The sequence below is a fragment of the Moraxella sp. FZLJ2109 genome, from assembly GCF_024296965.1.
Classification (GTDB): Bacteria; Pseudomonadota; Gammaproteobacteria; order Pseudomonadales; family Moraxellaceae; genus Moraxella.
In genome coordinates this window covers 172,413-1,095,158 of the sequence record NZ_CP101112.1, presented here as the reverse complement: position 1 = coordinate 1,095,158, position 922,746 = coordinate 172,413, and the positions used below count along the sequence as shown (strand labels likewise).

General features: G+C 46.3%; 800 protein-coding genes, 15 tRNA genes, 3 rRNA genes, 7 pseudogenes, 2 CRISPR repeat arrays and 1 riboswitch (2 of these 828 running past the window's edge). Of the genes and pseudogenes, 431 read left to right on the top strand and 394 right to left on the bottom strand.

Annotation, left to right across the window (positions count from 1 at the left end; all coding sequences use genetic code 11):
• On the bottom strand, positions 1–78 hold the 5' end (the start) of the coding sequence (gene rplT / locus NKU06_RS04965; RefSeq protein WP_078254653.1) for a 50S ribosomal protein L20. Its footprint begins 279 nt before the window's first position; 78 of the gene's 357 nt are visible here — the first part of the coding sequence; the start codon lies at positions 76–78; its stop codon lies beyond the left edge, outside the window.
• A gap of 30 nt (positions 79–108) precedes the next feature.
• Complete coding sequence (gene rpmI / locus NKU06_RS04960) at positions 109–303, bottom strand: 50S ribosomal protein L35 (protein ID WP_078254654.1); 195 nt, start codon at positions 301–303, stop codon at positions 109–111.
• A gap of 364 nt (positions 304–667) precedes the next feature.
• Here rpmI and NKU06_RS04955 point away from each other — a divergent pair, with 364 nt between their 5' ends.
• Positions 668–1,399 (top strand): UTRA domain-containing protein, encoded by a 732-nt coding sequence (locus NKU06_RS04955; RefSeq protein WP_253224490.1) that lies wholly within the window; start codon positions 668–670, stop codon positions 1,397–1,399.
• A 107-nt stretch (positions 1,400–1,506) separates the two neighbouring features.
• The gene (locus NKU06_RS04950) at positions 1,507–1,767 is read left to right on the top strand and encodes a DUF1289 domain-containing protein (RefSeq protein WP_253224491.1); all 261 of its coding nucleotides are present in this window, start codon (positions 1,507–1,509) and stop codon (positions 1,765–1,767) included.
• 84 nt (positions 1,768–1,851) lie between these two features.
• On the opposite strand, the gene trpB is transcribed toward NKU06_RS04950, so the two are convergent.
• Positions 1,852–3,066 (bottom strand): tryptophan synthase subunit beta, encoded by a 1,215-nt coding sequence (trpB, locus tag NKU06_RS04945; protein WP_254729204.1) that lies wholly within the window; start codon positions 3,064–3,066, stop codon positions 1,852–1,854.
• A 410-nt stretch (positions 3,067–3,476) separates the two neighbouring features.
• On the opposite strand from trpB, the gene NKU06_RS04940 reads away from it, so the two are divergent.
• Positions 3,477–4,535 carry a ParA family protein gene (locus NKU06_RS04940; protein ID WP_254729202.1) on the top strand — a complete coding sequence of 353 codons (1,059 nt, stop codon included), beginning with the start codon at positions 3,477–3,479 and terminating at the stop codon, positions 4,533–4,535.
• Between the two features lie 130 nt (positions 4,536–4,665).
• Here NKU06_RS04940 and NKU06_RS04935 read toward each other — a convergent pair whose 3' ends face one another.
• A complete protein-coding gene (locus tag NKU06_RS04935) occupies positions 4,666–6,669 on the bottom strand; it encodes a ShlB/FhaC/HecB family hemolysin secretion/activation protein (RefSeq protein ID WP_254729200.1) in 2,004 nt (667 codons plus the stop codon).
• A 378-nt stretch (positions 6,670–7,047) separates the two neighbouring features.
• Here NKU06_RS04935 and NKU06_RS04930 point away from each other — a divergent pair, with 378 nt between their 5' ends.
• The 3 genes from NKU06_RS04930 to NKU06_RS04920 all read left to right on the top strand — a co-directional run bounded on the left by NKU06_RS04930 (position 7,048) and on the right by NKU06_RS04920 (position 19,655).
• Positions 7,048–16,851, top strand: a complete 9,804-nt coding sequence (locus NKU06_RS04930; RefSeq protein ID WP_254729198.1) for a hemagglutinin repeat-containing protein — start codon at positions 7,048–7,050, stop codon at positions 16,849–16,851.
• A gap of 3 nt (positions 16,852–16,854) precedes the next feature.
• Positions 16,855–17,352, top strand: a complete 498-nt coding sequence (locus NKU06_RS04925) for a hypothetical protein (protein WP_254729196.1) — start codon at positions 16,855–16,857, stop codon at positions 17,350–17,352.
• A 1,073-nt stretch (positions 17,353–18,425) separates the two neighbouring features.
• Positions 18,426–19,655, top strand: a complete 1,230-nt coding sequence (locus tag NKU06_RS04920) for an ISL3 family transposase (protein ID WP_254729194.1) — start codon at positions 18,426–18,428, stop codon at positions 19,653–19,655.
• A 375-nt stretch (positions 19,656–20,030) separates the two neighbouring features.
• On the opposite strand, the gene NKU06_RS04915 is transcribed toward NKU06_RS04920, so the two are convergent.
• From NKU06_RS04915 to NKU06_RS04895, 5 genes are all read right to left on the bottom strand, one after another.
• Positions 20,031–20,882, bottom strand: coding sequence for an alpha/beta fold hydrolase (locus NKU06_RS04915; protein ID WP_254729193.1), 852 nt, complete (start codon positions 20,880–20,882; stop codon positions 20,031–20,033).
• Between the two features lie 61 nt (positions 20,883–20,943).
• Entirely contained in the window at positions 20,944–22,050 is a 1,107-nt protein-coding gene (locus NKU06_RS04910; RefSeq protein ID WP_254729191.1) for a metallophosphoesterase, read from the bottom strand.
• 1 nt (position 22,051) lies between these two features.
• Complete coding sequence (locus tag NKU06_RS04905; RefSeq protein ID WP_254729189.1) at positions 22,052–23,038, bottom strand: YheT family hydrolase; 987 nt, start codon at positions 23,036–23,038, stop codon at positions 22,052–22,054.
• A 115-nt stretch (positions 23,039–23,153) separates the two neighbouring features.
• The gene (locus tag NKU06_RS04900) at positions 23,154–23,987 is read right to left on the bottom strand and encodes a DnaJ domain-containing protein (protein ID WP_254729188.1); all 834 of its coding nucleotides are present in this window, start codon (positions 23,985–23,987) and stop codon (positions 23,154–23,156) included.
• Positions 23,988–24,043: 56 nt separating this feature from the next.
• Positions 24,044–25,987 (bottom strand): ABC-F family ATP-binding cassette domain-containing protein, encoded by a 1,944-nt coding sequence (locus NKU06_RS04895; RefSeq protein ID WP_254729186.1) that lies wholly within the window; start codon positions 25,985–25,987, stop codon positions 24,044–24,046.
• Between the two features lie 175 nt (positions 25,988–26,162).
• On the opposite strand from NKU06_RS04895, the gene NKU06_RS04890 reads away from it, so the two are divergent.
• The 4 genes from NKU06_RS04890 (at position 26,163) to NKU06_RS04875 (ending at position 29,431) form a co-directional block, all read left to right on the top strand.
• Positions 26,163–26,711 carry a carboxymuconolactone decarboxylase family protein gene (locus tag NKU06_RS04890; RefSeq protein ID WP_254729184.1) on the top strand — a complete coding sequence of 183 codons (549 nt, stop codon included), beginning with the start codon at positions 26,163–26,165 and terminating at the stop codon, positions 26,709–26,711.
• 140 nt (positions 26,712–26,851) lie between these two features.
• Positions 26,852–28,414, top strand: coding sequence for a cardiolipin synthase (cls, locus tag NKU06_RS04885; protein ID WP_254729182.1), 1,563 nt, complete (start codon positions 26,852–26,854; stop codon positions 28,412–28,414).
• Between the two features lie 73 nt (positions 28,415–28,487).
• Positions 28,488–29,012, top strand: a complete 525-nt coding sequence (locus NKU06_RS04880) for a helix-turn-helix domain-containing protein (RefSeq protein ID WP_254729180.1) — start codon at positions 28,488–28,490, stop codon at positions 29,010–29,012.
• Positions 29,009–29,431 carry an IS3 family transposase gene (locus NKU06_RS04875; RefSeq protein WP_254729178.1) on the top strand — a complete coding sequence of 141 codons (423 nt, stop codon included), beginning with the start codon at positions 29,009–29,011 and terminating at the stop codon, positions 29,429–29,431. Before NKU06_RS04880 ends, NKU06_RS04875 begins: the two co-directional genes overlap by 4 nt.
• Positions 29,432–29,436: 5 nt before the next feature.
• On the opposite strand, the gene NKU06_RS04870 is transcribed toward NKU06_RS04875, so the two are convergent.
• A complete protein-coding gene (locus NKU06_RS04870; RefSeq protein ID WP_254729032.1) occupies positions 29,437–30,279 on the bottom strand; it encodes an integrase core domain-containing protein in 843 nt (280 codons plus the stop codon).
• A gap of 57 nt (positions 30,280–30,336) precedes the next feature.
• Here NKU06_RS04870 and NKU06_RS04865 point away from each other — a divergent pair.
• Positions 30,337–30,819, top strand: a pseudogene (locus tag NKU06_RS04865) (IS3 family transposase); the annotation flags it as partial.
• A gap of 93 nt (positions 30,820–30,912) precedes the next feature.
• Here NKU06_RS04865 and ggt read toward each other — a convergent pair.
• Positions 30,913–32,652 (bottom strand): gamma-glutamyltransferase, encoded by a 1,740-nt coding sequence (ggt, locus tag NKU06_RS04860; protein WP_254729176.1) that lies wholly within the window; start codon positions 32,650–32,652, stop codon positions 30,913–30,915.
• A gap of 443 nt (positions 32,653–33,095) precedes the next feature.
• Here ggt and NKU06_RS11700 point away from each other — a divergent pair, with 443 nt between their 5' ends.
• The 7 genes from NKU06_RS11700 (at position 33,096) to NKU06_RS04825 (ending at position 40,380) form a co-directional block, all read left to right on the top strand.
• A complete protein-coding gene (locus tag NKU06_RS11700) occupies positions 33,096–33,245 on the top strand; it encodes a hypothetical protein (protein ID WP_371928035.1) in 150 nt (49 codons plus the stop codon).
• 182 nt (positions 33,246–33,427) lie between these two features.
• Positions 33,428–34,582, top strand: coding sequence for an acyl-CoA dehydrogenase family protein (locus NKU06_RS04855; protein ID WP_254729174.1), 1,155 nt, complete (start codon positions 33,428–33,430; stop codon positions 34,580–34,582).
• A gap of 20 nt (positions 34,583–34,602) precedes the next feature.
• Positions 34,603–35,964, top strand: coding sequence for an FAD-dependent oxidoreductase (locus tag NKU06_RS04845; protein ID WP_305884392.1), 1,362 nt, complete (start codon positions 34,603–34,605; stop codon positions 35,962–35,964).
• A gap of 158 nt (positions 35,965–36,122) precedes the next feature.
• Positions 36,123–37,514: a CmpA/NrtA family ABC transporter substrate-binding protein gene (locus NKU06_RS04840; RefSeq protein ID WP_254729172.1), complete on the top strand. Its 1,392-nt coding sequence runs from the start codon at positions 36,123–36,125 to the stop codon at positions 37,512–37,514.
• A gap of 10 nt (positions 37,515–37,524) precedes the next feature.
• Complete coding sequence (ntrB, locus tag NKU06_RS04835; RefSeq protein WP_254729170.1) at positions 37,525–38,400, top strand: nitrate ABC transporter permease; 876 nt, start codon at positions 37,525–37,527, stop codon at positions 38,398–38,400.
• On the top strand, positions 38,390–39,238 hold the full coding sequence (locus NKU06_RS04830; RefSeq protein WP_253224507.1) for an ABC transporter ATP-binding protein: 849 nt from the start codon (positions 38,390–38,392) through the stop codon (positions 39,236–39,238). Before ntrB ends, NKU06_RS04830 begins: the two co-directional genes overlap by 11 nt.
• A 320-nt stretch (positions 39,239–39,558) precedes the next feature.
• Positions 39,559–40,380 (top strand): pirin family protein, encoded by an 822-nt coding sequence (locus NKU06_RS04825; protein ID WP_254729169.1) that lies wholly within the window; start codon positions 39,559–39,561, stop codon positions 40,378–40,380.
• Between the two features lie 473 nt (positions 40,381–40,853).
• Here the strand turns inward: NKU06_RS04825 and NKU06_RS04820 are convergent, their stop codons facing one another.
• A complete protein-coding gene (locus NKU06_RS04820) occupies positions 40,854–41,705 on the bottom strand; it encodes an AraC family transcriptional regulator (protein WP_254729168.1) in 852 nt (283 codons plus the stop codon).
• Positions 41,706–41,831: 126 nt separating this feature from the next.
• Between NKU06_RS04820 and NKU06_RS04815 the strand changes: the two genes are divergently transcribed.
• Positions 41,832–42,263 (top strand): organic hydroperoxide resistance protein, encoded by a 432-nt coding sequence (locus tag NKU06_RS04815; protein ID WP_254729167.1) that lies wholly within the window; start codon positions 41,832–41,834, stop codon positions 42,261–42,263.
• Between the two features lie 54 nt (positions 42,264–42,317).
• On the opposite strand, the gene NKU06_RS04810 is transcribed toward NKU06_RS04815, so the two are convergent.
• On the bottom strand, positions 42,318–42,683 hold the full coding sequence (locus NKU06_RS04810) for a helix-turn-helix domain-containing protein (protein WP_254729165.1): 366 nt from the start codon (positions 42,681–42,683) through the stop codon (positions 42,318–42,320).
• Positions 42,684–42,823: 140 nt separating this feature from the next.
• Between NKU06_RS04810 and NKU06_RS04805 the strand changes: the two genes are divergently transcribed.
• Together NKU06_RS04805 and NKU06_RS04800 are read left to right on the top strand one after the other, a co-directional pair.
• Positions 42,824–43,483 carry an NAD(P)-dependent oxidoreductase gene (locus NKU06_RS04805; RefSeq protein ID WP_254729164.1) on the top strand — a complete coding sequence of 220 codons (660 nt, stop codon included), beginning with the start codon at positions 42,824–42,826 and terminating at the stop codon, positions 43,481–43,483.
• A 69-nt stretch (positions 43,484–43,552) separates the two neighbouring features.
• A complete protein-coding gene (locus tag NKU06_RS04800; RefSeq protein WP_254729163.1) occupies positions 43,553–44,044 on the top strand; it encodes an ester cyclase in 492 nt (163 codons plus the stop codon).
• A 76-nt stretch (positions 44,045–44,120) separates the two neighbouring features.
• Here NKU06_RS04800 and NKU06_RS04795 read toward each other — a convergent pair whose 3' ends face one another.
• The 5 genes from NKU06_RS04795 to cueR all read right to left on the bottom strand — a co-directional run bounded on the left by NKU06_RS04795 (position 44,121) and on the right by cueR (position 48,018).
• Positions 44,121–45,029, bottom strand: coding sequence for an IS3 family transposase (locus NKU06_RS04795; protein WP_254732049.1), 909 nt, complete (start codon positions 45,027–45,029; stop codon positions 44,121–44,123).
• Positions 45,020–45,544, bottom strand: coding sequence for a helix-turn-helix domain-containing protein (locus tag NKU06_RS04790; RefSeq protein ID WP_254729162.1), 525 nt, complete (start codon positions 45,542–45,544; stop codon positions 45,020–45,022). Before NKU06_RS04790 ends, NKU06_RS04795 begins: the two co-directional genes overlap by 10 nt.
• A gap of 96 nt (positions 45,545–45,640) precedes the next feature.
• Positions 45,641–46,570, bottom strand: coding sequence for a cysteine synthase A (gene cysK / locus NKU06_RS04785; protein WP_254729161.1), 930 nt, complete (start codon positions 46,568–46,570; stop codon positions 45,641–45,643).
• 182 nt (positions 46,571–46,752) lie between these two features.
• On the bottom strand, positions 46,753–47,553 hold the full coding sequence (gene dapB, locus NKU06_RS04780; protein WP_254729160.1) for a 4-hydroxy-tetrahydrodipicolinate reductase: 801 nt from the start codon (positions 47,551–47,553) through the stop codon (positions 46,753–46,755).
• Positions 47,554–47,622: 69 nt separating this feature from the next.
• Positions 47,623–48,018, bottom strand: a complete 396-nt coding sequence (cueR, locus tag NKU06_RS04775; RefSeq protein WP_254729159.1) for a Cu(I)-responsive transcriptional regulator — start codon at positions 48,016–48,018, stop codon at positions 47,623–47,625.
• Positions 48,019–48,102: 84 nt separating this feature from the next.
• Here cueR and NKU06_RS04770 point away from each other — a divergent pair, with 84 nt between their 5' ends.
• Both NKU06_RS04770 and NKU06_RS04765 read left to right on the top strand, forming a co-directional pair.
• Complete coding sequence (locus NKU06_RS04770; RefSeq protein ID WP_253224517.1) at positions 48,103–48,807, top strand: DUF305 domain-containing protein; 705 nt, start codon at positions 48,103–48,105, stop codon at positions 48,805–48,807.
• Positions 48,808–49,107: 300 nt separating this feature from the next.
• Complete coding sequence (locus NKU06_RS04765; protein WP_254729157.1) at positions 49,108–50,115, top strand: GTP-binding protein; 1,008 nt, start codon at positions 49,108–49,110, stop codon at positions 50,113–50,115.
• On the opposite strand, the gene NKU06_RS04760 is transcribed toward NKU06_RS04765, so the two are convergent.
• From NKU06_RS04760 to ubiG, 10 genes are all read right to left on the bottom strand, one after another.
• Complete coding sequence (locus NKU06_RS04760) at positions 50,112–50,735, bottom strand: hypothetical protein (protein ID WP_254729155.1); 624 nt, start codon at positions 50,733–50,735, stop codon at positions 50,112–50,114. The genes NKU06_RS04765 and NKU06_RS04760 overlap by 4 nt on opposite strands.
• Positions 50,736–50,751: 16 nt before the next feature.
• The gene (locus NKU06_RS04755; protein WP_254729153.1) at positions 50,752–51,300 is read right to left on the bottom strand and encodes a hypothetical protein; all 549 of its coding nucleotides are present in this window, start codon (positions 51,298–51,300) and stop codon (positions 50,752–50,754) included.
• A gap of 179 nt (positions 51,301–51,479) precedes the next feature.
• A complete protein-coding gene (locus NKU06_RS04750) occupies positions 51,480–52,283 on the bottom strand; it encodes a hypothetical protein (protein WP_254729151.1) in 804 nt (267 codons plus the stop codon).
• Between the two features lie 79 nt (positions 52,284–52,362).
• Positions 52,363–53,016 carry an IS1595 family transposase gene (locus tag NKU06_RS04745; protein WP_254729149.1) on the bottom strand — a complete coding sequence of 218 codons (654 nt, stop codon included), beginning with the start codon at positions 53,014–53,016 and terminating at the stop codon, positions 52,363–52,365.
• A gap of 116 nt (positions 53,017–53,132) precedes the next feature.
• A complete protein-coding gene (locus tag NKU06_RS04740; RefSeq protein ID WP_254729147.1) occupies positions 53,133–54,224 on the bottom strand; it encodes a hypothetical protein in 1,092 nt (363 codons plus the stop codon).
• Positions 54,225–54,237: 13 nt separating this feature from the next.
• The gene (locus NKU06_RS04735; protein WP_254729145.1) at positions 54,238–54,729 is read right to left on the bottom strand and encodes a hypothetical protein; all 492 of its coding nucleotides are present in this window, start codon (positions 54,727–54,729) and stop codon (positions 54,238–54,240) included.
• Positions 54,730–55,060: 331 nt separating this feature from the next.
• The gene (locus tag NKU06_RS04730; RefSeq protein WP_254729144.1) at positions 55,061–56,371 is read right to left on the bottom strand and encodes a hemolysin family protein; all 1,311 of its coding nucleotides are present in this window, start codon (positions 56,369–56,371) and stop codon (positions 55,061–55,063) included.
• A gap of 212 nt (positions 56,372–56,583) precedes the next feature.
• On the bottom strand, positions 56,584–57,360 hold the full coding sequence (locus NKU06_RS04725) for a YciK family oxidoreductase (RefSeq protein WP_254729143.1): 777 nt from the start codon (positions 57,358–57,360) through the stop codon (positions 56,584–56,586).
• Positions 57,361–57,500: 140 nt separating this feature from the next.
• Positions 57,501–58,187 carry an HAD family hydrolase gene (locus NKU06_RS04720; protein ID WP_371928026.1) on the bottom strand — a complete coding sequence of 229 codons (687 nt, stop codon included), beginning with the start codon at positions 58,185–58,187 and terminating at the stop codon, positions 57,501–57,503.
• A gap of 3 nt (positions 58,188–58,190) precedes the next feature.
• Complete coding sequence (gene ubiG / locus NKU06_RS04715; protein ID WP_254729142.1) at positions 58,191–58,943, bottom strand: bifunctional 2-polyprenyl-6-hydroxyphenol methylase/3-demethylubiquinol 3-O-methyltransferase UbiG; 753 nt, start codon at positions 58,941–58,943, stop codon at positions 58,191–58,193.
• Positions 58,944–59,304: 361 nt separating this feature from the next.
• On the opposite strand from ubiG, the gene NKU06_RS04710 reads away from it, so the two are divergent.
• From NKU06_RS04710 to NKU06_RS04695, 4 genes are all read left to right on the top strand, one after another.
• Entirely contained in the window at positions 59,305–59,925 is a 621-nt protein-coding gene (locus NKU06_RS04710; RefSeq protein ID WP_253224526.1) for a thiol:disulfide interchange protein DsbA/DsbL, read from the top strand.
• 244 nt (positions 59,926–60,169) lie between these two features.
• A complete protein-coding gene (locus NKU06_RS04705; RefSeq protein ID WP_254729141.1) occupies positions 60,170–61,174 on the top strand; it encodes a TAXI family TRAP transporter solute-binding subunit in 1,005 nt (334 codons plus the stop codon).
• A gap of 73 nt (positions 61,175–61,247) precedes the next feature.
• Positions 61,248–61,721: a DUF1850 domain-containing protein gene (locus NKU06_RS04700; protein WP_254732151.1), complete on the top strand. Its 474-nt coding sequence runs from the start codon at positions 61,248–61,250 to the stop codon at positions 61,719–61,721.
• Complete coding sequence (locus NKU06_RS04695; protein WP_254729139.1) at positions 61,718–63,712, top strand: TRAP transporter permease; 1,995 nt, start codon at positions 61,718–61,720, stop codon at positions 63,710–63,712. The genes NKU06_RS04700 and NKU06_RS04695 overlap by 4 nt, the downstream gene beginning before the upstream one ends.
• Positions 63,713–63,782: 70 nt before the next feature.
• Here NKU06_RS04695 and NKU06_RS04690 read toward each other — a convergent pair whose 3' ends face one another.
• Positions 63,783–65,027 carry an aminotransferase class V-fold PLP-dependent enzyme gene (locus NKU06_RS04690; protein WP_254729137.1) on the bottom strand — a complete coding sequence of 415 codons (1,245 nt, stop codon included), beginning with the start codon at positions 65,025–65,027 and terminating at the stop codon, positions 63,783–63,785.
• A gap of 33 nt (positions 65,028–65,060) precedes the next feature.
• Positions 65,061–65,735: a 2OG-Fe dioxygenase family protein gene (locus NKU06_RS04685; protein WP_254729136.1), complete on the bottom strand. Its 675-nt coding sequence runs from the start codon at positions 65,733–65,735 to the stop codon at positions 65,061–65,063.
• 413 nt (positions 65,736–66,148) lie between these two features.
• Between NKU06_RS04685 and NKU06_RS04680 the strand changes: the two genes are divergently transcribed.
• A complete protein-coding gene (locus NKU06_RS04680; protein ID WP_254729135.1) occupies positions 66,149–66,646 on the top strand; it encodes a WG repeat-containing protein in 498 nt (165 codons plus the stop codon).
• A gap of 83 nt (positions 66,647–66,729) precedes the next feature.
• Here the strand turns inward: NKU06_RS04680 and NKU06_RS04675 are convergent, their stop codons facing one another.
• The 11 genes from NKU06_RS04675 to NKU06_RS04625 all read right to left on the bottom strand — a co-directional run bounded on the left by NKU06_RS04675 (position 66,730) and on the right by NKU06_RS04625 (position 78,042).
• The gene (locus NKU06_RS04675; RefSeq protein ID WP_254729134.1) at positions 66,730–67,368 is read right to left on the bottom strand and encodes a 1-acyl-sn-glycerol-3-phosphate acyltransferase; all 639 of its coding nucleotides are present in this window, start codon (positions 67,366–67,368) and stop codon (positions 66,730–66,732) included.
• Position 67,369: 1 nt separating this feature from the next.
• A complete protein-coding gene (parE, locus tag NKU06_RS04670; RefSeq protein WP_305884407.1) occupies positions 67,370–69,256 on the bottom strand; it encodes a DNA topoisomerase IV subunit B in 1,887 nt (628 codons plus the stop codon).
• Between the two features lie 78 nt (positions 69,257–69,334).
• A complete protein-coding gene (locus tag NKU06_RS04665) occupies positions 69,335–70,177 on the bottom strand; it encodes an integrase core domain-containing protein (protein WP_254729032.1) in 843 nt (280 codons plus the stop codon).
• Positions 70,178–70,242: 65 nt separating this feature from the next.
• Positions 70,243–70,866, bottom strand: a complete 624-nt coding sequence (locus tag NKU06_RS04660) for a YqiA/YcfP family alpha/beta fold hydrolase (RefSeq protein WP_254729132.1) — start codon at positions 70,864–70,866, stop codon at positions 70,243–70,245.
• 130 nt (positions 70,867–70,996) lie between these two features.
• Positions 70,997–71,650 (bottom strand): IS1595 family transposase, encoded by a 654-nt coding sequence (locus NKU06_RS04655; protein WP_254729130.1) that lies wholly within the window; start codon positions 71,648–71,650, stop codon positions 70,997–70,999.
• Positions 71,651–72,048: 398 nt separating this feature from the next.
• A 5S ribosomal RNA gene (gene rrf / locus NKU06_RS04650) occupies positions 72,049–72,162 on the bottom strand.
• 129 nt (positions 72,163–72,291) lie between these two features.
• Positions 72,292–75,148, bottom strand: a 23S ribosomal RNA gene (locus NKU06_RS04645).
• Between the two features lie 263 nt (positions 75,149–75,411).
• Positions 75,412–75,487: transfer RNA gene (locus NKU06_RS04640), tRNA-Ala, on the bottom strand.
• A gap of 7 nt (positions 75,488–75,494) precedes the next feature.
• A tRNA-Ile gene (locus NKU06_RS04635) sits at positions 75,495–75,571 on the bottom strand.
• Between the two features lie 61 nt (positions 75,572–75,632).
• A 16S ribosomal RNA gene (locus NKU06_RS04630) occupies positions 75,633–77,161 on the bottom strand.
• Together the 16S, 23S and 5S rRNA genes with 2 tRNA genes alongside form the textbook arrangement of a ribosomal RNA operon.
• Before the next feature lie 455 nt (positions 77,162–77,616).
• Positions 77,617–78,042, bottom strand: coding sequence for a helix-turn-helix domain-containing protein (locus NKU06_RS04625; RefSeq protein ID WP_254729128.1), 426 nt, complete (start codon positions 78,040–78,042; stop codon positions 77,617–77,619).
• A 154-nt stretch (positions 78,043–78,196) separates the two neighbouring features.
• Here NKU06_RS04625 and NKU06_RS04620 point away from each other — a divergent pair, with 154 nt between their 5' ends.
• On the top strand, positions 78,197–78,376 hold the full coding sequence (locus NKU06_RS04620; RefSeq protein ID WP_254729126.1) for a hypothetical protein: 180 nt from the start codon (positions 78,197–78,199) through the stop codon (positions 78,374–78,376).
• 27 nt (positions 78,377–78,403) lie between these two features.
• Entirely contained in the window at positions 78,404–78,841 is a 438-nt protein-coding gene (locus NKU06_RS04615) for a hypothetical protein (RefSeq protein WP_254729124.1), read from the top strand.
• Between the two features lie 63 nt (positions 78,842–78,904).
• On the opposite strand, the gene tyrS is transcribed toward NKU06_RS04615, so the two are convergent.
• Positions 78,905–80,113, bottom strand: a complete 1,209-nt coding sequence (tyrS, locus tag NKU06_RS04610; RefSeq protein ID WP_254729122.1) for a tyrosine--tRNA ligase — start codon at positions 80,111–80,113, stop codon at positions 78,905–78,907.
• 161 nt (positions 80,114–80,274) lie between these two features.
• Here tyrS and NKU06_RS04605 point away from each other — a divergent pair, with 161 nt between their 5' ends.
• From NKU06_RS04605 to prpF, 9 genes are all read left to right on the top strand, one after another.
• Positions 80,275–81,504: an anhydro-N-acetylmuramic acid kinase gene (locus NKU06_RS04605; protein ID WP_254729120.1), complete on the top strand. Its 1,230-nt coding sequence runs from the start codon at positions 80,275–80,277 to the stop codon at positions 81,502–81,504.
• Between the two features lie 344 nt (positions 81,505–81,848).
• Positions 81,849–82,805 (top strand): LysR family transcriptional regulator, encoded by a 957-nt coding sequence (locus NKU06_RS04600; RefSeq protein WP_254729118.1) that lies wholly within the window; start codon positions 81,849–81,851, stop codon positions 82,803–82,805.
• 240 nt (positions 82,806–83,045) lie between these two features.
• Positions 83,046–83,939, top strand: coding sequence for a methylisocitrate lyase (gene prpB / locus NKU06_RS04595; protein ID WP_254729116.1), 894 nt, complete (start codon positions 83,046–83,048; stop codon positions 83,937–83,939).
• A gap of 180 nt (positions 83,940–84,119) precedes the next feature.
• Positions 84,120–84,893, top strand: coding sequence for a sulfite exporter TauE/SafE family protein (locus tag NKU06_RS04590; protein ID WP_254729114.1), 774 nt, complete (start codon positions 84,120–84,122; stop codon positions 84,891–84,893).
• A 151-nt stretch (positions 84,894–85,044) separates the two neighbouring features.
• Entirely contained in the window at positions 85,045–86,196 is a 1,152-nt protein-coding gene (gene prpC / locus NKU06_RS04585; RefSeq protein WP_254729113.1) for a 2-methylcitrate synthase, read from the top strand.
• Between the two features lie 142 nt (positions 86,197–86,338).
• Entirely contained in the window at positions 86,339–86,878 is a 540-nt protein-coding gene (locus NKU06_RS04580) for an alpha-ketoglutarate-dependent dioxygenase AlkB (RefSeq protein WP_254729111.1), read from the top strand.
• Positions 86,879–86,994: 116 nt separating this feature from the next.
• Positions 86,995–89,580 carry a Fe/S-dependent 2-methylisocitrate dehydratase AcnD gene (gene acnD / locus NKU06_RS04575; protein ID WP_254729109.1) on the top strand — a complete coding sequence of 862 codons (2,586 nt, stop codon included), beginning with the start codon at positions 86,995–86,997 and terminating at the stop codon, positions 89,578–89,580.
• Between the two features lie 81 nt (positions 89,581–89,661).
• Complete coding sequence (locus NKU06_RS04570; protein ID WP_254729107.1) at positions 89,662–90,123, top strand: hypothetical protein; 462 nt, start codon at positions 89,662–89,664, stop codon at positions 90,121–90,123.
• 107 nt (positions 90,124–90,230) lie between these two features.
• The gene (gene prpF, locus NKU06_RS04565) at positions 90,231–91,397 is read left to right on the top strand and encodes a 2-methylaconitate cis-trans isomerase PrpF (protein WP_254729105.1); all 1,167 of its coding nucleotides are present in this window, start codon (positions 90,231–90,233) and stop codon (positions 91,395–91,397) included.
• Positions 91,398–91,492: 95 nt separating this feature from the next.
• On the opposite strand, the gene NKU06_RS04560 is transcribed toward prpF, so the two are convergent.
• The 4 genes from NKU06_RS04560 to NKU06_RS04545 all read right to left on the bottom strand — a co-directional run bounded on the left by NKU06_RS04560 (position 91,493) and on the right by NKU06_RS04545 (position 95,652).
• Positions 91,493–92,074, bottom strand: a complete 582-nt coding sequence (locus NKU06_RS04560) for a hypothetical protein (RefSeq protein ID WP_254729103.1) — start codon at positions 92,072–92,074, stop codon at positions 91,493–91,495.
• Positions 92,075–92,162: 88 nt separating this feature from the next.
• On the bottom strand, positions 92,163–93,359 hold the full coding sequence (locus tag NKU06_RS04555; RefSeq protein WP_254729101.1) for an amino acid aminotransferase: 1,197 nt from the start codon (positions 93,357–93,359) through the stop codon (positions 92,163–92,165).
• 172 nt (positions 93,360–93,531) lie between these two features.
• Complete coding sequence (locus tag NKU06_RS04550) at positions 93,532–94,455, bottom strand: LysR family transcriptional regulator (RefSeq protein WP_253224548.1); 924 nt, start codon at positions 94,453–94,455, stop codon at positions 93,532–93,534.
• A 114-nt stretch (positions 94,456–94,569) separates the two neighbouring features.
• Positions 94,570–95,652 (bottom strand): calcium:proton antiporter, encoded by a 1,083-nt coding sequence (locus NKU06_RS04545; protein ID WP_253224549.1) that lies wholly within the window; start codon positions 95,650–95,652, stop codon positions 94,570–94,572.
• Positions 95,653–96,043: 391 nt separating this feature from the next.
• On the opposite strand from NKU06_RS04545, the gene NKU06_RS04540 reads away from it, so the two are divergent.
• The 6 genes from NKU06_RS04540 (at position 96,044) to NKU06_RS04515 (ending at position 104,736) form a co-directional block, all read left to right on the top strand.
• A complete protein-coding gene (locus NKU06_RS04540; protein WP_254729097.1) occupies positions 96,044–97,783 on the top strand; it encodes an AMP-binding protein in 1,740 nt (579 codons plus the stop codon).
• 285 nt (positions 97,784–98,068) lie between these two features.
• Positions 98,069–99,679: a carboxyl transferase domain-containing protein gene (locus NKU06_RS04535; protein WP_254729095.1), complete on the top strand. Its 1,611-nt coding sequence runs from the start codon at positions 98,069–98,071 to the stop codon at positions 99,677–99,679.
• Between the two features lie 19 nt (positions 99,680–99,698).
• Positions 99,699–100,496, top strand: coding sequence for an enoyl-CoA hydratase/isomerase family protein (locus tag NKU06_RS04530; RefSeq protein WP_254729093.1), 798 nt, complete (start codon positions 99,699–99,701; stop codon positions 100,494–100,496).
• Positions 100,497–100,529: 33 nt separating this feature from the next.
• Entirely contained in the window at positions 100,530–102,566 is a 2,037-nt protein-coding gene (locus tag NKU06_RS04525) for an acetyl/propionyl/methylcrotonyl-CoA carboxylase subunit alpha (RefSeq protein ID WP_254729091.1), read from the top strand.
• Positions 102,567–102,575: 9 nt separating this feature from the next.
• Complete coding sequence (locus tag NKU06_RS04520) at positions 102,576–103,496, top strand: hydroxymethylglutaryl-CoA lyase (RefSeq protein ID WP_253224555.1); 921 nt, start codon at positions 102,576–102,578, stop codon at positions 103,494–103,496.
• A 64-nt stretch (positions 103,497–103,560) separates the two neighbouring features.
• Positions 103,561–104,736 (top strand): isovaleryl-CoA dehydrogenase, encoded by a 1,176-nt coding sequence (locus NKU06_RS04515; RefSeq protein WP_254729089.1) that lies wholly within the window; start codon positions 103,561–103,563, stop codon positions 104,734–104,736.
• A 35-nt stretch (positions 104,737–104,771) separates the two neighbouring features.
• On the opposite strand, the gene NKU06_RS04510 is transcribed toward NKU06_RS04515, so the two are convergent.
• Positions 104,772–105,662: a DMT family transporter gene (locus NKU06_RS04510; RefSeq protein ID WP_254729087.1), complete on the bottom strand. Its 891-nt coding sequence runs from the start codon at positions 105,660–105,662 to the stop codon at positions 104,772–104,774.
• A gap of 144 nt (positions 105,663–105,806) precedes the next feature.
• Positions 105,807–107,645 carry an ABC transporter ATP-binding protein gene (locus NKU06_RS04505; protein ID WP_253224558.1) on the bottom strand — a complete coding sequence of 613 codons (1,839 nt, stop codon included), beginning with the start codon at positions 107,643–107,645 and terminating at the stop codon, positions 105,807–105,809.
• A 110-nt stretch (positions 107,646–107,755) separates the two neighbouring features.
• On the opposite strand from NKU06_RS04505, the gene NKU06_RS04500 reads away from it, so the two are divergent.
• Positions 107,756–108,178: a YqaA family protein gene (locus NKU06_RS04500; RefSeq protein ID WP_254729085.1), complete on the top strand. Its 423-nt coding sequence runs from the start codon at positions 107,756–107,758 to the stop codon at positions 108,176–108,178.
• 61 nt (positions 108,179–108,239) lie between these two features.
• On the opposite strand, the gene thiC is transcribed toward NKU06_RS04500, so the two are convergent.
• Positions 108,240–110,231: a phosphomethylpyrimidine synthase ThiC gene (gene thiC, locus NKU06_RS04495; RefSeq protein ID WP_254729083.1), complete on the bottom strand. Its 1,992-nt coding sequence runs from the start codon at positions 110,229–110,231 to the stop codon at positions 108,240–108,242.
• Between the two features lie 84 nt (positions 110,232–110,315).
• Positions 110,316–110,417, bottom strand: a riboswitch (TPP riboswitch).
• Positions 110,418–110,574: 157 nt separating this feature from the next.
• Between thiC and NKU06_RS04490 the strand changes: the two genes are divergently transcribed.
• The 3 genes from NKU06_RS04490 to NKU06_RS04480 all read left to right on the top strand — a co-directional run bounded on the left by NKU06_RS04490 (position 110,575) and on the right by NKU06_RS04480 (position 113,575).
• Complete coding sequence (locus NKU06_RS04490) at positions 110,575–111,927, top strand: D-amino acid dehydrogenase (protein ID WP_371928034.1); 1,353 nt, start codon at positions 110,575–110,577, stop codon at positions 111,925–111,927.
• Positions 111,928–111,961: 34 nt separating this feature from the next.
• Entirely contained in the window at positions 111,962–112,312 is a 351-nt protein-coding gene (locus NKU06_RS04485) for a RidA family protein (RefSeq protein WP_253224562.1), read from the top strand.
• A 243-nt stretch (positions 112,313–112,555) separates the two neighbouring features.
• Positions 112,556–113,575, top strand: coding sequence for an NAD(P)-dependent alcohol dehydrogenase (locus NKU06_RS04480; protein WP_254729079.1), 1,020 nt, complete (start codon positions 112,556–112,558; stop codon positions 113,573–113,575).
• Between the two features lie 69 nt (positions 113,576–113,644).
• On the opposite strand, the pseudogene NKU06_RS04475 reads toward NKU06_RS04480, so the two are convergent.
• From NKU06_RS04475 to dnaA, 11 genes and pseudogenes are all read right to left on the bottom strand, one after another.
• Positions 113,645–114,929, bottom strand: a pseudogene (locus NKU06_RS04475) (valine--pyruvate transaminase).
• A gap of 96 nt (positions 114,930–115,025) precedes the next feature.
• Complete coding sequence (locus tag NKU06_RS04470; RefSeq protein WP_254729077.1) at positions 115,026–116,201, bottom strand: type III PLP-dependent enzyme; 1,176 nt, start codon at positions 116,199–116,201, stop codon at positions 115,026–115,028.
• A 180-nt stretch (positions 116,202–116,381) separates the two neighbouring features.
• Entirely contained in the window at positions 116,382–116,618 is a 237-nt protein-coding gene (locus tag NKU06_RS04465) for a DUF1653 domain-containing protein (RefSeq protein ID WP_254729075.1), read from the bottom strand.
• On the bottom strand, positions 116,611–116,976 hold the full coding sequence (locus NKU06_RS04460; RefSeq protein ID WP_254729073.1) for an FKBP-type peptidyl-prolyl cis-trans isomerase: 366 nt from the start codon (positions 116,974–116,976) through the stop codon (positions 116,611–116,613). Before NKU06_RS04460 ends, NKU06_RS04465 begins: the two co-directional genes overlap by 8 nt.
• 8 nt (positions 116,977–116,984) lie before the next feature.
• Positions 116,985–117,470, bottom strand: a complete 486-nt coding sequence (locus NKU06_RS04455) for a septal ring lytic transglycosylase RlpA family protein (protein ID WP_254729071.1) — start codon at positions 117,468–117,470, stop codon at positions 116,985–116,987.
• 240 nt (positions 117,471–117,710) lie between these two features.
• A complete protein-coding gene (locus tag NKU06_RS04450) occupies positions 117,711–118,889 on the bottom strand; it encodes an esterase-like activity of phytase family protein (RefSeq protein WP_254732149.1) in 1,179 nt (392 codons plus the stop codon).
• 181 nt (positions 118,890–119,070) lie between these two features.
• Complete coding sequence (guaA, locus tag NKU06_RS04445) at positions 119,071–120,630, bottom strand: glutamine-hydrolyzing GMP synthase (RefSeq protein WP_254729069.1); 1,560 nt, start codon at positions 120,628–120,630, stop codon at positions 119,071–119,073.
• A gap of 131 nt (positions 120,631–120,761) precedes the next feature.
• Entirely contained in the window at positions 120,762–123,221 is a 2,460-nt protein-coding gene (gyrB, locus tag NKU06_RS04440; RefSeq protein WP_254732147.1) for a DNA topoisomerase (ATP-hydrolyzing) subunit B, read from the bottom strand.
• 218 nt (positions 123,222–123,439) lie between these two features.
• A complete protein-coding gene (locus tag NKU06_RS04435; protein WP_254729067.1) occupies positions 123,440–124,666 on the bottom strand; it encodes a DNA replication/repair protein RecF in 1,227 nt (408 codons plus the stop codon).
• Positions 124,667–124,690: 24 nt separating this feature from the next.
• Complete coding sequence (gene dnaN, locus NKU06_RS04430; RefSeq protein ID WP_254729065.1) at positions 124,691–125,848, bottom strand: DNA polymerase III subunit beta; 1,158 nt, start codon at positions 125,846–125,848, stop codon at positions 124,691–124,693.
• 30 nt (positions 125,849–125,878) lie between these two features.
• On the bottom strand, positions 125,879–127,261 hold the full coding sequence (gene dnaA, locus NKU06_RS04425; RefSeq protein ID WP_254729063.1) for a chromosomal replication initiator protein DnaA: 1,383 nt from the start codon (positions 127,259–127,261) through the stop codon (positions 125,879–125,881).
• Positions 127,262–128,018: 757 nt separating this feature from the next.
• Here dnaA and rpmH point away from each other — a divergent pair.
• The 19 genes and pseudogenes from rpmH (at position 128,019) to NKU06_RS04330 (ending at position 145,751) form a co-directional block, all read left to right on the top strand.
• Positions 128,019–128,153, top strand: coding sequence for a 50S ribosomal protein L34 (gene rpmH / locus NKU06_RS04420; RefSeq protein ID WP_003662232.1), 135 nt, complete (start codon positions 128,019–128,021; stop codon positions 128,151–128,153).
• 215 nt (positions 128,154–128,368) lie between these two features.
• Complete coding sequence (rnpA, locus tag NKU06_RS04415) at positions 128,369–128,737, top strand: ribonuclease P protein component (protein ID WP_254729061.1); 369 nt, start codon at positions 128,369–128,371, stop codon at positions 128,735–128,737.
• 29 nt (positions 128,738–128,766) lie between these two features.
• Positions 128,767–129,093: a membrane protein insertion efficiency factor YidD gene (yidD, locus tag NKU06_RS04410; RefSeq protein WP_254729059.1), complete on the top strand. Its 327-nt coding sequence runs from the start codon at positions 128,767–128,769 to the stop codon at positions 129,091–129,093.
• Positions 129,094–129,255: 162 nt separating this feature from the next.
• On the top strand, positions 129,256–130,884 hold the full coding sequence (gene yidC / locus NKU06_RS04405; RefSeq protein ID WP_254729057.1) for a membrane protein insertase YidC: 1,629 nt from the start codon (positions 129,256–129,258) through the stop codon (positions 130,882–130,884).
• A 144-nt stretch (positions 130,885–131,028) separates the two neighbouring features.
• Entirely contained in the window at positions 131,029–132,426 is a 1,398-nt protein-coding gene (gene mnmE / locus NKU06_RS04400; RefSeq protein WP_254729055.1) for a tRNA uridine-5-carboxymethylaminomethyl(34) synthesis GTPase MnmE, read from the top strand.
• A 164-nt stretch (positions 132,427–132,590) separates the two neighbouring features.
• Positions 132,591–133,067 carry a transcriptional regulator NrdR gene (nrdR, locus tag NKU06_RS04395; protein WP_253224577.1) on the top strand — a complete coding sequence of 159 codons (477 nt, stop codon included), beginning with the start codon at positions 132,591–132,593 and terminating at the stop codon, positions 133,065–133,067.
• The gene (ribD, locus tag NKU06_RS04390) at positions 133,064–134,104 is read left to right on the top strand and encodes a bifunctional diaminohydroxyphosphoribosylaminopyrimidine deaminase/5-amino-6-(5-phosphoribosylamino)uracil reductase RibD (RefSeq protein WP_254729053.1); all 1,041 of its coding nucleotides are present in this window, start codon (positions 133,064–133,066) and stop codon (positions 134,102–134,104) included. Before nrdR ends, ribD begins: the two co-directional genes overlap by 4 nt.
• Before the next feature lie 306 nt (positions 134,105–134,410).
• Positions 134,411–135,076: a riboflavin synthase gene (locus tag NKU06_RS04385; RefSeq protein ID WP_254729051.1), complete on the top strand. Its 666-nt coding sequence runs from the start codon at positions 134,411–134,413 to the stop codon at positions 135,074–135,076.
• Positions 135,077–135,223: 147 nt separating this feature from the next.
• Positions 135,224–136,237 (top strand): methionyl-tRNA formyltransferase, encoded by a 1,014-nt coding sequence (fmt, locus tag NKU06_RS04380; RefSeq protein WP_254729049.1) that lies wholly within the window; start codon positions 135,224–135,226, stop codon positions 136,235–136,237.
• A complete protein-coding gene (gene rsmB / locus NKU06_RS04375; protein ID WP_254729047.1) occupies positions 136,230–137,591 on the top strand; it encodes a 16S rRNA (cytosine(967)-C(5))-methyltransferase RsmB in 1,362 nt (453 codons plus the stop codon). Before fmt ends, rsmB begins: the two co-directional genes overlap by 8 nt.
• Positions 137,592–137,700: 109 nt before the next feature.
• The gene (gene thrC / locus NKU06_RS04370) at positions 137,701–139,116 is read left to right on the top strand and encodes a threonine synthase (protein WP_254729045.1); all 1,416 of its coding nucleotides are present in this window, start codon (positions 137,701–137,703) and stop codon (positions 139,114–139,116) included.
• Positions 139,117–140,328, top strand: coding sequence for a DNA-processing protein DprA (gene dprA, locus NKU06_RS04365; RefSeq protein WP_254729043.1), 1,212 nt, complete (start codon positions 139,117–139,119; stop codon positions 140,326–140,328). It abuts the gene before it with no gap.
• Complete coding sequence (locus tag NKU06_RS04360) at positions 140,315–140,929, top strand: L-threonylcarbamoyladenylate synthase (RefSeq protein WP_254729041.1); 615 nt, start codon at positions 140,315–140,317, stop codon at positions 140,927–140,929. The genes dprA and NKU06_RS04360 overlap by 14 nt, the downstream gene beginning before the upstream one ends.
• 203 nt (positions 140,930–141,132) lie before the next feature.
• On the top strand, positions 141,133–142,107 hold the full coding sequence (locus NKU06_RS04355; protein WP_254728850.1) for an IS30 family transposase: 975 nt from the start codon (positions 141,133–141,135) through the stop codon (positions 142,105–142,107).
• Between the two features lie 100 nt (positions 142,108–142,207).
• Positions 142,208–142,732: a helix-turn-helix domain-containing protein gene (locus tag NKU06_RS04350; protein ID WP_254729039.1), complete on the top strand. Its 525-nt coding sequence runs from the start codon at positions 142,208–142,210 to the stop codon at positions 142,730–142,732.
• Positions 142,708–143,631, top strand: a complete 924-nt coding sequence (locus NKU06_RS04345) for an IS3 family transposase (protein WP_371928033.1) — start codon at positions 142,708–142,710, stop codon at positions 143,629–143,631. The genes NKU06_RS04350 and NKU06_RS04345 overlap by 25 nt, the downstream gene beginning before the upstream one ends.
• Positions 143,632–143,739: 108 nt before the next feature.
• Positions 143,740–143,913, top strand: a pseudogene (locus NKU06_RS11695) (transposase); the annotation flags it as partial.
• 95 nt (positions 143,914–144,008) lie between these two features.
• Positions 144,009–144,893 (top strand): IS3 family transposase, encoded by an 885-nt coding sequence (locus NKU06_RS04335; protein WP_371928032.1) that lies wholly within the window; start codon positions 144,009–144,011, stop codon positions 144,891–144,893.
• A gap of 15 nt (positions 144,894–144,908) precedes the next feature.
• Positions 144,909–145,751 carry an integrase core domain-containing protein gene (locus NKU06_RS04330; RefSeq protein ID WP_254729032.1) on the top strand — a complete coding sequence of 281 codons (843 nt, stop codon included), beginning with the start codon at positions 144,909–144,911 and terminating at the stop codon, positions 145,749–145,751.
• 134 nt (positions 145,752–145,885) lie between these two features.
• Here NKU06_RS04330 and NKU06_RS04325 read toward each other — a convergent pair whose 3' ends face one another.
• The 5 genes from NKU06_RS04325 to NKU06_RS04305 form a co-directional block, all read right to left on the bottom strand.
• Positions 145,886–148,123 carry a nitric-oxide reductase large subunit gene (locus tag NKU06_RS04325; RefSeq protein WP_254729029.1) on the bottom strand — a complete coding sequence of 746 codons (2,238 nt, stop codon included), beginning with the start codon at positions 148,121–148,123 and terminating at the stop codon, positions 145,886–145,888.
• A gap of 162 nt (positions 148,124–148,285) precedes the next feature.
• On the bottom strand, positions 148,286–148,792 hold the full coding sequence (locus NKU06_RS04320; RefSeq protein ID WP_254729026.1) for an Rrf2 family transcriptional regulator: 507 nt from the start codon (positions 148,790–148,792) through the stop codon (positions 148,286–148,288).
• A gap of 123 nt (positions 148,793–148,915) precedes the next feature.
• Positions 148,916–149,161, bottom strand: coding sequence for a GlsB/YeaQ/YmgE family stress response membrane protein (locus NKU06_RS04315; RefSeq protein ID WP_253222756.1), 246 nt, complete (start codon positions 149,159–149,161; stop codon positions 148,916–148,918).
• A gap of 318 nt (positions 149,162–149,479) precedes the next feature.
• On the bottom strand, positions 149,480–150,583 hold the full coding sequence (gene ribBA, locus NKU06_RS04310; RefSeq protein ID WP_254729023.1) for a bifunctional 3,4-dihydroxy-2-butanone-4-phosphate synthase/GTP cyclohydrolase II: 1,104 nt from the start codon (positions 150,581–150,583) through the stop codon (positions 149,480–149,482).
• A 110-nt stretch (positions 150,584–150,693) separates the two neighbouring features.
• The gene (locus NKU06_RS04305; RefSeq protein ID WP_254729020.1) at positions 150,694–151,935 is read right to left on the bottom strand and encodes a replication-associated recombination protein A; all 1,242 of its coding nucleotides are present in this window, start codon (positions 151,933–151,935) and stop codon (positions 150,694–150,696) included.
• A gap of 116 nt (positions 151,936–152,051) precedes the next feature.
• On the opposite strand from NKU06_RS04305, the gene NKU06_RS04300 reads away from it, so the two are divergent.
• The 4 genes from NKU06_RS04300 (at position 152,052) to NKU06_RS04285 (ending at position 156,736) form a co-directional block, all read left to right on the top strand.
• Positions 152,052–152,525: a type IV secretion protein Rhs gene (locus NKU06_RS04300; protein ID WP_254729017.1), complete on the top strand. Its 474-nt coding sequence runs from the start codon at positions 152,052–152,054 to the stop codon at positions 152,523–152,525.
• 213 nt (positions 152,526–152,738) lie between these two features.
• On the top strand, positions 152,739–153,602 hold the full coding sequence (gene efeO, locus NKU06_RS04295; RefSeq protein WP_254729015.1) for an iron uptake system protein EfeO: 864 nt from the start codon (positions 152,739–152,741) through the stop codon (positions 153,600–153,602).
• A 105-nt stretch (positions 153,603–153,707) separates the two neighbouring features.
• A complete protein-coding gene (efeB, locus tag NKU06_RS04290) occupies positions 153,708–154,943 on the top strand; it encodes an iron uptake transporter deferrochelatase/peroxidase subunit (RefSeq protein ID WP_254729012.1) in 1,236 nt (411 codons plus the stop codon).
• A 2-nt stretch (positions 154,944–154,945) separates the two neighbouring features.
• Positions 154,946–156,736, top strand: a complete 1,791-nt coding sequence (locus NKU06_RS04285) for an FTR1 family protein (protein WP_254729009.1) — start codon at positions 154,946–154,948, stop codon at positions 156,734–156,736.
• Between the two features lie 50 nt (positions 156,737–156,786).
• On the opposite strand, the gene NKU06_RS04280 is transcribed toward NKU06_RS04285, so the two are convergent.
• Together NKU06_RS04280 and NKU06_RS04275 are read right to left on the bottom strand one after the other, a co-directional pair.
• Positions 156,787–157,332: a cytochrome b/b6 domain-containing protein gene (locus NKU06_RS04280; RefSeq protein WP_254729006.1), complete on the bottom strand. Its 546-nt coding sequence runs from the start codon at positions 157,330–157,332 to the stop codon at positions 156,787–156,789.
• 26 nt (positions 157,333–157,358) lie between these two features.
• Positions 157,359–157,631, bottom strand: a complete 273-nt coding sequence (locus NKU06_RS04275) for a PepSY domain-containing protein (protein ID WP_254729003.1) — start codon at positions 157,629–157,631, stop codon at positions 157,359–157,361.
• Between the two features lie 249 nt (positions 157,632–157,880).
• On the opposite strand from NKU06_RS04275, the gene NKU06_RS04270 reads away from it, so the two are divergent.
• On the top strand, positions 157,881–159,764 hold the full coding sequence (locus NKU06_RS04270; RefSeq protein WP_254729001.1) for an autotransporter domain-containing protein: 1,884 nt from the start codon (positions 157,881–157,883) through the stop codon (positions 159,762–159,764).
• An 89-nt stretch (positions 159,765–159,853) separates the two neighbouring features.
• Here the strand turns inward: NKU06_RS04270 and NKU06_RS04265 are convergent, their stop codons facing one another.
• The 9 genes from NKU06_RS04265 to recN form a co-directional block, all read right to left on the bottom strand.
• Complete coding sequence (locus tag NKU06_RS04265) at positions 159,854–161,215, bottom strand: deoxyguanosinetriphosphate triphosphohydrolase (RefSeq protein ID WP_254728998.1); 1,362 nt, start codon at positions 161,213–161,215, stop codon at positions 159,854–159,856.
• 21 nt (positions 161,216–161,236) lie between these two features.
• A complete protein-coding gene (locus tag NKU06_RS04260) occupies positions 161,237–161,842 on the bottom strand; it encodes a class I SAM-dependent methyltransferase (protein WP_254728995.1) in 606 nt (201 codons plus the stop codon).
• A gap of 82 nt (positions 161,843–161,924) precedes the next feature.
• On the bottom strand, positions 161,925–162,746 hold the full coding sequence (locus tag NKU06_RS04255) for a glycosyltransferase family 2 protein (RefSeq protein WP_254728993.1): 822 nt from the start codon (positions 162,744–162,746) through the stop codon (positions 161,925–161,927).
• Positions 162,747–162,817: 71 nt separating this feature from the next.
• On the bottom strand, positions 162,818–163,741 hold the full coding sequence (gene xerD / locus NKU06_RS04250; protein WP_254728990.1) for a site-specific tyrosine recombinase XerD: 924 nt from the start codon (positions 163,739–163,741) through the stop codon (positions 162,818–162,820).
• 50 nt (positions 163,742–163,791) lie between these two features.
• A complete protein-coding gene (tusA, locus tag NKU06_RS04245; protein WP_254728987.1) occupies positions 163,792–164,025 on the bottom strand; it encodes a sulfurtransferase TusA in 234 nt (77 codons plus the stop codon).
• Positions 164,026–164,076: 51 nt separating this feature from the next.
• Positions 164,077–164,535, bottom strand: coding sequence for a hypothetical protein (locus tag NKU06_RS04240; protein ID WP_254728984.1), 459 nt, complete (start codon positions 164,533–164,535; stop codon positions 164,077–164,079).
• Between the two features lie 91 nt (positions 164,536–164,626).
• A complete protein-coding gene (gene ruvX, locus NKU06_RS04235; RefSeq protein ID WP_254728981.1) occupies positions 164,627–165,106 on the bottom strand; it encodes a Holliday junction resolvase RuvX in 480 nt (159 codons plus the stop codon).
• The gene (locus tag NKU06_RS04230; protein ID WP_371928025.1) at positions 165,106–165,669 is read right to left on the bottom strand and encodes a YqgE/AlgH family protein; all 564 of its coding nucleotides are present in this window, start codon (positions 165,667–165,669) and stop codon (positions 165,106–165,108) included. The genes ruvX and NKU06_RS04230 overlap by 1 nt, the downstream gene beginning before the upstream one ends.
• A gap of 2 nt (positions 165,670–165,671) precedes the next feature.
• Positions 165,672–167,465 carry a DNA repair protein RecN gene (gene recN / locus NKU06_RS04225; RefSeq protein WP_254728978.1) on the bottom strand — a complete coding sequence of 598 codons (1,794 nt, stop codon included), beginning with the start codon at positions 167,463–167,465 and terminating at the stop codon, positions 165,672–165,674.
• 178 nt (positions 167,466–167,643) lie between these two features.
• Here recN and rlmB point away from each other — a divergent pair, with 178 nt between their 5' ends.
• Positions 167,644–168,525, top strand: a complete 882-nt coding sequence (gene rlmB, locus NKU06_RS04220) for a 23S rRNA (guanosine(2251)-2'-O)-methyltransferase RlmB (RefSeq protein ID WP_254728975.1) — start codon at positions 167,644–167,646, stop codon at positions 168,523–168,525.
• A gap of 33 nt (positions 168,526–168,558) precedes the next feature.
• Entirely contained in the window at positions 168,559–168,921 is a 363-nt protein-coding gene (gene crcB, locus NKU06_RS04215) for a fluoride efflux transporter CrcB (protein ID WP_254728973.1), read from the top strand.
• 83 nt (positions 168,922–169,004) lie between these two features.
• On the opposite strand, the gene NKU06_RS04210 is transcribed toward crcB, so the two are convergent.
• Positions 169,005–169,709, bottom strand: a complete 705-nt coding sequence (locus NKU06_RS04210; RefSeq protein ID WP_254728970.1) for a pseudouridine synthase — start codon at positions 169,707–169,709, stop codon at positions 169,005–169,007.
• Positions 169,710–169,802: 93 nt separating this feature from the next.
• Here NKU06_RS04210 and NKU06_RS04205 point away from each other — a divergent pair, with 93 nt between their 5' ends.
• A complete protein-coding gene (locus tag NKU06_RS04205; RefSeq protein ID WP_254728967.1) occupies positions 169,803–170,393 on the top strand; it encodes a YigZ family protein in 591 nt (196 codons plus the stop codon).
• 428 nt (positions 170,394–170,821) lie between these two features.
• Here the strand turns inward: NKU06_RS04205 and NKU06_RS04200 are convergent, their stop codons facing one another.
• Positions 170,822–171,526, bottom strand: a complete 705-nt coding sequence (locus NKU06_RS04200) for a VIT family protein (protein WP_253222778.1) — start codon at positions 171,524–171,526, stop codon at positions 170,822–170,824.
• Between the two features lie 287 nt (positions 171,527–171,813).
• Between NKU06_RS04200 and NKU06_RS04195 the strand changes: the two genes are divergently transcribed.
• Both NKU06_RS04195 and NKU06_RS04190 read left to right on the top strand, forming a co-directional pair.
• Complete coding sequence (locus tag NKU06_RS04195; protein ID WP_254728964.1) at positions 171,814–174,435, top strand: TonB-dependent receptor; 2,622 nt, start codon at positions 171,814–171,816, stop codon at positions 174,433–174,435.
• A gap of 160 nt (positions 174,436–174,595) precedes the next feature.
• Positions 174,596–174,922 carry a TraR/DksA family transcriptional regulator gene (locus tag NKU06_RS04190; RefSeq protein ID WP_253222780.1) on the top strand — a complete coding sequence of 109 codons (327 nt, stop codon included), beginning with the start codon at positions 174,596–174,598 and terminating at the stop codon, positions 174,920–174,922.
• Between the two features lie 177 nt (positions 174,923–175,099).
• Here NKU06_RS04190 and NKU06_RS04185 read toward each other — a convergent pair whose 3' ends face one another.
• The gene (locus NKU06_RS04185; protein WP_254728961.1) at positions 175,100–176,614 is read right to left on the bottom strand and encodes a leucyl aminopeptidase; all 1,515 of its coding nucleotides are present in this window, start codon (positions 176,612–176,614) and stop codon (positions 175,100–175,102) included.
• A 268-nt stretch (positions 176,615–176,882) separates the two neighbouring features.
• Here NKU06_RS04185 and lptF point away from each other — a divergent pair, with 268 nt between their 5' ends.
• Complete coding sequence (gene lptF / locus NKU06_RS04180) at positions 176,883–178,085, top strand: LPS export ABC transporter permease LptF (RefSeq protein WP_254728958.1); 1,203 nt, start codon at positions 176,883–176,885, stop codon at positions 178,083–178,085.
• The gene (gene lptG, locus NKU06_RS04175; RefSeq protein WP_253222783.1) at positions 178,082–179,176 is read left to right on the top strand and encodes an LPS export ABC transporter permease LptG; all 1,095 of its coding nucleotides are present in this window, start codon (positions 178,082–178,084) and stop codon (positions 179,174–179,176) included. The genes lptF and lptG overlap by 4 nt, the downstream gene beginning before the upstream one ends.
• 103 nt (positions 179,177–179,279) lie before the next feature.
• Here the strand turns inward: lptG and NKU06_RS04170 are convergent, their stop codons facing one another.
• Together NKU06_RS04170 and NKU06_RS04165 are read right to left on the bottom strand one after the other, a co-directional pair.
• Entirely contained in the window at positions 179,280–180,458 is a 1,179-nt protein-coding gene (locus NKU06_RS04170) for a DUF1615 domain-containing protein (RefSeq protein WP_254728955.1), read from the bottom strand.
• 177 nt (positions 180,459–180,635) lie between these two features.
• Positions 180,636–181,592, bottom strand: a complete 957-nt coding sequence (locus NKU06_RS04165) for an acyl-CoA thioesterase II (RefSeq protein ID WP_254728952.1) — start codon at positions 181,590–181,592, stop codon at positions 180,636–180,638.
• 218 nt (positions 181,593–181,810) lie between these two features.
• Between NKU06_RS04165 and plsB the strand changes: the two genes are divergently transcribed.
• The 17 genes from plsB (at position 181,811) to galE (ending at position 204,814) form a co-directional block, all read left to right on the top strand.
• Positions 181,811–184,369 (top strand): glycerol-3-phosphate 1-O-acyltransferase PlsB, encoded by a 2,559-nt coding sequence (gene plsB / locus NKU06_RS04160; RefSeq protein WP_254728949.1) that lies wholly within the window; start codon positions 181,811–181,813, stop codon positions 184,367–184,369.
• A gap of 205 nt (positions 184,370–184,574) precedes the next feature.
• Entirely contained in the window at positions 184,575–186,638 is a 2,064-nt protein-coding gene (locus NKU06_RS04155) for a S8 family peptidase (RefSeq protein ID WP_254728948.1), read from the top strand.
• A 29-nt stretch (positions 186,639–186,667) separates the two neighbouring features.
• Positions 186,668–187,321, top strand: coding sequence for an IS1595 family transposase (locus tag NKU06_RS04150; protein ID WP_254728721.1), 654 nt, complete (start codon positions 186,668–186,670; stop codon positions 187,319–187,321).
• Positions 187,309–187,959: an autotransporter outer membrane beta-barrel domain-containing protein gene (locus tag NKU06_RS04145; protein ID WP_254728945.1), complete on the top strand. Its 651-nt coding sequence runs from the start codon at positions 187,309–187,311 to the stop codon at positions 187,957–187,959. Before NKU06_RS04150 ends, NKU06_RS04145 begins: the two co-directional genes overlap by 13 nt.
• Positions 187,960–188,128: 169 nt before the next feature.
• The gene (locus NKU06_RS04140) at positions 188,129–188,941 is read left to right on the top strand and encodes a hypothetical protein (RefSeq protein ID WP_254728944.1); all 813 of its coding nucleotides are present in this window, start codon (positions 188,129–188,131) and stop codon (positions 188,939–188,941) included.
• A 22-nt stretch (positions 188,942–188,963) separates the two neighbouring features.
• A complete protein-coding gene (locus NKU06_RS04135) occupies positions 188,964–189,797 on the top strand; it encodes a CatB-related O-acetyltransferase (RefSeq protein WP_254728940.1) in 834 nt (277 codons plus the stop codon).
• Positions 189,798–189,828: 31 nt separating this feature from the next.
• Complete coding sequence (locus tag NKU06_RS04130) at positions 189,829–193,110, top strand: tetratricopeptide repeat protein (protein WP_254732142.1); 3,282 nt, start codon at positions 189,829–189,831, stop codon at positions 193,108–193,110.
• Positions 193,111–193,761 (top strand): tetratricopeptide repeat protein, encoded by a 651-nt coding sequence (locus tag NKU06_RS04125; protein WP_254728937.1) that lies wholly within the window; start codon positions 193,111–193,113, stop codon positions 193,759–193,761.
• Between the two features lie 4 nt (positions 193,762–193,765).
• On the top strand, positions 193,766–195,163 hold the full coding sequence (locus NKU06_RS04120) for a hypothetical protein (protein WP_254728935.1): 1,398 nt from the start codon (positions 193,766–193,768) through the stop codon (positions 195,161–195,163).
• 156 nt (positions 195,164–195,319) lie between these two features.
• Positions 195,320–197,038, top strand: coding sequence for a glycosyltransferase (locus tag NKU06_RS04115; RefSeq protein WP_254728932.1), 1,719 nt, complete (start codon positions 195,320–195,322; stop codon positions 197,036–197,038).
• Complete coding sequence (locus tag NKU06_RS04110) at positions 197,031–197,948, top strand: glycosyltransferase family 2 protein (protein ID WP_254728929.1); 918 nt, start codon at positions 197,031–197,033, stop codon at positions 197,946–197,948. The genes NKU06_RS04115 and NKU06_RS04110 overlap by 8 nt, the downstream gene beginning before the upstream one ends.
• Before the next feature lie 7 nt (positions 197,949–197,955).
• Complete coding sequence (gene glf / locus NKU06_RS04105) at positions 197,956–199,110, top strand: UDP-galactopyranose mutase (protein ID WP_305884390.1); 1,155 nt, start codon at positions 197,956–197,958, stop codon at positions 199,108–199,110.
• Positions 199,111–199,113: 3 nt separating this feature from the next.
• Complete coding sequence (locus NKU06_RS04100; protein WP_254728926.1) at positions 199,114–200,022, top strand: glycosyltransferase; 909 nt, start codon at positions 199,114–199,116, stop codon at positions 200,020–200,022.
• A 3-nt stretch (positions 200,023–200,025) separates the two neighbouring features.
• A complete protein-coding gene (locus tag NKU06_RS04095; protein WP_254728923.1) occupies positions 200,026–200,898 on the top strand; it encodes a UTP--glucose-1-phosphate uridylyltransferase in 873 nt (290 codons plus the stop codon).
• Between the two features lie 9 nt (positions 200,899–200,907).
• Positions 200,908–202,545: a glucose-6-phosphate isomerase gene (gene pgi / locus NKU06_RS04090; protein WP_254728920.1), complete on the top strand. Its 1,638-nt coding sequence runs from the start codon at positions 200,908–200,910 to the stop codon at positions 202,543–202,545.
• Positions 202,545–203,789: a UDP-glucose 6-dehydrogenase gene (locus NKU06_RS04085; RefSeq protein WP_254728917.1), complete on the top strand. Its 1,245-nt coding sequence runs from the start codon at positions 202,545–202,547 to the stop codon at positions 203,787–203,789. Before pgi ends, NKU06_RS04085 begins: the two co-directional genes overlap by 1 nt.
• Positions 203,789–204,814, top strand: a complete 1,026-nt coding sequence (gene galE, locus NKU06_RS04080; RefSeq protein ID WP_254728914.1) for a UDP-glucose 4-epimerase GalE — start codon at positions 203,789–203,791, stop codon at positions 204,812–204,814. Before NKU06_RS04085 ends, galE begins: the two co-directional genes overlap by 1 nt.
• 87 nt (positions 204,815–204,901) lie before the next feature.
• Here galE and NKU06_RS04075 read toward each other — a convergent pair whose 3' ends face one another.
• The 3 genes from NKU06_RS04075 to aroE all read right to left on the bottom strand — a co-directional run bounded on the left by NKU06_RS04075 (position 204,902) and on the right by aroE (position 208,002).
• Entirely contained in the window at positions 204,902–206,722 is a 1,821-nt protein-coding gene (locus NKU06_RS04075) for an acyl-CoA dehydrogenase C-terminal domain-containing protein (protein WP_254728913.1), read from the bottom strand.
• Positions 206,723–206,958: 236 nt separating this feature from the next.
• The gene (locus NKU06_RS04070) at positions 206,959–207,102 is read right to left on the bottom strand and encodes a hypothetical protein (RefSeq protein ID WP_254728912.1); all 144 of its coding nucleotides are present in this window, start codon (positions 207,100–207,102) and stop codon (positions 206,959–206,961) included.
• A gap of 102 nt (positions 207,103–207,204) precedes the next feature.
• On the bottom strand, positions 207,205–208,002 hold the full coding sequence (aroE, locus tag NKU06_RS04065) for a shikimate dehydrogenase (RefSeq protein ID WP_254728908.1): 798 nt from the start codon (positions 208,000–208,002) through the stop codon (positions 207,205–207,207).
• Positions 208,003–208,196: 194 nt separating this feature from the next.
• On the opposite strand from aroE, the gene NKU06_RS04060 reads away from it, so the two are divergent.
• From NKU06_RS04060 to NKU06_RS04020, 9 genes are all read left to right on the top strand, one after another.
• Positions 208,197–208,781: a hypothetical protein gene (locus NKU06_RS04060; RefSeq protein ID WP_254728904.1), complete on the top strand. Its 585-nt coding sequence runs from the start codon at positions 208,197–208,199 to the stop codon at positions 208,779–208,781.
• A complete protein-coding gene (locus tag NKU06_RS04055; RefSeq protein WP_254728900.1) occupies positions 208,778–209,590 on the top strand; it encodes an aminotransferase class IV in 813 nt (270 codons plus the stop codon). The genes NKU06_RS04060 and NKU06_RS04055 overlap by 4 nt, the downstream gene beginning before the upstream one ends.
• A 97-nt stretch (positions 209,591–209,687) precedes the next feature.
• Complete coding sequence (mltG, locus tag NKU06_RS04050) at positions 209,688–210,785, top strand: endolytic transglycosylase MltG (protein ID WP_254728897.1); 1,098 nt, start codon at positions 209,688–209,690, stop codon at positions 210,783–210,785.
• 29 nt (positions 210,786–210,814) lie between these two features.
• Entirely contained in the window at positions 210,815–211,432 is a 618-nt protein-coding gene (gene tmk / locus NKU06_RS04045; RefSeq protein ID WP_253224637.1) for a dTMP kinase, read from the top strand.
• Between the two features lie 149 nt (positions 211,433–211,581).
• On the top strand, positions 211,582–212,973 hold the full coding sequence (locus NKU06_RS04040) for a trypsin-like peptidase domain-containing protein (protein WP_254728894.1): 1,392 nt from the start codon (positions 211,582–211,584) through the stop codon (positions 212,971–212,973).
• Positions 212,974–213,105: 132 nt separating this feature from the next.
• Positions 213,106–214,011 (top strand): 4-hydroxy-tetrahydrodipicolinate synthase, encoded by a 906-nt coding sequence (gene dapA, locus NKU06_RS04035; RefSeq protein WP_254728891.1) that lies wholly within the window; start codon positions 213,106–213,108, stop codon positions 214,009–214,011.
• Positions 214,012–214,038: 27 nt separating this feature from the next.
• On the top strand, positions 214,039–214,311 hold the full coding sequence (locus tag NKU06_RS04030; RefSeq protein WP_253222803.1) for a hypothetical protein: 273 nt from the start codon (positions 214,039–214,041) through the stop codon (positions 214,309–214,311).
• A gap of 77 nt (positions 214,312–214,388) precedes the next feature.
• Positions 214,389–215,102, top strand: a complete 714-nt coding sequence (purC, locus tag NKU06_RS04025) for a phosphoribosylaminoimidazolesuccinocarboxamide synthase (RefSeq protein ID WP_254728888.1) — start codon at positions 214,389–214,391, stop codon at positions 215,100–215,102.
• Positions 215,103–215,206: 104 nt separating this feature from the next.
• On the top strand, positions 215,207–215,527 hold the full coding sequence (locus NKU06_RS04020) for a YqfO family protein (protein WP_253224638.1): 321 nt from the start codon (positions 215,207–215,209) through the stop codon (positions 215,525–215,527).
• A 64-nt stretch (positions 215,528–215,591) separates the two neighbouring features.
• On the opposite strand, the gene parC is transcribed toward NKU06_RS04020, so the two are convergent.
• The 3 genes from parC to NKU06_RS04005 form a co-directional block, all read right to left on the bottom strand.
• Positions 215,592–217,817 carry a DNA topoisomerase IV subunit A gene (gene parC / locus NKU06_RS04015; protein ID WP_254728885.1) on the bottom strand — a complete coding sequence of 742 codons (2,226 nt, stop codon included), beginning with the start codon at positions 217,815–217,817 and terminating at the stop codon, positions 215,592–215,594.
• Positions 217,818–217,961: 144 nt separating this feature from the next.
• Positions 217,962–218,249: a 4a-hydroxytetrahydrobiopterin dehydratase gene (locus NKU06_RS04010; RefSeq protein ID WP_253222806.1), complete on the bottom strand. Its 288-nt coding sequence runs from the start codon at positions 218,247–218,249 to the stop codon at positions 217,962–217,964.
• Positions 218,250–218,343: 94 nt separating this feature from the next.
• Positions 218,344–218,619 (bottom strand): GNAT family N-acetyltransferase, encoded by a 276-nt coding sequence (locus NKU06_RS04005; RefSeq protein WP_253222807.1) that lies wholly within the window; start codon positions 218,617–218,619, stop codon positions 218,344–218,346.
• Positions 218,620–218,856: 237 nt separating this feature from the next.
• Between NKU06_RS04005 and ettA the strand changes: the two genes are divergently transcribed.
• Together ettA and NKU06_RS03995 are read left to right on the top strand one after the other, a co-directional pair.
• Positions 218,857–220,518: an energy-dependent translational throttle protein EttA gene (gene ettA, locus NKU06_RS04000; protein ID WP_254728882.1), complete on the top strand. Its 1,662-nt coding sequence runs from the start codon at positions 218,857–218,859 to the stop codon at positions 220,516–220,518.
• A gap of 196 nt (positions 220,519–220,714) precedes the next feature.
• Positions 220,715–221,023 carry a hypothetical protein gene (locus NKU06_RS03995; protein ID WP_254728880.1) on the top strand — a complete coding sequence of 103 codons (309 nt, stop codon included), beginning with the start codon at positions 220,715–220,717 and terminating at the stop codon, positions 221,021–221,023.
• Between the two features lie 442 nt (positions 221,024–221,465).
• Here NKU06_RS03995 and ompR read toward each other — a convergent pair whose 3' ends face one another.
• Complete coding sequence (gene ompR / locus NKU06_RS03990; protein WP_254728878.1) at positions 221,466–222,200, bottom strand: two-component system response regulator OmpR; 735 nt, start codon at positions 222,198–222,200, stop codon at positions 221,466–221,468.
• Positions 222,201–222,484: 284 nt separating this feature from the next.
• Between ompR and NKU06_RS03985 the strand changes: the two genes are divergently transcribed.
• From NKU06_RS03985 to NKU06_RS03905, 17 genes are all read left to right on the top strand, one after another.
• The gene (locus NKU06_RS03985) at positions 222,485–224,830 is read left to right on the top strand and encodes a helix-hairpin-helix domain-containing protein (RefSeq protein ID WP_254728874.1); all 2,346 of its coding nucleotides are present in this window, start codon (positions 222,485–222,487) and stop codon (positions 224,828–224,830) included.
• A gap of 99 nt (positions 224,831–224,929) precedes the next feature.
• Positions 224,930–229,528: a CRISPR direct-repeat array (repeat unit 28 nt; unit sequence TTTCTAAGCTACCTATGCGGTAGTGAAG).
• Between the two features lie 285 nt (positions 229,529–229,813).
• Positions 229,814–230,758: a type I-F CRISPR-associated endonuclease Cas1f gene (gene cas1f, locus NKU06_RS03980; RefSeq protein WP_254728872.1), complete on the top strand. Its 945-nt coding sequence runs from the start codon at positions 229,814–229,816 to the stop codon at positions 230,756–230,758.
• A gap of 116 nt (positions 230,759–230,874) precedes the next feature.
• The gene (cas3f, locus tag NKU06_RS03975) at positions 230,875–234,228 is read left to right on the top strand and encodes a type I-F CRISPR-associated helicase Cas3f (protein ID WP_254728870.1); all 3,354 of its coding nucleotides are present in this window, start codon (positions 230,875–230,877) and stop codon (positions 234,226–234,228) included.
• A 176-nt stretch (positions 234,229–234,404) separates the two neighbouring features.
• Positions 234,405–235,775 (top strand): type I-F CRISPR-associated protein Csy1, encoded by a 1,371-nt coding sequence (csy1, locus tag NKU06_RS03970; RefSeq protein ID WP_254732138.1) that lies wholly within the window; start codon positions 234,405–234,407, stop codon positions 235,773–235,775.
• Complete coding sequence (gene csy2 / locus NKU06_RS03965) at positions 235,772–236,725, top strand: type I-F CRISPR-associated protein Csy2 (protein WP_254728868.1); 954 nt, start codon at positions 235,772–235,774, stop codon at positions 236,723–236,725. Before csy1 ends, csy2 begins: the two co-directional genes overlap by 4 nt.
• A gap of 24 nt (positions 236,726–236,749) precedes the next feature.
• Positions 236,750–237,754 (top strand): type I-F CRISPR-associated protein Csy3, encoded by a 1,005-nt coding sequence (gene csy3 / locus NKU06_RS03960; RefSeq protein ID WP_254728866.1) that lies wholly within the window; start codon positions 236,750–236,752, stop codon positions 237,752–237,754.
• Complete coding sequence (gene cas6f / locus NKU06_RS03955; RefSeq protein ID WP_254728864.1) at positions 237,754–238,353, top strand: type I-F CRISPR-associated endoribonuclease Cas6/Csy4; 600 nt, start codon at positions 237,754–237,756, stop codon at positions 238,351–238,353. Before csy3 ends, cas6f begins: the two co-directional genes overlap by 1 nt.
• A 90-nt stretch (positions 238,354–238,443) precedes the next feature.
• Entirely contained in the window at positions 238,444–239,247 is an 804-nt protein-coding gene (mazG, locus tag NKU06_RS03950; RefSeq protein ID WP_254728862.1) for a nucleoside triphosphate pyrophosphohydrolase, read from the top strand.
• A gap of 38 nt (positions 239,248–239,285) precedes the next feature.
• A complete protein-coding gene (locus tag NKU06_RS03945) occupies positions 239,286–239,615 on the top strand; it encodes a ComEA family DNA-binding protein (RefSeq protein ID WP_253222820.1) in 330 nt (109 codons plus the stop codon).
• Positions 239,616–239,822: 207 nt separating this feature from the next.
• A complete protein-coding gene (gene pcnB / locus NKU06_RS03940; RefSeq protein WP_254728860.1) occupies positions 239,823–241,682 on the top strand; it encodes a polynucleotide adenylyltransferase PcnB in 1,860 nt (619 codons plus the stop codon).
• Positions 241,675–242,205: a 2-amino-4-hydroxy-6-hydroxymethyldihydropteridine diphosphokinase gene (folK, locus tag NKU06_RS03935; RefSeq protein WP_254728858.1), complete on the top strand. Its 531-nt coding sequence runs from the start codon at positions 241,675–241,677 to the stop codon at positions 242,203–242,205. The genes pcnB and folK overlap by 8 nt, the downstream gene beginning before the upstream one ends.
• A gap of 60 nt (positions 242,206–242,265) precedes the next feature.
• Positions 242,266–243,093 carry a 3-methyl-2-oxobutanoate hydroxymethyltransferase gene (gene panB, locus NKU06_RS03930; RefSeq protein ID WP_254728856.1) on the top strand — a complete coding sequence of 276 codons (828 nt, stop codon included), beginning with the start codon at positions 242,266–242,268 and terminating at the stop codon, positions 243,091–243,093.
• 153 nt (positions 243,094–243,246) lie between these two features.
• Positions 243,247–243,900 carry an IS1595 family transposase gene (locus NKU06_RS03925; RefSeq protein WP_254728854.1) on the top strand — a complete coding sequence of 218 codons (654 nt, stop codon included), beginning with the start codon at positions 243,247–243,249 and terminating at the stop codon, positions 243,898–243,900.
• Positions 243,901–243,960: 60 nt separating this feature from the next.
• Entirely contained in the window at positions 243,961–244,803 is an 843-nt protein-coding gene (panC, locus tag NKU06_RS03920) for a pantoate--beta-alanine ligase (protein ID WP_253222825.1), read from the top strand.
• 35 nt (positions 244,804–244,838) lie between these two features.
• The gene (gene rapZ, locus NKU06_RS03915; RefSeq protein ID WP_253222826.1) at positions 244,839–245,795 is read left to right on the top strand and encodes an RNase adapter RapZ; all 957 of its coding nucleotides are present in this window, start codon (positions 244,839–244,841) and stop codon (positions 245,793–245,795) included.
• A 59-nt stretch (positions 245,796–245,854) separates the two neighbouring features.
• Positions 245,855–246,358, top strand: a complete 504-nt coding sequence (gene yjgA / locus NKU06_RS03910) for a ribosome biogenesis factor YjgA (protein ID WP_253222827.1) — start codon at positions 245,855–245,857, stop codon at positions 246,356–246,358.
• 329 nt (positions 246,359–246,687) lie between these two features.
• Entirely contained in the window at positions 246,688–247,350 is a 663-nt protein-coding gene (locus NKU06_RS03905) for a S6 family peptidase (protein WP_254728852.1), read from the top strand.
• On the opposite strand, the gene NKU06_RS03900 is transcribed toward NKU06_RS03905, so the two are convergent.
• Positions 247,326–248,300: an IS30 family transposase gene (locus NKU06_RS03900; protein ID WP_254728850.1), complete on the bottom strand. Its 975-nt coding sequence runs from the start codon at positions 248,298–248,300 to the stop codon at positions 247,326–247,328. The two genes, NKU06_RS03905 and NKU06_RS03900, sit on opposite strands and share 25 nt — an antisense overlap.
• Before the next feature lie 137 nt (positions 248,301–248,437).
• On the opposite strand from NKU06_RS03900, the gene NKU06_RS03895 reads away from it, so the two are divergent.
• Positions 248,438–252,397, top strand: coding sequence for a S6 family peptidase (locus tag NKU06_RS03895; protein ID WP_254728848.1), 3,960 nt, complete (start codon positions 248,438–248,440; stop codon positions 252,395–252,397).
• Between the two features lie 507 nt (positions 252,398–252,904).
• Here NKU06_RS03895 and NKU06_RS03890 read toward each other — a convergent pair.
• A complete protein-coding gene (locus NKU06_RS03890; RefSeq protein ID WP_253224640.1) occupies positions 252,905–253,471 on the bottom strand; it encodes a cob(I)yrinic acid a,c-diamide adenosyltransferase in 567 nt (188 codons plus the stop codon).
• A 133-nt stretch (positions 253,472–253,604) separates the two neighbouring features.
• Between NKU06_RS03890 and NKU06_RS03885 the strand changes: the two genes are divergently transcribed.
• Both NKU06_RS03885 and NKU06_RS03880 read left to right on the top strand, forming a co-directional pair.
• Complete coding sequence (locus NKU06_RS03885) at positions 253,605–253,895, top strand: oxidative damage protection protein (RefSeq protein WP_253222829.1); 291 nt, start codon at positions 253,605–253,607, stop codon at positions 253,893–253,895.
• Positions 253,896–253,926: 31 nt separating this feature from the next.
• Positions 253,927–254,406 (top strand): thioesterase family protein, encoded by a 480-nt coding sequence (locus NKU06_RS03880; RefSeq protein WP_253222830.1) that lies wholly within the window; start codon positions 253,927–253,929, stop codon positions 254,404–254,406.
• Between the two features lie 70 nt (positions 254,407–254,476).
• On the opposite strand, the gene mpl is transcribed toward NKU06_RS03880, so the two are convergent.
• The 6 genes from mpl to fabF form a co-directional block, all read right to left on the bottom strand.
• Positions 254,477–255,853, bottom strand: a complete 1,377-nt coding sequence (gene mpl / locus NKU06_RS03875; protein ID WP_254728847.1) for a UDP-N-acetylmuramate:L-alanyl-gamma-D-glutamyl-meso-diaminopimelate ligase — start codon at positions 255,851–255,853, stop codon at positions 254,477–254,479.
• Between the two features lie 34 nt (positions 255,854–255,887).
• Positions 255,888–256,397, bottom strand: a complete 510-nt coding sequence (locus tag NKU06_RS03870; RefSeq protein ID WP_254728846.1) for a disulfide bond formation protein B — start codon at positions 256,395–256,397, stop codon at positions 255,888–255,890.
• A gap of 78 nt (positions 256,398–256,475) precedes the next feature.
• Positions 256,476–258,032: a glutamate--cysteine ligase gene (gene gshA, locus NKU06_RS03865; protein ID WP_254728845.1), complete on the bottom strand. Its 1,557-nt coding sequence runs from the start codon at positions 258,030–258,032 to the stop codon at positions 256,476–256,478.
• Between the two features lie 150 nt (positions 258,033–258,182).
• On the bottom strand, positions 258,183–258,515 hold the full coding sequence (erpA, locus tag NKU06_RS03860) for an iron-sulfur cluster insertion protein ErpA (protein WP_253222834.1): 333 nt from the start codon (positions 258,513–258,515) through the stop codon (positions 258,183–258,185).
• Positions 258,516–258,957: 442 nt separating this feature from the next.
• On the bottom strand, positions 258,958–260,295 hold the full coding sequence (locus NKU06_RS03855; protein ID WP_254728844.1) for a deoxyguanosinetriphosphate triphosphohydrolase: 1,338 nt from the start codon (positions 260,293–260,295) through the stop codon (positions 258,958–258,960).
• 234 nt (positions 260,296–260,529) lie between these two features.
• Positions 260,530–262,598: direct repeats of the CRISPR family, unit length 28 nt; unit sequence TTTCTAAGCTACCTATGCGGTAGTGAAG.
• Between the two features lie 477 nt (positions 262,599–263,075).
• Positions 263,076–264,401, bottom strand: a complete 1,326-nt coding sequence (fabF, locus tag NKU06_RS03850; RefSeq protein ID WP_254728843.1) for a beta-ketoacyl-ACP synthase II — start codon at positions 264,399–264,401, stop codon at positions 263,076–263,078.
• Positions 264,402–264,630: 229 nt separating this feature from the next.
• Between fabF and NKU06_RS03845 the strand changes: the two genes are divergently transcribed.
• The 4 genes from NKU06_RS03845 (at position 264,631) to NKU06_RS03830 (ending at position 268,129) form a co-directional block, all read left to right on the top strand.
• Entirely contained in the window at positions 264,631–265,548 is a 918-nt protein-coding gene (locus tag NKU06_RS03845; RefSeq protein ID WP_254728842.1) for a pseudouridine synthase, read from the top strand.
• Positions 265,549–265,664: 116 nt separating this feature from the next.
• Positions 265,665–266,165: a ribonuclease E activity regulator RraA gene (rraA, locus tag NKU06_RS03840; RefSeq protein WP_254728841.1), complete on the top strand. Its 501-nt coding sequence runs from the start codon at positions 265,665–265,667 to the stop codon at positions 266,163–266,165.
• Between the two features lie 211 nt (positions 266,166–266,376).
• A complete protein-coding gene (sstT, locus tag NKU06_RS03835; RefSeq protein WP_254728840.1) occupies positions 266,377–267,588 on the top strand; it encodes a serine/threonine transporter SstT in 1,212 nt (403 codons plus the stop codon).
• 205 nt (positions 267,589–267,793) lie between these two features.
• The gene (locus NKU06_RS03830; RefSeq protein ID WP_254728839.1) at positions 267,794–268,129 is read left to right on the top strand and encodes a NirD/YgiW/YdeI family stress tolerance protein; all 336 of its coding nucleotides are present in this window, start codon (positions 267,794–267,796) and stop codon (positions 268,127–268,129) included.
• 102 nt (positions 268,130–268,231) lie between these two features.
• On the opposite strand, the gene def is transcribed toward NKU06_RS03830, so the two are convergent.
• Positions 268,232–268,756: a peptide deformylase gene (gene def, locus NKU06_RS03825; RefSeq protein WP_253222842.1), complete on the bottom strand. Its 525-nt coding sequence runs from the start codon at positions 268,754–268,756 to the stop codon at positions 268,232–268,234.
• Positions 268,757–269,032: 276 nt separating this feature from the next.
• Here def and hisB point away from each other — a divergent pair, with 276 nt between their 5' ends.
• Both hisB and hisH read left to right on the top strand, forming a co-directional pair.
• On the top strand, positions 269,033–269,626 hold the full coding sequence (gene hisB / locus NKU06_RS03820; protein ID WP_253222843.1) for an imidazoleglycerol-phosphate dehydratase HisB: 594 nt from the start codon (positions 269,033–269,035) through the stop codon (positions 269,624–269,626).
• Positions 269,627–269,636: 10 nt separating this feature from the next.
• A complete protein-coding gene (gene hisH / locus NKU06_RS03815) occupies positions 269,637–270,269 on the top strand; it encodes an imidazole glycerol phosphate synthase subunit HisH (protein ID WP_254728838.1) in 633 nt (210 codons plus the stop codon).
• A 71-nt stretch (positions 270,270–270,340) separates the two neighbouring features.
• Here hisH and glmS read toward each other — a convergent pair whose 3' ends face one another.
• The gene (glmS, locus tag NKU06_RS03810; protein ID WP_254728837.1) at positions 270,341–272,179 is read right to left on the bottom strand and encodes a glutamine--fructose-6-phosphate transaminase (isomerizing); all 1,839 of its coding nucleotides are present in this window, start codon (positions 272,177–272,179) and stop codon (positions 270,341–270,343) included.
• Between the two features lie 324 nt (positions 272,180–272,503).
• On the opposite strand from glmS, the gene NKU06_RS03805 reads away from it, so the two are divergent.
• Entirely contained in the window at positions 272,504–273,433 is a 930-nt protein-coding gene (locus tag NKU06_RS03805; RefSeq protein ID WP_254728836.1) for an Hsp33 family molecular chaperone HslO, read from the top strand.
• Between the two features lie 99 nt (positions 273,434–273,532).
• Here the strand turns inward: NKU06_RS03805 and NKU06_RS03800 are convergent, their stop codons facing one another.
• The 7 genes from NKU06_RS03800 to NKU06_RS03770 all read right to left on the bottom strand — a co-directional run bounded on the left by NKU06_RS03800 (position 273,533) and on the right by NKU06_RS03770 (position 279,673).
• Complete coding sequence (locus NKU06_RS03800; RefSeq protein ID WP_253222847.1) at positions 273,533–274,483, bottom strand: glutathione S-transferase family protein; 951 nt, start codon at positions 274,481–274,483, stop codon at positions 273,533–273,535.
• Positions 274,484–274,733: 250 nt separating this feature from the next.
• Entirely contained in the window at positions 274,734–275,456 is a 723-nt protein-coding gene (locus NKU06_RS03795; protein ID WP_253222848.1) for an ABC transporter permease, read from the bottom strand.
• Positions 275,453–276,172 carry an ABC transporter permease gene (locus NKU06_RS03790; RefSeq protein WP_253222849.1) on the bottom strand — a complete coding sequence of 240 codons (720 nt, stop codon included), beginning with the start codon at positions 276,170–276,172 and terminating at the stop codon, positions 275,453–275,455. The genes NKU06_RS03795 and NKU06_RS03790 overlap by 4 nt, the downstream gene beginning before the upstream one ends.
• 161 nt (positions 276,173–276,333) lie before the next feature.
• On the bottom strand, positions 276,334–277,089 hold the full coding sequence (locus NKU06_RS03785) for a transporter substrate-binding domain-containing protein (RefSeq protein WP_371923543.1): 756 nt from the start codon (positions 277,087–277,089) through the stop codon (positions 276,334–276,336).
• Positions 277,090–277,193: 104 nt separating this feature from the next.
• The gene (locus tag NKU06_RS03780; RefSeq protein WP_254728835.1) at positions 277,194–277,991 is read right to left on the bottom strand and encodes a transporter substrate-binding domain-containing protein; all 798 of its coding nucleotides are present in this window, start codon (positions 277,989–277,991) and stop codon (positions 277,194–277,196) included.
• A 110-nt stretch (positions 277,992–278,101) separates the two neighbouring features.
• Positions 278,102–278,863: a transporter substrate-binding domain-containing protein gene (locus NKU06_RS03775; protein ID WP_253222851.1), complete on the bottom strand. Its 762-nt coding sequence runs from the start codon at positions 278,861–278,863 to the stop codon at positions 278,102–278,104.
• A gap of 36 nt (positions 278,864–278,899) precedes the next feature.
• Positions 278,900–279,673: an ABC transporter ATP-binding protein gene (locus tag NKU06_RS03770; RefSeq protein ID WP_254728834.1), complete on the bottom strand. Its 774-nt coding sequence runs from the start codon at positions 279,671–279,673 to the stop codon at positions 278,900–278,902.
• A gap of 392 nt (positions 279,674–280,065) precedes the next feature.
• Between NKU06_RS03770 and NKU06_RS03765 the strand changes: the two genes are divergently transcribed.
• The 7 genes from NKU06_RS03765 to NKU06_RS03740 all read left to right on the top strand — a co-directional run bounded on the left by NKU06_RS03765 (position 280,066) and on the right by NKU06_RS03740 (position 287,938).
• Positions 280,066–281,343 carry a glutamate-5-semialdehyde dehydrogenase gene (locus NKU06_RS03765; protein WP_254728833.1) on the top strand — a complete coding sequence of 426 codons (1,278 nt, stop codon included), beginning with the start codon at positions 280,066–280,068 and terminating at the stop codon, positions 281,341–281,343.
• 76 nt (positions 281,344–281,419) lie between these two features.
• A complete protein-coding gene (locus tag NKU06_RS11545) occupies positions 281,420–281,545 on the top strand; it encodes a hypothetical protein (protein WP_256521285.1) in 126 nt (41 codons plus the stop codon).
• A 90-nt stretch (positions 281,546–281,635) separates the two neighbouring features.
• On the top strand, positions 281,636–282,304 hold the full coding sequence (locus tag NKU06_RS03760; protein ID WP_254728832.1) for a restriction endonuclease subunit M: 669 nt from the start codon (positions 281,636–281,638) through the stop codon (positions 282,302–282,304).
• 4 nt (positions 282,305–282,308) lie between these two features.
• Positions 282,309–283,970 carry an Eco57I restriction-modification methylase domain-containing protein gene (locus NKU06_RS03755; RefSeq protein ID WP_254728831.1) on the top strand — a complete coding sequence of 554 codons (1,662 nt, stop codon included), beginning with the start codon at positions 282,309–282,311 and terminating at the stop codon, positions 283,968–283,970.
• On the top strand, positions 283,963–285,006 hold the full coding sequence (locus NKU06_RS03750) for an FRG domain-containing protein (protein ID WP_254728830.1): 1,044 nt from the start codon (positions 283,963–283,965) through the stop codon (positions 285,004–285,006). The genes NKU06_RS03755 and NKU06_RS03750 overlap by 8 nt, the downstream gene beginning before the upstream one ends.
• A 1-nt stretch (position 285,007) precedes the next feature.
• On the top strand, positions 285,008–287,494 hold the full coding sequence (locus tag NKU06_RS03745) for a GIY-YIG nuclease family protein (protein WP_254728829.1): 2,487 nt from the start codon (positions 285,008–285,010) through the stop codon (positions 287,492–287,494).
• Positions 287,495–287,554: 60 nt separating this feature from the next.
• Positions 287,555–287,938: a carboxymuconolactone decarboxylase family protein gene (locus NKU06_RS03740; protein WP_254728828.1), complete on the top strand. Its 384-nt coding sequence runs from the start codon at positions 287,555–287,557 to the stop codon at positions 287,936–287,938.
• A gap of 133 nt (positions 287,939–288,071) precedes the next feature.
• On the opposite strand, the gene gltA is transcribed toward NKU06_RS03740, so the two are convergent.
• Positions 288,072–289,349: a citrate synthase gene (gene gltA, locus NKU06_RS03735; RefSeq protein WP_254728827.1), complete on the bottom strand. Its 1,278-nt coding sequence runs from the start codon at positions 289,347–289,349 to the stop codon at positions 288,072–288,074.
• A 780-nt stretch (positions 289,350–290,129) separates the two neighbouring features.
• Here gltA and sdhC point away from each other — a divergent pair.
• The 6 genes from sdhC (at position 290,130) to NKU06_RS03705 (ending at position 295,217) form a co-directional block, all read left to right on the top strand.
• Complete coding sequence (gene sdhC / locus NKU06_RS03730) at positions 290,130–290,519, top strand: succinate dehydrogenase, cytochrome b556 subunit (RefSeq protein WP_253222856.1); 390 nt, start codon at positions 290,130–290,132, stop codon at positions 290,517–290,519.
• A 17-nt stretch (positions 290,520–290,536) separates the two neighbouring features.
• Positions 290,537–290,872: a succinate dehydrogenase, hydrophobic membrane anchor protein gene (gene sdhD, locus NKU06_RS03725; protein ID WP_253224642.1), complete on the top strand. Its 336-nt coding sequence runs from the start codon at positions 290,537–290,539 to the stop codon at positions 290,870–290,872.
• 108 nt (positions 290,873–290,980) lie between these two features.
• A complete protein-coding gene (gene sdhA, locus NKU06_RS03720; protein WP_253222857.1) occupies positions 290,981–292,828 on the top strand; it encodes a succinate dehydrogenase flavoprotein subunit in 1,848 nt (615 codons plus the stop codon).
• Positions 292,829–292,898: 70 nt separating this feature from the next.
• Positions 292,899–293,609, top strand: a complete 711-nt coding sequence (locus tag NKU06_RS03715; RefSeq protein ID WP_253222858.1) for a succinate dehydrogenase iron-sulfur subunit — start codon at positions 292,899–292,901, stop codon at positions 293,607–293,609.
• A 62-nt stretch (positions 293,610–293,671) separates the two neighbouring features.
• Entirely contained in the window at positions 293,672–294,250 is a 579-nt protein-coding gene (locus tag NKU06_RS03710) for a GNAT family N-acetyltransferase (protein WP_253222859.1), read from the top strand.
• A gap of 91 nt (positions 294,251–294,341) precedes the next feature.
• Positions 294,342–295,217 (top strand): AEC family transporter, encoded by an 876-nt coding sequence (locus tag NKU06_RS03705; protein WP_253222860.1) that lies wholly within the window; start codon positions 294,342–294,344, stop codon positions 295,215–295,217.
• Here the strand turns inward: NKU06_RS03705 and NKU06_RS03700 are convergent.
• The 4 genes from NKU06_RS03700 to grpE all read right to left on the bottom strand — a co-directional run bounded on the left by NKU06_RS03700 (position 295,206) and on the right by grpE (position 299,657).
• A complete protein-coding gene (locus NKU06_RS03700; RefSeq protein WP_254728825.1) occupies positions 295,206–296,402 on the bottom strand; it encodes an MFS transporter in 1,197 nt (398 codons plus the stop codon). The genes NKU06_RS03705 and NKU06_RS03700 overlap by 12 nt on opposite strands.
• A gap of 191 nt (positions 296,403–296,593) precedes the next feature.
• Positions 296,594–296,848, bottom strand: a complete 255-nt coding sequence (nqrM, locus tag NKU06_RS03695) for a (Na+)-NQR maturation NqrM (RefSeq protein WP_253222862.1) — start codon at positions 296,846–296,848, stop codon at positions 296,594–296,596.
• Positions 296,849–297,012: 164 nt separating this feature from the next.
• A complete protein-coding gene (gene dnaK, locus NKU06_RS03690; protein ID WP_254728824.1) occupies positions 297,013–298,923 on the bottom strand; it encodes a molecular chaperone DnaK in 1,911 nt (636 codons plus the stop codon).
• Between the two features lie 203 nt (positions 298,924–299,126).
• Entirely contained in the window at positions 299,127–299,657 is a 531-nt protein-coding gene (gene grpE / locus NKU06_RS03685; protein ID WP_078318352.1) for a nucleotide exchange factor GrpE, read from the bottom strand.
• A gap of 199 nt (positions 299,658–299,856) precedes the next feature.
• Here grpE and NKU06_RS03680 point away from each other — a divergent pair, with 199 nt between their 5' ends.
• Positions 299,857–300,156: a BrnT family toxin gene (locus NKU06_RS03680; protein ID WP_254728823.1), complete on the top strand. Its 300-nt coding sequence runs from the start codon at positions 299,857–299,859 to the stop codon at positions 300,154–300,156.
• Complete coding sequence (locus tag NKU06_RS03675) at positions 300,131–300,358, top strand: hypothetical protein (RefSeq protein WP_253222866.1); 228 nt, start codon at positions 300,131–300,133, stop codon at positions 300,356–300,358. Before NKU06_RS03680 ends, NKU06_RS03675 begins: the two co-directional genes overlap by 26 nt.
• Before the next feature lie 13 nt (positions 300,359–300,371).
• On the opposite strand, the gene NKU06_RS03670 is transcribed toward NKU06_RS03675, so the two are convergent.
• Complete coding sequence (locus NKU06_RS03670) at positions 300,372–301,133, bottom strand: uroporphyrinogen-III synthase (RefSeq protein ID WP_254728822.1); 762 nt, start codon at positions 301,131–301,133, stop codon at positions 300,372–300,374.
• Between the two features lie 5 nt (positions 301,134–301,138).
• Positions 301,139–302,104: a hydroxymethylbilane synthase gene (gene hemC, locus NKU06_RS03665; protein ID WP_254728821.1), complete on the bottom strand. Its 966-nt coding sequence runs from the start codon at positions 302,102–302,104 to the stop codon at positions 301,139–301,141.
• A gap of 150 nt (positions 302,105–302,254) precedes the next feature.
• Between hemC and argH the strand changes: the two genes are divergently transcribed.
• A complete protein-coding gene (argH, locus tag NKU06_RS03660; RefSeq protein WP_254728820.1) occupies positions 302,255–303,637 on the top strand; it encodes an argininosuccinate lyase in 1,383 nt (460 codons plus the stop codon).
• A gap of 370 nt (positions 303,638–304,007) precedes the next feature.
• Here argH and NKU06_RS03655 read toward each other — a convergent pair whose 3' ends face one another.
• On the bottom strand, positions 304,008–305,192 hold the full coding sequence (locus NKU06_RS03655; protein ID WP_253222870.1) for a mechanosensitive ion channel: 1,185 nt from the start codon (positions 305,190–305,192) through the stop codon (positions 304,008–304,010).
• Between the two features lie 270 nt (positions 305,193–305,462).
• Between NKU06_RS03655 and NKU06_RS03650 the strand changes: the two genes are divergently transcribed.
• Entirely contained in the window at positions 305,463–306,323 is an 861-nt protein-coding gene (locus NKU06_RS03650) for an FKBP-type peptidyl-prolyl cis-trans isomerase (RefSeq protein WP_253222871.1), read from the top strand.
• A gap of 79 nt (positions 306,324–306,402) precedes the next feature.
• Here NKU06_RS03650 and NKU06_RS03645 read toward each other — a convergent pair whose 3' ends face one another.
• Both NKU06_RS03645 and argA read right to left on the bottom strand, forming a co-directional pair.
• Positions 306,403–306,882, bottom strand: coding sequence for a DsbC family protein (locus NKU06_RS03645; protein WP_253222872.1), 480 nt, complete (start codon positions 306,880–306,882; stop codon positions 306,403–306,405).
• A 107-nt stretch (positions 306,883–306,989) separates the two neighbouring features.
• The gene (gene argA / locus NKU06_RS03640; RefSeq protein WP_254728819.1) at positions 306,990–308,339 is read right to left on the bottom strand and encodes an amino-acid N-acetyltransferase; all 1,350 of its coding nucleotides are present in this window, start codon (positions 308,337–308,339) and stop codon (positions 306,990–306,992) included.
• Positions 308,340–308,618: 279 nt separating this feature from the next.
• Between argA and NKU06_RS03635 the strand changes: the two genes are divergently transcribed.
• The 8 genes from NKU06_RS03635 to NKU06_RS03600 all read left to right on the top strand — a co-directional run bounded on the left by NKU06_RS03635 (position 308,619) and on the right by NKU06_RS03600 (position 318,046).
• Positions 308,619–309,158 carry a hypothetical protein gene (locus NKU06_RS03635; protein ID WP_254728818.1) on the top strand — a complete coding sequence of 180 codons (540 nt, stop codon included), beginning with the start codon at positions 308,619–308,621 and terminating at the stop codon, positions 309,156–309,158.
• A gap of 320 nt (positions 309,159–309,478) precedes the next feature.
• On the top strand, positions 309,479–310,492 hold the full coding sequence (locus tag NKU06_RS03630; protein ID WP_254728817.1) for a siderophore ABC transporter substrate-binding protein: 1,014 nt from the start codon (positions 309,479–309,481) through the stop codon (positions 310,490–310,492).
• 69 nt (positions 310,493–310,561) lie between these two features.
• Complete coding sequence (locus NKU06_RS03625) at positions 310,562–311,551, top strand: ABC transporter permease (protein ID WP_254728816.1); 990 nt, start codon at positions 310,562–310,564, stop codon at positions 311,549–311,551.
• An 84-nt stretch (positions 311,552–311,635) separates the two neighbouring features.
• Positions 311,636–312,631, top strand: a complete 996-nt coding sequence (locus NKU06_RS03620) for an iron chelate uptake ABC transporter family permease subunit (protein ID WP_254728815.1) — start codon at positions 311,636–311,638, stop codon at positions 312,629–312,631.
• A complete protein-coding gene (locus NKU06_RS03615; RefSeq protein WP_254728814.1) occupies positions 312,628–313,386 on the top strand; it encodes an ATP-binding cassette domain-containing protein in 759 nt (252 codons plus the stop codon). The genes NKU06_RS03620 and NKU06_RS03615 overlap by 4 nt, the downstream gene beginning before the upstream one ends.
• Before the next feature lie 186 nt (positions 313,387–313,572).
• A complete protein-coding gene (locus NKU06_RS03610; RefSeq protein ID WP_254728813.1) occupies positions 313,573–315,777 on the top strand; it encodes a TonB-dependent receptor in 2,205 nt (734 codons plus the stop codon).
• Positions 315,778–315,878: 101 nt separating this feature from the next.
• On the top strand, positions 315,879–317,705 hold the full coding sequence (locus NKU06_RS03605; protein WP_254728812.1) for an ABC transporter ATP-binding protein/permease: 1,827 nt from the start codon (positions 315,879–315,881) through the stop codon (positions 317,703–317,705).
• 20 nt (positions 317,706–317,725) lie between these two features.
• A complete protein-coding gene (locus NKU06_RS03600; RefSeq protein WP_254728811.1) occupies positions 317,726–318,046 on the top strand; it encodes a MazG-like protein in 321 nt (106 codons plus the stop codon).
• Positions 318,047–318,069: 23 nt separating this feature from the next.
• On the opposite strand, the gene NKU06_RS03595 is transcribed toward NKU06_RS03600, so the two are convergent.
• From NKU06_RS03595 to NKU06_RS03585, 3 genes are all read right to left on the bottom strand, one after another.
• The gene (locus NKU06_RS03595; protein ID WP_254728810.1) at positions 318,070–319,047 is read right to left on the bottom strand and encodes a tRNA-dihydrouridine synthase; all 978 of its coding nucleotides are present in this window, start codon (positions 319,045–319,047) and stop codon (positions 318,070–318,072) included.
• Positions 319,048–319,108: 61 nt separating this feature from the next.
• A complete protein-coding gene (locus NKU06_RS03590) occupies positions 319,109–320,587 on the bottom strand; it encodes a UvrD-helicase domain-containing protein (RefSeq protein ID WP_254732136.1) in 1,479 nt (492 codons plus the stop codon).
• A 158-nt stretch (positions 320,588–320,745) separates the two neighbouring features.
• Positions 320,746–321,840, bottom strand: coding sequence for a DUF4268 domain-containing protein (locus NKU06_RS03585; RefSeq protein WP_254728809.1), 1,095 nt, complete (start codon positions 321,838–321,840; stop codon positions 320,746–320,748).
• Between the two features lie 174 nt (positions 321,841–322,014).
• On the opposite strand from NKU06_RS03585, the gene NKU06_RS03580 reads away from it, so the two are divergent.
• The 3 genes from NKU06_RS03580 (at position 322,015) to NKU06_RS03570 (ending at position 326,028) form a co-directional block, all read left to right on the top strand.
• A complete protein-coding gene (locus NKU06_RS03580) occupies positions 322,015–323,439 on the top strand; it encodes a phosphomannomutase CpsG (RefSeq protein WP_253222885.1) in 1,425 nt (474 codons plus the stop codon).
• A 160-nt stretch (positions 323,440–323,599) separates the two neighbouring features.
• Positions 323,600–324,760, top strand: coding sequence for a molecular chaperone DnaJ (gene dnaJ / locus NKU06_RS03575; protein WP_254728808.1), 1,161 nt, complete (start codon positions 323,600–323,602; stop codon positions 324,758–324,760).
• Positions 324,761–324,843: 83 nt separating this feature from the next.
• Entirely contained in the window at positions 324,844–326,028 is a 1,185-nt protein-coding gene (locus tag NKU06_RS03570; RefSeq protein WP_253222887.1) for a PLP-dependent transferase, read from the top strand.
• Positions 326,029–326,051: 23 nt separating this feature from the next.
• Here the strand turns inward: NKU06_RS03570 and NKU06_RS03565 are convergent, their stop codons facing one another.
• The 5 genes from NKU06_RS03565 to hisIE form a co-directional block, all read right to left on the bottom strand.
• Positions 326,052–326,387, bottom strand: a complete 336-nt coding sequence (locus NKU06_RS03565; protein WP_253222888.1) for a DUF4298 domain-containing protein — start codon at positions 326,385–326,387, stop codon at positions 326,052–326,054.
• Between the two features lie 2 nt (positions 326,388–326,389).
• Positions 326,390–327,172: a twin-arginine translocase subunit TatC gene (tatC, locus tag NKU06_RS03560; RefSeq protein WP_254728807.1), complete on the bottom strand. Its 783-nt coding sequence runs from the start codon at positions 327,170–327,172 to the stop codon at positions 326,390–326,392.
• A complete protein-coding gene (locus NKU06_RS03555) occupies positions 327,169–327,684 on the bottom strand; it encodes a twin-arginine translocase TatA/TatE family subunit (RefSeq protein ID WP_254728806.1) in 516 nt (171 codons plus the stop codon). Before NKU06_RS03555 ends, tatC begins: the two co-directional genes overlap by 4 nt.
• 40 nt (positions 327,685–327,724) lie before the next feature.
• Positions 327,725–327,943, bottom strand: coding sequence for a Sec-independent protein translocase subunit TatA (gene tatA, locus NKU06_RS03550; protein WP_254728805.1), 219 nt, complete (start codon positions 327,941–327,943; stop codon positions 327,725–327,727).
• Between the two features lie 126 nt (positions 327,944–328,069).
• Positions 328,070–328,909 (bottom strand): bifunctional phosphoribosyl-AMP cyclohydrolase/phosphoribosyl-ATP diphosphatase HisIE, encoded by an 840-nt coding sequence (gene hisIE, locus NKU06_RS03545; RefSeq protein WP_254728804.1) that lies wholly within the window; start codon positions 328,907–328,909, stop codon positions 328,070–328,072.
• Between the two features lie 310 nt (positions 328,910–329,219).
• On the opposite strand from hisIE, the gene NKU06_RS03540 reads away from it, so the two are divergent.
• Entirely contained in the window at positions 329,220–330,533 is a 1,314-nt protein-coding gene (locus tag NKU06_RS03540) for an MFS transporter (RefSeq protein ID WP_253222893.1), read from the top strand.
• Between the two features lie 307 nt (positions 330,534–330,840).
• Positions 330,841–332,514 (top strand): glutamate synthase-related protein, encoded by a 1,674-nt coding sequence (locus NKU06_RS03535; RefSeq protein ID WP_253222894.1) that lies wholly within the window; start codon positions 330,841–330,843, stop codon positions 332,512–332,514.
• An 83-nt stretch (positions 332,515–332,597) separates the two neighbouring features.
• Here the strand turns inward: NKU06_RS03535 and NKU06_RS03530 are convergent, their stop codons facing one another.
• Positions 332,598–334,109 (bottom strand): aldehyde dehydrogenase family protein, encoded by a 1,512-nt coding sequence (locus tag NKU06_RS03530; protein WP_254728803.1) that lies wholly within the window; start codon positions 334,107–334,109, stop codon positions 332,598–332,600.
• 488 nt (positions 334,110–334,597) lie between these two features.
• Here NKU06_RS03530 and NKU06_RS03525 point away from each other — a divergent pair, with 488 nt between their 5' ends.
• From NKU06_RS03525 to NKU06_RS03495, 7 genes are all read left to right on the top strand, one after another.
• Positions 334,598–337,450 carry a 2-oxoglutarate dehydrogenase E1 component gene (locus tag NKU06_RS03525; protein WP_254728802.1) on the top strand — a complete coding sequence of 951 codons (2,853 nt, stop codon included), beginning with the start codon at positions 334,598–334,600 and terminating at the stop codon, positions 337,448–337,450.
• Between the two features lie 89 nt (positions 337,451–337,539).
• Positions 337,540–338,763: a 2-oxoglutarate dehydrogenase complex dihydrolipoyllysine-residue succinyltransferase gene (gene odhB / locus NKU06_RS03520; RefSeq protein ID WP_253222897.1), complete on the top strand. Its 1,224-nt coding sequence runs from the start codon at positions 337,540–337,542 to the stop codon at positions 338,761–338,763.
• 89 nt (positions 338,764–338,852) lie between these two features.
• Positions 338,853–340,301 (top strand): dihydrolipoyl dehydrogenase, encoded by a 1,449-nt coding sequence (gene lpdA, locus NKU06_RS03515; RefSeq protein WP_254728801.1) that lies wholly within the window; start codon positions 338,853–338,855, stop codon positions 340,299–340,301.
• A gap of 121 nt (positions 340,302–340,422) precedes the next feature.
• Positions 340,423–341,406 carry a YafY family protein gene (locus NKU06_RS03510; RefSeq protein ID WP_254728800.1) on the top strand — a complete coding sequence of 328 codons (984 nt, stop codon included), beginning with the start codon at positions 340,423–340,425 and terminating at the stop codon, positions 341,404–341,406.
• 60 nt (positions 341,407–341,466) lie between these two features.
• Positions 341,467–342,825 (top strand): DUF262 domain-containing protein, encoded by a 1,359-nt coding sequence (locus tag NKU06_RS03505; RefSeq protein WP_254728799.1) that lies wholly within the window; start codon positions 341,467–341,469, stop codon positions 342,823–342,825.
• Positions 342,826–342,827: 2 nt separating this feature from the next.
• On the top strand, positions 342,828–344,807 hold the full coding sequence (locus NKU06_RS03500; protein ID WP_254728798.1) for a DUF262 domain-containing protein: 1,980 nt from the start codon (positions 342,828–342,830) through the stop codon (positions 344,805–344,807).
• A gap of 605 nt (positions 344,808–345,412) precedes the next feature.
• Positions 345,413–349,180: a YadA-like family protein gene (locus NKU06_RS03495; protein ID WP_254728797.1), complete on the top strand. Its 3,768-nt coding sequence runs from the start codon at positions 345,413–345,415 to the stop codon at positions 349,178–349,180.
• A gap of 68 nt (positions 349,181–349,248) precedes the next feature.
• Here NKU06_RS03495 and NKU06_RS03490 read toward each other — a convergent pair.
• The 3 genes from NKU06_RS03490 to NKU06_RS03480 all read right to left on the bottom strand — a co-directional run bounded on the left by NKU06_RS03490 (position 349,249) and on the right by NKU06_RS03480 (position 353,132).
• A protein-coding gene (locus NKU06_RS03490) for an IS3 family transposase (RefSeq protein ID WP_254728775.1) occupies positions 349,249–350,702 on the bottom strand; the annotation gives its coding sequence in 2 pieces (ribosomal slippage) (positions 349,249–350,192 and positions 350,192–350,702; 1,455 coding nt in all).
• Positions 350,703–350,777: 75 nt separating this feature from the next.
• Entirely contained in the window at positions 350,778–351,011 is a 234-nt protein-coding gene (locus NKU06_RS03485; RefSeq protein ID WP_253222903.1) for a YheV family putative metal-binding protein, read from the bottom strand.
• Between the two features lie 9 nt (positions 351,012–351,020).
• Positions 351,021–353,132, bottom strand: a complete 2,112-nt coding sequence (locus tag NKU06_RS03480; protein WP_254728796.1) for a M3 family metallopeptidase — start codon at positions 353,130–353,132, stop codon at positions 351,021–351,023.
• Positions 353,133–353,242: 110 nt separating this feature from the next.
• Here NKU06_RS03480 and NKU06_RS03475 point away from each other — a divergent pair, with 110 nt between their 5' ends.
• The 5 genes from NKU06_RS03475 to clpX all read left to right on the top strand — a co-directional run bounded on the left by NKU06_RS03475 (position 353,243) and on the right by clpX (position 358,278).
• The gene (locus NKU06_RS03475) at positions 353,243–353,986 is read left to right on the top strand and encodes an endonuclease/exonuclease/phosphatase family protein (protein WP_254728795.1); all 744 of its coding nucleotides are present in this window, start codon (positions 353,243–353,245) and stop codon (positions 353,984–353,986) included.
• 24 nt (positions 353,987–354,010) lie between these two features.
• Positions 354,011–354,622 (top strand): RdgB/HAM1 family non-canonical purine NTP pyrophosphatase, encoded by a 612-nt coding sequence (gene rdgB, locus NKU06_RS03470; RefSeq protein ID WP_254728794.1) that lies wholly within the window; start codon positions 354,011–354,013, stop codon positions 354,620–354,622.
• Positions 354,623–354,824: 202 nt separating this feature from the next.
• Entirely contained in the window at positions 354,825–356,162 is a 1,338-nt protein-coding gene (tig, locus tag NKU06_RS03465) for a trigger factor (RefSeq protein ID WP_254732134.1), read from the top strand.
• Positions 356,163–356,283: 121 nt separating this feature from the next.
• Positions 356,284–356,937: an ATP-dependent Clp endopeptidase proteolytic subunit ClpP gene (clpP, locus tag NKU06_RS03460; protein WP_256523144.1), complete on the top strand. Its 654-nt coding sequence runs from the start codon at positions 356,284–356,286 to the stop codon at positions 356,935–356,937.
• Positions 356,938–356,949: 12 nt separating this feature from the next.
• On the top strand, positions 356,950–358,278 hold the full coding sequence (gene clpX, locus NKU06_RS03455; RefSeq protein WP_254728793.1) for an ATP-dependent protease ATP-binding subunit ClpX: 1,329 nt from the start codon (positions 356,950–356,952) through the stop codon (positions 358,276–358,278).
• A 53-nt stretch (positions 358,279–358,331) separates the two neighbouring features.
• Here the strand turns inward: clpX and NKU06_RS03450 are convergent, their stop codons facing one another.
• The 5 genes from NKU06_RS03450 to NKU06_RS03430 form a co-directional block, all read right to left on the bottom strand.
• The gene (locus NKU06_RS03450) at positions 358,332–358,880 is read right to left on the bottom strand and encodes an acyl-CoA thioesterase (RefSeq protein WP_254728792.1); all 549 of its coding nucleotides are present in this window, start codon (positions 358,878–358,880) and stop codon (positions 358,332–358,334) included.
• Between the two features lie 179 nt (positions 358,881–359,059).
• Complete coding sequence (locus NKU06_RS03445; RefSeq protein ID WP_254728791.1) at positions 359,060–359,533, bottom strand: hypothetical protein; 474 nt, start codon at positions 359,531–359,533, stop codon at positions 359,060–359,062.
• A 97-nt stretch (positions 359,534–359,630) separates the two neighbouring features.
• Positions 359,631–360,737, bottom strand: coding sequence for a DnaJ domain-containing protein (locus tag NKU06_RS03440; RefSeq protein ID WP_254728790.1), 1,107 nt, complete (start codon positions 360,735–360,737; stop codon positions 359,631–359,633).
• 103 nt (positions 360,738–360,840) lie between these two features.
• Positions 360,841–361,713, bottom strand: a complete 873-nt coding sequence (gene mutM / locus NKU06_RS03435; RefSeq protein ID WP_254728789.1) for a bifunctional DNA-formamidopyrimidine glycosylase/DNA-(apurinic or apyrimidinic site) lyase — start codon at positions 361,711–361,713, stop codon at positions 360,841–360,843.
• A 72-nt stretch (positions 361,714–361,785) separates the two neighbouring features.
• On the bottom strand, positions 361,786–364,152 hold the full coding sequence (locus NKU06_RS03430; RefSeq protein WP_254728788.1) for a bifunctional (p)ppGpp synthetase/guanosine-3',5'-bis(diphosphate) 3'-pyrophosphohydrolase: 2,367 nt from the start codon (positions 364,150–364,152) through the stop codon (positions 361,786–361,788).
• A 508-nt stretch (positions 364,153–364,660) separates the two neighbouring features.
• Between NKU06_RS03430 and NKU06_RS03425 the strand changes: the two genes are divergently transcribed.
• A complete protein-coding gene (locus tag NKU06_RS03425) occupies positions 364,661–366,676 on the top strand; it encodes a DEAD/DEAH box helicase (protein WP_254728787.1) in 2,016 nt (671 codons plus the stop codon).
• Positions 366,677–366,751: 75 nt separating this feature from the next.
• Here the strand turns inward: NKU06_RS03425 and rlmD are convergent, their stop codons facing one another.
• Positions 366,752–368,242 carry a 23S rRNA (uracil(1939)-C(5))-methyltransferase RlmD gene (gene rlmD, locus NKU06_RS03420; RefSeq protein ID WP_254728786.1) on the bottom strand — a complete coding sequence of 497 codons (1,491 nt, stop codon included), beginning with the start codon at positions 368,240–368,242 and terminating at the stop codon, positions 366,752–366,754.
• A 253-nt stretch (positions 368,243–368,495) separates the two neighbouring features.
• Here rlmD and NKU06_RS03415 point away from each other — a divergent pair, with 253 nt between their 5' ends.
• The 4 genes from NKU06_RS03415 (at position 368,496) to NKU06_RS03400 (ending at position 378,923) form a co-directional block, all read left to right on the top strand.
• Positions 368,496–369,224, top strand: coding sequence for a sulfite exporter TauE/SafE family protein (locus NKU06_RS03415; RefSeq protein WP_254728785.1), 729 nt, complete (start codon positions 368,496–368,498; stop codon positions 369,222–369,224).
• Between the two features lie 128 nt (positions 369,225–369,352).
• Positions 369,353–369,637 (top strand): hypothetical protein, encoded by a 285-nt coding sequence (locus NKU06_RS03410; RefSeq protein ID WP_254728784.1) that lies wholly within the window; start codon positions 369,353–369,355, stop codon positions 369,635–369,637.
• Positions 369,634–369,969, top strand: coding sequence for a type II toxin-antitoxin system RelE/ParE family toxin (locus tag NKU06_RS03405; RefSeq protein WP_254728783.1), 336 nt, complete (start codon positions 369,634–369,636; stop codon positions 369,967–369,969). The genes NKU06_RS03410 and NKU06_RS03405 overlap by 4 nt, the downstream gene beginning before the upstream one ends.
• Positions 369,970–370,778: 809 nt before the next feature.
• Positions 370,779–378,923, top strand: coding sequence for a YadA-like family protein (locus NKU06_RS03400; RefSeq protein ID WP_254769565.1), 8,145 nt, complete (start codon positions 370,779–370,781; stop codon positions 378,921–378,923).
• A gap of 419 nt (positions 378,924–379,342) precedes the next feature.
• On the opposite strand, the gene NKU06_RS03395 is transcribed toward NKU06_RS03400, so the two are convergent.
• Positions 379,343–379,768, bottom strand: coding sequence for an MAPEG family protein (locus tag NKU06_RS03395; RefSeq protein ID WP_253222919.1), 426 nt, complete (start codon positions 379,766–379,768; stop codon positions 379,343–379,345).
• The gene (locus NKU06_RS03390) at positions 379,765–380,178 is read right to left on the bottom strand and encodes an OsmC family protein (protein WP_254728781.1); all 414 of its coding nucleotides are present in this window, start codon (positions 380,176–380,178) and stop codon (positions 379,765–379,767) included. Before NKU06_RS03390 ends, NKU06_RS03395 begins: the two co-directional genes overlap by 4 nt.
• Before the next feature lie 520 nt (positions 380,179–380,698).
• On the opposite strand from NKU06_RS03390, the gene NKU06_RS03385 reads away from it, so the two are divergent.
• The gene (locus NKU06_RS03385; protein WP_253222921.1) at positions 380,699–381,193 is read left to right on the top strand and encodes an RNA pyrophosphohydrolase; all 495 of its coding nucleotides are present in this window, start codon (positions 380,699–380,701) and stop codon (positions 381,191–381,193) included.
• Between the two features lie 210 nt (positions 381,194–381,403).
• Here NKU06_RS03385 and NKU06_RS03380 read toward each other — a convergent pair whose 3' ends face one another.
• A complete protein-coding gene (locus NKU06_RS03380) occupies positions 381,404–382,918 on the bottom strand; it encodes a YihY family inner membrane protein (RefSeq protein ID WP_254728780.1) in 1,515 nt (504 codons plus the stop codon).
• 202 nt (positions 382,919–383,120) lie between these two features.
• On the opposite strand from NKU06_RS03380, the gene wrbA reads away from it, so the two are divergent.
• A complete protein-coding gene (gene wrbA, locus NKU06_RS03375; RefSeq protein WP_254728779.1) occupies positions 383,121–383,720 on the top strand; it encodes an NAD(P)H:quinone oxidoreductase in 600 nt (199 codons plus the stop codon).
• The gene (locus NKU06_RS03370; RefSeq protein WP_254728778.1) at positions 383,720–384,136 is read left to right on the top strand and encodes a hypothetical protein; all 417 of its coding nucleotides are present in this window, start codon (positions 383,720–383,722) and stop codon (positions 384,134–384,136) included. The genes wrbA and NKU06_RS03370 overlap by 1 nt, the downstream gene beginning before the upstream one ends.
• A 94-nt stretch (positions 384,137–384,230) precedes the next feature.
• On the opposite strand, the gene NKU06_RS03365 is transcribed toward NKU06_RS03370, so the two are convergent.
• Positions 384,231–384,914, bottom strand: a complete 684-nt coding sequence (locus NKU06_RS03365; RefSeq protein WP_254728777.1) for a DUF3108 domain-containing protein — start codon at positions 384,912–384,914, stop codon at positions 384,231–384,233.
• A 273-nt stretch (positions 384,915–385,187) separates the two neighbouring features.
• On the opposite strand from NKU06_RS03365, the gene NKU06_RS03360 reads away from it, so the two are divergent.
• From NKU06_RS03360 to NKU06_RS03350, 3 genes are all read left to right on the top strand, one after another.
• Positions 385,188–385,478 carry a co-chaperone GroES gene (locus tag NKU06_RS03360; protein WP_254732130.1) on the top strand — a complete coding sequence of 97 codons (291 nt, stop codon included), beginning with the start codon at positions 385,188–385,190 and terminating at the stop codon, positions 385,476–385,478.
• Between the two features lie 89 nt (positions 385,479–385,567).
• Positions 385,568–387,208: a chaperonin GroEL gene (groL, locus tag NKU06_RS03355; RefSeq protein ID WP_254728776.1), complete on the top strand. Its 1,641-nt coding sequence runs from the start codon at positions 385,568–385,570 to the stop codon at positions 387,206–387,208.
• Positions 387,209–387,415: 207 nt separating this feature from the next.
• Positions 387,416–388,869 (top strand): IS3 family transposase gene (locus NKU06_RS03350; RefSeq protein ID WP_254728775.1). Its coding sequence is split into 2 segments (ribosomal slippage): positions 387,416–387,926 and positions 387,926–388,869, totalling 1,455 coding nucleotides; the frame shifts between segments, so codons are not numbered across the junction.
• A gap of 120 nt (positions 388,870–388,989) precedes the next feature.
• Here the strand turns inward: NKU06_RS03350 and NKU06_RS03345 are convergent.
• Positions 388,990–389,211 (bottom strand): YdcH family protein, encoded by a 222-nt coding sequence (locus NKU06_RS03345; RefSeq protein WP_253222928.1) that lies wholly within the window; start codon positions 389,209–389,211, stop codon positions 388,990–388,992.
• Between the two features lie 286 nt (positions 389,212–389,497).
• Between NKU06_RS03345 and ahpF the strand changes: the two genes are divergently transcribed.
• From ahpF to NKU06_RS03330, 3 genes are all read left to right on the top strand, one after another.
• Entirely contained in the window at positions 389,498–391,054 is a 1,557-nt protein-coding gene (gene ahpF / locus NKU06_RS03340; RefSeq protein WP_254728774.1) for an alkyl hydroperoxide reductase subunit F, read from the top strand.
• Between the two features lie 348 nt (positions 391,055–391,402).
• On the top strand, positions 391,403–392,017 hold the full coding sequence (locus NKU06_RS03335; RefSeq protein WP_253222929.1) for a hypothetical protein: 615 nt from the start codon (positions 391,403–391,405) through the stop codon (positions 392,015–392,017).
• 145 nt (positions 392,018–392,162) lie between these two features.
• Positions 392,163–392,630 carry a DMT family transporter gene (locus NKU06_RS03330; RefSeq protein WP_254728772.1) on the top strand — a complete coding sequence of 156 codons (468 nt, stop codon included), beginning with the start codon at positions 392,163–392,165 and terminating at the stop codon, positions 392,628–392,630.
• Between the two features lie 28 nt (positions 392,631–392,658).
• Here NKU06_RS03330 and NKU06_RS03325 read toward each other — a convergent pair whose 3' ends face one another.
• The gene (locus NKU06_RS03325; protein WP_254728770.1) at positions 392,659–393,612 is read right to left on the bottom strand and encodes a DUF5672 family protein; all 954 of its coding nucleotides are present in this window, start codon (positions 393,610–393,612) and stop codon (positions 392,659–392,661) included.
• 132 nt (positions 393,613–393,744) lie between these two features.
• On the bottom strand, positions 393,745–395,406 hold the full coding sequence (locus NKU06_RS03320) for an electron transfer flavoprotein-ubiquinone oxidoreductase (protein WP_254728768.1): 1,662 nt from the start codon (positions 395,404–395,406) through the stop codon (positions 393,745–393,747).
• 308 nt (positions 395,407–395,714) lie between these two features.
• On the opposite strand from NKU06_RS03320, the gene NKU06_RS03315 reads away from it, so the two are divergent.
• The 4 genes from NKU06_RS03315 to NKU06_RS03300 all read left to right on the top strand — a co-directional run bounded on the left by NKU06_RS03315 (position 395,715) and on the right by NKU06_RS03300 (position 399,125).
• Positions 395,715–396,335: a DUF1285 domain-containing protein gene (locus NKU06_RS03315; protein WP_254728766.1), complete on the top strand. Its 621-nt coding sequence runs from the start codon at positions 395,715–395,717 to the stop codon at positions 396,333–396,335.
• Positions 396,336–396,369: 34 nt separating this feature from the next.
• Positions 396,370–397,224, top strand: a complete 855-nt coding sequence (gene murI / locus NKU06_RS03310; RefSeq protein ID WP_254728764.1) for a glutamate racemase — start codon at positions 396,370–396,372, stop codon at positions 397,222–397,224.
• A 111-nt stretch (positions 397,225–397,335) separates the two neighbouring features.
• Positions 397,336–397,986 carry a leucine efflux protein LeuE gene (leuE, locus tag NKU06_RS03305; RefSeq protein ID WP_254728762.1) on the top strand — a complete coding sequence of 217 codons (651 nt, stop codon included), beginning with the start codon at positions 397,336–397,338 and terminating at the stop codon, positions 397,984–397,986.
• A 128-nt stretch (positions 397,987–398,114) separates the two neighbouring features.
• Positions 398,115–399,125, top strand: coding sequence for a hypothetical protein (locus NKU06_RS03300; RefSeq protein ID WP_254728760.1), 1,011 nt, complete (start codon positions 398,115–398,117; stop codon positions 399,123–399,125).
• Positions 399,126–399,177: 52 nt separating this feature from the next.
• Here NKU06_RS03300 and NKU06_RS03295 read toward each other — a convergent pair whose 3' ends face one another.
• Positions 399,178–400,209, bottom strand: coding sequence for a bifunctional nicotinamide-nucleotide adenylyltransferase/Nudix hydroxylase (locus NKU06_RS03295; protein WP_254728758.1), 1,032 nt, complete (start codon positions 400,207–400,209; stop codon positions 399,178–399,180).
• Positions 400,210–400,319: 110 nt separating this feature from the next.
• On the opposite strand from NKU06_RS03295, the gene nfuA reads away from it, so the two are divergent.
• Positions 400,320–400,928 carry a Fe-S biogenesis protein NfuA gene (gene nfuA, locus NKU06_RS03290; RefSeq protein ID WP_254728756.1) on the top strand — a complete coding sequence of 203 codons (609 nt, stop codon included), beginning with the start codon at positions 400,320–400,322 and terminating at the stop codon, positions 400,926–400,928.
• Between the two features lie 161 nt (positions 400,929–401,089).
• Here nfuA and NKU06_RS03285 read toward each other — a convergent pair whose 3' ends face one another.
• Together NKU06_RS03285 and NKU06_RS03280 are read right to left on the bottom strand one after the other, a co-directional pair.
• Positions 401,090–402,100 (bottom strand): adenosine kinase, encoded by a 1,011-nt coding sequence (locus NKU06_RS03285; protein ID WP_254728754.1) that lies wholly within the window; start codon positions 402,098–402,100, stop codon positions 401,090–401,092.
• Positions 402,101–402,202: 102 nt separating this feature from the next.
• Positions 402,203–402,652: a universal stress protein gene (locus NKU06_RS03280; protein WP_254728752.1), complete on the bottom strand. Its 450-nt coding sequence runs from the start codon at positions 402,650–402,652 to the stop codon at positions 402,203–402,205.
• 183 nt (positions 402,653–402,835) lie between these two features.
• Here NKU06_RS03280 and NKU06_RS03275 point away from each other — a divergent pair, with 183 nt between their 5' ends.
• Positions 402,836–405,805, top strand: a complete 2,970-nt coding sequence (locus NKU06_RS03275; RefSeq protein WP_254732128.1) for an insulinase family protein — start codon at positions 402,836–402,838, stop codon at positions 405,803–405,805.
• An 85-nt stretch (positions 405,806–405,890) separates the two neighbouring features.
• On the opposite strand, the gene NKU06_RS03270 is transcribed toward NKU06_RS03275, so the two are convergent.
• Positions 405,891–407,114: an NAD(P)/FAD-dependent oxidoreductase gene (locus NKU06_RS03270; RefSeq protein ID WP_254728750.1), complete on the bottom strand. Its 1,224-nt coding sequence runs from the start codon at positions 407,112–407,114 to the stop codon at positions 405,891–405,893.
• A gap of 185 nt (positions 407,115–407,299) precedes the next feature.
• Between NKU06_RS03270 and pgsA the strand changes: the two genes are divergently transcribed.
• Positions 407,300–407,953 carry a CDP-diacylglycerol--glycerol-3-phosphate 3-phosphatidyltransferase gene (gene pgsA / locus NKU06_RS03265; protein ID WP_254728748.1) on the top strand — a complete coding sequence of 218 codons (654 nt, stop codon included), beginning with the start codon at positions 407,300–407,302 and terminating at the stop codon, positions 407,951–407,953.
• Positions 407,954–408,054: 101 nt separating this feature from the next.
• Here the strand turns inward: pgsA and NKU06_RS03260 are convergent, their stop codons facing one another.
• The 4 genes from NKU06_RS03260 to nadR form a co-directional block, all read right to left on the bottom strand.
• Entirely contained in the window at positions 408,055–409,287 is a 1,233-nt protein-coding gene (locus tag NKU06_RS03260) for a PD-(D/E)XK nuclease family protein (protein WP_254728746.1), read from the bottom strand.
• Positions 409,288–409,375: 88 nt separating this feature from the next.
• Complete coding sequence (locus tag NKU06_RS03255) at positions 409,376–409,810, bottom strand: DUF962 domain-containing protein (RefSeq protein ID WP_254728744.1); 435 nt, start codon at positions 409,808–409,810, stop codon at positions 409,376–409,378.
• A 123-nt stretch (positions 409,811–409,933) separates the two neighbouring features.
• The gene (gene pnuC / locus NKU06_RS03250) at positions 409,934–410,692 is read right to left on the bottom strand and encodes a nicotinamide riboside transporter PnuC (RefSeq protein ID WP_254728742.1); all 759 of its coding nucleotides are present in this window, start codon (positions 410,690–410,692) and stop codon (positions 409,934–409,936) included.
• Positions 410,689–411,744 carry a multifunctional transcriptional regulator/nicotinamide-nucleotide adenylyltransferase/ribosylnicotinamide kinase NadR gene (nadR, locus tag NKU06_RS03245; RefSeq protein WP_254728740.1) on the bottom strand — a complete coding sequence of 352 codons (1,056 nt, stop codon included), beginning with the start codon at positions 411,742–411,744 and terminating at the stop codon, positions 410,689–410,691. The genes pnuC and nadR overlap by 4 nt, the downstream gene beginning before the upstream one ends.
• Positions 411,745–411,965: 221 nt before the next feature.
• Between nadR and NKU06_RS03240 the strand changes: the two genes are divergently transcribed.
• From NKU06_RS03240 to NKU06_RS03215, 6 genes are all read left to right on the top strand, one after another.
• Positions 411,966–412,199 (top strand): PspC domain-containing protein, encoded by a 234-nt coding sequence (locus NKU06_RS03240; RefSeq protein WP_254728738.1) that lies wholly within the window; start codon positions 411,966–411,968, stop codon positions 412,197–412,199.
• A 292-nt stretch (positions 412,200–412,491) separates the two neighbouring features.
• Positions 412,492–413,859 (top strand): site-specific integrase, encoded by a 1,368-nt coding sequence (locus tag NKU06_RS03235; RefSeq protein ID WP_254728736.1) that lies wholly within the window; start codon positions 412,492–412,494, stop codon positions 413,857–413,859.
• A gap of 537 nt (positions 413,860–414,396) precedes the next feature.
• A complete protein-coding gene (locus tag NKU06_RS03230; RefSeq protein ID WP_254728733.1) occupies positions 414,397–414,603 on the top strand; it encodes an AlpA family transcriptional regulator in 207 nt (68 codons plus the stop codon).
• The gene (locus NKU06_RS03225; RefSeq protein ID WP_254728730.1) at positions 414,582–415,262 is read left to right on the top strand and encodes a hypothetical protein; all 681 of its coding nucleotides are present in this window, start codon (positions 414,582–414,584) and stop codon (positions 415,260–415,262) included. The genes NKU06_RS03230 and NKU06_RS03225 overlap by 22 nt, the downstream gene beginning before the upstream one ends.
• Positions 415,262–416,824 carry an AAA family ATPase gene (locus NKU06_RS03220; protein ID WP_254728727.1) on the top strand — a complete coding sequence of 521 codons (1,563 nt, stop codon included), beginning with the start codon at positions 415,262–415,264 and terminating at the stop codon, positions 416,822–416,824. The genes NKU06_RS03225 and NKU06_RS03220 overlap by 1 nt, the downstream gene beginning before the upstream one ends.
• 170 nt (positions 416,825–416,994) lie before the next feature.
• Complete coding sequence (locus NKU06_RS03215; RefSeq protein ID WP_254728724.1) at positions 416,995–417,690, top strand: hypothetical protein; 696 nt, start codon at positions 416,995–416,997, stop codon at positions 417,688–417,690.
• Positions 417,691–417,714: 24 nt separating this feature from the next.
• On the opposite strand, the gene NKU06_RS03210 is transcribed toward NKU06_RS03215, so the two are convergent.
• Entirely contained in the window at positions 417,715–418,368 is a 654-nt protein-coding gene (locus tag NKU06_RS03210; RefSeq protein ID WP_254728721.1) for an IS1595 family transposase, read from the bottom strand.
• A gap of 251 nt (positions 418,369–418,619) precedes the next feature.
• Between NKU06_RS03210 and NKU06_RS03205 the strand changes: the two genes are divergently transcribed.
• The 8 genes from NKU06_RS03205 (at position 418,620) to NKU06_RS03170 (ending at position 427,082) form a co-directional block, all read left to right on the top strand.
• On the top strand, positions 418,620–419,600 hold the full coding sequence (locus tag NKU06_RS03205) for a major capsid protein (RefSeq protein WP_254728717.1): 981 nt from the start codon (positions 418,620–418,622) through the stop codon (positions 419,598–419,600).
• Positions 419,601–419,648: 48 nt separating this feature from the next.
• Complete coding sequence (locus NKU06_RS03200) at positions 419,649–420,053, top strand: hypothetical protein (protein WP_254728715.1); 405 nt, start codon at positions 419,649–419,651, stop codon at positions 420,051–420,053.
• Entirely contained in the window at positions 420,050–421,411 is a 1,362-nt protein-coding gene (locus NKU06_RS03195) for a phage terminase large subunit (protein WP_254728712.1), read from the top strand. The genes NKU06_RS03200 and NKU06_RS03195 overlap by 4 nt, the downstream gene beginning before the upstream one ends.
• Positions 421,412–421,943: 532 nt before the next feature.
• Positions 421,944–422,885 (top strand): glycine--tRNA ligase subunit alpha, encoded by a 942-nt coding sequence (glyQ, locus tag NKU06_RS03190; RefSeq protein ID WP_078254010.1) that lies wholly within the window; start codon positions 421,944–421,946, stop codon positions 422,883–422,885.
• Complete coding sequence (locus tag NKU06_RS03185; RefSeq protein WP_254728709.1) at positions 422,885–423,238, top strand: hypothetical protein; 354 nt, start codon at positions 422,885–422,887, stop codon at positions 423,236–423,238. Before glyQ ends, NKU06_RS03185 begins: the two co-directional genes overlap by 1 nt.
• 45 nt (positions 423,239–423,283) lie before the next feature.
• Complete coding sequence (rhuM, locus tag NKU06_RS03180) at positions 423,284–424,252, top strand: virulence protein RhuM/Fic/DOC family protein (RefSeq protein WP_254728707.1); 969 nt, start codon at positions 423,284–423,286, stop codon at positions 424,250–424,252.
• Between the two features lie 38 nt (positions 424,253–424,290).
• Positions 424,291–426,357, top strand: coding sequence for a glycine--tRNA ligase subunit beta (gene glyS, locus NKU06_RS03175; RefSeq protein ID WP_254728705.1), 2,067 nt, complete (start codon positions 424,291–424,293; stop codon positions 426,355–426,357).
• 371 nt (positions 426,358–426,728) lie between these two features.
• Positions 426,729–427,082, top strand: a complete 354-nt coding sequence (locus tag NKU06_RS03170; protein WP_254728703.1) for a hypothetical protein — start codon at positions 426,729–426,731, stop codon at positions 427,080–427,082.
• A 274-nt stretch (positions 427,083–427,356) separates the two neighbouring features.
• Here NKU06_RS03170 and upp read toward each other — a convergent pair whose 3' ends face one another.
• The 4 genes from upp to NKU06_RS03150 all read right to left on the bottom strand — a co-directional run bounded on the left by upp (position 427,357) and on the right by NKU06_RS03150 (position 431,676).
• The gene (gene upp / locus NKU06_RS03165) at positions 427,357–428,001 is read right to left on the bottom strand and encodes a uracil phosphoribosyltransferase (RefSeq protein WP_371928024.1); all 645 of its coding nucleotides are present in this window, start codon (positions 427,999–428,001) and stop codon (positions 427,357–427,359) included.
• Positions 428,002–428,130: 129 nt separating this feature from the next.
• Entirely contained in the window at positions 428,131–429,024 is an 894-nt protein-coding gene (ispE, locus tag NKU06_RS03160) for a 4-(cytidine 5'-diphospho)-2-C-methyl-D-erythritol kinase (protein WP_254728701.1), read from the bottom strand.
• Positions 429,025–429,034: 10 nt separating this feature from the next.
• Entirely contained in the window at positions 429,035–429,607 is a 573-nt protein-coding gene (gene lolB / locus NKU06_RS03155; RefSeq protein ID WP_254728699.1) for a lipoprotein insertase outer membrane protein LolB, read from the bottom strand.
• Positions 429,608–429,648: 41 nt separating this feature from the next.
• Positions 429,649–431,676 carry a tetratricopeptide repeat protein gene (locus NKU06_RS03150; RefSeq protein WP_254728697.1) on the bottom strand — a complete coding sequence of 676 codons (2,028 nt, stop codon included), beginning with the start codon at positions 431,674–431,676 and terminating at the stop codon, positions 429,649–429,651.
• A 246-nt stretch (positions 431,677–431,922) separates the two neighbouring features.
• Here NKU06_RS03150 and hemA point away from each other — a divergent pair, with 246 nt between their 5' ends.
• The gene (gene hemA, locus NKU06_RS03145) at positions 431,923–433,257 is read left to right on the top strand and encodes a glutamyl-tRNA reductase (RefSeq protein ID WP_254728695.1); all 1,335 of its coding nucleotides are present in this window, start codon (positions 431,923–431,925) and stop codon (positions 433,255–433,257) included.
• Between the two features lie 155 nt (positions 433,258–433,412).
• Entirely contained in the window at positions 433,413–434,909 is a 1,497-nt protein-coding gene (locus NKU06_RS03140; RefSeq protein WP_254728693.1) for an aminoacyl-histidine dipeptidase, read from the top strand.
• 92 nt (positions 434,910–435,001) lie between these two features.
• Here the strand turns inward: NKU06_RS03140 and NKU06_RS03135 are convergent, their stop codons facing one another.
• Together NKU06_RS03135 and NKU06_RS03130 are read right to left on the bottom strand one after the other, a co-directional pair.
• Positions 435,002–436,132 (bottom strand): aminotransferase class V-fold PLP-dependent enzyme, encoded by a 1,131-nt coding sequence (locus tag NKU06_RS03135; protein WP_253222954.1) that lies wholly within the window; start codon positions 436,130–436,132, stop codon positions 435,002–435,004.
• Between the two features lie 227 nt (positions 436,133–436,359).
• Entirely contained in the window at positions 436,360–437,097 is a 738-nt protein-coding gene (locus tag NKU06_RS03130) for a dienelactone hydrolase family protein (RefSeq protein ID WP_254728691.1), read from the bottom strand.
• A 136-nt stretch (positions 437,098–437,233) separates the two neighbouring features.
• On the opposite strand from NKU06_RS03130, the gene NKU06_RS03125 reads away from it, so the two are divergent.
• From NKU06_RS03125 to NKU06_RS03105, 5 genes are all read left to right on the top strand, one after another.
• Entirely contained in the window at positions 437,234–437,698 is a 465-nt protein-coding gene (locus NKU06_RS03125) for a YcgN family cysteine cluster protein (protein WP_254732124.1), read from the top strand.
• 151 nt (positions 437,699–437,849) lie between these two features.
• Positions 437,850–438,722 (top strand): HlyC/CorC family transporter, encoded by an 873-nt coding sequence (locus tag NKU06_RS03120; protein ID WP_253222957.1) that lies wholly within the window; start codon positions 437,850–437,852, stop codon positions 438,720–438,722.
• A gap of 539 nt (positions 438,723–439,261) precedes the next feature.
• Complete coding sequence (gene lnt / locus NKU06_RS03115; protein ID WP_371928023.1) at positions 439,262–440,809, top strand: apolipoprotein N-acyltransferase; 1,548 nt, start codon at positions 439,262–439,264, stop codon at positions 440,807–440,809.
• A 152-nt stretch (positions 440,810–440,961) separates the two neighbouring features.
• Entirely contained in the window at positions 440,962–441,378 is a 417-nt protein-coding gene (locus NKU06_RS03110) for a hypothetical protein (RefSeq protein ID WP_254728689.1), read from the top strand.
• Between the two features lie 102 nt (positions 441,379–441,480).
• The gene (locus NKU06_RS03105; RefSeq protein ID WP_254728687.1) at positions 441,481–443,277 is read left to right on the top strand and encodes an aminopeptidase P family protein; all 1,797 of its coding nucleotides are present in this window, start codon (positions 441,481–441,483) and stop codon (positions 443,275–443,277) included.
• 221 nt (positions 443,278–443,498) lie between these two features.
• Here the strand turns inward: NKU06_RS03105 and NKU06_RS03100 are convergent, their stop codons facing one another.
• Positions 443,499–444,233, bottom strand: a complete 735-nt coding sequence (locus NKU06_RS03100; RefSeq protein ID WP_254728685.1) for a hypothetical protein — start codon at positions 444,231–444,233, stop codon at positions 443,499–443,501.
• Positions 444,234–444,272: 39 nt separating this feature from the next.
• Here NKU06_RS03100 and NKU06_RS03095 point away from each other — a divergent pair.
• The 4 genes and pseudogenes from NKU06_RS03095 (at position 444,273) to NKU06_RS03080 (ending at position 446,139) form a co-directional block, all read left to right on the top strand.
• Positions 444,273–444,606: pseudogene (locus NKU06_RS03095) on the top strand (hypothetical protein).
• Positions 444,607–444,660: 54 nt separating this feature from the next.
• Positions 444,661–445,182 (top strand): hypothetical protein, encoded by a 522-nt coding sequence (locus tag NKU06_RS03090; protein ID WP_254728683.1) that lies wholly within the window; start codon positions 444,661–444,663, stop codon positions 445,180–445,182.
• Positions 445,172–445,864, top strand: a complete 693-nt coding sequence (locus NKU06_RS03085; RefSeq protein WP_254728681.1) for a nucleotidyl transferase AbiEii/AbiGii toxin family protein — start codon at positions 445,172–445,174, stop codon at positions 445,862–445,864. The genes NKU06_RS03090 and NKU06_RS03085 overlap by 11 nt, the downstream gene beginning before the upstream one ends.
• Positions 445,861–446,139, top strand: a complete 279-nt coding sequence (locus NKU06_RS03080) for a hypothetical protein (protein ID WP_253222962.1) — start codon at positions 445,861–445,863, stop codon at positions 446,137–446,139. The genes NKU06_RS03085 and NKU06_RS03080 overlap by 4 nt, the downstream gene beginning before the upstream one ends.
• Positions 446,140–446,202: 63 nt before the next feature.
• On the opposite strand, the gene NKU06_RS03075 is transcribed toward NKU06_RS03080, so the two are convergent.
• The 3 genes from NKU06_RS03075 to NKU06_RS03065 all read right to left on the bottom strand — a co-directional run bounded on the left by NKU06_RS03075 (position 446,203) and on the right by NKU06_RS03065 (position 450,603).
• Complete coding sequence (locus NKU06_RS03075) at positions 446,203–447,597, bottom strand: anthranilate synthase component I family protein (protein ID WP_254728679.1); 1,395 nt, start codon at positions 447,595–447,597, stop codon at positions 446,203–446,205.
• An 18-nt stretch (positions 447,598–447,615) separates the two neighbouring features.
• A complete protein-coding gene (locus NKU06_RS03070) occupies positions 447,616–449,271 on the bottom strand; it encodes a hypothetical protein (RefSeq protein ID WP_254728677.1) in 1,656 nt (551 codons plus the stop codon).
• Positions 449,272–449,370: 99 nt separating this feature from the next.
• The gene (locus tag NKU06_RS03065) at positions 449,371–450,603 is read right to left on the bottom strand and encodes a beta-ketoacyl-ACP synthase II (protein WP_254728675.1); all 1,233 of its coding nucleotides are present in this window, start codon (positions 450,601–450,603) and stop codon (positions 449,371–449,373) included.
• 272 nt (positions 450,604–450,875) lie between these two features.
• Between NKU06_RS03065 and NKU06_RS03060 the strand changes: the two genes are divergently transcribed.
• From NKU06_RS03060 to NKU06_RS02970, 19 genes are all read left to right on the top strand, one after another.
• Complete coding sequence (locus NKU06_RS03060) at positions 450,876–452,201, top strand: hypothetical protein (RefSeq protein ID WP_254728673.1); 1,326 nt, start codon at positions 450,876–450,878, stop codon at positions 452,199–452,201.
• 259 nt (positions 452,202–452,460) lie between these two features.
• Positions 452,461–452,835: a 30S ribosomal protein S12 gene (gene rpsL, locus NKU06_RS03055; RefSeq protein WP_003656377.1), complete on the top strand. Its 375-nt coding sequence runs from the start codon at positions 452,461–452,463 to the stop codon at positions 452,833–452,835.
• 113 nt (positions 452,836–452,948) lie between these two features.
• Positions 452,949–453,422 carry a 30S ribosomal protein S7 gene (gene rpsG, locus NKU06_RS03050; RefSeq protein WP_253222967.1) on the top strand — a complete coding sequence of 158 codons (474 nt, stop codon included), beginning with the start codon at positions 452,949–452,951 and terminating at the stop codon, positions 453,420–453,422.
• Between the two features lie 138 nt (positions 453,423–453,560).
• On the top strand, positions 453,561–455,687 hold the full coding sequence (gene fusA / locus NKU06_RS03045; RefSeq protein WP_254728671.1) for an elongation factor G: 2,127 nt from the start codon (positions 453,561–453,563) through the stop codon (positions 455,685–455,687).
• A gap of 120 nt (positions 455,688–455,807) precedes the next feature.
• On the top strand, positions 455,808–456,998 hold the full coding sequence (gene tuf / locus NKU06_RS03040) for an elongation factor Tu (RefSeq protein ID WP_253222969.1): 1,191 nt from the start codon (positions 455,808–455,810) through the stop codon (positions 456,996–456,998).
• A 155-nt stretch (positions 456,999–457,153) separates the two neighbouring features.
• A tRNA-Trp gene (locus NKU06_RS03035) sits at positions 457,154–457,229 on the top strand.
• A gap of 53 nt (positions 457,230–457,282) precedes the next feature.
• Positions 457,283–457,744 carry a preprotein translocase subunit SecE gene (gene secE / locus NKU06_RS03030; protein WP_254728669.1) on the top strand — a complete coding sequence of 154 codons (462 nt, stop codon included), beginning with the start codon at positions 457,283–457,285 and terminating at the stop codon, positions 457,742–457,744.
• Between the two features lie 19 nt (positions 457,745–457,763).
• Positions 457,764–458,294 (top strand): transcription termination/antitermination protein NusG, encoded by a 531-nt coding sequence (gene nusG, locus NKU06_RS03025; RefSeq protein ID WP_253224308.1) that lies wholly within the window; start codon positions 457,764–457,766, stop codon positions 458,292–458,294.
• 104 nt (positions 458,295–458,398) lie between these two features.
• Positions 458,399–458,830 (top strand): 50S ribosomal protein L11, encoded by a 432-nt coding sequence (gene rplK, locus NKU06_RS03020; protein ID WP_253224307.1) that lies wholly within the window; start codon positions 458,399–458,401, stop codon positions 458,828–458,830.
• A 1-nt stretch (position 458,831) separates the two neighbouring features.
• A complete protein-coding gene (gene rplA / locus NKU06_RS03015; protein WP_253224306.1) occupies positions 458,832–459,533 on the top strand; it encodes a 50S ribosomal protein L1 in 702 nt (233 codons plus the stop codon).
• Positions 459,534–459,862: 329 nt separating this feature from the next.
• Positions 459,863–460,366, top strand: coding sequence for a 50S ribosomal protein L10 (rplJ, locus tag NKU06_RS03010; RefSeq protein WP_253224305.1), 504 nt, complete (start codon positions 459,863–459,865; stop codon positions 460,364–460,366).
• A 58-nt stretch (positions 460,367–460,424) separates the two neighbouring features.
• Positions 460,425–460,799 (top strand): 50S ribosomal protein L7/L12, encoded by a 375-nt coding sequence (gene rplL / locus NKU06_RS03005; RefSeq protein WP_253224304.1) that lies wholly within the window; start codon positions 460,425–460,427, stop codon positions 460,797–460,799.
• 535 nt (positions 460,800–461,334) lie between these two features.
• The gene (gene rpoB, locus NKU06_RS03000; RefSeq protein ID WP_254728667.1) at positions 461,335–465,426 is read left to right on the top strand and encodes a DNA-directed RNA polymerase subunit beta; all 4,092 of its coding nucleotides are present in this window, start codon (positions 461,335–461,337) and stop codon (positions 465,424–465,426) included.
• Between the two features lie 82 nt (positions 465,427–465,508).
• Complete coding sequence (gene rpoC / locus NKU06_RS02995) at positions 465,509–469,744, top strand: DNA-directed RNA polymerase subunit beta' (protein WP_254728665.1); 4,236 nt, start codon at positions 465,509–465,511, stop codon at positions 469,742–469,744.
• A gap of 299 nt (positions 469,745–470,043) precedes the next feature.
• The gene (gene serA, locus NKU06_RS02990; protein ID WP_078318068.1) at positions 470,044–471,270 is read left to right on the top strand and encodes a phosphoglycerate dehydrogenase; all 1,227 of its coding nucleotides are present in this window, start codon (positions 470,044–470,046) and stop codon (positions 471,268–471,270) included.
• 116 nt (positions 471,271–471,386) lie between these two features.
• Positions 471,387–471,806, top strand: coding sequence for a hypothetical protein (locus tag NKU06_RS02985; protein ID WP_254728663.1), 420 nt, complete (start codon positions 471,387–471,389; stop codon positions 471,804–471,806).
• A gap of 327 nt (positions 471,807–472,133) precedes the next feature.
• Positions 472,134–472,346: a cold-shock protein gene (locus tag NKU06_RS02980; protein ID WP_078254876.1), complete on the top strand. Its 213-nt coding sequence runs from the start codon at positions 472,134–472,136 to the stop codon at positions 472,344–472,346.
• A gap of 71 nt (positions 472,347–472,417) precedes the next feature.
• Positions 472,418–474,220 (top strand): DUF2157 domain-containing protein, encoded by a 1,803-nt coding sequence (locus NKU06_RS02975; RefSeq protein WP_254728661.1) that lies wholly within the window; start codon positions 472,418–472,420, stop codon positions 474,218–474,220.
• Positions 474,217–474,735, top strand: coding sequence for a GDYXXLXY domain-containing protein (locus NKU06_RS02970; protein ID WP_254728659.1), 519 nt, complete (start codon positions 474,217–474,219; stop codon positions 474,733–474,735). Before NKU06_RS02975 ends, NKU06_RS02970 begins: the two co-directional genes overlap by 4 nt.
• Positions 474,736–474,771: 36 nt before the next feature.
• Here the strand turns inward: NKU06_RS02970 and NKU06_RS02965 are convergent, their stop codons facing one another.
• From NKU06_RS02965 to NKU06_RS02955, 3 genes are all read right to left on the bottom strand, one after another.
• Entirely contained in the window at positions 474,772–476,169 is a 1,398-nt protein-coding gene (locus NKU06_RS02965; RefSeq protein WP_254728657.1) for an MATE family efflux transporter, read from the bottom strand.
• 114 nt (positions 476,170–476,283) lie between these two features.
• The gene (locus NKU06_RS02960) at positions 476,284–477,375 is read right to left on the bottom strand and encodes a hypothetical protein (protein ID WP_253224297.1); all 1,092 of its coding nucleotides are present in this window, start codon (positions 477,373–477,375) and stop codon (positions 476,284–476,286) included.
• Positions 477,376–477,412: 37 nt separating this feature from the next.
• Positions 477,413–478,411, bottom strand: coding sequence for an acyltransferase (locus tag NKU06_RS02955; RefSeq protein WP_254728655.1), 999 nt, complete (start codon positions 478,409–478,411; stop codon positions 477,413–477,415).
• Positions 478,412–478,914: 503 nt separating this feature from the next.
• Here NKU06_RS02955 and NKU06_RS02950 point away from each other — a divergent pair.
• Both NKU06_RS02950 and NKU06_RS02945 read left to right on the top strand, forming a co-directional pair.
• Positions 478,915–479,589: an OmpA family protein gene (locus NKU06_RS02950; RefSeq protein ID WP_254728653.1), complete on the top strand. Its 675-nt coding sequence runs from the start codon at positions 478,915–478,917 to the stop codon at positions 479,587–479,589.
• Positions 479,590–479,713: 124 nt separating this feature from the next.
• Positions 479,714–480,391 (top strand): M48 family metallopeptidase, encoded by a 678-nt coding sequence (locus NKU06_RS02945; protein WP_254728651.1) that lies wholly within the window; start codon positions 479,714–479,716, stop codon positions 480,389–480,391.
• Between the two features lie 126 nt (positions 480,392–480,517).
• Here NKU06_RS02945 and NKU06_RS02940 read toward each other — a convergent pair whose 3' ends face one another.
• A complete protein-coding gene (locus NKU06_RS02940) occupies positions 480,518–481,669 on the bottom strand; it encodes a glutathionylspermidine synthase family protein (protein ID WP_254728649.1) in 1,152 nt (383 codons plus the stop codon).
• The gene (locus tag NKU06_RS02935; RefSeq protein WP_254728647.1) at positions 481,666–482,220 is read right to left on the bottom strand and encodes a hypothetical protein; all 555 of its coding nucleotides are present in this window, start codon (positions 482,218–482,220) and stop codon (positions 481,666–481,668) included. Before NKU06_RS02935 ends, NKU06_RS02940 begins: the two co-directional genes overlap by 4 nt.
• Positions 482,221–482,473: 253 nt before the next feature.
• On the opposite strand from NKU06_RS02935, the gene NKU06_RS02930 reads away from it, so the two are divergent.
• From NKU06_RS02930 to ccmE, 3 genes are read left to right on the top strand one after another with little or no spacing between them, the layout of a single operon-like run.
• Entirely contained in the window at positions 482,474–483,271 is a 798-nt protein-coding gene (locus tag NKU06_RS02930; protein WP_254728645.1) for a heme ABC transporter permease, read from the top strand.
• Positions 483,272–483,279: 8 nt separating this feature from the next.
• Positions 483,280–483,483, top strand: a complete 204-nt coding sequence (gene ccmD, locus NKU06_RS02925) for a heme exporter protein CcmD (RefSeq protein ID WP_078317928.1) — start codon at positions 483,280–483,282, stop codon at positions 483,481–483,483.
• A gap of 31 nt (positions 483,484–483,514) precedes the next feature.
• The gene (ccmE, locus tag NKU06_RS02920) at positions 483,515–484,036 is read left to right on the top strand and encodes a cytochrome c maturation protein CcmE (protein WP_078317929.1); all 522 of its coding nucleotides are present in this window, start codon (positions 483,515–483,517) and stop codon (positions 484,034–484,036) included.
• A 44-nt stretch (positions 484,037–484,080) separates the two neighbouring features.
• Here the strand turns inward: ccmE and NKU06_RS02915 are convergent, their stop codons facing one another.
• From NKU06_RS02915 to NKU06_RS02890, 6 genes are all read right to left on the bottom strand, one after another.
• The gene (locus NKU06_RS02915) at positions 484,081–484,380 is read right to left on the bottom strand and encodes a hypothetical protein (protein WP_254728643.1); all 300 of its coding nucleotides are present in this window, start codon (positions 484,378–484,380) and stop codon (positions 484,081–484,083) included.
• Positions 484,381–484,805: 425 nt separating this feature from the next.
• Complete coding sequence (locus NKU06_RS02910; RefSeq protein WP_254728640.1) at positions 484,806–485,648, bottom strand: MetQ/NlpA family lipoprotein; 843 nt, start codon at positions 485,646–485,648, stop codon at positions 484,806–484,808.
• A 180-nt stretch (positions 485,649–485,828) separates the two neighbouring features.
• A complete protein-coding gene (locus NKU06_RS02905; protein WP_254728636.1) occupies positions 485,829–486,518 on the bottom strand; it encodes a methionine ABC transporter permease in 690 nt (229 codons plus the stop codon).
• The gene (gene metN / locus NKU06_RS02900; RefSeq protein ID WP_254732120.1) at positions 486,508–487,554 is read right to left on the bottom strand and encodes a methionine ABC transporter ATP-binding protein MetN; all 1,047 of its coding nucleotides are present in this window, start codon (positions 487,552–487,554) and stop codon (positions 486,508–486,510) included. Before metN ends, NKU06_RS02905 begins: the two co-directional genes overlap by 11 nt.
• A 91-nt stretch (positions 487,555–487,645) precedes the next feature.
• Complete coding sequence (locus NKU06_RS02895) at positions 487,646–489,250, bottom strand: ATP-binding protein (protein WP_254728633.1); 1,605 nt, start codon at positions 489,248–489,250, stop codon at positions 487,646–487,648.
• Between the two features lie 138 nt (positions 489,251–489,388).
• The gene (locus NKU06_RS02890) at positions 489,389–490,117 is read right to left on the bottom strand and encodes a response regulator transcription factor (protein ID WP_253224285.1); all 729 of its coding nucleotides are present in this window, start codon (positions 490,115–490,117) and stop codon (positions 489,389–489,391) included.
• Between the two features lie 399 nt (positions 490,118–490,516).
• On the opposite strand from NKU06_RS02890, the gene NKU06_RS02885 reads away from it, so the two are divergent.
• Positions 490,517–491,020: a cytochrome b gene (locus NKU06_RS02885; protein ID WP_254728630.1), complete on the top strand. Its 504-nt coding sequence runs from the start codon at positions 490,517–490,519 to the stop codon at positions 491,018–491,020.
• A 336-nt stretch (positions 491,021–491,356) separates the two neighbouring features.
• On the opposite strand, the gene polA is transcribed toward NKU06_RS02885, so the two are convergent.
• Positions 491,357–494,314: a DNA polymerase I gene (gene polA / locus NKU06_RS02880; RefSeq protein WP_254728628.1), complete on the bottom strand. Its 2,958-nt coding sequence runs from the start codon at positions 494,312–494,314 to the stop codon at positions 491,357–491,359.
• Between the two features lie 33 nt (positions 494,315–494,347).
• On the bottom strand, positions 494,348–494,629 hold the full coding sequence (locus NKU06_RS02875; protein ID WP_254728626.1) for a hypothetical protein: 282 nt from the start codon (positions 494,627–494,629) through the stop codon (positions 494,348–494,350).
• 142 nt (positions 494,630–494,771) lie between these two features.
• Between NKU06_RS02875 and NKU06_RS02870 the strand changes: the two genes are divergently transcribed.
• A complete protein-coding gene (locus NKU06_RS02870) occupies positions 494,772–496,355 on the top strand; it encodes a peptide chain release factor 3 (protein ID WP_103034497.1) in 1,584 nt (527 codons plus the stop codon).
• Between the two features lie 5 nt (positions 496,356–496,360).
• On the top strand, positions 496,361–497,284 hold the full coding sequence (locus tag NKU06_RS02865; protein WP_254728624.1) for a hypothetical protein: 924 nt from the start codon (positions 496,361–496,363) through the stop codon (positions 497,282–497,284).
• A gap of 44 nt (positions 497,285–497,328) precedes the next feature.
• Here NKU06_RS02865 and NKU06_RS02860 read toward each other — a convergent pair whose 3' ends face one another.
• The 3 genes from NKU06_RS02860 to NKU06_RS02850 form a co-directional block, all read right to left on the bottom strand.
• Positions 497,329–498,684: a DNA cytosine methyltransferase gene (locus NKU06_RS02860; RefSeq protein ID WP_254728622.1), complete on the bottom strand. Its 1,356-nt coding sequence runs from the start codon at positions 498,682–498,684 to the stop codon at positions 497,329–497,331.
• Between the two features lies 1 nt (position 498,685).
• Positions 498,686–498,889 (bottom strand): hypothetical protein, encoded by a 204-nt coding sequence (locus NKU06_RS02855; RefSeq protein WP_254728620.1) that lies wholly within the window; start codon positions 498,887–498,889, stop codon positions 498,686–498,688.
• A gap of 114 nt (positions 498,890–499,003) precedes the next feature.
• Positions 499,004–499,144, bottom strand: coding sequence for a hypothetical protein (locus NKU06_RS02850; protein ID WP_254769564.1), 141 nt, complete (start codon positions 499,142–499,144; stop codon positions 499,004–499,006).
• On the opposite strand from NKU06_RS02850, the gene NKU06_RS02845 reads away from it, so the two are divergent.
• The 5 genes from NKU06_RS02845 (at position 499,137) to NKU06_RS02825 (ending at position 502,789) form a co-directional block, all read left to right on the top strand.
• Positions 499,137–499,721, top strand: a complete 585-nt coding sequence (locus NKU06_RS02845; protein WP_254728618.1) for an NADPH-dependent F420 reductase — start codon at positions 499,137–499,139, stop codon at positions 499,719–499,721. The two genes, NKU06_RS02850 and NKU06_RS02845, sit on opposite strands and share 8 nt — an antisense overlap.
• 31 nt (positions 499,722–499,752) lie before the next feature.
• Positions 499,753–500,277 (top strand): SgcJ/EcaC family oxidoreductase, encoded by a 525-nt coding sequence (locus NKU06_RS02840; RefSeq protein WP_254728616.1) that lies wholly within the window; start codon positions 499,753–499,755, stop codon positions 500,275–500,277.
• 85 nt (positions 500,278–500,362) lie between these two features.
• The gene (locus NKU06_RS02835; RefSeq protein WP_254728614.1) at positions 500,363–501,226 is read left to right on the top strand and encodes a DMT family transporter; all 864 of its coding nucleotides are present in this window, start codon (positions 500,363–500,365) and stop codon (positions 501,224–501,226) included.
• Positions 501,227–501,305: 79 nt separating this feature from the next.
• Entirely contained in the window at positions 501,306–502,118 is an 813-nt protein-coding gene (locus NKU06_RS02830) for a putative RNA methyltransferase (protein ID WP_254732118.1), read from the top strand.
• The gene (locus tag NKU06_RS02825; protein WP_254728612.1) at positions 502,118–502,789 is read left to right on the top strand and encodes a hypothetical protein; all 672 of its coding nucleotides are present in this window, start codon (positions 502,118–502,120) and stop codon (positions 502,787–502,789) included. Before NKU06_RS02830 ends, NKU06_RS02825 begins: the two co-directional genes overlap by 1 nt.
• 67 nt (positions 502,790–502,856) lie before the next feature.
• On the opposite strand, the gene NKU06_RS02820 is transcribed toward NKU06_RS02825, so the two are convergent.
• Positions 502,857–503,897, bottom strand: a complete 1,041-nt coding sequence (locus NKU06_RS02820; protein WP_304442091.1) for a 2,3-butanediol dehydrogenase — start codon at positions 503,895–503,897, stop codon at positions 502,857–502,859.
• A gap of 335 nt (positions 503,898–504,232) precedes the next feature.
• On the opposite strand from NKU06_RS02820, the gene NKU06_RS02815 reads away from it, so the two are divergent.
• The 3 genes from NKU06_RS02815 (at position 504,233) to NKU06_RS02805 (ending at position 506,772) form a co-directional block, all read left to right on the top strand.
• Positions 504,233–504,997: a hypothetical protein gene (locus NKU06_RS02815; RefSeq protein ID WP_254728611.1), complete on the top strand. Its 765-nt coding sequence runs from the start codon at positions 504,233–504,235 to the stop codon at positions 504,995–504,997.
• A gap of 17 nt (positions 504,998–505,014) precedes the next feature.
• The gene (locus NKU06_RS02810) at positions 505,015–505,146 is read left to right on the top strand and encodes a DUF3298 domain-containing protein (RefSeq protein ID WP_254728609.1); all 132 of its coding nucleotides are present in this window, start codon (positions 505,015–505,017) and stop codon (positions 505,144–505,146) included.
• Between the two features lie 123 nt (positions 505,147–505,269).
• Positions 505,270–506,772, top strand: coding sequence for an anthranilate synthase component I family protein (locus NKU06_RS02805; RefSeq protein WP_371928031.1), 1,503 nt, complete (start codon positions 505,270–505,272; stop codon positions 506,770–506,772).
• Between the two features lie 47 nt (positions 506,773–506,819).
• Here NKU06_RS02805 and NKU06_RS02800 read toward each other — a convergent pair whose 3' ends face one another.
• From NKU06_RS02800 to cmoA, 3 genes are all read right to left on the bottom strand, one after another.
• Positions 506,820–507,743, bottom strand: a complete 924-nt coding sequence (locus NKU06_RS02800) for a DUF808 domain-containing protein (RefSeq protein ID WP_254728605.1) — start codon at positions 507,741–507,743, stop codon at positions 506,820–506,822.
• Positions 507,744–507,930: 187 nt separating this feature from the next.
• Positions 507,931–508,956 carry a tRNA 5-methoxyuridine(34)/uridine 5-oxyacetic acid(34) synthase CmoB gene (cmoB, locus tag NKU06_RS02795; RefSeq protein WP_254732116.1) on the bottom strand — a complete coding sequence of 342 codons (1,026 nt, stop codon included), beginning with the start codon at positions 508,954–508,956 and terminating at the stop codon, positions 507,931–507,933.
• Positions 508,957–508,970: 14 nt separating this feature from the next.
• Positions 508,971–509,732, bottom strand: a complete 762-nt coding sequence (gene cmoA, locus NKU06_RS02790) for a carboxy-S-adenosyl-L-methionine synthase CmoA (protein ID WP_254728603.1) — start codon at positions 509,730–509,732, stop codon at positions 508,971–508,973.
• A gap of 75 nt (positions 509,733–509,807) precedes the next feature.
• Here cmoA and msrA point away from each other — a divergent pair, with 75 nt between their 5' ends.
• On the top strand, positions 509,808–510,326 hold the full coding sequence (gene msrA / locus NKU06_RS02785) for a peptide-methionine (S)-S-oxide reductase MsrA (RefSeq protein WP_254732114.1): 519 nt from the start codon (positions 509,808–509,810) through the stop codon (positions 510,324–510,326).
• 73 nt (positions 510,327–510,399) lie between these two features.
• Here msrA and NKU06_RS02780 read toward each other — a convergent pair whose 3' ends face one another.
• Together NKU06_RS02780 and NKU06_RS02775 are read right to left on the bottom strand one after the other, a co-directional pair.
• A complete protein-coding gene (locus NKU06_RS02780; protein ID WP_254728601.1) occupies positions 510,400–510,795 on the bottom strand; it encodes a hypothetical protein in 396 nt (131 codons plus the stop codon).
• A 23-nt stretch (positions 510,796–510,818) separates the two neighbouring features.
• A complete protein-coding gene (locus NKU06_RS02775; protein ID WP_254728599.1) occupies positions 510,819–511,526 on the bottom strand; it encodes a nitroreductase in 708 nt (235 codons plus the stop codon).
• A gap of 264 nt (positions 511,527–511,790) precedes the next feature.
• On the opposite strand from NKU06_RS02775, the gene NKU06_RS02770 reads away from it, so the two are divergent.
• Entirely contained in the window at positions 511,791–513,170 is a 1,380-nt protein-coding gene (locus NKU06_RS02770; RefSeq protein WP_254728597.1) for a lytic murein transglycosylase, read from the top strand.
• 78 nt (positions 513,171–513,248) lie between these two features.
• Here NKU06_RS02770 and NKU06_RS02765 read toward each other — a convergent pair whose 3' ends face one another.
• Both NKU06_RS02765 and NKU06_RS02760 read right to left on the bottom strand, forming a co-directional pair.
• Entirely contained in the window at positions 513,249–513,419 is a 171-nt protein-coding gene (locus NKU06_RS02765) for a hypothetical protein (RefSeq protein WP_254728596.1), read from the bottom strand.
• A gap of 27 nt (positions 513,420–513,446) precedes the next feature.
• Positions 513,447–514,160 carry an SPOR domain-containing protein gene (locus NKU06_RS02760; protein ID WP_254728594.1) on the bottom strand — a complete coding sequence of 238 codons (714 nt, stop codon included), beginning with the start codon at positions 514,158–514,160 and terminating at the stop codon, positions 513,447–513,449.
• Positions 514,161–514,390: 230 nt separating this feature from the next.
• Here NKU06_RS02760 and NKU06_RS02755 point away from each other — a divergent pair, with 230 nt between their 5' ends.
• Complete coding sequence (locus NKU06_RS02755) at positions 514,391–514,621, top strand: DUF2788 domain-containing protein (protein ID WP_371923537.1); 231 nt, start codon at positions 514,391–514,393, stop codon at positions 514,619–514,621.
• Between the two features lie 119 nt (positions 514,622–514,740).
• On the opposite strand, the gene NKU06_RS02750 is transcribed toward NKU06_RS02755, so the two are convergent.
• On the bottom strand, positions 514,741–515,085 hold the full coding sequence (locus tag NKU06_RS02750; RefSeq protein WP_253224266.1) for a hypothetical protein: 345 nt from the start codon (positions 515,083–515,085) through the stop codon (positions 514,741–514,743).
• 347 nt (positions 515,086–515,432) lie between these two features.
• Between NKU06_RS02750 and rpsU the strand changes: the two genes are divergently transcribed.
• On the top strand, positions 515,433–515,648 hold the full coding sequence (gene rpsU, locus NKU06_RS02745; RefSeq protein ID WP_078254635.1) for a 30S ribosomal protein S21: 216 nt from the start codon (positions 515,433–515,435) through the stop codon (positions 515,646–515,648).
• 211 nt (positions 515,649–515,859) lie between these two features.
• Positions 515,860–516,384, top strand: coding sequence for a cytochrome c5 family protein (locus NKU06_RS02740; protein ID WP_254728592.1), 525 nt, complete (start codon positions 515,860–515,862; stop codon positions 516,382–516,384).
• Positions 516,385–516,465: 81 nt separating this feature from the next.
• Here NKU06_RS02740 and NKU06_RS02735 read toward each other — a convergent pair whose 3' ends face one another.
• The 3 genes and pseudogenes from NKU06_RS02735 to rplY form a co-directional block, all read right to left on the bottom strand.
• A complete protein-coding gene (locus tag NKU06_RS02735; protein WP_254728590.1) occupies positions 516,466–517,485 on the bottom strand; it encodes a calcium/sodium antiporter in 1,020 nt (339 codons plus the stop codon).
• Positions 517,486–517,504: 19 nt separating this feature from the next.
• Complete coding sequence (gene pth / locus NKU06_RS02730) at positions 517,505–518,086, bottom strand: aminoacyl-tRNA hydrolase (protein ID WP_254728588.1); 582 nt, start codon at positions 518,084–518,086, stop codon at positions 517,505–517,507.
• An 83-nt stretch (positions 518,087–518,169) separates the two neighbouring features.
• Positions 518,170–518,460, bottom strand: a pseudogene (rplY, locus tag NKU06_RS02725) (50S ribosomal protein L25); the annotation flags it as partial.
• A gap of 470 nt (positions 518,461–518,930) precedes the next feature.
• On the opposite strand from rplY, the gene putP reads away from it, so the two are divergent.
• Positions 518,931–520,430 (top strand): sodium/proline symporter PutP, encoded by a 1,500-nt coding sequence (gene putP, locus NKU06_RS02720; protein WP_254728586.1) that lies wholly within the window; start codon positions 518,931–518,933, stop codon positions 520,428–520,430.
• 479 nt (positions 520,431–520,909) lie between these two features.
• Here putP and NKU06_RS02715 read toward each other — a convergent pair whose 3' ends face one another.
• From NKU06_RS02715 to hisF, 12 genes are all read right to left on the bottom strand, one after another.
• Positions 520,910–521,863 (bottom strand): ribose-phosphate pyrophosphokinase, encoded by a 954-nt coding sequence (locus NKU06_RS02715; RefSeq protein WP_254728583.1) that lies wholly within the window; start codon positions 521,861–521,863, stop codon positions 520,910–520,912.
• A gap of 198 nt (positions 521,864–522,061) precedes the next feature.
• Positions 522,062–522,137, bottom strand: a tRNA-Gln gene (locus NKU06_RS02710).
• A gap of 74 nt (positions 522,138–522,211) precedes the next feature.
• Positions 522,212–522,287 (bottom strand) — tRNA-Gln (locus NKU06_RS02705).
• A 117-nt stretch (positions 522,288–522,404) separates the two neighbouring features.
• Positions 522,405–523,430 (bottom strand): PTS transporter subunit IIC, encoded by a 1,026-nt coding sequence (locus NKU06_RS02700; RefSeq protein ID WP_254728581.1) that lies wholly within the window; start codon positions 523,428–523,430, stop codon positions 522,405–522,407.
• 295 nt (positions 523,431–523,725) lie between these two features.
• Complete coding sequence (gene glmU, locus NKU06_RS02695) at positions 523,726–525,081, bottom strand: bifunctional UDP-N-acetylglucosamine diphosphorylase/glucosamine-1-phosphate N-acetyltransferase GlmU (RefSeq protein WP_254728579.1); 1,356 nt, start codon at positions 525,079–525,081, stop codon at positions 523,726–523,728.
• Positions 525,082–525,233: 152 nt separating this feature from the next.
• Positions 525,234–525,821 (bottom strand): nuclear transport factor 2 family protein, encoded by a 588-nt coding sequence (locus NKU06_RS02690; protein ID WP_254728577.1) that lies wholly within the window; start codon positions 525,819–525,821, stop codon positions 525,234–525,236.
• A gap of 353 nt (positions 525,822–526,174) precedes the next feature.
• A complete protein-coding gene (locus NKU06_RS02685) occupies positions 526,175–526,759 on the bottom strand; it encodes a phosphatidylglycerophosphatase A (RefSeq protein WP_254728575.1) in 585 nt (194 codons plus the stop codon).
• Positions 526,760–526,782: 23 nt separating this feature from the next.
• Positions 526,783–527,355 carry a GTP pyrophosphokinase gene (locus NKU06_RS02680; protein ID WP_254728573.1) on the bottom strand — a complete coding sequence of 191 codons (573 nt, stop codon included), beginning with the start codon at positions 527,353–527,355 and terminating at the stop codon, positions 526,783–526,785.
• Between the two features lie 13 nt (positions 527,356–527,368).
• Positions 527,369–528,298, bottom strand: a complete 930-nt coding sequence (thiL, locus tag NKU06_RS02675; RefSeq protein ID WP_254728570.1) for a thiamine-phosphate kinase — start codon at positions 528,296–528,298, stop codon at positions 527,369–527,371.
• Between the two features lie 46 nt (positions 528,299–528,344).
• A complete protein-coding gene (nusB, locus tag NKU06_RS02670; protein WP_253224253.1) occupies positions 528,345–528,872 on the bottom strand; it encodes a transcription antitermination factor NusB in 528 nt (175 codons plus the stop codon).
• Positions 528,873–529,257: 385 nt separating this feature from the next.
• Positions 529,258–529,752, bottom strand: a complete 495-nt coding sequence (gene ribE, locus NKU06_RS02665) for a 6,7-dimethyl-8-ribityllumazine synthase (RefSeq protein WP_254728568.1) — start codon at positions 529,750–529,752, stop codon at positions 529,258–529,260.
• A 142-nt stretch (positions 529,753–529,894) separates the two neighbouring features.
• A complete protein-coding gene (gene hisF / locus NKU06_RS02660; protein WP_253224251.1) occupies positions 529,895–530,671 on the bottom strand; it encodes an imidazole glycerol phosphate synthase subunit HisF in 777 nt (258 codons plus the stop codon).
• A 279-nt stretch (positions 530,672–530,950) separates the two neighbouring features.
• Here hisF and NKU06_RS02655 point away from each other — a divergent pair, with 279 nt between their 5' ends.
• From NKU06_RS02655 to NKU06_RS02640, 4 genes are read left to right on the top strand one after another with little or no spacing between them, the layout of a single operon-like run.
• A complete protein-coding gene (locus NKU06_RS02655; protein WP_254728566.1) occupies positions 530,951–531,949 on the top strand; it encodes a homoserine kinase in 999 nt (332 codons plus the stop codon).
• Positions 531,949–532,836 (top strand): class II glutamine amidotransferase, encoded by an 888-nt coding sequence (locus tag NKU06_RS02650; RefSeq protein ID WP_254728564.1) that lies wholly within the window; start codon positions 531,949–531,951, stop codon positions 532,834–532,836. Before NKU06_RS02655 ends, NKU06_RS02650 begins: the two co-directional genes overlap by 1 nt.
• Positions 532,836–533,687, top strand: coding sequence for a DUF3025 domain-containing protein (locus tag NKU06_RS02645; RefSeq protein ID WP_254728562.1), 852 nt, complete (start codon positions 532,836–532,838; stop codon positions 533,685–533,687). The genes NKU06_RS02650 and NKU06_RS02645 overlap by 1 nt, the downstream gene beginning before the upstream one ends.
• The gene (locus NKU06_RS02640; protein WP_254728560.1) at positions 533,687–534,127 is read left to right on the top strand and encodes a CopD family protein; all 441 of its coding nucleotides are present in this window, start codon (positions 533,687–533,689) and stop codon (positions 534,125–534,127) included. The genes NKU06_RS02645 and NKU06_RS02640 overlap by 1 nt, the downstream gene beginning before the upstream one ends.
• Positions 534,128–534,190: 63 nt before the next feature.
• Here the strand turns inward: NKU06_RS02640 and NKU06_RS02635 are convergent, their stop codons facing one another.
• From NKU06_RS02635 to gltX, 4 genes are all read right to left on the bottom strand, one after another.
• On the bottom strand, positions 534,191–534,871 hold the full coding sequence (locus tag NKU06_RS02635; protein ID WP_254728558.1) for a metal-dependent hydrolase: 681 nt from the start codon (positions 534,869–534,871) through the stop codon (positions 534,191–534,193).
• 88 nt (positions 534,872–534,959) lie between these two features.
• Positions 534,960–535,035: transfer RNA gene (locus tag NKU06_RS02630), tRNA-Glu, on the bottom strand.
• 167 nt (positions 535,036–535,202) lie between these two features.
• Positions 535,203–535,278 (bottom strand) — tRNA-Ala (locus NKU06_RS02625).
• Positions 535,279–535,447: 169 nt separating this feature from the next.
• The gene (gene gltX, locus NKU06_RS02620; RefSeq protein ID WP_254728556.1) at positions 535,448–536,950 is read right to left on the bottom strand and encodes a glutamate--tRNA ligase; all 1,503 of its coding nucleotides are present in this window, start codon (positions 536,948–536,950) and stop codon (positions 535,448–535,450) included.
• A gap of 317 nt (positions 536,951–537,267) precedes the next feature.
• Here gltX and rsmH point away from each other — a divergent pair, with 317 nt between their 5' ends.
• From rsmH to NKU06_RS02585, 7 genes are all read left to right on the top strand, one after another.
• Positions 537,268–538,245 carry a 16S rRNA (cytosine(1402)-N(4))-methyltransferase RsmH gene (gene rsmH, locus NKU06_RS02615; protein ID WP_371928022.1) on the top strand — a complete coding sequence of 326 codons (978 nt, stop codon included), beginning with the start codon at positions 537,268–537,270 and terminating at the stop codon, positions 538,243–538,245.
• 36 nt (positions 538,246–538,281) lie between these two features.
• Positions 538,282–538,686, top strand: a complete 405-nt coding sequence (locus tag NKU06_RS02610; protein ID WP_254769563.1) for a cell division protein FtsL — start codon at positions 538,282–538,284, stop codon at positions 538,684–538,686.
• Positions 538,683–540,716 (top strand): penicillin-binding protein 2, encoded by a 2,034-nt coding sequence (locus NKU06_RS02605; RefSeq protein WP_254728550.1) that lies wholly within the window; start codon positions 538,683–538,685, stop codon positions 540,714–540,716. Before NKU06_RS02610 ends, NKU06_RS02605 begins: the two co-directional genes overlap by 4 nt.
• Before the next feature lie 21 nt (positions 540,717–540,737).
• The gene (locus NKU06_RS02600) at positions 540,738–542,303 is read left to right on the top strand and encodes a UDP-N-acetylmuramoyl-L-alanyl-D-glutamate--2,6-diaminopimelate ligase (protein ID WP_254728548.1); all 1,566 of its coding nucleotides are present in this window, start codon (positions 540,738–540,740) and stop codon (positions 542,301–542,303) included.
• A gap of 49 nt (positions 542,304–542,352) precedes the next feature.
• Entirely contained in the window at positions 542,353–543,843 is a 1,491-nt protein-coding gene (gene murF / locus NKU06_RS02595; RefSeq protein WP_253224240.1) for a UDP-N-acetylmuramoyl-tripeptide--D-alanyl-D-alanine ligase, read from the top strand.
• A gap of 16 nt (positions 543,844–543,859) precedes the next feature.
• Positions 543,860–544,957 (top strand): phospho-N-acetylmuramoyl-pentapeptide-transferase, encoded by a 1,098-nt coding sequence (gene mraY / locus NKU06_RS02590; RefSeq protein WP_253224239.1) that lies wholly within the window; start codon positions 543,860–543,862, stop codon positions 544,955–544,957.
• Positions 544,958–545,146: 189 nt separating this feature from the next.
• Positions 545,147–546,379, top strand: a complete 1,233-nt coding sequence (locus NKU06_RS02585; protein WP_254728546.1) for a multidrug effflux MFS transporter — start codon at positions 545,147–545,149, stop codon at positions 546,377–546,379.
• On the opposite strand, the gene aat is transcribed toward NKU06_RS02585, so the two are convergent.
• Both aat and trxB read right to left on the bottom strand, forming a co-directional pair.
• Entirely contained in the window at positions 546,362–547,126 is a 765-nt protein-coding gene (gene aat, locus NKU06_RS02580) for a leucyl/phenylalanyl-tRNA--protein transferase (RefSeq protein ID WP_254728544.1), read from the bottom strand. The genes NKU06_RS02585 and aat overlap by 18 nt on opposite strands.
• A 119-nt stretch (positions 547,127–547,245) precedes the next feature.
• Positions 547,246–548,193, bottom strand: coding sequence for a thioredoxin-disulfide reductase (gene trxB, locus NKU06_RS02575; protein ID WP_254728542.1), 948 nt, complete (start codon positions 548,191–548,193; stop codon positions 547,246–547,248).
• A 383-nt stretch (positions 548,194–548,576) separates the two neighbouring features.
• On the opposite strand from trxB, the gene NKU06_RS02570 reads away from it, so the two are divergent.
• The 3 genes from NKU06_RS02570 (at position 548,577) to topA (ending at position 554,790) form a co-directional block, all read left to right on the top strand.
• The gene (locus NKU06_RS02570) at positions 548,577–551,363 is read left to right on the top strand and encodes a DNA translocase FtsK 4TM domain-containing protein (RefSeq protein WP_254728540.1); all 2,787 of its coding nucleotides are present in this window, start codon (positions 548,577–548,579) and stop codon (positions 551,361–551,363) included.
• Between the two features lie 8 nt (positions 551,364–551,371).
• Positions 551,372–551,959 carry a hypothetical protein gene (locus NKU06_RS02565; protein ID WP_254728538.1) on the top strand — a complete coding sequence of 196 codons (588 nt, stop codon included), beginning with the start codon at positions 551,372–551,374 and terminating at the stop codon, positions 551,957–551,959.
• Between the two features lie 203 nt (positions 551,960–552,162).
• On the top strand, positions 552,163–554,790 hold the full coding sequence (gene topA, locus NKU06_RS02560; RefSeq protein ID WP_254728536.1) for a type I DNA topoisomerase: 2,628 nt from the start codon (positions 552,163–552,165) through the stop codon (positions 554,788–554,790).
• Positions 554,791–554,930: 140 nt separating this feature from the next.
• On the opposite strand, the gene minE is transcribed toward topA, so the two are convergent.
• The 3 genes from minE to minC form a co-directional block, all read right to left on the bottom strand.
• A complete protein-coding gene (gene minE, locus NKU06_RS02555; RefSeq protein WP_254728534.1) occupies positions 554,931–555,215 on the bottom strand; it encodes a cell division topological specificity factor MinE in 285 nt (94 codons plus the stop codon).
• A gap of 2 nt (positions 555,216–555,217) precedes the next feature.
• Positions 555,218–556,033 carry a septum site-determining protein MinD gene (gene minD / locus NKU06_RS02550; protein ID WP_254728532.1) on the bottom strand — a complete coding sequence of 272 codons (816 nt, stop codon included), beginning with the start codon at positions 556,031–556,033 and terminating at the stop codon, positions 555,218–555,220.
• Between the two features lie 271 nt (positions 556,034–556,304).
• Positions 556,305–557,117 carry a septum site-determining protein MinC gene (gene minC / locus NKU06_RS02545; RefSeq protein ID WP_254728530.1) on the bottom strand — a complete coding sequence of 271 codons (813 nt, stop codon included), beginning with the start codon at positions 557,115–557,117 and terminating at the stop codon, positions 556,305–556,307.
• A 285-nt stretch (positions 557,118–557,402) separates the two neighbouring features.
• On the opposite strand from minC, the gene NKU06_RS02540 reads away from it, so the two are divergent.
• Positions 557,403–557,478, top strand: a tRNA-Phe gene (locus NKU06_RS02540).
• 278 nt (positions 557,479–557,756) lie between these two features.
• On the top strand, positions 557,757–558,572 hold the full coding sequence (locus NKU06_RS02535) for a CoA ester lyase (RefSeq protein WP_254728528.1): 816 nt from the start codon (positions 557,757–557,759) through the stop codon (positions 558,570–558,572).
• Between the two features lie 14 nt (positions 558,573–558,586).
• Here NKU06_RS02535 and epmA read toward each other — a convergent pair whose 3' ends face one another.
• The 7 genes from epmA to NKU06_RS02500 all read right to left on the bottom strand — a co-directional run bounded on the left by epmA (position 558,587) and on the right by NKU06_RS02500 (position 565,471).
• A complete protein-coding gene (gene epmA, locus NKU06_RS02530; RefSeq protein ID WP_254728526.1) occupies positions 558,587–559,552 on the bottom strand; it encodes an EF-P lysine aminoacylase EpmA in 966 nt (321 codons plus the stop codon).
• A gap of 12 nt (positions 559,553–559,564) precedes the next feature.
• Complete coding sequence (locus tag NKU06_RS02525) at positions 559,565–560,635, bottom strand: 4-phosphoerythronate dehydrogenase (protein ID WP_254728524.1); 1,071 nt, start codon at positions 560,633–560,635, stop codon at positions 559,565–559,567.
• Positions 560,629–561,837 (bottom strand): AI-2E family transporter, encoded by a 1,209-nt coding sequence (locus NKU06_RS02520; RefSeq protein ID WP_254728522.1) that lies wholly within the window; start codon positions 561,835–561,837, stop codon positions 560,629–560,631. Before NKU06_RS02520 ends, NKU06_RS02525 begins: the two co-directional genes overlap by 7 nt.
• Positions 561,838–561,994: 157 nt before the next feature.
• Entirely contained in the window at positions 561,995–562,459 is a 465-nt protein-coding gene (locus tag NKU06_RS02515; protein ID WP_254728520.1) for a YaiI/YqxD family protein, read from the bottom strand.
• A gap of 166 nt (positions 562,460–562,625) precedes the next feature.
• Complete coding sequence (locus NKU06_RS02510) at positions 562,626–563,735, bottom strand: 5-(carboxyamino)imidazole ribonucleotide synthase (protein WP_254728518.1); 1,110 nt, start codon at positions 563,733–563,735, stop codon at positions 562,626–562,628.
• Between the two features lie 118 nt (positions 563,736–563,853).
• Positions 563,854–564,390, bottom strand: a complete 537-nt coding sequence (purE, locus tag NKU06_RS02505) for a 5-(carboxyamino)imidazole ribonucleotide mutase (protein ID WP_254728516.1) — start codon at positions 564,388–564,390, stop codon at positions 563,854–563,856.
• 145 nt (positions 564,391–564,535) lie between these two features.
• On the bottom strand, positions 564,536–565,471 hold the full coding sequence (locus NKU06_RS02500) for a metallophosphoesterase (protein ID WP_254728514.1): 936 nt from the start codon (positions 565,469–565,471) through the stop codon (positions 564,536–564,538).
• Between the two features lie 123 nt (positions 565,472–565,594).
• On the opposite strand from NKU06_RS02500, the gene truC reads away from it, so the two are divergent.
• Positions 565,595–566,383: a tRNA pseudouridine(65) synthase TruC gene (gene truC, locus NKU06_RS02495; protein WP_254728512.1), complete on the top strand. Its 789-nt coding sequence runs from the start codon at positions 565,595–565,597 to the stop codon at positions 566,381–566,383.
• Here the strand turns inward: truC and NKU06_RS11690 are convergent.
• Positions 566,351–566,572 (bottom strand): surface-adhesin E family protein, encoded by a 222-nt coding sequence (locus NKU06_RS11690; RefSeq protein WP_371928021.1) that lies wholly within the window; start codon positions 566,570–566,572, stop codon positions 566,351–566,353. The genes truC and NKU06_RS11690 overlap by 33 nt on opposite strands.
• Positions 566,547–566,735: a hypothetical protein gene (locus tag NKU06_RS02490; protein WP_254728510.1), complete on the bottom strand. Its 189-nt coding sequence runs from the start codon at positions 566,733–566,735 to the stop codon at positions 566,547–566,549. The genes NKU06_RS11690 and NKU06_RS02490 overlap by 26 nt, the downstream gene beginning before the upstream one ends.
• Before the next feature lie 268 nt (positions 566,736–567,003).
• Here NKU06_RS02490 and NKU06_RS02485 point away from each other — a divergent pair, with 268 nt between their 5' ends.
• Positions 567,004–567,687 carry a glutathione S-transferase gene (locus NKU06_RS02485; RefSeq protein ID WP_254728508.1) on the top strand — a complete coding sequence of 228 codons (684 nt, stop codon included), beginning with the start codon at positions 567,004–567,006 and terminating at the stop codon, positions 567,685–567,687.
• 63 nt (positions 567,688–567,750) lie between these two features.
• Here NKU06_RS02485 and aqpZ read toward each other — a convergent pair whose 3' ends face one another.
• Entirely contained in the window at positions 567,751–568,467 is a 717-nt protein-coding gene (aqpZ, locus tag NKU06_RS02480; RefSeq protein WP_254728506.1) for an aquaporin Z, read from the bottom strand.
• A gap of 379 nt (positions 568,468–568,846) precedes the next feature.
• Between aqpZ and NKU06_RS02475 the strand changes: the two genes are divergently transcribed.
• From NKU06_RS02475 to NKU06_RS02460, 4 genes are all read left to right on the top strand, one after another.
• Positions 568,847–569,836, top strand: coding sequence for an LLM class flavin-dependent oxidoreductase (locus NKU06_RS02475; protein WP_254728504.1), 990 nt, complete (start codon positions 568,847–568,849; stop codon positions 569,834–569,836).
• 267 nt (positions 569,837–570,103) lie between these two features.
• On the top strand, positions 570,104–571,540 hold the full coding sequence (gene yegQ / locus NKU06_RS02470; protein ID WP_254728502.1) for a tRNA 5-hydroxyuridine modification protein YegQ: 1,437 nt from the start codon (positions 570,104–570,106) through the stop codon (positions 571,538–571,540).
• Positions 571,541–571,593: 53 nt separating this feature from the next.
• Positions 571,594–571,851 carry a YfhL family 4Fe-4S dicluster ferredoxin gene (locus NKU06_RS02465; RefSeq protein WP_253224217.1) on the top strand — a complete coding sequence of 86 codons (258 nt, stop codon included), beginning with the start codon at positions 571,594–571,596 and terminating at the stop codon, positions 571,849–571,851.
• A gap of 383 nt (positions 571,852–572,234) precedes the next feature.
• Positions 572,235–574,322, top strand: coding sequence for a TonB-dependent receptor domain-containing protein (locus tag NKU06_RS02460; RefSeq protein WP_254728500.1), 2,088 nt, complete (start codon positions 572,235–572,237; stop codon positions 574,320–574,322).
• Between the two features lie 84 nt (positions 574,323–574,406).
• Here NKU06_RS02460 and NKU06_RS02455 read toward each other — a convergent pair whose 3' ends face one another.
• The gene (locus tag NKU06_RS02455; protein WP_254728498.1) at positions 574,407–575,348 is read right to left on the bottom strand and encodes a D-2-hydroxyacid dehydrogenase; all 942 of its coding nucleotides are present in this window, start codon (positions 575,346–575,348) and stop codon (positions 574,407–574,409) included.
• Positions 575,349–575,590: 242 nt separating this feature from the next.
• Between NKU06_RS02455 and rapA the strand changes: the two genes are divergently transcribed.
• Entirely contained in the window at positions 575,591–578,455 is a 2,865-nt protein-coding gene (gene rapA, locus NKU06_RS02450; RefSeq protein WP_254728496.1) for an RNA polymerase-associated protein RapA, read from the top strand.
• Positions 578,456–578,537: 82 nt separating this feature from the next.
• A complete protein-coding gene (locus NKU06_RS02445; protein ID WP_254728494.1) occupies positions 578,538–580,043 on the top strand; it encodes a YifB family Mg chelatase-like AAA ATPase in 1,506 nt (501 codons plus the stop codon).
• 65 nt (positions 580,044–580,108) lie between these two features.
• Here the strand turns inward: NKU06_RS02445 and NKU06_RS02440 are convergent, their stop codons facing one another.
• Complete coding sequence (locus NKU06_RS02440; protein WP_254728492.1) at positions 580,109–580,768, bottom strand: phosphoglycolate phosphatase; 660 nt, start codon at positions 580,766–580,768, stop codon at positions 580,109–580,111.
• A gap of 574 nt (positions 580,769–581,342) precedes the next feature.
• On the opposite strand from NKU06_RS02440, the gene NKU06_RS02435 reads away from it, so the two are divergent.
• Entirely contained in the window at positions 581,343–581,888 is a 546-nt protein-coding gene (locus NKU06_RS02435; protein WP_253224211.1) for a porin family protein, read from the top strand.
• A gap of 130 nt (positions 581,889–582,018) precedes the next feature.
• Here NKU06_RS02435 and NKU06_RS02430 read toward each other — a convergent pair whose 3' ends face one another.
• On the bottom strand, positions 582,019–582,357 hold the full coding sequence (locus NKU06_RS02430; RefSeq protein WP_253224210.1) for a P-II family nitrogen regulator: 339 nt from the start codon (positions 582,355–582,357) through the stop codon (positions 582,019–582,021).
• Between the two features lie 155 nt (positions 582,358–582,512).
• Between NKU06_RS02430 and murD the strand changes: the two genes are divergently transcribed.
• From murD to NKU06_RS02415, 3 genes are all read left to right on the top strand, one after another.
• Positions 582,513–583,907, top strand: a complete 1,395-nt coding sequence (gene murD / locus NKU06_RS02425) for a UDP-N-acetylmuramoyl-L-alanine--D-glutamate ligase (RefSeq protein WP_254728490.1) — start codon at positions 582,513–582,515, stop codon at positions 583,905–583,907.
• Positions 583,908–584,127: 220 nt separating this feature from the next.
• Positions 584,128–585,339 (top strand): FtsW/RodA/SpoVE family cell cycle protein, encoded by a 1,212-nt coding sequence (locus NKU06_RS02420; protein ID WP_254728487.1) that lies wholly within the window; start codon positions 584,128–584,130, stop codon positions 585,337–585,339.
• Positions 585,340–585,768: 429 nt separating this feature from the next.
• On the top strand, positions 585,769–586,278 hold the full coding sequence (locus tag NKU06_RS02415; RefSeq protein ID WP_254728485.1) for a hypothetical protein: 510 nt from the start codon (positions 585,769–585,771) through the stop codon (positions 586,276–586,278).
• A 204-nt stretch (positions 586,279–586,482) separates the two neighbouring features.
• On the opposite strand, the gene NKU06_RS02410 is transcribed toward NKU06_RS02415, so the two are convergent.
• A complete protein-coding gene (locus tag NKU06_RS02410) occupies positions 586,483–587,286 on the bottom strand; it encodes a sulfite exporter TauE/SafE family protein (protein ID WP_254728483.1) in 804 nt (267 codons plus the stop codon).
• Positions 587,287–587,363: 77 nt separating this feature from the next.
• Here NKU06_RS02410 and NKU06_RS02405 point away from each other — a divergent pair, with 77 nt between their 5' ends.
• Together NKU06_RS02405 and NKU06_RS02400 are read left to right on the top strand one after the other, a co-directional pair.
• Positions 587,364–588,311, top strand: coding sequence for a biotin--[acetyl-CoA-carboxylase] ligase (locus NKU06_RS02405; protein WP_254728481.1), 948 nt, complete (start codon positions 587,364–587,366; stop codon positions 588,309–588,311).
• 39 nt (positions 588,312–588,350) lie between these two features.
• Positions 588,351–589,067 (top strand): pantothenate kinase, encoded by a 717-nt coding sequence (locus NKU06_RS02400; RefSeq protein WP_254728479.1) that lies wholly within the window; start codon positions 588,351–588,353, stop codon positions 589,065–589,067.
• 8 nt (positions 589,068–589,075) lie between these two features.
• Here the strand turns inward: NKU06_RS02400 and NKU06_RS02395 are convergent, their stop codons facing one another.
• The 10 genes from NKU06_RS02395 to NKU06_RS02350 all read right to left on the bottom strand — a co-directional run bounded on the left by NKU06_RS02395 (position 589,076) and on the right by NKU06_RS02350 (position 598,702).
• Positions 589,076–589,585, bottom strand: coding sequence for an opioid growth factor receptor-related protein (locus NKU06_RS02395; protein WP_253224203.1), 510 nt, complete (start codon positions 589,583–589,585; stop codon positions 589,076–589,078).
• Between the two features lie 141 nt (positions 589,586–589,726).
• Positions 589,727–591,409 carry a malate dehydrogenase (quinone) gene (gene mqo, locus NKU06_RS02390; RefSeq protein ID WP_254728476.1) on the bottom strand — a complete coding sequence of 561 codons (1,683 nt, stop codon included), beginning with the start codon at positions 591,407–591,409 and terminating at the stop codon, positions 589,727–589,729.
• Between the two features lie 367 nt (positions 591,410–591,776).
• On the bottom strand, positions 591,777–592,835 hold the full coding sequence (xerA, locus tag NKU06_RS02385) for a site-specific tyrosine recombinase/integron integrase (protein WP_254728474.1): 1,059 nt from the start codon (positions 592,833–592,835) through the stop codon (positions 591,777–591,779).
• Between the two features lie 6 nt (positions 592,836–592,841).
• Complete coding sequence (gene dapF, locus NKU06_RS02380; protein ID WP_253224200.1) at positions 592,842–593,741, bottom strand: diaminopimelate epimerase; 900 nt, start codon at positions 593,739–593,741, stop codon at positions 592,842–592,844.
• Positions 593,742–594,029: 288 nt separating this feature from the next.
• Positions 594,030–594,950 carry a tRNA glutamyl-Q(34) synthetase GluQRS gene (gene gluQRS / locus NKU06_RS02375; protein WP_254732038.1) on the bottom strand — a complete coding sequence of 307 codons (921 nt, stop codon included), beginning with the start codon at positions 594,948–594,950 and terminating at the stop codon, positions 594,030–594,032.
• A 51-nt stretch (positions 594,951–595,001) separates the two neighbouring features.
• Positions 595,002–595,496, bottom strand: coding sequence for an RNA polymerase-binding protein DksA (gene dksA, locus NKU06_RS02370; protein WP_371923526.1), 495 nt, complete (start codon positions 595,494–595,496; stop codon positions 595,002–595,004).
• 161 nt (positions 595,497–595,657) lie between these two features.
• Positions 595,658–596,503 (bottom strand): metallophosphoesterase, encoded by an 846-nt coding sequence (locus NKU06_RS02365; protein ID WP_254732036.1) that lies wholly within the window; start codon positions 596,501–596,503, stop codon positions 595,658–595,660.
• A gap of 68 nt (positions 596,504–596,571) precedes the next feature.
• Positions 596,572–597,369, bottom strand: coding sequence for a metal ABC transporter permease (locus NKU06_RS02360; protein WP_253224196.1), 798 nt, complete (start codon positions 597,367–597,369; stop codon positions 596,572–596,574).
• A gap of 6 nt (positions 597,370–597,375) precedes the next feature.
• Entirely contained in the window at positions 597,376–598,176 is an 801-nt protein-coding gene (locus NKU06_RS02355) for a metal ABC transporter ATP-binding protein (protein ID WP_254732112.1), read from the bottom strand.
• Entirely contained in the window at positions 598,154–598,702 is a 549-nt protein-coding gene (locus tag NKU06_RS02350; RefSeq protein ID WP_253224195.1) for a Fur family transcriptional regulator, read from the bottom strand. Before NKU06_RS02350 ends, NKU06_RS02355 begins: the two co-directional genes overlap by 23 nt.
• Before the next feature lie 433 nt (positions 598,703–599,135).
• Between NKU06_RS02350 and NKU06_RS02345 the strand changes: the two genes are divergently transcribed.
• From NKU06_RS02345 to NKU06_RS02290, 12 genes are all read left to right on the top strand, one after another.
• Entirely contained in the window at positions 599,136–599,981 is an 846-nt protein-coding gene (locus tag NKU06_RS02345; RefSeq protein WP_254732034.1) for a metal ABC transporter solute-binding protein, Zn/Mn family, read from the top strand.
• 182 nt (positions 599,982–600,163) lie between these two features.
• A complete protein-coding gene (locus tag NKU06_RS02340; RefSeq protein WP_254732032.1) occupies positions 600,164–600,562 on the top strand; it encodes an ATP synthase subunit I in 399 nt (132 codons plus the stop codon).
• A 392-nt stretch (positions 600,563–600,954) separates the two neighbouring features.
• Positions 600,955–601,824, top strand: a complete 870-nt coding sequence (gene atpB, locus NKU06_RS02335) for a F0F1 ATP synthase subunit A (protein WP_253224192.1) — start codon at positions 600,955–600,957, stop codon at positions 601,822–601,824.
• Between the two features lie 51 nt (positions 601,825–601,875).
• Positions 601,876–602,121 (top strand): F0F1 ATP synthase subunit C, encoded by a 246-nt coding sequence (gene atpE / locus NKU06_RS02330; protein ID WP_078253314.1) that lies wholly within the window; start codon positions 601,876–601,878, stop codon positions 602,119–602,121.
• Positions 602,122–602,210: 89 nt separating this feature from the next.
• Positions 602,211–602,678, top strand: a complete 468-nt coding sequence (locus tag NKU06_RS02325; protein WP_253224191.1) for a F0F1 ATP synthase subunit B — start codon at positions 602,211–602,213, stop codon at positions 602,676–602,678.
• A 12-nt stretch (positions 602,679–602,690) separates the two neighbouring features.
• On the top strand, positions 602,691–603,239 hold the full coding sequence (locus NKU06_RS02320) for a F0F1 ATP synthase subunit delta (RefSeq protein ID WP_253224190.1): 549 nt from the start codon (positions 602,691–602,693) through the stop codon (positions 603,237–603,239).
• Positions 603,240–603,270: 31 nt separating this feature from the next.
• A complete protein-coding gene (atpA, locus tag NKU06_RS02315; protein WP_253224189.1) occupies positions 603,271–604,815 on the top strand; it encodes a F0F1 ATP synthase subunit alpha in 1,545 nt (514 codons plus the stop codon).
• A gap of 80 nt (positions 604,816–604,895) precedes the next feature.
• The gene (gene atpG / locus NKU06_RS02310) at positions 604,896–605,768 is read left to right on the top strand and encodes a F0F1 ATP synthase subunit gamma (RefSeq protein ID WP_254732030.1); all 873 of its coding nucleotides are present in this window, start codon (positions 604,896–604,898) and stop codon (positions 605,766–605,768) included.
• Between the two features lie 30 nt (positions 605,769–605,798).
• The gene (gene atpD, locus NKU06_RS02305; protein WP_253224187.1) at positions 605,799–607,223 is read left to right on the top strand and encodes a F0F1 ATP synthase subunit beta; all 1,425 of its coding nucleotides are present in this window, start codon (positions 605,799–605,801) and stop codon (positions 607,221–607,223) included.
• An 84-nt stretch (positions 607,224–607,307) separates the two neighbouring features.
• Positions 607,308–607,727: a F0F1 ATP synthase subunit epsilon gene (locus NKU06_RS02300; protein ID WP_253224186.1), complete on the top strand. Its 420-nt coding sequence runs from the start codon at positions 607,308–607,310 to the stop codon at positions 607,725–607,727.
• Between the two features lie 48 nt (positions 607,728–607,775).
• Positions 607,776–608,498 (top strand): response regulator, encoded by a 723-nt coding sequence (locus NKU06_RS02295; protein WP_253224185.1) that lies wholly within the window; start codon positions 607,776–607,778, stop codon positions 608,496–608,498.
• 66 nt (positions 608,499–608,564) lie between these two features.
• The gene (locus NKU06_RS02290; RefSeq protein ID WP_254732028.1) at positions 608,565–610,253 is read left to right on the top strand and encodes an ATP-binding protein; all 1,689 of its coding nucleotides are present in this window, start codon (positions 608,565–608,567) and stop codon (positions 610,251–610,253) included.
• Between the two features lie 37 nt (positions 610,254–610,290).
• Here NKU06_RS02290 and NKU06_RS02285 read toward each other — a convergent pair whose 3' ends face one another.
• Complete coding sequence (locus NKU06_RS02285) at positions 610,291–611,688, bottom strand: ATP-binding protein (protein ID WP_254732026.1); 1,398 nt, start codon at positions 611,686–611,688, stop codon at positions 610,291–610,293.
• A gap of 237 nt (positions 611,689–611,925) precedes the next feature.
• Here NKU06_RS02285 and rpsP point away from each other — a divergent pair, with 237 nt between their 5' ends.
• The 4 genes from rpsP (at position 611,926) to rplS (ending at position 614,149) form a co-directional block, all read left to right on the top strand.
• Positions 611,926–612,174: a 30S ribosomal protein S16 gene (gene rpsP, locus NKU06_RS02280; RefSeq protein WP_254732024.1), complete on the top strand. Its 249-nt coding sequence runs from the start codon at positions 611,926–611,928 to the stop codon at positions 612,172–612,174.
• Between the two features lie 110 nt (positions 612,175–612,284).
• Positions 612,285–612,818: a ribosome maturation factor RimM gene (gene rimM / locus NKU06_RS02275; protein ID WP_254732110.1), complete on the top strand. Its 534-nt coding sequence runs from the start codon at positions 612,285–612,287 to the stop codon at positions 612,816–612,818.
• 80 nt (positions 612,819–612,898) lie between these two features.
• The gene (gene trmD / locus NKU06_RS02270; protein ID WP_254732022.1) at positions 612,899–613,645 is read left to right on the top strand and encodes a tRNA (guanosine(37)-N1)-methyltransferase TrmD; all 747 of its coding nucleotides are present in this window, start codon (positions 612,899–612,901) and stop codon (positions 613,643–613,645) included.
• A gap of 135 nt (positions 613,646–613,780) precedes the next feature.
• Complete coding sequence (gene rplS, locus NKU06_RS02265) at positions 613,781–614,149, top strand: 50S ribosomal protein L19 (RefSeq protein WP_103033791.1); 369 nt, start codon at positions 613,781–613,783, stop codon at positions 614,147–614,149.
• Positions 614,150–614,289: 140 nt separating this feature from the next.
• Here the strand turns inward: rplS and NKU06_RS02260 are convergent, their stop codons facing one another.
• The 3 genes from NKU06_RS02260 to ribA all read right to left on the bottom strand — a co-directional run bounded on the left by NKU06_RS02260 (position 614,290) and on the right by ribA (position 616,506).
• Positions 614,290–614,772 (bottom strand): cytochrome c, encoded by a 483-nt coding sequence (locus NKU06_RS02260; protein WP_254732020.1) that lies wholly within the window; start codon positions 614,770–614,772, stop codon positions 614,290–614,292.
• A 142-nt stretch (positions 614,773–614,914) separates the two neighbouring features.
• Positions 614,915–615,865 (bottom strand): oxygen-dependent coproporphyrinogen oxidase, encoded by a 951-nt coding sequence (gene hemF, locus NKU06_RS02255; RefSeq protein ID WP_254732018.1) that lies wholly within the window; start codon positions 615,863–615,865, stop codon positions 614,915–614,917.
• Between the two features lie 29 nt (positions 615,866–615,894).
• Positions 615,895–616,506: a GTP cyclohydrolase II gene (ribA, locus tag NKU06_RS02250; protein ID WP_253224179.1), complete on the bottom strand. Its 612-nt coding sequence runs from the start codon at positions 616,504–616,506 to the stop codon at positions 615,895–615,897.
• A gap of 285 nt (positions 616,507–616,791) precedes the next feature.
• On the opposite strand from ribA, the gene dxs reads away from it, so the two are divergent.
• On the top strand, positions 616,792–618,891 hold the full coding sequence (gene dxs, locus NKU06_RS02245; protein WP_254732016.1) for a 1-deoxy-D-xylulose-5-phosphate synthase: 2,100 nt from the start codon (positions 616,792–616,794) through the stop codon (positions 618,889–618,891).
• A 99-nt stretch (positions 618,892–618,990) separates the two neighbouring features.
• On the top strand, positions 618,991–619,821 hold the full coding sequence (locus tag NKU06_RS02240; protein WP_253224177.1) for an inositol monophosphatase family protein: 831 nt from the start codon (positions 618,991–618,993) through the stop codon (positions 619,819–619,821).
• 68 nt (positions 619,822–619,889) lie between these two features.
• On the opposite strand, the gene NKU06_RS02235 is transcribed toward NKU06_RS02240, so the two are convergent.
• From NKU06_RS02235 to NKU06_RS02195, 9 genes are all read right to left on the bottom strand, one after another.
• Positions 619,890–620,711 carry an urease accessory protein UreD gene (locus NKU06_RS02235; protein WP_253224176.1) on the bottom strand — a complete coding sequence of 274 codons (822 nt, stop codon included), beginning with the start codon at positions 620,709–620,711 and terminating at the stop codon, positions 619,890–619,892.
• Positions 620,712–620,783: 72 nt separating this feature from the next.
• Positions 620,784–621,419, bottom strand: a complete 636-nt coding sequence (gene ureG / locus NKU06_RS02230) for an urease accessory protein UreG (RefSeq protein ID WP_253224175.1) — start codon at positions 621,417–621,419, stop codon at positions 620,784–620,786.
• A gap of 31 nt (positions 621,420–621,450) precedes the next feature.
• Positions 621,451–622,035, bottom strand: a complete 585-nt coding sequence (locus NKU06_RS02225; protein WP_254732014.1) for a HupE/UreJ family protein — start codon at positions 622,033–622,035, stop codon at positions 621,451–621,453.
• Positions 622,036–622,060: 25 nt separating this feature from the next.
• The gene (locus tag NKU06_RS02220; protein ID WP_254732012.1) at positions 622,061–622,756 is read right to left on the bottom strand and encodes an urease accessory protein UreF; all 696 of its coding nucleotides are present in this window, start codon (positions 622,754–622,756) and stop codon (positions 622,061–622,063) included.
• 3 nt (positions 622,757–622,759) lie between these two features.
• A complete protein-coding gene (gene ureE, locus NKU06_RS02215; protein WP_254732010.1) occupies positions 622,760–623,326 on the bottom strand; it encodes an urease accessory protein UreE in 567 nt (188 codons plus the stop codon).
• Between the two features lie 11 nt (positions 623,327–623,337).
• Positions 623,338–625,068 (bottom strand): urease subunit alpha, encoded by a 1,731-nt coding sequence (gene ureC / locus NKU06_RS02210; RefSeq protein ID WP_254732008.1) that lies wholly within the window; start codon positions 625,066–625,068, stop codon positions 623,338–623,340.
• Between the two features lie 9 nt (positions 625,069–625,077).
• On the bottom strand, positions 625,078–625,383 hold the full coding sequence (gene ureB / locus NKU06_RS02205) for an urease subunit beta (RefSeq protein WP_253224170.1): 306 nt from the start codon (positions 625,381–625,383) through the stop codon (positions 625,078–625,080).
• Between the two features lie 39 nt (positions 625,384–625,422).
• Positions 625,423–625,725 (bottom strand): urease subunit gamma, encoded by a 303-nt coding sequence (gene ureA, locus NKU06_RS02200; RefSeq protein WP_254732006.1) that lies wholly within the window; start codon positions 625,723–625,725, stop codon positions 625,423–625,425.
• A 30-nt stretch (positions 625,726–625,755) separates the two neighbouring features.
• Entirely contained in the window at positions 625,756–626,646 is an 891-nt protein-coding gene (locus NKU06_RS02195; RefSeq protein WP_254732002.1) for an urea transporter, read from the bottom strand.
• A 589-nt stretch (positions 626,647–627,235) separates the two neighbouring features.
• Here NKU06_RS02195 and NKU06_RS11540 point away from each other — a divergent pair.
• Complete coding sequence (locus tag NKU06_RS11540) at positions 627,236–627,367, top strand: hypothetical protein (RefSeq protein ID WP_256470638.1); 132 nt, start codon at positions 627,236–627,238, stop codon at positions 627,365–627,367.
• A gap of 122 nt (positions 627,368–627,489) precedes the next feature.
• On the opposite strand, the gene NKU06_RS02190 is transcribed toward NKU06_RS11540, so the two are convergent.
• The 6 genes from NKU06_RS02190 to NKU06_RS02165 form a co-directional block, all read right to left on the bottom strand.
• A complete protein-coding gene (locus tag NKU06_RS02190; RefSeq protein ID WP_254732000.1) occupies positions 627,490–628,848 on the bottom strand; it encodes a wax ester/triacylglycerol synthase family O-acyltransferase in 1,359 nt (452 codons plus the stop codon).
• Between the two features lie 82 nt (positions 628,849–628,930).
• A complete protein-coding gene (locus NKU06_RS02185; protein ID WP_253224166.1) occupies positions 628,931–629,719 on the bottom strand; it encodes a thiazole synthase in 789 nt (262 codons plus the stop codon).
• 243 nt (positions 629,720–629,962) lie between these two features.
• Positions 629,963–630,038, bottom strand: a tRNA-His gene (locus tag NKU06_RS02180).
• A 23-nt stretch (positions 630,039–630,061) separates the two neighbouring features.
• Positions 630,062–630,138 (bottom strand) — tRNA-Arg (locus NKU06_RS02175).
• 59 nt (positions 630,139–630,197) lie between these two features.
• Positions 630,198–630,274 (bottom strand) — tRNA-Pro (locus NKU06_RS02170).
• 266 nt (positions 630,275–630,540) lie between these two features.
• Positions 630,541–630,852, bottom strand: coding sequence for a rhodanese-like domain-containing protein (locus NKU06_RS02165; protein WP_254731999.1), 312 nt, complete (start codon positions 630,850–630,852; stop codon positions 630,541–630,543).
• Positions 630,853–630,968: 116 nt separating this feature from the next.
• Here NKU06_RS02165 and NKU06_RS02160 point away from each other — a divergent pair, with 116 nt between their 5' ends.
• Both NKU06_RS02160 and NKU06_RS02155 read left to right on the top strand, forming a co-directional pair.
• Entirely contained in the window at positions 630,969–632,021 is a 1,053-nt protein-coding gene (locus NKU06_RS02160) for a DUF4105 domain-containing protein (RefSeq protein ID WP_254731998.1), read from the top strand.
• Positions 632,022–632,227: 206 nt separating this feature from the next.
• Positions 632,228–632,312, top strand: a tRNA-Leu gene (locus NKU06_RS02155).
• 104 nt (positions 632,313–632,416) lie between these two features.
• On the opposite strand, the gene NKU06_RS02150 is transcribed toward NKU06_RS02155, so the two are convergent.
• Together NKU06_RS02150 and yaaA are read right to left on the bottom strand one after the other, a co-directional pair.
• Entirely contained in the window at positions 632,417–633,451 is a 1,035-nt protein-coding gene (locus tag NKU06_RS02150) for a thermonuclease family protein (RefSeq protein ID WP_254731997.1), read from the bottom strand.
• Positions 633,452–633,498: 47 nt separating this feature from the next.
• Complete coding sequence (gene yaaA, locus NKU06_RS02145) at positions 633,499–634,278, bottom strand: peroxide stress protein YaaA (RefSeq protein WP_254731996.1); 780 nt, start codon at positions 634,276–634,278, stop codon at positions 633,499–633,501.
• A gap of 216 nt (positions 634,279–634,494) precedes the next feature.
• Here yaaA and NKU06_RS02140 point away from each other — a divergent pair, with 216 nt between their 5' ends.
• A complete protein-coding gene (locus NKU06_RS02140; protein ID WP_254731995.1) occupies positions 634,495–635,565 on the top strand; it encodes an enoyl-CoA hydratase/isomerase family protein in 1,071 nt (356 codons plus the stop codon).
• Positions 635,566–635,684: 119 nt separating this feature from the next.
• On the opposite strand, the gene hemJ is transcribed toward NKU06_RS02140, so the two are convergent.
• From hemJ to serB, 4 genes are all read right to left on the bottom strand, one after another.
• The gene (gene hemJ / locus NKU06_RS02135; RefSeq protein ID WP_254731994.1) at positions 635,685–636,110 is read right to left on the bottom strand and encodes a protoporphyrinogen oxidase HemJ; all 426 of its coding nucleotides are present in this window, start codon (positions 636,108–636,110) and stop codon (positions 635,685–635,687) included.
• A gap of 82 nt (positions 636,111–636,192) precedes the next feature.
• Positions 636,193–637,233 carry a biotin synthase BioB gene (gene bioB / locus NKU06_RS02130; RefSeq protein ID WP_253224159.1) on the bottom strand — a complete coding sequence of 347 codons (1,041 nt, stop codon included), beginning with the start codon at positions 637,231–637,233 and terminating at the stop codon, positions 636,193–636,195.
• A gap of 104 nt (positions 637,234–637,337) precedes the next feature.
• A complete protein-coding gene (locus NKU06_RS02125; protein WP_253224158.1) occupies positions 637,338–637,847 on the bottom strand; it encodes a hypothetical protein in 510 nt (169 codons plus the stop codon).
• 36 nt (positions 637,848–637,883) lie between these two features.
• The gene (serB, locus tag NKU06_RS02120; RefSeq protein WP_254731993.1) at positions 637,884–638,993 is read right to left on the bottom strand and encodes a phosphoserine phosphatase SerB; all 1,110 of its coding nucleotides are present in this window, start codon (positions 638,991–638,993) and stop codon (positions 637,884–637,886) included.
• 190 nt (positions 638,994–639,183) lie between these two features.
• Between serB and NKU06_RS02115 the strand changes: the two genes are divergently transcribed.
• The 5 genes from NKU06_RS02115 to NKU06_RS02095 all read left to right on the top strand — a co-directional run bounded on the left by NKU06_RS02115 (position 639,184) and on the right by NKU06_RS02095 (position 642,261).
• Positions 639,184–640,419, top strand: a complete 1,236-nt coding sequence (locus tag NKU06_RS02115) for a hypothetical protein (RefSeq protein ID WP_253224156.1) — start codon at positions 639,184–639,186, stop codon at positions 640,417–640,419.
• Positions 640,420–640,523: 104 nt separating this feature from the next.
• The gene (locus NKU06_RS02110) at positions 640,524–640,751 is read left to right on the top strand and encodes a PA3496 family putative envelope integrity protein (RefSeq protein ID WP_253224155.1); all 228 of its coding nucleotides are present in this window, start codon (positions 640,524–640,526) and stop codon (positions 640,749–640,751) included.
• Positions 640,752–640,829: 78 nt separating this feature from the next.
• On the top strand, positions 640,830–641,351 hold the full coding sequence (locus NKU06_RS02105) for a YecA family protein (protein WP_254731992.1): 522 nt from the start codon (positions 640,830–640,832) through the stop codon (positions 641,349–641,351).
• Between the two features lie 95 nt (positions 641,352–641,446).
• On the top strand, positions 641,447–641,818 hold the full coding sequence (locus NKU06_RS02100) for a YbjQ family protein (protein ID WP_254731991.1): 372 nt from the start codon (positions 641,447–641,449) through the stop codon (positions 641,816–641,818).
• Positions 641,818–642,261, top strand: coding sequence for a YbjQ family protein (locus NKU06_RS02095; protein WP_253224609.1), 444 nt, complete (start codon positions 641,818–641,820; stop codon positions 642,259–642,261). Before NKU06_RS02100 ends, NKU06_RS02095 begins: the two co-directional genes overlap by 1 nt.
• Before the next feature lie 223 nt (positions 642,262–642,484).
• Here NKU06_RS02095 and NKU06_RS02090 read toward each other — a convergent pair whose 3' ends face one another.
• Positions 642,485–643,966: a DASS family sodium-coupled anion symporter gene (locus NKU06_RS02090; protein ID WP_254731990.1), complete on the bottom strand. Its 1,482-nt coding sequence runs from the start codon at positions 643,964–643,966 to the stop codon at positions 642,485–642,487.
• A gap of 322 nt (positions 643,967–644,288) precedes the next feature.
• Between NKU06_RS02090 and NKU06_RS02085 the strand changes: the two genes are divergently transcribed.
• Positions 644,289–647,204: a valine--tRNA ligase gene (locus tag NKU06_RS02085; protein WP_254731988.1), complete on the top strand. Its 2,916-nt coding sequence runs from the start codon at positions 644,289–644,291 to the stop codon at positions 647,202–647,204.
• Positions 647,205–647,328: 124 nt separating this feature from the next.
• Positions 647,329–649,014 (top strand): phosphoethanolamine transferase, encoded by a 1,686-nt coding sequence (locus NKU06_RS02080; RefSeq protein ID WP_254731978.1) that lies wholly within the window; start codon positions 647,329–647,331, stop codon positions 649,012–649,014.
• A 37-nt stretch (positions 649,015–649,051) separates the two neighbouring features.
• Here NKU06_RS02080 and NKU06_RS02075 read toward each other — a convergent pair whose 3' ends face one another.
• Both NKU06_RS02075 and NKU06_RS02070 read right to left on the bottom strand, forming a co-directional pair.
• Complete coding sequence (locus NKU06_RS02075) at positions 649,052–649,954, bottom strand: histone deacetylase (protein ID WP_254731976.1); 903 nt, start codon at positions 649,952–649,954, stop codon at positions 649,052–649,054.
• Positions 649,955–650,039: 85 nt separating this feature from the next.
• Entirely contained in the window at positions 650,040–650,777 is a 738-nt protein-coding gene (locus tag NKU06_RS02070) for a hypothetical protein (protein WP_254731974.1), read from the bottom strand.
• Between the two features lie 198 nt (positions 650,778–650,975).
• Here NKU06_RS02070 and ccmA point away from each other — a divergent pair, with 198 nt between their 5' ends.
• Positions 650,976–651,623, top strand: a complete 648-nt coding sequence (ccmA, locus tag NKU06_RS02065; protein ID WP_254731972.1) for a heme ABC exporter ATP-binding protein CcmA — start codon at positions 650,976–650,978, stop codon at positions 651,621–651,623.
• The gene (locus NKU06_RS02060; protein WP_254731971.1) at positions 651,620–652,294 is read left to right on the top strand and encodes a heme exporter protein CcmB; all 675 of its coding nucleotides are present in this window, start codon (positions 651,620–651,622) and stop codon (positions 652,292–652,294) included. The genes ccmA and NKU06_RS02060 overlap by 4 nt, the downstream gene beginning before the upstream one ends.
• A 28-nt stretch (positions 652,295–652,322) precedes the next feature.
• On the opposite strand, the gene NKU06_RS02055 is transcribed toward NKU06_RS02060, so the two are convergent.
• Together NKU06_RS02055 and NKU06_RS02050 are read right to left on the bottom strand one after the other, a co-directional pair.
• On the bottom strand, positions 652,323–653,192 hold the full coding sequence (locus tag NKU06_RS02055) for a PhzF family phenazine biosynthesis protein (RefSeq protein ID WP_254731970.1): 870 nt from the start codon (positions 653,190–653,192) through the stop codon (positions 652,323–652,325).
• A 43-nt stretch (positions 653,193–653,235) separates the two neighbouring features.
• Positions 653,236–653,841 (bottom strand): rhomboid family intramembrane serine protease, encoded by a 606-nt coding sequence (locus NKU06_RS02050; RefSeq protein WP_253224144.1) that lies wholly within the window; start codon positions 653,839–653,841, stop codon positions 653,236–653,238.
• A 298-nt stretch (positions 653,842–654,139) separates the two neighbouring features.
• On the opposite strand from NKU06_RS02050, the gene NKU06_RS02045 reads away from it, so the two are divergent.
• A complete protein-coding gene (locus NKU06_RS02045; protein ID WP_254731969.1) occupies positions 654,140–656,203 on the top strand; it encodes an OmpA family protein in 2,064 nt (687 codons plus the stop codon).
• 122 nt (positions 656,204–656,325) lie between these two features.
• Positions 656,326–657,048: a pseudouridine synthase gene (locus NKU06_RS02040; RefSeq protein WP_254731967.1), complete on the top strand. Its 723-nt coding sequence runs from the start codon at positions 656,326–656,328 to the stop codon at positions 657,046–657,048.
• Between the two features lie 42 nt (positions 657,049–657,090).
• Here NKU06_RS02040 and NKU06_RS02035 read toward each other — a convergent pair whose 3' ends face one another.
• Complete coding sequence (locus NKU06_RS02035; RefSeq protein WP_254731965.1) at positions 657,091–657,318, bottom strand: hypothetical protein; 228 nt, start codon at positions 657,316–657,318, stop codon at positions 657,091–657,093.
• Between the two features lie 223 nt (positions 657,319–657,541).
• Positions 657,542–659,320, bottom strand: coding sequence for a M61 family metallopeptidase (locus NKU06_RS02030; protein WP_254731963.1), 1,779 nt, complete (start codon positions 659,318–659,320; stop codon positions 657,542–657,544).
• Between the two features lie 225 nt (positions 659,321–659,545).
• Here NKU06_RS02030 and NKU06_RS02025 point away from each other — a divergent pair, with 225 nt between their 5' ends.
• Together NKU06_RS02025 and NKU06_RS02020 are read left to right on the top strand one after the other, a co-directional pair.
• Positions 659,546–660,031 carry a peptidylprolyl isomerase gene (locus NKU06_RS02025; protein ID WP_253224138.1) on the top strand — a complete coding sequence of 162 codons (486 nt, stop codon included), beginning with the start codon at positions 659,546–659,548 and terminating at the stop codon, positions 660,029–660,031.
• A 204-nt stretch (positions 660,032–660,235) separates the two neighbouring features.
• Positions 660,236–661,012 (top strand): 1-acyl-sn-glycerol-3-phosphate acyltransferase, encoded by a 777-nt coding sequence (locus NKU06_RS02020; RefSeq protein ID WP_254731961.1) that lies wholly within the window; start codon positions 660,236–660,238, stop codon positions 661,010–661,012.
• A gap of 80 nt (positions 661,013–661,092) precedes the next feature.
• Here the strand turns inward: NKU06_RS02020 and NKU06_RS02015 are convergent, their stop codons facing one another.
• Complete coding sequence (locus NKU06_RS02015; protein WP_253224136.1) at positions 661,093–661,584, bottom strand: peptidylprolyl isomerase; 492 nt, start codon at positions 661,582–661,584, stop codon at positions 661,093–661,095.
• A gap of 105 nt (positions 661,585–661,689) precedes the next feature.
• Between NKU06_RS02015 and NKU06_RS02010 the strand changes: the two genes are divergently transcribed.
• Positions 661,690–662,352 carry a LysE family translocator gene (locus tag NKU06_RS02010; protein ID WP_254731959.1) on the top strand — a complete coding sequence of 221 codons (663 nt, stop codon included), beginning with the start codon at positions 661,690–661,692 and terminating at the stop codon, positions 662,350–662,352.
• 65 nt (positions 662,353–662,417) lie between these two features.
• Here the strand turns inward: NKU06_RS02010 and lspA are convergent, their stop codons facing one another.
• The 4 genes from lspA to NKU06_RS01990 form a co-directional block, all read right to left on the bottom strand.
• Entirely contained in the window at positions 662,418–662,942 is a 525-nt protein-coding gene (lspA, locus tag NKU06_RS02005) for a signal peptidase II (RefSeq protein WP_254731957.1), read from the bottom strand.
• Positions 662,935–665,718 (bottom strand): isoleucine--tRNA ligase, encoded by a 2,784-nt coding sequence (gene ileS, locus NKU06_RS02000; protein WP_254731955.1) that lies wholly within the window; start codon positions 665,716–665,718, stop codon positions 662,935–662,937. The genes lspA and ileS overlap by 8 nt, the downstream gene beginning before the upstream one ends.
• Before the next feature lie 119 nt (positions 665,719–665,837).
• Entirely contained in the window at positions 665,838–666,437 is a 600-nt protein-coding gene (locus NKU06_RS01995; RefSeq protein ID WP_254731953.1) for a methyltransferase domain-containing protein, read from the bottom strand.
• Positions 666,430–667,227: a thioesterase family protein gene (locus tag NKU06_RS01990; protein ID WP_254731951.1), complete on the bottom strand. Its 798-nt coding sequence runs from the start codon at positions 667,225–667,227 to the stop codon at positions 666,430–666,432. Before NKU06_RS01990 ends, NKU06_RS01995 begins: the two co-directional genes overlap by 8 nt.
• A 297-nt stretch (positions 667,228–667,524) precedes the next feature.
• Between NKU06_RS01990 and NKU06_RS01985 the strand changes: the two genes are divergently transcribed.
• Both NKU06_RS01985 and NKU06_RS01980 read left to right on the top strand, forming a co-directional pair.
• Positions 667,525–668,835 carry a solute carrier family 23 protein gene (locus NKU06_RS01985; protein ID WP_253224608.1) on the top strand — a complete coding sequence of 437 codons (1,311 nt, stop codon included), beginning with the start codon at positions 667,525–667,527 and terminating at the stop codon, positions 668,833–668,835.
• 237 nt (positions 668,836–669,072) lie between these two features.
• Positions 669,073–670,578 carry a sodium:alanine symporter family protein gene (locus NKU06_RS01980; protein ID WP_254731949.1) on the top strand — a complete coding sequence of 502 codons (1,506 nt, stop codon included), beginning with the start codon at positions 669,073–669,075 and terminating at the stop codon, positions 670,576–670,578.
• A 114-nt stretch (positions 670,579–670,692) separates the two neighbouring features.
• Here NKU06_RS01980 and fdxA read toward each other — a convergent pair whose 3' ends face one another.
• From fdxA to ampD, 4 genes are all read right to left on the bottom strand, one after another.
• A complete protein-coding gene (fdxA, locus tag NKU06_RS01975) occupies positions 670,693–671,016 on the bottom strand; it encodes a ferredoxin FdxA (RefSeq protein ID WP_253224130.1) in 324 nt (107 codons plus the stop codon).
• A 237-nt stretch (positions 671,017–671,253) separates the two neighbouring features.
• On the bottom strand, positions 671,254–671,733 hold the full coding sequence (locus NKU06_RS01970; protein WP_254731947.1) for a hypothetical protein: 480 nt from the start codon (positions 671,731–671,733) through the stop codon (positions 671,254–671,256).
• 522 nt (positions 671,734–672,255) lie between these two features.
• Positions 672,256–673,806 carry a murein biosynthesis integral membrane protein MurJ gene (gene murJ, locus NKU06_RS01965; RefSeq protein ID WP_254731945.1) on the bottom strand — a complete coding sequence of 517 codons (1,551 nt, stop codon included), beginning with the start codon at positions 673,804–673,806 and terminating at the stop codon, positions 672,256–672,258.
• Positions 673,807–673,930: 124 nt separating this feature from the next.
• On the bottom strand, positions 673,931–674,536 hold the full coding sequence (gene ampD / locus NKU06_RS01960) for a 1,6-anhydro-N-acetylmuramyl-L-alanine amidase AmpD (protein WP_254731943.1): 606 nt from the start codon (positions 674,534–674,536) through the stop codon (positions 673,931–673,933).
• A 150-nt stretch (positions 674,537–674,686) separates the two neighbouring features.
• Between ampD and NKU06_RS01955 the strand changes: the two genes are divergently transcribed.
• A complete protein-coding gene (locus NKU06_RS01955; RefSeq protein WP_254731941.1) occupies positions 674,687–676,495 on the top strand; it encodes a DUF4105 domain-containing protein in 1,809 nt (602 codons plus the stop codon).
• Positions 676,496–676,510: 15 nt separating this feature from the next.
• Positions 676,511–677,353, top strand: coding sequence for a nucleoside-diphosphate sugar epimerase (locus tag NKU06_RS01950; protein WP_254731939.1), 843 nt, complete (start codon positions 676,511–676,513; stop codon positions 677,351–677,353).
• Between the two features lie 27 nt (positions 677,354–677,380).
• Here NKU06_RS01950 and NKU06_RS01945 read toward each other — a convergent pair whose 3' ends face one another.
• From NKU06_RS01945 to NKU06_RS01935, 3 genes are all read right to left on the bottom strand, one after another.
• Positions 677,381–678,241, bottom strand: coding sequence for a carbon-nitrogen hydrolase family protein (locus NKU06_RS01945; protein ID WP_254731937.1), 861 nt, complete (start codon positions 678,239–678,241; stop codon positions 677,381–677,383).
• Between the two features lie 201 nt (positions 678,242–678,442).
• The gene (gene thiS / locus NKU06_RS01940; protein ID WP_254731935.1) at positions 678,443–678,643 is read right to left on the bottom strand and encodes a sulfur carrier protein ThiS; all 201 of its coding nucleotides are present in this window, start codon (positions 678,641–678,643) and stop codon (positions 678,443–678,445) included.
• 50 nt (positions 678,644–678,693) lie between these two features.
• Positions 678,694–679,068, bottom strand: a complete 375-nt coding sequence (locus NKU06_RS01935) for a DUF423 domain-containing protein (RefSeq protein WP_253224122.1) — start codon at positions 679,066–679,068, stop codon at positions 678,694–678,696.
• 102 nt (positions 679,069–679,170) lie between these two features.
• Between NKU06_RS01935 and NKU06_RS01930 the strand changes: the two genes are divergently transcribed.
• The gene (locus NKU06_RS01930; protein ID WP_254728721.1) at positions 679,171–679,824 is read left to right on the top strand and encodes an IS1595 family transposase; all 654 of its coding nucleotides are present in this window, start codon (positions 679,171–679,173) and stop codon (positions 679,822–679,824) included.
• A 64-nt stretch (positions 679,825–679,888) separates the two neighbouring features.
• Here the strand turns inward: NKU06_RS01930 and rpoH are convergent, their stop codons facing one another.
• The 9 genes and pseudogenes from rpoH to NKU06_RS01890 all read right to left on the bottom strand — a co-directional run bounded on the left by rpoH (position 679,889) and on the right by NKU06_RS01890 (position 688,990).
• Complete coding sequence (gene rpoH, locus NKU06_RS01925) at positions 679,889–680,746, bottom strand: RNA polymerase sigma factor RpoH (RefSeq protein WP_254732108.1); 858 nt, start codon at positions 680,744–680,746, stop codon at positions 679,889–679,891.
• Positions 680,747–681,164: 418 nt separating this feature from the next.
• Complete coding sequence (locus NKU06_RS01920) at positions 681,165–681,497, bottom strand: sulfurtransferase TusA family protein (protein ID WP_254731933.1); 333 nt, start codon at positions 681,495–681,497, stop codon at positions 681,165–681,167.
• A gap of 110 nt (positions 681,498–681,607) precedes the next feature.
• Positions 681,608–682,591: a murein tripeptide/oligopeptide ABC transporter ATP binding protein OppF gene (oppF, locus tag NKU06_RS01915; protein WP_254731931.1), complete on the bottom strand. Its 984-nt coding sequence runs from the start codon at positions 682,589–682,591 to the stop codon at positions 681,608–681,610.
• Between the two features lie 3 nt (positions 682,592–682,594).
• Entirely contained in the window at positions 682,595–683,572 is a 978-nt protein-coding gene (gene oppD, locus NKU06_RS01910) for an oligopeptide ABC transporter ATP-binding protein OppD (protein WP_254731929.1), read from the bottom strand.
• Between the two features lie 63 nt (positions 683,573–683,635).
• On the bottom strand, positions 683,636–684,535 hold the full coding sequence (gene oppC, locus NKU06_RS01905) for an oligopeptide ABC transporter permease OppC (protein WP_254731927.1): 900 nt from the start codon (positions 684,533–684,535) through the stop codon (positions 683,636–683,638).
• 34 nt (positions 684,536–684,569) lie between these two features.
• Complete coding sequence (gene oppB, locus NKU06_RS01900; RefSeq protein WP_254731925.1) at positions 684,570–685,490, bottom strand: oligopeptide ABC transporter permease OppB; 921 nt, start codon at positions 685,488–685,490, stop codon at positions 684,570–684,572.
• Positions 685,491–685,682: 192 nt separating this feature from the next.
• Positions 685,683–687,140: pseudogene (locus NKU06_RS01895) on the bottom strand (ABC transporter substrate-binding protein).
• A gap of 12 nt (positions 687,141–687,152) precedes the next feature.
• Positions 687,153–687,284 carry a hypothetical protein gene (locus tag NKU06_RS11535; RefSeq protein ID WP_256521281.1) on the bottom strand — a complete coding sequence of 44 codons (132 nt, stop codon included), beginning with the start codon at positions 687,282–687,284 and terminating at the stop codon, positions 687,153–687,155.
• A 62-nt stretch (positions 687,285–687,346) separates the two neighbouring features.
• On the bottom strand, positions 687,347–688,990 hold the full coding sequence (locus tag NKU06_RS01890; protein ID WP_254731924.1) for an ABC transporter substrate-binding protein: 1,644 nt from the start codon (positions 688,988–688,990) through the stop codon (positions 687,347–687,349).
• A gap of 265 nt (positions 688,991–689,255) precedes the next feature.
• Here NKU06_RS01890 and NKU06_RS01885 point away from each other — a divergent pair, with 265 nt between their 5' ends.
• The gene (locus NKU06_RS01885; protein ID WP_254731923.1) at positions 689,256–690,794 is read left to right on the top strand and encodes a M48 family metalloprotease; all 1,539 of its coding nucleotides are present in this window, start codon (positions 689,256–689,258) and stop codon (positions 690,792–690,794) included.
• Between the two features lie 243 nt (positions 690,795–691,037).
• On the opposite strand, the gene NKU06_RS01880 is transcribed toward NKU06_RS01885, so the two are convergent.
• The 3 genes from NKU06_RS01880 to yihA form a co-directional block, all read right to left on the bottom strand.
• Positions 691,038–691,484, bottom strand: a complete 447-nt coding sequence (locus tag NKU06_RS01880) for a GatB/YqeY domain-containing protein (RefSeq protein ID WP_253224113.1) — start codon at positions 691,482–691,484, stop codon at positions 691,038–691,040.
• Positions 691,485–691,577: 93 nt separating this feature from the next.
• Complete coding sequence (rsmI, locus tag NKU06_RS01875) at positions 691,578–692,414, bottom strand: 16S rRNA (cytidine(1402)-2'-O)-methyltransferase (protein ID WP_254731922.1); 837 nt, start codon at positions 692,412–692,414, stop codon at positions 691,578–691,580.
• Complete coding sequence (gene yihA, locus NKU06_RS01870; RefSeq protein WP_254731921.1) at positions 692,407–693,132, bottom strand: ribosome biogenesis GTP-binding protein YihA/YsxC; 726 nt, start codon at positions 693,130–693,132, stop codon at positions 692,407–692,409. Before yihA ends, rsmI begins: the two co-directional genes overlap by 8 nt.
• Before the next feature lie 194 nt (positions 693,133–693,326).
• Here yihA and NKU06_RS01865 point away from each other — a divergent pair, with 194 nt between their 5' ends.
• The 4 genes from NKU06_RS01865 (at position 693,327) to NKU06_RS01850 (ending at position 696,259) form a co-directional block, all read left to right on the top strand.
• Positions 693,327–693,629: a cytochrome c5 family protein gene (locus NKU06_RS01865; protein ID WP_254731920.1), complete on the top strand. Its 303-nt coding sequence runs from the start codon at positions 693,327–693,329 to the stop codon at positions 693,627–693,629.
• Positions 693,630–694,015: 386 nt separating this feature from the next.
• Entirely contained in the window at positions 694,016–694,711 is a 696-nt protein-coding gene (locus tag NKU06_RS01860; RefSeq protein WP_253224109.1) for a cytochrome c, read from the top strand.
• 124 nt (positions 694,712–694,835) lie between these two features.
• A complete protein-coding gene (locus NKU06_RS01855) occupies positions 694,836–695,918 on the top strand; it encodes a hypothetical protein (protein ID WP_254731919.1) in 1,083 nt (360 codons plus the stop codon).
• The gene (locus tag NKU06_RS01850; RefSeq protein ID WP_254731918.1) at positions 695,915–696,259 is read left to right on the top strand and encodes an RnfH family protein; all 345 of its coding nucleotides are present in this window, start codon (positions 695,915–695,917) and stop codon (positions 696,257–696,259) included. Before NKU06_RS01855 ends, NKU06_RS01850 begins: the two co-directional genes overlap by 4 nt.
• A gap of 104 nt (positions 696,260–696,363) precedes the next feature.
• On the opposite strand, the gene NKU06_RS01845 is transcribed toward NKU06_RS01850, so the two are convergent.
• On the bottom strand, positions 696,364–696,741 hold the full coding sequence (locus tag NKU06_RS01845) for an outer membrane protein assembly factor BamE (RefSeq protein ID WP_254731917.1): 378 nt from the start codon (positions 696,739–696,741) through the stop codon (positions 696,364–696,366).
• A 261-nt stretch (positions 696,742–697,002) separates the two neighbouring features.
• Between NKU06_RS01845 and fur the strand changes: the two genes are divergently transcribed.
• Complete coding sequence (gene fur, locus NKU06_RS01840; protein ID WP_253224105.1) at positions 697,003–697,437, top strand: ferric iron uptake transcriptional regulator; 435 nt, start codon at positions 697,003–697,005, stop codon at positions 697,435–697,437.
• A 66-nt stretch (positions 697,438–697,503) separates the two neighbouring features.
• On the opposite strand, the gene NKU06_RS01835 is transcribed toward fur, so the two are convergent.
• Entirely contained in the window at positions 697,504–698,544 is a 1,041-nt protein-coding gene (locus tag NKU06_RS01835; RefSeq protein WP_254731916.1) for a type IV pilus twitching motility protein PilT, read from the bottom strand.
• A 138-nt stretch (positions 698,545–698,682) separates the two neighbouring features.
• Here NKU06_RS01835 and NKU06_RS01830 point away from each other — a divergent pair, with 138 nt between their 5' ends.
• Both NKU06_RS01830 and NKU06_RS01825 read left to right on the top strand, forming a co-directional pair.
• The gene (locus NKU06_RS01830; RefSeq protein WP_254731915.1) at positions 698,683–699,378 is read left to right on the top strand and encodes a YggS family pyridoxal phosphate-dependent enzyme; all 696 of its coding nucleotides are present in this window, start codon (positions 698,683–698,685) and stop codon (positions 699,376–699,378) included.
• 284 nt (positions 699,379–699,662) lie between these two features.
• Positions 699,663–700,907, top strand: a complete 1,245-nt coding sequence (locus NKU06_RS01825; RefSeq protein WP_254731914.1) for an NnrS family protein — start codon at positions 699,663–699,665, stop codon at positions 700,905–700,907.
• A 268-nt stretch (positions 700,908–701,175) separates the two neighbouring features.
• On the opposite strand, the gene NKU06_RS01820 is transcribed toward NKU06_RS01825, so the two are convergent.
• From NKU06_RS01820 to queE, 4 genes are all read right to left on the bottom strand, one after another.
• A complete protein-coding gene (locus NKU06_RS01820; RefSeq protein WP_254731912.1) occupies positions 701,176–702,138 on the bottom strand; it encodes a bile acid:sodium symporter family protein in 963 nt (320 codons plus the stop codon).
• A 132-nt stretch (positions 702,139–702,270) separates the two neighbouring features.
• Positions 702,271–702,903: a trimeric intracellular cation channel family protein gene (locus tag NKU06_RS01815; RefSeq protein WP_254731910.1), complete on the bottom strand. Its 633-nt coding sequence runs from the start codon at positions 702,901–702,903 to the stop codon at positions 702,271–702,273.
• A complete protein-coding gene (locus NKU06_RS01810) occupies positions 702,904–703,866 on the bottom strand; it encodes a multidrug resistance efflux transporter family protein (protein ID WP_254731909.1) in 963 nt (320 codons plus the stop codon).
• 20 nt (positions 703,867–703,886) lie between these two features.
• A complete protein-coding gene (gene queE / locus NKU06_RS01805) occupies positions 703,887–704,609 on the bottom strand; it encodes a 7-carboxy-7-deazaguanine synthase QueE (protein ID WP_253224099.1) in 723 nt (240 codons plus the stop codon).
• Between the two features lie 312 nt (positions 704,610–704,921).
• On the opposite strand from queE, the gene NKU06_RS01800 reads away from it, so the two are divergent.
• The 10 genes from NKU06_RS01800 to NKU06_RS01755 all read left to right on the top strand — a co-directional run bounded on the left by NKU06_RS01800 (position 704,922) and on the right by NKU06_RS01755 (position 718,082).
• Positions 704,922–706,283, top strand: a complete 1,362-nt coding sequence (locus NKU06_RS01800) for a diaminobutyrate--2-oxoglutarate transaminase (RefSeq protein ID WP_254731907.1) — start codon at positions 704,922–704,924, stop codon at positions 706,281–706,283.
• A 128-nt stretch (positions 706,284–706,411) separates the two neighbouring features.
• Positions 706,412–707,956 (top strand): type I restriction-modification system subunit M, encoded by a 1,545-nt coding sequence (locus tag NKU06_RS01795; RefSeq protein WP_254731905.1) that lies wholly within the window; start codon positions 706,412–706,414, stop codon positions 707,954–707,956.
• Positions 707,957–707,958: 2 nt separating this feature from the next.
• Entirely contained in the window at positions 707,959–709,137 is a 1,179-nt protein-coding gene (locus NKU06_RS01790; RefSeq protein WP_254731903.1) for a restriction endonuclease subunit S, read from the top strand.
• A 169-nt stretch (positions 709,138–709,306) separates the two neighbouring features.
• Positions 709,307–710,431, top strand: coding sequence for a Fic family protein (locus NKU06_RS01785; RefSeq protein WP_254731901.1), 1,125 nt, complete (start codon positions 709,307–709,309; stop codon positions 710,429–710,431).
• Between the two features lie 31 nt (positions 710,432–710,462).
• Positions 710,463–713,618 carry a type I restriction endonuclease subunit R gene (locus NKU06_RS01780; RefSeq protein WP_254731899.1) on the top strand — a complete coding sequence of 1,052 codons (3,156 nt, stop codon included), beginning with the start codon at positions 710,463–710,465 and terminating at the stop codon, positions 713,616–713,618.
• Positions 713,618–714,355 (top strand): restriction endonuclease subunit S, encoded by a 738-nt coding sequence (locus NKU06_RS01775; protein ID WP_254731897.1) that lies wholly within the window; start codon positions 713,618–713,620, stop codon positions 714,353–714,355. Before NKU06_RS01780 ends, NKU06_RS01775 begins: the two co-directional genes overlap by 1 nt.
• Positions 714,241–714,837: a restriction endonuclease subunit S gene (locus tag NKU06_RS01770; protein ID WP_371928020.1), complete on the top strand. Its 597-nt coding sequence runs from the start codon at positions 714,241–714,243 to the stop codon at positions 714,835–714,837. The genes NKU06_RS01775 and NKU06_RS01770 overlap by 115 nt, the downstream gene beginning before the upstream one ends.
• 74 nt (positions 714,838–714,911) lie before the next feature.
• Positions 714,912–716,456 carry an aspartate aminotransferase family protein gene (locus NKU06_RS01765; RefSeq protein WP_254731893.1) on the top strand — a complete coding sequence of 515 codons (1,545 nt, stop codon included), beginning with the start codon at positions 714,912–714,914 and terminating at the stop codon, positions 716,454–716,456.
• Between the two features lie 202 nt (positions 716,457–716,658).
• Entirely contained in the window at positions 716,659–717,183 is a 525-nt protein-coding gene (locus NKU06_RS01760) for a helix-turn-helix domain-containing protein (protein WP_254729162.1), read from the top strand.
• A complete protein-coding gene (locus tag NKU06_RS01755; RefSeq protein ID WP_371928030.1) occupies positions 717,159–718,082 on the top strand; it encodes an IS3 family transposase in 924 nt (307 codons plus the stop codon). Before NKU06_RS01760 ends, NKU06_RS01755 begins: the two co-directional genes overlap by 25 nt.
• An 81-nt stretch (positions 718,083–718,163) precedes the next feature.
• Here the strand turns inward: NKU06_RS01755 and nqrF are convergent, their stop codons facing one another.
• Genes nqrF through NKU06_RS01725 form a run of 6 tightly spaced genes read right to left on the bottom strand, consistent with a single transcriptional unit; the run spans position 718,164 to position 724,073 of the window.
• Positions 718,164–719,399, bottom strand: a complete 1,236-nt coding sequence (gene nqrF, locus NKU06_RS01750; protein WP_254731891.1) for an NADH:ubiquinone reductase (Na(+)-transporting) subunit F — start codon at positions 719,397–719,399, stop codon at positions 718,164–718,166.
• Between the two features lie 20 nt (positions 719,400–719,419).
• On the bottom strand, positions 719,420–720,028 hold the full coding sequence (gene nqrE, locus NKU06_RS01745; RefSeq protein ID WP_253224092.1) for an NADH:ubiquinone reductase (Na(+)-transporting) subunit E: 609 nt from the start codon (positions 720,026–720,028) through the stop codon (positions 719,420–719,422).
• Entirely contained in the window at positions 720,028–720,690 is a 663-nt protein-coding gene (locus tag NKU06_RS01740; RefSeq protein WP_254731889.1) for an NADH:ubiquinone reductase (Na(+)-transporting) subunit D, read from the bottom strand. The genes nqrE and NKU06_RS01740 overlap by 1 nt, the downstream gene beginning before the upstream one ends.
• Before the next feature lie 2 nt (positions 720,691–720,692).
• A complete protein-coding gene (locus NKU06_RS01735) occupies positions 720,693–721,505 on the bottom strand; it encodes a Na(+)-translocating NADH-quinone reductase subunit C (protein WP_254731887.1) in 813 nt (270 codons plus the stop codon).
• Positions 721,489–722,718, bottom strand: a complete 1,230-nt coding sequence (locus tag NKU06_RS01730; protein WP_254731885.1) for an NADH:ubiquinone reductase (Na(+)-transporting) subunit B — start codon at positions 722,716–722,718, stop codon at positions 721,489–721,491. Before NKU06_RS01730 ends, NKU06_RS01735 begins: the two co-directional genes overlap by 17 nt.
• 2 nt (positions 722,719–722,720) lie before the next feature.
• Positions 722,721–724,073 carry a Na(+)-translocating NADH-quinone reductase subunit A gene (locus tag NKU06_RS01725; protein WP_254731883.1) on the bottom strand — a complete coding sequence of 451 codons (1,353 nt, stop codon included), beginning with the start codon at positions 724,071–724,073 and terminating at the stop codon, positions 722,721–722,723.
• Between the two features lie 552 nt (positions 724,074–724,625).
• Here NKU06_RS01725 and hisA point away from each other — a divergent pair.
• The 6 genes from hisA (at position 724,626) to NKU06_RS01695 (ending at position 728,854) form a co-directional block, all read left to right on the top strand.
• The gene (gene hisA, locus NKU06_RS01720) at positions 724,626–725,351 is read left to right on the top strand and encodes a 1-(5-phosphoribosyl)-5-[(5-phosphoribosylamino)methylideneamino]imidazole-4-carboxamide isomerase (RefSeq protein ID WP_254732104.1); all 726 of its coding nucleotides are present in this window, start codon (positions 724,626–724,628) and stop codon (positions 725,349–725,351) included.
• Between the two features lie 261 nt (positions 725,352–725,612).
• Positions 725,613–726,821 (top strand): S1 family peptidase, encoded by a 1,209-nt coding sequence (locus tag NKU06_RS01715; protein ID WP_254769562.1) that lies wholly within the window; start codon positions 725,613–725,615, stop codon positions 726,819–726,821.
• A gap of 3 nt (positions 726,822–726,824) precedes the next feature.
• A complete protein-coding gene (locus NKU06_RS01710) occupies positions 726,825–727,313 on the top strand; it encodes a hypothetical protein (RefSeq protein ID WP_253224085.1) in 489 nt (162 codons plus the stop codon).
• A gap of 18 nt (positions 727,314–727,331) precedes the next feature.
• Positions 727,332–727,850: a hypothetical protein gene (locus NKU06_RS01705; protein WP_254731879.1), complete on the top strand. Its 519-nt coding sequence runs from the start codon at positions 727,332–727,334 to the stop codon at positions 727,848–727,850.
• A gap of 1 nt (position 727,851) precedes the next feature.
• Positions 727,852–728,319 (top strand): hypothetical protein, encoded by a 468-nt coding sequence (locus NKU06_RS01700; RefSeq protein WP_254731877.1) that lies wholly within the window; start codon positions 727,852–727,854, stop codon positions 728,317–728,319.
• A 22-nt stretch (positions 728,320–728,341) separates the two neighbouring features.
• A complete protein-coding gene (locus tag NKU06_RS01695) occupies positions 728,342–728,854 on the top strand; it encodes a hypothetical protein (RefSeq protein ID WP_254731875.1) in 513 nt (170 codons plus the stop codon).
• 93 nt (positions 728,855–728,947) lie between these two features.
• On the opposite strand, the gene NKU06_RS01690 is transcribed toward NKU06_RS01695, so the two are convergent.
• The 4 genes from NKU06_RS01690 to NKU06_RS01675 form a co-directional block, all read right to left on the bottom strand.
• Entirely contained in the window at positions 728,948–729,754 is an 807-nt protein-coding gene (locus NKU06_RS01690; protein ID WP_254731873.1) for a sulfite exporter TauE/SafE family protein, read from the bottom strand.
• The gene (gene ccoS / locus NKU06_RS01685) at positions 729,754–729,939 is read right to left on the bottom strand and encodes a cbb3-type cytochrome oxidase assembly protein CcoS (protein ID WP_253224079.1); all 186 of its coding nucleotides are present in this window, start codon (positions 729,937–729,939) and stop codon (positions 729,754–729,756) included. Before ccoS ends, NKU06_RS01690 begins: the two co-directional genes overlap by 1 nt.
• A gap of 129 nt (positions 729,940–730,068) precedes the next feature.
• A complete protein-coding gene (locus NKU06_RS01680; protein ID WP_254731871.1) occupies positions 730,069–731,598 on the bottom strand; it encodes a protein adenylyltransferase SelO family protein in 1,530 nt (509 codons plus the stop codon).
• Between the two features lie 106 nt (positions 731,599–731,704).
• The gene (locus NKU06_RS01675; RefSeq protein WP_254731869.1) at positions 731,705–732,889 is read right to left on the bottom strand and encodes a fatty acid desaturase; all 1,185 of its coding nucleotides are present in this window, start codon (positions 732,887–732,889) and stop codon (positions 731,705–731,707) included.
• Positions 732,890–733,287: 398 nt separating this feature from the next.
• Between NKU06_RS01675 and NKU06_RS01670 the strand changes: the two genes are divergently transcribed.
• Positions 733,288–734,007, top strand: coding sequence for a TetR/AcrR family transcriptional regulator (locus NKU06_RS01670; RefSeq protein WP_254732102.1), 720 nt, complete (start codon positions 733,288–733,290; stop codon positions 734,005–734,007).
• A gap of 129 nt (positions 734,008–734,136) precedes the next feature.
• Here NKU06_RS01670 and NKU06_RS01665 read toward each other — a convergent pair whose 3' ends face one another.
• The 6 genes from NKU06_RS01665 to NKU06_RS01640 form a co-directional block, all read right to left on the bottom strand.
• Positions 734,137–735,522, bottom strand: a complete 1,386-nt coding sequence (locus NKU06_RS01665; RefSeq protein WP_254731867.1) for an APC family permease — start codon at positions 735,520–735,522, stop codon at positions 734,137–734,139.
• 323 nt (positions 735,523–735,845) lie between these two features.
• On the bottom strand, positions 735,846–736,661 hold the full coding sequence (locus NKU06_RS01660) for a pteridine reductase (protein ID WP_254731865.1): 816 nt from the start codon (positions 736,659–736,661) through the stop codon (positions 735,846–735,848).
• Between the two features lie 4 nt (positions 736,662–736,665).
• Positions 736,666–737,841, bottom strand: a complete 1,176-nt coding sequence (locus tag NKU06_RS01655) for a tRNA nucleotidyltransferase (RefSeq protein WP_254731863.1) — start codon at positions 737,839–737,841, stop codon at positions 736,666–736,668.
• A 146-nt stretch (positions 737,842–737,987) separates the two neighbouring features.
• Complete coding sequence (locus NKU06_RS01650) at positions 737,988–740,300, bottom strand: NADP-dependent malic enzyme (protein ID WP_254731861.1); 2,313 nt, start codon at positions 740,298–740,300, stop codon at positions 737,988–737,990.
• Between the two features lie 194 nt (positions 740,301–740,494).
• On the bottom strand, positions 740,495–741,493 hold the full coding sequence (gene hemB, locus NKU06_RS01645; RefSeq protein WP_254731859.1) for a porphobilinogen synthase: 999 nt from the start codon (positions 741,491–741,493) through the stop codon (positions 740,495–740,497).
• Between the two features lie 118 nt (positions 741,494–741,611).
• Positions 741,612–742,106, bottom strand: a complete 495-nt coding sequence (locus tag NKU06_RS01640) for an MCR_0457 family protein (protein ID WP_254731857.1) — start codon at positions 742,104–742,106, stop codon at positions 741,612–741,614.
• A 265-nt stretch (positions 742,107–742,371) separates the two neighbouring features.
• On the opposite strand from NKU06_RS01640, the gene ruvB reads away from it, so the two are divergent.
• The 8 genes from ruvB (at position 742,372) to NKU06_RS01600 (ending at position 749,519) form a co-directional block, all read left to right on the top strand.
• Positions 742,372–743,361 (top strand): Holliday junction branch migration DNA helicase RuvB, encoded by a 990-nt coding sequence (gene ruvB, locus NKU06_RS01635; RefSeq protein WP_253224070.1) that lies wholly within the window; start codon positions 742,372–742,374, stop codon positions 743,359–743,361.
• Positions 743,362–743,535: 174 nt separating this feature from the next.
• The gene (locus NKU06_RS01630) at positions 743,536–744,051 is read left to right on the top strand and encodes a DUF3465 domain-containing protein (protein WP_254731855.1); all 516 of its coding nucleotides are present in this window, start codon (positions 743,536–743,538) and stop codon (positions 744,049–744,051) included.
• A 37-nt stretch (positions 744,052–744,088) separates the two neighbouring features.
• A complete protein-coding gene (locus tag NKU06_RS01625) occupies positions 744,089–745,360 on the top strand; it encodes a phospholipase A (RefSeq protein WP_253224068.1) in 1,272 nt (423 codons plus the stop codon).
• A 16-nt stretch (positions 745,361–745,376) separates the two neighbouring features.
• Positions 745,377–746,147 carry a ComF family protein gene (locus tag NKU06_RS01620; RefSeq protein WP_254731853.1) on the top strand — a complete coding sequence of 257 codons (771 nt, stop codon included), beginning with the start codon at positions 745,377–745,379 and terminating at the stop codon, positions 746,145–746,147.
• Positions 746,144–746,686, top strand: coding sequence for a prepilin-type N-terminal cleavage/methylation domain-containing protein (locus NKU06_RS01615; RefSeq protein ID WP_254731851.1), 543 nt, complete (start codon positions 746,144–746,146; stop codon positions 746,684–746,686). The genes NKU06_RS01620 and NKU06_RS01615 overlap by 4 nt, the downstream gene beginning before the upstream one ends.
• The gene (locus NKU06_RS01610; RefSeq protein WP_254731849.1) at positions 746,679–747,656 is read left to right on the top strand and encodes a type II secretion system protein J; all 978 of its coding nucleotides are present in this window, start codon (positions 746,679–746,681) and stop codon (positions 747,654–747,656) included. Before NKU06_RS01615 ends, NKU06_RS01610 begins: the two co-directional genes overlap by 8 nt.
• Positions 747,653–748,411 (top strand): hypothetical protein, encoded by a 759-nt coding sequence (locus NKU06_RS01605; RefSeq protein WP_254731847.1) that lies wholly within the window; start codon positions 747,653–747,655, stop codon positions 748,409–748,411. Before NKU06_RS01610 ends, NKU06_RS01605 begins: the two co-directional genes overlap by 4 nt.
• A 307-nt stretch (positions 748,412–748,718) precedes the next feature.
• Entirely contained in the window at positions 748,719–749,519 is an 801-nt protein-coding gene (locus NKU06_RS01600) for a hypothetical protein (RefSeq protein WP_253224063.1), read from the top strand.
• A 174-nt stretch (positions 749,520–749,693) separates the two neighbouring features.
• On the opposite strand, the gene NKU06_RS01595 is transcribed toward NKU06_RS01600, so the two are convergent.
• The gene (locus NKU06_RS01595; protein ID WP_254728721.1) at positions 749,694–750,347 is read right to left on the bottom strand and encodes an IS1595 family transposase; all 654 of its coding nucleotides are present in this window, start codon (positions 750,345–750,347) and stop codon (positions 749,694–749,696) included.
• Positions 750,348–750,648: 301 nt separating this feature from the next.
• On the opposite strand from NKU06_RS01595, the gene NKU06_RS01590 reads away from it, so the two are divergent.
• Complete coding sequence (locus NKU06_RS01590; protein WP_254729516.1) at positions 750,649–751,641, top strand: IS110 family transposase; 993 nt, start codon at positions 750,649–750,651, stop codon at positions 751,639–751,641.
• A gap of 62 nt (positions 751,642–751,703) precedes the next feature.
• Here NKU06_RS01590 and NKU06_RS01585 read toward each other — a convergent pair whose 3' ends face one another.
• The gene (locus NKU06_RS01585; protein WP_254731845.1) at positions 751,704–752,273 is read right to left on the bottom strand and encodes a 4'-phosphopantetheinyl transferase superfamily protein; all 570 of its coding nucleotides are present in this window, start codon (positions 752,271–752,273) and stop codon (positions 751,704–751,706) included.
• Positions 752,274–752,386: 113 nt separating this feature from the next.
• Entirely contained in the window at positions 752,387–752,911 is a 525-nt protein-coding gene (pal, locus tag NKU06_RS01580) for a peptidoglycan-associated lipoprotein Pal (RefSeq protein WP_253224061.1), read from the bottom strand.
• A gap of 239 nt (positions 752,912–753,150) precedes the next feature.
• Here pal and pepN point away from each other — a divergent pair, with 239 nt between their 5' ends.
• Positions 753,151–755,721 (top strand): aminopeptidase N, encoded by a 2,571-nt coding sequence (gene pepN / locus NKU06_RS01575; protein WP_254731843.1) that lies wholly within the window; start codon positions 753,151–753,153, stop codon positions 755,719–755,721.
• A 410-nt stretch (positions 755,722–756,131) separates the two neighbouring features.
• Positions 756,132–757,190 (top strand): ParA family protein, encoded by a 1,059-nt coding sequence (locus NKU06_RS01570; RefSeq protein ID WP_254729202.1) that lies wholly within the window; start codon positions 756,132–756,134, stop codon positions 757,188–757,190.
• A gap of 130 nt (positions 757,191–757,320) precedes the next feature.
• Here the strand turns inward: NKU06_RS01570 and NKU06_RS01565 are convergent, their stop codons facing one another.
• Positions 757,321–759,324 (bottom strand): ShlB/FhaC/HecB family hemolysin secretion/activation protein, encoded by a 2,004-nt coding sequence (locus NKU06_RS01565; RefSeq protein WP_254729200.1) that lies wholly within the window; start codon positions 759,322–759,324, stop codon positions 757,321–757,323.
• Between the two features lie 378 nt (positions 759,325–759,702).
• Between NKU06_RS01565 and NKU06_RS01560 the strand changes: the two genes are divergently transcribed.
• The 6 genes from NKU06_RS01560 to NKU06_RS01535 all read left to right on the top strand — a co-directional run bounded on the left by NKU06_RS01560 (position 759,703) and on the right by NKU06_RS01535 (position 775,611).
• Entirely contained in the window at positions 759,703–769,506 is a 9,804-nt protein-coding gene (locus NKU06_RS01560) for a hemagglutinin repeat-containing protein (protein WP_254729198.1), read from the top strand.
• Between the two features lie 3 nt (positions 769,507–769,509).
• Positions 769,510–770,007 carry a hypothetical protein gene (locus tag NKU06_RS01555; RefSeq protein WP_254729196.1) on the top strand — a complete coding sequence of 166 codons (498 nt, stop codon included), beginning with the start codon at positions 769,510–769,512 and terminating at the stop codon, positions 770,005–770,007.
• 1,073 nt (positions 770,008–771,080) lie between these two features.
• Positions 771,081–772,310 (top strand): ISL3 family transposase, encoded by a 1,230-nt coding sequence (locus NKU06_RS01550; RefSeq protein WP_254729194.1) that lies wholly within the window; start codon positions 771,081–771,083, stop codon positions 772,308–772,310.
• A 394-nt stretch (positions 772,311–772,704) separates the two neighbouring features.
• Positions 772,705–773,409 carry a DUF805 domain-containing protein gene (locus NKU06_RS01545; protein WP_254731841.1) on the top strand — a complete coding sequence of 235 codons (705 nt, stop codon included), beginning with the start codon at positions 772,705–772,707 and terminating at the stop codon, positions 773,407–773,409.
• 102 nt (positions 773,410–773,511) lie between these two features.
• Positions 773,512–774,864: a 3-deoxy-D-manno-octulosonic acid transferase gene (locus tag NKU06_RS01540; RefSeq protein ID WP_254731839.1), complete on the top strand. Its 1,353-nt coding sequence runs from the start codon at positions 773,512–773,514 to the stop codon at positions 774,862–774,864.
• 15 nt (positions 774,865–774,879) lie between these two features.
• On the top strand, positions 774,880–775,611 hold the full coding sequence (locus NKU06_RS01535; protein WP_254731837.1) for a 16S rRNA (uracil(1498)-N(3))-methyltransferase: 732 nt from the start codon (positions 774,880–774,882) through the stop codon (positions 775,609–775,611).
• 55 nt (positions 775,612–775,666) lie between these two features.
• On the opposite strand, the gene NKU06_RS01530 is transcribed toward NKU06_RS01535, so the two are convergent.
• Both NKU06_RS01530 and NKU06_RS01525 read right to left on the bottom strand, forming a co-directional pair.
• A complete protein-coding gene (locus tag NKU06_RS01530) occupies positions 775,667–776,554 on the bottom strand; it encodes a DMT family transporter (RefSeq protein ID WP_254731835.1) in 888 nt (295 codons plus the stop codon).
• Positions 776,551–777,342 (bottom strand): methyltransferase domain-containing protein, encoded by a 792-nt coding sequence (locus tag NKU06_RS01525; RefSeq protein WP_254731833.1) that lies wholly within the window; start codon positions 777,340–777,342, stop codon positions 776,551–776,553. The genes NKU06_RS01530 and NKU06_RS01525 overlap by 4 nt, the downstream gene beginning before the upstream one ends.
• Before the next feature lie 190 nt (positions 777,343–777,532).
• Here NKU06_RS01525 and NKU06_RS01520 point away from each other — a divergent pair, with 190 nt between their 5' ends.
• From NKU06_RS01520 to NKU06_RS01510, 3 genes are all read left to right on the top strand, one after another.
• Positions 777,533–778,630 (top strand): hypothetical protein, encoded by a 1,098-nt coding sequence (locus NKU06_RS01520; RefSeq protein ID WP_254731831.1) that lies wholly within the window; start codon positions 777,533–777,535, stop codon positions 778,628–778,630.
• A 206-nt stretch (positions 778,631–778,836) separates the two neighbouring features.
• Complete coding sequence (locus tag NKU06_RS01515; protein WP_254731829.1) at positions 778,837–779,895, top strand: ABC transporter substrate-binding protein; 1,059 nt, start codon at positions 778,837–778,839, stop codon at positions 779,893–779,895.
• Positions 779,896–779,995: 100 nt separating this feature from the next.
• A complete protein-coding gene (locus NKU06_RS01510) occupies positions 779,996–781,000 on the top strand; it encodes an ABC transporter substrate-binding protein (RefSeq protein ID WP_254731827.1) in 1,005 nt (334 codons plus the stop codon).
• Between the two features lie 142 nt (positions 781,001–781,142).
• Here NKU06_RS01510 and NKU06_RS01505 read toward each other — a convergent pair whose 3' ends face one another.
• Both NKU06_RS01505 and NKU06_RS01500 read right to left on the bottom strand, forming a co-directional pair.
• Complete coding sequence (locus tag NKU06_RS01505) at positions 781,143–782,597, bottom strand: NAD(P)H-hydrate dehydratase (RefSeq protein WP_254731825.1); 1,455 nt, start codon at positions 782,595–782,597, stop codon at positions 781,143–781,145.
• Positions 782,598–782,635: 38 nt separating this feature from the next.
• Positions 782,636–783,334, bottom strand: a complete 699-nt coding sequence (locus NKU06_RS01500; RefSeq protein WP_254731823.1) for a tRNA-(ms[2]io[6]A)-hydroxylase — start codon at positions 783,332–783,334, stop codon at positions 782,636–782,638.
• A 636-nt stretch (positions 783,335–783,970) separates the two neighbouring features.
• On the opposite strand from NKU06_RS01500, the gene NKU06_RS01495 reads away from it, so the two are divergent.
• From NKU06_RS01495 to NKU06_RS01485, 3 genes are all read left to right on the top strand, one after another.
• Positions 783,971–785,059, top strand: a complete 1,089-nt coding sequence (locus tag NKU06_RS01495; RefSeq protein WP_254731821.1) for a porin — start codon at positions 783,971–783,973, stop codon at positions 785,057–785,059.
• A gap of 426 nt (positions 785,060–785,485) precedes the next feature.
• Positions 785,486–786,544, top strand: coding sequence for a porin (locus NKU06_RS01490; RefSeq protein ID WP_254731819.1), 1,059 nt, complete (start codon positions 785,486–785,488; stop codon positions 786,542–786,544).
• Between the two features lie 586 nt (positions 786,545–787,130).
• Entirely contained in the window at positions 787,131–788,123 is a 993-nt protein-coding gene (locus NKU06_RS01485; protein ID WP_254731817.1) for a porin, read from the top strand.
• A 255-nt stretch (positions 788,124–788,378) separates the two neighbouring features.
• On the opposite strand, the gene argB is transcribed toward NKU06_RS01485, so the two are convergent.
• From argB to NKU06_RS01395, 17 genes and pseudogenes are all read right to left on the bottom strand, one after another.
• Positions 788,379–789,275, bottom strand: coding sequence for an acetylglutamate kinase (argB, locus tag NKU06_RS01480; RefSeq protein ID WP_253224046.1), 897 nt, complete (start codon positions 789,273–789,275; stop codon positions 788,379–788,381).
• A 29-nt stretch (positions 789,276–789,304) separates the two neighbouring features.
• Entirely contained in the window at positions 789,305–789,769 is a 465-nt protein-coding gene (gene dut / locus NKU06_RS01475) for a dUTP diphosphatase (protein ID WP_254731815.1), read from the bottom strand.
• 218 nt (positions 789,770–789,987) lie between these two features.
• Positions 789,988–790,443 (bottom strand): protein-export chaperone SecB, encoded by a 456-nt coding sequence (secB, locus tag NKU06_RS01470; protein ID WP_253224044.1) that lies wholly within the window; start codon positions 790,441–790,443, stop codon positions 789,988–789,990.
• A gap of 32 nt (positions 790,444–790,475) precedes the next feature.
• The gene (gene grxC / locus NKU06_RS01465; protein ID WP_253224043.1) at positions 790,476–790,733 is read right to left on the bottom strand and encodes a glutaredoxin 3; all 258 of its coding nucleotides are present in this window, start codon (positions 790,731–790,733) and stop codon (positions 790,476–790,478) included.
• A gap of 100 nt (positions 790,734–790,833) precedes the next feature.
• The gene (locus NKU06_RS01460; RefSeq protein ID WP_254731813.1) at positions 790,834–791,247 is read right to left on the bottom strand and encodes a rhodanese-like domain-containing protein; all 414 of its coding nucleotides are present in this window, start codon (positions 791,245–791,247) and stop codon (positions 790,834–790,836) included.
• A gap of 281 nt (positions 791,248–791,528) precedes the next feature.
• Positions 791,529–792,596: a ribosome small subunit-dependent GTPase A gene (gene rsgA, locus NKU06_RS01455; RefSeq protein WP_254731811.1), complete on the bottom strand. Its 1,068-nt coding sequence runs from the start codon at positions 792,594–792,596 to the stop codon at positions 791,529–791,531.
• Positions 792,597–792,699: 103 nt separating this feature from the next.
• A pseudogene (locus NKU06_RS11685) lies at positions 792,700–793,355 on the bottom strand (LysE/ArgO family amino acid transporter).
• A 225-nt stretch (positions 793,356–793,580) separates the two neighbouring features.
• Positions 793,581–793,671: transfer RNA gene (locus NKU06_RS01440), tRNA-Ser, on the bottom strand.
• Positions 793,672–793,711: 40 nt separating this feature from the next.
• Positions 793,712–793,802, bottom strand: a tRNA-Ser gene (locus NKU06_RS01435).
• Positions 793,803–793,864: 62 nt separating this feature from the next.
• Positions 793,865–794,587 (bottom strand): YdcF family protein, encoded by a 723-nt coding sequence (locus tag NKU06_RS01430; RefSeq protein WP_254731807.1) that lies wholly within the window; start codon positions 794,585–794,587, stop codon positions 793,865–793,867.
• Positions 794,571–795,632, bottom strand: coding sequence for a UDP-N-acetylmuramate dehydrogenase (gene murB / locus NKU06_RS01425; protein ID WP_254731805.1), 1,062 nt, complete (start codon positions 795,630–795,632; stop codon positions 794,571–794,573). Before murB ends, NKU06_RS01430 begins: the two co-directional genes overlap by 17 nt.
• 108 nt (positions 795,633–795,740) lie before the next feature.
• Entirely contained in the window at positions 795,741–796,220 is a 480-nt protein-coding gene (locus tag NKU06_RS01420; RefSeq protein ID WP_254731803.1) for a low molecular weight protein-tyrosine-phosphatase, read from the bottom strand.
• 37 nt (positions 796,221–796,257) lie between these two features.
• Positions 796,258–797,340, bottom strand: a complete 1,083-nt coding sequence (gene truD / locus NKU06_RS01415) for a tRNA pseudouridine(13) synthase TruD (RefSeq protein ID WP_254731801.1) — start codon at positions 797,338–797,340, stop codon at positions 796,258–796,260.
• Positions 797,341–797,376: 36 nt separating this feature from the next.
• Positions 797,377–797,736, bottom strand: a complete 360-nt coding sequence (locus tag NKU06_RS01410; protein WP_254731799.1) for a hypothetical protein — start codon at positions 797,734–797,736, stop codon at positions 797,377–797,379.
• Entirely contained in the window at positions 797,726–798,379 is a 654-nt protein-coding gene (locus NKU06_RS01405) for an IS1595 family transposase (protein ID WP_254728721.1), read from the bottom strand. Before NKU06_RS01405 ends, NKU06_RS01410 begins: the two co-directional genes overlap by 11 nt.
• A gap of 21 nt (positions 798,380–798,400) precedes the next feature.
• On the bottom strand, positions 798,401–798,664 hold the full coding sequence (locus tag NKU06_RS01400) for a DUF1543 domain-containing protein (protein ID WP_254731797.1): 264 nt from the start codon (positions 798,662–798,664) through the stop codon (positions 798,401–798,403).
• A gap of 16 nt (positions 798,665–798,680) precedes the next feature.
• Complete coding sequence (locus NKU06_RS01395; RefSeq protein WP_254731795.1) at positions 798,681–799,427, bottom strand: tetratricopeptide repeat protein; 747 nt, start codon at positions 799,425–799,427, stop codon at positions 798,681–798,683.
• Between the two features lie 165 nt (positions 799,428–799,592).
• Here NKU06_RS01395 and metH point away from each other — a divergent pair, with 165 nt between their 5' ends.
• Positions 799,593–803,354: a methionine synthase gene (gene metH, locus NKU06_RS01390; RefSeq protein WP_254731793.1), complete on the top strand. Its 3,762-nt coding sequence runs from the start codon at positions 799,593–799,595 to the stop codon at positions 803,352–803,354.
• A 136-nt stretch (positions 803,355–803,490) separates the two neighbouring features.
• On the opposite strand, the gene NKU06_RS01385 is transcribed toward metH, so the two are convergent.
• On the bottom strand, positions 803,491–804,999 hold the full coding sequence (locus NKU06_RS01385) for an alanine/glycine:cation symporter family protein (protein ID WP_371928019.1): 1,509 nt from the start codon (positions 804,997–804,999) through the stop codon (positions 803,491–803,493).
• Positions 805,000–805,450: 451 nt separating this feature from the next.
• On the opposite strand from NKU06_RS01385, the gene NKU06_RS01380 reads away from it, so the two are divergent.
• From NKU06_RS01380 to zupT, 7 genes are all read left to right on the top strand, one after another.
• On the top strand, positions 805,451–806,056 hold the full coding sequence (locus tag NKU06_RS01380; RefSeq protein WP_254731789.1) for a LemA family protein: 606 nt from the start codon (positions 805,451–805,453) through the stop codon (positions 806,054–806,056).
• Positions 806,057–806,158: 102 nt separating this feature from the next.
• Positions 806,159–807,142 (top strand): YgcG family protein, encoded by a 984-nt coding sequence (locus NKU06_RS11655; protein ID WP_305884401.1) that lies wholly within the window; start codon positions 806,159–806,161, stop codon positions 807,140–807,142.
• A complete protein-coding gene (locus NKU06_RS01365; protein WP_254731787.1) occupies positions 807,142–807,654 on the top strand; it encodes a TPM domain-containing protein in 513 nt (170 codons plus the stop codon). The genes NKU06_RS11655 and NKU06_RS01365 overlap by 1 nt, the downstream gene beginning before the upstream one ends.
• 42 nt (positions 807,655–807,696) lie before the next feature.
• Positions 807,697–808,104: a hypothetical protein gene (locus NKU06_RS01360; RefSeq protein WP_254731785.1), complete on the top strand. Its 408-nt coding sequence runs from the start codon at positions 807,697–807,699 to the stop codon at positions 808,102–808,104.
• Between the two features lie 131 nt (positions 808,105–808,235).
• Positions 808,236–808,547, top strand: a complete 312-nt coding sequence (gene rplU / locus NKU06_RS01355; protein WP_253224026.1) for a 50S ribosomal protein L21 — start codon at positions 808,236–808,238, stop codon at positions 808,545–808,547.
• 63 nt (positions 808,548–808,610) lie between these two features.
• Positions 808,611–808,868 (top strand): 50S ribosomal protein L27, encoded by a 258-nt coding sequence (rpmA, locus tag NKU06_RS01350; RefSeq protein ID WP_003659274.1) that lies wholly within the window; start codon positions 808,611–808,613, stop codon positions 808,866–808,868.
• A gap of 71 nt (positions 808,869–808,939) precedes the next feature.
• Complete coding sequence (zupT, locus tag NKU06_RS01345) at positions 808,940–809,758, top strand: zinc transporter ZupT (RefSeq protein ID WP_254731783.1); 819 nt, start codon at positions 808,940–808,942, stop codon at positions 809,756–809,758.
• A gap of 93 nt (positions 809,759–809,851) precedes the next feature.
• Here the strand turns inward: zupT and NKU06_RS01340 are convergent, their stop codons facing one another.
• From NKU06_RS01340 to NKU06_RS01330, 3 genes are all read right to left on the bottom strand, one after another.
• Positions 809,852–810,502 (bottom strand): DUF2057 domain-containing protein, encoded by a 651-nt coding sequence (locus tag NKU06_RS01340; protein WP_254731781.1) that lies wholly within the window; start codon positions 810,500–810,502, stop codon positions 809,852–809,854.
• Between the two features lie 92 nt (positions 810,503–810,594).
• Entirely contained in the window at positions 810,595–811,350 is a 756-nt protein-coding gene (locus NKU06_RS01335; protein WP_253224023.1) for a DnaA ATPase domain-containing protein, read from the bottom strand.
• 151 nt (positions 811,351–811,501) lie between these two features.
• Positions 811,502–812,611, bottom strand: coding sequence for an AI-2E family transporter (locus NKU06_RS01330; protein ID WP_254731779.1), 1,110 nt, complete (start codon positions 812,609–812,611; stop codon positions 811,502–811,504).
• 201 nt (positions 812,612–812,812) lie between these two features.
• Here NKU06_RS01330 and purM point away from each other — a divergent pair, with 201 nt between their 5' ends.
• Both purM and purN read left to right on the top strand, forming a co-directional pair.
• A complete protein-coding gene (gene purM, locus NKU06_RS01325; RefSeq protein ID WP_254731777.1) occupies positions 812,813–813,856 on the top strand; it encodes a phosphoribosylformylglycinamidine cyclo-ligase in 1,044 nt (347 codons plus the stop codon).
• Complete coding sequence (purN, locus tag NKU06_RS01320; RefSeq protein ID WP_254731775.1) at positions 813,856–814,518, top strand: phosphoribosylglycinamide formyltransferase; 663 nt, start codon at positions 813,856–813,858, stop codon at positions 814,516–814,518. The genes purM and purN overlap by 1 nt, the downstream gene beginning before the upstream one ends.
• A 222-nt stretch (positions 814,519–814,740) precedes the next feature.
• On the opposite strand, the gene fdx is transcribed toward purN, so the two are convergent.
• The 8 genes from fdx to NKU06_RS01280 all read right to left on the bottom strand — a co-directional run bounded on the left by fdx (position 814,741) and on the right by NKU06_RS01280 (position 821,658).
• Entirely contained in the window at positions 814,741–815,079 is a 339-nt protein-coding gene (gene fdx, locus NKU06_RS01315) for an ISC system 2Fe-2S type ferredoxin (RefSeq protein ID WP_254731773.1), read from the bottom strand.
• 163 nt (positions 815,080–815,242) lie between these two features.
• Positions 815,243–817,102 carry a Fe-S protein assembly chaperone HscA gene (gene hscA, locus NKU06_RS01310; RefSeq protein WP_254731771.1) on the bottom strand — a complete coding sequence of 620 codons (1,860 nt, stop codon included), beginning with the start codon at positions 817,100–817,102 and terminating at the stop codon, positions 815,243–815,245.
• 199 nt (positions 817,103–817,301) lie between these two features.
• On the bottom strand, positions 817,302–817,829 hold the full coding sequence (gene hscB / locus NKU06_RS01305; RefSeq protein WP_254731769.1) for a Fe-S protein assembly co-chaperone HscB: 528 nt from the start codon (positions 817,827–817,829) through the stop codon (positions 817,302–817,304).
• Positions 817,830–817,846: 17 nt separating this feature from the next.
• A complete protein-coding gene (gene iscA / locus NKU06_RS01300; protein ID WP_253224016.1) occupies positions 817,847–818,167 on the bottom strand; it encodes an iron-sulfur cluster assembly protein IscA in 321 nt (106 codons plus the stop codon).
• 63 nt (positions 818,168–818,230) lie between these two features.
• On the bottom strand, positions 818,231–818,614 hold the full coding sequence (gene iscU / locus NKU06_RS01295) for a Fe-S cluster assembly scaffold IscU (RefSeq protein ID WP_078254322.1): 384 nt from the start codon (positions 818,612–818,614) through the stop codon (positions 818,231–818,233).
• A gap of 418 nt (positions 818,615–819,032) precedes the next feature.
• A complete protein-coding gene (locus NKU06_RS01290) occupies positions 819,033–820,256 on the bottom strand; it encodes an IscS subfamily cysteine desulfurase (RefSeq protein ID WP_254731767.1) in 1,224 nt (407 codons plus the stop codon).
• The gene (locus tag NKU06_RS01285; protein ID WP_253224014.1) at positions 820,253–820,756 is read right to left on the bottom strand and encodes an Rrf2 family transcriptional regulator; all 504 of its coding nucleotides are present in this window, start codon (positions 820,754–820,756) and stop codon (positions 820,253–820,255) included. The genes NKU06_RS01290 and NKU06_RS01285 overlap by 4 nt, the downstream gene beginning before the upstream one ends.
• 221 nt (positions 820,757–820,977) lie before the next feature.
• Positions 820,978–821,658 carry a hypothetical protein gene (locus tag NKU06_RS01280; protein WP_254731765.1) on the bottom strand — a complete coding sequence of 227 codons (681 nt, stop codon included), beginning with the start codon at positions 821,656–821,658 and terminating at the stop codon, positions 820,978–820,980.
• A gap of 415 nt (positions 821,659–822,073) precedes the next feature.
• Here NKU06_RS01280 and NKU06_RS01275 point away from each other — a divergent pair, with 415 nt between their 5' ends.
• Both NKU06_RS01275 and NKU06_RS01270 read left to right on the top strand, forming a co-directional pair.
• Positions 822,074–822,346: an HU family DNA-binding protein gene (locus NKU06_RS01275; protein ID WP_253224012.1), complete on the top strand. Its 273-nt coding sequence runs from the start codon at positions 822,074–822,076 to the stop codon at positions 822,344–822,346.
• A gap of 196 nt (positions 822,347–822,542) precedes the next feature.
• Entirely contained in the window at positions 822,543–824,393 is a 1,851-nt protein-coding gene (locus NKU06_RS01270) for a SurA N-terminal domain-containing protein (RefSeq protein ID WP_254731763.1), read from the top strand.
• 70 nt (positions 824,394–824,463) lie between these two features.
• Here the strand turns inward: NKU06_RS01270 and NKU06_RS01265 are convergent, their stop codons facing one another.
• The 5 genes from NKU06_RS01265 to prmA all read right to left on the bottom strand — a co-directional run bounded on the left by NKU06_RS01265 (position 824,464) and on the right by prmA (position 829,062).
• Positions 824,464–824,808 carry a 4a-hydroxytetrahydrobiopterin dehydratase gene (locus tag NKU06_RS01265; protein ID WP_254731761.1) on the bottom strand — a complete coding sequence of 115 codons (345 nt, stop codon included), beginning with the start codon at positions 824,806–824,808 and terminating at the stop codon, positions 824,464–824,466.
• A gap of 56 nt (positions 824,809–824,864) precedes the next feature.
• Positions 824,865–825,644 carry a phenylalanine 4-monooxygenase gene (phhA, locus tag NKU06_RS01260; protein WP_254731759.1) on the bottom strand — a complete coding sequence of 260 codons (780 nt, stop codon included), beginning with the start codon at positions 825,642–825,644 and terminating at the stop codon, positions 824,865–824,867.
• 209 nt (positions 825,645–825,853) lie between these two features.
• The gene (gene purH / locus NKU06_RS01255) at positions 825,854–827,455 is read right to left on the bottom strand and encodes a bifunctional phosphoribosylaminoimidazolecarboxamide formyltransferase/IMP cyclohydrolase (RefSeq protein WP_254731757.1); all 1,602 of its coding nucleotides are present in this window, start codon (positions 827,453–827,455) and stop codon (positions 825,854–825,856) included.
• 282 nt (positions 827,456–827,737) lie between these two features.
• Positions 827,738–827,989 (bottom strand): helix-turn-helix domain-containing protein, encoded by a 252-nt coding sequence (locus tag NKU06_RS01250; protein WP_253224007.1) that lies wholly within the window; start codon positions 827,987–827,989, stop codon positions 827,738–827,740.
• 149 nt (positions 827,990–828,138) lie between these two features.
• The gene (prmA, locus tag NKU06_RS01245; protein WP_254731755.1) at positions 828,139–829,062 is read right to left on the bottom strand and encodes a 50S ribosomal protein L11 methyltransferase; all 924 of its coding nucleotides are present in this window, start codon (positions 829,060–829,062) and stop codon (positions 828,139–828,141) included.
• 188 nt (positions 829,063–829,250) lie between these two features.
• On the opposite strand from prmA, the gene NKU06_RS01240 reads away from it, so the two are divergent.
• Complete coding sequence (locus tag NKU06_RS01240; protein WP_254731753.1) at positions 829,251–830,093, top strand: arylamine N-acetyltransferase; 843 nt, start codon at positions 829,251–829,253, stop codon at positions 830,091–830,093.
• Positions 830,094–830,180: 87 nt separating this feature from the next.
• Here NKU06_RS01240 and mrcB read toward each other — a convergent pair whose 3' ends face one another.
• Complete coding sequence (gene mrcB, locus NKU06_RS01235; protein ID WP_254731751.1) at positions 830,181–832,598, bottom strand: penicillin-binding protein 1B; 2,418 nt, start codon at positions 832,596–832,598, stop codon at positions 830,181–830,183.
• Between the two features lie 193 nt (positions 832,599–832,791).
• On the opposite strand from mrcB, the gene NKU06_RS01230 reads away from it, so the two are divergent.
• From NKU06_RS01230 to NKU06_RS01215, 4 genes are all read left to right on the top strand, one after another.
• Positions 832,792–835,407 carry a heavy metal translocating P-type ATPase gene (locus tag NKU06_RS01230; RefSeq protein WP_254731749.1) on the top strand — a complete coding sequence of 872 codons (2,616 nt, stop codon included), beginning with the start codon at positions 832,792–832,794 and terminating at the stop codon, positions 835,405–835,407.
• A gap of 159 nt (positions 835,408–835,566) precedes the next feature.
• Positions 835,567–835,752, top strand: coding sequence for a hypothetical protein (locus tag NKU06_RS01225; protein ID WP_254731747.1), 186 nt, complete (start codon positions 835,567–835,569; stop codon positions 835,750–835,752).
• Positions 835,753–835,844: 92 nt separating this feature from the next.
• Positions 835,845–835,921, top strand: a tRNA-Ile gene (locus NKU06_RS01220).
• A 413-nt stretch (positions 835,922–836,334) separates the two neighbouring features.
• On the top strand, positions 836,335–837,336 hold the full coding sequence (locus NKU06_RS01215) for an ABC transporter substrate-binding protein (protein ID WP_371923521.1): 1,002 nt from the start codon (positions 836,335–836,337) through the stop codon (positions 837,334–837,336).
• A gap of 17 nt (positions 837,337–837,353) precedes the next feature.
• Here the strand turns inward: NKU06_RS01215 and NKU06_RS11530 are convergent, their stop codons facing one another.
• On the bottom strand, positions 837,354–837,476 hold the full coding sequence (locus tag NKU06_RS11530) for a hypothetical protein (RefSeq protein WP_256521276.1): 123 nt from the start codon (positions 837,474–837,476) through the stop codon (positions 837,354–837,356).
• An 81-nt stretch (positions 837,477–837,557) separates the two neighbouring features.
• Between NKU06_RS11530 and NKU06_RS01210 the strand changes: the two genes are divergently transcribed.
• The 3 genes from NKU06_RS01210 (at position 837,558) to purU (ending at position 840,243) form a co-directional block, all read left to right on the top strand.
• Positions 837,558–838,451, top strand: a complete 894-nt coding sequence (locus tag NKU06_RS01210) for an ABC transporter permease (RefSeq protein WP_254731745.1) — start codon at positions 837,558–837,560, stop codon at positions 838,449–838,451.
• 10 nt (positions 838,452–838,461) lie between these two features.
• Complete coding sequence (locus tag NKU06_RS01205) at positions 838,462–839,256, top strand: ABC transporter ATP-binding protein (RefSeq protein ID WP_254731743.1); 795 nt, start codon at positions 838,462–838,464, stop codon at positions 839,254–839,256.
• A gap of 111 nt (positions 839,257–839,367) precedes the next feature.
• Positions 839,368–840,243: a formyltetrahydrofolate deformylase gene (gene purU / locus NKU06_RS01200; RefSeq protein ID WP_254731741.1), complete on the top strand. Its 876-nt coding sequence runs from the start codon at positions 839,368–839,370 to the stop codon at positions 840,241–840,243.
• A gap of 52 nt (positions 840,244–840,295) precedes the next feature.
• Here the strand turns inward: purU and NKU06_RS01195 are convergent, their stop codons facing one another.
• A complete protein-coding gene (locus NKU06_RS01195; RefSeq protein WP_253223999.1) occupies positions 840,296–840,742 on the bottom strand; it encodes a hypothetical protein in 447 nt (148 codons plus the stop codon).
• 167 nt (positions 840,743–840,909) lie between these two features.
• Here NKU06_RS01195 and NKU06_RS01190 point away from each other — a divergent pair, with 167 nt between their 5' ends.
• The 5 genes from NKU06_RS01190 to NKU06_RS01170 all read left to right on the top strand — a co-directional run bounded on the left by NKU06_RS01190 (position 840,910) and on the right by NKU06_RS01170 (position 850,184).
• Entirely contained in the window at positions 840,910–842,742 is a 1,833-nt protein-coding gene (locus NKU06_RS01190) for an acyl-CoA dehydrogenase C-terminal domain-containing protein (RefSeq protein WP_254731739.1), read from the top strand.
• Positions 842,743–842,884: 142 nt separating this feature from the next.
• The gene (locus NKU06_RS01185) at positions 842,885–844,660 is read left to right on the top strand and encodes an acyl-CoA dehydrogenase C-terminal domain-containing protein (RefSeq protein WP_254731737.1); all 1,776 of its coding nucleotides are present in this window, start codon (positions 842,885–842,887) and stop codon (positions 844,658–844,660) included.
• A gap of 521 nt (positions 844,661–845,181) precedes the next feature.
• Entirely contained in the window at positions 845,182–847,461 is a 2,280-nt protein-coding gene (locus NKU06_RS01180) for a site-specific recombinase (RefSeq protein ID WP_253223996.1), read from the top strand.
• A 308-nt stretch (positions 847,462–847,769) separates the two neighbouring features.
• Complete coding sequence (locus NKU06_RS01175) at positions 847,770–849,392, top strand: MCR-1 family phosphoethanolamine--lipid A transferase (RefSeq protein WP_254731735.1); 1,623 nt, start codon at positions 847,770–847,772, stop codon at positions 849,390–849,392.
• 69 nt (positions 849,393–849,461) lie between these two features.
• Positions 849,462–850,184 (top strand): PAP2 family protein, encoded by a 723-nt coding sequence (locus NKU06_RS01170; protein WP_254731733.1) that lies wholly within the window; start codon positions 849,462–849,464, stop codon positions 850,182–850,184.
• 82 nt (positions 850,185–850,266) lie between these two features.
• Here NKU06_RS01170 and NKU06_RS01165 read toward each other — a convergent pair whose 3' ends face one another.
• Together NKU06_RS01165 and NKU06_RS01160 are read right to left on the bottom strand one after the other, a co-directional pair.
• Positions 850,267–850,578 (bottom strand): AzlD domain-containing protein, encoded by a 312-nt coding sequence (locus tag NKU06_RS01165; protein WP_254731731.1) that lies wholly within the window; start codon positions 850,576–850,578, stop codon positions 850,267–850,269.
• Positions 850,579–850,625: 47 nt separating this feature from the next.
• Positions 850,626–851,318 carry an AzlC family ABC transporter permease gene (locus tag NKU06_RS01160; protein ID WP_254731729.1) on the bottom strand — a complete coding sequence of 231 codons (693 nt, stop codon included), beginning with the start codon at positions 851,316–851,318 and terminating at the stop codon, positions 850,626–850,628.
• A gap of 233 nt (positions 851,319–851,551) precedes the next feature.
• On the opposite strand from NKU06_RS01160, the gene NKU06_RS01155 reads away from it, so the two are divergent.
• The 3 genes from NKU06_RS01155 (at position 851,552) to NKU06_RS01145 (ending at position 854,175) form a co-directional block, all read left to right on the top strand.
• A complete protein-coding gene (locus NKU06_RS01155) occupies positions 851,552–852,514 on the top strand; it encodes a putative oxygenase MesX (protein WP_254731727.1) in 963 nt (320 codons plus the stop codon).
• Between the two features lie 57 nt (positions 852,515–852,571).
• Entirely contained in the window at positions 852,572–853,600 is a 1,029-nt protein-coding gene (locus tag NKU06_RS01150; protein WP_254731725.1) for a methionine synthase, read from the top strand.
• Between the two features lie 86 nt (positions 853,601–853,686).
• Complete coding sequence (locus tag NKU06_RS01145) at positions 853,687–854,175, top strand: flavin reductase (protein ID WP_254731723.1); 489 nt, start codon at positions 853,687–853,689, stop codon at positions 854,173–854,175.
• A gap of 291 nt (positions 854,176–854,466) precedes the next feature.
• Here the strand turns inward: NKU06_RS01145 and argS are convergent, their stop codons facing one another.
• The 3 genes from argS to NKU06_RS01130 form a co-directional block, all read right to left on the bottom strand.
• Positions 854,467–856,194 carry an arginine--tRNA ligase gene (gene argS / locus NKU06_RS01140; RefSeq protein ID WP_254731721.1) on the bottom strand — a complete coding sequence of 576 codons (1,728 nt, stop codon included), beginning with the start codon at positions 856,192–856,194 and terminating at the stop codon, positions 854,467–854,469.
• A 96-nt stretch (positions 856,195–856,290) separates the two neighbouring features.
• Positions 856,291–856,938, bottom strand: coding sequence for an endonuclease III (gene nth, locus NKU06_RS01135; RefSeq protein ID WP_254732098.1), 648 nt, complete (start codon positions 856,936–856,938; stop codon positions 856,291–856,293).
• 146 nt (positions 856,939–857,084) lie between these two features.
• Positions 857,085–859,466, bottom strand: a complete 2,382-nt coding sequence (locus NKU06_RS01130) for an ATP-binding protein (protein ID WP_254731719.1) — start codon at positions 859,464–859,466, stop codon at positions 857,085–857,087.
• A gap of 233 nt (positions 859,467–859,699) precedes the next feature.
• Here NKU06_RS01130 and rsmG point away from each other — a divergent pair, with 233 nt between their 5' ends.
• From rsmG to NKU06_RS01095, 7 genes are all read left to right on the top strand, one after another.
• Entirely contained in the window at positions 859,700–860,374 is a 675-nt protein-coding gene (rsmG, locus tag NKU06_RS01125; protein ID WP_254731717.1) for a 16S rRNA (guanine(527)-N(7))-methyltransferase RsmG, read from the top strand.
• Between the two features lie 48 nt (positions 860,375–860,422).
• A complete protein-coding gene (locus NKU06_RS01120) occupies positions 860,423–861,199 on the top strand; it encodes a ParA family protein (RefSeq protein ID WP_254731715.1) in 777 nt (258 codons plus the stop codon).
• A gap of 8 nt (positions 861,200–861,207) precedes the next feature.
• Positions 861,208–861,789 (top strand): DUF4573 domain-containing protein, encoded by a 582-nt coding sequence (locus NKU06_RS01115; RefSeq protein WP_254731713.1) that lies wholly within the window; start codon positions 861,208–861,210, stop codon positions 861,787–861,789.
• Between the two features lie 57 nt (positions 861,790–861,846).
• Positions 861,847–862,881 carry a ParB/RepB/Spo0J family partition protein gene (locus tag NKU06_RS01110; RefSeq protein ID WP_254731711.1) on the top strand — a complete coding sequence of 345 codons (1,035 nt, stop codon included), beginning with the start codon at positions 861,847–861,849 and terminating at the stop codon, positions 862,879–862,881.
• A gap of 226 nt (positions 862,882–863,107) precedes the next feature.
• Positions 863,108–864,217 carry a tetraacyldisaccharide 4'-kinase gene (gene lpxK / locus NKU06_RS01105; RefSeq protein ID WP_254731709.1) on the top strand — a complete coding sequence of 370 codons (1,110 nt, stop codon included), beginning with the start codon at positions 863,108–863,110 and terminating at the stop codon, positions 864,215–864,217.
• Positions 864,218–864,352: 135 nt separating this feature from the next.
• Positions 864,353–865,126 (top strand): 3-deoxy-manno-octulosonate cytidylyltransferase, encoded by a 774-nt coding sequence (gene kdsB / locus NKU06_RS01100; RefSeq protein ID WP_254731707.1) that lies wholly within the window; start codon positions 864,353–864,355, stop codon positions 865,124–865,126.
• Between the two features lie 10 nt (positions 865,127–865,136).
• The gene (locus tag NKU06_RS01095) at positions 865,137–866,156 is read left to right on the top strand and encodes a DNA polymerase III subunit delta' (RefSeq protein WP_254731705.1); all 1,020 of its coding nucleotides are present in this window, start codon (positions 865,137–865,139) and stop codon (positions 866,154–866,156) included.
• A gap of 91 nt (positions 866,157–866,247) precedes the next feature.
• Here the strand turns inward: NKU06_RS01095 and NKU06_RS01090 are convergent, their stop codons facing one another.
• From NKU06_RS01090 to NKU06_RS01080, 3 genes are all read right to left on the bottom strand, one after another.
• Positions 866,248–867,456 carry an alpha-hydroxy acid oxidase gene (locus tag NKU06_RS01090; RefSeq protein ID WP_254731703.1) on the bottom strand — a complete coding sequence of 403 codons (1,209 nt, stop codon included), beginning with the start codon at positions 867,454–867,456 and terminating at the stop codon, positions 866,248–866,250.
• Positions 867,457–867,707: 251 nt separating this feature from the next.
• Complete coding sequence (locus NKU06_RS01085) at positions 867,708–869,462, bottom strand: L-lactate permease (RefSeq protein WP_254731701.1); 1,755 nt, start codon at positions 869,460–869,462, stop codon at positions 867,708–867,710.
• A 666-nt stretch (positions 869,463–870,128) separates the two neighbouring features.
• Positions 870,129–870,509, bottom strand: coding sequence for a hypothetical protein (locus tag NKU06_RS01080; RefSeq protein WP_254731699.1), 381 nt, complete (start codon positions 870,507–870,509; stop codon positions 870,129–870,131).
• Positions 870,510–870,632: 123 nt separating this feature from the next.
• Between NKU06_RS01080 and mtgA the strand changes: the two genes are divergently transcribed.
• The 4 genes from mtgA to thiI all read left to right on the top strand — a co-directional run bounded on the left by mtgA (position 870,633) and on the right by thiI (position 875,847).
• The gene (gene mtgA, locus NKU06_RS01075; RefSeq protein WP_254731697.1) at positions 870,633–871,313 is read left to right on the top strand and encodes a monofunctional biosynthetic peptidoglycan transglycosylase; all 681 of its coding nucleotides are present in this window, start codon (positions 870,633–870,635) and stop codon (positions 871,311–871,313) included.
• 232 nt (positions 871,314–871,545) lie between these two features.
• A complete protein-coding gene (ppk1, locus tag NKU06_RS01070; protein WP_371928029.1) occupies positions 871,546–873,729 on the top strand; it encodes a polyphosphate kinase 1 in 2,184 nt (727 codons plus the stop codon).
• Complete coding sequence (locus NKU06_RS01065) at positions 873,726–874,214, top strand: YchJ family protein (protein WP_254731693.1); 489 nt, start codon at positions 873,726–873,728, stop codon at positions 874,212–874,214. The genes ppk1 and NKU06_RS01065 overlap by 4 nt, the downstream gene beginning before the upstream one ends.
• A gap of 181 nt (positions 874,215–874,395) precedes the next feature.
• Positions 874,396–875,847 carry a tRNA uracil 4-sulfurtransferase ThiI gene (gene thiI / locus NKU06_RS01060; protein ID WP_254731691.1) on the top strand — a complete coding sequence of 484 codons (1,452 nt, stop codon included), beginning with the start codon at positions 874,396–874,398 and terminating at the stop codon, positions 875,845–875,847.
• 109 nt (positions 875,848–875,956) lie between these two features.
• Here thiI and NKU06_RS01055 read toward each other — a convergent pair whose 3' ends face one another.
• From NKU06_RS01055 to NKU06_RS01010, 10 genes are all read right to left on the bottom strand, one after another.
• Entirely contained in the window at positions 875,957–876,685 is a 729-nt protein-coding gene (locus NKU06_RS01055) for an amino acid ABC transporter ATP-binding protein (RefSeq protein WP_253224597.1), read from the bottom strand.
• A gap of 108 nt (positions 876,686–876,793) precedes the next feature.
• Positions 876,794–877,459 carry an ABC transporter permease subunit gene (locus NKU06_RS01050; RefSeq protein ID WP_254731689.1) on the bottom strand — a complete coding sequence of 222 codons (666 nt, stop codon included), beginning with the start codon at positions 877,457–877,459 and terminating at the stop codon, positions 876,794–876,796.
• Positions 877,452–878,198 carry an amino acid ABC transporter permease gene (locus NKU06_RS01045; protein ID WP_254731687.1) on the bottom strand — a complete coding sequence of 249 codons (747 nt, stop codon included), beginning with the start codon at positions 878,196–878,198 and terminating at the stop codon, positions 877,452–877,454. Before NKU06_RS01045 ends, NKU06_RS01050 begins: the two co-directional genes overlap by 8 nt.
• Positions 878,199–878,280: 82 nt before the next feature.
• A complete protein-coding gene (locus tag NKU06_RS01040) occupies positions 878,281–879,237 on the bottom strand; it encodes a glutamate/aspartate ABC transporter substrate-binding protein (RefSeq protein WP_254731685.1) in 957 nt (318 codons plus the stop codon).
• Positions 879,238–879,547: 310 nt separating this feature from the next.
• A complete protein-coding gene (locus tag NKU06_RS01035) occupies positions 879,548–880,375 on the bottom strand; it encodes an exodeoxyribonuclease III (protein ID WP_371928028.1) in 828 nt (275 codons plus the stop codon).
• A 281-nt stretch (positions 880,376–880,656) separates the two neighbouring features.
• A complete protein-coding gene (locus NKU06_RS01030; protein ID WP_254731683.1) occupies positions 880,657–881,373 on the bottom strand; it encodes a TetR family transcriptional regulator in 717 nt (238 codons plus the stop codon).
• Positions 881,374–881,565: 192 nt separating this feature from the next.
• Entirely contained in the window at positions 881,566–882,102 is a 537-nt protein-coding gene (locus tag NKU06_RS01025; protein ID WP_254731681.1) for a hypothetical protein, read from the bottom strand.
• A 168-nt stretch (positions 882,103–882,270) separates the two neighbouring features.
• Entirely contained in the window at positions 882,271–883,362 is a 1,092-nt protein-coding gene (gene ychF / locus NKU06_RS01020) for a redox-regulated ATPase YchF (protein WP_254731679.1), read from the bottom strand.
• Positions 883,363–883,506: 144 nt separating this feature from the next.
• The gene (locus NKU06_RS01015; protein WP_253224594.1) at positions 883,507–885,171 is read right to left on the bottom strand and encodes a cation acetate symporter; all 1,665 of its coding nucleotides are present in this window, start codon (positions 885,169–885,171) and stop codon (positions 883,507–883,509) included.
• A 47-nt stretch (positions 885,172–885,218) separates the two neighbouring features.
• Positions 885,219–885,554: a DUF485 domain-containing protein gene (locus NKU06_RS01010; RefSeq protein ID WP_254731677.1), complete on the bottom strand. Its 336-nt coding sequence runs from the start codon at positions 885,552–885,554 to the stop codon at positions 885,219–885,221.
• A 526-nt stretch (positions 885,555–886,080) separates the two neighbouring features.
• Here NKU06_RS01010 and ndk point away from each other — a divergent pair.
• Positions 886,081–886,512: a nucleoside-diphosphate kinase gene (gene ndk, locus NKU06_RS01005; RefSeq protein ID WP_253223967.1), complete on the top strand. Its 432-nt coding sequence runs from the start codon at positions 886,081–886,083 to the stop codon at positions 886,510–886,512.
• Positions 886,513–886,656: 144 nt separating this feature from the next.
• On the opposite strand, the gene NKU06_RS01000 is transcribed toward ndk, so the two are convergent.
• The 18 genes from NKU06_RS01000 to NKU06_RS00915 form a co-directional block, all read right to left on the bottom strand.
• Positions 886,657–887,967 carry an MFS transporter gene (locus tag NKU06_RS01000; RefSeq protein WP_253223966.1) on the bottom strand — a complete coding sequence of 437 codons (1,311 nt, stop codon included), beginning with the start codon at positions 887,965–887,967 and terminating at the stop codon, positions 886,657–886,659.
• 232 nt (positions 887,968–888,199) lie between these two features.
• Entirely contained in the window at positions 888,200–889,261 is a 1,062-nt protein-coding gene (gene dinB, locus NKU06_RS00995; protein ID WP_254731675.1) for a DNA polymerase IV, read from the bottom strand.
• A 57-nt stretch (positions 889,262–889,318) separates the two neighbouring features.
• On the bottom strand, positions 889,319–890,023 hold the full coding sequence (locus NKU06_RS00990) for a TIGR04219 family outer membrane beta-barrel protein (protein WP_253223964.1): 705 nt from the start codon (positions 890,021–890,023) through the stop codon (positions 889,319–889,321).
• 116 nt (positions 890,024–890,139) lie between these two features.
• Positions 890,140–892,203, bottom strand: a complete 2,064-nt coding sequence (metG, locus tag NKU06_RS00985) for a methionine--tRNA ligase (RefSeq protein WP_254731673.1) — start codon at positions 892,201–892,203, stop codon at positions 890,140–890,142.
• A gap of 93 nt (positions 892,204–892,296) precedes the next feature.
• The gene (locus NKU06_RS00980; RefSeq protein WP_254731671.1) at positions 892,297–893,406 is read right to left on the bottom strand and encodes an ABC transporter permease; all 1,110 of its coding nucleotides are present in this window, start codon (positions 893,404–893,406) and stop codon (positions 892,297–892,299) included.
• Positions 893,403–894,596 carry an ABC transporter permease gene (locus NKU06_RS00975; protein WP_254731669.1) on the bottom strand — a complete coding sequence of 398 codons (1,194 nt, stop codon included), beginning with the start codon at positions 894,594–894,596 and terminating at the stop codon, positions 893,403–893,405. Before NKU06_RS00975 ends, NKU06_RS00980 begins: the two co-directional genes overlap by 4 nt.
• A 41-nt stretch (positions 894,597–894,637) precedes the next feature.
• Positions 894,638–895,795 carry an HlyD family secretion protein gene (locus NKU06_RS00970; protein WP_254731668.1) on the bottom strand — a complete coding sequence of 386 codons (1,158 nt, stop codon included), beginning with the start codon at positions 895,793–895,795 and terminating at the stop codon, positions 894,638–894,640.
• Between the two features lie 54 nt (positions 895,796–895,849).
• Positions 895,850–897,295, bottom strand: a complete 1,446-nt coding sequence (locus tag NKU06_RS00965) for a TolC family protein (RefSeq protein ID WP_254731666.1) — start codon at positions 897,293–897,295, stop codon at positions 895,850–895,852.
• Positions 897,296–897,342: 47 nt separating this feature from the next.
• Positions 897,343–897,762, bottom strand: coding sequence for a stringent starvation protein B (locus NKU06_RS00960; RefSeq protein WP_254731664.1), 420 nt, complete (start codon positions 897,760–897,762; stop codon positions 897,343–897,345).
• On the bottom strand, positions 897,759–898,388 hold the full coding sequence (locus NKU06_RS00955) for a glutathione S-transferase N-terminal domain-containing protein (RefSeq protein ID WP_254731662.1): 630 nt from the start codon (positions 898,386–898,388) through the stop codon (positions 897,759–897,761). Before NKU06_RS00955 ends, NKU06_RS00960 begins: the two co-directional genes overlap by 4 nt.
• Positions 898,389–898,522: 134 nt before the next feature.
• Entirely contained in the window at positions 898,523–899,248 is a 726-nt protein-coding gene (locus NKU06_RS00950) for a cytochrome c1 (RefSeq protein WP_254731660.1), read from the bottom strand.
• On the bottom strand, positions 899,248–900,453 hold the full coding sequence (locus tag NKU06_RS00945; RefSeq protein ID WP_253224593.1) for a cytochrome bc complex cytochrome b subunit: 1,206 nt from the start codon (positions 900,451–900,453) through the stop codon (positions 899,248–899,250). The genes NKU06_RS00950 and NKU06_RS00945 overlap by 1 nt, the downstream gene beginning before the upstream one ends.
• Before the next feature lie 23 nt (positions 900,454–900,476).
• Positions 900,477–901,061 carry a ubiquinol-cytochrome c reductase iron-sulfur subunit gene (gene petA / locus NKU06_RS00940; protein ID WP_254731658.1) on the bottom strand — a complete coding sequence of 195 codons (585 nt, stop codon included), beginning with the start codon at positions 901,059–901,061 and terminating at the stop codon, positions 900,477–900,479.
• 538 nt (positions 901,062–901,599) lie between these two features.
• The gene (gene rpsI / locus NKU06_RS00935; RefSeq protein WP_254731656.1) at positions 901,600–901,986 is read right to left on the bottom strand and encodes a 30S ribosomal protein S9; all 387 of its coding nucleotides are present in this window, start codon (positions 901,984–901,986) and stop codon (positions 901,600–901,602) included.
• 9 nt (positions 901,987–901,995) lie between these two features.
• Positions 901,996–902,427, bottom strand: coding sequence for a 50S ribosomal protein L13 (gene rplM / locus NKU06_RS00930; RefSeq protein WP_078254213.1), 432 nt, complete (start codon positions 902,425–902,427; stop codon positions 901,996–901,998).
• A 204-nt stretch (positions 902,428–902,631) separates the two neighbouring features.
• Positions 902,632–902,823, bottom strand: coding sequence for an NF038104 family lipoprotein (locus NKU06_RS00925; protein ID WP_254731654.1), 192 nt, complete (start codon positions 902,821–902,823; stop codon positions 902,632–902,634).
• Positions 902,820–903,449, bottom strand: coding sequence for a 16S rRNA (guanine(966)-N(2))-methyltransferase RsmD (gene rsmD, locus NKU06_RS00920; RefSeq protein ID WP_254731652.1), 630 nt, complete (start codon positions 903,447–903,449; stop codon positions 902,820–902,822). The genes NKU06_RS00925 and rsmD overlap by 4 nt, the downstream gene beginning before the upstream one ends.
• A gap of 32 nt (positions 903,450–903,481) precedes the next feature.
• Positions 903,482–903,934 (bottom strand): hypothetical protein, encoded by a 453-nt coding sequence (locus NKU06_RS00915; protein ID WP_254731650.1) that lies wholly within the window; start codon positions 903,932–903,934, stop codon positions 903,482–903,484.
• A gap of 295 nt (positions 903,935–904,229) precedes the next feature.
• On the opposite strand from NKU06_RS00915, the gene NKU06_RS00910 reads away from it, so the two are divergent.
• The 6 genes from NKU06_RS00910 (at position 904,230) to adk (ending at position 911,170) form a co-directional block, all read left to right on the top strand.
• Positions 904,230–905,552 carry a hypothetical protein gene (locus NKU06_RS00910; protein WP_254731648.1) on the top strand — a complete coding sequence of 441 codons (1,323 nt, stop codon included), beginning with the start codon at positions 904,230–904,232 and terminating at the stop codon, positions 905,550–905,552.
• Between the two features lie 236 nt (positions 905,553–905,788).
• Positions 905,789–907,801: a heme lyase CcmF/NrfE family subunit gene (locus NKU06_RS00905; protein ID WP_254731646.1), complete on the top strand. Its 2,013-nt coding sequence runs from the start codon at positions 905,789–905,791 to the stop codon at positions 907,799–907,801.
• A 2-nt stretch (positions 907,802–907,803) separates the two neighbouring features.
• Positions 907,804–908,379: a DsbE family thiol:disulfide interchange protein gene (locus tag NKU06_RS00900; protein WP_254731644.1), complete on the top strand. Its 576-nt coding sequence runs from the start codon at positions 907,804–907,806 to the stop codon at positions 908,377–908,379.
• A gap of 26 nt (positions 908,380–908,405) precedes the next feature.
• Positions 908,406–908,933: a cytochrome c-type biogenesis protein gene (locus NKU06_RS00895; RefSeq protein WP_254731642.1), complete on the top strand. Its 528-nt coding sequence runs from the start codon at positions 908,406–908,408 to the stop codon at positions 908,931–908,933.
• The gene (gene ccmI / locus NKU06_RS00890) at positions 908,930–910,192 is read left to right on the top strand and encodes a c-type cytochrome biogenesis protein CcmI (protein WP_254731640.1); all 1,263 of its coding nucleotides are present in this window, start codon (positions 908,930–908,932) and stop codon (positions 910,190–910,192) included. The genes NKU06_RS00895 and ccmI overlap by 4 nt, the downstream gene beginning before the upstream one ends.
• A gap of 321 nt (positions 910,193–910,513) precedes the next feature.
• Positions 910,514–911,170: an adenylate kinase gene (gene adk / locus NKU06_RS00885; protein ID WP_254732094.1), complete on the top strand. Its 657-nt coding sequence runs from the start codon at positions 910,514–910,516 to the stop codon at positions 911,168–911,170.
• 93 nt (positions 911,171–911,263) lie between these two features.
• Here adk and NKU06_RS00880 read toward each other — a convergent pair whose 3' ends face one another.
• The 3 genes from NKU06_RS00880 to NKU06_RS00870 all read right to left on the bottom strand — a co-directional run bounded on the left by NKU06_RS00880 (position 911,264) and on the right by NKU06_RS00870 (position 915,969).
• On the bottom strand, positions 911,264–913,450 hold the full coding sequence (locus NKU06_RS00880) for a triacylglycerol lipase (protein ID WP_254731637.1): 2,187 nt from the start codon (positions 913,448–913,450) through the stop codon (positions 911,264–911,266).
• A 186-nt stretch (positions 913,451–913,636) separates the two neighbouring features.
• Complete coding sequence (locus NKU06_RS00875) at positions 913,637–914,464, bottom strand: M48 family metallopeptidase (protein ID WP_254731635.1); 828 nt, start codon at positions 914,462–914,464, stop codon at positions 913,637–913,639.
• 176 nt (positions 914,465–914,640) lie between these two features.
• Complete coding sequence (locus NKU06_RS00870) at positions 914,641–915,969, bottom strand: MFS transporter (RefSeq protein WP_254731633.1); 1,329 nt, start codon at positions 915,967–915,969, stop codon at positions 914,641–914,643.
• 262 nt (positions 915,970–916,231) lie between these two features.
• On the opposite strand from NKU06_RS00870, the gene NKU06_RS00865 reads away from it, so the two are divergent.
• Both NKU06_RS00865 and NKU06_RS00860 read left to right on the top strand, forming a co-directional pair.
• Positions 916,232–919,024 (top strand): autotransporter assembly complex family protein, encoded by a 2,793-nt coding sequence (locus tag NKU06_RS00865; RefSeq protein ID WP_254731631.1) that lies wholly within the window; start codon positions 916,232–916,234, stop codon positions 919,022–919,024.
• A 110-nt stretch (positions 919,025–919,134) separates the two neighbouring features.
• Positions 919,135–922,746, top strand: the 5' portion of a protein-coding gene (locus NKU06_RS00860; protein ID WP_254731629.1) for a translocation/assembly module TamB domain-containing protein. It continues 1,431 nt past the right edge of the window; the window shows 3,612 of its 5,043 coding nt (coding positions 1–3,612); its start codon is at positions 919,135–919,137; its stop codon lies off the right edge, out of view.

Genomic DNA, 922,746 nt, shown 5'->3' with positions numbered 1-922,746 from the left:
GCCATAGTAGCCTTTTGCACGAGCTAGAACTTTTTTGTGACGGCGGTTTGCTTGTACACCACGTTTTACACGAGCCATTTTATTCTCCTAAAATATCCGAAAAGTTGATTAGATGTATGGGCACATACGACGGATTGAAGCCACGTCTGATGCGTGCACCATAGTGCAACCACGCAATTGACGGATACGCTTTGGAGATTTTTTGGTCAAGATGTGACGCTTGAATGCTTGCTTACGCTTGAAGCCGTTTGCAGTTTTCTTGAAACGCTTAGCGGCACCACGTTTGGTCTTAAGTTTCATAATAACCTCTTTAAAATCAAAAGCCTATCGGCTTGATGAATACCTGTTCGCCAGTCGATTGGAATCAATCCAAACGCTGTCTAAAGGTGGGAATGCGTATTATACCACCAAATACTCCTACAAACAAGAATGTTTACTAACTTATTATTCGTTTGTTGATTTTATCAAGATAATGATAATATCAATTACTATTTTGCATAATTTATCGAATTGTTGCTAAATTGACTTTCTTTTTTTATAATTTTTTACTAAAATAGTACAATTTATACAAGGCATTAAGCCACCGATGTTTTAGCAATGGACGGCGCTTGGCTGTGTTTCGCCGATAATGGATACAGTTTCAAGCACATTAATAATCGAGCTCGACATGACCACAAAAACCCCTGCATATCTGCGTATCAAACAAGCCATCATCGCCAATATCCAATCAGGCGACTGGGCGGCAGGTACCGCCATCCCTGCCGAGATTACATTGGCAGAACAATTCGGCGTCTCTCGCATGACGGTTAATCGCGCCTTAAAAGAGCTTGAATCAGAAAGAATGCTTGAGCGTCGTCAAGGCTCTGGCACTTTCGTTGCCCAACAAAAATACAATCACGCACAAATCGAAGTGCGCAATATCGCCAAAGACATCAGCGACCAGTACCAAAATTATCGCATCAGCGTGCTTAATAGCGACACCATCGATGCCGCCACCATGCGCAATCCTGAGCATCAATGGCTTGCTGACGTGTTCTTCGATGGTGCACCAAGCGATCAAGACAAGCTGTATCAGGTCAATATCGTGCACTATGGCGACGATTTGCCGATCCAATACGAAGAACGCTGGGTCAATGCACAAATCGTGCCTGATTTTATCACGCAAGATTTTACCAAAATCAACACCAGCGATTATCTGATCGATCATGTGCCACTAGAATCTGGCAATTATCAAATCCAAGCCAAACAACCAAGCGATGCCATTCGCGACATTCTACAGATGAAAGTCCATGAGCCTGCACTTTTACACACACGCCACACCAAATCTCAAGGACAATCAGTCACTTATGTCAATATGTGGCACGCAGGCGATCGCTTCCAATTCGCAAGCCAAATTTAAGTTGGGTAAAATGGCTTGAAAAGCTTGAAAAATTGCTTGGACAACACTTCAAGGATTTTGCCAAACTTTTGTGGTGATTTTTTTAATGGATTTTGGCAGGCTAAGCCATGTCACAGACGGAACTTTTTGATATTGACAGCCCTTGCATCGGTATCTGCACGATGAATAAAAAGGGCTACTGCATCGGCTGCTTGCGCAATCGCCAAGAACGCCAGCAGTGGCACGGCTTATCCGATGATGATAAGCACAAAGTCCTAATGCTGATCGCTCGGCGCAAACGGCGTATCGGCGAACACCGCGAAAAATCTCGCAGCACTCACGCAGCACAAGAGCAATTGGGCTTATTCGTCGATGAATTGGATGAATAAAATGACAAAATAGCATAAAAAAACAGCACTGGCAGAGATACCGATGCTGTTTTTTATTAAGTCATTAAGTGAATTTCAGCAGATTCACACCTCAATCCGACTTAATACAAAATCCAAATCCTTATCGCCACGGCCGGATAAATTGACCAAGATTTTTTGGTCTTTGCTAAGCTTTTTGGCTTCACGGATAGCGAACGCCACTGCGTGCGAGCTCTCTAGTGCAGGGATGATGCCTTCCATGCGTGATAGCAGCATAAAGGCATCTAGACACTCTTGGTCGGTGGCTGATTGATATTCCACTTGACCGCTGTCCTTAAGATAACTGTGCTGCGGCCCGACACCTGGATAATCCAGACCTGATGCAATCGAATGCACTGGTGCAGGCTCGCCATTCTCATCAAGTAGAACATAGCATTTGAACCCTTGGATTTCGCCTTTGACACCCAGAGTCAAAGTCGCTGCATGACGATGATGACTATCAAGCCCCTCGCCTGCTGGCTCAACACCGACTTTACGCACTGACTCATCATCCAAGAACGCATTGAACAGCCCCAAAGCATTCGAGCCACCGCCCACACACGCCGTCACCACATCAGGCGGTCCGCCTGTCAATTCGCTAAACTGACGGCGCGCCTCATGTCCGACGATCGACTGAAAATACCCCACCATCTCAGGATAGGGTGCAGGCCCCACCACCGAACCGATGGCAAACATACTGTCATCTAGCTGGTTCAAATAGCTTTCAAACGCACTATCCACCGCTTCTTTGAGCGTTCCAGCGCCACGAGAGACAGGCACCAGTGTTGCACCCAGAATCTTCATGCGAGAGACATTCGGATGCTCTTTAGCAATATCCACGACACCCATGTGGATTTCGCACTCAAGCCCAAGCAGTGCCGCTGCTGTCGCCAGTGCCACACCATGCTGACCTGCGCCTGTCTCAGCGATGACTTTTTTCTTGCCAAGTCGTTTGGCAAGTAGCACTTCGCCCAGACAGTGATTAATCTTGTGCGAGCCTGTGTGGTTCAGATCCTCACGCTTAAGATAAATCTGTGCACCGCCCAGATGCTCAGACAGTCGGCGTGCATGATAAATCGGACTTGGACGGCCGACATAGTGCAGCTGCAGCGCTTCGATTTCTTTCAAAAATCCATCATCAGCAATCATCGCACGAAAGCCATCTTCAATCTCTTGCATCGCCGCCGAGAGTGCAGGATGGCCGATTTTACCGCCAAATTCACCAAATAAGCCCTCTTGGTTTGGCACGACAGCCTCATTTAATCCATACAGTTTGGTCATCATATTCCCCTTAATAAAAAGGCTATTTTCAAAATTAGGTAGAAATATTCGCCTAAATAACAAACGGTTAAATCTTATTAAATCAATGCTGGGTTGATTATATATAAGTGTCAAATTTTCTTTTCTGCGGCGGTTGGTTGAATTATTTAATCTCATTTCATATTGTCGCCTATCCAATATGCCTACCATTAAACCATACTTAAAAGCAGGATGTGAGCTTGGTTTGCAATAATGGGATTTGTTTTTGGTTTGCCTTGCAGACATAAAACCAAACGCATTTGCTTATCAGATAAATCAATAATAATTTATTAAGAAGCCGATTCCTAAGCAAGAATAGATTGGATAACTATATAATGGCGCATATTATTGAAATATGTTATAATTAGTGAAGGAATTGGTGGAGATTTATTATGTCTGTTTATGCAATTTGGAATAATAAAGGCGGTGTTGGGAAAAGCTACCTAACTTTCCAAATAGCCTGTGAGTATGCAAAGCAAAATCCCAAGAAAAGGGTTTTGGTTATTGACCTATGTCCACAAGCGAACTCATCATCAATGCTTTTAGGTGGCATTGAAAAAGGTGAAATGGAATTAGAAAAGATACATTCTCAGTCCAATAAAAACACTATCTCAGGCTATATTTCTGAACGATTGATTAGTCCGTATAAGCAGATTAATACTGCCAGTAAATACGCTAACCAGGTGGCCTTAATTAACCAACATATTCCCAAAAACGTCTATTTGGTAGTTGGCGACGAAGAATTGGAAATTCAGGCGTCGGGTATTTCGCATGCTTGCCAAGCGCCGAATGTTATTGATGCTTGGCGTCTGGTACACTTGTGGGTCAGAGACTTGATTTCTGATATTCAAAGAGCATGGGGTGGTGAGAGTGTTGTTTTTATCGATTGCAACCCAAGCTTTACCATTTACACAGAGCTGGCGTTATCTGCAGCAGATCGCCTAATAATTCCATTTTCTGCAGATGGCTCCTCCAAGAGGGCTGTTCGATCGGTTTTATCTCTGGTCTATGGTGTTAATCGATACGCAGGAGATGTAAGTTCATATTTCTACACAGAGGCTCAAAGAAACAAGTTGGCCTTGCCACAAATATACATGTATATCGGTAATCGACTTACCACCATGTCAAGGGCTTCTGCTAGAGCATTTCAAACTGTCGTTGATGAAATTGGTAGTGAAATCTACAATGTTTGGAGTACAAATGCAAACTTATTCTGTATCCATCCAGCAGGAGCGGGCACACCAAACTCTAAAAGCACTTTTAAAAAGATGTTCCAATATGAAGTAAGGGATGCTAACACGGCTTCGGTTGTGTCAGGTTCATTGGGCATTCCTATCGGCCGTCTAACTGATGGAAAAAATTCAGTTCTTGGTCGAGAAGTGACTGTTAACCGCTCACAGTTGGAGGCTCAACTGCCAAACATTGAACAATTGGTTCGTTGTATTGAATAACAAACTCTAGTTCTCAGCCCTATTCTTCGTGCTCTTACATTCAATCACCAAATTGAGACTGCTACTTTAACCGATAATAGTTTCAATTTGGCATTATTGCTATGATTGCAAAATATTTATAAACATTCTACTAAAAACTCATCCCCAAACTTACACCACTCACCCAATCTTTGTTGGAAAAACCTGTGGGCTCACTGATTGCTTTTGAAGTAAAGATGTCGTAGTTAAAACTTAGGTAGGGGTTATTTGTATTTGGTGTGTATTGCCCTTTGATACCTATGGCAGCGCCTGCTAGATGTTGTCCAAGTAGTAGCTCATTTTGGCTTTTGTCGTGGTTGGTGATGTAGCCTGCGTCCAGTCCTAGGTAGATGGCATGGTTTGATTGGCTGTTTCTTATGTTGTTTTGATTGATTGTGGTGCTGTGATTGTTTGCTTTTTGCTGATTTAAAAAGCCTGGATAAAAGCTGATGTCTTGTCTTACTAAGATACCATTATCCGCAGATAATGAACGCTCCCCATCAAAGCCTCTGACGGTGTATCTGCCACCAATGGCCATCTTTAAATCAGGGGTGAGGCTGTCGGTGGCATATTGGGCTTTGAGTGTGGTGCTATGAATGATGGGTATTGGTTTGTTGTTAATGCTTGGGTTGTATTTACTTGTTAGATTGGCGTTTAGTTGATAAATGCCAACACGGGCTGAGCCTTCATCAAACAGCTCTTCTGGTGAAGGTAAGGCATTAAAAGCGGCGGTACCACGCTTATAAGAAATATCAGTGCTTAGGCTATGATTAGCTTGTTTGCCAAAAGTGGTCTCATGGCTGATGCCAAATAAATACCCTGCGGTTTTACGAGTTTGTACATCAATGATTGTACCATCAATATCACTTTCTTGGGATTTGACATAACCACCAGCATACACATAGCTTTTGCTATGAGCATCTCTGTGTACCAGATGAGACAGCTTGGCGTTGTACCCACTGGATTTACCGCCATAGATATAATCTTGGGTACTACCTGCTACGGTTTGATGATAGGTGTAGCGATTGGCAGTTAGTTGTAATAAACTATTTTTCATTGGAAGAACGTAGCCAATGCCATAATTCTTAGAGCCTTTGCTCTTATCAGATGGATGGTCTTTATAATCATTGATTTGATTGCCCAAATCTCGCCCAAAGCTAAGATAGAACAAATCGTTTAAATTTGCCAAATTATCCACACTCAGTGTCGCCACCCCTTGATATTTCCCTGTGGATTTAGAGCCTGAATCATCAAGACTTAGACTGCCACGAATGCGGCGGTGTTGGGTATAGTCAATTAAAATATCGCTAAAGCCAATGCCGTTACCAGCAGGTTTATTGTTGCCAATCGCTTGTAACTCATCAGATGGTGCAATCTTAAAAGTAGCATCAGCACTTGGCACACGCTTAAAATTCTCAAGCGTGGTTTCTAAATCACGGATGTTTAATAGCTTGCCTGGTTGTGTGGTGAGTGCTGTGTCTAAGATAGCAGGCTGAGTGATGGTAGGATAAGACTGGTTGGCTGTGTCTTTGACTGTGTTTTTAACATAGACAGGTGCTTTACTATCCGCTGTATTCACCACCACCTGAGCAATCTTACCAGGGATTAAGGTTAATCTTAGCTCCCCATCCGCCAAATTCTGATTACCTACCATAATACGACTGGTGACATAGCCTTGTTCAATGAGGCGGTTTTGCACACGAGTGGCGATAGCATTGATGTCAGCGACTGTCATACACCTGCCTAATACACTGCTGCTACCCATGATTTCAGGCACAAGTGCAAAGCCAAGCTTGTCTGCAAAGACAATATCATCTTGGGATAACACCGAATAACCAATCTTATGAATATCAAAGCAAATGGCGTTATCTGCTGTTGGTTGTTCTTGAATTTGGGTGGTGGTATCAGTGGAAACTGTATCCACCACCACGCTTGGATTTGGCACCAATTGCTCTAGCAATGCCTGATTACGAGCATCTTGAGCTTGGATTAGGGTTTGGTTGGTGGTGTTGGCACTCAAGAAATCATCCGCCGCTTGTGCGGTATTGATTTGTGATATGATTCCTAAAGCAACCCAAGTGGTTAGGGTTAACGGTTTTAAACAAAAGCGTGTCATGGTCATCCATTGATGGTTTAAAGTTACTAGATTGTAACTATTCATCTCAATGATTGCAAGTGCTATTTGTGTAGTTTTTTATCATGATAAAATTGGATATGGGCTTTTAGGCTGATTGATTGGTTACATGGTACACCAAATTAATCCTAATGATTTTCAATAGGATACAATGTATTCTTTTTTTTACACCATCCCACCTTTCATCGAAAATGCCATATTCTACCACTTAACAATAAGTAATATACTTCTTCTTGTTATCACAAATAATCTGTGCTAATATCCTGATAATCTTTCTGCTTTGTTGCTGTAAATTGGCAATTTGGCGGATGAAATTGAGTTAGATTGGATATAAACTTGGAATAAAAGGTGGGGTTTGCCATGAACCGTTTTTGTTATCGTGTGATCTTTAGTAAAAGTCTTGGAAGACTTGTGGTGGTTTCTGAAAAGACAAGATCGCAAGGCAAATCTGACAACCCAAGCGTGGGTGGTAGCACAACATCATCATCTGGATGGGGTTTGGGCTTTGGCTTAAAAACTCTTTCATTATCGCTTCTTCTTAGCCTAGGCTTGACAGCCCATGCCAACACTCCCACCACCATCATTGCAGATAAATCCGCCAATAAAGCCTTACAGCCGATTGTATTAAATACCGCAAGTGGTGTTGTGTCTGTTAATATTGCAACGCCCAATGCTCGTGGCTTATCCAATAACCATTACAGCCAGTTTGATGTGGGTAGTACAGGCGCTGTATTAAATAACAACCGTAAAGCAGTAGGCACCCAAATCGCAGGCTTTGTGGCAGCTAACCCCTATATGGCTCGTGGGGAAGCTTCTACCATCTTAAACCAAGTTAATTCTAATAACCCAAGTCATTTGAATGGCTTTATTGAAGTAGCAGGTAAAAAGGCGGATGTGATTATCGCAAACCCATCAGGCTTGGTGGTCAATGGGGCTGGGTTTATTAATGCCGGCAATGTCCATCTGGCAGCAGCAAACAGCCAAGTTAATCAAGGGCAAGTAACAGGTTATGAAGTTGGCACAGGTCATATTGCCGCTCATGGCAAATTAAACCTACAAGGCACCGATTATGCCGCACTCATTGCCAAGACCGCCCAAATCAATGATGAGATTTATGCGGGCAAACAACTTGATGTTATTCTAGGTGAAAACAGTGTCCATCTTCAAGATGGCGATTTCACACAATTAACTGCCATCAATAAACAAACCAGTGCATCATCTGCCAATCAAACCACCAATAAGGAGCAACAAGGCGCTACGCCAACCTTGGCATTGGACATCTCAAATCTTGGTGGGATGTATGCAGGTAAAATCCATCTGATTGGCACAGACAAAGGCTTTGGGGTGAATAACCAAGGGGTTATCACAGCAACTGGCAAGGGACAACCACTTGGCACAGGTACACTCACCTTGGACAGTCAAGGCAATCTTGTTAATACCGGTAAAATCCTAGCCAAAGATGCTGTCACCATTGGCACCCATGATAACACTGCTCAAAACGACGGCACGCTATTAAGTGAACAAGCTGATATTGCCATCCATACCGCAAGTCTTAATAACACAGGCATCATTCACAGCACCCAAACTGCCAAGATTGCAGCCAAAGAAGCGATTGAAAACCTTGGCAGTATTTATGGCGGTGTTTTGCAAGTTCATACGGATAAACTTGATAACACCGGTCAGCTTATCCAAACTGGTACAGGCAAGCTTGATATCACCACCGATACACTGATCAACACTGATAAAGCGGTTATCGGTCAAAGCCTGTATGGGCAAACTACCGTACCTGCACCTTCCACCCCAAGTAGCGATCAAAGTGCTGGCAGTATTAGCAGTGAGCTGGCAGATAATACAGCAGGCAGTACAGGTAATGTGGGAACAGACTCACAGCCACCTGCTTTAAGCGACTCTGGTGCAAACACTCAAACCAAACCCGTCCCAAATGCTCACGGTCATATCACTGCCACGAGCAGTATTCACAACACGGGTAGTCAAGCACTCATCACCGCCACAGGTGATATTGGTATCAGTGCCAATCAAACCAGTAACACCAAGCAAGCATCGATTGATGTACAAAGTCTAAACACCAACACCCTTGCCAATACTGACAGTAAAATCGCCTTAGATGATATCAACTGGCAATTAACTCGCTTTGACAACAGCAAAGGTAGTATCACTGCCAGAAATGGCATGGTGATTGACAGTGGTTCTGATATGATTAATACGGGCGGTCAATTATCTGCTACTGGTACTGTGGCGTTATCTGCTGTTGGTGTGCTTGATAATACCCAAGGGGTGATTACAAGTGGTGGTGATACCACCATCAGTGCTGATGGTGTGAATAATCAGGCTGGTACGATCATGAGTACTGGCAATGTATCTGTTGCCAGCAAAGATAAGTTAACTAATGATAAAGGCGTCATCTCTGCACAAGTTAATACCACATTGGGCGTTGGGACAGCATTAAGCAATCATGATGGCAATATCTTTGGCAATCAACACCTAGCCATCCATAGCCAAGATTTGACAAACAGCGGTCAGGTTTATGGGGGTAAAAGCACCACACTGACTGCCTTACGCACCTTGGATAACACCCAAGCAGGACTGATTGCCAGCGGTGGTGATACCACCATCAGTGCCCACACCATCACTCATGCCGGTAGCATCATTGCTGGCATGGACCGTGCAGGCAAATTAGGACAACCTGCCAATCTTAGCATCCAAAGCACAGGCAATCTAGTCAGCACAGGCACACACATTGCCACCCAAGCGATGGTGATGACAGGTAACATGCTTGACTTAAGCGATAGCCATAGTGAAGCGGTGAATATCAACCTAAATAGCCAAACGGATGTCAATACCACCAATGCTACCGCCATTGCTGCTGATACACTACATATCAGCACACCTGGTCAGCTCAATAACACTCAAGGGCAATTGTCCGCCACACAACTAATGATCGATGGCAGTAAACTCATCAACCATCAAGGCAATATCAGCCATAGCGGTACACAGGCACTGACATTAAGCTTCAATCAAGGTCTGGACAACAGTCAAGGCAATATCAGCAGTAACAGCCAGGTATTTGACATCAATACAGGTACAGCCGCTTTAAATAACCAGCAAGGCAGTATTACTCATACAGGCAGTATGCTTACTGTGAGTACGCAGCATCTAGGCAACCATCAAGGCAAGCTACTTAGCACTGGCAATCAAAGTCTTACGGTGGCCACAGATATTAATAACAGCCAAGGCATCATTCAAGCAGATGCTTTAGCAATCAGTGCTCAAAGTATCAATAACCATCAAGGCAAGCTACTTAGCACCGCCAATCAGTCTTTAAGCACTCAAGAGGACATCAATAACCACCAAGGCATCATTCAAGCAAGCGGCTTTACTATTGATGCCAAAGCGTTTAACAACCAACAAGGCAGCGTATTTGCCACTGATGAAACAGCACAAAGCCGTATTACATTAACTGGCAATTTAAGTAACACCAATGGCAATAGCAATGGTAATGGCAAGAGCAATGTTGATGCCAATGCCGATACGCAAACCGCCACCATCGCCACACCCACCATCGCCACACTAGGCGCTTTGTCCATCAGTGCCAACACGTTGGATAATACAGGACAAATCAGCACCAAAGCCTTAACTGTAGATGCTAATACCATCAACAATAGCGGTAGCATCAGCAGTCAAGAAGCAACCAGTATGCATGCTAAGGATGCACTAAACAACCGTGCGACAGGTGGTCTGTATGCAGGTACGGATTTAACGCTACACAGCCAAGGACGCCTCAGCCATCATGGCAAAGCCTTGGCGGGCAATCGTTTTAGTGCCACTGCTGGCACGCTTGATTTGACTGACTCACACAATGAAGCAGACAGCATCAGCTATAACTCTCAAGGGGATATCACTCATCATAATGCCACAAGCTTGGCTGCACAAAACATCCGCATTAACAACACCCAAGGCGTTTTGAGCAATCAAGCAGGTAATCTGACGGCTAAAACCGTAGATATCCATACTGAGTCTTTACAAAATGGTGGGGTTATCACCGCTAAAGAGTTGACGATTAGCCAAACTAAGGATTATACACATACCAGTGATGATACCTTAACTGCTGATACGCTGACATTCACCACTCAAGGTAGCTTTAGCAATCAGCACAGCTTTGGGGCAACAGACAGCCTAACGCTTACAGCAGCCAGCATCCACAACCACCAAGATGCCACCATTACAAGTAGCAACACCACGCTACATAGCCAAACAAACATCACAAACCAAGGCTTAATTAATGGTGATACGACTATCGTTAAAGCCGCAAACACCATCAACAACTTGGCTGGTGGTCGTATCTATGGCACACAGCTTGCGATACAGGCTGAGACGCTGAATAATACGCCAGCAAAAGCTGCCGATCAACAAACCAATCAAGAAAACGACCATCACACCGCCCCTGTGATTGCTGCAAGGCAGCGTCTGGACATTGGTGTTAACACCTTAAACAATAACCCTAACCCTGACAGAGCAGGCAAATTCAACGAAGATTTCGACAATCAAGCTTTAATCACAAGTCTTGGCAGTCTGCACATTGGCGGCAGTCTAGACGACAATCATCATGCCACAGGCAAAGCACAGACAGTGGTCAATAAAGGTGCGACGATTGAATCAGCAGGACAGATGCAGGTTGACACCAAAACCTTGCTAAACACCAATGCTGACTTTAAAAAGCATACAGTTAAGGTGGAAGCAGAATCCGTTTATGGACAAACACTCTATCGCAATCGCGAGCAATCAGGAAGTGCTCCAACCGTCATAAAAAGCACTGATGTTGCTGATTTGGGTAACAAGCCTATGGCGGGTTTATTTGACTGCCCTGAAGGTAGTGAGTGTATTGTCAATTATGACAATAACTCTACAATTTGGTCATACTTTAAGATTGATGCACCCAAAGAGCCTATTCCAAACATCAAAGCCAAGGATTTATTGGATGAGCCTGATCTACCAGAGAATGAAACCGCTGAAAGTTGTGCGTTGGCAGGTACAAACAATCAAGCGTGTACCCAGTACAACAAAGAGTTGGCGAATTACACCAAAGTCATGGGTCCTTTGTTAAAATGGGAAGAGGATAATGCCGCTGCCATTGAAGCGTTAGAGCTGGCTATCAGGGAGTATAACCGCCAATTTAACCAAAATAAAAGCGATGTTGATTTAGCCCTAAACATTTATACCACCGATGAAGCGTATTTAGGACCAACCAGCCGTAAAGGCGCGCCGACTGGCGCTTTATACGTTAAGCAAGCAAACGGAAGCTACCAGCGTGTTGGCGAGGAGATTGACGAAATCACCGTGGACTTTGTTGTCTATGAAGACAAGACACTCACCTCTGACCCTGCTCGTATGGTCGCAGGACAAAATCTTGTCATACATGGCGATACCCTGATTAATGATAAAAGCCAAATGAATGCAGGCGCAGGCTTTGCAGTGATTGGTGATACTGTCATTCAAACACCTGACAATGGCTTGTATGGTGAAAAAACCAAAGTCACTGAAAATGGTCGATATGTCAGTCGTACGGTTGAACCATCAGGTTTGGGAGGTCGCAGACACAAGCGTGTGGATATTGGTAGTGGTGCATTTACACAATCCTTTGCACCACTAGCGACGTATGAGCTCCCCATCTTAAACGCCACCATCAACAAAACCCCATCGGTCATGACAATTGACCAATCAGCTCTAGCCAGTGGTGATGTGGAGACGGTGCTTGCTGCCCTAAAAGCCAATCAAGCTGCCTTATCCCTTGATGCCCAGCAACAGCTATCAAAGCTACTTGCTGACAAAGAACAAGGGCAAGCTGTTGATGAAGCAATCTTATCAGAGTTGACCAAGGCATTGTCCCAAAGCGTTGATGCCAAACAAGCCTCTGTGATCAGTGCCGACTTATCACAGCTGACCATCCCAAGCTCAGCCTTATACATCATCAACGCTGACGACCCCAATCTGCCACTGGTTCAAACCGACCCTGCGTTCACCGATTACAAGCAGTGGCTATCCTCTGATTATATGCTAAAAGCATTACAATCAGACCCAAATCACATCCACAAACGCCTATCTGATGGCTATGGTGAACAACAGCGTATTAAAGATCAGTACTATCTACTGACAGGCAGACACATCAACACCGATTACAGCAGTAACGAAGAAGCCTATAAAACCTTGATGGATAATGGCATCACGGCAGCCAAAGCCTTCGGCTACACGCTTGGCACAGCTTTAACTGCCGAGCAGATGGCAAACTTAACCACTGACATCGTTTGGCTGGTTAAACAGTCCATTACCTATACCACCAAAGACAAAGATGGCAATAGCATCACCAAAACCCAAGATGCTTTAGTGCCTAAGCTGTATCTGCGTTCTGCCAATATTGCGACAGGCACACTCACCCCTGATGGTAGATATAGTGCCATTTCCGCCAAAAACATGGATTTACAGCTGACCGGCAATTTGGATAACAATGGCAATCTTGTTGCCCATAACGCTGTCAATATTGATGCCAACACCATCACCAATACCAATCGTATCCAAGGTGAGTTTGTTGCCATCACTGCTGCCAAAGATATTAATAATTTAGGCGGAACACTTGCTGCCAATGCTGCCATGACGCTAAGTGCTGGCAATAACATCACCAGCCAAAGCCAAACTACTACCCATCACAACAAACAAGGGCAAAGCACTTCATCCAACACCGCCATCACACGCATCGCCACCATCCGTGTGGGCGATGGATTAAAAGACCAAACAGATGACAATGGCAACCCATTGACCACGCTTAGCGTCCAAGCGGGTAACTATGTCCTAAACCAAGGTAGCAATATCCATGGCGGCGGTAATACCCAAATCACCGCCCAAAACGGCATCAACATCACAACCCTCACCACAAGCAATCACATCAATGCTGTTGCTGATGAGAATAACTACTTTAACTACAGCCAAAGCACCGATGTGGGTTCAACCATCACCAGTGCTGGCAATCTAACGATAGCTACAACAGGCAAAGGAGCTGGTATCAACATCCAAGGCTCGCATCTAAATGCCACCAGCACCACAGCACTGATTGCCACAGGCGATATCAGCATCACTGAAGGCCGTGCTACCCAAAGCCTAGATACTGCAAGTAAATTCACCGACAAAGGACTTGTCAGCAAAAAGACCACCCAAACTGCCTATCAGATGGATAGCAATAGCAGTATTCAAAGCATGGTGGATGGTGAGACTGTGCTGATGAAATCAGGTGGGGATATGCAGATTGTGGCAACCAATGTACTTGCCGACAAAGATATTCTGCTGACCTCGGGTGGTAATATGACCATTGCTAGTGCTACTAATACACAAAGTATGCACGAATATTCACAGGTGGATAAAAAAGGCTTATTTGCCACTTCGCCAACTTCTGTCACATTGGGCAAGCAACGTACCCAAAATCAAGCAGATGCCATGCAGACCACCTATACAGGCTCGCTGATTGGTACTACAGGAGGTAATGTTAGCCTAGTAAGTAATGACAGCCTTGTTATTACCAATAGCGATGTCATCGCCCAAAAAGATGGTGCTGATACCAATACAGGCAATATCTATATCCAAGCAACCGATGCCACCATCCAAAGCCAAAACGCCATCAGTGATAATAGCCATCGCTTTGCCCAAAAAACCACAGGGGTGACTGCCAGCGTCTCTAGCAGTCTTGTCAGCGAGGTTCAAAGCCTAGAAACCCTAAAAGAGTCTGTTAATGACACCGACTCTCGCAAAGCTAAATTGGCTGGTACTTTAGCGGCAGCTTCTAAAGTGCGTACGCTCGCCAAAGACCTAAAGGGTGGCAACCTTGGCTCCATCCGAGTTCAAGCCACTATTGGCTCACAAAGCACCAAGAGCCAAACCACAAGCCATCAAGAAACTAATGATGCTGCCAACCTTTTGGCTCAAAATAATTTGATCGTCAACCTCAAAGGCAAAGGTGCGGATTCAGATTTGACCGTCACAGGTAGCAACCTCACAGTAGGTAATAACTTCTACCAATCGGTAGAAGGCGATGTCCTCTACCAAGCCTCAACACAAACTGACACCCAAGACAGTCAAAACAGCAGCAAAGGCTGGGGTGCGGGTGTCTATGCCAGCTCTCAGATAGGTAGCGGTCAATCCAATCAAGGCTTTACCGTCAATGCCAACAAAGCAAAAGGCAGTAGCAGTGAGACTACCACCACCCACACCAATACCCAAGTCACTGTCGGCGGTACAACCGTCAATGACATTGGTGGTGATTTCACCCTAGATGGTGCTAATTTAAATACCAAGCACCTAACTGGTACAGTTGGCGGTGATTTGCTTGTCAAAAGCCGTCAAGACGCCTATCAATACACTCATGATCAAAAACAAGCAGGATTTAGTGCCGATGTTGGCTTTGATGGCAAACCCCAAAGCTTTAGCATCAATGGTGGCAAAACCGATGTAGATGCCGATTATGCGCAAGTCACCCATCAATCAGGCATCAAAGCCAATCAATCTACCCTGTCTGTACAAGGGCAAGGTAAGTTCACCGGTGGCTATCTCATCACCGATGCAGGTAAAAACCAAACCCAGTTTGCCCAAGGTATCCAAACCCAAGATATACAAAATCACCTAAATTATGAAGGTGATGCCATCAGTGTTGGCATTGGTATTGGTGCAGACACCAGCAATCCAAATGGCAAAGCAAAACCTGCCCTACAAGGCATTGGTTATGGTAAAATAGACCCAGTCAATAAAACTTCCACCACCCACACTGCCATCACTGACCAAGCTGGACTTAGCCATATCAACACAGAGAGCTTCAAACAAGAAGAAGTTCAACATGAGCTTAATGAAATCATCACCAATGATTTTAACAAAGAGCAAGTGTTAACAGAGCTTGGGGCTCAGGTGAATATTACGACTGAGTTTGGTAAAGAGGCTCCACAAAGAGTGGCGGAGTTTAGCGGCTATCAAGAAGCTGTCATACTCTCTAAACTTGATGATGCTGAAAATCTTAGTGATGAACAGATTAATCAAATCTTAGATGAAGCGGCCAAATGGGGCGAAGGTGGTATTTACCGTGTGGCTTTACATACAGCTGTGGGTGCAATAGGCACGGGTACTATCGAAGGTGCGGCATCAGCAGGTACAACTGCTTACGCCATTCCAAAGATTGATGAGTATCTAAAAGAACAGGGTTTTGATGAAACAGCACGACACTCTGCTTTGCTTGCCTTATCAGCAGGTATTGGCGCTTCTATTGGTGGTGATACTGCAAGTACTGCCAATAATGCTGGGCAGACGCAGTGGAATTACCTACTTCATAGTCAAATTGCCTCCTGGGAAAGTGAATTGGCTAAATGCACTAATGAAACTTGTAAAAATACAGTTATTCAAAAGTATCTGACCCTTTCAGATAAACAACAAGCAAGTCTTGAAAATGTTTGCATTACCAACTACAATGCCTCACAATGTGAAATGCTACGTCAACAATACTTCTCACTTGATGAAACATTAACACAAATTCACCCCAACAGATTAGGCGGCGCAGGCTACTGGATACACATAGAGCAAGAAAATAAGGAGGCTGAATCCATTTGGTCAAATATTGCTCGAAGTAATCCAAATACTTCAATGGCTAATCAATTTGGTTGGATGGTGCATGATAACGGAAGATTTGGAAGTGGGCGTGCTGGCACGGTTGCTAGTAATGGTGGCAAGAATGTCAATTCTAGCAAACCCATTAACCACAGTCAAAGAGATTCAGACCCTGCTTTTAAAAATGGATATATTTTCAAACATGGAGTGGATATTGATTTTAGGAATACAGGCAAAACCCAAAAAGATGCTTTAGATTTGGCATTTCAAAAAACAGGAGTTAATCGCTCTGAGTTTTCTGTTACAAAATGGGCAAAAGATAAAAATGGTAAAAGCTTTCCAGTAGAATATCGAGTTTTATCAGGAAAAAATAGGGGTGCTGAAGTGAGTATAGATGCAGGGCATACCACACAAGGAACTCCAGGTTCTCCACATATCGGGTGGCAAACTCCGGGAAAAAACAATACAGTTGGTCATATTTTTGTAGATAAAGTTGATGTAAATAGAGGAAGGTAATTTATGAGTAATAAACCTTATTTTGTTGAAGATTTTTTTGAGGTGTTATTAGAGCAAAATATATCTCAATATTCAATGCTATCATCTGAGAATAAAAAAAATCTTTTTGAGTTGATATTAAATAAATTTTTTAAAAGAGCAAATCTTTTGGATGAGCTGTGGAAATATGTGGTTGATGCTCATATAGGTGTGCATCTACCCTATATTTCCAAAAACAGGTCGTTTTTTTTAGAAAGGCTCACCTTTAGTCAACCAGTATATTTTTTATTTGAGCCCTCGGAATATAATGAAATATTGCACTTTTCCAATCCGGATGATTTAATGGATGTTCTATCTAATTGTTATAACTTTAATTTTTATATTATTGCTGATGATTTATCAGGCTGTGTAATTTGGCAAAGGCATGAAGCCTTAATAGGGCTTGGTCAGTATCAAAAACAGATTAAAACAATAGGTAGAGAATGGCTGATTTTTTTGGAAGAAAATCAACAAAACTCATAAAAACGGCTTTACAACAGCGCAATCCACACATAGGTTTATTAAAACAACTTACATTATAATGCATAACAACGCAGCCTTACAAGGCATTGGTTGTGGTGCAATAGACCCAGTACACTAGGATGCACACGGCACACCACCAATCTAAACCATCTCAGTGGCGCACTGCGCACACCCGCCCACTTTAAACTCTCATCACCCTGATGGATACCACATTCTAGTTAATGCAATGGCCGATGACAGACATACTCATACGTGCCAGCATAAAGTACATGTCGCACCCATACACTGGCAAAGCAAAGGTCTGTAGTTTGTGCTAAGACATAAACCCAACCAATCCCCAATCCTGCCACCATCTTTTTTTGATGGTGGTTTTTTATCGCCTGATGTCTGTTTGATGTTCTTATGTTTTTGATATTTTGCTGGTTGCTTTGGGTCATTTCTGAATTTGGTGTTAGCACTGGCTTGCCCTGATACGCTTGGTCTAGCGTACGATTTTTTGATTTGGTGTCGGTGGTTTCCAGATATGATTTGTTAGATAATTATTATAGTTTTCCGAATAACTTTATCTAATATACCTTGAATAAATATGTTTAATAAAGTTTTTTTGGTATAAATTCATTGAATAATAATTCAGCAATATAAGTTTAAATATCTTTACAGTACTGCCTTTAACTTATTGAAACCAGTAGAGATTTACAGTTGAAATCGAAAAAATTGCCAATAACATGTAGAGATTTACAGTTAAATAATCTTAATAGTTTATTTTTTAAAAAATCGTCTTGACTTTGATGATATTGGTGGAATATGATATTTGTTTAAATTCGTATTATTTAATCTTTTTAATACAAAAAGGAGATGTTCATGCATTGGCCATAAGCATATGCAAGGATAAAAAAGCAAAAACGCCACCAATTGCAGTTGGTAGCGCTTTTATAATGAGATTGTCTAGCGGACAGTCTCATTATCCCAAACAGTGTTTGACTTGTCAAGCCCTGTATGGCGCTTTATTATCCTTTGATTTAGTTTTTTTGTAAAAATTTTTTTATTCAAGATTAATTCATGGAAAATTAAGCATGATAGACTTACTAAATCTCAATGGCATAGTTACTGTTGATTGCCAAAACGATGATGAGACGATTGTTATTATTGCTAAGACAACACAGCAATTAACAACATGCACTCAGTGTGGCGGCGACCTATATAAACATGGTCAGCGCAACCACCGCTATGCCGATACACCACTGTACATGAAACCTACCACTTTGCAAATTAGCGTACATCGTTATCGCTGCAAAATATGCAAACAAGTGCTGAGCGACCGCATTGATTGTGTTGATGAGAATCGCCGATGCACAAGCAGGCTCATACAGTACATACAAAGCCGTTGTTTTCAGCTGACTTTTAGCGAATTATCAAGGCAAACTGGGCTGTCCATAAATAGCATCCGTCACATTGCACAAGACCATCTAAACGCTCTAGAACAAGGCTATTTAAGACCCACACCAAGTATTTTGGGTATTGATGAGGTGATGATTGCTGGTGAATATCGCTGTGTACTGACAGATCTTGATCAGCATACCGTATTTGACATCCTACCAACCAGAAAGCAGCCGTATCTTGAGAGTTACTTTAACACCCTAAAAGACAAAGATAACATTCAGATTGTCTGTTCTGATATGTGGAAGCCTTTTGAGAATGTTTGTACAAAATGCTTGCCCAATGCTGCGTTAGTCCTAGATAGATTTCATGTGGTCAAGCTTGCCAATGAAGTCGTGGAGAGGATTAGAAAAGACTACCAAAAAGCATTGGATAAAAAGGGGCGTAAGCAACTGAAAAAGCACCTGAGATGGCTGTTGTGTAAGCGGTTAGACCAGTTACAATCCAAGGATATTAAAATCCTACAAGAGCTTGCCAACGAGCATCCCAAGCTTGTGATTGCTTATTTTTTAAAAGAGAAGTTCTTCAATATTTATGAGGCTGCAGATAAAAATTTGGCAATACTGGCATTTTTAGACTGGATGGATAGTATTGATGAACAAGCAACAGGCATACACCTACCTGGGTTTTGCAAATTGAAGCAGATCATCAAACGGCATTTTGTCCAGATCTTTAACTATTGGGATGGTATAAACAAAGCCAGTAATGGCTACACAGAGTGTGTCAACGGCTTAATTAAGCTTGCCAATCGTTTGGGTAGAGGATATAGCTTTGAGATGATTAGAGCTAGAGCTTTGTATGGACACAAAGACTCAGATAAACCCAAAAAGGGACGTCAGGAGAAAATAACCGATCAAGAAGATTGAGCAAGACTCATCAAGAGCGATACATGCTTAAAACAAACCCAGGGCTTGAACAAAGCACTGGGTTTGTTTTTATCCAAGAAAATAAAATATGTTAAGTAAAACAGCTTGATTAAAAACAACCCATGCGAATATAATCAATGCTCACATCCGATACTTTCCACCAGATTTTGCAAGAATCAGAAATTTTAAGTGATTTATTTTCCACCAAGTTTTGCAAGAATCAGAGATTGTGTTAGGATGGATGGAGTTGGGGTTTCAACCGGGTTTTGAAAATAGCCAATAAAAATAGGCGTACCATCACAATACGCCCATTCATTCTAACTAGATTTTATAAAATGTAAAGATAAAATCACACAGGCGCTGACTATCATGCCATTACTGCACATCATTCATCGCATCAAGCACCAAGTCCCACAGCACCCGATGCGAGGGCCGAAACAGCTTCATGTGTCCGATGTCACTCAGGCCAAATGCTGCAGGCTCCAGCCGATGATAGCTGATCATCGCCTGCGGGTACAAGGCAAATAAATCGCGGACATTGGCCTCGGTAGCGATCTCATCATCACTGGCATAAAACGCCGCCATCGCACAGCTGATCTGATCGTGATAATCATCACGGATGCTTTTGCCGATGGCGGATTTGATGTATTGACCGGATTGACAAAATTCACGCCACTGCCGAGCGACTTGCTTGGGCAGATTCTCCCCCATGCCGATGAACTTGGTCGCACCATAGCCAAGCGTCAGCGATGATATGCGAAAGATCACATCGAACATCACCGGCGCCAACAGCCGAGTACGACCGCTAAGCTGCGGCACATGGCCTGTCGAGCCTGCGATGCTGATGAGCTTGGCCACACGATGATGATTATGCGCCACACCAAGCAGCTGTGCGCCTGCACTATGCCCAATCAATATCAGCCGCTTGGCACCTGTCTTGGCAAGCAGCGCATCGATCGCCGCTGGCAAATCATACACACCCCAATCAGAGATGCTAGCGGTGCTGTCTTTGAGCCTACCGTGTAACGACGCACCAATTCCCCGAAAATCAAAGCTCATCACATCATAGCCTTGCGCGGTCAGATATTCGATGAATTTTTTATAAAACCCTTGGGTAATCCCGGTCGCTGGTGCAATCAGCACAGGATAAGGCTTGACATCGCCTTGATGCTCATAAAACCGCCCTACCAAACCATAGCCATCTACTGCATCAAATGCCATCTGCATCACACACTCCTTATGTTCATTTAGGGCCATCATGCCAAAAAATACCCAGCGACTGCCAGCGTTATTTTTGACCTGATAAGTCGATGATCCACACTTCAGACTGCGACCCAAGACGCAGCGGCACGCCCCACAGTCCATAGCCTGATGAGACCACCGTGTGCATATTGCCCACTTGTTCGTAGCCATAGCCGATACGATTCATCATCGCCACGATGAAATTGGCAGGGAAAATTTGCCCATTATGCGTATGTCCCGAGACTTGCAAATCAATAGGCAATTTGCTGTTATCATCAATCTGACTTGGGCGATGATCAAGTAAAATCACTGGCTGGCTGCTGTCGATTTGTGCGACAAGTTCGCTCGTTGGCAAGCGATCGGCATAATGATCATCCATCCGCCCAACCAATGACAGCGTGGTGGTTTTACCATCTTTGGTGACATTGATGCTCGTGGTTGCATCATCAAGCAGTACCGTGCCTGATGCCGTGATCGCACGCACGATGTCCGCTTCGGCTTGACGGCGATACAAATCGTGATTGCCAAGGCTTGCCACCGCGCCATATTTGGTGGCTTTGACGACATTTTGAAAATGGCTTGCCATGCCTTGTTCATCATACACCACCGTGTCATCATCCATGACATCACCGGGAATCAGTAGCAGATCCACCTGCTCATCGCGCAAGGTCTTGGCAAGATGATCTAAGTGCGAGATGCCAATGAGTTTGCCCAAATGCAAATCACTGACTATCGCAAGCTTGACAGGCGCAGGCATCGGCTTATCAATGCTGATGCTCAAATAGCGTGTGGTCGGCACATAGACATTATAAAGCCCAAGACCAATCAGCCCCACAAAACTTGCCACCGCAAAAGTACGCAGCCCAAGCTCGGCATGGATGCTCATTTTATTCAGCACAAAGCCTGCCAATAAAGTCACCACCATCGCCAAGACCGCAAGCCACAGCACCACCAAATAACTCATACCATGACGAAACGCCCCCATCAACAGGCTAATCAAAAACGCATTACTGATGACAAACAGCCCAATCATCACGCCCTTAGACAGCCACGCACTCGCCCACGGACGCACAAGCCACTGTAGCCCCAAGCCCACCGCATAAGTGCATAGCTGAAACAAGATGGCAATGGCCGCCAAAAATAATATTCTCATCTTAAGCCGCCGCGTGATTTACTGGATTAATGTCAAAAAAGCCAAGCGCAGTGCGCGGCACAAAGCCTAAGTCAAACTTACGCGCGCGATAATCATAATCCAAAAAGCCAATGTGTCCGCCATATTTGGTGTCAAGTACCGTCACCATATCTGAGACATCGCCTGTGGTCGCCATCAAGCCCAAAAACGGATCATCTTGTGCGGTGATTAATAAGGTAGGCTTAGTAATCTTATGCAAATATGGTAAGGCAGATGCCTGGCGGTAGTAGTCATTTTTTGAGCGAAAACCGTGGCGTGGCGCGGTGAAAATATCATCAAAATCCCCCATACGCTTGGCAGCCTTAAGCGCGGTAATCTCATCGGGCGTTAGGCGGTTTTCTAGGGCTTTTTTGACAATCGGATTGAGCAGATATGGCGTATAGACGCGTTTACTGATAAAGCGTTCCATTGCGATTGCTGATGATGACAAATCCACAGGCGCAGAGACGACGACGGCTTTTGTGCAGATGGCATCATCGCCATATTCACCCATATATTTAGCAAGGGCATTACCGCCCAATGACACGCCGACCGCATAGATGTGGGCAAATTCATTGGCAAGATTGGCTAAATTATGATGAATCTCTGCCGTATCACCTGCATTATAAAAAACCTCCCCCGCCACAGGCACGCCGCCGCATGAGCGAAAATGCGCCACGACAAAGTGCAAACCCGCCGCCTGCACATGACGCGCCAGTGTGCGTGCATAATGGCTGCCGCTTGAGCCTTCCATGCCATGAAACAGCACCACCAGTGGCGTGTGATATTTACCATCATCGCCGATGGTTTCGTCGGTCAAAAGATAATCAAACGCCACATCGCTTTGGTTGAGCGAATCTTTGATTAGGGTGCGTGTGTAATTTGGCTCAAATTTGACCAAAAACTTCGGCAAAATCGTCTGTAGGTGCGGATTTTTTAGCCATAATGGTGGGTGAAAGTGTGTCGGCATGGGTATCTCTGGATCAGTGGAAAATTATGCGGTGGGTTGTTGATGGTGGCGATGGGGTGATTTTTCTAGGGCAGAATGATTTGTTTGGCTAAATTTTATACAGTATCACGCACGCCTAGCCTTGTACTTCAAAGACCACCACCAAATCACCTGCACCATCGCTACTTGGCAAGCCCCGACCGCTTAGGCGAACACTGGTCGGATAATGTGCATGGGCAGGCACGCCAAGCTGTAGCGAAAGTGGCGGTGGCAAGAGCACCTGCACCCCTGCATCGATGTCACGACGGCTCAAGGCGACCGTATAATAGACATCCAGCCCACGCACGATAACATTGGGCTCGCTGATGGCAATCTGCACCGTGACTGTGTCAGCGCCACGAGTCAGATGAATGGTATCGCCTGTGGTCAGCCCTTTAGGTAGCGTCGTCTGCCATGTCTGATGGTTTACGGTAAAGGTCACTTCACCGCCATGATAGGCCAGCTGTAGGCTAATCTGACAAATGGGTAGCTCGCTTGTATGATTAAGCTGTCGCCACAGTCGCTTGGCGTGCTTGATGGCTTGCCCTGCGATACGCCCTGCACCGCTTGCGATATTATCTTGTACAGATGTGGGCACTTTGGATTTGACGACTTTGCCAAGCTTATCGGCTTGCTGTTTGGCAAATGCACCCACCGTATCTGCTACCTGCTGTTTTTTGGCAAGTAGCCACTGCCTATTGCGATACTCAAGCCATCGCTCATCATAGCGTTGTCGCATATCAGCATCTTTGAGCGTGGCATAAGCGGTGTTCAACAAGCGCGCCATCTGCGCATCGCCATCCGCCGCGCGGTCAGGGTGATGATGAGCGATTTGTGTGCGATAGGCGTGCTTGATGGTGGCGATATCGGCAGTCATCGCAATGCGAAGTAGTTGATAATAATCAATAAAATCGCCAGAAGATTTGCTCATTGTGTTGCCAGTTTAAAAAGAAGAAATCAAAATCACACCACTATACCGCCATGCCATCATGCCAATTCACTCTCAAGCGTCTCAAGCTCATCCTTCGCCATCAAAAGCGCTTCTTCTGCCGTCTCAATCTCATCTTTAAGCTTACTTTGTTCGTTCAGTTTTTCTAATAATTTAGCCTTATTGGCATCATCATACAGACCGCTGTCAGACAGATCATTTTCGATGACATCAAGTCTGCTACCTAGCATCTCAAGTTCGCTTTCCAGCTTGGCAATCTGCTTACGCAGGGGTGCGGTCTGCTCACGGATTTGGGCATTTTTTTTGCGTCGCTCTTCTTTACTCAGCCCATCATTGGCAGGGGTCTGTGCTTGTGGTGTGACGCACTCGGGTTTAGCGACTTCTTTTTGTTCTTTGTGGGCAAGCTGTCGCTCTTGACGAGCTTTTTTGAGATGTTCTGCATAGTCGCTCATATCACCGACAAACTCAGTGCAGCGACCATCTGCCACAAGCCACAGCTCATCACACACCGATAGGATCAAATCACGATCATGCGACACCAAAATCAATGCGCCCGCAAAGTCTTGCAGTGCAAGCATCAGTGCATTTCGCATCTGCAAATCCAGATGGTTGGTCGGCTCATCGAGCACCAAGACATTGGGTCGTTGCCACACCAATAATGCCAGCATCAACCGTGCTCGCTCACCGCCCGAGAACAGTCGGCTGACCGTATCAATCCGCTCACCCCGAAAATCAAAACTGCCCAAAAACGCCCGCAAATCCGCATCCGATGTCTGCCCTGCAATGCGTCTTAACATCACCATCGGCGTGGCATCATCATCTAGGCTGTCCATCTGATGCTGATTAAAATAGCCCAGCTTCAATGTCTCTGACACCTTATGCACACCGCTAATCAGTGGCAACTCACCGACTAATGCTTTGATCAATGTGGATTTGCCAGCACCATTTGCCCCAAGGATACCCATGCGGACACTTGGAGTGATTTGTAAGTTTACCTTAGAAATCATCGGCACGCCATCATAACCGATGGTCGCATTATCTAGACTGATCAGCGGGGATGCCATGTGTGATGGCTCATAAAACTTAAAACTAAACGCACTGTCCGCCATCACAGGGCTCAGCTCAGTCATACGGTCAAGCTGTTTGATACGGCTTTGGGCTTGCTTGGCTTTGGTCGCTTTGACACGAAAACGGCGAATGTAGTCTTCTAGGTGTGCGCGCACGGCTTGTTGTTTTTCGTAGGCTTGTTGTTCATGGGCAAGTCTTTCGGCGCGCGTACGGACAAATTGGCTATAATTGCCTGTATATAAAGTGATTTTGCCCTGTTCGATGTGCAAAATATGCCCACAAATGGCATCCAAAAATGCCTGGTCATGACTGATCAACAAAACAAGCTCATCGAACTTTTGTAGCCATTCTTCAAGCCACAAAATCACATCCAAATCCAAGTGGTTGGTCGGCTCGTCAAGCAGTAGCACATCAGCGCGGTGCATCAAGGTGCGAGCAAGGTTTAGACGCATCCGCCAGCCTCCTGAGAACATCGCCACCGCCTTGGTATGCTCAGCTTCGCCAAAACCAAGCCCTGATAAAATCATCGCCGCCTTAGCACGGGTGCGATAGCCATCAATCTCTTCAAAACGCTGATAAATCGGCGCAATCTCGTCGGCAGACAGCGTATCTTGGCGGCTGATTTTGTCATTGAGCTGCCACCATTCGGCATCGCCAGACAGTACATAGTCGATGGCAAGCATATCGGTGGCGTGAATCTCTTGTGCCATATGAGCGATCTGCCATGACGACGGCATCGACACTTGCCCAAGGTCGGTGGCATATTCACCCAAGATGGTGGCAAACAAGGTGGATTTGCCCGTGCCATTATTGCCTGTCAGACCGATTTTTTGCCCTTTGTGTAATTGTAAATTGACATCGCTAAATAGCAGTCGCCCTTCTCGGCGCACCGCCACATCTTTAAATTCAATCATGCTGTGTATCTCCTGGTAAATAATGTCTTATTTTAGCACATTTGCCTTATAATGCATATAAAGTGGCGCACAAAACCGCCATCACTGATAAATTTATCCACGCCGCCTTGCAAAAGCCCATTACCGTCCCTATACTAAGCCCATCTTTCACTTAACTTTTTATAAGGAAAACAAGATGGCTCGTCTAACCGTCAACACCCTAGAAACCGCTCCAGAACAAGCCAAAGAGCGCATGGAAATGGTACAAAAAGCCAATGGCTTTATCCCAAATCTGATTGGCGTACTTGCTAATTCACCACAAGCGCTTGAAATGTATCAAGAAGTGGGCAAAATCAACAGCCGCACTAGCCTAACACCTGAAGAAATCGAAGTGGTACAAATCACCGCAGCGGCGCACAACGGCTGTGATTTCTGCGTAGCAGGTCATACCAAAATCGGTACACTTAAATTAAAAATGCCTGAAAATGTGCTAAACGCCCTGCGTGCTCGCACCACCATCGAAGACAACGCCAAATATCAAGCCTTGGCACAGTTCACCATGCAGCTGATTGATAAGCGTGGTAAAGTGTCTGATGAAGAACTAGCAGCGGTCAAAGCAGCAGGTTATAGTGAGCAAAACATCCTAGATGTGGTGCTTGGTGTGGCACTAGCGACCCTGTGCAACTATGCCAACAATGTCGCCCAAAACGACATCAACCCAGAACTACAGGCGTATGCACCATAATAGCCGCCCCGCTTAATCACTCAAGCACCACCTGCAATGCTCAGGTGGTGTTTTTTGTGCATTTGTTCAAATCAGCTTTTATATACCATTGATTACTTAATGATGCTAAAATGGTTTTAATTTAATTTTGAGTGATTGTGATGGCTGATTGGCAGCACTATTTGTTTGAATTTTTGACCATATTGCACATTGTCTTGGTGCTTGTGCTGGTTGCGCATATTTTGGTCAAACAGAAAAATTACGGCGTGGCAATTGCATGGATTGCTACGCTTGCCTTGATGCCATTTTTGGGCGTGGTGCTGTATTTGATTTTTGGACAAGTCTATGTCAGCCAAAAATACAGTAAACGCCATCACATCGCTAGGCAGCTACTGGCTGATCTTGCTCACAATGCAAAGATTACCTTACATTCAGATGATAGCTTGCAGCATCTTAGCAAGAAATGGCGCGCACTTGCTGCAATGGGTGAAACTCAGACAGGCTTTGGCGCACAAGCCAATCATCAAGCAACCTTGCTTGCCAATGCCGACGCGATATTTGATGCACTCATCAGCGACATTCATCGCGCCACACGCACGGTGATGATGGAATTTTATATCGTCCATCCACAAGGCAAAACTCTAGAAGTTCTTGAAGCACTGATCGCTGCCAAACATCGCGGCGTGCGCTGTATCTTATTGGCTGACAGTGTCGGCAGTGCGGCATTTTTTCGCAGTAATATTTATAAAAAACTTCTGGCAGAAGACATCAGCGTGACACCGATGCTGCCTGTAGGCTTATTCAAAACCATCATCGCGCGTGCCGATATTCGCAACCACCGAAAGCTGATTTATATCGATGAAACCATCGCTTATACAGGCAGTTTTAATTTGGTAGATCCGCGGTTTTTCAAGCAAAACAGCGGCATTGGACAATGGATTGATGTGATGATTCGTACTACACACCATGATCATATGGGTGTGGTTAAGGCCATCGGTGCTGTAATCGCATCAGATTTGGGCACGGAGCAAGCAGATGGCTTATCCATGCTCAAAACCACCATCCAAAAATACACCAAAAAACTGCCGACACCCAAAAAGGGCTTGACCAATACCGCGCAGAACATTGAGCAATCGCCCATGTTCGATTATCCCATGGTAGATAATGTCATCATGCAGCTACTGCCATCTGCACCACGACTGTCAGGCACACTGGTCTATGACACCATCATCACTGCACTATATCATGCCAGACGAGAAGTCATCATTACCACACCATATTTCGTACCTGATGAACCATTGATGCTGGCTTTGACCAATGCTGTGCAGCGCGGTGTTTCCGTAACCTTGATCATACCCCAAAAGTCAGATTCTACACTGGTCAAATATGCATCCCAAGCGTATTTTTTGGCTTTATTGCAAGCAGGGGTTCGCATTGCCTTGTATAAAGATGGTTTGCTGCACAGTAAGATTATTTGGATTGATAATGAATATGCACTGTTTGGCACGGTCAATATGGATATGCGCAGTTTTTATATCAATATGGAAGTGATGCTTGCCATCTATCGCAGCAATGATGGCATAACCATGCTCGATGAGCTCAAAGACCTGCAGGCGCATTATTTAGCCGAGTGTCAAATCATCACCCTTGCCGATTGGCAAAATCGCAAATGGTATCTGTCGGTATTAGATGGTGCAGTGCGCTTGGTCAGTCCGCTGTTGTAACAGATAACCAAAAACACCGCCTGATGATTGAACCGCACCCCAAAAGTTAGACCCTAACCTTTGGGGTGTTTTTATGACCAAATACACAATGGACTTTAAACTTGAAGTCATTGATCATTATTTAACAGGACATAGTTACCACAACACAGCCAACTCTTTTGGTATTAAACGCTCTATTGTCCAAAACTGGGTGAGACTCTACCAAACTCATGGTGTTGATGGTATTCGTATCAGAAAGAGCAAAGCTAGTTATTCACCAGAATTCAAACACACTGCAGTATTACAACTACTTGCTGGTAAATCCATACGCACTTTGGCGATTGAATTAAATATCAGCAACCCAAGTGTGCTGTTTCAATGGTTAAAAGCCTATCAAACTCATGGTATCATGGGACTATATCCCAAACCCAAAGGTAGAAAATCTGTGCCTAAAACCAGCAAAGCAAAGCAAACATCCAAACCTGATGAACAAAAGACCCAAGCTGAATTGATTGCTGAATTACAACACTTACGCATGGAGAATGACATCTTAAAAAAGTTAGAAGCCTTGGAGCGTCAGCAAAGAAAAAGCAAATCATCATCAATAAAATCACAGTGATTGATGAGCTAAGGCAGATTTATCCATTAAAACAATTACTGACTTATCTTGGTGTTGCCAAAGCAACCTTTTATTATCACTTAAAGCAATTCAAGCAAAAGGATAAACATCAAGACATCAAAGATGCAATCAAAAAGATATATCACACCCATCAAGGCAGATATGGCTATCGCAGAATCACCCTTGCCTTAAAACAGTTAGGCTTTGTCATCAATCATAAAAAAGTGTGGCGACTGATGAACCAAATGGGACTGAAAGCACGGATTCGCTCTAAACGCAGATTTAGTGCTTATCAGGGTAAGGTGGGTAAAATCGCTGATAATGTACTCAAGCGTGATTTTAAAGCAGATCGACCCAACCAAAAATGGGCGACTGATGTCACTGAGTTTAAAGTGTTGGATAAACAAGGTAATGTGTAAGAAACTCAAGCGTTATTTACACTTTGCTTAAAATAAAACTCTAACCACTCATAAGGAGTAAAAGTTAAAGTCTTGCCAGTAGTCTCATCTTTCTTACTTAAAGATGAGTGCGGTCTAACAGTGTTGTAGAAATTAAGAAATCTGGTTAATTCTTGCTTTCTATGCTCACTGCTGACAAATTCATGTTTATCATGCCAAAGCTCCATTAATGTTCGTATGACCCTTTCAGCTTTGCCGTTGGTTTGTGGCCTACCTACTTTGGTAAATTTTTGATTGATGTTGTTTTGATAGCAGGCTTGAGAAAATTCATGGTCTTTTGTGCCTTTATATTCTGTGCCATTGTCAGAATAAATCACATCAATTTTGTAGGGGCATGGCTCTATCACTTGTTCTACAAGAAACTGTGTTGCACTAAAGGCTGTTTTATCCGGCATGATGTCAGCATACAATTCGCGAGAATAGTCATCTATGGCAACAAATAGATATTCTCTAGGACTGTTGGCATTTTGTCCTTTGAGCAAGGGCAGGCGTTTGGTGTCCACATGCACCATCTCACCAGGATAGGACTTATTGTATCGCTTGGCTTGCTTTTTGAGCTTATCCTGTATGGATTGTTCAACTTTAGCAAGGCGTTTAATACCATATTTGGCTTGTTTAAAGCGATTGTTGGTACTGGCTTGGGGCTTGAGTAGCTTAACACGAGCAAGTTTTAAGACTTTGTAAATGGTAGGTCTTGATACTTTGTACTCCAATGCTAGTGAAGTAACTGACTGCCTGTTCTTGTGATAAGCAGTCCAAATGGCTTCCCGTTGGTAGGGAAGCAATCGTGTATTTTTATGAATGTTCATTTGCAGTATTTTACCTTAATACTGTAAACAACGGTAGTTTATCTTACAGGTAATGTCAAAAAGCTTTACTTGTCTCCCATCATGGATTTGTTTAATGGAGAAATTGTTAGCTATCAGATGCACAGTAGCCCAAATTATGGCTTGGTTGCCAAGATGCTTGATCAGGCACTAAAGCGACTGCAAGCAGATGATAATGCTGGCAACGATAGCAGCAAACCACAATTGATTCTGCATTCAGATCAAGGCTGGCACTACCAAATGCAAAATTATCAACAAACCTTAAAAGACAACAACATCATTCAAAGTATGTCAAGAAAGGGCAATTGCTTGGATAATGCGGTGATAGAAAGCTTCTTTGGCACATTAAAAGAAGAAATCTTCTTTCATGACAAACATCAAAGAAGATTTACCTCCATTGATGAGCTTAAACAAGCGATTGATGAGTACATCCATTACTACAATCATGATAGAATAAAGAGTAAACTAAAAGGACTAAGTCCTGTAAAATACAGGCGCTTAGTCCTTGATCAAACCACTTAATTTAAACCTAGTCCTTAATCTTAACTTTGTCTAAGATTTGGGGGTCGGTTCAGATGTCAAACGGTGTTTCATTCATAGCGATTAACCTATTATTCAATAGCCTGCTGCTAAACCATCACTTCTTGGGTCGGTAGCAGCCGAAATAACACCACTTTGACGGTTGATATAGATTGCGCCAGCATGACCCATAGTATCGGTATAATCATCGAGCATTTCTACAGGCTGACCACGATCCGACAAGGTTTTTGCGACATCATCACCCACTCTGCCTTCTAACTTAAGAGAGTTGGATTCTGCACCCCAAGTGCGTCCATACAGCCATCTTGGTGCAGCCACTGCATCTTGTACACTCATATTATAATCAATCACACGAGTCGCAATAGCAGCCTGGGTTTGTGGCTGCCCTTCACCACCCATCGTACCATAAACCAATACTGGCTTTTGTTGATTATCCAAGATCATCGCAGCATTCAAGGTATGAAAAGTACGCTTCTTAGGCTCTAGATGATTGACATGATTGGGGTCTAATGAGAAAAAGCTGCCACGATTTTGCAAAAGCACACCTGTATTTTTTGCAACAATCCCTGAGCCAAAGTCATGATAAATACTTTGGATTAACGAAACAGCATTACCATCCTTATCTACGACACCTAGCCAAATAGTATCACCTTTTGGCTCAAGCGGTGGGTTTTTGCCAGCTGCTTTTGTCATGTCAATACGGGCTGCCTGAGCTTTGCCATGCTCATCTGAAAGCAAGCGCTCGGTAGGGATGGTTGAAAATTCTGGATCGGTCAAATAAGTATCACGGTCAATAAAAGCTTCTTTGGTCGCTTCCACCAAAAGATGATAATAGTCCGCCGAACCTTCTTTAATTTTTGACAAATCATAATTATTCAAAATATTTAAGATTGCCAAAGATGCCATCCCTTGCGTATTTGGTGGTAGATTATACGCTGTATAATTTCTGTACGGAACAGATAATGGCGTTACCCAATCTGCACGATGATTGGCAAAGTCATTTAGGGTCAATACACCGCCATTTGCCTGCAGGTCTGCAACGATACTCTTGGCAATGCTGCCCGTATAAAATGCTGATGCGCCATCTTTAGCGATTGTTTCTAAAGTTCGTGCCAAATCAGGCTGGCGATGGATTTCGCCCACCTGATAAGGACTTCCATCAGGCTTCAAATATACTCTGCGAAACTCATCAAACCGCTGCAGATTACGAGCTTCTTTATCTTTGGTATCTGTATTGATTTGTTGCCAACGTGCAACCGATGGCGAAACGACATAACCATCTTGGGCATAGCCAATCGCTCTATCAAATAGCTTGTTCCACGCCAGACCTTTATTGCTAAAATGCCCCTGCGCAAAAGTATGAGCAGCATCCCAACCAGAAATAATACCTGGTACAGTATTGGCAGCCAAATATCCCCTGCTAGGAATTTTGTCATAGCCTTTAGATTTATAAAAATCAATACTCACTTTTTCGCCCGAGTGTCCACTGGCATTCAAAGCGTGCACTTGCTTGGTCTTGGCATCATAAATCAGCCAAAAATTATCGCCACCAATAGTATTCATCTGCGGATAAACTACCGCCAAGGTTGAAGCAGCAGCAATTGCAGCATCCACCGCATTGCCACCATTTTGTAAAACTTCAAGACCTGCCTGTGTCGCTAAATGATTTGGCGTGGTGATCGCCGCATTACTGACCATGGGGTTTTTGCAAGCCGATTCGGTGGCGCAGTATTTGCCAGTTGGTGTTTCTGCTTGCACATGGGTCGCCGAAACACCCACAAGGGCAAAACTTAACGCGAATAATGATTTTTTCATACATAAGCTCCATATTTGTATTCAAATTTGGCATTTTTAACTCTTAAATGAGTTGCCATATCAATAATCACATAATACAGTGTAATTCATAAGATACTACTGATATATCATTTAATTATCTTATGAATGAACTCATTATAATTTTATTATTCATTATTTTCAATATTATTATCTTAAAATATTATTAATTAATAATGATAAAAAATATTGAATTCAAATGTTTTTTCTTAACAATCTATTTTTACTATAAAACCAAGTATTTTATGGGGTTATTCTTCTGTTTTTGTCAAATAACAAAAATTATTGATTATTTATATTTTAAAATTATATATGAAATATGTCTATATAAATATAATATACATATCCATACAGCCAAGAATTATTATGCATTTTATAAATAAAATACAGTAAAACCCTGCCCATCACCGAAAAAAACCGCACAAATCTGCGCACGGCTACACATTCCTGATCATACACCTGAAAATGACGCATGGATCGCCGCCAGTGCCATTGAACACAATCTGATTTTGGTCACACGCAATAGTGCTGATTTTGTCAGAACAGGCGTACGGCTGTTTAATCCATTTGAATAATGATGTCATATTTTCGCCCCAATTTCCTATCCTTATTCGAAAATAGAATATACAAATTTCCTCGCGCCTGCCTATAATTGTCCGTTTACCAAATATTTTTACAGTTGTTATTTATAACCACGAAATATCTTTAGTCCATCATTGACATTTATTGATCATTGATCGTATTTTTTGGGGTTGGCATGAACCAGTTTGACACTTATTTTACCGATACCACCATCAATCCTGCTGCCGATGCGGTGCGTGCGTGGCAGTCGCCAAATTTCTTGGATAATATCGCCGCCGCTGCCAAGCAAAGCCTTGATCCGCTTGCTATTGACAAAGGCCATTATCCAACTGCTGAGATGGCTCAGCTTGCCAAATTGGGTGCATTTTCAGCACACCTAAACGCCCAAGGCAACCGCTTTGGCGATGCCATTCTTGCCACTGCTAAGATCGGCGAAACCTGTGGCACGACTGGCTTTTTGTCTTGGTGTCATCAGGTCTGCGCACTGTATCTTGACCAATCGGACAACAGCGCGCTCAAGCCGCTTTTGGCGAGCCATGCCATCGGTGATAGCTTTGGCGGTACAGCATTGTCAAACCCGATGAAAACCTTTGCTAACATCGAATCGATGATCCTACGCGCCACCAAAGTCGATGGCGGCTATGTGGTCTCAGGCACACTGCCGTGGATCAGCCACATCGCACCGAATCAATACTGCGGAGCGATCGCGCGCGTGGATGGCGAGAATAAAGATGTGTTTTTCTTGCTGCAATTTGATGATGCGCGCCGCGGACAATGGGCGCTGAACGCCTGCCCAACTTTCAGCGGTATGGAAGGCTCTAGCACTTGGCAGATCGCGCTCAATGACTACTTTGTGCCGAATGACACTATCATCGCTGATCCTGCCAAGCCGTTCATCGAACGCGTGCGCGGGGCATTTGTGCTGATGCAGCTGGGCATCGGTGCTGGCATCATCCAAGGTGCGATCAATGACATCATCGCCGCCGAACCTGCCCTAGGTCATGTCAATCAATACCTAGAAGACCAAGCAGGCGATTTACAAAACAGCCTTGATAAGCTTGTGGCGCAGACTTTAAGCCTTGCTACCACGCCATTTGACAGCAGCAAAGCCTTTTTCTTAGATGTGCTAGACACGCGCATCCAAGGGGCACAATTATCACTCAAAGCCACGCAAGCTGCCCTACTGCACCAAGGCGCAAAAGGCTATCTGATGACCGCCGCGCCACAGCGTCGCATCCGTGAAGCGCATTTTGTGGCAATCGTCACGCCTGCCATCAAGCACCTACGCAGTCTGTCACAGCAGCTGCTGACCGATGTGTCGCCTGCCTAAACGATGACAAGGGGAGATTCATGAGCGAAATTCTAGCAAGCGTCAATATGGACAAAGACGGCAACCCAACCGATGGACGCGGTGCATGGCGACAGTATCTGTGCCGCGCTTGTGGTTGGATTTATGATGAAAAAACAGGCGATCCTGATGGTGGACTGCCTGCTGGCACACGCTTTGAAGACATTCCTGATGACTGGATGTGTCCACTGTGTGGCGTGACCAAGCGCGACTTTGAGCCTTTTGTGCAGCGCGAAACTTTCGCGGTCGCCGCCAAGCCATGCTCGGACAATGGCGTGATCGTCATCGGTGGTGGCACGGCAGCATGGACGGTGATCGAGACTTTGCGTAAGCTTGATGACTGCTTGCCGATCACACTCATCACAGCCGACAGTGGCGATCGCTATATGAAGCCACAGCTGTCGATCGCCATCAGCCAAAACAAAACCCCTGATGTGCTGATCACCAAAAAAGCAAGCGACCTTGCCAAAACGCTCAACATCCACCTAGTCTCCCACACCTTTGCCACAGGCATCGACAGTGATGCACAAATCGTGCGCACCACGCGGGGTAACTTTGGCTATCGCCACTTGGTCATCGCACAAGGCGCGACACCGTTTCTGCCGCCAAGCCTACCTGCTGATAAGGTCTGGCGCATCAATCACATCGATATGTTTGCCGATTTGCAAGCCAAATTATCCGCCAAGCCCAATCAGCACATCGCCATCGTCGGCGCTGGCATGATCGGGGCTGAGCTTGCCGAAGACATCGCCAAAGCCGGTCATCGCGTCACTTTGCTGTGCCGTGATGCACTGCCTTTGGCAGAAATCCTGCCGCGACAGGCAGGCGAAAAAGTCCGCGATGCACTCACAGGCATCGGCATCGATTATCGCGGTAGCATCACGCTTCAAGGCATTGAGAAAATCGATCACGGCTATACGCTTATGCTCAATGATGGCACCATCAGTGCCGATGAAGTGGTGGCGTGCACAGGTCTTGTGCTGGATGATCGCTTGGCGCGCATGGCGAACATCGAACACACACCGCACGGCATCGTGGTCAATGAGCGCACGCTACAGACTTCTAACCCGCACATCTTCGCTATCGGCGACTGTATTGTGATTGATGGCAAGCCTTGCCGCTTCGTCGCCCCACTGCGCGAACAAGCCGCCGCTATTTGCCATGAGATTTTGTCACTGCCGCACACAGGCTATCAGCACAAACCGCCTTTGGTGCGCCTAAAGACCAAGTCCATCATTGTCTCAGTCACAGGTACGATTGACAAAAATCAAGCATGGCAAGTAGCAGAAGAAACGGACGCCTTATTTATCCTAACCCAAGAGACAAATGGGCAAGTGACGGCGAAAATCGAGCTAAAACGCTAAGCAGCTGACACAAGCCTATGGTTATGCCAATTTGGCACAGTCGCTTTGCCAAAAAGCTGACTACAATAACAGCCATAACCACAATTAAACATTTAAACAAGAAAACCATCGTCTGATCAAGGCTGGTTTTCTTTTATAAATTAAAAAAATCTAAGATTATGCCTAATATTTTTCGCCCTTTTGATGATAAGCCGCTGAGCCTTGGCTGTACTTGCGGCAAGCATGTCAGCCAAGCTGAGTGCGACAGCCATCTGCAGCTTGATGATCGCTTTGCCAATGTCCAAGCAGACAGCCGCATCGAGCATACCAATACCGATTTGATCGAAGCGACACTGATCAAGGCGATTTTGCCACATGAGCCGACGCGCCGCGCGTTTTTAAAATCGGTCGGCAAAGGTACGGCACTTGCCGCCATTGCCAGCATTTTGCCGATTGCAAGCCTGCAAGAAGCCGCCGCCTTAGATGTGCTTAAGCCTGAGAAAAAAAGCGTCGATATCGGTTTTTTGCCGATTCTATGCTCAACGCCGCTGATCATGGCTGATCCTTTGGGCTATTATGAAGAGCAAGGCGTCAAGGCAAATCTACACAAGCGCGCAGGCTGGGCACTGGTGCGTGATCAGATGATGAATCGTGAGCTTGATGCGACGCATTTTCTGGCGCCGATGCCACTTGCCATTAGTTTAGGTCTTGGTTCTGCCAAGCAGGACATGAAAGTCGCCGCCATTCAAAATACCAATGGTCAAGCCTTGGTCATGGCACTTAAGCACGCCAACAATCGCGATCCAAAAAACTGGAAAGGCTTTACTTTTGCCATTCCATTTGAACATTCGATTCACAACTACTTGCTGCGCTATTTCCTTGCAGAGCATGGGCTTAATCCTGATACAGATGTCAAACTGCGCCTGACCACGCCGCCTGATATGATTGCCAATCTCAAAGCAGGCAACATCGATGGTTTCTTTGGTCCTGAGCCGTTCAACCAACGCGCCGTGTGGGATAAGGCAGGCTATATTCACACCCTAAGCCGCGATATTTGGTTGGGGCATCCGTGCTGCTCGTTCGGCACTTCCCAAAGCTTTATCAATGATAATCCGCAAACTTTCCTAGCCATGTACCGCGCCATCATCAAAGCCAATGTCATGGCGAACGAACCAAGCATTCGTAAGGATTTATCAAAACTGCTTGCCCCTGCCAATTATCTGAACCAACCTGAGCTGGTGCTACGCCAGTCAATCATGGGACGCTTTGCCGATGGCGTGGGCAATGTGCAGGATTTCCCTGATCGCATGGGCTTTGATGTCATGCCGTGGCAGTCGGTGGCGGTGTGGATGCTCACGCAGATGAAACGCTGGGGCTATCTGACCGAAAATATCAATTATCAAGACATCGCCAACCAAGTCTTTATGCTTACCGATGCCAAAAAACAAATGCAAGCGATGGGCTACACCGTCAAAGAAGATGAGCCAAAAATCATGGTGATGGGCAAAGAATTTGACGCAGCCAATCCTGATGCTTACTTAAATTCTTTTGCGATTGGGCAAAAAGCCTAAGGAGTCCTTGATGAAATTGACCACCAAAACCAAGGGCTATTTGCTCTCGATTCTCATCGTGCTTGCGACGCTTGGCGTCTGGCAATGGGCGACTTTGCCACAAAAAATCTACGCCCCAACCGATCCTTTAAAGCTAGAATACAGCGTGCTTATGGGTGATATTCCTGAATTTACCGAACCAGGGGCTGTGGTCTCAAGTCAAAAAAGCGAATTTCCCACACCGACCGACTTTGGACAAACAGCGATCAATCACTTATCCGATCCATTTTATGATAAAGGCTTGAACGATAAAGGCATTGGCATTCAGCTTGGCTATTCGATTGGGCGAGTGCTTTTGGGCTTTTTCTTGGCGATGATTGTCGCGATTCCACTGGGTTATGCCATCGGAATGTCGCCGATTTTGGGCAGTGCCGCGCAGCCATTTGTACAGCTACTCAAGCCGATTTCGCCACTGGCGTGGATGCCGATTGCGCTATATACCATCAAAGATTCTAATGCATCGAGCATTTTTGTGATTTTTATTTGTTCCATTTGGCCGATGCTGACGAACACCGCCTTTGGGGTGGCGTCTGTGCGCCGTGAATGGCGTAATGTCGCCAAGACCCTTGAGCTGTCGCCACTACAGACCGCTACCAAGATTGTCATTCCTGCGGCGGCACCGACCATTGTTACAGGTATGCGTATTTCTATGGGGATTGCGTGGCTGGTGATTGTCGCTGCCGAGATGCTCGTGGGTGGTACAGGCATTGGTTATTTTGTGTGGAATCAGTGGAATAATTTATCGCTTGCCAATGTGATTTTTGCTGTGCTACTCATCGGTCTTGTGGGTATGGTGCTGGATATGCTGTTTGGCGTGCTACAAAAGAAGGTGAGCTATGTTGAATAACCCTTTAATCACGGTCGAAAACTTGACCAAACGCTACGGCGATGGCGACAATGTCTTTGAAAATGTCAATTTTAACATCGTCAAAAATGAGTTCATCTGCCTGATCGGACATTCAGGCTGTGGCAAATCCACCATCCTAAATGCCCTAGCAGGTCTTGAAAATGCCACATCGGGCAGCATCACCATGAATGGCAAAGAAGTGGTGAAACCAAGCCTTGAGCGCGGTGTGGTCTTTCAAAGCCATGCCCTACTGCCGTGGCTGACGGTCGGCGAGAACATCAGCTTTGCCCTAAAAGCCAAAACGCCAACGCTATCGGCAAGCGAATTAAACAGCAAAATTGATTTTTATCTTGAGATGGTCGGACTTGGCAGGGTCAAAGACAAAAAACCAAGCGAGCTGTCAGGCGGCATGAAGCAGCGTGTCGGCATCGCACGCGCCTTTGCCACGCAGCCTGAGCTGCTACTGATGGATGAGCCGTTTGGGGCGCTTGATGCCTTGACGCGCGGCGTGATTCAAGATGAGCTGGTGAACATCGTCGATGACACGCACCAGACGGTATTTATGATCACCCATGACATCGATGAAGCGATTTTGCTTGCCGATCGGATTTTTTTGATGAGCAATGGCCCGCGTGCGTTTTTGGCAGAAATTGTCGAGAACACCATTCCAAAGCCGCGCCATCGTGATAACATCCACCACCATCCACATTATTATAAGATTCGCAATCACTTGCTTGATTTTCTGGTGCATCGCAGCAAGGCACTGCAGCAGCAAAGCGAGCGACCTGCCGAACCTGTGGTGGTAAATTTCAATCACACCGCGTGGGATGGGCTATGATGGCTATCTTTGCAAATTTGCAAATTGCAGTTGCCAAAATGTGACTTGTTCAAGTCATCCAAGCGGCGTAAACTGTGCATCACAATAACAACAACACATAATAATAACAATAACAAAACTCTCCTTAATACACTCCAACTGGCGAAGCTCATCCCTTCGCCATTTTTTCGTTTGTGGATTTTGTTTGGTAAAAATTCAAATTGCCAACTTTACATTTTTGCAAAATAATCTTGTTAATTCGAGTATTGTTTGCAATTTTAAATGGTTGTAAACTATCCATCAACAAGAACAAATAGGTATAAGACCCTAAGGATATGATCATGACAACACGACAATTCACCACGATTTACACCGCGCACAAACACATCGATGATGGCGATATTTTGCTTTGGCGCGCCTTACCATTGCAGGCTCGCAGCTCATTAGGCCCTTTCGTCTTCATCGATCACTACAGCCACAAAGGCTTGCGCGGTATCGGCGATCGCCCACACCCCCACGCAGGCATCGAAGTGATCAGCTACATCCTAGAAGGTGGCGTGGAGCATCGTGACAGTTTCGGTTTTCGCGACACCATCAATGCAGGCGACTCGCAGTACATCCGCGCAGGTCGTGGCATCATCCACGCCGAGCAGCCGACCAGTCCGCGTCATGGCTTGCAGCTGTGGACGAGCCTACCGCCTGATCAAAAATTTGCCGAACCAACTTACCAATCGATCCGCGCCGATAAGATCGTCACACTTGATAAAAACGGCGCCGATATCCGCATCATCGCAGGCACGGTCGATGGCATCGCAGGTCCGCTTAAGCCTGTCAGCGATACCGTCTTTGCCTATGTCAAGCTACCAGCAGGCACAAGCGTGGATCTTGCCATCGATGCCGAAGAGCTTGGACTGTATGTCACCAAAGGTCGCCTGCCTTTGCCAAATGGCGACACGCTCGGCAGCGAAGGCTTGGCAATCTTCGGCGCAGGCGATCAGATCAGTGTGAGCGCTGGCGATGATGCGGTGGAGTTTGCCCTATTAGGCGGTGAACGCGCAGAAGGTCCGATTCTGTTCGACGGTCCGTTTGTGATGGACACACCAGAACGCCTACAGCAAGCCTATGATGATTATCACAGTGGCAAGATGGGCAAACTGGTCTGATACCGCACTTGGCAATCGGTCATCGCGGCAGTGCCGATTGCCAAGAATAGCCGCCAACTGCCCGTGAGTTACAATTTGGCAAGTTTGCAAATTTAGAACTTATATTTTCAAAATTGGCGGTTGTTCAAGCCCTTTAATCATAATAAAATACACGCAACGACAACAAATAAGGTCAGTGATCACAGGCAAGTACCTGACCAAAGTAAATAACGATAACAACAATTGATTAAACATCAAAAAGCGGTCATTGGCCAGCTGAATAACGACAATTAAGAATAATAACAAATAACGAAAATTAAGAATAATAACAAATAACGAAAATTAAGAATAGAAACAATAATAAAAACAATAAGATAAAGCGATAAAATAATAATAAAAATAAATAATACTTATAATAATAACAATAAAATCAGTGCCCTTAATACACTCCACCGGTGAAGTTTCGACTTCACCGATTTTTTTATCCTATATGCTCAATGCGCGCTTGGCGACACCCCAAAATAACGCTTATACTCTCGGCTAAACTGACTCGGGCTTTCGTAGCCGACTTGATGTGCTGCTTGGGAGATGGGCAGATTTTCTTGATAAATCAATCGCTTAGCTTCTAGCAGCCGCAGTGATTTTTGGTACTGTAGCGGTGTCAGCGTGGTGATCTGCTTGAAATGATGATGAAAACCCGACACCGACATACCGCACAGCGCCGCCAGCGTCTCGACAGGCACTGTCTGATCAAAATGCGTGCGCAGATATTCGATGGCTTTGGCGATCTTTTGTGTGTGTGAACCTGTGCTGACCATTTGGCGCAGTTTGGCACCCTGTTCACCGCTTAACAGTCGATAATAGATCTCTTGCTGGATGAGCGGTGCTAAAAACGCGATGTCATTTGGAGTTTCGTGCAAGAGTAATAGCCGCTCAAATGCCGAAGTCAAATCCGCATCCAGCTGCCATTGCCCAAAAAATGACAAGTGCTGCGGTGGTGGCGCAAAATCGTGCTGCGACAAGATCCGACCGACCATCACAGGATCGATCTTCATCGACATCACCACAAATGGCTCATCTGCTGTCGCGTGCTCAATCCGCCCAAAAATCGGCACATTGACAGGGCAAAACATGAATTTATCATCATCAAATACATAGCACGCATCACCCAACCAAATCTTGCGCTCGCCTTGGATCACAATACAGATGCTCGGCTCTTGGATGGTATTTTCGTAGTCAAAGGGGCGATCACTGTGATGAATGATCAAACCTGCAATCGGCGAATGATAGGTTTGGTTGTGCGGAATGGCGCGCAGTAGGCGGTGAAATTCTTGGGTAGAAAACATAATTTTTGGAGAATTAGGCAAGAAATTTGCAGAAATTGTATAGCATCTTGATCACCAATGCAATATCATGGACGCATTCCTTGATGGATATCGTCAATTTAAATTAACAAAAATAAAGGTGAAATTATGAAAATTTTTTATCACACTTCAGCAACTGCAACAGGCGGACGAGATGGTCATACCCAAGTAGATGACGGCTCAATCGGCTTTGATTTGGTTGGTTTTCAAAATACCAGCGGTAAAGTCGGCACTAATCCAGAACAGCTTTTTGCGATGGGTTATGCGGCGTGTTTTGACAGTGCAATGAACCATGTGGCACCGACTTTGGGTATTAAGCCAACCAAATCCAGCACCACCGTTGGTGTGGGGATTGGTCAAACAGCGGACGGTGCGTTCGGTTTAGACCTTGACATTACCATCACGGTGGAAGGCTTAAGCGTTGATGATGCCAAAAAATTGATTGAAAAAGCCCATGCCGTCTGCCCATATTCTAACGCTACTCGTGGCAATGTTGATGTGCGTTTGCATGTGAATGTGGTGCAAACATTTGATTTGTAATCCATATTTGATAATCAAAATGCCGTTTGATGGATATCAAACGGCATTTTTATCCTACTTAGGTTTATTTGCCAAAATCTCCCCCAAATTCCCTTCTAGCCAATCCACCAAATCAGCGATTTTTTCACTTGCCTGCCGACCATGTTCCGTCAGCGTATATTCCACATGGGGCGGAACGGTGTTGAATGATTTGCGAATGAGCATACCGTCTTGTTCCAAATTTTGTAGCGTTTGAGCCAACATTCGCTCGCTAATGCCTTCAATTTCACGGCGAAGTTCGCTAAATCGTTTCGTTCCTGTAAATAAAACACGCATGACCAACACGCCCCAGCGGTTAGTCAGATGAGTTAAGATGGCACGAGATGGGCATTTTGCAGATAACACCCAGCCTTTTTGCAGAAATTCTTCAGTTTTTTGCATTTTTAAACCTTTTAATATCAATGAGTTAAAAAATTATTTTCATACTTACTTTTTTGTAAGTACTTCTTTATTTAAATTTAACTGCTTATAATACGCTACATCAAGCAAATATTCAATTTTTTATTAATAGGAGTAATCTTATGAAAAAATTTGCAGTGATTGGTGCGACAGGTTATGTTGGTAGTGCAGTTGTGGCAGAGCTTGCCAGTCGTGGTCATCAAGTGGTCGCTTTTGCTCGCAATGCGGACAAAGTGGCACAAGCGGATAATGTGCAAGCGGTACAAGTTGATGTGTTGTCGCCTGATTTTGCCAAGCAATTACAAGGCTTTGATGCGGTGGTAAGTGCCTTTAAAGTCAGCTATCCTTCAGCAAATTTCCGCCAAGATTATCTGACTGGTGCAAATGCGATTCTAGAAGCTGCTAAAACCGCAAATGTGCCGTATTTGTTGGCAGTCGGTGGTGCAGGTAGCCTATTTGTTGCCCCAGATGTACAATTGGTTGATACGCCCGCTTTCCCACAAGAAATTCATGAGTTAGCAGATACAGTGCGTGTCTTTGCCAATGATTTACTTGACCGCCGTGATGTCAATTGGGCATTTATTTCGCCACCTGCTTTGCTTGGCGTAACAGGCGGTTACAGTGAAGAGCGTACAGGCAGTTATCGTTTGGGCGAAGATGATGTGCTGATGAATGGCGATGTGCCTGCTGGCATTAGCGTGGCGGATTTGGCGATTGCGATTGCCGATGATGTGGAAAATAAAGCACATTTGTTTAAACGATTTACCGTAGCAAGTAAATAATTTTGATGATGAAAATGCCATCTGTTTGGATTAGATGGCATTGCTTAAAAACAACCTATTGGAGTATTTATGAAAACTTTATTGACCTGTGCTGTGTTAGCAAGCAGTCTTGCCCTAACCGCCTGTGCCACATCGCAAGCCAAGCCACGGCAAGCCCATGCGGTACAAACTGCCCAAAGCACGCTTGAACGCAACAAAGCCAATGTGTTGAGTTTCTATGAATTGGCATTTAATCAACACAAAGTACAAGAAGCGGTAGATAAATACATTGGCAAAGAATACTTACAGCACAACCCAACGGTTGCCGATGGCGGTCAGGCATTTATTGACGCATTCGCCCCATTTTTAAAAGGACACCCACAATCTCGTGCCAGTATCAAATGTGTGATTGCCGAAGGGGATTTGGTCATGGTTCATGTACATAGTCAGTTGAATGCACAGGATAAAGGCGAAGCCGTTGTGGATATTTTCCGTTTGGACAAAGATGGCAAAATCGTAGAACATTGGGATGTTATTCAAGCTGTACCTGAAAAAACCGTCAGTGGTCGCAGTATGTTTTAAAGAAAAAAACGCCGTTTGAATGAATGAACCGACCCCCAAATCTTAGACAAAGTTAAGATTAAGGACTAGGTTTAAATTAAGTGGTTTGGTCAAGGACTAAGCGCCTGTATTTTACAGGACTTAGTCCTTTTAGTTTAATCTTTATTCTATCATGATTGTAGTAATGGATGTACTCATCAATCGCTTGTTTAAGCTCATCAATGGAGGTAAATCTTCTTTGATGTTTGTCATGAAAGAAGATTTCTTCTTTTAATGTGCCAAAGAAGCTTTCTATCACCGCATTATCCAAGCAATTGCCCTTTCTTGACATACTTTGAATGATGTTGTTGTCTTTTAAGGTTTGTTGATAATTTTGCATTTGGTAGTGCCAGCCTTGATCTGAATGCAGAATCAATTGTGGTTTGCTGCTATCGTTGCCAGCATTATCATCTGCTTGCAGTCGCTTTAGTGCCTGATCAAGCATCTTGGCAACCAAGCCATAATTTGGGCTACTGTGCATCTGATAGCTAACAATTTCTCCATTAAACAAATCCATGATGGGAGACAAGTAAAGCTTTTTGACATTACCTTGTTTATCCAACACTTTAAACTCAGTGACATCAGTCGCCCATTTTTGGTTGGGTCGATCTGCTTTAAAATCACGCTTGAGTACATTATCAGCGATTTTACCCACCTTACCCTGATAAGCACTAAATCTGCGTTTAGAGCGAATCCGTGCTTTCAGTCCCATTTGGTTCATCAGTCGCCACACTTTTTTATGATTGATGACAAAGCCTAACTGTTTTAAGGCAAGGGTGATTCTGCGATAGCCATATCTGCCTTGATGGGTGTGATATATCTTTTTGATTGCATCTTTGATGTCTTGATGTTTATCCTTTTGCTTGAATTGCTTTAAGTGATAATAAAAGGTTGCTTTGGCAACACCAAGATAAGTCAGTAATTGTTTTAATGGATAAATCTGCCTTAGCTCGTCAATCACTGTGATTTTATTGATGATGATTTGCTTTTTCTTTGCTGACGCTCCAAGGCTTCTAACTTTTTTAAGATGTCATTCTCCATGCGTAAGTGTTGTAATTCAGCAATCAATTCAGCATGGGTCTTTTGTTCATCAAGTTTGGATGTTTGGCTTGCTTTGCTGGTCTTTAGCATAGATTGCCTGCCTTTGGGTTTAGGAGTCAGTCCCATGATACCATGAGTTTGATAAGCTTTTAACCATTGAAACAGCACACTTGGGTTGCTGATATTTAATTCAATCGCCAAAGTGCGTATGGATTTACCAGCAAGTAGTTGTAATACTGCAGTGTGTTTGAATTCTGGTGAATAACTAGCTTTGCTCTTTCTGATACGAATACCATCAACACCATGAGTTTGGTAGAGTCTCACCCAGTTTTGGACAATAGAGCGTTTAATACCAAAAGAGTTGGCTGTGTTGTGGTAACTATGTCCTGTTAAATAATGATCAATGACTTCAAGTTTAAAGTCAATTGTGTATTTGGTCATAAAAACACCCCAAAGGTTGTCTAACTTTTGGGGTGCGGTTCAGAATTTCAAACGGCGTTTTTATTACACTCAACTATCGATTTTGGCTCAACCAAATCACTGCGCCAAATCGGCAAACAACGCCGTCGATAGATAGCGCTCGCCTGATGATGGGATAATCACCACAATCAGCTTGCCTGCGTTTTCATCACGAGCCGCCAGCTCCAGTGCCGCTTTTACTGCCGCACCTGACGAGATACCAACAAGCAGACCTTCTTTGGCTGCCAAATCACGCGCCACGCTGAACGCATCATCGTTCGCCACGGTGATGATCTCATCATAGATGCCGGTGTTCAGCACTGCTGGCACAAAGCCTGCGCCGATGCCTTGGATTGGGTGCGGACCTTTTTGACCACCTGACAGCACAGGTGATGCAGTAGGCTCGACTGCCACCACTTGTACGCTTGGTTTTTTGGCTTTAAGCACTTCGCCCACGCCTGTCACCGTGCCACCTGTACCCACACCTGAGACGAAAATATCCACCGCGCCATCAGTATCTGCCCAAATCTCTTCGGCGGTAGTCTCGCGATGCACCTGCGGATTGGCAGCATTGTCAAATTGACGCGGCATAAAATAACCATCTTGTGCTGCCAGTTCATTCGCCTTGGCAATCGCACCGCCCATGCCTTCAGCCGCTGGGGTGAGCACCAAAGTTGCGCCATAAGCACGCAATAGCGCACGACGCTCAAGGCTCATGCTCTCAGGCATGGTGATGATAAGCTTATAGCCACGCGCCGCGCAAATCAGTGCAAGCCCGATGCCTGTATTACCACTGGTCGCTTCGACGATGGTGGTGTCTTTATTGATCAAGCCATTTTTCTCGGCATCATCAATCATCGCAAGGGCGATACGATCTTTGACAGAGCTTGCTGGGTTAAAATATTCAAGTTTGGCGACCACGCGTGCCTCTAGCCCTGCGGTTAGATTATTCAGCTCAACCAATGGCGTGTTGCCGACCAATTCGGTGATGTTTTTGGCAATTTTCATACAAATTCTCCTTGGCAATGATGCTTAATTGATGCTGTTAGCATAGCAAATTTTTGGGGAATTTGTCCAAAAATTCTTAGTCCAAAATCTGATAAACTTATGCGCTTTTGCGCTTAAAAAACAAAAAAAAACCAAGCTTGATGAACAAACTTGGTTTTTGGATTGATTTTAACAATAGGAAATCAGCCCTTTAGCCCTAGCACATCCTGCATATCATACAGACCCGCTGGCTGCTCGACTACCCACAATGCCGCTCGCACCGCGCCTGTGGCGAAAGTCGCGCGGCTTTGTGCCTTGTGGGTAATCTCAATGATCTCACCATCCATGATGAACTCCACCGTATGCTCGCCGATGATCTCGCCGCCGCGCAGTGCGTGCATACCGATCTCGCCCTTCTCACGCTTGGATGCGCCTTGACGACCATGCACCAAGACATTCGGCAGATGCTGACCGCGTGCATCAGCGACAGATTTTGCCATCATCAATGCCGTACCTGATGGCGCATCGATTTTGTGCTTGTGGTGATGCTCGATAATCTCAACATCTGCATCCAGTCCCAAGACACGCGCGGTGGTGGCAAGCAGGTTTAAGGATAAATTCACACCTGTTGAATAGTTGCCCGCATAGACGATAGCGATGTGTTTGCTGGCATCTTTTAGCTTAGCTTCTTGTTCTTTTGATAAGCCTGTGACGCCCATCACCAGCGGTACTTTGTGCGCCACACACGCTGCTAATACTTCATCTAACGCTTCAGGCAAGCTAAAATCAATCAACGCACCAACACCATCGAGATTCAGCGTCGTCAATGGCACGCCTGTCTTGCCCACACCGATGAACTCACCAGAATCCGCACCAATCAAGCTTGAGATGCTGCGGACGAACGCGCCTTTGAGTGCTGATTTTGGATTGTCCAAGGTTGCCTGAATGAGCATTCGCCCCATCCGACCTGATGCGCCCATAATGCCGATGTTAAGTTGTGTCATAATAGCGTCCTTTTTGTAGAGTTGATGGGTTGATTATACTGCAAAATCACAAGGATTTTTATAAAAAATTCAAATTTTATCATGCGCCAACGAACGCAAAATCGCACAGTCCGAACGCGCATCGCCATGACACGCATCGTGCCATTGTTGTAGCGTGTCTTTCATCTGTTGTAATTGGCAAATCTTTTGGCTAAGCTCATCGATGTGCTGAGAAGTCAGTGCCTTGACCATGCTACTACTGCGATTCGGATCATCTTGTAATGCCAATAACGCACGGATCTGCGCCAATGAAAAATCCACCTGCCGTGCGCGTGCGATGAACTTAAGCCGCTCAATCTGGCTGTGCCCATAGATGCGATAACCTGCACCGCTGCGCGCTGTGGCAGGCAGCAGTCCTACTTTTTCATAATCGCGGATTTGCTTGGCGGACAGACCTGTGATGGCGGCGACTTGGCTGATATTCATGGCTTGACTTTGACAGGGGGTTAAGGTTTATACTAGCATCATCTACTGATAATCACAACCCAAACATCACAAAAGGAGCTTTTCATGACTCGCTTATCCGCCATACTGATGACAAGTGCCGCCCTGCTGCTGACCGCGTGCAATCAGAGCAATGAGCAAAGCACCAAACCTGCCGACAGCCAAGCTGCCACAACCGAACAAAGCAGCACCATGCCGATGGATCACGCACATCACAGCGCCGATGCCGCCATGCCGCCGCACGCAGCTGCCTATATGCAATCGATGAACACCATGCATGACGCGATGGTCGTAGCCGCCAAGTCCGCCAATGCCGATGTCGCCTTTGCCAAAGGCATGATCCCACATCACCAAGGCGCGATCGAAATGGCGAAAATCCAGCTAGAATATGGCAAAGACGATGCCATGCGTAAGCTTGCCCAAGACATCATCGATGCTCAAGGCATGGAGATTGAATTTATGCAAAATTGGCTAAGCACCGCCAAAGACGCCGATCGCACCGATGAGACGAGCGACCACGCCAAAGCCTATCTGTCTGACATGGCACTACATGAGCGCATGATGGCAGGGGTGCACCATGCCGACGCCGATGCTGCTTTTGTGCTGGGGATGATTCCACATCACCAAAGTGCGATCGAAATGGCGAAAATTGAACTACAATACGGCACGGATGACCAAATGCGCAATCTGGCACAAGGCATCATCGACGCCCAAGATCCCGAGATCACACTCATGCAAAACTGGCTAAAATCCAAAAATATCAGCGAGTAAATCCTGCACTCTTTGATGATTGATGGATATAAATAAAAAAATCTAATCGGTATGATGCGATCGCCGATTGGATTTTTGTTCGACTTGATAAAAGAAAACAGCTTGACGAAAACCAAGCAAAACAGTACTATCCTTGCTTTATTGCTTATTTTGCCAAGTTTACACAGTTTATTGATACGGTCGTATAAAAACAAAATAAGACTAGCGGCAAGCCTACGATAGTGCAGGTAGTACAGCAAGACGCGCGGACGCAGTATTATTTTTAAATTTTATAGACCATAAAATCACCCAAGGATGCTCATGAACCTACAGCCCATCATCGCCACACCAACCACCATCATCACAGGCTTTTTGGGTGCAGGCAAAACCACGCTATTAAACACGCTCATCACTCACAAACTGAGCGATGATAAATGGGCACTATTGATCAATGAATTTGGCAAAATCGGCATCGATGGCAGCCTGATTACCCAAGATGATGACATCGCCATCAAAGAAGTCAGTGGCGGCTGTATCTGCTGTACAGGGCAGCTGCCACTACAGATTGCCTTGGTCAGATTGCTTGGTGATCATAAGCCTAGCCGCCTGATCATCGAGCCGACAGGACTTGCCCATCCTGATGAGCTGCTCGGTCAGCTTGGCGCGGCGCATTGGCAAGCAAGCCTGAAACTACAAGCGGTGCTGTGCGTCGTCGCAGGAACGCAGTGGCAACAGGACAAATACCGCACGCACGATGGCTACATCGCCCATGTGCGCCACGCCGATGTCGTGCTATGCAATCGCACCGATGGCATCGATGTGGCAGCGCTGAGCGCATGGATTCGCGCCATCAATCCGCATGCCAAGATCATCTTGGATGGTGCAGATGATGACTTGCAAGCCTTACTGGATCTACCACATCACAGCACGCTCCCTGCTCGCACGGTCGCACTGGGCGCACCAAATCAGCCCGCCAACAACACCCCAGCGGACGCGCCCATCAGCCTGCCCTATCGCTATCATGAGCGCATCGGTGAGCATCATGTCGGCGGTTGGCGACTGCCTGCCGAGTGGCAATTTGACAGCTACGATCTACAAAAATGGCTACTGTCACGCCCTAACTATCTACGTATCAAAGGCATCATCCACACCACCGAAGGCTGGCTGATGCTCAATATCGCCCCTGACGGCATCAGCATCAGCGACACTGACGAGAGAGCCGATAGCCGTCTTGAGATGATCTTTGGGCAGATGGTGGATGATGCTGTATGGCAAACATGGGATGGGGAGTTGATGGGGATGATTAAGTCGCAACAGTCCCCTGCCTAGCCCTTTGCCTCAACGATGCAATAAGCCACGATTGGCTTACGATTCGGCGGACAAGTCGGGCTGTATGCTTGACTAAACTCATGCCAAGCGATTTGATAATTGCCTTGCAACAAGATAGATTCTCGATTTTCACGATGTCCTGTGGGTTTAAAAATTCGACCACTCAGCGGTCGACCACCACGGAAAAATTTATAAATACCGCCTTTTTTCTGACTGGGTTGATAAAAGGTTGGCTCAGTGGTGACACACAAACTGACCGCCCCAGCAAATCCACTCTGCCGAACCTCCTCCATAAAGCGAAGATCCTTGACGCAGCCGTACATCATCTCAGGCGTCTGACCATAAGCAATAAATTTTAGCTCGATGGCGTATTTTTCGCTCATATCTCGACTAAAAATACACAGATCAATTTCTTTTTTGATATATCTTGGTACAGGCGGTGGCGAAGCGACCAATGATTTGATATTGCGTTCAAATTGGACTTTATAATCCTTTGGCAAAATCGTTCTAAGAAAAAATCCCAGTTCATGCTGTAAAGAAAACTCATTATACAGCTCAATCTCTGGATCAATCAGATATTCATCAAAAAACCTTGTAATTAGCTCAGATAAATTTAACATCACACACCAAATAATCTCACGCTGACTTCATTGCAATCCATGCTAACACCGCAAAGACGAGCACCACCCCCACGACGATGACCGCTGTCGATGACTTAGGCTTCACCACTTGTGAAGATACCTTCGATGTTTGTGGCACATCATCGACATATTCATAACGGATTTCATAACCTATGGCAGGCTTGATCGCTTTATCCACCTCACCAGTGATAGCATGGTCTGTCAATACTGCTTGTAGGCGAGCTAGGCTCTTACCTGACCACATTTTATTAAAGGCGACCTTATCACCATTGCCCAAGACTAGCCATTCGCCCTCTTTGGTAAAACAGGCATTGCCATTAACGAACCAATCTTTGCCAGTTGCAATCAGTTCATTGATTTCGCTTTCACTAAAGAACAGATGCTCGATACCTGCATCAGGGCAGATGTCTTTCATTGGGAAGTGACTGCGTAACTCATCAACACTAGCAATTGATGGATGCATGGCGATATAGGCAGACATCATCCCAAGCGCAGTGCGATTTTGGCTTTTGCCAATAACATGAGCCTTGGTGATTTTTTTCATGATTTATCCTTGTTTCAAGCGAATAACTCAAATGAGCGACAAATAAAAAAATGGTCGATTGCATACCATAATAAACAACCGCCCAAATTAGGTTTTGACACACCACCCAAAGCATACACCTTGGATGGCGTGATTAATTGGATTGATGTGACCTGTATCAATCCCAACAGCAAGATGATTTACTTGTTATTATAAACGACATCAAACCCTGCGACAGTCTGTGATTTGTCCACATCACCAACACCGCCAACAATGCCAAACTCCGCCAGTTCTGCTTGTAGGCGAGCTAGGCTCTTACCTGACCACATTTTATTAAAGGCGACCTTATCACCATTGCCCAAGACTAGCCATTCGCCCTCTTTGGTAAAACAGGCATTGCCATTAACGAACCAATCTTTGCCAGTTGCAATCAGTTCATTGATTTCGCTTTCACTAAAGAACAGATGCTCGATACCTGCATCAGGGCAGATGTCTTTCATTGGGAATTGTTTCTTTAAATCCGCCAAAGTCAGCTCAGGATGCATGGCGACATACACTGTCATCATACCTAGAGCAATGCGGTTTTGGAATTTGGCAGTCACACGAGCTTTCACCGCATCATCAGCGATTTGCACCTGCTCGCTACCCGTACCACGACGGATCGCCAATGCCAAATTAATAATCGGCGATTGGTCAGTCAAAAATGGCTGAGTACCAAGCTCATAATCTGCAAATTTAACCAATTTGAACGATGTCGTATCCGAAACATCGACCAACTCAAGCTTTGTATCAAAAAGCAAATCCCCGCTAAACAAAGGATATAGCCAAGTCGGTAAGCAATACACCGTCTCGCCATTGACCGCTTTCTTGGCGACAAAGCCATAATCGATCAGCTGTTCATCACTCAATACATCAAAGAAAGCTTGGCAATCAAAGCCTTCGGGTTCATTGCCATTAAACTCTTTTTCTATATATTCATAAATACCATTGGAAGACCTTAACAATTCCTCAGTCAGAAAATAAGTCGAATCTTCATAAACGCGATTTATGCCAATTTTTTTTAAGGGGCTGTACTAGATTAGCCTAAATCCCACACCATCTTCTCAATACTTTAAGCTGATTAGATGGTGTACCATAGTTAAAACGAAACTCACATTCTTTGATAAAAAGATGAAAGTGTTTCTTGTCAATGCCATTGTACTTTCTTAAAACACGCTTGGCTTGCGACCAGAAATTCTCAATGCCGTTGATGTGATTATGGTCTTTTGCAAATTCTTTGGAATGGTTAATTCTAAAATGCTTAAAATCACTTACATCAAGAGCATTATAGCTTTTGTAGCAGTCTGTATAAACAATACTATCAGGCTTGATTTTGCTTGTGATGATAGGCATTAGCGTGTTAGTCTTGGTGTCTTTAACCACAACCACAAAGACTTTACCGTTGCGTTTTAAAAGACCGAAAACAGCTGTTTTACTACCAGCGCCACGACCACGCTTGCCTTTGTGAATGCCGCCAAAATAGCTTTCATCAAGCTCTATTTCGCCATCAAACAATTCTTTAGCCTCAAGATTAAGATGGTATTCTATCACAAGTCTGATTTTATGATAGAATAAAGCTGCTGAATTTGGGTGTATTTGTAGTAAATCAGCTGCCGAACGAGCAGTAACTTCAAGTACAAAAAATTCAAGCAGTCTTTTTTGTACTTTTTTACTTAGTTTACAATGGGTTATCTTCATAAAACTAGTATAACATGAGAGTTATTCTAGTACAGCCCCTTTTTTAATGTATAATTACGAGCATCATTTAATAGCGTTACCACTTGTTCTTGTGTAATCATTGTCAATCCCCTTATTTACTCTGAAAATAAAAATATGCCATAACCCGTTGTATCATTAAAACTACAGTTATCTCTGTATTTAAAAAGAGAACCACTTCCCGTATCAGACTCATGATAAATCTTCATATCATCATCAATAAATGGAGTAATCCAAAGCGGGATCAAATAGATTGGACGCTGATAAACTGGATGCACTCGCTCTAAAAAACCAAACTCTTTTAGTACTGATGGATCAAGGAAACATAAGTCCCTCTCAGTCAGCATGCCAATCTCAGAATCAAACACAAGCGTTTCATTCAAATGACTCCAGTGTGGTGGCTGCTTACCCCAATCGTTTTCAGCATTGCCATTGTCTTCATCTTCGTCGTCGTAATCTTCATAATCTTCATAATCATCTTCCTCTTCTTCAGGTTCGCCCCAATATTCAAGGTCATCGGCAAACTCTTTCCGAAAATGCAAGCGACTGGCGACACCAAGCACTTTGTCACGATAATAAGTTAGCCCTTTTAGGCTTTCTTGGCGAATCTCTTCGACACTCAGAGAATCATCAAGCGTCACTTCGGTAACGTGCTCTTCAAACAGCTCGTCAGCTGATGGGATATTAAAATACTTAACCAAATCCACCGCATCAGCCGCCTCTACTGATGGCTGCGGTGATAGCTCGATTGCCAATGCCATGCATGGTGTACCAGCAGCCAAAGGTACATCTTGTTCACTCACCGAATAATCAAGCTTCAACGTCTCACCTGATGCTGTATCAACTCGAATCGTCTCGAGTGCAAAATCAGCTTTGATTGTGTTTAATAGCCAAAACGGAACCAAATATAGCTCACGACCCTGATGCTGATGTACACAAAAGCCCAAATTAAGCAGCTCTTCTTGTGTAAACAGATTCAGTACTTTTTTTAGCATTTCGCCTGTATAGCCAACTGGCCCATCACCAGGAACATAATTCCCATTAAGACACGAGCGGATGTGCACCCTGATATCAGTAAGCCACAACCACGTATCATCTTCATTGGTATTCAAAATTTTAGCAATATTACTATTGAGCGAATCTGTATACGCCTCAGTGAAGTGCGTCAATAATTCATTTCTATCCATCATAAATCCTATTTCGTTAGTTGCCAGATGTTACAAAGATGCCCACATTTTGATATCCAATGTGCCCAATACTTGCTTTTGCATACTCATCAAAGGCTTGTTCTTCGCCAAGACCCTCATAATCACAGATACGCACCAACAAGCTTGGATCGCAAAATGGCAATACCCATTCCGGTAGCAGATAGAAGTTTTCTACATCTGTTGTCTGAAAGCCCTGAGCCAACAAATCTTTGACCTCAGCCGCATCAAAGTCAGCTTGCGTCAATGGTCTGCCAGTTGGAGAGTGCTTAATGATATAATCAAAGGCGTGTTGGAATCGTTGTTTTAAAACCAGCTGGCCACCATCACCCCATCGATTATCAGGGTCATATCCGCTGGTTGCATCACCCCATAACTCAGTATTATTAAGCTTACCTTCTTGATGCTGATATTGATATTGGCAATACACAAACATTGCCTGACCATGAAAATACCGCAGTGTATTCACTGCACTTGCCACTTCGCTCATGCTAAAATCCTATTAACAGCTAAATAAAATACCTGCCATTGACACACCCAACATCAGCCAATAGTCTATGCTATACCGTATCAATGACCATCGGCTCATACGCAAGCTTTAGTTAAAAATTTTTAACCAGAGATTGTTTTACTTGTTATGTCAATAACAAGTAAAAATAGTATACTATTTTTAAAAATTGAAAATTTTGGGGCGATTTTTATAATACATTGATTTTATTAATTAAATTTAAAATTGTGCAAAATTTGCTCAAATCCCGCCCACAAAAAAAAGCGAACGCATTTTTTATGCATTCGCTTATGATGGATGTAGCTTGGTTAGGTTAGTCGTTAGCCTCTGGTTTTGGCACAAGTCGGGTCACGAGCAGCTGGTCAATCTTATAATGATCGATGTCCACCACCTCAAATTTATAGCCCTCATGCTCCACCCAGTCCGCTAGGCGTGGAATCTTACGCAAGCGATACATGATAAAGCCCGCCAAGGTCTCATAATGATCCCAATCTGGAAATTCGTCAATATCCAGTGCGTGCTTGACATCATCAATCGGGGTGATGCCATCGATGAACCACGAATTTTCATCACGGCGGATGATCTGCTGATCTTCAGGCTCAGCCGATGCCCAGTCGCCCATCACCGTCATCATGATGTCCGACAGCGTGATCAGGCCAACGACGAGCGCGTATTCATTGATCACCACCGCCATTTTCTCATTGCTTGCGCGGAATTTGTCCAGCAGTTCTGACAGAGTAAGCGTATCAGGAATGATCAGCACATTGCGGATGGTCGATTCATTAAGCTGAAAAAACGATTGCTGATTGAGCAGACGCACCAAAATATCCTTGGTATCGACATAGCCGATGACTTGGTCGATGTACTCATTACACACCAAGAACTTGGAATATGGATAATCAGCGATCTTCTGGCGGATGCTGTCCTCGCTCTCGCCAAGGGTGAAAAACACCACATCATCACGCGCCGTCATCGATGATGGCACGGTACGCTCTTCTAATTCAAAGACATTTTCGATAAAGTGCTGCTCTTGCTCCATCAAGACGCCTGCTTCTGCGCCAGCATCGACGATGGCTGAGATGTCATCGAAAGTGATGTTATCATCGCGCGCGGTATTGACCTTGAAAATCTTAAAGGTCAAATTGGCAATGGCATTGATAAACCACGCCAAAGGCTTGACCGCCTTGATGGTCAGATTGATCGGATTAATCACCGCCAGTGCCACACGCTCAGGATTGATCATCGCGATACGCTTGGGGATCAGATCAGCATAGAGAATGAATAGCAAAGTGATGATGATAAATGATGCAAAAAACGCAATGCTCTCAAGCCATTCGCCCTGATACACCATGCCAATCCAGTCGATGAAATAAGGACGCAACGCACCCTCACCCACCGAACCGCCCAAGATGGCGACGGCGTTTAGACCAATCTGCGAAGTCGCAAAAAAATCGGCAGAATTTTCTTGGAGCTTCAGCACCTTTTCGGCACGCTCATCGCCCGATTCTGCCAGTAGCTTAAGCTTGATTTTACGCGCGCCTGCCAGTGCAATCTCTGAAATCGAGAAAAAGCTGGAAGTTAGGATTAAGGCTGCGATGATCAGCAAATTTTGAAATAAGCTCACGGGAATACCAGTGGGTTGGGTTAGTTTTGATAAATTGGTTTATAAATTTAGGATAGTGTAATTAAATTGCACGATCAAATCAACCGCTTGCCAAAAAACAACCGTCATAACACCACAAAACAGATACAAATAACAGCCGCCCAAATGATACGATGAGCAGCTATTTTGTGATTTTGATAAATTTTACAAAGATTTTGGGGAAATGTGCCACATCATTTCGGTTGGCAATCAATCACTTGCCCTTTGACCCCTGCTGCGGCATCGGTCATCAGATACACATACACCGCCATGATTTCTTCAGGGGTTTTTAGCGTATAAGGATCTTCACCTGGAAACGCGTGTGCACGCATATTGGTGCGTGTCGCCCCAGGATTGATGCAGTTGAAGCGTAGGGCGGTCATATTCTGAGTTTCTTGGGTAAAGATGGTAGTCATGCCCTCTACAGACTGCTTGGAGAGTGCATACGCTCCCCAAAACGGACGCAAATCATGCCCCACTGTACTACTAGTAAATACCACCGAACCACTTGCCGCCGCGCGCAGTAGCGGAAATAGGCTCTGGGTGAGCATAAATACCGCCGTTGAGTTCACACGCATTACCTGCTCAAAGGTAATCGGATCATACATCTCAAGCGGTGTCAAAGCGCCCAAAATCGCCGCATTGTGCAGTACACCATCTAAATGGCCAAATTCTTTTTCGATCAGATTGGCAAGCTCTTGCATCTGGGCAAAGCTGGCCTTTTCTAAATCCAGTGGCAAAATCGCAGGCTCAGCAAGCCCCAAGTTTTCGATCTCATCATACACCGCTTCAAGCTTGGATTGGGCCTTGCCAAGCAGTAGCACGGTCGCACCGCATTTGGCATAGGTCAATGCCGCTACCTTGCCAATGCCATCGCCCGCACCGGTGACTAGGATGATTTTGCCTGCTAGGCTATCGGCTTGGTAATCAAAAGCACGCATTTGCTCGTGCGTGATGGTTTGTGTTGTCATGGTTGTTCCGTTGTTGCCATGTGGCACGCTGTAGGATGCGTTGTACGCACCACTTGCAGATACATGGCTGATTAATCAGTATTTAAACTTTGTACAAAATAAATGACAAATGTAGTTTTGGCAAATTGACAAAAGCTAAATTACACTCGCTCAAGCACCCACTTGGTCAAATCATGTGGCGTATCAAGCACGGCATCCGCGCCCCAAGTATCAAGATTTGCCAAATCATCTGCCGACAGATAGCCGAATTTTGCTACCACGGTCGTCATGCCTGCCGCCTTGCCTGCTGCGATGTCGCGATGATGATCACCAATATAGATACACGCCGCTGGATCGACCTTGATAGTGTCGCAAGCTAGGTACATCGGCTCAGGATCAGGTTTGGTATTTTTGACATCATCAGGGCAGACCAACACCGCACAGCGTGTATCTAGGGTAAGTTTGGCAAGTAATTCTTCTGCCAAATAGCGCGGCTTATTGGTCACGATACCCCACGGCACGCCTTGATTTTCAAGACTGATCAGAAGCTGATCAAGCCCTGCAAACACTTGGCTATCAACACAAATATCCGCCTGATACCGATCCAAAAACACTTGGCGATAGTTCAATAATTCAGGATCATCATCCGCCACATCAGCAAATTTCTCACCGAAAATCAGCTTCACCATCGCACGCGCACCTGCCGATACCTGCTCACGAATGGCAGCATCCGATGGAGCTTCTCGCCCATCTTCACGGCATAAGTCCTTGATAATACGAATAAAATCAGGCGCAGTATCAATCAGCGTACCATCTAGGTCAAATAAGACCGCTTGCAGTTTTTTCATCAGTTACTCGCTTGGCTTGGTAAATGCCATCATATAATTGACATCGACATTGCTATTTGACAGCCAATAATGCTTGGTGATCGGATTATAATGCAGACCTGTCATGTCAAATCGGCGAAAGCCTGCTCGCAGTGCCATCTGGTCAAGCTCTGCTGGCGTGATGAATTTATGATAATCATGCGTGCCTTTATCGACCAGATTGAGTACATACTCAGCACCGACGATGGCGAACAGATAGGATTTTGGATTGCGATTGATGGTACTCATCACGCACACGCCACCAGGCTTGGTCAAATCAAAACACGCCTGCACGATCGCCGATGGATCAGGCACGTGCTCAAGCATCTCCATGCAGGTCACCACATCATATTGTTCAGCCTCATCGCTTGCTAAGACTTCAGCCGGCACACAGCGAAACTGCACCTGCTCGCTCATGCCTGTTTTATCAGCATGGATGGTAGCGGCTTTTAGGTTCTCATCACCCAGATCAATGCCTAGCACGCTTGCACCACGCACCGCCATCGAGTGCGCCAAAATCCCGCCACCGCAGCCAATGTCCACGACTTTTTTGCCCTGTAGCGGCGAGCCTAGATGCTCATTGGTGCGATCTTCGATCCAGTTTAGGCGTAGCGGATTGATGTCATGCAAGGACTTGAATGCCCCCATACGATCCCACCACTCATCGGCAAGCTTAGTGAATTTGCCAATCTCATCAAAGTCAGCATTGTTGGCGGTTGTGGCTTGGTTGTGTTGCATGAGACACCTTAATTGTTTTTCAATTTCAAATAGCACCATCTTAGCATTTTTTGTGGTTTTTGACTACTTTAGTCGCCAAAAATTTGTCGACAGATACCATCCACCGCCCTGTCTTTTGTCACCCAATAAGTCACCAAAATTCTCACATCAGCGTGATATTTTTGCTAAAATTCTAATTATTGACATAGATTCTTGCATGACTTTTAGCAAAATCCACAAAAATTTACACAAACTGCAACGAATCATTAAGAAAACAAACGCCACATTTGCCCAAAAATAGGCTAAACTATACAGCATCTCATGTGACCAAGATGAATTTGTCGCTTGGTACGATTTATTTTATTTGGCAAGGAACTTAATTATGAAATTTGCACTAAAAACAACATTACTTGCGACCGCTGTTGGTCTTGCGACACTTAGCCACGCCAACTTTGTTGAAGGCAAGGATTATCAAGTGTTGTCAAATCCAGAAAATATCGCTGGCGATGTCATCGTCGTGCGTGAGTTTTTTTGGTATGGCTGCCCACACTGCTACAACCTAGAACCACATATGCAAAAATGGGCGAAAACGCGCGCCAAAGATGTGGCATTTTTCCAAACCCCAGCAGCGATGAACTCGCAATGGGAAGTGGCAGCGCGCGGTTTTTATGCTGCTCAGCAATTGGGCGCGCAAGAAAAGACCCATCAGGCTTTGTTTGACACTGTGCATAAAGAAGGCAAGCGCCAAGTGATCGGCACACAAGACAATCTTGCCAACTGGTATGCATCTCAAGGTGTGGATAAGGCGAAATTTAACAGCCTATACAACTCATTCGCCGTCACCACGAAAATCGAGCGCGCCAAAGCAGGTGCGATGCGCTATCAGCTGACTGGCGTGCCAGCGGTCGTCGTCCAAGGTAAATATGTGGTCTCGGGTGAAGATGCCAAAGTACCGCAAGTGGTTGATTTTCTAGTCAATAAAGTGCGTGAAGAGAAGAAGTAATTTAGTCGCAATTTGACCGCCCAAAAGTGTGATACTTTTGGGCGTTTTTTTATGCATATTCATCACAGTTATACCAAAAAATCATGCAAAATATGTCCAAAATCACACTTGTCGGTAAATTTTACTGTACTATCATTACAATATTGTGTATCTTATGGGGAGTTGTCATGACATTTTTACCACTTAAGTGGTTTTTGATGTGACGCTATAACCACTCATTTGCTTGGATAATATGGAGAATGTGATGAGCAAAACTGTGTTAAAAACTGCCCTAGCCCTAGCTTTATCTGCGACCGTTTTGACTGCGTGTAGCGGCGACAAAGGCTCAAATGCCGCTGGTGGTGAGACTGCCGCTGCAGTTGCAGATGATAAGCTACAGACCAAATTTTTGACCCTTGCCACAGGCGGTGCGTCAGGTCCTTATAACATCATCGGCACTTCATTGACCGAAATCTACGCGCAGACCTTTGGCGTGAACTCAAAAACCCAAACCACAGGCGCATCGGTCGAGAACCTAAATCTGCTACAGCAAAAGAAAGTCGAAGCAGCATTCGTGATGAGTGACGCGCTGAGTGAAGCGGTGAGCGGTACAGGCAATTTTAGCGCGCCGATTGACAATGTCGCACAGATCGCATCCTTGTATCCAAACTATGTCCAAATCGCTGCCGCCACCAAATCAGGTGTCAAGAGCATCGAAGATCTGCGCGGTAAACGCGTCGCGGTCGGCGCTCAAGGCTCAGGCGTAGAAGTCGCTGCACGCGCGCTACTAGAAGGCTTTGGCATCACTTATGATGACATCAAAGTGGATTACCTAGGCTATGCTGAAGCATCAGACAGCCTAAAAGCAGGCAAGCTAGACGCAGCTTTCTTGACCAGTGGCTTGCCAAATTCATCACTGATGGAGCTAAAACAAGGCTTTGATTTGACCATGGTCAGCATCCCAACGGATAAATTGACCGAGATCGCCAAAGACAAGCCATTCTTTATCCCGATGGAAATTCCAAAAGACACCTATGGCAATACTGAAGCAGTACCGACGGCTGCCATCATGAATGCCTTGGTTGTCCAAAAAGATTTAAGCGATGATGATGTCTATAAAATCACCAAAGTCTTCTTTGAAAACCTAGACAAGCTAAAAACCGCACACCAAGCAGCCGCTGATATCAACGCCCAAAGCGCGCAAGAAAACTTGGTAGCGCCGCTACATCCAGGGGCGAAACGCTACTATGATGAGATCGCTGGCAAATAATTAGCCTGTGATGATACATCACTCAAAGCGCCCTACCCCAGTTTGTCTGCGGTATGGCGCTGTCTTGTTTTTTGTGTTATTTGTTTTGGTTGTTGTCTTTGTTGTATTTTTGATCAAGACCAAGCACATCACCATCACGGCCGATGGTCTTGATGGCACGCCAATACACTGCTATCTGACCGACCCACAGCTGACGCTCAAGTGGCGGCATTCGGTCGAAAAGCAATATTGGCAAGAATACTACGAACAGCACGGCGATCGATTACACCTAACGCGCACCTATATGCAAGCTTTTGGCGCAGGCACACCCGTAGCAGGCGATGCCATTGACGCGCCTGCAGGCTATGTCGGACTGAGCGTCGATCAATGGTATGATGAGCTCAACTGGGTGGTGTCGCACAATATGCGTGGTGAAATTGAGCTGCCGACGCATACTATCGCTATTTATCAGTATCTCGCCGATTATACCCCTGTGCGCATTCGCATTGAATCGCACGCACCGTTTGGGTGGTGGCAGATGGATAAATGCCAAGGAGAATTTCAATGAGTAAAACTGATGCCAAGCACGCGACAGCGGTCGAAAATACCGTCGATGCTCAGGCCATTTTAGAAAAGTTTGACCGTGAATCTGTCACGCGCAGCCCAAAAAATCGCGTGGTCACTTATCTGATCGCAGCGATCACCATTTTTTATTCCTTATTCCATGTCTATATCACCTTTGAGCCGCTACCTGAACTGGTGCAGCGTTCGGTGCATGTCTCGGTGGGTCTTGCGCTGATTTTCCTATTGTACCCTGCATCTGCCAAGAGCTCACGAAGCTCGGTTGCTTGGTATGATTGGATTTGGGTGGCGGCATCGCTACTGGGAGCAGGATATCTGATTTGGCAATACCAAGAGATCGTCACTGTGCGCGGCGGTATTCCCAATCAGATGGACATCATCATCTCGATGATCACTGTTTTGACCGTACTTGAAGGAGCGCGGCGGATCACAGGCTGGATTTTGACGATTTTTGCTTTGGTGTTTTTGGCGTATCCGTTCATCAGTCATATGGATTTTATGCCTGATCGCTTGCTGACGCGTCCTTATGATCTTGGCGATATTTTTGGACAATTATTCCTAAAAACCGAAGGTCTATATTCCACCGCCATCGGTGCGTCTGTGACCTTTATTTTCTTATTCATCTTGTTTGGTGCGTTTTTGGGTCGCTCGGGCATGGGTCAGCTGTTCAATGATTTGGCACTGGCATTGGCAGGCGATAAGCAAGGTGGCCCTGCTAAGGTAGCGGTGATTTCAAGCGGTTTTATGGGCAGTATCAACGGCTCAGCGGTCGCCAATGTCGTCGGTACGGGTGCATTCACCATTCCTTTGATGAAAAAAATCGGCTACAACAAAGAATTTGCTGGTGCGGTCGAAGCCAGTGCGTCTGTCGGCGGTCAGATTTTGCCACCAATCATGGGCGCATCCGCGTTCATCATGGCAGAGACCACAGGCGTGTCCTATGGTACGATTGCCTTGGCGGCGGTGCTGCCTGCGTTGCTATATTACTTAGGCGTGATCATGCAAGTGCATTTTCGCGCAGGCAAAAACAACCTAAAAGGCATCCCAAAAGCTGATTTGCCACGCGTCAAAGAAGTGCTCAAAGCACGCGGACATATGCTACTGCCGATCGCGGCGTTGATTTATTTTCTTGGCGATGGCATTCCTGTGGGTTATGCTGCGGCTTATACCATCGGCATCACAGTGATCTTAAGCTGGCTACGTCCTGAGACGCGCATGGGCTTTAGCGACATCCTAGATGCGCTACAAGACGGCGCGAAACAATCGCTATCAGTGATGGTAGCGTGTGCGGTCGTGGGCGTGGTGATCGGCGTGGTGAACTTGACAAGCTTTGGCACAGTGATGACTTCATCGATCGTCACCTTAGGTGCAGGTTCATTGTTCCTAACGCTTGTTTTGACCATGCTTGCATCGATGGTACTGGGCATGGGGATTCCATCGATTCCTGCCTATATCATCACCGCGACGATGGCAGCGCCTGCTTTGGCATCCTTTGACATTCCAATCATTGTCGCGCATATGTTTGTGTTTTATTTTGGTATTTTTGCCAATATTACCCCACCTGTGGCACTGGCTGCCTTTGCCGGTGCAGGCATCGCAGGCGGTGATCCGATGAAGACAGGTTGGCAGTCATTGAAGCTTGCTTTGGCAGGATTCATCGTACCGTTCATGTTCGTGTACAATCCTAATATGCTGATGATTGATGTCACCGACATCGCTGTCACTGCCAAGACCTTCGCCCTACCTGCATGGCATGTGATTGCGATGGTATCGATCACATCGATCATTGGCGTGATCGCACTGTCGGCGGCGGTGGAAGGCTATCTGAAAAACTCAATGGCGGCATGGCAGCGCATCATCATGGCGATCGGTGCGTTCTGTCTGATCGTGCCTGAGAGCATTACCGACATCGTCGGATTGGTGCTGGTGATCGCGATGGCTTTGTTAAATTTCAAAGCCAATAAAGCAGCTGCATAATCTGCCCAAGAAACAAAAAGTCGATGGCATCGTACCATCGACTTTTTTGTGCGCCGCTGTATTTAGCTGCTTACATACTCGCCACGCATTCATCAAGTAGCGCAAACAGCCGCGCCACTTCATCAATCGTATTATAATGTAAAAATCCCACACGCAAAAAGCCTGTCTCAACCAAATCAAGCTTACGCACCACATCTAGCGCGTAGAAGTTGCCCGATGGCAGCGCGATATTTTTTGCACCGAACCACGCACTCACCGCCTTAGGATCGATAATTTGCCCATCTTTGATCAGATTAAAAGCAAAAGTCGGCGTGCGATTGGCAGTGTCTTTATGACCATAAAAACGGATATAGTCACGCTTTTGCACGCCATCTAAGAATGCTTGGATTAGGCTTAATTCATGCGCGCCTACCACTTGATACGCTGCCACAAGGCGTGTGCGCAGCGGCTCTGATGCAGGCACACCGCCAAGATTCGCCCAATACTCAAGCAGCGCAATCAGTGATGTCTGCGCTTCAAATGACTGCGTGCCTTGCTCCCACGCATTCGGTAGCGCATTGGTCGCAGGTTCAACTTTATAAAACCGCTCAGCCACCAGCACCCTTTCATTCATATAGCACACGCCAAGCCGTGCAGCACCGATCTTATACGCCGATGCAAAAAGCACATCACAGTCCAAAGCCTGCACATCCACGCACTCATGCACGATGGCGTGTACCGCATCGACACTCACGATCGCACCCACCGCGTGCGCGGCTTTTGTAATGGGCGCAAGCTTGGTCTTTGTACCAAGCACATTGGACGCCAAAGACACCGCCACAAGGCGCGTGCGCTCATCGATCAAGCTTGGCAATGCGGATAAATCAAGCGCGCTGCCGTCAGCAGTCAGTGGGATTTTGCGCACCTGCACGCCGCGATCTTCGGCGGCAAGCTGCCATGATGAGACATGGGAGAAATGATCAATGCTGCTAAGCACGATATTATCCCCCGCCTGCCAGGTCTGCGCAATCGTGCGCGATGCATGAAACATCAGGCTTGTGGCATTGAGCCCAAAAAACACCGACGATGCAGAACAGTTCAGCCACGCGCCCGCAGCTTGGCGCGCCTTGTCGTTCGTCTCTTGGGTCACGCGCCCTGCATGAGCTGCGCCGCCCAGATTGCTATTGAAATGATACAGATAATTTGCCATCTGATCGACGACGACTTTTGGCAGCTGACTGCCACCTGGTCCATCGAGCAGTAGTGGCAATTGTTCGTGTTCATCAGGCTTAGATAAACCCAAAAATCCTTGGCGAATGTGTGCGACATCGTACATATACAAATCCTAAAAATACCGATTTTGACCAAATTATGATACAACAGCAGGCTGGTCGTGCGCTGTCAAGACAAACAAATCCCAAAAGCCTTGCCCTGCTTGTGCTGGCGCGACATCACCAGCACTGTGCCACAGCTGCTTGTCATTTAGCACACAATAATCGCCTGCTTTTGGATCAAGGGTGGCAATCGGCACAGCATCCGTTTTGTCTTGCCACACATACAGCTCACCGCCTGCGACATTGTGGCGGCGCGTGGTGAAGACGCCGATATAATCAAAGCCATCTTGGTGAATGCCTTCAGGAGTCGCCACGGCATTGGCGTCGCGGTCTTTGGCAATGATGCGCATTTGATGGATAGCGATTTTACTGACATCAGGCAGGTTCGCCGTCGCCGCAAAGGCATCTAACATAGCGATAAACTCACCATCCGCGATGGTCGCATCGGTCAGATCATCATAATCACGCGTGACATTGCCCTGAAACTTATTCAAGCTGTCATCTTGGACAAAGGCTTCGTGTGGCTGTTTACTCACCATCTTGGCAAGCTTATCATAATGAAACACCGAATAGCGGCGCAAACGATAGCTGCCGTCCTTGTACGCGCTGGGCGTCAGACTGTCGAACGATGTCACCATCGGCGACTGCTCAGACAGCGCTAAATGGTCGATATGATAAGTAAAAGGCTGAGTGCAGGTCAAAGTCGTCATGATAACTTTCCTTGTCAAAAGGGATTGGTTTGGCAATTCATTCTAAAAATTTTTGTCCAATATAACAAAAAGTAATCAAATAAGCAAGCACACGCCGCACACTTACCGTGTAAGAAAATGCTTACAAGGATTGCCGCCATTTGCCACTATTTTTCATACGGCGAATTTGCGATACTATGCACACAGCAAGGAGATGGCAAAAGGATGCGCCAACAAGGATGACCGCTGTAACTAATGGATGAACCCGCACGGATGGGTGCAAGCCCAAGCAGGAAAAGCAATCAAGCCACATGAACCCAAATTTCATGTGGCTTGATTGCTTTTATAACTTATTGATAATTATAAAGATTTGTGATTGGGCTACGGGTCTGATCGGAAGCCGATACAATTTTTAGTCAAGTCAGAGCATCGTCATGAAAACAACTTTATTGCACAAATTTGCCATCGCTGCAGCAAGTGTGCTATTTATCATCCCCAGTGCATGGGCATACCGCTGCGAAAGACCAAAAATAACAGACCATGATTACGACATTGTAGATTGTCTATTTGAAGACTTGGCAAGAGTTAAGCAAGGCGATCGATGGGGTTTTATCGATAAAGCAAGTGCGATCGTCATTCCCTTGCAAGATTATACCCATGTTTCTATTTTTAGCGAAGACTTGGCAAGCATTCAAAAGGACGGCAAATATGGCTTTATTGACAAAACTGGCAAAGTAATTATTCCGCTGGAATATGACGATGCTTTGGGATTTTGGGAAGGCTTGGCAGCAGTTGAACAAGATGGCAAATGGGGATTTATTGACAAGACAGGTGCAACAGTCATTCCGTTTGAATATGATTATGCTTGGTATTTTAAAGATGGCTTAGCACAAGTTTTAAAAGATGGAGAAGTTTTTTATATCGACAAGTAAGGTCAGCGAGTCAAGTAATCTTTTGCCCAAGGTACAAAACCGCTTATCCTAAAAATAAGCGGTTTTTTATGGTATCTACAGCATCACCCCAAATCCTGCAGCGCCTGCGCCATTTGATCAGGATGATAGCCTTTGATGCCGCGATAATTTTCAAGAATCACCGCCAAATCAGCATCATAATCACCCGTCGGATAAAACACGGGCAAAAATCGCACCGTCTTGGTCGGATAATCCAGTGCAGCAGGCACAATCGGCACACCTGCCCTCATTGCCAAATAATAAAATCCCGTGCGAAAAGCAGCGCTATATTTACGCGTCCCTTCAGGCGCAAGTGCCAACAGCAGCGGTGCACCTGTGGCGAAGCGGTCGATGTTGGCTTGTAATACCGAGCCTTTTTTGTCACGGTCGATAGCAATCACTCCTGCCCATGTCAAAAACTGCGAGAGTATCGGCACGGCGAACAGCTGCTTTTTGCCCATGATTTTGATATCCAAACCCAGTGCCAACATCGTCAAAAGTGCAGGCACACCATCAACATTGGATGTATGCGGCGCGCCGATGATCACCGCTTGGGGGATGTTAGGAATCTTACCAAGTAGCCGCCAGCCAAGCAAACGCAAGGTCTTGCGTGCAAGTGCGGTAGCAAGCGGACGATGACGGCGTGGCAGCCGATCGCCAAGCGCGTCATAATCCAGTTCGGATAATTGCTGCAAATCAGTCATATCACACCGCAATCTCAGCCAAATCGCCTTTGGTCTCAAGCCAGTGTTTGCGATCGGCGGCGCGTTTTTTGGCAAGTAGCATATCCATCACGCCATTAGTCATGCTCAAATCATCCAAATCCAGTCGCACAAGCTTACGCGTATCAGGATTCATCGTCGTCTCTTTGAGCTGACTTGGATTCATCTCACCTAAGCCCTTAAAGCGGGTGATTTGTGGTTTTTTATTACCAAGGCGTGCAAGTATTTGATTTAATTCATCATTATCCAGTGCATAATACACTTCTTTGCCCGCATCGATACGATACAGCGGCGGCACCGCGACATACAGATGTCCAGCTTCGATCACCGCAGGAAAATGCTTGACAAATAAAGCACAAATCAGCGTGGCAATGTGCAAGCCGTCGCTATCAGCATCGGCAAGGATACAGATCTTATCATAACGCAGCTCGGACAAATCATCGCTCGCAGGATCGACACCGATGGCGATGGCGATGTCGTGAATCTCTTGGCTAGACAACACGGTATCAGACGACACTTCCCATGCGTTCAGAATCTTACCACGCAGCGGCAAAATCGCCTGAAACGCATTATCGCGCGCTTGCTTGGCACTGCCGCCTGCCGATTGACCTTCGACCAAGAATAACTCTGAGCCTTCTTTAAGACCACCGCGACAATCCCACAGTTTACCCGGTAGCGCAGGACCTTGAGCGACTTTTTTGCGCGCGACTTTCTGCGCGGTAGCAAGGCGGCGCGATGCCTTAGAAATGGCAAGCTCGGCGATGGCTTTGGCACTGTCTGGGTGCTGATTCAGCCACAGGCTAAACGCATCTTTGGCAAGCGTCTGCACCAGTGGCGCAGCTTCACGGCTCGACAGTCGCTCTTTGGTCTGACCGCTGAACTGCGGCTCGACGAATTTGAGCGACAAGATATAATTGACCCCATCCCACACATCTTCGCCAGACAGCTTGACCGAGCGCGGCAGCAGATTATGAATCTCACAAAACTCGCGCAAGGCTTCAAGCACCCCTGTGCGCAGGCCATTGACATGCGTGCCACCTTGGGCAGTGGGGATCAGATTGACATAGCTTTCTTGGATGGGTGTGCCGCCATCAGCCAGCCACGAGATGGCAAAACCTGCACCGCCGCGCTCTCCTTTGGCAGGCTCTTGATTGAAATAAAACGGCTCATCAGGCAAGCACAGTGCATCACCAAGTTGCTCACTCAGATAGCCGACCACGCCATCGCTAAATTGCCAACTTTCAGACTCACCGCCAATCTCATCGATAAAATCAATCTGCAAGCCAGCCAATAGTACCGCTTTGGCTTTTAGGGTGTGTTTTAGGGCTTTGATGGCAAATTTCGGCGAATCAAAATAGCTGCCATCGACCCAAAACTGCACGCGCGTGCCACGCTTGCGCTTATTACTCGCAGGCGCAATCTGTAGCGGCGAAGTCGGCTCACCATCCGCAAAAGTCATGGTATGCTCAAGTCCGTCACGCCACACCGTCACCAGCACCTTATTGGACAAGGCATTGACCACGCTGATACCGACGCCATGCAGACCGCCTGAGACTTGATAATTATCCGTGCCAAACTTACCGCCTGCGTGCAGACGCGTCAAAATCAGCTCAATGCCCGACTGGTTGAACTCAGGGTGAATGTCCGTCGGCATACCGCGACCATCATCTTCAACCGACAGCGAGCCATCGGCGTGCAAGGTCACAATGATGTGCTTGGCAAAGCCCGCCAACGCTTCATCGACCGAGTTGTCGATAACTTCTTGGGCAAGGTGATTGGGGCGTGTGGTGTCAGTGTACATCCCTGGGCGGCGACGGACAGGCTCAAGCCCCTTTAGGACTTCTAGATTTTGGGAAGTGTAGGTCATAATCGGACAAATCAATACCAATAAAATTACAGCTATTTTACACCAATAGCTGTAATTTGGGAAATCTAAGCTGTAAGAAACTCAAGCGTTATTTACACTTTGCTTAAAATAAAACTCTAACCACTCATAAGGAGTAAAAGTTAAAGTCTTGCCAGTAGTCTCATCTTTCTTACTTAAAGATGAGTGCGGTCTAACAGTGTTGTAGAAATTAAGAAATCTGGTTAATTCTTGCTTTCTATGCTCACTGCTGACAAATTCATGTTTATCATGCCAAAGCTCCATTAATGTTCGTATGACCCTTTCAGCTTTGCCGTTGGTTTGTGGCCTACCTACTTTGGTAAATTTTTGATTGATGTTGTTTTGATAGCAGGCTTGAGAAAATTCATGGTCTTTTGTGCCTTTATATTCTGTGCCATTGTCAGAATAAATCACATCAATTTTGTAGGGGCATGGCTCTATCACTTGTTCTACAAGAAACTGTGTTGCACTAAAGGCTGTTTTATCCGGCATGATGTCAGCATACAATTCGCGAGAATAGTCATCTATGGCAACAAATAGATATTCTCTAGGACTGTTGGCATTTTGTCCTTTGAGCAAGGGCAGGCGTTTGGTGTCCACATGCACCATCTCACCAGGATAGGACTTATTGTATCGCTTGGCTTGCTTTTTGAGCTTATCCTGTATGGATTGTTCAACTTTAGCAAGGCGTTTAATACCATATTTGGCTTGTTTAAAGCGATTGTTGGTACTGGCTTGGGGCTTGAGTAGCTTAACACGAGCAAGTTTTAAGACTTTGTAAATGGTAGGTCTTGATACTTTGTACTCCAATGCTAGTGAAGTAACTGACTGCCTGTTCTTGTGATAAGCAGTCCAAATGGCTTCCCGTTGGTAGGGAAGCAATCGTGTATTTTTATGAATGTTCATTTGCAGTATTTTACCTTAATACTGTAAACAACGGTAGTTTATCTTACATCTAAGCAAGTAAAGGATCAGTGCGAACTGTCGTGCAGCTCAACCGCCCACGCCACCACCGTCTGAACATGATCTTCAAAATCACTGATCCGATGATCACCACCTTCTAGAGCAAGTACTTGCGCGCCTTGTTCTTGATAAAATGCACGGCTGGCATGGGCATCCAGTAGTTCATCGCCCAGTTGCAAAAACACTCGAATCCGCTCACCAAAAACAGCCTGCAGGCGATGATGCTCAAGCCATGCCAAATCTCCATAGACAATCTGCCATCCGCCCGTCGTGGTATAAATTACCGTGTCTGCTTGCAATGCCTGTTCACCATCACCAGTAAAATTATCCTGCAAAAATCTGCGAAAGCTGATGTCAGGTCGAATACTTGGATTAAGCAAAACCGCAGGCACGCCTGTTTTATCGCTCATTAAGGTAGCAAAATACCCACCCAAACTTGAGCCCATCAGTACTGTATCTTTGCCATCTCCAATAAGTTCACTTAACAGCGCCACAACTTCATCTGGCGTACGGTTTAAATCAGGGCGAATGACTTCAATATCAGGATGATGAGCAGCACAATAGCGGCTGACAATCTGAGCCTTGATGGCGTTACTGTCACTGTCGAGTCCGTGTAGGTAGATGAGGCGCATAGGTTTGATTCTCACATGGCTTACTATAAACTTATGATATGATTTTTTGGACAGATATCTTATGAATCATGATAGCAAATATTTTAATAAAAATCAGTATATAATTTTAGGGGCTGTACTAGATAAACCCCTAAACCCCACACCATTTTCTTAACAATCTTAATTGATTGGATGGTGTGCCATAGTTAAATCTAAACTCGCATTCTTTGATAAAGAAATGAAAATGCTTTTTGTCAATACCGTTATATTTTCTTAGAATGCGTTTGGATTGCGACCAAAAGTTTTCAATGCCGTTAATGTGATTATGATTGTTTGCAAATTCTTTGGAATGATTAATTCTAAAGTGTTTAAAATCACTCACATCTAAAGCATTATAACTTCGATAGCTATCTGTATAAACCACGCTATCAGGTTTGATTTTACTGGCAATAATAGGCATTAATGTCTTAGCTTTGGTATCTTTAACACAGGCAGTATAAACCTTACCATTGCGTTTTAAAAGACCAAATACGGCAACTTTGCCAGCAGCAGCACGCCCACGCTTGCCTTTACGAATGCCACCGAAATAGCTTTCATCCAATTCTACTTCACCGTCAAATAATTCACAAGCTTCAAGGTTTAAGCGATATTCAATCACCAAGCGAATTTTATGATAAAACAAAGCAGCTGAATTATGATGTATCTCTAACAAATCAGCAGCTGATCTTGCGGTGACTTCAAGCACAAAAAATTCAAGCAGTTTAACTTGAACTTTTTTACTTAATTTACAACGGGTTATCTTCATAAAACTAGTATAGCATTGTTGCTAATCTAGTACAGCCCCTAATTTTAAATTTCTTAATCAAAAATTGCAAAGATGGGTTTGTTTGTATAAAATTAAAGACAAATCCACTTTATAACCCAAAGGCTATATTATGGAATTAATTCTACCGCCTTGTCTTGGTCATAAAACCCGCATTCTATATCCAAAGAAGTGGTTTAAAAACAGTGACGAAAAAGGTTTAATCGCAAGAACAGCCAGCAACCTTAAGTTGATTGGGTTATATCTAAGAGAGCTTCATCCATACTTCTTTGAAGATTGTGCCGGTACAATATTCCCAGAGCTATCACCACCCCCAACAAACCCTTTCAAGCTCTATAAACCAAAACCCCCACCAATCATGGCGGGGGTTTTAAATAAGGTGCTGACGATGACCTACTCTCACATGGGCGAACCACACTACCATCGGCGCTAAGACGTTTCACTTCTGAGTTCGGGAAGGGATCAGGTGGTTCCATCTTGCTATTGTCGTCAGCGTAAAAGGATTAACAACGCTGTTATGAGTCTGTTATTTGTTTTTTTATCAAGATTGATTCAAGCTTATAGGTAAAATCTTTACACTTACCATCAACACAATCAGTAGTATTAAACCACTTGGGTGTTGTATGGTCAAGCCAAACGAGCAATTAGTATTGGTTAGCTACACATGTCACCATGCTTCCACACCCAACCTATCAACGTCGTAGTCTACAACGGCTCTTTAGGGAAATCTCATCTTGAGGTGGGCTTCCCGCTTAGATGCTTTCAGCGGTTATCCCATCCGAACGTAGCTACCCGGCAATGCCACTGGCGTGACAACCGGAACACCAGAGGTTCGTCCACTCTGGTCCTCTCGTACTAGGAGCAGATCCTCTCAAATTTCCAACGCCCACGGTAGATAGGGACCGAACTGTCTCACGACGTTCTAAACCCAGCTCGCGTACCTCTTTAAATGGCGAACAGCCATACCCTTGGGACCTGCTTCAGCCCCAGGATGAGATGAGCCGACATCGAGGTGCCAAACACCGCCGTCGATATGAACTCTTGGGCGGTATCAGCCTGTTATCCCCAGAGTACCTTTTATCCGTTGAGCGATGGCCCTTCCATACAGAACCACCGGATCACTAAGACCTACTTTCGTACCTGCTCGACTTGTGGGTCTCGCAGTTAAGCGCGCTTTTGCCTTTATACTCTTTGAACGATTTCCGACCGTTCTGAGCGCACCTTCGTACTCCTCCGTTACTCTTTAGGAGGAGACCGCCCCAGTCAAACTACCCACCATACATTGTCCTTGATACTGTTATATCTAAGTTAGAACCCCAACATAACCAGGGTGGTATTTCAAGGATGGCTCCATAGGAACTGGCGTCCCTACTTCAAAGCCTCCCACCTATCCTACACAAGTTAGGTCAAAGTTCAATGTAAAGCTGTAGTAAAGGTTCACGGGGTCTTTCCGTCTAGCCGCGGGTACACAGCATCTTCACTGCGATTTCGATTTCACTGAGTCTCTGCTGGAGACAGCGCTGCCATCATTATGCCATTCGTGCAGGTCGGAACTTACCCGACAAGGAATTTCGCTACCTTAGGACCGTTATAGTTACGGCCGCCGTTTACTGGGGCTTCGATCAATAGCTTCGCTTGCGCTAACCACATCAATTAACCTTCCAGCACCGGGCAGGCATCACACCCTATACGTCCACTTTCGTGTTTGCAGAGTGCTGTGTTTTTAATAAACAGTTGCAGCAGCCTGGTATCTGCGACTGCCAGTAGCTTACACCGCGAGGGTTTCACCACCGGCAGCGTACCTTCTCCCGAAGTTACGGTACCATTTTGCCTAGTTCCTTCAGCAGAGTTCTCTCAAGCGCCTTGGTATTCTCTACCTGACCACCTGTGTCGGTTTCGGGTACGATTTGTTTATGACTATCGCTTAGAAGCTTTTCCTGGAAGCATGGTATTTGCCACTTCGCCAGTAAACTGGCTTGCTATCAGATCTCAGTAATAGCCTAGCGGATTTGCCTACTAAGCCTACCTACATCCTTCCACCTGGACAACCATCGCCAGGCTGGCATAACCTTCTCCGTCCCTCCATCGCATCATAAACAAGTATCGGAATATTAACCGATTTCCCATCGACTACGCCTTTCGGCCTCGCCTTAGGGGTCGACTCACCCAGCCCCGATTAACGTTGGACTGGAACCCTTGGTCTTCCGGCGAACGGGCTTTTCACCCGTTTTGTCGTTACTCACGTCAGCATTCGCTCTTGTGATACCTCCAGCATACCTTACGATACACCTTCACAGGCTTACACAACGCTCCCCTACCACTTAATTGAAACAATTAAATCCGCAGCTTCGGCTCCTAGTTTGAGCCCCGTTACATCTTCCGCGCAGGCCGACTCGACTAGTGAGCTATTACGCTTTCTTTAAAGGGTGGCTGCTTCTAAGCCAACCTCCTAGCTGTCTGTGCCTTCCCACATCGTTTCCCACTTAACTAGGAATTTGGGGCCTTAGCTGGCGGTCTGGGTTGTTTCCCTCTTGACGACGGACGTTAGCACCCGCCGTCTGTCTCCCGGATAGTACTCATGGGTATTCGGAGTTTGCATCGGTTTGGTAAGTCGGGATGACCCCCTAGCCGAAACAGTGCTCTACCCCCCATGGTATTCGTCCGAGGCGCTACCTAAATAGCTTTCGGGGAGAACCAGCTATCACCGAGTTTGATTAGCCTTTCACCCCTATCCACAAGTCATCCCCTACCTTTTCAACGGGAGTGGGTTCGGTCCTCCGGTGTCTGTTACGACACTTTCAACCTGCTCATGGATAGATCACTCGGTTTCGGGTCTATACCCTGCAACTGAAGTCGCCCTATTAAGACTCGGTTTCCCTACGGCTCCCCTATACGGTTAACCTTGCTACAGAATATAAGTCGCTGACCCATTATACAAAAGGTACGCCGTCACGGAACAAGTCCGCTCCGACTGCTTGTATGCACACGGTTTCAGGTTCTATTTCACTCCCCTAACAGGGGTTCTTTTCGCCTTTCCCTCACGGTACTGGTTCACTATCGGTCAGTCAGGAGTATTTAGCCTTGGAGGATGGTCCCCCCATCTTCAGACAGAATTTCTCGTGTTCCGCCCTACTTAATATGTCTCATAAACAGTTTCGCATACAGGACTATCACCTACTATGGTTGGCTTTCCCACGCCATTTTGCTACTGTAAATTCGATCGGCTCCTCCCCGTTCGCTCGCCGCTACTTGGGGAATCTCAATTGATGTCTTTTCCTCGGGGTACTGAGATGTTTCACTTCTCCCGGTTTGCCTCATAAAATAAATTATGATACCTAAGTTATCTTAGGTGGGTTTCCCCATTCAGAAATCGCCGGGTCACAGGATATTGCCACCTCACCGACGCTTATCGCAGGCTATCACGTCTTTCATCGCCTCTGACTGCCAAGGCATCCACCATGTGCACTTCATTACTTGACCATACAACCCCAAGTAGTCTTGGTGTTATAAGGGTAATGTGTAACGATCTTCACCTATGTTTACGCTTGATTCAGTTCTCTTTACTTTAGGTGATTGTATTTTGGGGTACAATCACCATGGTTAATAAATTACGTTGGATAATTTATTAACCCAGACTCATAATCATGTTGTTAAATAGTGTTATAAACTTCGTCAGTTTATAAAGTAAAAGCATAAATAAGAAATCTCTTATTAAATTGCTTATGTATGCTTTGATGTTTAAATGGTGGAGCCAAGGAGAGTCGAACTCCTGACCTCCTGCGTGCAAGGCAGGCGCTCTACCAACTGAGCTATGGCCCCAATTTAATGGTGGGTCTAATAAGACTTGAACTTATGACCCCCGCGTTATCAACACGGTGCTCTAACCAACTGAGCTATAGACCCGTTTTAAACATCTTACCAAAGAACAACTTGTTGTGGATTCTTGCCAATCAGATATCTTCATTAAGGAGGTGATCCAGCCGCAGGTTCCCCTACGGCTACCTTGTTACGACTTCACCCCAGTCATCGACCCCACCGTGGTGATCGCCCTCTTGCGTTAGGCTAACCACTTCTGGTGAGATCAACTCCCATGGTGTGACGGGCGGTGTGTACAAGGCCCGGGAACGTATTCACCGCAGCATTCTGATCTGCGATTACTAGCGATTCCGACTTCATGGAGTCGAGTTGCAGACTCCAATCCGGACTACGATTGGCTTTTTGAGATTAGCATCACATCGCTGTGTAGCAACCCTTTGTACCAACCATTGTAGCACGTGTGTAGCCCTGGTCGTAAGGGCCATGATGACTTGACGTCGTCCCCGCCTTCCTCCAGTTTGTCACTGGCAGTATCCTTAGAGTTCCCACCCGAAGTGCTGGTAACTAAGGAAAAGGGTTGCGCTCGTTGCGGGACTTAACCCAACATCTCACGACACGAGCTGACGACAGCCATGCAGCACCTGTATCAGAGTTCCCGAAGGCACTAAGCTATCTCTAGCGAATTCTCTGTATGTCAAGACCAGGTAAGGTTCTTCGCGTTGCATCGAATTAAACCACATGCTCCACCGCTTGTGCGGGCCCCCGTCAATTCATTTGAGTTTTAACCTTGCGGCCGTACTCCCCAGGCGGTCTACTTATTGCGTTAACTGCGTCACTAAGTCTTCAAGAGACCCAACGACTGGTAGACATCGTTTACGGCGTGGACTACCAGGGTATCTAATCCTGTTTGCTACCCACGCTTTCGCACCTCAGTGTCAGTATGATGCCAGGGAGCTGCCTTCGCCATCGGTATTCCTCCAGATCTCTACGCATTTCACCGCTACACCTGGAATTCTACTCCCCTCTCACCTACTCTAGTCACCCAGTATCAGATGCAGTTCCCAGGTTAAGCCCGGGGCTTTCACATCTGACTTAAGCAACCACCTACGCGCGCTTTACGCCCAGTAATTCCGATTAACGCTTGCACCCTCTGTATTACCGCGGCTGCTGGCACAGAGTTAGCCGGTGCTTATTCTGTAGGTAACGTCAGGGCTAATGGGTATTAGCCATTAGCTTTTCCTCCCTACTTAAAGTGCTTTACAACCAAAAGGCCTTCTTCACACACGCGGCATGGCTGGATCAGGCTTTCGCCCATTGTCCAATATTCCCCACTGCTGCCTCCCGTAGGAGTCTGGGCCGTGTCTCAGTCCCAGTGTGGCTGATCATCCTCTCAGACCAGCTACAGATCGTCGCCTTGGTAGGCCTTTACCCCACCAACTAGCTAATCCGACTTAGGCTCATCTAATAGCGAGAGCTTGCGCCCCCTTTCACCCGTAGGTCGTATGCGGTATTAGCTTGAGTTTCCCCAAGTTATCCCCCACTACTAGGCAGATTCCTAAGCATTACTCACCCGTTCGCCACTAGGTATCAGGAGCAAGCTCCCTAACCTCGTTCGACTTGCATGTGTTAAGCCTGCCGCCAGCGTTCAATCTGAGCCATGATCAAACTCTTCAGTTTAATCTTTAAGTTGCCTAATTGCTTAGGACTTTAATATTGGCTCATTTATTATTACTAGCAATATTTGCTCATCGTGTAAATGAATTAACTTTGAGTATTCTTGCTGAATATAAATGATAATTTTTTTAAGATTATCTTGTATTCGCAAAAATCCACACAAGTTGTTCTTTAGTTTTGATTTTAAATAGTGTTAGTCATACTATCGTCTAGTGGATGACTTGAGCTCTCTATTATAACCGATTGGTTTTTTATGTCAAGCTTTTTGTTTGAATTTTTTTTCAATTCAAGTTTGTTTGTTTTGACTAGGTCACAGTGGTTTGATGTATTTATCATCGCTGTGTCGTCGTCAGTGGGTGCGTATTATACGCTGTTTTGGTGGGGAGTCAAGGGGAATTTGTGAAAAAGTTAGGGGATTTGGGAGATTGTTTGTAAGGGGTTGATTTTGTTGGGGTTTTTTATAATTTATTCTGCTTTAACAGGTTTATCATTTCTTTCAAAGTTTGAATCTCCTGATCTTTTTGATTGATAATCACATCCTTATACTCGATAACCTCTTTTTGATGTCGGATTTGCAACTTCAGTTTTTCAACTTCTTGCTTTAATTCTGGATCGCTATGCAGATAATAATTAGCGGTTGCATTCTCACCGCTATTGTTTGGCAACTGAACTACAATACCACCATCTTGCCCCAATTCTAGCAATTCGATTGTATCCATATTAAAAATCTCGGCTATCTGTTCTAATTTTTCCAACTTTAATTGGGTAATTCCACGCTCAATCTTTGCATAACCGCTTGCAGTCATGTTTAATTTTTCAGCCATTTCTTCTTGAGTAAAATTACTCATTTCTCTCATACTTCGAATATTTTCATGCACTTTCATTACTTGCACCTTTATAAAAAATGGCTTAGCTTTGTCCAAAATGGATTGTAAATTGTCCATTTTGTTAATGGTAGTTCTATTATAGCAAATTTATAATGTGAAATGAAAATATTATGTATATTTTCATTTTGATAATTGATAAAAGGATTCTACTATGTCTAGATATTCAGTTTTGTTACGCTACAAAAAACCCAATGGTAATGGCGGCACCAAATGGATTCAAGGAATCAACGCCAGTTCAAGATCAGAAGCTATTGATATAGCCATTTCTAAGGCGGAATCTTCTGAGCCAAGCTTTACTTGGACAGTTGAAAAAGTCGATCAGCTTTCTTGATTCTGTATTTGCTTTCTAGAGATTGTTATGTTTAATAAACTTCTAGCCAAAGGAAAAAGCCTATCGGAAAAAGTCGCTACAAAACCCGATGAATCCGATTCGTCATCTGTTCTTTCTCATCTCATGGATGACAACTCCATCAAAGACAAAGCGCAAGCATTATTTGATGAACATTGGGATAAAATTGAAGCTTTTTTGATTAAAGGCTTACTTGGTGTCGCTGAAGAAAAGCTTCAAGATGAAGAGTTTATGTCAACAATTTTTGAAAAAGCCTATGAGCTGCTACCAACAATTGTAAGATTGGTAATTTCTCGTAAGACGTTTTTTGGTTTTATAGAACCTAGACGCAACGACTTGATGATAAAAATTGGTGAGCTAAGAGATGAATGGGTAGAAACCGAGAATTTGAAAGCTACACAAGATTCTTTGACTTTGCTTGATGACAACCCATCTAGATCAGACTAATTATCAATCTTGCCTTTTAGTAAAAGCACAATGCTAGAACATTGTGCTTTTTTGTTTGTAATCTTAGGCTACGCTGACTCTCGCATACGCCTTTTTACCTGCTTGGATGACCACCGTCTGCCCTGCTGATAGCGCAAAACTGGCATCGACCACTTCACCATCGACCTTGACCGCGCCACGAGACAGCATATCTTTGGCTTGTGCACTGTTTTTGGCTAGCGCCGCTTGGTTTAGCACTTGGGTGATAAATAGCCTGTCCTGCTCGCCAAGACTGAGTGTCACTTCTGGCAAATCCACTGGTAGCTCGCCATCAGCTAGGCGGTTGCCTGCGGATTTGTGGGCGTTTTCGGCAGCTTCCGCCCCATGGAAACGCTCAATCAGCTCAAGCGCTAGGATGCGTTTGATTTCTTGGGGATTGCGACCATTTGCCATCTCATCAAGTAGTGCATTGACTTCATCCATCGGCTTAAAGCTTAATAGCTCAAAGTAGCGGGGAATGAGCGTATCTGGCATCGATAGCACTTTTTGGAACATCACGCCTGCAGGGTCATCGATACCGATGTAGTTGCCCAGTGATTTACTCATCTTTTGGACACCATCCAAGCCTTCTAGAATCGGCATGGTGATACACACTTGGGCTTCTTGGTTGTAGCGGCCTTGTAGCGTGCGACCCATCAAGATATTAAAGGTCTGGTCAGTACCGCCAAGTTCTACATCCGCCTGTAGCGCCACTGAGTCATAGCCTTGCACCAATGGGTACAAAAATTCATGAATCGCAATCGGTGTCTGCGATGCATAACGCTTACTAAAATCATCACGCTCAAGCATACGAGACACGGTCACTTGGCTTGCTAGGGCAATCATATCGCCTGCTGACATTTTGCCAAACCATTCTGAGTTAAAGACAATCTTGGTCTTATCTTTATCCAAAATCTTGAACACCTGCTCGGCATAGGTCTTGGCATTGGCTTTGACCTGCTCTTCGGACAGTGGCGGGCGGGTGTTGTTCTTGCCCGTTGGGTCGCCGATGCGCGCGGTATAATCCCCAATCAAAAACAGCACTTCATGACCCAAATCCTGAAAATGACGCAGTTTGTTCAGCACCACAGTATGACCAAAATGTAAATCTGGCGCTGTCGGGTCCATGCCAAGCTTGATACGCAGTGGGCGATTTTGTTTTAATTTTGCCAACAAATCTTCTTCAGAATAGATGGCATCGACGCCACGCTTAATCAGGGCTAATTGTTCTTCTGGGCTCAAAAAATCGCTCATAATCTTACCTATTGATTTTGTACAAATAAAAACTGCCTTGATTATATCAAAATTGCACAAAAAGTCATCCATAGGATTGCTTTAACGCAAAAATTCATATCGTTTGGGGTGAAAATTTGCTATGCTAGGTGGCGAATTTTTTTGTGAATTTGGGCGAGATGATGATGCAGACTGATGATTTTTTTGAGCAGATGACGCAGTTGTTTGATGATAGCGGGGCAACTTTATTGGATGAGGCGCCTTATTTTATTGGCATGATGAGTGGCACGAGCCTAGATGGGATGGATGCGGTGCTGTGTGAGTTTTTTGATGATGGTGCGCCTGTAGTCATTGCTAGTCACAGTTTGCCTTTTGATGATGAGTTGCGTGATGCTTTGCTTGCTTTGACTACGCCCAATGGCGTGGCGGATTATATTTTGGATAATCAGCTTGGCTTTGAAAGTGAGCTGGATGTCTATGGCTGGGCAAGTGTGTATTATGCCAATTTTGCCGCACAAGTGGTGCTCGAATTACTTGCCAAAGCCAATATTGATAGCGACAAAGTCAGTGCCATCGGCTGTCATGGGCAGACGGTGCGTCATCGTCCGCAGTGGTCATTTAGCTTACAGCTACTTGACCCTAATGTACTTGCCGAACGCACTGGCATCGCTGTGGTGAGTGATTTTCGCCGTCGTGATATGGCGGTCGGCGGTCAAGGCGCACCGCTCGTGCCTGCGTTTCACCAAGCGATGTTCGGCGCGGTCGCTGACATCAAAGCAGTGCTAAACCTTGGTGGCATTGCTAATATCACCGTGCTTGATCATGATGGTTTCGGCACGCCGATGGGCTTTGATACTGGCGTGGCAAATCTGCTCATGGATGCGTGGATCGCGCGCCATACAGGACGGCTGTATGATAAAGATGGCGCGTGGGCGGCGTCGGGTGCGGTGATTGTGCCGCTGCTTGAACGCCTGCTTACTCATCCATTTTTTGCCAAAGCTGCACCAAAAAGCACAGGGCGTGAAGAATTTCACTTAGACTGGCTCGATGACAATCTGCTTGCGCTGTCGTACGATCATCCAAACTTACGCTACAGCCCTGCCGATGTACAAGCCACACTCGCTGAGCTGACCGCCATCAGCAGCGCGCGTGAGATCGCACACTTTGGTGATACTGGCGTGCTGCTCGTCTGCGGTGGTGGCGCGCGCAATGGCTATCTGATGAGCCGCCTTGCTGCGCATCTACCGATGATGACAGTGATGCCAACAGACAGCCTTGGCGTGGATGTGTCTTTGGTCGAAGGCATGGCGTTTGCGTGGTTGGCGCGCCAAAATATCCTAGCACGCACTGGCAATGTCCCAGCCGTGACAGGCGCGGATAAGGCGGTGGTCTTGGGTCAGGTGTGTTTTTGATCGACAATACCGACACAGATTTCACTCATCAAAGCCCAAGTGACAAGCTTGGGCTTTTTATTGGTCAAATTCTGGGATTTTAATAGTATTTTATAATGTTAATTAAACAATGGTTTTAAAAATTTAGATGATAATGGTACTTGATTTTATTGGGAATTTATTACCAAAAAGGCATTTTGTATAGTCAATTTTGATAAGATTATTTGAAAAATGAATACTGTAAAATTTATCTTTATCATAATGAAAATATATAGCGCGCAAAAGATTGGCAATTGTTGCAAATAGTGGTATTATCATAGATATAAGATGTAATATATTAACAGTATTTTTCCAATGGAGGTTGTATGGAATTTCGGCAATTGGGTTATTTCATGCATTTGGCAGGGACAGGCAGTGTCAGTCAATCTGCAAAAGTTTTGGGTTTATCCCAGCCTTCTTTAAGCCGCCAAATCCAGCAACTTGAAGACACTCTGCAAGTTGAGCTGTTTGAACGCCATCATCGCCCGATGACACTGACAGATGCTGGTGAATTTCTATACCGTCATGTCAAGCAGCCCCTGCATGAGCTTGAGCAGGCGATGGCTTTGACACGCCGATTCGGTGATGGTCGCCAAAACCGCTTGGTCATCGGCTCTGTGGTCTCGGTGCTGTATGGTCTGCTACCTGAAGTCATCTCGCAGCTACGCCAAAATATCGGTGGCACGCATCCTGATTTTGACATCAAAGTCATCGAAATGAGCTTTCAGCAACAAGTTGCCGCCCTAAAATCTGGTGAGATTGATGTGGGCTTCGGTCGCTTTGCCACCCAAGACAATCTGATTCAGCAGACATTTTTACGCCATGAGCCATTTGTGCTGGCTGTACCAAAATGGCATCCGCTTGCCAAACAAGACACTCAAGCAGTGAGCCTATCGGCGTTGGCAAATGACACGCTGATTTTGTACCACAAAACCCCAAATCCGACAGTGAATCTCATCGAAACCGACCCTCTACTACAACTGTTTGAACAAACAAGCACTCAGCCGAAAAATAATATCCGCGTGCGTGATATCCAAGTGGCACTGGCGATGGTGGCTGCCAGCGAAGGCTTTACCATCGTGCCTGACAGCCTAAAAACCGTGCGCACAGAACAGATCTGCTATCTGCCATTGGCGCATGATTTCACATCGCCGATGTACATCAGCACCTTGGCGCACAACCCTATCCCACACATCGACGCCCTGCACCGTGCGATCTTAAGCGTCTATGAACGCCACGGCATCAGCGCACCTGAACCATTGATGGCTAAATTTGCCGATTGATTTGTTATGTTTTTGTAACTAAATATTTCTGAATATTGCAAAAAGTATTTAATGCTTGCATAAACATGATAAATCTTATGTAAAATTCGGCTGATATTATGCATATTATGCATAAATAAGGCTTCTTTGACCGACATTCCCCAAATTTGGGCAATTTTCCCTACAGACAAATGCCAAAAATTGGGGTAATATTGCGTCATATCATAACAATTTTCGTTGATGTCACTTAAGGAAGAAGTCATGAGCCAAGTTTCTGCAGGTCGCCGTTTCCGCGACGCCATCGCTAGCGAAAAAGCCAACAACAAGCCACTGCAAATTGTCGGTACGATTAATGCCTACACTGCCATGATGGCAACCCAAGTCGGCCACAAGGCCATCTATCTATCTGGCGGCGGTGTCGCCAACGCTTCATTCGGTCTGCCTGACCTTGGCATGACCAGCCTAAACGATGTTCTCACCGATGCCACTCGCATCACCAATGCTGTCGATACCCCACTACTGGTGGACATTGACACCGGTTGGGGTGGTGCATTCAATATCGCCCAAACCATCAAACAAATGGAAAAAGCCGGTGTCGCTGCCGTGCATATCGAAGACCAAGTCGCCCAAAAACGCTGCGGTCATCGCCCAAACAAAGAAATCGTCTCAACTGCTGAGATGGTCGATCGCCTAAAAGCAGCACTTGATGCCAAAGTTGATCCTGACTTTGTGGTGATGGCTCGTACCGATGCCCTATCTGTCGAAGGCTTGGATGCTGCCGTTGAGCGTGCTGTGGCTTTCCAAGAAGCGGGTGCCGACATGATCTTTGCCGAAGCTTTGACCGATATCTCAATGTATCGCAAATTCACTGATGTGCTAGATATTCCTGTACTTGCAAACATGACAGAATTTGGGCAAACTGACCTATACACCACTGATGAGCTATATGCGGTGGGTGTGGACATGGTACTGTATCCGCTATCGGCGTTTCGCGCGATGAATAAAGCGGCACTGAATGTCTATCAAGTGCTTAAGGATGAAGGCGTGCAAACATCGATCGTCGATACCATGCAGACGCGCATGGAGCTGTACGATTTTCTAAATTATCACAGCTATGAACAAAAGCTGGATGAGTTATTTGCTGCCAAGAAATAATGACAAGCAGTGATCAATCGGGTGTTAATTAATGGTCAAACCAATTTGAAATAAGACAAGCAATAACTATCATTTCAAAGTTGGCAGACCGCACACCCACACAATGCCACTTGCGCATTGAATATGATGATATAACCATGCTAAGATTTTTAAGAAAATTATCTGTAGGAAATAGTTAGCATGAACGATGTCATCCAAATCCTGATCTTTGCCATCGCAGGCATCCTGCATGGCATGACAGGTATGGGCTTTCCGATGATCGGCACATCGGCTTTAAGCTTTGTGGTGCCATTATCCCAAGCGGTGGCAATGGTCGCTGTGCCAAGCCTATTGATGAGCCTGCTTGTGCTGTGCACCAATAATACACGCGGCATCATCGCTGAGCTTGGGTATTATCTGGATCGATATAAGCTGCTTGCCATCGCAAGTGTCATCGGTGGCATCATCGGCGTGCAGCTGCTATTGATACTGCCAGCAGCGTATCTGTATCTGATGATGGCGGCAGTGACGCTGTATTACGCAGGGCATGGGCTATTGACCGTGATGGGTAAGGCTCGCCCCATCACGGTGCCGACAGGTGTAGTGAGTATGGCGATCTTTGGGCTTATCGCTGGGATCGTCGGTGGCGCGACCAATGCCATGTCGCCGATTTTGCTGATTTATCTGTTCAGCCACAGCGATGATAAGAACACCATCGCCAAAGCCAGTAACTTATGCTATCTGCTTGGCAAAGTGGTACAGATCGTGATGCTCAAGGAGCAATATTTGGCATTTGGCAAACAAGAATTGAGCCTACTTGCCATCTTGACCATCGTATCGATGGCGGCATTGTTCATTGGCACTTATTTTCGCCAAAAGATCAGCCCAAGCGTGTTTAAACTGCTGATTTTTGGGATTTTGCTGGTTTTGGCATTGAAAATTGGACAAACTGGCATTGTAAAATTGATGGCGTAAGTAGCAAGACTGCTTAGCCAATAGAATATTGATGGCATGGTTTTGCCACAAACCCTTCGCTAAAAAAAGTCTTGTCAAGGATTGCAAGCAGCTTTAAGTTTGGCAACTTCGCACACTGGCAAGGCACTGTCATTTAATAAGGAGATCAGACATGACAGACACCACCGTCACCACCCCAAAACCAAAAAAGAGCGTTGCCCTATCTGGCGTCGCTGCTGGCAACACCGCCCTGTGTACTGTCGGCCGTTCGGGTAATGACCTATCTTATCGTGGCTATGACATCTTAGACCTTGCCAAGCACTGCGAATTTGAAGAAGTTGCGCACTTATTGATCCACGGTCATCTGCCGAATAAATTTGAACTGGCTGCTTATAAGGCGAAGCTTAAAGCCTATCGCAATCTGCCGATGCGCGTCCGCCATGTTCTAGAGAACCTACCTGCCCACACGCACCCAATGGATGTGATGCGTACAGGCGTATCAGCACTGGGCTGTACCCTGCCTGAGCGTGAATCTCAGCCAGCATCAGAAGCTCGTGACATCGCTGACCGCTTGATCGCTTGCCTAGGCTCAATCCTACTGTACTGGTTCCAATACACCCAAAACGGCAAAACCATCGACCTAGAGAGCGATGAAGACAGCATCGGTGGTCACTTCTTGCACCTACTGCATGGCAAACGCCCAACCGAAGCACAAATCAAAGCGATGCACATCTCGCTCATCCTATATGCTGAGCATGAGTTCAACGCATCGACCTTTACCGCGCGTGTCATCGCAGGTACAGGCTCGGACATCTACTCTGCCATCTCTGGTGCGATCGGTGCACTAAAAGGCCCGAAACACGGCGGTGCAAACGAAGTCGCTTATGACATCCAAAAACGCTATCGCAGTGCTGACGAAGCCGAAGCAGACATCCGTGAGCGTATCGGCCGCAAAGAGATCGTGATTGGCTTTGGTCATCCTGTCTATACCGTCAGCGACCCACGCAATGTCGTCATCAAAGAAGTGGCTCGTGAGCTGTCACAAGAAAGTGGCGATATGCTACTGTTTGATGTCGCTGAACGCCTAGAGACCCTGATGTGGAACGAGAAAAAAATGTTCCCGAACCTAGACTGGTTCTCAGCCGTGTCATACCAAAAACTAGGCGTACCGACAGCGATGTTCACCCCGCTGTTTGTGATTGCTCGTACCACAGGCTGGTCGGCTCACATCATCGAACAACGCCAAGACGGCAAAATCATCCGCCCATCAGCCAACTACACTGGCCCAGATGATTTGGCATTTGTACCGATGGATGAGCGTTAATCGCTGATTAACCTGACTTCATAGACAAAAGCCACCTAAAGCCCAAGTGTTTTGGGTGGCTTTTTGGATTGTTTTATTTTTATTAGCCAATTTTTTTTGAAATGGGTAAAATGACTAGCCAACACTATCAAGGGAACAGTCAATGAACACTTCAAATCCAGCCGTTTTGTTTATTCCAAATTTAATTGGCGATACACAGCACTTATTTGATGTGATTAACAAAAATACGCCTTGGGATACTCGATTATCAGCACGCAAAACAGCAAGTTTTGGGGTGGCTTATCAGTATTCCAATCTATTTTATCCAAAAACTGCCATGCCTGATTGGTCATTACCCATTCTAGAAAAAATTCAACAATACTGCCATTTTACACCCAATAATTGCTTAATCAATTATTACAAAGATGGTCAAGACCGTATGGGATTTCATTCAGATGATACTAGCCAAATGCAACCCCATACAGGTGTAGCTATTATTAGTTTGGGGGCAGAGCGTGAAATTGTTTATCAAAGAAAAGATAATCGGACGATTGAAACACGCTATCTTTTAACCAATGGTAGTCTTCTATATATGGATGACACAGTACAAGATACATGGCTACACGCTATTTTAAAAGATGATAGCACAACACCCCGTATTAGTTTAACCTTTAGAAAACTTAATAATGATATAGCATTTTAGTTTATATTTACCACCACAATTTATTGAATTTGATGGTAAATACAAAATAAATGCAGATAGTTCTATTGATGTAGTAAATGAGTAATTTTTGAATAACCAACAGGAGTATAGCCAAAATGACTAGCCAATACCGTAAACCTTTAACCGACAACATTGATTTTTATGATGTTCGCCAAGCTGTCGAAGATGTCAAAGCAGGCAGTTATGATGGCTTGCCTTATACTTCTAAGGTCTTGGCAGAACAGCTGGTTCGCCGTGCCGAACCTGAAAAGTTGGCTGATTATCTAGGTCAGCTGATTAACCGTGAGCAGACGCTGGATTTCCCTTGGTACCCTGCTCGTGTCGTGTGCCATGATATTTTAGGGCAAACGGCATTGGTCGATTTAGCAGGTTTGCGTGATGCCATCGCCGAGCAAGGGGGCGACCCTGCTAAAGTCAATCCTGTGGTACCAACTCAGCTCATCGTTGACCACTCATTAGCCGTAGAATATGGCGGTTTTGACCCTGACGCATTTGCTAAAAACCGTGCCGTTGAAGACCGCCGAAATGATGACCGTTTCCATTTTATTGACTGGACAAAAACTGCATTTAAAAATGTCGATGTCATTCCAGCAGGTAACGGCATTATGCACCAAATCAATTTGGAAAAAATGTCGCCTGTGATTCAGAACCGAGATGGTGTTGCTTTCCCTGATACTTGTGTCGGTACAGATAGTCATACGCCACATACCGACGCTTTGGGCGTGATTTCTGTCGGTGTGGGCGGATTAGAAGCAGAAACAGTCATGCTTGGACATCCATCTATGATGCGTTTACCTGACATCATTGGTGTAGAATTGGTCGGGAAGCCGCAAGCAGGCATTACCGCAACGGATATTGTCCTTGCTTTAACTGAATTTTTGCGTAAAGAGCGTGTCGTTGGTGCGTATTTGGAATTTTTTGGTGAAGGTGCGGATAGTATGTCTGTTGGCGACCGTGCGACCATCTCCAATATGACACCTGAATATGGGGCAACCGCTGCCATGTTCTACATTGACCAAAATACCATTGATTATTTGACTTTAACTGGTCGTGAGCCTGAACAAGTTAAATTGGTTGAGCAATATGCAAAAACAACTGGTCTTTGGGCAAGTGATATGGTGAAAGCCGAATATCCAAGAGTATTGCGTTTTGATTTATCAACTGTAACACGCAATATCGCAGGCCCTAGTAACCCACATGCTCGTGTATCAACCAGCGATTTAAAAGCCAAAGGCATTGCAGGTGTTGTTGAACAACGAGAAGATGGTTTAATGCCTGATGGTGCGGTCATTATCGCAGCGATTACGTCTTGTACCAATACATCAAACCCACGCAATACTGTCGCAGCTGGCTTGCTTGCTCGTAAAGCCAATGAGCTTGGTCTGACTCGTAAGCCTTGGGTGAAATCATCGTTTGCCCCTGGGTCAAAAGCAGCGGCATTGTATTTAGAAGAAGCAGGCGTATTGGGTGATTTAGAAAAATTGGGCTTTGGTATCGTGGCGTATGCGTGTACAACGTGTAATGGTATGTCTGGTGCATTAGACCCGAAAATCCAACAAGAAATTATTGACCGTGATTTATATGCAACAGCGGTACTTTCTGGTAACCGCAACTTTGACGGACGTATTCACCCGTATGCAAAACAAGCATTCTTAGCCAGTCCGCCACTTGTAGTTGCTTATGCGATTGCAGGTACAATTCGTTTTGATATTGAAAATGATGCGTTAGGTTTTGATAAAGATGGTAAGGCAATTTATCTAAAAGATATTTGGCCTTCTGATGAAGAAATTGATGCTTTGGTGCAGTCTTCTGTTAAACCTGAACAATTCCGCAAGGTTTATATTCCAATGTTTGATTTAGGTCAAGCGGAACAAGCAGAAAGTCCATTGTACAACTGGCGTGAAATGTCCACTTATATCCGCCGTCCGCCATATTGGGAAGGGGCTTTGGCTGCTCCACGCACACTCACGCATATGCGTCCGCTTGCGATTTTGCCTGATAATATCACAACCGACCATTTATCACCATCTAATGCGATTGTGCGTAATTCGGCAGCAGGAGAATATTTGGAAAAAATGGGCGTACCTGAAGAAGATTTCAACAGTTATGCAACGCACCGTGGCGACCATTTAACCGCTCAACGTGCAACCCTTGCTAACCCTAAATTATTTAATGAAATGGTATTAAATGATGATGGTTCGGTAAAACAAGGCTCGCTTGCTCGTGTTGAACCTGATGGCAAAGTCATGCGTATGTGGGAAGCGATTGAAACCTATATGAACCGTAAACAACCGCTGATTATTGTCGCAGGGGCGGATTATGGTCAAGGTTCAAGCCGAGATTGGGCAGCCAAAGGCGTGCGTTTGGCAGGGGTTGAAGCGATTGTAGCAGAAGGGTTTGAGCGTATTCACCGTACTAACTTAATTGGTATGGGCGTGTTACCACTTCAATTTAAAGATGGGGTCAATCGTAAAACGCTGAAACTTGATGGTACAGAAACTTATAGCGTGATTGGTAATTTAACACCGCGTGGTGATGTGACCCTTGTGGTGGAACGTGCCAATGGTGAGATGGTTGAAGTGCCTGTTACCTGTCGCCTAGATAGCGATGCTGAAGTCAAAACGTATAATGCAGGTGGGGTACTTCAGCAGTTTGCGAAAGAGTTTTTGGCGAATGGGTAAGTTGGAAAATATTTAACTTTCTAACAAAGAAATTATAATTGGTGGGAAAATATATACCCACCAATTATACAGGAGAAAATCATGATTAATTTTCTTAAGTTGGGCGGCATTCTTACCCTATTCAGTGTGCCATTTCTCATAAATACCGCAAATGCTAAATTTAACCACACTGGTGTTCAAGTTGGCAAAACTCTAGAAGGTTGCTACCATAATCCATGTAGTATTGGAAAAGTGAAGCAATTTAAAATTTTGCAAAAAAGCCCTAATCAAGTAATGCTAGAACTAACAATTTTGGGCGGTAGCAGGGAGTTTAATTCTCGCAAAATTACATGGAATAAAAAACCGCATAAAACCTATGTTACCTGCTCAAAGAGCAAGCCATCTATTGGGTTAGAAGGCGAAGTGGATGTTGTTCCATTAAATCCTGAATTTGTACCCGGTATGCTATATAACAGTGCTCAATACTATCTACAAGCCTGTCACAACTATTATGGCAGTGCCGAAGATGGCGCTAAGCGATTTGGTTATAATGTAACTTTTTAATTCATAGAACAGTTGACAAACAAGCTAGGCAAAAAAAATCTCAAACTCTTGTCCTATGAAGCCCCCATGCATAAAAGCAATACCCATAAAAAAATCAAGGAGCAATCATGCAAACATCAGTCAAAGCCACTTATATGCGTGGCGGTACTTCAAAAGGTACATTTTTTAACTTAACTGACTTACCTGAGCGTTGCCAAGTGGCAGGTTCTGCTCGTGATAACTTTTTATTGCGTGTAGTAGGTAGTCCAGACCCTTATGGCAAGCAAATTGACGGCTTGGGTAATGGTTCATCATCAACATCAAAAGTGGTGATTTTATCCAAATCCGATGTTGCAGGTCATGATGTCAATTATCTATTTGGGCAAGTTGCCATTGACAAAGCAATGATTGACTGGTCTGGAAACTGTGGTAATCTCACCGCAGCGGTTGGCAGTTTTGCCATCATGAATGGCTTAGTATCAGCGGATAAAATTCCGACCGATGGCATTTGTGAAGTCAAAATTTGGCAACAAAATATCAGCAAAACCATCATCGCCCATGTACCAATAGCGGGTGGTCAAGTTAAGGAAACGGGCGATTTTGAGCTTGATGGCGTAACCTTCCCTGCAGCCGAGGTCAAGATTGAATTTATTGACCCTGTGGACGAGGGTGGTGATATGTTCCCGACAGGTAATTTAATCGATACTTTAGACGTGCCTAATGTGGGTACATTTGACGTAACCTTGATTAATGCAGGTATTCCAACGGTCTTTTTGCGTGCTAAAGACTTAGGCTTTACAGGTACGGAATTACAAAAAGACATCAACTCAAATAGCGAAATTTTAGCAAAATTGGAAAAAATCCGTGCTTATGGTGCGGTCAAAATGGGCTTAATTGCCAACATCAGTGAGGCTGAAACTCGCCAACATACGCCAAAAATTGCGTGGGTTGCGTCTGCTGCCGATTATGTGGCATCAAGCGGTAAGACCGTCAAGGCAAGTGAAATCAATTTACTCGCTCGTGCTATGAGTATGGGGCAGCTGCATCATGCGATGATGGGAACAGCTTCGGTTGCGATTGGTACAGCAGCCACGATTGTAGGGACACTCGTCAATGAAGCAGCTGGCGGACAGGCGATGAGTGAGGTGCGTTTTGGTCATCCATCAGGGACGCTTTTAGTTGGCGGTCAATCTGAATTGGTTGATAGTAAATGGACAGCGAAAAAAGTGTCGATGAGCCGTTCGGCTCGCCGTCTGATGACAGGTGAAGTGTGGGTGCCTGCCGATTGTTTTTAATCCAAGTATCGATACAGGCGCCAAAACACAAGTATCAGCCCGTCAAATATTGATGGGCTGATGTTTCATGTGAAACCTGCTCAATGACAGATCGCTCACTGAGTATCTTGAGCATTCGTTGTTGGTACTGCCTGCACTTCAAAGCGGATGGGCTTATTAAGTAGTTTTTGTACTTGTTTTTTGATGGCATCATGATCATCAGCGGGCATAATATCAATGACAATCTCGCCTGTGCGCTCATCGACACCGATGCCCTGCATGGTGGGCAGCAGCGCTTTAAGCTGCGCAAAATTATCAGGACTATCATAGCTTGCGATCAGCTCATCAATCGTATGCGCTGCACCCAATTCAAAGCGCACAGGATGGTGTTTTGTAAGCATCTCGGCGCGCTTAGGCAGCGGCTCATTACCCACCACGCGCACCACCAGTTGGTAGCTTGGCTGCCAATCGATATACACGCCTGCCAAGCGACCTTTTAGCAGTGTACGAATTTCATCTCTGACACCGCTCATGCCAGCAGGTTCTACGCGTTGCGTGATATCATCAGTACTTTGTACTACCGATACATCGCTTGATACTTGGGTGCTGTGCGATTGCACGGCATGATTCGCTTGGTCACAGCCTGTGATACACATTGCCATTAGTATAGGCATCATGATTGATGCGTGTAATTTCATCAATTTTCCATCCAATTTGGTATGACAATCCACCAAAAAACCCATTTTCACACTCGAAAATGGGTTTTTGCTTGGGTGTGATGACTGATTATTTCAACACTTCTGCCATCGCATTAGCGACATATTCGACATTGGCATTATTCAAGCCTGCGATACACATACGACCATTTTCGACCATATACACCGCAAACTCATCACGCAGACGCACCACTTGCTCAGCACTCAAGCCTGTGAAGCTAAACATACCTTGCTGCTTGGTAAAGTAGCTGAAGTCGCGCTCAGGCAGCTTGGCTGATAGCACATCTTGTAGCTTTTGACGCATTTCGCGGATACGATCGCGCATTTCATAGACTTCGCCCACCCATTGTGCGAACAGTTTCTCATCGTTCATCACGGTATCGACGACAGCATTACCGTGTGATGGTGGGCTTGAGTAGATGCGGCGCACGGTGAATTTTAGCTGACCGTGGACTTTATCCGACTCTTCTTTGGTTGGGCTGACGACTGACAGACCACCGACGCGCTCGCCGTATAGCGATAGGTTTTTTGAGAATGAGTTGCTGACAAACACAGGCAAGCCCATCTCGACAGCACGGCGGATCGCGTAGGCATCACCGTCCATGTCTTCGCCAAAGCCCTGATAAGCGATGTCCATAAATGGAATCAGTTTTTGGTCTTTGACGATTTGTAGTAGCACATCCCACTGTTCACGGGTCAAATCCACACCAGTTGGGTTGTGGCAGCATGGGTGCAGTAGTACGACATCGTTTTCGTTGAGCGTTTTGAAAAATGCACACAGCTCATCAAACTTCACGCCGATGGTCGCAGGGTCATAGTATGGATATTTACCCACTTCCATGCCCGCACCTTCAAAGATGCTGATGTGGTTGCCCCAAGTTGGATCTGAGACATAGCATTTGGCAGTTGGGAACCATTGATGGATAAAGTCTGCACCGACTTTGAGCGCACCAGAGCCGCCCAGCGTTGCGATGGTGGCGACACGGCCTTCAGCGACGGCTGGATGGTTTTCGCCAAATAGCAAGTTTTGGCACGCTTTGCGATAGCCTGGCAGACCATCCATCGGCAGATAGCCGCGTGGGCGTGGTGGATTGGCGATGGTTGCTTCAGCTGCCTTGACACACTCAAGCACTGGCAATTTGCCATCTTCGGTGTAGTACACACCAACGCCCAAGTTCACCTTAATATCGGTGCGTGGGTCATTGGCAAATTTATCCATCAAACCCAAAATCGGGTCGCCTGCATAGGGGGTGACATGTTCGAACATGGTGTTATCCTTATAAAATTAAAAAGTTAATCAAGTAATGCCTACTCAATAACAGTGGTTAATGCTGATTAGTATAACGCAATTTGGCACACGATGGGCATAAAATTTCGCCCTTTTGCCGATTTGGTTACAATAAAAACCGCCAAAGCAGGATCGCTTCGGCGGCAAGGTGTTAAAACCGCGCAGTTTTTGAATGACTGACCAAAAACTCATGCGCGTTTTGTAATAAAAACTCTTTGAACGCCAATGCCGCAGGTGACAGTGAACGGTTCTTGTGGGTGTATAATAAAAACTTGCGCTCCACCACAGGATCGGCGATCGGACGCATCACGAGCCCATACTGCTCCACCCATTCAGCGGCGTATAATAAGCACAAAGTCATGCCAAGCCCCATGCGCGTCATGCCAAGCGCGGTCGAGAGAAAATTAATCTCAAAATCAGGATTAAAAATCCTGCCTGAAATGTGGTTCGGCAACTCATTGCGAAGACTCTTGATAAATGGACCATTCAAGGTGATCAACCGCTCATTCATCAGATCCGCCCAGCGCACGACATCTTTTTTGGCGAAAGGATGCGTCGCTGGCAGCACCAAATAAAACGGCGAGCTGAACAGCACATCAGCATTCAGATCATCAGAGTGGAATCGCTCAGGCGCAACGCCCAAATCCGCTTCTAAGTTCTCAATATGATTGACCACTTCATCGACCGAGCAGTCGGTGAGCGTGACTTGGATATTGGGGTGGATTTCGCTGAATTTGGCGATGAATCGCGGCATGGTACTGGCTGACAGCTGCTGCGATACCGCAAGGCGTACATGACCTTGGTGCAAGGATTTTAGGTTGCTTACCTTTTCGTTCAGCACGCTCATCTCGTTGAGCACGCGTTTGGCTTGGGGCAACAGACGCATCCCTGCATCCGATAGGTGTAGCTTGCGTGTGGTGCGATCGAACAGCTTGACTTCTAAGTTCTGTTCCAACTCCTTGATCAAGCCGCTCAATGCCGACTGTGTCAGGCACAATGTCTCTGCCGCCTTGGTAAAGCTGTTCTGTTCAGCGACCAGCACGAAGGCGCGCAATTGTCGTAGAGTAGTGCTCACAAATATCCTTAAAAACTAATAAACCCATCAGATAATATTATAAATTAACCCTGATAAGAATACAAGCACCCTTCAAGCCAAAAAAATGGTCGGTATAATTTGCATCAGCACACATCACGGCACGATGATGGTGAACACATACGCCGCCAAGTTCACCAGTAGCACGATACCGTATAGGATATTGGTGCGCCCCTGGTTCAGTGACAGCATGACGATGAATGTCGATAAGCCAAGCAGAACCATCGATTTGCCATCAAGCCCCAAGACCAGCGGGATATCGTATAATAAGCAGACGATCGTCACCGCAGGAATGGTCAGACCGATACTTGCTAAGGCTGAGCCTAGGGCAAGGTTTAGACTGGTCTGAAAGCGGTTACGCGTGGCAGCGTTCAGTGCCGCTAAACCTTCGGGCAGTAGCACGACCGCTGCGATGATCACACCGACCAATGCCGCTGGCGCACCCATCGCTGCCACCATCGCTTCGATGCTTGGTGATAGGCTCTTGGCAAGTAGCACGACGATGCCCAAGCACACGAGCAAAAAGCCAAAGCTTGCTGCCGTGACCTTCGTCGATGGTGGCTCAGCATGGTGATCCAAGTCATCATCCGCCGCCAAAAAATAATCACGATGGCGCACCGTCTGCACCATGATGAACGCACCATACAGCACCAGTGACGCCACCGCCACGAACATCAGCTGCGTCGGTGAATAAGTACCTTCGGTGGTCGTGGTGGTGAAATTTGGCAAAATCAAAGTCATCACAAGAATCGACACTAGGGTAATCAGCGCAGTACTTGCCGACTTTTGACCAAAAAACTGCTCACGGTGCTTAAGACCACCGATCATCAAAGATAAGCCCAAAATCCCGTTCAAAATCAACATGATGGCTGCAAAGACCGTATCGCGCGCAAGGTAAGCAGCATTATCCCCGCCTGCGACCATGAGCGAGATGATCAGCGCCACTTCGATGATGGTGATGGCAAGCGCAAGAATGATTGTACCAAACGGTTCACCGACCTTGTGCGCGACCACTTCGGCATGATAAACCGCCGACAGCACACTGCCGATGAGCATCACACCGCCTAACACCTGCAGCCAGATGCTGTCTTTGATACCAATAAAATATAACACCCACGCCACCAACGGCAATGCCATTGACCACACAGGCAAACCAAAACGCGCGTTTGCCGCCATCATTACTCCTTGGGTAATTGATTGATAATTATACTGGTTTTGATTATAACAGACTTATTTTTACATTGACAGTATCACCGCTGGATTGTTGTGTTTTTTTATCCAAAAACCTACCAACTGGTACTTTGGCGAAATTTTTATTTTATTGATATAAACTCATTAAAATTACTTATCATAAAAGTGATTTTTGGGGCGATTTATCAGATTTTTGATAGTTAAGATAAGTTTTTATGTTAAGTGAAAAATTTTGTATAACCGTATTGACAAAGCATTTTGTAATGTAATAGTATAAAAGATAACACATGTAAACACTGATGTTAGACGCTGTGGCAATGATAAGGGATTTAAGAGTTGCCAACTTATTTTTTGCCGCTTTTTTACAAAAGGAACCTGTATGAGCGACATCATCCATGCCCTACCGCGCATCCAAATGGGTGCAAAATCCGCCAATGCACCGCTGACCATGAGCTATGATAAAGGCCCGAGCGCGCCTTTGATCGAAAGCACCATCGGTGAGTTCTTTGATGCGATGACTGCCAAAAATCCTGAGCAGACCGCCATCGTCTCCGTGCACCAAAACATCCGCATGAGCTACCGCGAGCTACAATCCAAAGCCAATCAGCTTGCCAGTGCGATGATCAATATGGGATTGCAAAAAGGTGATCGCGTCGGTATCTGGTCACACAACAATGTCGAGTGGGTCATCATGCTGCTTGCCGCCGCCAAAGCAGGGCTTGTGCTTGTCAATATCAATCCCGCCTATCGTATTTTTGAGCTTGAATACGCCTTGAACAAGGTGGACTGTCAAGTCTTGGTGCTGATGCGTCATTTCAAATCCAGCGACTATGCGCGCATGATCCAAGAGATGGCGCCTGAATCCTTGCACCAAAATTATAAAAATCTGGAACTGGTACGCTTACCGAACCTAAAACGCGTGGTGTGGATCGACAGCCCAGATTCGACTGAGAATTTCGGCTTTATGCAGCGTTTTAGCGACTGGATCGCTGAAGGGGATGAGCATGATCCACGCATCGCTGAGCGCGCCAAAAAACTAAAAGCCGACAACCCTGTCAATATCCAATTCACCAGTGGCACGACAGGCACACCAAAAGGCGCGACACTCACCCACCGCAACATTCTAAATAACGGCTATTTCATCGGCGAGATGATGAATCTGACCGATGCCGATCGCTTGTGTATTCCTGTGCCGATGTATCACTGCTTTGGCATGGTGCTTGGCGTGCTTGCCATCTTGACTCATGGCGGCACGGTGGTGTATCCGAATGATGGCTTTGATCCGATTACCGTGCTTGAGACGGTCGAAAAAGAAAAATGCACAGGGCTGCATGGCGTGCCGACAATGTTCATCGCTGAGCTTGATCATCCTGATTTTGATAAATACGACCTATCAAGCCTACGCACAGGCATCATGGCAGGCTCAAGCTGCCCAATCGAAGTGATGCGCCGTGTGATTGATAAGATGCACATGAGCGAAGTCACCATCGCTTATGGCATGACTGAGACATCGCCTGTGTCTTGTCAAACCAACAAATTCTCACCGCTAGAAAAACAAGTCTCTACCGTGGGTCTTGTGCAGCCGAACCTAGAAGTCAAAATCGTCGATCCTGATACTGGCGAGATTGTGCCGATTGGTGAGACGGGCGAGCTACTCACCAAAGGCTATTCAGTGATGCTTGGCTACTGGAATGACACCAGCAAGACCGCCGAAGCGATCGTCGATGGCTGGATGCACACAGGCGATCTTGCGACGATGGACGAAGATGGCTATGTCAAAATCGTCGGTCGTAGTAAAGACATGGTCATCCGCGGCGGCGAAAACATCTACCCTGTCGAGATTGAGAACTATCTGTACCGCCATCCAAAAATCCGCGATGTCCAAATCGTCGGCGTCCCTGACGAAAAATACGGCGAAGTCTTAGCGGCGTGGATCATTCCGAAAAAAGGCAAGGACATCACGGTTGATGAGATCAAAGAGTTTTGCCGTGATCACATCGCCCATTACAAGATCCCGACTTACTACCGCTTTGTCGAAGAGTTTCCGATGACGGTCACGGGCAAAATCCAAAAATTCAAAATTGTTGAAGCGATGAAAGAAGAATTGGGTTTAAACTAAGTTACTCTTAAGGATTTATCTAAAACTGATTGATCTAAGAACCTGTGTTCATAACATCTTTGTCATGAAAAATAGGGCAAATCGCTAGATTTTTTAGGAAAAGTCCGCAGATGATATTAAACATATCATCAAGGGCTTTGACGACAAAAATCAAGATTTGGCTATTTTTCATACAAAAGCAAAGGGTTTATTCATAAGATTAAACACATTTTTTGGATGCGTGATGTTGTGAATACAGGTTCTAAGACTTGCCAAATTAGGACAAAAAACATTTTAAGGATGACCATGAGTTTTGTGATTGAAAGTAAATTATCACCCAATGCTGCTGATTTTCAGCAAAACGCCGCTGTGATGCAAGGCTTGGTTGATGATTTGAAAGCAAAATTGGCAAAAATCGCCCAAGGCGGCTCAGAGTCTGCGCGCGCCAAGCATTTAGCACGCGGCAAACTGCTGCCGCGTGAGCGTGTCGAGCAGCTATTGGATGCAGGCTCGCCGTTTCTTGAGATCGCGCCGCTGGCTGCCTATGGCATGTATGATGCCGACATTCCTGCTGCAGGCGTAATCGCTGGCATCGGGCGTATCAATGGCACTGAGTGCATGATCGTGTGTAATGACGCCACAGTCAAGGGCGGTACTTATTATCCAATGACGGTCAAAAAGCATCTGCGCGCCCAAGAAATCGCCAAAGAAAACCGCTTGCCTTGCGTGTATTTGGTCGATTCAGGCGGTGCAAACTTGCCAAACCAAGATGAAGTATTCCCTGATAAAGAGCATTTTGGGCGGATTTTTTTTAACCAAGCCAACATGAGTGCTGACGGCATCGCCCAAATCGCTGTGGTGATGGGCAGCTGTACGGCAGGTGGCGCTTATGTGCCTGCGATGAGTGATGAGTCGATCATCGTCAAAGAGCAAGGCACGATTTTCTTGGGCGGCCCGCCACTGGTCAAAGCTGCCACAGGCGAAGAAGTCAGCAGCGAAGACTTAGGCGGTGGCGATGTACATACGCGTCTGTCAGGCGTGGCGGATCACCTTGCCCAAAACGACCTACACGCACTGGCTTTGGCGCGCCAAGTGGTCGGCAATCTCAACCAAAGCAAGCCCGCTATTCCCAATCAAACCGCGCCGCGTCCACCCAAATACGACGCCAAAGAACTGTACGGCATCATTCCAACCGACACGCGCAAGCCCTTTGACATCCGAGAAATCATCGCGCGTATCGTCGATGGCAGTGAGTTTGATGAATTTAAAGCACGCTTTGGCAATACGCTGGTTTGTGGCTTTGCACGCATCGAAGGGATGCAGGTGGGCATCATTGCCAACAACGGCATCTTGTTCAGTGAATCTGCTCAAAAAGGCACGCACTTTATTGAGCTGTGCTGTAAGCGTAAGATTCCATTGGTGTTTTTGCAAAATATCACAGGCTTTATGGTGGGTCGCAAATACGAAAATGAAGGCATCGCGCGCCACGGTGCGAAGATGGTGATGGCGGTCGCCAATGCCAAAGTACCAAAATTCACCGTCATCGTCGGCGGCTCGTTTGGCGCAGGTAACTACGGTATGTGCGGTCGCGCTTATAGCCCAAGATTTCTGTGGATGTGGCCAAATGCGCGCATCTCAGTGATGGGTGGCGAGCAAGCAGCATCGGTACTGGCGACGGTCAAGCGCGACAACATCGAGCGCATGGGCGAGACTTGGTCAAAAGACGATGAAGAAGCGTTCAAAGATCCGATTCGCAAGCAATACGACGAGCAAGGGCATCCGTACTATGCATCCGCGCGCCTATGGGACGATGGCGTGATTGACCCTGCTGATACGCGCACCGTGCTTGCGCTTGCTTTGAGTGCGACTTATAACGCACCGATTGGCGAGACCAATTTTGGCATCTTTAGAATGTGATTTGACAAAAAGGATTTGTATGACCCACTTGGCCGAAACTTTTCATAGCCTACTGCTTGACATTGACCATCATGTCGCGACCATCACGCTAAACCGCCCTGATAAGCGCAATGCCTTTAATGATGAAGTCATCAGCGAGCTTAGTGCCGCGTTTGAATTTGTCGGACAGGCGCCTGATGTGCGTGCGGTTGTCTTGGCTGCCAATGGCAAGGCGTTTTGTGCTGGTGCGGATCTGAACTGGATGCGCGCCATGGCGGATTATAGCCATGATGAGAACCTTGCTGATGCAGGCAATCTTGCCAAGATGCTATCTGCCATCTATCACTGCCCAAAGCCTGTGGTGGCGATGGTGCAAGGCGATGTCTATGCTGGCGGCATGGGGCTTGTGGCGGCGTGCGACATCGCAGTGAGTGTCGATACGGCGAATTTTTGTCTGAGCGAAGTCAAGCTGGGTCTTGTGCCTGCGACCATCAGTCCTTATGTGATTCGCGCCATGGGTGCGCGCGCAGCACATCGCTATTTTTTGACCGCAGAAGTGTTTGACGCTACCAAAGCCTACGAGATCGGCTTTGTGCATCAAGTGGTCAGTCAAGACAAGCTAACAGACAGCGTGCAAAGTATCGTCAAAGCCTTGTGCAATGCCAGCCCCAATGCCGTCAAAGTGTGCAAGCAGCTCGTGCAAAAAGTCGCTTATGCCGACATCGATGAGGCGCTGATTGCCGATACGGTTGCTGACATCGCCAATATCCGCGCGTCAAGTGAAGGCAAAGAAGGCGTGCAGTCGTTTTTACAAAAGCGCAAACCATCTTGGTTGTAAATTTTGGATGAATTGAAAAATTAAGGGAATGCTATGTTTCACAAAATTCTAATCGCCAACCGTGGTGAAATCGCCTGCCGTGTCGCCGCCACCGCCAAACGGCTTGGTATCAGTACAGTGGCTGTGTACTCGGATGCCGACCGCGACGCCAAGCACGCATCCGTCTGCGATGAAGCGGTACACATCGGCGGCTCTGCACCCAAGGACAGCTATCTAAAATGGGATGTCATCATCGATGTCGCCAAGCGCACAGGTGCACAGGCGATTCACCCTGGTTATGGGTTCTTAAGCGAAAATGATGAATTTGCCAAAGCGTGCCAAGACGCAGGGCTTGTCTTTATCGGGCCGCCAGCGTCCGCCATCACCGCAATGGGTCTAAAAGCCGAATCCAAACGCCTGATGGAATCTGCCAATGTGCCGCTGATTCCAGGTTATCATGGCGAAAACCAAGACCCTGCTTTTTTGCACGCCGAAGCTGACCGTATTGGCTATCCTGTCTTGATTAAGGCAAGCTCAGGCGGCGGCGGTAAAGGGATGCGATTGGTTGAGCAGTCGGCAGATTTTCTGGATGCTTTGGCATCATGTCAGCGTGAAGCAAGTAAAAGCTTTGGCAGTGATAAGGTCTTGATCGAAAAATACGCACTTAAGCCGCGCCACATTGAGATTCAGGTCTTTGGTGATACGCATGGCAATTATGTGTATTTGTTTGAGCGAGATTGTTCGGTGCAGCGCCGCCACCAAAAAGTGCTCGAAGAAGCCCCAGCACCTGATGTCAGTGAAACGATGCGCGAAGCGATGGGACAAGCGGCGATCAATGCGGCGCGTGCGGTCGGCTATGTCGGTGCTGGCACGGTGGAGTTCATCGTCGAGCAGCGCGACGGGCAGATGAATTTTTATTTCATGGAAATGAATACTCGCCTGCAGGTCGAGCACCCTGTCACCGAAGCCATCACAGGCACTGACCTTGTCGAGTGGCAGCTGCGTGTGGCGGCAGGCGAGCCTTTGCCACTGCGCCAAGATGAGCTTAGCATCAACGGACACGCCATCGAAGCGCGTATCTGTGCTGAGAATCCTGATAATAATTTTCTGCCCGCCACAGGTACGCTGATGACTTATGACAAGCCAGAGCACACCGCCTTTAGCATCTCATCGGTGCGTATCGATGATGGTGTGCGTACAGGCGATGTCATCAGTCCTTATTATGATTCGATGATTGCCAAGCTTATCGTGCATGGTAAGGACAGACAGCACGCGTTGGCACTGCTTGATCAGGCGCTTGCCGAGATGCGTATCGTCGGTTTGCCAAATAATGTCGCATTTTTGCGCCATGTGCTTGCTACTGATTCTTTTAAATTTGCCAATCTGGATACCGCACTGATTGAGCGCGAAAAAAATGTGTTGTTCCATCAGCAGCGTCTGCCGCTCAATCTTTTGGTCGCGACCGCTTTGGTACAAAATCTGCACACTGCCACAAGCACTGACCCTTTTGCCACACAGACAGGCTTTCGTGCTTACTCACGCTATCAGCCAAGCTTTGAGCTGTCGTTTGATGATACTGCCTTGCACGCGGTGATGAGTGATGTGACAGATAATAGCTTTACCCTAAGCATCGCCAAAATCATCGAAAAAGACAAAAAACAGCAAAACATTCTAGCTAGCGAGACCATCTATCAAGGGCAAGTTGCTTATTTGGCAAATGCCGATAGCGAATACACGCTGTGGCTTGATGGCACACGCCTGCAGGTACACGGCACACAAGTCGGCGAAGTGGTGCATATCTTCACCCAAGCGGGCAGCGGACAGATCACACTCATCGACCGCTTGGCGCACACAGGCGAAGAGTCGGACGCTGGCGGCAGCCTAAAATCACCGATGCCAGGGCAAGTGGTGGCGTTTCGTGTTGCCGTCGGTGATACGGTCAAAAAAGGTCAGCCGCTTGCGGTGATCGAAGCGATGAAAATCGAGCACACCATCCACGCGCCGAGCGATGGCGTGGTGGCAGAGCTGCTGTTCTCTGCAGGTGATTTGGTCGCTGATGGTGATGAATTGCTCAAATTACAGACAGACTAAGGAGCGGTGATGAATTATCCAGACAAAGTGCTGATCGTCGATGTCGCTGCGCGCGATGGTCTGCAAAACGAAAAACAAACCGTACCAACCGACATCAAAGTCAAGCTTATCAATGACTTACAAGCTGCAGGCGTAAAAAAACTTGAAGCCACAAGCTTTGTATCGCCCAAATGGGTGCCGCAGATGGCGGATAATGATGCGGTGCTTGACGGTCTGTCGGTGCGTGATGATGTCGTCTATTCGGTCTTGACGCCGAACATGAAAGGCTTTGAATCGGCGCTTGCTCATCGTGCGCAATTTACCAATTATGAAGTGGTGATTTTTGGCTCAGCCAGCGAAGCTTTTAGCCAAAAAAACATCAACTGCAGCATCGATGAGAGCATCGAACGCTTCGCGCCTGTTGCCGCTGCTGCCAAGGCGCATGGCATCCGTGTGCGTGGCGTGATTTCTTGCACCGTCGGCTGTCCTTATGAAGGCGAGATCAGCCCTGATAAGGTCGCTTATGTCACCAAAAAACTAATCGACATCGGCGCAGAACACATCGGTATCGCAGACACCATCGGCGTCGGCACACCGCTTAAGGTGCAGCGTGCGATTGGTGCAGCGCTTGAATATATTGACATTGACAATGTCTCTGGGCATTTTCATGACACTTATGGGCAAGCGCTTGCCAATACTTTGGCGGCACTACAAATGGGTGTGCATCAGTTTGACACATCAGTAGCAGGACTTGGTGGCTGCCCATATGCCAAGGGCGCCACAGGCAATGTCGCCACCGAAGATGTGGTGTATATGCTGCATGGCATGGGCATCGAAACTGGCATTGATTTGGATAAGCTCATCGATGCAGGTCAAGCGATCAGCGAATTTTTGGGTCGTGCCAATGGCTCAAAAGTGGCACGAGCGATTTTGAACAAACGACAAGCTTAGCTGGTTTTGGCTAAATTTTTATCCGTTAAATGATTTTCTATAATTTTCAATAAGGAGCGTTATCATGAACCTAGGACTCGATTATCAATTGGGCGACGACATCAATGCCTTGCGCGAAGCGGTGCAAGCTTTTGCGGCAGCTGAGATCGCCCCACGCGCCGCCGAGATTGACCACACCGACCAATTCCCGATGGATCTGTGGCAAAAGATGGGGGATTTGGGCTTGCATGGCATTACAGTGCCTGAAAGCTACGGCGGTGTCGATATGGGCTATGTCGCACACATGGTGGCGATGGAAGAGATCAGCCGTGCGTCAGCGTCGGTGGCATTAAGCTATGGCGCACACTCAAACCTATGCATCAACCAAATCAAGCGCAACGGCAACGAAGCACAAAAACAAAAATACCTACCAAAACTCATCACAGGCGAGTACATCGGTGCACTGGCGATGAGTGAACCGGGCGCAGGCTCAGATGTCACGAGCATGAAGCTGCGCGCCGAAGAAAAAGACGGCGTCTATATCCTAAACGGCACTAAAATGTGGATCACCAACGGCCCTGATGCTGATGTGATGGTGGTCTATGCCAAGACCAATCCTGAGCTTGGCGCCAAGGGCATCACCGCATTTTTGGTCGAAAAAGGCATGAAAGGCTTTTATACCGCCCAAAAGCTTGATAAGTTGGGTATGCGCGGCAGTCACACAGGCGAGATGGTCTTTGAAAATGTCGAAGTCCCTGCCGAGAACATCCTAGGTGGCTTAAATAACGGCGTCAAGGTGCTGATGAGCGGTCTTGACTATGAGCGCGCAGTACTGGCGGCAGGCCCGATTGGTATCATGCAAGCAGTGATGGATAATGTCGTGCCCTACATCCACGACCGCAAGCAGTTCGGTCAGCCGATTGGTGAGTTTCAACTGATCCAAGCCAAAGTCGCTGATATGTACACCACCTTGCAAGCAGGTCGCAGCTTCCTATATACCGTGGGCAAAAACCTAGATATGCTAGGCGCTGAGCATGTCCGCCAAGTGCGTAAAGACTGCGCAAGCGTGATTCTATGGACAGCAGAGAAAGCCACTTGGATGGCGGGCGAAGGCATCCAAATCTTCGGCGGTAATGGCTTTACCAACGAGTTTCCACTAGGTCGCCTATGGCGTGATGCCAAGCTGTACGAAATCGGCGCAGGCACGAGCGAGATTCGCCGTATGCTGATTGGTCGTGAGCTGTTTAACGAAACAGCGTGATGGCTTAAAATAAATCCTTGGGCTGGCTCAAGGATTTATTTTTTGGGTTCAGATATTGGTCTCAGCGTCGTTTTTTGGCATAGCCACACCCCTGCCAAGGCAAGCACAAAGCCAAGCATTTGGATGAATGATAAAGTTTCGCCGAACAACAGCTTAGCTTGGATAGCAGCCAAAGGTGGCGCAAGCAATAAAAACGATGTGGTCTTGACCGCGCCGATGTTTTTGATGAGCTTAATAAACAAAAACACGCCTACGCCTGACAGCACCACCACTGCCCAAAACAGCCCAAAGATCGATTGGCTGTTGATCACCAACAAATCTTCTTGCATCACCAGCATTAGTACAGCAGCGGTGAGCATGGCAGCGAAATTTTGTAGGGCAAGTGATGGGATGATGTCTGATGTACCAATGTACTGCTTTTGTAGCACCATGCCGATGGTGATGCTCAGCACCGATAAGACAGCGATGGCAAACACCGCCAAAGAAAACTCTGCACCCAAGCCAAGTGACGGCGACACCACACAATAAATCCCAAGTATGCCCAAAATCATGCCAAACAGTGCGCTCATCGCAAGTTTTTCTTTAAAAAATATCAGCATGATAATCAAGGTAAAAATCGGCTGCAAGCCACCAAGCAGCGCCATCAAAGATGCACTCACTCCTTGACTGATCGCCCAATAACCACCGCCCAGATACAAACCACTGCTGAGCATACCGACCAAAAAATGCTTGCCCCAGTCACGCGCCTCAGGATACGCACGCTTTAGCACCCAAGCCACAAGCACAAACATCAAGCACGACAGCGCAAATCGCAACCCTAAGAAAATATTGGGTGACACAGCACCGACAATCATCCGACCGATGATAAAGCCCGACGACCAAATGATGATAAAGACACTGGCAAGAATCAGATTGGCTGGCTGCATGGGGTGTGGGTAGTGGGTTGATGGATTATTGGTATATTATTATAAAAAATGAGGGGATGGCAAGGGTTGGTGGTATTGGTGTAAAAATGAAAACCCTTAATCTTACAGAGAAAACTAAGGGTTCGCCCACCAAGCAGAAGTTTTTTATTCTTCTGCCAAAAATCCCCCACTTTGGCGCGCCCACAGTGATGCATAGATGCCATCTTTGGCGATCAGCTCATCATGCGTACCCATCTCGACGATACGCCCTGCCTGCATCACCACCAGTCTATCCATCGACGCAATGGTTGATAGGCGATGCGCGATGGCGATCACTGTCTTGCCTGCCATCATCTGATCTAGGCTTTGGGTGATGGCGAATTCCACTTCAGAATCCAGCGCACTGGTCGCTTCATCCAGCAGCAGAATCGGTGCGTTTTTGAGCATCACGCGTGCGATGGCGATACGCTGACGCTGGCCGCCAGACAGCTTGACGCCGCGTTCGCCGACTTGGGTGTCCAGCCCTGTATTGCCATATTTATCCTTGAGCGTCTGGATAAACTCCCATGCGTGCGCCGCCTTTGCCGCAGCGATAATCTCATCATCAGTCGCATCAGGCTTGCCATAGGCGATGTTCTCACGCACCGTGCGATGAAGCAAGCTTGTGTCTTGGGTAACCATGCCGATATTTTGGCGTAAGGTCTCTTGGGTGATGGTACTAATGTCCTGATCATCGATACGGATCGTACCGCCATCGACATCATAAAATCGCAGCAGTAGATTGACCAGTGTCGATTTGCCTGCGCCTGATCGCCCGACCAGACCGATTTTCTCGCCTGCTTGGATATTTAGGGTGAACTGATCCAGTAGCGGCGGATTTGTCGATTTACCATAATTAAAAGTCACCGCATCGAACGCGATCTTACCCTGTTTCACATGAAACGCCTTAGCATTAGGTGCATCGATGACAGCGTGTGGCGTGGTCAAGGTTTTCATGCCGTCTTGTACCGTGCCCAAATGCTCAAACAGACTCGCCGTCTCCCACAGCACCCAATGCGTCAAGCCCTGCAAGCGGATTGCCAACGCACCAGCGACCGCCACCGCGCCTGCACCAACCTGTCCTTGCATCCACAGATACAGACCGATCGCCACAGAGCCCGTCACCGTGATGAGCGCGATACTCGACACGCAGATCTCAAGCACACTCACCAAGCGCATTTGTTCATTGACTTTGGATAAGAAGCTTGTCATCGCTTCTTTGGCGTACACCGATTCGCGGCGCGCATGGCTAAATAGCTTGACCGTGCTGATATTGGCATAAGCATCGGTGATCCGCCCTGTCATTAGGGCGCGCGCATCGGCTTGTTCTTTTGAACTGCGCTGCAGCTTGGGTAATAAGAACGCAAGCAAGCCAATCACCATCAGCACCCATCCCACAAAAGGCACAGCCAACAGCGGATGTAGATTAACCAGTACCGCACCTGAGCCAACCAAAAAGGTGATGATAAACACGAACACGCCGATCACCGTCATCACCACATCGCGTGCCGACAGCGCCGTCTGCATTACTTTTGCCGACACACGCCCAGAGAACTCTTCTTGATAAAACTGCATCGACTGTCCCAGCATATGCTGATGAAAAATCCACCGCAGTCGCATCGGCGCAACGCCTTGTAGCACCTGATGATGCACGGTTGTCTCAAACACCATCACCACAGGCACACAGACACTGATGGCAAGCATCACCATCAGCTCATCGCGCTTATCCGCCCACAGCTGACCAGGGCTCAGCACACTCATCCAGTCGATGATCTGCCCGACCCACGCATACACGAGCGCCCAATACAGCCCTGATAACGCCGTCAGAAGCGTAAATGCCACAAGCCAACCGCGAAACCCTGTCGTGCACGCATAGATGAACGAGATGAGCGAGCCGTCGGTCTTGGGCAAGCTGACATCAGGAAAAGGATCAAGGCGTTTTTCAAAATAACCAAATAAAGACATAAGCGTTCAATGTTAAAATCAACCGAGTATTATAACAAACTTAAGCCTGTAGATGATGTTATAATTGTTTTATCAAATCTCACAGAAAAACACACCGAACCGAGCGTACCATGTCCTATCTTGGGCTATTTGTGGCGGCATTTTTGGCGGCGACTTTATTGCCTGCACAGTCTGAAATGCTGCTGATTTATCTTCTGGATCAAAACCTTGTGCCGTGGCTGCTGCTACTGTGCGCAAGTCTTGGCAATGTCTTGGGTTCGTGCGCAAATTTTGTGTTGGGCAAGTTTTTACAATCATGGATCACACATCACCGCTTTATTTTCACACCTGATGAGATCGCCAAAGCACGCCTGCGTTATCATCGCTACGGTGCATATTCGCTGCTACTAAGCTGGGTGCCGATCATCGGCGATCCATTGACTTTGATCGCAGGGATCATGAATGAGCGATTTTGGCGGTTTTTATTATTGGTCAGCATCGCCAAAGTGGGTCGATACATGGTTGTTTATGCGATTTATTTGGGCGTGTTTTAAAATAAAAAAAATCAGGGCAAAATTTCACCCTGATTGCGTTGATTTTTCAAATAAGACTTAATCACACTTCATGATACAACTTACTGCCTTGCTTATGGTATTGCTCGGTCATTTGTAAAAATCCTTGTTCGATCTCATCATTTTGGGCGGTGTTTTTCACCCCCTTGGCATAGTCTCTGACATTTTGCGTAATTTTCATCGAACAGAATTTAGGGCCACACATAGAACAAAAATGAGCCGATTTATGAGCCTGCTTTGGCATGGTTTCATCATGCATACCACGCGCCGTATCGGGGTCAAGGCTTAAATTAAATTGGTCTTCCCAACGGAACTCAAACCGAGCTTTAGATAAGGCATTATCACGCACTTGAGCGGCAGGGTGTCCTTTGGCAAGGTCAGCCGCATGAGCCGCAATTTTATAGGTAATAATCCCATCTTTCACATCTTTTTTATTTGGCAAACCTAAATGTTCTTTTGGTGTTACATAACACAGCATCGCCGTGCCATACCAACCAATCATGGCCGCTCCAATCGCAGATGTGATGTGGTCATAACCGGGGGCAATATCAGTGGTTAAAGGCCCAAGCGTATAGAAGGGTGCTTCGCTACATACTTCAAGCTGTAAGTCCATATTTTCTTTAATCATGTGCATTGGCACATGCCCCGGGCCTTCAATCATCACTTGTACATCATGTTGCCATGCACGGTGAGTCAGCTCGCCTAAGGTTTTTAATTCGCTAAATTGGGCTTCATCATTGGCATCTTGAATACAGCCAGGGCGTAAACCATCGCCTAAACTAAACGAAACGTCATAGGCTTTCATAATTTCGCAAATTTCATCAAAATGGGTATAAAGGAAATTTTCTTGATGATGAGCCAAACACCATTGTGCCATAATTGAACCGCCACGGCTGACAATGCCAGTTAAACGATTTGCCGTCATCGGTACATAACGCAGTAATACGCCTGCATGAATGGTAAAATAATCTACGCCTTGCTCGGCTTGTTCAATCAAGGTATCTTTAAAAATTTCCCATGTTAAATCTTCAGCAATTCCACCTACTTTTTCAAGGGCTTGATAAATCGGTACTGTGCCAATCGGTACAGGAGAGTTACGAATAATCCATTCCCTGGTTTCATGAATTTTTTTCCCTGTGGATAAATCCATGATGGTATCGGCACCCCAACGGGTCGCCCACGTCATTTTGGCGACTTCTTCGTCAATGCTAGAACCCAGTGCTGAATTACCAATATTGGCATTGATTTTGACCAAGAAATTACGCCCAATAATCATTGGTTCACATTCTGGGTGATTGATATTGGCAGGAATAATCGCGCGTCCTGCTGCCACCTCAGAGCGGACAAATTCAGGGGTAATTTGGGTTAAATTATTTGCACCAAAATTTTGTCCTGCGTGTTGTCGCATATCCACACCATCACGCTGTTTTTGATTTTCACGAATGGCGATATATTCCATTTCAGGGGTGATAATGCCTTGGCGAGCGTAGTGCATTTGCGTCACATTACGACCTTGTTTGGCTCGTCTCGGCTTGCTGATGTGAGCAAAACGGATATTTTGAGTACGAATATCTTTTAACCGTTCTTGACCAAATGTTGATGATAAATTCGGCAAAATTTCCGTATCATTACGCTCATTAATCCAAGCGGTGCGAATGTGTGGCAAGCCTTGATTTAAATCAATTTTCACCGCTGGGTCAGTATAAACGCCTGAAGTATCATAGACTAAAATGGCTGGATTAGGTTCACCGCCCAAGCCTGTTGGCGTATCCGTCAAACTAATTTCACGAAACGGTACTTGAATGTCTGGGCGTGAACCTTGCACATAGACTTTGCGAGAAGCAGGCAAGATACGGGTTAAATCTTTCGCATCTTGCTCACAGCCGTCGAACTTGGCTTGTTCTACTGCGTCAAATTCGCTCGTAGTAGCATGTGTACGACTTCGCTCATTTTCCTTGTATTCCAAGTCAATTTCTGTGGCTGTCGTGTTGGTGATTTGTTGGGAAGGTTCTAAAGATAGATTTGTTTGGCTCATCATAATATCCTTTAAAATGGCGAATAAACAAATCAAGCCATCAAAAATCTTATGATGAAAAACAAAACCATCGAAATGGCAAAAAGACTTTGAAAACTTGATTCCTACGGCAGTACGAACTGCATCAGGTTCAACGGATTGTGAAAATCACTCTCAGCGATAAGCATCGCACTCCGTCAAGTTGCGTTCAGTATATCAAAGTTTTCACCCAAAAAACAATACACCCAAAGTTTTTGCCCGTGCTACATTTTATTGCTTGTGGCGACAATTTTTTCTTGTTATCATATACATAAAAATTTGTTTTAACAAAGCAGATTTTTCTTTTTTTATAAAATTTTTCTAAATAATAAAAAGATCAAAAATAGCGAAAAATAATCACGGTAAACTTACCTCATGTCATGATTTTGGCTGTTTTTTTGATCATTATAAGAAGGTTGTGGTTATGAAAGTACTCGTCTTAGGCGGTGGTGTGATCGGTGTGACTTCTGCCTATTTTCTTGCCAAACACGGTGTCGATGTCACCGTCATCGACCGTCAAGCGGATGTCGCCGAAGAGACCAGTTTTGGCAATGCAGGACAAATCTCACCGGGTTATTCGACGCCGTGGGCAGCACCGGGCATTCCGACCAAGGCATTTAAATGGTTTTTCCAAAAGCACGCACCGTTTAATTTTCGCCCTGATGGCACGGCATTTCAGCTGCAGTGGATGAGCCAAATGCTTGCCAATTGCAATGACAAATCCTACGCCGTCAATAAAGCACGCATGGTGCGTGTCGCTGAGTACAGCCGCGACTGCCTGCGTAACTTGCGTGCCGATACAGGCATCGAGTACGAACAGCGCACCCAAGGCACGCTGCAGCTGTTTCGCAAGTCTGAACAGCTTGACGCGGTACATCAAGACATTAAAGTACTACAAGAGATGGGCGTGGATTATGAGCTGTACGACAGCGCTGCAGGCTTAGCAAGTGTCGAACCTGCCCTAGCCAATGCCAAGGCGAACTTGCTTGGCGGTCTGCGCCTGCCCAATGATGAGACAGGCGACTGCAATCTGTTCACCAAGCGATTGGCAGCGCTTGCCAAGGATTTGGGCGTGAAATTTTTATTCAATAAAACCATCGATCGCTTGGTCGTCGATGGCGGCAGCATGACAGGCGTCATCGTTGATGGCGAGCTTGTGAGCGCGGACAATTATATCTTGGCACTGGGCAGCTACACCCCTGCGATGGTCAAATCACTGGGGCTAAAACTGCCTGTCTATCCTGTCAAAGGCTACTCACTGACCGTGCCAATCGTTGATGCCAATAACGCGCCCGTCTCAACCGTGATCGATGAAACTTATAAAATCGCCATCACACGCTTTGACAACCGCATCCGTGTCGGCGGCATGGCAGAATTATCTGGCTTTGACTTGGGGCTGAACCCTGCGCGCCGTCAGACGCTTGAGATGGTGTGCGGTGAGCTGTTCAGCGGTGGCGATCTGCCGAGTGCGACCTTTTGGACAGGCTTGCGTCCTATGACACCAGATGGCACACCTGTGATCGGCGCAACCAAAATCAAAGGCTTGTACCTAAACAACGGTCATGGCACGCTGGGCTGGACGATGTCGTGCGGCTCTGGTAAATTGATCAGTGACATCGTCACAGGACAAACGCCAGAGATCAGCCTTGAAGGTTTGTCATTAGAGCGTTATAGTTAATTTTATCTTAATAATACTTAACAAGGAGTAATTTATGAGTATCCAAAAATTCGACAGCAACGAAACCCTAAGCGAAGTCGCTGTGCATAATGGCGTGGTCTATCTGGCAGGTCAAGTGCCTGATGATGACAGCCTGGACATTGCAGGTCAAGCGCGCCAAGTGTTCGCCAATATCGATAAAGCCCTTGCCCAAGCAGGCAGCGATAAAGCACATCTGCTATCAGCGCAAGTCTTCATCAAAAACCTAAGCGACTTTGAAAGCTTCAACGCCGAATGGAAAGCGTGGGTCGCAGGCACAACGCCACCTGTGCGCGCGACCATCCAAGCCAACTTGGTCAATCCAAACTGGCTGGTAGAAGTGATGGTCATCGCCGCGGTGAAATGAGCTTAAGAAGCTAAATACCAAAACCGTCTGGGAGGCGATTCTCAGATGGTTTTTTTGTTGTCAAACTACATCACAATCAACATTTTACCCCACAAAGTGTGCTATGCTACCGCTTATCACTATGGTCGTATAAAAACAAAATAAGACTGGGCAGCGAGTTGCAGATAGTACAGCAAGACAAGCGGGCGCAGTATTATTTTGAATTTTATAGACCATAAAACACAAACCACACAGGGGAAAACTATGACCACCAACACCATCCGCGCCTATGCCGTACACGCACCGCACAGCCCTGCTGAGCGTTATGACTATGACGCAGGCGCCCTAAAAGCCGATGAAGTCGAGATCAAGGTATATTACTGCGGCATCTGCCATTCTGATCTATCGATGATGGATAATGAATGGGGCACAAGCGTCTATCCACTGGTTGCAGGACATGAGATCATCGGTGAGATCATTGCACTCGGCAGTGATACCAAGGGTCTGTCCATCGGGCAGATGGTCGGTGTCGGCTGGACGGCTGAGTCGTGCCAGCACTGCGATCCATGCATCGGCGGCAAGCACCATGTCTGCAAAAGCGCCGTGCCAACTGTCCTGCACAAAGGCGGCTTTGCTGATAAAGTACGCGCGCAGTGGCAATGGGTCATCCCGATGCCTGATGGGATTGATTATGCCAAAGCAGGTCCGCTGTTGTGCGGCGGCATCACGGTATTTCAGCCACTACTACAGCACCACATCCAAGCGCATCACAAGGTCGGCGTGATCGGCGTCGGTGGTCTTGGACACATGGCGCTTGAGTTTTTTAATGCGTGGGGCTGTGAAGTGACTGCCTTTAGCTCAAATCCTAATAAATACGACGAAATCTATGCCTTAGGCGCGCATCACATCTTAGACTCGACCAATCCTGACAGCTTTGCGGACGCAAAAAACAGCCTAGATCTCATCGTCTCAACAGTCAATGTACCACTGGACTGGAAAGCGTATATGAAACTGCTTAAACCTGAAGGCAAGCTGCACATGGTCGGCGCGGTACTCGAGCCGATGTCAATCGGTGCATTTTCGCTGATCGGTGGTGCCAAGTCGGTCACAGGCTCGCCAACAGGCTCGCCGATTCATCTGCGCACGATGATGGACTTTGCTGCACGCAAGCAGATTCATCCTGTGGTCGAAGAATTTCCGATGTCAGAGATTAATGACGCCATCCGTCATCTACAATCAGGCAAGGCACGCTATCGTGTGGTATTAAAGAACGACTTTGATTGATTAATTATACTTAACAAAAAAACCGTTTGTGCTTCATAACACAAACGGTTTTTGGATAAATCTACACCATCACGCACCATCATACAGCTTACGCACCACTTCACCGATGGTGGTGATGCCTTTGGTGATGGTCTCATCATCTTGAGCGATTGATAAGCGGATACATTCGCGCGCGTGCGGATAATTGGCAGTCTCAACACCGACGAAAAAAATGCTCCGATGGGATGATCAGCGTGCCTTGCTGTTTTAAAATCTGATACAGTTCGGTCGTTGAAATGGGCAGATTTTCAAACCACACCCATAGGAAAATCGCGCCTTCAGGCTTATGGATTTTCACAGGATAATTGGCAAAATTTTCTTGTAATAGCTTCACCGCCAAGCGCGCTTGCGTCTGATAAAACGGCTGAATCACCGTGTCCGACAGTGTCTTGATCTCATCATTGGCAAATAGCGGTGTCGCCACCGTCGCCCCAAAACGCACAGGCGACAGATTGACGATGGCATTCATATTACTGATGGTTTTGACCACATTTTTATTGGCAACGATGATGCCCGTGCGCGTACCGGGTAGTCCGACTTTTGATAAGCTAAAGCACAGCACGGTGTCATCATCCCAGCTTAAGGTGGTGTCGGTGTAGATGATGTTCGGAAATGGCATCCCATAGGCGTTATCGACGATCAATGGCACGCTGTATTTTTTGGAGATGGCGGTCAAACGCGCCATCTCATCATCAGTCAGCACATTGCCTGTGGGGTTGGTTGGGCGTGAGCAGCAGATCGCACCGATCTTGCCATTTTTTAGCTCTTCTAAATTTTCTAACACATCAAAATCGACACGATATTTGAAAAACCCTTCTTGTCCTTCGTGCGAAACCAGCTCAATGCTTGGTGGCACAGCGACAAAATGCACACCATCGATATGCACGTCAGCATAGCCAACATATTCAGGCGCAAGCGGCAGCAGGATCGATTTGTCCGTGCCATCGTCGAATTTACCTGCAAATAAGTTGAACAAATAGAAAAAGGCATTTTGTGAGCCATTGGTCAAGACAATATTCTCACTGGTCAGCTGCCAATCATAATGGCGGTTAAAAAACTCCACCAAAGTCGCGATGAATTTAGCATCACCTTGCGGGTTGGAATAATTGCCCACACTGTCCAAAGCCAGTGCATCCGCCACCACAGATTCAAGCGTCTGCTGATAAACTGCATTCAATTCAGGAATGCTAGCAGGGTTGCCACCGCCAAGCATATTGACAGGTTTGTCGCTATTGAGCGCATCACCCAGATCATCCATCAGCTGCAATATGGCGCTGTCTTTGGTGAATTTTTGACCGAATTTTGAGAATTTCATGGCAGAACTCTGACTGTATGGCGGTGGTTGTACTGATTAAAAACAGCAGCATAAAATGGTTTCACATGAAACATCTTGTTATACTGCTTGATACCATCACTCGATGTATTTGACTTTCAGTGGTGGGAAACCGTTAAATTCTACTGAAGAATAAGAATTGGTATAAGCCCCTGTGGTCAGCCAATACAGCTTATCGCCAATCTCAAGATCTTGTGGCAGTTTATAGGCGGCGTGCTCATACATGATGTCAGTGCTGTCACAGGTTGGACCCGCCAAAATCACCGTGCCTTTTTCGGTGGCGGTTTCCATTTTTGGCGTATAAACAGGGTATTTGATCGCTTCGCCCAAAGTCTCGATCAAGCCTTGGAACAAGCCAACATCGGTATAAACCCAGCGCGTCAAATCGGTGCGTGATTTGCGGCTGATCAGCACGACTTCCGACACCAACACACCACTATCACCGACCATCGAGCGGCCCGGCTCTAGGATGATTTCAGGCATTTCATCGTCATCATAGTCTTCTGACAGATAGCGATGAATCTCTTCGGCATAGACTTTGACAGGGTTCACTTCACTGATGTAGTTGGTCGGGAAGCCGCCACCCAAGTTGATCATTTTTAACTGAATATTTTCTTCATATTTCATCCAGTCAAACATATATTTGACCTTGGCAAGCGCATCATCCCACGCCGCGACATCTTTTTGCTGACTGCCGACATGGAACGAGATACCATAAGGCACAAGTCCTAAGTTCTTGGCTTGTACAAGCAGATCCACCGCCATATCAGGGTGGCAGCCAAATTTACGCGACAATGGCCACTCGGCAGTGTCCGCGCCGTGTACAAGAATGCGCACAAAGACTTTTGAACCAGGGGCATTATTAGCAATATTGATTAGATCCGCTTTAGAATCAGTGGCGTACAAGGTGATGCCTTTTTCAAAAGCATATTTGACATGCGCGGCTTTTTTGATGGTATTACCATAAGAAATGCGATCAGGTGAGACGCCACAGTCTAGCACACGATCAAGCTCATAAATCGATGCGCAGTCGAAATTTGAACCCAAATCCGCCAAATATTTCACCACTTCCACCGCAGGACTGGCTTTCATCGCATAATGAATTTTGGCTTTTGGGAATAAGCTGACCATCTCTTCATATTTGGTCTTGATGCGACTGAGATCCACGACAAGCAGCGGCGTGTCTTCACCTTCAGCAGCTTGGGTGAATTTTTGCCATTGCAATCGGTCAAAATATTGGTCAATCTTAATCATCAAACTTACTCCTGCAAATCCTTTGTCAGCCTATGGCTTATCGCAAAATAGGGAAATGAAAAAGCACCTTTAACAGCGAACGACAAGGTTCGTCCATTAAAAATGCTACGCTTACAGTATTATATCAAGCTTTTGGGGGTGTGGCTATGGTTTATTGATAACAAATATTTTGCCAAATACTCACAAGTCCAATGGGGCAAATCTTGGCACAGATTTGTCATCGACCATCACCATCTCGGTGAACATCGCCAATGGCCGCACCCACAGCACGGGCGACTCACCATACAAAGGGCGATACAATACAAGCCATTCTTCGGTCTCGCTGTGGCAGACCACATCGATGACTTCGTATAGATTACCTTTATAATGGCGATAAGTGCCAGTGGCTAGGTGTGGCTTGTGGTGCTGATCAATCATCGCGTGTCCGCACTTCTAAGAGCTCAATCTCAAAATACAGCGTCGAATTCGGCGGAATCTTACCCACCGTACGCTCACCATATGCCAGATGTGCAGGGACGATTAGCTGTCGTTTACCACCAACTTGCATCGGTGCGACAACCACATCATCTATACTAAAACCAAGCACACCCATATCCCATCCTTTGATTACACGGCCTGTGCCGATGACACACTCAAAGGCACGCCCACGACTAATGGATGAATCAAACACTGTGCCATCTTCAAGCTTACCGGTGTATTCGGTGACAATCAGCACACCTTTGACAGCAGTTTTACCGGTGCCAACGATGATGTCAGTGACTGTGATGTGTGTCATATCTGTCATCATTGGGTCGCTGAGACATTGGCCGCCAGGCTAATGGTGGCGGTCTGACTAATGGTGACAGGCTCAATGGCAGCCAGTGCCGCAGCAACCTTTTCTTCATTGAGTTTTTGTTGTGCAAGCGATGCTACATTCGATGCTTGCATTTCATCGCCAGATACCTTGCGGATACTGACCTGTGCACGACCTTGGCTTAGCGGGGCGATTTTGGCAAATGCACCTTTTGACAAATCTAGCGACACGCCATATTTGCTAAAGCCGCCAGTATCATTGACACGGCAGACGACCGATTTGCCATTTTTGACATTGGTCACTTCAAGCAAAGTACCCATCTTGTGGCTGTTACTGGCGCAGGTCATGGCATTTTGGTTAAAACGCTCGCCACTGGCAGTCTTACGACCGTGGAATTTATCACCATAATAAGTGACGGTGGCAGCTTGCGCACTTAGGCTTAATAATACGGTTGCAGCTAGTAGAAGTTTTTTCATAACGGATTTCCTTGGGGTGTTGCCCCTTGGTTGATGGTTTATTTTCTTTTACAGCAAATTTTCGTACCGCGTATCATAGCCAAAACCCTTGATGATTACAAGGATTTACAAATATTTTGACATTTTTATAACAATTGCTATTTAATGTTACTGAATTATTGCTTTTAGGGATGGTAAATGGATAAAAAAGCCACCATTCTTTAATGATTGGCAGCTTGATATTTATTTGCTTTTATAAAATTAATACATAGGCTGATTTAACTTCAACTGAATCACTTCATTATCATCTGCTAGGTTTGCATTACGCCCCGATGAGCTAGGGAAGTTATTATCATTTAGCACGGTGAGCGTAGTAGCATCTTCAATAATGACATCTTCAATGGTGAAAAACGGAAAGGCGAATTGCTTACCTGCGCCTATATCACCTGCACGCACAGGTTCATAAAGACGGTGCGGATTATGAATATCCATCAAATTAACCAATTCAGTGCGCGCAACTGTCTGACCTGACGATCCTAGCGTAATACGAATCAATTTTTTGTAGCCATCTAATTTATTTTCGCTATCATCTCGCTCAATTAAAATCCCCGAACGATTATCAATCATCTGAAAATCGCCAATTGCTGTTGCTTTTTCGTCCAAGTTAAACAAATAATAATTGCCAGTATAAGCTTTTTTATCCAAATCAAATTGGAATATCAACAGCTGTTTGCCTGTGGCATTGGTTAAGGGTTTTTCTAATACGGGGTACAAAAACTTACCATCAGCGGATTTTGCCATACCTTCAAAGCCACCACTACGCTGTACCAATGCAGAAGAGCTTTGAGTATTCAATGGATTTTGCGGCGAGCGCAGATATTCTCCTGTCTGATAAGGACTGGACAAAGCAATTGGTGCATCAATTAACACACCATCTTTATCAAAATGCAATAAAAAAGGACCGAACTCTTCTCCAATCCAATAACCACCATCGGCATCACGCTGAATAGATTCAGGATCAAAATCCGCTCCTGTTAAAAGTCTATCAGGTGAATTTTGATTAACAATCTCAAAAGGAATCAGGCGATTAGGATCTTTAAGCTGAACATAATTAAGCACCTTAACTTCACCTGTACCACCTGCTTGGGTGCGAAAATCCACTGCGACCTGATAAAGTCGCAACAAAAAATCTGCCGAATTATCCTTAGCTCCAAAGCCATTATCCGCAAGCACCGTATAACTACCATCATTGTTTTTCAGCGCACCAGAAAAGCCTTGTACTGGCTGTGCTTTAAATGGCGGTGTAATACCATTCGCCGCCTTAACTGCACTACCTGACATTGGACCATCAGCATAAGTCTCAACACCCAATTTCGCAAAGCCCGTCAATGTTGCTTTTGGAGTGGTTGCCATTGCTGGTATTGCCAAACAGCCCGCCATCAAACCAACTGCCATGTGCTTTTTCATAAAATCTCCTGTGATATTTATGGATTGCATTCTAATGATGCAAATATTTTAACAGGCATTTATGACAAAACCATGTCGTTCATATGGCAATTTTAAGTCATTGACTTAACAATAAAAATTGCCCAGTCAATAAGACTGGGCAATTTTACAAACCTTATTCCCACTCAATCGTCGCAGGCGGTTTACTACTCACATCATAGACCACGCGAGATACATCTTTGATTTCATTCATAATACGCGTTGAGATTTTATCCACCAATTCATATGGCAAATGAGCAAAACGAGCGGTCATAAAATCCACCGTTTCCACTGCTCTGAGGGCAATCACCCACGCATAACGGCGACCATCTCCGACCACGCCGACTGATTTTACAGGTTGGAACACCGCAAAGGCTTGAGCGGTCTTATCATACCAGCCAGACGCACGCAACTCCTGCATAAAAATATCATCGGCAAGGCGCAAAATATCAGCATATTCTTTTTTCACTTCGCCTAAAATACGCACACCTAAACCCGGGCCTGGGAATGGATGACGATAAATCATATGATGTGGAATACCAAGTGCCACGCCAAGTTTACGCACTTCATCTTTAAATAAATCACGCAATGGCTCAACCAATTCAAACGCCAAATCATCAGGTAATCCGCCCACATTATGATGGGATTTAATCACATGAGCTTTACCTTGTTTGCTGGCTGCTGACTCAATCACATCTGGGTAAATCGTTCCTTGTGCTAAGAATTTTACACCATCCAATTTACGAGCTTCTTCGGCAAAAACTTCAATAAATTCACGCCCGATAATTTTGCGTTTGGCTTCAGGGTCGGTAACACCTGCCAAAGCGGTCAAAAAGCGATTTTCCGCATCTGCACGAATTACACGAATACCCATATTTTCGGCAAACATTTGCATGACTTGGTCGCCTTCATTAAGACGAAGTAAGCCATTGTCCACAAATACGCAGGTAAGTTGGTCGCCAATCGCACGGTGCAACAGGGCAGCCACCACCGAGCTATCTACCCCACCTGACAAGCCAAGTAAGACTTTTTGGTCGCCAATTTGTTCTTGAAGTTGTTTAATGCGCAATTCGATGATATTTTCAGAATTCCACGCATTACCACAACCGCAAATGATATGTACAAAGTTTGAAATCAGTTCTGTGCCTTTGGCGGTGTGGGTAACTTCTGGGTGAAATTGTACGCCATAAAATTTGCGATTTTCATCGCTAGCAGACGCATACGGACAGCTTGGCGTGGAAGATGTTACGGTAAATCCGTCAGGTAATTTGACGACTTTATCGCCATGACTCATCCATACTTGTGATTGATTTTTGTCATCGCCCACTTTGCTAAGTAAGCTGTCTTGATGACTGATATTAATCTCGGCATAACCAAATTCATGTACGACACCAGCTTCTACTTTTCCGCCTAATTGCTCAGCCATGGTCTGAAAGCCGTAGCAAATGCCCAGTACAGGCACGCCCAAATTAAAGACGATTTCTGGTGCGCGTGGTGAGCCTACTTCATGCACACTTTCAGGCCCCCCTGATAAGATAATACCTTTGGGATTAAAGGCTTTGATGTCCTCGATTGACATATCATAGGCGTACATTTCAGAGTAAACGCCTGCTTCACGCACTCGGCGGGCGATGAGTTGGCTGTATTGTGAGCCAAAATCTAGGATAAGAATGCGGTCTTGGGTGATGCTGGTCATGGGTTTTCCTACAAGTGATCAATTTTAAAAAATTAAAAATAATAATAAATTTCAATCAGTTATTAAATATACTCTTGCAAATATATCGGCGATCAATACAACATTGCCCAGCAAGACACTGGGCAACAAAATCACGCATCAATATCTGCATTCAGAGCATTTTCTTCAATAAAGATACGGCGTGGCTCGACATCATCACCCATCAGACAGCTGAACAGATGATCGGCTTTGATAGCGTCTTCGATGGTGATTTTGAGCATACGGCGATTTTCAGGATCCATAGTGGTCTCCCATAGCTGCTCTTTGTTCATCTCACCCAAGCCCTTATAACGCTGCACATCAACACCACGGCGCGCTGCCAGCATCAACTGATCCCACAGGTGGTGAAAATCACGAATCGCCAAATCTTTATCGCCGCGTCTTAGATAAGCATCTTCGCCAAGCACAGTATTCCACTCGCCCGACAGACGCAATAGGCGCGCATAATCTGACGACGCCATAAAGCCCAAATCCAGCAGATATTGATGTGGCAAGCGATGCTGATAAATGGTAATGCGCGGCAGCCACTGACCGGTGTCTTGACTGTTTTTGCCATCGACACCTGTCATCTCGACAAGCTCAATCTTTGGCTCAAGCTTTGGTGCAATTGTGCTAAGCTTGGCTTGTAGCGCATCCGCCCAAGCTTGTACCGCAGCTTTATCATGAATGCTTACGGTGTCAAATTTCGGTACAAAAGTCAAAGCATCAAGCAGCTCAGCAGGGTATTTGCTTTGCAAGCGATTTTTCACCACTTGGCTTTGGCTATAGGCATTGAGCAGCTTTTCTAAAGCCAATCCCGTCACCGCAGGCGTATCCGCGCTCAAAAACAGCGAATGATCATCAATGGTCGATGACAGCAAGTACGCATCCAATGCTTCAGCGTCTTTAAGATACACTTCTTGCTTGCCGCGTTTGACCTTATACAATGGCGGCTGCGCGATATAAATGTGCCCACGCTCAATCAGCTCAGGCATTTGACGGAAAAAGAATGTCAAAAGTAAGGTGCGGATGTGCGAACCATCGACATCAGCGTCAGTCATGATGACGATTTTGTGATAGCGTAGCTTATCTGGATTGTACTCATCAGGACCGATACCTGTGCCAAGCGCAGTGATCAGCGTGCCGACTTCAGCGGATGACAGCATCTTGTCAAATCGCGCGCGCTCAACATTCAAAATCTTACCTTTCAAAGGCAAAATCGCCTGCATCTTGCGGTTGCGCCCTTGTTTAGCAGAGCCGCCCGCCGAGTCACCCTCGACAATGAATAATTCTGATAAAGCCGGATCTTTTTCTTGACAATCCGCCAATTTACCCGGCAGACCTGCAATATCCAACGAACTCTTGCGACGCGTCATCTCACGCGCCTTACGCGCCGCATCACGCGCACGCGCCGCATCGATGATTTTGGCGGCGATTGACTTGGCAGCGGTTGGATTTTCCAATAGGTATTCTGACAAGCGTTCGTGCATCGTGGTCTCAACCACAGATTTAACTTCACTTGAGACCAGCTTATCCTTGGTCTGCGAGCTGAATTTTGGATCTGGTACTTTGACAGAAATGATCGCCATCAAGCCTTCGCGCGCATCATCGCCTGTGACTTGCACTTTTTCTTTTTTGGTTAAATTCTCAGATTCCATATAATGGTTCAAGCAGCGCGTCAAGGCTGAGCGAAAACCTGATAAATGCGTGCCGCCGTCTTTTTGTGGAATGTTATTGGTAAAGCACAGCACTTTTTCGTTATAGCTGTCCGACCATTGCAGCGCCACTTCAACACCAATGCCATCTGCGCCATCTGCCGTGAAATGAAAAATGTCGTTTAGGGTTTGCTTGCCGCCATTGATATAGCTGACAAATTCTGACAAGCCGCCCTTATGCTCAAACACTTGGCTGACCCCTGTGCGCTCATCAGTCAGCACGATGCGCACGCCAGAATTTAGAAATGACAATTCGCGCAGACGCTTAGCAAGGATGTCATAATCAAAAGTGGTCACACCCTTAAAAATCTCAAAGCTTGGATAAAAGCGTACCTGCGTGCCTGTCTGCGTCGATGGCTCAAGCTTGGTAAGCGGCGCATCTGCCACGCCATCGGTATAGCTTTGGCTGTGCGCATAACCATCACGCCAGATGTTGAGCACCAGTTTTTTGGATAGGGCATTGACCACCGACACACCCACACCATGCAGACCGCCTGAGACCTTGTAAGAATTATCATCAAACTTACCGCCTGCGTGCAACACCGTCATGATCACTTCAGCTGCCGATACACCTTCTTCAGGGTGGATATCCACAGGAATGCCGCGACCATTATCCATCACCGACACCGACTCATCATCATGAACGATGATATTGATCTCATCACAATGACCTGCCAGCGCTTCATCGATGGCATTATCCACGACTTCAAACACCATATGGTGCAAACCTGTGCCATCATCGGTATCACCAATGTACATCCCTGGGCGGACGCGCACCGCTTCCAAGCCGCGCAGGACTCGGACATTTTTGGCGGTATATTCTTCGCTGCCGCCAGTATTGTGGTTTTCGTTGGTGATCTCAGTCATGATAAATCAATCCTTCCAAGGGCATTTTTTGGGGGTGATTTCTACCCAAATTCTTTTGATAAAATTAGCGTTTATTATAGCATTTTTTTTATCAAAAGTCATCTTTGACGCAGGGTATTTGACACGAGTAATCACAAGAATATGTATCATCACTTTGGTAAGATTTTGGTAAATAAGATAGGTGGTGGCATGAGTGGAAATATGACGGTTTATACAGCGACAAACTCACCCTGTTTCACATGAAACATCTGATAGCTATTCATCGCTACAGCAGGGAGATCAGTGGTGGTATCGAGCAGTGATTGCTGAAGTTGATTTTTAAGTTTTTGTTGAATAACAGTATGAAGATCATCATGTAAGCTTGTGATGATGATCTGACAAGGCAGGGATAATACCGCATCTAATAACACATCGATCGCCTGCGCATCAAGCTCAGCATCGATGTCATCGATCAGTACAGTCGGTGGGTTAATTAGGTGCGTTACCGCGGCGGATTGATCGCTTTGCTGTGTGATCATTTCACAGACCAAAGTCAATTGCGATAACCGCAGTGCAGTGATGAGTAGCTTTTTTTCACCGCGTGATAAGATGTGGGTTGCCGCTTCGGTTTGTGCCGCTTCATCCGCTGCTGACATTGTCATCAGCACCAAGACATCAGCACGATGCACACCTACGCGCGTATAGCCAAGCTCAATGTCCGCCATCGTACGCGCGGATAAAATCGCTTGCAAAGACTGACTGCTGTCAAATCCTGCATGATAGCTTAAGTGTAGCTTATCTTGATAATCTGGCAATAATTTACCCAGCATATTGGCAAAGTGTAACTGCCACTGATCAAACATCTGCCTGCGACAAACATCAATCTGCTCGGCATACAAGGACAATTGCCCATCCCACGCGGTCAGCTCTGCCAATCTTTGGCGAATGCCACGCTGCTTAAGTAGGCTGTTTCGCTGCTTGAGCAGTCGCTGATAATTGAGCCACGCTTGATAAAAATCAGGTTTCACATGAAACGCCAACCAATCGATCAGCTGACGGCGATTACTACTACCTTCATCCAATAGACTCATGCTTGACGGATCGATCAATAGCGTCGGCAGATGAAAACTGAGTGCACTTTGTGATGGCAAGGGCAGCTGATTCATGCGAATCTGCGTATCGCTTTTACCTTGGGTGTCCAGCTGTTTTTTGATGGCGATGCTGGCAGTTTCACCGAAGTTTGTACTTGCCCACACCACACAGTTATCCTTGTGATGACTGATGTAACGACGCGGCTCATGATGGCGAAAACTGCGCCCGCGTGACAGCAAAAACACCGATTCTAATAAAGAAGTCTTGCCACTGCCATTTTCACCGACCACCAAATTACAACGGGCAAGTGAAAGATTCACCTGCCCCAGATTGCGAAAATGATGGATACTCAGACGCTCAATCATGCCCTAAACCCACACAGGCACACATCAGACGCGCATCGGCATGATGACATATTGATGCAGCTCATCACCGATTTGATGGATCAAAGCAGGTGTGCTTGGCTGATTCATCTCAAGTTGAATGCGTCCATCAAGCACGCCTAAGACCGCACGCAGATAGGATTCATTAAATGACAATTCAATCGGCGTGCCTTGATAGGACACGGCCAGCAATTCTTCAGCTTCGCCTTGGTCACGATTATTTACGCCAACTTTACAAACTTCAGCTTGATCGAACTCAAGCAGCACCCCTGGTGCTTCTTTGCTATTTAACACCGAAATGCGGCGCAGTACATCGACCGCTGCTTCTTTGTCAAATTGTGCGATCTTATCATTATTAGTCGGCAAGACGCGGCGATAATCAGGGAATTTACCTTCGATCAAGCGCGCCGATAGACTAACCACCAGCTGACTGTGCGTTTCGGTATCGCTCAGCACCAAGCCCACTTGCAAAAACTCGCCATCAAAGCCCAATTCCACCACTTCAGTATCGTCATTGGTCTTAGCAAGCTCAAGCAATAGACGCTCAAGCTCAAGCACCGCCTTACCTGGAATAATCATCTGACTGGTTTCATAATTTTCTGAAAGCACGCGATGTGCCACCGCCAAGCGATGACCATCGGTTGCCACCGCAGTCAATTTATTATCTTGGATCTCAAACAGCATACCTGTCAGATAATGGCGCACATCTTGGGTCGCCATCGCAAAACGCGTATGATGAATCAGGCTTGTCAAATCACCTTGGGTGATCTTGATGATATTAGATGCGCTTGCTGTGCCGATGCTTGGGAAATCCTGCGCGGGCAGGCTGCTTAGCGTGTATTTGCCTTTGCCACTGGTGATCAAACAGCGCGTCGTCCCTTCTGGCGCATCGATGGTGATCATCTCTTCAGACAGTGATTTACAGATATTAAAAAACATCTCGGCAGGCAGCGTCGTTGAGCCTGCTTGCAAGCACGCACCTTCAGGAATCTCAAAGCGCGTGGTCAGCTCAAGCTCCAAATCCGACGCAGTCAAAGTCAGACTTTGCTGATCCAAAACCAGCTTGATATTACCCAAAATAACAAAGCGATGGCGCTTATCAGCCGCCTTCACCACCAAATTGATCGCCTTGATCAATAGCTCACGATTGATGGATAATTTCATACACACTCACTGTTTTTCTAAGGTTAATTCTTACGCGTATTCTAACATCATCTTTAGCTTATGATAATCCGTTTCGATGCTAGGATCGGTCATTTTCAGCTCTTCAATCTTCTCGCACGCGTGCATCACGGTCGTATGATCACGTCCACCAAACACCTGCCCGATCTCAGGAAAGCTGTCGCGCGTCACTTCACGGATCAGCGCCATCGCCATTTGGCGTGGACGGGCAATATTGCGCGCGCGCTTTTTACCCATCAGATCTTTGGGTGAAATCTCATAAAATTCCGCCACCAAATCACGAATACTCTCAGCATTCAAAGCACGGGCGCGCGATTGCACTTGATCGCGAATGGCATCACGCACCAGTGCCATGGTGACAGGCACGCCTTTTAAATCAGCAGACATACGCACATTTTTAAGCGCGCCTTCAAGACCACGCACATCAGGCGGTAAGTTTTGCGCCATAAAAATTGCGCAATCTCTGGGCAGATCAATCTGTAATAGACTCGCCTTTTTCTCCAAAATCTGTACACGCATCTCCATATCAGGCGGTAAAATAGCCAAGGATAAACCACCTGATAAGCGTGAAATACTACGATCATCAAAATTAGTCATCTGCGACGGCGGACGATTCGACGCCATCACCACCTGCTTACCAGGCTGAGAAAAATGCTCGAACAAAGTCATTAAAATCTCAGTGACTTTTGGTGCTTTTTTGCCATCGTACATGTGCATGTCATCGATGATCAACAAATCTGCGGCGCAAATCTCTTTTTTAAATTTATCAATCTTATCATTGACCACCGCTTTGAGCGTCGTGCTATAAAAATGCTCTTTGGTGAAATAAAAAAACGATTTGCCGTATTTTTGGTAGCGATGCGCCATGGCATGCATCAGGTGCGTCTTGCCAAGCCCTGATGAACCATAAATAAAAATCGGACCATAGTTGTACTTGCTGTCTTTTTTGGACAGCTCATTACACGCATTGTACGCATCTTGATTGGCGCGCCCCTTGACAAAGCCATCAAAGGTAAAGGTCGGATCAATTGACAAGCTTTCAACGACTGCTGTCGATGTCTTGGTGCGCGCGGCAGCTTTTGGTTTTGCCTTAGTACTTGGTGTGGTGCTGACCACCATCTCCACACGCACATCACTGATCGCACCCTGACCATAAGCAGTTACCAATGCCTTGATGCGTGCCAAATAGCTATTGACATGATTGACAAAAATCGCATTTGGCGCAAGTAAAATCAGCACGCCATCATCCAGCTGCGGACGCAGTGGCGTGATCCATTGGCGGTAGTCTTTTTCTTGCAGCTCCATCTGCAAGTCAGCCAAGCACTGTTGCCACACCTGGCTGCCATCAGCATGCTCTGACACGCTTTGACTAAATTCATCGGCAAACAAACTCATGACCCAACCTACCCAGCAATCCAAAAAATGACGCAACCACTGCGCCATTCATCAACAGCACAATACCCTAATTAAAAAATAATTAAATTTACTCAGTATAAAAATGAAAATATGACACCAGAGACTTTGCGCCCCTGATCCAAATATGGGACAAATACTACCACATTTCGCCCAAATTTCAAGCATTATTTTTTGTGGATAACTTTATGGATAAGACTGTGGATAACTAAAATCACCCAGTTTTCCACATTTTACAAACAGATTATTAACATATTTTTCCACAGTATAACTTACTGATTTTAATCATAAAATATTGGTTATCCACAAAAAATCTACCACCTTATTATTATTATATTATTTTTTATTTATATAAAATAAGACAAGTAAAAATCTGTGGATAACTTTTTTGTAATCCGCTTGTCATACGCCATTATAACAGCCCTATCATTTGAGTAAAACAGCGATTTTTGACACCAAAAAAACAATTTCTTTGTAAGCGATTGATCTGATTAATATAAAAAAATCTGGTGAAATTTAATCACAGTCACCAAGACCTACCAAGGACCTAATCTTGATGAGTTCTGTGAAAGACTTGACTTTGTTTATCTATTTTGATATGATTGGAAAGTTTTTTGCTGATTTTATCACAAAAACCATTAACTAGTTAATTGTAAATTGGTCGTTTGGTGGCTTTTTGGCTACTGCCGACACTCAAGTCATTACAGATTTTGTAATGCTAGACATCTTAAGGTGACTTATGAAACGTACATTTCAACCAAGCGTTTTAAAGCGCAAGCGTACTCACGGTTTCCGTGCTCGTATGGCAACCAAAAAAGGCCGCCAAGTTTTGGCTCGCCGTCGTGCCAAAGGCCGTCATCGTTTGACTGTGTAATGTAAATTACAGCCAAATCCAAAAGCACCGCACTGTCGGTGCTTTTTTGTGTCCAGATTTTTTTAATCATTGCTTGGTGCGTTGTAAGATTGCCATCAAAAGTCAAATGACTGCAAAAATTTTAACAACAATTCATTCGTTTAGTGCTACAATCCTTATTATTTCTCTTGTAATTTACCATGACTGATACCAATTTTTCTACATCTGATACTTCAGTGTCTATAACCAAACCTGTGAATTTTGGCTTTGATAAATCCCAGCGTCTTTTGCGCCCAGATGAGTTCAAAACGGTGTTTGATGCACCGATCAAAAAAATTCACACACCACATTTATTGGCATTTATTGGAAAATCCGATAAGTCATCAGCGCGCTTAGGGCTTGCCATCACCAAAAAGAAACTCAAAAAGGCGGTCGATCGCAACCGTATTAAGCGCATCACGCGTGAAGCATTTCGCCATCATTGTCCCGCTCTTATACCGATCGATGTGGTGCTGATCGTCAAAGTCAGCTACGATCGTGAGTTTGACATCACTGATGAAGTTGCTCAATTATTTAATAAAATTAACAAACAATTCTCAAAGTAAAAATCCCTAATTTTTCTTATTGATAAGAAATGTTAAAAAAACTACTGCTTGGGTTTATTTACCTATATCAGCGTTATATCAGCCCAATGATGGCGCCGCGCTGTCGCTATTACCCCACTTGTTCGGCTTATGGTAGGCAAGCACTACTGTGGCATGGGGTGCGCCGTGGTCTGCCGATGCTGATTCGGCGTGTGGCAAGTTGCCATCCTTGGGGTGGGTCAGGCATTGATTTTGTGCCTGTGCCTTTGTATCGCTTGTATTTTGTACCAAGTAACATCAAGCCACACATGGTCTATGATGAGCCAATGTTTTATGCTGATTTGCTCAATCATTATTTGTGTCATCACAGTGCGTGAGTGATTTTTGACAATTTTCCCCAAAAAATCAAACTTTTAGCAATATTTTCTAGGATTTTTAGCATAAGTCTAGTAAAATAAAGGGTTTGTTCACAAGATTTTTGGATTTTGACCTATGAACCTTGGGTTTGTGGCGTCTAGGTAGAGTTAGGATTGATAACTATGCAAAAAATTCTTCGGATTTTGATCATCATTGCGATGCTGATCACCGCCTATTTGCTGGTGCTTGCGTGGCGTGATGATTATGCGGGCAAGCCTGCAACCACGCAGCCTGTGGCGACACAGTCAGTCAGTGATGTGCCATCGGCAACCAGTGGCGATGTGCCAGCGGTGGCGGGTACGCCTGTTGCCACTGCCGCCACAAGTCAACTTGTCAGCGTCTCAACCGACCGCCACGACATCAAGATTGACCTAAATGGTGGTGATATTGTCTATACGGCATTAAAGCAGTATCCAGCCACCAAAGATGGCAGTGATCCGTTTGTATTGCTAGAAAGCGACACAGCGCACACTTATGTGGCTCAGACCATGGTGGTTGGCGATGGTGTGGACAGCACCGCAGGCCGCGCCAAGTACCAAGCGGATGCGACAAGCTATGAGATGACGGGTGATGCCCTAACCGTGCCATTGACTTATGAAAATAATGGCGTGAAGGTCACCAAAATCTACACCTTTACCAAGGGTCAATACCCGATCGGCGTCAAGCAAATCATCAGCAATACTTCAGGCAGGGATTGGCAAGGTGAAGCTTATACGCAGCTAAAACGCGATAACAGCAGCGATCCAGGTGTTGAAAATAAAGGCATGATGAGCATGGCGACTTATCTGGGTGGTGCTTGGGGTACGCCAGATGAGCCGTATAATAAGCTTAAATTTGGCAATTTTAATGATGGCGAGCTGAATGTCTCAAGTGACAAAGGCTGGGTTGGTGTGGTGCAGCATTATTTTGTCTCTGCGTGGACGCCAAAAAATTACACCGCGACTTTCTTTAGCCGCAGCACCGCCACCGAAAACTACATCGGTTATAAGACTGCTGTCGCCGTGGCAAATGGTAAGCAAATTGAGCTTGACAGCACCTTGTACGCAGGTCCAAAAGTGCAAAAAGAACTTGCGCCAGTGGCTGAAGGCTTGAACCAAACGGTGGATTATGGTCTATTATGGCCGATCTCAAAAGTACTGTTTGCCATCCTTGAAAATATCCATAAATTCATCGGCAACTGGGGCTGGTCAATCATCGTGCTGACTTTGATTGTTAAAGTTGCACTGTTTTGGCTGTCAAACAAAAGCTATATGTCGATGGCGAAAATGCGCGCCATCGCACCAAAGCTACAAGCTTTAAAAGACAAGCATGGCGATGATCGTATGGCGATGAGCCAAGAGATGATGCAGCTGTATCGTGACGAGAAAGTCAATCCGATGGCAGGCTGCTTGCCGATTTTGATTCAGATGCCGATTTTCCTAGCCTTGTACTGGGTGTTGGTAGAGTCGGTGGAGCTGCGTCACGCGCCGTGGATGGGCTGGATTACCGACCTATCAGCGATGGATCCGTGGTTTATTTTGCCGATTTTCATGGGTGTGACCATGTTTGTACAGCAGCTGCTAAACCCACAACCGACCGATCCAATGCAGGCGAAAATGATGAAAATCTTGCCTGTGGTCTTTGCGGTATTCATGCTGTGGTTCCCGGCAGGTCTTGTGCTGTACTGGACGGTGAATAACCTATTTAGTATGACGCATCAGCATATCGTCAATAAGCGTGTAGAAAAGCAAATGCAAGCGCGCGAAAGCTGATTAAACTAAGCATCCAATCCCATCAAGTCTGACTTGGTGGGATTTTTCTTGGCTTGATGGTGGGGAAATTTTGCCATTTTTAATACGAAAGTGATACAATAAAAGGTTAAACTAAATTTATCTTAAAATAGCAATATTCATACCATGAACACATCGACCCAACTGCCCACCATTGCCGCCATCGCCACACCCATTGGACAAGGGGGTGTGGGCGTCATTCGCCTGTCGGGTAAGGCAGCTTATGAGATTGGTTGCGCCATCACGCGCCGCGATCATCTAACGCCGCGCATGGCACATTTTGGCGGCTTTTATGGGATAGACGGCATCATTGATGAAGGGGTGGTGATTTATTTTAAAGCACCACATTCATTCACTGGTGAAGATGTGGTGGAGCTGCAGGGACATGGCGGCATGGTGTTACAAAATATGCTGCTGGCGCGCGTGTTTGAGCTTGGTGCGCGCCAAGCGACGGCGGGTGAGTTTTCTTATCGCGCCTTTGAAAATGACAAGATGGATTTGGTGCAAGCTGAAGCCATCAGCGATGCCATCGCTGCCACTTCCACCGCTCAAGCCAGCAGTGCCATTCGCTCACTGACTGGGGAATTTTCCCACAAAATCAATCACTTGGTGGATGAGCTGACGCATTTGCGTCTATATGTCGAAGCGGCGATTGACTTTCCTGATGAAGAAGATGTGGATTTTTTGGGTGATGGTGTGATCGAGTCCAAGATCAATTCGGTGCTTGGTGGCATTGATGCGATTTTGGATACTGCCAAGCAAGGACAGCTGCTTCGCGATGGTGTGCATGTGGTGCTGGCAGGTAAGCCCAATGCAGGCAAATCAAGCCTACTAAACCGCTTATCCGGCACGGAGCGCGCCATCGTCACGGACATCGCAGGGACGACACGCGATACGCTCGAAGAGACTTTGGTATTGGGTGGCTTGACCGTGCATTTGACGGACACTGCAGGGCTTCGTGATACGGTAGATAAGGTTGAGCAAATCGGTATTGCGCGCGCGTTTGATGCTATTAAAAAAGCCGATGTACTGCTGATGGTCTATGATGTTAATACCGAGCATGATCCGCTTGCCTTGGCGCATGAGCTGTTCGCTGCTGAATTGGATACCGAGATGGGTGAGATTATCCGCCAAAAGCTGATCATGGTTGCTAATAAATGCGATTTGCTGGACGCTTTGCCTGAAGCAGGTGTTTCACATGAAACAAATGATACACCAAAAATTGTCCATGTTTCATGTGAAACATCTTATGGTATTGATACACTGGTACAAGTGCTGAGTGATAAAGTGGGCTTTCATCCACCAGAAAATAGTCTGATCGCACGCACGCGTCACATTGATGCCCTAAAGCGCGCTAAAGCATTTACCTTAGAAGCGCTTGAGCAGCTGACAGTGTATCATGCTGGGGAGTTGGTGGCGGACAGCCTAAGATTGTCCCAACAAGCTTTAGGTGAGATCACAGGGCAGATGAGCGCCGATGAATTATTGGGTAAAATTTTCTCAAGCTTTTGTATTGGCAAATAAGGTGAGTATGATAGAAAAATTTGTCGGTTGATAAAAGTAATATCCAATCCAAATTTATCAGCAATTACCACAAATTTTCTAATAGATCAAAATTAATCAAATCACGATAAATTTTGCCATTTGATAAAAATTTTTAAAAAATTAAAAAAATAAATGAGGTTGATATGCACTGCCCATTTTGTAATGATGAAGATACCAAAGTGATCGATTCGCGTCTGGCGGCAGAAGGGGCGCAAGTTCGTCGTCGTCGTCAGTGTGTGTCCTGCGGCGAGCGATTTGTGACTTTTGAGATTTATGAAGTGGTGATGCCGCGTATCGTCAAATCCAGTGGACGCGTTGAGCCTTATGATCAGGCCAAATTACGCCGTTCGATCGCCCTACCGCTACAAAAGCGCCCCATCAGCGCCGATGAGATCGAAGCGACCATCAGCCGTATCGAGCAAGCGGTGCGCAAGACTGGCGAGCGCGAAGTAACCAGCAAGAAGCTTGGTGAGATCGTGATGAGTGAACTTAAGGCGCTGGACGATGTGGCGTATGTTCGCTTTGCCAGCGTGTATCGCGACTTTCAGGACATCAGCGAGTTTCGCGCTGAGCTTGATAAAATCACTCCAGCTAATGCTGCGCAGATGGATGAATCATGATGCAGTCGACTGATGTGTATTATATGACGCTTGCCATCGCCGAAGCGAAAAAAGGCGAGTTCACCACGCGTCCGAATCCTGCAGTCGGCTGTGTGTTGGTCAAAGACGGCAAGGTGATTGGTGCGGGTCATCACCCCAGGGCGGGACTTCGCCATGCTGAGATTTACGCCATGCAGAATGCGACTGCGTGCGGCCATGACATTGCAGGTGCGACCGCCTATGTCACGCTTGAGCCGTGCAGTCATAGGGGGCGCACGCCGCCATGTGCTGATGCACTAATCGCTGCACGCGTCGCCAAAGTGGTGATCGCCTGTCTTGACAGCAATCCAAAGGTCGCGGGCAATGGCGTAGCAAAGCTGACAGCCGCAGGTATCGAAGTTGTTGTCGGAGTTTGTGAAGCACAAGCGCGCGCCTTGAATGCAGGATTTTTAAAGGCGATGGCGACAGGTATGCCTTATGTGCGGCTGAAAGTTGGCGCAAGCCTTGATGGTCGCACGGCGATGGGATCGGGCGAGTCGAAGTGGATCACAAGCGATGCAGCGCGCGAAGATGTGCAGCGACTGCGTGCCAAAAGCGCAGCGATCATCACAGGCAGCGGCACAGTGATGGCTGATGATCCAAGTCTAAATGTGCGCAGTCCATCACTTGGCGTGCCGATAGATACCATTCCACAGCCAAAAATCATCGTCGTCGATCGCGCAGGACAGCTACAGAAGCCCAATGATTATCAAGTCTGTAAGCGAGCTGATACGCTGATTTGGCAAGGGGATTTGACGGAGCTTCTGACGACTTTGGTCAAAGAGCATCAGTGCTATGATGTGCTAGTTGAAGCAGGTGCACGACTATCTGGCGCGTTCATTGCTGCTGATTTGGTCGATGAGCTGATTGTTTATCAAGCGCCTTGTATTTTGGGTGCAGATGCCAGACCGATGTTTGATTTTACGCTTGAAACTTTGGCAGAACAAAAGCGATTTGAGCTTGTGTCTGTTGATAAAATTGGTACGGACATTCGCCAAATTTACCATAAATTAGCTTAATTGACTGTATAGTAGATTTGGCAATAAAACAAGTTATCCACAGCTTGATTTGTATGAAAATTAGACAAATGAAAGGCTTAAAATGTTTCATGTGAAACTGTGGATAACTGCTAAAACCATATGATTTGATGAGTTAATTTTTATCATAAAATATTGATTTTTAATGATTTTATATAAAATTTATCTCGCAGAAGTATTTTATAAATCCCTGTGGATAACTTAGATTTTGCCAAATTGCTTGAAAAAGATACACAATAACCAAATAAAGTTATCCACAACCCAATCAATAACAATAAGAGAAAAACCATGTTTACAGGAATTATTGAAACCACAGGTACAATCAAGGCGATCAATCAAGTTAGTGGTGATGTTGAACTTGTCATCTCTGCGCCTGATTTGGATTTTGGCGATGTACAATTGGGCGATTCTATCGCGTCAAACGGCATCTGTCTGACGGTGGTATTCATTGGTGATAAGAGCTACGCGGTGGATGTTTCCCGTGAAACCTTGAGCAAATCGGCACTGAAAAACTGGCGTGTCGGCGATACCATCAATCTGGAAAAAGCGATGTTGCCAACCACGCGATTTGGCGGTCATATCGTCGCAGGTCATGTCGATGGTGTCGGCGTGGTGCGCCACATCGCCAAAGACGCACGCTCAATTTATATCGAGATCGAGATTCCTGGCGAGCTGATGCGCTATACAGCCGATAAAGGCTCGATCACTGTCGATGGCATCAGCCTTACCAGCAATGCCATCAAGCCTGCACAAAACTTGGTGTGTTTAAATATCATCCCGCACACTGCTGAGCGCACCAACATCGCGCGTCACTGGTCGGTGGGTGCATTGGTGAATATCGAAGTGGATTTGGTCGCGCGCTACCTTGAGCGACTGCTGCTGTCGAATAAAACTGACAGCAAACCAATCAGTAATATCACCGAAGAGACATTAGCGAAAGCTGGATTTATCTGATAATTTTTAAGTAAATTTTTATAATAAACGCATGATTAATTATTGAAATGTTTCTAATATTGTTTTAGTTAAAATTAATAATTAATCAATATTGTAATTTCAATAAATATTTTAAAATATAGAAATTCTTATCAAAAGTAGTGGATTATGAGTCTAATCAACACCCAATCAGGCAAGCTGCGCGTGGTATTTGCAGGGACGCCTGAATTTGCAGCAGTCAGTCTTAAGCATCTGATTTCGCATCAAGATGATCTAAATATCGAGATCGTCGCTGTCTATACACAGCCAGATCGCAAATCAGGGCGTGGGCAAAAAGTCACCCCATCGCCTGTCAAGCAAGTGGCATTGGCACATGATATTGCTGTTGAGCAGCCTGTGAGCTTTAGCTTAAAGCATGAGTTTGGGCAAGTTTCACGTGAAACTTTAGCAGCGTATCACCCCGATGTCATGGTGGTGGCTGCCTATGGTTTGATCTTGCCGCTGGGTGTGCTTAATACGCCAAGCCTAGGTTGTATCAATATTCATGGTTCGCTGCTGCCAAGATGGCGCGGTGCTGCACCGATTCAGCGTGCGATCTTGGCAGGTGATGAGAAGACGGGCATCACCATCATGCAGATGGCACAAGGACTGGACACAGGCGATATGCTGTATAAGATGGAATGCGACATCAGTGATACCGATACCACGCAGAGTTTGCATGATAAACTTGCGGATTTGGGCGCACAGGCTATTGCGACAGTCTTGACTGATTTGCCAAAATATCAGGCAGCAGCAGTGGTGCAAGATGATGCACTTGCCAATTATGCTGAAAAAATCCATACTGCCGATGGACAGATTGATTGGCAAAATTCTGCTTATTATATCCAGCGACAAATCCGCGCATTGAACTGCTTTACCCATCTGAATGGTGAGCGTATCAAGGTAATCTCAGCCATGCCAATTAAAGCGGATCAAGTGACAACAGTCGCCGCTGGTACGGTGATTGGTGTCGGCAAAAATTCTATCTTGGTTTCATGTGGAACAGATGATACAGGTGTACAGCACTTGATTAATATCACAAGCCTACAATGGGCAGGCGGCAAGCCACTGACTGCAGAACAAATTGCCAATTCAGATAAAATTAATGATGGTGATGTATTCGAGATGATTATCAATGAGTGATATTATCAAAAAACTGCACAATAAAAAGCTGTCTAGCCGCGCTAAAATTATCTTAGTTATTGAAGAAATTTTACACGGCAAGTCATTATCAATCCTACTGGATGAATTATTGGTAGGGGTGGATGAGCAGAACCGCAGCTTTGTGCATGAGCTGACACTTGGCACGCTGCGCCATTGGTGGGCATTATCACGCATTCATGAAAGTCTAATCGAAAAAGCACCGACAGATCACGGCGTGGTCTCTGCGCTAAATATTGGACTGTATCAGCTTTTGTACATGAATACCGCACATTATGCCGCGATCAATGATACGGTCGAATCGCTAAAATCTTTGGATAAAGGCTATGGCGCAGGTCTTGTCAATGCGGTATTGCGCAAGGTACAAAAATCTGCTGCCAAATACCAAAAAAAGGTGCAAAAAAACCACAGCCTACCCAATTGGCTTGCCAAGCAGCTTAAGCAAGATTGGGCGGAATACTATGATGAATTGGGTATACAGTTAAGATGCCCTGCGCCGATTTTCCTGCGCGTCAATACACGCAAAATTAGCACCACTGATTATTCACAATTACTAACAAATAATAATATCGCTCATACGCTGATGCCGTTGGGTCTGGCAGATGCTACAACCATTCGTTTGGATGAGCAGATGCGCATCACTGCCCTGCCGCATTTTGCTGATGGTTATGTCAGTGTGCAGGATATGTACGCACAGCTAACAGCGCATTTATTGACAGAGTATCTGCCCAAATCTACCGATGACACACCTGATCACCATCCAAAATGCGTGCTGGATATGTGCTGCGCCCCTGGTGGCAAGACAGCACAGCTGCTTGAAATGTTTCACATGAAACATCTGACCGCCATCGATAATGACGCGCATCGCCTAAAGCGCGTGCATGAAAATTTATCACGATTGGGCTTGGATGACGCGCGCGTGAGTATTGTGACGGCTGATGGTACGACTTGGCAGGCTGATGAGCCATTCGATGTCGTTGTGCTTGATGCGCCTTGCACTGCCACGGGCGTGATTCGTCGCCACCCTGACATTGCACTGCTACGAAGTGCTGATGATGTCATTAATACGGTTGAATTGCAGCGGCAAATCCTTGAAAATACTTGGCGGCAGCTGAAAACTGGTGGCGTGCTTTTGTATGTTACTTGCTCGATTTTAAAGGCGGAAAACGAGCAGCAACTAAGCAGTTTTCTAGCCAATCACAGCGATGCCAAAGCTGTGCCATTTACACTGAATCTGCCAAATCAAATCGCCCAAAATGTCGGCTATCAATGCTTGCCAATCGATGCACAAGGCGGTGATGGCTTTTATTATGCACTGCTAGAAAAAGTGGCGTAAATCGGCAATTTTCGCTATCTTGTGATTGGCAAAATGTGCTAGAATTAATAAATTTTATTAGGCAGACGCCCAGAGCGCGCCGAAGCCGAAACTATAGCTTGGAGAGATTATGCAATATATCAGCACTCGTGGTCAGACCGCACCGATGCAATTTAGCGATGTGCTTTTGATGGGTCTAGCCCCAGATGGCGGCTTGATGTTGCCTGAAGTGTATCCACAGATTGATGCTGCAACTTTGGATAAATGGCGCACACTTGGTTATACCGATCTTGCTTTTGAGATTATGTCGATGTTCGCAACCGATATTCCAAGCGAAGATTTGCGTAAGATTATTAATAATACCTACACAGTTGAAGCGTTCGGCAGCGATGAAATTATCCCTGTGACTAAGCTTACTGACAACATCAGCTTACTTGAATTATCAAACGGCCCGACGCTTGCTTTTAAAGATGTGGCGATGCAGTTTTTGGGCAATGCCTTTGAATATGTACTTAAGCAAAAAGGCGAGCGTCTGACCATCATCGGCGCGACATCGGGCGATACGGGCAGTGCGGCAGAATACGCCTTGCGCGGTAAAGAAAATGTCGAAGTGTTCATGATGTCGCCGCATGGCAAGATGAGTGCGTTTCAGCGTGCGCAGATGTACAGCCTAGACGATGCCAATATCCATAATATCGCCATCGAAGGGATGTTTGATGACTGTCAAGACATCGTCAAAGCTTTGCAAGAGGATGCGGCATTTAAGGCAAAATACAGCCTTGGCACGGTAAACTCAATCAACTGGGGTCGTATTCTTGCGCAGATCGTGTATTATTTTAAAGGCTATTTTGCTGCGACACAAAGCAATAATCAAAAGGTGAGCTTCTGTGTGCCATCGGGCAACTTCGGCAACATCTGCGCAGGTCATATCGCGCGCGAGATGGGCTTGCCAATCGATCGCTTGATCGTCGCGACCAATGAGAACGATGTATTGAATGAGTTTTTCAATACGGGCAAATACATTCCGCGTACATCGGATAAGACTTTTGTGACTTCAAGCCCGTCGATGGATATTTCTAAGGCGTCAAACTTTGAGCGTTTTGTGTTCTTGTTGCTTGATAAAGATGCTGATAAAGTAAATAGTCTGTTTAATGATGTGAAACAAGGCAAGGGCTTTGATTTGTCAGATAAATTATCGCAAGTCCAAGCGCAGTTTGGCTTTGTCGCTGGTAAATCAGTGCATCAAGACCGCCTAAACACCATCAAAGCAATTTATGAACAAACCCATCGCCTGATCGATCCGCACACCGCTGATGGCGTCAAAGTGGCACTGGAAGTGGCAAAAGATGGCGAAGTGATTTTGGTGGCGGAGACGGCGTTGCCTGCGAAGTTTGAAGAAACTATGCATGAAGCGGTTGGCGCAGTTGAGTTGCCACGCCCTGCGCACACGGTAGGTCTGGAAGATAAGCCGCAGTATGTCACCGTGCTTGCTAATGATGCGCAAGCGGTCGCGGCATTGATCGCTGACAAGGTTGCGCCGCGCTAAATGAGCTACCAAGCCTTTGATGACAAGCAGGCGGTATTAGCGCTGTGGTATATTGTCAATACTTCGCTTGCGGCGTTTTATAAGCTTGTCGCGCACTGTGGTGATGCCAAAGCTGTTTTACTCAGTGACCCTGCTGTTTGGCAGGGTCTTGGCATTCATGCGGCACACCAAAAGCGTTGGCAGGATGCGGTCGATGTCACTGCTTTCATTGATAAAGTAGCGTATGATGTCGGCTGTGGCAGTTATGGGCTGCTAATCGTCGGTGATGCAGCTTATCCATCGGCATTGGCTGAGCTGTATGATCCGCCGCCTGTGCTGTTTTATCGTGGTAATGTCGTGCGTTTAAATGATAAACAAATCGCCATCGTCGGCAGTCGTAATCCAACTGAATCGGCGCAAAAAATCACTTTTGATTTGGCACAGTATTTGGCGCAAGCAGGCTTTGTGGTGACTAGTGGTCTTGCGCAAGGAGTGGATCGGCAGGCGCATTTGGGCGCACTGGCGCAGCTGCCAAGCCTGTCAGGGCGTACGGTGGGTGTGATGGGCACGGGCATTGATGTGATTTATCCGCGCAATCATAACGCGCTGTTTGCCCAGATTATCAAAGATGGCGGCTGCTTAATCAGTGAACTTCTGCCATCGACGCCAGCAAGCAAGCATACTTTTCCGCGGCGCAATCGCTTGGTGGCAGGCTTATCAAAAGCTGTCATCGTCACCGAAGCTGCTCTACAAAGCGGCTCGTTGATCACCGCGCGCCTGTGTGCTGAGCAAGGCAAGCAAGTGTTCGCTGTGCCAAGCAGTATCGATAATGCTAATGCTGAAGGTTGCCACCATCTGATTCGCGAAGGGGCGACGCTGATTTATCATCCTGATCAGATTTTAGAAGATGTCAATTTGCAAGATGATGAATTTTTCAGCGCGCTGCCCAAGACCTTTAGCCAAGGCAATACGCTGTATGGCGAGACGCCAAAAGCCGCTGAGACTGAAAATTCTGCCAAATCTGCACCCGCTTCAACTGCGCAAACAGCCACTCAGCCTGTTGCTATTCCTGAAAATCTGCAAGGCTTATATGCACTGATGGATACGCCCAAGGATTTAGACGCTTTGGTGATGGCAAGTGGTCAAGATGTCGGCAGTTTGCTTGCAAATTTAATGGAGCTTGAGATTTTGGGTGTGATTACACAGGTGGGTGGTCGCTATGGTAGATGCTAAGATTTTTTACACAGAGACACTGACTGAAGCGGCAGCATATTTGCACGCAGGTGGTGTGCTTGCCTATCCGAGCGAGAGCGTGTGGGGATTGGGCTGTGATGCCTTTGATGCTGCTGCACTTGAGCGGGTGATTGCACTGAAATCTCGTGATGTTGGCAAGGGCTTGATTGTCTTGACTGACAGCGCCGATCGGCTTGGGTCGCTGCTGAATGTTTCACATGAAACATTCCTTGATATTGACCAATTGCAGCAGTATTCGCTGAATTTTACTCAAGAACACGCGCGTGCTTTGACTTGGCTTGTACCTGTCAAATCAGGCGTTCTGCCCAAAGTCTTGACAGGTGCGCATACATCGCTTGCGGTGCGTATCACCACACATCCGCTGCTTGCCAAGCTGTGCGCCGAGATGGTAAGCGCGCACAATCCTTATGGCTTGTTGGTCTCGACCAGTTGCAATCTATCAGGACAAGCACCTGCCACGACACTTGATACTGCGATGGCAGCATTTGGCGATCGTGTGGCTTATCTGGATGCTGAAGGGCTAGGCTTTGATCAGCCAAGCTGTATCATGGATTTGGTGACAGGTAAGGTGCTGCGTTGAATTTTTTATCGTCTGCCAACTTTGAAATATACTTAAGTCAAAATCACTTGCAGTAATAACCATACAACTTCGCTTATTCCTGATCTTTTTTCAAATTTTTTATGCCTTGAATTTACAATCTAACCGCAACACCAAATAAAAAAGAAGTGTTCATCAATTTAATGTATCATTAAGTTACCACACAAAACAAGACATTAAAGCATATGAACACTTCTTATAGACATCTTAGCATAGATGAACGTGAAAAGATAATGGTTTTACTATCTTTGGGCAAATCCATTGGTATGATTGCCAAACGGTTAGGCAGAGCCAAATCCACCATTTGCCGTGAGATAAAAAGAAATGGCTATGATGGCAATTATTCAGCAACCAAGGCAAATTGCTTATACCAAACAAGAAGACAGGCTTGTCACCCTAAGTTAAAGCTTAATAACCCACTTGTATTTAACTTAGTACAAGACAAGCTGTTTAACCACCAATGGTCACCTGAGCAAATACAACATCGTTTAGCCTATGAAGACAGTCAAATACAGATTAGCTATGCAACCATCTATCGAGGGTTATACAAGGGCTTATTTGATGTGGATGGTAAGCTTGCCACAAGAAAGCTAAGGCACAAAGGCAGAACTCGTCACACCAAAAACCATGAAGAAAAGCGAGGTAAGATACCAATTACTCATCATCTTAAAGACAGACCACAGATTGCCAATGAACGCCTAAGAATTGGTGATTGGGAAGCTGATACAGTATTGGGTAAATCAGGCAAGGCTTGTCTTGTGACATTGGTGGATAGATGTAGTCGCTTTTTGATTTGTGCAACCGCTAAAGCCAAAAAGGCAGAATTAATCAGTCAAGCAATCATCCATGCTTTAGCCAATCACCCTGTGTTTACCATTACGCCAGATAGGGGAAAAGAATTTGCCAAACACAAACAAGTAACAGACAGTCTAAAAGCAAACTTCTACTTTCCACCACCAAGCCAGCCTTGGCAAAGAGGAAGTAATGAGAACACCAATGGGTTGCTTCGGGAATATTTTCCAAAGCAACAAGATATTAACCAGTGGGATGAACAATACATACAAACAAAGGTTGCTAGACTTAATCTACGACCGAGAAAATGTTTAAATTGGCGAACACCTTATGAGGTTTATTATCAAAAGGTGTTGCAGTTGGTTTGACAATTCAAGGCTTTTAAAATGGCTGATTTTTCAGCAAAAAACACCGCCTAGTGAATGAACCGCACCCCAAAAGTTAGACCCTAACCTTTGGGGTGTTTTTATGACCAAATACACAATGGACTTTAAACTTGAAGTCATTGATCATTATTTAACAGGACATAGTTACCACAACACAGCCAACTCTTTTGGTATTAAACGCTCTATTGTCCAAAACTGGGTGAGACTCTACCAAACTCATGGTGTTGATGGTATTCGTATCAGAAAGAGCAAAGCTAGTTATTCACCAGAATTCAAACACACTGCAGTATTACAACTACTTGCTGGTAAATCCATACGCACTTTGGCGATTGAATTAAATATCAGCAACCCAAGTGTGCTGTTTCAATGGTTAAAAGCTTATCAAACTCATGGTATCATGGGACTGACTCCTAAACCCAAAGGCAGGCAATCTATGCTAAAGACCAGCAAAGCAAGCCAAACATCCAAACTTGATGAACAAAAGACCCATGCTGAATTGATTGCTGAATTACAACACTTACGCATGGAGAATGACATCTTAAAAAAGTTAGAAGCCTTGGAGCGTCAGCAAAGAAAAAGCAAATCATCATCAATAAAATCACAGTGATTGACGAGCTAAGGCAGATTTATCCATTAAAACAATTACTGACTTATCTTGGTGTTGCCAAAGCAACCTTTTATTATCACTTAAAGCAATTCAAGCAAAAGGATAAACATCAAGACATCAAAGATGCAATCAAAAAGATATATCACACCCATCAAGGCAGATATGGCTATCGCAGAATCACCCTTGCCTTAAAACAGTTAGGCTTTGTCATCAATCATAAAAAAGTGTGGCGACTGATGAACCAAATGGGACTGAAAGCACGGATTCGCTCTAAACGCAGATTTAGTGCTTATCAGGGTAAGGTGGGTAAAATCGCTGATAATGTACTCAAGCGTGATTTTAAAGCAGATCGACCCAACCAAAAATGGGCGACTGATGTCACTGAGTTTAAAGTGTTGGATAAACAAGGTAATGTCAAAAAGCTTTACTTGTCTCCCATCATGGATTTGTTTAATGGAGAAATTGTTAGCTATCAGATGCACAGTAGCCCAAATTATGGCTTGGTTGCCAAGATGCTTGATCAGGCACTAAAGCGACTGCAAGCAGATGATAATGCTGGCAACGATAGCAGCAAACCACAATTGATTCTGCATTCAGATCAAGGCTGGCACTACCAAATGCAAAATTATCAACAAACCTTAAAAGACAACAACATCATTCAAAGTATGTCAAGAAAGGGCAATTGCTTGGATAATGCGGTGATAGAAAGCTTCTTTGGCACATTAAAAGAAGAAATCTTCTTTCATGACAAACATCAAAGAAGATTTACCTCCATTGATGAGCTTAAACAAGCGATTGATGAGTGCATCCATTACTACAATCATGATAGAATAAAGATTAAACTAAAAGGACTAAGTCCTGTAAAATACAGGCGCTTAGTCCTTGATCAAACCACTTAATTTAAACCTAGTCCTTAATCTTAACTTTGTCTAAGATTTGGGGGTCGGTTCAATATTCCCAGACACCCCATAAGAGGTTATACTACCCCAAACTAGGAGTAATCTCTCATGACAAAACAGCGTAAGCAGTACAGCACTGAGTTTAAACTAGAAATGGTCAAACTCATTGAAGAGCAAAATCAGCGTGTTGTTGATGTTGCTAGGCAATATGATATCGGTAAATCTACTTTAGAAAACTGGCTTAAACGTTATCGTCTTGAACTTCAAGGCAAGCCATTAGCCACAGGTCATGCTCTAACACCAGAACAACGAGAGCTTGAACGACTTCGTAAAGAAAATGCCCAGCTAAGACTTGAGCGAGATATTTTAAAAAAGGCATCCGCTCTATTAGCACAAGACAGCTTACTATCCCGCTAATAGAGCAATTGATGGGGCAATACAGCATCGGTAAAGCAAAGCTGTGTCAGTTATTTGGTATTTGCCGAAGTACTTATTATGCCAAGCAAAAACCAAAACTGCCAACACGCAAAGAGATTGAGTTACGCTTATGGGTAAAACAGGCATTTGATTGCTCCAAAGGGTCAGCAGGATCTAGAAGTATTGCTGCTATGGTCAGTCGTACTCATCAGATTAAACTCACACGCTATAAAGCGCGTCAATTAATGAGAGCACAAGGACTTATCAGTCGCCAAAGCATCAAGCATCGCTATCGCTTAGCTGATCAAGCACATACAGTGCATGACAACTTGCTTAAACGGCAGTTTGCACCAGCTGCACCCAATCAAGTATGGGTATCGGATGTGACGTATATTCACACCAAAGCAGGATTTTGTTATTTGGCAGTGGTGATGGATTTATATGCCAGACACATCATTGGCTTTGCCATGAGTGATCGTCCAAACAGTGAGCTGACCACCAAAGCATTAATCATGGCTTATACCATACGCTTTCAACCAACCGGTGTGTTATTTCATTCAGATCAAGGATCTCATTACACCAGTCGCACCTTTGCTGATACTATTGCTAGATGTAAGATGACACACAGTATGAGCAGAAAAGGCAACTGTTGGGATAATGCACCAACAGAAAGATTCTTTCGAAGTTTTAAATATGAGTGGATGCCAAAACATGGTTATGAGAATATTCATGAAGCAAAAGTAGATGTGGCAAGTTATATTCTTGGCTATTACAGTCAACTCAGACCCCACAGCTTTAATAACTACCTAAGCTGTAAGATAAACTACCGTTGTTTACAGTATTAAGGTAAAATACTGCAAATGAACATTCATAAAAATACACGATTGCTTCCCTACCAACGGGAAGCCATTTGGACTGCTTATCACAAGAACAGGCAGTCAGTTACTTCACTAGCATTGGAGTACAAAGTATCAAGACCTACCATTTACAAAGTCTTAAAACTTGCTCGTGTTAAGCTACTCAAGCCCCAAGCCAGTACCAACAATCGCTTTAAACAAGCCAAATATGGTATTAAACGCCTTGCTAAAGTTGAACAATCCATACAGGATAAGCTCAAAAAGCAAGCCAAGCGATACAATAAGTCCTATCCTGGTGAGATGGTGCATGTGGACACCAAACGCCTGCCCTTGCTCAAAGGACAAAATGCCAACAGTCCTAGAGAATATCTATTTGTTGCCATAGATGACTATTCTCGCGAATTGTATGCTGACATCATGCCGGATAAAACAGCCTTTAGTGCAACACAGTTTCTTGTAGAACAAGTGATAGAGCCATGCCCCTACAAAATTGATGTGATTTATTCTGACAATGGCACAGAATATAAAGGCACAAAAGACCATGAATTTTCTCAAGCCTGCTATCAAAACAACATCAATCAAAAATTTACCAAAGTAGGTAGGCCACAAACCAACGGCAAAGCTGAAAGGGTCATACGAACATTAATGGAGCTTTGGCATGATAAACATGAATTTGTCAGCAGTGAGCATAGAAAGCAAGAATTAACCAGATTTCTTAATTTCTACAACACTGTTAGACCGCACTCATCTTTAAGTAAGAAAGATGAGACTACTGGCAAGACTTTAACTTTTACTCCTTATGAGTGGTTAGAGTTTTATTTTAAGCAAAGTGTAAATAACGCTTGAGTTTCTTACACCTAAGCCCTGTTGAAAAAGAACGACAGTTTTTTAACAAAACCCTCTTAGGGGTTGTTTGAAAATAGTTGACCGGTACAAGAATAAGCGGTGTTTTGTTTTTATGTGCTAAACAAGGGGGGTGGTTAGGATGGTTTTTTGGCAAAGACTAATTTGACAATCTGCCAAGCTACTGCCACCGCACCGATGATGAATACCACATCACCAAAGGTGCGCACCCAACGCAAGGTCTCAAGAAACCCTTGCTGCATAAAGCCTTCGCTACGCGCATACCACAAGCCTTCAGTGATGGCGGCGTGTGCTTGGAAGATACCGATTGGCAACAGACTGGTGGCGATCATCAGTACCAGACCAATGTTCAGTGCCCAAAAACCAAGCTTCATCAGCTTATCATCAAAGCGATGTTCAGGGCGTAGATAGCGCACAATCAACAGCACAAAGCCTAGCGCCAAGAAGCCATACACCCCGAACAAGGCAGCGTGTGCGTGCACTGCGGTGGTGTTCAAGCCTTGTAGATAGAACAGTGAGATCGGCGGGTTGATCATAAAGCCGAACACACCCGCACCAAGCATATTCCAAAACGCCACAGCAGTGAAAAATAAGATTGGCCATTTAAGTTTTTGCATCCAAGGCGCTTGATGCTGCTTAGAATAATGCTCATAGCCTTCATAGCCAAGCACCACCAATGGCACAACTTCTAAGGCTGAGAAAGACGCACCCATCGCCATAATCGGTGTGGTCGTACCTGTAAAGTACAAGTGATGGAAAGTGCCTGGAATGCCGCCGACCAAGAACAGTGCCGCTGATGCGATGGCAGAACCTGTGGCAGTGCGATAGCTGACCAAGCCCAAATTATAAAAGATAAAGGCAAATGATGCAGTGGCAAAGACTTCAAAAAAGCCTTCTACCCACAGATGCACCACCCACCAGCGCCAGTATTCCATGATGGCGATGTTGGTGCGCTCACCGTAGAACAGCCCTGAGCCATAGAACAGACCCACGCACAGTACTGATGCGACGAAGATGGCAAGCAGGTTTTTGTCGCCGTGTTGTTTAAAGCCATTGACCCAGCCACGCATCATCAGTACAAGCCAAATCAGCACACCGACCCATTTTAGGATTTGCCAAAAACGACCCAAATCGACATATTCATAGCCCTGATGACCGAACCAGAAATTCAGATCGGCAGGCAAAATATGCGCGACGGCGAAGTACTGCGACGCAAACGAGCCGACACAGACAATGATGAGTGCCACCCACAGAATATCCACGCCAAGCTTTTGGAACTTAGGATCTTTACCGCCATTAATAATCGGTGTCAAAAATAGACCCGCTGCCAAAAATGCTGTCGCAATCCAAAACAGCGCAAGCTGAATGTGCCATGTGCGCAGCAGCGAATAAGGTAGATAATCAGACAGCTGAATGCCGTAGAAGGCTTGACCTTCGACCGTATAGTGCGCGACGACGCCAGCGACAAAGACTTGGGCGACGAATAATGCCGCGACCAAAAAGCCATATTTGCCCAGTGCTTTTTGTGATGGGGTTAGTGCAAGCTTGGTCAAAGGATCGGCACTTGGCGCGTGAATGACTTCTTCTTCGGGTTTTTTAAACGCCCAAATCCAAATCATAAAGCCCACACCTGCGATCAAAAATACCACCGATGCGATCGACCAAATAATATTCTCGGCGGTCGGTACATTGTCAATCAATGGCTCATGCGGCCAGTTATTGGTAAAAGTCGCATCCGTGCCAGGGCGTTCAGCTGATGCGATCCAACTGGTCCAAAAGAAAAAATCCGCCAAGCGTTCACGCGCAGTGACATCAGGTAAGGTGTTGTTTTTCATCGCGAAACTTTCGCGCGTACCGACAAGCTCAGGCGTATCACCATACAGATCGATGTAATACGGCGCAACCGCTTCGATCGCTTGGATGCGCGCATCAGACAGCACAACCGTCTCAGTGCCATTGGCAGCGCTGCTGCGATATTCTTGCTTCATCTGCTCATTGATGCCTGCTTGTTCAGCGGCACTTAGTTCATCGAATGCCTTATTGTACAGTGCTTTGGCTTGGATATTTTGATAAGCGACAAGCTCGCGATGCAGCCAGTCGGCTGTCCAGTCAGGCGCTTGATACGCGCCGTGACCAAGCACAGAGCCCAGCTGCATACCACCTGTGGTTTGCCATGCCGATTGACCATCCAAAATATCTTTTTCGGTCATGATGACATCGCCCTGACTGCTGACGAACTGCGTAGGAATTGGCGGTGCTTGGCGATAGACTTCGACACCACCCCAGCCCAATAGGGTAAATGCGATGAGCAAGGTGCCGATCAGCCAATACCAATGCTTTTTATAATTACCCATCTCTTGCTCCTTGTGGCTTGATAGGGAAAAATGATCAGAAAAAAGTTGTGGATCAACTTGGAAAAATTAAAAGATATATATAAAATACATCTTTACAAGCGTAATTTTACGAGCATTGGTAGAAAAAATCAAGTAAGCGTGTTTAAAAATCTTAAAAATCGCTCAGTCAAGCAGCACAAGCAGCTCGTCTTTATTTTTGATAAAATCATCCAGTGTATAGCGATCCAACACCGCCATAAAAGCTTCGGTAGCTTCGGCGATGGCGGATTTGAGCGTGCAGGCAGGGGCAATGACACAAAATTCATTGCTCGTGGTGCTAAAATCAACCGTCGGAATGCGCGCAGGGTTATTGCTGCTGTGATCATCGCAATCTTGGTACAGTTCATCAAAGCACTGCACCAGTGCAAAATCATGCTCCGTATAGCGAAACAGCTGACCGATATTGATATCACGCGGATGCATCGCCAGACGGATGCCGCCATTTTTGCCGCGCACGGTGTCGATGTAGCCAAGTTTGCTAAGCTGATGGATGATTTTGGTGAGATGGTTTTTGGAAATGTTGTACGCTTGGGCGATGTCGCTGATATTCACAATCTCGTCGCTGCGTGGTTTGACCGCCAAATAAATCAACGAACGCAAAGCAAAATCACTATATTGGGTCAGTCTCATGAATATCACCAAAACAAATCAATGCACCATGATGACAAACAATGCACCAATAATCAAATGAAAATTTGTCATATCCAACAAAAAAGCACCAATTACGGTGCTTTTTTGTGCAAGGTGCGCGATTTATTTGCGCTTACCGGTCAATAGCTCATAGATGAACAGGATGATGATCGCGCCGATCACTGAGAAGATCAGATAGCTAAAGCCTTGTGTTGCGTCCATCCCAAAAAATCCTGAAATAAATGCACCAACATAAGCGCCCGCGATACCCAAAATGATGGTCAAAATCCAGCCCATGCTGTCTGCACCTGGTTTTAGTGCGCGTGCCAACAAACCGACAACCAAACCTACAATCAATGCCCAAATCATATACTTATCTCCAAAAAATTCAATGAGTTATCTATTTACGCTTAAGCTTATGCTTAAGATTGAGTTTTATTGTAACGAAAGATTATCTTACTGTGGGTAGTCGCTGTGTAAGTAGGGTATGCTTTCGGTAGTAGGGTCTTAATATTCTTACACAACTGTAAGTATGGTCTATGAAATTCAAAAGAATACAGCGACCGCTTGCCTTGCTGTAGGATCAAGCAAAAATTTACACCAGTAGCATCATTATGTAAAGTTAATCAATCACCCATAAAAAAACAGCCATCATCTGACGGCTGTTTTTCTTTATAAATCATGTACTTAGCAAGTTTTATCCACTGTCTCAATGACATTTAGATCAAAGCCTGAGAGCGCATTGAATTTGACCGGGCTTGATAATAGGCGCATATCTTTGACGCCAAGATGTTTTAAGATTTGTGCGCCGACACCGATGGTTTGATATGGGGCGCGGCGGTTTTTGCTGCTGGTTTGGCTTGGGTTTTTCAAGGTATCAAACGCATCTGCCAAACCCAGTTCATCACCATGACCGATCCATACCAGTACGCCATGCTCAGCATCGCTGATTTCGGCTAGGGCGTTGTGAATCGTCCAGTGGCTGCCTGTGGTGTGGATGCCGAACAAATCTTTCATTGGGCTAAAACTGTGCACGCGCACTGTGCTGACGCCGCCTGCTGTTGGCGTGCCTTTAACGAATGCCAAATGCACATCCTCTGAGCCAAACTCACTAAAGCGATAGGCAGTGAATGCGCCGTGCGCGGTCTCGACTTCAAAATGCTCAACTTCGCTCACCGTCTGCTCGGTCGCCATGCGGTATTGGATCAGATCAGCGATCGTGCCGATTTTTAGCCCATGTTCTTTGGCGAAAATCTCCAAATCATCACGGCGCGCCATCTCGCCATCTGGCTTGATAATCTCGACGATCACAGACGCAGGCTCAAGTCCTGCTAGGCGTGCCAAATCACAGCCTGCTTCGGTGTGTCCAGCGCGGTGCAGCACGCCGCCTTTACGCGCCATGATCGGGAAGATGTGTCCTGGTTGGACGATGTCGGCAGGTTTGGCATTGGCAGCGACAGCCGCACGCACGGTAGTGGCACGATCTGATGCTGAGATGCCAGTGGTGACGCCTTCAGCCGCTTCGATGGATAGGGTGAAATTGGTGCTGAATTTCGCGCCGTTTTTGTCGCTCATCAATGGCAGATCCAGCTGTTTGCAGCGCTCTTCGGTCAAGGTTAAGCACACAAGCCCACGCGCATGAGTAATCATAAAATTGATCGCTTCAGGGGTGATGTGGCTTGCCGCCATGATCAAATCGCCTTCGTTTTCGCGGTCTTCATCGTCCATTAAGATGACCATTTTGCCTTGTTTGATGTCTTCGATGATCTCAGAAATGCTGTTCATAGCCATGATTTTTACCTTTTTTATTGTTGTTTATGAAAAATTTTGAAAATCAATCCAAAAATATGTCACTACTATGGGGGCGTTTGGCTCATTATAAAGGGTTTTGGAAAAATTTGTTAGCCATTTTTTAGCCAATTAATAAAGGCATAACTCGTCTGTTCTTTTTGATTATCGCCAAATTCATAAAAGTGCGCATCCAGTAAATTATCAGGCAAATACTGCTGTGGGTAATAGTGATTGGGATAATCATGCGGATAAATATAGCCGACGCCATAGCCGTCTGATTTCATAAGCTTGGTAACGCCATTTCGTAGGTGCAGCGGTACGGGCGATTGGTCGGTTTCGGCAAGTTTCATCGCGGCATTGATGGCGTTGTAGCTAGTGTTTGACTTAGGGCTATTGGCAAGATACACCACCGCTTGCCCCAGAATGATGCGCGCTTCGGGCATGCCGATGGACTGCACTGAGCGCAGGGCAGTGTCGGCGATCAGTAGCGCATTGGGATTGGCAAGTCCGATGTCTTCACTGGCAGCGATTACCAGTCTGCGCGCGATAAAGGCAGGATCTTCGCCTGCTGTGAGCATCCGAGCCATCCAGTACAAGGCAGCATCAGCATCACTGCCACGGATGGATTTGATCATCGCTGATACCAGATCGTAATGATTGTCCCCTGATTTGTCATAGCGCACCAGTGACTGCCCTGCCACGGCGGTGACGCTTTGATTATCGATGATCACAGGCTCAGCCCCAGCTGCCACAAGCTCCAACAGATTCAGCGCGCGCCTTCCATCACCTTGGGATAGGTCGATGAGTGCGGTTAAGTCATTGATGATGATTTGTTTGGTTTTTAGTACGCTGTCTTTATAAATAGCGCGGTCGATGAGCGCGGTGATTTCATCGGCGCTTAGGGGGTTTAATTTATACACTTGGCAGCGCGACAGCAGGGCATTATTGACGCTGAACGATGGATTTTCGGTGGTTGCGCCGATAAAGGTAATCTCGCCTGTTTCTACCGCTTGTAATAGCGCGTCTTGCTGGGCTTTATTAAAGCGATGAATCTCATCGACGAAGACTACAGGCGGCTCGTGGAATAAGCCATCATCTGCCGTCAGCACTTCGCGCAGCTCTTTGACGCCGCTACTGATAGCGGATAAGGGGCGAAACGGTCGGTTCACCGCATGGGCAAGCAGCATGGCGATCGTCGTCTTGCCGATGCCTGCTGAGCCGTGTAGGATGATCGATGGCAAAAAACCTTGGCGGATGATGTTCGATAAAGGCGCGCCTTGTCCTAATAGATGGCTTTGTCCGATGACATCATCAAGGCGTGTCGGTCGCATTCGTTCGGCGAGTGGTTTCATGGTAAATTGCCCAATAGCAAAAGTTGTGCTATTGTAGCATGGATTATTTTTGTGTACCAAACGCAGATATTGCCCAGTCATACTCAGCCACACTCTGTTATCATTTAACCATACCTATGTTCTCCAATCCTTTGACTTATCCTAAGCTTAGCCGTGCCTTGAGTGATGGCGAAAAAGCAATCGCCAAAAGTGTGTTTGGTGATGCCATTGATCTTGAGAGCATTCGGCTAAAAACAGCGTGGTGGGTGCTAAAGGGCTTTGCAGTGTCGCCTAATGGCAATATCTATTTTCACCCTGATGACTGGATGGAAGATGTTTCATGTGAAACATTGGTGCGCCGTGCGTGGCTGATCCATGAGCTGACCCATGTGTGGCAGGTGCAGCAAGGGCGTGCGGTGTTTTGGCGAGCATTATTTAACCGCAAATACCGCTATCAATTCGATGGCAAGGATTTTGGTCGCTATGGCGTCGAGCAGCAAGCGCGCATGGTTGAAGAGTATTATATCCGCCGCGAGATGGGATTGGACTGTAGCGCGTGGCAGGCGTGTGTGCCATTTTTGCCTAATTTTCCTGATAAAGAGCTTGTCTGATTCTCTAAAGATTTTTGGCTTTGATAAGTATTTGGATTGATTTTATAATTAAAATAATAACAAACTGCATTAATACACTTGCCTAATACTCCAAGTGTTAATTTTTATTATTGATAATGATTTTTATTTTGAATATAATAATAACGATGGCGTGACCAGTTTTGTACCATATCTGATCACTGAATAATAACAAAAGAAAAAAGAGAGCATATTATGTCAAAACGCCTAGCACTATTATCTACAGCTGCCGCACTTGTATTGGCTGCTTGCCAACCTGCCAACCAAACCGATGCCGCCGATGCCAAAAAAAGCGAAAGTGAGCTTGCTCCTGCCATCGCTGCAGCGAGCGCTGATCTGAGCCGTGAAACTGACGCGTACAAAGCATGGGTGAGCGATGAGATCGATCAGTTGGTGACAGGCACGCAAGCTTTCGCCGATGCGCTCAAATCAGGCAATCTTGATGAAGCCAAACGCCTATATCCTTTGGTGCGTATGCACTATGAGCGCAGCGAGCCGATTGCAGAGAGCTTCGGCGATCTTGATCCGCGCATCGATAATCGCGAAGCTGATCTGGAAGCAGGAGAGGCATGGACAGGCTTTCATACCATCGAAAAAATTCTTTGGACACAAAACACCACCCAAGGCACTGAAGCCTTGGCGGATCAACTGGTCAATGATGTCAAAGAGCTGCGCGCCAAAATTCCAACGGCTGAAGTCACAGGCGATCTGATGGTGCAAGGTTCTGTTGATCTACTAAACGAAGTATCGACCAGTAAGATCACAGGCGAAGAAGAGATTTTCTCAAAAACGGATCTGTATGATTTTAAGGCTAACATCGAAGGTGCTGAGAAGATTTTTGAAATTTTAAAAGATAAAATCAATGCCAAAGATCCTACCTTGGTGAAGGCCTTACAAGAGCGATTCGCCGCGGTCAATGAACTGCTTGCCAAGCACCAAGTCGGCGATCAACATTATAAATCTTATACCGATCTGACCGAAGAAGACACCAAGGCGCTTGCCGAAGCGGTCAATAAATTGGGCGAACCATTGGCACAAATGGGCATTGTCCTAGAATAAACCACACAAAAGCTGGGCATGATGCTCAGCTTTTGACATTTTGGTACTTATGATAAAAAGTCTTTAAATCATCAAGCAAGAATAACAATAACAACAGGGGGTCTTATGACACAAGCACATACACCATCGCAGCGACGGTTTTTGCAAGGGTTTGGTGCGGCTTCGTTGGCATTGGGTTCGGCATCTTTGGTGGCGTGTCACAGGCAAGATGGCAAGGCGTTAGATGCCACAAGCGATGCATCTGTGCCTGATTTTGCTCGGCTGCGTTATGACTTTTTTGGCGAGCATCAAGCAGGGATCACGACGACTGCGCAGCGGCATATTTATTTTTTGGTCGCGGATCTACATACCGATGACATCGATGCCGTGCGCCAAATGTTCAAAGACTGGACGGCTGCCGCTGCTCGACTGACCCAAGGTGAGAACATCGCTGACTACGGCAAAAATGGCTATGTGCCGCCGACTGATACCGGTGAAGCGGACAGTTTGGGTGCGTATGGCTTGACTTTGACCTTCGGTGTTAGCCGCAGTTTTTTGGATAAATTGGGTTTATCGGATAAAGCACCAGCAGAGTTTCGTGATTTGCCAAATTTTGCGCGTGATCAGATCCGACCTGAGCTATCTGGGGGTGATCTGTGTATCCAAGCCTGCGCCGATGATCCGCAAGTGGCATTCCACGCGGTACGCCAACTGGTACGCCAAGCGCGCTCAACCATCACCATGAAATGGTCGCAAGATGGCTTCACATCGTATGACGACACCGCCCAAACCTCACGCAATCTGTTCGGCTTTAAGGATGGTACCGCCAATGTACTTACGCTCAAAGATGCGGACAAATACATCTGGGCGGACTCTGCACCTTGGCTGACAGGCGGCAGTTATTTGGTGGTACGGGTGATTCAGATGCACCTTGAGACTTGGGATCGCACATCGCTAAAGGGTCAAGAAGAGACCTTCGCGCGGCATCGTGATACAGGCGCGCCACTGGGGCAGGGTGATGAGTTTGCTGCCTTTGATCCTGATGCCAAAGATACCAATGGCAAACCTGTGATGCCTGCGGTGGGGCATACCACGCTTGCCAATAAAACAGGCACGCAGATCCTGCGCCGTTCGTATTCGTACGCCAGTGGCATTGATACCAAGACAGGGCAGTTCAATGCAGGATTGCTGTTCATTTCTTTTCAAAAATCCCCTGAGCAATTCATCACCATCCAAAATGCGCTAGGACGCATGGATAAGATGAATGAGTACACCACGCACATCGGCAGCGGGCTGTTTGCGTGCTTTGGTGGGGTGAAATCGGGCGAATATTTGGGTCAAGCACTGCTTGAGATGGCATAATTATGAAAAAATTTCTACACAGCGCCATCATCAGCGCAGCGATTACAGTTGGCATGACAAATACAGTGACAAGCACTGCGATGGCAAGCACACCAAGCACTGATCATACCAATACTGCCACACAAGTACAAATAAGCACCGCACAGCCGCTGAACTTCAGCCCTTTATTCATCGAATTATCCGATGCGATGAGTGCGCTAAAAAATGGCGATGATAAGAGTGCCATCGCGCATTTACAAGTGATCAAAATCGCCGTGTCCGCCATGCCGATGGATACAGCGCACGCACACAATATCAATACCGCGCTCGATGCCGCGATCAGTACACCAACGGATGCACAGCTATCGGTGGTATCGACAGCACTGTATGCGGCTGAACAAGCCCAAAATCCTGTGGATCATGACAAGCAGCGTCACAAGTTCGCTGAGCAAATCTTGCCTGCCTATGACAAGATGCTGCCTGTACTGCACGCGATGACGCCACAAGATCCTGCCAGTGTCGATGCAGCGCGCCGTGCTTATGCAGCGTTTAACAGTGTGTGGCTTAGCAATGAGCGCATGGTGCGAAAGGCAAGTATGGCGCATTATGGCGGTATCGAGACGGCGATGGCGCTGATGCGTGTCGCCATCGAAAGCACTCCTGCCAACACCGAACTGCTCAGCACCCAAACCGATGCGCTCAAGGTGCAGCTAGACAGTTTTATTTCAGGTCAAGCGGTGCAGACACAGGCGCAGACGATGGGTTTGGCAGATGCCACACAGCTACTTAAGCAGGGCTTGAGCGCATTCCAAAATCACGATCAGAAGGTAGGCTCGGAGAAAATCGCTGAGTTTATCCGTGTCTGGAGCGGTGTCGAAGGGCAAGTCAGCACGCGCAATCCATCACTGTATGGGCGCATCGAATCACAGCTGCCGATCGTGATGGCACATGGCGATGATCCCAAGCAGCAAGCGGTACTGTCAGACTTGATCGCTGAGCTTGATGCCATCAATCCGACCACCGAATACACCGCGATCGATGCAATGCTGATTTTATTGCGCGAAGGATTAGAAGCGCTGCTGATCGTCGTCGCGCTGTTATCCGCCTTGAGCGTCGCTAAGCAAAGCCGTGGCAAGGCGTGGGTCTATGCAGGCGTGGCATCAGGCTTGATCGCAAGCGTGCTTGCTGCCATCGCTCTGCAGTCGCTATTGCCTGCGACATCATCGGGTGCGGGTCGTGAAGTGTTTGAAGGAGTGATCGGTATCATCGCGGTGGTGATGATGATCGGTATCGGTGCGTGGCTGCACAGCAAATCATCAGTGCAGTCGTGGAACGCCTTTATCAAGCGGCACATGGGACAGGCACTGACCACAGGCAGTTTTGTTGGGTTATTTGGCTTGAGTTTCTTATCGGTGTTTCGCGAAGGGGCGGAGACTTTGCTGTTTTATGTGGGGATTTTGCCGAATATCAGCATGACCAATTTTCTGCTTGGTATCATGCTTGCACTTGTGGTGCTTATGGTCGTTGCCTTTGTGATGCTCAAGACTTCTGCCAAATTGCCCATCCCTAAGCTGTTTGCGATTTTGACTTGGGTTATTTACTTTTTGGGCTTTAAAATTTTGGGCGTCAGCATCTTAGCACTACAGCTGACCAATCACTTGCCGCGCCATGTCTTATTTGGTGTGCCTGCGATCGAGTGGGCGGGATTTTATCCGACGCTTGAGAGTATTGGCGCGCAGCTTTTGTATGCGATTTTGATTATTGCGCTGCAGTATTATTTGAAATACAAAACCCATGCCGCCGCCCACGCATGATCGATGATAAAAGCCGTCTTGGACGGCTTTTTGGTATGGATAAGTTGAGATTAAATTGAGAGATCTATTTTATTGCCTGTGATCATTGCCTTGATAAGGTTTTGTTTTTCAACAAAACTCATACCGATGGCGGATAGCACATGGAGCGGGATTAATAGATACAAGCTATTTGCCAAAATCTCATGCAACTCTTGTAGCCACTCTTCACCCCAATAGGCATCAAGGCCCATCAGATATCCTGTGACACCAAGAGCGATAATCACGCCCCACAGTGCAAACATCATCAGCGCGCCAAAAGGGTTATGCCCAAGGTGCGTGCCTTGTTTACCAAAGCCTTTCAAGTGATTCTTGATACGGCGCGGCGTCGGGAAAAAATCGCTAAAGCGTGCATATTTAGTACCAATAAAGCCCCAAATTAGCCGCGACACCACCAAGGCTGCCACCGCATAGCCGACATATTCATGCCATGTGCTGCCTTCTTCGATTAGCTCGGTCAAATTGACAAAAATACCGATGGCGACAAGCCAATGCGTCAGACGCACCCAGATGTCCCAGACTTTGACAGTTTTAGCGGTTGTGGTGGCAGTGGTGTTCATGGGTTTTACTCTCTTAGATGGCCAGATTATTCGATTTCACTTTTGACGATTTTGCCAGTTTTCATATCGAAGTACATTTCTACTTTTTTACCTTTTGGGCTTTTGCCGTACAGCTCATAGCAGTTGCCGCTGACTTTGAAATTTTTTACCGTAAAGCCTTTGTTAATCAGTGCTTGCTCAAGGGCTTTTTGGGGAATATGCTCTTTGGCAGGATAGCTTGGGCAAGTGGCAGATGCCAGTGCGCTGGTGCTGGCAATGAGTGTAGCGCAAGCGATGGCAAGGGTTTTGATGTGTTTCATGATATGCTCCCAAATGGAAAAATAAACTTAAGGGTTAAAATATCCACCATGTTTTGGTGTGAGCATAGTATAGGTGAGAAAGCTGAAGATAAGCTGAAGAAATTGAAAAATTTTAAAAAATTTATTTTCTATATACTAAATGATAACGGTTCTAGGAGTGAGAAATATTTGCATCAAAGCCACTTGTATTTTGGTAAAATTTTGCCTAGAATACATCGAATATGGAAACCCAACGATCAAGGAGAGATGATGAAAACTGCCCCATCCACACTTGCCATTGCTCTAGCCTTAGCGGTCAGTGGCACAGCGCACGCCCAGACTTATAGCCAGACAGTGTTTTTCGGTGATAGCCTGACCGATACAGGGCGACTGAAATCGATCGTAACAGGCGTAAAACCTGCTGTCGGCGAGCAGCTACAAAACTCTTTTACCACCAATCCTGATCCTGTATGGGCGACTCATTTGGCAAATAGCTTAGGCACAAGTGCAGATGCCAATACCACTGCCAATGCAGGTGGCACTAACTATGCCGTCGGCGGCGCGCGCTCATCTGAGACGGTGAGTTGGAACGGTATGTTCGACATCCCAACGACCAATCAACAAATCCTAACCCACCTTGCCCAAAATCAAGGCAAAGCAGATCCAAATGCGCTCTATACCGTGTGGATCGGCTCAAATGACTTAATCGCCGCGGCTAATCCAGCCATCGGTCAGCTTGAAGCTTTAGAAAAAATCACCGCTGCGGTAAAAGCTACCGCCACTGATGTCGCAACACTAAAAGCCACTGGCGCGCAGCATATCTTAGTACCAAATGTGCCTGCTTTGGGTTTGACGCCGCGTGCGATTTATGCCGAAAAAGTTTTGGGCGTAGAAGGGGCGATGGATAAGGCAAATTTGGCAGCAAGCTTGTATAATGAGAATTTGTACAAGGCATTAAATGGTTTGGATGCCAATATCATCCCTGCCAATACCTTTGGGTTATTGCAAGAAGTGACAAGCGATCCGCAGGCGTTCGGCTTTAGTAATACAATGGGCGTGGCGTGTAATATGCCAGCGCGCACAGATAATGAAAACGATCCAGCATCGACATCGCTTGCCTGTACGCCAAATAACTTGGTCGCACCTGATGCCAACCAAACCCATCTGTTCGCCGATGACATTCACCCATCTGGACGCACGCATCAGATCTTGGCAGAATATTATCAATCCCTACTGACTGCGCCTACTGCGATCGGTCAGCTGCCCAATGTCATTTTACAAAGTAGCGCCAATGATGCGCAGTCGCTGAACCGCCGTATGAATCAGCTGCCTGTGAGCAAAAACAGCGTCTGGGCAGATGTCAGCGCAAGTGATGTCGATAGCGGTGATGTGAGCACAGATGGTGTTAATCCAAGCGTCACCATCGGTGCAGGCTTTGGTGGTAAGGCATCGCACACAGGCGCGTATGCGAAGTTTGGCAAACAAAATTATCAGTTGGGCACGCAGATCGATGCCGATGTCAAAAGCTATGGCGTCGGTGTGTATCATCGCCATGATTTTGATAAGCTGAGCGTTAATCTACAAGCAGGCGTGGATAAGCTTAAAGTTGATACCGATCGCGATATCGCTTGGGCAGGCGCACCACGCACGCACCAAGCTCGTGCCGATGGTACGCGACTGCACGCAGGGGTGCAAGCTGGTCTGATGCTCACGCACGGCGCGTTCAGCTATCGCCCTTATCTTGGGCTGACAGCACAAGAAGTGACGCTGCAGGATTTGGTCGAAGATCAAAGCACGCTTGCCACAGCCCTGCGCTTCTCGAACCAATCGCGCAAATCGCTACAGGGTGAGATCGGTGTCAATGGCGCGTATCAAGTCAATGACCGCTACAGCGTGTACGGTGGCGTCGGCTACCTGCATGAGTTCAAGGATGATGATCGCACCGTGCAGGCGCGTCTGCTGTCTTTACCTGCCTATCAGCGCGACTATGGCGTAACTGTCGCGGCAGCTGATACCAGTGGCGTGACCGCGCATTTGGGGCTTGCAGCAAAGCTGAATGACGCGGCGATGCTCAATGCATCAGTTGCGACCAATCAATTAAACAGTGACGAGAAATCACTGACAGGTCTGGTCGGTATCCAAGCGCAGTTTTGATTAACCTGCTTAAATAGCAAAACCTTGCTCAAAATCATGGGCAAGGTTTTTTTAATTTTATTAATCAATTGTTTAGCATTGCGTTTATGTCAAATCATACCAACGCCTGAGATGCCACGGGCAAGCTTGGCGGCGGTATTGTCTGTTAAGCCACAAATAAAGTCCAAAACTGTCATATAGTCTTCGTACAGGCTTTGGCGATTTTCTTTATCAAAGCCTAGTAAATCAAGAGCAAGCGTATGCTTGGTAGATAAGACACTGCCATGATGATGTGCATAGATGGCAGGAATGAATAAATCCAGCAGCGTCGATAGACAGCCAAAGGCAGCGATCTCGGTGGCAAGCTTGCTGTTGTGACGGAAGATTTCATCAGCGGCAAGCTTTTTGGACTTATTAAGCATATCTTTAATATCAGGATCGATGACAGCAAGCAGATCTTTGTGTTCAAATTGCCCTGTCAGTAGCGCATCATGATGTGTCATAAACGCACGCGTCACTGCTTCGACCGCACGACCGATGGCTGTACCACGCATCGCACCCAGACGCTGTTCGGTGTTTTTGATATTAATCAGCTTATCATAGTCGATGATATTTTTTAATACGCCTTGAAAATCATTGACTGAGATCATCCCCATCTCGACCGCATCTTCTAGGTCTAATAGCGCGTAGCAGATGTCATCTGCCGCTTCCATCAGATAGGATAACGGATGTCTTGCCCAGTGGTCGGTGGCGATTTTTGGTAGATCGAGCGTTTCGCTGATGTGGCGAAATAGCGGCAATTCACTTTGATAAATATTGAATTTTTGCCCTTTGCCTTTGGGATTATCACTTGCCCAAGGATATTTGATCAGCGCGCCGATACTGGCAGCGGTCAGGCGCATACCACCTTGGGATTTATACATTTCAAGGTTTAATACCGTACGCAGACTGTGGGCATTGCCTTCATAAGTGCAGATGTCACTGCGCTGCTTGTCTGTTAAATTTTCTAAATAATGTGCGTGCTTAGGATCGCAGAACCATTCGCGTAATGCCTGCTCGCCTGTATGTCCAAACGGTGGATTACCCAAATCATGCGCAAGGCACGCCACCTGCACCACCGCACCGATGCTGTTGGCGCTGAAATCTGGTGGCAGTAGCCCTGCATCATACAAAGCAGCGCCGACTTGGTTGCCGATACTGCGCCCGACGCTTGCCACTTCGACGCTGTGCGTTAGGCGGTTGTGCGTGTGGTCAGACTGTGCAAAAGGATGCACCTGTGTTTTGCGCCCAAGCTTACGAAACGCACGGCTGAACACCACGCGATCATAATCGATGTGAAAATTGCTGCGGATGTTATTGCCTGTGGCGGTGGTTTTGGGCAGGATTGCACCATTGATGACGCTAAATCGCGTCGTCGAGAGCCGCGTTTGCCACAGGTCTTTGGCAGTGGTTGTATCGAAATTTGTCGGCATCACATTCCTTGTTTGGGCTGATTATTCCTTCACCGCCATGGTGATGGTGTAGGTTTTGCCTTGTTTGATTTTATCGCTGTTGCCGAACACTTCAGTGAATGAGCGTTTCATAAAATCGCGAAGACCGTTGATGGTGACGACATAAAAACGTGCGCCCGTCTCCATCGCATTGTATGCATCTAATAGGTACAGATAGTGCTGCTCTTTGCTGGCTTTGGCGGGCAGATTGCTCATCACTAGGCTGAATTTGCGATTTTTATCGACATGATAAAAGCCGTTCGACAGCATGACTTCAGCATTATTCAGACCATTTTTTTGGCAGTTTAATTTGGCATATTCGACCGCGACAAAGTCCTTGTCAATCAGCAGATGCTGACCGTTTGGGCATTCGCGCGCAGCAGTCATGCCAAGCACGCCATAGCCGCAGCCTAAATCGATCGAATTGTCATCAGCTTGAAAATCAATATAATCAAGCAGCATCAGACTGCCATCATCGAGTTTTTCTGGGCTGAAAATCCCCCAAGTGCTGGTGAAATCAAAGGGCTTGCCAAGCACTTCTTGGCGAAAGGTGATGTCATCGCGCCAGTGTTTGGATTTGGTAAGTAGATCAGGATCGATTTGGTGCATGATGGACTCTTAGAAAAATAAGGGTTGGTAACTATTGAGTAAATTTTAGCACACAATGGCGCGTGTCGCCCAAGATTTTCGCTCAATCGGCATAAGTCAAAATCAGCGGACGGCGACCGATGGCGGTTTCGTTTAAGATTGGCTTGAGACTATCTAGGCGCGCCTTGATGTGATCGGTGGTGGCGCGCGCATAGGCGGCAGCGTCAGGCGTGATGCGCGGGTCGTGTTTGCCAAATAAATATGCATCAAGCAGCCGCTCAGCGTGCATGCCATCACGGCAATAATGCAGCACACCGCGATGCTCATCGTCAAACAGCGTGCCGACCGCGCTCATCTCTGCCAAGGCAATGCCAAGCGCACCATCTTCGCCGCCTAAGCTGCGAAACAGCGTATCGGTTGGAAAACCACCACAGCCAAGAAACAGCGCACGGCGAAAAATCATATTCCCGCCCACCGTCATCTGTAAAATATCCCAAGCCTTGCCTAAATCAGGACGATCGGCATAGCGCGCAGGCAAATTGATGGCGCGTAGTTTGAGTCGCAGTAGGCTTAAGTTTGGCATCAAGGCAAAGATGCTTGGCACGACATCGAGCGCGCCATTTTCATACGCATCATCAGCATCGATAAAGGCAATGAGCTCAGCACTACTGCACAGCGCGCCGAAATTTCGTGCAAATGCTACGCCGCTATTGGCAGGCAGATGATGGGCGATGATGTTGTCATGCTGCTTGGCAAGAGCATCAATGCGTGCTGCGGTATCATCGGTCGAGCCATCATTGACCAGAATAATGTGCTGACAGGCAGACTGATTCAGCACACTTGCCACCGTGCGATCTAGGGTATCGGCAGCGTTATAACAAGGAATGATGACATCAAGGCTTGGGGTGTTGATTGGATTGTTCATATAACTCTTTGAGTTTGTTTATGATTTTTGGAAAATAGCAAGAGATTTTTGGATAAAATCAATTTAGCAAACTAACCACGCGGATGGTGCTTGGTGTGCAGATCTTGCAGTCGCTGAGTGGCGACATGGGTATAAATCTGCGTCGTGGACAGATCGCTATGCCCAAGCAAAAGCTGTACACTGCGAAGATCTGCGCCGTGATTGACCAGATGCGTGGCAAAGGCATGGCGCAAAGTGTGCGGCGAAATATCGCTTTTAATCCCTGAGATGCGCGCGTATTTTTTGATGATATGCCAAAAATTATGCCGCGTCATAAAGCCGCCTTGCTCGGTCAAAAACACCGCCTGACAGCGATTGCTATCACCCAGTAAGCTTGCGCGTATTGCCAAATATTCTTCGAGTGCGGTCTGAGCATATTCACCGAGCGGCACAAGGCGCGTCTTATTGCCTTTGCCTGTGATCACGATCCAGCCTGAGTTTAGGTTTAGCATATCCAGTGATAAGCCCACAAGCTCAGAGACACGCAGTCCGCAGGCGTAGAGCACTTCAAGCATCGCCTTGTCACGCGCGCCTAAGATGGTTGTGGTATCGGGGGCGTTTAGCAGGGCATTGACATCATGTTCGCTTAAGGATTTGGGCAGATTTTTGCTAAGCTTTGGTGATTTAAGCTGTTCGGCAGGATTGTCATCGCGCGCGCCTGTGTCGATTTGCCATAAGAAAAATTGCCGCAAGCTTGCCAAACTTCGCGCGATCGAGCGTTCGGATTTGCCTTGCTTGGATAGGTTTTGTAGGTGCAAGCTGACATCGGTGCTGTGCCACTGGGTCAAGGGCGTCGCGGATGTGCGAATGCACTGGCGCAGATCTTGGCTGTAGGCGTTGCGCGTGGCGGTCGATAAGCCACGCGAGAGCATCGATGCGCGAAACTGGCTGAGATAATCGGGGTCATCATCGCAGATGACGGCGATTTCTTGGCGGGCGGTGGTTGCTTTTGCCATGATGAATGCTGATCAAATTTTGAACAAATTTCGGTCAAATATCAGGCAAATCAGCCCAATTTCTTGGCAATCACATAGCGATAACTGCCATCATTGAGCGTCTCTTGGCTAACGAGTGTATGCCCCAGATGACGGCAAAAATTGGGAATATCGCGTGTGGTCGCAGGGTCGGTGGCAAGCACTTCGATATGCTCACCACCTTGGGCTGTGCGCACGGCTTTGTGCAGTAGCATCACAGGCTCGGGGCAAATCAGCCCTTTGGTATCTAAAGTGTGGTCGGTCATAACGGTTCCAAAAATGATAATAACTGATTGATTTTAAAAATATTTTGTGAATTAAGATGCGACTTTTTCTTCCAAAAACGCCAAAAACTTGCGCAGATTCACCCGAAACAAAAACGGCATCCCAAACCACGCAATCATCGCCAAAAACAAGCCCATAAAAAACGCCGTATCCATGCCACTCATCACAAGGCGAATTAGCGTAAAACCAAGCAAACCCACGCCTGTCAATAAAATCATGCTAATAATCGAAAAATCAACGATGCGATAGCGAATCAGCAGCCACGCGTGATATAGGCTCAGCGGCATACTGATACCGATCAGTATGTAGGGCAAATAATGAAACGCATAATAAATCACGCTGCTGTCGCGAAAACTTGCCATGCTCGCGAGCGTGCCGAACGCACAAAATGCAACGATGGCAGCCAAGCCCAAATACACACTGACATTGGCAAGGGTGATGGCGTGGCGGATTTTGGGAATGAGCGTTTGATAAATGGCGGTATTTGACATAATCTTGGCAGGTTTTGGGTCGGTGATTTGATGGATTTTATTTAACAATCAAGGATAATTTTTGGGTTAATTGTGTAATTACTTTAAATAATCACACATCTTTGACGCTGTCTTTGTGGCTATTGACATAAATCGCCAGCTCAGGCGCGTAATAATAACCATCGATGAGCAAACACGCCGAAATGTCATCAATCGGCTCGGTAGGCGAGCTGATCCAGCCATTATCCAGGGCGATTTGTCGTGCTTCTTTTGAGCTTAGGCGTTCATCATAGATGAAGACTTTTATCGCTTGGCGGCGTTCGGCAAGGCGGTGCGCCAATCGGCGTGCGAACTTATGCGCACGCTTTGAGAGCATCGACTCTGTGCCGTCCATGTTCAGCGGCAAGCCCACTAGCACTTCGTTGATTTGCCATTCTTGGATGATGCCAAGCAGATTGTCCCAGTCGGGCTGACCGTTGTCCATCGCCAAAATATCAAAGGGGCGCGCGTCGCGGGTGATGCTGTTGCCCAGTGCCATGCCCATTTTTTTCACCCCAAAATCTAGGGCAAGGATCAAAGTCGGTGTCGTCATTAGGCATACCCCAGTGTATCGACCAGTTTGTTTGGATTGATGCCGATTTTGCCAAGTGCGGCTGCCAAGCGATCTTCGTACGACAAGCCAAATAAAATCGTCAAATCTGCAGGGCAGATGAACCAATCACCTGCGCGTACTTCATCATCAAGCTGCCCCTTGCCCCAGTTACAAAAACCCATGCACAACAGATAATGTTTGATGGCATCTTGGGATAGGTTTTCTAAGATGTCTTTACTGGTGGTCAGGCAGACATTTTCACTGATGACAAAGGATGATTTATAATCAGGCAAACCTGTGTGCAGCACAAAGCCAGCTTCGGGGCGCACAGGGCCACCGGCGAGCGCAGGCGTGTTCATCGCTGCTTGGCTGACTGGCAAATCAAGCTCGGACAATAGACCGCCGACACTACTGGATAAAGGGTCATTGATGATAAATCCCCATGCACCATCGGTGGTATGGCGACAGATGTAGATGACTTTATCGATGAATCGCTCATCGCGCATCTGCGGCGTCGGAACGAGAAAATGATGAACAAGCTTGTCATTGGGCATCGTGTGCATGATCATTCCTTGTCCGCCTTTGGTTTTTTGCTCTTGGCAGGTGTGGCATCATCGGCACGGTCTGCATGATCAGTGGTGAATTTTTCAAGTTTATCAATCGATGTATTCGCCGTCAGCTCATCGGTGTGGCGGATGTCATCAAGCAGGCTCTTGGCGTGCGCGCGCGTGGCTGCGGTGATATTCACGCCACCGCTCATGCGTGCCAGCTCATCGATCTGTGCTTCATCTGTGATGATACTCATATCGCTCACCGTCTGCTCGCCATGCTCTTTATGCACCAGAATGTGGCGATGGGCAGCAGCAGCGACTTGGGCTTGGTGAGTGATGGCAAGGAGTTGTTGGTGCTTGCCAAGTGTGCGTAATAGCTCGCCGACCACTTGGGCAGTACCGCCACTGATACCGACATCCACTTCGTCAAACACCAGCGTCGGACCAGTTTCACTGCCGTCACCTGATGCCATCACCTGCATCACCAGTGCCATGCGCGATAATTCACCGCCTGATGCCACCTTGTGCAAAGGCTGTAGCGGCATACCGACATTGGCACTGAATAATAGGGCAATGTCATATTTGCCATGCTGATTGTACTGATCGCTCGGCTTATCACTAAAGCCAAACTCGCAGCGTGCATTGGGCAGGGCAAGTGGTAGTAGCCGCGCTTCTAGTCGCTCGCAGATGTCAGGGGCGATCGCCATGCGCGCCTGATCAAGCGTATCTGCACACGCCAAATACGCATCATACGCGTCCTTGACCTTGGCATCCATTGTGTCATTATCAGGCAGACCACCCAGCATATTGAGTTCTTCTTGCCATGCGGCTGCATCACCGATCAGCTCGTCTATCGGCGTGTGATATTTGCTGGATAAGCGATGTGCTAATGAAAGTAGATTATTAAGCTCTTCTAATCGTGCTTCATCGGGTAGCTGCTGCTCGGCATAGTCGGCAAGCTTGGCAGCAGCGTCATTGATCTGCTCTTGAGCAAGAGCAAGCAGCTGACTGCATTCGCTGAAAGTCTTACTGGCAGATGCATTATTATCACAGATGCGCATCGCACGCCCAAGCAGGCTTGCCACCGATGGCGTATCGTCATCATTATCCAGTAGCACCGTCGCTTCGGTCGCCACGCGCATTAAGTTTTCAAGGTTTGATAATTCATCGTATTCAGCTTCCGCTTCAGCGAAATTGACCGCCAATAATGGCTCAATGTCGGCAAGCTTGGCGGATAATAATGCCATGCGATCGGCACGCTGTGCAGATTGGGCTTTGGCGTCGTCGGCTTGTTTTTTGATGGTTTGATAAGCGGTAAAGGCGTCTTTGGTGGCTTGTTTTTCTGCTGACAAGCCACCGATACGATCGAGCCAATCGATGACGAATTGGGGTTTTAATAGCTCAAGCCCTGCGTGCTGTGAGTGGATATTGACAAGGATTGCGCCTAGGCTTTTAAGCTCGCTGATACTGGCTGGCACGCCATTGATCCATGATTTTGAGCGGCCTTGTGCGCTGATTTTACGGCGGATCAGCAGTGTGTCTTCGTCAAGCTCGCGATCATGTTCGCGAAACCATGCCGCCACTTGCGCATTACCCGTGATGTCAAATTCGCCAAAAACCGACGCTTCGTCACAGCCATGACGCACCATGCCACTGTCAGCGCGTTCGCCAGCGCACAGTGATAATGCGTCCAAAACCAAGGACTTACCTGCACCTGTCTCACCTGTGATGACATTGAACCGCCCATCAAAGCTGATTTCTTTTTTTTCGATCAAGGCAAGATTTTGTAAAGTAAGAGAAACAAGCATGCTAAATCCCATAAATACGCCAACCTTTTATCATAATCAAAGATACCGATTTTGGCAATGGAAAAAATGTTATTCACGGCAGGTTTTGCGCGTCGATACGCCATTTGGTAGGTGAAATTTCTTTACTTTATCCTGAAGTTTTGCCACAATAAGTCAGTTTTTCATAAAGTACAGTATCATGAGCGACCGCAAGTATTCTAAGTCTTTTTATGACAAATCTGCCAAAAATTCTGGCAAAAAACCCCACAGCAAATCAGGCGAGCCACACAAGGGTAAGGTCTTTAAGGATAAAAAAGACACCAAGCCGAAAAACCCGTATTTTTATGGGATTCATGCGGTGGATATGCTGCTGAAGCGTCGCCCGATCGATGTGTTAAATCTGTTCATCCAAGCGCGCGATGATGGGCAGGTGAGCGATGAGCATACGCGCCTTATGCAGTTGGCGAGCGATTTTGGTATCAGCGTGCAGATGGCACAAAAAGAGCGACTGGCTGAGCTTGCCGACAGTCATCAGCATCAAGGCGTGGTAGCACAAGCGCGCCCCATGCCGATGGCGGATGAGAGCGTGCTGGATACCTTGGTACAAAAAGATAACGCGCTGTTTTTGGTATTAGATCAAATCACCGATGCGCACAATCTGGGCGCGTGCCTGCGCAGTGCCTGTGCGATGGGCGTGGATGCGGTGATCATTCCGCGCCATCAGTCTGCGCCGATCACGCCGACCGTCGCTAAGGTGTCGGTGGGTGCGTCTGAAGTTATTGATGTGGTGGCGGTGACCAATCTTGCGCGCACGCTTGATAAGCTAAAAAAAGCAGGCGTGTTCGTCTTTGGAACAGCGCTCGATGAGACAGCTAAGCCTTTGCATGAGTGTGATTTTGGTGGTAAAGTTGCAATCATCATGGGTTCAGAAGGTGATGGTATGCGCAGACTCACCCAAGAGCTGTGCGATACGCTCGTGTATATCCCGATGGCGAACACGCCTGATCGTCCGCAGAGCTTGAATGTCAGTGTCGCCACTGGTATGGCACTGTATGAAGTGGCTCGGCAGCGGTTGGTGTAGTTTGTATTGTTTAAATATTATTTAAAATAAATCATGTTCATACAATGGTTGATGGTGGCGATCGGTGCGGTTTGTGGTGCGACATTGCGCTGGCTGATCGGTCTGTGGCTGACTGGTGTGACGACTAAGCTTTCGCTTGCGACACTTGTGGTCAATGTCATCGGTTCATTGTTGATGGGTGTGCTGATGGCGGTGAGTGTCCCAGATACGCATAAGCTGCTTTGGGTTACGGGGTTTTTGGGCAGTTTTACGACTTTTTCGGCATTTTCTGCCAATGTGCTTGAGATGCTCATTGCCCAAAAATACAGCCAAGCACTGCTGATCATCATCCTGCATCTAATCGGTGGTGTCACAGCGGCAGCGGTAGGGTTTTATGTGGCGCGCTCATTTGGCTGATTTGCCATGATTTTTCTACATTTTCTAAGAAAAAAGATATGTTCCACATGAAACATATCTTTTTTATTGTCAAATTGTGATCATCAAAACTGCTCAATTTCTTCAGGTCGCAAGAATCGGCATTCGCCCATCTCAAGCCCATCAAGGGTGATGGTGCCGATGCTGGCGCGGTGCAGCTCGATGACTTTATTGCCAAAATACGCCATCATGCGCTTGACTTGATGGTACTTGCCTTCGGTCAAAATCAGCACAGCGTGCGTCTCATCGACGAATGACAGCTCAGCAGGGCGTGTTTTTTCACTTTCGCCTTCTAATAAGATGCCGTTCGCCACTTGCTTGATAGCATGGGCTTGGGCGGCTTCATCCATTGGATCGGCAAGCGTCAGCTCGTAGCGTTTGGGCTGATGGCGTTTTGGACTGGTCACACGGTGCAGCCACGCGCCATCATCGGATAATAGCAGCGCGCCTGTGGTATCGACATCGAGTCTGCCCGCCATGCGCAGGCTTGCCACTTCTGGCACAGCGATCAAATCGGTGACGATCGGATATTCTTTGGCTTTTAGCGTGCATTCAAAGCCGTCTGGCTTATACAACAAAATATAGCGACTGCCTTCAGCGACCGACAGCGGCTCACCTGCCCACAGCACTTCATCATTGGCGATATCGATGTGATGGCTTGAGTCTTTGATGACGATGTCATTGACGGTGATTTCGCCAGCGTGCAAGATTTTTTTGGCATCTTTGCGCGACAGTTCAGTGGCTTTGCTTAAAAATTTATCCAAACGCATGAAAATTTTCCAATCAGTAAACTTATGCCTAGTGTAGCATAAATCGACAAAATATGGGAAAATGACAGCGTCTTTACCATCAATATCAATACCGTGAGCTACCAAACCCCAAGTGCGCCGTGTGATGCGGTCTATGAAATCAAAAAAAGCGAATTTCTTGCCTTTGCCTACCCGATCGATAGTCGTGAGCAGGCGATGGATTATGTCGCCAAGCTGCGTGCGCGTTATCCCGATGCGCGCCATCACTGCTTTGGCTATATCATCGGCGATCCGAATAACACCACGAGCGCAGGCTTTGATGATGACGGCGAGCCAAACGGCACAGCAGGCAGACCAATTTTGAATGTCTTACAGCATAAGGCGATTGGTAATTGTATCATCGTTGTTGTGCGTTATTTTGGGGGGATTAAGCTTGGCGCGGGTGGTTTGACGCGTGCCTATGGGACGGCGGCGCAGATGGCGGTGGATCAGATGGTACTGACTACTTTTATCCCAAAATCAGTGCTTGTGATCGCGACAAGCTTTGCTCATGAAGCACAAGTGCGCTATCTGATCGGTACGGCAGCAGGCGAGATCAGCGCGGTCGATTATGCGGCGGATGTGATGATCACAGCGCAATTGGACACCGCTAAGGTGGATGAGTTTGTGGCAAGCTTGGGTGTATATGGAGCGGTGGTTGAGTAGGTTTATTTTAAGTAGCTAGATTAATTAATATAATAAATTAGTAGGGTGCGGCATCTGCACCAATACACCAAAAGTATTTGATCTTTATGATAAAATCTTCAAAAATCCGTTACTTTTCGACAAGCTGAAGGACGAACGGTTTTTGAAGTTCTTTGATATCAATTGGCATAATTCACAATTTTAAACACAAATCATCATAAACCCCAAAAGCAAAAGCCACAAGTTTTCACCTGTGGCTTTTTTGGTGCATTTCCTGCAGTTTCCTTACGAGTCATCCATGTAACAGCGTTTCATCCATGCCGACACACCCTGTGTCACTTTCCTGTGCTGTTGGGTGTATTATGCCAAAACTGGCTGTGTGCGAAAAGTGGCAAATTTCGCCAATATTTGTAAGAAATTTCGTACACAGCTTTGGACATCGTATGCCATCACGCCACCGCCACACCAAATGCCTTGCCGATCAGCGCTGTCGCCGCCATCGCAAAAACACCCCAAATCAGCACACGCGCCATCGCTGGCACAACGCGCGCACCGCCGAGTTTGGCTGAAGTGTAGCCAAGCAGTGCCAAACCTACTAAAGTCGTCCCTGCCAAAATCACCCCCAAATCCGTGCCGAATTTTGCACCCAACCACAGGCTGATCAGTGGCAGTACTGCCCCGATGATAAAGGATGCTGCCGATGCCATCGCTGCTTCTAAGGGTTTGGCGGATAAGGCATCACTCAGACCGATCTCATCGCGCGCGTGTGCTTCGAGCGCGTCATGCTTGGTGAGTGCGACCGCGACCTGATGCGCAAGATCATCATCCAAACCGCGTGCCTTATAGATATTGGTCAGCTCGACAAGCTCACGCTCAGGATTGTGCTTAAGCTCATAGGCTTCTTTGGCAAGGTCGCTTTTTTCGGTGTCGGCTTGGGATGATACCGAGATGTATTCGCCTGCCCCCATTGACAGTGCACCGCCGATGATCGCCGCCAATGCTGTTAAGGTCAAAACATCCATGCTTGCCTGACCTGCAACCATACCCATCAGCAGACTGGCTGTCGAGATTAGACCGTCATTTGCGCCTAGGACGCCTGCGCGCAGCCAGTTATTGCGCGAGCTAAGATGCGGTTCTGAATGTGCTGAGTACATAGGATTTCACTTATTAACTATTGTGGATGCGCTTATTATACGCCACGCTGATGTTACACGCACCAATATTTTATTTTTAAATTTCACTTAATAATAACTCTATTTTGTGCCTAAATTCTTATCCAAGAGTGATTCTTGTTCAAGAGCGTGTTGCAATTTTATCCAACGATCAGAAAAATTACTTGACGATAGTTATATAATAATATAACATTATGTGATTTTTATCACCAACTTAATACAATTTTGAAATAATTGTTATACTTTATCAAATCATCAAGGAATAAATCATGCAAAAACACTCATGGCAACTCACTCCATTGCTGCTGGCGATGGCAACCGTATTAGCGATGCAAGGTGCACACGCTGATGATGACGCAGCCCAAGCAGTATCCGAGATGGCGCCCAAAACAGCAGATACACCGATAGTAATGCTCGATGCCGAAGAGATCGTGGTGCAGCGTGGCGCGCGTGTTCATAGTGCGTTTGGCGGTGCAAAGCCATCGGATATCGTGGTTACAGCCGATCAGCTGCGCAGTCGTGCGGCGACTTTGGGTGATGCACTGTCAGGCGAGTTGGGCGTGCGTTCAAGTCACTTTGGTGGTGGTGCGTCTGCGCCAATCATTCGTGGGCAAGAGGGTAAGCGATTGAAGATTTTGCAAAATGGCAGTGATGTCATCGACATGGCAAGTCTATCGCCTGATCATGCGGTGATGGTCGATCCGCTGTTGGCAGGGCAAGTTGAGATCGTGCGCGGTCCAAGTACTTTATTGTACAGCTCGGGCAATGTCGCAGGTCAGATTAATGTGGTCGATGATGTGATCTTGGATCATGTGCCAGATGCACCGACAGGCGATGCGACGCTGCGCTTTAATACAGGCAGTGATGAGAAAGTGGCAAGCGTCGGTGTGTCACTGCCGATCGGTTCACAAGTAGCAATCAGCGCCAAGGGTATCACGCGCCGCGCGAACGATTATCAGACGCCTGAATATCAGCGTTATCAATTTGACAATGAAAAAGCACTCAAAGCGCATTTGGCAGCGCCTGAGAATCTGGCAAGCTTAGAATCAGAATATCAGCACTGGCTTGCCAATCATCATCAACAGCCGTATTTTCGTTATCGTCCTGCCAATGAGCGACATTTCATCCGCAGCGAATCGCAGTATCTGGAACAAAAGCAGCGTTATACTGATGCCATCGTGACGCCTAAGCATTTAGATTATCTGCCTGACAGCTGGGCGAATGCTGATGCGCTGTCACTGGGCGTATCGTGGGTGGGCACATCAGGATATGTGGGCGCATCGGTGAGTCATCGCGAAGATGAATACGGCTTACCTGCGCACAATCCGATGTACGAAGGCTGTGGCGCGTATGTCATCTCACCTGCGTCCGAGCGCGCCAAGCCTTATCTGATGAGCTATCCGCAGCTGATGGGCGAAGATGATGTCAATTATCTCAATCCGCGCGCCGACTGCCTACAGGCTGAAGTGTTCGACTCCAGTGGTGGACATACACACAGCACCAAAGAACACACGCACGGCGCACCGCACATCACGCTGACCAATCGCCGATATGATCTTAAAGGTGAGCTGTACGATCCGATCGCAGGCATCGATACGGTAAAACTATCGGTGGGACACAGTGATTATCAGCACCAAGAAAAAGAAGGCGACACCATCAGTAGTGATTTTAAAAATAAAGCCACGACAGCACGGTTGGAAATGATCCAAACACCAACTGAGAAACTCTCAGGCACTTGGGGTGTGCGCTATTTGATATCCAAAAACAGTGCCCTGTCACCGAGTATCGCCAAAGGTCGGCAGACACTGGGTGAGAACCGTACGGATAATATCGCCTTGTTTGGCTTGCAGCAATACGAACTGAGCGATGCGCTAAGCCTGCAGGCATCGGCACGCGCCGAACGCCAGCGCATTAAGATGGATTATGATCTTGATAAGATCACAAGCGTCATGCAGCCAGTGCCGAACCGCTACAACAGCTCATACATCGACGCTGCCAACCAAAAACGCGCCGAGCATTTAGCCCAAGCACTCAATGACACCAAAGCCAATCAAGACACTGCCTATTCTTATGCACTGGGTGCAACTTGGAAATTTGCCCCTAAGCACAGACTAACCGTGACGGCATCGCACCAAGAACGCTTGCCCAACGCCCAAGAACTGTACACGCATGGTGCGCATTTAGCGACCAATTCATTTGAAGTGGGGAATAAGAATTTAACCAAAGAAAAGTCGAATAACCTTGAGATCGCGTTGGATTATCAAGGGGAGAAATTGGATTATCAATTGGCGGCGTATCATTATGATTTTGATAATTATATTTACTTACAGACGCTCAATGCATCACTGGGCAATAGTGCGGTGATCGCGCCTTATTCCTTGAGAATCAACCGCTACAGCCAAGCCAAAGCCAAGTTCTCTGGCTTAGAAGGTAGTATCGGCTATCAGTTCACGCCTGTGTATCATGCGTCACTGTTTGGCGATGTCATCACAGGCAAGCTGACCGATTTGCCTGATGAAGTGGTCGCTTATGATAATTGGACGGATGAAAGAACCTACGCTGCCCAAGTAGATCGCTACACCCCGCGCCTACCGCCAGCACGATTGGGCGCGCGTATCAAGGCAGATGTCGCCGATGGTGTGTCGGGCGAGCTTGAGTATTATCATGTCTTTGACCAAAATAAACTGTCAAAATTCGAGCAGCCGACCCAAGGGCATCATATGCTCAATCTTGGCGTGAATTATCGTAAGGATTGGGGCGCAGGCGAGTATGAACTGTTCTTGCGCGGCAATAACCTGCTCGATGAGCCTGTGTATGCGCACGAGACTTTTTTGCCCTACATTCCGCAGATGGGGCGTAATTTTAGCCTAGGCGCGACTTATCGCTTTTAAGTGTGCGACCAAAAAATCGGAGTGTGATGCTTCGATTTTTTTGTGTAAATTTGGGGTGATGTGATAAGAAATCCGCTTGAGTTTTGATAAGATTTGGTGAATAATAAAGGTGAAAAGATGGGATTTTTTCAACAGGTCAATCAAGCAAAGGAGTCAGACAATGAAAAGCGTTGAACATTATCAAGCGGCGCTCTTGAGCCTAAAACAAGAATACCAAGCGCGCATCGAGAAAATCAAAGATCGCATTGCCCACCCAGAAGATAACAGCAATCAAGACTGGGATGATCAAGCCGTCGCCGCCACGCGTGATGAGATGCGCATGAAGCTTGTGCAGGAAGCCGAAGAAGGTCTCACCCAAGTCAATGCAGCACTACGCCGTATCGAAGAAGGTGGCTATGGGGTGTGTAGCGAGTGCGGCGAAGACATCGAAGAAGGGCGATTGGATGCAGTGCCATTTGCAACTTTGTGCGTGGCTCATGCTAAGTGAGTGATGATAAAAATGCGGCTGATGGGTCGCATTTTTATTGCTCATTTCACTGAGCGATTAGTGGGTTTGTGCTGTGCTCTGTTGGTGGATTTTGGCGTTAAACGGCAATATCATGAAGCACAAAAAACAAAAGCACAGCTTTAATAAACCGTGCTTTTATTGATTAATCGCGCAAATTTAATCTGCTTGGCTGCGTAGATACTGCGCCAACAATGCCACAGGGCGACCTGTTGCGCTATTGGTGCTGCCACTCTTCCATGCTGTGCCTGCGATGTCTAAGTGCGCCCATGCTTGATTTTCTTTGATAAAGCGCTGCAAGAAGCACGCCGCAGTCACTGAACCAGCTTCACGGCCGCCGATGTTTTGGACATCTGCGATTTTTGAGTTCAGCTGTTCGTTGTAGCTGTCGTCCAGTGGCATATGCCACACCAGATCATTGGTAAATTCGCTCGCACTTTCTAGGGCGAACAGCAGATCTTCATCATTGCTGTACAGACCTGAGCGCACGCTGCCCAAGGCGATCACGCACGCGCCTGTTAAGGTTGCGGTATTGATGATGGCTTTTGGCTTGTAGTTTTCTTGGACATAGCACAGCGCATCGCACAGCACCAAGCGACCTTCGGCATCGGTGTTCAGCACTTCGACGCTCATGCCATTCATCGCTGTGACTACATCACCGGGGCGAGTGGCGCGCGCCGATGGCATATTTTCAGCACAAGCCAGTACTGCCACGACATCGATGGCAAGATTTGCTTCTGCGATGGCTTTGATCGTACCTAGAATCGATGCAGCACCGCCCATGTCAAATTTCATCTCTTCCATGCCGGCAGCAGGCTTTAATGAAATACCACCTGTATCAAAGGTCAGACCCTTGCCCACCAGTGCGATCGGGTTCGACAGGCGCGATTTTTTGCCAGCGCGACCAGTTTTGCCATAGTATTCGATGACGGCGAGTTTGCCTTCTTCGTCTGAGCCTTGCGAGACGGCGAGAAAGCAACCCATGCCCATTTTTTGCATTTCTTTTTCGCCAAGGATGCTGACGCTGATCTTTTCGGCGTAGTCTTTGGCGAGCTGTTTTGACTTTTTTGCCAGTTCAGATGGCGTTAGGACATTCGGTGCTTCGTTGGCGACATCGCGCGCGACGCTCACTCCTTTGGCAGTAGCAAGCACGAACGCTAGCGCGGCTTGATAGGCGTCAAGCTCATCACGGTTTGAGATGATGGTGATGTCTTTGATGGCGTCGCTGTCGGCAGCTTTTGCCTTGTGATGATCGAAGCGATAGCTTGCGGCAAGTAGCGCAAGACCAAACTGTGTAAAGTGCTTGTGGCAGATGGTATCACCCCATAGGATCACTGCGCGCGGTACGGTTTTGATCGCGGTATAGGTGGCAGCAGCGACTTTGGCGATATTACCCGCAAGCTTATCAAGCTTACCCACGCCGATCACGGTCAGCACAGGCAGCTCTTTGGCGTGAATGGCGTAATCAGTCACGCTCTCGCCAAGACCACCCTTGAAGCTGCTTTGGCTGATCAGATCTTGGGCGCGTGTAAGATATTCGGCATCACCCAAGCCACCAAGCACAGTGCCGTCATCGGTTACATAGGCGATGATGGTCGGTAAGGGGTTGTTTTTGGTGGCTTTTTTGGCGGTGTATTCTGTCTGAACAGACACGCTGAGTGCGATATTTGGCATGATCATTCCTTAGGTTTATTTTATAAATATCGAGAAAAATACTCGATGGCGATGGGTTTAGTGTAGCATAATTTTTGGGTCTAGCAACTTAAAAATCACAACGAGTTTGTAAAATCTGAATCAGGCTGCCTGACAGACGATCCATTCAGTTGCCAATTGGTTTGGCGATTGATGGATGATGAAAATAAACTTGCCAAATCGCTTAAAACTACCGCGATTTTTTGGTATGATAAGCGGTTTATCTTATTGAATTTTTGGAATCGTATTTGTGATTTTGCGTCGCTATCTGACCAATCAAGTTGCCATCACCACCGCCTTAGTTGTCGGTTTTTTGGTGGTGATGCTGCTTGGCGGTCGTTTAATTCGCTATTTTGGCATGGCGGCAGAAGGCGGCTTGGATGTAGGCGTACTATTTAGTCTAATCGGCTATAATTTGCCATTTTTTCTTGAGTTGATTTTGCCTTTGTCGTTCTTTATCGCTTTGATGCTCGTGTTTGGACGGATGTATTCTGATCATGAGATGGCGGTGATTAATAGCAGTGGTATCAGTCGCGGGCGATTGGCACGGATGCTGTCGATGCTTGTGATCGTGATGATGCTGATCGAAGCAGCGATCACGCTATTTGCCAAGCCATGGGGCATGGAGCGCGCGACCAATATCTGGACTGAGCAGTCGATGACGCAGGTGTTCGACATCATTCAGCCCAAGCAGTTCATCAGTAGCGGCGATTATCATCTGTATGTCAATGAAATCGGCGCGCGCCGTGAGTCGCTGCATGATGTCATCGTCGTGCAGATGCCCAAGGACAAAACAAGCGCACCGATCGCTCACCAAGAGCTACAAGGCGATGACGCGGCTGCCTTACAGAATATTCCAGAGAATTATAAAAGCCAATACGATTCACTGATTTTCGCGCGCTCTGCCACCCAAGTCGCAAGCTCGGACGGCTCAATCCAGCTGGATCTGCACCAAGGTCGCCGCTATGAAGTCGATCCGCTGACACGCCGCTATAGCCAAATCGGCTTTGAACGCTATCGCATCACCATCGCAACAGGCGCGCTGCCTGATACCGAAGCGATGCGCATCGAAGGCATCGCCACGCCATCACTGATCGGCATGATCACAGGCGACATCAGCCGTGAGAATGTCAATGAAGCCTATGCTGAGCTTGGCTATCGGCTGAGTCTGCCGTGGATGATGCTGCTTGCGGTGATGATTGCGACACCACTGTCCTATGTGCGTCCGCGCCAAGGCAGATGGCTAAAGCTTGTGCCTGCTTTGTTCATTTACATTGCTTGTGTGATGGTGATTATTTCGCTCAAAGACACCGTGTCCAAAGGCAAAATCTCGGTCGCAATCTACCCTGTAGCGATCGTGCTGATGTTCGCTTTTGCACTGTATTTGAATTATCATGAACGCCTGATGGCAAGAATGCGCCTAAGTCGCCATACCAGTGAGAAGTTATCATGAAAGCTTGGCTATTACCCCGATATGTGATGCGTTCGGCGCTGCTTTCGATGACGGCGGCGGTGATTGGCTTGTGGCTTTTGCAGATTCTGTTTGCGTATTTGGCAGAGATTGAAGATGTCAGCGACACTTATACGCTGATGGATGCGATGACCTTTATTTATTATCGTGCGCCGTATTTTTTGACGCAGTTTTTGCCGACTGGGACGCTGCTTGGCGCGGTGGTGGGCTTGGGTTTGCTTGCCAATCACAGTGAGCTTGTGGTGATGCGTGCAGCAGGTTTGAGCATTTATCGCATCATCGGCTGGGTGATGATTCCTGCGATGTTGTTTGTGCTGATTTCGCTTGGCGTGGGGCAGTTTGTCGTGCCAAGTGCCAATCATCAAGCGTCTTTGGTGGGCAAAAACCAAACCGATCAGCGGCTGATCACCATCAATGGCTACTGGACGGTCAATCAGCATGACAAGACCGAAGACATCACCTACATCAGCTATGCTGATAGTGATGGCAAGCTCGGTGAAGTCAAGCGTTATCAGCGTATCGATGGCAATCTGACCACAGTGATGCGCGCCCAAAGCGGTGTGTATCAACCACAAGCCGATGCGGGCGGTCGCTATACTTGGCAGCTTAATAACATCAATCATCTGAGCATTCATCCAACAGGCGTCAGCCAAAGTCACAGCGATTATGCGACCTTATCTTTGCCGCTTGCGCCGATGGACATTTATCTACTCACGCGTGATCCTGAAGAGCTGTCGATGACTGATCTGTACGCGCATCGTCAGCTGATGAAAAGCCAAGGCACGCGCTCGCTTCGTCATGAAGTCACCTTTTGGCAAAAGCTGTTCATGCCGTTCTCGGTGCTGTCATTGGTACTGCTTGCATCGTCCTTTGTCTTTGGCTCATTGCGATCCCAAAGCTTAGGTCTGCGCATTGTCTTGGCATTATTAACAGGGCTATTGTTCAGTTATTTGACCGATTTGGTAGGCTTTATCGCGTTGGCGACTGGATTTTCGCCGATGTTGATGGCTTTTTTGCCCATTGTCATCAGTGCATTGGCAGGCGTGTATTTATTGAATAAGCGTTCTGGCTAAGAAGATAAGTTGTTTATTTGAAAATAAAGCAATCTTTTGGTATCAAGATTGCTTTTTTGTGGATGAGTTTTTTAAACCATTTTTTCAAACATTTTTAAAATCATCAAACCAGCTTTAACTGCTTAGCCGTTGCCATACAAGTCTGATAGCGTTTATCGACGCGTGTGGCGAACCAATTGGTATTATAATCTTGCGACAGTTTCGGCCCTGAGATGGTGACTTGTGGCATGATCGCATAGCTTGGGTTTTTGCCCATTTTTTTGGTGAACAGATCGCTGACGGCTTGATAAGTGCGCGTCTTTTCGAAATCTTGGCGTTTTTCTTTACGCAGATCGGCGCGGATTTGTCGCTCGCTTAAGCCTGATTGATTGGCGGTGAGTAGCTTGATCACTGCTTGTTCGGTGGTGGATTTTTGGCTGATGGCATCACCGTCTTTATACAGCAAAAGATCGCCATCGATGGCAAGCTTGATACCGCTCAAAGTCGCCACACGCTGCTGAAAGGCAGCATTGCGGCTAGAGTACATCCCAGAGTTGTAGTCGGCGAAGCGATACAAGGGCTTATCATAACTGGCTTGATACATCATCAAGCGATGAATACCGTAGTACAGACCACCGTATTGGGTGTACAAATCACTGCGCAAATCGCGATCGCTCATGCTCTGGCGGCGATGGTCGCGTGCGTAGTCGATATGCACCTGCATGGAGCCGAGCGTGGTCACGGGGTTGATGCGCTCATCGATGCCTTGACCGGATAGCTTGGTGATATTAGCGATGCCCGATACTTTATAAGTCTTTGTAAAATAATCAAAAATTTCTTGGTATAGTTCATCAAGCTGCTTCTCGGTTTTGACCGCTTGGATTTGTTTGATGAAGTTGTTTTGTTTGGTGGGGCGGGTTTCGAGCATATTGCGAAACACTGGCGCCAGATTTTTACCAAGCTTGTCTTCAAGCTTATCATCAATGGCGGATAAGGCAGCCTTACCAAGGTTGGGCACGCTAGGGTTGGCATGAAAGTTGGATTCTTGATCGATGATGGCGATGGCGGTGCAGACATTTTGGGTGCTTAACGGAATGTTAAGCTCGCCATAGATGCGAGCGATATCTGATGCCCAGCTGTCACGAGCGCTGACACGATGTGGGATGAGTTTGGCGATTTGTTTGTCGCTGAGTGCGCTGCTGTTGCTTGGGACGGCATTTTGGATAAAATCACAACCGCCTAGCAGAGTCATCACTGCAAGTGGTAGGGTTAGTTTTAGTGTGCGAATAAGAGGCTTGGTCATCGGTCATCACCACGGAAAGTCAGCGCCAATCGGCACAAGGTGATATATCTTAAGGGATGCAAAAAAAGCGGTCAAGACATCGGCACAAAATTTAACCAATGCGTAAGATTCTAAAGCTAGCAGTCGGCAGACGCCTTGCGATTGGGCATCTGCCAAGTTGTTTTGGTTATTTTGCCATCAGACATCTGTGACAGGGTGCTTTCGCATCAGACATTCTTGCTGAGTGCTGGCGACGAGATGACCGTTTTGCCAAAACTGACCATGATTGAGCCCTTTGGCATGGCTTGTGGTGTCGCTCCACATATCATAAAGCAAAAATTCTGTGACATCAAAGGGGCGATGAAAGTGCATGCTGTGATCGATACTCGCCATCTGCATACCGGGGGTGGTGAGTGTCAGTCCATGACCAAGTAGTGATGTCCCTGCCAAATAATAATCCGAAATGAATGCCAGTACTGCTTGATGAATGGCGACAGGTTGTTCGCCAAGCTTATACGCACGCACCCAAAACGCATGGCGGGGATAAGTTGGTGCCGGATTGATCGGATCTTGGGGATGGATTGGACGCATCTCAATCGGACGCTCACGCATGAAGCGAAGCTTGAGTGGCTCTGGCACCTTATCAACCAAAGTGTGTTTGAGTTGCTGCTCGGTCTGGAGTGTCTCGGGTGCAGGATAACTTGGCATCCGACCTTGGTACTCAAGACCACCTTCCATCGGCGAAAATGATGCAATCATCGAAAAAATCACTTGCTCTTTGGTCACCTTTTGACCATTTTTATCCAGTCCTTCGACATACTGCACAGCGATGACTTCACGAGCTGACAGGCTGCGGCCATCTCTCAGACGACGCACTTGATAAGTAATGGGCAGACGAATATCACCACCGCGCAAAAAATAGCCATGCAGACTATGGCAAGGCTTATCATACTCCAAGGTATACGCCGCTGATAACAGTGCCTGTGCCAACACCTGACCACCAAAGACACGCGGCCCAACAAAATCAATACTATCGCCCACAAAGGTATCATCGCCATCTTGACGCAGTTTAAGCACTTCTAGCAGTGCATCGATGCCAGTTTCAGGCAGGGTGGTATCGTTGAGATAGTTTTCATAAGCGGTTTTGGCAGCCATGACACATCCTTTATGCGAAATAAAAATCAATACAAATCAAAATTTAGCAAAAAGTATAGCATTTTTTGATCCAAAATCAGCCAAAAAACACAAAAAAATGTTAGAATGAAAAGTCATTTTGGTACAAACAAATCTAGCAGAGTCGTACGGATTGCCATCGATATCCGCAGTAGATTCATCGGATTGAATTATTTATCGCACAGTTTTGGTGACTTTTTATGTTCAAATTGCCCAATTGGTTGTCGTCGAAGATATCGACGGCTGACAAGCCTGCCGCAAGCAAACCGCCCAGCAACCAAACGCCGAGCTCCTATCGACAGCTATCCGCCAAAGGCCTATCCTTGGCGGTCAAACCGACGGTCATCGGCGAAACCCCTGTGCTTGATCCGACGATTCCGACCTTTTATGTGATCCGTACTTATTCTCGATCAAACAGCCTGCTTGTTGGGATGCAGACTGATGAACTTGGCTTACCATCGGCACTGGCCGAAGTGCGTGCCGATGGCATTCATGAGACTTCGGCGATGATTTTTTTGAAAGATCGTCGCTCGGACAGCACACGCCAGACGACGGTGCCACGATTGGAACGCTTGATTCAGGCGTGCTTGGCAAATCCTGAGCTCAAGGTGCAAGTCGTGCCTGTGACCATCTTGTGGGGGCGTGCGCCTGACAAGGAAGAATCACTGTTTCGCCTGATGATGGCGGATGAATGGGAATCACCGTCTAAGGCAAAACAGCTGTTTAATATCGGTGTGATGGGTCGTGATACCTTTGTGCGATTTAGCGAGCCTAAGGATTTGCAGTCACTTATCCATGACGCCAAAGCAGGCGTGGGCGATGATTTGACCACGACCATCGCCATGCGTCTAAAGGGCTATCTAGACAAACAGCGAACAAGCATCATCGGCCCTGACTTATCGGATAAGCGCAATATCGCCGGTACGATTTTGTCATCGCCTGTAGTGACCGCCGCTATCGAAAAGCACGCTACCGAGACCGGCAAATCCATCGCCGCCGTCAAAGCAGAAGCCCAAGGCTATCTTGGCGAAATCACAAGCGACTATTCACATTCGGTGGTGAGATTTTTTGACCATTTCTTAACTTGGCTATGGACGCGCCTGTATGATGGTGTCGAAGTGCGTCACTTTGAGCGTGTGCGTGCGCTTGCGCCTGATTATCAAATCGTCTATGTGCCCTGTCATCGTAGCCATATTGATTATCTATTATTATCTTATGTGATTTATAAGCGTGGCTTGCGTATTCCCCATATCGCTGCTGGTGAGAATCTCAACATCCCTGTGCTTGGTGAGCTGCTGCGTAGTGGCGGTGCGTTCTTTATGCGTCGTAGCTTTAAGGGCAATGCCTTGTACAGCACGGTGTTCAAAGAATATGTACACAGCCTGATGCAGCGCCAAGCACCGATTGAGTACTTTATCGAAGGGGGGCGTTCTCGCTCGGGTCGTCTGCTACCGCCAAAGCTTGGGATGTTGGCGATGACGGTCAATAGCCATCTGCGTGAGCCTGCCAAGCCTGTGGTCTTTATCCCGACTTATATCAGTTATGAGCGTATCATGGAAGGGGCGACTTATGTCGGCGAGCTCAAAGGCAAGCCAAAAGAAAGCGAGAGCTTATTAGGATTGCTAAAAACTGCCCGCAAGATTGAGCGAATTTTTGGTACGGTGCATTTGGCATTTGGTGAGCCGCTGTATCTCAATGATTTTATGGCAAAATTTGATGTCACCATCCAAGACGGTAGTGATGAGAATACCGCCAAGACGCACGCCATGGTACAAAACCTTGGTGTCAAAGTGATGCAAAACATCAACAAAGCCGCTGTGGTCAATCCTGTGTCATTGCTGGCATTGGTGCTGTTGTCCACACCCAATGCTGCACTTGATGAAGCGCAGTGCCTAGAGCAAATCAAGCTGTATCAGCACATCGCCCAAGCACTGCCTTATGATCCTGATACTCATGTTACCGATATGAGCCCAAAAGAGATCTTAGAATACGGCATTAAGCTTAAGCTCATCGAGCGCACACCGCATATCTTAGGTGATATGATCCGTGTGGCGGATAAGCAAGCACCGCTACTGAGTTATTTTAGAAATAATATCTTGCATGTGTTTATCATCGCAAGCTTCCTTGCGGCACTAGTGCAGCGAAATGGCCGTATCTACCGTGAGAAGCTTGAGAGCATCACCGAGCTTTTGTATCCATTTTTACAAAGTGAGCTGTTCCTAAAAACTGCCCTACGCAATATCGCCACCCAAGCCGAACGCGTGCTAAATCTGCTCATTGAGCGTGGCGTCATCGTCGATCTGGGTGATGGCGTGGTCGGTAGCCCCGAGGGCAACTCTGAAGCCTATCAACAGCTGATGGTACTGGCAAGCCCAGCGCAGCAAAGCCTTGAGCGCTATTTTATGGCGCTGACACTGCTGTCTGAGCAAGGCTCAAACCGCCTAAATACCGAGCAGGTGGTCAATCTGTGCTATGTGCTTGGTCAGCGTGTGTCAGTGCTACATGCTGATGATCTGCCAGATATGTTTGATAAGGCATTGTTCACAAGCTTTATCGATACGCTGGTGCGCGTCGGCTATGTCACCATCGATGGCAAGACGGGGCTGCTGACCTTCGATGAACGCATCGATAAGATCGCTGAGCATGCCAAGTTCGTCCTGCATCCTGATATGATGCAGCTACTACGCCACACGGCAAGCCTAAGCCATGATGAGATTGAGCTTGCGATGCAGGAGATTAAGAAGAAGCGGTGGCGGTAGGGTGGCGAAGGAATGTAGGCTTGGTAACTGTACTGGCATATACAAACCTGCTTGATTGAAGGAAATCCTATGGATACATGCTCTAAAGGTATGATAAATATTTTTTTATAAAGCTTGACGTGCTTAATAATAGGAAATAAAGTATAATACAAAATTATTTTATTTCTTTGCGGAAATTTTGGTTGAATATTGCGATAGGTGTTATATGCAAACCATTCCTTTTATGCGACCGACACTCCTAGGCGTTTTGGTTGCTATAATCTCTCAGCAAATGGCCTTTGCTAGTACACTACCGCCATCACAGGCAGGGTATGGCACGCAATGGTGGCTAAATAATCCCTCTGTTTCTCAAAGCCAAACACATTTATCTTTACTTAGAACCAATGAGTCTTTAGGAGTTGATTTAGCTCGAGCTGAAGGCTTAGATGGCACGGGTGTTAAGGTTGCAGTTTTAGACACAGGGATTAATGATCGTAAGAATTTTGGAGGTGTTGTAGATTCGACTTTTGGAACTGGTGTTTCAAGCGATTTACACGGTGATTATGTTGCTACAGTGATTGCTGATAAAAATGAAGGTATTGCCTCTAGAGCAACCCTTATTGATGCAAGATATTATCGTCCAGATGCTCTAAATGATCCCAGTGTTATTGATGCCAGTCTGCTTGAAGCTTCAAAACAGGCTGATATTATCAGTTTTTCCCGAGGGTATATCTATTCTGAGGCAGTTGACACGCCAGAAAACCGCAGAAGAATTGAACCTGTGGTAAAGGCACTGGAGAGTGCTATTATAGAAAATGGTTCACTGATTATTGAGTCTACTGCAAATGATAAATTTCCAAACCCAAAGCTTGACGCCCTAGCAATGGTGGTTAATCCTGAGCTCAAGCAAGGTTGGATATCTGTGACTGCTTATAACTCTCAAAATGACAAGACTTTGGCGAGTTATGCAAATGCTTGTGGCATGGCAGCCGACTTTTGTATGGCTGCACCAGGCACATATTTAGCACCAACGAAAAACGGGACCTGGACATATATTGGTACCTCGTTTGCTGTACCAAGAGTTTCGGGTGCAGCCGCCTTATTAAAGCAAAAATATCCTTGGGCAAGCAATGATGTGCTTAGAACTATCTTGTTGACTACAGCCGATGATTTGGGTGATAGATCAAAATATGGCTGGGGGGCGATTAATGTTGCCAGCGCCATTAAAGGCATGAAACAATTACCTTTTGGTGAATTAGAAACAAATGTCACTGAAGGTGTTTATAGCTTTAGCAATAACATTTCTGGCACAGGTAGTTTAAAAAAGACAGGCGTAGGCACATTAAATCTTGATGGTACGAATACTTTTGCCGGAGGTATAAAAATTGATGAAGGCGTATTAAATATCAACAAACAGTATACAGGTAATGTAATCATTAATAATACTGGCGAGCTAGGTGGTGTTGGTAGTGCGTCTAATGTTTTCGTCCAAAGTGGAAGTATAAATTTACGAAATGGACTAAAGGTGGGGGACCTAACTTTATCAGATAAGGCAGTAACCAAGCTTGCAGCAAATCAAAATGTTTATATATCAGGCGATGCGCAGCTGGCTGGGGTGGTTGATATCGATAATCTTGATGCGATAATCGCTCAGGAGATTCCTAGTAAAGTCGAGACGTTGCTTCACATCGGAGGTGTGCAAACTGGCAATTTCAACAATATTGTGGCACCTTTGATGTACTCATCTAATATAGATTATCAAAAAAATCTTGTTGGCATTACGATTACTAGAAATCCAGCACAAGAAGTGATCAAAGGTTTTGATGTTAGTTCAGATGCACTAAATGTCATAAACAATGGCGCAGCAAAATTAGACTCGATTGTTGGCTTAGATGAAAAACATAATGATTCATTAAATAGAAATTTAAGTGCAATTTATAACTCCTATAATTCGACAGAACTGGGTAAAAGTTTGTATAGTTTGGGAGGGGGGATATATCAAAATTCTCTAAATGCAGCAATTTTAGAAACGGCAAATATTCACAGAGCGGCAAGTAAAGCATTGCGCGATTTGGGTGCTTCTTACCAACTAAAAAACGAAGATGGTTCAGGAATTTTTGTCCAAACTGAATTCTTTGACAGTCAAATGAAGCCAAGCCATGATTTAAAAGCTGACAATAGTGGCCATCAAGTGGTGCTAGGAGCTTTTTTCCCATTAGATTATGCCACTGTCGGATTGGTCATGGGTAAAAATCAACAAAAATGGTCAGAATATTTTAAGGGGCTGTAGTAGATTAGCACTTATGCTATACTACAAACATGAAGATAACTCGTTGTAAATTAAGTAAAAAAGTTCAAATAAAACTGCTTGAATTTTTTGTTGCACAAGTTACTGCTAGAACAGCAAGTGATTTGCTTGGCATTCAGCACAATTCAGCAGCTTTATTTTACCGCAAAATCAGACTTGTGATAGAATATAATCTCAACCTTGAAGCTCACACTTTGTTTGATGGTGAAGTAGAGCTTGATGAAAGCTACTTCGGTGGCATTCGCAAAGGTAAGCGAGGTCGTGGCGCTGGTGGTAAAACAGCTGTATTTGGTCTTTTGAAGCGTAATGGCAAGGTTTATACTGTTGTGGTAAAAGATACCAAGCAAAGCACCTTAATGCCTATCATCTCAAGCAAAATCAAGCCAGATAGCATCGTTTACACAGATAGTTACAGAAGCTATAATGCTCTTGATGTGAGTGAGTTTAAACACTTTCGCATCAATCATTCCAAAGAGTTTGTCAAAGACCACAACCACATCAACGGCATTGAAAATTTCTGGTCTCAAGCTAAACGAGTACTTAGAAAATACAATGGCATTGACAAGAAAAACTTCCATCTTTTTATCAAAGAATGTGAGTTTAGATTTAACTACAGTACACCATCTAATCAGCTTAAAATATTGAGAAAATGGTGTGGGATTTAGACCTTATCTACTACAGCCCCTATTTTAATAATGAATATATGGGGGCTTCTGAGATTGACAGCAATGGATTTGGTCTGCATGCAACAACAGATGTGGGGCCAACTACCGTTGGTGCATATCTTGGTGGCTATAATATCAAAAATACAGTCAATAGACAGATTGATACAGTAAGTGAAATTAGCAATGCCCATGCGATACAAAAAGCACAGCTGCTACAAATGGGTGTATCAGCAGGTATTGAGCATAAATTGAAATATGGATTGGTTGGTCTTGATGTAGGTGGTCAGATTGAACATCTAAAAACAAAATCATTTGAAGAGTCTAACAATCCGTTGGGATTGAGTGAAGACGACAGTAATGATAGCTTTGGCATGGTATATGCAAATGGTAGATTTAAGCTACCAATCGCTTATAATAAGCCCCACTTCATACAAGGCGAGCTTGGAGTGCAACATGATCTTAAACAACGCAACACGATGAATACATCCTGGGATGTTCCTCGCACAAGAGGGTTGATTGGTGCAGATTTTAAATTTGAGATCACAGAGGGTATTTATGCCGCAATCGGTGTGAAACATAATTTTTCCAGTACGCACAAGAGTACCAGCGGGCTTCTTGAGGTCAATATGCAGTTTTAGAAATGACTTTGATGGCGATATTTTGAGCGTTAATTGGAGTATTGACTAATATATGGGACAGCCTATTTTATGAAAAGTAACTATCATTAAATTTGATATCTTAACATGGTTGTATAACCCAGAATGCTGTGAAACCTAAATTAGGTTTAAATTTTATTGGTAAATAAATATGAGTCTAAAAAATCTATTTAAAAATGGCTGGGGTCTTAAATCGGCAGAAAGTGCAAGCAGTAAGCCTTACAAAGATCTCGTTGTAATGGGTTCTTCATCTACAGAGTTGTTTGATTACATTTTTGGTGATAACCCTCAGTATCATCCCTTTTGGGCAAGTGGTTGGAATGCACGTTCTGCAAACCGTGAACCATATATTACTTATACAACAGAGATCTTAAAAGATATTAGTCGTGATGCCATCATTTTTCTAAATTTTGGCAATTCTGACATAGATTTTATTTTGCGTTATAAAATGAACGATCCTAATTTCAATAATAGATTTGATATTTTTGTAGATGAAATTGTAGTGGGATTGATTTACTTTAAAGAATTGCTAGTTTCGATGGGTTTTAAGCACGACAATATTTATGCTGTTTTTGCCAATCCGCCAGTGCAGCTGCCTATTAGCTACTGGATTAATATGGATAAGCATAAGCCTGCCTTGATTCATACAAGGGGATTAATGCATAAATTAATGATTGATAAATGCAAGTCATCCATGAGAGTTATTGATGTGACTCCTCAATTATCCAACCCGCTTGTAGACTACCCGGTTTTGGATGTCAAATTCATGAGAGATGGTGTACAAGACCACCATCAAGACTATGTCAAAACACAGCAAATTGTTTGGGATGCTATTCGTCAGGAGGAAATCGAAGGGCTTATTCCTCCCCGTAATACATTCCATAAAGACTTATACCCCCATACATTTGCCTTTATTGGCAATTTGATGGAGGAAAATAAGGTTAGACAGCGTACATGTCGTTAAAATTTATTATTGGGAAAAGGTTATGGATGTTGTAATTACAGACAAATTTCTTGAAGTGATTTATAGAAAAAAAATTGCCATTACAAGCGCTACTACAGGTAAAAGTGTTTTTTTTCCAGTGGGCAATAAAATTGAGCAGTACGCAGGAATCTATGATTCGAGAAATCTAATCACTGCAGGAGCGTTTAGTTTCTCACATTCTTCTGTTTTAGATCCAAGATTAGTTAAGATCGGTCGATATTGTACAATTGAAAGTGATGTTAAAATTGCTCATACTAACAGCCCCATGCATTTTTTGACCACCAATCCAATTCTGTATGCACCGTCTGAGATTCAGAAAATTGATTACCAGCAGGAAGATAACATTATCTCATATCAAAAAGCAAAGCAGCTTGTAGAAATTGAACACGATGTATTGATTGAGCAGAATAGTGTTCTGATTGCAGGCGTAAAACTGCACACAGGTGCTGTTGTTAAGGCGGGCAGCGTTGTTTGTGAAGATGTGCCCCCTTATGCAATCGTACAGGGCAATCCAGCCAAAATCATTGCCATGCGCTTTGATAACGATACGATTACAAGACTTCTGGATAGCGAATGGTGGCACTACAATATCTATGACTTAGCCTATCTCAATGTTACTAACACTCCCAATTTTTTGGATAGGCTTGATCAAAATAAGCAGCATTTGAGCAAAATTACCACTCAAGTATTAGAATGGGATGAGATGGTTATCAATAGCCTTGAGCCTGCCGATAAGGATGCGCGCAAAGATTATTACAATCGTTTGGCGTGGCATTTTGAACAAAATAATGATTGGTTGATGGGCGAAGATTTAAGACAGCGTGCAGCACTGTAATTGAATGTTTTGTATTTAAGTGAGTTATGTGATGGATATTAACAATATTAAGCAATTGATTGATGTTGGCTATCAGGCTTTTGGACAAAAAAACTATGAACAAGCAATCAAGGCCTGGCAACCTATTATTAATTTTTGTCAAAATAAAAACTTAGATGACTTGTTGAGCGTTTACTTAGACTTAGGTAAATGTTATTACCGCACTCATGAATATAAGAAAGCAAAACAGGTTATTGATCAAGGCTTGGCAAAATTTCCTGCTGATGTTAATTTATTAAAACTTCAGGGTTTTAACGATGAAAAAACGGGTGAATATAAGTCAGCAATTATTGCTTGGCAAAAGGTGTTGCGACAGCACCCAGATCATGTCGAAGCTCAGCAACATATTCGTGATATAACAAAAATCATAGAAAGAAAAAAACTAAAAGAACAAGAACTATCCCGTCAAAATGAGATTTCTGAAGAGCTGCAAGAGTTTCTGAACCAGGTTGATGTTGCTATGCAAACAGAGTCATCAGAAGTTATTGATCATAATCTTCAATTTGCTTTGTCTGAAGTGGCGAATAATTACCAACTATTATTAAGATATGCACAAAATGCTCAGAATGCAGATATTAAATTGCAGAGATTTGCTACGCTGTTGCACTTATATCCACATTCTGATGAGGCATTATTCGGCGCTTTAGAAACAGCGGAGTCCATAGGCGAGTTCGATCGTGCAAAAAAAATGTGGCATACATTTTGTGAGCAAAATGAAGGAATTGATTTTTCATTATATGAAAAATATGCCGAACATACCGAAAAAAGTGCACCAAGAGAATCATTTTTTAGATGGCTGGATATACATCGACAATTTCCACTATATAGTAAAGCTGCAGAAAAGCTGAAAACTTTGGGTGGTGAGCTTGACCTTGTAAGAAATACTGACCTAAAGATTTCAAATCACGCACAAATAATAAGTCTGCAGCATAAAATCAATCAGTTGTTCGTATCAGGCAAGAGTGCATTTTACGCTAATAATTATTTAGATTCTAATCGGATATGGCAACAAGCTGTTGATATGGCTGAAGATAAATCATTAATCCCTGAAGATTTATACTTGGGTCTGGGTAAAAGCTACATCCGTAGCGGAGAACTGGATTTAGCTAAAAAAATAGTCTTGCTAGCCATGGATATATATCCAAATCAATATAATATTCACTTTCTATTACCTTTTATCGCCAAAAAAGAAAAAGATTTGCATACAGCAGAACTATTGTGGACAGAATTAACTCAAAAATTCCCCAAGGAAATGTCGGCAAAAATCGAACTTGCCCAAAATTATCAACAATTGAATGAATTAGCAAAAGCAAAGAAGGCTTATCAGGACGCAATTCATGTCAATAATAATTATTTTGATGCTTATCTTGGCCTGGCTCGCGTCATGATGAAGCAGGGTGACCATCAAGGCAGTCTTGAGGCATGGCTTGAAGTCAAAGATAAGTGGCCAGATAAGATTAATGGTCATCTGGGTGCAGCGATTTGCCATAAAAATTTGTCTGAATATGAAAAAGCTTTTCAGACTATTGAGCAAGCTTTTGGAATTTTCCCAAGTAATGTGCAGTTGCTTGATGAATTGGTAGATGTAATTTATCGTAGTCAAGATTATCAAAAAGGGTATGATAAACTTGAAAAATTGGTATTTGATAACACTGAAGTGTTGGAGTATCAAAAAGCCCGTTTATTGGTTAAGCTTAAAAAATTTGATGAGGCAGAGCAAAAGTTCAAAGCTGTTATTGAACAATATCCAAACTTTGCAAGAGTTTATTTGGGTTTTGCTGACCTTTATACAGGGCAACGTAAAGAAAAAGAAGCAGTTGATATTTTAAAACAGGGTTATAATAGATTTCAAAAAAATGAATTAATTATAGCACGCTTGATAGATGCGTTGGTGGCTTATGGAGAAAAAGAAGAAGCTTATCGTATTTATACCATATTACCACATAATGATACTGCTAAAAATTTATTTAAATATAGAAATCTGATTAATCAGTTTAGCGATAAAAAGGTTAATCTAGAGAAATTGTATCAATTATATCCTGATAATGTTGATATTGCAGTTAAAGTAGCTAACATTAAGTTGGATTCCTATAATAAAGAGGTCCAAAATCAGGGAATTGATATCTTATATAAGATTAAACAAGATAATCCCAATCTTAAATGGATAAAAAATACTATTGTTATGGGGTTATTAAAATGTAATCGTGAAGATGAAGCATTACAAGTTGCTAAAACTATTCCTAAAACTCAAAATGACCCCGATACATTAAAAGTATTGGCATGGCTTGCACAAAAAGAAGGTGAGTTTGATAAATCAAAAGATATTTGGCAGGAAATTATTAACAAAAAACATATCTTGAGTGTGAATGGTAATATTGGTGATTTGACCTATAAAGGTGATAAAGAAATTATTGTCGAAAAAGATGATATTTTAATGTTTAGTACCATGTTTAATGAAATGATACATATTCCATTTTTGTTGGATTATTATCGTAAACTTGGTGTAAATAAATTTTTTATTACGGATAATAATTCAACCGATGAGACAGCAGAATATCTATTAGCACAACCTGATGTTTATTATTTTTGGGCAAGTTCTAGCTATAAAGAAGCAGGCGATGGCATGGCTTGGAGTAACTATCTAATGGATAAATATGCTCAGGGAAATTGGTGTGTGGTCATTGATGCGGATGAATATTTGGTTTATCCAAATATTGAAAATAAAAAGTTACCAGAGTTGACCAAATATCTTGATGAACATGGCTATGAAGCTTTAGCTTCATTTATGTTAGCAATGTATCCTGAAGATGTGGAACATCAATTAGCTATAAAATCTAGTGATAACTTGATTGAGAAATCTCCTTATTTTTGTAATTATTATCATTTTAGGGGTGATGTACATTGTCCTTATATTCATGTATCGGGAGGTTTTTACTATAAGAAAAATGGACAGACAACCTGGTGTACAAAAACACCTTTGATTAAGAGAAAGAAAGGGGTAAAACATATTGCCTCTAACCATTTAATTACTTCTGCAAAAGTGGCTGATATCACTTCTTGTTTGTTGCACTTAAAACTAGTTGGTGATTTTGAGAAAAAAGCGAAAGCAAATATTGAAAGAAAGGAACACTCTGGTGGTGGTGATGCCTATAAAGAATACATTCGGTTATCTGTTGAAACAGGTAAGTTTACCGATGTTGAAGGTACTACCAAATATGACAATAGCCAGCAGTTAGTCGAATTGGGGCTGATTAAAAACCCAAGAGGATTCTAAATGAAAGCTGTGTTAATCGAGTTTCATCAAGCATTTGCTGATCGAGATTATGATAAGGTGGTTAAATGCGGCGAAGGCATTGATATTGCTGATATACATCAAAGTGATGAGCGTCGCCGCGTGATTCACCGCTTGGCAATCGCCTACCAAGAAATAGGTGCTAGTAATAATTCTCTGGACTTGTATCGAAGATTGGTTAGAGATTATCCAGACTTTCAGGCAGGTTGGGAGTTTTTTGCTCAATTTTTTGAAAAGCAAAAAGATTATGAATCCGCCCTGGCTCATTGGGAAGAAGTTGCTGACAAATTCCCAAAATCAACCCTTGCTTATTGGTCAATCGGAAATATCTATAAAAATAATCTAAAAGATTATGATAAAGCCATTGAAATGTATCAAAAGCAAATTGAGAGATTCCCTGAAAGACAGAGTGGCTATCAAGGTGTTGCAGAAAGCTTGCAGGATGCAACAAGATATAATGAAGCTTTGACAGCATGGAATCTTGTTAAGAAAAAATTTCCCAAAGAACCTAAAAGCTATTGGGCGATTGGACATATTTATAAAGACTTACAACAGTTTGAGAAGGCTGAAAGTTATTTTAAGCTACTAATTGAGAATTTTCCGCAGAGAGAGCGGATATTGGAGTTTGGCTAGGCTGATGCAAACCATCGAAAGATGGGGGTCTGCCAAGAGCTGTTGGGAGATCTACTTTGATAAATTTTCTGCCAATGAACAAGCATATTTAAACTATTTGGAAGTTTGTATTAATCTAGAACAAGATAGTATTGGGCTGTGTGAGACGGTCGCAACTAAACTAAATCAAAATTCTAAAAGCATTTTGATCAAATATCTAAAACTTCTAAAAAAATGCGATAAACTACTTAGTCTGGAGAATACTAGTCGTTTGTTGCTTGAGCAATATCCAGAAGAGTATAAATTTTTTGAGTGGCACTTTATTGCACTTTATTGTCAATGTAAGTGGCAATTAGCAAAAGAGGCGTACTTAAAACTGGTGGCAAAATTCAATATTAATATACAAGATATTACTTTTAGCTATTTGGATGTATTATGGCATTTAAAAGAATTCGATGCTCTTGAGAGTCACTATGTTAAAATGATTCAAAAATCTTACCCGCAGATTTTGGAATATTTTCCATCATATGACTTTTTACCCGAAAGAATTGCAGTGGCGGAAACTATAGGCGATTTTGAGCGAGCGGATAAGCTACGCAAGCAATATCAACCACCATTAGAAAGAAAAAATATTAGTAAGCCAATTTTTGATCCTAAGGTAGAGTGTGAATATATTCATCATAGTGATGCTAATAATGTTTTATTAATTTTCTTTTCCGGACTAACATTTAGAATTAAGAAGAATTTTGATAAATATCGTTTAGATAATTTGGATGATATTAAGAATGACAATAAAGATATTAAATCAAGTTTCATTCGATTTGCTCAAAGAAATACTCAGTATAATATGCTGATGATAAATGATATTTATACATCATGGCAACATATGCATCGAGATGAATATTTGGATTATATTAAAGATATTATTGTGAAAAATAAATATCAGACAGTAGTTTGTATTGGTGTATCATCTGGCGGCTATGCAGCAATGCTATATGGACAGTTATTGGAAGCTGATTTAGTATTCGCCTTCTCTCCCCAAACTATACCCTTTTTTAATTATGCTAATTATATCGCACATCTGTATAAAATTCAGTTTTCTTTAGGTTTAGGAATGGAGAGTAGTCTATTGCGATTACAAAATCAAGAGCATTTTAAGGCCAGAACCTATATCGTAGTCAGTAAAGATAATGGTATGGATAATTTGGGATTGAGATTGCTTGATAGGTCTGATAAAAATCTAACGATAGTCCAATGCTATGGAGATGAACATGTGCCGATCCAAGGGTTGGGTGTGAAAAATGTGTATACTGAGATGTGTCGTATTATTGATAAGATTCCGAAAATGAAGAATCACCACTGCGAAATAGATGATGCTTTTGTTGGACTTCCAACATTTTACTCCAATAAATTTGCGATTTGAGGTGCGAATGCTGTTGTTTTGTAAATTCAGGCAATAATTTGTAAGTTGTTGCATGGTTCAAATTTAAATAAGCCTGAATTCTGATATAATAGCGTTCATGCGCCAGTGCTCAAATATTAATAGCATTGAAATTTGCTAAATTACCAAGGATTATTTATGATAAATGAAATTAAAATCAATAGTTTATTGCCTAGCCATTTAATGCATCTTTCAGATAAATTATCACGAAGAATGAAAGATGATGCAATGATGTATGATATCCTGGCGATATCAAATGAGACTACATTGTTGTACTTTTTGGAACCGAATGAAACTTCTGGTGGCGTTGGTTTATTTACTGAAGAAAATTTGCCAGATGGTGTATTTTCAAGTGGGACTTTGGTGGCGACTGCACAGATAGCCCATCATAATCATACGGCTATTTACCCCCGCATTTTTGTCACACTACCATTTGCAGAGAAAGAAGTACGCTCCACTTTTCAAGAGCCACCTCGCAAAACCAAATATCCTGCAATAAGTAAAGCTGTCCTGAAAAAAAGCATTTATGATTTAAATAAAATTGGCGTTGGTAAAATTGTCAATGTGGATAAAATTGGCCATGACCTATTCAATAGATACAATAATGTTTCAATCTTAGACGATGTTCTCGCTGTAGATAAAAAAAGACAGCAGCAGATCGACATTAATATTGAAAATCGTAGTCAAAACCATCAGCATTCACAACTTTATTATAACAATGTCAAAATTGCTCCAATCCAACAGGAAAGCAATAAGCATAAGAGCGCTCTCTTTGCTTTGCACTGGTTCGACCATGGGGGTGCTGAAAAGTTTGCTATTACTTCAATGAAAAAGGCTCGCAGTATGGGCTTTCATGTCTATTGCATTGTAGACAAAAGAGGTAATAAATATTATGAGGATAAAGCAAGAGATATTTGCGAGAATATCTTTAATATTGCTGACAGTCTCCCTAAGGAATATTGGCATAGATTTTATATTAATGCGAACAATCGGTTAAATGTTGGCGTTTTTCATATTCATCACGCTATATCGGCATATCAAGCACTACCAAAGATCAGAGCTTTAACAAATACGCAAAAGATTTTGGATACAACGCATATTGTTGAACACACAGATGGTGGCTATGTTCGGGTCAGTGGCGTATTTTCACAATATTTGGATTATCACCACACCATTAGTCAAGAATCAAGTGAGTACTTAGCGAATGAATTATTAGTACCTTATGATAAAATTAAACTAGGTTATCTATTTAATCAAGAATCTAAGCTTGAATTATCATTTGATAAGGTGTATTCACTGAATAAAGAATGTCATATTTCATTTGTTGGGCGTTTTGTTAATCAGAAAAGACCATACTTATTTATTGAACTCATAAGTAAAATCAAAAACCATCCAAGATTGAAGTCTAGAAATATTGTCTTTAACATGGTTGGAGATGGTCCGTTAGCAGACATCTGCGATCAATTAATTGAGAAAAAAGGCCTGGGAGCGGTCATCAATCGTTTGCCAGCTGACTACGATGTGGATCAATTACTGAAAGAGTCACATTTTTTAATTATTCCATCTGAAAATGAGGGATTAACTTTAGTAGCTTATGAGGCGATTTTAAATAACTGCATTGTTGTGAGTACTGATGTTGGCTCTCAAAAAGAGATAGTTGCACCAGATTCTCTGCTGAGTCGCCATCCTGATTTATTCATTGAGAGCTGTTTGAGTCTGCTGGATAAAGCTTTTGATGAAACTAAATATGCAGAACAGCTTTTAAAGCAGCAATTTGATGCCATCAATACAATTGCTAGCAAATTGAATTGGGAAAATGTCCTAGATGAAATTTATGGGAGTGTCAAAGATGTCTAATCAATTGCCATCATCAGAATACACTGTTTCCGCCATTGTTGTGACTTTTAATAGATTGGATTGGCTTAAAAAAGTTATTGATTCTTTGGTAGCGCAAACTTATTTTGTGAATCAGATTGTTGTCATTGATAATTGCTCAACCGATCAAACCCCAGATTGGTTAAAGCAGTTTGCGGACAACACTCAGTTTCGCATATATCATGCGAAAAAAAATCTAGGAGGTGCTGGAGGTTTTGCAAAAGGCATGGAGATTGCAATGACCAATGGTAACGACTTTCTTTGGATTATGGATGATGATTGTGTACCTGAGCCAGATGCTCTTGAAAAACTAATACACTCGTGGTCATGGTTTAAAAACAATACCCCTTACACACCTGGATTCGCTTGTTCTTTGGTGAAGTTTCAAGATACTGAAGATATCTGTGAGATGAATATTCCAAAACCAATTTGGGATTGGACTAGATTTTATAATAATCAACAAATCCCAGCAATGCTAGTGGAGACCTGTTCGTTTGTTTCCGCATTAGTTCACAGAGATAAAGTGAAGGAGGTTGGTCTGCCTTACGCAGAGTATTTTATTTGGTATGACGATGTCGAGTACACTAGAAGGTTATCGCGTAGCTACCCAGGCATCTTGGTTCTAGATAGTATTGTAAGACATTTTACACCAAACAATAGGGGTGTAAATTTTAGTGATGTTAATGATAAAAATCTATGGAAATTTAAATACGGCGCAAGAAATGAAGCATCATATCGATATCATCACCAAGGTGTGAATTCATGGAGAAAATTTTCCCAAAGAGTAAATCTGCAGCTTCATAAAGGTGGAGTTAGCTTGGCAAATAGGGCTGAGATTAACAAAAGCTTATTGGAGGGGGTTAAGTTTAACCCTAAGGTTAAAAGAGTTTAATTATATTATGAACAAACAAACCCTAATCATCGGTGCAGGCTTCTCGGGTGCGGTCATCGCCCGTGAGCTTGCAGAAAATGGCTATCAGGTCAAAGTGATTGACAAGCGTAGTCACATCGCAGGCAACTGCCATACCGAGCGTGATAATGAAACCAATGTCATGCTGCATCACTATGGTCCACACATTTTTCATACTGACGATCAAGAAGTATGGGAATATGTCACCAAACATGGCGAGATGATGCCTTATACCAACCGTGTCAAATCCACGGTTGGCGGTCAGGTATACTCCTTGCCTGTGAATTTGCATACCATCAACCAATTTTTTGGCAAGGCGTTTCGCCCACAAGAAGCTTATGATTTTATTGTCAATGAGCAAGCTGATAAGGGCATTGATGAGCCGCAGTCATTTGAAGAGCAAGCACTAAAATTTGTTGGTCGAGATTTATACGAAGCTTTCTTTAAGGGCTATACCCAAAAACAATGGGGAATGTCACCAACCAAATTACCAGCCAGTATCCTAAAGCGTTTGCCAGTACGATTTAATTATGATGATAATTATTTCTTTCATAAGTACCAAGGCATGCCAAAAGATGGCTATACTGTGATTGTCGAAAGTATCTTAAATCATCCGAATATCACTGTAGAATTAAATTGTGAATTTGATCACGCTGAGTTAGGTGGATTTGATCATGTATTTTATACAGGACCTTTGGATGGGTTTTATGATTATCGCTTAGGTCGCTTGGGCTATCGCACACTAGACTTTGAGCGTTATGTGGATGAAGGCGATTACCAAGGCTGTGCGGTAATGAATTATGGCGAAGAATCGGTGCCATTTACACGCATTGCTGAGCATAAGCATTTCACGCCTTGGGAAAAGCATGATAAGACAGTGTATTTTAAAGAGTATAGCCGTTTGTGTGGTGAAGAGGATATCCCTTATTACCCAATCCGCTTGGTTGATGAGAAAACCATGCTAGAGCAATATGTGAATCTGGCCAATCAAGAAACCAAAGTAACGTTTGTTGGTCGTCTAGCGACTTATCGATATCTTGATATGGATGTGACCATTCGTGAGGCGCTAGATGTGGCAAGAGCATTCTTGACCGCTAAGGAAAACGGAGATGCTGTTCGTCCGTTTTATGTGAATATGCTGTAATTCATGAAAAAAATTGCTGTTGTTATTACCACTTATAATTCTGCTAAATACATTGGGCGACTGATTGATAAGTTGTTATCGCAGTCATATCTAGCCAGGCGGATCATTATTGTGGATAACAACAGCTCAGATAATACTTGTAGTATTATTAATGGCTATCACAATGATAAAATCCATCTACATCAACTGGGTGCAAACTTAGGCGGTGCAGGTGGATTCGCCACAGGTTTTGAGATTGCTAAAAATAGCGACTGTGATTATATTGTTAGTTTGGATGATGATGCCTATCCAGCAAGTGACACATTTATTGCTGATATGGTTCAAATTACAGAACAGCACGACTATGACGTTATTTCTGCGCTTGTGGTGGATAGTGATAATCATGAACTGGCAGCTTATGAATATCAAGTGAATGGTGTAAAGCATACCAAGATTGGAGATATTCAAAAAGTATCACTTCTAGATAATGATATTAAGTTATTTAATGGTGTATTATTTGATAAAAAAGTGGTTGAAAAAGTTGGCATTCCACGAGCGGAGTTTTTTATTCGTGGTGATGAGCAAGAATATAAAATGCGTATCTTGCATGCTGGGTTTAAGACCGCTATATTTACTCAAGCAACCATTTATCATCCGACATCTGTGAATGAATATTTTTATATTAAAGGAAAGCGATATCATCATCTAGATTCGCCATTTAAATTATTCTATTCTACTCGCAATCAGGCCTATATGTTGAGATTGCGAGATGATATCGATTTTCTTAAGATGTCTAAAATTGTCTATAAACAGTTTTGGCGATATACTTGGTTTTATTTGGTGTATAAAAAAGATGTTAGAAGCTATTGCTTATGGCTGAAAGCATTTATTTATGGATTTGTCGGCTATATGAATAACGATTTTAAAGGTTGAATTATGAAAAAAATCACCCACGCCATTATCCCTGTTGCAGGCTTTGGTACGCGTATGCTACCGCTATCCAAGGCGGTACCAAAAGAGCTGTTGCCACTGGGTAATAAACCTGCTATCCAATATGTCATCGAAGAAGCCATCGCTGCTGGGATCAAAAATATCGTCCTGGTCAATCACGCCCAAAAGATGGCGATTGAGAACTATTTTGATATCAATAGCGAGCTGGATACTCAGCTGCGTAGCAAGGGCAAAGATGCACTTGCTGACAGCCTAAGCTTCTTGCCTGATGATGTCACCATCACTAGCGTCCGCCAAGGCAAGCCATTGGGGTTAGGTCATGCGGTGCTACAAGGTCGTGCGGTAGTGGGCGATAACCCCTTTGCCGTGCTACTGCCTGATGTGGTGCTAAATCCTTATGCGTCTGACTATCAGGCTCATAACCTTGCCTTTATGATGGCTGAATTTGCCAAGACAGGGCGTAGTCAGATTCTAGTCGATCCTGTGGCGTCGGCAGACATTCATAAATACGGTATCGCCCGCTTAGCCGACACCCAAACCATTGAAAAATCAGATAACAATATCTGCTTTGATGTCAAAGGCTTTGTCGAAAAGCCATCAGCTGATGTTGCACCGTCCAACCTTGCGGTGGTGGGTCGCTATGTATTTGATAATGCGATTTTTGAGTATCTTGCCAAGACTGCCCCAAGCGTCGGTGGAGAAATTCAGCTGACTGATGCCATTGATGCGCTGATTAGCACACAAGGCATGGATGTAGTGACAATGGTGGGCAACAGTTTTGATGCTGGCGATATGACAAGCTATATGCAGGCCTTTGTGTATTTTGCTGATAAATTGGGTGTCAAGCCTGCGAATTAAGGATAATTCATGAGCCATACCACCAATACCGCTTGGCAAGCCCTACAAAAGCTTGCTGCCACCACGCCAAATATCGGTGAATTATTTGCCGATGGCACTCGCAGTGAGCGATTTAGTGCGGCTGCCTGTGGGATTTATATGGATTATAGTAAGCAGGCACTGGATAATGAGCGTCTGTCGGCATTGATAGCCCTTGCCAAATCCAAAAATTTATCCCATAAAATCAATGAGTTATTATCAGGTGTCAAGGTCAATGACACTGAAAATCGTGCTGCCTTGCACACAGCTCTACGCTTGCCAAAGGGTGAGCCCTTGTTGGTGGATGGTGTGGATGTCAGCGGGCAGGTGCATGATAGCCTAGATAAGTGCGAAGCGATCGTTAGCCGTATCCGTACAGGTGTGTGGCGTGGCTATTCAGGCAAGGCAATCACCGATGTGGTCAATATCGGGGTTGGTGGCTCAGACCTTGGACCGCTCATGGCGGCGACGGCACTGGAGGAATGGGCAGATACGGACATTCGGGTACATTTTGTTTCCAATATGGACGGCACACAGCTTGATGGCTTGCTCAAGAAACTCAATCCGCAAACGACGCTGTTTATCATCTCATCTAAGTCCTTTGGTACGATTGACACATTATCAAACGCCAAAACTGCCAAGGCGTGGCTACTGTCCACTGGTGCCAAAGAACAAAGCCTGCTGCGTCGGCATTTTATCGGTATCTCGACTCGCACCGATAAGATGAGTGCCTGGGGCATTCATACGGATAATCAGCTCTTGCTGTGGGACTGGGTGGGCGGTCGCTTTAGTATGTGGTCGGCCATCGGGCTTGCCATCGCCATTCGTATTGGTATGACTGGTTTTCGTGCACTGCTGGCGGGTGCTTATGCGATGGATACACACTTTGCCACCGTTGACTTTGAGCATAATCTGCCTGTACTGCTTGGCTTGATTGGTGTGTGGAATTCTACCTTTTTGGGGATCAATGCCCATACGGTGTTGCCTTATGATGGGCGATTGTCATTTTTCCCCAATTATCTGACCCAGCTTGAGATGGAGTCCAACGGCAAATCGGTGGCGCGTGACGGCGTAGCGGTGGATTATGCCACCTGTCCGATTCTGTGGGGTGATATTGGTTCAAACGCTCAGCACGCTTTTTATCAGCTATTACACCAAGGCACGCAAAGAGTGTCGTGCGATTTTATCACGCCGATTCGTCGATATGATAATCAGCAGCACCATCACGATGCCTATTTAGAAGAGCAGCACAAATTATCTTTGGCAAACTGTCTTGCGCAGTCGCAGGTGCTTGCCTTTGGTAATGGGGCGCTTGGCGAAACTACCCAAGATGAATTGAATGAGTTTAAACGCTATCGCGGTAATCAGCCATCTACCACCTTATTATTAGACAGCTTAAGTCCATTTAGTTTGGGTGCACTGATTGCCCTATATGAGCATAAAGTGTATGTGATGAGTGTACTGTGGGGGATTAATCCTTTTGACCAATGGGGCGTGGAAGTGGGCAAAGTGATGGCAAACAGTGTGTTTGATGCCCTAAATGATGGCAAGGCGGACGGCTTTGATAGCTCAACCAATGCACTGCTTGCCAAGATTCTACAGGCTCAAGCCGTAAAAGGGGGCGTATGATGACTGATTCTATCCTACTCATCGGCTGTACCAATGAGTCTATCAATACTGCCATTTGGCTGGCAAGTCTAAATAAATCAGTGCAATTATTGGCGGATGAAAGTGCGGTGTCGCACACATTGGCAAGCTACAAGTTTGACCATCAGATGTCAGCCCTGTGGCAAATGTACACGCAGACAGGGCAAATCGCTGTGGTGGCGTCGCCAGCGACTGCCGCCTATGTGTGGCTGTTTTTGGATGCCCAAGGCGTAGATGAGCATTTGCCGTCGTTATTTGACACGACAGCCCAAGTCATCTTAAGTGGTTCGGTGGCTATTGGTGATGTGGCAACTTTGGCAAATGAGTTTGCCACTAGCCAAGTCTGCTATGTGCCGTTTGTTTTTATGAAAGATGGTACGGGTTTTGGTTCGCTGTCGTCACCCGATATGGTGATGATCGGTGAAAAGACCTTAGGCACGCATACGACCAATGAGCTACTGCTCATACTGTTATCTCGCACGGATAAGCAGTTTGTAGGTGATATTAAGACGGTGGAATTTGCCCGTGCAGGGATTATGGCGATGCTTGCCACACGCCTAAGCTTTGTCAATGAGATGGCGCGCCTAGCGGATGCCAGCGGCGTGGATATGACCACGGTGCAGACAGTGATGGGACTGGATAAGCGTATCGGCAAGGATTATCTGTCGGCAGGGTGGGGTTTTGGCGGTCAGGCACTGCCTACAGAAGTTGAGCTACTTGATCAATTTTTTAAACAAAATCATGTCCAAAGCCGTCTATTGTCCACCGTATCGCAGATTAATGAAGACCAAAAAGAGCTGATTTTCCGTAAATTTTGGCGATATTTTGAAGGCTTTATTGATGGTAAATCCGTGATGATTTGGGGTGCAGGCTATCGTGCCAATACGGGCCGTACGACCAATGGGGCGATTCATCCGCTTCTAAAGCTGTTATGGTCATATGGCATCAAGACGAGCATTTATGCCCCAAATGCAGGCTTTGAGCTCACCGAGCTATATGGTGATGAGCCGCTGTTTGGTCTATGTGATGATGCTTATGATTTGGCAGGGCGTGATGCTTTGTTTGTCCTAAACTGGTCAGAAGCGGTGCTGCCAACTATTGGGCAATTAAATCAGTTTGGCTTACCGATTTTTGATGCTAAAAATATTTTGAATAATCAATTGGTCGCACAGTATGCGGGCGATTATCATGGCATCGGCCGTAATCACACTAAGGGTGAAGTATGATGAAAAAAATTCTCGTAACCGGTGGCGCAGGCTATATCGGCTCGCATACCTTGATTGAATTGATTGCAGCAGGCTTTACACCTGTGGTGTATGATAATCTGTCCAATTCAAGCCCTGTGGCACTTGAACGAGTGGAACAGATTGTAGGGCAAGGCATCCAATTTATCCAAGGTGATATTTTGGATAAAGATTTGCTTGACAAAGCCTTTGCTGAGCATGATTTTTTTGGCGTGATTCATTTTGCTGGACTAAAAGCAGTGGGTGAGTCGGTCGCAAAGCCTGTCAAATATTACCAAAACAATGTCGCAGGTACGCTCAACTTGCTAGAAGTCATGCAAGAATATAGGGTGAAAAACTTTATTTTTTCATCATCGGCAACTGTCTATGGTGACCCTGAAGTATTGCCAATCGTTGAGACCGCCAAACGCTCTTGTACCAATCCGTACGGACAGTCTAAATTGACCGTTGAGTATATCTTGGAAGATTTGGCAAAATCGGATGGTGAGTTTAATGCAGTTGCCCTGCGGTATTTTAACCCAATCGGTTCGCACAAAAGCGGTCTGATTGGCGAAGATCCAAGTGATATTCCCAATAATTTAATGCCGTATATCAGCCAAGTAGCGGTCGGTAAGCTTGAAAAACTGTCTGTTTTTGGCAATGATTATGACACCATTGACGGTACAGGTGTGCGTGATTATATTCATGTGGTGGATTTAGCAAAAGGTCATGTGGCGGCACTGGAATATCTGGTCAAGACCCCAAGCGGTGTCGGCTTTTGCCCTGTCAATCTAGGCACAGGTAATGGTACGTCGGTATTGCAGATTGTGGATGCTTTTGTGGCGAATACAGGGCAAGCTGTGCCTTATGCCATCGTTGATCGCAGACCTGGTGATGTGGCGGCTTGCTATGCCAGCAGTGACAAGGCGCGAGAGCTGTTCGGCTGGACGGCGACACTGGGCATCAATGAGATGTGTGCTGATGCATGGCGTTGGCAAAGTGGCAACCCCAATGGCTACCGTCACTGATATAGCGGATGGCGTCATATGCAAACAAGCCCATGCAACCATCTGCATGGGCTTGTTGTTTGTGGGCTAGTTGTTTAAGTTTGGGTATTATTCCAAAAACGCAAAATGCTCAATATCCATCTGCATCATGATTTCGCTTGGTACAGTCATGCTCTCAGCGTGTGCCGAGCTTCTTGGTAGCAGTTTTTCAAAATAAAACTCCGCCGTTTGAGTTTTGGCAAGATAAAACTCTTTTGGCTGCTCGCCACCATTTTTGAGCTTATCAAAACTCACCGCTGCCATGCGAGCCCAATGATATGCCATCATCACATAGCCTGAATACATCAAAAAGTCATCCGATGCTGCCGAGACGATATCACGGTCTTTGCGAGCGGTCAGTAGCAGGCGTGCGGTCAGCATATTCCACTCAGCACACAGCTTGGTGAGTGTCCAGACAAATTTACGCATATCTTTGTCCAGTGCATATTCCCCGCACCATTTCATGATGCCTGCTGTATAGTCACGGATGACCTTGCCACCGCCATGCAATAGCACCTTACGACCGAGTAGGTCGAGCGCCTGCACGCCTGTGGTGCCTTCGTACAGTGTCGAGATGCGTGCATCACGAGCAATCAGCTCCATGCCTGATTCTTTGATATAGCCATGACCGCCGTAGATTTGCTGACCATGTTTGGCACACTCAATGCCAAGCTCAGTCAAGAAACCCTTGAGAATGGGTGTATAAAAACCAATCTTATCATCCCATTGTTTGATGGCTTCTTCATCACCTTTTGCCACTGCTTCGGCAAGCTTATCCGCATAGCGTGCGGTGTGATAGATCATCGAACGCGCACCTTCGGTAAATGCCTTTTGGGTGAGTAGCATACGGCGTACATCCGCATGGTGGATGATGGCATCGGCAGGCTGATTTGGCTCTTTGGCACCTGATAATGCACGCATCGAGCGGCGTTCTTTGGTGTATGGCAGGGCGTTTTGGAATGACAGCTCCATGTGTGATAGGCCTTGGATGCCTGTGCCGATACGCGCGGTGTTCATATAAGTGAACATGGCTTTTAGGCCTTTGTTTGGCTCGCCGATGAGAAAACCTGTTGCACCATCAAAGTTGATCACACAAGTAGCTGATGAGGTGATGCCCATCTTATGCTCAATCGAGCCACAAGCCACTGCATTGCGCGCGCCGACTTCACCAGTATCTGTAGGCAAAAATTTCGGTACGATAAACAGCGAAATGCCTTTGGTGCCAGCAGGTGCATCGGGTAGGCGAGCTAGCACGATATGCACGATGTTTTCGGTCAAATCATGCTCACCCGCTGAGATAAAGATCTTACTGCCTGTAATGGCATAAGTGCCGTCATCGTTTGGCACGGCGCGAGTTTTCATTTGGTTTAGGTCAGTACCGCACTGTGCTTCGGTCAGGCACATCGTACCCGACCATTCGCCTGAGATGAGCTTAGGTAGATAGGTCGCCTTCTGAGCGTCATCGCCATACTGCAAGATGGTGTTCACCGAGCCTGTGGTCAGACCTGGATACATCGCCCACGGCCAGTTGGCAGTACCCATCATCTCAGATTTGATGAGATTGAGTGACATTGGCAGGTTCATACCGCCAAAGGCTTCAGGATAGCTGATGCCTTGCCAGCCACCTTCGACGAATTGCTGATAGGCTTCTTTAAAGCCTGTTGGTGTGGCGACTTCGCCATCCTTAAAGGTGCATCCTTCGGCATCGGCAGGCTGATACAGTGGCGATAGCACATTTTCGGCAAAGTCGGCAAAACCTGACAAAATCATGTCCACCGTTTCGGCATCGGCAGCCGAGCCGTTTTCAAGCGTCTGATAATGCGCTTGAAAATCGAACATTTCATTCATCAAAAATTTAATATCACGAAGTGGGGCTTTATAAGTTAGCATAAGTCATCCTTGTTGGTTGTATCGCTTGGATACTGCTAAAAATCATCAGTGGCAGATGCCGTTTGAAACACTATACAACAAATTGCATGAATAAAAAGGGTTTTTTGGCTTATGATAACTTATTTTCATAAGAAAATTTAATTTGGCAAATTTTTTGTTATTATTTAATGGCTGCTCATCAACAAAAAAGCGATTATTGCTCATCGAATAATCGCTTTTATTTGCTACCGTATGACCTATAGCTTGCAGGCACCGCCTTCACAGCCTTCATCATTGATGCTATCGACCCCACCTTCGACAGCCACGCCATCAAAGTCGTCCAGTAGATTGTCCAAATCATCAAAATCGACCTCAAAATCGTCTGTCATCTGCTTGCTCATCATCTGCTCCTATTTACAGTTTTAAAATTCAAATTTGCCCAAGGTTTGCCTAAGATGGTGCTGCTTGCCCAAAATTCAAGGTACAATCAGCCATCACTCACATCACTTGGGCAACACCACTGCTGACAAATCCACCACTGCCCCTGTCCACAGCTCAAAGGCAAGCTTGGCTTGATGAATCAGCATGCCGTAGCCATCAGATGTGCGTGCGCCTTGCTTGGCAAAATGCGCCAAAAATGCTGATGGCTTGCCATACATCATGTCATAAGCAAAATCTGCCGTGATATGCCCAAAATCCAGCGACTGACCTGTGGTGGTCGCCGAAGTGGCATTGATGATGACATCAAAATGGGTGGTATTATGTAGTTCATCTAAACCGTGTGCGGATAGATTAGGGTGATCAAAGTCTTGCACCAGTTGCTCAGCTTTGGCAAGCGTGCGATTATAAATCGCCAAGTGTGTACCATGAGATAGCAAGGGTAAAATCGCCCCACGAGTAGCGCCACCTGCACCCAAGATGGCGATTTTTTTATGAGTTAAATCAACATCTTGGCTAATCAGATCTGCCACCAAGCCACGGCCATCGGTATTATCGCCGTATAGTTTGCCATCACGCATCATCAGGGTATTGACCGCACCTGCCATCTTGGCATCATCGCTCATTACACCTGTATTTTGGCATAGCTGATGTGCGATCTCCTTAAAAGGCAAAGTGACATTGGCACCTACGCCACCACCGGCAAAAAACGCCGATACCACCGCTTCAAAGCTGTCCTGATTATCAGGACAAAACTGCCGTTGATAGCAGATATCCAGTCCTACGCTGTCAGCAAAGGCGTGATGGATGGCAGGGCTTTTTGAATGACTAATCGGATTGCCAATGACGATAAAATGCTGCATATTAAGTGTCCAAATCGGTGCGGTGAATCGTGGAAGTTCAGTGGTGGAAGTTTAAGATGATTGCGATTGCCAATTTTATCAAAAATCCCAAGTTTTTGCTTGGGTAGTTTGCCAAAAATCCGCTTGATCATAAAATGCTTTGGGGCAAAATTGTGCTACAATGACGATATTTCATCTGTTTATCAGGATAATCTATGAGCACCGATGCGCCAAAACCGCCCAAATCCAAACTTGGCTTATTGCTGCTGGCTGCCATTTTGGCGGTGGCGGCGGTATTGCTGATTACTTTTCGACCAGTGACCGATGCTGAGACGGTGGTCGCTGATGATGGCAAGCCTGTGGTCTATGAGCCTGTGGTCTATGATACCAGCACTTGGCAGAGCGTGCCGATGCGCGTATCGAGTATTGATGAGTTATCGGGCGAGCTTGGTAGCACTGCCACCGAAGAAGACGCCCTAGATTTTTATGGCAATCAAGCGACACGCTACCGCTACAGTGCCAAGCAGGGCGTGCCTTTTTATAGTATCGACTCGGCAGCTGCCTTTGAAGTGGTGTGGTATTATCCTGCGCCGACCGATGATGACGCCACCAAAAATCAAGCGGTGGAATACGCCAAGCGCGTCTATCGCATGATGGGCAGATTGGGCGGTGAGACCGGTACGGCAGTGGTCGCACAGATGCTGCGCGGTGATGCTATCGCGCCAAAGTCCGTCGGCGCGCTTAAGCTTGTGCAGGGGCGCTGTGAGCATTATCAGTGCCGTGTGGTGTTTGATAAATGACGGTACGGTTTTATCAGTTTGACGGTGCGCTACAGGCGTCTGATGCGCGCATGGATGAGCGTGCGTTTTGCTATGGCGATGGGTTTTTTAGCACCATTGGCGTGCATGATGGGCAGATGCTGTGGGCGGACGGACATCGTGTGCGTGTGATCGCAGGGCTTGGCGCACTTAAGATGGTGCTTGATGTCGATGGTCTGATGGCGCAGCTACATACCTTGGCGGCAGCGATCACAGAAGGTCTCATCAAAATCATCATCACGCGCGCGCCGCAGTCTGTGCGTGGCTATGGTTATCGTGGTGGTGATAGTCGTGCCACTGCGTATATCAAATGCCAAGCGATGCCTGTGTATCAGGCGCATCAGTGGCAGGACGGATTACCGATCGCGATGCCTGTCGATATGATTTGCTTGGACAGCCAAATTGCCCACCGCCCACCGCGCCTAGCAGGGCTTAAGCTGATCGCCTGCCCTGATCAGGTACTGGCACACGCTGAATTATTGGCGCGCCAAGATCAGGGCGCAACCGATGGTTTGGTTGCCAATGTGCATGGGCAGTATATTTGCGCGACGATGGGTAATGTGTTTTATCAAATCGATGGCGCATGGCACACGCCGCCTGTGAACCTATCTGGCGTAGCTGGCGTGATGCGCGCCCAAGTGCTGACAAGTGATCGCTTTGGGCGTATCAGTGAGCGCGTGCTGATGCAGGGTGATTTGAGTGCGATTCAAGCGATGTTCATCACCAATGCCGTGCGCGGTATCATTCCTGTGTGGCGTTTGGATGGGCGGGTGCTGGATCAGTTTGTCTAATGATATCTATTAGCATAGTGTTGTTTCACACAGGATTTGAGTGTTAATTGGGCGAAAATTTGCTACAATTGGCTAAATTTTTTTATGAAGTATTTTTATGGCAAATTCTACGCGCAAAAAACCCGTCAGGCAACCTGTCAAATCTTCACAGAAGACCAAGCCGATCTTGATCGTGCTGATTCTTGCTGTCATCATCGCGCTGATCGTGCTGTATCAGACGCTGTTTGCCGCGGCGGTGGATACCGAGCAGCAGGTCAGCGTCGAAAAAGGCGATACTTATTATAGCTTGCTTGCCAAGCAGGGCTGGACGGATAACGCGCTTGCTTTGCCTGCACTTGCCAAGGCGTATGTGTCATTGAGTGCAGATAAGCCATTGCAAGCAGGTAAGTACACCATCCCAAGTGGTGCAAGTCTTGCTAGCATCATGGACATCTTGCAGCAAGGCGGTCAATCCGAGCAAGTCGTCATCCGCATCGTCGAAGGCAAGACCATCAAGGATCTGTACCAAGCGATCAAAACTACCGATGGCGTGACGCTTGAGCTATTGACGCCACCGGCAGATGGTTATGCGTGGACAGATGTGGCGCGTGATAATGCTGCGGTTGCTGCGGCGCTTGGGATTGATGCGCCCAATCAGCATTTGGAAGGTTGGTTTGCGCCCAATACTTATCATTTCAATGCAGGCGTGAGCGATAAAGCCATTTTACAAAAGCTGTATGATGACCAAAAGCGTATCTTGGATGAAGCATGGCAGACGCGTGATGACAATTTACCATATCAGACGCCGTATGAAGCTTTGATCATGGCAAGTATCATTGAAAAAGAGACAGGCATCGCCGATGAGCGCGGTTTGGTGTCGTCGGTATTTGTCAATCGCTTTGCTAAGGGTATGAAACTGCAGACCGATCCGACCATCATTTATGGGCTGTTTGACCGCTATGATGGTAAGATTTATCGCAGTAATATCAATGAGAAAAACGAGTATAATACTTATCAAATCAATGGCTTACCGATCACGCCGATTGCATTGCCGTCCAAAGAATCCATCCTTGCGACCATGCATCCTGATAAGTCTGATGTGCTGTTTTTCGTTGCGACAGGCAATGGTGGGCATAAATTCAGTAAAACGCTCGATGAGCATAATAAAGCGGTAGAAGAATATCGCGCGGTGATGCGCCAAAAGGAAGGGCAATGACGGATACGCATAAGGCAGATGCCAAGCAATTGACAGGTAAATTCATCAGCTTTGAAGGGACAGAAGGCGTCGGCAAGACCACGGCGATCGATGGCTTGGTCGCGCGCCTACAAGCACGGGGCATACAGGTGCTGCGTACGCGCGAACCTGGGGGCAGTGTGCTTGCCGAAGAGCTGCGTGCGATGTTTTTGGATCCTAATCGCAGCATCGATGCTGATACTGAGATTTTGATGATGTTCGCTGCGCGCGCTGATCATATCCATCAGGTGATTATCCCTGCACTACAAGCGGGCAAATGGGTGATTTGCGATCGCTTTTTTGATAGTACGGTGGCGTATCAGGGCTTTGGTCGCTTTGATGGTGATCAGGCGGCGCTTGATAAGATTGAGCTGTTGATTGAGCATTTTGTGCCGATCAGTCCAGATGTGACGCTGTGGCTGGATTTGGATGTGGCGACAGGCATGATGCGCGCAGGCAAAAGAAGTGCTGCCGATCGTCTAGAAGCCAATGCGCTAAGCTTTTTTGAAAAAGTGCATCAAGGATTAAGTCATCAAGCCGCACGCCACCCACAGCGCATTCATCGCATTGATGCTGATGGGACGATTGATGAAGTGGCGGCGCGCATTGATCGGGTGCTTGGGCTGTAGATTGGCAAGGATTGTTGCTGGTGCGTAGGATTTGGGCAAGGTATTGTCGCCAAAGCATACTTGACGGTAACTTTAGATTTTTGCATACTAGGCGCAATCATGCTTATCATCGCCGAGCTTGGATTTGGCAGGCGAAACAAGGATTGCTTATGAAAAAAACAGCACTGAGCGGATTGCTTGCCCTAAGCCTATGGATGCCTGTCGCCATGAGCGTGCCGATGACGGCACACGCGGTGGTGGGCGTGGACTTCTCCCAATTGGTCGAACAAGCATCGCCATCGGTGGTGCGTGTGAGCATCACCAAAAAAGTCGATACCCAAACCCTAGCCAAAGCGCAGGCGATAGAGATTTTAAAAGATTATTTGGGTCAAGATGTGCCGCTGCCTGACGCGCCGATGCTTGAGCAGGGCTATGGCACGGGCTTTTTTATCAGTTCTGATGGTTATATTTTGACCAATCACCATGTCATCGCTGATGCCGAGAGTATCACCGTCACCCTAAGCGATCGCACGGAGCTGGATGCCAAATTGATCGGCAGTGATGAGAGTTCAGACATCGCGGTACTCAAGGTACAAGGCACAAACTTCCCTGCACTGCCTGTGGCAAAAGGCGATACGCTCAAAGTTGGCGAGCCTGTACTTGCCATCGGTTCGCCGTTTGGCTTTGATTATTCGGCATCGGCAGGGATTGTCTCTGCCAAATCGCGCAGCATTCCAAGCGAAGGCACAGTACCTTTTATCCAAAGTGATGTCGCTTTAAATCCCGGTAATTCAGGCGGGCCATTATTCAACCAAAAAGGCGAAGTCGTCGCGGTCAATTCGATGATTTTTAGCGGTACGGGCGGCTATATGGGGCTGTCGTTCTCGATTCCAATTGAGACGGCGATGGATATCTATCAGCAGATCCGCGATACAGGCAAGGTGACGCGCGTGCGCATGGGCGTGACCATTCAAGATCTGGATCGTAATTTGGTGCAAGTCTATGGGCTTGAGCGTCCTAAAGGCGCGCTTTTGACCAAAGTTGTGCCACAGTCACCAGCTGATCAAGCAGGCTTACAAGCAGGCGATGTGGTCTTATCGTTCAATGATATGCCGATCAACCTGGCGCATGAATGGTTCGATTTGACCAACAAAGCCAAGCCGCACGATACTTTTTATTTGACTTATCTGCGTGATGGTAAGACTTATCAAGCCAAAGGGCAGTTCGGTGATGCGGCAGATGACATCGCCGCTGACCAAAAACGCCAACAAGACGGCGTGCGCTTGGGCGTGCGTCTGCGCAATCTGACCGTGCTTGAACGCCGTGCGCTGACAGAACAAGGCATCCAAGGCGGCGTGATGATCACTTCGGTGGATCTGGTGGGTAATGCGTCGCGCGCTGGCATCCAAACGGGGGATATCTTGGTCGGCCTGAACCGTGTGCCAATTCGTGATGCCGAAAGTTTCGCCGCCCAAGTCGCTGCCTTGCCAAATAAAGGCGTGGTCGCGGTGCAGCTGATTCGCCAAGGCGAGCCGGTGATTCTTGGGATGCGCCTTGAATGAGCAGGATTGAATAATTATTTAAATGCAACAAATTTCGCTGTAACATTGACCATTAAATGTGATAAACTAAATAATCCAACAAGAAGTTGGTGTAAATTTTAGACCGATTGACAGACCGAGCAAGGCTTTTGTATGACAGACGCATATCAAGACATCAAATCCAAACTTCGTGGGGCGATCACTGCCCTGATCACACCGATGACCCCAGACGGTGCGGTGGATTATGATAAGCTTGCCAAGCTGATCGAATGGCAAATCGCCGAAGGCATTCATGCTTTGGTCGCAGTCGGTACGACAGGCGAGTCAGCGACTTTGAGTGTGGCTGAACACAGCGAAGTGATTAACTTTTTTGTTAAACAAGTGGCGGGTCGCGTGCCTGTGATCGCAGGTACGGGCGCGAATTCAACGCATGAAGCGATCGAGCTTACCCGCCATGCCAAAAACGCAGGCGCGGACTGTGCGCTACTGGTCGTGCCTTATTATAATAAGCCGACCCAAGAAGGGATGTATCAGCATTTCAAAGCCATCGCCGAAGCGGTGGATATGCCACAGATGCTGTACAATGTCCCTGGTCGCACGGTCGCTGATATGAGCGAAGAGACGGTCAATCGCTTGGCGGATATCGATAATATCGTCGCGATCAAAGACGCCACAGGCGATCTTGAGCGTGGCAAAAGCCTAATCAAGCGCGTCGGTGATCGTATCGTCGTGCTATCGGGTGATGATCCGACCGCACTTGAGCTTGTTAAACATGGCGCAGCGGGCGATATTTCGGTGACTTCTAATGTCGCACCAAAAGCGATGAGCCAAGTATTTGGCTTGGCATTAGAAGGCAAATTCGACGAAGCGGCGGCGATTCATGACACCATCAAGCATCTGCACCAAGATCTGTTCGTTGAGTCTAGCCCACAGCCGACCAAATATGCCTTGTATAAGATGGGCAAGATTGACAAAGGTATTCGCTTGCCGCTGGTATGGCTGTCGAATGAATATCACAGCGTGATCGATGCAGCATTGGCGAAAGCGAACCTGATTTAACTCACTTTTTGAGCAGTTGGAATGTGTATGAAAACTTTAAAATTGACAGCAGTTATTATGGCGGTGATGACAGCACTTACAGGCTGTGCCGCCACCAAGAGCCTACTGGCAAAGCGCGATAACGGCAGCCTAGATTATCGCACAAGCGAGAAGATTGCACCGCTACAACTGCCAGCAGAACAGCCTGCAGCAGAGTTTGTACCGCTGTATCCGACACCTACCGTTAATGAAAAATCATCAGATTTTATTAATGAAGCAGGCAAGCAGTACGAGCTGCCTAAGCCACCAAGCGTGCGTTAATTCATTAGAAGTGCGATGTCGATGCGTCGCACTTTTGTGTTTAGATTTCCTTAACTTTTAAGCATTTGAGAATTTCCATGGAAAAACAAGCCCTACTTTATACTGGTAAAGCCAAATCTGTCTATGAAACTGCCGATCCTGATTATCTGGTACTGCATTTTCGCAATGACGCCAGTGCGTTCAATGGCGAGAAGATGGCAAGTCTTGACCGCAAAGGCATGGTGAATAACCGCTTTAATGCCTTTATCATGCAAAAGCTTGCCGAAGCAGGCATTGAGACGCATTTTGAAAAGCGGCTATCAGACGATGAAGTCTTGGTAAAACGCCTAAAAATGATCCCAGTAGAAGCAGTGGTGCGTAACTATGCCGCGGGCGGCTTGATGAAGCGCCTAGGCTTGACCGAAGGTTTGCCACTATTGCCGCCGACTTATGAGCTGTTTTATAAAGATGACAGTCTGGGCGATCCGATGCTGTCAGAATCTACCGCGATTGCGCTTGGCTATGCCACTCTTGATGAGCTGCGCCAAATGCAAGAGCTGACCTTGAAAGTCAATGCCGTGCTGTCGAAGCTATTTGATGACGCAGGTCTGATGCTGGTGGACTTTAAGCTTGAATTTGGTCTGTTCCACGGCCGTGTGGTCTTGGGCGATGAGTTCTCACCAGATGGCTGCCGCCTGTGGGACAAAGAGACTAAGAAAAAGCTGGACAAAGACCGCTTCCGTCAAGGTTTGGGCGATGTTGTCGAAGGTTATGAAGAAGTTGCGCGCCGTATTGGTGTGCCGCTTGCCTAATGTTTGGCTTTTGATGACCTAATTTGATGATGGGTTGGTTAAAATTCGGTACTGTATCTGTGTTTTAATCAACCTTATTTTTTGGAAAAATCATGTATTTTCAAATGTATAAAATCGTTACCTACATTCCAGAGACGCATCTGGAAGTGGTAAAAACCGCGATGTTCGCCGCCGGTGCAGGGCATTATGGTAATTATGAATGCTGCAGCTGGCAGACATTGGGCATGGGGCAGTTTCGCCCACTGGATGGCGCAAATCCGACCATCGGCGAAGTCGGTGAAATCACGCGCGTGTCTGAGTGGAAGGTGGAGATGATGGTGCCTGAGAATAAGCTGTGCGAAGTTGTGCAAGCGTACAAAGACGCGCACCCTTATGAAGTGCCTGCCTATGAAGTGTATCAGACGGTGGATGTGGAAGGGGATTGATCATCAATCCAACCAAGTACCAAAAAACGCCCAAATCATCACGATCTGGGCGTTTTTTATTGGATCAATCAGAATTTTGGATCAGTTTTGTCATGCTCGCCACTTTACCAAAGCCCTTTGGCAATGCCGCACCACGACTGGCGCGCTTGGCGGTGTAATTGGCGACATCGCTGGGCTTTAGCGTCAAGGTGCGCTTGCCTGCGGTGATGACTAGGCTGTCATTGCTTGATAAGCTTGTGATCGCGGTGATGGTCTCATCGCCTTTTAGATTGACAAGCTTATTGCCCTTGCCCTTAGCAAGCTGTGGCAGATCATCACTTGGGAAGATGAGCAGATTGCCATTGGAGACGCTCACCGCCACCAAATCATCACCATCATCCATCACAGCGATGGGCAGCAGTGTACCATCGCCCAGATTGATACTTGCCTTGCCTGCTTTTTGGGCGGTGTCCAGATTGGATAATTGATTGATAAAGCCATAGCCTGCGCTACTTGCCATGATGATGTGTTTATCAGTCATGAAGGCAAGCTGTTCAATCTTTGCGCCATTGGCAAGGTTTAATAGGCTTGTGATCGGATCGCCTTGACCGCGCGCCGATGGCAGATGGACGGTATCAAGCCCATAGCTGCGACCTGTGCTGTCGATGAGAATCAAGCGTTCGGTCGATTTACCCAAGGCGTGCGCCAAATAATCATCGCCCGAGCGATAGTTCATCTGCATAGGATCGGTGCTGTGACCCTTGGCAAGGCGAATCCAGCCGGCTTGTGAGATCACCACCGTCACAGGCTCGCTCGTCATCAGCTCCGTGGCTTTTAGACTGGTGGCTTCGTCGCGCTCTACCACAGGGGAGCGGCGTTTATCGCCATGCTCTTTGGCATCGGCGGTCAGCTCATCGATGAGTAGGGCGGTGAGCGCATCAGGGTCGGCAAGCTGATTGGCGATCACCGCGCGCTCAGCTTCTAGGCGGTCGCGCTCGGCATTAAGCTCAATCTCTTCAAGCTTGGCAAGTTGGCGCAGTTTGATGTCTAAGATGGCATCAGCTTGAATGTCTGATAAGCCGTAGCGATTCATCAGCTCAAGCTTAGGATCATCTTCTTCGCGGATGATGCGGATGACTTCATCGATGTTCAAGTAAGCGATGAGTAAGCCTGCCAAAATATGCAGTCGCTTATCGATCTTATCCAAGCGATGCTGCAAGCGGCGAATCACCACACCGCGGCGCACAGACAGCCACTCGGTGAGAATGGTTTTTAGATTTTTGACTTCAGGTTTGCCATTGACACCGATCATGTTCATATTCACACGATAGCTCGTCTCAAGGTCAGTATTGGCAAACAGATGGCTCATGATTTTATCAATCTCAAGCTTGCCTTTTTTGAGCTCGATGACGATGCGGCAAGGGTTGTTGTTGTCCGATTCGTCGCGGATTTCGGTGACCCAAGGCAGTTTTTTATCGGTCATCAGCTTTGCGATCTGCTCAACCACTTTATTGCCCGAGACCTGATAAGGTAAGGCATTGATAATAATATGGTTTTTTTCTTTTGGGTCAAGTTGATAAGTGGCGCGCATCTTGTAGCTGCCTTTGCCTGTCTCGTACATCGCGACCAAGTCTGCCTTGGGCGTGATGATCTCGGCAGAGGTCGGCAGATCAGGGGCAAGCACGGTTTGCACCAGTTGTTTGACGGACAATTCTGGATTTTTTAGTAAGCGAATGCAGGCTTTGACCACTTCGCCCAGATTGTGCGGTGGAATGTCTGTTGCCATACCGACGGCGATGCCGGTTGTGCCATTGAGCAAAATATTTGGCAGGCGCGCAGGCAAGGTGACAGGTTCGGTGAGTGAGCCATCGAAGTTATCCTGCCAATCGACTGTGCCTTGCTCAAGTTCAGCCAGCAAAGTATTGGCATAATTACTCATCTTCGCTTCGGTATAGCGCATCGCCGCAAAAGATTTGGGATCATCAGGAGATCCCCAGTTGCCCTGACCGCTGATCAGTGGATAACGATAGCTGAACGGCTGCGCCATCAGAACCATCGCTTCATAACAGGCGTAATCGCCGTGCGGATGATATTTACCCAAGACATCACCGACGGTACGCGCGCTTTTTTTGGGCTTGGCGGTGTGCTTAAGCCCAAGCTCGCTCATGGCATAGACGATGCGGCGCTGCACGGGCTTGAGCCCATCGGCGATGTGTGGCAAGGCGCGATCCATGATGACATACATGGCGTAGTTTAGGTAGGCGTATTCGGTGAAGTCGCTCACCGAGCGGGTGTCGATGTCTGTGGTCATAATGCGTATAAACTGCTAAAAAATTACTCTATGATAACAAGTTTATACGGACAAAACAATTTGTGATTGTAAAGTTTGCCCCCAAAGATAAGCAACAAAAAAGCAATGACCGCATCAGCCATTGCTTATTTTACTTTTAATGAATTACAACGCCTGCAGCGAGCTTTCCATACGCTTGGCAAGCTGTACATCACGGCTTTGGACAGCGTGTTGGCTTGGGTCGCCGATGCGCACACTCAGCACATTATAATCATGACTCCACACAGGATAATGCTCAAGGCTTTGGGCGAAAAACGCCACGCGTACCATGAAGCTTACCGCCGTAGCAAAGTCTTCAAAAGTATAGGTTTTGATTAGGCTGTTGCCATCTAGCGACCAATTTGGCAAACCGTCAAGCTGTAGGGCGACTTGGTCGGGAGTTAAGCTGCTCATGATATTCCTTGTAAAAAAGTTGCTTGTAAAAATCTTGTCAATTCAAGCAATTTTCAAGCGGTTGGATCGATGATAAAAGTGAATGGGTTATCGCTTATTTTAGCACATTTTGGTAATCTTGGTGCTTATTTATGTAATGCGCGACAAATGAGCAGCTTGGCACGATTTTGATGTCGTGATCACGGGCAAAATCAAGCGCTGTCTTGGCAAGTGCCGAGCCTAAGCCGCGACCGCCAAGTGCATCAGGGACGATGGTGTGGTCAATGTTCCAAGTGCGCTCATCGATGATCTGATAGCTTAGATAGGCGGTGTGTCCATCGATGGTGGTCTCAAAACGCTGAGTGGCGGCATTGTGGGCGATGGTGGTCATGGCGGTGTCCTTGGTTGTGGTTATAAAATTTGTGCTTTTGGCTTATGATAAGGCAGTTTGGTGGGATTGTAAATGGGTTTTGAAGGGTGGTGATGGGATTTTCATGGTTGTGGTTGGTGGGGGTTGAATTTATTTTGCAGATTTAATTTTCAAACCCAAAATACCTTGCCCAAATCGGGTATCAATGCGATAATATCAAGTTAAGCTTTTATTGTCATTCAACCCCACAGGAAAACTATGGCCCAATATATTTACACCATGAACAAGGTGTCAAAAATTGTTCCCCCAAAGCGTGAAATCCTAAAAGACATCAGTCTGTCGTTTTTCCCAGGTGCCAAAATCGGTGTCCTAGGTCTAAATGGTGCGGGCAAATCAACGCTACTACGCATCATGGCAGGCGTGGATACCGAGTTCAGCGGTGAAGCGCGCCCGCAAGCAGGCATCAAGGTCGGCTATCTACCCCAAGAACCACAGCTGGACCCGAACAAAACCGTGCGTGAAAATGTCGAAGATGGTGTGCGTGAAGCGCTGGATGCTCTTGACCGTCTGAACCAAATTTATGCCGAATATGCTGAGCCTGATGCAGACTTTGATAAGCTTGCTGCTGAGCAGGGCAAGATGGAAGACATCATCCAAGCATGGGATGCACACAACCTAAACACTCAGCTTGAAAAAGCGGCGGATGCACTTCGCCTACCACCATGGGATGCCGATGTCTCTAAGCTATCAGGTGGTGAGAAACGCCGTGTCGCCCTGTGCCGTCTGCTATTGTCCAAGCCTGATATGCTGCTACTTGACGAGCCGACTAACCACTTGGATGCAGAATCGGTGGCATGGCTTGAGCGTTTCTTAAAAGACTATTCGGGTACGATTGTGGCGATTACCCACGACCGCTATTTCCTTGACAATGTCGCTGAGTGGATTTTGGAGCTTGACCGTGGCTATGGCTATCCATACCAAGGTAACTACACCGAATGGCTTGAGCAGAAGAACAAACGCCTAGAGCAAGAGCAAAAGCAAGAAGAAGCCTTTGCCAAAGCGTTGAAACAAGAATTGGAATGGGTACGCAAGAACCAAAAAGGTCAGCAAGCCAAATCTAAGTCTCGTCTAGAGCGTTTTGAAGAGATGAACTCTCGTGAATTCCAACAACGCAACGAAACCGCCGAAATCTATATTCCACCAGGCCCACGCCTAGGCAATAAAGTGATTGAAGTCAATAACATCTCAAAATCATTTGGCGATCGCTTGCTGTACGAAAACCTATCATTCACCGTACCACCGATGGCGATCGTCGGTATCATCGGGCCAAATGGTGCAGGTAAAACCACACTGTTCAACATGATCACAGGCAAAGATAAGCCTGATACAGGCACGGTCGAAGTCGGTGAATCGGTGAAAGTGGCTTATGTCGGTCAGGTGCGTGATGAGCTGGACGATAATAAGACAGTGTGGGAAGAAGTCTCGGACGGTCTTGATATGATCACTGTGGGTGAGTACACCACGCCAAGCCGTGCGTATATCGGCCGCTTCAATTTCAAAGGTCAAGACCAGCAAAAACGTGTCGGTCAATTATCAGGTGGTGAGCGTAACCGCCTACAGCTTGCCAAGACACTCAAGCAGGGCGCGAATGTTATCCTACTTGACGAACCGTCAAACGACCTTGATGTCGAGACCTTGCGTGCACTAGAAGATGCGGTGCAAGTCTTCCCAGGCACCGTGATGGTTGTGTCGCATGACCGCTGGTTCCTTGACCGTATCGCTACACACATCCTAGCATTCGAAGAAGAAGGCTCTGTGTGGTACGATGGCAACTACACCGAGTACGAAGCCTACCGCAAAAAGACCCTTGGTGCAGATGCAGGCCCTAAGCGTATGAAATATAAGAAGATTGGTGGTTAAATCCAAAAGCCCGTCGGTTCTTTAGAGTCGATGGGCTTTTTACTGCATATCGGTAGCAGCATTGATTGTATGGGTGGATATGGTTATAATCTAACTGTATTTACTCAATCAAGGCAAGCGTATGTTTGGCTCAATACTTGTGTAGTCTGATGATTTTCAAGTTGGTGATGCTCCTATTTCTTTTGGGCATATCACTTTGTATAACGCTCAAACCAACAAAAGGGTTACATGCAGTTTGAATTTATTGAAGACTGTTCAGGTTATTGATGAAGAAGAAATATTAAGCGCCAGTGCTGATATTAAACGCTTTACCACCAATTTTATCGCTGGCGGTGTGTTGGTGAGTGCTGGCGTCTTGCCTGCTTTGGCAACGCTACTCATTGGTCACAATCTACCTGATAAAACAAAATCAAGATACTTGACTTATGTTGAATTTACTGATGGTAAATCAGCGATTTTACAGACCAATCAGAAAAAGCATGATTTATTGATGAAATATCAGTAATGCTACATTGCCTTATGCAGCCCATTGTGATTGCGATGGGCTTTTTGTGTGGGTAAATAACATATTTTTTAGAGATTAATATCGTCATTGATGCTATTTATTCTATTGCTTGGCATGGCGATTATTGCCTGTATATTAGTACCTGTGATTGCTATCCCATTGGTCATCTTGGGTGTGGTCATTTATGGCTTTACCAAGGGCTTTTTGAGTCATTGCTAGATTCCTTGACTGGTAAATAATATGTCTTTAGCGATTAATATTACCCTTGCTGCCAATAAGGAAGAAGAATTTGAATTTCTAAGTCATCTATGCGACAGTAAATACCAACCTGTCCGAATTCGGACACTTTATAAACTCCACACCCACAAACAACAATTGGGGCAAAAACTGCCCCAATTGCTTATGATTTGCTCATCATTTGATTAATTCACCAACTGACAAATCAGCCTTCTGCCCCATCTGGGACAAACACATAGCCCACGCCCCAGACGGTCTGGATATAGCGCGCTTGTGATGGATTGTCTTCGATCAGGCGGCGCAGGCGCGAGACCTGCACATCGATAGAGCGCTCCATCGCACCCCATTCGCGACCGCGTGCAAGGTTCATCAGCTTATCACGGGTCAAAGGCTCGCGCGGATGCTGCACCAAGGCTTTTAGGACGCTAAATTCGCCTGTGGTCAAAGTCACGACATTGCCATCGCGCTTTAGGGTGCGTGTCGATAGATCAAGCGTCCATGGGCCGAATTCGACCACTTCCACTTGCTGACTTGGTGCACCAGGTAGTTCGCGGTTTTGGCGGCGTAGGACGGCTTTGATGCGTGCTAGCAGCTCTTTTGGATTGAATGGTTTGGGCAAGTAATCATCTGCACCTGCTTCAAGTCCTGCGATGCGGTCAGCGTCCGAGCCTTTGGCGGTCAGCATGATGATTGGAATGCTTAAGTTCTCAGCGCGCAGACGCTTACAGATGGCGATACCGTCTTCATCGGGCAACATCAAATCCAGCACGATCAGCGAAAACATCTCACGCGCAATCAGCTTATCCATCTGCTTGCCATCGTGCGCCACACGCACCACATAGCCATCATCTTCCAAAAAGCGCTGCAACAAAGCACGCAAACGCGCATCATCATCGACGACCAAAATGCGATGGGCGATGGTATCTAGAACTTCTGTCATCTCATTATCCTTAAAAATTTGGGCAAATGAACTTATGCTTTAGTGTACAATATTGCACAAAAAAATGTAACTGGTTTTGTGTTAATTTTTGCTCAATTTGCAATCTGTTTATCATAGCATGATTGTTGGGGTTTGTATTTGGTCTTAACAAGAATTAAACAAGAGGCGCGCTTATTTTTATCCAGATTTTGCCGATTTAAGCTGCGCGATAGCTTTGGCGTTTTTGTCCAAACTTGCTATAATGGGCAAATTTGCCCCAAGCGGCGTTATATAGATGATGAATTATGACCGATTTACTTCCCCAAGAGATTGACCATCAAGCGATTTATGCCAAGCTTGCCCAAGCCCATGCCGTGCGCGCATCGCAGGTAGAAGGTTTTGCCAAGCTTTTTGATGAAGGTAACAGCGTGCCGTTCATTGCGCGTTATCGTAAGGATCAGACAGGTGGCTTGGACGATGATTTATTGCGCCAGCTTGAAAAGTCGCTCATTGCTGAGCGTGAACTTGCCGCGCGCCGTATCAAGATTTTGGAGCTTTTGGCCGCCCAAAATGTGCTCAATGCCGAGCTTAGCGAGCGCGTCAATGCAGCAGGCAGTAAGCTTGAACTTGAAGAGATTTATCAGCCTTATCGTCCGCGCCGCAGATCGAATGCGACCAAGGCAAAGCTTGCAGGGCTTGAGCCGATTGCGCGCGCTGTCTTGGATGGAGCTGATCCTGTTGATGCGCTGGCAGGCTTTGTTGCACCAAGTACCTTGACCGATGAGACGGGCGAGACTTTCGATGCTGATTTTGGTGATTTGGACAAACAAATCGCAGGCGTGCAGGCGATTATCCTAGATGACTGGGCGACGGCGCTGGATCTGTATGATGCGGTGCGCACAGGCTTTAATGCCACAGCAAGCATTCGCTCTGAGCTGATTGATGAAGGTAAGCGCGAAGTAGGCGAGAAGTTCAAGGATTATTTTGAGCATACTGAGCCATTTGCCCGCCTGTCCAATCACCGCTTACTTGCTATGCTGCGCGGTCGCCAGCAAAATGTCTTGGTGCTGCATGTCGATGGCGAAGATGAGCCATTTATCGCGATGATTGTTAAGCATTTTGCTGTGGATAGTGCGAAGGCTAATGGCGAGATTTTGACCGACGCCGCCAAAAAATTATGGACAGCCAAGTGGCGCGCGCAGATTGAGCATCGCTTATTGATCGAACGCCGCGTGCGGGCAGAGACCGATGCGATTGCTGTTTTTGCTGAGAATCTAAAGCATCTGTTGATGGTCGCACCAGCGGGTCGTAAGGTGATTTTGGGTGTCGATCCAGGCATTCGTCATGGCGTCAAAATGGCAGTGATCGACAGCACAGGCGATGTGCTGGCGACGCAGACGGTGTATCCGTTCAAGCCACAAAACCAAGTGGAACAAGCGCGTGCGGTGATCGAAGAATTGATCACGGCGCATGGCGTGCAGCTGGTTGCTATTGGTAATGGTACGGCGAGCCGCGAGACCGAAGAGCTTGTCAAATCAGTCATCGCTGAGCGTAAGCTTAATGCCACAGCGCTTGTGGTGTCTGAAGCGGGCGCGTCGGTGTATTCGGCAAGCGAGATTGCGTCTAGCGAGCTGCCTGATCTGGATGTCTCGGTGCGTGGCGCGGTGTCAATCGCTCGTCGCTTACAAGACCCTTTATCTGAGCTTGTCAAAGTCGAGCCAAAAGCCATCGGCGTGGGGCAGTATCAGCACGATGTCAATCAAGCCGAGCTTGAAGCCAGTCTTGATAAAGTCACCGAAGACTGTGTGAATGCTGTGGGCGTGGATGTCAATACCGCAAGCCCTGCAATCCTTGCGCACATCTCAGGTCTGAACAAAAATGTCGCGCAGCAAATCGTCGATTATCGCCGTGCCAATGGTGCTTTTGTCAATCGTGAACAGCTGAAAAATGTCCCACGACTGGGTGTGAAGACCTTCGAGCAGGCGGCAGGCTTTTTGCGTATCAAAGATGGTGATGAGCCGCTTGATGCCACAGGCGTGCATCCTGAGAGCTATGGGCTTGTGTATGAGATTCTTGCTAAGCACGGCAAATCGCTTGATGAGGTACTGGGCAATGAGACTACCGCCAAAGCGCTCAATGACAGCACGGATAATTTTAGCCAGCTTGCCACCGTGACTGCCGAGCTTGCCAAGCCTGCACACGATCCGCGTGGCGAATTCCGTACTGCCAAATTCCGAGATGATGTCAATGAAATCAAGGACTTAGAAGTCGGTATGGTGCTAGAAGGGGTGGTGACCAATGTCACGGCATTTGGCTGTTTTGTCGATGTCGGCGTGCATCAAGATGGCCTTGTGCATATCTCTGAATTATCCGATGATTTCGTTGAAAATCCTGCCGATGTCGTCAAGCCCCAAGACATCGTCACGGTGCGTGTGATCTCGGTCGATGAAGCGCGTGGTCGTATCGGCTTTAGTATGAAATCTGAAAAATCTGCTAAGGTGGATAAGTCAGATAAAGCCGATAAATCCGAGCGCGCAGCTAAGGCCAAATCCGAGCGCAGACCTGCTCGACAAGATAAGGCGGACAAAGCCAAGCCTGCTGCGATGGGCAGCTTTGGCGCGCTTTTAAAGCAGGCAGGGCTTGGGAAGTAGGCAAGTAGGCAAGTAGGCTTAAGCAAGATAAATATGACAAACCCATTGAAATCAATGGGTTTTTTTGTTGGTGGTTTTGGCAATGCCACCTGCCGTAGTTTTCTAAGCTACCTATGCGGTAGTGAAGCTCACTGTTTGAGTCCACGATTACAGCCAGTATTTCTAAGCTACCTATGCGGTAGTGAAGCCAAGAAGTCGGAAGTCGGAAAATCGACAGACTTTCTAAGCTACCTATGCGGTAGTGAAGAGCCGTTTATAGGCTCGGCGAGCAGTGGCGATTTTCTAAGCTACCTATGCGGTAGTGAAGCAGACCAAATTCAACGAATTAGAGAGCAGATTTTTCTAAGCTACCTATGCGGTAGTGAAGGAAGTTACGCCACGAGAACAGAGCATTGACAGCTTTCTAAGCTACCTATGCGGTAGTGAAGCGCAATCGATCAAGAATACATCGAAGAACGAATTTCTAAGCTACCTATGCGGTAGTGAAGATTTGTCCCAACTAACAACGAGAGTTTTTTATTTTCTAAGCTACCTATGCGGTAGTGAAGGATGATTACACCCTTAAAGGCGGTGATAAGTTTTTCTAAGCTACCTATGCGGTAGTGAAGTTTATTACATTAACGAGCAATTAGCACAATATTTTCTAAGCTACCTATGCGGTAGTGAAGTCGGTATTTACTAAATCAATTCCCCATTCATCTTTCTAAGCTACCTATGCGGTAGTGAAGGTCATTTTTCAGTTCGTGAATACCACTCCAAATTTCTAAGCTACCTATGCGGTAGTGAAGTCAAACGATTGGATAGCATATTGTAAACGAATTTTCTAAGCTACCTATGCGGTAGTGAAGATGGTGATCAAGCTACTAAGTTTTGGGATGGTTTTCTAAGCTACCTATGCGGTAGTGAAGGATTTGTCATGCTCATTGTCAGTTAAAGCAAATTTCTAAGCTACCTATGCGGTAGTGAAGAATCAATACGCTAGGAACGCCACCTTGATAAATTTCTAAGCTACCTATGCGGTAGTGAAGTTTGAAGTGCCTTTATCATTCACTGAAAGACATTTCTAAGCTACCTATGCGGTAGTGAAGAGGTTCAAGTCCTACAATCGGCACCATGATAATTTCTAAGCTACCTATGCGGTAGTGAAGTTCTAGCACTGCCAAAAAGTTATCACCGCTGATTTTCTAAGCTACCTATGCGGTAGTGAAGTTTCAGTTGGATTAGGTAAGGCAATACATCTGTTTCTAAGCTACCTATGCGGTAGTGAAGAACACTGCGAATGGATCGCAGTGTTTTTTTTGGGTTTCTAAGCTACCTATGCGGTAGTGAAGGCTCAAGAAAAGTTGTCATACCCACAGGTGTTTTTCTAAGCTACCTATGCGGTAGTGAAGAATTCCCCTTTGAAATAATTTAGGTGCTTTTGTTTTCTAAGCTACCTATGCGGTAGTGAAGACCAATCCCATCTGCTCAAGCACATCGAGCAATTTCTAAGCTACCTATACGGTAGTGAAGTGGTTGAGACAGTCAGACCATTAGATACAACATTTCTAAGCTACCTATGCGGTAGTGAAGTGGCTAGTAAATACTTACTAGCCATTTTCATATTTCTAAGCTACCTATGCGGTAGTGAAGAGTGCATCCGCTATCATCTGCTGACTGCTCATTTTCTAAGCTACCTATGCGGTAGTGAAGGTTTTTCAGCTTCGATTTGTGCTTTTTGTTCATTTCTAAGCTACCTATGCGGTAGTGAAGAGATAGATTTGAGACCGAGTACATCGAGCAATTTTCTAAGCTACCTATGCGGTAGTGAAGACAAAATTATGCTAACAACAGATGACCTACAATTTCTAAGCTACCTATGCGGTAGTGAAGGCTTGCTTTGATGAGCTGTTTTAGCTCTTTTGTTTCTAAGCTACCTATGCGGTAGTGAAGAGTGCATCCGCTATCATCTGCTGACTGCTCATTTTCTAAGCTACCTATGCGGTAGTGAAGGTGTTGGTTGGTGATTATCCGCACATCAAACATTTCTAAGCTACCTATGCGGTAGTGAAGTGACAACCGCATTTATGCCCACTGACTTGACAATTTCTAAGCTACCTATGCGGTAGTGAAGAAAGATGCTGAGTTTGAATCGGCATTTGCACATTTCTAAGCTACCTATGCGGTAGTGAAGACCATTTGCCCGTCTCTACCTACTGGGATTTGTTTCTAAGCTACCTATGCGGTAGTGAAGATCATAAACAAAGCCCCAAACGGGGCTTTTTTTTCTAAGCTACCTATGCGGTAGTGAAGAGTTTTGCCAAGTCATGAAACTGTGCCTTTTTTTTCTAAGCTACCTATGCGGTAGTGAAGAAATTGTTAATAAGCTATCAAGTTTTGACGGTGTTTCTAAGCTACCTATGCGGTAGTGAAGAAAAACATCAAAATTCGCCTAGTAACTGACCGTTTTCTAAGCTACCTATGCGGTAGTGAAGGACTTCTAAATCATCTCTTAGCGAAGGCAAATTTTCTAAGCTACCTATGCGGTAGTGAAGGCATAAAATTGCTGTAGTGTTGGTTGGTGCGTTTTCTAAGCTACCTATGCGGTAGTGAAGTTGCATCACCCCATAAATGTATTGATATTATCTTTCTAAGCTACCTATGCGGTAGTGAAGGAAAGAGCAGACAATCAGCCAGCTCAACGAGCTTTCTAAGCTACCTATGCGGTCGTGAAGTCTCGCTTAAGATTGGCGACTTCATCGGCAACTTTCTAAGCGACCTATGCGGTCGTGAAGTAACGCCCATGATCAGAACATCGACGATCGACATTTCTAAGCGACCTATGCGGTCGTGAAGAGGTATCGAGCAAAACACGCCTAAAGCGGTGCTTTCTAAGCGACCTATGCGGTCGTGAAGACGCCCAAGCCGATTTGCACATCACCTGTTTATTTCTAAGCGACCTATGCGGTCGTGAAGAAGTAAAGGGGCGTAAGGGACGGCATGGGGTATTTCTAAGCGACCTATGCGGTCGTGAAGAATGCCATTTTCGAATTTGCTGTAATTTGAGCTTTCTAAGCGACCTATGCGGTCGTGAAGAGCCAGAACGCTGGCTGCTGCGTCATGCAATGTTTCTAAGCGACCTATGCGGTCGTGAAGGCTCGGTGTCTGCTGCAATCCGATCCAATGATTTTCTAAGCGACCTATGCGGTCGTGAAGTAACAAATGTCAAGCATGAGCTAGGCGATGACTTTCTAAGCGACCTATGCGGTCGTGAAGCGCCCGCCAAGCACTCAAGGCACAAAATGAAATTTCTAAGCGACCTATGCGGTCGTGAAGGCAGATGATTGATGAGATGGTGCTGGAGTTCGTTTTCTAAGCGACCTATGCGGTCGTGAAGTTTGGGTGACTATGTACGATAGCTTGTATATCTTTCTAAGCGACCTATGCGGTCGTGAAGATCCGCATGAATGCTGTGGCTTGATTATCGATTTTCTAAGCGACCTATGCGGTCGTGAAGCTGTATCAGCAATCAAATCACTGTCACGGTTTTTTCTAAGCGACCTATGCGGTCGTGAAGAATTTCACGCACGCTAAGCCGTCCATGCGGGTTTTCTAAGCGACCTATGCGGTCGTGAAGATCGACAGGCTCGTCACAGTATTGTCCGATTTTTTCTAAGCGACCTATGCGGTCGTGAAGGTTTTGGCGGTTTTCCTGCATCGAGTTTGATTTTTCTAAGCGACCTATGCGGTCGTGAAGCTGTTGCTCACAATCAAGCCACAACACTCATGTTTCTAAGCGACCTATGCGGTCGTGAAGGACATCCAATGGGCAGTTGCCGATCTATTAACTTTTCTAAGCGACCTATGCGGTCGTGAAGGGCGACCCAACAAACCCAACAACTCAAAGGCTTTTCTAAGCGACCTATGCGGTCGTGAAGAATGTCGGCGACTCGGCGACAGAGCGGGGGTGTTTCTAAGCGACCTATGCGGTCGTGAAGTCTATGCTTGGCTATGTGGGCGTGGCTCATGTTTTCTAAGCGACCTATGCGGTCGTGAAGAATAATAAAAATAAATATATATATGCTGCTTGTTTCTAAGCGACCTATGCGGTCGTGAAGGTGTCTCCTTAGTAAGTGGTAGCGTTGTTGATTTTCTAAGCGACCTATGCGGTCGTGAAGTGGCTCGCTGCTTTTCGTACTGCTCATTGAGTTTTCTAAGCGACCTATGCGGTCGTGAAGAGAGCGGGGGTGGGCGGCGACATTGGGGATTTTTTTCTAAGCGACCTATGCGGTCGTGAAGACTTGTAACAAATACTTTTGGCGTATCTGGTCTTTCTAAGCGACCTATGCGGTCGTGAAGTTTTCGTGGTACAAACCCGCTAAATAAAACATTTTCTAAGCGACCTATGCGGTCGTGAAGTTACGGTGGGCTAGTTTGTCATACTGTTTCATTTTCTAAGCGACCTATGCGGTCGTGAAGATAGGACGGAACGGAACGCCCCCCCGATTGTTTCTAAGCGACCTATGCGGTCGTGAAGTCATCTAAAAAATCGGTAGCCGAGGCGTATTCTTTCTAAGCGACCTATGCGGTCGTGAAGATTAATTAATAACATGGCTTGTACTCCTATTTTCTTTCTAAGCGACCTATGCGGTCGTGAAGTTCTAGCGATGATAACTAAATATTTGCCAAGGTTTCTAAGCGACCTATGCGGTCGTGAAGAGTAATTATAACCGAAAAAATTAAGAAATAACAGTCATTTATGATGGATTGACCCTTTTTACCCAATCAAAATTTGACCAGTTATAACTTATTGATTTTATTAAGTTTTTAAATAGTTGAAAAAATAAAGGTTTTTTTACATCCATCATCATCTGACAGTAAATTTAGTATAGCATAAGTGATGTGACAGATGGAAAATGTAAGCTTATCATTTGGTCGCATCATTGCTTGACAGGCTATCATGAGTGTGATTAAATTAAATTCATCATCAAGGAAATTGACGCCATGGATACGCTCAAACCCACGGATCTCAAAGCCATTTTACATTCAAAACGCGCCAATATCTTTTATCTTGAGCATTGCCGTGTGATGCAAAAAGACGGTCGAGTGCTATACTTAACCGAAACTAAATACGAAAATCAATATTATAATATTCCCATTGCCAATACCACTTGCATTTTGCTTGGCACAGGCACTTCCATTACGCAGGCTGCCATGCGAATGCTCGCCAGTGCAGGCGTGTTGGTCGGCTTTTGTGGGGGCGGTGCAACGCCACTTTTTTCAGGGGCGGAAATTGAATGGCTTAATCCACAAAGTGAATATCGCCCAACCGAATATGTACAAGGGTGGCTGTCTTTTTGGTTTGATGAACAAAAACGGCTGACCATCGCCAAAGAATTTCAACAAAAACGCATTGAATTTATTCAAAAAATTTGGTCAAAGGACAAGGAGTTACACGAAGCAGGATTTGCCATTGATGACCATGATGTTTTGCAAGCTTATACTAGTTTTCAACATAAAATTTCTACGGTAAACTGTGTCAATGAGTTGCTATTGGCAGAAGCACAAATGACCAAGCAGTTATATAAATATTCTGCAAATCATTGCGGATTGTCATTTGAACGCAATTTTGAAGCGGGCGATTTGGCGAATAATTTTCTCAATCATGGCAATTATTTAGCCTATGGGCTTGGGGCGACAACGCTGTGGGTGCTCGGCATTCCGCACGGCTTTGCGGTTATGCACGGTAAGACACGGCGTGGGGCGTTGGTGTTTGATGTGGCGGATTTAATCAAAGACGCGATTGTGCTTCCTTGGGCGTTTGTTTGTGCCAAAGATGATTTTAGTGAACAAGAATTTCGTCAAAAAATCTTGCAAAAATTCACACAACATAAAGCACTCGATTTTATGTTTGAGCAAGTGAAATCGGCTTCACAATACTTTTCATAGTCATTTGATTCAAAACAATACTTCGTTACCAACGCCCTGATGTACTACTTGTACACTGCGGTCGTTGTCGCCTAGTCTTGTTTTGAATCAAAAAGCCTATGACCAAGGATATAGAAATGATTGTTACCTTTATTTCTCAATGTGAAAAAAAGGCACTCCCACGCACTCGGCAGGTATTGGACGCATTTGCCAATCGGATTGGCGATAATACTTGGCAGACGGTCATTACCGAAGATGGCTTGGCGATGGTCAAAAAATTGCTATCTCGCACCGCCAGCAAAAGCACGGCGGTCAGTTGTTACCGATTTCATACTCGCAAACACAGCGAATTGGTATGGATTGTCGGCAATCGTCATAAATTTAATGAATGGGGCTATGTGCCTGTGAATCGCACCAAACTCAATATTTTGCACAGCGAATGGCAAAATGATTGGCAATATATCAGTGCCATTCAAATTATGGCGACTTTGTCCGCTTTATTGCACGATTTGGGTAAATCTACACTTGGTTTTCAACACAAACTCACGCACGGCAGTACACAAGGCGACCCTTATCGTCATGAATGGATTTCTTTAAAAATTTTGCTGTGGCTTTGTCGAGATTGCCAAACCGATAATGATTGGTTGCAACGCTTTGGGCAAATTGATGAATGGCTTGCCAAGCAAAACTTATCGGCATTAAATGCCTATTTACAATCTAATCAAGACCACGCCAATTTAGCTCAATTACCCCCATTGGGACAATGGCTGGCTTGGCTTGTGGTCAGTCATCATCGCTTACCCCCTTTGACCGATGTGTTTTTAAAAGAACAAGTTCGCACCCAATTTCAAAAAGATACCTCAATCTTATATCTTGAACGCTCGCTTGCCAAAATCTATGCAGAGTTTACCGCCAAAGATTATTGGGTCAAAAATCCCAATGTCGTCAATTCTGAAAATTTCTTTAAATTTCAACAATGTGTCATTAATAGTAAAACTTGGCAAAACAGCCTAAAACGCTGGGCAAGAAAAGCCCTGCAAGACCCTACATTACAAGCCTTATCCGCCCAAAATCAGCCGATTGATAACGCCATTTTGCTGTATTTATCACGGCTGTGCTTGATGGTAGGCGACCATAATTATTCATCATTAAAAGACAATGACCCTCGCCGTGTCGCCACAAAATCCACACTTTCTTTACTTGCCAATACTGACCGCAAAACACGCACGCCCAAGCAATTTTTAGATGAACATTTGTTGGGTGTGGCATCATTTACCGCCCATTTTGCACGGCATTTGCCAACCATTAGCGAGCAATTGCCGACATTACTCAAACATCGCCCTTTGAGCAAAAACACCGAGATTGAGAGATTTTCTTGGCAAAATCACGCCTTTAAAATCGCCAAAAGTGTGCAAGCTGAAAGTGATACGCATGGCTTTTTTGGGGTGAGTATGGCGTCCACAGGCTGTGGTAAAACCATCGGCAACGCTCGCATTATGTATGGATTATCGGACGAGAAAAAAGGGGCAAGATTGACCATTGCATTAGGTTTGCGAGTTTTGACTTTGCAAACAGGGTTGAGTTTACGCCAAGATTTGCAGTTAAATGACGAGCAATTAGCGATTTTGGTCGGTGGTGGCGGTGTTCGGCAATTATTTGAAATCAATGAACAAAAAAATCAGGCTGAAACAACTTCCGCTTACGGTAGTGAATCGGCAGAGGAATTGGTGGACGGCTTTGTGGACGGTTCGCCTGATTATCATGCGTTGAATGAACTCAATATTGATACTTTACTGGCGGATAATAAAGCAAAAGATTTGCTGTTTTCGCCTGTGGTTACTTGCACCATTGACCATCTTATGCAAGCTTGTGAATGCAAACGGGGCGGTGGTTACATTGCTCCAATGCTTCGTTTATTGAGTAGCGATTTGATTTTGGACGAACCTGATGATTTTGACCACAATGATTTGCCTGCGTTGGCACGACTTGTGCATTTGGCAGGTGTGTTTGGCTCAAAAGTGTTGTTGTCATCGGCAACGCTACCGCCTGATTTGATTGCAGGCTTGTTTGAAAGCTATTTGGCAGGGCGAAAATTGTTCAATCAAAGCCAAAATAAACCCACACCGCAAGTGGTCTGTGCGTGGTTTGATGAACAAAAAAATGGCTCAACAGTCGCACCTTGTGGAGAGATGGAAAATTTCAGACAGCAACATCAAGCCTTTGTCAATAAACGCACCAAATTTTTGCACGCCCAGCCCATTCGCCGTAAAGCCGATGTGTTGCCTGTCAATATTGCCTATCATCAAGATAAACAAGCAAAATTTTATACCGAATTGGGACAAAAAATCATTGATGGAGCAAGCCAATTACATCAATCTTATCATACCGTTGATGAAAAATCAGGCAAATGTGTGAGTGTTGGCTTGGTGCGACTTGCCAATATCAAACAACTAACACGCCTTGCGTTTTATTTGCAAAATGCTCAACTCCCAGCTGATACGCACATTCATGTGGCGTGCTATCACGCAAGACAGCTTTTGATTTTGCGAAATCATGTGGAATATGCTTTGGACAAAATCTTAAAACGCAATGGTGATGAACAAGCGATTTTTGCTCACGATGAAATCCGTCAAGCGATGGCAAAAAGTCATGCCAAACAGCATATTTTTATGGTGCTGGCAACGCCTGTGGCGGAAGTGGGACGAGACCACGATTATGATTGGGCGATTGTTGAGCCAAGCTCTATGCGGTCAATCATTCAACTGGCTGGGCGAGTGTGGCGACACCGTCCGCAAAAGTTAGCAACTTTCCCTAATTTATTGATATGGCAGAAAAATATCCGCCATTTGCAAGGACAAACGCCTGTTTTTACCAAGCCGGGATTTGAAGTGCCTGAATTGAAATTGCCAAGTTATGAATTTAATGCTTTGATAAATCAAGAATTTTTGGATAAAGTGGATGCTTGCCCAAGAATTGACAAACCGAGTCCATTAAAGCCGACTTTGGCAGGCTTGGAACATCGTTTGATGACGCATTTATTTTCATCAAAAACAACCAATTATGTCAATGCCTATTGGCGAGACGCAGGCGTATCCAATCGGATACACACGCATTTACAGCAAGTTTCGCCTTTTCGCCACAGCACACAGCAAGATGAAGAATGGATACTCATTCCCAAGCAAATTCTTGATGAGAGCGAAACTGGCTTTGATGTGTATGCAAGCGAAAACATTCGTGAACATGGCTTGCATCATGCGAGTAAACACAATCACTATATTCAAATACTGAATTTTGAGTATCAGCACCCACAAATTGATACTTGGCTAGTCGGTGATGTGTATGCGGAAATGGTGCAACTGCACACGCATTTGTCCGAGCAAAGCCTGTCGTATATTGCCATACAGTTTAGCAAAGTGCGACTGAATAGCAACAAACAACAATGGTATTTTTGCCCATTTTTGGGCGTGGTGTCGGAGCGGTTTAGCTCCTAGCCGTATTAAGCAACCTATGCGGTTGAGACATTCAAAACACTATTTTCTAAGCCATCTATGCGATGATTAATTATTGTATCACAACTTTAAATTTTATACAAAATACTATGGTTGATTTTTGTTTTTAAATATGGTGTAATAAAATATCAATAGAAAATAAAAAGGAAGTTTTCGTGATGATAACAAACGACCTTGCCAAAACCGCAGTCAGCCGATTTTTGCAACATCAAATTGACAGCAAGTCAGAAAAATTGCAAAAACAGCTTGCAGTAGCAACAGAAAATGGCGATAAAGCCACGATTGCCGATTTAAGCAGTCAAATTCAAGAGATTGAGCAAAAATTTGAAAAAACTGCTTGGCTGGATTTGGCGGTGCATAGCATGGCAAAACAGCTCAAATTTGGCACACACATTTCCAAAGGCATACACCCCGATGCCAAAGGCGACAATGTCAATTTTATCGCCACCGCCCAACGCCCACACACTTTAATTGGTACGCACAGTCTTGCCAATCCTGCACTTGATGCCAATGGGAATGCGGCGGCGTTGCCATTGGCTTCATTTTTTGATTTTGATGTGGCGGACGGTGTTAAAGTGCGTGATTTGATTTTGGCGGATAATGCTGAATTTATTGCGTCTTTGTCTGATAATATAGATACCGCAAGCGAATATCACGCACATTTTAAGCAAATTTTGCAAAATAACATGGAAAATCCAACCACGCATGAACGCAATAAACAGTTGCTTTGGCATACGAGTGGCGACACGGCGGACGGCTTGGACGCACTTCAATATATGACGATTATTCCGCTTTATCCGTCAGCATTAACTTATGAAGTTTATCTAAAAATCAATCAATTAAGATATTCTGATGACAATAAAAAGGCTTTGGAAAATCGCTTTAAACCCAACGCAGAACATACGCCTTATGTGAGTATGCCCAATTTGGCAACTGTGCAATTAGGCGGTTCAAAACCGCAAAATATCAGCCAACTGATGAGCAGACAAGGCGGACGCAATTATTTATTACCATCACTACCGCCCAAAATTCGCCAAAGTCGTGAATTTGCGTTATCTAAATTTAGCGAAAACTTTTTTGATAGCAAAACCTTAAAATATCATGTTCAAGATGATTTTAAGTATGTTATTGAAGTGGTTCAAGATATTAGAAATAATATTGATGTGCGAGACAAGCGCAAAGACGCGATAAACCGCATTTTGCATACTATTTTTGCCATCGCCCATGAATTGCAAGACAGACCAGCAGGTTGGTCAAAAGAATATGCTTTATCTTTACCGCAAAAATTTTGGCTTGACCCTTATCGTAGCGAACTGGACGGCGAAGAAGAATTTGCCCAAGAAAAAGCCAAAAACGAATGGCAAAAAGTGATTTTAGGTGATTTTGCGTCATGGTTTAATCATGAATTGCGTACGACTTTTAAAGAACTTAAATTTGATTTTGCCGATGCCGAGCACATTGAATGGAAACGAGAAATTGACGATATGCAGAAATTTTATGGGCGTGCAGGCAAAGGGGTATTTTTATGAGCAAGCGAGTTGTCGGTTATGCGTTATTGCACAAAGTGGTCATCAATAATGCCAATGCTATTTCTAGCCCCATTACTTTTGGCTTTCCTGCGGGTACGGGGTTTACAGGGGCGATTCACGCTTTATCACGCACCATGATGGCAGATGAGCGATTTGCCAATTTATCTTTGGGCGGTGTGTTGCTCGCATGTTTTGATTGTACGCCCAAAATTTATCGTGAAAGCCCATATCGTGATTACACTTTTAATCAAACACGCAATCCACTCAAAAAAGATGGCAGTACCGCTTCTATTGTAGAAGAAGGTAAATGCAACTTGGTTATGAGTTTTGTCATTGAACTGTTAGCAGATGATTTACTTTCGCAAGAATTAAGCCAATCATTATGCCAATTTTTATCGCAAGCGATTTTCAGACAGCGTGTGGCAGGCGGAAGTGTGATGGGAATAGGCAAACGGGGCGTGCAATATATTAGCTCGGTACACAAAGATGAAATCATTGCTTTGCTCATGCCTGCGTTTGTACTCATGGACGCAAGCGATGAATTTGCTCAATTGATTGACAACGCCAAAAGCAAAAATCCAAGCGTAACATCGCTTGATGTGTTGCTTGATGTGTGTACATTGCATCATATTCCAGAGTTGGACAAAGATGGCAATACCAAATGGCATACCGAATCCATCAAAACAGGACATGGTTGGCTGGTGCCTATGCCGATAGGTTATCAGGCAATTAGCGAAATTTTTCAAGCAGGCAAAATGGCAAATGTACGCAATCTGGAATATCCAAGCCAATATGTAGAAGCGATTTATGGCTTGGGCAAATGGGTCTATCCACATCATTTAAAAGACAACATTGACACTGCTTTTTGGCGACAAGCGTATGACGAAACAGGCTTGTATTTCATTACCCAAGCGAATTTAGACAAACAGCAAAATATCCTTTCTTGGTAATTTTTAAAATAAACGGAGTATCTTATGAGCAAATTAACCACCGCCAGCGTTTTGGCATTTGAACGCAATTTGGACATTTCTGATGGCTTTATGACACAAAAAAATAGCCAAGATGATAGCAGCCCAGTTGTGCCTGTGCGTATTCAAGAAAAATCCATTCGTGGCACGATTAGCAATCGTTTGAAAAATGCCATCACCAATGACCCTGCCAAATTGGACGCTGAAATTGAAAAAGCCAATTTGCAAAAAGTGGATTCTGCGTCTTTGTTGGAAGAAAATGATACGCTCGTTGTGTCGTGGACTTGTAAAGTATTACCCTTTGATGGCAAGCCCAATGTGTGCAATAAGCAAGATTATCAAGCCAAATTATTGGGAGTGGTGCAAGGTTATCTGCAAGAACATGGCGTAAAGACATTGGCACATCGCTATGCAACCAATATCGCCAATGCTCGTTGGTTGTGGCGTAACCGTGTCGGTGCAGAAAAAATCACGGTTAGCGTAACATGCAAATTAGCCGACAAAGAGCAAACTTTAACCTTTAATGCAAAGGATATTTTGGTACGCAATTTTGAAACAAATAATGATGATTTGGCGACTTTGGCAAATTGGATTGAACAAGGTCTGACCAATCAAGCCTTTATTATTTTGAATATTAAAGCAGAAGCGATTGTGGGCTTTGGTCAAGAAGTCTATCCATCACAAGAATTGATTTTGGATACAGGCAAAACCAAAAGCAAAGAATTGTATAAAATCAATGACAAAGCAGGTATGCACTCGCAAAAAATCGGCAATGCCATTCGCACGATTGATGATTGGTATCCGAATGCTGAATTTCCGATTGCGGTTGAGCCGTATGGTGCAGTTACAACAATGGGAACAGCATTTCGCCAGCCCAAACAAAAGCAGGATTTCTACACGCTTTTTGATAATTGGGTATTAAAAGATGAAAAACCAAGCGTTGAAAATCAGCATTATGTGATGGCGGTTTTGATTCGTGGCGGTGTATTTGGAGCGAGTGGGAAGGAATAATGAAATTTTATCAAGAAATGACCTTATTGCCCGATTCGGAAATTAGTCCTTATTTTTTGTGGACAAAGGTTTATACTCAATTACATATTGCGATTGCCGATGTCAAAAATACGCATGGTGTTCATGCGATTGGCGTAAGTTTTCCCAATTATCGCTATAGCAATGATAATGGCAAAATCTCAGGCACTTTGGGGCGTAAATTGCGTGTCTTTGCCCAAAGCGAAGATGAATTGGTCAAGCTGGATTTAAGCAAACAGCTTGAACGCTTGACAGACTATGTACACATCACCAGTATCAAACCAGTTCCTATCGACAAAATTACAGGTTATGCACAGTATTATCGTGTTATTCCTAAAATGTCATTAGAGCAGCGCATCGCGCACCAAGCCAAGCGACACGGCGTGTCATTAGAAGAAGCCACCGCGCATCTGAAAAACTACCAAACGCCGCCCACCAGTGAGCCGTTTATCCGCCTGACTAGCCACAGTACAGGGCATGAGTTTTCGCTGTATATTGGCAAGACTATCACAGATAGCACAGGCGATGGTCATTTTGGTACTTATGGGCTCAGCCGTAGCGCAGGCGTGCCTGAGTTTTGATTGTAAGGTTTAAAAAGCAAATCAGCTTAAAAATACCAAGAAAATGGTGTAAAATTTAGCAGTTATCAAAACCCAAAAAAAGGACAACGCATGACCCCAAGCCGTGATATTGCTGATTTGCTTGATCTGATGGCGCGCCTTCGTAGCGACTGCCCGTGGGATGCCAAGCAGACCAACCAAAGCCTTACGCCTTATGCCATCGAAGAAGCTTATGAGCTTGCCGAAGCGATCGCGCTTGGAGATATGGACGATGTCAAAGGCGAGCTTGGCGATGTGCTGTTGCAGGTCGTATTTCACGCGCATCTATATGCCGAGCAGGACAAGTTTGATTTTGGTGATGTGATTTATACCTTGATGGAGAAATTGATCCGCCGCCATCCCCATGTTTTTGATAAAGAAAATCTAAAAACTGATGAAGATGTCAAACGCCGCTGGGATGAGATCAAAGCCATCGAAAATCAAGGCAAGCCGCTACGCCGAGTTCTTGATATCAAAGCAGGCAGCAGTCTGATGCAAGCGCAAGCGGTACAAAAAGCAGCGGTTAAAGTTGGCTTTGATTGGGACGACATCAGTGGCGCGGTACAAAAGCTGCATGAAGAGATTGGCGAGCTGACCGAGCTGATCTGTGATACAGATGGCAATTATCTGGATAAAAAAGCCATTGATAAACAAAAGGCTAGCGATGAATTGGGCGATTGTTTCTTAAGCCTTGTCAATATCGCGCGCAAGCTTGACATCGACAGCGAGATGGCGGCATTGGGCGCGGTGATGAAGTTCAAGCGACGCTTTGGCTTTATCGAAGATGAGCTGGCGAAGCTTGGCAAGCGACCTGAAGACAGTGATTTATCCGAGATGGATCGGCTGTGGGATTTGGCAAAGACGCAGGGCTTGTAATGACTTTGCTGACTGTTTATCGATTTACTATAGGATTATTGTTAATAATTTCTCATCAATCCATCGCACAATCCATCATCAAAACCACCGAGCAGACCGCTGCCAAATGCTATCCTGATGTGATGAGCGCGTATCAAGTCTTGGTGCAAAACGAGCGTAAGGCAAGCGCAGGCGTGGTGAATATCAATACCGCAAGCGTCGCAGACTTGGTGGCTTTGACTGGCATCGGGCATAACAGCGCGGCTGCCATCGTCGAGTACCGTAACAAGCACGGACGATTTACTTCAGTGGATGAATTAGCCAAAATCAAAGGCATCGGCAAGGCGACGATTGACAAAAATCGCCACAGACTTGCCGTGATGCACTGAGTTTCAATGGCTGATCATTCATCATTTTTTTAGCCAAATTTCACCCATTTTCCATCCAGCTTTGATCATCGTCCAAAAATTGTATAAAAAATTTTGCAAATGCCCGACAAATCACCTTTTTTATTCGCTTTTTTGGTGCAAACGCGTTAAAATAAAGGGTTTGATAAGAGTTATTAATCAGGGTAAATCCCACCACAAGGAGTAGGCATGGGCAGATCGCCTAAAAAGCCAAAACAACATAAAATCACCCGCACCACGCATTCGGCGAAATCCTTGCAGCTGCAAAAAGGCAGTCTGCCGCACAGCATCGTCGAAGTGGTCGGCACACTACAAAAAGCAGGCTTTGAAGCATATATTGTCGGTGGCGGTGTGCGCGATAGCCTGCTTGGGCTTTTGCCCAAAGATTTTGATGCGGTAACGGACGCGCGCCCCCACGAGATCAAGGCAATTTTTGGGGGTCGCTGCCGCATCATCGGTCGTCGTTTTCAGCTTGCTCATGTTTATTCGGGTCGTGAGATGATTGAAGTGGCGACTTTTCGTGCACCGCCGAAGGACGACACGCACACCACCGATGAAGGAATGCTGACGCGTGACAATGTCTGGGGGACGATTGAGCAGGATTTTGCGCGCCGAGATTTTAGTATCAATGCCTTGTATTATCAGCCGCTGAAGGATGAAGTGATCGACTTTTGTGGCGCGCTTGATGATGTGGAAAATAAGGTGCTGCGTCTGCTTGGCGATGCGCGAGTGCGTATCGAAGAAGACCCTGTGCGCCTGCTGCGTGCTTTGCGATTCAAGGCGAAATTGGGCTTTGAATTTGATCGCGATTTGGCGGCGCAGTTTCACGCGGAGAACTGGGCATTGCTTGAGCAGGTGTCTGCGCATCGACTGTATGATGAGACCCAAAAAATGTTCGGCGGTGGCTATTTGACGCCATTGCTGCCGCTGTTGTTCGATTCAGGCGCGATGGCAAGTTTGATGACTTATCCGCCTGAAGCGCCGTCGGCACTGATGATGGCGGTTGCCAAAAATACCGATCGCCGTATCAATGGCGGCAAAAGTGTCAATCCTGCCTTTGTTTATGCGGTGTTGCTGTGGGGTAATTATCTATATCAATTGGCGAAGTTTAAAAAGCGCGGCTTGCCATTTCATGAAGCGCAGCTTAAGGCGGCTGAGAAAACCATCGACACCCAAAGGCTTAAAACCGCGATTCCAAAATTCGCCGAGCAGTTCATCACCGATATTTGGATGCTGCAGCCTAAGCTTGTCAATCCGCGCATTAAGGACATTGCCAACCTTGAGCGACTGCCGAAATTTCGCGCGGCATTTGACTTTTTGGTCTTGCGCGAAAGCTTTGATGATCATCCGCTGACCGAGCCAACCAATGGCATGGCGGCATGGTGGCAAACTTATCAAGATGCTGGCAGTGGACATCGTGCGATGATGATCGAAGAATTTGGCAATGATGTCAATGCGCCAAAACGCCGCCGTAATCGCGGTAAAGCCAGTCAAAATCCTGAGCTTGAGCAGCTGCGAGAGCTGTCACTGCGTGATGAAGTCATCACCACGCGCCCTGAGCCGCTGTTTGTGATTGATGATAAATCAGCCAAAGCCAATAAAGATACGATTCAAAGCACCGAGCGATATGCGCCGCCTGCGCCTGTGTTTGCCACGGTGACTTATAGCGAAGAAGATTTTGCCAAATTGCTTGCCAATGATGAGCCATACATTCCGTCATCGCGCCATCGTAAGCGCAAGCCATCGTCAAGCTTATCCTTGGTCGAAAAAGCTGCTGGCTTAAGCGAAGAGATACTTGAAAATGCCGAGACGCCCAAACGCCGCCGCAAAAGCACCACGACAAAGACAGTGACAAAGGCAACGGTAAAGACAGCAGCGAAAGCTGCCGAGACCATCGCTGATGCTGCCGAACTGACCGCGCAAGGCGATGTCTTGGTCGCACCCAAAAAACGCAGCAAAAAACAAGCGGTAGAAGAAGCAGCTGACAAGCCCAAACGCCGCCGCAGCCGCAAATCCAATGCCAAGTCAAAGGCGGATGATGATGTCTAAAATCACTTGCTTTATCGGCTTGGGTGGTAATATCAGCAATGAGCTGGGCAGCCCTGTGGATCATATTCGCCATGCGGTGCAAGCTTTTGAAAATGCTGAAGATTTTAGCAATGTCGTCGTATCGTCCCTGTACCGATCAGCGGCGTATGGCGTGACTGATCAGCCTGATTTTTATAATGCGGTGCTGATGGCGCAGACGACGCTTGAGCCGCTAGCTTTGCTTGATTTTTGTCAAAGTCTTGAGCAAGGTGCGGGGCGTGTGCGCCTGCATCATTGGGGAGAGCGCAGCCTAGATGTCGATGTGCTGCTGTATGGCGATCAGCGTATTGATACCGAGCGACTGACCGTGCCACATCGTGAGCTGCATCTGCGTAATTTTGTGCTGATTCCACTGCTTGAGATTGCACCCAGTACGCAAATCAATGGCGCGCCGCTTGCTGATCTGCCTGTTGCCAAGGATATGACAGGGATTGAAATATTGACCGATACCACCATAAAGGGAATTCATGACGCTGTGATTTGATGCCTTAGGCGTCGTTTCACCGTGTGGCGACCATCACTCATTTACCCAAGGATACCATCCATGAGCTATCTAGCCGATGCCCCAAAGCCGCCAGTTACTTTATCTACACTAAAAAAACTCAAAGCCAATGGTGAGAAATTCTCTTGCCTAACTTGCTATGATGCCAGCTTTGCCCATGCGATGAACCAAGCGGGAATTGAGACGATTTTGGTCGGTGATAGCCTGGGCATGGTGGTGCAAGGACATGATTCTACCTTGCCTGTCAGTGTCGCGGACATGGCGTATCATACCGCGAATATCAAGCGCGCGAACACTTCAGCGCTGATCTTGTGCGATTTGCCATTTTTAAGCTATTCTACATTAAATGATGCCATCGAGAGCAGCCGTGCAGTAATGCAAGCAGGCGCAAATGTCGTCAAAATTGAAGGCGGTCGCGAGCTTGCTGAGACGGTTAAGGCACTTGCCGCGGCAGGTGTGCCGACTTGTGTACATCTAGGGCTAACACCGCAGCTGGTGAATGTCTTTGGCGGTTATAAGGTGCAGGGCAAAACCGATGCTGCCGCTGCCAAGCTTTTAGAAGATGTTAAGATCTTGGTCGCGGCAGGCGCAGTGATGGTACTGCTTGAGTGTGTGCCTGCTGCCCTTGCCAAGCAAGTTACCGAGATGGTTGCTGTGCCTGTGATCGGTATCGGCGCAGGTGCGGATACAGACGGTCAGGTGCTGGTCATGCATGATATGCTCGGCATTTATACGCGTAAGCCTGCCAAGTTTGTCAAAAATTTCATGACTGACAGCAGTAACCAAACAGGTGGCATCACAGGGGCGTTCGCTGCGTATCATCAAGCGGTGAAAGATAAGCGCTTCCCGAGCGTTGAACACACCTTTTAATTATTTATTTATTATAACTATAGGGTCTATAAAATTCAAAATAATACTGCGTTGGCTCGTCTTGCTGTACCAATGCACTATCGTAGGCTTGCCGCCTAGTCTTATTTTGTTTTTGGGGCTGTACTAGATTAGCAACAATGCTATACTAGTTTTATGAAGATAACCCGTTGTAAATTAAGTAAAAAAGTTCAAGTTAAACTGCTTGAATTTTTTGTGCTTGAAGTCACTGCAAGATCAGCTGCTGATTTGTTAGAGATACATCACAATTCAGCTGCTTTGTTTTATCATAAAATTCGCTTGGTGATTGAATATCGCTTAAACCTTGAAGCTTGTGAATTATTTGACGGTGAAGTAGAATTGGATGAAAGCTATTTCGGTGGCATTCGTAAAGGCAAGCGTGGGCGTGCTGCTGCTGGCAAAGTTGCCGTATTTGGTCTTTTAAAACGCAATGGTAAGGTTTATACTGCCTGTGTTAAAGATACCAAAGCTAAGACATTAATGCCTATTATTGCCAGTAAAATCAAACCTGATAGCGTGGTTTATACAAATAGCTATCGAAGTTATAATGCATTAGATGTGAGTGATTTTAAACACTTTAGAATTAATCATTCCAAAGAATTTGCAAACAATCATAATCACATTAACGGCATTGAAAACTTTTGGTCGCAATCCAAACGCATTCTAAGAAAATATAACGGTATTGACAAAAAGCATTTTCATTTATTTATCAAAGAATGCGAGTTTAGATTTAACTATGGCACACCATCCAATCAATTAAGATTGTTAAGAAAATGGTGTGGGGTTTAGGGGTTTATCTAGTACAGCCCCTTGTTTTTTATACGACCATAAAATAAACAGGATAGGTTCATGCAAATTTTTCACAGCATTGATAAGCTGCGCCAAGCATTATCTCAAGCATCTGGCAAGATCGCACTTGTGCCGACGATGGGCAATCTGCACGCAGGTCATTTAAATTTGGTTAAGATTGCCAAGGCGCACGCCGATGTCGTGGTGGTGAGTATTTTTGTCAATCCGACGCAGTTTGGTGCAGGTGAAGATTTTGACAGTTATCCGCGCACGCTCGATGCTGATGTCACCGCGCTAGAGACGGTGGCGGCTGACTTTGTATTCGCGCCAAGTGTTGATGAGATGTATCCGACTTATCCGCCGAGTGTGCAGGTTTTATCAGGCGAGATCACCAAGCTGTTGTGCGGTAAATCGCGCCCGACGCACTTTGATGGCGTGGGCTTGGTGGTGAGCAAACTGTTTAACATCGTGCGTCCTGACATCGCTGTCTTTGGCAAAAAAGACTATCAGCAGCTTGCCATCATTCGTCAGCTGAACGATGAGCTGAATTTTGGCATCGACATCATCGGTGCTGAGATCGTCCGTGCTGATGATGGGCTTGCCTTATCATCGCGCAATCAGTATCTGACCGCCGATGAGCGCGCGGTCGCCCCTGTGTTATCACAAACCTTGCAAGCGGTGGCAAAAGCGCTACAAACTGCCGACATCATGGATTATGATGCTCTGATCGATGCCGCCAAAGCCAAGCTGCAAGATGCAGGCTTTGTGGTGGATTATTTAGAAATTTATAACCAATCGCTCAAAACCGTCAGCCAAAGCGATGACAAACTGGTGATTTTGGCGGCGGCGTGGCTTGGTAAGGCGCGACTTTTGGATAATCTAGAAGTGGTGCTTGCGCGCTGATAAGCGATCAAAAACATGAATAAAATTGGTAAGTTATGGACAATATCAGCACAAACAGCTTCCAAGATGACTTAAATAATACTGCCATCACAGGTTGCGCAGCTCATGCGCCGACATCGATTGTCATTGTTTCAGGTCGTAGCGGCTCGGGCAAGACATCGGTGCTGAATATTTTAGAAGATTTTGGCTATTATGTGATTGATAATCTGCCATTGTCGCTCGTGGTGGATGCTTTTGCGCGTCTAACTTGCGAAAATGGTGTCATCAAAATCGCACTGGGCGTCGATGCGCGCGTACCACAGGCGGATCTGTCCAGCTTCCCAAGCGTGCATGAGCAGCTGGTGCAAAGCTATGGCGAGCATGTGGTCAAGGTGTTGTACACCACAGCGAGTGAAGCGGTATTGGTTGCGCGCTTTGGGGCGACGCGCCGTGTGCATCCCTTGGTGATGGCAGGTGTGGCGGGCAATCTGCCTAAGGCGATCCATAGCGAGATTGCGCTGCTTGAGCCGATTGCGCAGTTTGCTGATATTAAGATTGACACAAGCCAATTGAACACCCACGAGCTTAAAGAAAAAATCCGCGATCACTTGGGTGTAGATACGGCGGTGACGGTCAATTTATTGTCGTTTGGCTTTAAATATGGCGCACCGATTGATTCGGACTTTGTGTTTGATGTGCGCATTTTGCCCAATCCGCATTGGGATGAGCATTTGCGCGAGCAGACGGGCGAAGATGCAGCGGTTCAGGCATTTTTTGCCAAGTATCCACAAGTTGATGCCATGGCAGATGACATTGCCGATTTTCTTGCCAAGTGGCTGCCTGAGTTTGTGCATAATAATCGCCACAGCGTCACGGTTTCTATCGGCTGCACAGGCGGCAAACACCGCTCAGTCTATGTGCTGCGCGCGGTGGAAGCGCGACTTGCCACGCGTCTGCCTGCGACGATGAAGATTAAGGCGAAGCACCGTGAGAAGCGTTTTTGGTGCTGTTAGGTTGTGATGATTATATTTGATAAATTGATGAAAAATTAAGATAAACTTTTGAGAAACTTATGATTGACTGGTCAAAAATGGATATGCGAGTCTCTCGCACCGAAATCAAAAAATCCCACGAACGCTTGCAGGCGTTGGCGCTGCCATTGGCAAATTTGTCAAAAAAACAACAAAAAACCCTGCCAGTGAGCGAATATTTTTTGGATGAATTATCACAATTATCCAGCATCACTGCCGCTGCCGCAAAAAACCGCCAAATCAAGCGCGTGGGCAAATTGATCGTCGAAGAAGACCGTCACAGCTTGACCGCGGCACTGTTCGCGTGCAAATTCACCCCAGAGCAGATCGCCAAGATCGAGACTTGGTACAGCCGCCTAAACCTATCGGACGAAGCGACGATCAAGCAGTTTGTCAAGCAGTTTAACGCCAGTGAATTTAACAGCGTCTATCAGCTGCTATTGTGGATCGAATACGCCAAGCACCTAAACGATGATGAGCTGCTGGAAGAAAGCCTTGCTGATTTTCACAGTTATGTCAAGGAAGTAGCGATTTTATCGACTTAAACTGTGATGTAGTCACTGCCCCGATGCGATGCATTGGGGTTTTTGTTTTTTTGGGTATATAAATCAAGGATAAAGCCACAGCCAGCAGCACACAACACAAATCACCCAAAAGGATATTATAAAATATTACTAAATAATTATAATAAAAAATTATTAGTATAATCGACAGTTACATTGGTGAAAAAATGACTGTAGAGTATTCTTTTTTATTGGATTTTTTAGAAAAAAGTGCTAAGATGACGATATAAGCATTTATTAGTTTATTAAGAAAATATAATTTCATAACAGGCTAAGCCATTTGGCTTAAGCCGATCCGTGTGGGGTGTTCTATGTCCACCAATACTTTTCGATTATCCATTCTGTCTGCTGCCATCTGTACGGTCTTTGCGCATACCGCGTACGCATCCATCGTCCCAAGCGATATCCCTTACCAAGACTTCCGCGACTTTGCCGAAAATAAGGGCAGATTCACCGTCGGGGCGACGAACATCCCGATTTATAATACCAATAATGTCTATCTTGGCACAGCGATCAAGAATGCGCCGATGCCTGATTTTAGTGCGATGGCGACCGATGGGCGGGCGACACTGGTCAGTGCACAATATGTCGCAGGCGTGGCGCACAACACGCATACCAGTATGAGCTTTGGGCATCATGGAGCAGTGCCGAATTTCAGCTATAAGATCGTCGCGCGCAATAATCTGGCTGAGCCGATGACCAACACCACTGACTATCACGCACCGCGACTGCATAAGCTTGTGACAGAAGTTGCGCCGATGCCGATCCATTATGCAGGCGAGCAGCAGACGGCTTATGAAGATGCCAATCGCTTCAGTGCCTATGCGCGCGCAGGCTCAGGGCGGCAGTACATCGGCACAGGAGCAGAAGATGACCAAAAGACTGCTATGGCATGGGCGTACAAATACTTAACAGGTGGCGGCGTGCCGAATTTTAGCCGCTTGAATTGTCAAACCAACTGCAACACCTTTTGATAATAAACCTCATAAGGTGTTCGCCAATTTAAACATTTTCTCGGTCGTAGATTAAGTCTAGCAACCTTTGTTTGTATGTATTGTTCATCCCACTGGTTAATATCTTGTTGCTTTGGAAAATATTCCCGAAGCAACCCATTGGTGTTCTCATTACTTCCTCTTTGCCAAGGCTGGCTTGGTGGTGGAAAGTAGAAGTTTGCTTTTAGACTGTCTGTTACTTGTTTGTGTTTGGCAAATTCTTTTCCCCTATCTGGCGTAATGGTAAACACAGGGTGATTGGCTAAAGCATGGATGATTGCTTGACTGATTAATTCTGCCTTTTTGGCTTTAGCGGTTGCACAAATCAAAAAGCGACTACATCTATCCACCAATGTCACAAGACAAGCCTTGCCTGATTTACCCAATACTGTATCAGCTTCCCAATCACCAATTCTTAGGCGTTCATTGGCAATCTGTGGTCTGTCTTTAAGATGATGAGTAATTGGTATCTTACCTCGCTTTTCTTCATGGTTTTTGGTGTGACGAGTTCTGCCTTTGTGCCTTAGCTTTCTTGTGGCAAGCTTACCATCCACATCAAATAAGCCCTTGTATAACCCTCGATAGATGGTTGCATAGCTAATCTGTATTTGACTGTCTTCATAGGCTAAACGATGTTGTATTTGCTCAGGTGACCATTGGTGGTTAAACAGCTTGTCTTGTACTAAGTTAAATACAAGTGGGTTATTAAGCTTTAACTTAGGGTGACAAGCCTGTCTTCTTGTTTGGTATAAGCAATTTGCCTTGGTTGCTGAATAATTGCCATCATAGCCATTTCTTTTTATCTCACGGCAAATGGTGGATTTGGCTCTGCCTAACCGTTTGGCAATCATACCAATGGATTTGCCCAAAGATAGTAAAACCATTATCTTTTCACGTTCATCTATGCTAAGATGTCTATAAGAAGTGTTCATATGCTTTAATGTCTTGTTTTGTGTGGTAACTTAATGATACATTAAATTGATGAACACTTCTTTTTTATTTGGTGTTGCGGTTAGATTGTAAATTCAAGCGTAATAAAGGCAATGGCACGATCGTCTTTGAGCGAAATATGAGCACCGATAATGGTGTCTTGCCGACCATCATCGAACCAGGTGACAGTGGCTCACCGCTGTTGGCTTACGATCGTAACACAGGGCGGTGGGGCATTATCGGTGTGACGCGTGCTTATTCGAGCAATGAGTTTTGGTATGTGACGATGAAGCCTGAGTTCCACACCCAAAAGCTCAACGAGTCGCACACAGGTACATTGACCAACAACCAAGCAGGCAGCCAATTGCGATGGACGAAGCAAGGCGATACGAGCAGCCTTGTTGGTAATGGCAAATCGATCAGTGTACCGCTTAAAGCCAATACTGGCAATGAAATCAATGACTTAGATCACGGCAAATCGGTGCGTATCGACGGGCAAGACAGCACGGTGACGCTTGGCGAATCACTCGATCAAGGGGCGGGGGCGCTTGAGATCGGGGCGAATGTTACCCTGAAAGGCAGTAATCCAAATACCACTTGGACAGGGGCAGGCGTGGTGGTCGATGCGGGTAAAGCCGCCACTTGGCAGCTGAAAAATCCTGACAATGATCGCCTATCAAAACTCGGTCAAGGCACGCTATTTGTCAATGGAATTGGTGTCAATCAAGGCGACATCAGCGTCGGCGATGGGCGTGTGGTGCTAGCGATGCAGCCTGATGCTGCGGGCAACAAGCAAGCCTTTGAAAACCTTGAAATCGTCAGCGGTCGCGGCACGGTGGTACTGAATGATAATGGGCAGATCAAGCCTGAAAATATCCGCTTTGGTTATCGTGGCAGTCGCTTGGATTTGAACGGCACGCAGCTTGATACACAGCATTTGTTTGCATTAGACGATGGGGCGAAAATCGTCAATCACGACAGCGGCCGCATCGCCGACATCACTTGGCGTGGACAGGGCAAGGTCGATCATCGTATCTTTGCCACAGGCACACGCCAAACCCAAGCCGACAAGCTTGGCGGTACGCTGACTTGGGGCAGATGGGGTACGGCAGGGGCGGACATTTATGAGTATGTGAATCCTTATGCAAATAATCGCAAAGATTATTTTATGCTCAATGATGGCGGCAATGCAGGCAGCTATTTCCCGACCAACCAAAGCAGTAACAGCAGTTGGACATTCATCGGCACGGACAAGACCGCCGCCATCGAAACGGCATTTACCCAAAAACAAGCCGACCGCTTGGCGTGGGGCAAGTGGGGCGTGGCAGGGGCGGACATTTATGAATACATTAACACGCACGCAGGTAACCGTAAGGATTACTTTATCCTAAAAGACGGCGGTAACGCACGCCGCTATTTCCCAACGCAGCAGACGGATAATGACAGCTGGATTTATCTTGGTAGTGATAAATTTACCGCCATCAAAAACGCCTTACGCTATTATGATGCCAAGAATTTAACTTGGGGTGACTGGGGCAAAGCGGGCGCGGATATTTATGAGTATATCAACACGCACGCAGGTAACCGCAAAGATTATTTTGTGCTAAAAGACGGCGGTAATGCTGGTAAATATTTCCCAACCAATCAAACAAGCAATGCCGACTGGGAATATCTGGGTTCGGATAAGAGCCAAGCAGAAAATACCGTACTGGCACGCTTACAAGCGGTCGGATCGACGACACTTTTTGCAGGGCATTTGGGTGAAGATAATGGCGTCAATGGTGCGATGAATTTCACCTTTAAGCCGACCAATGCTCAAGATCGCTTGGCGCTGACTGGTGGAATGAAATTGGCGGGTGAGTTTAAGGTCAATGATGGCACGGTGCTTTTGACTGGCAAACCTGTGCCTTATGCCTACGACCATCTGGGCAAACAAGAAGTCATCAAGGATAACGAATGGATTAACCGCGATTATCGCGCCAATGTTTTTTCAGTCAATCACGATGGCAAGCTGATTTTTGGGCGAAATGTGGCATTGGCAACGGGCAGTTTTAACGCCGCTCAGCAAGGCTTGCTACAATTTGGCTTTGTGCAAGGTATGACACCAAGCTGCATTCAGTCGGAGCATACGGGTAAAGTCGGCTGTAGCACACCGACACTGTCGCAAGCGGTCTATGGCAGTATACCAACCCTGCAAGCCCAAGGCAATATCCGCGCGCAGCACAATGCCAAGATCCATATCGGTAAAGCGACGCTGACAGGTGCGATCACCGCGGATAACGGTACGCACACCACCATCGAGCAAGACGGCAAATGGCTGATGACGGGCAATAGCAGCATCGGCTCATTGCAGATGAATAGTGGTGAAGTGGATCTTAATGCTGCGAACAACCACGGTCGTTATCAAAGCCTAACTATTAATGGCAATTTGTCAGGACAGGGTAAATTTCATTATCTGACCAATGCTGCAGCGCGCACAGGCGATCATGTCACGGTCAATGGCGCAGCCCAAGGCACATTCAATCTTGTGATGAATAACACGGGCGCTGAGCCTAATGAAGTCAGCCCGATCAGCTTATTGCGCGTCAAAGGAGCAAATCAAGATCCAAGCAAGCTGAACTTATCGCTCAATGGTGGCTATGTCGATCTGGGTGCGTATCGTTATATTCTTGCCAATGATCGCAATGATTATCGCCTGTACAGCCCGCTAAGAGATGTGCAGATTGCGCGTAATTATGAACAGATCCAGACGCTGCTCAATGAAGCGCAGCAGTCCGCGCAGGAATATCAAGCCGAAGTCGATCGATTGACAAGCATGACGATTACGACTTTAGCTGAACAGCAGGGCGTACAAAATTCGCTACTTGCCGCTGAACAAAAAGTCGCTGAACAGCAGGCATACATTGACAGTTTGTATTGGTATCAGTTCTTGACCCGCATTCAGGCGCGCAATCAGCTGACTGAATTGCAGCGACAATTGGCGGGTTATAGCCAATTACAAAGCCAATTGCAGACGACCATCGAAGCACTAAACCGTTCGCTTGAACACGCCCAAGACCAGCTTGGCAATGCTCAAGCACAGACTGAAGCCGTGGATTTGATGGTGGCTGATATTTATAAACAAGCCGATGCGATTTGCCGTCAGACACAGTCGGCAGAGATTTGTGAAGCGGTGGTGCGTAAGGCGTCTGATGAGCTTGTCCTTGACATCGCCCAAAAAGACGGCATCAGTCGTTATAGCAATACGGCACTGTCGGAAGTGTCGGTGCAGGTGGCAGATCTGATGCAGATTGACCGCGCGATGCACACAGAGCTGACCGATGCCAAGCATGAGCCTGTCTCGGTGTGGGTCAAGTATGACAATCAGCAAAGCCGCAGTGGTTCATCGTGGTATCGCGATTATGCTAAGGATAGTGCGCTTGTGCAGTTTGGCGCAGAAGGTACGGTGGCTGATGGCGTGCGTGCAGGCGTGGTGCTGTCTGATGTGCAAAGTGATCTGATCGCGGAGCAGGCGCAGGGCGAAAATCGCCTTAAGACCGCCACAGCTTATGCCAAGCTACAGACACCGGCAGGCTGGGTGGCAAGTGTACAAGCAGGCATCGGACAGGCGGATAATCAGCTTGTCATCGATGAAAAAGCTGCCGATATTGAGCGCACGGTGCGCAGTATGGGTGCGACTTTGGCGAAGTCTTGGCAAGTGGGCGGCGCGCGCATTCAGCCATCTGTCGGTATCAAGCATCATCAGCTGACGGGCAGCGCGTATCAGCTGTCAGGTGCGCAGGTGCAGATTCGTCCGCTTGACATCACAAGCTATCAAGCAGGTGTTAAGCTGTCATATCCACTGCAAATCGGTGCGCTTACGGTCACGCCAAGCGTCACTACCTTATTACAAGATGCCAGCGATAATGCCGTCAAGCATGGCGACATCAGCATCAATGGCAAGGCGATGGCACAAAATTTCGACCGTGTGGTATCGCATGAGCTGGGTGTCGATGCTGCTGCCAAGAATTTTTCTTTGGGTGCAAGCGTCGGTGTCATCGATGGTGACCAGTCAGGTAAAGAGCGCTATGCAGGCGTGAAAGTGGGCTATCGTTGGTAGGAATGACTTATCCGATGGTCTAAATCATTGTTCAAAAACCACCCCAAAGACTGCAAACCTTTGGGGTGATTTTAATCGTAGTAAACTCAAAAATGCTTTTAGGTTGCTTATGTAGTGGTGAAGCATCCAACTTGCTATGTCTCCGTTATCAATATTTTCTAAGCTCTATGCGGCAGTGAAGAAATTCTCATTGATCCGTTGGGCTGTCTTTAATTTCTAAGCTACCTATGCGATAGTGAAGAGCGTGAACTTGAAAAACAATTACAAAAGCATTTTCTAAGCTACCTATGCGGTAGTGAAGCGACTTACAAGGCTATGACGAACGCACGGTGATTGTCTAAGCTACCTATGCGGTAGTGAAGTCCCATTTGTCGCGGTTTTCTAGCTGGCGACTTTCTAAGCTACCTATACGATAGCAAAGAGCAAATATAAACGAAAACCCAAGCAATAACAAATCTATGCCCAAACAGACAAAATCACCCTAACCCATAGCACAGATTCAAAATTTTAACCCTTTCTCCACAGCACTTCGCTGCCGCCATCCAGCCGTGCCACAATGCGCGCAAGGATAAACAGATAATCCGATAAGCGATTCAGATAGCGCATGGTCGCGTGGCTGATATTACCATCGCGGTCATTGAGACGGACGGTCAGCCGCTCAGCATCACGGCACACGCTGCGCGCGATGTGTGCCTGTGCTGTCGCGACCGAGCCTGCCGGTAGGATGAATTCTTTTAAATACGGCAAATGCTCATTATGCGCATCCGCCCAAGTCTCAAGCACTGCCACATCATCATCGCTGATGGCGATATAGCCGATTTCACGGTGGTTGGGCAGGGCGATCTCACCACCGATATTGAATAATTTGTGCTGAATGACGCTGATTTCATCGACCGCTTTGGGTAATTTATCCGCCAAATACGCCTGCAGCAGCCCCATGTGAGCATTCAGCCCATCGACCACACCCATCGTATCAAAGCGTAAATCCGCCTTGGATAAACGGCTGCCATCGCCAAGCCCTGTCGTGCCATCATCGCCTGTGCGTGTGGTGATTTTTGATAATCGGTTGCCCATGATATTTTCCCAAGTCAAATAACTGTTATCATAGCACAAAGCCGTAAACTTCGTGGTCACAAGTTGCGCACATGAGCCGAAAATTTGTTATAATCAAACGCATCATTCATTCACCGAGAAATTTGAGAATCTTATGCAAACTTTCAATCCAGCTGATCATATGGTTTTTTGCCGTAAATATAAAGAAAATCTACCAAAACTGCCAAACCCACCATTCCCAAATGCCAAAGGTCAAGAGATCCAAAATACCGTATCGGCTAAGGCTTGGAATGAGTGGATTGAGCTTCAGACCATGCTGATTAATGAAAATCACTTAAGTATGATTGATCCAGCTGCCAAAGCATTCATCAATGAGCAGCGCGAGAAGTTTTTGGACAATGCCGAATACGAAAAGCCACAAGGCTACACTCCGCCAAAGGCTTGATTATTGCATCGAATAACATTAAGGATAATTTATGCTTGCCATCAATAATATCATTGAGCCGATTCTGACAGGGGATCAGCGTCCAGATGCCCTGAGAGACTTTCCTGTGGTCCATGTGCAGCCTGTGCAATGGGGCGATATGGATAGTTTCAATCATCTTAATAATGTTGCCTATTATCGCTATGCTGAGTCGGCGCGTATCAGCTATATGCGCGCATTGGGTGTGATGCATGAGCGCGAAGATCTGCTGACGATTTTGGCAGGATCGAGTATGCAATATCGTCGCCCTGTCACTTATCCAGATACTTTACTGATCGGCGTGCGTATCAAGCATCTAGGCAATACAAGCCTTGTGCAAGAATACACAGTGTTCAGCTATGAGCAGCAAGCGGCAGTGGCATTCGGTGAAGCGGTAATTGTCCGTACTGATGCCAATATGCAAAAAACGCCGTGGTCGGATGAAGAGCGCGCATTGATTGAAGCCTTTGAAGGCCGTAAGTTTGATAAATGATCTGAACAATTATTTATGCAAACTAAAAAATCCTGCAAGTCAGCAGGATTTCTTATTGACTAAAAACAGCTTAAGCTAGCACATCCACAATCTTGCCATGAATGCCTTCAAAGCCGCCATTGGACATGATGATGATCGCATCGCCAGCTTTGGCGTAGTCTTTGATGTGCTGAATGATACCATCGATACTGTCTAGCACCAGCTGATTTTCGGCATTGCCAATGGCATCGACCAAGCCCCAAGTCAGACCCTTTGGCTCATACCAAATCACTTGATCAGCAAGGGCAGCCGATGGCGCTAAGCTGTCGCGATGACTGCCAAGCTTCATGGTATTTGAGCGCGGTTCGATGATCGCCCAAATGCGGCGGTCCGCTAGGCGTTTTTTTGCGCCATCTAGGGTGGTAGTGATGGCGGTCGGATGATGCGCAAAATCATCAAATACCAAGATATCGCCCACATCGCCGATCAGCTCCATACGGCGTTTGATACCACCAAAGGCAGATAACGCTGCACAAGCCTGCTCAACACTGACACCGATGTGGTGCGCTGCCGCGATCGCCACTAAGCCATTATTGACATTATGCACGCCGCTCATGCCCCAGTGCACTTCGCCCGTCTCATCGCCAAAACGCACGCCAAACTTCGAGCCATCTGTCTGAATCAGCGTCGCTTGCCAATCGGCATCGGCATCAATGGCGGTACGCAGCACAGGTGTCCACACACCTTTATCCAGTGTCTGCTCTAGGCTGTCGGTATTAGCAGGCATGATGATCTGTCCATCGCTTGGGATCATACGGATCATGTGGTGAAACTGCGTCTGAATGGCGTTCAAATCTGCAAAAATATCCGCATGGTCAAATTCTAAGTTATTTAAAATCGCGGTCGTCGGGCGATAATGCACGAATTTTGAGCGCTTATCAAAAAATGCCGAATCATACTCATCCGCTTCGATGACGAAATACTTCTCACCCAAGTGGCTTGAGTGGGCAAAAGCCTGTTGTAAGCGCGTATCTTCTGTGGAGATCAGTGGCACACCACCGATCAAAAAGCCTGTATCGATGCCAGCGTACTGCAAGATCCATGACAGCATAGTGGTCGTGGTGGTCTTGCCATGCGTGCCTGCCACTGCTAGGACGTGGCGATTTTTTAGCACTTCTTCATAAAGAAACTGCGGGCCTGAAGTATAAGGCAGACGCTGTTTAAGCATATATTCCACCGCTTCCATGCCGCGCTTACAGGCATTGCCCACCACCACAAGATCAGGCGCAGGGTCTAGATGCTCAGCCTTATAGCCTTCCCAAATCTCAACACCTGCTTGCTCTAGCTGGGTACTCATCGGTGGGTAGATATTGGTATCTGAGCCAGTGACGGTATGACCAAGATCACGGGCAAGCAGGGCAAGAGAACCCATAAAAGTACCGCAGATGCCAAGAATATGAATGTGCATAATTTACCTTAATGTATGAAAATAGCGAGTTAAATTAACTTTTATCTTTTAAGATTTTATTTAATAAAACCACTTGGATGACCAAGATGATACTAAATAAAATCAATGCTTGTGCTGGGATAGATAAGCCAAATACCGCCCAGTCGATGATGGTGCAGTCACCTTTGGCGAATAACACTTTTGAGAACACATCGCCCATCGGCATGGTCTCAACCATATAATTTAGCCCCGGCCCACATTCCACCAACTCTTGTGATGGAAAATAGTGAATCCAAGTATGACGCGCCGCCACACCAAAGCCCCATAATGCCCCCAAAGTGCCGCACAGCCACAAAATTAGGCGCACGGTCTTGCCTTTAGGATTGAATAATGCTGCCAAAAATGCAAACAAGCCCGAAATCCATAGCCCAATACGCTGAAAAATACACAGCGGGCAAGGGTCTAGGTACAAATAATGCTGCAAATAAGCAATGACAAAAATGCTCACCACAAGGCTTGCCAAAGCCACAAAAGCGTTCAAAATGCGATAGCTGAGTGTTTTCATATACTTTTCCTTTATTGTTGTTATAAAAAGTATTACAAAATTCAAATCCTGCTTGTTAAGCTGTACGACAAACCGCGCTTATCGAAATGCTTGTACATACTCATAAAAATCAAGCGTATCGGACGCTTCTAGGCGTGCTTGTTCGACGACAGAGTCTGCGGCGATTTGGGCGAATTTGGCTTCATCATCGATACTGAGTGCATGACCCAGTAGCTCGGTTTGGTGTTTTTGCGCAAGCAGCTTGCCCAATGCCCAAGTGCCGCCAGCACGCTGTGAGTCGGCGATGATTTGAGCAGATAGGGTAAAATCAGGATTGGTGGCTTTGCCCTGCATCATCGCAAGCGCGGTGCGGTAATCATTGCCACCGTGGTGCGCATCAAAGGCGTCAGCGATCACTTGCATACGCGTCAGATGATCGACGATCCAGTCGTGTAGGCAGGCTTGACCTGCGTCTGTCTCGATGCTGATGCCTTTTTGTCTGCCGTGATTGACCACAGTATCGATGTTGCGATTTAGGCGTTTTTCTTCATCGGGCAGTAGGGCAGGCGAGTCATTGAGCAGGCAGTACAGTGCCAGCACTTCTAAGAAACAGGCGGTCGAGACTTTGATACCGATGTCTGAATACGGATCAAGGTCAATGGCGCGAAATTCCACATAAGCGATGCCGCGCGCTGCCAAGGCTTGTGTTGGCGTTTCGCCTGATTTGGTGGTTTGTTTTGGGCGAATTGGACTGTAGTATTCGTTTTCGATTTGTAGAATGTGGCTGTTAATCTGAATCGGATTGCCATGATCATCATCGACGCCGATGGCTTCAAAGTCCTTAAACGGCGTGCCGATCGCCTTTCTTAACCCTGCGATGTATTCATCCAGATCATTGTAGCGGATGTCTAGGTCTTCTTGCACGCTGTTGGTGTAGCCAAGTTTGCCCATACGCAGGCTTGTGCCATCAGGCTGATGATAGCTGCAGCTGTGCTCAGATAGTGGCACCAAGTGATGCTCACGACCGCTTAAGAAAGTGCCGCAGACCGCAGGACTTGCGCCCAGTAGATACAGTACCAGTGGTGTTAGGCGTTTGAAATTGCGAATCAGTGCAAGGTATTTGGCATTTTTAAATACTGCCAAATCGCCTGTGCCATCGGCTGTGTGCCATGCAGAAAATAAGTCATCGCCGATGGATAGATTATAGTGCAAGCCTGCGATGGTTTGCATCTTGCGACCATAGCGCACACCTAGCCCTGAGCGGTACAAGGTCTTAAGCTTGCCGATGTTCGATGAACCATAGTCAGCCAGTGGAATGTCGCTGTCGGTATCAGAGGTCATGCATGGCATGGACATCGGCCACATTAGCTCATCATTTTCAAGTGAGCGATGCACCAGTACATGCAGGTCGCGCAGCATATCCAAGGCTTGCTTGATGGTGGGCTTGGGTTCGGTAATCAGCTCAAGCAGATTCTCAGAATAATCGGTGGTGATGTACGGATGGGTCAGCTTTGAGCCCAATTTGGCAGGGTGAAAAGTCTTGGCGGTGTAGCCATCAGGCTGCATTCGCAAACCTTCTTTTTCGATGCCGCGCTGCATACCAGCGACCAGATTTGGGGTGAACCATGTCGGAAGAGTGAAAGTGGCTTGAGTCATAAGCGAACTACTTGTAATAAGGCAAGGGCTGAGCGTGATTTTCTTATTATAAACAAGATGCCGCGCGCTTGGCAAAATAATTTGGGCGTTTGGCGCAGCTTTGTGATGGACGAACAAGGTCAAATCGGATCACAAAGCCGCACAGATGGATCAGATAGAAAAAGACGAACCACAGCCGCAAGTGGTGGTGGCGTTCGGGTTATTGACGATAAAGCGCGAGCCTTCGAGTCCTTCGGTGTAGTCGATGGTTGAGCCTGCTAAGTATTGATAGCTTAGGGCATCGACCACCAGTACTTCTGTGCCATTGTCAAATGTGGCGTCATCATCGCCCAATTCTTCAGCAAAATCAAACCCATAGCTAAAGCCCGAGCAGCCGCCACCCGTCACATACACGCGCAGCATTAGTGCATCATTGCCTTCAGCGGCTTTGAGTTTGGCAAGTTTGGCAGCAGCATTGTCAGTTAGGGTAAGACCAGTATTCATAATAACCTGTCAATTATCGTAAATGTGTCAATTTAATAAGACCGATTGTCAATTATACAAGGTTTTGGCGTGGAAAATAAGTGCTTTGTTGTCACAGGGTGTAAAAATGCCGTTTGATGAGTGTTAAACGGTGTTTTCACCATCAAGATTACTTGCTTGCTACGGTAAATCGCTTATGCAAATGAGCCTAATTTTCCATATCATCGGCAATCGCAATCGCCAAATCTGGCACTTGGGCAATTTTTGAAGCATTCACAATCGCCTTTTCTCCAGTCAAATGATCTTGGTGGAAAGTCAGCTGATTATAATCCGCTTTAAAGCTACTGACTATACTATCTATTGTCAAATATCTATAAAGTGAATTATATAGAAATATATCTTAAATTATTCAAATTTAAGAAAAAAGGTGTATCATATACACTTTTTATATGTGAGCTTTGGGCTATATCTGAATTCCAGAAAGTTTTTTGTAAAGCTCAGTGGCATATCCATCGGTCATGCCAGAGATAAAGTCTGTCACCATTAAAATCGCATAATAGCATCCATTGTCTGAGTCTTTGGTAATGGAAGATTCACAAACCTTCAATTGTGATTCAGATATCAGACCGATCAGTCGCTGCGATAAAGGGTCTGAGCATTTGCCTTGATTCTCGGCAAAATCGATCGCAGCAGGAATAAATTTATCAAGTAAAAATCTAAGCGTGGTATGTCCTGCGATCTCAAGCTCTAGAATGCTTTTATGATTAAAAATATTCTGGATACAGAAATCTTTCAAGAATTGATGTAATTTTTCACCAAAAGTTTCTTTGAATAAATCTGCATCGTAGTTACCCTGCATGATTTGATCGTATTTATGCATAAATTGATAACTGGCACACCAAATAAGACTGTCTCTGATTGTTAAGAATAAATAATTGGGTTGACGATTTTCTTCTTTGAGTTTTTTGTAGATAGCGTTGTATGCATTATTTTCTTGCTCAATATAATTATCCAGTTGTCTTTTAAAGAAATCATAAGTGATGATTTCTTTTTTAATCGCATCTTCAATATCCGCTGTTAGATAGGCGATGTCGTCAGCCGCCTCTAGAATAAAAGTGAGCGGATGTCTATTCTTGTGACATCCAGTAGCGGCAGTGATAGAGTCAAAAATATCTTGCTCGCTATAAAAATACCCTACTTTTTTATTAACGATTTTACCGTCTTTGGTTTCACTAGAGTTGCGAGTGTATTTGATGATCGTATTTAATGTCGCGCAAGACAAATCCATCCCGTGATCGCCTGAAAATTGGTGCAGTCGCGTGATGATTCTTAATGCTTGAGCATTGCCTTCGAATTCCAAAAAATCGTTTAGCTGCTGTGGTGTGAGCCTTTCTTGAAGCTCATAGCACTTCTTATTATCCTTAAACCAAGACCTAATCACCGTTTCGCCAAAGTGACCAAATGGTGGATTGCCAATATCATGCAGTAAAGCAGCACATTCTAAAACGGTTTGAATGTCTAGAAAATTCGATAGCCATTGGTTTTTGTCATCATTTGATAATCGTTTCGCTTCTTTTGATGCCTTGGTTGCGATTGTTTTGGCGATGGCTGCCACTTCGAGTGAATGGGTTAATCTGGTTCTGACAAAATCACCGCGATTTAGGGGAAATACTTGTGTTTTGTCCTGCAGTCTTCGAAAGGCAGGACTGGTAATAATTCTCTTATAATCTGACGATAAATCTATTTCGTGATTTGACAACCGTTTGCTGCTTAATAAAACATTCCAGTTTGTTATTGACATAGCAAATTCCCTTAAGTGTAAAGTGATAGAAATTGAAAATAGTCCTTTAACTGTGCTATAGCCCATGATAAGCCAATGTATAGGAGCTGTCCTAGATGACAATCACCTCCTGATTATTGCTTCAAAATGGACACTTGAGATCTAAACCGCCATGATTCATAATAGCATAAATAAATCATATTGAAAATTAATCTTAGAAGAGATAAAGCAAGCAAAAACCATTTGTCAGGCAAATTTCTAAGCTACCTATGCGGTAGTGAAGATAAAGCATCGAGCTGGGCATCAAGCCTTGAAGTTTCTAAGCTACCTATGCGGTAGTGAAGAGGAAACCTTTCATCTAGGAGAAGATCCTCATTTTCTAAGCTACCTATGCGGTAGTGAAGAGTCAGTGCCAACACACGCTTTGGCACCGCTTTTTCTAAGCTACCTATGCGGTAGTGAAGATTACGCTTAACAACAAACTTGCTGATAAACTTTTCTAAGCTACCTATGCGGTAGTGAAGACGCCTCGTGTTTATGCCGCTTGAGACAGATTTTTCTAAGCCACCTATGCGGTAGTGAAGAGGCTGTGCTCGACGCATCTACTTACAAACTTTTTCTAAGCTACCTATGCGGTAGTGAAGCATAGCGTTCATTCGCCTGCATACAGCCGTATTTTCTAAGCTACCTATGCGGTAGTGAAGGTGTTGTCAGTTAGTTGCTCTTCGCTGATGTTTTTCTAAGCTACCTATGCGGTAGTGAAGGTGCAAGCATTGAAGCATTACTCAAAGCATCATTTCTAAGCTACCTATGCGGTAGTGAAGCACTGGCAAGAATACCCACAGCTAACAGGAAATTTCTAAGCTACCTATGCGGTAGTGAAGAAAAAGCCAAAGCGCACGCTGAATACATTACATTTCTAAGCTACCTATGCGGTAGTGAAGTTGGGGCGTAAGGCAACACGCTTTGATGTTAATTTCTAAGCTACCTATGCGGTAGTGAAGAATGGCTGTCAAAGCAAGAATATTACCAAGATTTTCTAAGCTACCTATGCGGTAGTGAAGGTGCGGATCTCTTTGGGGATATCCCAAACATATTTCTAAGCTACCTATGCGGTAGTGAAGTGGTCAGCTTCATCGGCGTACAGATGCGACATTTTCTAAGCTACCTATGCGGTAGTGAAGAAACTTATTCATGAGTGTTGTTTCCTCTATTTTTTCTAAGCTACCTATGCGGTAGTGAAGGATATCATCAAAATTAGCAGGCTCATCCAGATTTTCTAAGCTACCTATGCGGTAGTGAAGATAATCGCCCAAAAACCCAGTCTTTACAGATTTTTCTAAGCTACCTATGCGGTAGTGAAGAAGGCTCAACATTTTTTGTGGATAACAAAAAGTTTCTAAGCTACCTATGCGGTAGTGAAGGTACGCTACTTGTGGCACTCTCAACATCTTCATTTCTAAGCTACCTATGCGGTAGTGAAGGGGATGGTTCGCACTTGTGATCTTGGCGGATTTTTCTAAGCTACCTATGCGGTAGTGAAGAAATATGTTGGCTGAAATCATTGATTGGCATTTTTCTAAGCTACCTATGCGGTAGTGAAGCCTTGATTTCGGCGCCTGTCTTACTGCGTGTGTTTCTAAGCTACCTATGCGGTAGTGAAGACGACTACTATGCCTTTTGGTGCAAAAAGAATTTTCTAAGCTACCTATGCGGTAGTGAAGAAGCGTTATCACCGTCCCAAGTCGCCCAGCATTTTCTAAGCTACCTATGCGGTAGTGAAGTGCTTGATAATCTTGGCACATAACGCCGTCACTTTCTAAGCTACCTATGCGGTAGTGAAGGCTTAGGGGTATTTTTTTATCTGAGTGATTTTTTTCTAAGCTACCTATGCGGTAGTGAAGAAGCACGCCAAGCGACTAAAAGTATGCTGATTTTTCTAAGCTACCTATGCGGTAGTGAAGGTATTCGATCGGCGCCAGCTCGAAGTCGACCATTTCTAAGCTACCTATGCGGTAGTGAAGGGGGCGGTGAAATCGTTTGGCTTGGCACTTTTTTTCTAAGCTACCTATGCGGTAGTGAAGTGGGTAGCGGCACGAAGTGGCTGGCTCAATATTTTCTAAGCTACCTATGCGGTAGTGAAGTTGACTTCGTGTAGCTTGCCATCAAATGACTTTTTCTAAGCTACCTATGCGGTAGTGAAGCTTCACGACTTGGCGACTCGTGATATAACGCTTTTCTAAGCTACCTATGCGGTAGTGAAGAATCAGCGATTGACGGAACAGAACAAGATACTTTTCTAAGCTACCTATGCGGTAGTGAAGAGTAATTATAAACAAAAAAACTAAGAAATAACAGGGGGTTATGATGGTTTTACCCTTTTTACCCAAACAAAAATCCACCTATTATAACTGATTGATTTTATTAAGTTTTTAAATAGTTATAAAAATAAAGGGTAAAACTTTATTTGTTTGTCATCCAATGATCCAAAGTATAGCATAAATTAAGATATTGGCGAATAATATCCGATCATCAAAGTATTTGATAAATTCACTGAAATAAGTTTTAAGTGAGTGAAATTAACTTCTTATAGCATTGATAAACTTGTGGTATTTCTAGATACCGCAAGTTTATTTATTGCCACTTTTCTCCATGGCGTTTCACTACCAGCATCCAGTCCTGCCATGACGCGCGCAAGGATAAAAGGATGGCAATGAGCTCAAAAGCCATCTGTGTATCTCGCCATAAAAACCACCCCAAAGACCGCAAACCTTTGGGGTGGTTTTTATGATAAATATCAATCACTCATCCCATTTACGCAGTAGCAGTGAGCCGTTGGTGCCGCCAAAGCCAAAGCTGTTAGACAGCGCGAAATTCACGCCACTCACCTTGCGCGCAGTATGTGGAATATAGTCAAGCGTGCAGGCGTCATCGACATTGTCTAGGTTAATGGTCGGTGGCAGCAGCTGATTTTGTAGTGCCAAGACGGTAAAAATCGCTTCAATCGCCCCTGCAGCGCCCAACAGATGCCCCGTCATTGATTTGGTTGAGCTGACCAAAATGTCCTTACCAAATAAACGCTCGATCGCTTGACTTTCGGCGACATCGCCCTGTGGCGTGCTTGTACCGTGGGCGTTGATATAGCCGACCTGATCTGCGCTGATACCAGCATCGGCAAGGGCTGCCGCCATCGCGCGCGCCGCACCTTCACCACCTGTCGATGGGCTGGTGATGTGATTGGCGTCATCACTCATGCCAAAGCCGACCAATTCTGCCAAGATGGTCGCACCGCGTGCTTTGGCATGGGCAAGGCTTTCTAGCACCAAAGCGCCTGCACCATCACCCAGCACAAAGCCATCACGGTCTTTGTCAAAAGGGCGGCTTGCGCGCGTCGGCTCATCATTGCGCGTCGAGAGTGCGTGCATCGCGCCAAAGCCTGACAGTCCAAGTGGCGTCGATGCTTTCTCGCTACCACCGACCAAGACCGCATCACAGTCGCCATAGGCAATCAAGCGCGCGCCTAAGCCAATAGCGTGTGTCGAAGTCGTACAAGCCGTCGCAGTGGCAAGGTTTGCGCCTTTTAGTCCATGACGCATCGCGATCAAGCCTGCCGGCATATTGGCAATCGTTCCAGGGATGATAAAAGGTGAGACTTTTTTGGCACCGTGATCGCGCAAGGTGTCGCGGCTATTTTCGATGGTCTGAATGCCGCCAATGCCCGAACCCATCACCACGCCAAAGCGCGTGCCATCGACATTGACAGGCAGACTATCGCCTGTGATGCCATCAATCAAGCCTGCATGATGTAGCGCTTGTGCTGCCGCGACTTGCGCATAATGCACAAAAGTATCAAAGCGGCGCGCTTCTTTGGGGTTTAGAAATTCTTTGGCATCAAAATTCTTCACAAGCCCTGCGATCTGCGCGCGAAATTCATCAATCGCCACCGTCTTATCATCAAAACCATCAAGGCGCGTGATGCCACTGACGCCATTGATTAGATTATCCCAAATCTCATCAAGGCTTGTGCCGACAGGGGTCAATGCACCCATGCCAGTGACGACGACGCGCTCATGATCAGATTTTTCAAAATAGGCTTTTTTGTGCGGTGGTACGGTACTTGTAGTCATGACAGATCCATTCAATTATAAAAATTTGCTTTATCTTAGCATGATTTGTGATGGATTTACAGTTTACAAGTGTAAATTTTTTAAATTATAAAAAATCAATCATACATGAAGATCTGATTGATATGATTGATATGATTGATTAAAACGACTTATTTTATCAAAACTGTCGAGCTTGACTTTTGGGCGGTGCCTACCTACAATGCCATCAAATCCATTGTCCTGCCAAATCATGACCCATACCCCACCAACCCGAAACGGCATTTCGCCAAGCAAGCTATACTTGCCCAAGATGGCTGTACAGCCTGAGAGTATTTTTGCTTATGTCTGTGACAAATTCGCCCACATCAGCGCGGATGAGTGGCGCGCACGCTTTGACGATGGCTTGGTGGTGGCGACAGATGGCGCGGTGCTTGGCGTGGATGCGCCTTATCAGCATGGCATGACGATTTATTATTATCGTGCGCTGCCTAGTGAGACTGTCGTGCCTTTTGTGCATCGGATTGTTTTTGAAAATGATGATTTGCTTGTGGTGGATAAGCCACATTTTCTCACTATCGCACCTGCAGGAAGCTATGTGGTGCAGACGCTGCTGACGCGGCTTAAGTGCCAATTTGACAATGATGCGATCTCGCCCATTCATCGGCTGGATCGTGAGACGGCAGGGCTTATCATGTTTGCCAAGACGCATAAGGCGCGCCAAGCTTACCAAAGCTTATTTGCCACGCGTGATGTTCATAAAGTATATCATGCCATCGCACCTGTTAGCACAAGTTTACAATTTCCCTTAGAACTAAGCCTGTATCTTGAGCGGGGTGAGCCATTTTATACCATGCAAGTCGGCAATCACACGCCCAATACACATACCAAGATCGATGTGCTTGAATATCGTAATGATGGGCGATTTGCCAAATACGAACTGCATCCAAGTACGGGCAAACTGCACCAATTGCGCGTCCATATGAATCATCTTGGCATCGCGATCGTCAATGACAGCTTTTATCCTACTGTATCGCATAAGTCCGATGATGATTTTAGCCATCCTTTACAATTACTGGCAAAAAGACTGTCCTTTATCGATCCATTGACAGGTGAGATGATGGCGTTTGAATCAGGATTTGAGCTGGATTTGGCGGCTGTGCCAAGCTGATGTGCGGCTATTTTTTGACAAAATTATGCTTATAAATTGACAAGGTTTTTGATACATTGTACAGTAAAAACTCTACAAATCTACAAATCTACAAACCTAAAACAAGGAGTGGTGTGATGGTGCAATTTGTCACTTGCGATTTATTGGATGATCAAGGCGATAAAGTCACAGGCGTGGTGTCGCCGTATATCGATGGCAAGAGTTTTCGTAATTTTGGCGGGCGCACAAGCTTTGGCGGGCAGGTGGTGACGGTCAAGTGCTTTGAAGATAATTCGCGCGTCAAAGAGCTGCTTGCCACCGATGGTGCAGGGCGTGTGCTGGTCGTCGATGGCGGCGGCTCGATGCGTTGTGCGCTATTGGGTGATATGATCGCAGAGTCGGCGGTCAAGCACGGTTGGGCAGGCGTAATCATCTATGGCTGCGTGCGCGATGTCGATGCGATGGCGACGATGGAGTTGGGCGTACAGGCATTGGCAAGCATTCCCCAAAAATCCACGCGCAAAGGCATCGGCGAAGTGGGTCTGACGCTTCAGTTTGGCGGTGTGACCATCCGCGATGGCGATTATATTTATGCAGATAATAATGGCATCATTGTCGCGTCTGAGCCGTTAGTGTGAGTAAATTTTCACCAGATTTTTGTCATTCATCGAAAAAGCTTGTCAGTCTGATGGGCTTTTTTTGTGAAAGCGCACACACATCACACCGCAATCACCATCATTTTGCAAGAATTGTGCAACAAATTACAGATTTTATCGCCAAAAAGTGGTATAGTACACCTATTTTACAAGTAACTTTTGTCAGTGACGCTTGGCGTTATTAGGAGTCTGTATGCGTTCGATCGTGGATGCTTATTTGAAAGTGGGCTTGGTGCCGATGATTGTGTTGGCGCTGATTGTCGGTACATTGATCGGGGTGTTTGCCCCTGCAGCAGGATTGAGCCTTGGGATTTTGGGGTCGATTTTTGTTGGTGCGTTAAAGGCAGTTGCCCCTGTATTGGTCTTTGTGCTGGTGCTTGCAGCGGTCTCTGGGCATAAAGTGGGCAGCGATGTGCGCATCAAGCCGATTTTTGTGCTGTATCTGATCGGTACTTTTTCGGCGGCATTGGTGGCAGTGGGTGCAAGCTTCTTGTTCCCAACTGAGCTTGCCCTTGCCAATATGCAAGCAGTCGAACAAGCGGCACCACAAAGCCTGCGTGAAGTTTTGGCCAATCTTTTGATGAACTTGGTGGCAAACCCTGTCAAATCTTTGGCAGAAGCCAACTATATGGGCATCTTGACTTGGGCGGTGCTGATCGGTCTTGCACTGCGTCATGTGGCTGAGACCACACGCCAAGTCGTTGCCGATCTGGGCACAGCGGTCACGAGCGTGGTTAAGTGGATCATTGCACTTGCGCCATTTGGTATTTTGGGTCTTGTGGCGAGCACCGTTGCTGAGACGGGTGTCGAAGCTTTGGTTGGCTATGCACGCCTATTGCTGGTACTGGTCGGCTCGATGCTGTTCATCGCATTGGTGGTGAACCCGATCATCGTCTTTGCCATGACGCGCAAAAACCCATATCCGCTGGTATTCACCTGCTTGCGTGAGTCAGGCGTGACGGCGTTCTTTACCCGTTCATCAGCGGCGAATATCCCTGTGAACATGAACCTTGCGCGCAAATTGGGCTTGAGCGAAGACACCTATTCGATGACCATTCCACTGGGTGCGACCATCAACATGGCAGGCGCGGCGATCACTATTAATGTACTGACCTTGGCAGCGGCGCACACACTTGGCATTGAAGTCAGCTTCGGCTCAGCGCTGCTACTTGCTATCGTCGGCTCGCTATCGGCGTGCGGTGCATCAGGCGTGGCAGGTGGCTCATTGCTACTGATTCCATTGGCGTGTAGTCTATTTAACATCCCAAATGACATCGCCATGCAAGTGGTTGCCATCGGCTTTATCATCGGCGTGGTGCAAGACTCAGCCGAGACTGCGCTGAACTCATCGACCGATGTGCTGTTCACCGCAGCGGCAGATCCGAAGTTCGCTCATAAGGGCTAAATTTCATCAATGCACAAAAACCTGTCATCTTTGGCAGGTTTTTTTCTATGATAAATCAAAAACTTAGCAGAAAATTGATAAAAAATTCTCTGTCAAATGCCCGCCTTAAGCTTAATTTAAGCTTGGTGTGGTGTAATACACACATCGGCAGGGCAAGATAAGCTTTGCCAAAGAAAACCTAAGTTTATCATTTCAGGAGTTTTTTATGAAATCATTCGCCAAGCTATCGACCGCGCTACTTGCCGCTGCTGTATTGGTCTCAGGTGCAGCGCACGCACAGGCCACCCAAGTCATCACCGCTGCCACCGCCAAAAATCTAAGCGATGAGACGCCAGTCACCATCAAAGGCAAAATCATCCGTAAGCTTGCCAAAGAAAGCTATGAGCTACAAGACGCCAGTGGCAAAGTGCGCGTCGATATCGATGATGACGAAACGCGTGGCAGCAACATCATCGGCAAGACCGTAACCATCACAGGTGAACTGGACAAAAAACGCGATGGCAGCGTCGAGATCGAGACCGATTATCTACAGATTCATTGATGGTTAATTATCGCTGATAACCCGCCCATGTGGTGGGTTTTTCTTTTTTTTTCTTTTTGGATGCTCAACAAAAAAGCCATCAATGATGGCTTTAGATGGCAATCACGCTGATTGTTTTTCGCGTGCTTTTAGTACTTTTTTGACTTTATCGCGCGCGCGGCTTTGCTTGAGCGTCGAGAGATAATCGACGAACAATTTACCGTTTAGATGATCCATCTCATGCTGAATGCACACCGCCAACAGCCCATCGGCATCAATGCTGAACGCCTTGCCATCACGATCCAGCGCATCAATATGCACGCGGCTTGGGCGTTCGACATCATCATATACTTCAGGTACAGACAGGCAGCCTTCTTGATATGGCTTAAGTTCATCGGTCAGCGGCGTCACCACAGGATTGATGAACACTTGCGGCGCAGGCTCTTCGCCATCACGTGCCAAATCCATCACGATCAGCTGCACATGGCGATCGACTTGCGTGGCGGCAAGTCCGATGCCGTTGGCGTGATACATGGTTTCAAACATATCATCGATTAAAGTTTTGATCGTGTCATCCACAGCAGCCACAGGCGCGGCGATGGTGCGCAGACGCGGATCAGGATAAGCCAAAATTGGTAATAATGCCATAATTTACCCTTAAAAATTTTTAAACATATATCATCTGTCCAAGCAGATGAATTGATCATAAGATGGGGACGGATGCCAAATTTTTAAATCATGCATGGTGGCTTTTGGCGGCAAATTGCCCAAAAGCGAATAAATTTGCCATTATACCCCAATTAGCAGTTGGCAAGGGGTGTATTTTATGTAAAAATATCAAAATTATCGTCGTAAGATGCAATACAAGATAAATGTCAGCGATTGCCATTGCGACCTAAATTGATTCATTTGCAAGGATTTACCATGACCGCACGCACCGCCACCATCACTCGCAACACCGCCGAGACGCAAATCAGCGTCAGCATCAACCTTGACGGCACAGGTCAAGGCGTCCTAGATACGGGCGTGCCGTTTTTGGATCATATGCTTGATCAGATTAAGCGCCACGGCTTGATCGATCTGGATGTCAAATGTGTCGGCGATACGCACATTGATGACCATCACAGCGTCGAAGATGTCGGCATTGCCATCGGTCAGGCGCTAAAAGCCGCCCTAGGCGACAAAAAAGGTATCCGCCGTTATGGGCATTTTTACGCACCACTGGATGAGAGCCTAAGTCGCGTGGTAGTGGATATTTCGGGTCGTCCGGGACTGCACATGGATATTCCGTTTACGCGCTCGCACATTGGCAAGATGGATGTCGATCTGTTTTCTGAGTTTTTCTATGGCTTGGTCAATCATGCTTTCATCACTTTACACATTGATAACTTAAAAGGCAAAAACAGTCACCATCAGATCGAAAGTGTGTTTAAAGCCTTGGCAAGAGCCTTACGCATGGCAGTCGAATACGATGAGCGCGCGCTGAATCAGCTGCCATCGACCAAAGAAATGCTATAAGGGGATGACGATGACTGCCCCAAAAATTGCACTGCTGGATTATGGCGTGGGAAATCTGTATTCTGTGGCAAATGCCCTGAGTGTCGCTGGTGGTGATGTCGTCATCACAAGCGATCCTGCAGTGATCAAGGCCAGTGATAAAATCATGCTGCCCGGTGTCGGTGCGATGCGTGACGCTATGGCAAATATGCAGGTGCACGGCATTGATGTCGCGGTGAAAGATGCGCTAGCAAATAAGCCTGTGATGGCGATCTGTGTCGGTATGCAGGCGATGTTTGATTATTCTGAAGAAGGGGATGTGCCATGTCTTGGTATCATTAAAGGGGCGGTGCGTCTGTTTGATGAGACTTGGGTCGAGAATGGCCATCCGATCAAAATCCCCCATGTCGGCTGGAATCGTGTCGATGCTGACACTGATCATGAGTTGTGGGATGGCTGCAATCATGAGCATTTTTATTTCACGCACAGCTACTACTGCGACCCTGTGGCAGATGACAATCTGATCATCGCCACCACCGAATATGGCGAGAAATTCTGCTCAAGCATTATCCGTGACAACCTGTTCATCACGCAGTTTCACCCAGAAAAAAGCCATGACGCAGGATTAAAACTATTGTCAAACTTTATCAAATGGCAGCCTTAAGCATCCATTCAGCCAAGAAAAATCCAGCGAACAGATCATTCGCTGGATTTTTGTTTTGTTCAGAGAGCGGCTTATTCCACCGTCACCGACTTAGCTAGGTTACGAGGTTTATCGACATCGGTGCCACGCACCAAGGCAACATGATATGACAACAGCTGCACACCGATGGTGTGGACGATTGGCGATAGTACGCCGACATGACGCGGTGTGCGGATGACATGAATGCCTTCACCTGCCGTGAAGTCACTATCAAGATCAGATAGCACAAACAGCTCACCGCCACGCGCCGACACTTCTTGCATATTGGCCTTGACTTTGTCCAATAGACCATCGTTTGGCGAGATGACGACCACAGGCATATTTTCATCGACTAGGGCAAGCGGACCATGCTTAAGCTCACCAGCTGGATAGGCTTCAGCGTGGATGTAGGTCAGCTCTTTTAATTTCAATGCACCTTCTAGGGCGATCGGGTAGTGGATACCGCGACCTAGGAACAGCGCTGACGGCTTGGCTGAGAATTTTTGTGCCCATGCACCAAGCTGTGGCTCAAGGTTCAAAGCGTGCTGAATACTGCCTGGTAGTAGGCGTAGCTCTTCGGCGTATTGCTCAGCGGTCTCATCGCTGACATGACCGCGGATTTTACCCAAAGTCACCGCAAGACCAAATAGCACTACAAGCTGTGTGGTAAACGCTTTGGTACTTGCCACGCCGATCTCAGCACCGGCACGGGTATAGATTGCAAGCGTTGAGTTGCGAGGTAGGGCTGATTCCATCACATTACAGATGGATAGGCTGTATTTGTGCCCTTGGGTCATGGCAAACTTCAACGCTTCCATGGTATCAAGCGTCTCACCTGATTGGCTGATGGTCACAATCAGCTCGTTTTCATCACCGATGACATCGCGATAGCGATATTCGCTGGCGATCTCAACATCGCAGCGGATTTTGGCAATACTTTCAAGCCAGTATTTACCTGTCAAAGCGGCATAATACGAAGTACCGCAGGCAAGAATCTTGATGCTATTGATTTTGCCAAAAATCTCAGGTGCATCATCACCAAAGTTCTCAGCGATAAAACCGCCTTCTAAGAAAATCTCAGCGGTGTCAGATACGGCGCGCGGCTGCTCGTAGATTTCTTTTTGCATAAAGTGGCTGTATGGGCCAAGCTCAAGTGATGCCAAAGACAGCTCAGAAGTCTTGACAATACGTGTTGATTCCACGCCATCTTTATCCAGTAGCTTATCAATGCCACCTGCTGATAGTAGGGCGATGTCGCCATCTTCTAGGTAAGTCACGCGGCGTGTAAAGGCAATCACTGCCGATACATCAGATGCGATGAATACTTCATCATCACCAAAGGCGACCAATAGCGGGCAGCCCATGCGCGCGACAACCATTTGATTCGGCTTGTCATTGGCGATCACAGCGATGGCATACGCCCCGTGAAAACGCGCGGTCGCAGCTTGTACGGCGGTGTACAGATCATGGTCATTATTGACATATTCGTGGTGCACACTGTGGGCGATGACTTCGGTGTCGGTCTGTGATTCGAACACATAACCCAGCGCTTCTAGGCGGACGCGCTCAGCTTCGAAGTTTTCGATGATGCCGTTATGCACCACCGAGATCAGACCTGCTGAGATGTGTGGATGTGCGTTCGGCTCAGTCACGCCACCGTGCGTTGCCCAGCGCGTATGACCGATGCCGGTATGACCATAAATTTCCTTATTCTTGGCAGCTTCTTCCATCAGTGCCACGCGACCGACACGGCGCACTCGGCGAATGCCTGTCTCGGTCTGCACCGCGATGCCTGATGAGTCATAGCCGCGATATTCCAGACGCTTTAGACCGTCTGTCAAAAAATCAACCACATTATGATGCGCACGAATTGCGCCAACGATACCGCACATAGCTTGTTCCTTAGTATCACAGTAGAAAAAATATCAAAGTAAAAAGTGTAAAAACTTTGCTTGCAGCCACCCCAAATCGTTAGGCGGTGCAACTGTGTGATTATATCACGGTGATTGGGGGTGAGAGTGTAAAATTTTATATCACAGCTTTGATCAATTGTATCCAATTACCCAAACCATCGCCATTGTCCCAAAGTAGCATCTTAAGATTAATTCAAATCCATTCACCAAACTAAACCCTTGGAAAAACCATCTGCCACGCCCTAGAAATTTCACCAAGCATCCCCATTAATGAGCCAATCATCTCTTATTTTGGAAAATTTTATGACTACTGATGTAAACAACTACCGTCAGCGTTTTTTTATTGATAATTCGGTGGTGCGTGGCGATGTCGTGCGTCTGACGGATGCTTATCAAACTGTCATCGCTCAAAAGGTATATCCTGCTGCGATCAAAGCACTGCTTGGCGAGATGTTGGTCTCGGCAAGTCTGCTTATTGGCACGCTAAAAATCGACGGTAAGCTGTCGATTCAGCTACAGACTTCAGACGATAACGCGCGCCTAAATTGGGCGATGGCAGAGTGCGATCACACAGGCGCAGTGCGTGCATTGGCAAGCTTTGATGCTCAAAGTGAAGACGATCAGAAGCTTTGGGCAAGTCTTGTCAGCAGCGATGATGCCTTTGCGCAATTGGGCGCAGGCGTGCTATTTATTAGCATTCATCCTGATAAGGGCGAAGCGTACCAAGGCATCGTGGAGCGAGTGAGTGATAATCTGGGCGAGTGCTTGGCGCATTATCAAAAACAATCAGCACAAATCCCAACCATCATCAAGCTTGCCACCAATGATGTCGCAGCAGGTGGTGTGTTGGTGCAGCTGCTGCCACAAAGCGATGAAGATAAAGAAAACGACCCTGATCTGTGGGATCGCTTGAGCGTCTTGACCAATACGCTAAAAGCCGATGAGATCACCGATTTACCAGCCGATGAGATCTTGTACCGCTTGTATCACGAAGAAGAAGTGGCGTTGCCTGAGAGTACACCGCTACATTTTGCGTGTACTTGTTCTCAGGAAAAATCCGAAGGGGCAATTGTGCAATTGGGTCTGGATGATGCTAAGCAAATGCTTGTCGCGCATGATGGCGCACTTGTGCTTGATTGCGGTTTTTGTGGTAAAGAATACCGCTTTGATGCCAAGGCGATCGATCAGCTGTTTGGCATCGATGATGCGCCTGTGAGCGAGACGGTGCAATAATCAGCTTTATACTTTGCCATTCAAATAGGTTTCATGTGAAACATCGGCAATAAAAACACCGTATGATCAGATGCCATGCGGTGTTTTCTTATCCAAAAATCAGTACAGCACATCAGGACCAATCGGCACAACGCCTGTTGGATTGATGGTGGTGTGGCTTTGGTAATAATGATGCTTGATGTGGTGTATATTGATGGTCTCGGCGAACTCAGGCATCTGCATTAGGCGATCAACATAGCGATGCAAGGCAGGATAGTCGCGGATGTGTTTTTTATTGCATTTAAAATGCCCATAATACACCGCATCGAAGCGGATCAGCGTGGTGAATAGGCGAATGTCCGCTTCGGTCGGCTGATTGCCCACCAGATAGTCTGTAGAGCTTAAGTGTTCATCCAGCCAATCTAGGGTCTCAAATAAAGGGTGAAACGCTTCTTCATAGGCTTCTTGGGTGGTGGCAAAACCGCAGCGATACACGCCGTTATTGACCGTCGGATAAATGCGCTCATTCATCGCATCGATCTCATCACGCAGATGAATGGGGTAGTAATCACCTGCCTTTGCGCCCAGATCATCAAATGCCGTGTTAAACATACGAATGATCTCGCTGGATTCATTACTGACGATGCGATTTTCTTGTAAATCCCACAGTACAGGCACGGTTACACGACCTGTCATGTCAGGGCGCGCTTTGGTATAAAGCTCGTGCAGATATTTGGCGTTCATCACAGGATCTGCGATCACGCCTTCACCTTCTTGGAAAGTCCAACCATGCTCGCGCATCAGCCAATGCACGACCGATACCGATACCAGATCTTCCAATCCTTTAAGCTTACGGACAATCAGCGTGCGGTTCGCCCATGGACAGGCTAGACTGACATACAGATGATAGCGACCTTTTGCGGCAGGGACGGCAGCTTCACCATTGGGACCGGGTTCGCCATTTTTGGTCAGCCAATCACGGAATCCAGATTGTTCGCGCACGAAGCGACCTTTGGTTTTGCCAGTTTCATACCAAGTGTCATGCCAGACACCATTGACTAAAAGTCCCATATCGTTTCCTTATTATTGTTATAAAAATTACCTTACCGCAGGCGCACCAATGAACGCGATGGATAAGTTTGATTGAGTGAATAATAATGTGCTGTGGATGGGGCGGGTGGTTCATTGTTATTATCAAGATCTAGTCTATCACGCCAATCGGCGTATGACAAGTTTGGGTATTTAAACCAAGCAATCATCAGCCAATAAAAAACTTGCCGATCATGACGATGGGCAAGTTTTTATGAGTGTCAATCGAACATCACGCCGAGACTTGGGTTTGGCTTGGTGGTACATAACGCTTATGGCGGTTGATGTGGCGTTCAAATTGACGGAAGATAAATAAGAAAATCCAGCTGATCACTAGGTAGATCACACCTGCCGCGAAGAACATCTCAAGGTTTAGATAAGTCACTGCGATGATGTCGCGCGCCTTGTGCGTCAGTTCAACAACCGTGATCGATGCTGCCAAGGCACTGCCTTTTAGCATAAAAATCACTTCATTGCTATAAGCAGGAATCATGATACCAAAAGCACGCGGCAGGGTGATGCGGCGCAGTTTTTGTACCCATGACATACCGATGGCATCAGCGGCTTCAAGCTCGCCCTTTGGCACAGCTTGGATCGCGCCACGAACGATCTCACCGATGTAGGCAGAAGTGTTCAGCGTAAAGGCGATGATCGCACACCAAAACGGCACACTAAATACAGGCTTCCACAGTGCTGATTCGCGCACCGCATCAAACTGACCCAAGCCATAATAAATCAAGAAAATCTGTACCAATAGCGGCGTGCCACGGAAAAAGAAAATATACGCCGCAGGAATGGCGCGCAGCCAAGCAATCGGTGATAATCGCCATAAGCCAAGCAGTACGCCAAAGACCAAGCCTAAAGCACACGACAGCACCACAAGCTCAATGGTGGTGATCGATGCCTTGAGTAGATCGGGGAAATATTGGATGATCGCTTGCCAGTTCCAGTTCATGATCTACCCCCTAGCTTACGAAGTTTTTTGGCGTAGCGCGCAGCAGGATTGGCACGATCTTCAGACCACATCATAAACAGGGTGATCACCGAAGTCAGCACCAGATAAATCAAGGCGGCTGTCAAGAAAAAGGTAAATGGCTGCTGTGTCGATTGCGCAGCACGCTGTGAAAAATACATCAAATCATGCAAACCAATCAGCGAGACCAGTGCCGTGTCTTTTAATAAGACCAGTGCCAAGTTACCAAGCCCTGGTAGCGCCACCATCCACATCTGTGGCAAGATGATACGAAAAAAGGTCTGTGTCGGACGCATACCGATACTTTGTGCCGACTCCCATTGTCCTTTTGGGATATCTTGGATCGCCATGCGAAATACTTCGGTGGCATAAGCACCGAACATGATCGATAACGCGGCAACACCTGCCCAAAACTGGCTGATGTCCACGCGTCCAGAATAGCCAAGCTGCTTAGCAATCATTGCTAAGATAATGCCACCGCCAAAGAAGATGAAAAATACCATCAACAGCTCAGGGATGCCGCGCACCACAGTGGTGTACAGATTGGCAAGTTTTTCCAAAATCCAAATGCCTGATAATTTGGCCAAAGCACCCAACAAGCCAAACAACAGCCCAAAGACTAGGCTTGTTAAGCCAAGCTTAATGGTCAGCAGTGTGCCCTGTAATAAAATCGGGCCATAACCTTGTAAATCAAACACTGAAATACCTTATTTAAATGGTAAAAAATTAAAAATAGTCAATTATAATTCTTGTAAAAATGACGCACACCGTCTGCAATCCATGAGATGGCGTGCCAAGTTTTTACAAGCATTGACTGCTATCACATCCTTGTTTAGCCAATCACGCTTGATGAGCAAGATTACTCCATGCCAGCAGGCATGCCTTCTTCACCAAAGTGCTTGACGACGATTTGCTTATAAGTGCCGTCGGCTTTGATCGCAGCAAGTGCATCATCGATTTTGGTCAATAGCTCGGTATTGCCTTTATCGACAGCTACCGCGATCTTGTCATCGATATCGATGTCATCGCCTTTGATACTAAAGCCTTGACCTAGGTCGGATTTTAGCCAAGTCAATGCAGGCAGCTTATCAGAGATCATCGCATCAGCGCGACCATTGCCCAGATCGATGAAGGCATTATCCAAGGTGTCATACAGCTGTGGTTTGCTGTTTGGATAAGTGGCGGTCAGCCATTGGCTTGAGATGGTCGAACGCTGAGCGACGATCTTGGCAGCTTCGATGGCGGCGGCTGATGTTGGGTCAAAAGTTGAGTCATTTTTCGCCAAAAATACCAAGGTATTGACATAGTATGGTTTACTAAAATCGACCTGCTCGCTGCGCTCAGGCGTTACCGACATCGCTGAGACGATGGCGTCAAATTTGCCGGTCTTCAGTGCAGGAATGATACCGTCCCAATCTTGCGCACCGATTTCACATTTGACTCGCATCTTATCGCATAGGGCATTGGCGATATCGACATCAAAGCCGCCGACGCTGCCGTCTGGATTGGTGAAGTTAAATGGTGCATAAGCACCTTCGGTTGCGATGCGTAGCACTTCGCCGCCTTCAGCAGCTGCTTTATCGCCGCTGTTGCCGCCGCACGCGGTCAAAGTCATCGCACTGATCACAGCAGCTGCGATACCAAATTTATTGAATTTCATCATCTTCTCCTTGATTGAATGGTAACAAAGATGTTCAACTCATCTTTGTCTTTGTAAATTTATTGTACTTTTACGGTGTCGCCCAGATGCTTGGCGGCGATCTCGGCATATTTACCGTTGGTTTTTAGGCTTGCTAAGGCAGCGTCAAATTCAGCTTTTAGCGCATCTCCTTTGCGCACTGCGATACCGACTTTATCATCGATATCGATGGCATCGCCTTTGATCTCGTAGCCTTGACCTTGTTCAGTGGTCAGCCAGTCACTGACAGGCATGATGTCAGACATCATCGCATCAGCACGACCAGCGGTCAAATCCAGATAGGCATTGTCTTGCTTATCATAAGTTTTGACGATGGCATCTGGATAGTTCTTGGCAAGGTATTCGGCTGATACGGTGGCTTGTTGGGTGGCGATGGTTTTGCCTGCGATGGTGTCAAGCGAAATGTCGTCGCCTTTTTTACCGATCAAGACCAGTTTATTATCAAAATATGGCTCGCTAAAGTCCACGACATTTAGGCGATCTGGGGTGATAGACATACCCGCCATGATGGCGTCTGCTTGATTGGCTTGCAGGCTTGGGATTAAGCTGTCCCAATCTTGGCTGACGATGTCGCATTTGGCTTTCATCTCTTCGCACAGCGCATTGGCAAGGTCAATCTCAAAGCCGACGACATTGCCTTGGACATCCAGATAACTAAACGGCTTGAAGTTCGACTCAGTGACGATACGAATGTGCTTTTGTTCGCCTTCGGTAGCAGCAGGGGCGGCAGCTTGTTCAGGCTCAGCAGGTTTTTCATTGCTGCAAGCAGACAAGGCAGCGGCGGCGAACACAGCGCCGGCGATATAACTTAATTTCATGACAGTATCCTTAACGGTCAGCGCAAATGCGCTCAATGGGTAAAAGGGCAGTCAAAATATGACATGATGACTGCCGTTTTATGAACAACAAAAGTCAAATCTATGACAGATTAAAAATAAGCTTTTTCGATTTCAGCAAGTTTGCCTGATTCTTTTAGCTTAGCCAAAGCAGAGTTCAGCTCGTCTTTTAGTGCATCGCCTTTACGCACAGCGATACCTAGGTTGTCATCATTATCGATCTCATCACCGACCAAGCCGAACGCTTCATTGCCTTCTTGTTTTAGCCAGTCAGATGCTGATGCTTTTTCTGCCATGACTGCAGCGTTACGACCTGCTTTCATGTCAAGATAAGCATTGGTATAGGTGTCGTACAGCTGTACGGTGTTGCCGTCTTTGCCATCATATTTTTCGGTGATGTAGGCAGCACCTGTGGTAGAACGCTGACCGCCCAGCACTAGGTTTTTGATGTTATTTGGGTCAAAGCTGCCGTCTTTTTTGGCAAGCCAAACGATGGTGTTAGAAAAATATGGCTCGCTAAAATCCACCTGTGCTTGACGCTCTGGGGTGATTGACATGCCTGCGATGATGGCATCGTATTTATTGGCAAGCAGACCTGGAATCAGACCGTCCCAATCTTGTGCGACGATTTCGCATTTGGCTTTCATCTCAGCGCAGGCGGCGTTGATCACATCGACATCAAAGCCGACGATTTTGCCACTGGCATCCGTGTCGTTGAATGGAGGGTAAGCCGCTTCTGTTGCGATCACGATGGTGCGAACTGCGGTGCTGTCAGCAGCAGTGTCGGCAGGTTTTTGGTTACAACCGACCAAAGCAATGGTACTGATGGCGGCAAGTGCAGTAAGTTTGTGCATGGTAATGTCCTTAATAAATGATGGGCAAATTAACAATTAACGATGCGATGCCATAAATTCACGCACGCGCTCTGATTTTGGACGATCGAAGACTTCTTCGGGTGTGCCGATCTCTTCGATGCGACCTTGATGTAGAAATACGACCTTGCTAGATACTTCACGAGCAAAGCGCATTTCATGAGTGACGATCAGCATGGTGCGACCTTCGGCAGCAAGTTCACGCATGACTGCCAACACTTCATTGACTAGCTCAGGGTCTAGTGCCGATGTCGGTTCATCGAACAGCAGCACTTGCGGCTTCATGGCAAGTGCGCGAGCGATGGCGACGCGCTGACGCTGACCGCCTGACAGATTATCAGGGTAGGCATCTTTTTTGTCCAACAGACCAACCTTGGTCAATAAACGCTCAGCATCCTTGATCGCGTCTTCTTTGCTTAGACCCAGCACTTGGGTTGGGCCTTCGATGATGTTTTGTAAAATGGTTTTGTGCGGCCATAGGTTGAAGCTTTGGAATACAAAGCCAATCTTTGAACGCAGTTTCTCAAGCTGACGACGGTCGGCGGCGATCAGCTCACCGTTTTTGCTTTTGAGTTTCAGCTCTTCTTGACCGACGATGATTTTGCCTGAAGTTGGGTTTTCAAGTAGGTTAATGCAGCGAAGTAGGGTTGATTTGCCTGAACCTGACGAACCTAAAATGCTGATGACATCACCATCATGGGCGGTCAGGGAAACACCTTTTAGGACATCCAAAGAGCCATAGCTCTTGTGAATGTCCTGTAAGTCCAAAGCAATTGGTCGTAAGCCGGTCATAAATCTTCCTGTCTTGTTTAATCTGTAAATAAAGCTTGTGACGATAACGCATCCTGCTGATCACAAAAAACGAAGTTGTAATAGCATATTTTTACCCAAAACTAAAATAAAGGCAAATATTTTTCACAATTTTTTGCTGTATTTTTCATCAAAGCGGATAAAAAGCATATAAAATCGCTATTTTTATGAATAATCTGCATTTTTCTATGAAAAATTTGATGGATATTTGCTGGTGATGATTGAATTTTATACAAATTTTCTTAGATAAAAATGGCGAGTGTGGGCGCGCTAGTTTGACAAATCGCAGTCGTGTTCGTAGTGCGGATTACTTGCCAAATCGGGGCTGTGATGCTATAGTCTTATCAATTTAAAATTAAAAAACAGGACACGCCATGAGTATCACCGACATCACAAACTATATGAATCAAGTGGGTACAGCTGCTAAAGCCGCTGCCGCTGTGCTTGCTGCCGCCGACACCCAAACCAAAAATCACGCCCTAAGCTGTATCAAGCAGGCGTTGATTGAACAAAAACAAGCCGTGCTTGATGCCAATACCATCGATGTCAAAGCGGGGCAGGATAATGGGCTTGAGGCGTCATTACTTGACCGTTTGGTGCTCAATGAAGCGCGTTTTGATGGTATGATTGCATCGCTTGATGATGTGATTGCCCTGCCTGACCCTGTGGGTGAAATTAGCCAAATGACCTATCGTCCATCAGGCATCCAGCTGGGTAAGATGCGTGTGCCACTCGGCGTCATCGGGATGATTTATGAATCTCGCCCAAATGTCACCATCGAGGCAGCAAGCCTTGCCATCAAATCGGGCAATGCCATCATCTTGCGGGGTGGCTCTGAGGCGTATCACTCCAACCAAGCCATTGCTGCCTGTATCCATGCAGGGCTTAAGATGGCAGGCGTGCCACAGGATGTGGTGCAGGTGTTAGCGACCACAGATCGCTCGGCGGTGGATAGTCTAATCACTATGAAAGAGTCGGTCGATGTGGTGATTCCCCGTGGTGGCAAGGGGCTGATTGAGCGTATCAGTCGTGGGGCAAGCGTGCCAGTGATTAAGCATTTGGACGGTAATTGCCATACTTATATCGATCAAGATGCCAATCACGAGATGGCGATTAAGGTTGCCACCAATGCCAAAACTTCTCGCTATGGCACCTGTAACACCATGGAGACGCTACTGGTGCATGAGGCACTCGCAGAACAGCTGTTGCCTGCCATCACACAGGCAATGATGGATGCAGACAGTGCCATGCAGTTTCGCTTATGCCCAGTCAGTCAAGGCATACTCGGGCAGAGTGATGCTTATCAGGCGGCGACAGAAGATGACTGGTACACAGAGTATCTGGCACCAATCTTGGCGGTCAAAGTGGTGAGCAGCCTAGATGATGCCATCAGCCACATCAATCACTATGGCAGCCATCATACCGATGTCATCATCACCGAGAACTACACCACCGCCAATGCATTCGTACGTCGTGTCGATTCATCGAGCGTGATGGTCAATGCATCCAGCCGATTTGCTGATGGCTTTGAGTATGGCTTGGGTGCTGAGATTGGTATCTCAACGGATAAGATTCACGCTCGTGGCCCTGTGGGTCTGCATGGATTGACTTCCGAAAAATGGGTGGTCTTTGGGCATGGGGAGGTGCGATAGCGCGAAAAAAGATGGTTTCATTTCATGTTGTCTTTGTTATAATGAAATAAATCATCTATCTTAAAAAATGTTTGCAATGTCTAAATACTTTCTGATAATGTTCAGCGTTCAGCGTTCAGCGTTCAGCGTTCAGCGTTCAGCGTTCAGCGTTCAGCGTTCAGCGTTCAGCGTGGCGTCGGCTAATTTCGTCTCAATTTTCTAATCAATCTCCATCTATCTTTAGTCTGCCTAATATTTTGGGCGGACTTTTTGTTGTCCAAAATTTATATCAACTCCAAAAAGGCGGTACACAATGACCGATACCGCCAAAACTCAATCCCAAACCAAATCCAAAAAGCGTGTCGCTGACCATGGCGAGGTCTTTACTCATGAGCGTGAGGTTCGTGCCATGCTTGATTTGGTCAAAATCCAAAGTCAGCAAATTGGCAGTCGTTTTCTTGAGCCTGCGTGTGGCACGGGTAATTTCTTGGCAGAAATCCTAACACGCAAACTGACAACCGTATTGGCAAAATCACAAATCAACAAAAGTCAAAAATCTCCCAAATATTCCCAAAGCCACTATGAGCGAGATGCTATTTGGGCGATTTCAAGCATTTATGGCATTGAACTACTTGCCGATAATGTCAGCGAGTGCCGTAGTCGATTATTGTCGTTATTTGAATCTCATTATCGAACGCATTTTGGGAATATCAATCAAGCGGTGATTGGTGTCGCTCAATTTTTATTATCCAAAAATATTGTCCACGGTGATGCCTTGACGCTCAAAGACCATGATGGTGATGCCATCGTGTTTAGCGAATGGGCATTTGTTAGTGATATTAAGCTCAATCGCCGTGATTTTGTTTATGAAAATCTTGTCGAAAAAATAGACAACCAATCACCTGTTGATAAGGGCTTTATTGCCAAGCCGATTCAGGAATATCCCCCAATTCATTTTTTAAATTTATTTGAACAAGGATAAGTATATGCAGGTAGAAAATATTCAAGTGGATAGCAACATCGTTCCTGATTTGGATAATATCGGCAAGGGTCAATTAAATTTATTTGAACTCGCGTACAACCCTGATGTGCTTGATTGTTTGTCCAGTCTTTCTAATGATGAAGTTTTTACATCACCGAAACTTGCCAATCAAATGCTTGATTTGTTGCCAGCTGATATTTGGCAAAATCCCCAAGCGACATTCTTAGACCCTGTGTGTAAGTCAGGCGTATTTTTGCGTGAGATTGTCAAGCGATTGGATAAAGGACTTGCTAAGCAAATCCCTGACAGGCAAATTCGCATTAACCATATTCTGACCAAGCAAGTCTTTGGTATCGCCATCACACATCTGACGGCATTGCTGTCTCGCCGTAGTGTCTATTGTGCCAAAGAAGCCAATTCACGGCTGTCTATCTGTACAGGCTTTGATGATGATATGGGGAATATCATTTTTGGGCAGGTAGAGCATGATTTTCAAAATGGCAAATGCACACAGTGCGGTGCAAGCGAAGCGGTATTCGGTGAGCGTAAGGGGCTAGAAAACCACGCCTATGCGTTTATCCATACCAATAAATCCAATCAATATAAAGAGTTAGAAAAAATGAAATTTGATGTGATTATTGGTAATCCGCCTTATCAGCTAAGCGATGGTGGTGCAGGAGCAAGTGCCGCCCCGATTTATCATAAATTTGTTGAGCAAGCCAAAAAACTTAATCCTAATTATCTAATCATGATTACGCCAAGCCGATGGTTTGCAGGTGGTAAAGGACTTGATGAATTTCGGGATAATATGCTCAATGATAAACGCATTAAGCAATTACATGATTTCCCAAATTCTAAAGATTGCTTTGATAATGTAGAAATCAAAGGGGGTGTAAGCTATTTTTTATGGCAAGCCAATCATCAAGACGATTGCGAAGTCTTTACTTATGAAAATGGCAAATGTGTTTCGCAAACAAAACGCCCTTTAAAAGAGCAAGGGGTTGATATCTTTATTCGATATAATAAAGCGGTTGCTATTTTGAATAAAGTTAGAAAATTTAATGAAGCAAGTTTTTCGGATTTGGTTAGTTCGTTAAAACCTTTTGGATTGAGGACTTTTGTAAAGGGAAATCCAAAACCTTACACCGAGTGCAATGAAAATGTCATGCTTTATCAAAATGGGGGTGTTGGCTATATAAAAATCTCGGAAATTCCAAAAAATAGAGATTGGGTTTTGAGACACAAAGTTATTATACCAAGAGCATTCGGTACGGGCGATAGCAAAAATGATTTATTGAAGCCGATGTATGCAGGAGTAAATACGGCTTGTACAGAAACATACTTAGTAGTAGGTTTATTTCAAGATGAGAAAACTTGTAACAATGTTATTAGTTACATGGGGACGAAATTTTTTCATTTTTTGGTAACGCTAATTAAGAATACCCAAGATGCACCAAAGAGAGTTTATCAGCTAGTACCAGTCCAAGATTTTTCAAAACCATGGACTGATAGTGAATTATTTCTAAAATATGGATTAAATAATGAAGAGATTAAATATATTCAAGAAATGATTCGCCCAATGGATGATATAAGCGATAAACCTAAGAAAACTCGCAGTAAAAAGACCGCACAATCACAGTTGGACTTGGGAGATGGTGATGAGTAATGCGATTAGAATTGAAAGTGTTGCGGATTTTGTCAATGTTTTATCAGAGTTAGGGGAATGTGATAGAGATAAATCACGATTTTTTCGAGGGCATTCTAATTGTTGTTATCAACTTATTCCTAGTATTTATCGTCAAAAATATTTGATAGATAATGAAAATAAAATTATTCAAGACGCATTTACTTATTGTTCAAATTATTTTTCTGATAATGAAACATTGTTTGAAAAATTAGTCAAATTACAACACTATGATTACAAAACAAGGCTTTTGGATATTACATCTAATGCTTTGGTTGCTTTATATTTTGCAATTGATACTTGTGAAGTTAATGAAGTAAAAATAGATAAATCAGTAGATGGAGAAGTTATTGTTTTTGATATACCAACCAACGAAATAAAATATCCAGACAGTGATACTGTTGCTATTTTATCAGCTGTTTCTTTGCAAGATAATGATTTTGATGTTAAAAAAATATCTGTACTTTCAAAATACAATCTTGAAAGAAAAAAATATCTAAGAATTATTTCTGAAAATGAAATTTTAAATTATTTAAAAAATAAAAAGAAAGAACAAGAATTGGAGTATTTTATTTCATTAATACAAGAAATTAAAAGTTTGCCAAGAGATGACAGATTGGATATGTTAAGACATTTGGTAATAGAAGAATTTAATAGACAAAAACATATTGTTAAGTTATTGCACGATATTCGTAAAGATAAACCATATTTTTTGCCAAATATTCAAAGAGAACATTTTAACCAAGTTTTGTGTGTGAGAGCAAAACATACCAATCCAAGAATTTTAAAACAACACGGTGCTTTCTTAATTTTTGGTATCAATGGTAGAAAAATTTATCCAGCAGAAATTGATAAAAATTGGCAAAGAACCATCAATAATCAAAGAATAATTATTGATAGACATTCCAAACAGGATATTTTGGGCGAATTGGAGTATTTTGGTATTTCAAGACAAACACTATTTCCCGAATTAGACAAGCAAGCTATCCATATCATCAATCGTTACAAGGATATTTAGAATGACCAACCCAACCTTTAACCAAATCCACGCCCCAAAGATTTATGTTTATTCTGATAGCCGTTATCCAAATTGTCTCAAAGTCGGCTACACTGCCCAAGAAACGGTTATGGAGCGAATGAAACAACATTATCCAACCGTGACACCAAGCCAAAGCTGGCAAGTGGAATATGAAACTTTGGCGATTAAAGATGATGGCAGTTCTTTTAAAGATTTTGCCGTGCATAAGATGCTAGAAACAATGGGCATTAACCGCATTGCAGGTGAATGGTTTGAATGTCATTTGGATACCATTAAAAATGCCATTTTAAATATCAAACAAGCCAAAACTTTTGAGAGACAAAGAACGCAAGATTTTAAAATGCGTCCCGAGCAATTGGACGCTGTGAATAAAACCGCTCATTATTTTAATTCTATCAAGCAAGATAAGAACAATCATCGCACACCGCATTTTTTGTGGAATGCCAAAATGCGATTTGGTAAAACCTTTGCCACTTATCAGCTTGCCAAACACATGAATTGGCAACGAGTGCTGATTTTGACCTTTAAACCTGCGGTAAAAAATGCGTGGCAGGAAGATTTGACCACGCACAGTGATTTTAATGGTTGGCAATTTATTAGCCGTGATAGTGAATTAAAATTAGCGGATTATGATAAAAATAAGCCAATGGTTTATTTTGCATCTTTTCAAGATGTTTTGGGTAGAGATAAGTTTGGCAATATCAAAGCCAAAAACCAAGAACTGCACGCAATGAATTGGGATTGTGTGGTATTTGATGAATATCATTTTGGGGCGTGGCGTGATAGTGCCAAATCGCTTTTTGCCAAAGATGAAGAATTGACACAAATGCAAAACGAATATCAAGACATGGAAATCAGCGTAGAAAGTTTTGATGAAAAGGACTTGCCAATTACCACAGAGCATTATTTGTATTTATCAGGTACGCCATTTCGGGCGATTGCGTCTGGAGAATTTATTGAAGAGCAAATTTTTAATTGGACCTATGGCGATGAACAAAAAGCCAAATTAGAATGGGATAATGCAAAAGGGGATAATCCTTATTTGTCATTACCACAAATGATGCTCTTAACCTATCAATTACCAGAAAATATCCGCACGATTGCCATGCAAGGCGAGTTTAATGAGTTTGATTTGGGTGAGTTTTTTAAAGCGGACGGCAATGGTGAAACGGCTAAATTTAAACATCAAACCTATGTACAAAAATGGCTGGATTTAATTCGTGATAATCTTGATGAGATGATAGTTACCAATCTCAAACAAGGCAATGCCAAACCGCCAATGCCATTTAGTGATACGAATTTATTAAACAGTTTATTACATACACTTTGGTTTTTGCCCAGTGTGGCAAGTTGCTATGCGATGGCGAATTTATTAAAAGCGCCCAATAATAAATTTTATCATGATTATGACATCATCGTATCGGCAGGCAATCATGCAGGAATGGGCGATAAAGCCTTAGAGCCTGTCAAAAAAGCAATCGGTAATAATCCGCTTTCAACAAAATCCATTACGCTGTCGTGTGGCAAGCTGATGACAGGCGTGTCTGTGCCTGCGTGGACGGGGATTTTTATGCTAAGAAATTGTGCCAGCCCTGAGACTTATTTTCAGGCAGGATTTCGGGTGCAAACCCCTTGGGTAGTGCGGGGTGATGATGAGCTAAATATCATCAAAAATCAATGCTATATTTTTGATTTTGCTCCCAATCGTGCCTTACGCCAAATCGCTGATTATGCCCATAAATTAAACCCAAAAGAAGGCAATCCAGAGAGTAAAGTCGCTGAATTTATTGCCTTTTTGCCTGTGCTTGCCTATGATGGCAGTGCGATGCAACAAGTGGACGCTAAACTTTTGCTGGATATGGCGATGAGTGGCACAACGGCAACGCTACTGGCACGCCGTTGGCAATCGGCATTGCTGGTTAATGTTGATGATGTTACTTTGAAAAATCTGATGGCAAATCAAGACGCATTGAATGCTTTGATGAAAATTGAAGAGTTTAGAAGTCTCAATGATGATATTGAAGTCGTTATTAACCGCAGTGAAAAAATCAAAGGTTTAAAAGAAAAAGCCAAAGAAAATGATGGCAAATTGTCAAAAGAAGATAAAAAGACTTTGAGCGACGAAGAAAAGGAGCAAAAATCCTTGCGAAAACAAATCCAAGAAAAGCTCATCAAGTTCGCTACACGCATTCCGATTTTTATGTATTTGTCTGACTATCGAGAACATAGCCTAAAAGATGTGATACAAGAGCTTGAACCTGAATTATTTACCAAAGTAACGGGATTGTCGCAGGCGGATTTTGCCCTTTTGGTGTCATTAAATGTCTTTGATGAAAGTGTGATGAATGATGCCGTTTATAAGTTTAAACGGTATGAAGATGCGAGCCTTGAGTATGTAGGGATTGATAAAAAAGATGAGTATATCGGATTGTTTAATACACGCATCAGACGAGATGATGTGCTTTAAAATCTGAGCGGTCTGTGATAGCATCTTAATTTGGATTATTATTTCATAAGGAGCTATCAAATGACCAATCAAACCTACCAAAACGGCATCACCGTACGCAAGCAAGTGATGGGGGATGCGCATGTCGAGCGTTCAATGGGACAGGTAACACCATTTACTGCACCATTACAAGACTGGATCAATGAACACGCTTGGGGTTCAACTTGGCAACGCGATGGTATTGACCGTAAAACACGCTCATTAATTACCATGGCGTTCTTGATCGCCCAAAAAAGTCCAACGGAGCTCAAAGGGCATATTCGTGGGGCAATCAATAATGGTGCAACCGTTGCAGAAATCCAAGAAGTACTGCTACACAGCTTACCCTACTGTGGCGCACCTGCAACCCAAGAAGCCTACCGTGCTGCCGTCGATGTGCTGACCGAGATGGGATTGTTGCCTTAATGCCATCACCACCAAACGATAAGCTTGACACCGCTTTTGCCATGAGCTGAAGCGGTGTTTTTTTGCACCACAAAAAAATTTCCCCAAGCGATCACTTGGGGAAATTTTTATAGTAAATCCGTTATGAATCGGATTATTTACGCTTGTCCACAGGTACGAACTCACGGTGTGTCTCACCAGTGTAGCGTTGGCGTGGACGACCGATTTTGAACGGCTCTGAGTGCATTTCAGTCCAGTGGCTGATCCAGCCCACAGTACGTGCTAGAGCGAAGATTACGGTAAACATTGAGGTTGGGATACCGATTGCTTTTAGGATGATACCTGAGTAGAAGTCAACGTTTGGATATAGTTTACGCTCTACAAAGTATGGGTCGTTCAAAGCGATTTGCTCAAGTTTCATCGCAAGCTCAAGCTTAGGATCGTTGATGCCTAGTGCGCCTAGTACTTCATCACAAGTCTCTTTCATCACTTTGGCACGTGGGTCAAAGTTACGATAGACGCGGTGACCAAAGCCCATCAGCTTCACTTCTTTCTTCTTCACTTTTTCCATGAATTCTTCGACGTGCTCGACTGAGCCGATTTCGTCTAGCATCTGTAGGACAGCTTCGTTCGCGCCGCCGTGTGATGGACCCCATAGTGCCACGATACCTGCTGCGATACACGCATATGGGTTGGCACCAGTTGAGCCAGCCAAACGCACGGTAGAAGTTGATGCGTTTTGTTCGTGGTCAGCGTGTAGGGTGAAGATTTTATCCATGGCTTTGACCAGTACTGGATTCACCTTGTAGTCAGGCTCACCTGGGGTAGCGAACATCATGTATAGGAAGTTTTCAGCATAGCTGAAGTCTTTGCGTGGATACATGAACGGTTCGCCGATTGAGTATTTGTAGCTCATCGCTGCCAAGGTTGGTACTTTTGCAATCAAGTCCACGCAAGTCTCATCACGGTGTGCAGGATCAGAGATGTCTAGGTGGTTATGATAGAAGGCTGATAGCGCACCGACGACACCGACCATGATTGCCATTGGGTGAGCGTCACGGCGGAAACCTTCGAAGAATTTACGCAGTTGATCGTGTACTGCCATGTGGCTAGAGACACGAGCGTAGAATTTCTCTTTTTCTTCGGCATTTGGTAGGTCACCGTACAGTAGTGCATAGCAGACTTCTAGGTAGTCAGCGTTTGACGCCAAATCATCGATCGCATAGCCACGGTGTAGTAGCTCGCCTTTTTCACCATCGATATAAGTGATTTTTGATTCTACTGGTGCGGTCGCCATAAAGCCTGGATCATAAGTCCATAGACCAGCCTTGGCAACGGCACTGACATCCAGTACAGGGCGACCTAGCGTGCTCTCCAGCACAGGCATATCATATTCGACACCATCAACGGTCAGGGTAACTTTCTTTGACATAAAATGAACCTCGTTTCGATTGGGTTGCGTCCGAAACCTTGTATCGTACTGGCAACAGCCACCACTTCCTTGTAGCGCCAAGGTGTTTTGAACTTTTATATTTACAAGTTAAAAAGCCTTGTAAAAACTTCCAGTGGTATAAAAGTACAACACGCCCTCTGCAAGCACTCATACAATCGGACGAAATCATTCACACTCACTCGGCTAAGCCCTTAGCCAATTTTAAGTGTGGCTTCCTTGTTTTGCTTATTAAATTAAACATCTGTGAACAGATGCACTCAGCAGGAGTATTTCGGATAATACAAAAACTTTGGCAAACTTACAAGCATTATTTGCAAAATTTACCCAAATTTTAGTAAACAACCATCTACTGCTTAATCGTGATTTTAGGGCGAAGTTGGTCACTTGGCAAGCGCTTTTACCGCTGTGTTATGTTTTGTAACAATTAAATTGACTGATTTTTGGTGGTTTTTTGGATATTTTTTAAAAAAATCACGGGAATTTTACCCAAAATGTAGGAATTTGTTTGTAATTATCGCCCAAGCGTTTTATAATTTAAATTATTTATCCTCGCATTTTCTTAAATGATAATCACTTGCATTTTTAAGACCTGTGCTTTTTAAGTACAGCTTGAATGATATGTGATGTCGAAAATGTTTATTTTTAGTGGTGCTCGCTGTCTTGCTCAAGTTGGGCGAGTCGTGGGCGATGTTTGGGTTTGTCCTTACATTGCCTTTTAGCCAGCTCTGATTGCCACTTTTCGGCGTAAATTAGATAAGGATGCCCGCTGTGAAAAGCAACCGACCGATTAACCTACCGTTAAGCCAAGTAATCGCGGTGAACTCAAAATCACCGATTGCGATGGCGTCTATTTTGCATCGTATTTCTGGGATTGTACTATTTTTGCTTGTCCCTGTGATGCTGTGCATTCTGCAAACTTCATTGTCATCAGCAGAAGGTTTTGCTGCTGTATTTGAAAATGCCGCCGTGCGTTTTGTTGCCTGGATTTTCGTGGCAGCAACTGCATATCACTTCGTGATGGGTATCAAGCACTTGCTTGCTGACCTTGGCATGAACGAAGAGTTCAACTCGGGCCGTACCGCTGCTGTGATCAGCTTTGTCATTGCTGCTGTACTGATTGTCGCATCGTTTGTATGGGTGATGTTCTAATGAGAAATAATTCTGGTATTAAAAGTGCGACTGGCCTAACAGGTTCAGGTTCTCGCGATTGGATCTTGCAGCGTATCAGTGCTGTGGTTTTGGCGGTTTATAGCGTTGTGATGGTAGGATTTTTCCTATTTAACGATGTGACTTTTGAAGCTTGGCAAGGTTTTATGCTAAGCCTACCAATGAAACTATTTAGCCTAGTTGCGGTGCTGTCTTTGGTATTCCACGCATGGGTGGGTATGTGGACAGTTTTGACGGACTATGTCAAATCATCAGGTCTGCGTTTGGTGATTCAGTCATTGGTGATCATCGCTGTTTTGGTGTATTTGTTCTGGGGTGTGATGATTTTTTGGTAATTGATGGTCTGTGATGATGTTTTATTGTCACGCATTTTAAGTATATTATCAAAATCAGGCGCTAAGCCAACCCATTAACACCAAATAAAACAATATTTAGGAACTAACATGGCAACACAAGATACTGTAATCAATAACATCCCTACGCTAAACTTTGACGCAGTCATCGTTGGCGGTGGTGGTTCTGGTATGCGCGCTTCTCTACAGCTGGTTAATGGCGGTATGAAAGTTGCGGTTATTACCAAAGTTTTCCCAACCCGTTCGCACACCGTCGCTGCCCAAGGTGGTATCGGTGCATCATTGGGTAATATGAGCAATGATAACTGGCATTTCCATTTTTATGACACTGTCAAAGGTTCTGACTGGCTAGGCGACCAAGACGCCATCGAATATATGTGCCGCGAAGCACCAAAAGTGGTGTATGAGCTTGAGCATATGGGTATGCCATTTGACCGTAACGCCGATGGCACAATCTATCAGCGTCCATTCGGTGGCCACAGCTCGAACTATGGCGAAAAAGCAGTGCCACGCGCGTGTGCAGCAGCTGACCGTACAGGCCATGCGCTACTACATACGCTGTACCAAAAGAACCTTGAAAAAGGCACGCAATTTTTCGTTGAATGGATCGCACTTGATCTGATCAAAGACGAAGAAGGCAACATCAATGGCGTCATCGCACTAGAACAAGAAACAGGCAATGTCTCTGTATTCCAAGCACACACTACCGTACTAGCTACAGGTGGTGCAGGTCGTATCTTCAAGGCATCGACCAATGCTTATATCAACACAGGTGACGGTCTAGGTATGGCGGTGCGTGCTGGCATTCCACTACAAGACATGGAATTTTGGCAATTCCACCCAACGGGTGTTGCAGGCGCGGGCGTACTATTGACCGAAGGCTGCCGTGGTGAAGGTGCGATCTTGCGTAACAAGCATGGCGAAGCATTCATGGAACGCTATGCACCGACGCTAAAAGACCTTGCACCGCGTGACTTCGTTTCTCGCTCAATGGACCAAGAAATCAAAGAAGGTCGCGGCTGTGGTCCAAATGGCGACTACATCGTGATGGATATGACTCACCTAGGCCATGACTCAATCATGAAGCGTCTGCCTTCAGTATTCGAAATCAGCCGTAACTTCGGTAATGTGGACATCACCAAAGAGCCAGTACCAGTTGTCCCAACCATTCACTACATGATGGGCGGTATCCCAACCAATATCCACGGTCAAGTCACTGTACCAAACCTAGAAGGCCCAGTGGATGAGCAAGGTCTATACACCGAAGGTAAAGTCGTCAAAGGTCTATATGCAATCGGCGAATGTGCGTGCGTATCTGTACACGGTGCGAACCGCCTAGGTACGAACTCACTGCTTGACCTAGTGGTATTCGGTCGCGCTGCAGGTCAGCACATCATCGATGAATTCCATCAAACTGAGCACAAGTACAAGCCACTAAGCCCACAAGTACTAGACTTTACGCTAGGTCGCTTGAACAAGCTACAAGAATCTACCGATGGCTTTAATGCACAAGAAGTGGGCGACGAAATCCGCCAAATCATGCAAGACCATGCAGGTGTATTCCGTACTCAAGAGCTGATGGACAAAGGCGTGGAGCGTATCTTGGCACTAGAGTCGAAGATCAACCAAATCCACCTAGCGGACAAATCTCAAGTCTTCAATACCGCTCGTATCGAAGCTCTAGAAGTGGCGAATCTATACGAAGTGGCAAAAGCAACCATGATCTCAGCGTCTCTTCGTCATGAGTGCCGTGGTGCACACATGGTTGTTGATTATGAACACCCAGCGGACTACGAGCCAGCACCACTTGGCCGTAATGACCGTGAGTGGATGAAGCATACACTATGGTACTCAGAAGGCAATAAAGTCGTGTACAAGCCAGTACGCAAAAAGCCACTGACTGTAGATTATTGCGAACCACGCGTGCGTACTTTCTAATCAACCCATTGACAAGATAAAGGATGGCTGGTGATATGCCAGCCAGACACAAAATTACTGGAGAAATACAATGAGTCGAGGCACCCGCATCGTAGAGATCTACCGCTACGATCCAGACAAAGACAAAGCCCCATACATGCAGACATACACCGTTGAGCTATTGGACTCAGACCGTATGCTACTGGATGTGCTATTGCGCCTAAAGCGTGAAGACGAGACCCTGACTTTCCGCCGCTCATGCCGTGAAGGTATCTGTGGTTCTGATGGTATGAACATCAATGGCAAAAACGGTCTTGCTTGCTTGATCAACATGAACACTCTGCCAAACAAGATCACCATCCGCCCGCTACCGGGCCTGCCTGTGATCAAAGATTTGGTCGTGGACATGAACCAATTCTACGCACAGTACGAAAAAGTTCATCCATATTTGATCAACAATCAACCAGCGCCACCAAAAGAGCGCCTACAATCACCAGAAGATCGCGAGAAGCTAAATGGTCTGTATGAGTGTATCCTATGTGCGTGCTGCTCAACTTCATGCCCATCATTCTGGTGGAACCCAGACAAGTTCCTAGGTCCATCAGCGCTGCTAAATGGCTATCGTTTCATTATCGACAGCCGTGACAGTGACACCCAAGCGCGCTTGGCTCGTCTGGATGACCCATTCAGCCTATTCCGCTGCCGTGGCATCATGAACTGCGTATCGGTATGTCCAAAAGGTCTAAACCCAACCAAAGCAATCGGTCATATCCGCAGTATGCTACTTGACCAAGCGGGTTGATATCAGTATGATACACAAAACCACATCACTATTGGTGTGGTTTTGTTGTCTTTGGAGTAATTATGCAAACTTTAGTCAAGCCTGTCACGCTCAAACTGCACGGCGTACGCCTAGAGCCATTGTGCTATTCACACGCCGATGGTCTGATAGCAGCTGTAGAAGATGGTAAGTTGTGGGAGATTATTGTCACTAGTGCGCCGACGCCTGAAACAATTGTTCCTTATATCCAGCAGGCTTTGGTCAATCCTGTGCGTTTTGCTTTTGCTGTCATTGATGATGCGACAAATAAAGTGCTTGGCACGACCAGTTATCATGACATTATGGAAGACATTCGCCGTGTTGAAATTGGTTGGACTTGGTATGCCAAATCGGCTCAGCGCACCCATGTGAATACAGCGTGTAAAATTATGCTTTTGACACATGCTTTTGAAACTTTGGGTTGTGATGTTGTGGGCTTGCGTACAGACTGTTTGAATTTTACCAGTCAAAAAGCCATCGAACGCTTGGGCATGAAAAAAGATGGTGTCATACGCCACCATTTATTGCGCCGTGATGGCACGGTGCGTGATACTGTGATGTACAGTATGCTCAAGGATGAATGGCAGGATAATAAGCAGCGTTTATTAGCGCGATTGCGATAGCTGTCGAAATAAAATCAAGGACTGACCACGGGTGATCAGTTTAATATTAAATAGCCTTATTCCCCTTAGCTTATGCATCATCGCAGGCAAGTTGCTGCGCCGTTATGGCTTTGTTGCGGATACAGTTTGGCAAGGGATTGATAAGTTAAACTACTATGTCCTATTTCCATCATTGCTGTTTTTGTCCATTGCGCGGGCGGATGTGGCATTGGGGGAATTTGGGCTTGTGGTGGCGGTGGTCGCTGTGGTGATGGCGATCGCGGTGGCAGGTTTATTGCTTGCCAAAATTATCCTAAAAGTCTCACATCACAACATCGGTGTCTATACCCAAAGCACCATCCGCTTTAATACTTATGTTGGCTTGGCATTGGTTGCATCATTGTTCGGTGATGATGGCATGACGCTGTTTTCATTGATCATTGCCATTTTTATTCCGATCATTAATGTGATCTCGGTGCTGTCTTTGACCGCACATCAAGGGCTATCCATCAGCGGTGTTTTGTTAAATTTATTAAAAAATCCACTGATTATCTCGTGCCTAGCTGCGATGGCATACAATGCTACATCGCTGCCTGTGCCGACGATGGCGGTGGATTTGTTATCCATGTTTGGCGCGGCAAGTTTGCCACTGGGCTTGTTGTGCATTGGTGCGGGGCTGAAGTTTGGGCGGATCAATGATCTAGGCAGTGATGTCATGACCGCGCACGCAGCGGCAGTGTGGCTTAATAGTGCGATCAGATTATTTGCCATGCCTGCGATCGCCTTTGTGCTCTGTACGGTGATGGGGCTGGTTGGGCTGGATCAGCAGGTGGTGACGCTATTTTTTGCTTTACCGACTGCGCCGACGGCGTATGTTCTGACTAAGGTTTTGGGCGGTAATCATCCTTTGATGGCGCAGATTATCAGTATGCAGACGGCGCTTGCGATGCTAAGTCTGCCTGCGGTGCTGGCGGTATTATTGGTGTGATTGATCTACTTTCTCGCTGCTACCTGCCCAGATACCCATCGGAATATTAATCAGCATCAATGCGCTCATGGCAATCAATGCCCAGTACCAATCACCAAAATGCTCAAATAATTTACCCATCATCAGTGGTCCGCACATCGCGATGAAATAGCCAACCGCCTGCACCATACCTGATAAATCGCGCGCATGCTCAGTACTGGTGGTGCGTAGCGAAAATAGCATCAGGCATAGGGTGAAAATCACCGCGCAGCCAAAGCCCATCACCGCTGACCAAACCACCATCCAGTCAGGCGCGTATAATAAACCTACCACCCCAAGAAAATTGCATACGCTACCGATCAGACCGACGATCGCCGTAGAAAGACCGCGCTTGATCAGATAAGTCATCAGCAGAATCGCCACAGGAGCCATCAGCTGAAACAGCAGGGCAAATTGTGTCGATGCTGACAATTCATACCCAAAGCTCATCGCAATCGATGGCAAAAAACTCGCCACCGTATAAAATAAAAACGACTGCAAGCCCATCAGCACCGCGATCTGCCAAGCTGCTAGCGTGCGCCATGCGTTAAATGTCGCAGGGTGCTGCGCGGCTGTGTATGCTTGCGCGTGATGATTGACCCGATAAATGCCAAACCAAATCAGCGCTGCCAACGCACCAAATGCCGCCCACACACTCATCGATAGCTGCCAACCTGCCACATCTGCCATCGGTACAACCACCCACGCAGCAAAGCCTGCAAGTACCGACATACTTAAGCTAAAAACTCCAGTGGCAAAGGTGATGTGATTGGGTGCGCAGTGCTTGATAAATGGTGCGGTCAAGGCATTGAGTATACCGATGGCGAAGGATAAAATCAGCGTACCTAAGAACAAAAACCCAACGCCGAACCAAACGCGCACCGCCACACCGAGCGTGAGTAGTGCAGTCATCGCGATCATCATTTGATTAAGCCCAAAACGGCGCGCAAGCATCGGTGAGAACAGTGCGCCCAGTGCAAATAACGGCATTGGTAGCGCACCAAGATAGCCGATCTGTGTGGCGGACAATCCCAAATCCTGCCCAAGCAGCGGCACGACCGAGCCAAGCATCACCAAAGGCGAGCGCATATTCACCGCGGCAAAAACCAAGCCTATGATCAGTAATAATAAAATCGTCTTATTCGCTGCGTGCGTCTGTGTGTTCATCGGTATGATTGGATTGTTATAATGTTGTGGTATTGTAGGGCTTATCGGCGGCAAACTCAAGGGTAGAACGCGGTATTAATGGTTATGGCGGGTGGGGTTTGTAAAGATGGTATCGGCAATAACCCGTCATTTTCCCAAAACAAAAAACAGCCATTTTTAAAATGACTGTTTTATCATAATAAACCCAAAGCTTAAGCAGGTTTTGACAGGCTTTGTGCTTTATTTTGGATGTCTTTATCAAGCTTAGCTTGGCTTTCGCATTTATTTGGGTCATTGCCACAAAATTGGCAATATTCGTCGCCCATCATTTTTGCCACGCCACCGCATGAGCCTTTGAGTGGTTGTTTTTTTACCATATAACCAACACCCATGAATAGGAAAAATAGGACAAATACGCCGAAAGTGACCGCAAATACAGGGATGAATTGATAAAGTAAATCGCTCATACAGTCCGCCTTATGCATACTGATACAAAATGTCAATTGGCGTATTATACCATCGTTTGCCGCTGCTGTTTGCTGATTTTTTGCAAATAAATGCTTGTTTTTGTATAAGTTTTATAAAAAAATGACCCATCATCTGATGAGTCATTTTTGGGTTTTTTGACAAATTACTTGTCTTTGACTTCGGTGTATTCAGCATCCACCACGCCATCATCAGCAGGCTTAGCGTCTTGCTGTGGCTGTGCGTCTGCGCCTTGTGCACCAGCATCGGCGTAGATTTTTTGACCGATTGGCAAGAAGGCATTATCAAGCGCTTCAAGCTTGGCTTTGATGTCATCGACATCATCTTCTTTGGTGGCAGCTTCTAGTGCGCTGATGGCTGCTTCAACAGCGGCTTTTTCGTCATCAGTCACTTTGTCCGCAGCGTCTTTCATCGCTTTTTGGACACCGTGGATACGACCGTCTGCTTCGTTACGAGCATTGGCAAGGGCAGCAAATTTCTCATCTTCAGCAGCATTCGCTTCAGCGGCACGGATCATCTCTTCGATCTCGGCATCAGACAGACCTGAGTCGGCTTTGATCTGGATTGACTGTGATTTGCCAGTGCCTTTGTCTTTGGCGCTGATGTTCATGATGCCGTCAGCGTTGATGTCAAAGGTGACTTCGATTTGTGGTACACCGCGTGGTGCAGGTGGAATGTCAGTCAAATCAAAGTTGCCAAGCAGTTTGTTTTGGTTGGCGATTTTACGCTCACCTTGATACACTTGGATTGATACCGCAGGTTGGTTGTCGGCTGCTGTTGAGAACACTTGTGATTTTTTGGTTGGAATCATGGTGTTCTTCTCGATGATGGCAGTCATCACGCCGCCCATGGTTTCGATACCTAGGGTAAGTGGGGTCACATCCAGCAGCAATACATCTTTTTTGTCGCCAGACAGTACCGCACCTTGCACCGCTGCACCCATAGCGACCGCTTCATCAGGGTTCACATCTTTGCGTGGCTCTTTGCCAAAGAATTCTTGTACTTTTTGTTGTACCAGTGGCATACGAGTTTGACCACCGACTAGAATGACATCATCGATGTCGCTGGTAGATAGGCCAGCATCTTCTAGTGCAGTTTTGCAAGGCAAAATCGTGCGAGCAACCATCTCTTCGGTTAGGCTCTCAAGCTTAGCACGGCTGATGGTGATCACAAGGTGCTTAGGACCTGTCGCATCAGCGGTGATGTATGGCAAGTTCACTTCGGTTGATTGGCTGCTTGATAGCTCAATTTTGGCTTTTTCGGCAGCTTCTTTTAGGCGTTGCATCGCTAGTGGGTCGCCTTTTAGGTTGACATCTTGTTCTTTTTTGAACTCTTCAACCAAATAATCAATCAATGCCAAGTCAAAGTCTTCACCACCAAGGTGAGTGTCACCGTTGGTTGCTAGTACTTCAAATTGTTGCTCGCCATCGACATCAGCAATCTCGATGATTGACACGTCAAATGTACCACCACCTAGGTCATAGACAGCGATGGTCTTATCGCCGCCTTTTTTGTCCATGCCATAAGCAAGGGCAGCAGCGGTTGGTTCGTTGATGATACGCTTCACATCCAGACCTGCGATTTTACCCGCATCTTTGGTTGCTTGACGCTGTGCATCGTTGAAGTACGCAGGTACGGTTACGACAGCTTCAGTCACAGGCTCGCCTAGATAGTCTTCAGCAGTCTTTTTCATTTTACGCAGTACTTCAGCACTGATTTGTGGTGGCGCTTGTTTTTTGCCATCAACATCGACCCATGCATCACCATTGTCAGCTTTGACGATTTTGAATGGGACAAGTGAGATGTCTTTTTGGACTTCTTTGTCTTCAAAACGACGGCCAATCAGACGCTTGATGGCAAATAGGGTGTTTTTTGGGTTGGTGACGGCTTGGCGCTTGGCTGCTTGGCCGACCAAGATTTCGCCATCTTTGAACGCAACGATTGATGGCGTAGTACGCGCACCTTCTGCGTTTTCGATGACTTTGACTTTGTCACCTTCTAGGACAGCCACACATGAGTTGGTGGTACCTAGGTCAATACCGATTACTTTAGACATAGTTTACTCCAATTTTAGATATTTTAATGTGAAAATTTTTACTAATTAGGCAAGGTTGAAAATTTTATTTTAACAATCTTGCCAAGCTTAACTGCTATATTTGTGTGATTTTGTACTTTTCAAGGGAGAAAATTGAAAATTTTTCAAAAATTTTTGACTTTTAAGCCATTGAAATCATTCAATAAATCCCACAAGTCAATGCATTAGCCGCCAACAAGCACCATCGCAGGGCGTAGAGTGCGTTCGTTGAGCGTATAGCCTTTTTGGAGCACTTGACCGATGGTGTCTTTTTCGGCATCAGGGAAGATGCCGACAGCTTCATGAATATCAGGGTTGAAAGCATCACCAACTTGACCGACTGCGACCACGCCATTTTTTTCAAGGACGGTCAGCAGTGATTTATGGGTCAGTTTTAGCCCCTCAAGGGTGCTGTCATCAGCGCCTGCTTTTTCGCTGGCATCGATGGCGCGCTCAAGGTTATCGACGACATCGAGTAGTTCTTTGGCGAATTTTTGTAGGGCGTATTTTTTTGCCTTGTCCGTTTCTTGTTCCATACGACGCTGGGCGTTGTAGGATTCAGCATTGGCACGCGCGGCGACTTCTTTGGCGTCTTTGACTTGTGCTTCAAGCTCGCTGATGGTGGCTTTGAGTGTCGCAACTTCGTCAAGCTCGGTCGCTTGCTCGGTGGTTTCTACGCTATCATCCAAGATGTCGTTGTTGGTTTGCTCGGTCATAATTACCCCAAAATTAAACATAAAATCAAATCCCTGCCTTGATAATGGTAAAGATAGGATTTTTCAAGGGGATGGGGCGATAAAAGATGAAATTTTTGGCAAAATTATGATGATGTCGGGTAGTTAATCAAGATGAGAAATGCTTTGTGTGTCTTTTGATTGGTGCTATACTAGCAATACATATGCAAGGTGTCAAAAGATGAGTAAACAATCAGATTTGCAGTTTGATCCCAATAAAAATCGCACAAACCAAGAAAAGCACAATGACATCGATTTTTATGAAGCTGATACCGTGCTTGATGATCCCTATGCGTTGACCATTGATGATGACGGTGAGCATGATGGCGAGATGCGTTATTTTACCATTGGCATGAGCGCAAAGAATCGAGTGCTGATTGTGAATTGGACAATAAGAGATGATGATGTGCGTATCATATCATCAAGATTGGCTGAACCACGACAAAGGAAGCAATATGAAAGTAGATGCAAAACTAGATAAAAAAATGGCTGAACTGGATTTTGCAAATGCCAAGCCTGTTCATGAAGTGCCTGCATTGGCACGCAGACAAGCCAAACAATCTTCAGCCCAAAGACAGCTTTTGGCAAATGATGTGCAGCAGTGGCTATCGCATCAAGATGATGCCACCATTGACCATATCAATGCGGTGATTCGCCATTTTATGGCGGTGAAAATGGCGTAATTGCTCAAATTTGTTAGTCGTTGGGGTGGGTGCCAATAGCACGCCCAATCGCCTGCACGGATAAATCGTCAATCATGCTGATGATGGCGGTTGGCTCATGCGTACGGATGATATGGGCGAGTCGCTCCCCCAGTGCCAAATAGTGATACCTTGTCTCTGCGTGCGGTAGGCTCGTCCATGCCTGATACGCCATCTCACTACTGATGATGACATGGGCATGGCTAGGCAGGGTGGGCAAGGTGGCGGTAAAGTTATCCAACAAATCTGGCGGTGTCGCCCGCTCATACCACTCGATGGCATCGATGTGTACGCCCTTTGCCGTCAGTGTGTCATGCAGCAGTCGTCGCCCACCAATCCCACGCCAAATCAGCACTCGGTCATGTGTGGTCAGACTTGCGATTTGGGGTGTGGCAAGCATTCCTTCGTTGTTGGCGGTCTGTGGCAGGATAACATCAAAGCCATATGCTTGCATCACTTGGGCAGTGGCTGTACCAACGGCGATGATGGGGGTGTTTGGCTGATGGACTGGCAAGTCTATCTGATGCGTATGCAGATAATCCAAGGCTCGCCGTGCTGATTCGATACTGGTGATGACCAAGGCATCATACGCCCCTTGACAAAACTGCATCATCATCGTCCGCTCATATTCACTAATCGATAGTGAGCGAATCTCAAGCAGTGGCAAGTCCACCACCGTCACGCCCGTCATCTGGCGGATGGCATCGCCCCGATGGGTGGGGCGGGTGTTGATGAGTATTGGCAAAGGGGCTGGCATGGTGATTAGGCGTTATCAGCGGATTGATACACTTCTTTTAAAATCACATCTGCACCTTGGGCGAGTAGCTCACGGGCGATTTGTTCGCCGAGTGCTTCCACCGCTGTGATATTGGCAGTGACATCATCGCCTAGGGTGATGGTATTTTCGGCTTTTAATAATACCTTACCATCGACAGAGCCGACACGCCCACGCAGTCGTAGTGCACTACCATCAATGGTTGCAAAGCCTGCGATTGGCACTTGACAGCCGCCTTCAAGCGTACGGTTCATCGCGCGTTCTGCCATCACGCACAGGGCGGTGGTGGTGTCATTGAGCGGTGCTAAGAGCGATAAAATCTCAGTATCATCAGCTCGGCATTCGATGGCAAGCGCCCCTTGACCCACCGCAGGCAACGACAGTGACTCATCCAGCTCGTGACGGATGCGAGCATCGAGCCCTAGTCGCTGAAGTCCGCTTGTAGCTAGGATAATGGCATCATACTCACCAGCATCCAGCTTGGCTAGGCGAGTGCCGACATTGCCACGCAGGCTTTTGATGGTCAAATCAGGACGAGCTTGGCGAAGCTGACATTCACGGCGTAGGCTAGATGTGCCGAGCACCGCACCCTTTGGCAGCTCATCAAGGTGTGCAAACTGATTTGAGACAAAAGCATCACTCGGTGCATGGCGTTTGCAATACGCCCCAAGCGTTAAGCCTTCGGGCAGGACCATCGGCACATCTTTGAGCGAGTGCACGGCAATATCGGCACGCCCATCGTACAAAGCCTGCTCAAGCTCTTTGACAAATAAACCTTTGCCACCAATCTTGGCAAGTGGCGTGTCTAAGATTTTATCACCACGAGTCACCATCTCAAGCAGGGTGACACTCATCTGTGGATACAGACGCTCAAGAGCATCTTTGATAAAATTGGCTTGCCATAGTGCCAATGGACTTTGGCGAGTGGCGATGGTGAGTGTGCGAGTGGTCATGGGCTTATCCAAAATTCCAAAAAATAATCAATAACGCTATTATAAAACCTTTGGGATATAAAAGCCATGCCACACACGGATAATTGATGAATGCGATGGTGAAGATGTGTTATACTTTGGCTAATATTTAAGTCAATCCAAGGATTTATCATGAGTGAACAAACTTCAAGTATGTGGGGCGGTCGTTTTAGTGAAGCGACCGACAGTTTTGTCGCCGAATTTACCGCATCGGTGAATTTTGACAAACGCATGGCAAAACAAGATATCCAAGGCTCTATCGCTCACGCCACCATGCTTGGTCGCTGTGGCATCATCACCATGGACGAAAGCCAAATCATCGTCGATGGACTCAAACAAGTTCAAGCTGAGATTGATAACGGCAGCTTTGTGTGGTCGGTAGCGCTTGAAGATGTGCATATGAATGTTGAGAGCCGTCTGACTGCCATCGTCGGCGATGTCGGCAAAAAACTGCACACGGGCCGCAGCCGTAACGACCAAGTCGCGACCGACATTCGTCTGTGGCTACGCGATGAGACCGATAATATCTTGGCACTACTCAAGCGCTTGCAGTCAGGACTGCTGGATTTGGCGGAGAAACACACGACCACCATCATGCCCGGTTTCACCCACTTGCAGACTGCACAGCCTGTCAGCTTTGGTCATCATGTGATGGCGTGGTTTGAGATGCTGACCCGTGATAGTGAACGCTTTGCCGACACTCGCCGTCGTATCAATCAAATGCCACTTGGCAGCGCAGCACTGGCAGGCACGACTTATCCGATTGACCGTACGATTACCGCTGAACTCTTGGGCTTTGAAGGCATTTGCCAAAATTCGCTAGACGCTGTCTCTGACCGTGATTTTGCCATTGAATTTACTGCCAATGCGTCTATTTTGATGATGCATTTATCTCGCATGAGCGAAGAGATTATCCTATGGATGAGTGCGCAGTTTGGCTTTGTGGCGGTGCCTGATCGCTTCTGCACAGGCTCATCCATCATGCCACAAAAGAAAAACCCTGATGTGCCTGAGCTTGTGCGTGGCAAGGCAGCTCGTGTGTTTGGTCAGCTCACCACTTTACTTTCACTTATGAAAAATCAGCCATTGGCGTACAACAAAGACAACCAAGAAGACAAAGAGCCACTGTTTGACTGTGTGGATACCTTGACAGGCTCACTGCTTGCTTTTGCTGATATGCTGCCAAATCTGGTGCCAAATAGCGACAATATGCGTGCAGCCACCATGAAAGGCTATGCCACAGCGACCGATTTGGCGGATTATCTGGTCAAAAAAGGCTTGCCGTTCCGTGATGCGCATGAAGTGGTCGGCAAAGCGGTGGCACTGGGTGTGGCAAAAGGCGTGGATTTAAGTGAGCTGAGCCTTGCTGAGCTACAAAGCTTTAGCGACTTAATTCAGGATGATGTCTTTGAGTGCTTGACGCTAGAAGGCTCGCTAAACGCCCGTGATCATATCGGTGGCACAGCGCCCAATCAAGTCAAACAAGCCATTGCTCGCGGTCGTACGCGTATTTGATATTGGTGTAATCTGATTAGCCGCCATACGAAAGTGTGGCGGTTTTTTATTACTATTAATATGTGGAAAGATTGGGGGTATTAACGGAAATTTGACTATAAATTTCCACTTATTGTACTTAAATTTGGCGGTTTCTTTTAATTTTATACCAAAACTGAGTGATTTTCCTGCTTTTAAGTGGAAAATATCCGACCGTTTTCCACTTATGTCACCAATTCTTCCGTTAATGCTGCTTTTTGACCACCAATCTTTCCGTTTTTAAGATGATAGCTATGTTTGCGATGACTGTGGGCTAATTGATAATCGTCACCCATGCAAAAACCCCTTAAGCATCACACTTAAGGGGTTTTGGCTTATAGCTTAAAAAGGCTTATTCATCATTCTTTTCAAGCTTATCTTGTAGGCGACGTAGATAGCGTGCTGCCGCTTCTTGACCGCCCAAGCCGAACGATAGCGCGAATGCCACCGCGACTGCGCCCAGCGTCAGACCGAAGGCTAGGTTTACGATGCTGTCAGCGATACCCATGGCTTTTAGACCCATCGCCAGTACTAGACCCATGATTAGGACTCGTACGATATTGGCTAGGAATTTTGAGCCTTGCTCAGAGCGTTCAACCGCACCTGCGATCAGGTTCGCCAACCAAAAACCGATGGTCAAAATCACCGCGCCCAAGATGATCTGCGCACCAAAGGCGATGAACATGGTGATGATATCGCTGATCGGCACAAAGCCAAGCAGATCAGCCGCTGCCACGACAGCGAATAGCATGGCGAAAAATAGGATACCGCAAGCGATGACATCAGACAGTTTTTTGCTGCCTAGCACGCTTTGTAGGCCGACTTTCTCAGGCAAAGTATCCAGCTGTGTATCTGCGATCAAGCCCTTGATGATGTTGGCAACCAAGCGCACCACCAAATAAGTGATGACCAAAATCGCCAATGCCGTGAAGACATTCGGCAACGCTTCCATGATCTTATTAAGCATATTGGTCGCAGGACGAGAGATTGACTCGACTTTTAGTGCGTCCAATGCCGCGATCGAAAATGGAATGATGGTCAATAAAAAGACGATCGAGCCTGCGATGCTTGGCAAGTTGTTTTGGTCACTGACGCCTGCTTTATTGAACAAAGCTTGTAGATTCAAGCGAGAAACGACAGTTGTTACCATGCTGCGGACGATCTTGGCGACAATAAAGCCGATGAACATTACGAATGCAGCCAATAGCGCGTTTGGCATAAAGGCAAAAGTCTTATCAATCATGTTGGTCAATGGGGTGAACAAACCGTTCAAGCCTAAGCGGCCAACGGTCATGGTCAAAACGATCAAAAGAATGAACCAATAGACCAAATCAGCAATCACACCGCTGATTGGCTGAATGCCAGCGCCTTGGCTTAGACGCGTGTCAAGGCTGGTTTTTGACAGTACGGTCGCAAGCGCACGACGCACCAGACTTGCGATGATCCATCCGATGATAAGAATAATCAAAGCACCGACGATCGAGCCGAGCGGGCCTTGTAGGGTTTGGTTAAAAATGGCGATTTTTGAGAAATCCATACCATTTACTCCGTGTCTAAAAAATGGATTGAGCTGCTGAATGGTTGGCGTGTGCAACTTGTCTTCAGCAACAAACACGCAAATTGTAACATCAAAGCGTGCTGTATGTGCAACATCGTTAATATTTGATGACAATCTTAACAATAATTATACATCAAGGCTCGAAAAGTCGGGCTTTTTGATGGCGAAATGTGCAAAATTTTGGTATGATTGGCACTTGTTTTACCGACTGGGTAACTCACTTTTTAAATATCATTTTTGAGTATGCATATGAAAAAACAACTTTTGGTTTCTGCAGTGGCTGCGGCTTTGGTCTTGACAGGCTGTAATAAAAATTCTGAAGCTGCAGCGGGCAGCGCCGAAAAATCTACCGTCATCACCGATAAAAGCACTGAAATGCAAAAGGTGAGCTATGTTTTTGGTCATGACGCAGGTCAAGCCCTAAAGCAAGTTGAAGACAAGTTGGATTTGGATGTTTATTACAAAGCCTTTAAAGAAGGTTATGAAGGCAAAGAAAGCGCTTTAACCCCTGAGCAAGTGGCAGAATTGGGTCAAGCCTATGAAAAGCGTAAAGCTGAAGAAATGAAACAAAAAATCGCCAAAAATAAAACCGATGGCGAAAAATTCCTAGCGGACAATGCCAAAAAAGAAGGCGTGAAAACCACCGCATCTGGTCTGCAGTATAAAGTCATCACCGAAGGCAGCGGCACATCACCAAAAGCCACCGACACTGTGGTCGTGAACTATGAAGGTAAGCTGATCGACGGTACAGTATTTGACAGCTCATATGAGCGCGGTATGCCAGCGCAGTTTCAGCTGAACCAAGTGATTAAAGGCTGGACAGAAGGCTTGCAGCTGATGAAACCGGGTGCAAAGTATGAGCTATATGTCCCTGCTGAGCTTGCCTATGGCGAACAAGGCAACCAAAACATTGAGCCGAATAGCGTCTTGATCTTTACCGTTGAGCTATTAAACGAAGCGCAAATCAAAGAAGCGCAAGCGAAAATGGAAAAAATGATGCAAGAACAGGCTCGTGCGATGGAAGAAGCACAAAAAGCCGCTGCGGCACAATCAGCCGATGCCAAGCCTGCTGATGCGCAATCTGCTGAAAAGCCAGCCGAGAGCAAATAACCTAATCCACTCCAAAGGATGCAAAACCCCAAAGATAGCTTTGGGGTTTTGTTTTTGGGTTTGATTGTGTGTTACAAGCTTATCGGCGATTGATCCACGCGATCAACTCACCAAGTGGCGGTGAGCCGTACAGCACTTCACCGCTTGGCTTGATCAGCATCGGTGTGCCGCGCAGGTTGAAGCTTTGGGCGACGATCATGTTGGTGTTCAAGGGTAGTTTGCACGCTGAGCGTGGTGGCGGTGCGATGCCGTACAGCATCCAGTTGTCATAAGCCTGATTGCGGCGCGCGCTGCACCAGATGTTTTGGCTGTAGGCAGCGCTGTCAAAATAATTCACCAGATATTTATTGACCGTGATGTTATCAATTTTGGTCAATTTTCGTTCAAGGTCACGGCAGGCGGTGCATCGCGGATCGGTGATGACTGAGAATTTGATCGCGCCTGAGCCGCTTTTGTAGATCAGGGCGTTTTTTGGGTTTAGTGCGCGGTAATTGACCGTCTCAGCCAGCGCATGACTGCCGATTAGCGCAAGGCTTAAGCCAAGCAGTAGTTTGTACATTTATTTATCCAATTATCCAATGGAATTTATGCCAAATTGATGACCACTCATCATCAATGAATTTTTATAAAAAAACCGCCCATGATCACTCATTGGCGGCTGTGTTTTTATAGCTGTTTTTTGAGCACTTTTGAGTTGCGATCATGATTATAGGTCGCTTGACGCTCGCTCGGTAGATCGCTGACCGCCACTTCGCTAAATCCCTGCTCAACGAACCAGTGCGCGGTGTGCGTGGTCAGTGCGAACAGCTGATGGCGACCATGACTGCGCGCTTGCAGTTCTAAGAATGCCAACAAGTCCGCACCGCGGCTGCCGTTACGGTAGTTTGGATGGATGGCAAGGCTTGCTACTTCGGCTGATGTCTGATCCAGTGGATACAAGGCAGCACAGCCCAAGATCGTACCGTCGCGCTCGATGACATTATAGTACTCGATCTCTTGCTCAAGTCGCTCTTGGGTGCGACGGATCAAGATGCCTTGCTCTTCAAGTGGCTTCAATAACTCAAGCAGACCGATGACATCATTGATCGTGGCGCGGCGAATCTCCTCATAGGCATCGTGGCTGACCAGCGTGCCTGAGCCATCGCGAGTGAATAGCTCTTCGATCAGCGCACCATCTTTGACATAAGAGATGATGTGCGTACGATGCACACCTTCACGGCACGCCGCCGCCGCACAGCGTAAGAAATGCGCGATTTCGACATGCTTACCTTCATCGGTGTCATGATCACGCAGCAGGCGATCGACTTCATTAGGAATCATCTCACGCAGCAGGCGACCATCGCGGCTGATGATGCCATCTTCTGCACCTAGGAAAATCAGCTTATCGGCTTTAAGTGCCACGGCTGTCTGTAGTGCGATGTCTTCGGCAAGTAAGTTGAAAATCTCACCCGTTACCGAGAAACCCGTCGGGCCAAGAATCACCACATGATCATTATCCAGATTGTGGCGGATGGCATCGACATCGATCGAGCGCACTTCACCAGTCATCTGATAATCGACGCCATCGCGTACGCCAAATGGGCGCGCAGTGACGAAATTGCCCGAAATGGCATCGATGCGTGAGCCGTACATCGGCGAGTTGGCAAGCCCCATCGACAGCTGCGCTTCGATCTGTAGACGGATAGAGCCGACCGCTTCAAGGATTGCTGGCATCGCTTCGCGTGGTGTGACGCGCACATCGTTGTGTAGGCTTGATGACAGACCGCGGCTAATGAGATTTTGTTCGACTTGTGGGCGCGCACCATGCACCAGCACAAGCTTAATGCCAAGGCTGTGCAATAGGGCGAAATCATGTATCAAGGTATGAAAACTGTCATGCGCCACCGCTTCACCACCGAACATGATGACAAAGGTTTTGCCACGGTGTGTGTTGATATAAGGGGCAGAGTTGCGGAACCAATGCACATGATTGAACTGTGTCTCGGTCGCGGTCGTCTGAGTTGAAATGGTGGTCATAAATGCTCCAAACAAGGCAAATTTTTTGGCAAAATTTTTCTTAAGATTTTTAGGCAGGATAATCTTGATACGATAGCAAAGTTTTAGGATTCTGCCAAGTGATTTTGCAACAATTTCACCAACAATTTCCTATGATGGCACAAAATCCGCTGCCAAAATCCGCCATCAGCACGCACTCATTTACTATAACTAAACAGATAAAGGGTTCATCAAACGCGCCAAGCTGTGCTATGATAGGCGAAATTTTGTAAAACTTGGTTGAACTTATAGGATGAATTTATGAAAGCATTGAAACTTTTGGCTGTGACAGCCGCCATCAGCGCTTTGGCTGCGTGTAGCACTGTACCGAGCCTATCGGGCAAAACTGGCGCAGCAAGCGAGCCTGCAGTTGCCTTACCTGCAGGTAAAGCGGTCGTTACCACCAGCGAAAATGTCGATGTCAAAGTTGTCGCCTACATCGTGCGCAATGACAACGGCACTGAACGCCTTGATCCGATCACTGATAAGACCAGTGTCAAATCAGGTGATGTCATTGAATATCATGGTCTATTGACCAACACAGGCACTGAGCGCGTGCGCAACATGACAGCGACCTTGCTACTGCCAAGCGGTGCAACTTTCACAGGTCAAACTGATCCTGCCTTGGGTGCGCTTGCAAGCCTTGATGGCAAGCAATTCTTGCGTATGCCGATCCGTCAATCGGTCAATGGTCAAGCACAAAATGTCCCATTTGACAAATACCGCGCGCTACAGTGGACGGTGCAAGAAGTGGGCATCGGAGCGACCGCTGTGGTGAAATACCGCGCGACCATTCGCTAATGATTCGCTAAATATTTGCTGATTGTCGCTGATTTGCCATTTGTTTGGTTTATCAGCCCAAATCACCCAAAGCCGTCCAAACATGGGCGGCTTTTGTTTGGCTGTTGCTTTGTCTGACATTATCTAAACTTGCCTAAAGCTTGATAAAATAACCCAATCATTGCGCAACGGTTATCGAATTGTATAAAAAATCATTCACAAATAAAAAACATTCTTATTTAGTTTGAAACCTAACGCAGGGTGATTTATAATAGCGCGGCAATAAATACTTTATCTTATAAAAATAGTGCATTCAGTCGATGGGTGCGCAAGGGGTTCTTATGAAAACAATGAAAAAATTTCTGCCAGCAAGCTTGATCGCCCTGATGACTTTAGGCGTTGTTGCTTGTAGCCAAAACAGCAATGATCAAAACGCGCAAGCTGCACAAGATGCACAAACTAGCGCGCAAACAGACACCGCCCAAAGCACCGATGCTGCGCCAACAGGCGATATCACCATCAAAACTGCCGCAGGCGATGTGACCATTGCGGGCAATCCACATCCACTGGCGGTGTATGATATGACAGCGATGCAAAACTTGGCAGTACTGGGCGTCGCAGTCGAGGGTATGCCAGCCGATCTTCGTCTGACCAACCTAAAAGCCGCCAACACCCCAGACTCAGTCGAGATCGGCACTGTACTTGAGCCAAATCTAGAAGGCTTGAACGCTCTACAACCAAAAGCCATCATCGTCGGCTCTCGCATGGCCGAAAAATCCGAAGAGCTTGGCAAAATCGGCACTGTGCTGAATCTCACTATCGACACCAAAAATGCCTATGAAGCGACCAAACAGCAGCTGACTGATTTTGGTAAGCTATTTGGCAAAGAAGCTGAAGCGACCACCGCCATCAGCGACATCGATGCAGCGATCGCAGCCGCCAAGCAAGCAGCGGCAGGCAAGGGTAATGGCCTAGCCATCATGGTCAATGGCAATAAACTGTCTGCCTATGGCGACAAATCTCGCTACGGCTTTTTGCACACTGCCTTTGGTATCCCGATGGCAGATGCCAATATCGAAGATGCACGCCACGGTCAGCCGATCAGCTTTGAATACCTACAAAAAGTCGATCCAGATTGGCTATTTGTCCTAGATCGCGGTGCTGCTATCGGTGAAGAGGGTGAGTCTGCCGAAGTGGTGCTGGATAATCCACTGATGCACGGCACCAAAGCTTGGAAAAACAAACAAATCGTCTATCTAAGCCCAGACAGCTATTTGGCATTTGGTGGTTATTATCAATGGCTCAATGATGCCCAAATCGTCACCGACGCTTTCAACGCCAAAACAGCACAATAATCCCAATGATGGCAGGTGTGATACTTGCCATCTTTTATTTCGTCAATTTGTGTGTGTCCTAAGAGTGTTATGAATACCGCTGCATCAATCAATCCTTGGCAAAAAGCCATCGGCATCAATGCAATCAGCCTAGTGCTGATGGCGGTGCTGATTTTGGTGAGTCTATCGGTGGGTGTGGCAGAGTTTAGTTGGCAAAGTCTGATATCAGGTCAAGTCAGCCAAGATGCCCAAATCCTAATCCAAAGCCGCATCCCCCGTACGCTTGCCATCATCTTGACTGGTGCAGGTATGGCGATCAGTGGCATGATGATGCAGGTGGTGCTCAAAAACCGCTTTGTCGAGCCATCGATGGTGGGCGCTACCCAAAGTGCGGCACTGGGTATGCTCATCACGGCTCTCATGCTCCCATCAGCACCCATCATCGCCAAAATCAGCATCGCCACCGTCTGTGCGATGGTGGGCATGATGATATTTATGAAACTGATTAAGCGGCTACCAGCGACGGATTATCTGATGATTCCGCTGGTGGGGATTGTCTTTAGTGGCATCATCGATGCGATGAGTACATTTATTGCTTATCAAACTGAGATGGTGCAGATGCTTGGTGTGTGGCGATTTGGCGATTTTTCCAGTATTTTGGCGGGTCGCTATGAGCTGTTATGGCTGGTTGGCGGTGTGTCGCTGATGGCTTATATTTTGGCTGATAAGCTGACCATCATTGGGCTGGGTGATCATATCGCCACAAACTTGGGTGTCAACCGTGACGCGGTACTTCGGCTGTCGGTTGTGATGGTCGCCTTGGTCAGCTCGGTGGTGGTGGCGACGGTTGGTATGATTCCTTTTGTGGGGCTTGTGGTGCCAAACATCATCAGCCGTTTGATGGGCGATCGGCTCAGACTCACTCTGCCTGCGGTGGCACTGCTTGGCGCATCCGCGGTGCTATTGTGCGACATCATCGGGCGATTGATGATTTATCCGTTTGAGATCCCGGTCACGGTGGTCTTTGGGGTGCTGGGTGCGGCGGTATTTTTATATTTATTATTAAAAAATCCCAAATAACTCTCTATCACCTTCCATAACACTCACTAAGATTTTGCCAATTTTTTTAGGCTTTTTAACGATTAACAATTAACCTGATTCATCATGCCTGCTCTTCAAATTTTTGCCCGTCCCGTTTCTCTGATCAGAAAGAGACCGCTGACCGTGATGGCGATATTGCTTGTCATCGCCATCTTGCTGTTTATGAGTGTCAATGTCACAGGCAACTGGTCATTTATCCTAAGCTTGCGTGGCAAAAAACTGTTGGCGCTGATGACTGTTGGTTTTGCCATCGGCACATCGACGCTACTGTTTCAGACCTTGACGCACAATCCGATTTTGACGCCAGCACTGCTTGGCTTTGATAGCTTGTATGTGCTGATCAAGAGTCTGATGGTGTTCTTTTTGGGTGCGGTGGGGATGGCATCGATACCGACTTTGGGTAAGTTTGGCTTTGAAGTCATCATCATGCTTGGCTTGTCACTGGTGATGTTTCGCACGCTGTTTGGGCGGCACAGTCAGGATTTGACACGGCTGATTTTGGTGGGCGTGGTCTTTGGGCTGTTGTTTCGCAGTCTGTCATTTTTGGTGGCACGAATGATTGACCCAGAAGAATTTGTGACCATCCAATCGGTGAGTTATGCAGGGTTTAACACCATCAATACCCAAGTGCTCAGTGTTGGCATGGTACTGTGTGCCATCTGTGCACTGCTGATGTATCGGATGCGTCATAAGCTTGATATTCTGCTGCTTGGGCGACTGCCTGCGATCAATCTGGGCATCAATTATACGCGCCTGACGCTGGGCGTGCTTGCGATGATTGCACTGCTTGTTGCGGTATCGACGGCGATGGTGGGGCCAGTGACTTTTTTTGGGCTGCTGGTCTGTGCCTTGACCAATGCCATCAGCCCATCGATGCACCATGGCAAGCGATTGCTACTGGTTAGCCTAATCGCCATGCTGTGCTTGGTAGCAGGGCAGATGATTTTTGAGCATCTGCTCAAGATGGCAGGCGTGCTTGAGGTGGTGATTGAGCTGGTGGGCGGTTTGGCATTTTTGTGGATTATTTTTCATCAATATCAAAAGCAGGCAACACGATGATACAAGTTCAAGGCGTCGGCTATCGACTCAATAACGGCACGCAGATTTTGGATGATGTCAATTTGTCACTGCGCACAGGGCAAGTGGTGGCGCTGATTGGCCCAAATGGTGCAGGCAAATCCACCTTGTTCAATCTGATGGCACGCATCACGCCACTACAGTCGGGCAAGGTGAGCTTTGGTGGCTGTGATGTGGCGACGACGGACAGTCGCAAGCTTGCCTGTACGCTTGCCATGCTCACCCAAGAAAATCATGTCCAAGGCAGGCTTCGGGTGCGAGAGCTGTTGATGTTTGGGCGTTATCCGCATCATCAAGGCGTGCCAACAGCGGCGGACGATGAACGAGTTGAGCAGGTGATGGCGGAGTTTGAGCTGACGGCGCTCTCAGAGCGGTTTTTGTCCGATTTGTCCGGTGGTCAGCGTCAGCGAGTGCTGATCGCTATGGTGGTATGCCAAGATACACCGTATCTGCTGCTCGATGAGCCATTGAACAATCTGGATATGTATCATGCAGGGCGACTGATGCGAAAACTGCGAGTGCTTGCCAAAGCGGGCAAAACCATCGTCATCGTCCTGCATGACATCAACCAAGCGGCACAGTTTGCCGATACGGTGGTGATGATGAAATCAGGACAAGTCATCGCCACAGGCAAGCCTGCCGATGTGCTGACTTATGAGACTATTAAGACCTTGTATCATGTCGATGCCACGGTGCTCATGCACAATGGCAAACCTGTGGTGGTCGATGCGGTGTAGGGTTGGCTTTATAACAAATGGTTTGCTTTTATTAACCACCCATAATTTATTCTGACAAAAACACTAGACAATTTTACGAATAATAATTATAATGATAACCAATCTCATTAACAGCCATAATCGGAAAAGAAGTCCGTTCATCATTGAGCGGGCTTTTTTTGTTGGATTTATCTTAGGAAAAAGTCTATGAAATCTGCATTTCGTCCTACCTTGATGCCTTCTGCTTTGTCATTGGCGGTACTGACCGCACTGTTTGCACCATCTGCCATGGCAGAGACGACAGATCAGACGCCAAGTGTCGTCCTAGAAGGCGAGACCATCACCATCAAGCGTGACCAAAGTAAGCTTAAAGAATCTGCCCAAAAAGTGCTGATCATTGATCGCCAAGCCATCGAAGACCAGCTGCTACTGAGCGATGACACCTCTGAAGCACTGTCGAAGCTGATCCCTGGCTATGCACCAGCGAGTGAGAAGCTTGGCACGGTGGGTGAGAGCTTCCGTGGTCGTGATGTGCTGTTTATGATTGATGGCGTGCCGCAGTCCAATCCACTGCGTGATGGCAGTCGTGAAAGCCGTACCATTGATTTAGCGATGGTGGAGCGTATCGAAGTGGTCTATGGGGCATCTGCCGAACAAGGTCTGGGTGCGACAGGCGGTATTATTAATTTTATCACCAAAACCAACCGCAAAGATGGCATTGCTCAGCAGGTCGCCATCACCGCCAGCAGCGATAATCACTTTAATTCTGATGGCTTGGGCGGTAGCGTGCGTTATCAAGCAAGCTTTGGCGGTGAGAAGAGTGATGCTTTATTTGCTGTCAAATATGCCAAAGAAGGTATGTATTACCAAGCTGATAACCGCATGACGGGCATCTATGGCAACCAAGGCGATGTCCAAGGTTCGCAAAGCTACGATGTATTTGCCAAAGCAGGGTATCAGATTGATGCGGATAAACGAGTCGGTGCATCGGTGAATTATTATCACCTAGATTCTGATGCGACACTCGATTATGAAAATGTGGCAGGCAATCGTGCTACTGGCTTGACCGATACCGCCACCAAATACACAGGTACGGCATATCGTGGCAAGACGCCTTATAATGACGCTTTGACGGTAAATGCCACCTATAGCGATGACGACTTCTTTGGCACTCGTCTGTCAGCACAGGCGTTTTATAACGACTTTACCGCGCGTTATGGGGCGAATAATGCCAATAACTACCAAGACATCAGTATCGCACCAAATGGCACACTTCTTGACCAATCACAAAACGAATCGACCAAAATCGGTGCAAAACTGACGCTCAACAAAGACGACCTATGGCAAGACCGCGTCTCTGTGACAGCAGGCGTGGATGTGCTACAAGATGAAACCGAACAAAAACTGATTCTAACCAATCGCAGCTGGGCACCTTTGATGCAGTATCGCAGCGTCGCACCATTTGCACAGGCACGCGTGCGTCTGGCCGACCGTCTCAATCTCAGTGCTGGCGTGCGTTATGAGCATGGCGAGCTTAAGGTAGATGATTTTGAGACCGTTGCAGGCTATACTCGCGCAGCTAGCTTCGGTAGCCGTCGTTGGACGCAGACACCAGTTGAGGGCGGTACGGTGAAGTTCGATGAAGTCTTGCCAAGTGTCGGCTTGGTCTATGATGTCAATGACAGTACGCAAGTGTTTGCCAACTATGCCAAAGGTCTGGGTATGCCAGATGTCGGCGGTACATTGCGTGCCATCACCGCTCTAGATCAAAGCGTGTCAAGCATCAATCTTGAGCCGATTGTCACTGATAATACCGAAGTGGGCGTACGCTATACTGGCGATAAGCTGTCAGCGGATTTGAGCGTATTCCAATCCAAATCAGATCTTGGCTCGACGCTTGAATATGATGCGGCAGTCGAAGGCTATCGTGCGGCACGCCAAGCCACCGACATCAAGGGCGCTGAAGTTGCACTGCGTTATCAAGCGACCGACAATGCCCAATTCACCGCAAGCTATGCCCACACCCAAGGCGAATACGATGCCAAGGGTGATGGTGTGATGGTGGATATGCCAGCACGCAACATCAGCCCTGACAAGCTATCTGTCGGCGTGAACTATCGCTTTGGAGACAGTGGCAAGCGATTTGGTATGACGGCAACCCATTATTTTTCAAGAGATTATCCTGCCATTCTCTCAGGGAAGAAGATTTACGAGTCTAGTGCCGATGCTTATACCTTGGTGGATATGACCTATAAGCAGCCGCTAGGCAAAGGCGTGGTCGGATTGGGCATCAATAATCTGCTGAACGAAGAGTACGATGTCTTCTTGACCGATGCCGTGTTGCCGACTTCTGATCGTTATACTGGTGGTCGTGGCCGCAACTACAATGTGAGCTATACCATTGATTTTTAATTAGAAAATTTATAAACCGTTTGTGGGTAACTGCAAACGGTTTTTGTCTTTTTTGTCTATGTACAACTGTGTTGTTGTGATTAACTAATAAGCGGTAATTTATGGATTGGCAAAGTGAACTGACTGGCTCAGCCATGTGGTTTGTGCAGACACTGACTTGGGTGACGGCAGCGTTTGCGGTGGCGTTTTTTGTCTTGACACGCTACACGGATACAGGGCGTAAGTTTTGGCATATTACTAAGCAATGCTTAACAAATACCAGTATCATCAAGACAGTGCTGATGGTCGTGGTGCTCATCGCCTTTGTGCTGATCGAAGTGCGTATCAGTGTGCTGAATACCTTTTTTTATAATGGGCTTTATACATCGCTACAAGAGATGAAGCCTGATGCGTTTTGGTTTTTTGCATTGATTAACGCCAGTCTGGTCGGCATCAAGGTCATCCAAGAGATCATTGATGTGCTGATTGGGCAAGTGTTTGAGATTCGTTGGCTCGAAAAATTAAACGCTGTGTTATTAAACCGTTGGCTGGATAATCAAAACTACTACCGCCTAAGTCGCCCAGATAATGCCAAGCCTGATAACATCGATCAGCGTATCGAGCAAGATGCGACTGCCTTTATCACCGATACGCTTGAGATGGTGCGTGGGGTGCTAAACGCCATCTTATCATCGATTGAGTTCACCATTATCTTATGGGGCTTGTCGGGAGTGCTGGTGCTGGCTGGCATTGAGATTCCAAAGGGTGTGGTGTTTTTGGTGTATGGGTTTATCATCACTGCTACCGTCATTTCGGTGTGGATTGGGCGACCGCTGATTCGTCTGAATTTTGAAAAAGAGCACCGTCATGGTGACTATCGTTATGCGCTGGTGCGAGTGCGTGATCATGCCGAGAGCATCGCTTTTTATCAAGGTGAACGCCAAGAGAAGCGAAGTCTGACGGCGTATTTTCGTGCCATCATCGATAACCGCTGGGCAATCATCAAACGCTCGCTTGGCTTAGGCGGCTTTAATACAGGGGTGACGCAGTTTGCGATGCTGCTGCCGATTATGCTACAAGCGCCAAGATTTTTTGCCGGGCAAATCAAGCTTGGTGATGTGCATCAGACGGTGCAGTCGTTCAACCGCTTGATGCGTGCTTTGTCATTTTTCCGCTTATTTTATGAAGATTTCACCCTATATCAAGCACGGGTCAATCGTCTGTATGGGTTTTTTCATTCTTTAGATAATATCGATAAAAAAGCTGATAAAGCGGATGGCGATACCCACCAAACAAAGAATGACACGCTTGTCCAATCAGCAGATGTCCGCCTAGCATTACAGCAGTTTGGGCTGATAAGTGGTGACGGACAGCTACTATTTTGTCCTGTGGATATGACGCTACGCCGTGGCGACCGCCTATTGATCCAAGGCGAGTCGGGTGTGGGCAAGACAAGCCTTTTGCGAGCGATGGCGGGGATTTATCCCTTGCCGACGGTGGGGGCGATGCATCTGGATGTGCAGCAAAAACTGCATTTCACACCCCAAAAAAGCTACATTCCCCAAGGTAGCCTGCGTGATGTCGTCACTTATCCTGCGATGGTGGTAGATGATGAGAGCATCGCCAAGTGGCTGAGTGTCGTGGGACTCAAACAGCTTGCCAAACGCTTAGATGACATCGAAGACTGGCAGGCGTATCTATCCCCAGGGCAAGCACAGCGAATTGGCTTTGTGCGGATTTTGTTGGCGCGTCCTGATGTGATATTTCTTGATGAAGCAACATCGGCGCTTGATGAAGCCAATGAGAAGCTGATGTACACGCTACTTGCGACGCACTTGCCTGATAGTGTGGTCGTGAGTATCGGTCATCGCAGCAGCTTGCATGAGTTTCATCATAAGACCATACAAGTAACAAGAGCGGTAAACAGCAATGCTCATGATGGGCTATAATGGATGCTTTGGAGAATTTTATGGCTGATTTTAAACACATTATCAAACGCTCGATGGCAATCCGTGCCAAATATCATGCGCTAGAAGACAAGCACCATGGTTCATGCTGGACTGTCGAAGAAGATGCTTTGGCATTTTTGACCGATGCAGGCTTGGTGGGTCGCTTGACGATGGCACATGAGGGGCGTTGGACGAAGTCAGGTGGCGATGTGTATAGCGAGCTTGCCTATAAACTTGCCGAAAATATCTGGTGGCAAATCGTACTTGCCGAGCGTATGGGTATTGATATTCATGGTGAGATGGAAGCATTTTTGACAATTTTAGAGCGTCGATTATCGTAACTCACAGCCAAAGCCGACCTTTATCACTGGGTTGGCTTTTTTATACTCGCCAAAATCGTTTGCTCAATCTCACTCTTATCCTTGATTTTTTTGATGATATGCCACAGCGTATCCGCCTCAACATAGCCTTTGGTGAGCATACCCAGCCATTGCTTATAGCGACCAATCAGCCCATTTTGGTTCTCTGTCTCATCCGCCAAAAACTGCAACTGATATTGGCATAAGCTTGCCCAGTCTATACCGTCCAAGCCTGCAATGGTCGCAATCAAATCAGGACGAGTGACCGCACCACGACCAAGCATCAGATGGGGTGTATTGGCTTTTGCCATGCAGCGTTTGGCATCATCTGCCGTCCAAATCTCGCCATTGGCAATCACTGGCATCCCAAGCGTGGCAAAAGGGGCGACCTTGTCCCAATAGGCAGGGGGTTTGTAGCCGTCCACCTTGGTGCGAGCATGGATGGTCAGCCAGCTGGCATTTGCCGAGCGTACCGCATCGCCGATGTCGGTCATCAGACTCGTGTCCGTATAGCCTAGGCGGATTTTGGCAGAGACAGGGATGTCACTTGGTACAGCCTGTCGCACAGCACTGATGATGTGGTATAGCACTTCAGGCTCTTGTAGTAGTACCGAGCCACCTTTGTGGTTATTGACTGTCTTGGCAGGACAGCCAAAGTTTAGGTCAATCGCCGCCGCCCCAAGCTCCACCGCCGTCACAGCACTTTGTGCCATCGTCTCAGGGTTGTTGCCCAGCAGCTGAATATGCACAGGCGTACCGCTGGCAGTCCGACCGCCATGGTGCAATTCTGGGACAAATTTATAAAACACGTGCGCAGGCAAAGGATAATGCGTGACACGGATAAACTCACTCACCGCCCAGTCATAAGGCGCACCTAGTGTACAAGCAATATTGGTCAAAATCCGTCGCATCAATGGGTCGGTGAGACCTTCCATTGGCGCAAGCAGGCGGACAGGATGGGGGAAAAAGTGGTCAAAATTCATAAACTAAAATGGCTGTTATTAAAATTCTTGGAATGGGGTTGATACAATCATTGATGGCAAATTAGCCATAAATCACTTTTTTGTGCACCAAGCCATGCAGTAGATCAGTGATGTGATGAATGTCCAAATTGGTTTTGCCACGAGTGCAGGCGACATAGAGTAGGCGTAGCTCTTCGGGGGTGATTTTGACGGACAATGTATTGGTATCATACAAAAAATCATCGCTGATTTGCACGCGATTCCACTCAAGCCCCTTGGATTTGTGAGCGGTGGAGACGACATAGTCAGCATGGCTTTGGGTGCTTAGGCTATTGATAGCTTTGGTGATGGTGGCAGTGCCATGCTCTTCGATGAGTTTGACCCAAGTTTTTAGGTCGCTACCTTCACCAGTTTCGCTGAACTCTTGGACTTCGCCCCAGTGATTAAAATACGCAAGTTCAGGGATGCCATAGGCGGATTTGCCATTTTTTAGGCTGTCTGCCCCTTGGCAAAACCGCAAAATCCGCTGACTGTCGGCTTGTAGAGCCACTTTATGTCCAAGCTTGAGCCCATCAAGCAGATGGCTCATGGCGGTGGCATTGGTACGACAAAGAATGGCATCTTTGGCACCATGCACAAGGCTTTTGCCGACGGTGGATGGCTGATTGGGATTGCCTTTGAGTGGAATGTCTTCTTGTAAGGCGGTCAAAAACACATTGGCAACATCAGCAATCGACTGTCCAAAGCGAAACGACTGTGTCAATAGCGTCTGCGGATAAGGCAGGCGTTTCATGGCGTTTAACGCACCCCGCCACTCATAAATCTGCTGATGCGCATCGCCGACATAGATGGTCTGCTTGTCTTGGCGAATGAGTGCGCCCATCATCAAAGGATCGGCATCTTGAGCTTCGTCAAATAAGATAAAATCAGCTGGAATGACAGGATTAGACAGTGTCCAAAGCTTTAGATAGACATCATGGCTGATGCCCGATTGATGGCGTGGATCAATCGACTGTAGCCATCGCCGCTCAAAGGCAGGATAGAGCATCTCTTGTAGGCGACTGGCGTCTGCTTCATCCATCCATGATGGTGCACTGATGTGGCGTGGTGCAGGGTAGGCAGATGAGGTCTTACAAAATGTAGTAATCGACTCGCTGATAATGTTGGCAAGCTTGGCAGGTGTGAGTGTGACAGGTTTTTTGATGCCATCGACCACTCGCTCAGTGCTGATGCCTTGTAAATCAAGCTCAGATGCCAGTCGTGAGGGTGTCAAGCGTGGCAAGCTGATCTTGGCGGTGATGTCGCGATTGACATGACGAAAGGCGAGCGAATGAAAAGTTTGACAGCGGACATTGGGCGGAAATTTGCCCTGCGCTTCGGTGGCGATCGCCTTATTAAATGCCAAATATAGCCCACGACCCCGTAAATTTTCGCTAATCAGCCGCAGTGTAGTCGTCTTGCCCGCTCCTGCATAAGCGACAATCTTAAACGACTGCCCTGTCATTGCCATGTCCAAAGACGCCAACTGTTCGTCAGTCGGCGTAGGCGTGGTTGTGGTCATGCCATGAATGGCGGGGCTATGATAACCACTTGATTTAGCGCTGTGTTGGCTCATAGGCGGCGTAGGCAGTCAAAAATAAGCCATTATAGCATAAAAAGCGTTGTCATTTGTCAAAATCAAACGGCAGTGCCAAGCAAGAAGTGCGGATCCAAGCTGTGTTAATTGATGTTGGCTAGATATTTTTTAAACACATCATAAAACTGCTGTATATTACCAACAAAAAAGTCAATGGCGGTCTCCCAAGTTTGCTGATCAAAGGTGCCGACATCGCTCAGCTCAGCTTTGATACGGCAAGCTTTTTTATCGTCTAATGGCTCCCAAATCAGCTCACAGCCAAGTTCTTGTTCGATAGCGTCTTTGAAGTTTTGTAACCCATTGAATATTCTTGTATTTTCCATCGGATCGCTTTTGGCGATATACAGCTCAATTCTGCCTGTGTTTCTAGTCATTACAAAATTCACACTCAGCCCTGTGATGCCGATGCTTGTACCAATGTTATTAAATCTTGATGGAATGGCATTGGCAAATAGTGCGATGCCTGCTTGTTTGCATCGATTAATCACCGCCTGCCAAAAATCTAATAATAATCTATCTCGCTCTTTGAGCGTATCTTGCTCTTCACGATTTTTTTCCGCCATTTTAATCATGAATTCTTCGGTTTCTTTGGTAGGAATGATTTGTTCCATATCCAAGAATAGTTGCTCGCCAACTTTATAGGGCGTTGCTTTAAAGCATTGGATTGGCATTTCGTGCTTGGTCATCAGCCATAGCACGGTAGAGGTGACTTCTTTGCGATAATGATTGGCAACAAAGATAATGCGTTGATTTTGATTAAATCGCACTTCGTCCAAATCACTTGCTTGCAGAAATTTTAAAATTTCATGCTCGGCATTTTGTCCGCCATAGCGATCCAAATAGCTTTGATAAATATCCATGATTTGGGATTTGGTCAAAGTGGCACAATACGATGCATATTTTAAAGCTTGCCAAGTGACATTGCGTCCACTGTCATCGAGTTTATTTTCAATAATGACAAGATCGCCTTGCTTATCCAGTGCCAATAAATCCAAACGCTCTCTGGTGTCATCAAAGCCATCAAATTCTTTTTGAATAATCAGCAATTCTTCACCGAGTGCTGCAGGATTTTTTGCAATCCATTCTTGCAGATGGCTGCGTTCACTAAAGCCAAGATCGGAGAAGTTCGTCGGTTGAATCTTTTCAATGGTATTTTCATCTTGATTGATGCGAAACATAATGATCTCTTATAACTGTTGAAAGACATTGAATCATCATGTTATTTTAGCTTGAGTGTGACTGATGTTTCAAGGTGTTTCATTTGGGCTAACTTTTTACACTTTAGCCATACGAACCAACCAATTTTTATGCTACACTATGCTTGAAATCCAAGATTTTATTAAGGAATAGTAATGAATAAATTTGAAAAAATCAGTATCAGCTGCTTTAAAGCTTATGATGTGCGTGGCGAGCTTGGCGTCAATCTGGACGAGTCCATCGCTTATCGCATCGGCCGTGCTTTTGCACAGATTTTGGCAAATAACACCACACACAACCAGTCTGCCATCGTCATCGGTGCAGACATTCGCCCATCAAGCTTTGCCCTAAAAGCCGCTGCGATCGATGGTATCACTGACGCTGGCGTGGATGTCATTGACCTTGGCATGACAGGCACTGAAGAAGTGTATTTTGCCACTAGTCATTATCACGCCATCGGCGGCATTGAAGTCACCGCAAGCCATAACCCAATTAATTATAATGGCTTAAAAATGGTGCGCGAAAATTCTCGTCCAATCAGCGCTGATACAGGACTGGGCGAAGTGCGCGCTTTGGCAGAAAGTGGTGAGTTTATTGATGCACCAAAAGGGCGAGTGATTGAAAAATCAGACAAAACTGCCTACATCGATAAGCTGATGAGCTTTGTGGATACCGCCAAATTCACCGCCAAAAAAATCATCGTCAACAGCGGCAACGGCTCAGCAGGCCCTGTGGTCGATGCCATCGAAGCACGCTTTGCAGCCGCTGGCGCGCCGATTGAGCTCATCAAAGTGCATCATACGCCTGATGGCAGTTTCCCAAATGGCATCCCAAACCCAATGATCATCGCCAACCAAGCATCAACGCGTGATGCAGTACTGGCGCATGGGGCGGATTTTGGTGTGGCGTTCGATGGCGATTTTGACCGCTGCTTTTTGTTCGATGCCAATGGCAGATTCATCGATGGCAGCTATGTCGTCGGGATGCTTGCCGCCGCTTTTTTACAAAAACATCAAGGCGAAACCATCGTCTATGATCCGCGCGTGATTTATAACACCGAAAATGTCATCAGCGACCTAGGCGGCGTGCCTGCGCTGAGCAAATCAGGACATTCATTCATCAAGCAAGTGATGCGTGAAACGGGTGCCATCTATGGTGGCGAGATGTCAGCACATCATTATTTCAAAGAATTTTTCTACTGCGACAGCGGTATGGTGCCATGGCTGCTATTAATTGAGCTGTTATCAGTGACAGGCAAATCTTTGGCTGAGCTTGTCGATGATTATATCAGCGCATTCCCAAGCTCAGGCGAGCTCAATTTCAAGCTTGGACAGTCTGATGCAGCAACCATCAGCCAAGCTTTAGAAGATAAATATGGCTCGCTCAATCCTGCCAAAAACACGCTTGATGGCTTAAGCCTTGACTTTGGCGATTGGCGATTTAATCTGCGTTCGAGTAACACCGAGCCTTTGATTCGCCTAAATATCGAGACTCGTGGTGATGCGGATTTGCTCAAGAGTAAAACTGCTGAAATCTTGGCATTGTTGGCGGATCATGGAGCAATCGCTGCTGATCACTAATAAGTTAAGCTTTCTTGGCCAAATCCCGATGGTATTCATCGGGATTTTTTTCGTGAAATACGCTCTAGAATTTGTAGGTATTTAATGATTTAGGCTTGATAAATTGTGGTAATAACACCATATTTAGGGATATTTTTGTGTTTTTTATTGAGTTTTGGATATGAGTAAAGATTTTTATAGCATCTTGAGCGTGGATCGCTCCGCCGACGAAAAAGAAATCAAAAAAGCCTTTCGTAAAATTGCGATGAAATACCATCCAGACCGCAACCCAGACAATCCTGAGGCCGAAGAAAAGCTCAAAGAAGCCACCCGAGCTTATGAGACGCTCAGCGATGCCGAAAAGCGTGCTGCCTATGACCGCATGGGGCATGATGCCTATGAGCAAGGCATGGGTGCAGGTGGCTTTGGCGGCGGTGGTTTCGGCGGCTTTGGCGGTGGCGATTTTAACGATATTTTTGGTGATTTATTCGGTCAAGCCTTTGGCGGTGGCGGCGGTTTCGGTGGCTTTGGTGGTGGTTCAAGTCGTCGTGCTAGCCGTGGTGCGGATTTGTTGTACAACATCAGCTTGACACTCGAAGAAGCGGTCAAAGGCTGCAAAAAACAAATCACCTTTTCAACATCTGTCACCTGTGGTACATGTCATGGTAAGGGGGCTAAGTCTGACAGCGACATCGTCACCTGTGGCCATTGCCACGGCCAAGGTCAGGTACGTATGCAGCAGGGCTTTTTCGTCATGCAGCAGACCTGTCCGCAGTGTCATGGCACAGGCAAACAAATCAAAAACCCTTGCCCCGACTGTCATGGCGAAGGCAAAAAAAGCGAACAGCAAACGCTGGAAGTCTCGATCCCTGCCGGTGTCGATGATGGCGACCGCGTGCGTCTAGCAGGTAAGGGTGAAGCAGGCGATAAAGGTATGCCAAATGGCGATCTTTATGTCGAAGTGCGTGTACAGCCACATGATGTATTCACTCGTCGTGGCGCGGATTTGCACATGGATGTCCCTGTATCTATGGCAACAGCGGCATTGGGTGATGAAGTCGAAGTGCCAACCCTAGATGGCAAAATCAAAGTCAAAATCGCTGAAGGCACACAATCAGGCAAGCTACTGCGAGTGCGTGGTAAAGGCGTTACCACCGTGCGTGGACATATGCAAGGTGATTTGATTTGCCGTATCGTGGTGCAGACCCCTGTTAATCTGACTTCTGAACAAAAAGAGCTGATGCGACAGCTACAAGCTAGCTTAGGTGAGAAAAATAGCGGCGAGCAGAAAAAAGGCTTTTTTGACAAATTCAAAGACGATGTCAAAGACCTGTTCGACTAAGCATAGGATCTCAAAGCATTTGACAAAGCCATCATATCCTCAGTATGATGGCTTTTTATTTGCCCATTAATAAAGCAGTATCTATGAAAACACAAACGGCACTGATTCATGATCCTCGTCATACACCACAAATGATCGACAGCTTGCAGCCGCCTGTCTATCGAGCATCGACGATTGTCTTTAAAGATATGGCTGCTTTGCAAAATCGACATTGGACAGATCGCTATGATTATAGCTATGGCACGCATGGCACACCAACGACTTATACGCTTGCCGATCAGATTGCACGGCTAGAAGGGGGTGAGTACTGCCTGCTTGCACCGAGTGGGCTTTCAGCGATCAATTTGGTGAATACTGCCTTATTGACCTCAGGTGATGAGGTGTGGCTTGCAGACAATATGTATGGGCCAAACCTTGAGCACCTAAGCTTCTTGCAAGCACACTATGGCATTGTGGTGAAGATTTATGATCCTACCGACATTGACAGCTTTATGCCAAGTGAGCAGTGTCGCCTCCTGTGGATTGAGGCAGCAGGCTCGGTCACGATGGAGTTTCCTGATGTTATTGGATTGATTCATAAGGCCAAAGCACACGGCATCACGGTAGCACTGGATAATACATGGGGTGCAGGACTGGCATTTAGTCCGTTTGCTATCGGTGATGAGAAACTGGCAGTAGATATTTCGGTGCATGCTTTGACCAAATATCCAAGTGGCGGCGGTGATGTGTTGATGGGTAGTGTGGTCACCAAGGAAAAGGGGCTGTATCACAAACTGCTACGCATGCACGCACTACAGGGTGTCTGCGTCTCAGGTGATGACTGTGCGACCGTGTATCGAAGCTTACCAAGCATGGCATTGCGTTATCAAAAGCAGTCACAAGCGTGTATCGAGCTATTGCAATTCTTGCAAAATCAACCGCAAATCGCACAAGTGCTTCATCCTGCTCATCCGTCAGCAGCAGGGCATGATCACTGGCAACAGGTGTGCCAAACAGGGTTATCAGCAGGGCTTGTCAGTATCATCCTTGATGATCGATACAGTTGGGCGAATGTTTGTCGTTTCGTTGATGCGTTAAAATTATTTAAAATCGGCTTTAGCTGGGGCGGAGCGACTAGCCTTGTGATGCCCTATGATCTCAATAAGATGCGTCAGTGTGAGCGTTCGCACCTTGCCAAGGGTTATTTGGTGCGGTTTTGTATCGGGCTTGAGGCAGTGGCAGACCTGCAGGCAGATATTGAGCAGGCATTAGCGACCTTGGAACAATAGGGGAAAGGCGGACTAAGAGTGGCTTAGTCATCGGCAGAGCGTGTATGATCCAGTGTCTGCACGCATAGACGCAGTAGTCGCCAAAGTAGCTCTTGCTTGGCGATTATCTCATCATACAGTGTATCTTCACTCAGTACACTATATTCGCCATCGGTGGTAGTATCAAGCAAACCTTCTGCATCAAGGGTAAGTAGCTCATGATAGTCATCACTCATGTAGGCATGCTCAAGAGATGCTATGGTTTGTAGAGCATCTGTCAGCTGCTGCTCAAATGTCTGTAGGACAGCTTTTTGGTCAAGCCATTGGCGGTAGAGTGCTTGTAGCTGGTCTAGGCGAGCTTGGGCGTCTGTCGGTGTCATTATTAAGACGCCTGCTGAAGGTGTGGCGTATCATCATCAGACGGCGTATCTTTGACCAACAGTCTTGCCATGAATAAACCCAATTCGAACAGTAAGCACATCGGAATGGCGAGCATCAGCATACTTGCGCCATCAGGCGGAGTGACGATGGCAGCGACAGCGAAGCAGCCGACGATGATATAGCGGCGTTTGTCCGCCAGACTTTTGACGCTGACCAAACGCATCAGCACCAAAATCATCGTCGCCACAGGAATCTCGAACATCACGCCGAACACCAAGAACAGCTTGAGCACGAAGTCAAGATAACTATCAATATCCGTCATCGGCAGTACATTATCAGGCGCGAACATCACGAAGAATTTCAGCGCAGGCACCAGCACAATAAAGTATGCAAATGCCACGCCCAAATAAAACAGCACAATGGCGCTGAGCATCAGTGGCAAGGCAGCGCGTTTTTCGTGTTTATAAAGCCCAGGGGAGATAAAGCCCCAGATCTGCGCGATGATAAATGGCACGCTGGCAAACAGCGCGATAAAAAAGGTTAGGCGAATCGGCGCAAGAAAACCCGATGCGACATCGGTGGCGATCAGACTGGCTTCGGCAGGCAGTAGCGCGACCAGTGGATTGGAAATGAAATCATACAGCTGACGGCTAAATCCCACCAGTGCCAAAAAAATCCCCAATACTGCCAAAAAAATGCGAATAAAACGCGTGCGCAATTCCACAAAATGCGCCATCAAAGGCATGTCATCGCCGCGCGGCGTGGGTGTCGTCGTATTGCTCATGAGTTCACCCGATTTAGTAGTGGGTCGGCGGTGTAATTGGGCATCATCGGTGCGGCAGGCAGCCTGCGCGCGCGATCATAGTCGCCCAAGACGAACCAACGATTTGCCATTGGTTGTGTGGTGGATTGTAGCGTTTGTGCGGTGGCAGGATTGGTGTCGCTGATGGCGTCGTTTAGCTGCTCTGGTATGGTCTGCCAAGCATCCATCGCTTGAGATGTGGCGGTGTGAAATTGGCTTTCGGTACGACCCAAAGACTGTTGCAGGGCATTCATCTGCGCCTTCATCTGCGCTTCAGATTCGCGGATTTTGGCAAGTTCTTTTTTGAGTTCTTCTTGGGCTTCGAGCAGCTGTAATTCGCTAGCGATCTCGGACTGTAGGCGCGTGCTGGCACGGCGCAAAGTACCATACCAACGCCCCAAAGTGCGTGCAGCGACGATCAGCTTTTCAGGACCAAGCACGATGAGTGCAATGATCCCAAACAGCGTCATCTCAAATAAACCAATGTTAAACATGGCTTGATATCACAAGATAATCAGAATGAACAAAGCAAACTTAGGCTTTGTCGTCGGTTTTTTCGACTTTGACTTCTTCGGCGACGATGGTTTTTTCGTTTTGGCTGATGGCTTTGGTGTCGTCTTCTTTGACCGCGTCTTTAAAGCCCTTGACCGCTGAGCCCAAATCCTTGCCCGCGTTTTTTAGTTTACTGGTGCCAAAAATCACCACAACCACAACCAACAAAATCAACCAGTGTGTTAAAGAAAATGAACCCATGATTATTATCCTTTTTATGTTCTAAGAGTTATGCCGCCCATCATAGCACAATTTTATCGCGCTGTGAATGGATAATGTTAAGATATTCTGTGCTTTTTCTTGAATGACACATCGACTTTGCGGCAGTTATGCGCTTTGGTTGCGGCTGTTTTTCTCATCGATGCCAGAGACGCCGAAGCGACGCGCAAGCTCAGTGATCACCGCTTGCGAATCAAGCCCCAATGCCGACAGTGCCACCATCTGATGAAACCAAGTATCCGCCACTTCATAGACAAAATCTGTGCGCATCGCATCGATATTCTCGCCTGTGGCTTGTGCCAATTGCAATTCTTTGGCAGCTAAGATGCTTTCTACCGATTCTTCGCCGACTTTTTCTAGGATTTTATTTAAGCCTTTATGATAAAGACTTGCCACATAAGAGCTGTCTTTGTCGGCGGTTTTGCGATCGTTCAAGATGGCATCAAGCGCGCCCAAGACATCGTGGCTGTTTGGTGCGGCTTGTGCAGCAGTTTGGGCGGCTTGAGTGGCGACTTGGGTAGAACTTTGGTCAGCGTGTGCGTGTTTGTCATCTGCTTGGCCATAGATCTCATTAGGGTCTTTGATAACATCACTGATGATTTGCCAATTACCATCGGCGTCAAGCTTTTGATAAAAGCAGGATTTGCGCCCTGTGTGGCAGGCGATACCGCCCAATTGCGTGACCGATAAAATCACTGTGTCGCCATCGCAGTCGGTGTAGATATCGTGGACGATCTGGGTGTGACCTGATGTCTCGCCTTTGTGCCACAGCTTGCCGCGTGAACGCGAAAAATACACTGCCGTGCCTGTCTTGCGCGTCAGCTCCAGCGATTCGCGGTTTTGCCAAGCCATCATCAGCACCTGTCCTGTGGCGCGGTCTTGGGCGATAGTCGGCACTAGGCCGTCAGCGTTAAATTTGATCACATCCAGCCAATTTGCTGTACTCATAGAAAATCCTTATGCATCTTGGTAAATTTTTCATAGTTTAGCACACCCACCGAGTGAAAATCAGCACAAGTTCACTTGGATATATCAAGATTTTGGTGATATTTGCAAATTATTATCATGAATATCGTATTGACTGCCGATAGCGATTCAGACACAATAATGCACCAGATGCATTTGGCACAAGCTTACCATCTCACCGCTGATGCCAAGCGTGTCACTGTGCTATTTTTATATTGAATAAAACAACACATCCCAAGCAAGTTTTTTGCACCGCAGGGCTGCTTGTACATAACAACAATAGGGATTTTTTATGACTACCATTCGATTGAACGAGCTGATCGACAGCCAACCACTGGGCCGCTACCAAAAAATCATCATCTCACTGTGCATGGCGCTGATGATCTTGGATGGATATGACATCCAAGCGATGGCGTATGCCGCGCCTTTGATCATGGAGAGCTGGCAAGTGGATAAGGCATTGCTTGGCGTGGTGTTCAGTGCGGCATTGGGTGGTCTGTTCGTTGGCTCACTGCTATTAAGTAGCTTATCGGATCGCTATGGTCGCCGTCCGATTTTATTGGTTTCGACTTTTGCTTTTGCGGTGCTGATGCTATTGACACCCCTTGCCAAGAACCTTGAGCAGCTTGCGATGATTCGCTTTGTGACGGGGATATTTTTGGGCGGCATCATGCCTAATGCCATGGCGTACAGCTCGGATATCGTACCCAAGCGTCAGCAGGTGTTCATCATGACGATGATCTCGGCAGGCTTTACGCTTGGGGCGATTTTGGGCGGCTTTGTGGCGACTGCGCTCAAGCCCTTTGGTTGGGAAGCGATCTTTTATTTCGGTGGTATTATGCCATTGATTTTATTCGTGTTTATGTATTTTTGGATTCCTGAGTCCCAAAAATTCTTGGTCGCACGCTCGCGCCACCCCAAAAAAGTACTAGAATCGCTGCGCAAGTTTTATCCATCGCTTGGCTTAAATGATGATGTCAAAATCGAGCTAGAAGACAAAACCACGCATAAGACATCGCCACTGGATCTGTTCAAACAAGGTCGTGCATTTTTCACCAGTACCATGTGGATCATCACGGTGCTAAATATGATCAGCTTGTATTTCTTGTCAAGTTGGCTGCCTGCCTTGGGCAAAGAATCAGGCTTGTCAATCAATCAAGCCTTGATGCTAGGTACAGTGCTGCAGCTGGGCGCGCTGATCGGCAGTCTGTCACAGGGCGCGATCATTCATAAATTTGGCTTTTATAAAGTCTTAATGCCAGTGTTCGTACTTGCGATCGTTACGGTCGGTTACATCGGCTACAGCGTGCATAGCGTGGCACTGCTGTTCGTTGTGGTGTTCTTGGCGGGCTTTGCGGTCATTGGTGGTCAGCCGACGCTCAATGCGTTATCAGCAAGCCACTATCCTGTGCTGCTTCGTAGTACAGGTGTGGGCTGGAGCATTGGCATTGGTCGCTTGGGTTCGGTGATTGGTCCTGTGTTGGGCGGTAGTCTGGCAGCGAGTATGAACATCGGGCCGCTGTTTTTGATCGCGGCGATTCCATCGGTATTGGTGCTAGTGATGCTGTTCGTCCAAGCGCGTGGCAACACAGGTTCAGCTGTATAAATTTATTGGTTTAAATTGGATAAACCACACATAAAATCCTGCAATCATCTTGGTTGCAGGATTTTTATTTGGGATCATTGATGACTTAAGCTTAAAAATTGTGGGCTAAGAGTGGCTTTTTTATCATATAAATCGATAGGTTTATCAATATTATCAAATTATGATGATAAATGCACTGTGGTATAATCGCCACAATCTGTCTATGCATTCATCTGTGCATCAAACACTCATTAATCCAAGAACTTATTGACCTAAGAAAAAGGCGTGCGGCTGTGCCAAAAGCGTCATCGTGTGGGAATGTCCTTTTATGACTTATCCAAAACCAAATAATCATTCAGCGAACTTCTTTTTTTTGATTTTGCCGCGCTATGTGCTGTTTTGGGTCTGCGTTGCGTTGATTCCTGTGGCGTTATTTTTGCAAATCTGGTGGTTGCTTGTGATCGCCATCGCCTTGACTTGCCTTGGGATTTATAATATCAATCAAAAACGCCACGCGATCTTGCGCAATTATCCGATCAGCGGACACATTCGCTTTTTATTTGAGAATTTCCGCCCAGAGGTGCGCCAATATTTCATCGAAGGCGATCGCGATGAAGTGCCGTTTTCGCGTCTGCAGCGCTCAATCGTTTATCAGCGTGCTAAGGATTTGGACAGCACCACCGCCTTTGGTAGCTTGAATGATTTGACCAAACCAGGTACGGATTGGTTCTTGCACTCAGGTCGCAGCCACACGATCGAAAATCACGATTTTCGCGTGCGCGTGGGCAATGAGCGCTGTTTGCAGCCTTATGAGTTGTCAGTGCTGAACATCTCGGCGATGAGTTTTGGCTCATTGTCCGCCAATGCCATCGAAGCATTGAATAAAGGCGCCAAAGAAGGCGGCTTTGCTCATGATACTGGCGAAGGGAGTATCAGTCCTTATCATCGTAAGCATGGTGGTGATTTGATTTGGGAGCTTGGCACGGGATATTTTGGCTGCCGTGATGATAATGGTCGATTCAATCCTGAGACTTTCCGTCAGCAGGCGGCATCTGAGCAGGTCAAGATGATCGAGATCAAGCTGTCACAAGGAGCGAAACCGGGTAAAGGCGGCGTACTACCTGCTGCCAAAATCACCCAAGAGATCGCTGAGACGCGCCACATTCCGATGGGTGTGGACTGCATTTCGCCAGCGACGCATCCAGAGTTTAGCACGCCGCGCGAGTTGGTACAGTTTTGGCAAAAATTGCGCGAATTATCGGGCGGTAAACCTGTGGGCTTTAAGCTGTGTATCGGTATGCCGTGGGAGTTTATGGCGATCGTCAAGGCGATGATTGAAGAAGATAATTATCCTGATTTCATTGTCGTCGATGGTGCAGAAGGCGGTACGGGTGCTGCGCCTGTGGAGTTCATGGATTCGGTGGGGATGCCGCTGGTCGATGCGCTGATTTTTGTCCAAAATACTTTGGTCGGTGCGGGCATTCGCGATAAGATCAAAATCGGCGTCAGTGGCAAAATCATCAGTGCCTTTGACATTGCCAAGATGATGAGCTTGGGGGCGGATTGGTGCAACTCGGCGCGTGGCTTTATGTTTGCGGTGGGCTGTATCCAGTCACGCTCATGCCATACCAACAAATGCCCAACTGGTGTCGCCACCCAAGACCCTGCTCGCCAAAAAGCATTGGATGTGCCTGATAAGTCGCGCCGCGTGAAAAACTTCCACGGCAATACACTAAAAGCACTGTCAGGTCTGGTCGGTGCAGCAGGGCTGAATCACCCAAGTGAACTGAAGCCACATCACATCGTCCGTCGCCAGCCAGACGGCTGGATTAAGCTGTTGTCCGAGCATTATCAGTTCATCGACTCAGGTTCGCTATTGACAGGTGATTGTGGTCGTCGTGTGCTGGATGATATGTGGAAGCTTGCTGATCCGAACAGCTTTCAGGCGATGAGCATCGCTGATGAGATCGTTGATGCTGAGAATGAGCGTCGCCGTCATTGATTGATTTTGAAATAAATCACCATCAAAAAAGCCATTGGATACTCCCAATGGCTTTTTGTTTTCTTGCTCTTCACTCCCTACTCTTAGAAAAACCCCAACGCCTTTGGTGAATAGCTGACCAATAGGTTTTTGGTTTGTTGATAATGATCAAGCATCATCTTGTGTGTCTCACGGCCAATGCCTGATTTTTTGTAGCCACCAAAAGCGGCATGAGCAGGGTAAATATGGTAGCAGTTGGTCCATACACGACCTGCTTGGATAGCACGGCCAGCACGATAAGCGATCGTGCCGTCACGGCTCCAAACGCCTGCGCCCAGACCGTACATGGTGTCGTTAGCGATGGCGATGGCTTCATCAAAGTCTTTGAAAGTGGTTACCGACAGCACAGGGCCAAAGATTTCTTCTTGGAAAATCTCCATGCTGTTCTCACCCTTAAAGATGGTCGGCTCGATATAAAATCCACCATCTACCTCGCTGCGAGCTTCGCCGCCAGTCAAGACTTCTGCCCCTTCAGCTTTACCTTTGGCGATACAGCCTAAGATTTTGTCTTGCTGCTCTTGGGATGCTTGAGCGCCGATCATGGTGTCGGTATCAAGCGGATGACCAGTTTTGATGTTCTTGACACGCTCAACGGCTTTTTTCAAGAAAGCTTCGGCGATACTTTCGTGTACCAGTGCACGAGATGGGCAGGTGCAGACTTCGCCTTGGTTTAGGGCGAACATTGCAAAGCCTTCCAAAGCCTTATCCAAGAATTCATCTTCACGATCCATGACATCAGCAAAGAAGATGTTTGGCGATTTGCCACCCAGCTCAAGCGTCACAGGGATGATATTTTCGGTGGCGTATTGCATGATTTTTTGACCGACTTCGGTTGAGCCTGTGAAGGCGACTTTGCCGATGCGTGGATTGGTCGCAAGCGGTGTGCCGACTTCAGGGCCAAAGCCGTTGACCACATTGAGCACGCCTTTTGGTAGCAAATCTTCAATCAGCTCAATGAGCACCATGATACTAACAGGCGTTTGCTCAGCAGGCTTAAGTACGATGCAGTTACCCGCCGCTAGCGCAGGGGCGATTTTCCATGCTGCCATCAAAATTGGGAAGTTCCAAGGGATAATCTGACCCACCACACCAATCGGCTCGTGGAAATGATACGCGACAGTGTCGTCATCGATTTGGCTGATGCTGCCTTCTTGGCTACGGATACAGCCAGCAAAATAGCGGAAATGGTCAATCGCCAGTGGAATATCAGCTGCCAAAGTCTCACGGATTGGCTTACCATTCTCCCAAGTCTCAGCGACGGCAAGCGTCTCAAGATTGGCTTCTAGGCGGTCGGCGATTTTTAATAATAAGGCTGAGCGTTCGGTCGGTGAAGTTTTGCCCCAAGCGTCCTTGGCAGCGTGTGCCGCATCAAGTGCCAGCTCAATATCTTTGGCATTGGATTTGGCGACTTTGGCAAAGGACTTGCCATCGACCGGTGAGATGTCGTCAAAATATTCCCCATCCACAGGGGCAACCCATTGCCCACCGATGAAATTGTCATATTTTTCCTTGAAATTGACTTTACTGCCTTCGGTATTTGGATTGGCATAGCGCATGATAAGTTCCTTTTTTTGTTGATTGTTTGATCATCAACTGACCAAGGACACAGTGACATCCTTGTATCACTTGATGACTTTATAATGCATGAAAATTGGTACAAATGTCCACATAATTTGTAGATAATTTGTATCCATTTATTGCAATATTCTAACTTGTGCGTGCTCGTTTGGTAGTTACTTGATTTGATACAACTTTTTGTAAAAACCACCAGAGTTGTTTAATAAAATTACAAAAACGCGAGCGATCACGAAATCAGATAAAATCAAGTAAGTAATAAGTAAGTAAAGTGTAAGCTTTGGGATTAAAAGATGAAAAATCGATGATTTTTGTGCCGAAAAAAGCGTTTGCAACTTGTTATCTTGCAAAAAAAGGCGTACACTATAGCGTGGTATGTCTTTTATCAAGACGCACAGTTTGTCGCCACCGTTTAACAAGCTTGTTAGGCATGGCGATATAATGTTTACTAACTCATGGCGTAATAACAATGACAAACAGTAAAGAGACGGTGGCGTTTTTAAACACCGAATTGGCGGCAGACAGTGCAGCCTATGTCGAAGCACTGTATGAACAATACCTAGAAGATAAAAATAGTGTCAGCGAAGACTGGCAGACTTATTTTGCGGATTATCGTCAAGACAATGACGCACCACACAATGCCATTAAAGAGCAGTTCTTGCTTTTGGCGCGCAACCAAACCAACGCACCGCGTGCAGCAGCTGGCGCATCAAGCGAAGCCAATCCAAAACAAATGGCGGTGCAGCAGCTGATCTCATCTTATCGTCGCCGTGGTCATCGCATGGCGAACCTAGATCCACTAGGGCTACAAGATCGCCCACGCCTAGAAGAGCTGACTTTGGCTTATCATGGTCTATCTGAAGCAGATCTAGACACCGTATTCCCAACCAACGACCTTGCCATCGGCAAAGATACCGCAACCTTGCGCGAGATCATCGAAATCCTAGAGCGCGTCTATTGCGGCAGCATCGGTTATGAATATATGCATGTATTCACCGCCACCGAAAAACGCTGGTTCGAGAATTATATCGAATCAAATCACGGTCATATCCGCTTTGATAAAGCCAAAAAATTAGAAATCTTCGAGCGTCTGAACGCAGCTGAAGGCTTGGAAAAATACCTTGCGCGTAAATACACAGGTGTGAAGCGTTTCGGTCTAGAAGGCGGTGAAAGCTTCATCCCTGCAGTGCACGAGATGGTGCAGCGCGTCGGTGGCTATGGCTCAAAAGAAGCCGTCATCGGTATGGCGCACCGCGGTCGTCTGAACTTGCTTGTCAATATCTTGGGCAAAAACCCAAGCGATCTGTTCGATGAATTTGATGGTAAAGTACAGCCTGTCAATGGCTCAGGCGATGTGAAATACCACAACGGTTTTTCATCGAATGTGATGACACCAGGTGGCGAGATGCACCTTGCTTTGGCGTTCAACCCATCGCATCTAGAGATCGTCTCACCTGTACTACAAGGCTCAGTGCGTGCGCGTCAAGCTCGCCGCTCAGAAGAGTACGGCTATGACATCGACAACAGCACTGTATTGCCGATCGTTGTGCATGGTGATGCTGCCTTTGCAGGTCAAGGTGTGAACCAAGAAACTTTCCAAATGTCACAAACACGCGCCTACAAGACAGGCGGTACTGTGCATATCGTGATCAATAACCAAGTTGGTTTCACCACTTCTCGTCCAGAAGACGCGCGCTCTACTGAATATTGTACTGATGTCGCAAAAATGGTACACGCACCGATCCTTCATGTCAATGGTGATGATCCAGAAGCGGTAGTATTTGCATCGCAGCTGATGGTGGACTATCGCCGTGAATTTGGCAAAGACATCGTACTTGACATCGTCTGCTACCGCCGTAACGGTCATAACGAATCAGATGAGCCATCAGCCACTCAGCCGCTGATGTACGCTGTCATCAAAAAACTACCAACCACGCGCACCAAATATGCCGAGCAGCTGATCAAAGAAGGCGTATTGACCGCCGAAGAAAGCAGCAAGTTCGAAGATGATTATCGTGTAGCACTAGACAATGGTCAAAATGTCGCCAACGGTTGGGTCAGCGAGCCAAATACCGAACTGTTCGTGGATTGGAAACCTTACCTAGGTCATAAGCTTGTCGATGACTGGGAAACTGGTGTCGATATTGAAAAACTAAAAGCCTATGGCGAAGCGATGGCGAAGATTCCAGAAGGCTTCACCTTGCAGCGTCAAGTGGCAAAAGTCATCGAGCAACGCCTAGCCATGCAAACTGGTCAAGAGCCACTGAACTGGGGTGCGGCTGAGACTTTGGCTTATGCAAGTCTTGCCGATGAAGGTTCATTGGTGCGTATCACTGGTGAAGATGTCGGTCGTGGTACTTTCTCACACCGTCACAGCGAGCTGTACAATGTCAATGACGGCAGTATGTACATTCCGCTACAGCACATCTCTCCAAATCAAGCCCGTTTTGCAACTTATAACTCACTGCTATCGGAAGAAGCGGTATTAGCGTTCGAATACGGCTATGCGACCACTGTGCCAAATGCACTGATTGTATGGGAGGCGCAGTTCGGTGACTTCGCGAACGGTGCGCAAGTGGTCATCGACCAGTTCATCTCATCAGGTGAGACCAAGTGGCAGCGCGTCTGTGGTTTGACCATGCTATTGCCACATGGCTTTGAAGGTCAAGGTCCTGAGCATTCATCAGCGCGTCTTGAGCGTTTCTTGCAGCTATGTGCCGAAGACAATATGCAAGTCATCACACCGACGACTCCTGCGCAGATTTTCCATGCATTGCGTCGCCAGGTATTGCGCCCGATCCGTAAGCCATTGGTGGTAATGTCACCAAAAAGCCTACTTCGTCATCCATTAGCGACTTCTGAGCTGTCAGAATTGGCAACAGGTAAGTTTGAAACCGTATTGCCAGAGATCGATACCATCGACAACAGCAAAGTGACTCGCCTAGTGCTATGTGGTGGTAAAGTTTACTACGATCTACTGGATCAACGCCGCAAACTGGGTCAAGAGCATGTGGCGATCGTTCGTATCGAGCAGCTATATCCACTGCCAGAAGCGCGCATTCTAGAAGAGATCGCTAAGTATCCAAATCTAGAAGAGATCATCTGGTCACAAGAAGAGCCATTGAACCAAGGTGCTTGGTACTATCTAGCACCGGAACTATATCGCATCGTCGTGCCTGCGCCTACTAAGGCGAAAATCATCGCACCGTCAGCACGCCCAGCGGCGGCTGCCCCTGCGACAGGCTCACCGAAGATGCACGCAGAACAACAAAAAGCCCTGATTGCACAAGCATTGGGTGTGACTGTTGATGCACTACAATAATCGCTTGCAGCCAAATCGATGACTGTCGGTTTGGCTGTCTTTACTTTTTACAATAAAATCAAAATTTTATAAACTTGAAGGAGTTTATTATGGCTGAAATCAAAGCCCCAGTATTCCCAGAATCAGTTCAAGACGGTACGATTGTTGAGTGGCATGTTGCCGAAGGCGAAGCGGTCAGCCGTGATCAGCTGTTGGCTGAAGTTGAGACCGATAAAGTTGTTCTAGAAATCGTTGCACCAGATGACGGCGTTGTGACCAGCATCGTGAAGAAAGTTGATGACACTGTACTGTCAGCTGAAGTGGTTGCGACTTTTGAAGCGGGTGCAGCTGCACCAGCAGGCGAAACCAAAGTTGCTAGCAAAGATGAAGCTGATGGCAACACCACAGTAGATCCTGCATCTGTTGCAGCTCCAGTACAGCCAAAAGCTGACACTGGCGCTGAAGGTGATTTTAAAGATCAAAGCCCGGCTGTGCGTAAAGCTGCTAAAGAAACTGGCGTTAATCCTGCTGATGTCCAAGGCTCAGGCCGTGGCGGTCGCGTGACCAAATCAGACATGGTAAACCCAACCTTGAAATCAGACAACGGTCAAGTGATCGCAACAGCTGTTGGTCAGCGTATCGAAAAACGCGAACCAATGACGCGTCTTCGTAAGCGTATCGCTGAGCGTCTATTGTCAGCCACTCAAGAAACTGCAATGCTGACCACTTTCAACGAAGTAAACATGAAGCCATTGATGGATCTGCGTGCTAAGTACAAAGATCGCTTCGAAAAACGCCACGGCGTAAAACTTGGCTTTATGTCACTATTTGTGAAAGCTGCAACCGAAGCACTAAAACGCTTCCCAGCAGTGAACGCATCAATCGATGGCAACGACATCATCTATCATGGCTACTATGATGTGGGCGTGGCAGTATCTTCTGACCGCGGTCTGGTTGTACCTGTCCTACGCGACACCGATGTGATGAGCATGGCTGATGTCGAAGCAGGCATCCGCGACTACGCGATCAAAGCACGCGAAGGCAAGCTATCTATCGAAGAGATGACTGGCGGTACTTTCACCATCACCAATGGCGGTGTATTTGGTTCACTACTATCAACCCCAATCATCAACCCACCACAAACTGCTATCCTAGGTATGCACGCAATCAATGAGCGTCCAATGGCAGTCAATGGTGAAGTGGTTATCCTACCAATGATGTATCTTGCGCTATCTTATGACCATCGCCTCATCGATGGTAAAGAAGCGGTACAGTTCCTAGTGACCATCAAGGAGCTGATCGAAGATCCACAAATGCTACTACTAGACCTATAATGTCTGTGGTGTAATTCATACAAAGGATTGTCAGCCGATGGCTTGGCAATTCTTTGTCCATTTTATAAATCGATAATAAAGAGTGTGTTATGAAACAATCATATGATCTAGTCGTCATCGGCGGTGGCCCAGGTGGCTATGAAGCGGCAATCCGTGGTGCACAGCTTGGCTTTAGCGTCGCGTGTATCGAAAAGCGTGTACACAAAGGCGAACCAGCACTTGGTGGTACTTGCTTGAATGTCGGCTGTATCCCATCAAAAGCATTGCTTGACAGCTCACATCGCTATGAAGCAACCAAGCATGAGCTGGCTGAACACGGCATCACCACAGGCGAGGTGAATATCGATATCGCTAAGATGCTTGAGCGTAAAGATGCCATCGTCAAAGGCCTAACTGCTGGTGTGGCAGGCCTACTAAAAGGCAATGGCGTGGACTGGCTACAAGGCTGGGGTACGCTGGTTGATGGTAAATCAGCTGAAAAACAAGTGAAATTCACTTCACTAGAAGGCGAAGAGTCTGCCATCACTGCTAAGTATGTCATCCTAGCGGCAGGTTCTGTGCCAATCGAAATCCCAGTTGCTAAGACTGACGGCGAGTACATCGTTGATTCAACTGGCGCACTAGAGTTCGCTGAAGTGCCAAAACGCCTAGGCGTAATCGGTGCAGGCGTAATCGGTCTTGAGCTTGGTTCTGTATGGCGTCGCCTAGGTGCTGAAGTCGTCGTTTATGAAGCGATGCCTGAGTTCTTGGCAGTGGCTGATAAAGAAATCTCAAAAGAAGCAGCTAAGCTACTGAAAAAACAAGGTCTAGACATCCGTGTCGATACCAAAGTGACCAATGCAGAAGTGGTCAATGGCGAAGTGGTTGTAACCACTGATGTTAAAGGCGAAGTAAAAACCGAAACCTTTGATAAACTAATCGTCTGCGTCGGCCGTCGTGCTTATAGCGAAAAACTACTTGCCGAAGGCTGTGGCATCGAGCTGACTGAGCGTGGCTTGGTAGCAGTAGATGATCAGTGCAAAACCAACCTAGACGGCGTCTATGCCATCGGTGACCTAGTGCGTGGCCCAATGCTTGCGCACAAAGCGATGGAAGAAGGAATGATGGCAGTTGAGCGTATCCACGGCGAAAAAGCGCAAGTGAACTACGACACCATCATCAGCGTCATCTACACACATCCAGAAATCGCATGGGTGGGTCTGACCGAAGAAGCTGCCATCGCCAAAGGTCATGAAGTCAAAACTGGTACATTTAGCCTGGCAGCTAACGGCCGTGCACTAGCACAAGGCGAAGGCATGGGCTTGGTCAAAGTCGTGGCAGATGCCAAAACTGACCGCCTACTAGGTATGCACATGGTCGGCGTGGGTGCAGGTGACATCGTCCACCAAGGCATGATTGCGATGGAATTTGTATCTAGCATTGAAGATCTACAGTTGATGACTTTTGCTCACCCAACTGTCTCTGAAGCGGTGCATGAAGCGGCACTATCTGCTGATGGCCGTGCAATCCACGCTATCCAACGCAAAAAACGCAAGTAATCAATAAACTGATTGATTTAACTTACGTTTGATACGCCCCAAAAGTTTTGCGCTTTTGGGGTGTTTTTTGTGGCAAAATAACACAAAAACTAGCACCCATCGATGACAGGAGTATCGATAGATGGCGACAAAAGCACGCAAATCCAATAAGCAAGGGGCGGTTTACCTGCTTGAAATGCTTAAGAAAATTCCCAAACAGCCCAAAAGCATCAGCAGTAGCGAGCTACATCATGCACTGACGGCACAGGGCTACACACTTAGCCTGCGTACGCTGCAGCGGGATCTACAGTCATTGTGCGATGCATTTGGGATTATTTGTGATGATCGTCAGACGCCTTATCGTTATCAGTGGTCGGCGCAGTCTTCTGGCGTGAGCATTTCGCAGATGAATGACCAAGAAGCTCTGTTGTTGCAGTTGGCATATCAGCATCTGAAGCATTTTTTGCCAAATTCTGCCAAGACATCATTGGAGTCGCTCTTTATGCAAGCAGGCTATGAGCTGTATCATCGGGATGCGACCGATGATCATGCCAAAGCATGGATGAAAAAAGTTGCCATTGCACCGATGGCTCAGCCATTATTGCCCCCTGTGATTTTGCCTGAAGTGCTCGATGCCATCAGCACAGCCCTGTATGACAATCGATATTTGACCATCAAATATGCCAATCAAACTCAGCGTCGCCACAATCTTAGCAGTGAATACAGCATAAAGCCTTTGGCGCTCGTGCAACAAGGGAGCAACCTGTATCTGGTCGCACAGTTTGATGGCTTTGATGATATTCGTCATTTGGCACTGCATCGCTGTCAGGCGGCAGCTGTGTCGTCGCTGACATTTGAGTATCCGAGTGGGTTTGATTTATCGGATTATATCAATCAGCAGGCGGGTTTTGGTTTTGGGCGAAAGCGGATTTGCCTTGAGTTTTGTATTGATGCAATTGAAGGATTTCATCTGACCGAGACGCCATTATCAGCCGATCAAGTGATACAGGCGCATGATGGCTATTATCATGTCCGTGCAACCGTGATGGATAGCGATATGCTAGATCGCTGGCTCAATGGCTTTGGCGAGAGTGTGTGGCAGGTGAAAAAGACGGTGGTGGTGTGATGTGCGACACAGATTGTCGCCAAATCGTGTTATCATGATAAAAAATAGCAGGAGAGTATTATGAGTACGACAGGTTCAGATCCAAAATTGGATGTCTATAAGATTGATAAAGTGTACGAACAAGGTCTATCCATCCCTAATTATCAGCGGCCGTATAAATGGAGCATGGAGAATGTGCGGCAGCTACTTGACGACCTAAATCATCATTGTATCAATCAACTAAACAGCACCTATCGTCTGGGTACTTTAGTGATTCACAAAGATAAAGATAAATGTGATATCGTTGATGGTCAGCAGCGCTTGGTGACTTTGGCGTTGATTTTGCATCATTTGGATAATAATGATGAAAGTGTTGAGAAATTTTTGGGTAACAAATTCGCCCACCCAATCAGCCAATATAATATCAACCATAATTATCAACTGATTAAGCAGTACCTAGGCGCATTGGATGACAACAGTAAAACAAGCTTGCGGGAATTTATCCAAAAGCAGTGTGAGTTTGTTTGGATTGAGCTGACCAATCAAAGTGAAGCGTTTCAGTTTTTTGATTCACAAAATGCTCGTGGCAAAAGTCTTGCACCGTATGATTTGCTCAAAGCGTATCATCTGCGTGCCATCCCATCTGATCATCCAAATAAGCTTGACTATGTCATGCGTTGGGAGCGAGCTGTTGATGGCAAGCCAAGCCTGGATCAAGTCATTAGCGAAACATTGTTTAGCTTGCGTCAGTGGTCAAAATCTCGTCGGGCAGATGAGTTTACGGCCAAGCAGCTGTCTGTATTTAAAGGCGTAACGCTTGATGCGCCTTATCCCTATCTCAATGCTGTGCGTGCCAATTTGGCATTATACCAAGAGCACCAAGCAAATCCATGGCGTATGGTACAGCCATCGCCATCGCCGTTTCAGACCACGCAGCCATTGATTGATGGTGAGTTGTTTTTTATGTATATCGATCATTATGTGCAGATGTATCATCGGTTGTTTGATAAAGATCAAGGCGTGTTAAATGGCTATTTTTTACCCTATGGTGCTCGTGATGCTAGCTCAGATAAAGTCAGCTACTTGGATGCGATGAACTATAAGGGTGCGCATCGTGCAGGCGATGGCTATTTACGCATCTTATTTTATGCGATGGTCTTGATGTATTATGATAAATTTGCAACGCATGGCTTGGATGTGGCGTTATCTCGGATTTTTTATTGGGTGTTTCGAGTGCGTCTGGAGCAAGACCGCATTGATTGGGGTACGATTGAAAAAATCGTCGCTGAGCGTGATGACTTGTTCGATGTGTTGTTGTACGCCATCCATCCTAAGCAAATTGCCAATTTTGTCGTGACACCTTTATCCAAGTCTAATGGTAAGTCCAACAAATTGGCAGAATATCTATCAGTACCAGAGCCATCATCACAAGGGGAGTAGTAATGAGCGAAGCAGTCAAATTATTAACAATCAAGGATCTATTAAGCCAAGATCAATATCTAATCCCTGTCTATCAGCGCAACTATGCATGGGGTAGCGATGAGATTGGGCAGTTGGTTTGGGATTTGTATAAAGCTTTTGAGCAGGATAAGAATAAGGCTTATTATCTTGGCACTTTGGTGGTGTATCAGCGAGCTGATGGCAAGTATGAAGTCATTGATGGTCAGCAGCGCTTGACGACTTTGCATATTTTGAATCAGTGCTTGTCCAAGTTTGATGGCAGTTGTACATTGCGTGAAGTTCAGTGGGGTGAGAAATCGATGACCAACCTTGACTTTGAATCTCGTCCAGAGTCCAAGGCGCAAATCGATGATCCAAAGATAGCGATAAAAACCGATAGCAGTATCGCTTGTGGCTTTGATGAAATGTGGCAGGCATTGATGAATCTTAAAAATTTGAATGGCATAAAATCCGAAGGTGATAAGCTATTGATTGATTCATTTAAAAAATTTATCAATGAACAAGTAAAAATCTGCCGCACCATCGTGCCTGAAGATACAGATTTGAACCATTATTTTGAAATCATGAACACACGCGGCGAACAGCTTGAAAAGCATGAAATCATCAAGGCGCAGTTGATGGGTAAATTAGACCAAAAAGACCAAAAAGACCAAAAAGACCAAAAAGCATTTGCGATGATTTGGGATGCCTGTTCGGATATGAGTCGCTTTGCGGTATCGGGCTTGCCGACCAATATGCGAGAGAAATACTTCAAACAAAACTTTATTGATAAACAATGCAGCTTAGAATTTGATGAATTTAAAGATTTATTAACACAGGCAAATAAAAATCAGCAGAATCAATCGAATGCTGCAATGTCAATACTAGATTTGATTGATCCAGAGCAAAACCCATCCATCGAAAAACCCAAAGATGATAATCATGCCGATGATGGCAAATACCAATCGGTGATTGATTTTCCAAACTTTTTATTGCATGTGCTAAAAGTGCGAGAAACGGTAACGGACGAAAAAGAAAAAATCAGCTTGGATGATGAGTCTTTGCTGACAGCGTTTGAATCTTTGAAGGATGCAGAAGCAGTGAAGCGATTTGCGATGGATTTGTTAAAATGCCGTTTGTTGTTTGATTATTATGTCATCAAACAGGATAATCGCAAGGCAAGTGACGGGACGGAGGTTAAATGGGCGATTTTACAGCCTGAGCTGAGTAAGAATAAGAGTATCTATGCCAAAAATACTTTTCAAACCAACAAGGAGGAGTCTGAATTTAACGAGCATCTGGTGATGGTGCAGGCGATGTTTCATGTGTCGCATCCGAGCCGTATTTATAAAACTTGGCTACAGGATGTTTTGGCGTATTTGTGGAAGAATCATGATCAGACTAAAGATGAAGATTTTGATAAGAAGTTTCTTAATAAACTGCATTGTTTAGCACATGGCTATTACCAAAAACAAAAACAGCAGGGCAAACTAAGCTACCCTAATGTGTCTTATTTTATGCTCAATTATGTTGATTATCGTTTGTGGTATCAGTGGAAAGAAGAGCGTACAGAGTTTTTTGGTCAGTATGTAGAGAGTCAAAACAAAGATGCCGAAAAATTAAAAGCAGCTTTTGCTAAGTTTGTCTTTATGCATCGCTCATCGATTGAACATTGTTATCCACGCCATCCAGAAGATAAATCCAATCGAAAAACAGGTGATGATTTAATAGTACTGAATCAATTGGGCAATCTGTGTTTGGTAAGTCATAGCGAAAACTCACGATTATCCAATCTGATGCCTGATGCAAAATGCGGAAAAGTCATCGCACGGCTCAATAGTGGGCGTAGCACCCAAAGCCTAAGTCAGCTAATCATGCTAATGCATGAAACATGGGATATAAATGCGATTGAAAGTTATACAGACAAATTAGAAAAACTTGATCAAAAAATCAAATTGAACCCATTGCTCAATAATAAATAACCGCCATTGTGCGGTTATTTATTATGCACTCTCCTGTATGCGACACAAAATGTCGCACTATGTTGTTATACTGCCCTCAGTGCCTAGTAAAAAAGTGATTGTCTCACCAATAGCAAGTCTGCGCTTAATATGATCAGCATGTGCGATCTTGATGAAAAAACTTCATCTGTTGCAGCTGATTGGGTTTGTGATGTGAGCCAAAGGTAGCGATACGCTATTAAGCGTGGTTGTTATTTATAAGATTTACCTATAAATTACAGCGCATTTCAGGCATGAGATATTAATAAACTGATGCTCTGATTATACAGATATTCCGACATATTTATCAGAAAAAACATAGAATTAACCAAAGTATGATGGCTAAAACTTTAGACAAGGGCTGATTTATAAGTTATTTTTCTGATAATAGTGAAAATATCTGAAATAGTGACAGGTGGTGCCGATGGGTGTTTTTTTTATTCCAAAATTGCATAAAAATTATAATGATTTTTTAAGAAATTGGCTTTTACTTTAGACCAAATTATGGTTTAATTTAGTAAATTTAGAAACAATTAGCAGTAATTGGCAACAATTTTTATACATATCAGCTTCAATAGGATTTTGTGATGAATAAAGTATTTAAAGTGGTGTTCAATCGAACGACTCAACAATGGACAGTGACATCTGAGCTGGCTCGTGGTGCGGTCAAATCATCAAGCAGTGAAGTCAAAAAACCATCTTTAATAAAGGCGGTGAGTACGGCTACACTGGCGATGGTGGTGGCGTCTGCATCGGTGACTGCGGTGGCTTTTGATGATCTTGAGCTTGATTTTGAAATGACGGATGAGCAGTATCATAAAAATGTCGCCGCTCAGACAACGCCTACTGCGCCAAACACGACGCCTTCGCACACCGTTGAGATCGATGGTACTGTGCTGCCGCCAGCAACCAGTCCGACGCCTGTGCATGAAGTTGTGATCGATGGTGAGGTCTTGGCACCTGCACCAAAAACCGAACCGATGCCAAGCACACCTGTGACACCACCGACTTCTGGGCATAATGTGACGATCGATGCTGATCCAAATGAAGTGACAAATCCGACGCCAAACACGATGCTTGCGACGGTGGCTTATGTCGATGCACAAAATCAAGCGCAGGATGCAGCGATCGCAACCAAGGCTGATCAAGTTACGCTGGATGCGCTGAATGAAAAAGTCAGTCAAATGGATAAGGGCAAAGCAACCAAGCAATCGGTAGGTGCTGCGACAAAAAGTATCAGTGAAATTAAGACCCAATTAACCACCTTGTCTGAACAAGTGGATGCCAAAGCAGATGCCACAACTGTCACCACATTGGCAGAAAAAGTAGATACCAAAGCAAGCAAAGATGAAGTATCAGCAGCACTAACTCAAGCGGCTTCACATGCAGAAGGTTATGCGGATCGTAAAGATGCTGTTATCAAAACACTTGCAGATGCCGCTCAAACTACTGCTAATAAAGCACAACAAACTGCTGATGCAAACACTCAAGCAATTGCAACCAAAGCAGATGCTACCACTGTCACCACATTGGCAGAAAAAGTAGACACCAAAGCAAGCAAAGATGAAGTATCAGCAGCACTAACTCAAGCGGCTTCACATGCAGAAGGTTATGCGGATCGTAAAGATGCTGTTATCAAAACACTTGCAGATGCCGCTCAAACTACTGCTAATAAAGCACAACAAACTGCTGATGCAAACACTCAAGCAATTGCAACCAAAGCAGATGCTACCACTGTCACCACATTGGCAGAAAAAGTAGACACCAAAGCAAGCAAAGATGAAGTATCAGCAGCACTAACTCAAGCGGCTTCACATGCAGAAGGTTATGCGGATCGTAAAGATGCTGTTATCAAAACACTTGCAGATGCCGCTCAAACTACTGCTAATAAAGCACAACAAACTGCTGATGCAAACACTCAAGCAATTGCCACTAAAGCAGATGTTACCACCGTCACTGCTTTGTCTGACAAGGTAAACACTAAGGCAGACACTGAAACTGTTAATGCTTTATCTACAAAAGTAGACACCAAAGCAAGCAAAGATGAAGTATCAGCAGCACTGACTCAAGTGGCTTCACATGCAGAAGGTTATGCGGATCGTCAAGATGCCGTTATCAAAGCACTGGCAGATGCCGCTCAAACTACTGCTAATAAAGCACAACAAACTGCTGATGCAAACACTCGAGCAATTGCCACTAAAGCAGATGTTACCACCGTCACTGCTTTGTCTGACAAGGTAAACACCAAAGCAGACACTGAAACTGTTAATGCTTTATCTACAAAAGTAGACACCAAAGCTGACATCAGCTATGTCGATGCTCAAAACCAAGCGCAAGATGCTGTCATTGCCACCAAAGCAGATGCCACAACTGTCACTGCTTTATCTACAAAAGTAGATACCAAAGCCGATCAATCAGCTTTGAATGAACTTAGCCAAACTGTTGCTACCAAAGCAGATGCTACAACTGTCACTGCTTTGACAGAAACTGTGAACACTAAAGCTGACATCAGCTATGTCGATGCTCAAAACCAAGCGCAAGATGCTGTCATTGCTACCAAAGCAGATGCTATAACTGTTAATGCTTTATCTACAAAAGTAGACAGCAAAGCAAGCAAAGATGAAGTATCAGCGGCACTAACTCAAGTGGCTTCACACGCAGAAGGTTATGCGGATCGTGTTGTTCGTGATATGAAAGTGGATATTGACAAGGCTCAATCGGCTGCTGAAACTGCAGCAACAGCCGCCAAAGCTTCACAAGATGCGGCAGCTACTTCTGCGAACACTGCCAACACTTCAGCTGCCAATGCTGCTCAATCAGCGACAACTGCTGCAGAACAAGCCAAAACTGCAACTGCAGCCCAGGCTGCAGCTACCCAGTCTGCAAGCGATGCTCAAAACTCAGCCACTGCCGCACAGCAAGCACAAACTGCTGCCACTGTATCTGCGACAAAAGCAGCTGATTCAGCCCAAACTGCCCAAGTCGCTCAAGTTAAAGCAGTCGAACAAGCGGCCGCTGCTGAAAAATCAGCAACCGCTGCAACCGGCGCGCAAATCGCCGCCGCAACTTCAGCTGATAAAGCCCAGATCGCTCAATCGGCTGCTGAAACTGCAGCAACAGCCGCCAAAGCTTCACAAGATGCGGCAGCTACTTCTGCGAACACTGCCAACACTTCAGCTGCCAATGCTGCTCAATCAGCGACAACTGCTGCAGAACAAGCCAAAACTGCAACTGCAGCCCAGGCTGCAGCTACCCAGTCTGCAAGCGATGCTCAAAACTCAGCCACTGCCGCACAGCAAGCACAAACTGCTGCCACTGTATCTGCGACAAAAGCAGCTGATTCAGCCCAAACTGCCCAAGTCGCTCAAGTTAAAGCAGTCGAACAAGCGGTCGCTGCTGAAAAATCAGCAACCGCTGCAACCGGCGCGCAAATCGCCGCCGCAACTTCAGCTGATAAAGCCCAGATCGCTCAATCGGCTGCTGAAACTGCAGCAACAGCCGCCAAAGCTTCACAAGATGCGGCAGCTACTTCTGCGAACACTGCCAACACTTCAGCTGCCAATGCTGCTCAATCAGCGACAACTGCTGCAGAACAAGCCAAAACTGCAACTGCAGCCCAGGCTGCAGCTACCCAGTCTGCAAGCGATGCTCAAAACTCAGCCACTGCCGCACAGCAAGCACAAACTGCTGCCACTGAGCAAGCTGCCGCTGCCAAAGCGTCACAACAAGACGCATCTGCATCGGCCGCCATTGCCACCGAACAGGCAAGCATCGCCCAAACTGCCGCAACCGTTGCCACCGACTCAGCGCAGCAAGCCAAAATCTTGGTGGCAGACGCCCAACAACTGACCAGCGAAGTACGCACCACCGCAGCCAATGCAGAGCAGCTGGCCAATCAGGCGAATACCACCGCAGCCAGCGCTTTGGCCATCGCTGAAAATAAAGCCGATGCCGGTGTGGTGGCAGCTCTGGGTCAGCAGGTGGCTGCACACGGCACAGCGATCGAGACACTAAATACCCAAACGCTGCAACACACTCAAGCCATCAGCCGCTTGGATACCCAAGTCGGTGCGCTTGACAACAAAGTCACCGCACTGTCTGGCAGAATGGATGTGCTAGAAAAAGACTTTGAAAGCGGCATGGCGGCGAACGCAGCATTGAGCGGTCTGTTCCAACCTTATGGCATCGGCAGATTTAACGCAACTGCAGCGATCGGCGGCTATCAGTCACAGCAGGCCGTCGCCGTCGGCGCAGGCTACCGCTTTAATCAAAACTTTGCTACCAAAATGGGTGTTGCCACCAGCACCAATGGTGGCGGTACAGCCTATAATGTCGGCGTTAATTTTGAATGGTAATTCGCCATCATCAAAAAAACCGAGCCATCATGAACCGACCCCCAATTCTTAGACACTAAGATTAACGGTTAAGGTTTCATCAAGGACTGAGTTCTGTATTGTACAGGACTCAGTCCTTTTAATTTGCTCTTTATTCTATCATGGTTGTAGTAGTGAATGTACTCATCAATCACTTTTCTAAGCTCATCTGGTGAAGTGAATTTAGTTTTCTCATAAAATATCTCTTCTTTTAATGTCCCAAAGAAACTCTCTATCACTGCATTATCCAAGCAGTTACCTTTTCTTGACATACTTTGGATAATGTCATTGTCTTTTAAGGTTTGTTGGTAATTGCTCATTTGATAATGCCAGCCTTGGTCAGAATGCAAGATGGGTTTGTCATCACCAGTTAGCGTTGTTATGGCTTTGTGTAGCATGTCTTGCACTAACTCATAAGTCGGTCTGTCTTTGATACTGTAGCTAATGATCTCACCATTATACAAATCAATGATGGGTGATAAATACAGCTTTTGCTCTTTGATACCGCCATCATAAGTTTTGCTTTGTATTTTAAACTCAGTGACATCTGTTGCCCATTTATGATTGGGCTTGTCTGCTTTAAAATCACGGTTTAAGACATTGGTAGCGATTTTGCCTACTCGTCCACGGTAAGTGCTGTGTTTGCTTCGCTTACGACGAATTACTGCTTTAAGCCCAAGCTCGTGCATTAGCCGTTGCACTTTTTTATGATTGATAACAAAGCCTAACTGCTTTAGTGCTAGGGTAATACGCCGATAGCCATATCTGCCTTTGTGAGCGTGGTAGATGTTTTGGATTTTATCTTTGATAACAGTGTCTTGCTCAGGTCTGCTTAATTGTTTTAGATGATAGTAAAAAGTACTTCTTGGTAAGTGTGACACGTTAAGCAAATCATCAATCAGATAGGTTTGCCTTAATTCTTGCACAATCATCACTTTTTCTTGGGTGATGATGCGTTGTGTTTTTGACGAATTAAGGCATCGAGCTTTTTTAGATAAGCATTCTCAGCTTCTAGATATTGAATGCGTCTGAGTAACTCGGCGTGTTCATTGGTTAGTGTTTTATCTGTCCTGTCCACCTTGGCTGTTTTAGCTACTTTGCTTGTTTTCGTTGCTTTGGCTACTTTATCTGATTTATTGGTTGATTTGCTCATAGGTCTTCTGCCTTTAGGTTTGGGAGTAAGTCCCATGATACCATGAGTTTGATAAGCTTTTAACCATTGAAAGAGCACACTTGGGCTACTGATGTTTAATTCAGTGGCAACTGTTGGCATAGATTTGCCAGAGAGTAATTGTAATACTGCTGTGTGTTTAAATGCTGGTGAATAACTGGCTTTGCTTGTTCTTGGGCGAATGCCATCAATCCCATGAGTTTGGTAGAGTCTCACCCAGTTTTGGATGATAGAGCTTTCTATGCCAAAAAATTTGGCTGTCTGATTGTAACTATGTCCTGTTAAATAATGTTGAATGACGGACAGTTTAAAGTCCATTGTGTATTTGGTCATAAAAACACCCCAAAGGCTGTCTAACTTTTGGGGTGCGGTTCACATCAGCTCGGTTTTTTTATTTATAAATACTTATTATTTAAACTTCACCACACCCACGCCATCGGCTTTGGCATTTTGTTCTTGGATGATGGTGGTCTCATCAGGGGTGGGGCGGCGTTCGCTATGACCACAGTCGATGCACTCGATGTATTCATCAAACTGTGGGGTGAATACCTGAATCTGCACGACGACATCGACTTTTTTGCACGATGGGCAAGCGACGCCAGCCAAGAACTGGCGTTTTGGGCGATTGGATTGATAACGCATCACGACACCCTATGCCAAGCCACGATGACGAAGCAGTGCTTCATTGGTGGCCTTGCGACCGCGGAATGCCACATAGTTATCCTTGGCATCTCGTGAGCTGCCACGCGCCAAAATCTCAGCACGGAAGGTGCGACCAGTAGCAGAATTGAACACGCCATCTTCTTCAAATTTACCAAACGCATCCGCCGATAGCACTTCAGCCCAGATATACGAATAATAGCCACAGGCATAACCACCTGCAAAAATATGACTAAAGCCATTGCCAAATCGCTGATAGGTAGGCGGCATCACCACGGCAATCTCTTGGCGGACGGCATCGGCGACAGATAGGATGTCTGCATAACTGACATGACCAAAGTTTGCCATCGACTGAGTATGCAGACGCAAATCATACAGCCCAAACTCCATTTGGCGTAGGGTCTGTAGCCCTGTTTGGAAATTTTTGGTGCGAATCAGTGCGTCTTTTTTATCGTTTGGTAGTGGCTCGTCTGTGTCGATATGACGACTGATTTTTTGCAAGCCTTCATCGGTGATGGCAAAATTTTCCATAAACTGACTCGGTAGCTCGACCGCATCCCATTCCACGCCGCTGATACCTGCCACATCGGCGACATCCACTTCGGTCAATAGATGGTGCAGGGCATGGCCAAATTCATGGAATAAGGTATTGGCTTCGTCAAAAGATAGCAAGCTTGGCTTGTCATTCACCGGTGGGGCAAAATTCCCCACAATAAAGCCCACAGGCAAGGTGATGCTATCGCCTTGCTCGTTGCGTTTTTGGAAATCATCAAGCCATGCGCCGCCTTGCTTGCCACTACGGGCAAATAGGTCAAGATACAGACCGCCCAATAGCTCACCGCTATTTTCATCGCTTAATTGACAAAATAACACATCATCATGCCAAGCGGTATATGCCTGCTTATCCGCAACACTAATCACAACGCCAAATAAAGTGCGGCAAATATCAAACAGGCCATCTAGCACCACAGGCAAAGGGAAATAAGGACGCAGCTCATCAGAGGTTAGGCTGAATTTGGCTTGGCGGATTTTTTCGCTGACATAGGCGACATCCCAAGGCTTGAGCTCATCAATGCTCAAGGTTTTGGCAAAGTCTTGCAATTCGGCATATTCTGCCAATGCTTTTGGCTTGGCTTTGTTTGATAAATCTAATAAGAAAGCTTCGATTTCTTGGCTATTTTCGGCCATTTTGGTAGCCAGAGAATATTCGCTATAATCAGCCATGCCCAGCAGTTTGGCTTTTTGGGTACGCAGATTGATGATATCGGTCATCAGCGGCGAGTTGTCAAACTCTGTCGTATCAGGGCTTTGGTCAGATGCACGGGTGTTATAAGCATGATAAATCTCTTCACGCAACGCTCGGCTATCAGCAAAGCTAATCACCGCCAAATACATTGGAATATCAAGTGTCGCTACATAATCAGTTGGTATATGAGCATTGGGATGGGCAGTGCGATAGGCATCGCCTGCAGCCTTGAGCAGTGCCAAGCCATTCTCACTCATCCCTGATAACTCATCAGTAGTCAGTGGGCGAGCATAGTGGCGAGTGGCGTCCATCAGATTATCCGAAAACTTGGCGGATAGCAGGCTAAGCTTGCTTTGAATGTCGGCAAATTGTGCTTTTTTGGCATCATCGAGTGCCACGCCTGACAGCACAAAGCTTTGTAGGGCTTTTTTGATGGCTTGGCGTTGGGCATCGCTTTGGTGCTCATTTGGCAAGTGCTCAAAGCCGTCATGCACCGTCTGATATAGCTGATATAGTGCTTTTGACTGACCTACACGAGTGCCAAAGGCAGATAGCTTCGGCAGGACTTCGTGATGTGCATGGCGAATCTCATCGGTGCTTGCCACGCTGTTTAGGTGCGACAATACACCAAAATGACGCTCAATCACACGGCTGAGCGCATTAAACTCTGCAATCTGCTCAAAGGCATCTGCCACACTCACATCACCATTCATGGCTTCGATGGTATCAAGCTTATCGCTGGCAGTTTGCAAGGCTTGTTCGGTTAAGGTCTGTAGAGTGTTTGGGGTCGCTTTATCAAAATCCACCAATGCCAAGCGAGCATCTAAGGGGCTTGTGGTCAAATCAATTGTATTCATCGTTAATTCCATCTCAAAAATCAAAAAGTTACCGTCTATTATGCGTCCAAATGCGTATTTTGCAAGCCAAAATCATGCTACAATAACCTTTTATTGCGATAAATTCACTCATGACACCCATCACGATTACCAGTTTTAATATCCACAAAGGTATGTCGCCGACCAATCGTGCCGTGCGACTTTTTGGCATGAAAGATGCGTTGGCACGCCTAAACCCCGACATCATCTGCCTACAAGAAGTCCAAGGGCAAAATCTAAAGCGCGCCATCGCCTTTAATGAGTTTCCGTCACAGCCGCAGCATGAGTGGTTTGGCGAGTTTTTGGGCTACTCAGACAGTTATGGCAAAAATGCCGAATACGAGCATGGTCATCATGGCAATGCCGTGCTGTCACGTCATCCGCTTGACCCCAAGCATAATCTGAACATCACTGTCAATCGCCTAGAAAAACGCGGTATTTTGCACTGCGAAGTGACACCTGATGGCTGGCAGATGCCAGTGATTGTACTGTGTTGTCATTTAAATTTACTACATAAAGACAGGCTAAAACAGTATCAAGCCATCCGTGAGTATATCGCCACATTGGACACACAAGTGCCATTGATTTTGGCAGGGGATTTTAATGATTGGTCAAAAAAGTCTTGTCAAGCATTGTCAGGGCTTGGGCTGGTTGAAGTGTTTGATACCTGTCATGGTGCATATCCTGCGACTTATCCTGCCAAGATGCCGATGCTCAGCCTTGATCGCATCTATGTGCGTGGACTACAGGTGCATAATGCGATGGTGCATGGCGGTGTGCCGTGGTCAAATTTATCCGATCATCTGCCAATCAGTGCGGTGGCATCACTAGTTTAATTGAGCAACATTGAAGGAAATCTTATGAAGCAATGGGTCTTAGCCAGCAATAACAAAGGCAAGCTTGCCGAATTTCAAGTACTGTTTGATCAGGCAAATCTAGGTGTCGAGATCATCAGTCAAGGCAGCTTAGGCATTGATGATGCCATCGAAGATGGGCAAAGCTTTGTCGAAAACGCCATCATCAAAGCCCGTCATGCCTCCCGTGCCAGTGGCCTACCTGCCATCGCTGATGACAGTGGCCTGTGTGTACCTATCCTTGGCAATGCACCAGGGATATATTCGGCACGCTACGCAGGTACGCATGGCGATGACGCTGCCAATAACGAGAAGCTTTTGGCGGATCTTTTACCTTATCGGGGTGATGCACCGATTGCAGGGTTTTTTGTCTGTGTGCTTGCGATGGTGCGTCATGCCGATGATCCGTTGCCACTGATTGCGATTGGCAAATGGCAGGGCGAGATTTTGGATGCACCGCGTGGCGAGCAGGGCTTTGGCTATGATCCGCTGTTTTTGATCCCAAATCTTGGCAAATCATCAGCTGAGCTGAATAAAGTAGATAAAAATGCCATCAGCCACCGTGGCCAAGCCCTACAGCAGCTGCATCATCAGCTCAAAAGTATGAATACGCTTTGATTTGGTTACGCAAGTTGAGCGATTGTACGGTTTTTCAAGCAAATTGAGTTGTAATTTTAGCTTGATATGGGTATACTGTATTGCTTTTAGTCTATTTATATGCTTATTGTTAATTATATCTAAATATGGAAATTAGTTAGCAAGCATATCCGAATTTTATGCCCTAGGGCAAACTGTTTTATTTTTAATGATATTAAGGTGAATTATGAGCGATCTACAAGTATCTGTGAATGTCATCTCTGACAAAGAAACACAGCTAACCGTTAAAGTGCCAGTGGGCAACATCCAAAGCAAAGTCGAAAGCCGTATCCGCAGCGTCGCTAAGACTGCCAAGATTGACGGTTTCCGCAAAGGTAAAGTACCAGTGTCGCACATCCGTGCTCAGTATGGTGCAGGCATCCAACAAGAAGTGATCAACGATGTGATTCGTGACACTGTATTTGAAGCTTTGGCTGCCGAAAAAGTACGCGTGGTTGGCGTGCCAAACATCGATGATGTCAAGCTAGAAAATGATTTCTTGGTATATCAAGCGACTGTTGAGACCTTCCCAGAAGTGGAAGTTAAAGGTCTTGGCGAGATCGAAGTTGAGCGTCAAGTTGCAAGCGTCTCTGACGAAGATGTTGATGTGATGATCGAAAGCCTACAAAAACAACGCCAAACTTTTGAAACCAAAGATGGTGCAATCGAAGATGGCGACCAAGCAACATTTGATTTCTCAGGCTCAATCGATGGCGAAAAATTCGAAGGTGGCAGTGCTGAGAACTACAACCTAGTCATCGGCTCAGGTCGTATGATTCCAGGCTTTGAAGATGGCATGAAAGGTATGAAAGCTGGTGAAGAAAAAACCATCACCGTCACTTTCCCTGCTGACTATCAAGCAGAACACCTAGCGGGCAAAGAAGCTCAGTTTGTGATCACTGTCAAAGAAGTCAAAGCAGCAACCTTGCCTGAACTAAACGACGAGTTCTTCGCACTATTCGGTGTGACCGAAGGCGGTCTTGACAAGCTAAAAGCCGATGTTCGCAAGAACATGGAGCGTGAAGTTAAGCACGCAGCACGCAACCAAGTCAAGCAAGCGGCATTTGATGCACTGCTAGAAAAGAACGAATTTGATGTGCCAAAAGCGATGCTAGATCAAGAGATCGACCGTCAGCGTCAAATGATGCTAAACCGTTTTGCACAGCAGTTCGGTGCAAACCCAGCGACTTTTGATGCAAATATGCTACCAAATGAGCTATTTGAAGACCAAGCACTTCGTTCAGTGCGTCTAGGCGTATTGGTTAGCCAAATCATCGAAGCACAAAAGCTAGAAGTGGATCAAGAGCGTGTTTCTGCGTTCATCGCTGAGGCTGCTGAAAACTACGAAGACCCACAAGAAGTCATCGACTACTACACCAACGACAAGCAACAACGCGCTCAAGTTGAGTCTGTGGTGCTAGAAGATCAAGTTGTGGATTATCTACTGGGTCAAGCCAAAGTGACTGACAAAGAAGTCAAGTACCAAGAGCTATTGGCGGCAGCACAACAACAAGCCATCTAATTGCCCAGTACTTAGACGGCTAAAAGTTGAATTTAGCAAATTGACAAATGCCCCAAAGCGTATGCATTGGGGTTTTTGTTCTCAAGTACGGCAATCAACCCAATTCACTGTTGGAAAAATTATGAATATCAAGCAAAATCCTTTTTATGATCAGTTGGCGGATGCCTATCATGCACCACAAAATACGCTCGTGCCGATGGTCATCGAGCAGTCAGGCCGTGGCGAGCGTTCATTTGACATTTTCTCTCGTCTATTGCGTGAGCGTGTGATTTTTTTGACTGGTCAAGTCGAAGACAATATGGCGAACTTAATCATCGCTCAGCTGCTATTCCTAGAAGCGGACAATCCTGAAAAAGACATTCATCTATACATCAACTCTCCAGGGGGTGTGGTGACGGCAGGCATGGCGATTTATGATACGATGAACTTCATCAAGCCAGACGTCTCAACCATCTGCCTAGGTCAAGCTGCATCCATGGGTTCGTTCCTATTGTCAGCTGGCGAAAAGGGCAAGCGCTATGCACTGGCGAACTCTCGTGTGATGATCCATCAGCCGCTGGGCGGATTCCGTGGTCAGGCATCAGACATTGAGATTCATGCTCGTGAGATCATTGAGCTAAAAGCCAAGCTGAACCGTTTATTGGCGGAGCATACAGGTCAATCAGTTGAGACGCTTGAGCGTGATACCGATCGTGATAACTTTATGAGTGCTGAACAGGCTAAGGAATACGGCTTGGTTGATGTCGTGCTACAAAAACGCCCAAAAGGTCTGTAAGAAGAGATCGCTATGACAAAGACACAAGTACCTAGCTGCTCGTTTTGTGGCAAGAAAAAAACCGAAGTCGAAAAGCTGATCGCAGGCACTGATGCCAACATTTGTAATGAATGCGTGGAGATGTGTGGCGATTTGCTCAGCGACATTATCAAAAAAGACGGCGATAAAAAATCTGCCAAAAAACCAGTCAAATCTGCCAAAAAAGCCGATGATGATAAGACGGATAAAGCAGAAGATAAAGCGGCGCTAGAAGCATGGCTCAATCGCCCATTGCCTAAACCAAAAGAGCTGCGCGCGCATCTGGATGATTATGTCATCGGTCAAGATGCCGCCAAAAAAGCCCTGTCGGTGGCGGTATATAACCACTACAAACGCCTAAAAGTCGCCCATGCTGACAGCGAGCGTGAAGCAGGCGTGGAGCTTGCCAAGAGTAATATTCTGCTGATCGGGCCGACAGGTTCGGGCAAGACTTTGCTTGCCCAGACTTTGGCAAAAATGCTGGATGTGCCGTTTGCGATGGCGGATGCGACGACCCTGACTGAAGCAGGCTATGTCGGTGAAGATGTCGAAAATATCGTCCAAAAACTGCTACAAGCAGCGGACTATGATGTCGAAAAAACCCAAAAAGGCATCATCTATATCGATGAGATTGATAAGATTTCCAAAAAAAGCGATAATCCATCCATCACCCGTGATGTCTCAGGCGAAGGCGTACAGCAAGCACTACTGAAGCTCATCGAAGGCACGGTGGCAAATATCCCACCGCAAGGTGGTCGTAAGCATCCACGCCAAGAGATGATTCAGGTGGATACCAGCAACATTTTGATGATTGTTGGTGGGGCATTTGCAGGACTGGATAAAGTCATTCGTCAGCGTACCGAGAAGACAGGCATTGGCTTTAATGCCGATGTCAAGGCGGCGGATGAATCAAGCATCACTGAGCTGTTCCGTGAAGTGGAAGTTGAGGACTTGATTAAGTTTGGTCTGATTCCTGAGCTGATCGGTCGTCTGCCTGTGATTGCAAGTCTTGAAGAGCTGGACGAGGCGGCGTTGGTGCAGATTTTGACCGAACCAAAAAATGCACTGGTCAAGCAGTATCAGTACCTGTTTGACATGGAAGGGGTGAAATTAAGCTTTGAGCCTGATGCACTGACCGCCATTGCTAAGCGTGCCATGACTCGCAAAACTGGTGCTCGAGGTCTAAGATCGATCATCGAAAACGCCTTGATGGACACCATGTACGAGCTACCAAGCATGACCGATGTCAGCGAAGTCATCGTCACCAAAGATGTCATCGAGCAAGGTGCTCAGCCGACAACCAAGAAAAATAAGAAAAAATAAGCCTTGTGCTATCAACAAAGCCCATCGATGGTCATATCGGTGGGCTTTGTTGGTTATTCGCCAGTCGGAAAGGGGCGTAGCTTGTCGGCATCGATCCATGCCTGCACCCATGTATCAGGTGGTATGCTAAGCCCACCCATCCCAAGCGCATCCAAGACTTGCTTGGTATCAATGACTTTGCCTGTCATCAGATTGGTGACGCCAGTACGCAGCAGTGCATGAGAGGTCGGCACGCCTTTGGCATACATGGTCTGTTCGATATAAAACCAGCGTTCATCGATGGCACAGATGCGTGTTTTGATGGTGATTTTATCAAATAAGCGGATGCGTTTGCGGTATTGAATGGTGCTGCCTGCCACCACCAGCCCCCAGCGGTTGGTGAGGAGTTTTTTGCCCAATCCTGTACGGATGGCAAAATCATTGCGCCCCAAATCAAACAGCGTCAAAATCCGCCCATTATTCATCTCAAGAAAATTATCAATGTCATTGACATTGCACACAAAGCTGACTTCGCCAGTGTCAGTCACGCCAAGCGTCTCGCCTTTTAGTGTGTGATAGATGCTTTTGCCGATGCCTGTGCCAAGGCGGATAAATGGGTACATGGATGATTCCTAATGTATGTAATGAGATTTGCCCATGATAGCAGATTTTACCCAATTTCCGTAGGGGAATGATGACTGGTGGGTCGTCCATCATCAGAATGTGAAGGCAGCATTGGATTTGTGTATTACACAAGCTGAATACATGACATCCAAGCTGGCACAACACGTATGAATGGCAGCTACAAGGCGGATTGGTTGCTTGCCTTAACGTCATCCATCCAGCAGATCCATTGATAGACATCATAATCAGGCTTACCTGTCACGACCGCAGTCCAGTCGGTGGCGGTGGCTGGATTGACAGTTTTGGTTGCGCCATTGAGCCGCTTGCCTTTGGCATCATGCCAGCTGATTTCATCAAGTAGATAGCGGTCATTGGCACAATCTGCCAGCCAATGCGTGCGATCGATGGCATAACGTAGCCCAAAGTTGGTCTTTTGGAAATGTTCATGTCGTCGCTCAATCCATGCGCTGGTGTAGAATCCATCACGCATGGGGTGGCGAGCGATACTATCATAATTGATTTTGATGTATTCAGCTGTCTTGGGCTGACCCAAAAAGGTCTGGTGCCAAGTGCTATTTTCCAAATCTATGTTGGCATGGGAAATGGTGGACAAGATTAGCATCCCGCAGCCAAGCCAAAATCTCAATTTCATAAATATCCATGAACAGCATGTGGTTGGCATTAGATTATAATCAAAACCACTCGTACACGCAATAAAAAAGCCCATCAGATTTGATGGGCTCTTAGCTTCAATAATACTCCGAAAGCTCCATTGCACGAGCATCAAGCTCAGGTACTTCACACAGATAGCGGGCGACGGTTTGGTCGTTTTTGCTATTGTAATAATCTTTGGCATATTGCTTACAACGGGCTTCGCGTTCGGCATTGATGGCACGCTGCTCGGCACGCAGAGCTTCTCTTGTGTCATCAGATAGATTGTTCCAGACATCATTGATGTTCGCCACAGATGCTTCGTATAGCGCACGTGCTTCTGATGGGCTGAGATAGTCCACAGGGTCATCGCTGACATTGCTTTGGGCAGGCGTTGCTTGACTGCGGATGGTTTCGGCATAGACACGCAGCTCTTCGGTACGAGCATCCATACGAGGCACTTCGCACTGATATCGAGCAGCTTCTTGGTCGATGGCGGCGGTGTATTGGCTGGCGGCTTGGGCTTTGCAGTCGGCTTCACGCTTAGCATTGATGGCTCGTTGCTCGGCGCGTAGGGCGTTTTGGGTAGATTTGGGTAGGCTATTCCACACGCTATTGATGCGATTGACTGCTGCCAGATATTGGGCGTGTGCTTGGTTGCGCGCCGTTTGCTGCTCTTTGGTCACGGTCACTACAGGAGCAGGTGGATCGATGGTGACAGGTGTCGTTGGCTCAAGTGGCTGCACTTCTTGTAGTGTTACGGGCGTAGTTTGAGCCGGCTGATTGATTGGTGTGACAGAGTCATCGTCATCAAATGTACCGACCGATGACAAGAACATATATGCCAGTACAATAATGGTCAATAGCACAAAAAACAGTCCAATCAGCCAAGCAACAATCTTGGAATTACTCGTCTTGGCAGGCGTGCGATAACTGGGTTCAGAGGGCATTTGATACACCTGCGCTGGTGGTGTGTAAGGCGGTGTGGCAGGTTGAGACTGATTAACTCTGAGCCAAGCATCATAATCAGCTCGCTTGGCAGGGTTGCTTAGTACATCATAAGCTTGATTGACCATACCAAGCATATGCGCCTGTGTGGGGTCGTGTCGATATTTATTGACTTGGGCGTGATAAGCGGCTTGAATGATGGTGATGTCGGCGCTTTGGGCGACACCTAGGATGTCATAATAAGTCTGTGTGCTCATGATGTATTGGCAAGTATTTCAAAGAATTTATTACAGATATATTACAAAAATATCCGTATTTTGTAAATAAGTATCTTGCCAATCATCAAAAATTTAGACCAAATCACAAAGGCTGGCAGCCGGGGCAATACACACTGGCTCGTCCGCTGATTTTGGTGTTTTCAAGTAGGCTACCACAGTGATAACAGTGTTCACCATCACGCCCATAGACCAGTAGCGTCTGTTGAAAATAGCCAGTTTTGCCGTCGCCGACGGTGAAATCCTTAAGGCTTGAGCCGCCTTGAATGATGGCTTTGGTAAGGATGTCTTTGATGTTGGCGACGAGCTTTTCAAGCTTATCATCATCGATGCGGCACGCTGGTGTCAAAGGGTGAATGTGCGACAAAAACAGGCTTTCGGCAGCATAGATATTGCCCACGCCAACGACCACCGACTGATCCATGATCAGCGTTTTGATGGGTTTGGCGACAGGCTTTTTGTTGGCAGGGAAAATTAACGCTCGTAGATAATCGACATCAAAGGCATCATCGAGCGGCTCAGGGCCTAGGTGTGCCAAGAACCGCTCGGTGGTGTCTGGTGTATCGATGTAGTCGTCATTGTGCGTCCACAATATCATCCCAAAGCGTCTGGGATCATGATAATGCAGTGTCGTCACCATGCCATCATCATTGATAAAGTCGATGAGCAGATGATCGTGTTTGCGTGGCTCGATGTCGTGATGCTGCTGTAGGCTACCTGACATACCAAGGTGCACCAGTACGGTTTTGTGGCGATTATCCGCTTGATGATAAAAATCCAGCAATAGATATTTGGCACGGCGATGCACTGCCACTAGACGAAAGCCAATGAGCGAATCTAAGTCCTTGGGGATGGCATAACGCAAAGTCGGATAGCGAATGCTGACTTTGGTGACAGCTTGGTGCAAGAGTGGCTCAAGGCTTGCCTTGGTGGTTTCGACTTCGGGTAATTCTGGCATGGTATCTGGCTGTATGGGCTAAAAAAGCCAATGCCGCTTGCTATCACAGCATTGGTCAATATTACTAAAGCGTTAGGCGGTCGCTCGACGCGCGTGTAATACGCCTGGCTGTTGTTCGATTTTGTTGAGCAGGCGTGATAAGTGCGATATGCCTGCTACTTCCACATAAAACTTCATATGACTCATCGCACCGTCATTACTCACCGTTTCGGCTCGGCTGATATTGACCTTTTCGCGGTCAATGACGTGCACAAGATCTCTGAGCAGGCCTGATGTATTTTGTGCTTCGACATGAATCACCACAGGCTGATAGCGACCGAAGCTATCTTGCCAATGTGCATGAATGCCACGATCAGGTTCTTTTTCGATCAGTCTTAGGTACTCAGGACAGCCTTGATTGTGAATACTGACGCCATTTGATAAAGTCACAAAACCTGCAATCGGCTCGCCATGCACAGGATTGCAGCACTTGGCAAGGTGCATCTCGACATTATCAAAGCCATCCAAGTCAATCTTAAACTTATTGGTGCGAGCAGGTGTCTTGATGTCGATGCTTGGCACATCTGGTGCAGGTTCTGCGATGTGCAGTTTTTGGGCGACCAAGTTGCTGATTTGGGTGACACTGATATCACCGATAACCAGCGCGACATACAGATCATCTTCGGATTTGACGTTGAGCGTCTGAAAATAGTCGCTTAAGTTCACCTGATTGGCGGCGATGGATAAACGATCAAATTCTTTGAGCAGTAGTCCCTTGCCTGTCTCGATATTCTTATCGCGATCTTGTTTGTTGAACCACTGACGCAGTTTGGACTTGGCACGGCTCGTGTGAATATAGCCTAAGGATGGCATCAGCCAATCACGATTCGGCTCACGGCTAGATTTGGTGATAATCTCAATCTGATCGCCTGTCTTTGGCTGATGGGTCAGCGGTACATAGCGACCATTGACACGAGCACCTTGGGCACGGTTGCCGACTTCGGTATGTACATAATAAGCAAAGTCTAGCACTGTTGAGCCTTTTGGTAGCTCGGTGATATCACCATCACGGCTAAAGACATAAATCCGCTCGGCATTATCCACATCCAGATCGATCTCATCTTCGCCATCAGGGATGTCTTGACCCAGTAGCTGACGCAATGAGCTGATTTTTTGGGTGAGATAATCGTCTTTTTTGGCTTTTAGGCCTTCTTTATAATTGACGTGCGATGCCTTACCAAGCTCTGCCTCAAAGTGCATATCAAAGGTACGAATCTGCACCTCAAGCGTGCGATTCTCAGCGATTACCGCTGTGTGCAGTGACTTATAGCCGTTGGGCTTGGGGTTGGTGATATAGTCATCAAACTGCTCAGGAATGTGCCGCCACAGACCATGCACGATACCCAGCGTATAGTAGCATTCGGCATTGGTATTGACCATCACTCTGAGGGCTCGGATGTCATATAGCTGATCAAAAGACAGGTTCTTTGATTTCATCTTACGCCAGATGGAGTAGATGTGCTTGACACGCCCAGAGACTTCGCCTTGGATGCCGGCTCGTTCAAGCTCGGCACTGAGTTTGGCTTTGACTGACTCGATATAGGCTTCTCGTTCGCTACGCTTCTCGGCAAGTAGCGATGCGATTTTTTTGTATTCTTCGGGGGCAAGATAGCGAAATGCCAAATCTTCCAGCTCCCACTTCAGCTGGGCAATCGATAGGCGATGTGCCAGTGGGGCATAGATGGTCATCACCTCACGAGCCACCCGTTTTTGGCGATCAGGCGGTGAGAATGACAGCTCACGCATCGCAAAGGTACGCTCAGCAAGCTTGATCAGTACCGCACGCACATCATTGGTGGTGCTGATGAGCATACTGTAGATATTGGATAATTGGTCTCTTTGATTGCTCTCAAAATAATCTTCAAGTCGCTTATTGCTCTCGATGCTCTCAGACAGCTTACCCATCGCAAGCGTATCCATCACCAAGTGCGCGATGTCTTCTCCGAAGTTTTTCTTAATAGTATCAATGCTCACAAGCTCACGGCGAGCGGTGCGATACAGCATGGCAGCAGCTAGGGCGTTTTCGTCTTGGAATAGATACGCCAAAATATCTGCCATGCCGATGCCTGTGATGTAGGCACCTGAGCGGGTGACATGGGGTTTGTTGACTTGGATTTGGACAAATTGGCAGGCTTTACGCAAAATGGGCAAATCATCCTTGCCGATACGAGCAGCCACTTTGGCAATCCACGCTTCGATGTCGATGTCTGAGACATTCAAATCGCTTGGATTGATGGTGCTGTTGGTATGGTCAAGGGCGCTGACCAGCTTGTGATTGGCAAGCTGTGCCTTAAAATCAGGATGCAGCTGTTTGGCGACCAAACTTGCTGCCAGTGTCGCACTATCCATGCTGCTACTGTTGCCGCCCAATAAGGGTAGGCTGTCACGAATCTGTACCACGGTTGTATCCTTGTCCAAACCAGTTTTATTTTATATAGTATATCCCATGTATTATGGCACCTAAAAGGGTAATTTTAAAGATGAAATCGATAAATTTTATGCCAAAAAGTCATGACGCATAATTTTTATAAAATAATCCAAGTAATTTTATCCAAGCTGTGCTATAATCTCATTTTTCGTGAATAATTCACACACGCTTTTGATGACATCGCACCGATTTTGATGGGTAAGTTTGACTTGACCCATGTGATGATATGATTTCTTGCTAAGTTTGTGGCTTGCCACCTGCTTTGTCTATTTTATCTTTATTAGTCCTAACTGTCGCGATGATTTTGGCTTGTTCTTTATTGTGCTTTTGCACCACGACAAGCAGTTGAGCGACAATACGCCACCCAAATCCAAAATGCAATTTTGTAGCAAGCCTTAAGCATCTGCTTAAAGTTGGCTTGTCGGTTTTTTGACCAAAAAAATTGGCTCATCGTGGGGGCATGACTGATACAAGGTTCTTATGACTGATCAATTACACACCACAGACACCGCCCACGCAGACGAGCAAGCAGGCGAGTTCGTACTACAATTTTCTGACTTAGGTCTGCACAAAGGCATCATCAAAGCCCTGACCAAAAGTGGCTACACCACCCCAACACCCATCCAAGCTCAAGCCATTCCGCATGCCTTGAATGGCCGTGATTTGCTGTTATCAGCTCAGACAGGCTCTGGCAAGACAGCGGCGTTTGTACTACCCGTACTGGATAAGATGAGCCGCTTACCAAAGCTTGAAAAGCATATCCATGCACTGATTTTGACCCCGACTCGTGAGCTTGCCTTGCAGGTGCATGACAGCGTGCGTCGCTATGGCGATGGGATGCGTGGGATGTTTAGTGTGCCTTTGGTAGGCGGTGCGCCTTATGGTGGGCAGCTGCGCGCACTACGCAAGGGCGTGCAGGTCATCGTCGCCACCCCAGGCCGTCTGATTGACCATATGCGTGAAGGTCGCATCGATTTATCAGGTCTGGATATGCTGATTCTCGATGAAGCGGATCGTATGCTGGATATGGGCTTTGCTGATGATATCAAAGAAATCCTAGAAAATACCCCAAGCACTCGCCAAACGGTGATGTCATCTGCCACTTGGGATGGTGCGGTGGGCAAGATTGCTGAGAGCTTTACCACCAATCCTGAGCGAGTCTCGATTAAGGTTGAGTCAGCGCACATCGATGAGAGTGTGTATTTTTGTGATGATTTTAATCACAAAAACAAAATCCTGCTTGAAGTGCTGAACAACCCTGAAATCAAACAGGCAGTCATCTTTACCGCCACCAAGCTATCCACCGAAAAGCTTGCCGACACCCTAAACGAAGTCGGCTACAAGGCACGCTATCTGCATGGCGATTTGCCACAAGGCAAGCGTAACCGCATCGTCGGTGATATGAAATCAGGCAAATGCGATCTACTCATCGCCACCGATGTCGCTGCTCGTGGTATCGACATCTCAGCCATCAGCCATGTGGTGAACTATGATTTGCCTCGCCAAGTCGAAGACTATGTCCATCGTATCGGTCGTTGTGGTCGTGCAGGTCGTACAGGTGTGGCGGTGAACTTGTGTAGCCTAGATGATAATAAACAACTTGCCAATATCAACCGCTATCTTAAGCGTGATATGACCACAGCCACCATCGAAGGGCTAGAGCCACGCCGTAATTTTGGCATCATCGATGAACCACGCCGTAAGGGTGGCCGCAACCGTCGCCGTGATGATCGTGATGGTCAAGGTCGTGGCGATCGTGGTGGATATGGTCGCAAGCCACGTTTTGAAGGTCGTTCGGATCGCTTTGAGCGTTCGGATCGCCTCGAAGCTCGTGGCGAGCGTTTCGAGCGTCAAGACCGCTTTGATGGCCGTGATCGTTCAGAGCGTTTTGACCGTGGGTTTGATCAGCCAAGATTTGACAGCCGTGAGCGTGCCGATAGCCGTGAGCGTTTCGGTGGTAGTGAGCGTCGTTCATTTGACCGCACGGAGCGTCAAGACCGTTTCAACCGTAGCGACCGCCCAGAGCGTTTTGACCGCCAAGACCGCTCAGAGCGTCAGTTTGATCAGCCGAAGTCTGAGCGTTTTAATCGTGAAGAGCGTTTTGAGCATCGTGAGCGTGGCGATCGTGGTGAGCGTAGCTTTGATAAGCCATACAAAAATCGTGACAGCTACTATCGTGCCGATGGCGATCGCTTTGAGCGTTCAGAGCGTAATGAGCGTGGTTTTGAGCATCGTGGCGAGCGTCGTTTTGATAAGGGCTTTGATAAAGGCTTTGATGCGCCGAAATTTGACCGCAATGACCGTTTTGAGCGTGGTGCACGAGCTGATCGCCGTGAGAAGTTTGGCAAAGACAAGCCAAGCTTTGATAAAGGGGCAAAAGCAGGCGCTAAGTCATTCAAAGATCGCCCACACGGCAGCCATCGCCCAAAAGCAGTCGAAGAAGTCTTTTTTGCCAAACGCCAAGCCAAAAAAACTCGCAAATTTGGTGATGCTTGATTTGCTCTAAATAATAAACAAAACCCCAAGAAATTGATTTTCTTGGGGTTTTGTTTCGGGTAAATTAAATTACCATCACGCCACTTTCTCAAACCGAGCGATACTCTCCACATGACCAGTATGGCTAAACATATCCATCACCCCAGCATGGGTCAAGCGATAGCCAGCGTCGATGAGTGCTTTGGTATCACGGGCAAGCGTGGCAGGATTGCATGAGACATAGACGATGCGTTTGGCGTTGAATTTTGGCAGATATGCCATCACTTCCCATGCACCAGAGCGGGGCGGGTCGATGAGTAGGGCATCAAACTGATGTTCGCCAGTCGCCCATGGCTTATCTGAGAAATCCTGCGTCAAATCTTGGGCATAAAATTCGGTATGATGGATGCCATTGGCGATCGCATTCATCTTGGCGCGTTCGGTCATCTGCTCTGAGCCTTCGACACCGACGACAAAGCCTGTCTCGCCTACCTTGCGGGCTAGTGCTAAGCTAAAATTCCCAAGTCCGCAGAACAAATCCAGCACCCGTTCACCGGCTTGTAGGTCCAGTAGCTCACACGCCAAATCCATCATCTTGCGGTTCACCGACAGATTTACCTGCGTGAAATCCAGTGGTGAGAATTCATAAGTCAGCTCAAAATTTGGCAAATGATAAAACAGTCCGCCAGTTGGTGGCACAGTCAATGAACTGTCTCGAGCACCATCGGTATCAATGCGATGCACAGTGTCTGAGCCTTTGGGTTGTAAGAATAGCTGCCAATGACGCTCAGCAAAGAAAGCTTTTAGTTTGGCAATGTCATCATCACTCAGCGGTACCATATGGCGGACGATGATGGCGACAGACTTGGCACTGTCAGGGACATGAGAGAGCGTCTCACCCATCGCCACTTCAAGCTGTGGGATATGATCACGAGCATCGAGCGTGGTGATCAGTGCTTTTAGGTTTTCGATCTCAAAGCCGATGCGTGGGTCTAAGATGTGGCATTCGTTCAGTTCGGATAGAAAGTTGCTGCCACGTTCACGAAAGCCGACCAAAGCCGATTCTTTTTTGGCAACGAAGCGTACGCCCATGCGAGCCTTGGTACGATAACCTAGGCGATCACCAACCAGTGGGGGTAGCCAGTTATCTGGCTGTACACCTGCTTGATGGGCGAGTAGTTCTGAGAGTACCGATTGCTTAAAGGCGATTTGACCATCAGCATCCCAATGCTGAAGACTGCAACCACCGCAGACGGTGAAATGCGGACATGGCGGCGTCTGGCGTTGTGGATGGGGGTTTGAGATGATGGCTTTGGCATCACCTTCTTCAAAGGTCTTTTTACTGCTGGTGACTTTGACCGAGACGGTTTCGTTTGGCAGAGCGAAGCTTACGAAGATTTTTTTGCCAGCTTTGTCGGGATTATGCGATTCGTTATCGGTTTCATAGACCGCTACGCCACGCCCATCATGGGCAAGATTGGTGATAGTAAAGTCAATCGGTGGGGCATCTGCCAAGCGTTTGCGTGCTCGAGCGGTGGGCTTGCCTTTTTTGCTTGGGCTTGCGATTAAGGAATGTTGTGCGGTCATGTGCTGCCTGTCTGATCAATAAAATAGATAGATGGGTAAACTGCTCATTATAACACAGTTTAACAGTGGCTTTTTGATGAATTTATCGTCTGCCAACTTTGAAATAATGCTTAAATCAAGCTTATGCATGTCCACTTGTACAGATTTTCTTGTTTTTCCGATCTTTTTCAAATTTGCTTAACCATGCCATCACCTGCGTGCATTTTTGGGTATAATATAGCGATTGATAAAATGATAATGATGATAAAAATCCATGATAAATGATCTGCTTTTGGCGTTGGTCAATTTTTTGACATCCTTGCTGACAGGCATCACAGGGCTTGGCGGTGGCTCGATTTTGGTGGGGCTGTTGCCGCTGTTTTTGCCTGCGGCGGCGATCGTGCCAGTGCACGCGGCAGGGCAGCTTGCCAGTAATGCCAGTCGGGCGTGGTTTGGGCGTGATAGTCTGGATTGGCGGTATGTTACGCCTTATGTGGTGGGGTCGCTGTGTGGCATTGCGGTGTTTTGGCTGTTGGTGCGGTTCATTGATCTAGAATGGGTGCCGTTATTTATCGCGGTGTATATTTTGCTCATCGTGTGGGTTAAGCCGATTAAGCGATGGCTTGAAAATCGCCAAAATTTCTTCGTCATCGGCTTTATCCAGATGGGTATCGGGATGTTCGTCGGTAGTCCCGGCCCGCTGCATGTGCCGCCTTTGATCCAAAAATACGACGACATGAACACCGCCATCAGTACTGCTTCGGTGATGATGACCTTTTTTCATGTGCTAAAGATCATCGCCTATATGGTGTTGGGTTTTCATTTTTTGGACTATTGGCAAGTGATCGTGATGATGAGTATCTCGGCGGTGATTGGTTCGTGGCTGGGTACGATCCTACGGCATAAGATGCCGATGCCGTGGCTGACAGCGGCGATGCCGTGGATTTTGACCGCGGTGGCATTGCAGGTGCTGGTGCGCTTTGTGTGGAGTGAGTTGGATTGATGAGTATAATTGGTAAATGCTCAAAATCCTTACGGTTAATGCAAAACCACCCAAAAAATTTGAATATCACTACACAATCAGATACAATAAGAACAAATAAGAAGATTTTCCAACATTAGGAAACTGCTATGTATGCCAGTATCAGCGCGAAAATCCATCCTGACCTCAAAGCCAGACTGGATGTGATCCTACAGCAAGAAAAAACCACCATAAATCACTTCATCAATGAACTGCTCGAAAAAGCAGTCATCGCCAAAGAGTGCGAAATGCAGGCGGATCGACAAGCTGATGCGGTTCTGTCTCAGCGTCTTGAGCGTTATTATGCAGGGGATGAGTCAGTCATGGATTGGCATATTGCCAAAAAAGATATCAGAGATTTTGTAAAGAAATTACAAAATCAGCGTGATGTATGACTTATCAAATCACCGTTTTAGAATCAGCTTGGAATGATTTAAAGGCGTTGCTCGAGTTTTATAACGCCAGATCACATGATCCAGTTTTACTCGAGAGTTTGACCGAGTATATGATTGATTATATTGAGACTTTGGCAAGCTTTCCAGAGCGTCATGTTGTGGTGTTTTATCAAGGTGATGCACCCGTGTATAAGATGGCACTTTCAAGATTTTCTTTGCTGATTTATTATTCGATAGATTTTACGCATCGTACAGTCGTGGTTGCGCAGATTCGCCATGCCAAGGAAAATCCGCAAACCATACGATCGTTACTGGCTATCGACCAAAAGTAGTGCTTAGGGTGCGTACAAACTCTCAAGCAACCAAGGATCGATGGTATAATCTATCATGCCACCATTAAGATAGCTAGTCTTGGTGAGATACAAGGGTGCGTCTCACGCGCCATTACAATAACCAATATAAAATTATAAAAAACTCATGAAAAATCAACCATCTTCACCCAAAAAGGTGCGTCCCACGCACCCTACGATATTTAATTTTCAAATATATTTGAGCACACCCAACGCACCATTAAACAACCAATGCGTCAATCCCAAAAAAAAACACCAATCCCAATCTTCAATTTTCCCAATCATACTACAGCAATAATTCTGTAACATGATTTCACCGATACAACCGTGCACTGTATTATTAAAAATACATTAATATATCTAATAAATAAAATTAGCTTTACCCCCCCCCCATCGATAAAAATAGCACAGGGGCGGTTTTTGAAATATTTTATATAATTCATTGATTTCATGGCATTTTTCTCAGATAATGCGCCGCGATCACAGAATTTGTATAGAATAATTCTCAACTACACCACGCACAAAAAATCGAATCCCCACCCATCTGCATGATGATCATTATCATAGATTTGTATAGAAAACCGCCAAAATTTGTATATTTTATATGCAATTCATTAACAAAACACCCATAAAACACTGCTATGGATATACACGACATAGTGGTAATATAGCGTCGAAAGTTGTCAGTAGGGTTACTGTTATCTTGCTGAAAACACACACACTTCACTCCAGCTGATTTGACGATCTGATGGGGTGGAGGTTTACTTTGTTTTAAGTAATGTAGAGAAATTATGAATAAAGCTTTTAAAGTTATCTGGAACCACGCTACCCAAAGCTGGACAGCCGTTTCGGAGATCGCTCGCTCAAAGGGCAAAACAAAATCAGTCAAGACTGCTAAGACGGCACTGGCTACTGCGGTAGCTGTTGCTGCTGTAAGCACAATCAGTACGCAGGCACTGGGTGCAGTCGCCATCGGTACTATGAGTGGTACAACACCTGCGCAAGGTACAGCAGTAGCCTCAGGATGGCATGCAATCGCAATTGGCGAAGCGTCAACAGCTACCGCCTCTCGCTCTACTGCTATTGGTCATAATGCTAAGTCAACAGGTGCACATGCTATTGCAATTGGTACAAATGCGAATGTTACAAATCAAAACGCTATCGCAATTGGACAAGATGCAAAAGTTGAAACTCAGATGAAAGGCATTGCTATCGGTGCAGGGGCTCAGCTTATTCGCATGGAAGATAGTCAAGCCAGGGCTTCAGTAGTACTTGGTGCGGATGCATTGGCACGAAATGTATCACGCATTGATCAAAACCGTGGTATTACGGCTCTTGGTACCAATTCGCTAACTGGTTTCTTAACCCCTAAGGATGCAGCATACGGTACCGCAGTAAGCCTAACCGATGCAGATTACGCGACCGTTTCTGGTGATTTGACTGCGTCTCGTCTAATGTATCGAGCAGGTATTGTCGATGAAAATGGTGTCGAGAGAACACTTATCAATGAAGAAGGTATAAATGTCAATCTAAGATCAAATGAAGCGACAGCAATTGGCTATGATTCTCGTGCCATTGGCGATCAGTCTATTGCTATTGGTGCTCAAGTTGTAGCTGGCCATTCATCGGTTGCGATTGGTAACAATGATATGGGTGCTGTTACTACACCAGATGCCCTAGAAACATATGAGAAAATTGTTGGTACCTCACTTGCAGCCAACACAGAAACTATTAATGGTGTTAGTTGGTATGAAACTACTTACGCTAAAGAGGGTTCTGTTGCTATCGGTGCCAAATCGCATTCAAACGAGCTTTTTGGTACAGCGATTGGTACTTCTGCATTTGTTGAAGCGGGTGCTGAGCTAGGTACTGCGATTGGTACAGGTGCTCGTGTGGGTAATCAAACTACACCATCCGGTGCGGGCATGTCCTCAACTTCACTTGTTTCTACCAAAGGTGGTGTGGCAATCGCAGCAGGTGCGGTAGCAGAAGGCGACTACACCACAGCAGTAGGTACAGGTGCCAATGCTCTAGCAGTGAATGCAACTGCACTAGGCTATAAAGCACTTGCAAATGCAACCAATGCAACTGCGGTTGGTGCGGCAGCTATTGCAACGGCTGATAATGCACTTGCCTATGGTGCGAACGCATCTGCATTTGCCCAAGATTCTGTATCAATCGGTACAAACTCAAAAGTAGCTGATACAGGTATCTCATCAATCGCCTTTGGTTCTGATACCAGTGTAACAGGCGAGCGTTCTGTCGCACTAGGTAATGCTATTGACTCTCTAAGCACGGATGGTTCTGTAGTTTTGGGCGATCGTTCTACAGAAGTGGTTACCAAGCAGACCGAAGCTGATGGCAAAGTTAAAAATGTTACAGCAGGCACAGATGGTATGACCGTCACCCCTGTGGAAACTGTTAAATCAGTTACCATCGGCTCAGGTGCAGCGACATTGACTTATGATGGCTTTGCAGGTCAAGTGTCAGATGCAGGTCAATATGTCTCAGTTGGTCGTAAAGATGCAGAGCGTCAAATCAAGAATGTCGCACCAGGTGCAATCACCAATGTATCTACCGATGCCATCAACGGCTCACAGCTATATGCAGCCCTAGATGTATTGGGTGGTCAAGTTGGTCAAATCTATTTCCACACCAATAACGGCACTAACGCTAAAACTGGTGATGCTGTAGAAAACATCGGTAATATCACCGAAGCAGCAGGTGCACAAGGCCTATACTCTACCACCGCAGGTGTGAAATCTACAGCAACTTCACAATATGGTATCGCATACGGTTATAACTCAACTGCAGTCGGCGGTAGTGATATCGATGTAACCAAAGGCGGTGCAATCTCTCTAGGTAGTAACACTATCGCCTATGATGGCGGTATCGCAATGGGTATCAACAGCCAAATCCAAGGACAGCCTAAATTTGGTGCATCTGGTGCGATTGCCATTGGTCGTGATACTATCGTTGATGTAATGGCAGGTAATGCTCCAGGCGTAATCGCTATCGGTAATGCAACCTATGCAAAAGGTATAGCTGCATACAATAATGGTGTTCAAGTTACCGTAAAAGCAAAAAATGGCGAGACTTTGCCACTAGGTGCAGCAACTGCAGTGGGTGACCATGCTTATGCAAACGCAGGCTCTGTAGCATTTGGTCAGGTGGCGACTGCAGATGGACAAAATGCAACTGTACTAGGTACCAAAGCGTTAGGTAGCGGTCACTATACGGTAGCGGCAGGCTTTGAAGCAAATGCAACGGCAGAAAGTGCTCTTGCACTTGGTCGCAGTGCGAATGCTAATAATCTGCGTGATACAGCAATCGGTGCATTGGCATTGGCAAATGGTGGCGACTCATTAGCAATGGGTTCTAGCTCAAAAGCTACTGGTGCGTATGCAATCGCAAATGGTTATTTTGCTGGTGCATCTGGCAAAAACTCAATCGCAATCGGTGCTCAAACTGGTGCGAGCGCTGATCGTGCAACAGCGGTCGGTTATTATTCAAAAGCTAAAGCATTAGATGCGGCTGTATTTGGTTCTGTTGCTAATGCATCAGCTGTAAATGCAACAGCTATCGGTCGTATGACCAATGCGATGAAGACTGACAGCATTGCAGTTGGTACTTTTACGCACACGCCTACAGTTGAAGCAGTTGCTATCGGTACTAATTCTGCAACAGGTGTAACTCGTGCCGAATGGGATAACCTAGTAGCACTAAACGCAGCTCGTCTAGAACAAGACGCAATTTGGGATAAAGCAGTCGCTGATGCAGATGCTCAGGGCTTGACAGGTGATGACCGCAAAACTTTCCTTGACCAATATCGTCCTGCGCGTGGCGCAGCACATAGCGCAGAAAATGCTGCACGAGATGCTCTAGCTGCCGCTACGACAACAGAAGGCGAAATTGTTATTGGTTCACACAGCCTTGCTAAAGGCAATGATTCAATCATCGTAGGTAATGATGCAACCGTTGTTGGTACTCAATCAACTTCTGTTGGTTATGGTCATGTGATTGAAGCAAACTACTCAGGTACATTCGGTGACCCGAACTACATCCGTGCAGGTGCTGACCGCTCTTATGCGTTTGGTAACAACAACACCATTACGACGGCAGATACCTTTGTACTAGGCAGCAATGTTAGCCGTAATGCAGACGGTACGGATAATCCACTAGGCACAGTGAAAAACTCAGTCTATTTAGGTAATGGTACTGAAGTCACTGCAGGCGGTGCAGTCGGTACAGCGGTACTAGACACTGACCAAGTAGCAGGCGCTACTACGACTGCAGGTGATACAGGTACTGTAGCTGATGCTAAAGTTGGCGGTCTTACTTACGGTGGCTTTGCTGGTGACACAGCTAATGGTGCAGTATCAGTAGGTGCAGCAGGTGATGAGCGTCGTGTCCAAAATGTCGCAGCGGGTGAAATCTCTGCAACTTCTACTGACGCAATCAACGGTTCACAGCTATACTATGTCGCTGAGCAAGCAGCTAAGCCATTCACTGTAACTGCAAACAAAAACATTGACACTGCTGTCATGGATCCAAATGATCCAACTGCTGAGCTATTCGCTGCTGAAGATGGTAAGCAAGTACAGCTTGGTGATACTTTCAGCATTGAAGGTGCAAAAGATGCAGTAATTTCAGAACGCAACACTGATGCAGCGACTGCAGGTGATTATAGTGCCAAGAACATCCAAACTATCGTGGATGACAAAGGTGTTCAAATCCAAATGTCAACCAACCCAGTGTTCAACAGCACAGTGATTGGCGGTACATTAAACCAAGATGGCAAGCCAGCTGGTGCACCAATCACGATTGGTACTACAGACGGCAAAAATGTCATCAGCAACTTGACGACTACTATCCAGCCACCAGTAGCAGGCGAAACGGTTACACCAAAACCAACAGGCGATGTGCTAACTAATGCTGCGACTCTAGGTGATGTCCTAAACGCTGGCTGGACATTGCAAGAGCGTGGTGTAAACAAAGACGTAGTAACCCCATACGATAAAGTGAACTTTATTGACGGTGCAGGTACTACTGTTACTGTAACACCAAGTACTGATGGTACTTCAAGTGATATTAAAGTTGATGTTAACCTATCTGATTCTGCAATCATTGGCAACATCACATCTACTGATGGTGTAGCAGCGCCTACGACCACAGAAGATGGCAACAAACTTGCTAATGTAAGCACTGTTGTAGGTGCAATCAACAATTCAGGTTGGAAAACTAACTCAACCACAGCAACTGGTACAGCAGCTGAAACTTTGGTTAACCCAGGTGAGACTGTAAACTTCGAAGCTGGCAAAAACATGGAAGTCACTCAAAATGTGACCAAAGTTGACGGCAAAGATGTTATTTCTTACACCTATGCAACAGCTGATGACGTAACCTTCAACAGCACGACTATCGGTGGCACCAAGCAAGGTGATACCCTAGTGAACCCAATCACTATCGGTACAACTGTTAATCCAGACGACGGTACTGTGGTTAATACCATCAGCAACTTGACTACCACACTACCTGTTGACACAACCAAAGGTACATTTGATCCTACTACAGCAACTACTACGAACGCTGCAACTCTGGGCGATGTCCTAAATGCTGGCTGGAACCTAAAAGCTGCTGACCAAACAGCAACTGATGGCGCTCTAGACTTTGTTAAGCCATACGATACTGTTGAGTTCAAAAATGGTAATGGCACGACAGTCGCATCAAGCACTGATGGCAATGTAAGCAGTATCCAATACGATGTTAAAGTAGATAATAGCACTGTTAAGATCAACAGCACGACTGGTGCGATCGAAGCAGTACAACCTGTTACCCAAGTAAACGGCGACAATGTCACTGGCCCTGTAAATCTAGTTGATGGCAACACCACAACTGTGACCAACACACCAGACGGCATCAAAGTTGAAGTGAACACTGGTAACACCACTGTAGGCACTGATGGTAAAGCAGCACCAGCAACTGATGCAGATGCAGACAAAGTTGCAACTGTTGGCGACATCATCAACACCATCAACAATGTAGGCTGGTTCACCAACTCTACAACTGCAACTGGTGGCGCAGCCAACACGAAGATCTCTGCAGGTCAAGCAGTAAACTTCGAAGCTGGCAAGAATATGGAAGTTACTCAAACCATCGAAAATGGTAATGTAACTTACACCTATGCAACAGCTGATGATGTAACCTTCAACAGCACGACTATCGGTGGCACCAAGCAAGGTGATACCCTAGTGAACCCAATCACTATCGGTACAACTGTTAATCCAAATGGTACTGTGGTTAATGCTATCAACAACCTAACCACCACTCTACCAGAGCCAAGCACAGTTGATGGCGGTAAATCAGGCGTTGCTCCAACTAACCCTGTAACCACTAACGCTGCTACTCTAGGCGATGTACTAAACGCTGGTTGGAACTTGAAGACAGCTGACCAAGGTGACCTAGACTTCGTTAAGCCATACGATACTGTTAACTTCGTAAACGGTGTAGGTACTTCAGTTGAATCAAGCACTGATGGCAATGTAAGCAACATCCAGTACAACGTAAACGTTGACAACAGCACTACTAAGATTACTTATGTAGATGCAACTGGTGGCGCACTAACTGCAGAAACTCAACCAGACGGTTCAGTCATCTATAAAGATGCTGCAGGTAAAGAATACACTGGTCCTGTAACCAGCCAAATCACTGCTGTACAGCCAACGACTCAAGTAAATGGCGGCAATGTCACTGGTCCTGTAAATCTAGTTAACGGTAATACTACTACTGTAACTAACACACCAGCAGGCATCAAAGTTGAAGTCAATACTGGTAATACTACCGTAGGTACTGATGGTAAAGCAGCACCTGTGACTACCGAAGATGCAAACAAAGTTGCAACTGTTGGCGATATCATCAACACGATCAATGGTGTAGGTTGGTTCACCAACTCTACAACTGCAACTGGTGGCGCAGCCAACACGAAGATCTCTGCAGGTAAAGCAGTAAACTTCGAAGCTGGCAAGAATATGGAAGTTACTCAAGAAGTTGATGCAGATGGTAACGTAACTTATACCTATGCAACAGCTGATGATGTAACCTTCAACAGCACCAAAGTTGGTGGTACATACACTGACGCACAAGGCAATGTTGTTAACAATGCACCTATTACCATCGGTACTACACCAGAAGGTAAGAATGTTATCAGCAACCTAAACAGCACCTTGCCAACAACGGTAAGCACTGGCGATAAAGCAAATTCTACAACCAAAGTAGATGCTCCAGTGATTGCTGCAGGTGATATGACTAACGCTGCAACTCTAGGCGACGTACTAAACGCTGGCTGGAACTTGAAGACAGCTGACCAAGGTGATCTAGACTTCGTTAAGCCATACGATACCGTTAACTTCGTAAACGGTACAGGTACTACAGTTGAATCAAGCACTGATGGCAATGTAAGCAACATTCAGTACAATGTCAATGTTGATGGCACTACTACTGAAATTACTTATGCAACCAAGGTAAATGGTAAAGATGTACCTGTATATCAACATGTAGATGGTAACTACTACACTGGTGAGAACGGTACAGGCACCAAAGTTGAGACACCTGTAACCAGCCGTGTTTCTGCGATCTTGCCAACGACTCAAGTAAACGGCGACAATGTCACTGGTCCTGTAAATCTAGTTGATGGCGACACCACAACTGTGACTAACACACCAGACGGCATCAAAGTTGAAGTGAACACTGGTAACACTACCGTAGGCAATGATGGTAAAGCAGCACCAGCAACTGATGAAGATGCAGACAAAGTTGCAACTGTTGGTGATATTGTTAATACCATTAACAACACTGGTTGGAACCTAAAAGAAAACGGTACGCAAAAAGACCTAGTCACTGCATCTAATGTAGTTAACTTCGTCGATGGTGCTGGTACAACGGCTAATATCACCACCAATCAAGATGGTACTATTAGCAATGTAACTTACAATGTGAAGTATGATGGCAAAACCATCAAGCTAAACAATGCTGGTGAGCTAACTGCAGTGGCATCTAAGCCAACCGTAACTTCAGGTGGTGATGGTGATATCAACTTTGCTAACACATCAACCACCAATGTGACTGTTGATCCAGCCACTGGTGACATCAAAGTTGATGTAGTAACGACACCGCTAACCAATGCTGCAAATGGTACAGTTAATACACCTGCTAAGCCAAATGCAATCGCAACTGCTGGTGATGTAGCAAAAGCGATCAATGGTTCAGGCTTTACTGCCGCAGTAGCAAATACTGGTACAGGCGAGTCAAAAGATCTTGGTGGCGACAAACTGGTGAACCCAGGTGATACAGTGACCATGACTGCAGGTGATAATATCTCTATCACCAAAGAAGGTCTAAACTACACTGTAGCGACCAAGAAAGATGTAGCCTTTGATTCTGTCACTGTCAATAAAGACTTGACTGTAGCACCAGGTGCAAACATTGATATGGGCGGCAATGTCGTTGGCAATGTGGGTACCGGTGTGGCAGATACCGATGCAGTGAATGTTGCTCAGTTGAAAGCGACACAAACTACTGTTGGTTCAGCAGATGGCACTGTGAAAGTGAACGAAACTGTATCAGCGAACGGTCAGCGTCATTTCGACCTATCGGTAGATCCAACCATCATCCAGCCAGTTGTTGACCGTGTCAATGATCTAGAAGATGATATGCGTGCAGGTCTAGCAGGTTCGGCTGCTATGGTGAACATCCCACAAGTAACCCGTCCAGGTGCAAACCTAGTCGGTGTGGGTCTGGGTCATCATAAAGGCGAAAGTGCGATCGCGGTTGGTTTCTCTAGCGCGAGCGACAACGAACGCTTGATCTTCAAGATGACTGGTTCTGCCAATACCCAAGGTGACTTCACCATCGGTACTGGTATGGGCTGGCAGTGGTAATCCACCACTAGGACGATAGTCCAAACAAAAAAACCGCCTTGTTCACTTGAACAGGGCGGTTTTTTTGTTGATAAATAGCATCATCAAGTTCAAGGCCTCAGGCTCGGTGAACACCCAAGGTGATTTCTTGGGCGTTATCGGTGCTGGCTAGGCACTGTGGTAATGCGTTTATCCATACTCTGAAATCAACAAAACCCCGAATCGATGATTTGAGGTTTTGTTTGTGTGGCATCGGAGGTAACAGAGAATGCTTGTGCGTTAACAAGTTAAGGAGAGAGTGTCATCTTCTCATAAAATCTCATCATAAAATCATGTGCTTGTGTAAAAAACAGCATGAAAAGCATGACCTTAGCCCGACCTGAAGCCGCAAAAAACAGGGCGTATCACACACCCTGTTACACCTTGCCTAATCTCACAGATTACACCCCGAACAAAAACGCAAAGGCGAATAATCCCAAGCAGCAAATCATCGACATCAACCAAGTGATCGAGCGCACAAAAGCCAAATTCGCCGCATAGCTTGCAATAAAGCATAGGCGAAACAGCACAAAGCCTGTGGCAAGCAGATTGACAATCCCCATCGGCACAAAGGTGTACAGACACACAAGCACCGCCGCCAAAAAGATCGGCAAGGTCTCATAACCATTGGCTTGTGCATGATTAAAGCGCGCGGCGATGCCAGTGGCATTTGCCAAAAACTGGCGCGGATTTTGATTATTTTTATCAAATCGAAAACCGCCTGAGACCTTGGCAAGCACCGAGCATAGCCACGGCAACAAGGACGCGATGACCATCAACACGATGGTAAGCTTACTGGTAGTGTGGGCGAATAATGCATAAATCATGCGGCGATAATTTCGTAATCGTGGGTGATGTTCACGCCGCCTGCTGACAGCATACGCGATGCTGAGCAGTATTTTTCGGCAGACAGTTCGATGGCTTTTGCCACTTGCGATTCTTTGACATCCTTGCCTGTCACCACAAAGTGCAGGTGAATGTCAGTAAAGACCGCAGGTACGGTATCGGCGCGGATGGCGCGCATCTCGCAGCGCACATCATGGATGTCTTGGCGTGATTTTTTTAGGATGCTGACCACATCATAGCTTGCACAGCCACCTAAGCCTAATAAAATCAGCTCCATTGGGCTTGCGCCTTTTTCTTTTGCGCCATCGACTTGTACGGTATGACCTGATGGTGATACGCCTTCAAAATGCACGCCATCTTGCCAAGTTAAGCTTGCGTTCAGTTCAGCCATATTATTATCCTTATTTAATTCATTTATAAAAATTTATCAAAGTTTTACGATTAATAATCAATCTGACGATTATCCGCTCAAAATTCATCTTGCATCATGTGTATTGTACCGATTTTACATTACTTTGGCAAAAGCCGCCATAAAAACTGTATGCTTAATCGGGACAAAATGCTATTTTTCCAGTTGTTTTGACCAAAATCGCAAATAATTTTAAAAAACTTGGAGCGTATTGAATTTTATATTTGCCATTAAAAGCGAGATAAATCGATTGATTTTCTAGGAAAATTCCGCAGGTGATATAATAATATCATCAAGGGATTTGACGAAGAAAATTAAGATTTAGCTGATTTTAATAGTAAAAATGGTAAATATTGCTAAATTATTTCTAAAATGTAAATAATGTTATGAATATTCAATACGCCCTACCTTTTTGGGCGTTTTTTTGGTTTAATAGTCACTAAGTAAAGTCATCGGCAAAAACTGGTGATATTTCAATAATTTATGAATTAAGAGTTTAGTTATGATTGATGCAGACGGTTTTCGTCCCAATGTCGGCATCATCTTAGTCAATACACAAGGGCAAGTGCTGTGGGCAAAGCGCATCGGACATGACAGTTGGCAATTTCCCCAAGGGGGGATTGGACGGGGTGAGACACCGCTAGAAGCGATGTACCGCGAGCTGTATGAAGAAGTGGGTCTGTTGCCTGAGCATGTCGAAGTGCTTGCGGTGACGCGCGACTGGCTGCGGTATCGCTTGCCAAAACGCTATGTGCGTACAGGGCAAGAGCCTTTGTGTATTGGGCAGAAACAAAAATGGTTTTTGCTGCGCTTGGATGAAGCTTATACCGATTATATTCGTTTTGATGTCGGTGTGCCTGAGTTTGATGATTGGCAATGGGTGAGTTATTGGTATCCTTTGACAGGCGTCGTGCCGTTCAAGCGTAGTGTTTATCAGCGCGCTTTGGCGGAGTTGATTTCAGCAGTACCATTGGATAATAATTTAAGATTATCTTAAATAAAAATCACCGTTCAGTTGAGCGGTGATTTTTTTTGTGGGTGGGAAAAAAGGCTTAAATCATTATGAGCGGTTTTGGTACATGATAATTATTTAATTAAAAAAAGTTAATAAATTAACAAACACTGTGGTGCGTCCCACGCACCATTAAGATTTGGGATTTTAACGGTGCATATCACACACCTACATACTGGCGCTCAAATTTACGCATCACCCTTTATCATCATTGCTGATCACGCGTTTGATGTCGGTGATGTGTTTTTTGTTACGACCGAAAAAATGCCGCGCGCTTTTGATTAGGCGAAACACTTTGGCAAATTTGCTTTCGGTGATGCTTGCTTTGCCATCTGGAATGATGACGACATTGCCATTTTCATCGATGGTACGGCGCGCGTCATCATCAAAGCCTGCCGCATCGGTGCTTTCGCTGGCAGCTTCATCGCTGATTTTGACGATACGGTGCTTTTCGCGTAGGGGCGTGCCGTCGAATAGCTCAGATAAGCTGATGTCAAGCTCGTCATTGGCGACTTTTTCGATGCGCGTCAGCTGCTTGTACAGCTCGACGAACCACGGATCATAATCGGCAGCTTTAAGCTCATCAAGTTCGCGGCGAATCGGCAGCGGATAGGGCAGATTTTTATAAAATTGCCATAGATTCACCGTTTTTAGATCGGTTTTGAGCGTATAGCGATTATCGCGCGTCGGGGTGATGAGATTATTATCAAGCAAAAGATTAAGATAAGTATGCCACTTCGGCAACTCTTTACGCCCCAAGGTTTTGCGCAGTTCATCTTCACTCACCGTTTGCCCTTGCTGATATTTTTTATAAGTCAAATTCAGCATGTCCAATAGGCTTAATAGCGGATGGCGCACAGGTACTTCTTGGGTGTCAAAAATCGTCAAAGTATAGCTGATCTGCACACCAAGCAAGATCAAATTCCACGACAAATAAATCCACAGTAGGAAAATCGGCAAGGCAGCGAACGCACCATAAATCGCTTCGTAACTGGTGAAATTGGTCATCACTGTACCGAAGATTTGCTTGAGTAGCTCAAACAATACCGCGATGATCGTGCCTGCGATGGCGGCGTTTTTGATGGGTACTTGCGCTTTTGGGATAAACCAATACATCCCGATAAAACCCACGACCATCAAGCCGAAAGACAATAGATACGCCCACACGCCCCAGTCGATGCCATAGCCTGCGATTTTTTGATTGAGAAAATTTAGACTGGCAATCGCGCTTGACGCACCAAAAATCACACCGAGTACAATCGGACCCATGGTGATCATCACCCAGTAGCGAATCAGGCTAGATACGCCGCCTGAGCGATCATCGACGCGCCAAATTTTATTGAACGCGTGCTCAATGGTGATCAAAGTCAAAATCGCCGTCACAAACAGACCAATGACACCGACGATACCAAGATTACTGGACTTTTCGGCGAAATTTTGGATATAACCGCTGATCTGCGCACCTGATGATGGCATGACATTATTATAAATCGCCGCCTGCATCTGATCGCGCACGCCTTCTAGGGCAGGCACGCTTGAGAAAATTACCAGTACCACCGTCAAGACAGGCACGATGGCAAGTAAGGTTGTGTAGGTTAGGCTTGCGGCTTTTTGTTGGCATTCATCTTCGGTAAAATGCCGAACCAGCAATCGCAAATACATGAACCACGCATGATGCGCAAAGGGTAATTTATTCAAAAAATTGGTCATAGCTCTGTATAATCTGTATAAAATGTCTTTATAAAATTGATGGAATTTATACTAGTGTAACAAATCGAACCCCAAATGCTAACCTTTAATTTGTGAAAATATGTGACCATTGGTGCGTGATAAACGCTTGCATGGCGTTTTGGGCGGTTTTATTGGTATAATAGGCGCAAATTTGATACATTGACATAAAACGGATATTCCCATGACTTCACCGTATATTTTGGTGCTGTACGACACCAACAAAGGCTCAACCAAGCAGCTGGCTTATCTGATCGCCCAAGGCATCACCGATACAGGCATGGCGGTGAAAATTCGCCGTGTGCCAAAGGTCTCAGCAGTCACCGAACAAGTGGCGGACAGCATTCCTGATGATGGCGATCTGTACTGCACTGCTGATGAGCTGACAGGGTGCGCAGGGCTTGCGCTTGGCAGTCCGACGCATTTTGGTAATATGTCGGCAAGCATGAAATATTTTTGGGACAATACCGTCACCGCGTGGCTGGCGGGCAATCTACAAGGCAAGCCTGCGTGCGTGTTCACCAGTACAGGCAGTCAGCACGGCGGTCAAGAAAGCACACTTATCACTATGATGATGCCGCTATTGCATCACGGTATGCTTTTGATGGGCTTACCGTACGCGCACCCTGAACTGTCCGCGACCACGCGCGGTGGCACGCCCTATGGCGCAAGCTTCGTCGCCGGCAGCCGCCATGAACACAGCCTGACCCAAGACGAAAAAACCCTAGCAATCGCCCAAGGCACACGCCTAGCCATACTGGTCAAACAGCTGCAAGGTGCGTGATGAGAGTTAAAAAAGACAAAGTCCAAAAACCTGTCGCCCCCGTGCAGCGCGCCTTGCGTATAACATGGATGGCGTGGCTAATAACAGCTGCCATCATCTATCCTGTAGCTGTTATGGTAGCGACAGGTGCAAGCCTATGGGCAGGAATTGGCGTGCAGATATTGGGCTTGATCCCTGCGCTATTATGTGCTGTGAGCATCCATCGTGGCAATTCACCTTATGCGCTGATGTGGGTGAGTATGGTGGCACTGTTGTATCTGGGCGTGGCAGGCGTGATGAGCTTGTTTAAGATCTATGAAGGTGCGCCGATGGCAGTGTGGGCTGTGCAGGTGCTTGAGATGATTTTGTTGCTGATGATTAATTGTCAATTATTCGTCCTACTCAAGCGATTGCCTGCCATGCATAAATCGTTGTGATAAATCAAAACGCATAAAACAAAAAGCCTTGATGACCCAAATTCATCAAGGCTTTGTTTATGGCTATCGGTTTATAGCCGACTAAGATTACTGATTAGTTAATCTTAGTCAGTTCCATCGAATAGACCTTGCCATCATCGGTTTGGCTGACTTTGACAGGCAAATAATCTAGGCTTGGTGCTAGCCAAAAACTGGTGGTGCGATCCTTGTCATCATGTACGCGGTCGATGCGCAGCACTTCATAAGTACCTGCAGGGACGGTGATTTTGCTTGTGCCTGCTTTTTTGAACTTGGTATTTTCGATATTGGTGCGCTTGACCAGTGGGTATGAGCCACTGAATTTACCTGCCATCAGCTCTTGGCGGATTTTCACTTCTAGGCTTAGATCATCATAAGCTTGGCGCGGCATACTGATGTTGGTGGTTTTGCCTTTATAGGTGCTGGCGACCGATTTTTTTGCACCATTGAACGCGACGCTATGCGTATTACCGATGCCCAAAAATTTGGTCGATGAGCTTGATTTGCTTGGTACGACGCTACTTGCACTCATCGTAAAATCCGAGCTTTGGTTGATGCTTGCACCCAGTGCCGAGCCTTTGACGCTGTAGCGATAGCCATTGCCTTGCTTGGCAAGCGTGCGCGTGGCAGTGCCTGTGATGCCTTCGGCTTGGACTTTATAGGTTGCCGAAAAGTTCGGAACGACAGCTGCTTGCGCGCTAACGGTCGTGACAGCCAGTGATGCAGCAGTGATTAGGGGTAGGGTATAAGTCATTTTCATAATTTTTCTCGTAATTAGCCAAAAGGGATGATCTTATAATGGACAAATTTTGTTACAAATTCAAGGAGAATTTTTTGGCGTTTTGTCGTTTTTGTGTCAAGTTATCGCCCAAATCAAGAAACATTGTAAATTGGTTAATTGGCAGCGCATGGCAGATTTTGGAGAAATTTTTGGCAAATTTTTACAAAACTTGCTTGAAAATTTGCCATCATAGCACCACCTAAATACTCAATATTCTTTCCACTTTTATCCTTAAAACATTGCAATGGAGTTATTATGAAAATTCGTCCGCTACATGACCGTATCGTCGTTCGTCGCACCGAAGAAGAGCAAAAAACCGCAGGTGGCATCTTGCTGCCGGGTTCAGCTCAAGAAAAGCCACAACAAGGCGAAGTGATCGCTGTGGGCAATGGTCAAATCACCGACGCAGGTGTGCGCGCTTTGGATGTGAAAGTTGGCGATACTGTACTATTTAGCCAGTATGCAGGTCAGACGGTCAAAGTCGATGGCGAAGAGCTATTGATCATGAAAGAAAGCGATGTATTGGGCGTGCTTGAAGCCTAATTGCTTGATTTGTAAGGTATTTTGTGCAAAATTCATTATCATATTTTAATAAATTTATCATTAAAAATTAAATTAACGGAGAAATTCTCATGGCAAAAGATGTAAGCTTTGGCGTATCAGCCCGTGAAAAAATGATCAATGGTGTCAATGTGTTAGCAAATGCTGTCAAAGTCACACTAGGTCCAAAAGGCCGTAATGTGGTGATTGACAAGTCATTCGGCGCACCGACCATCACCAAAGATGGCGTGAGCGTGGCAAAAGAGATCGAGCTTGAAGACAAGTTTGAAAACATGGGCGCGCAGCTAGTGCGTGAAGTCGCATCTAAGACCAATGATGTGGCAGGCGACGGCACAACCACCGCAACCGTATTGGCGCAAGCAATCCTAACTGAAGGCATGAAAACTGTCGCAGCAGGCATGAACCCAATGGATCTAAAGCGCGGCATTGATAAAGCGGTACGCGCAGCCGTTACCGAGATCAAAAACCTATCAACCCCAGCCAATGACCACAAAGCCATCGCGCAAGTCGGCTCAATCTCAGCAAACTCTGACACCACCATCGGTGAGCTGATCAGCAAAGCCATGGAAACTGTCGGCAAAGAAGGCGTGATCACTGTCGAAGAAGGCTCAGGCTTTGAAGATGCGCTGGAAGTGGTTGAAGGTATGCAGTTTGATCGTGGCTACATCAGCCCATATTTTGCCAATAAGCAAGACAGCCTAACTTGCGAATTTGACAATCCATTTATCCTACTTGTGGATAAGAAAATCAACAACATCCGCGAGATCGTGCCACTACTAGAAAAGGTAATGCAAACCAGCCGTCCGCTACTCATCATCGCTGAAGATGTTGAAAATGAAGCATTGGCAACACTGGTCGTGAACACCTTGCGTGGTGGTCTGAAGACTTGTGCGGTCAAAGCACCTGGCTTTGGTGATCGTCGTAAAGCGATGCTACAAGACATCGCAATCTTGACTGGTGGTGTGGTCGTTTCAGAAGAAGTGGGTCTAAGCCTAGAAACTGCTGAAATCGCTCACCTAGGTACTGCCAAAAAAATCACCGTTGGCAAAGAAAATACTGTCATCGTGGATGGCGCAGGCAATAAAGCTGACATCGATGCTCGTGTCGAGTCAATCAAGCGTCAGGCTGAAGAAGCAACTTCTGATTATGACCGCGAAAAACTACAAGAGCGCGTCGCTAAGCTATCAGGTGGTGTGGCTGTGATCAAAGTCGGTGCAGCCACCGAAACCGAAATGAAAGAGAAAAAAGACCGTGTCGATGATGCGCTACACGCTACTCGTGCCGCTGTCGAAGAAGGTGTCGTGCCAGGTGGTGGCGTTGCGCTAGTGCGTGCATTGGCAGCCTTGAGCGAGCTAAAAGGCGACAACGATGACCAAAACGCAGGTATCAATATCCTACGCCGTGCGATGGAAGCACCACTTCGCCAAATCGTCACCAATGCAGGCGAAGAAGCGTCAGTCATCATCAACCAAGTCAAAAATGGCTCAGGCAACTATGGCTATAACGCTGCCACAGGCGAATATGGCGATATGCTAGAGATGGGTATCCTTGATCCAGCTAAAGTGACTCGCTCAGCACTAGAGCACGCTGCATCTGTCGCAGGTCTGATGCTGACCACCGAAGTGATGATCACCGATCTACCAGCCAAAGATAATAGCTTGGCAGGTATGGGTGCTGCTGGAGGTATGGGTGGCATGGGCGGTATGATGTAATTTTACTTGTCTATTATGGGCTATTGCGTCATCAATCTCACTCAATGTACTTATTGTACATTTTTGTTCGATTGATTTAGCGCTAGTCGCATACTAGATGGCGTAAAATTCGCCGATAAAAATTCACGCATTGCGTTGATTTTTCAAAATCCCTGACTTTGTAAGTGAACCGCACCCCAAAAGTTAGACAGCCTTTGGGGTGTTTTTATGACCAAATACACAATGGACTTTAAACTGTCCGTCATTCAACATTATTTAACAGGACATAGTTACAATCAGACAGCCAAATTTTTTGGCATAGAAAGCTCTATCATCCAAAACTGGGTGAGACTCTACCAAACTCATGGGATTGATGGCATTCGCCCAAGAACAAGCAAAGCCAGTTATTCACCAGCATTTAAACACACAGCAGTATTACAATTACTCTCTGGCAAATCTATGCCAACAGTTGCCACTGAATTAAACATCAGTAGCCCAAGTGTGCTCTTTCAATGGTTAAAAGCTTATCAAACTCATGGTATCATGGGACTTACTCCCAAACCTAAAGGCAGAAGACCTATGAGCAAATCAACCAATAAATCAGATAAAGTAGCCAAAGCAACGAAAACAAGCAAAGTAGCTAAAACAGCCAAGGTGGACAGGACAGATAAAACACTAACCAATGAACACGCCGAGTTACTCAGACGCATTCAATATCTAGAAGCTGAGAATGCTTATCTAAAAAAGCTCGATGCCTTAATTCGTCAAAAACACAACGCATCATCACCCAAGAAAAAGTGATGATTGTGCAAGAATTAAGGCAAACCTATCTGATTGATGATTTGCTTAACGTGTCACACTTACCAAGAAGTACTTTTTACTATCATCTAAAACAATTAAGCAGACCTGAGCAAGACACTGTTATCAAAGATAAAATCCAAAACATCTACCACGCTCACAAAGGCAGATATGGCTATCGGCGTATTACCCTAGCACTAAAGCAGTTAGGCTTTGTTATCAATCATAAAAAAGTGCAACGGCTAATGCACGAGCTTGGGCTTAAAGCAGTAATTCGTCGTAAGCGAAGCAAACACAGCACTTACCGTGGACGAGTAGGCAAAATCGCTACCAATGTCTTAAACCGTGATTTTAAAGCAGACAAGCCCAATCATAAATGGGCAACAGATGTCACTGAGTTTAAAATACAAAGCAAAACTTATGATGGCGGTATCAAAGAGCAAAAGCTGTATTTATCACCCATCATTGATTTGTATAATGGTGAGATCATTAGCTACAGTATCAAAGACAGACCGACTTATGAGTTAGTGCAAGACATGCTACACAAAGCCATAACAACGCTAACTGGTGATGACAAACCCATCTTGCATTCTGACCAAGGCTGGCATTATCAAATGAGCAATTACCAACAAACCTTAAAAGACAATGACATTATCCAAAGTATGTCAAGAAAAGGTAACTGCTTGGATAATGCAGTGATAGAGAGTTTCTTTGGGACATTAAAAGAAGAGATATTTTATGAGAAAACTAAATTCACTTCACCAGATGAGCTTAGAAAAGTGATTGATGAGTACATTCACTACTACAACCATGATAGAATAAAGAGCAAATTAAAAGGACTGAGTCCTGTACAATACAGAACTCAGTCCTTGATGAAACCTTAACCGTTAATCTTAGTGTCTAAGAATTGGGGGTCGGTTCAAAGTTGGGGATTTTTTTGTGTTAATTTTGGATAAAAAAATAAGCCCATCATCGACGGGCTTATTTTTTTACTTAATATCAAATTAAGCTTTGGTTTCTAGATAAGCTTTTAGCTCGTCTTTTAGATGCAGCTTTTGACGCTTCATTTCTTCAATTTCATTAGCACGGCTAACAGACGCAACTGGATCTTTTTCAAGATTTTCGATTTCGGTGTCAAGATCATTGTGCTCATTGAACAGTTTTAGAAAATGCGCATCGCCTTCTGCTTTAAGCTGAGTCATAAGCTCGCGATATTCTGGTAGCATGGTACTCTCCTGATGATTAAAAAAATTGACCAATTGTCTAGAACTTATCTTATCAAGAATGCGCCATATTATCAAGCACATTCACCAAATAGTCTGCCAAATTTCACAACTGCCAGTCCGTGCAGCAGTTTTTATTTGTATAAATCTGTATGCCATCGATTCGATGTTTAATCCGAATGATGGTAATGTTTGAAATTCCTAAATACTCAGCGCTGAGATTTTCGGTTATAATGAGCGCATCAAATGATTAATTTTTACACATCCTACAGTCACAAAGGGGATTATGATGTTAGACCAAAATCTATTAAACGCTGTCAAAACTTATAGCGAAAACATGACTCGCCCAATCCAAATGATCATCGGTGCAGGTGAGCACGAAAAGCGTGCTGAATTGGTGGATTTTTTGACTAAAATCGCAGGCACTAGCGACAAGATTGGCTTTGATGCGACCGTAGTTGATACCGATCTTAGCCCAATGAGCTTTAAGATCACCACCGAAAACAAAGACACAGGTATCGTCTTTAGCGGTATCCCAGGCGGTCACGAATTTACTTCATTGATTCTGGCGATCCTACAAGCGGGTGGTCATACCTTGAAACTGGACGAAGGCATCCAAAGCCTAGTTAAGCGTATTCAAGCACCGCTAAAATTCCAAACTTTTGTATCGCTATCATGCCACAACTGCCCTGATGTCGTGCAGGCGTTGAACCAATTTGCCATCCTAAATGACGGCATCGAAAACGAAATGATCGACGGCGGTGTATTCCCTGAATTGGTCGCCGAAAAAGGCATCCAAGGCGTACCAGCGGTATTCTTGAACGGTAAGCCGTTTGCCAATGGTAAAGTGGATACTGCCAAGCTCATCGAAAAACTACAAGAGCAATACCCTGATTTGCTATCAGCATCGGATGAGCCACAGCTTGAGACCCAAGATGTGACCGTCATCGGTGGTGGCCCTGCAGGTAGTGCGGCGGCGATTTATACCGCTCGTAAGGGTCTGCGTGTGGCACTGGTGGCTGACCGTATCGGTGGTCAGGTCAAAGACACCCAAGATATCGAGAACCTGATTTCAATTCCGCTAACCAATGGTAATCAGCTTGCTGCCAATCTAGCGACACACATCAAAGAGTACAACATCACTATCAAAGAGCACGTGAGTGTCAGCAGCATCGAAGAAGTCAAAGGCGGCTATCAAGTTACGCTAAACACAGGTGCAAGCTGGACAACTCGCACCATCATCCTAGCGACAGGTGCCAAATGGCGTAAGCTTGGTGTCAAAGGTGAAGATGAGAACATCGGCAATGGCGTGGCGTACTGCCCACACTGCGACGGCCCATTCTTCAAGGGCAAAGATGTCGCTGTCGTCGGCGGTGGTAACTCAGGCGTCGAAGCAGCTCTGGACTTGGCAGGTATCGTCAAGCATGTGACTGTACTTGAGTTTGGTGACACCTTGCGTGCTGACCAAGTACTGGTGGATAAGGCGATGGCAAAAGACAACATCACCATCATCAAATCAGCTGCCACCCAAGAAATCACCACTGACGGTAGCAAAGTTAATGCACTGATTTATCAAGACCGCACCACAGGCGAGAACCAAACGCTACCACTATCAGCGGTATTCGTCCAAATCGGTCTGGTGCCAAACTCTGAAGTCGCTAAAGGCTTGGTAAAAACCACCCCACAAGGTGAGATCGAAATCGACGCCAAATGCCGTACCGACAAGCCAGGCATCTTTGCTTGTGGCGATGTGACCACAGTACCATATAAGCAAATCAACATTGCAATGGGCGAAGGCTCAAAAGCGGGTCTATCAGCCTTTGAATATCTGATGATGAACAGCTGATTGATTGCTAAATATGACAAAATCACGCCTATGATGGGCGTGATTTTTGTTTGTGTTGGCGGGTTGTACGTGTATCGGTACAGTGGTATAGTTTGATGGTGTGTTGTGCGCACCTCTGTTCTGTTGGGTTTATCAGGCTTAACCCAACTTTCAGAGTGTAGTAGGGTTATAGCACTGGGTTTACCGCGGTAGCGATACTGCAAAACAAATGCTAGCTAATTTATGCTGCTTGTAAATCGCCAATGAGATTAATTAGTAATGCGCAACTATCTTTGTAAATAACTTGCCTTAACCGGCAGGCTTTGCTACAATGAACTTAGGTTAGGTAGAACTTATAGGAACAACATCATGCGCTTAACAACTTTTGGAATAACGGCAGTTTTGGCTTTATCTTCTTCATTGGCTTTAGCTAATTACAATCCGGTTTATGACCCAAATGATGAAGCCATGCCTTCTGTTGAAGATGATTTTATGGAACAACCATATAAAAAGGTTGGTAAGTATAAGGTTAGCCATTGTTTTGCAGCACAAGGTGGTTATGTGGACACTGGTGCCTATGTTCCTGATGATGAATTTGACAATTTTTGTAATTTAGAGGTTGTTGGCAAAGCTTTTGAAAAAGCTTCTAAACAAAAGGCGAATTTCAATAAAAACTATGTTCTTTATCAATATGAAGATAAATTACCAAATGAATCCACAATGTTCACTTGGTTTGCTTTGAATAAAAAAACCAATGAAGTGGTTGTTCTAGGTGCTGATGCTAGCCCTAGAGATTATACCATACCTGGTTCAGACAAGTTGAGACCAAAAACAAGCTTTAATGCAAAAAGCAATCAGTTTTGTATCACTCCACAAAAAAATCTAGGATTATATAACACTGGCGATGATTTTGAATATGAAGGAAAAACTTGTTTCTATCTGAAAAAGGGCAAATATGGTCCCTTTTGGTCAGAACTAAAATAGTTCGCACTTTTGGAATAAAACCTGCTTTGATGCAGGTTGTATTAAAAATCACGCCTATGATGGGCGTGATTTTTTTTGTTTGTGTTGGTGGGTGGGTTGTGCTAGAGTGGCAATCTTGATGCTTATCAAAATCAACAAGGTGATTATGCAGTATTTTTATTGGCTGATGGCATTTGCCATCGGTGTGGGTGTGGCGACGCAGGCAGCGATTAATGCACGCTTGGCGTTTGGGTTAGGCGGTCAGCCATTGGCAGCAGCGTTCTTTTCGTTTGCCATTGGCACACTGTGCTTGGCGGTGGTGATGCTATTTTCGAGTAATTTTGGTGCGATCGGTGGTGCGATCGGTGCTCAGCCGTGGTGGCGATGGATTGGCGGGGCGATTGGGGCGGTATTTGTTTTTAGTACGGCGTTTTTGGCACCTAAGATTGGACTGGTTAATATGGCGTTTTTGATTATCCTAGGTCAGCTGATTGCAGGCATGGTGATTGATGGCTTTGGGCTGATTCAGATGCCAGTACGGACATTGGCATGGCATAAATATCTGGGATTGGCCGTGATGATGGCAGGGCTTGTGCTGTTTATGTTTGGTGATAAGCTCAAGACAACCATCTAATCATCGGCATATTGCTCACTACAAGCCATCAAGCATTATTACCTTGATTGCTTTTCTTATCTTGACCGCTAGTATCATCCTTCAAAAATGCCTTTGGCACATCGATGGATAAGTCTGTGCCAAGCAGCCAATTGCACAGGGCATTGGTCGCTGGGTTGTTCTGACTCATACGCAATTTTTTGGCCATATAAAGCTTCTTGGCACTGGTCAGCACCAAATGCCCAAAGGCATGACAGCCAAGCACTTGTTTGCGTGGAATATCCAAAGCTTGATGTACAGTCGTCGATTCACAAGCAAAATAACAAGCAATCTTTACTGGTGCAAAGCGAATACCTTGGGCCAATAATTGATTGCGAATCATCACGCACAGATACATATCTTCATTGTGCGATATGGATTCAAAGTCAAGTGACAAGGGCTGCGCACTAAAAAACTTAGGAATGTTCACTTGCCATTTGATGCCCAATTTTCTAGGCATACCCAGTAGTTTTTTGCTACGCAATGAAAAACCGCCATTTTGTACATCGATAAAATTGTCTGGCATATCGTTCAAATATTTTTTGCACTCATCACCTTGATGATTTTTGACTATGCCATTTTCTAGAACTTCATACATGCCATACACAGGCGCCCCGATATAGTCATAATCAAAAAACTCATCTCGCCAGTTGTTGCCATCTACTACAAAACCATCGTTTTGAACGATCAATGCAAAGTCTGTCTCCACCAGCTGATCTAGTGCGTACAAAATAAACAGATTGTATTCAAGATAGCTAAACGGCTTGCACGCCAAATGCATGATATACTCAGGTAAATTCTCAGGCTGGGTAGGTGAGACTAGGATGCAGCTTAGGCTGTCTTTGGGTAGTTTCTTCTGGAGCTCGGTATAGCTGCGTTCGATGGCATAGGCAGAGCCTTGTGCGTAGTCTTGATGACCTGTGATGCTAATGATGGTAATGCTTGGCGTAGACTTTGAACTCATGATATATCGCTTGGCAAAAAATAGTAAAACCAGTTTAGTATAACAAATCCTATCAATATATCTATGAATAAATTGTTAAAAAAAGCACGCCAATGATGACCATCAGCGTGCTTTTGATTATGTTTGATAAGCTTACATATTTGGATAGTTTGGACCACCGCCACCTTCAGGTGTCACCCAAGTGATGTTCTGTGATGGATCTTTGATATCACAAGTTTTGCAGTGGACGCAGTTTTGGCTATTGATGACAAACTGTGGCTCTTCACCGTCTTTTTGGACGACTTCATAGACGCCAGCAGGGCAATAACGCTGTGCAGGCTCAGCATAGAGCGGTAGGTTCACCGTCGTTGGCACGCTGGCATCAGTCAAGCGTAGATGGCATGGCTGATCTTCGGCGTGGTTGGTATTTGAGATAAACACGCTAGATAGCTTATCAAAAGTCAGCTTGCCATCTGGCTTTGGATAATCAGGCTTGTAGGCATGATCTGCTTTATCAAGTGTGCTAAAGTCAGGCGTATTATCATGGATAGTCAAAGGCATCTTGCCGCCAAGCAAGTTTTGTTCGACAAAAGTGAACGCGCCACCCATCCAAGTGCCCATACGATGCAGTGATGGTGCGAAGTTGCGAGCTTGATGGGCATCTTCAAACAGCCATGAATTTTCAAAGGCGGTTTGGTATTCAGTGACTTCATCACCACTACGGCCAGCCTTGATGGCATTAAAGATGCTCTCAGCGGCAAGCATCCCTGATTTCATCGCTGTATGCGTACCTTTGATTTTGGCAGCATTTAGAAAACCTGCATCATCACCGACCAACACGCCACCAGCAAAGGTAAGCTTTGGTAGGCTATTGAGACCGCCTTTGGTCAAGGCTCGAGCACCATAAGATAGACGCTTGCCACCTTCTAGGATTGGACGGATTAGTGGGTGTAGTTTTAGGCGTTGTAGTTCATCAAACGGCGAAACATGCGGATTATGATAAGATAAATCCACAACCAAGCCAAAACTCACTTGATTATTCTCAGCAAAATACAAGAACCAACCACCAGTTGATCCAGTCTCAGACAGCGGCCAACCTGAACCATGCATGATGACGCCTTCTTCGTGCTTGTCGGCATCGATTTCCCACAGCTCTTTTAGGCCGATACCATAGTGCTGCGGATCTTTGTCTTGATCCAGATGGAAGCGACTGATTAGGCGTTTGCCCAAGTGACCACGGCAGCCTTCGGCAAAGATGGTATATTTGGCAAGTAGTTCATAACCTGGCTCAAAGCTACCTTTGGGTTCGCCTTTGGCATTGACACCCATATCGCCAGTTTGTACGCCACGCACCGAGCCATCTTCGTGATATAGGATTTCGCTGGCTGCAAAACCTGGAAACATCATCACTTCAAGCGCTTCTGCCTGCTCAGCCAGCCAACGCACGACATTACCCAGCGAGACGATGTAGTTACCTTCGTTATGCATACTGGTTGGCACGATTGAGCTTGGTAATTTGACGCCTTTGGTGGCGCTTGAGAGCATATAGACGCGGTCTTCTTTGGCAGCGACTGTCAGTGGTGCACCACGCTCTTTCCAGTCTGGGAATAGCTCATCCAAGGCTCGTGGCTCAATCACAGCACCCGAAAGTGTATGCGCCCCAAATTCTGAGCCTTTTTCGATAACGCAGACAGTGAGCTCATCCATGCCGTTTGCAATAGCAAGTTGGCGTAAGCGAATGGCGGCAGACAGACCTGCTGGGCCGCCACCGACGATGACGACATCAAACTCCATAGATTCTCGTTCGATTTGCATACATTTTCCTTATCAAAGTAAATTTCAAAACATGGCGGATAAGCCATCATCCTAATGACTTACTGGCTAATGGTGGTTCTATTTTAACAAGCTTATCTAATTAGGCAAGTTAATATTGTGCAATGTATAGGATATATTACCAAATTTTATCAAAAAATGATATTAATCTTACCATAAGTTTTTATAAATCCATCAAAGACTTGTGGCAAATGACTTGCAATCTTGACCAAAACATCGCATCATAGATCCATCACTCTAAAGTCAAAAACCTAATAAGCTCCCCACTCTCCATCAACAAGGATGCGCTGATGACTACAGAAAACTCTATCAATTACAATAGCTTAAATGAACAACTATTGCCATTTTTGACCAAGTCATCCGACGGCACGGCACCAAAGCGTAAGATACCGCCACTACAGCGATGGCAGCCGATGGGCGAATCGGACATTGACATTCATATCCGTGATAATGGCGAATGGTGGCACGAAGGTGTAAAAATAACTCGTCAGTCATTGGTGGATTTATTTGCCAGTGTGCTTTGGGCGGAAGTCATCGATGGCCAAAAAGTGCATTATCTAAAGACGCCGACGGACAAATATCGCATCCGTGTCGATGACGCACCGCTGTTTATCAATCGGGTGGATGTGGTGCGTGAAGATGGGGTGGATTGGCTGGAGTTTGGCACGACCAATGGTGATCTGATTCGCCTAGATGATGAGCATTTGCCGTATTTTTCGCACTATGGCGACGAAGAGCGGCTGTATATTGACACTCGTTTTGGGCTAACTGCCAAGGTGATGAATAATGTGATGTTTCATCTGATTAGCCTTGGCAAGCTTGATGAGCGAATTGAAAATAATCACAACAAAACCGTGCTAAAGCTCGCCAGTGGTGGTAAAATCTATGAGATTTGCCAGTCTTATAAATAAAGTGGTACTGGTGCGTTTTTTGTGAGTAATGGCGATGATTCATCCACAATCTGACCAACAGCACGCTGCTGATGCACCGATTGGAATTTTTGATTCGGGCGTCGGTGGCTTGTCGGTATTTCGGCATTTGGCACGGCTGATGCCCAATGAGCGATATGTCTATTATGCCGACACCCAAAATGTCCCTTATGGCAATAAATCAGGCGATGAGATTTTATTTTTGACCTTGCAGGCGGTGGATTGGCTGTGTAAGCAAGGCTGCAAGCTGATCGTCATTGCCTGCAACAGTGCATCAGCACACAGTCTGACTGCATTGAGAGCCAGATGTAGCGTACCAATCGTGGGGCTGGTACCAGCACTCAAGCCTGCCTGTGAGATTAGCCGCAGTAAGCAGGTGGCGGTGCTTGCTACCCAAGCGACCTTGCAGGGGCGACTGCTTGCGCAAGTCATTGATGAGATTGCCATACCAAAAGGGGTGATGGTGCATAAGCACTTTGAGCCGATGCTCGTGCCATGGGTGGAGTCAGGGATGCCGATTGATCATCATGTGGCGGATTTGCTCATTAAGCAAACTGATGAATGGCATCAGGCAGGCATTGATGTGATCGTGCTTGGCTGTACGCATTATCCATTTTTTAAGGAATTTTTGCAGGCGTGGATTGATGAGCGACAGCTGTCGATGATGCTACTGGATTCGGGGGCGGCGATTGCTGAGCGGGTGCGTTCTTTGCTTGAGTTTTTTGGGCTTGTGACGACGAGCAAGCAGACAGATGAGCCGTTGGCGTTTTATGCATCGAGCCTAGCAGGTCATGTGGCGACGACCGCCAAGCGTCTATCGGGTGTGCCGATGGTGTTTGTCGATAGTGAATTTGCGGTGATTGATGTGTAAATTGATTTGAGCAACCTGTGGGTGTATGCAATATGCCCCTACAAATCTGTGTAAAATCAAATCAAATCGTTGTATAAAATTTCATAACTTATCCGTTTTAATAAGAGTGCGATGTTCGGCATTACTGAGATTACGACTTATTTTTTGGCAGTGGTGCTGGTGATTGCTTTACCTGGCCCAAATAGCCTGTACTGCTTGTCGGTGGCGGCATCGCATGGGCGAGCGGCAGGGTGGCGCGCGTTATCAGGCATCATCGTTGGTGATACGATTTTGATCATCGCAACAGTACTGGGCGCAGGCACGGTGCTGAAAGTTTATCCTGCCATCTTTGATGCCATCAAGCTTGTGGGTGGTGCATATCTTGCTTATATCGGCGTGCGATTGCTTATCGGCGCTTATCACACCTTTAAAAATAGAAAACAAATCACAGCAAGCGGCGCCACGATCAAAGCACCTGTGCGCCAAAATTATTTTTATCGCGCCTTGATGCTAAGCTTGACCAATCCAAAGGCGATTTTGTTTTTCTTGTCATTTTTTGTGCAGTTTGTCGATCCGACATATGCTCAGCCGTATTTGAGTTTTTTGATTTTAGCTTTGATTTTACAAGCGGTGAGTTTCAGCTATTTGACATTGTTGGTTTATACAGGCAAGGCATTGGCAGATAAATTCGTGCGCCGTCCGCTGCTCGGTGCGATGGCGATGTGTGCGGCGGGCGCGTTGTTTGTTGGCTTTGCGGTGAATATGTGGATGCAGTCGATGTAGGCTGATATTGCGGGCGTGATTTGCGCATAAAAAAGCTTTGTTTTTTGGATAAAATCCATTATGCTAATGGGGAATTTGCGGATTTTTTTTTTTGAGTGTGGCTTTGCGGTGTAAGTTGGGGTGTAAGGATGAAAATGATCATGAATAAGCGCGGTGTGCTTGCATGCATGGCGATGATGGCTGCACCGTGGGCGAGTGCGGAAGTGGTACAGACGCCGACGCTGGCGGCAGATGAGCACGAGACAGAGGTGGAAGCATGGGTCGATGAGCGACACACACAAGCGCGTAATTGGCTGAGTCGAGCGGCGCATGGCATGGATGGTTGGTTTGGCACGCCCAATCCTGACGATCCTGCGCGTGCCAGTCTGCGAGTGATGATGGATACCACTTGGAATAGATACGATGGCACGACGATCAAGCCGCGCATTCGTGGGCGACTGAAGCTGCCTGCGCTTGAAGAGCGTTTTAGCGTGATGATCGGTGATGAAGATCTGGACTATGATCGCCCTGGTGATGGTGGCTACACCGATGAGCGACTCAACACCGCCAATGATAATAACCGTGTTTATGACCGTGAACGCGCGCGTGATAGTAATGCGTCATTGGCATTGCGTTGGTCGAAATTTCGCGAAACCACAGGGCTTGATGTCGATGTCGGTGTGCGCACTAATGATCTGTTTGTGCGTGTCAAAGGCGAGAAAAAATGGCAGCTGACCGATGATTTGAAAAGTCGCTTTGAGCAAGTTTATCGCTATGGTGTCTCAAGCGAGCACATGGCATTGACGACGCTTGAATTTGCCAAGACCCAGACCGATACGCAGATGTTGGTCAATCGCTCGCGCATTCTTTATACCAATGAAGACAACGATGAGACCATTGAGTGGAATAACAGTCTGCACCGTCGCCACGATTGGCAAGGCAAGCATGGCGCGCACGAACTCAACTACGGTGTCTATGTCGGTGGCAATATCTCAGGCGATGCGCCAAAGCTCAACAGCTACGGACCGTACATCAGCTATCGTCAGCCAGTGTGGCGCGATTGGCTGTTCTTACAAGGCGATGCTGGTTATTATAATAACAAGCATGAAGATCACAGCCATCATGTGACGCTGTTTGGGCGTGTTGAGATGGTGTTTTGAAGATAAAATTGATAAACAATGGCTTATGTTATCGCACATAAGCCATTGTTTTTTAAATCTTTAACAACTGACAAATCACCCCATAATGATCTTCAAACATCAAACTTGCATCAAGCTTATTAAGCGGTAGCCAAAAAGCACGGCGAGCATCGTCATTGCCTTGGACTTTCGGCAAGGTAGCTTGGCTTGGCAGCTCAAAATAATACGCCATTGTCACCGTACGCGCGCGTAATGAGCGCTTGGGTGCGTCGAACAGTTGGGCGGATTTTTGACTGTTTAGCAAAGTGGCTTTGTCAATATCAATGCCTGTCTCTTCGATCAGCTCACGCACGCAAGCGGTCAGAAAATCTTCCTGCTGATCAACAAATCCCCCTGGTAGCGCGTACAGCCCGCGCCCATACTCGCCGCCGCGTTCGATCAGCAGAATATGCCCTGACTGCACCACCACCGCATCTGCTGTGATGAGGCTTGGCGGATAAGGTGCGGCTGCCCATGCGCTTTGATATGCTTGGATGTGGTCAAATTCACGCTTTAGCTCAGCGTAGGTGTCGGTTGCGATGAATGCATCCAAAAACGCGCGACTTGTGGCGGTCAGCACATCGCTGGCTACCATGCGTGCTTTGATGTCATCGCCAAAATAAGCAGCGCGCAGGGGTGTAGCTGATAAGCCCTTATAATTATCCACCATAAAGCTGCCATACTGCGGAAATAAGCTTAAGTAATACGAGCTTTCATCCTTGTCATGACCGATGATGGCGATCTTGGCGGCGGTATCATTGACAGCAGACTCAATGGCGTTTTGTACGCCGATCAGCCATTTATTATCATTATAAGTGGCGTCATTGATGCCAATGCAGTGCAGGCGCGCGGCATCTTGTGGGGCGAAGCTGCCCAAAATCATCGCCGTGCGTTCGCTGACAGTGAAGGGGTTTTTGGGCGTGCGCGGGGCATTTGCCGAGCCGATCAAGATGATGATTTTTTTGGCATAATGCAGCGCAGTCTCGACCACATGCTGATGCCCTTGGTGAAATGGCTGAAATCGCCCAATAAACACCAAATAATCAAATTCAAACACATTATTCATTGTTTTTCCAAAAATAACAAAAATTTCTTGATAAGATCAACCTTGATAATGCCAACTATGTTACCATATAGAACATCATCCGTTTGTATAATTTTAAAAAAGAGATTCCCATGAGCGAACTGACCAGTAATATCAAAATCACCGAATCAGCCCAAGACTACCTAGCCGAACTACTTGCCAAGCAAGAAGTGGAAGGTATCGGCGTGCGTATCTTTGTTGAGCATGCAGGCACACCACGCGCGGAGTGCTGTATGTCGTATTGTCAGCCTGATGAAGTGGATGAAGAAGATTTGCACATCACTTATGATAAATTCACCGCACATATCGACGCGCCAAGCATTCCGTATCTTGTGGATGCGGTGATTGATTATAATAAAGACCGTTTTGGTGGTCAGCTGACTTTCCGTGCACCAAATTCAAAAGTGCCACAAGTTGGCGAAAATGCCAGCATCGAAGAACGCATCAACTATGTACTACAGTCAGAAATCAACCCAAATCTTGCCAGTCATGGTGGCTCAGTTGAGCTGCTTGAAGTCATCGAAGATGAAGCGGGTCTGACAGCGGTGCTGAAATTCGGCGGTGGCTGCCAAGGCTGCTCAGCGGTGGATGTCACCTTGCGTCAAGGTGTGGAAGTGCAGCTTAAGCAATCTATCCCTGAGCTGACCCAAGTGGTGGATAGCACCGACCACAGCGTCGCGGATAATGCGTATTATAAGTGATTGATTTATCTTAAATTTATCATCATTGTACAATGCCCATCAATCGTAATTGGACGGTTGGTGGGTATTTGTATTTAGGATAAATTACTCAGATAATACGAAAAAAATCAACCGCCCATCTTTCAAAGCGGTTGATTTTTTGGCTTTAATTATGGCGTGCGTTATAGCGTCTTAGCCTTAATTGCTTGATAGTCTGCCACACTTAGGCGAGGGCCAAACTGCGTCACGATACGGCTTGCCACCGCGGCAGCAAGTTTGCCACACACAGGCAGCTCAAGACCTTGTGACAAACCATACAAGAACGCCCCAGCATAGTTGTCGCCCGCGCCATTGGTATCAATGACTGCCGCCACAGGCACGCTGTCCACTTGATGCTCGATGATGCCGTCATCACCACGGCAAGCGATGATGGTTGGCTTATCTGAGTTGGTGATGACCACAAGCTCGCTGTATTTTAGTAGTGCATTGACAGGGTCGGCTTCACCATCTGCTTCAGCAAATAGACTGGCTTCTTCAAAGTTACAAAACACCGCATCGACACCGCGATTGAGCATATGAATCAAGCCATCTTTGGCAAACTTCACCACCGCAGGATCGGCAAAGCTCACCGCGATTTTTGCGCCTGCTTTGCGCGCACTGTCATGCAGGGTGGCGATGCCGTCAGTGATTGATGGTGACATGGCAAGATAGCCTTCCAGATACAGCCATTTTGCGCCATTTAGGGTGTCGAATTTGATATTGTCCGCACAAATCTCGCTGCTTGTGCCTAGGTGCGTCTGCATGGTGCGCTCGCCATCTGGCGTGACCAGTACCGCGCATGAGCCTGTTACGCCGTCATTTTGTACAGCGAAATTGACATCGGTTGCTACGCCCAGCTGCTCAAGGTCGCCCAAATAAAAATCACCCATATCATCACCACCGACGCGGCACTGATAAAAAGCTGTACCGCCCAAAGCAGCAAATGCCACCATACTATTGGCAGCACTACCGCCGCCTGCTTGCTTGGCAGGGCGTATGCCTTGCGCATCAAGGGCAGTAAACAGCGCGTTTTGGGTGTTGGTATCGGCAAGGGTCATATTGCCACGCACAAGACCTGTGTTGGCAAGATTTTCTTCAGACAGTTTAAATTCAGTATCAACTAGGGCATTACCAATGCCAACGACATCATACATAATGTTCTCTCTTGGTTAAAGGTATGAATAAATAACAAAAAGGGCGTAGTGACACGCCCTAAAATTCTAATAAAATCAGAACTTTATAAAATAAAAATCAGCTTATTCAGCGGCAAGCTGAACCACCAAAAGATCGCTATCAACATCAGGCAAGATGCTGTCAGCAGTCGCGCCAGCAATCCATGCAGACAGGCCTGTGCGCTTATGGCGACCGATCACCACCAAGTCCACCGCGTGCTGATGGCAATAATCCACAATGCCTTTGCGTCCTGAGATGGCGGTTTTGATATTGACATGATGCGCTTCTAAGTGATTGCGGCTTAGCACTTCAGCAAGGCGTACGCGCGCTTTTTGGCAGCGCGCATCATCAATCTCTTCTTGTAGTGCCGATGCAGGAATCAGCTCATAGCCAAAGCCAAGCATGGTCTCTTCGACGATGTGCAGCACCGACAGCTGAGCCTGTGGCTCAGTGTCCAAAATCCATTTGGCTTTTTGGGCGACCAAGTCGGTGTCGTCTTTTAAATCAGTAACCAGTAGTACATGTTGATACATAAATACGCTCCTTTTTTACTGGGTGGTTTACCAATTTGCTATGGTTAGTATAGCAAAATTTGCAGAATATTTTTATGATTTTATGACAAATTCCCCAAAAAAATTTGCACACTGTCTGTACATCACCTGTAGTTGTTTTTATGGTAAAATAGCCATTTTATGAATAAAATTTGGAAAAACATGATAGACGCATTACACCCAAGCTTTGAGCTGCTTGACACTCGCCGCATCGAAGCACTGGATATTACCGTGTTGACCGCTCGCCATCGCACAACAGGGGCGATGCATTATCATTTGGCGTGTCAAAATAGCGAAAACGCCTTGATGATTGGCTTTGCCACCGTGCCGATGACTTCTCGTGGCGAAGCGCATATCCTAGAGCACGTGGTACTGTGCGGCTCAGAAAAGTATCCAGTACGCGATCCATTTTTTAGTATGATTAAACGATCGCTGAATACTTTTATGAATGCGATGACCGCAAGCGACTGGACGGTGTATCCTTTTGCCAGTCAGAACAAAAAGGACTTTTTTAACCTATTATCCGTCTATACCGACGCGGTATTTTTCCCCAACATTCATCCGCTGGATTTTGCCCAAGAAGGTATCCGCATCGAGCTCGATGATGATGGCAAGCCACAATACCATGGCATCGTGTTCAATGAGATGAAAGGGGCGATGAGCGGTGAGATTGATCAGCTGTATTATGCACTGACGCCACACCTATTTCCGACGACGACTTATCATTATAATTCTGGCGGTGACCCTGCCGAGATTCCAAAGCTTAGCCATGCTGATTTGGTGGCATTTCACCAAGCGCATTATCATCCGAGCAACGCCATCATCATGAGCTTTGGTGATATTGCGGTGAGCGACATTCAAGAAAAACTTCATGATGATGCCCTAAGCCGTTTTGATGACATTACCCGTCCGGCCCGGGGTAAAAAATTCTCATCATCACTAGAGCAGCCACTGACTACTCCTGTGGCGGTGTCGGATACTTATAGCAGTGATAGCGATGGCAAGCAGATGACACATCATGTGTTGGCATGGCTTTTGCCAACCATCACTGATCCAAAGACTCGCTTATCATTACGCCTAGTCGAAGGGGTACTGGCTGAGCATAGCGGTTCGCCGCTCAGAGCGTATCTTGAGAGTCATCCGCATGGCACGGCACCAAGTCCGCTACTGGGTCTGGATGACAGCCATTATCAGATGGTATTCTATGCAGGACTGCGTGGTTCGGATATTGAATACGCCGATGCAGTTGAGCAGGGGATTTTGGATTTATTAACTGACATTGCCAATCATCCGATTGATGATGAAGTGATTGAGACGATTTTGCATCAGATTGAGATTGATCAGCGTCATATCGGTGGCGATAGTATGCCCTATGGTTTGACCTTGATGCTTGAGGGCTTTAGCACGGCGATTCATGGCGGTGATCCGATCGATGTGTGGCAGATTGATGAGCATTTGGCGTGGCTCAAGGACAAGGCATTTGAGCCAAATTGGGTGCAGTCGCTGATTCGCACGCATTTGATTGACAATCCGCATCGAGTACGCTTGACCATGAGTCCTGATACGGATAAGGTGGCTCGCTTGATTCGTGATGAGCAGGCAAAATTAGCAGAGCTGGATGCGCAGTTGGGTGATGATGACAGAGTCAATATCCGTAAGCAAAGTGCCGATCTACAGGCTCGCCAAGCCACCCCTGATGATGTCAATCTACTGCCAAAAGTTGATTTGAGTGATGTGCCGAGCGATGTGGCATTCACACACGCGACGCATACGACACTTGCAACCGCCATGGGGGATGTGCCTGTACATCTGTACCATGCTGGCACGAATGGCTTGTACTATTATCAGCTGATCACACCACTGACTTGTGATGTGGCGGATCAAGTACTCAATAATCCGCTACTGCCACTGTATTTGGCACTGCTGTCTGAAGTCGGTACTCATCAGCACGATGCCCGCAGTTTCCAAGCGGTACAAGCATCGCACTCATCAGGGGTGACGGCTCGTATCAGTCAGCGTACCAGTGTTGATGATAAGGATCAGATGGGCAGTTATTTTGTGCTTGCCACTCGTGCGCTCAATCGCAAAACCGAAGCCATTGCTTTGGTATCTGAAGTGCTAAACGACACCATCTTTAGCGAAACCGATCGCATCCGTGAGCTACTGCAACAAAAACAAAGCGGCTGGCAATCTCGTCTATCAGGTGCAGGTCATGCCTATGCCATGCAGACAGCGGTGCGTCAGATGAGTCGTCAGGCAGCCATCGAATATGCCTATTCGGGTCTGCCAGCATTGGCGACGCTCAAGGCATTTTTGGTGCAGGCAGCCGAAGATGATTCGCAGTGGCAACAACTCAGCGCGCGACTGACGGCACTGCATCAGACGGTGATGGCACTGCCAAAGCAAGTATTGCTCGTGTGCGAAGAGGGTGTGAGTGAGACTTTGTTGCCAATCATCGCCGATCAGCTATCGGCACAGCCAGGCACGCAAGCAGCGCCATCAGTAAGTTCGCCAATGATGTTCGATGAGCTGACCGAATTGCTTGATGATCATGGCGATGAGGATATCGCATGGCTGATCTCAACCAATGTCCATCACAACGCCGCCGCCTATCCTGCGACCACATCAGGTCATGCTGATACGCCTGCTTTGATGGTGCTTGCACCGTTTTTGCGAAATGGCTATCTGCACAGTGCCATCCGTGAAAAAGGCGGTGCTTATGGCGGTGGTGCCAGTTTTGATAGCAATGCCGCTGCGTTTCGTTTCTATAGCTATCGCGATCCACACTGCCAAGAGACTTTTGCCCATTTTGACAAGAGCATCGACTGGCTGCTCACTACCGAGCACGATGACGAGCAGCTGACCGAAGCCATTTTGGGCATCATCGCAGGGATGGACAAACCGGGTTCGCCTGCTGGTGAAGCGGTCAAATCTTGCTTTAGCGAGCTACATGAGCGTGATCAAGCATGGCAACAGGCGATGCGAGCCAAGATTCTTGCGGTCACTATCGATGATCTAAAACGAGTGGCAATGACCTATCTGAAGGATAAACCACATACCAAAGCCACACTGGCACCGATTGAACAAGCAGATACCATGAGTCAGCTTGGTTTTGTGATCAAAAAATTGGCATAATAATAAAAAGCGGGCTTTGGCTCGCTTTTTTGTGGGCTTGTCATTGTTTGGGTGTGATGATTTACAATGTAAACCAAGCACCACATCACCACTTCATCCCGATACTTTCGGCGCAGGCATAGCCGCTTGCCCATGCCCAAGCAAAATTATAGCCACCAAGCCAGCCAGTCACATCGAGCACTTCACCGATGAAATAGAGATTTGGCTTTAGGCGAGACTCCATCGTCTTGCCTGAGACATCACGAGTATCGACACCGCCACGAGTGACTTCGGCGACTCGGTAGCCTTCGGTGCCGCTGGGCTTGAGCGTCCATGCATTTAGCAGTGTGGCGATATGACGCAGGGTGTCATCTTTGAGATTGGCAAGTTCGGTCTCTTTATGAGCTTGCCACAGATGGTTTTCGAGTGCGGTGAGTAGTTTTTTGGGTAGTACGCCTGCCAAGGCGGTGCGAATCAGCTGTTTTGGATGCGATTTTTTGGCGGTTAGTAGTAGTGCTGCGATGTCGGTCTGTGGTGCCAGATTGATGGTAATGCTCTCGCCCAGATGCCAGTAGTTTGACAGCTGGAGCATGGCAGGGCCAGATAGGCCACGATGCGTAAATAGCAGTGGCAGAGTGAAGCTAATCTTATCATTGGATGCAGTGACATCTAAGCTAAGACCTGCTTGTGACTTGATGAGATCCCCTGTCGCATCAGTAAAGGTAAATGGCACTAAGGCAGCTTCGGTCGGGACGATGCTATGCCCAAACTGGCTTGCCACTTGATAGCCAAAGCCACTCGCCCCAAGCGTTGGGATAGATAGACCGCCTGTGGCAACCACCAGATGCTGACAGCGATAGGTGGTGGCGGTGCCATCCTTTTTGTGGGTGGTCTGTAGTGCAAAGCCATCATCATCGGTCGCACGGATGCTGTCGATGACGGTATGTAGATGGATACCGACACCAAAATCTTGGCACTGCTTTAGTAGCATATCTAAAATATCTTTGGCACTGTCATCACAAAATAGCTGTCCATGCTCCCGCTCGTGATAGGCGATGCCGTGGCGATTGACCAAATTAATAAAATCATCACTGCCGTACTTGGATAGGGCGGATTTGACAAAATGCGGATTTTGGCTGATAAAATGCCGCGGCTCTACTTGGCGATTGATAAAATTACACCGTCCACCGCCTGACATCAGGATTTTTTTGCCGGCTTTATTGGCATGATCAAGCACCAGCACCGATTTGCCAAAGCTTGCCAAATTGAACGCACAAAACAGCCCCGATGCGCCTGCACCGATGATGATGGTATCGACTGTATGGTTCATAGTATTTCCTTGGCTGTGAAAATGGGTAAAATGGCGTGTTTGATGGCGAATCATTGAGTCGCCAAAGCCGTTATGGTAACATTTTTACCACCCAAAAGCATTAACCATCATCGCCAAAATCCACAAAACTTATGGTAAATCCTGTCAAAATTAGGTATCATAAAGCAAATTTCTTGAGTGTGATTATGAGTACAGACACACCGCAGACCAAGCCTGCATCGGTTTTTAATCTGCCAAATAACCTAACCATAGCACGCATTGTGATGATTCCTTTGTTTGTGGCGATTGCTTATTGGCCACCAGCACTGGGTATTGGCGTGCCTGCGATTTCGGATAATGCCATCGCACGGCTTGGGATGAGCGAGTTTAGTGATAGTATGCTTCGCCATTTTGTGCTGACTTTGGTGTTTATCTTGGCGGCATTGACCGATTGGCTGGATGGCTATTTGGCTCGCAAGATGAATATCACGTCGGCATTTGGGCGTTTTCTTGACCCTGTGGCGGACAAGTTGATGGTCGCTGCGGCATTGATTGTGCTGGTGCAGTGGCATCCAAACATCGTCATGGCGACATCGGCGATTGTCATCATTTCTCGTGAGATTGCGGTGTCGGCACTGCGTGAGTGGATGGCTGAGCTTGGTGCACGCACCAGTGTGGCGGTGTCGTATGTCGGCAAGCTAAAGACTACTTTTCAGATGGTCGCTATCACGGTGCTACTGCTCAACTGGCAATCGCTTGAAATGATCGGCTATGCACTGATGGTGATTGCGGTGATTTTGACCTTGTGGTCGATGATGATTTATCTCAAGGCTGCTTGGCCGTATCTCAAACAGCCATGACTTGGACGATAAATTAAGATGATAAAAAGTCGGGAATAGCGCCCGACTTTTTGTTTGGGTGATAAATGAAAGGAAAATATCCTAGATAATTCACATTGAAATCAAGGTTCAATCTTGATTTTGTTTTTTACAATATTTTCATACAATTCATTAATTTCTTTCATAATTAAATCTGCCAAACTGCCATCGTTGATTTTCGCCCAAATCTCGGAATTATTTTGCCAAGAAACATAACCTTCAAACCAATACCAACCAAGCCAATTTGGTTGCTCTGATTTCATTTTTTTATTGGGCAGAGACTTAATAATTTTATCTGAAATTCCAATAAAAATCGGATTGTCTACTTTAATATTTTCATCGAGCGGCTTGTATCCAATATAAAAATCCTTAAAATTATATTTATCAAAACCAAAAAAAACACATAAATTACAACCCTTAAATTCTATTCCGCTAATTCCCTTGCTGTCGTCAAGCGAAATGGGTTTATTTTGATATAGTTGATAATTGGAATTTTGATTGATTTTTTCGTTTAATTGTTTGTTTAATTTTTCAATCAAATTTCTTTGTAATATTGGAACTTGATTGGCAATTTTAATCGCTGAAACAATGCTTTCATTACTTTCCAACATTGCGTTCATAATTGCATTTTGTTCACTCATATCACTTAGTCCCATAAATCGTTTTTGAATAAATTTGATAAATTGGTTAATAAATTCTAAAACACTGGCATTTTGACAATCCGCCTTACAGGCATTCAGCCAATCAACCAAATCATTATAGCCAATATGGCTAAATTCATTGTTAATTTGCCATTGTTCCAAATCTTCTGGTCTTACGCTATCATCACTTGGTGAATTTTGGGATAAATAAACCAAATGTTTGCAAGAATGTTTTCTGTTTTTTAATTCTTGATAATAATCGCTTAATTGGTCTTTTTGGTCTTTGGCATAAGGTTTATTTTCAATACAAATACCATATTTTTTGTTATCGGTTAAATAAATATCCATTTTCCGATAAGATTGATTGGCAGATGTAATTTCTTCTGTTTTAACACGGATATTGGCGAAATTATCCAAAAATTCATTCCATTCTTGGCATTGTAAATTTGGTAAACATATTTTTATAAAATTTTTTAAAAACAAATCGCCTTGCTGATGCGAACCTTTTGGGTTCAATAAATCCGCTAAAATATAACTTAGATTGGTTTCATTCGTAGAGATATAATTAAATATACTAAACTCTGGAGCAAGCTGTTTGTCATATAGCCTTTTTGAAATATCAATCAGCTGTATTTTGTTGCTGACAGCGTTTAGTAAGTTGTTAATTGCTTGCACAATACTCTCCAATAAATGCAGTTGAAAGCTGAGTATTGATTCAAACTTTCAACTGCTATTTTGAATTAAACTCGAAATATATTTGTAATCACCCACCCAATCGCCGACCCATATCATGCACCACCCATGCAGGGCCGATGAGCAAAAATTGCAAATCTTCAAAGAACGACGGTTTAGCACCTTCGATTTTATGCCCGACAAATTGCCCAATCCATGCCACCACAAACAGTCCAACCCAAAACCACACCGACACTGGCAGGTAATAAACCACTGCAATGCACAACGCCATAAAAATCAGCATCTGCATAAATAACACCAACGACAAACGCAGATAAAAGAACAGTACCCCCACAGCAATCACGCCCAGCAGCCCGATATGCACATGATACAACAGTGCGACAATGCATAGGAAAATCACTGGCACGCATAGCCAATGGATGGATTTGTTGGTGGGATTTTGGTGGCTGACGGCATAGTCATCCAGCCATGTTTGTAGCGATTTTTGACTGACGAATAACGACATGGCATCTCCTTTTTGTGGCTTGTTATCCCTTGTATATCTTTGGAATACTGTAACTAATTTTTGGATAATTTTCAAAGGATTTTTATAAAAATAAAGACCGCCAACAGCAGTCTTTAAGTCATTTTAATGGATGCCTTTGGCGAGCTGTTCACTGCGATACCAGCCGTACAGCCCCACCACGGCATTGACTTGATAAATCACCGTTTGGATGGCAAAAATCGTGTTGCCCGTCATCAGATTGACAATCAGCCACACGGCATTGACTAGAATCCATAGCCACCAGTTGAATGAATACCGCAAAATCATCGTCGCCTGTGCGGTGATGGATAGCACAAACGCCACGACATTAATCCAAAAAAAGTCAATCATCCCCAAAAACCGACTGCCATCATCGCTGATGACACCATAGCCCTGCGCCTGTAGCCAGCGGTTAATCGCAGGAAATAGCAAAAGCCCTGCGATGATAAAGATGACGGTCAATAGCCAGACATATTTGTTGGCGGATTTTGGCACCATATCGCCATCAGCATCGGTGTTGCTTGCCCAGTATTTGACCCCATAAGCATGGCTAAAGAAATTAAACAGTGGTGCGAGCATCAAGCCTACTGCCCCTGATGTCGCCTGTACCACCACTTCGCCTGCGGTGGCAAGCATCCCAAGCCCATTGCCTGCGATATTTTTGCGAAAGCTTAGACCTACCACGCACAATAGACCGATGATAGATACCGCAAAATAAAACCAGTCGAGTGCTGTCTGCTCGGTCGTCGTCCAAAACCCAAAAAACAGCGCAAGCAAGCCACAGCTGAACCAAATCAGCACCCAATACACGCTCCAGTCGTGCTTGCCAAAGCCAGTGATATTATCCAGTAGTGCGATTTTCATAGGGTGGCATCCTTTGGGTGTCGTGTAGAATAAGTTGGCATCTTGCCAAGTATGTGCGTATCAATCCACAAGACGGCTTGTTGATAGCGTGCGTGATAATCAGCATCATCAATCACATGATGGCGGATGTCATGTCGAGCCAAGATATCAAGGAGTGTCTGGGCAAAGTGGCTACGAGCTTTGGTATCGCCAAGACGGCGCATCCTATCAGCGACCCAAGCGACATTATTATCCAAATAGATGGTGAAATCTAGGTGAAAATTATCGGCAAGACTTGCCACCACAGGGTGCGTGCGTTTTTCATATACTTCACAAAATGCCTGCGTCGTCGCAAAATCCGTATCGACAAGCGTAATCGGTGCAGTGGCATTGGCGGTGGCATCCGTGATGGCTTTGGCGTGATTGATGGCAATCGGCAGATAATCGCTGTACTGCAAGCCAAGCTCCGTACCGCCTAAGTGCGAATGTGTATAAAGCCGTCCCATCTCAAGTGCGACTGTTGCACCATAGTGATTGGCAAGCTTATGAATGAGTGTGGTTTTGCCCGAGCTTTCGCCACCGACGATGCACACCGTCTGCGTATAAAAATAGCGACACGCAGGCGCAAGACGGTCAAAATTCATCAAAGGATTGGTCTGTATCATCAAGCCATCATCTAAGGTGGCGGCGATGATGGCAGTCGGATAGGTGGATTGGCTCAAAGGGTGCTTGCTTGCGATGATGACATCATCGAGCTGTAAGGCTTGGCAAATCGCATCAATGCTGTGATTGGCATGGCGACTGCTACGATAATCAAAGTCCACACTGGATAAGCCAAGACTTGCCACCGTATGCACTCGCACAAAGGCGAAATGCTGACACGCCACCTGCACCCATCGGGCGACATCACTAAGATTTGGCGTACGACCGCTTGGCGTGGCGATGCCTGCGGATGCGGTGATGACGATATGCAAGGTGTTGGCAAGCTTGCTGGCGTCGTTGATGTCGGCAAGATGACCCAAATGCAATGGGGCAAAATCACCGATGAGTAGGGCATTGCTCGCCTTTGTCATCTTGTCATCCTATGTAAAGCTATGTTGTGTTTTGTATAAGGGGGGTGTTTTGCGCTTGAAATTGTTGATAAGAGCTACCATCTAAGTAGCAAGTCAGCTGGCAATGCACGGTTTATACAAATATTACAAATTAACATTATACCTAAGTTGCATATTGCTGGCAAGTCATCGTTAATAACGACTAACAATTCATTATGGCAATCATCATACGGAGTGATTATATGGCAAAACTCATCAAACTTCACCGCTCACAGAACCATCGCATGATTGCAGGGGTGATGGGTGGTATCGCTGAATATCTGGGATGGTCGCCAACGATGGTGCGCCTAGCTTTTGTGATTATCTCATGCGCTAGCGTCGCCGTGCCGGGGATTTTGATTTATTTGGTGCTGTGGCTGATGATGCCAAACGCCACACCGGCATCGTATGCAGATTATGGCGTCTATCGTTCGTAATGGATGTTAAATTTGTTCTGTGATACCTCATAAAGATGTCCCACAAAATCCGCCAAAATCTTGAAAAAGAATGGAAAAAATGCCCGTTGTTTAGTACAATGGGCATTATTTTTCATTGGAAAAAACACGGTTCAATGTGTACTAATATGAACAATGTAAGTTACTGATAAATATAATAAATTCCTTAAATTGGTTCACAATAGTACAAATTCGATTGAAAAAACTTGATATAAACAAGTAAAAACATACGGTATAATTTACGGTATATTCTTTTGGAACAGGAATTTATACCGTGGCAAAAATTTCTACTTTCAAGCTAAACAGCTTGAAGCCATCACCTGACTGTAAGCCAAACAGACCTGATAAACACTTCATTGAAGACGGGCTATTTGTCTATGTCCGAGTGCGTCAAGATGGTACAGCAGGCGCAGTGTCGTTTGTGCGTGAATACAAGCACCCAACCAAGGGAACAAAGCAGACTTACACTATCGGCAGATATGGAGTTGTAGAGCTTAAACAAGCCAAAAACATTAACACTGAATTATCCAAGCTGATTGCTGATGGTATCGACCCAAACGAAGCTAAGAAGCAACAGAAAGCAGAAGCCAAGCTATCTTTTGACTTTGATTCATTTGCACAAGCCTATCTACTTCAGCACGCCAAGAACACTAGAACAAACACAAGTGAAGCGGTAAACAGAACCTACAGACTGCATGTCAAGCCTGCTATTGGTCATCTTGATATACGAAGCATAACCATTGAACCCATACGCAAAATGTATGACAGACTAGCCAACATGGGGAAAGTCCCGACTGCTGACGCTGCGTTACAGGTAACTGGAGCTATCTTTGAGCACGCCAAAGAGCTCAACCCTAGAATATCTATTACCAATCCTATCAGCCGTACATTCTCAAAGGCTAAGCACAAGAAAAAACCTAGTGCAAGAATACCCATTACAGAGCTTCACAGCTTCCTAAACGCCTTTCATGATACCAAGATGAAGCCACTGCCTAGGCTCGCCATGAAGCTGATGTTATATGTATTCCTACGCACTAACGAGCTTTTAGGGCTTCGCTGGGCTGAAATTGACTTCGTGTCTAAGGAAATACGCCTACCAAGTGAGCGCATGAAAGAGCACCAGCCGCATATTGTCCCTTTGTCTGAACAAGCCATACAGATACTTTTGCAGATTAAGCAAATGGGGCTAAACGATACTTTTGTTTTCGCTAGTCGCACCACTGAAACAGGCTATCTATGCGCAAAAACAATCAATAAACAGATTTACAAGATGGGCTACAAAGGCAAGATGACAGGTCATGGCTTCCGTGGCTTGGCAAGTACTTCACTGTATCAAATGCTATACAACCCTAGAGCGATTGAGCTTCAGTTATCGCATGTGGTGGGCGGTCAAGTCGAACGAGCTTACAATGACAACGCTCATTTGGAGCTACTGCCACAGCGTCGATTGATGCTTCAGCAGTGGGCTGATGTTATCGACCAAATCGAACAAGGTGACTACAGCACCTACAAAGAACGCATTAACCATGTGTTAGATATGCACGCCTTGACAGAGTTTCTCAAGCGCACTTCGGACAATCCTGAAGAAGTGAATCAAGAATTGCAGATTATTTCACAAGAAAGACAGCAATTATCCCTATAATCCCTTTATTTATCTATGGTTTCACAGGTTTCAGTACTATGAAACCATCTACAACCCTTTATTTATCTTTGCTTTCACTGGTTTCATTCAAAAAAAATTAATAAGAGTGAAACCAAGTGTAAAAGCTTCCTGCACCTGAAAAAAAGTCCATCAAATCGCACAAAGTCCTTGAAGTGTAAGGGTTTAGACGAATAGCAAATGATATTTTTGTTTTTTAAGTTATAGTTTAAACTATACGATAATTTGGCAAAATATGTTTTTTCAATAACTGGATTTACCTTTTAGGTAACTGAAGTTAGAAAATTAAAGTTGCTAACATATAAAGCGGCATTTGTAAAGACTTTGAATTTCCTGCATACATTGAAAACAGTGGCTTTTATGCATGATTGCATGATATGTAACAATTTTCCAAATGTTGGAATTTGGGTTATAAAAAAACCTTTTTTGTGTGATTGATTAATTCAATTTTTTCTACTACAATAAGTTCGCTTTGAAACAAAAGCATATTTATAAATAACTTTATAATTCGGAGAGTCTATGACTATACCAAATAAGAATATCGAAAACTTGCCACAAGAAGGGTTAATCCGTGTCAAAGATTTAATCGATTATCTGCCATTTGGTAAAACTTACATGTACTACTTGATCAGCCGTGGAGATTTTCCAAAGCCAATCAAATTTAGTAAAAAGATGGTGCTATTTCGCCATGAAGACATTCACTCATGGTTCAAGCAGCAGGGGTAACAACAATGAAACTTGATATTATTAAAAAAGAGTATATAGAGAAAGTAATTGACAATTGCCTAAAACAGGATTATGATGAATGCACTACTAAATTAACAGCGGACATTCCAGCCGTAAACTGGGATTTTTTACGCCTGCATTTTTTGCAAGGTGCTATGTCATCACAAGATACAGACAAGGTATCTATCAGTTATGGCGAGTCGATAGGACAAAATAAAAGACCTTCGGGGAATATGTCCAGCCGTCTGTTAACGGTAGTTGAGGCTTGCCGACCTTTATCAAGGTTGGCTCTACTAACTAAATTAACAGGAGCGTTCACCATGAATGCAGTCACTTCAAAAGAAACTTTCTTTATCAATATTCCGTCGCTAGGCTTGGTTTTTAATTTTGAAACCAAAGCCGATGCCTTGGCATTTGCTGAAAAAGCACAAAAGCAATATCCTGAACACAAAGTCGAACGCTGGGTAAATCGCCAATTTACAGACAGCTGGGACGAAGTGTATATCGTGGATAGTGTCAAAGGGAATATTCATAAAGTATTCACCGACAAGCAAAAGGCCGTCGCTTATTATGAGCGGTTAGCCATGGAATTTGCTGACACGATAATTTATACAAGCGAATGGAGTGAAGAGGCGATCTCAGCTTTGGAGGTTTGCTGATGCACAAAATTTCAATGTATGACCCTAACCATGAAGACAGCCGAGAATTTAGCTTAAATGAAGTTTCTGAGCTGATTGGCGCTGATTTAAGAATCCATGATGACTATGTTATCAATGACAACCAAATGCACCTAAAAGGCGCTATGGCAATGCCACAGCTGAATGAAAATTTGGAGCTTGTGGGTATTCATTTTGTTAAAGAAGGCAAAAAATTTATTTTTGGTCAAAATGGCCACTTTACGGGTCGTGTTAAAAATCAAAATTTGATCACTAATGACACTTGTAAATATCTTGAGCTTTGGGAAAAAGCGAGCGATTACGGTGTTATTTTTAGTGAAGACTTGCCGTTTCTTGCTGATTCGGTGAGAAGTACCAATAAATACTTCAGAATCGCCACAGAGAAGCCCATAGCAGGCGATTACAAGCGATTTTGTATTACCCTACCTGACGAGATAACAAACGCTTCTATCAAGCGTATATTGTCAAGCAAAGGACTTCGCAAAGCTAGGCTATCAGATGTTCAAGCCGAACAAATCAAATGGTTGTGGCGTGACTGGTTGCCACTTGGCAAGCTTACCATGTTTGCAGGTGATGGCGGTGCTGGTAAAACCAATATTCTGTTAAATCTTGCAGCAACCATCACTATGGGCGGCAGATTCCCCGATGGGTCGCAGTGTGAAGCTGGTGATGTGCTTATTTATAGTACTGAAGACGATCCAGCAGACACTATCAAGCCTAGACTGGTTGCCAATGGTGCAGATACTTCACGAGTGTACTTTATCCAAGGTGTTGATGATCGTGGCTTTGATATTGATCAGGGTGATTTGGAGTACTTGGCTGATGATCTAAAGCAAGGTAATTACAAGCTTGTGATTATCGATCCCATTGTATCGCTGATTGGTGGGGATATGAACAAAGCTAATACGGTTCGCCAATATCTTGAACCATTGGTGAATGTTGCAGCTGATCATAACTGTGCTATCGTCGCAATTACGCATCTTGCCAAAGGCTCAAAAGGTGCAAAATTGGTGGATAGAACACTTGGCTCGGGTGCTTTTACTCAAGTGGCACGCATGGCATGGTCTGCAATCGCCAATTATGAGCGTGATCAAGACAATATATTTCTGCGTTCAAAAACTAATATCGCAGTTTCTGACGGTGCTTATCCTTATCGCATTGAGCCTTGCAAGATTAATAGCGATGGCTTGGAGATTGATACAACAAAGATTGTTTGGGGTGAGTATATCGAAGGTGACCCGATGCAGCTTGCACGAGAAACAGAGATTGAGCCATTGGACGAAGAATCAGCTCAAACCAAAACACAGCAGGTTCGGGACTGTGTGCGAATCTATCTTCAGGTACATGGCAAGTCATGGGCTGAAGATGTGAAGGCGCATCTCAAAGATGAATTGGGGAATGTTCCTGCTGGTACACTGCACAAGGCAACCAAAGATTTGGTTGTTAAATCAGGTGGTGCAGGTGGTGAGCGTTCTTACTGGGATTTGAAGCCACAAGCCAAGATTGAGAAAAGCCCAAATTTTAGTAATTCTTTACAGGTATAACAAATGAAAGCTGATACCTTTCACTATATACTACAGGGTGAAACCTGTGAAAGCTCAATAAATACAATGGTTTCACTAGGTTTCAGCACTATGAAACCATGAAACCTTAGGTAAATAAAGGCTTTGCGGTGTATTTGGTATCAGCTTTCACAGCTTTCAAGGTGAAAATAATGAACACTGAACAAAACAAAGAAAATTCAAATATTGTAGAAAATATTAACCAAAATGAACCAATGATTGATGATGCAAAATCTGATGATCTTCAAAGAGTGCTTGCAAAAAACAATGAGCTACTGGGCAAATTGAAAAAAGCCAAAGAAGATAACGCTGCATCAATCGCACAAATCGAGCAGATGCAGACAGACCATCAAAACGAGCTGGAGAGCGTCAAAGGCGGTTATGAACAAGAAATTGAACGCCTAAAACAGGTTGAAGCTGACTTTGAGTCTTACAAAGTGGCAGAGTACAAAAAAGCGGTTTTGGAAAAATGGCTTGATGTATTTCCTGAATACGAAGACTTTGTTCAATTCCAGCTTGATCAGCTTGGCTATAAAATCATCTATGCAGATAATCAGGAATTATTGATGAAAGAAAATAGGGAGATTGAAGGTAAGAGAACCGAAGTCACTGTTACCAAACAAGTGACGGGATATTGCTTTATTGACCCTGAAGGTATGCTAGTTACTCAAGCTGAAATCGATGCCTTAAGAGCTCGATTTGGTTCATACTGCAAGGCTCATTATGGCAAGGGTAGTGGTGCACTTGGGTCATCCACTAGAAGTTATGGCGGTCAAGTGGTGTTTAATCATATCTCGGGTGTGAATACTGATAAAAGGATTGAAGAATTGCATTTTGGCTTGAAATGATTTAGGGGCTGTAGTAGATAAGGTCTAAATCCCACACCATTTTCTCAATATTTTAAGCTGATTAGATGGTGTACTGTAGTTAAATCTAAACTCACATTCTTTGATAAAAAGATGGAAGTTTTTCTTGTCAATGCCATTGTATTTTCTAAGTACTCGTTTAGCTTGAGACCAGAAATTTTCAATGCCGTTGATGTGGTTGTGGTCTTTGACAAACTCTTTGGAATGATTGATGCGAAAGTGTTTAAACTCACTCACATCAAGAGCATTATAGCTTCTGTAACTATCTGTGTAAACGATGCTATCTGGCTTGATTTTGCTTGAGATGATAGGCATTAAGGTGCTTTGCTTGGTATCTTTTACCACAACAGTATAAACCTTGCCATTACGCTTCAAAAGACCAAATACAGCTGTTTTACCACCAGCGCCACGACCTCGCTTACCTTTGCGAATGCCACCGAAGTAGCTTTCATCAAGCTCTACTTCACCATCAAACAAAGTGTGAGCTTCAAGGTTGAGATTATATTCTATCACAAGTCTGATTTTGCGGTAAAATAAAGCTGCTGAATTGTGCTGAATGCCAAGCAAATCACTTGCTGTTCTAGCAGTAACTTGTGCAACAAAAAATTCAAGCAGTTTTATTTGAACTTTTTTACTTAATTTACAACGAGTTATCTTCATGTTTGTAGTATAGCATAAGTGCTAATCTACTACAGCCCCATGATTTATTATATCAATCGTAATATCAAGTTACCCCGTTCCAAAAGAATAAATCGATTTGCAAAAATTGATTTATTTGATAAAATAAAGGCGTTCATTATGTGGACGCCTTTATTTTTTGAGCTTATGGCTCAAGTCCTTTGGTTTATGACCGTCCTTATTTTGTTATGCAAAATATTCATCAATAACTTTTTTGCTATTGGAGAATATACATGGCAACTACTCAATTAAAAGACATTATCGAACCTCAAGTATTCACTAGCTATGTACTGGAGAATACAGCAACCAAAACCAACCTACTATCAAGCGGCCTGCTGGTCAAAAACGACCAAATTAACAAGATGTTGGCTAGTGGCTCAACCACTTTCAATGTTCCTTTTTGGAAAGACATTGTCAATGGTGAAGATGCTGATATTATCAGCGATGACCCTGAACAACACAGCACGCCAAAGAAGCTATCAGCATTCAAGCAAATGACCCGTAAAGCGTATTTGCATAACTCATGGTCAAGCATGGGGCTATCTGCTGAAATCGCTGGTAATGACCCATTAAAAGCGATTCAGGAGCGTGTTACAGCTTACTGGGATAATCAGCTACAAAAACGCTTAATTGGTGCTATGCGTGGCATCATGGCAAGCAATAAGGCTGATAATGCTGATATGATCGTGGACATTACCAGCCAAACCAAAAAAGGCTTTAGTGCGGCTGCGGTGATTGATGCAGCGGCAACCTTGGGCGATTCTTATGGCGATGTTGTAGCGATTGCTATGCATTCTAAAATCTACTTTGATGCGCTTAAGAATGATTTGGTCGCAACCATGGCAGACAGCCAAGGCAAGCCATTTCAGACATTCAGGGGCTTGTTGGTTATCGTCGATGACAGCTTGACGCCTGACAGCGAAGGCAATTACACAACTGTTTTGCTGGGTGCTGGAGCGTGTGCATACGGTATCGCAAGCCCTGCGCATTCTCAATCAACGGCGGTTGAAGTGATTGAATCAGCTGGTTATGGTGGTGGTATGAGCGTTCTGCACAGTCGTGTAAATATGGCAGTGCAGCCGCTTGGCTTTACATGGGTTGAAGGTGAGTTACTGGGTGAAAGCCCAACCATTGAAGAGCTCGCCAAGGCTGAACACTGGAAACGCATTACAGAGCGAAAAAACATTCCTTTGGCGTTCCTAGTAACTAAGTAAACAACAGTAAGGGACTCTCGCAGTCCCTTATTTCTTGGAGATAATTCAATGGCAAAACCTACAGCAGCAAAGAAGCAACCAACAGACAAGCATTTAAAGCTGATTGAGCAGATGGCAAGTCAAGGGCATTCAATCCCTAATATTTGCAAGGCTTGCAATATATCCAAAGACTTGTTTTATGTATGGCGTGAAAAATTCCCTGAAGTCAATCAAGCCTTGGAGCTGGGACGGGAAAAAGAGCGTCACGACCTGCATAATGTGCTATATCAGCAAGCCATGGAAAAGGGCAACATTACAGCGGCGATTTTCTTGTTAAAATCAAGACATGGTTACAAAGAAGGTGATCAGTCCGAACAAGCAAACAGAGTGGCAATTACTTTCAATTTGCCTGCACCTGCTGAAGATTTGGGGCAATACATGAAGATTGTGAGCCCTAAGGAGATTGAGCAATGATTCAGCTGAATAAGTTTCAGGAGCGTGTTATGGCGATTCCTGACGGTGTGGACATTGCTTTGCTTGGTGGTCGTGGTGGTGGTAAGTCGTATTGTATTGCCTTGCTAATCCTACGACATATTGAGCAGTACAAGGAAAAGGCACGGTGTCTGTTTATCCGAAAAACTTACAAGGGATTGGCTGATTTTGAATTGATTTGTCGTGAAGTGTTTGGCATGGTTTATGGAGCTTCTGCTCGATACAATCAAACTGAACATGTGTGGCGATTCCCAAACGGTGGGTATCTTGAGCTTGGACAGCTTGAGAGTTATGCAGATTATTCCAAATATCAAGGACGCTCATTTAATTTTCTAGTTATTGATGAAGCTGGACAATTTGCAGAGCCTAGATTGCTGGATTTGATGCGCTCAAACTTGCGTGGTGATACTACAACGCCTATTCGCATGATTATCAGCGCAAACCCTGCTGGTGTTGGTCATCACTGGATAGCCAAACGCTTTGTATTTAATGGACATGAGCCATGGCTACCATTTCTTGAGCCAAAGAGTAAAAGGACTTGGATTCATGCACCTAGTACATTTGCAGATAACCACTTTATTGACCGTGAACAATACGCAGAGCAGCTAACGGCTTCTTGTCCTGATGACCCTGAATTATTGAAAGCTTGGACTGATGGCAACTGGGCGGTAAACCGTGGCGCATACTTTGCCAATGTGCTTGACGAAAAACGCAACATGGTTGAAGAGTGGAAAGAAATCCCCGAAGGGTGGGATTGGTGGCTTGCTCATGACTTCGGCTCATCTGCACCAAGTGCAACGCTGGTAATGTGTGAGAGCTTTGGCGATACGGTGAACGGTCGGTATTATCCTAAAGGCTCAATTGTGGTTGTTGATGAGCTGGTTACGCACAAACACAATAACCTAAATCAGGGCTTGGGCTGGACTGTACCCACTTTAGCAGAAGAGATTAAAAAGATGTGCAACTACTGGGGAATTGAGCCTATGGGGGTTGCTGATGATGCCATCTTTGCTAAAGGTGGACATGCTTCAGGCTCAATTGCTGATGAATTTGCAAATGAAGGCGTTTATTTTGATAGAGCAAAGAAAGCAGATAGAATAACAGGCTGGAACATTCTGCGTCGCTTACTGGCTGATGCTGGTAAGCCTGACAGAGCTGGCTTGTATATTTCAAACCAATGTCGCTATCTATGGGAAACATTACCAACGCTAGGCAGAGATGATAAACGACCTGAAGACATGGCAAGTGATGGCGCAGACCATGGAGCTGATGCCTTGCGATATGGCTCAATCAGAAGGGATGTAACGCCATATCAGACAACATTAAGAATGGTATATTAATCATTGCTAGGGTTGCATGTTAAGTGTGACCCTTTTTATTTGATAATCCTTGCTTTGTGCTGGATAGATGTTTAAAATGATGGGGAAAATGTATTGTTTTTCGTCTGTTTGGAATAACAAAAAAGGTTTTTATTCTATTTTAGAATAACGAATTATTGGCGAAAAATCATGCAATGAATAAAAAGATACGGTATATTTTACGGTATATTTTTAAATCTAAATATTTTATCTAGTTAAATCATTAACTTACAGATAATTTACCATTGTTTAGTACAATGGGCATTATTTTTTTTATCTTAATTTTAGGGCGTGTTGAACTTTGGTATTTGCAATGAAAAATGAGAAAAATCGCACGTTTTTCAAGGAAAATCATGCAGTTAATATTAAAATATTAACAAACGATTTGACGAAGAAAAACAAGATTTAGCTATTTTTCATGCAAAAATTGATGAAAAGTATTAAATTTTTATCATATTTTGTGACAATGTTATCAATGTTCAACACGCCCTACATGAAAATCGGGCGATAACTCATGACTTTTCAACAAATTATTCTCACTCTTCAAAACTACTGGGCGTCTCGTGGCTGCGTCGTGCTTCAGCCTTATGACATGGAAATGGGCGCAGGCACATTTCATACGGCGACATTTTTGCGTGCTTTGACTCCCGAAAAATGGAACGCCGCCTATGTCCAGCCATCACGCCGTCCGACCGATGGACGCTATGGCGACAACCCGAACCGTCTGCAACATTATTATCAATTCCAAGTGGTGCTAAAGCCCAACCCTGCCAATATCCAAGAGCTGTATTTGGGTTCGCTAGAAGCGTTAGGCATTGATACTTTGACCCATGATATCCGCTTTGTCGAAGATAACTGGGAGAGCCCAACGCTTGGTGCGTGGGGGCTTGGCTGGGAAGTGTGGCTAAACGGTATGGAAGTCACGCAGTTTACTTATTTTCAGCAAGTCGGCGGTATCGAGTGTTTCCCTGTGACCGGCGAAATCACCTACGGTCTTGAGCGTCTTGCCATGTATATTCAAGGCGTCGATAGCGTCTATGATTTGGTCTGGACGGACGGCGAATTTGGCAAAGTGACTTATGGCGATGTATTTCACCAAAATGAAGTGGAGCAGTCCACCTACAACTTTGAATACGCCAATGTCGATAAGCTGTTTGAATTGTTTGACTTTTATGAAGCTGAAGCAGATAGACTTGTCGCGGTGAATTTGCCACTGCCTGCTTATGAGATGGTGCTAAAAGCAAGTCATACCTTTAACCTGCTTGACGCTCGTGGGGCGATTAGTGTGACCGAACGCCAACGCTTTATTTTGCGTGTGCGTACGCTTGCTCGTAAAGTGGCGGTGAGCTATACCGAAGCCCGTGCCAAGCTTGGTTTCCCATTGGCGGACGAAGCGCATAAGGCAGAAGCGCTGGAGAAGTGGTTGCCGAAAGACGAACAAGCGGAGAATAAATAATGAAAGCAACGAAACTGATTTGGGTTCTAGGTCTATCAGCATTCCTAACCGCCTGTGGTTTTATCGGCGGTAATGATAATAGCGATGACAAGGGCGATACCACCGAACAAACCAGTCACCAAGACAATCAAAGCGACAACGATCGTGATAGCGACCGCGCCAACGACGCTGATAATGACCGTGATAATGATGGTGATAATCAAGGCAATCAAGGTGATGACGACCGAGATAACGACCGCCAAAATGACAACGACAACGATCGTGACAATGATGATGACAATGACAGCGATCGTGATAATGAGCGCAATCAGGACAACGACCGTGACGATGACGGCGATAAAAAAGATGATTAAGTCTTGATTTGAACGGTGAGTTATCAAAGTTTAAATGGAGTGATAATGACCAACCCCATAGAAATCTACCAAACCACTACAGGTGATACTAAGGTAGAAGTGCGTTTTGATAATGATACCGTTTGGCTGTCACAAGCTCAAATGGTGCAACTTTTTGGGCGTGATGTTTCCGTTATTTCACGACATATCAAGAATGCATTGGCAGAAGGCGAGATTACCGAAAAAAGCAATTTGCAAAAAATGCAAATTGCAAATTCGGATAGACCTGTGGTGTTTTATGATTTAGAAACCATCATTTCTGTTGGCTATCGCATCAAGTCACAACAAGGCGTGGCTTTTCGCCGTTGGGCAACCGCTCGTTTAAAGGATTATTTGCTCAAAGGCTATGCGATTAATCAAGACCGCCTTGCCCAAAATGCCCACGAACTTGAACAGGCATTGCTGTTAATCCAAAAAACTGCCAAATCACCTGAATTAACCCTTGATGGCGGTCGTGGTTTGGTGGATATTGTCAGCCGTTATACGCAGACATTTTTGTGGCTACAGCAGTATGATGAAGGTCTGTTGTCCGACCCCAAAGGTGAGCTTGGTGGTACTTTGCCAAGCTTGGATGAAGCACGGCAGGCATTGGCAGGACTCAAAGCGGATTTGGTGGTAAAGGGCGAAGCAACCGAACTGTTTGCCAAAGAGCGGGGCGATGGACTGTCTGCGATTTTGGGTAATTTGGAGCAAACGGTGTTTGGCGAGCCTGCTTATCCGAGCATTGAAGAAAAGGCGGCGCATTTATTGTATTTTGTGATCAAAAACCATCCTTTTGCTGATGGTAATAAACGCAGCGGGGCATTTTTATTTGTGGATTTTTTGCATAGAAATGGACGATTATTCATTGCAGAAAATACACCGATTATCAATGACACGGGTCTGACAGCGCTCGCACTATTGATTGCAGAATCCAACCCTGACAACAAAGAAACGCTGATTAAATTGGTTGTACATATGCTACAGCCACGATGATTTTTAAATAAATTAAGCGATTGAAATTAAGGTAAATTATGACCACAATCCTATTTGAACTTGGCACCGAAGAGTTGCCACCAAAAAACCTAAAGACCTTGCGTGATGCCTTGACGGACAATGTCAAAGCCGCCTTGGATAGCCAAAACATCACTTATCAGGCGATTAAGCCTTTTGCAGCACCACGCCGTCTGGCACTACAGATTGTCGGTATCAGCGACAAACAGCCTGACCGCACCGAACAAAAACGCGGCCCTGCCGTCAAAGCAGCTTTTGATGCTGATGGCAATCTGACCAAAGCAGGTCTTGGCTTTGCAAGCGGACTTGGCATCACCAAAGATGACATTATCACCATCAGTACGGATAAGGGCGACTATATCGGCTATGAATTGACCGTACAAGGCAAGCCTGTCACCGAGCTTCTACCAGCGATTTTCCAAAAAGCCCTAGATGATTTGCCGATTGCCAAGCGTATGCGTTCGGGGGCGAGCAAAGAAGAATTCGTCCGCCCTGTGCGGTGGGTGGTGTTGATGGCGGATAATGCGGTGATTGACGCTACCATCCAAGGTCATAAGGCAGGCAATCTGACTCGTGGACATCGTTTCCATGCGCCAGATTTTGTTGAAATTAGTCATGCTGATGACTATGAATCTGTGCTACATAATGCCAAAGTCATCGCTGATTTTGATAAGCGTCAAGCATCGATCAAAGAGCAAGTTGCCAAGCTGTCTGATGAAGTCGGTGCCGTTGCCATCGTGCCTGATGAGTTGCTTGATGAAGTCACCGCTTTGGTGGATTTGCCAGTAGCACTACGAGCCAGCTTTGAAGAGCGATTCTTGGCTGTGCCACAAGAAGCCTTGATCAGCACCATGCAAGCGGATCAAAAGTATTTTTGCTTGACCGATAAAGATGGTAAGCTGTTGCCGTATTTTGTATTTATTAGTAATATTGAAAGTAAAGATCCAAGCCAAGTGATTTTTGGTAACGAAAAAGTTGTGCGTCCACGCCTATCGGATGCAGAATTTTTCTTCTTGCAAGACCAAAAGCAGCCGCTATTTGCTTTGACCGAAAATCTAAAAAATCGCATTTTCCAAGATAAGCTTGGCACGATTTGGGAAAAATCAGAGCGTATCGCTACACTGTCCGCCTTTATCGCTACTCAAATTGGGGCGAATGTTGAAGAAGCCACCCGAGCTGCTCTGTTATCTAAATGTGACCTTGCCAGTACGCTGGTGGGCGAGTTTCCTGAGCTACAAGGCGTGGCAGGTACTTATTATGCCCGTCTAAATGGCGAAGCCAAAGGCGTGGCGGATGCCATCGAAGAGCAATATTTACCAAAGTTTGCTGGTGACAAACTGCCTGCGACCGACATCGGCACCGCCCTTGCTTTGGCGGATCGTATTGATACGCTGGTGGGGATTTTTGGCATCGGCGAGATTCCGACAGGTTCAAAAGATCCATTCAGCTTGCGTCGTGCATCGATTGGTGTACTGCGGATTTTGATTGAAAAACGCCTAAATCTTGGCCTAAGTGAGTTGATTCAGCACGCTTTGAGTGGCTATGGCGACAAGCTTAGCGATGCTGCCAAGACTTCTGATGAAGTGATGGAATTTATCAATGCTCGTTATCGTGCGATGTACAGCGAACAGGGCGTAGCGGTCGATACCATCCAAGCGGTGCAGGCGATGGATATTGATGTACCGATGGATTTTGATGATCGTATCCGTGCGGTGCAGGTGTTCAGAAGCTTGCCGCAGGCGGGTATTTTGGCAGAGAATAACAAGCGCGTTGCCAATATCCTTGCCAAGGCAGATGTCGCGGTGAGCGATGCGGTTGATGAGTTGGTGCTGGTTGAATCTGCCGAAAAAGCCTTGTTTGATGCGGTGAAATCTGCCCAAAATGCTGTCGCACCGCTGCAAGCTGCCGCTGATTATCAGGCGATTTTGACCACTTTGGTAAGTTTATCTGAACCATTAAAAGCCTTCTTCGATGATGTGATGGTCAATAGCGATGATGCCAAGCTGAAAAATAACCGTCTGGCACTACTACAACAAGTGCGAAATCTGTTTATGTTGGTGGCGGATATTAGCTTGCTACAGGGTTAATCATTCAAATACCAAAAACACCATCAGTGAACCGCACCCCAAAAGTTAGACAACCTTTGGGGTGTTTTTTCTTTGGTATGCCAAAGGATTGTTTAATGTGGATGGATAAGCATTGAATAGGTTCTGCAATCAATAGAAATGCTGTAGAAGTCGTCATCACCACTGGATTTGCACAGTGATGATCGATAGATAACGATCGAATAATTGTATGATATTTTTAAATAATTATTATGATAACAAAGGGTGGGTTTAAAAAATAATACCTGCAAGAATCATTCCTAATTTGGTGTGGGTTTTTTTGATTTCTAAGTGGCTGTGCGGTTGTGAACTCATGCACAACATATAGACGACAAGGCAAAAATGATGCTATTATGTACATTGACGATAGTAAATTAAATTCTTACAGTCGTGAAGAATTGGAGAAAGTAAAAATGGCAATTAATATTACAAAAGTATTGCATGATGTGGAAATGGTTAGAAAACAACTTGAAATGGATAAACAGCGATACGAAAATGAGCGAATGGAACGACAAGCCCAATTGGATGCTGAAGCTGAAGAACTCAAGGTAAGAGTTGCCAAAATGCAAGCTGAAATTGATGAGGCTATCAAAGCAACAAAACATCGTCCATCAACATCTGTCATTGTAGCATCTATTGCTTGTTTTGGTAGTATTGTGATCGCATTGATTGCAGCGGTTACATTTTGGCTAACAAATCCAGTTTAACCATAAATAAAACGCTGTCTATATCAATGTTAACTTGCAAATGTTAAAATCGTTGGAGTCATGTTTTTTTATTTTCTAAGTGACCCATGCAGTCGTGAACGATGCGATAACTCGTACGCATCTATAGTCATTCGATGGTAAAGTGAATATCGCATATCGGCATTGCTCATCAAGTCAAAACGGTCGCCTAGATATCGGCAGTCTCAATGATGTGCCGAATAAAAAAGCGTAGGTTGTTTTATCATCAACCTACGCTTGATATCTTAAAAGCGTTTTACAACTGCTTCGTCCCAAAAATCTTATCACCTGCATCACCAAGCCCTGGGATAATATAGCCATCTTCATTCAGGTGGCTGTCTAGGGCAGCGGTGTAGATTTTCACATCAGGATGTGCAGCATTGACCGCGCGCACGCCTTCAGGGGCGGCGACCAGCACAAGTGCTTTGATGTTGGTGCAGCCGTGCTTTTTGAGCATATCGATGGTTGCGACCATGCTGCCGCCTGTGGCAAGCATCGGATCTAGGATCAGCGCAGGGCGTTTTTCGATGTCATTGACAAATTTCTCAAAAAACGGCACAGGCTCAAGCGTCTCTTCATCGCGCTGCAAGCCCACCACAGAAATCTTAGCGGTCGGCAGCAAATCAAGCACACCATCAAGCATGCCCAAGCCTGCGCGCAAAATCGGCACGACGGTCACGGTCTTGCCCTTGATCTGCTCGCCTGTGATCTCACCGCACCAGCCTTGCATGGTGAAGCTTTCGATCTCAAAATCACGGCTGGCTTCATACGCCATCAGGCGACCCAGCTCATTGGTCAGGGTGCGAAATTTATAAGTACTGCTGTCTTTTTCGCGCATCAAAGACAGCTTGTGGCGCACCAAAGGGTGGTCAATCACATGAATGTTCAAGTCGGTGGTCATAAAAATACCTTAATTTATCGTTATCAATCTGAAAACTAGGCACAGATTTACGCCGCCATGATACCAATTTTTGGCGAAAATTTCATCTACTTCTTGGTAAAAATCACAGCAAAAAGACCAAACTGCGCTTTATTCACCGTACAAGCTGACTGCGACGACACTCGGACAAGGTGATGATAGTTGCCAAGCGGTCAAAGTTGCATCATCGATCTCATCACCAATTGGCAAAAATACCGTGCTGCCCGTGCCGCTCATGCGTGCGGTCGTGCCTGTTTGCGTCCTAAGTGTGCGCAGATAACTCATCGCAGCGGCAACTTCTGCCGAATCGCTCAGAGCAATTGGCTCAAAAACATTTGTAAAATCAGCAGTTTGTACCATGCCATATTCAGCATAACGCTCATCGATACGATCTAGCAGTGGGCAGTTTTTTTGTAGCTTAGGGTGGCTAAAATAGTGCGCGGTGGCAAGGTGTGCATGGGGCAAAAGCAGCAAATAGCGCGCTGCCGGCAGATGTAAGGGGGTAAGTTTATCGCCAATTCCCATCGCCAAGGCATCGCATTGTTTCATTTGGCTAAAAATAAAAAACGGCACATCTGCACCAAGACTTGCGCCGATATTCACCAGTGTATCACAGTCTAAATCCAATGCCCATAGTGTATTGACCGCAAGTAAAGTGGCTGCGCAGTTACTTGAGCCGCCGCCCAATCCTGCACCGGTGGGGATTTTTTTGTCCAGATGGATGGCAATCGGTTTGGCTTGATTAGGGCATTGTGCCGCCAATGTTTGTACGGCTTTGACGATCAAATTATCATCAATATCATCGGTCAGTGTATCTGCGCCTGTCAGTGTCACCAGTGGCGTATCGTCCGTGATGATATCGGGATTGATAAGCTCAAAACTCAACTCATCGCCAAAATCAATGGCGCGAAATACGCTTTGTAAATCATGGTAACCATCATCACGCTTGGCGGTGATATGTAAGAATAAGTTAAGTTTGGCTGGAGAAAATACAGTCATCTGCATGGCGCACCCGCTACTGATGATTGATGGTCATGACCACGCGATGACCGTCGGTGTGGGTGATGTGCAGGCGGTTTGGCTGATTTTTGCTGTTGTATTTAAAATTGGCAGTCCACGCGCCATTGATTGCAGTGGCTAGGCGACCTTGAGCATCACGGGTATGTGCGCTGTCGCTTGGAGCGGGGCGTGTGACGATCCAGTAAGGCAGCTGCGAGATCGGCGCTTGCCAGCCTGTAGCACTGTATAATAATTCATCAGGATTGGCTGCGCTGATAGTGCCTGTGCGTTCGCTGTTGAGCGTTGCGACTTTGCCATCGTAGCTGATGTCGGTAGTACCGATGCCGAGTGCACCTGTTAAGTTAATATTAAAATGCTCGCCTTCTTGCGCCCATGCATAAAAGGCACTGCCGCCTTGTGCGCCTGTATCGGTCTGTGTGGTGATACCGATTTTACCTGAGATATGAAAACGAATGGGCGCGTCTGCTACAGATGCTATGCTTGTATTGGGTTTGACAGCCTGCGTGGTGGCACAAGCCGATAGTAGTAAGCTGCTGACAGCCAACGCGGCTAAGGCGAATTTTTTCATAAAAATCCTTGAGTAAATAATGGCTAATTAATAAGATAAGATTAATAAATTTGACTGTCTGTGCTGTTTGCTTGACCGACGCCAAAACGCGCCTGCAGATCAGCAAGTAGGCTTGTGACCATTTGGGTATCACCCAAACCTTGATAAGCGCGCAGCAGTGCAATGCCCACATCGAGCGTCGGCATGACATCGTACGGTGCTTGCAGATAGTCGATGACGGTGTCGTATTGCTGATTGGCAAGGGCGGCATTGGCAAGCGCCAACAAGGCATCAAGCTGACGCTGGCTGTCGTATTCAGGATCATCGAAGCTGATGTTACTGATGCGTTCGGCGATTTCTAGCGCGTCTTTGTCGTGCGAGTCTTGGCTTAGGCGGAACTTGGCATCGGCAAGCTGATAGTCGGGATTAAACTCATCAATCTCAAGCAGCTTGGCGATGGCTTGGCGTTTGTCTTCAGGCTCAAGTTCATCTTCTAAGAGCTTAAAGCTGGCATAAAGTAGGCGATCGTCATTGGGATAATCGCGGTTAGCGATGGTGAGTAAGTCCTTGGCGTGCGCCTTATCGCCTTGGCTTAGATAAATCTCAGCTTGCAGGATGTAGCTGTCTGGCGCATAGCTTTCGAGCTCATCACGCAGTCGCGTCAGTGTCGCGATGGCAGCATCGATGTTGTTTTCTGCCAAATAAAATCCCACCACTTTGGTGCGCGCATCCAGCACATTTTCATAATGCGTCACTTGCTCATAGTGGCGGCGTGCGTTTTGGACATCGCCCAGTCGCTCATAGCCGATGCCCATATAATAATGCGCTTGACTGGCAAGGGTTGGATGTTCAAGCAATGGCTCAAGCACGCTGATGGCATCGGCATAGCGCGCGCTATCAAGCCCAACCAAGCCTGATAATAGGCGAATGTCAGGATCGTTGGTGTTTTTATTGGCTTGGGCAAGCAGTGTCCATGCGCGCGACAGCTCCCCTTTTTCGATCAGATAGCGGATCTCGTACAAGTACAGATCTTTTTCTTTGGGCAGCTGTTTGCGCATTTTATGCAGATAAGTCCACAGCTCATCCATGCGATTGCTTGCGCGTAAGATGTCCAGTTTGAGCGTGATAAAGGCAAGGTTTTTTGGTTCAAGACTCAAGGCTTGATTGACATGAAGACGCGCGGCGTCGTATTCATTTAGCCCCATCAAGATACCCGCGCGCAGCACTGAGATCGACGCGTTATTTTGTCCAAGGTCTTGTAAGGCGTACAACAGCGCGCGCTTGTCATCGGGATTGGTTGGGATAATGCCGTTTAGGATTTGCCCCAGATCTGCTCGTGGATCATAGTGCAAAATCATCGAAATCATGCTGGCTGCCTGATTGTATTCACCGGCTTTGAGCGCCAAATGCGTGACATAGAACCATGCAGGAATGTGCTCAGGGTTGGCGTCTTGCCAAGCGGTGGCAAAGGCAAGTGAATCGGCAGGCTGCTCAAATTCGATGGACAAGCTTAACGCGCGCTCAAAGACGCTCGTGGCATTATTCTTAAAAGACTCTGCTTTATAAATGGTCAAAGCACGCTCAACATCACCGCGATCGGCAGCAAATTCAGCGTCCAATAATGCATATAAATCAGGCGTATCAAGCATCGGTAGTGTATCGCCTGCCACGAGTGTATCGCTCAATAAAATAGAAGGCACATCAGGGTGCGCGGTATCGCTAAAAGCGTGTTTGGGCGCAGCTTGTGGCGCATCTGTATTAAGCGTATCAAACGCATCATCGCCTGTATCGGGCACGGCAAGCACCGCTTCTTCATCGTGCGTGGCGGTGTCGGCGTGTGTGTCGGTGGTTGCAGCTGTATCAGGCGTGCTATCAGCTTTTGGTGTCGCGACAGGGTTATAAAAAGGTAAAAGAACTTTTAATAAAGGATCAAAGACATTGGCATGCACAGCAGGGACAAAGGCAACCGCGCCAACGGCAATCAGCGTAACTGCCAGTGGTTTTTTGGCAAAGTGCGACGCCTTGCCTGATGCGTGGGCAGTCAGTGCATGGGTGAGATCACGGTTGTGTGTGCGCCAAAATTTTTTCATCACTGGGCAACTTATCAAATCAATCAACCTATTATAAAAGGATTTTTGATAAGTGCAAATAAAACTTGATCAAACCCTGCCAAATGCCATCATTTTTTAACAAATGTACACCAATGATACAATATTGCGTCAAACTGCGTAAAAACTCGGTAATTTCGCCGTGAAAATTTGTACCCCAAGTTATAAAGCTGTTATAATACCCTGTTTATTTCGCTTATTTTGCACCATCTGTTTTCGGGTTTTGTTATGAAGCTTGCCGTTATCGGAGTCAATCACAAGACTGCCCCTGTTGAATTGCGGGAGCGGCTGTCGTTCGGCTCGGATATGGGGCAGGCGATCAGCGAGCTGTCCGCGCAGGTCAATGGCTGTACCATCGTCTCGACTTGTAATCGCAGTGAGCTGTATTTTGGCATTGATGATCACAGCTTGACTGATGAAGGGGGCGATGATGCCCAATCATCAAAAACCCTGCAGGCGATCGGGCAGTGGCTTGCGGATTTTAAAAACATCGACTTTGAGCAGATCGTGCCTTATCTGTACATCTATGAAGATGACCGCGCGCTCAATCACTGGCTGCGCGTGGCAGCAGGGCTTGATTCGATGATCTTGGGCGAACCGCAGATTTTGGGGCAGATTCGTCAAGCGGTGGCGGTGTCGCGCGAGCATGGTGGTGTGAGCAGTGAATTTGGCTGGCTGACCCAGCAGGTATTTGCTGCTGCGCGCACGGTGCGCCGTGATACTAAGGTTGGTGCGCAGGCGGTGACTTTGGGCTTTGCGACAGCCAAGCTTGCCACGCAGATTTTTGATAATCCCAGCGATTGTACTTTTTTACTTGTCGCAGCAGGTGAGATGAACCGCCTTGTGGCGCATAATGTCGCCGCTTTGGGCGTCAAAAAAATCATCATCGCCAATCGCAGCCATGAGCGTGCGCAAGCCTTGGCAGATGAACTGGCTGAGATGGCAAAGGCTGCCAATCGCGCGCTTGAGCTTGAGATCGTTGGGCTTGATAAACTTAGCGATGTCTTGCCAAAAGCCGATATCGTCAGCAGCTGCAGCGGCAGTATGCAGGCGCTGATCAGCTTTGATATGGTAAAAAATGCCCTAAAAATCCGCCGTCATCAGCCGATGCTGTTGGTGGATTTGGCAGTGCCGCGCGACATTGAGCCTGCGGTGGGTAAGCTTGATGATGTGTATCTGTATTCGGTCGATGATCTGCAGACGGTGATTGCGGGCAATATCGCTGAGCGCAAGCAGGCGGCGGTGGAAGCAGAATTGCTCGTTGGGCAATTGGTCGCAAAAATCACTGAGCAAATGCAAGTGCAGACCGCACGCATGCAGATCAAGGAGTATCGCGCGGTGGCGGATGCGCACCGTGAGCGACTGCTTGCCAAGGCGATGGCGCGGATTGAAGATGGTGAAGATGCTAAGATGGTGCTTGAGACTTTTGCCCACGAGCTTAGCCAAGCGTTAATGCACAGCCCATCGCGGCTGATTCGCCACAGTGCACAGCACAGCGACGCACAGACGCTTGAGATGGTCGTGCAGACGCTGATTCACAGCTATCGAGATAAACAGGTATAGGGCTTATACCTGTTTTTTTTGTTGGTGCGGTTTTGTGATATTGTCAATTCTATCGAACAATCCTTCATGGATGTTTGCCAAACAACTTGGGCACACATACCCAATCTGCTACAATACAGCTCATTACTCCATAGATATGACAATCAGGATGCCTCATGACCTTTCACCCATCTGCTTATGAAGAAAATTTAGCCGTCGTTAAGGATTTTAACCCATCGCTTTTGTGGCGATGGTTTGCGCGCATCAGTGCCACGCCACACCCAAGCTATCACGAAGAAGCGCTTGCTAATGACATCATCGCTTGGGCAACATCAAAAAACCTTGCCGCCTACCGCGATAGCGTCGGCAATGTCATCATCAAAAAACCCGCCAGTAAAGGCTATGAAAATCGCCCAACCATCGCCTTGCAAGCGCATCTGGACATGGTGCCACAAGCCAATGCCGATACCGCACATGACTTTGCCACCGATCCCATTCGCCTGCGTATCAATCCTGATGATGATGCGTGGCTGATGGCGACAGGCACGACACTTGGTGCGGATAATGGCATTGGCATGGCAAGCTGCCTTGCGGTGCTGGAAGATGACTGCCTAAGCCATCCGCCGCTTGAAGTGCTTTTGACCATGACCGAAGAGACTGGCATGGTGGGTGTATTTGGGCTGCAGCCGCATACTTTAGATGCGACGATGATGATTAATACCGACACTGAAGAGATTGGTGAAGTATATATTGGCTGCGCTGGCGGTATTGATGCAGATATTAGCCTGCCGCTGACTTGGCAAGCTGCGACAGATACTGCGGTACAAATCAGTATCAAAGGACTGCGCGGCGGGCATTCAGGCATTGATATTCATAAGAATCGCGGTAATGCCATTAAGATATTGGGGCGTGTTTTGGCGGTGCTGCAGGTGCAATTTGCCGATAAATTCAGCCTAAGCACTATTACAGGCGGCACGCTGCGTAATGCCATTCCCCGCGAAGCCAGTGTCATCATCAGCTGCGCGCCAGATACTGCCGATGTCATCATTGCCAAAGCAGAACAAACATTTGCCACCATCGCGACCGAGATGGCAAAAGCTGAGCCAAATTTCACCGCTGAAGCCGCTTTGTGTGCGCCGACCGCTCAGATACTCAGCACAGACAGCAGCCGCACCGCTATTCATCTGATCAATGCCTTGCCAAGTGGTGTGGTGCGCCATAGCGATGTCGTGGCAGATACGGTTGAGACTTCTTTGTCCTTTGGCAAGCTTGCCATCAAAGATGATCAGCTTGAATGCACCTTATTGATCCGCTCTTTGATCGAATCGGGCAAAATGGCGGTTTGTGATACCTTGCAAAGCATCGCGACATTGGCAGATGCGACCATCACGCTTGATGGCAGCTATGTCGGTTGGACACCTGATACCGATTCTGCCATCACCGCGACCACCATGAAATTATATACCCAAATCCTAGGTCATGCACCCGACATCAAGGTCATTCACGCAGGACTAGAATGCGGACTGATCAAGACCAGCCATCCACAGCTTGACATCGTCTCCATCGGCCCTACCATCAAAAATGCCCACTCGCCTGATGAAATGGTGCATATCGACTCGGTGGCAACTTATTGGACGCTATTGACACAGATTTTGGCAAGTGTTGGCGATTGAGTGATTGATATAAATTGATCAAAATTTCTAAAAAAAACAAAAACCGCTCATGGTAACTTCATCAACCATGAGCGGTTTTATATTTTTTAAAATCAGCCAAACACTTGATCAGCAGCTTTGGCAAATCGTGCGACCGTGCCATCGACATCGACAAGTTTATCTAGACCAAATAAGCCAATACGGAATGATTTATAATCGCTTGGTTCATCGACTTGTAGCGGTGTACCGGCGGCAATCTGCACGCCAGCTGCTGCAAATGCCGCGCCCTTATGCACATCATCGCTTGGTGCATGGCAGACCACCACGCCGAATGCTTGCGCTGATGGCGCAGCGACGCTTTGGATGCCTTTGTCATTGAGCACTGCTAGGATGGCTTGACCCAGTTTGATTTGATTGGACTTTAAGACATCGTAGCCGACATCACGCGCTTCAAATAAGGTATCTCTAAGCTGCTTAAGTCCATCGGTTGGCATGGTGGCATGATAAGCATGACCGCCATTTTCATAAGCGATCATGATATTAAGCCAAGCTTTTAAATCCAGTGCAAAGCTTGATGGCGTGCTTGCTAGTACCGCTTGCTTGGCAGCTTCAGATAACATCACAAGTCCTGCGCAAGGTGTGCTTGATAAGCCTTTTTGTGGTGCAGACAGCAGCACATCAATGCCAAGCGCCTGCATATCCAGCCAAATGCAGCCCGATGCGATGCAGTCAATGGCAAGCAGGCCGCCCACTTCATGTACCGCGTCACCCAAAGCGCGGATATAGTCATCTGACAGCATCATGCCTGATGCGGTCTCGACATGCGGTGCAAAGACGATTTGTGGCTTGTGCTTGCGAATATAATCCGTCACCGCAGCGATGTCAGCTGGGCGAAATTGCACCGCACCATCGACCATCTCTTGATCAGCCTTAAAGACTTCCACTGATTTGGCGACGCGTGTGGCATCCAAAATCTGCGTCCAACGATAGCTGAACCAGCCATTACGCACCACCACGCAGTCCTTGCCATCTGCCAAAGCGCGCGCCACCGCTTCCATGCCTGAAGTACCAGAACCAGGGACGATTGCCACCGCATCTGCGCGGTACAATGCCTTTAATTCACTGGATAAATCAGTCATCACTGCTCGAAACTGCGCCGACATATGATTGAGCGCGCGGTCGGTATAGACCACCGAATATTCAAGCAAACCATCAGGATCGATATCGTGTCGTAATGCAGGCATGGCGTTCTCCTTGTGTGCCAAAATGTGTCATGCCAACACTGTAGCAAGTCATCGACAAAAAATCAAGCAATCAATAGGTCATATAATGGTTATTTAGATGGGAAATGATAACAGTGGGTAAAGATGGCAGGTGAACAGTGGCTCATTTTTTTAACACTACTCAATCCACCAAATAAAAAAACAGCCGCAAATTTCATGCGGCTGTTTGCTATTATAGATGATAAATCTTACAAACTCTCTTTCATAAACTTCACCATCTTATCCCAGCTTGCCTTGGCAGCATCGGCATGATAGCCTAAGTCCACGCTATTTTCACGAGCGCGCTCGTCAGCGTGCGGATTGCTAAAGCCATGCTTTGCGCCAGCATAGACATCAATTTCATAGCTGACATTAGCAGCGTCAAGCTCAGCGCGCAGCCCATCGATAGCAGCATCAGGGATCATACTGTCAGCACCGCCGTGGGCGACGAGTACTTTGGCAGTGAATTTGTCCGCGGTGGCAGGCGTGATCGGCGTTGGGTTGCCATGGAAAGTGGCGACAGCTTTTAGTGGCGTGCCTAAGCGCGCCATATCAAGGGCGATTTTACCGCCAAAGCAAAAGCCCGCGATACCGATGCGGCTGCCATCGACCTGTGGTAAGGCGGCGACATCAGCAAAAATCTTAGCGCAGCGGTTCATCAGCTCATCAGAATTGGTCAGCATCTGCGTCATCCATTCGTTGGCTTGATGCGCATCGGTGGTCATTTTGCCATCGCCATAGATGTCCATCACCACCGCCACAAAGCCTTCATTTGCCAAGCGTTCGGCGACTGTCTTTGGATGTTCGACCACGCCCCACCACTCAGGTGCGACGAGTACGGCAGGCGATGTGCTGTTGGTTGGCGTATCTATCGGCATGGCGACATAACTGTGCAGGGCAGTGCCATCTGGTGCGGTGGTAGTAAGTGTCGTAGTGCTGATTGTCATGATGCTTATCCTTAATATAGACCAAAAATTCACGGATGTGATAGGGATAACTTAACAAGGGATTTTAGGCAAGTCAAGCGGTTTTTTGGATGGATTTAGGGTACAATAGACACTTTGTTGGCAACCAATGATTATGATGACAGACAATCAACTTCGCCCACGATTTTGGGAGACTTATTTGCTTAATGAGCTGACCGACGATGAGTGGGAAGCGTTGTGCGATGGCTGCGGCGTGTGCTGTTTGGTGAAATTTTTGGACGATGATGATGTGCGCTTTACCGAATACACCGATGTCGCCTGTCAGCTGCTTGACTGCACGACGGGGCATTGCTCAGATTATGCACACCGCCAAGACACCGTGCCTGACTGTATTCGCTTAACCGCAGCTGATTTGCCCAATATGCTGTGGCTGCCCAGACATTGTGCGTACAAGCGGCTGTATTTGGGGCAGAAGCTGCCACCGTGGCATAAGCTATTACACGACGGCATTCATCATAAAGCAGGCTTTGCCAAGGTCTCAGCTGCACGCCGCTGCGTCAGTGAAATTGGCTTATCGGACGAGACAATCGAGACGCGCATCGTAAAATGGGTGAAGATTTGAAAAATCACCAAAAGCCACTTGAATAATTGGTCGCGATACGCTAAATTGTACAAAAACGATGCGTCTAACTGCGGTCGCTCAGGAAGAGTTGCCAAAAATATGATGTATTATTAAGATTTATAACACAATACGAGGTTAAATTATACCGCTGATGTCTGATGACAATTCGAGTAGTTGGTCAATGCGTGGGCTTAAGCGTTGGTTATCCACCGCGCCTGAGACACGAGATGATTTGTTAAAATTGGTACAGGATTCTCGCCAATTTTTAGAGCCGGATACGGTCGATATGCTAGAAGGGGTGTTGGATTTACCCGCCACCCAAGTCCGTGAAATCATGACGCCACGCCCGCAGGTACACGCTGTGGCGAGTGACGATGATTTATCCGACATCCTATCGGTGGTGCTTGAGACCGAGCATTCTCGCTATCCTGTGTTTGATAGCCTTGATGACAATGCGGTGCTGGGGATTTTGCTTGTCAAAGACTTAATCCCACTACTTAAGGCCAAAGCTGAAGGTGTAGATTTACCCCTAAAGCTTGCCGACATCGTGCGCAAACCTTTGTATATCAGTGAAACGGCGCGTTCTGATACGCTGCTGCGCTCATTACAAAAAGCTCAAGTGCATATGGCGATCGTCGTCGATGAATTTGGTTCGGTGTCAGGCGTGGTGACGATGGAAGATTTGCTCGAAGAGATCGTCGGTGACATCGTCGATGAGCATGATGACATCGATGAAGACAGCGATATCAATAATATCGTGCCACATCCTGATAAAGCAGGCGTGTGGCTTGTGCAGGCGGCGACTTTGATCAGTGACTGTAATGAAGTCTTGGGCAGTCAATTTGATGATGCGGATGTCGATACCATGGGCGGTCTTGTGATGCAGGCTTTGGGCTTTGTCAGTCATCTGGAAGGTGCGGTGGTGCAGATTGATGATTGGCAAATCACCGTCGTCGATGTCGAAGGGCGATTCATTCATCTGCTGGAACTTGAGCTTGTGCCACAAGCAAGCAGCGAAGAATAGCCAAATAAATCTAAAAAGCCAAAGCGTGTGCGTTTTGGCTTTTTTGTTGATGGTTATTTGTATAAGACCCCTCCCAACCTCCCCCTTGAAAAAGGGGAGGGGCCGCTCTTTTTTGCTTTGGTTTGAAATATAAATCCCTTCTTCTTTATCGCCGCAAGAAAGTAGCATCTATTCTTAATTCAGTTTTGCAAGGTGTAGCTCCCTCCCCTTAATTAAGGGGAGGGCTGGGGGTGGAGTTTGGTAAAAAAGAGATATTTTTATTGATAATTTATATCAGTTAAGATAATGAATTGGGTGTGGCATCCGCACTATTTTACCGAAGATGATTGATTTTGATGACAAAACTTGCAAAGGTTTTTTTGTAAAATTGATACATTGGGTATTTTCATGGTGCGTATAACGCACCCTATGGCTATTTTTAAATCCAACCCATAAACCAAATTCACCCAATATTCCCCAAATCCAGCACGGCTGTCGCCAAATCACCCAAAATCTGCTAAACTACCGCCTTTATCATTTGAACCAAAAATCCTTGCCTTATGAGCCAAACCATCAGTCACGCACCACTTCGGGGGCGTAAGCCTGCCACCGCCAAAACTTTTCCACTAAGCCTTGCCATGCTTATTGCCTTGATCGCAGGGCTTGGATTTAGTCTATCGCTTGCACCTTATTATCTGTATCCGATCGCCATCATCTCGCCGATGGTGCTGTACGCGCTTTTGATCGGTACGGACAATGCCAAGCGTGCGTTTTGGATTGGTGAAGCTTATGGCTTTGGCACATGGGCGGTGGGGGCGTTTTGGCTATATACATCGATTCATGAATATGGCGCAGTGCCATCGTGGGCGGCGTATATCCTGATTGGCTTGATGGCGTTGATCATGGGCTTATTTCATGCGGTGATGTCGTGGGCGTTTGTACGCTTTACGGCGCGGCAGCCGTTGGCATTTGCCGGGTTTTGGGTGGTGCAAGAGTGGGCGAAAACTTGGCTTTTGACTGGTTTTCCATGGCTGTTTGTTGGTTATGCGTTCACCGAAGTGACTTGGCTGAACGGACTTGCACCGATTACAGGCGTGTTTGGCTTATCGTTTTTAGCGGTGCTGTTTGGCGCAGCGACCATTGAGCTGTTTCGGCATAAGGGCAGCTATATGCTGATCAGCGGTGTTTTGACCACCATCGCTGCCATGACTAGCCTTGCCAATATCACATGGACGACGCCAACAGGTAAGAGTACGAGCGTGTCTTTGGTGCAGGGCAATATTCCACAAGATCTGAAGTGGCTTGCTGAATATCAGCTGGAGACTTTGCAGATTTATGCTGAGCTGTCCCAAAGCGAATGGGGGCGTGATGCGGTGATTTGGCCAGAATCATCCATTCCTATGACCCAAGATGCCGCGTGGGAATTTATCGCACAGCTTGCCAATACCGCGTATCAGACGGGCAGCAGCTGGGCAACAGGTGTGCCGTATCGTGAGCAGTCGGGTGATACAGAGCAGTTTTTTAATAGTGTGATGTCCTTTGATGGGGTGAATGCGCAGGTGTACAAAAAACAAGCACTGGTGCCATTTGGTGAATATGTCCCATTTGGCGGGGTGTTAAATATCTTACCGGGGCTTGATGGCATGGGGCAAGGCTTTGTGCGTGGTGAGCCGAACCAAGCACCGCTTAAGCTTAATGATCAAGCAGCAGGCATGGCGATCTGCTATGAAGTGGCGTATCCTGACATCGTCCGCCGTAATGCTGCTGGCAGCGATTTTCTTTTGACCGTGTCCAATGATGCGTGGTTTGGCACATCAGCAGGTCCGATGCAGCATTTGCAAATGGTGCAGATGCGCAGCCTTGAGACAGGGCGTTATTTTGTGCGTGCGACCAATAATGGCGTCACTGCGATCATCAATGAGCATGGACAAGTGGTGTCAAGTCTGCCACAGTTTGAGCGTGCGGTATTGCGCGGTGATGTGCCAAGTGTGACAGGCAGCACGCCTTATATGGCGTTGGGTGCGTATCCGATTTTATTCTTATCGGCGTTATTAATTATCCTAAGTGCGATTGCTAAGCATTATAGCAAGCCTGCACACCGCCGCTGATTGTATTCTTAATCAATGGGCGAAATTGTGAAAATAATTCCATAATTGTAAAAAGGAAATGTACAAAAAGCCACAATTTGGTATATAATAGAGAAAATTTATTTCTGAAACGCTCAGATTGACCCAATTAAATAGATTTAGGCAGGTGACTTATGGCACATGATGCTTCACAAAACAACCCAGTAAAAGAATCGGTAACGGCACTTGTTGGTATTGTGCTATTGCTTGTGATGATTGGCGGTATCGCGATCTCTGCATGGCTGCGTCCTGCAGGCGAGCATCAGCCAGCTGAGACACCTGCTGCCGAAGCAACAGCAGAACAAGCCGCTCCAACAGCTGAAGCAACCGCAGAACAAGCTACACCTGCAGATGCTACCGCTGAGCAAGCGCCTGCAGCTGACGCTACCGCAACCGCTGAAACACAAACAACCGATGCTGCACCAGCTGAGCAAGCAGCCACCGATGCAGCTGCAACTGAAACAGCACCTGTTGCTGATGCACAAGCTGACGCTCCAGCTACTGAAGCAACCGCAGAACAAGCTGCACCAGCCGAAGAAGCCAAAAAATAATTTTTTTGGATAATAAAAAGCTCTTAACATGATTAAGGGCTTTTTTGTTATGGGGTTATCCTGTGCTAAAATATGATGAATTTGACTAAATAGGAAAAATAAATGAATGATTCGGTGCAAATTCGTCGTGAGCGTCTGGCTGCTGCGCGTGCTTTGATGGCGGCGCATGGCGTGGATGCCTTGATTATCCCATCGGCTGATCCGCATATGTCAGAATATCTACCTGTGTATTGGCAGGGTCGTGCGTGGCTGTCAGGCTTTACAGGCTCGGTGGGTACACTGGTGATTACCGCTGATTTTGCTGGTGTGTGGACGGATAACCGCTACTGGGTGCAAGCACCGATGCAGCTTGAAGGTACGGGTATCGAACTACAAAAAATGCAAATCGGTCGCCCGACTTTCTCGACATTTTTGGCTGAGCACCTGCCAAGCGGTGCCAAAGTCGCCATCGATGGTAATGTCTTATCGGTCAATGAATCAGACACGCTAAAAGCTGCTTTTGGTGATAAGGGCATTGAGCTTGTGACGACCCTTGATTTACTTGCCAAGATTTGGTCGGATCGCCCAAGCTTGCCAACAGATGCCATCTATGAGCATCCTGCCGAGTTTGTCGATACGACAGCAGCGGACAAGCTTGCCATAGTCCGTAGTGCCATGAGCGAAAAAGGTGCTAACGCGCATCTGATCAGTAGCCTAGATGACATCGCATGGCTGGTCAATCTGCGTGGCAGTGATGTGGTATTTAACCCAGTCTTTTTGTCGCATCTACTGATTACGGATACGGCTGCGACATTGTTTGTCGATCAAAACAAGCTTGATGACACCATCAAAGCAAATCTTGCCGCTGCGGGCATCAATACGGCGGATTATGGCGACATCATCGATGCGGTGGCGGATGTGCGTGGTACGCTACTGATTGATCCTGCTCGTGTCTCGGTCGGCACACTCTCAAAACTGCCTGCTGATACCGCCATCGTGCGTGCGATGAATCCAAGCACCTTGCTAAAAGCCATCAAATCAGATGCAGATATTGAGCATATCCGTGAAGCGATGCGTCAAGATGGTGCGGCTTTGTGCGAGTTTTTCTCAGAGTTTGAAGCAAAGCTTGCCAAGGGTGAGAAATTGACCGAACTGGATGTCGATCGTATGCTCAACGAAGCTCGCAGCCGTCAGCCGCATCATATTTCGCCAAGCTTTGGCACGATTGCAGGTTACAAGGGTAATGGGGCGATTGTCCATTATTCAGCCACCGAAGATAATTTTGCTACCATCGAAGGTGATGGCCTGCTACTGATTGACTCAGGGGCACAGTATTATAACGGTACCACCGACATCACGCGTATGGCAAGCTGTGGCACCGTCAGCGATGATGAAAAGCGTGATGTGACTTATGTGCTCAAAGCACACATTGGACTTGCCAAAGCGTATTTCCCAGAAGGACTGCCATCAGGTCAGATTGATGTGTTGGCTCGTATCCATCTATGGCAACAAGGCTTGGATTATGGTCATGGCACAGGTCATGGTGTGGGCTACTTTATGAATGTCCACGAAGGCCCGCAAGTCATCTCAGTACACGCACCAGCCACCGCCGAGCGTGTGCTGAAGCGTGGCATGATCACGACCAATGAGCCAGGACTGTATCGTGAAGGCAAATGGGGTATCCGCCTAGAAAACTGCGTCGTACACGTGCCAGCACATGAGACTGAGTTTGGGACTTTCTTGAAGTTTGATGATTTGACCTTGTGCCCGTTTGATACGCGTCTGATTTTGCCAGAGCTATTGACCACCGAAGAAAAAGCATGGCTGAACAGCTACCATCAGCGTGTCCATGATGAGCTGATCGACCGTGTTTCAGGTGATGCTAAGGCGTGGTTGATTGAACGCACCAAAGCGGTGTGATTTGACAGATTCAAGCTGATTGAATGGCAAAAGCTCCATCGGGTGATGGGGCTTTTTTGTAATACAATCTCAAATACGAGTAGTAGATACCATCTCCTATCCTATGTCACAATAGTATTTTATTGAGTATAGCGACAAGATGTGTCGTACAAAAAAGAAAGCGATGGAATTTGCAAATTACTTTACGAATTTCACCGCTTTAAATTTTGATTTGAATAAGATTACTTAATTAGTTCTCTTAAATATTCTCCAATAGCCTGAATAGAAGTATGAGATTTTAAACCAGTTCGTGCGTTAGGAAATGGTAATACCGCAACAACTGTTCCATTCTCATTTCTTTTCCAACGCACAGTTAATTCCCCAACGTCTTCACATTGAAATCTTTTATACCCATCAGAAAAAGCAATATTAAAATCATCTTCGTAATTGATGCCAAAACAAAGAATTAATTTTGGACTGTGTTTTTGCATAAGCTGATTAATTGCAGGTAAACGATAGCGACGACACCAACGTATATACTCCCCTTTATCCGCAAAAGTAAGTAGTTCGTCTAATTTAGGATCCCAGTTATTTGGATCGGTATTGGTAAACCAAAGTGGATAAAGATTCATTTTAAAGTAGCCTGTTTTAGCTCCTTTAATCCATACTTTTTGGTCTTCTGCAAATTCAGCATAATCTTCAACCTTTCCACCATTTATGGCACATAGCAATTTGCAAAGTACTTTATCATAGGGAGCAGTTATATTTTTCTCTTTTTCATCATTTTCTTCAAATCCATTAATTGTTTTCCATTCGTTACTTTCAAAATATTTTTGTACTGATATTGCGGTTGAGTTTTCCCCTCCCCATTCAATTCCACAACACCAAATTGATGGTCTGTCTAGATTCCCTATATCTCCACCATTATACCCCGAATAGCCAAGTAAAAATTCTTGAATTTCTGTTTTCATTAACATAATAAATACTCCCAAAATTAATTAAAGCACAAAAAAAGACTGCTTAAATTTTTTGTACTTGAAGTTACTACTCGTTCGGCAGCTGATTTGCTACAAATACACCCAAATTCAGCAGCTTTATTCTATCATAAAATCAGACTTGTGATAGAATACCATCTTAATCTTAACTTAAGGCTAAAGAATTGTTTGATGGCGAAATAGAGCTTGATGAAAGTTATTTTGGCAGCATTTGCAAAGCCAAGCGTGTTTTAAGAAAGTACAATGGCATTGACAAGAAACACTTTCATCTTTTTATCAAAGAATGTGAGTTTCGTTTTAACTTGGTACACCATCTAATCAGCTTAAAGCATTGAGAAGATGGTGTGGGATTTAGGCTAATCTAGTATAGCCCCTAATTTAAAAAAACAAATAAAAATCAGCAGGGTTTATGCTTTACGAAGAATTATCCAAATTCCACTATTCGCCATCGCTGTACATCAGTGGCTTTCGAGCGTTAAATACGCAAGACTATGAGCACAACACAGGTGATTGGCATAATGTTGAAACTTGGTTTCATCCAAAATCACGGATTAAACGCTACAATATAGTTGGCATCGGTCAAGAGTTAGATACCGTGCCGTATTTGGGCAGTATTGGCGTTTTTGAGAGCAGTGGAGTATTTGCAAAAATGGGCATTCCCAAATTTGCTGATACGGTGTACTGTGCAACTCATGCCAGAGCGATTGCTGATTTGGTGATTGCTGAAGCGTTTTTTGCCACGCCGTATCATGGCACCAAGTTATTTAGAAAAATACAACTTACTGATTTTGATGATTTTATGAGTACGCCAGCGGATAAACAGCGAGTATATGATTTATTACAAATCGCCATACCAAAGCTACCAAAGGCACAATCAGACCATGTGTCTGCATGGCTAAGGCTCGCCAAGGACAAAAATTATGATGTATAATCAGCAAACGCACACAGAATTAATGCTTGCAGTATTGGCAAAAATCCAAGATAAGCCATTGATTCTAAAGGGCGGAACGGCATTGATGTTGTGCTATGGTCTTGACCGTTTTTCAGAAGATTTGGATTTTGACATTCAGGGTGATTTTGTTGGCAAGGGCACGATTAACCTTGTTCATACGCTAAAATCTGTCACGGGACAAAATTTTGAAGTGCTTGATGTGATTATCAAAAAAGACACGCCAACTGTCACCAGATATTTGCTAAGATACCATGACAGGCGTGAAAATCAGCATACAGCTTTGAAAATTGAAACATCTTACCGAACGCCAAACCATGATTATGCCATCGTCAATGGTCTCAAAACAGCAAAAATCCAAGATATTGCAGCGTTTAAAATCAACTGCGTGCTTGATGCACAACATGACAGCCGAACCAAAGCTAGAGATTTATATGCGACCAATTTTATCATCAGAGAATTTGCTGATGACATCTCGGTGGATATTCTCAAGCGATTGGCGGATTTGGATATTGACCAATTAAGTTCACGCTATGCTTCAGCATTTTGTGAAGATGAGTTTCTTAATGATAAGACGGATGTCGATTCTGTGGTTCTTGAATTACAACAAAATGCACAAAGGGCATTTGACCACAAAACTAAAGCGTCTGGAGCGGATATATGAAAACAGGTGAAAAGACTTATTTTGATTTGGATGTTGTCCAATTGGCTGGTAGTATTCTAGGTGTATTATTGGATGATATTGAGCATCTGCCCTGTGCTGATGAGTTTAATCAATGGATTTATGGTTCGACGCTTGGCGTGGGTGCTAATGGCGAACGGGTAGTGTATTTGCACGATTGGGAGTTTTTCGCTCGCCGCTATTTAAATGGTCAGCCTGCCAAAAGTTATCTTGAGATTCAAGGCGAAGTCATGAAACAACTATTCTCATCCAAATAATCAAAATAGCCAAAGCCAACATCCAACATTGTGATTGATTAGCAACCCGCTTGTTGGTAAAGCTCACCCATCCGCCAAAGTCTTTAAAATCATCCCAACTTTATCCATACATTCTTGATATTCATCATCGACTTGTGAACGGATGGTGATACCGCCACCTGCCCAGACGCTGATGCTATCGGCATTGGCTTGGATGGTGCGAATCAACACATTAAACTGCCCCGTACCATCAAAATTCAAATAACCCATACTGCCACAGTACGCACCACGCGGCGCACTTTCTAGTTCAAAAATCATCTCACAAGCGCGTTTTTTGGGAGCGCCAGTGATTGAGCCTGCCGGCAATGAGCCAAACAGCACGGCGATGGGGTGGCTATCATCTTTGAGCGTAGCGGTGATGGTGCTGACCATGTGATGTACATTGCTAAAGCTTTCGATGGCGAATTTCACAGGCGTTTTGACGCTGCCGATTTCGGCATATTTACCCAAATCATTGCGCAAAAGATCCACAATCATCAGATTTTCGCTGATGTCTTTTTGGCTGGTAGCAAGCGCTTGTTTGTACTGTTCATCAAGTACAGGATCGCTTGCACGGGGGCGCGTACCTTTGATGGGTTTGGTGATGATATGGATAGAGTTATTTTGTTTATAAAAAGTAAAAAATAGCTCAGGCGATACCGATAATAATTCAAAATCCCCCACTTGTAAAAATCCTGCAAATGGCGCTTGGCTTGCACTCATAAGATTGGGCAAGTGTGCGGATAATTTACCTGATTTGGCGGCAAGCCATGCTTGGGTGAGATTGATCTGATAGCCATCACCTGCCAGCAGATAGGTTTGTGCTTTTTCAAAGGCGGCTTGATAGTCATCTTTTGACCAGATAGGGGCAAGAGATAGCGGTTCAGCTTTTGGCAAGGCTTGATTTTGCAAGGTGTTTAACTCATTGATTAGGGTATTAAGAGTAATATCATCATCTTGACAAATCAGCACAAAGCCGCACTTGCCATCTTGGGCGACAGGCTTAAGATAAATATCATAATGCCCAAAAAAACTGGCAGGCTGATCGGATTTTAACTCAATTTCATCATTCAATGCATGAGCTGCGATGTCATACCCGACAAAGCCCATCAAGCCATGCTGATAGCCGCAAGCCTGATCAGATGAGTTGTGATTGGCTTGTTTTTCGCTGTATTTGCTTAATTTATCTAATAAATCATGATAGCTACTTGGCAAGTGCTGCTGAGTATAAGCCAAATCTGCTTGCCGCTGCATCATCGTCAGCGTCCATGATTTGCCCTGTGTATCATCTGCTGATAATCGCCAACTGACTTTGGGCAAAATACCAATCACAGGCTGATGATCATCATTTAAGAAACACGCTTGCCAATCAGGATGATGATCGGTAATCAGTGTGGTCAGTGCAGCAGCCGTCAGCGTGCTTGAGATGGTGATATTCATGCGAAATCTTATTTTCAATTACCAAAAATCCACACTGCGGACAATTACAGGATGGTCACTGCTGATGGTGACAGCGGTGATGGTGCGGTTTTGGACAGCTTTTGGCAAATCAACCTGTACCGTGCCAAGCCGATACATACCGCTGTCATGCTCGCTTACGCGCTCGATTAAGGCAGGATCGGTAGGATCAAGTGTAAGGCTCACCGCATTGCCATCGTCAAGCGCAAGGGTGATATCCACCGTCGTGCCTTTGTCGCCATGACTGCCTGTTGGTGCGATTTGTAAGGCAAGGGCGGTTGCGCCTTGGATGTTGGTGGTGGCTTTGGCAGCGTTACTTAGATATGCCACAGGGGTGATGGCTTGCACCACGCCCATCTCAGGCTCAGGGCAAGCAGGCATGATGGCGGAGGCTGGATTCATCGGATCGCTGTAGGCGCAATATTTAACACCGTCTGAATCGCCGAAATCTTTGGCATCAATAAAGCCTTTGCTCTGTGCACTTAAAGCAAGCCAACGCGCAGGATAGCCTGCAACGGTTTTGGGCAAGGCTTGATGTGGCTTGGTTGGTAGGGTGCTGTCTTTGCCTTGGATAGTTGCGCCAAACCAATCATCAACTGCCGTAAGCAGCATCTTCTCGTGTGCCTTGTCATCATGACAAGTGATGATATCGCAGCCACGGCGATCGTCCATCTCGGCTTGCACTGCCGTGCGATTGATCGACATATGCCCAAAGCCAGATAATTCCACCGTACTGGCAGCGGTCTGTCTTGGCGTGGTGGTGTAGTGCGACAGCCACAGATTTGCCGACGCGCCGACATCGGTATCTAGGCTGCCGACGATGGCAAGATAAGGAATGTCTTGTGGTGCAGGCGAAATATCAGCCAACTCAAAAGTCTCATATGATGGCGCATAAGCAAAGATACTCTTAATATTATCTTTACCAAATACCTGCTCAGCCGCTGTCGTCATTTGCCCTGAGCGCGAATGCAAGAATAAGCCCACGGTGGTAAAATCCACCGCAGCCACAGGCGTGCCAAAGTGCTTATCATCTGCCGCCGCAGCTTTTAGCTCATCGCGAAAACGGCTGACGATGTCTTGCCATAGCTTAGGCTGATCATAAGGTTCGGTGACGCCAAGCCCGATAAAAGCAGGGCTAAGGTCAGGAATGATCACCGTATAACCTTGCGCGGCAAGATGTTCGCCAAGGTACTGCATCCCATGATCGAAGCGCAATTCTGCCACGCCATCATGACAAGGAAAGCGCGCATCCATATCAGCGCAGTTCGGTGCGCGCAGATGACTTAGGACGATTAGCGGCGTCGGCGTGGTAGCCTTGTTTGGCGTGATGATCAGACCGCGAATGGGCGCAGCATATTTGCCGATGGTGGCATTGCCAAAATCGACCGCGATGGTTGTCGCCTTACCATCTTGGCTTGTGCTGATGGCGGTTGGGGCAAGTGCGCGATCGGCAGCAGCTTTTGGACCTGTGGCGAATTCTTCGCTCATCTCGCCGCCCGTCTCAGTATTGGCGGTATTTTGGCTTGTGGTGTTGGTGCTTTCGGCTGCAGGTGCTGTAGCTGTCTTGTCAGCTTGTTTATCTTGACAAGCGGCAAGGGCAAGGCATAGCGTGCTTAGGGTGAATAATTTTACAAAAGGGCGCGTGGTCAGTGTCATAAGTCGATTTTGATAAAAATAAACGGATATTGTAAAGCAATGCGTGAAAAAACGAAACCCCACCGAAAGTGGGTGGGGTTGTTTGGCAGGGTTTAAAATTTAACTACCAAACTTCTGCAGTACCAAGGCTGCATTTGTACCACCAAAGCCAAAGCTATTGCTCATTGCACTATTAACTGTGGTGTGGCGCGTCTCGGTGACGATGTCAAAGTTTTTCGTGCCTTCATCCAGATTGGTGACATTAATAGTCGGAGCGATAAAGCCGTGATTGATCATCAATAGACAGTAGATCAGCTCTTGGACACCGACCGCACCTAGGCTGTGACCTGTCATGGATTTGGTTGAGCTGATGGCAGGGGTTTTCTCGACACCACCAAAGGCAGTCGCGATGGCATTCAGCTCAGTGATGTCGCCTAGTGGCGTGCTTGTGCCGTGACTATTGACATAATCAACCTGATCCAGACCTGCTTGCGCTAGGGCGATTTGCATACAGCGCACCGCACCTTCACCGCTTGGTGCGACCATTTCAGCACCATCAGAAGTTGCGCCATAGCCAGTGATTTCTGCTAGGATGGTTGCGCCGCGTGCTTGGGCAGATTCTAGACTTTCGACGATGACCATGCCGCCACCGCCAGCGATCACGAAGCCATCGCGATCAGCATCATAAGGGCGGCTTGCGGTGGTTGGGGTGTCGTTGTACTGCGTACTCATCGCGCCCATCGCATCAAACATACACGACTGTGTCCAATGCTCACCTTCGCCGCCACCTGCGATGACCATATCAGCTTTACCAAGTTGGATCAGCTCCATCGCATGACCGACGCAGTGGCTTGAAGTTGCACAAGCACTTGATAGCGAATAAGACACGCCTTTGATTTTCAGACCCGTTGCCAGTGTCGCTGAGACTGAGCTTGCCATCACTTTTGGTACAGCCATCGCGCCGACACCGCGCAGACCTTTATCGCGCATGGCATCGACAGCGGTAACGACATCGGCAGTCGATGCGCCGCCTGATGCAGCGACCACCGCCACGCGTGGATTGTCCGCGACATCTTCAGGGGTCAGCCCTGCATCTTTGATGGCTTGTAGTGCGGCGACATAGGCATATAAGCTGGCATCGCTCATAAAACGCTTCAGCTTACGATCAATACCTGTGGTATCAAGACTATCAGTATCAATGCTGCCAGAGACTTGTGATTTAAAGCCGTGATCAGCATAGCTTTGGTTGAAGGTCAGTCCTGATTGACCTGCGATCAGGGCGTTTTTTACCGTATCCAAATCATTGCCTAGGCATGAGACAATGCCTGCGCCTGTGATGACAACTCGTTTCATAAGAAAATCCTGTTTTTAAGTTTACAGTTGTAATGCGGCTATTGTAACAAATTATTTGACCAAAAGCGGCAATTTTTTCATAAAAATATCGCAAATTTGCCAAAAATCACCGCATATATCTGGAATTTTTGCAACTTTTAGCACAGCAGTAGGGTTTGTGTAGCATTACTCACAATGGCAAACCGATTATGCCTAGCGATGGCGCGGTTTTTGTGTTAGGCTAGTGGTCATGATGTATGAATTTGAAATATGAATGAAAAATGGAGTGTAACATGGCAAGGGCCAATAAAAAATCAAAAAAAGTGAAACAAAAAATCAGCGAGCATAACACCAAGCTTGCCCAAGAAGTAGCAACTTTTGATGATCCTGAGATCGTCGCTGTCGTTGAGAGCAATAACGATGCGGTTGATGAAGTGCTGGTCATTCGTGATAGCGATGATCAAGCTGATTCAAAACCCGATATAAAATCCGATATAAAGGAAACCCACACTGAGCAGGCGGATAAGCCAAATATCATTGATGATGTTAAAGAAACTAAAGAAACCATTCAAGAAGTTGTCACAGAGACAGTGAATGATTTGACTGATAAAGTACAAGACGCTTTTAAAACTGATGATATTAAAAGTAATGATACAGATGAGCAGACAGCAGATGAAATGCACGCAAGTGCGAAATCTTTTGCCAAACCATTAAGCAGAGTCAAGCGCGGTGGTATCGGTGCGAAACTTGGGCAGATGGGCGCGTATTTGTCCGATTTGACCGCTGATCAAGCCAAGTCGTATGCTGCGGTGGATTTGCAGCAGACAGAATTTAAAAAAGATATGTTCCACGAGCAAAGCAGCCATCTGGCAATGCAGTTATTGGGTCCGAAAGCGGCAACTGTGCAGGGTCTAATGGGGAAGTTTATTGCACCAAATAAAGTCGATGGTGTGATGGAAATTGCTTATCAAAAAATCGCAACTTGGGCGCAGGCGTGGGCAATGAAGGATTTGCAAAAACGCGATGAGTTCGCGCAGCTTGCCACGCTTGATGATGCATCGCGCGCCACGCTGCTTGCTGATGTCGTACATCAAAACCGCGCGCTTGCGACTTTGGGCGGCATTGCAGGTTTGGCAGGGCTAAAGGGCGTGGTGATTGATACCGTGTGGCTGCTGTTTGTCAGTCTGCGTACAGTGTATCAAGTGGCGGCGGTGTCAAATCAGCCATTGATCGGTAAAGACGGCATCAAAAAAGCCTACGGTATGCTCTCAGGGGCAAATTTACAAAAACTTCAAGAAAAACAAATCATTATGACTGCTCTGACCATCGGTCAAGGAATGCTTGCCAAGGCGCAAGAAACAGGGCTGCAAAGCGAGATTCAGGCATTAGGCGGCCGCTATCAAGCATCAAAAGCTTATACCGATCAATTTGTCAAGCTGCAAGATTATGTGGATTTGGATAAATTTAATCCATCGTGGCTTAACAAACTGCTGCCACTGATCGCGGTCGGTGTCGGCGCGCATTATAATCATCAGCTGATCGATGAAGTGATTGGCACGGCTTTGGCGACTTTTAACGCACCAAAAGCGCTTGAGCCAAAGGCGGCCAAAGAAGCCTAATGGCCATGCGATAGCCGTATGATGTCATCGAATTGACATATTCAGCTGCTATGATGAGTATGCCAAATTCATGGCTGATGACGATTGATAAAAACTTCAAGTTTTGACTATTTTTCGTCAAGGCTTGAAGTTTTTTTGATTTGGATTTATAATATAGTGTCCCAAAAAGGGTACATTGCGTTATTAGCTTGATTTTGCTGAGATTTCGGCAGGGTTAGCTAATGGCGAATTTTTAACAACAACGGGAGAGAATTGCCCTATGGCAACTACAAACCAGCTAATCCGCAAGGGTCGCACAACCATCAAGGAAAAATCAAAAGTTCCTGCGTTGCAAGCGTGCCCACAGCGTCGTGGCGTGTGTACTCGTGTTTACACCACCACACCAAAAAAACCAAACTCAGCAATGCGTAAAGTGTGCCGTGTGCGTTTGACTTCAGGCTATGAAGTATCAAGCTACATCGGTGGTGAAGGCCACAACCTTCAAGAGCACAGCGTTGTTCTAATCCGTGGCGGTCGTGTTAAAGACTTGCCAGGTGTGCGTTATCACACCGTGCGTGGTGCACTTGACTGTGCAGGCGTGAAAGATCGTAAGCAAGGCCGTTCTAAGTACGGTGCTAAGCGTCCTAAGGCATAAGCCTAAGACATCATTTGCATATGACGGGTTTGGTGTGTGAAACCCAAGTGTGCAGTAAGGCTGGTTAAACCTAGCTTTATACCAGATAATCCTGAAGAACAAGGAAATTTATTATGCCAAGACGTCGTGTCGTCGCTGCCCGTGAAATCCTACCAGATCCAAAATTCGGCAGCCAAACAATCGCTAAATTCATCAACCATGTAATGGTCGATGGCAAAAAATCAGTTGCAGAAAAGATCGTTTACGGTGCACTAGAAGCAGTTGCTGCTAAAAAAGACATCGCAGATCCAGTTGCGTTCTTTGAAGAAGTGCTAGAAAATGTTCGCCCAACCGTCGAAGTTAAAGCTCGCCGTGTTGGTGGTGCTACCTACCAAGTACCTATGGAAGTACGCCCATCCCGTCGTACTGCCCTAGCAATGCGTTGGTTGGCAGACGCTGCAGCCAAGCGTTCTGAAAAATCAATGGCTCTACGCCTAGCTGGTGAGCTAAATGATGCTTCAGAAGGTAAAGGTGCAGCCATCAAGAAACGCGATGATGTTCACCGTATGGCGGACGCGAACAAAGCGTTCTCACACTATCGCTTCTAATTGGTTTTGGCTGAGTTATCAGCTGACCAAGCGATTGTTTTTGGGTAATTTCCCAAACAAAACTCAAAAATCTGCCAGACCGAGCACTGTTTGGCTGGCGGATTTACCAAATTAAACAGAATTTTTCTAGGAAAAATTATGGCTCGTACAACCCCAATTAGCCGCTACCGCAACATCGGTATCTCGGCACACATTGACGCCGGTAAGACTACTACTTCTGAGCGTATTTTGTTCTACACAGGTGTATCACACAAGATCGGTGAAGTACACGATGGTGCTGCTACCATGGACTGGATGGAACAAGAGCAAGAGCGTGGTATTACCATTACTTCTGCTGCAACCACCGCATTCTGGTCAGGCATGGGCAACCAGTTCAAAGAACACCGCATTAACGTTATTGACACCCCAGGCCACGTTGACTTCACGATCGAAGTTGAGCGTTCTATGCGTGTACTTGACGGTGCGTGCATGGTTTACTGTGCGGTAGGTGGTGTACAGCCACAGTCTGAAACTGTATGGCGTCAGGCTAACAAATATAAAGTACCTCGTCTAGCGTTCGTTAACAAAATGGACCGTACTGGTGCCAACTTCTTCCGCGTCGTTGAGCAAATGAAAACTCGCCTAGGCGGTAACCCAGTGCCTATCGTTGTACCAGTAGGTGCAGAAGATACTTTCTCTGGTGTTATCGATTTGATCGAGATGAAATCAATCATCTGGGATGAGCCATCACAAGGTATGAAGTTTGAGTACGGCGATATTCCAGCAGACCTACAAGACACTGCTGACGAATGGCGTACCAACATGGTTGAAGCGGCTGCCGAAGCATCAGAAGAGTTGATGGACAAATACCTGGAAAATGGCGATCTAACCAAAGAAGAGATCGTTCAAGGTCTGCGTATCCGCACCCTGGCTTGCGAAATCCAACCAATGCTTTGTGGTTCTGCGTTCAAGAACAAAGGCGTACAGCGTATGCTTGACGCTGTGATCGAGTTCCTACCAGCACCAAACGATGTTGAAGCGATCAAAGGTATCCTAGATGACAAAGACGAGACTGAAGCATCTCGTGAAGCATCTGATGAAGCACCATTTGCTGCACTTGCGTTCAAAATCATGAACGACAAATATGTTGGTAACCTAACATTCGTTCGTGTGTACTCAGGCGTAGTTAAGCAAGGCGACAGCGTTTATAACCCTGTTAAGATGAAGCGTGAGCGTATCGGTCGTATCGTACAGATGCACGCAAACGAGCAAAAAGAAGTGGAAGAAATCCGCGCAGGTGACATCGCTGCCCTAGTTGGTATGAAAGATGTAACCACTGGTGATACGCTGTGTGACAACGACAACATCATCACCCTAGAGCGTATGGAATTCCCTGAGCCAGTAATCTCTCTAGCTGTTGAGCCAAAAACCAAGGCCGACCAAGAGAAGATGTCTGTTGCTCTAGGCCGTCTAGCAAAAGAAGACCCATCGTTCCGTGTTCGCACTGACGAAGAATCAGGCCAAACCATCATCTCAGGTATGGGTGAGCTACATCTTGACATCATCGTTGACCGTATGAAGCGTGAATTCGGTGTTGAAGCGAACATCGGTGCACCACAGGTTGCATATCGTGAAACAATCCGTCAAACCATCGAAGTTGAAGGCAAATTCGTTCGCCAAACTGGTGGTCGTGGTAAGTTTGGTCATGTATGGCTACGCCTAGAACCGCTTGATCCTACTGGCGATGTAGAATACGAATTCGCTGAAGAGATCGTTGGTGGTGTGGTTCCAAAAGAATACCATGCAGCGGTTGATAAAGGTATTCAAGAGCGTATGAAGAGCGGTGTTATCGCAGGCTACCCAGTAGTTGGCGTAAAAGCGACGCTATACGATGGTTCATACCACGATGTTGACTCTGACGAACTATCGTTCAAAATGGCAGGTTCAATGGCGTTCAAAAAAGGCTTCCTACAAGCAAGCCCTGCGCTACTAGAGCCTATCATGAAAGTTGAAGTAGAAACTCCAGAAGACTACATGGGCGACATCATGGGCGACTTGAACCGTCGTCGTGGTATGGTTCAAGGTATGGATGATCTACCTGGCGGTACTAAGTCTATCCGTGCAGAAGTACCACTAGCTGAGATGTTCGGCTATGCAACTCAAATGCGTTCTATGTCTCAAGGTCGTGCAACTTACTCAATGGAGTTTGTAAAATATCAAGAAACTCCGAAGAATGTTGCTGACGAGATCATCAAGAAGTTCACTGCGAAGGATGATGACGAGTAATTTATCGTCACATTCTGACAAACCTGTCAATGCTGTCTATTTGGGCAGCATTGCAGATTAATTTATTAACCTTTGTGCATCGGGATACACCCAAAATGCACATTTATCGAGGAAACCATCATGGCAAAGGCCAAGTTTGAACGTAACAAGCCACACGTAAACGTTGGTACCATCGGTCACGTTGACCATGGTAAAACCACTCTAACTGCTGCTATCGCTACTGTTGCTGCTAAGCACCACGGCGGTGAAGCAAAAGACTACGCTGCAATTGACTCAGCTCCAGAAGAAAAAGCACGTGGTATTACCATTAACACTTCTCACATCGAGTACGACACTGCAAACCGTCACTACGCACACGTTGACTGCCCAGGCCACGCTGACTATGTTAAAAACATGATCACTGGTGCTGCACAGATGGACGGCGCGATCCTAGTTGTATCTGCAACTGACGGCCCAATGCCACAAACTCGTGAGCACATCCTACTATCTCGTCAGGTTGGTGTACCATACATCATGGTATTCATGAACAAGTGCGACATGGTTGATGACGAAGAACTACTAGAGCTAGTTGAAATGGAAGTTCGTGAACTTCTATCTGACTACGACTTCCCAGGTGATGACACCCCAATCATCAAAGGCTCTGCACTAGAAGCACTAAACGGCGCTGACAGCAAGTACGGTGAGCCAGCAGTTCTAGAACTACTAGACACTCTAGACACTTACATCCCAGAGCCAGAGCGTGCTGTTGATAAAGCATTCTTGATGCCAATCGAAGATGTATTCTCAATCTCAGGTCGTGGTACTGTTGTAACTGGTCGTGTTGAATCAGGCGTCATCAAAGTTGGTGAAGAGATCGAAATCGTTGGTATCAAACCAACTCAAAAAACTACCTGTACTGGTGTTGAAATGTTCCGTAAGCTGCTAGACGAAGGTCGTGCAGGTGAGAACTGTGGTATCCTACTTCGTGGTACTAAGCGTGAAGAAGTTCAACGCGGTCAAGTACTTGCTAAGCCAGGTTCAATCACCCCACACACCAAGTTCGACGCAGAAGTATACGTACTATCAAAAGAAGAAGGTGGTCGTCACACGCCATTCCTAAATGGCTATCGCCCACAGTTCTACTTCCGTACTACTGACGTAACTGGTGCAATCACTCTACAAGAAGGCACTGAAATGGTTATGCCAGGCGATAACGTTGAGATGAGCGTTGAGCTAATCCACCCAATCGCTATGGACAAAGGTCTTCGCTTCGCGATCCGTGAAGGCGGCCGTACCGTAGGTGCTGGTGTTGTTGCTACTGTTAAAGACTAATCGTTAAACAGTCACAAACCAACCATAAAACAAAAAGGCAAACCTGAAAAGGGTTTGTCTTTTTGTTTGTAAGTATGAAAAAAGGTGCAATTTTTAAATAAAAAGACTTGCAAAAATAAAAAACCTTGCTATAATAGCAACCCATAACTAACCCTAGGCGATTGGCTCAATTGGTAGAGCATCGGACTCCAAATTCGAGGGTTGGGGGTTCGAGTCCCTCATCGCCTGCCATCTTCTTTTACACATTCTAGTATAAAATTGGTCACTCCAAGGCAAGTCACTGCATGAGCAAGAATAAAGACACATTGGATACCCAATCTTCGAATACTATCTCGTCAAAAAAACCCATCACCATTTCTAAAGAAAGCGTTGTAGAAGTTGCAAAAACTCGTACAGGCTTAGATTCTGTGCTTTGGGTATTGGCGATTTTGGCATTGATTGCATCAACCTTGGTTGGTGAGTATTTGCCACGATATTGGGCACAAGCGAATGACATTTGGACGCAGATCGGTATTACCGTTTCGCTTGTCGTCTTTGCATTCGCTTGCTTGGCATTAACGCATCAAGGTCGTGCATTTAAGACCTTGCTAAAAGATGCAGGCATTGAACTGCGCCGTGTGACTTGGCCGAGTAAAGACGAAACCATCAAATACACTTGGCAAGTGATCTTAGTCATGATCATTGTCGGTTTGATGGTGTGGTTACTCGATATGTTCTTTAGTTATGTTGTTGGTTTTATCATTTAATCAGACAGTGGAATAACTCATGCGTTGGTATATCATTCAAGCATTCTCAGGCTATGAAAATCAAGTTCAGCGTTCGTTGATTGAGCGTATTAAGCGCAGCGATTTTGCTGATAAATTTGGCGATGTTTTGGTACCGACCGAAGAAGTCATCGAAATGCGCGATGGCAAAAAACGCACCGTGCAACAAAAGCTGTTCCCGGGCTATGTCTTGATTAATATGGAAATGAACGAAGATACTTGGCATGTGGTGAAAAACTGCCCAAATATCTCAGGTTTCATCGGTGGAACTCCAGAACATCCAGCACCGATTACCAAGGCTGAAGCGGATCGTATCCTAAATCGTATCAATAAAACAGGTGATGCGCCGCGTCCGAAGACCTTGTTCGAGCCAGGTGAAGAAGTATTGGTCATTGACGGTCCATTTACAGATTTCAAAGGTTTGGTGAAAAAAGTCGATTACGACAAATCAAAACTTCATCTGACTGTTAGCGTATTTAATCGCCCAACTGATGTAGAACTTGAGTTCACAAAGGTTGAAAAGATTAACTGATTGCCGTATAATATGCGGTTTTGGGCTCTAGGCGATTTGTCTAGGGCTTGTTATTAACTTGGGGAGCTATTTTAGCGTTATCACCCATCATTGGAGAGAATCTCATGGCAAAGAAGATTGATGGCTACATCAAGCTACAAGTGCCTGCTGGTAAAGCAAACCCTTCACCACCGATTGGTCCTGCATTGGGTCAAAAAGGCGTGAACATCATGGCATTCTGTAAAGAGTTCAACGCCGCATCTGCAAACATTGAACCAGGTCTGCCAATCCCAGTGGTTATCACTGTATTCAACGACAAATCATTCACTTTCGTGATGAAGTCGCCACCAGCGGCAGTTCTACTGCGTAAAGCAGCAGGTATTGCTAAAGGTTCTAGCACACCACACAGCGCAAAAGTTGGTACTGTAACTCGTGCACAACTTGAAGAAATCGTAAAAACCAAACAAGCAGACCTAACCGCTGCTGACCTTGATGCGGCTGTTCGTACCATCGCTGGTACTGCACGCTCAATGGGTATCACTGTGGAGGGTGTGTAACATGGCAAAGCTAACTAAGCGTCAACAGCTAATCAAAGATCGTGTAGATAGCAATAAGCTATACACCATCGAAGAAGCGGTAGCAATCCTAAACGATCTACCAGCAGCGAAATTCAAAGAGTCTATCGACATCGCTATCAACCTAGGTGTTGATCCGCGTAAATCAGACCAAGTGGTTCGTGGTGCAACCAACCTACCTGCAGGTACTGGTAAAACTAAGCGCGTTGCTGTATTTGCACAAGGCGCAGCTGCTGATGCAGCAAAAGAAGCTGGTGCGGATGTGGTCGGTTTTGAAGACTTAGCAGAAAGCATCAAAGCTGGCAATATGGACTTCGATGTCGTTATCGCATCTCCAGACGCAATGCGTGTTGTTGGTCAGCTAGGTACTATCCTAGGCCCACGTGGTCTTATGCCAAACCCAAAAGTTGGCACAGTAACTGCTGATGTTGCAACTGCTGTTAAGAATACCAAAGCTGGTCAGGCTCAATACCGTGTTGATAAAGCGGGTATCATCCACGCATCAATCGGTCAAGTTGGCTTCACTGCAGAACAAATCGAGCAAAACGCAACTGCGCTACTAAACGACCTTAAGCGTGCTAAGCCTGCGACTTCTAAAGGTATCTACATCAAGAAGATCACACTATCTAGCACTATGGGTCCTGGTATTGCAATCGATCCAGTTCCACATCGCGCGAACAAGTAATTTATCCTTAAAATTAAGTTAGATACAAGTTTTAACTTGATTTTGAAATAAATTGCCTTATAATAGTGCGAATTTCATCATCGGGCGACCCGAAAAGCATAAGCTTTGCTCGATGATGAATTAAGAATTTTAAATTTAGCTCAGCACACCGGGTTGTGCTGTCTAAGACCGTAGGTGCTCTTTTGAGTCTAATTGGGAAACCTGCCTACGCAGACGGTGAGACTTATGTCCCCGTAATGGTGCAAAGGTTTGGCGCATTGCCAGATGCTTTGTGAAATTAGCTTATTGTTTGTGCAGTTTTTGCCAAGCAATAAATTTGGAGACAACCCATGGCACTAAATCTTCAAGACAAACAAGCAATTGTTGCTGAAGTAAATGAAGCTGCCAAAGGTGCGCTCTCTGCTGTAGTTGCCGATTCACGCGGTGTTACAGTAGCAAAGATGACCGAACTTCGTAAAGCTGCTCGTGAAGCAGGTGTTGATATGCGTATCGTGCGTAACACTTTGTTGCGTCGCGCTCTAGCTGACACTTCTTTCGAGTGCATGAACGATGTATTCGTTGGTCCTACTCTAATCGCATTCTCTAACGAGCACCCAGGTGCAGCAGCACGCTTGTTCAAAGAATTTGCTAAGGCCAATGACAAGTTCGAAATCAAAGGCGCAGCTTTTGAAGGTGAATTTATCGACGCAAAATCTATCGATCGCCTAGCAACCCTACCTACTTACGACGAAGCTATCGCTCGCCTAATGGGTACTATGAAAGAAGCAGCAGCAGGCAAACTTGCTCGCACTCTAGCTGCTCTACGCGACAAGATGGAAGCAGAAGCGGCTTAATTTACCGTTTTTTTATTAAACTTATTTACTCTCATACCTTTATTTAGGAATAATTGCTATGTCACTAACTAACGAACAAATCCTAGACGCAATCGCGGCAAAATCAGTAATGGAAATCGTTGAGCTTATCTCTGCGATGGAAGAAAAATTCGGCGTATCTGCAGCAGCTCTAGCAGCAGCTCCAGCAGCTGGCGGCGACGCTGGCGGCGCAGCTGAAGAAAAAGACGACTTCAATGTTGTTCTAACCAATGGCGGCGACAAGAAAGTAGCTGTAATTAAAGTTGTTCGCGAAGTAACTGGCCTAGGCTTGAAAGAAGCTAAAGACCTAGTTGAAGGCGCTCCACAAACTGTTAAAGAAGGTGCTTCTAAAGCTGAAGCTGAAGAGCTTAAGAAGAAACTTGAAGAAGCAGGCGCTACTGTTGAACTTAAATAATTTAGACAATCTGCCTTTGGCTGCCTAAGCCAAACAGATCAAAATTATTTAACCAAAAAAGCCAATAATGTATTGCATTGTTGGCTTTTTTTTATTATAATTCAGTATTTGACCTTTTGTGCAACTTTCAACAGCTAGCGAGAGATTTGCACATCGCAAAAGGACAAACGCACCCATGCAAGCTGAACGACTGACTCACCCTTAATTGATGATTTGGGCTAAATACTTATCGGTATTTGGCGCTTTGTTGTGTCTACGCGTTGTCAAGATTTATGCAATATGCCATTGGCGTTGTTTTTCATTGCCAATGACTGCCAAATCTGCCACGATGCCTTGTATTTTTTGCGTTTTTCCTTTCTAAAAAAGTTCAAAATGGGTGCATAATTTAGGTAAATTGCAACGATTTACCAAAAAATTTAAAAAAGTTTGTCCAATTTTTTGGGCAATTGAAAAGTTTGCCTGACTTGTTTGGGCATATGTTTTAGGCTGTGCTTGTCCATTGGCAGCACAATAGTAACGAACCTAAGGAATCTTAATGGCATATTCTTATACCGAAAAGAAACGCATTCGTAAAAGTTTTTCAAGGCTCCCTGATGTCATGGATGTGCCGTATCTGCTCGCCATCCAAGTGGATTCTTATGAGCAATTTTTGCAAGAGCACAAAAAGCCTAAGGCGCGTGCCAATGTCGGCTTGCAAGCGGCATTTTCTTCGATTTTCCCAATCGAAAGCCATTCTGGTAATGCGCAGCTGCAGTTTGTTGAGTATTATTTAGGCGAGCCTGAGTTCGATGAGCGTGAGTGCATCATGCGTGGCTCGACTTTCGCAGCACCATTGCGCGTGAAAATTCGCCTTGTCATCAAAGACAAAGAAAATAAAACCGCCATCAAAGATGTCCGCGAACAAAGCGTCTATATGGGCGAAATCCCATTGATGACTGACAACGGCACTTTCATCATCAACGGTACTGAGCGTGTCATCGTATCGCAGCTGCATCGTTCACCGGGTGTGTTCTTCGATCACGACAAGGGTAAATCACATTCAAGCGGCAAAGTGCTGTACAATGCACGCATCATTCCTTACCGTGGTTCATGGTTAGATTTCGAATTTGATGTAAAAGACCTAGTATATGCGCGTATCGACCGCCGTCGCAAGCTACTTGCGACCATCATTCTGCGCGCGATCGGCATGGATACACAGCAAATCCTTGATGCATTCTTTGAAAAAGTAGAAGTGTTCAAAGGTTCAGAATCATTTGAAATTGAACTGATTGCTGATCGTCTAAAAGGTGAGATGGCACAGTTTGACATCGTATCACCAGATGGTAAAGTGATCGTCGAACAAGGTCAGCGTATCAACGCGCGCCGCATCAAGCAAATCGTTGAGTCTGGCATGACCAAGCTTGCTGTACCTGATGAGTACCTGTATGAGCGTATCATTGCTGAAGACATCGTGGTTAATGATGAAGTCATCGTTCGTGCCAACAGCCTAATCGATCATGACACGCTGGTGAAATTGGCTGAGAAAAATGTTCAGTCGTTCAAAATCTTATTTACCAATGACATCGATCATGGTTCATTCATCGCCGATACTTTGCGCGCGGACACTGTCTTGACACGCGAAGAAGCATTGATCGAAATCTACAAAGTGATGCGTCCAGGCGAGCCACCAACGCTTGAAACAGCTGAAAAGCTATTTGAATCAATGTTCTTTAGCCAAGAGCGCTATGATCTATCAAATGTCGGTCGTATGAAGTTTAACCGCCGTTTGGGCCGTGATTTCATTGATACTGACGACATCGAAGTACAGCGCGAGCAGGGCGTATTGTCAAATGCTGACATCGTCGATGTGCTAAAAGAGCTGATTGAGATCCGCAATGGTCGCGGTGAAGTGGATGATATCGATCACTTGGGTAACCGTCGTATCCGCTCAGTGGGTGAGATGACCGAGAACCAATTCCGTATCGGTCTTGCGCGTGTGGAGCGTGCGGTCAAAGAGCGTCTGACCACTGCTGATTCAGACAATCTATCACCACAAGATTTGATCAACTCAAAACCAGTGGCAGCAGCGATCAAAGAATTCTTTGGCTCAAGCCAATTGTCACAGTTCATGGACCAAAACAACCCATTGTCTGAGATCACGCACAAGCGTCGTGTTTCAGCGCTTGGCCCAGGTGGTCTGACTCGTGAGCGTGCAGGCTTTGAAGTGCGTGACGTACACACCACTCACTATGGCCGTGTGTGTCCGATTGAGACTCCTGAAGGTCCAAACATTGGTCTGATCAACTCATTGGCAGTATTTGCTAAGACCAATAACTTTGGTTTCCTTGAGACGCCTTATCGTCGTGTCATCGACGGTCGCGTAACCGATGAGATCGATTATGTCTCAGCGATCGAAGAAGTGGGCATGGTGATTGCACAGGCTGACTCGCCGATGAACGAAAATGGCGAGCTGACCGAAGAGATGGTCATGGTGCGTTATCATGGCGAATCGGTGCGTATGAGCGCGGATAAAGTGACTCATATGGATGTATCACCGCGTCAGGTAGTCTCAGTTGCTGCAAGCTTGATTCCATTCCTTGAGCATGACGATGCGAACCGTGCATTGATGGGTTCGAACATGCAACGTCAGGCTGTACCAACTTTGCGTTCAGATAAACCATTGGTTGGTACTGGTATGGAACGCCATGTTGCTCGTGACTCAGGCGTGTGTGTGGTTGCTAAACGCGGTGGTGTGATTGAAGAAGTTGATGCCAGCCGTATCATCGTGCGTGTCAATGAAAGTGAGATGACTGCAGGTGAAGCGGGTATTGATATCTATAACTTGATCAAATACACTCGTTCTAACCAAAACACCTGTATCAACCAACGTGTCATCGTCAATGAAGGTGATGAAATCGCTCGTGGCGACATCCTTGCTGATGGCCCATCGACTGATCTTGGTGAACTGGCTTTGGGTCAGAATATGCGTGTGGCGTTCATGCCATGGAACGGTTATAACTTTGAAGACTCCATCTTGCTATCTGAGCGTGTGGTACAAGAAGATCGTTTCACCACCATTCACATTCAAGAGCTGACTTGTGTGGCTCGTGATACCAAGCTTGGCCCTGAAGAAATCACTGGCGATATTCCAAACGTTGGTGAAGCAGCACTTGCTAACCTTGATGAAGCTGGTATCGTGTATATCGGTGCTGAAGTGGATGCAGGCGATATCTTGGTGGGTAAAGTCACACCAAAAGGCGAAAGCCAATTGACACCAGAAGAAAAGCTACTTCGTGCAATCTTCGGTGAAAAAGCGGCAGATGTCAAAGATACATCACTGCGCGTACCATCATCAACCAAGGGTACCGTCATCGATGTACAAGTCTTCACCCGTGATGGTCTAGAAAAAGACAGCCGTGCTAAGTCTATCGAAAAAGCGATGCTGGATAATTACCGCAAAGACTTAAAAGAAGAGTTGGTGATTTTTGAAGCGGCGGCAAAAGGCCGTATCCTAAGCCTGCTTGACGGCAAAAAGGTCTCAGGCGGTGCAGGCTTTAAGGCAGGTACTGTATTGGCACTTGCTGATATCGAGAACCTACCGCTAGAAACTTTGCTTGACATTCAGCCTGCTGAAGAAGAAGTATCAGAGCGTCTAGGTCAAATCGCTGAATTCCTAAGCGATAAGCAAAAAGACATCGACAACAAGTTTGCTGAGAAAAAACGCAAATTGACCCAAGGTGATGATTTGGCACATGGTGTCCAAAAAATCGTTAAGGTCTATTTGGCGGTGAAACGTCGCATTCAGCCTGGTGATAAGATGGCTGGTCGTCATGGTAACAAGGGTGTTGTCTCGCGCATCATGCCTGTAGAAGATATGCCTTATGACGAAAACGGCAAGCCGGTTGATATCGTACTAAACCCACTGGGTGTACCATCGCGTATGAACATCGGTCAGGTACTTGAGACGCATCTAGGTATGGCGGCAAAAGGCTTGGGCGATAAGATTGATGGTATGCTACGCGCCCAAGCAAGCATCGCTGAGTTGCGTGATTTCTTGGATAAGATCTATAACAAAGTTGGCGGTGAGCAAGTTGATCTAGACAGCTTATCTGATGAAGATTTGCTGGCATTGGCTCAAAACTTGCGTGCAGGTGTACCAATGGGTACTGCGGTCTTTGATGGTGCTAAAGAAACCCAAATCAAAGAGCTACTAAGCCTAGCAGGTCTATCGACCACAGGTCAGCAAACGCTTTATGACGGCCGTACTGGTAAGAAATTTGACCGTCCTGTGACTGTCGGCTATATGTATATGCTGAAGCTGAACCACTTGGTTGATGACAAGATGCACGCGCGTTCGACTGGTTCTTACTCGCTAGTCACTCAGCAGCCACTTGGCGGTAAAGCACAGTTCGGTGGTCAGCGTTTCGGTGAGATGGAGGTCTGGGCACTAGAAGCATACGGCGCAACTTATACGCTACAAGAGATGCTGACAGTCAAGTCGGACGATGTCGAAGGCCGTACCCGCATGTATAAGAACATCGTTGATGGTGAGCAATACATGAATCCAGGTATGCCTGAGTCATTCAATGTCTTGACCAAAGAGATTCGCTCGCTAGGTATTAACATTGACTTAAAAGAAAAGAAATAAGTCAGCCAAGACCAAAATTTGCCTAGCCATCGAGCGTGGTGGCTAGGCGTCAGAATTACGACGAATACAACGGAGAAACCTTTTGAAAGATTTATTAGATATCATGAAAGGCCCTGCTGACAGTGGTGCAAGAGAATTTGACAGCATTCAAATCTCGCTTGCGTCGCCTGAAGCTATCAAATCTTGGTCACACGGTGAAGTGAAAAAGCCAGAAACCATCAACTATCGCACCTTTAAGCCTGAGCGTGATGGCTTGTTCTGTGCCAAAATTTTTGGCCCAGTCAAGGACTTTGAGTGCTTGTGTGGTAAATATAAACGCCGCAAATTCCAAGGTATCATCTGCGAAAAATGTGGCGTTGAAGTAACCGCTGCCAAAGTTCGCCGTGAACGCATGGGTCATATCGAATTGGCAAGCCCAGTTGCACACATTTGGTTCCTAAAATCCCTACCAAGCCGTATCGGTCTATTGCTTGACATCACCTTGCGTGATATTGAGCGTGTGCTATATTTCGAAAGCTACATCGTCACCGATCCTGGCATGACTAGCCTTGAAAAATATCAACTGCTTGACGATGAAGAATACTTCACTGCGCTTGAGCAATATGGTGATGAATTCGTTGCGAAGATGGGTGCTGAAGCAGTACAAGACCTACTGCGTGACATCGATGTCGATGGTGAGATTGATGAGCTGCGCCAAGCTATTCCACAAACTGGCTCAGAAACCAAGCTGAAAAAAATGGCAAAACGCCTACAGCTGCTAGAGTCATTCCGTGAGTCAGGCAATAAGCCTGAGTGGATGGTAATGACAGTATTGCCAGTATTGCCACCAGATTTGCGTCCGCTTGTACCGCTTGAAGGTGGTCGTTTTGCCACGTCGGATTTGAATGATCTGTATCGCCGTGTGATCAACCGTAACAACCGCTTGAAGCGTCTGCTTGAACTGAACGCACCAGATATCATCGTGCGTAACGAAAAGCGTATGCTACAAGAAGCGGTCGATGCACTGCTGGATAACGGTCGCCGTGGTCGTGCAATTACTGGTTCTAACAAGCGTCCGCTGAAATCTTTGGCAGATATGATCAAAGGTAAGCAAGGTCGTTTCCGCCAAAACCTATTGGGTAAACGTGTTGACTACTCTGGTCGTTCGGTCATCGTTGTGGGTCCGACTCTACGCCTACATCAATGTGGTCTGCCAAAGAAAATGGCACTTGAGCTATTCAAGCCATTTACTTATGCCAAATTGCTACAAAACAACATTGCAAGCACCATCAAAGCTGCCAAAAAGATGGTAGAGCGTGAAGAGCCTGCGGTGTGGGATATGCTTGCCATGGTCATCCGTGAGCATCCAGTACTACTAAACCGTGCACCAACGCTACACCGTTTAGGTCTGCAAGCATTTGAACCAGTACTGATTGAAGGTAAAGCGATTCAGCTACACCCACTGGTCTGTGCGGCATTTAACGCCGACTTCGACGGTGACCAAATGGCGGTACACGTACCATTGACGCTAGAAGCACAGCTAGAAGCCCGTGCGCTGATGATGTCAACCAACAACATTCTATCACCAGCAAACGGTGAGCCGATTATCGTTCCATCTCAGGATGTCGTTTTGGGCTTGTACTATATCAGCCGTGCCTGCGTTAATGCTAAAGGTGAAGGCATGGTGTTTAGCACCGTGAACGAAGCGTTGCGTGCGATTGGTTCTGACGATTTGTCAGTTAATGCCAAAATCAAAGTGCGTGTGGCTGAGACCATTTTGGATGAAAAAACTGGCGAAAAAACCAGCCATACAGAGATCAAAGAAACCGTCGCAGGTCGCTTGCTGATTTGGAACATCATGCCTGAAGGTATGGCGTTCAGCGAGTGCAACACCGAGATGACCAAGAAAAACATCTCAAAACTGCTAAACTCTTGCTATCGTAAGCTTGGCGTAAAAGAGTCGGTGATGTTCGCTGACCAATTGATGTACCTAGGTTTCGCCCAAGCGACCCTATCTGGTATCTCAATCGGTATGGAAGACATGGTTATCCCACCGACCAAAAAAGAAATCGTCGATGCCGCTGATGCAGAAGTGCGCGACATTGAGAACCAATTTGAACAAGGTTTTGTAACCGCGGGCGAGCGCTATAACAAAGTCGTTGATATTTGGGCGCGTACATCGGATAAAATCGCGAATGCGATGATGGAAAACCTATCAACCGATGAAGTCATCAATGCTGATGGCGAAACCGAACGCCAAAAATCATTCAACTCAATCTACATGATGGCGGACTCAGGTGCTCGTGGTAGCGCAACTCAGATTCGTCAGCTTGCAGGTATGCGTGGTTTGATGGCAAAACCAGACGGCTCGATCATCGAGACGCCGATTAAGGCGAACTTCCGCGAAGGTCTGACCGTTTTGCAGTACTTTATCTCAACGCACGGTGCGCGTAAAGGTCTTGCCGATACCGCATTGAAAACAGCGAACTCTGGTTACTTGACGCGTCGTCTGGTCGATGTGGCACAAGATTTGGTCATCACCACAGATGATTGTGGTACAGAAGCAGGTCAGCGCATGACACCAGTGATCGACGGTGGTGAAATCGTTGAACGCCTAGGTGATCGCGTACTTGGTCGTGTGGCGGCCAAAGATGTCATCAATGCTGATGGTGAAGTCGTGGTAGCTGCAGGTACACTGATTGATGAGCGTTTGGTTGAAAAGCTTGATGCCAATGCCATTGATGAGGTTTATGTCCGCTCAGTCATCACCTGTGAAGCATCTCAAGGCGTGTGTGCTAAGTGTTATGGCCGTGACCTAGCTCGTGGCCATCTGGTGAATATCGGTGAATCTGTGGGCGTCATGGCAGCACAGTCAATCGGTGAACCGGGTACACAGCTTACCATGCGTACTTTCCACGTGGGTGGTGCGGCATCTGCAGCATCGGTGGATAACAGTGTGTCAGTCGGTAATACGGGTACTGTCCGTTTCCACAACATGAAAACTGTAGAACACGCTGATGGCCACCTAGTCATCGTCTCTCGTTCTGCTGAGATTGGCGTTGCTGATAGCCAAGGTCGTGAGCGTGAACGCTATAAAGTGCCTTATGGCTCAAGCGTCCTAGTACGCGATGGCGACGCGGTAGAAGCAGGTCAAGTGATCGCAAAATGGGATCCACATACCCATCCAATCATCACCGAATTTGCAGGTACAGCGCGCTTTAGCGACATCACCGATGGCATGACTGCAACGGTGAAAGTCGATGAGATGACTGGTGTCAGCTCGTTTGAAATCCTGGCAAGCAAAGACCGTCCAAGCATCGCTAAAGACTTGCGTCCTGCGATCATCTTGGATACGGATGATGGCAAAGAAGTGGTATATTTCCTGCCGAACGAAACCATCATCCGTGTTGCCGAAGGTGAGCATGTGACTGCAGGCTCGGTTCTAGGTCGTGTACCGCAAGCCACTTCAGGCACCAAAGATATTACCGGTGGTCTGCCACGCGTTGCCGACCTATTCGAAGCTCGTCGTCCAAAAGATCATGCGATCATGGCTGAGATGAGTGGCGTGGTGAGCTTTGGTAAAGAAACCAAAGGCAAAAACCGCTTTATCATCACCAATGAAGATGGCGATGTGCATGAAGAGCTGATTCCAAAATGGCGTCAAATCAATGTCTTTGAAGGCGAAACAGTGGAGCGTGGCGAAATCATCTCTGACGGTCCGCAAAACCCACACGATATCTTGCGTCTAAAAGGCGAAACTGCATTGGCAAACTACATTGTCAATGAAGTCCAAGAAGTTTATCGCTTACAAGGTGTTAAGATCAACGATAAGCACATCGAAGTCATCGTGCGTCAGATGCTGCGTAAAGTTGAGATCATCGACGGTGGTGATTCAAGCTACTTCAAAGGCGACCAAGCTGAATACTCGAAGATTCGTGCGTTGAACGCTGAATTGACTGCCAACAACAAGTTCCCAGTGCAGTATGAGCGTCAGCTACTTGGTATCACCAAAGCAAGTCTTGCAACCGAAAGCTTCATCTCAGCAGCATCGTTCCAAGAGACAACCCGTGTCTTGACAGCAGCTGCGGTGATGGGTAAAGTCGATGACCTAAGCGGTCTAAAAGAGAACGTCGTGGTGGGTCGCTTGATCCCAGCAGGTACTGGTTTGGCTTATCACCAAAACCGCCAACGCAAAGCTGAAAAAGCCATCAAAGAAGCGTTACCTGTTGAAGAGCTATTGGGCGATTTGACTGCAGCAAGCACTGAGCCTGTAGCAGATCTAAGTGTCGAAGATAGCTTTGCTAAAGCATTCGCCGACGAATTGGGTAGCCAAGAGTAATGCCGATGTAATAACAAAAGCCTGTCATGCGTGCGTGATGGGCTTTTGTGTTTTTGTCATGATGACAAATTTGGCTTGGCATAACACGGGCTATCAATCAGGTGTTGCCGCTAAGGTTTTGCCTTTGATTTTATTCAGTCAAGCCGCCATCATTGATTAAGAATCAGCCAATCAAAAGCTGACATTGGTTGTTTTTTATATTCCCAAGTTTTATATGTAAATTACTTTGCAAAACTTGCAAAAAAATATCATTCAGTGTATAACAGTACAGTGAATTTCACCTGCCAAAGGATTAGACCATGACCTTATCACTTCATAAAGATAAAATCCGCTTTTTGCTTTTAGAGGGCGTGCATGACAACGCCCTAAAAGTCCTAAATGACGCCGGTTATACCAACATTGAATACATCAAATCAGCCTTGGACGAAGCTGAGCTGATTGAGAAAATCAAAGATGCACACTTTATTGGTATCCGTTCACGCACTCAGCTGACTCGCAAAGTGCTAGAAAGTGCCGAAAAATTGATCGCCATCGGTTGCTTCTGCATTGGTACAAACCAAGTCGATCTAGAAGCAGCGCTAGAGTTGGGTATTCCTGTATTTAATGCACCGTATTCAAACACGCGTTCTGTGGCAGAGCTTGTGCTTGCTGAGACCATCATGCTGATGCGTGGCGTTCCTGAAAAAAATGCCGTCGTCCATCGTGGTGGCTGGAATAAATCAGCCAAAGACAGCTATGAAGTGCGTGGCAAAGTGATGGGTATTGTTGGTTATGGTTCTATCGGCTCGCAGCTGTCAGTACTTGCCGAAAGCCTGGGTATGAAAGTCATCTATCATGATGCTGTGACAAAGTTACCGCTGGGCAATGCGGTACAAGTCGGTAGCCTAGAGGAGCTACTTGCCAAAGCGGATGTCGTGACCTTGCATGTGCCTGATTTGCCAAGCACTCGCAATATGATGACTGCCAAAGAATTTGCACAGATGAAAGATGGTGCATTCTTTATTAATGCCGCTCGTGGTGGCTGCGTGGATATCGATGCCTTGGCTGCAGCACTTGAAAGCAAAAAAATCTTGGGTGCTGCCATCGATGTATTCCCAAAAGAGCCAAAATCAGCAGACGAAGTGTTCGAGTCACCACTGCGTGCCTTTGATAATGTCATCTTGACCCCGCACGTGGGTGGCTCAACCCAAGAAGCGCAGGCGAACATCGGTCTTGAAGTCGGTGAGAAATTCGTTCGTTATTCTGATCAAGGCGATACGACAAGTGCGGTCAATTTCCCAAATGTCTCTATCCCATTCACCGAAGGTACGCACCGCCTATTGCACATCCATCGCAACGTCCCTGGCGTACTATCACAAATCAACGCATCGTTTGCTGATGCAGGCATCAACATCGCCGCTCAGTCATTGATGACCAAAGGCGATGTCGGCTATCTGGTCATGGATGTTGATGACAATGATTCGGACAAGGCGATGGCTCGTCTGCGTGCCGTACCTGAGACCATCCGTGTGCGTGTATTGTTCTGATTGCGTCGCCCTGTGATTGCATAAAAAGCCAAATTGCATCGTCGATTTGGCTTTTTTGTTGGTGGCGAAACAGCCAAGCTTTGGCTATAATAGCGATTTTGTAATTTGAGATGACCATGATTGACCAACCGCTACTCATCACCATCTATCTGTGGGCAAGCCTAGCTGTGGCACTGATGATTATTATCGAAAATGGGCTGCTGCGTCGGTACGGTGGTCGCCTACCGAATACGCCGCTGTTGATGGTGATTAGCATCACAACGAGCATTTGGGGCTTTATTGTGCCTGCTGTGCTGTACTTTTTACCAATAGAAGGCATGATGCGTGCGGTGCCTGTGGCGTATATCGTCTATGTGTTTGCCACTTTGGTGTATAGTTTTCGCTTGGTGCGTGGCAAGGATTTGCCCGATGATCCCAATGACATCATCATGCCGAGTGCTTATATGAATTTTTGTCAGTCATTTGGCATCGTGTATTTGTTATTGTGCATGGTGGTATTGGCGTGGCATCATGGCGTGGTTCAGTTACCACTGTGATGATGTCATTCACTGAGTGAATATTTTTATAAATAATTTAAGACTTTTTGAGAAAAATTTGTTATAATAATTCTCATGGTATTTATGTACCAGAGTTTGATTTAGTTTAGACATAGATTTTTCTTGGTCTAGACCGAAATGACTTTGATAACTGCAGACAGACGCAGTGGTATCAAGCATTCTTTAGAAAGACCAGTAAGTTTCTTATTTGGATGAGTGAAGAAGTTGGGGCGATTCGCCTGTGATCCCAAACGTTTTGTAAGTTTTGCATGAATAGCATAAGTTGCGTGTTTTACGCTTTTCATCATCCCAATTAGGACAATTATTATGTCAAACAAAGTACTAGGCACTGTAAAGTGGTTCAATGAATCTAAAGGTTTTGGTTTTATCGCTCAAGATAATGGCGGTCAAGACGTATTCGCACATTACAGCGCGATCAAAGGTTCTGGCTTCAAGACCCTTGCAGAAGGTCAAAAAGTATCATTCATTCTAGGCGAAGGCAAAAAAGGCCCACAAGCTGAAGAAATCGAAGCAATCTAATCGCTTGGCATTGCCAAGTTGCAAATACCGCCTATAATGATTATGGGCGGTATTTTTATTGGAATACACACATGGCACGCATCAAGACAACACTGGCAAAAACGCCACCACTTACCATCGCACACGCACTGATTTCGCCGCAGATGACGGCACATTTTGGGCTGTTTGGCTTGGCACTGATGGCAGCGTCTATGCTGTATCTAGTAGGGGCAAATTGGCTACTGCTACCGGATGTGGTCAAGATTGCCATACCGATGGTCGTGCTTGTGCTGTGTGCCGTGGTCAGTATGCGTACGACAGGCGTGTGGATGAGTACGCTACATACGGTGTGTGCTGTGATGGCAGGCTTGTTGCTTGCGGTGATTGGGCAGGTGTATCAGACGGGTGCTGATAGTCTGTGGCTGTTCGTGCTGTGGTCGGTGCTGATCGTGCCGTGGCTGTATCGGGCGAATGATGCATCGTTTATCCTATTGACAGCGGTGTCGCAAGTAGCACTATGGCTGACAGTCGATCAGATGGCGTGGGATGAGCGCTGGTATCCTGCTTGGGCGATGGTATTATTGCTTGGCGTGTGGCGAGTGTTTGGGCGATGTCTTTTGCCGTGGCTTGTGGCACTTGGATTATCAGTGATTGCGGTTTATACGGCAAGTATTGACTGGGATGAGCTGTCTGCGGCGCAGTTGTTTTGTGCATTGATGGTGATGATCTCGCCGTGGTTATTTGCGCTATGGGCAAGGGTTCGCCTGTCGGCATCTGAGCAGACAGCAAGTATTGCTATTGGTGCGGTCGGCGGAGCATTGGCGGCGTTTTGTGCTGTGGTAATGGGTCTTGAGATACACTCTTTGCCTGTCATTACTATCTTGGCTCATGTATGGTTTGGGGTGCTTGCCTTTGGCATTTATCAGCACTTTGGGTCTAAGCTTGCCCAAGTCCAAACGGCACTGCTGGCTGTCGGTGGCTGGCTAAGTAGCTTATTTGCCTTGATTTGGCTGGTGGCAGATGTGCTGATGGATGTGTCATCGGCTTGGGTGACTATCTTGTATGCACTTGTGGTGCTCGTAGGTGGCTTTGGGGTGCTCGTCAAATGGCGAGACTATGCCTATCTGCGACACTTGGGCTATGCACTGGTGATGATTGGCGTGGGTGTGATGGCGTATGCGCTGTTGGATAAGCTTGAACAAGACAGCTTATGGGTACTAATCATGGTGCAGGCGTGCGTGGCGATGCTACTGTGGCGATGCCGTGTGCATTGGCTGTATTTGCTTATGCATACGATGGTGCTGTATCTATTGATGGTGGTGCAAAGCTTTGGGGCGTTTGATGCGACGACGAATTATGAGCATTTACGCCCAGCAGGGGTGGTGCTGTATGCACTTGGTCTATTGCCTGTATTTTTGCTGACCCAATCAGCATGGCTGACACGGATGCAGTTGTCGTGGCGATGGGTGGCCTGTTTGGTGCTATCGGTGGTAGCAGGATTTGGGGTGTATTTTGGCGTTGCTATGCCTAAGCTTGATCATCAAGTGCTGGCAGCGTTGCCGTTATTGGTGATATTTGGTGTACTGCTTGCTCGCTTGCCGATGAGAGCGATGTTGTGGCTATTAGCGCTTGGCGTGGTGGCAGGTTTTGGCTATGTGCATCTACTTGCGGTGCTGATGGTGCTTGCTGTGGCGGCCTTGCGTCGAGATTATCTGGTGTATGCACTGTCTTTGGTGGTGGGTATTGGGCTGTTGTGGCTGTTTTATTATCAGCTATCAGTGCCGTTTTTGGTGAAGTTTGCCACGATTTTTGTCAGTGGTGTGTTGGTGCTGGTGATGAGTGTTATGATCGACCGCCAAGTATCTCATCAGACTGTTAAGGGGGTGGGTGTATGAAGTTGCAACCAGTTATCATCGCCATACTGACGGTGGCTGTGGGTGGTGTGCTGATTTATCAGTATGAACAGCGGTTATCCCAAGGTCAGACGATGTATGCTAAGCTTGCACCTGTCGATCCCAGATCGCTTCTGCAGGGCGATTATATGCAGCTTGGCTATGAGCTGTCTGGTGTAGATGCTGATAAGGTAGCGACCGAGAATGATCGGTGGCGTCAAGCATGGGTGCAGATTGATGGTGATGGGCGTATCGTGAGTGCGGATTGGCAGGCATCCACCGTGCATCGTACGCCCTTAAAACTCAAATACAACGGCTGGCAATGGCATCCTGCAGCCGATAGCTTTTTGTTTGCCGAAGGTCTGGGCGATTGCTATGCAGGGGCGGTATTTGCCAAATTATCCGTCACCCAAGATGGTCAAGCGATGCTTGTGGATGTCGTGGATGAGAATCTGCAAGCGTTGGACTGTGCTGATCGAGCATCATGGTGGCAAGGCGGTCTGATTGATAAGCCTTGACAGCTACTCGCCACGCTGAACCGATGGTCAATACGCTTAGCTGATCACTCTGATACGACTTTGCAGAGCGACTTTTTTGCTGTGTACTTCTAGATACCAAAGCAAAAACACCGCAGCCACGCCAAGCGAAATCACCAAAGCTGTCCAAAAGCCATAAATCCCCATGTCAACATGAAACGCCATCACATAGCCTGGAATCAATCCACAGCCCCAAAAGGCGATGATATGAATCACCATGGGTACAGTCGTCACTTTATAACCACGCAAAGCATAGCTTGCCACGCATTGCACCGCATCCACCAGCTGAAATGCTGCAGCAAATAAAATCAGCGAACTGGCAATCTCAATCACCGCCATATCATCGGTGTACATCTGCGACAGCGGATAACGAAATACCACGAGAAATAACGCCGTGCCAATCGATGCCACAATCGCTGAAACAATCGCCACGCCTGAGATATAGCGTGCTCGCACAAACCGCTCTTGCCCTAGGCTAAAACCGACACGCACCGTCGCTGCACTACCAAGACTTTGGGGAATCATAAAAATCAAGCTGGTCAAACTCATCACCACCTGCTGAGCGGCAACAAAATCTTCGCTATTACCCTTGAGTCCTGAGACCAAAAACATAATGCAGGTGAACAAGCTGACTTCGATAAAAAACGATAAACCAATCGGCACACCAAGTCGCGTCATCTCAATCAGTGCTTTGGGATTGGGTAGGCTAAAGCGCGCCATCAAACCAAATTGGTCAAAGTGCTTATCCTTGATAATCAATACCCACAGAGCGATGGCATTCACCCAAAATACAATCGCCGTCGCAAGTCCACAGCCAGCACCGCCCAAAGCAGGTATGCCAAATTTGCCATAGACAAAAATCCAGTTCAAAGGAATATTAATCAAAAAACACAGCCAGCTGACCCACATGATGAGCTTGGGGCGATTCAGACTTGATGCATAAGCGTGCAAAGCGCGATGAATCATTGCAGCAGGCATGGCAAGACCAATGAACCACAGATAATTTTCGGCGATGGCAAGCGTCTGCTCACTGACATCCAGCCATAGCTTAAATGGTGTAATCGCAAGCCACATCAGCACCATGCCGATGATGCCCATGATAAGACCATACCATAACCCTTGGCGACCCATCTCGCCCACTTCATGACCGCCTTTGGCACCAAACAGCTGAGCAATCATCGGATTGAGCGATGTCATGACACCCATCAAGGTCACATAGACGGTGACAAAGACACTGCTACCCAGTGCCACCGCTGCCAAATCGGATTTGCCCGCACCGCCTGCCATCACCGTATCGACAAAGCTTGTGCCGACTTGAGCAACCTGTGCCAGCAGCATAGGAATGCCAAGTGTAATCAGCTCGGACAGCTCTTTTTTGTAGGTGGTGAATTGATAGCGGTTTAGGTCAAGTAGCATGGCGTGATTATCGTGGAAAAAAGTGATATTGTAGCAGATTTACTGGTGCTAGGGATAAAGCTTTGACAAAAAAGCAGAATGACTGACATTCTGCTTTGGGCTTGATATTAAGGGTTACAACGGCAGCTGCTGAGTGTGTTTCCACTGCTGTTCTTTGACCTGCTGTTCAAAGGCGGTCAGTACATCTTCGACGATGTCAGTGACTAGCATCTGCACTTCTGGACGTGAAGTATCAATCTGCGCTACACCATGCGCCACCGACTGCATCAGCCCGTCAAGCGTCTCATCATTGAATAGGTGGGCATTGATGGCGGTGGTGACATTTTCGCCGATGTGCTTGCCGACATTGGTGATTTGTGATTCAATCATACCGCCAGCAATCGGGATAAGCTTTAGATATTTACGCAATTCTGGTGTGTCGATGAGTGCTTTTTCGACAGCGCGACCGATATCGGCAGACAGCTTAGCACCTTGTTCGGCAAGTAGCGCTGCTTGCAGGCGTGGGGTTAATTCGGTGCGTAGCATGGTCAAGAGTGCCGTTTCGATTTCATGGCGGTTTTGGCTGACGGTGCGGTGCAGTAGCTCGCCATGATTTTGACTATGGCTAAGCTGTGCTCGAAAATTATCAATCGCGGTTAAAATCACACGATCTGACAGCTCTTCTAGCAGCACATGATAATAAAACTTGGCGGATTTTAGCCACTGTGCAGGGATAACCTGAATGCCCAGACGGTGCAGTCGCTGAATGATGACGACCGCACGCAGCAGTCGAAACGCACGCAAGGCAGGAAAACAGCCCAGCACTTCATACCAATGCACAAATGGAAAAAAGAACCAGCGATAATAAGTGCGTTTTTTGATGGCAATCAACCAACGAATGCTCAAATCCGCCACCCAAAAGATGGTGAAAAAGCCTGCCACCGTCGCCACCGACAGATGGTGCGTATTTTGATAAGCACTCAGTGCATCAGGCGCGCCCAGATAGCTTGCGATGCTACCTGCAAATTCACTCATCAAAATATTATCCACCGCAATCAGGGTCAAATCAATGACAAGTAAAATCAGCATCAAGATGTCATAGGCAAGCTTGGCAGTGCTGACTTCTCGTGTCTCGTCTTTTTCTGTGCCATAGATGGGGATCACATCATCAGGTAGTTCGTGTTGCTGTGGTAGTTTAAAATCATCTAAATCAGGGGTTTGTCGCATAATCATCGCTTAAAAGGTGCAAGGCACGCAGTAAAAATCAGTGTTCGCCAGTCGCTTGGTTGTCCTGAGTATTGACACCAAAGTCAGCCAACATCTCATCAATCTTGGCATCTTTGGCTTGCCATATCGCATCAAGTGCCGTAAATAGCTCGGCTTTGATGGCATCATTGCTGTGATACTCGCCACGCTTGAGTGCATCAAATAACGCATCATCAAGCTTGATATGCTCAATATTGACACCCAATCGAGTCAGCTTGCCCGACCACAAATCGCTATATTCAGGCGTGCCATCAGGATAGACGATGGTCATATCCAAGATGCCATCAATCTCTTCGCCAAGGCTTGAAATCGCAAGCGCAAAACCACCAGCTTTGGGCTTGAGCAGGTGTCGATATGGTGACGCTTGCTTTTGGTGTTTGACAGGGGTGAAGCGTGTGCCTTCAAGATAGTTGAGTAGTACAAAAGGCTTGCCAGTCAATAGCTGACAGGCGCGGCGGGCTTCTTCGATATCACGGCCGGCAAGTGCAGGATTTTTGGCGAGCGCTTCTTTTGAATGGCGTTTCATCATCGGAAAGTCAAGAAAATAAAAGGTCTGACCGACGATGGGAATATAAATCAGCTCATGCTTGGCAAAAAATCGGGTAATCGGCAAGCGATTTTCGCTGATGTACTGAATGATACTGGTATCGACCCACGATTGATGATTGCAGATCAGCAGATATTTGCCATTGGGATTTAGATCGTTAGGCATCTCGATACGCCAGTCTTTTTCGGGCAGAACCTTGTCGATCAACAGATTATTGGTATGCAGCCAATGATTGGTAATGTCAAGCACCGCCTTGTCCGCAAGCTTGGATTTGGTCAGCATCTTGGTGACGCCTGCGCTGATCACTGGCACGCCAAGCGCAAGGCTATTGACCGCAATCGTGCCTGTGCTTGCGACCAAAGATATTTTTTGGGCAAGTTTGGGATTGTTGTCATGCAATTTTTGAAAAAACGGCAAAGTTCTGCGCGTAGGGCGATCAGCATGGCTCATGGTGGTTTCCTAGGTTGCCAAAAATGTTACAGAATATGTCAAATATCCGACAAGTGTTCACAATAATCGTTATTTTATCAAAAAACCGCGTCTTGCAGTGAAATTTTACACGACTGATACAGGATGGTTGTGCAAAATGACAAAATAATGCATAAATCTGGCTTATGTTTGACAAATTTTGAAACAATATTGCTCATCAAATGTTGCTGAGCAGCTGTGAGCAAATGCGCCGATGGGGTGAATTTGCCTAAAAATTATACAAAATTCGCTGATTTTTCGGTCAATTTGTACAAATTTTAATCAATTTGCAAGACAAACAAGCAAACTGCCCTGAATAAAATAATAGAAACTACACTAACAAGATACAGACTTGCTACAATTAGGTAAGTATTTTGGTTCATAATAGCTCTCAAGCAAAACCACTTTTTGGGTAATGGACTTTTTTAAGATTTATGGAAAATTGCTCAAAAACTCACTCAATGCTCTCATTTAAGGAGATAACGATGAAAAATATGAAAGTTCTAGGCGTATCAGTATTGGCAGCAAGCGTTGCATTGGCAGGCTGTGCATCAACTTCAGGTACCACAGGTACAACCACCACTGGCGCGGGCATCAATAAAGCAGTCATCGGTGCTGTGGCTGGCGCTCTAGGTGGCGCAGCAATCTCAAAAGCGACTGGCGGTGAAAAAACTGGCCGTGATGCAGCAATCGGTGCAGTCGTTGGCGGTGCAGTGGGTGCTTATATGCAAAAGCAAGCTAAGCAAATCGAAACTCAAATGGCTGGCACTGGCGTTGAAGTTCAACAAGACCCAACCACAGGTAACATCAACCTAGTTATGCCAGGCAACATCACTTTTGCTTATGACGATGCGACGCTAAACCCATCGTTCACAGGTAGCCTAAACCAATTGGCACAAACCATGAAAGAGTACAACCAAACCACCATCGTCGTGGCAGGTCACACGGATTCAAACGGTTCTGATGCTTATAACTACAACCTATCACAGCAACGCGCAGCGTCTGTGGCAAACTACCTAATCCGTCAAGGTGTTGATGCAAGCCGTATCCGTACTGTGGGTTATGGTGAAGCACAACCTGTTGCATCAAACACTACCGATGCAGGCCGTGCCCAAAACCGTCGTGTTGAGCTAACCATCAACGCACCACAAAGCCTGTAATCAACGATTGATTACAAGACGAGTCATCAGCTGATGGCTCGTTTTTTGTTGGTCTAAATTTGCCCAAGCATGGTACAATTACTGGGTTTTTTCACTGATACCAGAACGAACCACGACAATTTTGATGAATCAAACAGACACATTGGCAAGCTTGCATGATGACTTTGCTCAAGCAGGTATCCGACTATGCATCACCAAAAAACGCATCAAAAACATCAACTTTCGAGTAAAGCTGGGTGAATTTTTGGTCAGCTGTCCTATGCATATCAGCGATACTCGATTGCTTGGCGTGATTCGTGCTCGCTTTGATTGGGCGGTGACAGCACATCATAAACTGACCCAAGCCAGTATAAATCAGCTGACTGCAATGCAGTATCTCTGGGGTGAGCCATTTGATGCAGCCAAGTGGCTAGAGAGTCATCAGCATAAGATTCACGCACGCACATTCAAGCGACTAACGATGCTTGCACCTGATGACTGCAAAGCTTGGATTGACCGCTATGAATTGGCAAATTATGTCGATGAGATTTTGGCAGTATGGCAAGCCAAAGTGGGTAAGTCAGCAAGCCACATCAGTATCAAGCCGATGAGTAGCCGTTGGGGGAGTTGTAATGTCCGTACGGCAAAAATCGCACTCTCCACACATTTGGTCAGCTATCCCAAAGCTTGCACTGACTATGTCTTGGTGCATGAATTGTGCCATCTGATTCATGCCAATCACAGCCGTGAGTTTTGGGCAAGTGTACAAGCTGTCATGCCTGATTATCAAACATGGCATCGACTGCTCAAAGGGCGAGTATGATGGATTTGGATTGCTATGTACTTCAGCGTATCCAACTTTTTGCCAACAAAAAACCGTTCGTGCTTTTATTAGCGTTGCGAACGGTTTTTCTTTGAAAAGCTTATAAAAATAAGCGTATGTACTACATCACATAAAGGCGTGCGGTACAAAAAGACTGGTGTCCTTGGTAATCAGTGTGCTGTCTTCACGCACGCCAATCCCTGCAGGGCTATGACCAATCACCCAGCTACCGATGACCGTATAGACGGCTTGTCCTTGATGATTGGTGAACTGCGGTAGTGGGCTAAGTGCTTGATAAACATAGCCTTCTTGACCATAGATGCCATCGGTTGCGATATTCATGCCGTCTTGGTGTAGGCTGATGTTTGCCCCTTCACGAGAGAAAAACGGCTTTTTGACCATATTGCCTGCGATGGCAGATGGATTTAGGCTTGCGGGTAGCAGATTTGGATGATTTGGGAATAGCTCCCACAGCACAGCAAGCAAAGCTTTGTTGCTCATGAGTAGCTTATAAGCAGGCTCGATAAACTGCGTGCCACTGTGCTCGATATGACCGCCAAAGGCTTCGGAGAGTAGCCACTCCCACGGATACAGCTTGAACAGATGGCTGATGGCCTGGTCTTGTAGGTCGGTAAATCGCCCATCATGCGCCCGATGACCAATCGCACCGATGTCGATATAGTCAGTATTAAGCCCTGCTTGGATGGCGACATCTTGCAGATAGCGGGTGGTGGTGTAGTCTTCGACACTGGCAGAGACTGCGGTGAAATACAGCTTATCCTGTCCAATCGCAGGCTTCATCGCCCCAAATTCCACCAATAGCCGTTCATGAATACTGTTAAACTGGTCAGCACCACTCAGCTCACCGCCTTGTGCCTGTAGCCAATACCACTGGGCGACACTGGCTTCAAACAGGGAAGTGGGTGTGTCGGCATTGTACTCGTATAGTTTGGGCGTGTTTGTCCCATCAAAGCACAAATCAAAACGACCGTATAGGCTAGGCTCACGATTTTTAAAGCTGTGCTCAATCAGGCGTGCAGCAGTATCTGATAGCCCAAGCCGTGCATAGTCGCCTGTTTTGACGACATGGGCGACGGCTTGTAGATACATCTGGTGCAGTGCTTCGGTGGCAGTTTCGATGATATCGATTTGGCGTTCATCGAACACATAGCACGCATCTTCTTGCCAGTAATTACCATCGATACTGTGATAATCAAAGCCAATGCGAGCCATCTCACCTTGCCAATCAGGGCGTGGCGTGACCTTGATGCGCCTCACGATGCAGCGCTCGTGCTACCGCCAGTTGCCCCAAAGCCTTGGCGAGTCGTGCCAGTCTTATTATCTGCTGTCGCCTGTGCTAGCGATTGGCGGTTTTGGTTGGCAGCTTGTTGCTGGGTGTTTTGGACAGGCTGCTGAGTGGTGGTTGGCGTTTGGGCGGTTTGTGAAGCAGCGGCTGTCTGTGCTTTGCCTGCACTGGCAGCTTTACTTGCTAAGTAACCAGCGGCAGCACCAGCAGCGGCAGCACCCAGCATAGTACCAACACCACTGCCATTTTCAGCGGTGGCTTCACCTGTGCCTTGCTCAGCGGCAGCTTGCTCGGCCTGTGCTTGTGCTTCAAGCTCAGCAGCTTGGGCTTGTAGGGCGGCAGCTTGTTCTTGCAGGGCTTGTGCTTCAGCACTGGTGTACTGCTGTGTCTGCTCTTGTGGTGCAGGTGCGGTCGTTTGCGGTGCTTCGGCAGGCGAGCAGGCAGTCAGTCCTAGACCTGTTGCACCAAGTAGCACAAGTGAGATTTGGCGAGATGCTTTTGAAGGTTTTGTCAATTGAGTCATCAACGTATCCAGTTTGGTGAATGAATTTACAACGATTATCCTATCATTATGCAGTCAAATCACCGATTTTACAAGGGATGGCAGGCGGATTGTTGATGAAAATTGTCCAGATAGCTTGCCAAATTTTGTATAGAGTGGGGCGAATTGTGCTATAATAATTGGGATTTGCCACTGATTTTGGCAAAGTGATTCGCGTGATTTTCTTTCAAAACTTTTTTGCAACTTATAGCAAGCCTTTGAGCTAGGTAGAAAAATGCCAAAAAATAGCCAAGCCACCAATAGCACGAGCCAAGCCAGTTTTTTTGGACGACTTTGGCAAGGATTTTTGACCACAGTCGGCACCGAGCGATTTTTTCAGATTTTCTCACCTTGGGTAAAATATCTTGCCGCCATTGCAGCGATTTTGCTTGGTGTTGGCACGGTGTGGGGCTTGGGTTTTGCACCGCCTGATTATTTGCAGGGCAACAGCTATCGCATCATCTTTATCCATGTGCCAGCGGCAAGCCTTGCGATGAGTATTTATTTTGTGATGAGTGTGCTTGGGGTGATTTTTTTGGTATGGAAAATCAAAACTGCCAACATCGTCGCCCAAGCCATTGCACCGATTGGCTTTATCTTTTGTGTGCTGAGTCTTTTGACAGGGTCAATTTGGGCAAAGCCGACTTGGGGGACTTATTGGGTGTGGGATGCACGCCTGACATCGATGCTGATTTTGGCGTTCTTGTACGCAGGGGTGATGGCTCTGTTTGCAGCCTTTGAGCACAGTGGCAACCGTGGTAAGGCAGCGGCGATTTTGTCCATCGTCGGTGCGGTGAATCTGCCCATCATCAAATATTCGGTGGAATGGTGGAATACACTGCACCAAGGGGCAACTTTTACGGTGACCAACGCACCCAAGATGAGTGCGTCGATGTGGGTGCCATTACTGATTATGATGCTTGGGATGTATTTTTTGGTGGCGGCATTGGCGATTTATCGCACCAATTCTTTGATTTTAAGCCGTGAAGCCAATAAGGCATGGGTAACTCGATTGGTTAATTCGGATAAATAGGGCGAGCGATGACACCGTATTTTAAGACTTTTGGTGATTTTTTGGCGATGGGTGGGCATGGCTTTTATGTATGGCTGTGCTATGCGATGACTTTTTTGGCAGTCATTGGCTTGATTATTTATGCCAAAAATGAACGCAAACAGACGCTAGATAAGCTTGGCAGACAGCAAGCGCAATCTCGCCTAACCAATAAACAACGCAAACAATCTTAATTGATGAATTATTAACGATAAGGGTGACATCATGAATGCAGTCAGACAAAAAAAGCTGATGTGGGTCATTGCCGTGCTACTCGGTGCGGTGGTGGCGGTGAGTTTGATTTTGTATGCCATCCGCAATCAGACCGATTATTATTTTGATCCGACAGCCATCGCGGCAGGTCAAGCACCTGAAGCCAAGCGTATCCGTGCTGGCGGCATGGTCGTGGCAGGTAGTGTCAAGCGTGATCCAGCTGATCAGCTCAATGTGCAGTTTGAGATTACTGACTTTAAATCGACCGTACCTGTCAGCTATCGTGGCGTATTGCCTGACCTATTTGCCGAAAACTCTGGCGTCGTGGCAACGGGTGAACTACAAAACGGCACCTTTGTCGCCAGCGAAGTGCTTGCCAAGCACGACGAAAACTATATGCCACCTGAAGTCGCCAAGTCACTCAAGACCGAGCACGCCGCTCGTGGCACGGATGTCAATAATGGACAGTTTGTCCCTGCGACATCGATGAGTGAGATCGATGAGCGTAATGCCAAAGAAGCTGAGCAAAAGTAAATGACTCAAAACTGATAAAAGCGTATCGATGGATGCGCTTTTTTTTAATTTTGAATAATAAACCTGATGGCATTAATAACAAACAACAGCGTCATAAACCCCAGACTACCAAGATAAATCCATTTGCTTTGCCTAAAAATCTGTTTGGGCAATTCATCATTTTGTAGATTGGCAACCAATAAATACACAAGATTTAATCCCATAAAAATCATCACATTCAGCTGAAACATCCATAATATTGTGCTAAATAACCCCTGTTTGGGTAACTGTAGTATCAGTGATACAGGGATAAAGACAATATGTAAAAATAATAAAATTCTCTTTGCCAAAGCCAATGTTGCCATCATAGCCCCACATATCCGCACAATTAAGATAAAAAAATCTCAGCAAACCCAGCAGATAAATGGCGATATGGATACCAAAGCTGAAGCCGTATATTCGTTTTGATTGTGATAAAAGTAATTTGGGCAAGCGTTGGTGATGCGTCCAAAGTACAAATAAATATAATAAATTCAATAAGATGTATATTATATTAATTAGGATAAAGTTAATGGTTGGTCTGGCATAAAACCCATTTTCAAGAATGTATAAGCAGTCTTGGTAATGAGAATTTAAGCCAATACCAAACTGACCGACCAACAAAAGCGGTATGAATGGAATATGTAGTAGCACCAAAACTTTTTTGGCGAAAGAAACTTGGCTCATATCTATAATTGAAATAACAAAATCCCCATCACCAAGCGATGATGGGGATTTGAGTGCGGTGAGATTACCAACCTTTGACCACAGCGCCTTTGAATTCTTCTTTGGCTTTGGCTTCGACTTCGTCAGTTTGATAAGCTTTGACGAAGTTTTGGATGGCTGCAGAGTCTTTATTGTCGGCACGAGCGACGATGATGTTCACATATGGTGAGTCTTTGTCTTCAACAAATACGCCGTTTTCTTCAGCGGTTAGGCCTGCTTGACCTGCATAGTTGTTATTCACGACAGCCAGATCAACATCATCGATTGCACGAGCGGCAACTGAAGTATCCACTTCTTTGATGACTAGATTTTTTGGATTTTCAACGATGTCTAGTGAAGTTGATAGAAGGTTGGTGCTGTCTTTTAGCTTGATTAGACCTTGTTTTTCAAGTAGGATCAAAGCACGAGCTAGGTTTGATGGATCGTTTGGTACAGCGATGGTAGCGCCATCTTTTAGCTCTTCAACTGATTTGATGGTTTTTGAGTAGCCTGCCAATGGATATACAAAGGTATTGCCCACGATGACAAGGTTGTCTAGGCCTTTTTCTTTGCTGTCAGTGTCAAGATATGGCTTGTGCTGCATGGCGTTGGCATCCAAATCACCTTTTGATACGGCAGTATTTGGTAGTGCATAGTCATTGAACTCAACCAGCTCAACAGTTAGGTTGTATTTTTCTTGAGCGATTTTTTTTGCTACTTCAGCAACAGCTTGCTCAGGGCCTGCCATTACACCAACTTTGATGGTCTCAGCAGCAGGTGCATCGCCAGCAGGCGCAGCAGCTTGTTCTGCTTTTTTGTCTTGACCACAGCCAGCTAGGGCGATACCTGATGCGATGGCACAGATACCAAAAAATTTACCAAGATTCATAATTCATCCTTAGAATAGGTACAAAAACTAATAAAAAACTGTCTTACAACTGTTATATTAAATCACAAAACCCTTGCTAGGACAAGCGTTTGGGCATGTTAATCTGGGCAAAAGCTTGTGAAAAAGCGAATAATGCCAAAAGTCTGATGCAGTATTCGCTAATCTTTCAAGCCGTCGCAATCAGCGGTGATCAACTCTAGCCGCCAAGACATCACCAGCTTTTTGGCAAATCATCACAATCGCCACGATGATGATGGTGGAGATCCATTTGACATAGATCATGTTGCGGTGCTCGCCATAGCTGATGGCAAGATTGCCCAGACCGCCACCACCGACAACACCTGCCATCGCTGAATAGCCGATGAGTGACACCAAGGTGAGCGTCACGGCATTGATGAGAATCGGCAAGCTTTCGGGAAAATAATATTTACTCACCACTTGCCAATGTGTCGCTCCCATCGATTTGGCGGCTTCGGTCAGACCAGTAGGCACTTCAAGCAGGGCATTGGCGGTCAAGCGAGCAAAAAACGGAATCGCCGCCACGCTCAAAGGTACAATCGCTGCTGTCGTACCAAGCGTCGTCCCCACCAAAAAACGCGTCACTGGCATCAAAATGATCAGTAGGATAATAAACGGCACAGAGCGACCGATATTGATGATGACATCAAGCACGCTAAAGGCGGTGCGATGCTCAAGAATGCGACCTTTGTCGGTCAAAAATGCCAAAAATCCCATCGGCAAGCCAATCAGCACAGCAATCAGAGTGGCAGCCAGCCCCATGTAGATGGTTTCCCAAGTGGATTGAGCAACCATTGCCCACATTTTTGGGTGCATTTCGCTCATAAAATCGGTGATTAATTTATCCCACATAGCCGAGTACCTCCACATTGACATGATGATCGGTTAAGTATGCCATTGCACGGTTTTGGCTGTCTGCATCACCGATGACTTCAGCGATGGTAAAACCAAACTTCACACCGCCTGCATAATCCATCTGAGATGTCAGAATGCTAAACTCCACGCCAAATTGCTTAGTGGCTTGTGAAAATAATGGCATATCCACCGAATTGCCCGTAAACTCAAACTTCACCAGCGGATGCAAGCCTGCTGATGGTTCTGAGTGTAGTTTTGATAAATAATCATCAGGCAGACCGATGTGGAAAGTTGAGCGGATAAATTCTTTGGCAAGTTCAGTCTGTGGGTTGGCAAAGATTTCACTGACCGTGCCTTGCTCAATCAGCACGCCTTGGTCAATGACGGCGACTTTATCGCAGATGCGTTTGACCACATCCATCTCGTGCGTGATGAGTAGGATGGTGATGCCAAGCTGTTGGTTGATTTGTTTTAATAGCTTAAGAATCGACTGCGTAGTGGCAGGATCTAGTGCAGATGTGGCTTCGTCGCATAGCAGCACCTTTGGGTCAGATGCTAGGGCACGAGCGATGGCGACACGCTGTTTTTGACCACCAGATAGGTTGGCAGGGTAGGCGTCTTTTTTGTCAGATAGCCCAACCAGCTCAAGCAATCCATTGACTTTGGTGGTGATGACAGATTTTGGCGTGCCTGATAATTCTAGGGGCAAAGCGATATTATCAAATGCCGTGCGAGAATGCAGCAGGTTAAAATGCTGAAAAATCATGCCAATGTTGCGTCGCTCGATGATCAAATCTTGCTCGGATAATGCAGTAAGCTCAATGCCGTCGATGATGACACGGCCAGTGGTTGGTCGCTCAAGCAGATTGACACAGCGGATGAGTGTGGATTTGCCAGCACCTGATGAGCCGATGATGCCGTAGATTTCACCTTGCTTGATGGTTAAATCAGTGGGCTGTACAGCAGTAAAGGTGCTGGTTTTGCCGTCTTTTTCGATGGTGAACTGCTTCTTGACGCCATGCAGCTCAATCATCGCTTTGGATGGGGCGTGAGTATTCATGATAAATCGGTCAAATCGTCAAATTAACTGATTATTATATCATGAAAATATGCAGTGCTAATACTTATGTTTTGGCTTTGTCCTTATCCTTGTCATCAGTATTCATCACAGCTTTTGGCTTTAGTGGTAGCACGACCAAAAAGCGAGTATGACCCTGCCAAGTGTCGGTGCTTATTTTGCCTTGGTGTGCTTCGACGATTTGGGAGACGAGCGACAAGCCAAGTCCTGAGCCTTTTTTCTCTTGTTTTAGGCGGACAAAGGGGCTAAAAATATCTTCTCGCTTATCTTCAGGAATGCCCAAGCCTTGATCAATAAAGGCAAGGACAGCAAAATTTGGCTGCGGTTTGGCTTTTTCTTTTTCTTTTTCTTTGGTGCGAGTCAGACGCTTGAGAAAATCGCTGGTCTTTTTGGGGCTTTTGGCATCCAGCATCTCTGTCGGCTGAGTCATCTCTGCATCAGTCTCATCGATGCAGCAGACGCCATCAAGCAGACTTTGGGGAATGGTGGTGGCATCTTTGGCATCAGCCACGCCATAGAGATACACTTCAATCGGTGGCACACCATGAATCATGGCGTTGTTGAGTAGATTTCGCACCAGATGGGTCAATAGCTTAGGCTGAGCAAGCAGGCTGACCGGCTCAGCGATCAAGGTGGCTTCAGGGTAGTGCTGACATTCTTGGCGAGTCAGTTCGTACAAATCAACCTGCTCGGCAGCCTGTAGGGCATGACCTGCATCAAGGCGTGAGACCAACAAAATGCTCTCAACCAAGTCATTGAGCCCAGTCAAATCCCGATTCACCGCAGCCGCTCGCTTGTCAAACTTCGCCTTGGTGTCATCATCTAGGCGAGCTGCAAGCATATCCATCATCTCAATCTGTAGACGAATACGAGTAATCGGCGTGCGAAACTCATGCGATGCGTGTGCAAGCAGTAGGCTGTTGGCATTGATGAGTTGTTCGATTTTTTGTGCCGATTGGTTAAAGCCATGTGCCAGCACTGCAATCTCATCGTTGCCATGCTCGCTGACTCGTACACTAAAATCCCCTTCGCCAAGACGGCTCATCTGACGGCTCATTTGGTTAATCCGCCAAGTGATGCTGTGCGAAATCCACCACAGCACCGCCGACATAATCGCAAGCAGCAAAATTGTGCCTGAGAATAAGTTGAACCACGCCATCAGCGGTCGCTCTGGTGTCGGCGTGCGGTTTTCGTACCACAGCGAATAGCCAAGCGTGCTTTCGATGATGGTGTGTGGCGGCGCAGGCGAGAAAATCTCACTAATCCACGGCGGTTCAGGCAGCAGCACGGTCGGCAGTTCGGTGTTTTCGGTTTGTAATACTAGGCGGCCTTGTGGGTCGTACAGACCGATTTTGGCGTTTAAGCTTTCATCAAAAATATCAAAGCTTTTTTTGATTACCACCAGTGAAAAGCGTGCTTGCAATAGATTATTTTGTGCACTGAGATTTTCTGCTTCAGCCAAAAAAGGCTCAATCTGCGTCATGATTTGGCTTGCGACCGCACGATTGCGCGCTGAGTCAGAATTATTGTGCGCAAACTGTGATAACAACGCAAAAGCAATGGCAAAGCCCACCAATGCCAAAAAGACGCTGATAAATAATCGTGCCGAGATCGAACGAAAGCCAAATTTTCCGTGATGAGCCGAGTGCATAAAATTTCCGTAAACGACGATGAATCTTGATGGTGGATTTTAATAAGTTTAATAATCGGTCAATAAAAGCCAATCAGTCACTAAAACAGCAAAAACCATCAAACAAGCCGCTTGATGGTTTTGGATAATTTTGAACACTTACACTTGATCGGTGGCGAATTGATAACCGACACCGCGCACGGTGATGATGCGCTTAGGCTGGCGTGGATTATCTTCGATCAAAGCACGCAGGCGAGAGATATGCACATCGATGGCACGATCGATATTCTCTGAGCTGTCATCATTTGGCATCGCTTGCCAGAGCTGTTCACGGTTGAGTACTTTGCCTGCATGTGTGGCGAAGTAGTGCAATAGCTGGAATTGATGCGTCGTTAGGCGGACAGGTTTTTCGTCGATGGTGACTTCGTGGCTATCAGGATAGACAGTCAAGCGACCGAAAGTTAAGCTGCCTGAATTGGTGTCAGCTTGGTTCGGCGTCTCATGACGGCGCAGGACCGCACGAATACGCGCTAATAGTTCACGCGGCTCAAATGGCTTAGAAATATAGTCATCTGCACCCATCTCAAGACCAAGCACACGGTCAGTGGTGTCGCCTTTAGCGGTCAGCATGACGATAGGCACTTTATTGATCATGGCGTTTTTCGATGAGCGTACCTTTTGGCAGACTTGCATACCGTCCATATCGGGCAGCATCAGATCAAGGACAATCAGGCTGATGTCGCGCTCTTTGGCTTCTAGGATGTCAAGACCACCTTGACCTGTCGGTGCATGATGCACTTCATAATAGTTCATTGACAGATAGTCGCTGATCAGCTCGGCTAGGTCTGGATCGTCTTCAATCAGTAGGATTTGTTTATTATTCACCATGATAAATTTTCCTTATAAAACTAATGTTAATATTATCAAATGATTTGTAGCATATCTTGCCAAGATTTACACAGCTTGGCAAGCATAAATTTGTAGTTATTTTTAAAAAGTTTGACTCAATACTCACAATAATGCCGCGGTGGCAAACTGTCAGTAACAATCACTTGATGATGTTTTTGGGCTAAAATTACAAGAGTAAATGATGACATTTTCATCAAATTTGACCAGCTTTCGGCGCAAATGGCACAAAACTGATAATTTGGTATCATGTCTGTCTGTAGCCAAGATACAAAATATCACATAATTGGTATATTTCATCAAGGATGCTTTGTTATAATGCGATTTATTGATAATTTTGCAAATATACTTGAAATGATTGAAGAGATTGGAGCTTGAAGTATGACGACTGTGGTCGAAAAATATAGCCTTGGTGCGCGCATTTTTCACTGGATTGGTGCGTTATTAATCGTGGCGGCATGGGTGTTGATTGAGCAGGGTGAATCGTTCATCGGCCTGCATAAGGCGGTGGGATTTAGCTTTTTGATTTGGACGATTTTGCGTATTGTGAATCGTGTGATCACCAAAGCGCCGCCACCTGTGCCGATGTCGAAGCTACAGACGATGGTGGCAAGCCTTGTGCATTTGGCGCTGTATGTGGTGATGATTGCCATGCCTGTGACGGGTTTGCTTGGTACTTTGGCAGAAGGGCAGGCGCTGAGCGTGTTTGGCTTGTTTGAGATTGCAGGTTTTGCGACGGTGAATTATGATTTGGCAGATCAGATGATGGCGCTGCACAAAGATGTGGTGTGGACAGCATTGCTTGCGCTGATCGTGGCACATATCGCTGGTGCGCTGTATCATCAGTTTGTGGTCAAGGATAATCTGATCGCACGGATGCGTTAATCGCAGCTAAGTCGTGTGGATGCGTCAATGTTTGTACGAAATTTCCTACAACCATTGACGCATTTTGCGTATTTGTATTATGCAAAAAATCATGCATAATACACACATAGCAACGGAGAACCCTGATGGAGCAGGGCAAGGATGACATGCTATTCAAGGAAGGTTGGTAAGGATACGGATTTTACGGTGGTAAAATCAGGGAAAACAACGGGCGGTGTCTGATGGCATCGCCCGTTGTTTTTTGTCTGTTTTTGTCTGAAATAACAGCTGGTCACAAGCCAAAAAACCGCTCATGCACCACATGAACGGTTTTGGGATGGATTTAGAATTGGCGCATCAATGTGCCTGATCCCAGTTATCACCAATACCGACTTCGACGACAAGCGGCACGGCAAAGTCCACCTGCCAGCCACGCACTGCTGCAAAGTCGTCCAGCACCGATTGCATGGCATCTTTGATGATGGCAGCAATGTCATCGGCTTTGTCTTGATCCACTTCAAATACCAGTTCATCATGCACTTGCAGTAGCAATTTGGCATGATCTTTTGGCAATACTTGATCGACGGCGATCATCGCAAGCTTGATGATTTCAGCGGCTGAGCCTTGTAGCGGTGCGTTGATGGCGGCACGCTCGGCAGCTTCTTTGATCATACGATTGCTGCTGTTGATGTCAGGCGAATATAGCTTACGACCCAGTAGCGTCTGTACATAGCCGTGTAGTTTGGCATGGGCTTTGGTGTTCTCCATATAGTCATGGATGGCAGGGTAGCGAGCAAAGTAGCGTTTGATATAATCCTGTGCCACCGCACGATCCACACCAAGCTGCTTGGCAAGCCCAAAGGCACTCATGCCGTACAATAGCCCAAAGTTCACCGCCTTAGCCGCTCGGCGTTCGTTCGATGTCACTTCATCAAGTGGCTTATTCATGATTTCACTGGCGGTGGCGGTGTGAATGTCTAACCCACGGTGAAAGGCATCAATCAGGCGTTCATCACCGCTAAAATGTGCCATCAAACGCAGCTCAATCTGTGAGTAGTCCGCCGCTAGGATGACACGACCTTTTGGCGCGATAAAGGCTTCACGGATCAGACGCCCTGTGTCGGTGCGAATCGGGATATTTTGTAAGTTTGGATCTGATGATGATAAGCGACCTGTGGTGGTCAATGCCTGATGGTAACTGGTGTGCACTCGGCTATCTTTATCGGCAGCACGAGCCAGTGCATCCGTGTAGGTGCTTTTGAGCTTGGATAGACTACGATGCTCAAGCACGACATCGACCAGCGGATGATCGATTTTGGCAAGGATGGCTTCGGATGTTGAGTATTGACCGGTTTTGGTTTTTTTGCCACCTGGTATGCCAAGCTTATCAAACAAAATCTCGCCAAGCTGTTTTGGGCTTGCTAGGTTAAACTGCTCACCGGCAAGCACTTCGGCACGCTGTTCAAGCCCCAAAATCTCAGTATCAAAGCGGTGCGACAGCGTACCAAGAAAATCGGTCGCAATCAAAATCCCATCATGCTCCATCTGTGCTAGAATCTGAGCCGTTGGGATTTCAAGCTCGTGCAATAGGCGATGTGCTGTGGCATCTTTGGATAGATATTGTGAAAATATGCTAAATAGCCTAAAGGTAATATCAGCATCTTCACAGGCATAGTGGGCAGCGATGTCGATGTCGATTTTATCAAAGGTGAGCTGCTTTGCACCTTTGCCTGCGATGTCTTCAAATGTGGTGGTCGTCACGCCCAGATAGTGACTTGCCAAGGCGTCCATATTATGACGCGTCGCGGTGTTGTTGATCACATAGCTGGCAAGCATGGTCTCAAATGCCCAATTATTCGGCGTGCTGTGAATATCTCCAATCAAATCAATGCCATAATTGGCAAAGATATGCGCATCATATTTGATATGCTGACCGATTTTGCCGATATTTGGGTTTTCTAAAATTGGCTTGAATTTTGCCAATACAGCATCGCGTGGCAGCTGATCATCGAGTAATACGCCCAAATCATCGACATGACCGACAGGGATATAATAAGCATCAAAGTTTTGGTAGGCGATGCTGATACCGACCAATTCGGCGTGTTGCCAGTTGATACTCGTGGTCTCAGTATCGATGGCAAAATACGGCACGCTATGAAGTTTGGCTAATAACTCATCAAGCTGATCCATTGTACTGATGGTCTGATAAGTCACAGGCTGTGATGGCAAGGTTGGTACGCTCATTGCATCGACGCTCTCATCAGCAAGTGCGTCAATTTCCTGAAAAGCTTGTGTAAACTGTGCTTCAAGTTCGGCATCCATCTTGGCAGCCACCGCATCGATGCTCTCATCATCGGCATGAAAGGCGGTTTCAAGCTTGGCAAGTTTGTCACTGATGGCGCTAATCTCTGTGCGAAACTCAAGCTCGCCAAATAAGCGATGCAGCTCATGCAGGCGAGACGGATCATCATCACCTTGAAGTTTGATATCATCAAATTCAAACGGCAAACGCAGATTGGTGACGATGGTTGCCAGTGTGCGATTGAGCGGAATCTCATCACGATGCTCGGCAAGATTTTTGCCCACCACGCCTTTGATGCTGTCCAGATTTGCCAAGATGCCATCGATGTCTTGGTATTCGGTGAGTAGTTTGGCGGCGGTCTTGGCACCGACTTTTGGGATACCTGCGATACCATCGGAAGTGTCCCCCATGAGCGTCAGGTAGTCGGCGATTTGGGTGGCAGTGACGCCAAATTTGTCGATGACTTGGGCAGGGTCAGTCAGCTTACCCGTGAAGCTGTCTTCGAGCGTCACGCAGTCATTGACCAGCTGTGCCATATCTTTATCACCAGTTGAGATGATCACTGGGTGTCCTGCTTGACACGCCTGATGGGCGAGTGTGCCAATGATATCATCCGCTTCAAAACCATCAAGTTTGATCAGGGGAATGCCAAGTAGCTCAATCATGCGATGAATGTAGGGAATCTGCACTCGCAAATCATCATCCATTGGTGGGCGGTGCGCCTTATAGCTGTCGGATAACTCATGGCGAAAGGTTGGCGCTTTGGTATCAAATGCCACTGCCATATATGCAGGCTTATAGCGACGCATGAGCTTATTTAGGGCGTTCAATACGCCACGGATGGCATTGGTCGGTAGGCCGTCTTTATTGGACAAAGGCGGTAGGCCAAAAAAACAGCGAAACAGATAATATGAGCCATCGACCAGCACCACAGGCGCGCGCGTGCTATCGATGTGGCTGGTGTCAAATTTGGCAAGGTTTGGGATGTTGGTATAGGCGGTCAAATCGGTCATGGGTGTGTTCTTATAATCAAGTGGGCTGTCAAATCAGCGGATATTATCACGAATCCACTCAGGATAGCGGACGGCAAGTTTGGCACAGACGGCTTTGGCGATAATTTGAATGATAAAGGCAAAGACAATCATCACGCCGATATAGATGGCGACTTCTAGCGTGCTTTTGTTATCCAGCCCAGCGTGTTGGCTGGCTGAGAATACCAATACGAAGCCAAGCACCATCATGGCATATTTGAGCCATAACTTACGCTGATAGACATTAAAAGCAATTAATAGTAAGCCAAGCAGTGCATAAATCACGGTAAGAGCCATAAAATTCCCATCGTCTAAATCGAATGTATGCCATCATTATAACAGTCAATACTGTCATTTCATACTCAAAAATTGCTTGATGTGTGCTATAATTTGGCATCATTTTTATCCAATTTTTGCCAAATTTAACCGAAATACAATTATGACCACACACCTATCCCAAATCCAGCGCCGCCGTACCTTTGCCATCATCTCCCACCCTGACGCAGGTAAAACCACCATGACTGAAAAGCTCCTGCTATGGGGGCAAGTCATTCAGACCGCAGGTGAAGTCAAATCCCGCAAAACCGACAAACACGCCACCTCTGACTGGATGAGCATGGAGCAAGAGCGTGGGATTTCTATCACCACCTCTGTCATGCAGTTCCCTTATGGCGATAACATGGTGAACTTGCTTGACACCCCCGGCCACGCCGACTTTAGTGAAGACACTTACCGTACGCTGACCGCGGTGGACAGTGCCTTGATGGTGATTGACGGCGCTAAGGGCGTAGAAGAGCGGACGATTAAGCTCATGGATGTCTGCCGTATGCGTGATACGCCAATCATCTCATTTGTTAATAAGCTAGACCGTGAAATCCGTGACCCTTTGGCACTGCTTGATGAAATTGAAAGCGTCCTAAAAATCAAATGCGTGCCGTTTACCTTTCCGATTGGTATGGGGCAGGATTTTGTTGGCGTGTATCATCTGGGCGAAAACAAAACTTACTTTTATAAAAAAGGCTTTGGCACACAAATCACCGACATCGAAGTGCGTGATGGCTATGAGCATGACGACATCAAAGAGCGACTGGGCGAGCTTGTGTGGAATAAGTTTGTGGAAGACTTGGAGCTTGCACAGATGGCACATGAAGACTGGGACGAAAGCGAGTTTTTGGCAGGTCGTCAGACGCCTGTACTGTTTGGTACGGCGTTGGGTAACTTTGGGGTGAATATGATTTTGGATGTGCTCACCCAATACGCCCCACCACCAAAAGACCATGAGACGCTTGAGCGTACGGTCAAAGCAGATGAGCCAGAATTTACCGGCTTTGTCTTTAAAATCCAAGCTAATATGGACCCCAAGCACCGAGACCGTGTTGCCTTTATGCGGATTTGCTCTGGGCGATATGAGCGTGGCATGAAGATGAATCATGTGCGTATCGGCAAAGAAGTGCGTGTGTCGGACGCTTTGATGTTCCTAGCGGGCGACCGTGAGACGCTGGACGAAGCTTATGCAGGTGATATCATTGGTCTGCACAACCATGGCACGATTCAGATTGGCGATAGCTTTACCAGTGGCGAGAATCTAAACTTTACGGGCATTCCGCACTTTGCTCCAGAGCTGTTTCGCCGTGTGGTGCTAAAAGACCCACTCAAATCCAAACAGCTTCAAAAAGGCTTGCAGCAGCTGTCCGAAGAAGGGGCGACGCAGGTATTTATGCCGCAAATCAATAATGATTTGATTCTAGGTGCGGTGGGTGTCTTGCAGTTTGAAGTGGTGGCACATCGCCTAGCCGAAGAATACAAAGTACAATGCACCTTTGAACCTGTGTCCATCGCGACCGTACGCTGGGTGCATTGTGATGACAAAGTGGCATTTGAAAAATTCAAGAAAAAAGCCCACGACCAACTGTCCGTAGATGGCGGTGGCTATCTGACTTATCTTGCCCCAAGCCGTGTCAATCTACAACTGATGCAAGAGCGTTATCCTGAAGTGGAGTTTCGTGCGACAAGGGAGCATTGATAAATATGACTGCTTTAAATAAAAACATCTCTTTGCCTAACGGTTATATTCGCATTAAACATTCAAAAGCATCGGAAGAGTATATTGCTGTTGAATTTAAATATGAAAATTTGATTTGGAAAGGTTGGATACCTGTGGAATATCGTAGAACAGGTATTTCTATTCAAGAAAATAATGATGACTTTTCAGAAATAAATAGTTATTTAAATTTGGTTTATGGGAATATGAACCCCAATAATTATCAGCTATGGCTAAAAGAACAAAATGAATTTTGGAGTAATAGTAAAGCAAAAGTAACTAAACCATTTTTTGATAGTTTAAAAACAGGTGGTTGGCAATGTGTGAAATGTACACTTCCAGCCAATCCTAATTGGGCACGAAGAATTCAAGATTTGAAAGAAATGGGTTATACATTAGCAACTGATATTAATCATTTTTGTGAAAACTGTAAGGAAAATACGACCCATTTGTTACTTGTACCTATTAAACGTGGCAATTTAATGGGAAATGGATATGAGACTTGGAGCAAAGAATTACGCAAGCGAATATTGCATATTTTGAAAAATATTGACGTATATGAAAATCGCCCTAATAGCCATGTATTACCAGACCATAAATTCTCTGAAATTCGTTGGGATGATAATACCAAATCTGAAAATCCTGATGACATGAGTGATGAAGAAATTAAACAGAAATTTCAATTGTTAAGTAATCAACGCAACCAACAGAAGCGTGAAGTATGTAGAACGTGTTTTCAAACGGGTAAACGCGGTGTAATCTTTGGCATCCCATTTTATTATCAGGGTACAGAAGATTGGGATGAAAATATTCCAAAAAAAGGAAAAGAAGCAGAAAAAGGTTGTATTGGTTGTGCTTGGTATGACATTGAAACTTGGCGTAAAAAATTGATTGAAAAGCTATCTAATTGATTTAAATAACTGCGAAAATATTTTATATTTCCGCAGTTATTTTTTTATAAGTTTAGCTGGTAATTTGCACTATATTTTCCACGTTTTTGAACTAGTGATTTTTTTTCAATTTCGGCAAGTGTTTCTTGTGATGAAATATTTAATAAAACTTGTTCTAATCTTGTATTTATTTTAATATTTCTTTCCGTTTTTCTGCGAATAATACCATAGCAACCAGTTGGGGAAATAAAAATATCATCTGGAACTTCTGATGAAACAATATTATACATATGCCCAAATGTAACATTTTCAGGTATTTCTGTGCAATTTATGGCAATGGAATTTGATAAATAAATAATACCTTTACTAAAATCATAGTATTTTGAACCTAATAAATCTTTTTCTATTCCCTGCAAAAAATTATCATATTCTTCCAAATATAAATTTTCAGGTTGCTTGATACGATAACCAATCCATTTTACCACTGGAATAGCCCAAGAATTACCAATTGCTTGGTATCGATTTGTTTTTCTTGCGCCATCAATGAGCGTATAGTTATCAGGAAATCCCATTAATCGTTCACATTCTAGTGGAGACAATCTGCGTAATTTATCATTTTGTGCGATAAATAGTGAACCATTATAAGCAGCAGCATTGCCATTCCATTTTGTACCATACGCTGAATACAAACAATCTGTAAATTCTCTAAATATTTCAAATTTAACATTATCTTTATAAAATACTAATTCTCTTTTAGGAAAAGTTATATTTTGAATATTGTGATTTTTAGGGTCATGTAATTCAAATAAAATATTTTCAGGGGAAATGTCTTTTCCGCCAGCGACGACATATAAACGTCTTCGCTGTTGCGGTAAACCAAAATATTTAGCATCTAATACACGCCATGCAACATTGCGTGTTTTTCCTTGTAATAAACCAGCAGAAGCCCATTTTTTATTTTCAATAACGGTATCTAGTCCTGCCAAAGAAGAAATAAAACAACCAAAAGCGTTAGTTTTGTCTGTTAAAACACCTTCTACATTTTCCCAAAATACAATCGTACGATTTTGCCCATTAGCTAAACGAATTTTATCATTTTCTTCAATAATATCAATAAATTTCAAAGTTAGATTACCGCGCTCATCGTCTAAACCATTTTTCCAACCTGCTAATGAAAATGCTTGACATGGTGTACCACCACAAATCAAATCAGGTGCAAAAATTTCATTATTTTTTAATAAGTTAGGAATATTATTCATATCACCCAAGTTGGGAATATTAGGGTATTTTTGTTTCAAAACACCTGATGGGAACTTTAAAATTTCAGAAAACCATTTAAATTCAAAACCTAAATCTTGCCAAGCTAATGAAGCTGCTTCAATTCCTGAACAAACGCTCCCCACAGTTTTAATTTGTTGCATTTTATTGCTCTGTCTCTGAATTATTGGAATGATATGTTTCTACTAATCTTTGTTTGGCAATTGTCGTTATAAAACTTTTTTCTGCCAACCAAGCAATTACAATATTTCTTACGATATCAGCATCGGAATCGCCTAGCTCGCCCTTAAATTTTTCTAGCAGCTCTGCTTGTTTGTCAGAAAAAGAAACTTGAATTTTTTTTACCATATAAAAACCAATTGGAATTAATTTGAATTCTTATTATAATCCTAATAGATTATAAAAACAACTACTTGAACAAAAAGACAAAGAAATTGAGCTGTTAAGACGATTGCTTGACGCTTAAAAGCACTGCATCTCATCGATCACCAACCCGCCCAAATGACCGCCAAGTTCTACCCATTGCCAACTGCCTAAGTATTGGCGTATGATGATGTCATAACGATAAAAGTCATAACAACAAAAAAGGATCATTATGAACATCTCAATCATCGGCCAAGGCAACATGGCCAACGCCATCAAATCCCATCTACAAGACGCCGGCCATACGGTCACGCTCATCGGTCGTGATGTCCCTGATACACTGGATTCATTGGTGATTTTGGCGATTCCGTATGCATCACATCAGCAGTTTGTGGCGGATAATCAGGCCAAGCTTAGCGATAAAATCATCATTGATATCTCAAATCCTGTTAATTTTCAGACGCTAGACACCTTGGTTGTGCCACAAGGCGAGTCAGCAGCAAGCTTGCTACAGCAGGCATTGCCATCATCACGCATCCTAAAGGCATTTAACACCACATCGGCATTTATGCTAAATGCCAAGAAAGTCGCCGATCGTGATGCGCCGACGGTACTGATCGCAGGCGATGACGCCGACGCCAAACACACACTCATCACCGCCTTACAAGGCTCAAACCTAAATGCTGTGGATGTCGGTAGCCTTCAGCAAGCCAAGCAGTTAGAAGCACTTGGGATGCTGCAGATGTATCTGGTCAAAAACGGCATCACTGCCAAGACGGGCGGATTCTCGCTCTTGGGCTTGACTTCGGATAAATAATCAATCACACCACAATAAACAGGAAAATGACATGAAATACACTCTAAAATCATTGGCGCTCCCCATGGCGGCAGCGATGCTAAGTGCTTGTGCTGCCACACCAAGCGTCACGCAGCCTGTCATCGTCAGCACAAATACACCATCAGTGACTCAGCAGGCGAGTGAAGCTGCCGTACGAGCCGTCATGCAGCGTTATCAGCAGGCGATGCGCACTGCTGATGTGGATGGGATTGCAAGCGTGCTGCATCCTGATGTGGTGACTACTTTTCAAGATCGCTTAACTGCCAAAGGCAAAGCACAGGTGCTACAAAATTATCAAGGTACCTTTGCGGCGATGGATTTTGGCACCATTGATTATGTGATTGATGACATCGTCGTCGATGACCAGCTGGCGATGGTGGCGACCATCCATCCTGTCGGCTCATATGTCACCAATAAAAAAGACGGCAGCCGACATCTGGATCATAACCGTGAACTGTTTATCCTAAAACACTCTCAAGGCGATTGGCTGATTTATCGTTATATGTACAACCAAACGCCAGAGCAGGCACGATGATTGTACTTGCTTTGGTCAGCTAAGCGGTTATAATACAGTGGGGCGTGATGCGTCCCATTTTTATTATAAAAAAAGGTGGTCATCGGTGAAATCATACATAGACACAGGCTCATTTCTCGGCTCGCTATGGATGGTGGTCGCTGCGGTATGTTTTTGTACGATGGGTATTTTGGTCAAGGCGGCAGGCGGTCGATTTGCCATGCACGAGTACGAACTGGTGTTTTGGCGAGTGATTTTTGCTACGATTGTGCTTGGTGTGCAGGCGTGTATCGCCAAACAAAGCTTTGCCACCGATTATCCCAAAGCACATTTTTGGCGATCGTTGGCAGGTACGCTTGGTCTTGTGATGTTCTTTTTTGGCTTGGTGCATCTGCCTTTGGCGACAGCGATTACTTTTAATTATACTTCCAGTCTATTTTTGGCACTGTTTTCGGTGCTGATTTTGAAGCAATATCCATCGGGACTGACTTGGTTTGCTTTGATGCTTGGCTTGGCGGGTATTGGCTTGATTTTGCAGCCGAGTATCTTGGGACATGGATGGCTGCCGACTTTGGTGGGCTTGGGCAGTGGTGCGGTGGCAGGCTATGCCTATCTACAGGTGCGAGAGCTGTCGCTACTTGGTGAGCCGTCGTGGCGGATTGTGTTTTATTTTTCGGCATTGGCAAGCGTGGTGACTTTTATCATCAGTACCATCAAGGGCTGGACGATGATCAGCGTGGAGATGGTGCCGTATTTATTGGGCATTGGGCTGTCGGCGATGTTTGGGCAGTTGGCAATGACTCATGCTTATAAGGTCGGCCGTAAATTCATGGTGTCTGCTTTGGCATATCTGACCGTTGTGCTATCCACCTTGTACGGGGTCATCGCCTTTGATGAGATGCTACCGATGATGGCGATGGTGGGGATTGGGCTTGTGATTGCTAGTGGCATTTTGGCAGGCAAAAAATAAACACCAACACCGCAAATCCCAAAAAATCAGTCAGCTATGCTACAATAGCCAATCCATTGACAATGACTCAAAATACATCATGCTCACCTGCCCAATCTGCCAACAGTCTTTGACACTCACCCAAAAAAGCTACCGCTGCCCATCCAATCATAGTTTTGATATCGCCAAAGAAGGCTATGTCAATCTGCATGTCGTCCAGCACAAAAAGAGCAAAAATCCTGGTGATACGCCCGAGTCGGTGGCAGCACGGCGAGCGTTTTTGTCAGCAGGATATTATCAGCCGCTCAAGATGGGCGTACAGCATATCATCAGTCGCTTATCGGCACGCACGGTGCTTGATATCGGCTGCGGTGAAGGCTATTATACCGAAGCGCTTGGGCAAGTAGCACAAACTGTCATTGGCGTGGATATCGCCAAATCTGCTGTGCAAGCCGCCGCCAAAGCCCATAAAAGCAGCACTAACATCACTTGGGTGGTCGGCACAGGCGCGGTACTGCCTGTGGCAGATGGCAGTATCGATGTCTGCACGAGTCTATTTAGCCCACTACCAAAAGATGAGATGCTAAGGGTGCTGCAGCCAACGGGTCATCTGATCGTAGCAACCCCTGCACCCAACCATCTGTATGCCATGCGTGAAGCATTATTTGGTCAAGTGATACCGCATGAGCCAGAGAAGTTCATCGCAAGTCTGGCGCCTGAATTTGAGCTTGTGGATGAGCATCTGATGATGAGTGAGTTTAATTTAGATAATGCCATGCTTAAGCATCTGATTGCCATGACACCTTATGCCTACAAGGCAAAAGCTGACAAACGAGCCGAGCTTGAACGCTTTGATACGCTTGATGTGCGTGGCGAATTTTGTGTGTATGTGTTTAAAAAGGCGGTGAGATGATGGGGCAGATGACGCGATTTTTTGGCAAGATCAGTATTGTTGCAGGTGCTATGGCAGTGATTTTGGCAAGTGCAGGCTGTGCCAATCTGCCAAACACCACACCAAGCCAAGCACCAGTCACAACCCAAACCACAACCACAACCGCCCAAAGTTATGCGCAGTATGACTTTGCCATCTTATTACCGATGGCGCAGGCATATCTATACTCACAAGCAGGACAGGCGTATGATGTCGCCTTGCGCGATGAGTTTATCCGCTTTGTTAATCATCATCACTTGGTCGGACATGATGGCGCAAGATTGCAGCTGAATGCAGATGGTACAGGCAGTTTTTTGGATGAATACAAATACTGGCTGAATCTTGCGGTGAATATGGCGTACCATCAAGGCGGTGACTTGCACGCGTATGAATTTCTTGCGCAGAAAAAAGATAAAAATCCGTATTATATCGATGATTTTCAAGGATTTATCAATAAGCAAGTAACAATGACAAGCTGCACCGCACCTGATCGCTGCACGGATGCGCCCGTGATCAGTAAACTTAGCCAAAACAGCAACAGCACTTGGCTGATCCGTGATGGCGCGCGCTATGATCATGCCTTGATGGCGATGATAATCGCTGCCAAACTGCGTGCTGATGGCAAGCGGGTGAATTTTGGGCTGTTTTGGTGAGTGAGAAAAATCCCAAAGTGTTGATACTTTGGGATTTTTTTGGTAAATTTAAGCAAGATTGGTTGGTTTATTTTGGCTCAACCAAAATCTTAACTTGGCTTTTTTCTTTGACCAGTGCCTCAAAGCCTTCTTCAACGATATTTTCAAGCTTGATGCGTTTGGTTACAAGCTTATCTTTGCTAAAGTAGCCTTGTTCCATCAGTTTTAGCACCGCAGGGAAGACATCACGATAGGCGATGATGCCTTTGACGGTTTTTTCTTTGATGACGATTTCGTTCGGGTGGATAGACGCTTCACCTTCCCAGATACTGACAATCACGCATTCGCCGTCATTTTTGATGGCTTCAATAGACTGCTTAAGCACAGGGGCGACGCCTGTGACTTCAAATGACACATCCGCACCACCACCTGTTAGGCGTTTGATTTCGGCGACAGCGTCCACTTTGGCAGGGTCAATGACGATGGCACCAAGCTCAGTGGCTTTGGCTTGGCGTTCGGTGGATAATTCTACGGCATAAATGTCGGTTGCACCCGCTGCACGCAAGGCTTCAATGACCAATAGACCAATCGGGCCACAGCCAAACACGGCAGCAGTATCGCCAGCTTTTAGCTTACTTTGACGCACCGCATATAGGGCGACGGCCGCAGGCTCGGTCAAGGCACCTTGTTCATAGTCAATGCTGTCAGGTAGCTTGTGCACAAGCTCGGCATCCACCACACAAAATTCAGCAAAGCCACCATCAGCCATCAAACCGACAAAGCCTAGGTTTTCGTCTAGGTTGTATTTGCCTGTTAGACCGTTTTTGGCAAGGATTGGCTCAACGGTGACGCGGTCGCCCACTTGTACACCCGTCACATCGCTACCGACTTCCACGATTTCGCCAGCAAATTCGTGACCCATGGTGATGGGGGCTTTTTGACCTGAGTAAGGGTGGTTGTCTTTGGTTGGGATAAAAATTGGACCACCTAGGTATTCGTGCAAATCAGAACCACAAATGCCTGTGTATTTGACGGCGATTTTGACTTGATGGGCTTTTGGGCTAGGGATAGGAGCGGTTTCAACACGGATATCACGCTGACCGTACCAGCGAGCGACTTTCATACTCATAATTCGTTTCCTTAGGAAAAAAACAAGTAGACAAAAATATATGGATAAAACAAGTGGACAAAAATGGCACCAAAAAATATTGGCACAATTGACTTTGGGGCAATTTTTGCGTTATCAAGGGTAATTTTCAATTTTTAATATGATTTGTGGTTTTTTGATTTGTGATTTTTAAGGGTGGGCTGATGGTGCTTAGCCAAAAATCCATCGCAATCATTGATTGATAAAATAAAAAAAACACTTATAAACTTAAAATCTGCTATACTATTATAAATTTTTAGGATTGTTTTAGGGGTTTATCTAGTACAGCCCCAAAATTTTTATTGGAGAAAATAATGGTGAAAAAATTACTTTCTAGTATGGTTTTAATGACAGCATTGAGTTTAGGTCTTACAGGCTGTGCAACAACGATACTCTTCCAAGAAACAAATGGAGCTATACGGTCTACTGAAAAAGCTGAAAAATTTGCAGAAGATAATGTGGCAGGTTTTGTGATACAACCTGATGGAAAGCTAATGATGGTGGGCGAAAATTATGTGTATGTTTTTAATGACAATACAGACAGTCAACAGTTAAAGAAAATCTTAGAGACTCCTGAATTTTTGAAACTCAAAGAAATGTCTTGGTCTATTTATGACGATATCTATCAAAATAGTACAGCTCATAGCCTGAAATATAATCCAACTAATAATAGTTTTAGTTTAAATGCAAGATTTAAATTTAAACTGCATAGTAAACAAGAAGCAGAATTATTAAACAAACTCGGTTTTTATTCAGGGCGTTCTTATGGTCGTTTCTTTGAAGATGGTTTAAGCGATGATGAGTTTAAAAATTTGCAAGATGTAAGTGGTTATAAGTTAAATTTGGATGGTACATTATACGCACATAATGAATCATCACAAAAATTACTCAAACAAGTTAAGCCATTGAGTAAAAAATATAATTTCACCATTCTAACCTACAAAGAAGAAAGTAGTGTGCATACAGGTCTAATGGCGAAAAGAATTGCATTATTGCCTTTTGCAATAGCGGCAGATGTTGTACTCTTGCCAGTGAACCTTATTTGGGCTTTGGATGGTTTTGAAAATCCATTTAAACCATAATTTTACAGGAAAATTTTATGTTAGATGAGACAGGCGTGGAATTTTTGTATCAGCCCTATGAGATTACACCTTATGTCTTTGGGATGCCGTCACTGCACCTAAGCTATGCCGAACTTAAAGACATTCTAAAATCTCAATACCTAAAATAATCAAAATCAGCACACCATGTTCATAATGACTTGGTGTGTTTTTTTATAAAAATTTCGATAAAATTGTGCTATGATAATGACAATTTTTTATGAATTGCATGGATTATAACAATGTCAAATCCAATGACCAAAGACGAATTTTTACAATTCAAACACCGTGGCTACAGCCATGTACCACTCATCAAAAAACGCCTGATGGACGATGCGACACCAGTATCGGTATTTGCCAATATTCGCAAACTAAACCCAAAAGCTTATTTGTTTGAGTCGGTGGTCGGCGGTGAGCGTTTTGCTCGTTATTCGATGATTGGGCTTGGCAAGGGTGTGTATTTTGAATACCAAGATGGCGTGATGAAAGTTGGCAGTGAGCTGGTTGGCGTGGTGTCGAGCACCCAGACGGACAAGCCATTTGATGAAATCCGCAAATTCATGGCGCAGTTTACCATGCCGACGGTGGAAGATGTGCCTGCTTTGCCGGTGTTTAGCGGTGGTTTGGTGGGGTATTTTGGTTATGATTTGATTCGCACCATTGAGCCATCGGTGGGGCAGTCGGATGCGCCCAATCCGCTGAATCTGCCTGACTTGTGGCTGATGTTATCGACCGAAGTGGTGGTGTTTGATAATCTTGAGCATACTTTATCTATCGTCGTCTATGCCAATAGCGAGCTTGAAAATGGCTATGAAGATGGACTGGCGCGCCTAGCTGCGATCGAACAAGCGCTGGGACAGCGACCTGATTTGACCACGACCACACAGCCTAAGCCAAACTTTGTGTCTGTCACAGGTCAAGATAAGTTCTGCAAGGATGTCAATAAAATCAAAGACTACATCCTAGCAGGTGATGTCATGCAAGTCGTGCCTGCGCAGCGTATGACGGCGGATTTTGATGGTGATGCCTTGAGTGTGTATCGAGCGCTGCGTTATCTGAACCCATCGCCGTATTTGTTTATGCTGCACGGTGAAACCTTTGGGGTAGGCAAATCGCCATTTGATATCATTGGGGCATCGCCTGAGATTTTATCTCGTATCGAAGATGGTACGGTCACGGTGCGACCACTGGCAGGCACTCGCCGTCGTGGGCGTGATGTGGCAGAGGATTTGGCACTTGAGGCAGAACTGCTGTCCGACCAAAAAGAAATCGCCGAGCATCTGATGCTGATTGACCTTGGGCGTAATGACATCGGACGAGTATGTGAAATCGGCTCGGTCAAGGTGACGGATAAGATGTTTATCGAACGCTACTCGCAGGTGATGCATATCGCCAGCAATGTTGAAGGGCGGGTGCGTGACGATGTCGATGCGCTCGATGTGTTTTGTGCGACTTTTCCGGCAGGTACACTGTCGGGTGCGCCCAAAATCCGAGCCATGCAGATCATTGATGAAGTTGAGCCTGTCCGCCGTACGGTGTTTGGTGGGGCGATTGGCTATTTGGGCTGGCATGGCAATATGGATACGGCGATTGCCATTCGCACCGCAGTGATGAAAGATGGCAAGGTGCATGTCCAAGCAGGGGCAGGCGTGGTAGCAGATTCTGACCCGATGGCAGAATGGGATGAGACCAACAAAAAAGCCCTTGCCATCATCAAAGCGGTCGAGATGGCGTGTGATGGGCTTGAGATTGGGTAACAAAAAAATGGCTTATTGTGTAATAAGCCATTTTTTTGTTGATAAAATCAATGCTTCTTACCAAATAGCTTCTTTGCCATAATCACCACAGCAAGGATAATCAGACCTGCAATCAGGCCGACAGTGCCATTATAGGCAGTCTCAGCCAGTCCACCGACAATGCCTGATAACGCAGCCAAATCCTGTGCCTGATGATGTAGCATATCGATGCCATGCACCAAGATACCACCACCGACCAAGAACATCGCAAGCGTACCGGCAAATGATAAAAACTTCATCAGCTTCGGTGCAAAAGCAAGCAGTGCACGACCCATCGCCTGTGATGATGAGCTAGGCTTGTTCAGTAGGTGCACACCCATATCATCAAGTTTGACAATCAGACCCACCAAGCCATACACACCAACAGTCATCAAGATAGCAATCGCTGTCAGTGCTGCCGCTTTGGTTGCTAGTGTCGCTGCGGTCATCACGCCCAGTGAGATGACCACGATCTCAGCAGATAAGATAAAGTCCGTACGAATCGCACCACGGATTTTGTCTTTTTCTAGAGCGACCAAATCCACCTGCTCATCAGCATTGGCGACTAGGCGGTCATGATGTGCGGCATCATCGTCAAGCTCATGCGGCAACAGGTTTGGGGCAAATTTATGCACGACTTTTTCGGCACCTTCATAGCACAAGAACGCACCGCCGAGCATCAATAGGGGTGTAATCAGCCAAGCTGCCACTGCACTGATGAGTAGGGCAGCTGGTACTAGGATGACTTTATTAATGAACGAGCCTTTGGCAACTGCCCACACTACCGACAGCTCACGATCGGCACGCACGCCAGTCACCTGCTGAGCGTTCAGTGCCAAATCATCACCCAGTACGCCTGCAGTCTTTTTTGCTGCCATTTTTGTCATTACTGAGACATCATCAAGAATCGTTGCGATGTCATCGAGTAGCATCAGTAGGCTACCACCTGCCATATTTTCACCTTAATTTAGAGTATTATTTTAACTGGTTTGTCATGCGTTGTTTTTTACATTTGTTTGGTATGGCAAATACAAAATAAGCCAAGCGCATGACGATTGGCTTATTATAATCAAGCTTTGGCAAATGATGTGTAGTAAATTGTATAAAATTGGCACAAATACCAGTTTATATCATCGCAGGTCAAGGCTTTTTGGCGACCATCACTGCACGTACAGGGCGTGGATAGCCTTCGATGGTTTTGCTGTCATCATCAGGATCTAAAAAGTCTGATAGTGAATGATAAGTCATCCAGTCAGTCGCACGCTGCTCATCGCTTGTGGTGGTGCTGATATCGACGCAGTGGACATCGACAAAGCCTGCTTTTTCTAGCCAAAGTGTCAGTGCCGCCACCGATGGCAAAAAATACACATTATTCATCATTGCATAGCGATCTTTTGGTACGAGTACGGTATTTTCATCACCTTCTACGACCAGAGTTTCAAGCACCAGCTCACCACCTTTTAGCAGTTGATTTTTTAATTGTAATAAACAATCAAACGGCGAAGCACGGTGATACAGCACGCCCATACAAAAGACGGTATGAAACAATCCGCCATTTGGCAATTCTTCTAAACCTACAGGAATAAAGTGAATCGGTGATTGGTTATAGCGGTTCGTCATCTCACCCAAAAAATGCCGTATCGCCATAAACTGATGATAAAACAAGCAAGATGGGTCAATCACCACCACGCTACTGGCGCCCGCGCCAATCATACGAAAGCCGTGATAACCCGAGCCGCCGCCGACATCGAGTACGCGTTTACCACTAAGATCGCTGATGTGTGGCAAGACACGATCCCATTTGTGATCGCTACGCCATTCGGTATCGATATGGATTTGATGAGTCCCATCACCGATGATAAAGCCGCCTTTTCGCCATGGCATCAGGTTTCTCAGCAGTGCTTCGGCTTTGCGATAGTCACTGTGAGTCAGGCTGACATGAGCAGTGACACAGCTGGCATCAAGATCAATATGCGTTGGTGATACTTCAGGCAGTTTGTTAATTACTGATTCATAATACGGTACGTGTGCATATCGCTCTTTATTTTTGATACTGCCAAGCCAATCAGGTAGGCGTTTGAGCCATTCATACGCCACAGGATGATGCTGAGCTAGGTCAAACAAGGTGTCAAATAAGGCTTTTTCGGTACGGGCAATGGTGTTCATCATACTAAAAATCGCTATTTAAACGCCACAATCGACGCAAAATTCAAAAACATAAACCAAGTCAAACGACGCTCAAATCCTGCTTGCTGCAGCCTATGATGATGCAGCTCAAGCGTGTCGGTGATGAGTACATTCTCAAGTGCATTTCTTTTGCCACTGATTTCCATCTCGCTGTAGCCATTGGCTCGCTTAAAATCATAATAGCGTTCGACTCGCCATGCATCATCTTGTTCATCGCTTAGGTGTGTTTTTTCGGTGAGAATCAAAATACCGCCATCAGCCAGTGCATCGTGGCATTTTTGTAGTAGGGCTAGGCGGGCATCAGGATTGAGAAATTGCAAGGTCAGATTGATAACAATCAAATCGCACGGCTCAAAGTCCATCTGCGTGATGTCGGCAAGCTCAAAGCGAATGTCATGATCAGGATAATGCTCACCGACGACGCTTTTGGCACGATCAATCATCGGCTTTGAGATGTCGATGGCGTGGATTTCAAGCTCATCAGGGCGAAATTTATCCGCCAAAGCAAAACTCACCGCCCCAAGCGATGTACCAAGATCATAGACACGACTGACTTTTTTGCCATCATGCGTATTTTGGCGAAATAGGCAATGACGGCGAGCCAAAATCGGCAGCATGGCAAGCATCTGCCCATAGCCTGGGACGCTGCGGCGAATCATATCAGGAAAACACGCCACCACTTCTTCATCGAAGCTAAAGCGGGCTGATTTGTCCAGTGGCGTGGTAAATAAGGTGTCGTGCTTGGTATTTGGCATAGGCTTATGATAGACTGGTAAAAATGACTTATTATAGCATTGATTTATCAATTTGAAATTAAGGATGTGGTGATGATTCGATCAATCTTGTTGGGCGGTGGCTGTTTTTGGTGTACTGAGTCGGTGTTTGGTGCACTAAAAGGCGTGCAAGGTGTCGTCAGTGGCTATGCAGGTGGCAGTGCCGATACCGCCAATTATCAAGCGGTCTGTACAGGTACGACAGGTCATGTTGAAGTCGTGCAGGTGGTGTATGATGATCAAGTGATTGATTTATCGCAGATTTTGGCAGTGTTTTTTGCCACCCATGACCCGACAACGCCGAACCGCCAAGGTAATGACATCGGCACACAATATGCATCGGTGATATTTTATGATAACCAAGCTGATCAAGTTATCGCTGAGCAACTCATAAATGAACTTATCAAAGACGGTATTCCGGTCGTGACTCGCCTTGAGATGGCACCGCAGTTTTATCCAGCAGAAAGCTATCACCAAAATTATTTTGCCAATAACCCTACTCAGCCGTATTGTAACTTTGCCATTCCACCAAAATTGGCAAAACTGCGTGAAAAATTCACCGATTTATTAAAGTGATATTCCGTTTATAAATACTAACAAAACATACTGGATTGTGCGATAATCAATCCAGTATGTTTGCTTTGCCAGTTTACTCTGGCAGTTTAACTTCCATATCAGGTACGATAGCGGACGGCTTGAATATAACTCGGTAAAAATAACTATCAGCCTGATTGGGCTCAATTTGTTCGACAAATGCTGTCACATTGTCAGATAGCACTAATGTATGTCTTTTAAATGCTTTTTCACCTGTCTTGCAAATGACATTAAAAGCAGTTTTGCTATCATTCAAATCAAATGAGCATCTGCCTTCAATCTCAAGGATGTAGTTATCCGTGATGCCATTATAAAACACAATACGGCGATTAACTTCAAAATTATCCGCTGATTTTCGTGTATTGTAACTAGCAATGTTGGCATCGCTACAGCTGATTATCGCAGTCATCATCATGGCGAGGGCAGAAATTTTGAATAATGTATGTTTCATATTAATTGGTACCTTTGCTCCTATTAATCCAAAAACACCGCAAATTCATCGACAGGCACTCGTGGCGTGATAAAGGTATTGACGATGTCTGATTCATCAGCATAGCCAAGTGCGACGGTACAAACCAGCTCTTCATCATCGCCTGCACCGATCGTCTCAAGCACCACAGGGTGGAAGTGGTTGAATGCAGCTTGCGGGCAAGTGTCAAGCCCACGAGCCTTGGCGGCGATCATCACATTTTGGATCATCATGGCGATGTCCATTTTTGAGCCGATGCCCATCACTTTATTGACGGTGAAAAACAGACCAACAGGCGCATCAAATAGCTTGAAGTTGCGATCGTGCTGTGCTGCCATTTTTTCTTTATCGCCTTTTTGGATGCCCAAAAGTCCGTACAGTCCCCAACCATTTTCACGGCGACGATCGATGAATGGCGAGATCCATTCGGTCGGATAGTAGGGGAAAGTTTCTTGGAATTTGTCCGCAAGACTTGGATCGGTGGCGATGGCTTGTTTGGCAGCAAAGATATTGTCAATCAGCTGGGCTCGCTTGTCGCCTGTCACCACATAGACTTTCCACGGCTGTGTATTCGTGCCTGATGGTGCGCGGCTTGCCACGGTGAGAATATCTTTGATGGTCTGTGTATCGACAGGCGTATCCAAAAATGCCCGTACTGAGTGGCGAGCGGTGATCACGCTATCTACGATAGCAGTTTGGTCTTGGGTAGTCATGGGCAAGTCCTTGTTTGTTGTGTGGTGGTTTTTTTGCTAAGGTTTTTTAAGATTATGCCAAAGCACTGTTACCTTGTCAAACTGTCGTAATTCTAGCATTGGCACAGCGGTGTATCTTGTTTGGCGTTTGCTCGGCTTAAGTTACGCATTTGTTGCATGATGGTTGATATTGTCGGATTTTAGCAAGTTTATTTTGAAATCATGGGCAAAATTGGGTAAGCTTAGGCTATTTGCAATTTTCATTATGGTTCTAAGGATTTTTTTATGAAAAAAACACTTTCAGTCCTATCATTGGCAGTGAGCGGTTTGGCACTGAGCCAAGCGGCGATGGCAAATGATTTGCCAAACCTAAGTAACAGCGAATTTCAACAATGCCTTGATGGCCTAAAAAACAGCAGTGCGTTTCGTGGTGTCTCAAGCCAAACCTTTGAAACCTATCGCCCAAGTCAGCCTGACCCGACGGTAATTCGCTCGCTCAATTATCAACCTGAATTTAAAAAAGATGTTTGGGATTATCTGGCATCGCTCGTGGACAGTGAGCGTGTCGAAGATGGTATCCGTGCCAAGCATGAGCAGGCGGAAGTCCTGCGCCGCATTGAGAGCCGTTATGGTGTCAAGGCAGAGCACGTGCTTGGCGTATGGGGTGTGGAGAGTAATTTTGGTCAGACTTTGGGCAAGAAAAATCTGTTCGACAGCCTTGCGACTTTGTCTTGCTTTGACCGTCGTCAGAGCTATTTTCGTGGTGAATTTGCCAATGCCCTAAAAATCGTCCAAAATGGCGACATCCGCCCACAAGACATGACAGGCTCATGGGCAGGTGCGTTCGGTCAGACGCAGTTCATGCCGAGCACTTTCTTAGAGTTGGCGGTGGATTTTGATGGCGATGGCCGCAAAGATTTGGTTAATTCAAAAGCCGATGCGCTAGCGAGTACCGCCAATTTCCTAGCCAAGCGTGGTTATCGCAGTGGCGAGCCTTGGGGTTATGAAGTGAAGCTGAATGGCTATGATGGCTCAAGTGGTCGCCGTGACAAAAAATCCATCAGCCATTGGCAAAATATGGGTCTAACCCTGCCTGATGGTCGCCCATTGCCAAATACTATGGCATCGGCAGGCTTGCTACTACCAGCAGGCAAAAACGGCCCTGCGTTCTTGGTGGGTAAGAACTTTGATGCGTTTTATGCCTATAATGCGTCAGAGAGCTACGCACTTGCCATCGCGCACCTGTCAGATCTGGTCACGAGCGAAAACACCAATACCAATTTTGCTACACCTTGGCCAACAGATGATCCGGGTATCGGTCGCCGTGAGTCCAAAGAGATTCAGCAAGCGCTACTTGATGCCGGCTACGACATCGGTGCGGTCGATGGCATCATCGGGGATAATACCCGCCGTGCGATCATGGATTATCAGCGTAAAGTTGGCGTGACACCAGATGGCCGAGCGGGTCAGAAGTTCCATCGTTTGATTACAACACAAAGCGGTGCGGTACAGCCTGTGTCAGCACCACAAGTAGCACCGCAAGCACCCAGTAGCATCCAAGCTGCACCAGTGGTTCAGCCACGCCAAGCGGTATCTAGCACAGGCACTGTCTATCGCCGAGTAGTCAATGCCGATGGCTCAACATCGCTTGTACCGGTTAAATAATCATCATCCATACAAAAAGCTCAAAGTATCGCACTTTGAGCTTTTTTGTTTGGATGATGATAAATAAAGGCTTGATAATTACTCTTCTTCTTTATCATCATCCCACTTGGCGTAGGTCTTGGATGGGTCGATGCCTTGGCTTTTTAGGTAGGCGACTTGCTCTTCAAGCGTGCGTTTCTTTTCGGCTTGGTGCATGGTGTCGCTTAGGTCATCTAGCTTGTCGATTTGGGTTTTGATGGTGTCTGTCATGGTATCTCCTTGATGTTGTTGTAAAAATTAGCGTTTTTGTTCGACGATCAGCGAGTCAATGCCATTGTTGCTTAGGCGTATACTGGCTTGGCTAGCTTCTTCGCGGCTTTTCATTGGAGTTGAGACCACTTGATAAAAATGCGTGCCATTGCTGCTGTCTGTGCGCTTGACCACCACCGCATCGACGCCCGCCATCAAGACTTCCGCGCGCTTGACATCGGCTTCATCAGCGGTAGTGTAGCTGCGGATTTGTAGGATGTAGGTCGTGCCACTGACGGCTTCATCGCCTTTGGTATCGGTCGTGTCATCACTGTCATAAGTGCTATCTTCTTCGGTGACGGCAATGGTGTCATCACTTGATGCATCATCGCTGGCAGCTTGTGCGGATTTGGCGACAGGCTTAGCCGCGACGACGGCATCAGGGCTTAGGGTGTCGGTTGGGGCAGTTGGCGTGTCTTGGGTACTGACACCTTGTGGAATGCTGCGAAAATCCTGCTCGGGCAAGACTTCATAAAACTCATACTCAATCGGCGCGGTTGGATCTTGGATCGGCTCAACTTGCTCTTCGGCTTGCGGTGCTTGCTGCGCGCGGAAGCTGTCAAACAGCGGCGAAAAATAAGCAAACACGCCAAGCGCAATCACGATGGCAAGACAAACCACTGTCATGGTCAGACTCAGCAGTCCGCAGCCGCTTTTGTCATCTTTATAGACGGCTGAAGGTTTGACAGGGCGACTCGCCATCACAACTCCTTAATGAGTGAATTTAGTGAGTGAAAAAAGTGAAAAATTAAATTGGTTGAAATTCAACTACCTATAACTATTATAACAAATTATTAGCATAAATGTATTGCTTGCTTTTAAATCTTATGTTGCATTTTGTGTTAGAAATTTTAATGAAGCTGCCAACACACCGCCGCAACCGACACAATTTGTGCTATAATAAAGCGCTTTAAAGATTGGGGATGATTGCCATGTTAGCCACTGTATTGATGGTCTCGGCTGAGACGATTACCGATTTGGGGTTGTATATCCTATTGCCTATTTTTATTGGCTTTTTATTTTTTATCATGTGGGATATTTCTAAGAAGTCAAATGCAGGCAAGCAAGGCACATTTTGGATTTTTGTGGCGTTAGGGATGGGCTTTTTTGGCTTTCTTGCCAAATTGGTGATCGAATTTGTGCTTGAGCATTGGGTGCTGTGATATTTGGTGCAGTCAGTGCAAAATCTTGCGCGCTACAATTATTTGCTGATTAATAAACCATAAAACCGCTCAACTTTTAAATAAGTGAGCGGTTTTATGCTATATAACTTTAAGAAAAATTATTTTTTCTCTTCAGTTGCCGCAGCATCAGCTGGGGCTGCAGCTGCATCCGTAGCAGGTGCGGCAGCAGCGTCGGTCGCTTGAGCGTCGGCAGCTGGTGCAGCGGCGGTATCAGTTGCGGCAGCGTCGGCAGCAGGTGCAGGCGCTGAGCCATCAGCAGGGAAGCCGAATTTTGGCTGACCTTCATCGTCAAATTTCATCGGCTCAGCTTTTGGTGCTTTTTCTAAAGCTGCAGCTTGCGCTTCTTCGACTTTATCCACCGCATAAGTGTGTTCTTCTTTTTTGCCACAGGCGCTCAACACAGCAGCGGCAGCTAGGGTTACAACCAGAACTTGGGCTTTCATAGTCTCTCCAAATGTTTGTACAAAATCCTGCAGACAAGCAGTAAAACTTCTGTGACTATTATGCCATATTTTTGCCATAAATAAATGCTTGATGGATTATTTGTGTTAAATTTTCTTGAAAAATCACGGCGATGGCGGATTTTTTCGCCAAATTTAATAAAATTGTTGAACGATGGGTGGGATTTTGCTATAATCTGCGACTAATTTTGTGCAATCGCACACATCATAAGCAGTGGTTGCTGATGATGCATTCCAGTTTGAGCTGATGTCCATCGTCCAAGACCGATGGGCTATATAATACAAATACAGCCAAGCTGATGCCACCGTCTTGAAAGTAGGAGAGTATCATGCCTTCAGTTAAGGTAAAAGAGAACGAACCAGTAGATATCGCGATCCGTCGCTTTAAGCGTGCTTGCGAAAAAGCAGGCGTCCTAGCTGATGTTCGTAAAAAAGAATTTTTCGAAAAGCCAACCCAAGAGCGTAAGCGTAAAAAAGCTGCTGCGGTTAAGCGTTACAAGAAAAAAGTATATCGTGAGCAAGTTCGCACTACTCGCAAGTACTAATTTGTAGCTTGGCTACCAAAAAAAGACTCCGTTTGGGGTCTTTTTTATTGTGCGGATTTTGGTATGGGCAGATAAACGGGTGGATAAATTGGCTGAGAAATCATCCTAAAGCAGCAGGGATTTATCTTAAAGTTGGCTTAATATTGCTTGATTGTTGCTAAAAAGGGCGTATAATGGCTAATTATATCCGCATAAATTTTAAGGATTTATCATGAAAACTGTACACGCCGCACTTATCGCTATGATCGCTGCAGGCTTAAGCCTAACCGCCTGCGGTGAAGAGAAAAAAGCCGAACCTGCCAAGGCAGAACCTGCAAAAACTGCACCTGCCGAGCCTGCACAAGCCGAACCTGTCAAGGCTGAGACCCAAACAGATGTCCAAGCCGACGCAGCAAAGCCAGAGCAAGCAGCTGAGCAAACTGCCAATACCACAGAACAAAAAACTACCGACGCCACTGATGCCGCTGCTAAGACTGAAATGGTTAAGCCGGCATCACTTGCTGTGGGGCAAAAACGCTATGAAACAACTTGTAAGATGTGCCACGACGCAGGTCTGTTAGACGCACCGAAGCTGAGCGATAAAGCAGGCTGGGCGAAGCGTGCCGAGCAAGGCGTTGAGACTTTGTACAAGCATTCTGCCCAAGGCTATAACAAAATGCCTGCGCAAGTCATCGGTGATGTGACCGAAGCGGAAGTCTATGCTGCGGTAGATTATATGCTATCACAGGCTAAATAATCAAAACTTGTAAGATAAATATAAAACCCCTTGTGCTAGATTGGCGCAAGGGGTTTTGTAAAATAAGAAGTTTGGCTAGATTTACGCCAAACCCAGTGCTGATACTGCAAGCCAGCCGCTATAAGCCACAAAGCACAGCAGTAAAAATGCCCCTGAGATGCGACCGATTTGTCCATCTTTTCGTAAGGCAAAAGCACACATCACAAACAGCACTAGCGTGATGATACACATCACCACCGTGTCACGGCTTAGCACTTCAGGATTGACTGTCATCGGTGCGATGAGTGCCGCCAGACCAACGACGCCTGTGGTGTTAAATAGGTTTGAGCCCAGTACATTACCGAGTGCCAATTCATATTCACCGCGGCGCGCTGCGATGATCGATGAGACAAGCTCAGGCAGACTTGTGCCGACGGCGACGATGGTCAGACCGATGATCAAATCGGATAAGCCCCACAGCTTGGCAAGTTCTACCGCACCCCAGACGATCAGGCGTGAGCTGAGCACCAAGACGATAAGTCCTGCGATCAGCTTAAATAAAGACTTGGCGGTGCTGACTTGGGTAGAATCGGGCAGCTCTTGTGCGTCCAGTTCAAGCTCATACGCGTGCTCATCACTGGCAAGGATCGCGCTTTCGCTGGCAGCTTTGGCATGGCGTTTGGCATAGAGAATCTGCACGATGATATTGGCCGCTAAGACCGCGATTAAGATTGCGCCATCGAGTCGATCGATGTGCCCATCCATCAGTAGAATCACCGAGATGACAGTTGAGCTGATCAGCCATACGAAGTCGGTTTTCAGCACTTGTTTTTGGATGATGATCGGTGCGATCAAGGCGGTGATGCCAAGTACCAGCATGATATTGACGATGTTTGAGCCGTAGGCGTTACCCAGTGCAAGCCCTGGACTGCCTGCAATCGCCGATAGGGCTGAGACGACAAGCTCTGGCGCGGATGTGCCGACACCGATGATCAGTGCGCCGATGAGCATTTTTGGCATATGATATTTGGTCGCCAGTGCCACCGCACCATCGATGAACACATCGGCGCTGTAGATCAAGATGACCAAACCTGCTGCGATTGCCAATAAAGATAGTAGCATAAATGATCCCAAGCTTGCTTTAGGCAGGCAACTTAAATCCATTGATCTGATTACGCGCGCGCTCCAGATCGCCTTTGATGATGTCTTGTAGCGCACTTACCGCGCATTCAATGGCACGGTCAATGCCGATGCGGTCATCAGGCGATGGTTTGCCAAGTACAAAATTACTCACCTGTGATGAATGTGCAGGGCGTCCGATACCGATACGCAAACGGTGAAAATCCTGCCCCAGATGCGGCACAATGTCTTTTAGACCATTGTGTCCGCCATGACCGCCGCCTGTTTTTAAGCGGATTTGTCCAGCGGCGATGTCCAGCTCATCATGTGCAACAAGCAGCTCATCGGCATTGACATTATAAAACTTTGCCAATGGCGCGACTGCTTGTCCTGAGCGATTCATAAAAGTCTCAGGCAAGAGCAGTCGCACATCTTGCCCATAGATCGTACCGCGACCGACTTGACCGTGAAATTTTTTATCAAAGTTCAGGCTAATGCCAAATTTTTGGGCAAGGGTCTCAACGAACCAAAAGCCAGCATTGTGGCGCGTGTCGGCATATTGCGCACCTGGATTGCCCAGACCTACAATTAACTTAATCGTCATAATAATATAGTCTTGAAATGATCAACAAACAAAAAACCAGTAAGCACGCCTACTGGTTTTGTCATCCGTCGCACGAATTAAGCGCGTTGGAAGTCCACATGTAGTGGGAAGCCTTTCGCTGGATGGCGTTGTAGGGCTTTGATGACAACATTGTGTGCAGCACCATCAACAGTGATGGTAGTTACGCTTGAGAAAAACGCTTCGCTTTCTAGCGCTTTTACCAATTCGTTATTTTTTACGCAGATTGCCACAGGCTCAGCGTCACCGCCGTAGATGATGGCTGGGATTAGGTTTTCTTTACGCAGGCGGCGGCTCGCACCTTTGCCCTGCTGGTCTGCTGCACGCGCAACACCGTTTAGAGTAAATTGGCTCATGATAGATCCTTAATTTTAAATAACTTTTGACGAACTTGCGACCAGTCCGTCCACATTCGCCGCGATGAAAAATTCATCCATCGGCATTTGTCATGTGACAAATTAGCCAACTATTATACACAATCTTTGGTAAAATCTCAAAATAAAATTGTTCATCTTGATGAAAAATTGTGCCAAATTTCCATCCAAAAAGCGAATTTAACAGCGAAAATGGCGAAAAAGTTGCAGAATTGTTGCTAATTTTCGCATGAATTGAGATTGGTTACAAATAAAAATTTGATCAAAATCAATAATATATATATAAGTTTGCTACAGTTATCTTGCACAAAAATAATAAAAATTGGTTTTATGATATAATACTGTTGCTTATGTGTGAATTTGTTGATGAGTAAAAAATTCATCATGACCACTTTTGTATAAAATTATGTTATTGTTGTGGTGAAAACCACAGGTGATAAGGAGTGTGCCATATGCAAACTGTGGCTACGGGCGTTTGGATTTCGCTCGCTATTTATTTTATTGCGATGCTTGCCATCGGTGTTTATGCGTATTTTAAACAAAAAAACGATGTCGAAGGCTATATGCTGGGCGGTCGTGATCTTGGCCCTGCAGTGGCGGCATTGTCAGCGGGTGCATCGGATATGTCAGGCTGGCTACTGCTTGGTCTGCCGGGTTATATGTATGCATCAGGCGTGGTGAGTATTTGGATTGCGCTAGGCTTGACCATTGGTGCATTTGCCAACTATCTATTGGTCGCGCCGCGTCTGCGTGTCTATACGGAAGTGGCGGATAATGCCATCACTTTGCCCGACTATTTTGCTAACCGTTTCCAAGACAAATCGCATCTATTGCGCATCGTCTCGGCGGTGGTTGTCATCGTGTTCTTCACTGTCTATACTGCAGCAAGTCTTGTGGCAGGCGGTAAGCTGTTCGAAAGCTCGCTGGGTCTATCATATAGCCTAGGTCTATGGGTGACAGCTGGTGTGGTTGTGGCTTATACGCTGTTTGGTGGTTTCTTGGCGGTGTCATTGACCGACTTTGTCCAAGGTGTCATCATGTTGATCGCCATGCTACTGGTGCCGATTGTGGCGTTTACCGAAATCGGCAGCGTCTCAGAAGGTTTGGCTATTGCCCAGCAGGCTAATGCTGAAGTGTTTAACTGGATGAACGGCGTCACCGCGATGGGTGTGATCTCACTCATGGCGTGGGGCTTTGGTTATTTCGGTCAGCCGCACATCATTGTGCGCTTTATGGCGATTCGTTCGGTCAAAGATGTGCCAGTGGCAACTGCCATCGGTATGGGCTGGATGATTCTAAGCCTAATCGGTGCATTGATGGTTGGTCTAGCCGGTATCGCTTATATTGCTAAGACTGGTCAAAAACTGGATGACCCTGAGACCATCTTCCTAGTATTCTCGCAGGTTCTATTCCATCCGCTGATTTCAGGTTTCCTATTGGCAGCGATTTTGGCAGCGATCATGAGTACCATCTCATCACAGCTACTGGTGGTATCAAGCTCATTGACACGCGATGTGTACAAGCTATTCCTTGATAAAGAAGCATCAGAAGCGCGCCAAGTTTTGGTGGGTCGTATCTCTGTTGTGGTGGTTGCACTGGTGGCGATCTTCTTGGCAGGCGACAGCAACAGCTCGGTACTAAAACTGGTATCGCACGCTTGGGCAGGCTTTGGCGCGGCATTTGGTCCGCTGGTTATCCTAAGCCTAATGTGGAAACGCATGAACCGCAATGGTGCATTGGCAGGTATGATTGTCGGTGCTTTGACGGTGATTGTGTGGGTGTATGGCGGCTTTGAGATTGGCGGTCAGCCAGCCAATGATGCGATTTACTCAATCCTACCAGGCTTTGCGCTAAGCTTCATCACCACCATCGTGGTAAGCCTAGCAACTGCTGCACCAGAAGCGAAAATCGTCGCACAATTTGAAGAAATGGAAAAAGGTCTAAAAGGCTGATAAGTTTCTGTCAAATCATAAAAGCACCGCCAAGTGAGTCATTTGGCGGTGCTTTTTTTTGTACGAAATTTCCTACAACCATTGACGCATTTTGCGTATTTTCTTTATACCAAAATTATCGCATAATACACACATAGCAAAGGAGAACCCTGATGGAGCAGGGCAAGGATGAAGTGCTATTCAAGGAAGGTTGGTAAGGATACGGATTTTACGGTTGGTAAAATCATGGAAAAACAACGGACAATGTCAGTGATGGCATTGTCCGTTGTTTTTTTGTGATTACACCAAGTGGAATGAAAAATTGCTACATTTTCCATTCGTAGTGAGCTTGTCGAACCACAGCGGAAAAATCATTCATCCTTCGACGGGCTCAGGACGAACGGTTTTTGTATTATTTCATAAGTTTGTTTGGTGTATAAATAGATGATGATAAAAAACCCATCAAGCACGCAGCTGATGGGTTTTATTTTGATCAATGTTTATACATCGTATTCAAACATAGCGCTGATCGATTCTTCGTTGTTGATACGGCGAAGTGCTTCAGCGATCATCGATGCGATGCTGACTTGGCGGATGTTGCCACAGGCTTTGGCAGCTTCTGATAGTGGGATGGTGTCGGTGACAACCAGCTCATCTAGGGCAGAGTTTTTGATAGTTTCAATTGCCTTGCCTGACAGTACAGGGTGGGTGATGTAGCCTACCACACGGCGTGCGCCATTGTCTTTTAGAGCTTGCGCAGCTTTGCACAGTGTACCTGCGGTATCGACGATGTCATCGACGATCACACAGTCACGACCAGAGACATCACCGATGATGTGCATGACTTGTGATTCGTTGGCACGAGCACGGCGTTTGTCAATGATTGCTAGGTCGGCATCGCCCAGTAGTTTTGCCATAGCGCGAGCGCGTACCACACCGCCGACATCAGGCGAGACAACCATTAGGTTATCGTAGTTTTGTTGCTTTAGGTCTTTTAATAGCACTGGCGTACCGTATAGGTTGTCCACAGGCACATCAAAGAAGCCTTGGATTTGGTCAGAGTGCAGATCCACCATCATTACGCGGTCGATACCTGCGATCGATAGCATATCCGCGACGACTTTTGCTGAGATTGGCACACGCGCCGAACGCGGACGACGGTCTTGGCGTGCATAGCCAAAATAAGGAATTACTGCAGTGATACGGCCTGCGCTTGAGCGGCGTAGTGCATCTGCAAGCAAGATGACTTCCATCAGGTTGTCATTGGTAGGTGCACAGGTTGGCTGTAGGATGAAAACATCTTTACCGCGCACATTTTCTTTGATTTCGACAGCGATTTCACCATCAGAAAAGCGAGTGATGTCCGCACGACCCAAAGGAATGTGCAGATTGTCAGCGACGGTTTGGGCAAGTTCTGGGTTGGCACTACCAGAGAAGACAGCCATATATGACATGGTAAAAATCCTATAAAAGCAAATCAAAAAAGGGCGTTGGGCGTATAAAGCCATTTAAGGGCATATTTTAGCACTTTTGGGGGCAGATTTGCAGGGGGGGCGGCAAGTTTTTTGTAAACCTTGATTGGCTTGGCTTGCGTGGGGAAAATTTGGCAATAAAAAATCAAGCCGACCATTACTGATCGGCTTGATTGGATTTGGCAGAGGTAGCTGGACTCGAACCAACGAATGTCAGGATCAAAACCTGATGCCTTACCAACTTGGCGATACCCCTAGATGCAAATTTTTTAAAAGATTTGCAAACTTTGTTTCAAAGTAAACAAAGGAGGAAATTTACTTTGAAGAAATTGGCAGAGGTAGCTGGACTCGAACCAACGAATGTCAGGATCAAAACCTGATGCCTTACCAACTTGGCGATACCCCTGTATAGGCGACAAATTATACAGTAAAATTTTTAGATTGCAAGCATTTTTCTAAGAAAATTCTGCAAATTTTTATAAGATATTGATTTATAAAAATATTTTGTCATTTTCCCTATGAATCAGCCTTTATCCAAGGCAAGATCACCATCTTTAATCCAGCCCTTAACACGCATAAATCTTGTAAAAATCCAAGTCAAAATCGCAGGCAGAACAAGGTGAAACGCGACAATCAAGCCCCATACTGATAAGCTTGTCCCCATCGCATCCAGCGTGCCTATTTGTCCGACCAGACCGCTTGTCCCCATGCCCGCGCCTGATGGGATATTGGTCATGCCAAATATGGCGGTGGCAAATGGCGCAAGAATCGCACCTGTCAGCGTCGGCGGCAGCCAAAGTTTGGGATTTTTTAGGATGTTGGGCATCTGAATCATACTGGTGCCAAGTCCGCAAGCAAGCGCGCCGCCCGTGCCGTTATCGCGATAGCTCATCACCGCAAAGCCGATCATCTGTGCAGCACAGCCGACTGTCGCTGCCCCTGCCGCAAGTCCGCCCAAGCCTAAACTAATGGCAATTGCCGCACTTGAGATGGGTAGGGTTAAAATCACCCCCATCGCCACCGCGACGACGATGCTCATGACGATCGGTGATAGCTCCACTGCCCACATGATGATCTCGCCCAAGGTTGTCATCATCTGCGCGATCGCAGGGCTGATAAAGCCTGCCACCGCCATGCCGACCACCAGCGTAGTCATCGGCGTGATGATGATGTCAAGCGGCGTGGTGCGATGGACGAATTTGCCGCATTCAGCACCGATCAATGCCGCGATGAACGCACCCACTGGCCCACCCAACGCCGCCCCTGCAAAGCCTGTGATAATACTGGTAAATAGTATCAATGGCGGTGATTTGAGCGCGTATGCGACCCCTGCACCGATCGCTGCGCCCATCATACTTTGGGCTTGTGTGCCGATGTCGATCAGCCAAGGCAAATCTGTCCATGTGCCGATATTTTTGATGATTAAACCCAAGATTAGTGATGAAAACAGCCCCAATGCCATGAAATTGAGCGCATCGATGCCGTATCGTTGCCATGAGATGACGATATTTTGGCGTTGTAGGTGGGCTTTTAGCGAGAAGTTGGACATGGCTCATCCTTGGAAGTGTACAAAATTCGAGCAATTATAAGAGTTTTCCAAATAATTAGCAAATTTAAATTTTGATTATACAAATTTGTGGTAATAAAGTGGGTGAATTGGGTGTATTTGTTTTAATTTACTGATGATTTTGGCTGATGGAATTTATTGGTAGATCAAAGCAAAATTATCTTTTAAAATCATCAGATTGTCAGTATTTTCAGCTTTTTATTCACATTTAAAACAACCATAAAAAAGCACAAACCACCAACGATTTGTACTTTTATGCTTAATTATTTTCCATGAATTATTTCTTCACAGGGCGCGTCCAAGCATCGATGGTGATTTGCTTGCTGCGTGCTAGGGTTAGCTTGCCATCAGGGCTGTCTTTGGTGATGACTGAGCCAGCACCGATGGTTGCGCCTGCGCCGACTTTAACAGGGGCGACTAGGCTTGAGTTACTGCCGACGAAGGCATTATCACCGATGATGGTATTGAATTTATTCACGCCGTCGTAGTTGCAGGTGATGACGCCTGCGCCGATATTGACATCTGCGCCAAGTGTGGCATCGCCGACATAGCTTAGGTGGTTGATTTTACTGCCAAGACCGACAGTGGTTTTTTTGGTTTCGACGAAGTTGCCGATTTTTACCTTGTCAGCAAGTACGGTCTTTGGACGCAGATGTGCGAATGGGCCGATGGTGACGCCTGCGCCGATGGTGCTGTCATCGATCACGCAGTTTGGCTTGATGTGGGTGTTATCGCCGATAGTGGTATTGCTGATGACGGTGCCGGCATCGATTTGTACGCCATTGCCAAGCGTGACATCGCCGATAAAGACAGTGTTGATGTCGATAAAGACATCTTGTCCGCAGGTTAAGCTGCCGCGAATGTCCACGCGGTTTGGGTCGGCGAACTGCACCCCTGCAAGCTGTAGGGCGTGAATTTGGTGGGCTTGATAAGTGCGCTCAAGATTGGCAAGCTGAATGCGATCGTTCACACCTTCGATCTCAAATTCGTATTCAGGCGCAATGGTGGCGATGGCGATGCCGTCAGCGACCGCCATTTTGACGATGTCGGTCAGGTAATACTCGCCTTGGGCGTTGTCATTGCTCAGTGCTGGCAAGTATTTGTGTAGTAGGGCATTGTCCACACAGTAGATGCCGCTGTTGATCTCAGTGATTTGCTTTTGTGCTTCGGTGGCGTCTTTTTGTTCGACGATGGCGACGACTTTACCATTATCACGCACGATGCGACCTAAGCCAAATGGGTTGGCGACATCTAGGGTTAGCATAGAGATGCCGTCAGTATTGGCGGCGACAAGCTTTGCCAAGGTATCGGCTTGGGTTAGTGGCACATCACCGTATAGAATCAAGCTTTTGCCATCGGTCGGTAAGTGTGGCAGTGCCATTTTTACCGCGTGACCCGTGCCAAGCTGCTCGGCTTGCTCAGCGAAAGTCACTGGATAATCCACCAAATCCGCCTTGACCATCTCACCACCAAAGCCATAAATCAGCACCGTGCCGTCTGATTCGACCGCTTGGCAAGTATCCAAGACATGCTTGACCAAAGCTTTACCCGCCAAGGTCTGTAGCACCTTTGGGCGAGTTGATTTCATGCGAGTGCCTTTGCCAGCGGCTAAGATGATGGTGTGTAGCGTCATGGGATTTTCCTTAAAAATTGTTAATCCATCAATTTTAGCAAAAATTCATGAGATTTTGGCAAAATTTTAGATGGCTTTGGTTGTGGTTTTGTATAAAAAATAAAAAACAGGTCGCGTAAACGACCTGCTTGTGGAGCGTAGGAGTGGATGGGTTAGGCGACGCCTTGTAATGGATTGACATTGAAAGTATATAGGAAAATTTTCCACTCGCCATTTTGTTTGGTCATCACGAACACTTCGCGGTTTAGATCGATGACGCTGCGTTGGTCTTTTAGGCTTGTGACCACTGAGCCGAAGTGATGGTGGGTGCGTACCACGGCGGTGTCGCCATTGACCCAAATGCTATCGACAGCGAAGTCGGTGACAAATTTTTCGTTTTTGAATAAGTTGTCATACTGCTGTTTGCGCTCTTGGGTGGTGTCTGCGGTCAGCACTTCGTTCCATTGCGAGTAGCTTTCTGGTGCTGCGAATAAGGTTAGGATGGTTGCGGTGTCACCACTATTTAGTGCATCTTGATAACGGATGATTTGGTTGTACACAGCTTGTTGCTCTTGGGCGATTTTTGGATTGTTGTCAAAACGAAAATCACCGCCAGTTTGGTCTGCTGCTTTGGCTTTTGGGTTGCTGCCTTGTGAGGCAAGGGCTTTTTGGAGTAGATTGCCATTATCAACAGCAAAAGCAGGTGATACAGCTGAGAATGCAACAACGGCTGATAGTAGAGCTGGCATGAATTTTTTCATGAGTATATTCCTTATTTTGGTTATTTTTTGATGATTAAATCATTATTGTGATTATTTATTTTATTTTTATAATAACAAGCAGTGGTTTTTGTTATTGCTTGCTTGTTGGTGCATAGAATACGCCTTTTTGTTGCGCATACAACCATAAAATCGGTGATTTTGTTATATCAATGTACAATAAAACTTACAAGCTGGCAAAAATCTTACAACATGGCGTGAAAAATTACCTATCATTTGCAAAGAGCTTACTGAAGTTTTGCTAATGGATTGGTGAATTTAAAGGGCTAAAAAAACCGCTTTTGGTAAAGCGGTTGGTGGTTAAATCAGGTGGTGTATATGGTTTGATTGTACATTTAGCTTGGCAGAATACCAAACGAAAACAGCCCAATCACCGTAATCATCCCTGCGATGATTCCTGCTAGGACATCGTCCATCATAATGCCAAAGCCACCCGTCAAATGCTCATCCGCCCAGCTGATTGGCGCGGGCTTCAGCACATCAAATACGCGAAATAGCACAAATGCTGTGCCAAAAATCAGCCAAAATTCTGCCGTCATCAGCGTTGCTGTGCTAAGACCGTCCATCTCGTGTAGCACAAATAAACTTGGCAGAAGCGCAAGCCACATCCCGACCCATTCATCCCAGACAATGTGCGGATCGTCATCAATGCCCATCAGCGCCGAAGTCTTGCCACAGATAAAGCTGCCAAAAATAAGCCCCAATGCTGTGGTGGTGACAAACGCCCAAAACCCCGCCAAGACCATTGGAATGGCGATGATCAGTCCGCCCACCGTCCCCCAAGTCCCTGCGGCGCGGCGCGGCAAGCCTGAACCCAGTCCGATGCCCAGCCAATAAATCAGTCGCTCAAAGGCGGTGGCGGTCGGTGGGCAAGGTGGGCAAGTGTTGGCTTTATAGATGTTAGGTTTGGATTGGCTCATGGTTTTATGGTATTGATTGAAGGCTATTTGACGAAATCTCGTTTATAAGCGATGTGATTTTGGATATTGGTCATGGCATCGCGTTCATCCCAGATTTGCAGCTCCCACGGGTAGTAGAAATTACTGGCATTTTTAAAGTACACATGAATACCGATATAGCCATCGACATCGCGCAGATACCAATTTTTTAAGCCATATTTTTCTTTAAAACTATCCAGTTTTTCTAAAATAATCCCAATGTCTTCTGAAGGTAGGACAATTCTTGCACCAAAAATATCATTTAATATATTGTTCACGGGATATTGATTATCTCGGACAAGATAGCGTACAATTTTTGCTTCGATGCTCTCAGAAGTCTTAACTCGATAATAAAAAGTGATGTCTTTGGTATCGGCAAACAGTAGATAATCATTGATGGCTTCGTGTAGATTTAGGCGATATGATAAGATGTGTTCAACCGGCACATTTTTTAGCGTGCGACTTGGGTTGAGTTTTTCTACTTTGCCCGTTTCAAAATAATCTTGGGAGTATTTGGCGTGGATTAGATTGATTTCGCGAATTAGGCGTTCGGTTTTTTCTAGATTTTGACTATCCATTGTACATAATTCCTTAAAAATGCTCCCAGCCTTTCACCTTAAAATCCACCGCCTTGCCATGCTCAAACAGCATCAGACCATCATCAGCACTGATCTGTCCAATCGGATAAATGGGTAAGTGAGCAAAATCAGCCTGAAATTGCGCAAGCTTTGCTGCCGGTAGGGTGAAGCACAGCTGATAATCATCGCCGCCATTTAAAATATGCTGATATTTCTCGGCAAAAGGCAGGGCAGCGACCGTATCAGTACAAGGAATCTGTTCAAGATTTAGCCTTGCGCCCACACCGCTTGCTGTCAGAATATGCCCCAGATCCTGCCCCAGGCCATCAGAGATGTCGATCATGCTATTGGCAAATCCCTTGAGCGCTTGCCCAAGAGCAACTTGTGGCGTCGGATAATCCAGTGCAGCGCGCAAAGGACTTGCCTTGCCTTGCAAAACCTGTGATAACGCCAAGCTTGCCGAGCCAATCTGTCCACTGACACAGATAATATCGCCAAGCTTTGCACCGCTGCGTGTGATGGCAGCGCCTTGTGGTACAAAGCCTGTCGCGGTGATGCTAATGGTGGTGGTCGGCGAATAAGTAGTATCACCGCCGATTAATTTTACACCAAATTCATCGCAGATCTGATACAGTCCATCGGCAAAGCCCGCTACCCATGCGGCATCGTATTTTGGCAGGCTAAGTGCCAGCGTGATGCTGTGTGGTGTCGCGCCCATCGCTGCAAGGTCGGATAGATTTACCGCCACCGCCTTATAGCCCACCGCGTGTGCAGGCGTATCGGTAGGGTAGTGGCGATTTTCCACTATGGTATCGGTGCAGATCACCAACTGATGCCCCATCGGTACATCCAGCACTGCGCAGTCATCACCGACACTGATGGCGATGTCATCTGCTGCCGTATGACGGCTAAAATGCTTGGCGATGAGCGAAAATTCGGACATGGTTGATTTCTTGGCTTGGTATCAGCTTGGTAAAAGATGTTTGGGTTTACGCGTCTTTTTGGGCTTTATGGGCACGCACTTCGGTCTCACGCACGATTTTGGCGTATTGATCTAGCACGGCATTGATCAGCTTGTGTGCATCGGTTGCACCAAAGTGAGTGTTCAGCTGCATGGCTTCATCCAGCACGACTTTGTAAGGGATGTGTAGGCTGTATTTGAGTTCATAAGCGCCGATCAGCAGAATGGCTTTTTCGACGGTATCAAGTGCATCAAAATTACGGTCAAGATGACGAGAGATATCCACAATCAACTCACCTGCTTGCTCAGGAATCTTACGCATCAGCTCATGATAATAGCCAAGATGTACCGTATGCATGGCATTATCCGCACGCGTACGCGCAACGATGGTGTGCGGCTCATTGCCACCGACTAAGGCTTTATCCGTCTTGGCAAGGCGATAATCGGTCAATAGCCACTCGTACAAGCCTTGCAGGGCAAAGCGGCGCGCCTTACGCACGGCAGTATGGGTGGTTTTGTAGCCAGTTTCGGCCAAGGTGATGTCGATGTCAGTCATGATATTCTCGCTTGCAAAAGACAAAATGGGCAACAGTTTTATCGGCAGATGCTGATATGATAAAACAAATCGCGCCAAAGCAAAAGGTGATTGATTGTTAAATAGTGTGGATAGATCCAAAAATGTGCCGCTTAAGCACATTCAAGTGGTTATATATAGTGATTTAACTTCAAAAACCACCAAAACCGTTCGCTCTAAAGTAGTGAGCCTGTCGAACTATCGAAGGGTGGAGTGGTTTTCTGTTCTGGTTCGATTTGGCTTACCACGAACGCAAAAGCTCATATGGCGTATTTTGAATTTAATGAACTATACAAACCAAAAACTTAAAAAGTCAAAAGTGGGCGTGCGCTTGCATCACCCACAATCTTGCGATATAAACGGTATATTAAATCGCTTTTAATACAGAAACCATCTCAAGTGCGGTCAAGGCAGCTTCATAGCCTTTGTTGCCAGCTTTGGTGCCGGCGCGCTCGATGGTCTGTTCGATGTTTTCGGTGGTCAAGATGCCATTGATGACAGGCTTGCCTGAAGATAGCGCCACTTGGCTTAGGCCTTTGGCTGACTCATTGGCGACGATGTCAAAGTGTGGCGTTGCACCGCGGATGATTGCGCCCAATACCACCACAGCATCATATTTATCCGACTCAGCAAGACGCTTGGCGGTCAATGGTAGCTCAAACGCACCTGGTACGCGCACCACATCGATATTCTCGCCTTGTACTCCATGACGCACTAGGGCATCGATCGCGCCTTCTACCAAGCTTTCGACCAAAAAGCCATTAAAACGACCCACGGCGATGGCGATACGCACCGCTGAATTGTCATGCAAAGCACCTTCGATGTGCGTGATGGCGGTTTTTTGAGCAGTAAAAGTTGTCATAATAATTATCCTAAAATTTATAAATGGTTGCGGTTATTTTAACACAGTTTGATGGCGTTTATAAGCAAGTTTTTGCAAATAAAAGTTGCAAAATTGGGCTAAATAGCATTTTTAAAATGCCCCATCTGATCGATGGCTGAATTTACCAAATCAAGCGCACAGGGATATTTTGCGCTGCCATAAATTCTTTGGCTTCTCGGATGGTATAATCGCCAAAGTGAAAAATACTCGCCGCAAGCACCGCGTCCGCACCGCCTTGGATGACGCCATCAGCAAGGTGCTGTAGATTGCCCACGCCGCCTGATGCGATCACAGGGATATTGACGCTGTCGGCGATGGTGCGTGTTAGTTCAAGGTCGTAGCCTTGGCGTGTGCCGTCGCCATCCATGCTGGTGACGAGCAATTCGCCTGCACCGCGCGCGGTCATTTGTTTTGCCCATTCGATGGCGTCGATGCCTGTGGCTTTGCGTCCGCCGTGGGTGAAAATCTCAAAACCCGTACTGCCATCTGCGCGCAGCACGCGCTTGGCATCGATGGAGACGACGATGCATTGATTGCCAAAACGCGCGGCGGCATCACTGACCAAATCAGGATTGGTGATGGCGGCTGAATTGATGCCGACCTTGTCTGCGCCTGCGTTTAATAGATTTCTGATGTCTTCGATTTTACGCACGCCACCGCCGACGGTTAGTGGAATAAAGATGGATTTGGCGATCAGCTCAACGGTGTGATAAGTGGTGTCGCGCCCATCTGATGTGGCGGTGATGTCCAAAAAGGTGATCTCGTCTGCGCCTTGATCGTTGTAGCGTTTGGAGACTTCCACAGGGTCGCCTGCGTCTTTGATGTCCACGAAATTCACGCCCTTGACGACGCGACCATTTTCAACATCTAGGCAGGGAATTAGGCGTTTGGCTAACATGGGAATGTCCTTTGTTTTGGCAAGTTAAATTGTACTTGGCATAAAAATTGGCTGAATTTGCCGTATTTTCAAACATCAATTGCCGTATTATTTATTATAAAATAAAAAACTTTTTTAAATATCAACTTAATAAATAAAATTTATAAGCAACCATCCAAAAATACTTTGGCAATTTTAACAAAGTTTTATTAAAATATCAGCAGTTTTAGTGATTTTGATACGCCAAGGCTTGTTACGCATCAAAACCTTATCTTTTTTTGCCAACCGAAGTGGTGCTTTATGTCTGTTTATACCCATTTGTCTGATGATGAATTTTATGCCTTTTGTGGCTTGTATGGCGTGCCTTTTAAAAAGGCAATTCCGATCGTCCAAGGGATCAAAAATTCCAATTGGTTCGTGCAGACCGATGGCGATGAAGGTGATGCGTTTAGCTATGTGTTCACCTTGTACGAAGAACGCGTGCCTGATGACATCATCAAGATGGCGACCGTGATGCACACGCTTAAAGATGATTTGCCGATCGCTGCACCTTTGATTAAAAAAACCGCCAAAGGTATACACATCGGTGAAGATTGCGTGATGCGCTATGAGAATAAGGCGATTTTGGTTGTGCCAAAATTGGCAGGTGTGCACCCGACAGCGACCACAGTGTCGATGTGTCATGAGATGGGCAAGGCTTTAGCGGTGCTTCATAATACCTTGACAACGCTACAGCCTGCTGAAGAATATGGCGTGCCTTTGTACGACTGGGCAAGAGTCAAGGCGCGCGAAACAGCTTTCATGCCGATTGATGAAGCGCGTCTTATGAATGATATTTGGGATGCGCACGCCAATCTGCCAAGTGATTTGCCAAAGGGTTTGTGCCATTTGGATATGTTCACGGACAATACCTTGTGGGATTTTAGCGGTGATGTGCCGCGCCTGACGGGTCTTTTGGACTTTACCGAAGTGTCGGTGGAGTATTATGTGATGGATGTGGCGATCACCATCAATGATTTTTGTACCACTTGGGGCAATGCCAGTGATGGCGAGAGCGTGAATTTTGACACCGAGAAGATGGCGGCGTTTATCGAAGGCTATGAGTCGGTGCGCGTTTTGACTGCCGATGAAAAAGCGGCACTGCCTGTGATGCTGGCGTATAGTGCAACGATTTTTTGGCTGCTGCGTCTTAATGTCATCCATTATAACCGCGAGCAAGGTCGTACAGGTGATGACATTATGGTGAAAAATCCTGACCTAATGAAACGCTTGGCGAGTTTTCATTGGGGCCGTGTCTGATGTGCCAACTTTTAGGAATGAACTGCAACACCCCAACTGACATCGGCTTTAGCTTTGCTGGGTTTCGTAAGCGCGGTGGCTTGACTGACCATCATGAAGATGGCTTTGGCATTGCATTTTTTGAGAAAAACCCGCACGAAGATGGCGTGGGTTTGCGTCAGTTTCACGATGACAAGCCAAGCCATTCATCACCGATTGCTGATTTGGTGAATAATTATCCCATCCGTGCGATGAATGCCATCGCTCATATCCGAAAGGCCACCCAAGGCAGCAACAGCCTTGCCAATACCCATCCTTTCGTCCGTGAAGTGTGGGGTGAGCAATGGGCGTTCGCACACAATGGGCAGATGACCGACAGCTTCGTTAAGCGCACCGAGCGACTGATGGCAAATGGCAACGCCGAGCATTACACGCCTGTGGGGACGACCGACAGCGAATTGGCGTTTTGCTACTTATTGAACCGCCTAAAAGCCACTTTCAAAAGCCGCCCATCTGATGAAGCTTTGTTTGCTTTTTTGACCGCGCAGTGCCGCTATTTATCTGCCAATGGACTGTTTAACTGCTTGATTTCTAATGGCGATTGGCATTTGGCATATGCAGGCAGCTTGCTATTTTATCTGACGCGCAAAGCACCGTTTGGCGAAGCGAAGCTATCGGATGGCGAGATGACGATCAATTTTCAAGATGTCACCACCGAGAATGATAAAGTCACCATCTTGACCACCATTCCTTTGACCGATAACGAGACTTGGTCGCAGCTTGCGGTGGACGAGTGCTTGATTTTTAAAGATGGCGATGTGGTATTTCGCGATACACCGAGCAAAAAAACTTATATGAGCATCGAAGATGGCATCGCACTTGCGCGTTCGGTCGGGGCGAGTATTTGATGCGATTTGTGCAGGATTTTGCTGCGATTGATTTGTCTGCAGCGTGGCTTGCGCCATTTTTGCCGATGCATTTATCTTTTGCTGATACAGGTAAAACGCCTTTGGCAACTTGGCTGAATGACTATTTTATCAAGCAAAAGTTGGGCCTATACAGCACGCTTGGCAAGTCCCTATCTTTTACTGATCAAAGTGATCTGCCGCACGGTGTGGCGTATGAGTGCTACATCGGTGAGACAGGTAAGATCCCTACGCGTGATAATCTGCACGATTGGTTTGGTGCGAATATCTGGGTGGTATTTCCCAAGTGCAAAGCCATGCTCAATCACCATCACCTAAAGCACCTAGACGATGGTGATACGGACAATGGGCGCAATCGCGTGCGTGATGCCATCACGGTATTTGATGAAAATGGCATCATCGTCGCAGTCAGTGATGAGAAGGTGGGGCAAGCGATTGGCGCAGCGTTGGGGCGGTTTGATTGGCAAAATTCATTGGTCGCACCAAGAGCATTTTGGCATAATCCAAGTGAGCTATCTGACCAAACGCACGCCCAAGCCTTTATCTTTGGTCACGCCCTGCTTGAGCAGCTGATCACACCGCGCAAAAATCTGTGCGCTCATGCGCTGATTGTGACGGTGCGAGCGGAGTTTTTTGAGCATTCATTAAGTGCGCAGTTGGCGTATTTGGATGAGCTTGTCGCGGATAAATTGGATATTTGGCTGAGCCATCCTGCGACCACGCCAAGAGATCTGCAGCCCTTGCCTGTGCTTGGCGTGCCATATTTTTGGCAAGGGCAAGATGATGTATTTTATCAAGATAAATCAGTATTTCGAGAAGGGCGTCGGCGATGATGAAAGTGGCGTTATTTTTGCACTTGATTGCTGCAAGTGTTTGGGTTGGTGGGCATCTGTATCTGCTTGTGCGCCTGATGCCAAATTTTGTTAAGCGAAACGATGTGGCAGGCTTTTTGGCATTTGAAAAAAGCTATGAACCGCTTGGCTTAGCGGCGTTGGGCGTGCAAGTGGTGACAGGGATTTATATGCTAAATAGCATTGTACCGATGATGCTGTGGCTGACGCCGATGGGTTATTTGACCGCGCTGATTCATGCCAAATTGACTTGGCTTGTACTGACGATTATGACCGCTTTGCATGCGCGCTTTCGTGTGGTGGCAAAGCTTGAATCAGGTGCGCATAATGACAAAACGCTTGGACTGATGGCGATTCATGTCGGCTTGATTTGCCTGTGGTCGCTAGGCTTTGTAGCGACAGGAATGGCATTTCGGTATTAATGGGGTGAATTTATTAAAAATAATTGATTGATAAAATTATAAATTTACTCTTTATAAATCCTATTAAAATAACTTCGCCACGCGCACAAGCCCGCGCCAAAAATCCTGATATGGCGGCGCAATGTAAAATAGTACCGCCAATACCGCATATAGACAAGCGTATTGGATCAGCTTGTCTGTCTCAAAGAATTTCAATGCCGTGCCAAAGGATTTTTTCAGTTTCAAGCCAAAAGCATTGACGCTATAAATCTCATCTAAGAGTAAATGAACCATCGCACCGATAAATAACATCGCACCAAATACCCAACTGACAAATGCCGTCAGCTTCAATCCGTAAAACACGCCTGACACCAAAGCCAGTGCAAATACTGCCATGTACGGCACAGAATGCACCATACCGCGGTGCGTAGTCAGGCGGCTAAACAGCTCAAATAAGCCAAATCTTAGGACCAAAAACGCTGTCGCCCATAAAATCAGCGCATCAAGCACCAACTGATCTGCCGAATAGCGATTGGCATATAAAATGGTGATCAATGTCGAGACAATCAGCGATACCGCGAAAAATCCTTGGCTGGCAGGCTTAGAATGCTCAAGGTCAATGTCAGGCAGTAGGCTGCCAAGCGTACCGACGATGGCGCACAGCACCGCAGTGGTGATACCATACAGCTCGGCATAATGGCCACCGCCTGCAATGGCAATGCTTGCCGCTGCGCCCACGCTTAAGTGTGTCTGAAAATTTGCCATAACACCAACCCATCCAACCAAATCACGCACAAACAAAAAAGCCAGTCTGCTATAAGACTGGCGATTTGCTCTCTATCGAGAAGAATATTGGCATCCCATAGGGGATTCGAACCCCTGTTACCGCCGTGAAAGGGCGGTGTCCTAGGCCTCTAGACGAATGGGACGCAAGGTTCGTTATTTTTATTTTTAATCAAAACTTCGTTAGCTCGCCTTGCTGTACTACTTGTACTATCTTCGGCTCGCTGCCTAGTTTTGATTTAAAACTAAAAAATAACTTAATATTTATAGAATGTAAGAAAATGCCTAGGTGATTACATTCTTTGACTAGCTTTGGTGGAGCTAAGCGGAGTCGAACCGCTGACCCCTTGCATGCCATGCAAGTGCTCTACCAACTGAGCTATAGCCCCGTGCTAATGAGTGCGTATTATACAGCAATTTTACCCATCGTCAAGCACTTTTTGCAAAAATTTTATAAAATTGTCATAAAGTTTCTAAGTGATTGATTTTACTACATAAATAAAACAAAACGGCGCATGATACCATACACCGTTTGCATTGGCTTAAGTACGAAAAGATTTATTTAGCAGCTAGGAAGTTTGGCAGTGATTTGTTCTTTTCTTCGAGTTTTTTCAGCTTTTTCTTGCCAAGTCCGCCAAGCACTTCGGTGGCGTGGCGCAGGCGAGCAAGCGTCATATCCGCGCCGATGACATACATTGAGTTCATCACTGGGGTGCTCGATGTGCTGCCAGCGATCGCCACAAAAAACGGCTGCATAAAGTCTTTGAGTTTGATCTCAAAGCTTGCTGCCAAGCCTTTTAGCACCGTATAAATGTTGTCTTCGGTCCATGCAGGTAGGCTCTCTAGCTGCCATGTGGCAAGGTATAAGATCTCAAGCAATTGGTCATTATCAAGGCTCTTATGTGCAAAGTCTTCGGCGCTGACTTCAGGCAGATTTTGGAAATAAAAACCTGCCCAGTTCACCGCATCAGAAAGCAGATTGATGCGTGGCTGAATGGCTTTGGCGATGGCGGTCAGTTTCTCATCATCGCTTGCCCAAGCTAGGATGGTATTTTTTAGATTTTCTACATCCATGGCACGCAGGTATTCGCCGTTTAGCCAGTAGAGTTTTTCGATATCAAAGACAGGGCCGCCCAGTGATACACGCTGGATATCAAAGCTTGCAATCAGTTCATCTAGGGTGAATTTTTCTTGATCATTCGGTAGGCTGTAGCCCATGCGACCTAGGTAGTTCAGCAGCGCTTCAGGCAAGACGCCTGCATCACGGTAGTAGGTGATCGAAGTTGGGTTTTTGCGCTTAGACAGCTTGGATTTATCAGGGTTTCTCAGCAGTGGCATATGGCACAATACAGGCATTTCCCAGCCAAAATACTGGTATAGTAGTTGATGTTTTGGTGCTGATGGTAGCCATTCTTCACCACGCAATACATGGGTGATTTGCATCAAATGGTCATCGACGACATTGGCAAGATGGTAGGTCGGCAGCCCATCGGTCTTTAGCAAAACTTGCATATCGACCTGCTCCCAAGGGATAGTGACTTCGCCACGCAGCATATCATGAATGGTGCAGACACCTTCGCTTGGCACACGCATGCGGATGACATAAGGCTTGCCTTGGGCGACTAGAGCGTCTGATTCTTCACGGCTAAGGTTGGCATAGCGGCCGTCGTATTTGACCGGTAAGCCTTGTGCCATCTGTGCTTCACGCATGGCGTCTAGCTCTTCGGGTGTGCAAAAACAGCGAAACGCATGACCATCATCCAATAGCTGCTGGGCATATTTTTTATAAATTTCACTACGCTCAGACTGACGATACGGTGCGTGTGGACCGCCGACATCAGGGCCTTCTGCCCAACTTAAGCCCATCCATTTTAGCGCGTTTAGAATCATCTGCTCTGACTGTGCTGTTGAGCGCACTTGGTCGGTGTCTTCGATGCGTAGGATGAATTCGCCGCCCATCGACTTGGCAAAAGCTAGGTTAAACAGGGCGATATAAGCAGTGCCAACATGGGGAAAACCTGTCGGGCTTGGGGCGATGCGAGTACGAACTGGACGAGACATAATAATCCTAAAAACGATAAAAAATCAGATAATCATTAGCTAAAAAATTGTGCATTATAATAGCAAATTTTGGCGCATTTTGGTAGCGATGACAAGATTTGCTTGGCAAAAGCCGAAAATTGTTTAAAATCAGCAACAAAAGCATACAAAAAACCGCCACAATTTCCCCAAAAATTCATCAATTACTGCTAAAATAGTAAGGTTATGGTTCCATGATTACATTTGGATATTTATTTTTAATATATAATAAATATTTGTTGTAATTATATGAACAAAAAACTGCTTTTTAAATTGCCATTTTTTTATTGGGAAAATCCATGTCAAGCCAAGATTCTGCCGAATTTAGCCACACAACTGTCCTATTAGATGAGACGGTGGCGATGGTGCTTGGCGCAAAAAAACTTGCCGATGTGCCAAAATCATCGGTATCAGGCGTGTATGTTGATGCGACTTTTGGGCGTGGCGGTCACAGCCGATTGCTATTAGAATATCTGGCGGATGATGCTGTGCTTGTGGTCTTTGACAAAGACCCGCAGGCGATCGCGGTGGCTGATGAGCTTGCGGCGGTGGATCGCCGCGTGAAAGTCGTGCATGACAGCTTTGCCAGTTTGACTGATAGCCTTACCCGTCTTGGCATTGATCAGGTCGATGGCTTGATGGCGGATCTTGGCGTGTCCAGTCCGCAGCTTGATGATGGCGCGCGTGGCTTTAGCTTTATGCGCGATGGCACGGTGGATATGCGTATGGATACGAGCCGTGGTGAGCCTGTGTCGGCATGGCTTGCTCGCGTGTCAGCCGATGAACTTGCTGATGTGTTGTACGAATATGGCGAAGAGCGGCATTCGCGGCGTATTGCGCGTGCGATCAAGGCGATGGAAAATTATGATTCGACCCTTGCGCTTGCTGAGGCGATTAAGCAAGCCCATCCCAATTGGCAAAAGAGTAAGCACCCTGCGACCCAAAGCTTTCAGGCGATGCGTATTTTTATTAATAACGAGCTTGGCGATGTCGATGAGTTTCTTTGTCAAAGCATCGATGCGCTCAAAGCAGGCGGACAGCTTGCGGTGATTAGCTTTCATTCGCTTGAAGATCGCCGCATTAAGCAGTTTTTGCAAAAGCACAGCCGCGGACAGTATGAAGAAGATGCGCACCTGCCCATGCCGCCCATACGCCCAAAATATTTTGGCAAGCCAAAACGCGTCGCCCCAAGTGATCAGGAAGTCAAAGCCAATCCACGCGCGCGTAGTGCATGGCTGCGTGGCGCGATGCGTACGGATGTCGCCTTTGAAAAATAAATGATGTATTTGAGTATTGTTGTGATTGATAACGCCATGAGCCCTGTAGAACAGCCCCAAAAAAAATCCAAATCGCCATCGATCTATGGCGATCATCAGTTGGTGCGCACCAATATTACTAAGGTGCTGCGCTGGATTTTGGCGATTTTGGTGGTGCTTGTGATGTGGACAGGTATCTCTGTGGTGGAGCAGACACAATATCGCCACAAGGTTTATAAGGAAATTCGCACATCGGAGCTGCAGCTACAGGCACTGCGCACTGAAGAACAGCGACTGATGATCGAGCAACAAACTTTCAGCGCCACCCCACAAGTGGCAAGCCGCGCGGTCAATGAGCTGGGTATGTATTTTCCAACAGGGTCATCGCGCCGCGTTTTGACACCGCAAGTCAATCCAATGGATGCCAATGATGCTGCCGACACTGCTAAGGATGCGCAATGAGTAAAGTCAATAAACCCCGCCAATCTACAGCCAGTGTCACGCCGCCATTGCGAAAAGTGCGCACCGTCACTGCCAAAGATGATGAGCGATTACTCAGACGCGCGCTCCGATTTTTCGGCATTGGTCCAAAAAAACGCAAAACCGTCTCTTTGACCGTTGGCAAGAATGATATTCATCGTTATTACATCGTTTGGGGATTAATGGCGTTCGGTTTGACAGGTTTGGTGAGTGGCGCGGTGTATCGCCAAGTGATCGATGCTGATCGCTTGAACGAAAAAGCGGCATTGTACACCACCACCAAGCGTCCGCTCGTCTCATCGCGTGGTTTGATTTTTGATCGTAATAACACGCCACTGGCTGCCAATGCGCCGCTGATTACGGTGTTTTTGGACGCACAGGCTTATGCCGAGCAGTATTATTCACTCAATAAACGCCTACAAACCGCCAGCAACCAAAAAGACAAGGACAAGCTAAGTCGTGAGCTTGATAAGATGGATTTGGTCAAGATCGCCACCGCGACAGGCTATCCGCTCGAAAAGCTACAAGCAGCGGTGAAGATCAATAATAAGCTTGACTATTTGGCTGATGACATTGATATACAAATCAAGGCAGCATTACCGACAGGCAATGGTGTACGCCGCGTGGTGATCCTAAATAAGGTATCGCCTGAAGTAGCCGCACCAGTGCTTGCGCTTGATATGGATAATGTCATCGGATCAGAAAAGCACGATCAACGCTACTACCTACAAGCAGAGCCGAACGCACAGATCATCGGCTTCATCGGTCGCTCCCAAGAAGACGACACGCTGATCGGACGAGCAGGCTTAGAAGCGCAGTTCAATCAATATCTGACGGGTAAAGCTGGTGAGCTGCTCGTCGTCAAAGACCGCCGCAATATGCCGATCAATGCCATCGAAGAAGTGACACCGCAGGTTAAGAGTAAAGATCTGCATCTAACCATCGATGCGCGCCTACAGTATGTGCTGTATAAAGAGCTTGAGCAAGTCGGACGCCTACAGTCGGCGCGTTCAAGCTCAGGCATGGTTGTTGATGTACAAACAGGCGAAGTGCTCGCGATGGGTTCTTGGCCGTCGTTCAACTCAAACAATCTGTCCGAGCGCGATGGTGCAAATGAGCGAAATCGTGCGGTGATGGATGTCTTTGAACCTGGTTCGGTGGTCAAGCCATTTACCGTCGCAGCCGCGCTAGAGTCGGGCAAATACAGCACCAGCTCAGTGATTGACACCAATCCAGGCAGCGTGTTGGTCGGTGGCTATACCATTCGAGATGGCGGTAATTATGGCGCCATCACCTTGGATAAACTCATCCAAAAATCCAGTAATGTCGCCTCAACCAAAATCGCCCTAAGTCTGCCGAATGATGCCATTGTCAATATGCAGCGCAAATTTGGCCTGGGTCAAAAAACCAGTCTCAATTTCCCATCAGAGGCTGCAGGCACAATCCGCACACCGCAGAGTAAAGAAGTCTCACGACGCGCAACCCTAAGCTATGGCTATGGTCAAGAAGTTACCCTAGCGCAGTTGGTGCAAGCTTATGCCACGCTTGCCAATAACGGCATCAAGCAGCCCTTAAGCCTTGTGCGCGATATCGATAAGGGTAAGCCTGAGCGCGTCATCTCAGCACGCCACGCCCAAGAGATTACCAAGATGATGGAGTTAGTCACTGCCCAAGGCGGTACGGGTGCGCGCGCCGCCATCAACGGCTATCGCGTGGCAGGCAAGACAGGTACATCACGCCGTGCCAATCCAAAAGGCGGCTATTATACCGATCAGCATCGTGCGGTATTTATCGGTATGGCACCGGCGTCCAACCCACGCTTTGTCGTGGCGATTTTGGTGGAAGATCCACGTAAGCAGTCATACGCAGGGCAGGTGTCTGCACCAGTATTTCATAATGTCATGAAAGAGGCGTTGCGTCTTTATAATGTCCCTTATGACAAACCGCTGTATGCAGAAACACCTAAGGCTGACACGGCTGCAGCTGATACACCAACCAAAAAACAACCCTAAGAATATCAGAAAGGAAATCTTATGCGCGCAGTGAATTTTAGCGAAGTTATTGAACGAGCAGCTGATATATCCCACACGGTGGCATCAGTAATTGGCTTGTTGCAGTTGCAGTCATGGTTTGCACCAATCTTGACGCATCAGATGGCCAACTTTTGTTTGGATAGTCGCAAAATCAGCGAGCAAGATGGCTTTGTTTTGCTTAAAAGCACAAGCCAAGATGCACAAGCGACTATTGATAGTGCCAATCGCTACATCCAAGCCGTCAAAGATACCGCAAGCTTTATCATCACTGAGTTTGATGCAGATGTACTTGTGCTTGATGGCGTATCCATTCCTGTAGTGAGTCTGCCAACCATTCGCACCATCTTGGGTGATTTGATCGCTGCTCGTTTTCAGCTTGATGAGTCTGTGCCGCTACCGACTGTGATCGCAGTAACAGGCACCAATGGCAAAACGACCGTCAGTCAGCTGATTGCTCAGCTGTGCCAATTATCAGGCATTGATGCAGCGGTGATGGGGACGGCGGGCAATGGTCGCCTTGATCAATTGGTACAAGCGGCAAATACCACAGGCGATGTGCTATTGGTGCAAGAATTTATTTACCAAATGGCGCTTGATGGCGTGAAAGTCATCGCTCTTGAAGCCAGCTCGCATGGACTGGATCAATATCGCTTGCAGGGTGTGCCTGTGGCGGCGGCGATTTATACCAATTTATCGCATGATCATTTGGATTATCATAAGGATATGGATGATTATCGCGATGCCAAAGCCAAGCTGTTTGACAAGACGATTTTCCCAACTTTACAAGTCGGCGTGGTCAATGGCGATGCCGAATGCGCGCTGTTTGATTACCAAAGCGATCGCGGTTATCCAGTTTATCGCTACAGCCAAAAAGACAGCACAGCAGATTTTTTTGCCCAAGATGTCCGCCCAAGTCTTGATGGGGTGGTGATCGATGTGCAGACCTCACAAGGGCTGATGACGGTACATAGCCCATTGCTTGGCTTATTTAATGTCGATAATCTGATGGCAAGCATGGCGGCATTTGCAGCACTATTTCCTAAGCAGGCGGTCAATTTGCCAAATCTGATTACAAGGCTTATCGGTGCGCGTGGGCGAATGCAGCGCGCCGAGTCACAGACAGGCTCATTCATCGTCGATTATGCGCACACGCCTGATGCTTTGGTGCAGGTCTTATCAAGCCTTCGCAAGCACTGTGAAGGCAAGCTTGTGGCGGTGTTCGGCTGTGGCGGCGATCGCGATCGCACCAAGCGTCCGCTGATGACACGCGCAGGGCTTGATTATGCCGATCAAGTGATTTTGACCGCAGACAATCCACGCTCAGAAGAGCCTGCCGCCATCCTAAATGATATGCAGCAAGGCTTAAGCTGTGAAGACCATTACAAAATTCTCATCGAAGCCGACCGCAAAAAAGCGATAGAATTGGCGGTAAAATCTGCAGGCGATCAGGACATCATCGTCATCGCAGGTAAGGGTCATGAGACTTATCAAGAGATCAAAGGCGTGCGTTATGATTTCGATGACTTGGCGATTTTGACCGAGCTGTTGCAACGCTATCACAAATGAATTTAAGCGATTTATAATTTAGTTATTTTAAAAATTTTAAGGCAATATTATGACGATTTCCACCGCCGATAACGGTGCTTATGTCTGGCAAGCAGAGACGCTCAAGCAAGCCACGCAAGGCACATGGCATAAGCTTAATGATGCAGTAATTCAAGCAACACGCATCATCACTGACACGCGTAAAGTGGCAGCAGGTGATGTGTTTTTGGCGATCAAGGGTGATCGCTTCGATGCGCATGAGTTTGTCAATACTGCTAAAGAAAATGGCGCGGTGGCACTGATCGTTGAGCATGAAGTGAACTGTGATTTGCCGCAGCTTGTGGTCAAAAATACCAAGCTTGCCTTGGGTGATTTGGGTAAATATCGCCGTGATCAGCATCCTGATCTGACCGTTGTGGCGTTGACGGGCTCAAGTGGTAAGACCACAACCAAAGAGATGATTGGCGCGATTTTAAGCCAAATTGCACCGACCTTGATGACGCGCGGCAATCTTAATAATGATCTTGGTGTGCCGATGATGCTGCTTGAGCTGAACGATGCACAGCGTTTTGCGGTGATGGAGCTTGGTGCGAATCACTTGGGTGAGATCGCTTATACCGCAGGTCTTGTGCGTCCTGATGTTGCGCTGGTGTTGAACATTGGAACAGCGCATTTGGGTGAGTTCGGTGGGCGTACCAATATCGCGCGTGCCAAGAGCGAGATTTATTCTGCGCTTAGCGACAATGGCGTGGCGATTTTACCATTTGCGGATGAGTTTTATCAAAGCTTGGCGGATGAAGCGGCGAAGTTTACCGAATTATCATTAAGCTTCGGTGAAAAATCTGTACCGCTTAATCAAGCGGGTTTAAGTGATGAAGATCAGGCGATGCTATCGGCTGAAGGCATCGAATCTGTGTTGATGATGGGCGATTTGTTCGCAGATGACATCGAGACTTTCGCCACGCATTGTACATTTACACTAAATACCAATATTGATATTGATGAAGTTGAAAGCTTGCCTGTGCGCCTACCATTCATCGGTGAGCATAATGTCGCTAATGCACTGGCGGCATCGGCAGCGACTTTTGCATTAGGCGTGGATTTGCCGACGATTGTTAAGGGATTAGAGTCTGCGGTAGCACCAAAAGGACGATTGACGCGTATTGAATTTGGCGCGCATACCTTGATTGATGATACTTATAACGCTAACCCAACTTCGATGGTCGCGGCTGCAAAAGTGCTAGAAGTAGAAGAGAATACCAAGATTTTGGTGCTTGGTGATATTTTTGAGCTGGGCGATGCTGCTGACGATGAACATGCCAAATTAGGCAGTGAGCTTGCAGGCTTAGTCATCGATCATGTGCTGACTTTGGGTGATCACATGGCACACACAAGCAGTGCGATCAATCAAGTAAAGCCGATTGCTACGCATTTCACCGACAAGCCAAGCTTACTTGCACATTTACAAGATTTATTAAAAAATACCAATGCGACCGTGCTATTTAAAGGCTCGCGTGGCATGGCAATGGAAACTTTGATTAACGATTTGACCACCATCTAAAATTTAAGGAAAACTTATGCTTTATTGGCTATTACAACAAACAGACATCGCCATTGGGTCATTGACCTTGCGCGCCCTGCTTGCGGTAATTACAGCATTGATTATCGTGATTTTGGGTGGTAAGCCTGTGATCAATTATTTACGCACGCTAAAATATGGTCAAGCGGTGCGTGATGATGGACCAAAAACTCACCTTGCCAAGCAAGGCACGCCGACGATGGGTGGCGTGCTGATTTTGGTGGCGATTGGTCTTGCGACTTTGGCGTGGGCGGATCTGTCTAATCCTTATGTGTGGATTTTGATGGTGGTGATGGTCATTTTTGGCGCTGTCGGCTGGGCGGATGACTGGCTAAAAATCAAGCACAAAAACCCACAAGGCTTGATCGCACGCAAGAAGTATTTTTGGCTGTCGGTCGGATCGCTGTTTGCAGGTGTGTCACTGTATCTGCTTGCCAGAGAGCAAGATGCCGCGACAATGATCGCCATGCAAGATATGCTGATTCCGCTGTTTAAAGATGTAGTGATTCCATTTTCGGCACTGCCTTTGGGTATTGGGTTTATCATTGCGACTTATTTTGTGCTGGCAGGCTCGTCAAATGCTGTGAACCTTACTGATGGCTTGGATGGCTTGGTGATTTTGCCTGTGGTGATGGTGGCAGCTGGTCTTGGCGTGTTTGCTTATATCTCAGGTTCGGCGAACTATGCTGATTATATGCATGTGCCGCACATTGCTTATAATGCTGAAGTGACCATCGTCTGTGCGTCGATCATTGGTGCAGGTCTTGGGTTTTTGTGGTATAACGCTGCGCCTGCAGATGTCTTTATGGGCGATGTTGGTGCGCTGTCATTGGGCGGTATGCTTGGTACGATCGCGGTGATGACGCGCCAAGAGCTTGCCTTTGCCATCATGGGCGGTATCTTTGTTGCTGAAGCATTGTCGGTGATTTTGCAAGTTGGCTCGTATCGCCTGCGTAAAAAACGCATTTTCCTGATGGCGCCGCTGCATCATCATTTTGAAGAAATGGGGCTTAAAGAAACCAAAGTCGTCGCGCGATTCTACATCGTCTGTATCATTTTGGTGGTTTTAGGTTTGATGACTTTAAAATTAAGATAATTTAATATTAAAGATAAATTTATTAACCGCTTGCCGATTGGGTGAGCGGTTTTTTGATTATGTGTCAGTATGGTAGCGCAAGCCATCCAAAGCCCTTGGTTTGGCATGATGGGGTGATTTGTGATACACTTAGCCTTTGATTTAGCCATACGATATTTTTATAAATTAATAATAATTAGAAGATTTAATATGAGTAAAGCAACACAACGACAAGCGACCGACGCTCCATTTCCCGTATTGTGGGTGATGATGCTTGGCGTGATGGTCGCCATTGGACCATTGGCGATCGATATGTACTTGCCTGCTTTGCCGCGCATGGCGGATGACTTTGGGGTGAGTGTCGGTAATATTTCTAAGTCTGTTCCTGCTTATTTCATTGGGTTGGTGCTTGGGCAGTTGTTCTATGGTCCGTTCAGTGATCGGGTGGGGCGTGTCAAGCCGATGTATCTTGGCATGACGATTTTTGTTGCGGCATCCATCGTCTGCGCCACGACCGATCATGAATATGTGCTGTTTGCTGCGCGTACGGTGCAGGCTTTGGGCGCGTGCGTGACAGGGGTGGTGACGCGTGCGGCAATTCGTGATACGCTCAATCCTGTGCAGTCGGCGCGTGCGTTTAGTCTGATGGTGCTGGTGATGGGCGTTGCGCCGATTCTTGCGCCTAGTTTGGGTGCGGCGATTTTACAAGTAACCGACTGGCACGCGGTGTTTTGGTTCTTGGCAGGTTATGGCGTTTTATTGATTGTTTTGACTAAGTTTTTTTTAAAGGAAACTTTACAGCCTGAAAACCGCAATACACAGCCGATCACCGCGACACTGTCGCAATATGTAGATCTGTGCAAAGACAAAACCTTTATCATTCCAGCTTTGGCGGCAGGGTTGTTACAAGGTGCATTTTTCATTTACCTGTCGGCATCCAGCGAATTATTCATGGTGAATTTCGGTCTGACCGAGCAGCAGTTCGCCATCGCCTTTGGTGCCAATGCCTTTGGATTTATCGCTTTGACGCAGGTCAATCAATTCTTGACCAAGCGATTTCGTCTGGTGCAGCTACTAAGATTCGGCGCGGCAATTCAGCTGATCGCGGCAAGCTGCTTATTGGTATTGGGGCTGATGTTTGGCGGTGAAGCCAATCTTGTTTTGGTGTTTTTGAGCATTTTTTGTTGCATCGCAGGGCTTGGCTTTACGCAGCCGAACGCAGGCGCGATCGCACTGGCTTATCAAAAGCACCGCGCCGGTATGGCAAGTGCATTACAAGGCTCGCTACAATTTTCGGTGGGGATTTTTGGCGGTTTGTTAATTGGCTTGTTTGATCTAAATGTCGTGCCGCGATTGGGTATTGTGATTTTTGCCTTGGTCGTCATTGGTGCGCTGTTGGTGTATCGACTTGATCCTAAGCTTGATCTATCGACGATGGATTAAGTCACCAACTGGCAAGAAAAATTTCTCATCACCCAAGCCTTGTACACGAGCTTGGGTGAGTGCTTTTAGGCGATCTAAAAACTCTGCTCTTGGCAATAATTGCGCACCTAAGCTCATCAGATGCGGATTTTCCAATTGGCAATCGACAAGTGTAATGCCCGCCTGCTGACACAGATGCATCAAACCCCAAAAGGCGATCTTTGATGCATCGGTGCGTCTGTGAAACATACTTTCGCCACAAAATATCGCGCCGATATTCACGCCATATAAGCCGCCGATCAGCTCGCTATCAAGCGGTGCACCTTCCCAAATCTCAACGCTTACCGCTACACCAAGCGTGTGTAAATCTGCGTAGGCTGACTTCATCGTATCGCCGATCCAAGTCTCATCGGTATAACTGCGCGGCTGACTGCAGGCATCGATGACAGCATCAAAGACAAGGTTGGTGGTGAGTGTCCAAGGTTGTTTTTTGGCAGTGCGGACTAGGGATTTGCTTGGCGTGAATTGATCAGGCATGAGTACACAGCGCACATCAGGCGACCACCAGCAGATCGGATCATCATGATTGAACCACGGAAACACGCCTGAGCGATAAGCATGAAGCAAGGTAGGTACGGACAGATCACCGCCCGTGCCAAGAAAGCCATCCACCGACTGCGCCATCGCCCCTGTAAAATCAAATGGGCAAGTATCGGCAAGCGCGTGCAAGCGTAATAAGTGATCGGCAGCAGAATGAATGTCGGTCATGATGGATTAATGGTAAAGGCCAAATGAGAAGTGTGCTATAAAAAGGTGATTGTAGCAGATTTATAAGATGGATAAAACAAAAAAGCCTTGCTCATTGAACAAGGCTTTTGGCTGATGGCTTATACCAAAGCGTCTAAATACTTCTCAGCATCCAACGCTGCCATGCAGCCCGTGCCTGCTGAAGTGATGGCTTGGCGATAGATATGATCGGCGACATCACCAGCGGCAAAGACGCCTTCGACACTCGTTGCGGTCGCATTGCCATTTAGACCGCTATTGACGACAATATAGCCATCTTTCATGGTTAGCTGACCTTCGAACAAGCCTGTGTTTGGCTTATGTCCGATGGCGACGAACATACCCATGGTGTCAATTTGTTTGGTGCTGCCATCGATGGTCGATTCGATCACCACGCCAGTTACGCCCATTTCATCGCCGATGACTTCTTTGACTTGATGATTCCATTCGATTTTGACATTGCCGTTTTTGACTTTTTCAAACAGTTGATCTTGTAGGATTTTTTCTGAGCGCAGGCTATCACGACGATGGATTAGGGTCACTTCACTTGCGATGTTAGACAGATACAAGGCTTCTTCAACGGCAGTATTACCGCCGCCAATGACCACAACTTTTTGATTTTTATAAAAAAAGCCATCACAGGTAGCGCAAGCAGAGACGCCTTGACCCATGAATTTTTGTTCAGATTCCAATCCCAGATACTGCGCGGTCGCACCCGTTGCGATGATCAGTGCATCACAGGTATAAGTGCCGTTATCACCAGTTAGGGTAAATGGGCGGTTCTGTAAATCGACTTGATTGATGTGATCATAGACAAGCTCAGTGCCGAATCGCTCCGCGTGCGCTTTCATGCGATCCATCAGACCATTGCCTGTCAAACCATGCGCATCACCTGGCCAGTTATCGACTTCGGTGGTGGTGGTCAGCTGACCGCCGACCTGCAGACCTGTAATGATGACAGGTTTTAGATTGGCGCGTGCAGCATAGACAGCGGCTGAATAGCCAGCAGGCCCTGAGCCTAGGATGATTAAGCGGTGATGGTTTGACATGGTGATTCCTATGGTAAAAATTGTTGTGAAAAATACCTTTGAAGTATATAAGATATGATGGGCAAATTACAAGCCATCTTGACAAATAACCGCGATTGACAAGATTAATCACCATGTTATTGATGATACATCGGTGACAAAATTCACCGCATCAGTGTATATATTGATAAGTAAATATTGATAAAAATTTAAAAAAATACGATTTTTATCATAAAAATACCCATAAATAACAAAACTCATTGGTAAAAGTCGATAAATTGGCTATAATGAACAGTTCTCTTGATGGATTTGTTCTTATCGGGCATGGATTGGTATGAACAGTCATCAAAATCGCTTTATCCTTGCGCACCCATCACGCGCCATTTACACCCTTGATTGCAGTCATGAAAACTTTTGAACAAAAGATACAGCAAAATCCCACCGTTCGCTATTGGCGCAAAAAGCTCCCAAGTCTAAGACAACTGGTGCTTGGCACAATCGGCGTGGCGGCGTTTGGCTATCTGTTCGTAAGCCTGCTGTCGTACAATCCTGCCGATCCTGCGTGGTCGCATGTCAGCTCTGAGACGAGCGTGACCAATGTCGGTGGGGCGATGGGTGCATGGATTTCGGACATTTTGCGTACCTTTTTTGGGTGGGCGGCGTGGCTGTGCGTGCTGTTTTTGGCGTATGAATTGTTGCGCTTGATCGGTTTTCGCACCAAGGTGATGTGGCCGATTCGCTTGCTTGCCTATGGGTCGCTGATGAGTTCGGTGGCGGCACTCGTGGCATTGGGTGTCAGTCTGCACAATGAAACGCTTGCACCTGTCATCGGTGGCGTATTCGGATTTGAGATGCAATCGGCACTGCGCGCAGTGATTGGACAAGCAGGAACAGCGGCGTTTTTTCTGCTATTTACCATGATCGTGGCAGGGCTGACCTTTGAGATTCGTTGGCGATCGGTGTTTGCATGGTTTTGGCAATGGTTATTGCCATCGCGCCAAAAATCTGCGGATAAACAAGACGATACCGATGTGCTGCTTTTGGATGAGTGTGATGAAGAAGAACAAGATGCCGAAGCGGTGGTGTATCAGCCGCATGATCATCGCGGCGCGTTTGAGAGTTTTGTTAAGCATTCAGGTGTCCAAGATGATCTAAAAGCCATCTTGGCAAATGAAGCACAAGGCGAGACCAAGCCTGCAAATGAATCGCGCTTTAGCCAAATCGCCCGCCAAGCGATCTCTAAATCGTTCTTGGGCGGTCGCAGTCAAGCTGATACCGCAAAGACAGCCACTGCCAAGCCTGCGATTGCTGATGATACGCTATCGACAAGCCAAAATCAGACAGTCGCCAAATCAATCACCAAATCAGCTACCAAACCTGCATCAGCACAGACGAATACGCATGATGATGCAGATGATGTCATTACGGCGAAAGTTGATCCATCAGCGTCTGCCAATCCTGCATTTGATATGGCTTACTCTGATAAGGCAGATGCTGACTTTGCTGATGAGTCGTGGGCGGATGATGATTGGCAAGATGATGTGGCTGATCAGCACGCCACAAAGCCTATCGCGCGCGCTCATACGCAAGCGCACAGTGCTGATGATATCGATGATTTTGCTATTGATGATGTGGATGAAGATGATGAATTGTCAGCGGCAGAACCAGCCAAGCCAAAATCACGCGCCATGGACACGCTCAGCTATCGCTTGAGCCTGACACCAATTCCTGAGCTTGATTTGCTTGATCTACCTGAATATGACAATAAACCTGTGGTGAGTGAAGCAGAGCTTGCCCAAGCATCAGAACTGCTTGAGATCAAGCTACAAGAATTTAACATCAAAGCCAATGTCATCTCTGCGATGGTCGGTCCTGTGGTGACGCGCTTTGAAGTGGATCTGGCACCAGGTGTCAAGGCAAGCCGTGTCAGCCGTGTGGCGCAGGACCTTGCACGCTCGATGTCTAAGGCATCGCTACGCGTCGTTGAAGTCATCCCTGGTAAGCCATACATCGGTATCGAAGTGCCGAATAAAGAACGCGAGATGGTGCGCTTGATTGAACTGCTTGATACACCAGATTTTCGCGATCCTGATAAGCAAATCGCCATCGCTGTCGGTAAAGACATCGGCGGTAAACCTGTGATCGCTGACCTTGCCAAAGCACCGCATATGCTCGTGGCTGGTACGACAGGTTCAGGTAAGTCGGTTTTGGTAAACTCATTCCTACTCTCGATGCTGCTCAAATACACACCAGATGAGCTAAAATTGGTGTTAATTGACCCGAAACAGCTTGAGCTTGCCAACTATGGCGATATTCCACATCTATTGACCCCTGTGATTACCGATATGAAAGATGCGGTGGCGGCACTGACTTGGTGTGTCAATGAAATGGAGCGTCGCTATCAGCTGATGAGTAAACTGCGCGTGCGTAAGATCAGTGAATTTAACAAAAAAGTAGAAAATGCCGAGCGTGCAGGCGAGCCGATTTATGATCCGCTGTGGCAGATCAATGACAGCGTCAGCCAGTCTAAGCCACCAAAATTAAAGCCATTGCCGACTATCGTCATCGTCGCTGATGAATTTGCGGATATGATTATGCAGCTTGGCAAGACTGCCGAAGAGCCAATCGTCCGCCTTGCCCAAAAAGCGCGTGCAGCAGGCATTCATTTATTACTTGCCACTCAGCGTCCGACTGTGAATGTCGTCACAGGTCTGATCAAGGCGAATGTGCCAGCGCGCGTTGCCTTGCGTGTCAATTCAAAAGTCGATAGCCGTACCATCATCGAAGAAGGTGGCGCAGAAGATATGCTCGGTCATGGCGATATGATGTTCATTGGACCGGGTAAAAATAACCCTGAGCGTATGCACGGCGCTTATGTTGATGATGATGAAGTGAACCGCGTCTGTGATGCGTGGCGTGAGCGTGGCGCACCTGACTATATCGATTTGTCTGACAGCTATACTTTTGAAGGTGAAGGCAGTGGCGAGATGGGCAGTGGTGGCGTCGGCGCGGATGAGCTGTACGAAGCGGCGGCGGCGTTTGTCGTGGAGACACGCAAACCATCGATCTCAGCAGTGCAGCGTAAATTCAGTGTCGGCTATAACCGTGCTGCGCGTCTGCTTGACCAAATGGAAGAGCGTGGCTTGGTCTCGGCGATGGACCACAGCGGTAAGCGTCAGCTATTGCTATAGGATGGTATATGGAATTATCTAGCAGTACCATCGCCATCTTGGTGGTGCTTGGTGTGGCGGGTTTATTGATTGGTAATTTTATGGCGGCGCGCCCCCATGCCCAAGAATCGCGCGTGGCGGATTTTCGCTTGATGGCACGCCAAAAATGCATTATGCCAAAGCTTGTTGCGTGTCCGGCTTGGCTGATCGATGCTTATGGTGTGCTTATGCCTACACACGATACCAGTCACAAAGCACCGACGCCATTGATCGCACAGTATAGCTTCGTTGATGATGCATGGCTGCTACCGATGGCATATTATCAAGCCAGTGATGGCGTATGGCAGCTTACAGATCAAGGGCAGATCAATACACCAAAGGCAGCGCGCCAAGCCCAAGTGCTGCACGGCACGCCGATTGAACTGTCTGATGAGATCGCGCGCCGTGTTTTGGGATTGTCCATTAAAGCTAACAGCATTGCTTTATATTGGCTCGATGACAAATACCAACACAGCCTAAAAGCACATAAGCTTGACAAGGTGCGCGCTGATGCGGATTTGATGGCGCTACAAGCAGCGTTTATCAGTTGGGCGGAGCAAGTGCAAAATGCCAAATAGCCCAAACGGCGATGATTTTTGATGAGATATTAACAATTTTTCATGAAAAGATTGACATTTGGATAAAAATTTCGCTAAAGTAATTGACAAATGCGATTATACGCCCTATATAATGCACTCTGCTAGACAATTGCGATAGATTTTTCTGCACGGATGGCAGTATTTTTTTAATTTTTTGATATTTTAATTTTAAGGCAAACGACATGGCAAGCACCAAAAAAACCACGACCAAAGCTGCGGCAAGCGCGACCACAGCCAGCGCCAAGGGCAAATCCTTGGTGATTGTGGAGTCGCCAGCCAAAGCCAAGACAATTAATAAATATCTAGGCAATGATTATATCGTGCGCTCAAGCGTCGGTCATGTGCGCGATTTGCCAGTCGGTGGCACGACGACCAAAGCTGCCAAAGGTGAAGATACAGGACTAAGCCGCGAAGAAAAAGCCCAAAAAGCCTTAGTGCGCCGCATGGGTGTCGATCCTGAACACGGCTGGAAGGCGGTGTATGAAGTTTTGCCGAACAAAACCAAAGTCATCCGCGAATTAAAAGCCCTTGCCAAAGACGCCGATAAAATCTATCTGGCGACGGACTTGGATAGAGAAGGGGAAGCGATCGCGTGGCATTTGCAAGAAGTCATCGGCGGTGATGAGAGCAAATACAGCCGCGTGGTGTTCAACGAAATCACCAAATCAGCCATCCAAAATGCTTTTGAGCATCCTGACAAATTAAACATCGATCGTGTCAATGCTCAGCAAGCGCGCCGTTTCCTTGACCGCGTGGTCGGCTTTATGGTTTCGCCGCTTTTGTGGGCGAAAATTGCCCGTGGACTGTCAGCAGGGCGTGTGCAGTCGGTGGCGACGCGCTTGGTGGTTGAGCGCGAACGCGAAATCCGTGCTTTTGTGCCTGTGGAATATTGGGAAATTCACACCAATAATACCGCAGCGGGCGAGACTTTGCGCCTAGAAGCGACCAAGCAAAACGGCAAAACGCTCAAGATGGGCAATCAAGCCGATGCTGACGCGGTGGTGCAGATTTTACAAAATTCGCCGTTTGTCGTCTCAAGCATTGATGAGAAACCGACACAATCGCGTGCATCAGCACCGTTTATCACATCAACACTACAGCAAGCAGCAAGTACGCGCTTGGGCTTTAGCGTCAAAAAGACCATGATTTTGGCGCAGCGACTGTATGAAGCAGGTCACATTACCTATATGCGTACCGACTCGACATTCTTGAGTCAAGATGCGCTCAATTCGGTGCGCGGTTATATTAGCCAAAATTTTGGTGATGCTTATCTGCCTGAAAAGCCGAATTTTTATGGCAATAAACAAAATGCCCAAGAAGCGCACGAAGCGATCCGCCCATCATCTGTAGCGGTCAAATCATCACAGCTGACCAGTATGGAGCGTGATGCTCAGCGTCTGTATGAGTTGATTTGGCGACAGTTTGTGGCGTGTCAAATGACGCCTGCACGCTATCAGTCGGTGAATCTGCTGGTTACAGCAGGTAATGTCGAGCTCAAAGCCAAGGGTCGTACTTTGGTCTTTGATGGTTATACGCGCGTGCAGCCACCTGCCAAGAGTGATGATGTGTTATTGCCTGCGGTGAAAGTGGGTGAGACCTTGCCATTGATCAGCATTGAGCCATCGCAGCATTTTACTAAGCCGCCTGCGCGCTATAGTGAAGCCAGTCTTGTCAAAGAGCTTGAAAGCCGCGGTATCGGTCGCCCATCGACTTATGCGTCGATCATCTCCACCATCCAAGAACGCGGCTATGTCAAGCTAGAAAACAAACGCCTATATGCAGAGAAAATGGGCGACATCGTCACCGAGCGCTTGGTCGAGAGCTTCCCTGATTTGATGGATTATGCCTTTACCGCAGGGCTTGAAGATAAGCTAGATGAAGTGGCGGTGGGCAGTGCGAATTGGAAAGCGGTTTTGGATAAGTTTTATGATGGCTTTAAAGCCAAGCTTGAGACTGCCAAATCAGCAGGCGGTATGCGTCCAAATGACCCAACCAATGTACCAGAAATCCACTGCGATCTGTGCAGCCGCCCCATGCAGGTGCGTACAGGCAGCACGGGTGTGTTCCTTGGCTGTACAGGCTATAATCTACCGCCAAAAGAGCGCTGCAAAGGCACAAAAAACCTAATGCCAGTCTCGGCATTTGAATTTGATGCCGATGATGAAACGGCTGAAGTCAATGCTCTTATGGAGAAAAAACGCTGTCCAAAATGCAATACCGCGATGGATGGCTACATCGTCGATGGTGGTCTTAAGCTGCATATCTGTGGTAATAACCCTGACTGCGATGGGCATTTGCTTGAGACAGGCGTATTTGAAGTGGGTGGCGCGACCAATGATGCACCGACCATTGATTGCGATAAATGTGATGGGCAGATGGAGCTGAAAACCGGTCGTTTTGGTGCGTATTTTGCGTGTCGTAAGTGCGATAATACGCGTAAAGTGCTCAAAAATGGTCAGGCGGCACCGCCGCGCATGACGGCGATTGATATGCCTGAGCTGCGTTCACAGAAGTTTGATGATCATTATGTACTGCGTGAAGGGGCGGCAGGTCTGTTCTTGGCAGCATCGAAGTTCCCAAAAGTGCGCGAGACGCGTCCGCCGAAATTGGCTGAACTGCGTGCCATCAAAGATAAGCTTGAGCCAAAATTCCATTATCTGTTTGATGCGCCTGATGTCGATGATAATGGCAATCCAACCATCCTGCGCTGGAGTCGCAAAAATACTGAGCAGTATGTCGGCTCAGAAAAAGATGGCAAAGCCACGCGATTTGCCCTAGTTTGGCGTAATGGCGCTTGGGTGCAAGAGTGAGTGTTGTTTAAGTGAGAACCGCTTTATCGCAATGATAGGGCGGTTTTTTATTGGCTAAAATTTATCAAATTTCCCTAAAGCCATCATTTGTCAAAAACAAAACCCTGCCAAATGGACAGGGTTTGCCGCTGATCAACCGATCAAGTCGATTTGCGATCAGGCAGGCTGATGTTCATTTCTAGAACATCGACGCTGTCTTCGTGGCGGTGATTGATGTTCAGATCATCGATATTGACGCCATTGACATATTTGCCGACGACTGCCAAGATTTCGCGCTTCATCTGCTCGATACGCTCGGCGGTTAGGCGAGTGTTTAGGCGGTCATGGCTTGCGACGATGACTTTTAAGCGGTCTTTGGCGATGTCAGCACTGCTTTGGCTGCTTGTGCCGCCACCAAATAGCGAGCTCCAAAATCCCTTTTTCATCATTAACCCCCAAACAGTCGTTCAAAGAAACCTTTTTTCTTCACTTCTAGGTGGCGAAGTGGCACTTCTTCACCCAAGAAGCGCGCGACGATGTCTTCGTAGCATTGACCTGCTGGCGAGTCACTGAAGTTGATCACTGGCGTACCTTGGTTTGATGCATCAAGGACGGCATTACTCTCTGGGATAACGCCGATCAATGGCACGCGTAGGATTTCGTCAGCGATGGTGTGGATGTCCATCATTTCGCCATCAACCACGCGCTTTGGATTGTAGCGGGTGATGACTAGGTGCTCGCGCACGCTGCCACCTTCTTCGACTTTCTTGGTGCGGCTTTGTAGGATGCCGATGATGCGGTCAGAGTCGCGTACTGATGAGACTTCTGGGTTGGTGACGATCAGCGCTTCGTCAGCATGATACATGGCAAGCTGTGCGCCGCGCTCGATACCTGCAGGGCTGTCGCAGATGATGTAGTCAAATTCTAAATCTTCGCTCAGCTCTTTCATCACTTTGGCGACGCCTTCATCGGTCAGTGCGTCTTTGTCGCGCGTCTGTGATGCTGGTAGGATGAATAGGTTTTCGTATTGCTTGTCTTTGACCAAAGCTTGGGTCAGCTTGGCATTGCCGCTGATGACATCGACAAAGTCATAAACGATGCGGTTTTCGCAGCCCATGATCAAGTCAAGATTACGCAGACCCACATCGAAGTCGATGATGACAGTTTTAAAGCCACGCTTGGCAAGACCTGCGCCAAATGATGCGCTGGTAGTGGTTTTGCCGACGCCACCTTTACCTGAAGTTACTACGACGATTTTTGCCACAAGGCACTCCTTAAATTACATAATTCAGCTTAAGACAGCATGGGGTAAATCTATCTGAAATCATACTGTCATAATTTTGCTTTAGCATAGCATATTTGGCGGCTTTCATCAATTGGCAGGCGGTGATAATTGTGCAGATTTGCATAAAATTTATGAAAATTTTAAACCATCAATCCGACAACTTTCACCGCACTGTATAAAATGCAATCACGCCAATTGTCAGGCAAGAATTTATGAAGAAAATTAATATAATTTTAATAAAAATTTATCATCAAAGCTGGGTCAATAGCGTAAATACCAAGCCTTGGTTTTCATCATAAGTCACTTGCACTGCCTGATCAATCATCTCAGGTGGAATGGCATCGCGTAGGCAATAAGTGCCAGCGACCGAGACCAATGATGGGTTGAATTTTTGGCAGAAAATACGCGCGTTTTGATCGCCTGTTGCGCCTGCGACCAAGCGACCCAAGCCGCGACCATAGATGTGCAGGCTATTATCGGTGATGGCTTCAGCGCCGTCATTGACACCGCCGATGACGGTCAAATCGCCGCCAAGGTGCTGCAGACTCTGACCTGAACGCAGCATTTGTGTGTGGATCGCACTTTTGATCTGCAGGCTGTGATCTTGGGCGGTGGTTAGGGTAGTGCCTTGCTGGGTGCTTGCTGCCGCTGCAGAAATCGGCGCATCGCTTGGCGCGGTATCGGCGCTCTTATTGGCTGATGTGTCTTCTGTGCGCGCCATAGGTTTTTCGGCAGTCGGGCGGATGCTGTCGGTATTTGGCAGGCGTTCGATGCGCTTGCCATCGGCTGGGAAAATCGCCAAACGCAGTTCGCGCGCCTGATCATCAAGCTCGCCGCTGACCACACCAATCGGCTGCACATTCAGTAGCCACAGCATATCCACCAAGGCATCGAGCTCAAGATCAACTTCACTGTCAATAACGATTGGCAAGCCATCGGCGATCGGATTGTCTTCTAGCACTTTGGCAAGCTCGGTGCGAATTTGCCCAAGGTCATTGTGGGTGATTTTCAGACGGCTAAAGGTCAGCATTTTGCCAAAAAGGGTGATGGCGGGTTGGCTCATAAATTCATTTCCATATTGCGCAAGATTATTTCTATTACAAAGAGAATTTAGAAAAACAATCATTGCTATCAGGTTGATTTAATGGCATTGATTGTAGCATTTTTTTAACCATGAAAAAACCTTGGGGCGTGCCAAACTGTGATATTTGTCATGAAAAATGGTGAAAGTCTGCCAAATTTTTTGCGAAAATGCAAATCACAGTATAAATATTCGCCGCATCCCAATTTAAAGGCAAAAATTTTGCTTGACAAGGGCGATGAAATAGGGTTTAATATGCACCACTTTGGCGTGATAGCTCAGTTGGTAGAGCAACGGATTGAAAATCCGTGTGTCGGCAGTTCGATCCTGCCTCTCGCCACCATATTAAAAAGACCTTTTGTGATTGCAAAAGGTCTTTTTTATTGCGCGTTTGGTTGTTGCGCGTTTGGTGGCGCGGTGGTATATTTTAAGTGGTTAAAATTATCTGTGGGCGTGTGGCAATGTTTCTTTGCAAAATCTTTTTTAAAATCAAATGCTTGTAAATTTTCTACTTAATAATATGCGAATCTGGGTGATTTTAAGCTTATTAATGATAATGTCGTGCAATTAATTTAAAGGTATAATTTATTTAAATAACTTAACAATACAAGAATGAAACTGATGACAAATTCTACTAAGACCTTATACTTATTTGTACCTGCCACGCGTCTTGATCGAGTAGCAAAAGCAGCGGCAACGGGTGCAAATGTCGTGATCATTGATCTTGAAGATACGGTGACTGATGCACAAAAAACGGATGTGCGCGCCGATCTGATTGTCTTTGATCAATCAAGCGAGCATCGCTATTGGCTGCGTGTCAATGCCAGTTACAGTCCTGATCATGCTTATGATCTAGATTGTGTGACAAATCTTAACCATGTCGATGGCATCATCCTACCAAAATGCCAAAATGCTGAGCAGGTCGAGCATTTGTATCAAGCGTGTAATCTGCCTGTGATTGCTGTGATCGAAAATCCTGTCGGTGTGGCAAATATCGCCAAGATTGCAGCGGCAAAAGGCTTGTATGCGATGAGTTTTGGTTGTTTAGATTTATTACACTCTCATGGCGTGCGTATGGGGTCAAAGGCGGCAGGTGTGCTGTTTGATAAAATTCGTACCGATCTGCTCATACATTCACTTGCCAATAGTGTGCATCCGCCGATTGAGACAGTGTTTGTAGATTTTAATGATGAACAAGGCTTGATGGCGTGCGTGCGTCATTGGGCAGATTTTGGCTTTGGTGGACAGATGGCGATTCATCCTAAGCAGATTGCCATCATGCAAAAAGCACTGTCCATTAGTGAAGATGAGCTAAACTTTGCCAATAAAATCCTAGCCGAATATCAGCGCACAGGCGATAGCGTTTTTGCCATTGATGGCAAGATGGTGGATTTGCCATTGATATTGTGGGCAAAGCAGATTTTGGGGACCAATTAATAAAATCATCGCTATTACGCGCGCTCAGTCATGATGGCGATGCTTTGGCTGATATCACCCAAGCCTTGTGCGACCATAAACAGTCGATCCACACCCAAAGCAATGCCGCTACAGGCGGGTAGATCGTCACACGCAGCGATCAGATGATGATCCATCGGCATGATCGGCAGACCCAATGTCGCACGCTGCTCATTATCCGCGTTAAAGCGCGCGGCAAGCTCTGCACCATTGGCAAGCTCATCGTAGGCATTGGCGATCTCGATGCCATTGATATACAGCTCAAAGCGACAAGCAACCTGACGCCCGTCATCATCAGTGCGCATCTTGGCAAGCGATGCTGTGGCAGGTGGGTAGTCATAAATCAGCGTAGGCGTATCTTTACCCAGATTTGGCTCAACACAATGGCTGAATAATAAATCCAACCAACCTTGATGATCATCGCCCATATCCAGCGCAATGCCATGGCTGATGGCAGTGTTTTTTAAGGTTGTGATACTTGCGGATAAAGGATGAATGCCAAGCGCATCGATGAATGCTTGGCTGTAGGTTAGGTGGTGAAACTGGATTTCTTGATTCAGTAGTATGCTGATTAGATCTTGCAGTTCATTGCTTAGCATTTCTAAATCAAAATCAGGGCGATACCATTCAAGCATAGTAAATTCAATGTTGTGCTTATGCCCTTTTTCATTATCCCGAAACACTTGGCACAGCTGATACATCGGTACTTGATAAGTGGCAAGCAGCCGCTTCATGGCGAACTCAGGTGAGGTATGCAGATAGCCGGTTTTTGGGCGACCTTGTTGATGAAAATTCACCAATACCGATTCGATAAATACATCGGTATTACCACGATTGGACAAAATCGGCGTAGTGACTTCCATGACATCACGCTGATAAAAAAACTCTCGAATCTTGCGTAAAAATGCTGCCTTTTTTTGGGCATTGATCAGGGATAAAGTGGGTTGGTAGTCAGTCATCATGGGTCTTAAGCCTTAAAGCCACTCACGGCGTAGCTGATAGGTTTTACGCAGATGGTCAAAGTCCGCACCCTGCACGCCTGTATCAGTGCAGACAGCTCGCAGGCTCGTGTCATCTTTGGCGATGTCATAAAACTGTGCTAGCACCGCTTTGTCGTCATCATTGCCAATCAGCTGATTGATTAACTCATCAAACTGATACGGATTGGGCGGTAGTAGTGGTGCGAGTGTCTGACGCACAGGCAAGCCAAAGCACTGACAAAATGCTTGATAAATCATATCCGTGCCACGCAGTTTGCCTTCGAGCGTATAGCCTGCGATGTGTGGCGTGGCAAGCTGTAGTGCATTCAGTAGTGGTGCGCTGATGGCAGGTTCATGGGGAAAGACGTCCAAGATGACCTTACGCTGTGTGCGTTTGATGTCATCTAGTAGGGCGGTTTCATCGATAATCTCACCCCGAGCGGTATTGATCAGTAGTGCTGATGGCGACATCTGTGACAGCGTTTCTTGATTGATCATGCCAAAGGTCGGGTGACTACCCGTATGCGTCAGTGGTGTGTGAATACTGATGACATCACAGCCAAGCACGGTATCGAGCGTGGCATGATTGATGGTAGATGGTGCGATCAAAGGGTCATAGCCGACAACCTGCCAGCCGAGCCTTTTGGCATATTCTGCCAAAGTACTGCCGATATTACCAAGTCCGATGATGCCTAGTCGAATCGGCTTGGTGCGATAGCTAGGATAAGTGTGCAAGATGGCGGTGATGACATATTGGGCGACCGAGTGCTTACTGCAGCCAGCAGCATTGGCAAAGCGGATGCCATACTGCGCCAAAAAATCAGCATCCACATGATCCGTGCCAATAGTAGCCGAGCCCACGAATTTGAGCGGTAGGGCAGATAATTCACCCAGCTTATCCGCTGTCATCTGACTGACCGAGCGGATAAATAGCGCATCAGGCTGATATGTCAGCAGGGCATCGCGGTTGATGTCACGCCCCTTTAGCTTGATGATATTGATGTCATGATGGTGTAGATAGTCATCAATATTGGCGATATTTTCATCAGCGAGTACGGTTAGCATTCGGTGTCCTTTTTGGTGGTATCGGTATTGGCTGTGTCGTCGGCATTGATGGCGTCGTGATTGATGATGGGTGTGGGCGTGGTGTCAGCCAGTAGTGCCTTGCCATCAGCCACCGCAAAGCCGGTACTACGACTGGCAAAAATCTCATTCTTATGCTGACTGATCCACTCTCGCCATACTGCTAGCATGATGGCAAGCAGGACAGGGCCGATGAATAAGCCGACAAAGCCAAATGCTGTCAAGCCACCAAGTACCCCAATAAAAATCAAAATAAACGGAATCTTGGTCGCACCGCTAATCACCATCGGGCGAATCAAATTATCCACCCAGCTAATCACCAAAATCCCCCACAGCCCCAAGCCAATACCTTCGGTGGTATGCCCTTGGGAAAGTAGCCATAACGCCACACCACCCCAAGCAAATGGCGTACCAAACGGAATCATCGCCACCATAAAGGTAATAATGGTAAGCAAAATCGGATTGGGCGCACCGGCAACAGCATAACCAATCCCAGCCAGTAGCGCCTGTGCCAATGCCGTCAAGCCAATGCCATACACCACCGCACGAGTCGTGGCAGTCACCGAATTGATATAATGATCAATGCGATCGCCGATGATATTACGCAGAGCTTGGCGAATCTGCCGTACGAGACTCATGCCATCACGATAAAAGAAAAACAGCGTCATCAGTGCCATGCCAAGCTTGGTAAGGTTCTTTAGCACCGCATCAAACGCCATTTTGCCATAATACAGATGCGACTGCGCCCAGTTACGCACGGCTGCCATCGATGCTTCAGGGTCTTTGTTAATTTCCCATAAAAGATTTTTGATTTGCTGACCGATGACAGGTAAGTTCTTGATATTTTCGGGCAAATCGACATAGCCAGCTTGCAGGCGACGCACCGCCATGCCATAAAAGCTGATGACTTCTTGTTGCAAGAAAAACACGCCCACCAACAGCGGCACACCAATCAACAGCGAAATCCCCACCGTCATAATCAGTGCGCTAAAGGTTGGGCTAAACTGCACCTTTTGATAAAAAAATCGATACAAGGGATAAGTCACATACGCCAAAATCGCCGCCCAAATCGCCGGCGAAATAAAAAACTGCACCACTTGAAAGCACAGAATAATGAGCAGAGTGAGTAAGATAAAAGTGAGTAGGCGCTGAATGACGCTTTCTTTAGTCCATTGTTCAATCATGATGGCGGTATCTTGAAATTTTAAAAATTATTTTGCTTATTATGCACCAATTTTGCCAAAATAGCTTGTCTGATTTGCACCAATTTTGCATTTTTTTTCTTGCTGTCTTTTGGCAGTTTAGCAATATTATTATTGTTGAAGTGATTGATAATAAAAATTAACTGTTTTTGGCAGGTTTGACCAAGCGATTAAGCCCATCGGCAAAGGCTTTTTTGTCCTTGTCTGAATACGGTTTTTGCCCACCCATTTGGCTTGGGTCAAGCACGCCTGTGCCACGCATCATGTCCATAAAATCACGGCTGTTAAGCTTAAGCTTAATCGTCTCAAGGCTAAACACTTCACCCCGTGCTGTCATTGCCCATGCGCCTTTGTCCAGCACTTCGCTAGCTAGCGGAATGTCGCTTGTGATGACGCCGTCGCCAGACTCTACCGCTTGGGCAATGTAGGTGTCCGCCACATCAAAGCCATCGGCGACCACCACCGATGATAAGTGTGGTGATGGCGGCAGGCGAGTGGGGCGATTGGCGACAAAGATGGTAGGTACGCCTGTGCGATTGGCGGTCTTGATGATGAGTTCTTTGGCGATGGCAGGGATGGCATCGGCGTCGATATAGAGTTTCATAGGGTTGTCAAAGTTGCTTAAGATGATAAATGGTGATTGTCAATATTTTTGCAATTATATTTATCAAATTATAAATAAATACTGATTAAATCTATCGATGAATTTGGGATAAACCGATGGACTTATGTTTACAAAAAAATCCGCCCATCAGAGCGGATTGAGTGGATTAGCAGTTTACCAATAGGCTTTCGGCTTTTGCTACAGCATCGGCTTGGCGTTCATCGCCTGTCATCACCGTGATATGGGCGATTTTGCGGCCATCTCGTTCGGATTTGTGATAATGATGATAATGCACGCCATCGATGGCAAGCACATCGGCGCTGTTTGGATATTTGCCGATGACATTGAGCATCACTGATGGATGGCTGATGGCAGTATCGCCAAGCGGTAAGCCTGCGACGGCACGGATATGGTTCTCAAACTGGCTACAATGCGCACCTTCGATGCTCCAGTGTCCTGAATTATGCACGCGTGGAGCGATTTCATTGGCAAGTACACCATCATCTGTGACGAATAGCTCCAGTGCCATCACACCGACATAGTCCAGATGCTCGAGCAGTTTTTGGATATTTGACTGTGCTTGGGCGGTCAGATGCTCAGTATTGGCAGCAGGGGCGGTGGTCTTGGCAAGAATGCCGTTTGTGTGGACATTTTCGACCAGTGGATAATAGCGGATTTCGCCTGTCTTGCTACGCACAGCGATGATGGAGACTTCACGGCTAAAGTTGATAAAGCCTTCGGCAATCAGCGGTGCTGATTTGGTCGCATCGCCGAGCGTCGCCCAAGCGTCGCTGATGGCGTCAACGGATTTTAGGACGAATTGACCTTTGCCATCATAGCCACCACGACTGGTCTTGAGCACCAGTGGCAAGCCTAGGGTATCGGCAGCGGTCTTGATGTCGTCAAGCGTATGCACCGCCATAAATGGCACGGTGGCGATGTCAAGCTGATTGAACAATGTTTTTTCGTTTAGGCGGTCTTGGGCGACTTCGAGTGCATGAGCAGGGGGGAATAATCCACCTTTGTCGGTCAGCTCGCCTAGCTTGCGGGCGGTATCGACAGGGGTATTTTCAAACTCTAGGGTAAATACATCGCTGGCACTGATAAAGGCGTCCAGTTCGTGCGTCTTAAATACTTGACCGTACAAGGCAGCAGGCGGGTTGTCCGCATCTTCGAGAAATACACAGCGATAACCAAGTGGCAAAGCAGCTTCGGCAAGCATCATGCCCAGTTGTCCACCGCCTAGAATGCCGATGGTGTGAAGTGAGTTTGTCATAGTTGCTCTCAAATTAAAATATCCGAAATTTTATCAAAAACTTCGGATATTATCGCATATTTTTGGGTGAAAATCTTGGACAAAACGCAAATTTTGCCATCGTATCCAATCGGTCAAATCAGCTGATGATACCTGGAATCGGATTGGCAAGTACGCTGTCAGTCTGCTTGGCTCTAAAGGCATCCAGCTGTGCTGCTAGATGCTCATCGTGCAAGGCTAGGATTTGGATAGCGAGTAGACCTGCGTTGAACGCTCCTGCCGTACCGATAGCAAGCGTACCGACAGCGACGCCTTTTGGCATCTGTACGATAGATAGTAGGCTATCCCAACCGGAAAGCGTGCTGGATTTGACAGGGACGCCAAGCACAGGCAGGGCGGTTTGGCTTGCGCACATTCCTGGCAGGTGGGCAGCACCGCCTGCGCCTGCGATGATGACTTGTAAGCCTTTGCCTTTGGCGGCTTTGGCATAATCAAATAGCTTATCAGGGGTGCGGTGTGCAGAGACGACTTCGCACTCAAACGCCACGCCAAAATCTGCCAAAATCTGCGCCGCTTCGCACATCGTCGCCCAGTCAGACTGTGAGCCCATGATGATGCCGACTTTTGGTGTGCCTGCTGGTGAAGTGATTGGGGCAGGTTGGGTGCTTGATGACATAGGATTTCCTTATAGTGATTAAAAGAATAAATTAGCACATTTGGGCAAAAATGGCAATTGGTCAAAGATATGTTGATACCGTTTGGTCAATTAATCCCTTAAATTACCCAAAACCACTTGTTTAAAACTGCTTATCCAAAACGACTTAGCCCAAATACTGCACAAAGCCATCATCGGACAGGGCAGGATTCTCAGTATCAAACTGATAAGCGGTCAAAAAACCCGTGCTACCTGCCGAATAATCCGTACACACCACCTGCGATGATAGGCAGCTAGGCGCGCCATCGAGCCAATAATGCCCGACAAAAATCGGCTTATCAGTCAAAATCTCAAAATCCATCGGCAATGGCTTATAATCATGATCGCTTGGCAGATTCATCACCGCACGACTGCCGAGCATTGCCACTTGGCTAAGTGGTAAGTTTTGCCAATCATCGAGCCACCATTTGATACGAGTACGGGTGCGAGTGATATTATGTCCATCGATGAGCACGATGCCATCGGGCAAGGGGGATTCGATGCCTTTTAGGATACGCTCAAGGGCGATAAATTCGGTGCTGTCTTTGATCGCGGTGGCAATGATGCCTTGATGGGTGATGCGCTGATCGGGGGTGAGATAGGGGGCGAGCGCTGTCATGGCTTTGGCGTCCCAGCAGGCGTGCACGACACAAAACTTATCAAACTCAAGCCACAGCGGCAGCTCATATAATCGACTAATCCAGTGCCAATACTCATCACTGCCAAGCGGTAATTCGTCCAAAAATGCCTGATGCTGATGCGTGTTCGACGCTGTGCGTGCTCGGCAGTAGTCGCCATCAGGGTGGGGCGTGGCATAGCCGATGGCGTTGTATTCATGATTGCCCATCACGGCGAGCGCTTGACCATGATCAATCATATCAAAGACAATCCGCAGGGTATCGACTTGACGAGCACCACGATCAATCAAATCCCCGATAAAAATCGCCTGATGATTCGGCGGTGCGCGATAGCAGTCGCCATCATGCCGATAGCCCAGCTGTGTCAATAGCCCAATCAGCTTATCTGCTTGCCCGTGTATGTCGCCGATGATGTCATAAATCATAAAATTACCCCCATTTTGAACTAATATACCAAAATGCAGATGCTTTTGCCACGAAAACCGTTTATCATGACAGCAAAATCCGTGATTCACGACAGTGATTGAAGTAATAGGGCAAAAAAGACAGTGGCCACACTCCCCATTCTCTACCAAGACGAGCATATCGTCATCATCAATAAACCTGCTGGGATGCTCGTGCATCGCTCGTGGCTCGATAAGCATGAGACGGTGTTTGTGATGCAGACCTTGCGTGATCAGATTGGGCAGCTTGTGTATCCTGTGCATCGCCTAGATCGTCCGACGTCAGGCGTGCTGCTGTTTGCCCTAACTAGCGAGATGGCTCGGCGGTTGTCTGAGCAGTTTGAGCGACATGAAGTGACAAAGAAATATCTGGCGGTGGTACGTGGAGCGATGACGACAGGCGGACGCATTGATTATCCGCTCAAGGTGCGACTGGATAAAATCGCAGATAAATTCGCCGATACTGACAAGCCGCCCGAGCCTGCCATCACTGATTATCAGGTGCTCGCCACGACCGAGCAGCCCTTTGTGTCGTGTACTCGCTTTGCCACTTCTCGGTATTCGCTGGTGGAGCTTACGCCCATCACGGGGCGTAAGCATCAGCTGAGACGGCATATGAAACACATCTTTCATCCCATCGTCGGCGACACCACCTATGGCGACAAGGTACAAAACCGTGCCATCATCGCCCATGTCGGCACAAGACGGCTACTCCTGCACGCTCATCAGCTCAGCTTTTGTCATCCGATGACAGGACAGATGATGAGCATCACCGCACCTGTGGATGATGAGTTTGGGCGGCTGATGGATGCGTTTGGGTGGGGTGATAACATACCCATCCGATGGCAGATGGGTGATGGATCAGTTGGCATAGGCACAGACGGTGTTGAGTAGAGTTTCGCTAGGGGTGCCTGGAATGGCTCTCTTCCAATTGGCAGATGAATACCGGCTAAAGGATGACATATTGCCACTGTCAACCACCCTGCCTTGTTTGTCATAGGTGGCACCGTATTCTATGTCTGATTTGCGAGCACGGCAGTCAAAATATTCAAAGTATTTAGTTGTCCAAAATTTTTTTGCCACCTACATCTTGTGCTTGTTTGAGTTCTATCTGCATCCATGCGGTCATCACAGGTGTGCCATTGACTAGTGTGTCTGCTTGGATGCTGTCTAAGTCAATGTATTCTTTGCCATCAGTGCCTTCGCTAACCTGCAGCCAATTCACCGCCATTGCTTGCTGTGTCATGACTGTGGCAAGTATAGCTATCAATAATTTTTTTCATCATAAGCCCCCAAATCTGATTAATCCAAATTAACACTACCAAAAATTATCCTAAAAATAGGGGGTGGTGTCAAGGTGGGGGATGGGGTGAATGTGTAAAAATATTTGATGGCTGAACCAATCGTTGATGCCTGCTAAGTACCGATGACGATTGAGTAAATCTCATCACAAACCTGTACGACAAATAAAATATCATGTATGATGGCTTAGTGCTATTAACTTGGAAATATATATGATTACTTTATATCACCTAGAAAAATCGCGTTCGTTTCGTATCGTGTGGCTATTAGAAGAGCTGAAATTGGCTTATGGCTTGGATTATCAGCTGATCAGCCATCAGCGAGATAAGCGGACTTATCTGGCGCCCAGATCTTTTAGGGATATTCATCCGATGGGCAAGGCACCAATTTTGGTGGATGACAGCTTGCCTGATGGCGAGCAGGTGTTGGCGGAGTCGGCGCTGATTATTGAGTATTTGTTAAAAACTTATGATAGCGAGCAGCGATTTTATCCGACATGTGACAAGGCGTGGCGTGATTATACATTTTGGCTGCATTTTGCCGAAGGTTCGCTGATGCCGCCTTTGGTGATGGGGCTGATTTTGACCAAGGCAAGCCAAAAAGCACCGCTATTGGTCAGACCGATTGCCCGAAAAATCAAATCAGGCATTGATCAGATGATCTTAAGTAATAATATCAATTCGGCTTTGGGGCTAGTAGAAGAGACGCTGAGCCGCTCGCCATGGTTTGCAGGGGATGCGTTTACAGGTGCAGATGTGCAGATGTATTTTGCCATCGCAGCTGCCAGACAGCGTGTGGGCTTGGCAGGTATGAGTGCGACCACAGCATGGCTTGAGCGATGTGAATCACGGACAGGCTTTGGGCAGGCGGTACAGCGTGCGGGCGTGCTGTTCTAAGCTTTGATTTGACATAAAAAAGGTGATGGGCATATAGCGCATCACCTTGATTGAGACTGTGGATTATTTTTCAGAACCAAGCCAGCGATACAGGCCACCACCGATGGCACCGCCTAGAATTGGCGCTACCCAAAACAGCCAAAGTTGGCTGAGTGGCGTACCACCGACGAATGCAGCAACTGCAGTTGAGCGAGCAGGGTTTACCGAAGTGTTGGTGATAGGGATGCTAATCAAGTGAATCAGTGTCAAGCCAAGACCGATGGCAATCGGTGCAAAGCCTGCGACATTGTTCTTGTGCGTTGCACCCATGATGATGATCAAGAAAATCGCAGTCAGCACCACTTCAGCGATGAATGCTGATGCCATGCTATAGCCACCTGGTGAGAACTCACCAAAACCATTGGTGGCAAATGCACCTGCTGATGTTGCATCAATAGCAAAACTGCCATTGCCTGATGCAATCAGATAAATAATCAGTGCACCAACCAAACCACCCAAAACTTGAGCAACGATATAAGGCACAAGTTCTGCCTTTGAGAAACGGCCGCCCATCATTAGGCCCACGCTCACCGCAGGGTTGAAATGACCGCCTGAGATATGACCAAAAGCATACGCACCGGTCAAAACAGTCAAGCCAAACGCCAACGACACGCCCAAAAAGCCAATACCCAATGGGTTGCCATCACCACCAAAATTGGCAGCAAATACCGCGCTACCACAGCCGCCCAGCACCAACCATAAAGTGCCAAGAAATTCAGCGGTTAATTTTTTTGCTAACATAAATAAGCCTTATTCGTAAAGCACGAATCTAATTAAGGGTTAAAATTTCCAACCCTTTACTTGTCAATCATAAAATCATCAAAACATCACGACCATCAACCATTGCATCACGCAGCACCGAGTGTCATGGAATGTCGCAAATTATACGCCTGCACATGGCTGGCAAAAGTAATTTTTGGCAGTGATTTGCAATCGCTGGGTGATGTTTGTTGTGATTTTGCAAGTAGTTCGCACAATTTTTGAGCATCTACCTTCTTGTATTAAGCAGATAACAATTTATTTTTAAAATCATGCATGAAAAATGGCGCAGCCGCCCTTATTAATCTGCTTAAGCACAAAGTTTTAGTGATATTTTTAAATTGAGAAAAAGAGAAAAACCATGACCCGTCTATCCATTCTAAACCTTGCTCCTGTCCGCGAAGGTCAAACCAATCTTGATGCCATCAATAGCATGGTCAAGCTTGCTAAATTCGCTGATCAATCAGGCTTTCATCGCTACTGGATTGCCGAGCATCACAACACCAAAAGTCTGGTCAGCTCCGCCACGCAGGTGCTGATCGGGCATACGCTTGCGCAGACTGATCGCATTCGTGTCGGCAGCGGTGGGGTGATGCTGCCCAATCACAGCCCGTTGATGGTCGCTGAACAATACGGTACGCTTGCGACGCTGTACCCTGATCGTGTGGATTTGGGGCTTGGGCGAGCACCAGGTACTGATCCCAAGACCGCAGTGGCACTCAGACGCCATGCGCATGATATTTCGCATCAATTTCCACAGGATATCGCTGATTTGCAGCGGTATTTTGGCGATGATGATGTCCAAACCGATGTCAAAGCCATTCCCGCCATCGGTACAAAAATTCCGCTCTATATTCTCGGCTCAAGCACCGAAAGCGCGTATCTGGCGGCAGAATTGGGCTTGCCTTATGCCTTTGCCAGTCATTTTGCGCCGCGTCTGATGCCTGAAGCGCTGCATATTTATCGCAGTCATTTTGTGCCATCGGCGGTACTGGATAAGCCGTATGTCATTGTCGGCTGTAATGCTGTCGTCGCTGATACTGACTGTGAAGCACAGCGCCTTGCCACCACGCAGCAGCAGTCATTCCTAAATGTCGTGCGTGGGCGCGGTCAGCCGATGCAGCCGCCTGTCGATGACATGAATGCGCTGTGGCTGCCGCACGAAAAAGCCGCCGTACTGCACATGACGGCGTGTTCGTTCATTGGTGGTGCGGATACGGTGCGTAGCGAATTGCAGGCATTCCAAGATAAATTTGCCGCTGATGAGCTGATGGTGATGAGTAATATTTTTGATGAAAATCTGCAACAAGAAAGCTATCGTAAGCTACTAGATATTGTAAATCCATTATAAAATGATTATTTGTAATTATTAAAAATCAATCCAATTAATAACCAAAGGGCGTACATGATACGCCCTTAAAATTTTCCTAAGATTAAAAATCAACCAATAATTTGCAACACCTTCTTACAGCCATCATCAAATGATTTGACACCCAATCAATGATGCAAATCAGATTTTCGTACAATTCCAACCGCTGCACTCGGAATTTTTGGTGATTTGCCAAAAAATTTGCTATAATAAAAGCAATTTTTTGCAAATTTTACACAGAGCAGATTCATGACAAGCCAAACCACCAAAAAAGCCGAACTACTTTGCCCAGCAGGGACATTCAAAAATATGCAATACGCCTTCGCCTATGGTGCGGATGCTGTCTATGCAGGGCAGGCACGCTATAGCTTGCGTGTGCGTAATAATGACTTTGATGAAGATAACCTACGCCGTGGCATCGAGTATGCGCACAGCTTGGGTAAGCAGTTTTATGTGGTGGTCAATATCCAAGCGCATAATGCTAAGCTTAAGACATTTATCGAAGACATCCGCCCTGTGATTGAGATGAAGCCAGATGCGCTCATCATGTCGGATGCTGGTATGATTATGATGGTGCGTGAAGCCTTCCCTGAACAGGCGATTCATCTGTCGGTACAAGCCAATGCGGTGAACTGGGCGACGGTGAAATTTTGGAAACAAATGGGTGTCAGCCGTGTCATCGTCAGCCGTGAGCTATCGATGAAAGAGATTGAGCAGATCATTGCTGAAGTGCCTGATATGGAAATCGAAGTATTCGTCCATGGTGCATTGTGCATGGCGTATTCGGGTCGCTGTCTGTTATCTGGCTATATCAATAAACGAGATGCCAACCAAGGCACCTGCACCAATGCTTGCCGCTGGTCGTACAATACCTACAAAGCCACCGAAAACGAAACTGGCGACATCGTGCCAGTCACCCAAAGCACGGACACCGCTCAAGTCTTTGTGCCAAATCAAGCTGCCAATAGTAATGCCATCGGCACTGTGAATCTAAACGGTGATATGGTGATGGGTGATGACTATGTCGAACAGCCGAGCGATGAAGTGGTGCTGATCGAAGAGCAAGGTCGCCCAGGCGAGCTGATGGCGATGTATGAAGATGAGCATGGTACTTATATTATGAACTCCAAGGATTTGCGTGCGGTGGAGCTTGTACCTGATTTGGTCAATATGGGCGTGCATTCACTCAAGATCGAAGGGCGCACCAAGTCGCACTACTATGTGGCACGCACCGCTCAAGTCTATCGCCGTGCCATTGATGATGCGGTGGCGGGCAAGCCATTTGACACAAGTCTCATCACTGCACTGGATGGACTTGCCAACCGTGGCTATACCGAAGGTTTCTTACGCCGTCATGTACACAGCGACTACCAAAACTACGAGTACGGCTCATCCAAGACCGACCATCAGCAGTTCGTCGCCGAAGTCTCTGCCATCAGTGATGAGCGTCTCACGCTAGAAGTCAAAAACAAGCTGATGGTTGGTGATACCATCGAAATCATGACACCAAAAGGCAATATCACCTACACACTCACCGAGATGTGGGACAAAAAAGGCGAGTCAATCGATGGTGCGCTTGGTTCTGGTTGGATTTGCCAAATCGCCAATCCATTTAAGGATATGGATCATGAAGTGCTAAAATTCGCCTTGGTGATGAAAAGTGTGAGTGAGGCGATTTATACGTGAGTGATGAATTAAGCGATCGGTATGTAACTCGAATAAATAAAAGACGCTAAACCATGGCACTAAAAATCACCACCGACTGTATCAACTGCGACATCTGCGAGCCAGAATGCCCCAATGATGCCATCAGCTACGACCAAAAAGGTCAAAAAACCTATGTCATCAACCCTGATCTATGCACCGAGTGTATAGGCTTTTATGATGAGCCGACCTGCGATAAGGTCTGTCCGATTGACTGCATCATCAAAGATCCTGAGCGTGTCGAGAGCGATGATGAGCTGCTCGCCAAATACAAAAAAATCTGGAATAAATAATTTGTTTATCCCACCCAAATCCACCCATCACGCGGTGGATTTTTTTATCATCTATGGTCTATAAAATTCAAAATCATGCTGCGCCCACTCGTCTTGCTGTACTACCTGTACTATCGTGGGCTTGCCGCCTAACCTTATTTTGCTTTTATACGACCATAAAACCGTAATCAAAAACTAACTACAAATACAAATAATTCCCATTTATTTTATCAAATAATAGCAATTATCATTTACAAAAGAAAATTATTCTGATAAAATTCCCTGCCGTAGCGTTACCAAGATCATACAAATCATGCTTTGTGTAACAATCCGCTTTTTGGGTTTTGCGGACGATTTGTATGGCGATAACCACAGTGTGCTACCAGACATTGATAAGGAATACTATGAAAACTTTTGCAAAACTACCCCTAAGTCTTGCTGTCGTCGCGGTGATGTCAGCCCATGCTTATGCCGAAACAGCACAAACTGCTGAGCCAAGTGTCGTGCTTGAAGGCGAGACTATCGTCATCGACCGCCAAGGCACAAAAGTACAAACCAATGTAGTCAATCTGCGCGAAAAGGACGAAAGTACTGCCACGGATCTGCGCGGTCTATTAAAAAGCGAACCTGCGATCGATTTCGGCAATGGTAACGGCGCATCGCAGTACATCAGTATCCGCGGCATGGGTCAAAACTCGATTGATGTTAAGGTGGACAATGCTTACAGCGACAGCCAAATCTTATACCATCAAGGTCGCTTCACCCTTGATCCTAGCCTAGTCAAGATCGTCAGCGTCCAAAAAGGCGCAGGCAGTGCATCAGCAGGTATCGGTGCGACCAATGGCGCGATCATCGCCAAGACAGTCGATGCCAAAGATCTGCTACAGGGCAGTGATAAGGACTGGGGTGTGAAAATCAATGGCGGCTACTCAAGCAATGACGAGCATTCGTATGGCGCGACGGCGTTCGGTCAAGTGGGCGCATTCGACTTCTTGGTCAGTGGTAATCGCGTCGAACAAAACGACTACACCGCAGGTCGCGGCTACAAAAACTACCTAGGCGGTGATACCGTACCATCAAGCGCTTTGGACAAAGAAAGCTATCTGGCTAAGGCAGGCGTAACCTTGGGCGATCATCGCTTCGTGCTGAGCCATTTTAATGATACCAATAAAGGCGTGCGCAATGTGCGTGAAGAATTTGACATCTTCACCCCAGAAGAAAACAGCCGCCTAACCATCGATCGCCAAAAGCCACAATATCGTGAATTGTCGCTAGAAAATACCAACTTAGAATACACAGGCAATAACATCGGCTTTATCGATCAAGTCACCGCCAATGCCTATGTGATGAAAAACAAGCGCGAATCAGTGGATGATACAGGCAGCTATGGCGCGGTGACAGGCTATAACGAAACCGAAGTGAAAACCACAGGCGCGAATATCAACTTCGACAGCTATGTGTTTGGCGATACTTTGGTCAAATATGGCGTGAACTATCGCAAGCAAGAGATCGAGCCGAACCGTCATGGTGCAAATTTCGTCAAAAACACCGAAAAAACTGACACAGGCGTCTATGTCGAAGCGATCCATGACATCAAAGATGTCACGCTGACTGTCGGCGGTCGTTTTGATCATTTTGATTATACTGCGCTCAATGGTAAAGAAGTGTCGGATGGTCGATTCAGCCCAAGTGTCGGTGTGATTTGGCAAGCGACCCCAGAGCTGAGCCTAAGCGCTAACCATAACTACGCCACACGCAGCCCGCGCTTGGTTGATGCGCTATTGGCAGGTGGTAGTAATGTCACCATCGCTGATGATGTCAAGGCAGAGCGCGCCAAAAACACCGAGATCGGCTTCAACTACAACCGCGATAACTGGTTTGTTAATGGTAGCTACTACTGGCAGGATATCGATGGCTTGCTTGCCAATGGTCAAGCGATGCGCCACGATGTCTTTGGCAATCCTGTGTATGGTGATGCTGGCATCGATAATGTCGGTCATGCCAAGAACCACGGCTGGGAGCTTGGTGCAGGCTATAAGACCAAGAATATTACCGCGCGTCTGGGCGTCGCTGAGAGCAATCCAGAATTCTTCACTGACAGCGATAAAGTTACTATAGGTCGTAATGGCGTCGCGACACCGATTTCATTTAGCAATAAAGAATTCGGTGCGCGTGTCGGTCGTACTTGGACAGCAGGTCTTGCCTATCGCTTCGATGAGCCAAATGTCGAAGTCGGCGCGGATTATCGCGTGGTCGAAGATGCCAAAGGCACACATTGGATGAGCGATCCTGTGGCGGACAATCACCAAACTGAGCGCGACGGCTATCAAGTGATGGATGTCTATGCCAACTGGAAGCCGTATAATAACGACAAGATGAATGTCAATTTCGCCATCAACAACCTAACCAATGTCGATTATCGTCCGCACACCGCCATGAGCCTGCCTGCGGTCGGTCGTGAGTTCCGTGTTGGGGTGAATTACACTTTCTGATTGTGTGATCTATAAACTTTTCTCCACCAAAAATGCCCAAGCGATCCACTTGGGCATTTTTCTATGGGTTAAATTTTAAAAAGCTTAGTGAGATTGGATAAAACAGCTCACCTGCTCACACAAAATCCCCCACAGCCGAGATTGTGCCGCAAGACTGCCCCATGCATTGTGCGGTGTAAATAGCACGCGCGGATGGTCTTTGATGCTAAGCAGTGCATCATCATCAGCAAATGGCTCATTTTCAAAGACATCGGACGCATAGCCTAGAATCCGCCCATTTTGTACGGCTGTAACAATGCTTGCACCATCGACCACGCCGCCGCGCGCGACATTGATGATTAAGGGTTTTTTTATCATTTTTGCGATTGTCTGATCATTAATCAGATGCGCGGTGGCATCGGTTAATGGGCAGTGCAGACTGATGATATCGCTATTTGCCAAGACTTCATCAAACGCGGTGTAATCAGTATTTCTTGGTGCTTTGTCTTGATGTTCGGCATACAGCACCGTCATGCCAAAAACCTTGGCGATCTCACCGACACGACGCCCGATATTGCCTGCGCCAATGATGCCAAGCGTACGACCGTTAAGATCAAAAATTGGCTCATTCAGCAGACAAAATCTGCCATCTGCCTGCCAAGTGCCATCGGTCGCCACACGATGATAATAGCTGCCTGCGCGCATCACTGCCAGCATCAGCATGAAGGTATGCTCAGGTACGCTTGCCACCGAATAGCCTGCGACATTGTACAGCGTCACGCCATATTCTTCGCACGCTGCTTGATCGACATTATTCATGCCCGTGGCGGTCAGCTGAATCAGTCGCAGATCAGGCAGCTTGCTGATCACATCGCGCGTAAGCAATACTTTATTGGTGATGATGATTTGGGCGTCTTGACAGCGCTTGATGATCTGATCGGTGTCATTGTTTGTCGCGTCATAGACCACATAGTCTGTGATGCCATCTGGAGCAGGCAGGCTCAGCTCTTTTGAAAAAGTACCTGCATCTAAAAATACGGCTTTCATAATTGTCCTAAATTTTTCTCAATGATGAACGATAAAAGGATGCTAGTGATTGTAGCATGAATTTTGATAAAGTTTTTCACCTTGATGAATAACTGCACCAAAATATGTATAAAATTTCGCCTAAGCCCAAAGAAATTTAATGCGAAAATGCACAAACTCAAGTAAAATATAAGGTTTGATTGGGAAATTGCTCCCACCATATAGCTACAAAAATCACAAAAAGTATCATCATCGAGTTTTTTATGAGTGAAAATTTTGCCATCGGTCAGCGTTATTTATCAGACAGCGAAAGCAATCTTGGGCTAGGCGTCGTCATCAATGTCGATGAACGCTGCGTTCACATTCTTTTCCCCCAAAGTGAAGAAACGCGCGTCTATGCCAAAGCATCGGCACTGCTGTCGCGCGTCGTCTTTTCTGTCGGTGATGAGATCAGCGACCAAGATGGCAACTGCTTTACCGTGGCAAGCTGTGAAGATGTCGGCGGTGTGATGCGCTATCATCTCACTTGTGGCAAAAGCCTGATGGAGACGCGCTTGGCGGCGAATATCTCACTTGCCAAGCCGCTTGAGCGACTACTGGCAGGGCGTATCGAAGGCATGGATTGGTATGAGCTGCGCCAAGATGCCTTGCGCATCAATGCCATGCTTAGCCGTCATCCGCTGCGTGGTCTGATCGGTGCACGCGTGGACATCATCAAGCATCAGCTGTATATCGCGCATGAAGTGGGCAAACGCCTTGCGCCGCGTGTACTTTTGGCTGATGAAGTCGGACTGGGTAAGACCATCGAAGCAGGTCTGATCATGCATCAGCAGATCTTGACCGGTAAAGTCTCGCGCGTGCTGGTGCTGGTGCCAGACAGCTTGCAGTACCAATGGATGATCGAGCTCAAACGCCGCTTTAACCTGGATTTTGCTTTATTTGACCTGGTGCGCACCGCATCGATCAAAGAGCACAATCCTGATCAGAATGTCTTTTTGACCGAGCAATTCATCATCGCAGGCATTGATTTATTGCTTGACCATCATGATCTGTACGAGCAGGCTTATGCAGCAGGCTTTGATCTATTGGTCGTCGATGAAGCGCATCACTTGCAGTGGGATGCTGATCAAGGTGGTAATGATAAATATGAGCTGGTGGCGGATTTTGCTGCGGCGACCGCAGGCGTGCTGCTCTTGACCGCAACGCCTGAGCAGCTTGGGGTGGAGAGTCATTTTGCGCGCTTAAGATTGCTTGATCCGCATCGCTTTGATGATTTGGACGATTTTATCGCGGCACAAGATGCCTTTGCTGATGTAGCGATGGTGGCGACCTTGTTAATCGATGGTCAAGAATTATCCGAAAAACAAATCCGTGCCGTGGCAGGCTTATTAGGCTTTGATGAACCTGAGCTTGCTGATATCAATGCCAATGAGCGACTGCGTACCCATGTGATTAATGAGCTACTTGACCGTCATGGTACAGGCCGTGTGCTGTTTCGCAATACCCGTGATAGCGTCCAAGGCTTCCACGGTCGTATGAGTATTCCTTATCCATTGCCACTGCCTGATGTATGGAAGGGTACACATTATACCGATGGTAAGCTGCGTGAACAGCTGTGGGGCGAAGAGAGTTATCCCGATGGCGCATGGCTTGAGACCGATCCGCGTGTGTCATGGCTGATCAATCTATTGCGCGATGATTTGAAATATAAAAAAGTACTGCTGATCGCGCGCAGTGGTGCGACGATTGAGAGCTTAGAAGCGGTGCTGCGCTTGCACGCAGGCATTAAGACGGCGATTTTTACCGAGCAGATGAGCCTGCTTGAGCGCGACCAAGCAGCGGCATATTTTGCCGATGATGCAGGGGCACAGATTTTGCTGTGTTCTGAGATTGGTTCAGAAGGTCGTAATTTTCAGTTTGTCCAAGATTTGGTGTTGTTTGATTTGCCTGCCAATCCTGATACGCTTGAGCAGCGCATCGGTCGCCTTGATCGCATCGGACAAGTCGCCCAAATCCGCTTGCATGTGCCATTTGTCATGGGGACTGCCCAAGAGCGACTGTACAACTGGTACGATGGCGCGTTAAACATTTTCAATCACATTAGCCCAACGGCACAATCGGTGCAAGAAGCTTATATCGCTGAGCTTAAGCCTTTATTAGAAGGGGCGGAAACCGAAGACAATCGCACGGCGATGATTGAGCTGATCGCTGATGCGTCGGTATATCGCGGACAGCTAGAAGATGAGCTGCAGCAAGGTCGTGATCGCTTGCTTGAGTATAATTCTTGCCGTCCGAATGTCGCAAGTCGCATCGAGACGGCAATGCATGAGCTTGATAACAATAAGCTATTGCCTGTGTTTCTTGATCGCTATCTGACGGCGGTCGGCATGGATTATAGCATTCAGCGTGATGGCTCGTGGATTATCCATCCGATTGATGCATCAGAAGTGGATATCGAAGGCATCGAAAGCTTACCACTGGACGAAGATGGCATGACTTTAACCTTTGATCGCACCCAAGCCCTTGCTCGCGAAGATATGGAATACATGACTTATGAGCATCCACTGGTGCAGGCGGTGCTTGAGATGATTTTATCAGGGACATTTGGCAATACTCAAGTAGCACTGCTAAAATCTGCCGCCTTACCAAAAGGTATGCTGCTTGTCGAGAGTCAATTTCGCATCGAAGTCATCGCTGCCAAGTCGCTAAATCTCGCCGCTTATCTGCCACAGCAGAGCCTGCGCGTATTCTTAAGTGAGCGCGGTGATGACCTAAGCAAAGTCGCCACCAGTGAAAAAATCATGCCGTTGGTTGATCGCTTGGATAAAGCGCGCGCTCGCCAAGTCACCAAAGCACGCGCGGCGGTGATCGATGCTCGCGCCCAAGATGCCAAGCGTATCGCCGCTGAGCAGCTGACCGCCATCAGTACAGCGGCAGCGTCGGCATTTGGCGAGTACATGGATAAAGAAATCGGTCGCCTAACGCGCCTACAAGCCATCAATCCTAATGTGCGCGATGATGAAATCACCGCACTGGTTAAGCGCAAAGAACAAGGGCTTGACGCCTTGGGCAGCTTATCATTAGTGCCTGACAGCATTCGCGTCTTGGTGACGGTACAGCCTGATTAGCATATCTGTATGGCAGATGAAGGTAAATTAACCGTAAATGATATGAAAAAGCCTGACTCTGCCATGATTTATAAGGATTTTCATGTCATTTGCTAAAGTTCATACGCGTTCGGTCATTGGGCTAAATGCCCCGCAGGTGCTGGTCGAAGTGCATTTATCCCAAGGATTGCCTGCCTTGACCATCGTAGGCTTGCCCGAAGCGTCGGTGCGCGAGAGTAAAGATCGTGTGCGTTCGGCATTGATCAATTCTGGCTTTGAATTTCCCAATCGCCGCTTGACGATCAATCTTGCGCCAGCTGATTTGCCCAAAGATGGCGCGCGCCTTGATTTGCCGATTGCCATGGGGATACTTGCGGCAAGTGGTCAGATTGATGATAAGGTGCTTGATGGCTTTGAATTCATCGGCGAGCTTGCGCTCAATGGTGAGCTGCGTGACATCACAGGGGCATTGTCCGTGGCACGCGCGATTAAGTCTGATGCGGTCAAGCGCACCCTGATCGCACCCACAGCCAATGCACATGAAGCGGTGAAAGTCGGTGGCGTGACTGTACTTGCCGCAACGACACTCGATGCGGTGTGTCGCCATCTGGATGTGGTCAGTGGGATCAATAAAAATCCTGCCGATCTGCTGCCCATCGTCGATATTCCCACCCAAGATGATGAAGTCAGCTATGCGCTTGATCTGGCTGATGTCAAAGGTCAGCACCATGCACGCCGTGCGCTCGAGATCGCCGCGGCAGGTGGTCATTCCTTATTATTCAAAGGCTCACCAGGTTCTGGCAAGACCTTGATGGCATCACGCCTGCCGAGTATTCTACCGCCTTTGACCGATGAAGAAGCGCTTGAAGTGGCGAGCATCTACTCCATCGCAGGCGTGGCGCACCGCTTTGGCGAGCGACCATTTAGACAGGTTCATCACACCATTTCATCGGCAGCATTGGTTGGCGGCGGCTCAAAACCCAAACCAGGGGAGATTTCGCTTGGACATAAAGGCGCGGTGTTTTTGGATGAATTGCCAGAATTTGATCGAAAAACTTTAGAAACCTTGCGCCAACCCATCGAAGCTAAGGAAATCATCATCTCGCGTGCCAATTCGCAAGTGTCATTCCCTGCTGATTTTCAGCTGATCGCAGCGATGAATCCATGCCCGTGTGGCTATCACGGCGATCCATCAAACCGCTGTGTCTGCCGTCCTGAGCAGGTGAAAAAATACCAAGAAAGACTCTCAGGTCCTTTGCTTGACCGCATTGATCTGCACATCACTGTGCCAGCTTTGCCAATCGATGATCTACAAAATGCACCGACAGGTGAGCCATCCAGTGCCGTTCGCACACGCGTGATCGCCGCGCGAAATATCGCCATCCGCCGACAGGGTAAGGCGAATTATGAGCTGACCCCCAGAGAGCTTGACCAAGTGGCGACGCTTGGCGATGCCGAACAGCAAATGCTAAAAATCGCCACCGCGCGCCTAAATCTATCGGCACGCAGCTATCATCGCATCTTGCGCGTGGCGCGCACCATTGCGGATTTGGCAGGCAGCGAGCAGATCGGCACAGCGCACATTGCTGAAGCGTTGAGTTATCGCTAAGGCTTGGCTGATATTGCTAAGCCTGGACTAAGGTTTAAGGATTAAAGTTTAAGCTTAGCATTGGCTTAGGCGGACTTGAGCACATATGCCACAAGCTCATTAAAGTCATCAAAAGCGTAATCAGGCTTGGTCAGATCAATCGGTTCGCCATAGTTATAGCCATAGCGCAGCGCAAGTGTGGTCATACCACAAGCTTGCCCAGCCAAGATATCATTCTTCGAATCACCGATCATCGCTGCATCATCGATGGCGATATCTAGCGTCTGACAAATGTGCAAAAGCGGTGCAGGATCAGGCTTCTTCGTCGGCAGACTATCACCGCCAAGTACGATGTCAAACAAGTCCGTCCAAGCCATCTGCTTAAGAATCGCAGGTAAAAATCGCTCAGGTTTATTGGTGCATAAAGCAAGTGTCAAACCACGGGCTTTTAAGGCTTTTAGTCCATCGCTGACGCCTGTGTATTCACTGGTATCGCTTGCGATTTTGGCATATTCTTCTAAGAAAATCTCATGTGCTGCACTGATGGCAGTAGCATCATCTTGTCCGTGATGATTCAGCGCGCGTGTTACAAGATTGTGCGAGCCATTGCCCACCCAGCTTTTGACCGTGTTATTATCGACGCACGACAGCTGCAGGCGTGTCAGCATGGCATTGACCGCCGCCGCCAGCTCATTGGCGCTGTCGATCAGCGTACCATCGAGATCAAAAATCAGTAATTTTTTCATAGCTTATCCTTATAAAATCATCGAGGTTGCGTCAATTTGGCGAAAATTTGCCCAAAAATCATCAAAATTGGCAGATTTTTCCCAAATTTGTGCTTTGGTTGATTGTAACACAGCCTAAGAATTTTGGAAAACTTCACCAAACTGCGCAACATTGCTCAAAATTTAATCAATTTTCACTCAATTTTCCCCATCAATTATCAAAAATTATCAGTCATCAGTGATTGACAAAGAAAAAGTATGAATAAATTTGGCAATTTTGATGATGAAAATCTGTGCTTATTTGGGTGATTTGGGCAAAATTGATTAAAAATTAGACAGAATTTGCTAAAATCATGCCAAGTGCGCGGTGAGATTTGCGCAATCTTTGGCAAAATTAGAGAGATTTGACACATTTTGTTGCAGTTTGGGATGTAGTGTTGCTTGGCGTGAGCGAATTTTTGCAAAACTTTACATAGAATATCCAAAACACGCACAGTCAGTATGAAATATTTTGTTACTATAAACCCATCGTTTGAGATGACGCGATAATCACTAATCGCCATCTTGTTTAATCACTCAATAAGGAGACAAAACGATGAAAACTCTATCTAAAGCACTACTTGCTCTTTCAGCTTCTTCAGTTCTTGCCATGAGCGCGAACGCAGCCATCAGCTACGGCGCTTCAGAAGCAGCACAACCTTATGTGGGTGTTAAAGTCGGCACAATCGACGCTGACCAAATCGACGGCAATGTAACTGCATACGGCGTGTACGGCGGCTATAACTTCGACCAAAACTTCGGTGTCGAAGCAGAATATCTAGGCACTGACACCAAAGATTTCACCGCGAACAACCGTGCACTAGAAGGTGATGTGAAGACTTATGGTCTATACGGTACTTACCGTTACAACTTCAACAATACCCCAATCTATGCTAAAGCAAAACTGGGTGTAGCAAAAACTGAAGTTGATGTTGAATACCGTGGCAACGACGCACAGTACCTAAATTCTGACAAAACTGGCGTTGCTGGTGGTGTGGCACTGGGCTACAAGCCAACTTCAAATGTCGGTCTAGAGATCGGTTATAACTACCTATCAAAAGATGCGAACATGGCTGCTATCGGTGCACACATCGCATTCTAATCAGCTTTGTTTAAAATCTTAAATTAAAAAAGCACAAAATGATCGTCCAAGTCACATTGAGCGATCATTTTTTTATTTGTATAAACACACCAATAAAAAAGCAAGCACTTAGGCTTGCTTATTAATGAAGTTATAGGGCGGTTTCGTCCATTTCGCCTGTGCGAATGCGGATGACGCGCTCAAGTGGCGTAACGAAAATCTTGCCATCGCCGATTTTGCCAGAATTGGCGGTTTTCATGATGGCTTCGATGATCGGATCGACCATCTCATCACTGCAGGCGACTTCGATTTTGATCTTTGGCAAAAAGTCCACCACATATTCTGCGCCACGATACATCTCGGTATGACCTTGTTGGCGACCAAAGCCCTTGACTTCGGTGATGGTGATGCCGTTCACCCCGATTTCTGACAATGCTTCGCGCACATCGTCGAGTTTGAAGGGTTTGATGACAGCAGAAATCAGTTTCATGATTATTCCTTGGGCTTATGAGCTTAGTAGTAGATTTATTATATAAAAAAATTGCCAGAATGCCAACTGTCACAAGGCTGATAAAAATCACCCGAGCGGTGAAAATTTTGTTAAAATAAACCAAGCTTTTTATTTGACAATTATAAGGAATTCTCATGACTACCAAACGCTATGCTGTCATCGGTCTGGGTGGCTCAGGATTATCGGCGGTGAATTTTTTGGTCGAGCAAGGGTATACGGTCGCCGTCACCGATGGCAATGCCAATCCAGGCTTGGCAGATCAGCTGCCTGATGGTGTGGTGCATCATTTTGGGCAGATTGACGGCGCGCTATTGGGCAGTGTCGATGAGATCGTCATCAGCCCAGGGATTGATCCGCGTATTGAGCCAGTCGCTGCTGCCAAGGCGCGCGGCATTCCTGTCATCAGCGATGTGCAGCTGTTCATCGATGCATTGCAGGCGCGTGATGCCGCTGCTGGCACGCATACACCGATCGTCGCCATCACAGGATCTAATGCCAAAAGCACCGTAACGACTTTGGTCGGTGAGATGGCAAAAGCCGCAGGACTGGTGACAGGCGTGGGCGGTAATATCGGCACGCCTGCTTTAGAATTATTAAAAATTAACAATCTACAAATCGCGGTACTTGAACTGTCAAGTTTTCAGCTGGAGCATATCAGCCACTTAAATGCAGCTGCCGCGACGATCTTAAACATCTCGGCGGATCACTTGGATCGTCATGATGGCATGGATGATTATTTGGCGCAGAAGCTGCGTATTTTTGATAGTGCGGCAGCAGTAGTGATCTGCCAAGATGATGCCAAGCTTGCCGATACTTGTAAAAATACCTTACAAAATCTCTCACCAAATGCTGCCATCATCAGCACAGATAGCTCATTGAATAAGTCGGCGGCAGAGTTTTATCTGTATGATGATGGGCAAGGCTTGGCGTTGTACCATGAGCAGACACGCCTAATGGTGGCAGATGCATTGAAGATTAAAGGTAAGCACAATTTATTAAATGCCTTGTCTGCTTTGGCGCTCGGCAGTGCGGCAGGCTTGCCGATGGCGGCGATGCTGTCGGTGTTGGCTGAGTTTAAAGGTTTGCCACATCGCTGCGAATATGTCGATGAAGTCGATGGCAAGGCATATTTTAACGACTCAAAAGGCACAAACATCGGCTCAACCATCGCAGCAATCGCAGGGCTTGGCACGGTCTATGGCGAAGGGTCGCTTGCGCTGATTTTGGGTGGCATGGGCAAGGGTCAGGATTTTAGCGAATTGAGCGCCGATGTCGCGCGCTGGGTTGATACTGTGTATCTGATCGGCGTCGATGCGCCAGTGATCAAGGCAGGTCTGATCGCGGGCGATGATGGTGTGCAGTCTAAGCTTGTAGAAGTCGGCACGCTAGATAAGGCAGTGGCGGCAGCCAGCCAAAGTAATGCCAAGGCGGTGCTGCTATCGCCTGCGTGCGCAAGTTTTGATCAGTTCAAAAGCTATGGCGATCGCGGCGAGCAGTTTGTCAAGATGGTGCAGGCATTGCGCGCTTAAGCTGTAACCTTACCAAGGCATCAATCAGCCTTTGGGTGCATATTGCCCGAAGGCTGATTTTATATATGGTCTGCCAATTTTAAAATCATGCTGTATCGTCTTATTTTAAGTTGTTTGATGATAAAAATATGCGTACAAACCGCGAAATTACAACATTTCTTGGCAAAAACTCGGTATAATATTAGGTTATTTATTTCTTAGTTTTTTCAAGCGAAGTGCCATGCCTGAGACCGTTTCGCCTGCAAAAGCAGGTTTTGATTTTATTAATCGTTTGATCCAGCGCCTACAACATCTGCCCTATGTGCCATCGATCCGCACGCTCTTGCTGACAAGCTTGGGTTTGTTGGCTTGCTTAAGTTTGCTGATGATTGCGTCCGCATCCATTCCGTTTGCACAGCAGCACGGTATGAGCGACTTGGCGTTTTTTTATCGTCAGTTGGGCTATATGATTCTAGGTCTGGCAGCTGGTTATGCGGTTTATAAAGTTAAACTAAAAATTCTAGCCAGTTTTGAGCTGATGGTCATCGGCTGGATCGTCACAGGGGTACTGCTGCTTGCTACCTTGATATTTGGCGTGGATATCAATGGCGCGAAACGCTGGATCGACTTGGGTTTTGGTAATTTTCAGCCTGCTGAGCTGTGTAAGATGGTGATGATCATGACCACGGCAGAATATGTCGTGCGGCGTTCGGCGGATGTGCGCGAAAGTGTGTTTTATTCGTTTCGCTTGATGATTCCGTGTATTCCGCTGTGTGGTTTGTTGATTTTGCAGCCTGACTTCGGGAGCTTTGCGGTGATTATCGCCACGATGTTGGTTTTGTTGTTCATCGCAGGTTCGCCGCTGTATCAGTATGTTTCTGTTGCGGTCGTTGCGGCAGGCATGCTTGCTTTGTTTGTGATAACCAGTGACTATCGTATGCGCCGTATATCGAGCATTATGGATGATCCGTTCAATGATTTTCTTGGTGATGGCTATCAGCAGGCGAACAGTCTGTTGGCGCTTGGGCGTGGCGGCATCACGGGCACAGGCTATGGCGACAGTATCCAAAAGCTGTCCTATCTGCCTGAAGCGCACACTGACTTTTTGTTCGCGATCACAGGTGAAGAGCTGGGCTTGATTGGCTCGCTGGTGGTGATTCTCCTAGAAGCTGTGGTGATTTTCTCAATGATGGCGATCAGCTATATGGCATTCAAGCGTCGTCAGATGATTCTTTCCTACACGGTGTTTGGCTTTGCGGTGATGTTCTTTGGGCAGACGATGATCAATATCTTGATGAATCTTGGTATCGGTCCGACCAAGGGCTTGACTTTGCCGTTTTTCAGCTATGGCGGTTCGTCGATTCTGATCTCAAGTATGATCATCGGCTATGTGCTCAATGTCTATGAAAACAGCCCAATCATTGCCGCCAATAAAGAAAGTCCGCGATATTAAGCCGTTATTCATCATTGAGAAAATTTTCATAATAATCCATAAAAAACACCCCACCATAAAAATCTTGACATTTTAGTACCGTAGGGTGCGCTGAGCGCACCGGTAAAATACCCAATGTGTAAATTTACCAAAAAATTTGCAAAATTCACCATAAAAATCAAATATTTGTGGTGTGTTGGAGCGGTGTCGTACCCTGCGGTTCTGATTTGACAAACCCAAACATGAAAAAGAAAGAAGCCTGTAGCCCGTAGGTTAAGTTAAGGCACGAAACCCAACAAATTCAAAGAGCAATGCTAAACATAAATTAAGTTTTGCCAAAAACCAACCCAATTATTAAACATCATTATTAAATAAAAAAGTTATTTTCATAGAAAAATGTTGGGTTTTGCAAGCTCAACCCACGGGCTTGAAATATTTGGGAGAGAAATAATGTTCGTAATTAATAATAAAATGGCTAAGTTATTAAATAATATCAATAATATTAACATTATTGATATTAATCAAAACCTATATGAATTATTAAACTTGGAATTTGAAAAAAAAGCTGGCGGTATATTTTTTCATGGAGCATACACAAGTCAATATGATGATAAAATAATTTCTCAAGAGTATATAAGAAGAGTGCATACCGATATATCAGGAATGGAGATATCTTTGAACATGATACATATTGATGACTATGTGAATTCAGAGGTATTTTTACAATCTATAGCTTTTTTAAAAAGATTTATTGAAAAATGGACTCTATTAGAAAACTCTGAATTTTTGGCAATCGTATCCTTTCAGGATGATGATGTAGGAACTTTTTCAAAATTTAGCTTTCATAAAATAAGACCTGGGGAAATGGTTTATGATATTAATAATATTGATAAATTCCTTGAGGCGGTAATGATATATATATCTGATATTTCTGCTTTTAACCCCAGCCAACACCTTTGATAAGTACAGTAGCCCGTAGGTTAAGTTAAGGCACGAAATCCAACAAATTCAAAGAGCAATGCTAAACATAAATTAAGTTTTGCCAAAAACCAACTCAACCTACAGCCCGTAGGGTGGATTTGCAGATGGAGTTATGATTGATATGAAAAAGGGCGCGTTACCAGCACCCTTAAGTATGTTAAATAAATTGATAATGATTTAAAACTACAACCAACCACTCACCATCAACTGCACGCCGACGACCATCAGCAACACGCCAAAAGCGCGCTTGAGCGTCTGTGCAGGCAGGGCATGAGCAAGGCGCGCGCCGACTTTTGCCATGACAAAGCTGACAATGCTGATGCTGACAAATGCACCGATATGCACAAAGCCAATCAAGCCATCGACATCCATCTGCGAGACATCAGCATGACCGAACCACATAAAACCAAGCGCGCCAGCGATGGCGATCGGCAGACCGCACGCCGCAGAAGTGCCGACGGCTTGTTTCATCGGTACGCCATTTTGGCTTAGGTATGGCACGGTCAGACTGCCACCGCCGATACCAAAAACCGCCGATAACAGACCGATCACAACCCCTGCCAAAGACTGCTTATAATCAGCAGGCGGCGGAACATCAAGGCGTTCTTGGTTGGGGAAAAACAGCATTTTTACCGCCATCAAAATCGCACCACCGCCCAAGATAGCCTGTAGCATCGCGCCATCGATCAGCGTCGCCACCCAAGCACCAACAAGACTGCCCAGCACCAAGCCTTTTGCCATATTTTTAAAAATTTCCCAACACACACCGCCGCGCTTATGATGTGCTGACATCGAGCTGATGGAAGTCAGAATGATGGTCGCCAATGCCGTGCCGACCGCGACATGGGGAACGATCTCACTTGGCAAGCCATAATATGCCAAAATCCAAATCAGCGCAGGCACAATCACCATCCCGCCGCCGACGCCGAACAATCCTGCGCACAGTCCTGCGATCGTCCCTGCGATGATAAACCATAGATAAATCATTGTTTTGTCCAATTTTTGCTGAAAGATGTGTTATTATAACGCAATTTTTTACAAATTTGTGACGGCATTTTTTTTGAATGAATATTCGCGCAGTTGATACGATGGATGATTTGCACAAGGAACAGAGCGATTGGCAAAAGCAGTGGCAGCAGCAGTGGCAAGCAATTTGGCAAAAGATCCGCGCCAATCACCACCACGACGCGCTGACCGACAGCACCAACACACAGCTAATGACCGCGCTGACGCAAGGCAGGCTCGACCCAAGCCGCCCACATCTATGGACGGCTGATGCACAGAGTGCGGGGCGTGGGCAGCACGGTAGATCGTGGGTGAGTGGCGTGGGCAATGTGTTTTTGTCCTTGTATGTGCCGATGTCTGCGGCGGCTGATGGCTTTGGGCTGCACCGCTTAAGTGGTTTATTATCCTTAAGTGTGGGGCTGACTTTATCGCAGTTACCCATCATTAATGCCATCAATGATGCGCGCGTGCGCTCAGGGCTTGGCAAAGTGGGTGTCAAATGGGCGAATGATGTCGGCTATTATGACGATACGCGCCATCTGTTTCAGAAGCTTGCTGGGATTTTGATTGAGCCTGTGTATGTGCGGCGTGGTGACAAGACAGGATTGGTCGGTGTCATTACGGGTATAGGGCTCAATGTCAAAAGCAGTCCTTTGATCAAAGATGGTCTGTATCAAGCGACCTGCCTACAAGATCTGTGCGACGCTGCCGCCATCGCCGATGTACCGACGGCGCACGCGCTGTATCAGCCGATGTGTCAGGCGGTTTGCCAAGCGATCCAGTGGCAAAATCAGCTCAATGATGAGCACGCGCGATTGGATTTTGTTGATGTGTTCAATCAGGCGCACATCTTGACAGGTAAAGAAATCAAGGTCTATGCACGCGATGAGATGCAGGTAGTGGCCCAAGCAGGGCGGTGCGTGGGGATTGATGATCAAGGGGCGTTATTGCTAGAAAATGCAGGCAGTATTGAGCGTGTATTCGCCGGTATGATTCAATCTGCTTAACTGATAAATTTAAATTAAAATGATAAAAAGGAATAATCAATGACGGTGCTTTGGCTGGATTTGGGCAATACCCGATTGAAATATTGGCTGATCGATGATGGGCAAGTCATCGCATCGGACGCCAAAGAGCATCTAAAAGCGCCCAATGAGCTGCTGATGGGTTTGTTCGGTACTTTTATTCGCTTTCATCCGCAGTTTGTCGGTATCTCAAGCGTCTTGGGCGAGAAAATCAATGGCAAAATCGCCGAGACGCTTGATGATCTTGGCGTGCCTTATGAATTTGCCAAAGTCAATGACCGCCATCCTAAGCTGTACAGCCATTATGACCCCAAGCAGCTTGGCGTGGATCGCTGGCTGCAGATGCTCGGTGCGGTCGATGGTGCGCGTCGTCAGTGTGTCGTCGGTTGTGGCACGGCATTGACGATGGATGTAATCGATCAAGGTGTGCATTTGGGCGGCTATATCCTACCCAATGCTTATATGCAGCGTCATGCGCTGTATGCAGGAACGCAGCAGATTGGCGTCAAGCAAGGGCGATTTGATGATCTTGCCTTGGGTGTGACGACCGATGACGCGGTGCATCATGGGATTTTATTTGGCATTGTCGGTGCGATCAAGCAGCTGCAGGCGCAGTATGATGCGTTTGAGCTGATTCTGACAGGCGGTGGGGCGATGACTTTGATGCCGTTTTTGGATCATGCTACCGTGGATGAAAATCTGCTTTTGACAGGTCTGCAGCGGTATTTTGGGCGGTGAGTTGATCATCATTCCTGATATTCATCCAATAAATGTCGCCAAATCTCTAAAGTATTTGGCTTAAGATATCCTTTTTCTACGATCAGTTCAAGTGCCAAAGTTTGTAGGTTTTTTGCCAATTCAAACTGACCGCACCAAGCCAGCGAGCGGATGATGCGGCTGATTTTCTTTTCTTGATGACCGACTTCTTGTAGCCAATACTGCTGTGATTTGAGCGTGTCTGTGGCAAATACTTGAGTGCCTTGTCGTTCGATGCCAAAATGCTGAATGATTTTATCAAAGGATGTTAAGAATTTTTGTTGGATTTCGAGATTGGTGCGAAAGAAAATCAAATCATCGCCAAGCAGCAGCGGCACAGTTCTGTTCCATTTAGAAGAGTGATCAATCGGAAATAACCACTCAATATACAGATACTGCATTTTGATAAAGTTTGGCGGTAGCTGCCACAGATCCTCTAAACCAAAATCAAAATATGGCGTCTTTGTAAGCCCTAGATAAAATTCATTGATCGGATGCATGGTTGCCTGCCTGTTTGGTTTGGTTGTTCATCAAGTATAACATGGTAGTGCGACAGATTGTGTCGTGGTTTGCCAGCAACCAAACCCAAACAAAAAAACCAAGCATTATCTGATGCTTGGTTTTTTTATTGTGCTTAGCGATTATTTCGCAGCAGGAATGATGACTTCTTGTGAAGTTTCATTCAGGGCTTTTACCGCAGCTGCATCAGTCGGTGCTGGCAGTACTTGCACGCCTTTTGGGGTATAGGCCAGACCCAGTGTTTTGCTGGTCTCGGCACGCACTTTATCCAGTAGCGCAGGGTCTTTTGACAGATCCTTGCCATAAGATGGGATGATTTCTTGCAGTTTGCCTTGCCATTTGCCCGCCACTTGCTCAGGGAAGGCTTTTTCAAGTAGGTTTAGCAGGATGTGTGGTGAAGTTGATGCACCCGGTGATGCACCCAGTAGTGCGGTCACAGAACCATCTTGTGAAGCAAAAATCTCGGTACCGAACTGCAATTTGGCAGGCTCACCTGGTAGCTGCTTGATGATTTGCACGCGCTGACCGCCTTGGAAGGCTTTCCAGTCTTCAAGCTTAGCTTCTGGATAGTATTTTTGTAACTCTTTTAGACGCTCGGCATCACTTAGCATCACTTGACTGACCAGATATTTGACCAAATCGGTATTCTCAAGACCGATTTTCGCCATTGGTAGCGCGTTGTCTTTGGTGGCCGAATTAATCAAATCAAGCTGCGAGCCATTTTTCAAGAACTTATTAGAATAAGTCGCAAATGGGCCAAATAGCACATATTGTTTGCCATCGATATAGCGCGTATCAATGTGCGGTACTGACATCGGTGGTGCGCCAAGTTCAGCTTTGCCATAGACTTTGGCATTATGCGCCTTGACGATTTCAGGCTTATCAGTCATCAAGAATAGACCGCCGACAGGGAAGCCTGCATAATATTTACTCTCAGGCAGATCGGTGTACTGCAACAGCTTAATCGCTGCACCACCTGCACCGACGAATACAAAGCGCGTCTTGGTGTGCGTGGTTTCGCCTGTTTGTAGGTTTTTCACACTCACAGTCCAAGTCTTGTCATCATTACGGCTGATGCCCGTCACTTCGCTATTGACTGACAGCTTGAAGTTTGGGTGCTTGTTCAGACCATCCACAAGCTGCGTGGTGATCGCGCCATAATTGACATCGGTACCGATATCCATGCGTGTGGCGGCAACTTTTTGCGCAGCATCACGACCTTGCATGACAAGCGGCGCCCAATTGGCGATCTCAGCCTTATCTTCGGTATAGACCATGTCGCTAAACAGTGGCGATTGGATCATCGCTTGATGGCGACGTTTTAGAAAATCAACCTGATCACCCCACACAAAGCCGATGTGTGGCACAGGATTGATGAAGCTTGATGGTGTACCTAGGCGACCTTGTTTGACTTGATAAGACCAAAACTGCTTTGAGACTTCAAACTGACTGGCGATTTTCTCCGCGCGCTCAATGTCAATGCTGCCATCTTCAGCTTCGGCGGTGTAGTTCATCTCCATAAAGCCTGAGTGACCTGTGCCAGCATTGTGAAAGCCGTTCGAGCTTTCTTGTCCGACCTGATCAAGTCGCTCATACATGCGAATCTGCCAATCGGGCTCAAGCTCGCTCAAATAAGTACCCAGTGTCGCGCTCATGATGCCGCCACCGATCAGCACTGCATCGACGACAGGCTCGTTGCTGTCAGTCTGTACAGGCTTGGTCGCGACATTGCGGAATAAGAAAATCAGTGCTGCAATCAGGGCCAAAACAATCAGCACCGCGATAAGACGCAAAATTTTTTTCATAAAAACAACTATAGCTTAAGTTTATTATCAAATTATTATAAAGTTATAGTCTGCTAACTTTGAAATAATACTCTGTCAAACTCGCTCGTAGTGCCATCTTGTGAGACTTTGCTTGTTTTCCTGGCCTTATTCCAAATTTGTTTGACTATAAATTATTCAAAATATAGAAAAATATATTCAATAATTATAAATAATCAGATAATGTCAAAAAAATATGCACCCGCTCAAGGCAAAGTGCATCCGATAATAAGATTTATTATAAAGAATTTAGCCCAAAAAATCAGCAAATCTCACAATATTTAACAATTTATTAAGTGGATTGTATAAAATTTAGGCAAATCTTGTCAAAATACCATCAAAGCCAGTGTCATTGCGGTTTTTTCACGGTTTTCACCATGCTTGCGCGCGGATGGCTGTTGTCATAAATGCGGCTTAAAGTGCCAAAATCCACTTGGGTATAAATCTGCGTGGTAGCGATGTTGCTGTGTCCGAGCATTTCTTGTACCGCGCGCAGATCGCCACTGGCTGAGAGCATATGCGATGCAAAGCAGTGGCGCAGTAGATGGGGGTGTAGATTTAGATCAATGCCTGCGCTAGCGGCACAGGCTTTGAGTCTGAGCTGCACTGCACGCACTGACAATCGTATGCCGTGGCGTTCGCTGATAAATAGCGCGCTAGAGTTCTGCTCTTGCCACAGATCGCGGTGCGGCAGATAGTCGCGAATGGCACGAATGGCAAGGCTGCCAACAGGGGCTTGGCGCATTTTTTTGCCCTTACCCAGTACGCGCACCACGCCATGATCCAGATCAATATCATCGACATCAAGACTGACCAACTCCGAGACGCGCAGTCCAGAGCTGTACATCAGTTCAAACATCGCCTTGTCGCGCACCCACAGCCGTGCTTTGGCGGCATCATCAGGCATCGGCTGCTCAAGTAAGCGGCGCATCAGCTCTTCATCGGCGACACGGGGGAGCTTTCGCGGGGCGGGCTTGAGCCGAAAGCCTGTGGTGGGATTGTGCGTGGTGAGATTTTGAGTAATCAGATATTGATAAAAGCTGCGAATGGCAGATAGGGCAAGCTTGGCGCTGACGGTACTGATGGCGTCCCCTTCTAGGCGCGTACCAAAAAACTGCGTCAGCATCTGCCGCGTACAGGTCAGTGGATCGATGGGCTTGTGTGATTGGGTCAAAAACTGCAAAAACTGCACCAATGCCAACTGATAAGTGGCGATGGTGCGATCAGAATAATTATGATAAGCCAAACTGTCCAAATAGGCATTCAGATGCACCCATATCGGCAGATGGGCAAGGTCATCATGTGGCGCGATGGCGTGCGTGCTGGATTTATCAGTCGCTTTGCCATCGCTATCAGCAGTGCCATCTGCGGTAGGCAGGGCGCGCGTCAATGCAGCGGACAGTCGCATGATGGATTAGAGAGTCTCGCTGTTGTCAGCACCCAGCTTGATACCTGCCGATGCCGCCAGACCATCTGGGCTAAAGACCCCTTCATAGACGAAGGCTGTCGGACCGGTCATCATCAGCGAGTAGCCATCTTGCCAACGAATCGCAAGGCTGCCACCATACAGCTGTGCGCGAATGTCCACGCCTTCATCCAACCAACCTTCGCGGATACCTGTCGCGACCGCTGCGCACGCACCCGTACCGCAGGCTTGGGTTTCGCCGACACCGCGCTCATAGACGCGCAGACGGATGTGGCGTTGGTTCACCACTTGCACAAAGCCGACATTGACTTTCTCGGGGAAGGCTTCATGCGATTCGATCAATTTACCCAAACGCTCGACATCAGCACTCAGTACATCATCGACCTTGATCACCGCGTGTGGATTGCCCATATTTGCCACATACAGCTGCACAGGCTCGCCATCGACATCTAGGCGATAGGCGTTGCCGATTTTGGTGATGGCTTTTGGGGCGAATGGGATTTGATCAGGTTCAAATTTTGGCTTACCCATATCCACTTGCACCCAGCCATAGCGGTCAGTGGTCAGTACGATGATGCCGCTTGCAGTCTCGACGCGCAGACGCTGTTTGAATGATAATTTGCGCGCTTGCACAAAGGATGCAAAGCAGCGCGCGCCATTGCCACATTGTGAGACTTCTGAGCCATCAGCATTAAAAATTCGGTATTTAAAATCCACATCAGGACGCGATGGCGGCTCGACGATCAATAACTGGTCAAAACCCACGCCGATGCGACGATCAGCAAGCAGTCGCACAAGCTCTGGCGTGAGTGTCATGCGTTGTGTTACTAGGTCAATGACCATAAAATCATTGCCCAATCCGTGCATTTTGGTAAATTCGATTAACATTGTCCTATCCTTAATTTTTTAGTTATTACCTTGGTATCTTATCATGAAACTTTGGTGCTTTGCTACAGTTATAAGGATTAAAATGCGTGAAGAAAGGGCGTGGGTGATTGAAATTTTTAAAGACATAGTCTATAAATTTAAAATGATACTGCGCCCGCTCGCCTTGCTGTACTCTATGTACTATCTGCGGCTTGCTGCCTAGTCTCATTTTGCTTTTAAACGACTATAAAAATCGCTTAGGCTGATTGGCTGAATATCAGCTGAGCTAGGGCAATCCATAAAGGTAGTTTATGCGATGATCGCAAGCTGCTCTTTATTCATCAAGGGCGTATTGTCCCAATGTTCAATGGAGTGAGTAAGAATCTCATCGGGCGTGGCGCTTGCCATTTCAGGGGTGGTTTTTTGACCAAGTAAATCCAGCGCGCGCACCAAGAGCAGTGCAGGGCGGCGCGTATCAATCGGCGTGGCAAGATTTTGCTTTGATAGCTTTTGCCCTTGATTATTGAATAATAGTGGCAGATGATAAAAATAACTTGGCACAGGCAGGCGACACGCCTTGATGATGGCAAGCTGCGCGACCGTCATCGGCATGATGTCAAGTCCGCGCATGATGTGGCTGATGTTTTGTAATCCATCATCAATGGCGCAGGCTAGGATGTAGTTGATCATTTGATTTTGGCGTTTGACGACGACATCGCCTAGACTTTTGGCAGAATTATCCCATATCACCCCTTGTAAGCCATCGACAAAGGCGGTCGCGACATCGGGCAGTTGTAGGCGAATTTTACTATCGCGATTTTGCCAAGAGAGATTTTTGTGCAGGCATAGGCGCGGATAGACGATGGGTGCATTGAGTGCGTGTGCGACAGGGTGGCTTTGGCGATGGTCATCGAGCTGCTTTCGTGTGCAGTGGCAGGCATAGCACAAGGGAGCAAGCGCACCGTGCAGATAGTCATCATAGATTGCCACACGCTTGGACTGATAAATGACTTCATCATCCCAATGCAGCCCCAAATTCTGCAAATCACGCAAAATGCTGTCGGTATATTCAGGCTTGCAGCGTTCAAAATCGACATCTTCGATACGCACAAGCCACTTGCCGCCCAAAGATTTGATATGACAAAAGCTCGCCACGGCAGTCGTCAGCGAGCCTAAGTGCAGATGATGGGTCGGTGAAGGGGCAAAACGCCCAACAGGTACGATGCTCATCAGATGTGGTGAATTTTGAATAAAAGTGAATTTTTATTCAATCAAAACAAATCATTGACCGTGATTTTGTTTTTCTTTGATTTCTGATAAAGTCTTGCAGTCAATGCACTGCGTCGCGGTTGGGCGCGCTTCTAGGCGGCGCAGACCGATCTCAGTGCCGCAAGTTTCGCAGTAGCCATAGTCGCCTGTTTCGATTTCCAGCAGTGATTTTTCGATTTTGCGGATCAGCTTGCGCTCACGATCACGCGCACGCAGCGTTAGGGCAAATTCTTCTTCTTGGGTTGCGCGGTCATTGATGTCCGGCATGGTGCTGGTTTCTTCATGAATGTGTTGCTTGGTACGCTCAGCTTCGGTCACCAACTCTTCACGCCAATTGGTCAAAATTGTGCGAAAATGTGCCAATTGCGCATCAGACATATAGTCTTCATCTTTGGCAGGTTGGTATGGTGCAAAAGTAGTTGCGTTGGTCATCCCGTTGTAGTCCTTATGGGTAAAAACAGGCGAAAATCTCGCCAATGATTGCCGCAGGTGGCAAAAAACCGCCATCACTTTAGCAAAAAATAATTAAAATATCCAATCTAATTTCTGAAAATTTACCAATTATCAGAAAATTTTTGACAATTAATGGTGTTTGATTAATAAAATTCAAGAGTAAACAGCGGCTTGCCACAAGCTTTGGGCATAACTTTGGGCTACCACACTGCGCACTACTCTGCGAATGGTGGCGTATTTTGCATAAAAATAATGTAACTTGATAGGGTGTGATTGTTGCTAATGTGTATCATGCGACAGCCAGCAGGCGCGTCATCAAGACGAAATTCATCACAAAATGGTGCAAATTGGCGGTCGGTCGATAGGCAGGTGAGCAGCTGAACAGGGTGATCAGCTAGGGGGTGTATGGTGTGGACTTGATGGACATGACCGCACAGCACGGTGTGGGCATGGGGGTGTTTTTTAATAATTTGCCAAAAATCATCTTGATTATCAAGCACATAAGCATCAATCCAAGCCGAGCGCACTGGCAGCGGGTGATGGTGCATGGCGATGATGGTAGGAGCGGGGTTTTGGGTAAGCTGTTGATCTAGCCAGTCAAGGGTAGGCTTTGGCAGTGCGCCATGAGTTTCGCCATTGACCGCGCTGTTTATTAATAATAATTGCCATGCTGTATCGGCAAAATTTAGCATCACAGCATGGCGATCAAGCAGGCGCGCATCAGGATTAATGGGAATGTGCAGTCGCTGTGGGTAAGGCAGACTTGTACCAATCTCATGAGTGACATCGTGATTGCCCGCGATGGCAAGATAGGGAATGTCTGTGCGGTCAAGCGTATCAAACAGCCAATCATAAGCATCGCGATTGCCATCATTGACCAAATCACCCGTCAATAAGAGCAAATCAGGCACGGGATGATGGTAAGTGGCAAGCTTTAAAACAGTCAAAAATTGCTGATAGCTAGGCGCGTGTCCGATTTTGCCTGTCAAATGCAAATCGGAAATCTGGCAAATGTTCAGCGTATCAGTTCGGCTGCTTAAAGCGGTGATGGGATAGGTCATGGGTTTGTCAGTCAAGCTCAGTGAATTTTCTTGATAAACTTTTTAGTGATTTTTTTTAAATAGTAAGCTTATTTGCCAAGTAATTTTTTCACGCCAAAAGTGCTAAAAAATCCCACGGCAAGCATTAGCACAATCGCAAGCCCTGTTTGGATATCCAGCCAGACGCTGCCCCAGATGCCTGCAGTGACGGCAATTTGTGCAAAGATCATCGCCAGTATCACCATCATCTTCGGCGATGGCGCGAATAGTCGCGCGATCAAGGCAGGCAGTACAAGTAGACCACTGATCAGCAGGCTGCCAACCGCTTGTAAAGCCACAGCACAAAAGCCTGCCAAGAGCGCCATAAAAAAGATGTGCTGCCGAGTGGGATTGATGCCTTGGATTTGCGCCAGTGCTTCAGAAGTGGCGAGCTTGACTTGTGCTTGCCAAATCACTGCCATGATGATAAGTCCAATGACGATCAAAATCGCAAGACGCGGCAAGTCCGCCCAATCGACATCTAATAGATTGCCGAATAAAAATCCCAAGACATTGGCTTGCTGCTGCGTCAGCTGTGTAAGCGTCAATAAACCTAAGCAAAGCAAAGTCGATGCCAGTACTGCAAGGGTGGCATCATTAGGCAGACGCGAATCTTTCAGCACGGTCATCACCAGCACCACGACCGCACTGACGATACCGATGCCCAGATCATAAGGCAGGGATAGCCACGCTGCCAATGCCACGCCAAGTAGCGCACCATGCGCCAGTGTATCAGAAAAAAACGCCACGCGCCGCCACAGCACCAAGCAGCCCAATGGTGCAGACAGTAGCGCAAGCAATGAGCCTGCAATCCAAGCGGGGGCGAGTATCGAAAGCCAATCAGTCATAACAGATCACTTCACAGAATCAGAATGGTGCGTGTGCGCAGCGTGGTCATGGCTATGATTGTGGCTGTGGTCATGATGATCCAAATGATGCTCACAATGGCTATGCTCATGGATATACGGCGCTTGATAACCGAACAGCTGCGTAAACTCAGGCGACAGCGCGATTTGGCTTGGCACGCCCTGACAGCAGATGTGTTTATTCAGGCAGATGACACGGCGCGAGCCTTTCATCACCCAGTGTAGATCATGCGATACCACAAGCATCGCACAGCGCAGAAACTCAGGCAACTCATCTAAGAACCGATACAGCCACGCTTCACTTTCAGGATCCAGGCCTTGCATCGGTTCGTCTAGAATAAGCAAATCAGGCTTATCCAATAAAGCACGCGCAAGCAGTACACGCTGCGTCTCACCGCCTGACAGATGATGCATTTGTTTATTCAGCAGTGGCGTGATGGATAGCTGATCGTACAGATAGGCTTTTTGGTCGGCGTTTAGGCGTTTGCCATCCGCTTGGGCAAGTAGGTCAATGGCACGCAGTGGCAGAATGCTAGGCACGCTAAATCGCTGTGGCACATAGCTGATTTGCTTGGTGTTTTTGATCAATGTGCCATGCGTGGGCTTTAACAGACCCAAGATAAGCTTCACCAAAGTCGATTTGCCCGCACCATTTGGGCCGATCAGGCTGATCATCTCACCTGATTCAATGGCAAGCGAAATATGGCTGACGAGCATCACCCCGTCAGCCGCTTGGTAGCTGATATTTTGTAGATCAAGGATGGGCTTAATGCTTGCCTTGGCAGTCACGGCAGACACCTTTTAGTTCGATGACACTGCGCTCAATGGCGAATTTGGCATCATCGGTGGCAAAATTCATCATCGCATTGACTGGCAGGTTGCTGCATTCTTCGACTTTTTCGCACACGCGGCAAATCAAGAAAGCTGCAGCGTGATTTGAGCGCGGATGGCAGCAAGGCACATAGGCGTTCATTGAGCTTAGCTGATGAATCAAGCCTTCATTCAGTAGAAACTCAAGCGAACGATAGACGGTCGGTGGGGCGATATTTTTGTGCTTTTCGTGTGCTAAGTGCGTTTTTTTTTGTCTGCTTAATTGCAGCGCACTGATCAAATCATAAGCGCCCATCGGCTTATCTGCCGCCAAAATCAGTGCATATACTTCTTCGCGCAAAGGGGTGAAACGCACACCACGCTCTAGGCAATAATCTTTGGCATCCTGCATACGCTTAACAGGATCGTTGTGATGTCCGTGATAGACATCGTGTTGGTGGAAATGGCACGCATCGTGTGCGTCGTGTGAAGTGGTGGCTTGCATACTTAAACCCCGAATGATGGTGGAAACCATCGGTAAAACATAAAAAACGCCCAAGAACCGAAGTTCCAAGGCGTCCAAACACAGTGCGTTATATTATATGCTAATTGATGCGCCTTGACTATACAACTTTAGACAAATTGCCAAATAAATTTGTTGGTCAATTGTAAATAATCTGTTCAATAAATAATCAATTATTCAAAAATAAAATATAGAAATAGTATAACATAGATTTGGTAGTTGTGCTATACTTGACTTGATTTTATGAAGCAAAATGACCATTAAAAGCGGCATTCTTTTGTCAATAATAACCAAGGTACAAAATCCGCAACAGTTAATGCGACTTTGTGTGAATTTTTCAAGATGCGAATTTTTCAAATCATAAGCGAATAACAGTCAAAAATGACAATCAAAAAGTGAGTTTGTTATGAAATCAATGATAAAAACCACCCTAAAACAAGGCGCGCTGATCGCTGCTGCCACGATGAGCATCGGTGCATGGGCAGGGGTCGTGAGCGTGAGTAATTATCCGCTTGCGCTATTGTCAAATGCTATCACCCAAGGTGATCACGATGCTGAAGTCTTATTAGGTGCAGGCGATGTCGGTCATCACGGTGCATTATCACCAAGCAAGGTGAAGCTTGTCGAAGACAGTCAGTTCGTCGTATGGTTCGGCGGTGATCTGGAGCAGAATCTTGTCAAATCACTGGACAATGCGCCCAATGCCATTAGTTTATTGAAATTCAATGCTTTTACGCGCCATCCACTCAGAAACATCGATGGCACAGCGCGCACAAATACCCAAGATCCGCACATTTGGCTCGATCCGACCAATGCCAAAGCCATCGTCAAGGCGCTTGCGGTGATTCATGGTCATGCCAATCCTGCGTCCAAAGCCAAATATCAAGCCAATGCTGATGATTTTATCAAAAAAATGGACGCTGCCGTCGCTGAAGTCGGTCAGACGCAAGTTCAGCCATATTGGGCGTATCACGATGCATTTCAATACATCGAAACTGCTGCCAAATTAAAATTCGCCGGCGCATTGACACCTGATCATCATATCAGCCCAAAAGCAAGCCAAATCAAGCACTTATCTGATACTCGCCCGAAGCCTGCCATGTGTCTTGCGTCACAAGGTCCAGTCTCTGATGGCATTAAAAATAAGCTTGGCAATGTCACTGTCAGTATTCAGCAAGAAGACATGAGCGGCGGTAGTGATGACTTTGTAGAGATTTGGAAACAAGTCGTCAGCGATCTGCAGGCGTGTGCAGGCGCATAAGCGTACATTTGTTAGGCTTGACAAGAATAACACTTGCCTAAGTCGGACAAGGCTTTTATAATCATAAGGCTTGGTAGTTTGCCAAGCCTTTTTTACGCCATTTGCATTTATATAAATGGCAATGCAGCGAAGTTTATTGAAAGCACAATCATTATAAGCATTTGATTTTTGGGCAAAAATTCATGACCAGACCAGCCAAGCGAAACAGCCAAGCAGATATTTATCGCAATCAAAAACGCCAAAGTATCGTGCTTTTGGGTATTATTATCGTCGCGGCAGCATATAGTATGTTGATAGACGATGTATCGCTTGCCATTGCCAAATCGGTGGCGGCAGGTGGGGTGCTGGCGTATCTTGCTCAGTGTGTGTTTACTTTTATTGCTTATCGCGAAACGGGCGCACGACAATCGCGGCAGATCATGCTGAATATGTATCTGGGACAGATGCTCAAATGGGCGGTGACGCTGATTGGCTTTGCGCTGATTTTCACCAAAGCGATCGATGTCAATGTGCTGATGGTGATTTTGGGCTATTTGCTCATGCAATTGGTACACACGCTGTCACTGATGCGATTGAAATAAATAAACAATCCGCTGCATAAATATCATGTAAAAACAGCAAAATAGGCGCAAAAACGGGCATTATTGCCTGAATATTACCCAAAGCATCATAAAATTGAAAAATTTCGGTAATAAAAATCACATTAGCCCTTTACATATCGCCTACACTAAAGTAATATACTCGGTTAGTTACAAAAGCAATTTATTGTTTCACAGTTCACCGCAGTTTGGGTGACGCATTGATTTTCAGCTCGCACGCAGTCAGAGACTTGACACCACAGCGCGAGATGGAATCACCAGATCGACCTTGATTTGGTGGCAATGGATTGAGCGTGTTGAATCGTAACTTCGTTTTTGATTTGGCGTATTTTCTCCAATCTTTCTTTTGTTTGAGTTAAAATAAGTAGCTTATTATGGCAGCCGAACAGACATCTTCACAATATATTGCTCACCATTTGACCAACTGGACATATGGCAACCACCCAGAGCATGGCTGGAAAGTGGCAGCAGATGCCACTGAAGCGTCGCAAATGGGTTTTAGTGCCATTCATCTGGATTCTATGCTTTGGTCAGTTGGCTTGGGTATTTTCTTTTGTGCGCTTTTTTGGGCGGTGGGTCGCAAGGCGACTGCTGGCGTTCCAACCAAGCTGCAAGCGTTTGTTGAGCTGATTGTAGATTTCGTGGACAACAGTGTTCGTGAATCGTACAATGGCCCATCAAAGCTGATCGCGCCATTGGCATTGACGATTTTTGTGTGGATTTTCTTGATGAACTTGATGGACCTAGTGCCAATCGACTTCATCCCAACTCTTGCACAAAAAGTCGGCGCTGCTATGGGTCATGATCCGCATCATGTTTACTTTAAGATTGTACCAACCACCGACCCGAACATCACTTTGGGTATGGCGATTGGTGTCCTATTGTTGATCATCGGATTTGGTATCAAATATAAGGGCATTGGCGGCTTTATCGCAGAATTTACTTTGCACCCATTCAGTGCAAAAAACCCAATTTTGCAAGCTGTACTAATCCCTGTAAACCTAGTACTAGAAATCGTTACTCTATTGGCAAAACCAATCTCATTGGGTCTGCGTCTATTCGGTAACATGTACGCAGGTGAGTTGATCTTTATCTTGATCGCACTGATGCCATTCTGGATTCAGTGGGCATTGAGTGTGCCTTGGGCAATCTTCCATATCTTGGTAATTACTCTTCAGGCGTTCGTATTTATGATGTTGACGATTGTTTATCTGTCGTTGATCTCAGCACAATCCGAACATTAATTTGAACCTTTTTCATTAACCCTTTTTATTTTAGGTCATTAAGGAGACATCATGGATCCAGTAATCGCACAATACACGCTACTAGCAGTCGCTCTACTAATCGGTCTAGGCGCACTAGCAACTGGTATCGGTTTCGCTATCCTAGGCGGTAAATTCCTAGAAAGTACTGCTCGTCAGCCAGAACTTGGTTCACAACTTCAAACCAAAATGTTTATCGTAGCTGGTCTACTTGACGCCGTACCAATGATCGGTGTTGGTATCGCAATGCTACTATTGTTCGCCAACCCATTCGCATAAGCTGAAACCGTCAGTTTAACGACCACCTTTGATGGCGCAGCTTTCAAAGGTGGGTATCACCTGACTTTCACTAACAACGAGGTGATTGGATGATCAATTCTACCATTATCGGTCAGATGATTGCGTTTGCGATTTTTGTGCTATTTTGCATGAAGTTCGTATGGCCACCACTGATCGGCGCGATTAATGAGCGCCAAAGAAAAATTGAGGAAGGCTTAAACGCCGCCGAAAAAGCAAAAGCAGATCTTGCTTCTGCTGAAAAGCAAGTTGAACAAGAATTTGCTGCCGCAAAAACCGAAGCCGCTTCTATCATCGAACGCGCGAATAAAACCGCTAACCAAATGATCGAAGAAGCCAAAGAGCAAGCCCGCCAAGAAGGCGAGCGAATCATTGCACAGGCTCATGCGACTGTAGAGCAAGAAGTTGCTCAAACTCGTGAACAGCTACGCAAACAAGTGGCTCAATTGGCAGTGTTAGGTGCAGAAAAGATTTTGCAAGACAAAGTCAATGAACAAGAACACGCCAGCATGCTTGACCAGTTGGCGGCTAAGCTGTAATTAGAGGATAACATGGCTGAACTATCTACCTTAGCAAGACCATATGCCAAAGCAGCATTTGACTATGCTAAAGAGCAAAATGTAATCAACAATTGGGAGACCTTTTTGTCGGTTGCTAGCAGTATTGTAAGTAATGAAGAATTCGCTTCTTTGCTGAACAATCCAGCCATTTCTGCAGATCAAAAGGCAGATGTATTGCTTGATGCCTACAACAAAATCTCTGCAGAAGAAGCTTCTTTAGCATTGGCTAATTTTACCAAACAGCTAGCAGGACATGATCGTTTGGCGCTATTGCCAGAGATTCATGCGCATTACAGCAAGCTTAAGTCGCAAGAGCTAAAACAGGTTGACGCTTATGTTACTTCAGCCTATCCACTAACCGAAGCCCAGCGTAAAAATTTGCAGGAACGCTTAGCAGTTTCTACAGGGTCTATTGTCATTTTACATGAAGAAGTGAATCCTGAACTGCTTGGTGGCGCTACCATTAAAGTGGGCGATAAGTTTACCGATGGCTCAGTGCGTGGCAAGTTAAAACAATTAAAGACTCAGCTGACCGCATAAGTCAGCTGTCTAAATTTAAGGAAACAAGGCAATGCAACAATTGAATCCAGCCGAAATCAGCAATCTGATTAAGCAGCGTATTCAAGACCTTGACGTAAGCGCAACTGCAAAAACGGAAGGCGTAATCGTCAAAGTCTCTGATGGTATTGTGCAAATCCATGGCCTAGAAGAGGCTATGTATGGCGAGATGATTGAGTTCGAAGGTGGCGTATATGGTATGGCGCTGAACCTAGAACAAGATTCAGTCGGTGCGGTTGTACTGGGTGAATATCTAAGCCTTCAAGAAGGTCAAAAAGCATATTGCACAGGTCGTATCTTGGAAGTCCCAGTAGGTCCTGAGCTATTAGGTCGTGTTGTTGACGCATTGGGTAACCCAATCGACGGCAAAGGTCCAATCAATGCAAAATTGACTGACAAAGTTGAAAAAATCGCACCAGGCGTTATCGCTCGTCAATCAGTTGATGAGCCTGTGATGACTGGTTATAAAGCAGTTGATACCATGATTCCTATCGGTCGTGGTCAGCGTGAGTTGATCATTGGTGACCGCCAAACTGGTAAAACTGCATTGGCAATCGACGCCATCATCGCTCAGAAAAATTCTGGCATCAAGTGTGTGTATGTGGCTGTTGGTCAAAAGCGTTCGACCATCGCTAATGTCGTGCGTAAGCTAGAAGAAACTGGCGCACTTGAGTACACCACAGTTGTTGTTGCGTCTGCATCAGAGCCAGCAGCACTACAATACATCGCGCCATACTCTGGCTGTACGATGGGTGAATACTTCCGTGACCGCGGTGAAGATGCATTGATTGTTTATGATGATCTGTCTAAGCAAGCAGTTGCTTATCGTCAAATTTCATTGCTACTACGCCGTCCACCAGGACGCGAAGCTTACCCAGGTGACGTATTCTATCTACACTCACGCCTACTAGAGCGTGCATCTCGCGTTAATGCAGATTATGTAGAAGCATTCACCAATGGCGAAGTAAAAGGCAAAACTGGTTCTTTGACTGCATTGCCAATCATCGAAACCCAAGCAGGTGACGTATCAGCATTCGTACCTACCAACGTGATTTCTATTACCGATGGTCAGATTTTCCTTGAGTCAAACCTATTTAACTCAGGTATCCGTCCTGCGGTGAACGCTGGTATCTCGGTATCGCGTGTTGGTGGTGCTGCACAAACCAAGATCATCAAAAAGCTATCAGGTGGTATCCGTACCGCACTAGCACAGTATCGCGAGTTGGCAGCATTTGCTCAGTTTGCATCTGACCTTGATGATGCGACCAAGCAGCAGCTTGAGCATGGTGTGCGTGTTACTGAGCTGATGAAGCAAAAGCAATATGCGCCGATGTCTATCGCTGATCAAGCAGCAGTTATCTATGCATCAAACGAAGGCTACCTAGCTGATGTGCCAGTTGAAAAAATTGGTGCATTCGAAGAAGCATTCCTTCGCTTCTTGCGCACAGAACACGCTGCATTGATGACTGAAATCGATGAAACTGCAAACTACAACGATGACATCGAAGGTCGTCTAAAAGCTGCAGTGGAAAGCTTCAAGGCATCTACCAGCTTCTAAACAAACAAGCAATATGGTGTGTTAGGCGTTGTTTAACGCACCATAAACCCATTTAAAATAAGTCCAGTATTGGAATAATTATGGCAAGCTTAAAAGAAATTCGTGCTAAAGTAACCAGTATCAAAAGCACGCAAAAAATCACCCGCGCTATGCAAATGGTGGCTGCCAGTAAAATGCGTCGTGCACAAGAGCGAATGGAAGCAGGTCGCCCTTATGCAGATGGTGTGCGTCGAGTGATTTCACACCTTGTGCAAGCACAATCGGACTACAAGCACCCATACATGGTAAGCCGTCCAGTCAATCGCGTTGGCTTTGTGGTGGTGACTTCAGACCGTGGCTTGGCAGGTGGTTTGAATATCAACTTGTTTAAAAACTTGTTGAAAAAAGTCAAAAGCTACCAAGAGCAGTCAGTTGAGATTGAGTTTGCGGTCATCGGTGCAAAAGGCGTTGGTTTTTTCAAGAACTTTGGCGGTAAAGTTACTTCTGCAGTGACAGATTATGGTGATAATCCATCGCTAGAACAAATCAATACACCAGTTCAAGCCATGCTTGATGATTATCAAAATGGCAAATTGGATCGCATTTATTTGGTGTACAACCAATTCATCAATGCGATGGCTCAAAAGCCAACCGTAGAACAGATTGTTCCGTTGGCAGAAGGTGAGTTTGAAGGCAATGAACTTCAAGCACACAGCTGGGATTATATCTATGAGCCCGATACCAAGACCTTGATTGATGGCTTGTTGCTACGCTACATCGAATCGGTGGTTTACCAATCAGTACGCGAAAATATTGCATCAGAGCAATCAGCTCGTATGGTGGCAATGAAAGCAGCAACAGATAATGCTGGTAACTTAATCAAAGAATTACAGTTGGTTTATAACAAGCTGCGTCAAGCGGCGATTACCCGAGAGATCTCGGAAATCGTTGGTGGTGCTGCCGCTGTTTCTTAATTGACTAATAATAGATAATAGGAGAACGCAATGAGCGGTCGTATTGTACAGATTATTGGCGCGGTTATTGACGTTGAATTTGACCGTGGTCAAGTACCACAAATCTATGACGCACTTAGCGTCGATGGTACTGAAACTACGCTAGAAGTACAACAACAGCTGGGTGATGGCGTGGTGCGTACCATTGCTATGGGCTCAACTGAAGGTCTAAAGCGTGGTCTTACCGTTTCTAACTCAGGCGCACCAATTTCTGTGCCAGTAGGTCAAGCGACACTTGGCCGTATCATGGATGTATTGGGTCGCCCAATCGATGAAGCTGGTCCAGTAAACGCAGCTGAGAAATGGTCTATCCACCGTGAAGCACCAAGCTACGATGAGCAATCAAACTCAACTGAACTACTAGAAACCGGTATTAAAGTTATTGACTTGCTATGTCCATTCGCTAAAGGTGGTAAAGTTGGTCTGTTCGGTGGTGCAGGTGTTGGTAAAACCGTTAACATGATGGAATTGATCAACAACATCGCCCTGAAACACTCTGGTCTTTCTGTATTCGCTGGTGTTGGTGAGCGTACTCGTGAAGGTAACGACTTCTACCACGAAATGCAAGAAGCTGGCGTTGTGAATACCGAAGACTTCACCAAGTCTAAAGTAGCGATGGTCTATGGTCAGATGAATGAGCCACCAGGAAACCGTCTGCGTGTTGCTTTGACTGGTCTAACCATGGCAGAATACTTCCGTGACGAAAAAGACGAAGCAACTGGTAAAGGCCGTGACGTTCTATTGTTCGTTGACAACATCTATCGTTATACCCTAGCCGGTACTGAAGTATCAGCACTACTAGGTCGTATGCCATCTGCGGTAGGTTATCAGCCAACCCTAGCAGAAGAGATGGGTGCGCTACAAGAGCGTATTACTTCGACTCAATCAGGCTCTATTACTTCTGTACAAGCGGTTTATGTACCTGCGGACGACTTGACTGACCCAAGCCCTGCGACTACTTTCGCTCACTTGGATGCAACAGTCGTACTAAGCCGTGACATCGCGTCACAAGGTATCTATCCTGCGGTTGATCCACTAGACTCAACTTCTCGTCAGCTTGATCCACAAGTGATCGGTGAAGAGCACTACAATGTTGCTCGTGGCGTGCAAGAAGTTCTACAACGCTACAAAGAGCTAAAAGACATCATTGCCATCTTGGGTATGGATGAGTTGTCAGAAGAAGACAAACTGACTGTTTACCGCGCTCGTAAGATCCAGCGTTTCTTGTCTCAGCCATTCCATGTGGCGGAAGTCTTTACTGGTGCACCAGGTAAATATGTCGCGCTTCGTGACACCATCGCTGGCTTTAAAGCGATCATCGAAGGTGAATATGACCATATGCCAGAGCAAGCTTTCTACATGGTTGGCGGTATCGATGAAGCCGTTGCTAAAGCTGAGAAGCTAAAAGCTGCTTAATGCGCTTGTATTGACTGGATAAATGGTTTATATTTATCCAGTCAGTCAATGCTAATCCGTCCTAAGATTATTGGGAGATTTTTCATGGCAACTTTTAAATGTCGAGTGGTTAGCGCTCGCGAAGAGTTGTATTCAGGCGAGATCACGATGTTGATCGCCAATGGTCACAGTGGTGAAATTGGTGTATTGGCAGGTCACACGCCGCTGATTACCTTGCTTAAGCCAGGTGCGATGCGCATGAAGTTGGCTGATGGCACTTCAGAAGAAGTCATTTATGTCTCTGGTGGTGTGCTAGAAGTACAGCCAAATGTCGTAACTGTACTGGCTGACAGTGCTGAGCGTGCACATGATTTGGATGAAGCGAAGATTGCTGAAGCGCGTCGTGCTGCTGAGCAAATGCTTGCCAACCAAAGTGATACGCTACAAACCAATGCTGCATTACACGCATTGGCTGAATCATTAGCACAGCTACAAACCATTCAAAAATACAAAAACCGTGCCTAATCAGGTGCGGTTGTGGTGATTTTGCGATCTGCCCAAGGATAAGATGATATGACATCGACTACGCCAGAAAAAGAAGGTATGCCAAGAATTCTCATCGTTGAAGATGATGAGCGTTTGGCGATGCTGACACAGGATTACCTGCGTCGTAATGATCTTGATGTTGCTTTGGAAACCGATGGTACACGAGCGATTCGTCGTATTATCACTGAGCAGCCAGATTTGGTTGTGCTTGATGTGATGTTACCAGGCAGTGATGGTCTGACTGTGTGTCGTGAAGTGCGTGCACATTATCAGCAGCCGATTTTGATGTTGACAGCGCGTACTGACGACATGGATCAGGTGCTGGGTCTTGAGATGGGTGCAGACGACTATGTCGCAAAGCCTGTACAACCACGCGTACTATTGGCGCGCATTCGTGCATTGTTGCGCCGTTCTGATTCTGCACCGTCTGATGATTCGCCACAGCGCCTAGAATTTGGCGATTTGGTAATTGACAATGGCGGTCGTTCGGTAACTTTGAACGATGAATTGGTTGATTTTACCAGTGCTGAGTATGACTTGCTTTGGCTATTGGCATCAAACGCTGGTCGTATACTATCGCGCGAAGACATCTTTGAGCGTCTGCGCGGCATTGAGTATGATGGTCAAGACCGTTCGATTGATGTGCGCATTTCTCGCATTCGTCCAAAAATTGGCGATGATCCAGAGAATCCGAAGCGCATCAAAACCGTTCGCAGTAAAGGTTATCTATTCGTCAAAGAAGGCAACTGATTTGCCCTTGTTTGCATTCCCAAAAGCTGGCTTATTGCTGGCTTTTGTTTTATGAAATCATGATTTATGGCTCGACTCACTCTCACTGAACGCAGTATTTTTTATCGAATTTACATGGGCTTGTTGTTGGTCTGTGTATCTGTGGCTTTTTTTGCGTATTTGCTTGTCGATACGCTCAATCAAGAGCGCGTGCAAAACTACCGCGAAACTGTGGCGACAGGGGTGTTTTATCTGATCGGTCAAGGGGTGGTCAATCAAAAATCCGAAGCGGCGCGCGTGTATTGGCTGGATGATGCCAGTCAGTTGTTTGGTAGCAAATTCACCATTGTGCCGATGATGGATGTCGAGCTAAAAGCGCGCGAGATTAAGCGATTAGAAGAAGAAAAAACCGTCGTCCGCTATGATCACGCGGTCAATGAATATACCATTTATCATCGTATCGCAGGTGAAAGCAATCTTTTGACGGTGAAAATCTCGCAAGTTGGTGAGCGACAAGTGCGTGCCTTGGCGATTTTTTTGCTTGATGATTTGTCTTATTATCCTGAATTTGAACAAAAGCAAGCGCGCCTTGATTTTCTGAGCAAGAAGTTTTCTCACCCACTACATCTGCGTAATTTAGACGAATTGAATCTTGACCAAGATCAAATTGTACGCCTAAGACGCGATGAGCCTGTGATTATTTTTGGTGATGGCAACAATGCGCAAACTTCTTTCATTGAAGTGGTGGCATCGTCCGATGTCGAAGGGCGTGTGATTGTCATCGGTCCGATTGCGCTGTTTAACTGGTTTCCGTTTAATCTACTGGTCAGTGTGGTGCTGATTTGTATGCTGCTTATCGGGCTTGGTGTGTATGGTCTGATTTTCCCATTGGAGCGCCGTCTAAGACTACTTCAGTCGGGCGTCGATCGTGTTGCTGAAGGCAATCTTGACACCAAAGTTCAAGTGGTTGGCAGTGATGACATTGCGCGCCTGACATCGACTTTTAACTCAATGACCGCACATATCAAGCGCTTGATCGAATCGCAGCGAGAGCTGACGCGTGCGGTATCGCATGAACTACGAACCCCCGTTGCGCGCATTCGCTTTGCTGTCGATATGCTTGCTGATACCGATGATGCCGATTCGCGCCAACTGCAAAAAAATTATATCGATGATGACATTGAGTCGCTTGATGAGTTGATTGATGAGATTTTGACTTATGCCAAGCTAGAAGAAGGCTCGCCGAAGCTTGATTGGCAAATAGTGAATCTAAAAGAACTGCTTGAGCAGATTGAGCGTGAGACCAATGCTTTGGGTAAGCCGATTAAGATTGTTTGTGACTTTCCACCACCAAAGATAGTTGCGATGGCGGATCGCCGTTATCTGCACCGCGTGGTACAGAACCTTGTCGGTAATGCACTGCGTTATGCCGAATCGACTGTGCGCGTGTCGGCAGGTACGCACCAAGGCTCGGCATTCATCTGTGTCGAAGATGATGGACATGGCATCGCCGAAGCTGATCGTGAAAAAGTGTTTGTGCCATTTGCGCGACTTGATGACAGTCGCACGCGTGCGTCAGGTGGTTATGGTTTGGGCTTATCGATCGTCAGCCGCATTGCGTTTTGGTTCAATGCCACCTTATCGGTCGATGAAAGCCCAAGCTTGCATGGCGCGCGCTTTATGATGACTTGGCCGATCAAGCAAGTGGGCGTGAGCGTCGCTGCCGATGAGATTACCCAAGAGCGCGTTGAGAAAACCATTTATAAATCAAGCTGATGATTTGCTTTATTTGGTGTAAATTATCACTTAAATATCATGTGCTAGGGCTGTCTTTATGATCATTTGCCACAGCGGTCATTAGCGGAATATTGATCAGCACTTGTAAGCCGCCATCAGGGTGATTCTGCGCGATCACTTCACCTTGGTGCAGATGAGCGATACGACTGACGATGGCAAGTCCTAGACCGCTGCCTTGAGTGGTGCGTGCCGACTCACCACGCTCAAAAGGCTGCATGATACGCTCAAGCTGATCTTCTGCCACGCCTTCACCTTCGTCCTTGACGCTGATCGTCAAAACAGGATAACGCGTCAATAGCTCATCACTATCTTCATCGATGGCAGGGGTGATTTTCGCCATCAGATGAATCGGCTCACTGCCATAGCGAATGGCATTATTGACTAAATTGACAATCAAACGCTTGATCGACAAAGGGCGCACAGGCACAGACTGATCGATACTGCTGTCATAAATAAAACGCGTGCCATCGAACTGGATCATGATTTCCTTAAAAATCGTATCCAAATTGGTCAATTTCACAGGTTCGTCCGATCCATCTTTCATGAACGAAATGAACTGATCCAAGATCGCATCCATATCTTCGATGTCATAGACCAAGCCTTCGCGGAAAAATTCATCAGGTAACATCTCGGCGGTCAGGCGCATCCGCGTCAAAGGCGTGCGCAAATCGTGACTGATGCCAGCAAGCATGATGGTGCGCTCTTTTTGTGCTTGGCTGAGTGTGGTAAATAGGCGGTTGAACGCGGTGTTTACTTTGCGGATTTCGCTCGGGCCGGTTTGGGTAGGTAGAGTGGTGGCGTGTCCTTGTAAGATGTAGTCAGATGCTGCGCGCTCAAGCTTTCGCAGTGGGCGGTTTAAGCCGCGGATCAAGATCCAAATGGTCAAAATGGTCAAAAGCGGAATGCCAAACACAAAACCTGCCAGCACACCTGTGCTGTACTGCGAATAATGCATCATCGGCTCGCGAATCCAGATGTTGGGATTGGCGCTGTCTTGGATCCATAATTTCGGCTCAGGTTTGAACTTAAAATACACCTTAGCAGGGCGACCCAAACTGCGTTCTAGCTCTTCGGCGAACACTTCGGTGATATAAGTGACCAGCACCTTGTCGGTGACATCAGGAAATTCACGCGGATCAGTGACGATCTCGACATGGGTATTATCGGTCAGCCAATGTACGAAATCTGGGCTGTTGCGCCATTCTTGCTTGGCAGATGTCAAAAGCTTAATTTCGCTGGCAAGATAAGTGGCGTGGTTTTGGATCTCAGGGCGGTATAAGCTGCGCCAAATCAGCCACAAGGACAGCGTCACACTGACAAATACGATAAAAATAACCATCGCCACCGTCTGCATGGTGTTAGAATGTAGGCGATAGCGAATTTTGCCCAATAAAGTGCGTGCGTGTAAGCTCATAATCAGCGCCAATAAAAAACCAATGAGTTCATTGTATCACAGCTTTTGTAGCGAAATTGTAGATTATTTTGGCAAAAAGCAAATTTTTACTTTTAAGAAGCCAAATTTCTTGCTATAATAGTCGCTTTAGTGGTTCAGGTTCGTAACGGCTCATCCTCAACTTCATCGGATCTGTATCATGCTCTAATTCTTGCACAAATTAATTTTTAGTTTTTCATACTTTAAAAGAGAGTTATCATGGTAGTTATTCGTCTAGCTCGTGGCGGTTCTAAAAAGCGTCCATTCTATCAAGTCGTTGTTGCTGACAAGCGCGCAGCTCGTGACGGTCGTTTCATCGAGAAAATCGGTTTCTTCAACCCACTAGCGCGTGGTCAAGAAGTTGAAACTCGCATTGACCTAGAAGCATACAATGCATGGATCGCAAAAGGCGCACAGCCAACTGACCGCATTGCTTCATTGGTAAAAGCATTGAACAAAGCTGCTTAATATTCAGCTTGATGAATACGGTTTGCACTTAGATGTGAGTGTAAACCGTTTCTGCTATCAGATTAATTAAAAAATTCTCAAAATCCGTGAATACCAATACTCGTACTCGTCTGACTCATACGCCTGATCCTGCCGATTTGGTCAAGATTGCCACACTGAAAAAACCCTATGGCATCAAAGGCTGGCTGTGGGTGTTTAGCGAAACTGACGAACGCTCAGGTATTTTTGCGATGTCGCCTTGGTGGATGAAGACAGCGACAGGGTTTAAACCTTTGACAGTCAAAGACTGGCGCGCGCAAGGTCAGGGATTGGTGGCGTGTTTTGAAGAGATTGCTGATCGTAATGTCGCCGAGACCATGAATGGTACGACCATTTGGGTGTCCAAAGACAGCTTTCCTGAGCTTGGCGAAGATGAGTATTATTGGTCGGATTTGATTGGCTTAGCGGTCATCAATGAAGATGGCGAAAAGCTGGGCGTGATCATACAGATGTTTGAAACTGGCGCGCATGAGATCATCTCAGTCAAGCCGACAGCGGACAGCATTGATAAAGAAGAACGACTGATCCCGTGGCATAAAGATGTCGTGCTATCGGTGGATTTGGAAAAGCAAACTATGTTGGTAGCATGGGGCGCTGATTACTAAGCCAATTAATCAGTGTGTCATTTTATCAATTTTGGCATATGGTTTAGTGATTAAAAGATTGTAAAATCAAGGATTTAGTTTTGTTTTTTGCGGTTATCAGTATTTTGCCCGAAATGTTTACCGCCATCACTGAATATGGCGTGGTAGGGCGAGCGATTAAGCGCGAACAGGCGATGATTCATCTGATTAATCCGCGAGATTTTACCACTGATAATTATCGCCGTATCGATGAGCGCCCCTTTGGTGGCGGACCTGGTATGGTCATGATGGCTGAACCACTTGAAAAAGCCATCGCGCACGCCAAAGATTTGGCAATGCAAGCAGGCTGTGGTCTTGATAAATGCCCTGTGGTGTATCTATCTCCACAAGGCGAGACGCTTGGCGAAACTGCAGTAACGCAGATGGTGACATTTGATGGCATGATTTTGCTCTGTGGTCGCTATGAAGGCATTGATGAGCGACTACTTGAGACTTATGTTGATATGGAAATTTCCATCGGTGATTATGTCTTAACTGGTGGCGAGCTGCCTGCGATGGTGCTAATGGACAGCGTGATTCGCAGATTGCCTGCCGTGATGGGCGATGATTTATCTGCCGAGCAAGACTCTTTTGTCGATGGCTTATTGGATTGCCCGCATTATACCAAGCCCTTGGAATTTCAAGGCAAGGTGGTGCCTGATGTGCTTTTGTCAGGTCATCATGCCAATATCGCCAAATGGCGGTTTATTCAGCAGATCAAACGCACGCAAGCGCGACGACCTGATTTGTGGGAAAAATTTACCCCAAACAAACAGCAACTCAAGTGGCTTAAAGACTTGAACGACTAAGAAACTTGTCTGTATGGTTCGGACAGCGCGTCATGTGGCGCATTATGTAACGATGGTATGCGGTCTTTTAGCCATTGCCCAGCAAACTGGGTAACAAAGACTTTTAGCCTATGCCATGATAATTGGAGAATTTCCATGAGCAACAAACATCCGCTAGTACAAGTTGTTGAAAATGCACAACTTAAAGACCATCCATCATTCGGCCCAGGTGACACTGTTGTCGTACAAGTAAAAGTACGCGAAGGTGACCGTGAGCGTCTGCAGGCGTTCGAAGGCGTAGTTATCGCTAAGCGCAACCGTGGTCTAAACTCTGCTTTCACCGTGCGTAAAATCTCAAGCGGTGTTGGTGTTGAGCGTGCATTCCAACTACACTCACCACTGATCGCAAGCATCGAAGTGAAACGCCGTGGTGATGTACGCCGTGCGAAGCTTTACTACCTACGCGATCGTTCAGGTAAGTCTGCTCGTATTAAAGAAAAATTGGGCGCGCGCAAAGAAGCTTAATCCTTCTGCGATTCCAATGGATCAACAAAACCCCAAGTTTACGCTTGGGGTTTTGTTATTTTTAATTACCAATTAATAAAAATCCCCACACGGATGGTGTAGGGATTGCAAGATATTCAAGTTTGAACTTAGTTATCGGCTTAGTCGTTGCGGAAGCCTTTGTGGCATGAACCGCACGAGCTTGCCATCTCGCCGTATAGCTTTTCAACATCGGCAGCGCTGCTGGCTGTGGCGGCTGCGGCAGATAGTGCGCTGGCAGCAGCGGTGAATTTCTCGGTTTCAGCTTTAAAGCCTGCCGCGTCTGTCCAGATGGCGTCTGCAGCTTCACCACCTTTGGCAGCTTCACCTTCAAAATAAGTCCACATTTGCTCAGTGCTGTTTACGATTTTATCAGTGTTCTCTTTAAAGGTCGCTGCATCGAAAGTCGATGGATTTTCGATCATGCCTTTTAGGGTTTGGTTGGCGCGGCGCCAATCTGTCATCAGATCTTCACGCGCTTTTACCACTGATTGGTCGGCTGGTGCAGCAGCAGTGCTTGCGCCTGCAGTTTCGTTTTTGCCACAGGCAGTCAGGGCAAGGGTCGCAGCAGCCAGTGCGGCTAATAGAGTTTTGGTTTGCATCATGCATCCTCTTTGGCTGTTTAAAATGATATTGTGATTTATCAATCATCACAGTGATAAGTGATTCTCATTCTACCGAATTTTTGTCATAATTGCAGAGTTTTTAACCAAAAATAACAAAAATCATGACCAAAGCAGATCAATATCACAAAGCCAACCAATCTTTCGGCTTTAAATAAAAATCCGTCAGCTCGTATTCAGGCGTGCCCGCGCTTGGCTCGAAGCGATATTCCCACGCAGCCAAGGGCGGCATCGATACCAAAATCGACTCAGTGCGACCATTAGACTGCAAGCCAAACAGCGTACCACGGTCATAGACCAAGTTATACTCCACATAACGCCCACGGCGATACAGCTGAAACTCACGCTCACGATCGCCATAAGCGCGGTGCTTATTGTTCTCAAAAATTGGCACAATGCCATCAATGTAGCCTTGTCCTACCGCACGCATGAACGCAAAGCAAGTATCAAAATCCCAGCCCGTACTTGCGGTATTGACATCGTCATAGAACAGACCACCCACGCCGCGGCACTCACCACGGTGCTTGAGATAAAAATACTCATCGCACCAAGCTTTGTATTTGTCATACACGCCATCACCAAAAGGCTGGCACAAATCATGCGCCACCTTGTGCCAATGCTTGATATCATCAAGATTTGGGTAAAATGGCGTCAAGTCAAACCCGCCGCCGAACCACCAAATCGGCGCGCCGCCATCTTCAGGGGTTGCGACGAATAAGCGTACATTAGCGTGACTGGTCGGCACATAAGGATTGGTCGGATGAATGACCAACGACACGCCCAATGCCTGCGCCTGTGCGCCTGCCAGCTGTGGATGGCGCGTGGTCGCGGATGCGGGCATTTGCTTGATGTGAATGTGGCTGAACATCACGCCTGCTTTTTCGATGACTTTACCGCCTTTGAACACGCAGGAGCGACCGCCACCGCCTTCGGGACGCTGCCAAATATCTTCGATGAATTTGGTATCGCTTGTACCATCCACGCCGCCTGTTTGCTCTTGGTTTTCTAACGCTTTGATGATGTTATCTTGTAGAGTTAATAAAAATTCTCTTACCTGTTGGATTTGAGCGTGCATGGCGATTTCCTTTGGGTTTGTGCTTTGGTTTAAGACTGTGAATTTTGTAAATCTTGCGGCGTGATGTGGTGCTGCATTCTTGCGCCTTTGATGGCTAGATAATTTTGGTTGTGTGCATTGACACCGACGATCAGCGGAATGCGTTCGACAACATCAAAGCCTTGCTCTACCAAGTCATTGACTTTATTAGGATTATTGGTAAGCAGTGCCAGTTTATCAACACCGACAGAGTGTAGCATCACTTCACACATCTCGTAGGTGCGCGCATCGGCAGGCAGACCCAAAAGCAGATTGGCGTCAAGTGTGTCATGTCCTTGATCTTGTAGGGCGTAGGCGCGGATTTTATTGGTCAGACCAATGCCGCGACCTTCTTGGCGCAGGTATAAGATTGCACCGACGCCATGTTCTTGAATCGCTTGCATCGCGGCGTTCAGCTGTGGTCCGCAGTCACATTTGAGCGAGCCAAAAGCATCACCAGTCAGGCACTCAGAATGGATGCGCACCAAAGGCAGCTCATCGCCTGCGCTCGGCAGTCCTGTGCTTAGCATGATGTGTTCTTGTCCGTCTTCGTTTTCAAATACATGAATGTCAAAATCGCCATGCACGGTCGGCAGTTTGGCTTTGGTAATGAATTGATACAAAATTTGTCCCTAGTTCAGCAAAACTTGGCTGAAAGCAATAAAATCTAATATATATTATTAAAATTATGATATATACAGGGTGTAATCAAAAGTTTTTGATGAAAAATCGCAGAATATATGGGGTTTTTCTAGCAAAAATAAAGGCTATCTAGTAAAATAGCGCTTTGCAACATCAAAAAGTTTTGTGCGCAGATCATGTCAGTGCTTATTATGCCATAAGTTGCGCCACAAGTCTTGATGTTGGTAAAAAGTCTATTTAAGCCAAGCGTCGGAAATCAGCCCATTATGTCAGATGTAGCCAACTTAGCCAAACAATCGTATCAAGCCAAAGTTTTTACCGAGCTTTTGGCGACGCGTCCTGATACGCCGATTTTGGATCGAGTGGCATCGCCTGCAGATCTGAAGGGCTTATCAAGCGATGAGCTGATTGCGCTTGCTGATGAGCTGCGTGCGTATCTGCTGTACTCGACAGGGGTGAGTGGCGGGCATTTTGGTGCTAATTTGGGCGTGGTTGAGCTGACCATTGCACTACATACAGTATTAAACACGCCTTATGATAAATTGGTGTGGGATGTCGGTCATCAAGCCTATGCGCACAAGGTGCTGACAGGTCGCCGTGATCGCCTGCCAAGCATTCGCTCAAAAGATGGCTTGACCGCATTTCCTGAGCGCAGTGAAAGCGAGTACGATACTTTTGGCGTGGGGCATTCATCGACTTCGATTTCGGCGGCATTGGGCATGAGCCTTGCTGCGCGCTTACTTGGCGAGAACCGCAAAGTAGCGGCGGTGATTGGCGATGGCGCGATGACAGGCGGCATGGCATTTGAAGCGATGAACGACGCGGTGCAACAAAATGCCGATTTGTTGGTCGTCCTAAATGACAATGATATGTCCATCTCAGCGGCGATCGGTGGTTTTTCGCGTCATTTGGCGAAGCTGTGGCAGCGTGGACTTGCCATGGATATTGATAAGCATGGCAATATTTTGATGGTCAAGCGTGACATTTCGTCAGATGATCGTCGCATTCGCCATTATCTGCAGATGGCAAATGGCGCGTTTGAAGATGTCTCAAGCCGCTTGCCAAGTAAAATCAGTGAGAAAATCACAGGTTTATTAAGCGGTATCTCATCATCGCCGCTGCCTGATAAGATTGCTGAGAAAATCGGTGATAAGTTATTTGCGGATAATTTATTTAAGGCGATTGGTTTTACTTATCTTGGTCCATTTGATGGGCATGATTTGCCAAAATTAGTCAGTGTGCTTGAGCGCGCCAGTAAATTAAAAGGTGCGGTACTGGTGCATGTGCATACGGTCAAGGGCAAGGGCTTTTTGCCTGCTGAAGCTGATCCGATCGGCTATCATGCCATTGGTAAATTACCAAAAGCAGCAAGCGGTGATGCCGCCAAACCTACTACGGCACCTGCCAAGAAGTATTCACAGATCTTTGGCGACTGGCTGATGCAGACTGCGCAAGACGATGCCAATTTGGTTGCGATCACCCCTGCGATGGCAGAAGGTTCGGGCATGGTGGAGTATGCGCACAAGTTCCCTGAGCGGTTTTTTGATGTGGCGATCGCTGAGCAGCACGCGGTGACTTTGGCGGCAGGCATGGCGACGAGCGGCAAGCTTAAGCCTGTGGTGGCGATTTATTCGACCTTTTTGCAGCGTGGCTACGATCAGCTGATTCATGATGTCGCACTGCAAAATCTTGATGTCACTTTCGCCATCGATCGCGCGGGTCTGGTCGGTGAAGATGGTGCAACGCACGCAGGGGTGTTTGATTTGGCGTATCTGCGCTGTGTGCCAAATGTCATCATCGCTGCGCCAAGTGATGAGCATGAATGCCATCATCTGCTGAATGCGTGCTATAGATACCAAGGCACGGCAGCGGTGCGCTATCCGCGTGGTGCAGGTATTGGGCGCGCGATTGATACATCGGTTGATGCGTTTGTGATTGGTAAGGCTAATCATGTGTGGTCTTCGGATAATTTTGCGACTGCACAAGGCGATAAGCTTGCGGTGCTTGCATTTGGTACGCGTCTGGCTGATGCTTTGGCTGCTGCCAAGAAATTATCTGATGATACAGGCATGGCGATGAGTGTCATTGATATGCGCTGGGTCAAGCCACTGGATACAGAACTGCTTGATGCTCTGATCGCGCAAGGGGTGAGTCATATCGCCACAGTTGAAGAGCATCAAATCGCAGGCGGTGCAGGCAGTGCGGTCAATGAATATCTGCTTGCGCACAATGCTGATGTGAAGATTCAAAATCTAGGCATTGCTGATCGATTCATCGAGCACGCTAGCCACGAGCAGCAATTGGCAGCGTGCGGTCTGGATAAAGATGGTGTTTATCAGTCTTTGTCAAATTGGCTCAATGCTTGATGAATTGCTGTTATTAATTTTTCAAAAAATCCGTCATCATGATGAATGATGATTAGACTATTTAATTTTACTTCGTTTACTTGTTTAAAAAGGTGAGTTATGGAACCGATGGTAGTTATGGCGGCAAACGCTGCCAAAAAAGTAGGTCATGAAATTTTACGCGCGCATCAAAACCGCCACCGTCTTGATTTGGCGGTCGAGTCTAAAGGTCTTGATGGCTTAGTCACCCAAATCGATCGTTATGCCGAAGAGCTGACCATCGCCACGCTCAAAGAAAGCTATCCGAATCATTCTTATTTGGGTGAAGAGTTTGGCCTACAAGAAGGCAAGGGCAATGATGCTGATTGGTGCTGGGTGATTGATCCGCTTGATGGCACTCAAAATTTCGTCCATGGCGTGCCGCATTTTTGTGTCTCGATCGCGGTACAAAAAAACGGCGTCACCGAGCATGGCGTGGTCTATGATCCTGTGCGTGATGAGCTGTTTTCGGCAAGTCGCGGTCGTGGTGCGTTGATGAATCAGCGCCGCCTACAAGTCAGCGAACGCAAAACCATCGAAGGCGGTCTGTTCACCACAGGTCATCCATATGAGCGCATGATCGATGGCGAGCGCGTCAGCTTTGCGCGTCAGCATTTTGCCAGCCTACAAGCCATCTGTGAAAATGGCGGTCAAGTGCGTCGTTTCGGCTCGGCGGCACTGGATCTGTGCTATGTGGCGGCAGGTCGCTTTGATGGTTATTTTGAAATGTCATTAAAGCCGTGGGATGTGGCAGCAGGCGAGTTGATCGTCACTGAAGCGCGCGGCGTGGTCGTCGATCATAAAGGCGCGAACGAAGCGATGAAGACAGGCTCTGTGTTTGCATGCAATATGAAACTACTAAAACCACTAATGCAGCTGGTCGTACCGCGTTGGGAAAATGCGATTGGTTGATTGATGCATAAAAAAATACCAAGTTTTGCCCTGTGTAAGACTTGGTATTTTTTATGAAAATTGGTATGTCAATTAGCCTGCAGGCTTTGCCCAATGCGTGCAAATAGCTGCTCAATACTTTGGGCGTTGTGACCTAAGGCACGCACCACGAAGCCATGCGCTTGTATCAACGATGCGCCAATCAACAGCTGTGGATCATCTTGCTCGGCAGTATCTATCATGCCTTGGATGGTGCTTAGGCGTGCGGCGATGTCTGCAGGATCTTGATCGATGTGCATGAATAGCAGCATGCCTTGATGACTATAGTCTTCCATCTGCCCGATGGCGGTTAAGTCCATTAATTTGGGATGCCACTGAATACAGTCGCTGAGCAGTACGGTACTGTGATCAGGATGTTGTTCGTGAATGGTTAAGTGCGAGCTAAATTGCGAAAATTCAAACCGCTCACCATTGGCAGCACGACCAATGGCAATCACTTCAGCAAAAATCAGCTGACTGCCTGAGCGCATCGTGATGTCAGTGCGCTGTTCTAGTGCGCTGTCCTTGTGCAGCACCAATGGATGTGGCACATAGTGCAGGCGGCTATCTGTGTCCAGATGAATGTTCAGTGACTGTGTCGCACGCTTACCAATATCCATGGATTGCACACGGGTGAATGCTTGTGTTGTCAAGATCAGGCGCGTATTGGCTGCCAAAGCGATCTCGACAGACAGATCATCGCCTGCCAATAACCCTGGTGAAGACGACATCTGCATGGCTGTCAATGCCGTATCCCATGCGCTGTTATTCGGTAGGCTCATCAGCTTGAACGGTGGCTGTACGAAGTACTGATCCAGTACTGTTTTGCCATGATTATTCAGCTTGGTTGAGATGTGTAATTTACTTTTCATTGTCAATCCATTAAGCCCATGTCTTATGGTCTATCAAAGACATGGGCTGTGGCTGTCATAGAGTGATGGTCATTAGCGTACCAAAGCAGCAGGCTCGTCCACTGCTTTTAATAGAGCGTATTTTTCAATCCAACCGATGACGCCATCTAGGTTTTCTTGGGTCATTAAGTTGGTAAAAATAAACGGCTGACCCTGACGCATACGACTGGCATCGCGCTGCATGACTTCAAGGCTTGCGCCGACATGGGGTGCTAAGTCGGTTTTATTGATGACCAATAAGTCTGAGCGCGTGATACCTGGTCCGCCTTTGCGCGGGATTTTTTCACCTTGTGCCACATCGATGACGAATAAAGTCACATCTGCCAAATCAGGGCTGAATGTCGCTGATAAGTTATCGCCGCCAGACTCGATGAAAACGATCTCAACATCAGGAAAGCGCGCCACCATCTCATCGACAGCTTCTAGGTTCATGGATGCGTCTTCGCGGATGGCGGTGTGTGGGCAGCCGCCTGTTTCTACACCCATGATGCGCTCGGCAGGCAGGCGGCTATTTTTGGTCAAAAACTCTGCATCTTCTTTGGTATAGATGTCATTGGTGATCACGGCAACGCTGTAATCATTTGCCATTTTGCGTGTCAGTCGCTCAATCAGCGCGGTCTTGCCTGCGCCTACAGGGCCTGCGACACCGATTTTGATATAATTTCGCATGGTATTCTCGTTATTATCAAGTTAAGTTTATTTAAATAAAGAAAAAGCTAAGACCAGCCAAGCCGATAGCAGTGCCTGCGGTGCGAGTCAGTAGGGTGTTTTTGCTCAGCGCCATACCAAACGCAAGACCGACCAAATGCAGTGCAATGGTGCTTAGTACAAAACCTGCGGCAAATACACCTGCTGCGCCGCCGCTCATTTCAGCACCGTGCGCGACACCGTGGAAAAATGCAAATGCAGCTGCGATCACTGATGCCAAAGCAACAGGTATTTGTTTTACCCATGCTGCTGCCAAGCCAATGACCAAAACTGATGCAGCGATGGCTTGTTCGGTCATGGCGATACTGCCTGATTGTAAACCAAAGAAAAAGCCGACAACCATCAACGCCACAAAGCTTGCTGGCACTGCCCAGACGGCGTTTTTAAAGCGTGCGCTCAATAGCGCTGCCCACAGTCCGACAGCAACCATCGCCAGTAGATGATCTAGACCACCAATCGGGTGCAGTAGCCCTGACATAAAGGCATGACCGCCATCCATGTGACCAGGGTGTGCCATTGCCAAGCTTGGTAATAGCGCGGTCAATGCCATTAAAGTGCGTGATTGTACTGGTTTCATAAGAAGTCTCCTTGTGTAAAAATGATTAGCTCATGTATAAGCGTGTATAAAGTTGTTCGTGGCGCATGGCGCGAATGTCGCTTGCAACCGTGGCTGCTCCAAGCCAAGACAGATCAGGATTTAGGCTGCTTTGCACCGCTTGTTCAATGGGTGTGCGCAGTGCGTACAAGATATCTTGACCATCCATCTGACTTAAAGGAATGAGTTTTACACCATTGGTCACAGCGCCGACCGCGGCATTATAATAAAATGCGTACAAAGTACTGCTCTTATCCAGTCCCATCGCTGCTGCCACGATGGCAAATACAATGGGGAAAAATCCTTTGGCGTGCTTTTGGGTCAGTGCATCTGCATATGCCAATAAAGTCGGATGCGTCTCATAACGCCTAAAGATTTTTAATAAACGAATGCCGAGCTTGGCACCGCCGTCACGGATTTGTCGTGGCATTTTGGTGGCGGCAAGTTTTTGATCAAGTTGGATTAAGGCTTGCACATCATCTGCCATCATGGCGTCATAAGCCAAGGATAAGTACGCGCCATCGTTGTACGCCCAGTTCTGCTGTAGTTGTACTTGGACATAGCTGTGTAGGCTGTCTTTGTTGTGCACCACGCGTTCTTGGACGAAAGTCTCAAGCCCATTGGAGTGGTTAAAACCACCGATTGGTAGAGTAGGATCAACCAAATGCAGCAATGCACCTAACTGAGTGAGCGCCTGTGTCATGGGTCAGTCCTTATGCGCATGATCATGGTGATGGTTATGACCGTGACTGTGCGCATGATCACCATGATCGTGATGATGGTGATGGTCATGACCATGTCCATGTCCTTGTGCAGAGTTGGCGCGCAAGGCATGACTTAGGCGGCGCATCTGCTCACTTGGGTGAAAGCCAGCGGCATCTAGCCAAGCAAACATTGGCTTGTCAAAAGGCAATAACACTTCATCACCTTCCAAAAACAGCGGTGCGTGCTTATTACCAATCTCATAGCAGGCGCGCGCCATCTCAGGTAGGGTTTTGGGTGATAAGACGATGGCCTGACAAGGTTCAATAGCAACAACCAAAGCTGTTTGCTCATCAAGCATGACCACATCATCATGCGCCAAGCGCACACCTTCTTTGAGCAGGCGAAATGCCACTTCGCGACCTGCTTGACTGGTCTTACGCAGAATGTTGCGATCACTTTCAAACCATTGCAAATGTACATAATCAATGGTCTGATCGGTGATTTTACCGCTTTGTTGTAATTGGGATAACTTACCCAAAATCTCTTGTATGATAATCAAATCGCTCATTATCATTCCTTTTAGAATAAGAAGTAACGCTGTGCCAATGGTAATTTATCAGCAGGATCACAGCCGATCAGCTCACCATCGACGCGCACCTGATAGCGCTCAGGATCGACGGTGATCTCGGGTGTTTGATCGTTGTGCACCAAGTCTTTTTTGCTGACATCACGGCAGTTTTTGACCGCGATGGTAGGTTTTTGTAAGCTGTATTGACGCGCGATATCGGCATCGTGTGCAGCTTGCGAGACAAAATACACTGCATTGTGGTAATTGGATTTATCCAGTGCGCCGAACATCGGACGATAGACGACAGGCTGCGGCGTTGGAATGGATGCGTTCGGATCGCCCATCTTGGCATAGCTGATGATGCCACTTTTGATGATGACTTCAGGTTTTACCCCAAAGAACATCGGCTTAAACAGTACGATATCCGCAAGTTTGCCAACTTCCAGCGAGCCGACCGCATGGCTGATGCCGTGCGCGATGGCAGGGTTGATGGTGTATTTGGCGATGTAGCGTTTGATGCGATAGTTGTCATTATCATCGCCTGTGACGGGATCAGGCAGGCTGCCGCGCTGAGCTTTCATTTTATCAGCGGTTTGCCAAGTGCGGATGATCACTTCGCCGACGCGCCCCATGGCTTGTGAGTCTGAGCTCATGATGCTAAACACGCCCATGTCGTGCAAAATATCTTCGGCAGCGATGGTTTCAGGGCGAATGCGACTATCAGCAAAGGCAACATCTTCAGGCACGCGCTTATCCAGATGATGACAAACCATCAGCATATCCAGATGCTCATCGATGGTATTGACCGTATAAGGGCGTGTTGGGTTGGTGGATGCTGGCAGAACATTGGTGTACATCGCAGCTTTGATGATATCAGGGGCGTGACCACCGCCTGCGCCTTCGGTATGGAAAGTATGGATAGTGCGTCCGTCGATGGCTTTGATGGTATCTTCCAAAAAGCCACTTTCGTTCAAGGTATCTGTATGAATTGCCACCTGAATGTCCATATCATCAGCGACCTTAAGCGCAGCATCAATCACAGCAGGTGTTGCGCCCCAGTCTTCATGGATTTTCAGACCCAATGCGCCTGCTTTGATCTGTTCGACCAGTGGCTCGGTGGTGGCGCAGTTGCCTTTACCAAAAAGTCCGATGTTCACAGGTAGTGATTCGCAAGCTTGCAACATACGCTCAATGTGAAACGCACCAGGTGTACAAGTGGTGGCGTGCGTGCCATCGGCAGGACCCGTGCCACCGCCAATCATGGTCGTGATGCCGCTTTCGATAGCGTGTTCGGCTTGTTGGGGTGTGATCCAGTGAATGTGTGTATCGATACCGCCTGCTGTCGCGATCAGATGCGCGCCGTTGTGTACTTCTGTGCTTGCGCCGATGATCATATTGGGCGTGACATTATCCATGATGTCAGGGTTGCCTGCTTGTCCGATGCCTGCGATCTTGCCATCACGAATGCCGATGTCTGCCTTGACAATACCTAACTTGGCATCAATGATCATCACATTGGTAATAACAAAATCCAAGACATTTGGATTGGCGCGGGTGGCTGTGCCTGACTGACCCATGCCGTCACGAACGCTTTTACCGCCGCCAAATTTATTCTCATCGCCATAAGTCAGATAATCTTTTTCGATGGTCGCCCAAAGATCGGTATCGCCAAGACGCACTTTATCACCAACGGTTGGCCCAAAAGTCGCCACATATTGACTGCGTGGAATGGTTAAGCTCATGATACTCTCCTATAACTTGCCATCGATTTGATTGTGAAATCCATACACAGTGCGCGCGCCGACATAGGCGACCAATTGCACAGTTTTGGTTTCACCAGGTTCAAAGCGCACAGCATTGCCAGATGGGACATTCAGGCGCATACCCCGAGCAAGCGCACGATCGAATTGTAGTGCGGCATTGGTCTCATAAAAGTGATAATGCGAGCCGACCTGAATAGGGCGATCGCCAGTATTGACGACTTGTAAAGAGATGGTTTTACGATCTTGATTGGCAGTGATGTCACCTGTTGCCAATTGATATTCACCTGGTATCATAAAATATCCTTAAAAATCATTGATTGAATTTATTACACATCAGCGAATCGGATGATGAACAGTGACCAGCTTTGTGCCATCAGCAAAGGTGGCTTCGATCTGCACTTCATCGATCATCTCAGCCACGCCTTCCATCACATCATTGACACCAAGCAATGTCGCGCCATACGCCATGACTTCAGCGACGCTCATGCCGTCGCGCGCAGATTCTTGTAGGTGGCTTGCGATATATGCCATCGCTTCAGGATAATTGAGTTTCAAACCGCGTGCCTTTCGCTTGGCGGCAAGCTCTCCTGCCAAAAACAGCATCAGCTTTTCTTGTTCTCGGGAAGTTAAATGCATACAAAGTTCCTTATTTTGAACAGTAGTGAGTTATGAAAATTTAGTCGCAGCCTGTGGGCGGTAGTTGATGAGTTTGGCTTTGAGTGGTAATAATAGCCATGTCGCAACCACAAAGCCGATTGTATAAGGGGCAAGACCTGTCAAGGTGATACCATACTGGATGGATACCGCCAACAAGACACCAAGCACAATCAAGCACAAATCGTTCAATTTCGATCCAGCGAACACGCACGCCACCAAAATCGGCGCAAAGCCGTAAATACCATTTGCCAAAGTATTGGCATCGACACCGAATAGATAATGCGCCATCAAAGTGCCGATAATCGCCGCCATCATGCCGTACACCGCAGCGATGGGCGTATGAATGGCGACAGCTAGGCATAGCAGTACACCGGTGATGGCACTGGCGCCGAAATTGACTTCCGCCCACGCATAAAAGGGAAACTGTAAGCTTGCAAAGATACTGGTATGGTCAGGCAGCGGCGGTGTGGTTTGGCTAAGACCGAACAAGCCTAGCTGCGCCACGCCCCAACAAAATAGCCAACTGGTGGCGATGAATGGAAAGGTAAAAGCAGGTTTTTGTTTTAATAAAAAGATGTGCATGATGATGGTCGATACGATGCTGGCAGTTAGACCCAGTAGCCAAATCACAGGGTTGCTTGCATCCACCAAGCCAAAGGTAAATAGCACCGCCATAAAGCTTAAACTGCCATTAAATCCATATAAGCCTTGCGCGATCGCTTGGTCATCGGCTTTGAGCAGGTGCGCACAAATCGTGCCAATCAACGATCCAAGCAAGCAGGCGACCGCCAATGTCCAGTGGCTAAAAAACATACCGATCGCGATGATCAAGCCAGATAGCGCGCTTTGCTGCAAAAAAATTTGCCCAATGCCAGTGAGTGTGGTTTTGAATAACCCCATGTGCATCATCCCTATTTTGCTCAGTTATAGAATGGTGATGGTCAATAATTATGCAAAAAATAAATAATATAAACCAAGATAAATCTGCAAACTTTATATTCTTTATTTTAAAAATCCAATATCACCACTCAAAATCGTAATAGGAATTAAACATATCAGGGATATTCTTGTAAAATGGAGATATTTTGTAAATCATTCTATATTTATATGAAAATATAATATACTAATCATAAATTTATATATATATGTATATAATGCTGATTATGGATACTAAATATCAAAAGCGTGCAAAAGTATATTGAGAGCAGAATAAGACAGATGGGTGAGTGGCGGCTTGAATTTGGAATGGGAAATTAAATTGGCAAATCACGCAACATGATGGCGAACTGATACTTATTATCATTTAAACTCATTATTTCGCCAATTATGACAAAGTGTGTCAAAAATGAAACAAGTGTTTACACTTTACAGGGTCAAAATCGCAATTAGTCGTTGTGTACATTCGTAAACTTAGGTTATACTAAGTCCAACGAAAAAGATACCAGTCGCAAGCAATCGCCACCGACTTAAAGCAAATGGGGAAATAGCCATGAATACAAATATTACTGAAATGAATGTACTATCAAAAGGTAAAGAGCAGCCAATCACCAGCGAAATGATCGTTGCGGTACTTAAGAAGCTAGCGCAAGGCAATGCCAAGCCACTTGCCATGACTGCATAAGGGCAAACTTACGATTACTTGTATCGTTTCATAAATTTGGGTTTAAAAAAAAGTCGCTGATTGGCGGCTTTTTTATTGGGTGGGATTTTATATATGATTTGGCGCGTGATAAATCTGTCAAGTTAAGCTTGATCGGTGGCTAATTTTTCATAAACTTGTAGCGCATCTTCGATCAAATCAAGCAGTATCTCGATATTTGGCAGGGCGGTCTGACAGGCAGTGATGCCAAAATCAATGCGATTTTGATAATTACAAAAACTGATGTTCAACGCTTGCCCGTCAAACAGTACCGACGCAGGGTAAATGCCCGTCAGCTTTGCGCCATTTAGAAATAGTGGCATATCATCACCAGGAACATTGGAGATGATTAGATTAAAGGCTTGCTTGGTGGGGTATGCGCGCGTAGCAAGGTTTAGCCCAGCCCAGCCATAGCTAAGCGCGGTGTAGTTGATGACCGCCGACCAACTAAGCCGCTCAAAGCGTTCTTTACCAAGTTTCATGCTGTGGTGAATGTCGTGCAGGCGCATGATGGCATCGTCATGCTCTGTGCCAAGCAGGGTCGGCGTGAATGAAATGCGATTGCCCACCGAGCTGTCATTATCACGCAAGGAGACAGGCACGAACGCCACCAATGATTGTTCAGGCAGGGCATTTTGACCAAGCAGATAAGTGCGCAGGGCATGACCACAGACCGCCATCAGTGCATCATTGGTGCTGACATTGAACCGCTTGGCAATGGTGACAAACCGCGCTTTATCAAATGCTCGAATGCCCAGATGGCGCGCCGTGCCGATACGCTGATTGAGTATCGATTTGGGTGCATCGAAGCTGCTGATCAGATGGCGGTTTTGCTGTTTTTTTTGGCTAAAATTCACCAAAAGCTCACGGCAAGCAGGTGCAAGACTTTTGATCTGCTCGCTGATGTGCTTTGCCCACGGTTGATCGGGCGGTGGTGGGGCGGTGGATTTTTTGAGCTTCATTGCCCAGACAGGCAGCATATTTTTCTCATACGCAGTCTGTGCTAAAGATCGCTGAAACAGGCGCATCGCTGCGACACCATCGGCCAGCGCGTGATGAATTTTTAGAAATAAGGCGAAGCGCTTGGGTGCGCCATCAGACTCAGGCGCAAGATGATCAATAATGTGAATCGACCACAGCGGACGACTGCGCTCCAGTGGTCTTTCGTGAATGCGCGAAATCAGCGTCATCAGCTCATCATTACTGCCAGTTGTAAGCTTATGATATTGGCAATGATGATGTAGCTGAAAATCTTCGGACACTTGCCAAAAAATCTGCCGATACAGTACTTGATTGAATGGAAAATTCGGCAAAATCTCCGTATTGATCTCACTCATCAGGCGGCTGACGAAATGCTCATCACCAACTGGAACCTCAAAGGTGCACAAACCGCTGACATGCATCGGCTGCTTGCTGTTTTCGAATAACAAAAATAAGAGATCAACAACGCTTAACGCACGCACAATTTACCGCCAATTCACGCCCCAAAAAGCGCATAATAGCAAAATTTTTGGGGTTTGATAAGTGGCTGATGGGTGAATTTACTTATTTGGTGAAAAAATATCCTGTCTGCGGGCTGCTTGCCTGTGCCATATAGCGCGCTGGCATACGACCTGCCAGATAAGCTTCACGACCTGCGATCACCGCGTGCTTCATCGCCGATGCCATCAGCACAGGATTTTGGGCGTGGGCGATGGCGGTATTCATCAGCACACCATCGCAGCCAAGCTCCATGGCGATCGCCGCATCAGATGCTGTACCGACGCCTGCATCGACTAGGACAGGCACTTGGGTTTGTTCGATGATTAGACTTAGGGTGTGGCGGTTTAGCAGTCCAAGTCCTGAGCCGATCAGACTGCCTAATGGCATGATCGCCACGCAGCCCATACTCTCAAGCTCTTTGGCGACGATCGGATCGTCCGAAGTATATACCATCACTTCAAAGCCATCATCAATCAGCGTGCGTGCCGCTTTGACGGTCTCGATGACATTGGGATATAGGTTTTTGTCATCGCCCAGTACTTCAAGCTTGACCAGATTATGCCCATCCAGCAATTCACGCGCCAGCATACAGGTGCGCACCGCGCTGTCGGCATCGAAGCAGCCTGCGGTATTTGGCAAAATGGTGTATTTATTCGGTGAGATGACATCAAGCAGATTGGGTTCGTTTTTATTTTGTCCGATGTTGGTGCGGCGGATGGCGACGGTGACGATTTCAGCACCACTGGTTTCGATGGCGCTTGCTGTTTCGGTCAAATCTTTGTATTTGCCCGTGCCGACCAGCAGGCGAGAATTAAAGGTGCGAGAGCCGATGGTTAAAGTATCTGTTGTCATATTTTTACCTTTATTAGTCGTTTAAAAGCATCGCACAGCGATGCAGACTTCCTATGGCAAGTGACGCGCTATCGTGCAGTTGTTCTGCTCTTAAACGATCATTGTTGTTATTGATGTTATAATCTTAAAGCGTGTACAGTATAGCGATAATCAGCACAAGGGTAAAGTGGTTTATAACTTGTATGGGGTGAAAAAATGACAAACGATAAAAAACCCACCGAAATCATCGATGGGCCTAGAAGATGGGGCGACTGATGGGACTCGAACCCACGACAACCGAGATCACAACCCGGGGCTCTACCAACTGAGCTACAGCCGCCATAATAAATTTTTGCAGGCATATGGCGCGCCTGGCAGGATTCGAACCTGCGACCACCTGCTTAGAAGGCAGATGCTCTATCCAACTGAGCTACAGGCGCTCGAGTGGCTTATATGTTGGGGTATTTACCAACAAAAAAAGCCTTTAAGGCTTTAAAAATGGTCGGAGTGGAGGGATTCGAACCCCCGACCCTCTGGTCCCAAACCAGATGCGCTACCAAGCTGCGCTACACTCCGATTTTTTTCATCAACTTCAAGCTTTTCGTTAGTAGCTCGTCGTTGTGGTGCGTATAATACAAGCAAGACCCAAAAGTGTCAAGCGCTTATTTTTAAAAATATGCATAAAGTTTATAAGTTATTGATTTTTAATGATTTTAATTTGTGAAATTTTTGTGATGATTTTTGGTGAAGTTGTAAAACGCCCATCATCATGATCTGATGATGGGCGAATTTGACAGAATTAAGCATGAATTTTAAGCCAATTTTGCCAAAATGGATCAGTGTTAGCCATTTTCTTGGACGATCGTCATACCGCACGCTGCTGCACCGCGTGTACCACCTGTCAGATGGATGATGTTTCGGCTTGGGTCAAGCTCATCAAGCAGCGCGACCGCCTTGGCAGCCTTCGTACCGCCACCGCACAGCACATAGATGTCGCCTGTGGTCGCATCGAGTTTTTCTTTGGTTAAGGTGGCAAGCGGCTGTGATTGTGCGTATTCGATATGACCTTCTTGGTATTTGTCCGCATCGCGTACATCCCAGATGGTTTTGTCTTGGCTTGGCTGAAATTCACTGATCGGTAACTCGGTAATCATACATTTTCCTTATAAAGCTGGTGGATGATTTATCAAGAATATTGATAAAAGGCGTTATAATAAAGTGTAACATATATGATATGATGGAGGAATTATCATATTATGTCAATGAAGTTATGAATCAGCAAAATGTAAACGAGCGCAGCTCTGTAATGACGACGGTTGCTCGCTCGACAGTGGCAGGTGTGCTTGGGCTATGGACGGTATGGGGGTCTCTTGCGCTGATGGTGCATAAACCTTTGGGCGCGGCGACTTATCCTGTGATGGCGGTGATGGCGGCGGCGTTCGGCGTGGGATTGACACGCAAATGGCGGCGTGCGCATTGGGTGCTGACGCTTGGCTTGCTTGCGGTGACGGCGTGGCTGGTTTTGATGCAGCCGAGCAATCAGCGTGCGTGGCAGGATGATGTCGCCAAGCAGCTTGATTATGAGCAGCAGGGTGACATCGTAACTGTACATAATGTGCGTGATTTTCAGTGGGTGAGTGAGTTTAATTACACGCCATCGTGGGAAGTGCGCCGTTATGATTTGTCCAAGCTTGAGACGCTCGATCTTGTCATTTCGATTTGGGATAATGACGATATCGCGCATACGCTATTGTCCTTTGGCTTTAGCGATGGGCAGCGCGTGGCGTTTTCGGTGGAGATTCGTAAGGAAATTGGCGAAAGTTTCAGTTCGGTTGGTGGATTTTTCCGTCAATATGAGATGACGGTGATCGCCGCTGACGAAAAAGACATCATCTATACGCGCAGCAATGCCCGCGGTGAGCGCGTGTATCTGTACCCACTCATTTATGATCGTGCTGATATGCGGCAGCTATTTTTGAGTTATTTAAAGCTGGCTGAGCGTTTGCGTAAGCAGCCTGATTGGTACAATACTTTGACCGCCAATTGCACGACGGAGATTTTTGAGTTAGTTAAAGAGATTGATCCTGTGCCTGTGGATTATCGCATTTTACTGTCAGGACGATTGCCTGAATATCTGTACGAGCTGGGTGCGATTGATAATCGTGTGTCGTTTGACACTTGGCATAAGGCAGCATTTATCAATGATCGTGTGGCGGCTGACAGAGCGCAGATGGATATGGCAGCAGCGATGTCATCGGCGCAGTTTTCTCAGCAAATTCGCCAAGGTTTAGATATTGATACGCTGTTAAATACATCCAAGTAAGTGACAGGGCGACAATATCTGCATGATTGCCAAAATTATTATGCAAAATATCAATAACAAAACTTATGTAAAATCAATAAGTTATAAACTATTTGCAATAATTTTGACAAAATGATGAAAAAAGTGCTTGCACAAATTTCAAAACTCTATATAATACGCACCATCAAGACGACGCAGCGATGCGATACGGATTGATACTACAACTTGGGGTCGTGGCGGAATTGGTAGACGCACTGGATTTAGGTTCCAGCGCCGCGAGGTGTGAGAGTTCGAGTCTCTCCGACCCCACCAAATTCTAAAGAAGACTGGCGAAAGCTGGTCTTTTTTATTGTCTGGATTTTCTCTGATATATAAATAAAGCACAACGGATTTTTCCTTGTGCTTTTTATTTTGCGCTATTGGCGTTTGGCTTTGCGAAATTCTTCTGGGTAGATTGGATTGGGCTGCGACCATAATCCTAAGTCTTGGCTTTTGGCTTGGCTTTCAAGCAGTAGATAATCATTGTCCGTCATATACGCGCGATATGCCCACGCATAGCCATCGGCGACCATTTGTTTATTGATATTGCGTCCATTGACGAAGACTTCGGCGACGGCGCGCCCATAGCGGTCGTATTCGGTGATGGCGAGCACCACTGATTTACCATGGATCTGATCGCTGAGTGCCTGCTTGGCGACTTGTCCATAAGCCTGTCCACGCTCTGGTGCGTCGATTTGTGCGAAGCGGATTTTGATTTGCTGTTTATTGACATCCAGACAAGTGGCAGTGTCGCCATCACTGACGCCGACGATACGACAGCTGATGGCATGATCAGCAGGGCGTGCGGCAGCCTGATCACTGTCATTATCTACACCATCAGATTTGGTGTTTGGCTTGGTTAGGGCGCGCCATTCATCAAGCTTGGCGTTGATTCTATCAGTGCTTTGGCTGATCGGCGAGCTGATGGCAGTGCCAAGCTCATCGATTGAGCTACTGATACCGCCCAAGGCGCTGCTTGTGGCATCGGCACTTTGTTTGACTTGTTTGTTTAGGCTGTCGGTGGCGGATTTGGCTTGCTCGCTTGCGATGTTGCTTGCTTGACTGACGATCTGCGCGCCTGTGTCAAGTGTCGCATCGGGACTATGCTCTTTACCGCCCAGTACTACTGCTGCGATCAGCCCGATCGCACCCAGTATTAAGCTTGCTGCCATGTTTTGCCATGTGCGCCATGATAATTTGTGCAGTATCGGTGGTACTACAAGGATGGCAGCAATTAGCCAAATCGCCCCTGCGATCGGCTGAATCACCATCATGGCAAGCGCACAAGCACCGAGCACAAGTGCAATCAACCAAAAAATCAGCTGCTGCCACTGTGGCAACTTGGCTGTGTATTGTGATAGCGTGCGTTTGCTTGGCGGTGTGGTTTTGCGCGGTTTGCGTGGTTTTGCCATGATGTCAGATCTGTGATTTGCCTAAAAATTAACCAATGTTTGCCTGTTTATTGCTCGGCACGGCGAAACACCCAAGTATCATCATCGCTGACATCAGCAGCAAAATAATAGCCATCGACATCGAATGCCTTGAGTGCATCAGGCTCGGTAATGCCATGTGTGGCGGCATAATTCACCATCAAACCGCGTGCTTTTTTGGCATAGAAACTGATCACTTTAAATTTACCATTTTTCTCATCTTCAAAGCGCGGCGTGATAATGCGTGCGTTGATTTTCTTAGGATTGACCGCGCCAAAATATTCACTCGATGCTAGATTGACCAAGACTTGCGAGCCTGATTCATCGATACGCGCATTGATGACATCGGTGATGCGATCACCCCAGAATTGATATAGGTTGTCCGCTTGTGGCGTCTTAAATTTCGTACCCATCTCAAGGCGATATGGCAGCATCAAGTCCAGTGGGCGAAGCAACCCATACAGCCCAGACAAAATCCCAAGATGGGTATTGAGATAACCAATCTCATCTGCGTCAAGTGTATAAGCATCAAGCCCTGTATAGACATCACCATCGAACAGATATACCGCAGGCTTGGCACTGTCATCAAAAGGATATACCCAACGCTGATTGCGCATGACATTAAGCTCAGCGATCTTGGCAGAAACGCCCATCAGCTCTTGTAGATCAATGGCATCGCAGTCTTTGAGCGTGTGCATCAGCGTCATCGCATCATCGATGAGCTCAGGTGTGGTCAAATGCGCACTGACATCGAGCGGCACAGGGGTTTTTTCGTCCAAGTTTTTGGCAGGTGAAATTAAAAAATACATAAAATTATCCTAAAAATTTATCCCAAAAGCATAACAACATTATACCAAACATAATCAGATTGCCAATTTAAAAATCATGGACGATTATTTTTGCACCATCAATCATGAGTTGGGTTTTGGGCGAAAGTTTTGTATAATTTGTGATCAGGTATGCCAAATAGGCATATTTGGTGCGATGACTGATTCATCTGACAATGATTTTTTTAAGGAAAAAAGATGAGTATTATCAAGGACTTTATCGAATTAAACGACGGTTATAAAATCGGTGTCATTACTTTAAATAATCCTGATTCGCTCAATGCGCAAACTCTTGAGATGGTGCGCGAAACCAGCGCGCTATTAAGCTTATGGCAAGATGATGTACACATTGTCGCAGTGCTGTTTCGCGGTATGGGCGAAAAGGCGTTCTGCGCTGGCGGCGATATTCGTGGGCTATATCATCATTATAATGATCAAGAATTTCCCAATCCCTTGGCGTTGCAGTTTTTCGTCACCGAATACGGTCTGTGCAAGCAGATCAAGGCTTATCCGAAGCCATGTATCGTCTGGGCGAGCGGCATCGTCATGGGTGGCGGCATGGGGATTGCCACGCCGTGCAGTCATCGCATCGTCACACAGACGACGATGATGGCGATGCCTGAAGTGGCGATCGGGCTGTTTCCCGATGCGGGCGGTTCGTACTTTTTAAAGCATATGCCTGATCGCTTGGGGTTGTTTTTGGGATTGACAGGGGCGCGCTTTAATGGTGCGGATGCTTTGGCGCTGGGCGTGGCAGATTATGCGATGGATGGTGCTGATTTTGATATACTGATCACTGCCTTATCATCACTTGCTTGGACGGATAATAGATCAGATAATGAAACTTTATTAAATAATTGCTTGGATAAATTAAGCAATCCGACGCTACTGGGTGATGGCTGGCTGCTGCCAAATCGTGCGCAGGCAAGTGCGTTGGTTGCGGTAGATAGCTTACAGGATTTTGATAGATTGGCAAGATCGGGGCAGTACGATGATAATGAGTATATCGCCAAGGCTTTGGCAAGTTATCGCCAATGCTGCCCGACATCGGCAGGCTTAGCGTGGCAGATTCATCATAAAGTAGATGGTTATAGCTTTAATCAAGTGATGGATATGGAGCTGATCGTTGCGCTGTATTGCTGTCATTTTGGTGAATTTGCCGAAGGGGTGCGCGCGCTACTGATTGATAAAGATAAAAATCCGAAGTGGCATTATACGATAGATACGCTGCCGCAGTCGCATTTGGATGTGCATTTTGTGCCTTGGTAAAAGGTGAAGTTTCAGAGTGCTTATTGTAGAGCATTTATTTGGAGTATTAGGCAGGTAAATAAGCCCAAGTGTGTTAGCGATCACTTGGGCTTATTTAATGGGAATATTATTAATAAGAATTAAAACGGCTTAACCACCGCCAAAATCACCACGGAGATTAAGATAATCACAGGAATTTCGTTAAACCATCGCCAATAGACATGGCTTTTGTATTGTGGTTCATTGGCAAGACGCAAGCGAAATCTGCCACAGGCAAGATGATAGATGGTGAGTAAGATGACTAAGGCAAGCTTGATATGCAGCCAGCCTTGGGGCAGGTACACGCTAGGGGCAAGGGCGATCATGCCCAGGCCAAAACCCCAAGTAGCGATCATCGATGGGGTCATGATGCCGCGATACAGCTTGCGCTCCATGATGGCAAAGCGTTCTTGACTGGTCTGATCATCGCTCATCGCATGATAGACGAATAGGCGCGGCAAATAAAAAATCCCTGCAAACCAGCACACCATGCTGATGATGTGAAACGCGCGGATGTATTCTAGCATTGATTTTCCCCGACAAAGCTTGATGTTTCAACAAAAAAGATGCGCTAGTATAGCACATCTTTGATGATAGATGGGTGGCTCGTTAGGCGCTTAAAGGACAGCCTTCAGGCAGTTCTTGATTGATCGCTGTACCGCTCATCGCATCGATGATTTGCGGCTTTGGCATCGGGCGTGTCGGCGTCAAGCCAAGCTCTGCCATTAGGCGATCATCATGTGATGTTGATTGGTTGCCTGTGGTCAGTAGCTTATCGCCATAGAAAAATGAGTTCGCGCCCGCCATGAATGCCAATGCCTGCTCGCCATCGCTTAGACTTTCGCGTCCAGCAGATAAGCGCACATAGCTTGTCGGGCAAGCAATACGCGTAACAGCGATGGTGCGAATCCATTCGATCACGGATAATTTACCTTCTGCCAAGACCTTATCGCCAAGCGGCGTGCCTTTGATGGGGACGAGCAAGTTTACAGGAATCGACTGCGGCGGGATCGGCATTTGGGTCAGTTCATAGATCCAGTCAATGCGGTCTTGGCGACTTTCGCCCATGCCGACGATAGAGCCTGAGCAGACATTGATACCGGCATTGCGCACATACTCGATGGTCTCAAGGCGGTCATCGTAGCTGCGCGTGGTGGCGACGCTGTCGTAATAGTTGCGCGATGTGTCCAGATTGTGATTATAATAATCAAGTCCAGCATCGGCAAGGGTTTGCGCTTGTTCTGGCTTTAGCATACCTAAGGTCATGCAAGTCTCAAGCCCCATCGCCTTAACCTCGCTGATCAGCTCGACCAAATACGGCATATCTTTATCGCTTGGGTGTTTCCAAGCTGCCCCCATGCAAAAGCGCGATGAGCCTTGTGCTTTGGCGCGGCGTGCGGCGGCCAGTACTTTTTCGATTTCAAGGCGTTTTTCAGGCGTTAAGCCTGTCTTGTCGCGATGATGACCCGACTGCGAGCAGTAGCCACAGTCTTCAGGGCAGTTGCCTGTTTTGATAGAAAGTAGCGTACTGATTTGCACTTCATTGGCATTAAAATGTTGGCGATGCACGGTCTGCGCCTGCATCAGCAAGTCCATCAGTGGCAAATCGAATAAACGCGCGATTTCATCCTTGGAAATTTGTGTCATCATTGGGTCATCTCGTCAAGAATTTAAGTGTACAATTGTAATGAATTTTATCAAAAATAGCAAATCCCTTTGCTATTTATTCTACCAATGTCATGCCAAAGTTTGGCTTATTTGCCCAGTTTTTGTTTTAGAGATACTAATAAATCTTTGGCGGTATTGGCATAAGGTTTTGCCATCTCAAGATAAGGCTTGGCTTGCTCGACATAGCCTTTATATTCATCAGGAATGGTGGCAGCTTGTTTGCCAATACCTGCAAACCACAGCACCAGTTTATAATCGCCCGTGATTTTGACATCGCCATCTTGGATTGCTGTCATGAAGGCTGCGACATCGCCTTTGGTGAGTAGCTTGACGCCAGTCATCGAGTCTTTAAAATCAATGGTCAGATCAGCATCTTGTGCTGTGCCTGCAGTCTGCCCAAAATGCCCATGATCAAAGCGAAAATACCGCTCAACACTCGGTGAGATGAACTGAATGCACACGGTGCGATCTTTGATCAAATTGTTAAACGCATCATTGGATTTGCTCTTGGCAAGGTTCTGTAGGCGCAGACCAAGCGCAGCGAGCAATGCGTCCAATGGATCGGTTTTGACATTGATTACAGGGACGGTAAACATAAGTTTTCCTTAATAAAGTAAATATATATAAATGGCTTAAGCTTTATCCAGTCGATGACCTAGGGCATACAGCACACCTTCAAGCCCTGTGACATTCACCGCTGCCGATGCGCGTGCTTGCACGATTGGCTTAGCATGATAAGCGATGCCTAGATCGCTGACCGCCATCATTGGCAAATCGTTCGCACCATCGCCGATGCAGACCACTTCTTGCATGGATAGACCTAAGCGTGCGGCGACTTTTTGGGCGATGGCAGCTTTTTGTGTGCCGTCCAAAATCGGATCGGCAACCGTGCCTGTCAGCACCTTACCATCATTGATGAGTGGATTGGCATAAAATTCATCCATGCCAAGCGTACGCGCGACATAGTCGGCAAATGGCTCAAAGCCACCTGAGATCAGCACCGTATGATAGCCCAATGCCTTTAGGCTCTTGATCGCGGTGGCTGCACCAGGTTGAAAATGAATGTGATTGGCGATGATCTCATCGACCACGCTCACTGGTGTATCAGCAAGCAGTGCCACGCGGCGCGCAAAGCTTGTGGCAAAATCAATCTCACCGCGCATCGCTTCTTCGGTGATCTCTGAGACTTTATCTTCGATGCCGCAGAATTTGGCAAGTTCAACGATCACTTCTTCTTGGATCAAGGTAGAATCCATGTCAAAGCACGCCAAACGATGGCGCGTCAGCATTTTTTCGGCGGATAAAATATGCACATCGGCTTGGATATGTAAAGCCAAATGTGCGCTGATTTGCTCATCGATGATGTGCGCAGCGGCAGTTTTTTTCTCGCTGCTCATCTCGGTCTGTACTTTTGGTGCAAGCAAATAGCGATAAATCCCCACATTGCTTACAGTCTCGCCGCCATCGATCTTGTGCGCGCGTGCTTTGGCGGCATCGTCATCACAGACGGTAATCAGCTGCCAATTGGCTTGGGTGGCTGTCCATGACTGCATCAGCGTATCGACTTGTGCACCATCTTGGGTGACGACGACGATGGCAAATAATGGCAATATCCCAAGCTGTGCGCAGTGTTCTAGGTTATCAAGATCGCAGCCGTGCAGGGCATCGGGCAGAATGTGCGCCACTTGGCTTAGGGCAGCTTGCCATGCTTGGCTATTATTCGGTAGGGCGTAGATGCTCATAAGTCACTCAAAACTTGTCAGGATAAAAATGAACATATTAGCACCAAACTAGCGATGATAAAAGGGCAATATGTGCAAATTTGGCAAATCAATTAAAAACAGTTGCGTAAATGGTGCAAACATGGGAAAATTAGTTTATTTTGCTTACAAAAGACCGTTTTGTCCTTGTTATTTTGGTTTTAGACTCATCATGCCATATTCTGCCCCCAAGCAAACCACTTTTTTTGTCATTTTGCTGATTAGCTTATTATTGCACATCATCTTTTTTGTCATTAGCTCAAACCGCCTACAAACCGAGAATCATCGCATGATCGCGGATCGCTTGGTCGCTGAGATGAGCGCGGATTTGGTGATGCCAAGTGCTGCCAATGACCGCGTGAGCATGAGCTATATCGCAAGCCAATATGCCAAAGAGCCTGAAGTGGCGTATGTTGGTGTGTATAACGCTGCGGATAATATCGTGGTGTCGGTCGGTGAAGGCGAAAGCGGCTATCGCACCAAGAACGAGACGATCATCTCAGGTGATAAGGTGCTGGGTTCGGCGGTGATCGAGACTAAGGCGGTGCGCACGGCGAGTATCTTGTCAGGTCAGTGGTTGTTTTTGCTGGCGATGCTTGTGCTGCATGGTTTGATTTGGGTGGCGTACAGCTATTTTGCGCGCCCAAGCAAAGAGCTTAAAGCACAAATCGCAAGCCAAACGCGTGCTAAGCTGATCAGCCAAGGCGTTATTTCAGGCACTTTGCCAGTCGCTGAAGTGGCTGAACCTGTGCAAGTACAGACGGCTGTGGCTGATGATATCCAAGATGATGACGATAAAGAGCAGGAGATGCCAGTAGCCGCACCAAAAGTTGCTGATAGCTATGTCACCCAAGTGCGTTTCGATGATCCTAATGGCTTGCTATTGGCATTAAGTTTCGATCATAAGCAGATGTACTTTGCGCTGTGTGATCAGATGCTTGCCAAGGCGGCACAAAAGCTGCTTGATGCGCCATTATTGGCAGGCGTGTCAATCCATAGCATCAAAAGTTTTGATGAAAATGGCGCAAGCGTCACGCTTGTGGCTGAGCATGAGCACGCCAAAGTGGCAACCGCGTCATTGATGCTTGCCAAGCTTGCCTTGATGGTCAATCAAATCGTCTATGAACGCCATCGCAAACAAGGACAATTTGCCCTAAACATCAGCACCATGGCAAGTGACAGCGCCCAAGCCAATACCGTGCACAGCATCTCAGCGCGCCGCGGTTTGCCACTGGTACTATTATTTGACAGTGCTGCTAAGCAGGAAATCGCCACTGTGGGCGTGCTTGATACACTGGATAAACCATTGTCAGCATCAGAGCGCGACTGCCAAGTGGTCAGCTCGCTGAACCAAAGTGCGGTGACGCGACTGCGTGTGGCGCGTGATGCGGTGTTTTTAGAAGAGTAAGTAATCTTATTACTTGACAAAATTTCAAAATTCATTTATAAGGCTATTCAAACCCTTTGGATAACAAGGGTAGGAATGATTGTAATGAATACTAAGGAGTCATTATGAGCAATATTGATGATGATTTTGATGATGATAACTTTGAAGAAGATGCCGATGCCAAGCTTGCTGATGAAGGCAAGGCCAAACCGCTCGAAAAACGCCTAAAAATCGACGCTTTATTAGAAGAGCAGCGACTGAACAAGCTTAAGCGCGCGCTAGAAGATGAAGATGATTTTGCCGAATTTGACGATTTGGATGATGATTTTGATGATTTGGACGATGATTTTTGATCGCCAATTACCAAAACACTGCCGCTTATACTGACAGCGTGTCGGTATAAGCCTTATTTTTTACAAAGAGTATGAAAAATGAATAAACAAGAACTGTTCGCCTACTTAGAATCGCCTGCCAATGAAATGGGTCTTGACCCAATTGCGGCGCATGGTTTTTTGACCGCAACTGTGGTGGGTAAGCCATTACCAAACTGGCTGTCGGCGTTTTTTGAAGGGGCGGATGCGGCTGTGCCAAGCGAAGTGAAAACCGCGCTGCAAGCATGGCGTCAAGAGCTGATCGACACGCTCAAAGCCGAGCAGCCGATTGAGCTGCCATTCGATGCCAGCGAAGAAGCGGAAGATTTCAGTGAAGATGGCGACTTGGCAGCATGGGCGATCGGCTTTGTCGATGCGATGTATTCTGATGAGAATGTCGATTGGTTTGATGATGAAAACACCGAACAAGATGTTGCTGATTTGACCTTGCCGATGGTGGTGTTGTCAGGCATCGATGAAGAGCTTGATGAGATTCGTAGCGATGAGATGCTGGCAGATATGGCAAATGCCCTAGAAGACAACATCACTGAGCTGTTCTTATTATTCCATACCGATGATTGATCACCGATTGTTTGGTGATTATTAAAAAAGCAGGGCGATTTTCCTGCTTTTTTCATCTTATTTTTATTTTTATCCAAAGTTTACCAAGGAAAATCATGCAATTATCCAATCTTGAAACCTTGCCAAACCACATCATCACCGAGCGACTCGATGTTGTCTATGGCAGCACCGTTCGCAGTAAGCATGTGGGTAAGGATTTATTAGCAGGTCTAAAAAACATCGTCGGTGGTGAGCTGACGGCTTATACTGAGCTGCTTGAAGAAGCGCGCCAAGAAGCCATGGCACGCATGATTGCCAAAGCTCAAGCACTTGGCGCAGATGCCATTGTCGGTGTGCGATTTTCCACATCGAACATCACCGCAGGCGCGTCCGAGATTTTCGTCTATGGCACAGCGGTGAAAGTGCAGAAAAAATTCAATCCATTTGGAAATTCTTCAGATCATCTTGATAATAATGGCAATGCGTGATGGATATTGAAGCGGTATTATTTCGGTATGCTGACTGGATTTTTGCCATTGTGCTGTTTGTGGTCGGTTGGTATTTTGGTACGCGCGCTGAGAAAAAGCACTTGGCAAGCTTACAAAAAGACGAAAGCGATTTGGCGCATATCACCGTGTCAAGCGAGCGATTTTTTGAGCCTGTTGGGGTGCGTGATTCGGTATTTGTCACAGGCAGCGTGGTCATTGCCCAAGACCGCTTTAAGCTTGTGATGGCGGCAATCATGAGCTTATTTGGTAAAAATTTGACCGTCTATGAAAGTCTGCTTGACCGTGCGCGCCGTGAAGCCGTGGTGCGCGCCAAACACCAAGCCAACCATGCAGGCTGTCATGCCATCTATGGCATCCGCTTTGAGATGTGTGATATTGATGGCGGTGTGGAAGTGCTGGCTTATGGCGTGGCGGTGAAGTGATTGATTAGTGTTTCTTGGTTGAAATTGTCTGTCAATAAACCCCATCCCAACACTCCCCTTAACAAGGGGAGGGGGCTTCCTCTTTTCAACATCATCTGAAAAGGAGTGGCTCCTCCCCCTCCCCCTCCTTTTTTCAAGGGGGGCTGGGAGGGGGTCTACTAAAACCCAGTAAAAAACCACGATTCATCATGAACCGTGGTTTTTGTTTTTGGAAAAGGGGAAATTACCAATAACCCAGCACTTTCCACCACAGACCGCCGATGACCAAGAAGATGATCAGATTGACCACACTCATCACAAAGCCTGCTTTCCACCATTCACCAAGCCCCACAAAGCCTGAGCCGAAGACGACTGGTGATGTGCCTGTGGCATAATGTGTCAAGGTCATCATGATGTTGGACGCGGCTGCCATCGCAAGTGCAAAGAACATTGGCGGTGCGCCTAGAGCGATGCCTGCCACCAAAAACGCGCCGAACATCGCTGTGATGTGCGCTGTGGTACTGGCGAACATATAGTGCGCGTACATATAAGCCACCAGTAGCAACAAGCCTGCTGTCATACCGCTTAAGCCTAAGCCACTGATGCCTGTTTCTAGACTTTGGCTAAACCAAGTGATTAAACCAAGTTTATTTAAGAAAGTCGCCATCATGATCAAGGCTGAGAACCACACGATGGTATCCCACGCACTTTTTTCTGAGGTGATGTCATCCCAAGTCAAAACACCTGTCAATAATAGCAAGCTTAAGCCCAAAAATGCCGTGGCGGTCGCATCAATATCAAAGCCAAATAGTAGCTTTGGAATGCCTGCCCAACACGCAAGCAAAATCCCAAAGATGACAAACATGATTTTCTCATCGCGGCTCATCGGGCCCATTTCGGTAAGCTTATCTTTGGCAAATTGTACAGCGTTCGGCGTATTTTTGATGGTCGGTGGATACATAAAATACAGCACGATCGGCATAACGATAAAGGCGATCAAACCCGGTACCAGCATCGCAATCGCCCACTGGCTCCAGCTTAGGCGAAACTCACTGCCCAGACTTTCAGCGATGATATTGACCACCATCGGGTTTGGTGCGGTGGCGGTGATGAACATCGCTGAGCTGATTGGGTTGCTGTGATAATTAACCAGCGCAAGGTATTTGCCCATCACGCCTTCGGTGTTTTTCTCAGGCGTTGAGTCGTAGCTTTGGGCGATTGAGCGCATGATTGGATGCATGATCGCGCCGCCGCGTGCGGTATTACTTGGCGTTACAGGTGCCAAGATCAGCTCTGATAAAGCAAGGCTGTAGCCGATGCCAATGGTTTTTTTGCCCCAGACGGCGATGAATAGATAGCCGATACGCGCGCCTAAGCCTGTTTTTAATAGACCGCGCGAGATCATGATTGACACACCGATCAGCCAAATCAATGGGTTGGCAAAGCTTGACAGTGCATCTTTCATGGCGGCGTCGGCTTTACCGTCAGCGACAGTGATGCCCGTGATGGCAACGAGCATGATGGCGATGATCGACAGTGCGCCGATGGGCATGGCTTTGCCGATGATGGCAGCGATGACACCGACGAACAGCGCAAGCAGTCCCCAAGCTTGTGCCGATACGCCATCAGGAGTAGGGATAAAAAAGATGATGGCAGCCAGTGCAATGGCGATCGCCATCGGAATGGGCTTAAAGCCTAATTTAGAATTATTCACAGAATTATTCATAAGTCACCTGATGTGAATTTATGGCAAGTTGTTATTATAAAAATAAAAAAGAAGCCGTGATGACAACTTCCTTCAAATTGCGCTTTTGTTATCAAATTTTACAAGCATTATACAACAAAAAATCACCCACAAAAAGTAAGGGATTGCTATTATTTTTGCAAAATCATTTTCTATAAAAATGCTAGACAAATTTTTGGCGATGGACGATGAAGTATTTTCAATAAAAATCCCCACAAATCCAAGAAAACTTGCTAAAATAATCAGTATTTTTTATTGTATTTTGAACCAAAAAACTTTGCACTTATAAAGGTTTACCATTCTCATGACTAACAGTATCCAAACCGCACTAGATCGCTTATCTTCCGCCTATAATCCTGCCGAGATCGAAGCAGGGATGTATCAAGGTTGGGAGAATGCAGGTTATTTTAAGCCTGATTATAGCAAGTCAAAAGCCTTCTCTATCGCCTTGCCACCACCGAATGTCACAGGCTCACTGCATATGGGGCATGGCTTTAATAATGCCATCATGGATACGCTGACTCGCTATCATCGTATGATGGGCTATAACACGCTATGGCAAGCAGGCACTGACCATGCAGGTATTGCGACGCAGATGGTTGTTGAGCGTCAGCTTGGCCTACAGGGCATCAAACGCCACGATCTGGGCCGTGAAAAATTCCTAGACAAAGTGTGGGAGTGGAAAAGCGAATCGGGTGGTAACATCACTCGCCAAATCCGTCGCCTAGGCTCATCGGTGGACTGGAGCCGTGAGCGATTTACGATGGATGAAGGTCTGTCAAAAGCTGTGCAAGATGTATTCGTCAAGCTGTATGATGACGGGCTGATTTATCGTGGTAAGCGTCTGGTGAACTGGGATATCAAACTTGAGACAGCGTTGTCTGATCTTGAAGTTGAAAACCATGACGAACAAGGCTCATTGTGGAACTTTAAATATTTCTTTGAAAATCAAGATCTTACCACCAAAGATGGCCAAAATTATCTTGTTGTAGCGACCACACGCCCTGAGACTTTGCTTGGTGATACAGCGGTGGCGGTACATCCTGAAGATGAACGCTATGCACACTTAATCGGACAAAATATCATCCTGCCGATCACTGGCCGTATCGTACCGATCGTAGCGGATACTTATGTCGAAAAAGACTTTGGCACAGGCTGTGTCAAGATCACCCCTGCACATGATTTTAATGACTATGAAGTCGGCAAACGCCACAATCTACCACTGATTAATATCTTTGACAAAAACGCCAACATCCTAGCAGATATGCAGGTGTATGAGAGCCTAACTCAGCGTGAGCCAACGCTTGAGACGACACCATCTGATTATGCAGGTCTGGCTCGTTTTGATGCTCGCAAAAAACTGGTGGCAGATGCCGAAGCTCAAGGCTGGCTTGAAAAAATCGAACCGCACGCACTCAAAGCACCGCGAGGTGATCGCAGTGGCGAGATTGTTGAGCCGTATTTGACCGACCAATGGTATGTCGCCATCGATGCGCTAGCCAAGCCTGCCATCGAAGCGGTCGAAGATGGTCGCATTGAGTTTGTGCCTGCCCAGTACAAGAATATGTACATGGCGTGGATGCGTGATATCCAAGACTGGTGCATCAGCCGTCAGCTGTGGTGGGGTCATCGCATCCCTGCGTGGTATGACGATAAGGGTGGTATTTATGTGGCACATGATGAAGCTGAAGTACGCAGTAAATATAATCTGTCTGCCGATGTCGCCTTGCGTCAAGATGAAGATGTGCTAGATACTTGGTTTAGCTCAGGTCTGTGGACATTTAGCACGCTGGATTGGGGTAATGATGCCGATGACGGCAAGGCACTGGCGACTTTCCATCCGACCAGTGTACTGGTGACTGGCTTTGATATCATCTTCTTCTGGGTGGCTCGTATGATTATGCTAACCATGCATTTTGTCAAAAATGCTGATGGCACGCCACAAGTGCCGTTCAAGACCGTCTATGTGCATGGTCTTGTGCGTGATGGTCAAGGTCAAAAGATGAGTAAGTCAAAGGGCAATGTGCTCGACCCGATTGATCTGATCGATGGTATTGATCTAGAAAGCCTAGTGGCTAAGCGTACCACGGGGCTGATGAATCCAAAAGATGCTGCCAAAATCGAAAAAGCAACCCGCAAAGAATTCGCTGATGGTATCGAAGCATTTGGTACTGATGCACTGCGTTTTACTTTTACAAGCCTTGCCAGCACTGGCCGTGATATTAACTTTGACATCAAGCGTATCGAGGGCAACCGCAACTTCTGTAATAAGATCTGGAACGCCACTCGCTTTGTACTGATGAACTGCGTGGACAAAGTGGGCAATGAGCTACCAATTGATAAAGCTGCCAACAAACAGCTGTGGGAGCTGCCTGAAAAATGGATCATGAGCCGCCTAAATTCAACCATCACAAGCATCCATGAGGCGATGGCGACTTATCGTTTTGACTTGATGAGCCAAGCGATTTATGAGTTTATTTGGAATGAGTATTGTGACTGGTATGTCGAGCTTGCCAAATCAGCACTCAATGACGACAGTGTTAGTGATGATCGAAAAGCACAGATTCGCTATGTGCTGATTCATGTGCTTGAGGTTGCGATGCGCTTTACCCATCCGATCATGCCGTACTTGACTGAGAGTTTATGGCAGACGGTTGCACCGCTGATTGATCGTAAGACGACTGACAGTATCGTTATCGCCGATTTCCCTGCAATCAATGCCGATGACATCAGTCGTGAGACCGAGCAGGATATGGCATGGCTACAGGCGCTCATCGGTGCAGTGCGTAACATCCGTGGTGAGATGAAGCTGGGTAATGCTGTGCGTCTGCCGGTGCTACTACAAGGCGTGAATGACGCTGAGCAAGCATCGCTAAGCCGTATCGCAAATCAGTTCAAGGCATTGGCAAAAGTTGAGACGCTGACTATCGTCGCTGACAGTGATGAAGTGCCGCTATCATCATCGAGCATGGTGGGGCAGGTCAAGGTGCTGGTACCGATGAAAGGACTCATTGACCCGACAGCAGAGCTAAACCGCCTAGCCAAAGTCTCTGAGAAGCTACAAGCTCAAGCCGATGGCATCGCTCGCAAGCTATCAAACGAAGGCTTTGTGGCAAAAGCCCCAGAAGCGGTGGTCGCCGCCGAGAAGGCCAAGCTTGATGAGCTAAACACTCAGCTTGCTGAGATCGCTAAGCAGGTTGTGCAGCTCGAGAGTTTATAAGCTATTGTTTTATAAATGATTATTGCTCTTTTGGCATAATTTCCTTGATAAAGACCCATGACCGCCATCTGCCACTGATGGCGGTTGTAATCAATGGATTTGATAAAGATAGTTAAGGCAATCAATGAAACTCACCCCTACATCAAGCTATCGCCGCGCCCGATTTTTCAGTGGTAAGAACAGCATTAATTTGTTGCTGTTACTGCTGCCCGCCATAGTGCTTGGTGGCTTGCTTGGGTATTATCAATCAGCAAGCATAGGCGTGCGTTTGTTTGTTTTATCACTTATAGGCATTTATCCGACGCTTGTATTTATCCAAGTATATCGTGCGCACGGCATTTATCATCACAAAACCTTATTATACGGTACTCTGAGTGTTGTATGGTGGCTGATATTTGCGGTACATAGTACGGTATTGTCCGCAAGCTGGGCGGTTTTTGACAGTAGTATCGATGCGTTTTTTATCGTTCAGGCGGTGGCGAACACCACACGGCTTGAAGCGATGGAATTTGTGCAGTTTCATTGGCACAAGATTGCATTTTTAATCGTATTGCTGTGTGTTTGCTTGTATGGCTATTTTTGGATGCTGCTGCGATATTTTGATGTTGATAGCTATGTGTCTGCCAAACCAACTTGGACACATAAGACCTTGTTTGTGTTGTTTGTCATCTTGTGTGTTGCAGCTTATACCACTAAGCCCAATCGCAAAAATGCACCCATATTTTTTTGGTACAATTATTATGCCAAGATTGTGGATTTTCAAGATGAGCTTAAGCTACATCAGCGTTGGCACAAGCGATGGCAGCAGCAAGCAATCAGTGATATCATCGCAACTGATGATCGCCACACGCAGACGCACATCATTGCCATCACTGAGAGTTTGACCAGTGAGAATTTCGGCATTTGTGGCTATCCGCGCGATACCACGCCACATATCAGCGCGCTACAAAATGAGCTGATGGTCTATTGTAAGGCGTATTCACCGTACGCGACGACGATCAATGCCATCAAGGCATTATTGACCGATATGCCGGCAGGCGCGCCGAAGTTCGTGCCGACACAGAGCCTACTTACCCACGCCAAGCAAGCAGGTTATCAGACCTATTGGATCAGCAATCAAGATGACAGTTATTTGTCATCGCTGTTTGGTTCATTGGCAGATGTGGCGATTTATCACAATCGCTTAAGTGGTCGCAGTAGTTTTTCAAAAGATGAAGGATTGTTACCACATCTACACAATGCCTTGGCTGATACGCATACCAAAAAGCTTATCATCCTACATCTGATTGGCGCACATCCCAATTATTCGGCGCGTTATCCCGATCGCTTTGAGCGGTTTCCTGATGATAATAAAGGGGCAGATCAGATTGATGCGCATTTTGATCGGCAGAATTTTGGCAGTCTGACCAGACAGGCGCGTGATGAATATGACAACAGTATTTTGTACCAAGACTGGATGTTTGCCGAGATTTTAAAACAGCTAAAAAATGACACAGCGGATAATCAAAGCCTGACCTTTGTGTCCGATCATGGTAATGAAGTCGGTCATGTCAAGGATTATGCAGGGCATAGTGATCATAGTGAAGCAGGTTACAAGGTGCCGTTGATCGTCTGGCAAAACTCGCCGAATGCGCGCACAGGCATTGAGCAAGGCAGATTGGTGGATACCGCTGAGCTCAATAACCATATGCTGATGCGCATGGGTATTTTGACCAAGTCAGGTCAGCCCTTGCCGTGGTCGGATCATGCTTATCAATTTGCTCCGAAAGCAAAATTTCCATATTGGCAAAATAATAAAAAAACTGAATAAAAAACAATAAGTTGTCAGAAGATTATCAGTTAAATATTTAGCCGATGAGTGATCGTGCCACCCCAAACACGCCCATATGCGCCTGCACGATGACATCAATATCAGGCGCATAGCCGCCGCCCATCACCACCGCAACAGGAATGCCAAGCTGATGTGCCATCGTCAGTACGATCTCATCGCTCTGATAGCAGCCGTCCAGCGTCAGCGATAATTTACCCAGTTTATCCACTGCCAGCACATCGACACCCGCTTGATAAAAGATCATATCAGGGGTAAACTCTGCGATGATTTTTGGTAGGGTATTGCTTAAAATTTCTAAATATTCATCATCACCAGTATCATCAGCTAGGGCAATATCCAGATCGGATTTTGGCTTATGATAAGGATAATTTTTCTCACCATGCATACTAAAGACAAAGACCGCAGGATTATCCGCCATGATCGCCGCATTGCCATTGCCTTGATGAACATCAAGATCCACGATCAAAATCCGCTTCGCTTGATTGCGTTTCAGCAATAAATTGCTCGCCACACAGATGTCATTCATCACACAAAAGCCTTCACCGCGATCGGCAAAGGCATGATGCGTACCGCCCGATGTCGATAAGCTGATGCCGTACTGCTTGGCGTACAAGGCGCATTCATAAGTAGCGTGGCAAATATAGCGCTCACGCAGCACTAGCTCGGGCGACATTGGCAAACCAATAGCGCGTGCTTCTTTTGCGCTCAAGGCTTGTGTCTCAAGCTTATGCCAGTACTCTGCCGTGTGCGTGGTCAAAATCTCATCGGCAGATAGTAGCTGCGGTGCAAATATATCATCTGCCCTAATGATACCATCAGCAAGCAGTCGCTCGGGCAGTAGGCGATATTTCGCCATCGGAAAGCGATGACCATCAGGCACGGCGTGACAAAAAATGGGCGAATGGGCGATTTTTAGCATGGTATTTTTTGATAAGTTAAATAATTTTATAATCAATTGTTATTATTAATTTGACACAATAAATTTGTAAAAATAAAAACTAAATTTATTGATACTGATCAGTTGGTTCAAAAAATTCTACCGTACGCACAGCATTGGCATCGGTCGAATGCTCAGCAGAATCAATAAAATGCTCAGGATGAAAATGTAGATAATCTAATAAAATAAGACTGGGTTCAGGGTCGCTCAGCACATCATCATAAGCTTTTTGGGCAAGTTCGGTTAAGCTTGCTAAGCCTTGTAGATGACAGCCTAATGCCTTATCGGTCATCGGTGTAAATTCAGCATCAAAGCTGATCTTGGCGCGCACTTCGCCATCGGTAGGGTCAAGCTCTAGGCTGCCAAAAGGAATGCCAAGATTCGCCATTGCGATTGCCATCGTCATCGGCGCAAAGTGACTTTGGGGCACAACTTCAGGCAAAATCCCAAAAATCGACACCAGCTGCGTGCGTTCATTGATACGAAACACGCAAGTCCACTCAGCATCTTTATCACTAAATGGCACGATCAGATGATGAATCTGTGGTACGACAGTATAGCCATCTGCGGTGTTGGCATGGCGGTGTTCGTATTTCCAGTTGTGCGCATCCAAAAATACCATCAGTTCATCGGTGATGGGGTGGCTGCCTGTGTGGCTGTCCGTGCTATTGAGTGTGTCTGCTTGATGGGCGGTGTCATCGGCAGCGTCGTTCACTGGAATTGACTGTGATTGTGGCTGCGGTTTTGGTTCGGTTGTGGCTAATTTATCACTAATAAACTGTGCAATTTTTTTAAATAATTTCATGAAATGTATCGATACGGTATGATTCAGCCATTAGCATAACAAATTTTTGCCCAAATCGGTAGTGCTAACTGATGGCGGCAGGGTTTTTTAATCCGTATGAAACAAAACTTCAGCAATCAATACGGTTTTTTGGTATGATAGGCAGATTGATTTATTTTGCCAAGACTTTCATGACAACGGGATATTTATTAGGTATTCATGACAAACGCCACCGAATTTGACGCTCAAACCGCTGATGCGCTTAGTCGTTCACCGATTTTGCACCTTGATCATGTCGATGTGCAGCGCGGTGATTTTTTGCTGTGCCAAGCGGTGAATAAAACGCTGTATGCAGGCGATGTTTGTCATTTGATCGGTGAAAATGGCTTGGGCAAAACCACGCTGTTATCCCAAATCGCAGGGCTACTGCCCATCACGACGGGCAAGGCGCGCATGAGTGGCGCGTGCGTCTATGTTTCGCATCAGTTGGGCATCAGTGCGGCTTTGACCGTTGAGCAGAATTTACGCTTTTTATTGTCGCTGTATGGTGTGGATGCGGACGCGGCGATGATTGAGCAGGCGTTATCTTGCGTGGGTTTGGATGGTCTTGAAGATGTCAGCTGTACGCAGTTGTCAGCAGGGCAGATGCGCCGTGTGGGGCTTGCGCGATTGTTCGTGCTGGATGTGGTGCACGCACCATTTTGGCTGCTTGATGAGCCTTTGACCGCGCTCGATGTGGCGATGGTCGCGCACTTAGAAAGCCGCATTGCGGCATTTGCCAAATCAGGTGGCGCGGTGCTGATGACCAGTCACCAAGCGACCTATGCGGCGACTTGCACGCTTGATTTGGCGGAGTTTGCATTATGATGACTCAGGCTTTTATGACCATGCTTGCGCGCGAATGGCAGATCAAAAGACAGGGTGCGGTGCAGTGGCTGTTTCCATTGGTGCTGTTTTTGCTTATCATTACGCTGTTTCCGCTTGCCATCGGTAGCGAGCCGAATCTGTTATTACGCCTTGCGCCATCAGCGGTGTGGATTGCGGCGCTGATTGCGCTTGTGATCGGGGTGGATGATTTATTTCGCGGTGAATTTGATAATGGCACGCTTGCGCAAATGGTGGTAGCAGGTGCGCCGCTGTCTGTGTGGGTGCTGGCGCGGTTGATGGTGCATTGGCTGTTCAGTGCAGGGGTGGTAGCGGTGCTGTCGCTGTTGGTAATTGTGCTGTTTGGCATGAATGCTGCTGATGCGGCGATACTTGCGCTTTCTATTATCATCGGCTCGCCGTTATTGCTTGCGCTGTCTGCCATTGCCAGTAGCTTGACATTGACACTGAAAAATGGCGCGGTGCTTGTGCCGCTGATTGCGCTACCCATGCAGCTGCCAGTGCTGATTTTCGCTACTGGCGCGGTGGATTTGCACGCTACAGGATTAAATGGCTTGCCGACATTGGCGCTGCTTGCAGCAGGTAGTATCATCGCAGTACTGGTGACGCCGTGGGTGGTCGCGCAGGTGCTAAAAATGGCGTGGTCGGATTGAATTTGATTGAGTTTTATCCAATCAAAAATCACCCATCCAGCCAAAACTCCCCAGTGCCCACCATCACCACGCGTCCGCCGACTTGGATATTCTGCGCCGCATCGATATTTAAATACAAGCGGTTGGCGCGCCCCAAATGATCGCCTTGATGGATGGTTTTCCGTGTCGGTGTCAGTCCTTGATGAATCAGATACACCCCAAGATTGGCGCACGCAGAGCCTGTGCCAGTGTCTTCGATGATGATGCCATCTTGTTCAAACAGCATTCTTGAGTAAATGATTTCTTCACAATATTCATCTTGATGCCACAGATAAATTGACGGCTCAGCACTTGTATCAGGGTAGTGCTTGGCGAATAATTCTTGTAATTTTATCAAATCGATCTTGGCGTGCAATAAGTCATCTAAGCTGTCTAATTGTAGCAAAAACTGCGTTGTACCACTATTGACAAAATAACCCAGATAATTGATTTTATTTGAATTAATTTGGCAAACATCAGCCAGATAAGCTTGACTAACTTGACAGGGCGTAACTTCAAAGCCGCTGATGGTTAAGAAAATTTGTACATCATCTCGGTGGATGTGTACGGCTTTGGCTTGAGTATTGATGATAAATTGATCGGGCAGATTATTAAGCTGTGATAATACAAAACTTGCACCCAGTGTCGGATGACCTGCAAAGGGCATTTCATAATTGGGTGTAAAAATCCGCAAATTTGCCACCACATGATCATCATTACTTGGCTGAATAAACACCGTTTCGCTTAAGTTGAACTGCTTGGCAATCGCTTGCATTTGGGTATCATTTAGCATGGCAGCATTGGTAAATACCGCCAAAGGATTGCCGCCAAAATGCGTCTCGGCAAAAACATTGACCAGATAATAGGGTAGTTTTGTCATCAAAATCTCGTAAGTTCACCCATCAAGTTTATCCATCAATCCATCAAAACGACGGATTAAGCAGTGCATTGATAAAATGCATGATAAGCTTTGGCTCGATTGCGATCGTCGCTACTACACCAAAGACCGCGCCGAATAGATGCGCTGAGTGGTTGGTTGTGCTACCGCCGCGGCGATCGGCATAGATGCTATACGCCACATAAGCGGCGGCAAAGATGATCGCAGGAATGGGAATGATAGCAAATAAATACAAAGTCTCCCACGGTGCAAACAAGATAAACGCAAACAGCACCGCGGAGACTGCGCCTGATGCACCAAGACTTGAATAGCGCGCGTTGTCCTTTTGGGCAAGATAAGTCGGAATGATCGCGGCGATGATCGACAGCACATAAAAGCCGACAAAGCCAAGACTACCAAAGCGACTGATATAAAACTGCTCAATCACCCGCCCAAAAAAGTACAGCGTAAACATATTAAACAGCAAATGCATCCCATCAGCATGGATAAATCCGTGCGTTAATAGGCGGTCGATTTGACCTTTTTTGATCGCGGGCGGCCAAAAAATCAACCGCTCAAACAGCGGACGCGATTGCCAAGCGGCGATACTAATGATAACAGTAATGATGATAATGGCGGTGGTATGATTCATGGCATTAAACTTAATAATAAAAAATTACCGTAGTATAGCACGACACGCACAAAAACCAACCGTCTTGGCAGAAATGGCGGCTGAATCGGTGAGTATTGGTAAGTTTTACATGAGTTTTGTAACAGTTTTTCCAAAAAAGATGAAAAATCAATGGATTGTGTTTGTTAATTGTTGCAAACCCTTTTATCTTGTTCAAAAATCAGTCACAATATATCGCAGATGTTTCACGGCAAAAGGGCAATGATGCTTAACTTGCCGATTTTTTGTGGTTAAACTTTTTTATTTCAGTGGAGCTATTATGAACCTGATCGCCAAATTAAGCGAATTTGTGACCCCTTATGTACTTGCCATGACCAAGGATGTGGTGGGTAGTAACGATGCCAAAGCAGGCATTTTGTCAGTATTTTATCCGCTGTTCGCAGCGCGCCTAGCAGACGCTGGCACTGTTACTGCGGCACAAGCGGTATCTGATGAGACAGTGGACTATGGTCAAGCGCTACTGGGTGCGGTCATGGGCAATGACACGCAGTCAATGATTGCAAAATTCGCACAAGAATTTGGCGTATCAAGTGAAACTGTATCAGCGATCACAGGCGCAGCATCGGCGCACAGCTTTGCAAAAATCGAAGAACTTGCAGGCGGTGCGCCAGTGGCACAGTTCGTCAAATCATCACTACAAGGCTTTAATGGTGTATTGCCAGCATGGGCAAGTGCATTTTTGCCAGCGGGTCTATTGGCAGGCGGTGCGACTTTGGCAAATGGCATCATCAAAAACACCGCTGTTACCACTGACGCTGTAGCTCCAGTTGCCCAAGCTACCGAAGACAAATCATCAATCGCGCCAGTGGCTGCTGCTACCGCTGCTGTCGGTGCAGGTGCTGCTGCCGTCGCTGCTACCGCTGTCAAAGCTGCTGACATCAATAGCGACAAAGCTGAGCCAAAAGCTGCTGCTGCGCCAACTGCGACCCATGTCGATACTTCTACAGTCGTGACCGAAGAGAAAAAAGGCGGCTTCTTAAAAAGCTTGCTGCCGATCATCGGTCTATTAATCTTTGCGGGTCTAGCATGGCTACTACTGCGCAGCTGCCAAGATTCACCAGCGCCAGTCGCTGCACCAGTGGCACAAGAAGCAGGCGCAAGCAGCGCAGCAACTGCGGTCAATCCAGCCGTACTTGGCGTCACTATGGACAGCACCGGTCAAGCCATCGCATCATGTACTGCACAAGCTGGCTCTGAAGGCTTGGTGGGCAACATCCGCGCTGCCATCGCAGGTCTATTCACTGCCGATAAATGTGAGCTGAACACCGCGACCGACCGCGCTGACAGCATGGCGGCTGAGCCACATCTACCTGCGCTACTTGGCTTAATCAAAGGCGTGCCAAATGCTACTTTGGGCATCGCGGATAAAGCAGTGCGCTTTGGCGGTGCGGATGATGCAACAGTGGCTAAGCTTGTCGAGCAAGCCAAAGGCATCGTTCCTGCTGACTTTGATGTACAAGCAGGTACCATCGAATCACTACTAAATCCACAAGCTGATGCCGCTCAAGGCGACGCGGCTGCTGCCAATGCCAATGCTGCACCAGCCAAAGTCACCATCGCAACTGACGCTACGGGCAATGCCATCGATTCATGCGCAGCGACCGCTGGTGAAGAAGGTGTGATCACTGGTATCAAATCAGCACTGAGCGCTGCCTTTGGTGCAGATGCTTGCCAAGCCAATGTCGATACTGCGCACGCAGCGACCCTATCGGCTGCCGAGCAGCTGCCTGCCATCCTGGGCGTGATGAAAGGCGTGCCAAATGCCAGCGTGAGCATCGAAGACAAGACCATCCGCTTTAATGCAGCTGATGAAGTGACTGTGGCGAAGCTTGTTGAAGCGGCTAAAGCTGCTGTACCTGCTGATTTCGTCGTCGAAGCTGAGCCTAAGCTTGATGCTGCTGCGGCCGCTGCTGCAGGCAACACTTCAGCCAAAGCTGCACTAGAAGCGCTAACCGCAGATTCTACCGCTGAAGACTTGGTCAAGGCGTTGAATATGCAGATCATCAACTTCGCATCAGGCTCAAGCGAAATCCCAGCTGAAAACAAAGCCATCCTTGATTTGGCTGTGGCAAAAATGGCTGAACTGAAAGACGCAGGCCTGCAAATCACAGGTCACACCGACAGCCAAGGCAATGCTGACATGAACAAAAAACTGTCAGAATCTCGTGCTAACGCGGTGCGTGATTACCTAGTATCAAAAGGTGTGGATACCGCTCGTCTAGCAACTGCTGGCGTCGGCCCTGATCAACCAGTAGCCACCAATGCCACCGAGCAAGGTCGCTTCCAAAACCGCCGTATCGAATTTTCAGTATTGGCAAAATAATCGATTCAGCATTGTATAAAACAAAACCAAGCGGTATCATATCGCTTGGTTTTTTATTATAAGGGCGTATCGCATACGCACAGAGATGATTTTGGTCAAATAAGTACCAAAAAGAGCAAATAATGACAGCGACGGTAATTTTATTTAACAAGCCTTATGGCGTACATAGCCAATTTCGCAAAGAGCATGACGGCATGGCGACTTTGGCAGATTTTTTCACGGACAAATCGCTGCGTGTGGCAGGGCGATTGGATAAGGATTCTGAAGGCTTGCTTGTCTTGACCGATCATGGCGTGCTCAATCATGCCATCACCACGCCGCCCACCGCCATCAATGCCAAATACAATGCTAAGCACGCCAAGACTTATCTGGTGCAAGTTGAGAACATTCCCAGTGCTGAGCAGATTCACGCGCTGCAATCAGGCGTGATGCTAAAAGATGGTAAAACGCTGCCCGCGACCGTCAAGCATCTAGCTGATGATGAGCTGCCCATCACACTGTGGGCGCGTACGCCACCGATTCGCAGCCGGGCAAGCATTCCAACCGCTTGGCTTGCCATCAGTATCATCGAAGGCAAGAACCGCCAAGTGCGACGCATGGTCGCTCATGTGGGCTTGCCGTGCTTGCGATTGATTCGTCATCAAGTCGGCACATGGACGCTTGGTGATTTGGCAGTCGGGGAGTATCGCACGCTTAGCTTGTCCGCCGATGAGCTTGCCAAAATGGGCATCAGTGACAACACACCAAAGCCTGCAACCACAAAGCCTGTCGGTCATACCGCCAAAGCATTTAAAAACAACCGAAAATCTGCCAAACGCCCAAGACCACCGAAGTTTGGTGGATAAAAAAAGACGCCATATTTTAAATTGGCGTCTTTTGTCAGAAAATTATTTTACTTGCTTTTTCGCTTGTTCAGCGATTTTGTTTGTTGGTTTTTTCTCTTGTGAAAGCTTTTTCTTTACTGGCTTTTTGTTTTGTTTTTTCATTTTTTGCTCAGCTTTCTTGGTTTTCTTTTTGGCTTGTTTTTCAGACTGATGGTCAGTTTTCTTAGCTTGTTTTTGAACGGTTTGTGCAGTTTCTGGTTTGGTAGGTTGTGCGTTTTGTGGTGCAGCCATTGCGGTCAAAGTAAATGCTGATAAGGTAAATGCGGTGATAAGTTGTTTGATTGACATGATATTTCCTATAAAATAAGCATCAAGACCGATAGTGGACTTGATGCGTATATTAAACCAAAAACTTGTAAATTCAATTTGTGAGTTTGCAAGTGTTTGGGAGTGGTTATAAGTGCATTTTGTAAATTTTGTTGCACAATTGGCTTGGAAATCATCATGTGCTTAATCAAAACTCCAACCACGCACCACCATCACCGCTTAGGCTCATTTGCTTATGCGTGGTCGCAGGCGTGTCATCATCAGCTGTTAGGACATCAAAAGTCATCAGCTCATCGCGACGAAATGCGTGTACTTGCACCGCTTGCCCTGTGGTATTTTGTAGGGCGATTTGGCGGTTTAACAGCGCGCTGCTTGCTTTTAGCCCATCGATGGCGATGATGACATCATTAAAGCTTAAGCCTGCTTTGCTTGCTTGGCTGTTGCGATGTAAGTGCTTGATTTTTAAGCCACTTGCTTTTTCGTCTAGCGTCATACCCCAAGGCTTGGTCTGTGTGCTTGCTTTGATATCGATACCAAATTTCGCCAAAGTCTCACCGACCGGTAGCGGCGCTGTGCCGATGACATAGTCTTGATAAAATGCCTGCCACTGATCTTTGCCCATCATCTCACTAATGACTTCATCAAGGCTGTCGGTCGTCATGCCATAAGGCTTGCCGTGCGCGCGCTCATAGAATGCCTTGACCACATCGAACAGGCGGTATTTACCATCAGAATTTTCAAGTAAAGTTGCATCCAATAGCCACGCCACCAGTGCGCCTTTGTTATAATAGCTCACCCCTTGATTGGCGGTATTCTCATCGGCGCGATACAGTTTGATCCAAGTATCGAAGCTTGATTCTGCGACGCTTTGATGGGCTTTGCCATCGGTCTGTAGATAGCGATTGATTTGTGCTGCTAATAATTTTAGATAGCTGTCTTTATCAATCACGCCTGCGCGTAGCAGCATCAAATCATCAAAATACGATGTAAATCCTTCAAATACCCACAGCAGTGGTGTATAAGCTTCATCAATCAAAGGGTTGTCAATCATCACATCAGGCTTAACAGTCTTCACCCACCACGCGTGGAAATATTCATGGCTGCACAGACCCAGATAGCGCTGATAATCGCTCGATGGCACGGCAGGCTCAGCAGCACTCGGCAGATCACTGCGCGGACTGACCAGTGCGGTGGAGTTGATATGCTCAAGCCCACCATAATCATTGCCCGTGACCATCGTCATAAAGGTATAATCAGCAAACGGCGCGCTGCCAAGCCAATCGATGTAAGCTTGGCAGATTTTTTGTAAATCGTGGCTAAGCCTTGTCAAATCTGCCTGATGGCGACCTGCGATGAACGCGCGGTGGGGGATGCTTTGCCCTGCATGATCGCGCACATCAAAGCCAAATTTATCTTGCGTACCGATCTCAAACGGATAATCCAAATACTCAAAGCTTGGCATCGCGGCAAATTGATAAGTCAGCCCGTCATCACCATGCTTGATATCGTGTGGCAGACCGCAGGCGATGCTGCAGTTTTTATGAATATTAGTAAAATTCTTAGATAAAAATAACTCAATAGTAGCAGGGGTGAATTGATTATTTTTAATTAACAATAATAAAGAGCTAAAATTCCCAAAAATCCGCTGCTGATCGACAAATGCCGTACGCACTGATAAATCATGACAATAGATTTCATACTGTACCGTGATAGCATCGCCTGCTTTGGCATGGTCGAGCCTAAAGGTGTGCTTATCAGATTTATTGGCGCGATAAACACGGTCATCACCTGCGATCGTATAACTAACCTGAGTGATATTTTTGGCAAATTCACGAATCAAATAACTGCCTGCAATCCAAGTCACCATGGATAAACTTGGCGCATCTTCTGCGCTGTTAAACTGCATGGTCACATCGCACAAATGATCATAAAAACGGCCAAAATCCAAACGATACTGTATGCTCATCATCTTCCCCTCCGGTCAAAATAAACGGTAAACAAACAGCAGTATCATAACAAACTGCACTTGATTTTCAAACCTTGCGCCACAATTTTACAGCTTGTAACGACTTTTTTGTAACCAAACGGCAAAATTGCCAAACTTCTGTTATAATAGACACCAATTTTTGCCATTTAATGCATCGGGTATTTGACCTGTGGCAGGCGTGGCACAATTTTGTAAGGAATCCCTATGACAACTATCGCAAATGATACCGTTGTAAAGTTTAACTACACATTGACCAACGATAAAGGCGAGACCCTTGACCAATCTCAAGGCGAGCCATTGGCTTATCTACACGGTCATCACAACATCATCCCAGGTCTTGAAAAAGAAATGACTGGCAAAAAAGCAGGCGACAAATTCAAAGTCACTGTTAAGCCAGAAGAAGCCTATGGTGAGTACATCGCAGAAGCGGTACAAGAAGTGCCACGCGCCAATTTCCAAGGCGTGGACAATATCGAAGTGGGTATGCAGTTCCAATCACAAACTGACGATGGTCATGTGATGCTGGTGACTGTTAAAGATGTCAATGATGAAGTGGTTGTGGTTGATGGCAACCATCCGCTGGCAGGCGTTGAGCTGACCTTTGATGTTGAGATCGTGGAAGTGCGTGCAGCGACAGCTGATGAGATCGCACACGGTCATGCGCATGGTGTAGGTGGTCATCATCACTGATTTGTCCGATGATTTTATCTGATCATTTAGTCTGATCATCATGACAAATCCAATCTCGCTCAAGTGAATGCTTGGGCGATTTTTATTGCAACAATCCAAAACCGCAGCAGTTACAAAAAGTGAATAACCGTTCACCAAAAACACTTGCTTTTTTTGGCATTTGGGTTTAGGCTTGTACACTGTAAATTCATCAGTGGAATGATTATGGTAAGTTTTATCCGCACCCAATACAACCGCAGTAAAAAAATCATCGGCATGACCAGCACCTTGGTCGGTGGCTTTCGTGCTGCCCAAAAAGTCGGTGCATTTGGTGGTGATGTGTCTCGTGCCAAGCTGTCGCCTTATGTTCAGGAATTTTGCCGTCGTATGGCAGGCTCATTTGGGGTGAATGTCGTGCAGGTTGAGCCAGTACCGCAGACGCATGGACTGTGGGTGAGTAATCATGTGTCGTGGCTTGATATTCCTGTGGTGGGGTCGGTCGCGCCTGTGTTTTTCTTATCAAAAGCTGAGATCGGTGAGTGGCCGATTTTTGGGCGACTTGCCAAAGCAGGCGGCACGCTGTTCATCAAGCGCGGCTCGGGTGATGCAGGCTCAGTGTCTGATCAGATCACCGCGTTTTTGCAAGGGGGTTCGTCGGTGGTGTTTTTCCCTGAAGCAACCACCACAGATGGCAAACAAATCAAAAAAATCTATGGCAAACTGCTCAAATCTGCCATCGATACAGGTCTGCCTATTTGCCCAATGGTGGTTGCGTATGTCGATAAAGATGGCAAGCTGTCTGATGATGCGGCATATTATGGCGAGCGTTCGATGGCTGATAGCCTAAAAAAAGTCGCCGATTCAAAAGGCATCACTGCCCATGTACTACCACTGTCACCAATCGATCCTGCAGGTAAAGACATCCGCACACTTACTGATGAGCTGCAAAAATCAATGGAAGCAGGGCTTGCCGAATTACATAGCCGAGTGCTGACGGCTTAGGCTTAGTTTGCTTAGTTTGATGGTGATATAACTAAACCCAGTTCAGTGAACTGGGTTTTTGTTTGTGAGTGGTGTGCAAATCATCTTAATTGAACACCGACTTCGCCTTTTGGTGTAACCTTAAAAATCTGTACCTTAAACAGCACTTCCTGACCTGCCAATGGGTGATTAAAATCCACTTTTACGGTATCGTCATTGACTTCGCTGATGACGCCCACGAGTGAATTTTGACCTTTATCGGCAAACTCCATCATCATACCGACGACAGGATTTGGCTCGGATAGAGCAAACTGTGCACGGGCAAAGCTCTGTACATTTTCGCTATTCCATTGCCCAAAGGCTTCATCGGCAGGCAAGTGGGCAGTGCGAGTATCGCCAGCTTTTAGGTTAATCAGTACCTTTTCAAAACCGGCAAGCAAGCTTTCGTCACCGATGGTTAGGCTGACAGGCTCAGGGCGGTCAAAGGTGGAGTCGATGACAGTACCATTTGGTAGGCTGACTTCAAAATGCAGACTGACTGTACTGCCATGTGCGATACGCACTTCTTCATTGGGTAAAATTGGTGTATTCATAGTCAAACACTGTCTCAAAAATTGCCTTAGTTTAGCATAATATCCATTGACATTCACCACCAAAACTTGCAAAATGTGAATCAGTTTCCAAAAAAAGGACTGACCATGTTTGGCGAGCTGCTTTTGCACTTTGGTATCAAAGAATTTGCCACCTTTGTGACGGCGACGATTATTTTTGCGATGACACCAGGGATTGACACGGTGTTTGTGCTCAATCGTGCCATTGGCTATGATAAGCATATCGGCTCGATGGCGGCACTTGGTGTGGCAAGCGGCGTGCTGGTGCATACGGTGCTTGCGGCCGTGGGGCTGGCAGCGATTGTCGCCAAATCAGCGATGCTGTTTAGCATGATTAAATATTTGGGCGCGGCATATTTGGTGTATCTGGGTGTGATGGCGATTTATCATGCTATCAAAAATCCAACTAGGCTTGCCATCCATAGCTCTAGCAACACCATCCCCATCAGTGCATGGCAAGCCTATCGTTCAGGCTTACTGACTAATGTGCTCAATCCCAAAGTGGCACTGTTTTTCTTGGCGTTTTTTCCGCAGTTTATTGTGGCGACACAAGTGGATAATGCTGTTGCCTACCTGCTACTTGGTGTGGTTTATGCCATAATCTCGGCGGTATGGCTTGTGGCTTTGGCGATGTTGGCAGGCACAGTATTATCCAAGCTACTCACCAGTCAAAAAGCTAAGCGTTATATGGATATTGGCTCGGGTGCGGTGTTTGTGTTGATGGGTGCAAAAGTTGCGGTGTCCGATTGAGTATGAATGCAGGGATTTGATGAATAAAAAGGCTTAATCCATCTGATTAAGCCTTTTTGATTGTCTTACAGGTCTTGCCCAAGTGTGCGTTTCTTTTCTAAGAACAGCATATCATAAACCACGAGCATCATTCCCACGCAGATACCGATATCGGCGATATTAAAAATCGGATAATTCCACACATCGGCATAATGCACATGAATAAAATCAATCACATAACCGTGAATGATGCGGTTGATGACATTGCCCATCGCACCACCCAGCACCATCGCAAGCCCTAGGCTTAGCACACCAGCACCCTTCGGCACTTTACGCAGATAGGCGATGATAAAGCCTGATACAGCAAGACCTAAGATTGCAAAGAACCACTTTTGCCAACCTGCTTGATCTGCCAAAAAGCTAAAGGCAGCACCACGATTGTACGCCAAAGTCCAGTTGAGCACAGGCTCAATGACGCTCACCGTATCACCTTCTTCAAAGGCAAATTTAAAATAGTATTTGCTGATCTGATCTAGCACAAGCACGACGATGGCAATAAGATAGTATCCCATTGCCTTGCTGCCATTTGGGGTTTGGTTGACATTAGGCATAGTGGCGTACCTCGCCATTGTCTAAGTTCTCGATGCAGCGGGTGCATAGCTCAGGATGGCTGCTGTCTTGACCGACATCGGTGCGGATATGCCAGCAGCGGACACATTTGCTACCATCAGCAGGGGTGATGACAGCAGACAGCGCATCACCTGTATTGACAGTGGCATCACTGGTGATGAAGACAAAGCGAAGCTCATCGCCTAATTTTGCCAAAATCTCGGCAGTCTGGGCAGGTGCAGTGATGGCGACTTTGGCAGTCAGGTTGCTGCTGATAATCTTGTCGGTGCGTGCATCTTCGATGGCTTTATTGATGATGTCTTTGGCATCGACGATGGCTTGCCATTCATCGCTTGAGATGTCAGTCATCGCAGGCGTTGGCAGCTCATACCATTCAGCGGTGAAGATATAGCCGTCCGTACCTTTGAGCACTTGCCATGCTTCTTGGGCGGTGAATGATAAAATCGGTGCAATCCAGCGCAGTAGTGCATGAGCAATGTGATACAAGGCAGTCTGTGCCGAACGGCGTGGATGACCGTCTGCACGAGTGGTGTAGGTGCGGTCTTTGATGATATCCAAATAAAATCCGCCCAAATCCTGAGAACAAAAGCCCATCACTGCTTGGCAGACTTGGTGGAAGTCCATATTGGTGTATGAGTTGATGATTTCGTCTTGGACAGCCTTGGCGCGAGTTAGGATGAATTTATCTAGACTGACAAGCTTGTCAGCATCGATTAAATCGCTTGCTGGATCAAAGTCATCGGTATTGGCAAGTAAGAATCGGATGGTGTTACGGATACGGCGATACATATCGGTCGTACGGTCAAAGCCTTCTTTACTCACCGCCATCTCATAGCGATAGTCTGATGAGCCGACCCACAGACGCAGAATGTCCACACCTAGCTTATTGGCGATGTCAGATGGCTCAAAGCCTTTGGTATTGCCTTTGGATTTGGACAGTTTATGACCTTTGGCGTCGACGGTGAAACCGTGCGTCAACACTTGCTTGTATGGCGGGCGACCATAGATGGATTCACTGACCAATAGCGATGACTGGAACCAACCACGGTGCTGATCAGAGCCTTCTAGGTATAGATCGGCAGGGTTTGATAATTCATCACGGCTAGCCAATACGGCAAAGTTGGTTGAGCCTGAGTCAAACCACACATCAAGTGTGTCGGTGCATTTGTTGTATTCTTGAGCATCAGCACCGATAAACGCTTCGGCACTAGCATCAAACCATGCTTCCACGCCACCTTGTTCGATGAGTTTGGCAACTTCTTCCATCAGCTCAAAAGTGCGTGGATGTAGCTCGCCTGAGTCCTTGTGGATAAAGAACGGAATCGGCACACCCCAAGTACGCTGACGGCTGATGCACCAGTCAGGGCGACCATTCATCATCGACTCGATGCGGTTTTGACCCCATGCTGGCGTCCAGATGACTTCAGGAATGTCTTTTAAAGCTTGTTCACGCAAGCCTTTGGCTTCCATGCTGATAAACCACTGTGGCGTTGCTCGGAAAATAATCGGTGTCTTATGTCGCCAGCAGTGCGGATAGCTGTGGCGGATTTTGTTGTGTGCCAGTAGATGACCTGTTTGGCTGAGTGTATCGATGATTTTTGGTTGAGCTTTATAGATGTGCTCTCCGACGAATACTTTGGCTTCAGGTAGATAGACACCGTTGCCTGCGACTGGGTTTTCGGTCGGTAGGTTGTACGCACGGCCGACATTATAGTCATCGACACCGTGTGCTGGAGCGGTATGTACAAGACCTGTACCGCTATCAGCTGTGACATGATCGCCTAGGATGATTGGCACTTGACGCTCAGCAATCAATGGGTGCTGGGCTTTTAGGGTATCAAGCTTGCTGCCTTTGACGGTCGTGACGATGGCAAAATCGTCCAAAGCGATAGCTTTGGCAAAGTCTTCGACCAGATCTTTGGCGACGATAAAATGACGATCACCCGATGAGATGATGGCATAGTCAAGCTCGCTGTGTGCACTAATGGCTTGGTTGGCAGGCAGCGTCCATGGCGTCGTTGTCCAAATCACTGCTTGCAGGCTGCCTGTGATGTTGGCAGTCTGTGCCAGAGTTTCACGATTGACAATATCAAAGCCGACATAGATGGCATCGGAAGTTTTGTCTTCGTATTCGACTTCAGCTTCAGCCAAAGCAGAGCCACAGTCTAGACACCAGTTGACAGGCTTCATGCCACGAACGATGTGACCGTTTTCATAGATTTTGGCAAGTGCTCGTACGGTATCGGCTTCGGTTTGAAAATTCATCGTCAGATATGGATTTTCCCAGTCGCCAAGCACACCTAGGCGTTTGAAATCCGCCATTTGTAGGGCAATTTGGCTTTTGGCGTAGTCACGGCAAGCGCCACGAAATTCGGTCGATGAGATGATGCGGCCGTCTTTTTCTTGACCGACTTTACCCAGTAGGCCTTCGACTTTTTGTTCGATTGGCAGACCGTGACAGTCCCAGCCTGGCACATATGGTGCATCATAGCCGTCTAGAGTTTTGTATTTGACGATGATGTCTTTTAGGACTTTATTGACCACATGGCCTAGGTGGATTTGACCGTTGGCATACGGCGGGCCATCGTGTAGGGTGTATTTTTTGCGACCTTGACGAGCCTTACGAATCTGTCCATAGACATCGTCTTTTTGCCATTGTTCAAGCCATTGCGGTTCACGCTTGGCAAGGTCACCACGCATGGCAAAGGCGGTATCGGCAAGATTTAGGGTGTTTTTATAATCGATTGGCTCGCTCATGAGTATCTCGCTGCTGGAAAATTTTAATAAACTCCTTATTATAAGCCAAAATGATGTAAGTTACAAAGGATAATCGGCAACTTATGGCAATGAATGTGGTGGTCTGGGGTAGATGATGACTATTTTTTGGTTAAGTGAATAAACAGTTCTTTGCCTTGGCGGGCGGGGATGGAATTATAACAAGGTACCATTGTATTAATATAAAAATATTCTGAAAACAGTATCAAGTATTCATCAATACTTCCAGAAAAAGGCGGCGATGTCTCAAATTGCCAATCAAACAACACGCCGACCAATTTGCCCTCTGTCGCCAATAAGCGATGCATTTGTTTGGCATAATCCTGTCGCCGCTTGGGATGAATGGCACAAAAGAAAGTCTGCTCCAAAATCAAATCAAAGGTTAGTCTATCAAGATCAAAGAAATCTTGGCATAACAAATGATCACGGGGAAAATCTGGATAAGCTTTGGCAAATCGCTCAAGCGGTGCTGTGGCAAAATCCAATAAAAACACACGATCAAAACCCTGCTGGTGCAGATAAGCACCTTCATGAGCATTGCCAGCACCAGCGATCAAGATGCGTTGATGGCGATCATCAAGCTGATCAATATAGGTCTTAAGCGGTGTGGTGATACCACCAGCATCCCAATTGGTCTGACCTTGGTCATAGCGATTTTGCCAAAAGCTGGCGTGACTGACTTGTGCGACAGTGTCATCCATGCAGCTGTCTCACCGTCAAAATTTGCTCACTGCGACCAAATGGCCCAAGCTCATCATGCAAGATACTACTGGTGAGACCGATACCATCATCACCGATTTGTTGTACGCTCTGTAAGCCTAGGCGTTTGCCGACGGGTGGGCGATATAGATGAATTTGCAGGTCTAGATTGGGAAATAGCCACTCAATCGTCTGCTGCTCGATGCGTGGTACGACACCATTGGCGGCATCGACCATGCCCATTAACCGTACAAAGTCCGTCGTCGACACGCCTTCGACCATCTCAAGGTCATTGCTCAGCCATACCACACCGCTACCGGCACGGCGATCATCAGTGCAGGCTTCTACACTTCGGATAAATCCACCTGCCCACTGCACATCCATCGGCCATCTATTGTCTGAGATGGCGACTGGTGTATCTTCGAGTCCTGCGACGGCACTTGTGTCACTCATCTGCAGTCGCCATGCTCGAGCGGTGATGCTTACTTTGCCTTTGGCGGTCATGACTGATTCGATCAGCTCAATGGTGCGACCTGCTCGGATGGTGCGAGTGGTGATCTCAAATTCACCGGCATGAATCAGTCCAAAAATATCTAGGCTTATGCGAGCGATACGCATATCGGTGCGTGGGGAGAAATGTTGTAATTCGTGGCTGATGATGCCCGTGGCAGGCGCCATGTGCTGTTCGTGCTCATTCCAAGCGCCTTGGGCGTGGTTGGTGCTTATGTAGCGAGCGATGATACTGCCATCGGTTTGTTCTTGGCGGTCTAAGAGTTGATAATAACTTGGCATGACAAATCCTTTTTTGATAAGTTTACTGGCTTTCCTTATTTGCATTTTAAAAATGGATTTTTTAAAATTGGCACTAAGCATTGTAACAAAATAACAAGTACATGGCTAGCGACTTAGTGTGACCCATCATTCCAATTTTTTGGTTATGACAGTTATAAATCCTACACATTCATCACCCAAATGTAGTACAATAGTGAAATTTTATAAAAATATCTCACTTTATTAAGCAAATGATGATGCAAGGTGATTGGAAAACTCCATTCGCCGTTTTTTGGTGCATCAAATACCGTTGGAGTTATTATGAGCTGGTTCCCAAAATGGCAGCCTTATCAAGGCGATATCAATACGCAACCTGTTGCCACCAATGAATATTTACCGGTAGGTCAAAGTATCATGCTGGGTCTGCAGCATGTGCTGGCGATGTTTGGTGCGACGGTGTTGGCACCGCTTTTGATGGGCTTTGATGCCAATCTAGCCATCATGATGTCGGGTGTCTGTACGATTTTATTTTTCTTGATGACAGGCGGGCGTGTGCCGAGCTATTTGGGCTCAAGCTTTGCATTTATTGGCGTTGTGGCGGCAGCGACAGCACACGCCACAGGCTCAGGGGCGAATCCAAATCTATCTGTGGCACTTGGCGGTATCATTGCCTGTGGTATATTGTATGCTGTGATTGGTCTGATTGTGATGGCGACAGGTACGCGCTGGATTGAGAAGCTGATGCCGCCTGTGGTGACAGGTGCGGTGGTGATGATCATTGGTCTAAACCTAGCACCAGTGACTGTCAAAGGCGTACAAGGCAAGCCATTTGAGCTGTGGATGGCACTGATTACTGTGCTATGCATGGGGATGATTGCGGTATTTGCTCGTGGCTTTATGCAGCGATTACTACTACTGCTTGGTCTTGTGATGGCGTATGTGATTTATGCGATTGCAACCAATGTGATGGGTTTGGGCGAGCCGATTAATTTTGGCTTGATTCGTGATGCTGCTTGGTTTGGTTTGCCGAATTTTAGCTCGCCAACCTTTGATACCAACGCCATGCTGATCATTGCGCCAGTGGCATTTATCCTAGTGGCGGAGAACTTGGGTCATATCAAGGCGGTCGGTGCAATGACTGGAGAAAACCTAACCCCGCAGCTTGGCAAAGCCTTCGTTGCTGATGGTGTGGCGACTGCCTTATCAGCAGGTGTGGGTGGCACAGGCATGACCACATATGGCGAGAATATCGGTGTGATGGCGGTGACTCGCGTGTACTCAACCATCATCTTTGTGGTGGCAGGTGTGTTTGCGATGGTACTGGGCTTTTCACCGAAATTTGGTGCGATGATTCAGACCATTCCAAGTCCAGTCCTGACAGGTGCATCGATCGTGGTGTTTGGTCTGATTACCATTGCTGGGGCGAAGATTTGGATTGATAATAAGGTGAATTTTGCCAGCAACAAAAACCTGATGGTTGCTGCCATCACCATCATCCTTGGCACTGGTGATTTTGGCTTGATGATTGGTGAGTTTAACTTAGGCGGTATTGGCACAGCGACTTTTGCAGCGATTATTCTGCATTGGTTCTTAAGCCTACGAGAAGAAAAGGTAGGTCAAGCACATTAATCGCTCATAAATAACGCTGATGGTGATGGCTTTGTAATTTTAATGAATTTTAAGATATTTCTCTAAAATTGCGTGATTGTTACCAAAAAATCAGTTATAATACGCATTACTTTTTATATTGTATAGTCAACTATAAAAAACTGTTGAATTAAGGAAGATGATGGCAAGTTGCTATCATCTTTTTTTGTGCTTTTTTATCTTGGATGGCGATGGGTTGCCATCAAGATGGAGTGTTTTATGTACGAAAATCCACTTTCTTGTACGGCAAAGCCAAGCTTTGTCGAGATTTTACATTGTACGGTCAATGCCTTTAATGCGCCTTTGTGGGATGTGTTGATTTGGATGTTGGTCGGCATTGGCTTTTTCTTTACTGTTTTCTCGGGATTTGCACAGTTTCGCCTATTTGGTCAAAGCATCAAAACGATGCTTGGCAGCCGCAAAAATGACAATGATGCTGACGGTATCTCAGGCTTTCAAGCCTTTGTCACAGGTCTTGCAAGCCGTGTCGGTGTCGGTAATGTCGCAGGTGTTGCGATTGCTATCGGTATCGGTGGTGCTGGTGCGGTATTTTGGATGTGGCTGATTGCCTTGATTGGTATGTGCTCGGCATTGGCCGAGAGCAGTCTGGCTCAGCTATTCAAGGTGCGTGATGAGCACACCAATCGCTTCCGTGGCGGCCCTGCCTACTATATCGAACAAGGTCTTGGCCAAAAATGGCTGGGCGTGGTGTTTGCATTTGCGTTGATTGTGTGCTTTGGTTTTGTGTATCAGTCGATTCAGTCAAACTCAATCGCGCTTGCCATCCAATCGGCAGCAGGCTGTGTGGGTGAGAATGATGCTTGCCAAGCTGATTGGCAAATTTATAAGCACGTCGTGGGTGCGGTGCTTGTGGTGATTACTGCGCCGATTATCTTTGGTGGTATCACTCGTGTGGCAAAGATTGCTGAGACTTTTGTCCCTGTGATGGCGCTGTTTTATCTGCTGGTTGCGCTGTATATCGTTGGTGTGAATATTGATAAAATCCCAAGCGTGATTTCATTGATTTTTACCAAAGCATTCACCTTTGAAGCGGCAGGCAGTGGTCTGTTTGGCTCGATGGTGTCGGTGGCGATGATGCAGGGTATCAAGCGTGGTCTATACTCAAACGAAGCCGGTCAAGGCTCTGCGCCAAACGCTGCCGCCGCTGCCAATGTCAAGCATCCAGTGGAGCAGGGCATCATTCAGATGTTGGGCGTGTTTGTGGATACGCTGATTGTCTGCTCGTGCACGGCGTTTGTGATTTTGCTTGCGGTGATGCCAGAAAATGCCGCTGATTTGTCAGGTGTACAGCTGACTCAAGCAGCGCTTGAGAGTCATGTCGGTGCTTGGGGTCAGTATTTCTTGGCAATTGTACTATTTATGTTTGCCTACTCGACCATCATCGGCAACTATGCCTATGCTGAGTCAAATATGCAGTTTTTGAAAAATAACGCATTCTTATTGACCTTATTCCGCATGGCGGTGCTTGGCTTTGTGTATTTTGGTGCCGTGACCAAAGTGGCTGTGGTATGGGATATGGGCGATTTGACGATGGGTGTGATGGCGTTTATCAACCTAATCGCCATCGTGCTACTATCACGCCATGTGTTTACACTGGTCAAAGACTATAACGCTCAGCTCAAAGCGGGCGTGGATAAACCAGTGTTTGACATCAATAAATATCCAAAACTTGCCCAAAAGGTGCGTTCAGATATTTGGAAGTGATGTGATCTATCAGCAAAAGCCACTTCAGTTTGAGCGGCTTTTGTTTTTCTAAAAATTGCCAATAAAAAAGCTCTGATATTATCAGAGCTTTTTAATAACGGGTCAATCCACCGATTAACGCTCAAGATATTGAATCTTGCCGCTGACGCCGTCCCATTTTTCATAATCAGGCAGGGCGTCTTTTTTCTCAGTGATGTTTGGCCAGATGCCAGACAGCTCTTCGTTGATAGCAAGAAATTCTTCTTGACCCGCAGGGATTTCATCTTCTGAGAAAATCGCATTGGCAGGGCATTCAGGCTCGCACAGTGCGCAGTCGATGCACTCATCTGGGTTGATGACTAGGAAGTTTGGGCCTTCATAGAAACAATCCACAGGGCAAACTTCAACACAGTCAGTGTATTTACAGCGGATGCAGTTATCAGTTACTACAAATGTCATGTGATTACCTTTGGCTTTTGGCTGGGGCGTTCGCGATAGCCGAGTGGCTAGCTGCCCGTGGAAAAGAGTGGGCAGCGCCCGAAAAAATTGTTTTGATATTGTAACGCGTTTGGCGGATTTTCTCAAATAAAACCCGTGATTTTATTATGCCAAAATCGAAAAAATATAGCCAAAAACAGCAAAAACCGTTTAGCAAATGCAAATGATTCTTGCTAAACGGTTTTTGGCGGTGATGACTTATGAATTTTGCAAACTGTCGCGCTGTGCTTGTTTGGCGATCTTGTAGCATTCTTCGATTTGATCAAAAGCGATTTTCTTAAAAATCATATAACCCAAAGTCGCTGCGACGATCTGACCGCCGAACGGTACATATTTGCTGACTTGTTTACCAACAAACTTGCCGCCAAAGCCTTGAACGGTCTTATTTACCACACCGCGCGCTGCAACCAAGCCGCCGACTGCGATGATTTTTTCTTTTAGGTTTTGTTGGCTTTGGGCTTGTGCGTGCTCGACATCGGTCAAGCCAAAGCGCGTGGTAATCTCAGGCAGTAGTTTAGACAGCATTGCCACATCGATGGCGACATCCAAAAAAGGCAGCGGAATCACCGCCACGCCTGCTGAGATCTTGGCGCGAGATTTGGCAAGATTTTGGCATTCTAGGCGAATGTTCTCAAGGTTCATGTTGGCATCGATATGAGTGGCGACTGGTTTGGTCATGTCTTTTCCTGTAAATTAAAATGAATGTAAATTCTATTTTAGGGCATTGCCGACAAATCACAAGCTGCCTTTGTATGCTTTATGTTATCAGTGAATATTTGTATAGCCTGCCAACTTTAAAATAATACAGCGTCAAACTCGCTTGCAATACCACTTGTACAACTTCGCTCGTTTTCCTTGCCTTATTTTAAATTTGTTTGACTATAATTCAAAGATTGTTGGGTAGTGGTAAGGTTTTATGTATAAAAGGTGTATGCAATGCGCTCGTATGCATCTGTTTATTTTTTATACCATTGAAAATCTGCCGTAGGGTGCGGCTTTCACACCATTTTGGCAAAGACGACTGATTTTGATAATAAATTTGGCAAAAATTCCTTGATGATTTGACACATTAGCTATCTGAAAGGTGCGCTCAGCACACCCTACATTCATTGTATTTTTTAAATACTATTTTCAATAATACAATGAATTGTAGTGATGCATTGCATGTGCTTTTTTGGATTTGTTTAATTTTACCAAAAATCAACCATGCTTTAGCTGACGCGGGCGAAAACCTGTCGCAAGCAGTACCACACCATACACCGCTGCACCTGCTGCACAAATACCGAGCAGAATGGCGATTTTTAACCATTGACCACCATCGATCGGATAATAAGGCAAAATCACATACAAGGCTGCGACCATCGCCGCGCTTGCAATGCCAAACTGCGTGAACAGCTTTTTCCAGTGCGTACCAAAGCGATAAATGCCGCGCTTATGCAAAATAAAGTACAAAAGACCTGCATTGACAAAGCTTGCCGCTGTCGTCGCCAATGCCAATCCGCCATGCAGCGGCAAATCAAATAAATAAAACAATCCGATGAACAGCACGCTAAAAATCATATTGGCAAAAACTGAGGCAATGCCGACTTTTACAGGGGTTTTGGTGTCTTGACCTGCAAAAAATGCAGGCGCAAAAATCTTAATCAGCATAAAGCTTAAAATGCCACCTGCCAATGCCTTGAGCGCGATACCACTCATCAAGGCGTCTTGGTGGCTGAACTCACCGCGGACAAACAGCGCATCCATCAGCACATCCGACAGCACAAACATCGCAAGTGCAGCAGGCAGACCAATCAAGATGATCAAACGCGCTGCCCAGTCCAGTGTCTTTTTAAAGCTGTCATCATCCGCCTTAGCGCGGCTGGATGATAAGCTTGGCAAAATCACCGTACCGATCGCTACGCCGATCAGTCCCAGTGGCAGCTCGCTTAGGCGTTCGGCAGCGTACATCCATGATACCGAACCTGCGATCATTAGTGATGCAAAGACGGTAGATAGTAGCAAATTAATCTGAGTAACAGACACGCCAAAAATCGCAGGCAACATCAGCTTAAGAATGCGCACGACGCCTTCGTCTTTAAAATCAATACTTGGCGCGACCAGTAGTTTTTGTTTCCACAGCTGCGGTAGTTGGATGAGTAATTGTAATAAGCCCGATACCGCCACCGCATAGCCGAGCGCCATGATCGGTGTATCCATCATCGGCGCAATGATCAGCGCGCCGACGATCATGCAGACATTGAGCAAGACAGGCGCAAAGGCAGGCGCAGCAAATTTACCATAGCTGTTGAGCACACTGCCATAAAACGCAGTCATCGAGATCAGTAGCAGATAAGGAAAGGTCAAACGAAGTAGCTCAGCTGCGGTAGCGAACTTCTCACCATCACCGTGAAACCCAGGGGCAAATAGGGTGATGACTTGTGGCGCAAGCAAAATCACCACCACCGTCAGCACAAGCAAAATCGATGTCAGCGCGCCCGATGCGCGACTGATTAGTAGCTGCACTTCATGAAAGGTGCGCTTTTCTTTATATTCGGTCAAAACAGGAACGAAGGCTTGGCTGAACGCACCTTCGGCAAACAGGCGGCGCAAAAAATTGGGAATCTTAAAGGCGACCAAAAACGCATCCATCAGACCGCCTGCGCCAAACACGCTCATCAGCACCATGTCGCGCACCAATCCCAAAATGCGTGAAAGCATGGTCGATGCACTGACAATCATGGTCGAGCGAAAAAGCCGAGATTTTGCCATAAGTTTACTTCATTGCCAAAAATGCTGTATTTTACTGTGTTTTTGAGAAATTTGTCATAAAAATCGAGCAAAACCGCGCTTTATTGTAAGCAGATTTATCAAAATCACGCCCAAGCGTGCAGATTTACTGATTTTCGCTTGAATCTGCCAATAAATTCGCCACCATCGCGCGCAGTTTTTGCCAGTCAAAATGTACACCAGGATCGGTTTTGCGAATTGGAGCGATGTCACTATGTCCCATCAAATGCCGACGCGTGGCAGGATATGCATCATAAATGGCGGCAATAATCTGCGCCAACACTTGATATTGCACGCCTTCATAGCGTGTGTCATCACTGCCTTCAAGCTCAATGCCGATGGTAAAATCATTACAATTATCACGCCCAAGATAGTGCGATTTGCCCGCGTGCCAAGCTCTGTCATTGAAATTGACAAACTGCGTCACCGTGCCGTCGCGCTCGATGAACAAATGCGCTGAGACTTGCATTGTGTGAATGGTCTGAAAATAAGGGTGGTCATCGGCATTGAGCTGGTTTTGGAAAAATGCCTTGACATGATGCACGCCATCGGCATTAACTTGCCCAAAAGTAGATGGCGGCAGGCTGATGTTATGAATGACAATGCCTGCAACAATGCCTGTACTGTCTGTCGGACGCGCATTAAAATTCGGCGATGGCAGCCATGTCGCCCCATGCAATAAGCCATCTTCGATAAAAAATTGTGAACTCATATCTGTAGCCACTTCATTATAAAATTCATCACGCATTTATCTTTATTTTAGCACAATTTTAAGATGATTTAGTTTGGTAAATGTATAAATCACTGTGTTACAATGCACTTACCGATAATAACTGTTTGATGATAACTGTAGGTAGTGCACATGGCGAAATTTTCTTTTGTGGTAAAGCAAGCAGCGATGGCGACCATCTGTGTGGCGATCTGTCATGGCGCGATGGCAAATTCTACCGCGCACAGCATTACTGATGGCACGCAGCTTAAATTGACGCAGCTAAAACCTGCCTTTGATTTAAGTGATGCGCAGATAAATGAAATCGCCGATTCGGTGGCATGGCGTCGCTTGTTATTATTCCCTGATCGCTTGGATAAAGCAGGCAGCCGTATTGATCATCCGAATTTTTTCTTGGCAAAAAATGGACATAACGATGCGCGCGCTGAGCTTATCGCGACGATCAATGCGCTGGCTGAGATGGATAATGACGCGATCTGCCGCTTTCCTGCGCGGATGCATTTTTTGGCAACTAGGCTTAAAAAACTGGGTATCGATGTGCCATTGGATTTACAAAAATGCCAAGAATTTCAAGCCTTTGCAGACAGTCTGGATGCCAAGCGTCTGTCACTGATTTTCGCCGAAGAACATCCCAATGCGCTGGCATCTGCCTTTGCTCATGTGCTACTGCGCGCAGATGATGGGCGTGATGACGATGCGCGCGCGATGGTGATCAATTATACAGTTGTGCCAGATGCTGATGATGGTACGCTGACGGCGACAGTCAAGTCGATCGCAGGGCGTTATGCAGGTGTGATGGAGATTTTGCCATTTGCCAAGAAACAAGCCGACTATCTACAAAAAGACGAACGCGATCTGTGGCAATATGCGCTGAATCTGTCCGAAGATGAAGTAGCGCAAATCGTGCGGCATATTTGGGAAGTCAAGGATATGGCGCGTCCGTATTTTTTCACCCATGATAATTGCGCGACCGAAATCGTCCGCTTGATCGATGTGGTGCGCCCACAGATGGCACTGCAAAAGCGCGTTGGCAACATCGTCATTCCTGCACGCATCGCGGCGATTTTAGACGAGCAAGGTGTGGTCTCATCGACCAAATTTATCCCATCAGTATCAACCATTCGTCAAGCTTATCTTAATAATGGTGATGAGTTTGATATCAGTACAATCACTCCAAGCCGCAATAATCCAGCGGATGCAACGCCAGTGCATCGCATCGGCATTGGTGTAGGATTGGATGATAAATGGGCAAAAAAGGCAACCTATGGCATCTCGTTCAATGGTGCGTATCAAGACCTGTTGGATAATCCTGTGGGTGTGCGACCGCTTTTAGATTTGCAGTTGTTATCTGTCGATACCATCGTCAATGATGAGAAGGTACAGCTTAAAGACTTGACCATTTTCTCAACGCGCAGCCTAAACCCTGCCAACACTGCCAAAAATAATGCCACTGATCCAAAAGGTGTGGGCAAGGCTTGGGGGCAGCGACTGCGATTTACCCAAGTCACGGACGCATCCGATACCAGCAATCAAGACCATCTGGTGCTGGATGTCGGAATGCAAAAAGGCAAATCATGGAACATGGGGCAGGCGCGTGCTGGGAGCGGTGAGATCGCTGATACCACTTGCTATGCGCTCATCGATGGTGGTGTACAAGTGGGTAGGGTTAATCAAGGCTATCGCATCGGTGCAGGGCCTGTGGCAGGCTGTGTGCATTATGCCACCGATCATCTGCGTGGCATGATCGAGGTCGCAGCGCCGTATTATTATCATCATGACAGTGCTAATGGCGTGCGATCAGGCTATTTTCAGCCATCGCTGAGCGTCGGTGTACAGGCGGATATCGGACGCACTCATGCGGTGCGTGCTGTGACCAAAACCGAGCGCAATCATCACGACACCAACACACAAGCGATGGTATCATTATTAACATATTTTTAACTATTGGAATGGAAAATGAGCGCAGAATATCTGATCATCGGGCAGGGTGGTGTTGGCAAGCCTCTAGCAGAGCAGTTGGCGGCGGGCTTTGCGGTCAGTGCAGTTGCGACGACACCCAAGGCTTATGCTGCGCCTGTGCGATTTATCCAAAAACGCGCACAAGATCTAAAGATCAGTGATGTGATGGGTGTGACGCACATTGCAATCATTGTCACGCCAACAAAGGTAGGCAAGCAAGCGACAGCCCAAGAGTATCAAGACAGCTATTGGTCAGTCTGTGATAGCATTGCTAAGCTGTACCAAGCGCATCCAGTGCAGATGGCGGCACTTCACCAAGTGCTGTTCGTATCATCGACGGCAGTGTATGGCGAAAATGCAGGCGAGTGGATCAATGAGATGACGCAGGCAAATCCTGCCAGTGCGACTGCTGTGGTGCTGCGCCAAGCTGAACAGGTGCTGATCGACACATTTGGCGATAAGGCCGTCATCGTACGCGCCAGTGGTATTTATCATATCAATAGCACGCGTCTGATCACCCAAGCCAAAACCGCACACGAAACAAGCGTACCAAGCCATCATTATACCAATCGCATCATGGATCAGGATTTGGTGGCGGCGCTTGCGCAGATTTTACAATCAGACAGGCCTAAGCCCGTGTATCTGGCGACAGACTTTTTGCCTGTGACCAGTTTTGAAGTGCTGTCATTTATCGCAGATCAGATGGGCTATCCACCGCCCAAGTGTCTAGATGGTGCGCCAACAGGCAAGCGTATCATTAGCAATCTGCCAAGGTCGTGGCTGTCTTTTGCCGATTATCGCCAAGGCTATCAAGCGGTGATGGATCAGCTACAAGAATAAATACACATCACGCATTCTCCATGAAAATCACGCGCCCAATCGATGGCAATCAAAAATCGGCATCGTTTGGCGGATTTTGGCTTGCTTGGCGGGGTCAAAGTCTGCATACACCACAAGATAACCGTGCTCATCGACATCGGTGCTGCCCGTATCGGCGATAACTTGTCCGTGTGCATTGATGATCAGTGAATGTCCCCAAGTCTCGCGCGTGCTCGTGCCGATGTGGTGCGTGCCGCCTTGTGCTGAGCCGATCACCATGCATTGGCTGTCAAGGGCGCGCGCTTGTAGCAGCATTTGCCAGTGTGCCTGCCCTGTCAAAAAGGTGAACGCCGCAGGCACGGTGATGATGTCCGCGCCCATTTGTCGCAGTCGTTGGGCGAGTGCAGGAAAGCGCACATCAAAGCAAATCATCATACCGATGCCGACCGCCACGCCATCGATCATACAGTCCGCGACCACAAGCCGATCGCCTGCTTCAAAGGTTTTACCTTCATCATAGCTACCTGTGGCATCATCGACGGTTGCGCGAAACAGATGGATTTTATCGTAGCGCGCCTTCACAGAGCCTGTATCATCGATTAATAGGCTGACCTGCCGTACCTTGTCATGCGCAACCATTTGACCATTAGGACGCGTCGGACAAGGCAAAGTGCCTGCCAAGATATGCACGCTGCATTCTTTGGCAAGTGCTTGATAAAACTCACAAATTTTATCAAATCGCGCTGCCAAATCTTTTTGGCGACCCATCACGCAGGCATTTTCAGGCAGGACGATCAAGCGCGCGCCATGTGCTGCGGCGTCACGCACGGCAGATGCGATGATGGCAAGGTTGGCATCGATGTCGGTTTGGCTGTTTAGCTGAATGCTGGCGATTTTTAGGGTGTTCATGGCGTGTTAATTTGCGATAAGAATTTAAAATAGGTAGTGGCGAAAATTTGGGCGGTGAAACTGTGGCGAAAGCAACAAAAAACTTGCGTTGGGCAATCAAAACTGCTTGCAAAGTCATATAAACTGTGCGATAGTAAAGCCGATACCCGATGATGATTGCTTTTTACTAACAGGCTTGCGATTGTCATTGGGTATTTTTTATCAGCCGCCGCCGACCGCTTGCACCACTTCGATGCTCATGCCATCTGCTAGGGTGGTTGTGCCTAGGCGAGATTTTGGGACGAGCTGACCGTCGATCTCAACGGCAAAGCGTCCTTGGGTTAGGCTATACTCTTCTAATAAAGCAAGTACAGTGTCGGCGCTGCTGTTTTGTGCTTGTCCATTTAAAGTGATGTTTTTCATCGCAGTCATCCCATTTATTTTTTAAAAATTTTTAATGATTAAACTGATTATCAAATCGTATTTTTGTAAGGCTTAGCCGTGCTAAATGCCAAAATCAGCCAGCCGATGATAAATAGCATACCGCCAATTGGTGTGATCGCTCCAAGCCATTTGGGTGCGCCAAGTGCCATCGCGTACAGACTGCCGCTAAAGATGATGATGCCAAGCTGTAGGCAGATGGCGGATTTGGTCGCGCGATGATTGCAGACAGTGTGCAACACGCCAATGGCAAGTAGTCCTAAGGCATGGACAAATAAATATAATGTCGCTGTTTGCCAAATCTCGATGGCATAGGGCGTGGCGATCTTCTTAAGACCATGTGCACCAAACGCCCCAAGACCGACGCCGATGGCAAGGTTAATCGCTGCTATTTTTAGCCAGTTCATCAAAGATTTCAGTCCCAAGTAGATGGTGGTTTAAATCCAATTTGGATTGATAAAATTTTAAAAGGGGCTGTAGTAGATTAGCACTTATGCTATACTACAAACATGAAGATAACTCGTTGTAAATTAAGTAAAAAAGTTCAAATAAAACTGCTTGAATTTTTTGTTGCACAAGTTACTGCTAGAACAGCAAGTGATTTGCTTGGCATTCAGCACAATTCAGCAGCTTTATTTTACCGCAAAATCAGACTTGTGATAGAATATAATCTCAACCTTGAAGCTCACACTTTGTTTGATGGTGAAGTAGAGCTTGATGAAAGCTACTTCGGTGGCATTCGCAAAGGTAAGCGAGGTCGTGGCGCTGGTGGTAAAACAGCTGTATTTGGTCTTTTGAAGCGTAATGGCAAGGTTTATACTGTTGTGGTAAAAGATACCAAGCAAAGCACCTTAATGCCTATCATCTCAAGCAAAATCAAGCCAGATAGCATCGTTTACACAGATAGTTACAGAAGCTATAATGCTCTTGATGTGAGTGAGTTTAAACACTTTCGCATCAATCATTCCAAAGAGTTTGTCAAAGACCACAACCACATCAACGGCATTGAAAATTTCTGGTCTCAAGCTAAACGAGTACTTAGAAAATACAATGGCATTGACAAGAAAAACTTCCATCTTTTTATCAAAGAATGTGAGTTTAGATTTAACTACAGTACACCATCTAATCAGCTTAAAATATTGAGAAAATGGTGTGGGATTTAGACCTTATCTACTACAGCCCCTTTTAAAAAATTGCCTTAGGCTTATAAGGAGAAAAACCAACTTTTTAGTCATTATCAATAATCATACGATCTAAGGTAATGGCTTCTTTGATTTTATCCATGGCGTTTTTCTCAATTTGGCGTACGCGCTCGGCTGAGATATTGTACACCGCGGCAAGCTCATGCAGGGTGGATTTTTGGTCAGCAAGCCATCTTTGGGTGATGATGTCTCGTGAGCGATCATCTAGGCTATCCATCGCATCTTTTAGGGCGTTGGTGGTGTTTTCTTCCCAGTCGGCTTCTTCGACCATATCAGCAGGGTCGGCAGCATCTTCTAAGAATAACTGCGGTGCATAACGCCCGTCTTCATCATCCGAATCTTGTGCTTCAAAAGAAGCATCGTAGCTGGTTAGCCGTGATTCCATCTCAAGCACTTGTTTGACAGTGACATTCAGATCATTGGCGATGGCTTCAGCTTCTTCGAGTGTCAGCTGATTGCTGGATTTTTTAAGACTTCTTAAATTAAAAAACAGCTTGCGATGCGCTTTTGTCGTGGCGACTTTGACGATACGCCAGTTTTTGATGACAAATTCATGAATCTCTGCTTTGATCCAATGCACCGCAAAACTGACCAGTCGCACGCCTTTATTGGGGTCAAATCGCTTGACGGCTTTCATCAGACCAAGGTTGCCTTCTTGGATGAGATCGGCTTGAGATAGTCCATAGCCTGAGTAGCTGCGTGCGATATGAATCACAAAGCGTAGATGGCTCATCACCAGTAGGCGTGCGGCTTCGACATCACCATCATTATAGTAACGCTGGGCAAGCTCTTGTTCTTGTTCGGGGGTGAGAATCGGAATCTGATGTACAGTATTGATATAGGCACCGAGATTAACACCAGGCGCAGCAAGGTGAGTCGGCATTGCAGGCACGAGTTCTTTGGTTGGGATGTTGTGCTTGTCGGTGTCGCCGTGGTCGATGATTTGTGGGCGTTTTTTGATGACTTGGGTGTCTGATGCATCCAGCTCATCAATATCGTCAATCAATGTCTCATCAAAATCATCCAGCTCACTGATGAGATCATCATCAAGCACATCTTCATAATCGGCATAATCATCATCGTAGCCGTCGTCATAATGCTCATAGTTATGACCATCATAATCATCGTGATAGTCATCGTGTCGGTTTTTTGGTGCCATGTTTTTTTTCACAAAATATCGTTATTCATTGCTTTGTATTGTACGGCAAATTGGCGGTCGTGGCTAGTGCTAGATGCGACTGTTTTATAAATTTTACAATCAGCAAAGCTTGTAGTAATTTTTAGGTGTTCAATATAGTCTATTAATTTTTTATGATAATAAAATGATAAATGATCGATGAGCCCTGCTCACTTTGCCATGCATGGACGGTATGGCCATTTTTTTGGCAAAACGCCACCAAGTCGTGCTGAGAATTTTTGTCCGTAGCAATCAGATACAGTGCCTTGCCATCGGCGACTGAGCGTAGGCTAAGCTTGGCTTTGAGTAGTGGCATTGGGCAGGGTAGATGGCGTGCATCAAAAAAATGACTCACCATCGCCATATCAAGACCATGCGTGGCAACAGCTTGTGTAAGTGCTTGCTCAAGTAGCGACTGTTCGGCGGTATCGACGCTGTCAAATAGGGTGTGCGACATGAATAAAATTACCAAATTACCAACAAAATTGCTCAAGATATGGGGTTGATGACAGTTTTTACAAGTAAAAAATCCGCCCATTTCTGAGCGGATTTGGATGATTGGGATGATTACACCTGTGCGTGTAAGCACGCCACTTGATGATCCTCATTACCAGCAAGGCTTGGCTTGGTCTGAGCACAAGCGTCGGTGGCTTTTGGGCAGCGAGTGCGGAACACACAGCCTGATGGTGGATTGATTGGACTTGGTAGATCGCCTTCAAGTAGCTGTACTGATTTGCTCCGTTCAAGATCTGGATCAGGCAAAGGTACAGCTGACATCAGTGCTTGGGTGTATGGATGAGTTGGTTTGTCATAGACAGCGACATCAGTGCCGACTTCGACAGCGTTGCCCAGATACATCACTAGCACACGATCTGAGATATGCTTGACGACAGATAGGTCATGAGCGATGAAAATCAGTGCCAAACCCATCTCTTCTTGGACTTCTTGAAGTAGGTTGATCACCTGTGCTTGAATCGAGACATCCAGTGCTGACACTGGTTCATCACAGATGATTAGCTTTGGGCGTAGGATCAAAGCTCGAGCGATGCCGATACGCTGACACTGACCGCCTGAGAACTCATGCGGATAGCGGTTGATGACATTGGGCAATAGACCGACTTTTTTCATGATCTCACGCACGCGCTTGCCGATTTCTTCATTACCAAGCTCAGGGTGATAAGTGCGTAGCGGCTCTGCGATGATATCACCGACGGTCATACGGGGGTTCAATGATGCCAACGGATCTTGGAAAATCATCTGAATTTCTTGGCGTTTTTTCTTCCAGTCTTTTTTAGATAAGCCTACAAGCTCTTCACCATCAAATAGGATGCTGCCTGATTTGGCTTTGACCAAGCCGATAATGGTGCGAGCCAATGTCGATTTGCCACAGCCTGACTCACCAACGACACCCAAGGTTTCACCGGCTTTTAGATCAAATGACACGCCATTGACGGCTTTGAGAGTTGCTGGTTTTTGCCAAAAGAACGCACCTTTTTGATGGATATCAAAATGCGTTTGTACATCGCGAACTTGTAATAGTGGGGTACTCATGCATTATTCTCCTACAGGTAGATTTGGGTGCTTCCAGTGGCAGGCGCGCTGACGCTCATTCGGCAAGAATTGTAGCTCAGGCGGTGTGCTGTGGCAGATATCCATGGCGTATTGGCAACGCTCAACGAATGGGCAGCCGACTGGTAGGTTCAGTAGGTTTGGTGGGTTACCAGGAATGGTGGTAAGACGTGCGTTGTCATTGTCTAGGCGTGGCACAGCACCAAGCAGACCGATGGTGTATGGGTGCGTCGGATTATAAAAAATCTCTTCGGTCTTACCATATGCCATCGTACGACCAGCATACATCACTAGGATACGATCACAAGTGCCTGCCACGACGCCCAAGTCATGAGTAATCATGATAATGGTGGTGTCAAAGTCGCGCTTTAGGTCGTTTAGTAGTGCCATGATTTGTGCTTGTACGGTGACATCGAGTGCGGTGGTCGGTTCATCAGCAATCAGTAGCTTTGGACGGCATAGTAGCGCCATCGCAATCATCACACGCTGACGCATACCGCCCGAGAACTCATGCGGATACATACCGATACGCTTACGAGCTTCGGGGATTTTGACCGCATCAAGCATACGGATGGATTCTTCCCAAGCTTCGGCCTTGCTCATGCCCTTATGCAGTACCAAGACTTCAGACAGCTGATCGCCCACTTTCATAAATGGGTTTAGGCTGGTCATCGGATCTTGGAAAATGATGGCGATCTCATTAGCACGAATTTTGTTCAGTTCATGCTCTGGCATTCCGACCAGTTCTTGGTCACGGAATTTGATTGAGCCTTCGGTGCGACCATTTTTGGCAAGCAATCCTAGAATCGAAAAGGCGGTTTGGGATTTACCTGAGCCTGATTCACCGACGATGCCAAGCGTTTCACCTTGATTGAGTTTGAAATTGAGTCCATTGACGGCAGTGACCAAGCCGTCTTCGGTGGCAAATTTGACTTTTAGGTCTGATACTTCTAATAAAGCCATGTTGTTCTCCTAAGGTATGACAATCGCCATACCTTGTTAATATCCTTAAATCTGTGTCATCTGTTAGCGGTCTTTTGGATCAAGTGCATCGCGCAGACCGTCACCAATGAAGTTAAAGCAGAACAGGGTGATGGTCAAGAAAACAGATGGTACAAGCAGTTGCCATGGTGAGACTTGCATGGTCTGTGAACCTTCTTGTAGTAGTGCACCCCAGCTGGTCATCGGCTCTTGGACACCCAGACCTAGAAAGCTTAGGAATGATTCGAACATAATCATATTTGGGACAAGTAGCGATGCATAGACCACAACCACACCCAAGACATTCGGTACGATATGGCGAGTCACGATTTTCCAGCCCGAAACACCGCCGACATGAGCCGCTTCGATGAACTCTTTGTTTTTTAGGCTCAAGGTTTGACCACGCACGATACGAGCAATATCAAGCCAAGATACCAGACCGATGGCAACAAAGATAAAGATGATGTTACGACCAAATAAAGTCACAAGCAAAATCACGAAGAACATGAACGGGAATGCGTTCAAGACTTCAACAAAACGCATCATCAGCATATCCACTTTACCACCGACATAGCCTGAGATTGCGCCATAGATAGTACCAAATAGTACCGCGACGAATGCCCCAGCGATACCGACCATGAGTGAGATGCGACCACCGACAGCAGTACGCACCAACAGGTCACGGCCAAGGTTATCCGTACCAAAATAGTGCTTGGTCTCCATCGATGGTGCTGATGCCATATTTGCCCAGTCAGTATCGGCATAGCCAAATGGCGCAACCATCGGCACAAAAACCACAAAAGCGGTAATCAGTAGCAGAATAAATCCACTGACCAAAGCGGCTTTGTTATGAGAAAAGCGACGCCAAGCATCTTGCCATAGACTGCGTCCTTTGATTTCTTTGACTTGAGTAGGTGCTTGCGTGGCACTTGCAGTGTTAGACATAAACAATCCTTTAAAAAATATCGTAATCGAACGCTTAGTATTTGATTTTTGGGTCGATGACAGCGTATAGAATATCAACGATGGCGTTGAATACGATGGTCAAGACACCAACCAAAATGGTTAAGCTAAGCACCAAACTATAGTCACGGTTCAATGCACCATTAACAAATAGCTGACCAATCCCTGGCAGACCAAAGATGGTTTCGATGATGATGGAGCCTGTGATGATGCCGACAAATGCAGGGCCAAGATATGAGATGACAGGTAGTGATGCAGGGCGTAGGGCGTGCTTGATGACGATGTGTCTCAGTGGCAGACCTTTGGCGCGAGCCGTACGGATAAACTGAGAATTCATCGTCTCAATCATCGAGCCACGAGTGATACGAGCGATACTTGCGATATAGCTTAGGGACAAAGCAGTGACAGGTAGTACTAGGTTCATAAACGCACCGTCGTTCCAACCACCTGCTGGGAACCATTTGAGCGTTACTGCAAAAATCAGCACCATCAGCGGCGCTTTGACAAAGCTTGGGATTGCCACACCGGCCATTGCCAGCGTCATCAGACTGTAGTCAAATACGCTGTTTTGCTTGAGTGCTGCGATGACACCCATAGTAACACCGATAATGACTGCAATCACAAATGCATAGATACCAAGCTCAATCGAGACTGGCAGAGCATCAGACAGCAGTCCATTAATGGTATGGTCTTTGTATTTAAAAGATGGGCCAAAATCACCGTGTAGAAGTTGTTTTAGGTAATTTAGGTATTGTAGCCAAAGTGGGTCATTGAGATTGTATTTGGCTTCGATATTGGCAAGGACGGCAGGTGGCAAGTTACGCTCACCAGTAAAAGGACTGCCTGGTGCTAAGCGCATCATAAAAAAAGAAATGGTAATCAAAAATAGCAGCGTTGGAATGGCTTCTAGCGTGCGTCGAATGATGAGTTTGAACATAAAAATCCTTTGTTTGCCACGCTGGTTTTGGTGGATCAACCAAGCAATCCTAAGGCTTATCTAAGGCTTGGACTTAAGAATAATGAGCGTTATTATAGCAAAAGTTCCATGCATGATTGGCAAAATTTCGCCGTGCTTTTTGCATAAAAAAGCCCGCCGATACAGGCAGGCTTTGGGTGGTGCGGCTGATGATTATGGATTGATCGTCCAATATTTGGCGCGCCACAGATCTAGCGGATCGCTGTTGGAATAATTACCGACGCGTGATTTGACCAAGCGCACATTGGCATAATAAAACACATCGATGTGTGCATGGTCCTTATCCAAGATCGCTTCGGCTTGTTCGTACAGCTTATTGCGATCAGCGTCACTGAGACCTGCGCGCAAGGTCTGGTTCATCAGCGCGTCATATTCAGCCGAATGATAGCGCGCCCAGTTGTTGGTGTTGTTTGATTTTAATAAGTTTAGGAAAGTCGATGCTTCATTATAATCACCGCACCAACGCGCGCGTGCCATTTGATAATTGCCATTACTGCGGCTGTCAAGATAGCTTTTCCATTCTTGGTTTGTTAAGTTTACATCAATAAAGCCAATCGCTTGTTTCCATAGGCTTGTAGCGGCTAGGGCGATTTTCTTGTGGCTTTCGTTGGTGTCGTAGAGTAGGTCGAACTTCAGTGGATTTTGTTCATTATAGCCTGCTTCATTAAGCAGCTCTTTGGCTTTGGCGATACGCTGATCCATGCTCCACGCTTGCCATTCTGGGGTGAAATTGACACTGCCTTTGATGGCAGCTGGGGTGAATTGATAAGCGGCGATTTGCCCTTGACCCATCACCTTATCTGCGATCTGCTCACGATCTAGTGTCAAAGCCAGTGCTGTCCGCACACGCAGATCATCGAACGGTGGCTTTTGGTTATTTAAGTCAAAATAATAAGTGCACAGCGCAGGCGCGGTTTTTAGCTCATTGCCATAGTCGGCTTTGAGCTTATCAAACTGCTCAGATGGCAGCTCGCTTGCAGTGATGTCGATCTCGCCTGCTTGATAGCGCAGCACATCGGCGGTAGCTTGGTGGATTGGCAGCAGCGTTAGGCTCTCAATTTGTACCGCATTGGCATCATAGTAGCTTGGGTTTTTGGTCAGTACGATTTTTTCGTTCACCACTCATTGACTTGGCTTGTACGCGCCATTGACGACGATATTGGCAGGATCTGTCCATTTTTCGCCGAATTTTTCGACACTGGCGCGATGCACGGGCAGCACCGACCAGTGCGTCATCATATCAACAAAATACGGCACGGGTTCAGATAAAGTGATCTCTAGCATCTTGGCATCGATGGCTTTGATACCAAGTGTGTCAGGGCTTGCATTGCCATTAATGATCGCTTGGGCGTTCAGCACCTTGGCATCATCTAGGTAGCTTCTTGCATAATCCGACCCTGTGGCAGGATCGACCAGTCGGCGAAAGCTATAGACGAAATCATCGGCAGTCACCGCATCGCCATTGGACCAGTTGGCATCGCGCAGCTTAAAAGTCCAGACCTTATTATCAGGTGATGACCATTCGGCTGCGATGGCAGGAATGAGCTTGCCGTCATTGTTGGTACTGACTAGACCTTCGGCGAACTGGCGGATGATGTTGCCTTCTTGCACGCCTTTGGCAAGCTATGGATCGAGTGTCTCAGGCTCACTGGCATTATTGATGGTGATGCCTGTTGGATTGGTTTGGGCTGTGCTATTTTTTTTGGGCGTATTGTCCGATGAACACGCGCTCAGCGCTAGGGCTAAGCTTGTCATCAATAGCATCGGTTTGGTTATGGGTGATCCTTTTTTGATAATTATTTAATAAATTTATACAATCAATCTGCGCGAATACTTAGGTTTTTGACTTGCCAATTCCCCAAGGGATCATGGATGGGAAAGCCTTGTACATAAGATTTCACCAAGCGCGGCGCGGTATAATGATACACAAAAATCGTCGCTGTATCGTGATCCAGTTGTGCTTCGGCTTGACGGTACAATTCAGCGCGCGCCTTAGTGTCTATGGTATTGCCAAGTGTGCTGTTCATGATGTTATCAAAGGCAGCACTGCTGTATTTGCCATAGTTGTTGCTGTTATCAGATTTAAAGGTGTTCAAAAATGACGATGCTTCATTATAATCAGCGCACCAACCGCCACGCGCCATTTGATAATTCTGCTTACGGCGAGTTTCTAGGTAGGTTTTCCATTCTTGATTATTAAGATTAACTTCTACAAATCCCAGATTTTCTTTCCATAGTGCCGCTGCTGCCACCGCCAGAGTTTTGTGCTGTTCATTGGTATTATAAAGCAGCTCAAACTTCAGCGGATGCCCCTTACTATAGCCTGCCTGAGCAAGCAGTCGCTTGGCTTCGGCGATGCGTTCATCCTTGCTCATCGCTTTCCATGTAGGCTCAAACGGCGTGATGCCGCCGATGGTCGTCGGTGAGAATTGATACGCAGGCGTTTGCCCTTGTTTTAGAATGCTGTCAGTGATGATCTCACGATCTAATGTCAAGGCCAGTGCCTTTCGCACATCGGTATTATCAAACGGTGGCTTGGTATGATTGAACTCATAATAATAAGTGCATAGCTTGGGCGGTTCGACGACTTCAGCGCCCAGATCTTGTTTGAGCTTGGCATATTGCTCAGGTGGTAAGCCTTCATTGCTGATGTCAATCTCGCCTGCGCGATAACGCTGTACATCGGTGGATGCTTGGGGAATTGCCAAAAAAGTCACCTTATCGATGGCGACATTTTGGGTATCAAAATAAATCGGATTACGCTCAAGCACGATGCGCTCATTGACCTGCCAAGCGCTCAGACGATACGCGCCATTACCCACGAAATGCTCAGGCGTCGTCCATTTATCGCCGAATGTCTCGATGGTTTTTTGGTGCACGGGCAGGGTGGCGGTGTGGATCAGCATATCGACGAAATACGGCACGGGCTCAGATAAGCTGATCTGTAGCGTTCGATTATCGATGGCGGTGATGCCAAGGCTCTCAGGGCTTGCCGTGCCGTCCATGATGGCTTGGGCGTTGATGACTTTGGCATCGACAAGGTAGCTGGCATAAGGTGATGCGGTTGCAGGGTCGGTCAAGCGGCGAAAACTATAGACGAAATCGTGTGCCGTCACTGCATCGCCATTGGACCATTTGGCATCATCGTTTAGGGTGAAAGTCCATACCTTGTTATCCGTCGTTGTCCAACTCGTCGCCATGCCGCCGATGGTGTTGCCTTGATCATCGGTACTGACCAGACCAACGAGCAACTGACGCAAAATATTCGACTCAGGCACGCCTGATACCTTGTGCGGATCAAGCGATTCAGGCTCAGCGCCGTTGTTGATGATGAGTGCTTTTGGGTCGGTGGGCTTGCTGTGCACGGCGGCAGGCGCGTCGGTTTGGCTTGTGCCACAGGCGCTCAGCGTACACAGACCCAACACACCCAACAGGCGCAGTGATAGCGATGATGGTTTCATAACTCAGTCCTTTTTTGGTGGCAAATTCGGTGAAATTTGACACAATGTTCTTACACAATCTTGGCGCTTATCTTGGCAAAATGTTACAACCTTGTCAATGCCAATAACAAAAAGATGTGCCAAAGACACATCGGCGCACCAATTTTCTAGTACAATTTCGGGATATGTTCATGATTGATTGATGATGGGTTTGATGGTAAATTGACAATATTTAAACCTTACCCAAAACACCCTAAACCGAACTTAAGCAAAGCCGCCCAAGTATATGAAAATCACCAAACTTCCAACTACTCACACGAAAACTTCTAGCCGCTTAACTGCCAGCCGCTTAACCGCGCGATCGCTGACGATCGCTCTGGGCTTGTCACTGATGACGACGGCGAGTGTGGCAGCGACAGCACCGACGGCATTTAGCTTGCCGAGCATGACCGCAGGTGCAAATTTTTATGACACTTATCGCAATGAGCAGATCGCTGCGTGGTCGCTGCGGCAGATTTATGATGATTTGCCACTTGTCGAAGATCCGTGGGCGAATCAAGTATTGGTGCAGCTATCGGCAGAGCTGAATGCTAAAGTGCGCACGCAGCAGCTGTATGCCACACCGCTGATCGTCGATAACAGCATGAATGCCTTTGCTGTACCAGGTGGTCTGATCGGGATGAATACGGGGACGATTTTGGCGGCGCAAGGGCTTGATGAAGTGGCAAGTGTGCTGGCGCACGAGATTGCACACATCAGTCAGCGGCATTATGAATCGCGGATGGAGAATAACAAAAAGCTGATGGCGCTACAGCTTGGTGGTTTGATCGCGGCGATCGCGGCATCGGCGGCAGGTGGTGATGCGGCGCTACTTGCGATGGCGGGTGGCCAGACGGCGACAGCAGAGTCGGCAGCGACGCACAGCCGTGAGAATGAGAAAGAAGCAGATCGCGTGGGTATGCAGATTTTGGTGCAGTCGGGCTATGATGCTCATGCCATGCCGAGATTTTTCAGCCGTTTGCAGCGACAACTGAATATCAATCAAGCCAAAAATGCCTTTATGCCAAGCTTCATGCAGTCGCATCCATTCACCGCCGAGCGCATGAGTGAAGCGTCTGCACGCGCGGCAAGCTATGCCAAGCCTGTGATGACTGCCAAGCATGAACAAGCCAAGCTGTTCGATCGCTGGTCGTGGCGCATCAAATATTTGACCAAGCAGGCGACTTATGCAGAGCTTGTCGCCAATGCGCCACAAAGTGAAGGTGCGCGCTTAGCACTGGCATCATGGCTGGCTGATGCACAGCGTCACCGTGAAGCGACGCAGGTGCTGGAAGTAGGGCGATTTGACGCTGCTGATGTACTGGTATGTATCACCAAATCGCATTTGGTATTTGCCCAAAAGCAGTATGATCAAGCCATTGAGATGATTAAGCCGTGCCAAGCGATTTATCCAGAACGCCGTGATTTGCGCTTGATTTTGGCAAAGTATCATATCCATGCAGGTGATGGGCAAGCGGCAAATGCACTTCTCTCACCATTAACTTTCGATGGCTCACATGACTTATCCGCGTGGCAGCTGTCTGCCCAAGCTTATGAGCTGATGGCGCGCACTGCCACTAGTGATCATGCTACCACTATCGCTACCATCAATGCACTGCGTGCGCGTAGCCAAGTGGAGCTGTGGCGCGGGCAATATCAAGGGGCGCTGCAGTCATTGGCGCAGGCTGATGAGTTGGCGGCAGGTAGTGATCGCACTAAGCTCATGCGCGCGATGCTTGCCAAGGATAAAGATGCGGTGATCAGCGCAAGGGATTTTCGACCTTAAGCGGCGATGATGTTTGATAAACTGCTTGATTTCAGGTCTGATAAAGGGTGTATACAATACCCCTATAATTCGGCTCATTGTACAAATAATGTATTAGAGATACAGTCGCCATAGGGTGCGTTATACGCACCAATGTACCAAAGCTGCCTGATTTTTATAATAAAATTTTCAAAATTATGTGTAAATAACCATGCTTAAAGTTGTGGCTTGACTATCTGACAAGCCACAACTTACCCAAATTATTTACGCCGACAGCGCCTTTTTCACCAAGCCTGAGATCACTGCAGGATCAGCTTGACCGACGGTTTTTTCTTTGACGGCATTCATCACTTTGCCCATGTCTTTCATGCCAGCTGCGCCAGTTTCTGCGATGGTAGCAGCGATGATAGTGTTAAGCTCATCTTCACCTAATTGTGCCGGTAGAAACTGCTCAATGACATTGATCTCAAACTGCTCTTTTTCGGCAAGATCTTCACGACCATTGGCTTGATAGATGGTTAGAGATTCTTGGCGTTGTTTGATTTGTTTTTGTAGCTGTTCAAGTACGGCTTTATCATCAAGCTCTACTTGAGAATCGATTTCGATTTTTTTGATGGCTGCTTGCACATTGCGCAGCACCTTGACCGTATCCATTTCACGGGCTTTCATTGCAGTTTTAACGGCATCGGTCATGGTTTGTTTTAAGCTCATGGCATACTCCTATTTGATTGTTTGATTTTTTATTTAAACTACTTAATCTTTTGTGGTATATATCTGCATCTTTGCCAAGATTGGTGGTATTATTCATGCTTTTTGTAATTCAAGCAGGCGATCATAGACCGCTGATTTTTTTAGCCCCAAGACATCAGCGACGATGGCAGCTGCTTTTTTTGGTGGCAAATCTTGAGCAATTCTTGATAACCACGCATCATAATCCTCTGGGGTTTGTGCATCATTATCTTTACCTGCGACAACAAGCACGATCTCGCCTTTTTGCTGATTGCCATCATTTTTGACAAAGTCAAGTAGCTCGCCCAGTGGCAGTTTTTTAATCGTCTCAAAAGTCTTGGTCAGCTCACGGCATAGCGCCGCTTCACGATCGGTACCAAATACCGCCACCATGTCCGTTAAGCTCTCATTGATGCGATGCGGCGCTTCATAAAAAATCAAAGTCTCAGCGCGATTCGCCCATTCATCAAGCGTCTTAATCCGTCCATGTGTCCTGGCAGGTAAAAAGCCAATAAAGCTAAACTTATCCGATGGCAAGCCTGCCGCCGATAACGCTGCAATCATCGCGCACGCCCCGACAATCGGCACGACGGTCAAGTCCGCTTCGTGCGCCGCCTTGACCAAGCGAAATCCAGGGTCAGAGACAAGTGGCGTGCCTGCATCGCTGATCAAAGCGACCGATTCACCGCGTTGTAGTCGCTCGATGATTTTGGTGGTTTGGCTGTCGGCATTATGCTCATGATAGGCGATGGTCGGTGTAGTGATGTTAAAATAATTTAATAATTTACCTGAAGTGCGTGTATCTTCACAAGCGATCACGGTGACGGATTTGAGCGTCGCGATGGCGCGCTCAGTGATGTCAGACAGATTGCCGATCGGGGTAGCGACGATGTACAAAGTGCCATTATTCATGGGATTCACCTTGCTGATCGTTGGTGGTATCAGTGGTATTTATAGCGTTAAGTTTATCGCTTTCTTCAGATTTGCTTTGTGCATCTTTGGCGATATTATTTAATTCATCTAAATGTAGCCATTCGCCAAGTACCGCTCCAAGTTCATCTAGACCTTCTTTTTTAAGCGCAGAAAACAGCTGAATGCTAAATGGCAAACCCAATGCTTGTAGTTGTTTTTTGGTGGCAAGTAGGGCGGTTTTTTGCGCGCCGCGTTTAAGCTTATCTGCCTTAGTCAGTAGCACATGCACAGGCAGACCGCCATCTTTTGCCCAGTGCAGCATCTGCTCGTCAAAATACTTAAGCGGATGGCGAATGTCGGTCATCAGTACCAAGCCCACCAAGGATTTGCGCGACACCAGATATTCTTCCAGCTCTTTTTGCCATTTGATTTTCATGCTCTCAGGCACGGCAGCATAGCCATACCCTGGTAAATCGACGATGCGCGCGTCTTCATGCCCGACGGTGAAAAAGTTGATCATCTGCGTGCGCCCTGGGGTTTTGGATGAGCGGGCGAGCTGTTTTTGTTGGGTGATGGTGTTGATCGCTGATGATTTGCCTGCGTTTGAACGCCCAGCGAATGCCACTTCAAACCCTGAATCTGCAGGACAAAGCTTAAAAGTCGGTGCCGACATCAAAAAACTGGTTTGGCGAATTTGCTTGAGATACGCTGCGCTCATAAGGATTTCACAAAATAAAAAATTCACTTAAGTTTATCATGATTTGCCCCAATCTGAAAATGTAAAAGTACCAAACTGTTCAACATTTGTACAAATCGCTTAACTTTACTCAATAATACTTGTAATTATTCGAAAAAAGCCCATAATAAAGACATTGGCTGTGCTAACAGCCGTCATTACTTGTGAGAAAGTTTATGAAATTACGACAGATGATCGGTGCAATTGCACTTGTTGGTTTGAGTGTACTTGGCATGGTATCACACGCGGATACTGCGGACACTTACCAAAAAAGCTGCGCGGCGTGCCATGATTCAGGCAATCTAAACGCCCCAAAAACAGGTGATACCGCCACTTGGCAAAAGCTAAAATCTCAAAAAGGCATGGATGGACTTGTCAAATCCACGCGCCAAGGTATGCCACAGATGCCTGCGATGGGGCTGTGCAAGGCTTGTAGCGATGAAGATTTTAAGCAATTGATCGAGTATATGAGCAAATAATTTTCAAGCTTGCTGAGTGGCTTATTTGGCGATAACACTTGGCATAATATCGCTTGTCAAGACTGCCAATATTGCTAAAATCAGCAGGGATTGCTGTGATGTATCAGTGCGGCTTGATGATAAGCCGTGATGATAAATGATTGATTTATTTATAAAAATTGATAAAATTACTGCTTGGATGGTGTGTTTGGCGAAAATTTTTTAAAAAAATGTTACCAAAACCACAATTTTTGTAGGAAAATTTAGCCAAATCTTGCTATAATAGCCCAAGTTTTAGGAATAATGCCTTGTTAGCGGTCTAGCATATAGACGGTGTACTGAATATTGGATAGGATTTCAGTCGCGCTACACGAACCAAGATTTAGCCAAGTTAGTAGGAAATTGTTATGAAACCTGCACAAAAAGCAACACTAGCCAAATTTGCCCTAGCTCTGGGTGTTGGTCTGACTGGTTTGTCAGCCAATGCTGTTTCTTATCCTGTGCCTGCTTATGATATCGAAGCGGGTAAAGCGATCGTGGATGTCAACTGTGCCGCGTGTCATGGCGCAAATGGCGTGAGCGTTGCACCAGCGCAGCCAAACCTAGCCGGTCAAAATATCAAATATCTGTACAAGCAATTGGTAGATTTCAAAAATAAAGCACGCCGTAATGGTGTGATGGAAGCTCAGCTGGTGGGTCTAACTCAGCAAGATCTTGCCAATGTCGCAGGCTACTATGCCAACCAAGCACCATGGACACCAAGCTATGGTAATAAAGCCACTGTCGCTGCAGCGACCAAGCTATACCTAGGTGGCGATAAGACGCGTGGCGTGATTCCTTGTGCAGGCTGTCATGATCCAAAAGGTGCAGGCAATGCTTATGCAGCATTCCCACGCCTAGGCGGTCAGCACGCGACTTACCTAGCGACTCAGCTAAAACTATTCCGTGCTGCAGGTCGTGAAGATGATGTGGCGACCGATATGGAAGTGCGTACCAATGACGCTGCCAAAAAAGGCGAAAAAGGCATGATGCAGATGGTTGCATCGCGTCTGTCAGATCGCGACATCAAGATCCTATCAGAATACCTAGCAGCGGTACACTGATTCGTGATTTTCCCAAAAAAGCCCTTTACTGGGCTTTTTTTGTTGCTGATACGCGCAGACAGCATTTACTGCATTTTATGATAAATATGCTAAAATAGTACGACATTTTCGATAGGATATTCCTATGTTACATCGTTATACGGTATTTTTTGTGGCGAGCAGTTTGCCACTGTTATTTGCCAGTCAAGTAGCACCGAATATGGCGCGTGAGCTGGATTTTTGGTTGCTGTGGTTTGTGGCGATGGTGCTGGTTGGTCTGCCTGTGCTGTTCGCTGAATTTGCACTGTCGGCGCGTTCGGCAGCGACACCCTGGCAGGGAATGCAGAAGCTTACGCGTGAAGCGGATGCAAGCCTTGTGTGGCGTATCTTTGCTGTACTGTCGGTATTGGTGGCGATTTTGATCGCATCAAGCATCAGTGCGCGCATTGCGGTAGGTGCGGTATCGCAGTTTCCTGATGTGTTTCGTACGGTGAATGTGCCGACGCTTGGTCTTGCGGCAGGTGTGTCGGTGATTGCGCTGATTTTAAGTTTATTAAAAGCGCGCCTATTGCCTGTGGGGATGCTATTGATCTTAGCAGGTTCAGTGGCGGCACTGTTTGACAGCTCCGTGAGCGTGCCTGTGCTGACCGCGCCAAGCTTGGGCGAATGGGCACAGGCAGTGGTGCTTGCGCTACTGTGCGTGGGTGTTGGCAGTGGTTTGTACTGGTTTGGTGGTGTCAGCATCGCACCAAGTTTGATGCAGGTTAAGAAATCATTAACAGGCTATATTTTACCGATTTGGCTGACGCAGCTGATTTTTGGTGCGTTTGCTTTGCTAGCAGGTAATGCATTGGTAGGACAGTTATCCTTTGTGATGACCAGTCTTGGCATGCTTTTGATCGCTGCCTTTTTACTGTATTATGCTGGTATGCAGCTGATGGCGCGCTTTGGTATGATTATCGGTGCGGCGGTGACATTGGTTTTGTGCATGGTGCTGAGTATTGTGCCTGTGCAGGCGCTGTTGATGGCACTGATCGTGCTGAGTTTGGTTGCGGTATTGTCATTGGCGATTTTCTCAGGATTTGTGATGAAAATCAGTCACTTGCGTAAGACCTTGAACTTCGGCTCAGAGCTTCGCTATAACCTATGGCGCGTATTGGTGCGCATCATTGTGCCGATCGCGATTATTGTGGCATTTGTTGGCTTGGTGATGCAGTGGCTGATATGATAGACATTGCGATCGCTTATGTCGATGAGCAGGGGCAGCAGCATTATCAAGAGCTGAGCGTCCCTGCAGGCACAACCATCATCAACGCCCTGCGCTCAAGTGGCGTGCTGAATTTGCCGAATTTGGCGAAGTTTACCACTTGGTGCGATGAACATCTGTCATGCGACACCAATCACAAGGCGTGGTATGTCGGTATCTATAGCCAAAAAGTGCGTTTAGATACTGTACTCAATGCTGGCGATCGCATTGAGATTTATCGACCTTTAACCATCGATCCGATGGCTAAGCGTAAATCCAAATCAAAAGTGAAATTAAAAAAGCTCGGCTATCGACCGTTGTGATTTTTATAATTTTGCAAAATCTACACATAAAAACGCCCAAAACTCATTGCTTTGGGCGTTTGGTTTATGATGATTGATGATTGTTCAAAATCATCACAAGTCAATCAATGACGCGTTTCAGGTAGGCTGCCTGTGCCTTCGATGCGCGCGACGCGACCTTGATTGTCAAAATAAATGCTCATGTACTGCGTGGCATTTTTGACATTTTTTTGTTTTTTGCGCTTGCCGTCCGTGCCTGCGGTGTAGTCATAGATATAGTCCCAGCGGTTCGGTGCTAGGGTGTCGCGCATGGCAGGCGAGCCAAGCAAGTACAGCACTTGGTTTTGGTTCATGCCGACTTGTACGCGTGATGCCTGCTCTTGGCTTAATGGCGTGCCTTGCGGTAAATCGATGGTATAAACGCGAAAAATATTACAGCCTGTCAGCGTCAATGCCGACACCAGGCCAATGCTGGCGATTTTTAAGATGGTTGCTTGTTTCATCATCACTCCCAAGGGTGAGTAGTTCAAAGTCAATAAAATACAATTGCGACCATATTAAACACAACTTGGCGATTATGCAAGTAAAATCGTGAAAACAGCGCGCGCCAGTTACATTTTGAAAAAACTGCTCAATGATTTGGTAAAACTTATCGTGATGTTTTGTGAAGTTGCTTGGATTTATAGGTGCATTGGCGTGATTTTTGTGGTAAATTATCGCTTATCTATCATTATTGAATTTTGTAGAATTTTTAAGGGCAAACCATGGCATTCACCAACAAAGATTTGCGCAAAGCAGGTTTAAAAGTTACTTTACCACGCATTAAAATTCTTGAGCTTTTAGAAAATGCAGAACATCATCACATGAGTGCTGAAGATGTTTATCGCGCTTTGGCTGAGCAGGGTGAGGATGTGGGTTTGGCGACGGTGTATCGCGTGCTGACGCAGTTTGAGCAGGCGGGTATCGTTGAGCGTCATAATTTTGAGAATAACTTATCGGTGTTTGAGATTGTCCAAGATGAGCACCATGACCATTTGGTGTGTGATGTCTGTGGCAAGATTGTTGAGTTTCATAACGAAATCATCGAACAAGAGCAGTTTAAAGTCGCTGAAGAACATGGCTTTAAGCTGTCGGGGCATTCATTGGTGCTGTATGGCGTGTGCGACAGTAGTGAGTGCCAAAAGACAGCCGAAAGCTGATTGATGATTAAAAAAGGTTTGATGAATCTCAAACCTTTTTTGTTGATGTCTTTATCGATGTGTGAATCAAAACACCATCTCTTTTGCGGCTAAATTCGCCGTCTCTTTACTGATTTTGCCTTGTTTGACCAGTGATAATAGCGACTGATCAAGGCTTGTCATACCGTGTGCTTGCCCTGTTTGGATCACTGATGGCAGCTGCGCAAGCTTATTTTCGCGGATTAAATTCGCTACCGCAGGCGTATGCTGCAAAATCTCTAATGCTGCCACGCGTCCACCACCTGTCTTTGGCAGCAGCCGCTGTGCGATGATCGCGGTAAGCGAGTCGGCAAGCATGGTGCGAATCATATTTTTCTCATGCGAATCAAACACATCGATGATGCGATCAATGCTCTTGGCGGCATTGATAGTGTGTAGCGTCGCCAGTACCAAATGCCCAGTCTCAGCAGCGGTGAGTGCAAGGCGAATGCTCTCAAGGTCGCGAAGTTCACCGACCAAAATCACATCAGGATCTTCACGCAGTGCTGAGCGCAGCGCATGGCTAAAGCTGTGCGTATCCTTGCCGACTTGTCGCTGACTGATGAGAGATTTATCACTCGGGTGTAGATATTCAATCGGGTCTTCGATGGTGAGAATGTGTGCAGCTTGTGTGCGATTGATGGCATTGACCATGGCGGCAAGCGTGGTGGATTTGCCCGAGCCTGTGCTGCCTGTGACCAGTACAAGCCCTGATTTGGCGTAGCTGATATGCTCAAGAATCTGACAAATTTCATCATCAAATAGGCTATGTAGACTTGGTACAGTACTTGCAATGGTGCGAAATACCGCCGCTGCACCATGCGTCTGAAAAAAGGCATTGACACGAAAGCGCGCCACGCCCGTCACTTCGATGACAAAATCACATTCAAGCTCATTTTGCCAAGTCTGGTACTGCGCATCACTCATCACCGAGCGCAACAGATCGCTCACCATCTGATGATCGGGCGTAGGCAGGGCAACAGGCGTAAGCACGCCATCGATACGCATAAAGACATTGCCGGTGGATAAGTGCAAATCAGACGCGCCTTGGGCATGGGCGAAAGTGAGTAAGTTGGTTAGGTTAAGCATAAAATCTGCCAAAAATCTTTAAAAATGCTTATTAAAGCAAATTTGCCAAGTCATCGCAAGCGCAGGCTGATTTGTGCTACAATAATTGGCATAAATTTGAACCAGATTTTTGACCATCTCGCCCAATCAAGGTATCCTATGCACCAAAATATCGATAATAATCAACTGCTTGCCAATTTTCACGCTGTCAAATCTGCTCTACAAGCTGCCAATGATGCAGCACATCGCAGCCATCCGTGTGGCTTGCTTGCGGTGTCCAAGACCAAGCCTGCGGCGATGATTCGCGCTTTGGTGCAGGCAGGGCAGGTGGATTTTGGGGAAAATTATCTGCAAGAAGCGATGGCGAAGATGGATGAGCTGAATGATTTGCCGATCGTCTGGCATTATATCGGCAGCATTCAGCGCAATAAGACGCGTGATATTGCCAAGCATTTTGACTGGGTGCATACCGTCTCGCGCGAAGTGATCGCCACGCGTCTGAACGAGCAGCGCGCAGGTTTGCCACCATTAAATGTCCTAATCCAAGTCAATATCGACGACGAAGACAGCAAATCGGGCTGCACGCCCGATGAAGTGCCTGCCCTGATTGCTTGTATTCAAGCGTGCGAAAATCTGAGCTTGCGTGGCTTGATGGTCATTCCAAGTAAAGATGGTAGTGATGCATTTGTACGCACAAAAGCATTGTTCGATGAGATGGCAGAGCGGTTTGAACTTGCCGCATGGGATAGTATCAGTATGGGCATGAGTGGTGATATGGCAGATGCGGTGGCGCATGGCTCAACGATGGTGCGCGTGGGAACGGCGATTTTTGGTGAGCGAGATTATAGTCAGTGATTGGCACCATTAAAATATCGCTGATTTTTGCACCGTTGCCACTTTAGAAGTATTGCTTAATCGATTGCCATGATTTACAGTAAAATTTACCGTTTATCCATGATAACTTGATTAATATTTGACTGATAAATTATTAATTTGTCTTAAAATTATCCATAGATGTATGTGATACATCCCAAAATCTCATTAAAAATCATAAAGTTATAAAAAATACTCTATTTTTGGGATAAGTGGATGATTGTCAAGCAAATTTATTATAACAACCAAATCCTAAGGTGATTGCCATGTTGATTAATATCGCCAAACCACAAAAATCCCCGCATCCGCTGCTGAATCTTGGCTTTCGTGTGTTTTTCCTAAGCTCGGCGGTGTTTGCCATCATTACCATGCTGCTGTGGCATTATGCGCTGATTGTCTCGCCGAGCGTGATGCTTAAAGATTTTGGCATATCGCTGTTTTATTGGCATGGGCATGAGATGGTGTTTGGCTATGCGCTGGCGGTGATTGCTGGGTTTTTGCTGACGGCGGTGAAGGCATGGACCAGCGTGCCGATGCCTGTGGGCTGGAAGCTGTTTGGCATTTATCTGCCGTGGCTTGTGGCGCGCGTGTTGTTCGCAGCCGCATTATTCATTGCTGATGATGTTGTCAAAGGTGTGCTGTTGATCGCGCTGATGGCAGATGTGATTTTTTGGGCATTGGTGACGGCGGTGGTGACGCGTGCGGTGTGGCTTGTGCGCCAAAAACGCCAAGCGGGTATCGTTGCCAAGCTTGTGCTGCTGCTCTTATGTCAGTTGGGATTTTTGCTTGCCAGTAGTGTTGGGTATACGGGCGGTCAGTGGCTGTCGCTGTATGTTGCGCTGTTTTTGGTGATTGGTGTGGTGCTGACGATTGGTCGGCGTGTGCTACCATTTTTTATCGAAAAAGGCGTCACCGTCGGTAAAGACCGTAAGCCCACAGGCGAGCAGGTGAGTCTGCCGAATGCCGCGTGGCGTGATCGTATGAGCCTTGTGAGCTTTGTGGTGTTTGTCATCGGGTTTTTGGCAGATGTGCCGTGGCTGCTATCACTTGGGGCGGCGGTGTGTGCATTTATCAATGCATGGCGATTGATTGGCTGGCACCATCACGGCATTTGGATTAAGCCGCTGTTATGGTCGCTGTATCTGTCGTTTTGGGGCATGGTGGCGGCGTTTGTCATGCTGAGCGTGACGCCGATACTGGATTTGCCGATTAATGCAGGCGTGCATTTGCTTGCTTTGACGGGTATTGGCATGATGACGGTGGCGATGATGGCGCGTGTTAGCCTTGGGCATACAGGTCGCAATATCCATGAGCCGCCGCGCTTGGTTGGCGTGATGTTTGCGCTGATGATTGGCTGTGTGTTGGTGCGCTCGGCGCTGCCGCTGTTTGTTGATGATTATATGGCGTTAATTGCTTATGCGCAGGGCTTGTGGATGATTTGTTTTGTGCTATTTGTCATTGGCTTTGGGCGGATGCTGATGCAGCCGAGAGTTGATGGGGTGATGGGGTAGTGATTTACTTCTAGGGGTTTTAATAAGACTGAGATAGTGATTTGGATATTGGGGCGGTCGGAGGTGTATTGGAATAAGGTGGTTGAAATCTATAGCTTATCATCGGAGATTTGATACCTTGTTAGATTATAATTATGTCATAAATATCAGATGGACTGAATCGAGTGCATTTCATAAGTTTAGACTAAATAGCATATGCCATTGTCCTGTTTGATTATTGAAAATTATCTAATGGGACAATGGCATAATAAATTTAAAGCCGCAGGAATTAATCAGAGCTGGATTTGGTTCTTTTATCCCACCAAGCAAAAGCATTGCCAAGTACAGTACCTGAAATGGAATGCCAAACACAAGCAACCGCAGTGGCAACGGCAGATTCAGCATTGGCAGGGAAAAATTTTGCACTCAGACCTGTAGCAAGACCAGCATTTTGTACACCCACTTCGATGGCAAGCGTACGCTTTTTGGCGGTATTCATTCCCATAAATGCACCAGAAAAATAACCCAGTAAATAGCCACCGATATTATGCAGTGCGATGGCAGCGACCATGACTAAGGCTGATTCAAAAAATCGATGACCATGTACGGCTGCCACACCACCTACGATAGCGGCAAAAGCAAGCACAGCCACACCTGGCATAATATTTCTGACATCAGCGAACCATGATTTGTTTTGTAGAGTGATATTGGCAAATGAGCCGATTAGCACAGGGAATAAGGTGACAATCAGCATAAATTTGAACATACCCCAACCGTCCATAGCGACAGTTTCGCCGACCAAGTATAACATCCATAACGGTGCCATGACGGGTGCCAAAATGGTTGAAGCGGTTGTCATGCCGACAGAAAATGCAACATCACCTTTGGCAAGATAACTCATGATGTTTGAGGATACGCCACCAGGACAACAGCCGACCAGTACCAAACCCAATGTTAAACCATCCGATAGATTTAGCATTTTACTGATACCGATAGCAAGTAGTGGCATGATGGTATACTGCGCGATGGTGCCGACCAAAATATCGAAAGGGCGCTTGGCTAAGATTTGATAATCTTGCTTGCCCAATGTCATTCCCATGCCAAGCATGATTGTCCCTAGAACAAGCATTTGGGCATTGCCTTTTACCCATGAAAAAGTGACAGGCTCGATCATAGCAATGATTGCAGCGGCGATGATCACCAGTGCAGTAAAACGAGTCAGTTGCTGACTGACATTAACCAAAAATGGCATGATGTATAATCCTTCATCGCTGTTTAATTTATCCGTTGTATTATCAGTGAATTTTATGACTGATTCAAATGAATAGATGTTATAACCATGCAAGCTTTTTTATTGATGTATCAACTGACCGCTAGTGATATTTCACCGTCTCAACTGTATCGATGGCAAATGCCAATCAAACTTCACCGCCAGCATCCGTATGCCAAAGATGCTAATCAGTGCCACCGTCTCACGCACCCAGTCGGCGACACCGAAGTGCAGTAGTGCCAGATACAGCACTGAGCCTACGATACTGGCTGAGATGTAGATTTCTTTTTGGAGCACTAGGGGGATTTCATTGCAGATCATATCACGCATGATACCGCCTGCGATACTCGTCATCACCGCCATCAGTATGGCAATGATTGGATGTGCATCAAGCGATAACGCCACCGTCAGACCAATCACGCTAAACGCTGCCAAACCGATAGCATCAAATAATTTTAACATCCCATCAATCTTCTGATGACGATAAAAAAACATCTGCCCCAAAATCGATGTCAGTGTAATCACGATGACATAGCTGAGATCCATCATCCAAAACAGCGGATGGCGACCTAGCATCACATCTCTAAGTGTGCCACCACCGATGGCATTGACCATCGACACCAAGATACAGCCAAACAAATCAAATCGCTTGTACAGAGCAAGCGTCGTACCAGCAATCGCACAGGCGATGATGCCGACCATATCCAATAGATAGATCATTTGTTCAGGGCTAAACGGTAAATTCATCTAACTTTGCATCCGACAAAATAACACAATTCCAACGCTCACCATCACAATGCCAATCCAGCTCATCACCGATGGTATCGGCGTACCAAGTAGTAGCACACCGCCAATCAGCGAAAAAATCACTTCGGTGGCTTGAGTGGCATCGACCCCAGCGATTTGACCGCCATTGACTGCTTTTGAGCGAGCGTACAAAAATAGCGATGTGGCAATAACGCCAGCAAATAAGGCGACCAATAGGGCGTTAAACGCTTGTGATACACCCAGCATCGGCGGCTGTACGATGAGCCCAAGCACCAACCAAAACGGTAGCGAGCCTGCCGACAGTAGCCATACCTTGTGCAGTGGACTTGCCATTAGCTCGCTGGTCAAATGCGGTACTTTGGATAACAAAGGATGCGTTGATGGTGGACGAGTGGCATACCAAACCAGTTGATTGCCAATCGGGAAACAAAATCCAGCCACCAAACAAGGCAATGCACCAAGCAGTAGCAAAGTCATCAGCGAACCTGTCGTACCGCCATGTAAGCCTTCACCGATATTGGTCAGCACCACCCCGGCAAAGATCAGCACGCTGGTGGCGATCACTTTTTTATTGATCGTCTCGCCAAAGAGTGCAAGCACGATCAGGCTTGCCACTGTCGTAAACTGAAAAGTCGCTGCGATCACCCATCCAGGTGCATGATCCGCACCAAAGCATAGCGGTGCATAAAATAGCCCAAAGCCGATACCACCTGCGATGCACCAAAATTTATAATGCTCGCCAAATAAACGGCACAAACCGACAAGCGTACCGACACCGCTTTTGATGCTAATCATCGCTGATAACAATAGCCACATGAACACATAGCGTAATGATGCCGACCAAAACCAATGACCGCCTTGGCTCGCCATTAGCTCATTGAGTACAAAGGTTGAGCTAAAAAATGCCCCTGCGACCACACCGATTAGGATAAGTTTTAGCATCATGACATCCTTGTGATTGATTATTTACCTTTGGCATCTGCCCAGATAATTTTGTGTAACTGAAGCCCAAAACGCACCGGCAAGCCATCAGCCAGTATCCATTCGGCCAGTTGTGTTGCTATATTTGGCACTTCGCCCTTGTGAGCGGTGTGGACATCAAACATTGGCGAGAACCACACCGTACCGACTTTTTTGTCAAGCTCATAAGCGTGTAGCTGTGCCACCGCCCAATCATAGTCCGCACGATCGGCGATGACGATTTTGAGTTGGTCGTGATGAGTGAGATAATCCAAATTCTTCCACAGATTTTTATCCATCTCACCGGATGAAGGTGTCTTTAGATCCATCACTTTTGAGACGGCAGTAGGGACATCTTTGACGGATAATGCCCCTGCGGTCTCAAGCGAGATTTCATAACCCAAGCTTAATAATCTATCCATCAAAGCGATGGCATTGGGCTGTGCCAGAGGCTCACCACCAGTCACGCAGACACGCTTGCACGGATATTGGCTGATATGATCAATAATCTCATCTAAGCTAAAACGCTCACCACCGGTGAACGAATAAGTGGTATCGCAATAAGTACAGCGGAGCGGACAGCCTGTCAGTCGGATAAAAATCGTCGGCAATCCTGAAGCCAATGCTTCACCTTGTAGCGAATAAAAAATCTCGGTGAGTTTTAGCCCTGCTTGTGGGTCGGTGGTGGGGATTTTGGTGTTGCGAAGTGGGTCGGTGATGGTCATTGTACTGGTGTGTCAATTAAATTGGCTATTGTAACGAAATTGCCATAAAATTTCTATAAAATCATCTATATCAATCGCTAAAAAGCGTAAGTAAATATGGCAAGGGTGTGATGATTGTTAAAATCCGCTTTGTTACAAAAAAGTTTGGCAATTTGGCAAAAAAAGCTTTTATTTTTTAAAAAAAGGCGTATCATGCGCTTGTTTGTTTTTGCGATAGAAAACAAGCATACACTCAAGTCATAGACTTGGTCATTTTCACCCATAAGTCATAGGAAAAGATAACCACGACTTAAACTTTGTTAAGGCTGTTTTATGAATGCAACACCTGTAAAACCAATCACTGATGCGACCAATGAATACTACCTAACTCGCCAAAATGAGATGGAGTCTAATGTTCGCAGTTACCCACGCAAGCTGCCGTTGGCAATTGCCAAAGCACAAGGTTGCTGGATCACCGATGTCGAGGGTAATGAGTACCTTGACTGCTTAGCTGGCGCAGGCACACTTGCTCTTGGGCATAATCATCCTGCCACGATTAACGCCATCAAAGATGTATTGGAAAGCGGGTTGCCATTGCACACCCTTGACATCACAACGCCGATCAAAGATGCGTTTACCGAAAAGTTGTTGTCATTTTTCCCACAAGACTTCGTTCTGCAATTTTGTGGCCCAACAGGTGCGGACGGCACAGAGGCTGCGATTAAGCTTGCCAAGACTTATACAGGTCGTGACAATGTCATCGCCTTTAGCGGTGGCTATCATGGCATGACGCATGGCTCACTTGCCATGACTGGCAACCTATCTGCCAAAGAAAAAGTCGGCAATCTGATGGCAGGCGTGCAGTTCATGCCATATCCGCACGAATACCGTTGCCCACTGGGTTTAGGCGGTGAAGCAGGTGTCGATGCCTTGACTTATTATTTTGAGAACTTTATCGAAGATGTCGAAAGCGGCGTGGTCAAGCCTGCTGCGGTCATCCTAGAGGCCATCCAAGGTGAGGGCGGTGTCGTCCCAGCACCTGCCAAATGGCTACAAAAAATCCGTGAAGTCACTGCCCGTCATGACATCGTACTTATCCTAGATGAAGTACAAGCAGGTTTTGCTCGCTCTGGCAAGATGTTCGCCTTTGAACACGCAGGTATTATCCCTGATGTGGTCGTGATGAGTAAGGCAGTCGGTGGTGGCTTGCCGCTGTGCGTACTTGCAATCAATAAGAAATTTGACGCATGGGCACCAGCAGGTCATACAGGTACATTCCGTGGCAATCAGCTGGCAATGGCAGCAGGTTATAATGTCCTAGAAGAAATCACCAAAAATAACCTAGCTGAGAACTCTCGCATCCAAGGCGAGTTTTTACGCGCTGAACTTAAAAAAGTCGCAGAACAGTATCCATGTATCGGTCATGTGCGTGGCCGTGGTCTGATGACAGGTATTGAGATCGTCGATGAGCGTAAAGCTGCTGACCACATGGGTTCATATCCTGCAGATGCCGAGCTTGCCGCAGCGATCCAAAAAGCCTGCTTTGATAATAAGCTGCTACTTGAGCGTGGTGGTCGTGGTGGTACGGTGGTACGCCTACTTTGCCCAATCACCATCACCGCTGATGAGTGCAAGGAAGTTATCGCACGCTTCACAAAAGCTGTCGATGAAGCAGTGAAAGCTGTGCGTGGCTGATGCATCACAGTGAGCCATAGGGCTTGATGAATAAGGCTTAGTATCTGATACTAAGCCTTATTTTTATGTCAATTTTTATGCTACAATGAGAGTTATTTAATCTGATGACGAAAGCTAAGGAAACTATGATGACCAGTATGCAACAACGCGCCGAACTTCACCGCCGTATTTGGCAGATCGCCAACGATGTTCGTGGCTCTGTGGATGGTTGGGATTTTAAGCAATATGTCTTAGGGGCATTGTTTTATCGCTTTATCAGTGAGAATTTTGCCGATTATATCGAGGCTGGGGATGATAGCGTCAATTATGCCCAGTTTGATGATGCCAATCCGATTTTGGATGCCATCAAAGACGATACGATCAAGGCCAAAGGGTTTTTTATTTATCCAAGCCAATTATTCGTCAATGTCGCCAAAAACGCACATACCAATCCAGATCTAAACACCGATTTGGCGAATATTTTTAGTGCCATCGAGTCATCAGCCAGTGGCTATGATTCTGAAAATGACATCAAAGGCCTGTTTGCTGACTTTGACACCACCAGTAACCGCTTGGGCAATACCGTGGCGGATAAAAATGACCGCCTTGCCAAAGTGTTAAAAGGTGTGGCTCAGCTTGATTTTGGTGATTTTAATGACAATCAAATTGATCTGTTTGGCGATGCTTATGAGTTTTTGATCTCTAATTATGCGGCCAATGCAGGTAAATCAGGTGGTGAGTTCTTTACACCGCAGCATGTCTCTAAGCTCATCGCAAAATTAGCACTGCATGGACAAAGCACGGTCAATAAAATCTATGACCCTGCTTGTGGTTCAGGTTCGCTACTGCTACAAGCCAAAAAACAGTTTGATGAACATGTGATCGAAGAAGGATTCTTTGGGCAAGAAATCAACCATACGACTTATAACCTAGCTCGTATGAATATGTTTTTGCATAATATTAATTATGATAAATTTCATATTGAGCTGGGTGATACGCTCATTAGCCCACAGCTACAAAATGACAAGCCCTTTGATGCTATCGTTTCCAATCCGCCATACTCGGTGAAATGGATTGGCAGTGATAACCCAGTGCTGATCAATGATGAGCGTTTTGCACCAGCTGGAGTATTGGCGCCCAAATCCAAGGCGGATTTTGCGTTTATTCTGCATGCACTCAATTATCTGTCTGCCAGAGGGCGTGCGGCGATTGTTTCTTTCCCGGGGATTTTTTATCGGGGTGGAGCGGAGCAAAAAATCCGTCAATATTTGGTAGATAATAACTATGTAGAAACAGTCATTGCTCTAGCACCGAATTTATTTTTTGGGACGAGTATTGCGGTGAATATTTTGGTGCTATCTAAGCACAAAACCGATAACCGCACGCAGTTTATTGATGCCAGCGAATTATTCAAAAAAGAAACCAATAACAATATCCTGACTGATGAACACATCGATGCCATCATGAGCTTATTCGCTGATAAGGTCGATGTCGCTCATCAAGCGATGATGGTAGATTATGACGCCATCAAAGCCAATGATTATAATCTGGCGGTCTCAAGCTATGTCGAAGCCAAAGACACGCGTGAGGTGATTGATATTAATGTACTCAATAGTGAAATAAAAATCACCGTTGCTAAAATTGATGATTTACGCCGTCAAATTGATGAGATTATTGAAGAGATTGAGGCATAATTATGCATCCATTTTTACAACAGTTATTGGCAGGGCAGGCGGTGGAATGGAAGCCGTTGGGGGAGATTGCTATTGTTTACGGTGGTTTGACTGGGAAGAAAAAAGCTGATTTTGAAGCAGGTAATGCCAAGTACATAACTTATAAAAATATTTTTGGAAATATTGAAGTTAAAGAAAGTATTTTGGAAACAGTTCAAATTCATGATGATGAACGACAGCATGAAGTGAAATACGGTGATATTTTATTTACTGGCTCATCAGAAATTGCCGAAGAAGCTGGTATGTCTTCAGCGGTAACAACTCATTTTTCTGAGAAAGTTTATTTAAATAGTTTTTCTTTTGGTGTTCGTTTTCATGATGATATTGAAATCATGCCAGAGTTTGCCAAATTTCTTTTCCGCTCTAATTTTATGAGAATGCAAATTGCAAAAACTGCAAGTGGTGTTACTCGCTTTAATATTTCAAAAGAAAAATTTAAAAGAATTAAAATTCCAATCCCACCGCTATCCGTCCAAACCAAAATTGTGCAAATTTTGGATACAATGACCGCCATCACCGCTGAGCTCACCGCTGAGCTTAGCATGAGAAACAAGCAATATCAATACTATCGTGATAAATTATTATCCGAAAATGAATTGGCAAAAGTTGGGTTTGAGTGGAAGTCGTTGGGTGAAGTAATCAACCTAAAGCGTGGCAAAAGATTGGTTCGTAGTGAGTTAGAAGAAACAGGAGAATGCGCTGTTTATCAAAATAGTTTACAGCCTTTAGGATATTATCATCAAGCAAATTGCCCATCAAATTCAACATTTATAATAACAGCAGGTGCTGCAGGTGAAATTGGTTATAGTTACACTGATTTTTGGGCGGCTGATGATTGTTATTATTTGGAATGTCCTAAAGATAAATTAAATGATAGGTTTGTTTATCATGCTTTAATGAATCAAAAACAAAAAATTGTAGGACAAGTTAGAAAGGCAAGTGTGCCACGATTGGGGAGAAATTCTATTGAAAATATTTCAATCCCAATCCCACCCCTAGCCGAACAAGCCCGCATTGTCGCCATTTTGGATAAATTTGATACGCTGACCCAGTCCATCAGTGATGGCTTACCGCGTGAGATTGAGCTACGCCAACAGCAGTATGAATATTATCGGGAGATGCTGCTTGGGTTTGAGGCATAACCCAAAAATTGACAAAAATGGTTGATAAGTCAGTTTGCTAACCAAAAATGGCGGATAACGCTATTTGTAAACCAAAAATCATCAAAAATGGTTGATAAGCTTGTTTGTGAACCATGAATGTGCGACAATGTGCTTTATCAACCAAAAATCATCAAAAATGGTTTACAAGATGAAAAAATTGCTCAATTTTGAACACGCTGTGTATTATCATGATGGCAAATTTCCGCCACAGTCTATTGATTTGCAAAAAATCTTACCTGCACTACTTGCTGCCACCGATGCGATTTCACGCTATGACCAAATGCTCAAAAATCTGCATAATAATGAAATTCTGCTGGCACCACTACGCAACCAAGAGGCGGTGATTTCATCACGCATGGAGGGTACGATTAGTACCATGGATGAGATTTTGCAGTATGAAGCGGATTTTGCTGATGGTGAGTATTCTCCCCAAGTGCGTTCGGACATCATTGAAACACTCTTGTATCAGCGGACATTAAAAAATGCACAGCAAGCGATGATGGCGGGCTATCCACTGAGTACATCGCTACTAAAAACCATGCATGAACAGCTATTATCCCATGGGCGTGGTGCCAATAAAGCCCCAGGCGAATTTAAAAAAGAGCAAAATTATCTAGCAGATACGATTTCTCGCCATATACTATTTGTGCCTATCTCACCTGAGCAGCTGCCTGATGGCTTGGAGCGTCTGTTTGAATACATCAATCACGACAGTAACCCGATTTTGTTAAAAACGGCGGTCAGTCATTTGGAATTTGAGGCACTACACCCATTCCAAGATGGTAACGGACGCATTGGGCGTATGCTCATCACGCTGATGTTGTGGTCGGCTGGGGTGATTTCGGCACCGCATTTTTATATCAGTGGTTATTTTGAAGAGCATAAAAATCGTTATGTGGATTTGATGCGTGAAGTATCGCAGACGGGCGATTGGAATGAGTGGGTGATATTTTTCTTAGAGGCGATCGCTCATCAATCTGCCAAAAATTTACACATTGCCGAAAGTATCGTTGAGCTATATGAAGAGATGAAAGCGGTGTTTAGTGATATTATCTCAAGTAAACACGCCATTTCTGTACTTGATTATGTCTTTACCAATCCCGTATTTCGTAATAGCAGTTTATCACAAAGGCTAAATATCGCCCCAACCACAGCCAATAGATACACCAAAGCACTGCATGAAGAAGGTATTTTGATGATCAGTGAAGAGGCAAGCGGTAGAATATCGACACGCTACAGCTTTGAGCGATTAATGAATTTAGTGCGAGTGTGATTATTATTGTACAAATATTTAAGGAACAACCATGACAACCCAAACCACCCCCATCACCGAAACTAATCACTTCATCGTACTGGATAAATATGACAAAATCGAGCAAGTCAGTAGCTATCAGACCGAAAGCGAGATGGAAAGGGAGTTCATCGCAGACCTTGTGGCTCAAGGCTATGAGTACCGTACCGATCTGACTACGCATGATAAACTGCTTGCCAATGTGCGTGCGCAGCTAGAGCGGCTGAATCATACGCAGTTTGGTGATGGTGAGTGGCATCGCTTTGTGGCAGAATTCTTGGATAAGCCCAGTGAGAACATTATCGAAAAAACGCGTAAGCTGCACGATGACAGTGCTTATGATTTTGTGTTTGATAATGGGCGTATCCAAAACATTCATCTACTCGACAAAGTCAATCTGGGCAATAACAAGCTACAAGTCATCAATCAATTTGAGCAGACAGGCACGAGTAAGAACCGCTATGATGTGACTATTTTGGTCAATGGCTTGCCCATCGTACAAATCGAGCTTAAAAAACGCGGCGTCGCCATCCGTGAAGCGTTTAACCAAATTCATCGCTATTCTAAAGAAAGCTTTAATAAAGAAAATTCACTGTTCAAATATCTACAGATCTTTGTCATCAGTAATGGCACCAACACCCGCTATTTTGCCAATACCACCAAGCGAGAGAAGAACAGCTATGACTTCACCATGAACTGGGCAAGGGCGGATAATGTTCCGATTAAGGATTTAAAGGATTTTACAGCGACCTTTTTTGATAAGAACACTTTGATCAATATCTTGATCAAATACTGCGTCTTTGATAGTAATAATACCTTGCTGATTCTGCGTCCTTATCAGATCGCAGCGGCGGAGCGGATTTTGTGGAAGATCGGCAGCTCGCATAATACCAAAAACTATAATGACCCAACCAGTGGCGGCTATATCTGGCATACGACAGGCTCGGGCAAGACCTTGACGAGCTTTAAGGCAGCGCGCCTTGCGACTGCATTGCCGTTTATTAAAAAAGTGTTTTTTGTGGTGGATAGAAAGGATTTGGACTATCAAACCATGAAAGAATATCAGCGTTTTAGCCCTGATAGTGTCAATGGCTCAGACAGCACTAAGGGGCTTAAGGCAAATATCGAACTAGATGATAATAAAATCATTGTCACCACGATCCAAAAGCTTAATAATCTGATGAAATCTGAACAAAATTTGGCGGTTTATGATGAGCCTGTGGTGTTTATTTTTGATGAATGTCATCGTTCGCAGTTTGGCGAAGCCCAAAAGAACCTAACAAGACGATTCAAGAAGTTTTGTCAATTTGGTTTTACAGGGACGCCAATTTTCCCAAAAAATGCCATCGGCGCTGAGACCACAGCCAGCGTCTTTGGCGAGCAGCTGCATTCGTATGTCATCACCGATGCCATTCGTGATGAAAAGGTGCTGAAGTTCAAGGTGGATTATCACAATGTCCTACCGAAGTTTAAAACCGATGAAAATGAGCAGGATCTCACCAAGCTATCCGCTGCCGAGAACCGTAAGGCGCTGATGCACCCTGAGCGGATTCGTGAAGTCAGTCAATATATTTTAGATAGATTCAATCAAAAAACCCACCGAAACAACGCCACAGGCAAGGGCTTTAATGCGATGTTTGCGGTGAGTAGCGTCGATGCTGCCAAGCTATACTATGAGACGCTTTATGACCTGCAAAAAGACCATGCCAAACCCCTAAAAATCGCCACCATCTTTTCATACGCTGCCAACGAAGAGCAGGATGCCATCGGTGAGATCGAAGATGAGGGCTTTGAAGTCTCGGCGATGAATGCCACCGCCAAAGAGTTCTTGACAAAGGTGATCAATGATTATAATGCACAGTTTAGAACCAATTTTAGCGTGGATAGTAAAGAATTTCAGAACTACTACCGAGATCTGGCAAAGCGTGTCAAAGACCAAGAGATTGATCTGCTCATCGTCGTCGGTATGTTTTTGACAGGCTTTGATGCGCCAGCATTGAACACGCTATTTGTGGACAAAAATTTACGCTATCATGGACTCATCCAAGCCTATAGCCGCACCAACCGCATCTATAACGCCACCAAGACCTTTGGCAACATCGTCACTTTCCGTAATCTAGAGCAGCCGACCATCGATGCCATCACCTTGTTTGGCAATAAAAGCACTCGCCAAGTGGTGCTAGAGCAGCCACTGGACAGCTATCTGGATGGCTATACCGATGTGCTGTCAGGGCGTGCGCATCGTGGCTTTGTGGACATCGTCAATGAGCTGAACGAACGCTTTGGTGAGCCTGATAATATCATCACCGAAAAGGATAAAAAAGACTTCGCCAAGCTGTTCGGCGAATATCTACGCACCGAAAACGCCCTACAAAACTTCGATGAATATCAGGCGATGATAGAGCTAAAACGCCTACCACCGATCACCGATGCAACCGATGAGGCGACAGCAGCACAGATCAGCCAAAGCATCCAAGACATCCAAAATAAATATCAGCTTGATGATGAGACGCTAGATAAGCTACAAGCCATTCCCATGCCGAGCGAGCGGATGATTCAGGATTATCGTTCGACTTATAACGATATCCGTGACTGGAGTCGTCAGCAAAAAGAGGGTGAGGAGCAAGCCAAATCCACCATCAGCTGGGATGATGTGGTGTTTGAGGTGGATCTATTAAAATCCCAAGAGATTAATTTGGATTATATCCTAGAGCTGATTTTTGAGCATAACAAAAAAACCAAGGACAAGACCATCATCATCGATGAGATCCGTCGCCTAATCCGCTCAAGCCTGGATCATCGTGCCAAAGAAAGCCTGATCGTGGACTTCATCAACCAAACCGATCTGGATAATCTGCCCGACAAAGCAGGCGTGATCGAGGCTTTTTATCAATACGCCCAAACCGAGCAGAAAAAACAGGCCGATGAGCTGATCAGTGATGAAAATCTCAACACCGAGGCTGCCTTGCGGTATATCGCCACATCTCTAAAGCGTGAATACGCCAGTGAAAACGGCACAGAGCTGAATGATATTTTGCCAAAAATGAGTCCGCTCAATCCGCAATATCTCACCAAAAAACAAAGCGTCTTCCAAAAAATCGCCCAGTTTGTAGAGAAGTTTAAAGGCATTGGCAATTTGACAGGATTAATTAATAAGGAAAATGACTGATGACACAACATCCATTTTTGCAAAACTTACTCAATGGGCAGGCGGTGGAGTGGAAACCGTTGGGGGAAGTTGCTGTTATAGGTACAGGAAGCTCAAATCGCCAAGATGAAAGTGAAAATGGAGATTATCCATTTTATGTTCGCTCAAAAAATGTTTTACGCTCTGATAGTTATCAGTTTGATGAGACTGCCATCATTATTCCAGGTGAAGGAGGTATTGGTGATATTTTTCACTATGTAGAGGGTAAATATGCCTTACATCAAAGGGCGTACAGAATTTGCATTCATGATGAGAATGTCAATACTAAATTCTTATATCATGTTATGAGTAAGAGTTTTAAAAAGTATATATTGTCCAAAAGCGTGGGTGCAACGGCTACATCAATCAGAAAACCAATGCTGGAAAAATTTCTAATCCCAATCCCATCCCTATCCGTCCAAACCAAAATTGTACAAATTTTGGATACAATGACCGCCATCACCGCTGAACTGACGGCTGAACTTGATATGAGAAATAAGCAATATCAATATTATCGCGATAAACTCTTGACATTTGATGTTGAAGCCGTACAATCCTTGGCGACAGCGAGCGACAGCGAGCGACAGCGAGCGACAGCAGGACAGTGGTGTGGAAGACTTTGGGTGAAGTTAGCGAAGTTACTAAATTGGCTGGATTTGAGTTTACAAACTATGTTCAATATAGCGAACAAGGAACAATTATTGCCTTGCGTGGATTGAATGTTAAGGGGAGGCTTGATTTAAATGATGTGAAATATATAGATAATAGTGATTTTTCAAAGTTGAATCGCAGTAAGCTTTTTATAGATGATGTTTTATTTACTTATGTCGGTACTGTGGGTAATGTTGCTTTAATTCCTGAAAATGACAAGTACTATTTAGCACCAAATGTCGCAAGAATTAGATTTTTAGATAGGAATCAAGTACACCCTAGGTTTGTGCTGTATTATTTTCAAACCACTTTTTTTCAGTCAAAGCAAATTGGAAAATATTTAAGTTCATCATCTATGAAAAATCTAACGATGGAAAATATTAGAAAATTTAAAATCCCAATCCCGCCCCTAGCCGAACAAGCCCGCATTGTTGCCATTTTGGATAAATTTGAGACATTAACCCAATCCATCACCGACGGCTTGCCCTATGAAATTGAATTGCGTCAAAAGCAGTATGTGTATTATCGAGAGGCTTTGCTGTCGTTTTGATGCGGTGATATGGCTAAGTAACGCCAAAATTATGCTACAATAGCCACATTTCATCAACTAGGAAAACCTAACCTATGCCAACTTTTGACCAACACAAACAAGCCCTACTGTGCAACGATGCCCAATCGATCGCCGATTATGAATCAGCGATGGCACAAGCCACCCAAGCCGTCGCCCAGTGGCTAAAAAATGAAAAAATGTACACCGGCGGCAGTATCAAACAACTTCGCTCAGAGATCGCTTTTGAGCCGACCAAAGAGGGCCTCGGCGTGCATGCATCGCTTGAGCGACTTGTTGAGCTGTTTTTGAATAAAAGCCTAAAGGTGCATCATCCACATTCATTGGCACATCTGCATTGCCCAACGATGGTAACCAGCCAAATCGCTGAAGTGCTGATCAATGCCACCAACCAATCGATGGACTCATGGGATCAAAGCCCAGCAGGTTCACTCATGGAAGTGCAGCTGATTGACTGGCTACGCCAAAAAGTCGGCTATGGTAGCGGTACGGCTGGTGTCTTTACTTCAGGTGGTACGCAGTCAAACTTGATGGGTGTACTGCTGGCTCGTGATTGGTGCATCGCCAAAAATTACCAAAGTAGCGACGGACAAGCATGGTCTGTACAGCGTGATGGCATCCCTGCCGATGCCATGCAAAAGGTGAAAGTCATTTGCTCAGAAAATGCCCATTTTAGCGTCCAAAAAAACATGGCAATGATGGGTATGGGATTCCAATCAGTGGTGACGGTACCAGTCAATGACAATGCCCAAATTGATATCGCAGCACTTGAAAAAACCATGCAAGCACTGCAAGATGATGGCAAAATCGTCGCCTGCGTGGTGGCAACCGCAGGCACGACCGATGCAGGTGCGATTGACGATCTAAAGGCGGTGCGTGCATTGACCGATAAATTTGGCGCGTGGATGCATATTGATGCGGCATGGGGCGGGGCGTTGTTGTTGTCCAATGAGTATCGGGATATGCTGGATGGCATTGAGTTATCCGATTCGGTGACGCTGGATTTTCATAAGCACTTTTTCCAAAGCATCTCATGCGGTGCGTTCCTACTAAAAGATGAGCAAAATTATCGCTTTATGCACTATGAAGCAGAATATCTGAACTCTGCTTATGATGAAGAGCATGGCGTACCAAACCTTGTATCCAAGTCATTACAAACCACACGCCGATTCGATGCGTTGAAGCTGTGGATGACCATTGAAGCATTGGGCGAAGAGTTGTACGGCTCGATGATTGACCATGGGGTGAAGCTGACTCAACAAGTGGCAGAGTATATCAAGGCGACTGATGGGCTTGAATTGTTGGTGGAGCCACAATTTGCATCGGTGCTGTTCCGTGTTGTGCCTACAGGTTATCCTGCCGAGTTTATTGACAGCTTGAACCAAAATGTCGCTGATGAGCTATTTGCTCGTGGTGAAGCCAATATCGGCGTGACTCGTGTGATTGATGCGCATCAAGATGTGCAGTCGCTCAAGATGACGACACTAAGCCCAGTTGCGACACTAGAGAATGTCCAAGCACTGCTCGCTCAAGTACTTGCCGAAGCCGAGCGCATCAAAGATGATATCGCAAATGGCAACTACACGCCACCGATTGACTGATTTGCTTATCATCAAGTCCGCACAAACCGCCTTTTGTATTAAAGGCGGTTTTATTTTGGCTGATGATTTTTTTTGTAAATACCAAGTTTACCCAATCGCAAATAGACTTAGCCGATTATCAAAATCAAGCTTTATCCATAAAAAAATCCCCGCCAAATGAACCGCACCCCAAAAGTTAGACCCTAACCTTTGGGGTGTTTTTATGACCAAATACACAATTGACTTTAAACTTGAAGTCATTGATCATTATTTAACAGGACATAGTTACCACAACACAGCCAACTCTTTTGGTATTAAACGCTCTATTGTCCAAAACTGGGTGAGACTCTACCAAACTCATGGTGTTGATGGTATTCGTATCAGAAAGAGCAAAGCTAGTTATTCACCAGAATTCAAACACACTGCAGTATTACAACTACTTGCTGGTAAATCCATACGCACTTTGGCGATTGAATTAAATATCAGCAACCCAAGTGTGCTGTTTCAATGGTTAAAAGCTTATCAAACTCATGGTATCATGGGACTGACTCCTAAACCCAAAGGCAGGCAATCTATGCTAAAGACCAGCAAAGCAAGCCAAACATCCAAACTTGATGAACAAAAGACCCATGCTGAATTGATTGCTGAATTACAACACTTACGCATGGAGAATGACATCTTAAAAAAGTTAGAAGCCTTGGAGCGTCAGCAAAGAAAAAGCAAATCATCATCAATAAAATCACAGTGATTGACGAGCTAAGGCAGATTTATCCATTAAAACAATTACTGACTTATCTTGGTGTTGCCAAAGCAACCTTTTATTATCACTTAAAGCAATTCAAGCAAAAGGATAAACATCAAGACATCAAAGATGCAATCAAAAAGATATATCACACCCATCAAGGCAGATATGGCTATCGCAGAATCACCCTTGCCTTAAAACAGTTAGGCTTTGTCATCAATCATAAAAAAGTGTGGCGACTGATGAACCAAATGGGACTGAAAGCACGGATTCGCTCTAAACGCAGATTTAGTGCTTATCAGGGTAAGGTGGGTAAAATCGCTGATAATGTACTCAAGCGTGATTTTAAAGCAGATCGACCCAACCAAAAATGGGCGACTGATGTCACTGAGTTTAAAGTGTTGGATAAACAAGGTAATGTCAAAAAGCTTTACTTGTCTCCCATCATGGATTTGTTTAATGGAGAAATTGTTAGCTATCAGATGCACAGTAGCCCAAATTATGGCTTGGTTGCCAAGATGCTTGATCAGGCACTAAAGCGACTGCAAGCAGATGATAATGCTGGCAACGATAGCAGCAAACCACAATTGATTCTGCATTCAGATCAAGGCTGGCACTACCAAATGCAAAATTATCAACAAACCTTAAAAGACAACAACATCATTCAAAGTATGTCAAGAAAGGGCAATTGCTTGGATAATGCGGTGATAGAAAGCTTCTTTGGCACATTAAAAGAAGAAATCTTCTTTCATGACAAACATCAAAGAAGATTTACCTCCATTGATGAGCTTAAACAAGCGATTGATGAGTACATCCATTACTACAATCATGATAGAATAAAGAGTAAACTAAAAGGACTAAGTCCTGTAAAATACAGGCGCTTAGTCCTTGATCAAACCACTTAATTTAAACCTAGTCCTTAATCTTAACTTTGTCTAAGATTTGGGGGTCGGTTCAAAACGGCAGGGATTTTGTGTTTTTGGTGATTAACCACCGAAGTCATCCAGTAGGATGTTTTCATCTTCGACGCCCAGTGATTTGAGCATTGAGATGACAGCGGCGTTCATCACCGGAGGTCCACACATATAGAACTCACAATCTTCAGGTGCTGGATGGTCTTTTAGATAGTTTTCATACAGCACATTGTGAATAAAGCCAGTGTAGCCTTCCCAGTTGTCTTCTGGTTGTGGGTCAGATAGAGCGACATGCCATTCGAAGTTGTCGAATTCAGCTGCCAATCCGTCATAATCTTCAACATAGAACATTTCACGCTTAGAACGCGCACCATACCAGAAGCTGATTTTGCGGTCTGATTTTAGGCGTTTTAGCTGGTCAAAGATGTGTGAACGCATCGGTGCCATACCTGCACCACCGCCGATAAATACCATCTCGGCTTTGGTGTCTTTGGCGAAGAACTCACCATAAGGGCCTGAAACGGTGATTTTATCACCTGGTTTTAGGCTAAAGACATACGATGACATCTTACCCGGTGGGATACCTTCTGGGCCGCGTGGTGGTGGACTTGCGATACGAATGTTGAACTTGATGATGCCTTTTTCTTCAGGGTAGTTCGCCATTGAATAGGCACGAATCACAGGCTCATCCACCTTAGAAGTATAACGCCATAGATTGAAATTATCCCAATCTTCATGATATTCAGGGGCGATATCGAAGTCCTTATAGTGTACAGTGTGCGGTGGTGCTTCTAGCTGTACATAGCCACCAGCACGGAATGGCACAACTTCACCTTCAGGAATCTTAAGGGTAAGCTCTTTGATGAATGTTGCGACATTGTCATTCGAGATGACTTCACATTCCCATTTTTTGACATCAAAGAACTCAGGATCGATCTCGATTTTCATGTCCTGCTTGACAGCGACCTGACACGCCAGACGCATACCATCACGGATTTCGCCTTGGGTGAAATGACCTTCTTCGGTCGGCAAGATATCGCCGCCACCGTCCACGACTTTACAACGGCACTGACCACAAGTGCCGCCACCACCGCAAGCAGACGATAGGAAAATACCTTCGTTTGCTAGGGTTTGTAGTAGTTTGCCACCAGCTTCAGTGGTGACACTGTTGTCAGGGTTGTCATTGATATTAATGGTAACTTTGCCAGTGCTTACCAATCGTGAGCGTGCCACCAAAATAACAGCAACTAAGCTCATGATGATGACGGTAAACATGGCAACGCCGCCAAATGCGGTACCAAATTCCATGATACTTTTCTCCTAATTGCTTATAGTGACATACCGCCGAATGACATAAAGCCAAGCGACATCAAGCCAACAGTGATAAAAGTAATGCCAAGACCACGAAGTGGGCCTGGGACATCTGAATATTTCAGCTTATCACGGATAGCCGCCAAACAAGCGATCGCCATCGCCCAACCAAAGCCTGAGCCGATGCCATACACGACTGATTCGCCGAAGTTGTAATCACGCTCAACCATGAACAGTACGCCACCCATGATCGCACAGTTTACGGTGATCAGTGGTAGGAATACGCCCAGTGCGTTGTACAGGCTTGGTACATATTTATCAAGGAACATTTCCATGATCTGTACCACCGCAGCGATCAGTGCGATGTAGCTTAGGAAGCCAAGGAAGCTTAGGTCGGTATTTGGATAACCTGCCCATGCTAATGCGCCATCTTTTAGTAGGTATTGGTATAGAAGGTTGTTCAGTGGTACGGTGATGCCCATAACCACAACCACCGCAATACCAAGGCTGATGGCGGTAGAGACTTTCTTAGAAATCGCAATGAAAGTACACATGCCCAAGAAGAAGGCAAGTGCCATGTTTTCAATGAAAACAGATGTAATAAATAGGCTAATATAGTGTCCCATTAGTGACCTCCCATGCCTTTAGATTGTGGCTTCATCACATATTCTGCTGGCTCTTGCTGATCTTTTTTCCAGATGCGGATGATCGCGATAAAAGCGGCAATCACGAAGAATGATGATGGTGGCAATAGCAATAGACCATTTGGTACATACCAGCCGCCATCAGTTGCTTTTTCAAGTAGAGTGATGCCAAACCAGCTGCCGTTACCGATGATTTCACGGATACTGGCAACGAACAGCAATACTGCAGAATAGCCTAGACCGTTACCAATACCATCTAGGAAGCTTGGGATTGGTGGGTTGCTCATTGCGAATGCTTCGGCACGACCCATAACGATACAGTTAGTGATGATCAGACCGACGAAGACCGATAGTGAGCGACTGATTTCGTAAGCAAACGCTTGCAGGATCTGATCGACCACGATAACAAGCGATGCGATGACAACCATCTGTACAATAATACGGATTGATGATGGGATTTTGTTACGGATAATCGAGATAAAAAAGCTTGAAAATGCCGTAACCAAGGTCAAAGCGATACACATGACCAAAGCGTTTGGTACGCTGGTTGTTACCGCAAGTGCCGAACAGATACCCAAGATTTGCAGGGCAATCGGGTTGTTGTTAAAAATCGGCGTCGTTAAGATGCTTTTGGTATCAGCCATGATTATGCTCCTTGACCAGAATCAGCGTTGCCTGCTTGTTTGAGATGATCCAAGAACGGCTTGTAGCCATTTTCACCCATCCAAAACTGCAGCAAATTATTCACACCACGAATGGTCAAAGTCGCACCACTGATACCGTCCACTTGACCTTCTTTGGCTGTACCGGCTTTGGTGACAGCCATCTTCATCGAACCATCTTCATTATAAAGCTGCTTGTCTACCCATAAGGCACGCCATGGCTCATCAGTGATGCGAGAGCCTAGGCCCGGGGTTTCTTTGTGTTGATAGAAGTTTACACCTTTGATGGTGTTTAGGTCTTTATCTAGGGTTAATAGACCGTAGATTTGACCCCATAGGCCCGCACCATGAATCGGCAGAACGATTTCTTCAACATTGCCATCAGCACCTTTGGCCAGATAGACTTTGCTGAATTTTGGCTTACCGCCGATACCTGCGATGTCATTTTCTAGTGAAGTAGATAGCTCTGGCGTGCGTGCAGCTTTGGCGACATCATAGCTATTAACATCACCTAGGCCAGCAGCGGCGATCTCTTCATCAGTGGCGTATGCACCAGTTTCTAGATTGACATAGCGTACATCAAAGCTAGCAAAACGCTCAGCAATCACCGAAGTTGAGTCGGTTTGTGGGTTGAATTTGCCAGCGGCGATTAGGATGTTTTTGTTCAGATCTTGGCGCGCGTTGTCTTGTTGCTTAGATTTCAGACCGACAGCAACTGCCGACACGAGCACCGAGCACACCAAACACAGGACTAACGCTGTGATGATGGTGCTTGCGTTACTATTTTTGGCTGACATTGCTTAATCTCCGTGCAGTTTGGCGTTTGATGTTGGCTTGAGTGACGAAGTAGTCAAACAGTGGCGCGAACAAGTTAGCAAACAAGATGGCAAGCATGATGCCTTCTGGGAATGCTGGGTTCACCACGCGGATGACGACCGTCATAAAGCCGATTAATAGACCATAGCACCAGCGACCAGTGTTGGTATGAGCAGCTGATACAGGGTCAGTTGCCATGAATACCGCACCGAACATAAAGCCACCGATGACCAAATGCCAATGAGCAGGTAGGCTCATCATTGGGTTTTCGCCGCCGATTAGGTTAAAGATGAACGCTGTGATGACAAGACCTGCCACCGAACCTGCAATCACGCGCCATGATGCAATACGCGTCCACAATAGACCGATCATACCGATCAAGATAGCAAGGGTAGAAACTTCACCGATTGAGCCTTGCATATTACCAAGGAATGCATCCATCCAAGTGATGGTGTTGCCATAGGCATCGACAAACTGCTCAGGGGTAACGCCCATTGCCGCAAGACCAAGTGGGGTTGCACCACTAAAGCCATCGACCGCAGTCCAAATCGCATCACCTGACATATAAGCAGGATAAGCAAAGTACAAGAAAGCACGGCCAGCTAGGGCAGGGTTTAGGAAGTTTTTACCAGTACCGCCAAACACTTCTTTGGCAACGACCACACCAAAGGTGATACCGATGGCAACTTGCCATAGCGGAATATCTGGTGGTAGTGATAGGGCAAATAGCACAGAAGTGACGAAGAAGCCTTCATTGACTTCATGGCCGCGCACCACAGCGAAGATGATTTCCCATAGGATACCGACGGCAAAGGTCACTGCATAGATTGGCAAAAATTGCATCGCGCCATAGACAAAACTTGCCCAAACGCTGTTTGGATCATAGCCTGCCATATCGGTGATGATGGTGCGCCAGCCTTCTGGGGTGATGCCCATAGATTGGATGGCGGTTAGGGCTTGGAAGCCGACATTGTACATACCCCAGAACATCACAGGGAAAGTACATAGCCAAACAGTAATCATGATACGCTTCAGGTCAATACCGTCACGCACATGAGATGCGCTGTAAGTCTGAGACGATGGCTGACGGAAAAAGGTGTCAAACATCTCAAACACAGCATAGTATTTCTCGTACTTGCCGCCTTTTGCAAAAGATGGCTCCATACGGTCAAAGATATTGTGAATGAACTTCATGGTTAGCCTTCCTGCTCAATACGGGTCAAGTTATCGCGCAAAATATCACCAAATTCATATTTACCTGGTGATACAAAGGTGCACAATGCCAAATCTTCTTCATCAAGCTCCAAAGCACCCAAATCCACTGCACTGATGATGTCTTCGACAATCAGCGCGCGCAGTAGCTGAGTTGGTAGGTAGTCTTGTGGCATGACAGTTTCGTACAAGCCGACTGGTACCATCGCACGCGGTGAGCCGTTGGTGCTGGTGGTGAAAGCGTATTTTTTGCCTTTGAAAAATTGCGAGATATAGATTGGCAATTTTGAAAAGCGATTCGCGCCTAGTGTAAAAAAGTGCATGGTTGGGCGTTCGCGACCTTCAGCTAGGGCTGAGACTTGGTTGTGGAAACGACCAAGGAATGCCAACGCACCAACTGCCTTACGACCTGACAGCACCGAGCCTGAGATCACACGGCTGTCTTCGTGGTTAAGCTCACCTGCGGTCAGTTCAGTCAAATCCGCACCGCGCGTGGTACGCACTAGGCGTGGATTGGTAACCACAGGGCCTGCCAAGCTGATTAGGCGTTCGGTGTGGATGCGACCTGTGGTAAATAGCTTACCGATGGCGATCACATCTTGATAATTGATCGTCCAAACTGTCGTGCCACGACCCAATGGGCGTAAGAAATGAATGTGCGTACCAGCATTCCCTGCTGGATGCACACCAGTGAAGCCTTGATAGATGGTTTCGTTGCCTTCTGCGGTTTTGCTCACTTTTTCTGGAGCGACATCACCGTGGCAGACGAAAGTCTTCGGGCTCAAAGTCGATAGCACTGCCAAGCCGTCATTGAACGCGGCGATCTCTTCGAACAAGACCAGTACAGGATCGACCGCCAATGGGTTGGTATCAGTGGCAGTGACAAAGATGGCATCTGGCACACTGTCGATCTCTGGGGTGCGGCTAAATGGGCGCGTGCGAAACGCTGTCCATTCACCAGAAGCCACCAGCTGCTCAACCACAGTTGCGCGATCCAATGAGCTCAAATCTTCAGGGCGATAGCCGTTAAAGGTGATTTCGTCGGTGGTGTGAGTATCACATGCGATGACAAGACTTTCAAAGACACGGCGTTCGCCACGATTGATGGCGACGACAGTACCACTGACAGGCGCGGTATATTTTACGCCTGCGCGCTTTTTGTCTTCGAACAGCACCTGACCTTTGACAACGACATCGCCTTCTTTCACCTGCATGGTTGGGCGCATACCGACATAATCGTAGCCGACAAGTGCAACCTTTGATGGCGTGTGTTCGCTAATTTGCTTGGATGGCTCGCCAGTAATCGGCAAATCCAAGCCTTTTTTGATGGTAATCATAAGCGGATACTTAAATTAAGACCAAAACACACCAGCACGGCAACACCAACAAAGGGCGTTGCAAAAATGGCTGGCTACCAAAAAATTTCCCAAAAACATCCAAAGCCATGCCAATGATGGCAATCGCTGATTTTGTCTAAAGGAAAAAAGCAAAAGTGTGAATTTGTGCGTCATTTCTTCGGCAATTTGTCATGCATCACATGAAAACCATTGCGTAAAAAATGTTGCGCAATGGTTGCTACAAAATGACAATTCACACGCTTAACCTACCAATTATACGCTAAAATGGTGAAAAATTATAGGGTTATCTGATAATAAGTTGCAAAATTTTGCGAAATTCTTCCCCGAATTTTTGCCAAAATCTCCAAAATTTATCACCAAATCACAGCGATTTACCCAAGTTTGAATGATTAATTTACCCCTTTGATAAGCTTGATGATGGTTAGTAAGGCGACAAAGCCCATCCAGATGCTTGATACTTGGTTGAATTTGGCTACAAGATTGGTTACAATGCCAAGGTTTTGTTGTCAAATTTAAGGATTGACCATGTCTATGCTGATTATTCCTGCCATCGATCTAAAAGATGGAAAATGTGTGCGACTTAAGCAAGGCCGTATGGAAGATGATACCGTATTTAGCGATGACCCTGTCGCGATGGCGAGTCAATGGGTAGCACAAGGTGCGCGCCGTCTGCATTTGGTGGATCTAAACGGTGCATTTGATGGCGTGCCTGCGCATAAAGATGTGGTCACTCAGATCGCCAAAGCGCATCCGACGCTGCCGATTCAGCTGGGCGGCGGTGTGCGTAGTCTTAGCACGATTGAGCATTATCTAGACGCAGGGCTGACCTATATCATCATCGGCACAAAGGCGGTCGAAGAGCCTGAATTTGTGGAGCTTGCCTGCCGTGAGTTTGCAGGGCATATCATCGTCGGTATCGACGCCAAAGATGGCATGGTGGCGACGCATGGCTGGGCGAATGTCACCGATGTCAAGGCGACCGAGCTTGCCAAACGCTTCGCTGATGCTGGCGTGTCAAGCATCGTCTATACCGACATCGCCAAAGATGGCATGATGCAGGGTGTGAATATCGAGCAGACTGTAGAGCTGGCTCGTTTTAGTGGCTTACCTGTGATTGCATCAGGTGGCGTGACCAATTTAGATGACATTAATGCACTAAAGCCTTATAGTCAATATCTACTCGGTGCGATTACAGGCCGTGCGATCTATGAAGGGACGCTGGATTTGGCAGCGGCACAGAAGTTGTTGGATGCGTGATTCTTAATCACATTCACCAAATCCCAAATACCCCAATGCGATACTTAATAAAGTAGCGGTTGGGGTGTTTTCATAACTAGAAATTAAAGTAAGTAGCAATAATAATTAACAAAAGATTTAATAATGATTACTTGAAGTATACATAGATATGTTATAAGCTAAAAATATCAACTGGAACATTTCCTAAACCTAAACAAGGAGTAGTTATGAAAAAACGCATCATCTTTTCTATGATATCTGCTTTGCTGTGTGGTTCGGCATTTGCTAATTCAAATATTGAACTTCATCCGCTTGCGGTTGAAAGTTATGTCAAAGAGTTCAATGTTTCAACCGAAGAAGCACAAAAAACGCCTGCGTATCATGTCGCAGACTGACGAAATTGTTACCAAAATCAATCGTGAATTTGGCGATAGTATCGCAAGTATTTTTTATAAAAACGAACAAGATTTTAAAATGGTGATTAGAACCATTAAAAAAGGTAATACACAAAATCAAATTACCAAATTAGCAGCAGAAATTTCAAAAGAGTATGGATTGCCGATCGAAGTAATCGCCAATCACCCAAGAAACTTTAAATCTGTTCAGAATATTATTACCAACCAATACAGTAGAATCTCTCGCCAATATCCAAGTTTACAGATGATTGGTTATAATCCTGAGCATGATGCCATTTCATTGGCGTTTTATGAACCTGATGCAACCCAAAGACAAAATATCAGCACGCAATTTGCCAAGCTATCAGGTATGGATACCATTATTGAATTTTTGGATCAGCCAATGACACAGACTTCATTAACCGATGAAGTGGTTGGCGGTGGTGCATTGGCTTATTCAGCTACCAATACATCAGGCTGTACGGCAGGCTTTATTGGCACGATGAATGGGCGTAATGGCTTTATTACTGCGACGCATTGTATCACAAGTCCACCGCCTACGCATTATGTCAATCGCTTTGGCACCAAATACGCACTAGGTACGCCGATCACTGATAAGTCCATCTATCATGAAGTGTCTTTTGTTCCTGTAAATAATGGAAAAATGTTGGGCGAAGTATATCAATATTTATCAGCTCGGGGTGTTAATCAAACTTATCGCGACAATATGAAAATCACAGGCTTAGGGGTAGTAAATACAGGCAATGCCTATACCGCCGGTGATGTTGGGAGATTGCAGTTGTGCCATATCGGTCAAACAACTGGGTTTAGCTGTGGTACGGTGGCAGCTGTTAATGTTGGTGGTGGGGGTTGCAATGCGACCATATCAGGAAACGATCATAGAGCTTGTGCATCAACATTCATAAATGTGGCAGGTTCTTCACTGCAGGTTCAAAAAGGAGATAGTGGCGGACCTTTCTTTGATGCTAGTGGTAAAGCTTATGGTTTAGCTAGTGCTGGCGTTGGTAATTCAACAACTGTCACGCCGATTCGTTATATTGCTCAAGCAGGTTTTCAGCTTAAGCTAGGGAGCTAAGTTATGAAAAAATTTTTACCTCTCATATTAATACTATTTACCATCGGTTGTGCGTCCACACAGCAGATTGCTCAAGTAAGTCAATCAACTGAAATGATGAAATTAACAGCAGAACCTATTAAAACACAGCTCTTATATTATTGGGTGCACCCACAAAATCCTGTGCAAATGCTCAGAGTGGTGGCAGGTAAGTTTTATTGGGAAAACGGCTGTATTTACTTATTGCAAGATGGCAAGAAATTCACTGCCCAATTTCCAGAACTGCCCAAAGATAGCGTTGTGTGGAATGAGCAGCGCCGCACTTTGACACTAAAAAACGCCAATAATTTATCTGAAAGTGTGGAATTTCAGATGGGTGATGTTATTTATACCAATGGTTATTATTCTGCTTATACGGCAGAAAAAATTGCCAATACGGATGAGCGGGATAGAAAGTGCTTATCACCAGATGGTATGGCAAACATCGGCACACTTAGTATTGAAAAACTTTAAAATCTAAGCTTATCAAGGATGATTATGAAAAAACTCCTAACACTCACTCTAGCACTATTTACCATTGGCTGTGCAACCACGCAGCCGATCACTCAAGTATCGCAACAAACCAGTCAACCTGTCGCACCGACAGCCAAACCAGTCAAAACACATATCATGTATTATTGGGTGGATCCTAAGTCTCAAGCTCAGGATTTGATGGATATTCGTGGTCAATTTTATTGGCAAAAAGGTTGTTTGTATTTGGTCAATCAATACGGTAAATATGCAGCAATGTTTCCAGAGTATCCTAAAGAAGCTGTTCAATGGGATGAAGTTAATAAAATATTGATATTAACCAATAAAGACAAAGAACCTAAGCAATTTGTCTTTAAAATGGGCGATGGTATTGTATCCAACGGTCAATATTATGCTTATAAAAATATCTCATGGCATACCAAAACAGCTGATGATATCAAATGCATCCTTCATCAAGATGGTGTCGTGCATATTGGCACAATTGATATTGAAAAATATGATATGTCGGATAAACAGTGATATGAAAAAATCATTGCTATTTGCGCTAACTTTATCAATGGTTGGCTGTACAACAACAAAACAACCAACTATCCCAACCATTACACAAGCACCTGCCATAACCAACATCCTATATTATGATGTTGATCCTGTGCATATGGGGCAGGCTACGGCGGTAGTTGTTGGTAGATTTGCATGGGAAGATGGGTGTATTTATTTGGTAACTGATGATTATAAAAGAACAGCCATGTTTCCAAAATTACCTGAAAATAGCGTTTCATGGAACGAAACTGAGAAGGTTTTGGTATTGAGAAATGCTGATGATTTAACCAAAGAGTTTGAATTTAAGATGGGTGATGGCATCAATACCAATGGACACAGAATTGCCTACAGCACCGCTTTGGCAAATTCTTTCAATGAGATAGATAGGAAGTGTTTATCAAAAGATGGAGTAGCTTTTGTGGGTACTTTTAGCATAGATAAATATTAATAAGTTATCATCAAGGATTGATATGAAAAAACTTATCCCACCCATCCTAGCTCTAGCCATCACTGGCTGTGTTTCAACTGCACAGCCAGTAAAACAGCCTACGGTAGAGCAGCCTGCAGTAGAACCCATTAAAACACACATCATGTATTACTGGGTGGATCCGATCACTCAAGGGCAACATATCCCTACGATATCTGGGGAGTTTTATTGGAAGGACGGTTGTCTGTATTTATTGAATCAGCATGGTAAGCTTGCTGCTAGATTTCCTGAATTTCCAAAAGATGATATACAGTGGAATGAGCAGGACAAAACCCTGACCATAGCTAATAAAGACAGACCACCAAAACAGTTTACCTTTAAGATGGGTGATGTTATCTATACAAATGGTGGGAGCTTTCGTTATGAAGATATTCTTGTGGATCGATTTATGGAAGATAAAAGCCCTGAAGATATTAAATGTCTTACATCAGCAGTTGGTGTAGCAGATCTTGGCACAATCAGTATTGTAAAATATGATATGTCGGATAAACGATAATATGAAAATACTAAATTTACCATCATAATGACCTAAAATTACACCCCAGATCCATACAGATTTGGGGTGTATTATTTTAAAATCATTTACCAATTAATGATGGCTATGTTCGCTATGATTACTATGATCGCTGTGCGAATTATGGTCCATTGTATCGTGGTTGGCATGTGTTGTGCTGTGTGTGCCATGATCGCTATGACCGCCATGACCGCCGTGCATCGCTTGCATGATCGGCGAGCCAAAGGCAATCGCAAGCCCTGAGATCAGCAGAATTGCGCCGCTGAATTTGCGTAGATGAAAATTGGCAATCTTTGAGCGCAACCAATGGATCAGCGAGCCTGTAGCAAGCAGCATTGGCAAAGTCCCTAGCCAAAAAAACACCATAAAACCTGCCGCGCTAAGCCCAATCTGCTGATCGGCAGACAGGCTCAATGCCACACCAAGCGCACCATAGACCAAGCCGCAAGGCAAAAAGCCCCATAATAAACCTGCCGCTACCGCCTTAGGTAGATTATCCATTGGCAGTACTTTGGCGCGGATGGGTGCTAGGGTATTCCACAGTCCCAAGCCTGCTTTTTCTAAGCGATTAAGTACTGGCACGCCAAGTATGAGCAGTGCAGCGAAAACAAGCGCGCCACCGAGCAGATACTTAGGGATGTTGCCATTTGTCATCAGTGGCGATAGGATTTCTTGCCCCAGTAGTGATGCGATAACGCCTAAAATCAGATAGCTGCCCAAGCGTCCCAGATGATAGCCTGCCATCAGTAGGGCTTTTTTGGCAGGGGATTGGCTCTGCATCGATAAGCTAAACGCCGCGACGATACCGCCACACATCCCAAGACAGTGCGGCGAGCCAAGCAAGCCCATGCTCAGGGCTGCAAAAACCAGTACAATACTCATCACTTCTCTCGGCTGTCATTGGTGGCATTGATCTTGCGGCGCGCTTGGCGATCGTCAAGGATGATCTGCTCAGGGGCATTGTCCAAATCTTCAAATTGGTTGGATTTCACCGCATAATAAATCGCCCAAATCGCCACCACGAACAGCATCAGGCTCAAAGGGATTAACAGATAAATGCTTAGCATGACACACTCATCCCAAAAAGCCTTATTGTACCAAAAATCCCTTATTAATTAAAGGCACAGCCAAGTATTGCACAAAAAATCATCAGTTGTAATGTCTTAATTTTAAGACTTAAATTTCACCATCTAAAGTCACGACATACAGCTGACCGCCACTTGCTCATCAGATAGTGCCATGCGTGTATCATTGGCAGTCGAGATGGGGTTTGATTGATAAGGATTTTTTAATAATTCAAACAGCCTTTTGACTTCGCTAAAGTCATCCATCAGTGCCAAATCAATCGCCTTTTGTGCCATGTGGTTACGCAGAATATAGACAGGATTGGCGTGCTGTAATTGTGCGATGGTATCAGCTTTACTCTGCACATTTTTTACTAAGCATGATAAATATCTCTGCTGCCATTCGTGCCATTGATGGTGATGCGCGTGTGGTAGTAGGCTTAAGGTGAATTGGCTGAGCAATTTGTATTCATGTGCATGATTTTTATCAGTATTTTCAAGGTTTTGATCGCCATTTACTACCGCGATCAAGGCGCGAAAACCGTTGGTATAATCCAGTTTATGCTGTTGTAATATCTCCAAAAATTCAAAAGCAAGATGCAGCCTATCGTCGGTATCATCAAGTGGCTTGTCGTCTGGTATAACAAACCCAAGCTTGCCAAGCAGTCCGCGATAGTAGCTGTCGGTTAGGGTGTTTTCATAATCATTCAAGGCGTTATCAATCTCGGATTGACTGACCAATTGTCCAAATTTTCTAAATACTGTTGCCAAATTCCAATGCCCGATCATCGGCTGATTTTGGTAAGTGTATCTGCCTGTGTGATCAGAGTGATTGTTAATCCATGCAGGGTGAAAACCTTCCATAAAGCCATAAGGTCCAAAGTCCAGCGTCGTGCCTGTGATGTTGAGATTATCTGTATTCATCACCCCATGGCTAAAGCCGACAAGCTGCCAGCATACGATCATCTGCGCGGTATTGCGAGCGATGGCAGAGAGTAGGGCTGCGACATCGGTTGTGTCATTATCGCAGAGTGTGGGATAGTAGCTTTGGGCGATTTTATGAACAAAATCTGTAAAATAATCAGGTGCATACATCGCCACCCATTCAAAATGTCCAAGTCGCACATGGCAGTCGCTGACGCGCAATAATGCCGCGCTGCGCTCAAAATACTCACGGCGAATCTGCGTATCCGACACCACAAAGCCGATGGCATCGGATGACGGCACGCCAAGATGATTGAGCGCATGACCGCCAAGCAGCTCACGCACGGTGCTTGCAATCATCGCGCGCCCATCACCGTGGCGAGAATAGGGCGTGCGACCTGCGCCTTTTAGGTGTAGATCGGTCAGTTTGCCATCATCATCCTGCAGCTGTGCGATCAGCAGACCGCGCCCATCGCCAAGCTGACCTGCCCACTGTCCGAACTGATGCCCAGCATATGCCATAGCAATCGGCTGTAATCCATGTGGTGTAAGTTTTGCTAAAGGTTCAAGCCGTCCGCTGATGACATCCGTCCATTCACTATCATTGAGCGCACCCAAGCCAAGCTTTTTAATCAAAGCGTGATTGAGCAGCCCAAGCTTGGGGTTGTCAAGCGGCTGTGGTGCGATGTGGCGATACAGGCGATCGTCGTGTTTGAGATAGTCGGTGGTAAATTTCATAGCAAATCCAGTGTGGCTTTTGGCTTATTATAACAACGATACCGCCCAAAAAGAAAACCCTTTATCAACAGCGATAAAGGGTGGAGAAAGATGTACGCAAATGCTTTTATGCTTTGGCAGTTTTGCCTTTTAGCTGCATAATGGCTTGCTCAATGCGCGCGCTGTGGGCTAGGATTTTGGCTTCCACTTCAGCAAATTGCGCTTTTAATTTCTCATCAGCTTCGTGCAGGCGATTGGCGAATTCTGCTTTTTTCAACTCAATGGCTTGGGCTTTGAGTGCGTGCCATTCTTCGACGGTTTTGGTGAATTCATCATATTCAGCTGTGATGCGATCTTTGAATGCGCTTAGGCGATCATCCAAGGTCAGCTCACCGCCTTTAGCGATGCGTTCTTGGGCGCGCTTGAACTGCATGGTGACTTCGGCGTGCTTGATGGTCAGATTGTCCACGCGTTTTAGATCTGATGCCAGACCGATTTTTGACAAAATGGCGATGAACCATTTGGTCGGATCATATTGCCACCATTTGACACCATTGCGATAGTCGTATTGGAAATAGTGATGGTAATTGTGATAACCTTCGCCCCAAGTCACGATCGCAAGCAGACCATTGTCGCGCGCGGTATTGGTATCGGTATAAGGACGCGTGCCGAACATATGGCACAGTGAATTAATAAAGAAAGTGAAATGATGGGTCAGCACCAGACGCAACAAGCCTGCGATCAAGAAAGTGCCAAGCATATCACCTGTAATTAAGCCTGCGATGCCGACGACGATCAGGTTTGTCGCAACCACCCAAAAACCATAGTATTTATGCTGCAAGGTCAGTACTTTGTCTTTTTTTAGATCGGGGATGTTTTTATAATCGTATTGACCGCTTGGATATTTGCGTAGCATCCAATCCATGTGACTAAACCAAAAACCACGGCGCGCTGAGTACGGATCTTCATATTCATCATCGACATGGCGGTGGTGGGTGCGATGACCTGAGCACCAGTCGAAAGCTGAGCTTTGGATCGCTAAAGTTGCACCCAAGAGCAAGAAATATTTGACAATCGGATGTGCATCATAAGCCTTGTGCGCCCACAGACGATGGTAGCCTGCGGTGATTGACAGTCCTGTCCATGCCATAAAGAAAGCAAATGCCGTCCAAACAGCAGGATTGACGCCATGCGTCCACAGATACCACGGCACCAGCACGATGGCAAGAATAGGGGTTGATAAAAGCACAATAGCAGGCACCCAGTTGATGGGTGGATTTTTAAAGGCTTCAGGATTGCGTTCGATACTCATAAACGATGGATATCCTATAAAATAAGCGGACAAGCCGATGTGAAGCTGCGAAATTGCATTCCAAATGGTTTGTAAAAATAGCGGCACTTATGCCGAAATATTTGAAAATCGATACCGAAGCAAACCTAATAATGGCAAAGCTTGGCATAAGATTTTGGGCATAAATTTCGCACTGATTTATGCTATCACAATTTTGGCAAAATGTGAACAAATATTCACAAATTTTTATGGTGAAATTGTAACTTTGTTACAAATTATCCACGCTCTAAAATTGGCAGAATTGGGGTGTCATTACTAAATATTATATTCAGTATTTGCCGCTTGCTTATGCAAAAAGTACTGCAGGATATTGGCTAGGTTTGCTATAATTAGGCGAATTTTGAATGGAAAAAACGATCATGAGCAATCGTAAGCAGCAATATGAAGAACGGGAAATTCGCATTTTGCAGACCGCAGAGCAGTTGCTCTTGGACTCGGGCGAAGGGGATTTGACACTGGACAGTCTTGCCATGCAGCTTGACCTTGCCAAGGGGACGCTGTATAAGCACTTTGCCAGTAAAGATGAGCTTTTGATGCGGATCTTGATTGATTTTGAAAAACGCAAATTTATGATGAATGATGTCGATGATGGCGCAGGGGCAGGCGTGGCGCGTTTGGTGCTGCAGCTACTGAATTTGCCACATCGTGCGGTCTTGTTCAACCAAATTGAAGAGCGGCTGTCATCGACGGCATCAGGGCTGAACAAGCTATTTGGCGAACTGTATCAAGTGCGCAAAGAGCGTATGGCACGAGTTGCTAAGATTGCTGAGACTTATCTGACCGAACAAAACAGCGGCATGACCACGCGTGATTATCTTGCGACCATCTATGCGGTGGGGCAAGGCGGCGCAAGTCTGCTAAATTCCACCTTTTATCAGCGTTATCTGGGTCGCCGTGATACGCTGAAGCAGGCATTGGTGCGGCAGATTTTAGACTTACCAAGACTGTATCCAAAAGATACTACAAGCGATGAGCAAGATGAACAAAATGCCAAATTCAGCACACAACTAAAGCAGCAGATCGTTGATTTGGAAGATTTTGCAGATTTGATCGGTGCGCGTGTTGAGATGAGTGTTTAAGCAGGTTGATCATTGATAAAACCAAGCGGTTGTATGATTGCTTGGTTTTTTTATATGCAAATGCTTATCCAATAAAATATCCCCACCGATGTCGATGGGGATATGTCGTGTGTATTAATGATTGATCAATTACACATCTTCTTCACGGTACTGTGGCACTGGTGCTTTAAAGCCGCGAGTTTTCACACCCAACCACACAAAGCCCAACGCTGCCCAGAATAGACCAACACTGAAGGTGGTGCTATCGACTTCTAGCCACATTAGGAAGATGGCGATGAAGCCTAGTGCAGGGACGATGACATAGCTGAAAATTTCTTTGAAATTATTCACGCGCTTGTCACGGATTGCATAGCGGAAGATAACTGATAGGTTTACAAAGCTAAACGCAGTCAAAGCACCGAAGCTGATTAGGTTGACAACTGTTTCTAGGCTGATGAAACCAGCGGTCAAAGCGATCGCACCTGCAATCAGAACATTGTTCACAGGGGTGAAGAAACGCGGGCTGATTTGACCGAAGATTTTTTTGCTGATGACGCCGTCACGACCCATGACATACATCAGACGCGATACACCCGCGTGTGCTGAGATACCAGATGCCATGACCGTCACGATCGCAAAGCCCAATACCGCTGCTTGGAATGCAGAACCACCGACCAATAGCAAGATCTCAGCTTGAGTCTCATCCACCGCTTCAAAGTAGATTGAAGGATCGCTTGGTAGGAAGGTTTGCATAAAATACGCACTGATGATAAAGATGATACCAGCGATCAAAGTCGTCCAGATCATGGCTTTTGGCAGAGTATTTTTTACATCTTTGGTTTCTTCAGCTAGGCTTGAGATTGAGTCAAAACCTGTGAATGAGAAACATAGGATGGTCGCACCTGTGATCAGTGCGCCAACAGAAGTCATTTCATCCCAAAATGGTTTTAGACTCCATAGCTCATAAGCATTTTCTGCCAATGTGCCATCAGCGTGCACGCCGATACTTAGCTTGCTGTAGATCAGATAGGTAAATACAGCGATGACCAAGACCTGTACAAGGACGATCCAGCTGTTGAAATACGCCACCACTTTTGAGCCAAAAATATTCACGCCCGTCATCAATGCTGTCAAGCCAATGACCCACACCCAGTGGTTTACTGATGGGAACAGGGCTTCTAGGTACAGCACCGCAAGGATGATGTTTACCATTGGTGATAGCAGATAGTCAAGCCAAGATGACCAACCCACCATGAAACCCATCGATGGATTGATGGCTTTTTGGGTATAGGTATAAGCAGAACCTGATGATGGATAGGCACGGATCATATGACCGTAGCTGATCGAAGTCAAAAGGATTGCAATCAAGGCAAACAGATACGACATTGGCACATGACCGCCACTGTCACGAGAGACCATACCAAAGGTATCAAATAGGGTCATCGGCTGGATATAGGCAAGACCAATGATAATGACATGCCATAGTCCAAGATTTCGCTTCAATTTAGCGATGTTCGGGGTAGGTGAAGTATTCAACGATGGTATTCCTTTTAAGTGTGCAAAATGCAGCCAACACAAAAGAGAACTACAGCTTCATCGTATCAAACGCAATCGTTTGAATTTGGTTCGATTAGGCTATCTGCTCCAAGAATTAAAAAAAGTTTAGGGGTTGAAAAAATGGGTATTAAAATTGCTGATTTGTAACAACATTCAATACCCATGTAAGTTCGTGTGAATTTTAGCCCAAAAAAAGTGATTTGTCAGCAAGTTTTTTTGGCGATTTGCGAATTTTTCATCCATTTTGGCAAATTATTTTGTAAAAATTGATGAAAAATTACCCAATGTGGTGTTTTGGTCAATTATCCACCCTTTAAGGTCAGTCCACGACCGCCATCGACCGCCAAGATTTGCCCTGTGACATAGCGACTGTTTGCCAAAAACACCACCGCATCGGCGATGTCTTCGGGCGTGCCGATACATTTGAGCGGTACAGAGTCGGTGAGAATGGCTTGGGTTTGGCTGTTAAGTTCTGGATTTTGGTCATGATCAGGGAAAATATTCACCCCCGGTGCGACGCCATTGATGCGAATATCAGGCGCAAATTCCAATGCAAGGCTTTGCACCATCATGCGATGCGCTGCCTTTGCCATGTTATAAATCGGATAGCCGACAAAGGGCTTGGCATCGGCATGAATGTCAAGCAGGCTTATGATCGTGCCGTGATTTTTCTTAAGTTCATCTTGAAAAACTGTGCTTAAAAACAGCGGCGCTTTGGCATTGGTCAAGAACAAATCATCCCAATCTTGATACAGTGTATCAATCTTGCCACCCAAATCACTGGCATAAAAGCTCGATGCATTATGCACAAGCACATCAATGCGCCCAAACAGATCAAGGCAAGCATCTTTAAACGCCATAAGCGTAGCTTTATCATTAGCCATTGTTAAGCTTGACTGGATGATTTTTGCAGAATTGGGGCGGATGCTATTGAGTGTATCGGCAAGTGTGATAGCGTCTGCTTGGCTGAGATGATAATGGATAATCACCGTATAGCCATTGGTGTGTAAGGCAGTGGTGATGGCAGCACCAATGCGTTTTGCACCGCCTGTGATTAGGGCAACTTTTGGGGCTTTGTCGGTATTTGTGCATGCCATCGTGTTGGTTGGTTTTGTCATGATATTAAAAAATACTTAAAGAATTTGCCATTTGAAAATTACCCAATAACCCGAGCAATGCCTGTTTTCTTAGGCGTGATAATTCATCGCCAATGGCTTTGCCTGTCAAGTTTGGATCGATATTTGCCATGCTAATGGTTTGATAACGCGTGATGACATCATTCAGCCACGCCTTTGGATAAGCCATTGATTTATTTTGATAAATTTCACAAGCATTATACAGCGACATCAGCAGGGTATCATCTTTATGAGCTTTGGTATGTTCGATGACGGTGAATAACTGTTCAGCGGTGATATTCGGTAAGTTTAGTAAAACTTGATGATAATTTACAAATGCATGAATAAACTGGCTGATGGCTTTTGGGGCATTAAGTCGTGTCAGGCAGTCATTGAGCTCATTGGTATCATCAAGGATAGAAAGTAGCATGGCAAAGCGAGTGGCAAGTGAGCCATCTGAGCGACAAGCGTTTTGCAGTCTTGTCATCATGGCTTGATAAACTTCATCATCTGCCAATCGCTTAGCAAGTATCGGTAGGATATGCACCAAAATCCCAAGCTGATGTAAGCAATCGATAAAATAAAAACCGTGCGGCTCGCCCATCGCTCGTGATGTCTCTTGCCAAATGCGTTCACGGCTTAAGTGTGATAGTTCTCCTTGATTGGCGATGTGCTGCATGAGCGCCTGAGTGTCATCATGAATGACAAAACCCAGTGGGGCAAAGCGGGCATAAAACCGCGCCACGCGTAGCACGCGCAAAGGATCTTCGCTAAAGGCAGGGCTGACATGGCGCAAGATTTTGGCATGTAAATCCGCCACGCCACCATAAAAATCCGCCACTTCGCCAGTTTTTGGCGTATCGTCAAATAAGCCATTGACTTCTATGGCGAGTGCATTGATGGTAAGATCGCGACGAATTAGATCGTCTTCAAGCGTGACATCAGGGCTTGCGTGTACACTAAAGGCGGTGTGACCTGTGCCTGATTTGCGTTCAAGGCGCGCTAGGGCGTATTCTGCGTGCGTGTGTGGGTGTAAAAATACGGGAAAATCGACACCGACTTGGCTAAAGCCTTGATCAATAAGCATCTTAGCATCTGCGCCCACGACCATAAAGTCCTTATCTTTAATGGGTAAGCCCAAAAGACTATCGCGCACCGCACCACCGACCAAATATACTTGCATTATAGTAATTATCCAAGGAATAAAGATTATTGTCCAAAATAGCTTGGATTTACTATAACAAGATTTGGCAAAATTGCAAATGTTTCAGATATATTTGGCATAAAAAATGCCAACCTTTCGGCTGGCATTTGATGCAGGCATGTGGGTTATTGCGCTGCTTTTTGTGCATCGGTGACGGCAACGGCAGTCATATTGACAATGCGGCGCGCTGTCGATGATGGCACTAGGATATGTACAGGCTTATCTGCACCAAGCAGGACAGGGCCGATGGCTGCTGAACCTGTGGCTGCCTTGATTAGGTTAAAGGCAATGTTGGCAGAGTCTAGTGTCGGCATGATCAGCAGGTTCGCTGAGCCGTTTAGCGTGCTGAATGGGTGATTTTCTTCGCGTAGGCGAGCATCCAGCGCGGTATCGCCATGCATTTCACCATCAAATTCAAAGTCCACATTCATCTTGGTCAATAGCTCATAGACACGGCGCATTTTCACTGCCGATTCTTTGCTAGAAGTGCCAAAGTCAGAGTGCGACAGCAGGGCGACGCGTGGCTCTACACCAAAGCGACGCACGCTTTCGGCGGCAAGTACGGTCATCTCAGCCAGCTGTTCAGCGGTTGGATCTTCGTGGATGTACGGATCGGCGATGAATAGCGTGCGGTTTTGCATGATGACACCGCTCATGGCGTAGTAGTCGCTCACACCTTCACGCTTACCGATGACGCGGCGGATGTAATTCAGATGCAGATCATAATAACCGAAAGTACCACATAGCATACCATCAGCATCGCCCATTTCAACCATCATTGCGCTCAGTAGCGAGCTCTTACGGCGCATATCACGGCGCGCCAACTCTTCTGAGATGCCTAGGCGTTGGTTGTTTTTTAGGTAATGTTGGCAATATTCTTCGTGTTTTGGATTGTTGTTCAAATCCACGACTTCGATATTCTCGCCAAGTGTCAGACGCAGACCCAGCGTATCGATCTGTGCTTGGATGACATCGGGGCGACCGACCAAGATTGGCTTAGCCATGTTTTCATCGACGACGACCTGTACAGCGCGCAGGACATTTGGATCTTCACCTTCAGCATAGACGATGCGTTTTGGATCGCGTTTGGCTTGGGTGAAGACAGGTTTCATCGCCAAGGCTGAGTTATAGACAAACTCAGACAGCTTTTGACGATAAGCATCAAAGTCTTCGATTGGCAATGTCGCAACACCCGAATCCATCGCAGCTTTTGCTACTGCTGGCGCAATCTCAAGGATCAAATTTGGCTCAAGTGGACCAGGGATTAGGTAATCACGACCAAAGCTTGCGCCTGCGTTTTTGCTCTTTTCGGTCTCTGAGACTGACACTTCAGTGTGTGCCATTGCTGCGATGGCATGGACACACGCGATTTTCATCTCTTCATTGACGATGGTTGCACCCACATCCAATGCACCGCGGAAGATGTATGGAAAGCACAGCGCGTTATTCACTTGGTTTGGATAGTCAGAGCGACCTGTTGCCATGATGACATCTGAGCGAGCGGCATGAGCAAGCTCTGGCATGATCTCAGGGGTTGGGTTGGCTAGGGCAAAGATAATCGGATCTTTTGCCATGCGCTTGACCATGTCTTGGGTCAGCACACCAGGGCCTGACAGACCCAAGAAGAAGTCTGCATCACCGATGACTTCATCAAGGGTGGTTGCGTCGGTATCTTGGGCGAAGCGTTGTTTTGATTCGTCCAGATTTTCACGGCGAGTGGTGACGACACCGCGAGAGTCTAGCACATAGATGTTTGAGCGAGTAACGCCAAGCGCGATGATCAGCTCAAGGCAGCTGATGGCTGCTGCGCCTGCGCCTGAACAGACGACTTTGATGTCGGCGATGTTTTTATTGACGATTTTCAGGGCGTTCAATAGGGCGGCGGCGGCGATGATTGCAGTGCCGTGCTGATCGTCGTGGAACACAGGAATGTTCATGCGCTCGCGCAGTTCACGCTCGATCTTGAAGCATTCTGGCGCTTTGATATCTTCTAGGTTGATACCGCCAAAAGTCGGCTCAAGGCTTGCTACCGCTTCGATGAATTTATCAGGATCGTTTTGGTTGATTTCGATGTCAAATACATCGATGCCGGCGAATTTTTTGAACAATACGCCTTTACCTTCCATCACAGGCTTAGATGCCAGAGCACCGATATTACCCAAGCCAAGTACCGCAGTACCGTTGGTGATGACGCCGACCAGGTTGTTGCGCGCGGTGTATTTGGCAGCAAGTTTTGGGTCTTTTTCGATTTCAAGACATGGTACTGCCACACCTGGTGAATACGCTAGGGCAAGGTCGCGTTGGTTGGCGATTTGCTTGGTTGGGGTGACAGAGATTTTACCTGGGCGTGGATGCTCATGGTAATGTAGGGCAGCTTGCTCGAACTGCTGTTTTTGCAGCTGCGCGTCGGTGATCGCGGTATCGTTTTCGATGGTCATAATAAAATCCGTCTTTTGTTGTGTTTGCTTGGCAAACTTTGGTTGAGATAATTTGGTTGAAATAAATTGTATAATGATTTTGCTATTTTAACATGATTTTGGCGTGCTTAAACGCTATTTTGCATAAAAAAATGTAGGTACGATGCCAAATATCGGTTTGGCTTATTTGGCATATCAAATAGCTTATCAAATCATCATTCTGCCAGCATTCGTGCGGCATCAAGCGCAAAATAAGTTAAGATGCCATCACATCCTGCACGACGAAAACTGATTAGACTTTCTAAGATCACCGCATCGGTCAGCCAGCCGTTTTGGATCGCTGCCATGTGCATGGCATACTCGCCCGAGACTTGATAAGCAAAAGTCGGCACACCAAATGTGTCTTTGACTTCGCGCGCGACATCTAGGTATGGCTGACCAGGCTTGACCATCACCATATCGGCGCCTTCGGCGATGTCAAGTGCAACTTCGTGCAAGGCTTCGGCGCGGTTGGCAGGGTCCATTTGGTATTGTTTTTTATGACCTTTTAGATTGCCCGATGAGCCGACGGCATCGCGAAATGGGCCATAATATGCTGATGCGTATTTGGCAGAATATGCCATGATTGAAGTATTGACAAAGCCTTCGGATTCTAGTGCATCCCGCATGGCACGAATACGTCCATCCATCATATCGCTTGGGCTGATGACATCGGCGCCAGCGCGTGCATGGGCAAGAGTTTGCTTGACCAGAGCATCGGTGGTGATGTCGTTTAGCACATAGCCTGTCTCATCGATGATGCCATCTTGACCGTGCGTGGTATAAGGATCAAGTGCGACATCAGTCATGACGATCATCTCAGGTGCAGCGTCTTTGATGGCTTTGACGGCGCGTACCGCTAGGGTGTCTGGATGATAAGCGTCTTGACCATCAGCACTCTTAAGACTAGGATCAACCACAGGGAAAATGTCAATCATGCGCACGCCAGCGGCATACAGTTCACGCACATAGCCGATCAATAAATCAATCGAATAGCGATAGACATTGGGCATACTTGCGATGGCTTGCTGCTGGTTCGTGCCTTCGATGACAAAGACAGGGGCGATCAGATGGCACGGTGCAAGATGTGTCTCGCGCACCATTTCGCGAATACCATCTGAGACGCGCATACGGCGCAGGCGTGTGTGTGGAAAACTGCGATTGAAAGTGTACATAATACCCCCTTTGATCAAATAAGGGTCATTATACCAAAAAACCACAGTCAATGGGGCGAAAAATCAGATATGATCAATCACTCAAAATCAGGCAATTTATTTAGAAAAATTAAACAGATTAAACAGACATTTCAGCAAATTCACGGCACAAGGCGCGGTTTTCGCTGGCAGGGTAGCTTGCCGTCCACGAGCGGACATTGTGCAATACCGCACGATAATCGCGGCGACCTGATAATAAGCGCAAGCTTTGTTGGGGATTGGTCGCGCGTGGCATGAACTCGCGCAATTGGCGATTATAGGCTTTATCAAAGCGCAGACGCTGACGCTCGTTCAGCACAGGTGGGCAAATCTCAGACAGCACTTGCACTAGCGCGATTTCGTATTGGCTGACGGTCAGATAGATGTCTTGATTGGTTGGGGTGATGGCGGTCACGCGTTGATAGCGTGCTTGTGAACCTGTCGTGGCATCGGCTGCGTGTGATAATGATAATCCGATCAGCAATAGACAAATGAGCACCGACACGCGAAAACGCGTCTGTGATACGCCCAATGGCAAGGCTTGCATATGGGCAAAAGGTGCATCAGTCAATCCTAAAGCTCGAAATTTCATCATAAATCATCACTGCGAAATTGGCACCTGCTTATGATACTGTTTTTGCCCAAAAAAATCCCACAATGTATGTATGTGTATTGTAGATTTTCCCTTGTTTTTGTAACACTGTGGAAAAACTAACTACTTTTGTAAACATATCGTCCGCTTAGCAAATCTTGGGCAAAATTTGTCAATCTTAGGCAAATCTTGTGCAAACAAATCGGCAGACACACCAAGAATATGCTAAAATACCAAGCAATTTTGTCGTAATTTTCATGATGAGCCTATGTCTGATAATCGCCTGATAGATCCCATTCCCAAAAAAGAAGACGCCACTGATCGCGCCATTCGCCCTGTGTCTTTGGCGGATTATATCGGTCAGCCTAAGGTGCGCGAGCAGATGGAAGTGTTCATTCCTGCAGCAAAGGCGCGCGGTGAAGCGCTGGATCACACCTTGATTTTTGGGCCACCAGGGCTTGGTAAGACGACACTTGCTAACATCATCGCGCGCGAGATGGGTGGCAATCTGCGCTCCACTTCAGGGCCTGTGCTTGAGCGGGCGGGCGATTTGGCGGCGATGCTGACCAATCTTGAAGCAGGCGATGTGCTATTTATTGATGAGATTCACAGACTTAGCCCTGCGATCGAAGAGATTCTTTACCCTGCGATGGAAGATTTTCAGCTTGATATTATGATCGGTGAAGGGCCGGCAGCGCGCTCGATCAAGCTTGATCTACCACCATTTACCCTAGTGGCAGCGACGACGCGTGCAGGGCTTTTGACTTCACCGCTGCGGGATCGCTTTGGCATTGTGCAGCGGCTTGAGTTTTATCATGTCAATGATCTGACCACCATCGTCAAGCGTTCGGCGCGGCTGATGGGCGTGGCGATGGAGCATGATGGTGCGGTAGAAGTGGCGCGTCGCAGTCGTGGTACGCCGCGTATCGCCAATCGTCTGCTTCGTCGTGTGCGTGATTATGCCGAAGTCAAAGGTGATGGCATCGTTACCCAAAGCCTAGCAGCATCAGCACTGGATATGCTTGCAGTGGACAAGCAAGGGCTTGATCAGTTGGATCGTCGCTATTTGTCCGCATTACAAGAGCGATTCCACGGCGGGCCTGCAGGCGTGGAAGCCTTGGCAGCGGCGATGGCAGAAGATAAAGGCACGCTTGAAGATGTAATTGAGCCATACTTATTACAACAAGGCTATATTCAGCGCACGATCAGGGGGCGTATCATCTCAGATAAGGTGCTGCATGATGGGGTGCTTGATTAGCATGAGCGGCATAAAAAGCCGAATTTTGTGCCATCGTGTAACAAAACTGTAAAAATCACAAAACATTCTTGCTATTCATCGTAAATTTGCTACAATTTGCCTTTGAATTTTACAAAAATTTGCTATAATTGATCGCTTTGTCAATTTTTCCATGTGGTTGTGATGGTGAAAACAATGAAACAACTGATCACAGGCTTGTTGCTGTCATCGATGGCGATGCTGAGCGCTTGTCAGCCCAATCAGCCCCAAGTCGCTGCGCAGGCAGATGCTCAGCAAGTGCAAACCGCCAAATCTAAAGATGCTGGCAAGCAGGATAAATCATCAAAATCTGCCCAATCACAACCGACGCGCTGCAACAATCAGCTGATCTTACAAAGCTATGACCAGATGCGCTCAGATGTGCAAGTGCTTGGCTGTGGTAAAGTCAAGGCAGTGCTTGCCGATGATAATAAAGGCAGCCGCCACCAAAAATTCATCGTAACTTTAGACGGCAGTCGCCACACAGTACTGATCGCGCATAATATTGATCTTGCGCCGCGCGTTGCTGGGATTAAAAAAGGCGATGAAGTGGCATTTTTTGGCGAATATGAATACACCGAACAAGGCGGTGTGGTGCACTGGACACATCACGATCCTGCCAGTCGCCATCAGCACGGTTATATTAAGCATAACTCAAATATCTATCAATAAACACTGGTGATGACCGCAGTCATTCCAAGGATAACCCATGCAAACAAACTTCAAAACTCCTGTGATTTTTGGGCTTGGTACATTGGCAAGCTTATCACTGCTAAGCCCTGCGCAGGCAGCACAAGACAATGCTGAGCCTACACTACAAGTCAGCCAAACAGTCACGCCGATCGCTCAAACTATTCCGAATGTTGGTGATGGCGTGGTGGTCGATTCGGTAACGACAGCGGACTCACTGGGCGCAGATTTGTTCTTAGAATGTGCAGCGATCATCAGCGATGCCAGTCGATTGGCGTGTTTTGATTCTTTGGCGCAGGGCAATGTCCCAAGCTTGGTCGGTCAAAAACGCCAAGTAAAACTGGCAGACACCGTCAAAAGCGCGCTTAAAGGCGATCTGAAACTGGTCTATGCCACCGAAGAAGAGCTTGCCGACATGCCACCAAGCGGTCAGCCTGTGGACATCGATATGCTGCGCGCGCAAGCAGAACGCTACACACCACTTAGTGTTGCTTATGACCTTGATAAGAATAACACAGGTCTATGGACAGCGCGTCCACACAACGCGATGTATGTGCTGCCACTGTATTTTAATGCAAGTCCGAACCGCCATCCAGAGACGCCAAGCCGCGCTCGTGTGGACTTTAGCCAAAACGAAATGCAGATCCCTGAGATGAAATTCCAGCTGTCGGTGAAAACCAAAGCTGCCGAGAATCTTTTGGGCACGGATGCGGATTTGTGGTTTGGTTATACGCAGCAGTCGCATTGGCAGGTGTATAATTCGGATTATTCACGCCCATTTCGCGCGCATGACTATCAGCCAGAGGTTTTCGTCACTCAGCCTGTGACAGCGGATTTGCCATTTGGTGGTCGCTTGCGTATGCTTGGTGCAGGTCTTGTGCATCATTCTAATGGTGAAGAAGGTGATATGTCGCGCTCATGGAACCGTGCTTATATGATGGCAGGGGCAGAGTGGGGCAAATTGACCGTCATTCCGCGTCTATGGTCGCGTATCAATAACGAAAAAGCCGCCGATGATGATAACCCAGATATCACCGATTATTATGGCTATGGCGATATCAAGTTCTTATATCAGCTAGAAAATGGCGGTAACTTGTCAGGCACAGGTCGTTATAATCCATCGACCAACAAAGGCGCGCTTCAGCTAGACTACATTCATCCGATCGGTCGCGGTATCAGTGGTTATGTGCAGCTATTCCACGGCTATGGTCAGTCGATCATTGATTATAATGAATCGACATCAGGCATCGGTGTCGGTGTGATGCTGAATAACTGGACAAGCTTACAATAAGCCATCAGGGGTGATGATGCCATATTTTGTCAAAAAGACGCATCCATCCGCTCGCACGGCTCATCCGCATCAATCCGCTGGGGCGATTTTGCCCAAGCGGATTTATTTTGCGCCGTATCAGCTGGCGGTGATGATGGCGGCTTGGCGGCGTGCATGTGTATTGTGTCATCAGTCGCTGAGTGTGCGTGGGCTAATTTGCCAAGCGTGTCAAGCATCCATACCGACACAGCTGCCGCCTGTGAGTGTGGCCTTGAATGAAGCGGGTGGCGCATTGCGCATCTTTGCACTCAGTTATTATCAACATCCGATGAATGCACTGATTACTCAGTTTAAAGACCATGAGAGAATCGATGCACTGGTGGCATTGGTTGCTTTGATACGCACTTTACCCAAACCGCTGCACTGCACAGCGGATAATACCGTGATCGTGCCTGTGCCGACGACGATGAGCCGAATGCGCGAACGCGGCTTTAACCCTGTGCTGATTTTGGCAAAGTATCTGGCGGTGCATTGGGGTATTCCGCTGTGGCAAGGAGTGTTTAGACAAGATGGCAAGCAGCATCAGCGCGGACTGGATCGGCAAGCGCGCTTACAGAACCCGAGCGCGGGTTTTTATTTGGCTGCACCTGTACCGACGCGGCAGGTGATTATCTTTGATGATGTGGTGACGACGGGCGCAACGCTTGCAGCGATGGCAGAACTGATCAAAGGCGTACAGCCACAAGTGCGACTACTTGGCATTTGCCTTGCGCATGGCACGGCAGAGTTTGGGTTGCATACACGATGAAGTATTTGGGCGGACAAGAAGAGCAAGGCTTTGGTCTATTAGAAGTACTGGTCGCACTCGTGATTTTGGCGATGGTGATGATGGGATTTTTGGGCGTGCTTGCGCGCAGTAGTGTAAACACGGCCAGTGCTGATAAGCTTGGCTATGCACTACAGCTGATCCATAATGATCACAGGCTGCTGCGTGGATTTGATCGGCAAATGCGTACAAGCTATCGGCGTACACTTGCGCAGTTGGCAGCGCGCGCCCAAGGTGATCAGGCGATAGACAGCTATTATAAAGCCAGTCATGCGATCCACATCGATTGCCGATCAGGTTGCAGTCCATCACGCTATGGTGAAGCACAAGCAATTCAGACAGCGCAGCTTGCAAGCGTACAAGGGATCATCATCAGTAGTGCAGCGTGTCAGTCGGCAGAGTGCTGGGTGGTGTACTGGGGTGCATCAGGCGTTGTGCCGATTGATCAATGCACCATGTTACAAAGCGTGAGCCGATATCAGTCGAGCGGCTGTGTACTGGTGCGGGGTTGGGATGAGTAGTCAGATGCGTGCGCAGGGCGGATTTAGTCTGATTGAGCTGAGTATCGCTTTGGCTATCGGAGCGATGGTGGTGCTGATGACGGTCATGCTGTATGGCAGTGGCATCAAGGCGATGAACGCCGCCGAAAACACCGCAGCGATGATCGATGCCCAAAGTGCGGTGATGAATGATATTGTAGTATCTATGCAGCGTGCAGGATTGGGACTGAATGATTTATCTGGCACTCAGGCGCTGATCTTATCTCCTGCGCAGGTTTTGCCTGCATCCATCGCCGATGACATGGTGACGCGTACGATGCCAGTACCCACTCAAGCGGTATATCAAGCTGATCAGCTGACAATTCGTTATATCGCGCCGATGGATCTGTGGGATTGTGAAGGGGAGATGGCACTTGGGCCAAGACGCGTGCGCCTAAGCGATGGCAAGATGGCGGATGTCGATGGGCAAGTGGTGATTGAGCGATATTTTATCGGCTTAGATGGCGATGGCAAGATGGCGCTGCGCTGTGATGCCACACATTATATCACCGATGAGATCGCGCGTGATGGCACACGGGATCGCCGCGGGCTTGGTGCTGCGTTTACCAATGCCATCATCGATCGCGAAGTATCATCACGCGATGGCGCATCCAGATCTTATCAGATTAAGGGCTTTCATGAAAATGGCGCGGTGTTATTAAGCGATGTCGAAGGCTTGTGGGTGCGGCTTTTGGTGCAAGATCGCGACATGCTTCGGCTGATGCCGATCGATGCTTATCATGCCCTAACACAGCCGCTGCCGATCATCGGTGCTAAGCTTGCGGTATTGGCGCGCGCACCTTTTGCTGATGAACAGCCAGCAAGTGATACCATCAATATCATGGGGCAAGAGCTGACCTTCGATGATGGCGTGATGCGCAGGGTATTTGTCAGTGATGTGCGATTTGACAATGTTGCAGATCTAAGCATAGGGCAGGTAGGCGCGCCATGATAAAGGTTCAATCACAGCAGGGTTTTGTGCTGCTTGTCGTACTGGTTGCGTTGTTATTCATCAGTATGATGACGGCGCTACTGCTCAATCAAGCTGCCAGTGATACACAGGCAAGTGGCGCAGCATTTTATGATCAGCAATTATCCGCCCAAGCCGACTCCTTGCTCACCCCGCTTTGGCAGGCGAGCGACGATGGATGGCTGCATACTTGGGCGGCTCAGATCATCGCACAGCCTGATGTGATTCATGTCACAAGGCGATGTACACCCACCGGCACTCCGAGCTATGGTCAGTCCACAGGCGTGCAGGATATGATCGCTGTACCGACTTGCAGGGCGTCGCGCGATCTGTCGCCATCGGTGCGCGAGCTGTACGCCTATGCCAGACCCATCGCTGCGCCGCATTATGCCATCGCCAATGAGTCATCAGTGCCAGATGAAGCGGTAGAACCTGCAGAGACCACGCGATATTTCTTAATCACTGCCTTTGCTGTGGCGCACCGTGCTGATGTCGCTGCGCGCACTTGCAATACAGCATCGATGCATCAACAGCAAGCCATGCGCTGTTATCAGCAGGCAGGGATCTTTGTGCGCGCTGTCGCTGCCGAATGGCTGATGACAATCAAAGAGTTAAATTATCCTGCTTCAGATCTCAATCATCAAAATGCCGCGCCTAACAACCAAGCAGACGATAATGCGCCCACTGTTACGATTAAAAAATTGCGTTTTTATCAAGTGAATCTGCCACGAGAATAGCAAAATTTCTCAAGAATTTTTGTAATATTATAAACAAAAGTTATCAAAGAAAATCAGTGATTAATACTTGGATATTAAAAATGATAAATTGCAGCGTGTAAACTTATGTAATTACCTTTCTGCATACTAAGATTTGGGCAACAAATACTACAAAACACGGTCATAACTTACAGAGCTACATATAAAAAGTGCATTTTTCGGGGTGACAAGCGCCATCGGTATCAACTAGAATGTAACCAATGATGACAAACAAGCAAATAGATCATCATTTCAAGACAAGACTACTTCACATTTTTGGAGAAAAATTATGAAAGCTATCAAACTAACTGCCATCGCAGCTGCTGCTGTACTATCAACTTCAGCCATGGCAAATGTCGTTACTGACACTGCAAGCAATGTAGCAACTGGTACTGTAAATGCAGTAAAAAATACTGGCGCAGCAATCTTTGACGGTGGCCGCACTCTAGTAAAAACTGCGGTAAAACCAGCTGCAGTGAGTGTTGAAGCAGGTACTTTGGGTTATGGCGCGAACATCGCATGGGCAGCGAACGAAAACACTTCTATCGTTGCTGGTTGGACTGGCGGCGACATTACTGACCTAGTTGGCGATGACTTCACTGCACGCGGTGTTGATTACACAGTTGATACCGACATGAGCAACCCATATGTAGGTGTACAAGTTCGCCCAATGTCAAACTGGCTAACTGTAAACGGTGGTATCATCATCCCTGACAACGACATCGATGTAAAAGCATCTGGTAAAGGTTCGTTCAAAGTTGGTGGCGAAGTTTATAACTATAACTCAGCAGAGAATGGTGAGCTAAAAGGTAAACTTGAGCATCGCAACCAAATCGCGCCTTACTTGACTGTTGGCTTCCGTCCAACCATCAACAACAACTGGGGCGTATTCGGTGAAGTTGGTGCTGCATACATGGGTGACACTCGTGCAGACATCACTGCAACCAACCCAGACAGTGTTGTAACCAGCGACAATGGTACAACCAAAACTATGTCTCAGCTAGCTAACCAAGCATCTGCTGACATCGAAGACAAAAACTGGGGTCGTTGGGCGCCAATCGCTAAAGTTGGTGTAACTTACCGCTTCTAAGCCTTGTCTTGACAAGCAAAAACAGCATCCGATTGGGTGCTGTTTTTTGTTGTGTATAAAATAATGGAGTTGGGCGTGTAGGGTGCATTGTATGCACCAGTAAGAGAGCCAAAATTCCAACCTCTCAAGATTTTTTATAAATAATTTATTTTAAGGGGCTGTAGTAGATAAGGTCTAAATCCCACACCATTTTCTCAATATTTTAAGCTGATTAGATGGTGTACTGTAGTTAAATCTAAACTCACATTCTTTGATAAAAAGATGGAAGTTTTTCTTGTCAATGCCATTGTATTTTCTAAGTACTCGTTTAGCTTGAGACCAGAAATTTTCAATGCCGTTGATGTGGTTGTGGTCTTTGACAAACTCTTTGGAATGATTGATGCGAAAGTGTTTAAACTCACTCACATCAAGAGCATTATAGCTTCTGTAACTATCTGTGTAAACGATGCTATCTGGCTTGATTTTGCTTGAGATGATAGGCATTAAGGTGCTTTGCTTGGTATCTTTTACCACAACAGTATAAACCTTGCCATTACGCTTCAAAAGACCAAATACAGCTGTTTTACCACCAGCGCCACGACCTCGCTTACCTTTGCGAATGCCACCGAAGTAGCTTTCATCAAGCTCTACTTCACCATCAAACAAAGTGTGAGCTTCAAGGTTGAGATTATATTCTATCACAAGTCTGATTTTGCGGTAAAATAAAGCTGCTGAATTGTGCTGAATGCCAAGCAAATCACTTGCTGTTCTAGCAGTAACTTGTGCAACAAAAAATTCAAGCAGTTTTATTTGAACTTTTTTACTTAATTTACAACGAGTTATCTTCATGTTTGTAGTATAGCATAAGTGCTAATCTACTACAGCCCCTATTTTAAATCAATTATTTATAGTGGATTGGTGCGTACAACGCACCCTTGTATCTTACCACCTAAGACTAGCTATCTTGGTGGTAGCATGGTAGATTATACCATCAACCTAAGTTACTTGTGAGTTTTTACGCACCCTAAGTACTTTGATGCTGTTTTGTAGATTAAACCCAAGTAACTTCCTTTTCATCGTAAATCTGAATGGTATCCAAGCACTTGATTGTCATACAATCAATGATGCTGAATGAACAAGGATAGATGCAATGACTTATTACATCGGTGTTGATGTCAGTAAACATAAACTGGATGTGGCTTGGCTCAAAGACTTATCAAGCATGAAAGTCAAAACCAAAATCTTTGACAACACACTTGAAGACTTTATACGGCTTAGCGACTGGCTAGCAGACAATTTGGGTTCTGATGTCAGTTTTAACGACATTCACATCGTCCTAGAAGCCACAGGAGTGTATCATGAAAACCTAGCCTATTACTTATATGACTTAGGCTTTCAGGTGAGTATTATTAATCCTGCTTTTGTCAAACACTATGCTGACAGCTTGGGTGTTAGACAAAAGACCGATAAAAAAGACAGTATCATCCTTGCCAAATACGGTGCAACCACACAGCCCGACATCTGGATTGCCCCAAGTCATGAAGCTCGTCATTTAAAATCTCTGCTGTCTCGTCTTGATGCGTTACATGAAGACTTACAACGAGAAGAAAATCGTAAAGAAAAAGCAGAGGCAACTGACACACCAAAGGCAGTCAAAGACTCCATTGATGCGGTCATTGCCCATCTGAAACAAGCCATCAAAGCATTAAATGACGATATAGATAATCACATCAAACGCCACCCCAAACTCAAAGCCGATCAAGCGTTACTACAAAGCATCAAAGGCGTAGGACAAGTCATCTCAAGACAAATGCTTGCTTTGTTTAATACCAAACAATTTAATAATGCTAAGCAAGTATCCGCCTTTTTAGGACTGATTCCCAAGCAGCAAGAATCAGGCTTATTTAGGGGCAGGTCAAGGCTGGCTAAAACCGGCAATTCAAGCATTCGTGCCAAATTGTATATGGCAGCAGTGGTGGCTACTCAATACAATCCTGATATTAAAGACCAGTACGAACGCTTACAACAAAATGGCAAATGCAAGATGCAGGCTTTATGTGCTGCCATGCGTAAGCTTGTACAAATCTGTTTTGGTGTCATTAAACACCAAAAACCCTACCAACCACAAATTCAGGCAATTTAGGGTTTGACTTTGGGGTTGGGAGATGGTATCTACGGCTGTATTATTTTAAAGTTGGCAGATTGTCAATCATCATCCATCACCGCTACAAGATTCAACCGATGATTGACATAAGCGGTTAGATGATTGGCAAGGGAAAATGCGCCATCTTGAGTGGCTAATAAGGGCATGATATATAAGCTAAAATCCGCAGCCATGCCCTGCGTGAGCGTGCCTTGATGATATTTGATCATTGCTTCTTTTAATGACCACAACAGATTACGCGCGCGTGCTTGCGTGCCTTCATCAAGTGCTGATAAGTGTGTTAGCTCATTAGCATGATAAAAACGCGCGGCAACTTTTGGGCTAATGCTGCGATTTTCTATATCAATACCGCAAAGCGTCTGACCGATAATCAGTGCGACGCAATCGGTTGAATGGCTAAAACTAACAAACTGCGTAGGCTTATCATGAAAAATCCGATAAGGAAATTGGGCGTCATCAAGCGCGCCATCGATGCTAAATTCATCCATCGTGCGTACAAGCAAAGCGCGCACCGCTGCTGACTGCTGTGATTTATCTGCTGTCGTCATCAGTGCATGAGCGATGATGTGGTTGGGTAGATGAATAAAATGGGGTGATTGGATAAGTGACATGATGGCAAACCAAGCACAAGCGTTGTATCGGCGTATCGCAAATGATCGCGTTATAGATAAGAAAAAAGCCCAAAAATGATTTGAGCTTTTTATTCCGGTAAATTTACTAAATCTTAGTAAGCCAACTCGGCGCGGCGGTTTTGTGACCATGCTTCTTCATTTGAACCGACGGCAACAGGGCGCTCTTCACCGAAGCTTACGATCTCGACATTGGTGTCTTTCACGCCTTTGGCAAGCAGATAGCTACGCACAGCAGCGGCACGGCGTTCGCCCAATGACATATTATATTCACGGCTACCGCGCTCATCGGTATGACCTGCGACCAGTACACGCGCTGTGTCATTTGCGTTCAAAAAGGCAACTTGCTGATCTAAGATGGCAGCAGCTTCAGGCTTGATCACATCAGAGTCAAAATCAAAATGCACAAGGCTTGGCAAGCTTGCTGCGGCTTGTCTGATGGCATCAGAGTTTGCGACTAGAGCTTGATTTGGATTATAAATCGCGCCAGTATAGCCTGCAGGAACAGATGCGGTATTTGGTGCAACCACAACTTCAGGGGTGGTGCGACTGGCACAGCCTGTGGTGAATGCCAAAGCGATGATGGTAGCAAGACTTGTTAATTTGATAAGATGTGACATAAGACCACCTTTTTAATTATAGTAATAATGCAAAATCGTTGCATGGATGTGACTATAATGACAAATTTATAACAATTTTACAAGAACTTTTTGCATTGATTTTACAGATTGTTTCGTTTTGTGTTACAAACTTGCAAATACGGAGTGCCAAAGCGGGCTGTGCTTTTATTCATCGTGAAAGTTTGTTACTATGATGCGTTATTTTTACAAAATCATTTTTACAAATTCGAGAACAAACAATGAGCAACCAACCAACCAAAATTTATCTCAAAGACTACACACCACCTGCTTATGAAGTGTCGAAAGTGGATTTGGACATCAAGCTTTTTGATGATCATGCACAAGTTGCAACAAAGCTTGTTATGACGCGCCGCCATGCAGGGGAGCTTGTGCTATTTGGCAGAAGTTTGCAGCTGCAAAGCATTCAAGTTAATGGCTTACAGTTATCAAAAGATGACTACACACTAGATGAAGAAAGTCTTACCATTCATCATGCCGCCGATGATGTGGAAATCGAGACGGTGGTAAATATCGTGCCACAGACCAACACCACGCTTGAAGGCTTGTATCAGTCGGGGCAGGGCGATGAGCTGATGTTTGTTACACAGTGTGAGCCTGAAGGTTTTCGTAAGATTACCTTTTTTCCAGATCGCCCTGATGTCTTGACCGAATACACCACGCGCCTTGAAGCACCGAAGCGTTTTAAGACTTTGCTTGCCAATGGCAACTTGATCGAACAAGGCGACGCTGGTGATGATCGCCACTACACCATTTGGCACGACCCAACTAAAAAACCAAGCTATCTGTTCGCCGCGGTGATTGCTAATTTGGAAGTGTTAAGCGATCGTTACACCACCATCGAAGGGCGCGATGTGCTGCTTGAGATTTATGCCGATGCGCATGACATTGATAAGTGCCATGTCGCCATGCAAGCCTTGAAAGATTCGATGAAGTGGGATGAAGATAATTACGGACGCGCTTATGACCTTGACCGCTATATGATTGTTGCCACAGGGCAATTTAACATGGGTGCAATGGAGAATAAGGGCTTAAATATTTTTAATACCAGTTGTGTATTGTCAAGCCCTGAGACCACCACTGATGAAAAAAGCTTCAATGTCAAAGCGGTGATAGCGCATGAATACTTCCACAACTGGACGGGTAACCGTGTCACTTGCCGCGACTGGTTTCAGCTGTGCCTAAAAGAAGGCTTTACCGTGTTTCGCGATCAAAGCTTCTCGGGTGATTTTCGCTCAAAAGCAGTGCAGCGCATCGATGATGTGGCGATGCTGCGTTCGGCGCAATTTGCCGAAGATGCAGGCACGCTTGCACACCCTGTGCGTCCAGAGAGCTTTGTGGAGATTAATAATTTCTACACCATGACCATCTACGAAAAAGGCGCAGAAATCGTCCGCATGATTGCCAATTTGATGGGTAAAGAAAAATTCCGCCAAGGTACGGATGAATATTTCCGCCGTTATGATGGCATGGCGGTGACGGTGGAAGATTTTCTATCGGCGCTGTCGGTAGCAGATGCGCGCGTGGCGGACTTTTTGCCATGGTATCGCCAGCCTGGTACGCCTGTAGTCTCAGGTCATGCGCGCGTTGATGGTGATAAAGTGGTGGTGCATTTAAGCCAAGCGACACGCCATGTGCCAAATTATGACGCACCAATCGCACTGCCGATTCCTGTGGATACCGCGATTTTTGACAGTCAAACCGGTGAGATGCTGGCAAGTCAGATGCTGCTATTGACCACAGACAGTGCAGAATTTGTGTTTGATGATATTGGATTGCAGGCAGGTTCGCACCCTGTGGTGTCGGTGCTGCGTAATTTCTCTGCGCCTGTGAAAGTGGATTTTGAATACACGGATGAAGATTTGGCGCGCCTTGTGGCATTTGAGACCGAAGGCTTTAACCAATGGCAAGCGGTGCAGACTTTGGTCAATCGTTGGCTGTTTGGCGAAAGTACTGACGCAAGCATTCTGATCAACGCGCTTGACAATGCGGTGTCTCGCCTGCATGATACCGATCCGATGCTGGCGGCGCGCTTGTTTGACATTCCAAGCCAAAAAGAGCTTGCCATGGCTTATGATGTTAATTATGACCCAGTCGCAGTCAAGGCACGCCGTGATGAACTACAAAGCCTGATTGCTAACGCCTTGGCAGACAAGGCAGCGGCGTGGTATCAAGCCTTACCAAGCGAGCCGTATGTCGATAGCCCTGATGCGCGTGGTCGCCGTCTATTGAAAAATGTCTTGTTAGACCTATTGCTGACCGCAGGCGTGACAACTGCCGAGAGCCAGGCTTATGCCCAGTACGAGTCGGCATCATGCATGAGTGAGCGTATGGGTGCGCTTAATGCAGTGGTGAATCATAACTTAGCGCGCCGTGATGAGCTGTTGGCGGATTTTTATGCGCGATTTAGCGATGAAGATTTGGTGATTGATACTTGGTTCACTGCGCAGGCGATGTCAAGCCATACCAGTGTCGATGCGATCGCGGCATTGATGGCGCGTGATGATTTTGATTGGAACACGCCAAACCGTGTGCGTGCGGTGCTGAATGCCTTGGCAACCAAACCTGTGCAGCTGTGGAGCGAAGCAGGCGTGGATCTGTATCTGTCGGCGGTACTGCGCTTGGATGGCTCAAACCCACTGATGGCAGCGCGTCTATTGACGGCGCTTGCGCGTTGGTACACCTTGGGCGATGATGCCAAAGCGATGGTAAAAGCCAAACTTAGCACATTACAAACTCAGGCTAAGTCCAAAAATGTGCTTGAGTTTTTGGGTAATATGCTGACTGTGTAAGGCGGTTTGAATAAAAAAGAGGCTATTTTCAAAATTAGGTAGAAATATTCGCCTAAATAACAAACGGTTAAATCTTATTAAATCAATGCTGGGTTGATTATATATAAGTGTCAAATTTTCTTTTCTGCGGCGGTTGGTTGAATTATTTAATCTCATTTCATATTGTCGCCTATCCAATATGCCTACCATTAAACCATACTTAAAAGCAGGATGTGAGCTTGGTTTGCAATAATGGGATTTGTTTTTGGTTTGCCTTGCAGACATAAAACCAAACGCATTTGCTTATCAGATAAATCAATAATAATTTATTAAGAAGCCGATTCCTAAGCAAGAATAGATTGGATAACTATATAATGGCGCATATTATTGAAATATGTTATAATTAGTGAAGGAATTGGTGGAGATTTATTATGTCTGTTTATGCAATTTGGAATAATAAAGGCGGTGTTGGGAAAAGCTACCTAACTTTCCAAATAGCCTGTGAGTATGCAAAGCAAAATCCCAAGAAAAGGGTTTTGGTTATTGACCTATGTCCACAAGCGAACTCATCATCAATGCTTTTAGGTGGCATTGAAAAAGGTGAAATGGAATTAGAAAAGATACATTCTCAGTCCAATAAAAACACTATCTCAGGCTATATTTCTGAACGATTGATTAGTCCGTATAAGCAGATTAATACTGCCAGTAAATACGCTAACCAGGTGGCCTTAATTAACCAACATATTCCCAAAAACGTCTATTTGGTAGTTGGCGACGAAGAATTGGAAATTCAGGCGTCGGGTATTTCGCATGCTTGCCAAGCGCCGAATGTTATTGATGCTTGGCGTCTGGTACACTTGTGGGTCAGAGACTTGATTTCTGATATTCAAAGAGCATGGGGTGGTGAGAGTGTTGTTTTTATCGATTGCAACCCAAGCTTTACCATTTACACAGAGCTGGCGTTATCTGCAGCAGATCGCCTAATAATTCCATTTTCTGCAGATGGCTCCTCCAAGAGGGCTGTTCGATCGGTTTTATCTCTGGTCTATGGTGTTAATCGATACGCAGGAGATGTAAGTTCATATTTCTACACAGAGGCTCAAAGAAACAAGTTGGCCTTGCCACAAATATACATGTATATCGGTAATCGACTTACCACCATGTCAAGGGCTTCTGCTAGAGCATTTCAAACTGTCGTTGATGAAATTGGTAGTGAAATCTACAATGTTTGGAGTACAAATGCAAACTTATTCTGTATCCATCCAGCAGGAGCGGGCACACCAAACTCTAAAAGCACTTTTAAAAAGATGTTCCAATATGAAGTAAGGGATGCTAACACGGCTTCGGTTGTGTCAGGTTCATTGGGCATTCCTATCGGCCGTCTAACTGATGGAAAAAATTCAGTTCTTGGTCGAGAAGTGACTGTTAACCGCTCACAGTTGGAGGCTCAACTGCCAAACATTGAACAATTGGTTCGTTGTATTGAATAACAAACTCTAGTTCTCAGCCCTATTCTTCGTGCTCTTACATTCAATCACCAAATTGAGACTGCTACTTTAACCGATAATAGTTTCAATTTGGCATTATTGCTATGATTGCAAAATATTTATAAACATTCTACTAAAAACTCATCCCCAAACTTACACCACTCACCCAATCTTTGTTGGAAAAACCTGTGGGCTCACTGATTGCTTTTGAAGTAAAGATGTCGTAGTTAAAACTTAGGTAGGGGTTATTTGTATTTGGTGTGTATTGCCCTTTGATACCTATGGCAGCGCCTGCTAGATGTTGTCCAAGTAGTAGCTCATTTTGGCTTTTGTCGTGGTTGGTGATGTAGCCTGCGTCCAGTCCTAGGTAGATGGCATGGTTTGATTGGCTGTTTCTTATGTTGTTTTGATTGATTGTGGTGCTGTGATTGTTTGCTTTTTGCTGATTTAAAAAGCCTGGATAAAAGCTGATGTCTTGTCTTACTAAGATACCATTATCCGCAGATAATGAACGCTCCCCATCAAAGCCTCTGACGGTGTATCTGCCACCAATGGCCATCTTTAAATCAGGGGTGAGGCTGTCGGTGGCATATTGGGCTTTGAGTGTGGTGCTATGAATGATGGGTATTGGTTTGTTGTTAATGCTTGGGTTGTATTTACTTGTTAGATTGGCGTTTAGTTGATAAATGCCAACACGGGCTGAGCCTTCATCAAACAGCTCTTCTGGTGAAGGTAAGGCATTAAAAGCGGCGGTACCACGCTTATAAGAAATATCAGTGCTTAGGCTATGATTAGCTTGTTTGCCAAAAGTGGTCTCATGGCTGATGCCAAATAAATACCCTGCGGTTTTACGAGTTTGTACATCAATGATTGTACCATCAATATCACTTTCTTGGGATTTGACATAACCACCAGCATACACATAGCTTTTGCTATGAGCATCTCTGTGTACCAGATGAGACAGCTTGGCGTTGTACCCACTGGATTTACCGCCATAGATATAATCTTGGGTACTACCTGCTACGGTTTGATGATAGGTGTAGCGATTGGCAGTTAGTTGTAATAAACTATTTTTCATTGGAAGAACGTAGCCAATGCCATAATTCTTAGAGCCTTTGCTCTTATCAGATGGATGGTCTTTATAATCATTGATTTGATTGCCCAAATCTCGCCCAAAGCTAAGATAGAACAAATCGTTTAAATTTGCCAAATTATCCACACTCAGTGTCGCCACCCCTTGATATTTCCCTGTGGATTTAGAGCCTGAATCATCAAGACTTAGACTGCCACGAATGCGGCGGTGTTGGGTATAGTCAATTAAAATATCGCTAAAGCCAATGCCGTTACCAGCAGGTTTATTGTTGCCAATCGCTTGTAACTCATCAGATGGTGCAATCTTAAAAGTAGCATCAGCACTTGGCACACGCTTAAAATTCTCAAGCGTGGTTTCTAAATCACGGATGTTTAATAGCTTGCCTGGTTGTGTGGTGAGTGCTGTGTCTAAGATAGCAGGCTGAGTGATGGTAGGATAAGACTGGTTGGCTGTGTCTTTGACTGTGTTTTTAACATAGACAGGTGCTTTACTATCCGCTGTATTCACCACCACCTGAGCAATCTTACCAGGGATTAAGGTTAATCTTAGCTCCCCATCCGCCAAATTCTGATTACCTACCATAATACGACTGGTGACATAGCCTTGTTCAATGAGGCGGTTTTGCACACGAGTGGCGATAGCATTGATGTCAGCGACTGTCATACACCTGCCTAATACACTGCTGCTACCCATGATTTCAGGCACAAGTGCAAAGCCAAGCTTGTCTGCAAAGACAATATCATCTTGGGATAACACCGAATAACCAATCTTATGAATATCAAAGCAAATGGCGTTATCTGCTGTTGGTTGTTCTTGAATTTGGGTGGTGGTATCAGTGGAAACTGTATCCACCACCACGCTTGGATTTGGCACCAATTGCTCTAGCAATGCCTGATTACGAGCATCTTGAGCTTGGATTAGGGTTTGGTTGGTGGTGTTGGCACTCAAGAAATCATCCGCCGCTTGTGCGGTATTGATTTGTGATATGATTCCTAAAGCAACCCAAGTGGTTAGGGTTAACGGTTTTAAACAAAAGCGTGTCATGGTCATCCATTGATGGTTTAAAGTTACTAGATTGTAACTATTCATCTCAATGATTGCAAGTGCTATTTGTGTAGTTTTTTATCATGATAAAATTGGATATGGGCTTTTAGGCTGATTGATTGGTTACATGGTACACCAAATTAATCCTAATGATTTTCAATAGGATACAATGTATTCTTTTTTTTACACCATCCCACCTTTCATCGAAAATGCCATATTCTACCACTTAACAATAAGTAATATACTTCTTCTTGTTATCACAAATAATCTGTGCTAATATCCTGATAATCTTTCTGCTTTGTTGCTGTAAATTGGCAATTTGGCGGATGAAATTGAGTTAGATTGGATATAAACTTGGAATAAAAGGTGGGGTTTGCCATGAACCGTTTTTGTTATCGTGTGATCTTTAGTAAAAGTCTTGGAAGACTTGTGGTGGTTTCTGAAAAGACAAGATCGCAAGGCAAATCTGACAACCCAAGCGTGGGTGGTAGCACAACATCATCATCTGGATGGGGTTTGGGCTTTGGCTTAAAAACTCTTTCATTATCGCTTCTTCTTAGCCTAGGCTTGACAGCCCATGCCAACACTCCCACCACCATCATTGCAGATAAATCCGCCAATAAAGCCTTACAGCCGATTGTATTAAATACCGCAAGTGGTGTTGTGTCTGTTAATATTGCAACGCCCAATGCTCGTGGCTTATCCAATAACCATTACAGCCAGTTTGATGTGGGTAGTACAGGCGCTGTATTAAATAACAACCGTAAAGCAGTAGGCACCCAAATCGCAGGCTTTGTGGCAGCTAACCCCTATATGGCTCGTGGGGAAGCTTCTACCATCTTAAACCAAGTTAATTCTAATAACCCAAGTCATTTGAATGGCTTTATTGAAGTAGCAGGTAAAAAGGCGGATGTGATTATCGCAAACCCATCAGGCTTGGTGGTCAATGGGGCTGGGTTTATTAATGCCGGCAATGTCCATCTGGCAGCAGCAAACAGCCAAGTTAATCAAGGGCAAGTAACAGGTTATGAAGTTGGCACAGGTCATATTGCCGCTCATGGCAAATTAAACCTACAAGGCACCGATTATGCCGCACTCATTGCCAAGACCGCCCAAATCAATGATGAGATTTATGCGGGCAAACAACTTGATGTTATTCTAGGTGAAAACAGTGTCCATCTTCAAGATGGCGATTTCACACAATTAACTGCCATCAATAAACAAACCAGTGCATCATCTGCCAATCAAACCACCAATAAGGAGCAACAAGGCGCTACGCCAACCTTGGCATTGGACATCTCAAATCTTGGTGGGATGTATGCAGGTAAAATCCATCTGATTGGCACAGACAAAGGCTTTGGGGTGAATAACCAAGGGGTTATCACAGCAACTGGCAAGGGACAACCACTTGGCACAGGTACACTCACCTTGGACAGTCAAGGCAATCTTGTTAATACCGGTAAAATCCTAGCCAAAGATGCTGTCACCATTGGCACCCATGATAACACTGCTCAAAACGACGGCACGCTATTAAGTGAACAAGCTGATATTGCCATCCATACCGCAAGTCTTAATAACACAGGCATCATTCACAGCACCCAAACTGCCAAGATTGCAGCCAAAGAAGCGATTGAAAACCTTGGCAGTATTTATGGCGGTGTTTTGCAAGTTCATACGGATAAACTTGATAACACCGGTCAGCTTATCCAAACTGGTACAGGCAAGCTTGATATCACCACCGATACACTGATCAACACTGATAAAGCGGTTATCGGTCAAAGCCTGTATGGGCAAACTACCGTACCTGCACCTTCCACCCCAAGTAGCGATCAAAGTGCTGGCAGTATTAGCAGTGAGCTGGCAGATAATACAGCAGGCAGTACAGGTAATGTGGGAACAGACTCACAGCCACCTGCTTTAAGCGACTCTGGTGCAAACACTCAAACCAAACCCGTCCCAAATGCTCACGGTCATATCACTGCCACGAGCAGTATTCACAACACGGGTAGTCAAGCACTCATCACCGCCACAGGTGATATTGGTATCAGTGCCAATCAAACCAGTAACACCAAGCAAGCATCGATTGATGTACAAAGTCTAAACACCAACACCCTTGCCAATACTGACAGTAAAATCGCCTTAGATGATATCAACTGGCAATTAACTCGCTTTGACAACAGCAAAGGTAGTATCACTGCCAGAAATGGCATGGTGATTGACAGTGGTTCTGATATGATTAATACGGGCGGTCAATTATCTGCTACTGGTACTGTGGCGTTATCTGCTGTTGGTGTGCTTGATAATACCCAAGGGGTGATTACAAGTGGTGGTGATACCACCATCAGTGCTGATGGTGTGAATAATCAGGCTGGTACGATCATGAGTACTGGCAATGTATCTGTTGCCAGCAAAGATAAGTTAACTAATGATAAAGGCGTCATCTCTGCACAAGTTAATACCACATTGGGCGTTGGGACAGCATTAAGCAATCATGATGGCAATATCTTTGGCAATCAACACCTAGCCATCCATAGCCAAGATTTGACAAACAGCGGTCAGGTTTATGGGGGTAAAAGCACCACACTGACTGCCTTACGCACCTTGGATAACACCCAAGCAGGACTGATTGCCAGCGGTGGTGATACCACCATCAGTGCCCACACCATCACTCATGCCGGTAGCATCATTGCTGGCATGGACCGTGCAGGCAAATTAGGACAACCTGCCAATCTTAGCATCCAAAGCACAGGCAATCTAGTCAGCACAGGCACACACATTGCCACCCAAGCGATGGTGATGACAGGTAACATGCTTGACTTAAGCGATAGCCATAGTGAAGCGGTGAATATCAACCTAAATAGCCAAACGGATGTCAATACCACCAATGCTACCGCCATTGCTGCTGATACACTACATATCAGCACACCTGGTCAGCTCAATAACACTCAAGGGCAATTGTCCGCCACACAACTAATGATCGATGGCAGTAAACTCATCAACCATCAAGGCAATATCAGCCATAGCGGTACACAGGCACTGACATTAAGCTTCAATCAAGGTCTGGACAACAGTCAAGGCAATATCAGCAGTAACAGCCAGGTATTTGACATCAATACAGGTACAGCCGCTTTAAATAACCAGCAAGGCAGTATTACTCATACAGGCAGTATGCTTACTGTGAGTACGCAGCATCTAGGCAACCATCAAGGCAAGCTACTTAGCACTGGCAATCAAAGTCTTACGGTGGCCACAGATATTAATAACAGCCAAGGCATCATTCAAGCAGATGCTTTAGCAATCAGTGCTCAAAGTATCAATAACCATCAAGGCAAGCTACTTAGCACCGCCAATCAGTCTTTAAGCACTCAAGAGGACATCAATAACCACCAAGGCATCATTCAAGCAAGCGGCTTTACTATTGATGCCAAAGCGTTTAACAACCAACAAGGCAGCGTATTTGCCACTGATGAAACAGCACAAAGCCGTATTACATTAACTGGCAATTTAAGTAACACCAATGGCAATAGCAATGGTAATGGCAAGAGCAATGTTGATGCCAATGCCGATACGCAAACCGCCACCATCGCCACACCCACCATCGCCACACTAGGCGCTTTGTCCATCAGTGCCAACACGTTGGATAATACAGGACAAATCAGCACCAAAGCCTTAACTGTAGATGCTAATACCATCAACAATAGCGGTAGCATCAGCAGTCAAGAAGCAACCAGTATGCATGCTAAGGATGCACTAAACAACCGTGCGACAGGTGGTCTGTATGCAGGTACGGATTTAACGCTACACAGCCAAGGACGCCTCAGCCATCATGGCAAAGCCTTGGCGGGCAATCGTTTTAGTGCCACTGCTGGCACGCTTGATTTGACTGACTCACACAATGAAGCAGACAGCATCAGCTATAACTCTCAAGGGGATATCACTCATCATAATGCCACAAGCTTGGCTGCACAAAACATCCGCATTAACAACACCCAAGGCGTTTTGAGCAATCAAGCAGGTAATCTGACGGCTAAAACCGTAGATATCCATACTGAGTCTTTACAAAATGGTGGGGTTATCACCGCTAAAGAGTTGACGATTAGCCAAACTAAGGATTATACACATACCAGTGATGATACCTTAACTGCTGATACGCTGACATTCACCACTCAAGGTAGCTTTAGCAATCAGCACAGCTTTGGGGCAACAGACAGCCTAACGCTTACAGCAGCCAGCATCCACAACCACCAAGATGCCACCATTACAAGTAGCAACACCACGCTACATAGCCAAACAAACATCACAAACCAAGGCTTAATTAATGGTGATACGACTATCGTTAAAGCCGCAAACACCATCAACAACTTGGCTGGTGGTCGTATCTATGGCACACAGCTTGCGATACAGGCTGAGACGCTGAATAATACGCCAGCAAAAGCTGCCGATCAACAAACCAATCAAGAAAACGACCATCACACCGCCCCTGTGATTGCTGCAAGGCAGCGTCTGGACATTGGTGTTAACACCTTAAACAATAACCCTAACCCTGACAGAGCAGGCAAATTCAACGAAGATTTCGACAATCAAGCTTTAATCACAAGTCTTGGCAGTCTGCACATTGGCGGCAGTCTAGACGACAATCATCATGCCACAGGCAAAGCACAGACAGTGGTCAATAAAGGTGCGACGATTGAATCAGCAGGACAGATGCAGGTTGACACCAAAACCTTGCTAAACACCAATGCTGACTTTAAAAAGCATACAGTTAAGGTGGAAGCAGAATCCGTTTATGGACAAACACTCTATCGCAATCGCGAGCAATCAGGAAGTGCTCCAACCGTCATAAAAAGCACTGATGTTGCTGATTTGGGTAACAAGCCTATGGCGGGTTTATTTGACTGCCCTGAAGGTAGTGAGTGTATTGTCAATTATGACAATAACTCTACAATTTGGTCATACTTTAAGATTGATGCACCCAAAGAGCCTATTCCAAACATCAAAGCCAAGGATTTATTGGATGAGCCTGATCTACCAGAGAATGAAACCGCTGAAAGTTGTGCGTTGGCAGGTACAAACAATCAAGCGTGTACCCAGTACAACAAAGAGTTGGCGAATTACACCAAAGTCATGGGTCCTTTGTTAAAATGGGAAGAGGATAATGCCGCTGCCATTGAAGCGTTAGAGCTGGCTATCAGGGAGTATAACCGCCAATTTAACCAAAATAAAAGCGATGTTGATTTAGCCCTAAACATTTATACCACCGATGAAGCGTATTTAGGACCAACCAGCCGTAAAGGCGCGCCGACTGGCGCTTTATACGTTAAGCAAGCAAACGGAAGCTACCAGCGTGTTGGCGAGGAGATTGACGAAATCACCGTGGACTTTGTTGTCTATGAAGACAAGACACTCACCTCTGACCCTGCTCGTATGGTCGCAGGACAAAATCTTGTCATACATGGCGATACCCTGATTAATGATAAAAGCCAAATGAATGCAGGCGCAGGCTTTGCAGTGATTGGTGATACTGTCATTCAAACACCTGACAATGGCTTGTATGGTGAAAAAACCAAAGTCACTGAAAATGGTCGATATGTCAGTCGTACGGTTGAACCATCAGGTTTGGGAGGTCGCAGACACAAGCGTGTGGATATTGGTAGTGGTGCATTTACACAATCCTTTGCACCACTAGCGACGTATGAGCTCCCCATCTTAAACGCCACCATCAACAAAACCCCATCGGTCATGACAATTGACCAATCAGCTCTAGCCAGTGGTGATGTGGAGACGGTGCTTGCTGCCCTAAAAGCCAATCAAGCTGCCTTATCCCTTGATGCCCAGCAACAGCTATCAAAGCTACTTGCTGACAAAGAACAAGGGCAAGCTGTTGATGAAGCAATCTTATCAGAGTTGACCAAGGCATTGTCCCAAAGCGTTGATGCCAAACAAGCCTCTGTGATCAGTGCCGACTTATCACAGCTGACCATCCCAAGCTCAGCCTTATACATCATCAACGCTGACGACCCCAATCTGCCACTGGTTCAAACCGACCCTGCGTTCACCGATTACAAGCAGTGGCTATCCTCTGATTATATGCTAAAAGCATTACAATCAGACCCAAATCACATCCACAAACGCCTATCTGATGGCTATGGTGAACAACAGCGTATTAAAGATCAGTACTATCTACTGACAGGCAGACACATCAACACCGATTACAGCAGTAACGAAGAAGCCTATAAAACCTTGATGGATAATGGCATCACGGCAGCCAAAGCCTTCGGCTACACGCTTGGCACAGCTTTAACTGCCGAGCAGATGGCAAACTTAACCACTGACATCGTTTGGCTGGTTAAACAGTCCATTACCTATACCACCAAAGACAAAGATGGCAATAGCATCACCAAAACCCAAGATGCTTTAGTGCCTAAGCTGTATCTGCGTTCTGCCAATATTGCGACAGGCACACTCACCCCTGATGGTAGATATAGTGCCATTTCCGCCAAAAACATGGATTTACAGCTGACCGGCAATTTGGATAACAATGGCAATCTTGTTGCCCATAACGCTGTCAATATTGATGCCAACACCATCACCAATACCAATCGTATCCAAGGTGAGTTTGTTGCCATCACTGCTGCCAAAGATATTAATAATTTAGGCGGAACACTTGCTGCCAATGCTGCCATGACGCTAAGTGCTGGCAATAACATCACCAGCCAAAGCCAAACTACTACCCATCACAACAAACAAGGGCAAAGCACTTCATCCAACACCGCCATCACACGCATCGCCACCATCCGTGTGGGCGATGGATTAAAAGACCAAACAGATGACAATGGCAACCCATTGACCACGCTTAGCGTCCAAGCGGGTAACTATGTCCTAAACCAAGGTAGCAATATCCATGGCGGCGGTAATACCCAAATCACCGCCCAAAACGGCATCAACATCACAACCCTCACCACAAGCAATCACATCAATGCTGTTGCTGATGAGAATAACTACTTTAACTACAGCCAAAGCACCGATGTGGGTTCAACCATCACCAGTGCTGGCAATCTAACGATAGCTACAACAGGCAAAGGAGCTGGTATCAACATCCAAGGCTCGCATCTAAATGCCACCAGCACCACAGCACTGATTGCCACAGGCGATATCAGCATCACTGAAGGCCGTGCTACCCAAAGCCTAGATACTGCAAGTAAATTCACCGACAAAGGACTTGTCAGCAAAAAGACCACCCAAACTGCCTATCAGATGGATAGCAATAGCAGTATTCAAAGCATGGTGGATGGTGAGACTGTGCTGATGAAATCAGGTGGGGATATGCAGATTGTGGCAACCAATGTACTTGCCGACAAAGATATTCTGCTGACCTCGGGTGGTAATATGACCATTGCTAGTGCTACTAATACACAAAGTATGCACGAATATTCACAGGTGGATAAAAAAGGCTTATTTGCCACTTCGCCAACTTCTGTCACATTGGGCAAGCAACGTACCCAAAATCAAGCAGATGCCATGCAGACCACCTATACAGGCTCGCTGATTGGTACTACAGGAGGTAATGTTAGCCTAGTAAGTAATGACAGCCTTGTTATTACCAATAGCGATGTCATCGCCCAAAAAGATGGTGCTGATACCAATACAGGCAATATCTATATCCAAGCAACCGATGCCACCATCCAAAGCCAAAACGCCATCAGTGATAATAGCCATCGCTTTGCCCAAAAAACCACAGGGGTGACTGCCAGCGTCTCTAGCAGTCTTGTCAGCGAGGTTCAAAGCCTAGAAACCCTAAAAGAGTCTGTTAATGACACCGACTCTCGCAAAGCTAAATTGGCTGGTACTTTAGCGGCAGCTTCTAAAGTGCGTACGCTCGCCAAAGACCTAAAGGGTGGCAACCTTGGCTCCATCCGAGTTCAAGCCACTATTGGCTCACAAAGCACCAAGAGCCAAACCACAAGCCATCAAGAAACTAATGATGCTGCCAACCTTTTGGCTCAAAATAATTTGATCGTCAACCTCAAAGGCAAAGGTGCGGATTCAGATTTGACCGTCACAGGTAGCAACCTCACAGTAGGTAATAACTTCTACCAATCGGTAGAAGGCGATGTCCTCTACCAAGCCTCAACACAAACTGACACCCAAGACAGTCAAAACAGCAGCAAAGGCTGGGGTGCGGGTGTCTATGCCAGCTCTCAGATAGGTAGCGGTCAATCCAATCAAGGCTTTACCGTCAATGCCAACAAAGCAAAAGGCAGTAGCAGTGAGACTACCACCACCCACACCAATACCCAAGTCACTGTCGGCGGTACAACCGTCAATGACATTGGTGGTGATTTCACCCTAGATGGTGCTAATTTAAATACCAAGCACCTAACTGGTACAGTTGGCGGTGATTTGCTTGTCAAAAGCCGTCAAGACGCCTATCAATACACTCATGATCAAAAACAAGCAGGATTTAGTGCCGATGTTGGCTTTGATGGCAAACCCCAAAGCTTTAGCATCAATGGTGGCAAAACCGATGTAGATGCCGATTATGCGCAAGTCACCCATCAATCAGGCATCAAAGCCAATCAATCTACCCTGTCTGTACAAGGGCAAGGTAAGTTCACCGGTGGCTATCTCATCACCGATGCAGGTAAAAACCAAACCCAGTTTGCCCAAGGTATCCAAACCCAAGATATACAAAATCACCTAAATTATGAAGGTGATGCCATCAGTGTTGGCATTGGTATTGGTGCAGACACCAGCAATCCAAATGGCAAAGCAAAACCTGCCCTACAAGGCATTGGTTATGGTAAAATAGACCCAGTCAATAAAACTTCCACCACCCACACTGCCATCACTGACCAAGCTGGACTTAGCCATATCAACACAGAGAGCTTCAAACAAGAAGAAGTTCAACATGAGCTTAATGAAATCATCACCAATGATTTTAACAAAGAGCAAGTGTTAACAGAGCTTGGGGCTCAGGTGAATATTACGACTGAGTTTGGTAAAGAGGCTCCACAAAGAGTGGCGGAGTTTAGCGGCTATCAAGAAGCTGTCATACTCTCTAAACTTGATGATGCTGAAAATCTTAGTGATGAACAGATTAATCAAATCTTAGATGAAGCGGCCAAATGGGGCGAAGGTGGTATTTACCGTGTGGCTTTACATACAGCTGTGGGTGCAATAGGCACGGGTACTATCGAAGGTGCGGCATCAGCAGGTACAACTGCTTACGCCATTCCAAAGATTGATGAGTATCTAAAAGAACAGGGTTTTGATGAAACAGCACGACACTCTGCTTTGCTTGCCTTATCAGCAGGTATTGGCGCTTCTATTGGTGGTGATACTGCAAGTACTGCCAATAATGCTGGGCAGACGCAGTGGAATTACCTACTTCATAGTCAAATTGCCTCCTGGGAAAGTGAATTGGCTAAATGCACTAATGAAACTTGTAAAAATACAGTTATTCAAAAGTATCTGACCCTTTCAGATAAACAACAAGCAAGTCTTGAAAATGTTTGCATTACCAACTACAATGCCTCACAATGTGAAATGCTACGTCAACAATACTTCTCACTTGATGAAACATTAACACAAATTCACCCCAACAGATTAGGCGGCGCAGGCTACTGGATACACATAGAGCAAGAAAATAAGGAGGCTGAATCCATTTGGTCAAATATTGCTCGAAGTAATCCAAATACTTCAATGGCTAATCAATTTGGTTGGATGGTGCATGATAACGGAAGATTTGGAAGTGGGCGTGCTGGCACGGTTGCTAGTAATGGTGGCAAGAATGTCAATTCTAGCAAACCCATTAACCACAGTCAAAGAGATTCAGACCCTGCTTTTAAAAATGGATATATTTTCAAACATGGAGTGGATATTGATTTTAGGAATACAGGCAAAACCCAAAAAGATGCTTTAGATTTGGCATTTCAAAAAACAGGAGTTAATCGCTCTGAGTTTTCTGTTACAAAATGGGCAAAAGATAAAAATGGTAAAAGCTTTCCAGTAGAATATCGAGTTTTATCAGGAAAAAATAGGGGTGCTGAAGTGAGTATAGATGCAGGGCATACCACACAAGGAACTCCAGGTTCTCCACATATCGGGTGGCAAACTCCGGGAAAAAACAATACAGTTGGTCATATTTTTGTAGATAAAGTTGATGTAAATAGAGGAAGGTAATTTATGAGTAATAAACCTTATTTTGTTGAAGATTTTTTTGAGGTGTTATTAGAGCAAAATATATCTCAATATTCAATGCTATCATCTGAGAATAAAAAAAATCTTTTTGAGTTGATATTAAATAAATTTTTTAAAAGAGCAAATCTTTTGGATGAGCTGTGGAAATATGTGGTTGATGCTCATATAGGTGTGCATCTACCCTATATTTCCAAAAACAGGTCGTTTTTTTTAGAAAGGCTCACCTTTAGTCAACCAGTATATTTTTTATTTGAGCCCTCGGAATATAATGAAATATTGCACTTTTCCAATCCGGATGATTTAATGGATGTTCTATCTAATTGTTATAACTTTAATTTTTATATTATTGCTGATGATTTATCAGGCTGTGTAATTTGGCAAAGGCATGAAGCCTTAATAGGGCTTGGTCAGTATCAAAAACAGATTAAAACAATAGGTAGAGAATGGCTGATTTTTTTGGAAGAAAATCAACAAAACTCATAAAAACGGCTTTACAACAGCGCAATCCACACATAGGTTTATTAAAACAACTTACATTATAATGCATAACAACGCAGCCTTACAAGGCATTGGTTGTGGTGCAATAGACCCAGTACACTAGGATGCACACGGCACACCACCAATCTAAACCATCTCAGTGGCGCACTGCGCACACCCGCCCACTTTAAACTCTCATCACCCTGATGGATACCACATTCTAGTTAATGCAATGGCCGATGACAGACATACTCATACGTGCCAGCATAAAGTACATGTCGCACCCATACACTGGCAAAGCAAAGGTCTGTAGTTTGTGCTAAGACATAAACCCAACCAATCCCCAATCCTGCCACCATCTTTTTTTGATGGTGGTTTTTTATCGCCTGATGTCTGTTTGATGTTCTTATGTTTTTGATATTTTGCTGGTTGCTTTGGGTCATTTCTGAATTTGGTGTTAGCACTGGCTTGCCCTGATACGCTTGGTCTAGCGTACGATTTTTTGATTTGGTGTCGGTGGTTTCCAGATATGATTTGTTAGATAATTATTATAGTTTTCCGAATAACTTTATCTAATATACCTTGAATAAATATGTTTAATAAAGTTTTTTTGGTATAAATTCATTGAATAATAATTCAGCAATATAAGTTTAAATATCTTTACAGTACTGCCTTTAACTTATTGAAACCAGTAGAGATTTACAGTTGAAATCGAAAAAATTGCCAATAACATGTAGAGATTTACAGTTAAATAATCTTAATAGTTTATTTTTTAAAAAATCGTCTTGACTTTGATGATATTGGTGGAATATGATATTTGTTTAAATTCGTATTATTTAATCTTTTTAATACAAAAAGGAGATGTTCATGCATTGGCCATAAGCATATGCAAGGATAAAAAAGCAAAAACGCCACCAATTGCAGTTGGTAGCGCTTTTATAATGAGATTGTCTAGCGGACAGTCTCATTATCCCAAACAGTGTTTGACTTGTCAAGCCCTGTATGGCGCTTTATTATCCTTTGATTTAGTTTTTTTGTAAAAATTTTTTTATTCAAGATTAATTCATGGAAAATTAAGCATGATAGACTTACTAAATCTCAATGGCATAGTTACTGTTGATTGCCAAAACGATGATGAGACGATTGTTATTATTGCTAAGACAACACAGCAATTAACAACATGCACTCAGTGTGGCGGCGACCTATATAAACATGGTCAGCGCAACCACCGCTATGCCGATACACCACTGTACATGAAACCTACCACTTTGCAAATTAGCGTACATCGTTATCGCTGCAAAATATGCAAACAAGTGCTGAGCGACCGCATTGATTGTGTTGATGAGAATCGCCGATGCACAAGCAGGCTCATACAGTACATACAAAGCCGTTGTTTTCAGCTGACTTTTAGCGAATTATCAAGGCAAACTGGGCTGTCCATAAATAGCATCCGTCACATTGCACAAGACCATCTAAACGCTCTAGAACAAGGCTATTTAAGACCCACACCAAGTATTTTGGGTATTGATGAGGTGATGATTGCTGGTGAATATCGCTGTGTACTGACAGATCTTGATCAGCATACCGTATTTGACATCCTACCAACCAGAAAGCAGCCGTATCTTGAGAGTTACTTTAACACCCTAAAAGACAAAGATAACATTCAGATTGTCTGTTCTGATATGTGGAAGCCTTTTGAGAATGTTTGTACAAAATGCTTGCCCAATGCTGCGTTAGTCCTAGATAGATTTCATGTGGTCAAGCTTGCCAATGAAGTCGTGGAGAGGATTAGAAAAGACTACCAAAAAGCATTGGATAAAAAGGGGCGTAAGCAACTGAAAAAGCACCTGAGATGGCTGTTGTGTAAGCGGTTAGACCAGTTACAATCCAAGGATATTAAAATCCTACAAGAGCTTGCCAACGAGCATCCCAAGCTTGTGATTGCTTATTTTTTAAAAGAGAAGTTCTTCAATATTTATGAGGCTGCAGATAAAAATTTGGCAATACTGGCATTTTTAGACTGGATGGATAGTATTGATGAACAAGCAACAGGCATACACCTACCTGGGTTTTGCAAATTGAAGCAGATCATCAAACGGCATTTTGTCCAGATCTTTAACTATTGGGATGGTATAAACAAAGCCAGTAATGGCTACACAGAGTGTGTCAACGGCTTAATTAAGCTTGCCAATCGTTTGGGTAGAGGATATAGCTTTGAGATGATTAGAGCTAGAGCTTTGTATGGACACAAAGACTCAGATAAACCCAAAAAGGGACGTCAGGAGAAAATAACCGATCAAGAAGATTGAGCAAGACTCATCAAGAGCGATACATGCTTAAAACAAACCCAGGGCTTGAACAAAGCACTGGGTTTGTTTTTATCCAAGAAAATAAAATATGTTAAGTAAAACAGCTTGATTAAAAACAACCCATGCGAATATAATCAATGCTCACATCCGATACTTTCCACCAGATTTTGCAAGAATCAGAAATTTTAAGTGATTTATTTTCCACCAAGTTTTGCAAGAATCAGAGATTGTGTTAGGATGGATGGAGTTGGGGTTTCAACCGGGTTTTGAAAATAGCCAAAAAAGATAGGTATGATGCCTGTCTTTTTTATTACTTTTTATTAAGTGATATTGTTAAAATTTAGAGTAACTGTTATAATAAAAATTAAGGTTTAATTAAGTAATGAGGCAGTGTATGAAAGGTAGAATTCTAGATTTTTCGGTCGCGCAAGATGGTGGCTTGATCTTGAGCGAAGACGGCGTGCGTTATATGTTTGCCGCCAATCAATGGCGCGGTCAAAGCCTGCCAAAAGTTGGGCAAGATGTGGACTTTGATGTTGATGATGCGCAGCGCGCGATTGAGATTTATCCAGATGTTTTTGCCGCACCGCAAGCCAGTAACACTGCACAGACTTTGGATGATATCGGCAATAAAGTCGGTCAATCATTCAATAAATTCACCGCTGATATTAATAACAGCTTAATGAAAGTGAAGCAAAATGATGCGCCATCGACATTCATTGATTTTGCGGTTTTGGCAGTGACCAAGAACTATGCCAATTTTGAAGGTCGCGCTCGCCGTAAAGAATACTGGGGTTCGATGTTGGTGTATTTTATCTTAAGTATCATTGTCTCAATGGTGGTAAATCTAACTTTCCTGATCTCAGAATATTTGACTTATTTTTTGATGGTGGTGGCGTCATTGATTTATTTGGCGCTGATTATTCCTATGTTATCAATTACTGTGCGTCGTTTGCATGATATTGATAAATCGGGCTGGTTTTATTTGGTGTCACTGATTCCGCTGATTGGTGGGATTTGGCTACTGATTCTTTTGTGCACCGAAGGCACACGCGGCGAGAATCGCTTTGGTGCTGACCCAAAAGCCGCCGAGCGCTGATAAGTATTTTGCCAAAAAGACAGGTTTAACGCCTGTCTTTTTTATCGCCATAAAAAGGCAAAAATGGTAAAATAGGGCAAATTTTTACACAATCCATCATCCATGACAGCCACTCGTCCGCCTTTATATTACCGCCTTGCCACGCGCCTGCTTGCGCCGATTTATCGGCAACTGGTGATCAAAAAATCCAAATACCGCCCGACGCTCAAGCGTGAACTTGCCGAACGATTTGGTGAGCAGTATTCGGCTGTGCCAACGGGCGATCGTGGCGTGATTTGGTGTCATGCGGTGTCATTGGGTGAGCTGAACACGGCGTATCCACTGCTGTGTAAGCTGCTTGAAGCAGGCTTTGGGCTGTGGATTAGCAGTACCACGCAGACAGGCTTTGAGCGAGCGGCGAAATTATTCGCTGATCAGATCGTGGCAGGGCAAGTGGCGCATAGCTTTGTGCCAGTGGATACAACCGCGGTGGTCACAAGATTCTTGGATCATGTGCGTCCGTGTGCGGTGCTGTTCATCGAGACTGAGCTGTGGGCAAATACCTTATATGCTTGTAAAAGTCGTGGCATTCCAAGCCTGATGATCAATGCGCGCCTGAGTGATAAATCCTATCAAGGCTATGCCAAAATCCGCGCGGTTAGTCAAAGCATGATGGCAAATTTGGATAAAATCATCGCCCAAGATGCGGTATATGCCAAGCGATTTGGTGAGCTTGGCGCAAGCGATGATCAGCTTATAGTGATGGCATCGCTCAAATGGGCAAGTACAGCACAATTAACTGATGTCCAAGAACAGCTTGCCACTGACATCACTGCACAAATCTATCACGCAGGCAGGCGTGCGGTGTGGGTGATGGCAAGCACGCACGATGGCGAAGAGTCGCTTGCGCTGGATGCACATCGACTTGTCATTGATAAATTACAACAATTATCCAAAGACAAAGCCAATCCGCTATTAATTCTTGTGCCGCGCCATCCTGAACGATTTGATGCGGTTGCTGATTTGTGCAAGCAATCGGGGTTAATCACCGCTAGGCGCTCAGCACAACAAGCGATTAGCGCAGATACGCAAGTCTATTTGGCAGACAGTATGGGTGAGCTGCTTGTGTGGTACAAGATAGCCGATTATGCGGTGGTGGGCGGTTCATTTGTGCCTGTCGGTGGGCACAATCCGATCGAAGCCATTAGCCTTGGCACGCCTGTGATTATGGGTAGTTTTGATGATAATTGTAAAGAATTGGTAAAAGATCTAAAAAAAGTCGGCGCACTGGCACAGATTTCAGCCGATGGCGATAATCTTGCCGAATCGCTTTCTGAAGGCATCACACAAGCTTATGTCTATCACTGGTCGGGCGAGCAAGGGGTGAAATTGGTCGCACAAAAGCAGCAAACCGTCACTGAGCAATTTCAGATGATTTTATCGGTGATTGATCGCGCTCATGACAAGAAAATGTGATAAGGAAAGTGTGGCATGAATGTGATTTTATTTCCATCATCTGCTTGGGTGAGTTCTGAGAAATCATCTGGCAATCAAGTAGTTATCACAGATTCTTCGGTGATTCGACATATTCAAATTGTGCTGGGCGCAGGCGTCGGTGATACACTGAAAGTCGGTGAAATCGGCGGTCAGCTTGGTGTGGCAAAGATTGTAGATATGTGTGATGATGGGGTGGTCTTGGCAGAAGTGCGCCTAGATACACCGCCATCGCCGAAGCTTGATTTGACGCTGATTTTGGCTTTACCGCGTCCAAAGGTGCTGCGCCGCTTGATAATGGATATGACAGCAATGGGAGTGAATCATATCATTTTGCTAAACAGTGCACGCACGGATAAATCATACTGGGGTTCGCCACTGCTTGCACGCATGGATGAATATTTGCTCGAAGGCTTGCAGCAGGGTGTGGATACTGTAATGCCAAAAGTGACGATTGCCAAGCGGTTCAAGCCCTTTGTGCAGGATGAGCTGCCAAGTATCATCGGTGAGAATACCGCCATCGTCGCCCATCCGTATGCGGATGCCAGCTTTGGGCAGGCGTGCCAAGATGGACTGCCCAAGGTGCTGATCGTAGGTGCTGAAGGGGGATTTGTGCCTTATGAGATTGAGCTTTTGGCAAGTGTTGGTGCGCGCGCAGCCAGTCTCGGCAGTCGTATCCTGCGTACCGAAAGCGCGGTCAATGCCTTGCTTGGGCGGTGGCTTGATTGAATAAAAATGGGTTTGGTAAAATCGGATACCAAACCCATTTTGTCTGACGATGGTTTTATTTTCGCCCAAGTGCATTTGCCAGTGTCGCGCCAATAATCAGCACTACGCCAATCAGCTGCATCATCGACAGCGGCTGATGTAATAAAAACACCGCCAAAATAATCGCCGTCAAAGGCTCAACGATGGTAAAGACCGATGCGGTGGTCGCAGGCAGCTTTTGTAGTGCATTCATATATAATAAAAATGGCGCAATCGTCCCAACCAAACTTAAGCCCAATACCAGCCCCCATGTCTGCACAGGCAGTGTCAGTACGGTTTGATAAGTGGTAAAGGTCTGTGGCAAAAACAGCAAAGCTAGGCTGCTGAACGCCACCGAGCTAAAAAACACCATCTGTGCTGAGTGATTAAAGCCCATCGCTTTTTTGCCCAAGATACCATACAAAGAATAGCACAAGCCTGATAATAAGCCGACCGCGACACCGGTATTGATGGTGAATTTATCACCTGCCATCAGGCATGCGACGCCGATCACCGCGATGATGGCAAGCAGGGCGGATTTGGCAGTGATGCGCTCACCGAGAATGACGCGCGCAAGTACAAGGCTGAACACAGGTGCGGTATAAAGTAGTGCCACCGCCATACTCACGCCTACTTGACCAACAGCATAAAAATAGCACAAAGTCATGCCAAGCACACCGATCAGTGACTGGATAATTAGACCAAGCCACTGCTTAGCGGGCATGGCAGCAAAGGTGGTGAACAGCTTGGGCAATAGCACCAAGACTATCATGCCTGCAGTCACGATTCTTAAAGTGGTGATCTGAAAGCTTGTTAAGCCAAGATCACCCAATTGTGTAGAAAAAATACCCAATGTTCCCCAGCAGATACCTGCTAAGATGACCTGTAGTGAGCCGATAAGTAGGGTGGATTGTTCCGTCTTCATTTCACCGCCACCATATGCAGATAACGACCCATCAGGCGAAACGGCATCATCCGTGAGTAGCGCAGTTCCATCGCCACGACATCATCAGGATTGTTCAGCCCGCCGCGCTTAAGCGGTGCATAATCAGAAAATACGCGAATACCTGAGCGGATATTGATGGTATAACCATGCTCAGACAACCAAGTTTCTACTGTCTCAGGCGCAACAGGGTGATTGGGCGTCAGACTCTTATCATCGGCAGGTCGCGGGGTGTCAAGCTGATAAAAATTCCCCATCACAAGATTGCGATAGATAAGGCTTGCAGGGTTATAAAAACACAGCGACAGCGCGCCATCGGTCGCCAAATATTGATCAAAAAATGCCATAATTTCGCTTGGCTCACCCAGCCATTCAAGCAAGGCATGACAAAGGATTAAGTCAAATTTCTCATCACCAAGATACTGTGGCAGTGCCTGATACGGACAAGTGATCAATCGCACTTTATCACCTACGCCAAGCGCATCGGCAGACTGTTTTGCCATAGCAAGCATATTGGCTGAAATGTCATTGATGGTGACATGGTGATCAGTAGCTAAGCTTAGACTGATTTGGGCAAGTCCTGCACCGACATCTAGGATTTTTAGGGGGCGATGGTGCTTTTGTTGTAAGTCTGCGATGGTTTGGCTGATGTCATTTTCAAGCACCGCTAAGCGAATGCGACCTTTTAGTCCGCCATAGACTTTTTTGGCAAAATGTTCAGCAATGGGGTCAAAATTACGATCGGTAGCGGCAGTGGTGGCGTTTGTCATGTTAAAGTTTGTAAAAATTAAACGGATAAGTGTATCAAACGGTGGTCAAGGCACTGCGAATGCGGATAACTGTGCTATAATGCCTTATTTTCACCAAATATCGACATTATAGCACAATTGCGATTGAGAATTGATGCTTATCATAGATGGTTTGGTGGTGATTGATTTGACAAAGAGATAAGAGCAACTTATGAAGCATACCCCTTTAAAACTGATGAGCCTTTCTGCGGTGGCGCTGTTGGCATTGGCAGGATGTAGTAAGGAAAACTCTGAGCCTGAGATGCCTGTGGCTGAGCCTGTGGTGACGCAGATCACGGCAGTTTGTGATGATTTCAGTCTTAAAAATCGTTTAACAGATGCGGTACAAGCCAATCTGCTTGACGCATCGCTTTCTCGTTTGTCAGGTCTATCAGAGCTGCAGATGCAGGACATGGAAGCTAAGATTCGTAATCAGCTTGCGACGGTGAGTTTCGATGCTCAAAGCGTTGCCAACACTGACACAGGCTGTATCGCAGATATCTATATCACGCCATCAGCGCAGTCATTGGCAGCGACGCAGAACCTGCTGGCTGATTCTGGCATTGACCTTGTGAATGAACTGCGCTCAGCAGGCGGTGATCTGGTCGCAGGTCGTATCGTTGCCAAGGGTGTGACTTATAATATCGTAGATAATAAAGCGGTGCTTGATAATCCAGAGCATCCGCTGTTTGTTGCGGTGGCGGATTTGATGGTGACAGCGGCAGGCTCGAGCGCTAATACTGTCGGTCTTGCTGATGTAGCGACCGCTGCTGCCACAGGCGCTGCCATCACCGCGCCGACAGTAGCTGTGCGTCCACAAGTGATTGACCGTACAACTTCAAGCCCTGTCACGACCGACACCACAGCCAGCGCACCTGTTCGCAGCAGCACCAGTGCGACGACAAGCACAAGCGCACCAAAAACAGAGCGCACCGAAGTGAAAAAATCACAGCCTGCACCGCGCCCACAAGCCAAAGCAGAGAACAAAACCGCTGCCAAACCAGTGACAAAAACTGAAAACAAATCAACAGCCAAACCGGCTGCTAAGCCTGCACCAGCACCTGCCAAGACAGACACCAGAGCGACAACCAAGCCAAGCGATGATGGTGTGACGCGTACCATCACTAAGGCTGAGCCAAAAGCTGGGCCTAAACCACAACCAAAAGCAGAGCCGAAGTCTGATCCGAAGCCTGAACCAAAACCACAGCCGAAGGCGGACGCTAAGCCAAGCAGTGAGATCACTGTCGTTGAAACTAATGACACTTATTAATATATCTTATTAATATGGCTTATTGATGGCAATGCGTGATGATTGCTTAAGTCTGCATTGATAGAACCAATCCCCGAAGTGATTCAGCTTTGGGGATTTTTATTGGTTGCTGTTGTGTTGCTTTTTTAAAATTTATGTTACAATCAGAATGCTTTACAGCTTTTTAAAATCCATACAATCAACTTTTTTAGAATTTGGAGAAACTCATGAATCTAGCTCGTAATAAATTTGCTCAAGTGATGCCAGCGATGGTTGGCATGGCAGTTTTGGTTGCTTGTGGTCAGCCTGCTAACAAATCTGCCGAACCTACCGCCAAAGAGACCACCCAACAAACCGCTGACAAACCTGCTAAAACTGTGGCAATTACTGCCATCGTTGAGCATCCATCACTGGATGATATCCGCTTAGGCGTGATCGATGGCTTGGCAAGCTTGGGCTATAAAGATGGTCAAAATTTGACCGTGAATTTCCAATCTGCCCAAGGCAACATGGCGACCGCAGGACAAATCGCCAAACAATTTGCCGCAGATAATCCTGATGCTATCGTCGGCATCACCACACCGACCGCCCAAAGCCTTGCCGCTGCCACGACCAGCATTCCACTGATTTATACCGCCGTCTCCGACCCTGTCGCTGCCAAATTGATCGATGAAAATAACAAAGGCACGCAAGAGAATATCACGGGTCTATCAAGTCAGCTTCCGCTTGAGCCACAGATTGAATTATTCCAAAAAGTCAAACCAGATGCCAAGCGTATCGGCTTTGTATATAGCCCAGGTGAAGCCAACTCTGTTGTGGTCAAAGAAAATCTTGCCAAGCTGTTGCCAAATTATGGCATGACCTTGGTTGAAGTCCCAGCTAACCGCTCAAGCGATGTCGGCGATGCCACGCGTTCATTGGCAGGCAAAGTGGATTTGCTATACACATCATTGGATAATGGCGTCGCATCTGCAATGGAAGCGATGGTACAAGCTGCCAACGAAATCAAAGTGCCTGTGATCACATCGGATGAGTTTTCGGTGCGTCGTGGTGCGACCGCTGCTTTGGGCGTGAGTGATTATGACTTTGGCTTGACCACCGCCAAATTGGTCGCACAGGTCTTAGATGGTAAAAAACCAAGCGAAATCACTCCAGAAGTGATGAATACTTTGACGCTGTTTATCAGTCCAAAACACGCTACCGAGCAAGGCGTGACTGTGGATTTGACCACCTTAGGCGACAGCATCAATGTCGATACCACGCCACCACGCCAGCTACAGAAATAAGCTTGGGCTTAGGCTAATTTGGTATTAAAATACTATTTGTCTATACTTATAAAATTTGCTAAAATTTCGCAAATTTTTCAGCTGTATTTGTGAGTTTATTATGAAAACCAATTTTCTAAAAAAAGTCCTATGGGCAAGCGTTGCGACGCTAGCACTGAGTGCGTGTGGCGGTGAAAAAGCCCCGGAGCAAGCCGCTGCATCGGGTGCTACCGACACCAAAACCCTTGCCATCACCGCCATCGTAGAGCATCCAGCACTGGACGCGGCGCGCCTAGGTGCGATCGAAGCACTGGCAGCAGAAGGCTATAAAGAGGGCGAGAATCTGACGGTGAATTTCCAATCAGCGCAGGGCAATATGGGTACGGCAGGGCAGATTGCTAAGCAGTTTGTTTCGGATAATCCAGATGCGGTACTGGCGATCGCGACGCCGTCAGCGCAGGCTTTGGCGGCAGCGACCACTGAGCTACCGATCGTCTTTTCGGCGGTGACTGATCCTGTAGAAGCCAAGCTTGTGGCAAGCCTAGAAAAATCAGGCAATAATGTCACAGGCGCGTCGGATGTGCTGCCATTTGAGCCGCAGATTGAGCTGATTCGCGAGCTTGTACCAAGCGTGAAAAATGTCGGCTTTGTGTATAATCCAGGTGAAGTGAACTCAACCGTCGTGCTAAAAGCCTTAAAAGAAAAATTAGCACCACTTGGCATTAATGTCGTCGAAGCCACCGCGTCAAAATCAACCGACATCACCCAAGCGGCAAACAGCTTGGTCGGTAAAGTCGATGTCTTCTACACTTCTACGGATAACTTGGTGGTCAATGCTTATGAAAGCATCTATCAAGTCGCCAAAGATAACAAAATCCCATTGATCGCATCAAACACCGAAGCGGTCGAGCGTGGTGCGGTTGCGGCATTGGGCGTGAACTACACCGATTTGGGTAAGGAATCAGGCAAAATCATCGCGCGCATCTTTAAGGGTGAAAAGCCTGCGGATATTCCTGTATTTATCCCACAAAAGCTGGATTTGGTCGTGAATAAAAAACACGCAGCTGAACAAGGCATTGAGCTACCTGCAGCAGTGCTTGAGCGTGCTACTACAGTGCAAGAATAAGCTTTTTGTTCATGATAAAAAATCCCAAGTGTGCGCTTGGGATTTTTTATTGGGTGAAGACTGATTGAAAATTCATAAAATTTCGGGTGTGATTTTGGTTTACAATGAATGAATTTAAACGGTGATATGAATAAATTCACGCTCAAACTGCACATCCCTTCAATATCCTTGCTGCTGTTTTACCTATTTCATTGACATCGACTGCGATATGATTACCGCTTAGCAAATCACCACAATGCGCGTGCAAAGCAACAATCTGTGAGATTGGCGTATCAGGCACTTGCGCCAAAATACCCGCCATCATGCCTGCCAGTACATCGCCCATGCCAGCTGTTGCCATTGCTGCATTGCCAAGTGTGCAAATGCGGATTGTGCCTGTATGATCGATGGTGAGTGAGTTCGCGCCTTTTAATAGCCATTGACCGCCAAATTTATCACGCAGAGCGCGAATGGCAGCGATGCGATCAGCTTCAACTTCATCAGCATGAATGTCAAGTAGGCGCGCAGCTTCGGCATGATGCGGTGTGCCGATGATGTGATCGGGCAGGCGATACGCTTGAAATTGCGCCAAGTGCCACAAGCCATCAGCGTCTAACACCGTCGGAATGCCATATTCCACCAATGCAAGCAGCCAAGTATCAAAACAGCGAGCCGACCAGTCATCACGCCCAAACCCCATGCCGATGCACGCTGCCGACATTTGCGATAGTCGATAGGTTTCGGACAGTTCGATGTCGCCAAGCATAAGATTCGGCAGGCGTGCGATGATGGCAGGGTGATTGGCTTCGTGCGTCATTACCGTGACGCGACCTGCACCCACACGGATGGCAGCTTCAGCGCTCATGATGGCAGCGCCACCCATAGTCGATGAGCCGCCGATGACCATCACCGAGCCAAAATCCCCCTTATGCTGATGGCTGCCGCGTCCTGCGCGCGTGGGCAGTGTCGGCAGGGTGTTATCAATCGTGGCGGTGCTGATCAGTTCACTATCTGTCGGAATGAGTGGTAGGTAGATGATTTCACCAACATGGCTTTTGGCGTGCCCCATCAGCAGCCCAGCTTTATAAGCCATCAAGCACAGCGTCAAATCAGCACTCATGCAAATCGGCAGTGGCATCCCTGTGTCAGGGTGTAGCCCTGTAGGAATGTCGATGGCGATTTTTTGTCCAGTTTCGGTATTATACGCACGGACGATATCGATCATCGCATCAGTGAGCGGACGATCTAGGCCATTACCAAAGACAGCATCAATATGCACATCGGCAGCGCAGGGCGTATCGGTGATATGAATGCCGTGATCGACAGCCGCTTGATACGCGCGCTTAGCATCTGTGCTTGATGGCGGCGCGGTCTGGTACACTTGCACGCGATATACATCCGCCAGATATGCCGCCAATAGATAGCCATCACCGCCATTATTGCCGCTGCCGCACCAGATGCACAGCGTGGCAGCAGGTGATAGGCGGGTTTTTAGGACATTTGCCATGACAAGGGCGGCTTGCTGCATCAGCCCAAAGCTTGAGTTGCCAGCGGCGAACCAACGGCTCTCCCATGCCTTGACAGCGTGGGCGGTATAGACAGGGATGGGGTGATGCATGGCGATAAGTCCTGTGAATCTGTTTTATGTACTCTGTTTTATACTGACAAACTCTCAAGCAGCGCATCACTCGGCACGCCGCTATGAAAGCGCAGCATATCATCAGGTGTCTCGATAAGCTCTTTTTCTACTTGTTTAAAAAACGCCACACGCTCATCGATGCTCTCATCAGTAATCGACTGCGCAAGATTCAGATAGTCTTCATAATGTCGCGATTCGGATTTTAGCAGATATTTATAATAACGCGCCAATTTCTCATCATCGATCACATCTGCCAGAGCCGAGAACCGCTCACACGAACGCGCTTCGATGAACGCGCCGATGATCAGTACATCGACCATTGCAGCAGGTTCATGCGTGCGCTTGTGCTTAAGTAGCCCCTTGGCATAGCGACCTGCAGGCAGATAATGCCATGCGATGCCGCGCTCTTTCATCAGTGATAGTACTTGTTCATAGTGTAGCATTTCTTCACGCACCAGCTGCGCGAGTCGCTCTTGAAGCTGACGATGAAATTCATAGCGAAAGATCAGATTCATCGCTGTACCAGCGGCTTTTTTCTCGCAGTTGGCGTGGTCTTGGAGTAGTAGCGGCAGCTGTAGTTTGGCGACTTTTAGCCAAGTGTCTGATGTGCGACAGCCCAAGAATTCATAAATATGGCTAATATCAGTCTTCGCTCGAGCACGCGTGGTGATGTTCTCAAGTTTATCATCATCGTGAATATCGGTCGGGTGAGTCATTATGATTCCAAAGAGTCAGTTATTTCAAAGTATCGGTCAAATATCGTTTTAATTATAGCACATCACGCGTGCTTGTCGCAGGCTTTGTTGGGTTGTTTATTTTAGGCAATGAGTCATTGTCATGTATTTACAATTAGCAATATTATAGAAACATAAATGCCGAAAATTTATCTAAATTTAATTCATAAAATTTAAAATTTGTCAAACTTTTTGTATTGTAAAATTGCATTCATCACAGAATTTAAGCGAAGATCAGTGCCAAAAATCAGCAAAAATGGACGATTTTTACACAAATCTTACTCCAGTTACAAAAAATATTTGTCAATATAATATCAATAACTTATTGAAAAACAACATAAAATTTTATTCCCTTAAATTTTTTAAGGATTTTTCGCAAAAAAATGTTGCAATTTTCCCAAAACTTGCTATCTTATAAATCACAAAGTGCATACTAAATATTCAAAAATAAATATTAGCGTAGCATTTTGTGATAATTATTAAAATAATATGTCTGTATGTAAAAATAAAAATAGACAGAATAATAACAAAAAGCGATGCCATCTTCTCGTTTCTTTGACTGGCTGTATAATAACCATAAAAACTAAGTTGGCATCATGTGCACTCATGGAGACGCTCATGAAAAAACTGTTGCTCACCACCGCCATCCTTGCGCTATCTACCGCAGCCGCTCATGCCACACCGACTGTCTATGGTCGCATCTCATTATCGCTAGATACTATCCATGCCGATGAGAGGGTACATCCTGATGCGCCAGATGAATACCATGTCAAAAGCACGCGCACCAAGTTGAATTCAACCACAGGTCGTATCGGTGTCAAAGGTACAGAAGACATCAGCGATGATTTGAGTGTGTTTTATCAGCTAGAGTATGGCGTGACCCCTGATTCAGGCAGTAGTACACAGTTTAACTCGCGTGATACTTTCTTAGGTGTCAAGCACAAAAAATACGGCGCATTGACCTTTGGTCGCATGACCACACCTGACATCATGCTTGAGCCATATGCCAATGTGGTATCGATGGCGGTCGATGGCGGTGATAATATCTTGGCAGCGGTCGATCGTGCGCGTCTAAACAATGTCGTGCAATATACATCACCGACTGTCAATGGTGTCACAGGCTATCTATACTATACTTTGGATGAGAATAATGTCCAAGACTGGCCACTTCGTAACAACTTATATTCAGCCACGGTAAAATATGAGCCAACAGGCAAGCCATACCGCGTGGGTGCATCGTATACAGAAGCGCCAAATCAGTTCAAGGCACTGCGTCTAGCTGCCAACTATAAAGTAACGCCAAAAACTTCAGTTGGCGCGATCTACCAAAATACCGATTTTGACTATCTGTGGGGCAAGGATGATGCGGTACAATCACGACGCATCACTAAGGTGTCGAATGCCAGCGACGAGCATTCATACACTGTCAGCGTATTACATCAGACTGACACCCCTTGGCATCTGTTCACCCAGTATGACTATGTCGATCATGCCGGTAGCTGCGAAGATGCGATGAAAGAGCGTTTGGTCGTCGGTGGCAAATACTACTTTAATAAAAGCACCATTGGTCATGTCTATGCATCGTACAAAAAAGACGAAACCGTGGCAAGCCAAACCCTATGGAACCAAGATTTCGTCAGTGTCGCTGCCAACAGCAGCCATGACAAACGCTATGGCGTCGGCGTTGGTTTACAATACTTCTTCTAAACTGATCGATTGGCTATAAAAAACCGCACTGGTTTCACCCAAAGTTTCCGCAAGCTTTGGGTGTTTTTTTGGCTAAAAGTCAGCCGATCATTGGTAAAAGTTGATGAATAAAAAGTAAGAGAAGCAATAGGAGAATAATTTTATTTTCAAAATCAATGCAGTAAAAATAATTTATCGATGAATATGCAAATTATGAGAAATTTTGATGAATTTTTTTTGGTTTTAAGTATTGCAAAATATTACAAACTTGCTATGCTATGTGCAAGGTTTTAAAAATATATTGTCTGTTTTCTATCTTGCGTGTAACTATGCGTAAAGATCGGTCGATGGATGATGTGTTTTGCCGACATGGATGGGTGTCATACCGATCCAATGGAAAAAGTGCGACTCACCATCTTGAGTCCGATCACACACAAGGAGAACAATGTGAAAAAATTAGTTTTGGCAACTGCCATCGCCGCCGCATCGATCACTGCAGCGCACGCCGCACCGACTGTTTATGGTAAAGTGTTTTTGACACTAGATACTGTCGATGCTGATCTTGACAGACTGAGTGCTGATCGCAAAACTGTCGAACGCACAGACTCTAGCACGCGTACCAAGCTGAACTCAACCACAGGCCGTATCGGTGTCAAAGGCTCGGAGCCATTGACCGCGAACACTGATGTTGTCTATCAGCTAGAATACGGCGTGCGCGTCGATGACAATGCAAGCACCACAGGTCATATCGTACCGCGTGATACTTTCATTGGTCTTGCGAACAAGCAATACGGTACAGTATTGGCAGGTCGCCAAACTTCGGTAAACAACGGCATTAACTTCGCTGATGTCTCAGCAGGCGCGGTTGATGGTGGTGATAATCTATTGTCAGCGTTGGATAAGCCACGCGTGAACAATGCCTTTACTTATTTCTCGCCAAGCTACAACGGTCTATCATTCCAAGGTATGTACGCACTGGATGAGAATGATGACAATGACAAGGTGTTTGACGGCTACTATGAAGCAGCGATCGCTTATAAGCCTGCAGAAGCGCCATTCCGTGCAGGTATTGGTTGGATGCAAGCATCTGACCGCATCAAAGCGCTGCGAGTTTCAGGTGATTATAAATTCACACCAAAAACCACATTGGGCGTACTATACCAAAACACCAAATTGGGCGAAGGCTTTGGTGGTGATGAGAAAGAAAACGCATATACCGCAAGCCTAAGATACCAAACCGAAACACCGTGGCTTGTCTATGGTCAGGTGGACTATGTGGACAATGCAGGTGGCTTTAAAGATGGTGAGCGTCAGCGCTATATCGTCGGTGGTAAATATGCCTTCAATAAAGCAGCCACAGGTCATGTCTATGCATCATATCGCGATGAAGATCGCGTCGCAGGTCAGACTGCCTTTGTTGGTGCAGGCAAGCAAAACCTTGGCGCAGCTGGCAACGCGAAATATGAAGCATTTGGCGTTGGCGCAGGTATCGATTTCAAATTCTAATCGGTACATCGACACACAAGCACCCCAAAGTCATTTTGGGGTGCTTTTTAATGAAATTAAATCACTGTGTTTATGATAAACAAAGTAACTGTATGTCATAAAACAGTAACATAAAAGCAGAAAATATGACATTTCAATGAACACTTGTCAGCCAAATGTCAAGTTTTTGCGCTCAATAAGTTGTAACAAAAATTGTAAAATTACTCAAATTTGCCAGCATTTCGCCCAAAAAATACCCAAAAATTTGTCTAATCATACCTAAGTTATGGAAAATTTACAAAAAATTTTATGATTTTTTATCCAAATAAATCATGATAAATCAACAAGTTATAAAATAATTTGTAAAAATCATCGTATCAAATGCACAAAAGGTATTGCAAAATATTTCAAACTTGGTATTCTATAGACACAATATGAAGCTTGACTATCACGGATACTTCCATAATGTTGCTGAGTGTAACAGGATGCGATGGATGGTCAAATATAACAACCCAGATGTGAAGTGATGTCCTAGACATTATCAGCATCGAATTTACAAGTAGTCTTGTAGTGGACATCGATGTCCAAAACCTAAGTGGAGAAACCCATGAAAAAACTAGTTCTAGCATCAGCTGTTGCTGCATTGTCTATCACTGCTGCTCAAGCAGCACCAACCGTTTACGGTAAAGTCGTAATGACTGCTGATGTTGTTGATACTGATGCAAACGACAGCAACCGTACTACATTGAACACTCACGGTTCTCGTATTGGTGTTAAAGGTGCAGAAGCACTAACTGCTAATACTGACCTAGTTTACCAACTAGAATATCGCGTTCGCCCAGACAGCGACAAAGAGAACAAAGAAGGTCGTAACTTCGAACCACGCGATACTTTCATCGGTGTTTCTAACAAGCAATACGGTACGCTTCTAGCTGGTCGTCTATCTGCAATCGACGATCAAATCGACTACGCTGATGTGACTGTTGGTGGTGTTGTAGGTGGTGATGACCTGCTAGTAGCAATCAATGAGCCACGCGCGAACAACGCATTTGCTTATATCTCACCAAGCTACAATGGCCTACAATTCCTAGGTATGTATGCGCTAGATGAACTAGAAGACACCCAATCAGACTTGAACAACCCAAAAACTGATGCATATGGTGTTGGTCTAAAATATGAGCCAGAAGCATACCCAGTACGCGCAGGTATCACTTACATCAGCACTGCAAACATCGCTGCTATCGATGACAAAATGTCATGGTTGCGTGTTTCTGGTGACTACAAAGTAACCCCAGCATTGACTGTTGGTGCGCTATATCAAAATACTGATCTAGCAACTGATGACAACGAAAACGGTTACACGCTAAGCGCTAAATACAAGACCCAAACTCCATGGTCTGTATATGGTCAGCTAGACTACATCGACAACGCTGGTGGTAATGCAGATGCTGAGAAGCAACGCGCTCTAGTTGGTGGTGAATACGCATTCAACAAAGCAGCAACTGGTCACATCTATACTGGCTACCTAAAAGAAGAAGTTAAAGGTCAAGAAGATCAAAACTCATTCGGCGTAGGTGCTGGTATCGAATACAACTTCTAATCTAACGAAGTTATCTCGATCAAAAAAAAGCTCATCTGAAAAGATGGGCTTTTTTATTGGGATTGGTATCAGTGTAGGTTGCGTTCTACGCACCATTAAAATACCCAATGCATCAATTCCCAAACAATCTTTGCAAAATTTATTATAAAATCAAACATCTTCGGTGAAAAGGTGTGGATACTGCACTCTACATCCCATACTGTCCATAAAAACAAAAGCCCACCAACTGGCAGGCTTTTATCATTTATCCCAAGCTTATTTATCGCGTAAAATCTGCGTACCCACACCTTCTTCGGTGAAGATCTCAAGCAAGCACGCGTGCGGTACACGACCATCGACGATGGTGGCACTGCGCAGACCTGCCTTGACAGCATCGAGTGCGCCTGCGATTTTTGGAATCATACCGCCAGAGATCGTACCATCTGCGATCAGATTATCGACATCTTCAGCAGACAGATGGGTCAGTACTTCGCCTTCTTTATTCAGCACGCCTTTGATGTTGGTCAGCAGTAGTAGGCGTTCAGCACCGAGAAACTCCGCGACACGGCTTGCCACAAGGTCGGCATTGATATTGTAGCTATGACCATTGGCATCGACACCCAGTGGCGCGATCACAGGGATGAAGTCGGTAGCGATCAGCATATCAATAACTTCTTTATTGACGGATTCGACTTCACCGACGAAGCCTAAGTCCACCGCTTGTGGACGACCTTCATCATCGATCTTTTGCATATAGAGTTTTTTGGCACGGATTAGGTTGGCATCTTTGCCTGTCATGCCGATGGCTTTACCACCGTGCTTGTTGATCAGGCTGACGATGGATTTGTTCACCTGACCGCCCAGCACCATCTCGACCACATCCATCGTGGCTTTGTCAGTGACTCGCATCCCATCGATCCGTTCAGACTCACGACCGAGCTCTGATAACAGGCTATCCACCTGTGGGCCGCCACCATGCACGACGACAGGATGGATGCCGACGGTTTTTAGTAGGACGATATCGCGCGCGAACGAGCTTTCGAGTACAGGATCGGTCATGGCATTGCCGCCGTATTTGATGACGATCAGCTTGTCCTTATATTTTTGGATATACGGCAGGGCGGTGGTGATGACTTCGGCGGTGAGTTTGGCTTCATCGAGAGTAAGTGACATGGTATTTCCTTGTTTACAAGCAGTGAAAATTATAGGCGACCTGATGAGCCGAAACCGCCAGCACCGCGTGCGCTGACATCGGTAAACTCATCGACGATCTCAAAGCTGGGGCGCGCCACAGGTACGACGACATACTGCGCCATACGCTCGGCAGGCTCAAGCACAAAATCGGTGCTGCTGCGATTCCAGACGCTGACCATCAGCTCACCTTGATAATCGGCATCGATCAGACCCACAAGATTGCCCAAGACGATGCCATGCTTATGACCTAGTCCTGAGCGCGGCAAGATCAGACCAGCGAAGTTTGGATCGGCGATATAGACCGACAGACCTGTGCCGATAAGCTTAGTTTCGCCTGCTTTGATGGTGATCGGAGCATCGATACAGGCGCGCAGATCGATGCCTGCCGAGCCGTCGGTGGCGCGAGTTGGTAGGGGGAATGCAGGATCTTGACCGATTTTTGGATTTAGGATTTTGACTTGGACGCTGTTCATGGGTTGCCTTTTTTTATGGTGAAAATCAGTTAAAGTTATCAAAAATAAGCCACAATTGCAATGGGTTTACACAATAAATTATGGTCTATAAAATTCAGACGATAAAAAAGCCCGAAAATTAATCCGAGCTTTATAAGGTCTATAAATTTGAAATAAAACTTAAGCCAAACTCACTCGTTTTCCTTGCCTTATTTCAAATTGGTTTGACCATAAATGGCTTATGCCTTACCTTCAGCATCTTCACCTTGGGCTTCTAGCTGGCTTTGTAAGAAAGCTTGTTCGAAGTTCACTGGTGCAAGCAGTAGCTGTGGGAAGCTGCCGCGGCTGACCACATCGCTGATCACTTCACGCGCGTATGGGAACAGGATATTTGGGCAGTAGGCTTGTAGCAGGTGTGGCATATCGTCTTCTGGGATATTTTTTAGAAGGAAGATGCCTGCTTGCTGTACTTCAGCGATGAATGCCACGCTGTCTTCTAGCTTGGCGGTGACGCTGACAGTTAGCACAACTTCTTTATAGTCTTCATCAAGATCGGTGACGCTTGCAGCGATGTTGATGTCGGTTTCTGGTTTCCATTGCTTGGTGAAGACATCGACGCTTGGCACTTCAAATGAAATGTCTTTGGTATAAATGCGCTCAAGACCTAGTTGCGGTTGGTTCAATTCGTCTGACATGGATTGCTCCTTAATTTGAAAAATTTGAAAAATTAGCCCAGCATTTCGTCCAGTTTGCCTTCTTGGTTCAGCTTGTTTAGCTGATCAAAACCGCCAACGAAAGTCTCACCGATGAAAATCTGTGGCACGGTGCGATAGCCATTGGTCTTAGCTGATAGGGCTTGACGCTCTTCGGTGGTCAAATCGTACATACTGATTTCGTCAAATGCCACGCCTTTATTGGTCAAAAGCTGCTTGGCATTGGTGCAGTATGGGCATACTGGGGTGGTGTAGATGGTGACTTGTGTCATAATTTACTCGTAGTTGTCTTAAAAATCCAATCGTGATACCGCTTTGATGGGGGTGATTTGACATCATTTCAAGGGCGGCTTAAGGGTAATGCAAAGTGGATTATTTTTTCTTCGCACCGACCAATGGCAATCCAGCAGCTTGATAGCCTTGGATGCCGCCTTCTAGTCGCATGAAGTTCGGGCGTGCGATCAGCTGCACCGCTGCACCTGCTTGGATGCCGATGTCGCAGACGATGATGACAGGCACTTGGATGGCTTGCAGCTCGGTTAGGCGGTTTTTAAGCTCGGTGAATGGGATGTTTTCACTGCCTGTGATATGTCCTGTGGCGAATTTGTTGGCAGGGCGGATGTCGATGATGCGCGCGTTTTGGTTATTGACCAACAGACCAACTTCGCTTGGTGGTACTTTGCGGCCGCTGCGTTTACCTTCGATGGCAAAAAAGGCGATGGCAAGTACAATTAATAGACCGAATAAAAATGGGTGATTGCCCACAAATTCAAACCAGCGTTCCAAGGATTTTCTCCATCAAAATAAAATTCAAACACTTATTATATCGTGAAATGGGGGCGATTGCACTTGTTTTGTGGCTTGTGGTGATATTATTGTTTTTGCGGTTTTAATAGCCGAAAGTGTTTTGATACAGCAGGACGGGTATTAGCTCGAGATATCTCTAGACTATAAAAAGTGGCTTTGCCTTGTTCGATGCGTGTCAATCTTTCATCTAGTAGCTAATCCAAATCAGTTTGTTGGATGTGATGATTGTTGTGCTTTTTAATGATTGAATTTGGCAAAATCTATTTCCCCGACGGCTTGACCGCTGACTGCCCGTTTTTGGCTTCATCGATCAGTAGCGTCAAGCTTTCAATGCGTCGCGGTAGTACTTCTCCTGCGTCCGCTGCCGCCCAAAATGCACAGCCTTTGGCGTTTTTTTGGTGATTGCAATCGCGAAATTGACAACTGCCAACCAGCTCATTGAGTTCATCAAACCCTGCCAAAATATCATCCGCAGACAGATGCCAGATGCCATATTCGCGAATCCCAGGGGTGTCGATGATACCGCCAGCAGCAAGGTTTTGTGGGTCATAGGCAAGTAGGCGGCTTGTGGTGGTGGTATGCTGACCTAATTGCGAGTTTACCGAGATGATGTTAGTGGCTTGCTGCGCGTCGGGCAGTAGTGCGTTAATCAGGCTGGATTTGCCCACGCCTGACTGACCTGCGAAGATGGATAATTTGCCATCAATGTGCTGTTTAAGAGCATCCAATCCTGTCTGTGTGGTGCTGGATGTGGTGATGACACTAAAGCCGTATTTCTCGCCAAGTGCTTGATATTCTTCGATAATTTGCATGGCATCGGCATGATCTGCCAAGAGATCCGCTTTATTCATCACCAGTAGCGGTGCGATGTCATTGAGCCGTGCGATCAAAAGATAGCGGTCAATCAGATTCACCGCAGGCTTGGGTAAGGGAGCAAAGACGATCGCCAAGACATCGACATTGGCCGCCACAGGTTTGACCTTATGATAGCGATCGGGGCGAGTGATGAGTGTTTTGCGGTCTAATAACTGCTCGATACGCCCAAGATTGGCGGTGGTGTCTAGGCTGAATTTCACCGTATCGCCCGTGGCAAGCATCGGCAGATTGGTGCGTGTATGACATCGCCAGATCGCCCCAAGCGTGATGGCGTCGCTTGGATGATCAGGCAAAATCTGCGGCAGCGCGGTAATCTGCACATCGAGCTGTTTGCCAAAATGCGAGATAATCACCCCAGTGGCAAGCGTGCCATCATCGACTTGGGTGAGTTGGTTTTGCTCGATTTGGCGAGCTTGGCGTTTGGTGATTTTGCGACCGCGAATCAGCGACATAAGGGATTAATTTTCCAAAAAAATAAAAGCACTGTAGCACAAAAGACTGAAGTCAGCAAGCGCGACAAGCTCAATCAATCGAACAAGTGCGTTTGACGCAGTATTATTTCAAAGTTGGCAGATTGTACAATTCATAGGCATAGATGGCAAGGCTAAGCGCAATGCCCCACATGATGAGTGCGATGATGGCATCAAGCACGCGCCAAGTGCTTGGATTTTTGAATAATGGCGTCAATAATCGCGCGCCATAACCCAAGCCAAAAAACCACACCGCCGAGACGATGAGCGCACCTGCCAAAAAAGCGATTTTTTGTTCGAAATTCAGCGTTCCTGCCACACCACCGATGATGACTACCGTGTCCAGATACACATGCGGATTGAGCAGGGTTAGGGCAAGTGTCGTGCCAATGGTAGCAACTAAACTTGCCTTGGGTGTGGTATCATCCAGTGAAGGCTACTACCGCCGCTGATCGCCGAGCGCATGGCGCGAAATCCATATACCGCCAAAAACAGCGCGCCAACCACCGCAAGCGCAATCGTCGCGATCGGGCTTTGGCTGATCAGTGAGCCAAAGCCAAGCACGCCAAAACTCATCAGCACAAAATCGCACAAAAAACAGGTCAAAGCCACCCAAAAGATGTGGTTTTTTAATAAGCCTTGCTTAAGCACAAAGGCATTTTGCGCACCGATGGCGATGATTAGACCACCTGAGACCACCAAGCCTTTGATAAATGTAGGAAAAAGCGCTGCATCTAGCATGATTTTAATCAATCCGTGTTTGTATCAATCAGCCCAAGTCATCCATCCATGCGATATTTATGAAGAAACTTGATGCGAACGGGTGCATCGCATACGCCCATGATATACTAAGTTTTGTGAATTTATAAAAACAGGATGTAGCTTGTGATAATTGACTGTAAATTTCAACCAAACATTTTTAGCATAACAAAATCGCCCCAATCAAGCGAAAGAGGCGATCAATAATGGCGGAAGCTGAGAGATTCGAACTCTCGGTGGGCTATAAACCCACGCCGGTTTTCAAGACCGGTGCATTCAACCGCTCTGCCAAGCTTCCTAAAGCGGTCTATTGTCAATTGACAATGATAAAAAAATAATGGCGGAAGCTGAGAGATTCGAACTCTCGGTGGGCTATAAACCCACGCCGGTTTTCAAGACCGGTGCATTCAACCGCTCTGCCAAGCTTCCAATGCGTCGTATTATAGCCGAATTTTTCTTAAATGCAAGCATTTTTTTATAAAATTATCACATTAAAAGAATAACTTGGGCTTGCGTCTGGGGGTGCTGATCTCTTCAATGCTGATGGCGTCAGCAGTGCGGCAGTTTTCTTGGGGGGCGAAAATATCGCGTGCCAATGCCACCATCTCATAGACGGTGCGGCGCGTGTGGATGAGATTATCCTTGGGGTGTAGCCAGCTTGGGGCGATGGCAAGCGGTGCAGGATTGGCGATGGTGGCGATACCTGCTTTGGCAAACTGGCGGCGTGCGCGTGCCATGTGATAGCGATCCGTGACCAAATAGGCAGTTTTTGGCAGTTCGTGATAATTAAGCAGCTTGGCGGTGAAGTTGGCATTTTCGCAAGTATTCATACTCGCGTTGTCGCTTAAGATCACCACATTGGCATCTTGCTCGACCAGATAATCACGCAGCCACGGCGATTCTGCGCCACTTGTGATGATGGGCATCGACTCTGTGCTGTATTGCTTGAGTGCTTGATCGGCGCGGCTTTGGCTGTAGTGATTGAGCGTGATTTTGCCTGCGCTATTGCGCGTAAGCCCACCACCAAGTACGATGATGGCGGTGGGCTTGTCATCGACTTGAGGTAGGGTGATGGCAGAATATAGGTTTAATAGTCCTGTGCCAACGGTGGCAAAAATCGGCGTCACTGTCGAAAGTGCGCCAATCGCGGTGCATAGACCTGCCACGCCTAGCCATTTGACGGCTTTTGGCAAGGGTTTATGCGTAGCTGCCATCGGCATTCACCCACACAGGCTCACGCACCAAACGAATGCCAAAACTGTCTTCAACGCTTTGAATGATAAAATCTTGTGCAGCTTTGATGTCATCTTGGGTGGCGGTCAAAGGCGCATGATTGGTCAGTACCAAAGCTTGCTTGGCGTGGGTTAAAATCGGTGCGATGCCTTTGCCTTTTAGACCTGATTCATCGATCAGCCAGCCTGCAGGGACTTTGGTCTCATCATCGCTAACAGGATAAAATGGCATGTCAGGATAGTCTTTTTGGATTTCATTAAACAGACTTGAGCGGATCACAGGATTTTGGAAAAATGAACCGCAGTTTGGCAGCTGACTAGGATCAGGTAGCTTGGCACTGCGAATGGCGATCACGGCATGATAGACATCCATCGGGCTGATGCTGTCACGATGATTTGCTTCGGCAAGCATCTGTGCCTGTGCGTGCAAATCGCCATAGCCTGTGCGAGTGCGTGTCGCATCATTGTGCAGGCGTAGGGTGATAGCGGTAATCAAATAGCGGTTTGGCTTATCCTTAAAGATACTATGGCGATAGCCAAAATGACATTCATCACGGCTTAGAGTGTGAAATTCACCTGTCGCCCATTCATAGACTTGGACGCTGTGAAGCGCATCTTCGAGCTGCACCCCATAAGCACCGATATTTTGGACTGGTGCAGCACCTGCCAATCCGGGAATCAAGGCGAGATTTTCGAGTCCATACCAGCCTTGCTGTGTGCAGTCACTGACCAGCTGATGCCAGTTTTCGCCTGCCATCACTTCAAGCAAGATATACTCATCGGACTCATCAATGATACGCTTACCCATCATGCGTGGCAAAATGACAGTGGCGTCAAGTGTGCTTGGTAGTAGCACATTACTGCCACCAGATAGCACAAACCAACGATCGCCAAGCTCAAGCTTGGGCAATGCATCAGCATCATGGATGATGATGGCGGTATCTGCCACACAGCGTAGTGCCATGGTGTTTAGATGGGATAGATCGTAGTGATGAAAAACTTGATGGCTGATAGGAGTATCTGACATGATCGCAACTTAAACATATGAATCGCTCGGGTGTATCCGCGAGCATTTTAGCCATTATAATGGCTTGCTATCTGCCTGTAAATAGTCGCCCTTAAATAATAACAAATCTCATATACGGTGTTGCCATGCGATCAAGTGCTGATCAGCCACCGATTCCAAATGCTCATACATCGCCACAAAATCAGATTCATCCCCATAATAAGGATCGGCAACGGCTTTGCCAGTTGGATCAAATAGCTGCAAGCGTGCCACCGTACGACCATCTGCAAGCTGTTCGGCTTGGGTGCGTAGTTTGCTTAAATTTGCCAAATTACTCTCATCCATCGCAAAGATGAGTTCAAACTCATAAAAGTCCGCCACGCTGATCTGTCTGGCTCTTAAGCTTGATAAATCATAGCCTAGAGACCGACCAACTTTGATACTGCGAGTGTCAGGCGGATTGCCTGTGTGGTAATTGGCGGTGCCTGCTGAATCTAGGCGTATGGGTAGGCGGGCATTGGTAATTTTGGTCGTCATCACCGCTTCAGCAGCAGGTGATCGGCAGATATTGCCAAGACAAACAAATAAAATACTGCTAGGATAAGTCATAAATCTTCTCAATCATCAATGTGAAATCTTGTGCTTGTCATGCATCTGATGTGTCTTGTGATGATGATCCCATCACCAATTCATCCACCAAAGCCGATAGCACGACTGTAGCAAATGCCCCCTTTGGCAGTTCAAAATTCAGCACCAATGATGCATCATCTGCCCAGCGCCAAGTCAATGCCCGCACCAATAGGCGTAAGGGGCGATAGCTTATTTTGGCATCAATCTTCAGTAGCCCTTGGCAAAATACCGTAAATTCATCCCGACCAAGCACGCCATCATACAGTGCGGCCGCATCAGCGGTATGCTTGGGCGTACCTGTGCCAAACAGTGGAGCGGTGGGGTGGATATCACCAGCCCCCAGGCGAGTGCGGATGTCATCATCGATATCAGCCACAAAAATCGAGCCTGTGCCATCTAGATTGAACACATCACCATCGATCGCCGTCTGCCAATTGCCATCTGCCACACGAGCATCCAGCATGGCATTGAACAGTACACTGCGAGCGGTCGAGATCAGTAGGCTATCACGATGAGCGGTTTTTTTATTTGGGCGGTAGGGCTTGGGCGTGGCTAGGATTTTTTCAAAAAACCCTTGAGCCTTTTGGATATTGCCCTGATCATTGCCAAACCGCTGTTCGCCAAAATAGTTTGGCACGCCACTGGTTTTGATTTGATTGAGTCTATCATCGATGGCGGCTTTATCGCCTGTGACAGCACGTAGGGTGATGGTGAAGTGATTGGATTTGTGCGTACCACGACCTAGCTTGCGACTGTGCCACACTTGCTCGCTGATGTGGACGGACTCGCCATCGTGCAGATGCGGCTTGATAAAGTCGGTAAATGGCACACTCGGCACCACCTTGGTCGGCAGGCGAATACTGAACCACTGATGGGTGATGGCGTGGCGGTCTTTTAGCCCTGAATAGCCGACATCTGCTGTAGGCACGCCTGCCCAGTCAGCCAGTAGTCGTACGACATAGGCGGTGTTTAGATTGATTTTGGTGATGTATAACCACAGATGTTCGCCATCGTGGGTGTGCTCGATGGCAAGCTGTTCGGTGACGATAAAGTCGGCAGGCGTGGCTTTATAAATAGCGTGGCGGATAGGACGGGTCATGGTGTCGCTCAGTAAAATATCTTCGCCACCATTGTATCACACAAACATCTTCTTCGGCAGATAGCCAATCACCATCTCATCAGGGGTAGCCGTACTATCTGCGGTGATATGCAGACGGTAGCGGTCTTTGAACGCTTGGGGTAGCACATCACTGACATTGTGAATCTCATCAATATCCACGCCATATTTATCATCGATATGCGATGTCGCTCGAGTACCTGCGATGTCAAACGCTTGATAAAATTCGCTTTGTTTGGCGATGGCGGTCGCTTGATGGATATCATCAGCCATAATCAATAATTTGTGATGATATTCTTCAAAATGATTGGGCTTGTAGCCACCAAGATTGACAAAATATAAATGTTGGGGCTGTAGTAGATAAGGTCTAAATCCCACACCATTTTCTCAATATTTTAAGCTGATTAGATGGTGTACTGTAGTTAAATCTAAACTCACATTCTTTGATAAAAAGATGGAAGTTTTTCTTGTCAATGCCATTGTATTTTCTAAGTACTCGTTTAGCTTGAGACCAGAAATTTTCAATGCCGTTGATGTGGTTGTGGTCTTTGACAAACTCTTTGGAATGATTGATGCGAAAGTGTTTAAACTCACTCACATCAAGAGCATTATAGCTTCTGTAACTATCTGTGTAAACGATGCTATCTGGCTTGATTTTGCTTGAGATGATAGGCATTAAGGTGCTTTGCTTGGTATCTTTTACCACAACAGTATAAACCTTGCCATTACGCTTCAAAAGACCAAATACAGCTGTTTTACCACCAGCGCCACGACCTCGCTTACCTTTGCGAATGCCACCGAAGTAGCTTTCATCAAGCTCTACTTCACCATCAAACAAAGTGTGAGCTTCAAGGTTGAGATTATATTCTATCACAAGTCTGATTTTGCGGTAAAATAAAGCTGCTGAATTGTGCTGAATGCCAAGCAAATCACTTGCTGTTCTAGCAGTAACTTGTGCAACAAAAAATTCAAGCAGTTTTATTTGAACTTTTTTACTTAATTTACAACGAGTTATCTTCATGTTTGTAGTATAGCATAAGTGCTAATCTACTACAGCCCCTAAATGTTTGTCGTTGGGTGGGTCATTGGGATGATCGTCTTTATTGATAATCTCAATGCGATAGCCATCAACCGCAGTAATTTTGCGATAGGCGTCCAGATGCCAAATATCTTTGATTTCTTGCCAAGCTGATTCAAAATGCGGTATCAACTCACGCACATCATCGGCGATGCCAAAGAAAATATCATGCTGTTCAATCAGCCGACCCTTTGGTGTAGCACCGATTTTTAGCATATACAGATACATGATTTGCCTTTATGTTTTAATAACCTTGTTGGTTTAGCTCACGATATGCATCACAGCCGTTTTGATTGCCATTGTCGCAGGCTTTTCCAAACCATTCTTTGGCAAGTGAGTAGCTTTGGCGGACGCCTTGACCATTATTATACATACTACCGATATTGTATTGAGCTATGGCATTGTTTTGGGCGGCGGCTTTGGCATACCAATTAAAGGCTTGTTTATAATCTTGACGCACGCCATGACCTTGGTGATACATCACGCCAAGATTACTTTGAGCATCAGCAAACCCTTGATTGGCAGCTTTGGTGTACCATTCAACCGCTTGATGATAATCTTGACGCACGCCTTCACCATTCTCATACATCACACCAAGGTTATACTGAGCAGCGGCAAACCCTTGATTAGCGGCTTTGGTGTACCACTCTACCGCTTTTTGGTAATTTTGCTGTACGCCCTGACCTTCGTAATACATCACACCAAGATTATGTTGAGCCTTGGCATGATTTTGGGCGGCGGCTTTGGTGTACCACTCTACCGCTTTTTGGTAATCTTGACGCACGCCTTGACCTTCGTAATACATCACGCCAAGATTAAATTGAGCAGCGGCATCTCCCTGATTGGCGGCTTGACTAAAATAACTAAACGCCTGACGATAACCATCATCAGTGCCAAGACTGACATAATACATGCCTTGGTCAAAGGCAGTATTCGCCATCACCGACATCGACAGCATAAGTCCCATCGCCAAACTTGCTAGCTTTTTCATCCTTTACACTCCATCAAAAGACTGATTAATAATTTATCTAGTATAACAATTTCCCCATCATTTGCCAACGAAGCCAATTTGACAAAAATTACAAAAACTTAGCCATCATCACAGCATAAAACTGCTATAATAAGCCCATTTTATTTGCCAAATTTTGGATAACTTATGAGCGTATCAGCCAATAACAACACTACTCACAAACCGCACAATCCTGATAATTTTATTCGCACGCCACAGGGCGAATTTGCCCATCGTGATACCCAAAGCACCAATAAAGCACGCTTGACAGAGCTTTTGAAACAGCGGATTTTATTTCTTGATGGGGCGATGGGGACAGAGATTCAGAACTATAAACTCACCGAAAGCGACTATCGTGGCACTCGTTTTGCTGATATACCTAACGATGTCAAGGGTAATAATGACCTGCTCGTACTGACACAGCCTGACATCATCAGTGCGATTCATAGAAGTTATCTGGAAGCTGGCTCAGACATCATCGAGACCAACAGCTTTAATGGTACGCAGATCTCGATGGCGGATTATCACATGGAGCATCTGACCTATGAGATCAACCGTGAAGCCGCTCGCCTAGCCCGCCTAGCTTGTGATGAATACAACGCCAAAACGCCTGATAAGCCACGCTTTGTGGCAGGTGTCATCGGTCCAACTTCTCGCACTTGTTCCATCTCACCCGATGTCAATGACCCTGCGTTTCGTAATGTGACCTTTGATGAGCTCGTGGACAACTACACCGAAAGTACGCTGGCACTGATTGACGGTGGGGCGGACATTATTTTGATTGAGACGGTGTTTGACACCCTAAACGCCAAGGCGGCGATTTTTGCGGTGACGGGCGTGTTTGAGATGATTGGTTTTGAGCTGCCGATTATGATCAGTGGTACGATTACCGACGCATCGGGGCGGACACTGTCAGGGCAAACGGCAGAAGCGTTTTATAACTCAGTGCGTCATGCTAAGCCTATCTCAATCGGTTTTAACTGTGCTTTGGGGGCGGATGCACTCAAGCCACACATCCAAAGCTTATCTGATGTCTGTGAGACCTTTGTGTCAGCACACCCCAATGCAGGCTTGCCGAACGAATTTGGCGAATATGACGAAACGGCCACCGAGACCGCCACGATGGTGCAGGGCTTTGCCAAGGCAGGGATTGTCAATATCGTCGGTGGCTGCTGTGGCACGACACCTGAACATATCCGCACCATCGTAGAGATGGTATCACCGCACGCACCACGAGCCATTCCTGAGTACAAGCCTGCTTGCCGTTTGTCAGGATTAGAAGCCTTTAACATCACTCGTGATAGCTTATTTGTCAATGTCGGTGAGCGTACCAATGTCACAGGCTCCAAAAAATTCTTGCGACTGATCAAAAACGAAGAATACGCAGAAGCTCTTGATGTCGCCCGAGACCAGGTAGAAGGCGGTGCACAGGTCGTGGACATCAACATGGATGAAGCGATGCTTGATAGTAAGCAGGCGATGATTCATTTTGTCAATCTGATTGCGTCCGAGCCTGACATCAGCCGAGTGCCACTGATGATTGACTCATCAAAATGGGACATCATCGAAGCAGGTCTCAAATGCACGCAAGGCAAAGCGATTGTCAATTCTATCTCATTAAAAGAAGGCTATGATGAATTTGTCGCCAAAGCTCGCCTATGTATGCGATACGGGGCAGCGGTGATTGTCATGGCGTTTGATGAAGTCGGGCAAGCGGACACCGAAGCACGCAAGATTGAGATTTGTAAACGCAGTTATGATATTTTGGTCGATGAAGTGGGCTTCCCATCCGAAGACATCATCTTTGACCCGAACATCTTTGCGGTCGCCACAGGTATCGAAGAGCATAATAACTACGGCGTGGACTTTATCAAAGCGACCAAATGGATTACCGACAACCTGCCCAATGCGATGGTGTCGGGCGGTGTGTCCAATGTGTCGTTTAGTTTCCGTGGTAATCCGATTCGTGAAGCGATTCATGCGGTGTTCTTGTACCACGCCATCAATAACGGCATGACGATGGGCATTGTCAATCCTGCGATGCTTGAGTTGTATGATGAGATTGAGCCATCTGCCCGTGATGCTATCGAAGATGTGATTTTAAACCGTAATAACGACAACAACGAAGCGACAGAGAAGCTGCTTGAAGTTGCCGAAAATTACCATTCAGGCGACAAAGCCAAATCAGGCGGTGCTGACCTAGCATGGCGTGAAGACACGGTAGAAAAACGCATTGAATACGCCTTGGTCAAAGGCATTACCACCTATATTGATGAGGACACCGAAGAAGCTCGCCAAAAATACCCACGACCGCTCGATGTCATCGAAGGGCCTTTGATGGACGGCATGAATGTGGTGGGGGATTTGTTCGGCGCAGGTAAGATGTTCTTGCCACAGGTGGTCAAATCCGCCCGTGTGATGAAACAAGCCGTCGCATGGCTAAATCCCTACATTGAAGCCGAAAAGGTCGCAGGCGAGTCCAAGGGTAAAATCCTGATGGCGACCGTCAAAGGCGATGTGCATGACATCGGCAAAAATATCGTCGGTGTAGTCTTGGGCTGTAACGGCTATGAGATCATTGATCTAGGGGTGATGGTGCCGTGCGAGAAGATTTTGCAAGTGGCTCGTGATGAAAATGTGGACATCATCGGATTGTCAGGGCTGATTACCCCAAGCCTTGATGAGATGGTCTATGTCGCCAAACAAATGCAAGAGCAAGGCTTTAAGCTGCCACTCTTAATCGGTGGGGCGACCACGAGTAAAGCGCATACGGCGGTCAAGATTGAACCCAATTACCAGAATGACATCGTCGTCTATGTGGCAGATGCCAGCCGTGCTGTCGGTGTGGCGACGACCTTATTATCCAAGGATAAGCGTGGCGAGTTCATTGATGAGATTCGCGCAGAGTACAGCGAAGTGCGTGAACGCCTAGCCAATCGTAAGCCAAAAGGGGCAAAGCTCAGCTATGAGCAGTCGATTGCCGAAGGCTTTCAGTATGATTGGGATAGCTATACACCGCCAGTGCCAAATACGCTTGGGCAGCTGGTGCTTGATGATTATCCACTTGAAAACTTGTTGCCGTATATTGACTGGACGCCGTTTTTTATCTCGTGGGGCTTGGTGGGCAAATACCCAAAAATCTTTGATGATGAAGTTGTCGGTGCTGAAGCCCGTGATTTGTACGCTAATGCACAGGCAATGATTGATAAGCTCATCAAAGAAAAACTGGTCACCGCCAAAGCGGTATTTCGCCTAGCCAAGGCACAACGCAGTGCACCTGACACCGTCGTAGTCTATGATGAGGCAGGTCAAGTGGTTCAGCACTTTGAGCATTTACGCCAACAAAGTGATAAAGTCACCGGCAAACCAAATTATAGTCTGGCTGACTTTATCTCGCCAAATGGCAATGATTATTTGGGCGGCTTTACCGTGTCTATCTTTGGTGCCGAAGAGCTTGCCAATGAGTATAAGGCAAAAGGCGATGACTATAATGCCATCATGGTGCAGGCAGTGTGCGACCGCTTTGCCGAAAGCTTTGCCGAGCATCTGCATGAGCTGATTCGCAAAGACTACTGGGGCTATCAAGCGGACGAAAACCTAAGCAACGAAGAGCTGATTAAAGAGCAATATGTTGGCATTCGTCCTGCGCCAGGTTATCCTGCTTGCCCTGAGCATACCGAAAAAGGCAAGTTGTTTGACTGGCTAGACACCACCAATGCCATCGGTACTTATCTCACCGAAAGCTACGCCATGTGGCCACCATCTAGCGTATCGGGTTTTTATTATAGCCACCCTGACAGCACCTATTTTAATGTCGGTAAAATCAGCAGCGACCAATTAGAAGACTATGCACGCCGTAAGGGTTGGGATATCAAGACTGCTGAGAAGTGGCTAAATCCAAATCTGTGATGATGTGATTTAAACTCATAAAAATCCGCTTGCTGGGCTTAAGCTTTGCAAGCGGATTTTTTCTAATTGACCAAAACCCCAAAAAATTAAGCCCCATCATCCGACAGGGCTTAATTTTATCAATCGTCAAAACTGATTATTTACCATTTTTGATACGATCTTCCCAGAAAGTTGCATTTTTGATGCCAAGTTTCACAGGGTCAAAAGTATAATTGGTAACGCCAGCTTTTTTCTGTGCTTCATAGTCTTTTAGGGCAATGATGGTTGGTTTTGCCATAAAGAAGATGATCAAGATACCGACGATGTTCAGCCAAGCAGTTAGACCTACGCCGACATCACCCATATTCCAGATGTAGCCTGCACTGTTTACCGCGCCATAAGCAACAGCAAGCATTAGCACGACTTTGATCAAGAAAATTGGCAGAGTTGAGTTGGCTTTACGAGTCAGATAAGCGATGTTCACTTCTGCGATGTAGTAGTATGCCATGATCGTGGTGAATGAGAAGAAGAATACCGCGATCGCTACGAAAGCATTACCAAAATGACCAAAGATGCTAGATACTGCCATTTGGGTGAAGGCAGGGCCACTGATGGTGGTTGCTGCATCGATATTTTGTACTAGGAATTGACCATCAGGCAGTGTGCCTTGGATGTTGTACATGCCAGTCATTAGGATCATGAATGCAGTTGCTGAGCAGACGAATAGTGTATCGACATAGACAGAGAATGCTTGTACGATACCTTGTTGTGCTGGATGTTGCACTTCAGCTGCCGCCGCGTGATGCGGACCAGTACCTTGACCGGCTTCGTTCGAATAGACACCGCGCTTCACACCCCAACCGATCGCTGCGCCCAGACCTGCTTGTGCAGTGAAGGCATCGCCGACTATCATGCTGATGACGCTTGGTAGTTTTTCGATGTTAAATAGGATGATTAGCACCGCCATCAAGATATAGCCAAGTGCCATGAAAGGTACGACAAACTCAGCGACGCGTGCGATACGCTTGATACCACCAAAGATGATCAGACCCAGTAGCAATACCACCACCAAAGTTACGATCAAAGTGTTCATGCCAAGATCGCCAAAAGTGGTCGCAACCATTGTGCCTTCGCCTGTGATGCCTGTGATAGCTTTCACAACGCCGTTAGCCTGTACACCCGGTAGGAATAGGCCGCACGAGATCACGAACGAGATTGCAACCAAGATGCCATAAGACTTACCAAAACCGCCGCCAAAGAAGCGATCGAAGTAGAACGCAGGACCGCCGCGATATTGACCATTGTCATTGACTTTATAAATCTGACCTAGGGTAGATTCCACATAAGCAGTCGATGCACCCAAAAATGCCACGACCCACATCCAAAATACCGCACCTGGACCACCGAAACCGATCGCTGCTGCGACACCTGCGATGTTACCCATACCAACACGGCCAGACAGTGCAACTACAAGTGCTTGAAATGAGCTGATGCCTTCTGGTGATTCATTGCGTGCAAAAAGCAGGCTGATCATTTCTTTAAAATGACGAACCTGCATAAAACGAGTGAGTAGGGAGAAAAATAGACCAGCTGCCAAGCACAGATAGATCAGCGCAGGGCTCCAAATGATGCCGTTGAGCGTATTAATCATGCTTTCCATAAGCATATCCTTTATAGTGTCTTGCACCTTGATCGGTGCGCATCTCAATCCGACCATCGAAAGATCATCTGACAGCTCATTTAAGCCTTGCAAAATGCGCTTTGGATGGTCAATCCATTTGCCCTAAGTGTGTTTGCTCGGTAACAAAAAATAACCGATTACAAGCCATCTGCAACAAACACGGCTTAGATTGTTGCAATTTGCCACAAAATCGGAATAAAAGCTAGTAAAAAATGCAATAATTCGTAAAAAATTGTGAAAAAATAGCCATTTTTCACCAAATTTTGCCAAAAATCCCGCTTTTTGCCCCACTTGTCAATCATCCAAAGGGCGGATGGTGATTTGATGGGTGTGCGATTGATTTTTTGTCTAGTTTTGTAACTAATCATTGAAAAAGCGCGATAATCATGCGCATAATAATAGTAGCAGTTTTTTTATTTTATCGTGAGAGTGAGTTATGAAAAAGTCGTTATTGGCAAGTGTGGTATTAGCAAGCACCTTAAGTCTATCTGGTTGTGGTTATAATAATCTGCAAGCCCAAGATGAACAAATCAACGCATCATGGTCAGAAGTAGTGAACCAATATCAGCGCCGTGCTGATCTTGTGCCAAACCTCGTGGCGACTGTGGAGCGTTATGCCACGCATGAGCAAGAAGTCTTCACCCAAGTGGCGAACGCGCGTGCCAAAGTCGGTAGTGTACAGCTGACTCCAGAAGCGCTGAACGACCCACAAGCGATGGCAAATTATCAAGCGGCGCAAGGCGAGATGACTTCAGCTCTATCGCGTCTGATGATGGTGTCTGAAAATTATCCACAGCTGAAAGCCGATGCTGCTTTCCAAGACCTACAAGCACAGCTAGAAGGTACAGAAAACCGCATCACGGTTGCGCGTAATCGCTATATCGAAGATGTGAAAACTTATAACACCACCGTGCGGCAATTCCCAACCAATTTGACCGCCAAAGTCTTTGGTATGGATACAAAGGTGAACTTTAGCGTTGAAAATGAACAAGCGATTTCGACAGCGCCAAAAGTAGAATTTGGCAATAAAGAGCAAAAATAAGCAAGTTTTTACTTGTTAATTACTTATATATAAAGTCAAAACCTAAGGTTAATTCCGATGGTTTTTGATAAGTTTCACGCATTTTAACTACACGGAATTCCAGTGCAATTATTAAAACGCGCAGCCCAAATCGCACTTGCTACGACACTTGCTATAGGCGCGCCAATGACAAGCTTGGCAGGCAGTGCCCAAGCGGTCGCAGTGGCGCAGGCGGATACGGCAGATGCATCGTGGACGGGTGCGGTCAATGAGCAGTCTGTCAAATCTGCCGATCAGCTGCTGCTTGATGCGCCTGTGATCGATGAAGTGGGTGTCTTGAGCGCTGCGCAAAAGCAGAGCTTATCTGACCGCTTACGCCAAATCCATGATTCAGGCAAAGCGCAAATGGCGGTGGTCATTGTGCCGACTACAGGCAATGTGCTGATTTTTGATTATGCCATGCAGACAGCGGATCGTTGGGGGCTAGGTAATAAAGACACCGACAATGGTCTATTGATCGTCGTCGCCATCGATGATCGCAAGATGCAAATTGTCACAGGTTATGGGCTAGAAGGGGTCATTCCTGATGTCATTGCCAAGCGGATTATTCGTGAGCAGATGACGCCGGCATTTCGTGAATCGCGCTATGCGGACGGTCTCATGCAAGCCATTGATGCCATCGATGCGCGCCTACAAGCCGATCCGCAGACACTCTCACAGATGAATGCTGCACCAGAAGAAGATGCAGGTGGTTTTGATTTATTGACTTTATTTATCATAGGAATCATTGCTGGTAAGATTTTCACCGCCATGCTGGGCCGTATCTTGGGTGCAGGCGTCACATCGGTGGGCTTTGTGGCATTATCAAGCCTTGCAGGGATTGGGTTATTATTCGCCATTCCTGCGGCGTTTGTGCTGTTCTTATTTTTGCTCATCTCAGGATCGTCGGTATCGCGCGCACTGGGCACGAGCGCAGGTAATTATCGCGGTGGCGGTCGTTCTGGCGGCGGCTTTGGTGGTGGATTCGGCGGTGGCGGCTTTGGCGGCGGTGGTTATAGTGGTGGCGGCGGTGGATTTGGCGGCGGTGGTGCAGGGGGTTCATGGTGATGACAACTTCAACAACCAGTTTGGCGCGGCTGTTCCGTCAGCTGATGTATGTGTCGATGATTCAAAGTCGTTGGCTGAATAAGGCGGTCAAAGCACGCTGGAGTGATGACATTGCCCAAGCTGAGATCGGACACGCAGGTGAGATCTGTGTCATCGTCGAAAATCATCTGCCGATCAGCAGCGCGTATCATCAAGATTGTGCCGAGCGTGCGATTGATTTGTTCGCGCTTCATCGCGTTTGGGACACAGAGTATAATACCGGTGTGCTGATTTATCTGAATCTGTGCGAGCATCAGCTACAGATCGTCGCTGATCGCGGTATCGATCAAGCGGTGGGCGAGCAGGCTTGGCAGGCACTGTGCGATCAAGCATTGACGCAGTGCCGAGCAGGGGATATGCCATCGGCGATCAGTCGGCTGATTCATCAGGTGGGCGGGCTGCTTGCCACACATCAGCCGAGCGATGATGTGATGGGTAATGAGCTGCTCAATCGCGTGACTTTTATCAGATAGCTTTTATAAGATGATTTTGAATAACTGATAAATGGGGCGAATGTGAATTATAGTGCACTCACTTGGCTGATTGCTTTGGGTTTATTGCTGCTTGTGCTGTTTTTGGCAGCATGGTTAAAGCCTGTGTTATTTAGAAAAGGGTTGCCTAGAAAAGAGCCGTCCAAAAAATCCGCACCAAAGCACGCTTTAAGACTTATTGATGATACCGATCCAACTTTACAAAAGTTATTAAATATCCTGCGCCCAAGCTTGACAGATCATACGCTGCAGCACAAAGCCAATCGTGTCTTAATCAGCAAAAACGACAAACAGCTTGCCATCGTTACCATTGATGATACTGCCGTGTGGTCGCGCCGTAAGCTGGATGATGTGCTGATTTTTAGCGTACCAAGTGATTTTAGCGTACGACAAATCGAAACCATCATCGATGAGATCCGTGCGATACAATAAAACACAAAAAACGCTTGCTTTTAAGGCATTGATTTAGTAAAATGTCGCCTTATTTTACATCCTTGTCGTGTTCGTTATCAAGTGCTATCAAGGGATAGCCACGGCACACAGGTTTATCTGGAGAACTCAAGATGTACGCAGTAATCAAAAGTGGCGGTAAACAACACCGTGTTAGCGTTGGCGAAACTTTGAAAGTTGAGCTGCTAAAAGCTGAAAAAGGCGCAACGCTAAAAATCGAAGATGTGCTAATGGTTGTCAATGGCGCAGACATCAAAATCGGTGAGCCGCTAGTTGCTGGTGCGAGTGTAGAAGCTGAAGTGGTTGATCATGGTCGTGGCAAGAAAGTGCGTATTGTTAAGCACCGTCGCCGTAAGCACTACCACAAAGAGCAAGGTCACCGTCAATGGTTCACTGAGCTTAAAATCAAAGCCATCAACGCTTAATTCACCACATTAGTAATTGATACCATGGATTCACTCACTGGTATCCCAATAGGAGATATTCTCATGGCACATAAAAAAGCCGCAGGTTCTACTCGTAACGGTCGTGATTCTAACCCAAAAATGCTTGGCGTAAAAGTATTTGGCGGTCAAGATGTCGTTGCTGGTAACATCATCGTTCGTCAGCGCGGTACTGAATTCCACGCAGGTGAAGGTGTTGGCATGGGTCGTGACCACACACTATTCGCTTTGACTGAAGGTGTGGTAAAGTTCGAGACCAAAGGTCAATTTAACCGTCGCTATGTTTCTGTACTTGCTAAATAATCTCGTATAGATCCAAAGCCAAAGACTCATCGTGTCTGATCATGATGGGTCTTTTTGTTGTATGTTTTGTGATGAGTGCAGCTGTGGGTATTGATATGCTTGATAATGTTCTGATTGCGCTTGTGATTACTTTGGTTGCTGGCATGGCGACGGTGCTTGGTAGTGCTTTGGTATTTTTCCAAAAAACCCCAAGCCCAAGATTGCTTGCCTTTGGTCTTGCCTTTGCGGCAGGGGCGATGGTCTTTGTTTCTTTGACGGAGATTTTTGGCAAGTCAGTCGATAGCTTTGGGCAGTTATATGGTCATGGCACACTGTGGGCGACGGCAGCATTTTTGCTCGGGCTTGTGATGGTGCTGATGCTCGATCGCTTGATTCCCAATCCGCACGAGACATTGGATGTCAATGATCCGCAGTTCCAAGATGGTCAAAAAACCATGCTCAAGCGCATCGGTCTGATGTCAGCGCTTGCCATTACTGCACATAATCTGCCTGAAGGGTTGGCGACATTTTTTGCGACGATGGACAGTCCAACAGTGGGTGCGCCATTGGCATTTGCTATTGCGGTGCATAATATTCCTGAAGGGATCTCTATCGCAGCACCGATTTATTTTGCCACGCAGAATAAGCGGCTGACTGTGATGGCGTGTCTGGTCTCAGGGCTTGCTGAGCCATTTGGCGCATTGATGGGTTATTTTGTGCTGAAGCCATTTTTATCCGCTGATGTATTTGGTTGGGTGTTTGGTATCATTGCAGGGACGATGGTATTTTTGGCGATGGATGAGCTGTTACCTGCTGCCAAGCGATATTCTGACGGACATGAGACGGTGTATGGCTTGGTCGGTGGTATGGCGATGATTGCCATCAGTTTGGCATTATTTAGCATGACCTAATTGGCATGAACCAGATTTATCAAATTTGACATAGCTGAAAATTTAATAAAACAAAAAGGGCTTGAATGATACAAGCCCTTTTTTAATGATGGATTATTTTTCAATCCATTGGCGGATCTTTTCGCGCTCTTCGTCGCTGGAGTTCAGCCACAGTTGCATAAAGCCATCCAAGTTATTCTGCGCGCGTGGTGCAGATACAGCAGGCGCGACAGGGGCGGTGGCTTGTTGCTGATTGATGGCAGTGATGGTGCGCTGATTGGCGCTCAGTGCCGAGTCGCCACGGCTGAAGATGCCACCGATTGAGTTGGTTAGGTTGGCAAAGACACCATTGCGATCTTCGCTGCTGTCTTCTTGGGCGATGATTTTACCGTTTTGGGCGATGGCAAGGCTTGGCGCTTTGACATAGTCCTTAGCGGCGTTATAAGTATTTGGCTGATTTGGCATGATCAGCTGATAGGTTTGGTTATCAGCCAATTCAGCAGCAACGGTGATGTTACCTGATTTTAGATAATCGTGGTTGTCGCTATTTAGGTTGAACAAGCGATCATAACGCGCGGTGATCACATGCTGACCTGGTTCAAGCGTAAAGCTTTGCTTCAGCGGCTGCAACAGGCCGTGACGCACTTCTTTGCCATTGATGGCGGTAACTTTGATGTTGTCATCGACATTCAGCGTGACTTGTGCCAAAGCACTACCACTCATAATAGCAGCGGCGGCGATGGCGAGCAATTTTACTGTTTTCATAATCAAATCCTAATGAATAATGTGTTGATAAAATATCATGTTTTTGTGCTTTTGGCTATAGTTTATTGCAATATTGCAAAAATCGCTGAAGCTTATTCTCCTTCACTGACTTCAAGCATGAAAGTTTCGCGAAGGATGATATTTTTGGCTTCGGTGATGGTTTTTTTGGGAATTTGCACACGCGACAGTCGAGTCAGTAGCGGTGTGATGTGGCTAAGCACAATATTGATATCACCTGCGTTTCTCGGTCCTTCGTGTAATAAATAGTCCAAAATCTCTTCAGGCAGTCGCCAATTTTTCTTCTTTAAAATCGTATCGATCAAAATCTTGCGATCATTGATGTCATCATGATCAGGCATATTGAGCATCGGCGCAAGCGATAGCCGTGTGTGCAGATCATGAAGACTGAGCTCAAGTTCGCGCGCGGTATCATCGGCAAAATACAGCAGCTGTTTTTTGTGCTCATGAATGCGATTGATTAGGTGAAATAAGCCTTCTTGCCATTCATAATTTTGGCGCACCAGCTGCAAGTCATCGATAATGATCAAATCGAACATCTCAAGTCCTGCCAATGCAGTGGCGTGCGGATCTTCATCAATGAGCTCATCTAAGTGCAGGCTGATCGCCATCTTTTGCGTTTGCTTGACATAATGATCGTAAATCGCACTGGCAAGGCGCGTCTTGCCAAAACCCTTACCGCCGACGATGAACAGCTCGCGCAGTGAGCCATCGACAAGCCTTGCTACCGCATCGATGATGGGGCGATATCCTGCTGAGCTAAAGTCCGCCAAGCTGATCTCTTGGCGGATATCAATGTTCAAGGAATCTTGCGAAAATAAATCGGTCATAAAACAGTCAGCTTGTGCGAAAAATGTCCAAAATTATCGTTGTTATTGTAGGGGGTTTAGTCAAGTTTTACAAGGCTACATTTGTTAGGCTATATATAGCACATTTTGGCGCTGCGCTGCAAGATAAATTGACAAATATTCATCGCGCTTCTCATTCATCACGCCCAAACAGCTGATACTGCCTGCGCCCTTTGTACCAATCACTGTCCAGATAGGCTTGATAAGCATGATAAAAAAGCACATTGAGCACCGCAGAGACGGGTAGGGCGATGAGCATCCCCACAAAGCCAAAAACCGCTGCACCGGCAAGTACTGAGAAAATCACCCATAGTGGCGACAGACCAATTTTATTGCCAAGCAGTAGCGGCTGTAGTACATAGCCTTCTAAGGCTTGTCCAACCATAAAAGCACCGACAATCAAACCAAGCTGCAACCAATCAAAGCCAAATTGAAACACGCCAGCAATCAGAGCAGCGATGATGCCAACGCCAAAGCCAAGGTAGGGTACAAAGCTTGCAATGCCTGCTGAGATGCCGATGATCAGACCAAGCTTGAGTCCAATCAGCTCGAGTTGCACGGCATAAATCGTGCCAAGGAGTACCATGACAAGTAGCTGACCCTTGGCAAAACTCATCAGTGCTTCGTGACAGTCCTTGGTGATTTCGACAACTTTTTTGGTATATGGTTTTGGGATGGCGGATTGCCAAGTGGCAAGACGCTGATCCCAGCCCAATAAAAAATAAAATGCCAAAATTGGAATCATCACCAAAAGCCCAAAGCTATTGGCAAAAGTCATACCAGAGCTGAGCGCCTGACGAATAAAGCCTTGAGCATCGGCAAATTGATAGTTTTTTTGAAAAAATTCCAAAGCGGCATTGGATAGCACATTGACATCCAGTGGCAACAAATCGGCATTGGTATGCATTGAGATCCATGGACGCACAACATCATTGTACCAAAGCACTGCTGCCGGTAGAGACTGCCATAGTAGCTCAAGCTGCGCCCAAAGCAGTGGTACAAGCCATACAAAAAATGCCACCGCAATCACACCGCCACTCACATACACTAGGCTGATCGCCAAAATGCGTGGCATAAAACGACCGACGATACTGACCAAGGGATTTAGAAAGTATGCCAGAATAAATGACGCCACAAACGGTGCGATGACTGACTTCATTAAAAACAGCGTATACAAAAACAATCCAACCGCTGATAAAATCAATAAACGGCGAAAAAATGGGTCAATGCCAGTGCGATACATTTATAAAAATTCCATCGATAAATACGATGATTATTTTAAGCGATTTTGTGTGCTTTAGATACTCATTAGCCAAAATTTTTTGATAAAAACTTAAAAAAACTCAATAATTTTGCCAACGGCATAAAACTTAACCAAAAAAATTTGCTATAATAAACAGTAATATTTTTCCGCCAGTTGGCATTGCATTTTACAAGGGTAGTTATGACACAGCAAACTTCACTCAGTTATAAAGACGCAGGCGTGGATATTGACGCAGGCGAAGCGTTGGTTTCTCGTATCAAATCAGTGGCAAAGGCCACTTCTCGTCCTGAAGTGATGGGTGGCTTGGGTGGTTTTGGTGCATTGTGCCGTATTCCAACAGGCTATAAATCACCGCTTTTGGTCTCAGGCACAGACGGTGTCGGTACTAAGCTAAAGTTGGCTCTACAGCTGAATCGCCATGAGACCATCGGTCAAGACTTGGTGGCGATGTGTGTTAATGACCTACTGGTTTGTGGTGCCGAGCCGCTGTTTTTCTTAGATTATTATGCGACAGGCAAACTGGATGTTGATACAGCAGCGACGGTGATCGCTGGTATTGGTGATGGCTGTCAGCTTGCCAACTGTGCCTTGATCGGTGGTGAGACTGCCGAGATGCCAGGGATGTACCAAGATGAAGATTATGACTTGGCAGGTTTTTGTGTTGGTGTGGTCGAAGAGTCTGAAGTCATCACAGGCGACAATGTTCAACAAGGCGATGTGCTGATTGCACTAGCATCAAGTGGTGCACACTCAAACGGCTATTCACTAATCCGTAAAGTCATCGAAGTGACAGGTACAGATGTGGCGAGCGAAAAATTGGGCGAGCGTTCATTGGCGGATGCACTGATGGCGCCAACACGCATCTATGTCAAATCGGTCAATGCGCTTCAAAAATCACTGGGCAATGCCAATATCCATGCGATGGCACACATCACAGGTGGCGGCTTGACTGAGAACTTGCCGCGCGTATTGCCTGAGAACTTGGCTGCACAAATTGACACATCAAGCTGGGCACTGCCAGAAGTGTTCCAGTGGCTACAAAAAGGCGGTAACATTGAGACGCTTGAGATGTATCGCACCTTCAACTGTGGTGTGGGCTTTATTATAGCTATCCCTGCGGACAAGGCTGAGCAAGCGATGAGCGAGCTGTCTGCCAGCGGTGAGACTGTCTGGAAAATCGGTGAAATCGTCGAACGCACCGATAAAGCTGTGGTGTATATCTGATGAGCCATCGTCGTCTAAAAGTCGCTGTGCTGGTCTCGGGCAGCGGCTCAAACTTGCAAGTGATGATTGATGCCATGCAGGCAGGTACCTTGCCCATCGACATCATCGGTGTGATTAGCAATCGTGAAGATGCGTATGCTATCACCCGAGCTAGCACTGCCAACATCCCTGTGGCAGTGCTGTCTCATGCACCGAGTGGCAAGCGCATGAGTATCGCCACCTTTGAAAAGCATGCTTTGGCTCAGATCGAAGCTTGGTCACCTGATTTGGTGGTGTTGGCAGGCTTTATGCGCGTGCTATCAGCTGAGTTCATTCATGCTGTGCCATGTGCGATGATTAATCTACATCCATCACTTTTGCCTGCTTATAAGGGGCTAGATACTCATGCACGAGTGATTCGCTCAGGCGATCAGCATCATGGCTGTAGCGTGCATTTGGTGACGCCTGAACTGGATGCAGGACAGGTATTGACCCAAGCTTGGCTGTCTGTCGATGAGCATGATACCGCTGAGAGCCTTGGTAAGCGAGTGCAAAAGCTTGAGCATCGACTGGTGCCGTTTACATTGGAATTAATCGCCAAAGGCGCGCTTGATCTGACAGCCATCAAAGCAGGGCAGACAACTAGATTTGTCGATTTGCCATGGAAATTGTGGTTGGATTAAGTGTTTTATATGGTGATTTAACTTCAAAAATTACCAAAACCGTTCATCTTAAGCTGATCGAAGGGTAATGGTTTTCGCGTCATGGTTCGACAGGCTCACTACGAACGAAAAACTGAATCGCGGTATATTTTGGCGTTCAGTAACTATACTCACTACACACAAGTTTTTAGCAAAAACAAAAAAGCCATCATTTTATCTGATGGCTTTTTTAATGCTTAAAAATCAATGATTTTCTTTGGCGTGATTCAGCGTGTATTTTGGAATTTCAATCACCAAATCTTCATCGGCGACGATACACTGACAAGCAAGACGCGAATCAGGCTCAAGACCCCATGCACGATCAAGTAAATCGCCTTCGATGTCGTCCATCTCTTCTAGGCTATCAAAGCCTTTGCGTACGATCACATGGCAAGTGGTGCAGGCTTTTGACATATCGCAAGCGTGCTCAATCTTGATGCCGCGATCCAGCAGTGCTTCACACAGGTTTTCACCTGCATTGATTTCTACGGTTGCGCCTTCTGGGCAGATTTCGTGGTGTGGAAGTAGGGTTACGGTGGTCATAAGTTTCTCTTTTAACGATATAGTCTGCCGACTTTGAAATAATACTGCGTCAAACTCTCGCGTAGTACGACTTGTACAACTTCGCTTGTTTTTCTTATCTTATTTCAAATTTGCTTGACTATAATTTTTGAATAAATCTACAAATTTTTATTTAAAACTGCCATTACCAATCACTGGTGCGTGTGCCTGCCAATGCATCTTTGACATTTTTATCCATAATCACGCTGGCAAAATGATCGCTGGCAGGTTTTAGCATAGCGACAGCATCATCAAGCGAAGCTTTATCATTGCCATCAATCGCATGACGCACACCATCCATCAGTGCTTGTAGGGTGTTTTTTTTGTCATCGCTTAATAGATCGCCAAATTCTGCCAATGCAGAAGTCAGTGCAATCAGCTCTCGATCAGCTTCGACTTTGGCTTCAATCAGCATACGCGCCTTTTTGTCTTCGTTGGCGTGCGTAAAGCCTGCCATTAGTAGTTGCTCTTGCTGTGCTTCTGACAGTCCATAGCTTGGGCTGACTTCGATATGGCTTTTGACACCGGTGGTGGTTTCTTGGGCGGATACGGTTAGCTGACCATTGGCGTCGATGCTAAAGGTGACTTCGATACGCGCCAAACCTGCTTTCATCGGTGGAATGCCGTACAGCTCAAAGCGTGCCAAACTGCGACAATCTGCCACGGTATCTCGTTCACCTTGTACAATATGCACCACCATGCCTGTCTGACCATCTTGGTGCGTAGTGAAGGTTTGGCGGCGAGCCACAGGGATTGGTGTATTGCGTGGAATGATGACTTCAACAAGACCACCCATGGTCTCAAGACCTAATGATAGCGGTGTGACATCTAAAAGGAGCAAGCCATCGTCTTTTTTATTCACCAGCTGGTCGGCCGCGATACTTGCCCCTAATGCCACGACTTCATCAGGATTGATGCTGCATAGTGGCGTGCGGTCAAAAAAGCTCGCCACTGCTGATTGAATGACGGGCATACGCGTTGAACCACCGACCAAGATCACATCATTTAGTACAGCTTTATCAAGCTTGGCATCAAGCAGCACTTGCTCGCAGGCTTGTAGCGTGCGGCGAATCACAGGCTTGATGATTTGGGCAAGTGTGGCATTATTTAAAGTAGTGTTAAGTAGGGTGCCTGCGATGTTTGTGTCGATATTGATACTATCTTGAGCGGTTAGGGCTTGCTTATAGCCTTTGGCAAGCTTGGCAAGGTGTGATTTTTCGGCATTATCAATCTCGGCTGGGTTTAGCTTGGCTTGTTTGATCAGCCAATTGGCAAGCAAGCGGTCAATATCATCACCACCCAAAGCTGAATTACCGCCTGTGGCAAGCACTTCAAACACGCCATCACTTAGGCGCAGTACTGAGACATCGAATGTGCCACCACCCAGATCATAGACAAGATAAATGCCGTGATTGGTCGTCTTATCTAGTCCGTACGCGATCGCCGCGGCGGTCGGTTCGTTCAGCAGACGAAGCACTGTCAAGCCTGCAGCGGTGGCGGCGTCTTTGGTGGCATTACGCTGCGCTTCATCGAAATACGCAGGCACGGTAATCACTGCTCCTTGAATGCTGTCAGCAGGCAGGGCAGCGGCAGCATGGCGATACAGGCGCGATAGGATGTGTGCTGAAGTCTCAACGGGTGATTTCTCGCCTTGTGCAGTGACGAATGCAGGCATGGTGGCATCATCACCACTTAGAGTATAAGGGTGCGAAAACTTAATATCACTGCGCGCACGCCCCATGAATCGCTTGGCAGAGATGATGGTGTTGGCAGTGTCATCGCTGTGCGCCAAGGCTTCTTTACCAACCAAGGGCTTCTCCGACTGTGCGCCATAGTATACCACCGATGGCAGCAGCGGCGTGTCATTAAACGGCAAAACAGCGGATTTGCCCGAACGCACCACGCCCACCAAAGAATGCGTCGTGCCAAGGTCAATGCCTAAGCCGAAACGGTGCTGATGGGGATTTTTGCTTTGGTTCGGTTCGCTGATTTGTAGTAATGACATAATAAATTCTTATTTGATAAAATAAATTGGTTGGATATGAACTTGTGGCTATTATACTAAATTTGACGGCAAATTTGGACAGTTTGTTACAAAGTTATTTTCATAAAAACACGCCAAAACGGATCGTATTTTGGCGTAAATTTATTGTAAAATCACGATAAAATCACCAATGGCTTGATAAATTGATCATAATCAATCATCAGACATACAAATCATCGTCATCGCTGTTGTGCTGTAGGATCTCTGATAATTTGGCGGTGATGTCATCGTGCAGCTTGCCGACGAACTGTAGTTTTTGGGCGGTGTCGCGTGCCGCCGCCCAGTCTTTAGCTTGATAAGCGGTGTCAAATTCGTCAGCCAGTGCATGGCTTTTTTGTTGTACTTGCGCTGCCATCTGATCAAGCGTCGGGCGGCCATCGGTTTCTTCAAGCTCGATGCGAATTTCCATCATCTCACCCAAAAAATCCCAATCACTGATCGATTTGTCCAAATCGACATCTTCACCATTTAGGCTCAGTAAATAAGCAGCTCGGCTGTCATCACGGCTTAGAATATTATAAGCATGATTAATCAATGATGCATTTTGGCTGACGGCTTGTGCTTCGCCTGTCGCACGATCGGGATGATGCTGCTTTTGCAATTCAAGTAAGCTATTTTTTAGCTGCGCTTGATCAATACGAAAGCTGACAGGTACGCCAAACAGGGCGAAAAAATGATTATCACTCATCAATTATGCTCTCGCTCTTAGACAGTGAAAGATTCACCGCAACCACATTCTCCTTTTTGATTAGGGTTGGTGAATTTAAAGCCGGAGTTTAGCCCTTCGGTGACATAATCCATCTCAAGACCATTTAGATATACCAAGCTTTTTGGATCGACGAAAATGTTCACGCCGTCACTGGTGAATTTCTCATCTTCACCGTTTGGCTCATCGACGAACTCAAGCACATAAGCCAATCCCGAGCAGCCTGCGGTGCGGACACCGACACGGATGCCTTCGCCGCTGCCACGGTTTTCTAAGAAATCTTTGACATGCTGTGCAGCACGAGTGGTTAGGGTAATCATGACAATTCCTTAAAAATTTTCTTAAGATTGGCTTGTGTAATAATCAATTCGGTAAATTGATCATTAAGCTTGTGCTTTGGCTTGATAATCTTCAATCGCCGCTTTGATCGCATCTTCGGCAAGTACTGAGCAGTGTACCTTGACTGGTGGTAGTGCCAGCTCCTCTGCGATGTCTTTATTTTTGATGGCAGCGGCTTGATCTAGGGTTTTGCCTTTTAGCCATTCGGTAACGAGCGAGCTTGATGCGATTGCAGAGCCGCAGCCATAAGTCTTGAACTTCGCATCTTCGATGATGCCATCGTCGCTGACTTGGATTTGTAGGCGCATGACATCGCCACACGCAGGCGCACCAACCATGCCAGTGCCGACATTTTTGGCGTTTTTGTCTAGGTTGCCCACATTGCGTGGATTTTCGTAATGGTCGATGACTTTATCTGAATATGCCATGGTAAATTCTCTTTTGGTTGTGGCAAATCGGGCGGTTGGCTGGATTTGCTGTTATTTGTTTGTTGGCGAAATCTCACCAGTCCAATAGTAAAATCTGGTATTGTATTGGTGCGTATAACGCACTTTGCTGTTCATTAATTTGGTATTTGGCGGGTGCGTAAAACGCACCCTACGGTTTTTATTTTTACAAATTAAGCGTTGTATAAACCAGTTGCAAAATTAACCTTTATAGGTGGCTAATGCTAGGCGGATGACGATGGTGTACTTATGTACATCGAGCGAAATCCAACGAAGCAAAAGCATTACCTAAATCAATTGTCGCAGTGGTCATCGCCTAGTGCTAGGCAGGCGAACGAAGGTGTACATTGAAGTACATCGAGTGAGCCTAACGACGCACTAGGCATAACCACAAAGATAATCAGTGTTCTTGCCATTCAACGGTTGATAGATCAATTCCTTCCTTGAACATATCCCACAGCGGTGACAACTCACGCAGCTTCTCTACTGCTTCATGAATCTGTGCCAATACGCGATCAATGTCTTCTTCGGTGGTGTAGCGACCGATACTAAAGCGAATCGATGAATGCGCCAACTCATCAGGGCGACCGATGGCACGCAGCACATACGATGGCTCAAGGGTGGCTGAAGTACACGCCGAACCTGACGATACTGCCAAATCTTTTAGGCTCATCATCAAGCTTTCGCCTTCTACGAAATTGAAGCTGACATTGATGATGTTTGGGATGCCATGCTCTAGGCTGCCGTTCAGATACACTTCTTCGATGTCTTGCAAACCGTTCCACAGCTTATCGCGTAGGGCTTTGATGTGGGCATGATCTTCATCAAAACGCTTGACAGACAGGGCGAATGCTTCACCCATACCGACGATCTGATGCGTCGCCAAAGTACCCGAACGCATACCGCGCTCATGACCGCCGCCGTGCTGCTCAGCTTTGATGCGTACGCGTGGCTTACGGCTGACATACAGCGCGCCGATGCCTTTTGGACCATAGATTTTATGACCACTAAAGCTCATGAGATCTACTTTTAGCTCACCAAGATTGATCTTGATTTTGCCAACGGCTTGGGCAGCATCGACATGGAATAGCACGCCTTTTGCACGGGTGATTTCACCGATGGCAGCGATGTCAGTGATTGTGCCAAGCTCATTGTTCACTGCCATTAGGCTGACCAAAATGGTATCATCACGCAGCGCCGCTTCAACTTGTGCAGGCGTGATCAAACCTGTGCCTTGCTCAGGCTCAAGATAGGTGATCTCAAAGCCTTCTTCTTCCAGCTGACGGCAGGTATCCAAAATCGCTTTGTGCTCGATTTTTGATGTGATGATGTGCTTACCCTTGCTGTGATAAAAGTGCGCCACGCCTTTTAGGGCAAGGTTATCAGACTCGGTTGCGCCACTGGTGAAGACGATTTCGCGTGGGTCAGCGCCGACAGTTTGCGCGATTTGATCACGCGCGGTCTCTACCGCTTCTTCTGCTTGCCAGCCAAAGCCGTGTGAGCGCGATGCTGGGTTGCCGAAGATGCCATCGAAAGTCATGTATTGCACCATCTTGTCGGCGACTTCTTTGGCGACAGGGGTGGTGGCTGCGTAGTCTAAATAAATCAATGAATTTTGGCTCATGCTGGATTTCCAATCAGATTAATGGTTGTGATTTGTGAATTATTTTTCGTGCCACACAGACGGCTTTCTTGGCGGTCGGCGATGGCTTGGGTGTTTTTGGTTTCTAATAATTGGGCAAGCGTGACATTGCGAAGATACGACTCAATATGAGCAGATAGGCTGTGCCACAAATCATGCGTCAGACACATCGAGCCATCATGGCAGTCGCCTTTGCCGCCGCATTGTGTGGCATTGATGCTTTCATCGACGGCGGTGATGATGCTCATGATGTCAATTTCGTTCAGTGGCTTGGCAAGATGATAGCCGCCTGATGCACCACGCGTGCTATTGACCAAGCCTTTTTTGCGCAGCTTGGAAAACAGTTGTTCAAGGTATGATATGGAGATGGATTGGCGTTTTGCAATGTCCGACAGCGACACCGCACCTTGATGGCGGTTCTCTTGGACTGCCAAGTCGAGTAAGGCGGTGACGGCATACCGTCCACGAGTGGTTAAACGCATGATAAAGTTCCGATAAAATGCCTAAAGTCACATAACAGGCTGTTGAAATGTTTATAAGAAAAGCTTAGCCAGTTATGGATACAGTTGAATTTTATGTCGCTATTATAATAATTCCGAGTAAATAGGTCAAGATTAAAGCCAATAAAAATCCATCAATTTACTCAATCGATGGATTTGATAAATTATAATCAACTTATTGTGATTAAATAATAAACAAAGTATTAAATAAAAAAGTGCAGCACAATCGCGATGATGGCAATGATCGCACTGATGATCAAGCCAGTGAGCGTAGCTTTTTGCTTATTATTCGCTTCAGCAAGCTGTGTTTTTAGACGGGCGATGTCGCGTGCCTGCTCATCGATTTGTGCGGTTTGTTCAGCGATTTTGGCTTTATAGTCCGCGAGTTTCTCTGCTTTTTGTTCAGGGGTTGGTTTGTCTTGTGGATTGCCTTTGAGCTTATTGATCAGATTTTGGATTGCACCACCGACACCGACACGCACCAAGAACGCTTTGACATCTTGGACATCTTGGGCTTCACCGCGAATTTGTAGCGCATCGACGCTTGACTCGCTGTGGTTCATCAGCACATTAGCGATTTGAAAGCTATAAGCATTGATGATGACATCGGGTGCTTGCTTATTGGCAGGCAGGACATCATCAAGCAGCACACCGCGAAAGCCGAAAGTAGCATAAATCTTGGTGTGCGGCAAATAGGTGCGAATACAGACTACTTTACCAGCTTCTGCCAGTGGATAAGCCAATTGGCGTAATTTTGGGTCAAAGCGCAAAATCAGCGTGATGGCTGACTCAATAAAAACCAAAAGCACATTTAAAATGCCGCGTGAAATGACGCCGCCTGACTCATTTTGGGGTGCTTGCTTGGGTGCGTGTGCTGTACTCATACTTATCCTATCAATCTTGTCAAATCGCTCATGGTAGTGTGTGCTCGATGGTTGGTTTGTTGTCTTAAAATTGACCGTCAAGCCATCACTAGCGATAAAATATCCCATCATACTGTAAAATTGCACAAAATTCAGCGGTTTTTTACATTTTTTTCGTTAAAATTGATAATTTTGCTTGCTTATTATCGCCAAGCTTGTTATAAATTGCAGTAATTGTCTAGTCGATTGCAACAAATCTGTGATATTTTTGCACAAAAATATCTTGATGCGAGTAAAAAGTACACATTTTTTGCAAAAATCTTGCAAAAAACTGCGTTTGACACTTGTAAAAGTGTGGCTATCGCCTTACAATGCACACATTACGGCTTTGATGCCAACTTTATGATGATTTTTGTAATACCACGAGGATACCCCCATGAATAAGACACAACTTGTAGATAGCATCGCTCAAAGCGCTGGCCTAACCAAAGAACAAGCTGCTAAAGCATTGAATGCATTCACTGACAGCGTAACTGGCGCACTACAACGCGGCGACGATGTGGTATTGGTTGGTTTTGGTACTTTCAGCGTCAAAAAGCGTGCTGCTCGCACTGGCCGTAACCCAAAAACTGGCGAAACGCTAGAAATCGCTGCAAGCAAAGCACCAAGCTTCAAAGCAGGTAAAACGCTAAAAGACGCAGTAAACTAATTTTACCGCACGCTTTTATGGACCGCTCAAGTCATTGATTTGGGCGGTTTTTACCGTTGATATACAATAAAATAGCCGACAAAGGCGATTTGATACAAAAAGAGCTTTGAGAAAATGCTCAAAGTAGCGTATCATAGTAAGGTTTTTAATCTTAATTTGATCTTAATGTGATAAAGTTGCAATAACTATGGAAAATATGCGTAAATTCCTACAAAGTTGGCCGGGCAAGCTGATTTTGGTGGGTACTTTGATTCCGATGGCATTTTTGGGCGTGCAGGGCACTTTTGGCGGTGCTGAGATTCAGCCCAATCAGCTGATCAAAGTTGGCGATCAGGTGGTAGATCTGAGCACTTATCAGGCGGAAGTCAATGCACTGCGCGCTGAGTTGATGCAGCAGATCGATGCGAGCATGATTAATGAAGATGCGCTTGCTAAGCAGGTGCTGGATAATATGGTCAATCGCGCTTTGCTTGAAAATCAATCGATCGCACTGGGCATGACGGTGTCGGATGAGACGATCACGCGCCTATTGCAGCAAGACGCTAGTTTCCAAGATGCCAATGGTCAGTTTTCTAACGATCTATTTGCGCAGTTTTTGCAGCAGCGTGGCATGACCAAAGACACACTATTTCAGACATTTCGCCTGCAGCTGAGCCTGCGTCAGCTGAACGCAAGCATTCTAGGCACAGCGATCTATCCGAACAGCCAAGTATCGCACTTGCTTGATCTGCAGCGCGAGACGCGTGAAGTGTGGGTGCAGCGTCTGAACTGGCAGGATTATGTTGATCAAGTGCAGATCACCAATGCGCAGATCGACGCGTATTTTAATGAAAATAAAGACACGCTAGTCAGCCCTGAAACGGTGGATTTGACTTATCTTGAGCTTGATCCACAGACTCTAAAAATTGATACGCCGACCGAAGATGAGATCCGCGCGCAGTACGCAAGCTATCTGAAAGAGAAAGGCATCAGCGATGGGCGTGAGCTTGCACAGATCTTGCTGACTGGCGGTGATGCGGACAAGACAGCTGCCGAGATCAAGGCTAAGCTAGATGCTGGCGAGTCGTTTGAAGCACTTGCCAAGCAATATTCACAAGATCCAAGCGGTGAGACTGGCGGTAATATCGGTAGCTTCAACCCATCGGTGTTCGGTCAGGACGCAGCTGCAGTAGAGCAGGCGTTGAATGGCTTGGGCGCAGGTCAGGTGTCTGCTCCAGTCAAGACATCGTTCGGTACGCAGATTTTCAAGATCACGGCAGTGAATAGCAATGCGCCAAGCCTAGAGAGTTTGCGTGATGAGCTGATCAATCGTGCGGCGACTTATAAGCGCGAAGCAGCATTTGCTGACCTATCAGCGCGTATCAATGCACTGGCGACAGATGGTGTCGGTATCGCTGACATCGCCAAAGAAGTGGGCGTGGAAGCCAAGAGCATCAAGGCATATCCACGCATCAATAACCAAACTGCGCTGTCTCAGCCTGTGGTGATCGCAGCGGCGTTCGATGAGTTCACCATTGCTGATCAAGGCGTGAGCGCTAATATCACAGTTGGCGAGAAGAACATCTGGGTACAGCCGACCAATCATCAAGCATCGCGTGCATTGAGCCTTGCTGAAGCCACACCGCAGATCAAGACAGTGCTTGCTAAGCAAAAAGCCACTGAGCTTGCCTATGCAGATGCCCAAAAACAAGCCGCGGATGCCAAAGCAGGCGGTGCATCACGCCTGATGACTGCGGCGAATAATCGTGGCAAGGTGACGCGTCTGACACCGACACTTAGCGCCCAAGAGTTAGCAAGCCTGTTCTTGCACAAGTCGGCAGATGGTAATGATGTTTGGGCGGTACAGACTGCAGACGGTGCAAGTATCATCGTCGGCGGTCCTGTCGAAGAGATCTCAGAATCGCAGCTGAGCCCTGCCGATCGTGCGCGTACGGCACTACTACTGCGTGAGAACATCGGTGATGATCAGCTCAAGGACTATCTGCGCTATCTTAAAGACACCAATGAAGTAATCATCAATGAAGACGCACTAAAAGCTCAGCAGTGATGATTAAAAAAACAACCCCAAGTCTGTATGATTTGGGGTTTGTTTTTTTTAAGGATTAAAAGAAAAGTACTTAGCCATCCACTGCATCATCTGTCCGTGCAGCTAGGATAAAATCATTCTTATGCAAGCCACCTGCTTCATGCGACCACCAGCTGACGGTGACTTTACCCCATTCGACCAGTAGCGCAGGGTGATGACCTGCTGTTTCGCCGATGTCGCCGACGCGATTGGCGAACGCCAGTGCTTGTTTGAAGTTTTTGAATTTAAACACTTTGGTCAAGCGTTTGACATCATCGATGGCCACCATCTGCCAAGTGGGGATTTGCTCAAGTAGGCCCGGCAGTTGATCATCACATACCAATGGCGCATCTAGGCGGCAGACTTCACAGGCTTGGTCTTTTAGTGGAGTAGTCATGGGTTTATCCTTTCTAAATTTAAATTTATTAAACTTTACAATTAATATTAAACCAATTAATCAATCAAACTTGGGTGCATCTCATACAGTCCATCGCTTTGGGCTTGGCTGATGGCAGTCAGTAGCGTGGCTTCGTCGAGATCAAACAGCACATCTGGCGACTCAATCACATAATAAATCGGCTGTATCTTATCGATCCGATAGGGTGTACGCAAAATATCATTGAGATTAAATGGTCGATATTCAGGCTTGTCCGATAGTGCGTATTCGGTCTCGGCTGGTGAGCTTAGGATACCGCCACCATAGATACGCAGTCCTTCTGTGGTATCAATCAATCCAAACTCCATCGTGAACCAATACAGGCGTGCCAAGAATACCCGTGTCGCCTTATCTGATTTTAGCCCAAGCTTGCCATAGGTGTGGGTGAATTTGGCAAAGGCAGGATGGGTCAATAGCGGACAGTGACCGACAATTTCATGAAAAATATCAGGCTCTTGGATGTAGTCAAAATCTTCACGAGTGCGGATAAAGGTCGCTACGGGGAATTTTTGGTCAGCAAGTAGCCCAAAGAATTTGGAAAATGAAATCAGTGCAGGCACTGCAGCCGTAGCAAAGCCTGTCGTCTGCTGTAATACTTGGTCAATATCGGCAAGCTGTGGAATCTGTGTGGTTGGTAGCGCAAGCTTATCCAGACCATCAAGATAATCTTGGCAAGCCTTGCCAATGATACTCGACTGCTGACGGACAAATAAGTCATGCCAAATGGCATGCTCATCATCGCTATATCTGATAAATCCTGACGCATCTGGCGTGTGAGCTTGGTAAGTGGTACTCATATCAAATCCCTGATTGTGATGATTCTGCCACAATGGTAGAAAAATCAAGTAGTTTCGTCAAATGAAAAATCGTTCACTTTACAGTTTCATTATTAACTTTTTGTTATTATAATTATTATTTATATAAAATTTGGTTTAATTTATCGGCTTATCCGATGTAAAAAAATAAGCACAACCCTAAGGCTGTGCTTATCATAAAGATCATCCAATCAATGACGGAAATGACGCATACCAGTAAATACCATTGCAATGCCATGCTCATTGGCAGCAGCGATGACTTCATCATCACGCATTGAGCCACCTGGCTGGATGATGCATTTGATGCCAGCGGCAGCGGCATTGTCGATACCATCACGGAATGGGAAGAAGGCATCTGATGCCATCACCGCGCCTTCGACCACCAGACCTGCGTGCTCAGCTTTGATTGCAGCGATACGCGCTGAATTCACACGGCTCATCTGACCTGCGCCCACACCGATGGTTTGGCGGTTTTTGGCATAGACGATGGCGTTTGATTTGACGTATTTGGCGACTTTCCAAGCAAAGATCAAATCATCAAGCTCAGCTTCTGTTGGTGCTTTGTCGGTGACGACTTTTAGGTCGTCTTTGGTGATCATGCCTAGGTCTTGATCTTGGACAAGTAGGCCACCATTGACACGCTTGAAGTCAAACTGGCTGGCACGCTCATCGATGGCAGGCAGTTCACCGCAGACTAGGACACGGACATTTTTCTTGGCGCCTGTGACTTCCAGCACGCCATCGGCAATGCTTGGTGCAATGATGACTTCGACGAACTGACGCTCAACGATGGCTTTGGCGGTCTCGATATCCAGCTCACGGTTGAAGGCGATGATGCCGCCGAATGCTGATTCAGGATCGGTAGCGTAGGCAAGATTGTACGCATCCAAGATACCATCTAGTGAGACTGCCACACCGCATGGGTTGGCGTGCTTGACGATGACACACGCAGGCTTGGCGAATGATTTGACACACTCAAGCGCAGCATCGGTATCGGCGATGTTGTTGTATGACAGTTCTTTGCCTTGTAGCTGTTTGGCGGTCGAGACTGAAGCTTCTTTTGCGCTGCTTTCTACATAGAATGCCGCTGATTGGTGCGGGTTTTCGCCATAGCGTAGGTCTTGGGCTTTGATGAATTGGCTGTTAAAAGTGCGTGGGAATAGGGTATTTGCTGTCGCATCATCGCTTGGCTGTGCGTTATCGTCGGTTGGTAGGCGCGCCCCCAGCCAGCTTGCGATCATGCCGTCATAGGCAGCCGTGTGTTCAAAGGCTTTGACTGCCAGATCAAAACGCGTCGCAAAGCTTAGATTGCCGCCTGCTTTTAGTTCATTTAGCACGCGATCATAGTCAGCTGGGTTGGTGATGATGCCGACATGGGCGTGGTTTTTGGCAGCAGAGCGCACCATTGCAGGGCCGCCGATGTCGATATTTTCGATGGCGTCGCTCATGGTGACATCTGCTTTGGCGACGGTCGCGGCAAATGGATATAGATTCACCGCGACGATGTCAATACGGTCGATGCCATGCTCTGCCATGATTGCATCATCTGTGCCGCGACGACCTAGGATGCCGCCGTGGATTTTTGGGTGTAGCGTCTTGACTCGGCCATCCATCATCTCGCTAAAGCCAGTGTGCGCTGAGACTTCGATGGCATCGATGCCGCTGTCTTTGAGTAGCTTAAAAGTACCACCAGTGGACAAAATGCCAAAACCAGACTCAACCAAGCCCTTGGCAAATTCAACAATCCCTGCTTTATCAGAGACCGACAACAAGGCAAAACGCTTTGAACTCATAAATCACCTTTAAATGGTTATTAAGTAAATCATGCAAATTACGCCAAAGGCTCATTTACAATTTAAAAACAAAATGATACCAGTTATTACAGCGTTTATAAAGGGAAATTGGTGAAAATTTTGTAATTTTTGATGATGTGGTTTATCAGGTTTGAAATAATACTTAAGTTAAACTCGCTTCGTAATTTTGCTTATTTTCCTTATTGCAATCGCATTTCAAATTTATTTGAGCATAAAAAACCCAAAGCGGATGATGCTTTGGGTAATAACAATGCTATACAATCATAGCAAGCCATGTGCTTTAAGCTTAGTGCGCAGCGTGCCACGGTTTAGACCTAATAGCTGCGCGGTTTTTGATTGGTTGCCGCGTGCGTATTTGAGCGTGGTCGCGAGTAAAGGGCGCTCCAATTCTGCCAAAAAAATATTATAAAGATTGTCAGTGTCTTCGCCTTCAAGCCCTTCAAAATAACGCTGCACAGCGCGCTCAACATGAAGGTGTAGCGGGGTGGTGTCCGTCGGGTGCTTACTACTCATCGCTCATCGCTCATTGTTCTTGGGTGAAACCAAATCGTGCCATCAATATCAAATAGTGAATTTACCATTTTATATTAACAAACCATCTGAGTGCTGCCTATGATTTTTGTGTTATGGCGTGTAGTAGCTTTGTAAAGACACAACCTTTCTCAGCGCTTGCGACCGCTTAGGCGATTCCAGTGATGATCTTCGGCATTGTCATAAGCAAATGGCGCATCCAGTTCAAAATATGGCGCATAGGCATCAATGACATCTTGGGTTTGGTTCTCGATCAGACCTGCCAGCACGATGTTGCCGCCAGTTTTTAGTAGCTCGCTAAAAGTCGGGGCAAAGTGAATCAACGGCTTGGCAAGAATGTTGGCGGTGATGGTGTCGCACAGCTCAGGATGGTCTTGGCGATACGCGATAAACTCATCAGGTAAGAAAGCGATTAGCTTATCTTCAACGCCATTTAATGCGGCATTTTGGCGAGTGGCAAGCACAGCCTGTGGGTCGATATCGACGGCAAGCACTTGGCGAGCGCCTAGTAGCAATGCTGCCACACCTAGAATACCCGAGCCGCAGCCATAATCAATCACAAGCTTATCGGTCAAATCCTGTTCAGACAGCCAATCTAAGCACAGGCGCGTGGTCGCATGATAACCTGTACCAAAGGCAAGGCCAGGGTCTAGGGTTAGGTTGGTTGCATCTGGCTCAGGTGCTTCTAGCCATTCAGGGACAATCCATAGATTGCCTGCGCATTTGATTGGCTTATAATAAGTCATCCACTCACGCGTCCAGTCCTTATCATCCAAGCGCGTGAGCCAAAAACGCGTGGCATCCACTTCGGTAGCGACTTCACTGGCTAGGCTCTCAAAGTCCGTGCCTGCAAAGCTGTCATCGCTATTGGTGTCAAAAATCGCAGTGATGATGACATCTTGCCACAGTGGTTCTTCACCCGGTAATGGCTCAAGCAGTGGCTCATCGCCTGCATCTTCAAGCAAAATTGAGACCGCGCCCAATTCATAAAATAACGCTTCGGCAAGCTCGACGGCAGATTGGGGGCATTGTAGGTGAAGTTGTTGCCAAGACATAGCAGATCCTAAAAAATAAATGAGTATATGTATTATAACAAAGATCGCAAGCTTAATAAATGATGCAGATTTATGAATATCAATGACCACAGCGGCAGCAGTGGGTGCTTGAGTGATGGGTAGATGACTGGTTATAATTGATGTGAATATTATCCCATCAGACAAATGAAACAAAACAAGGAGTAACTATGCTAACTAAATCACAGCTGGATCATTATCTAACGACACTGGACATCACGCCATCAGATATTCAAAAAAATGGTGCAAACTTAACAACGCTGTCACGCCTGCAGCTGATGCATCTGTGCCGTTATCCCTTTCAAAGCCTATCGACGGTACTGCATGAGACAGTGGACATCGACCCTGCCGCCATCTATCAAAAACTGGTGATCGAGCGCCGTGGCGGCTATTGCTATGAACAAAATGAACTGCTGCGTCAAGCACTCGTGGCACTAGGCTTCGATGCAGTGACGCTGACAGGCTATATCGTGCATGAAAACAATCCAGCCACCCCAAAAGCACGCACACATACTTTATTAAAGGTGGTGGTGGATGGGGTGGCTTATCTGGTGGATGCGGGCTTTGGTGGGCAGGTGCCGACCGCGCCTTTGAAGCTGGAATTTGACAGCATACAGACGACGCCACACGGCGAGTATCGGCTCACAGCTTTTAAGGATCGATGGGTGCTGTCGGTACAGATAAAGGGACAATGGCAGATGCTGTATGCTTTTGATTTGACGCCAGCTGATCAGCCGCTGCTTGAGATGGGTAATTGGTTCGTCTCAACGCATCCATCATCGCCATTTCGCACACGGCTGATGGTATCACGCATCGAGCCACAGGGCGTGCGACACAGCCTGCTCAATACTCGCTATCGTCGCCACCAGATCGGACAGCCAAGCCAAAGCTATGACATCGGCTCGGTCGATGAGCTGTTTGAGTTATTAACACAGACATTTGGCATCAATACCGCACACATCGATGACCAAAAGATGGTACTGGCGCAGTTTTTAGAGCATCATGCAGGCTGATGGCTTAAATTAATCATTAAGCTTTGGCGAAATTAAGCGAATTTTAAGCGCTAATTTTCTAAAGCCAATCACCATGATGAGTAACAATCAATACCCATCTTGGCTATTTGGCATCGTTTGTTCGATATAGTCATCTGTTGGCGGAATCTCAGGCTCAGGTGTGTATAATGGTTCGCCTTCGATATAGTAACCGCCCATATCCACGAGATTATCGCCAAGTGACTGCATTTGCGCTTGTATTTGCGCCTGATAGATAATGTCGGCGGCGCACGCACTCATCTGACTTGGGCGATAGGTATCGATAATCGGCAGCCACATCGCGCCTGCACAGTATTGATTCGACATCACGCCTGTTGTGCCATCCATCCACTGCCAGCTGACACCCGCAGGCTGTGAGAGTGCGACAGGGCTTAGACTTAGGCGTTTCATATACGCTGTCCAAATCGGCAGCGCGCCCGTACCGCCTGTCAGACCGATCGGTTTATTATCATCACGACCGACCCAGACGACGCTGACATAATTACCGCTGTAGCCAGCGAACCACGCATCGCGCGCATCGTTGGTTGTACCTGTTTTACCTGCCAAGCCCAGATTGCCATTGATGCTATTGGCGGCTTTGGCAGTGCCTGAGCGCACGACTTCTTGTAGTCCGCGGTTCAGCAGATATACCGCTTGTGGTGGTGCGCGGAACTGGTGTTGTACTTGGCTGCGCTGTAGCACGCGGCTTTTATCATCGATCACACTGCGTACTGTGTGGATCGGCGTGTAAGCGCCGCCATTGGCAAAGATTTGATACATCCCAAGCATCTGCATGGGGGATAGATCGATTGCGCCAAGCATCACCGATGGATAGGGCGGAATCTCAGTGGTGATCGACAAGTTCGCCATCTGCGCCTTAAAGGCATTCATGCCAAATTCGATGCCGACATTCACCGCTGCTTGGTTGTACGAGTTGGCAAGCGCACTCAATAATGGCGTGCTGCCGTGCGAGACGCCGCCATAATTTTTCGGTGTCCAAGTGCTGCCACCGACTTGGTAGGTGACTTGGCTGTCATTGACAGGGGTAGTTAGATTATAACGCCCAGACTGTAGGGCAGTCAGATAAATCACAGGCTTAAGCAGTGAACCGACTTGGCGTTTGGCATCGATGGCGCGGTTAAACCCTGTAAATTCTGCACCCGACCCGACCAAAGCCACAAGCTCACCTGTGCGCGGATTGGCACTGACCAATGCGCCTTGCAGGTTTTTGGTGGCGTTGCCTTTTTTACGCAGGGCGGACAGCTGTTCTGCCATGGCATTGTCGGCGGCTTGTTGGGCGATTGGATCGAGTGTTGAGATGATGCGCAGTCCGCGATTTTGTAGATCTTCTTGACGATAATAGGCTTTTAGCTCTCTTTGCACCGCGTCGAGAAAATCAGGAAATCTTGGCTTGGCAATCGCTGGGGTTTTCACCACGCCGAGTGGTTTTTTGATATTTTTCTCATAAGTGGCTTGATCGATTTTGCCTGTATTTAGCATATTTTTGAGCACGACATTACGCCGTTCAAGCGCGCGATCAGGATTTTTGCGCGGATTGTAATAGCTAGGGCCTTTGGCGATACCGACCAACAGCGCGTATTGATCTAGGCTTAATTCGCTCAATGGTTTATCAAAATAAAACTGTGACGCAATCCCAAAGCCATTGACCGAATGATTGCCATTTTGCCCAAGGTTAATTTCGTTTAAATAAGCCAATAAAATCTCTTGCTTGTCATAGCGCGCTTCTAAGAGCATCGCCATGATCGCTTCATTGACTTTGCGCTTCAAGGTGCGCTCAGAGTTTAGGTAGAAATTCTTAACAAGCTGCTGGGTAATCGTCGAGCCGCCTTGCATGGGCTGACCGGTGACATTGGCGACGATGGCACGACTGATGCCACGCACCGAGATACCATAATGCTGATAGAATCCGCGATCTTCGGTGGCGATCAGCGCATCGATCAAAGGCTGTGGCATTTGGTCAGATTTGAGCAGTTGGCGATCTTCATTGCTGTCAGGATAGATGCTGCCAAGCTTGACAGGCTCAAGGCGTACCATGCCTGTGGGGCTTGGCACGGTGCTTTTTAGGCTGGTGATTTGATCGTCTTTGATGGTGACGACGATCAGCTGTTTGGTGTCGGTGTCTTGATCGCCATAATCAAAGCCGCGTGTGTGAATGGTATAGACGCTGCCTGATTTTTGGTAGCTGCCTGTTTTGTTGGTTGCGCCTTGGCTGTAGCGCAAAAGTTTTAGCCATGCGTCAAGCTCGCTGGGCTTGAGCGTTGCGCCTTGATACAGCTGCAGTGGGCGTGAGTAGAGCGTGGCAGGAATGTCCCAGCGACGACTTTCAAATTTTGAGACGACGGTGCTGTTGAGATACACTGCATACAGCATAACCGCAGCGATACCTGCCAAAATCAGCAAGACTAATATCGTCCCAATAAAGCCTGAGTCATGACGGCGCGTCATCGCACGATGAGATTTGGACACAGATTCACCACCCCAACAAATAAAAATCATACTATCGCCGAAATTTGCTGATTTTTCAAGCAAAAAACCGCAGAAGTTTTGGTGTGCATTTGCTTAATTGTAGGATTTTTGTGTGGGAATGTGACCGTGCGCCATCATCTTTAGGTGTGTCTTATGCTATAATACCCCTGATTTTCTTGACCAAAACCACGCCATGACCGACCGTTCTGCCCAGTCTTTTGATACTGCCGACACCATCGAACAAAGCCTTGTGCTGCCGCCAGAAGGCAGCTGCTTTCACTGCGGGGAAGTGCTGCCCAAAGAGCCGTTTTTCACCCTGGTGTTTGATAAGCCGCGTGCGATGTGCTGCCTAGGTTGTCAGCTTGCAAGCCAAAGCATCGTCGAAGCAGGTCTGTCGCAGTATTACCTAGATCGCCGCGAGATCAGCCCAACGGCAAGCCTGCCTGATGCCATCAATTTCACCGCTTATGACCATGATGACATCAAGGGGCAGTTCGTCTATGCCGAAAGTGGCGGCAGCACGGCAGAGTTATCGGTGGCAAATCTGAAATGCTCTGCCTGTACATGGCTGATCGAGACGCGGCTGCGTGCAATGGATGGGGTAAAAGACTGTCAAGTGAACCTAACTCAGCAGCGGATGCGTGTCAATTGGGACGATAGCGTGCTGCCGATCAGTGAGATTTTAAAGGCGGTGCATTCAGTCGGCTATGATGCCAAGCCCTACCGCCAAGACACGCACGAAGCGATGCTCAAGCGACAAAACAAAAAAATGCTCATCCGTCTTGGTATCGCGGCCTTAGGGGCGATGCAGGCGATGATGTTCTCGATCGGGATGTACTTTGGTGAGTACAGCGGTATGCTGATTGAGCATCGGGATTTTCTGCGTTATGTGTCGCTGTTTGTCAGTATTCCTGTGTTTTTTTATGCAGCTGTGCCGTTTTTTGTGTCGGCGTTTTATGCCATTCGTGCGCGCCAAATTAACATGGATGTGCCTGTTTCTATCGCGCTGATTTTGACCTTTGCTGCCAGTCTGTACGCCACGCTGATTGGCGGTGGTGAGACTTATTTTGATTCGGTGGCGATGTTTATTTTCTTCTTGTTGGCGGGGCGTTATATCGAACAAAACGCACGGCTAAAAGCATCTAATATGGCGGCAGATTTGGTCGTCATCGAGCCAACTTTGGTACAAAAACTGCCCGATGATCCAAGTCTGATCACTGCTTTTCATGCAGGTAAACTTGATCAAGCATTTATTAAAAATTGGCAAAATGCCCACGATGATGAAGTTAAGCTAATTAATTTATCTTCTCAATCGAAAAATATCAGCGATGATAAAATCCTAGCCCAAAGCGTAAAAGTCGGTGATATCATTGCTATTGATGCTGGTAGCCAAATCGTTGCTGATGGAATTTTGTTGTCCAATACCGCGACCGTATCACAAAGCTTATTAACAGGCGAAAGCGATTTGATCGTCAAAAATATCGGCGATCAAATGGTTGGCGGTTCGCAAAATGACTCTCAGCCATTTGTGATGCTTGTGACAGCGGATGTGGATAATAGCCAAATTGCGCTGATTGACCGCTTGATGAATCGCGCGATGAGCGAAAAGCCAAAAATCGCCCAAGATGCCGATCGCATGGCACGATGGTTTGTCGCGCGTGTGTTGGTGCTTGCGCTCTTGGTCTTTGCGGTGTGGTGGTTCATTGACAAAAACGAAGCGCTATGGGCAACGGTGGCGGTACTGGTGGCGACTTGTCCGTGTGCCTTGTCGCTTGCTACACCGATTGCCTTGACGGTCGCAACCAATCGCTTAGCAAGCTTTGGCTTTCTCTCCACGCGCGGTCATACGGTGCAGACGCTCTCAAGTGTTAGCCATGTGGCGTTTGATAAGACAGGCACGCTGACCACAGGGCAGGCAAATTTATTATCCGTCATCACTGATTTGTCAAAGCAAGTGGTGCTGGCAAGAGCGGCTGCGCTTGAGATTGGCAGTCGTCATCCTGTTGCTAAAGCACTGCTGACGGCGGCGCACGGGCTGCATCTGCCTGCGGTGAGTGATGTAGTGCATCATACGGCAGGCGGCATCGAAGCTGTGATTGATGGTGTGTGGCATCGTGTTGGGCATATCAGCTTTGTGACCGATGGGCAGATGACTGATGGCACGGCGGATGCGCTTGGGCAATTTGCCGAAAATCTGGGTGAATATCAGGCGAATATGTCGGTGCTATTATCCCAATATATCGATGGCAACTGGCAGGTTATCGCGCGGTTTTATTTTAATGATGCGCTTAGAGCTGATGCTAAGGCGATGATTAAAAATCTTCAAAATCTTGGCATCACGCCGCTGATGCTCACGGGCGATCCTAATGCCAATGCGCTCAAAGTGGCGGCGGATCTTGGCATTGATGATGCGTATTATGGGCTGACCCCAGAAGATAAAGTCAATCATATCAAGCGCTTACAAGAACAAGGCAAAACCGTGCTGATGGTCGGTGATGGCATCAATGATGCGCCTGTTTTGGCAGCGGCGAATGTCTCAACTTCCATCGCAGGCGCAGCAGACCTTGCGCAAGTCTCAAGCGATAGCGTGCTGCTTGGCGGGCGGCTACAGTCCATCGTGCGCGCGATCGAAATCTCAAGCAAATCCCAGCGCATCATCCGCCAAAATCTGCGCTGGGCATTGATTTATAATACTGCGGTGCTGCTGCCTGCGGCGTTTGGCTATGTACCGCCGTGGCTTGCGGCGATTGGTATGAGCTTATCAAGCCTTGCGGTGGTGCTTAATGCGCTTAGGATTAAGCGGGCGTAATTTGCCAAATGGTTTATAAATTGTAGCGGATGCTATCAATGTTTAAACGCCTTGATATTGCGCCATAAAAGCGTGCTATACTAAATCTTGGAAAATTTTAAGAGTAACCAACAAAGTGGGCTTATGGGATATGCACTGAAAAATGATGATTTTTCACCCATGCAAAGTAGCCATGCGATGGCAAGAAAGGCTGAGCAAAATTACCGCGAAATGATCAATGCCAAATTAATCGATACACTTGAGCGTATGAAAAAGGATGATTATCAAGCCGTACCCATGCCAAAAGATTTTCATCAATCGGTCTTAAATCGCGTGCTTGCTAATTTGGATAAGGATAATGTATAGCATCAAGTTAGATTCGCACAATAGCAGTGATCACTAAATGGTTTTTGGGCTTTACTAAACTTGGCACTTTGGGTATAATACGCGCTTAATTTGGGCCTATAGCTCAGTCGGTTAGAGCAGAGGACTCATAATCCTTTGGTCGCAGGTTCGAGCCCTGCTGGGCCTACCAAATTTTCTTGATAAAAATCAAAGGCTTGTAGTAACTGCTGCAAGTCTTTTATTTTGGCTTACGAAAGGCAAAAAATAATAATAACCACCAATACTGTAGGGTATATCCCCCGCACACCAATTTATCATAAGATACTGATTTTAATAATATAATTTTATAAAAATCTTGGCAAATTAACACATCGGCGATCTTATTGATAAGAAAACCGCACTTGATGATTTGCTTGCCAAAACCATCAGATTTACACCTAATTTAACACACCCATCCCAAGCCATCAAAAATTGCTAAAAAGTCCATAAAACTGCTTGTTCGCCAAAATTGATTGTGATAAACTGCCAACATAAGCGCATCTCCCCAATAATTAGGGCTTGTGCGTTGATTTTACGACCGTTTTTATGTTAAGGAGTTTTGGGATGACAATGAAGTTTTTGAAAACAACCCTTTGGGCAAGCCTTGCAGCGATGGCATTGACCGCGTGTGGTGGCGATAAGCCTGCTGATAGTGCAGCTGCTGCCAGCACCGAGAGCAAGACCATTGCTATCACAGCCATCGTTGAGCATCCAGCATTGGACGCGGCACGCACGGGCGCACTTGAGCAGCTTGCGGCTGACGGCTTTAAAGAAGGCGAAAACCTAAAGGTAACTTTCCAATCAGCCCAAGGCAACATGGCGACAGCAGGTCAGATCGCCAAGCAGTTCGTCGCGGATAAACCTGATCTTATCTACGCCATCGCCACGCCATCAGCACAAGCAGTGGCAGCAGCGACGACGGATATTCCAGTGGTATTCTCAGCTGTGACCGATCCTGTGGAAGCTAAGCTTGTTGCTAGTATGGAAAAATCAGGTAACAACATCACAGGTGCATCAGATTTGCTACCATACGAGCCACAAATTGATCTGATTCGCGAACTGATCCCGAATGTCAAAAATGTCGGCTATGTCTATAGCCCAGGTGAAGTCAATTCAACCATCGTGCTAAAAAATCTAAAAGAAAAATTAGCACCGCTTGGCATCAATGTCATCGAATCACCAGCACCAAAATCAAGCGACATCACCCAAGCGGCAAATGCTTTGGTGGGTAAAGTTGATGTGATTTATACTTCGACGGATAATAATGTCGTCAATGCGTACGAAGCTTTGTACCAAGTGGCAAAACAAGCGAAGATTCCATTGATTTCAGGTGATACCAGTACTGTTGAGCGTGGTTCTGTGGCGGCATTGGGTGTGAACTATACCGATCTTGGCAAAGAAGCAGGCAAGATCATCGGTAAAGTGCTAAAAGGTGAAAAGCCAGACGCTATCCCTGTGTATGTTTCACAAAATCTTGACCTATATGTCAGCAAAAAGCACGCTGAAGAGCAAGGCGTAACCTTGCCACAGGCTGTGCTAGATCGTGCTGCCAAAGTGGTTGAGTAAGCTTATAAAACTTAAGATCAATGCAGCTTGGTGTGTCGGTTTGGCATACCAAGCATAAACTCAAACCCAAGGCAGTTGATGGCTTGGGTTTGTTTTATAGTCTGCCAAATTGATAAGTTCTGATCAGCGGATTTTTGCATTGGTTGTATTCTTTTTTTGTTTCTATCATGACATGGATTTTGTTATAATAGGCATTTTGTATCTAATGGCGAGTATTGCCCATGACTTTGATTGCGTTATTCGGGGCGTTGGAAAGCGGCTTGATTTATGCCCTGATGGCACTTGGCGTGCTGATTTCGTTTCGTATTTTGGATTTTCCTGATTTGACCGCTGACGGCAGTTTCCCTTTGGGTGGTGCTGTGGCAGGTGTGGCGATCGTCGCAGGTATCAACCCTTGGGTCGCGTGTATTTTTGGTATGATGGCAGGTATGGCGGCAGGGATGATGACCGCGTGGCTGCATGTCAAATTGGGCATTTTACACCTACTTGCAGGTATCTTGATGATGACCGCGCTATATTCAGTGAACCTTCGCATCATGGATGCGCCAAACTTACCGCTGCTTGGTCAGCCGACGGTATTTACGCCGTTTATTGATGGTGGTAATGGCTTTTGGGTGCGTGTGGCGGTGGTCGCAGGCGTGGTGGTTTTGGTTAAGCTTGCCCTGGACTGGTTCTTTAGTACTGAGACAGGTCTTGCGATGCGCGCCACAGGCTCAAACCTACGCATGGCACAGGCTCAAGGCATCAATACCCCATGGGTGATTATTCTTGGTATGGCGATTTCAAACGGTCTGATTGCACTATCAGGTGCGCTATTTGTCCAGACCCAAGGCTTTGCTGATGTCTCGATGGGTATCGGTACGATTGTCATTGGTTTGGCTGCGGTGATTATCGGTGAAGCGGTCATTTCTGCCAAGCGGATTTTTTGGATGACTTTGGCGGTGATTATCGGTGCGATTTTGTATCGTTTATTCATCCAAATCGCGCTGTCTAGTGAGCTGCTGCGCGGCATGGGCTTTAAATCACAAGACCTAAATCTTGTCACCGCTTTGCTTGTGGTCATCGTCTTGATGCTGCCGAAGTTCAAAGCCAAATTGATCTCAAAAAAGGCATAAGGGGAGTGTGATGTTACAAGCAACTGATTTACGCCTGACTTTCAACCCAGGTACGCCGATCGAAAACCCTGCCTTGCGCGGTCTGTCGCTGTCTATCGCTGATGGTGAATTTGTCACTGTCATCGGTACGAATGGCGCGGGCAAATCGACTTTTTTGAACGCCATTAGTGGTGCGGTGCGTGTCGATAGCGGCACGATCAAGATTAACGGTCAGGATGTCACACGCCAAGACACCCATAAGCGTGCTAAGCAAGTGGCGCGCGTATTCCAAGATCCGATGGCAGGCACTTGTGAAGCTTTGACCATCGAAGAGAACATGGCATTGGCATTCAAGCGTGGCGGTGCGCGCGGTTTGAGCGGTGCTTTAAATAGTAAAAACCGTGAGCTATTTCGCGAAAAGCTTGCCATCTTAAAATTGGGACTAGAAAATCGCTTAACCGACCGCATGGGTCTGTTATCAGGTGGTCAGCGTCAGGCGGTGAGTTTGTTGATGGCAAGTTTACAACCATCAAAAATCCTATTGCTTGATGAACATACCGCCGCACTTGACCCAAAAACTGCCGCGTTCGTGCTTGAGCTGACTGATAAAATCGTCGGTGAAGGTAAGCTTACCACGATGATGGTTACGCACTCGATGCAGCAGGCTTTGACTCATGGCACGCGCACAGTGATGCTGCACCAAGGTCAAGTGGTGCTTGATGTCTCGGGCGATGATCGCCGCGGCATGACGGTGCAGGATTTGCTGAATATGTTTGAAAAAACGCGTGGTGAGAAAGTTGAAGATGACAGCTTGATTTTGGGCTAATCTATCTTGGGTTAATCTGAAGCATAGTAACAAATCTTTGCTGTAAAAAAGGACAATTAAGCTTATACTTAGTTGTCTTTTTTATGAGTATCAATCAAGAAGAGTAAAATTATGAGTAATTGTGAAGGTTGTGAAAGCGAAGTTGCGCGCCTATTGGTAACTTGTGAAGATCAGTCGGGTATCGTGCAGGCGGTATCGGGCTTTTTGTACCACCAAGGGGCGAATATCATTTCGCTGGATCAACATACTACTGAAGCTTATGGTGGCAAGTATTTTATGCGCGTTGAGTTTCATTTGGATGGCTTGGCACTGAAAAAAGATGCGATGATGGTGACTTTTGCTGCCAATGTCGCCGAAAAATATCAGATGACATGGCAGCTAAATTGCCAAAAAGATCTGAAAAAAGTCGGTATTTTGGTCTCTAAAGAAGACCATGCCATGCTTGAGCTGCTATGGCGATACAGTCGTGGCGCGCTACCGTGTCAGATCACCCAAGTGGTGTCCAATCATGAAGATCTGCGCGCGTCGGTGGAGTCATTTGGTATCGAGTTCATCCACATTCCTGTGCATAAGGACAATAAAGAAGATGCTTATGCTAAGATCCATGAAGTGATGAAGGATAATGATCTGCTGGTGCTTGCGCGCTATATGCAGATTTTAAGCCCGAGCTTTGTCGATCAGTGGCAGGGGCGGATTATTAATATTCATCACTCGTTCTTGCCTGCATTCGTCGGTGCAAATCCTTATAAGCAAGCATTCGAAAAAGGCGTGAAGCTTATCGGTGCGACCGCGCATTATGTGACAAGTGAGCTTGATCAAGGTCCGATCATCGAGCAGGGTGTCGAGCGCGTGAGCCATGCCTATAGCGTGACTGATCTGCGTGAATTGGGTCGTGATATTGAGCGCGATGTCTTGGCACGCGCGGTGAAATGGCATTTAGAAGACCGCATCATCATCGATGGCGGTAAAACGGTGGTGTTTGATTGAGCCGAACTGCTTTAAGCAAAAGACTGGGTGTTTTCCAGTCTTTTTTTGTTGATTAATCGGCAAAATAGGTTTGGATTAAACAGTCTTTTAGGCGAGTGCGACTATCATCGTCTGATAATAACCGTGCTAATTCATCATCCAAAATAGCACCATAAACCAGTGTTTTGAGCTGATTTAGGCTGCCGATGGTTGATTTATTTTTCATTATTTCATCAAAATTTGGATGGGTATCCAATGTCCAAAAACCTTCGTTGCTTAGATGATAAAAAGGTGTTGCCAACCGTTTTTGGTGTGCTGATTTGACATAATTATCCCACTGCCAGCTAAAGGCGTGTTCAAGTGCTGATGAAATCTCAATATAAGCACCGCTGACTAATTCTTTTTCAAATAAATCAATGACGGCGAGCAATAAAATTGGCTTATGGGGTGCTACACCAAGCTTGGATGGCGAGCACCGCAAATTGGCGAAATTAAACAGATAGTCAGATAAAGTTTTCATAAAATGTTCAAAATACGGTAGATTGAATGATTTATCTTATCAAATACTTAAAATAAATACAAATCAAACCCAAAACATGACCCATCAGTCGCTTTGGGTGGCTTGCATGATTTGGATGTATCGCTTATTTTATGGCTATCAATTTTTAAGATAATTAAGGATAAGCTATGCAATACACAGCCCCACTTCGCGACATTCAATTCGTCATGCACGAGCTACTAGACAGCCAAAGCCACTACGCGCGCCTACCTGCCTACGCTGAACTGGATACCGAGACGGTTAATAGTTACTTAGAAGCGGCGGCGGATTTTGCCCAAAGCGTGCTATCGCCATTGAATCGTACGGGTGACATCGAAGGCTGCCGCTTCGAAGATGGTAATGTCTATACGCCGACAGGCTTTAAACAAGCGTATGAAAGCTATTGTGAATTGGGCTTTCCTGCCTTGACCGCCGAGCCTGAATACGGCGGCATGGGCTTGCCAACCACTTTATCAAGTGCGGTCAGCGAAATGATGGGTACGGCAAACTGGTCATTCTCTATGTATCCAGGGCTGTCACACGGGGCGATCGCCACCATCGAACACCACGGTACTGATGAACAAAAAGCCACTTATCTAGAAAAGCTGAACACAGGCCTGTGGTCGGGTACGATGTGTCTGACCGAAGCGCACGCAGGCTCAGATCTTGGCATCATCAAGACACGCGCCATGCCGAATGATGACGGCAGCTATGCCATCACAGGACAAAAAATCTTCATCTCAGCAGGCGAGCATGATTTGACCGAAAACATCATCCACATCGTGCTAGCACGCCTACCTGACGCACCAGCTGGCACTAAGGGTATTTCGCTATTTATCGTGCCGAAATTCTTGGTCAATGCCGATGGTTCAATCGGTGCGCGCAATGGCGTGACTTGTGGCTCGATCGAGCATAAGATGGGTATCAAAGCATCAGCAACTTGTGTGATGAATTTCGACGGTGCGACAGGTTATCTGATCGGCCCTGAAAACCGCGGTCTAAACTGTATGTTTACCTTTATGAATGTCGCGCGTATTGGCACGGCGATTCAGGGCTTGACGGCGGCGCAGTTTGCTTTCCAAGGGGCAATCACTTATGCCAAAGACCGTACCGCGATGCGCGCCATTTCGGGTGTGAAAGACAAAGACAAAGCCGCTGACCGTATCATCCACCATCCTGCGGTGCGCAATATGATTTTGACCACCAAAGCCTTTGCCGAAGGTGGGCGCGCGCTGGTGTATTATCTGTCACAATATGCCGACATCGTGCATAAGGGTACAGGCGTCGATGGTGTGGATGTGAAATTTGCCGATGATATGCTGTCGTTATTGACACCGATTGCTAAAGCGTTCTTGACCGAGACAGGCTTTGAATCAGCGAACCACGGTGTGCAAGTCTATGGCGGCCACGGCTTTATCAGCGAATGGGGCATGGAGCAAAATGTCCGCGATACGCGCATCGCTTGCTTGTACGAAGGCACGACAGAGATTCAGTCGCTGGATTTGTTGGGTCGTAAAGTGATGGGTTCGCAAGGGCGTATGCTTGCCAATTTCACCAAGATCATTCATAAATTCTGTAAAGAGCATGAAGAAAATGACGCACTTGGTCAATTCATCCGCCCACTTGCCAAACTGAATAAACAGTGGGGTGACATCACCGCACGCATCGGCTTACAAGGCACACAAAACCCAGACGCCATCGGTGCTGCCGCAGTCGATTATCTGTATTTCTCAGGCTATGTGACCCTTGCTTATCTGTGGGCGCGCATGGCGGTCGTCGCGCAAGTGAAGCTTGATGAGTATGATGCAGATCTTGACAGTGATAAATCATTGCACGGTGATTATGGATTTTATGATGCCAAGATCAAGACCGCGCAGTTTTATTTCACCAAGCTCTTACCACGCACCGCCGTCCATGTCGCACGCATCAACAGCGGCGAAGAGACCTTGATGGCGATGGATATTGAGCAATTTGTGTATTAAAATTACTATGATTGCGCCATTTGAAGCAATAGATCGTTTCTTGGATTTATATCATCTGCGGCTTGATCTCTAGCTTTGTTTTAAACGGTGCAATCATGCTGTTATTTTGAATTACTTAAAAACCGACTATAAGGAAATTATCATGTCATTGACCTATACCGCTCCCTTGGATGAAATGCGTTTTACACTAAAAGAAGTGTTTGATGCGCCGAAATTTTGGCAAAATAACGAAAAGCTCAGCCATGTCGATGAAGAAACGGTTGATATGATTCTAGATGAGATGGCGAAATTTGCCAGTGAAGTGCTGCTGCCGATCAATCAATCGGGCGATGAAGAAGGGGCAAAATACCTAGGCGATGGCAAAGTGGCAACGCCAGCAGGTTTCAGACAAGCATTCGCGCAGTATGCCGAAGCGGGCTGGATCGGACTTGGCGGTGATCCGAATTTCGGCGGTCAAGGCATGCCAAAGATGGTCACGATGCTGACCGAAGAGATGCTTTTTGCCACCAACCAATCTTTTGCCTTGTATCCAAATCTCACCGTCGGTGCCAGTATCTGCTTACTGGCTGCTGCTAGCGATGAACAAAAAACCAAATACCTTGAGAAAATGTACGCAGGGCAATGGGCAGGGACGATGTGCTTGACCGAAGCGCACGCAGGCACGGATCTTGGCATCATCAAGACGCGCGCTGTACCGAATGATGACGGTAGCTATGCCATCACGGGTACGAAGATTTTTATCACCGGTGGCGAGCATGATTTGGCAGAAAATATCATTCACTTGGTGCTTGCTAAGACGCCTGACGCGCCAGCTGGCTCAAAGGGTATTTCGCTGTTTATCGTGCCAAAATTCATGGTCAATGATGATGGTAGCCTAGGCGAGCGCAATGCCGTGCAAGCAGGCAGCATCGAGCATAAGATGGGCATCAAAGCATCAGCCACTTGCGTGATGAATTTTGACGGTGCAAAAGGCTATCTGGTCGGTGCGGAGAATACAGGCCTTGCTGCGATGTTTGTGATGATGAACTATGAGCGCGTGACCATGGGCTTACAAGGGCTTGGCGCAAGTGTACTGGCTTACCAAAATGCCGCGCGCTATGCCCAAGATCGCCTGCAAGGTCGTGCGGACAGTGGCGTGGTCAATGCTGATAAAGTAGCCGATCCGATCATTCACTTTGCCGATGTGCGCCGTATGCTGCTGAATGCCAAGACCAACAGCGTCGCGGCGCGTACCTTTGCGATGTATGTGGCACAAAATCTTGACACCGCTAAATACAGCGATGATACCGCCGCAGCAAAAGCAGCCAATGCCAAAGTCGCGCTACTGACGCCGATTGTCAAAGCATTCGTCACTGACAAATCATTCGCCGCAGCGATCGACTGTCAGCAGGTATTCGGCGGACACGGCTATATCAAAGAATGGGGCATGGAGCAGATCGTCCGCGATACGCGTATCTCACAGATCTATGAAGGCACGAACGGCATTCAATCGCTGGATTTGTTGGGTCGTAAGGTCGTTAAAGATGGCGGTGTGGCGATGTCGGCATTCTTAGATGAGATTGATGCTGCGGCTGGTGCAAGTGCTTCATCGCACGCCATCGTGGCAAATGTCAAATCATCGGTGCAAGCCGTGCGCGAACTGACCGCCAAGCTGATCGCTGCCAGCAAAGACGATGCCAATGCCATCAACGCAAGCGCGGTCGATTATCTGCACGCGGTTGGCTATCTGTGCTATGGCTATATGTATCTATTGATCATCAACGCGTGCGAAGGTAAGGCAGGCGAGTTTTATGAAAATAAACGCAAACTTGCCGACTATTTCGTCGCGCGCAGTCTGCCAAGCTTAGATGCGCACGCTAAGATGGCAGCGGCAGGATCAAGCAGTATCATGGCGTTTGATGCTGGGTTTTTTGCGTAAATTATCGCTGTGAAAAATAAGCTTGGTGAGTGATCACCAAGCTTATTTTTTTGGGTGGATTGTCTTGGAATATTGTTCATTGATATTGTATAAACCCATCTCATCAACACTCATTTTGATTAAAAACCTAATGCGTAGTGTGCAGCATCCGCACCAATTTATTATAACGATTTGATTTTTATAATGAATTTTTGCAAAAAATCTTTTGGAGATTTGACGCATTAGGTATTTTGAGGGTGCGTGCGGCACGCCCTATAGGTATTTTAAATTTTTTATCAATTCAAACTTAAATAACCCACAAGTATATGTAATTCCCAAGCATTTTTACTTTAAAATCCCTGCATAACATTTATCATAAAAATGCAAAAAGCAAAAGATTTCGATACAAAATTCTGTGGTAAATCCTGCTCTGAAATTTGGCAAAATTGCCCAAGTGTGTTAGAGTGTCCTACCAAAGATTGAGAAAAATTGTACAAATTTTGTACAGAGCGGTACGATACCGCCAACAAGTGGAGTACTTTGTGACGCTATCGCATAATCACGATTTAGAACATATTTTACAATACATCGTCAAACTACAAGAACTACCCGAGCCTGCATCACTAAAGCGCTTGGTTGATGCACTGCGTGTCGATGCCGATGATGTCGATGCTGCCAATGCCAAGTTTGATGAGTTGATCGAATTATTACAAGCCAACCCTGAATACGGTCAGGGCTTGGCGGCTTTCATGCTGCGCTTGATTACGCAATATCGCCAAATTCCACTATATACCGATGCGGGCATCGCGTCTGATGAGACTTTTTTTGGCAGTGTCAATAAGCTTGTCGGACATCGTTTTTTGCCATTATTGCCCAACGAAGAGCTGGTGGTGGAGCTTGCCAATGATCTGTTTGATCATAAAAATGACTACCGCTGGATTGCTAATATCGATGCTGAAAAATGGGATCGACTGGTGGATCTGGTGCAGGTGGGTAAGCATGATCTAAACTTGGTCGCGCAGATCAAGAACAACATTCTAAACGCTATCGTCATCTTATCTTATCGCATCAGTGGCATGGGTCTGCATCCTGAGCTGATGGAATTTTATCCAGAACTGCTCAATCACTCAGCAGCGTTCGTGGCGCAGAACCAAGAAGCGACACTGTTCGTCAATCAGTATCGCCAGTCGCACCATCTCGATGAGATGACCGATGTCATGCCTGAAGTGGACATCGATCCTGCGCCATTATTGGTGATGGTTGAGCAGTGCCAAGACATCGTCACCCGCGTGCGTAAACGCGTGTACAAGACAGGCATCTCGATTCGCATGACCAATTTGCTTGTGCGTCTTGAGCAGAGCTTGCACCGTATGCAGGTACTGGTGAGTCTTGTGACGGATAAAGACAAAAACCGTGATAAGGCGGTGATTGAGCTGATGACCCAAGTGGTGCGCACGGCGAACACGCGCTATCGCTTTAGCTCATTGATCGAAAGTAACACCAAGCTTCTGTCGCGTAAAGTGACTGAGAACGCCAGTCGCGTCGGTGAGAACTACATCAGTACCGACCGCGCAGGCTTTATGAAAATGTCAAAAAAAGCCGCCATCGGTGGTCTGTTCATCGGCTTTATGGCGACATTGAAGGTGCTTGGCTCGTACTTGGTGCTTGCGCCGATCGGCAAGGCATTCATGAACAGCATGATCTATGGCTTGGGCTTTGTGTTTATTCATATCGCCAAAGGCACGGTCGCAACCAAGCAGCCTGCGATGACAGCAGCTGCGATCGCGTCCACTATCTCAGAAGGCTCGGGCAAAAAATCCCAACAACTGACGAAGCTTGCTGAGCTGATCGTCGATATTTTGCGTACGCAGTTCGTGGCAATCATGGGTAATATCTCGGTGGCGATGCCGGTGGCGTTCGTGATCGCGTGGACTTGGCAGTATCTGCATGGTGCGCCGATGATCGATGGCAAGATGGCAGCTCATCTATTGCATGACCTTGATCCGATTCGCTCACTGTCCTTGCCGCACGCAGCCATTGCAGGTGTGTTCTTGTTTGTTTCAGGCTTGATTTCAGGTTATTATGATAACTTGGCGGCGTACAATAAAATCGGCGAGCGCATTAAACGCCATCCGTGGCTACAGTCAGTGATGTCAAGCTCTTGGCAGAACAAGCTTGGCGATTTCGTCGAAGCAAACCTAGGTGCGATCATGGGGAACTTTATTTTTGGTTGTTTCCTTGGTAGTACCGCGACCGTCGGCTATATGCTTGGCTTGCCGCTGGATATTCGCCACATTGCCTTTGCATCGGCGAACTTCATTCACGGCATTTATCATCTTGCGCCGCAGGATCTGACTTGGCAAGTGATTACGCTGTCGTTCATCGGTGTGCTGCTGATTGGTATGGTGAACTTGATGGTGAGCTTCTCGCTTGCCTTGATGGTGGCACTGCGTTCAAAAGGCGTGCGCTTTTTTGAATGGAAAAAGCTTAACAGCATGGTATTTAGCCATTTTGTAAAGCATCCGCTTGACTTTTTTTGGCCGCGCAAAGAAACGGTCAAATACGCCAAAATCAACAGCGATGGTGAGATCATTTTCGATGAAGTCAAAGACAAAGAAACGCAGTTTTTCTCTGATGCCATCGTGCGTCGTCTGCACTTTAAGCCAAAAGACGCCCAAGAGATCAAAAATGACATCATCGAAGCAACCTTTGAACCTGTGTGTGGCGAAAATGGCGTACCGCTGATCGATGGTCAGAGCAGCGATGATTGCACGCCAAATTCATTACCAAAACCTGATGTCAAACCAAAGCTGCCTAAATAATGCACAAGACATTGGATAATTAATAGCCAATATCATCACAATGACGAAAACTTTTGCTTTTCGTCATTTTTTTATGTCAGCTTGTCAATCTATCGGAATAGTGCGAATAATTATCAATTTTATATACAAATTATAAATACTCTCAAGTGTATATCCAGTATGGGATTGTGCAATGACTACTAATAAAATTTCTGAAATATTTCTGTATCGCATAATTTTTTATATCAGATAAATTGTACTGGATTTCTTAAAAAATTGCAGTATAATTGCCGCAATTATCCCACCGTTTATTTTTTGAGTAGTTTCTCATGGTGCAGCATACTTCTGTGTGGTACCGACGCTCGGTCAGTCCGTTTGTTCTTGTGGCAAGTGTTTCCGTTTTCTTGACCGCGACCGCCAATCTTACCTTTTTTGATAAAATCAGCCAAACCTATCCCATCGCGGACAATCTCGGCTTTGTGCTGACGATCGCTGTCGTGCTCTTTGGCGCGATGCTACTGATCACCACGCTGTTATCATCGTATCGCTATGTGCTAAAGCCTGTGTTGATTTTGCTATTAATCATGGGCGCGGTGACCAGTTATTTTACTGACACTTATGGCACGGTCTATGACACGACCATGCTCCAAAATGCCCTACAGACCGACCAAGCCGAGACCAAGGATCTATTAAACGCAGCGTTTATCATGCGTATCATTGGCTTGGGCGTGTTACCAAGTTTGCTTGTGGCTTTTGTCAAGGTGGATTATCCGACTTGGGGCAAGGGTTTGATGCGCCGATTGGGCTTGATCGTGGCAAGTCTTGCGCTGATTTTACTGCCTGTGGTGGCGTTCAGCAGTCATTATGCCAGTTTCTTTCGCGTGCATAAGCCGCTGCGTAGCTATGTCAATCCGATCATGCCAATCTACTCGGTGGGTAAGCTTGCCAGTATTGAGTATAAAAAAGCCAGTGCGCCAAAAGATACCATTTATCACGCCAAAGACGCGGTACAAGCAACCAAGCCTGATATGCGTAAGCCACGCCTAGTGGTGTTCGTCGTCGGTGAGACGGCACGCGCCGATCATGTCAGCTTCAATGGCTATGAGCGCGATACTTTCCCGCAGCTTGCCAAGATCGATGGCGTGACCAATTTTAGCCAAGTGACATCGTGTGGCACATCGACGGCATACTCTGTGCCGTGTATGTTCAGCTATTTAGGCGCGGATGAGTACGATGTCGATACCGCCAAGTACCAAGAAAATGTGCTTGATACGCTGGATCGCTTGGGCGTGAGCATCTTGTGGCGTGATAATAATTCAGACTCAAAAGGCGTGATGGATAAGCTGCCAAAAGCGCAATTTGCCGATTATAAATCCGCAACCAACAACACCATCTGTAACACCAATCCTTATAACGAATGCCGCGATGTCGGTATGCTCGTTGGCTTAGATGACTTTGTCGCTGCCAATACTGGCAAAGATATGCTGATCATGCTGCACCAAATGGGCAATCACGGACCTGCGTATTTTAAGCGATATGATGAAAAGTTTGCCAAATTCACGCCAGTGTGTGAAGGTAATGAGCTTGCCAAGTGCGAACATCAGTCCTTGATCAATGCTTATGACAATGCCTTGCTTGCCACCGATGATTTCATCGCTCAAAGTATCCAGTGGTTACAGATGCACAGCAATGCCTATGATGTCTCGATGCTGTATGTCAGCGACCACGGTGAGAGTCTGGGTGAAAATGGTGTCTATCTGCATGGTATGCCAAATGCCTTTGCACCAAAAGAACAACGAGCGGTACCGGCATTCTTTTGGTCAAATAATTCATCGTTCACGCCAACTGCCAGTGACACCGCACTGACACATGATGCGATTACGCCGACATTATTAAAGCTGTTCGATGTTACCGCGGATAAAGTCAAAGACCGCAACGCATTCATCCGCTGATTTCTCCCTTTATTTTTCCAAACCCACCGCACAATCATTCGTATTAAGGGCGGTGGGGTGGGGTTTGTTATGCCGTATTTATCAAATAAACGCCTGCTTGTCGAGATGAGCATCGCTCTTGTCATGGCGATCGTTGCTGCGCTGACCCTTGAACATAGTCAGATTGATCTGATGGTCGCTGATTGGTTCTATCTGGGTATGGGGCATTGGATGGTTGCCAAGCAAGCTTTTTTGCCCGATTTACTGCTGTATTCTGGACTAAAAAAGCTACTGATGGCGATGCTGATTTACTTGCTGGTTGCGACCATTTACCGCGCTTATCATGAGAAAAAGGGCAATGCCATCACTGCCAAGTGGCTTGTCCCAGTGGCAAAATTTCGCGTGCGTGAGCTTGTGTATCTGGTGCTGACTATGATTCTAGTGCCGACGGTTGTCGCATCATTGAAGGCTTATACGCATGTGGCCTGCCCTGTGCATTTGACGATTTTTGATGGTACGCTGCCATATTTGCCGATGCTTGATAGTATGCGTAACACCATTCCTGCCAAGTGCTTTCCTGCGGCGCACGCCAGTAGCGGATTTGCACTGTTTGCCTTTGCTTTTGTGCCAAGTTTGCGTCATCGTCGCAGTGCGATCACCATCGCGATGATGGCATTGGGCTGGGCGATGGGCTGCTACAAGATGATGATTGGCGATCATTTTTTGAGCCATACGGTGGTGTCGATGATGCTTGCGTGGGCGATGTCGGCAGGGCTTGCGTGGGTGTTTTTTAAGAAGGGTGAACAAGTTTAATCGTTTAGAAAATTTTACAATAAAAAAGGGTGTGTTTTAAGCACCCCGTTTTTATCGATCTAATGGATTGATTTTCAAATCCTTATAAAATCACCTTATCCACCATCACGCCGATCAAAAACCCCGCCATGCCGATGATTACGCTCATGCCGGTATTGATGCCACGAGCGGTGGCAAGCACAGTAGCAATGATACCGCAAATAGTGGCAATCAGCGGACTATGCTCAGTCGGCGACTCAAAAAACGGTAGCATCAGCACCATCGTCATCGCCACGATAATCGCACCACCTAATGGTGCAAGTGGTGAATTTTCAGCAGTAAAAAAGCGAATGATCGGTGAGTTGTCCGATAATAAAAATGGCAAAGCGCGAGACAAAGCAGTCAAAATCGCCATTGCTGCAACCGAAATCACTAAAGTGGAAAAGTTAGCATTACTAAACATTATCGAATAAACCTGCTAATTATCAACTGCACCAACACCCCTGCAAATCCCGCTACCAACAGCGCAATCTCGCCATGTCCAAACTGTGTACAAATCACCGCCACGATTGCAGATACAATCAGCGCAATGCGAAAGCGTGGCTCACTGATAAAAGCGTGCGTCGATAATGAAACAAACAGTGCAACAAATGCAAAATTCATCGTCGCGCTCATCGTCGGATAATTAGCAAGCAGCTTGCCACCAAAAATCCCGACAATAGTCCCACCCCACCACGATGTCCACGACACCAAGGCAAGCCCGACAAGCCACGGTTTTTGGTTGTCGATGTCTTTAAGTTTCGCCATCGATGTAGCAAAAACTTCATCGGTAATCAGCGGCGCGACCCACACCATACCATCGCTGTTTTTTAAGTGGCGCTTCATCAAGGGTGCATACAGCAGATGGCGCGAGTCGAGCAGTGCGCACAAGCCCACGACGGCAAGCGCACTAGCACCGCTTACGATCGATGCAAATAACAAAAACTGACTTGCACCTGCGTAGATAAACAGGCTCATCGCCACGATTACCCAAGTGGGAAATCCTGCCGCAGTCGTCGCCATGCCAAAAGCAATCGCCACAGGAATATAGCCTAAGGCGATGGGCAGGGCGGATTGACAGCCTTGGAGAAAGGCGGCGCGGTTGGATTGGGTCATAAATTAGGCTAAATAATCAGAGATGGTTATGTAAAAACGCTTATTATAACTTAAATTCACTGTTTCTCAAGTAATTTTACCGCGCCAAATGTATTGAAAATAGTAGTGTGGCATTATAAATTGAAAAATATTCATCTTTTTTCAAAAATATATCAATTGTATTCATGTTAAAAATGCGGTTTAATATGTCCTGTTCGAAATTCATCCAAATTCACAATGAAAATAGGTGCAATATGACCACATTAAGCTACCAAGTCAAAACGCTAAAATTTGACGAAAATTATATCCCTGCCCAAAGTACGCGCTTGACCACCAACTTTGCCAACCTTGCGCGTGGTGATAATCGTAAAGAAAATCTACAAAATGTCATACGCATGATCGATAAGCGATTCAATGATTTGGCAAATTGGGATAATCCGACCGCCAACCGTTATAGCGTTGAGCTTGAGATTGTCTCAGCAGATATTGATGTCGTCGGTGATGGTGAGTTTTTTCCAGCGATTGAGATGCTACACACCAGCGTCATTGACCATAAAACTGGTCAAACAATCGACGGCATCATCGGCAACAGCTTTTCATCTTATGTGCGCGATTATGATTTTAGCGTGCTACTGCGTGAGTATAATCAAGACAAACCGACTTTTAGCGTGCCAGATGATTATGGCGTACTGCATGGCGAGCTTTTTAAACAAATCTTAACATCAGATGCTTATACAGAGAAATTTAAAAAAGCCCCAGTGATTTGCCTAAGTGTCTCAACCACTAAGACTTATCATCGCACCACCAATGTACATCCGATTTTGGGCGTGGAATATCAGCAAGAAGCTGATTCATTGACCGACGAATATTTTGCTAAGATGGGCTTAAAGGTTCGTTATTTTATGCCACCAAAATCTGTCGCGCCATTTGCATTTTATCATGCAGGTGATCTATTAAATGATTACAGCAATCTTGAATTGATCAGCACCATCGCAACGATGGAAGCATTCCAAAAAATCTATCGCCCTGAGATTTATAATGCCAATTCGGTGGCGGGTGAAGTCTATACACCAAGCTTGACTTACGAAGATTATTCTTTAACAAAAGTAGAATATGACCGCGTTGAGCGTACCGAACTTGCCATTAAGCAAGGTGAATATACCCAAGAGCATTTCATCAAGCCTTATGCAGATATTTTGGCAAAATTCGTTCAGTGATTGTGGTATATCAAATTAAGTATTTGAAATTAAACAAATTTATAAAGGCAATATATCATGAGCAAACTATTATTACCAACATCAACCGCAGGCAGCTTACCAAAACCTGTATGGCTTGCCGAACCAGAAAAACTGTGGTCACCTTGGAAATTATCAGGTAATGAATTAAGAGAAGCTAAACAAGATGCGCTTTTGGTGTCACTACAAGAGCAGATCAGTGCGGGCATTGACATCGTTAGTGATGGCGAGCAGACACGCCAGCATTTTGTGACGACTTTTATCGAGCATTTGGATGGCGTGGATTTTAATCAGCGCGAAACAGTGCGCATCCGCAACCGCTATGATGCTAGCGTGCCGACGGTCGTCGGTGCGGTGTCTCGTCCAAAGTCGGTATTCGTCGATGATGCCAAATTTTTGCGCAAGCATACTGACAAGCCGATCAAATGGGCATTGCCAGGGCCGATGACCATGATTGATACTTTGTATGATGCGCATTATAAAAGCCGTGAGAAATTGGCATGGGAATTTGCAAAAATTCTTAACGAAGAAGCCAAAGAACTGGAAGCAGCAGGCGTGGATATTATCCAGTTTGATGAGCCAGCTTTTAATGTATTTTTTGATGAATTAAATGATTGGGGCGTAGCAGCACTTGAGCGTGCCATCGAAGGGCTGAAGTGCGAAACCGCCGTACACATCTGCTATGGCTATGGCATTCAAGCCAACAACGACTGGAAAAAAACGCTGGGCAGTGAGTGGCGTCAATACGAAGAAAGCTTCCCAAAACTTCAAGCATCAAGCATTGACATCATCTCGCTAGAGTGTCAAAATTCTCATGTGTCGATGGATTTGATCGAGCTGATCCGTGGCAAAAAGGTGATGGTCGGTGCGATCGATGTGGCGACCAACACCATCGAGAAAGCTGATGAAGTGGCGGCGACATTGCGTAAGGCACTACAGTTCGTCGATGCGGACAAGCTGTATCCATGCACCAACTGCGGTATGGCACCACTATCTCGCTCTGTGGCTCGCGGCAAACTTGAAGCACTTGCGGCAGGGGCGGCTCTGGTGCGTGCTGAACTGTCTTAAGCGATTTGCATGATAATTGAATCTGATAGCAAAAGTTGGGAGCAATCCTGACTTTTGCTCAAATTTTTATAAATATAAGTGAAGCAATGATTACAAATACAGAATTTAGAAATGCGATGTCCAAGCTTGTCAGTGCGGTGCATATCGTCACCACTGATGGTGAATCAGGTCGGCATGGCTTTACGGCATCTGCGGTGTGTAGTGTGACTGACACGCCACCGACGCTGCTTGTATGTATGAATGGTAATGCACGCTCTTATGAGCATTTTGTCAAGAATCAAGTGCTGTGCGTCAATACATTGGCGGCAGATCAGGCTGAGTTATCCAATGCATTTGCATCTGCCATGAGTGCTGATGAGCGATTTGCACAGGCTGAGTGGACGACACTTGCCACAGGTGCACCAGTGCTGACATCATCACTGGTGAGCTTTGATTGCAAGATTGATCAGATTGAGACGGTGGGGACGCATAGTATTTTTATCTGTAAAATCATTGCCATTAAGCAAGGTGATGGCGCAGCAAAGGGCTTGGCTTATTGTGATCGCGCGTATCATTCGGTGGTGGCGCAAGGGTAGGGGATTGTTTTTCCGATAAGGACAAATCGTTATCTTAGAATGATAAAAGGGCGTTATTGATACGCCCTTAATTTTATTTAAATTTATAGAAATTATTTGAATAAATAAAAATTTAGGATGTGCTATATGCTTCAATTGAACGCAGATGTTTGAATTTTATGATAATTTTGGCAAAATTTCTTTTAGAATTTGACGCATCAGAATCTTAATGGTGCGAACAGCTGATTTAAATAATATCTTAATCATTTAAAAAAGTGGGGTGCATATAACACACCCCGCAACACCATTAAATCACATCTTTTCAACAGTCTTAATGCCAAGCAAATCAAGACCTTGCTTAAGCGTCTTGGCGGTGAGATTGGCAAGCAGTAGGCGACTGGTTTTGGTTGGCTCATCAGCTGTTAGGATTGGACAGGCTTCATAAAAGCCTGAGAATGCACCTGCCAGCTCAAACAGATATTGGCAGAGTAGATGTGGCAGTCCGTCTTTGGCGACGGTGAGTAGTACTTCTTCAAACTGCAATAATTTCACCGCCAAAGCACGCTCTTTATCATCAGTGATGCTGATTTGACCTGCTAAGGTATCGCCATCCACACCCGCTTTGGCAAAAATCGAGCGAATACGAGTATAAGCGTACTGCATATACGGAGCGGTGTTACCCTCGAACGACAGCATATTATCCCAATCAAACACATAGTCGGTATTGCGATTTTTTGACAAATCGGCATATTTGACCGCACCGATGGCGACAGCATCGATGACCGCTTGCTTTTCGGTATCATTAAGTTCGGTGTTTTTGTCATTGATCAAGACAGTGGCACGCTCGATGGCTTCATCCAGTAGATCGTTTAATTTGACCGTACCACCGGTACGAGTCTTGAACGGCTTACCGTCTTTACCAAGCATCATCCCAAAGGTAAAATGCTCAAGGCTGAATGACTCAGGTACAAAGCCTGCCTTGCGAGTGATGAGCCATGCCTGTGCCATGTGCTGTGCTTGACGCGCATCGGTAAAGACCAACGCACGATCACCTTGTAGGGTCTCATAGCGGTATTTGGCAGCGGCGATGTCGGTGGTGGTATATAGATAGCCGCCGTCTTTTTTCTGGATGATGACACCCATTGGCTCACCGTCTTTGTTTTTGAATTCATCCAAAAATACCACGACAGCACCATCATCTTCGACCGCAAGGCCTTTGTCTTTGAGTGCTTGCACCACGACAGGTAGCATCAGATTGTACAGGCTTTCACCCATGACATCATTAGGTGTCAAAGTGACATTCATACGCTCATAAGTGGCTTGGCACTGCGTCATGGTGATATCAACAAGCTTACGCCACATACTTAGGCAGTACTCATCACCGCTTTGGAGTTTGACGACATAGTTACGAGATTTCTCAGCAAAGGCTTCATCATTATCATAATTTAGCTTAGCTTGACGATAGAACTCTTCGATATCGGACAAATCCATATCGGTGGCGTTTTCGTTTTGCATCTTTTCAAGATAAGCAATCAACATACCAAACTGCGTACCCCAGTCACCGACATGATTGGCACGAATCACGGTATTGCCTAGAAACTCAAGCGTACGCACGACACTATCACCGATGATGGTCGAGCGTAGATGACCGACATGCATTTCTTTGGCGACATTCGGTGATGAGTAGTCCACGACCACGCGCTGATGTTGGTTGGCTTTCACACCCAACTTGGCATCGCTATTGGCGGCAGTAGTACTATTTTCTATCCACTTATTATTTAAGAAAATATTGATAAAACCTGCACCAGCGATTTCTACTTTTGTGGCGATATCGCTGATATCTAGCACATCGATGACGCTTTGGGCGAACTCACGAGGATTTTTGCCCAGTTTTTTGGCGGCACCCATGATGCCATTGGCTTGATAATCGCCAAACTGTGGCTTGCCAGACTGACGCACGAGTGCTTGGACATCGCTGTCTGCACCTGCACTGATCATGGCTTGTGTGATTTTGTCATTTAAAAGCTGTTGAATATTCATAATTGACCGTTAATTGTATAAAAATTCGCCGAATAAAAACGGCTTATCATAGCAAATTTTTGCCAAAAAATCTTGGGTTTTTGGGCAAAAAGGGCATTAGTTTAACTCTGCCCATTTTTGTTTATCTTTAAACATACATTCATCAAACACCACGCACGCACCGCACTTAGGGCTGCGCGCCATACAAGTGTAGCGGCCGTGCAGGATCAGATAATGGTGCGCATCGACCAGATACTGCGTCGGAATGCGTTTCATCAGTGCTTTTTCGACCGCTAGGACAGTTTTGCCAGTGGCAAGCCCCGTGCGATTACCAACGCGAAAAATGTGTGTATCTACCGCCATCACAGGCTGACCGAATGCGGTATTTAACACGACATTGGCAGTCTTGCGACCCACGCCCGCCAAGGCTTCTAGGGCATCTCGCGTGCGTGGCACTTCGCCATTGTGCTTATCAATGAGATCTTGGCAGGTTTTCATCACATTGGCGGCTTTAGAATTGTAAAGCCCAATTGAATTGATATAAGATTTTAGCCCATCTAAACCAAGATCAAGGATGGCTTGCGGTGTATTGGCAACCTTAAACAGCTTATCGGTGGCGATGTTCACGCTTTTATCTGTGGCTTGGGCTGAGAGCATCACCGCGATCAATAGCTCAAAGTCGCTCGAATAATTCAGCTCAGTGACAGGTTCTTTGATATGCTCGGCAAGCTTTTGAAAAAATGATACACGCTTTGGTTCGCTCATTGGGCGTGATGGCGGCGTATCGGCGGTTTTTGCTGTGGCAAGCTTACTGGTTTTGCCGGCTCTGACAGCGCTTAGGGCTTTTGATTTTGTCATAATTTACTAAATAATCAATGGTTATTATTCATCATATTATTGATAAAGATAGATTATTTTTTCTTCATATCTTTATCGGATTTATCATCGTCATCATCTTCCCATGATGCCAAGCGTTTGGCGATTTTACCAAACAGCGTGGTTTTCTTATATTCACCATTTTTGTTCTTATCATTGACCGCCATGCCGGTGAGCAGGGTGAGTGCTTGGCGGATGTCGTCGATGGCATAGATGGCGAATTGATCGGCAGCGCAGGCAGCGACGATGTCATCTCTGAGCATCAGCTGATCGATATTGGTGCGAGGCAAGATGACACCTTGTGTGCCATCAAGTCCTTTATCACGACAAGCATCAAAAAACCCTGCGATTTTGGCATTGACACCGCCGACGGCTTGGGCTTCACCCAGCTGATTCATCGAGCCTGTGATGGCAAGATTTTGATGAATGGGCACATCACCCAGTGCAGATAATAAGGCGCACGCTTCTGCCAATGTGGCACTATCGCCATCGATGTGTGCATAGCTTTGTTCAAAGGCTAGGGATGCACTGAAGTTTAATTCATGAAATTCGCTAAATAATGAACGCAAAAAGCTTGACATAATCAGCATCCCTTTGGCGTGCAGACTACCACCAAGTTCGACATCTCGCTCGATATCTAGGATTTCGCCATGACCGAAATTCGGCTGAATCAATGCCGTCAAGCGCGCAGGCAGACCAAACTCGCTGTCAGCATAGCTAATGACCGTTAGGGCGTTGATTTGCCCTGTGGCGCGCCCTGTGGTGCTGATGATTTGCTGACCGTTTTCGATCTCTTGCCAATACAGCTCTTGTAGGTAGCTTGTGCGCTCAAACATATCAGCAAGTGCAGATTTGACATGGTTTGCACCAACCATTTTATCGCCGTTCATCATCGCGATACGCGCCGATTCGACCATCAGTGCAGATAAGCGATTGGCGTGTAGATCAAGCTTATTTTTGTCATCGGCAAGCTTAGATAACTCATCGATAATCGCTGCCATCGCAGTATTATCAAAGTGCGGCAGTTCATAGCCTTTGACCATGTCCACCATCTTACACACCAGTCCTGTTTCGCTCTCGGTGGTGCGCGCGATGGTATCGTGAAAATCAGCACGAATTTTAAACACTGAATTAAATTCAGGTTCAAATTCTAATAATTCATAATAAAGATCAGCTTCACCAAGCAAGATGACTTTGACATCCAAATCGACGCTGTCAGGCTCAAGTGACAGACTGCCTGTCAAGGTGAGCATCTGCTCAAGGCTTGAGATTTTGATTTGCTTGGACTGTAGTGCGCGCTTGAGCCCTTGCCATGCATAAGGATGCTCAAGTAGGCTTTGCGCTTCAAGTAGCAAAAATCCGCCATTTGCCTTGTGCAGCGCACCTGCGCGAATCATACTGACATCGGTCAGTACCGTGCCAAGCTCTGTGGTGTATTCGATATGACCAAGTAAGTTCAAATGCGTCGGCAAATCTTCAAAAATAATCGGCGCGCCTGAATTTGGCTTATGACTAACCAGCACATTGACCGCATAGCGGCTCGGCACATCTGACAGCACCGCAGGGACAAAATCTTCATCATCTTCATTGATGATGCGTGCGATATTTTTGACCATGTCATCGCGCATGGCGTGCAAGTGGCGGATGGCTTTTGGAAAATCTTTAAACGCTGTCAAGACAGGGCGAAACATCGGCTCAAGCACTTTTTCTGCTGTGCTTTGGTGCAGCTTATCAAGTGCGTCATGCGTCGCATCTTCCAGATCTTCTAGCTCAAGCTGTGCATTGGCAAGGTGCTTTTGTAGCTTGGCAAGTGCATCGGTGTCAATGGGTTTATCTTCATCGATGGCGACAAACTGCGTACGACCATCAGCAGATGATTTTAAGATTAAGTTAAAATTCACCGCCTTGGCATTGATCGCGGCAAAGCGTTCATTCTGGGCAATGGTGATGTTATTTTTGATGGCGTCAATGTGGCTTTGGTGTGTATCGCCAAGCAGCTTTGCGGCAAGTTTTTTCTTCGCCATCTGCCATAGTTTGTGCGTCTTTGATTGAAAGCTTGCCGCCAATCCTGCCGGAAAATCAATGGCAATTGGACGGCGTGAATCAGCAAAATTATGCACATAAACCCAGTCATTGGGCGTCGGCATGGCTTTGGCGCGCTCGGATAATAGACGCGTGATCAGCGTGCGTTTGCCCAAGCCATTTTCACCGACGGCGAACACATGATAGCCATTAGCGCGAATATCAAGCGCGGTGTTGATCGCTTTGATGGCGCGTTTTTGTCCAAAGTCAATGGCAGGCTTTGGTAGTTTTACTCGGCTATTTTTGGGTAGGCTCTCGGGATTGGTGTAGCGTTTGAGCGCGCTGATTTCTAGCTTATGAGAGTTTAGTAAATTTTGATAATCTTCGGGTTTCATAAATTGTTGTGGTGTTCTTAAATTCTGGTGATGGTCAGGTGAGGTTTATAAAACTAAATAAATAATTTTATAAAAATACAAAATCTAAGTAAAAATTTCACAAAATATCGCCAAAGCACCAACATTTTGTCAAAAACTTGCACACTGCCATCAAAAAGGCTATTTTAGCAGATTAAAGCATGATAAAATAGGGTAGTTTTTACTTTCATTTTTCTTTACTGTTTTGGATGACGATGACTGTCAAATTTTCAAAAATTTCGCACAAAGCTGACACCTTCGCTGCCGCTATCAAGGACGCTGCCGCAAGCCTTGGTATCGCGCTTAATGATGACAAGACTTTGCAGATTTTGCGCTATTTGGACGGACTGTTGCTGTGGGGCAAGGCGTATAATTTGACTGCGATCACTGATCCTGATGATGCGCTGATTAAGCATATTTTTGACTGTATGGCGATTATTCCTGATTTGCCGTTTGCTGAGCGTGCAGGCGTCAAGCTGCTTGACATCGGCACAGGCGCAGGCTTGCCATCGGTGATTATCGCCATCATTCGTGATGATTGGCAAGTGGATGCGCTGGATAGTAACTCTAAGAAAATCCGCTTTATTCGTCAGATCGCCAGTGAAATCGGACTTAAAAATATCACGCCGATCGCAAGCCGTATCGAGCATCACCACGCGGATAAGTCACAAGCTTATGATGTGATCACATCGCGAGCTTTTGCAAGTCTTAGTGACTTTGTAAACCTTGCTGAGCCTTGTCTTACCGATAATGGTATGCTGTATGCGATGAAAGGCAAAGTGCCAAGCGATGATGAAAAGCAAAGCTTGGATGTATGGCAAATTAGCGTAAAAACCATTCAAGTGCCAAAGCTTAATGATGATCGCTGCGTGGTGTATTTGAACCGCTAATTTTGTAAAATTTGTTATTTAATTTATAAGTATTATTTTAGGTTTATTATGGATATTATCGCAATTGCCAACCAAAAAGGCGGCGTTGGCAAAACCACGACCACGGTTAATTTGGCGTCTGCTCTGGCACTGATTGCCAAGAAAAAAGTGCTGATGATTGATTTGGATTCGCAAGGCAATGCCACCACCAGTGTTGGCTTGGACAAAAATGCCTTGGAATACACCATGGCGGATGTGCTACTAGATGGCGTGGCGTTGGCAGATGCGATCATCACGACCGAAACAGGGCTTGATGTCATTGGTGCAAACCGTGATTTGGCGGGCATCGATGTGTCATTGGCAGGGGTGAGTGATGCGCCGTTTTTGTTAAAGCAAGCCTTAGAACAAGCACAAAAAAACGGCAAGCTTGATTATGATTTTATCATCATGGACTGCGCGCCAAGCCTAAGTATGATTACGGTCAATGCCTTTGCGGCAACCGACGGTGTAATCATTCCAATGCAGTGTGAGTATTATGCGCTAGAAGGTGTGGCGGATCTCATCGCAACCATCGAGAAGTTAAAATCTATCAATGACAAGCTGCACATTCGCGGCGTGGTGCGCACTTTGTTTGATAACCGCAATACCTTGGCGCAAGATGTCTCGGCTGAGCTTATCAAGCACTTTGGCGATTTGGTATATCAAACCAGCATTCCGCGCAATATTCGCCTTGCTGAAGCGCCAAGTTTTGGGCAGTCGATTTTTGGCTATGAAAAATCATCCAAAGGCGCGATCGCTTATCATATGCTGATGAATGAAGTGCTGACACAGACGGCAGCTCGATAGGATAGAGCATGTCAAAAAAACGCGGATTGGGGTCAAATCGGGGCTTGGATAGCCTGCTTGCCAATATTCAAGCGGGGCGACAGCTCAATGAAGTGGTGAAAGATGTGCACCACGCCACGCCAGCGCTTGCCAAAAAATCAAGCGAAAAAGGGCTTGACACACTCATTCCAAAAGCGCAAACTGCCCCAGTTGAACCAGTTGAACCAGTTGAACCAGTTGAACCAGTTGAACCAGTTGAACCAGTTGAACCAGTTGAACCAGTTGAACCAGTTGAACCAGTTGAACCAGTTGAACCAGTTGAACCAGTTGAACCAGTTGAACCAGTTGAACCAGTTGAACCAGTTGAACCAGTTGAACCAGTTGAACCAGTTGAACCAGTTGAACCAGTTGAACCAGTTGAACCAGTTGAACCAGTTGAACCAGTTGAACCAGTTGAACCAGTTGAACCAGTTGAACCAGTTGAACCAGTTGAACCAGTTGAACCAGTTGAACCAGTTGAACCAGTTGAACCGCCGATGATTTCACTGTCGGCGTATGAGCAGCGCGAGATTAAGCGGTTTTGGCAATTTGGCTTAATGGATGCCGAATAGGGCGATCGGCTAGTTTAATAGATTTTGTAAAGATTTTAAAAAGTAGGCTTAGATATCATGACAAAAAAGCGTGGATTGGGCAGTAGCCGTGGATTGGACGCACTTCTTGGTAGTATCAATGCGGAGAAAAAAATCATCGCAGGCACACACACGCCAAGCCATGAGCCTGCACCTGTCAGCACGCCATCTGAGCCTGTCAAGTCAGCCCAAAAGGCAAGCAAGGATAAAGCCAAAAAGACAACCAAATCCGCCATCGATAATCAAGCGGATAAAGTCGTCGCCCAAGATGGCGAAAAAGTCGCTTTGGTACAAATCGCCACCAACCGCCTGCAATCAGGCAAATATCAACCACGCCGCGATATGAACGAAGATGCACTGAATGAATTGGCATCATCCATCAAGCAGCATGGCGTGATGCAGCCGATCGTTATCCGTCCGCTATTGAGTGATGAAGATAAGACAAGCGACACGGTTACGCATGAGATCATCGCAGGTGAGCGTCGTTGGCGCGCAGCGAAATTGGCAGGACTTGAGAGCATTCCCGCCATTGAGCGTGTCTTGTCTGATGAGATTGCTATTGCGCTGGCGTTGATTGAGAATATTCAGCGTGAAGATCTCAATGTTCTTGAGCAAGCGGCGGCATTGCAGCGATTCCACACCGAATTTGGCATGAGTCATGCGATGATTGCATCGGTGGTGGGTAAGGCACGCACGACGGTATCGAACCTGCTGCGCCTAAATCATCTGCATGATGAAGTCAAACAATACATTCTAGATGGTGCGATGGATATGGGTCATGCCCGTGCATTGTTATCACTATCAGATGCGCAGCAGCCCATCATTGCCAAAAAAATCGTCGATGGTAGCATGACCGTGCGTGATGCTGAGCGATTGGTCAAATCGATTCTAGATCCAGAGCCAAAAGTCGCCACACAGCCAGATCATGAAATCCTTGCCCTAAGTCAACAAATCTCTGATGCGCTGGGAGCAACTGTCAAACTCAAGCAAGGCAAAGACGGCAAGGGCAGTGTGGAAATTTTCTTTTATAGCCATGATGAACTCAATGAGCTGATTGCTAAATTAAGTCAGTGACTTGGTTTATAAAAAGTAGTTTATAAAAAGTAGGGTGCGTTATATGCACCAAGGCGATAAAAGTATTTGATTTTAAAGAAATAATTTTCACGAACTTTTTGGTAAAATCGATGCATCTTGTACTTTAACAGTGCGCTCGGTGTATCCTACGGTAAACTCTATAAAAGACAATTGCAAAACCCGTTAAATCATCAAATTAACCACCCAACCCAAAAAGCGATTTATCATGAAAAAAGCCGAACTGACACTGACAACAGCATGGCAAAATAAATCGCCATATCTAAGTCTATTAAGTCCTTTATCTGCCCTGTATGGCGCGGTGAGTTCTGCGCGTAAGTCCTTGTATCATAAGAAAATTTTCGATGTGTATCGCGCACCAGTGCCAGTTTTGGTGATTGGTAATATCACTGTCGGTGGCAGTGGCAAAACACCGCTGATCATCACCATGCTTGAATATCTGCTTGCTAAAGGCGTGCAAGTGGGCGTCATCAGCCGCGGCTATGGTGGCGATAGTAGCCAAATGCCGCGCATGGTAATGCCTGATAGTACGCCTGATCAGGTTGGTGATGAGCCTTGCCTAATTGTCCAAAGTATTTTTGCCAAGACGGGTGATGTCGTTCCTATGGTGGTGGGTGCAAATCGTAAAGCTGCCATCGAATTATTGCTAAGTACCCACCTGAATGTCAGCCTAATCATCAGCGATGATGGCTTACAGCATTATGCACTGCATCGCGATGTCGAGTGGATCGTCGTCGATGCTGCGCGTGGCTTTGGTAATGGCAAGCTGTTGCCACAAGGCTTTTTGCGCGAGCCGATCAGTCGCCTTGATGGTGCGACCATTGTCTATCATGATGCGCGCTTAGCAAGTTTTACAGGTGAATTTTCAACCGCGCATTATAGCCTAGATGAGAAATTTACCAGTCCAGCTTGCTACAGTGCAGATGATTTGACCATGTATCTGCACCCATCTGAGCTTGTGCCATTATTGCCTAATTCTACAAAAAAATCACCGCAAGCAAGCGATCGTATTTATGCCATCAGTGGTATCGGCTATCCTAAGCGGTTTTTTGATACGCTTGGTGAATTGGGCTTTGATGTCGTACCGGTGGCGTTTGGCGATCATCATCAGTTTGTTTTGGCTGATGTGGTTGATTTTGCTGATTTGCCGATTATTATTACAGCAAAAGACGCGGTGAAATTACGTATCCTTGCCAAAGAACAAATGCATCCGATTTTTGAGAATATCTGGGTGCTGCCTGTATCGGCACAATTATCGCAAGCGGCATATCAGCAGATGGATGCATTGATTGAGCGATTTGAATTAATCAACCAATAATAATTTAGCTAAAATCGTGCGGTATTCACATCAATGTACCAAAAGCATTTATCCGAAATTGGGTAAATTTAATATATTCTATCTCTTAATGGTGTGCGTAATGCACCCTGTGGTTATCTTTATAAGGATTATCCCATGCCAAAAATTCATCTAGTTATCCCTGCTCGTTATAAATCCACGCGCCTACCTGCCAAGCCGCTACTGCCGATTCATGGCAAGCCGATGATTCTATGGACGGCGGCGAAAGCAATGCAGGCAAGCTTTGCTGATACTGTCTGCGTGGCAACCGATGATGAGCGCATTTATGCCACTTGCCAAGATGCAGGTGTGAATGTGGTGATGACCGATGGTGCGCACCCATCTGGCACGGATCGCTTGGCGCAGGTGGCGACGGATTTGAGCTTTGGTGATGATGATATTGTTATCAATATGCAGGGTGATGAGCCGCTTGTGCCGCCTGTGCTGCTTGAGCAGGTGATGCAGCTGTTGATTGATAATCCTGATTGTGCGATGGCGACCTTGTGTGAGCCAATCACTGATAGCGATGAATTTGCGCGCCCATCGGTGGTGAAAGTGGTGATGGATAATGCGCATCGTGCGCTGTATTTTAGCCGTGCGCCGATTCCGCATGATCGTGATGGTGTGATGACAGGCAGCACCAAGCCTGTCAATGCTTATCGTCATCTGGGTCTGTATGCGTATCGTGTGCGTGTACTTAAGGCATTCACAGGCTGGGAGCAGGGCGTGCTTGAGAAGCTAGAAAGCCTTGAGCAGCTGCGCGTATTAGAAAATGGCGAGCGCATTGCCATCGATGTCGCCAAAGTCGCTTTGCCTGCTGGTGTGGATACGCCAGAAGATCTTGAGCGATTGAACGCCATGCCGATCGAAGCATTGATGGCATTTGACTGATGGGACTGTAATGAGTACGGATTTGTACTTTGCGCCGCTGCTAACTTGGCAGCATAAGGCATGGCAGCAGCTGATAGGGCAGTTTGTGAGTCATCATCTGCCACATGGATTGCTGGCGGCAGGCATGGCAGGTATCGGCAAGCGCGCATTTGTATGGCGATTGACCGCCTATCTATTGTGCCAAAACCGCAATGAGCAGGGTGCGTGTGGTGCATGTGACAGCTGTCACTGGCTGATGGCGGGTACGCATCCTGATCTGATGGTCTTGCCTGCTGCCAGTAAGCTTGGTACGGATGGTGGCGATGATACGATCAAAATCGATGACATTCGCGAACTGCAGGTATATAGCCAGTCAAAAGGTCATGGCGCAAAGGTCATTGTACTTGATCATGCTGACACACTGACGATCGCAGCTGCTAATGCGCTACTCAAGACGCTTGAAGAGCCGCGCTATGGTGTGTTTTTGATATTAATCAGTGATTATCCATCGCGACTGCTGCCAACGATCAAAAGCCGCGTGCAGCTGTTGCCATTGACGCAGATTGACACAGCGGCAGCGAATGCTTATCTAGACGAGCAGGGCGTTGCCAATGCGCAAATGCTACTTGATATTGCCGAAGGTGCGCCCTTGATGGCGCAGATGCTGGCTGATGAAGCGTGGTTCGCTGAGCGGATGAATTGGCTGAAGACCTTGATCGCACTACAAAGTGGTATGCGCACCCCATCGCAGGCGAGTAGTTTTTGGCAGGAGAAATTGCCCTTGGCGCAGTTTATCCACTTGTCGCGGATGATGGTGCTTGAGCTGTGGCGATACGCTTCAGGCTTGCCATGTTTACATACCGATTTGGATTTGCACGCATTATTCCAAGGCGGTGCGATAAATACGGCTGTATTAGACCGTTTATCACAGACTTTGGATGATGTACAATCCGCCATCAGCCAAAATATCCAAGAAAAAATTGCCTACGATCGGCTGATGGTGGCGATGGTTGGGGTGAGTTCTTATTTTGTATCTGCTGAAGATTTGTAAATAGATGGTTTTAAAGCTTATTAATCATATAAAAAATCAAGCCCAAACAAAACACTTGGGCTTGATTTTTTTTATATGCCGTCAATGACAATTACCAACGAATCGGCGTGATGTGCGGATTGCCTGATTTTAGGTGTTCATATGTGCCTTTGACAAAGATGTCTTCGGTGACATTATGAATGTTGGTATGACCACAGAATGCCATAGTGATGTCGCACTCTTTGTAGATGATTTCAAGTGCACGGCGGACACCGTCTTCACCATACGCACCTAGACCATACAGGAATGAGCGACCAATCATTGTGCCTTTTGCACCTAGGGCGATGGCTTTTAGGACATCTTGACCTGAGCGAATACCAGAATCTAGCCATACTTCACAGTTTGAGTTCTCAGCGTGTGCTGCTTGTACACAGTCAGACAGTGCAGCGATCGATGATGGTGCGCCATCCAGCTGACGGCCACCGTGGTTTGAGATGACCATTGCATCAGCACCTGAGCGAGCTGCTAGGATAGCATCTTCAGGCTCCATGATGCCTTTGATAATCAGCGGGCCGCCCCACAGTTCTTTGATGCGAGCGACATCATCCCAGTTGAGACTTGGGTCGAACTGCTCAGCTGTCCATGATGATAGGCTTGATAGGTCAGTAACACCCTTAGCATGACCTGCGATATTGCGGAAGGTATGACGCTTGGTGCCAAGCATATTAAAGCACCATTCAGGCTTGGTCATTAGATTTAGGATATTTTTTAGAGTTGGCTTAGGTGGCGCTGATAGACCGTTTTTGATGTCTTTATGACGCTGACCCAAAACTTGCAAATCTGCGGTCAAAATAAGTGCCGAGCAATTGGCAGCTTTGGCGCGCTTGATCAAGTTTTCCATAAATTCTTTGTCGCGCATGACATACAGCTGGAACCAAAACGGCTTAGAAGTATTCTCCGCGACATCTTCGATTGAGCAGATAGACATCGTCGATAGCGAGAATGGAATGCCAAACTTCTCAGCAGCACGCGCCGCATGGATTTCACCATCTGCCCACATCATGCCTGTAAAGCCAGTCGGTGCGATGGCCACAGGCATAGACACATCCTGGCCGATCATCTTCGTGGCTAGGCTGCGACCTTCCATGTCCACCAGTACGCGCTGACGCAGCTTGATGCGGTCAAAGTCGGTTTCGTTGTTGCGATAGGTGGTCTGCGTCCATGAGCCTGAGTCCACATAGTCATAGAACATACGCGGTACTTTGCGCTCAGCAATACGGCGCAGGTCTTCGATTTCGGTGATTTTGCTTAAATCTGCCATAATAATTCTCTAACTTAAATCAGATGGGCGGGATGATTTTATTGTGATAAGTAACTGGTTCAATTGATTATCAGAATAAAACGCATTCGCAAGCTGCGTATTTTACCTGCTTTTTGTGATTATCGCCAATGATTTATAAATCATTTCGTATAAGAATTGAAAACATGGATCAATCATAAAGGTAAAAAGATGAAAATTTAAAAGTGCAAAAGTGGGCTTGAAAATCCAAACCCACTTGTTTGCAACAAGGCTTATGATTTCTCGCCAGTTTTGCTCATGACGATCAAGAACAGAATTGGCCAAGCCACCGCACCAATCCACCACATTGGGCTAAAGATCAGCGCCATACCGATCAGACCTGCTTGTACGACATAATAAGTCATAGAAATCAAAGTTTTACGGATGACATAACCTTCACGGTTCACTAGACCGACGACCGCACAGGCAGCGACGACATTGTGTACTGAGATCATGTTGCCTGCAGCGCCGCCGACCGCTTGTAGAGCGACGACTTTACCTGCAGCGACTACATCCAGACCGATTTGGGTTGCTGTACCCCATTGGAAGTGGGCGAACATCATGTTCGATACAGTGTTTGAGCCTGCGATGAATGCGCCCAATGCACCGATCCACGGTGATACAAGTGGCCACATACCTTCAAAAGCACCAGCGGCTGCCGTTGCCAATACTTTTGGCATTGCAAGCATCTGTACTGCTGCATCAGGCGCTGAACCTGAATTGATGAATACTTGCACCATCGGTACAGAGAACAGTAGTGCAGGCGCTGCAGCAAGCATGGTCTTAGCTGATGCTGACCAGCTGCGTTTTACCATATCGCCTTTCATGCCGAACAAGAAGATACAGATGATCGACACCAATAGCAGTACACTACCTGGAGAGTAAAGTAGCTGAGTCTTGTTGGTGATGGTCGTACCTAGGATATTGCTATAAGCAATGGTGACTGCATCTGAGTTCAAGAATGCTTTTAGTGGCTTGACAGTACGAGTCACGATCAAGATCGCGATGATGATCAAGTAAGGCGCAAATGCACGCAGTACACTGAAATTCGGTGTATTTTTGTCATCAGTATTAGTTACAGCAAGCTCACTGACCCACTCTTTATCCCATGATTCACGAGGACCGAAGTCAAACGTTTCTTTTGGTGTCAGGAAGCCACGCTTAGCAGCAGGAATTACCAATGCCATACCAACGATTGAACCAACGATTGACGGTAGCTCAGGGCCGATGAATTTAGCGGTCAATGCATAAGGCACAGTGAAGGCAAGACCTGCAAAGATAGCAAATGGTGCTGCTTTTAGACCTTCGGTGAATGAACGCTTTTGGCCAAAAAAGCGAGTCAAGAAACCGCATAGAATTAGCGGAATCAAGAAACCAACCAAGCCATGAATCAGACCGACATTGCCCGAAATATCAAAGATATACGCTGGCAGATCCTTATTGATACCTGCCAATGCACTCATCACATCTTCTTTGTTCTCAAGACCTGAATTGACACCGATCAGAAGTGGCGTACCGACCGCGCCATAAGATACCGGCGTCGATTGGATAATCAATACCGCCATCACACACGCCATCGCAGGGAAGCCTAGTGCCAGCAGTAGTGGCGCTGCGACCGCTGATGGCGTACCCCAGCCGGTAGAACCTTCGATCAGACAGCCGAACAGCCAAGCGACGATGATCATCTGTACGCGGCGGTCAGGTGAGATGTCCATAAAGCCGCGGCGAATAGCAGTGATCGCACCGCTTTCTTTTAGTGTGTTTAGGATCAAAATCGCAGAGAATACGATGAATAGGACATTGACCGCGGTCAAGACACCGTGAATGGTTGCAGCAGCGACTTGATTACCGCTGGTATGCCACACAAAATACGACAATGCCGCCGTCGCAAGATACGCCAAGCTCATGGCATATTTTGCAGGCAGACGCATGACGACCAGTAGCACGAATACGATAATGATTGGCAACATCGCCAAAAATGTATACATACTCACTCCTTGTACTCGTCACAAGACGAAAAATAATTCAAGATTTATCAGTGGCTTTTCTGCCAAGCAAATAGCGACAGGGCGCATTGATAAAGTCGATAAAAATTGCAAAATAAAAAATCATCACGGCATCGACATTCACAGGCAATCTGTACAACAAATCGACTGTGAAAACCCAATCAACCGTGATGATAGTACACTGATATAAAAATCGTCGGCAATTTTACCGATTTACCCACCAAAAAGGAATAGTTTTCAATGCTGCCAAATTTGTATAGCTGATATTTTTTATATAAATAATCGGTATTTTTTTTATGCAAAATCACCATCCAAGCCATATAAATCAAGACTTAGGCATTTTTCTATGAAATAAAAACTTGTATAATCAAATTTGTTTCTTTTTGTAAACGAGCCAGTATTTTTGCAACATTATGTAAATTTAGCATACTTTAGCGCAGCAATTGGCGATAATTATTGATAATTTATAACAGTTGTTTTGATATCAAATTTCATTTTATTCCAAATAGTTTGTTATAATATTTCCAAAAGTTATGGCGAGATTTGACAAATATTTGGTGAAATTTTGATCAGTTTAGCCAATAAAAAAGCACCGATGTGAAGTTTATCGATGCTTTTTAATTAATTAAAATTATCAGTAAGATTAGATTATTTAATCAAAATACGCTGCACATCCATCACAGAAAATGGGTAGCATAATAGCTGATTTGGCGTGATCAAAATCGGCAGGTATTTGCCAAGGCTGTCAAGCAAGGTAATATCTTGGGTGTTCATAATCTCAAGGCGGATCAAGGCTGGCGATGGCGTGACGGTTTTTAGCACAAAGCCAAGCCAAGTTTGTGCATCTTGGCACAGATGACAGCCATCCGTGCCGATCAGATACCAAGTGTCATCGCGGATATCATCGACTTGTAGGCAGGTCAGTAGCTCTTGGCGAAAGTGTGTAAAATCATCGGCGGATAATCCTGCGACTGCATGGCGGTTATTTTTTAGATTTGATAAATGAATTTTATTATTTAATGAAATCATCGTTATTCTTCTGTAGTTATTCTTCCACAAAAGTGGAAAAAGTTGTGATTTTTGTGGTTAAAAAATCGCTATTATCAGCACAAATCATGTACAATAATCCGATCAATTTAGGGGTATTGTAGCGTGTTTCGATCAATTTTTAAATGGCTTTTGGCGCCGCTGCTTGGCTTATTCTTGGGATTTCATATCATGGTAGCAGGGTTGCTTGCAGTCGGTAGTGTCGCGCCAGTGACCAATTCGGCATTTATGATGTGGCATCGCATCGGTGGCGGTAGCGTGACACAGTCGTGGGTGGATTATGACAATATCGCCAAAAGCGTCAAGCAGGCAGCGATCGTCAGCGAAGATGCGAAATTTGCCACGCACAATGGCTTTGATTTTGAGAGCATTCAAGCGGCGATGAAATCCAATCAAAGTGACGGTGAGATCTCAGCGGGTGGCTCGACCATCAGTCAGCAGCTTGCCAAAAATCTGTTTTTGACATCGCACCGCTCATACATCCGTAAGGGCGAAGAAGCGATCATCACGGTGATGATGGAAGCGCTGTGGAGCAAGCAGCGGATTTTGGAAGTGTATCTGAATGTCGCGGAATTTGGCGAAGGTATCTACGGCATCGAAGCAGCGGCGTGGCATTATTTTAAAAAACCTGCCAGTAAACTCAATCGCGATCAAGCGGCGCTACTGATCAGTCTTTTACCCAACCCAAAATATTATGGCAAACGACTGGGCGCAAAACGCCTAAAGAATAAACAGCGTATCATCATGCGGCGGATGAATGGTGCGATTTTACCCAATGCATCTTAAGAGTATTTGTCATCAAACTGTCATAAGGTGATGATATTATTAGCAAATTTATATCAGTGATGATCATTGAACTGCCTGTATAAATCCAGTAAACTATCTAAAGGGATGCATTTTTTTGATGCAGATTATCAATAGCTGATTTATGAAACATCGCACAATTTTACGATTATCGCCACTAGCGATGGCGATCGCTCAAGCCAAAATTTTCATTCAGGACATTAGGGATAAAGCTATGCACACCACTTCACACGCCGAGCCGATGGATGCGCTGATGGACGCAACCGACACGACCACACAGACCGCGTCTGTATCTGATTTGACCACGCTTTCTGCGGTGGTTGATCAAGATGGACAATTCACCCCTGAATGCTATTTCAATCGCGATTTATCGGCGCTGCGCTTTCAGCTGCGTGTACTGGCACAAGCGGTCAATCCGCATCATCCACTGCTTGAGCGGATGTTCTTTTTGACGATTTTTTCATCGAATTTGGATGAGTTTTTTGAGATTCGCGTCGCAGGATTATTACAAAAATTCAAGCAAGGCGATAAAGTCAGCAGCCTAGATGGCCGTAAGCCAAGCGAGCTGCTCGAAGAGATCAGCGACATTGCGCACGCAGCGGTCGATGAGCAGTATCGTATTTTGAACGAAGATATTTTGCCTGAGCTTGCCAAATATGAGATTCGTTATCTTAAGCGCGATGAGCTTGATGATGAACAGCGTGCGTGGGTGCGTGAGTATTTCTTAAGCCAAGTAATGCCTGTTCTGACGCCGATCAGTATCGATCCTGCGCATCCATTTCCACGCCTTGTCAATAAATCCTTGTGCTTTATCGTCAGCCTAGAAGGTAAAGATGCCTTTGGTCGCGATATTAACCGCGCCATCGTTCCTGCGCCGCGTTCATTGCCGCGCGTGATCCGTCTGCCTGATGAGCTGACTGATGGTAAAGAGCATCATGTCATGCTCTCGGCAGTGATTCATGAAAATGTCGGAGAGCTGTTCCTTGGTATGAAAGTCACAGGATGCTATCAGTTCCGCTTGACGCGAAATGCTGATCTTGCACTGGCAGATGATGTTGATGATATTGCTAAGGCATTAGAAGGTGAGCTTGATAATCGCCGCTTCGGTCATGAAGTGCGCCTAGAAGTCACCACCAACTGCCCACAAGAGATCAGCGACTTTTTGTTAGAAGAGTTCGAGCTGTCAGATTCGCAGTTGTATCGTGTCAATGGGCCGGTGAATTTGACGCGACTTTTGACGGATTTTAGTCGTCCAGAATTAAAATTCGCGCCATTTACCCCAGCGATTCCAAAGGCGTTTCGTGAGATTGATATGAATGAAACAGGCTCGATGTTCACCGCCATTGCCAAGCAAGATGTATTGGTGCATCATCCGTTTCATGCCTTTAGTCCTGTGGTGAATCTGCTGTGGCAAGCGGCAAAAGATCCGAATGTACTTGCCATCAAGCAGACCATCTATCGCTCTGGAGTGAACTCTGAGATTGTTCAAGCACTGGCAGCAGCGGCGCGTAATGGTAAAGAAGTCACCGCGGTGATTGAGCTGCGTGCGCGATTTGATGAAGCCAGTAACATCGCGGTTGCCAATATGCTACAAGAAGCAGGCGCGGTCGTCGTCTATGGTATCGTCGGCTACAAGACACACGCTAAGATGATGCTGATCGTCCGCCGCGAAAATGGCAAAATTCGCCGCTATGCACACCTTGGCACGGGCAACTACCACGCAGGCAATGCCAAAGCTTATACCGACTATGGACTATTCACCGCCAATTCTGAAGTCTGTGAAGATGTTGCAGGCGTGTTTCAGCAGCTGACAGGCATGGGCAGACCATTGCCATCTAAGCAGATTTTGCACGCGCCATTTACCTTGCATGAGACTTTGATGAAGCTTATCGATGATGAGATCGCTCATGCCAAGGTGGGCAAAAAAGGCCGCGTGATCATGAAATTCAACGCCTTGACCGAACGCCGCATTATTAATAAGCTGTATGAAGCCAGTCAAGCAGGTGTGGAGATTGACTTGATCGTCCGCTCGATCTGCTGCTTGCGTCCGCAGGTGGCGGGCTTATCTGAGAATATCCGCGTGCGCTCGGTGGTGGGGCGGTTCTTGGAGCATACGCGCGTGTATTATTTTGGCAATGATGTCGAAAATGGCGGCAAAGAACGCTTGTACTGCTCAAGTGCCGATTTGATGGATCGCAATCTGTTGCACCGCGTGGAAGTAGCATTCCCAATTCTTGATAAGAAATTATTTAAGCTGATCTATCAAGATGGTTTGATCAATTATCTGCAAGATACCGTGCAGGCGTGGCAGCTGACCGGCACGGGCGAGTGGCATTCACTGGCGGTAATGAATGGGCATGATGCGCAGATGACCTTGCTTGAGAAGATCACAGGATGAATGGTGTGACTGGTGCTTGCCCATGTGGCTCAGGGCGTGCGTTTGCTGATTGCTGTCAGGTGTATCATCTTGGCAAAGTGGCTGAGAGCGCCGAAGTGCTCATGCGTTCACGCTACAGTGCTTTTGTGGTGGGGAATATTGATTATATCATCGCTACCACATTGCCCGCTCAAGCTCCGCTGCTTGATCGCAATGCCTTACAAGCTTGGGCAGATGAGATGACTTGGACGGATTTGACCATCAAAAGCCATCAGTCAAAGATTGGCAGACGCCACGCGCAAGTGCATTTTATTGCCAAATTTATCCATGATGGGCAGGCAGGCGAGCATGATGAATTATCCGCCTTTGTCCGTGTGGCAGATGATGCGGGCGTGGCGCGTTGGTATTTTCTTGATCCGACCGTGCCGTGCGATCTGACCAATAAGCAGCCGTGTCTGTGCGGCAGTGGCGAGAAGTTCAAGGCTTGCTGCGGGAAGTTTTTATAACTGGATAAGCTTATGACTTGGGCATTTTGCCAAAGTATGGTTTATAAATTTAAAATAATACAGCGTTGTGCTGCTTGTACTATCTTTGATCTTTTGTTTTTATACAACCATGCTGAAACATCACAAATTCTAGAGAAAATATTGTAAAATACGCACAACTTTTCACTTGTGCGTATTTTTTATGAAATTCATCATCAAACTATTTCCCGAAATCATCATGAAAAGCGAAACCGTCCGCAAGCGGTTCGTGAAAGTCCTTACCAGTAATATTAAAGAAATTCTACACAGAATTGATGAGACTGTGGTCGTGGTGCGTCATTGGGATTTCATCGAAGTGCGCAGCAATGATGAGTCCAAACGCCATGCGTTAAAAGACGCGTTGGCGCGGATTTCTGGCATTCATCATTATCTGGAAGTTGATGAGACGCCTTATACGGATTTGCACGATATTTTTCTACAGACCTTAGCGGAATATCAAGATAAGCTGATTGATAAGACTTTTTGTGTGCGTGTCAAACGCCGCGGCACGCAGGATTTTGACTCGATGCAGGTGATGCAATATGTCGGCGGTGGGCTAAATCAGCACATAGAATCAGCCAAAGTCAAGCTCAAAGACCCCGATGTCGTCGTGCGTATCGAGATTGAAAATGACAAAATGATGCTGGTAAAAGCGCGACATGAAGGCTTGGGTGGCTATCCGATGAGCACCCAAGAAGATGTGCTATCCTTGATTTCTGGGGGCTTTGACTCGAGTGTCTCAAGTTTTGCTTTCATGCGTCGCGGTAGCCGTGTGCATTATTGTTTTTTTAATCTTGGTGGTCAGGCGCATGAGATCGGCGTCAAGCAAATGGCGTATCATCTGTGGTCACGCTATTCATCATCGCACAAGGTGAAATTTGTCACGGTGGATTTTGAGACGGTGGTGGCTGAGATTTTGCGCAGTATTGATGATGGGCAAATGGGTGTGGTCCTAAAGCGCATGATGGTGCGTGCCGCAAGCCAAATCGCTGAGCGTATGGGTATTGAAGCCATCGTCACAGGCGAAGCATTGGGACAGGTGGCAAGCCAAACTTTGACCAATCTTCATATGATTGATAAGGCAGCGACACGCTTGGTATTGCGCCCGTTGATTACTCATGATAAAGAGCAGATTGTTAAGATTACCGAACAAATAGGCACTTTCGAGATCGCCAAATCCATGCCTGAATTCTGTGGTGTGATTTCAAAATCGCCAACGGTCAAGGCAGTGGAATCAAAAATCATCGCCACCGAAAGTGAGTTTGATTTTGGCGTGTTAGATACCGCTATTGAGACTGCCAAGGTGGTGGACATCAGAAGCCTTGCGGTGAGTGATGAGATTAAGCTGCCTGATGTGGTCGAGATGGCAGTAGCAGGTGAAGTGGTGATTGATATCCGCAGCAGTGATGAGATTGATGAGTTGCCGCTTGTGCTTGATGAAGCTTGCCAAGTGCTTGAGCTACCGTTTTATAAACTTCGCAGCCAGTTTGGTGCATTAGATCAGAGTAAAACTTATCTGTTGTACTGCCAGCAAGGGGTGATGAGCCGCCTACAGGCAGGGCAGCTGATGGCAGATGGTTTTGATAATGTCAAAGTGCTGAAGATTAAAAAGTAGGGCAGCGATTAAAGCTTGTGAAAATAGCATATCAAGCAAATCTATAAACAAAAAATCAGCACCCAACCCAAATTTGGATGCTGATTTTTTTTGTAAGATTTTAAACAAATCAATGATTTAAAATCTTACTCAAGAACGACTGCGCGCGGTCTGATTTGGCGTTTTGGAAAAACTCATCTTTGCTGCAGTTTTCTACGATATGCCCTTGATCCATAAAGATGATGCGGCTTGCCACTTGACGCGCAAAGCCCATCTCGTGCGTCACGCACATCATCGTCATGCCTTCGCGTGCCAAATCCACCATGACTTCTAGTACTTCTTGGATCATCTCAGGGTCAAGTGCAGAAGTCGGCTCGTCGAACAGCATGGCGATCGGATCCATCGACAGGGCGCGCGCGATGGCGACACGCTGCTGCTGACCACCTGACATCTCAGCAGGGAATTTTTTGGCGTGTGCAGCCAAGCCTACGCGGTCAAGGTAGCCCATGCCTTTTTTGGTGGCTTCATCTTTGCCGCGACCCAGTACTTTCATCTGTGCGATGGTCAGATTGTCAATGATCGATAGATGCGGAAACAGCTCAAAATGCTGAAACACCATGCCGACACGACTGCGAAGCCTAGGCAGGTCGGTGTTCTTGTCGCCGACGCTGATGCCATCGACGAGAATTTGACCGCCTTGGAATGGCTCAAGTCCGTTGATGGTCTTAATCAGCGTTGATTTGCCCGAGCCTGATGGACCGCAGACGACAGTCACATCGCCTTTATGCACATGGGCGGTGCAGTCGGTTAGAACCTGAAAATCGCCATAGCGCTTAGTGACATTGCTAAGCTTAATCATGATCTCATCAGAATTATGCCCATTGTCCGTGACCAAGCCGCCAAATTCGTTGATATAAGTGCTTGCGTCAATTTGTGTTTGGATTGCCATAAGTAGCTCTCAATCTATTTAAACTCGTAAATTCTTTTGTAGTCGTGCCACGCCTTTGGATGCGATTAGACTGATGATGAAGTACACCGCACCTGCACCAAGGATGTAATATTCTAAATAGCCCATCAGCTCGCCGCGTACATATGCCGCACGGAACAGATCGACCAGACCGACGGCAAATACCAGCGTCGTATCTTGGAATAAAATGATCGATTGTTGCAGTACCAGTGGCAGCATCTTGCGAAATGCTTGTGGCAAAATCACCAAGCGCATGGTCTGAGAATAAGTCATACCAAGGGCTTTGGCGGCGTTGATTTGACCTTTGCCAATCGACTGAATGCCTGCGCGGACGATCTCGGCAAAGTACGCCGCTTCAAACATGATAAAGGCAATCGTACAGCTGACGAATTTTGCGTCAATGGTCAGATAATTGCCGGTCACCATGCTGTACATCATCGGTACGGCAAAATAAAACCACAAAAGCACCAATAGCAGCGGCACAGAGCGGAAGTAATTGACATAAATCTTGGCAGGAATGGCAAGCCATGATTTGCCCGATAAGCGCATCAAAGCAAGAATCGTGCCGAGTGTCAAGCCGCCAATCACCGCCAAAATCAGTACCTTAAAGGTGATGGCGATGCCCGACAGCAAAATTGGCATGGCGGTTTGTAATTCATTAAGCATGGCTACCCCCATCGATTTGACCTTTGATTCTTAGTTTTTTCTCAAGGGCGATCATGCCGTAGATGAGCGTTAGGTTGAATGCCAAATAAATCACAGTGGCAAAGGTGTAAACTTCAAAGCTGTTTTGGGTGTATTCGCTGATGGTTTTGGTTTGGCTGATCAGCTCGGTCACGCCCACAAGTGATGCGATCGATGCGTTTTTAAAACAGTTGGTCAGCTCTGAGCTTAGCGGTGGTAAAATCACGCGAAACGCCTGTGGCAAAATCACATAGCGATAAGACTGCGCGGTGCTAAAGCCAAGGGCGGCAGCGGCATTGGCTTGACCTTTTGGCAAAGACTGAATGCCTGTACGCACCTGCTCGATGATACGAGCAGCGGTGAATAGCCCCAGACCGATGGCAGCAGAGATGGCGGCTGATGTGTTTGGTTCAAGCCCATACCAAAAGGTGCGAAACCCTTCGGTCAGCAGATTTGGCATGACATAGAACCAAAAGAATAACTGCACCAAAAGCGGCACATTGCGGAAAAAATCGACATATACTTTGGCAATGGTCTGCGCTGTTTTGCTCGGTAGTGTACGCATGATGCCAAGCACTGTACCAATCACCATGGCGATGATCCACGCACTCGTGCCGATGATCAATAGCCATTTAAAACCCGTGACCAGCCAATGCCAATACAGCTCATTGCCAATCCCAGTCGATTGCCAAAGTACATTCCAATTCCATTGATAATTCACAAAAATTACCCCTTAAAAAGATAACACAAACCCAAAATCAGCACCGCAAATGGGTGCTGATTTGGTGTAGATTGGGTAGGGATTATTGCGCAGGTGCTGGCTGATCGTGTGGTGCAGCAAGCAGTGCTTTTAGGTTGTCCGACATCGGGAACTGCATATTGACATTCTTCGGTGGGATCGGTTGAGTGAACCACTTGTCATAGATGCTGTTGATCTCGCCTGAGCTGTACACTGCTTTTAGGGTGTCATCAACCAAACCCTTGAATTCAGCATCGCCTTTACGAACCATACAGCCATAGATTTCAAATGATTGTGGCTCACCAACGATGTGCCATTTTGCAGGATCTTTGGCTTTGGCTTTTTCGCCCGCTAGTAGGACATCGTCCATCATAAAGGCTTTGGCGCGACCATTTTCAAGCATCAAGAACGCTTCGCCGTGGTCTTTGGCTGAGATGATGTTGATATTCAGCTTTTTCTCATCGTTGAATTGACGGATATAACGCTCAGAAGTCGTACCTGCGGTGGTGACCAGGGTTTGATCTTTAAGATCTTCAAAGCTGCTGATACCAGAATCAGTTGCGGTCAATAGACGCGTACCGATTTCAAAGAAACCTACTGAGAAATCCACTTGTTGTGCGCGCTCGGCGTTGTTGGTGGTTGAGCCGCACTCAAGATCAACAGTACCATTTTGCACCAATGGAATGCGCGTTTGTGAAGTCACTAGGTTGTAGCGGACTTTCAGATCAGGCATTTGTAGCTTTTCTTTGACCGCTTCCACGACTTTTAGCTGTAGGTCGTGCGCATAGCCGACAGGTTGGTTTGGATTATCCGCGATATAAGAAAATGGGATAGATGAGTCGCGATGCGCTAGTACAATCGTACCTGATTGCTTGATTTTTTCCAAAGTGCTTTGGGTGGCAGCGGCAGCTGGGGCGGCATCCGCACCTTGAGCGGCTTGTTCGGCAGGTTTTGAACAGGCACTCAGACCAACAGCGGCAACCATCGCTAGACCCGTAGAAAGAGATTTTAATTGAAACATGGATAATATCCTTATAACTGACGGTGGGATATGCAAACACGCAATATGATCAGCGTACACATTGCGGCATACCAAGGGTAAAAAATTTCCTTAAGCATTACAATAATGTAATTTTTGAGTGAATGCAATAGCTAAGACAAGTAATATAGACAACTTTTTTGTAACATTTTTGAAACAATTTACTGATTGGCACAAAAAAATCCACCGCATTCGATGGATTTTATAAAATGTAAATTTATTAAAACTAACTTAAATTTGTTAAGATAATGATAAAAAATTCGCTATTTTATCAGTAAATTGTATAATAAATTTACAATTGATAATCAATAATCACTGGAGCATGATCGCTGAACCATTGATCTTTATACACCCAAGCGCCGATGGTGCGCTCTTTCCAATCAGGTGAGCAGGCTTGATAATCAATCCGCCAGCCAACATTCTTAGCACGCGCTTGACCGCGATTTGACCACCATGAATAGATGTCGGCATCATGGCGCACCACGCGAAAAGTATCGACATAGCCAAGCTCATCATAGATGTGATCAAGCCATGCGCGCTCATGCGGCAGACAGCCTGAAGCTTTTTGGTTGCCTGACCAGTTTTTGATGTCGATGCGCTTATGCACAATGTTATAATCGCCGCAGACGATGATGGATTTGTGCGCGTCACGCCATGCTTTTAGAATGTGGCGATACTCTTCTAAGAAGTGATCTTTGCGCGCTTGGGCATCGTCGCCTGATGAGCCTGATGGCAGATACAGCGATGCGATGTGAACGGGCGTGTCAATCCCATGCGCGGATAAATCAAAAGTGGCGGTGATGAATCTGCCTTGGCTGTCGGCAAGCTCAAAGCCCAAGCCATCTGTAACGCTCACGAAAGGCAGGCGGCTATAAATCGCCGTACCTGCATAGCCTGCGCGCTCGGCAGGAAATAGGTGGGTGTGCCAGCCATCGGGTTTGAATTTATCTGTCCACTGCTCATGGGTGATACGCGATTCTTGGATGCAGACAACATCAGCATCGGATTGGTCAAGCCACTCAAAAAAGCCTTTTTTCTCGGCAGAACGCAAGCCATTGACATTGATCGACACCACGCGCAGTACTTTGGCAGGGTTATCATAGATGGCTTTGGATGGCACGACATCGTTAGGCTTGACATCAAAGCTTGGCTTTTCGCCTGATGCTTTGGGCGCGCCTATGGTGGCGGATTTTGCCACGCGTTTGGGCTTGATGGCGGTGGGTTTTTCTGTTTTTTTGGTCGTTGCAGATTTTGTTGTTTTGGGGCTTTGTGCAGCAGTCTCGGCGGTTTTGGAATTTAAAATAGATTTGGGTTTATTTAAAATGGATTTTACAATCATAATAACAAATTTTAATAATATTTAATAAAAAAGGGCGAACACTTGCCCTAAAGCTTGGAAGGTCAGTTTTGGATTTGTTCATCCAGTAAGGTTTCTTCGCTGGATTTCCAGTTGTACGCGCCGTACAGCACCATTTGCATTTGGCGAGTGCAGCGGTGAAGCATGGTTTGTTTCTTAGATTCTAGCTCTTCTTTACTTGGACGGTCTTCTTCGTCCAAAAATTCAGGCATATAAGTCAAATCCAGCCAATCGATAATCCAAGAAAAAGACAAATTTACGCCAGTTTCGGCAAGCAAATAACGATCTTCGGCACAAATATGCTCAAAGGCAGGCTGCATGCCAAGGTCTTCGCTCATGATCTTGGCAAAAGTGGCAATCTGCTCACTGATAGCACGGCGCACCGCTTCAGAGCCGCCAAAGCGTTCGGATGCGATGAACTGCCAATAGCGTGGCTGAGCATTGACCGCCTTAAAAAACAGCTGCACACTTTTGGCAATCTGACGATCAAAGCTGCGCTTACGCCCAAGCTGCATATGCTCGCGCAACATGGCAAGCGCACCGCCAAGCTCATCTTCGACCAAGGCTTTACCAAGGCTTTCCATGTCATCAAAATGTCGATAAAATGCCGTCGGCACGACACCCACTTCACGCGTGACTTGGCGCAAGCTGATCGAGCTGTAGCCCTGACCGCTCATGCACAGATCTAGCACGGCATTAAAAAAAGCTTGGCGGGTTTGGCGTTTTTTTTGTTCACGACTGGTGGATTTTTCGACGCTCATGGATTATCCCTAAGATTTGAGTGAATGACTGTATATTATCTTTAAAATCATCTGCGCTTGCAAGTGTTTGGCGATAATTCAGCGAAAATATCCGAAAAATTTTCCCAAAAAATTGTATGAAGCTGTGTTTTAAGACAAAAATCCACTCATTGTGCAATGAATGGATTTAAGGTTTGTTGAATCAAGATTAACTTAGCTTTTTCTGCTGCAGTCAAGCAAAACGGCGTTGTCTGCGCCAGTGACTTTGATTTTATCACCTGCAACTGTCATCGCCATGCTGCCGCCTGTGATGCCATCATCGGTGGTGTAGCGGTTGGCATTGGCTGGGTCTTGGTTCAGGTCGTATTCGATGTCATCGGTCGTTAGGTGCGCTTCCATCTCGCCTTCGTGGTCATGGATTGCAAGATAGACGGTCTTATCGCCGCATTGATAAGCATCGCCCGCGTGCGCATGGTCGTGTCCTGCGTGATCGCCATGATCATGTCCTTCGTGGTCGTGACCTTCATGATTTTCGCTTTCATGATCATGACCGTCGTGTGCATCATGCTCGCCGTGTTCATCGGCTTTGTCTTCTGCTTTAGCGGCATCTTCTGTGGCGGTATCAGCTTGGGCGGTGGCGGCAGGCTGTGCGTCGTTTTGTGCGGTTTTGGCGTCGTCGCTTGGCTTTGAGCACGCTGCTAGTGTAAAGGCTGCAAATAGGCTCGCCAAAATGATTTTTTGATTTTTCATGAATAACTCCAACTTTGAAAAGGTGATAGTATAACCGAAATGATAAATGATAATCAATCTTAGCAATAAAAAACCATCATATTTATAACAATTGATTTTGTAAGATGGTATAAACATCAAAAAATCCACCAAGCCAATGACTTGATGGATTGATGAAACGCTCAATGATCACACATTGAATCTAAAGTGCATCACATCACCGTCTTGGACGATGTAGGTTTTGCCTTCTAAGCGAGATTTGCCCGCTGCGGCTGCGCCTTTTTCGCCGCCATGCTCGATGAAGTCATCATAGCTGATTACTTCAGCACGGATAAAGCCGCGCTCAAAGTCGGTATGGATCACGCCAGCAGCTTCTGGAGCGGTTGCGCCGACTTTCACCGTCCATGCGCGTACTTCTTTGACACCTGCAGTGAAGTAGGTTTGTAGGTTTAATAGCTCATAGCCTGCGCGGATGACGCGGTCCAGACCTGCTTCTTCCATGCCTAGGCTTTCTAGGAATTCTGCTTTGTCCGCTTCGTCCAGTAGGGCAATTTCAGCTTCGATTTGGTTGCACAGTGGGACGACGATGGCGTCTTCTGCTGCGGCAAATTCACGCACTTGGTCTAGGTATGGGTTATTTTCAAAGCCACCTTCTGAGACATTAGCGATGTACATCACAGGTTTTAGGGTGATTAGACCATAGCTTTTGATCAGTTTGCGCTCATCATCATCGACACCGGCTAGGCGCGCAGGCTTGCCATCGGCTAGGAATGGCTCGATTTTTTGGAATACAGCCAGTGCTGCTTGTGCATCTTTATCGCCGCCTTTGGCTTTTTTGTTTAGGTTGGTGATGGCGCGCGTGACGGCATCAAGATCAGCTAGGGCAAGCTCGGTATTGATGGTCTCGATGTCTGATAGCGGATTAACACGACCATCGACATGGATGACATTATCATCATCAAAGCAGCGCACCACATGGGCAATGGCGTCGGTCTCGCGGATATTGGCTAGGAACTGGTTGCCCATACCTTCGCCTTTTGACGCGCCCGCAACTAAGCCTGCGATATCCACAAACTCCATACTGGTTGGGATGGTACGCTCAGGATTGACGATTTTTGCTAAGGCTTTTAGGCGTGGATCTGGCACAGGGACGATGCCTGTGTTCGGATCTTTGGTACAAAATGGGAAGTTTTCCGCTGCAATGCCTGCTTTGGTCAATGCATTAAAAAGGGTGGATTTGCCGACATTTGGTAAGCCGACGATACCGCAGTTAAAGCCCATGATAGTCTCTTTTGTGTTGAAAATTTAACAAGGATAATCTGATTATTATAGCAAATGTTTATTGGCTTTCCTACTATTAAGCAAACAAATCCAAAAACAAAAGCCCCCGAATCATCGAGAGCTTTTGAAAACAGATGCTTAAGATCAGTGATCTGATGCACCTGAGATGCCGATACCAGTCATCGAGCGGACGAACTGCTGATCGAAGGCTTTCTTATCTTGCTCAGCGCGTGCTGATTTGTCAGTGACTGAGAACAGCCATGCGCAGATGAATGAGATTGCCATTGAGAAGATCGCAGGGTTGCTCATATTGATTACGGGTTCAGTGCCAAGACCTAGCGTATCCACCCAAACTGCTTTGGTCAGACCGATTAGGATCACCGCACTTACCAAGCCTGCAAAGCCACCGATCACCGCACCGCGTGTGGTCAAGCCTTTCCAGAACATAGACAGTACAAGCACTGGGAAGTTTGCTGATGCTGCAACCGCGAAAGCCAGACCTACCATGAACGCGACATTTTGTTTCTCGAACAAGATGCCTAGGATCATTGCAAGAACTGCCAAGCCTAAAGTTGCGATTTTTGACATCTTAAGCTCAGATTCTGGCGTGGTTTTGCCTTTGCGATAGACATTGGCGTATAGGTCGTGTGAGATCGCTGACGCACCCGATAGGGTCAAACCTGCCACAACCGCCAAGATGGTCGCGAAAGCAACAGCTGAGATGAAGCCTAGGAATAGGTCACCACCGACAGCGTGACTTAGATGGATCGCTGCCATGTTGCTACCGCCTAGTAGTTCAAGGTTGCCAGTGATAACCATCTTGGCTGCATCAAGATACGCTGGGTTTTGAGCGACAAGCAGGATCGCACCAAAGCCGATGATGAAAGTCAGTAGGTAGAAATAGCCGATGAAGCCAGTTGCCACGACGACAGATTTACGCGCTTCTTTAGCGTCAGATACAGTGAAGAAACGCATCAAGATGTGTGGCAGACCTGCTGTACCGAACATCAATGCCAAACCCAGTGAGATTGCATCCAGTGGGGTTTTAACAAGACTGGTTGGGCCCATGATTTTCGATGCTTCTTCTACGCTGATGTTGTGGACATTTGAGAACACTTCGATAGACTGCGCGAACATACCAGAGAAGCTAAAGCCCACATGGTTCATGACCATGAACGCCATGAAAGTTGCACCTGATAGCAGCATCACTGCTTTGATGATCTGTACCCAAGTGGTCGCAAGCATACCGCCGAACATCACATATGCCATCATCAATAGACCAACGATCACAACGGCAATGTTATAGTTCAGACCAAATAGCAGTTTGATCAGCTGACCTGCGCCGACCATCTGTGCGATCAAGTAGAAAGCAACAACCACAAGCGAGCTATAGGCTGCCATCTTACGCACAGGATTTTCATCTAGGCGGAATGACACCACATCCGATAGGTTGTATTTGCCAAGGTTGCGCAGGCGTTCAGCGACTAGGAACAGAACGATTGGCCAGCCAACCATAAAGCCTAATGAATACAACAGACCATCATAGCCTGAAGCGAATACCATCGCCGAAATGCCCAAAAAAGATGCCGCTGACATGAAGTCACCGGCAATCGCAAGACCATTTTGGAAACCTGAGATGCCGCCACCTGCGGTGTAGAAATCTTTGGCAGAAGTGGTTTGCTTGGCTGCCCATTTGGTGATGAAAAGGGTGAAGCCAACGAAGATGGCGAACATGATGATCGCTGTCCAGTTGGTCGCTTGTTGTTCGGCTTCGCCTTCTAGTGCAGCGGCAAAGACTGGGCTTGACATTAGGCTGCCAAGCAAGGCATATCCCGCCAGTTTAAATTGGGTGAGTTTCATTTTGACACTCCTTTGTCAAAGGCGATGGCTTCCACTTCTTCGATGGCTTCTTTGTTCAATTTATCAAATGAATTGTTCGCGATCGATGAATACACGCCGCACAATACAAATGAGATGACAATCACGCCAATGCCCAAAGGAATGCCCCAAGTGATCACACCGCCTGAGATCGAAGTGCGCAAAAACTCTGGATTGTAAGCAACCAGTAGGGTGAAACCGATGTAGATGAATAGCATTAAGACAGTCAAACTCCAGCTTAAGTTACGCTTTTTGGCGACCAGAGTTTTGAATTTGGGATTTTCAAGAATGCTCTTGACTTGAGCTTCGTTCATAACCTTTCTCCATGAAATAATTCGGCACTATGCCTACAGGTTATAATGAAAAAGAGATAATCATTTATCCCTATTATCAAACACTGAACTGTATTTGGAATAAAATATTTCAAAAATACCGCAAATAAATCAATGGCTTATCATGGAAATGGTGAAGTTATGATTCTTAACCAAACTCTCAAGTCATTGCAGATTTATTGTAAAGCAAACAGAACAAATGTTTCAATAACATTGCCATACTACCACAACAAAGTGAACAATGCTACACTTATTTTGTATAGACATTACAAAAATTTCCACTATTTTTAAAATAAATGGTAGTCATTAATTATAAGCAGCTTCGCAACGGTGATTTGATCAACACCAATACTGGTGCGACATCAAGAGAATAAGTTGTAATACAATTACATGACTTGGTAAAAATTATTTTTATATAAAGCACGCACAGGACTGTAAATTGTCCAAAAAAATTGCTATAATCTTTGTGATAATTTTCCCCTTAACCATTTAGCAAAAGGATGATCCCATGGCTATCGAACGTACTTTATCTATCATCAAGCCAGACGCAGTTGGCAAAAACCACATCGGCGAAATCGTTGCTCGCTTTGAAAAAGCTGGTCTTAAGCCAGTTGCGATGAAATACAAGCACCTAACTCAAGCAGAAGCAGAAGGTTTCTACGCTGAACACAAAGAGCGCGGCTTCTTCGCTGACCTAGTAGCTTTCATGACTTCAGGCCCAGTTGTGGTATCTGTACTAGAAGGTGAAAACGCAGTGCTTGCACACCGCGACATCCTAGGCGCAACCAACCCACAAGAAGCAGCTGCTGGCACTATCCGTGCAGATTTCGCAGTAAGCATCGACGAGAACGCGGCACATGGTTCTGACTCTGTAGCTTCAGCTGAGCGTGAAATCGCTTACTTCTTCGGTGCAGACGAGATCTTCCCACGCACTCGTTAATTTGTTATTTGTTGATCAAATTATAAATTACTAAAAATCCCTTGAGTAGTGATACTTAAGGGATTTTTTATTGCAAGAATAAGGGGTGAGAAAAACAGCTTGAATATCGCATCAAGCTGCTTTTGTTTTAATTAACGGTAAAATTTACGCGCGTTTTAGCACAGCCATCGCTACCGTTGCAATCAGGGCAGGGATGGCGATTGACCAGAAGTTCCATGCGTGCGGCAGATTCAATGACAACAAGAAACCTGTGATGATCGGACCTACGATCGCGCCGATGCGACTGACCGCCGATGCGCTACCGATACCTGTGGTACGGATATGTAGTGGATAAAACTGCGCAAGATAGCTGTACAGCAGAATCGATGTGCCGATGGTGGTTGCGCCTGCGACTGCGACTAGGCTATATAGGATAAATGGCGGTGAGTTGAACGCCAATGCCGAGATCGACAGTGCGGCTAGGGCGCACATGGTGACGATGACAGGCTTTAGGTGGAATTTATCTGCCAAGAAGCCGCCTGCGATCGCGCCGATCATCGCACCGATATTCAGCGCGAATAAGAATAGGATACTTGCGCCCAATGAGTAACCAGCTGATAGCATCAGCTTAGGTAGCCAACTTGACAGCGTATAAGTCATCAATAGGCACATAAAAAACGCCACCCAGAACATCAGCGTACCAAAGGCGCGACCTTCGGTGAACAGCTGCTTGAACGATGAGCTGCCTTGGCTTGCAGGCGGTGCGCTTGATTCTGCTAGGATTAGCAAAGCATCATCATTAACGGTCAGTGATGGCTCGACTTTTTTGATGATGTGGCGTGCAAGCCCTTGTTTGTTGTCCTTAACCAAATAGGTGAGTGACTCAGGCAAGAATTTCCAAATCAGCGGAAAGCCTGCCAATGGAATGCCTGCTAAGTAGAACATGATCTCCCAACCATAGTCTTTGACCAAGAATGAGCCAAGCAAAGCTGAGATGATACCGCCGACCGCATAGCCGCTGAACATGATCGAGACCATCGTGGCGCGTGATTTTTTCGGGGCGTATTCAGATGTCAGCGCGACTAGGTTTGGCATGACGCCGCCGATGCCTAAGCCTGCCAAGAAGCGCAAGATGGCAAATTCGGTCGGTGATGGCGCAAACGCACCTAAGAAAGTAAAGCCGCTAAAAAATGCCGTGCAGACCATGATGATTTTTTTGCGGCCGAATTTATCCGCAAGGCCACCAAAAATCATCGCACCAAACATCATGCCAACCAAGGCAGAACTTGCCAGCATCCCTGCTTGAACCGAAGTCAATGACCACTGTTCCATCAGTAGTGGTAGGGCGACACCATAGATGACCAAATCATAGCCATCAAAGATGATGACCAATAAGCACCAAAACAGAACTTGCCAATGAAAAGGCTGAAACCTTGCGTTGTCAATCACTTCATTGACATTGATGGTTTGAGACATACACTAAACTCCTTGTGTGGGTTTGTAGGCGGTTTGGTCATCAAACAGTGGAATGCACGAGTGCATTTCTTGGCTTGACAACCGTACAATAAACTGCTGACAAACGAATGCCTGCCAGCTAAAAAACCAGCAGAGCACAGCAAACATCCCTGTTGCTCCTGAAATAATATAACTTGGTATTGTACAGAGTTTAAAAATTTTGTAAATACAAAAAACGAAAATTTTTGACAAATTATTCAAATAAGCTTAATTGCTGGGCGTCATTCTGATCGCCGAAATTTGAAAAGGTCACGCCAACCAAGCGAATGGCAAGTGTGCGATCGACATCGCTGAATAATGCTGCGAGCCATTCATAGGCTTGCTCAGCGCTGCTGTAGGCTTGTTTTTGGCTGTGACTACGGGTGATTTGGGTGAAATTGGCGAATTTTAGCTTCAGTGTTACGGTGTGTGCGGTGAGTTTTCGCTCGGTTAAGATGGTAAAGGCATCATAGGTTTGCTTATGAATCGTGGATAAAATCACGGCGTCGTCTTGGGTATTTTCACCAAAGGTAATCTCAGTGCCGATGGATTTACGGATGCGTTCGGCATTGACGATACGCTCATCGATACCATGCGCGATGTCGTGATAATAGCGACCGCGCTTGTTGCCAAACATCTCAACAAGCTTTTCAAGTGGCATCATGCGAAGACTTCGCCCTGTATGAATGTCAATCTCGTGCAGGCGTGCACTACTAGTACGACCGATACCATGAAACCGCTCAATCGGTAGGCTGTCAATCAGTGCTTGGGCATGTTCAGGTGGAATGACGGTGATACCGTTGGGCTTGTTGATGTCTGATGCGATTTTGGCAAGCATTTTATTGTGCGAGACGCCAGCGGACGCGGTCAGACCTGTGGTGCGATGGATGTCTGCTCGCAAGCGTTCAGCAAGGGCGGTGGCTGAGCCAAAATCCTGCCAAACTGCACTGACATCCAAATAAGCTTCATCGAGTGAGACAGGCTCGACCAGTGGGGTGATGGCGTGCATCAAGGCTTGTACTTGGCGGCTGACAGTGCGATACACATCAAAACGCGGACGCACAAAGATGGCATGACGGCACAGCTGTCGCGCTTGGCTGCAGCGCATCGCCGAATGAATGCCAAATCGGCGTGCTTCATAACTGGCGGCAGCGACGACACCACGCCCATCAGGATCGCCGCCGACGATGACGGGCTTACCGCGCAGTGCTGGATTATCGCGCTGTTCGACACTAGCAAAGAATGCATCCATGTCGATGTGAATGATTTTTCGCATAAAACGCGCCATTAGCAAAAAGCGTATCATAATCGATACGCTTGATGAGAAATGGGATTAAAAATGTGCTTCTAAGCCGACATAAGGACCTTTGAACTCCGCCTTGTATGGAGTTTGCTCACCAAAGATGCTGCCTAAATACTTAACTTTGGTTTCGTCATAATCAACTGACAAGATACGATAGCCACCTTTTAGACCTAGGTCAAATACTGGAGTTTTGATAAAGTCATATTTCACTTCAGCTTGCGCATCAGTGGCTTTGACATTACTGCCCACGCCCACGCCCAGTTCGGCTTTGGCAGACAGGCCAGTGAATGGCAATTTTGCGCCCACAGATGCATATGCCATCGGCATGGTTTTATCCAAATCCATCGTGCTGCCGCCTGCGTATTTAACATCACCTGAGATGCGCTTTGCACCCAAGCCGACATCTAGGCTCACCACATTGTCCAGCAGTTCATAATAAGCGATGGCGTCAGTACTGGTAAAATCAATCTCATTACTACTGGTCAAAGTCGGCTCAGTGCTGTTCAATGACGCATAGCGCACGCGGACATTTGGCACAAGTGGCACGCCATGCTCAAAGCTTGCCGATGCCATAAAGTTGCCTTTGTCATCGAAATTGCGATCTTTGCCATCATCGGTGATGTCAGCAGAAGTGTGCCAATAGTTACCATCGACATATAGGCCGTACAAGGTATCAGCATGGGCGGTGGTCGCAGCAGTGGCTAGGATTAGGCTTGATAATAGTAGTTTTTTCATAATTTATATCTTTAAAAGTTATTAAAAAAATCATTTTGAAAAGCTGATCTGTAAACCATCTGTAAGCTGAAAAAGTGCCAAAAATCACCATTAGCTTGCAAACAGCTTCACAGACATTATGCCAAAGTTGCACCCACTGGCATGGTGTCAGGTAGGGTAATGACGGTCAGATTACCGTCTTTTTCTGCGGACAAGATCATGCCTTCAGAGATGCCAAATTTCATCTTACGCGGTGCAAGGTTGGTCACACAGACGACTTTTTTGCCTGTCAGCTCTTCAGGTTTATAAAACTTAGCAATACCGCTAAAGACATTGCGCGTCTTGTCTTCGCCGACATCTAGAGTGAATTGCAAAAGCTTATCCGCACCTTCGACAGAGTTGCACTCGATAACATGAGCAACTTTCATGGTCACTTTGGCAAAGTCATCAATACCGATGCACTCGCCATCGGTGGCGTCTTTTTTGGTTTTATCGGCTTTTTTATCGGTCTTTTGAGCTGATTTATCGGCGGCTTTGGTATCCAGTGACTCTTTAGAATTACTCACCATCGCATCAATTTTGTCTTTCTCAACGCGGCTCATCAGTGGGCTAAAGGCATTGATGCTATGACCAACAAGATTGGTGTGACGCGTATCAAAAGCAAGGCTATCGACATTCAAGAAAGTGCGTGCATTTTCTGACAAAACAGGCAAAATCGGCGCAAGATAAATCACAAGTTTGTGGAAAATATTCAGCGCAACGCTGCATACTGCCTGTACTTCATCGCTCTTGCCTTCTTTGTTCAATGCCCACGGCTTGTGTAGATCGATGTATTCGTTCGCCTTATCCGCGCACGCCATGATCAGTCGCGTAGCACGGCCAAATTCACGCGCTTCATAAGCTTTGGCAATCTCATCACCAGCGTCAATGATTTCTTGCACCAAGGCAGGTTCGGCAAGGCTGTCAGCAAGTTTACCGCCATTGTTCTTGTGGATAAAGCCTGCACAGCGACTGGCGATATTCACTACTTTACCGACCAAGTCCGAATTGACTTTTTGCATAAAGTCATCAAGATCAAGGTTAAGATCTTCGACACTTGCTGATAATTTACTTGCAAAATAATAGCGCAAATATTCAGGATTCAGATGCTCAAGATAAGTTTCTGCTTTGATAAAAGTACCGCGCGATTTACTCATCTTCTCGCCATTAACGGTCAAAAAGCCGTGCGCATTGATCGCGGTTGGTGTGCGCAGTCCTGCACCTTCTAGCATCGCCGGCCAAAACAGCGCGTGGAAATAGACGATGTCTTTGCCGATGAAATGATACAGTTCGGTTGTGCTGTCCTTTTTCCAGTATTCATCAAAATCAAGCCCTGTGCGATCGCACAGATTTTTAAAGCTTGCCATATAGCCCACAGGTGCATCTAGCCACACATAAAAATATTTATCAGGCTCACCAGCTGGGGTGTTTGGAATTTTAAAGCCAAAATATGGCGCATCACGGCTGATGTCCCATGGTGCAAGACCTGCGTCAAACCATTCAGACAGCTTGTTATAAATCGCTGATTGCAAGCGATTGTCGCCTTTTGTCCATGATTTTAGAAAATCTTCAAACTTTGGCAAATCAAAGAAATAGTGCTTGGATGATTTGACCACTGGCGTTGAATTGCTGAGAGTTGAATACGGGTTCTTCAGCTCAGTGGCGTTATAGGTGCTTGAGCAGACTTCGCAGTTATCGCCGTATTGGTCTTTGGCGCCGCATTCAGGGCATTCGCCTTTGACGAAGCGGTCGGCTAGGAATAGGCCTTTTTCGGTGTCGAATAATTGCTCAACATCTTTGGTAAAGATATAGCCGCCTTGCTCAAGCTTGGTATAAATCTCTTGGGAAAACTGCTCGTTCTCTGGGCTGTGCGTCGAGTAATAATTATCAAAACCGATATGAAAGCCTGCAAAGTCCTTTTCGTGCGATGCTTTGACAGTGGCGATTTGTTCTTCGGGGGTGATGCCGTTGGCTTCAGCCTTTAGCATGATGGCAGTGCCGTGCGCATCATCGGCGCAGACATAGGTGACGGTATGACCCATGGCTTTCATGGCTCGCACCCAAATGTCGGTTTGGATGTATTCGACCAAATGCCCTAAGTGAATCGGGCCATTGGCATAAGGCAAGGCACTGGTAACAAGAATTTTGCGATTGGCGCTCATGAATTTACCCCAAAAATTATTCGAATGAAAATCTGTCTATCATACCGTAAATCGGTAGAAAAATCATCTAAAATTCGTTGGTATGGTTGCTTGTTAATCATTTGGTTTAAGACACAGTCGCCATAGGGCAAGCAGGCTCATGATGAGCATGACAGCAAATAAATAAAACAGCTTGGGTGCGATGAGCTGGGTAGGGACACCCATTTGATTGAGCTGTACAAACATCTGAATGCCCTGTGTGCTCGGCAGAAGCTCGGCAAAACTGACAAGCCACTTTGGCATAGCAACAAAAGGATAAGCAAGCCCTGATAACAAAAACAGTGGCACAGATGAAAAAATCAACAGTTGCCCAACTCGCTCAGAGCGATCAAAAAATGATGACAATGCTGATGCGATGGCAATGACAGCACCAACAAAAATCGGTGTCGCAAGCACCATGCCCCAAAAATTGCCACCACGGGGATAGTCCTGCTGCCAAAACACAAAGCCATACAGATACCAGCTGGATAAAGTGCCAATCATTCCTGCTACGAGATATACAGAGATGAGTTGGCTGATGCGTAGTCTCCGATGTGTTTGTTGAAAACCGCAAATAAGCATACCGACACCAAGTAGTAGCGTCTGATGAACAATCAAAGGGGCTATGGCAGGAAAAACATAACTGCCATACCCGCTTGTGGTATTAAATAGCGGCTGTTTGTGTACAAGTGTCGGCAGCTGTAGATGGCTGATTTGAGTAAATTTAGCCATCTCGTCAAAAAGTACCTGTTCAAGCGAGCTGATCAGACCTGTGCTTACTGTCTGTGTTCTAAGTAAATAAGCCCCACTCAGATACAGTCCGATGCCGCCGGTTTCACCATGATGGATACTTTGGCTGAGTGTCTTTGGTAGGTATAAAATCCCTTCAGCGTGCATATTTCGTACTTGTTTTAGCGCTTGGGGTAGGCTGTTTGTGATGTCAATGACTTCAATATTTGGGCTGTGTGATGTGGTGCGGATGATGGTGTGGCTCAGTGCGCTTTGTTCTTCATCGACGATGATTAGGGGGAGCGCCTGTGCATGCTGAGCATGATAAGCGGTGGGATAAAAAATGCCATAAAAGCCGATTGAGAGTACCATCGTCAATAAAATAGAGCGGTTTTTTAGTATTGCAAGAAAAGTTGCGATGCAGTCTTGAAATAGCGTCAAAAATGCTTGCTTCATGATGATGTGCCTGTATCGGTGACTAGATTGTTGGCAATTTTGCGCACCAGCATCAAGCAGATGCCGCCAAAGAGAATGACAAATAGCAGTAAGATGAGTAAATTTGGCAACATAGACTGCCAAGGACTACCAATGATCCAACTTTGGGTTTGAAGCTTGGCAAAGCTAGTAAATGGAATGATATTTGACCAAAACTGCGTAAATATCGGCGCATTATTGAGCGGTAATGACACACCGGCAAAGCTCATCGATGAGCCGCCATAGACCGCGAGCAGCCCAAAGCTTTTGTTCGCATCACGAACAACTAGAGCAACCATAGCACCAAACAGTGCATAAGCACCATAAAATAGCACCTGCGCCATCATCAACCACAGTGCGCTACCTGCGATGGCATATTGGCGCACCCAAATCATCCAAGTAAGCCAAATTGCCGCCCACAGGATGATCACTAGCGTGTAAAGACTTATTTTACCAAGTAAAGCGGCAATGGGTGAATCCTTGAGCCAATCGCTAGCTGTGCCATCGGCAAATTCAATGCCTATGGCATACGCCACCAAACAGCTTAAGAGTAGATGCAATACTGCTGCCACCACAAACGGCGATAAAAATAGCTCATAACTTAGCGTGGGGTTGAATAAAATTGTCACCTTGACAGTGGGTAATGCCAAATGCAACGACGGTAGGGTGTTTACCAAATACGACTCACTTAAAAACGACTCTACACCTGATAGTGCTGCGGATGACATCGCTGATGCGCTACCACTGCCCATGCTGTATAAGGCTTGATTGTACACCAAAAGCAGTCCAGGATCGTCGGCATTGACCAAACGAGTCTCAGCATTTTTTGGGATATATAGATAGCCGCCGATGTCAAGTGTGTTGATGGCACGCTCGGCATCTTGTGGATTTTGGCTGACTGCGACGACATCCAGCGATTGCTGATGGCTGATATGGCGGATGATATGGTGGCTTAGCTCACTTTGATCACGATCGATGACCATGATGGGTAGATGTTCGGCTTTGGTATGGATGAACATACTTCCAAACAGCACAATCACCAATAGTGGTATGCCAAATAGCACAAACAAATCCCAACGGCTATCAGAGACTTTGCGCACTTCACGAAAAAAGCTGTCACAAAATCCTGTCAAAAATCGAGAAAATGCGGATGGCTTGGGTGAGTATCTCATAAAAAAGCTAAATGGCGACCATGATGTTGATGTACTTGATTCTAATGATTTAGTCGAATATCAAAAATGACACTCATGCCTGTGATTAGTCCATCGATTGGCGTGGTTGGTGTGAGTGTCACTTCAAAACTTCTGATGTCATAACCGCCGGTTTGCTTGTTGCTTTTGATGGTAGCAAACTCTCCTTCAGCGCCGATATGACTGATGCGAAAATCGACTTTTTTATCCAGCGCAGGGATATATCCCGTCAGAGTGTCGGCACTACGGATGCTTGGTAAGTAGTCTTCACGCACGCTTAGCAGCACATGTTCGCTTGGGTGAATCATGCTAATCACAGGGACGGCGATGGCGACAAGCTCGCTTGGTTTGGCATAGATTTTATTGATCGTACCATCAATTGGGGCGATGAGCGTTGTCTCTGCATCGAGCGCTTGTGCTTCGGCGACGGCGGCCTTGGCGATTTGCACCTGCGCATCGGCACTGGATTTGACTTCATCGCTACGACCATGTTTTGCCTTGAGATACTGCTGGTGTGCAGCTTCACTCATCTCAGCCGATGATGTCTTGGCTGCCATCATCTCATCACGACGCTGACGACTGATGACGCCTTGTTGATACAGGTATTCTCCCCGATTGGCAGTTTCGTGAGCGAGCTTGGCTTGGGCTTGCAGGCTTTGCCAATTGGCATATAGACTATCGGTATTTTCTTGGCGAGTGCCACGCATGGTTGCTTGCTGTGCTGCGAGTGCAGATTGTAAGGCGGCATCAGCCTGTTGTTTTTTGGCTTCGATTTCTGGACTAATGAGCTTGGCTAGTATTTCGCCTTTTTTTACCATTTGTCCTTCTTTGACATAGATGGCATCGATGCGACTTGGTAGTTTGGTGCTTAGGTTGACGGTTTCACCATCAACTTCCCCCTGCAAGGTGATGATGTCATCGCCCACGAGTTTGTTTTTGGTTTTGGCGATAAACCCATTAGATTCATTGGCTGGGCGTGGTGCAGTGCTAGTATCTTCATAGCTTTTTAGCAGTCCATAAGCAATGAGTAGTAGTAGCGATGCGATCAAGACTGCCACTAATAAAATCACGATGGGTTTTTTGTTTCGTTTTTTATAAGTGGCATCAGCTGCTTGCGTTTCGCTACGCTCGGTGATTTGGGTTTCGTCTGTCTGCTTTGAAGGTTTGAGTGTTTTGGTCATGGCGATAGTGTATGATAATTATATAGTGTATGATAATTATATAGTGTATGATAATTATAAGGTGATGACATCGGCCCGATGTAGATAGTGGCTAAACTGATCAAGCTCGCCTGTGTGATGAAGTAAATTTGCTAATGCCATCACATAGCGATAAGCATTCGTCGCCATCTCGCTTTCAACTTGTTGTAATCGAGTCTCGGCATCGACGACATCAGCGACAGTACCAAATCCTTCTTTAAAAGCAAGTCTTTGGATGCGCAGATTTTCGATGGCTGCGGATTTATTTTGTGCAAGTAGCGACTGTGTGCGCTGCGCATGTTGCAGCTCTAGATAGGATAGGTGCATGGCACTTGTTAAGTCGGTCGTTGCTTGTGTGGCGCTTAAGGCAGCGGCTTGTGCTTGCAGGTTAGCTGCTTGAATTTTGGCATCACGATCAAGCCCAGAGTATAGCGTGTAATTGGCAGCAATACCGACGAACCAGTCACCGTCATCAGGTGTGTATTCACCTAAGGCGAACACTTTGGGTTTTTTGGCGGATTTTGCCAAACCGACACGCTCATTGGCAAGCTCGATATCTTTGGCAAGTTTTTGACTGGTGGGCGCATTGGTGTTGAGCTTATTTACCAAGCTATCCCAATTTGGCTGCAAGGTGTGATTGATAAATAATGGCGTCGTAAGTGTGCTGATGTGCTGACTGTTTAATAAGCTTTGTAATTGAAACAGGCTTTGTTCATAAGTTAGAGTGCTATTTTGGTACAGCTGCTGAGCGTGATTGCGTGCCACTTCAAATTGCATCCGTTGACCACGACTGATAAAACCCACTCGCTCAAGTTGATGTGCATTATTGACATGAAGTTGCATCGCATCATATTGTGCTTTTGCGCTGTGCTGTAATGCTTGTTGTAATTTTGCACCAAAATATAAGCGAATCAGATTGAGTCGCTCAAGCGAAATCTGCTCAAGTTCAGACAATGATTGACGCTGCACACCAAGTTTGGCGATTTGTTGACTGCTACGAATCGCACCACCTGTATAGATTGGCATGGTGACAGCGATACTTGGTGTGAATGAGCTGTCTTTTGCATCAAGATGTACTTCGTTTGGTAGGCGAGAGATGGCACGATTTAGTAGTGTATGTGTTGTCGTATTGACAATTTCTGCATTGATGGCGTCCGGACCCAGATTGCCAAGATTGGCACTTTGTTGATCAAGCTGCTGACCAACATCTTGAGCCAGCTGATTTTTGAGTGCTTGCGTTGAGATATCAGCGGTCTGATGATAGCTAAGCGCTCGCATATTAAGCGATACCGTCGGCCTGCCCAAACCCTGCACGGCTTTGGCTTCTTGTTCGCTAGCTTGGCTAAGCAATGCCGATGCCTGTACACGATTTGACTGTGTGAGCAGGTCGGATTCAGCCTGCTCAAAGCTATAACTGTACGCTGTTGTCGATAGGCTTGCAATGCCAATTAGGACACCAATAAATTGTGCACAAAGTTGCATAACTCTCACCACTTGAATAAAATTTCAATACAGACAATAAGAATAATCTAATCCAAGATGCGTAAGGTTGCACCTTTGCTTGATGGCTCGTTGTCGGTAGCGTCATCAGATGCACTATCTGCTTGCTCGGCTTGATAGCCGTCATATTCTGCTGGGTCAAAAAATGCCCCGTGTTCAGGGTCTTCTTTGGCATAAATACCCATCAAAGCAGGCATTGGAATCCACAGCTCTTGTGAGACGCCACCAAAGCGCGCCGAGAAGCTGATGGCATCGTTATCAATCAGTAGATTGTGCGTGGCTTGATAGCTCATGGCAAGCACTAAGCGGCCATCTTGCGCGTATTGTAGCGGTGCGACGACATCAGGGTGCGTGGCATCAATCATGATATAGGCAGTGAACTCGTTGTCTTCTAGCCATTCGTGGAAGGCACGGATAAGATAAGGGCGTTTTGGGCTTGGGGTAGTCATGGGAAATCCTTGTATTGTAAACTATTTTTAAAACTTGGTCGTTCAAAAAGGCGAGTTTGATAATCTAATAAAGGGCGGCATAGGTGATTTGGTAGCATAATCCCCATTTGTGGTAATCGCCACAGCAGCGGTGCAAGAATCACATCGCACCAGCCGAACTCATCAGACATAAAAAACGCCGTCCGCCCAAAAATCGGCGATAGGGTAATCAGCGAATCTGACAGGCGTTTTTTGGCAAGTTGTGCATCATCTTGGCTGTAGCTGTCAGGGTGGGTAAGCAGGGTGTAGGCGTCTTTAAGCCAATCTTGCTGTAGCCGCCAAGCCAGTAGCCGAATCTGTGCGCGCTCTTTTGGGGTGGCAGGCAGTAGGCGTGGAAACTGATGGCGCTCTTCTAGATATTCAAAGATGACATTGATCTCATACAGCGCGACATCGCGATTGGCAAGCACGGGCAGGGTGTGATAAGGGTTAAGCTCAATCAGTTCTTCGGGCCGCTCATCATCGATCAGCTCAAGCGTGTAGTTAAGATGCTTTTCTTCTAGCAATAGACGCACCAAATGGCTATTGAGCCCTTGGTCGGCATAGAGCACGAACTGTGTTGGTGGTAATTGCGAAAGATTGGTCATTGGCTATCGATGTTAAAATTTTGTCTTAGTTTATCAAAATTTAGGGGGAATGTGTGAAATTTTCAAGTCGGATAATCATTTATCAATAAAAAAAGACCGATTGCAATCAATCGGTCTTGGGGTGTCAAAGTGTCTTATTTGACATCTTTCCAGAATTCTTTGTTCAGTAGATATACTGGAATCAAAAGAATTAATAGGAATAGAATGACGAATGCACCGTAGATTTTGCGATCGTGGCGGACAGGCTCAGCCATCCATGCCATGAAGTTCACAAGATCACCAACGCGTGCTTCGTATTCTTCTTTACCAAGCTGCTCTTGTAGGTTATGCAGAACATGTGGCATTGCAGCGTTTGCTAGTACCAAGTTGTTCGCACCCCAAGGACGGCTTGGGTCTTCATAGAAGCTTAGTAGGTAAGTATATACCCAGTCATCACCACGCAGACGCGTTTCTAGTGATAGATCTGGTGGCGGTGCACCGAACCAGCTGGCTTGTAGTTCAGGATCAATGCCTGCAGTGATGTGATCACCGATGGCATTAGATGTCACCATCAAATACTTCTCAACCAACTCAGGTGGAATCTCAAGGTCTTGAGCCAGACGCGAGTGGCGGACATACTGTGCGGTATGGCAACCAACACAGTAGTTCATGAACATTGCCGCACCGCGTTGTAGCGAGCCTTTGTTGGTCAGGTCAATCGGTGCTGTGCTGCACTGAAGTGTCGTCACTGTGCCGTCAGCTTCAGTATAAGTACCACAGCCTGCACCACCTGCAGCCATTGCGCTTGGGCTTGCCATTACGGCAGCGGTCGCAAGAGCGGCACCTGCACCAAATTTGGCTAGAGTTTTAAAAGCTTTCATTAGTGACCTCCGGTAACACGCTCAGGTGGTTGTTTGCATTTTTCAATTGATGTGTAGAACGGCATCAATAGGAAGTACAAGAAGTAAAGTACAGTACAGATACGACCAACGATCGTCGCTGTTGGGCTAGCAGCTGTACCACCTAGGTAGCCTAGGATAATGAAGCTGATTACGAAAATCACCAAAGCGATTTTTGATAGAATGCCCTTGTAGCGGATAGAGCGTACAGGTGAACGATCTAGCCATGGTAGTACGAACAATACAGCAATCGCAGCACCCATCGCGATAACACCACCTAGCTTGTGCGGTACAGCACGAAGGATTGCGTAGAATGGCATATAGTACCAAACTGGTGCAATGTGTGGTGGAGTTTTTAGACCGTTAGCAACTTCGAAGTTTGGTTTTTCTAGGAAGTAGCCGCCACCTTCTGGTACGAAGAATACCACAGCGAAGAAACAGATGAAGAATACCACGATACCAACCATGTCATGCACGGTGTAGTATGGGTGGAAAGGTACGCCATCTAGTGGTACGCCGTTTTTGTCTTTTAGTTTCTTGATGTCGATACCGTCTGGGTTGTTCGAGCCGACATGGTGCAGTGCCACCAAGTGCATGAATACTAAACCAACCAAAACCAGTGGAATCGCGATCACATGCAGAGCGAAGAAACGGTTCAAAGTGATGCCAGAGATCAGGTAGTCACCACGCACCCACTCAGCCAGACCATCACCGATGAATGGAATCGCAGCAGGTAGGTTCAAAATAACCTGTGCGCCCCAGTATGACATATTACCCCAAGGTAGCAGGTAACCGAAGAAGCCTTCTGCCATCAAGCACAGATAGATGCCCATACCGATCAGCCATACAAGCTCGCGTGGTTTCTTATAAGAACCATATAGTAAACCACGGAACATATGCAGATAGACGACAATGAAGAATGCTGATGCGCCAGTTGAGTGCATATAACGGATCAGCCAGCCGCCTTTCACGTCACGCATGATGTATTCTAGCGATGCAAATGCACCTTCAGCACTTGGGTTGAACATCATGGTCAGCCAAATACCAGTCACCAATTGGTTCACTAGTACGACCATTGACAATACGCCGAAGAAGTACCAAAAGTTAAAGTTTTTTGGCGCATAGTACTTCGACATATGATATTCATAAGTCTCAGTCGCAGGGTAGCGTGCATCTACCCAGCTCATAAATTTCTTAGCAACGCTCATGATTATGCCTCCCCGACGGTCAAGATGGTGCCATCAACGCTATAGATAGGCACTGGTAGGTTGGCAGGAGCAGGAACGCCACTATAAACACGACCCGCCAAATCGTACAATGAACCGTGGCAAGGGCAGAAGAAACCACCGTACCAGTCTGCGCCGCCTAGGTCGGCAGCGCCGACTTCAGGACGGAATGTTGGTGCGCAGCCCAAATGCGTACAAACGCCTTCTACCACCAATAGATTCGGGGTAATTGAACGCGTGTCGTTTTTGCAGTTGTCTGGTTGAACAGATTGCTCTGAATTTGGATCGCTCAGTTTTGGGGCTACCTTAGCAAGGTTGGCAACCATTTCATCAGTACGCTTGACGACGAAAATTGGCTTACCGCGATACTTAACAGTGATCATTTGTCCATTTTCGATGCCTGAGATGTCTTGAACGACAGCAGCACCAGCAGCTTCAGCTTTGGCGCTTGGGTACCAAGAACGAACAAAAGGGGTGGCGATCGCGCCAACACCAGCTGCACCGACGGCAGCAGTGGTCGCGATCAGGACTCTACGGCGCTTAACATTCACGCCTTCGGCATGGCTCATTAAATCTTCCTCCAGAATAAAGAATGGGAATATCCCATACTGGGTGTGTGGTTATGATAAAACACTTTTATCAGAATTTCCACAATTGCTGTGCCTATTTTTACAAATATGACTATTTTAAGCTATTTTTGTAATAAAATAAATTCTTCTATTGCTAAGATATGCAAAAAAGTCGCAAAAATTTTCAGGATTTTACAAAAAATTGTGATAATTTTAGTTATTTATGAATAATAGTATAATTATATTAAAATTATCGGATTTTTTGGCAAATTTTTCTCTCTCATCTGTTACGATATTTTCGTGAATATTACTTATTTATACGCAGGATTGATTGCTAAATTTTGGAATGATTATTTAAAAATTGTCAATAATAAGGTTGTAATTTGCTAATATTATTAAACTATTTTATCCATATCAAATTAATAAACGATTTTCAACTATTATAAATTTATTTTATTATAAATAATTAAATAAAAGTGTAAGATAATAAAAAACTCCCGATAAAAATCGAGAGTTTTTGTAAAGCGAAATCGAGAAATTAACGCTTTGAGAATTGTGGGCGACGACGCGCTTTGCGCAGACCCAATTTTTTACGCTCAACTTCACGAGCGTCACGGGTAACGAAGCCAGCTGCTTTTAGTGCAGGCTTGTAGCTTTCGTCTTGTTCGATCAAAGCGCGAGTGATACCGTGACGGATAGCACCTGCTTGACCATTGATACCGCCACCAACAACAGTGATGTATAGATCAACGCTGTTTGCTAGGTCTAGTAGCTCTAGTGGCTGACGAACAACCATGCGAGAAGTTTCGCGGCCGAAGTATTCGTCTAGAGTTTTACCGTTTACAACGATGTTACCTGTGCCTTTAGACAAGAAGACACGAGCGGTAGAAGTCTTGCGGCGACCAGTGCCGTAATTGCGTTCCATAATGTCTCCTTAGATGTCTAGTACTTTAGGTTGCTGAGCTGCGTGTGGGTGTTCAGTACCCGCATACAGTTTTAGCTTTTTGATCATCGCATAGCCCAAAGGACCTTTTGGAAGCATGCCTTTAACAGCTTTGTGCAACACATCTTCAGGCTTGTGAGCAAGAAGTTTAGTGAAGTTAGTCTCTTTGATGCCGCCTGGATAACCAGTGTGACGGTAGTATTTTTTGTCCTGAGCTTTCTTGCCAGTTACAGCAATTTTGTCAGCATTGATAACAACGATGTAATCGCCAGTATCAACATGTGGAGTGTACGATGGCTTGTGTTTGCCACGCAGACGAGAAGCAATCTCAGAAGCTAGACGACCTAGAGTTTTGCCTTCAGCGTCCACGACATACCAGTCATGTACAACTTCAGCGGGTTTGGCACTGATAGTAGTAGTCATAAAAAACCTATTTAGTTGAGTTTGAGAGTAATACAAATAAAAAATCTCAAGCCAAAGCTTGATTTTATTTGTCTTTGAGTTGGGGAAACGAAGGGCTCTCAAGAAACAGCGGTTATTTTACCAAATTTTTCAGGCAAAAAGCAAGTGCCATTTAAGTGAATAACACAATTTTTGTTGCGTTTTTGTGCATTTCCCCCAAAATTTTCAGTCGTCTTTGTCATCATCTTTATCATCGCCGTCACCAGGGATGATGGCTTTGCCAACGGCGACTGTGCCTTTGACCACGCCTTTGGTGGTTTTGTAGGCGATTTTGGCAGGGACGGTAACAACTTTATGCACGCACGCGCTTAATAAAAATGCGCTGCAAATTAGGGTAATAAAAGCAAATGGTTTCATGATATTTCTTCGCTTAAGTCTTCGTGTAAGGTTAATAAATATGCATATGCTTGACCGATTTTGGTGGATTTTTCAACCGATAATTTTGCCAGTGTCTCGGCGGTTAATACCGTCTCAATTTCACGATCTGATTCAAAATAAATTAAGCTATTTTTATGTAATAATTGATGGGTGAATAATAAATCGATGATGGCTTGCCATAAGTTTTTTGCATAGGGCGGGTCGATGAAAATCACATCAAATGCTTGGCTCAGCGTCGGTAAAATTGCCAAGCAATCGCCTGATTTGATTGTGGTTTGTGCATCGATTTTTAAAAGCTCAGCATTGTCTGCTAATAGCTTTGCTTGTGCGCTGTTGTACTCGATTAGCACCGCTGAGCTTGCACCGCGTGATATGCTTTCAAAGCCAAGCACGCCACTGCCAGCACAGACATCAAGCACGCTTGCGTCATTCAAATCACCCATCAGCCAATTAAACAAAGTCTCACGCAGGCGATCAGGCGTGGGACGCAAACCATCAGCATCAATAAAGCTGATCAGTCGGCGTTTGTGCAAGCCGCCAATGATGCGCACTTGGTTGGTCGTGCGAGCAGCTTGGTTGGGTTTGGATTTTTGTTTTTTTTGCATGAATTGGTTTAATAATTTAAAAGAAAATCAATTTATGAACATATCTCACGAATAATCGCTGCATTCATCGCATCGTCAAATGATAAATCGGGCGCATTGCAATCGACCGTAATGCCAAGCGGATAGGTAGCAGTTCGGCGTTCAAAAAAGTATAAAGTCGCTGACTTATTGCCATCTGCACCTGTGCTGATACTAGCTTTATCCAAGACGACAAACTGAAAAACTTGTGGCTTGGCATATGACCACGGGCGAAACCAGCTGGTTTTTGGAACTTTGGCGACGACGACACTCTCGGCAGGTAGTTTGGCGATGGTATTATCCGCCCAAGTGTATTCATGATAAATCTGAAAGCCAAGCACGCCAACGCCTGCTGCGACAGGGACGAGCCATTTTGGGGCTTTTTTACAAAACATCCGAATCGGCAGTACCAGACCCGCCATCAAAAAAGCGGCAAAAATCGTCGCAATCAATTCCCAAAACATCATGACAAACCATCCTTAATATTGTCAATTACAGCAAATCATCGCTTAAAATTACCAAAAATCCAACAAATCGCGCGCAGTCTCTTCAACTTGTCAATCTACACGACTTGCTCATTATAGACAAGCTTTGGTTAAATTGCTAGAAATGTTTTTGAAAACTTAGCAGATGTATCATTTCGTTTACAAAAACTCTCAAAATCGCGAAAACACGGCATTTTGCATAAATTTGACATACGAAATTTACAAAACTATGCTAAAATTACCGCCATTTATCTGACACGAAAAATGACATTCACTCATGCTTGCAAGCTTTTGGCAGACGCTCACCGAACATCCTGAATTTATCGCCATGCTCACAATTCCGCCCGTAACGGCTTTTGTGACTTGGGCGCATGTGTGGATGGCACTTGAGATGTTGTTTTATCCGATTCGCTTTTGGGGCATTCGTGTGGCAGGTATGCCATTTGGATTAAAGGGCTTGGGTTGGCAAGGCATTGTCCCTGCTAAGGCGGGCAAGATCTCAGGCGTGATCGTTGATCAAACCTTGTCCAAATTAGGCTCGCTCGATGAATTTTTTCAGGCGATGGAACCTGAAGAGATGGCGGATTTTATCACCGATACGGTGGATAAAAATCTGGAGAGTCTGATTGATGAGATTATGCTTGAGCGATCGTATGCACTGTGGACGCATATGCCTTATGCCATTCGCCGCCGTATCTATGCGCACGCACACGCCAAGCTGCCTGAGATCATGAAATCATTGGTGCTAGATCTGACTTATAATGTCGAAGAACTGGTCGATATGCGCTCGATGATCGTTACTAAAATGGAAAATGATCGCAAGCTGATGGTTGATATGTTCTTGCGTGTGGGTAAAAAAGAAATTAATTTCATCTGGAAAATCAGCGCGCTGATCGGCTTTGGTTTTGGCATTGTGCAGATGGTGCTGTTTTATTTCATTCCAGAGCATTGGACAGTACCGTTTTTTGCGATGATTTGGGGTGCGCTGACCAACTGGATCGCCATTTGGATGGTGTTTAACCCTGTTGAACCGCGCACCGTGCCTTTTATTCGCCTGTTTCGTTATGAGCATCATGGTGATGATAAAAAAATCATCTGGATGCTGCCACATTGGCATAAATACAGCTGGCAGGGCGGTTTTATGAAGCGTCAAGATGAAGTCTCAAGCGTGTTTGCTGAGATTGTCGTCAATGAACTGGTGACGCTTGAGAACATCATGCAAGAGATGATGTATGGCGCGCGTGCTGAGAAAACTCGTGAACTGATGAAATCGCATCTGTATGAAATGCTTGAATCGCCTGTGGTGGCAACGACACTAAAAATGGGCATGGATGAGCGCAGTATTGATGATTTTAAAGATCGGATTTTGGATAAATCCATCGATGCAACCATGGTACCGATTCGTGATCCTAAGCTTAATACTTCGCGCGCGAGCAAGATTTTTGGCTTGTTTGAAGGGCGGATTCGTGCCCTAACCCCAAAAGAATTTCAAAATCTATTAAGACCAGCTTTTCAAGAAGATGAGATTACCTTGATTGTATTGGGTGGTATTACAGGCTTTTTGGCAGGCTGGTTGCATTTGATTGCGGTATTTTATTGAGTTAAATTTGTTAAATTTTAATTAAATTGTACGACTTATATTGATAAATTTTATTCAAAATTTGTCTGTTAAAATATAAGTTAAAAATAGCAAGTTAAGATAAAAAATCACATTTTTTCAATGACTTGTACTTATAAATCTACTGATATTTTTTATCAAAATCTACAAAAAACTGACAGCATTTGCGCATCTACGCATTGCACGCATAAATTGACGCATAACATGAGTGATAGACCATGCTAATTACAGAACTTGGATATTTTTCGCTTTTGCTCGCCTTTGTGCTGGCGATTTTGCAGGCAGTGCTGCCTGCCATTGGCGTGATACGACATCAAGTACAATGGCAGCGATTGGCGCCAAGCCTTGCTACAGCGCAGTTTTTGGCGATGGCGGTGTCGTTTTTGGCATTGATTGCAGGCTTTTTGTACAATGATTTTAGCCTTGTCTATGTCGCTAAGCATTCAAACAGTCTGTTGCCTTGGTATTATAAGCTATCTGCAACTTGGGGCGGTCATGAAGGCTCGCTGCTGTTGTGGATGACGATTTTGGCGACTTGGTGTATGTTGGTTGCGGTATTTAGCCGTGGCTTGCCGCTTGATATGCGTGCGCGCGTGCTGTCTATCCTAGGCGCGGTGCAGGTGATGATGCTTGCGATGATGATTTTTACTTCATCGCCTTATGTGCGCGTACTGCCGAATTTGCCTGTCGATGGTGCGGATCTAAATCCATTGCTCCAAGATCCCGGTTTAATTTTCCATCCGCCGATGCTGTACATGGGCTATGTTGGCTTGGCGGTGCCGTTTGCTTTTTGTATGGCGGCGCTGTGGGCGGGGCGACTGGATGCGGTGTGGACGCGCTGGAGTCGTCCTTGGACGCTGACGGCGTGGGCGTTTTTGACTTTGGGTATCGCACTGGGTTCTTGGTGGGCGTATTATGAGCTTGGCTGGGGCGGCTGGTGGTTCTGGGATCCGGTTGAGAATGCGTCATTGATGCCGTGGCTGGCTTCGACTGCGCTGATTCACTCGCTTGCCGTGACCGAAAAACGCGGCGTGTTCAAGGCGTGGACGATGATGCTTGCGATTTTCTCATTTGCGCTAAGCCTGCTCGGCACTTTCCTTGTGCGCTCAGGCGTGATCACATCGGTGCATTCATTCGCTGCCGACCCGACGCGTGGTCTTGCGGTGCTTGCGATTTTGGCAATTGTCATTGGCTTTGGTTTGTTGATGTTCGCGCTGCGTGGTTGGAAGCTGACCGTTGAGAGTAGTTATAAGCTAAAATCTCGTGAAACCGTGCTTGTCATCAATAACCTAATTCTACTGGTGGCAACCTTGGTGGTGCTACTTGGTACGCTGTATCCGATCATCGCAGACTTTTTTAAATTGGGTCAAGTCTCTGTCGGTCCGCCGTACTTTAATGCGCTGTTTGTGCCGCTGACTTGGCTGTTGCTTGGCTTTATGGGTGTGGGCGCAGTGATGCGTTATAAATATGACAGCCGTCCACTGCTTGCCACGATTGCCGCTTGTGCGGTCAGTGGTTTGGTACTAGGCTCGGTGGTCGCGTATATGATGTCGCAGCTTGCTGAAGTGCCAAGTTTTGATTATAGCGTGTATATCTCAGGGGTGCTGAGCCTGTGGGTGCTTGCGTTTATGGTCTTTGATATTAAGGATAAATTAAAGCACAATAAAGGCAGTCTGGCACAAGGCTTGGCAAAACTTACGCCAAGCTACTGGGGTATGCAGATCGCGCACTTAGGTGTGCTGGTCTGTGTACTGGGTGTGGCTGGCACAAGCAGCATGAGTATCGAAAAAGATGTGGCGATGACGGTCGGCGACAGCGTCCATGTGCAGGGCTATGATTTTCATCTGCAAGCATTCGAACAAGTCAAAGGCGCGAACTACGACGCTACGCGTGCGACCATCGATGTTAGCGCCAATGGCAAGACCTTGACAACTTTATACCCTGAAAAGCGCGACTATGTGGTCAGCATGATGCCGATGACTGAAGTGGGCATTCGTGCAAGTCTGCTTAATGAGATGTATGTGGCACTTGGCGAGCCGATCGCAGACGCACAAGGTAAAATCAATAACAATACTTGGGCGGTTCGTGTGTATGTCAAGCCGATGGTACGCTGGATTTGGCTAGGTGCGATCATCATGGCAGTCGGTGCGTTCATCGCGCTTATTGACCGTCGTTATCGCTTGGGCAAGTCGGCGCGCACTACTTTGTCATCATCAAATACGGAGATCTAATCATGGCACAAAAAAAACGCTCATTGACCTTTATCATTCCTTTGGTGATTTTCGTTGGCGTGGTCATCATGCTGTTTGCCCGCCTTGGCAAATCGACCGATGTTAATACCAGTCAATTGACAGGTAAGCCTTTGCCTGCGTTCAATTTGCCGCTGCTGTCTGATACCACACGCGTGATGACCAATGCTGATTTGCCTAAGCAGCCATTTTTATTGAATGTTTGGGGTTCGTGGTGTATTACTTGCAAAGTGGAGCATCCGTTTTTATTGAAGCTGCACGCGCAGGGTGTGCCGATGGTTGGTGTGAATTATAAGGACGAGCTGCCTGAAGCGTTGGCATATTTGAATGAATTTAAAGATCCATTCCTATATTCAATCCAAGATCTACCGGGAAATTATGGATTGGATCTGGGCTTGATGGGTGCGCCTGAGAGCTATGTCGTCGGCGGTGATGGCGTGGTGTATAAGCACATCGTCGGTGAAGTTGGCGAGCATAATTGGGATAGCATCACCAGCTGCCTAGGTGTGGTCGCTGATGCATCGATGAGTCAAGCGGATAAATTGAGCGCTTGCCAATAATCGCACAAGCTTATTAGGATAACTTTATGCAGACATTTGACAGATCGATTTATAAATCGGTAGCGGCATTGCTATTGGGCTTGAGCATTGGCATGACAGCAGCTGCCAGTATTGATATTTATGAATTTGACTCACCGCAGCAAGAAGCGCAATATCGCGGCTTGATTGAAGAGTTTCGCTGCCCAAAATGCCAAAACCAAAACCTGGCAGGTTCGGATGCGCCGATCGCCCAAGACCTAAAGCAGCGCACTTATGAGATGGTCAAAGATGGTCGGACGGATGCTGAGATTCGTAATTATATGTTCGAACGCTATGGTGATTTTATCAGCTATAAGCCACCTGTGCGTCCATCGACATGGATTTTGTGGTTTTTCCCACCAGTGCTGCTTGTGCTGTTGATCTTAGGCTGGATTTATAAAGCCAAAAAAGGTCGCAGCCAAGTGGCAGACGGTGATGTCAGTGCCTTGAGCGCAAGCGAAGAAGCGAAGCTTGCCAAGATCCTAAAGCAGCATCAAGCTGATGATTCACAAACCCAACCAAAAGGTGATGTATGACACCGTCTTTAGTTTTATTTTTTAGTCTGTGTGCTGTCTTGACGGTCTTGATGTCGCTTGTGGTGATTTATCCGTGGCTGCGTGGCAAAAAAGCCGAAGATAATCAGCTGATGGCGGTGAATGTCGCGGTATTTCATGAGCGTATCGATGAGCTGGATGCGGACAAAGTAGCAGGGCGTATCGATGAAGTGCAATACCAAGCACAGCTGAATGACCTAAAACGCCAACTGCTCGATGCGCAGACGGTGGCAGAGACCTATGCACCTGTGGGGCTTAAGGGTCGTGCTATCGTCATGCTGTGGATTCCGATTTTGGTGGTGATCGCTTATCTGACCACGGCAGATCGTACGCCTGTATTTACGCTATGGCAAGCCCAAGACACGGTCGGGCAAGTCGCTGATGATCTACTGACGGGTAAAATCGACGCGCCACCTGAATGGGCGACGACAGATTCATCGGCGCTGATCTCAGCGATGCAGACCAATGTCCATCATCATGCTTATGATGCCAATCGCTGGATGCGACTGTCTGAGCTGTTTATGATGCTTGATGCCAAGCCACAGGCGCTAGAAGCCTTATCGCGCGCCAATCGTCTAGAACCTGATAATGAAGAGATTGCGCTGACCTACGCACAGACCAATTTCTTCGTCAATGAAGGCGCGATGGATGATAAAGCGCGCGCGGCAGTACAGAGTATCTTGGCGAAAAATCCCAAGCATGAAGGCGCGATCATGATGATGGCGATGGGCGAATCTAAGGCGGGCAACTACAGTGAAGCCAAAGCATGGATTGCGCGCTTGCGTTCTAGTCTTGTGGCGCGTTCAGGTGCGGATCGCTCTGACGCTTTGGCAAGCCTAGATAAGCTGGTGGAAAATATCAATCAGCAAGAAGCTCTAGCAGCGCAAGGCGTGACTGTCACTGTCAAGCTTGAGCCATCATTAGCGACGCAAATGCAGCCTGATGATGTGTTGTTCGTCTCGATCGCAGCGCAAGCTGGTGGCGCACCATACGCGGTCAAGCGTCTATCACCTGATGCATTAGGCGCAGGTCAAGTGGTGGTCAGCCTAAGTGATTTGGATGCGATGATGCCGTCGCGCACTTTATCGGTAGGTCGTGCATCAGGCGAGGCCTTGGTGGTACAAGCGCGCATCAGCCACAGTGGCAATGCTGTAGCGGCATCGGGCGATTTGGCAGCCAATCCTGTGGTACTGGATAAACAAACTGCGGTAAGCTTAACCATCTCGCAAGTTGTGCCTTAAGTCGATCTGGTTATGCATCAACAAAGCCTGTATTGATTTACAGGCTTTTTATTTTAACTATATAGTCTGCCAATTTTAAAATAATACTGCGTCAAGCTCGCTTGTATTACTACTTGTACAACTTTACTCGTTTTTCTTGTCTTATTTTAAATTTGTTTGACTATAAGACTGCCAAAAAAACTGCTCAGTTCACAAAAATTGCTAAGTTTATCTGATTTTGTCATAAAATTACTTGAACAATTGGGCGGTGTGCTTTATAGTAGCAGGGGCAACAGGGTAACATCCCATTTTATCTAATCATACCGTTGGAGAATTATTATGATGCGCATCATTTTGTTGGGTCCACCAGGGGCAGGTAAAGGCACACAAGCACAATTAATTTCAAAAGAATTCGGCATTCCGCAGATCTCTACAGGCGATATGCTGCGTGCTGCGATCAAGGAAGGCACTGAGCTTGGTAAACTTGCCAAGAGTGTGATGGATGCTGGTCAATTGGTCTCAGATGAGCTGATCATCAACCTAGTCAAAGAGCGCATCAGTCAGCCTGATTGTGCTAATGGCTGTATTTTTGATGGCTTTCCGCGTACCATTCCACAGGCTGAAGCTTTGGCAGCAGCAGGCGTGGACATTGATTTTGTGATCGAGATCAGTGTACCTGATGATGAGATTGTTAGCCGCATGTCAGGTCGTCGCGCGCATTTGGCATCAGGTCGTACTTATCATGTGGTATATAATCCGCCGAAAGTTGAAGGCATTGATGATGTCACAGGTGAGCCACTGGTACAGCGCGATGATGATAAAGAAGAAGTCGTTCGTGATCGTCTGTCGGTATATCACGCACAGACAGCTGCGCTGATCGGTCATTATCAAGCGGTAGCACAGTCTGGTGATAATGCGCCTGCTTATCATGACTTTGACGGCACTAAGGCGATCGATACCGTGCGTGATGAGATTTTTGCGGTATTAAAAAGCAAATAATTCTTTATCAAATTAATAAAAATCCCTAAGCTTGTTAATGACTTAGGGATTTTTTTGGTTTTGATAAACTGATAAAAATCAGCTTTTTATATATCATTCATGCGATTTGATGTGCTGATACAGGATCTTACGCAGCTGTAGCACGGTTTTTGGGCTTTCGTGGATATTGTGACTGCCTGTGATGATGGTTTCGCTCGCAGCACCGTCCAAATGTGAGCTGCTATAAGGCACGATACCATCAGAGATTTTGTCACTGACCGCCGTACCTGACGACATCAAATCACCATCCATCACGCCTTTATGATCGCCGACGATGGTATGATATCTGACGGCAGTATTGATCTTGACATCACCTGTCAATGCGACGAATGTTGAGCGATCCGACAGCTGACTTGCACCATTTTGTAGGTATAATGAACCGACCAAGCCATCTTTATTCGCGCTGTTACTGACCTTATCGAGTGCATCGATGGTTTTTTGGGTCAGACCAATTGGCAAGCTGATGATCCGCCGTGCCGTGCGCGTAAACCAACGATCGGCATAGTCCGTACCGCGAAACGGCGCAGAGATGAACACCGCTTCATCGACTTGTGGCAGGCGCGATAGTTTTAGGCGTGATGCCAAGGCGTGCTGCTGATCGTCATTGAGCTTACTGATCAGACGGTATTCTTTGGTCTTATCGAGTGTCTGTAATTTATCCACCAAATCATCATCAGAGACGAGCAGACGCGAGATGACACCACCCATGCTATGACCGATGAGCAGGGCGTTGTGACTTGCGGTATCTTGAGCGTGCGGATCGACTGAGTTGAAGGCGGCTTGAATGAGATTTTCGATCTGATAACGATTTTCTAAAATCGGCAAATTGGTCGAATATGCCACTTGCCAGACTTGATAATTTGCACCCAGCACAGGATCGGACAGCAGGGTGTTGGTCAGATTCACCCAAGTGGCAGGGCTGGATGCCAAGCCATGCAGCATGATGATGACTTTTTTGTTCGGATTGTACGGCTCAAGCATATACAGATCAGGCAGCGTGGCGTTTTCGTGGCGCGCCAGCATATTTAAAATACTGAGCGGCTTAAGCTGATTTTCGGACAGCCACAGCGCATAGCCTGCTGAGAAATTGGCGGATAGTGGCTGAGTTGTGCCAAGCACATCGATACTCTGATGGCGTAGTGGGTCGAACAGATGTGCGTGAAACTTGCGACTGTGCAGCACTTCATCGATACTTTTGCCTTCAGGCAGGATCACCGCAGTGATCAGCATATGTCCAAGCTGATGAATGCGCGATTGATACTTGGGGTCTTCTGGTGATGGTAGAGTGTCGGTGCGATTGGCTTCAAGCTTATTGGCGATGCTAGCGATGTAGCGATCTTGCATTGAGCCGACGAAATTCACCCCCAAGCCTGCACGCCGTGATGTGATATCAAGCTTGGATAAGCGCGGATCATAAGCAGGAATCAGCTCAGAAAAGGTCTGCTGACGACCTTCATTGACCTTGGCGATGTAATACGGATTATTATCCATCGACACGATCAAATCAGTCTGCTGATCGGCTTGGGTGCTGGTGAGTTTTGCGACGATCACTTGATCAAACTTCGGCTCGATGATCGGCTTGTCAAGATTATACACCGTCTCGATCGCACCGCCGAACGCGCCTTGTTTGAAGCGATAGACTTGCGCGATGATGTCATTGACTGCAAGCTGATACAGATCTTGGGCGCGGACATCGGACTCGCTAGCAAAACTATTGCCGCGCGCTGTACCAGTAAGCTCAGGATAAAACAGATAAGCATAACTGTAGCGCAGCGTCTGGTACAAGGCTTCACGGTACTCACTGGCGCAGTTTATTTTGGCTTGTTTATAGGCTTTGATCTCATCGGGGGATTTTGGTGCATTGGCATAATATGGGTCAATCGGCGGACGGTCAAGCTCAGTGCGGCAGGCATCTTGTAGTGCCAAAGCCTGTGCGCGGGCATAGTGAAGCTCAGCAACAACGGAGAGATTTTCGCGGCGATTGTGCTCAAAGGTGCTGTCATGAATGCCTTTAATACAAGCATCAAAATCGCTCATGCAGCTGTCTTGGTTGAAACCTGCATTAATCAAAGCGCTGCGCGACAGTGCGCTGACCGAATAACTGGTGATGATACTGCTGCGCGCTTGTTCGACGAATTGCGAGACATTTTGTTTGGGTGATGCCAAATGACTACACGCACTCATACTGCCGCACAGTGCCAAGAATATCGCACTTGCTAATGTCTTTTTTGCCATACTCATCCTGTTTGCTTTTTTCATATCATCATCCATTTTTGCCTTGAGTATAAATTGATCATGTGTCAATGACTTGCCAATGACAAGTGCCAATTTCTCATTATAAACCAAAAGCCCAAAAACCAACAATCCGTACAGGCAGCTGCACGGATTGTTTGGGAAAAACGGTGTCAGTTTACCGCTGATTTCGCATTATTTCGCTGTTTGTGGCGCTTTGATGTTCAGATTGGCATCTGGAATGTTCCAAATGTAGTAGCCGCCATTTTCAACGATGCGCACTTGCTCTGCGATTTGTGCATTGTCAGGGTGGGCTGCTGCCAGCTTTTGTAGGCGTTTTAGTGCGCCAGAACGGTTATCGCCCAGTAGTTCAGCTTGTGCGATGCTTTGTTCTGCTTCAGTGTAGCCTGCCGCGACCGCTTTGTCTAGGTATTTGCGACCTTCTTTAAACGCGCCTGATTCTGACAGCATCATACCAAATAGGAAGTTACCTTCGGTGTGGTTCGGATCGACTTGTAGCAGCTTTTGCATATGATTGCCTGCGCGTACGGTGTAGTCGTTGCCTAGGTTTAGGTTACGCGCCATGCCGTTGATTTTTGCGGCGCGTAGTAGCGTTTCTGCTGATGCATCAGGCGCGCTGGCATATGGTTCGATCCAGTCAGATAGGTGCTTGATGTTTTGTTTCACCAAATATTCGCTGGTGCGCGTTGGGAAATTGGTTGGGTAGTGGCGAGCATTTGGCGCGATATCGTCAAGCAGCTCATCGACCAAAGTGACATCCAAAATGGTGCTGCCTGATGTGTTGGCAGGGATGACGACAGTTGGGATGGTCTTAACTTCGCTGACGCTGATGCTTGGCACTGGCAAGCCTTTGACAGATTTTTCAAGCAAATTGATGGTGTCTTGTGGCTTGATGGCTTGGGTGATTTCACCGCGTAGTGCAGGGCTTTGGTAGGTGCCAGTCGCTGCAACTGCTGAAGTGGTCAAGGCTGCAAGCGCAAGAGATAGTGTCAATTTTTTCATAAAATAAAGTCCATCGGTTTAGAAAAATAGGATAAAAGAGAAAAAATAAATTGGCTCAAATCATAGCAGATTTTTTGAGCCAATGGGGTAAAAAATTTATACAACACGCTTTAAGTTTGTATCCCTATTGTAACCATGCGGCGATGTTGCGTTGATTTTTTACCGATTTTATGCTTTTAGCCAAGCATCGGCGTATCATCGGCACTGATCGGCAGACTGTTTTTGTATTGTTGTAATTTCAAGTATAAAATCACACCAAAGATCAAATTTACAATACCAGTGATCAAAAATAGCTGACCCAAGCTTAAGCCCAAAATCGTCAAAATCACAATCGCAAATACCGCCGAGACAACCATATAAATGGCATTAAAGATGTTGTTCGCGCCAACGACACGCGAGCGATGCTCAATTGGTGCATAGGCTTGCATACTGGTGTACAGTGGCACGATGTACAGACCACCGCTTAGACCCAGTAAGAATAATTCAGCAAAGACAGGCATTACGCCATCGATCTTAAACAGCATATCCAGCGTCATCGGTGCATCGGCGCTGATGCTCAGATTGCCCAGTGAGAAATACAATGCCGCCGCAAAGATGGACAAACCTGCGATACCGACAGGTAATAGCCTGAAGCTGACTTGGTTTTTGGTCAAAGTCTTGCACAGTAGCGAGCCGATCGCCGTACCGACTGAAAATAAAGTTAGTAAGAAAATCACCACCGATTCATCACCGTGCAAGATGCTCTTGGTCACTTCAGGTGTCTGCGTCAAAAAAGTCGCGCCATAGAACCAAAACCAGCTGTTACCCATGATGATGAAAAACAACAGCGGTAAGCTGTATAAGTATTTGATGATGTCAAAGCTGGTGCGAAAAATATTCCAATCAATCTTTAGATCGGCGGCATGGATGGTGGTCACGGGGATTTGTCGCGCAGCGATATAACCTAAGATGGCGATGAAAATCGTCAAAACGCTGAGCCAATATTCTGAAAAGTACAACTGCGTTAGCACGCCTGCGGTCATCATGCCTGTCAAGATGGCAAGGCTTGTACTGGTTTGGAATAAGCCATTGGCGCCGACTAGGTCATTTTTTGGCATGGCTTCGGGCAGATAGGCATATTTGATCGGCCCAAAGAAAGTGGACTGCGCACCCATAAAGAACAAGCAGACGAACAGCAGCCAATAAATCTCATAAATAAAACCAATCGCCGCCATGCTCATGATGATAATTTCAAGCAGCTTAATGTAGCGCGTCAGCCAAGATTTTTCGTATTTGTCCGAGATCTGACCTGCTAATGCCGAAAACAAAAAAAACGGCAGGATAAAGAGCAAAGCGGCAAGGTTATTGAGTAAGCTGACTTCCATGCCAAGCTTGGCAGCCGCGCTGTAGGTGAGCATCAAAATCAAGGCTTGTTTAAAGACATTGTCATTAAACGCCCCAAAAAATTGGGTAAAAAACATCGAGTTGAATGCACGACGACGGAACAAAGAGAGCTGACTTGCCATAAAATTACTTTGCTGGAACTAAAATTGGTTTTCGGGGTATAATTGGGGTGAAAATATGCTACAGTGATTTGGTGATTTACACCTTGTATTTAAGCAAGTTATTTTTGGCGAATATCAACCAACCCCTTTTGAGTTTTGTTATAATACAGGAATTTACAGCGAAAATGTCACTAGATTTGCAAAATTACTAAGGATTGTGGACAATTGTCATGCAAATCTTACATTGACATTTTTTAACTTTTGTGTTTTTTGTGAGTGTATCATGCCGCCAAAGCCTGTCAATACGACTTTTGCGTTTCCGATCAAATCGCCACCATCACCGCGTGCGCTGCTGTGGCTTACCTGTTTGTCTGCGATCAGTCAAGCGCAAGCAGCAGGCGTAGATGCCAGTCATCGCACAGAGCAGGTGGCAGGTGCAGCGGCAAGCATTGCTATCGGCACAAATGCCAGTGCCGCACAGACACTGGATATATCGCTACTGACCCCTGAGCAGATCGAGCAGCGGCTGCGTGATGTGCGCCGCGAGTCGCCAGAGCGGATCTTGCGTCCGACGAATTTCGATGATACTACCGCACTTGGCACGCCTGTGTCGCGTATCGATGATGGTACGCCGCCGATCGGACTGGATGCGCTGATCGCCAATACTGCGCCGACGCCGAACAGCTTGACGACATTGGGCATCGATCAGGCGAATGCTGATGCCACCAATCCTGATGATTACATTCCTGAATATATCGATACAGGGCGTACGACAGGTGATGAAATGGTCATTGTCGAAGATGAAGTAGTCAAGCCCAATCTGTTTCGCCGCACTTATGATCGACTGTTCAATGATGGCGTGAGTAAAGTGCCACGCCTGAAGGTCAATGTCATCTTGAGCGATAACCAAGGCAATGAAGATAAGCTGTCACGCCGAGATGTCAAGTACGAACCATACCAAAATATCAAAGCTGCGCTAGAAGACATCACCGCTGAGTCGGTGCGTGATTTTCAAGGATCGCAAGCACGCCTGCGTCAGACGGCACAAGCTGCAGCGCGCGCGGTCGGTTATTATGATGTCAAGCTGCACATCACCAAGGTGCAAGCAGGCGAGATCAATGTCATCATCGATGATCTGGGCGAGCCTGTGCGTGTCGAGAATCGCGCCATCGAAGTGCGCGGCGATGGCACAGCCAATCAAAATTATCAAGCGGTGGTCAATTCTAATGCCTTACAAGCAGGTGATGTATTCCATCACGGCGAGTATGAAGCAAGTAAGCTTGCCATCGAGACGGTGAGCGGAGAGGAAGGCTATCTGGATGGGCGTTGGCTGAATAATTCGGTGGATGTGGTCTTGCCGGATAATGTCGCTGATGTCAGCTTGGTGTATGATACAGGTCAGCAATATCAGTTTGACCAAGTGGTCTTTTTCACCATCGATCCTGATACAGGCGAACTGACCACTGATCCTGATAAATTGCCTGTCAAATCCAAACTTCTAGAAAAGCTACTGACTTTCGAGATGGGCGATGCCTATAATCGCCAAGCGGTGCGCCAACTGTCCAATGATCTGCTTGCCACAGGGTATTTTAATGCGGTTAATACCGAACCTGTGTATCCTGAGAAGCTTGCCAAGCAAGATGAAGTGAATTTTGAAAATACACCCAAAGACACCCCAGAGCCAACAGCACCTGTGACGGAGACGGTGGATCTTGGTGATGGTATCAGTGTTGAGATCGCACCGCTTGAGTTCAGTGCATCCCAAGCGATCCGCGATAAGCTTGATCAAGTCGCCCAAAAAGCCAATATGCTGTATAACCTGCCTGATGATCGCGTGCTGCCTACCGATACTGCCGAGAAGGATAAGTCGATCCTTGCGCGTATCAGTGATGCAGTCTCAGGCATCGCCAAAGCCATCTTACCTGATGAGACCAAAGATGACACCGCGCTTGATCTGTTAAACGAAGATGGTAAGCGACCTGAACTTGCCAATCGCAAAACCCCGCAGCAAGTATATCAAGACAAAAAAGTACCGCTGTATGTCTTCGTCGCCAGTGATAAGCCGCGTGATGCACAGATTGGTCTGGGTTGGGGGTCAGATACAGGTGCGCGTGCGATTACCAAGTTTGAGCACAATCTGATCAACCGCGACGGCTATCAAGCAGGGACAGAAGTGCGCTTATCCCAAAAAGATAAAGGCGTGAAACTCTACGGCTCTAAGCCACTGAGCCATCCGCTGAACGATCGCTTGGTGGCGTCATTGAACTATGGCGAAGAAACATTGGATCAAATCGGCAAATACGATCTGAAATCGCGTACGCTAGAGCAGGGCGTGGCGCGTAATATCATCACCAAAAACGGCTGGAATCGTACATATTCACTGCGCTACCGCATGGATGAGCTTGAAAGTCGCGCACCACAAGATACTTGGCAGGATCTACCTGTGGATTATGTCGCAGGGGGTGTCAGCCAAGAAGCGCTGCTGGCAGGCGTTGCAATCAATAAAACCGTCGCCGATGATCTGGTCAATCCGATGCGCGGCTATCGGCAGTATTATTCGCTCGAAGCAGGCGCAGATGGCGTGGTCAGTGAGACAGATCTTGCGATCGCGCGTGCTGGTATCAGTGGTATTTATAGTTTTGGGGATAATGCCTATGGCAAAGATCGTGCGCATCAGCTGATCGCAGGGATTGACACAGGTTATATCTGGGCAAGGGATTTTGATAAAGTGCCGTATAAGCTCAGATTCTTCGCAGGTGGTGATCAGAGCATTCGTGGTTATAATTATAACAGCTTATCACCATTATCAGATACAGGCTATCTGGTCGGTGGTCAGGCATTGGCGGTGGGTCGCTTTGAGTATAATTATGAAGTGATGAAAGATCTGCGCCTTGCGGTGTTTAGTGATGTCGGTAATGCGTATAATAAGGACTTTAGTAACGATACCAAGATCGGTGCAGGCGTGGGCGTGCGCTGGGCATCACCTGTGGGTCAGCTGCGTATCGATGTTGCCACAGGGGTCAATGAAGACGACACGCCGATTAAGCTGCACTTTTTTATCGGTTCACCTTTTTAGGTGAATCGGTTACAATGCATGGTTTGAATGCATGATTTAGACATAATTTAAATACACTTTGTGCGTGATGCGTGCAGGTTTGGTAAATTTATTCAATTTCAAGGATTTTTATGGCGATGACTTACGGTTTGGCGACACACACTCAGTCCGATGGCGGTACTGATGCGGTAAGTCACGCCGCCAATTCACCGAACAGTGCGCAAGGCAGCTCACCGAATGCGCGTCCGCCCAAGCGTCCACAGCCATCGTGGATGATTTGGCTGCTGCGTCTGATTGTAGCGGCTTTGGTGGCGGTGATGATCTTGTTGCTTGCGTTATTTTATATGGCAGGCACGGATCAGGGCACGAAGTTTTTGGTCGAAAAAATCGCGTTAGAGACAGGCACGACGCTGACTTATGGTGAAGGTAATCTGCGTGATGGCTTGTGGGTGAGTGATGTCAAGATCGCCCAAGGTGAAGACATTACCGTCAGCATTAACCGCGCTTATATCGAGATGGGCTGGCGTGCGGTATTGGCGCGCCAAGTGCATTTGGTCAATGCAGATATTGATACCGTTGAAGTCATTAACAAAAAACCACCGACAGGCGAGCCTTTTGATTATGCGACCATCAGCCTGCCCGTGGATATCCGCCTAGAAAATTCTAGCGTCCGCCAAGTGCGCTATCTGCAAGCCACTGCCGAACCAGTGGTGCTTAGCGATATTCATATTCAAAGTGGCACTTGGGCAGGTGAGAAGATCACTTTAGAAGACAGCAAGCTTCGCTATGGCGATGTGCTTGATGTCAGTCGTGCTACAGGTGAGATCGAATTATCAGGACAATATCCGCTGAATCTGAACGCTGATGTGCATATTCACGCGCTGGATTCTGTGTATTTTGATACTTTATCTGTCAAGGCGACAGGCACGCTCAAGCGCACGGTCGGCACGCTGAGCAGTAAGTACAATCAATCAGCAGTGACAGGCAGCTTCATCGCGCAGGGCTTAGATGAGAACTCGCCATTTTCTGCGCGCCTAGATTTTGATAAAGTGTTGCTGCCCTATGCTGAAGAGCAGCACATCACCTTGTCTAATGGCACGATCATTGCTGATGGCGTGGTGTCAAATATCGAACTGCGCATCAATACCGATCTTAGTGCTAAAGACATACCATCTGGTCGGTATCGTGGACGCGGTATCGTGCGTGATGGCGGTATGGATATTCCTTATCTGCATGCCAATACACCAAATGGTGCACTCACCGCCACGGGTAAGATGGAATGGTCGGATGAATATGAGCTTGATGCGACCATCGCAGGCAATGGCTTTGATGTGCGCGCGGCGATGCCTACTGAATACCGCGATTATCAAGCTTATCTGCCTAAGTCACTCGATGGCACGCTCGGCGTCAAATATCGCCTGCTTGATACGATGAATAATGAGACGCGCTTTGAATTTGACCTTGCCCAAAAAGATGGCGAGATCGTGCGTGCCACCTTGCGCCAAAATCAATCATCGCCTGATATGCCGTGGCTGATCGATGCCAATTGGCTGAATTTCAAACGCAGCGATGTTCCGCAGATCGGTGTAATCGATAGTCGCATCGGACAGGCAAGCTTGCGCCTAGAAGAAGGGCGTACTTTCATCACAGCTGATGCAAATATCAATGCGCTCAATGCCGCGCCTGCTGGTCATTATGTCTTGGCAGCGAATATCGATAAAGGTGAGCGCGTTTATCTGACAGGCTTTGATTATCAAGGAGTGATCGGTAAGCTGCGCGGCACAGGTCAGCTTGACTTTGCCACCACGACCAAGCCGATGACTTGGCAGATTGACGCCATCGCAGAGCCGATCAAGCCCAATGCTTATTTTGATACACCTGAACAGACGCCATTTGACACAGTGACAGGGCGAGTGGTCGCACGCGGTATCATGCGTGATGATGGCAAGAACAGCCTACATGACATCACCATCACCGACAGTGATCTGACGGCGGTGATGACGACAGGTGAGACGGTGCAGCTAAGCGGTGCGGGTACATCGCAACTGGTGCTTAATGGTAGTGAGATCACCGCGCTGCGAGCGGATTTTGATGGACAATTGACCCAAGCTTATCTGCCACAGCTTGGCAAGGCAGACATCGGTGTGAGCGTGGCAGGTGATCTGAATAAGCTAAGCTTTAGCCGTGCGACCCTTGTCAATGATCAAGGCAAAGTATCGATCGCAGGTGATGTCGGCTTACGCGATGGTATCAGTTGGGATATCAAAGGTCGCCTAGATGAAGTCAATACCAAAGCCTTGGTTACAGATCAAAGCTTGGCAGCGATCATCAGCGGTGATGTGGCAAGTCGCGGTGTGTATCGCAATGAGACCTTAGCAGATGTGGCGCTGAGCTTTGATGGTCAAGTGATCAATGATAAACTGCCAGCAGGTACGCTTGCTTTTGATGCGACAGGTAAGAATAACCGCTTTGAAATCAAACGCTTACATCACGATGGCGATGCAGGGCGTATCGATGCGACAGGTTGGCTTGATCTGAATAATGGCGCGGCATGGGCACTGGATGCAGACATGGCGGCGCTCGATCTTGGGGCGTTCGTCCAAGGTATCGACAGTGATATGACAGGCAAGGTGCGCTTGTCGGGCGATTGGGGCAGCGTGCGTCAGATTGTGCAGATTGAGAACTTAGCGATTACAGGCGCGTTCAATGGCAGACCACTATCTGCCACAGGCTCGCTGTATGCTGAGCTTGCCTTGCCAAAAGACATCCAAGGCTACATCGATCGCATTAAACAAACCAGTCGCCGACCACGCACGCGCGAAGAGTTGATCAGCTTGCGCAATCGTATTGATAATAATGCGCGCCAAACCCAAAATATCATCCGCAAGCTTGACGCCAATAATCTAAAAGTACAAATCGGCGAAAACTATGTGGCGATGAATGGCGATGAGTCGCAGCTGACCACCAGTGTCAATATCGTTGATTTGTCCCAAATCATCAACCAAGCAGCAGGGCGTATCCAAGGCGGCGTGATTTTGATCAATGATGACAATGCCTTGCCGACCTTATACATCGATGTCAGTGCCGCCCAAGTGCGCGCGCCAAGCCTTGTGATCCAAAATGCACAAGCGATCGGCAAAATCAACAACCTTGGCAATAGCCCAAGTCAGCTACTCATGCAGGGTAATGACATTATTGTCATGGGTAAGGTGATCAAATCTGCGCGCCTTGATTTCTCGGGTACAGAGAGTGATCATCTGCTGTCTGTCGAGACCCAGAGCGGCGATATCGAAGCGGCAAGCCAAGTGCATGGCTCGTTTGATCGCGAGACTATGACTTATACAGGGGTGCTGGATGATAGTCATGTCACCAGTCGTTTTGGCACGATGGCACAGCGACAGCCTGCTGAGTTTCGCTATGGGCTCAATGATGGCGCGCTGAAAGTAGCGGCGCATTGTTGGCAGTCGGCGCATATTGCTGATGATGGCGTGGGCGTACTGTGCTTACAAGACACGCTGAGCTACACACCGACATCAGGCAATGTCAATGTCGTGATCCAAAATCTTGACACTCAAGTATTCTCAGCTGCCTTGCCAAGTGACATCGAATGGCAATCGATGCTGAATGGTCATGCCAAGGTATCATGGCGACAAGGCGCTGAGCCTGTGGTTGATGCCGTGCTGTACTCAGATGATGGGCGATTAGGGCTAACCCAAGAAGACACAGGCTATGTCGAGATGCCG

Coding starts and splice junctions, on each gene's coding strand:
- NKU06_RS04955 (WP_253224490.1), top strand. CDS start 668: ATGACCACAAAAACCCCTGCATATCTGCGTATCAAACAAGCCATCATC.
- NKU06_RS04950 (WP_253224491.1), top strand. CDS start 1,507: ATGTCACAGACGGAACTTTTTGATATTGACAGCCCTTGCATCGGTATC.
- trpB (WP_254729204.1), bottom strand. CDS start 3,066: ATGACCAAACTGTATGGATTAAATGAGGCTGTCGTGCCAAACCAAGAG.
- NKU06_RS04940 (WP_254729202.1), top strand. CDS start 3,477: ATGTCTGTTTATGCAATTTGGAATAATAAAGGCGGTGTTGGGAAAAGC.
- NKU06_RS04935 (WP_254729200.1), bottom strand. CDS start 6,669: ATGACACGCTTTTGTTTAAAACCGTTAACCCTAACCACTTGGGTTGCT.
- NKU06_RS04930 (WP_254729198.1), top strand. CDS start 7,048: ATGAACCGTTTTTGTTATCGTGTGATCTTTAGTAAAAGTCTTGGAAGA.
- NKU06_RS04925 (WP_254729196.1), top strand. CDS start 16,855: ATGAGTAATAAACCTTATTTTGTTGAAGATTTTTTTGAGGTGTTATTA.
- NKU06_RS04920 (WP_254729194.1), top strand. CDS start 18,426: ATGATAGACTTACTAAATCTCAATGGCATAGTTACTGTTGATTGCCAA.
- NKU06_RS04915 (WP_254729193.1), bottom strand. CDS start 20,882: ATGCAGATGGCATTTGATGCAGTAGATGGCTATGGTTTGGTAGGGCGG.
- NKU06_RS04910 (WP_254729191.1), bottom strand. CDS start 22,050: ATGAGAATATTATTTTTGGCGGCCATTGCCATCTTGTTTCAGCTATGC.
- NKU06_RS04905 (WP_254729189.1), bottom strand. CDS start 23,038: ATGCCGACACACTTTCACCCACCATTATGGCTAAAAAATCCGCACCTA.
- NKU06_RS04900 (WP_254729188.1), bottom strand. CDS start 23,987: ATGAGCAAATCTTCTGGCGATTTTATTGATTATTATCAACTACTTCGC.
- NKU06_RS04895 (WP_254729186.1), bottom strand. CDS start 25,987: ATGATTGAATTTAAAGATGTGGCGGTGCGCCGAGAAGGGCGACTGCTA.
- NKU06_RS04890 (WP_254729184.1), top strand. CDS start 26,163: ATGGCTCGTCTAACCGTCAACACCCTAGAAACCGCTCCAGAACAAGCC.
- cls (WP_254729182.1), top strand. CDS start 26,852: ATGGCTGATTGGCAGCACTATTTGTTTGAATTTTTGACCATATTGCAC.
- NKU06_RS04880 (WP_254729180.1), top strand. CDS start 28,488: ATGACCAAATACACAATGGACTTTAAACTTGAAGTCATTGATCATTAT.
- NKU06_RS04870 (WP_254729032.1), bottom strand. CDS start 30,279: ATGAACATTCATAAAAATACACGATTGCTTCCCTACCAACGGGAAGCC.
- ggt (WP_254729176.1), bottom strand. CDS start 32,652: ATGAAAAAATCATTATTCGCGTTAAGTTTTGCCCTTGTGGGTGTTTCG.
- NKU06_RS04855 (WP_254729174.1), top strand. CDS start 33,428: ATGAACCAGTTTGACACTTATTTTACCGATACCACCATCAATCCTGCT.
- NKU06_RS04845 (WP_305884392.1), top strand. CDS start 34,603: ATGAGCGAAATTCTAGCAAGCGTCAATATGGACAAAGACGGCAACCCA.
- NKU06_RS04840 (WP_254729172.1), top strand. CDS start 36,123: ATGCCTAATATTTTTCGCCCTTTTGATGATAAGCCGCTGAGCCTTGGC.
- ntrB (WP_254729170.1), top strand. CDS start 37,525: ATGAAATTGACCACCAAAACCAAGGGCTATTTGCTCTCGATTCTCATC.
- NKU06_RS04830 (WP_253224507.1), top strand. CDS start 38,390: ATGTTGAATAACCCTTTAATCACGGTCGAAAACTTGACCAAACGCTAC.
- NKU06_RS04825 (WP_254729169.1), top strand. CDS start 39,559: ATGACAACACGACAATTCACCACGATTTACACCGCGCACAAACACATC.
- NKU06_RS04820 (WP_254729168.1), bottom strand. CDS start 41,705: ATGTTTTCTACCCAAGAATTTCACCGCCTACTGCGCGCCATTCCGCAC.
- NKU06_RS04815 (WP_254729167.1), top strand. CDS start 41,832: ATGAAAATTTTTTATCACACTTCAGCAACTGCAACAGGCGGACGAGAT.
- NKU06_RS04810 (WP_254729165.1), bottom strand. CDS start 42,683: ATGCAAAAAACTGAAGAATTTCTGCAAAAAGGCTGGGTGTTATCTGCA.
- NKU06_RS04805 (WP_254729164.1), top strand. CDS start 42,824: ATGAAAAAATTTGCAGTGATTGGTGCGACAGGTTATGTTGGTAGTGCA.
- NKU06_RS04800 (WP_254729163.1), top strand. CDS start 43,553: ATGAAAACTTTATTGACCTGTGCTGTGTTAGCAAGCAGTCTTGCCCTA.
- NKU06_RS04790 (WP_254729162.1), bottom strand. CDS start 45,544: ATGACCAAATACACAATTGACTTTAAACTTGAAGTCATTGATCATTAT.
- cysK (WP_254729161.1), bottom strand. CDS start 46,570: ATGAAAATTGCCAAAAACATCACCGAATTGGTCGGCAACACGCCATTG.
- dapB (WP_254729160.1), bottom strand. CDS start 47,553: ATGACACAACTTAACATCGGCATTATGGGCGCATCAGGTCGGATGGGG.
- cueR (WP_254729159.1), bottom strand. CDS start 48,018: ATGAATATCAGCCAAGTCGCCGCCATCACAGGTCTGTCCGCCAAGCAA.
- NKU06_RS04770 (WP_253224517.1), top strand. CDS start 48,103: ATGACTCGCTTATCCGCCATACTGATGACAAGTGCCGCCCTGCTGCTG.
- NKU06_RS04765 (WP_254729157.1), top strand. CDS start 49,108: ATGAACCTACAGCCCATCATCGCCACACCAACCACCATCATCACAGGC.
- NKU06_RS04760 (WP_254729155.1), bottom strand. CDS start 50,735: ATGTTAAATTTATCTGAGCTAATTACAAGGTTTTTTGATGAATATCTG.
- NKU06_RS04755 (WP_254729153.1), bottom strand. CDS start 51,300: ATGAAAAAAATCACCAAGGCTCATGTTATTGGCAAAAGCCAAAATCGC.
- NKU06_RS04745 (WP_254729149.1), bottom strand. CDS start 53,016: ATGAAGATAACCCATTGTAAACTAAGTAAAAAAGTACAAAAAAGACTG.
- NKU06_RS04740 (WP_254729147.1), bottom strand. CDS start 54,224: ATGATGGATAGAAATGAATTATTGACGCACTTCACTGAGGCGTATACA.
- NKU06_RS04735 (WP_254729145.1), bottom strand. CDS start 54,729: ATGAGCGAAGTGGCAAGTGCAGTGAATACACTGCGGTATTTTCATGGT.
- NKU06_RS04725 (WP_254729143.1), bottom strand. CDS start 57,360: ATGACAACACAAACCATCACGCACGAGCAAATGCGTGCTTTTGATTAC.
- NKU06_RS04720 (WP_371928026.1), bottom strand. CDS start 58,187: ATGAAAAAACTGCAAGCGGTCTTATTTGACCTAGATGGTACGCTGATT.
- ubiG (WP_254729142.1), bottom strand. CDS start 58,943: ATGCAACACAACCAAGCCACAACCGCCAACAATGCTGACTTTGATGAG.
- NKU06_RS04710 (WP_253224526.1), top strand. CDS start 59,305: ATGAAATTTGCACTAAAAACAACATTACTTGCGACCGCTGTTGGTCTT.
- NKU06_RS04705 (WP_254729141.1), top strand. CDS start 60,170: ATGAGCAAAACTGTGTTAAAAACTGCCCTAGCCCTAGCTTTATCTGCG.
- NKU06_RS04695 (WP_254729139.1), top strand. CDS start 61,718: ATGAGTAAAACTGATGCCAAGCACGCGACAGCGGTCGAAAATACCGTC.
- NKU06_RS04690 (WP_254729137.1), bottom strand. CDS start 65,027: ATGTACGATGTCGCACACATTCGCCAAGGATTTTTGGGTTTATCTAAG.
- NKU06_RS04685 (WP_254729136.1), bottom strand. CDS start 65,735: ATGACGACTTTGACCTGCACTCAGCCTTTTACTTATCATATCGACCAT.
- NKU06_RS04680 (WP_254729135.1), top strand. CDS start 66,149: ATGAAAACAACTTTATTGCACAAATTTGCCATCGCTGCAGCAAGTGTG.
- NKU06_RS04675 (WP_254729134.1), bottom strand. CDS start 67,368: ATGACTGATTTGCAGCAATTATCCGAACTGGATTATGACGCGCTTGGC.
- NKU06_RS04665 (WP_254729032.1), bottom strand. CDS start 70,177: ATGAACATTCATAAAAATACACGATTGCTTCCCTACCAACGGGAAGCC.
- NKU06_RS04660 (WP_254729132.1), bottom strand. CDS start 70,866: ATGCGCCTCATCTACCTACACGGACTCGACAGTGACAGTAACGCCATC.
- NKU06_RS04655 (WP_254729130.1), bottom strand. CDS start 71,650: ATGAAGATAACCCGTTGTAAATTAAGTAAAAAAGTTCAAGTTAAACTG.
- NKU06_RS04625 (WP_254729128.1), bottom strand. CDS start 78,042: ATGAAAGTGCATGAAAATATTCGAAGTATGAGAGAAATGAGTAATTTT.
- NKU06_RS04620 (WP_254729126.1), top strand. CDS start 78,197: ATGTCTAGATATTCAGTTTTGTTACGCTACAAAAAACCCAATGGTAAT.
- NKU06_RS04615 (WP_254729124.1), top strand. CDS start 78,404: ATGTTTAATAAACTTCTAGCCAAAGGAAAAAGCCTATCGGAAAAAGTC.
- tyrS (WP_254729122.1), bottom strand. CDS start 80,113: ATGAGCGATTTTTTGAGCCCAGAAGAACAATTAGCCCTGATTAAGCGT.
- NKU06_RS04605 (WP_254729120.1), top strand. CDS start 80,275: ATGATGCAGACTGATGATTTTTTTGAGCAGATGACGCAGTTGTTTGAT.
- NKU06_RS04600 (WP_254729118.1), top strand. CDS start 81,849: ATGGAATTTCGGCAATTGGGTTATTTCATGCATTTGGCAGGGACAGGC.
- prpB (WP_254729116.1), top strand. CDS start 83,046: ATGAGCCAAGTTTCTGCAGGTCGCCGTTTCCGCGACGCCATCGCTAGC.
- NKU06_RS04590 (WP_254729114.1), top strand. CDS start 84,120: ATGAACGATGTCATCCAAATCCTGATCTTTGCCATCGCAGGCATCCTG.
- prpC (WP_254729113.1), top strand. CDS start 85,045: ATGACAGACACCACCGTCACCACCCCAAAACCAAAAAAGAGCGTTGCC.
- NKU06_RS04580 (WP_254729111.1), top strand. CDS start 86,339: ATGAACACTTCAAATCCAGCCGTTTTGTTTATTCCAAATTTAATTGGC.
- acnD (WP_254729109.1), top strand. CDS start 86,995: ATGACTAGCCAATACCGTAAACCTTTAACCGACAACATTGATTTTTAT.
- NKU06_RS04570 (WP_254729107.1), top strand. CDS start 89,662: ATGATTAATTTTCTTAAGTTGGGCGGCATTCTTACCCTATTCAGTGTG.
- prpF (WP_254729105.1), top strand. CDS start 90,231: ATGCAAACATCAGTCAAAGCCACTTATATGCGTGGCGGTACTTCAAAA.
- NKU06_RS04560 (WP_254729103.1), bottom strand. CDS start 92,074: ATGAAATTACACGCATCAATCATGATGCCTATACTAATGGCAATGTGT.
- NKU06_RS04555 (WP_254729101.1), bottom strand. CDS start 93,359: ATGTTCGAACATGTCACCCCCTATGCAGGCGACCCGATTTTGGGTTTG.
- NKU06_RS04545 (WP_253224549.1), bottom strand. CDS start 95,652: ATGATGGCGGCAAACGCGCGTTTTGGTTTGCCTGTGTGGTCAATGGCA.
- NKU06_RS04540 (WP_254729097.1), top strand. CDS start 96,044: ATGAGCGACATCATCCATGCCCTACCGCGCATCCAAATGGGTGCAAAA.
- NKU06_RS04535 (WP_254729095.1), top strand. CDS start 98,069: ATGAGTTTTGTGATTGAAAGTAAATTATCACCCAATGCTGCTGATTTT.
- NKU06_RS04530 (WP_254729093.1), top strand. CDS start 99,699: ATGACCCACTTGGCCGAAACTTTTCATAGCCTACTGCTTGACATTGAC.
- NKU06_RS04525 (WP_254729091.1), top strand. CDS start 100,530: ATGTTTCACAAAATTCTAATCGCCAACCGTGGTGAAATCGCCTGCCGT.
- NKU06_RS04520 (WP_253224555.1), top strand. CDS start 102,576: ATGAATTATCCAGACAAAGTGCTGATCGTCGATGTCGCTGCGCGCGAT.
- NKU06_RS04515 (WP_254729089.1), top strand. CDS start 103,561: ATGAACCTAGGACTCGATTATCAATTGGGCGACGACATCAATGCCTTG.
- NKU06_RS04510 (WP_254729087.1), bottom strand. CDS start 105,662: ATGCAGCCAGCCAATCTGATTCTTGCCAGTGTCTTTATCATCATTTGG.
- NKU06_RS04505 (WP_253224558.1), bottom strand. CDS start 107,645: ATGTCTTTATTTGGTTATTTTGAAAAACGCCTTGATCCTTTTCCTGAT.
- NKU06_RS04500 (WP_254729085.1), top strand. CDS start 107,756: ATGTCCTATCTTGGGCTATTTGTGGCGGCATTTTTGGCGGCGACTTTA.
- thiC (WP_254729083.1), bottom strand. CDS start 110,231: ATGAGCCAAACAAATCTATCTTTAGAACCTTCCCAACAAATCACCAAC.
- NKU06_RS04485 (WP_253224562.1), top strand. CDS start 111,962: ATGAGTATCCAAAAATTCGACAGCAACGAAACCCTAAGCGAAGTCGCT.
- NKU06_RS04480 (WP_254729079.1), top strand. CDS start 112,556: ATGACCACCAACACCATCCGCGCCTATGCCGTACACGCACCGCACAGC.
- NKU06_RS04470 (WP_254729077.1), bottom strand. CDS start 116,201: ATGATTAAGATTGACCAATATTTTGACCGATTGCAATGGCAAAAATTC.
- NKU06_RS04465 (WP_254729075.1), bottom strand. CDS start 116,618: ATGATTGATCAGCACCACAAGCCACACCTAGCCACTGGCACTTATCGC.
- NKU06_RS04460 (WP_254729073.1), bottom strand. CDS start 116,976: ATGACACACATCACAGTCACTGACATCATCGTTGGCACCGGTAAAACT.
- NKU06_RS04455 (WP_254729071.1), bottom strand. CDS start 117,470: ATGAAAAAACTTCTACTAGCTGCAACCGTATTATTAAGCCTAAGTGCG.
- NKU06_RS04450 (WP_254732149.1), bottom strand. CDS start 118,889: ATGGCGGGCTGTTTGGCAATACCAGCAATGGCAACCACTCCAAAAGCA.
- guaA (WP_254729069.1), bottom strand. CDS start 120,630: ATGACCAGCATCACCCAAGACCGCATTCTTATCCTAGATTTTGGCTCA.
- NKU06_RS04435 (WP_254729067.1), bottom strand. CDS start 124,666: ATGATTGAGCGTCTGAGTATCCATCATTTTCGCAATCTGGGGCAGGTG.
- dnaN (WP_254729065.1), bottom strand. CDS start 125,848: ATGAAATTATCCATCAATCGTGAGCTATTGATCAAGGCGATCAATTTG.
- dnaA (WP_254729063.1), bottom strand. CDS start 127,261: ATGAGTTTGTTTGCCGATGAATTTAGTCAAAGCGTGTCAGAGCATGCT.
- rpmH (WP_003662232.1), top strand. CDS start 128,019: ATGAAACGTACATTTCAACCAAGCGTTTTAAAGCGCAAGCGTACTCAC.
- yidD (WP_254729059.1), top strand. CDS start 128,767: ATGTTAAAAAAACTACTGCTTGGGTTTATTTACCTATATCAGCGTTAT.
- yidC (WP_254729057.1), top strand. CDS start 129,256: ATGCAAAAAATTCTTCGGATTTTGATCATCATTGCGATGCTGATCACC.
- mnmE (WP_254729055.1), top strand. CDS start 131,029: ATGAACACATCGACCCAACTGCCCACCATTGCCGCCATCGCCACACCC.
- nrdR (WP_253224577.1), top strand. CDS start 132,591: ATGCACTGCCCATTTTGTAATGATGAAGATACCAAAGTGATCGATTCG.
- ribD (WP_254729053.1), top strand. CDS start 133,064: ATGATGCAGTCGACTGATGTGTATTATATGACGCTTGCCATCGCCGAA.
- NKU06_RS04385 (WP_254729051.1), top strand. CDS start 134,411: ATGTTTACAGGAATTATTGAAACCACAGGTACAATCAAGGCGATCAAT.
- fmt (WP_254729049.1), top strand. CDS start 135,224: ATGAGTCTAATCAACACCCAATCAGGCAAGCTGCGCGTGGTATTTGCA.
- rsmB (WP_254729047.1), top strand. CDS start 136,230: ATGAGTGATATTATCAAAAAACTGCACAATAAAAAGCTGTCTAGCCGC.
- thrC (WP_254729045.1), top strand. CDS start 137,701: ATGCAATATATCAGCACTCGTGGTCAGACCGCACCGATGCAATTTAGC.
- dprA (WP_254729043.1), top strand. CDS start 139,117: ATGAGCTACCAAGCCTTTGATGACAAGCAGGCGGTATTAGCGCTGTGG.
- NKU06_RS04360 (WP_254729041.1), top strand. CDS start 140,315: ATGGTAGATGCTAAGATTTTTTACACAGAGACACTGACTGAAGCGGCA.
- NKU06_RS04355 (WP_254728850.1), top strand. CDS start 141,133: ATGAACACTTCTTATAGACATCTTAGCATAGATGAACGTGAAAAGATA.
- NKU06_RS04350 (WP_254729039.1), top strand. CDS start 142,208: ATGACCAAATACACAATGGACTTTAAACTTGAAGTCATTGATCATTAT.
- NKU06_RS04330 (WP_254729032.1), top strand. CDS start 144,909: ATGAACATTCATAAAAATACACGATTGCTTCCCTACCAACGGGAAGCC.
- NKU06_RS04325 (WP_254729029.1), bottom strand. CDS start 148,123: ATGGGTAATTATAAAAAGCATTGGTATTGGCTGATCGGCACCTTGCTC.
- NKU06_RS04320 (WP_254729026.1), bottom strand. CDS start 148,792: ATGAGACTGACCCAATATAGTGATTTTGCTTTGCGTTCGTTGATTTAT.
- NKU06_RS04315 (WP_253222756.1), bottom strand. CDS start 149,161: ATGATTTGGGCATTGATTGTAGGTTTGGTTGTCGGTTTGTTGGCACGC.
- ribBA (WP_254729023.1), bottom strand. CDS start 150,583: ATGGCTATGAACAGCATTTCTGAGATCATCGAAGACATCAAACAAGGC.
- NKU06_RS04305 (WP_254729020.1), bottom strand. CDS start 151,935: ATGAAACCACTCGCCGAACGAATGCGACCGACACGCCTTGATGATGTC.
- NKU06_RS04300 (WP_254729017.1), top strand. CDS start 152,052: ATGTTCTCCAATCCTTTGACTTATCCTAAGCTTAGCCGTGCCTTGAGT.
- efeO (WP_254729015.1), top strand. CDS start 152,739: ATGTCAAAACGCCTAGCACTATTATCTACAGCTGCCGCACTTGTATTG.
- efeB (WP_254729012.1), top strand. CDS start 153,708: ATGACACAAGCACATACACCATCGCAGCGACGGTTTTTGCAAGGGTTT.
- NKU06_RS04285 (WP_254729009.1), top strand. CDS start 154,946: ATGAAAAAATTTCTACACAGCGCCATCATCAGCGCAGCGATTACAGTT.
- NKU06_RS04280 (WP_254729006.1), bottom strand. CDS start 157,332: ATGAACACCACTGCCACCACAACCGCTAAAACTGTCAAAGTCTGGGAC.
- NKU06_RS04275 (WP_254729003.1), bottom strand. CDS start 157,631: ATGAAACACATCAAAACCCTTGCCATCGCTTGCGCTACACTCATTGCC.
- NKU06_RS04270 (WP_254729001.1), top strand. CDS start 157,881: ATGAAAACTGCCCCATCCACACTTGCCATTGCTCTAGCCTTAGCGGTC.
- NKU06_RS04265 (WP_254728998.1), bottom strand. CDS start 161,215: ATGCCGACAAATTTCGATACAACCACTGCCAAAGACCTGTGGCAAACG.
- NKU06_RS04260 (WP_254728995.1), bottom strand. CDS start 161,842: ATGCACCAAATCGATCCTGATCTACTTACCAAATCCAAACACTGGCGC.
- NKU06_RS04255 (WP_254728993.1), bottom strand. CDS start 162,746: ATGAACAATCCAATCAACACCCCAAGCCTTGATGTCATCATTCCTTGT.
- xerD (WP_254728990.1), bottom strand. CDS start 163,741: ATGGCAAAAGCAACCACCGCCCGCCAAGAAATCGCCGTCATCTGCGAT.
- tusA (WP_254728987.1), bottom strand. CDS start 164,025: ATGACCGACCACACTTTAGATACCAAAGGGCTGATTTGCCCCGAGCCT.
- NKU06_RS04240 (WP_254728984.1), bottom strand. CDS start 164,535: ATGTCAAATACCGCCATTTATCAAACGCTCATTCCCAAAATCCGCCAC.
- ruvX (WP_254728981.1), bottom strand. CDS start 165,106: ATGACGACACCGACTTTGATCCTTGCCCTAGATTTTGGGGTGAAAAAA.
- NKU06_RS04230 (WP_371928025.1), bottom strand. CDS start 165,669: ATGCACACGATGCCCAATGACAAGCTTGTTCATCATTTTCTCGTTCCG.
- recN (WP_254728978.1), bottom strand. CDS start 167,465: ATGCTTGTTTCTCTTACTTTACAAAATCTTGCCTTGATCGAAAAAAAA.
- rlmB (WP_254728975.1), top strand. CDS start 167,644: ATGAGCGACCGCAAGTATTCTAAGTCTTTTTATGACAAATCTGCCAAA.
- crcB (WP_254728973.1), top strand. CDS start 168,559: ATGTTCATACAATGGTTGATGGTGGCGATCGGTGCGGTTTGTGGTGCG.
- NKU06_RS04210 (WP_254728970.1), bottom strand. CDS start 169,709: ATGCGTTTGGATAAATTTTTAAGCAAAGCCACTGAACTGTCGCGCAAA.
- NKU06_RS04200 (WP_253222778.1), bottom strand. CDS start 171,526: ATGTACTCAGCACATTCAGAACCGCATCTTAGCTCGCGCAATAACTGG.
- NKU06_RS04195 (WP_254728964.1), top strand. CDS start 171,814: ATGCAAAAACACTCATGGCAACTCACTCCATTGCTGCTGGCGATGGCA.
- NKU06_RS04190 (WP_253222780.1), top strand. CDS start 174,596: ATGAAAAGCGTTGAACATTATCAAGCGGCGCTCTTGAGCCTAAAACAA.
- NKU06_RS04185 (WP_254728961.1), bottom strand. CDS start 176,614: ATGCCAAATATCGCACTCAGCGTGTCTGTTCAGACAGAATACACCGCC.
- lptG (WP_253222783.1), top strand. CDS start 178,082: ATGAAAGCTTGGCTATTACCCCGATATGTGATGCGTTCGGCGCTGCTT.
- NKU06_RS04170 (WP_254728955.1), bottom strand. CDS start 180,458: ATGACCAAGCCTCTTATTCGCACACTAAAACTAACCCTACCACTTGCA.
- NKU06_RS04165 (WP_254728952.1), bottom strand. CDS start 181,592: ATGGCTGCCAAAACCGCTTATGAAAACTATCTCAACGATACCACCCTG.
- plsB (WP_254728949.1), top strand. CDS start 181,811: ATGTTCAAATTGCCCAATTGGTTGTCGTCGAAGATATCGACGGCTGAC.
- NKU06_RS04155 (WP_254728948.1), top strand. CDS start 184,575: ATGCAAACCATTCCTTTTATGCGACCGACACTCCTAGGCGTTTTGGTT.
- NKU06_RS04150 (WP_254728721.1), top strand. CDS start 186,668: ATGAAGATAACTCGTTGTAAATTAAGTAAAAAAGTTCAAATAAAACTG.
- NKU06_RS04140 (WP_254728944.1), top strand. CDS start 188,129: ATGAGTCTAAAAAATCTATTTAAAAATGGCTGGGGTCTTAAATCGGCA.
- NKU06_RS04135 (WP_254728940.1), top strand. CDS start 188,964: ATGGATGTTGTAATTACAGACAAATTTCTTGAAGTGATTTATAGAAAA.
- NKU06_RS04130 (WP_254732142.1), top strand. CDS start 189,829: ATGGATATTAACAATATTAAGCAATTGATTGATGTTGGCTATCAGGCT.
- NKU06_RS04125 (WP_254728937.1), top strand. CDS start 193,111: ATGAAAGCTGTGTTAATCGAGTTTCATCAAGCATTTGCTGATCGAGAT.
- NKU06_RS04120 (WP_254728935.1), top strand. CDS start 193,766: ATGCAAACCATCGAAAGATGGGGGTCTGCCAAGAGCTGTTGGGAGATC.
- NKU06_RS04115 (WP_254728932.1), top strand. CDS start 195,320: ATGATAAATGAAATTAAAATCAATAGTTTATTGCCTAGCCATTTAATG.
- NKU06_RS04110 (WP_254728929.1), top strand. CDS start 197,031: ATGTCTAATCAATTGCCATCATCAGAATACACTGTTTCCGCCATTGTT.
- glf (WP_305884390.1), top strand. CDS start 197,956: ATGAACAAACAAACCCTAATCATCGGTGCAGGCTTCTCGGGTGCGGTC.
- NKU06_RS04100 (WP_254728926.1), top strand. CDS start 199,114: ATGAAAAAAATTGCTGTTGTTATTACCACTTATAATTCTGCTAAATAC.
- NKU06_RS04095 (WP_254728923.1), top strand. CDS start 200,026: ATGAAAAAAATCACCCACGCCATTATCCCTGTTGCAGGCTTTGGTACG.
- pgi (WP_254728920.1), top strand. CDS start 200,908: ATGAGCCATACCACCAATACCGCTTGGCAAGCCCTACAAAAGCTTGCT.
- NKU06_RS04085 (WP_254728917.1), top strand. CDS start 202,545: ATGACTGATTCTATCCTACTCATCGGCTGTACCAATGAGTCTATCAAT.
- galE (WP_254728914.1), top strand. CDS start 203,789: ATGAAAAAAATTCTCGTAACCGGTGGCGCAGGCTATATCGGCTCGCAT.
- NKU06_RS04075 (WP_254728913.1), bottom strand. CDS start 206,722: ATGCTAACTTATAAAGCCCCACTTCGTGATATTAAATTTTTGATGAAT.
- NKU06_RS04070 (WP_254728912.1), bottom strand. CDS start 207,102: ATGAGCAAGCAGATGACAGACGATTTTGAGGTCGATTTTGATGATTTG.
- aroE (WP_254728908.1), bottom strand. CDS start 208,002: ATGCAGCATTTTATCGTCATTGGCAATCCGATTAGTCATTCAAAAAGC.
- NKU06_RS04060 (WP_254728904.1), top strand. CDS start 208,197: ATGAGCACCGATGCGCCAAAACCGCCCAAATCCAAACTTGGCTTATTG.
- NKU06_RS04055 (WP_254728900.1), top strand. CDS start 208,778: ATGACGGTACGGTTTTATCAGTTTGACGGTGCGCTACAGGCGTCTGAT.
- mltG (WP_254728897.1), top strand. CDS start 209,688: ATGGCAAATTCTACGCGCAAAAAACCCGTCAGGCAACCTGTCAAATCT.
- NKU06_RS04040 (WP_254728894.1), top strand. CDS start 211,582: ATGAAAAAAACAGCACTGAGCGGATTGCTTGCCCTAAGCCTATGGATG.
- dapA (WP_254728891.1), top strand. CDS start 213,106: ATGACAGACGCATATCAAGACATCAAATCCAAACTTCGTGGGGCGATC.
- NKU06_RS04030 (WP_253222803.1), top strand. CDS start 214,039: ATGAAAACTTTAAAATTGACAGCAGTTATTATGGCGGTGATGACAGCA.
- purC (WP_254728888.1), top strand. CDS start 214,389: ATGGAAAAACAAGCCCTACTTTATACTGGTAAAGCCAAATCTGTCTAT.
- NKU06_RS04020 (WP_253224638.1), top strand. CDS start 215,207: ATGTATAAAATCGTTACCTACATTCCAGAGACGCATCTGGAAGTGGTA.
- parC (WP_254728885.1), bottom strand. CDS start 217,817: ATGACCACAGACATCGACACCCGCTCGGTGAGCGACTTCACCGAATAC.
- NKU06_RS04010 (WP_253222806.1), bottom strand. CDS start 218,249: ATGAGCAGCTTAACTCCCGACCAAGTCGCCCTACAGCTTGACGGTTTG.
- NKU06_RS04005 (WP_253222807.1), bottom strand. CDS start 218,619: ATGACCACCATCGCCCACAATGCCGCCACTCAGCGTTTTGAGACCACC.
- ettA (WP_254728882.1), top strand. CDS start 218,857: ATGGCCCAATATATTTACACCATGAACAAGGTGTCAAAAATTGTTCCC.
- ompR (WP_254728878.1), bottom strand. CDS start 222,200: ATGACAGAAGTTCTAGATACCATCGCCCATCGCATTTTGGTCGTCGAT.
- NKU06_RS03985 (WP_254728874.1), top strand. CDS start 222,485: ATGACCGATTTACTTCCCCAAGAGATTGACCATCAAGCGATTTATGCC.
- cas1f (WP_254728872.1), top strand. CDS start 229,814: ATGGATACGCTCAAACCCACGGATCTCAAAGCCATTTTACATTCAAAA.
- cas3f (WP_254728870.1), top strand. CDS start 230,875: ATGATTGTTACCTTTATTTCTCAATGTGAAAAAAAGGCACTCCCACGC.
- csy1 (WP_254732138.1), top strand. CDS start 234,405: ATGATAACAAACGACCTTGCCAAAACCGCAGTCAGCCGATTTTTGCAA.
- csy2 (WP_254728868.1), top strand. CDS start 235,772: ATGAGCAAGCGAGTTGTCGGTTATGCGTTATTGCACAAAGTGGTCATC.
- csy3 (WP_254728866.1), top strand. CDS start 236,750: ATGAGCAAATTAACCACCGCCAGCGTTTTGGCATTTGAACGCAATTTG.
- cas6f (WP_254728864.1), top strand. CDS start 237,754: ATGAAATTTTATCAAGAAATGACCTTATTGCCCGATTCGGAAATTAGT.
- mazG (WP_254728862.1), top strand. CDS start 238,444: ATGACCCCAAGCCGTGATATTGCTGATTTGCTTGATCTGATGGCGCGC.
- pcnB (WP_254728860.1), top strand. CDS start 239,823: ATGGGCAGATCGCCTAAAAAGCCAAAACAACATAAAATCACCCGCACC.
- folK (WP_254728858.1), top strand. CDS start 241,675: ATGTCTAAAATCACTTGCTTTATCGGCTTGGGTGGTAATATCAGCAAT.
- panB (WP_254728856.1), top strand. CDS start 242,266: ATGAGCTATCTAGCCGATGCCCCAAAGCCGCCAGTTACTTTATCTACA.
- NKU06_RS03925 (WP_254728854.1), top strand. CDS start 243,247: ATGAAGATAACCCGTTGTAAATTAAGTAAAAAAGTTCAAGTTAAACTG.
- panC (WP_253222825.1), top strand. CDS start 243,961: ATGCAAATTTTTCACAGCATTGATAAGCTGCGCCAAGCATTATCTCAA.
- rapZ (WP_253222826.1), top strand. CDS start 244,839: ATGGACAATATCAGCACAAACAGCTTCCAAGATGACTTAAATAATACT.
- yjgA (WP_253222827.1), top strand. CDS start 245,855: ATGATTGACTGGTCAAAAATGGATATGCGAGTCTCTCGCACCGAAATC.
- NKU06_RS03905 (WP_254728852.1), top strand. CDS start 246,688: ATGTCCACCAATACTTTTCGATTATCCATTCTGTCTGCTGCCATCTGT.
- NKU06_RS03900 (WP_254728850.1), bottom strand. CDS start 248,300: ATGAACACTTCTTATAGACATCTTAGCATAGATGAACGTGAAAAGATA.
- NKU06_RS03895 (WP_254728848.1), top strand. CDS start 248,438: ATGAGCACCGATAATGGTGTCTTGCCGACCATCATCGAACCAGGTGAC.
- NKU06_RS03890 (WP_253224640.1), bottom strand. CDS start 253,471: ATGGGCAACCGATTATCAAAAATCACCACACGCACAGGCGATGATGGC.
- NKU06_RS03885 (WP_253222829.1), top strand. CDS start 253,605: ATGCAAACTTTCAATCCAGCTGATCATATGGTTTTTTGCCGTAAATAT.
- NKU06_RS03880 (WP_253222830.1), top strand. CDS start 253,927: ATGCTTGCCATCAATAATATCATTGAGCCGATTCTGACAGGGGATCAG.
- mpl (WP_254728847.1), bottom strand. CDS start 255,853: ATGCACATTCATATTCTTGGCATCTGCGGTACTTTTATGGGTTCTCTT.
- NKU06_RS03870 (WP_254728846.1), bottom strand. CDS start 256,397: ATGAAAACACTCAGCTATCGCATTTTGAACGCTTTTGTGGCTTTGGCA.
- gshA (WP_254728845.1), bottom strand. CDS start 258,032: ATGACTCAAGCCACTTTCACTCTTCCGACATGGTTCACCCCAAATCTG.
- erpA (WP_253222834.1), bottom strand. CDS start 258,515: ATGAATACTGGTCTTACCCTAACTGACAATGCTGCTGCCAAACTTGCC.
- NKU06_RS03855 (WP_254728844.1), bottom strand. CDS start 260,295: ATGTCAATAACAAACTGGAATGTTTTATTAAGCAGCAAACGGTTGTCA.
- fabF (WP_254728843.1), bottom strand. CDS start 264,401: ATGACTACAAGTACCGTACCACCGCACAAAAAAGCCTATTTTGAAAAA.
- NKU06_RS03845 (WP_254728842.1), top strand. CDS start 264,631: ATGACCCATACCCCACCAACCCGAAACGGCATTTCGCCAAGCAAGCTA.
- rraA (WP_254728841.1), top strand. CDS start 265,665: ATGGTGCAATTTGTCACTTGCGATTTATTGGATGATCAAGGCGATAAA.
- sstT (WP_254728840.1), top strand. CDS start 266,377: ATGCGTTCGATCGTGGATGCTTATTTGAAAGTGGGCTTGGTGCCGATG.
- NKU06_RS03830 (WP_254728839.1), top strand. CDS start 267,794: ATGAAATCATTCGCCAAGCTATCGACCGCGCTACTTGCCGCTGCTGTA.
- def (WP_253222842.1), bottom strand. CDS start 268,756: ATGGCATTATTACCAATTTTGGCTTATCCTGATCCGCGTCTGCGCACC.
- hisB (WP_253222843.1), top strand. CDS start 269,033: ATGACCGCACGCACCGCCACCATCACTCGCAACACCGCCGAGACGCAA.
- hisH (WP_254728838.1), top strand. CDS start 269,637: ATGACTGCCCCAAAAATTGCACTGCTGGATTATGGCGTGGGAAATCTG.
- glmS (WP_254728837.1), bottom strand. CDS start 272,179: ATGTGCGGTATCGTTGGCGCAATTCGTGCGCATCATAATGTGGTTGAT.
- NKU06_RS03805 (WP_254728836.1), top strand. CDS start 272,504: ATGACTACTGATGTAAACAACTACCGTCAGCGTTTTTTTATTGATAAT.
- NKU06_RS03800 (WP_253222847.1), bottom strand. CDS start 274,483: ATGGGACTTTTAGTCAATGGTGTCTGGCATGACACTTGGTATGAAACT.
- NKU06_RS03795 (WP_253222848.1), bottom strand. CDS start 275,456: ATGAACTGGAACTGGCAAGCGATCATCCAATATTTCCCCGATCTACTC.
- NKU06_RS03785 (WP_371923543.1), bottom strand. CDS start 277,089: ATGACTTTGACCGCGTGCGGCGGCAACAGCGGCGATAAAGCAGCTGCT.
- NKU06_RS03780 (WP_254728835.1), bottom strand. CDS start 277,991: ATGAAATTAAGTTATATCGCCGGCGCTGTGTTCGCCGCCGCTGCCTTG.
- NKU06_RS03775 (WP_253222851.1), bottom strand. CDS start 278,863: ATGCACAAACTTACTGCACTTGCCGCCATCAGTACCATTGCTTTGGTC.
- NKU06_RS03770 (WP_254728834.1), bottom strand. CDS start 279,673: ATGACCGGCTTACGACCAATTGCTTTGGACTTACAGGACATTCACAAG.
- NKU06_RS03765 (WP_254728833.1), top strand. CDS start 280,066: ATGAGTATCACCGACATCACAAACTATATGAATCAAGTGGGTACAGCT.
- NKU06_RS11545 (WP_256521285.1), top strand. CDS start 281,420: ATGTCTAAATACTTTCTGATAATGTTCAGCGTTCAGCGTTCAGCGTTC.
- NKU06_RS03760 (WP_254728832.1), top strand. CDS start 281,636: ATGACCGATACCGCCAAAACTCAATCCCAAACCAAATCCAAAAAGCGT.
- NKU06_RS03755 (WP_254728831.1), top strand. CDS start 282,309: ATGCAGGTAGAAAATATTCAAGTGGATAGCAACATCGTTCCTGATTTG.
- NKU06_RS03750 (WP_254728830.1), top strand. CDS start 283,963: ATGAGTAATGCGATTAGAATTGAAAGTGTTGCGGATTTTGTCAATGTT.
- NKU06_RS03745 (WP_254728829.1), top strand. CDS start 285,008: ATGACCAACCCAACCTTTAACCAAATCCACGCCCCAAAGATTTATGTT.
- NKU06_RS03740 (WP_254728828.1), top strand. CDS start 287,555: ATGACCAATCAAACCTACCAAAACGGCATCACCGTACGCAAGCAAGTG.
- gltA (WP_254728827.1), bottom strand. CDS start 289,349: ATGTCAAAGAAAGTTACCCTGACCGTTGATGGTGTCGAATATGATATG.
- sdhC (WP_253222856.1), top strand. CDS start 290,130: ATGCCCGCTGTGAAAAGCAACCGACCGATTAACCTACCGTTAAGCCAA.
- sdhA (WP_253222857.1), top strand. CDS start 290,981: ATGGCAACACAAGATACTGTAATCAATAACATCCCTACGCTAAACTTT.
- NKU06_RS03715 (WP_253222858.1), top strand. CDS start 292,899: ATGAGTCGAGGCACCCGCATCGTAGAGATCTACCGCTACGATCCAGAC.
- NKU06_RS03710 (WP_253222859.1), top strand. CDS start 293,672: ATGCAAACTTTAGTCAAGCCTGTCACGCTCAAACTGCACGGCGTACGC.
- NKU06_RS03700 (WP_254728825.1), bottom strand. CDS start 296,402: ATGAACACACAGACGCACGCAGCGAATAAGACGATTTTATTATTACTG.
- nqrM (WP_253222862.1), bottom strand. CDS start 296,848: ATGAGCGATTTACTTTATCAATTCATCCCTGTATTTGCGGTCACTTTC.
- dnaK (WP_254728824.1), bottom strand. CDS start 298,923: ATGTCTAAAGTAATCGGTATTGACCTAGGTACCACCAACTCATGTGTG.
- grpE (WP_078318352.1), bottom strand. CDS start 299,657: ATGACCGAGCAAACCAACAACGACATCTTGGATGATAGCGTAGAAACC.
- NKU06_RS03680 (WP_254728823.1), top strand. CDS start 299,857: ATGAGTAAACAATCAGATTTGCAGTTTGATCCCAATAAAAATCGCACA.
- NKU06_RS03675 (WP_253222866.1), top strand. CDS start 300,131: ATGAAAGTAGATGCAAAACTAGATAAAAAAATGGCTGAACTGGATTTT.
- NKU06_RS03670 (WP_254728822.1), bottom strand. CDS start 301,133: ATGCCAGCCCCTTTGCCAATACTCATCAACACCCGCCCCACCCATCGG.
- hemC (WP_254728821.1), bottom strand. CDS start 302,104: ATGACCACTCGCACACTCACCATCGCCACTCGCCAAAGTCCATTGGCA.
- argH (WP_254728820.1), top strand. CDS start 302,255: ATGAGTGAACAAACTTCAAGTATGTGGGGCGGTCGTTTTAGTGAAGCG.
- NKU06_RS03655 (WP_253222870.1), bottom strand. CDS start 305,192: ATGGATTTCTCAAAAATCGCCATTTTTAACCAAACCCTACAAGGCCCG.
- NKU06_RS03650 (WP_253222871.1), top strand. CDS start 305,463: ATGAAAAAACAACTTTTGGTTTCTGCAGTGGCTGCGGCTTTGGTCTTG.
- NKU06_RS03645 (WP_253222872.1), bottom strand. CDS start 306,882: ATGTACAAACTACTGCTTGGCTTAAGCCTTGCGCTAATCGGCAGTCAT.
- argA (WP_254728819.1), bottom strand. CDS start 308,339: ATGACCACCATTTCAACTCAGACGACCGCGACCGAGACACAGTTCAAT.
- NKU06_RS03635 (WP_254728818.1), top strand. CDS start 308,619: ATGAAAGCATTGAAACTTTTGGCTGTGACAGCCGCCATCAGCGCTTTG.
- NKU06_RS03630 (WP_254728817.1), top strand. CDS start 309,479: ATGAAAACAATGAAAAAATTTCTGCCAGCAAGCTTGATCGCCCTGATG.
- NKU06_RS03625 (WP_254728816.1), top strand. CDS start 310,562: ATGAATACCGCTGCATCAATCAATCCTTGGCAAAAAGCCATCGGCATC.
- NKU06_RS03620 (WP_254728815.1), top strand. CDS start 311,636: ATGCCTGCTCTTCAAATTTTTGCCCGTCCCGTTTCTCTGATCAGAAAG.
- NKU06_RS03615 (WP_254728814.1), top strand. CDS start 312,628: ATGATACAAGTTCAAGGCGTCGGCTATCGACTCAATAACGGCACGCAG.
- NKU06_RS03610 (WP_254728813.1), top strand. CDS start 313,573: ATGAAATCTGCATTTCGTCCTACCTTGATGCCTTCTGCTTTGTCATTG.
- NKU06_RS03605 (WP_254728812.1), top strand. CDS start 315,879: ATGGATTGGCAAAGTGAACTGACTGGCTCAGCCATGTGGTTTGTGCAG.
- NKU06_RS03600 (WP_254728811.1), top strand. CDS start 317,726: ATGGCTGATTTTAAACACATTATCAAACGCTCGATGGCAATCCGTGCC.
- NKU06_RS03595 (WP_254728810.1), bottom strand. CDS start 319,047: ATGAATTTTGACCACTTTTTCCCCCATCCTGTCCGCCTGCTTGCGCCA.
- NKU06_RS03590 (WP_254732136.1), bottom strand. CDS start 320,587: ATGACCACAACCACGCCTACGCCGACTGACGAACAGTTGGCGTCTTTG.
- NKU06_RS03585 (WP_254728809.1), bottom strand. CDS start 321,840: ATGTTTCGCATCAATCAAGATGAAAATACCATTGAAAAGATTCAACCG.
- NKU06_RS03580 (WP_253222885.1), top strand. CDS start 322,015: ATGAATAAATTTGAAAAAATCAGTATCAGCTGCTTTAAAGCTTATGAT.
- dnaJ (WP_254728808.1), top strand. CDS start 323,600: ATGAGTAAAGATTTTTATAGCATCTTGAGCGTGGATCGCTCCGCCGAC.
- NKU06_RS03570 (WP_253222887.1), top strand. CDS start 324,844: ATGAAAACACAAACGGCACTGATTCATGATCCTCGTCATACACCACAA.
- NKU06_RS03565 (WP_253222888.1), bottom strand. CDS start 326,387: ATGACACCGACAGACGCCCAAGCTCGCCTAGACCAGCTACAAGCACTC.
- tatC (WP_254728807.1), bottom strand. CDS start 327,172: ATGAGCAATACGACGACACCCACGCCGCGCGGCGATGACATGCCTTTG.
- NKU06_RS03555 (WP_254728806.1), bottom strand. CDS start 327,684: ATGTTTAACATTGGTTTATTTGAGATGACGCTGTTTGGGATCATTGCA.
- tatA (WP_254728805.1), bottom strand. CDS start 327,943: ATGGGTTCATTTTCTTTAACACACTGGTTGATTTTGTTGGTTGTGGTT.
- hisIE (WP_254728804.1), bottom strand. CDS start 328,909: ATGAGTACAGCAAATTGGCTGGATGTGATCAAATTTAACGCTGACGGC.
- NKU06_RS03540 (WP_253222893.1), top strand. CDS start 329,220: ATGACTACCATTCGATTGAACGAGCTGATCGACAGCCAACCACTGGGC.
- NKU06_RS03535 (WP_253222894.1), top strand. CDS start 330,841: ATGACTTATCCAAAACCAAATAATCATTCAGCGAACTTCTTTTTTTTG.
- NKU06_RS03530 (WP_254728803.1), bottom strand. CDS start 334,109: ATGCGCTATGCCAATCCAAATACCGAAGGCAGTAAAGTCAATTTCAAG.
- NKU06_RS03525 (WP_254728802.1), top strand. CDS start 334,598: ATGACAAACAGTAAAGAGACGGTGGCGTTTTTAAACACCGAATTGGCG.
- odhB (WP_253222897.1), top strand. CDS start 337,540: ATGGCTGAAATCAAAGCCCCAGTATTCCCAGAATCAGTTCAAGACGGT.
- lpdA (WP_254728801.1), top strand. CDS start 338,853: ATGAAACAATCATATGATCTAGTCGTCATCGGCGGTGGCCCAGGTGGC.
- NKU06_RS03510 (WP_254728800.1), top strand. CDS start 340,423: ATGGCGACAAAAGCACGCAAATCCAATAAGCAAGGGGCGGTTTACCTG.
- NKU06_RS03505 (WP_254728799.1), top strand. CDS start 341,467: ATGAGTACGACAGGTTCAGATCCAAAATTGGATGTCTATAAGATTGAT.
- NKU06_RS03500 (WP_254728798.1), top strand. CDS start 342,828: ATGAGCGAAGCAGTCAAATTATTAACAATCAAGGATCTATTAAGCCAA.
- NKU06_RS03495 (WP_254728797.1), top strand. CDS start 345,413: ATGAATAAAGTATTTAAAGTGGTGTTCAATCGAACGACTCAACAATGG.
- NKU06_RS03485 (WP_253222903.1), bottom strand. CDS start 351,011: ATGCGTTATCAATCCAATCGCCCAAAACGCCAGTTCTTGGCTGGCGTC.
- NKU06_RS03480 (WP_254728796.1), bottom strand. CDS start 353,132: ATGAATACAATTGATTTGACCACAAGCCCCTTAGATGCTCGCTTGGCA.
- NKU06_RS03475 (WP_254728795.1), top strand. CDS start 353,243: ATGACACCCATCACGATTACCAGTTTTAATATCCACAAAGGTATGTCG.
- rdgB (WP_254728794.1), top strand. CDS start 354,011: ATGAAGCAATGGGTCTTAGCCAGCAATAACAAAGGCAAGCTTGCCGAA.
- clpP (WP_256523144.1), top strand. CDS start 356,284: ATGAATATCAAGCAAAATCCTTTTTATGATCAGTTGGCGGATGCCTAT.
- clpX (WP_254728793.1), top strand. CDS start 356,950: ATGACAAAGACACAAGTACCTAGCTGCTCGTTTTGTGGCAAGAAAAAA.
- NKU06_RS03450 (WP_254728792.1), bottom strand. CDS start 358,880: ATGTACCCATTTATCCGCCTTGGCACAGGCATCGGCAAAAGCATCTAT.
- NKU06_RS03445 (WP_254728791.1), bottom strand. CDS start 359,533: ATGAAATTGAGATTTTGGCTTGGCTGCGGGATGCTAATCTTGTCCACC.
- NKU06_RS03440 (WP_254728790.1), bottom strand. CDS start 360,737: ATGAGCACACAGACTTATTATGACATCCTAGGTGTCGCCCAAAGCGCC.
- mutM (WP_254728789.1), bottom strand. CDS start 361,713: ATGCCAGAATTACCCGAAGTCGAAACCACCAAGGCAAGCCTTGAGCCA.
- NKU06_RS03425 (WP_254728787.1), top strand. CDS start 364,661: ATGACTGATCAATTACACACCACAGACACCGCCCACGCAGACGAGCAA.
- rlmD (WP_254728786.1), bottom strand. CDS start 368,242: ATGACCGCACAACATTCCTTAATCGCAAGCCCAAGCAAAAAAGGCAAG.
- NKU06_RS03415 (WP_254728785.1), top strand. CDS start 368,496: ATGATAAATGATCTGCTTTTGGCGTTGGTCAATTTTTTGACATCCTTG.
- NKU06_RS03410 (WP_254728784.1), top strand. CDS start 369,353: ATGTATGCCAGTATCAGCGCGAAAATCCATCCTGACCTCAAAGCCAGA.
- NKU06_RS03405 (WP_254728783.1), top strand. CDS start 369,634: ATGACTTATCAAATCACCGTTTTAGAATCAGCTTGGAATGATTTAAAG.
- NKU06_RS03400 (WP_254769565.1), top strand. CDS start 370,779: ATGAATAAAGCTTTTAAAGTTATCTGGAACCACGCTACCCAAAGCTGG.
- NKU06_RS03395 (WP_253222919.1), bottom strand. CDS start 379,768: ATGATTTATGCATTATTCGCCCACACTACCAGTAAGCTTACCATCGTG.
- NKU06_RS03390 (WP_254728781.1), bottom strand. CDS start 380,178: ATGGCTGAACTGAACGCAAGCTTAACTTGGCAAGATGGCGTGCATTTT.
- NKU06_RS03385 (WP_253222921.1), top strand. CDS start 380,699: ATGATTGATGCAGACGGTTTTCGTCCCAATGTCGGCATCATCTTAGTC.
- NKU06_RS03380 (WP_254728780.1), bottom strand. CDS start 382,918: ATGACCAATTTTTTGAATAAATTACCCTTTGCGCATCATGCGTGGTTC.
- wrbA (WP_254728779.1), top strand. CDS start 383,121: ATGACTTCACCGTATATTTTGGTGCTGTACGACACCAACAAAGGCTCA.
- NKU06_RS03370 (WP_254728778.1), top strand. CDS start 383,720: ATGAGAGTTAAAAAAGACAAAGTCCAAAAACCTGTCGCCCCCGTGCAG.
- NKU06_RS03365 (WP_254728777.1), bottom strand. CDS start 384,914: ATGAAAATGACTTATACCCTACCCCTAATCACTGCTGCATCACTGGCT.
- groL (WP_254728776.1), top strand. CDS start 385,568: ATGGCAAAAGATGTAAGCTTTGGCGTATCAGCCCGTGAAAAAATGATC.
- NKU06_RS03345 (WP_253222928.1), bottom strand. CDS start 389,211: ATGCTACCAGAATATCGCGAGCTTATGACTCAGCTTAAAGCAGAAGGC.
- ahpF (WP_254728774.1), top strand. CDS start 389,498: ATGTTAGACCAAAATCTATTAAACGCTGTCAAAACTTATAGCGAAAAC.
- NKU06_RS03335 (WP_253222929.1), top strand. CDS start 391,403: ATGCGCTTAACAACTTTTGGAATAACGGCAGTTTTGGCTTTATCTTCT.
- NKU06_RS03330 (WP_254728772.1), top strand. CDS start 392,163: ATGCAGTATTTTTATTGGCTGATGGCATTTGCCATCGGTGTGGGTGTG.
- NKU06_RS03325 (WP_254728770.1), bottom strand. CDS start 393,612: ATGAGTTCAAAGTCTACGCCAAGCATTACCATCATTAGCATCACAGGT.
- NKU06_RS03320 (WP_254728768.1), bottom strand. CDS start 395,406: ATGCAAATCGAACGAGAATCTATGGAGTTTGATGTCGTCATCGTCGGT.
- NKU06_RS03315 (WP_254728766.1), top strand. CDS start 395,715: ATGACTACAGAAAACTCTATCAATTACAATAGCTTAAATGAACAACTA.
- murI (WP_254728764.1), top strand. CDS start 396,370: ATGATTCATCCACAATCTGACCAACAGCACGCTGCTGATGCACCGATT.
- leuE (WP_254728762.1), top strand. CDS start 397,336: ATGTTCGGCATTACTGAGATTACGACTTATTTTTTGGCAGTGGTGCTG.
- NKU06_RS03300 (WP_254728760.1), top strand. CDS start 398,115: ATGAAAATGATCATGAATAAGCGCGGTGTGCTTGCATGCATGGCGATG.
- NKU06_RS03295 (WP_254728758.1), bottom strand. CDS start 400,209: ATGAATAATGTGTTTGAATTTGATTATTTGGTGTTTATTGGGCGATTT.
- nfuA (WP_254728756.1), top strand. CDS start 400,320: ATGAGCGAACTGACCAGTAATATCAAAATCACCGAATCAGCCCAAGAC.
- NKU06_RS03285 (WP_254728754.1), bottom strand. CDS start 402,100: ATGTATGATGTCGTTGGCATTGGTAATGCCCTAGTTGATACTGAATTT.
- NKU06_RS03280 (WP_254728752.1), bottom strand. CDS start 402,652: ATGTATCAACATGTACTACTGGTTACTGATTTAAAAGACGACACCGAC.
- NKU06_RS03270 (WP_254728750.1), bottom strand. CDS start 407,114: ATGAACCATACAGTCGATACCATCATCATCGGTGCAGGCGCATCGGGG.
- pgsA (WP_254728748.1), top strand. CDS start 407,300: ATGAGTACAGACACACCGCAGACCAAGCCTGCATCGGTTTTTAATCTG.
- NKU06_RS03255 (WP_254728744.1), bottom strand. CDS start 409,810: ATGTCGTTATTCGTCAGTCAAAAATCGCTACAAACATGGCTGGATGAC.
- pnuC (WP_254728742.1), bottom strand. CDS start 410,692: ATGAAAATCGCACTACTGGATAATATCACTGGCTTTGGCAAGCACGAC.
- nadR (WP_254728740.1), bottom strand. CDS start 411,744: ATGACAAAGGCGAGCAATGCCCTACTCATCGGTGATTTTGCCCCATTG.
- NKU06_RS03240 (WP_254728738.1), top strand. CDS start 411,966: ATGGCAAAACTCATCAAACTTCACCGCTCACAGAACCATCGCATGATT.
- NKU06_RS03230 (WP_254728733.1), top strand. CDS start 414,397: ATGACTATACCAAATAAGAATATCGAAAACTTGCCACAAGAAGGGTTA.
- NKU06_RS03225 (WP_254728730.1), top strand. CDS start 414,582: ATGGTTCAAGCAGCAGGGGTAACAACAATGAAACTTGATATTATTAAA.
- NKU06_RS03220 (WP_254728727.1), top strand. CDS start 415,262: ATGCACAAAATTTCAATGTATGACCCTAACCATGAAGACAGCCGAGAA.
- NKU06_RS03215 (WP_254728724.1), top strand. CDS start 416,995: ATGAACACTGAACAAAACAAAGAAAATTCAAATATTGTAGAAAATATT.
- NKU06_RS03210 (WP_254728721.1), bottom strand. CDS start 418,368: ATGAAGATAACTCGTTGTAAATTAAGTAAAAAAGTTCAAATAAAACTG.
- NKU06_RS03205 (WP_254728717.1), top strand. CDS start 418,620: ATGGCAACTACTCAATTAAAAGACATTATCGAACCTCAAGTATTCACT.
- NKU06_RS03200 (WP_254728715.1), top strand. CDS start 419,649: ATGGCAAAACCTACAGCAGCAAAGAAGCAACCAACAGACAAGCATTTA.
- NKU06_RS03195 (WP_254728712.1), top strand. CDS start 420,050: ATGATTCAGCTGAATAAGTTTCAGGAGCGTGTTATGGCGATTCCTGAC.
- glyQ (WP_078254010.1), top strand. CDS start 421,944: ATGACTTTTCAACAAATTATTCTCACTCTTCAAAACTACTGGGCGTCT.
- NKU06_RS03185 (WP_254728709.1), top strand. CDS start 422,885: ATGAAAGCAACGAAACTGATTTGGGTTCTAGGTCTATCAGCATTCCTA.
- rhuM (WP_254728707.1), top strand. CDS start 423,284: ATGACCAACCCCATAGAAATCTACCAAACCACTACAGGTGATACTAAG.
- glyS (WP_254728705.1), top strand. CDS start 424,291: ATGACCACAATCCTATTTGAACTTGGCACCGAAGAGTTGCCACCAAAA.
- NKU06_RS03170 (WP_254728703.1), top strand. CDS start 426,729: ATGTACATTGACGATAGTAAATTAAATTCTTACAGTCGTGAAGAATTG.
- upp (WP_371928024.1), bottom strand. CDS start 428,001: ATGACCACCGACTTGAACATTCATGTGATTGACCACCCTTTGGTGCGC.
- ispE (WP_254728701.1), bottom strand. CDS start 429,024: ATGCAGATGACTGTATTTTCTCCAGCCAAACTTAACTTATTCTTACAT.
- lolB (WP_254728699.1), bottom strand. CDS start 429,607: ATGAAAAAATTCGCCTTAGCCGCGTTGGCTGTCAGCAGCTTACTACTA.
- NKU06_RS03150 (WP_254728697.1), bottom strand. CDS start 431,676: ATGAAAAAATTTTGGCGCACACACAACCGTGATCTCACCCATGCACTG.
- hemA (WP_254728695.1), top strand. CDS start 431,923: ATGAAGCTTGCCGTTATCGGAGTCAATCACAAGACTGCCCCTGTTGAA.
- NKU06_RS03140 (WP_254728693.1), top strand. CDS start 433,413: ATGACCTTTCACCCATCTGCTTATGAAGAAAATTTAGCCGTCGTTAAG.
- NKU06_RS03135 (WP_253222954.1), bottom strand. CDS start 436,132: ATGCCTGCATTACGACACGATATCGATCCTGATGGTTTGCTTGAATAT.
- NKU06_RS03130 (WP_254728691.1), bottom strand. CDS start 437,097: ATGACAATCAGCACTACGACACTTACTACCACCGCACCAGATGGCACT.
- NKU06_RS03125 (WP_254732124.1), top strand. CDS start 437,234: ATGACAGACAATCAACTTCGCCCACGATTTTGGGAGACTTATTTGCTT.
- NKU06_RS03120 (WP_253222957.1), top strand. CDS start 437,850: ATGTCTGATGACAATTCGAGTAGTTGGTCAATGCGTGGGCTTAAGCGT.
- lnt (WP_371928023.1), top strand. CDS start 439,262: ATGAGCCAAACCATCAGTCACGCACCACTTCGGGGGCGTAAGCCTGCC.
- NKU06_RS03110 (WP_254728689.1), top strand. CDS start 440,962: ATGGCACATGATGCTTCACAAAACAACCCAGTAAAAGAATCGGTAACG.
- NKU06_RS03105 (WP_254728687.1), top strand. CDS start 441,481: ATGAATGATTCGGTGCAAATTCGTCGTGAGCGTCTGGCTGCTGCGCGT.
- NKU06_RS03100 (WP_254728685.1), bottom strand. CDS start 444,233: ATGTTAATGAAAACAGAAATTCAAGAATTTTTACTTGGCTATTCGGGG.
- NKU06_RS03090 (WP_254728683.1), top strand. CDS start 444,661: ATGCTTTACGAAGAATTATCCAAATTCCACTATTCGCCATCGCTGTAC.
- NKU06_RS03085 (WP_254728681.1), top strand. CDS start 445,172: ATGATGTATAATCAGCAAACGCACACAGAATTAATGCTTGCAGTATTG.
- NKU06_RS03080 (WP_253222962.1), top strand. CDS start 445,861: ATGAAAACAGGTGAAAAGACTTATTTTGATTTGGATGTTGTCCAATTG.
- NKU06_RS03075 (WP_254728679.1), bottom strand. CDS start 447,597: ATGAATATCACCATCTCAAGCACGCTGACGGCTGCTGCACTGACCACA.
- NKU06_RS03070 (WP_254728677.1), bottom strand. CDS start 449,271: ATGACACTGACCACGCGCCCTTTTGTAAAATTATTCACCCTAAGCACG.
- NKU06_RS03065 (WP_254728675.1), bottom strand. CDS start 450,603: ATGAAACGAGTTGTCATCACAGGCGCAGGCATTGTCTCATGCCTAGGC.
- NKU06_RS03060 (WP_254728673.1), top strand. CDS start 450,876: ATGGCAAGGGCCAATAAAAAATCAAAAAAAGTGAAACAAAAAATCAGC.
- rpsL (WP_003656377.1), top strand. CDS start 452,461: ATGGCAACTACAAACCAGCTAATCCGCAAGGGTCGCACAACCATCAAG.
- rpsG (WP_253222967.1), top strand. CDS start 452,949: ATGCCAAGACGTCGTGTCGTCGCTGCCCGTGAAATCCTACCAGATCCA.
- fusA (WP_254728671.1), top strand. CDS start 453,561: ATGGCTCGTACAACCCCAATTAGCCGCTACCGCAACATCGGTATCTCG.
- tuf (WP_253222969.1), top strand. CDS start 455,808: ATGGCAAAGGCCAAGTTTGAACGTAACAAGCCACACGTAAACGTTGGT.
- secE (WP_254728669.1), top strand. CDS start 457,283: ATGAGCAAGAATAAAGACACATTGGATACCCAATCTTCGAATACTATC.
- nusG (WP_253224308.1), top strand. CDS start 457,764: ATGCGTTGGTATATCATTCAAGCATTCTCAGGCTATGAAAATCAAGTT.
- rplK (WP_253224307.1), top strand. CDS start 458,399: ATGGCAAAGAAGATTGATGGCTACATCAAGCTACAAGTGCCTGCTGGT.
- rplA (WP_253224306.1), top strand. CDS start 458,832: ATGGCAAAGCTAACTAAGCGTCAACAGCTAATCAAAGATCGTGTAGAT.
- rplJ (WP_253224305.1), top strand. CDS start 459,863: ATGGCACTAAATCTTCAAGACAAACAAGCAATTGTTGCTGAAGTAAAT.
- rplL (WP_253224304.1), top strand. CDS start 460,425: ATGTCACTAACTAACGAACAAATCCTAGACGCAATCGCGGCAAAATCA.
- rpoB (WP_254728667.1), top strand. CDS start 461,335: ATGGCATATTCTTATACCGAAAAGAAACGCATTCGTAAAAGTTTTTCA.
- serA (WP_078318068.1), top strand. CDS start 470,044: ATGACCTTATCACTTCATAAAGATAAAATCCGCTTTTTGCTTTTAGAG.
- NKU06_RS02985 (WP_254728663.1), top strand. CDS start 471,387: ATGATTGACCAACCGCTACTCATCACCATCTATCTGTGGGCAAGCCTA.
- NKU06_RS02980 (WP_078254876.1), top strand. CDS start 472,134: ATGTCAAACAAAGTACTAGGCACTGTAAAGTGGTTCAATGAATCTAAA.
- NKU06_RS02975 (WP_254728661.1), top strand. CDS start 472,418: ATGGCACGCATCAAGACAACACTGGCAAAAACGCCACCACTTACCATC.
- NKU06_RS02970 (WP_254728659.1), top strand. CDS start 474,217: ATGAAGTTGCAACCAGTTATCATCGCCATACTGACGGTGGCTGTGGGT.
- NKU06_RS02965 (WP_254728657.1), bottom strand. CDS start 476,169: ATGCTACTTGACCTAAACCGCTATCAATTCACCACCTACAAAAAAGAG.
- NKU06_RS02960 (WP_253224297.1), bottom strand. CDS start 477,375: ATGCGACAAACCCCTGATTTAGATGATTTTAAACTACCACAGCAACAC.
- NKU06_RS02955 (WP_254728655.1), bottom strand. CDS start 478,411: ATGAGCCATGCTGATCGCCCTACGCGCAGAACTTTGCCGTTTTTTCAA.
- NKU06_RS02950 (WP_254728653.1), top strand. CDS start 478,915: ATGAAAAATATGAAAGTTCTAGGCGTATCAGTATTGGCAGCAAGCGTT.
- NKU06_RS02945 (WP_254728651.1), top strand. CDS start 479,714: ATGAATCAAACAGACACATTGGCAAGCTTGCATGATGACTTTGCTCAA.
- NKU06_RS02935 (WP_254728647.1), bottom strand. CDS start 482,220: ATGACTCAATTGACAAAACCTTCAAAAGCATCTCGCCAAATCTCACTT.
- NKU06_RS02930 (WP_254728645.1), top strand. CDS start 482,474: ATGCCAAAAAATAGCCAAGCCACCAATAGCACGAGCCAAGCCAGTTTT.
- ccmD (WP_078317928.1), top strand. CDS start 483,280: ATGACACCGTATTTTAAGACTTTTGGTGATTTTTTGGCGATGGGTGGG.
- ccmE (WP_078317929.1), top strand. CDS start 483,515: ATGAATGCAGTCAGACAAAAAAAGCTGATGTGGGTCATTGCCGTGCTA.
- NKU06_RS02915 (WP_254728643.1), bottom strand. CDS start 484,380: ATGGCAACATTGGCTTTGGCAAAGAGAATTTTATTATTTTTACATATT.
- NKU06_RS02910 (WP_254728640.1), bottom strand. CDS start 485,648: ATGAATCTTGGTAAATTTTTTGGTATCTGTGCCATCGCATCAGGTATC.
- NKU06_RS02905 (WP_254728636.1), bottom strand. CDS start 486,518: ATGTGGGATAAATTAATCACCGATTTTATGAGCGAAATGCACCCAAAA.
- metN (WP_254732120.1), bottom strand. CDS start 487,554: ATGATTGAGCTGCATGGCGTCAAGAAGCAGTTCACCATCGAAAAAGAC.
- NKU06_RS02895 (WP_254728633.1), bottom strand. CDS start 489,250: ATGCACTCGGCTCATCACGGAAAATTTGGCTTTCGTTCGATCTCGGCA.
- NKU06_RS02890 (WP_253224285.1), bottom strand. CDS start 490,117: ATGGTGAATAATAAACAAATCCTACTGATTGAAGACGATCCAGACCTA.
- NKU06_RS02885 (WP_254728630.1), top strand. CDS start 490,517: ATGACGACTGTGGTCGAAAAATATAGCCTTGGTGCGCGCATTTTTCAC.
- polA (WP_254728628.1), bottom strand. CDS start 494,314: ATGACCGATTTGACCGCCTATACCAACATCCCAAACCTTGCCAAATTT.
- NKU06_RS02875 (WP_254728626.1), bottom strand. CDS start 494,629: ATGGCTCTTACCGTGATTTATGCACTGCTTGGCTTACTATTAATTGCT.
- NKU06_RS02870 (WP_103034497.1), top strand. CDS start 494,772: ATGACCACACACCTATCCCAAATCCAGCGCCGCCGTACCTTTGCCATC.
- NKU06_RS02865 (WP_254728624.1), top strand. CDS start 496,361: ATGACTGCTTTAAATAAAAACATCTCTTTGCCTAACGGTTATATTCGC.
- NKU06_RS02860 (WP_254728622.1), bottom strand. CDS start 498,684: ATGCAACAAATTAAAACTGTGGGGAGCGTTTGTTCAGGAATTGAAGCA.
- NKU06_RS02855 (WP_254728620.1), bottom strand. CDS start 498,889: ATGGTAAAAAAAATTCAAGTTTCTTTTTCTGACAAACAAGCAGAGCTG.
- NKU06_RS02845 (WP_254728618.1), top strand. CDS start 499,137: ATGAACATCTCAATCATCGGCCAAGGCAACATGGCCAACGCCATCAAA.
- NKU06_RS02850 (WP_254769564.1), bottom strand. CDS start 499,144: ATGTTCATAATGATCCTTTTTTGTTGTTATGACTTTTATCGTTATGAC.
- NKU06_RS02840 (WP_254728616.1), top strand. CDS start 499,753: ATGAAATACACTCTAAAATCATTGGCGCTCCCCATGGCGGCAGCGATG.
- NKU06_RS02830 (WP_254732118.1), top strand. CDS start 501,306: ATGCTCACCTGCCCAATCTGCCAACAGTCTTTGACACTCACCCAAAAA.
- NKU06_RS02825 (WP_254728612.1), top strand. CDS start 502,118: ATGGGGCAGATGACGCGATTTTTTGGCAAGATCAGTATTGTTGCAGGT.
- NKU06_RS02820 (WP_304442091.1), bottom strand. CDS start 503,897: ATGAGTATGAAAGTCGCTCGCTGGTACGGTCAGCGTGATATCCGTGTT.
- NKU06_RS02810 (WP_254728609.1), top strand. CDS start 505,015: ATGTTAGATGAGACAGGCGTGGAATTTTTGTATCAGCCCTATGAGATT.
- NKU06_RS02805 (WP_371928031.1), top strand. CDS start 505,270: ATGACCAAAGACGAATTTTTACAATTCAAACACCGTGGCTACAGCCAT.
- NKU06_RS02800 (WP_254728605.1), bottom strand. CDS start 507,743: ATGGCAGGTGGTAGCCTACTGATGCTACTCGATGACATCGCAACGATT.
- cmoB (WP_254732116.1), bottom strand. CDS start 508,956: ATGAACACCATTGCCCGTACCGAAAAAGCCTTATTTGACACCTTGTTT.
- cmoA (WP_254728603.1), bottom strand. CDS start 509,732: ATGCCAAATACCAAGCACGACACCTTATTTACCACGCCACTGGACAAA.
- NKU06_RS02780 (WP_254728601.1), bottom strand. CDS start 510,795: ATGAAACATACATTATTCAAAATTTCTGCCCTCGCCATGATGATGACT.
- NKU06_RS02775 (WP_254728599.1), bottom strand. CDS start 511,526: ATGACTACCCAAGACCAAACTGCTATCGTAGATAGCGTGATCACCGCT.
- NKU06_RS02770 (WP_254728597.1), top strand. CDS start 511,791: ATGAAAAAAACACTTTCAGTCCTATCATTGGCAGTGAGCGGTTTGGCA.
- NKU06_RS02765 (WP_254728596.1), bottom strand. CDS start 513,419: ATGACAGACACCATCAAAACCCAAATCGACAAGCTAGATGACCTAAGC.
- NKU06_RS02760 (WP_254728594.1), bottom strand. CDS start 514,160: ATGGCGAGTCGCCCTGTCAAACCTTCAGCCGTCTATAAAGATGACAAA.
- NKU06_RS02755 (WP_371923537.1), top strand. CDS start 514,391: ATGTTAGCCACTGTATTGATGGTCTCGGCTGAGACGATTACCGATTTG.
- NKU06_RS02750 (WP_253224266.1), bottom strand. CDS start 515,085: ATGAAAGCCCAAGTTCTGGTTGTAACCCTAGCTGCCGCTGCTGTGTTG.
- rpsU (WP_078254635.1), top strand. CDS start 515,433: ATGCCTTCAGTTAAGGTAAAAGAGAACGAACCAGTAGATATCGCGATC.
- NKU06_RS02740 (WP_254728592.1), top strand. CDS start 515,860: ATGAAAACTGTACACGCCGCACTTATCGCTATGATCGCTGCAGGCTTA.
- NKU06_RS02735 (WP_254728590.1), bottom strand. CDS start 517,485: ATGCTACTATCTTTATTGGCAATCGCAGCAGGTTTGGTCATCTTGATC.
- pth (WP_254728588.1), bottom strand. CDS start 518,086: ATGACGATTAAGTTAATTGTAGGTCTGGGCAATCCAGGTGCGCAATAT.
- putP (WP_254728586.1), top strand. CDS start 518,931: ATGCAAACTGTGGCTACGGGCGTTTGGATTTCGCTCGCTATTTATTTT.
- NKU06_RS02715 (WP_254728583.1), bottom strand. CDS start 521,863: ATGTCATATATGGCTGTCTTCTCTGGTAGTGCCAACCCAGAACTTGCC.
- NKU06_RS02700 (WP_254728581.1), bottom strand. CDS start 523,430: ATGTCCAACTTCTCGCTAAAAGCCCACCTACAACGCCAAAATATCGTC.
- glmU (WP_254728579.1), bottom strand. CDS start 525,081: ATGACGCTACACACCATCATCTTAGCCGCTGGCAAAGGCACTCGCATG.
- NKU06_RS02690 (WP_254728577.1), bottom strand. CDS start 525,821: ATGAAAAAATTCATGCCAGCTCTACTATCAGCCGTTGTTGCATTCTCA.
- NKU06_RS02685 (WP_254728575.1), bottom strand. CDS start 526,759: ATGAGCCAATCCAAACCTAACATCTATAAAGCCAACACTTGCCCACCT.
- NKU06_RS02680 (WP_254728573.1), bottom strand. CDS start 527,355: ATGGATAGTCAAAATCTAGAAAAAACCGAACGCCTAATTCGCGAAATC.
- thiL (WP_254728570.1), bottom strand. CDS start 528,298: ATGTCCGAATTTTCGCTCATCGCCAAGCATTTTAGCCGTCATACGGCA.
- nusB (WP_253224253.1), bottom strand. CDS start 528,872: ATGACTGACATCGACATCACCTTGGCCGAAACTGGCTACAAAACCACC.
- ribE (WP_254728568.1), bottom strand. CDS start 529,752: ATGACAACTTTTACTGCTCAAAAAACCGCCATCACGCACATCGAAGGT.
- hisF (WP_253224251.1), bottom strand. CDS start 530,671: ATGTTAGCCAAACGCCTAATTCCCTGCCTAGATGTTGAAAATGGTCGC.
- NKU06_RS02655 (WP_254728566.1), top strand. CDS start 530,951: ATGTCTGTTTATACCCATTTGTCTGATGATGAATTTTATGCCTTTTGT.
- NKU06_RS02650 (WP_254728564.1), top strand. CDS start 531,949: ATGTGCCAACTTTTAGGAATGAACTGCAACACCCCAACTGACATCGGC.
- NKU06_RS02645 (WP_254728562.1), top strand. CDS start 532,836: ATGCGATTTGTGCAGGATTTTGCTGCGATTGATTTGTCTGCAGCGTGG.
- NKU06_RS02640 (WP_254728560.1), top strand. CDS start 533,687: ATGAAAGTGGCGTTATTTTTGCACTTGATTGCTGCAAGTGTTTGGGTT.
- NKU06_RS02635 (WP_254728558.1), bottom strand. CDS start 534,871: ATGGCAAATTTTCAGACACACTTAAGCGTGGGCGCAGCGGCAAGCATT.
- gltX (WP_254728556.1), bottom strand. CDS start 536,950: ATGTCTCGTCCAGTTCGTACTCGCATCGCCCCAAGCCCGACAGGTTTT.
- rsmH (WP_371928022.1), top strand. CDS start 537,268: ATGTCAAGCCAAGATTCTGCCGAATTTAGCCACACAACTGTCCTATTA.
- NKU06_RS02610 (WP_254769563.1), top strand. CDS start 538,282: ATGAGCCCTGTAGAACAGCCCCAAAAAAAATCCAAATCGCCATCGATC.
- NKU06_RS02605 (WP_254728550.1), top strand. CDS start 538,683: ATGAGTAAAGTCAATAAACCCCGCCAATCTACAGCCAGTGTCACGCCG.
- NKU06_RS02600 (WP_254728548.1), top strand. CDS start 540,738: ATGCGCGCAGTGAATTTTAGCGAAGTTATTGAACGAGCAGCTGATATA.
- murF (WP_253224240.1), top strand. CDS start 542,353: ATGACGATTTCCACCGCCGATAACGGTGCTTATGTCTGGCAAGCAGAG.
- mraY (WP_253224239.1), top strand. CDS start 543,860: ATGCTTTATTGGCTATTACAACAAACAGACATCGCCATTGGGTCATTG.
- NKU06_RS02585 (WP_254728546.1), top strand. CDS start 545,147: ATGAGTAAAGCAACACAACGACAAGCGACCGACGCTCCATTTCCCGTA.
- aat (WP_254728544.1), bottom strand. CDS start 547,126: ATGACCGACATTCATTCTGCTGCCGATCACTTATTACGCTTGCACGCG.
- trxB (WP_254728542.1), bottom strand. CDS start 548,193: ATGTCAAACCATCACCGCTTAATCATCCTAGGCTCAGGGCCTGCTGGC.
- NKU06_RS02570 (WP_254728540.1), top strand. CDS start 548,577: ATGAAAACTTTTGAACAAAAGATACAGCAAAATCCCACCGTTCGCTAT.
- NKU06_RS02565 (WP_254728538.1), top strand. CDS start 551,372: ATGGAATTATCTAGCAGTACCATCGCCATCTTGGTGGTGCTTGGTGTG.
- topA (WP_254728536.1), top strand. CDS start 552,163: ATGGCAAGCACCAAAAAAACCACGACCAAAGCTGCGGCAAGCGCGACC.
- minE (WP_254728534.1), bottom strand. CDS start 555,215: ATGAAAAAGGGATTTTGGAGCTCGCTATTTGGTGGCGGCACAAGCAGC.
- minC (WP_254728530.1), bottom strand. CDS start 557,117: ATGAGCCAACCCGCCATCACCCTTTTTGGCAAAATGCTGACCTTTAGC.
- NKU06_RS02535 (WP_254728528.1), top strand. CDS start 557,757: ATGACAAATTCTACTAAGACCTTATACTTATTTGTACCTGCCACGCGT.
- epmA (WP_254728526.1), bottom strand. CDS start 559,552: ATGATGACTGACTACCAACCCACTTTATCCCTGATCAATGCCCAAAAA.
- NKU06_RS02525 (WP_254728524.1), bottom strand. CDS start 560,635: ATGCTAACCGTACTCGCTGATGAAAATATCGCCAATATTGATGACTAT.
- NKU06_RS02520 (WP_254728522.1), bottom strand. CDS start 561,837: ATGATTGAACAATGGACTAAAGAAAGCGTCATTCAGCGCCTACTCACT.
- NKU06_RS02515 (WP_254728520.1), bottom strand. CDS start 562,459: ATGAAACTCTATATCGACGCCGATGCCATCCCTGCCATCGCCAAAGAA.
- NKU06_RS02510 (WP_254728518.1), bottom strand. CDS start 563,735: ATGACAAACTCACTTCACACCATCGGCATTCTAGGCGGTGGACAACTG.
- purE (WP_254728516.1), bottom strand. CDS start 564,390: ATGTCATCAAGCACCCAACCTGCCCCAATCACTTCACCAGCAGGCACA.
- NKU06_RS02500 (WP_254728514.1), bottom strand. CDS start 565,471: ATGATTTATGACATCATCGGCGACATACACGGGCAAGCAGATAAGCTG.
- NKU06_RS02490 (WP_254728510.1), bottom strand. CDS start 566,735: ATGACACAGCAAGCAATGGCGGTGAATTGGCTGCAGGTTAGCGAAGGC.
- NKU06_RS02485 (WP_254728508.1), top strand. CDS start 567,004: ATGATTACTTTATATCACCTAGAAAAATCGCGTTCGTTTCGTATCGTG.
- aqpZ (WP_254728506.1), bottom strand. CDS start 568,467: ATGTTAGCAAAAAAATTAACCGCTGAATTTCTTGGCACTTTATGGTTG.
- NKU06_RS02475 (WP_254728504.1), top strand. CDS start 568,847: ATGACCCGTCTATCCATTCTAAACCTTGCTCCTGTCCGCGAAGGTCAA.
- yegQ (WP_254728502.1), top strand. CDS start 570,104: ATGACAAGCCAAACCACCAAAAAAGCCGAACTACTTTGCCCAGCAGGG.
- NKU06_RS02465 (WP_253224217.1), top strand. CDS start 571,594: ATGGCACTAAAAATCACCACCGACTGTATCAACTGCGACATCTGCGAG.
- NKU06_RS02460 (WP_254728500.1), top strand. CDS start 572,235: ATGAAAACTTTTGCAAAACTACCCCTAAGTCTTGCTGTCGTCGCGGTG.
- NKU06_RS02455 (WP_254728498.1), bottom strand. CDS start 575,348: ATGAAAGCCGTATTTTTAGATGCAGGTACTTTTTCAAAAGAGCTGAGC.
- rapA (WP_254728496.1), top strand. CDS start 575,591: ATGAGTGAAAATTTTGCCATCGGTCAGCGTTATTTATCAGACAGCGAA.
- NKU06_RS02445 (WP_254728494.1), top strand. CDS start 578,538: ATGTCATTTGCTAAAGTTCATACGCGTTCGGTCATTGGGCTAAATGCC.
- NKU06_RS02440 (WP_254728492.1), bottom strand. CDS start 580,768: ATGAAAAAATTACTGATTTTTGATCTCGATGGTACGCTGATCGACAGC.
- NKU06_RS02435 (WP_253224211.1), top strand. CDS start 581,343: ATGAAAACTCTATCTAAAGCACTACTTGCTCTTTCAGCTTCTTCAGTT.
- NKU06_RS02430 (WP_253224210.1), bottom strand. CDS start 582,357: ATGAAACTGATTTCTGCTGTCATCAAACCCTTCAAACTCGACGATGTG.
- murD (WP_254728490.1), top strand. CDS start 582,513: ATGACTACCAAACGCTATGCTGTCATCGGTCTGGGTGGCTCAGGATTA.
- NKU06_RS02420 (WP_254728487.1), top strand. CDS start 584,128: ATGCCTGAGACCGTTTCGCCTGCAAAAGCAGGTTTTGATTTTATTAAT.
- NKU06_RS02415 (WP_254728485.1), top strand. CDS start 585,769: ATGTTCGTAATTAATAATAAAATGGCTAAGTTATTAAATAATATCAAT.
- NKU06_RS02410 (WP_254728483.1), bottom strand. CDS start 587,286: ATGATTTATCTATGGTTTATCATCGCAGGGACGATCGCAGGACTGTGC.
- NKU06_RS02405 (WP_254728481.1), top strand. CDS start 587,364: ATGAATATTCGCGCAGTTGATACGATGGATGATTTGCACAAGGAACAG.
- NKU06_RS02400 (WP_254728479.1), top strand. CDS start 588,351: ATGACGGTGCTTTGGCTGGATTTGGGCAATACCCGATTGAAATATTGG.
- NKU06_RS02395 (WP_253224203.1), bottom strand. CDS start 589,585: ATGCATCCGATCAATGAATTTTATCTAGGGCTTACAAAGACGCCATAT.
- mqo (WP_254728476.1), bottom strand. CDS start 591,409: ATGAAAAAAATTTTGCGTCTTATCGCGGTGCTGATTGTTTTGGCCCTG.
- xerA (WP_254728474.1), bottom strand. CDS start 592,835: ATGCGACTGTCCGCTGCATTGACGCGCGCCCTGCCTACCGCAGATGGC.
- dapF (WP_253224200.1), bottom strand. CDS start 593,741: ATGTTAATCGAATTTACCAAAATGCACGGATTGGGCAATGATTTTATG.
- gluQRS (WP_254732038.1), bottom strand. CDS start 594,950: ATGAGCATCGTACCTGTTGGGCGTTTTGCCCCTTCACCGACCCATCAT.
- dksA (WP_371923526.1), bottom strand. CDS start 595,496: ATGGCGGTTTTTTGCCACCTGCGGCAATCATTGGCGAGATTTTCGCCT.
- NKU06_RS02365 (WP_254732036.1), bottom strand. CDS start 596,503: ATGACCTATCCCATCACCGCTTTAAGCAGCCGAACTGATACGCTGAAC.
- NKU06_RS02360 (WP_253224196.1), bottom strand. CDS start 597,369: ATGACTGATTGGCTTTCGATACTCGCCCCCGCTTGGATTGCAGGCTCA.
- NKU06_RS02350 (WP_253224195.1), bottom strand. CDS start 598,702: ATGCAAGCCACCACTTCACACGACGCACACGATGCGTGCCATTTCCAC.
- NKU06_RS02345 (WP_254732034.1), top strand. CDS start 599,136: ATGATAAAAACCACCCTAAAACAAGGCGCGCTGATCGCTGCTGCCACG.
- NKU06_RS02340 (WP_254732032.1), top strand. CDS start 600,164: ATGACCAGACCAGCCAAGCGAAACAGCCAAGCAGATATTTATCGCAAT.
- atpB (WP_253224192.1), top strand. CDS start 600,955: ATGGCAGCCGAACAGACATCTTCACAATATATTGCTCACCATTTGACC.
- atpE (WP_078253314.1), top strand. CDS start 601,876: ATGGATCCAGTAATCGCACAATACACGCTACTAGCAGTCGCTCTACTA.
- NKU06_RS02325 (WP_253224191.1), top strand. CDS start 602,211: ATGATCAATTCTACCATTATCGGTCAGATGATTGCGTTTGCGATTTTT.
- NKU06_RS02320 (WP_253224190.1), top strand. CDS start 602,691: ATGGCTGAACTATCTACCTTAGCAAGACCATATGCCAAAGCAGCATTT.
- atpA (WP_253224189.1), top strand. CDS start 603,271: ATGCAACAATTGAATCCAGCCGAAATCAGCAATCTGATTAAGCAGCGT.
- atpG (WP_254732030.1), top strand. CDS start 604,896: ATGGCAAGCTTAAAAGAAATTCGTGCTAAAGTAACCAGTATCAAAAGC.
- atpD (WP_253224187.1), top strand. CDS start 605,799: ATGAGCGGTCGTATTGTACAGATTATTGGCGCGGTTATTGACGTTGAA.
- NKU06_RS02300 (WP_253224186.1), top strand. CDS start 607,308: ATGGCAACTTTTAAATGTCGAGTGGTTAGCGCTCGCGAAGAGTTGTAT.
- NKU06_RS02295 (WP_253224185.1), top strand. CDS start 607,776: ATGACATCGACTACGCCAGAAAAAGAAGGTATGCCAAGAATTCTCATC.
- NKU06_RS02290 (WP_254732028.1), top strand. CDS start 608,565: ATGGCTCGACTCACTCTCACTGAACGCAGTATTTTTTATCGAATTTAC.
- NKU06_RS02285 (WP_254732026.1), bottom strand. CDS start 611,688: ATGAGCTTACACGCACGCACTTTATTGGGCAAAATTCGCTATCGCCTA.
- rpsP (WP_254732024.1), top strand. CDS start 611,926: ATGGTAGTTATTCGTCTAGCTCGTGGCGGTTCTAAAAAGCGTCCATTC.
- rplS (WP_103033791.1), top strand. CDS start 613,781: ATGAGCAACAAACATCCGCTAGTACAAGTTGTTGAAAATGCACAACTT.
- NKU06_RS02260 (WP_254732020.1), bottom strand. CDS start 614,772: ATGATGCAAACCAAAACTCTATTAGCCGCACTGGCTGCTGCGACCCTT.
- hemF (WP_254732018.1), bottom strand. CDS start 615,865: ATGCACGCTCAAATCCAACAGGTAAGAGAATTTTTATTAACTCTACAA.
- dxs (WP_254732016.1), top strand. CDS start 616,792: ATGTCAGATGTAGCCAACTTAGCCAAACAATCGTATCAAGCCAAAGTT.
- NKU06_RS02240 (WP_253224177.1), top strand. CDS start 618,991: ATGGAACCGATGGTAGTTATGGCGGCAAACGCTGCCAAAAAAGTAGGT.
- NKU06_RS02235 (WP_253224176.1), bottom strand. CDS start 620,711: ATGAAAAGTAAATTACACATCTCAACCAAGCTGAATAATCATGGCAAA.
- ureG (WP_253224175.1), bottom strand. CDS start 621,419: ATGCGAAATTATATCAAAATCGGTGTCGCAGGCCCTGTAGGCGCAGGC.
- NKU06_RS02225 (WP_254732014.1), bottom strand. CDS start 622,035: ATGAAACCAGTACAATCACGCACTTTAATGGCATTGACCGCGCTATTA.
- NKU06_RS02220 (WP_254732012.1), bottom strand. CDS start 622,756: ATGACACAGGCGCTCACTCAGTTAGGTGCATTGCTGCATTTGGTTGAT.
- ureE (WP_254732010.1), bottom strand. CDS start 623,326: ATGAGCGATTTGATTATCATACAAGAGATTTTGGGTAAGTTATCCCAA.
- ureC (WP_254732008.1), bottom strand. CDS start 625,068: ATGAGCTTAACCATTCCACGCAGTCAATATGTGGCGACTTTTGGGCCA.
- ureB (WP_253224170.1), bottom strand. CDS start 625,383: ATGATACCAGGTGAATATCAATTGGCAACAGGTGACATCACTGCCAAT.
- ureA (WP_254732006.1), bottom strand. CDS start 625,725: ATGCATTTAACTTCCCGAGAACAAGAAAAGCTGATGCTGTTTTTGGCA.
- NKU06_RS02195 (WP_254732002.1), bottom strand. CDS start 626,646: ATGGGGTTATTCAAAACCACACTCACTGGCATTGGGCAAATTTTTTTG.
- NKU06_RS11540 (WP_256470638.1), top strand. CDS start 627,236: ATGAATACAAATATTACTGAAATGAATGTACTATCAAAAGGTAAAGAG.
- NKU06_RS02185 (WP_253224166.1), bottom strand. CDS start 629,719: ATGACAACAGATACTTTAACCATCGGCTCTCGCACCTTTAATTCTCGC.
- NKU06_RS02165 (WP_254731999.1), bottom strand. CDS start 630,852: ATGATTACCGAGTTACCGATCAGTGAATTTCAGCCAAGCCAAGACAAA.
- NKU06_RS02160 (WP_254731998.1), top strand. CDS start 630,969: ATGAATCAGCAAAATGTAAACGAGCGCAGCTCTGTAATGACGACGGTT.
- NKU06_RS02150 (WP_254731997.1), bottom strand. CDS start 633,451: ATGGCAAAACCACGCAAACCGCGCAAAACCACACCGCCAAGCAAACGC.
- yaaA (WP_254731996.1), bottom strand. CDS start 634,278: ATGTATTTTTTAATTTCACCTGCCAAAAACTTGGACGAAAAAACCCCT.
- NKU06_RS02140 (WP_254731995.1), top strand. CDS start 634,495: ATGAGTATTATCAAGGACTTTATCGAATTAAACGACGGTTATAAAATC.
- hemJ (WP_254731994.1), bottom strand. CDS start 636,110: ATGCTAGAATACATCCGCGCGTTTCACATCATCAGCATGGTGTGCTGG.
- bioB (WP_253224159.1), bottom strand. CDS start 637,233: ATGATGACACAAATTTCCAAGGATGAAATCGCGCGTTTATTCGATTTG.
- NKU06_RS02125 (WP_253224158.1), bottom strand. CDS start 637,847: ATGTTTACCGTCCCTGTAATCAATGTCAAAACCGATCCATTGGACGCA.
- serB (WP_254731993.1), bottom strand. CDS start 638,993: ATGAGCATCTACGCCCTACCGAATAATAGCCAAGCATGGCAAGCTGCC.
- NKU06_RS02115 (WP_253224156.1), top strand. CDS start 639,184: ATGCCATATTCTGCCCCCAAGCAAACCACTTTTTTTGTCATTTTGCTG.
- NKU06_RS02110 (WP_253224155.1), top strand. CDS start 640,524: ATGAGCAATATTGATGATGATTTTGATGATGATAACTTTGAAGAAGAT.
- NKU06_RS02105 (WP_254731992.1), top strand. CDS start 640,830: ATGAATAAACAAGAACTGTTCGCCTACTTAGAATCGCCTGCCAATGAA.
- NKU06_RS02100 (WP_254731991.1), top strand. CDS start 641,447: ATGCAATTATCCAATCTTGAAACCTTGCCAAACCACATCATCACCGAG.
- NKU06_RS02095 (WP_253224609.1), top strand. CDS start 641,818: ATGGATATTGAAGCGGTATTATTTCGGTATGCTGACTGGATTTTTGCC.
- NKU06_RS02090 (WP_254731990.1), bottom strand. CDS start 643,966: ATGAATAATTCTGTGAATAATTCTAAATTAGGCTTTAAGCCCATTCCG.
- NKU06_RS02085 (WP_254731988.1), top strand. CDS start 644,289: ATGACTAACAGTATCCAAACCGCACTAGATCGCTTATCTTCCGCCTAT.
- NKU06_RS02080 (WP_254731978.1), top strand. CDS start 647,329: ATGAAACTCACCCCTACATCAAGCTATCGCCGCGCCCGATTTTTCAGT.
- NKU06_RS02075 (WP_254731976.1), bottom strand. CDS start 649,954: ATGCTAAAAATCGCCCATTCGCCCATTTTTTGTCACGCCGTGCCTGAT.
- NKU06_RS02070 (WP_254731974.1), bottom strand. CDS start 650,777: ATGAAATTATTTAAAAAAATTGCACAGTTTATTAGTGATAAATTAGCC.
- ccmA (WP_254731972.1), top strand. CDS start 650,976: ATGACAAACGCCACCGAATTTGACGCTCAAACCGCTGATGCGCTTAGT.
- NKU06_RS02060 (WP_254731971.1), top strand. CDS start 651,620: ATGATGACTCAGGCTTTTATGACCATGCTTGCGCGCGAATGGCAGATC.
- NKU06_RS02055 (WP_254731970.1), bottom strand. CDS start 653,192: ATGACAAAACTACCCTATTATCTGGTCAATGTTTTTGCCGAGACGCAT.
- NKU06_RS02050 (WP_253224144.1), bottom strand. CDS start 653,841: ATGAATCATACCACCGCCATTATCATCATTACTGTTATCATTAGTATC.
- NKU06_RS02045 (WP_254731969.1), top strand. CDS start 654,140: ATGAACCTGATCGCCAAATTAAGCGAATTTGTGACCCCTTATGTACTT.
- NKU06_RS02040 (WP_254731967.1), top strand. CDS start 656,326: ATGACAGCGACGGTAATTTTATTTAACAAGCCTTATGGCGTACATAGC.
- NKU06_RS02035 (WP_254731965.1), bottom strand. CDS start 657,318: ATGGCTGCACCACAAAACGCACAACCTACCAAACCAGAAACTGCACAA.
- NKU06_RS02030 (WP_254731963.1), bottom strand. CDS start 659,320: ATGAGCATACAGTATCGTTTGGATTTTGGCCGTTTTTATGATCATTTG.
- NKU06_RS02025 (WP_253224138.1), top strand. CDS start 659,546: ATGACAACTATCGCAAATGATACCGTTGTAAAGTTTAACTACACATTG.
- NKU06_RS02020 (WP_254731961.1), top strand. CDS start 660,236: ATGGTAAGTTTTATCCGCACCCAATACAACCGCAGTAAAAAAATCATC.
- NKU06_RS02015 (WP_253224136.1), bottom strand. CDS start 661,584: ATGAATACACCAATTTTACCCAATGAAGAAGTGCGTATCGCACATGGC.
- NKU06_RS02010 (WP_254731959.1), top strand. CDS start 661,690: ATGTTTGGCGAGCTGCTTTTGCACTTTGGTATCAAAGAATTTGCCACC.
- lspA (WP_254731957.1), bottom strand. CDS start 662,942: ATGCCTAATGTCAACCAAACCCCAAATGGCAGCAAGGCAATGGGATAC.
- ileS (WP_254731955.1), bottom strand. CDS start 665,718: ATGAGCGAGCCAATCGATTATAAAAACACCCTAAATCTTGCCGATACC.
- NKU06_RS01995 (WP_254731953.1), bottom strand. CDS start 666,437: ATGGATGACACTGTCGCACAAGTCAGTCACGCCAGCTTTTGGCAAAAT.
- NKU06_RS01990 (WP_254731951.1), bottom strand. CDS start 667,227: ATGCCAAGTTATTATCAACTCTTAGACCGCCAAGAACAAACCGATGGC.
- NKU06_RS01980 (WP_254731949.1), top strand. CDS start 669,073: ATGTACGAAAATCCACTTTCTTGTACGGCAAAGCCAAGCTTTGTCGAG.
- fdxA (WP_253224130.1), bottom strand. CDS start 671,016: ATGACATTTGTAGTAACTGATAACTGCATCCGCTGTAAATACACTGAC.
- NKU06_RS01970 (WP_254731947.1), bottom strand. CDS start 671,733: ATGACCAAACCAGTCGCCACTCATATCGATGCCAACATGAACCTTGAG.
- murJ (WP_254731945.1), bottom strand. CDS start 673,806: ATGGCAAAATCTCGGCTTTTTCGCTCGACCATGATTGTCAGTGCATCG.
- ampD (WP_254731943.1), bottom strand. CDS start 674,536: ATGAGTTCACAATTTTTTATCGAAGATGGCTTATTGCATGGGGCGACA.
- NKU06_RS01955 (WP_254731941.1), top strand. CDS start 674,687: ATGGCGAAATTTTCTTTTGTGGTAAAGCAAGCAGCGATGGCGACCATC.
- NKU06_RS01950 (WP_254731939.1), top strand. CDS start 676,511: ATGAGCGCAGAATATCTGATCATCGGGCAGGGTGGTGTTGGCAAGCCT.
- NKU06_RS01945 (WP_254731937.1), bottom strand. CDS start 678,241: ATGAACACCCTAAAAATCGCCAGCATTCAGCTAAACAGCCAAACCGAC.
- thiS (WP_254731935.1), bottom strand. CDS start 678,643: ATGAAAAACATCACTTTAAATGGACAAGCACAAAACAGCAGCGCCGAC.
- NKU06_RS01935 (WP_253224122.1), bottom strand. CDS start 679,068: ATGAACTGGCTAAAAATAGCAGCGATTAACCTTGCCATCGGCGTCGGT.
- NKU06_RS01930 (WP_254728721.1), top strand. CDS start 679,171: ATGAAGATAACTCGTTGTAAATTAAGTAAAAAAGTTCAAATAAAACTG.
- rpoH (WP_254732108.1), bottom strand. CDS start 680,746: ATGCCGACTCACCTTGCTGCGCCTGGTGTTAATCTCGGTGCCTATATC.
- NKU06_RS01920 (WP_254731933.1), bottom strand. CDS start 681,497: ATGTCGCACACCCTATTTGACAGCGTCGATACCGCCGAACAGTCGCTA.
- oppF (WP_254731931.1), bottom strand. CDS start 682,591: ATGAGTACCCCACTATTACAAGTTCGCGATGTACAAACGCATTTTGAT.
- oppD (WP_254731929.1), bottom strand. CDS start 683,572: ATGGCTTTATTAGAAGTATCAGACCTAAAAGTCAAATTTGCCACCGAA.
- oppC (WP_254731927.1), bottom strand. CDS start 684,535: ATGTCTAACACTGCAAGTGCCACGCAAGCACCTACTCAAGTCAAAGAA.
- oppB (WP_254731925.1), bottom strand. CDS start 685,490: ATGTTCAAACTCATCATTCGACGCACGCTAGAAGCCATTCCAACGCTG.
- NKU06_RS11535 (WP_256521281.1), bottom strand. CDS start 687,284: ATGACAAGCTTAGCCCTAGCGCTGAGCGCGTGTTCATCGGACAATACG.
- NKU06_RS01890 (WP_254731924.1), bottom strand. CDS start 688,990: ATGAAACCATCATCGCTATCACTGCGCCTGTTGGGTGTGTTGGGTCTG.
- NKU06_RS01885 (WP_254731923.1), top strand. CDS start 689,256: ATGAAAATCACCAAACTTCCAACTACTCACACGAAAACTTCTAGCCGC.
- NKU06_RS01880 (WP_253224113.1), bottom strand. CDS start 691,484: ATGAGCTTAAAACAAACCATGACCGATGCCGTTAAAACTGCAATGAAA.
- rsmI (WP_254731922.1), bottom strand. CDS start 692,414: ATGAATAATGGCACTTTGTACATCGTCGCTACCCCGATCGGCAATCTG.
- yihA (WP_254731921.1), bottom strand. CDS start 693,132: ATGAGCGCAGCGTATCTCAAGCAAATTCGCCAAACCAGTTTTTTGATG.
- NKU06_RS01865 (WP_254731920.1), top strand. CDS start 693,327: ATGAAATTACGACAGATGATCGGTGCAATTGCACTTGTTGGTTTGAGT.
- NKU06_RS01860 (WP_253224109.1), top strand. CDS start 694,016: ATGAAACCTGCACAAAAAGCAACACTAGCCAAATTTGCCCTAGCTCTG.
- NKU06_RS01855 (WP_254731919.1), top strand. CDS start 694,836: ATGTTACATCGTTATACGGTATTTTTTGTGGCGAGCAGTTTGCCACTG.
- NKU06_RS01850 (WP_254731918.1), top strand. CDS start 695,915: ATGATAGACATTGCGATCGCTTATGTCGATGAGCAGGGGCAGCAGCAT.
- NKU06_RS01845 (WP_254731917.1), bottom strand. CDS start 696,741: ATGAAACAAGCAACCATCTTAAAAATCGCCAGCATTGGCCTGGTGTCG.
- fur (WP_253224105.1), top strand. CDS start 697,003: ATGGCATTCACCAACAAAGATTTGCGCAAAGCAGGTTTAAAAGTTACT.
- NKU06_RS01835 (WP_254731916.1), bottom strand. CDS start 698,544: ATGCTTAACCTAACCAACTTACTCACTTTCGCCCATGCCCAAGGCGCG.
- NKU06_RS01830 (WP_254731915.1), top strand. CDS start 698,683: ATGCACCAAAATATCGATAATAATCAACTGCTTGCCAATTTTCACGCT.
- NKU06_RS01825 (WP_254731914.1), top strand. CDS start 699,663: ATGTTGATTAATATCGCCAAACCACAAAAATCCCCGCATCCGCTGCTG.
- NKU06_RS01820 (WP_254731912.1), bottom strand. CDS start 702,138: ATGCCATTTTTGGTTAATGTCAGTCAGCAACTGACTCGTTTTACTGCA.
- NKU06_RS01815 (WP_254731910.1), bottom strand. CDS start 702,903: ATGAATTTACCGTTTAGCCCTGAACAAATGATCTATCTATTGGATATG.
- NKU06_RS01810 (WP_254731909.1), bottom strand. CDS start 703,866: ATGCTAAAACTTATCCTAATCGGTGTGGTCGCAGGGGCATTTTTTAGC.
- queE (WP_253224099.1), bottom strand. CDS start 704,609: ATGACCATCACCGACCCACTTCGCAACACCAAAATCCCCACCACCGAC.
- NKU06_RS01800 (WP_254731907.1), top strand. CDS start 704,922: ATGAATGCAACACCTGTAAAACCAATCACTGATGCGACCAATGAATAC.
- NKU06_RS01795 (WP_254731905.1), top strand. CDS start 706,412: ATGACCAGTATGCAACAACGCGCCGAACTTCACCGCCGTATTTGGCAG.
- NKU06_RS01790 (WP_254731903.1), top strand. CDS start 707,959: ATGCATCCATTTTTACAACAGTTATTGGCAGGGCAGGCGGTGGAATGG.
- NKU06_RS01785 (WP_254731901.1), top strand. CDS start 709,307: ATGAAAAAATTGCTCAATTTTGAACACGCTGTGTATTATCATGATGGC.
- NKU06_RS01780 (WP_254731899.1), top strand. CDS start 710,463: ATGACAACCCAAACCACCCCCATCACCGAAACTAATCACTTCATCGTA.
- NKU06_RS01775 (WP_254731897.1), top strand. CDS start 713,618: ATGACACAACATCCATTTTTGCAAAACTTACTCAATGGGCAGGCGGTG.
- NKU06_RS01765 (WP_254731893.1), top strand. CDS start 714,912: ATGCCAACTTTTGACCAACACAAACAAGCCCTACTGTGCAACGATGCC.
- NKU06_RS01760 (WP_254729162.1), top strand. CDS start 716,659: ATGACCAAATACACAATTGACTTTAAACTTGAAGTCATTGATCATTAT.
- nqrF (WP_254731891.1), bottom strand. CDS start 719,399: ATGGAATTTGGTACCGCATTTGGCGGCGTTGCCATGTTTACCGTCATC.
- nqrE (WP_253224092.1), bottom strand. CDS start 720,028: ATGGGACACTATATTAGCCTATTTATTACATCTGTTTTCATTGAAAAC.
- NKU06_RS01740 (WP_254731889.1), bottom strand. CDS start 720,690: ATGGCTGATACCAAAAGCATCTTAACGACGCCGATTTTTAACAACAAC.
- NKU06_RS01735 (WP_254731887.1), bottom strand. CDS start 721,505: ATGTCAGCCAAAAATAGTAACGCAAGCACCATCATCACAGCGTTAGTC.
- NKU06_RS01730 (WP_254731885.1), bottom strand. CDS start 722,718: ATGAAGTTCATTCACAATATCTTTGACCGTATGGAGCCATCTTTTGCA.
- NKU06_RS01725 (WP_254731883.1), bottom strand. CDS start 724,073: ATGATTACCATCAAAAAAGGCTTGGATTTGCCGATTACTGGCGAGCCA.
- hisA (WP_254732104.1), top strand. CDS start 724,626: ATGCTGATTATTCCTGCCATCGATCTAAAAGATGGAAAATGTGTGCGA.
- NKU06_RS01710 (WP_253224085.1), top strand. CDS start 726,825: ATGAAAAAATTTTTACCTCTCATATTAATACTATTTACCATCGGTTGT.
- NKU06_RS01705 (WP_254731879.1), top strand. CDS start 727,332: ATGATTATGAAAAAACTCCTAACACTCACTCTAGCACTATTTACCATT.
- NKU06_RS01700 (WP_254731877.1), top strand. CDS start 727,852: ATGAAAAAATCATTGCTATTTGCGCTAACTTTATCAATGGTTGGCTGT.
- NKU06_RS01695 (WP_254731875.1), top strand. CDS start 728,342: ATGAAAAAACTTATCCCACCCATCCTAGCTCTAGCCATCACTGGCTGT.
- NKU06_RS01690 (WP_254731873.1), bottom strand. CDS start 729,754: ATGAGTATTGTACTGGTTTTTGCAGCCCTGAGCATGGGCTTGCTTGGC.
- ccoS (WP_253224079.1), bottom strand. CDS start 729,939: ATGCTAAGCATTTATCTGTTAATCCCTTTGAGCCTGATGCTGTTCGTG.
- NKU06_RS01680 (WP_254731871.1), bottom strand. CDS start 731,598: ATGAAATTTACCACCGACTATCTCAAACACGACGATCGCCTGTATCGC.
- NKU06_RS01675 (WP_254731869.1), bottom strand. CDS start 732,889: ATGAGTATCGAACGCAATCCTGAAGCCTTTAAAAATCCACCCATCAAC.
- NKU06_RS01670 (WP_254732102.1), top strand. CDS start 733,288: ATGAGCAATCGTAAGCAGCAATATGAAGAACGGGAAATTCGCATTTTG.
- NKU06_RS01660 (WP_254731865.1), bottom strand. CDS start 736,661: ATGACAAAACCAACCAACACGATGGCATGCACAAATACCGACAAAGCC.
- NKU06_RS01655 (WP_254731863.1), bottom strand. CDS start 737,841: ATGCAAGTATATTTGGTCGGTGGTGCGGTGCGCGATAGTCTTTTGGGC.
- NKU06_RS01650 (WP_254731861.1), bottom strand. CDS start 740,300: ATGACCATCGAAAACGATACCGCGATCACCGACGCGCAGCTGCAAAAA.
- hemB (WP_254731859.1), bottom strand. CDS start 741,493: ATGTACACTTTCAATCGCAGTTTTCCACACACACGCCTGCGCCGTATG.
- NKU06_RS01640 (WP_254731857.1), bottom strand. CDS start 742,106: ATGATGAAATTTCGAGCTTTAGGATTGACTGATGCACCTTTTGCCCAT.
- ruvB (WP_253224070.1), top strand. CDS start 742,372: ATGTCTGATAATCGCCTGATAGATCCCATTCCCAAAAAAGAAGACGCC.
- NKU06_RS01630 (WP_254731855.1), top strand. CDS start 743,536: ATGAAACAACTGATCACAGGCTTGTTGCTGTCATCGATGGCGATGCTG.
- NKU06_RS01625 (WP_253224068.1), top strand. CDS start 744,089: ATGCAAACAAACTTCAAAACTCCTGTGATTTTTGGGCTTGGTACATTG.
- NKU06_RS01620 (WP_254731853.1), top strand. CDS start 745,377: ATGCCATATTTTGTCAAAAAGACGCATCCATCCGCTCGCACGGCTCAT.
- NKU06_RS01615 (WP_254731851.1), top strand. CDS start 746,144: ATGAAGTATTTGGGCGGACAAGAAGAGCAAGGCTTTGGTCTATTAGAA.
- NKU06_RS01610 (WP_254731849.1), top strand. CDS start 746,679: ATGAGTAGTCAGATGCGTGCGCAGGGCGGATTTAGTCTGATTGAGCTG.
- NKU06_RS01605 (WP_254731847.1), top strand. CDS start 747,653: ATGATAAAGGTTCAATCACAGCAGGGTTTTGTGCTGCTTGTCGTACTG.
- NKU06_RS01600 (WP_253224063.1), top strand. CDS start 748,719: ATGAAAGCTATCAAACTAACTGCCATCGCAGCTGCTGCTGTACTATCA.
- NKU06_RS01595 (WP_254728721.1), bottom strand. CDS start 750,347: ATGAAGATAACTCGTTGTAAATTAAGTAAAAAAGTTCAAATAAAACTG.
- NKU06_RS01590 (WP_254729516.1), top strand. CDS start 750,649: ATGACTTATTACATCGGTGTTGATGTCAGTAAACATAAACTGGATGTG.
- NKU06_RS01585 (WP_254731845.1), bottom strand. CDS start 752,273: ATGTCACTTATCCAATCACCCCATTTTATTCATCTACCCAACCACATC.
- pal (WP_253224061.1), bottom strand. CDS start 752,911: ATGTCACATCTTATCAAATTAACAAGTCTTGCTACCATCATCGCTTTG.
- pepN (WP_254731843.1), top strand. CDS start 753,151: ATGAGCAACCAACCAACCAAAATTTATCTCAAAGACTACACACCACCT.
- NKU06_RS01570 (WP_254729202.1), top strand. CDS start 756,132: ATGTCTGTTTATGCAATTTGGAATAATAAAGGCGGTGTTGGGAAAAGC.
- NKU06_RS01565 (WP_254729200.1), bottom strand. CDS start 759,324: ATGACACGCTTTTGTTTAAAACCGTTAACCCTAACCACTTGGGTTGCT.
- NKU06_RS01560 (WP_254729198.1), top strand. CDS start 759,703: ATGAACCGTTTTTGTTATCGTGTGATCTTTAGTAAAAGTCTTGGAAGA.
- NKU06_RS01555 (WP_254729196.1), top strand. CDS start 769,510: ATGAGTAATAAACCTTATTTTGTTGAAGATTTTTTTGAGGTGTTATTA.
- NKU06_RS01550 (WP_254729194.1), top strand. CDS start 771,081: ATGATAGACTTACTAAATCTCAATGGCATAGTTACTGTTGATTGCCAA.
- NKU06_RS01545 (WP_254731841.1), top strand. CDS start 772,705: ATGAAAGGTAGAATTCTAGATTTTTCGGTCGCGCAAGATGGTGGCTTG.
- NKU06_RS01540 (WP_254731839.1), top strand. CDS start 773,512: ATGACAGCCACTCGTCCGCCTTTATATTACCGCCTTGCCACGCGCCTG.
- NKU06_RS01535 (WP_254731837.1), top strand. CDS start 774,880: ATGAATGTGATTTTATTTCCATCATCTGCTTGGGTGAGTTCTGAGAAA.
- NKU06_RS01530 (WP_254731835.1), bottom strand. CDS start 776,554: ATGAAGACGGAACAATCCACCCTACTTATCGGCTCACTACAGGTCATC.
- NKU06_RS01525 (WP_254731833.1), bottom strand. CDS start 777,342: ATGACAAACGCCACCACTGCCGCTACCGATCGTAATTTTGACCCCATT.
- NKU06_RS01520 (WP_254731831.1), top strand. CDS start 777,533: ATGAAGCATACCCCTTTAAAACTGATGAGCCTTTCTGCGGTGGCGCTG.
- NKU06_RS01515 (WP_254731829.1), top strand. CDS start 778,837: ATGAATCTAGCTCGTAATAAATTTGCTCAAGTGATGCCAGCGATGGTT.
- NKU06_RS01510 (WP_254731827.1), top strand. CDS start 779,996: ATGAAAACCAATTTTCTAAAAAAAGTCCTATGGGCAAGCGTTGCGACG.
- NKU06_RS01505 (WP_254731825.1), bottom strand. CDS start 782,597: ATGCATCACCCCATCCCTGTCTATACCGCCCACGCTGTCAAGGCATGG.
- NKU06_RS01500 (WP_254731823.1), bottom strand. CDS start 783,334: ATGACTCACCCGACCGATATTCACGATGATGATAAACTTGAGAACATC.
- NKU06_RS01495 (WP_254731821.1), top strand. CDS start 783,971: ATGAAAAAACTGTTGCTCACCACCGCCATCCTTGCGCTATCTACCGCA.
- NKU06_RS01485 (WP_254731817.1), top strand. CDS start 787,131: ATGAAAAAACTAGTTCTAGCATCAGCTGTTGCTGCATTGTCTATCACT.
- argB (WP_253224046.1), bottom strand. CDS start 789,275: ATGTCACTTACTCTCGATGAAGCCAAACTCACCGCCGAAGTCATCACC.
- dut (WP_254731815.1), bottom strand. CDS start 789,769: ATGAACAGCGTCCAAGTCAAAATCCTAAATCCAAAAATCGGTCAAGAT.
- secB (WP_253224044.1), bottom strand. CDS start 790,443: ATGTCAGACGAATTGAACCAACCGCAACTAGGTCTTGAGCGCATTTAT.
- grxC (WP_253224043.1), bottom strand. CDS start 790,733: ATGACACAAGTCACCATCTACACCACCCCAGTATGCCCATACTGCACC.
- rsgA (WP_254731811.1), bottom strand. CDS start 792,596: ATGTCGCTGATTCGCGGTCGCAAAATCACCAAACGCCAAGCTCGCCAA.
- NKU06_RS01430 (WP_254731807.1), bottom strand. CDS start 794,587: ATGGCAGCTACGCATAAACCCTTGCCAAAAGCCGTCAAATGGCTAGGC.
- murB (WP_254731805.1), bottom strand. CDS start 795,632: ATGTCAGATACTCCTATCAGCCATCAAGTTTTTCATCACTACGATCTA.
- NKU06_RS01420 (WP_254731803.1), bottom strand. CDS start 796,220: ATGACTTATCCTAGCAGTATTTTATTTGTTTGTCTTGGCAATATCTGC.
- truD (WP_254731801.1), bottom strand. CDS start 797,340: ATGACCCGTCCTATCCGCCACGCTATTTATAAAGCCACGCCTGCCGAC.
- NKU06_RS01405 (WP_254728721.1), bottom strand. CDS start 798,379: ATGAAGATAACTCGTTGTAAATTAAGTAAAAAAGTTCAAATAAAACTG.
- NKU06_RS01400 (WP_254731797.1), bottom strand. CDS start 798,664: ATGTATCTGTATATGCTAAAAATCGGTGCTACACCAAAGGGTCGGCTG.
- NKU06_RS01395 (WP_254731795.1), bottom strand. CDS start 799,427: ATGAAAAAGCTAGCAAGTTTGGCGATGGGACTTATGCTGTCGATGTCG.
- metH (WP_254731793.1), top strand. CDS start 799,593: ATGAGCGTATCAGCCAATAACAACACTACTCACAAACCGCACAATCCT.
- NKU06_RS01385 (WP_371928019.1), bottom strand. CDS start 804,999: ATGCTTATGGAAAGCATGATTAATACGCTCAACGGCATCATTTGGAGC.
- NKU06_RS01380 (WP_254731789.1), top strand. CDS start 805,451: ATGAAAAAGTCGTTATTGGCAAGTGTGGTATTAGCAAGCACCTTAAGT.
- NKU06_RS01365 (WP_254731787.1), top strand. CDS start 807,142: ATGACAACTTCAACAACCAGTTTGGCGCGGCTGTTCCGTCAGCTGATG.
- rplU (WP_253224026.1), top strand. CDS start 808,236: ATGTACGCAGTAATCAAAAGTGGCGGTAAACAACACCGTGTTAGCGTT.
- rpmA (WP_003659274.1), top strand. CDS start 808,611: ATGGCACATAAAAAAGCCGCAGGTTCTACTCGTAACGGTCGTGATTCT.
- zupT (WP_254731783.1), top strand. CDS start 808,940: ATGAGTGCAGCTGTGGGTATTGATATGCTTGATAATGTTCTGATTGCG.
- NKU06_RS01340 (WP_254731781.1), bottom strand. CDS start 810,502: ATGAAAACAGTAAAATTGCTCGCCATCGCCGCCGCTGCTATTATGAGT.
- NKU06_RS01335 (WP_253224023.1), bottom strand. CDS start 811,350: ATGACCGATTTATTTTCGCAAGATTCCTTGAACATTGATATCCGCCAA.
- NKU06_RS01330 (WP_254731779.1), bottom strand. CDS start 812,611: ATGTATCGCACTGGCATTGACCCATTTTTTCGCCGTTTATTGATTTTA.
- purM (WP_254731777.1), top strand. CDS start 812,813: ATGACACAGCAAACTTCACTCAGTTATAAAGACGCAGGCGTGGATATT.
- purN (WP_254731775.1), top strand. CDS start 813,856: ATGAGCCATCGTCGTCTAAAAGTCGCTGTGCTGGTCTCGGGCAGCGGC.
- fdx (WP_254731773.1), bottom strand. CDS start 815,079: ATGACCACCGTAACCCTACTTCCACACCACGAAATCTGCCCAGAAGGC.
- hscA (WP_254731771.1), bottom strand. CDS start 817,102: ATGTCATTACTACAAATCAGCGAACCGAACCAAAGCAAAAATCCCCAT.
- hscB (WP_254731769.1), bottom strand. CDS start 817,829: ATGAGTGATAATCATTTTTTCGCCCTGTTTGGCGTACCTGTCAGCTTT.
- iscA (WP_253224016.1), bottom strand. CDS start 818,167: ATGATTACCCTAACCACTCGTGCTGCACAGCATGTCAAAGATTTCTTA.
- iscU (WP_078254322.1), bottom strand. CDS start 818,614: ATGGCATATTCAGATAAAGTCATCGACCATTACGAAAATCCACGCAAT.
- NKU06_RS01290 (WP_254731767.1), bottom strand. CDS start 820,256: ATGAGCCAAAATTCATTGATTTATTTAGACTACGCAGCCACCACCCCT.
- NKU06_RS01285 (WP_253224014.1), bottom strand. CDS start 820,756: ATGCGTTTAACCACTCGTGGACGGTATGCCGTCACCGCCTTACTCGAC.
- NKU06_RS01280 (WP_254731765.1), bottom strand. CDS start 821,658: ATGAGTACAGCACACGCACCCAAGCAAGCACCCCAAAATGAGTCAGGC.
- NKU06_RS01275 (WP_253224012.1), top strand. CDS start 822,074: ATGAATAAGACACAACTTGTAGATAGCATCGCTCAAAGCGCTGGCCTA.
- NKU06_RS01270 (WP_254731763.1), top strand. CDS start 822,543: ATGCGTAAATTCCTACAAAGTTGGCCGGGCAAGCTGATTTTGGTGGGT.
- NKU06_RS01265 (WP_254731761.1), bottom strand. CDS start 824,808: ATGACTACTCCACTAAAAGACCAAGCCTGTGAAGTCTGCCGCCTAGAT.
- phhA (WP_254731759.1), bottom strand. CDS start 825,644: ATGAGTACCACTTACCAAGCTCACACGCCAGATGCGTCAGGATTTATC.
- purH (WP_254731757.1), bottom strand. CDS start 827,455: ATGAGTTCAAAGCGTTTTGCCTTGTTGTCGGTCTCTGATAAAGCAGGG.
- NKU06_RS01250 (WP_253224007.1), bottom strand. CDS start 827,989: ATGAGTAGTAAGCACCCGACGGACACCACCCCGCTACACCTTCATGTT.
- prmA (WP_254731755.1), bottom strand. CDS start 829,062: ATGTCTTGGCAACAACTTCACCTACAATGCCCCCAATCTGCCGTCGAG.
- NKU06_RS01240 (WP_254731753.1), top strand. CDS start 829,251: ATGCTAACTAAATCACAGCTGGATCATTATCTAACGACACTGGACATC.
- NKU06_RS01230 (WP_254731749.1), top strand. CDS start 832,792: ATGACCGACCGTTCTGCCCAGTCTTTTGATACTGCCGACACCATCGAA.
- NKU06_RS01225 (WP_254731747.1), top strand. CDS start 835,567: ATGCAAAGTAGCCATGCGATGGCAAGAAAGGCTGAGCAAAATTACCGC.
- NKU06_RS01215 (WP_371923521.1), top strand. CDS start 836,335: ATGACAATGAAGTTTTTGAAAACAACCCTTTGGGCAAGCCTTGCAGCG.
- NKU06_RS11530 (WP_256521276.1), bottom strand. CDS start 837,476: ATGCAAAAATCCGCTGATCAGAACTTATCAATTTGGCAGACTATAAAA.
- NKU06_RS01210 (WP_254731745.1), top strand. CDS start 837,558: ATGACTTTGATTGCGTTATTCGGGGCGTTGGAAAGCGGCTTGATTTAT.
- NKU06_RS01205 (WP_254731743.1), top strand. CDS start 838,462: ATGTTACAAGCAACTGATTTACGCCTGACTTTCAACCCAGGTACGCCG.
- purU (WP_254731741.1), top strand. CDS start 839,368: ATGAGTAATTGTGAAGGTTGTGAAAGCGAAGTTGCGCGCCTATTGGTA.
- NKU06_RS01195 (WP_253223999.1), bottom strand. CDS start 840,742: ATGAAAACTTTATCTGACTATCTGTTTAATTTCGCCAATTTGCGGTGC.
- NKU06_RS01190 (WP_254731739.1), top strand. CDS start 840,910: ATGCAATACACAGCCCCACTTCGCGACATTCAATTCGTCATGCACGAG.
- NKU06_RS01185 (WP_254731737.1), top strand. CDS start 842,885: ATGTCATTGACCTATACCGCTCCCTTGGATGAAATGCGTTTTACACTA.
- NKU06_RS01175 (WP_254731735.1), top strand. CDS start 847,770: ATGGTGCAGCATACTTCTGTGTGGTACCGACGCTCGGTCAGTCCGTTT.
- NKU06_RS01170 (WP_254731733.1), top strand. CDS start 849,462: ATGCCGTATTTATCAAATAAACGCCTGCTTGTCGAGATGAGCATCGCT.
- NKU06_RS01165 (WP_254731731.1), bottom strand. CDS start 850,578: ATGGCGATTTTGACTGCTTTGTCTCGCGCTTTGCCATTTTTATTATCG.
- NKU06_RS01160 (WP_254731729.1), bottom strand. CDS start 851,318: ATGACCCAATCCAACCGCGCCGCCTTTCTCCAAGGCTGTCAATCCGCC.
- NKU06_RS01155 (WP_254731727.1), top strand. CDS start 851,552: ATGACCACATTAAGCTACCAAGTCAAAACGCTAAAATTTGACGAAAAT.
- NKU06_RS01150 (WP_254731725.1), top strand. CDS start 852,572: ATGAGCAAACTATTATTACCAACATCAACCGCAGGCAGCTTACCAAAA.
- NKU06_RS01145 (WP_254731723.1), top strand. CDS start 853,687: ATGATTACAAATACAGAATTTAGAAATGCGATGTCCAAGCTTGTCAGT.
- argS (WP_254731721.1), bottom strand. CDS start 856,194: ATGAATATTCAACAGCTTTTAAATGACAAAATCACACAAGCCATGATC.
- nth (WP_254732098.1), bottom strand. CDS start 856,938: ATGAGCGAACCAAAGCGTGTATCATTTTTTCAAAAGCTTGCCGAGCAT.
- NKU06_RS01130 (WP_254731719.1), bottom strand. CDS start 859,466: ATGAAACCCGAAGATTATCAAAATTTACTAAACTCTCATAAGCTAGAA.
- rsmG (WP_254731717.1), top strand. CDS start 859,700: ATGACTGTCAAATTTTCAAAAATTTCGCACAAAGCTGACACCTTCGCT.
- NKU06_RS01120 (WP_254731715.1), top strand. CDS start 860,423: ATGGATATTATCGCAATTGCCAACCAAAAAGGCGGCGTTGGCAAAACC.
- NKU06_RS01115 (WP_254731713.1), top strand. CDS start 861,208: ATGTCAAAAAAACGCGGATTGGGGTCAAATCGGGGCTTGGATAGCCTG.
- NKU06_RS01110 (WP_254731711.1), top strand. CDS start 861,847: ATGACAAAAAAGCGTGGATTGGGCAGTAGCCGTGGATTGGACGCACTT.
- lpxK (WP_254731709.1), top strand. CDS start 863,108: ATGAAAAAAGCCGAACTGACACTGACAACAGCATGGCAAAATAAATCG.
- kdsB (WP_254731707.1), top strand. CDS start 864,353: ATGCCAAAAATTCATCTAGTTATCCCTGCTCGTTATAAATCCACGCGC.
- NKU06_RS01095 (WP_254731705.1), top strand. CDS start 865,137: ATGAGTACGGATTTGTACTTTGCGCCGCTGCTAACTTGGCAGCATAAG.
- NKU06_RS01090 (WP_254731703.1), bottom strand. CDS start 867,456: ATGGCAGATTTAAGCAAAATCACCGAAATCGAAGACCTGCGCCGTATT.
- NKU06_RS01085 (WP_254731701.1), bottom strand. CDS start 869,462: ATGTATACATTTTTGGCGATGTTGCCAATCATTATCGTATTCGTGCTA.
- NKU06_RS01080 (WP_254731699.1), bottom strand. CDS start 870,509: ATGATTTCATTAAATAATAAAATTCATTTATCAAATCTAAAAAATAAC.
- ppk1 (WP_371928029.1), top strand. CDS start 871,546: ATGCACACCACTTCACACGCCGAGCCGATGGATGCGCTGATGGACGCA.
- NKU06_RS01065 (WP_254731693.1), top strand. CDS start 873,726: ATGAATGGTGTGACTGGTGCTTGCCCATGTGGCTCAGGGCGTGCGTTT.
- thiI (WP_254731691.1), top strand. CDS start 874,396: ATGAAATTCATCATCAAACTATTTCCCGAAATCATCATGAAAAGCGAA.
- NKU06_RS01055 (WP_253224597.1), bottom strand. CDS start 876,685: ATGATTAAGCTTAGCAATGTCACTAAGCGCTATGGCGATTTTCAGGTT.
- NKU06_RS01050 (WP_254731689.1), bottom strand. CDS start 877,459: ATGCTTAATGAATTACAAACCGCCATGCCAATTTTGCTGTCGGGCATC.
- NKU06_RS01040 (WP_254731685.1), bottom strand. CDS start 879,237: ATGTTTCAATTAAAATCTCTTTCTACGGGTCTAGCGATGGTTGCCGCT.
- NKU06_RS01030 (WP_254731683.1), bottom strand. CDS start 881,373: ATGAGCGTCGAAAAATCCACCAGTCGTGAACAAAAAAAACGCCAAACC.
- NKU06_RS01025 (WP_254731681.1), bottom strand. CDS start 882,102: ATGAAAAATCAAAAAATCATTTTGGCGAGCCTATTTGCAGCCTTTACA.
- ychF (WP_254731679.1), bottom strand. CDS start 883,362: ATGGGCTTTAACTGCGGTATCGTCGGCTTACCAAATGTCGGCAAATCC.
- NKU06_RS01015 (WP_253224594.1), bottom strand. CDS start 885,171: ATGTCAAGCCCAGTCTTTGCCGCTGCACTAGAAGGCGAAGCCGAACAA.
- NKU06_RS01010 (WP_254731677.1), bottom strand. CDS start 885,554: ATGAACGAAGCTCAAGTCAAGAGCATTCTTGAAAATCCCAAATTCAAA.
- ndk (WP_253223967.1), top strand. CDS start 886,081: ATGGCTATCGAACGTACTTTATCTATCATCAAGCCAGACGCAGTTGGC.
- NKU06_RS01000 (WP_253223966.1), bottom strand. CDS start 887,967: ATGTCTCAAACCATCAATGTCAATGAAGTGATTGACAACGCAAGGTTT.
- dinB (WP_254731675.1), bottom strand. CDS start 889,261: ATGCGAAAAATCATTCACATCGACATGGATGCATTCTTTGCTAGTGTC.
- NKU06_RS00990 (WP_253223964.1), bottom strand. CDS start 890,023: ATGAAAAAACTACTATTATCAAGCCTAATCCTAGCCACTGCTGCGACC.
- metG (WP_254731673.1), bottom strand. CDS start 892,203: ATGAGCGCCAATCGCAAAATTCTTGTTACCAGTGCCTTGCCTTATGCC.
- NKU06_RS00980 (WP_254731671.1), bottom strand. CDS start 893,406: ATGAAGCAAGCATTTTTGACGCTATTTCAAGACTGCATCGCAACTTTT.
- NKU06_RS00975 (WP_254731669.1), bottom strand. CDS start 894,596: ATGAGATACTCACCCAAGCCATCCGCATTTTCTCGATTTTTGACAGGA.
- NKU06_RS00970 (WP_254731668.1), bottom strand. CDS start 895,795: ATGACCAAAACACTCAAACCTTCAAAGCAGACAGACGAAACCCAAATC.
- NKU06_RS00965 (WP_254731666.1), bottom strand. CDS start 897,295: ATGCAACTTTGTGCACAATTTATTGGTGTCCTAATTGGCATTGCAAGC.
- NKU06_RS00960 (WP_254731664.1), bottom strand. CDS start 897,762: ATGACTACCCCAAGCCCAAAACGCCCTTATCTTATCCGTGCCTTCCAC.
- NKU06_RS00955 (WP_254731662.1), bottom strand. CDS start 898,388: ATGACCAATCTTTCGCAATTACCACCAACACAGTTCGTGCTCTATGCC.
- NKU06_RS00950 (WP_254731660.1), bottom strand. CDS start 899,248: ATGAAAGCTTTTAAAACTCTAGCCAAATTTGGTGCAGGTGCCGCTCTT.
- NKU06_RS00945 (WP_253224593.1), bottom strand. CDS start 900,453: ATGAGCTGGGTAGATGCACGCTACCCTGCGACTGAGACTTATGAATAT.
- petA (WP_254731658.1), bottom strand. CDS start 901,061: ATGAGCCATGCCGAAGGCGTGAATGTTAAGCGCCGTAGAGTCCTGATC.
- rpsI (WP_254731656.1), bottom strand. CDS start 901,986: ATGGAACGCAATTACGGCACTGGTCGCCGCAAGACTTCTACCGCTCGT.
- rplM (WP_078254213.1), bottom strand. CDS start 902,427: ATGACTACTACTATCAGTGCCAAACCCGCTGAAGTTGTACATGACTGG.
- NKU06_RS00925 (WP_254731654.1), bottom strand. CDS start 902,823: ATGAAACCATTTGCTTTTATTACCCTAATTTGCAGCGCATTTTTATTA.
- rsmD (WP_254731652.1), bottom strand. CDS start 903,449: ATGCAAAAAAAACAAAAATCCAAACCCAACCAAGCTGCTCGCACGACC.
- NKU06_RS00915 (WP_254731650.1), bottom strand. CDS start 903,934: ATGATGTTTTGGGAATTGATTGCGACGATTTTTGCCGCTTTTTTGATG.
- NKU06_RS00910 (WP_254731648.1), top strand. CDS start 904,230: ATGCTTGCAAGCTTTTGGCAGACGCTCACCGAACATCCTGAATTTATC.
- NKU06_RS00905 (WP_254731646.1), top strand. CDS start 905,789: ATGCTAATTACAGAACTTGGATATTTTTCGCTTTTGCTCGCCTTTGTG.
- NKU06_RS00900 (WP_254731644.1), top strand. CDS start 907,804: ATGGCACAAAAAAAACGCTCATTGACCTTTATCATTCCTTTGGTGATT.
- NKU06_RS00895 (WP_254731642.1), top strand. CDS start 908,406: ATGCAGACATTTGACAGATCGATTTATAAATCGGTAGCGGCATTGCTA.
- ccmI (WP_254731640.1), top strand. CDS start 908,930: ATGACACCGTCTTTAGTTTTATTTTTTAGTCTGTGTGCTGTCTTGACG.
- adk (WP_254732094.1), top strand. CDS start 910,514: ATGCGCATCATTTTGTTGGGTCCACCAGGGGCAGGTAAAGGCACACAA.
- NKU06_RS00880 (WP_254731637.1), bottom strand. CDS start 913,450: ATGAGTATGGCAAAAAAGACATTAGCAAGTGCGATATTCTTGGCACTG.
- NKU06_RS00875 (WP_254731635.1), bottom strand. CDS start 914,464: ATGAAAAAATTGACACTATCTCTTGCGCTTGCAGCCTTGACCACTTCA.
- NKU06_RS00870 (WP_254731633.1), bottom strand. CDS start 915,969: ATGGCAAGTCAGCTCTCTTTGTTCCGTCGTCGTGCATTCAACTCGATG.
- NKU06_RS00865 (WP_254731631.1), top strand. CDS start 916,232: ATGCCGCCAAAGCCTGTCAATACGACTTTTGCGTTTCCGATCAAATCG.